883 protein-coding genes, 14 tRNA genes, 1 other RNA gene, 3 pseudogenes and 1 riboswitch (2 of these 902 only partly in view) are annotated in these 908,223 nt (G+C 68.6%); of the genes and pseudogenes, 570 read left to right on the top strand and 331 right to left on the bottom strand.

Features of this window, described 5'->3' with window-relative positions; translation table 11 throughout:
• The 3 genes in view from ABIE21_RS08610 to ABIE21_RS08600 are tightly spaced (at most 9 nt apart) and all read left to right on the top strand, a layout consistent with a single transcriptional unit that may run on beyond the window.
• On the top strand, positions 1–259 hold the end of the coding sequence (locus tag ABIE21_RS08610) for an SDR family oxidoreductase (protein WP_354024361.1). It extends 545 nt beyond the left edge of the window; the window shows 259 of its 804 coding nt (coding positions 546–804); its start codon lies beyond the left edge, outside the window; its stop codon occupies positions 257–259.
• Positions 260–261: 2 nt separating this feature from the next.
• Positions 262–1,185 carry an alpha/beta hydrolase gene (locus ABIE21_RS08605; RefSeq protein WP_354024360.1) on the top strand — a complete coding sequence of 308 codons (924 nt, stop codon included), beginning with the start codon at positions 262–264 and terminating at the stop codon, positions 1,183–1,185.
• A gap of 9 nt (positions 1,186–1,194) precedes the next feature.
• The gene (locus ABIE21_RS08600; RefSeq protein ID WP_354024359.1) at positions 1,195–1,776 is read left to right on the top strand and encodes a TetR/AcrR family transcriptional regulator; all 582 of its coding nucleotides are present in this window, start codon (positions 1,195–1,197) and stop codon (positions 1,774–1,776) included.
• A 50-nt stretch (positions 1,777–1,826) separates the two neighbouring features.
• Here the strand turns inward: ABIE21_RS08600 and ABIE21_RS08595 are convergent, their stop codons facing one another.
• Together ABIE21_RS08595 and ABIE21_RS08590 are read right to left on the bottom strand one after the other, a co-directional pair.
• The gene (locus tag ABIE21_RS08595) at positions 1,827–2,621 is read right to left on the bottom strand and encodes an SDR family NAD(P)-dependent oxidoreductase (protein ID WP_354024358.1); all 795 of its coding nucleotides are present in this window, start codon (positions 2,619–2,621) and stop codon (positions 1,827–1,829) included.
• Between the two features lie 96 nt (positions 2,622–2,717).
• A complete protein-coding gene (locus tag ABIE21_RS08590; RefSeq protein ID WP_354024357.1) occupies positions 2,718–3,146 on the bottom strand; it encodes a DUF2510 domain-containing protein in 429 nt (142 codons plus the stop codon).
• A 137-nt stretch (positions 3,147–3,283) separates the two neighbouring features.
• Between ABIE21_RS08590 and ABIE21_RS08585 the strand changes: the two genes are divergently transcribed.
• The 3 genes from ABIE21_RS08585 to ABIE21_RS08575 all read left to right on the top strand — a co-directional run bounded on the left by ABIE21_RS08585 (position 3,284) and on the right by ABIE21_RS08575 (position 5,016).
• The gene (locus tag ABIE21_RS08585; RefSeq protein WP_354024356.1) at positions 3,284–3,631 is read left to right on the top strand and encodes a cupin domain-containing protein; all 348 of its coding nucleotides are present in this window, start codon (positions 3,284–3,286) and stop codon (positions 3,629–3,631) included.
• 124 nt (positions 3,632–3,755) lie between these two features.
• Complete coding sequence (locus ABIE21_RS08580; protein WP_354024355.1) at positions 3,756–4,736, top strand: hypothetical protein; 981 nt, start codon at positions 3,756–3,758, stop codon at positions 4,734–4,736.
• Positions 4,737–4,764: 28 nt separating this feature from the next.
• Entirely contained in the window at positions 4,765–5,016 is a 252-nt protein-coding gene (locus tag ABIE21_RS08575) for a hypothetical protein (RefSeq protein WP_354024354.1), read from the top strand.
• A gap of 51 nt (positions 5,017–5,067) precedes the next feature.
• Here the strand turns inward: ABIE21_RS08575 and ABIE21_RS08570 are convergent, their stop codons facing one another.
• Together ABIE21_RS08570 and ABIE21_RS08565 are read right to left on the bottom strand one after the other, a co-directional pair.
• Complete coding sequence (locus tag ABIE21_RS08570) at positions 5,068–6,753, bottom strand: MDR family MFS transporter (RefSeq protein WP_354024353.1); 1,686 nt, start codon at positions 6,751–6,753, stop codon at positions 5,068–5,070.
• The gene (locus ABIE21_RS08565) at positions 6,750–7,370 is read right to left on the bottom strand and encodes a TetR/AcrR family transcriptional regulator (RefSeq protein ID WP_354024352.1); all 621 of its coding nucleotides are present in this window, start codon (positions 7,368–7,370) and stop codon (positions 6,750–6,752) included. The genes ABIE21_RS08570 and ABIE21_RS08565 overlap by 4 nt, the downstream gene beginning before the upstream one ends.
• Before the next feature lie 156 nt (positions 7,371–7,526).
• On the opposite strand from ABIE21_RS08565, the gene ABIE21_RS08560 reads away from it, so the two are divergent.
• Both ABIE21_RS08560 and ABIE21_RS08555 read left to right on the top strand, forming a co-directional pair.
• Positions 7,527–8,126, top strand: coding sequence for a dihydrofolate reductase family protein (locus ABIE21_RS08560; RefSeq protein ID WP_354024351.1), 600 nt, complete (start codon positions 7,527–7,529; stop codon positions 8,124–8,126).
• Position 8,127: 1 nt separating this feature from the next.
• Positions 8,128–8,901: an amino acid deaminase gene (locus ABIE21_RS08555; protein ID WP_354024350.1), complete on the top strand. Its 774-nt coding sequence runs from the start codon at positions 8,128–8,130 to the stop codon at positions 8,899–8,901.
• Positions 8,902–9,139: 238 nt separating this feature from the next.
• On the opposite strand, the gene ABIE21_RS08550 is transcribed toward ABIE21_RS08555, so the two are convergent.
• Complete coding sequence (locus ABIE21_RS08550) at positions 9,140–9,775, bottom strand: MBL fold metallo-hydrolase (RefSeq protein ID WP_354024349.1); 636 nt, start codon at positions 9,773–9,775, stop codon at positions 9,140–9,142.
• Positions 9,776–9,843: 68 nt separating this feature from the next.
• On the opposite strand from ABIE21_RS08550, the gene ABIE21_RS08545 reads away from it, so the two are divergent.
• The 6 genes from ABIE21_RS08545 to ABIE21_RS08520 all read left to right on the top strand — a co-directional run bounded on the left by ABIE21_RS08545 (position 9,844) and on the right by ABIE21_RS08520 (position 15,607).
• Positions 9,844–10,125: a metal-sensitive transcriptional regulator gene (locus ABIE21_RS08545; protein WP_354024348.1), complete on the top strand. Its 282-nt coding sequence runs from the start codon at positions 9,844–9,846 to the stop codon at positions 10,123–10,125.
• Between the two features lie 2 nt (positions 10,126–10,127).
• Complete coding sequence (locus ABIE21_RS08540; RefSeq protein ID WP_354024347.1) at positions 10,128–12,251, top strand: copper-translocating P-type ATPase; 2,124 nt, start codon at positions 10,128–10,130, stop codon at positions 12,249–12,251.
• Between the two features lie 107 nt (positions 12,252–12,358).
• Complete coding sequence (locus tag ABIE21_RS08535) at positions 12,359–13,285, top strand: YegS/Rv2252/BmrU family lipid kinase (protein ID WP_354024346.1); 927 nt, start codon at positions 12,359–12,361, stop codon at positions 13,283–13,285.
• A 56-nt stretch (positions 13,286–13,341) separates the two neighbouring features.
• Entirely contained in the window at positions 13,342–14,187 is an 846-nt protein-coding gene (locus tag ABIE21_RS08530; RefSeq protein ID WP_354024345.1) for a PhzF family phenazine biosynthesis protein, read from the top strand.
• A gap of 32 nt (positions 14,188–14,219) precedes the next feature.
• Positions 14,220–15,104, top strand: coding sequence for an alpha/beta hydrolase (locus tag ABIE21_RS08525; protein ID WP_354024344.1), 885 nt, complete (start codon positions 14,220–14,222; stop codon positions 15,102–15,104).
• Positions 15,101–15,607: a GNAT family N-acetyltransferase gene (locus tag ABIE21_RS08520; protein WP_354024343.1), complete on the top strand. Its 507-nt coding sequence runs from the start codon at positions 15,101–15,103 to the stop codon at positions 15,605–15,607. The genes ABIE21_RS08525 and ABIE21_RS08520 overlap by 4 nt, the downstream gene beginning before the upstream one ends.
• A gap of 17 nt (positions 15,608–15,624) precedes the next feature.
• Here ABIE21_RS08520 and ABIE21_RS08515 read toward each other — a convergent pair whose 3' ends face one another.
• Positions 15,625–16,050, bottom strand: a complete 426-nt coding sequence (locus tag ABIE21_RS08515) for a BLUF domain-containing protein (RefSeq protein ID WP_354024342.1) — start codon at positions 16,048–16,050, stop codon at positions 15,625–15,627.
• Between the two features lie 162 nt (positions 16,051–16,212).
• Between ABIE21_RS08515 and ABIE21_RS08510 the strand changes: the two genes are divergently transcribed.
• The 6 genes from ABIE21_RS08510 to ABIE21_RS08485 all read left to right on the top strand — a co-directional run bounded on the left by ABIE21_RS08510 (position 16,213) and on the right by ABIE21_RS08485 (position 19,618).
• Positions 16,213–17,208 carry an NAD-dependent epimerase/dehydratase family protein gene (locus ABIE21_RS08510; protein WP_354024341.1) on the top strand — a complete coding sequence of 332 codons (996 nt, stop codon included), beginning with the start codon at positions 16,213–16,215 and terminating at the stop codon, positions 17,206–17,208.
• 73 nt (positions 17,209–17,281) lie between these two features.
• Positions 17,282–17,354, top strand: a tRNA-Glu gene (locus tag ABIE21_RS08505).
• Between the two features lie 113 nt (positions 17,355–17,467).
• Positions 17,468–18,364, top strand: a complete 897-nt coding sequence (locus ABIE21_RS08500) for a metalloregulator ArsR/SmtB family transcription factor (RefSeq protein ID WP_354024340.1) — start codon at positions 17,468–17,470, stop codon at positions 18,362–18,364.
• Complete coding sequence (locus ABIE21_RS08495; protein ID WP_354024339.1) at positions 18,361–18,771, top strand: arsenate reductase ArsC; 411 nt, start codon at positions 18,361–18,363, stop codon at positions 18,769–18,771. Before ABIE21_RS08500 ends, ABIE21_RS08495 begins: the two co-directional genes overlap by 4 nt.
• A 76-nt stretch (positions 18,772–18,847) precedes the next feature.
• Complete coding sequence (locus ABIE21_RS08490) at positions 18,848–19,075, top strand: hypothetical protein (protein ID WP_354024338.1); 228 nt, start codon at positions 18,848–18,850, stop codon at positions 19,073–19,075.
• Positions 19,076–19,618, top strand: coding sequence for a DUF1697 domain-containing protein (locus tag ABIE21_RS08485; protein ID WP_354024337.1), 543 nt, complete (start codon positions 19,076–19,078; stop codon positions 19,616–19,618).
• A gap of 4 nt (positions 19,619–19,622) precedes the next feature.
• On the opposite strand, the gene ABIE21_RS08480 is transcribed toward ABIE21_RS08485, so the two are convergent.
• Positions 19,623–21,431 carry a glycoside hydrolase family 32 protein gene (locus tag ABIE21_RS08480; protein ID WP_354024336.1) on the bottom strand — a complete coding sequence of 603 codons (1,809 nt, stop codon included), beginning with the start codon at positions 21,429–21,431 and terminating at the stop codon, positions 19,623–19,625.
• Positions 21,432–21,727: 296 nt separating this feature from the next.
• Here ABIE21_RS08480 and ABIE21_RS08475 point away from each other — a divergent pair, with 296 nt between their 5' ends.
• Positions 21,728–23,494 carry a glycoside hydrolase family 68 protein gene (locus ABIE21_RS08475; RefSeq protein WP_354024335.1) on the top strand — a complete coding sequence of 589 codons (1,767 nt, stop codon included), beginning with the start codon at positions 21,728–21,730 and terminating at the stop codon, positions 23,492–23,494.
• Positions 23,495–23,557: 63 nt separating this feature from the next.
• On the opposite strand, the gene ABIE21_RS08470 is transcribed toward ABIE21_RS08475, so the two are convergent.
• From ABIE21_RS08470 to ABIE21_RS08455, 4 genes are all read right to left on the bottom strand, one after another.
• The gene (locus ABIE21_RS08470; protein ID WP_354024334.1) at positions 23,558–23,851 is read right to left on the bottom strand and encodes a putative quinol monooxygenase; all 294 of its coding nucleotides are present in this window, start codon (positions 23,849–23,851) and stop codon (positions 23,558–23,560) included.
• A complete protein-coding gene (locus ABIE21_RS08465; protein WP_354024333.1) occupies positions 23,848–24,651 on the bottom strand; it encodes an ATP-binding cassette domain-containing protein in 804 nt (267 codons plus the stop codon). Before ABIE21_RS08465 ends, ABIE21_RS08470 begins: the two co-directional genes overlap by 4 nt.
• Positions 24,648–25,694 carry an ABC transporter permease gene (locus ABIE21_RS08460; RefSeq protein ID WP_354024332.1) on the bottom strand — a complete coding sequence of 349 codons (1,047 nt, stop codon included), beginning with the start codon at positions 25,692–25,694 and terminating at the stop codon, positions 24,648–24,650. Before ABIE21_RS08460 ends, ABIE21_RS08465 begins: the two co-directional genes overlap by 4 nt.
• Before the next feature lie 89 nt (positions 25,695–25,783).
• Positions 25,784–26,881: a substrate-binding domain-containing protein gene (locus tag ABIE21_RS08455; protein WP_354024331.1), complete on the bottom strand. Its 1,098-nt coding sequence runs from the start codon at positions 26,879–26,881 to the stop codon at positions 25,784–25,786.
• Positions 26,882–27,047: 166 nt separating this feature from the next.
• Between ABIE21_RS08455 and ABIE21_RS08450 the strand changes: the two genes are divergently transcribed.
• Genes ABIE21_RS08450 through ABIE21_RS08435 form a run of 4 tightly spaced genes read left to right on the top strand, consistent with a single transcriptional unit; the run spans position 27,048 to position 31,298 of the window.
• Positions 27,048–28,061 (top strand): LacI family DNA-binding transcriptional regulator, encoded by a 1,014-nt coding sequence (locus tag ABIE21_RS08450; RefSeq protein WP_354024330.1) that lies wholly within the window; start codon positions 27,048–27,050, stop codon positions 28,059–28,061.
• Positions 28,062–28,071: 10 nt separating this feature from the next.
• On the top strand, positions 28,072–29,052 hold the full coding sequence (locus ABIE21_RS08445) for a carbohydrate kinase family protein (protein WP_354024329.1): 981 nt from the start codon (positions 28,072–28,074) through the stop codon (positions 29,050–29,052).
• 27 nt (positions 29,053–29,079) lie between these two features.
• Positions 29,080–29,895 carry an alpha/beta fold hydrolase gene (locus ABIE21_RS08440; RefSeq protein ID WP_354024328.1) on the top strand — a complete coding sequence of 272 codons (816 nt, stop codon included), beginning with the start codon at positions 29,080–29,082 and terminating at the stop codon, positions 29,893–29,895.
• The gene (locus ABIE21_RS08435; protein ID WP_354024327.1) at positions 29,892–31,298 is read left to right on the top strand and encodes a diguanylate cyclase; all 1,407 of its coding nucleotides are present in this window, start codon (positions 29,892–29,894) and stop codon (positions 31,296–31,298) included. Before ABIE21_RS08440 ends, ABIE21_RS08435 begins: the two co-directional genes overlap by 4 nt.
• A 7-nt stretch (positions 31,299–31,305) precedes the next feature.
• Here ABIE21_RS08435 and ABIE21_RS08430 read toward each other — a convergent pair whose 3' ends face one another.
• Both ABIE21_RS08430 and ABIE21_RS08425 read right to left on the bottom strand, forming a co-directional pair.
• Positions 31,306–32,055 carry an EAL domain-containing protein gene (locus ABIE21_RS08430; RefSeq protein ID WP_354024326.1) on the bottom strand — a complete coding sequence of 250 codons (750 nt, stop codon included), beginning with the start codon at positions 32,053–32,055 and terminating at the stop codon, positions 31,306–31,308.
• On the bottom strand, positions 32,055–33,362 hold the full coding sequence (locus tag ABIE21_RS08425) for a serine/threonine-protein kinase (RefSeq protein ID WP_354024325.1): 1,308 nt from the start codon (positions 33,360–33,362) through the stop codon (positions 32,055–32,057). The genes ABIE21_RS08430 and ABIE21_RS08425 overlap by 1 nt, the downstream gene beginning before the upstream one ends.
• A 158-nt stretch (positions 33,363–33,520) precedes the next feature.
• Here ABIE21_RS08425 and ABIE21_RS08420 point away from each other — a divergent pair, with 158 nt between their 5' ends.
• On the top strand, positions 33,521–33,787 hold the full coding sequence (locus tag ABIE21_RS08420; protein WP_354024324.1) for a hypothetical protein: 267 nt from the start codon (positions 33,521–33,523) through the stop codon (positions 33,785–33,787).
• A gap of 79 nt (positions 33,788–33,866) precedes the next feature.
• Here ABIE21_RS08420 and ABIE21_RS08415 read toward each other — a convergent pair whose 3' ends face one another.
• From ABIE21_RS08415 to ABIE21_RS08400, 4 genes are all read right to left on the bottom strand, one after another.
• Entirely contained in the window at positions 33,867–34,037 is a 171-nt protein-coding gene (locus ABIE21_RS08415) for a CsbD family protein (protein ID WP_354024323.1), read from the bottom strand.
• 97 nt (positions 34,038–34,134) lie between these two features.
• Positions 34,135–35,076, bottom strand: coding sequence for an alpha/beta fold hydrolase (locus ABIE21_RS08410; RefSeq protein WP_354024322.1), 942 nt, complete (start codon positions 35,074–35,076; stop codon positions 34,135–34,137).
• 12 nt (positions 35,077–35,088) lie between these two features.
• A complete protein-coding gene (locus ABIE21_RS08405; RefSeq protein ID WP_354024321.1) occupies positions 35,089–35,511 on the bottom strand; it encodes a YybH family protein in 423 nt (140 codons plus the stop codon).
• 28 nt (positions 35,512–35,539) lie between these two features.
• A complete protein-coding gene (locus tag ABIE21_RS08400) occupies positions 35,540–36,247 on the bottom strand; it encodes an SDR family NAD(P)-dependent oxidoreductase (RefSeq protein WP_354024320.1) in 708 nt (235 codons plus the stop codon).
• Between the two features lie 496 nt (positions 36,248–36,743).
• On the opposite strand from ABIE21_RS08400, the gene ABIE21_RS08395 reads away from it, so the two are divergent.
• Positions 36,744–37,355 (top strand): TetR/AcrR family transcriptional regulator, encoded by a 612-nt coding sequence (locus tag ABIE21_RS08395; RefSeq protein ID WP_354024319.1) that lies wholly within the window; start codon positions 36,744–36,746, stop codon positions 37,353–37,355.
• A gap of 80 nt (positions 37,356–37,435) precedes the next feature.
• On the opposite strand, the gene ABIE21_RS08390 is transcribed toward ABIE21_RS08395, so the two are convergent.
• The 4 genes from ABIE21_RS08390 to ABIE21_RS08375 all read right to left on the bottom strand — a co-directional run bounded on the left by ABIE21_RS08390 (position 37,436) and on the right by ABIE21_RS08375 (position 40,378).
• Positions 37,436–37,861, bottom strand: coding sequence for an Hsp20/alpha crystallin family protein (locus ABIE21_RS08390; RefSeq protein ID WP_354024318.1), 426 nt, complete (start codon positions 37,859–37,861; stop codon positions 37,436–37,438).
• 89 nt (positions 37,862–37,950) lie between these two features.
• Positions 37,951–38,592, bottom strand: a complete 642-nt coding sequence (locus tag ABIE21_RS08385) for a DNA alkylation repair protein (RefSeq protein ID WP_354024317.1) — start codon at positions 38,590–38,592, stop codon at positions 37,951–37,953.
• 63 nt (positions 38,593–38,655) lie between these two features.
• Complete coding sequence (locus ABIE21_RS08380) at positions 38,656–39,666, bottom strand: NADP-dependent oxidoreductase (protein WP_354024316.1); 1,011 nt, start codon at positions 39,664–39,666, stop codon at positions 38,656–38,658.
• Between the two features lie 7 nt (positions 39,667–39,673).
• A complete protein-coding gene (locus tag ABIE21_RS08375; RefSeq protein WP_354024315.1) occupies positions 39,674–40,378 on the bottom strand; it encodes a type 1 glutamine amidotransferase domain-containing protein in 705 nt (234 codons plus the stop codon).
• Positions 40,379–40,495: 117 nt separating this feature from the next.
• On the opposite strand from ABIE21_RS08375, the gene ABIE21_RS08370 reads away from it, so the two are divergent.
• Positions 40,496–41,116: a TetR family transcriptional regulator gene (locus tag ABIE21_RS08370; protein ID WP_354024314.1), complete on the top strand. Its 621-nt coding sequence runs from the start codon at positions 40,496–40,498 to the stop codon at positions 41,114–41,116.
• Positions 41,117–41,179: 63 nt separating this feature from the next.
• Here ABIE21_RS08370 and ABIE21_RS08365 read toward each other — a convergent pair whose 3' ends face one another.
• From ABIE21_RS08365 to ABIE21_RS08345, 5 genes are all read right to left on the bottom strand, one after another.
• Complete coding sequence (locus ABIE21_RS08365) at positions 41,180–41,437, bottom strand: GlsB/YeaQ/YmgE family stress response membrane protein (RefSeq protein ID WP_354024313.1); 258 nt, start codon at positions 41,435–41,437, stop codon at positions 41,180–41,182.
• Between the two features lie 101 nt (positions 41,438–41,538).
• On the bottom strand, positions 41,539–41,856 hold the full coding sequence (locus ABIE21_RS08360) for a hypothetical protein (RefSeq protein ID WP_354024312.1): 318 nt from the start codon (positions 41,854–41,856) through the stop codon (positions 41,539–41,541).
• Positions 41,857–41,993: 137 nt separating this feature from the next.
• Complete coding sequence (locus ABIE21_RS08355; RefSeq protein ID WP_354024311.1) at positions 41,994–42,353, bottom strand: hypothetical protein; 360 nt, start codon at positions 42,351–42,353, stop codon at positions 41,994–41,996.
• A 74-nt stretch (positions 42,354–42,427) separates the two neighbouring features.
• The gene (locus ABIE21_RS08350) at positions 42,428–42,835 is read right to left on the bottom strand and encodes a DUF7882 family protein (protein ID WP_354024310.1); all 408 of its coding nucleotides are present in this window, start codon (positions 42,833–42,835) and stop codon (positions 42,428–42,430) included.
• A 178-nt stretch (positions 42,836–43,013) separates the two neighbouring features.
• Positions 43,014–43,688 (bottom strand): TIGR00645 family protein, encoded by a 675-nt coding sequence (locus ABIE21_RS08345; RefSeq protein WP_354024309.1) that lies wholly within the window; start codon positions 43,686–43,688, stop codon positions 43,014–43,016.
• Positions 43,689–43,888: 200 nt separating this feature from the next.
• Here ABIE21_RS08345 and ABIE21_RS08340 point away from each other — a divergent pair, with 200 nt between their 5' ends.
• From ABIE21_RS08340 to ABIE21_RS08235, 22 genes are all read left to right on the top strand, one after another.
• Positions 43,889–44,920: a TerC family protein gene (locus ABIE21_RS08340; RefSeq protein ID WP_354024308.1), complete on the top strand. Its 1,032-nt coding sequence runs from the start codon at positions 43,889–43,891 to the stop codon at positions 44,918–44,920.
• Positions 44,910–45,554 (top strand): GPP34 family phosphoprotein, encoded by a 645-nt coding sequence (locus ABIE21_RS08335; protein ID WP_354024307.1) that lies wholly within the window; start codon positions 44,910–44,912, stop codon positions 45,552–45,554. Before ABIE21_RS08340 ends, ABIE21_RS08335 begins: the two co-directional genes overlap by 11 nt.
• A 146-nt stretch (positions 45,555–45,700) precedes the next feature.
• The gene (locus ABIE21_RS08330; protein ID WP_354024306.1) at positions 45,701–46,597 is read left to right on the top strand and encodes a PP2C family protein-serine/threonine phosphatase; all 897 of its coding nucleotides are present in this window, start codon (positions 45,701–45,703) and stop codon (positions 46,595–46,597) included.
• A 5-nt stretch (positions 46,598–46,602) separates the two neighbouring features.
• Entirely contained in the window at positions 46,603–47,799 is a 1,197-nt protein-coding gene (locus tag ABIE21_RS08325; protein ID WP_354024305.1) for an FHA domain-containing protein, read from the top strand.
• A complete protein-coding gene (locus tag ABIE21_RS08320) occupies positions 47,799–49,433 on the top strand; it encodes a serine/threonine-protein kinase (protein ID WP_354024304.1) in 1,635 nt (544 codons plus the stop codon). The genes ABIE21_RS08325 and ABIE21_RS08320 overlap by 1 nt, the downstream gene beginning before the upstream one ends.
• Positions 49,430–50,182, top strand: coding sequence for a hypothetical protein (locus ABIE21_RS08315; protein WP_354024303.1), 753 nt, complete (start codon positions 49,430–49,432; stop codon positions 50,180–50,182). Before ABIE21_RS08320 ends, ABIE21_RS08315 begins: the two co-directional genes overlap by 4 nt.
• A gap of 212 nt (positions 50,183–50,394) precedes the next feature.
• Positions 50,395–50,661 (top strand): hypothetical protein, encoded by a 267-nt coding sequence (locus ABIE21_RS08310; protein WP_354024302.1) that lies wholly within the window; start codon positions 50,395–50,397, stop codon positions 50,659–50,661.
• An 86-nt stretch (positions 50,662–50,747) separates the two neighbouring features.
• Positions 50,748–56,312, top strand: a complete 5,565-nt coding sequence (locus ABIE21_RS08305; RefSeq protein WP_354024301.1) for an Ig-like domain-containing protein — start codon at positions 50,748–50,750, stop codon at positions 56,310–56,312.
• Between the two features lie 43 nt (positions 56,313–56,355).
• Positions 56,356–57,324: an AAA family ATPase gene (locus ABIE21_RS08300; protein WP_354024300.1), complete on the top strand. Its 969-nt coding sequence runs from the start codon at positions 56,356–56,358 to the stop codon at positions 57,322–57,324.
• 8 nt (positions 57,325–57,332) lie between these two features.
• Positions 57,333–58,733 (top strand): DUF58 domain-containing protein, encoded by a 1,401-nt coding sequence (locus ABIE21_RS08295; protein WP_354024299.1) that lies wholly within the window; start codon positions 57,333–57,335, stop codon positions 58,731–58,733.
• Positions 58,730–61,051 (top strand): DUF3488 and transglutaminase-like domain-containing protein, encoded by a 2,322-nt coding sequence (locus tag ABIE21_RS08290; RefSeq protein ID WP_354024298.1) that lies wholly within the window; start codon positions 58,730–58,732, stop codon positions 61,049–61,051. Before ABIE21_RS08295 ends, ABIE21_RS08290 begins: the two co-directional genes overlap by 4 nt.
• Positions 61,048–61,710 carry a GPP34 family phosphoprotein gene (locus tag ABIE21_RS08285; RefSeq protein WP_354024297.1) on the top strand — a complete coding sequence of 221 codons (663 nt, stop codon included), beginning with the start codon at positions 61,048–61,050 and terminating at the stop codon, positions 61,708–61,710. Before ABIE21_RS08290 ends, ABIE21_RS08285 begins: the two co-directional genes overlap by 4 nt.
• The gene (locus ABIE21_RS08280) at positions 61,707–62,432 is read left to right on the top strand and encodes a GPP34 family phosphoprotein (protein ID WP_354024296.1); all 726 of its coding nucleotides are present in this window, start codon (positions 61,707–61,709) and stop codon (positions 62,430–62,432) included. The genes ABIE21_RS08285 and ABIE21_RS08280 overlap by 4 nt, the downstream gene beginning before the upstream one ends.
• Before the next feature lie 148 nt (positions 62,433–62,580).
• Complete coding sequence (locus tag ABIE21_RS08275) at positions 62,581–63,375, top strand: FHA domain-containing protein (RefSeq protein WP_354024295.1); 795 nt, start codon at positions 62,581–62,583, stop codon at positions 63,373–63,375.
• 163 nt (positions 63,376–63,538) lie between these two features.
• The gene (leuC, locus tag ABIE21_RS08270) at positions 63,539–65,032 is read left to right on the top strand and encodes a 3-isopropylmalate dehydratase large subunit (RefSeq protein ID WP_354024294.1); all 1,494 of its coding nucleotides are present in this window, start codon (positions 63,539–63,541) and stop codon (positions 65,030–65,032) included.
• On the top strand, positions 65,032–65,643 hold the full coding sequence (gene leuD, locus ABIE21_RS08265) for a 3-isopropylmalate dehydratase small subunit (protein WP_354024293.1): 612 nt from the start codon (positions 65,032–65,034) through the stop codon (positions 65,641–65,643). The genes leuC and leuD overlap by 1 nt, the downstream gene beginning before the upstream one ends.
• 52 nt (positions 65,644–65,695) lie before the next feature.
• Entirely contained in the window at positions 65,696–67,063 is a 1,368-nt protein-coding gene (gene murA, locus ABIE21_RS08260; RefSeq protein ID WP_354024292.1) for a UDP-N-acetylglucosamine 1-carboxyvinyltransferase, read from the top strand.
• A gap of 7 nt (positions 67,064–67,070) precedes the next feature.
• Positions 67,071–67,820, top strand: a complete 750-nt coding sequence (locus ABIE21_RS08255; RefSeq protein WP_354024291.1) for a lysophospholipid acyltransferase family protein — start codon at positions 67,071–67,073, stop codon at positions 67,818–67,820.
• Positions 67,810–68,844 (top strand): NAD(P)H-dependent glycerol-3-phosphate dehydrogenase, encoded by a 1,035-nt coding sequence (locus ABIE21_RS08250; protein ID WP_354024290.1) that lies wholly within the window; start codon positions 67,810–67,812, stop codon positions 68,842–68,844. Before ABIE21_RS08255 ends, ABIE21_RS08250 begins: the two co-directional genes overlap by 11 nt.
• A gap of 2 nt (positions 68,845–68,846) precedes the next feature.
• Positions 68,847–69,584 (top strand): alpha/beta fold hydrolase, encoded by a 738-nt coding sequence (locus ABIE21_RS08245; RefSeq protein ID WP_354024289.1) that lies wholly within the window; start codon positions 68,847–68,849, stop codon positions 69,582–69,584.
• Positions 69,581–71,125, top strand: coding sequence for a UDP-N-acetylmuramoyl-tripeptide--D-alanyl-D-alanine ligase (locus ABIE21_RS08240; RefSeq protein WP_354024288.1), 1,545 nt, complete (start codon positions 69,581–69,583; stop codon positions 71,123–71,125). The genes ABIE21_RS08245 and ABIE21_RS08240 overlap by 4 nt, the downstream gene beginning before the upstream one ends.
• Before the next feature lie 60 nt (positions 71,126–71,185).
• Complete coding sequence (locus tag ABIE21_RS08235) at positions 71,186–72,316, top strand: hypothetical protein (protein ID WP_354024287.1); 1,131 nt, start codon at positions 71,186–71,188, stop codon at positions 72,314–72,316.
• 303 nt (positions 72,317–72,619) lie between these two features.
• On the opposite strand, the gene ABIE21_RS08230 is transcribed toward ABIE21_RS08235, so the two are convergent.
• Complete coding sequence (locus tag ABIE21_RS08230) at positions 72,620–73,123, bottom strand: DUF3515 domain-containing protein (RefSeq protein ID WP_354024424.1); 504 nt, start codon at positions 73,121–73,123, stop codon at positions 72,620–72,622.
• A gap of 32 nt (positions 73,124–73,155) precedes the next feature.
• On the opposite strand from ABIE21_RS08230, the gene thiL reads away from it, so the two are divergent.
• On the top strand, positions 73,156–74,130 hold the full coding sequence (gene thiL, locus ABIE21_RS08225) for a thiamine-phosphate kinase (RefSeq protein ID WP_354024286.1): 975 nt from the start codon (positions 73,156–73,158) through the stop codon (positions 74,128–74,130).
• Positions 74,131–74,141: 11 nt separating this feature from the next.
• The gene (locus tag ABIE21_RS08220) at positions 74,142–75,200 is read left to right on the top strand and encodes a Gfo/Idh/MocA family protein (RefSeq protein ID WP_354024285.1); all 1,059 of its coding nucleotides are present in this window, start codon (positions 74,142–74,144) and stop codon (positions 75,198–75,200) included.
• Between the two features lie 4 nt (positions 75,201–75,204).
• On the opposite strand, the gene rsmD is transcribed toward ABIE21_RS08220, so the two are convergent.
• Positions 75,205–75,774 (bottom strand): 16S rRNA (guanine(966)-N(2))-methyltransferase RsmD, encoded by a 570-nt coding sequence (gene rsmD / locus ABIE21_RS08215; protein WP_354024284.1) that lies wholly within the window; start codon positions 75,772–75,774, stop codon positions 75,205–75,207.
• Positions 75,775–75,867: 93 nt separating this feature from the next.
• On the opposite strand from rsmD, the gene ABIE21_RS08210 reads away from it, so the two are divergent.
• From ABIE21_RS08210 to ABIE21_RS08200, 3 genes are all read left to right on the top strand, one after another.
• Positions 75,868–77,580, top strand: coding sequence for an acyl-CoA dehydrogenase family protein (locus tag ABIE21_RS08210; protein WP_354024283.1), 1,713 nt, complete (start codon positions 75,868–75,870; stop codon positions 77,578–77,580).
• Between the two features lie 105 nt (positions 77,581–77,685).
• The gene (locus ABIE21_RS08205) at positions 77,686–78,810 is read left to right on the top strand and encodes a magnesium and cobalt transport protein CorA (protein ID WP_354024282.1); all 1,125 of its coding nucleotides are present in this window, start codon (positions 77,686–77,688) and stop codon (positions 78,808–78,810) included.
• A 71-nt stretch (positions 78,811–78,881) separates the two neighbouring features.
• Positions 78,882–81,062, top strand: a complete 2,181-nt coding sequence (locus tag ABIE21_RS08200; RefSeq protein ID WP_354024281.1) for an ATP-dependent DNA helicase RecG — start codon at positions 78,882–78,884, stop codon at positions 81,060–81,062.
• Positions 81,063–81,079: 17 nt separating this feature from the next.
• On the opposite strand, the gene ABIE21_RS08195 is transcribed toward ABIE21_RS08200, so the two are convergent.
• On the bottom strand, positions 81,080–82,000 hold the full coding sequence (locus ABIE21_RS08195) for an EamA family transporter (RefSeq protein WP_354024280.1): 921 nt from the start codon (positions 81,998–82,000) through the stop codon (positions 81,080–81,082).
• 71 nt (positions 82,001–82,071) lie between these two features.
• Here ABIE21_RS08195 and ABIE21_RS08190 point away from each other — a divergent pair, with 71 nt between their 5' ends.
• The 3 genes from ABIE21_RS08190 to ABIE21_RS08180 all read left to right on the top strand — a co-directional run bounded on the left by ABIE21_RS08190 (position 82,072) and on the right by ABIE21_RS08180 (position 84,263).
• Positions 82,072–82,998, top strand: coding sequence for a LysR family transcriptional regulator (locus tag ABIE21_RS08190; RefSeq protein ID WP_354024279.1), 927 nt, complete (start codon positions 82,072–82,074; stop codon positions 82,996–82,998).
• Between the two features lie 23 nt (positions 82,999–83,021).
• Positions 83,022–83,504 carry a pantetheine-phosphate adenylyltransferase gene (coaD, locus tag ABIE21_RS08185; protein ID WP_354024278.1) on the top strand — a complete coding sequence of 161 codons (483 nt, stop codon included), beginning with the start codon at positions 83,022–83,024 and terminating at the stop codon, positions 83,502–83,504.
• Between the two features lie 135 nt (positions 83,505–83,639).
• Positions 83,640–84,263 carry a hypothetical protein gene (locus ABIE21_RS08180; RefSeq protein ID WP_354024277.1) on the top strand — a complete coding sequence of 208 codons (624 nt, stop codon included), beginning with the start codon at positions 83,640–83,642 and terminating at the stop codon, positions 84,261–84,263.
• Here the strand turns inward: ABIE21_RS08180 and ABIE21_RS08175 are convergent.
• Together ABIE21_RS08175 and ABIE21_RS08170 are read right to left on the bottom strand one after the other, a co-directional pair.
• Positions 84,260–85,090, bottom strand: a complete 831-nt coding sequence (locus tag ABIE21_RS08175) for an endo alpha-1,4 polygalactosaminidase (protein ID WP_354024276.1) — start codon at positions 85,088–85,090, stop codon at positions 84,260–84,262. The genes ABIE21_RS08180 and ABIE21_RS08175 overlap by 4 nt on opposite strands.
• Before the next feature lie 8 nt (positions 85,091–85,098).
• A complete protein-coding gene (locus ABIE21_RS08170; protein WP_354024275.1) occupies positions 85,099–85,680 on the bottom strand; it encodes a TetR/AcrR family transcriptional regulator in 582 nt (193 codons plus the stop codon).
• Positions 85,681–85,793: 113 nt separating this feature from the next.
• Here ABIE21_RS08170 and ABIE21_RS08165 point away from each other — a divergent pair, with 113 nt between their 5' ends.
• Genes ABIE21_RS08165 through cofC form a run of 3 tightly spaced genes read left to right on the top strand, consistent with a single transcriptional unit; the run spans position 85,794 to position 88,352 of the window.
• A complete protein-coding gene (locus tag ABIE21_RS08165; RefSeq protein ID WP_354024274.1) occupies positions 85,794–86,795 on the top strand; it encodes a TIGR03557 family F420-dependent LLM class oxidoreductase in 1,002 nt (333 codons plus the stop codon).
• Positions 86,755–87,606 carry a coenzyme F420-0:L-glutamate ligase gene (locus tag ABIE21_RS08160; RefSeq protein ID WP_354024273.1) on the top strand — a complete coding sequence of 284 codons (852 nt, stop codon included), beginning with the start codon at positions 86,755–86,757 and terminating at the stop codon, positions 87,604–87,606. Before ABIE21_RS08165 ends, ABIE21_RS08160 begins: the two co-directional genes overlap by 41 nt.
• Positions 87,603–88,352 (top strand): 2-phospho-L-lactate guanylyltransferase, encoded by a 750-nt coding sequence (gene cofC / locus ABIE21_RS08155; protein WP_354024272.1) that lies wholly within the window; start codon positions 87,603–87,605, stop codon positions 88,350–88,352. The genes ABIE21_RS08160 and cofC overlap by 4 nt, the downstream gene beginning before the upstream one ends.
• A 42-nt stretch (positions 88,353–88,394) precedes the next feature.
• Here cofC and cofD read toward each other — a convergent pair whose 3' ends face one another.
• Complete coding sequence (gene cofD / locus ABIE21_RS08150) at positions 88,395–89,351, bottom strand: 2-phospho-L-lactate transferase (protein WP_354024271.1); 957 nt, start codon at positions 89,349–89,351, stop codon at positions 88,395–88,397.
• Between the two features lie 166 nt (positions 89,352–89,517).
• Here cofD and ABIE21_RS08145 point away from each other — a divergent pair, with 166 nt between their 5' ends.
• The 25 genes from ABIE21_RS08145 to ABIE21_RS08025 all read left to right on the top strand — a co-directional run bounded on the left by ABIE21_RS08145 (position 89,518) and on the right by ABIE21_RS08025 (position 117,352).
• On the top strand, positions 89,518–90,492 hold the full coding sequence (locus ABIE21_RS08145; RefSeq protein WP_354024423.1) for an AAA family ATPase: 975 nt from the start codon (positions 89,518–89,520) through the stop codon (positions 90,490–90,492).
• 18 nt (positions 90,493–90,510) lie between these two features.
• Positions 90,511–91,788 carry a DUF58 domain-containing protein gene (locus ABIE21_RS08140; RefSeq protein WP_354024270.1) on the top strand — a complete coding sequence of 426 codons (1,278 nt, stop codon included), beginning with the start codon at positions 90,511–90,513 and terminating at the stop codon, positions 91,786–91,788.
• The gene (locus ABIE21_RS08135) at positions 91,775–94,090 is read left to right on the top strand and encodes a DUF3488 and transglutaminase-like domain-containing protein (protein WP_354024269.1); all 2,316 of its coding nucleotides are present in this window, start codon (positions 91,775–91,777) and stop codon (positions 94,088–94,090) included. The genes ABIE21_RS08140 and ABIE21_RS08135 overlap by 14 nt, the downstream gene beginning before the upstream one ends.
• 90 nt (positions 94,091–94,180) lie before the next feature.
• A complete protein-coding gene (locus ABIE21_RS08130; RefSeq protein ID WP_354024268.1) occupies positions 94,181–95,029 on the top strand; it encodes a nitrilase-related carbon-nitrogen hydrolase in 849 nt (282 codons plus the stop codon).
• A 94-nt stretch (positions 95,030–95,123) separates the two neighbouring features.
• Positions 95,124–96,557 carry a dihydropyrimidinase gene (gene hydA, locus ABIE21_RS08125; protein ID WP_354024267.1) on the top strand — a complete coding sequence of 478 codons (1,434 nt, stop codon included), beginning with the start codon at positions 95,124–95,126 and terminating at the stop codon, positions 96,555–96,557.
• Between the two features lie 27 nt (positions 96,558–96,584).
• Complete coding sequence (locus tag ABIE21_RS08120) at positions 96,585–97,634, top strand: TIGR03842 family LLM class F420-dependent oxidoreductase (RefSeq protein ID WP_354024266.1); 1,050 nt, start codon at positions 96,585–96,587, stop codon at positions 97,632–97,634.
• Between the two features lie 33 nt (positions 97,635–97,667).
• Positions 97,668–99,008 carry an aspartate aminotransferase family protein gene (locus ABIE21_RS08115; protein ID WP_354024265.1) on the top strand — a complete coding sequence of 447 codons (1,341 nt, stop codon included), beginning with the start codon at positions 97,668–97,670 and terminating at the stop codon, positions 99,006–99,008.
• Between the two features lie 128 nt (positions 99,009–99,136).
• A complete protein-coding gene (locus tag ABIE21_RS08110; RefSeq protein WP_354024264.1) occupies positions 99,137–99,718 on the top strand; it encodes a YceD family protein in 582 nt (193 codons plus the stop codon).
• Positions 99,718–99,921, top strand: coding sequence for a 50S ribosomal protein L32 (gene rpmF / locus ABIE21_RS08105; RefSeq protein ID WP_354024263.1), 204 nt, complete (start codon positions 99,718–99,720; stop codon positions 99,919–99,921). The genes ABIE21_RS08110 and rpmF overlap by 1 nt, the downstream gene beginning before the upstream one ends.
• Positions 99,922–99,950: 29 nt before the next feature.
• Positions 99,951–100,649 (top strand): ribonuclease III, encoded by a 699-nt coding sequence (rnc, locus tag ABIE21_RS08100; protein WP_354024262.1) that lies wholly within the window; start codon positions 99,951–99,953, stop codon positions 100,647–100,649.
• On the top strand, positions 100,650–101,561 hold the full coding sequence (gene mutM, locus ABIE21_RS08095; protein WP_354024261.1) for a bifunctional DNA-formamidopyrimidine glycosylase/DNA-(apurinic or apyrimidinic site) lyase: 912 nt from the start codon (positions 100,650–100,652) through the stop codon (positions 101,559–101,561).
• Positions 101,562–101,697: 136 nt separating this feature from the next.
• Positions 101,698–102,546: a sugar phosphate isomerase/epimerase family protein gene (locus ABIE21_RS08090; protein ID WP_354024260.1), complete on the top strand. Its 849-nt coding sequence runs from the start codon at positions 101,698–101,700 to the stop codon at positions 102,544–102,546.
• A complete protein-coding gene (locus ABIE21_RS08085) occupies positions 102,543–103,616 on the top strand; it encodes a Gfo/Idh/MocA family protein (protein ID WP_354024259.1) in 1,074 nt (357 codons plus the stop codon). Before ABIE21_RS08090 ends, ABIE21_RS08085 begins: the two co-directional genes overlap by 4 nt.
• A gap of 27 nt (positions 103,617–103,643) precedes the next feature.
• On the top strand, positions 103,644–104,534 hold the full coding sequence (locus tag ABIE21_RS08080) for a sugar phosphate isomerase/epimerase family protein (RefSeq protein ID WP_354024258.1): 891 nt from the start codon (positions 103,644–103,646) through the stop codon (positions 104,532–104,534).
• Positions 104,534–105,535, top strand: coding sequence for a Gfo/Idh/MocA family protein (locus ABIE21_RS08075; RefSeq protein ID WP_354024257.1), 1,002 nt, complete (start codon positions 104,534–104,536; stop codon positions 105,533–105,535). The genes ABIE21_RS08080 and ABIE21_RS08075 overlap by 1 nt, the downstream gene beginning before the upstream one ends.
• A gap of 145 nt (positions 105,536–105,680) precedes the next feature.
• Positions 105,681–107,207: an ABC transporter substrate-binding protein gene (locus ABIE21_RS08070; RefSeq protein WP_354024256.1), complete on the top strand. Its 1,527-nt coding sequence runs from the start codon at positions 105,681–105,683 to the stop codon at positions 107,205–107,207.
• A 90-nt stretch (positions 107,208–107,297) separates the two neighbouring features.
• Positions 107,298–108,239: an ABC transporter permease gene (locus tag ABIE21_RS08065; RefSeq protein WP_354024255.1), complete on the top strand. Its 942-nt coding sequence runs from the start codon at positions 107,298–107,300 to the stop codon at positions 108,237–108,239.
• On the top strand, positions 108,236–110,032 hold the full coding sequence (locus ABIE21_RS08060; RefSeq protein WP_354024254.1) for a dipeptide/oligopeptide/nickel ABC transporter permease/ATP-binding protein: 1,797 nt from the start codon (positions 108,236–108,238) through the stop codon (positions 110,030–110,032). Before ABIE21_RS08065 ends, ABIE21_RS08060 begins: the two co-directional genes overlap by 4 nt.
• Entirely contained in the window at positions 110,029–110,895 is an 867-nt protein-coding gene (locus tag ABIE21_RS08055; RefSeq protein WP_354024253.1) for an ATP-binding cassette domain-containing protein, read from the top strand. Before ABIE21_RS08060 ends, ABIE21_RS08055 begins: the two co-directional genes overlap by 4 nt.
• Before the next feature lie 108 nt (positions 110,896–111,003).
• The gene (locus tag ABIE21_RS08050; protein WP_354024252.1) at positions 111,004–112,041 is read left to right on the top strand and encodes a LacI family DNA-binding transcriptional regulator; all 1,038 of its coding nucleotides are present in this window, start codon (positions 111,004–111,006) and stop codon (positions 112,039–112,041) included.
• A 94-nt stretch (positions 112,042–112,135) separates the two neighbouring features.
• Complete coding sequence (uxaC, locus tag ABIE21_RS08045) at positions 112,136–113,545, top strand: glucuronate isomerase (protein ID WP_354024251.1); 1,410 nt, start codon at positions 112,136–112,138, stop codon at positions 113,543–113,545.
• A gap of 2 nt (positions 113,546–113,547) precedes the next feature.
• Complete coding sequence (locus ABIE21_RS08040) at positions 113,548–114,912, top strand: mannitol dehydrogenase family protein (protein ID WP_354024250.1); 1,365 nt, start codon at positions 113,548–113,550, stop codon at positions 114,910–114,912.
• A 26-nt stretch (positions 114,913–114,938) separates the two neighbouring features.
• Positions 114,939–116,177, top strand: a complete 1,239-nt coding sequence (manD, locus tag ABIE21_RS08035; RefSeq protein WP_354024249.1) for a D-mannonate dehydratase ManD — start codon at positions 114,939–114,941, stop codon at positions 116,175–116,177.
• Complete coding sequence (locus ABIE21_RS08030) at positions 116,177–116,677, top strand: gluconokinase (RefSeq protein ID WP_354024248.1); 501 nt, start codon at positions 116,177–116,179, stop codon at positions 116,675–116,677. The genes manD and ABIE21_RS08030 overlap by 1 nt, the downstream gene beginning before the upstream one ends.
• A 39-nt stretch (positions 116,678–116,716) precedes the next feature.
• Positions 116,717–117,352, top strand: coding sequence for a hypothetical protein (locus ABIE21_RS08025; RefSeq protein WP_354024247.1), 636 nt, complete (start codon positions 116,717–116,719; stop codon positions 117,350–117,352).
• Here the strand turns inward: ABIE21_RS08025 and ABIE21_RS08020 are convergent.
• Together ABIE21_RS08020 and ABIE21_RS08015 are read right to left on the bottom strand one after the other, a co-directional pair.
• Positions 117,349–118,440: a GNAT family N-acetyltransferase gene (locus ABIE21_RS08020; RefSeq protein ID WP_354024246.1), complete on the bottom strand. Its 1,092-nt coding sequence runs from the start codon at positions 118,438–118,440 to the stop codon at positions 117,349–117,351. The two genes, ABIE21_RS08025 and ABIE21_RS08020, sit on opposite strands and share 4 nt — an antisense overlap.
• Positions 118,419–119,495, bottom strand: a complete 1,077-nt coding sequence (locus ABIE21_RS08015; RefSeq protein ID WP_354024245.1) for a GNAT family N-acetyltransferase — start codon at positions 119,493–119,495, stop codon at positions 118,419–118,421. Before ABIE21_RS08015 ends, ABIE21_RS08020 begins: the two co-directional genes overlap by 22 nt.
• A 120-nt stretch (positions 119,496–119,615) precedes the next feature.
• On the opposite strand from ABIE21_RS08015, the gene smc reads away from it, so the two are divergent.
• Positions 119,616–123,206, top strand: coding sequence for a chromosome segregation protein SMC (smc, locus tag ABIE21_RS08010; RefSeq protein ID WP_354024244.1), 3,591 nt, complete (start codon positions 119,616–119,618; stop codon positions 123,204–123,206).
• A 671-nt stretch (positions 123,207–123,877) separates the two neighbouring features.
• Here smc and ABIE21_RS08005 read toward each other — a convergent pair.
• The 5 genes from ABIE21_RS08005 to ABIE21_RS07985 all read right to left on the bottom strand — a co-directional run bounded on the left by ABIE21_RS08005 (position 123,878) and on the right by ABIE21_RS07985 (position 128,456).
• Entirely contained in the window at positions 123,878–124,444 is a 567-nt protein-coding gene (locus ABIE21_RS08005) for a histidine phosphatase family protein (protein ID WP_354024243.1), read from the bottom strand.
• A 42-nt stretch (positions 124,445–124,486) separates the two neighbouring features.
• Complete coding sequence (locus ABIE21_RS08000; protein WP_354024242.1) at positions 124,487–125,068, bottom strand: hypothetical protein; 582 nt, start codon at positions 125,066–125,068, stop codon at positions 124,487–124,489.
• Between the two features lie 28 nt (positions 125,069–125,096).
• Positions 125,097–126,773, bottom strand: coding sequence for an alpha-amylase family protein (locus ABIE21_RS07995; RefSeq protein WP_354024241.1), 1,677 nt, complete (start codon positions 126,771–126,773; stop codon positions 125,097–125,099).
• A complete protein-coding gene (locus tag ABIE21_RS07990; protein WP_354024240.1) occupies positions 126,770–127,735 on the bottom strand; it encodes a TIGR03885 family FMN-dependent LLM class oxidoreductase in 966 nt (321 codons plus the stop codon). The genes ABIE21_RS07995 and ABIE21_RS07990 overlap by 4 nt, the downstream gene beginning before the upstream one ends.
• Positions 127,736–127,841: 106 nt before the next feature.
• A complete protein-coding gene (locus ABIE21_RS07985) occupies positions 127,842–128,456 on the bottom strand; it encodes a hypothetical protein (protein ID WP_354024239.1) in 615 nt (204 codons plus the stop codon).
• Positions 128,457–128,524: 68 nt separating this feature from the next.
• Between ABIE21_RS07985 and ftsY the strand changes: the two genes are divergently transcribed.
• Positions 128,525–129,403: a signal recognition particle-docking protein FtsY gene (ftsY, locus tag ABIE21_RS07980; protein ID WP_354024238.1), complete on the top strand. Its 879-nt coding sequence runs from the start codon at positions 128,525–128,527 to the stop codon at positions 129,401–129,403.
• A gap of 16 nt (positions 129,404–129,419) precedes the next feature.
• On the opposite strand, the gene ABIE21_RS07975 is transcribed toward ftsY, so the two are convergent.
• Complete coding sequence (locus tag ABIE21_RS07975) at positions 129,420–129,941, bottom strand: gamma carbonic anhydrase family protein (protein WP_354024237.1); 522 nt, start codon at positions 129,939–129,941, stop codon at positions 129,420–129,422.
• Positions 129,942–130,028: 87 nt separating this feature from the next.
• Here ABIE21_RS07975 and ffh point away from each other — a divergent pair, with 87 nt between their 5' ends.
• Positions 130,029–131,633: a signal recognition particle protein gene (gene ffh / locus ABIE21_RS07970; RefSeq protein WP_354024236.1), complete on the top strand. Its 1,605-nt coding sequence runs from the start codon at positions 130,029–130,031 to the stop codon at positions 131,631–131,633.
• A 65-nt stretch (positions 131,634–131,698) separates the two neighbouring features.
• Positions 131,699–132,502: an LLM class F420-dependent oxidoreductase gene (locus ABIE21_RS07965; protein ID WP_354024235.1), complete on the top strand. Its 804-nt coding sequence runs from the start codon at positions 131,699–131,701 to the stop codon at positions 132,500–132,502.
• 86 nt (positions 132,503–132,588) lie between these two features.
• Here the strand turns inward: ABIE21_RS07965 and ABIE21_RS07960 are convergent, their stop codons facing one another.
• Positions 132,589–133,722, bottom strand: coding sequence for a glutamate--cysteine ligase (locus tag ABIE21_RS07960; protein ID WP_354024234.1), 1,134 nt, complete (start codon positions 133,720–133,722; stop codon positions 132,589–132,591).
• A gap of 118 nt (positions 133,723–133,840) precedes the next feature.
• Here ABIE21_RS07960 and ABIE21_RS07955 point away from each other — a divergent pair, with 118 nt between their 5' ends.
• The 9 genes from ABIE21_RS07955 (at position 133,841) to ABIE21_RS07915 (ending at position 142,618) form a co-directional block, all read left to right on the top strand.
• Complete coding sequence (locus ABIE21_RS07955) at positions 133,841–134,767, top strand: DMT family transporter (protein WP_354024233.1); 927 nt, start codon at positions 133,841–133,843, stop codon at positions 134,765–134,767.
• A gap of 174 nt (positions 134,768–134,941) precedes the next feature.
• On the top strand, positions 134,942–135,376 hold the full coding sequence (rpsP, locus tag ABIE21_RS07950) for a 30S ribosomal protein S16 (RefSeq protein WP_354024232.1): 435 nt from the start codon (positions 134,942–134,944) through the stop codon (positions 135,374–135,376).
• A gap of 5 nt (positions 135,377–135,381) precedes the next feature.
• Complete coding sequence (locus tag ABIE21_RS07945; RefSeq protein WP_184237369.1) at positions 135,382–135,618, top strand: RNA-binding protein; 237 nt, start codon at positions 135,382–135,384, stop codon at positions 135,616–135,618.
• Positions 135,619–135,622: 4 nt separating this feature from the next.
• Positions 135,623–136,276, top strand: coding sequence for a ribosome maturation factor RimM (rimM, locus tag ABIE21_RS07940; RefSeq protein ID WP_354024231.1), 654 nt, complete (start codon positions 135,623–135,625; stop codon positions 136,274–136,276).
• Between the two features lie 151 nt (positions 136,277–136,427).
• Positions 136,428–137,855: an MFS transporter gene (locus ABIE21_RS07935; RefSeq protein WP_354024230.1), complete on the top strand. Its 1,428-nt coding sequence runs from the start codon at positions 136,428–136,430 to the stop codon at positions 137,853–137,855.
• Between the two features lie 53 nt (positions 137,856–137,908).
• Positions 137,909–140,074, top strand: a complete 2,166-nt coding sequence (locus ABIE21_RS07930) for a molybdopterin oxidoreductase family protein (protein WP_354024229.1) — start codon at positions 137,909–137,911, stop codon at positions 140,072–140,074.
• On the top strand, positions 140,071–141,702 hold the full coding sequence (locus tag ABIE21_RS07925) for an FAD-dependent oxidoreductase (protein WP_354024228.1): 1,632 nt from the start codon (positions 140,071–140,073) through the stop codon (positions 141,700–141,702). Before ABIE21_RS07930 ends, ABIE21_RS07925 begins: the two co-directional genes overlap by 4 nt.
• 173 nt (positions 141,703–141,875) lie before the next feature.
• Complete coding sequence (locus ABIE21_RS07920) at positions 141,876–142,307, top strand: chemotaxis protein CheY (RefSeq protein WP_354024227.1); 432 nt, start codon at positions 141,876–141,878, stop codon at positions 142,305–142,307.
• A complete protein-coding gene (locus tag ABIE21_RS07915) occupies positions 142,304–142,618 on the top strand; it encodes a winged helix-turn-helix domain-containing protein (RefSeq protein WP_354024226.1) in 315 nt (104 codons plus the stop codon). Before ABIE21_RS07920 ends, ABIE21_RS07915 begins: the two co-directional genes overlap by 4 nt.
• 74 nt (positions 142,619–142,692) lie before the next feature.
• Here ABIE21_RS07915 and ABIE21_RS07910 read toward each other — a convergent pair whose 3' ends face one another.
• Positions 142,693–143,985: a molybdopterin-binding protein gene (locus tag ABIE21_RS07910; RefSeq protein WP_354024225.1), complete on the bottom strand. Its 1,293-nt coding sequence runs from the start codon at positions 143,983–143,985 to the stop codon at positions 142,693–142,695.
• Positions 143,915–144,187: a DUF6457 domain-containing protein gene (locus ABIE21_RS07905; protein WP_354024224.1), complete on the bottom strand. Its 273-nt coding sequence runs from the start codon at positions 144,185–144,187 to the stop codon at positions 143,915–143,917. Before ABIE21_RS07905 ends, ABIE21_RS07910 begins: the two co-directional genes overlap by 71 nt.
• A 155-nt stretch (positions 144,188–144,342) precedes the next feature.
• On the opposite strand from ABIE21_RS07905, the gene mobA reads away from it, so the two are divergent.
• Positions 144,343–144,963, top strand: coding sequence for a molybdenum cofactor guanylyltransferase (gene mobA / locus ABIE21_RS07900; protein WP_354024223.1), 621 nt, complete (start codon positions 144,343–144,345; stop codon positions 144,961–144,963).
• Here the strand turns inward: mobA and ABIE21_RS07895 are convergent.
• Genes ABIE21_RS07895 through nirB form a run of 3 tightly spaced genes read right to left on the bottom strand, consistent with a single transcriptional unit; the run spans position 144,960 to position 149,553 of the window.
• Positions 144,960–146,144 carry a uroporphyrinogen-III synthase gene (locus ABIE21_RS07895; protein WP_354024222.1) on the bottom strand — a complete coding sequence of 395 codons (1,185 nt, stop codon included), beginning with the start codon at positions 146,142–146,144 and terminating at the stop codon, positions 144,960–144,962. The genes mobA and ABIE21_RS07895 overlap by 4 nt on opposite strands.
• Positions 146,141–146,962 carry a uroporphyrinogen-III C-methyltransferase gene (gene cobA / locus ABIE21_RS07890; RefSeq protein ID WP_354024221.1) on the bottom strand — a complete coding sequence of 274 codons (822 nt, stop codon included), beginning with the start codon at positions 146,960–146,962 and terminating at the stop codon, positions 146,141–146,143. Before cobA ends, ABIE21_RS07895 begins: the two co-directional genes overlap by 4 nt.
• Entirely contained in the window at positions 146,962–149,553 is a 2,592-nt protein-coding gene (gene nirB, locus ABIE21_RS07885) for a nitrite reductase large subunit NirB (protein WP_354024220.1), read from the bottom strand. Before nirB ends, cobA begins: the two co-directional genes overlap by 1 nt.
• A gap of 222 nt (positions 149,554–149,775) precedes the next feature.
• Here nirB and nirD point away from each other — a divergent pair, with 222 nt between their 5' ends.
• From nirD to trmD, 3 genes are read left to right on the top strand one after another with little or no spacing between them, the layout of a single operon-like run.
• The gene (gene nirD, locus ABIE21_RS07880) at positions 149,776–150,171 is read left to right on the top strand and encodes a nitrite reductase small subunit NirD (protein WP_354024219.1); all 396 of its coding nucleotides are present in this window, start codon (positions 149,776–149,778) and stop codon (positions 150,169–150,171) included.
• Positions 150,172–150,173: 2 nt separating this feature from the next.
• Positions 150,174–150,932 (top strand): sirohydrochlorin chelatase, encoded by a 759-nt coding sequence (locus ABIE21_RS07875; protein WP_354024422.1) that lies wholly within the window; start codon positions 150,174–150,176, stop codon positions 150,930–150,932.
• Between the two features lie 20 nt (positions 150,933–150,952).
• Positions 150,953–151,636 (top strand): tRNA (guanosine(37)-N1)-methyltransferase TrmD, encoded by a 684-nt coding sequence (gene trmD, locus ABIE21_RS07870; RefSeq protein ID WP_354024218.1) that lies wholly within the window; start codon positions 150,953–150,955, stop codon positions 151,634–151,636.
• Here trmD and map (ABIE21_RS07865) read toward each other — a convergent pair.
• Together map (ABIE21_RS07865) and ABIE21_RS07860 are read right to left on the bottom strand one after the other, a co-directional pair.
• Positions 151,633–152,400, bottom strand: a complete 768-nt coding sequence (map, locus tag ABIE21_RS07865; protein ID WP_354024217.1) for a type I methionyl aminopeptidase — start codon at positions 152,398–152,400, stop codon at positions 151,633–151,635. The genes trmD and map (ABIE21_RS07865) overlap by 4 nt on opposite strands.
• 38 nt (positions 152,401–152,438) lie before the next feature.
• On the bottom strand, positions 152,439–153,047 hold the full coding sequence (locus ABIE21_RS07860) for a TetR/AcrR family transcriptional regulator (protein ID WP_354024216.1): 609 nt from the start codon (positions 153,045–153,047) through the stop codon (positions 152,439–152,441).
• Positions 153,048–153,137: 90 nt separating this feature from the next.
• On the opposite strand from ABIE21_RS07860, the gene ABIE21_RS07855 reads away from it, so the two are divergent.
• The 7 genes from ABIE21_RS07855 to ABIE21_RS07825 all read left to right on the top strand — a co-directional run bounded on the left by ABIE21_RS07855 (position 153,138) and on the right by ABIE21_RS07825 (position 157,761).
• The gene (locus tag ABIE21_RS07855) at positions 153,138–153,638 is read left to right on the top strand and encodes an MFS transporter (RefSeq protein WP_354024215.1); all 501 of its coding nucleotides are present in this window, start codon (positions 153,138–153,140) and stop codon (positions 153,636–153,638) included.
• A gap of 179 nt (positions 153,639–153,817) precedes the next feature.
• Entirely contained in the window at positions 153,818–154,162 is a 345-nt protein-coding gene (gene rplS, locus ABIE21_RS07850) for a 50S ribosomal protein L19 (RefSeq protein WP_354024214.1), read from the top strand.
• A gap of 67 nt (positions 154,163–154,229) precedes the next feature.
• Positions 154,230–155,024: a signal peptidase I gene (lepB, locus tag ABIE21_RS07845; protein WP_354024213.1), complete on the top strand. Its 795-nt coding sequence runs from the start codon at positions 154,230–154,232 to the stop codon at positions 155,022–155,024.
• Position 155,025: 1 nt separating this feature from the next.
• Complete coding sequence (locus ABIE21_RS07840) at positions 155,026–155,670, top strand: ribonuclease HII (RefSeq protein WP_436232313.1); 645 nt, start codon at positions 155,026–155,028, stop codon at positions 155,668–155,670.
• A gap of 12 nt (positions 155,671–155,682) precedes the next feature.
• On the top strand, positions 155,683–156,006 hold the full coding sequence (locus ABIE21_RS07835) for a DUF2469 family protein (protein WP_184237343.1): 324 nt from the start codon (positions 155,683–155,685) through the stop codon (positions 156,004–156,006).
• Between the two features lie 139 nt (positions 156,007–156,145).
• Positions 156,146–156,751, top strand: a complete 606-nt coding sequence (locus ABIE21_RS07830) for a PadR family transcriptional regulator (protein ID WP_354024211.1) — start codon at positions 156,146–156,148, stop codon at positions 156,749–156,751.
• A 92-nt stretch (positions 156,752–156,843) separates the two neighbouring features.
• Positions 156,844–157,761 carry a Fic family protein gene (locus tag ABIE21_RS07825; protein WP_354024210.1) on the top strand — a complete coding sequence of 306 codons (918 nt, stop codon included), beginning with the start codon at positions 156,844–156,846 and terminating at the stop codon, positions 157,759–157,761.
• A 353-nt stretch (positions 157,762–158,114) separates the two neighbouring features.
• Here the strand turns inward: ABIE21_RS07825 and ABIE21_RS07820 are convergent, their stop codons facing one another.
• Positions 158,115–159,818 (bottom strand): long-chain-fatty-acid--CoA ligase, encoded by a 1,704-nt coding sequence (locus tag ABIE21_RS07820; protein WP_354024209.1) that lies wholly within the window; start codon positions 159,816–159,818, stop codon positions 158,115–158,117.
• A 156-nt stretch (positions 159,819–159,974) separates the two neighbouring features.
• Between ABIE21_RS07820 and ABIE21_RS07815 the strand changes: the two genes are divergently transcribed.
• From ABIE21_RS07815 to dprA, 3 genes are read left to right on the top strand one after another with little or no spacing between them, the layout of a single operon-like run.
• Positions 159,975–160,331, top strand: coding sequence for a YraN family protein (locus ABIE21_RS07815; protein WP_354024421.1), 357 nt, complete (start codon positions 159,975–159,977; stop codon positions 160,329–160,331).
• A 22-nt stretch (positions 160,332–160,353) separates the two neighbouring features.
• Positions 160,354–161,889, top strand: coding sequence for a YifB family Mg chelatase-like AAA ATPase (locus ABIE21_RS07810; RefSeq protein WP_354024208.1), 1,536 nt, complete (start codon positions 160,354–160,356; stop codon positions 161,887–161,889).
• Entirely contained in the window at positions 161,886–163,100 is a 1,215-nt protein-coding gene (gene dprA / locus ABIE21_RS07805; RefSeq protein ID WP_354024207.1) for a DNA-processing protein DprA, read from the top strand. The genes ABIE21_RS07810 and dprA overlap by 4 nt, the downstream gene beginning before the upstream one ends.
• A 78-nt stretch (positions 163,101–163,178) precedes the next feature.
• Here the strand turns inward: dprA and ABIE21_RS07800 are convergent, their stop codons facing one another.
• On the bottom strand, positions 163,179–163,538 hold the full coding sequence (locus ABIE21_RS07800; RefSeq protein WP_354024206.1) for a DUF5997 family protein: 360 nt from the start codon (positions 163,536–163,538) through the stop codon (positions 163,179–163,181).
• A gap of 223 nt (positions 163,539–163,761) precedes the next feature.
• On the opposite strand from ABIE21_RS07800, the gene ABIE21_RS07795 reads away from it, so the two are divergent.
• A complete protein-coding gene (locus ABIE21_RS07795) occupies positions 163,762–164,172 on the top strand; it encodes a DUF7144 family membrane protein (RefSeq protein WP_354024205.1) in 411 nt (136 codons plus the stop codon).
• Here ABIE21_RS07795 and ABIE21_RS07790 read toward each other — a convergent pair.
• Entirely contained in the window at positions 164,169–164,885 is a 717-nt protein-coding gene (locus ABIE21_RS07790; RefSeq protein ID WP_354024204.1) for an SOS response-associated peptidase, read from the bottom strand. The two genes, ABIE21_RS07795 and ABIE21_RS07790, sit on opposite strands and share 4 nt — an antisense overlap.
• A gap of 91 nt (positions 164,886–164,976) precedes the next feature.
• Between ABIE21_RS07790 and ABIE21_RS07785 the strand changes: the two genes are divergently transcribed.
• Positions 164,977–165,900: a phosphodiesterase gene (locus tag ABIE21_RS07785; protein WP_354024203.1), complete on the top strand. Its 924-nt coding sequence runs from the start codon at positions 164,977–164,979 to the stop codon at positions 165,898–165,900.
• On the opposite strand, the gene ABIE21_RS07780 is transcribed toward ABIE21_RS07785, so the two are convergent.
• Positions 165,901–166,395 (bottom strand): MarR family winged helix-turn-helix transcriptional regulator, encoded by a 495-nt coding sequence (locus ABIE21_RS07780; RefSeq protein WP_354024202.1) that lies wholly within the window; start codon positions 166,393–166,395, stop codon positions 165,901–165,903.
• Positions 166,396–166,467: 72 nt separating this feature from the next.
• Between ABIE21_RS07780 and ABIE21_RS07775 the strand changes: the two genes are divergently transcribed.
• Together ABIE21_RS07775 and ABIE21_RS07770 are read left to right on the top strand one after the other, a co-directional pair.
• A complete protein-coding gene (locus ABIE21_RS07775; protein WP_354024201.1) occupies positions 166,468–168,558 on the top strand; it encodes an MMPL family transporter in 2,091 nt (696 codons plus the stop codon).
• Positions 168,559–168,583: 25 nt separating this feature from the next.
• Entirely contained in the window at positions 168,584–169,558 is a 975-nt protein-coding gene (locus ABIE21_RS07770; RefSeq protein ID WP_354024200.1) for a tyrosine recombinase XerC, read from the top strand.
• A gap of 306 nt (positions 169,559–169,864) precedes the next feature.
• Here ABIE21_RS07770 and ABIE21_RS07765 read toward each other — a convergent pair.
• Positions 169,865–170,272, bottom strand: a pseudogene (locus tag ABIE21_RS07765) (M23 family metallopeptidase); the annotation flags it as partial.
• Between the two features lie 305 nt (positions 170,273–170,577).
• Here ABIE21_RS07765 and rpsB point away from each other — a divergent pair.
• The 11 genes from rpsB to ABIE21_RS07710 all read left to right on the top strand — a co-directional run bounded on the left by rpsB (position 170,578) and on the right by ABIE21_RS07710 (position 179,785).
• Positions 170,578–171,609, top strand: a complete 1,032-nt coding sequence (gene rpsB / locus ABIE21_RS07760) for a 30S ribosomal protein S2 (RefSeq protein WP_354024199.1) — start codon at positions 170,578–170,580, stop codon at positions 171,607–171,609.
• 27 nt (positions 171,610–171,636) lie between these two features.
• The gene (gene tsf / locus ABIE21_RS07755) at positions 171,637–172,464 is read left to right on the top strand and encodes a translation elongation factor Ts (RefSeq protein WP_354024198.1); all 828 of its coding nucleotides are present in this window, start codon (positions 171,637–171,639) and stop codon (positions 172,462–172,464) included.
• 92 nt (positions 172,465–172,556) lie between these two features.
• On the top strand, positions 172,557–173,270 hold the full coding sequence (gene pyrH, locus ABIE21_RS07750; RefSeq protein WP_354024197.1) for a UMP kinase: 714 nt from the start codon (positions 172,557–172,559) through the stop codon (positions 173,268–173,270).
• A gap of 21 nt (positions 173,271–173,291) precedes the next feature.
• Complete coding sequence (locus ABIE21_RS07745; protein WP_354024196.1) at positions 173,292–174,149, top strand: EamA family transporter; 858 nt, start codon at positions 173,292–173,294, stop codon at positions 174,147–174,149.
• 33 nt (positions 174,150–174,182) lie between these two features.
• Positions 174,183–174,734, top strand: coding sequence for a ribosome recycling factor (gene frr / locus ABIE21_RS07740; protein WP_354024195.1), 552 nt, complete (start codon positions 174,183–174,185; stop codon positions 174,732–174,734).
• A complete protein-coding gene (locus tag ABIE21_RS07735; RefSeq protein ID WP_354024194.1) occupies positions 174,735–175,697 on the top strand; it encodes a phosphatidate cytidylyltransferase in 963 nt (320 codons plus the stop codon).
• Between the two features lie 15 nt (positions 175,698–175,712).
• On the top strand, positions 175,713–176,267 hold the full coding sequence (locus ABIE21_RS07730; RefSeq protein ID WP_354024193.1) for a DivIVA domain-containing protein: 555 nt from the start codon (positions 175,713–175,715) through the stop codon (positions 176,265–176,267).
• Between the two features lie 178 nt (positions 176,268–176,445).
• On the top strand, positions 176,446–176,973 hold the full coding sequence (locus tag ABIE21_RS07725; protein WP_354024420.1) for a lytic transglycosylase domain-containing protein: 528 nt from the start codon (positions 176,446–176,448) through the stop codon (positions 176,971–176,973).
• 21 nt (positions 176,974–176,994) lie between these two features.
• On the top strand, positions 176,995–178,752 hold the full coding sequence (locus ABIE21_RS07720) for a cation:proton antiporter (RefSeq protein WP_354024192.1): 1,758 nt from the start codon (positions 176,995–176,997) through the stop codon (positions 178,750–178,752).
• A 9-nt stretch (positions 178,753–178,761) separates the two neighbouring features.
• On the top strand, positions 178,762–179,058 hold the full coding sequence (locus tag ABIE21_RS07715; RefSeq protein ID WP_354024191.1) for a hypothetical protein: 297 nt from the start codon (positions 178,762–178,764) through the stop codon (positions 179,056–179,058).
• 10 nt (positions 179,059–179,068) lie between these two features.
• Positions 179,069–179,785 (top strand): alpha/beta hydrolase, encoded by a 717-nt coding sequence (locus ABIE21_RS07710; RefSeq protein WP_354024190.1) that lies wholly within the window; start codon positions 179,069–179,071, stop codon positions 179,783–179,785.
• Positions 179,786–180,008: 223 nt separating this feature from the next.
• Here ABIE21_RS07710 and ABIE21_RS07705 read toward each other — a convergent pair whose 3' ends face one another.
• A complete protein-coding gene (locus ABIE21_RS07705) occupies positions 180,009–181,061 on the bottom strand; it encodes an AI-2E family transporter (RefSeq protein ID WP_354024189.1) in 1,053 nt (350 codons plus the stop codon).
• A gap of 19 nt (positions 181,062–181,080) precedes the next feature.
• Positions 181,081–183,897, bottom strand: coding sequence for a hypothetical protein (locus ABIE21_RS07700; protein ID WP_354024188.1), 2,817 nt, complete (start codon positions 183,895–183,897; stop codon positions 181,081–181,083).
• A gap of 262 nt (positions 183,898–184,159) precedes the next feature.
• Between ABIE21_RS07700 and ABIE21_RS07695 the strand changes: the two genes are divergently transcribed.
• Together ABIE21_RS07695 and ABIE21_RS07690 are read left to right on the top strand one after the other, a co-directional pair.
• On the top strand, positions 184,160–185,935 hold the full coding sequence (locus ABIE21_RS07695; protein WP_354024187.1) for a hypothetical protein: 1,776 nt from the start codon (positions 184,160–184,162) through the stop codon (positions 185,933–185,935).
• Entirely contained in the window at positions 185,932–186,840 is a 909-nt protein-coding gene (locus ABIE21_RS07690) for a tetratricopeptide repeat protein (protein ID WP_354024186.1), read from the top strand. The genes ABIE21_RS07695 and ABIE21_RS07690 overlap by 4 nt, the downstream gene beginning before the upstream one ends.
• Before the next feature lie 76 nt (positions 186,841–186,916).
• On the opposite strand, the gene glgB is transcribed toward ABIE21_RS07690, so the two are convergent.
• The gene (gene glgB, locus ABIE21_RS07685; protein ID WP_354024185.1) at positions 186,917–189,088 is read right to left on the bottom strand and encodes a 1,4-alpha-glucan branching protein GlgB; all 2,172 of its coding nucleotides are present in this window, start codon (positions 189,086–189,088) and stop codon (positions 186,917–186,919) included.
• The gene (locus tag ABIE21_RS07680; protein WP_436232312.1) at positions 189,088–191,163 is read right to left on the bottom strand and encodes an alpha-1,4-glucan--maltose-1-phosphate maltosyltransferase; all 2,076 of its coding nucleotides are present in this window, start codon (positions 191,161–191,163) and stop codon (positions 189,088–189,090) included. The genes glgB and ABIE21_RS07680 overlap by 1 nt, the downstream gene beginning before the upstream one ends.
• 286 nt (positions 191,164–191,449) lie before the next feature.
• Between ABIE21_RS07680 and ABIE21_RS07675 the strand changes: the two genes are divergently transcribed.
• Both ABIE21_RS07675 and glgP read left to right on the top strand, forming a co-directional pair.
• On the top strand, positions 191,450–191,869 hold the full coding sequence (locus tag ABIE21_RS07675; protein WP_354024184.1) for a hypothetical protein: 420 nt from the start codon (positions 191,450–191,452) through the stop codon (positions 191,867–191,869).
• Between the two features lie 89 nt (positions 191,870–191,958).
• Positions 191,959–194,511: an alpha-glucan family phosphorylase gene (glgP, locus tag ABIE21_RS07670; RefSeq protein ID WP_354024183.1), complete on the top strand. Its 2,553-nt coding sequence runs from the start codon at positions 191,959–191,961 to the stop codon at positions 194,509–194,511.
• Between the two features lie 72 nt (positions 194,512–194,583).
• Here glgP and ybaK read toward each other — a convergent pair whose 3' ends face one another.
• Positions 194,584–195,078, bottom strand: coding sequence for a Cys-tRNA(Pro) deacylase (gene ybaK / locus ABIE21_RS07665; protein ID WP_354024182.1), 495 nt, complete (start codon positions 195,076–195,078; stop codon positions 194,584–194,586).
• 23 nt (positions 195,079–195,101) lie between these two features.
• Positions 195,102–197,141, bottom strand: a complete 2,040-nt coding sequence (gene glgX, locus ABIE21_RS07660; RefSeq protein WP_354024181.1) for a glycogen debranching protein GlgX — start codon at positions 197,139–197,141, stop codon at positions 195,102–195,104.
• Between the two features lie 39 nt (positions 197,142–197,180).
• Between glgX (ABIE21_RS07660) and ABIE21_RS07655 the strand changes: the two genes are divergently transcribed.
• Positions 197,181–198,377, top strand: coding sequence for a cysteine desulfurase family protein (locus ABIE21_RS07655; RefSeq protein ID WP_354024180.1), 1,197 nt, complete (start codon positions 197,181–197,183; stop codon positions 198,375–198,377).
• A 61-nt stretch (positions 198,378–198,438) separates the two neighbouring features.
• The gene (gene mnmA / locus ABIE21_RS07650) at positions 198,439–199,575 is read left to right on the top strand and encodes a tRNA 2-thiouridine(34) synthase MnmA (RefSeq protein WP_354024179.1); all 1,137 of its coding nucleotides are present in this window, start codon (positions 198,439–198,441) and stop codon (positions 199,573–199,575) included.
• 6 nt (positions 199,576–199,581) lie between these two features.
• Here the strand turns inward: mnmA and ABIE21_RS07645 are convergent, their stop codons facing one another.
• Positions 199,582–200,607: an RDD family protein gene (locus ABIE21_RS07645; protein WP_354024178.1), complete on the bottom strand. Its 1,026-nt coding sequence runs from the start codon at positions 200,605–200,607 to the stop codon at positions 199,582–199,584.
• 116 nt (positions 200,608–200,723) lie between these two features.
• On the opposite strand from ABIE21_RS07645, the gene ligA reads away from it, so the two are divergent.
• Positions 200,724–203,033: an NAD-dependent DNA ligase LigA gene (ligA, locus tag ABIE21_RS07640; protein WP_354024177.1), complete on the top strand. Its 2,310-nt coding sequence runs from the start codon at positions 200,724–200,726 to the stop codon at positions 203,031–203,033.
• Positions 203,034–203,067: 34 nt separating this feature from the next.
• Here ligA and ABIE21_RS07635 read toward each other — a convergent pair whose 3' ends face one another.
• Positions 203,068–203,457, bottom strand: a complete 390-nt coding sequence (locus tag ABIE21_RS07635; RefSeq protein ID WP_354024176.1) for a VOC family protein — start codon at positions 203,455–203,457, stop codon at positions 203,068–203,070.
• A gap of 81 nt (positions 203,458–203,538) precedes the next feature.
• Between ABIE21_RS07635 and ABIE21_RS07630 the strand changes: the two genes are divergently transcribed.
• The 4 genes from ABIE21_RS07630 to ABIE21_RS07615 are packed head-to-tail and all read left to right on the top strand — an operon-like array spanning position 203,539 to position 207,253.
• A complete protein-coding gene (locus ABIE21_RS07630; protein ID WP_354024175.1) occupies positions 203,539–204,048 on the top strand; it encodes an ArsR/SmtB family transcription factor in 510 nt (169 codons plus the stop codon).
• Positions 204,045–205,103: a serine hydrolase domain-containing protein gene (locus ABIE21_RS07625; RefSeq protein ID WP_354024174.1), complete on the top strand. Its 1,059-nt coding sequence runs from the start codon at positions 204,045–204,047 to the stop codon at positions 205,101–205,103. Before ABIE21_RS07630 ends, ABIE21_RS07625 begins: the two co-directional genes overlap by 4 nt.
• Entirely contained in the window at positions 205,103–205,453 is a 351-nt protein-coding gene (locus ABIE21_RS07620) for a hypothetical protein (protein ID WP_354024173.1), read from the top strand. Before ABIE21_RS07625 ends, ABIE21_RS07620 begins: the two co-directional genes overlap by 1 nt.
• A 54-nt stretch (positions 205,454–205,507) precedes the next feature.
• Entirely contained in the window at positions 205,508–207,253 is a 1,746-nt protein-coding gene (locus ABIE21_RS07615) for an alkaline phosphatase family protein (RefSeq protein WP_354024172.1), read from the top strand.
• Positions 207,254–207,363: 110 nt separating this feature from the next.
• Here ABIE21_RS07615 and ABIE21_RS07610 read toward each other — a convergent pair whose 3' ends face one another.
• From ABIE21_RS07610 to ABIE21_RS07585, 6 genes are all read right to left on the bottom strand, one after another.
• On the bottom strand, positions 207,364–208,401 hold the full coding sequence (locus ABIE21_RS07610) for an isopenicillin N synthase family dioxygenase (protein ID WP_354024171.1): 1,038 nt from the start codon (positions 208,399–208,401) through the stop codon (positions 207,364–207,366).
• A 41-nt stretch (positions 208,402–208,442) separates the two neighbouring features.
• Positions 208,443–208,919 carry an META domain-containing protein gene (locus ABIE21_RS07605; protein WP_354024170.1) on the bottom strand — a complete coding sequence of 159 codons (477 nt, stop codon included), beginning with the start codon at positions 208,917–208,919 and terminating at the stop codon, positions 208,443–208,445.
• Positions 208,916–209,710 carry an META domain-containing protein gene (locus ABIE21_RS07600; RefSeq protein ID WP_354024169.1) on the bottom strand — a complete coding sequence of 265 codons (795 nt, stop codon included), beginning with the start codon at positions 209,708–209,710 and terminating at the stop codon, positions 208,916–208,918. The genes ABIE21_RS07605 and ABIE21_RS07600 overlap by 4 nt, the downstream gene beginning before the upstream one ends.
• Positions 209,711–209,815: 105 nt before the next feature.
• The gene (locus tag ABIE21_RS07595; protein ID WP_354024168.1) at positions 209,816–211,453 is read right to left on the bottom strand and encodes a tripartite tricarboxylate transporter permease; all 1,638 of its coding nucleotides are present in this window, start codon (positions 211,451–211,453) and stop codon (positions 209,816–209,818) included.
• A gap of 1 nt (position 211,454) precedes the next feature.
• On the bottom strand, positions 211,455–212,027 hold the full coding sequence (locus tag ABIE21_RS07590) for a tripartite tricarboxylate transporter TctB family protein (RefSeq protein WP_354024167.1): 573 nt from the start codon (positions 212,025–212,027) through the stop codon (positions 211,455–211,457).
• A gap of 2 nt (positions 212,028–212,029) precedes the next feature.
• Positions 212,030–213,031, bottom strand: coding sequence for a Bug family tripartite tricarboxylate transporter substrate binding protein (locus ABIE21_RS07585; protein ID WP_354024166.1), 1,002 nt, complete (start codon positions 213,029–213,031; stop codon positions 212,030–212,032).
• A 179-nt stretch (positions 213,032–213,210) separates the two neighbouring features.
• Here ABIE21_RS07585 and ABIE21_RS07580 point away from each other — a divergent pair, with 179 nt between their 5' ends.
• From ABIE21_RS07580 to gatB, 5 genes are all read left to right on the top strand, one after another.
• Positions 213,211–214,860 carry a sensor histidine kinase gene (locus ABIE21_RS07580; protein ID WP_354024165.1) on the top strand — a complete coding sequence of 550 codons (1,650 nt, stop codon included), beginning with the start codon at positions 213,211–213,213 and terminating at the stop codon, positions 214,858–214,860.
• Positions 214,857–215,549 carry a response regulator gene (locus tag ABIE21_RS07575; RefSeq protein WP_354024164.1) on the top strand — a complete coding sequence of 231 codons (693 nt, stop codon included), beginning with the start codon at positions 214,857–214,859 and terminating at the stop codon, positions 215,547–215,549. Before ABIE21_RS07580 ends, ABIE21_RS07575 begins: the two co-directional genes overlap by 4 nt.
• 96 nt (positions 215,550–215,645) lie before the next feature.
• On the top strand, positions 215,646–215,945 hold the full coding sequence (gene gatC / locus ABIE21_RS07570; RefSeq protein ID WP_354024163.1) for an Asp-tRNA(Asn)/Glu-tRNA(Gln) amidotransferase subunit GatC: 300 nt from the start codon (positions 215,646–215,648) through the stop codon (positions 215,943–215,945).
• A 2-nt stretch (positions 215,946–215,947) separates the two neighbouring features.
• Positions 215,948–217,486 (top strand): Asp-tRNA(Asn)/Glu-tRNA(Gln) amidotransferase subunit GatA, encoded by a 1,539-nt coding sequence (gatA, locus tag ABIE21_RS07565; RefSeq protein WP_354024162.1) that lies wholly within the window; start codon positions 215,948–215,950, stop codon positions 217,484–217,486.
• Complete coding sequence (gene gatB / locus ABIE21_RS07560; protein WP_354024161.1) at positions 217,486–219,003, top strand: Asp-tRNA(Asn)/Glu-tRNA(Gln) amidotransferase subunit GatB; 1,518 nt, start codon at positions 217,486–217,488, stop codon at positions 219,001–219,003. Before gatA ends, gatB begins: the two co-directional genes overlap by 1 nt.
• 27 nt (positions 219,004–219,030) lie before the next feature.
• Here gatB and ABIE21_RS07555 read toward each other — a convergent pair whose 3' ends face one another.
• Positions 219,031–220,131 carry an FUSC family protein gene (locus ABIE21_RS07555; protein WP_354024160.1) on the bottom strand — a complete coding sequence of 367 codons (1,101 nt, stop codon included), beginning with the start codon at positions 220,129–220,131 and terminating at the stop codon, positions 219,031–219,033.
• Between the two features lie 54 nt (positions 220,132–220,185).
• Between ABIE21_RS07555 and ABIE21_RS07550 the strand changes: the two genes are divergently transcribed.
• Entirely contained in the window at positions 220,186–221,208 is a 1,023-nt protein-coding gene (locus tag ABIE21_RS07550) for an alpha/beta hydrolase (protein ID WP_354024159.1), read from the top strand.
• Here the strand turns inward: ABIE21_RS07550 and ABIE21_RS07545 are convergent.
• The gene (locus ABIE21_RS07545) at positions 221,205–223,775 is read right to left on the bottom strand and encodes a DUF4062 domain-containing protein (RefSeq protein WP_354024158.1); all 2,571 of its coding nucleotides are present in this window, start codon (positions 223,773–223,775) and stop codon (positions 221,205–221,207) included. The genes ABIE21_RS07550 and ABIE21_RS07545 overlap by 4 nt on opposite strands.
• Positions 223,776–224,099: 324 nt before the next feature.
• Between ABIE21_RS07545 and ABIE21_RS07540 the strand changes: the two genes are divergently transcribed.
• The gene (locus ABIE21_RS07540; RefSeq protein ID WP_354024157.1) at positions 224,100–224,612 is read left to right on the top strand and encodes a macro domain-containing protein; all 513 of its coding nucleotides are present in this window, start codon (positions 224,100–224,102) and stop codon (positions 224,610–224,612) included.
• 37 nt (positions 224,613–224,649) lie between these two features.
• Here the strand turns inward: ABIE21_RS07540 and ABIE21_RS07535 are convergent, their stop codons facing one another.
• Together ABIE21_RS07535 and ABIE21_RS07530 are read right to left on the bottom strand one after the other, a co-directional pair.
• Positions 224,650–225,477, bottom strand: coding sequence for a hypothetical protein (locus ABIE21_RS07535; RefSeq protein WP_354024156.1), 828 nt, complete (start codon positions 225,475–225,477; stop codon positions 224,650–224,652).
• Positions 225,474–226,136, bottom strand: coding sequence for a SatD family protein (locus ABIE21_RS07530; protein ID WP_354024155.1), 663 nt, complete (start codon positions 226,134–226,136; stop codon positions 225,474–225,476). The genes ABIE21_RS07535 and ABIE21_RS07530 overlap by 4 nt, the downstream gene beginning before the upstream one ends.
• Positions 226,137–226,250: 114 nt before the next feature.
• Between ABIE21_RS07530 and ABIE21_RS07525 the strand changes: the two genes are divergently transcribed.
• The 7 genes from ABIE21_RS07525 to ABIE21_RS07495 all read left to right on the top strand — a co-directional run bounded on the left by ABIE21_RS07525 (position 226,251) and on the right by ABIE21_RS07495 (position 234,399).
• A complete protein-coding gene (locus tag ABIE21_RS07525; RefSeq protein WP_354024154.1) occupies positions 226,251–227,330 on the top strand; it encodes a LacI family DNA-binding transcriptional regulator in 1,080 nt (359 codons plus the stop codon).
• A 123-nt stretch (positions 227,331–227,453) separates the two neighbouring features.
• The gene (locus tag ABIE21_RS07520; protein ID WP_354024418.1) at positions 227,454–229,115 is read left to right on the top strand and encodes an ABC transporter substrate-binding protein; all 1,662 of its coding nucleotides are present in this window, start codon (positions 227,454–227,456) and stop codon (positions 229,113–229,115) included.
• Entirely contained in the window at positions 229,108–230,157 is a 1,050-nt protein-coding gene (locus ABIE21_RS07515; RefSeq protein ID WP_354024153.1) for an ABC transporter permease, read from the top strand. Before ABIE21_RS07520 ends, ABIE21_RS07515 begins: the two co-directional genes overlap by 8 nt.
• Positions 230,154–231,068: an ABC transporter permease gene (locus ABIE21_RS07510; RefSeq protein ID WP_354024152.1), complete on the top strand. Its 915-nt coding sequence runs from the start codon at positions 230,154–230,156 to the stop codon at positions 231,066–231,068. The genes ABIE21_RS07515 and ABIE21_RS07510 overlap by 4 nt, the downstream gene beginning before the upstream one ends.
• A complete protein-coding gene (locus ABIE21_RS07505) occupies positions 231,065–232,777 on the top strand; it encodes an ABC transporter ATP-binding protein (protein WP_354024151.1) in 1,713 nt (570 codons plus the stop codon). The genes ABIE21_RS07510 and ABIE21_RS07505 overlap by 4 nt, the downstream gene beginning before the upstream one ends.
• Positions 232,778–232,826: 49 nt before the next feature.
• Positions 232,827–234,017, top strand: coding sequence for a glycoside hydrolase family 1 protein (locus ABIE21_RS07500; protein WP_354024150.1), 1,191 nt, complete (start codon positions 232,827–232,829; stop codon positions 234,015–234,017).
• A gap of 94 nt (positions 234,018–234,111) precedes the next feature.
• A complete protein-coding gene (locus tag ABIE21_RS07495; protein ID WP_354024149.1) occupies positions 234,112–234,399 on the top strand; it encodes an antibiotic biosynthesis monooxygenase family protein in 288 nt (95 codons plus the stop codon).
• 38 nt (positions 234,400–234,437) lie between these two features.
• Here ABIE21_RS07495 and ABIE21_RS07490 read toward each other — a convergent pair whose 3' ends face one another.
• Positions 234,438–235,097, bottom strand: a complete 660-nt coding sequence (locus tag ABIE21_RS07490; RefSeq protein WP_354024148.1) for an NAD(P)H-hydrate epimerase — start codon at positions 235,095–235,097, stop codon at positions 234,438–234,440.
• Between the two features lie 135 nt (positions 235,098–235,232).
• On the opposite strand from ABIE21_RS07490, the gene ABIE21_RS07485 reads away from it, so the two are divergent.
• Positions 235,233–235,595, top strand: coding sequence for a DUF3054 domain-containing protein (locus ABIE21_RS07485; protein ID WP_354024147.1), 363 nt, complete (start codon positions 235,233–235,235; stop codon positions 235,593–235,595).
• A gap of 104 nt (positions 235,596–235,699) precedes the next feature.
• Here ABIE21_RS07485 and ABIE21_RS07480 read toward each other — a convergent pair whose 3' ends face one another.
• From ABIE21_RS07480 to ABIE21_RS07470, 3 genes are read right to left on the bottom strand one after another with little or no spacing between them, the layout of a single operon-like run.
• On the bottom strand, positions 235,700–236,362 hold the full coding sequence (locus tag ABIE21_RS07480; protein WP_354024146.1) for a cold shock and DUF1294 domain-containing protein: 663 nt from the start codon (positions 236,360–236,362) through the stop codon (positions 235,700–235,702).
• 42 nt (positions 236,363–236,404) lie between these two features.
• Positions 236,405–237,313, bottom strand: a complete 909-nt coding sequence (locus ABIE21_RS07475; protein ID WP_354024145.1) for an NYN domain-containing protein — start codon at positions 237,311–237,313, stop codon at positions 236,405–236,407.
• 52 nt (positions 237,314–237,365) lie between these two features.
• Positions 237,366–237,785: a DUF1761 domain-containing protein gene (locus ABIE21_RS07470; RefSeq protein WP_354024144.1), complete on the bottom strand. Its 420-nt coding sequence runs from the start codon at positions 237,783–237,785 to the stop codon at positions 237,366–237,368.
• A gap of 118 nt (positions 237,786–237,903) precedes the next feature.
• Between ABIE21_RS07470 and ABIE21_RS07465 the strand changes: the two genes are divergently transcribed.
• Positions 237,904–239,268 (top strand): MFS transporter, encoded by a 1,365-nt coding sequence (locus ABIE21_RS07465; protein WP_354024143.1) that lies wholly within the window; start codon positions 237,904–237,906, stop codon positions 239,266–239,268.
• Positions 239,269–239,285: 17 nt separating this feature from the next.
• Here ABIE21_RS07465 and ABIE21_RS07460 read toward each other — a convergent pair whose 3' ends face one another.
• Together ABIE21_RS07460 and ABIE21_RS07455 are read right to left on the bottom strand one after the other, a co-directional pair.
• Positions 239,286–239,759: an NUDIX domain-containing protein gene (locus ABIE21_RS07460; RefSeq protein ID WP_354024142.1), complete on the bottom strand. Its 474-nt coding sequence runs from the start codon at positions 239,757–239,759 to the stop codon at positions 239,286–239,288.
• 99 nt (positions 239,760–239,858) lie between these two features.
• Positions 239,859–240,314 carry an SRPBCC family protein gene (locus ABIE21_RS07455; RefSeq protein ID WP_354024141.1) on the bottom strand — a complete coding sequence of 152 codons (456 nt, stop codon included), beginning with the start codon at positions 240,312–240,314 and terminating at the stop codon, positions 239,859–239,861.
• A gap of 190 nt (positions 240,315–240,504) precedes the next feature.
• On the opposite strand from ABIE21_RS07455, the gene ABIE21_RS07450 reads away from it, so the two are divergent.
• On the top strand, positions 240,505–240,837 hold the full coding sequence (locus tag ABIE21_RS07450; protein WP_354024140.1) for a hypothetical protein: 333 nt from the start codon (positions 240,505–240,507) through the stop codon (positions 240,835–240,837).
• A gap of 109 nt (positions 240,838–240,946) precedes the next feature.
• Positions 240,947–241,780 (top strand): aldo/keto reductase, encoded by an 834-nt coding sequence (locus tag ABIE21_RS07445; RefSeq protein ID WP_354024139.1) that lies wholly within the window; start codon positions 240,947–240,949, stop codon positions 241,778–241,780.
• Between the two features lie 87 nt (positions 241,781–241,867).
• On the opposite strand, the gene ABIE21_RS07440 is transcribed toward ABIE21_RS07445, so the two are convergent.
• On the bottom strand, positions 241,868–242,008 hold the full coding sequence (locus tag ABIE21_RS07440; RefSeq protein ID WP_354024138.1) for a hypothetical protein: 141 nt from the start codon (positions 242,006–242,008) through the stop codon (positions 241,868–241,870).
• A 25-nt stretch (positions 242,009–242,033) separates the two neighbouring features.
• Positions 242,034–242,813, bottom strand: a complete 780-nt coding sequence (locus tag ABIE21_RS07435; RefSeq protein WP_354024137.1) for a hypothetical protein — start codon at positions 242,811–242,813, stop codon at positions 242,034–242,036.
• A gap of 174 nt (positions 242,814–242,987) precedes the next feature.
• Here ABIE21_RS07435 and ABIE21_RS07430 point away from each other — a divergent pair, with 174 nt between their 5' ends.
• Positions 242,988–245,525: an ATP-dependent Clp protease ATP-binding subunit gene (locus ABIE21_RS07430; protein ID WP_354024136.1), complete on the top strand. Its 2,538-nt coding sequence runs from the start codon at positions 242,988–242,990 to the stop codon at positions 245,523–245,525.
• Positions 245,526–245,639: 114 nt separating this feature from the next.
• On the opposite strand, the gene ABIE21_RS07425 is transcribed toward ABIE21_RS07430, so the two are convergent.
• A complete protein-coding gene (locus ABIE21_RS07425) occupies positions 245,640–246,815 on the bottom strand; it encodes a glycoside hydrolase family 3 N-terminal domain-containing protein (RefSeq protein WP_354024135.1) in 1,176 nt (391 codons plus the stop codon).
• A 75-nt stretch (positions 246,816–246,890) separates the two neighbouring features.
• Between ABIE21_RS07425 and ABIE21_RS07420 the strand changes: the two genes are divergently transcribed.
• Entirely contained in the window at positions 246,891–247,595 is a 705-nt protein-coding gene (locus ABIE21_RS07420) for a DedA family protein (RefSeq protein ID WP_354024134.1), read from the top strand.
• Positions 247,596–247,601: 6 nt separating this feature from the next.
• Here ABIE21_RS07420 and ABIE21_RS07415 read toward each other — a convergent pair whose 3' ends face one another.
• Complete coding sequence (locus ABIE21_RS07415) at positions 247,602–248,636, bottom strand: hypothetical protein (protein WP_354024133.1); 1,035 nt, start codon at positions 248,634–248,636, stop codon at positions 247,602–247,604.
• Between the two features lie 146 nt (positions 248,637–248,782).
• Here ABIE21_RS07415 and ABIE21_RS07410 point away from each other — a divergent pair, with 146 nt between their 5' ends.
• From ABIE21_RS07410 to ABIE21_RS07400, 3 genes are read left to right on the top strand one after another with little or no spacing between them, the layout of a single operon-like run.
• A complete protein-coding gene (locus tag ABIE21_RS07410; RefSeq protein WP_354024132.1) occupies positions 248,783–249,202 on the top strand; it encodes a hypothetical protein in 420 nt (139 codons plus the stop codon).
• A gap of 2 nt (positions 249,203–249,204) precedes the next feature.
• Entirely contained in the window at positions 249,205–249,429 is a 225-nt protein-coding gene (locus ABIE21_RS07405; protein ID WP_354024131.1) for a helix-turn-helix transcriptional regulator, read from the top strand.
• On the top strand, positions 249,426–250,394 hold the full coding sequence (locus ABIE21_RS07400) for an NAD(P)-dependent alcohol dehydrogenase (RefSeq protein WP_354024130.1): 969 nt from the start codon (positions 249,426–249,428) through the stop codon (positions 250,392–250,394). Before ABIE21_RS07405 ends, ABIE21_RS07400 begins: the two co-directional genes overlap by 4 nt.
• Positions 250,395–250,428: 34 nt before the next feature.
• Here ABIE21_RS07400 and ABIE21_RS07395 read toward each other — a convergent pair whose 3' ends face one another.
• The 6 genes from ABIE21_RS07395 to ABIE21_RS07370 form a co-directional block, all read right to left on the bottom strand.
• The gene (locus ABIE21_RS07395) at positions 250,429–251,793 is read right to left on the bottom strand and encodes a hypothetical protein (protein ID WP_354024129.1); all 1,365 of its coding nucleotides are present in this window, start codon (positions 251,791–251,793) and stop codon (positions 250,429–250,431) included.
• Between the two features lie 86 nt (positions 251,794–251,879).
• Positions 251,880–253,877: a nuclease-related domain-containing DEAD/DEAH box helicase gene (locus tag ABIE21_RS07390; protein WP_354024128.1), complete on the bottom strand. Its 1,998-nt coding sequence runs from the start codon at positions 253,875–253,877 to the stop codon at positions 251,880–251,882.
• A gap of 246 nt (positions 253,878–254,123) precedes the next feature.
• Entirely contained in the window at positions 254,124–254,795 is a 672-nt protein-coding gene (locus ABIE21_RS07385; RefSeq protein WP_354024127.1) for a response regulator transcription factor, read from the bottom strand.
• Positions 254,792–255,874, bottom strand: a complete 1,083-nt coding sequence (locus tag ABIE21_RS07380) for a sensor histidine kinase (protein ID WP_354024126.1) — start codon at positions 255,872–255,874, stop codon at positions 254,792–254,794. The genes ABIE21_RS07385 and ABIE21_RS07380 overlap by 4 nt, the downstream gene beginning before the upstream one ends.
• Before the next feature lie 161 nt (positions 255,875–256,035).
• On the bottom strand, positions 256,036–256,878 hold the full coding sequence (locus ABIE21_RS07375) for an ABC transporter permease subunit (protein WP_354024125.1): 843 nt from the start codon (positions 256,876–256,878) through the stop codon (positions 256,036–256,038).
• Positions 256,875–257,804: an ABC transporter ATP-binding protein gene (locus ABIE21_RS07370; protein ID WP_354024124.1), complete on the bottom strand. Its 930-nt coding sequence runs from the start codon at positions 257,802–257,804 to the stop codon at positions 256,875–256,877. Before ABIE21_RS07370 ends, ABIE21_RS07375 begins: the two co-directional genes overlap by 4 nt.
• A gap of 131 nt (positions 257,805–257,935) precedes the next feature.
• On the opposite strand from ABIE21_RS07370, the gene gdhA reads away from it, so the two are divergent.
• The 3 genes from gdhA (at position 257,936) to ABIE21_RS07355 (ending at position 260,196) form a co-directional block, all read left to right on the top strand.
• A complete protein-coding gene (gdhA, locus tag ABIE21_RS07365; protein WP_354024123.1) occupies positions 257,936–259,285 on the top strand; it encodes an NADP-specific glutamate dehydrogenase in 1,350 nt (449 codons plus the stop codon).
• Positions 259,286–259,381: 96 nt separating this feature from the next.
• Entirely contained in the window at positions 259,382–259,726 is a 345-nt protein-coding gene (locus tag ABIE21_RS07360; RefSeq protein WP_436232323.1) for an ArsR/SmtB family transcription factor, read from the top strand.
• Positions 259,723–260,196, top strand: a complete 474-nt coding sequence (locus ABIE21_RS07355) for an SRPBCC domain-containing protein (RefSeq protein WP_354024121.1) — start codon at positions 259,723–259,725, stop codon at positions 260,194–260,196. The genes ABIE21_RS07360 and ABIE21_RS07355 overlap by 4 nt, the downstream gene beginning before the upstream one ends.
• 21 nt (positions 260,197–260,217) lie before the next feature.
• Here the strand turns inward: ABIE21_RS07355 and ABIE21_RS07350 are convergent, their stop codons facing one another.
• Together ABIE21_RS07350 and ABIE21_RS07345 are read right to left on the bottom strand one after the other, a co-directional pair.
• Positions 260,218–260,859 (bottom strand): winged helix-turn-helix transcriptional regulator, encoded by a 642-nt coding sequence (locus ABIE21_RS07350; RefSeq protein WP_354024120.1) that lies wholly within the window; start codon positions 260,857–260,859, stop codon positions 260,218–260,220.
• 4 nt (positions 260,860–260,863) lie between these two features.
• Complete coding sequence (locus ABIE21_RS07345) at positions 260,864–261,298, bottom strand: VOC family protein (protein WP_354024119.1); 435 nt, start codon at positions 261,296–261,298, stop codon at positions 260,864–260,866.
• Between the two features lie 146 nt (positions 261,299–261,444).
• Between ABIE21_RS07345 and ABIE21_RS07340 the strand changes: the two genes are divergently transcribed.
• Positions 261,445–262,089, top strand: a complete 645-nt coding sequence (locus ABIE21_RS07340) for a hypothetical protein (RefSeq protein ID WP_354024118.1) — start codon at positions 261,445–261,447, stop codon at positions 262,087–262,089.
• Between the two features lie 47 nt (positions 262,090–262,136).
• On the opposite strand, the gene ABIE21_RS07335 is transcribed toward ABIE21_RS07340, so the two are convergent.
• Positions 262,137–262,892: an alpha/beta fold hydrolase gene (locus tag ABIE21_RS07335; protein ID WP_354024117.1), complete on the bottom strand. Its 756-nt coding sequence runs from the start codon at positions 262,890–262,892 to the stop codon at positions 262,137–262,139.
• A 448-nt stretch (positions 262,893–263,340) separates the two neighbouring features.
• Between ABIE21_RS07335 and ABIE21_RS07330 the strand changes: the two genes are divergently transcribed.
• Complete coding sequence (locus ABIE21_RS07330) at positions 263,341–264,249, top strand: patatin-like phospholipase family protein (protein WP_354024116.1); 909 nt, start codon at positions 263,341–263,343, stop codon at positions 264,247–264,249.
• Here ABIE21_RS07330 and nagB read toward each other — a convergent pair.
• From nagB to ABIE21_RS07295, 7 genes are read right to left on the bottom strand one after another with little or no spacing between them, the layout of a single operon-like run.
• Positions 264,246–265,016: a glucosamine-6-phosphate deaminase gene (nagB, locus tag ABIE21_RS07325; protein ID WP_354024115.1), complete on the bottom strand. Its 771-nt coding sequence runs from the start codon at positions 265,014–265,016 to the stop codon at positions 264,246–264,248. The two genes, ABIE21_RS07330 and nagB, sit on opposite strands and share 4 nt — an antisense overlap.
• A 2-nt stretch (positions 265,017–265,018) precedes the next feature.
• Positions 265,019–266,401, bottom strand: a complete 1,383-nt coding sequence (locus ABIE21_RS07320) for an FAD-binding oxidoreductase (protein ID WP_436232311.1) — start codon at positions 266,399–266,401, stop codon at positions 265,019–265,021.
• Between the two features lies 1 nt (position 266,402).
• A complete protein-coding gene (locus ABIE21_RS07315; RefSeq protein ID WP_354024114.1) occupies positions 266,403–267,353 on the bottom strand; it encodes an N-acetylglucosamine kinase in 951 nt (316 codons plus the stop codon).
• Positions 267,350–268,258 (bottom strand): carbohydrate ABC transporter permease, encoded by a 909-nt coding sequence (locus ABIE21_RS07310; RefSeq protein ID WP_354024113.1) that lies wholly within the window; start codon positions 268,256–268,258, stop codon positions 267,350–267,352. Before ABIE21_RS07310 ends, ABIE21_RS07315 begins: the two co-directional genes overlap by 4 nt.
• Positions 268,258–269,199 carry a carbohydrate ABC transporter permease gene (locus ABIE21_RS07305; RefSeq protein WP_354024112.1) on the bottom strand — a complete coding sequence of 314 codons (942 nt, stop codon included), beginning with the start codon at positions 269,197–269,199 and terminating at the stop codon, positions 268,258–268,260. Before ABIE21_RS07305 ends, ABIE21_RS07310 begins: the two co-directional genes overlap by 1 nt.
• Positions 269,200–269,231: 32 nt before the next feature.
• Complete coding sequence (locus ABIE21_RS07300) at positions 269,232–270,527, bottom strand: ABC transporter substrate-binding protein (RefSeq protein WP_354024111.1); 1,296 nt, start codon at positions 270,525–270,527, stop codon at positions 269,232–269,234.
• A 34-nt stretch (positions 270,528–270,561) separates the two neighbouring features.
• Positions 270,562–271,500 (bottom strand): N-acetylmuramic acid 6-phosphate etherase, encoded by a 939-nt coding sequence (locus ABIE21_RS07295; RefSeq protein ID WP_354024110.1) that lies wholly within the window; start codon positions 271,498–271,500, stop codon positions 270,562–270,564.
• A 121-nt stretch (positions 271,501–271,621) separates the two neighbouring features.
• On the opposite strand from ABIE21_RS07295, the gene ABIE21_RS07290 reads away from it, so the two are divergent.
• The 8 genes from ABIE21_RS07290 to ABIE21_RS07255 all read left to right on the top strand — a co-directional run bounded on the left by ABIE21_RS07290 (position 271,622) and on the right by ABIE21_RS07255 (position 277,755).
• Positions 271,622–272,680, top strand: a complete 1,059-nt coding sequence (locus ABIE21_RS07290; protein WP_354024109.1) for a serine hydrolase domain-containing protein — start codon at positions 271,622–271,624, stop codon at positions 272,678–272,680.
• A 7-nt stretch (positions 272,681–272,687) separates the two neighbouring features.
• Entirely contained in the window at positions 272,688–273,590 is a 903-nt protein-coding gene (locus ABIE21_RS07285) for a MurR/RpiR family transcriptional regulator (protein ID WP_354024108.1), read from the top strand.
• A 54-nt stretch (positions 273,591–273,644) separates the two neighbouring features.
• Entirely contained in the window at positions 273,645–274,100 is a 456-nt protein-coding gene (locus ABIE21_RS07280; RefSeq protein ID WP_354024107.1) for a VOC family protein, read from the top strand.
• Positions 274,101–274,153: 53 nt separating this feature from the next.
• Positions 274,154–274,582, top strand: a complete 429-nt coding sequence (locus ABIE21_RS07275) for a hypothetical protein (protein WP_354024106.1) — start codon at positions 274,154–274,156, stop codon at positions 274,580–274,582.
• Between the two features lie 90 nt (positions 274,583–274,672).
• Complete coding sequence (locus ABIE21_RS07270) at positions 274,673–275,032, top strand: YciI family protein (protein ID WP_354024105.1); 360 nt, start codon at positions 274,673–274,675, stop codon at positions 275,030–275,032.
• The gene (locus ABIE21_RS07265) at positions 275,029–276,246 is read left to right on the top strand and encodes an RNA polymerase sigma factor (protein WP_354024104.1); all 1,218 of its coding nucleotides are present in this window, start codon (positions 275,029–275,031) and stop codon (positions 276,244–276,246) included. Before ABIE21_RS07270 ends, ABIE21_RS07265 begins: the two co-directional genes overlap by 4 nt.
• A gap of 47 nt (positions 276,247–276,293) precedes the next feature.
• Positions 276,294–276,917 (top strand): TetR/AcrR family transcriptional regulator, encoded by a 624-nt coding sequence (locus ABIE21_RS07260; RefSeq protein ID WP_354024103.1) that lies wholly within the window; start codon positions 276,294–276,296, stop codon positions 276,915–276,917.
• A gap of 52 nt (positions 276,918–276,969) precedes the next feature.
• A complete protein-coding gene (locus tag ABIE21_RS07255) occupies positions 276,970–277,755 on the top strand; it encodes an SDR family oxidoreductase (protein WP_354024102.1) in 786 nt (261 codons plus the stop codon).
• 21 nt (positions 277,756–277,776) lie between these two features.
• Here the strand turns inward: ABIE21_RS07255 and ABIE21_RS07250 are convergent, their stop codons facing one another.
• Together ABIE21_RS07250 and ABIE21_RS07245 are read right to left on the bottom strand one after the other, a co-directional pair.
• Positions 277,777–278,556, bottom strand: coding sequence for a transposase (locus ABIE21_RS07250; protein WP_354024101.1), 780 nt, complete (start codon positions 278,554–278,556; stop codon positions 277,777–277,779).
• A gap of 51 nt (positions 278,557–278,607) precedes the next feature.
• A complete protein-coding gene (locus tag ABIE21_RS07245) occupies positions 278,608–279,027 on the bottom strand; it encodes a CBS domain-containing protein (protein ID WP_354024100.1) in 420 nt (139 codons plus the stop codon).
• A 140-nt stretch (positions 279,028–279,167) separates the two neighbouring features.
• Between ABIE21_RS07245 and ABIE21_RS07240 the strand changes: the two genes are divergently transcribed.
• Positions 279,168–279,653 carry a hypothetical protein gene (locus tag ABIE21_RS07240; RefSeq protein ID WP_354024099.1) on the top strand — a complete coding sequence of 162 codons (486 nt, stop codon included), beginning with the start codon at positions 279,168–279,170 and terminating at the stop codon, positions 279,651–279,653.
• On the opposite strand, the gene ABIE21_RS07235 is transcribed toward ABIE21_RS07240, so the two are convergent.
• Entirely contained in the window at positions 279,650–280,426 is a 777-nt protein-coding gene (locus tag ABIE21_RS07235) for an alpha/beta fold hydrolase (RefSeq protein ID WP_354024098.1), read from the bottom strand. The genes ABIE21_RS07240 and ABIE21_RS07235 overlap by 4 nt on opposite strands.
• 18 nt (positions 280,427–280,444) lie before the next feature.
• Positions 280,445–280,666: a DUF2945 domain-containing protein gene (locus ABIE21_RS07230; RefSeq protein WP_354024097.1), complete on the bottom strand. Its 222-nt coding sequence runs from the start codon at positions 280,664–280,666 to the stop codon at positions 280,445–280,447.
• A gap of 74 nt (positions 280,667–280,740) precedes the next feature.
• On the opposite strand from ABIE21_RS07230, the gene ABIE21_RS07225 reads away from it, so the two are divergent.
• From ABIE21_RS07225 to ABIE21_RS07215, 3 genes are all read left to right on the top strand, one after another.
• The gene (locus ABIE21_RS07225; protein ID WP_354024096.1) at positions 280,741–281,550 is read left to right on the top strand and encodes an endonuclease/exonuclease/phosphatase family protein; all 810 of its coding nucleotides are present in this window, start codon (positions 280,741–280,743) and stop codon (positions 281,548–281,550) included.
• 134 nt (positions 281,551–281,684) lie between these two features.
• Entirely contained in the window at positions 281,685–282,287 is a 603-nt protein-coding gene (locus ABIE21_RS07220; RefSeq protein WP_354024095.1) for a hypothetical protein, read from the top strand.
• A 23-nt stretch (positions 282,288–282,310) separates the two neighbouring features.
• Entirely contained in the window at positions 282,311–282,859 is a 549-nt protein-coding gene (locus tag ABIE21_RS07215; protein ID WP_354024094.1) for a hypothetical protein, read from the top strand.
• On the opposite strand, the gene ABIE21_RS07210 is transcribed toward ABIE21_RS07215, so the two are convergent.
• Together ABIE21_RS07210 and ABIE21_RS07205 are read right to left on the bottom strand one after the other, a co-directional pair.
• A complete protein-coding gene (locus tag ABIE21_RS07210; protein WP_354024093.1) occupies positions 282,856–284,115 on the bottom strand; it encodes an RNA polymerase sigma factor in 1,260 nt (419 codons plus the stop codon). The genes ABIE21_RS07215 and ABIE21_RS07210 overlap by 4 nt on opposite strands.
• Positions 284,112–284,486: a YciI family protein gene (locus ABIE21_RS07205; RefSeq protein WP_354024092.1), complete on the bottom strand. Its 375-nt coding sequence runs from the start codon at positions 284,484–284,486 to the stop codon at positions 284,112–284,114. The genes ABIE21_RS07210 and ABIE21_RS07205 overlap by 4 nt, the downstream gene beginning before the upstream one ends.
• A 167-nt stretch (positions 284,487–284,653) precedes the next feature.
• Between ABIE21_RS07205 and ABIE21_RS07200 the strand changes: the two genes are divergently transcribed.
• From ABIE21_RS07200 to ABIE21_RS07190, 3 genes are all read left to right on the top strand, one after another.
• Positions 284,654–285,403, top strand: coding sequence for an alpha/beta fold hydrolase (locus tag ABIE21_RS07200; protein WP_354024091.1), 750 nt, complete (start codon positions 284,654–284,656; stop codon positions 285,401–285,403).
• Between the two features lie 78 nt (positions 285,404–285,481).
• Positions 285,482–286,063 (top strand): dihydrofolate reductase family protein, encoded by a 582-nt coding sequence (locus ABIE21_RS07195; RefSeq protein WP_354024090.1) that lies wholly within the window; start codon positions 285,482–285,484, stop codon positions 286,061–286,063.
• 52 nt (positions 286,064–286,115) lie between these two features.
• On the top strand, positions 286,116–286,979 hold the full coding sequence (locus ABIE21_RS07190) for an HpcH/HpaI aldolase/citrate lyase family protein (RefSeq protein ID WP_354024089.1): 864 nt from the start codon (positions 286,116–286,118) through the stop codon (positions 286,977–286,979).
• A gap of 157 nt (positions 286,980–287,136) precedes the next feature.
• Here the strand turns inward: ABIE21_RS07190 and ABIE21_RS07185 are convergent, their stop codons facing one another.
• Both ABIE21_RS07185 and ABIE21_RS07180 read right to left on the bottom strand, forming a co-directional pair.
• Positions 287,137–287,739, bottom strand: a complete 603-nt coding sequence (locus tag ABIE21_RS07185; protein WP_354024088.1) for a hypothetical protein — start codon at positions 287,737–287,739, stop codon at positions 287,137–287,139.
• Positions 287,739–288,821, bottom strand: coding sequence for a DNA alkylation repair protein (locus tag ABIE21_RS07180; protein ID WP_354024087.1), 1,083 nt, complete (start codon positions 288,819–288,821; stop codon positions 287,739–287,741). Before ABIE21_RS07180 ends, ABIE21_RS07185 begins: the two co-directional genes overlap by 1 nt.
• A gap of 227 nt (positions 288,822–289,048) precedes the next feature.
• Here ABIE21_RS07180 and ABIE21_RS07175 point away from each other — a divergent pair, with 227 nt between their 5' ends.
• Entirely contained in the window at positions 289,049–289,279 is a 231-nt protein-coding gene (locus ABIE21_RS07175) for a hypothetical protein (RefSeq protein WP_354024086.1), read from the top strand.
• A 96-nt stretch (positions 289,280–289,375) separates the two neighbouring features.
• Here the strand turns inward: ABIE21_RS07175 and ABIE21_RS07170 are convergent, their stop codons facing one another.
• The 3 genes from ABIE21_RS07170 to ABIE21_RS07160 form a co-directional block, all read right to left on the bottom strand.
• Positions 289,376–290,857: an MDR family MFS transporter gene (locus ABIE21_RS07170; RefSeq protein WP_436232310.1), complete on the bottom strand. Its 1,482-nt coding sequence runs from the start codon at positions 290,855–290,857 to the stop codon at positions 289,376–289,378.
• 144 nt (positions 290,858–291,001) lie between these two features.
• Positions 291,002–292,432, bottom strand: a complete 1,431-nt coding sequence (locus ABIE21_RS07165; RefSeq protein WP_354024085.1) for a serine hydrolase domain-containing protein — start codon at positions 292,430–292,432, stop codon at positions 291,002–291,004.
• Positions 292,429–293,706, bottom strand: a complete 1,278-nt coding sequence (locus ABIE21_RS07160; protein ID WP_354024084.1) for an acyltransferase family protein — start codon at positions 293,704–293,706, stop codon at positions 292,429–292,431. The genes ABIE21_RS07165 and ABIE21_RS07160 overlap by 4 nt, the downstream gene beginning before the upstream one ends.
• A 295-nt stretch (positions 293,707–294,001) precedes the next feature.
• Between ABIE21_RS07160 and ABIE21_RS07155 the strand changes: the two genes are divergently transcribed.
• A complete protein-coding gene (locus ABIE21_RS07155) occupies positions 294,002–295,117 on the top strand; it encodes a ScyD/ScyE family protein (RefSeq protein ID WP_354024083.1) in 1,116 nt (371 codons plus the stop codon).
• Between the two features lie 132 nt (positions 295,118–295,249).
• Positions 295,250–296,209, top strand: a complete 960-nt coding sequence (locus ABIE21_RS07150) for a hypothetical protein (RefSeq protein WP_354024082.1) — start codon at positions 295,250–295,252, stop codon at positions 296,207–296,209.
• A 54-nt stretch (positions 296,210–296,263) separates the two neighbouring features.
• Here the strand turns inward: ABIE21_RS07150 and ABIE21_RS07145 are convergent, their stop codons facing one another.
• On the bottom strand, positions 296,264–297,787 hold the full coding sequence (locus ABIE21_RS07145; protein ID WP_436232309.1) for a Na+/H+ antiporter: 1,524 nt from the start codon (positions 297,785–297,787) through the stop codon (positions 296,264–296,266).
• Between the two features lie 228 nt (positions 297,788–298,015).
• Between ABIE21_RS07145 and ABIE21_RS07140 the strand changes: the two genes are divergently transcribed.
• The 3 genes from ABIE21_RS07140 (at position 298,016) to ABIE21_RS07130 (ending at position 302,355) form a co-directional block, all read left to right on the top strand.
• Complete coding sequence (locus ABIE21_RS07140; protein ID WP_354024081.1) at positions 298,016–299,452, top strand: sugar porter family MFS transporter; 1,437 nt, start codon at positions 298,016–298,018, stop codon at positions 299,450–299,452.
• 35 nt (positions 299,453–299,487) lie between these two features.
• Complete coding sequence (locus tag ABIE21_RS07135; protein ID WP_354024080.1) at positions 299,488–300,846, top strand: glucose-6-phosphate dehydrogenase; 1,359 nt, start codon at positions 299,488–299,490, stop codon at positions 300,844–300,846.
• 69 nt (positions 300,847–300,915) lie between these two features.
• On the top strand, positions 300,916–302,355 hold the full coding sequence (locus ABIE21_RS07130; RefSeq protein WP_354024079.1) for a sugar porter family MFS transporter: 1,440 nt from the start codon (positions 300,916–300,918) through the stop codon (positions 302,353–302,355).
• Positions 302,356–302,390: 35 nt separating this feature from the next.
• On the opposite strand, the gene ABIE21_RS07125 is transcribed toward ABIE21_RS07130, so the two are convergent.
• The gene (locus tag ABIE21_RS07125; protein WP_354024078.1) at positions 302,391–303,560 is read right to left on the bottom strand and encodes a glycosyltransferase family 4 protein; all 1,170 of its coding nucleotides are present in this window, start codon (positions 303,558–303,560) and stop codon (positions 302,391–302,393) included.
• Between the two features lie 152 nt (positions 303,561–303,712).
• On the opposite strand from ABIE21_RS07125, the gene ABIE21_RS07120 reads away from it, so the two are divergent.
• Positions 303,713–303,895 (top strand): PspC domain-containing protein, encoded by a 183-nt coding sequence (locus ABIE21_RS07120; protein ID WP_354024077.1) that lies wholly within the window; start codon positions 303,713–303,715, stop codon positions 303,893–303,895.
• A 4-nt stretch (positions 303,896–303,899) separates the two neighbouring features.
• Here the strand turns inward: ABIE21_RS07120 and ABIE21_RS07115 are convergent, their stop codons facing one another.
• From ABIE21_RS07115 to ABIE21_RS07105, 3 genes are all read right to left on the bottom strand, one after another.
• Complete coding sequence (locus ABIE21_RS07115) at positions 303,900–304,421, bottom strand: CarD family transcriptional regulator (RefSeq protein ID WP_354024076.1); 522 nt, start codon at positions 304,419–304,421, stop codon at positions 303,900–303,902.
• Positions 304,422–304,494: 73 nt separating this feature from the next.
• Entirely contained in the window at positions 304,495–305,229 is a 735-nt protein-coding gene (locus tag ABIE21_RS07110; RefSeq protein WP_354024075.1) for an alpha/beta hydrolase, read from the bottom strand.
• 20 nt (positions 305,230–305,249) lie between these two features.
• Complete coding sequence (locus ABIE21_RS07105) at positions 305,250–305,750, bottom strand: DUF427 domain-containing protein (RefSeq protein WP_354024074.1); 501 nt, start codon at positions 305,748–305,750, stop codon at positions 305,250–305,252.
• A 358-nt stretch (positions 305,751–306,108) separates the two neighbouring features.
• Between ABIE21_RS07105 and ABIE21_RS07100 the strand changes: the two genes are divergently transcribed.
• Complete coding sequence (locus tag ABIE21_RS07100; protein ID WP_354024073.1) at positions 306,109–306,441, top strand: YciI family protein; 333 nt, start codon at positions 306,109–306,111, stop codon at positions 306,439–306,441.
• A gap of 60 nt (positions 306,442–306,501) precedes the next feature.
• Here ABIE21_RS07100 and ABIE21_RS07095 read toward each other — a convergent pair whose 3' ends face one another.
• From ABIE21_RS07095 to ABIE21_RS07085, 3 genes are read right to left on the bottom strand one after another with little or no spacing between them, the layout of a single operon-like run.
• A complete protein-coding gene (locus ABIE21_RS07095; RefSeq protein ID WP_354024072.1) occupies positions 306,502–306,888 on the bottom strand; it encodes a VOC family protein in 387 nt (128 codons plus the stop codon).
• 19 nt (positions 306,889–306,907) lie between these two features.
• Complete coding sequence (locus tag ABIE21_RS07090; RefSeq protein ID WP_354024071.1) at positions 306,908–307,672, bottom strand: ABC transporter permease; 765 nt, start codon at positions 307,670–307,672, stop codon at positions 306,908–306,910.
• Complete coding sequence (locus ABIE21_RS07085; protein WP_354024070.1) at positions 307,669–308,667, bottom strand: ABC transporter ATP-binding protein; 999 nt, start codon at positions 308,665–308,667, stop codon at positions 307,669–307,671. Before ABIE21_RS07085 ends, ABIE21_RS07090 begins: the two co-directional genes overlap by 4 nt.
• Before the next feature lie 60 nt (positions 308,668–308,727).
• Here ABIE21_RS07085 and ABIE21_RS07080 point away from each other — a divergent pair, with 60 nt between their 5' ends.
• A complete protein-coding gene (locus ABIE21_RS07080) occupies positions 308,728–309,690 on the top strand; it encodes a helix-turn-helix transcriptional regulator (protein ID WP_354024069.1) in 963 nt (320 codons plus the stop codon).
• Between the two features lie 21 nt (positions 309,691–309,711).
• On the opposite strand, the gene ABIE21_RS07075 is transcribed toward ABIE21_RS07080, so the two are convergent.
• Positions 309,712–310,389: an SDR family oxidoreductase gene (locus ABIE21_RS07075; protein ID WP_354024068.1), complete on the bottom strand. Its 678-nt coding sequence runs from the start codon at positions 310,387–310,389 to the stop codon at positions 309,712–309,714.
• A 36-nt stretch (positions 310,390–310,425) separates the two neighbouring features.
• Between ABIE21_RS07075 and ABIE21_RS07070 the strand changes: the two genes are divergently transcribed.
• From ABIE21_RS07070 to ABIE21_RS07055, 4 genes are all read left to right on the top strand, one after another.
• Positions 310,426–310,719: a DUF6412 domain-containing protein gene (locus tag ABIE21_RS07070; RefSeq protein WP_354024067.1), complete on the top strand. Its 294-nt coding sequence runs from the start codon at positions 310,426–310,428 to the stop codon at positions 310,717–310,719.
• A 69-nt stretch (positions 310,720–310,788) separates the two neighbouring features.
• The gene (locus ABIE21_RS07065) at positions 310,789–311,532 is read left to right on the top strand and encodes a YidC/Oxa1 family membrane protein insertase (RefSeq protein ID WP_354024066.1); all 744 of its coding nucleotides are present in this window, start codon (positions 310,789–310,791) and stop codon (positions 311,530–311,532) included.
• Between the two features lie 116 nt (positions 311,533–311,648).
• Positions 311,649–312,020, top strand: coding sequence for a VOC family protein (locus ABIE21_RS07060; protein WP_354024065.1), 372 nt, complete (start codon positions 311,649–311,651; stop codon positions 312,018–312,020).
• Between the two features lie 85 nt (positions 312,021–312,105).
• Positions 312,106–312,348 carry a hypothetical protein gene (locus ABIE21_RS07055; protein ID WP_354024064.1) on the top strand — a complete coding sequence of 81 codons (243 nt, stop codon included), beginning with the start codon at positions 312,106–312,108 and terminating at the stop codon, positions 312,346–312,348.
• Here the strand turns inward: ABIE21_RS07055 and ABIE21_RS07050 are convergent.
• Positions 312,284–313,294, bottom strand: coding sequence for an EamA family transporter (locus ABIE21_RS07050; RefSeq protein ID WP_354024063.1), 1,011 nt, complete (start codon positions 313,292–313,294; stop codon positions 312,284–312,286). The genes ABIE21_RS07055 and ABIE21_RS07050 overlap by 65 nt on opposite strands.
• A gap of 104 nt (positions 313,295–313,398) precedes the next feature.
• Between ABIE21_RS07050 and ABIE21_RS07045 the strand changes: the two genes are divergently transcribed.
• Positions 313,399–313,962 carry a CGNR zinc finger domain-containing protein gene (locus ABIE21_RS07045; RefSeq protein WP_354024062.1) on the top strand — a complete coding sequence of 188 codons (564 nt, stop codon included), beginning with the start codon at positions 313,399–313,401 and terminating at the stop codon, positions 313,960–313,962.
• A gap of 3 nt (positions 313,963–313,965) precedes the next feature.
• On the opposite strand, the gene ABIE21_RS07040 is transcribed toward ABIE21_RS07045, so the two are convergent.
• The 6 genes from ABIE21_RS07040 to ABIE21_RS07015 form a co-directional block, all read right to left on the bottom strand.
• Positions 313,966–314,898 (bottom strand): hypothetical protein, encoded by a 933-nt coding sequence (locus tag ABIE21_RS07040; RefSeq protein WP_354024061.1) that lies wholly within the window; start codon positions 314,896–314,898, stop codon positions 313,966–313,968.
• Between the two features lie 38 nt (positions 314,899–314,936).
• Positions 314,937–315,701, bottom strand: coding sequence for a VOC family protein (locus ABIE21_RS07035; RefSeq protein WP_354024060.1), 765 nt, complete (start codon positions 315,699–315,701; stop codon positions 314,937–314,939).
• Between the two features lie 2 nt (positions 315,702–315,703).
• Entirely contained in the window at positions 315,704–316,186 is a 483-nt protein-coding gene (locus tag ABIE21_RS07030; protein WP_354024059.1) for a pyridoxamine 5'-phosphate oxidase family protein, read from the bottom strand.
• Between the two features lie 113 nt (positions 316,187–316,299).
• The gene (locus ABIE21_RS07025; protein WP_354024058.1) at positions 316,300–316,803 is read right to left on the bottom strand and encodes a metallophosphoesterase family protein; all 504 of its coding nucleotides are present in this window, start codon (positions 316,801–316,803) and stop codon (positions 316,300–316,302) included.
• The gene (locus ABIE21_RS07020) at positions 316,804–317,298 is read right to left on the bottom strand and encodes an FBP domain-containing protein (protein ID WP_354024057.1); all 495 of its coding nucleotides are present in this window, start codon (positions 317,296–317,298) and stop codon (positions 316,804–316,806) included.
• A gap of 546 nt (positions 317,299–317,844) precedes the next feature.
• Positions 317,845–318,486, bottom strand: coding sequence for a TetR-like C-terminal domain-containing protein (locus tag ABIE21_RS07015; protein ID WP_354024056.1), 642 nt, complete (start codon positions 318,484–318,486; stop codon positions 317,845–317,847).
• Positions 318,487–318,699: 213 nt separating this feature from the next.
• On the opposite strand from ABIE21_RS07015, the gene ABIE21_RS07010 reads away from it, so the two are divergent.
• The gene (locus ABIE21_RS07010) at positions 318,700–319,002 is read left to right on the top strand and encodes a DUF7882 family protein (protein ID WP_354024055.1); all 303 of its coding nucleotides are present in this window, start codon (positions 318,700–318,702) and stop codon (positions 319,000–319,002) included.
• A 13-nt stretch (positions 319,003–319,015) separates the two neighbouring features.
• On the opposite strand, the gene ABIE21_RS07005 is transcribed toward ABIE21_RS07010, so the two are convergent.
• Entirely contained in the window at positions 319,016–319,351 is a 336-nt protein-coding gene (locus ABIE21_RS07005) for a hypothetical protein (RefSeq protein ID WP_354024054.1), read from the bottom strand.
• A gap of 152 nt (positions 319,352–319,503) precedes the next feature.
• On the opposite strand from ABIE21_RS07005, the gene ABIE21_RS07000 reads away from it, so the two are divergent.
• Positions 319,504–321,027, top strand: coding sequence for a DUF7059 domain-containing protein (locus ABIE21_RS07000; RefSeq protein ID WP_354024053.1), 1,524 nt, complete (start codon positions 319,504–319,506; stop codon positions 321,025–321,027).
• Between the two features lie 19 nt (positions 321,028–321,046).
• Here the strand turns inward: ABIE21_RS07000 and ABIE21_RS06995 are convergent, their stop codons facing one another.
• Positions 321,047–321,340, bottom strand: a complete 294-nt coding sequence (locus ABIE21_RS06995) for a GNAT family N-acetyltransferase (RefSeq protein ID WP_354024052.1) — start codon at positions 321,338–321,340, stop codon at positions 321,047–321,049.
• Between the two features lie 102 nt (positions 321,341–321,442).
• Here ABIE21_RS06995 and ABIE21_RS06990 point away from each other — a divergent pair, with 102 nt between their 5' ends.
• The 4 genes from ABIE21_RS06990 to ABIE21_RS06975 all read left to right on the top strand — a co-directional run bounded on the left by ABIE21_RS06990 (position 321,443) and on the right by ABIE21_RS06975 (position 323,658).
• Entirely contained in the window at positions 321,443–321,907 is a 465-nt protein-coding gene (locus ABIE21_RS06990; RefSeq protein ID WP_354024051.1) for a VanZ family protein, read from the top strand.
• Between the two features lie 24 nt (positions 321,908–321,931).
• Positions 321,932–322,216, top strand: a complete 285-nt coding sequence (locus tag ABIE21_RS06985) for a hypothetical protein (RefSeq protein WP_354024050.1) — start codon at positions 321,932–321,934, stop codon at positions 322,214–322,216.
• A 3-nt stretch (positions 322,217–322,219) separates the two neighbouring features.
• Complete coding sequence (locus ABIE21_RS06980) at positions 322,220–323,059, top strand: DUF3097 domain-containing protein (RefSeq protein WP_354024049.1); 840 nt, start codon at positions 322,220–322,222, stop codon at positions 323,057–323,059.
• Between the two features lie 80 nt (positions 323,060–323,139).
• Entirely contained in the window at positions 323,140–323,658 is a 519-nt protein-coding gene (locus ABIE21_RS06975; RefSeq protein WP_354024048.1) for a PaaI family thioesterase, read from the top strand.
• A 3-nt stretch (positions 323,659–323,661) separates the two neighbouring features.
• Here ABIE21_RS06975 and ABIE21_RS06970 read toward each other — a convergent pair whose 3' ends face one another.
• The 8 genes from ABIE21_RS06970 to ABIE21_RS06935 form a co-directional block, all read right to left on the bottom strand.
• Positions 323,662–324,102, bottom strand: coding sequence for a hypothetical protein (locus ABIE21_RS06970; protein WP_354024047.1), 441 nt, complete (start codon positions 324,100–324,102; stop codon positions 323,662–323,664).
• 24 nt (positions 324,103–324,126) lie between these two features.
• Positions 324,127–325,833, bottom strand: coding sequence for a long-chain-fatty-acid--CoA ligase (locus tag ABIE21_RS06965; RefSeq protein ID WP_354024046.1), 1,707 nt, complete (start codon positions 325,831–325,833; stop codon positions 324,127–324,129).
• A 19-nt stretch (positions 325,834–325,852) separates the two neighbouring features.
• Positions 325,853–326,074, bottom strand: a complete 222-nt coding sequence (locus ABIE21_RS06960) for a hypothetical protein (protein WP_354024045.1) — start codon at positions 326,072–326,074, stop codon at positions 325,853–325,855.
• A gap of 135 nt (positions 326,075–326,209) precedes the next feature.
• Positions 326,210–326,539 (bottom strand): DUF7882 family protein, encoded by a 330-nt coding sequence (locus ABIE21_RS06955; RefSeq protein WP_436232308.1) that lies wholly within the window; start codon positions 326,537–326,539, stop codon positions 326,210–326,212.
• A gap of 87 nt (positions 326,540–326,626) precedes the next feature.
• Positions 326,627–326,896, bottom strand: a complete 270-nt coding sequence (locus tag ABIE21_RS06950; RefSeq protein WP_354024043.1) for a hypothetical protein — start codon at positions 326,894–326,896, stop codon at positions 326,627–326,629.
• A 118-nt stretch (positions 326,897–327,014) separates the two neighbouring features.
• Positions 327,015–327,584 carry a TIGR03086 family metal-binding protein gene (locus ABIE21_RS06945; protein WP_354024042.1) on the bottom strand — a complete coding sequence of 190 codons (570 nt, stop codon included), beginning with the start codon at positions 327,582–327,584 and terminating at the stop codon, positions 327,015–327,017.
• A gap of 92 nt (positions 327,585–327,676) precedes the next feature.
• Positions 327,677–328,786, bottom strand: coding sequence for an Rv2578c family radical SAM protein (locus ABIE21_RS06940; protein WP_354024041.1), 1,110 nt, complete (start codon positions 328,784–328,786; stop codon positions 327,677–327,679).
• An 87-nt stretch (positions 328,787–328,873) separates the two neighbouring features.
• Complete coding sequence (locus ABIE21_RS06935; protein WP_354024040.1) at positions 328,874–329,431, bottom strand: YceI family protein; 558 nt, start codon at positions 329,429–329,431, stop codon at positions 328,874–328,876.
• Between the two features lie 136 nt (positions 329,432–329,567).
• Between ABIE21_RS06935 and ABIE21_RS06930 the strand changes: the two genes are divergently transcribed.
• A complete protein-coding gene (locus ABIE21_RS06930; protein ID WP_354024039.1) occupies positions 329,568–330,062 on the top strand; it encodes a GNAT family N-acetyltransferase in 495 nt (164 codons plus the stop codon).
• Positions 330,063–330,103: 41 nt separating this feature from the next.
• Here ABIE21_RS06930 and treZ read toward each other — a convergent pair whose 3' ends face one another.
• The 3 genes from treZ to glgX (ABIE21_RS06915) are packed head-to-tail and all read right to left on the bottom strand — an operon-like array spanning position 330,104 to position 336,365.
• Positions 330,104–331,816 (bottom strand): malto-oligosyltrehalose trehalohydrolase, encoded by a 1,713-nt coding sequence (treZ, locus tag ABIE21_RS06925; RefSeq protein ID WP_354024038.1) that lies wholly within the window; start codon positions 331,814–331,816, stop codon positions 330,104–330,106.
• Entirely contained in the window at positions 331,816–334,149 is a 2,334-nt protein-coding gene (gene treY / locus ABIE21_RS06920; RefSeq protein ID WP_354024037.1) for a malto-oligosyltrehalose synthase, read from the bottom strand. Before treY ends, treZ begins: the two co-directional genes overlap by 1 nt.
• A gap of 11 nt (positions 334,150–334,160) precedes the next feature.
• A complete protein-coding gene (glgX, locus tag ABIE21_RS06915; RefSeq protein ID WP_354024036.1) occupies positions 334,161–336,365 on the bottom strand; it encodes a glycogen debranching protein GlgX in 2,205 nt (734 codons plus the stop codon).
• A gap of 120 nt (positions 336,366–336,485) precedes the next feature.
• Between glgX (ABIE21_RS06915) and ABIE21_RS06910 the strand changes: the two genes are divergently transcribed.
• The 3 genes and pseudogenes from ABIE21_RS06910 to ABIE21_RS18350 all read left to right on the top strand — a co-directional run.
• Positions 336,486–337,022: a DUF1697 domain-containing protein gene (locus ABIE21_RS06910; RefSeq protein ID WP_354024035.1), complete on the top strand. Its 537-nt coding sequence runs from the start codon at positions 336,486–336,488 to the stop codon at positions 337,020–337,022.
• A 46-nt stretch (positions 337,023–337,068) separates the two neighbouring features.
• Positions 337,069–337,305: pseudogene (locus ABIE21_RS18355) on the top strand (DivIVA domain-containing protein); the annotation flags it as partial.
• Positions 337,306–337,560: 255 nt separating this feature from the next.
• Positions 337,561–337,722, top strand: a pseudogene (locus ABIE21_RS18350) (DivIVA domain-containing protein); the annotation flags it as partial.
• Positions 337,723–338,028: 306 nt separating this feature from the next.
• Here the strand turns inward: ABIE21_RS18350 and ABIE21_RS06900 are convergent.
• Together ABIE21_RS06900 and ABIE21_RS06895 are read right to left on the bottom strand one after the other, a co-directional pair.
• Positions 338,029–338,679 (bottom strand): response regulator transcription factor, encoded by a 651-nt coding sequence (locus ABIE21_RS06900; protein WP_354024033.1) that lies wholly within the window; start codon positions 338,677–338,679, stop codon positions 338,029–338,031.
• Entirely contained in the window at positions 338,676–340,376 is a 1,701-nt protein-coding gene (locus tag ABIE21_RS06895; RefSeq protein ID WP_354024032.1) for a GAF domain-containing sensor histidine kinase, read from the bottom strand. The genes ABIE21_RS06900 and ABIE21_RS06895 overlap by 4 nt, the downstream gene beginning before the upstream one ends.
• Positions 340,377–340,456: 80 nt before the next feature.
• Here ABIE21_RS06895 and ABIE21_RS06890 point away from each other — a divergent pair, with 80 nt between their 5' ends.
• The 6 genes from ABIE21_RS06890 to ABIE21_RS06865 all read left to right on the top strand — a co-directional run bounded on the left by ABIE21_RS06890 (position 340,457) and on the right by ABIE21_RS06865 (position 347,019).
• Positions 340,457–341,530 (top strand): zinc-ribbon domain-containing protein, encoded by a 1,074-nt coding sequence (locus ABIE21_RS06890; RefSeq protein ID WP_354024031.1) that lies wholly within the window; start codon positions 340,457–340,459, stop codon positions 341,528–341,530.
• Positions 341,531–341,556: 26 nt separating this feature from the next.
• Positions 341,557–341,658, top strand: a riboswitch (TPP riboswitch).
• Positions 341,659–341,694: 36 nt separating this feature from the next.
• Positions 341,695–342,774, top strand: coding sequence for a thiamine ABC transporter substrate-binding protein (locus ABIE21_RS06885; RefSeq protein WP_354024030.1), 1,080 nt, complete (start codon positions 341,695–341,697; stop codon positions 342,772–342,774).
• The gene (locus ABIE21_RS06880) at positions 342,771–344,438 is read left to right on the top strand and encodes an ABC transporter permease (protein WP_436232307.1); all 1,668 of its coding nucleotides are present in this window, start codon (positions 342,771–342,773) and stop codon (positions 344,436–344,438) included. Before ABIE21_RS06885 ends, ABIE21_RS06880 begins: the two co-directional genes overlap by 4 nt.
• Complete coding sequence (locus ABIE21_RS06875) at positions 344,438–345,487, top strand: ABC transporter ATP-binding protein (protein ID WP_354024029.1); 1,050 nt, start codon at positions 344,438–344,440, stop codon at positions 345,485–345,487. The genes ABIE21_RS06880 and ABIE21_RS06875 overlap by 1 nt, the downstream gene beginning before the upstream one ends.
• A complete protein-coding gene (locus tag ABIE21_RS06870) occupies positions 345,484–346,011 on the top strand; it encodes an ATP-binding protein (RefSeq protein WP_354024028.1) in 528 nt (175 codons plus the stop codon). The genes ABIE21_RS06875 and ABIE21_RS06870 overlap by 4 nt, the downstream gene beginning before the upstream one ends.
• 114 nt (positions 346,012–346,125) lie before the next feature.
• A complete protein-coding gene (locus ABIE21_RS06865) occupies positions 346,126–347,019 on the top strand; it encodes a sulfurtransferase (RefSeq protein ID WP_354024027.1) in 894 nt (297 codons plus the stop codon).
• On the opposite strand, the gene ABIE21_RS06860 is transcribed toward ABIE21_RS06865, so the two are convergent.
• From ABIE21_RS06860 to orn, 5 genes are all read right to left on the bottom strand, one after another.
• Complete coding sequence (locus tag ABIE21_RS06860) at positions 347,016–347,297, bottom strand: metallopeptidase family protein (RefSeq protein ID WP_354024413.1); 282 nt, start codon at positions 347,295–347,297, stop codon at positions 347,016–347,018. The genes ABIE21_RS06865 and ABIE21_RS06860 overlap by 4 nt on opposite strands.
• 91 nt (positions 347,298–347,388) lie before the next feature.
• Positions 347,389–347,922: a DUF2017 domain-containing protein gene (locus ABIE21_RS06855; protein WP_354024026.1), complete on the bottom strand. Its 534-nt coding sequence runs from the start codon at positions 347,920–347,922 to the stop codon at positions 347,389–347,391.
• Positions 347,919–348,203, bottom strand: coding sequence for an ATP-dependent Clp protease adapter ClpS (clpS, locus tag ABIE21_RS06850; RefSeq protein WP_354024025.1), 285 nt, complete (start codon positions 348,201–348,203; stop codon positions 347,919–347,921). Before clpS ends, ABIE21_RS06855 begins: the two co-directional genes overlap by 4 nt.
• A 74-nt stretch (positions 348,204–348,277) precedes the next feature.
• Positions 348,278–348,353 (bottom strand) — tRNA-His (locus ABIE21_RS06845).
• A 47-nt stretch (positions 348,354–348,400) separates the two neighbouring features.
• Positions 348,401–349,021, bottom strand: coding sequence for an oligoribonuclease (gene orn, locus ABIE21_RS06840; protein WP_354024024.1), 621 nt, complete (start codon positions 349,019–349,021; stop codon positions 348,401–348,403).
• Between the two features lie 83 nt (positions 349,022–349,104).
• Between orn and ABIE21_RS06835 the strand changes: the two genes are divergently transcribed.
• From ABIE21_RS06835 to ABIE21_RS06810, 6 genes are all read left to right on the top strand, one after another.
• On the top strand, positions 349,105–349,326 hold the full coding sequence (locus ABIE21_RS06835; protein ID WP_354024023.1) for an SCO4848 family membrane protein: 222 nt from the start codon (positions 349,105–349,107) through the stop codon (positions 349,324–349,326).
• Positions 349,327–349,335: 9 nt separating this feature from the next.
• Positions 349,336–349,614, top strand: a complete 279-nt coding sequence (locus tag ABIE21_RS06830) for an oligoribonuclease (protein ID WP_354024022.1) — start codon at positions 349,336–349,338, stop codon at positions 349,612–349,614.
• Positions 349,559–349,909 carry a thioredoxin family protein gene (locus tag ABIE21_RS06825; RefSeq protein ID WP_354024021.1) on the top strand — a complete coding sequence of 117 codons (351 nt, stop codon included), beginning with the start codon at positions 349,559–349,561 and terminating at the stop codon, positions 349,907–349,909. The genes ABIE21_RS06830 and ABIE21_RS06825 overlap by 56 nt, the downstream gene beginning before the upstream one ends.
• A 26-nt stretch (positions 349,910–349,935) precedes the next feature.
• Positions 349,936–350,011: transfer RNA gene (locus ABIE21_RS06820), tRNA-Arg, on the top strand.
• A 221-nt stretch (positions 350,012–350,232) separates the two neighbouring features.
• Positions 350,233–351,060: a polyphosphate kinase 2 gene (ppk2, locus tag ABIE21_RS06815; RefSeq protein ID WP_354024020.1), complete on the top strand. Its 828-nt coding sequence runs from the start codon at positions 350,233–350,235 to the stop codon at positions 351,058–351,060.
• Between the two features lie 9 nt (positions 351,061–351,069).
• A complete protein-coding gene (locus ABIE21_RS06810; protein ID WP_354024019.1) occupies positions 351,070–351,945 on the top strand; it encodes a Rieske 2Fe-2S domain-containing protein in 876 nt (291 codons plus the stop codon).
• Positions 351,946–351,951: 6 nt separating this feature from the next.
• Here ABIE21_RS06810 and ABIE21_RS06805 read toward each other — a convergent pair whose 3' ends face one another.
• The 5 genes from ABIE21_RS06805 to ABIE21_RS06785 all read right to left on the bottom strand — a co-directional run bounded on the left by ABIE21_RS06805 (position 351,952) and on the right by ABIE21_RS06785 (position 355,765).
• The gene (locus ABIE21_RS06805) at positions 351,952–352,266 is read right to left on the bottom strand and encodes a protealysin inhibitor emfourin (protein ID WP_354024018.1); all 315 of its coding nucleotides are present in this window, start codon (positions 352,264–352,266) and stop codon (positions 351,952–351,954) included.
• Positions 352,247–353,311 (bottom strand): M4 family metallopeptidase, encoded by a 1,065-nt coding sequence (locus ABIE21_RS06800; protein ID WP_354024017.1) that lies wholly within the window; start codon positions 353,309–353,311, stop codon positions 352,247–352,249. The genes ABIE21_RS06805 and ABIE21_RS06800 overlap by 20 nt, the downstream gene beginning before the upstream one ends.
• Positions 353,312–353,416: 105 nt before the next feature.
• Positions 353,417–354,250, bottom strand: coding sequence for a hypothetical protein (locus ABIE21_RS06795; protein ID WP_354024016.1), 834 nt, complete (start codon positions 354,248–354,250; stop codon positions 353,417–353,419).
• Positions 354,251–354,339: 89 nt separating this feature from the next.
• The gene (locus ABIE21_RS06790; protein WP_354024015.1) at positions 354,340–354,612 is read right to left on the bottom strand and encodes a hypothetical protein; all 273 of its coding nucleotides are present in this window, start codon (positions 354,610–354,612) and stop codon (positions 354,340–354,342) included.
• A gap of 145 nt (positions 354,613–354,757) precedes the next feature.
• Positions 354,758–355,765: an aldo/keto reductase gene (locus ABIE21_RS06785; RefSeq protein WP_354024014.1), complete on the bottom strand. Its 1,008-nt coding sequence runs from the start codon at positions 355,763–355,765 to the stop codon at positions 354,758–354,760.
• Between the two features lie 108 nt (positions 355,766–355,873).
• Here ABIE21_RS06785 and msrA point away from each other — a divergent pair, with 108 nt between their 5' ends.
• The 7 genes from msrA to ABIE21_RS06750 all read left to right on the top strand — a co-directional run bounded on the left by msrA (position 355,874) and on the right by ABIE21_RS06750 (position 361,364).
• The gene (msrA, locus tag ABIE21_RS06780; RefSeq protein WP_354024013.1) at positions 355,874–356,401 is read left to right on the top strand and encodes a peptide-methionine (S)-S-oxide reductase MsrA; all 528 of its coding nucleotides are present in this window, start codon (positions 355,874–355,876) and stop codon (positions 356,399–356,401) included.
• Between the two features lie 89 nt (positions 356,402–356,490).
• The gene (locus ABIE21_RS06775; RefSeq protein ID WP_354024012.1) at positions 356,491–356,703 is read left to right on the top strand and encodes a methyltransferase; all 213 of its coding nucleotides are present in this window, start codon (positions 356,491–356,493) and stop codon (positions 356,701–356,703) included.
• 172 nt (positions 356,704–356,875) lie between these two features.
• Entirely contained in the window at positions 356,876–357,370 is a 495-nt protein-coding gene (locus ABIE21_RS06770; RefSeq protein WP_354024011.1) for a single-stranded DNA-binding protein, read from the top strand.
• 88 nt (positions 357,371–357,458) lie between these two features.
• Positions 357,459–357,947 (top strand): DUF6993 domain-containing protein, encoded by a 489-nt coding sequence (locus tag ABIE21_RS06765; RefSeq protein WP_354024010.1) that lies wholly within the window; start codon positions 357,459–357,461, stop codon positions 357,945–357,947.
• Between the two features lie 47 nt (positions 357,948–357,994).
• Positions 357,995–359,677, top strand: a complete 1,683-nt coding sequence (gene ettA, locus ABIE21_RS06760; RefSeq protein ID WP_354024009.1) for an energy-dependent translational throttle protein EttA — start codon at positions 357,995–357,997, stop codon at positions 359,675–359,677.
• A 12-nt stretch (positions 359,678–359,689) separates the two neighbouring features.
• On the top strand, positions 359,690–360,160 hold the full coding sequence (locus ABIE21_RS06755; protein ID WP_354024008.1) for an acyl-CoA thioesterase: 471 nt from the start codon (positions 359,690–359,692) through the stop codon (positions 360,158–360,160).
• 91 nt (positions 360,161–360,251) lie between these two features.
• Positions 360,252–361,364: a VanZ family protein gene (locus ABIE21_RS06750; protein WP_354024007.1), complete on the top strand. Its 1,113-nt coding sequence runs from the start codon at positions 360,252–360,254 to the stop codon at positions 361,362–361,364.
• 71 nt (positions 361,365–361,435) lie between these two features.
• Here ABIE21_RS06750 and ykgO read toward each other — a convergent pair whose 3' ends face one another.
• Entirely contained in the window at positions 361,436–361,558 is a 123-nt protein-coding gene (gene ykgO / locus ABIE21_RS06745) for a type B 50S ribosomal protein L36 (RefSeq protein ID WP_354024006.1), read from the bottom strand.
• A gap of 62 nt (positions 361,559–361,620) precedes the next feature.
• Entirely contained in the window at positions 361,621–362,490 is an 870-nt protein-coding gene (locus tag ABIE21_RS06740) for an acyl-CoA thioesterase (RefSeq protein ID WP_354024005.1), read from the bottom strand.
• 21 nt (positions 362,491–362,511) lie between these two features.
• Between ABIE21_RS06740 and ABIE21_RS06735 the strand changes: the two genes are divergently transcribed.
• From ABIE21_RS06735 to ABIE21_RS06725, 3 genes are all read left to right on the top strand, one after another.
• Complete coding sequence (locus tag ABIE21_RS06735) at positions 362,512–363,189, top strand: hypothetical protein (protein WP_354024004.1); 678 nt, start codon at positions 362,512–362,514, stop codon at positions 363,187–363,189.
• A gap of 102 nt (positions 363,190–363,291) precedes the next feature.
• Positions 363,292–363,837, top strand: a complete 546-nt coding sequence (locus ABIE21_RS06730) for a hypothetical protein (RefSeq protein ID WP_354024003.1) — start codon at positions 363,292–363,294, stop codon at positions 363,835–363,837.
• A gap of 99 nt (positions 363,838–363,936) precedes the next feature.
• Positions 363,937–364,893, top strand: coding sequence for a nucleoside hydrolase (locus ABIE21_RS06725; protein WP_354024002.1), 957 nt, complete (start codon positions 363,937–363,939; stop codon positions 364,891–364,893).
• Here ABIE21_RS06725 and ABIE21_RS06720 read toward each other — a convergent pair.
• From ABIE21_RS06720 to ABIE21_RS06685, 8 genes are all read right to left on the bottom strand, one after another.
• Positions 364,890–365,981, bottom strand: a complete 1,092-nt coding sequence (locus ABIE21_RS06720; protein WP_354024001.1) for an ABC transporter ATP-binding protein — start codon at positions 365,979–365,981, stop codon at positions 364,890–364,892. The genes ABIE21_RS06725 and ABIE21_RS06720 overlap by 4 nt on opposite strands.
• A 22-nt stretch (positions 365,982–366,003) precedes the next feature.
• On the bottom strand, positions 366,004–367,704 hold the full coding sequence (locus ABIE21_RS06715) for an ABC transporter permease (protein ID WP_354024000.1): 1,701 nt from the start codon (positions 367,702–367,704) through the stop codon (positions 366,004–366,006).
• Positions 367,704–368,741 carry an ABC transporter substrate-binding protein gene (locus tag ABIE21_RS06710; protein ID WP_354023999.1) on the bottom strand — a complete coding sequence of 346 codons (1,038 nt, stop codon included), beginning with the start codon at positions 368,739–368,741 and terminating at the stop codon, positions 367,704–367,706. Before ABIE21_RS06710 ends, ABIE21_RS06715 begins: the two co-directional genes overlap by 1 nt.
• Entirely contained in the window at positions 368,738–369,556 is an 819-nt protein-coding gene (locus ABIE21_RS06705; RefSeq protein WP_354023998.1) for a metallophosphoesterase, read from the bottom strand. Before ABIE21_RS06705 ends, ABIE21_RS06710 begins: the two co-directional genes overlap by 4 nt.
• Positions 369,549–370,256, bottom strand: coding sequence for a tyrosine-protein phosphatase (locus ABIE21_RS06700; protein ID WP_354023997.1), 708 nt, complete (start codon positions 370,254–370,256; stop codon positions 369,549–369,551). The genes ABIE21_RS06705 and ABIE21_RS06700 overlap by 8 nt, the downstream gene beginning before the upstream one ends.
• 437 nt (positions 370,257–370,693) lie before the next feature.
• On the bottom strand, positions 370,694–371,539 hold the full coding sequence (locus ABIE21_RS06695) for a MurR/RpiR family transcriptional regulator (protein WP_354023996.1): 846 nt from the start codon (positions 371,537–371,539) through the stop codon (positions 370,694–370,696).
• A 64-nt stretch (positions 371,540–371,603) separates the two neighbouring features.
• Positions 371,604–372,305 carry a DUF2510 domain-containing protein gene (locus ABIE21_RS06690; RefSeq protein WP_354023995.1) on the bottom strand — a complete coding sequence of 234 codons (702 nt, stop codon included), beginning with the start codon at positions 372,303–372,305 and terminating at the stop codon, positions 371,604–371,606.
• Between the two features lie 38 nt (positions 372,306–372,343).
• Complete coding sequence (locus ABIE21_RS06685; RefSeq protein WP_354023994.1) at positions 372,344–374,008, bottom strand: FAD-binding dehydrogenase; 1,665 nt, start codon at positions 374,006–374,008, stop codon at positions 372,344–372,346.
• 173 nt (positions 374,009–374,181) lie between these two features.
• Here ABIE21_RS06685 and pdhA point away from each other — a divergent pair, with 173 nt between their 5' ends.
• The 3 genes from pdhA to ABIE21_RS06670 are packed head-to-tail and all read left to right on the top strand — an operon-like array spanning position 374,182 to position 377,677.
• Positions 374,182–375,309, top strand: coding sequence for a pyruvate dehydrogenase (acetyl-transferring) E1 component subunit alpha (gene pdhA / locus ABIE21_RS06680; RefSeq protein ID WP_354023993.1), 1,128 nt, complete (start codon positions 374,182–374,184; stop codon positions 375,307–375,309).
• The gene (locus tag ABIE21_RS06675; RefSeq protein ID WP_354023992.1) at positions 375,306–376,313 is read left to right on the top strand and encodes an alpha-ketoacid dehydrogenase subunit beta; all 1,008 of its coding nucleotides are present in this window, start codon (positions 375,306–375,308) and stop codon (positions 376,311–376,313) included. Before pdhA ends, ABIE21_RS06675 begins: the two co-directional genes overlap by 4 nt.
• The gene (locus ABIE21_RS06670; protein ID WP_354023991.1) at positions 376,310–377,677 is read left to right on the top strand and encodes a dihydrolipoamide acetyltransferase family protein; all 1,368 of its coding nucleotides are present in this window, start codon (positions 376,310–376,312) and stop codon (positions 377,675–377,677) included. Before ABIE21_RS06675 ends, ABIE21_RS06670 begins: the two co-directional genes overlap by 4 nt.
• Before the next feature lie 119 nt (positions 377,678–377,796).
• Here the strand turns inward: ABIE21_RS06670 and ABIE21_RS06665 are convergent, their stop codons facing one another.
• The gene (locus ABIE21_RS06665; RefSeq protein WP_354023990.1) at positions 377,797–378,399 is read right to left on the bottom strand and encodes an SACE_7040 family transcriptional regulator; all 603 of its coding nucleotides are present in this window, start codon (positions 378,397–378,399) and stop codon (positions 377,797–377,799) included.
• 79 nt (positions 378,400–378,478) lie between these two features.
• Here ABIE21_RS06665 and ABIE21_RS06660 point away from each other — a divergent pair, with 79 nt between their 5' ends.
• Genes ABIE21_RS06660 through ABIE21_RS06640 form a run of 5 tightly spaced genes read left to right on the top strand, consistent with a single transcriptional unit; the run spans position 378,479 to position 384,606 of the window.
• On the top strand, positions 378,479–380,065 hold the full coding sequence (locus ABIE21_RS06660; protein ID WP_354023989.1) for a carboxyl transferase domain-containing protein: 1,587 nt from the start codon (positions 378,479–378,481) through the stop codon (positions 380,063–380,065).
• The gene (locus ABIE21_RS06655; protein WP_354023988.1) at positions 380,062–382,119 is read left to right on the top strand and encodes an acetyl/propionyl/methylcrotonyl-CoA carboxylase subunit alpha; all 2,058 of its coding nucleotides are present in this window, start codon (positions 380,062–380,064) and stop codon (positions 382,117–382,119) included. The genes ABIE21_RS06660 and ABIE21_RS06655 overlap by 4 nt, the downstream gene beginning before the upstream one ends.
• Positions 382,116–383,312 (top strand): acyl-CoA dehydrogenase family protein, encoded by a 1,197-nt coding sequence (locus ABIE21_RS06650; protein ID WP_354023987.1) that lies wholly within the window; start codon positions 382,116–382,118, stop codon positions 383,310–383,312. Before ABIE21_RS06655 ends, ABIE21_RS06650 begins: the two co-directional genes overlap by 4 nt.
• On the top strand, positions 383,309–383,794 hold the full coding sequence (locus tag ABIE21_RS06645) for a MaoC family dehydratase (protein ID WP_354023986.1): 486 nt from the start codon (positions 383,309–383,311) through the stop codon (positions 383,792–383,794). The genes ABIE21_RS06650 and ABIE21_RS06645 overlap by 4 nt, the downstream gene beginning before the upstream one ends.
• Positions 383,791–384,606: an HpcH/HpaI aldolase/citrate lyase family protein gene (locus tag ABIE21_RS06640; RefSeq protein ID WP_354023985.1), complete on the top strand. Its 816-nt coding sequence runs from the start codon at positions 383,791–383,793 to the stop codon at positions 384,604–384,606. Before ABIE21_RS06645 ends, ABIE21_RS06640 begins: the two co-directional genes overlap by 4 nt.
• A 216-nt stretch (positions 384,607–384,822) precedes the next feature.
• Here ABIE21_RS06640 and ABIE21_RS06635 read toward each other — a convergent pair whose 3' ends face one another.
• Together ABIE21_RS06635 and ABIE21_RS06630 are read right to left on the bottom strand one after the other, a co-directional pair.
• Positions 384,823–385,827 carry an asparaginase gene (locus ABIE21_RS06635; RefSeq protein ID WP_354023984.1) on the bottom strand — a complete coding sequence of 335 codons (1,005 nt, stop codon included), beginning with the start codon at positions 385,825–385,827 and terminating at the stop codon, positions 384,823–384,825.
• A gap of 4 nt (positions 385,828–385,831) precedes the next feature.
• Positions 385,832–386,221: a winged helix-turn-helix transcriptional regulator gene (locus ABIE21_RS06630; RefSeq protein WP_354023983.1), complete on the bottom strand. Its 390-nt coding sequence runs from the start codon at positions 386,219–386,221 to the stop codon at positions 385,832–385,834.
• 91 nt (positions 386,222–386,312) lie between these two features.
• On the opposite strand from ABIE21_RS06630, the gene ABIE21_RS06625 reads away from it, so the two are divergent.
• On the top strand, positions 386,313–387,164 hold the full coding sequence (locus ABIE21_RS06625; protein ID WP_354023982.1) for an SDR family oxidoreductase: 852 nt from the start codon (positions 386,313–386,315) through the stop codon (positions 387,162–387,164).
• A 102-nt stretch (positions 387,165–387,266) separates the two neighbouring features.
• Here the strand turns inward: ABIE21_RS06625 and ABIE21_RS06620 are convergent, their stop codons facing one another.
• From ABIE21_RS06620 to ABIE21_RS06570, 11 genes are all read right to left on the bottom strand, one after another.
• The gene (locus tag ABIE21_RS06620) at positions 387,267–387,698 is read right to left on the bottom strand and encodes a globin (protein ID WP_354023981.1); all 432 of its coding nucleotides are present in this window, start codon (positions 387,696–387,698) and stop codon (positions 387,267–387,269) included.
• Positions 387,691–388,827 carry a mechanosensitive ion channel family protein gene (locus ABIE21_RS06615; protein ID WP_354023980.1) on the bottom strand — a complete coding sequence of 379 codons (1,137 nt, stop codon included), beginning with the start codon at positions 388,825–388,827 and terminating at the stop codon, positions 387,691–387,693. The genes ABIE21_RS06620 and ABIE21_RS06615 overlap by 8 nt, the downstream gene beginning before the upstream one ends.
• An 85-nt stretch (positions 388,828–388,912) precedes the next feature.
• A complete protein-coding gene (locus tag ABIE21_RS06610) occupies positions 388,913–389,593 on the bottom strand; it encodes a response regulator transcription factor (RefSeq protein ID WP_354023979.1) in 681 nt (226 codons plus the stop codon).
• Between the two features lie 20 nt (positions 389,594–389,613).
• On the bottom strand, positions 389,614–390,864 hold the full coding sequence (locus tag ABIE21_RS06605) for a sensor histidine kinase (RefSeq protein WP_354023978.1): 1,251 nt from the start codon (positions 390,862–390,864) through the stop codon (positions 389,614–389,616).
• A gap of 10 nt (positions 390,865–390,874) precedes the next feature.
• A complete protein-coding gene (locus tag ABIE21_RS06600; RefSeq protein ID WP_354023977.1) occupies positions 390,875–391,687 on the bottom strand; it encodes an ABC transporter permease subunit in 813 nt (270 codons plus the stop codon).
• On the bottom strand, positions 391,684–392,619 hold the full coding sequence (locus ABIE21_RS06595) for an ABC transporter ATP-binding protein (RefSeq protein WP_354023976.1): 936 nt from the start codon (positions 392,617–392,619) through the stop codon (positions 391,684–391,686). Before ABIE21_RS06595 ends, ABIE21_RS06600 begins: the two co-directional genes overlap by 4 nt.
• 263 nt (positions 392,620–392,882) lie before the next feature.
• The gene (locus ABIE21_RS06590) at positions 392,883–394,004 is read right to left on the bottom strand and encodes an adenosine deaminase family protein (RefSeq protein WP_354023975.1); all 1,122 of its coding nucleotides are present in this window, start codon (positions 394,002–394,004) and stop codon (positions 392,883–392,885) included.
• Between the two features lie 89 nt (positions 394,005–394,093).
• Positions 394,094–395,173: an extracellular solute-binding protein gene (locus ABIE21_RS06585; protein ID WP_354023974.1), complete on the bottom strand. Its 1,080-nt coding sequence runs from the start codon at positions 395,171–395,173 to the stop codon at positions 394,094–394,096.
• Positions 395,174–395,225: 52 nt separating this feature from the next.
• Positions 395,226–396,230: an ABC transporter ATP-binding protein gene (locus ABIE21_RS06580; protein WP_354023973.1), complete on the bottom strand. Its 1,005-nt coding sequence runs from the start codon at positions 396,228–396,230 to the stop codon at positions 395,226–395,228.
• A complete protein-coding gene (locus ABIE21_RS06575) occupies positions 396,227–397,024 on the bottom strand; it encodes an ABC transporter permease (protein ID WP_354023972.1) in 798 nt (265 codons plus the stop codon). The genes ABIE21_RS06580 and ABIE21_RS06575 overlap by 4 nt, the downstream gene beginning before the upstream one ends.
• Complete coding sequence (locus ABIE21_RS06570; RefSeq protein ID WP_354023971.1) at positions 397,021–397,842, bottom strand: ABC transporter permease; 822 nt, start codon at positions 397,840–397,842, stop codon at positions 397,021–397,023. The genes ABIE21_RS06575 and ABIE21_RS06570 overlap by 4 nt, the downstream gene beginning before the upstream one ends.
• Before the next feature lie 204 nt (positions 397,843–398,046).
• Here ABIE21_RS06570 and ABIE21_RS06565 point away from each other — a divergent pair, with 204 nt between their 5' ends.
• Positions 398,047–399,009 carry a LacI family DNA-binding transcriptional regulator gene (locus ABIE21_RS06565; protein ID WP_354023970.1) on the top strand — a complete coding sequence of 321 codons (963 nt, stop codon included), beginning with the start codon at positions 398,047–398,049 and terminating at the stop codon, positions 399,007–399,009.
• A gap of 232 nt (positions 399,010–399,241) precedes the next feature.
• On the opposite strand, the gene pepN is transcribed toward ABIE21_RS06565, so the two are convergent.
• Positions 399,242–401,788 carry an aminopeptidase N gene (gene pepN, locus ABIE21_RS06560; RefSeq protein ID WP_354023969.1) on the bottom strand — a complete coding sequence of 849 codons (2,547 nt, stop codon included), beginning with the start codon at positions 401,786–401,788 and terminating at the stop codon, positions 399,242–399,244.
• 66 nt (positions 401,789–401,854) lie between these two features.
• On the opposite strand from pepN, the gene ABIE21_RS06555 reads away from it, so the two are divergent.
• Positions 401,855–402,481: a mycothiol-dependent nitroreductase Rv2466c family protein gene (locus tag ABIE21_RS06555; RefSeq protein WP_354023968.1), complete on the top strand. Its 627-nt coding sequence runs from the start codon at positions 401,855–401,857 to the stop codon at positions 402,479–402,481.
• On the opposite strand, the gene ABIE21_RS06550 is transcribed toward ABIE21_RS06555, so the two are convergent.
• A complete protein-coding gene (locus ABIE21_RS06550) occupies positions 402,478–403,158 on the bottom strand; it encodes a hypothetical protein (RefSeq protein ID WP_354023967.1) in 681 nt (226 codons plus the stop codon). The genes ABIE21_RS06555 and ABIE21_RS06550 overlap by 4 nt on opposite strands.
• Before the next feature lie 99 nt (positions 403,159–403,257).
• On the opposite strand from ABIE21_RS06550, the gene ABIE21_RS06545 reads away from it, so the two are divergent.
• From ABIE21_RS06545 to ABIE21_RS06510, 8 genes are all read left to right on the top strand, one after another.
• Positions 403,258–404,679, top strand: a complete 1,422-nt coding sequence (locus tag ABIE21_RS06545; protein WP_354023966.1) for an NAD(P)/FAD-dependent oxidoreductase — start codon at positions 403,258–403,260, stop codon at positions 404,677–404,679.
• Positions 404,676–405,023, top strand: coding sequence for a cupin domain-containing protein (locus ABIE21_RS06540; RefSeq protein WP_354023965.1), 348 nt, complete (start codon positions 404,676–404,678; stop codon positions 405,021–405,023). Before ABIE21_RS06545 ends, ABIE21_RS06540 begins: the two co-directional genes overlap by 4 nt.
• A 50-nt stretch (positions 405,024–405,073) precedes the next feature.
• Positions 405,074–405,655, top strand: a complete 582-nt coding sequence (locus tag ABIE21_RS06535; protein WP_354023964.1) for a hypothetical protein — start codon at positions 405,074–405,076, stop codon at positions 405,653–405,655.
• Positions 405,656–405,697: 42 nt separating this feature from the next.
• A complete protein-coding gene (locus ABIE21_RS06530) occupies positions 405,698–406,183 on the top strand; it encodes a ribose-5-phosphate isomerase (protein ID WP_354023963.1) in 486 nt (161 codons plus the stop codon).
• A 33-nt stretch (positions 406,184–406,216) separates the two neighbouring features.
• Positions 406,217–407,230 carry an Fpg/Nei family DNA glycosylase gene (locus ABIE21_RS06525; RefSeq protein ID WP_354023962.1) on the top strand — a complete coding sequence of 338 codons (1,014 nt, stop codon included), beginning with the start codon at positions 406,217–406,219 and terminating at the stop codon, positions 407,228–407,230.
• 63 nt (positions 407,231–407,293) lie between these two features.
• Positions 407,294–407,920 carry an FMN-binding negative transcriptional regulator gene (locus ABIE21_RS06520; protein ID WP_354023961.1) on the top strand — a complete coding sequence of 209 codons (627 nt, stop codon included), beginning with the start codon at positions 407,294–407,296 and terminating at the stop codon, positions 407,918–407,920.
• The gene (locus ABIE21_RS06515) at positions 407,907–409,349 is read left to right on the top strand and encodes an amidohydrolase (RefSeq protein WP_354023960.1); all 1,443 of its coding nucleotides are present in this window, start codon (positions 407,907–407,909) and stop codon (positions 409,347–409,349) included. The genes ABIE21_RS06520 and ABIE21_RS06515 overlap by 14 nt, the downstream gene beginning before the upstream one ends.
• Positions 409,350–409,351: 2 nt before the next feature.
• Complete coding sequence (locus ABIE21_RS06510) at positions 409,352–409,891, top strand: GNAT family N-acetyltransferase (RefSeq protein ID WP_354023959.1); 540 nt, start codon at positions 409,352–409,354, stop codon at positions 409,889–409,891.
• A 75-nt stretch (positions 409,892–409,966) separates the two neighbouring features.
• On the opposite strand, the gene ABIE21_RS06505 is transcribed toward ABIE21_RS06510, so the two are convergent.
• A complete protein-coding gene (locus ABIE21_RS06505; RefSeq protein WP_354023958.1) occupies positions 409,967–410,455 on the bottom strand; it encodes a Dps family protein in 489 nt (162 codons plus the stop codon).
• Positions 410,456–410,691: 236 nt separating this feature from the next.
• On the opposite strand from ABIE21_RS06505, the gene ABIE21_RS06500 reads away from it, so the two are divergent.
• From ABIE21_RS06500 to ABIE21_RS06490, 3 genes are all read left to right on the top strand, one after another.
• Positions 410,692–412,188, top strand: coding sequence for a multicopper oxidase family protein (locus ABIE21_RS06500; RefSeq protein WP_354023957.1), 1,497 nt, complete (start codon positions 410,692–410,694; stop codon positions 412,186–412,188).
• Positions 412,175–413,563: a sensor histidine kinase gene (locus tag ABIE21_RS06495; protein WP_354023956.1), complete on the top strand. Its 1,389-nt coding sequence runs from the start codon at positions 412,175–412,177 to the stop codon at positions 413,561–413,563. Before ABIE21_RS06500 ends, ABIE21_RS06495 begins: the two co-directional genes overlap by 14 nt.
• Positions 413,564–413,634: 71 nt before the next feature.
• Entirely contained in the window at positions 413,635–414,294 is a 660-nt protein-coding gene (locus ABIE21_RS06490) for a response regulator transcription factor (protein ID WP_354023955.1), read from the top strand.
• A gap of 27 nt (positions 414,295–414,321) precedes the next feature.
• Here the strand turns inward: ABIE21_RS06490 and ABIE21_RS06485 are convergent, their stop codons facing one another.
• Positions 414,322–418,200, bottom strand: a complete 3,879-nt coding sequence (locus ABIE21_RS06485; RefSeq protein ID WP_354023954.1) for an SCO7613 C-terminal domain-containing membrane protein — start codon at positions 418,198–418,200, stop codon at positions 414,322–414,324.
• Between the two features lie 165 nt (positions 418,201–418,365).
• Between ABIE21_RS06485 and ABIE21_RS06480 the strand changes: the two genes are divergently transcribed.
• The 3 genes from ABIE21_RS06480 (at position 418,366) to ABIE21_RS06470 (ending at position 419,601) form a co-directional block, all read left to right on the top strand.
• Positions 418,366–418,629, top strand: coding sequence for a hypothetical protein (locus ABIE21_RS06480; RefSeq protein ID WP_354023953.1), 264 nt, complete (start codon positions 418,366–418,368; stop codon positions 418,627–418,629).
• Positions 418,630–418,705: 76 nt separating this feature from the next.
• Complete coding sequence (locus tag ABIE21_RS06475) at positions 418,706–419,344, top strand: ScbR family autoregulator-binding transcription factor (RefSeq protein ID WP_354023952.1); 639 nt, start codon at positions 418,706–418,708, stop codon at positions 419,342–419,344.
• 68 nt (positions 419,345–419,412) lie between these two features.
• Positions 419,413–419,601: a hypothetical protein gene (locus tag ABIE21_RS06470; RefSeq protein ID WP_354023951.1), complete on the top strand. Its 189-nt coding sequence runs from the start codon at positions 419,413–419,415 to the stop codon at positions 419,599–419,601.
• On the opposite strand, the gene ABIE21_RS06465 is transcribed toward ABIE21_RS06470, so the two are convergent.
• Positions 419,598–420,404 (bottom strand): aminoglycoside 3'-phosphotransferase, encoded by an 807-nt coding sequence (locus ABIE21_RS06465; RefSeq protein WP_354023950.1) that lies wholly within the window; start codon positions 420,402–420,404, stop codon positions 419,598–419,600. The two genes, ABIE21_RS06470 and ABIE21_RS06465, sit on opposite strands and share 4 nt — an antisense overlap.
• Before the next feature lie 98 nt (positions 420,405–420,502).
• Here ABIE21_RS06465 and ABIE21_RS06460 point away from each other — a divergent pair, with 98 nt between their 5' ends.
• The 4 genes from ABIE21_RS06460 to ABIE21_RS06445 all read left to right on the top strand — a co-directional run bounded on the left by ABIE21_RS06460 (position 420,503) and on the right by ABIE21_RS06445 (position 425,949).
• The gene (locus ABIE21_RS06460; protein ID WP_354023949.1) at positions 420,503–421,105 is read left to right on the top strand and encodes an NADPH-dependent FMN reductase; all 603 of its coding nucleotides are present in this window, start codon (positions 420,503–420,505) and stop codon (positions 421,103–421,105) included.
• A 27-nt stretch (positions 421,106–421,132) separates the two neighbouring features.
• Positions 421,133–421,762 (top strand): dihydrofolate reductase family protein, encoded by a 630-nt coding sequence (locus ABIE21_RS06455; RefSeq protein WP_354023948.1) that lies wholly within the window; start codon positions 421,133–421,135, stop codon positions 421,760–421,762.
• A gap of 387 nt (positions 421,763–422,149) precedes the next feature.
• Positions 422,150–423,208, top strand: a complete 1,059-nt coding sequence (locus tag ABIE21_RS06450; RefSeq protein WP_354023947.1) for a hypothetical protein — start codon at positions 422,150–422,152, stop codon at positions 423,206–423,208.
• A gap of 92 nt (positions 423,209–423,300) precedes the next feature.
• Complete coding sequence (locus ABIE21_RS06445; protein ID WP_354023946.1) at positions 423,301–425,949, top strand: helix-turn-helix transcriptional regulator; 2,649 nt, start codon at positions 423,301–423,303, stop codon at positions 425,947–425,949.
• Here ABIE21_RS06445 and ABIE21_RS06440 read toward each other — a convergent pair.
• A complete protein-coding gene (locus tag ABIE21_RS06440) occupies positions 425,894–427,156 on the bottom strand; it encodes an MFS transporter (RefSeq protein WP_354023945.1) in 1,263 nt (420 codons plus the stop codon). The genes ABIE21_RS06445 and ABIE21_RS06440 overlap by 56 nt on opposite strands.
• Before the next feature lie 150 nt (positions 427,157–427,306).
• Here ABIE21_RS06440 and ABIE21_RS06435 point away from each other — a divergent pair, with 150 nt between their 5' ends.
• Entirely contained in the window at positions 427,307–427,459 is a 153-nt protein-coding gene (locus tag ABIE21_RS06435; protein WP_354023944.1) for a hypothetical protein, read from the top strand.
• A gap of 93 nt (positions 427,460–427,552) precedes the next feature.
• Positions 427,553–427,750, top strand: coding sequence for a hypothetical protein (locus ABIE21_RS06430; protein WP_354023943.1), 198 nt, complete (start codon positions 427,553–427,555; stop codon positions 427,748–427,750).
• 1 nt (position 427,751) lies between these two features.
• Here the strand turns inward: ABIE21_RS06430 and ABIE21_RS06425 are convergent, their stop codons facing one another.
• Positions 427,752–427,892 carry a hypothetical protein gene (locus ABIE21_RS06425; protein ID WP_354023942.1) on the bottom strand — a complete coding sequence of 47 codons (141 nt, stop codon included), beginning with the start codon at positions 427,890–427,892 and terminating at the stop codon, positions 427,752–427,754.
• The gene (locus tag ABIE21_RS06420; protein ID WP_354023941.1) at positions 427,889–429,289 is read right to left on the bottom strand and encodes an APC family permease; all 1,401 of its coding nucleotides are present in this window, start codon (positions 429,287–429,289) and stop codon (positions 427,889–427,891) included. The genes ABIE21_RS06425 and ABIE21_RS06420 overlap by 4 nt, the downstream gene beginning before the upstream one ends.
• 147 nt (positions 429,290–429,436) lie before the next feature.
• Here ABIE21_RS06420 and ABIE21_RS06415 point away from each other — a divergent pair, with 147 nt between their 5' ends.
• Positions 429,437–430,219 (top strand): MBL fold metallo-hydrolase, encoded by a 783-nt coding sequence (locus ABIE21_RS06415; protein ID WP_354023940.1) that lies wholly within the window; start codon positions 429,437–429,439, stop codon positions 430,217–430,219.
• Between the two features lie 18 nt (positions 430,220–430,237).
• On the opposite strand, the gene ABIE21_RS06410 is transcribed toward ABIE21_RS06415, so the two are convergent.
• Positions 430,238–431,137 (bottom strand): LLM class flavin-dependent oxidoreductase, encoded by a 900-nt coding sequence (locus ABIE21_RS06410; protein ID WP_354023939.1) that lies wholly within the window; start codon positions 431,135–431,137, stop codon positions 430,238–430,240.
• Between the two features lie 120 nt (positions 431,138–431,257).
• Between ABIE21_RS06410 and ABIE21_RS06405 the strand changes: the two genes are divergently transcribed.
• Positions 431,258–431,671, top strand: a complete 414-nt coding sequence (locus tag ABIE21_RS06405; protein ID WP_354023938.1) for a hypothetical protein — start codon at positions 431,258–431,260, stop codon at positions 431,669–431,671.
• Between the two features lie 13 nt (positions 431,672–431,684).
• Here ABIE21_RS06405 and ABIE21_RS06400 read toward each other — a convergent pair.
• Positions 431,685–431,758, bottom strand: a tRNA-Gly gene (locus tag ABIE21_RS06400).
• 164 nt (positions 431,759–431,922) lie between these two features.
• On the opposite strand from ABIE21_RS06400, the gene ABIE21_RS06395 reads away from it, so the two are divergent.
• The 8 genes from ABIE21_RS06395 to ABIE21_RS06360 all read left to right on the top strand — a co-directional run bounded on the left by ABIE21_RS06395 (position 431,923) and on the right by ABIE21_RS06360 (position 440,605).
• Entirely contained in the window at positions 431,923–433,797 is a 1,875-nt protein-coding gene (locus tag ABIE21_RS06395; protein ID WP_354023937.1) for a CASTOR/POLLUX-related putative ion channel, read from the top strand.
• 62 nt (positions 433,798–433,859) lie between these two features.
• On the top strand, positions 433,860–434,600 hold the full coding sequence (locus ABIE21_RS06390; RefSeq protein ID WP_354023936.1) for a histidine phosphatase family protein: 741 nt from the start codon (positions 433,860–433,862) through the stop codon (positions 434,598–434,600).
• Positions 434,584–435,507, top strand: coding sequence for an NAD(P)H-hydrate dehydratase (locus ABIE21_RS06385; protein WP_354023935.1), 924 nt, complete (start codon positions 434,584–434,586; stop codon positions 435,505–435,507). Before ABIE21_RS06390 ends, ABIE21_RS06385 begins: the two co-directional genes overlap by 17 nt.
• A gap of 67 nt (positions 435,508–435,574) precedes the next feature.
• A tRNA-Pro gene (locus ABIE21_RS06380) sits at positions 435,575–435,648 on the top strand.
• 59 nt (positions 435,649–435,707) lie between these two features.
• The gene (gene tig, locus ABIE21_RS06375) at positions 435,708–437,132 is read left to right on the top strand and encodes a trigger factor (protein ID WP_354023934.1); all 1,425 of its coding nucleotides are present in this window, start codon (positions 435,708–435,710) and stop codon (positions 437,130–437,132) included.
• A 61-nt stretch (positions 437,133–437,193) separates the two neighbouring features.
• Positions 437,194–438,396 carry a trans-sulfuration enzyme family protein gene (locus ABIE21_RS06370; RefSeq protein ID WP_354023933.1) on the top strand — a complete coding sequence of 401 codons (1,203 nt, stop codon included), beginning with the start codon at positions 437,194–437,196 and terminating at the stop codon, positions 438,394–438,396.
• Between the two features lie 23 nt (positions 438,397–438,419).
• Positions 438,420–439,259 (top strand): hypothetical protein, encoded by an 840-nt coding sequence (locus ABIE21_RS06365; RefSeq protein ID WP_354023932.1) that lies wholly within the window; start codon positions 438,420–438,422, stop codon positions 439,257–439,259.
• Positions 439,260–439,312: 53 nt separating this feature from the next.
• Positions 439,313–440,605, top strand: coding sequence for a hypothetical protein (locus tag ABIE21_RS06360; RefSeq protein ID WP_354023931.1), 1,293 nt, complete (start codon positions 439,313–439,315; stop codon positions 440,603–440,605).
• 7 nt (positions 440,606–440,612) lie between these two features.
• On the opposite strand, the gene ABIE21_RS06355 is transcribed toward ABIE21_RS06360, so the two are convergent.
• On the bottom strand, positions 440,613–441,113 hold the full coding sequence (locus ABIE21_RS06355) for a tetratricopeptide repeat protein (RefSeq protein WP_354023930.1): 501 nt from the start codon (positions 441,111–441,113) through the stop codon (positions 440,613–440,615).
• Positions 441,114–441,234: 121 nt separating this feature from the next.
• Here ABIE21_RS06355 and ABIE21_RS06350 point away from each other — a divergent pair, with 121 nt between their 5' ends.
• Positions 441,235–441,855 carry an ATP-dependent Clp protease proteolytic subunit gene (locus tag ABIE21_RS06350; RefSeq protein WP_354023929.1) on the top strand — a complete coding sequence of 207 codons (621 nt, stop codon included), beginning with the start codon at positions 441,235–441,237 and terminating at the stop codon, positions 441,853–441,855.
• Positions 441,856–441,864: 9 nt separating this feature from the next.
• Positions 441,865–442,524, top strand: coding sequence for an ATP-dependent Clp protease proteolytic subunit (locus ABIE21_RS06345; RefSeq protein ID WP_354023928.1), 660 nt, complete (start codon positions 441,865–441,867; stop codon positions 442,522–442,524).
• Between the two features lie 468 nt (positions 442,525–442,992).
• On the opposite strand, the gene ABIE21_RS06340 is transcribed toward ABIE21_RS06345, so the two are convergent.
• Genes ABIE21_RS06340 through ABIE21_RS06330 form a run of 3 tightly spaced genes read right to left on the bottom strand, consistent with a single transcriptional unit; the run spans position 442,993 to position 445,032 of the window.
• Entirely contained in the window at positions 442,993–443,673 is a 681-nt protein-coding gene (locus ABIE21_RS06340; protein WP_354023927.1) for a copper resistance CopC family protein, read from the bottom strand.
• A 2-nt stretch (positions 443,674–443,675) separates the two neighbouring features.
• Positions 443,676–444,380 carry a YcnI family copper-binding membrane protein gene (locus ABIE21_RS06335; protein WP_354023926.1) on the bottom strand — a complete coding sequence of 235 codons (705 nt, stop codon included), beginning with the start codon at positions 444,378–444,380 and terminating at the stop codon, positions 443,676–443,678.
• Positions 444,381–444,423: 43 nt separating this feature from the next.
• Entirely contained in the window at positions 444,424–445,032 is a 609-nt protein-coding gene (locus tag ABIE21_RS06330; protein ID WP_354023925.1) for a hypothetical protein, read from the bottom strand.
• A gap of 174 nt (positions 445,033–445,206) precedes the next feature.
• Here ABIE21_RS06330 and clpX point away from each other — a divergent pair, with 174 nt between their 5' ends.
• The 3 genes from clpX to ABIE21_RS06315 all read left to right on the top strand — a co-directional run bounded on the left by clpX (position 445,207) and on the right by ABIE21_RS06315 (position 448,323).
• The gene (gene clpX / locus ABIE21_RS06325; protein WP_354023924.1) at positions 445,207–446,484 is read left to right on the top strand and encodes an ATP-dependent Clp protease ATP-binding subunit ClpX; all 1,278 of its coding nucleotides are present in this window, start codon (positions 445,207–445,209) and stop codon (positions 446,482–446,484) included.
• 97 nt (positions 446,485–446,581) lie between these two features.
• Entirely contained in the window at positions 446,582–447,745 is a 1,164-nt protein-coding gene (locus tag ABIE21_RS06320) for a benzoate/H(+) symporter BenE family transporter (RefSeq protein WP_354024412.1), read from the top strand.
• 122 nt (positions 447,746–447,867) lie between these two features.
• Positions 447,868–448,323 (top strand): hypothetical protein, encoded by a 456-nt coding sequence (locus ABIE21_RS06315; RefSeq protein WP_354023923.1) that lies wholly within the window; start codon positions 447,868–447,870, stop codon positions 448,321–448,323.
• Between the two features lie 146 nt (positions 448,324–448,469).
• On the opposite strand, the gene ABIE21_RS06310 is transcribed toward ABIE21_RS06315, so the two are convergent.
• Together ABIE21_RS06310 and ABIE21_RS06305 are read right to left on the bottom strand one after the other, a co-directional pair.
• Positions 448,470–449,876 (bottom strand): HNH endonuclease signature motif containing protein, encoded by a 1,407-nt coding sequence (locus ABIE21_RS06310; protein ID WP_354023922.1) that lies wholly within the window; start codon positions 449,874–449,876, stop codon positions 448,470–448,472.
• Between the two features lie 352 nt (positions 449,877–450,228).
• The gene (locus ABIE21_RS06305; protein ID WP_354023921.1) at positions 450,229–452,259 is read right to left on the bottom strand and encodes a M3 family metallopeptidase; all 2,031 of its coding nucleotides are present in this window, start codon (positions 452,257–452,259) and stop codon (positions 450,229–450,231) included.
• A 111-nt stretch (positions 452,260–452,370) separates the two neighbouring features.
• On the opposite strand from ABIE21_RS06305, the gene ABIE21_RS06300 reads away from it, so the two are divergent.
• A complete protein-coding gene (locus tag ABIE21_RS06300) occupies positions 452,371–452,997 on the top strand; it encodes an ArsR/SmtB family transcription factor (RefSeq protein ID WP_354023920.1) in 627 nt (208 codons plus the stop codon).
• A 33-nt stretch (positions 452,998–453,030) separates the two neighbouring features.
• Positions 453,031–453,255: a hypothetical protein gene (locus ABIE21_RS06295; protein WP_354023919.1), complete on the top strand. Its 225-nt coding sequence runs from the start codon at positions 453,031–453,033 to the stop codon at positions 453,253–453,255.
• 20 nt (positions 453,256–453,275) lie between these two features.
• Here ABIE21_RS06295 and ABIE21_RS06290 read toward each other — a convergent pair whose 3' ends face one another.
• From ABIE21_RS06290 to ABIE21_RS06255, 8 genes are all read right to left on the bottom strand, one after another.
• Positions 453,276–453,524 carry a hypothetical protein gene (locus tag ABIE21_RS06290; protein ID WP_354023918.1) on the bottom strand — a complete coding sequence of 83 codons (249 nt, stop codon included), beginning with the start codon at positions 453,522–453,524 and terminating at the stop codon, positions 453,276–453,278.
• The gene (locus ABIE21_RS06285) at positions 453,524–453,973 is read right to left on the bottom strand and encodes a GNAT family N-acetyltransferase (RefSeq protein WP_354023917.1); all 450 of its coding nucleotides are present in this window, start codon (positions 453,971–453,973) and stop codon (positions 453,524–453,526) included. The genes ABIE21_RS06290 and ABIE21_RS06285 overlap by 1 nt, the downstream gene beginning before the upstream one ends.
• A complete protein-coding gene (valS, locus tag ABIE21_RS06280) occupies positions 453,973–456,537 on the bottom strand; it encodes a valine--tRNA ligase (RefSeq protein WP_354023916.1) in 2,565 nt (854 codons plus the stop codon). Before valS ends, ABIE21_RS06285 begins: the two co-directional genes overlap by 1 nt.
• A gap of 67 nt (positions 456,538–456,604) precedes the next feature.
• Entirely contained in the window at positions 456,605–457,426 is an 822-nt protein-coding gene (locus ABIE21_RS06275; protein ID WP_354023915.1) for a hypothetical protein, read from the bottom strand.
• Between the two features lie 24 nt (positions 457,427–457,450).
• A complete protein-coding gene (locus ABIE21_RS06270) occupies positions 457,451–459,196 on the bottom strand; it encodes an ABC transporter ATP-binding protein (RefSeq protein WP_354023914.1) in 1,746 nt (581 codons plus the stop codon).
• On the bottom strand, positions 459,193–459,978 hold the full coding sequence (locus tag ABIE21_RS06265; RefSeq protein WP_354023913.1) for an ABC transporter permease: 786 nt from the start codon (positions 459,976–459,978) through the stop codon (positions 459,193–459,195). Before ABIE21_RS06265 ends, ABIE21_RS06270 begins: the two co-directional genes overlap by 4 nt.
• Before the next feature lie 56 nt (positions 459,979–460,034).
• Entirely contained in the window at positions 460,035–461,105 is a 1,071-nt protein-coding gene (locus ABIE21_RS06260) for an ABC transporter permease (RefSeq protein WP_354023912.1), read from the bottom strand.
• Positions 461,090–462,718, bottom strand: a complete 1,629-nt coding sequence (locus tag ABIE21_RS06255) for an ABC transporter substrate-binding protein (RefSeq protein ID WP_354023911.1) — start codon at positions 462,716–462,718, stop codon at positions 461,090–461,092. The genes ABIE21_RS06260 and ABIE21_RS06255 overlap by 16 nt, the downstream gene beginning before the upstream one ends.
• 80 nt (positions 462,719–462,798) lie before the next feature.
• Between ABIE21_RS06255 and ABIE21_RS06250 the strand changes: the two genes are divergently transcribed.
• From ABIE21_RS06250 to ABIE21_RS06235, 4 genes are all read left to right on the top strand, one after another.
• Complete coding sequence (locus tag ABIE21_RS06250) at positions 462,799–463,437, top strand: TetR/AcrR family transcriptional regulator (protein WP_354023910.1); 639 nt, start codon at positions 462,799–462,801, stop codon at positions 463,435–463,437.
• Between the two features lie 20 nt (positions 463,438–463,457).
• Positions 463,458–464,414 (top strand): prolyl aminopeptidase, encoded by a 957-nt coding sequence (gene pip / locus ABIE21_RS06245; RefSeq protein ID WP_354023909.1) that lies wholly within the window; start codon positions 463,458–463,460, stop codon positions 464,412–464,414.
• A gap of 73 nt (positions 464,415–464,487) precedes the next feature.
• Positions 464,488–464,835 carry a GntR family transcriptional regulator gene (locus ABIE21_RS06240; protein ID WP_354023908.1) on the top strand — a complete coding sequence of 116 codons (348 nt, stop codon included), beginning with the start codon at positions 464,488–464,490 and terminating at the stop codon, positions 464,833–464,835.
• Positions 464,835–465,836, top strand: a complete 1,002-nt coding sequence (locus tag ABIE21_RS06235) for a DUF1648 domain-containing protein (protein WP_354023907.1) — start codon at positions 464,835–464,837, stop codon at positions 465,834–465,836. Before ABIE21_RS06240 ends, ABIE21_RS06235 begins: the two co-directional genes overlap by 1 nt.
• A gap of 96 nt (positions 465,837–465,932) precedes the next feature.
• Here the strand turns inward: ABIE21_RS06235 and ABIE21_RS06230 are convergent, their stop codons facing one another.
• Positions 465,933–466,865, bottom strand: a complete 933-nt coding sequence (locus tag ABIE21_RS06230) for a cation diffusion facilitator family transporter (protein WP_354023906.1) — start codon at positions 466,863–466,865, stop codon at positions 465,933–465,935.
• Positions 466,866–466,969: 104 nt separating this feature from the next.
• Here ABIE21_RS06230 and ABIE21_RS06225 point away from each other — a divergent pair, with 104 nt between their 5' ends.
• Together ABIE21_RS06225 and ABIE21_RS06220 are read left to right on the top strand one after the other, a co-directional pair.
• Positions 466,970–468,376, top strand: coding sequence for a sensor histidine kinase (locus ABIE21_RS06225; RefSeq protein ID WP_354023905.1), 1,407 nt, complete (start codon positions 466,970–466,972; stop codon positions 468,374–468,376).
• Positions 468,373–469,029, top strand: coding sequence for a response regulator transcription factor (locus tag ABIE21_RS06220; RefSeq protein ID WP_354023904.1), 657 nt, complete (start codon positions 468,373–468,375; stop codon positions 469,027–469,029). Before ABIE21_RS06225 ends, ABIE21_RS06220 begins: the two co-directional genes overlap by 4 nt.
• Here the strand turns inward: ABIE21_RS06220 and ABIE21_RS06215 are convergent.
• Positions 469,026–469,565: a hypothetical protein gene (locus ABIE21_RS06215; RefSeq protein WP_354023903.1), complete on the bottom strand. Its 540-nt coding sequence runs from the start codon at positions 469,563–469,565 to the stop codon at positions 469,026–469,028. The two genes, ABIE21_RS06220 and ABIE21_RS06215, sit on opposite strands and share 4 nt — an antisense overlap.
• A 330-nt stretch (positions 469,566–469,895) precedes the next feature.
• Between ABIE21_RS06215 and ileS the strand changes: the two genes are divergently transcribed.
• From ileS to ndk, 4 genes are read left to right on the top strand one after another with little or no spacing between them, the layout of a single operon-like run.
• Positions 469,896–473,228, top strand: a complete 3,333-nt coding sequence (gene ileS / locus ABIE21_RS06210) for an isoleucine--tRNA ligase (protein WP_354023902.1) — start codon at positions 469,896–469,898, stop codon at positions 473,226–473,228.
• The gene (locus ABIE21_RS06205) at positions 473,221–474,735 is read left to right on the top strand and encodes a bifunctional folylpolyglutamate synthase/dihydrofolate synthase (RefSeq protein WP_354023901.1); all 1,515 of its coding nucleotides are present in this window, start codon (positions 473,221–473,223) and stop codon (positions 474,733–474,735) included. The genes ileS and ABIE21_RS06205 overlap by 8 nt, the downstream gene beginning before the upstream one ends.
• Positions 474,732–475,139, top strand: coding sequence for a DUF4233 domain-containing protein (locus ABIE21_RS06200; RefSeq protein ID WP_354023900.1), 408 nt, complete (start codon positions 474,732–474,734; stop codon positions 475,137–475,139). The genes ABIE21_RS06205 and ABIE21_RS06200 overlap by 4 nt, the downstream gene beginning before the upstream one ends.
• Positions 475,136–475,552, top strand: a complete 417-nt coding sequence (gene ndk, locus ABIE21_RS06195) for a nucleoside-diphosphate kinase (RefSeq protein ID WP_354023899.1) — start codon at positions 475,136–475,138, stop codon at positions 475,550–475,552. The genes ABIE21_RS06200 and ndk overlap by 4 nt, the downstream gene beginning before the upstream one ends.
• A gap of 114 nt (positions 475,553–475,666) precedes the next feature.
• Here ndk and ABIE21_RS06190 read toward each other — a convergent pair whose 3' ends face one another.
• Positions 475,667–476,530, bottom strand: coding sequence for a DsbA family protein (locus ABIE21_RS06190; RefSeq protein ID WP_354023898.1), 864 nt, complete (start codon positions 476,528–476,530; stop codon positions 475,667–475,669).
• Between the two features lie 104 nt (positions 476,531–476,634).
• Positions 476,635–477,237 carry a vitamin K epoxide reductase family protein gene (locus tag ABIE21_RS06185; RefSeq protein ID WP_354023897.1) on the bottom strand — a complete coding sequence of 201 codons (603 nt, stop codon included), beginning with the start codon at positions 477,235–477,237 and terminating at the stop codon, positions 476,635–476,637.
• A gap of 380 nt (positions 477,238–477,617) precedes the next feature.
• Between ABIE21_RS06185 and ABIE21_RS06180 the strand changes: the two genes are divergently transcribed.
• From ABIE21_RS06180 to ABIE21_RS06165, 4 genes are all read left to right on the top strand, one after another.
• Entirely contained in the window at positions 477,618–480,254 is a 2,637-nt protein-coding gene (locus tag ABIE21_RS06180; protein WP_354023896.1) for an Rne/Rng family ribonuclease, read from the top strand.
• A 99-nt stretch (positions 480,255–480,353) separates the two neighbouring features.
• Positions 480,354–481,418, top strand: coding sequence for a permease (locus tag ABIE21_RS06175; protein WP_354023895.1), 1,065 nt, complete (start codon positions 480,354–480,356; stop codon positions 481,416–481,418).
• On the top strand, positions 481,408–482,184 hold the full coding sequence (locus tag ABIE21_RS06170) for a TIGR03943 family putative permease subunit (RefSeq protein ID WP_354023894.1): 777 nt from the start codon (positions 481,408–481,410) through the stop codon (positions 482,182–482,184). Before ABIE21_RS06175 ends, ABIE21_RS06170 begins: the two co-directional genes overlap by 11 nt.
• A 202-nt stretch (positions 482,185–482,386) precedes the next feature.
• Positions 482,387–483,529: a hypothetical protein gene (locus ABIE21_RS06165; protein WP_354023893.1), complete on the top strand. Its 1,143-nt coding sequence runs from the start codon at positions 482,387–482,389 to the stop codon at positions 483,527–483,529.
• 242 nt (positions 483,530–483,771) lie between these two features.
• Here the strand turns inward: ABIE21_RS06165 and ABIE21_RS06160 are convergent, their stop codons facing one another.
• Together ABIE21_RS06160 and ABIE21_RS06155 are read right to left on the bottom strand one after the other, a co-directional pair.
• Positions 483,772–484,515: an SOS response-associated peptidase gene (locus ABIE21_RS06160; RefSeq protein WP_354023892.1), complete on the bottom strand. Its 744-nt coding sequence runs from the start codon at positions 484,513–484,515 to the stop codon at positions 483,772–483,774.
• A gap of 38 nt (positions 484,516–484,553) precedes the next feature.
• A complete protein-coding gene (locus ABIE21_RS06155; protein WP_354023891.1) occupies positions 484,554–484,826 on the bottom strand; it encodes a DUF4031 domain-containing protein in 273 nt (90 codons plus the stop codon).
• A 28-nt stretch (positions 484,827–484,854) separates the two neighbouring features.
• Between ABIE21_RS06155 and ABIE21_RS06150 the strand changes: the two genes are divergently transcribed.
• The 6 genes from ABIE21_RS06150 (at position 484,855) to proB (ending at position 489,231) form a co-directional block, all read left to right on the top strand.
• A complete protein-coding gene (locus ABIE21_RS06150) occupies positions 484,855–485,382 on the top strand; it encodes a hypothetical protein (RefSeq protein ID WP_354023890.1) in 528 nt (175 codons plus the stop codon).
• Positions 485,383–485,411: 29 nt separating this feature from the next.
• Positions 485,412–486,011, top strand: a complete 600-nt coding sequence (locus tag ABIE21_RS06145; protein ID WP_354023889.1) for a hypothetical protein — start codon at positions 485,412–485,414, stop codon at positions 486,009–486,011.
• 212 nt (positions 486,012–486,223) lie between these two features.
• Positions 486,224–486,532 (top strand): 50S ribosomal protein L21, encoded by a 309-nt coding sequence (gene rplU, locus ABIE21_RS06140; RefSeq protein WP_354023888.1) that lies wholly within the window; start codon positions 486,224–486,226, stop codon positions 486,530–486,532.
• 14 nt (positions 486,533–486,546) lie between these two features.
• A complete protein-coding gene (rpmA, locus tag ABIE21_RS06135) occupies positions 486,547–486,801 on the top strand; it encodes a 50S ribosomal protein L27 (RefSeq protein ID WP_354023887.1) in 255 nt (84 codons plus the stop codon).
• A 74-nt stretch (positions 486,802–486,875) separates the two neighbouring features.
• Positions 486,876–488,447 (top strand): GTPase ObgE, encoded by a 1,572-nt coding sequence (gene obgE / locus ABIE21_RS06130; RefSeq protein WP_354023886.1) that lies wholly within the window; start codon positions 486,876–486,878, stop codon positions 488,445–488,447.
• Positions 488,440–489,231, top strand: a complete 792-nt coding sequence (gene proB, locus ABIE21_RS06125) for a glutamate 5-kinase (protein WP_354023885.1) — start codon at positions 488,440–488,442, stop codon at positions 489,229–489,231. Before obgE ends, proB begins: the two co-directional genes overlap by 8 nt.
• Here the strand turns inward: proB and ABIE21_RS06120 are convergent.
• Positions 489,228–490,049 carry an alpha/beta fold hydrolase gene (locus ABIE21_RS06120; protein ID WP_354023884.1) on the bottom strand — a complete coding sequence of 274 codons (822 nt, stop codon included), beginning with the start codon at positions 490,047–490,049 and terminating at the stop codon, positions 489,228–489,230. The two genes, proB and ABIE21_RS06120, sit on opposite strands and share 4 nt — an antisense overlap.
• A 116-nt stretch (positions 490,050–490,165) precedes the next feature.
• Here ABIE21_RS06120 and ABIE21_RS06115 point away from each other — a divergent pair, with 116 nt between their 5' ends.
• The 8 genes from ABIE21_RS06115 to ABIE21_RS06080 all read left to right on the top strand — a co-directional run bounded on the left by ABIE21_RS06115 (position 490,166) and on the right by ABIE21_RS06080 (position 497,500).
• Positions 490,166–491,434 (top strand): glutamate-5-semialdehyde dehydrogenase, encoded by a 1,269-nt coding sequence (locus tag ABIE21_RS06115; protein ID WP_354023883.1) that lies wholly within the window; start codon positions 490,166–490,168, stop codon positions 491,432–491,434.
• 31 nt (positions 491,435–491,465) lie between these two features.
• Positions 491,466–491,666, top strand: a complete 201-nt coding sequence (locus ABIE21_RS06110) for a hypothetical protein (RefSeq protein WP_354023882.1) — start codon at positions 491,466–491,468, stop codon at positions 491,664–491,666.
• Positions 491,667–491,675: 9 nt separating this feature from the next.
• A complete protein-coding gene (gene nadD, locus ABIE21_RS06105) occupies positions 491,676–492,281 on the top strand; it encodes a nicotinate-nucleotide adenylyltransferase (protein ID WP_354023881.1) in 606 nt (201 codons plus the stop codon).
• On the top strand, positions 492,281–494,257 hold the full coding sequence (locus ABIE21_RS06100; RefSeq protein WP_354023880.1) for a hypothetical protein: 1,977 nt from the start codon (positions 492,281–492,283) through the stop codon (positions 494,255–494,257). Before nadD ends, ABIE21_RS06100 begins: the two co-directional genes overlap by 1 nt.
• 38 nt (positions 494,258–494,295) lie before the next feature.
• Complete coding sequence (gene rsfS, locus ABIE21_RS06095) at positions 494,296–494,703, top strand: ribosome silencing factor (protein WP_354023879.1); 408 nt, start codon at positions 494,296–494,298, stop codon at positions 494,701–494,703.
• Positions 494,704–494,838: 135 nt separating this feature from the next.
• Positions 494,839–495,834, top strand: coding sequence for a methionine ABC transporter ATP-binding protein (locus tag ABIE21_RS06090; RefSeq protein ID WP_354023878.1), 996 nt, complete (start codon positions 494,839–494,841; stop codon positions 495,832–495,834).
• Positions 495,831–496,598 carry a methionine ABC transporter permease gene (locus ABIE21_RS06085; protein WP_354023877.1) on the top strand — a complete coding sequence of 256 codons (768 nt, stop codon included), beginning with the start codon at positions 495,831–495,833 and terminating at the stop codon, positions 496,596–496,598. The genes ABIE21_RS06090 and ABIE21_RS06085 overlap by 4 nt, the downstream gene beginning before the upstream one ends.
• A 74-nt stretch (positions 496,599–496,672) precedes the next feature.
• A complete protein-coding gene (locus tag ABIE21_RS06080) occupies positions 496,673–497,500 on the top strand; it encodes a MetQ/NlpA family ABC transporter substrate-binding protein (protein ID WP_354023876.1) in 828 nt (275 codons plus the stop codon).
• A gap of 72 nt (positions 497,501–497,572) precedes the next feature.
• Here ABIE21_RS06080 and ABIE21_RS06075 read toward each other — a convergent pair whose 3' ends face one another.
• Complete coding sequence (locus ABIE21_RS06075) at positions 497,573–498,133, bottom strand: antibiotic biosynthesis monooxygenase (protein WP_354023875.1); 561 nt, start codon at positions 498,131–498,133, stop codon at positions 497,573–497,575.
• Between the two features lie 110 nt (positions 498,134–498,243).
• Between ABIE21_RS06075 and ABIE21_RS06070 the strand changes: the two genes are divergently transcribed.
• Positions 498,244–498,317 (top strand) — tRNA-Ala (locus ABIE21_RS06070).
• A 69-nt stretch (positions 498,318–498,386) separates the two neighbouring features.
• Here the strand turns inward: ABIE21_RS06070 and ABIE21_RS06065 are convergent.
• Positions 498,387–499,112: an MBL fold metallo-hydrolase gene (locus tag ABIE21_RS06065; protein ID WP_354023874.1), complete on the bottom strand. Its 726-nt coding sequence runs from the start codon at positions 499,110–499,112 to the stop codon at positions 498,387–498,389.
• A gap of 125 nt (positions 499,113–499,237) precedes the next feature.
• Here ABIE21_RS06065 and ABIE21_RS06060 point away from each other — a divergent pair, with 125 nt between their 5' ends.
• The 11 genes from ABIE21_RS06060 to ABIE21_RS06010 all read left to right on the top strand — a co-directional run bounded on the left by ABIE21_RS06060 (position 499,238) and on the right by ABIE21_RS06010 (position 508,858).
• Positions 499,238–499,651, top strand: coding sequence for a hypothetical protein (locus ABIE21_RS06060; protein ID WP_354023873.1), 414 nt, complete (start codon positions 499,238–499,240; stop codon positions 499,649–499,651).
• A 180-nt stretch (positions 499,652–499,831) separates the two neighbouring features.
• A complete protein-coding gene (locus ABIE21_RS06055; protein WP_354023872.1) occupies positions 499,832–500,356 on the top strand; it encodes an NADPH-dependent FMN reductase in 525 nt (174 codons plus the stop codon).
• A complete protein-coding gene (locus ABIE21_RS06050) occupies positions 500,353–500,880 on the top strand; it encodes a flavin reductase family protein (protein ID WP_354023871.1) in 528 nt (175 codons plus the stop codon). Before ABIE21_RS06055 ends, ABIE21_RS06050 begins: the two co-directional genes overlap by 4 nt.
• 3 nt (positions 500,881–500,883) lie before the next feature.
• The gene (locus ABIE21_RS06045) at positions 500,884–501,735 is read left to right on the top strand and encodes an ABC transporter ATP-binding protein (protein ID WP_354023870.1); all 852 of its coding nucleotides are present in this window, start codon (positions 500,884–500,886) and stop codon (positions 501,733–501,735) included.
• A 20-nt stretch (positions 501,736–501,755) separates the two neighbouring features.
• Positions 501,756–502,625 carry an ABC transporter permease gene (locus ABIE21_RS06040; protein WP_354023869.1) on the top strand — a complete coding sequence of 290 codons (870 nt, stop codon included), beginning with the start codon at positions 501,756–501,758 and terminating at the stop codon, positions 502,623–502,625.
• 63 nt (positions 502,626–502,688) lie between these two features.
• Positions 502,689–503,789 carry an ABC transporter substrate-binding protein gene (locus ABIE21_RS06035; RefSeq protein ID WP_354023868.1) on the top strand — a complete coding sequence of 367 codons (1,101 nt, stop codon included), beginning with the start codon at positions 502,689–502,691 and terminating at the stop codon, positions 503,787–503,789.
• 44 nt (positions 503,790–503,833) lie between these two features.
• Positions 503,834–504,898, top strand: coding sequence for an LLM class flavin-dependent oxidoreductase (locus ABIE21_RS06030; RefSeq protein ID WP_354023867.1), 1,065 nt, complete (start codon positions 503,834–503,836; stop codon positions 504,896–504,898).
• Complete coding sequence (locus ABIE21_RS06025) at positions 504,895–505,590, top strand: cysteine hydrolase family protein (protein ID WP_354023866.1); 696 nt, start codon at positions 504,895–504,897, stop codon at positions 505,588–505,590. The genes ABIE21_RS06030 and ABIE21_RS06025 overlap by 4 nt, the downstream gene beginning before the upstream one ends.
• Positions 505,587–506,942 carry an NtaA/DmoA family FMN-dependent monooxygenase gene (locus ABIE21_RS06020; RefSeq protein WP_354023865.1) on the top strand — a complete coding sequence of 452 codons (1,356 nt, stop codon included), beginning with the start codon at positions 505,587–505,589 and terminating at the stop codon, positions 506,940–506,942. The genes ABIE21_RS06025 and ABIE21_RS06020 overlap by 4 nt, the downstream gene beginning before the upstream one ends.
• On the top strand, positions 506,939–508,186 hold the full coding sequence (locus ABIE21_RS06015) for an MFS transporter (RefSeq protein ID WP_354023864.1): 1,248 nt from the start codon (positions 506,939–506,941) through the stop codon (positions 508,184–508,186). The genes ABIE21_RS06020 and ABIE21_RS06015 overlap by 4 nt, the downstream gene beginning before the upstream one ends.
• Before the next feature lie 9 nt (positions 508,187–508,195).
• On the top strand, positions 508,196–508,858 hold the full coding sequence (locus ABIE21_RS06010) for an FMN-dependent NADH-azoreductase (protein ID WP_354023863.1): 663 nt from the start codon (positions 508,196–508,198) through the stop codon (positions 508,856–508,858).
• A gap of 37 nt (positions 508,859–508,895) precedes the next feature.
• Here the strand turns inward: ABIE21_RS06010 and ABIE21_RS06005 are convergent, their stop codons facing one another.
• From ABIE21_RS06005 to ABIE21_RS05995, 3 genes are all read right to left on the bottom strand, one after another.
• Positions 508,896–509,741, bottom strand: a complete 846-nt coding sequence (locus tag ABIE21_RS06005) for a hypothetical protein (RefSeq protein WP_354023862.1) — start codon at positions 509,739–509,741, stop codon at positions 508,896–508,898.
• Between the two features lies 1 nt (position 509,742).
• The gene (locus ABIE21_RS06000) at positions 509,743–510,807 is read right to left on the bottom strand and encodes a glycosyltransferase family 4 protein (RefSeq protein WP_354023861.1); all 1,065 of its coding nucleotides are present in this window, start codon (positions 510,805–510,807) and stop codon (positions 509,743–509,745) included.
• Between the two features lie 87 nt (positions 510,808–510,894).
• Positions 510,895–511,383 (bottom strand): DUF1269 domain-containing protein, encoded by a 489-nt coding sequence (locus tag ABIE21_RS05995; protein ID WP_354023860.1) that lies wholly within the window; start codon positions 511,381–511,383, stop codon positions 510,895–510,897.
• A 149-nt stretch (positions 511,384–511,532) separates the two neighbouring features.
• On the opposite strand from ABIE21_RS05995, the gene ABIE21_RS05990 reads away from it, so the two are divergent.
• Entirely contained in the window at positions 511,533–512,042 is a 510-nt protein-coding gene (locus tag ABIE21_RS05990; RefSeq protein ID WP_354023859.1) for a general stress protein, read from the top strand.
• Between the two features lie 29 nt (positions 512,043–512,071).
• Here ABIE21_RS05990 and ABIE21_RS05985 read toward each other — a convergent pair whose 3' ends face one another.
• From ABIE21_RS05985 to ABIE21_RS05970, 4 genes are all read right to left on the bottom strand, one after another.
• Complete coding sequence (locus ABIE21_RS05985) at positions 512,072–514,633, bottom strand: LuxR C-terminal-related transcriptional regulator (protein ID WP_354023858.1); 2,562 nt, start codon at positions 514,631–514,633, stop codon at positions 512,072–512,074.
• 171 nt (positions 514,634–514,804) lie between these two features.
• Positions 514,805–514,993: an SHOCT domain-containing protein gene (locus tag ABIE21_RS05980; RefSeq protein ID WP_354023857.1), complete on the bottom strand. Its 189-nt coding sequence runs from the start codon at positions 514,991–514,993 to the stop codon at positions 514,805–514,807.
• Between the two features lie 91 nt (positions 514,994–515,084).
• A complete protein-coding gene (locus ABIE21_RS05975; RefSeq protein ID WP_354023856.1) occupies positions 515,085–515,489 on the bottom strand; it encodes a DUF6325 family protein in 405 nt (134 codons plus the stop codon).
• 131 nt (positions 515,490–515,620) lie between these two features.
• Entirely contained in the window at positions 515,621–516,478 is an 858-nt protein-coding gene (locus tag ABIE21_RS05970; protein ID WP_354024411.1) for a formylglycine-generating enzyme family protein, read from the bottom strand.
• Positions 516,479–516,703: 225 nt separating this feature from the next.
• Here ABIE21_RS05970 and ABIE21_RS05965 point away from each other — a divergent pair, with 225 nt between their 5' ends.
• Genes ABIE21_RS05965 through ABIE21_RS05955 form a run of 3 tightly spaced genes read left to right on the top strand, consistent with a single transcriptional unit; the run spans position 516,704 to position 520,696 of the window.
• On the top strand, positions 516,704–518,119 hold the full coding sequence (locus tag ABIE21_RS05965; RefSeq protein WP_354023855.1) for an MFS transporter: 1,416 nt from the start codon (positions 516,704–516,706) through the stop codon (positions 518,117–518,119).
• 46 nt (positions 518,120–518,165) lie between these two features.
• Positions 518,166–520,031: a glycoside hydrolase family 15 protein gene (locus ABIE21_RS05960; RefSeq protein WP_354023854.1), complete on the top strand. Its 1,866-nt coding sequence runs from the start codon at positions 518,166–518,168 to the stop codon at positions 520,029–520,031.
• A complete protein-coding gene (locus ABIE21_RS05955; RefSeq protein ID WP_354023853.1) occupies positions 520,028–520,696 on the top strand; it encodes a GAP family protein in 669 nt (222 codons plus the stop codon). The genes ABIE21_RS05960 and ABIE21_RS05955 overlap by 4 nt, the downstream gene beginning before the upstream one ends.
• A gap of 41 nt (positions 520,697–520,737) precedes the next feature.
• On the opposite strand, the gene ABIE21_RS05950 is transcribed toward ABIE21_RS05955, so the two are convergent.
• Entirely contained in the window at positions 520,738–521,769 is a 1,032-nt protein-coding gene (locus ABIE21_RS05950) for an LLM class flavin-dependent oxidoreductase (protein WP_354023852.1), read from the bottom strand.
• A gap of 122 nt (positions 521,770–521,891) precedes the next feature.
• Here ABIE21_RS05950 and ABIE21_RS05945 point away from each other — a divergent pair, with 122 nt between their 5' ends.
• Complete coding sequence (locus tag ABIE21_RS05945; RefSeq protein WP_354023851.1) at positions 521,892–522,380, top strand: hypothetical protein; 489 nt, start codon at positions 521,892–521,894, stop codon at positions 522,378–522,380.
• On the opposite strand, the gene ABIE21_RS05940 is transcribed toward ABIE21_RS05945, so the two are convergent.
• Positions 522,377–522,610: a putative acetyltransferase gene (locus ABIE21_RS05940; protein ID WP_354023850.1), complete on the bottom strand. Its 234-nt coding sequence runs from the start codon at positions 522,608–522,610 to the stop codon at positions 522,377–522,379. The two genes, ABIE21_RS05945 and ABIE21_RS05940, sit on opposite strands and share 4 nt — an antisense overlap.
• Entirely contained in the window at positions 522,604–524,121 is a 1,518-nt protein-coding gene (locus ABIE21_RS05935; protein ID WP_436232306.1) for an SDR family NAD(P)-dependent oxidoreductase, read from the bottom strand. Before ABIE21_RS05935 ends, ABIE21_RS05940 begins: the two co-directional genes overlap by 7 nt.
• Positions 524,122–524,135: 14 nt before the next feature.
• Between ABIE21_RS05935 and ABIE21_RS05930 the strand changes: the two genes are divergently transcribed.
• Complete coding sequence (locus tag ABIE21_RS05930) at positions 524,136–525,011, top strand: CPBP family glutamic-type intramembrane protease (RefSeq protein WP_354023848.1); 876 nt, start codon at positions 524,136–524,138, stop codon at positions 525,009–525,011.
• Positions 525,012–525,119: 108 nt separating this feature from the next.
• Positions 525,120–526,667, top strand: a complete 1,548-nt coding sequence (locus ABIE21_RS05925; protein WP_354023847.1) for a hypothetical protein — start codon at positions 525,120–525,122, stop codon at positions 526,665–526,667.
• Between the two features lie 15 nt (positions 526,668–526,682).
• On the opposite strand, the gene ABIE21_RS05920 is transcribed toward ABIE21_RS05925, so the two are convergent.
• Positions 526,683–527,246, bottom strand: a complete 564-nt coding sequence (locus ABIE21_RS05920; protein WP_354023846.1) for a TetR/AcrR family transcriptional regulator — start codon at positions 527,244–527,246, stop codon at positions 526,683–526,685.
• Positions 527,239–528,051: an alpha/beta fold hydrolase gene (locus tag ABIE21_RS05915; RefSeq protein ID WP_354023845.1), complete on the bottom strand. Its 813-nt coding sequence runs from the start codon at positions 528,049–528,051 to the stop codon at positions 527,239–527,241. Before ABIE21_RS05915 ends, ABIE21_RS05920 begins: the two co-directional genes overlap by 8 nt.
• Positions 528,052–528,161: 110 nt before the next feature.
• Between ABIE21_RS05915 and ABIE21_RS05910 the strand changes: the two genes are divergently transcribed.
• Positions 528,162–530,825, top strand: coding sequence for a DEAD/DEAH box helicase (locus tag ABIE21_RS05910; RefSeq protein WP_354023844.1), 2,664 nt, complete (start codon positions 528,162–528,164; stop codon positions 530,823–530,825).
• Here ABIE21_RS05910 and ABIE21_RS05905 read toward each other — a convergent pair.
• Positions 530,819–532,069, bottom strand: a complete 1,251-nt coding sequence (locus tag ABIE21_RS05905; protein ID WP_354023843.1) for an FAD-binding protein — start codon at positions 532,067–532,069, stop codon at positions 530,819–530,821. The two genes, ABIE21_RS05910 and ABIE21_RS05905, sit on opposite strands and share 7 nt — an antisense overlap.
• A 40-nt stretch (positions 532,070–532,109) precedes the next feature.
• On the opposite strand from ABIE21_RS05905, the gene ABIE21_RS05900 reads away from it, so the two are divergent.
• Together ABIE21_RS05900 and ABIE21_RS05895 are read left to right on the top strand one after the other, a co-directional pair.
• The gene (locus ABIE21_RS05900; protein ID WP_354023842.1) at positions 532,110–532,790 is read left to right on the top strand and encodes an esterase/lipase family protein; all 681 of its coding nucleotides are present in this window, start codon (positions 532,110–532,112) and stop codon (positions 532,788–532,790) included.
• Between the two features lie 28 nt (positions 532,791–532,818).
• The gene (locus ABIE21_RS05895; RefSeq protein ID WP_354023841.1) at positions 532,819–534,201 is read left to right on the top strand and encodes an MFS transporter; all 1,383 of its coding nucleotides are present in this window, start codon (positions 532,819–532,821) and stop codon (positions 534,199–534,201) included.
• Between the two features lie 3 nt (positions 534,202–534,204).
• Here ABIE21_RS05895 and ABIE21_RS05890 read toward each other — a convergent pair whose 3' ends face one another.
• On the bottom strand, positions 534,205–535,047 hold the full coding sequence (locus ABIE21_RS05890; protein WP_354023840.1) for a UbiA family prenyltransferase: 843 nt from the start codon (positions 535,045–535,047) through the stop codon (positions 534,205–534,207).
• Between the two features lie 30 nt (positions 535,048–535,077).
• On the opposite strand from ABIE21_RS05890, the gene ABIE21_RS05885 reads away from it, so the two are divergent.
• The gene (locus ABIE21_RS05885; protein WP_354023839.1) at positions 535,078–535,557 is read left to right on the top strand and encodes a hypothetical protein; all 480 of its coding nucleotides are present in this window, start codon (positions 535,078–535,080) and stop codon (positions 535,555–535,557) included.
• Between the two features lie 12 nt (positions 535,558–535,569).
• On the opposite strand, the gene ABIE21_RS05880 is transcribed toward ABIE21_RS05885, so the two are convergent.
• Genes ABIE21_RS05880 through ABIE21_RS05865 form a run of 4 tightly spaced genes read right to left on the bottom strand, consistent with a single transcriptional unit; the run spans position 535,570 to position 540,642 of the window.
• On the bottom strand, positions 535,570–536,553 hold the full coding sequence (locus tag ABIE21_RS05880; RefSeq protein ID WP_354023838.1) for an alpha/beta fold hydrolase: 984 nt from the start codon (positions 536,551–536,553) through the stop codon (positions 535,570–535,572).
• Between the two features lie 19 nt (positions 536,554–536,572).
• Entirely contained in the window at positions 536,573–537,673 is a 1,101-nt protein-coding gene (locus ABIE21_RS05875; RefSeq protein ID WP_354023837.1) for a winged helix DNA-binding domain-containing protein, read from the bottom strand.
• A 36-nt stretch (positions 537,674–537,709) separates the two neighbouring features.
• Positions 537,710–539,554, bottom strand: coding sequence for a glycoside hydrolase family 15 protein (locus tag ABIE21_RS05870; RefSeq protein WP_354023836.1), 1,845 nt, complete (start codon positions 539,552–539,554; stop codon positions 537,710–537,712).
• The gene (locus ABIE21_RS05865) at positions 539,554–540,642 is read right to left on the bottom strand and encodes an App1 family protein (protein ID WP_354023835.1); all 1,089 of its coding nucleotides are present in this window, start codon (positions 540,640–540,642) and stop codon (positions 539,554–539,556) included. The genes ABIE21_RS05870 and ABIE21_RS05865 overlap by 1 nt, the downstream gene beginning before the upstream one ends.
• Before the next feature lie 201 nt (positions 540,643–540,843).
• Between ABIE21_RS05865 and ABIE21_RS05860 the strand changes: the two genes are divergently transcribed.
• From ABIE21_RS05860 to ABIE21_RS05835, 6 genes are all read left to right on the top strand, one after another.
• Positions 540,844–541,494, top strand: coding sequence for a TetR/AcrR family transcriptional regulator (locus ABIE21_RS05860; RefSeq protein WP_354023834.1), 651 nt, complete (start codon positions 540,844–540,846; stop codon positions 541,492–541,494).
• 259 nt (positions 541,495–541,753) lie between these two features.
• Positions 541,754–542,611, top strand: coding sequence for an ABC transporter ATP-binding protein (locus ABIE21_RS05855; RefSeq protein ID WP_354023833.1), 858 nt, complete (start codon positions 541,754–541,756; stop codon positions 542,609–542,611).
• Positions 542,608–543,315, top strand: a complete 708-nt coding sequence (locus tag ABIE21_RS05850; protein ID WP_354023832.1) for an ABC transporter permease — start codon at positions 542,608–542,610, stop codon at positions 543,313–543,315. Before ABIE21_RS05855 ends, ABIE21_RS05850 begins: the two co-directional genes overlap by 4 nt.
• On the top strand, positions 543,312–544,031 hold the full coding sequence (locus tag ABIE21_RS05845) for an ABC transporter permease (RefSeq protein ID WP_354023831.1): 720 nt from the start codon (positions 543,312–543,314) through the stop codon (positions 544,029–544,031). The genes ABIE21_RS05850 and ABIE21_RS05845 overlap by 4 nt, the downstream gene beginning before the upstream one ends.
• 29 nt (positions 544,032–544,060) lie before the next feature.
• Positions 544,061–544,972, top strand: a complete 912-nt coding sequence (locus ABIE21_RS05840; RefSeq protein WP_354023830.1) for an ABC transporter substrate-binding protein — start codon at positions 544,061–544,063, stop codon at positions 544,970–544,972.
• A 97-nt stretch (positions 544,973–545,069) separates the two neighbouring features.
• The gene (locus ABIE21_RS05835; RefSeq protein WP_354023829.1) at positions 545,070–545,999 is read left to right on the top strand and encodes an ABC transporter substrate-binding protein; all 930 of its coding nucleotides are present in this window, start codon (positions 545,070–545,072) and stop codon (positions 545,997–545,999) included.
• 1 nt (position 546,000) lies between these two features.
• On the opposite strand, the gene ABIE21_RS05830 is transcribed toward ABIE21_RS05835, so the two are convergent.
• Positions 546,001–546,726 carry a DedA family protein gene (locus tag ABIE21_RS05830; RefSeq protein ID WP_354023828.1) on the bottom strand — a complete coding sequence of 242 codons (726 nt, stop codon included), beginning with the start codon at positions 546,724–546,726 and terminating at the stop codon, positions 546,001–546,003.
• A gap of 158 nt (positions 546,727–546,884) precedes the next feature.
• Between ABIE21_RS05830 and ABIE21_RS05825 the strand changes: the two genes are divergently transcribed.
• The 4 genes from ABIE21_RS05825 to cydC are packed head-to-tail and all read left to right on the top strand — an operon-like array spanning position 546,885 to position 552,678.
• A complete protein-coding gene (locus ABIE21_RS05825) occupies positions 546,885–548,291 on the top strand; it encodes a cytochrome ubiquinol oxidase subunit I (protein ID WP_354023827.1) in 1,407 nt (468 codons plus the stop codon).
• Between the two features lie 11 nt (positions 548,292–548,302).
• A complete protein-coding gene (cydB, locus tag ABIE21_RS05820) occupies positions 548,303–549,319 on the top strand; it encodes a cytochrome d ubiquinol oxidase subunit II (protein ID WP_354023826.1) in 1,017 nt (338 codons plus the stop codon).
• Between the two features lie 12 nt (positions 549,320–549,331).
• Positions 549,332–550,972 (top strand): thiol reductant ABC exporter subunit CydD, encoded by a 1,641-nt coding sequence (gene cydD / locus ABIE21_RS05815; protein ID WP_354023825.1) that lies wholly within the window; start codon positions 549,332–549,334, stop codon positions 550,970–550,972.
• A gap of 5 nt (positions 550,973–550,977) precedes the next feature.
• Positions 550,978–552,678, top strand: coding sequence for a thiol reductant ABC exporter subunit CydC (gene cydC, locus ABIE21_RS05810; protein ID WP_436232322.1), 1,701 nt, complete (start codon positions 550,978–550,980; stop codon positions 552,676–552,678).
• 447 nt (positions 552,679–553,125) lie between these two features.
• Here cydC and ABIE21_RS05805 read toward each other — a convergent pair whose 3' ends face one another.
• On the bottom strand, positions 553,126–553,917 hold the full coding sequence (locus ABIE21_RS05805) for an aminotransferase class IV (RefSeq protein WP_354023823.1): 792 nt from the start codon (positions 553,915–553,917) through the stop codon (positions 553,126–553,128).
• 11 nt (positions 553,918–553,928) lie between these two features.
• Here ABIE21_RS05805 and ABIE21_RS05800 point away from each other — a divergent pair, with 11 nt between their 5' ends.
• Positions 553,929–555,299: an anthranilate synthase component I family protein gene (locus tag ABIE21_RS05800; protein WP_354023822.1), complete on the top strand. Its 1,371-nt coding sequence runs from the start codon at positions 553,929–553,931 to the stop codon at positions 555,297–555,299.
• A 10-nt stretch (positions 555,300–555,309) separates the two neighbouring features.
• On the opposite strand, the gene ABIE21_RS05795 is transcribed toward ABIE21_RS05800, so the two are convergent.
• Entirely contained in the window at positions 555,310–555,735 is a 426-nt protein-coding gene (locus tag ABIE21_RS05795; RefSeq protein ID WP_354023821.1) for an SRPBCC domain-containing protein, read from the bottom strand.
• On the bottom strand, positions 555,732–556,196 hold the full coding sequence (locus ABIE21_RS05790) for an SRPBCC domain-containing protein (RefSeq protein ID WP_354023820.1): 465 nt from the start codon (positions 556,194–556,196) through the stop codon (positions 555,732–555,734). The genes ABIE21_RS05795 and ABIE21_RS05790 overlap by 4 nt, the downstream gene beginning before the upstream one ends.
• 165 nt (positions 556,197–556,361) lie before the next feature.
• On the opposite strand from ABIE21_RS05790, the gene leuS reads away from it, so the two are divergent.
• The 4 genes from leuS to holA all read left to right on the top strand — a co-directional run bounded on the left by leuS (position 556,362) and on the right by holA (position 563,187).
• Positions 556,362–558,920 (top strand): leucine--tRNA ligase, encoded by a 2,559-nt coding sequence (gene leuS, locus ABIE21_RS05785; RefSeq protein WP_354023819.1) that lies wholly within the window; start codon positions 556,362–556,364, stop codon positions 558,918–558,920.
• A gap of 179 nt (positions 558,921–559,099) precedes the next feature.
• Positions 559,100–559,723: a ComEA family DNA-binding protein gene (locus ABIE21_RS05780; RefSeq protein ID WP_354023818.1), complete on the top strand. Its 624-nt coding sequence runs from the start codon at positions 559,100–559,102 to the stop codon at positions 559,721–559,723.
• Positions 559,720–562,110: a ComEC/Rec2 family competence protein gene (locus ABIE21_RS05775; RefSeq protein ID WP_354023817.1), complete on the top strand. Its 2,391-nt coding sequence runs from the start codon at positions 559,720–559,722 to the stop codon at positions 562,108–562,110. Before ABIE21_RS05780 ends, ABIE21_RS05775 begins: the two co-directional genes overlap by 4 nt.
• Before the next feature lie 54 nt (positions 562,111–562,164).
• Positions 562,165–563,187: a DNA polymerase III subunit delta gene (holA, locus tag ABIE21_RS05770; RefSeq protein WP_354023816.1), complete on the top strand. Its 1,023-nt coding sequence runs from the start codon at positions 562,165–562,167 to the stop codon at positions 563,185–563,187.
• 444 nt (positions 563,188–563,631) lie between these two features.
• Here holA and rpsT read toward each other — a convergent pair whose 3' ends face one another.
• The gene (rpsT, locus tag ABIE21_RS05765; RefSeq protein ID WP_354023815.1) at positions 563,632–563,892 is read right to left on the bottom strand and encodes a 30S ribosomal protein S20; all 261 of its coding nucleotides are present in this window, start codon (positions 563,890–563,892) and stop codon (positions 563,632–563,634) included.
• Between the two features lie 175 nt (positions 563,893–564,067).
• Positions 564,068–564,805 (bottom strand): alpha/beta fold hydrolase, encoded by a 738-nt coding sequence (locus tag ABIE21_RS05760; RefSeq protein WP_354023814.1) that lies wholly within the window; start codon positions 564,803–564,805, stop codon positions 564,068–564,070.
• A gap of 25 nt (positions 564,806–564,830) precedes the next feature.
• Between ABIE21_RS05760 and ABIE21_RS05755 the strand changes: the two genes are divergently transcribed.
• The 7 genes from ABIE21_RS05755 to ABIE21_RS05725 are packed head-to-tail and all read left to right on the top strand — an operon-like array spanning position 564,831 to position 571,662.
• A complete protein-coding gene (locus ABIE21_RS05755; RefSeq protein WP_354023813.1) occupies positions 564,831–565,997 on the top strand; it encodes a pyridoxal phosphate-dependent aminotransferase in 1,167 nt (388 codons plus the stop codon).
• Positions 565,994–566,929, top strand: a complete 936-nt coding sequence (locus ABIE21_RS05750; protein ID WP_354023812.1) for a TIGR01777 family oxidoreductase — start codon at positions 565,994–565,996, stop codon at positions 566,927–566,929. The genes ABIE21_RS05755 and ABIE21_RS05750 overlap by 4 nt, the downstream gene beginning before the upstream one ends.
• A 58-nt stretch (positions 566,930–566,987) precedes the next feature.
• A complete protein-coding gene (locus ABIE21_RS05745) occupies positions 566,988–567,278 on the top strand; it encodes a DUF4190 domain-containing protein (RefSeq protein ID WP_354023811.1) in 291 nt (96 codons plus the stop codon).
• Positions 567,279–567,324: 46 nt separating this feature from the next.
• Positions 567,325–569,178, top strand: a complete 1,854-nt coding sequence (gene lepA / locus ABIE21_RS05740) for a translation elongation factor 4 (protein ID WP_354023810.1) — start codon at positions 567,325–567,327, stop codon at positions 569,176–569,178.
• Positions 569,178–569,834, top strand: coding sequence for a DUF1990 family protein (locus tag ABIE21_RS05735; protein ID WP_354023809.1), 657 nt, complete (start codon positions 569,178–569,180; stop codon positions 569,832–569,834). Before lepA ends, ABIE21_RS05735 begins: the two co-directional genes overlap by 1 nt.
• A 46-nt stretch (positions 569,835–569,880) precedes the next feature.
• Positions 569,881–570,372: a nitroreductase family deazaflavin-dependent oxidoreductase gene (locus ABIE21_RS05730; protein WP_354023808.1), complete on the top strand. Its 492-nt coding sequence runs from the start codon at positions 569,881–569,883 to the stop codon at positions 570,370–570,372.
• 12 nt (positions 570,373–570,384) lie between these two features.
• Positions 570,385–571,662, top strand: a complete 1,278-nt coding sequence (locus ABIE21_RS05725; RefSeq protein ID WP_354023807.1) for a coproporphyrinogen-III oxidase family protein — start codon at positions 570,385–570,387, stop codon at positions 571,660–571,662.
• 28 nt (positions 571,663–571,690) lie between these two features.
• Here the strand turns inward: ABIE21_RS05725 and ABIE21_RS05720 are convergent, their stop codons facing one another.
• Together ABIE21_RS05720 and ABIE21_RS05715 are read right to left on the bottom strand one after the other, a co-directional pair.
• Entirely contained in the window at positions 571,691–572,065 is a 375-nt protein-coding gene (locus ABIE21_RS05720; protein ID WP_354023806.1) for a DUF4870 domain-containing protein, read from the bottom strand.
• 55 nt (positions 572,066–572,120) lie between these two features.
• Entirely contained in the window at positions 572,121–572,552 is a 432-nt protein-coding gene (locus tag ABIE21_RS05715) for a DUF4870 domain-containing protein (RefSeq protein WP_354023805.1), read from the bottom strand.
• A 183-nt stretch (positions 572,553–572,735) separates the two neighbouring features.
• Between ABIE21_RS05715 and hrcA the strand changes: the two genes are divergently transcribed.
• The 13 genes from hrcA to leuA all read left to right on the top strand — a co-directional run bounded on the left by hrcA (position 572,736) and on the right by leuA (position 586,116).
• A complete protein-coding gene (gene hrcA / locus ABIE21_RS05710) occupies positions 572,736–573,758 on the top strand; it encodes a heat-inducible transcriptional repressor HrcA (protein WP_354023804.1) in 1,023 nt (340 codons plus the stop codon).
• A gap of 46 nt (positions 573,759–573,804) precedes the next feature.
• Positions 573,805–574,926, top strand: coding sequence for a molecular chaperone DnaJ (gene dnaJ / locus ABIE21_RS05705; protein WP_354023803.1), 1,122 nt, complete (start codon positions 573,805–573,807; stop codon positions 574,924–574,926).
• Between the two features lie 16 nt (positions 574,927–574,942).
• A complete protein-coding gene (locus ABIE21_RS05700) occupies positions 574,943–575,671 on the top strand; it encodes a 16S rRNA (uracil(1498)-N(3))-methyltransferase (RefSeq protein WP_354023802.1) in 729 nt (242 codons plus the stop codon).
• A 40-nt stretch (positions 575,672–575,711) separates the two neighbouring features.
• Positions 575,712–576,065 carry a histidine triad nucleotide-binding protein gene (locus ABIE21_RS05695; protein WP_354023801.1) on the top strand — a complete coding sequence of 118 codons (354 nt, stop codon included), beginning with the start codon at positions 575,712–575,714 and terminating at the stop codon, positions 576,063–576,065.
• 61 nt (positions 576,066–576,126) lie between these two features.
• Positions 576,127–577,095 (top strand): PhoH family protein, encoded by a 969-nt coding sequence (locus ABIE21_RS05690; protein WP_354024410.1) that lies wholly within the window; start codon positions 576,127–576,129, stop codon positions 577,093–577,095.
• A gap of 1 nt (position 577,096) precedes the next feature.
• A complete protein-coding gene (gene ybeY / locus ABIE21_RS05685) occupies positions 577,097–577,558 on the top strand; it encodes an rRNA maturation RNase YbeY (RefSeq protein WP_354023800.1) in 462 nt (153 codons plus the stop codon).
• A gap of 6 nt (positions 577,559–577,564) precedes the next feature.
• Positions 577,565–578,863, top strand: coding sequence for a hemolysin family protein (locus tag ABIE21_RS05680; RefSeq protein ID WP_354023799.1), 1,299 nt, complete (start codon positions 577,565–577,567; stop codon positions 578,861–578,863).
• A gap of 1 nt (position 578,864) precedes the next feature.
• A complete protein-coding gene (gene era / locus ABIE21_RS05675) occupies positions 578,865–579,773 on the top strand; it encodes a GTPase Era (protein WP_354023798.1) in 909 nt (302 codons plus the stop codon).
• A gap of 81 nt (positions 579,774–579,854) precedes the next feature.
• Positions 579,855–581,051: a sensor histidine kinase gene (locus ABIE21_RS05670; RefSeq protein WP_354023797.1), complete on the top strand. Its 1,197-nt coding sequence runs from the start codon at positions 579,855–579,857 to the stop codon at positions 581,049–581,051.
• Positions 581,048–581,713 carry a response regulator transcription factor gene (locus ABIE21_RS05665; protein ID WP_354023796.1) on the top strand — a complete coding sequence of 222 codons (666 nt, stop codon included), beginning with the start codon at positions 581,048–581,050 and terminating at the stop codon, positions 581,711–581,713. The genes ABIE21_RS05670 and ABIE21_RS05665 overlap by 4 nt, the downstream gene beginning before the upstream one ends.
• 76 nt (positions 581,714–581,789) lie before the next feature.
• Positions 581,790–582,563 carry an ABC transporter ATP-binding protein gene (locus tag ABIE21_RS05660; protein WP_354023795.1) on the top strand — a complete coding sequence of 258 codons (774 nt, stop codon included), beginning with the start codon at positions 581,790–581,792 and terminating at the stop codon, positions 582,561–582,563.
• Positions 582,560–583,963 carry an ABC transporter permease gene (locus tag ABIE21_RS05655; RefSeq protein WP_354023794.1) on the top strand — a complete coding sequence of 468 codons (1,404 nt, stop codon included), beginning with the start codon at positions 582,560–582,562 and terminating at the stop codon, positions 583,961–583,963. Before ABIE21_RS05660 ends, ABIE21_RS05655 begins: the two co-directional genes overlap by 4 nt.
• A 386-nt stretch (positions 583,964–584,349) precedes the next feature.
• A complete protein-coding gene (gene leuA / locus ABIE21_RS05650; RefSeq protein ID WP_354023793.1) occupies positions 584,350–586,116 on the top strand; it encodes a 2-isopropylmalate synthase in 1,767 nt (588 codons plus the stop codon).
• Between the two features lie 434 nt (positions 586,117–586,550).
• Here leuA and ABIE21_RS05645 read toward each other — a convergent pair whose 3' ends face one another.
• Entirely contained in the window at positions 586,551–587,234 is a 684-nt protein-coding gene (locus tag ABIE21_RS05645; protein ID WP_354023792.1) for a trimeric intracellular cation channel family protein, read from the bottom strand.
• A 128-nt stretch (positions 587,235–587,362) separates the two neighbouring features.
• Between ABIE21_RS05645 and recO the strand changes: the two genes are divergently transcribed.
• The 12 genes from recO (at position 587,363) to ABIE21_RS05585 (ending at position 601,081) form a co-directional block, all read left to right on the top strand.
• Positions 587,363–588,094, top strand: coding sequence for a DNA repair protein RecO (gene recO, locus ABIE21_RS05640; RefSeq protein ID WP_354023791.1), 732 nt, complete (start codon positions 587,363–587,365; stop codon positions 588,092–588,094).
• Complete coding sequence (locus tag ABIE21_RS05635; RefSeq protein ID WP_354023790.1) at positions 588,091–588,900, top strand: isoprenyl transferase; 810 nt, start codon at positions 588,091–588,093, stop codon at positions 588,898–588,900. Before recO ends, ABIE21_RS05635 begins: the two co-directional genes overlap by 4 nt.
• A gap of 139 nt (positions 588,901–589,039) precedes the next feature.
• Entirely contained in the window at positions 589,040–590,092 is a 1,053-nt protein-coding gene (locus ABIE21_RS05630) for a Gfo/Idh/MocA family protein (RefSeq protein ID WP_354023789.1), read from the top strand.
• 223 nt (positions 590,093–590,315) lie between these two features.
• The gene (locus tag ABIE21_RS05625; RefSeq protein ID WP_354023788.1) at positions 590,316–591,386 is read left to right on the top strand and encodes an aminotransferase class V-fold PLP-dependent enzyme; all 1,071 of its coding nucleotides are present in this window, start codon (positions 590,316–590,318) and stop codon (positions 591,384–591,386) included.
• 287 nt (positions 591,387–591,673) lie between these two features.
• Positions 591,674–593,059, top strand: a complete 1,386-nt coding sequence (locus ABIE21_RS05620) for a glycine--tRNA ligase (protein ID WP_354023787.1) — start codon at positions 591,674–591,676, stop codon at positions 593,057–593,059.
• 252 nt (positions 593,060–593,311) lie between these two features.
• A complete protein-coding gene (locus ABIE21_RS05615) occupies positions 593,312–594,328 on the top strand; it encodes a hypothetical protein (protein ID WP_354023786.1) in 1,017 nt (338 codons plus the stop codon).
• Positions 594,325–594,990 (top strand): DsbA family oxidoreductase, encoded by a 666-nt coding sequence (locus tag ABIE21_RS05610; RefSeq protein WP_354023785.1) that lies wholly within the window; start codon positions 594,325–594,327, stop codon positions 594,988–594,990. The genes ABIE21_RS05615 and ABIE21_RS05610 overlap by 4 nt, the downstream gene beginning before the upstream one ends.
• Positions 594,987–595,124 (top strand): hypothetical protein, encoded by a 138-nt coding sequence (locus ABIE21_RS05605; RefSeq protein WP_354023784.1) that lies wholly within the window; start codon positions 594,987–594,989, stop codon positions 595,122–595,124. The genes ABIE21_RS05610 and ABIE21_RS05605 overlap by 4 nt, the downstream gene beginning before the upstream one ends.
• Positions 595,125–595,387: 263 nt before the next feature.
• Positions 595,388–596,680, top strand: a complete 1,293-nt coding sequence (locus tag ABIE21_RS05600; protein ID WP_354023783.1) for a glycosyltransferase — start codon at positions 595,388–595,390, stop codon at positions 596,678–596,680.
• Positions 596,677–598,560 carry a right-handed parallel beta-helix repeat-containing protein gene (locus tag ABIE21_RS05595; protein ID WP_354023782.1) on the top strand — a complete coding sequence of 628 codons (1,884 nt, stop codon included), beginning with the start codon at positions 596,677–596,679 and terminating at the stop codon, positions 598,558–598,560. The genes ABIE21_RS05600 and ABIE21_RS05595 overlap by 4 nt, the downstream gene beginning before the upstream one ends.
• Positions 598,557–599,666 carry a right-handed parallel beta-helix repeat-containing protein gene (locus ABIE21_RS05590; protein ID WP_354023781.1) on the top strand — a complete coding sequence of 370 codons (1,110 nt, stop codon included), beginning with the start codon at positions 598,557–598,559 and terminating at the stop codon, positions 599,664–599,666. Before ABIE21_RS05595 ends, ABIE21_RS05590 begins: the two co-directional genes overlap by 4 nt.
• Positions 599,667–599,692: 26 nt before the next feature.
• Complete coding sequence (locus ABIE21_RS05585) at positions 599,693–601,081, top strand: UDP-glucose dehydrogenase family protein (RefSeq protein ID WP_354023780.1); 1,389 nt, start codon at positions 599,693–599,695, stop codon at positions 601,079–601,081.
• Positions 601,082–601,182: 101 nt separating this feature from the next.
• Here the strand turns inward: ABIE21_RS05585 and ABIE21_RS05580 are convergent, their stop codons facing one another.
• Positions 601,183–601,644 carry an aminoacyl-tRNA deacylase gene (locus tag ABIE21_RS05580; RefSeq protein ID WP_354023779.1) on the bottom strand — a complete coding sequence of 154 codons (462 nt, stop codon included), beginning with the start codon at positions 601,642–601,644 and terminating at the stop codon, positions 601,183–601,185.
• A 46-nt stretch (positions 601,645–601,690) separates the two neighbouring features.
• Here ABIE21_RS05580 and dusB point away from each other — a divergent pair, with 46 nt between their 5' ends.
• From dusB to ABIE21_RS05500, 16 genes are all read left to right on the top strand, one after another.
• Positions 601,691–602,851 (top strand): tRNA dihydrouridine synthase DusB, encoded by a 1,161-nt coding sequence (gene dusB, locus ABIE21_RS05575; RefSeq protein ID WP_354023778.1) that lies wholly within the window; start codon positions 601,691–601,693, stop codon positions 602,849–602,851.
• Entirely contained in the window at positions 602,844–604,097 is a 1,254-nt protein-coding gene (locus ABIE21_RS05570; RefSeq protein ID WP_354023777.1) for a deoxyguanosinetriphosphate triphosphohydrolase, read from the top strand. Before dusB ends, ABIE21_RS05570 begins: the two co-directional genes overlap by 8 nt.
• 465 nt (positions 604,098–604,562) lie before the next feature.
• On the top strand, positions 604,563–606,416 hold the full coding sequence (gene dnaG, locus ABIE21_RS05565) for a DNA primase (protein ID WP_354023776.1): 1,854 nt from the start codon (positions 604,563–604,565) through the stop codon (positions 606,414–606,416).
• Between the two features lie 177 nt (positions 606,417–606,593).
• The gene (locus ABIE21_RS05560; RefSeq protein ID WP_354023775.1) at positions 606,594–608,219 is read left to right on the top strand and encodes an ABC transporter substrate-binding protein; all 1,626 of its coding nucleotides are present in this window, start codon (positions 606,594–606,596) and stop codon (positions 608,217–608,219) included.
• Between the two features lie 113 nt (positions 608,220–608,332).
• The gene (locus ABIE21_RS05555) at positions 608,333–609,430 is read left to right on the top strand and encodes an ABC transporter permease (RefSeq protein WP_354023774.1); all 1,098 of its coding nucleotides are present in this window, start codon (positions 608,333–608,335) and stop codon (positions 609,428–609,430) included.
• A gap of 2 nt (positions 609,431–609,432) precedes the next feature.
• The gene (locus ABIE21_RS05550; protein WP_354023773.1) at positions 609,433–610,461 is read left to right on the top strand and encodes an ABC transporter permease; all 1,029 of its coding nucleotides are present in this window, start codon (positions 609,433–609,435) and stop codon (positions 610,459–610,461) included.
• Positions 610,458–612,122, top strand: coding sequence for an ABC transporter ATP-binding protein (locus ABIE21_RS05545; RefSeq protein WP_354023772.1), 1,665 nt, complete (start codon positions 610,458–610,460; stop codon positions 612,120–612,122). Before ABIE21_RS05550 ends, ABIE21_RS05545 begins: the two co-directional genes overlap by 4 nt.
• A 3-nt stretch (positions 612,123–612,125) precedes the next feature.
• Positions 612,126–612,968 (top strand): ATP-binding cassette domain-containing protein, encoded by an 843-nt coding sequence (locus ABIE21_RS05540; protein WP_354023771.1) that lies wholly within the window; start codon positions 612,126–612,128, stop codon positions 612,966–612,968.
• Complete coding sequence (locus tag ABIE21_RS05535) at positions 612,965–613,960, top strand: D-isomer specific 2-hydroxyacid dehydrogenase family protein (RefSeq protein WP_354023770.1); 996 nt, start codon at positions 612,965–612,967, stop codon at positions 613,958–613,960. The genes ABIE21_RS05540 and ABIE21_RS05535 overlap by 4 nt, the downstream gene beginning before the upstream one ends.
• Positions 613,960–614,937, top strand: a complete 978-nt coding sequence (locus ABIE21_RS05530; RefSeq protein WP_354023769.1) for a lactonase family protein — start codon at positions 613,960–613,962, stop codon at positions 614,935–614,937. Before ABIE21_RS05535 ends, ABIE21_RS05530 begins: the two co-directional genes overlap by 1 nt.
• A gap of 102 nt (positions 614,938–615,039) precedes the next feature.
• Positions 615,040–615,112 (top strand) — tRNA-Asn (locus ABIE21_RS05525).
• A gap of 141 nt (positions 615,113–615,253) precedes the next feature.
• Complete coding sequence (locus ABIE21_RS05520; protein ID WP_354023768.1) at positions 615,254–616,522, top strand: sensor histidine kinase; 1,269 nt, start codon at positions 615,254–615,256, stop codon at positions 616,520–616,522.
• On the top strand, positions 616,519–617,178 hold the full coding sequence (locus ABIE21_RS05515; RefSeq protein ID WP_354023767.1) for a response regulator transcription factor: 660 nt from the start codon (positions 616,519–616,521) through the stop codon (positions 617,176–617,178). Before ABIE21_RS05520 ends, ABIE21_RS05515 begins: the two co-directional genes overlap by 4 nt.
• A gap of 147 nt (positions 617,179–617,325) precedes the next feature.
• Positions 617,326–617,637 carry an SHOCT domain-containing protein gene (locus tag ABIE21_RS05510; protein ID WP_354023766.1) on the top strand — a complete coding sequence of 104 codons (312 nt, stop codon included), beginning with the start codon at positions 617,326–617,328 and terminating at the stop codon, positions 617,635–617,637.
• Between the two features lie 51 nt (positions 617,638–617,688).
• A complete protein-coding gene (locus tag ABIE21_RS05505) occupies positions 617,689–618,603 on the top strand; it encodes a sensor histidine kinase (protein WP_354023765.1) in 915 nt (304 codons plus the stop codon).
• Complete coding sequence (locus tag ABIE21_RS05500) at positions 618,600–618,986, top strand: response regulator (protein ID WP_354023764.1); 387 nt, start codon at positions 618,600–618,602, stop codon at positions 618,984–618,986. Before ABIE21_RS05505 ends, ABIE21_RS05500 begins: the two co-directional genes overlap by 4 nt.
• 25 nt (positions 618,987–619,011) lie before the next feature.
• On the opposite strand, the gene def is transcribed toward ABIE21_RS05500, so the two are convergent.
• Entirely contained in the window at positions 619,012–619,578 is a 567-nt protein-coding gene (gene def, locus ABIE21_RS05495; protein ID WP_354023763.1) for a peptide deformylase, read from the bottom strand.
• Positions 619,579–619,618: 40 nt separating this feature from the next.
• Here def and ABIE21_RS05490 point away from each other — a divergent pair, with 40 nt between their 5' ends.
• From ABIE21_RS05490 to ABIE21_RS05475, 4 genes are all read left to right on the top strand, one after another.
• Complete coding sequence (locus ABIE21_RS05490; protein WP_436232305.1) at positions 619,619–620,578, top strand: DMT family transporter; 960 nt, start codon at positions 619,619–619,621, stop codon at positions 620,576–620,578.
• Positions 620,571–621,803 carry a glycosyltransferase gene (locus ABIE21_RS05485; protein ID WP_354023761.1) on the top strand — a complete coding sequence of 411 codons (1,233 nt, stop codon included), beginning with the start codon at positions 620,571–620,573 and terminating at the stop codon, positions 621,801–621,803. Before ABIE21_RS05490 ends, ABIE21_RS05485 begins: the two co-directional genes overlap by 8 nt.
• A 490-nt stretch (positions 621,804–622,293) precedes the next feature.
• Positions 622,294–622,367, top strand: a tRNA-Ile gene (locus ABIE21_RS05480).
• 446 nt (positions 622,368–622,813) lie between these two features.
• Positions 622,814–623,419 carry a hypothetical protein gene (locus ABIE21_RS05475; protein ID WP_354023760.1) on the top strand — a complete coding sequence of 202 codons (606 nt, stop codon included), beginning with the start codon at positions 622,814–622,816 and terminating at the stop codon, positions 623,417–623,419.
• A gap of 326 nt (positions 623,420–623,745) precedes the next feature.
• Here the strand turns inward: ABIE21_RS05475 and ABIE21_RS05470 are convergent, their stop codons facing one another.
• From ABIE21_RS05470 to ABIE21_RS05460, 3 genes are all read right to left on the bottom strand, one after another.
• The gene (locus ABIE21_RS05470; protein ID WP_354023759.1) at positions 623,746–625,368 is read right to left on the bottom strand and encodes an SIR2 family protein; all 1,623 of its coding nucleotides are present in this window, start codon (positions 625,366–625,368) and stop codon (positions 623,746–623,748) included.
• 131 nt (positions 625,369–625,499) lie between these two features.
• On the bottom strand, positions 625,500–626,894 hold the full coding sequence (locus ABIE21_RS05465; RefSeq protein ID WP_354023758.1) for a competence protein CoiA family protein: 1,395 nt from the start codon (positions 626,892–626,894) through the stop codon (positions 625,500–625,502).
• A 292-nt stretch (positions 626,895–627,186) separates the two neighbouring features.
• Entirely contained in the window at positions 627,187–627,498 is a 312-nt protein-coding gene (locus ABIE21_RS05460; RefSeq protein ID WP_354023757.1) for a hypothetical protein, read from the bottom strand.
• 929 nt (positions 627,499–628,427) lie between these two features.
• On the opposite strand from ABIE21_RS05460, the gene ABIE21_RS05455 reads away from it, so the two are divergent.
• The 5 genes from ABIE21_RS05455 to ABIE21_RS05435 all read left to right on the top strand — a co-directional run bounded on the left by ABIE21_RS05455 (position 628,428) and on the right by ABIE21_RS05435 (position 631,546).
• Entirely contained in the window at positions 628,428–629,003 is a 576-nt protein-coding gene (locus ABIE21_RS05455; RefSeq protein ID WP_354023756.1) for a hypothetical protein, read from the top strand.
• Entirely contained in the window at positions 629,003–629,575 is a 573-nt protein-coding gene (locus ABIE21_RS05450; protein ID WP_354023755.1) for a hypothetical protein, read from the top strand. The genes ABIE21_RS05455 and ABIE21_RS05450 overlap by 1 nt, the downstream gene beginning before the upstream one ends.
• A gap of 61 nt (positions 629,576–629,636) precedes the next feature.
• A complete protein-coding gene (locus ABIE21_RS05445; RefSeq protein ID WP_354023754.1) occupies positions 629,637–629,834 on the top strand; it encodes a type II toxin-antitoxin system RelE family toxin in 198 nt (65 codons plus the stop codon).
• Between the two features lie 35 nt (positions 629,835–629,869).
• A complete protein-coding gene (locus tag ABIE21_RS05440) occupies positions 629,870–630,688 on the top strand; it encodes a Fic family protein (protein WP_354023753.1) in 819 nt (272 codons plus the stop codon).
• Between the two features lie 45 nt (positions 630,689–630,733).
• The gene (locus tag ABIE21_RS05435; RefSeq protein ID WP_354023752.1) at positions 630,734–631,546 is read left to right on the top strand and encodes a GIY-YIG nuclease family protein; all 813 of its coding nucleotides are present in this window, start codon (positions 630,734–630,736) and stop codon (positions 631,544–631,546) included.
• 179 nt (positions 631,547–631,725) lie between these two features.
• Here the strand turns inward: ABIE21_RS05435 and ABIE21_RS05430 are convergent, their stop codons facing one another.
• The 3 genes from ABIE21_RS05430 to ABIE21_RS05420 all read right to left on the bottom strand — a co-directional run bounded on the left by ABIE21_RS05430 (position 631,726) and on the right by ABIE21_RS05420 (position 632,913).
• Entirely contained in the window at positions 631,726–632,007 is a 282-nt protein-coding gene (locus tag ABIE21_RS05430) for a hypothetical protein (RefSeq protein ID WP_354023751.1), read from the bottom strand.
• A 275-nt stretch (positions 632,008–632,282) separates the two neighbouring features.
• The gene (locus ABIE21_RS05425) at positions 632,283–632,441 is read right to left on the bottom strand and encodes a hypothetical protein (RefSeq protein ID WP_354023750.1); all 159 of its coding nucleotides are present in this window, start codon (positions 632,439–632,441) and stop codon (positions 632,283–632,285) included.
• A 25-nt stretch (positions 632,442–632,466) separates the two neighbouring features.
• Positions 632,467–632,913: a hypothetical protein gene (locus ABIE21_RS05420; RefSeq protein ID WP_354023749.1), complete on the bottom strand. Its 447-nt coding sequence runs from the start codon at positions 632,911–632,913 to the stop codon at positions 632,467–632,469.
• A 645-nt stretch (positions 632,914–633,558) separates the two neighbouring features.
• On the opposite strand from ABIE21_RS05420, the gene ABIE21_RS05415 reads away from it, so the two are divergent.
• Positions 633,559–634,536, top strand: a complete 978-nt coding sequence (locus tag ABIE21_RS05415; protein WP_354023748.1) for a hypothetical protein — start codon at positions 633,559–633,561, stop codon at positions 634,534–634,536.
• A 192-nt stretch (positions 634,537–634,728) separates the two neighbouring features.
• Positions 634,729–636,312 carry a hypothetical protein gene (locus ABIE21_RS05410; RefSeq protein WP_354023747.1) on the top strand — a complete coding sequence of 528 codons (1,584 nt, stop codon included), beginning with the start codon at positions 634,729–634,731 and terminating at the stop codon, positions 636,310–636,312.
• A 339-nt stretch (positions 636,313–636,651) separates the two neighbouring features.
• Here ABIE21_RS05410 and ABIE21_RS05405 read toward each other — a convergent pair whose 3' ends face one another.
• Together ABIE21_RS05405 and ABIE21_RS05400 are read right to left on the bottom strand one after the other, a co-directional pair.
• The gene (locus tag ABIE21_RS05405; protein ID WP_354023746.1) at positions 636,652–639,441 is read right to left on the bottom strand and encodes a class I SAM-dependent DNA methyltransferase; all 2,790 of its coding nucleotides are present in this window, start codon (positions 639,439–639,441) and stop codon (positions 636,652–636,654) included.
• The gene (locus ABIE21_RS05400) at positions 639,438–642,695 is read right to left on the bottom strand and encodes a helicase-related protein (RefSeq protein ID WP_354023745.1); all 3,258 of its coding nucleotides are present in this window, start codon (positions 642,693–642,695) and stop codon (positions 639,438–639,440) included. Before ABIE21_RS05400 ends, ABIE21_RS05405 begins: the two co-directional genes overlap by 4 nt.
• A 93-nt stretch (positions 642,696–642,788) precedes the next feature.
• Between ABIE21_RS05400 and ABIE21_RS05395 the strand changes: the two genes are divergently transcribed.
• Both ABIE21_RS05395 and ABIE21_RS05390 read left to right on the top strand, forming a co-directional pair.
• A complete protein-coding gene (locus tag ABIE21_RS05395) occupies positions 642,789–643,517 on the top strand; it encodes a DUF6998 domain-containing protein (protein ID WP_354023744.1) in 729 nt (242 codons plus the stop codon).
• 353 nt (positions 643,518–643,870) lie between these two features.
• Positions 643,871–644,719, top strand: coding sequence for a hypothetical protein (locus ABIE21_RS05390; RefSeq protein WP_354023743.1), 849 nt, complete (start codon positions 643,871–643,873; stop codon positions 644,717–644,719).
• Between the two features lie 142 nt (positions 644,720–644,861).
• Here ABIE21_RS05390 and ABIE21_RS05385 read toward each other — a convergent pair whose 3' ends face one another.
• The 7 genes from ABIE21_RS05385 to ABIE21_RS05355 all read right to left on the bottom strand — a co-directional run bounded on the left by ABIE21_RS05385 (position 644,862) and on the right by ABIE21_RS05355 (position 651,388).
• Positions 644,862–645,749, bottom strand: a complete 888-nt coding sequence (locus ABIE21_RS05385; protein ID WP_354023742.1) for a metallophosphoesterase — start codon at positions 645,747–645,749, stop codon at positions 644,862–644,864.
• Positions 645,746–646,402 carry a hypothetical protein gene (locus ABIE21_RS05380; RefSeq protein ID WP_354023741.1) on the bottom strand — a complete coding sequence of 219 codons (657 nt, stop codon included), beginning with the start codon at positions 646,400–646,402 and terminating at the stop codon, positions 645,746–645,748. The genes ABIE21_RS05385 and ABIE21_RS05380 overlap by 4 nt, the downstream gene beginning before the upstream one ends.
• A gap of 355 nt (positions 646,403–646,757) precedes the next feature.
• A complete protein-coding gene (locus ABIE21_RS05375) occupies positions 646,758–648,131 on the bottom strand; it encodes a relaxase/mobilization nuclease domain-containing protein (protein WP_354023740.1) in 1,374 nt (457 codons plus the stop codon).
• Positions 648,128–648,517 (bottom strand): hypothetical protein, encoded by a 390-nt coding sequence (locus ABIE21_RS05370; protein ID WP_354023739.1) that lies wholly within the window; start codon positions 648,515–648,517, stop codon positions 648,128–648,130. The genes ABIE21_RS05375 and ABIE21_RS05370 overlap by 4 nt, the downstream gene beginning before the upstream one ends.
• 235 nt (positions 648,518–648,752) lie before the next feature.
• Positions 648,753–649,073: a hypothetical protein gene (locus tag ABIE21_RS05365; protein ID WP_354023738.1), complete on the bottom strand. Its 321-nt coding sequence runs from the start codon at positions 649,071–649,073 to the stop codon at positions 648,753–648,755.
• 20 nt (positions 649,074–649,093) lie between these two features.
• Complete coding sequence (locus ABIE21_RS05360) at positions 649,094–650,539, bottom strand: DNA primase family protein (RefSeq protein ID WP_354023737.1); 1,446 nt, start codon at positions 650,537–650,539, stop codon at positions 649,094–649,096.
• Positions 650,540–651,148: 609 nt separating this feature from the next.
• Positions 651,149–651,388 carry a helix-turn-helix transcriptional regulator gene (locus ABIE21_RS05355; protein WP_354023736.1) on the bottom strand — a complete coding sequence of 80 codons (240 nt, stop codon included), beginning with the start codon at positions 651,386–651,388 and terminating at the stop codon, positions 651,149–651,151.
• 237 nt (positions 651,389–651,625) lie between these two features.
• On the opposite strand from ABIE21_RS05355, the gene ABIE21_RS05350 reads away from it, so the two are divergent.
• Positions 651,626–652,882, top strand: coding sequence for a site-specific integrase (locus ABIE21_RS05350; protein ID WP_354023735.1), 1,257 nt, complete (start codon positions 651,626–651,628; stop codon positions 652,880–652,882).
• 391 nt (positions 652,883–653,273) lie between these two features.
• On the opposite strand, the gene ABIE21_RS05345 is transcribed toward ABIE21_RS05350, so the two are convergent.
• From ABIE21_RS05345 to ABIE21_RS05320, 6 genes are read right to left on the bottom strand one after another with little or no spacing between them, the layout of a single operon-like run.
• Complete coding sequence (locus ABIE21_RS05345) at positions 653,274–654,044, bottom strand: SDR family NAD(P)-dependent oxidoreductase (RefSeq protein ID WP_354023734.1); 771 nt, start codon at positions 654,042–654,044, stop codon at positions 653,274–653,276.
• A complete protein-coding gene (locus ABIE21_RS05340; RefSeq protein ID WP_354023733.1) occupies positions 654,020–655,000 on the bottom strand; it encodes a Gfo/Idh/MocA family protein in 981 nt (326 codons plus the stop codon). Before ABIE21_RS05340 ends, ABIE21_RS05345 begins: the two co-directional genes overlap by 25 nt.
• Complete coding sequence (locus ABIE21_RS05335) at positions 654,997–655,917, bottom strand: sugar phosphate isomerase/epimerase family protein (RefSeq protein ID WP_354023732.1); 921 nt, start codon at positions 655,915–655,917, stop codon at positions 654,997–654,999. The genes ABIE21_RS05340 and ABIE21_RS05335 overlap by 4 nt, the downstream gene beginning before the upstream one ends.
• Positions 655,914–656,477: a VOC family protein gene (locus tag ABIE21_RS05330; RefSeq protein ID WP_354023731.1), complete on the bottom strand. Its 564-nt coding sequence runs from the start codon at positions 656,475–656,477 to the stop codon at positions 655,914–655,916. The genes ABIE21_RS05335 and ABIE21_RS05330 overlap by 4 nt, the downstream gene beginning before the upstream one ends.
• Complete coding sequence (locus ABIE21_RS05325; RefSeq protein WP_354023730.1) at positions 656,474–657,469, bottom strand: LacI family DNA-binding transcriptional regulator; 996 nt, start codon at positions 657,467–657,469, stop codon at positions 656,474–656,476. Before ABIE21_RS05325 ends, ABIE21_RS05330 begins: the two co-directional genes overlap by 4 nt.
• A complete protein-coding gene (locus ABIE21_RS05320) occupies positions 657,462–658,451 on the bottom strand; it encodes a Gfo/Idh/MocA family protein (protein WP_354023729.1) in 990 nt (329 codons plus the stop codon). The genes ABIE21_RS05325 and ABIE21_RS05320 overlap by 8 nt, the downstream gene beginning before the upstream one ends.
• 221 nt (positions 658,452–658,672) lie before the next feature.
• Here ABIE21_RS05320 and ABIE21_RS05315 point away from each other — a divergent pair, with 221 nt between their 5' ends.
• From ABIE21_RS05315 to ABIE21_RS05270, 10 genes are all read left to right on the top strand, one after another.
• Complete coding sequence (locus ABIE21_RS05315; RefSeq protein WP_354023728.1) at positions 658,673–659,470, top strand: IclR family transcriptional regulator; 798 nt, start codon at positions 658,673–658,675, stop codon at positions 659,468–659,470.
• 185 nt (positions 659,471–659,655) lie between these two features.
• Positions 659,656–661,014 carry an MFS transporter gene (locus tag ABIE21_RS05310; protein ID WP_354023727.1) on the top strand — a complete coding sequence of 453 codons (1,359 nt, stop codon included), beginning with the start codon at positions 659,656–659,658 and terminating at the stop codon, positions 661,012–661,014.
• Positions 661,015–661,026: 12 nt separating this feature from the next.
• Positions 661,027–661,878: a sugar phosphate isomerase/epimerase family protein gene (locus ABIE21_RS05305; protein WP_354023726.1), complete on the top strand. Its 852-nt coding sequence runs from the start codon at positions 661,027–661,029 to the stop codon at positions 661,876–661,878.
• The gene (locus ABIE21_RS05300; protein ID WP_354023725.1) at positions 661,875–662,666 is read left to right on the top strand and encodes an SDR family NAD(P)-dependent oxidoreductase; all 792 of its coding nucleotides are present in this window, start codon (positions 661,875–661,877) and stop codon (positions 662,664–662,666) included. The genes ABIE21_RS05305 and ABIE21_RS05300 overlap by 4 nt, the downstream gene beginning before the upstream one ends.
• 203 nt (positions 662,667–662,869) lie before the next feature.
• A complete protein-coding gene (locus ABIE21_RS05295) occupies positions 662,870–664,024 on the top strand; it encodes an ABC transporter substrate-binding protein (RefSeq protein WP_354023724.1) in 1,155 nt (384 codons plus the stop codon).
• Positions 664,025–664,075: 51 nt separating this feature from the next.
• Positions 664,076–665,020: a carbohydrate ABC transporter permease gene (locus ABIE21_RS05290; protein WP_354023723.1), complete on the top strand. Its 945-nt coding sequence runs from the start codon at positions 664,076–664,078 to the stop codon at positions 665,018–665,020.
• A complete protein-coding gene (locus tag ABIE21_RS05285; protein WP_354023722.1) occupies positions 665,017–665,901 on the top strand; it encodes a carbohydrate ABC transporter permease in 885 nt (294 codons plus the stop codon). The genes ABIE21_RS05290 and ABIE21_RS05285 overlap by 4 nt, the downstream gene beginning before the upstream one ends.
• Positions 665,859–667,145 carry a Gfo/Idh/MocA family protein gene (locus ABIE21_RS05280; RefSeq protein WP_436232304.1) on the top strand — a complete coding sequence of 429 codons (1,287 nt, stop codon included), beginning with the start codon at positions 665,859–665,861 and terminating at the stop codon, positions 667,143–667,145. Before ABIE21_RS05285 ends, ABIE21_RS05280 begins: the two co-directional genes overlap by 43 nt.
• Complete coding sequence (locus tag ABIE21_RS05275) at positions 667,145–667,900, top strand: TSUP family transporter (RefSeq protein WP_354023720.1); 756 nt, start codon at positions 667,145–667,147, stop codon at positions 667,898–667,900. The genes ABIE21_RS05280 and ABIE21_RS05275 overlap by 1 nt, the downstream gene beginning before the upstream one ends.
• Before the next feature lie 100 nt (positions 667,901–668,000).
• On the top strand, positions 668,001–668,813 hold the full coding sequence (locus tag ABIE21_RS05270) for a shikimate dehydrogenase family protein (protein ID WP_354023719.1): 813 nt from the start codon (positions 668,001–668,003) through the stop codon (positions 668,811–668,813).
• Here ABIE21_RS05270 and ABIE21_RS05265 read toward each other — a convergent pair.
• Positions 668,762–669,601: a DeoR/GlpR family DNA-binding transcription regulator gene (locus ABIE21_RS05265; protein ID WP_354023718.1), complete on the bottom strand. Its 840-nt coding sequence runs from the start codon at positions 669,599–669,601 to the stop codon at positions 668,762–668,764. The two genes, ABIE21_RS05270 and ABIE21_RS05265, sit on opposite strands and share 52 nt — an antisense overlap.
• A gap of 41 nt (positions 669,602–669,642) precedes the next feature.
• Here ABIE21_RS05265 and ABIE21_RS05260 point away from each other — a divergent pair, with 41 nt between their 5' ends.
• The 4 genes from ABIE21_RS05260 (at position 669,643) to ABIE21_RS05245 (ending at position 671,308) form a co-directional block, all read left to right on the top strand.
• The gene (locus tag ABIE21_RS05260; RefSeq protein ID WP_354023717.1) at positions 669,643–670,287 is read left to right on the top strand and encodes a bifunctional 4-hydroxy-2-oxoglutarate aldolase/2-dehydro-3-deoxy-phosphogluconate aldolase; all 645 of its coding nucleotides are present in this window, start codon (positions 669,643–669,645) and stop codon (positions 670,285–670,287) included.
• Positions 670,284–670,847 (top strand): AAA family ATPase, encoded by a 564-nt coding sequence (locus tag ABIE21_RS05255; RefSeq protein WP_354023716.1) that lies wholly within the window; start codon positions 670,284–670,286, stop codon positions 670,845–670,847. Before ABIE21_RS05260 ends, ABIE21_RS05255 begins: the two co-directional genes overlap by 4 nt.
• A gap of 144 nt (positions 670,848–670,991) precedes the next feature.
• Positions 670,992–671,174: a hypothetical protein gene (locus tag ABIE21_RS05250; protein ID WP_354023715.1), complete on the top strand. Its 183-nt coding sequence runs from the start codon at positions 670,992–670,994 to the stop codon at positions 671,172–671,174.
• Positions 671,171–671,308 carry a hypothetical protein gene (locus tag ABIE21_RS05245; protein WP_354023714.1) on the top strand — a complete coding sequence of 46 codons (138 nt, stop codon included), beginning with the start codon at positions 671,171–671,173 and terminating at the stop codon, positions 671,306–671,308. Before ABIE21_RS05250 ends, ABIE21_RS05245 begins: the two co-directional genes overlap by 4 nt.
• A 322-nt stretch (positions 671,309–671,630) precedes the next feature.
• On the opposite strand, the gene ABIE21_RS05240 is transcribed toward ABIE21_RS05245, so the two are convergent.
• The 5 genes from ABIE21_RS05240 to ABIE21_RS05220 form a co-directional block, all read right to left on the bottom strand.
• Complete coding sequence (locus ABIE21_RS05240; RefSeq protein ID WP_354023713.1) at positions 671,631–672,266, bottom strand: GyrI-like domain-containing protein; 636 nt, start codon at positions 672,264–672,266, stop codon at positions 671,631–671,633.
• 9 nt (positions 672,267–672,275) lie between these two features.
• The gene (locus tag ABIE21_RS05235; protein WP_354023712.1) at positions 672,276–672,905 is read right to left on the bottom strand and encodes a TetR/AcrR family transcriptional regulator; all 630 of its coding nucleotides are present in this window, start codon (positions 672,903–672,905) and stop codon (positions 672,276–672,278) included.
• A gap of 397 nt (positions 672,906–673,302) precedes the next feature.
• Positions 673,303–673,734: a PPOX class F420-dependent oxidoreductase gene (locus ABIE21_RS05230; RefSeq protein WP_354023711.1), complete on the bottom strand. Its 432-nt coding sequence runs from the start codon at positions 673,732–673,734 to the stop codon at positions 673,303–673,305.
• Between the two features lie 153 nt (positions 673,735–673,887).
• Entirely contained in the window at positions 673,888–674,400 is a 513-nt protein-coding gene (locus tag ABIE21_RS05225; RefSeq protein WP_354023710.1) for a hypothetical protein, read from the bottom strand.
• A gap of 85 nt (positions 674,401–674,485) precedes the next feature.
• Positions 674,486–675,064 carry a small multidrug efflux protein gene (locus ABIE21_RS05220; protein ID WP_354023709.1) on the bottom strand — a complete coding sequence of 193 codons (579 nt, stop codon included), beginning with the start codon at positions 675,062–675,064 and terminating at the stop codon, positions 674,486–674,488.
• 159 nt (positions 675,065–675,223) lie between these two features.
• Here ABIE21_RS05220 and ABIE21_RS05215 point away from each other — a divergent pair, with 159 nt between their 5' ends.
• Positions 675,224–676,456 carry a sensor histidine kinase gene (locus ABIE21_RS05215; RefSeq protein WP_354023708.1) on the top strand — a complete coding sequence of 411 codons (1,233 nt, stop codon included), beginning with the start codon at positions 675,224–675,226 and terminating at the stop codon, positions 676,454–676,456.
• A complete protein-coding gene (locus ABIE21_RS05210) occupies positions 676,453–677,073 on the top strand; it encodes a response regulator transcription factor (RefSeq protein WP_354023707.1) in 621 nt (206 codons plus the stop codon). Before ABIE21_RS05215 ends, ABIE21_RS05210 begins: the two co-directional genes overlap by 4 nt.
• 308 nt (positions 677,074–677,381) lie before the next feature.
• Here ABIE21_RS05210 and ABIE21_RS05205 read toward each other — a convergent pair whose 3' ends face one another.
• Positions 677,382–677,948 carry a GrpB family protein gene (locus ABIE21_RS05205; protein WP_354023706.1) on the bottom strand — a complete coding sequence of 189 codons (567 nt, stop codon included), beginning with the start codon at positions 677,946–677,948 and terminating at the stop codon, positions 677,382–677,384.
• 25 nt (positions 677,949–677,973) lie between these two features.
• Between ABIE21_RS05205 and ABIE21_RS05200 the strand changes: the two genes are divergently transcribed.
• On the top strand, positions 677,974–678,771 hold the full coding sequence (locus ABIE21_RS05200) for an HpcH/HpaI aldolase family protein (RefSeq protein ID WP_354023705.1): 798 nt from the start codon (positions 677,974–677,976) through the stop codon (positions 678,769–678,771).
• On the top strand, positions 678,768–679,178 hold the full coding sequence (arr, locus tag ABIE21_RS05195) for an NAD(+)--rifampin ADP-ribosyltransferase (RefSeq protein WP_354023704.1): 411 nt from the start codon (positions 678,768–678,770) through the stop codon (positions 679,176–679,178). The genes ABIE21_RS05200 and arr overlap by 4 nt, the downstream gene beginning before the upstream one ends.
• Here arr and ABIE21_RS05190 read toward each other — a convergent pair.
• Positions 679,171–680,766 (bottom strand): amino acid permease, encoded by a 1,596-nt coding sequence (locus tag ABIE21_RS05190; protein ID WP_354023703.1) that lies wholly within the window; start codon positions 680,764–680,766, stop codon positions 679,171–679,173. The genes arr and ABIE21_RS05190 overlap by 8 nt on opposite strands.
• A gap of 8 nt (positions 680,767–680,774) precedes the next feature.
• The gene (locus tag ABIE21_RS05185) at positions 680,775–682,115 is read right to left on the bottom strand and encodes a glutamate decarboxylase (RefSeq protein ID WP_354024409.1); all 1,341 of its coding nucleotides are present in this window, start codon (positions 682,113–682,115) and stop codon (positions 680,775–680,777) included.
• Between the two features lie 446 nt (positions 682,116–682,561).
• Between ABIE21_RS05185 and ABIE21_RS05180 the strand changes: the two genes are divergently transcribed.
• Positions 682,562–683,872 carry an ion channel protein gene (locus ABIE21_RS05180; RefSeq protein ID WP_354023702.1) on the top strand — a complete coding sequence of 437 codons (1,311 nt, stop codon included), beginning with the start codon at positions 682,562–682,564 and terminating at the stop codon, positions 683,870–683,872.
• Positions 683,865–685,598 carry a SulP family inorganic anion transporter gene (locus tag ABIE21_RS05175; protein WP_354023701.1) on the top strand — a complete coding sequence of 578 codons (1,734 nt, stop codon included), beginning with the start codon at positions 683,865–683,867 and terminating at the stop codon, positions 685,596–685,598. The genes ABIE21_RS05180 and ABIE21_RS05175 overlap by 8 nt, the downstream gene beginning before the upstream one ends.
• Before the next feature lie 36 nt (positions 685,599–685,634).
• On the opposite strand, the gene ABIE21_RS05170 is transcribed toward ABIE21_RS05175, so the two are convergent.
• Positions 685,635–687,266 carry an MFS transporter gene (locus tag ABIE21_RS05170; protein WP_354023700.1) on the bottom strand — a complete coding sequence of 544 codons (1,632 nt, stop codon included), beginning with the start codon at positions 687,264–687,266 and terminating at the stop codon, positions 685,635–685,637.
• Between the two features lie 167 nt (positions 687,267–687,433).
• Between ABIE21_RS05170 and ABIE21_RS05165 the strand changes: the two genes are divergently transcribed.
• Complete coding sequence (locus ABIE21_RS05165; RefSeq protein WP_354023699.1) at positions 687,434–688,879, top strand: DUF2252 domain-containing protein; 1,446 nt, start codon at positions 687,434–687,436, stop codon at positions 688,877–688,879.
• Here ABIE21_RS05165 and ABIE21_RS05160 read toward each other — a convergent pair.
• A complete protein-coding gene (locus ABIE21_RS05160; RefSeq protein WP_354023698.1) occupies positions 688,866–690,275 on the bottom strand; it encodes an ATP-binding protein in 1,410 nt (469 codons plus the stop codon). The genes ABIE21_RS05165 and ABIE21_RS05160 overlap by 14 nt on opposite strands.
• A 175-nt stretch (positions 690,276–690,450) precedes the next feature.
• Here ABIE21_RS05160 and ABIE21_RS05155 point away from each other — a divergent pair, with 175 nt between their 5' ends.
• The 4 genes from ABIE21_RS05155 to pnuC all read left to right on the top strand — a co-directional run bounded on the left by ABIE21_RS05155 (position 690,451) and on the right by pnuC (position 693,426).
• Positions 690,451–691,560 carry a hypothetical protein gene (locus ABIE21_RS05155; protein WP_354023697.1) on the top strand — a complete coding sequence of 370 codons (1,110 nt, stop codon included), beginning with the start codon at positions 690,451–690,453 and terminating at the stop codon, positions 691,558–691,560.
• Between the two features lie 34 nt (positions 691,561–691,594).
• Positions 691,595–692,170: a GNAT family N-acetyltransferase gene (locus tag ABIE21_RS05150; RefSeq protein ID WP_354023696.1), complete on the top strand. Its 576-nt coding sequence runs from the start codon at positions 691,595–691,597 to the stop codon at positions 692,168–692,170.
• 45 nt (positions 692,171–692,215) lie between these two features.
• Positions 692,216–692,677: an SRPBCC family protein gene (locus ABIE21_RS05145; RefSeq protein WP_354023695.1), complete on the top strand. Its 462-nt coding sequence runs from the start codon at positions 692,216–692,218 to the stop codon at positions 692,675–692,677.
• A gap of 77 nt (positions 692,678–692,754) precedes the next feature.
• Positions 692,755–693,426: a nicotinamide riboside transporter PnuC gene (gene pnuC, locus ABIE21_RS05140; protein WP_354023694.1), complete on the top strand. Its 672-nt coding sequence runs from the start codon at positions 692,755–692,757 to the stop codon at positions 693,424–693,426.
• Here the strand turns inward: pnuC and ABIE21_RS05135 are convergent.
• Positions 693,384–694,187: a LysM peptidoglycan-binding domain-containing protein gene (locus ABIE21_RS05135; protein WP_354023693.1), complete on the bottom strand. Its 804-nt coding sequence runs from the start codon at positions 694,185–694,187 to the stop codon at positions 693,384–693,386. The two genes, pnuC and ABIE21_RS05135, sit on opposite strands and share 43 nt — an antisense overlap.
• Positions 694,188–694,522: 335 nt before the next feature.
• Between ABIE21_RS05135 and ABIE21_RS05130 the strand changes: the two genes are divergently transcribed.
• On the top strand, positions 694,523–695,260 hold the full coding sequence (locus tag ABIE21_RS05130; protein ID WP_354023692.1) for a response regulator transcription factor: 738 nt from the start codon (positions 694,523–694,525) through the stop codon (positions 695,258–695,260).
• Between the two features lie 50 nt (positions 695,261–695,310).
• Positions 695,311–696,204: an SDR family oxidoreductase gene (locus tag ABIE21_RS05125; RefSeq protein ID WP_354023691.1), complete on the top strand. Its 894-nt coding sequence runs from the start codon at positions 695,311–695,313 to the stop codon at positions 696,202–696,204.
• Positions 696,205–696,260: 56 nt separating this feature from the next.
• On the opposite strand, the gene ABIE21_RS05120 is transcribed toward ABIE21_RS05125, so the two are convergent.
• Positions 696,261–697,061: an SDR family NAD(P)-dependent oxidoreductase gene (locus ABIE21_RS05120; RefSeq protein WP_354023690.1), complete on the bottom strand. Its 801-nt coding sequence runs from the start codon at positions 697,059–697,061 to the stop codon at positions 696,261–696,263.
• Positions 697,062–697,146: 85 nt separating this feature from the next.
• Between ABIE21_RS05120 and ABIE21_RS05115 the strand changes: the two genes are divergently transcribed.
• On the top strand, positions 697,147–698,031 hold the full coding sequence (locus ABIE21_RS05115; protein ID WP_354023689.1) for an SMP-30/gluconolactonase/LRE family protein: 885 nt from the start codon (positions 697,147–697,149) through the stop codon (positions 698,029–698,031).
• On the opposite strand, the gene ABIE21_RS05110 is transcribed toward ABIE21_RS05115, so the two are convergent.
• The 5 genes from ABIE21_RS05110 to ABIE21_RS05090 are packed head-to-tail and all read right to left on the bottom strand — an operon-like array spanning position 697,985 to position 703,461.
• A complete protein-coding gene (locus ABIE21_RS05110) occupies positions 697,985–699,775 on the bottom strand; it encodes a glycoside hydrolase family 15 protein (RefSeq protein ID WP_354023688.1) in 1,791 nt (596 codons plus the stop codon). The genes ABIE21_RS05115 and ABIE21_RS05110 overlap by 47 nt on opposite strands.
• 5 nt (positions 699,776–699,780) lie before the next feature.
• On the bottom strand, positions 699,781–700,329 hold the full coding sequence (locus tag ABIE21_RS05105) for a Dps family protein (protein WP_354023687.1): 549 nt from the start codon (positions 700,327–700,329) through the stop codon (positions 699,781–699,783).
• 32 nt (positions 700,330–700,361) lie between these two features.
• A complete protein-coding gene (locus tag ABIE21_RS05100) occupies positions 700,362–701,051 on the bottom strand; it encodes a glycosyltransferase (RefSeq protein WP_354023686.1) in 690 nt (229 codons plus the stop codon).
• A gap of 5 nt (positions 701,052–701,056) precedes the next feature.
• On the bottom strand, positions 701,057–702,415 hold the full coding sequence (locus ABIE21_RS05095) for a PIG-L family deacetylase (RefSeq protein WP_354023685.1): 1,359 nt from the start codon (positions 702,413–702,415) through the stop codon (positions 701,057–701,059).
• Positions 702,412–703,461 (bottom strand): acyl-CoA dehydrogenase, encoded by a 1,050-nt coding sequence (locus tag ABIE21_RS05090; protein ID WP_354023684.1) that lies wholly within the window; start codon positions 703,459–703,461, stop codon positions 702,412–702,414. Before ABIE21_RS05090 ends, ABIE21_RS05095 begins: the two co-directional genes overlap by 4 nt.
• A 141-nt stretch (positions 703,462–703,602) precedes the next feature.
• Between ABIE21_RS05090 and ABIE21_RS05085 the strand changes: the two genes are divergently transcribed.
• Positions 703,603–704,289, top strand: coding sequence for a Pr6Pr family membrane protein (locus tag ABIE21_RS05085; RefSeq protein WP_354023683.1), 687 nt, complete (start codon positions 703,603–703,605; stop codon positions 704,287–704,289).
• A 134-nt stretch (positions 704,290–704,423) separates the two neighbouring features.
• Positions 704,424–705,410, top strand: a complete 987-nt coding sequence (locus ABIE21_RS05080; protein ID WP_354023682.1) for a right-handed parallel beta-helix repeat-containing protein — start codon at positions 704,424–704,426, stop codon at positions 705,408–705,410.
• Positions 705,411–705,414: 4 nt separating this feature from the next.
• Here the strand turns inward: ABIE21_RS05080 and ABIE21_RS05075 are convergent, their stop codons facing one another.
• A complete protein-coding gene (locus ABIE21_RS05075) occupies positions 705,415–705,591 on the bottom strand; it encodes a hypothetical protein (protein WP_354023681.1) in 177 nt (58 codons plus the stop codon).
• Between the two features lie 98 nt (positions 705,592–705,689).
• On the opposite strand from ABIE21_RS05075, the gene ABIE21_RS05070 reads away from it, so the two are divergent.
• The 7 genes from ABIE21_RS05070 to ABIE21_RS05040 all read left to right on the top strand — a co-directional run bounded on the left by ABIE21_RS05070 (position 705,690) and on the right by ABIE21_RS05040 (position 713,110).
• A complete protein-coding gene (locus tag ABIE21_RS05070; RefSeq protein ID WP_354023680.1) occupies positions 705,690–706,523 on the top strand; it encodes a DUF1684 domain-containing protein in 834 nt (277 codons plus the stop codon).
• Positions 706,524–706,560: 37 nt separating this feature from the next.
• Positions 706,561–707,877, top strand: a complete 1,317-nt coding sequence (locus ABIE21_RS05065; RefSeq protein ID WP_436232321.1) for a transcriptional regulator — start codon at positions 706,561–706,563, stop codon at positions 707,875–707,877.
• Positions 707,878–707,944: 67 nt separating this feature from the next.
• On the top strand, positions 707,945–709,468 hold the full coding sequence (exaC, locus tag ABIE21_RS05060; RefSeq protein ID WP_354023678.1) for an acetaldehyde dehydrogenase ExaC: 1,524 nt from the start codon (positions 707,945–707,947) through the stop codon (positions 709,466–709,468).
• Between the two features lie 60 nt (positions 709,469–709,528).
• Positions 709,529–709,933, top strand: coding sequence for a DUF779 domain-containing protein (locus tag ABIE21_RS05055; protein WP_354023677.1), 405 nt, complete (start codon positions 709,529–709,531; stop codon positions 709,931–709,933).
• Positions 709,934–709,996: 63 nt separating this feature from the next.
• Positions 709,997–710,704, top strand: a complete 708-nt coding sequence (locus ABIE21_RS05050) for a hypothetical protein (protein ID WP_354023676.1) — start codon at positions 709,997–709,999, stop codon at positions 710,702–710,704.
• Between the two features lie 91 nt (positions 710,705–710,795).
• On the top strand, positions 710,796–712,466 hold the full coding sequence (locus ABIE21_RS05045; RefSeq protein WP_354023675.1) for a bifunctional 3'-5' exonuclease/DNA polymerase: 1,671 nt from the start codon (positions 710,796–710,798) through the stop codon (positions 712,464–712,466).
• Positions 712,467–712,606: 140 nt separating this feature from the next.
• A complete protein-coding gene (locus tag ABIE21_RS05040) occupies positions 712,607–713,110 on the top strand; it encodes a DUF3145 domain-containing protein (RefSeq protein ID WP_354023674.1) in 504 nt (167 codons plus the stop codon).
• Positions 713,111–713,169: 59 nt separating this feature from the next.
• Here ABIE21_RS05040 and fabF read toward each other — a convergent pair whose 3' ends face one another.
• The 7 genes from fabF to aceE form a co-directional block, all read right to left on the bottom strand.
• The gene (fabF, locus tag ABIE21_RS05035) at positions 713,170–714,417 is read right to left on the bottom strand and encodes a beta-ketoacyl-ACP synthase II (RefSeq protein WP_354023673.1); all 1,248 of its coding nucleotides are present in this window, start codon (positions 714,415–714,417) and stop codon (positions 713,170–713,172) included.
• An 85-nt stretch (positions 714,418–714,502) separates the two neighbouring features.
• Entirely contained in the window at positions 714,503–714,751 is a 249-nt protein-coding gene (locus ABIE21_RS05030; RefSeq protein ID WP_354023672.1) for an acyl carrier protein, read from the bottom strand.
• A gap of 77 nt (positions 714,752–714,828) precedes the next feature.
• The gene (locus ABIE21_RS05025) at positions 714,829–715,833 is read right to left on the bottom strand and encodes a beta-ketoacyl-ACP synthase III (protein ID WP_354023671.1); all 1,005 of its coding nucleotides are present in this window, start codon (positions 715,831–715,833) and stop codon (positions 714,829–714,831) included.
• Positions 715,830–716,753: an ACP S-malonyltransferase gene (locus ABIE21_RS05020; protein ID WP_354023670.1), complete on the bottom strand. Its 924-nt coding sequence runs from the start codon at positions 716,751–716,753 to the stop codon at positions 715,830–715,832. The genes ABIE21_RS05025 and ABIE21_RS05020 overlap by 4 nt, the downstream gene beginning before the upstream one ends.
• A 115-nt stretch (positions 716,754–716,868) precedes the next feature.
• Positions 716,869–717,837 (bottom strand): alpha/beta hydrolase family protein, encoded by a 969-nt coding sequence (locus ABIE21_RS05015; RefSeq protein ID WP_354023669.1) that lies wholly within the window; start codon positions 717,835–717,837, stop codon positions 716,869–716,871.
• Positions 717,838–717,975: 138 nt separating this feature from the next.
• On the bottom strand, positions 717,976–719,166 hold the full coding sequence (locus ABIE21_RS05010; RefSeq protein WP_354023668.1) for a PucR family transcriptional regulator: 1,191 nt from the start codon (positions 719,164–719,166) through the stop codon (positions 717,976–717,978).
• 2 nt (positions 719,167–719,168) lie between these two features.
• On the bottom strand, positions 719,169–721,895 hold the full coding sequence (gene aceE / locus ABIE21_RS05005) for a pyruvate dehydrogenase (acetyl-transferring), homodimeric type (protein ID WP_354023667.1): 2,727 nt from the start codon (positions 721,893–721,895) through the stop codon (positions 719,169–719,171).
• Between the two features lie 217 nt (positions 721,896–722,112).
• Here aceE and ABIE21_RS05000 point away from each other — a divergent pair, with 217 nt between their 5' ends.
• Positions 722,113–722,592, top strand: a complete 480-nt coding sequence (locus ABIE21_RS05000; protein WP_354023666.1) for a peroxiredoxin — start codon at positions 722,113–722,115, stop codon at positions 722,590–722,592.
• A gap of 44 nt (positions 722,593–722,636) precedes the next feature.
• Positions 722,637–723,902, top strand: a complete 1,266-nt coding sequence (locus tag ABIE21_RS04995) for a M18 family aminopeptidase (RefSeq protein ID WP_354023665.1) — start codon at positions 722,637–722,639, stop codon at positions 723,900–723,902.
• 44 nt (positions 723,903–723,946) lie between these two features.
• On the opposite strand, the gene ABIE21_RS04990 is transcribed toward ABIE21_RS04995, so the two are convergent.
• The gene (locus ABIE21_RS04990) at positions 723,947–724,639 is read right to left on the bottom strand and encodes a hypothetical protein (protein WP_354023664.1); all 693 of its coding nucleotides are present in this window, start codon (positions 724,637–724,639) and stop codon (positions 723,947–723,949) included.
• A 54-nt stretch (positions 724,640–724,693) separates the two neighbouring features.
• On the opposite strand from ABIE21_RS04990, the gene ABIE21_RS04985 reads away from it, so the two are divergent.
• Positions 724,694–724,766 (top strand) — tRNA-Val (locus ABIE21_RS04985).
• A 129-nt stretch (positions 724,767–724,895) separates the two neighbouring features.
• Positions 724,896–725,117 (top strand): hypothetical protein, encoded by a 222-nt coding sequence (locus ABIE21_RS04980; RefSeq protein ID WP_354023663.1) that lies wholly within the window; start codon positions 724,896–724,898, stop codon positions 725,115–725,117.
• A gap of 6 nt (positions 725,118–725,123) precedes the next feature.
• Here ABIE21_RS04980 and ABIE21_RS04975 read toward each other — a convergent pair whose 3' ends face one another.
• Positions 725,124–725,705, bottom strand: a complete 582-nt coding sequence (locus tag ABIE21_RS04975; RefSeq protein ID WP_354023662.1) for a TetR/AcrR family transcriptional regulator — start codon at positions 725,703–725,705, stop codon at positions 725,124–725,126.
• A gap of 69 nt (positions 725,706–725,774) precedes the next feature.
• Between ABIE21_RS04975 and ABIE21_RS04970 the strand changes: the two genes are divergently transcribed.
• Positions 725,775–726,809: a hypothetical protein gene (locus ABIE21_RS04970; RefSeq protein ID WP_354023661.1), complete on the top strand. Its 1,035-nt coding sequence runs from the start codon at positions 725,775–725,777 to the stop codon at positions 726,807–726,809.
• On the opposite strand, the gene ABIE21_RS04965 is transcribed toward ABIE21_RS04970, so the two are convergent.
• Both ABIE21_RS04965 and ABIE21_RS04960 read right to left on the bottom strand, forming a co-directional pair.
• Entirely contained in the window at positions 726,795–727,469 is a 675-nt protein-coding gene (locus tag ABIE21_RS04965) for a response regulator transcription factor (protein WP_354023660.1), read from the bottom strand. The genes ABIE21_RS04970 and ABIE21_RS04965 overlap by 15 nt on opposite strands.
• Entirely contained in the window at positions 727,466–728,689 is a 1,224-nt protein-coding gene (locus ABIE21_RS04960; protein WP_354023659.1) for a sensor histidine kinase, read from the bottom strand. Before ABIE21_RS04960 ends, ABIE21_RS04965 begins: the two co-directional genes overlap by 4 nt.
• 162 nt (positions 728,690–728,851) lie before the next feature.
• Here ABIE21_RS04960 and ABIE21_RS04955 point away from each other — a divergent pair, with 162 nt between their 5' ends.
• The 3 genes from ABIE21_RS04955 (at position 728,852) to ABIE21_RS04945 (ending at position 732,388) form a co-directional block, all read left to right on the top strand.
• On the top strand, positions 728,852–729,640 hold the full coding sequence (locus ABIE21_RS04955) for an ABC transporter ATP-binding protein (protein ID WP_354023658.1): 789 nt from the start codon (positions 728,852–728,854) through the stop codon (positions 729,638–729,640).
• Positions 729,625–731,319: a hypothetical protein gene (locus tag ABIE21_RS04950; RefSeq protein ID WP_354023657.1), complete on the top strand. Its 1,695-nt coding sequence runs from the start codon at positions 729,625–729,627 to the stop codon at positions 731,317–731,319. Before ABIE21_RS04955 ends, ABIE21_RS04950 begins: the two co-directional genes overlap by 16 nt.
• Before the next feature lie 280 nt (positions 731,320–731,599).
• Complete coding sequence (locus ABIE21_RS04945; protein ID WP_354023656.1) at positions 731,600–732,388, top strand: M23 family metallopeptidase; 789 nt, start codon at positions 731,600–731,602, stop codon at positions 732,386–732,388.
• A gap of 4 nt (positions 732,389–732,392) precedes the next feature.
• Here the strand turns inward: ABIE21_RS04945 and ABIE21_RS04940 are convergent, their stop codons facing one another.
• Positions 732,393–734,291 (bottom strand): clostripain-related cysteine peptidase, encoded by a 1,899-nt coding sequence (locus ABIE21_RS04940; protein ID WP_354023655.1) that lies wholly within the window; start codon positions 734,289–734,291, stop codon positions 732,393–732,395.
• Positions 734,292–734,430: 139 nt separating this feature from the next.
• Between ABIE21_RS04940 and ABIE21_RS04935 the strand changes: the two genes are divergently transcribed.
• From ABIE21_RS04935 to rnpB, 5 genes are all read left to right on the top strand, one after another.
• Entirely contained in the window at positions 734,431–735,345 is a 915-nt protein-coding gene (locus ABIE21_RS04935) for a DMT family transporter (protein WP_354023654.1), read from the top strand.
• A 9-nt stretch (positions 735,346–735,354) separates the two neighbouring features.
• Positions 735,355–738,834: a purine-cytosine permease family protein gene (locus ABIE21_RS04930; protein ID WP_354023653.1), complete on the top strand. Its 3,480-nt coding sequence runs from the start codon at positions 735,355–735,357 to the stop codon at positions 738,832–738,834.
• Between the two features lie 28 nt (positions 738,835–738,862).
• A complete protein-coding gene (locus ABIE21_RS04925) occupies positions 738,863–739,684 on the top strand; it encodes a Nif3-like dinuclear metal center hexameric protein (protein WP_354023652.1) in 822 nt (273 codons plus the stop codon).
• Positions 739,685–739,711: 27 nt separating this feature from the next.
• Positions 739,712–740,452: a zinc ribbon domain-containing protein gene (locus tag ABIE21_RS04920; protein ID WP_354023651.1), complete on the top strand. Its 741-nt coding sequence runs from the start codon at positions 739,712–739,714 to the stop codon at positions 740,450–740,452.
• 25 nt (positions 740,453–740,477) lie between these two features.
• Positions 740,478–740,850, top strand: an RNA gene (gene rnpB, locus ABIE21_RS04915) — RNase P RNA component class A.
• Here the strand turns inward: rnpB and ABIE21_RS04910 are convergent.
• Positions 740,848–741,309, bottom strand: coding sequence for a GNAT family N-acetyltransferase (locus ABIE21_RS04910; RefSeq protein ID WP_354023650.1), 462 nt, complete (start codon positions 741,307–741,309; stop codon positions 740,848–740,850). The genes rnpB and ABIE21_RS04910 overlap by 3 nt on opposite strands.
• 57 nt (positions 741,310–741,366) lie before the next feature.
• Positions 741,367–741,777 carry an SRPBCC family protein gene (locus ABIE21_RS04905; protein ID WP_354023649.1) on the bottom strand — a complete coding sequence of 137 codons (411 nt, stop codon included), beginning with the start codon at positions 741,775–741,777 and terminating at the stop codon, positions 741,367–741,369.
• Between the two features lie 46 nt (positions 741,778–741,823).
• On the opposite strand from ABIE21_RS04905, the gene ABIE21_RS04900 reads away from it, so the two are divergent.
• On the top strand, positions 741,824–742,183 hold the full coding sequence (locus ABIE21_RS04900) for a DUF1801 domain-containing protein (protein ID WP_354023648.1): 360 nt from the start codon (positions 741,824–741,826) through the stop codon (positions 742,181–742,183).
• Here ABIE21_RS04900 and ABIE21_RS04895 read toward each other — a convergent pair.
• The 5 genes from ABIE21_RS04895 to map (ABIE21_RS04875) all read right to left on the bottom strand — a co-directional run bounded on the left by ABIE21_RS04895 (position 742,107) and on the right by map (ABIE21_RS04875) (position 748,475).
• Entirely contained in the window at positions 742,107–743,066 is a 960-nt protein-coding gene (locus tag ABIE21_RS04895; protein WP_354023647.1) for an LLM class flavin-dependent oxidoreductase, read from the bottom strand. The two genes, ABIE21_RS04900 and ABIE21_RS04895, sit on opposite strands and share 77 nt — an antisense overlap.
• 232 nt (positions 743,067–743,298) lie before the next feature.
• The gene (locus ABIE21_RS04890; RefSeq protein WP_354023646.1) at positions 743,299–743,976 is read right to left on the bottom strand and encodes a response regulator; all 678 of its coding nucleotides are present in this window, start codon (positions 743,974–743,976) and stop codon (positions 743,299–743,301) included.
• Positions 743,973–746,468 (bottom strand): DUF4118 domain-containing protein, encoded by a 2,496-nt coding sequence (locus tag ABIE21_RS04885; RefSeq protein WP_354023645.1) that lies wholly within the window; start codon positions 746,466–746,468, stop codon positions 743,973–743,975. The genes ABIE21_RS04890 and ABIE21_RS04885 overlap by 4 nt, the downstream gene beginning before the upstream one ends.
• Before the next feature lie 359 nt (positions 746,469–746,827).
• On the bottom strand, positions 746,828–747,592 hold the full coding sequence (gene ppgK / locus ABIE21_RS04880) for a polyphosphate--glucose phosphotransferase (RefSeq protein ID WP_354023644.1): 765 nt from the start codon (positions 747,590–747,592) through the stop codon (positions 746,828–746,830).
• Positions 747,593–747,605: 13 nt separating this feature from the next.
• A complete protein-coding gene (gene map / locus ABIE21_RS04875; protein ID WP_354023643.1) occupies positions 747,606–748,475 on the bottom strand; it encodes a type I methionyl aminopeptidase in 870 nt (289 codons plus the stop codon).
• Positions 748,476–748,538: 63 nt separating this feature from the next.
• Here map (ABIE21_RS04875) and ABIE21_RS04870 point away from each other — a divergent pair, with 63 nt between their 5' ends.
• Positions 748,539–748,922 carry a VOC family protein gene (locus tag ABIE21_RS04870; RefSeq protein WP_354023642.1) on the top strand — a complete coding sequence of 128 codons (384 nt, stop codon included), beginning with the start codon at positions 748,539–748,541 and terminating at the stop codon, positions 748,920–748,922.
• A gap of 52 nt (positions 748,923–748,974) precedes the next feature.
• A complete protein-coding gene (locus tag ABIE21_RS04865; RefSeq protein WP_354023641.1) occupies positions 748,975–749,148 on the top strand; it encodes a methionine aminopeptidase in 174 nt (57 codons plus the stop codon).
• Here ABIE21_RS04865 and panB read toward each other — a convergent pair whose 3' ends face one another.
• From panB to ABIE21_RS04850, 3 genes are read right to left on the bottom strand one after another with little or no spacing between them, the layout of a single operon-like run.
• The gene (panB, locus tag ABIE21_RS04860; RefSeq protein ID WP_354023640.1) at positions 749,149–749,964 is read right to left on the bottom strand and encodes a 3-methyl-2-oxobutanoate hydroxymethyltransferase; all 816 of its coding nucleotides are present in this window, start codon (positions 749,962–749,964) and stop codon (positions 749,149–749,151) included.
• Between the two features lie 10 nt (positions 749,965–749,974).
• The gene (locus ABIE21_RS04855) at positions 749,975–751,477 is read right to left on the bottom strand and encodes a serine hydrolase domain-containing protein (protein WP_354023639.1); all 1,503 of its coding nucleotides are present in this window, start codon (positions 751,475–751,477) and stop codon (positions 749,975–749,977) included.
• Position 751,478: 1 nt separating this feature from the next.
• Positions 751,479–751,799, bottom strand: coding sequence for a hypothetical protein (locus ABIE21_RS04850; RefSeq protein WP_354023638.1), 321 nt, complete (start codon positions 751,797–751,799; stop codon positions 751,479–751,481).
• Between the two features lie 114 nt (positions 751,800–751,913).
• Here ABIE21_RS04850 and ABIE21_RS04845 point away from each other — a divergent pair, with 114 nt between their 5' ends.
• The 5 genes from ABIE21_RS04845 to ABIE21_RS04825 all read left to right on the top strand — a co-directional run bounded on the left by ABIE21_RS04845 (position 751,914) and on the right by ABIE21_RS04825 (position 761,339).
• A complete protein-coding gene (locus ABIE21_RS04845) occupies positions 751,914–753,251 on the top strand; it encodes a glutamine synthetase family protein (RefSeq protein ID WP_354023637.1) in 1,338 nt (445 codons plus the stop codon).
• Between the two features lie 7 nt (positions 753,252–753,258).
• A complete protein-coding gene (locus ABIE21_RS04840; protein WP_354023636.1) occupies positions 753,259–756,204 on the top strand; it encodes a bifunctional [glutamine synthetase] adenylyltransferase/[glutamine synthetase]-adenylyl-L-tyrosine phosphorylase in 2,946 nt (981 codons plus the stop codon).
• A 601-nt stretch (positions 756,205–756,805) separates the two neighbouring features.
• Positions 756,806–758,389, top strand: coding sequence for a glycosyltransferase family 2 protein (locus ABIE21_RS04835; RefSeq protein WP_354023635.1), 1,584 nt, complete (start codon positions 756,806–756,808; stop codon positions 758,387–758,389).
• Positions 758,376–759,836, top strand: a complete 1,461-nt coding sequence (locus ABIE21_RS04830; RefSeq protein WP_354023634.1) for a glycosyl hydrolase — start codon at positions 758,376–758,378, stop codon at positions 759,834–759,836. Before ABIE21_RS04835 ends, ABIE21_RS04830 begins: the two co-directional genes overlap by 14 nt.
• Before the next feature lie 66 nt (positions 759,837–759,902).
• Positions 759,903–761,339, top strand: a complete 1,437-nt coding sequence (locus ABIE21_RS04825) for a UDP-glucose dehydrogenase family protein (protein WP_354023633.1) — start codon at positions 759,903–759,905, stop codon at positions 761,337–761,339.
• 259 nt (positions 761,340–761,598) lie between these two features.
• Here ABIE21_RS04825 and glnA read toward each other — a convergent pair whose 3' ends face one another.
• The gene (gene glnA / locus ABIE21_RS04820; protein ID WP_354023632.1) at positions 761,599–763,023 is read right to left on the bottom strand and encodes a type I glutamate--ammonia ligase; all 1,425 of its coding nucleotides are present in this window, start codon (positions 763,021–763,023) and stop codon (positions 761,599–761,601) included.
• A 136-nt stretch (positions 763,024–763,159) separates the two neighbouring features.
• Between glnA and ABIE21_RS04815 the strand changes: the two genes are divergently transcribed.
• A complete protein-coding gene (locus tag ABIE21_RS04815) occupies positions 763,160–763,597 on the top strand; it encodes an RDD family protein (RefSeq protein ID WP_354023631.1) in 438 nt (145 codons plus the stop codon).
• A 267-nt stretch (positions 763,598–763,864) separates the two neighbouring features.
• On the opposite strand, the gene ABIE21_RS04810 is transcribed toward ABIE21_RS04815, so the two are convergent.
• Positions 763,865–764,575, bottom strand: coding sequence for a DUF4191 domain-containing protein (locus ABIE21_RS04810; RefSeq protein ID WP_354023630.1), 711 nt, complete (start codon positions 764,573–764,575; stop codon positions 763,865–763,867).
• 223 nt (positions 764,576–764,798) lie between these two features.
• On the opposite strand from ABIE21_RS04810, the gene ABIE21_RS04805 reads away from it, so the two are divergent.
• Positions 764,799–766,304: a protein kinase domain-containing protein gene (locus tag ABIE21_RS04805; RefSeq protein ID WP_354023629.1), complete on the top strand. Its 1,506-nt coding sequence runs from the start codon at positions 764,799–764,801 to the stop codon at positions 766,302–766,304.
• 20 nt (positions 766,305–766,324) lie between these two features.
• Here the strand turns inward: ABIE21_RS04805 and sucB are convergent, their stop codons facing one another.
• The 3 genes from sucB to ABIE21_RS04790 form a co-directional block, all read right to left on the bottom strand.
• Positions 766,325–767,869 carry a 2-oxoglutarate dehydrogenase, E2 component, dihydrolipoamide succinyltransferase gene (sucB, locus tag ABIE21_RS04800; RefSeq protein ID WP_354023628.1) on the bottom strand — a complete coding sequence of 515 codons (1,545 nt, stop codon included), beginning with the start codon at positions 767,867–767,869 and terminating at the stop codon, positions 766,325–766,327.
• Between the two features lie 82 nt (positions 767,870–767,951).
• Positions 767,952–769,325 carry a dihydrolipoyl dehydrogenase gene (gene lpdA, locus ABIE21_RS04795; protein WP_354023627.1) on the bottom strand — a complete coding sequence of 458 codons (1,374 nt, stop codon included), beginning with the start codon at positions 769,323–769,325 and terminating at the stop codon, positions 767,952–767,954.
• A 93-nt stretch (positions 769,326–769,418) separates the two neighbouring features.
• A complete protein-coding gene (locus tag ABIE21_RS04790; protein WP_354023626.1) occupies positions 769,419–770,909 on the bottom strand; it encodes a leucyl aminopeptidase in 1,491 nt (496 codons plus the stop codon).
• Positions 770,910–771,012: 103 nt separating this feature from the next.
• Between ABIE21_RS04790 and ABIE21_RS04785 the strand changes: the two genes are divergently transcribed.
• From ABIE21_RS04785 to ABIE21_RS04765, 5 genes are all read left to right on the top strand, one after another.
• Positions 771,013–771,939: a proteasome assembly chaperone family protein gene (locus tag ABIE21_RS04785; protein WP_354023625.1), complete on the top strand. Its 927-nt coding sequence runs from the start codon at positions 771,013–771,015 to the stop codon at positions 771,937–771,939.
• 54 nt (positions 771,940–771,993) lie between these two features.
• The gene (locus tag ABIE21_RS04780) at positions 771,994–773,328 is read left to right on the top strand and encodes an MFS transporter (protein ID WP_354023624.1); all 1,335 of its coding nucleotides are present in this window, start codon (positions 771,994–771,996) and stop codon (positions 773,326–773,328) included.
• A gap of 153 nt (positions 773,329–773,481) precedes the next feature.
• Positions 773,482–774,852: an RNA polymerase sigma factor gene (locus ABIE21_RS04775; RefSeq protein ID WP_354023623.1), complete on the top strand. Its 1,371-nt coding sequence runs from the start codon at positions 773,482–773,484 to the stop codon at positions 774,850–774,852.
• Positions 774,853–774,880: 28 nt separating this feature from the next.
• A complete protein-coding gene (locus ABIE21_RS04770; RefSeq protein WP_354023622.1) occupies positions 774,881–776,161 on the top strand; it encodes a MurT ligase domain-containing protein in 1,281 nt (426 codons plus the stop codon).
• The gene (locus ABIE21_RS04765) at positions 776,158–776,907 is read left to right on the top strand and encodes a type 1 glutamine amidotransferase (RefSeq protein WP_354023621.1); all 750 of its coding nucleotides are present in this window, start codon (positions 776,158–776,160) and stop codon (positions 776,905–776,907) included. Before ABIE21_RS04770 ends, ABIE21_RS04765 begins: the two co-directional genes overlap by 4 nt.
• Positions 776,908–776,918: 11 nt before the next feature.
• Here ABIE21_RS04765 and alr read toward each other — a convergent pair whose 3' ends face one another.
• From alr to ABIE21_RS04750, 3 genes are read right to left on the bottom strand one after another with little or no spacing between them, the layout of a single operon-like run.
• On the bottom strand, positions 776,919–778,034 hold the full coding sequence (alr, locus tag ABIE21_RS04760; protein ID WP_354023620.1) for an alanine racemase: 1,116 nt from the start codon (positions 778,032–778,034) through the stop codon (positions 776,919–776,921).
• Positions 778,031–778,801, bottom strand: a complete 771-nt coding sequence (locus ABIE21_RS04755; protein WP_354024408.1) for an alanine racemase — start codon at positions 778,799–778,801, stop codon at positions 778,031–778,033. Before ABIE21_RS04755 ends, alr begins: the two co-directional genes overlap by 4 nt.
• A 54-nt stretch (positions 778,802–778,855) precedes the next feature.
• Positions 778,856–779,086, bottom strand: a complete 231-nt coding sequence (locus ABIE21_RS04750; protein WP_354023619.1) for a DUF7455 domain-containing protein — start codon at positions 779,084–779,086, stop codon at positions 778,856–778,858.
• A gap of 235 nt (positions 779,087–779,321) precedes the next feature.
• Here ABIE21_RS04750 and ABIE21_RS04745 point away from each other — a divergent pair, with 235 nt between their 5' ends.
• The 3 genes from ABIE21_RS04745 to ABIE21_RS04735 are packed head-to-tail and all read left to right on the top strand — an operon-like array spanning position 779,322 to position 782,297.
• Positions 779,322–781,409: a DNA gyrase/topoisomerase IV subunit B gene (locus ABIE21_RS04745; protein WP_354023618.1), complete on the top strand. Its 2,088-nt coding sequence runs from the start codon at positions 779,322–779,324 to the stop codon at positions 781,407–781,409.
• Between the two features lie 40 nt (positions 781,410–781,449).
• A complete protein-coding gene (locus tag ABIE21_RS04740) occupies positions 781,450–781,860 on the top strand; it encodes a hypothetical protein (RefSeq protein WP_354023617.1) in 411 nt (136 codons plus the stop codon).
• Positions 781,857–782,297, top strand: coding sequence for an ankyrin repeat domain-containing protein (locus ABIE21_RS04735; RefSeq protein WP_354023616.1), 441 nt, complete (start codon positions 781,857–781,859; stop codon positions 782,295–782,297). The genes ABIE21_RS04740 and ABIE21_RS04735 overlap by 4 nt, the downstream gene beginning before the upstream one ends.
• Positions 782,298–782,469: 172 nt before the next feature.
• On the opposite strand, the gene ABIE21_RS04730 is transcribed toward ABIE21_RS04735, so the two are convergent.
• A complete protein-coding gene (locus ABIE21_RS04730) occupies positions 782,470–784,953 on the bottom strand; it encodes a DNA gyrase/topoisomerase IV subunit A (protein WP_354023615.1) in 2,484 nt (827 codons plus the stop codon).
• A 57-nt stretch (positions 784,954–785,010) separates the two neighbouring features.
• On the opposite strand from ABIE21_RS04730, the gene ABIE21_RS04725 reads away from it, so the two are divergent.
• Entirely contained in the window at positions 785,011–786,102 is a 1,092-nt protein-coding gene (locus tag ABIE21_RS04725) for an alkaline phosphatase family protein (RefSeq protein ID WP_354023614.1), read from the top strand.
• Positions 786,103–786,112: 10 nt separating this feature from the next.
• On the opposite strand, the gene sepH is transcribed toward ABIE21_RS04725, so the two are convergent.
• A complete protein-coding gene (gene sepH, locus ABIE21_RS04720; protein WP_354023613.1) occupies positions 786,113–787,153 on the bottom strand; it encodes a septation protein SepH in 1,041 nt (346 codons plus the stop codon).
• 202 nt (positions 787,154–787,355) lie between these two features.
• Here sepH and ABIE21_RS04715 point away from each other — a divergent pair, with 202 nt between their 5' ends.
• Entirely contained in the window at positions 787,356–787,649 is a 294-nt protein-coding gene (locus ABIE21_RS04715; RefSeq protein ID WP_184235691.1) for a DUF4193 domain-containing protein, read from the top strand.
• Here the strand turns inward: ABIE21_RS04715 and ABIE21_RS04710 are convergent, their stop codons facing one another.
• Positions 787,650–788,105: a DUF3093 domain-containing protein gene (locus ABIE21_RS04710; RefSeq protein ID WP_354023612.1), complete on the bottom strand. Its 456-nt coding sequence runs from the start codon at positions 788,103–788,105 to the stop codon at positions 787,650–787,652.
• A gap of 55 nt (positions 788,106–788,160) precedes the next feature.
• On the opposite strand from ABIE21_RS04710, the gene dut reads away from it, so the two are divergent.
• From dut to ABIE21_RS04680, 6 genes are all read left to right on the top strand, one after another.
• A complete protein-coding gene (gene dut / locus ABIE21_RS04705) occupies positions 788,161–788,619 on the top strand; it encodes a dUTP diphosphatase (RefSeq protein ID WP_354023611.1) in 459 nt (152 codons plus the stop codon).
• Positions 788,616–789,245, top strand: a complete 630-nt coding sequence (locus ABIE21_RS04700) for a DUF3710 domain-containing protein (protein ID WP_354023610.1) — start codon at positions 788,616–788,618, stop codon at positions 789,243–789,245. Before dut ends, ABIE21_RS04700 begins: the two co-directional genes overlap by 4 nt.
• Positions 789,246–789,248: 3 nt before the next feature.
• A complete protein-coding gene (locus ABIE21_RS04695; RefSeq protein ID WP_354023609.1) occupies positions 789,249–789,974 on the top strand; it encodes a DUF3159 domain-containing protein in 726 nt (241 codons plus the stop codon).
• Positions 789,975–790,137: 163 nt separating this feature from the next.
• Complete coding sequence (gene acnA, locus ABIE21_RS04690; RefSeq protein WP_354023608.1) at positions 790,138–792,948, top strand: aconitate hydratase AcnA; 2,811 nt, start codon at positions 790,138–790,140, stop codon at positions 792,946–792,948.
• A 27-nt stretch (positions 792,949–792,975) separates the two neighbouring features.
• Positions 792,976–794,922 (top strand): 1-deoxy-D-xylulose-5-phosphate synthase, encoded by a 1,947-nt coding sequence (gene dxs / locus ABIE21_RS04685; protein WP_354024407.1) that lies wholly within the window; start codon positions 792,976–792,978, stop codon positions 794,920–794,922.
• 82 nt (positions 794,923–795,004) lie between these two features.
• Positions 795,005–795,610, top strand: coding sequence for a hypothetical protein (locus tag ABIE21_RS04680; protein WP_354023607.1), 606 nt, complete (start codon positions 795,005–795,007; stop codon positions 795,608–795,610).
• Between the two features lie 42 nt (positions 795,611–795,652).
• Here ABIE21_RS04680 and ABIE21_RS04675 read toward each other — a convergent pair whose 3' ends face one another.
• Positions 795,653–796,216: a dihydrofolate reductase family protein gene (locus ABIE21_RS04675; RefSeq protein WP_354023606.1), complete on the bottom strand. Its 564-nt coding sequence runs from the start codon at positions 796,214–796,216 to the stop codon at positions 795,653–795,655.
• Between the two features lie 102 nt (positions 796,217–796,318).
• Here ABIE21_RS04675 and ABIE21_RS04670 point away from each other — a divergent pair, with 102 nt between their 5' ends.
• Together ABIE21_RS04670 and ABIE21_RS04665 are read left to right on the top strand one after the other, a co-directional pair.
• Positions 796,319–796,702 (top strand): MerR family transcriptional regulator, encoded by a 384-nt coding sequence (locus tag ABIE21_RS04670; RefSeq protein WP_354023605.1) that lies wholly within the window; start codon positions 796,319–796,321, stop codon positions 796,700–796,702.
• Complete coding sequence (locus ABIE21_RS04665) at positions 796,699–797,676, top strand: aldo/keto reductase (RefSeq protein ID WP_354023604.1); 978 nt, start codon at positions 796,699–796,701, stop codon at positions 797,674–797,676. The genes ABIE21_RS04670 and ABIE21_RS04665 overlap by 4 nt, the downstream gene beginning before the upstream one ends.
• 102 nt (positions 797,677–797,778) lie before the next feature.
• Here ABIE21_RS04665 and ABIE21_RS04660 read toward each other — a convergent pair whose 3' ends face one another.
• From ABIE21_RS04660 to ABIE21_RS04645, 4 genes are all read right to left on the bottom strand, one after another.
• On the bottom strand, positions 797,779–799,917 hold the full coding sequence (locus ABIE21_RS04660; protein WP_354023603.1) for a 3-hydroxyacyl-CoA dehydrogenase NAD-binding domain-containing protein: 2,139 nt from the start codon (positions 799,915–799,917) through the stop codon (positions 797,779–797,781).
• A complete protein-coding gene (locus ABIE21_RS04655; RefSeq protein ID WP_354023602.1) occupies positions 799,917–801,122 on the bottom strand; it encodes a thiolase family protein in 1,206 nt (401 codons plus the stop codon). The genes ABIE21_RS04660 and ABIE21_RS04655 overlap by 1 nt, the downstream gene beginning before the upstream one ends.
• Positions 801,123–801,195: 73 nt before the next feature.
• Positions 801,196–802,461 carry an HRDC domain-containing protein gene (locus tag ABIE21_RS04650; RefSeq protein WP_436232303.1) on the bottom strand — a complete coding sequence of 422 codons (1,266 nt, stop codon included), beginning with the start codon at positions 802,459–802,461 and terminating at the stop codon, positions 801,196–801,198.
• Positions 802,454–803,050 carry a DUF3000 domain-containing protein gene (locus ABIE21_RS04645; protein ID WP_354023601.1) on the bottom strand — a complete coding sequence of 199 codons (597 nt, stop codon included), beginning with the start codon at positions 803,048–803,050 and terminating at the stop codon, positions 802,454–802,456. Before ABIE21_RS04645 ends, ABIE21_RS04650 begins: the two co-directional genes overlap by 8 nt.
• Before the next feature lie 55 nt (positions 803,051–803,105).
• On the opposite strand from ABIE21_RS04645, the gene ABIE21_RS04640 reads away from it, so the two are divergent.
• Positions 803,106–804,329, top strand: a complete 1,224-nt coding sequence (locus ABIE21_RS04640; RefSeq protein WP_354023600.1) for an alpha/beta hydrolase — start codon at positions 803,106–803,108, stop codon at positions 804,327–804,329.
• On the opposite strand, the gene ABIE21_RS04635 is transcribed toward ABIE21_RS04640, so the two are convergent.
• Positions 804,326–804,763, bottom strand: coding sequence for a SufE family protein (locus ABIE21_RS04635; RefSeq protein WP_354023599.1), 438 nt, complete (start codon positions 804,761–804,763; stop codon positions 804,326–804,328). The genes ABIE21_RS04640 and ABIE21_RS04635 overlap by 4 nt on opposite strands.
• Positions 804,764–804,772: 9 nt before the next feature.
• Positions 804,773–805,675: a sulfurtransferase gene (locus ABIE21_RS04630; RefSeq protein WP_354023598.1), complete on the bottom strand. Its 903-nt coding sequence runs from the start codon at positions 805,673–805,675 to the stop codon at positions 804,773–804,775.
• Positions 805,676–805,812: 137 nt separating this feature from the next.
• On the opposite strand from ABIE21_RS04630, the gene zapE reads away from it, so the two are divergent.
• From zapE to ABIE21_RS04605, 5 genes are all read left to right on the top strand, one after another.
• Positions 805,813–806,832, top strand: a complete 1,020-nt coding sequence (gene zapE, locus ABIE21_RS04625) for a cell division protein ZapE (protein WP_354024405.1) — start codon at positions 805,813–805,815, stop codon at positions 806,830–806,832.
• A gap of 186 nt (positions 806,833–807,018) precedes the next feature.
• The gene (locus ABIE21_RS04620) at positions 807,019–808,284 is read left to right on the top strand and encodes an ammonium transporter (RefSeq protein WP_354023597.1); all 1,266 of its coding nucleotides are present in this window, start codon (positions 807,019–807,021) and stop codon (positions 808,282–808,284) included.
• A 163-nt stretch (positions 808,285–808,447) separates the two neighbouring features.
• Positions 808,448–809,266, top strand: a complete 819-nt coding sequence (locus ABIE21_RS04615) for an amino acid ABC transporter substrate-binding protein (RefSeq protein WP_354023596.1) — start codon at positions 808,448–808,450, stop codon at positions 809,264–809,266.
• Positions 809,263–809,931, top strand: coding sequence for an amino acid ABC transporter permease (locus ABIE21_RS04610; RefSeq protein WP_354023595.1), 669 nt, complete (start codon positions 809,263–809,265; stop codon positions 809,929–809,931). The genes ABIE21_RS04615 and ABIE21_RS04610 overlap by 4 nt, the downstream gene beginning before the upstream one ends.
• Complete coding sequence (locus tag ABIE21_RS04605; protein ID WP_354023594.1) at positions 809,918–810,697, top strand: amino acid ABC transporter ATP-binding protein; 780 nt, start codon at positions 809,918–809,920, stop codon at positions 810,695–810,697. The genes ABIE21_RS04610 and ABIE21_RS04605 overlap by 14 nt, the downstream gene beginning before the upstream one ends.
• Here ABIE21_RS04605 and ABIE21_RS04600 read toward each other — a convergent pair.
• Entirely contained in the window at positions 810,681–811,484 is an 804-nt protein-coding gene (locus tag ABIE21_RS04600; protein WP_354023593.1) for an EI24 domain-containing protein, read from the bottom strand. The two genes, ABIE21_RS04605 and ABIE21_RS04600, sit on opposite strands and share 17 nt — an antisense overlap.
• Positions 811,485–811,565: 81 nt before the next feature.
• A tRNA-Val gene (locus ABIE21_RS04595) sits at positions 811,566–811,638 on the bottom strand.
• A 274-nt stretch (positions 811,639–811,912) separates the two neighbouring features.
• Here ABIE21_RS04595 and ABIE21_RS04590 point away from each other — a divergent pair.
• The 17 genes from ABIE21_RS04590 (at position 811,913) to ABIE21_RS04510 (ending at position 827,081) form a co-directional block, all read left to right on the top strand.
• Positions 811,913–811,984 (top strand) — tRNA-Gly (locus ABIE21_RS04590).
• A gap of 39 nt (positions 811,985–812,023) precedes the next feature.
• Positions 812,024–812,094, top strand: a tRNA-Cys gene (locus tag ABIE21_RS04585).
• 28 nt (positions 812,095–812,122) lie between these two features.
• Positions 812,123–812,194: transfer RNA gene (locus ABIE21_RS04580), tRNA-Val, on the top strand.
• A 95-nt stretch (positions 812,195–812,289) separates the two neighbouring features.
• Positions 812,290–813,486, top strand: a complete 1,197-nt coding sequence (locus ABIE21_RS04575) for a Fic family protein (protein ID WP_354023592.1) — start codon at positions 812,290–812,292, stop codon at positions 813,484–813,486.
• A gap of 10 nt (positions 813,487–813,496) precedes the next feature.
• The gene (gene thrS, locus ABIE21_RS04570; protein ID WP_354023591.1) at positions 813,497–815,476 is read left to right on the top strand and encodes a threonine--tRNA ligase; all 1,980 of its coding nucleotides are present in this window, start codon (positions 813,497–813,499) and stop codon (positions 815,474–815,476) included.
• Positions 815,476–816,033: an HIT family protein gene (locus ABIE21_RS04565; RefSeq protein ID WP_354023590.1), complete on the top strand. Its 558-nt coding sequence runs from the start codon at positions 815,476–815,478 to the stop codon at positions 816,031–816,033. The genes thrS and ABIE21_RS04565 overlap by 1 nt, the downstream gene beginning before the upstream one ends.
• An 88-nt stretch (positions 816,034–816,121) precedes the next feature.
• On the top strand, positions 816,122–817,024 hold the full coding sequence (gene pdxS, locus ABIE21_RS04560; protein WP_354023589.1) for a pyridoxal 5'-phosphate synthase lyase subunit PdxS: 903 nt from the start codon (positions 816,122–816,124) through the stop codon (positions 817,022–817,024).
• Positions 817,014–817,631 (top strand): pyridoxal 5'-phosphate synthase glutaminase subunit PdxT, encoded by a 618-nt coding sequence (pdxT, locus tag ABIE21_RS04555; RefSeq protein ID WP_354023588.1) that lies wholly within the window; start codon positions 817,014–817,016, stop codon positions 817,629–817,631. The genes pdxS and pdxT overlap by 11 nt, the downstream gene beginning before the upstream one ends.
• 17 nt (positions 817,632–817,648) lie before the next feature.
• Positions 817,649–818,251, top strand: a complete 603-nt coding sequence (locus ABIE21_RS04550) for a hypothetical protein (protein ID WP_354023587.1) — start codon at positions 817,649–817,651, stop codon at positions 818,249–818,251.
• Between the two features lie 44 nt (positions 818,252–818,295).
• Positions 818,296–819,054, top strand: a complete 759-nt coding sequence (locus ABIE21_RS04545; RefSeq protein WP_354023586.1) for a YebC/PmpR family DNA-binding transcriptional regulator — start codon at positions 818,296–818,298, stop codon at positions 819,052–819,054.
• Positions 819,055–819,057: 3 nt separating this feature from the next.
• Positions 819,058–819,693 (top strand): crossover junction endodeoxyribonuclease RuvC, encoded by a 636-nt coding sequence (gene ruvC / locus ABIE21_RS04540; RefSeq protein WP_354023585.1) that lies wholly within the window; start codon positions 819,058–819,060, stop codon positions 819,691–819,693.
• Positions 819,690–820,304, top strand: coding sequence for a Holliday junction branch migration protein RuvA (gene ruvA, locus ABIE21_RS04535; RefSeq protein ID WP_354023584.1), 615 nt, complete (start codon positions 819,690–819,692; stop codon positions 820,302–820,304). The genes ruvC and ruvA overlap by 4 nt, the downstream gene beginning before the upstream one ends.
• On the top strand, positions 820,301–821,329 hold the full coding sequence (gene ruvB, locus ABIE21_RS04530) for a Holliday junction branch migration DNA helicase RuvB (protein WP_354023583.1): 1,029 nt from the start codon (positions 820,301–820,303) through the stop codon (positions 821,327–821,329). The genes ruvA and ruvB overlap by 4 nt, the downstream gene beginning before the upstream one ends.
• Before the next feature lie 102 nt (positions 821,330–821,431).
• Entirely contained in the window at positions 821,432–821,935 is a 504-nt protein-coding gene (locus tag ABIE21_RS04525; RefSeq protein WP_354023582.1) for a preprotein translocase subunit YajC, read from the top strand.
• Between the two features lie 91 nt (positions 821,936–822,026).
• On the top strand, positions 822,027–823,766 hold the full coding sequence (gene secD / locus ABIE21_RS04520; RefSeq protein ID WP_354023581.1) for a protein translocase subunit SecD: 1,740 nt from the start codon (positions 822,027–822,029) through the stop codon (positions 823,764–823,766).
• Positions 823,766–824,797 (top strand): protein translocase subunit SecF, encoded by a 1,032-nt coding sequence (secF, locus tag ABIE21_RS04515; RefSeq protein WP_354023580.1) that lies wholly within the window; start codon positions 823,766–823,768, stop codon positions 824,795–824,797. The genes secD and secF overlap by 1 nt, the downstream gene beginning before the upstream one ends.
• A 31-nt stretch (positions 824,798–824,828) precedes the next feature.
• Complete coding sequence (locus ABIE21_RS04510) at positions 824,829–827,081, top strand: RelA/SpoT family protein (RefSeq protein ID WP_354023579.1); 2,253 nt, start codon at positions 824,829–824,831, stop codon at positions 827,079–827,081.
• Between the two features lie 24 nt (positions 827,082–827,105).
• Here ABIE21_RS04510 and ABIE21_RS04505 read toward each other — a convergent pair whose 3' ends face one another.
• From ABIE21_RS04505 to ABIE21_RS04495, 3 genes are all read right to left on the bottom strand, one after another.
• Positions 827,106–827,657 (bottom strand): hypothetical protein, encoded by a 552-nt coding sequence (locus tag ABIE21_RS04505; protein WP_354023578.1) that lies wholly within the window; start codon positions 827,655–827,657, stop codon positions 827,106–827,108.
• Positions 827,658–827,750: 93 nt separating this feature from the next.
• Positions 827,751–828,983 (bottom strand): DUF349 domain-containing protein, encoded by a 1,233-nt coding sequence (locus ABIE21_RS04500; protein WP_354023577.1) that lies wholly within the window; start codon positions 828,981–828,983, stop codon positions 827,751–827,753.
• A 93-nt stretch (positions 828,984–829,076) separates the two neighbouring features.
• Complete coding sequence (locus ABIE21_RS04495) at positions 829,077–829,868, bottom strand: peptidylprolyl isomerase (protein ID WP_354023576.1); 792 nt, start codon at positions 829,866–829,868, stop codon at positions 829,077–829,079.
• Between the two features lie 104 nt (positions 829,869–829,972).
• Here ABIE21_RS04495 and ABIE21_RS04490 point away from each other — a divergent pair, with 104 nt between their 5' ends.
• The 16 genes from ABIE21_RS04490 to ABIE21_RS04415 all read left to right on the top strand — a co-directional run bounded on the left by ABIE21_RS04490 (position 829,973) and on the right by ABIE21_RS04415 (position 843,937).
• On the top strand, positions 829,973–831,403 hold the full coding sequence (locus ABIE21_RS04490; protein WP_354023575.1) for a replication-associated recombination protein A: 1,431 nt from the start codon (positions 829,973–829,975) through the stop codon (positions 831,401–831,403).
• Positions 831,404–831,585: 182 nt separating this feature from the next.
• Entirely contained in the window at positions 831,586–832,242 is a 657-nt protein-coding gene (rpsD, locus tag ABIE21_RS04485; RefSeq protein ID WP_354023574.1) for a 30S ribosomal protein S4, read from the top strand.
• A gap of 130 nt (positions 832,243–832,372) precedes the next feature.
• Entirely contained in the window at positions 832,373–832,750 is a 378-nt protein-coding gene (locus ABIE21_RS04480; protein WP_354023573.1) for a DUF948 domain-containing protein, read from the top strand.
• A gap of 29 nt (positions 832,751–832,779) precedes the next feature.
• Positions 832,780–832,974 (top strand): hypothetical protein, encoded by a 195-nt coding sequence (locus ABIE21_RS04475; RefSeq protein WP_354023572.1) that lies wholly within the window; start codon positions 832,780–832,782, stop codon positions 832,972–832,974.
• A 59-nt stretch (positions 832,975–833,033) separates the two neighbouring features.
• Entirely contained in the window at positions 833,034–835,688 is a 2,655-nt protein-coding gene (gene alaS / locus ABIE21_RS04470; RefSeq protein WP_354023571.1) for an alanine--tRNA ligase, read from the top strand.
• Complete coding sequence (ruvX, locus tag ABIE21_RS04465; protein WP_354023570.1) at positions 835,688–836,149, top strand: Holliday junction resolvase RuvX; 462 nt, start codon at positions 835,688–835,690, stop codon at positions 836,147–836,149. The genes alaS and ruvX overlap by 1 nt, the downstream gene beginning before the upstream one ends.
• Positions 836,150–836,152: 3 nt before the next feature.
• Positions 836,153–837,445 (top strand): endolytic transglycosylase MltG, encoded by a 1,293-nt coding sequence (mltG, locus tag ABIE21_RS04460; protein WP_354023569.1) that lies wholly within the window; start codon positions 836,153–836,155, stop codon positions 837,443–837,445.
• Entirely contained in the window at positions 837,442–838,281 is an 840-nt protein-coding gene (locus tag ABIE21_RS04455) for a shikimate dehydrogenase (protein ID WP_354023568.1), read from the top strand. The genes mltG and ABIE21_RS04455 overlap by 4 nt, the downstream gene beginning before the upstream one ends.
• Positions 838,282–838,325: 44 nt before the next feature.
• The gene (gene aroC, locus ABIE21_RS04450; RefSeq protein WP_354023567.1) at positions 838,326–839,534 is read left to right on the top strand and encodes a chorismate synthase; all 1,209 of its coding nucleotides are present in this window, start codon (positions 838,326–838,328) and stop codon (positions 839,532–839,534) included.
• On the top strand, positions 839,527–840,036 hold the full coding sequence (locus tag ABIE21_RS04445; protein WP_354023566.1) for a shikimate kinase: 510 nt from the start codon (positions 839,527–839,529) through the stop codon (positions 840,034–840,036). Before aroC ends, ABIE21_RS04445 begins: the two co-directional genes overlap by 8 nt.
• Positions 840,029–841,105 (top strand): 3-dehydroquinate synthase, encoded by a 1,077-nt coding sequence (aroB, locus tag ABIE21_RS04440; RefSeq protein ID WP_354023565.1) that lies wholly within the window; start codon positions 840,029–840,031, stop codon positions 841,103–841,105. The genes ABIE21_RS04445 and aroB overlap by 8 nt, the downstream gene beginning before the upstream one ends.
• 10 nt (positions 841,106–841,115) lie before the next feature.
• Positions 841,116–841,412 carry an SHOCT domain-containing protein gene (locus tag ABIE21_RS04435; RefSeq protein WP_354023564.1) on the top strand — a complete coding sequence of 99 codons (297 nt, stop codon included), beginning with the start codon at positions 841,116–841,118 and terminating at the stop codon, positions 841,410–841,412.
• Positions 841,413–841,432: 20 nt separating this feature from the next.
• Positions 841,433–841,873, top strand: a complete 441-nt coding sequence (locus ABIE21_RS04430) for a type II 3-dehydroquinate dehydratase (RefSeq protein WP_354023563.1) — start codon at positions 841,433–841,435, stop codon at positions 841,871–841,873.
• Positions 841,874–841,963: 90 nt separating this feature from the next.
• The gene (gene efp, locus ABIE21_RS04425) at positions 841,964–842,527 is read left to right on the top strand and encodes an elongation factor P (RefSeq protein WP_354023562.1); all 564 of its coding nucleotides are present in this window, start codon (positions 841,964–841,966) and stop codon (positions 842,525–842,527) included.
• A gap of 11 nt (positions 842,528–842,538) precedes the next feature.
• Positions 842,539–842,952 carry a transcription antitermination factor NusB gene (nusB, locus tag ABIE21_RS04420; protein WP_354023561.1) on the top strand — a complete coding sequence of 138 codons (414 nt, stop codon included), beginning with the start codon at positions 842,539–842,541 and terminating at the stop codon, positions 842,950–842,952.
• 121 nt (positions 842,953–843,073) lie between these two features.
• On the top strand, positions 843,074–843,937 hold the full coding sequence (locus tag ABIE21_RS04415) for an endonuclease/exonuclease/phosphatase family protein (protein ID WP_354023560.1): 864 nt from the start codon (positions 843,074–843,076) through the stop codon (positions 843,935–843,937).
• Here the strand turns inward: ABIE21_RS04415 and ABIE21_RS04410 are convergent.
• Both ABIE21_RS04410 and ABIE21_RS04405 read right to left on the bottom strand, forming a co-directional pair.
• A complete protein-coding gene (locus ABIE21_RS04410) occupies positions 843,819–845,126 on the bottom strand; it encodes an MFS transporter (protein WP_354023559.1) in 1,308 nt (435 codons plus the stop codon). The two genes, ABIE21_RS04415 and ABIE21_RS04410, sit on opposite strands and share 119 nt — an antisense overlap.
• A gap of 12 nt (positions 845,127–845,138) precedes the next feature.
• Positions 845,139–845,726, bottom strand: a complete 588-nt coding sequence (locus ABIE21_RS04405; RefSeq protein WP_354023558.1) for a helix-turn-helix domain-containing protein — start codon at positions 845,724–845,726, stop codon at positions 845,139–845,141.
• Positions 845,727–845,861: 135 nt separating this feature from the next.
• Between ABIE21_RS04405 and ABIE21_RS04400 the strand changes: the two genes are divergently transcribed.
• The 21 genes from ABIE21_RS04400 (at position 845,862) to ABIE21_RS04300 (ending at position 868,192) form a co-directional block, all read left to right on the top strand.
• The gene (locus ABIE21_RS04400; protein WP_354023557.1) at positions 845,862–846,467 is read left to right on the top strand and encodes a mismatch-specific DNA-glycosylase; all 606 of its coding nucleotides are present in this window, start codon (positions 845,862–845,864) and stop codon (positions 846,465–846,467) included.
• Positions 846,464–847,300 carry an endonuclease/exonuclease/phosphatase family protein gene (locus ABIE21_RS04395; protein ID WP_354023556.1) on the top strand — a complete coding sequence of 279 codons (837 nt, stop codon included), beginning with the start codon at positions 846,464–846,466 and terminating at the stop codon, positions 847,298–847,300. The genes ABIE21_RS04400 and ABIE21_RS04395 overlap by 4 nt, the downstream gene beginning before the upstream one ends.
• Before the next feature lie 9 nt (positions 847,301–847,309).
• Positions 847,310–847,897 carry a hypothetical protein gene (locus ABIE21_RS04390; protein WP_354023555.1) on the top strand — a complete coding sequence of 196 codons (588 nt, stop codon included), beginning with the start codon at positions 847,310–847,312 and terminating at the stop codon, positions 847,895–847,897.
• A 56-nt stretch (positions 847,898–847,953) separates the two neighbouring features.
• Positions 847,954–848,502, top strand: a complete 549-nt coding sequence (gene pyrR / locus ABIE21_RS04385; RefSeq protein WP_354023554.1) for a bifunctional pyr operon transcriptional regulator/uracil phosphoribosyltransferase PyrR — start codon at positions 847,954–847,956, stop codon at positions 848,500–848,502.
• Complete coding sequence (locus ABIE21_RS04380) at positions 848,499–849,446, top strand: aspartate carbamoyltransferase catalytic subunit (RefSeq protein ID WP_354023553.1); 948 nt, start codon at positions 848,499–848,501, stop codon at positions 849,444–849,446. The genes pyrR and ABIE21_RS04380 overlap by 4 nt, the downstream gene beginning before the upstream one ends.
• Positions 849,447–849,451: 5 nt before the next feature.
• Positions 849,452–850,777 (top strand): dihydroorotase, encoded by a 1,326-nt coding sequence (locus ABIE21_RS04375; protein WP_354024404.1) that lies wholly within the window; start codon positions 849,452–849,454, stop codon positions 850,775–850,777.
• A complete protein-coding gene (locus ABIE21_RS04370; RefSeq protein WP_354023552.1) occupies positions 850,770–851,270 on the top strand; it encodes a PH-like domain-containing protein in 501 nt (166 codons plus the stop codon). The genes ABIE21_RS04375 and ABIE21_RS04370 overlap by 8 nt, the downstream gene beginning before the upstream one ends.
• The gene (carA, locus tag ABIE21_RS04365) at positions 851,267–852,448 is read left to right on the top strand and encodes a glutamine-hydrolyzing carbamoyl-phosphate synthase small subunit (RefSeq protein ID WP_354023551.1); all 1,182 of its coding nucleotides are present in this window, start codon (positions 851,267–851,269) and stop codon (positions 852,446–852,448) included. The genes ABIE21_RS04370 and carA overlap by 4 nt, the downstream gene beginning before the upstream one ends.
• The gene (carB, locus tag ABIE21_RS04360; protein WP_354023550.1) at positions 852,448–855,750 is read left to right on the top strand and encodes a carbamoyl-phosphate synthase large subunit; all 3,303 of its coding nucleotides are present in this window, start codon (positions 852,448–852,450) and stop codon (positions 855,748–855,750) included. The genes carA and carB overlap by 1 nt, the downstream gene beginning before the upstream one ends.
• Positions 855,747–856,595, top strand: coding sequence for an orotidine-5'-phosphate decarboxylase (gene pyrF / locus ABIE21_RS04355; protein ID WP_354023549.1), 849 nt, complete (start codon positions 855,747–855,749; stop codon positions 856,593–856,595). Before carB ends, pyrF begins: the two co-directional genes overlap by 4 nt.
• Positions 856,592–857,488 (top strand): guanylate kinase, encoded by an 897-nt coding sequence (gene gmk, locus ABIE21_RS04350; protein ID WP_354023548.1) that lies wholly within the window; start codon positions 856,592–856,594, stop codon positions 857,486–857,488. The genes pyrF and gmk overlap by 4 nt, the downstream gene beginning before the upstream one ends.
• Positions 857,489–857,536: 48 nt before the next feature.
• Positions 857,537–857,797 carry a DNA-directed RNA polymerase subunit omega gene (gene rpoZ, locus ABIE21_RS04345; protein ID WP_184235522.1) on the top strand — a complete coding sequence of 87 codons (261 nt, stop codon included), beginning with the start codon at positions 857,537–857,539 and terminating at the stop codon, positions 857,795–857,797.
• Positions 857,798–857,826: 29 nt separating this feature from the next.
• Positions 857,827–859,011: a bifunctional phosphopantothenoylcysteine decarboxylase/phosphopantothenate--cysteine ligase CoaBC gene (gene coaBC / locus ABIE21_RS04340; RefSeq protein WP_354024403.1), complete on the top strand. Its 1,185-nt coding sequence runs from the start codon at positions 857,827–857,829 to the stop codon at positions 859,009–859,011.
• A gap of 37 nt (positions 859,012–859,048) precedes the next feature.
• On the top strand, positions 859,049–860,245 hold the full coding sequence (gene metK, locus ABIE21_RS04335; protein ID WP_354023547.1) for a methionine adenosyltransferase: 1,197 nt from the start codon (positions 859,049–859,051) through the stop codon (positions 860,243–860,245).
• Positions 860,246–860,292: 47 nt separating this feature from the next.
• Positions 860,293–862,266, top strand: a complete 1,974-nt coding sequence (locus ABIE21_RS04330; protein WP_354023546.1) for a primosomal protein N' — start codon at positions 860,293–860,295, stop codon at positions 862,264–862,266.
• Positions 862,267–862,303: 37 nt separating this feature from the next.
• Positions 862,304–863,224, top strand: coding sequence for a methionyl-tRNA formyltransferase (fmt, locus tag ABIE21_RS04325; protein WP_354024402.1), 921 nt, complete (start codon positions 862,304–862,306; stop codon positions 863,222–863,224).
• A complete protein-coding gene (locus ABIE21_RS04320; protein ID WP_354023545.1) occupies positions 863,221–864,582 on the top strand; it encodes an RsmB/NOP family class I SAM-dependent RNA methyltransferase in 1,362 nt (453 codons plus the stop codon). Before fmt ends, ABIE21_RS04320 begins: the two co-directional genes overlap by 4 nt.
• A gap of 2 nt (positions 864,583–864,584) precedes the next feature.
• Positions 864,585–865,244 (top strand): ribulose-phosphate 3-epimerase, encoded by a 660-nt coding sequence (gene rpe / locus ABIE21_RS04315; protein ID WP_354023544.1) that lies wholly within the window; start codon positions 864,585–864,587, stop codon positions 865,242–865,244.
• Positions 865,245–865,329: 85 nt separating this feature from the next.
• Positions 865,330–866,304, top strand: a complete 975-nt coding sequence (locus ABIE21_RS04310; protein WP_354023543.1) for a nucleoside hydrolase — start codon at positions 865,330–865,332, stop codon at positions 866,302–866,304.
• A 26-nt stretch (positions 866,305–866,330) separates the two neighbouring features.
• Positions 866,331–867,731 (top strand): 8-oxoguanine deaminase, encoded by a 1,401-nt coding sequence (locus tag ABIE21_RS04305; RefSeq protein WP_354023542.1) that lies wholly within the window; start codon positions 866,331–866,333, stop codon positions 867,729–867,731.
• Positions 867,732–867,817: 86 nt separating this feature from the next.
• Complete coding sequence (locus ABIE21_RS04300; protein WP_184235498.1) at positions 867,818–868,192, top strand: FKBP-type peptidyl-prolyl cis-trans isomerase; 375 nt, start codon at positions 867,818–867,820, stop codon at positions 868,190–868,192.
• A gap of 72 nt (positions 868,193–868,264) precedes the next feature.
• Here ABIE21_RS04300 and ABIE21_RS04295 read toward each other — a convergent pair whose 3' ends face one another.
• The gene (locus ABIE21_RS04295) at positions 868,265–869,227 is read right to left on the bottom strand and encodes an LLM class flavin-dependent oxidoreductase (RefSeq protein ID WP_354023541.1); all 963 of its coding nucleotides are present in this window, start codon (positions 869,225–869,227) and stop codon (positions 868,265–868,267) included.
• A 46-nt stretch (positions 869,228–869,273) separates the two neighbouring features.
• Between ABIE21_RS04295 and ABIE21_RS04290 the strand changes: the two genes are divergently transcribed.
• From ABIE21_RS04290 to pyk, 16 genes are all read left to right on the top strand, one after another.
• Positions 869,274–870,128: an alpha/beta fold hydrolase gene (locus tag ABIE21_RS04290; RefSeq protein ID WP_354023540.1), complete on the top strand. Its 855-nt coding sequence runs from the start codon at positions 869,274–869,276 to the stop codon at positions 870,126–870,128.
• A 64-nt stretch (positions 870,129–870,192) separates the two neighbouring features.
• On the top strand, positions 870,193–870,396 hold the full coding sequence (locus ABIE21_RS04285; RefSeq protein ID WP_354023539.1) for a hypothetical protein: 204 nt from the start codon (positions 870,193–870,195) through the stop codon (positions 870,394–870,396).
• A gap of 61 nt (positions 870,397–870,457) precedes the next feature.
• A complete protein-coding gene (locus ABIE21_RS04280) occupies positions 870,458–870,721 on the top strand; it encodes a phosphoribosyl-ATP diphosphatase (RefSeq protein WP_354023538.1) in 264 nt (87 codons plus the stop codon).
• Positions 870,722–870,769: 48 nt separating this feature from the next.
• Entirely contained in the window at positions 870,770–871,609 is an 840-nt protein-coding gene (hisG, locus tag ABIE21_RS04275; RefSeq protein WP_354023537.1) for an ATP phosphoribosyltransferase, read from the top strand.
• Between the two features lie 2 nt (positions 871,610–871,611).
• Positions 871,612–872,373: an imidazole glycerol phosphate synthase subunit HisF gene (hisF, locus tag ABIE21_RS04270; protein ID WP_354023536.1), complete on the top strand. Its 762-nt coding sequence runs from the start codon at positions 871,612–871,614 to the stop codon at positions 872,371–872,373.
• Entirely contained in the window at positions 872,370–872,750 is a 381-nt protein-coding gene (hisI, locus tag ABIE21_RS04265; protein WP_354023535.1) for a phosphoribosyl-AMP cyclohydrolase, read from the top strand. Before hisF ends, hisI begins: the two co-directional genes overlap by 4 nt.
• Entirely contained in the window at positions 872,747–874,267 is a 1,521-nt protein-coding gene (locus ABIE21_RS04260) for an anthranilate synthase component I (protein ID WP_354023534.1), read from the top strand. The genes hisI and ABIE21_RS04260 overlap by 4 nt, the downstream gene beginning before the upstream one ends.
• Entirely contained in the window at positions 874,264–874,866 is a 603-nt protein-coding gene (locus ABIE21_RS04255; RefSeq protein ID WP_354023533.1) for a Trp biosynthesis-associated membrane protein, read from the top strand. Before ABIE21_RS04260 ends, ABIE21_RS04255 begins: the two co-directional genes overlap by 4 nt.
• 78 nt (positions 874,867–874,944) lie before the next feature.
• Positions 874,945–875,175, top strand: a complete 231-nt coding sequence (locus ABIE21_RS04250; protein WP_354023532.1) for a DUF6704 family protein — start codon at positions 874,945–874,947, stop codon at positions 875,173–875,175.
• A gap of 1 nt (position 875,176) precedes the next feature.
• Complete coding sequence (trpC, locus tag ABIE21_RS04245) at positions 875,177–875,947, top strand: indole-3-glycerol phosphate synthase TrpC (protein WP_354023531.1); 771 nt, start codon at positions 875,177–875,179, stop codon at positions 875,945–875,947.
• Positions 875,947–877,203 (top strand): tryptophan synthase subunit beta, encoded by a 1,257-nt coding sequence (gene trpB, locus ABIE21_RS04240; RefSeq protein ID WP_354023530.1) that lies wholly within the window; start codon positions 875,947–875,949, stop codon positions 877,201–877,203. Before trpC ends, trpB begins: the two co-directional genes overlap by 1 nt.
• Positions 877,200–877,985 carry a tryptophan synthase subunit alpha gene (gene trpA / locus ABIE21_RS04235; RefSeq protein WP_354023529.1) on the top strand — a complete coding sequence of 262 codons (786 nt, stop codon included), beginning with the start codon at positions 877,200–877,202 and terminating at the stop codon, positions 877,983–877,985. Before trpB ends, trpA begins: the two co-directional genes overlap by 4 nt.
• A gap of 30 nt (positions 877,986–878,015) precedes the next feature.
• Positions 878,016–879,035, top strand: a complete 1,020-nt coding sequence (gene lgt / locus ABIE21_RS04230; RefSeq protein ID WP_354023528.1) for a prolipoprotein diacylglyceryl transferase — start codon at positions 878,016–878,018, stop codon at positions 879,033–879,035.
• Positions 879,036–879,111: 76 nt separating this feature from the next.
• Complete coding sequence (gltB, locus tag ABIE21_RS04225; RefSeq protein ID WP_354023527.1) at positions 879,112–883,689, top strand: glutamate synthase large subunit; 4,578 nt, start codon at positions 879,112–879,114, stop codon at positions 883,687–883,689.
• Positions 883,682–885,139 (top strand): glutamate synthase subunit beta, encoded by a 1,458-nt coding sequence (locus ABIE21_RS04220; protein WP_354023526.1) that lies wholly within the window; start codon positions 883,682–883,684, stop codon positions 885,137–885,139. Before gltB ends, ABIE21_RS04220 begins: the two co-directional genes overlap by 8 nt.
• Before the next feature lie 55 nt (positions 885,140–885,194).
• Positions 885,195–886,640, top strand: a complete 1,446-nt coding sequence (gene pyk, locus ABIE21_RS04215) for a pyruvate kinase (protein WP_354023525.1) — start codon at positions 885,195–885,197, stop codon at positions 886,638–886,640.
• Between the two features lie 64 nt (positions 886,641–886,704).
• On the opposite strand, the gene ABIE21_RS04210 is transcribed toward pyk, so the two are convergent.
• Together ABIE21_RS04210 and ABIE21_RS04205 are read right to left on the bottom strand one after the other, a co-directional pair.
• The gene (locus tag ABIE21_RS04210; protein WP_354023524.1) at positions 886,705–886,914 is read right to left on the bottom strand and encodes a hypothetical protein; all 210 of its coding nucleotides are present in this window, start codon (positions 886,912–886,914) and stop codon (positions 886,705–886,707) included.
• Positions 886,915–887,155: 241 nt separating this feature from the next.
• A tRNA-Leu gene (locus ABIE21_RS04205) sits at positions 887,156–887,238 on the bottom strand.
• Between the two features lie 39 nt (positions 887,239–887,277).
• Here ABIE21_RS04205 and ABIE21_RS04200 point away from each other — a divergent pair.
• Together ABIE21_RS04200 and ABIE21_RS04195 are read left to right on the top strand one after the other, a co-directional pair.
• Positions 887,278–887,883 carry an ANTAR domain-containing response regulator gene (locus ABIE21_RS04200; RefSeq protein WP_354023523.1) on the top strand — a complete coding sequence of 202 codons (606 nt, stop codon included), beginning with the start codon at positions 887,278–887,280 and terminating at the stop codon, positions 887,881–887,883.
• Positions 887,796–888,665 carry an SDR family NAD(P)-dependent oxidoreductase gene (locus tag ABIE21_RS04195; protein WP_354023522.1) on the top strand — a complete coding sequence of 290 codons (870 nt, stop codon included), beginning with the start codon at positions 887,796–887,798 and terminating at the stop codon, positions 888,663–888,665. The genes ABIE21_RS04200 and ABIE21_RS04195 overlap by 88 nt, the downstream gene beginning before the upstream one ends.
• 10 nt (positions 888,666–888,675) lie before the next feature.
• Here the strand turns inward: ABIE21_RS04195 and ABIE21_RS04190 are convergent, their stop codons facing one another.
• From ABIE21_RS04190 to ABIE21_RS04170, 5 genes are all read right to left on the bottom strand, one after another.
• Positions 888,676–889,440 (bottom strand): ABC transporter permease, encoded by a 765-nt coding sequence (locus ABIE21_RS04190; RefSeq protein WP_354023521.1) that lies wholly within the window; start codon positions 889,438–889,440, stop codon positions 888,676–888,678.
• A complete protein-coding gene (locus tag ABIE21_RS04185) occupies positions 889,437–890,231 on the bottom strand; it encodes an ABC transporter ATP-binding protein (protein ID WP_354023520.1) in 795 nt (264 codons plus the stop codon). Before ABIE21_RS04185 ends, ABIE21_RS04190 begins: the two co-directional genes overlap by 4 nt.
• Positions 890,228–890,641 carry a DUF1048 domain-containing protein gene (locus ABIE21_RS04180; protein ID WP_354023519.1) on the bottom strand — a complete coding sequence of 138 codons (414 nt, stop codon included), beginning with the start codon at positions 890,639–890,641 and terminating at the stop codon, positions 890,228–890,230. Before ABIE21_RS04180 ends, ABIE21_RS04185 begins: the two co-directional genes overlap by 4 nt.
• A 2-nt stretch (positions 890,642–890,643) precedes the next feature.
• Positions 890,644–890,994 carry a PadR family transcriptional regulator gene (locus ABIE21_RS04175; RefSeq protein WP_354023518.1) on the bottom strand — a complete coding sequence of 117 codons (351 nt, stop codon included), beginning with the start codon at positions 890,992–890,994 and terminating at the stop codon, positions 890,644–890,646.
• 247 nt (positions 890,995–891,241) lie between these two features.
• Positions 891,242–891,670 carry a PaaI family thioesterase gene (locus ABIE21_RS04170; RefSeq protein ID WP_354023517.1) on the bottom strand — a complete coding sequence of 143 codons (429 nt, stop codon included), beginning with the start codon at positions 891,668–891,670 and terminating at the stop codon, positions 891,242–891,244.
• A 53-nt stretch (positions 891,671–891,723) separates the two neighbouring features.
• Here ABIE21_RS04170 and polA point away from each other — a divergent pair, with 53 nt between their 5' ends.
• From polA to rpsA, 6 genes are all read left to right on the top strand, one after another.
• Positions 891,724–894,396, top strand: coding sequence for a DNA polymerase I (polA, locus tag ABIE21_RS04165; RefSeq protein WP_354023516.1), 2,673 nt, complete (start codon positions 891,724–891,726; stop codon positions 894,394–894,396).
• 14 nt (positions 894,397–894,410) lie between these two features.
• A complete protein-coding gene (locus ABIE21_RS04160; protein ID WP_354023515.1) occupies positions 894,411–894,869 on the top strand; it encodes a PTS sugar transporter subunit IIA in 459 nt (152 codons plus the stop codon).
• A gap of 16 nt (positions 894,870–894,885) precedes the next feature.
• Positions 894,886–895,155 carry an HPr family phosphocarrier protein gene (locus ABIE21_RS04155; protein ID WP_354023514.1) on the top strand — a complete coding sequence of 90 codons (270 nt, stop codon included), beginning with the start codon at positions 894,886–894,888 and terminating at the stop codon, positions 895,153–895,155.
• Positions 895,152–896,840 (top strand): DUF885 domain-containing protein, encoded by a 1,689-nt coding sequence (locus ABIE21_RS04150; protein ID WP_436232302.1) that lies wholly within the window; start codon positions 895,152–895,154, stop codon positions 896,838–896,840. Before ABIE21_RS04155 ends, ABIE21_RS04150 begins: the two co-directional genes overlap by 4 nt.
• A gap of 78 nt (positions 896,841–896,918) precedes the next feature.
• Positions 896,919–898,964 (top strand): hypothetical protein, encoded by a 2,046-nt coding sequence (locus ABIE21_RS04145; protein ID WP_354023512.1) that lies wholly within the window; start codon positions 896,919–896,921, stop codon positions 898,962–898,964.
• Positions 898,965–899,114: 150 nt separating this feature from the next.
• Positions 899,115–900,575, top strand: coding sequence for a 30S ribosomal protein S1 (rpsA, locus tag ABIE21_RS04140; protein WP_354023511.1), 1,461 nt, complete (start codon positions 899,115–899,117; stop codon positions 900,573–900,575).
• A 63-nt stretch (positions 900,576–900,638) separates the two neighbouring features.
• Here the strand turns inward: rpsA and ABIE21_RS04135 are convergent, their stop codons facing one another.
• A complete protein-coding gene (locus ABIE21_RS04135) occupies positions 900,639–901,253 on the bottom strand; it encodes a DUF4126 domain-containing protein (protein WP_354023510.1) in 615 nt (204 codons plus the stop codon).
• A gap of 36 nt (positions 901,254–901,289) precedes the next feature.
• Between ABIE21_RS04135 and coaE the strand changes: the two genes are divergently transcribed.
• The 4 genes from coaE to uvrC form a co-directional block, all read left to right on the top strand.
• Positions 901,290–901,895 carry a dephospho-CoA kinase gene (gene coaE / locus ABIE21_RS04130; protein WP_354023509.1) on the top strand — a complete coding sequence of 202 codons (606 nt, stop codon included), beginning with the start codon at positions 901,290–901,292 and terminating at the stop codon, positions 901,893–901,895.
• A 50-nt stretch (positions 901,896–901,945) separates the two neighbouring features.
• On the top strand, positions 901,946–904,015 hold the full coding sequence (uvrB, locus tag ABIE21_RS04125; protein ID WP_354023508.1) for an excinuclease ABC subunit UvrB: 2,070 nt from the start codon (positions 901,946–901,948) through the stop codon (positions 904,013–904,015).
• A 99-nt stretch (positions 904,016–904,114) separates the two neighbouring features.
• Positions 904,115–906,988 carry an excinuclease ABC subunit UvrA gene (uvrA, locus tag ABIE21_RS04120; RefSeq protein WP_354023507.1) on the top strand — a complete coding sequence of 958 codons (2,874 nt, stop codon included), beginning with the start codon at positions 904,115–904,117 and terminating at the stop codon, positions 906,986–906,988.
• A 14-nt stretch (positions 906,989–907,002) separates the two neighbouring features.
• Positions 907,003–908,223, top strand: partial view of an excinuclease ABC subunit UvrC gene (gene uvrC, locus ABIE21_RS04115; RefSeq protein ID WP_354023506.1) — the 5' portion only. The gene runs 699 nt beyond the window's last position; the window shows 1,221 of its 1,920 coding nt (coding positions 1–1,221); its start codon is at positions 907,003–907,005; the stop codon falls past the right edge of the window.

The following is a 908,223-nucleotide window of genomic DNA, read 5'->3' as shown; positions in this document are numbered from 1 at the left end:
GGTCGCCGGCACCGTCGTCCAGAGCGACGCCTATGCGGTCCACCTCGGAGAGGTCTTCGCGGCATTCGGAGACCCGGCGACCGCCGAGCTGTTCTCCACGGCCGAAGGAACGGCCGCCGTAGTCTTCGGGGCCGCCACCGACGGAAAGACGCGTGTCCGCTACCTCACGGATGCGACTGCGAAAGAGTACGTGGCGATGATGGTCGGGTTCGGCGAAGAGACGACTCAGGCCTTCGCATCCACTGTTATGTTCGGCTGATCGTGTCGGTCTTCCACAGCGATCTCGCGATGGGCCGTTTCCTCCCGCCCGTCGACATCGGACCGCGCCTGGCGCGACTGGCGAACCGCATGCCGGTGCGCTCACCCGCGCCGCCACGCGACATGATCGTCACCGATCTCAGAATCCCCGGACCTCAGGGCGCGCCCGAGGTGAGCGTTCGCATGTACAGGCCGACGGCGGCGACGGGTGACATCCCCGTACTCGTGTGGATGCACGGCGGGGGGATGATTCTAGGAAACCACCTGTCGGAGGAGGACTCGAATGTCGCCTTCGCGCGCGAACTCGGCATCGCCGTCGTCTCGGTCGACTACCGTCTGGCGCCGCAGTCGCCCGCGCCCGCGGCAGTCGAGGACTGCTACGCGGTGGTGGAGTGGCTCGTCGACAACGCCGCCGAGCAGGCCATCGATCCGCAGCGCATCGCTCTGGGCGGCGCGAGCGCTGGTGGGGGACTCGCAGCGGCCACGGCTCTCGTCGCTCACGACCGCGGCCGCATCCCGCCCGCCTTCCAGCTCCTCGTCTACCCCATGCTCGACGACCGCACGGTTCTCCGCACGGATCTGGACACCCGACACGCACGCTTCTGGCGACCGGGAAGCAATCGCTACGCCTGGAGCGCGTATCTCGGTGAAGAGGCAGGCGGTGCCGACGTCTCCCACTACGCGGCGCCGGCTCGCCGCACGGATCTGTCGGGGCTGCCTCCGGCATGGATCGGCGTGGGCACCCTCGACCTGTTCCACTCCGAAGGCGTCGACTATGCCGAACGTCTTCGGCGAGCCGGCGTGCCCGTCGAGCTCGTCGTCGTCGAGGGCGCGTTCCACGGATTCGACGTGCTGTTCGATAAAAAGCCGGTGTCACGCCGCTTCTGGGAGGCGCAGCGCGATGCACTCGGATATGCCCTGAGATAGGGTCGGGTAATGTCCAAGCGCGAGATCCTGATCGCGGCGGCCCTCACGCTTCTCGAACGGGAAGGCTCGGCGCAGTTCTCGACCCGGGCCGTGTGCGCCATCGCGGACGTGACGGCGCCGACCCTGTACCACCACTTCGGCAGCGCGGACGGCCTGCTGAGCGCTGCCGTCGAGGAAGCGTTCAGGCAGTTCCTCGACGCGAAGGTGGCAGCGGCCGGTGCTACGGCGGATCCGGAGACGGCGCTGCGTGAAGGGTGGGACGACTACGTCCGTTTCGCTGCCGACCGTCCGCTGATCTACGCCGCGATGATGGCCCGGCTGTTCCAGGGCGTCGAGATACCTGCCGCCCGACAGGCGTTCGCCATCGTCGCGGAGCAGATCTCCGCGCTCGAGGCGGCCGGCAGGCTTCGACTTCCCGCGGGGGAGGCGGCTCAACTCGCGTGGGCCTCGGTCAACTCCGCGGCGATGCTCTACGTCACCGCGGCACTCCACGTCTCGGACTACCTGGGCGCGCCTGAGCCGTCGGTCATCGAGTTCCTTCGGGAGCGCGCTCTCGAGGACCTGTGTGGGCCGACGGGCGATGTTCGCTAGAGGGCGTCAGGAACGGGGCATCCGTTCGGGATCGCCGACGCTGCGCCGACTCAGGGCACGATCGAGTCCACGTAGCCGCCGTCGACGCGCACCGCGGCACCCGTGGTCGCTGAGGCGAACCGCGAGCTGAGGTATACGACCAGGTTCGCGATCTCCTCCGGCTCTATGAGGCGCTGCAAGAGCGACTGCGGACGATGCTTGATCATGAACTCGTGCTGCGCCTCGTCCCACGGCAGCGCCGGGTCGACGAGTTCGTAGACGAAGTCCTCGACGCCCTTGGTGTGAGTCGGGCCGGCGATCACCGAGTTCACCGTGACGCCGGTTCCCGCGGCCTCCTTGGCGTAGCCGCGGGAGACGCCGAGCAGGGCGGTCTTCGACACCCCGTAGTGCACCATCTCGGTCGGGATGACGATGGCCGAGTCGCTCGCGATGTTGAGCACCCGTCCCCAGTGGCGCTGCATCATGCCGGGGAGGTAGAGGCGGGTGAGGCGCACGGCGGTGAGCACGTTGACGTCGAAGTAGCGTTTCCACTCTTCGTCGTCGATCTCGAGCACGGGCTTCGCGCCGAAGATGCCGAGGTTGTTGACGAGGATGTCGACGTCCGGCACGACCTCGAGGGCCGTCGCGCTGCCCTCCTCTGTGCTGATGTCGGCGACGAGGGCGATCACGTCCGCTTCGGGCACCGCAGCGCGTAGCTCGGCTATGCCGCGCTGCACGCTCGACTCGCTGCGGCCGTTGACGACGACCCGGGCGCCCGCCGCGGCGAGCCCCGTCGCGATGGCCAGGCCGATTCCCTGCGTGGATCCGGTGACGAGTGCGGTCGTGCCGTCGAGATCGATGTTCATGATTCGAGCCTAGGCGGATGCTGCGTGCTCGTGTCGATCACGATGAGCCACGTCGACCGACAGGCGGTTGGGGTAATGCAGACTGCGCGGCGCGAACTACAGGATCGTCGCCCACGAGGTGACGACGAGCCAGGTCTGGAACGCGCCCATCGGGATTCCGGCCACGGCGAGCCCGATGCCCCACCACGCGAAGGCGCGGCCGTGGGGCGCGTCGCCGTCGAGCTCGGAGCGCCGTGCCCGCCTCAGCGCCTGTACGCCGCGTGCGATCGCCACGACGGTGGCGAGCAGGAAGGCGTTGAGCGCGAGGGAGATGATTCCGAACGTGAAGGCGGTCACGGCCGGGGCGATCGACTTCCAGGTCGGCTTGTCAGAGACCTGCGGCGAGTAGGGGATGCCGGCGAGGGCGCGACCGGCCGGCTGCACATTCGCGGTCCAGCTCTGCCCCGACCACCAGCGCTCCGTTCCGGGGAACTGCGGGTCGGCGTACCAGCCGGGCGGCGGAGTGAGGGCGGGCGTCTCGGTCATGGGGATCCTCGGGTCGATCGCTGGGGAAGCTGGGGCGACCCAACGTTAGCGGTCGTAGCGCCTTTCGTGATGCATTATCTCGTTTAACGTCGCTTCGACAGGATGACAGCACTCGCTGCACGGTCCTACGATCGGGCATGGAGATCATCGACATCGAGAGCATCGCCGCCACGGTGGGCGGATCAGCACGATTCGAGGGCGACGGGCACGGGTCATCCGTCTCGTTCTTCGTCGTTCGCAACCAGCCGGGAAAGGGAGCCGACAAGCACCGGCACCCCTACGACGAGACGTTCGTCATCCTCGACGGCGACATCGAGACGATCATCGACGGAGAGGTGCGGATGCTCCGTTCCGGAACCATCGCGGTGGTGCCTGCTGGCGCGTGGCACGAGTTCAAGAACCGCTTTGACCACGTGTCGTTGATGGTGAACATCCACCCGTCGCCCCGCATCATCCAGGAGGACTGGGCCGACCTTCCCGGCTGAAGGCGGGTTATCCACAGGCCGCCCGAATTCTTTGCCCGTTTTCGCGGGATCATCACCACAGACCACACTGCTCGCTTAGCGTCGTGCCCGTGCCGGGATCCGACAAGACAAGAGGAGCAGAGTTGTGAACAGTTCAAAAACCTCGTCCCGCGCGTCGCTGTGGCGGTCGCAGAAGACGGTCGTCCTCGCGGCGATCGCGGCACTCACGATCACCGCATCGACACTCACGGCCAGCCCGGCACACGCCGCGGGTGTCGATGCGGCCGCCGTCGAGCAGGTGCTGCGCGATGCCGGCGCGGTGACCGACGTGGCGTCGGCTGGCGCGCCGAAGCTCGCGAGCCCCGATGCGGCCGGAGGCGCCTCACCGGGGCTTCCGGCGCCCGCCACCAAGAGCGCCGCGAGCGTGTCGATCAAGACGGGCCTGACCGTGCCGTCGGGCGAGAGCACGCTCAGCATCACCCCCGTGATCGACGGCAAGGCGGGCGCGGCCAAGGCGCTCAGCCCGTCCGGGCTCGCCGTCTACGCCAACACGTCCGACTCGACGATAGCTCTCAGCAAGGCCAGCACGGGCGGCAACGCCGGCTACGCCGTGATCACCGGACCAGACGCGCCCGCCGCCTACCGGTTCGCGTTCGCGGTCGACGGCAAGCCGGCGGTGCTGTCGCCGAGCGAGGGCGGAGGAGTCGACGTTCTGACCGCGGACGGAACTTTCGTGAACGCGGTCGCCCCGGCGTGGGCGAAGGATGCGACGGGGGCCGAGCTGCCGACGTCGTACTCGGTCAACGGCAACATTCTCACCCAGACGGTCAGCCACGAGGGTGCCGCCTACCCCGTGGTGGCCGATCCGCGGGTGCGCTGTGACAGCCTGTGGTGCACCCTGGAGCTGACTCGTGGCGAGACGCGCAGTCTCGCGGCCAACGTGCTCTACGCGGGTGGGCCGTGTGCGGTGTTCGGGGGTGGCGCGCCGGTCTGCGTGTCGGTGCTCACCGGGGCGTGGGCGATGGCCAGCATCGCGCTCTCCCGGGGCGAGTGCATCGGCTACCGGGTGTGGAAGGCCAACTTCGTCTCCTACCCGCACCCCGCGTACATCCGGTGCTATGCCTGACGTGGCGATGAGAGGATCGGACACGAGAATGCGGCCAACGGCGTTCGACGAGGCCAGCCGACAGACCTACGGGCGCCTGTACTGGACGATCACCGGCCTGCTCTTGTTCGCGACCCTCGCGGCCTGGCTGTGGGGCGAGCGCTGGATGCAGACGACGGTGGGCGTGACCGCCCTCGGCTTCATCGTCGTGGTCGGGGTCATCAACCACCGACGAATGAACCGCATCGTTCGAGAGAGGGAGCGGGAGGGCCACTCCGGGGCCGGCCCCGACGGCGGCTGACAGCGACGGGCTCCTCCCGCATGGGGAGGAGCCCGTCGCTAGTTCAGGCGGTCAGACGCGGTCGCTGCGCGCGGCGCTCGCCGAGTCGTGCGCGTCGACCGGGGCTTCCGAATTGGCAGCATCGACCGCGGGGATCGCGGCTGTGGCCAGAGCCACGCTCGATGCGCCGTCGACCTCGAGCGACTCCGGCAGGATGTCGCGCTCGATCGTTGTCGCCAGCGGCTTCTCCTTCACGAAGCAGAGCAGGATCACGGCGACGACGACGAGCGGCACCATGTACAGGAACACCGGAGTCAGCGCGTCGTTGTACGAGCCCACGATGATCTCGCGAACCGCATCGGGCAGATCACGAACGATCGCCGGGGTGAAGGAGTTCGATCCGCCGCCGTCGGCCGCGCCCGCGGGCATGCGGTCGGCGAGCAGGTCGGTGAGGCGTGCGACGAAGAGGCTGCCGACGATCGCGGCGCCCAGCGACGCACCGATCTGGCGGAAGTAGTTGTTCGACGCGGTCGCCGTCCCCACCTCGCGCACCGGGAACGAGTTCTGCACGATGAGGATGAGGATCTGCATGCTCATGCCGAGGCCGAGCCCCATCAGGGCGAGGAAGGAGCACAGGATCCAGATCGGCAGCGTCGGTGTCATGGTCGACATCAGCGCGAGGGCCACGGCGACGATCGATGTGCCGACGATGGGCAGCCACTTGTAGCGGCCGGTGCGGCTGACGAGCTGGCCGGAGACGATCGACGAGACGAGCAGTGCCGCCATCATCGGGATCATCAGCAGGCCGGCCTCGGTCGCGTTGACGCCGGTGACCATCTGCAGGTAGGTGGGCAGGTAGGCGAGAGCGCCGAACATCGCGATTCCCGTGATCAGGCCGGCGATGGTGGTGAGGTTGAAGTTGCGGTCCCTGAACAGGTGCAGCGGCATGATCGGCTCTGCGGCGGTGCGCTCCACCATCACGAAGGCGATGGCGGTGACGACGAAGCCGGCGATGAGCCCGATGATGACGAGCGAGTCCCAGTCGTAGGTCGTTCCGCCCCAGGTGGTGACGAGCACGAGGCACGTGGAGGCGATCGCGAGCAGGCCCATTCCGGTGAAGTCGATGCGCGGCTTGTCGTGGGCGACCTTCGGCAGCTTGAGGAACACGACGGCCGAGACGATCGCGAGGATGCCGAGCGGGATGTTCATCCAGAAGGCCCACCGCCAGCCGATGCCCTCGGTGAACCAGCCGCCGAGCAGCGGTCCGGCCACGGAGGAGAGCGCGAAGACGCCGCCCATGATTCCCATGTACTTGCCGCGTTCGCGGGCAGGCACGACATCGGCGATGATCGCCTGCGACAGGATCATGAGTCCGCCGCCGCCGAGGCCCTGGATAGCACGGCCGGCGATGAGCCAGGTCATGTCTCCGGCGAGGCCGCCCACGACGGAGCCGGCGATGAACAGGGCGATGGCGCCGATGAACAGGCCCTTGCGACCGATCAGGTCGCCGAGCTTGCCGTAGACCGGGAGCATGATCGTCGAGGCGAGGATGTAGGCGGTCGTGACCCACAGCATGTGGTCGACGCCGTTGAGCTCGCCGACGATGGTCGGGAGGGCGGTAGAGAAGATGGTCTGGTCGAGCGACGCGAGCAGCATCGTGACCATGAGGCCGGCGAAGACCAGCAGGATGTTGCGCTTCATCGCCGGATCGCCCATTGGTTGCGCTGTGGGCTGCGCTTCGGTGTGTGCGGTGCTCATTGGAGTTTCTGTACTACCTCTCTGACGAGCTCGACGGCTCGTTGTTGCAGAAGTTCGGGGTCGGGGTCGCTGTGGGTGGCAGCGAGTTCCATCACGGCGACGCGCACGGCGGCCCCGCAGATAGCGAGCATGAGCTCGGCCGTCGGGGCGTCGGCGTCGGCGAATCGCGCGTCGCGCGCGAGGATCGCGCCGACCGCGTTCGTGAGCCGCTCCGCCATGCGCGTCATCTGGGCGAACTGGCGGCCCATGAGCTGCGGATGCCTCGCCACGAGTTCCAGACGGGTGGCACGCACCTCGCGCTCGGCGATCGACGTGCCCAACATGGTGACGATGAGTCGCACGATCGACTCGACCGGGTCGACATCGGGATGCGCCGCGATGTGTCCGGCGATCGCCTCGTCGGTGATCTCGACGTCGCGGAGGCCGAGTATGGCGTCTTCCTTGCTGTCGAAGTAGTTGAAGAACGTGCGTGGGGAGACGTCGGCGAGGTCGCTGATCGCATCAACGGTGGCGTTCTCGAGTCCGTCGCGCATCACGAGCGTGACCGCGCACCGCTCGAGGCGCTGACGCGTCTCGATGCGCTTGCGGTCGCGCAGGCCAAGGGTCTCGGAGGTCATGGGACTATTATTGCGCCATCAGCAAACTTACGCAAGTGCAACTTTGCAGAACTGCAAAGAACGTCGCGTCGACGTCGTGCAGTCGTCGTCGTCCAGCGGCCGTTGACGGCGCGCGGCGCGACCTCTTACCGTGGAGCGCAGAACCGGAGGTGTGGAATGACCACTGTGTACTCGTCCGCGTCGATGTCGCTCGACGGCTTTATCGCCTATGACGACGACAATCCCGGCCCCCTCTTCGACTGGTACCAGACCGGCGACGTCGAGATGACGACCGCGTCGGAATCGGTCGCCTTCCGCCTGACGGCCCACTCGGCCGACTATCTGCGCGAGCAGACGGCGCGGCTCGGCGCGCTCGTAGTGGGGCGCCGGCTGTTCGACGTCACCGACGGTTGGACCGGGACGCACCCGTGGGGCGTGCCCGTCGTGGTCGTGACACACGAGGCGCCGGCCGACTGGAACTATCCCGGTTCGGACCACTTCCACTTCGTCGGCGGGGTCGCGGAGGCGGTCGCTAGGGCGAGGGGGCTGGCGGGCGAGCGCGACGTGTGTGTCGCCGCCGGAGACATCGGCACGCAGGCCCTCGAGGCCGGTCTGCTCGACGAGGTGCGCATCGATCTGGCGCCGGTGGTGCTCGGCTCGGGTCGCCCGTACTTCACGGGCGGGACGTCGTGGATGCTCGGCGAACCGACCACGCTGATCCAGACCGCGCGGGTCACGCACCTGATCTTCCCGGTTCAGGGCGCGGCTGCTCGCTGAGATGTCCACTCCCGACCGCGCCGAAGCGCTCGCCGATCTGGAGCGCGCGGCGGCGGTGCCCGGGTGGCTCGCCGAGCAGGTCGAGGCGGATGCCGCGGCGGACCGCTTCTCGTTGTGGGGACGCTCCACCGTCGTCGACGAGAACACGGGCTCGCCGGTCATCTCGGAGGCGCTGTTCGCCGAATTGCACCGCATGGCGGGGCTCGACGCCGTGTGGCCGATCGGCAATGCGGGCTTGCTGCACGTCTACGGCTATCTGCTCTCGACGGTCGACACTCCGTACGGTCGCAAGCGTGACCGCTGGCTCGGCGGGGGAGTCGCCCGGGCCTTCGGCCTGCCGGACGACGCGTTCGCTCCCTGGTTCGTCGCACCGTGGTTCGTAGCGTCTGCGGCGCGCGACTCGACGCCGTTGGAGCGCGTCGTCACGGTCGCGATGCCCTACGTCGAGGATCCGGCGGGTGGAGATGCGACCCTGATGTGGGTCGACGAGCGTGGGCCGGGGCCGGCGACTGACACCCACGACACCTTCGCCCGCACGGTCATCGTGCAAGCCCGGTCGGGAGCGACCGCGCTGCTCTACGCGGTCGGAACAGGGGGCTCCTTGTTGCTTGTCACGCTCTTTCCGCTCGCTTGGTCTGCATCCGATCGCGACGGCGCCGCCTGGCTGGCGGCGATCGAGGCCGGTGTGCCGCGACTGCGGTACAACGCGATCGACGGGCGGAACGTGGCATCCGCCCAACTCGTCGACCGCCGGGTGTCGCGCCGCGAGGGCTGACGAAGCACACGTCGACGGCGCGCAGCGCGTCCGCACGCATCACCCCGCTCGCCCGCGCGGCGGCGAGATCAGCGAGCTGGTCGCTGATCCGCCTGATGGTGCCCATCGCGGTGTCCATGCCAGAATCCTGACGAGGGCCACCGACATTGGAGCGCACCTGTAAAAAGCCGATCAGGCAGCATTTTCATGTGGAGAATACCGGCAACCGCCCGCCTGTGGAGGAGAGGGCGACCGGATGCTACAGGTCGATCGATTCGCCGGGCGCGAGCACGAAGAACTCGCCGCCGCCGAGCGTGGTGGCCGTCTTGATGCGCCCGTTGTTCATGTCCTTGCCGATGGTCGAGAGCACCATCTCGTGAACGGGGAAGGAGCGTTTCGGCGCGACGGCCTCGACGTAGTCCATGACCTCGCCGATCTTCAACCATGGGGCGGCGGACGGCACGGCCAGTACGGCGACCGGCACGGACGGCACGGTGAAGGCGTCGCCGGGGTAGAAGAGGATGCCGTCGACCATCACGCCCACGTTGTCGATGACCGGGATGGACGCGTGGATGACGGCGTGCCGCTCGCCGAAGAACTTCAGATCGAAACCGCCCGCCATGATCTGGTCGCCGTCGGTCACGACGGTGACGGGATAGGCGGATGCGGCGATCGCGACACCCTGCGGACCGTAGATGCGCGCATCGGGGTTCATCGTGAGGATGCGGTCGAGCTGTTCCGGGGTCCAGTGGTCGGGGTGCTCGTGCGTGATGACGATGGCGACGACGCCGCGCAGCTCGGTCATCGGGGTGGTGAATGCGCCGGGATCGACGACGAGGGTCTCACCCGCCTTCTCGATCACGAGATTGGCGTGTTCGTGCTTGGTCAGCTTCATGTCACGACCATAAACCCGAGGGTCTGCGAGAGGTTGACCCATATACCCCCCGGGGGTATCCTATTGACATGATCGACGAAATAAAGAAGCGCGCGCTGCACCGCACCAAGATCCTCGAGGGGCAGATGCGCGGCCTCGAGAAGATGATCGACAACGAGGACTACTGCATGGACATAATCACGCAGTCGCTCGCGATCCAGAAAAGCCTCCGCAGCCTCAACAAGCTGCTCGTCGAGAACCACCTACGCACGCACGTGGCCGACATGTTCGCCGCCGGGGGAGACCAGCAGGACATGGCCGTCGCCGAATTGCTCAAGGTGTACGAACTCAACAACAACAGGGGAGAGTAGAAATGCAGCACGACCATTCGGTCGCGGCCGTTCCGGAGGCGGTCGACGCTTCGACCCATTCGACAGGCTCAGGGCAGGCAGGCTCAGCGACCGGGCACGACCACCACGACCACGCTTCGACAGGCTCAGCGACCGGGCACGACCACCACGCCGGGCACGACCACGGCGATCACTCGCACCACGATCCGGCGCAGTTCCGTCGTAAGTTCTGGCTGAGCCTCGTGCTCACCATCCCGACGCTCGTCTTCTCCACCGGTCTGCAAGACATCCTCGGGCTCGACGGGCCGCGCTTCCCAGGCAGCCAGTTCATCCCTGCCGTGTTCGCGATCACCATCTTCTTCTACGGCGGTCTCGTCTTCATCCGCGGCGGCATCCAGGAGCTGCGGTCGCGGCAGCCCGGCATGATGACGCTGATCTCCCTCGCGATCGTCGTCGCGCTGGTCTACAGCTTCGCGGTGCTCCTCGGGTTCCCCGGCATGGACTTCTGGTGGGAGCTTGCCACCCTCATCACGATCATGCTGCTCGGCCACTGGGTCGAGATGAGCGCCATCATGGGCGCGCAGAACGCGCTCGGCGAGCTCGCAAAGCTGATTCCGGATGAAGCGGACCTCAAGCACGGCGACCATGTGATGACCGTTCCGGTCGCATCGCTGAGCGTCGGCGACCTCGTGCTCGTGCGCCCCGGCGCCGCAGTACCGGTCGACGGCGAGGTCACCGAGGGCGCATCCGACGTCAACGAGTCCCTGCTGACCGGCGAGTCGAACGCCGTCTCCAAGCAGCAGGGCGCGGGCGTTATCGCCGGCAGCATCAACGGCTCCGGAGCGCTCACGGTGCGTGTCACGAAGACGGGCGACGACACGGCGATCGCCGGCGTCATGAAGCTGGTCGCCGACGCGCAGGCCAGCAAGTCGGGTGCCCAGGTGCTCGCCGACCGCGCCGCTGCACTGCTCTTCTACGTCGCCGTGGCCGCGGCCGTGATCACCCTGGTCGCCTGGACCCTCATCAGCCCCGACGACCCGGCCTTCGTCATCGAGCGGGTCGTCACCGTGCTGATCATCGCCTGCCCGCACGCCCTCGGCCTCGCGATCCCGCTCGTCGCCCAGCTGTCGACCGCGATCGGCGCCCGCAAGGGCCTGCTGATCCGCAGCCGGGCCGCGCTGGAAGACGCCCGCAACATCCAGGTCGTGCTCTTCGACAAGACCGGAACCCTCACCGAGGGCAAGCAGGGCGTGGCGACGGTCCTGGCGGTCGGCGGGGCGTCGAGCGGAGACATCCTCTCCCTCGCCGCGGCGGTCGAGGCGTCGTCGGAGCACCCGATCGCCCGCGCCATCGTCACGGCGGCGCAGTCGCTCACGGTTCCCCGCGCCGAGGAGTTCGAGTCGCTCGCCGGTCGCGGCGCATCCGCCCTCGTCGACGGCCGCCGCATCACGGTCGCCAGCCAGCGGGTCGTGATCGAGCGCGGACTCATGCTCGACCCGGATCTCGTGCTCGCGAAGAAGGAGGCCGCCGGGCGTGGCTCCACCGTCGTGTTCGTGTTCGACGAGACCACCGTGCTCGGGCTCATCGCCCTCGCCGACGTGATCCGCCCCGAGTCGGCGGAGGCCGTCGCAGAGCTGCAGAAGAGCGGCGTGCGCGTCGCGATGCTCACCGGCGACTCGCGCGAGGTCGGCAACTGGGTCGCCGCGCGTCTCGGCATCACGGAGGTGTTCGCCGAGGTGCTGCCCGGGCAGAAGGCCGGTGTCGTGGCCGAGCTGCAGAAGGACGGCACCCGCGTGGCCATGGTCGGCGACGGTGTGAACGACGCTCCCGCGCTCGCGCAGGCCGACGTCGGCATCGCGATCGGGGCGGGCACGGATGTCGCGATCGAGTCGGCCGGCATCGTGCTGGCCTCGAGCGACCCGAGGGGTGTGCTCGCCGCGTTCCGGCTGTCACGGGCGACCTACCGCAAGATGCAGCAGAACCTGTGGTGGGGCGCCGGCTACAACGTGGTCGGCATACCGCTCGCCGCGGGCGCGCTCTTCTTCGCGGGCATCCTGCTGTCGCCCGCCGTCGGCGCGATCTTCATGTCGGTGTCGACGATCGTGGTGGCGCTGAACGCGCAGCTGCTGCGGCGGGTGAAGCTGTAGGGCGGGCCGGCACGCTCGAAGCTCGACCGCGAGTTGTCGCTAACGGGGGTACCACGCGTGGAGATCGCCCCGTTAGTGACAACTCGCGCGGGGTGCCACAATGAACCGTGCCGACATCGAAGCCGCTGACGATTGTCGTCGCCATCAACCCGTCCGCGTCGTTCGGCAAGAGCCGCGAGGTGGGGCCGGCCGTCGTCGCCACGCTCCGCGCCCTCGGGCACCTCGTCACGAGCCTCACCGAGCCGGACTTCGAGCAGTTGCGTGACTCGGCCCGCCGTGCGATCGCGAAGAAGCCCGACGCGCTCGTCGTCGTCGGCGGCGACGGCATGGTGAGTCTCGGCGTCAACCTGCTCGCGCACACCAAGGTGCCGCTGGGCATCATCCCCTCCGGCACGGGCAACGACATGGCGCGCGGGCTCGGCATCCCGGTGGGCAACACCGAGGCCGCGATCGGCGTGCTCGTCGATGCCCTCGCGCGGCCGGCCCGCGCGATCGACGCGGGGCGCATCCGTCACCTCGACTCGGAGACCGGCGAGGAGACCACCACGTGGTTCGCCAGCGTGCTCTCGGCCGGCTTCGACGCGATCGTCAACGAGCGAGCCAACCGGCTGCGCCACCCCCGAGGCAAGAGCCGGTATCTCCTCGCGCTCGTGATCGAGCTCGCGCGGCTGCGCCCGATCCGCTACCGGCTGGTGCTCGACGGGGTGGAGACGGTGACGGATGCCGCGCTCATCGCTGTAGGAAACAACCAGTCGATCGGCGGAGGCATGCGCGTCACACCGAACGCCGTGGTCGACGACGGCCTGTTCGACGTGCTCGTGGTCACTCCGCTGTCGCGGATCGCGTTTATGCGGGTGTTCCCGCGCGTGTTCGCGGGCACCCATCTCACCGACCCGCGCGTCACCGTGCACCGGGCGACGCACGTGCGCATCGAGGCCGAGAACGTCGCCGCCTACGCCGACGGCGAGCGGGTGTCGCTGCTTCCCGTCGACGTCGAGATCGTTCCGGGGGCGCTCCGCGTCCTCATGCCGTAGCCACCGAAAGCGGATTGGCTACGCCGGGTGTCGGCGGATGCTGCGAGCATGGAGCCATGCCCCCAGAGATCCTGCGTTACGCCGCGTTCACCTCCACGCCCGAGGGAGGCAATCCCGCGGGCGTCGTGCTCGATGCGGCCGCGCTCGACGACGCCGACATGCAGCGCATCGCGGCCGAGGTCGGCTATGCCGAGACGGCCTTCGTCACAGAATCCGCGGTGGACGAAGACCCCCGCCGCAGCCGCCTGCGCTACTTCTCGCCGATCTCCGAGGTGCCGTTCTGCGGTCACGCGACGATCGCCACCGCCGTGGCCCTCGCCGCGCGCGACGGTGAAGGCGCCTTCGACTTCGAGACGCCGGTCGGCGCGATCACCATCGAGACGTCCCGCATAGGCGGGCAGCTCACCGCGGCGTTCACGAGCGTCGAGCCGGAGGTCGTCGACATCGACGGAGACGTGCTCGACAGCCTGCTCGCACTGCTCGGCGCCACCCGTTCCGATCTGCACCCCGAACTGCCGCCACGCATCTCGTTCGCCGGCAACCGGCATCCGGTTCTCGTCTTCTCCTCCCGCCGGTTATTCGACTCGTTCGTATTCGACCCGGCGGCCATGCGCTCGCTGATGGACACGCAGGGCTGGGCCGGCACCGTCACCACGCTGCGGGTCGTGGGCGATGCGGAATTCGAGGCCCGCAACCTGTTTCCGGTCGGGGTGATCACCGAAGACCCGGCGACAGGTTCCGCCGCGGCATCCGTCGGCGGCTACCTGCGCGCGCTCGGCAGACCGCCGGGGCGCGTGGTCATCCACCAGGGCGCCCACGTCGGCCGGCCGAGCCTTCTGACGATCGACATCCCGGCTGCCGGCGGCATCGTCGTCAACGGATCGGCCGTGGAGATCGCATGAATGGTGCAGCTCAAATGAGCAGTGGGGATCGCATGAAGACCGTGACGACAGACGTGCTCGAGATCGCGTTCGAACAATGGGGCCCCGACGACGGAGCACCCGTAGTGCTGCTGCACGGCTTTCCGTACGACGTGCGTGCCTTCGACGAGGTCGCACCGGTTCTCGCCGACGCCGGCCACCGGGTCATCGCGCCCTACCTGCGCGGCTTCGGCCCCACCCGCTTTCTCGACGACGCGACGCCCCGCTCGGGGCAGCAGGCAGCCATCGGCGCCGACCTGATCGCGCTGCTCGACGCGCTCGACATCGACCGGGTGGTACTCGCGGGCTTCGACTGGGGCGGACGCGCGGCGTGCATCGTCGCGGCCCTGCGGCCCGAGCGGGTGACCGGCCTCGTCACCGTCGACGGCTACACCGTGCAGCACATCGCCTCGGCCAACGAACCGGCACCTCCGACGTGGGAGGCGACCTACTGGTACCAGTACTACTTCCACGGTGAACGCGGCAGGCTCGGACTCGAACGCAACCGCGACGAGCTGTGCGAACTGCTGTGGCGCAACTGGTCGCCTACCTGGAACTTCACGCCCGAGACCTTCGCCGCGTCTGCACCCAGTCTGCACAACCCCGACTTCGTCGACGTGGTGATCCACTCCTACCGGCACCGCTTCGGCCTGGTCGAGGGAGATCCGCGCTACGACGCTCTCGAGGCGGCGCTCGCCGAGGCCCCGCCGATCATGGTGCCGACCATCGTGCTGGAGACCGGCGCCGACGGCGTGCTCGGCGGACCCGTCGACGACGACCGCGACCACTTCGTCGGGCCCTACGGCCAGGAACGACTCGACGGCGTCGGCCACAACGTTCCGCAGCAGGCGCCGCGCGAATTCGCGCGAGCCATCCTCGACCTGGCTACCGGCTCGTGACCCGCACCGCGCGTCTCTCCCTCGACCGCCTCTCGGCCGTCGACTTCGACGAGATGTGGAAGATCCACGCCGACCCGCTCACCAACGAGTTCAACCCGGCAGGCCCGCTCACCGACCGGTCGGCCGCGCAGCGCATGTTCGGAGAGTGGCTCGGTCAGTGGCACGAGCACGGGTTCGGCTACTGGTCGGTGCGCGACGACGAGGGGATCGTCGGCTTCTCGGGGATCCGCTACTCGACATGGAACGACCGCACGGTTCTCAACCTCGCCTACCGCTACACGCCGCGAGCGTGGGGAAAGGGGTACGCGACCGAGGTCGCGTGTGCCGCGGTCGACCTGTGGCGCGACGAGCACTCGGCGCATCCGCTCATCGCCTACACGACCCCCGCGAACATCGGGTCGCAGCGCACAGCGCTCGCCGCCGGGCTCGAACGACGCCCCGACCTCGACCGGGTCACTGGAGAAGCGCTCGGCGACGACATCGTCTTCGCGCTGGGCTGGTAGGAAGACGGGCTAGTGACTCAGGCCGGCGGCAGCCAGTACTCGCCGAGCCACTCGAGAAACTGCTGTGCCTCGTTGTCGGCGTGCTCGAGCCTCGCCCGGCCCGTGCGGGCGAAGAAGTCCTCGAAACCGTCCAGCTGCTTCAGCGACTCGTCGGAGAGGGAGCGGAACCCCATCGTCCATTGTGGAAACTGACGCGCCCCGATCTGCCGCTCGCGCATCTTGTGCACGCTGCGGTGCCGCGGGTCGGCGGCGATGATCTCGAAGCGCGCGAGTACCGTCGCGTCGTCTCCCTCGACGATCTGGATGAAGCGGTCACGATGGTAGAGGAGAGCCCCGGTGATTCCGTGGCGCGCGTTGTTGAGCCGCGACTTGATCAGCAGGTCCGCGATCTCGTCGTCGGTCATCGGCGTGGTGGCCACGCTGACGTAGGCGATCGAGAGCATGGCGTCCTCCGGTTCTCGTCGCGACAGACCCGCAGGAAGCGGCGAGACGCAGACAGTCCTATCGTCACACACGCGAGGCGAATCTCCCGATCCGGCGACCGCCTCGATCTGCCGACGGCGGAATCGCTAGGCCTCGGCCGAAGACTGCGCCACTCTGGACCCATGACAGCGACGCGCGTACTGGTCCTGGGTGGCACCGAGTTCGTGGGTCGTGCGTTCGTCGACGAGGCACTCGCTCGAGGGCACGACGTCACCGTTCTCAATCGCGGCACGCGCGCTCCGTCGGCCGGCGTGACCGGCCTCGTCGGCGACCGCACCCGATCGACCGGCCTCGACGCGCTCGGCGCGGGGGAGTGGGACATCGTCGTCGACACCTGGTCGTGGGCGCCGCGAGCGGTGACGGATGCCGCGGCTCGACTCTCCGGACGCGCCGGCAAGTACGTCTACGTGTCGAGCCGTTCGGTCTACGACGAGCCGGTCGCGCTCGCCGACGAGAGCGCGGCGGTCGTGGACGGCGCGGCCGACGACACCGGCTTCGACGACTACGCCCGCGCCAAACGTGGCGGCGAGCTCGGCACCCTCGCCGGTTTCGGCGATCGCGCGCTGCTGCTGCGAGCGGGACTCGTGCTCGGACCGCACGAGAACATCGGGCGCCTGCCCTGGTGGCTGTCGCGGATCGCCCGTGGCGGCGACGTGGTCGCGCCCGGACCGGCGGAAGCGGGCATCCAGTACATCGACGCCCGCGACCTCGCCGGGTTCGGTCTCGACACGGCAGCGACCGGCGCCGTCAACGTCGTGAGCCCGCCCGACACCACGACGATGCGCGACCTGCTCCAAGCGTGCGTCACCGCCACCGCCACCGGGAGTGGGGCACGGCTGCGCTGGTTCACCCCCGAACAGCTCGTCGCCGCCGGCGCCGAGCCGTGGATCGGGCTGCCGGTGTGGCTTCCGCCGGGTGCCGATGCGGAGGGCATGCACCGCGGCGATGTATCGAAGGCGGTTGCCGCCGGCCTCGCGATCAGGCCGCTCGGCGAGACCGTCGCAGACACCTGGGCGTGGCTGACGTCGATCGGGGGAGTCGCCCCACAACGACCCGACCGACCGGTGGTGGGGCTGCCCGAATCCACGGAGCGAGCGCTGCTCGACGGCCCCTTCTGAGCCCGGGCGAGATACGAGGGCATCTCGGTTTGTGAGTGCCCTCGGCGTATGGCATACTCATCTAGTTGCTTTCGGCCCCATCGTATAGCGGCCTAGTACGCTGCCCTCTCACGGCGGTAACACCGGTTCGAATCCGGTTGGGGTCACAACAGCCCGGTTCCCTTGTTCTACAAGGGGGCCGGGCATTTTTTATGCACGAACTACGCCCGGCGCGACCAGGCGGCGACGAGCGCGAGTAAAAACACATAGACTCACATCTATGGGAATTGCGGGATCGACGAACGAGCTCAGACTCCTCGCCGACCCGACGCGGTCACGCATCGTGTCGTTGATCAGGGACAGCCCGGATGGTCGCCGCATGGTCGGCTCGCTGGCGACGGACTTGAATCTCCGCCAGCCCACGGTCAGTCATCACGTCAAGGCGTTGTTCGACGAGGGGCTGCTCGAGCGCCGCCCCGAGGGCCGTTCCGTCTGGTACTCGATCGCCCCCGACCAGGCCGACCGCATATCGGAGGTTCTGCAGGGCACCTCCGATACCGAGATGACCGACGGGGTGCTCGAGCGTATCTCCCTGGATCTCGCGACGCGCTTCGCGGGCACGTTCGCTGCCGAGACCGTCGAACGCTTTGTGCGCGAAAGCCACGCGCTGCTCTCCGAGAAATCCCGGATCACCCGCCACCTGCCCTCGCTCACGTCTCGATTCGCCGTCGACCGGCTCACCGCTCTCGCGACGGAGGGCATGCCCCGCCTCGACCGCACACCCGAGGTGCTGTTCGTGTGTGTTCAGAACGCGGGGCGATCGCAGATGGCGGCCGGGATCCTCCGCCACCTCGCGGGCGATCGCGTGCACGTCAGGACGGCGGGTTCCGCCCCGGCCAACGCGGTGCGGTCGGTGGTCGTCTCGGTGCTCGACGAGATCGGGGTGCCCGTCGGGGGCGAATACCCGAAACCGCTGACCGACGAGGTGGTGCGGGCCGCCGACGTCGTCATCACGATGGGCTGCGGCGACGCCTGCCCGGTCTATCCCGGGCGTCTCTACCTCGACTGGGATCTCGAAGACCCCGTCGGACTCCCGCTGGCGCGTGTCCGCGCCATCCGCGACGACATCGAGGCCCGCGTCCGCGACCTCATCCCAAACCTGAAAGCGAACCCATGACCGACACACCCACCGTTCTCTTCGTCTGCATCCACAACGCCGGACGCTCCCAGATGGCCGCCGGCTACATGCGGGCGCTCTCCGGCGGGGCCGTCGAGGTGCGCTCGGGCGGCTCCGAGCCCGGCGACCAGATCAACCCGGTGGCCATCGCCGCCATGGCGGAGGAGGGCATCGACATCAGCGCCGGCCTCCCGCAGCTGATGACCACCGAGCAGGTGCGCGACTCCGACGTCGTCATCACCATGGGCTGCGGCGACGTGTGCCCGATCTTCCCCGGCAAGCGCTACGAGGACTGGGAGCTCGTCGACCCGAAGGGCAAGTCGATCGACGAGGTGCGTCCGATCCGCGACGACATCAAGGCGCGCGTCGAGGCTCTGCTCGCCGAGCTCCTCCCCGCGACGGCCTGAGGGCGTTTCACGCAACCCTTCGCAATCGGCCTTCCTCTCGGCTATACCGGAGTAGACCAACCGAACGGGAGAGAAATTGATCGACAAAGAGCACGACGCGGCCGACGAGTACCACGACGGCAACGAGCGCGACGTAGAGCAGAAGCAGTCGGAGACGACGCGGTCCGAATCGTCGCAGTCGAGTGAGGCGCTCAACGACCCCGAGATCGACGACGACGCGGTGAAGGTGCTTCCCGGCACCGGTGGCCCCGACGACGTGGGCGACATCGACGTGGATCCCGGAGAGATCCACCCCGAGGGCTGAATGCCGGCGTACGTCGCCCTGCTGCGCGGGCTCAATGTGGGCGGCAGAAACCCGGTCGGCATGGCCGACCTCGCCGCGTGCTTCGAAGACGCCGGCTACCTAGACGTGCGCACCTACATTCAGAGCGGCAACGTGCTCTTCACGACGGATGCCACGGGCGGACCGGCTCTCGAGACGGAGGTCGAGCGCATGCTCGAAGACCGGCTCGAGAAGCCGATCCTCGCCGTCGTCCGGTCGCGCGACGAGCTCGCCGAGATCGTGGCGGCGGCGCCGCCTGACCACGGCTCGCAGGCGCTGCGCAGTGACGTGCTGTTCCTGAAGCATCCGCTCACCCCTGACGAGGTGTTGGCGCAGATGCCGGACCTGCGCGAGGGCGTCGACGAGGTGGCCGCCGGCCCCGGCGTCGTCTACTTCTCCCGGGTCGCCGCGAGGGCGACGGAGACCCGCTTCACGCGCTTTATGGGCATGCCGGTCTTCCGGCGGATCACCATGCGCAACTGGCGCACGACCACGCGGCTGCTCGAGTTGCTCGACGGGCGCTGAGCGCCTACACCTGTACCGGGGAGAGGCCGCGGATGGTCGCCGATCGTGCCTCGACATCGTCGACCGCCTCCACGCTGACGGTCACATCGCCGCCGCCCAGGTCGACGAGGGCCGACTGAGTGAGGGCGCCGTCGCCGGCGAAGACCTCCACGCTCGACGTGTCGACGATCACGGTCAGCGCCATGACGTCGTCGGCGACCGGCAACGGCTCCGCCCGTTCGGCGGAGTAGTCCTCGGACTCCAGGACGGCCGCCGCGGCGTCGTCGTCGCGCGCGACGAAGACCTCCGGCGCCGCCTGGCCGTCTGACCGCACGCCGATCATCGCCGACGCGCCATCCGCCCCGGTCAGGACCAGCCGAACCTCGCCGCGCCCCTCGATCGAGAGGTCGAGGTCGACACGGAACGGCGTCGAGATCGTGGACGAGCCGCGGATGTCGCGGGCCGGTCCGGCGAGGCGGTCGAGGCCGGGCAGCGGAGTCATGCCGAGCCGAGGAGGGCCGCTCGTCGACTCGAGTCGCAGCACCCGGGTCACCGACTGGGCGCCGCTCGTCCACCCGGATTCGGGCAGTTCGCGCGCGTAGGCCCAGTTGTTCAGCCAGCCCAGCGCATAGCGTGACTCTGCCTGCTGGCCAGGGGTCAGTCGTGGGTCCGGCCAAGTGACGCCCGCGTAGTAGTCGGGCCCGGAGTCCATCCAGCGGGGCTCCGCGGAGTCGCCGTCGACCGTGAACGTCGTGCCGTCCCAGTCACCGGTCCAGTAGGCCACTCCCGTCGCGCGTCCGAGTCGCTCCCCGTTGGCGCTCGCCGCGAGCACCCAGACCGGGCGCGCGGGATCACCGTCGAGGTGCATCCGGAAGAGGTCGGGGCACTCGAGCAGCCCGAGCGCACCGGGTGCGAAGTCGCTCGCGTACTCCCAGTCAGTGAGGTTCGTCGAGCTGTAGAACCCCAGCCGTTCGCCCTCGGCGAGCACCATCGTCCACCGGTCCCGATCCGCATCCCAGATCACCCGCGGATCACGGAAGTCGGTGACGCCGGGATTGTCGAGCACCGGATTCTCGGTAGAGCTCTCGAAGGAGTACCCGCCGTCGGTCGAGTAGAAGATCGACTGGCGTTGCACCCCGTCGACCTGCTGGGTCAGGATCGCGACCAGCGTGCCTTCGCCGAATCCCGCGTCGCCACGCTCGTCGACCACGACGGTGCCCGACTCCACGTCGCCCCACTCGGTGCGGAATTTCTCAATCGCCACGCCCTCATCGGTCCATTCGACCAGGTCGGGACTCGTCGCATGGAACCAGGCGGTGCCGTTGCCCTCGGGGTAGTCGGCGTTGTAGAGGTAGTAGAGGTGCCACAGCCCGTCGACGAACACCGGGCGCTGTGGGTCGTTCATGAACCCGTTCGGCGGTGTGATGTGGACGGCCGGGCGCAGGGGATCCGCCCCGGCCGGGCGCTGAAGTGCCTGCTTCGTGGCCGGTTCTGGCGCGACCGACCACCCGACATCCGCGAGCAGGGAGTCGACGGCGACCCGGGTTACACAGGGGGGAAGCTGAAGGTCGTCTGCGGGAGCCGGGTGGGTGGCGTCGGCGACGTTCGAGCGCAGGGCGACCCTCTCGTCGACGACGACCGCTGCCACCCATCCGTCGTCGCAGGCGATGACCATCGCGTCGTCGACACCCTCGCCGATCTCAGGCTCGAGGTTCGCGAGCTCTCGGTCCGCTCCATTCGCGGCGAACGACAGGTAGCCGCCGCCGGAGTCGAAGGCGCGCGACTCGGCCGCGGCGATCGTGGTCAGGGCGCGCGACTCAGGGCTTTCTGGCAAAACATTAATGTGCGGAACCAGCACTGCAGTCGCGATCAGGGCGATGACGCAGAACCCCGCGACCCACAGGGATTTTGTCGTCGCCGGTCCGCCTCGCCGCTCGCCAGCCGTCATCTCGCGATTCACCTCCCCTTCGAAAATAGTTGAAACTCTTCCACTTCGAGAGTAGAACGTCGATAAAGGAGGGGCCGATCACGGTGCCTCCGGACCAGGCCGCTTCCCGGACCCGAACGAGCAACGGACCCACCGGGCGATCCCCGAGGGATCGCCCACTCAATCGGATTCGAGGAGAAACAATGTTGTTTCACAACCGTTCCAAGCGGTTGACCGTCGGCGCTCTGGCGCTGGCCGCAATCGTCACAGGAGGCCTCATCACCGGTGCCGGAACCGCGCTTGCGGAAGAAGCGCCGGAAGGCCCCATCGTCACGCGGACTCCGACGCCAGACCCGGCTGATCCCGGCACAGACCCGGCCGATCCCGGCACAGACCCGGCCGATCCCGCCCCTCCGGCAGAAGATCCACCTGCGCAGGAGACACCGGCGCCCGCGGTGCCGCCGGCGCCCGAGGCCGTGCCCGCACCCGAGGCCGCTCCGGTATTCCCGTCTGCCGTGCCCGGGTTCCCGAACCCGACCACGCACACCCAGCAGAGGTACCACTGGAACACGAACTACACCTCGAAATGGACCCGCGCCGATGCGCGTCAGCTGGCTGCGATGTCGGACCCGACCGCCCCGCCGCGCACGAACTCGATGCCGGAGGAGTACACGATGCCTACCGTGCCCCAGAGCTTCCCCGACATGAGCGGCGGCGAGGTCTGGGTGTGGGATTCCTGGCCGCTCACCGATGCCCAGGCCAACCAGTACAGCTACAAGGGCTGGGAAGTCATCTTCTCGCTCGTCGCCGACCGACGCCTCGGCTTCGACGACAGGCATACCTACGCGAAGCTGGGCTACTTCTTCCGGCCGGCCAGTATCCCGTCGGCCCAGCGACCCGTCGACGGCGGCTGGACATACGGCGGTCTCGTGTTCCCACCGGGCGTCTCCGGGGAGATCTTCGACGACCAGACGTTCACCCACCAGACCGAGTGGTCGGGTTCGACGCGGATCTTCAGCAACGGCCAGGTGAAGGTGTTCTACACCGCGGTCGCGTTCTATCGTGACGCAGCGGGTCAGGACGTCAAACCCGCGGACGCACGCATCGTGATGAGCCCGGGCAAGATCAAGGCGAACGCGAACGGCGTGTGGTTCACCGGGTTCAAGAAGCACCACGAGCTGCTCAAGCCCGACGGCCTGTGGTACCAGAACGGCGCGCAGAACCCGTTCTACAACTTCCGCGACCCGTTCGCCTTCGAAGACCCGCAGTACCCCGGCCGCACCTTCATGGTGTTCGAGGGCAACACGGCGACGCAACGCGGCACGCGCGCCTGCGTCGAGAGCGATCTCGGATACCAACCGGGCGATCCGTACGCCGAGAATCTCGAGACGGTGATGGATCAGGGCGCCAACCTGCGGATGGCGAACGTCGGTCTCGCGATCGCCGACAACGCCGCCCTCACGAAATGGCACTTCTTGCCGCCGATCCTGTCGGCGAACTGTGTGACGGATCAGACAGAGCGACCGCAGATCTACTACAAGGACGGCAAGTACTACCTCTTCACGATCAGCCATCGTTCGACGTTCGCGCCGGGCATCGATGGCCCTGAAGGCGTCTACGGGTTCGTCGGCAACGGCGTCCGCAGCGACTACCAGCCGGTGAACAGGGGATCGGGACTCGCGCTGGGCAACCCTACGAACCTGAACTACGCGGCGGGCACCCCCTTCGCCCCGGACTTCAACCAGCATCCTGGGGCGTTCCAGGCGTACTCCCACTATGTGATGCCGGGTGGTCTGGTGCAGTCGTTCATCGACACGATCGGAACGAGCGATAACTTCCGCAGGGGAGGAACCCTCGGGCCCACGGTGAAGCTGAACATCTCGGGCGACACGACCACGGTCGACCGTACCTATGGTGTGGGAGGACTCGGGGGCTACGCCGACATCCCCGCGAACCGGGCGAAGTTCTAGACAGGAGCGATGCGCAGCGGGGCGCGGTCGGGAGGCCGCACCCCGCTGTTGCCGTCGGGGCGGCTAGTTCGTCGACTCGAGCCAGGTGAGCGCCGAGCCGTCTTCCTCGATCAACCCTGCGATAGCCGAGTTGAAGTCCACGCCGTGTGACGCTGCCATATGGGCGTCGAACGCGGCCCGGTCTCGGTAGACCTCGTAGATGAAGTACCTCCGGGAATCCTCCCGGCGGACGTTCGGTTCGAAACGCACGTTGCCCGGTTCCGCTCGGACGAGCGGGGTCAACCCGGCCACGAGGCGCGCCACTTCCTGTTCCGCCCCCTCCTTGACGGTGAACTCGGCGAAGAGAACCTCGGTCATGCCTTAGCCGCTCCGGTCATGATCGCGACCGCGTCCGTCATCGAGTGGCTCTGCGGTGTGATGGTCGCAGCGCACTTGCCGAGCCGCTGGATGTGGATGCGGTCGGCGACGTCGAACACCTGGGGCATGTTGTGACTGATGAGGATGACGGGAAGCCCGCGTTCTCGCAGGTCGCGGATGAGCTGCAGCACCTGGTTCGACTCGCGCACCCCGAGGGCCGCCGTCGGCTCGTCGAGCACGACGACCTTCGATCCGAAAGCCGCCGCTCTCGCGACCGCGACGGCCTGGCGCTGACCCCCTGAGAGGTTCTCCACCGGCACCGTGACATCCTGCAGCGTGGAGATCCCGAGACTCGACAGCTCCGACTTCGCGCGGGCGCGCATGCCCTTGGTGTCGAGCATTCGGAACACCGACCCGAGAACTCCCTTCCTGCGTTCCTCGCGTCCCAGATAGAGATTGCTGGCGACGTCGAGCGCGGGTGACACGGCGAGGTTCTGGTAGACGGTCTCGATGCCCTTGATCCGCGCGTCTTGCGGTCGCTTGAACGAGACGGGCTTGCCCTCGAGGAACAGTTCGCCCTCGTCGGGGATCTCCGCTCCGGTGAGGCACTTGACGAGGGTGGACTTGCCGGCGCCGTTGTCGCCGATGATGGCGAGCACCTCGCCGGGGTACAGCTGCAGGCTGACCCCGTCGAGCCCGACCACGCGGCCGAACGTCTTCACCAGCCGGCGCGCCTCGAGAATCGGAGCGCGGGTCTCCGGGGGTGTGGCACCACGTGTGTCTGCGGAGGTGATGATCATGAACGTACCTTTCGAATCCACTGGTCGACGGAGACGGCGACGATGATGAGCACGCCGACGGCGAGCGTCTGGTAGAGCACGTCGAGGCCGGCGAGCGACAGTCCGCTGCGGAAGACGCCGACGATGAGTGCACCGAGCAGGGTCCCCCAGACGACGCCACGGCCGCCGAAGAGGCTCGTCCCGCCGATGACGACGGCGGTGATGGAGTCGAGGTTCAGGTCGACACCGGCGTTGGGACTCGCTGCGTTGGTGCGGCCTATCTGCACCCACGCGCCGATCGCGAGGATGACCCCGCCCACGAGGTACACGCTCATAAGAACCCGGTTCACGCTGATACCCGCGAGACGGGCGGCCTCCTTGTCGTCGCCCACCGCGTAGACGTGTCGTCCCCACGCGGTCTTGCCGAGGATGTACGCCAGCACGACGTACAGCGCGAGCATCACGACGACGCCCACGGTGATGCGCACGTCGCCGATGGAAATGGGGAGGCCCGTGACGGTCAGGAGCTCGGGAAGCTCGCTCCCGCGGATCGTCGCGCCCTTCGAATACAGCAGAGTGAGAGCGACGAAGATATTGAGCGTGCCCAACGTCACGATGAACGGTGGGAGCCGGAGCCGCGTCACGAGGAAGCCGTTCAGCGCACCCGCGGCGAGGCCGGCGAAGAGCCCGGCGATGAGTGCGGGCACGGCGGGGACGCCGTTGTTGGCGGACACCTGCGCGATCACCATGGACGCCAGGATCATGGCGGCACCGACCGACAGATCGATTCCGGCGGTGAGGATCACCAGGGTCTGCGCCAGGGCGAGCGTTCCGACGACGGCGACCTGTTGGAGGATGAGTGACAGGTTGTTCGGGTAGAGGAATCGCTCATTGATAGCGCCGAACGCGATGATGGCGATGATCAGCACGATCGCCGGGCTCGCCGCGGGGTAGCGGTGCAGCACGTTGCGCACGCGGCTGAGCGGCGTCTGCCGGTCGAGGAATTCGCCGGCGAGATCGAGTTGGCCGGTAGCGGGTGGGGTTTCGCTCGTCTGCTGACTCACGGTGGTGCTCCTGAACGTCGTTGATGCGAAGACTGGGAAATGAGGGCGGCGCCGCCGGGGTGGCGCCGCCCTGCGAAGGCTCGGGGCGCCTAGCCCCAGCAGATGTCGGCTGCCTCGTCTGTGGTGATGCTGTCGACTCCGTCGACCGGGGTGTCGGTGACGAGCTTCACCCCGGTGTCGAAGAAGTCGAGTCCTTCGGTCACTTCGGGCTTCTCGCCGCCCTCGGCGAGCTGCACGATCGCCTCGACCCCGAGCTCGGCCATCTTCACCGGGTACTGCTGGCTTGTCGCGCCGATGATGCCCTTTTCGACGTTCTCCACGCCCGCGCATCCGCCGTCGATCGAGACGAGCAGCACACCCTGCTCCTTGCCCGCAGCCTGGAGGGCCTGGTACGCGCCGTAGGCGGCGGGCTCGTTGATCGTGTAGACGACGTTGATGTCGGAGTTCTTCGACAGGAGCGTCTCCATGGCCGAGAGGCCGCCGTCCTCGGCGCCGTTGGTCGCCTCGTTTCCGACGATCTCGTACTCGCCGCCGGAGTACGTCCCGGTCGACGCCTCGTCGCCGTTCGCCTGCGCGTCGGCGACGTCGATGCCCAGGCCCTCGAGGAAGCCCTGGTCACGGTTGTAGTCGACCGAGACGATCTTGTCGTCGAAGAGGTCGAGCATGGCGATCGTCGCCTTCTCGCCGCCGAGCTGCGCGGCTGTCCACTCGCCGATCAGGACTCCGGCCGCGTGGTTGTCCGTCGCGAATGTGATATCCACCGCGTCTGCCGGGTCGGGCGCGGTGTCGAGCGCGATCACGTAGAGGCCGGCCTCGCGGGCCTTGCTGATGGCGTCGAGAACACCGGGGCCGTTGGGCGTGATGAGGATCCCCTGATCGCCGCGCGCGACGGCGTCCTCGACGGCCTTGATCTGGGTGTCCTCGTCGCCGTCCTCCTTGCCTGCCGCGAGTGTGAGCGATACGCCCGCGTCCTCGGCTGCGGCCTTGGCACCGTCCTGCATGGCGACGAAGAACGGGTTCGAGTTGGTCTTGACGATGAGCGAGACGCCGACCTCGTCGCCGCCCGATTCCGGCGAGCCGGCGCCGGAACCGGCACAGCCGGTGACTGCGAGAGCGGTGAGGGAAAGTACTGTTCCTCCGATGAGCACGCGCTGGGCGGCTGAGCGGGCAGTGGTGCGATTCAGCATTGAATCTCCTTGGTGAGGGGTTCGGTCACCGTCAATGACAACGGTGTCATGTCTAGGTATAGATCAAGTTTGCCTGTAAGGTCAAGGCGCTGACAGAAACCGAAGCGAGAAAGTGACAACGATGTCTAGTCCTCATGGACAACCAGCTGCAAAAGGGCGGTCCACCATGCGCGATGTCGCGGCGCTCGCGGGCGTCGGCCTCAAGACCGTGTCGAGGGTCGTCAACGGAGAGCCGAACGTCGCCGCGGAGACGCAGGCCCGAGTGCGCGCCGCGGCGGAGCAGCTCGACTTCAGGCCCGACATCCATGCCGGCAACCTGCGTCGCACCGGCCGGAAGACCAGGACCGTCGGGCTCGTCGTGGGCAGCGTGGCGAACCCGTTCTCCGGAGCGCTGCATCGCGGCGTCGAAGACCTGGCGGAGAGCCGGGGCACGGCGGTCTTCGCGTCGAGTCTCGACGACGACGCCTCCCGCGAGACGCGCATCGTGTCGGAGATGCTGAGCCGGCGGGTCGACGGCCTCATCCTCACGACCGTGCTCAAGAACCAGTCCTATCTGGCGCCCGAGCAACAGCGGGGTACCGTGCTCACTTTCGTGGACCGGGAGCCGCTCGGGATCGACGCCGACACGATCGTCACCGACAACGCCGAGGCAGCGGCCGCGGCGACGGCGCACCTCGTGTCTGTGGGCCACAGGCGTCTCGCGTATCTCGGCGACCGCGCCGAGATCTGGACGGCTTCGCAACGCCGCACGGGATTCCTCCGCCAGCTCGGTCGAGTCGGCGTTGCCACGGCGGACATCCCGGTGATCGAGGGACTGCACGACGAGGCGAGCGCCTTCGCCGCCACCCTGCGTCTGCTCGATTCGCCGTCCCCGCCCACGGCGCTGTTCACGAGTCAGAACCTCGTGACCATCGGGACGATCCGCGCGCTGAGAACCCGCGGGATGCACAACCGGGTCGCGCTCTTCGGCTTCGACGACATCCCGCTCGGAGACATGATCGAGCCCGGGGTGTCGGTGGTCGCCCAGAACCCCTACGAGATGGGACGCGAGGCGGCCTCACGCGTATTCGCCCGGCTCGACGGGGACGACAGCCCTTTCAGCACCGTCGTCATTCCGAGCACGTTGATTCATCGCGGCTCCGGCGATATCGCCCCGCCGGCAGACGGGCTCGCGCCGTGAGCGTGAGCCGGTGAGCGTGAGAGCGGGCCGGCGGGCGGTCGTCGTCGGCGAGGCGCTCGTCGACCGGGTGCACAGCGTCGACGGCTCCGTCGCGGAACTGCCCGGCGGCAGCCCGGCGAACGTCGCCCTCGCGCTCGCACGCCTCGGACAGACTCCGCAGCTGGTGACGTCGTTGGCCGACGACGAACGCGGTCGCCGCGTGCGCGAATGGCTCGAGACGTCGGGCGTCGTCGTGGCGGCCGCCCACGTCGCCGGGGCCAGAACGTCGGTGGCGACGGCCCGTCTCGATGCGACGGGCGCCGCGCGGTACGAGTTCGACATCGACTGGCGTGTCGACACGGGACTGGCGGATGACTCGGACCTGCTGCATGTCGGATCGATCGCCACCCAGCTCGAGCCCGGGGCGAGCGACGTCGCGCGCCTCGTCGAGCAGCGCCGGTGCACCTCGACGATCAGTTTCGATCCGAACATCCGGCCCGCCCTCGTCGGCGACGCGGAGTCGGCGCGCGAGCGTGTGCACCGCATGGTGGCGCTCGCCGACGTGATCAAGGCGAGCGACGAGGACATCCGCTGGCTGCACCCCACCCGCACGGCGCTGGAGGTCGCGCGCGAATGGCACGCCGCCGGTGCCGCGATCGTGGTCGTCACCGAGGGCGGCGACGGCGCCTTCGCCGTCGCCCGCTGCGGGGTGGTGCGCGTTCCCGCCGAACGCGTGGTCGTGGTCGATACGGTCGGGGCGGGCGACACTTTCATGGCCGCCCTCGTCGACGGCTTGATCGGACACGGGCTCGTCGGCGCGGCCGAGCGCGCCGAACTGCGTGCGATCTCCCGGGAACGACTCGCACAGCTCGTGCAGCGATGCGCGGCTGCGGCGGCCGTCACCGTCTCCCGCCGCGGCACCGATCCGCCCCGTCGGTCCGAGCTTCCGGCGACGCCTCCGAGCGAGCCAGCGCAAGCTCCCGATCACGGGGTCGGGTATTCTTCTCGTTGAAACCCGACCCCGAGGAGCCCTGGCGAGATGGTAGTCAACGCGCCCTCGTCGACCTTCGACGTCGTCGAGCGCAACAACGTCACGATGCAGGGTGAGGGCCGCCCGATCGTCTTCGCGCACGGCTTCGGCTGCAGCCAGGACATGTGGCGTCTGGTCGCCCCGCACTTCGTCGACGACCACCGGGTGGTGCTCTTCGATCACGTCGGAGCCGGAGCATCCGACCTCTCTGCCTACCGCCCCGGAAAATACGACTCGCTCGAGGGATACGCCGGCGACCTGGTCGAGATCCTCGAGCAGCTCGACCTGCGCGACGTCGTGTTCGTCGGCCACTCGGTGGGCGCGATCATCGGCCTGCTGGCGGCCAACCGCGACCCGTCGCGTTTCGGATCGCTCGTTCTCGTCGGACCGTCACCGCGCTACGTCAACACCGACGACTACACGGGCGGCTTCAGCCAGGCCGACATCCACTCCCTGCTCGACGGCCTCGACGCCAACTACTTCGGCTGGTCGGAGACCATCGCCCCGGTCATCATGGGCGCACCCGACCAGCCCGAGCTGGCCGAAGAACTCAACGACAGCTTCTGCAGAACCGACCCCTCGATCGCCAGACACTTCGCCCGGGTCACCTTCCTCTCCGACAACCGTCGCGATCTCGCCGAGGTCACCGTGCCCACCCTCGTCGTGCAGTCCCGTGACGACGTGATAGCCCCCGTCACCGTCGGGCGCTTCGTCGCGGCTCAGATACCCGACAGCGAACTCGTGATCCTCCCCGTCACCGGTCACTGCGCCCACCTGTCCGCTCCCGACCACGTCGTAGACGCCATCCGGACGTTCATCTCGTGAGCGTGCCGCCCGGCGGCGACTTCGAGCAGCTGTACGAGCGCGCGCCGTTCGGATACCTGGTCACCGACGCGAACGACGTGCTCGTGCGGGTCAACCGCACCATGACGGAGTGGGGCGGATTCGACGCCCACCAGCTGCTCGGCCGGCCATTCCGCGACCTGCTCCCCTCCGGGTCGCAGCTGCTGTACGAGACCCGCCACCTCCCGGTGCTGCGCCTCCAGGGATTCGTGAACGAGGTGTCGCTGCAGATCACGAGGGCCGACGGCTCGCTGCTGCCGGTCCTGGTCAACGCGGCCACCGTGCTCGGCGACGACGGCGAGGTAGTCGAGGTGCGGATCGGAGTGCTGGATGCCTCGAACCGCACGAGCTACGAGAAGGAACTGCTCGCCACCCAGCGCACGGCCAAGAATCTGGCCGACCGGGTGTCGGTTCTGCAGGACGCGTCTGCGGCGTTCTCGGGCAACAACACCGAGACCCAGATCGCCCACACGCTCGCGTCGATCCTCGAGGGAGCCCTCGTCGCCTCGTCGGCGTGTGTCGCGCTCGTCGACGCCTCGGGCAGGCTCGAGGTGGTCGCAGGAACGAACCCGCTCGCCGGGCGCATCCTGCCCGATCGGCAGTTGCTCGGCAGCGCGGTTCTCGAGTCGGAGAGAACTGTCGTGGTCGGCGTCTCCGACCGCGACGCGGAGTCGTTCCCCGCTGTGGTCACGGCCCTCCGCGCGGCGCGGCTGCAGACGATCGCCGTGTTTCCGATCATGAGCGACGCGACCCCGCTCGGTGTCGCAGCGGCGTTCTTCGGGCGCGAGAGATCCCTCGTCGAGAGCGAGACCGCCGTGGTCCTCGCCGTCGCCCGGCAGGCGAGCCAGGCGCTCACGCGATCGCGCGCCCAGGAGCAGCTCGCCTACGCGGCGTTGCACGACCAGTTGACGGGCCTCGCCAACCGCGCGTCGGTGCGCGACAGCATCGCGCGCGCACTGGCACGATCGGCGCATCCGAACAGTCCGCTCTCGGTCATGTTCATCGACCTCGACGGCTTCAAGCCGGTGAACGACCGCCTCGGCCACCACGTGGGCGACGCGATCTTGCGCGAGGTCGCCGCGAGGCTCACCGCCAGCCTTCGCGCGGGCGAGATCGTCGGGCGGCATGGCGGAGACGAGTTCGTCGTCGTCTGCGACGGCACCGGCGGCGACGCCGCCTCCGCGATCGCCGAGCGCATCCACGAGGCGATCCGTCGGCCGTTCGCCGACGCCCCCGGTTTCGAGATCAGTGCCAGCGTGGGAATCGCCACCCACGAGGCATCCGACGGTCGCGTCTCGACCGACGACCTCGTCGGTGCGGCAGACGCGGCGATGTACGAGTCGAAGCGCCTCGGCCGCGACCGGTCGACGCTCGTGCACGTATAGACGGAGCTCACACCCCGGCGAGCACGCGGCCGATCTCCTCCTCGGAGGCCGGGCGGCTGAACAGGTAGCCCTGGGCGCGGTCGCAGCCGAGATCGCGAGCACGCACGAACTGCTCCTCGTTCTCGATGCCCTCCGCGACCACCCGCAGTCCGTTCTCGTGGGCGACGCGGATGGCGGCGACGACGTAGGGCGGCGGCGACCCGGCGACCTGCACGAGGGACTGGTCGAGCTTGAGCTCGGTGGCCGGCAGCGCCAGCAGCCGCTCCACCGACGCGTAACCGGTGCCGAAGTCGTCGACGGAGATTCCGAGGCCGAGGTCGCCGAGCTCGTCGAGCAGGCGCAGCACCTCCGGCTCGTCTGCGACCGGCAGCGACTCGGTGATCTCGATGGTCAGGCTGCCGGCAGACAGATGGCGCCTGGTCAGGTTCGTGCGGATGCGGTCGAGGAAGTCGGTGGTCAGGAGCTGAGCCGGCGACACGTTGACCGCGACCTCGATGCGGGCGCCCGAGGCGTTCCAGAGCTCCGCACAGCGGCAGCCCTCGTCGAGCATGAAGTCGCCGATCTCGGCGATGAGCTGGTGCTCCTCGGCGATCGGAATGAAGGTGGTGGGGGCGATGGAGCCGAGTTGCGGATGATTCCACCGTGCGAGCGCCTCGACCGCGACTATGACCCCCGTGCGCATGTCGATCTGCGGTTGGAACACCGCGGCGATCTCGCCGCGCGTGACGGCTCCCGTGAGGTCTGACGCTAGGTTCATCACTTCGCTCCCGGTTCGTTCAACTGGTGTTCGGTCAGGGCGACGACGTCGGCGAGGTTCTGCTCGTCGTACGCCGACATCACGTGTTGGCGCTCGTCCAACGCCCACACGGTGCCGACGGGCGAACCGTCGGCGCCGCGCAGCAGGCCGCCGGTCACCCGGCGCACGTACATGCTGTCGGGAGTCAACGGGCTGATGCCGTCGCTCGGGTCTGCGAGCATCGCCGACGGGTCGACGTACCGCGCGTCGATGCCGTGGTGCGACAGCAGTCGTGCCTGACCGTTCTCGACCACGGCGATGATCACGATGGCCGCGTTCAGCAGTCGCGAGGCGACGCGCGACAGCCGGATGAAGACATCCGTCGGGGCGTCGACGCTCACCAGCACAGACGGGGGAGCGGCCTCGTGTTCGCCGCGCGCCTCCGCCTTCCGCTCGATGCCGATGAGCTCGCCGAGCGCGGCGACGACCTGGCCGCTGGTGGGGCGATCCGCCGGCTCGCGGGAGGTCATGGCGCGGAGGAGGTTCGCCCACTGCGGAGACAGGGTGATCGGGATCACCGGGTCGCGCACGAGTCGGCCCGTGGCGCTCTGCAACGGACTGCCGGGAAACTCGATCGTGCGGGTGAAGCACTCGAGAAGGCTGAGACCGAGGGAGTAGATGTCTGATGGCGGGCCGATGATGTCGCGCATGGCCTGCTCGGGGCTGAGGTAGGCGGCGGTCCCGAGGGTCTCGCCGGAATCGCCGTCGGACGTACCCGACAGCAGGGCGATGCCGAAGTCGGCCAGCTTCGCGCGGCTCCGATTGTCGGTGCCGTAGTCGACCATCAGCACATTGCCCGGCTTGACGTCGCGGTGCACGATGCCGTTCGCGTGGATGTACTGCAGGGCCTCGGCGATGTCGAAACCGATCTGGGCGATCTCCCGCCCCGGCAGCTGACGCGCCGCGACCATCGTCCGAAGGCTAGAGCCGTTGACGAGCTCCATCACCAGATACATGCGCGACAGTGCGTGGCTCTTGTTGGCCACGACCCCCGCATCGATCAGAGAGACGAGTCCGTGGTGGTTCAACCGCGCCAGCGTCTGCAGCTCGTGCTGCTGGCTCGCCACCTCGGCGGTGTCGCCGAGCGGAGCGTCGAACAGCTTCACCGCTACTTCGCGGTCGAGGAACTCGTCGTTCGCCCGGTAGACGGAGGCCATGCCGCCGGCGCCGATGAGAGCGAGGATCTGGTAGCGGTCGCCGAGACGCGAGTAGGCGGGAGCTGCGGGCGTCTGCTCGGTGCGAGCTCCGGTCGTAGTCGTGTCAGACACTGCCGCACCTCTGGGAACCCACGCGTGAATCTCGTCTCGATCGGATCACAATGGCACGGAACGATTTCACGACCGGTGCCGAAGTGACGAATGGCGTGTCCCAAGGGTAACGTGTCCTGCGGGGCAGCATCGCTGCCCGACGAGGGAAGTGAGATTGCGTGATCATTCATAGGCTCACCGTCGACGGCCGGGACTATTTCCTCCCGGAACCTGTAGCCGAACTCCGGACCCAGATTCTGGCCGCCATCCGTTCGGGCGGCGGATACGTGAACATCCCGCCGCTCAACAGCGGACCCGGCGTAGACATCCTCTTCTCGCCCGGTATGCCCGTGCTGTGGGCGCAGATCGCCGTCGGCGCCGACGCCGACGCGGGCGAGCACACCCCCGACAGCTCGCAGGTCGAACACGAGCTCGACTCCTTGTAGACGCATACGCCTATAGACGCATACGAACGAGGGCCCCGACGATGATTCGTCGGGGCCCTCGTTCGTTTCTCGAAGGATGCTACTTGAACACATCCTTGATGTTCTCGCCAGCCTGCTTGGCGCTCGCCTTGGCCTGGTCGTTGCGACCTTCCTGGGCGGTCTCCTCGTTGTTCGTGGCGTTGCCGACGGCCTCCTTGGCCTTTCCGGCAGCCTTCTCGGCAGCGTTCTCGATCTTGTCTGAAGCGCTCATAGTGCACCCGCTTTCTCTGCGTTGATGGGTAAAAGACGCTACGCCCGTCTTGCTGGGAACACCGGTCATTGCCAATCGGCGCCGCGCGCGCTAAAGGTCACACCGCGGCTCGCTGGGGAGCGAGGAACGTCGACAGAGCGGGCAGTACCTGGTCGGGAGCCTCCTCTGCCACCCAGTGTCCCGCGCCGCTGATGACGACGCTCTTCACGTCGTCGGCGACGGCCTGTAGAGCCTCGCCGACGTGGTCGCCGTAGCTGCGCTCTCCGCCGATGCCCAGCAACGGCATCGCGAGACGGCGGGTGGCGCGGTCGCCGTTCTGCGCGAGCGTGGCGTCGAATTCGCGATAGAACCCGAAAGCGCCGTGGAGCGACTCGGGGTTCGACAGCAGGCCGACGTAGTACGCCATGGCGTCCTCGGGAACATTGCCGCCCTGGATCTCGAACTCGTAGCCGAAGAACAAGTCCTCACGGCCGGTCACCAGCTGCTCCGCAAGCACCTCGACGCGGTTGAACGACAGGTGCCAGAGCTTGTTGTTGAGAGGGGCGGGCACGAACAGCGGCGGCGCCGGAGTGGTGCCGGGTGCGCCGGGGATCTCGAGGAGGGCGCCGCGGGTGGCGCGTTCGGGGTAATCGGCGAGAAGCGCGTAGCTCAGCGCGAATCCCGTGTCGTGTCCGACGACGGTGAACGTCTCGTGCCCGAGGGCGTCCATCAGGCCGGCCAGGTCGGCCGCGAGGGTCGTCGAGTCGTACCCGGTCTCCGGCTTGTCCGACAGCCCCATGCCGCGTTGGTCGACGGCGATGACGGTGAAGTCGCGAGCCAGCGCCGGCATGAGCAAGCGCCAGGCGTACCAGTTCTCGGGCCAGCCGTGAACGAGCAGGAGGGCCGGGCCTGTGCCGCCGATCACGGCGTGCAGGCGCACGTCTCCGGTGTCGATGTAGTGGCTGGAGAAGGTGTCGGTGAATCCGTCCGGGAGGTTCGGGGCATCGGTGACAGAACCACGGCCCTCGGCGATCGGGAATTGTGCGAGTGAGTCAGACATGGGTGTTTCCTTTCAGTTGCGGTCGGAATCGGCGGGGGTGCCGGCTCCGGTTGTGGGCTCGATTTTCGAGACGTGATAGTGGCTGATGAGCCAGCCTTCGGGTGTGAATTGGAGGACGATCGTGAGATGGACCGGGATGACGCGGCCGTCTGGCAGCGTGAAGTCGACACGGGCGTAGGCGACCCGAGTGTCTGCTGAGGGGCGCCGGCGTTCGACGACGGTGAAGGCCGCGATGAGGCCCGCGGGCTGTTTCGCGTAGTAGGCGGCGACGCCGGCGCGACCCACGGTGTGCTCGGGATCGAAGCCCTGGAAGATCGCGTCGTCGGCGAACAGGGACGCCACGCGTTCGGGCTCGTGGACCCGGATGCCGTCCGCCCAGGCGGTCAGCACCCCGGCGGCGATGAGGTCGTCTTCGCGGTTGTCGATTGTGGTCATGTTCGGCTGCTCCTCGTCGGCCCGCCGGCTAGTTGCCAGCACTCTGTCCGCCGTCGACGTGGAGGAATTCGCCGGTGACGAAGGGTGCCTGCTCGAGATAGATCACGCCGTGGACGACGTCGTCGATGGTCCCCATGCGGCCCATAGGATGCAGGGCGGCGTAGGTCTCGTGGCTCTCTTCTGCGTGCAACGGCGTCTTGATGATGCCGGGCGAGACGGCGTTGAACCGTACTCCCCGCGAGGCGAATTCGATCGCGAGCGACTTGACGACCGCGGCGGTACCTCCCTTGGTCAGCGAAGCGAGTGCCGACGGAACACTGGAGTTCGCGTACTCGACGAGGCTGGTCGTGATGTTGACGACATGACCGGTGCGCTGTGCGGACATCCGAGCGACCGCGTTCTGTGTCACATGGAAGAAGCCACCGAGGTTCACCGCCAGCGCCTGGTCGAAATCGTCGCTCGTGTAGTCGAGGAAGGGCTTCGCAATGAAGATGCCGGCGTTGTTGACGAGCGTGTCGACGCGTCCGAAGCGTTCTACGGCTGTCTCGATGACCCGGTCCGCGACAGCGGGGTCGGAGATGTCGCCGGGCACTGCGATCACGAGGTCGTCGTCTGAGGCGACGATGGTGCGCGAGTTGGCGATGACGGCGTATCCGAGGCTTCTGTAGGCCTCTACCACACCCGCTCCGATGCCCTGCGAAGCTCCCGTTATCACTGCGACTTTCTGAATATCCATTGTGTCTTCCTTTACTAGGTGAACGGTCAACTACCGATGGATGGATCAACGGCGAGCCCGCGATTGCTATTCCCCGTAAAGAAATCTTGCGCGACTGCAGGTTTGATGCCGGCAGTCGCCCGATCACACGGAGGAAGCTCGATCCGAGGCATAGCGACGGCCATTTGCGACGCCGAGATGCCGGCGGGCCTTTCGGGGTGAGCCGGCCGATAAGTCGTGGCCGTGTTCCGTGACCAGACATGGTGCGCTCGTCCTAAGGTCGTCGAAAAGGCACTGGTAGCGAGTTGCGGCCATTTCACGAGCAACGGCTGGCGGCGGGTGCAGAGCGAGAGCGGCCGGATTCACCTGTTCGACCGTCAGGGCGGCACCCGGCGGAGCGGGCGTCGGCGGCTACGGCGGCCGGGCACATTGTGACGGAAAAAGCTTAGTCCTGCGACTCGTCGTTGACTAGGAACGCGACCGACCCCGCATAGTCGACCGGCCGTATAATCGCCTCATGGGTCGACCCTCTGACGCTCGAGAGCGCATTCTGTCCGCAGGAACCGCGCTCTTGGGGCGGGGCGCCTACAGTTCGATCTCCGTCGCCGATATCTGCACCGCGGCGGGGGTGCCCAAGGGAAGCTTCTACTACTTCTTCGAATCGAAACAGGCCTTCGCGCTCGCCGTCATCGCTCGGCACTGGGTGACGCAGAAGGCGCAGTGGGCCGCCGCGTTGGGTGGCGAGGGAACACCGCTCGAGCGCCTGCACCGGCTCTTCGACGAGACGACCGAGACGCAACGCGTGGCGCAACGCGATCTCGGCGCAGTGACCGGCTGTCTCTTCGGCAACCTCGCCCTGGAGCTGAGTGCGCACGACCCCGTGATAAAGGTGGAGTTGCAGAGGGTATTCGACGAGCAGGCGACGATGGTCGAGTCAGTGGTGCAGGAGTCCATCGATGCAGACGAGTCGGCGCCGCAGAGTGCGGCCGGTGCCGCTCGCGCCATCATCGCCCAGCTCGAGGGCACGGTGCTCTTCGCGAAGCTTCTCGACGACCCCGAACAGGTGAACCGGCTGTGGCCGAACGCTCTCCTTCTTCTGAGCGCGCACGTGCCGGCGACAATAGCCTGAAGCACGACGAACGGGCTGGTCTCGGTGTTGACCGGAACCAGCCCGTTCGCGTCGACCGCGACGCTAACCGTCGAGCATCGTCAGACGTTCAGCGACTTCTGCTCGGAGTCGCTGCGCGCGATCTCGATCTTGCGCGGCTTCGCCTTCTCGCTCACCGGCACGATGACGCTCAGCACGCCGTTGTTGTAGCTCGCCGAGATCTGGTCGGGCTCGACGCCGCGTCCGAGGCTGAACTGGCGCAGGAACGTGCCGCTGGGCCGTTCGTTGGTGAGCCACTTCGAGTTCTCCTGGGTGGCGGCGGTGCGCTGCGCGCGAATCGTCAGGAGCTGGCCGTCGACGTCGACGTCGACCGAGCCGGGGTCGATGCCCGGCAGATCGGCATTGAGCACGTAGTGGTCGCCGTCGAGGTAGAGATCGACGGGCATAAAACGTGCACCGGGCCGGAAATTGATGAGATCCTCGGTCAGTCGGTCCAGGCTGTTGAACGGATCGAACGACATAGGCATTTCACGTTTCCCTTTCTCTCTTCTAAGTTGAGTCACCTCGACTCAACTACGAGAAATATGGTAAAAATGCGCCGCGAGAATCGCAAGTTCTAGAGCTTAAAATTCGCTGGGAAACGCAGCTCGGGCCTGACCGTCGACAGCTCGGCCGCCACCTGCCCGATCGCGCTCACCACTTCGTCGTCGGGGTCCCCCGACGAGGCGAGTGCGCAACGACGCACGAAGTCGTCCCAGTCGCCGCCTCCGGAGCGGAGCGACCGCAGGGGCGAGAGCACGGCGGCCCGCCGCAGAGACGGGTCGTCGCCGGCCCAGCGGTCGAGTGCCGCATCCGCACGCAGACGAGCCCGCCCCGCGAGGGAGTCGATCATGGGCCCGACCACGTCGACCGCGAGCGGGTCGACGAGGGCGCGCAGCCGGGCCGAGCGGATGAATCCCTCGATACGGGTCAGATCGGAGTTGTCGAGCAGGGCGACGTTCGACTGCAGCAGGACCACGGCCGCGAGTCGCCGCTCGAATACCGGCTCCGACCAGAGCTCAGAGCTCAGCGCGGTCACGCCGTCGTGGCCCAGACCGCGGTACCGGCGGGAGGCGTCGCGGACCGCACCACGCACTGCCCCGACGGAAGCCCCGTAGTACCGGAGCCCGCCGCCGAGGCGGTGCGCGTCTGCGATCGCGCGCTCGTACGAGCTCTCGCGCTGAAGAGCCGCATCCACGAACTCGGCGGCGTCCGTCATCCGTTCATTCTCTCCGATGCGGACTCCTCACGCAGCGGGTCGGCGGCGCCCAGCGAACCCCGCCTAGATCGCGACGATCATCTTTCCGACATTGTCGCCGCGCATCATGCCGGTGAACGCGTCGAAGGTGTTGTCGATGCCCGTCACGACGGTCTCGTCGAAGACGATGGAGCCATCGGCGAGCCAACGCTGCATGTCGGCCGCGAACTGCGGCGCGTACTGGCCGTAGTTCGTCATTGTGAACCCCTGAAGGGTGAGGCCGCGCGTAACGATGTTCGACGTGAACCTGATGCCCGAACCGCCGTCGGTCGCGTTGTAGTCGGCGATGGCTCCGCAGAGGGCTGCGCGTCCGCCGTCGTTGAACGCGTCGAGCGCGGCCTCGAGGTGCTCGCCCCCGACATTGTCGAAGTAGACGTCGATGCCGTCGGACGCGGCTGCGTGGAGCTGGCCTCGAACGTCGCCGTCCTTGTAGTTGAATGCGGCGTCGAAGCGGTACTTGCCCGTGAGCAGCTCGACCTTCTCGGCCGAGCCCGCGCTGCCGACCACCCGGGAGGCGCCCTTGAGGCGGGCGATCTGGCCCACCATGCTGCCGACTCCGCCCGCGGCGCCGGAGACGAAGACGGTGTCGCCCTTACGCAGCTTCGCGATCACGGTGAGGCCGACCCAGGCGGTGATGCCCGAGATGCCCAACGCGCCGAGGTGCACCGACAGGGGGAGCCCGGGCAGGCGGGGCGCCGCGCGGAAGGCGGCGGAGGGGCCCTGGGCGACGTCGCGCCAGCCGAGCTGGTGCTGCACGGTGTCGCCCACGGCGAAGTCGGGGGAGCGTGACTCGACGACGTGCCCGACGGCGGCGCCGGTCAGCGCCTCGCCCAGCGCGAACGGCGGGATGTACGAGCGCACGTCGTTCATGCGGCCGCGCATGTAGGGGTCAACCGAGAGGAACTCGTTCTCGACGCGCACCTCGCCGTCGGCGAGCTCGGGAAGCGTCCTCTCGACGCGCACGACGTCGTCGGTGGTCGGCTCGCCGTGGGGGCGGGCGACGAGATCGAACTGGATGCTGGTGACTGTCGGCATTCGGCGCCTACTTTCCGGCGGCAGCGGCGATGACGGCCGTTGCGAGTTCGCCCGACGACGCGGGGTTCTGCCCGGTGTAGAGGTTGCGGTCGATCACGCTGTGCGGCTGGAAGGCGTCTCCGCTCGAGTAGTCGGCGCCGAGCTCGACGAGACGGTCTTCCACGAGCCACGGCGCCTTCTCGGCGAGACCGCTCAGGCGCTCCTCCTCGTTGGAGAACCCTGTCATCCGGTAGCCGGCGAAGGGCCACATTCCGTCGGTGTCGACAGCCGCGAGCAGGGCGGCCGGTGCGTGGCAGAGCACGGCGAGCGGATTGCCGGAGGCGAGGGCGTCGGCCATGATCTTTCCGGACTCGGCGTCGACGGCGAGGTCCTCCATCGGGCCGTGGCCGCCGGGGTAGAAGACCACGTCGAAGTCGGCCGCAGTCACTGCGGAGAGGGCGACGGGGGCAGCGAGTGCCGAAGAGATCGAGGCGAGGTAGTCGGTCAGCTCGCCGACCTTGTCGTCGCCGCCGGCGCCGGCGGCGCTCAGGCTGTTCGGGTCGAAGGTCGGCGGCACCGCTCCCGGCGTCGCGAGGGTGATCTCGAATCCGGCATCGCGGAACTGGCGGTGCGGCTCGACGAGCTCCTCGGCCCAGACGCCGGTGGGGTGCGACGATCCATCGTTCAGGGTCCAGTGATCTGCGGCGGACAACACCATGAGTACAGAAGTCATTCGGGGGTCTCCCTCTTATCGTTCTCGACGCTCGCCGGTAAGCGAACCGTTTGGTTTGATTTTACGAGCGGGCTACTCTGAAGTCAAACCAATCAGTTCGATTCGAAGGGAACACGCATGAACGAGCCCGGCCGGCGCCGCGAGCAGGAGCGCGGCCGCGACACGCGGGACCGGGTGCTCGCCGCGGCATCCGAGGAGTTCACCGAACACGGCGTCGCCGGCGCGCGAATCAACCGCATCGCCGAGGCGGCCCACGCGAGCAAGGAACGCATCTACGCCTGGTTCGGCGACAAGGACGCCCTCTTCGACCAGGTCATGCGCCGCGGTCTCGACGAACTGGCGCGCGCCGTTCCGATCACGACCGACCTCGTCGACTACACGCTGCGGCTGCACGACCACTTCGTCGAGCATCCACGCTCGCAGCGCGTAGCGATCTGGGCGTGGGTGCACGACTCCCGGGGGCTCGAGGAGGTCTCCGACGACAGGCTCGACGGCTACCGCCACAAGCTGGCGGTGATCGAGGAGGCGCAACGGCTCGGCCTCGCGGACGCGTCGTGGAACCCGGCGAGCCTGCTCGCCCTGATCCTCAGCACCGCGACGTCGTGGCTGATGGCACCCGTGGAGGTGCACATCGTCGCCGCCGCCTCGGAGCTCACCCCGGAGAGCGCCGCGGAACTCCGGGCGGACCGCCGTCACGCGGTCGAGGAGGCGGCGCGACGGCTGATCCTGCCGCGCTGACGCCGGGACGACGAAGGGCCCGCCCGAGCGATGCTCGGGCGGGCCCTTCGTCGTTGGTGCTGACTAGCGCTTGCGCGTGATCAGGCCGTAGATCAGCAGCACGATGATCGAGCCGCCGATCGCGAGCAGCCAGGTCGAGATCGAGAAGAACTCGTTCAGGTCGACGCCGAAGATCGCGCTTCCGAGGAAGCCGCCGAGCAGCGCGCCGATGACGCCGAGTACGAGAGTGGCGATCCATCCGCCGCCCTGGCGACCCGGGAGGATGGCCTTGGCGATGGCGCCGGCGATGAGGCCGAGGAGGAGGAAACCGAAGAAGCCCATGGGGTATCAACTTTCTGTGTTGTGGAATGTGCCGGAGTTTCCGGCACGGTGAAGCGTTGGATCGCGTCGGCGGCCGCGAACGGCTGCCGGGCGAGGAGGGATCAGGCCGCGTCGCCGCCCGTGCGGGCGCGCAGTGCCCGGGCGATGCCGGCCGGGCGGATGATCCGTGGTGTGAGTTCGACGACGCGCGAGCCCGACGTGCTGATGCTCACATCGACGGCCGAGCGTGCGGCAGGGATGCTGCTGAAAGCGCCGAGCTCCTTGCCCGTGCGGTCGCCGGCGACGAAGTGACCGTCGCGGAACTCGACCATACCGGCGAATTCACCGAGGTTCGAGGCGACCCAGAGGTTCTCGTCGGGGGAGCTCCAGGACGTGGGGTCGGCAACGGCTGCGGCTTCGCGCTTCATCGTCGTAGTCATGTGCTTCCCCCCTCGTCATTCGAACGAGTAGAAACGCTATCCAGCAATCTCTCGGGAAACGAATCCTCGACAATGTCGGCGCCGCTATTGCTTTTTACGCACCGATCAGTTAACGCGCCCGGCGAGTTCGACCCAGCTCAAAGGGCGTCGTCCAGATCGTCGAGAGCGGGCTCGTTCCACCCAGACGTGAGGAAGTCGGTCGAGGTCGGTGCCGCCGCCCGAGGGCGGTCGAGAAGATGCGTCTGATTGTCCAAGTCGACCACCGCGATGGCGTCGATCAACTCGTCGGTGTCCACCTGGACCTCGCTAGCGATCATCTCGCTCGACGGGCCGATCACCAGATCGATCGTCGTGACGGTGTTGTCGACGCCGAGCGCCGGTACCCGGACGGCCGCTGTCGCGGCGCTGCCTCCCAGAGCGGCGACGAGCTGCAGAAGCGAGTCGGCTATGTCAGTTCCCGTGACGAAAGAAGTTCCTGCGTACGTGATCTGTTTCATCCACCAAGAGTGCGTTTCGGCATACGCATCGGCAATGCCTTGCCAGCCACCCGGGGGTGAGGTACAGGCGGCGGCTATCGGGCCGCGCGAACCGCGGGCTTCTCTGAAGCCGCGGCGGGAAGTGCGGCACCCGTGAGTAGGCCGGCGGGCTCACCGAGGGGAGCAGCGGGCTCCGCCACCGGCACGTCGGCCGGCTCGGGAACGATCTGCAGACCCGCGACACTGTTAGCGGAGGTCATGAGGGCCTCGACCCATTGGCGGTTGATCGCCGGCGGGCGGCTGCCGAGGTAGGAGTAGACGAGCGGCACGGTGGGGTGCAGCCAGACGGTCGTGCGGCCGTGGCCCACCGACTGCTCGTTCTTCCAGCTGAAGTGGAAGGACTCGCCGCGGCGCAGCTTGGCGCCGATGACGATCTGCAGGTGCGCGAGCACGCGGTCGTCGAAGTCGGCTTTGAAGTTGGTGTCGTAGGACAGCGTGCCCACAGGGTTCTCCATCTTGCTGGCGGTTGACCACTGTGCGACCGGTCGGGCGCAGTGTGTGACCCGGGTCGCAGGTCAACTCTGCCAACAATACGGTGCGCAGCGGCATTCGGTCGACATTGTTGGCGAACGGCGTTCAGTTACGGCGAACGTCGGGCCGGATCATCCGGTCATCCTCGTCTCACGCGCTGACCGCCTCTTTCTCCTTCTCGGCCTGGTGAGCCGCGAGCGCGGTGGTCATGGCGGGGTGCGCGTGGGAGATCTTGTCGATCCAGGCGAGGGCTATCGCCGAGACGATGAAGACCATGTGGATGACTACCTGCCAGAGAACACCGTCCCAGGTGTAGACCTCGCCGGTGACGCTGTCGCCCTCGCTCGTCGGGGCGCCGAGGTCGCCGACCTCGATGAACGTCTTCAGCAGGTGAATCGACGAGATGCCGATGATGGCCATGGCGAGCTTCACCTTGAGCACGTTGGCGTTCACGTGCGAGAGCCACTCGGGCTGGTCGGGGTGGCCCTCGATCTTTATCTTCGACACGAAGGTCTCGTAGCCGCCGATGATCACCATGATCAGCAGGTTGGCGATCATCACCACGTCGATGAGGCCGAGGACGGAGAGCATGATCTCGGCCTCCTCGATGTGCAGGCCCTCGCCGTTGAAGAATCCGCTGAACACAGACTCGGCCAGATGCCAGAGCTCGACCATGAAGACCACGACGTAGACGATCTGCGCCACGATGAGGCCCAGATAGAGGGGAGCCTGCAACCAGCGGCTGAAGAAGATCAGATATCCGACTCCCGAGACCCAGGCTGATTGTTGACGGTATTCACGGGGGCTGGTCGGTATCTCGCTCACGTAGGCGATTGTATGGGGACGAACCTGAGCGTCCTGTATCGTTGGAGCCTGCGAAGGGGAGTATCCCGGTTCGCTGTGATCGTCAACACGAGCCCCACCGCCGCGGCTCCGGTCGCAGCGGCGTTTTCTCGAGTCGAGAAGGCGGGGGAGAGACTTTCGAGAATCCTCCTGCCCAAAAACCTTTCGAAACGGACTCCTCAATGGACGTCGAACTGCCTCTCGCATTCGAGATCACCTCGTACGCGGTTCTCATCGCGATCATCATCGCCGACCTCGTGCTGGCGTACCGTCGGCCGCACATCCCGACGACCAAGGAATCGGCGCTGTGGGTGAGCTTCTACGTCGCCCTGGCGCTCGTCTTCGCCGTGATCATGTTCTTCGTCGGAGGCGCGGAGCCCGCCGGCCAGTTCCTCGCGGGGTGGCTCACCGAGTACAGCCTGTCAATCGACAACCTGTTCGTGTTCGTGATCATCATGGCCCGGTTCTCGGTGCCTAGGAAGTACCAGCAGGAAGTGCTCATGGTGGGCATCATCCTGGCCCTCATCTTCCGCGGGATCTTCATCATGCTCGGCGCCGTGGTCATCGAGCAGTTCAGCGCGGTGTTCTACCTGTTCGGCCTGTTCCTCGTCTACACGGCGTTCAACCAGGCCTTCACCAACCACGACGACGAGGAGGAGACCGAGAACAAGATCATCGGCTTCCTGCGCAAGCGCATCTCGATCACCGACGACTACGACGGCGCCAAGATCCGCACCGTCGTCGACGGCAAGAAGATCTTCACGCCCATCCTCATCGTGTTCATCGCCATCGGCACGACCGACATCGTCTTCGCGCTGGACTCCATCCCCGCGATCTTCGGTATCACGCAGAGCCCGTTCATCGTGTTCGCGGCGAACATCTTCGCGCTGATGGGTCTGCGCCAGCTGTACTTCCTCCTCGGCGACCTCATCGACCGCCTCGTCTACCTCAAGTACGGCATCGCGTTCATCCTCGCGTTCATCGGCGTCAAGCTCTTCTTCCACGCCCTGCACGAGAACGAGCTGCCGTTCATCAACGGCGGCGAGCATGTCACCTGGGCCCCCGAGATCGACACCTGGACGTCGCTCATCGTCATCGTCTCGGCGATGGCCGTCGCCACGATCGCGAGCCTGCTCAAGATCCGTTCCGACGAGCGCAAGGCACCTCAGGACGAGAAGGTCGTCGAGCCGAGCGACCGCCCGGATGCCCACTAGTACCCGGCTCTCGCTCGCCGAGGAGCTGTACCTCGTTCTGCACTACGACCCCGTCACGGGCGAGCTGCTGCGCAACGGCAAGGTCAACGGCTCCGAGGTGCAGGCGTTGTCCGCCGCGAAGCTCGTCGACCTCATCGCGAAGGGACGGGTCGCGGTGGAGCGCACCCGCACCGTGCGCGAGGCGGTCGTCGCAACCGAGCAGCCGATCGACGACGCGGCCCTCGACGAGGCCCGCGCTCTGCTCTGGCGCCAGTCGAAAGACCGCAGCATCACCTGGGGACTCTCCAATCTGGGGTCGTCGGCGCTGGTCGTCGCCGCTCTCCAGGCCCGCGGGCTGGTGGTCGACGAGCGCAAACCGCTCGAGCCGCTCACCCCGCTGGGCGCCGAGGTGCTGCGCGAGCGTCGCGCCGCGATCGACGCCGCATGGCTCGGAGCCGACTCCGACGAGCAGGCGCTCCTCGTCGCCGTGATCCTCTTCGCCGCGAAGGTCTGGAGAAACGTGTACCTGGTTCGCGACCGCTCGGAGAAGGACTCGACCGTTGCCCGCCTCACCGTCACCACCGAGCGCGTGTCGCGCGGAGGCGAACGCGCGAAAGTGATCGCACGACTGCTCGCCGAGTCCGTCGCGCCCTAGCTCCCGCGCGCGGCGACGCGCCTCATGGGCAGTACTACCCATGCCCGTGATCGTCTGACGGTCTCGCGGCTTGGTACCGTGGGTGCAGGTCGCTCACCGCCCGCGGAATTCGCGGTTTCTGATTACGCCTATGAAAGCCGGGTGGGATGTCTCTCGACGTACGACACGAATTGTCACTGCCGCACGTGTCGGCGCTGTTCCGCCACTCGGCCCACTCCGACCGCGGCGCGGTGCGCAAGCTCAACGAAGACAGCTACCTCGCCTCCGTGCCCCTGTTCGTCGTCGCAGACGGGATGGGCGGTCACGCCTTCGGCGATCGCGCCAGTCAGGCCGCGATCGGCGCGTTCTCCACCGCGTTCGAGACGGATGCCCCGGCCAGCGCCCAGCGGATCCTCGACACCGTGCGGCTCGCCAACGAGGCCGTGCTCGAGCTCACGGCCGACGAGGGGCCGGGCGGCGCGATCAGCGGCACCACCCTCGCCGGCATGGCCTTCGTCGACGTCGGCGGAGACGACAACTACCACTGGATGGCCTTCAACGTCGGAGACTCCCGCATCTACAGCTGGGACGGCCGCACGCTCGCCCAGATGAGCGTCGACCACTCGGCCGTGCAGGAGCTCGTCGACCTCGGTCACATCACCAAGCGTGAGGCCGAGCGCCACCCCGACCGCAACGTGGTCACACGCGCTCTCGGCGCCGACACCGAGGTCGACCCCGACGTCTGGCTGCTGCCGGCGAAGGGGCACCAGACCTTCCTGCTCTGCTCAGACGGACTCACGAAAGAGCTCAGCGACGACGAGATCGCCCGCATCATCGTGTTCCACCACTCCGAGCAGCTGCGCGACAGCGACGCGCTGCCACTGACCCTCGCCGAGCGGCTCGCGAACGCGGCCATCGCGGCGGGCGGTTCCGACAACGTCACCGTCGTGGTGGTCGAGTCCGACCTGGTCGGCCCCGCCACCGCGGCAAACGGATCGATCGACGACACCGTCGATCGCGACGCCATGGCTTACAACCTCGAAGAGACGAGGCCGAGAGGATGACCCCCGTGCATTTCACCCCAGCGAGCAGCCGCGGTTGGATCGCCTTCTCGACGGAGTCGCGCGTGCTGGTCGTCGGCGCGTCAGTCGACGACGCGTTCGTCGAAGCGGTCTGGTCGGCGCTCCGCGCTGACGACGCGCTGCAGCGTTCGCTCGACCTGCTCACCGGCAAGGGGCTTTCGGCCACGCCGCCGTTCGCTCTGCTCGACTGGTCGGCAGTATCCGGCTCGCTGCGTGTCATCGTGCGCGGAGATGTCACCGTCGCGCTCACCGGGGCGGCAGACGAGTCGCTCAGCGGCACAGGAGTCTCGACGTGGATCGAGCGGCTGCTCGACGAAGTGACCTCCGCCGTCGTGACCGTGGATGGGGCGCTCGCCGCCGAGACGCCCGCGCTGCCGCTCGTGTCGGGAGCCGCCTGGATCTCGAGCCTCACAGTCGCGGTCGCCGAGCCCACCCCGTTCGCCGAGCCCACCCCGGTCGCTGAGCCCACCCCGGTCGCCGAGCCCGTCGATGCGACAGCAGCCCCGGTCGCCGAGCCCACCCCGGTCGCCGAGCCCGAAGCGCCCGTCGCCACGCCGACCACCGCCGAGATCGACATCGAGGCGACCGTGAGCGACGCGCCCTCCGAGGGCATCGACAGCCTCGAGACGTCTGCCGAGGGCTACGACTACGCCTTCGGTGACACGATGTACCGCTCCGTGGCCGACGCGGCGGTGCGCGACGGGTCCGAGGAAGCGCCCACGGCCGAGGCATCCGTCGATCCCGTCGGTGACCACGACGGCCACACGGTGCTCACCTCCGACATCGCGAAGCTGCGCGGCCGCCGCCGGCCGAAGACGCAGGCCGCCCCCGTGCAGCCCGCCGCCCAGACGGTGACGCTCGTGCTGTCCAACGGCGCGCGCGAGCCGCTCACCCAGCCGATCCTCGTTGGACGCTCGCCGAGCGTGAGCCAGGTCTCGGGTGACAAGATGCCCCGGCTCATCACCGTGGGCGGGGCCGACCAGGACATCTCACGTACCCACGTGCGTTTTGTGCTCGAAGGCGACACCGTCGTGGTGACCGACCTGCACTCGCGCAACGGCACGACCATCGCGATGCCGGGCAAAGAGGCGCAGAAGTTGCGCGCGGGTGAGCCGACCTCCGTTATTGTCGGAACTGTCGTCGACCTTGGCGGCGGAGTGACTCTGACCGTGGACGAGGACTGATGCGACGACCGGCCTCCCAGCCTCCCGAGCTTCCCGGCTACACATTCGTACGACCGCTCGGCTCCGGCGGCTTCTCCGACGTATTCCTCTACCAGCAGCAGCTGCCGAAGCGCCGCGTCGCGGTGAAGGTGCTGCTCACCGAGGAGCTCGTCGGCGCGAACCGCGCGGCGTTCGTCGCCGAGGCCAACCTGATGGCACAGCTGTCGGCGCATCCGTATATCGTCACGATCTATCACGCAGACGTGGCGAGCGACGACCGGCCCTACTTCGTGATGGAGTACTGCTCCGGCCCGAGCCTCGCCGAGCGCTACAAGCAGGAGACGTTCCAGGTCGCCGACGCACTGCGCACCGGTGTCCGGCTCTCCAGCGCCGTCGCGACCGCGCACGCCGCGGGAATCCTGCACCGCGACATCAAACCGGCCAACGTGCTCGGCAACGACTACGGCTGGCCGGCCCTCACCGACTTCGGAATCTCCAGCGCGCTCGACGACGACCTGCTGCCCGTGCACACCGGCACTCTCGCGAGCGCCCTCGCCGACACCGGCACGGGAGGCACCGAGAGCGCGTCGATCGGCATGTCAGTGCCGTGGTCTCCGCCCGAGATGTTCGAAGACGACCCGCAACCCGACGTGCGCAGCGACGTGTTCTCCCTCGCCGCCACCATCTACACGATCCTCGCCGGCCAGACGCCGTTCGAGGTGCGTGGTCGCTCCAACGGGACCCTCGACCTGATCGGCCGCATCGAACGCGGCGCGATCACCCCGATGGCGCGCGACGACATTCCCCGCTCGCTCACCGCCGTCCTGCAGAAGGGCATGGCGAGCGACCGCAACGACAGGTTCGCCACCGCCGTCGACTTCGCCCGCGCGCTGCAGCGCGTCGAGCTCGAGCTCGGCTACACGCCGACCGCGATCGACGTGCCCAACCTGCTCATCGAGGCGCCGCTGCGCTCCGCCGAGACCGACGACGACGACGCCACGCGTGCGCGCACCGTCGCGACGATCGACGCGCAGCCGGCCGTCGCGGCCCCGCGTGCACCGGCGCCACCGCCGACGCCGGCGCCGAACGACGACGTCACGATCGCTCGCGGTGCACAGCGGGTCGACGCCCAGCCCGCGACCGCGCTCCCCGAGGAGACGATCGTGCGTCGTCGGCAGACGCCCGCTCCCGCCGTCGAGCCGGCCGAGGCGCCCGCCGCAGCCGACGAGGCGCCGGTATCGCGCACCAACCGCTGGGTGCTGTGGGGCGGCATCGCCGCCGGAGTCGCGATCGCCGGCGCGATCGTGGCCGGGATCGTCTTCGGCGGAGTGCCGTCCGGCCCCGACGCAGCCACCACGAACACCCCGGGCGGCGAGGCGGCGGTTGTCGCATCGTCGATACCGACGCCCACGGTCGGCAACGTCGTGCCCGTCGAGGGAACGCTCAGCGTGACCTTCGTCAACCCCGACCCCGTAGACGGCGACGAATTCATCTGGCAGCGCTACGACCGCCCGAACGAGCAGGCTCGGGCACTGGCGGGCGACACAGTCGTGATCGACAACTACGTGCTCGGAACGCAGGTCTGTCTCGAGGTGCGCGTGAAGCGCGGCGCGAAGACCTCGGCCGATCCCCTTGAGGAGTGCTTCCCCTCATGAACCCCCTCAAGATCGAGTTCTGCGGCGAGTGGTACGACGTCGAACACCCGAGCGACTTCCACATCGGTCGTGAGAGCGACCTCGTCATCGACGACAACCCCTACCTGCACCGCCGGTTCCTGCGCATCTACGAGGACTTCGGCCTGTGGTGGCTGGCGAACGTGGGCAATCTCCTGTCGGCGACGGTGACGGATGCGACCGGCCAGGTTCAGGCCTGGCTTGCCCCCGGGGCGAAGCTCCCGATCGTGTTCTCGCAGATGCAGGTTCTCTTCAGCGCGGGGTCGACGACCTACGAGTTCACCATCCACTCGGCCGACGACTACTTCGACACCTCGGCCGCCGTCGCCGGCAGCGGCGGTTCGACCACCATCGAACCGGTGCCGTTGACGAGCACCCAGCGGCTGCTGATCGTCGCACTCGCCGAGAACGTGCTGCGGCAGTCGTCGCCGGGCAGGGGAGAGATCCCCACCTCGGCCGACGCGGCAGAGCGGCTGCACTGGTCGATGACGACGTTCAACCGCAAGCTCGACAACGTCTGCGACAAGCTCGACAAGATCGGCGTGCAGGGGCTGCGCGGCGGCAAGGGCAACCTGGCGACGAACCGCCGCCTCCGTCTGGTCGAGTACGCCGTCGCCACGCGGCTCGTGAGCCAGGACGACCTCTACCTGCTCGACCGCAACGACACCGAGCAGCGCGAGGCACAGAAGTCGGCCGCCACCGACGACCTGCCCACGCCGGGAACCGCCTAGTTGAAGGCCGTCCGCGGGTGGACGCGGCGTCATAGGGCGACCGCGACCGCGTTGGTCATCGCTCTCGTCGGCGGCATCCCGCTGACGATCGCGGCGTTGCATCCGGGCTTCCCCATCTCCGACGCATCGCAGCCGGCGGCACGTACACGCTGACGGTCACCGCGCGCAACAGCGGCGGCAGCAGCGACCCCGTCACATCCGCGGGAATACCCGTGAGAGCGCCCCTCGCCTCGACGCGTGTGCAGTTCTACCTCGCCCGCGCCGACGCGGCCGGACCGCAGAGCGACGGACTCGGCCACTACGCCATGCCGGGAGGCACCTACAACATATGGTCGACCGGAACCGACACGACCCAGCGCTCCATCGGTGCCGGCGGCAACGGCCGGCCTACGAGTCCGAGCCGACGGTGGTTCCAGCGCGGGCTACTGCACGTAGCCGCTCGTATGGGGAGAACTACCCATACTCCGGAGATCGGCTGAGAACGGCCCCGTGTTAGGTTGGAAAGCGTTCGGCGCGAGCAGGGGGACCGAACGCTTGGGATCAGTCAATGCTGGGGGAATAGAGCTTGAAGGGTCTTAACGGAGTCGGGGCGTGGACGAGGCGCCACCGGGCAACTGCGTCTGCGCTCGTCATCGCGCTCGTCGCGGGCATCCCGCTGACGATTGCCGCGTTGCACCCCGGATTCCCCATCGCCGACGTGCAGCTGAACTCCCGCGACGTCTGGGTGACCAACGGCGAAGAACTCCTCGGCGGCAGGTTGAACCGCCAGATCGACGAGCTCAACGGCTCGGTGGTGGCGGGCTCTGCGAGTTTCGATGTCCTGCAGGACGCCGACACCCTCTTTATGTACGACCCCCTCTCCGGCCGGGTCGAGTCGGTGTCGCCCGCCTCGACCGAGGTCACATCGGCGATCGACGTTCCCAAGGACGCCGATATCGCCTACGGCGGCACCGTGCTCACGGTCCTCTCGCCCGACGGCGACCTGTGGGCGATCCCCGCTGTGGGCGATCTCCAGTTCAACTTCGTCTCCACCCCGCCGCTGCTGAAGCTCGGCAAGGGCGGCAAGGCCACGGTCACCAAGAGCGGCGAGATCCTCGCCGTGTCCTCGGCGAAGAAGGCCCTCTACCGCGTCGCATCCCTCGCCGACGCACCCGTCAAGACGACGTTCCCCTCGGTCGGCGAGTTCCAGCTCACCGCCGTCGGCGACGAGGCAGTGGTTTTCGACCAGTCGACCAACGAGATCGTCAAAGAAGACGGAACGGTGTACCCGCTCGGCGACGACGAGGGGCTCCGCCTTCAGCAGGTGAGCGCCGACAACGACGACGTGCTCGTCTCCACAGGGGATTCGCTGCTGAAGGTACAGCTCGAGGGCGGCGACGTCGAGGCCGTGCCTGCGAACATCGACTCCGTGTTGACGGAGCCGACGGCGGTGTCTGCTCCGGTGTACCTCGACGGTTGCGCGCACGCGGCGTTCGGCGGGGCGCAGACGTACGTGCTGTCCTGCGACGACGCGAAGCCCGAGGTGGTGCTGATCCCCGAGCCGACCCAGGGCGGTGTGCTGGAGTTCCGGGTGAACCGGTCGGTGATCGCGCTCAACGACCTGACCAACGGCAACGCGTGGTTGATGGACGAGAACATGCGCCTGGTCGACAACTGGGACGACATCATCCCGCCCGAGGAGCAGGAGTCGGAGGAGGAGGGCGACGAGAAGTCGGCCATCCAGTCGTTCGAGGACACCCTCGCCGACCGATCCGAGACCAATAGGCCGCCGACCGCCATCGACGACGACCTCGGAATCCGGCCCGGGCGCACCACGATCCTCGCCCTGCTCGACAACGACAGCGACCCCGACGGCGACGTGCTCGTGATCTCCGCGTACGACGCGATCAACGAGGCGACCGGGCGCCTGGATCCCATCGACGGCGGACGGGCGCTGCAGTTCACTCCGGCCCCCGACTTCATCGGAACCATCGCCTTCACCTACACGATCGACGACGGCCGCGGCGGTGTCGCCCAGGCTCGGGTCTCGGCTCGAGTCGTGCCAGACACGAGCAACGAGTCGCCCGTCTCCGTGCGCGACTCCGGCGTCAGCGTCGAGGCGTACCAGACCGTGAGCTACAACGTCCTCACCAACTGGCGCGACCCGGATGGCGACGACGTGTACCTCGTGGGCGCCGCGCCGAAGTCGGGCGACCTGGTGCGTTTCACCCCGGACGGCTTCATCACCTTCACCCATGCCACGAGCGAGCTCGGTGAGAAGGAGGTGCAGTTCCAGGTCAGCGACGGCCGGGGTGCGCCCACGCAGGCGACGCTCACCGTGAAGGTAGAGCCCGCGGGCACCCTCAACCCGATCGGCACCCCCGACTTCGAGACCGCGTTCGCCAACGAGACGGTCGTGCTCGAGCCGCTGCTCAACGACCTGTCGCCGTCGGGCGCGCAACTCGCCCTCGTCGCCATCGAGGATCCGGGCGGCGGAGCCGTCGCATCCTCGAATCCCGACGCCCAGACCATATCGTTCTCGTCGGCAAACGTCGGCGTCTACTACGTCAAGTACACCCTGCAGGCCGGGGCGAACAACAGCGTCGGCATCGTGCGCATCGACGTGCGCGACAAGCCAGCGAACGAATCCATCCCTCCGGTCGCGGTCAAAGACACCGCGTACCTCCGCGGCGACGAGCCGGTGACGGTGTCCGTGCTGTCGAACGACGTGAGCCCGAACGGGCGTGTGCTCGCCGTCCAGTCGGTGGCCGTCGCGCCCGAGCTCACCGCGAAGGGGCTGGTCGTCGAGCTGCTGGAGAGCACGCTGGTGCGCATCACCTCGCCGGCCGCCCTGACCGAGCAGGTCAACTTCACGTACACGATCAGCGACGGCATCAGCACGGGCACCGCGGGCATCACCGTCGTCCCCGTGCCCGCCCTCACCAAGCACCAGCCGCCCGTCGCGGCGAACGACACCGCGACCGTGCGCGTGGGCGACATCACCACGCTCGACGTGCTCGCCAACGACTTCCACCCCGACGACTCCACGATGACAGTCGACGAGGCGCTCGTCACCCCTCCGGCCGAGGGTCTCGCGTTCGTGAGCAAGAACAAGCTGCGCTTCCAGGCACCGACGACTCCGGGCGAGTACCGCGTCGACTACCGGGTGACCGACCCGTTCAAGGAAACCGCGACCGCGACCGCCGTATTCACCGTCACGGGCCTCGACGTGAAGGGCAACCGCGATCCGGTGCCGACGCCGCTCACCGGACGCGTGCTGGCGGGCGGGTCCATCCGCATCGACATCCCGCTGAACGGCATCGACCCAGACGGCGACTCGACCCAGTTGCTCAACTTCCCGACGAACCCCGCGTTCGGCGCGATCGTGGACACCGGCACCGACTACTTCATCTACGAGTCATCCGAGGCCGCAGCCGGCACCGACGTCTTCAGCTACGAGGTCTACGACGCGTTCGGCGCCACGGGCACCGCGGAGATCAAGATCGCCGTGATCCCGCCGCCCACCGAGATGCAGCAGCCGAACGCCGTCCCCGACGCGGTCGCCGTGCGCCCCGGCCGCATCGCCCAGGTCGACCTGCTGAACAACGACTCCGACCCGCAGGGGTCGCCGATCAAGGTGTCGAAAGATCTGGTCGACGTGCCCGAGGGCATCGACGCCGAGGTCGTCGGCCGCCGCTACCTCGTGCTCACCGCTCCCGACACCGAGCAGTCGTTCTCGCTGCGCTACGAGCTGACGAACACGCTGGGCGGCAAGTCGATGAGCTACGCGCTCGTCAAGGTGACGCCCGACGCCCCCATCCTCCCGCCGACCGCGGAAGACATCCCGATCCTGCAGAAGCAGATCGCCGGCAAGAAGTCGATCACGGTCGACGTCTTCGATGGCAACGCGTTCAACCCCTCCGGCCCGACGAAAGACCTCGTCGTCTCGATCGAGGGACCGAACGCGAGCGCCGCGGTGCAACTGGAGAAGAAGGGCACGATCGAGGTCACGCCCGGACCCACCCGGCAGGCGATCGCCTACCGCGTGACGAACGAGCTCGACGAGTTGAGCGCGATGGCGTTCATCCTCGTGCCCGCCGCCGTCGAGGAGGGCTTCGACGACCCGCCGCGCATCGATCCGGCCCTGCCGATCCAGTACGTGAACATGAACGAGACCCGCGAGTGGGATCTCGCCGACATCCTCGACGTGCCGAGCGGTCGCGACGCCTGGATTCCCGACGAGAAGTCGGTGAGCGCCGTGCAGAGCAACGGCACACCGAACTTCGTCGACAAGGACACGCTCACGTTCACGCCGCCGAAGGACTATCGCGGACCCGCGGCGATCAACTTCACCGCCTTCGACGGCGCGTCGAAGAACGACCCGGCCGGAGTATCGGCGCCGCTGCGGCTCAACATCGTGGTCGGAGACCCCGAGTTCCGTGACGAGCCCCCGGTCTTCACCACGCCGAACACGCAGGTCGAGGTGGGCGAGACCACGACCGTCGACCTCCGCGCGTCGACCAGCCACAACAACCCGCAGATCCTGCAGGAGGTCACCTACTCCGACCTCTCGGTCAGCACCAACGCCATCCAGGCCAGCCTCAGCGGCTCGCAACTGACTTTCACGGCGCCACGCAACGCGCAGAAGGGTCAGACCTACAGCTACGGCGTCACGCTGCGGTGGGACAAGTTCACCGTGCCGGGCAAGATCAACGTGACCGTCGTCGGATCCTCACGTCCGCTGGCCGTCGCCGTGACCGACGAGCTCGAGATGAGGCGCGGTTCGGGCGGCGGAACCATCACCGCCAAGCCTCTCGTCAACGACTCCAACCCGTACCAGACGACCGGCGAGAAACTCACCATCGTGTCGGCCGTCGTACAGAACACCGGCCAGCCAGCGACGCTCAAGCAGACCGCCGACTCGATCGGGATCACCCCCAGCCCCTCGCTGAAGAGCGGGGTGATCGAGGTCGTCTACACGGTGGAAGACGCCACAGAAGACGCCGACAGGCGAGTGAACGGCACTGTGCGGCTGGTCGTCAGCGACGTGCCAGACCAGGTGGCCAAACCGACGAGGGCGAGCGACATCGGCGGCGACAGGCAGGCCACGTTCCGCTTCGTCGCCCCGGCCGCCAACGGAAAGGCGATCACCTCCTACGAAGTGGCGACGAACCCGAGCGTCGCCGTGCCGACGACCTGCACCGCCGGCGCCGACTGCACCATCAGCGGACTCGAGAACGGCCAGCCGTACACGTTCGTCGCGCGTGCCATCAACGAGCACGGACCCGGCGCCTGGTCTGTCGCCAGCGACCAGACCACTCCGTACGGCACTCCGGGCACACCGCAGCCCGTGCTCTCCTCACAGGACAAGTGGGCTGCCGCGAGCGTCACCTGGACCTGGCCGGAGGTCAATGCCGCCGGCGGCTCGACCACATACGCCTGGGAGGCCAGCAACGGCGCCAAGGGCACCGGCAGGACGGCGACCATCACGGGTGTGGGAGCGGGAAGCTACACCGTGACGGTCGTGGCGACGAACACCGGTCGCAAGTCGAGCCTGCCTGGTACCTCGGCTGCGGCTTCCGTGCGGGACCAGCCGAAGGCGGCCGCGTTCAGCGTGAACGGCACCCGGACCAAGCAGTACGCCCCCGCGAACATCAACTGGAACTGGGGCGCGGCCAGCGGCGAAGCGGCAGAGGGCATCACCTACCTGTGGTCGCTCAACGGCGGCGGTTACGCGTCGACGACGGCGACCGGAGCGACCTCGTCGAACCTGAACCCGGGCAACTACTCGATCACCGTGATCGCGCGCAACAAGGGCGGCGACACCTCGGCCACATCGAACACCGTGACGATCGAGAAGGAACCCGACCCGCCCAAGTCCGAGTGGACCCTCACCGCCAACGTGAACACCTGCCCCGAAGACTCGTCGTTCCGCGGTCGGTGGGGGAATCCCGGCTGTGAGGCCCCGGGCTACGTGCAGAACGGAACCAACGTCGTCGTCAGCTGCCGCCTGCCGCGCAACGGAGCAGGGTCGTACGACTCCTGGTACAAGATCGTTCGCGGCACCGGCCACGCGACCTACGACAGCGGTACGTGGTACCTGGCCGACCTCACCATGAGCGGCAGCACCGCGGGAATGCCGAATTGCTGACACTCGACCACCCACGCTTTCCCACCAACCAGAGAGGCCTCACGTGCCAGTAACCCAGGAGCAGGCGACATGGTTCGCCGACGCCTTCCAGAAGCTCATCGCGAACGTGGACAAGGCCATCGTCGGCAAAGACCATGTGATCCGTCTCGTGCTCACCGCGCTCGTCTCCGACGGCCATGTGCTGCTCGAGGACTACCCGGGCACCGGTAAGACGGTTCTCGCCAAGGCGCTCGCGAACACGCTCGACGGCACCACGTCGCGCATCCAGTTCACCCCCGACCTGCTGCCCTCCGACGTCACCGGTGTGCAGATCTTCGACCAGTCGAAGGGCAAGTTCGAGTTTCACAAGGGACCGATCTTCGCCTCCATCGTGCTCGCCGACGAGATCAACCGCGCCAGCCCGAAGACCCAGAGCGCACTGCTCGAGGTCATGGAGGAGGGCGTCGTCACGATCGACGGCGAGGGCCACCCCGTCGGAGCGCCGTTCCTCGTGATCGCCACGCAGAACCCCGTCGAGCAGGCCGGAACGTACAAGCTCCCCGAGGCGCAGCTCGACCGCTTCCTGATCAAGACCACCCTCGGCTACCCCGACAGCAAGATCGCCGTCGCCCTGCTCATGGACTCGTCCACGCGCGCCCGCGCCTCCCTCGTCTCGCCGATCATCAAGCCCGAGTCGATCGTGGCGATGGCCGCCCTCGCCGCCGAGGTCTTCGTCGACGAGTCGGTCATGAACTACCTCAACGACATCGTCGAGGCCACGCGAAAGAACCGCGACGTCGTGCTCGGCGTGAGCATGCGCGGTGCGATGGCGCTCGCCCGTGCCATCAAGACCTGGGCCCTCACCCAGGGACGCACCTACGCCACCCCCGACGACGTGCGCGACCTCGCGGTCGCGGTGCTCGCGCACCGCATCATCCTCGATCCCGAGAGCGAGTTCGCCGGCGTCAAGGCCGAAGACATCGTGAGCCGCATCCTGGTCGACATCGAGCCGCCCGCGTACCGGGCGGCGTAACCCAACAGATGACGACGACCGAGCAACCGCCCGTGGCGCCCGACGCGCCCGCGGCTCCGCCGACCCCCGCCGCGCCACGGCGGCCGCGCACCTCGTCGCGCGTCGCCGCCGCGGCGGGCGCGAGGCGCCTGCGTCGCGGCGCGCTGAGCGGGCTCGCCGGGTCGCGTAGCGGGATCGCCGTCGTGCGCGGCTGGCTGTTCGCGCTCTGGCGCCTGGTCGTGCCCGTCGCCCGCCGCGTCTGGGTCGTCGTCGGCCCGGTCGTCGTCGTCATCACGCCCGTAGGATGGCTCGTGCTGCTGTTCTCCGGCCTCTCCATCGCGCTCAGCGCGATCTTCGGCTGGCAGGAGTTCACCTACCTCGGCACCGTACTCCTGGCATCCGTCGCCCTGAGCACCGTCTTCCTGTTCGGCCGGGCCTCCTACGGCGTGCTCGTCGAGCTGAACCCCCGCAGGGTCGTCGTCGGAGACCGGGCGATGGGACGCATGCTCGTCACCAACATCGGTCCCCGCCCGCTGTCGCCCACGCGTATGGAACTGCCCGTGGGCAAGGGCGTCGCGGAGTTCCAGCTGCCGGCCATGCAGCCCAAGGAAGAACACGAAGAGCTCTTCGCCGTGCCGACCAACAAGCGCGCCGTGATCGTGGCCGGCCCCGCCGAGTCAGTGCGCGGCGACCAGCTCGGGCTGCTGCGCCGCGCCCTGAAGTGGGCCGACGCCGTCGACCTGTTCGTGCATCCGCGCACCGTGCGCCTGCTTCCCACCGCCGCGGGACTCGTGCGCGACCTCGAGGGGCAGGTCTCCAAGACCATCACGAACAACGACATCGCGTTCCACGCCCTGCGCCCGTACGTTCCCGGCGACGACCGGCGCTACGTGCACTGGCGCACGTCGGCTCGAATCGGCCAGCTCATGGTTCGGCAGTTCAACGAGACACGGCGCTCGCAGCTCACGATGATCCACACCTCCCGCAACGACCTGTACGCTTCCGAGGAGGAGTTCGAACTCGCCATCTCGGTCACCGCATCGATCGCCGCCCAGGTGATCCGCGACGGCGTGCAGATGAACGTCGTGAGCGAGACCGGCGTCTGGCGCACCCAGTCGGTCACGTCGATGCTCGACTCGTCGTGCCGCATCGACCCGGTCGGCAAGATCTTCCCCACCGTGCGCGAGTTCGCCCGCGAACGCACCAAACGCCTCCCCGCACCGAGCGTCGTGATGATGATCGGCGGGTCCCGAATGACCACGGCCGAGTACCGCAGCGTCGAATCGCTCTTCGGCCAGGACACCAGCCAGGTCGCCTTCCACGTCGAGCTGGGCGCACAGCCCAAGATCGCCTCCGTCGCCGGTCTGACCGTCATCACCATCGGAGACCTCGACGACCTCTCGAGACTTGTCAGGGGAATCAGCTCGTGACCGAGACGACCACAGCTCCGAAGAAACGCCTCGACCTGCGCCCCGTCACCGGCCGCACCTGGGTCGACATCGCCGTCCTGCTCGTGCTCATCCTGCTCGGCGCCATCGGCTTCGAACCGTCGTTCGGCGGCTACGGCTTCCTGCTCGCGGGGCTCGGCGGGCTCGCGCTCGGCGCGGCCACCGGCATCCTCGCATCGGTGTTCCGTCTCAACGTCGTCGTCACCATCGTGGCCGCACTCGTGGCGTACTTCCTCTTCGGCTCCGCCTTCGCCGTGCAGGGCCAGGCGCTGTTCGGCTTCCTCCCCACGCTGCAGTCGCTCGCGAGCATCGCGGTCGGCTCCGTCTACGGCTGGGCAGACATCGTCACGCTGCGCACCCCGATCGGTGCGCCGCAGTACATCGCGGTCGTGCCGTACTTCGCCACCTGGATCGTGGCGCTGGTCTCCACGAGCCTCGCCACCCGGTGGATCGCTGCGAAGCCGCGCACGGCCTGGCGCTTCGGCATCGCCCTGATCGGACCCGTCGCGCTCTACATCGCCGGCATCCTCATCGGAACCGACGAGCCGTACGAGGCGGGACTGCGCGGCGTCGTGTTCGCCATCCTGGCGCTCATCTGGCTCGGCTGGCGTCGCCCCAACGTCGCGTCGGTCGCCGAGGGCGGCGCCCAGCGTCTGCGCACCCGCAAGATCGCCGGAACCGCGGTCATCGTCGCCGGAGCCGTGCTGCTCGGCGGCGGCGCCGGTTTCTGGCTCGCGCCCGCCAACGACGAGCGTTTCGTGCTGCGCGAGGAGATCGAGCCGCCGTTCGACCCCCTCCAGTACCCGAGCCCGCTCAGCGGCTTCCGGCACTACACGAAGCAGGTCACCGACGAGAAGCTCTTCACGGTGAGCGGCCTGCAGCCGGGCGACGTCGTGCGACTCGCCACGCTCGACTCGTTCACCGGCAAGCTCTGGACGGTGACCGGGCCGGAGACCGAGACGGATGGCTCGGGCAGCTTCGCCCTCGTCGGCCGCACCATCCCGCCCCAGACCTTCATCACCCCCGAGGTACGCCGCGACGTCGAGATCACCATCGACAGCTACGACGACGTCTGGATTCCCAGCGTCGGCTACCTCACCGATCTGCAGTTCACGGGCGGCTCCGCCGAGAACGCCGGCGACGACCTGCGGTACAACAGATCGACCGGCACGGCCGTGCTCACCTCCGGGCTGTCGAAGGGCGACAGCTACCGGCTCGACGCCGTGGAGCAGCGCGTGATCACGCCCGCCGACCTGGAAGACACCGCGACCGCACCTCTCTCCCTGCCGCCCGTCACCGGGACACCCGACCTCGCGACCTCCAAGGCCCAGGAGTTCGCGGGCACCGCCTCGACGCCGATGGCCCAGCTGACGGCCATCCAGCTCGCCCTGACCGAGAACGGGTTCCTCAGCCACGGCCGCGCATCCGACGCCGTGCCGTCCAGAGCTGGACACGGCGCCGACCGGGTCACCGAGCTGTTCTCCCGGCTGCAGATGATCGGCGACCAGGAGCAGTACGCCTCGGCGTTCGCGCTCATGGCGCGCAGCTTCGGCTACCCCGCCCGTGTCGTGATGGGCTTCGCCCCGGAGGTCACCGGAGACGAGTCGGAGATCACCGTGACCGGCGACGACGTCACCGCCTGGGTCGAAGTGGCCTTCGACGACGTCGGCTGGGTGTCGTTCAACCCGACCCCCGAAGAGACAGACATCCCGCAGGCGCAGGTGCCCAAGCCGCAGAGTGAGCCGCAACCGCAGGTGCGCCAGCCCCCGCGCTCCGATAACGACGACGAGGACCTGCTCACCCCGGTCGAGCTCGAGGAGAGCGACGAAGACGACAACGGAGACCCCTTTGTGCTTCCCGGCTGGGTGTGGGCCGTCGGTCTCAGCCTGCTCATCCCCGCCGTCATCATCTTCATCCCGCTGCTGATCATCGGCGCGATCAAGGCCCGCCGTGCGCGCAAGCGGCGCGAGGCCGAACGCGGCCCCGACCGGGTCGCCGGCGCCTGGGCGGAGCTGCTCGACCAGTACTCGGAGCTCGGCTACGACGTGCCACGCCGGTCGACCCGGCTGATGATCGCCGACCGTCTTCAGGCCCAGCTGGCGGAGCAGCCCGTGCGGCTCCGATCGCTCGCCGCCGCCGCCGACGAGGCGGTCTTCGACGGGCAGGATGTCGACGAGGAACGCAGCGAGAAGGTCTGGACCGAGGCCCTCGCCGCCGTCGCTGTCGCTCGCGGCGCCGTCACCCGCGGCCGCCGCATCCTCAGCCGCTACCGCATCCGCCGCGGCGGACCCCGAAGGTGACCACCGCGCCCGCACAGCCGGCGGCCGACCGCGATGCGACGACGACGACAATTGCCGAAGACGTGCAGCTGATGCTGAACCATGATCCCGGCCGGCTCGACTTCAACACGGTTGTGCCGGTCGCCGGGGCGTTCATCGAACTGACCCTGCTCGGGCGCATCTCCTCGGTGGCGAAGAAAGGGTTCTTCGTCGACGAGATGGGACTGGTCACGGTAACCGACGCAACGCCGACCGGCAATCCGATCCTCGACTCGGCCATGCGGGCGATCGTCAAACGTGGCCGCCCCTGGCAGACGCACCGCGCGATCCTCGCGACTCGACTCGACGTCACCGTGCAGCTGCACGCGGCGCTCGAGGCCCGTGGCCTCACCCGCACGGTCGGCAAGCCCGAGCGTCGAGGGAGCCACCTCGAGATCGTCGACCTCGAAGCGGTGGAGGCTCGGCGCGCGGTACTTAAGCGTGCGAGAACGCTCCCCGACACGGTGGCCGACCCGCGACTCGGCGCCGTCGTCGACCTGCTGCGCAGCTCGGGGAACCTCTACCGCGGCGAGACCGGACCGATAGGCAGCCGGATCACGCGCGACTGGTATCCGCCGAACACCGCTGCCACCATGGGCAGGATCCTCGCGGCCGAGGGCTACCTGGCGGAATCCCAGTGACCGCGCCGAGCGGCCAGCGGCTGACCCTCACCGAAGAACTGGTGATCTTGTCGTTCCGCCGGGACACTAGGAAGCGACAGTCCCGATCGGCCGATCCGAGCGGATCGCTGATGGCGATGTTCCGTGCGTCGCTGATCATCGAGCTGGTCGAGCTCGGCCGGGTCGGCCTCGTTGCCCGGAAGGCGACGTCGCCGGTGCTCACGACGTTCGGTCTGCGTGCCCTGTCGAGCGAACTTACGGGCGACGACGCAGCCGACGGCCTGTTGGCCGAGATAGCCAGTGGAAGACGCTCAGACAAAGCGCTCTCCTGGTGGCTGCTCGACGGAAACACGATGCGCGCGGTCACCGACGGGCTCGTGGAGCGCGGCCTCGTCGTCGAACGCACCACGAGCTTCGGACCTTTCACGCGCGATTACCGGTTCGAGCCGGTCGATGTCGAACTCGACAACGCGATCCGGGATCGGTTCGAGGCGGTCTACTACCGGGCGAAGGAGCCGACGGATCGTGAGTGCCTCATGGCTGCGGTCATCCACGACTCCAATATCTGGGCCTACTTCGGTCCGCTGACCGGCCCGGCCGAACGCAACGCCTTCCAATCGCGGATTGTGAACCTGGCCGCCAGACGCAGACCAGCGGCGGATACGCAGCTCGGTGGCTCGGGCGACGACGTCGCGGGCGTTCTCTCCGCACTGAGAGCCGCCCACTCGGGCGGCGGACATTGAGGAGCACCGGCTCGGCTGGCCAGTCGCGCTCGGCGTGCTACACGGCCGCCACGAGAGTGCACTTGTGTACCCTTTTCGCCGTGCAAACGGGGCATAAATGCACTCCCGCGGAAGAGGAAACGGATCGTAAACCGTTAGCATTGCTCGGGTGAGCACGGACGACAGAGACTTCATCGCGATGCCGCCGCCGGGCGCAGCGGCGGCCGCCGAGTCTGCCCCGATCCCGGCCGCGACGCCACCCGAAGAGGACTTCATCTCGCTGCCCCCGGGCATCGCGCTCGACTCCGGCACGTTCAAGATCCCCGCGCGCACTCCGCCGACGCGTGAACCGGCGCCCGAGATCGTCTTCGTGCCCACGGTCATCGGGGCCCCCGTCGCCATGCCGATCGTCGCGCCCGCCCGCCCCGAGCCCGCAGAGCGGACCCCGGTCGCCGAGCCGACCCCGGTCGCTGAGCCTGTCGAAGTGCCCGCCCCGGTCGCTAAGCCAACCCCGGTCGCTGAGCCTGTCGAAGCGCCCGCCCCGACTGCCGAGTCCGTTCCGGTCGCCGAGCCTGTCGAAGCGCCGGCCCCGCCCACCGCCCCGACCGCGGTCGCCGCCCCTGCGCAACGACTGGCCTGGCGGCTCGTGCTCCCGGGAGGCGGCGACCCCATCTATCTCGACGGCACCGTGCTCGTGGGACGCAACCCCGCGGCATCCGTCGACTGGCCCACGGCCACGCTGCTCGGCGTCGCCGACTCGACCCGGTCGGTGTCGAAGACGCACGCGCTGCTCGAGGTCGACGGCGACGACCTGTGGGTGCACGACCTCGGATCCACCAACGGCGTCTACGTCGTCGCGTCCGAGGACGAGGTCGTCGAGGTCGTGCCGGGAACCCGCGCACCGCTCGCGGCCGGCGTCGACCTGGAACTCGGCGACTACGTGCTGCGGGTCGAACGCGGCTGAGCGTGCCTTAGCGACGCCCACACGAGTGTGGTGATACTCTCGGGGGATGCATTTCGAGCGGCTTCTCCTCCTTCGTCGCCGCGACGAGGCCTAGTCATACGGCCCTCCTCGTCGCGGAGATCCTTCGTTGGCTGACCACTCGAAAAGAAGAAGGACCGCTCTTATGACAAGCACTTCTGCCCCTCGCACGCTGGCACAGAAGGTCTGGGACGACCATCTCGTCGTCAAAGGCGAAAACGGCTCCCCCGACCTCATCTACATCGACCTGCACCTGCTGCACGAGGTCACCAGCCCGCAGGCCTTCGACGGCCTGCGTCTCGCGGGGCGCCCCGTTCGCCGACTCGACCTGACGATCGCCACGGAAGACCACAACACGCCGACGCTCGCGATCGACAAGCCGATCGCCGACCTGACGAGCCGCACGCAGATCCAGACGCTGCGTAACAACGCTGCAGAGTTCGGCGTTCGGCTCCACTCGCTCGGCGACATCGAACAGGGCATCGTGCACGTCGTCGGCCCGCAGCTCGGCCTCACGATGCCGGGCATCACCGTCGTCTGCGGCGACAGCCACACGTCGACGCACGGCGCGTTCGGCGCGATGGCCTTCGGCATCGGAACGAGCGAGGTCGAGCACGTTCTCGCCACGCAGACCCTGCCGCTGAAGGCGTTCAAGACCATGGCGATCACGGTCGAGGGCGAGCTGCGCCCCGGCGTGACCGCGAAGGACATCATCCTCGCCGTCATCGCGAAGATCGGAACCGGCGGCGGGCAAGGCTACGTGCTCGAGTACCGCGGTAGCGCCATCCGCTCGCTCTCCATGGAGGGCCGCATGACGATCTGCAACATGTCGATCGAGGCCGGAGCCCGCGCGGGCATGGTCGCACCCGACCAGACCACCTACGACTACCTGAAGGGTCGCCCGCACGCGCCGACCGGCCAAGACTGGGACGACGCAGTCGCGTACTGGGACACGCTGGCCACCGACGACGACGCCGTGTTCGACGCCGAGGTGTTCCTCGACGCCAACGAGCTGGAGCCGTTCGTCACCTGGGGCACGAACCCAGGACAGGGCGTCTCGCTGAGCGAACCCGTGCCCGACCCGGCCGACATCGCCGACCCGAACGAGCGCTCGGCCGCCGAGCGCGCGCTCGAGTACATGGACATAGCCGCGGGCACTCCGATGAAGGACATCCACGTCGACGCCGTGTTCATGGGTTCGTGCACGAACAGCCGCATCGAAGACCTGCGCGCCTTCGCGTCCATCATCAAGGGCAAGAAGAAGGCCGACGGCGTGCGCGTCATGGTCGTGCCGGGGAGCGCCCGAGTGCGCATCGAGGCCGAGGCAGAGGGCATCGACCAGATCGTCAAGGACTTCGGCGCGGAATGGCGTTTCGCCGGCTGCTCCATGTGCCTCGGCATGAACCCCGACCAGCTGGCACCGGGGGAGCGCTGCGCGTCGACCTCGAACCGCAACTTCGAGGGCCGCCAGGGCAAGGGCGGGCGCACCCACCTGGTGTCGCCGCTCGTCGCCGCCGCGACCGCGATCCGCGGCACACTGTCGTCGCCGTGGGACATCGACGCTTCGACAGGCACAGGCGCAGACATCGACGCTTCGACAGGCTCAGCGACCGAGACCACCGAAGGGGTGAACGCGTAATGGACAAGATCACGACCGTCACCGGCATCGGCGTGCCGCTCAAGCGCTCCAACGTCGACACCGACCAGATCATCCCTGCGCAGTTCCTCAAGCGCGTGACCAAGACCGGCTTCGACGACGCCCTGTTCTACCAGTGGCGGCAAGACCCGGAGTTCGTCCTCAACGTCGCGCCCTTCGCAGCCGAGCCCGGAACCGGGGCGCGCATCCTCGTCGCCGGTCCCGACTTCGGCACCGGATCCAGCCGCGAGCACGCCGTGTGGGCGCTGCGCGACTACGGCTTCCAGGCCGTCATCAGCCCGCGCTTCGGCGACATCTTCCGGGGCAACTCCGGAAAGCAGGGCCTGCTGGCCGCTCAGATCGACGAGTCTGAGATCGAGAAGATCTGGGCCCTCATCGACGCGACGCCGGGAATAGAGATCGCCGTCGATCTGGTTGCACGTCAGGTGCGAGTCGGTACTCTCACCGTTCCTTTCGAGATCGATGACTACACTAGGTGGCGCTTGCTCGAAGGCTTGGATGACATCGGGTTAACACTGCGTGATGAAGCGCAAATAACGGAGTTCGAAGCTCGCCGCGAAAGCTGGCGACCACAGACCCTCCCCGCTAAATAGTCAAAGCTCGCGAGACGACAAACGCTCGCGAATAAGCAGTGAAGGTGTGTGAATGAATTCTCTTGTGCAAGATGCCCACAAGGCTGGTGAGAGGGTCGGATTGAAGTCCGACAAGATCGTGATCAATGGCGGAAAGCCGCTGCGTGGTCGCATCGAAGTACGCGGGGCCAAGAACCTCGCGACGAAGGCCATGGTCGCCGCCCTCCTCGCCGAGAGCCCGTCGGTTCTACGCGACGTTCCCGACATCAGCGATGTCGGCGTCGTCACCGGAATGCTCGAGGCCTACGGCGTCTCGGTCACCACGACCGCGGAGGGCGAGCTGACGTTCGACCCGAGCAATGTCGAGAAGGCGCACTTCTCCAAGATCGACGCTCTCGCAGGGTCCAGCCGCATCCCCATCCTGTTCTGCGGCCCGCTGCTGCACCGTCTCGGCGAAGCGCTCATCCCCGACCTCGGCGGCTGCCGCATCGGCGACCGCCCCATCGACTTCCACCTCGACGCCCTGCGCGCCTTCGGTGCCGTCGTCGACAAGAGCTACGAGGGCATCCGCCTCACCGCGCCCAACGGCCTCAGCGGCGCCGAGATCGAACTCCCGTACCCGAGCGTCGGCGCGACCGAGCAGGTGCTGCTCACCGCCGTGCGCGCGAAGGGCGTCACCGAGCTCAAGAACGCCGCCATCGAGCCCGAGATCATGGACCTCATCGCGATCCTGCAGAAGATGGGCGCGATCATCAACGTCGAGCCCAACCGCGTGATCTTCATCGAGGGCGTCGACAAGCTCGAGGGCTACAACCACCGCGCCCTCTTCGACCGCAACGAGGCAGCCAGCTGGGCCTCCGCCGCGTTGGCCACCGAGGGCGACATCTTCGTCGGCGGCGCCAAGCAGGCCGAGCTGATGAACTTCCTCAACATCTTCCGCAAGGTCGGCGGCGCGTTCGACATCCACGAAGACGGCATCCGCTTCTACCACCCCGGTGGCGAGCTCAAGCCCGTCGTCGTAGAGACCGACGTGCACCCCGGATTCATGACCGACTGGCAGCAGCCCCTCATCGTCGCCCTCACCAAGGCGCAGGGCATCTCCGTCGTCCACGAGACCGTCTACGAGAACCGCTTCGGATTCACCGACGCGCTCATCGAGATGGGCGCCGACATCGTCGTGCACAAAGACGGCCTCGAGTCGGTCACGCGCCGCGTGCCCCGTCGCCCGCTCGAGCAGGCGGCCGTGATCACCGGTCCGACGAAGCTGCACGGAGCCGACATCCGCGTTCCCGACCTGCGCGGCGGATTCAGCCACCTCATCGCAGCGCTCACCGCCGAGGGCCAGTCGACCATCAGCAACGTGGGCATCATCAGCCGCGGCTACGAGCACTTCATCGACAAGCTGCGCGCGCTTGGGGCCGACTTCGTCTACGAAGGCTAAGCCTCCAGTGACCGATGATCGCGGGCCGGGGTCGGAGAAGACACCGATCTTCCGGCTTCTGGCCGCTATCGCCGTGCCGCCGATGAACCTCATGGCGAAGCTCCGGCTGAGCGGGGTCGAGAACGTTCCGCGCACCGGCGCGTTCGTGCTCGCCCCCAACCACTACAGCGAGATCGACCCCCTGGTGGTCGGCGTCGCCATGTGGAAGATCGGGCGGATGCCGCGATACATGGCCAAGGCGTCGCTGTTCAAGATTCCCGTGGTGGGCAGGCTGCTGCACGCCTCGGGGCAGATCCCGGTCGAGCGGGCCGGCTCCCGCGGCAGCGACCCGCTCGCCGCAGCCAGGCAGATCGCCGACCAGGGCCTCGCGGTCGTCATCTACCCGGAGGGCACGCTCACCCGCGACCCCGACCTCTGGCCGATGCGCGGCAAGAGCGGTGCCGTGCGCACCGCCCTCGAGCAGGGCATCCCCGTGATCCCCGTCGCCCACTGGGGCACTCAGCTGCTGATGCCGCGGTACGGGAAGAAGATCAGCGTCTTCCCCCGCAAGACCATCGACGTGCGCTTCGGCCCGGCCGTCGACCTCTCCGCCTTCGCCGGCCGCAAGCTGGATTCCGCTACGCTCACCGAGGCGACCGACGTCGTCATGGACGCGATCACCGCGATCTTCGAGGAGCTCCGCGGGCAGACCGCCCCCGCCGAGCGCTGGGATCCGGCCAAACACAACCAGAAGGACACCGGACGTTTTGAACAGTAGCGACCACCTCACGCTCGACGCGAAGGCGCGCAAGGTCGCAGTCCTCGGCGCGGGCTCGTGGGGCACCACCTTCTCGAAGATCCTCGCCGACGGCGGGGCCGACGTCGCCCTATGGGCGCGCCGCCCCGAACTGGCCCGCGAGATCACCGAGTCGAAGCGCAACAGCGACTACCTTCCCGGGATCAACCTGCCCCGCAGCATCCGAGGCTCCTCGAGTCTGGAAAAGGTTCTGGATGGCGCGGAGCAGGTCTTCCTCTCGGTGCCGAGCCAGACGCTCCGCGACAACCTCAAGGCGGTGCGCGACCTCGTGCCCCACGACGCGATCGTGGTGTCGCTCATGAAGGGTGTCGAGAAGGGCACCGGCTACCGCATGAGCGAGGTCATCGAGCAGGAGCTCGGCATCGGCGACGACCGGGTCGCCGTCGTCTCCGGGCCCAACCTCGCACTCGAGATCGCCAAGGAGCAGCCGACCGCCGCCGTCGTGTCGTCGGCGAACCTCGCGACCGCGACTCTCGTCGCCATGACCGCGACGAACCCGTACTTCCGCTCGTTCGTGAACACCGACGTGATCGGCACCGAGTTCGGCGGAGTGCTCAAGAACCTCATCGCCGTGGCCATCGGCATCGTCGACGGCGTCGGCTATGGCGAGAACACCAAGGCGTCCATCATCACCCGCGGCCTCGTCGAGATGACCGACTTCGCCGTCGCGTTCGGCGGGCGCGCCGAGACGCTCGCCGGCCTCGCCGGGCTCGGCGACCTCATCGCCACCTGCGAGTCGTCGCTCTCGCGCAACAACACCGCGGGCCGGCTGCTCGGGCAGGGCTACACGTTCAGCGACGTCGTCAAGCAGATGAACCAGACGGCAGAGGGCCTGTCGTCGGTCGCGCCGATCCTCGAGCTCGCGCTATCCAAGGGCGTCGAGATGCCGATCGTCAGCCAGGTGGCAGAGGTGCTCGCCGGCACTATGGACCCGCGCGACATCGCGCCGCACCTGACCACCGACCCGATGCCCCAGGGGGAGTGACGATGCTGAGCACCCTCGGATCCGGCGACCTCCTCGTAGAGAAGACCGGCGCCACCCCTGCCACCGTGGTGGCCCTGCACGGCTGGGCTCGCAGCGGAGCCGACTTCGCCGCCATCGTCGACGGCCTCGACGCCGTCTCTCCGCACCTGTGGGGCTTCGGCATCACCACGGCCCCCGCCGAGGCGTGGGGCAGCGAGCAGTACGCCGACGCGCTCGCGCAGGCGCTCGAGGGCTCGGCGCCCGTGATCGTCGTCGGCCACTCCTTCGGCGGACGCGTCGCCGTGCACCTCGCCCAGAAGTACCCGCACCTCGTCGCGGGGATGGTGCTCACCGGCGTCCCGCTCGTGCGCCTGAAGGCCGCGCCCAGACCCGCCATCGGATTCCGCGTAGTGCGCTCCCTCGCGAAGGCGGGCGTCGTGCCCAAGTCGGTGCTCGAGAACCAGCGGCGCAAGCACGGCTCGGCCGACTACCTCGCCGCCCAGGGCGTGATGCGCAACATCCTCGTGCGCGTCGTCGGCGAGACCTACGACGAGCAGCTCGCCGCCATCCGCGTGCCCGTGCGCATGGTGTGGGGCGAGAACGACACCAGCGCCCCCGCCGACGCTGGTGCCGCCGCCTCCGAGCGCATCGCCGGATCGACCTTCCGCGTCGTGCCCGGTGCCGGCCACCTGCTCGACGGCGACCTGCGCACGGCAGTGCGCTCCGAACTGCTCGCCCTGATCGACGAGGTATCCGCATGACCCCCATCACCGTCCTCACCATCGTGATCGGCATCGCCGCGACCGTGCCCGTCGCGGGCCGCTGGCTGCGTGTCGCCCAGCGCGAGCACTACATCGCCCCCTGGGTGTCGCGGCTCGCCTGGCTGTGGATCCGGGTCAGTCCGGTGAACGCCATCCTCACCGCGCTCGTCGTGGTGCTGACGGCGGTCTCCGTGCTGCGCTACTTCAGCGGCTTCGCGATCGCCGCCGTCATCCTGCTCGCCTTCCTGCCCATCGGCCTCAAGGTGCGCGGCACGAGCGCCCCGCTCGCCTGGACCGACCGCCTCAAGCGACTGCTCGTGGCGTGGATCGTGCTCGTCGCCGTCGTCGGGGCCGCCCTCGTCTTCGTCGTCGGTTCGACGGGCGTGGCACTCACCCTTCTGCTTGCGCCGCGCATCACCGACCTCGCGCTGGCCATCATGAAGCCCGTCGAGAAGCGCCTGTCACGCAAGTGGATGCTCAGCGCACGCAAGCGCATCAAGCAGGTCGCACCGACCGTGGTCGCGATCACCGGCTCCTACGGCAAGACGTCGACGAAGGGATATGTGGCGCACCTCCTGTCGAGCGCGTTCTCCGTCGTCGCCTCTCCCGCCAGCTTCAACAACCTGCTCGGCCTCTCGCGAGCCGTCAACGACCGCGTCGTTCCCGGCACCGAGGTGTTCATCGCCGAGATGGGCGTCTACGGCCGCGGTGAGATCCGCGAGCTGAGCGAGAGCTTCCCGCCCGACATCGCCGCGATCACCACCATCGGCGAGGCCCACCTGGCCCGCATGGGCAGCCGCGACGTGATCTTCCAGGCCAAGTCGGAGATCACCGAGAAGGCCCGCACCGTGGTGCTGCCGATCGACGACCCGCTGCTCGCCGGACTGGCCGAGAGATGCCGCGCAGAGAGCAAGCGAGTCATCACCGTGTCGACCGTGCCGGGAACAGACGCCGACGTCGTCGTGGATGCCGCGGGGGAGACCATCTCGGTGCGCGAGGGCGCCGCGCGTTCGACGGCCACGGTCGTCATCCCCGGCGTCGGCCACGCCGTGAACCTCGCGGTCGCGGTGGGCATCGCGCACGCGCTCGAGATCCCCCTCTCCGCGATCGCCACCAGGCTCGACGCCCTGCCCGACTCGCCGCACCGCGCCGAGGTGCAGCACGCCGAGAGCGGCGTCGTCGTCATCGACGACACCTACAACTCCAACCCGGTGGGCGCGCAGCGCGCGCTCGAGGGCGCCGCCGCGATCGCCGCCGAGCGCGGGGGACCCCTCGTCGTCGTCACCCCCGGCATGGTCGAGCTGGGCAGCGTGCAGGTGCAGCGCAACACCGAGTTCGCAGCATCCATCGCAGCGGCCGGCGGCCACCTGTTCGCGATCGCCCGCACGAACCGCGCCGCCCTCACCGCCGGCGCGGGATCCGTCGGCGGTCCCGTGAGGATTTTCGACCGCAGAACCGAGGCCGTCGCTGCGGCGCTCGATCAGGCCGGCGACCGAGGCGTTATCCTCTATGAGAACGACCTGCCGGACCACTACCCGTAACCAGCCGCACCGGGCCAGCAGAAGACGCGTGCGGCTGAACGACGTTTTGGATGGTTACCCGTGAGTTCTCCCTGGGCAGTTCTGTTTGGCGGGCCGTCGCCCGAGCACGAGATTTCGATCCTCACCGGTCTGCAGTCCGAGCGAGTGCTCACCGCGAGCGGCGAGCAGGTGCTGCCGATCTACTGGGCGCCGAACGGTGACTGGTGGCTCGTGCCGGCCGCGACCGAGGCCAAGGACTACCTGAACGGCGTGCCCAAGGGCGCGAAGGCCGTCGACGTGCGCCTGTCCGGCGACACCGGCCTCTACGTGAAGAAGCGGGCGCTCGATATCTCCGCCGTGCTGCTCACCCTGCACGGGGGCGTCGGCGAGGGCGGGGGAGCGGCGGCGCTGTTCACCCTCCTCGGCATCCCCGCCACCGGCTCCACGCTGTTCGCGGGCGCCGTCGGCATGGACAAGCTGGCCTTCGGCGGCCTCATGGAGGTCGCCGGCATCCCGGCGCTCCGCCGCGAGCTGCTCTCGCCCACCCGCGCGCCGTCGTTCCCCGGCCCGTACATCGTCAAGCCCCGCTTCGGCGGATCGTCGATCGGCATAGAGATCGTCGAAGACGCGGATGCCGCTCGCGCGATCGCCCGCGCCTCGGCGCACCTGCGTGCCGGTGCCGTGGTCGAGCCGTACCGGCCCGAGCTCGTCGACCTGAACATCTCGTTCCGCACCTACCCGCAGCTCGAGGTCACGGCGCTCGAGAAGCCCGTGCGCAGCTCCTCCGAGAGCGGGCTGTACTCCTACGCCGAGAAGTACCTCTCCGGAGGCGCCGGAGCCGAGGCCGGCCTCTCGAGCGCCCCGCGCGAGTTCCCCGCCGACGTCGACCCCGCGATCGCGACCCTGGCCGCCGAGCTGGCCACGCGCGTGGCCGAGGTCACGGCGCTCACCGGCGTCGTCCGCGTGGATCTGCTGCTGGATGAAGCATCCGGATCTCTCTTCGTCAACGAGGTCAACTCGATCCCCGGCGCGATGTCGCTCTACCTGTGGGCCCCGCAGGTGCCCGCGGCCACGGTTCTGAAGGACGCTCTCGTCGAGGCCCGCGACCGTCGCGTCGTGCTGCCCGCCTCGGGCTTCGGCTCCGGGGCCGCGCTGCGCGCCGCCGGCGGCATCGCTGGCAAGCTCGTCGGCCTCGACGGCCCGCGGGCCTAGAGCCCCCCAGCCCCCGGCCCCGCACGACTGGCCGCACCCTGCGGCGAGCTGCGGCGAGCTGCGGGGGCACGGCGAGCTGCGGGGCAGACTTCCGACGTTCAGCGGGTGCGTGTACGTCGGATTCTTGCCCCTCTGCTGTCTGTGCGGGGGCAGGGCGAGCTGTGGGGCAGACTTCCGAGGTTTAGCGGGTGCGTGTACGTCGGATCCTTGCCCCTCTGCTGTCTGTGCGAGGGCACGGCGAGCTGTGGGGCAGACTTCCGAGGTTTAGCGGGTGCGTGTACGTCGGATCCTTGCCCCTCTGTTCTACGGCGCAGGTGTCGTCGGCGTCTCGGTCTGCGTCGGGGCGCCCAGACTGTCTTCGATCTCGGTGCACTGCGCAGTCTCGGTCGTCGACTCGACGGCGTCGACGAGCTCGAACAGCGCCGACCCGGGCGAGACCTTGTCGCGGTTGACGATGACCTCGGTCGCGGGCTCACGTCCGTAGGTCGTGAACACGTAGTTCGGGGCGTCGGCGTCGTCGCGCAGCCAGTAGACGTTCTCGACGAGCACGCACGGCAGGATGCTCGCCCGGTCGGGGATCGCGACACCGCACCGCAGCAGCACCGAAGCGTCGGGCGTGCCCCACGCACCCGTGCCCTGCGAGTTGGTCTCGCGCAGCGGCAGGTCGCCCACGGTCTCGGGCAGGCGCACCATGATCTCGGCGCATCCGGGGTTCTTCGCGTCCGCTGCCGGTTCGAAGTTGACCGTCTGCGCGCAGCCCGTGAGGGCTCCGAGGGCGATCAGGGTGACGGCGGTCAGGCGGAGCATCGATTTCACCGGTTCAGGCTACCGTGTGAAGCATGACGCAACCCGATACGCTGCGCGGCATCGGGGAGTCCGCCACCCTCGCGCGCATCTTCCCCCGCCTGCCGCAGTCCGACCACGCACTCGTCGGACCGGGCGACGACTCCGCGGTGATGTCGGCCCCCGACTCCCGCTTCGTGGTCACGACCGACATGATGATCCACGGCCCCGACTTCCGTCTCGCCTGGTCGGCCCCGCACGACCTCGGCTGGAAGGCCGCGGCATCCAATCTCGCCGACGTCGCGGCCATGGGCGCGACGCCGACCGCCCTCGTCGTGGCGATCGCCGCCCCAGCCGACTCGCCCGTCTCCCTGCTCGAGGGCATCGCCGACGGCCTGCGCGACGCGTGCCTCGCGCTCGCCCCCGGCTGCGGCGTCGTCGGCGGCGACCTCTCGGTCTCCGACACACTGACGATCGCCGTCACCGCCTTCGGCGACCTCTCCGGACGCGCCCCCGTGCTGCGCTCCGGCGCCCGCCCTGGCGACGTCGTCGCCGTCTCCGGCGCGCTCGGGCGTGCCGCGGCGGGCCTGGCCCTGCTGTTCGAGCGCGGCACGGTGGACGGACAGCCGGATGCCTCGGCCGCGGCCTCCCTCCGCGCGAGCGACCCCGACCTCGTCGCCGCCCAGCTCGCCCCGACACCGCCCATCGCCGACGGCGTGCTCGCCGCGCAGGCGGGCGCGACGGCGATGCTCGACCTCAGCGACGGGCTCGCGCTCGACGCCCGCCGGATCGCGCAGGCGAGCGGAGTCGCCCTCTCGCTCGACGCCGCCGCGATCGGCTCCCGCGAGGCGCTCGACGGCGGGGAGGACCACTCCCTGCTCGCCACCTTCCCGCCCGGCACGTCGCTGCCGGGCGGATTCCGCGCCATCGGCACCGTTGTGGCGGGCTCCGGCCTGCTCGTCGACGGGCAGCACTACGAGGAGCGCGGCGGCTGGGATCCCTACGAGCAGTGGAGCGGAGGTCGCGGCTGATGAGCTCTCCCGTGACGATAGGCGTGGTCGGTGCGAGCTGGCGCGCGGAGTACTTCCTCAGGATCGCGCGCGATCTCCCCGAGCGGTTCGCGGTCGCCCGCGTGCTGGTGCGCAGCGACGAGTCCGCGGAACGCGTGCGACGCGAGTGGGGCGTCGCGGCGACCACGAGCATGGCCGACTTCCTCACCGCCGCGGCCTACGACTACGTCGTCGTCTCCACCCCGTGGGCGGTGGCCCCGGAGATCACGGCACAGCTCGCGGCCGCGGGCATCCCGGTGCTCACAGAGACGCCGCCGGCACCCGACCTGCCCGGCCTCGTGGCGCTCAACGAGGAGCTCGGGTCGGCCCCCGTGCAGGTCGCCGAGCAGTACCAGTACCAGCCGCACCACTCCGCGCGGCTGTCGGTCGCACGGTCGGGACTTCTCGGCGAGGTCCAGCGCGCCCGGGTCTCGGTCGCGCACGGCTACCACGGCATCAGCCTCGTGCGACTGGCTCTCGGCATCGGATTCGAACCGGTCGCGATCACCGCGCACACCGCCGTCGAACGGATGGTCACCGGCCGGGGCCGCGGCGGATGGTCGGCCACGCTCGAGCAGGTCGACGCGGTCACCACGACCGCTCATCTCGACTTCGGGCGGGCTACGGCGGAGTTCGACTTCAACGGCGAGCAGTACTTCTCGCCCATCCGCTCCCGCCAGATGATCATCGCGGGCTCCCACGGCGAGCTCGTGAACGACGAGGTGGCGTGGCTGGCCGGTCCGGGGGAGCCGCGGCGCGAGCGGCTGCACCGTGAGGCGACCGGCATCGACGGCGACCTCGAGGGCAGCTACCTGCGTCGCATCCTGCTCCGCGACACGGTGCACTTCGAGAACCGGTTCGCTCCCGCCCGGCTGAACGACGACGAGCTCGCAGTCGCCGAGGTCATGCACCGCATGGCGGTGTTCGTGCAGACGGGCGAGCCGTTCTACTCGCTCGCCGACGCCAGCCACGACCACTACCTCGGCATGCTCGTCGACGAGGCCGCGGAGTCGGGCCAGACGCTGCACTCGGGCGAGATGCCCTGGGCGTAGCAGGCTACTCGGCGGCGCCGAGCCACCAGAGGGTCGTGTCGCCGTAGTCCTTGCGACGCTCGACCTCGAGGCCGGCGGGCAGCTGCGGCTGGGGGCTGCGCGAGCTGCGCTCGAGCACGACAACCGCGTCGGGGGAGACGCGCGGGGCGAGCAGCGCCAGCGTATGCGCCAGCTCGGCCTCGCCGAGGTCGTACGGCGGGTCGAGGAAGACCACGTCCCAGATCGCGACCGAGGGAGCGAGGAACGCGTCGACGGCCTGGCCCGACGTCTCGATCGCCAGCGCGCTGCCCTTCGGCCGTGAGCGCAGCACGAGGGCCGCGTTCGCGCGACAGGCCTTCACGGCGGCGGGCCCCATCTCGACCAGGGTCACGTGCGCGGCGCCGCGGGAGGCCGCCTCCAGCCCGAGCGAACCGGTGCCCGCGTACAGGTCGACGACCCGGGCACCGTCGAGCGCCCCCCGCGCGTCGAGCGCGGAGAAGATCGCCTCACGCACCCGGTCGCTCGTGGGGCGTGTGCCCGAGCGGGGAACGGCGAGCGTGAGCGAACCGGCGAAGCCGGAGATGATGCGGGTCATTGCCCCAACGGTACCGGGATTCCACCGGGCCTTCGTAGTAGGGATGCGACAAAGCGTTGGCGAGACCGCCAGAGAATCCACACAATCGGATGCATGGCCAGCGTCGATCGTTCATCCAAGCCCTCCTTCACCAAGGCTCTCTTCCTCGGAAACACCCACTCCGAGCTCGTGATGCCATACCCGTTGCTCGAGTCCGCGGAGCGCACGAAGGTCGAAGCCCTCGCGGGCAGCGCACGCGACTACCTCGCGAACACCTACGACCCGTGGAAGGCCGAGGCCGACCGCTGGGTCGGCGACGACACGATCCGCGACCTCGGAGAGCGCGGCCTGCTCGGGCTGTTCGTCGACGAGCAGTACGGCGGCCAGGGCCTCAGCCAGACCGGCTACTGCCGGGTGATGGAGGAGTTCGGCCGCTCAGACGGCGCGCTCGCCGTCGTTATGGGCGTGCACCAGTCGATCGGTACCAAGCCCATCTACCTCTACGGCAACGACGACCAGAAGGCCCGCTGGTTGCCCGACCTCGCGGCCGGGCGCAAGCTCGCCGCGTTCGTGCTCACCGAGCCGAACGTCGGCTCCGACGCCTACAACCTCGAGACGTGGGCCGAGCGGCAGAGCGACGGCAGCTGGATCCTCAACGGCGAGAAGCGCTGGATCGGCAACGGCTCGAAGGACGTGCTCACCGTGTTCGCGCGCAGCGACCTCGGCCACGTCGCCCTCGTCGTCGAGAAGGGAACCGAGGGCCTCAGCACCGGACCCCGCTTCGACACGCTCGGCCTCCGCGCGAACAACCTGCAGCGCGTGCACTTCAACAACGTGCGCGTGCCGGCGGAGAACCTGCTGGGCGAGCCGGGCGACGGCTTCCGCATCGCCATGAACACCCTGAACAACGGGCGCATGTCGATGGGCACGTCGATCGCCGGCGGCATGAAGACATTCCTCGGCTACACCCTCGAGCACGCCAATGCCCGCCAGCAGTTCGGCCGGCCCCTCATCGACTTCGAGCTCGTCGAGGAGAAGGCGGCCTGGATGAACACGCAGATCTACGGCCTCGAGTCGATGAGCTACCTGACCACCGGGCTCGTCGACCGCGGCGTCGCCGACTTCTCGCTCGAGTCGGCGATGACGAAGGTCGTCGCGAGCGACGTCGGCTGGAAAGCCCTCAACAAGGCGTTCCAGGTGCACGGCGGAACCGCCTACATGGACGACCACCCCCTCTCCAAGGCGTTGCGCGACTTCCGCATCTTCCCGATCTTCGAGGGCGCCAACGACGTGATGCGCGCCTACGTCGCCCTCAACGGCATCAAGGCGCTCAGCGAGGCCCTGCCCGACGTGCGCTCCCTCACGATCAGCGACCCGGCGAAGGCCATCGGCGTGCTCGCCCCCTACGTCGCCGGCCGCGTCAACCGCGCCCTGCGCCCCGAGAAGCTCGCCGGCGCGCACGCGAGCGTCGGTAAGCAGGTCTCCGCGGTCTCCGAGCAGGTGGCGCGACTGCGCGACCGGGCCGAGGCGGCGCTGCGCAGGCACGGCAAGAAGGTGCAGGAGAAGCAGCTGATCCAGAAGAGACTCTCGGATGCCGCATCCGGAATCTATGCGCAGGTCGCCGTCATCAGCCGCATCACGGCGGTCACCGAGCGTGACGGCGTCTCTGCGACCCACGCCGAGCGCGCGCTCGCCGTGAACTTCTGCGAGAGCACCGCCCGGCAGGTGGGCCGCGACCTGCGCTCGCTCGAGATCAACTCCGACGGGGCGACGAAGCAACTGGGCAAGGCGGTGCGCGAGTCGAACGGCTACGCGTTCGACCTCTGAGCCACGGTCCCTGAGCCTGTCGAAGGGCGCCTGCCGAAATGGCGCTTCGACAGGCTGAGAGAGCGTGGCACCGCACGTTCACCCGACGGGCGTACCGTGGCTGATATGGCCCCCGACTTTCGCAAGCCGTTTCGCGGCCTCTCCCGCAGCAAGCCCGTTCCCGCCGCAGAACCCGTCGACCTGCGTGCCGCCGAGGCGCCGGTGGGCCGGTCGAGCCTCGTCAACAACGCGATCTACGTCGACGGGTGCCGCATCGAGAAGCTCGATTCGCTCGGCGCGACCTACTCCGCCCTCGACCGGCACGACGGATCTATGGCCTGGATCGGCCTCTACCGCCCCTCCGCCGACGAGCTGACCTCGCTCGCGGGCCAGTTCGGCCTGCACGAGCTCGCGGTCGAAGACGCGGTGCTCGCGCACCAGCGTCCGAAACTCGAGCGCTACGGCGACACACTGTTCGTGGTGCTCCGGGCCGCGCGCTACCTCGACAGCGAGGAGGAGGTCGAATTCGGCGAACTGCACGTGTTCATCGGCCGCAACTTCGTCATCACCGTGCGCCACGCCGAGTCGCCCGACCTCTCGCTCGTGCGCGCCCGTCTCGAGGAGTCGCCCGACCTGCTGGCCCGCGGCACCGAGGCGGTGCTGTACGCGATCCTCGACGCGGTCGTCGACGGCTACGCGCCCGTGGTCGCCGGCATCGCGAAGGACATCGACGAGATCGAGACGCAGGTGTTCGACGGCGATCCGCGCGTGTCCAGGCGCATCTACGAGCTGTCGCGCGAGGTCATCGACTTCCAGCGCGCTGCCCAGCCGCTCATCGAGATCCTCGATCAGCTGTCGAGCGGGTTCGACAAGTACTCGATCGCCGTCGACCTGCAGCAGTACCTGCGCGACGTCGCAGACCACGTCGAGCACGTGAACGAGCGCATCGAGGAATTCCGCACACTGCTGCGCGACATCCTCACCGTGAACGGCACCCTCGTGGCGCAACGCCAGAACGACGACATGCAGAAGATCACCGAGTCGAGCAACCGCCAGGCGGAGGAGGCACGCAAGATCTCGGCGTGGGCGGCCATCTTCTTCGCCCCGACGCTCGTCACCGGAATCTACGGCATGAACTTCGCGATCATGCCCGAGCTCGACTGGGAGTTCGGCTACCCGGCGGCGCTGCTGGCGATGGTGGCTATCGGCGGCGCGCTGTTCGCGGTGTTCCGCGGGCGCAAGTGGCTGTAGCGCCGTAGAACCCGTACACACACGAGCGCTTCGACAAGCTCAGCGTCCGTGAGCCGCGTACCCTTGTACCCGTGACCTCCCCGCTCGACGAGCCGCTCAAGAACGCGCTCGGCCCCCGCACGAGCGCAGCGCTGGCCAAGGGCCTGGGACTGAAGACGGTCGGCGACCTGCTGAGCCACTACCCCCGCCGGTACATCCGTCGCGGCGAGCTCACCGAGCTCACCCACTTGCCGCTCGACGAGAACGTCACCATCGTCGCCGAGGTGATCGAGGTGCGGCAGCGGTCGATGCAGGCGCGCAAAGGCTCGATCCTCGAGGTGAAGATCAGCGACGGCAAGGGCGTGCTCACCCTCACCTTCTTCAACCAGGCGTTCCGCAAAGACGAGCTGAAGCCGGGCGTGCGCGGCATCTTCGCGGGCAAGATCGGCGAGTACCGGGGCGCCCTGCAGCTCACCCACCCCGACTACGAGCTCTTCGACACGTCGACCGACGTCGGCGCCAGCCAGCACGACCGCGACGAGGCCGCGCGCAAGTTCCTCGAGAACCTCGTGCCGATCTACCCGGCCACGGCGTCGATGACCAGCTGGCAGATCCAGAAGGCGATGACCGTCGTGCTCGACACCCTGCCGCCGCTGCCCGACCCTGTTCCGCCGGCGATCCGCACGAGGCGAAAGCTCACGAGCTACGAGAGGGCCGTGCAGAGCATCCATAGACCGGCGACGGATGCCGAATGGGGCGGCGCACGCAAGGCCCTCCGGTTTCAAGAGGCCTTCGTGCTCCAGGCCGCCCTCCTCCAGCAGCGAGCGAAACTGCGCGAGGTTAAGAGCACCTCTCGACTCCCCGGAAAGCTGCTCGCCGGCTTCGACGCCGCGCTGCCGTTCACCCTCACGGGCGACCAGAAGCTCGTCGGCAACGAGATCTTCATGGACCTCGCCGGTGGTACGCCGATGAACCGCCTGGTGCAGGGCGAGGTGGGCTCGGGTAAGACGCTCGTCGCGCTGCGGGCCATGCTCGCGGTCGCCGAGTCGGGCGGCCAGTCGGCGCTGCTCGCCCCGACCGAGGTGCTCGCCCAGCAGCACCTCCGCTCGATCGTGAAGACCCTCGGCCCCGACCTCGCCGCGAAGCTGCGGCCGACCCTCATCACCGGGCAGCTGAGCGTGCCCGAGAAGCGGAAGGCGCTGCTCGCCGCGGTCTCCGGCTCCGCGCAGATCGTCGTGGGAACCCATGCGCTGCTCAGCGACAACGTGGGCTTCTACGACCTCGGCCTCGTCGTCGTCGACGAGCAGCACCGGTTCGGCGTCGATCAGCGCGAGGCGCTGCGGCTCAAGGGCGCGACTCCGCCGCACGTGGTCGTGCTCACGGCCACGCCGATCCCGCGCACCGTCGCGATGACCGTCTTCGGCGATCTCGACATCTCGACGATCGCGGAACTGCCCGGCGGCCGCGTGCCGATCAAGAGCTTCGTCGTCTGGAACAAACCGCTGTACGACCGGGTCTGGGTGCGGGCGGCCGAGGAGATCGCGCAGGGCAGGCAGGTATTCGTGGTCTGCCCCGCGATCGATTCTGCGGACACCGACCTCGAGCTCGTCGACGAGGACGCTTCGACGAGCTCAGCGACCGGAGCCGCCGCCAAGCGCCCCATCGCCAACGTCACCGACACCACGGCCGAGCTGCGCTCGAACCCGGTGCTCGCCGGCAAGCGCATCGAGACCCTCCACGGGCGCATGTCGAGCGACGAGAAAGACCGCATCATGCAGGACTTCGCGGCCGGCCGCATCGACGTGCTCGTCGCGACAACCGTGATCGAGGTCGGGGTGGACGTTCCGAATGCGAGCACGATGGTGATCCTCGACGCCGACCGTTTCGGAGTCTCCCAGCTGCACCAGCTGCGCGGCCGGGTCGGCCGGGGAGGGGTGCCGAGCGTGTGCCTGTTCGTCACCCACGCCGACGACGAGTCTCTCGCCCGCGAGCGGGTGGAGGCCGTGGCATCCACCCTCGACGGCTTCGAGCTCGCGCAGAAAGACCTCGAACTGCGCCGCGAGGGCGACGTGCTCGGCAACACGCAGTCGGGCGGACGCTCGAGCCTCAGGCTGCTGCGCGTCGCGAAGGACGGCGAGCTGATCGCCGACGCGCGCGACCTCGCCTCGGCGGTGCTCGAGGTCGACCCGACTCTGCAGGACTACCCCGAACTGCGCGACGCGCTCGCCCGGCGCCTCGACGCCGAGGCCGAGGCCTTCCTCTCGAAGAGCTAGCCTCTCGAAGCCGAGAGCTAGCGCTCTGCGAGAACCGGCTGCGGCGGCACCATCGGCTCGGGCACCGACCTCGCTCGACGGCGGTAGCTCGCCACGAGCACCCCGACGACGACCGCCGCGCCGCCGAGCAGCTCGGTGAGGTCGATCACCTCGCCGAACGCCGCCCAGGAGGCGAGCACTCCCACCACGGGGACGAGCATCGAGAAGGGGGCGACCGTGCTCGACGGGTAGCGGCTGAGCAGGCCGTTCCAGATCCCGTAGCCCACGATCGTCGCGATGACCACGATGTAGAGAAGGCCGAGAACGGATGGCAGGGCTTCCAGCGTGAGGGCCGTGGCGAGGCTGTCGCCGATGCGCGCGGGTCCCTCGACCCAGAACGCGACGGCGATCATCGGCAGCGGAGGGATCACCGACATCCACAGGGTGAGGTGCAGCGCGTTGGGCGCCTGGGCCTTGCGGCTCGACACGTTGCCGATCGCCCAGCCGAGCGCGCCGCACAGGGTGAGCACCACGGGCAGCAGCGCGGCCAGCTGGGAGCGGTGGAAGGCGATGACGCCGAGGCCGACGACCGCGACGGCGATGCCGACCGCCTGGCGCGCGGTGATGCGCTCGCGCAGCCAGACGCCCGCGATGAGCACGGTGAACGGGGCGGAGGCCTGCAGCACGATCGAGGCGAGCCCGCTCGGCATGCCCGCAGCCATGCCGAGGTAGAGGAACGCGAACTGCAGGGTGCCGATGCCCAGCCCGACGCCGAGCAGCCAGCGGAACGGCACCTTCGGGCGCGGGATGAACAGCAGGGTGGGGATCGCGATGATCGAGAACCGCAACGCCACGAGGAAGAACGGCGGGAAGTGCTCGAGGGCGAGCGCGGTGGCGGGAAAGTTCAGGCCCCAGCAGACGACGACGAAGAGAGCGAGGAGGCGGTCGCGGAGGGACATGTCTCCATGGTGTCGCGAATTTCGATGAAGGACTAGCGCAGGATCATGCACGATCTTTGTAGACTGCCTTCATGGATGTGGGTCAACTCGCCCTGCTGCGCGAACTGGCCGACCGCGGAAGCGTGACCGAGGTTGCCGCGGCCCTCGGCAAGTCGCCGAGCGCCGTCTCCCAGCAGCTCAAGACGCTGCAGCGCCAGGTCGGCGTGGTGCTCGTCGAGCGGGTCGGCCGCGGGGTGCGCCTGACCGATGCCGGGCGCGCGCTCGCCGCCAGCTCGGTACGCATCTCCACGGCGATGGCCGAGGCCGAGGCGGTCTGGAACGCGTACCGGGGCGAGGCGACGGGAACGGTGCGGGTCGCCACGTTCTTCTCCGCCTCCGAATTGTTCGTCCCGGGGCTGCTGACGCGTCTGCACGACCACCCCGGCATCCTCCTCGACGTCGACGACCGCGACATGTCGCAGGACGACTTCGCCGCTCTCGCGGCGGACTACGACATCGTGCTCGCCCACCGCTCCGACGACGCCCTCCCGCCGGAGCGGTCGGTGCTGAACATCGTGCCGCTGGTGCGGGAGCCGCTCGACGTCGCCGTCCCTCTCGACCATCCTCTGGCCGACCGGCCGAGCGTCACTGTCGCCGACGTCATCGGCGAGGGCTGGATCACGGTGCCGGTCGATTTCCCGCTCGACCGCGTGCTCACGGCGATGGCGGTGCGGGCGGGCGTCCCTCCGCGCATCGTCTACCGCACGACGCATCTGCCGCTCATCGAGAACCTCGTCGCCACCGGGCACGGGATCGCCCTGCTGCCGCGCTACACCTCGAGGGAGCGCGCCGCCGACCGCTACCGGCTGCTGCCGCTCGTCGACTTCCGGGCCGGCAGGCACATCGAGGCGCTGATGCGCCCCGACCGGGCGGCGCGGCTCGCGGTGCGCGTCGTGGTCGACGCGCTGGTCGCCGAGTCCCGGCGCTACCGACCCGACGGTCGTGTAACGAATCAGTAACAAGCGCGCGATAGGGTGAGCGTATGAAGAGGATCGCCGTCGTCCCTGGTTCATTCGACCCCGTCACGCTCGGACACCTGGATGTGATCGCACGAGCGGCCGGACTCTTCGACGAGTTGCACGTTCTCGTCGTGCACAACCCCGGTAAAACCGCGCTCCTGCCGATCTCTCAGCGCGTCTCGCTCATCGAGCAGGCGATCGCCGAGGCCGAGATGCCCGGCACCATCGTCGTCACCAGCTGGAGCGTCGGCCTGCTCGTCGACTACTGCACCGACGTGGGAGCCAGCGTGCTGGTGAAGGGCATCCGCTCGCAGGTCGACGTGGCGTACGAGACGCCGATGGCCATCGTCAACCGCAACCTCGCCGGAGTGGAGACGATTTTCATGCTGCCGGATCCGGCGCACGCCCACGTCTCCAGCTCCCTCGTGCGCCAGGTCGCGGCGCTCGGCGGAGACGTGAGCCCCTACGTGCCACGCGCCGTCGCCGCTTACCTGCAGAAGTCCTGACGCGGGCGCAGTTCACCCAGTTTTACCGCTTACTTCACGCAACAGGCGTGTGGCTTATGCCCGCAGAACCCTCCCTCGCGGGAGAATGAACCGATTCGGGTGGGGAACACCCCACTTCTGAGCGAGGAGCACACCGTGGCAACCAAGACCGACAAGAAGTCAGAGACCAAGGCTGTCAAGAAGGCCGAAGCCAAGAAGACCGAGGGCAAGAAGCTGAAGAACAGCGAGCCGACCAAGTCCGACCTCAAGGCCGAGGCAAAGATGCTCAAGAAGGCGCTCGCCGAAGACACCGCACTCGCCGAGAAGGCCGCCGCCAAGGCCAAGAAGCAGCTGAAGAAGGAGCGCGGAAAAGTTCGCGCCCAGCTGCAGAAGGCCAAGGAGCTCGCTGAGAAGATCGCCAGGAAAGACGAGGCGCGGGCCCGCAAGCTCCTCAAGAAGAAGAACACCCTCGTCGAGGAGATCGCCGCGACCGTCGAGATCGAGGCCGAGAAGCTCGAGAAGGCCGCGGAGAAGTCGCCGGCCACTCCCACCCCCGTCGCCGAGAGCGTGACTATAGCGAAGCGCGCCCCGGCCACCCGCACGCGCAGCCGAGTGCCCAACACCGGAACCTCGGCGGTGCGAGCGAGCACCGAGCCGAGCGAGTCATGGACGATGGTCGCGCTGCGCAGCTACGCCGGCTCGAACGGCGTTACCGGCTACTCGCGCCTCAACAAGTCCGAACTGCTCGCGAAGCTGCGCGGAACCGATTCTCTCGACTAACAGGCTTCGAAAACGAAGTCCGGGCTCGACGGCGTCGTGAGATCGCGGTCTCTCAGGATCGTCGATGCCGGCACCTGGGGGTCGGCGCAGACCTCTGCGAAGGTGCCCCGCAGGTCGTCGGTGTACTCGATGTCGAAGACGAGGTCGCCGTAGACCGACGTGTAGAGCGCGCACTCGTCGAATCGCCGACACTCCTCGGCGACGGCGAAGTCGAACCCCGCCTGCTCGCGGCCACGCTTGCCCAGCTCGGCAGAGTTCTTCTGCGCGATCGCGAGCCCGGCGGCGTGCGCCGTCGCCGTGTAGAGGGATGCGAGGGCGATGGCGCCGTCCTGGTCGAGCCTGCCCCCGCTGCGCCCGTAGCTGTCGAGGTTGTCGATCTCGACCGCATCGAAACCCTTCTCCGCGCAGGCGGAGAAGTCGTCGGCCATGATGGCGGCGATCCGATCCCGCTTCCCGGCGTCCGACGTGTCGAGGATCAGCTCGTCCGGCCAGTCGGCGTCGATCACCGGCTGCCCTCCGTCGAGGAGCACCAGGTCGGGGTTGTCGGCGAGCCACCTCTCGCGGTCGGCGGGTTGGGACTGGAAACCGTTGATGTAACAGATGGAGTACAGCCCTGACGCCGGGACGTCGGCGCTGTCGCGCACCACGCCGGCGACTCCGGGTGCCGGATCGTACCCCTCGGAGAGCTGGTAGTCGATGACCACGCCGGCGGGAGGCAGCACCACCCGCTGCGACGAGTCGCCGCCCGCGTCGGGTGCGGGCGCCGCGCAGCCAGCGAGGAGGAGTGCCGCGACCGCGGCGGCTGCCGCGCTCGACGTGCGGGGCACGGGAGAAACTAGCTCAGGCCGGCGACCGTGCGCGCGGTCGCCACGAAGGTGTCCCGCATCGCGTCTGGGCCGTCGAGGTATCCGCCGACGAGCGCCGCATCGCGCAGCAGCACGAGAGCCGCGGCCGCGCCTGACGGATCGGGTCGGCCCGCCGCCTCCAGGGCGCCGCGCAGCTCGTCCTTGAACCAGGCGCGGTGCTCGCGCACTGCGACACGCACCCGGCTCGAAGCATCCGGATACTCCGCCGAGGCGTTGATGAAGGGGCATCCGCGGGTGTGCAGAAAAGTAACGTCGTCGGCGACGCGCTGGATGAGGATCTCGAGCAGCTCGTCGGGGCTCGGGCCGTGCTCTCTGGCCGCCGCCAGGCGGGAGCGGATGCTCGTGTCCTCGCGGTCGAGGTAGGCCTCGACGAGGTCTTCCTTGCTCGGGAAGTGGCGGTAGAAAGTCGCTCGCGTCACGGCCGACTCGATGACCACGCGGTCGACGCCGACCGCGTGGATCCCCACGCGGTAGAAGAGGTCGGAGGCGGTTGCCAGCAGGCGCTCGCGCGCCTCGGACGGGCGCTTCTCGGTGAGGACGGGAGTGGACATTCGGCAACGATAACAGAACGCTCGTTCTGTGCCGGGTACATTGTGTTGTGTTTTCGTCAGGTGCGTCGCGGCCGTGCAATTTACTCGAAACGAAGAAGTGTGAGGATTGAGTCATGACAGGTTTGCAGGTCGGCTACGCCGCGATGCTCGAGCAGTTCCACCCGACCGAGGCGGTAGCGCTCGCGGTCTACGCGGAGCAGCACGGGTTCAGCGGCGTTATGGCGGCGGACCACTTCCAGCCGTGGGTGCCGCAGCAGGGCGAGAGCGCCTTCGTCTGGAACGTGCTCGCCGCGATCGGTGAGCGCACGACCGGCGACATGGGTCCCGGCGTCACCGCTCCGACGTTCCGCTGGCACCCCGCGATGGTCGCCCAGGCATCGGCGACGCTCGCCGCCATGTACCCCGGCCGCCACTGGCTCGGGCTGGGCTCGGGCGAGGCGCTCAACGAGCACATCGTCGGGCAGTACTGGCCGGAGGCCCCCGAGCGCATCAACCGCATGTTCGAGGCGATCGACGTGATCAAGAAGCTCTTCACGGCCTCGCTCGCGGGCAAGGACACCAAGCACTCCGGGCAGTTCTTCAAACTCGAGTCGACGCGACTGTGGACGATGCCCGAGGTCGCCCCCGAGATCCTCGTGGCGACCGCCGGACCCGTCACCGCCAAGCGGGCGGGGAAGACGGTCGACGGGCTCATCACCGTCGGAGCTCCGATCGAGAAGATCGCCGGGCTGTTCGCCAAGTTCGACGAGGGCGCGCGCGAGGCGGGCAAGGATCCGTCGACCATGCCCCGCGTGCTGCAGCTGCACATGAGCTGGGCGCCCACCGAGGAGGAGGCGATGCGCAACGCGCTCGTCGAGTGGCCCAACGGGGGCATGAAGTTTCCGAAGAGCGACATCCGATCGCCGTTCGAGCTCGAGCAGATGGCGAAGCTGGTGCGCCCGGAGGACTTCGAGGGCCGCCTCGTGATCGACTCCGACCCCGACGTGCACCGCGCCTACATCCAGAGGTTCGTCGACCTCGGCTTCGACCGCATCTACCTCCACAACGTCGGTCGCAACCAGCGCGAGTGGATCGATGTCTTCGGCCGCGACGTGCTGCCCAAGCTGGGGCGCTGATCCCGTGCTGTCCGTATACGCCGCCGCGGGCATCCCCGAGGTGAAGCCGGGAGACGATCTCTCGATCCTCATCGGAGACGCCCTCGACGGGCTGCTCTCCGACGGGGACATCCTCGCCGTCACGAGCAAGATCGTCTCCAAGGCCGAGGGCCGCATCGTGCACGCCGACGATCGGGAGCAGGCGATCACCGACGAGACCGTGCGCGTCGTCGCGACCCGTCGCCACCCCGGCGGCGTCACCCGCATCGTCGAGAACCGGCTCGGCATGGTCGCCGCCGCGGCCGGCGTCGACTCGAGCAACACGGCGGCGGGCACCGTGCTCGTGCTGCCGCTCGACCCCGACGCGTCGGCCCGCACCCTGCGCCTCGCCCTCGAGGAGCGCTTCGGCCTGCGCCTCGGCGTCATCATCACCGACACCCTCGGGCGTGCCTGGCGCGAGGGGCAGACCGACGTCGCGATCGGGGCGAGCGGAGTGCGCCTCATCGAAGACCTGCGCGGAACCCGCGACAGCCACGGACGCTCGCTCGACGTGACGGCTCCCGCCGTCGGCGACGAGATCGCCGCGGCCGCCGACCTGGTCAAGGGCAAGGCGGGCGGGCTCCCGGTCGCCGTCGTGCGCGGGCTCGGTCGACTGCTCGATGCGGATGCGCCCGGCGCCCGCGTCCTGATCCGCCCGGCGCGCAACGACATGTTCCGGCTCGGCACCGACGAGGCATGGCAGCGAGGCTTCGAGGCGGGCCGCGCGGGCGCCGCAGCGCACCCCGACCCGTCTGCTGCGGCAGCGCCCGACGCCGACCGAGGGACGCCGTGACCGACACGCCGCGCTCCCGATCCTCGGCGCGCCAGTCGATCGAAGACGCGGCAATCGCGCAGTTCGAGTCGCGACCCCGCGACACGGGCGTGCGTAAGACGGGACGGCCGGTCGCCGAGTCGCACGAGCCGGAGGCGACGCGCGAGTGGATCGTCGTCATCCCGGTGAAGGGCACCGGCGACGCCAAGTCGCGGCTGGGCGACTCGGTGCACCGTCCCGCGCTCGCCCTGGCGATCGCCCTCGACACGGCGTCGGCCGCGCTCGCCGCGCCCTCCGTCATCGGTGTGCTCGTCGTCACGAGCGCCGCCGCCGCGCCGTCCTTCGACGAGCTCGACGTGCTCGTCGTCGTCGAGGACGAACCGGCCGGCCTGCCCGCGGCGATCGCCAGCGGCCTGGAGCTGGCTGCAGAGCTGGGCGCTCCGGGCCGCGGCACCGCAGTGCTGCTCGGCGATCTCCCGGCGCTGACCGCGGGCGAGCTCGAGGCGGCACTCGTGTCGGCGACGGGGCATCCGCTGGCCATGGTGGCCGACGCCGAGGGCAGCGGCAGCGTGCTCGTCACGGCGGCGGACGGGGCCGTGCACGCGACCGCTTTCGGTCCCGGCTCGCACGCCGCGCATCTCGCCGCGGGCTACGCCGAACTGCCGGTGCCCGTCACCTCGGGACTGCGCAACGACGTCGACACCGAGCACCAGCTGCGCGCCCTGCGTCCCCGCCTCGGCGCGCACACCGCCGCGGTCGACTTCTGAGCCGCTGACGTCGGCCGCAGACTCCTGCCCCCTGCAGAACGCCTACCGCGCCGACGCGAGGGCGTCGGCTGCGAGCTGCGCGCTCGTAGCGGGGTCGCGCATCCAGAGCGGCACCGCCCGAGCCGCGATGCCCGCGTCGGCGAGGGCGACCACGGACGCGGCATCCGAACTGTCGACCAGCCAGGCGTCGAGAATCCCTCCCGAGGCGCGCGAGCCATAGTGCAGCCCCACGGCCTCGGCGGAGGTCTCGACTCCGATCGCGGTCAGGCAGGCATCGGCCATGCCGCGCACGACGGCGCCCGCGATGACGGGGGAGACGCCGACGACCCGGGCGTCGGTCGTGGCGACCGCGTCGCGGATCCCGGGGATGCCGAGGATGGTCCCGATCGACACCACGGGGTTCGACGGGGCGATCAGCACCACGTCGGCCGAGGCGATGGCCTCGAGAACGCCGGGGGCGGGTGCGGATGCCTCGACCCCGCGCTGCACGAACCCGAGAGCCGGCACGGCGGCGCGGTGTCTCGTCCACCACTCCTGGAAGTGGAGCTCGCCGCCCTCGACCGTGACGAACGTCTCGACCTCGTCGTCGGTGGCGGGGATGAGTCGCACGCCCAGCGGCCAGCGCGACGCGATGCGCTCGGTCACCGCGCTGAGCGGCTGACCCTCGCGCAGCAGGTGGCTGCGGGTGATGTGCGTTCCGATGTCCAGGTCGCCGAGCGTGAACCAGGGCCATCCGACGCCGTACGCGCGAAGCTCGCCGCTGACCCTCTCGGTCTCGCCGACGCGGCCCCACCCACGCGCCTCGTCGTTCTCGCCCGCCAGGGTGTACATGATCGAGTCGAGGTCGGGTGCGATGCGCAGGCCCGTGAGCCACATGTCGTCGCCGGTGTTGACCACCGCCGTGAGCTCTGCGCCGGGAATCGCGGAGCGCACGTGCTCGCGCAGCCCGCGGAGGAAACGGGCGCCGCCGACGCCGCCTGACAGAACGGTTATCTTCACTCGCTCACGATAGTTGCAGGCACCCTAGCAGGCACCGCCAGCACGTGGGTTGGGCGAACTCTCAGGGGGCGAAATCGCCGATATCTGCCACACTCATAGGGTGAACAGCATTGTGGGGCAGTTCGAGTCGGGACACGAGGCGGTGTCGGCGAGGGAAGACGCCCCGATGCCGATCGAGGAGTTCTACAAAGCCAGTCGAGCGATCGTCGACTCGGTCGAGCTGGTGATCGACGGCAAGCGCGAGGCCGTGGAGATGGCCCTCACGGTGATCCTCGCCGAGGGCCACCTGCTGATCGAAGACGTTCCCGGCGTCGGCAAGACGATGCTCGCCCGCGCGCTGGCGAAGAGCCTCGACTGCTCGGTGTCGCGCATCCAGTTCACCCCCGACCTGCTGCCATCGGACATCACCGGCGTCTCCATCTACAACCAGGCCGAGCGCGAGTTCGAATTCAAGCCCGGACCGGTGTTCGCGAACCTCGTCATCGGCGACGAGATCAACCGAGCCAGCCCGAAGACGCAGTCGGCCCTCCTCGAGTGCATGGAGGAGAAGCAGGTCACGGTCGACGGCACCACCTACATCCTCGCGACGCCGTTCACCGTGGTGGCCACCCAGAACCCGATCGAGATGGAGGGCACCTACGCCCTCCCCGAGGCCCAGCGAGACCGGTTCATGGCCCGCATCTCGATGGGCTACCCGGATTCGACCGCCGAGATCGCCATGCTGCGCTCGCGGGAGACGAGCAGCCCGCTCGAGGACGTGGTGCCCGTGATCTCGAGCCAGAAGCTCGCGGCCATGATCGACACCGCCCGCAACGTCTTCGTCAGCCAGGCCGTCGAACAGTACGTCGTGCGCATCGCCCAGGCCACCCGCACCGACTCCGAGCTGCGGCTCGGCGCCAGCCCCCGTGCGACACTCCAGCTCGTGCGCGCCGCCAAGGTGCGGGCGGCGCTCGACGGGCGCGAGTTCGTGCTCCCCGACGACGTCAACGCGATCGTGGGGCCCGTGCTCGCCCACCGCCTCATCGCGGCCAACCGCTCGGGAGGCGTCGCCCGCGCGAGCGTCGCCGAGATCATCTCCAGGATCGTCGCCCACACGCCGGTGCCGCTCGGCGCCGGCGGGTCGCTCGGTCACTCGGGATAGCGCATGGCGCGAGGGGGCATGGGTCGTCGCGCGACCGGGCTCACGAGACGAGGGTGGGGTGCCTTCGCCGGGGCGATCGTGCTCCTGATCTTCGCGTACGTCCTCGGCAACGAGCAGCTGCTCTTCGTCGCCTGCCTCCTCGGAGCACTCGTCGGACTCAGCTTCCTGCTCGTGCGGTTCCGTTCCCCCAGCCTCACCGCGGCGCGCCGGTTCGACGTCGACGTCGTGTCGGTCGGCAGCCCGGTGACCGTGTCGATAGAGGTGTCGAACAACACTGCCGGGCGCAGCGCGAGCGCGGAGTGGCGCGACCGGCTGCCCTGGCCGCCGGAAACCACCGAGGCGGCGAAGCTGCGGTCGCTGCCGAGCGCCCGGTACACGGCCGCCGGCGTCACCCGGCTCGAGTACGCCCTGCACCCGCCCCGCCGCGGTATCGTCGAGATCGGCCCGGCCACGATCGAGCGCGTCGACCCGTTCGGCATCGCCCGCAACGACTCCGTCCTGGGCGAGGCGCGGCAGCTCATCGTCGCTCCGCGCGTGACCGACCTCTCGGGCAGCGGCTTCTCGCTCGCCGGCGGCGACGGCGCGGTGCGTGCCAGTCGGCGCAACGCCGCGGGCAACAACGACGACCTGATGACGCGCGAGTACCGTCGCGGCGACGCGCTGCGCCGGGTGCACTGGCGGGCCACTGCCAGACGCGGCGACCTCATGGTGCGGCAGGAGGAGGAGAGCAGCTTTCCCACCGCACGCCTCATCGTCGACACCCGATCGAGCGGCTACCCGGGCGGAGGCGCCGACGCCTTCGAATGGGCGCTCGGCATGGTCGCGTCGCTCGGCGTGCACCTCGTCGGCGCCGGATTCCTGCTGCAGCTGCGGGAGACCGGCCCGGCGCAGCTCGTGGCGCCGGTCGAGGCCGGCGGCGGAACCGGGCACGACATCGACTTCCTGACGAGCCTCGCCAGTGCGAGCCTGCTGCCCGAGTCGGTCGGCGCCCCGTCCGCGGCATCCGCCGACCTCGACCTGCACGGCCCCATCTTCGCGGTGCTCGCCCGCCCGTCGGCAGAGACGCTGCGCTGGATCTCGAGCCAGCGTGCCCGCCACGAGCACGGCGTCGCGCTCGTGATCGACGCGCCGGGTTCCGAAGCACTCGAGGCGCTCACCCGTGCGGGATGGCAATGCCTGTCGGTGAGCGTCACGGATGACCCGGCCGAGGTGTGGGCGGCGGCGCTCGACGAAGACGCCGCGGGCAACGACGTTCGTGCACGCGAGCGGTTCGGGGACTCCGATGGCGCACGTTAGACGCGGCAGGGCGCTGCGGCCGCCGATCCCCGGCATGCGCCGCACCCTCGCGGTCGGGGTCGCCCTCCTGCTCGCTCTCGGCGGGCTCAACCACCTGCTCGCGAACGGCGTGTGGTGGGTGGTGTCGAGCGCCGTGGCCGTCTTCGTGCTCGGCGCGACCGCCGGGGTTCGGGCCGCGACGCGACGCCCCCTGCTTCCCGTCGCGGGCGGAGCGGCTGCGCTGCTTCTCACCGTCACGCTCTTCTTCGCCGCCGACACCGCGGTGCTGGGGGTCATACCCACCTTCGACACCGTCGCGCGGTTCGGCGAACTGCTCGCGAGCGGGGCGGCGTCGATTCAGGAGCAGGGCGTTCCCGCCGAGCCGGTGCCCGGCATCCTCTTCATCCTCTCGGTGGCCGCGGGCCTCGTCGCCATGGCCCTCGACGCGTTCGCCATCGTCGCGAAGGCACCCGCGCTGACCGGCATCCCGCTGCTCGCGGTCGTCGCCGCGCCCGGATTCATCAACCCCGAGTACACCGACCCGATCTACTTCGTGCTCACCGCGGCGGCGTGGATGCTCATCCTCTACGTCTCGTCGTCGCGCACCCAGCCCGCGGTCGCCACGGTCGTCGGCGGCGTCGCGGTCGTGGCCGCCCTGGTCGTGCCGATCGCCCTGCCGCCGGTGGCGACCATCGACGCGGGCGCCTCCGGTCAGGGCTACGCGACCGGGCTCAACCCGATCGTCGACCTCGGCGAAGACCTGCGGCGCGACTCGCCCGTGCTCGCCGTCACGTACACGACCACCTCGGAAGACCGGCAGTACCTGCGCATGGCGACGCTCGACGACTTCGCCGACGGCGCGTGGCAGCCGTCGATCGGGTCGGGGGACCGGTCGTCGAACCCCGAGGACATCGCGCCGGCGCCGGGTCGCGACGGCGATGTCGCCGTCGTCACGACCACGACCACGCTGAAGGTAGGAAACGTGCGCGGCCGCTGGCTGCCCGTGCCCTACGCGCCGAGAAGCATCACCGGTCTCGTCGGCACCTGGGTGTGGGATCCGGAGACCCTCAACGTGCGCACCGAGCGCTCGTCGGTGCGCGGCCAGGAGTACGTCGTCACCACCGAGGCCGCCGCACCCACGAGCGACCAGCTGCGCGCCGCCGACCCGGCGGTGTCCGACGACCTGCTGCGCTACCTCGAGGTGCCTGACACCCTGCCGGCGAACGTCGCCGCGACGGCCGCCGCGGCGACCGCGGGAGCGACCACCAACTACGACAGGGCGATCGCGCTGCAGAGCTTCTTTCGCGGGGGAGACTTCACCTACTCCGAAGAGGCCCCGGTCGAGAACGGCTACGACGGAACGAGCGCTGCGGTCATCGGCACGTTCCTCGACGAGCGCCGCGGCTACTGCGTGCACTTCTCGTCGGCGATGGCCGCGATGGCGCGCACCCTGGGCATCCCGGCGCGGGTGGCCGTGGGATTCACCACCGGTACAGAGGTCGACAACCAGACGACGGGCGACGAGGAGTACCGGGTCACCACGGACGAGCTGCACGCGTGGCCCGAACTCTACTTCGACGGCGTCGGCTGGGTGCGTTTCGAGCCCACCGTCGGACGCTCGAACGTGCCGGAGTACAACCCGGCCGTTCTGGACGACCCGACGACACCCGACATCGACGAGTCCACCGCCGCGCCGAGCTCGACCACCGCGCCGCAGGACGTCGCCCCCGAGCGCGACGACTCGGGCGGCGTGACGGGGGAGCAGGCAGCCGCCGGGCCGAACTGGAACGCGATCATCCTCTCCATCGCGGCGATCGCGCTGCTCGGGGCGCTCGCCATCCCCGCGGTGGCCCGGGTCGCACGCCGGCGGGCGCGTGTGCGCGAGCTGGCCCACCACGGCACGGTGATCGGCGCGTGGGACGAGGTGCGCGACACCGCCCTCGACCTGGGCTGGCGGCTCACCGACTCGGAGACGCCCCGAGAGTTCGCGGCGCGGCTCACCACCTCCCGCGACGACCGCGTGTTCGCCGCGACCGGTCCGATCGGCGGCTCGCCGATCGACGGCCCCGCCGCCATCGCGGCGCTCGAACGCCTGCGCCGGGCGGTGGAACGCGAGTCGTTCGCGCGCGCGGGAGCGGGAGCGGGCGGCGGCGCGGCGGCGGGCGCCGAAGCATCCGCAGCGACGACTGCCGACCTGCGAGAAGTGCTCGCCGCGCTCCGCGGCGGGGTCGACCGCGGTGTCCGCCTGCGAGCTGCCCTGGCGCCAGCATCCGTTCTCGCCCGCTGGTTCGCGGTAGGAGCCCGCCTGACCGGTCAGGGCTAGTAGGTTTTACGCCAACGTCATTGTTGGAAATCCAAGAGAAATGTTCAGCGCGAAGAATAGCAACAGGTAAGCCCCACCCGGAGGTAACGCATGACCGTTGTACGTGCAGCAATCACCCAGACGACATGGACCGGCGACAAAGAGTCGATGCTCGCCAAACACGAGCAGTTCGCGCGTGACGCGGCGGCCGTCGGGGCGCAGGTGATCTGCTTCCAGGAGCTGTTCTACGGCCCGTACTTCGGCATCACCGAGGACAAGAAGTACTACCGCTTCGCGGAGCAGGCCGACGGCCCGATCGTGCAGCGCTTCGCGGCGCTCGCCAAGGAGCTCGGCATCGTGATGATCCTGCCGATCTACGAAGAGGACATCACCGGCGTGTACTACAACACCGCGGTACTGGTCGAGTCCGACGGCACGATCCTCGGCAAGTACCGCAAGCACCACATCCCGCATCTCGACAGGTTCTGGGAGAAGTTCTATTTCCGCCCCGGAAACCTCGGCTACCCGGTCTTCGACACCTCCGTCGGAAAGGTCGGCCTGTACATCTGCTACGACCGCCACTTTCCCGAGGGGTGGCGGGAGCTGGGGCTGAACGGCGCGCACATGGTCTTCAACCCGAACGCGACCAAGCCCGGCCTCTCGAACCGGCTGTGGGAGGTCGAGGGCCCGGCCGCGGCCGTCGCCAACGGGTACTTCGTGCTGCAGCCCAACCGGGTCGGACGTGAGGACAACGAGTACGGCGAGCTCGCCGTCGACTTCTACGGCACGAGCCAGGTGATCGACCCGCGTGGCAACTTCGTCGGTGAGCGCGGTTCGGGCGACGACGAGGAGATCCTCATCCGCGACCTCGACATGGACATGGTGCGCGAGATGCGCGACGACTGGCAGTTCTACCGCGACCGTCGCCCCGACTCGTACACCAGCATCCCCCAGCCGTAACGTGCGGGCCGTGAGCTTGTCGAAGGGCGACGCCGCCTCGACGGGCCACGCCGCTTCGACGGGCTCAGCGACCGAAGAGCAGTAAGGACAGCCAATGAAGACTCTCATCAAGAACGGCCTCGTCGTCAACGCGACCGGCACGGGCCTCGCCGACGTGCTCATCGACGGCGAGACGATCGCCGCGGTGCTCGCCCCGGGCTCCAACCTGCTCGGCTTCGACCTCGAGCGCAACGTCGACACGGTTATCGACGCGGCGGGCAAGTACGTCATCCCCGGTGGCATCGACGCGCACACCCACATGCAGATGCCCTTCGGCGGGACCGAGGCATCCGACACCTTCGAGACGGGAACGCGCGCGGCCGCCCACGGCGGAACCACGAGCATCGTCGACTTCGTCGTGCAGTACGCGGGCGAGAACGTGCTCGACCAGTACAAGGCCTGGCACGAGAAGGCGGCCGGGCAGTGCGCGATCGACTACGGGTTCCATCAGATACTCTCCGACGTCCAGGACTCGTCCCTCGTCGCCATGGACGAGCTCGTCGCCGAGGGCGTCTCGAGCTTCAAGATGTTCATGGCCTACAAGGGCGTCTTCCTGTCCGACGACGGCCAGATCGTGAAGGCCATGCAGAAGGGGGCGGAGAACGGCGCGCTCATGATGATGCACGCCGAGAACGGCAGCGTCATCGACCTGCTCGTCGAGCAGGCCGTGCGGGCAGGCAACACCTCGCCCTACAACCACGGCCTCACCCGCCCCTGGCAGGCGGAGGAGGAGGCGACGCACCGCGCCATCATGCTCGCCAACCTCACGGGCGCGCCGCTGTACGTCGTGCACGTCTCGGCGAAGCAGGCCGTCGACCAGATCGCCACGGCCCGCGACAACGGCCAGAACGTGTTCGGCGAGACCTGCCCGCAGTACCTCTACCTGTCGCTCGAAGACAACCTCGGCGCCACCAGCGACGAGTGGGGACCCTTCGAGGGCGCGAAGTGGGTGTGCTCGACCCCGCTGCGATCGAAGGCTGAGGGACACCAGCACCACATGTGGCAGGCGCTGCGCACGAACGACATCCAGATGGTCTCCACCGACCACTGCCCGTTCTGCATGAAGGGGCAGAAAGACATGGGGCTCACCGACTTCTCGAAGATCCCGAACGGCATCGGCTCGGTCGAGCACCGCATGGACCTCATGTACCAGGGCGTCGTCGACGGGCACATCTCCCTGTCGCGCTGGGTGGAGCTCACCTCGACCACACCGGCGCGCATGTTCGGCATGTACGGCACGAAGGGCGTCATCCAGCCGGGAGCCGACGGCGACATCGTCGTCTACGACCCGAACGGCCACACCTCGATCGGCGTGGGCAAGACCCACCACATGAACATGGACTACTCCGCCTACGAGGGCTACGAGATCGACGGCCACGTCGACACGGTGCTCTCGCGCGGAAAGATCGTGGTCGACGACGACACCTACGTCGGCACGAAGGGAGACGGCCGGTTCTTCAAGCGTGGCCTCTCGCAGTATCTGATCTGACCCAGCGACCGCAACCTAAGGAATCACATGGACTTCGGAGCAGTACTGCAGACCAACCCGCCCGCGTCGCGCACCGTGGCGCTCGCGAAGCTCGCCGAGCAGCACGGGTTCAGCCACGTCTGGACCTTCGACTCCCACCTGCTCTGGCAGGAGCCCTACGTGATCTACAGCCAGATCCTCGCCGAGACGCGTCGCGTCATCGTCGGACCGATGGTCACCAACCCCGCCACCCGCGACTGGACCGTCACCGCCTCGACGTACGCCACGCTCAACGAGATGTACGGCAACCGCACCATCTGCGGCATCGGCCGCGGCGACTCCGCGGTGCGGGTCACCAACGGCAAGCCGACGACGCTCAGGGAGCTGCGCGAGTCGATCCACGTCATTCGCGAGCTCGCGAACTCCCGGCCTGTGGAGTACAACGGGGCGACGCTGCAGTTTCCGTGGAGCACCGGGTCGACGCTCGACATCTGGGTCGCCGCCTACGGCCCGTTGGCGCTCAAGCTGGCGGGCGAGGTCGGCGACGGCTTCATCCTGCAGATGGCCGACCTCGATGTCGCCGAGTGGATGATCAGAACCGTGCGCACCGCGGCCGACAACGCGGGCCGCGACCCGATGGCGATCAAGTTCTGCGTCGCCGCCCCCATGTACATCGCCGCTTCCGACTCGCGGGCCGACTGGGATCACATGCGGGATCAGTGTCGCTGGTTCGGCGGGATGGTCGGCAACCACGTGGCCGACATCGTCGCGAAGTACGGCGACCCTTCGGCCGGCTCAGGACGAGGGGCTGTGCCGCGCGCGCTCACCGACTACATCAGGGGCCGCGAGGGCTACGACTACAACGAGCACGGCCGCGCCGGCAACACACATGCCGACTTCGTGCCCGACGAGATCGTCGACCGCTTCTGCCTGCTGGGCACCGCCGAACAGCACATCGAGAAGCTGAAGGCTCTCAAGGAGCTCGGCGTCGACCAGTTCGCCGGCTACCTGCAGCACGATAACAAGGAGGAGACGCTGCGCGTCTACGGCGAGACAGTCATCCCCGCCATGCGCGACCACATCACGGCGAAGGCCTAGACGCTCCACCCATCCGAAGAAGGAAGACGCTCCATGAACGACCTGAACCCCGCCGACGGCGAACTCGCCTACGACCTCGACCGCGCCCACGTCTTCCACTCCTGGAGCGCGCAGGGGGCGCTGACGCCGCTCGTCATCGCCGGAGGAGCGGGCTGCGACGTCTGGGACTACGACGGAAACAGCTACCTCGACTTCTCGAGCCAGCTCGTGAACACCAACATCGGGCACCAGCACCCGGCCGTCGTCGCCGCGATCAAGGCGCAGGCCGACGTGCTCACCACCGTCGCACCCGCACACGCCAACCTCGCCCGCGGCGAGGCGGCGAAACGCATCCTCGCGCGCGCCGGCTCGACGTTCGGCAAGGTCTTCTTCACCAACGGCGGGGCGGATGCCAACGAGAACGCCATGCGGATGGCGCGGCTCACGACGGGGCGAGACACGGTGCTCTCCACCTACCGCTCGTACCACGGCAACACCGGCGCGGCTGTGGTGGCCACCGGCGACTGGCGTCGAGTGCCCAACCAGTTCGCGCGCGGCCACGCGCACTTCTTCGGGCCGTTCGAGTACCGCTCGGAGTTCTGGGCCGACTCGCCGGAGCAGGAGTCGCAGCGGGCGCTCCAGCACCTGGAACGGGTCATCCAGTCGGAGGGTTCGTCGTCGATCGCCGCGATCCTGCTCGAGACCATCCCCGGCACCGCCGGCGTGCTCGTGCCGCCGCCGGGCTACCTGCGCGGCGTGCGCGAGCTCGCCGACAAGTACGGCATCGTGCTCATCTTCGACGAGGTGATGTGCGGCTTCGGGCGCACGGGCGGCTGGTTCGCGTTCCAGAGTCTCGCCGATGACGACGGGCCCGTCGTGCCTGACCTCATCACCTTCGCCAAGGGCGTGAACTCGGGCTACGTTCCCGCGGGCGGAGTGATCATCTCGGAGTCGATCGCGCAGGCGTTCGAGACCCAGGTCTTCCCGGGTGGGCTCACCTACTCGGGACACCCGCTCGCCATGGCGTCGATCGTCGCCGCGCTCGACGCGATGGAGGCGGAGGGCATCGTCGACAACGCGCTGACCATCGGCACCGACCACCTCGCGCCGGGGCTCGCGGAGCTCGCTGCGAAGCATCCGCTCATCGGAGAGGTGCGCGGTCTCGGCGTCTTCTGGGCCCTGGACCTCGTCGCCGACCCGGTGTCGCGCGAACCCGTCTCCGGAGTGGTGATCGGGCAGCTCAAGAAGGAACTCATGGCGCGCGGCCTGCTGCCGTTCGCGGCCGACAACCGCATCCACGTCGTTCCGCCATGCATCGTGACGCCCGAGGAGGTCGCCCGTGCCCTGGCGATCTACGACGAGGCGTTCACCGCGGTGGAGTCGACCCTGTCCTAGTGCGGCGACCTGAGGGGCAATCTTTCGACGTTGAGGCGGGCACTGAGGGTCGATTCCTTGCCCCTCGGCTCGGCGGGGCCCCAGCGCGGGCATGCGCGTCGGCGCGCGTTCACGTAGAATCGACGGTTGTGTCGAACTTCACCCCCACCCCGTTCACCGTTCCGGTGTACGACCTGATGCACCGCTCCGGCGAGATGCGCGAGCACGAGCTCGACATCGTCGTGCCGGAGGCGTTCGGCAATGCCCTCATCGGCATCCCCGAGAACGCCACGATGCACCTCGACGTGCGCCTCGAAGCCCTCCACGACGGCATCCTGGTCTCCGCAGACGTCTCCACGATCGCCGCCGGCGAGTGCGGCCGCTGCCTCGACGCGATCGAATTGCCGGTCGAAGTCGAGATTCAGGAACTTTTCGCGTACTCTGTTGACGAAGCTTTTGACTACACGGTTGTCGAGGATCACATTGATCTTGAACCGTCCGTCAGGGATGCGGTAGTGCTGTCACTGCCGTTTCAACCGGTATGTCGTCCGGATTGCCCAGGACTCGACCCGGTAACGGGCGAAAGACTGGCCGACTTTCCAGACAGGAAACCCCAAGAAATCGTAGATCCTCGCTGGTCTGCGCTCGCCGGGTTCCAGTCATCCGAATCAGATGTTGCAGGCGAGGCGGCAGGCGATGCCGACCGCGCCGAGAGAGAGAAGAGAAGCTAATGGCTGTACCGAAGCGCAAGATGTCGCGCGCGAGCACCCGCATGCGCCGCGCGCAGTGGAAGGCGACCGCCCCCACGCTGGTCAAGACCGTCGAGAACGGCAAGACCGTCTACAGCCTCCCGCACCGCGCGAAGGTCGTCGAAGACTCGACCGGCACGCCCCTGTACATGGAGTACAAGGGCCGCAAGGTCGCGGACGTTTAGTCCACACTTGAATTTCTGCGAGTCGGCCCGTGACTGGTAACACTGCCAGCCGGGCCGATTTGTCGTCCCTGCTGGGAATCGACATCGGCCCGGATCTGCTCGAGCTCGCTCTGACCCACCGCTCCTTCGCGTACGAAAACGGGGGAGTGGCGAACAACGAGCGCCTCGAGTTCCTCGGCGACTCGATTTTGGGCCAGGCGGTCACCGTGATGCTCTTCACCGAGCACCCCGACCTCGACGAGGGCGAGCTGGCCAAGCGCCGTGCGAGCCTCGTGTCGACCGTCGCCCTCGCCGAGGTCGCCCGTCACATCGGGCTGGGCCAGTACCTGCGCGTCGGCCGAGGCGAGGAGCTCACCGGCGGCCGCGACAAGTCGTCGATGCTCGCCGACACCGTCGAGGCCATTATCGGCGCCGCCTATCTCTCCCGCGGCGGCGAAGAGGCCACCGCGCTCGTCTACCGGCTGATCGCGCCGCTGCTCGCCGACCCCGAACGCTTCGGCGCCACCATGGACCCGAAGACGAGCCTGCAGGAGCTCTCCGCGCGACGCAGCCTGGGAGCCCCGACCTACGTCATCGTCGACAGCGGGCCCGACCACCTCAAGCGCTTCCACGCCACGGTGCTGCTGCAGGAGCGCGAGATCGCCACCGGCGTCGGCTCCAGCAAGAAGCAGGCCGAGGTAGCCGCCGCGCTCGAGGCGTGGACGCAGCTCGTGCGCGACGCCACGTAGGTGCCGGAGCTCCCCGAGGTCGAGGTGGTGCGCGCCGGTCTCGCGCCCGCCGTCAGCGGATCCCACGTGGCATCCGTCACCGTCTTCGACGAACGGTCTCTGCGTCGCCACCCCGGGCCCGGCGAGGACTTCGTCGACCGCCTCGAGGGCCGCACGATCGTGTCGGCCGAGCGGCGCGGCAAGTTCCTCTGGCTGCCGCTGGGGGCCCATTCGACGACCTCGGGGCAGGCAGGCTCAGCGACCGCCGAGGCGCTCGTCGTACACCTCGGCATGAGCGGCCAGGTGCTGCTGCGCGACCGCACCACCGACGACAGGCTCACGCGCATCCGGCTCGAGCTCGACCACCCCGAGCACGGACCGCTGCGCCTCAACTTCGTCGACCAGCGCATCTTCGGCTCGATGGCGGTCGACGAGATGATCGAGACGACGGATGCGCCCGGCGCCCTCGTGCCGAGCCAGGTCGCGCATATCGCGCGCGACCCGCTCGACGAATGGTTCGACGACCGGTTGTTCCTCGACCGGCTCGCCCGGCGCAACACCGGCGTCAAACGCGCCCTGCTCGACCAGACGCTGCTGAGCGGGGTGGGCAACATCTACGCCGACGAGGCGCTGTGGGCGGCGCGCATCCACTACGACCAGCCGACGTCGACGCTCTCCCGGCCGCGGGCGAAGCTGCTGCTCGCCGAGGTGCGGCTCGTGCTCGAGAAGGCGCTCGGCGAGGGCGGCACGAGCTTCGACGCGCAGTACGTGAATGTGAACGGGGCTAGCGGCTACTTCTCGCACTCGCTCAACGCCTACGGCCAGCAGGGAAAGCCCTGTCCACGCTGTGGCCGGCCGATCATCCGCGAGTCGTTTATGAACCGCGGATCGCACTTCTGCGCGTTCTGCCAGCGGGTGCGCGCTCCTCGCTAGATTTTGGCAATCGGTTGTCAAAACCAGCCTGCCGCGGCTAAGCTCGCAACAGAACGACGGTCGGGAGCCAACGACGGCCCCGTCGCAGAGCTTCGGCCGGTGCCCGACGGGCGGCCGATCAACGTAGAAGAGAACTGTGACTCTAGACAATGCTGTCCACTGGAAACTCTCGGGATTCGGCGACGAGATCGACCCCGATCCGCACGTGCAGGGCGCGGTACTCCTCGCTCTCGGAGCACACCACATCGAGGTGCGCAGCGCGTGGGGCATCAACGTCGTCGACCTCGACGACGACGCGACGGCCCGGCTGAAATCCACTCTCGACGCCTTGGGCCTCGCCGTCTCCGCGGTCGCCTCGCCCATCGGCAAGGTCGACGTCTCCCTGCCGCCCCGGCACGAGGTCGAGCGGCTCACGCGCGTCATCCGCGTCGCGGCCACGCTCGGCGCGCCGTACATCCGGATATTCTCCTTCTTCCGACAGCCCGAACAGAGCGCCGCCGACATCCGTGAGGCCGTGATCGAGCGGATGGCGCTGCTGGCAGCCACCGCGGAGGAGGCGGGAGTAGTGCTGCTGCATGAGAACGAGAAGGGCATCTACGGCGACACCCCCGAGCGCGTGCTCGACATCGTCGAGTCGGTCGGATCACCCGCACTCAGGCTCGCGTGGGACAGTGCGAACTTCGTGCAGGTGGGGGTCAGGCCGTTCACCGAGGCCTACGCGATGCTGCGACCCCACATCGAATACCTGCAGGTGAAAGACGCGGTCGCCTCGACCGGAGACGTCGTCCCGGCAGGGGAGGGCGACGGCGAGGTGCTCGAGACGCTCGCCGCGCTGCGCGACGACGGCTACACCGGCTTCGCCTCCCTCGAACCGCACCTCGCGCGGGCCTTCGAGCTCGGGGGCTTCTCGGGGCCGGAGGCGTTCGGAGACGCCGGCCGCGCCTTCCGCCATCTCACCGATTCCATTGGAGTGAAACTCGTATGACCGCTGAACGCACCCGTCTCGTCCTCGTCGGAGCCGGCCTCATCGCGCGGCAGCACGCCCGCGTGATCTCCGAGCTCGCCGACCGCCTAGAGCTCGTGGCCGTAGTCGACCCGCAGCCGTCCAAGGCGAAGGAGCTCGCCGAGCAGTTCGGCGCCGACGTGTTCTCATCGCTGTCGGAGGCGCTCGCGGCGACCGACGCATCCGTCGTCGTGGTCTGCACGCCCACCGGCACCCACGCCGACATCGCCATAGAGGCGCTCGAGGCCGGCAGGCACGTGATCATCGAGAAGCCCGCCGAGGTCACGGTCGACCGCACCGACGCGATCATCGCGGCGCAACAGGCCGCGGGCACGCTCGTCACCGTGATCTCCCAGCACCGCTTCGACCCGGCCACCGAGCTGCTCGTGGGGGCCATCGAGCGGGGAGAGCTCGGGAGACTCACGTCGGGAGTCGCGTCTATCGACTGGTGGCGAGGGCAGAGCTACTACGACTCCGGCGACTGGCGCGGCACGTGGGCTCTCGACGGGGGAGGCGCGCTGATGAACCAGGGCGTGCACACCGTCGACCTGCTCGTCGCGGCCCTCGGAACCCCGGTCGAGGTATTCGGCTATACCGGCACCCTCGCGCACGACCGTATCGAGGTGGAAGACGTGGCGGCCGCCGTCGTCAAGTTCGAATCGGGCGCCATCGGCGTTCTGCACGGCTCGACCGCGGTGTACCCGGGGCTCGTCGCGCGTCTGCAGATCCACGGCGACAAGGGCTCGGCCGTCATCGAGAACGACAGGCTCACCTACATCCACACGACTCCCGCGGGGGAGCCGGTCGAGGAGGCGTTCATGGGCAACACGGGTAAGAGCACGAACCAGATCGACCGGCACGAGTTTCCGGCGGACTTCTTTCCCGAGGGCGGCATGTCGAACGCCCACAAGCACCAGTACCTCAACTTCCTGGCAGCGCTCGAGGGCGCAGAGCCGGTGCGCATCGGCCTGCGCGAGAACCGTCAGGCCATCGCGATCATCACCGGCGTCTACGAGTCCGCCCGCACCGGACTCCCCGTCAGCCTCGTCTAGTCGTCCCACAACCGAAGAGAGTCAACGATGACAACCAGAACCCCTCGCGTCGCCGCGAACCCCATCCCCTACTGGTCGCGCGGCGGCGTGACAGACAAGTCGCCCGCCGTGTTCGAGGAGGCCTTCCGCGACTTCCAGAAGATCGGGTTCACCGCGGTCAAGGCCGACATCCCCCAGGGCATGACGGCGGCCGGCTACCTCGAATGGATCTCGGGCTACGGCCTCGCCCCCTCGCTCAGCCTGTTCAGCAGCGCATTCGACGAGACCGTGGACATGGTCGACGTTCTGGAGAGCGCCAAGCGGTTCGCGGCCGACCAGGCGAGCCTCGGCCAGGACCGCGCGATGATCTCGTCGATGGCGATCCCCGCACGCATGGCCGAGCCCGCGGTCGGGGCCGACTTCTGCGAGGACCGCCTGCAGCTCGCGATCGAGAACGCCGGCGCGACCTGCGAGGTGCTGCTCGCCGAAGGCATCCGCCCCCTCCACCATTCCCACATCGGCGGGGTGTTCGAGACGGAGCACGAGATCACCAGCCTGCTCGACACCCTCGGCCCCGACCTGATCGGATTCGGGCCGGACACCGGGCATCTGCGGTGGGCCGGCATCGACCCGGTGACTCTGATCGAGCGGTACGCCGACCGCCTGGGCGGCATCCACCTCAAAGACGTCTACGCGGACTATCTCGATCCCGCCGACCGTGTCGGCCTCGGCTACCGCGAGACCGCGGCGACCCAGCGACTGTGGGCGGAGCCCGGCAGGGGGGTGCTCGACTTCGACGCGATCGTCGCGGCCATCCCGGCCGACTACGACGGCGACTACATGATCGAGGTAGACGTTCCCAGCGTCGACTCGCTGTACGAGTCGCACGCGATCTCCTACGAGTGGGCGAAGTCCGCACTCACGTTCGCCCAGCTGTGATGGCGGATGTCACGGCCGCGGTCGTCGGCTGCGGCGACATCTCGGCGCTGCACCTCGACGCGCTCTCACGGCTCTCCGACGTGCGCCTCGTCGCGCTGGTCGACGACGATCCCGGACGGCTCGCGGCCGCCGTCGACGCGCACGGCGTGCCCGGCTACGCCGACTTCGTCGCGATGCTCGACGCGGAGAACCCCACGGTCGTGCACGTGTGCACCCCGCACAGCGAGCACGCCTGGATGACGCTCGCCTGCCTCGAGCGGGGAATCAACGTGGTCACCGAGAAGCCGCTCGCCCACACGCTCGCCGACGGGGAGGCCCTCGCCCTGGCCGCCCGGCGCAGCTCGGCCAAGGTCGGCGTCTGCTTCCAGAACCGGTACAACCCCACCGTCGCCGCGCTCAAGGCCGCGCTCGACTCGGGCGAGCTCGGGGCGGTCGTCGCCGCCCACGCCACGGTCGTCTGGCACCGCGCAGCCGCCTACTATCTCGACCGGCCGTGGCGCGGCACCTGGTCGGGAAGCGGCGGCGGGCTGCTCATGAACCAGGCCATCCACACGGTCGACCTCGTGCAGTGGCTCGTGGGCGACGTCGCGAGCGTCGTGGGAGGCGCCTCGAACCGATCGTTGCGGGGGGTGATCGAGGTGGAGGACACCGCCGACTTCGTGCTCGAGCACGCCGACGGTGTGCGCAGCGTCGTGTTCGCCACGCTCGCGAACGCGGCGAACGCGCCGGTCACCATCGATGTCGTGACCGAGAAGGCGACGCTGCACCTTCGCGGCGATCTGACCATCCGGCACGACGACGGACGGGTGGAGGTCGTCTCCGACCAGCCGGCCCGCCCGGGGGAGCGCTCGTACTGGGGCGTCTCGCACGAACTGCTCATCCGCGACTTCTACGCGCAACTCGACGCGCCCGGTGCGTTCTGGATCGATCCGGACGAGGCGCTCAAGTCGCTGCGCATCGTCAAGCAGGTCTACCGGCAGTCCCTCGAGCACTCGGTTTGACAATCGCTTGCCAAAAGTTTTGACAATCGGTTGCCAAACCGGAGTCCGCGCCCTTACTCTGGGGCAGGAGCACCGACCGACACCCCCGAGGGGCCGGGCGGTACGACGGACAGAGACGTTCATATCCACCAGCTAGGAGCTGACAATGAAGTTACGTTCACGAGCCGCCTTCGCGGCCATGCTGACGACCGGGGCCCTCGTGCTCACCGGTTGCGGCGCAAGCGGCGGAGCCGCCACCGGCGACAACACCGCTGGCCCGACGGGGGGAACGCTGTCGATCGGCTCGCTCGTCGACGTCACTTCGTTCGACCCCGCCGCATCGCACGTCGGCCATTACATGCAGTACTACCAGCCCGTCTACGACACCCTGATCATGCGCGAGCCCAACGGCGACCTGACGCCGATGCTCGCCACCGACTGGGAGTACGACGAAACGGAGACCGAGCTCACGCTCAACCTGCGCGACGACGTCACCTTCACCGACGGTGAGAAGTTTGACGCCGAGGCCGTCAAGGCCAACATCGATCACTTCAAGGTCGCGAACGGCCCGCAGGCGTCGACCGCCGCTTCGATCGAAGCCGTGCGCGTCGTCGACGAGGACACCGCCGTCATCGAGCTGTCGCAGCCCGACCCCGCCATCCTCCTCTACATGGCCGCCTCCGCCGGATTCATGGCGAGCCCCGCCGCGCTCGACACCGAGGGCATCATCGGCACCCCCGTCGGCTCCGGTCCGTACATCCTCGACACGGAGTCCACGATCGCCGGCGCCACCTACACCTACGCGAAGAACCCCGACTACTGGAACCCCGACCTCCAAAAGTTCGACGAGATCGTCATCAAGCCGATGCAGGACGTCACGGCCCGCGTCAACGCCCTGGTCTCCGGCCAGGTCAACGCCGCGCTGCTCGACGCCAAGACGGCGCCTCAGGGCACAGGCGCCGGCCTCAACGAGATCACCAATCCCGTCGACTGGCAGGGACTGTTCCTCTTCGACCGGGGCGGCGTCCAGGCCAAGCCGTTGGGCGACGTTCGCGTGCGCCAGGCGATCAACTACGCCATCGACCGGCAGTCGCTGCTCGACTCGCTGCTGCTCGGCAACGGCGAGATCACCAGCCAGGTGACGGGCACCTCCAGCGCCGGCTACGTGAAGAAGCTCGACGAGCGGTACGACTTCGACCCGAAGAAGGCCAAGTCGCTGCTCGCCGCCGCCGGCTACCCCGACGGCTTCGATCTGACCCTGCCGGTGAACAGCGCCGACACGATCATCAACGCGGCCATCGTGCAGCAGCTCGCCGACGTCGGCATCAACGCCACGCAGGTCGTCATCCCCTCGACCGACTACCGCAACGAGATCTTCACCGGCAAGTACTCCATCGGCTACTACGGCATCTTCCAGGGCGACCCGTGGGTGGCGGTCAACCACCACATCGGCCCGAACGCCGCGTTCAACCCGCTGAAGTACACGGACGAGAAGTCCGCCGCGCTGATCGAGAAGATCCAGGCGGGCGACGACGACGCGGCCAAGGAGTTCACGGAGTACATCACCGAGGAGGCCTGGTTCGCACCGTTCTACCGCGTGAACCAGCTGTACTTCTTCGACAAGACGGTGACCGTCGAGAACCAGCTGCAGCAGGCAGTGCCGTCGATCTACAACTACGCCCCGACGAAGTAGCCCCACACCGGCCGGGGCGGCCCCACAGCCGCCCCGGCCACCCACCCGACCGGGTCAGGCACGCCGCGCGCGAAACATGGGAACTAGACAATGCTGATATTCCTCCTCCGACGTCTCGTCGCGGGAATCCTGCTGCTGTTCGTGATCTCCACGATCACCTACGTGCTGCTGTATTTCTCCTCCGACGGGATCGCGCAGAACATCCTGGGCGAGTTCGCGACGCCCGAGCAGATCGCGCTGAAGCAGGCGGAGCTCGGGCTCGACCAGCCGCTGCCGGTGCGCTACTTCGAGTGGCTGGGCGGCGCGATCACGGGTGACTTCGGTCGCTCCTGGTTCAACAGCGAGCCCGTCGTGACCGCCCTGTTCAACCGTCTTCCCGTCACCCTCACCATCGTTCTCGGAGCACTCGTCATCGCCGCCGTGCTCGCCGCCCTCCTCGGCGTGGCGGCAGCGATCAAGCGCGGCTGGATCGACCGCGCGGTGCAGCTGCTCTCGCTCGCGGGCGACGCCCTTCCGAGCTTCGTCGTAGCGATCGTGCTGGTGACCAGCCTCGCCATCCAGGCGAAGATCTTCCCGGCGACCGGGTTCGTGCCCTTCTCCGACAACCCGGCCCTGTGGCTGATGTCCATCGCGCTGCCGATCACGGCGCTCGTCTTCCAACTCGTCGCACAGGCCGCGCAGCAATTCCGCAGCGCGATCATCGACGTCCGGCGCCGGGACTTCGTGCGCACCCTGCGCAGCAGGGGGCTTCCGGAGCGCGAAGTCGTCTTCAAGCACGTACTCCGCAGCGCGGCACCCGCCGCCCTCACCATCCTCTCGCTGCAGTTCGTCGGTCTGCTCGGCGGATCGGTGATCATCGAGCAGATCTTCGCCCTCCCCGGCGTCGGACCGCTCGCCGTGCTCTCCACGACCCAGGGCGACATTCCCGTCGTCATGGGCGTCGTCGTCTACACCGTCATCATGGTCATCCTCGTCAACCTCGTCGTCGACCTCGTGAACGGCTGGCTCAACCCGAAGGTGCGTGTCTCGTGAGCGAAGCAATCGTGCAGAACCCGCAGGTGCCGGCGGTCGTCGCACGCAGCGGCGTCGTCAAGCGGCTCGCGAAGAACCCGCTCGCGATACTCGCGCTGCTCCTGCTGGCCGGAACGGTCGTCGCGAGCTTCCTCGCGCCGGTGCTCGCGACCCACGACCCCAACTTCGGCGATCTCCAGGCGGTGCTCGCCGGTCCGAGCGCCGAGCACATCCTCGGCACCGACAGCCTCGGCCGCGACGTCTTCAGCCGACTGCTCTTCGCGAGCCAGGTCACCCTCGCAGCGGCGGCCCTCGCCGCCGTCGTCGCGATCGCCATCGGCGTGCCGGCCGGCCTCCTCGCCGGCTATCACGGCGGCTGGTTCGACGGCAGCGCCAACTGGGTGACCAACATGCTGATGTCGCTCCCCGGCATCATCGTGCTGCTCGCGGTGCGTGCGGCGACCGGTCCGTCGGTGTGGATCTCGATGCTCGTCTTCGGAGTGCTTCTCGCACCGTCGTTCTACCGGCTCACCCGCACCGCGGTGAAGTCGGTGCGCAACGAGCTGTACGTCGACGCGGCCAGGGTGTCCGGCCTCAGCGACACCCGCATCATGTCCCGTCACATCTTCTCGGTGGTGCGCGCCCCCATCATCATCCAGACGGCGAACGTCGCCGGCGTCGCCATCGCGATCCAGTCGGGCCTCGAATTCCTCGGTCTCGGCGACCCGCTGGTGCCCACCTGGGGCGTTATGCTCTCCGACGCGTTCCGCAACGTGTACCTCACCCCGCTGCTGCTCGTCTGGCCAGCGCTCGCGATCGCGATCACCACCGTGTGCCTCGCGATCCTCGGCAACGCGCTGCGCGACTCGCTCGAAGACGGACAGAAGGTGCCACGCGTGCGCAAGCCTCGGCTCGAGGCATCCGCCCCCGCTCCTTCGGCGGTGACCACCGATACGGCGACGAACGCCGTCAGCGACCACCTTCTCGTGGTCGACGGCCTGCGAATCGGCTACCCCCAGGCGGGCGGGACGATGAAGACGGTCGTCGACGGCGTCTCGCTGCACGTCGACCGCGGTGAGGTGCTCGGCATCGTGGGCGAGTCGGGCTCGGGGAAGTCGCAGACGGCCTTCGCGATTCTCGGCCTCCTCCCCGACACCGCCGAGATCCTCGGCGGCGGCATCACCATCGGGTCGACGCGAACGGTCACGCCCGGCTCGCGCCAGGTCTCCCAGGCGCGCATCGCCGCGCTGCGCGGAAAGGGCATCGCCTACATCCCGCAGGAGCCGATGAGCAACCTCGATCCGGCATTCACCATCGGCTACCAGCTCGTGCGCCCCATGGTGAAGGTGCTCGGCATATCGAAGGCCGAGGCCAGGCGCCGCGCGCTCGAGCTGCTCGTGACGGTCGGCATCGTCAACCCGCAGCGCACCTTCGACGCCTACCCGCACGAGATCTCCGGCGGCATGGCGCAGCGCGTGCTGATCGCCGGAGCCGTCAGCTGCGAACCCGACCTGCTGATCGCCGACGAGCCGACCACGGCACTCGACGTGACCGTGCAGGCCGAGGTCCTCGACCTGCTGCGCGACCTGCAGAAGAGGCTCGGCATGGGGATGATCATCGTCACGCACAACTTCGGAGTGGTCTCCGACATCTGCGACCGCGTCGTCGTGATGAAGGACGGCACGCTCGCGGAGGGCGGCGACGTGCGCACGATCCTGCGCGCCCCGCAGCACGACTACACCAGGCAGCTGCTCGCATCGACGCTCGAGGGAAAACTGCCCATGAGCATGCTCACGACGGGAACGAAAGCATGACGAACACACCGCTGCTCGCCGTCGACGGGCTCGACGTCGTCTACCCCGGCAAGGGCTTCCGCGCCAAGAGCTTCCAGGCGCTCGCCGACGTGTCGATCAGCGTCGGCGCGGGGGAGACCCTCGGACTCGTCGGCGAATCCGGGTCGGGCAAGACCACGCTCGGGCGGGCCATCCTCGGGCTCGCCCCGGTGACCCGCGGCACGATCGACTTCGACGGCACAGACATCTCCCATGCCAGACGCGCCCAGCGCCGCAGCCTCAGCGCCGACCTGCAGGTCGTCTTCCAAGACCCCTACACGTCGCTCAACCCGGCGATGACGATCGGCAGCATCCTGTCGGAGCCGCTCGCCGTCGCCGGAACGGGGCAGAAGGCATCGCGTGCGCGCATCGCCGAGCTGCTCGACCACGTCAACCTGCCCCGCGACTCCGTCGACCGCCTGCCGCGGGAGTTCAGCGGCGGGCAACGGCAGCGCATCGCGATCGCGCGCGCCCTCGCCCTCAGCCCCAAACTCATCGTCTGCGACGAACCGGTGTCGGCCCTCGACCTGTCGACGCAGGCCCGCATCCTCGATCTCTTCCTCAGCATCCAGCGCGACACCGGCGTCTCGTACCTGTTCATCTCGCACGACCTCGACGTCGTGCGGCACATCAGCCACCGCGTCGCCGTGATGTTCCGCGGCGAGATCGTCGAGCAGGGCGAGGCGGCCCAAATCACCGGCGATCCGGAACATCCGTACACGCAGCGCCTCCTGATGGCCTCGCCGGTCACCGACCCCGACCGCCAGGAGGAACGCCGCAACGACCGCCTCCGACTGCTCGAGAGACAGCGCAACGAAGACGAGCAGGCCGGTGCCGTCGCGTGACCGGACGCGTCCCGTGGAGCGCCTGCGACGGGAATGCGCGCCGAGTCAATACGGTGTGTACCGTGCCCCGTTTGCCTAGGCTGTGCGCGAAACCAGATGGAGGCTCCCATGAGCGAGAATGACCGCGGCACGGTGAACGCCGTCTCCCCGCGCAAGCCCGCCGCCACCATCTACGACATCGCGCAGCTGGCGGGGGTCAACGCATCGACGGTCTCGCGTGCCCTCAGCACACCCGGACGCATCAGCGCCAAGACCGAGCAGAAGATCCATGCCGCGGCCAAGGAGCTGAACTACCGGGTGAACCCCGCGGCGCGCGCGCTTCTCACCGGACGCACCAGGACGATCGGCCTCATCGTGGCCGACATCACCAACCCCGTGTTCTTCGACATCGTGCGCGGCGCGGAACGGGAGGCGGCCGAGCACGACTACACGCTGGTGCTCGCCGAGTTCCGCGAGTCGGCCGAGACCGAGATGTTCACGGCGCGGCGGCTCATCCCCTCGGTCGACGGCCTCATCCTCGCGACCTCGCGGCTCGAGCCCGACGAGATCAGGGGCCTCGCCGAGGAGAAGCCGGTCGTCGTCATCAACCGCGAGGTCGAGGACATCACGAGCATCGTCGCCGACGTGGCGCCCGGTGTGGACCAGGCCATCACGCACCTCGCAGGTCTCGGCCACACCCGCATCGCCTACGTGGCAGGACCCCAGCGGTCATGGGTCTCGCACAAGCGCTGGGAGAGCATCCTCGCCGCGACCGCGAGAAGCGGGATGGAGGCCGTCGAACTGCCGAGCGAGCAACCCGTCATGCAGGCGGGCCGGGCCATGGCCCCCGCCGTGCTCTCGAGCGGCGCCACGGCGGTCATCGCCTACAACGACCTCCTCGCGATCGGTCTGATGCAGGAGTTGATCGGCCGGTCGGTGAGTGTGCCCGGCGACATCAGCATCCTCGGATTCGACAACATCTTCGGCGCCGATTTCACGACGCCGGGGCTCACCTCGATCGGATCGCCCCACACCGAGGCCGGCATGTACGCGGCCAGGGGCATCCTGTCGATCCTCGACGGCGCTCCGAGCGACCAGACGAGTCACGAAGCGCTCGTGACATCGCTCGTCCTGCGCGGCTCGACCGGCCCGCGCCCCGCCGTCTGACGTCCGAGCCCACCGCGCACTCGTGCGCGCCCTGCACTCTCGCCATTTTGGCAACCGATTGACAAACGTGAAGGACCCGACCACTATGAGAGCCATGTCACCGTCGATAGCAGCCGATCCCGACCGCCTCATGCCGGTCGACCCCGCGGCCCGCTCCGTCGCCCGCACGCTCCACGCGCTCGTCGGGGGGCTTCCGATCATCTCGCCGCACGGACACGTCGACGCCGCCCTGCTCGAGAAGAACGAGCGCTTCCCCGACCCGGCGACGATGCTCATCAGCCCCGACCACTACGTCACGAGGCTCATCCACGCGAGCGGAGTGCCGCTCGACCGCTTGCGGGTGGGCGGCACGGTCGCCGTCGAGCCGCGCGAGACGTGGCGGAGCTTCTGTGCCGCGTGGCACACCTTCGACGGCACCGCCTCCGGCTACTGGCTGCGCTCCGAGTTCGTCAACGTGTTCGGCATCGACGACGGCCGCATCGACGCCGAGCACTCCGACGAGACCTTCGATGCCATCGAGGCCCGCCTCGCCTCCGCCGAGTTCCTGCCCCGCGCGCTCTTCGCGGCCTTCAACATCGAGGTGCTCGCGACGACCGACGACCCACTCGACGACCTCGCGGCGCATCGCGCGCTCGCCGCCGACCCCACGTTCGCCGGCCGGGTGCTGCCCACCTTCCGACCCGACGCCTATCTCAAGACGAACAGCCCCGGCTGGGCGCAGCGGGTCGAGACCCTCGTCGACGTCGCGGGCGACGGCCTGACGGGGCACGCCGGCTACCTCCGTGCGCTCGAGAACCGGCGGGCCCACTTCATCGCGAACGGCGCCGTCTCGACAGACCACGGGTCGCGAACGGCGCAGACCCTGCGCCTCGACGCCTCTGACGCGGAGGCACTGTTCGACAGCGCACGACGAGGTGAGGCCACCGAAGCGGACGCCGACCTGTTCGAGGCGCACATGATGTACCAGATGGCGCGCATGGCCGTCAGCGACGGGCTCGTGATGACGATGCATCCGGGGATCCTCCGCAATCACCACACGGCGACGTTCGCCGCATTCGGTCCCGACACCGGACACGACATCCCGGTCGCCGTCGACTACACCAACGGCCTCCGCGCCCTGCTCGAAGACTTCGGCACGGCCGAGGGTTTCCACTTCGTGCCCTTCACCACCGACGAGACGGTGTTCTCCCGCGAGATCGCCCCGCTCGCTGGCTTCTATCCCGCGCTGTACGTCGGTGCACCGTGGTGGTTCCTCGACGCGCCCGACGCCATGCTGCGCTTCCGGTCGGCCGTCACCGAGACGGCGGGCTTCTCCCGGTCGTCGGGGTTCATCGACGACACACGCGCGTTCGCCTCGATCCCGGCCCGGCACGACGCCTCGCGTCGCACCGAGGCGGCGTTTCTCGCCCGGCTCGTCGTCGAACGCCGCATCACCGAGCAACGTGCGGCCGAGATCATCGTCGATCTGGTCGACTCGTCGCCCCGCCGGGTGTTCAAACTGTGACCATGCGAACGGATGCGCCCGCGCTCCTCGACCGCCGCAGCCACGGCGCCTCCAGACCCGCCCGGGTCGGCATCGTGCACCTCGGTCTCGGCGCCTTCCACCGCGCCCACCAGGCCTGGTACACCGACCGCGTCGACACCGCGGGTGAGTGGGGCATCGCCGCGTTCACCGGCAGGTCTCCGGAGGCGGCACGCCTCCTCGACGCCCAGGACGGGCTGTTCACCGTCGTCGAGCGCGGCGAGGGCGGTGACGCGTTCCACGTCGTGTCCAGCATCGTCGAGGCGCACGACGGCGCCGACCTCGCGCGACTGAGCGCACTCGTCGCCGCCCCGACCACCGGGGTCGTGACGATCACGGTGACGGAGGCCGCCTACCTGCTCGGCGCCGACGGCGCGCTCGCGGCCGACTCCGCGGCGGTCCTCGCCGACCTGCGGCCGGGTGCCGCTCCGACGACCATGCCGGGCAGGCTCGTGCACGCCCTCGCCGCCCGCCGGGACGCCGGCGTCGGCGCCATCGCCGTAGTCAGCTGCGACAACCTGCCCGCCAACGGCGCCGCGGCGCGCGCCTCCGTGGTCGGAATGGCGGAGCTCCTCGATCCGGCCCTCGCCGACTGGATCACCGCGAACGTGTCGTTCGTCCACACCTCCGTCGACCGGATCACCCCGCGCGCGACCCCCGCCGACAGCGCCGAGGTCGCCGAGGCGATCGGCCGCCTCGACCGGGCGCCGGTCGTGACCGAGCCGTTCACCAGCTGGGTGCTCAGCGGGGACTTCCCCGCCGGACGCCCGGAGTGGGAGGCCGCCGGCGCGGTGTTCGTCGACGACATCGAGCCGTTCGAGCGCCGCAAGCTGTGGCTGCTCAACGGGGCGCACTCCCTGCTCGCCTACGTCGGCGCCACCCGCGGGCACACCACCGTCTTCGACGCGATCTCCGACCCCGTGTGCCAGGACCGGGTCGAGCAGTTCTGGGACGAGGCATCCGCCCACCTCACCGCCCCCGGCCTCGACGTCGGATCCTACCGAGCGGCGCTGCTCGACCGATTCGGAAACTCCCGCATCGCGCACCACCTCGCGCAGATCGCGACCGACGGAAGCACGAAGCTGCCTCTGCGCGCCATTCCCGTGCTCCGCGCCGAACTGGCGGAGGGGCGCAGTGGGCGCGCATCCGCGGGGCTCATCGCCGCCTGGATCGCCTGGGCGGCCGAGGCGGCGCACATCGCCGACACCCGTGCACCGCAGATCGAGGCCGCTCTCTCGCTCAGCGGCCGCGCCCGCACCGTCGCGATGCTCGCGATCGTCGACGACGACCTGGCGAGGGATGCGACCGTCGTCGACCTGCTCGAGTCGCTGCTCGCCGCCACCCACTGACACCAGCTCCACCGAGAGGAACCCCCGTGAAGATCATCGCCGCCGACGTCATCGTGACCAGCCCGGACCGTAATTTCGTGACCCTGAAGCTGACGACCGACGACGGGCTGACCGGTCTGGGGGACGCGACGTTGAACGGGCGGGAGCTTTCCGTGGTGGCGTACCTGCGGGAGCATGTGGTGCCGCTTTTGATCGGCATCGACGCGCACCGGATCGAGGACACCTGGCAGTTCCTGTACCGCAGCGCGTACTGGCGGCGGGGTCCGGTGACGATGGCGGCGATCGCGGCGGTGGATGTGGCGCTGTGGGACATCAAGGCGAAGGCGGCGGGGATGCCGCTGTACCAGCTGCTGGGCGGGGCGTCGCGCACCGGGCTGCTCGCCTACGGCCACGCCTCCGGCAAGAGCAATGAGGAGCTGTTCGACAGTGTGCGGGAGCATCAGGAGCAGGGGTACAGGGCGATCCGGGTGCAGACCGGGGTGCCGGGGCTGAAGTCGATCTACGGCATCGCCTCCAACGCCACCTTCGAGGCCAACACCGGTGTGCGCTACGACCACGAGCCCGCCCAGCGGGGGGCGAGGCCCGCGGAGGAGGACTGGGACACCCGGAGCTACCTCAGGCATGTGCCGACGGTGTTCGAGGCGGTCAGGAACGAGTTCGGGCCGGAGCTGCCGCTGCTGCACGACGGCCACCACCGGATGACCCCCATCCAGGCGGCGAAGCTCGGCAAGTCGCTGGAGCCGTACGACCTGTTCTGGCTCGAGGACGTCACCCCGGCGGAGAACCCGGAGGCGCTGCGCCTGGTGCGGCAGCACACCACCACCCCGCTGGCGATCGGGGAGATCTTCAACACCGTGTGGGACTACCAGCAGATCATCCGCGAACAGCTCATCGACTACGTCAGGAGCGCCGTCACCCACACCGGCGGCATCACCCACCTGAAGAAGATCCTCGACTACGCCAGCCAGTACCAGATCAAGTCCGGCATGCACGGGCCCACCGACATCTCCCCGGTCGGCATGGCCGCCGCCATGCACCTCGGGCTCGCGATCCACAACTTCGGCATCCAGGAGTACATGCGCCACGGCGACAAGACCAACGCCGTGTTCCAGCAGTCGTTCACCTGGACCGACGGCATGCTCCACCCCGGAGACACCCCCGGCATCGGCGTCGAACTCGACGTCGACGAGGCAGGCAGATACCCCTACGAGACCGCATACCTGCCCTACAACCGCCTCGCCGACGGCACCGTACACGACTGGTGATGCACCACATCGTGGTCATGGGTGTCGCCGGCTGCGGCAAGAGCACCGTCGGAGTGCTGCTCGCCGCGGCGCTCGATGCGCCGTTCCTCGACGCGGACTCGCTGCACCCGGCGGAGAACGTGGCGAAGATGGCGGCGGGCACGCCCCTCGACGACGCCGACCGTGCGCCGTGGCTCGCCGCCGTCGCCGCCCGGTTTGCGGGCGATCACTCGCTCGTGATCGCCTGCAGCGCCCTCCGCGTGGCCTACCGCGATCTCATCCGGGCCGGAGCGCCCGACGTCGTGTTCGTTCACCTGCACGGCACGCCCGAGCTGCTCGCGGCCCGGATCGGCGCGCGTCCGGGGCACTTCATGCCGCCGGCGATGCTCGCGTCGCAGCTCGCCACCCTCGAGCCTCTCCTCGCCGCGGAGTCGGGCTTCGTGCTCGACGTGGCGAGCGATCCCCACGAGCTCGTCGACGCCGCGCTCGCACGGCTGGTGCCGGTGTCGAGGCCGAGCTGAGCGGTGGCGCCGCATCCACCGAACCTATATCGTTCCCAGATGAGATTGACTCGAACAATCGTCGTCGGGGTGATCGCCGCCGCGGTGCTCAGCGGGTGTGCGATCGGGGCTGAGCCTGAGCCCACTCCGTCACCCGAGCAGCCGTTCGCACTCGCGATCTCCGACGAGGCGGTTCTCGAGGCGCTCGGTCCGCTGCCCGCCGACGAGGAGTTCACCCCGGAGCAGCAGAACGACTTCGTTCAGCGTTCAGCAGAATTCCACTGGACCAACGTGGCGCGGGGCTATCCCGACGCGGTGCGTCCGGAGGTCGTCGAGATCGACCGGACGACGGGCGGCAATCCCGCGGCCCTCGCGTGCCAGCAGGCCTCGACCGGCACCCCTCAGGAGGTCGCGATCGCCGTCTACGTCTGCGCGCGGCAGCACGTCACCATTCCGGACGGAACGCTCAGCGAGAGACAGGTCGCCTATCTCTACGACTACCAGACGCGGTTCGTGCTGCCCTGCTACGAAGAGAAGGGGCACGCCGCCACGATCGCGCCGATCGACCGCGACGAGTTCATAGCGACGTGGCCGTTCCAGAACTGGGGCCCGTATCCGTCCGATATCGAAATAGGGACCGTCGCGTACGACCAGCTGAACCTCATGTGCCCGGCCGTGCCCGACGAGTGGGACTAGCGCAGGGTCTTCTTCCACGCACTCTCCGAGCCCCACGGCAGAAAGCCGAGGGCCTCGTTGACGGCGATCATGTGCCGGTTCTCCTCCGCGGTGAAGGTGAGGACGGCCGGATGCCCCGGCTTGGCCTCACCCAGCCGCAGTAGGTTGCCCGCCTTCAACACCATTCCGAGCCGACGCCCGCGATGCGGCTGCAGCACGATCGTGTCGCCCTGGCGAACCGGCCGGTTCACCTCGCGTGGCACGTCGAGCTCGGTGTACCCCGCCGCCTCCCCGGTGGCGACGTGCTCGACGAGCGCGCTGAGCCTCGTGCGTGGGCTGGACGAGAGGATCAGGTCTTGGGCGCGCACCCGCTCGGCCGACCACGGTGAGGTGTCCGGTTCGAGCCCGGCCTGCGGCGCGTCGGTGGCGAGCCGCGCGCGCAGCTCGGCGACCTGGGCGAGGTGCTCGTCGGGAGTCGCGCCCGACCAGTAGGCCACGTGGTACCCGTCGCCCGTCGCGGCGCTGGCCTGCAGGTAGCGCCGGCGCAGCACCCGCCGGTCGGCGGGCAGCTCCAGTCGGCTCATCCTCGCCACCTGCTCGAGCCGGAAGCCCCGGGCCAGTGCGAACCGGGTGGCCGGGCTGTCGCGCGGCACCGTTCCGAACCCGGTCGGGGCGATGATGCGGTCGATGCAGCCGCTCTCGCCCTGGATCACGTAGCCCTGCAGCACGGGGGTGTCGGCCGCCACGGCCACCTGCTCGATCGTCGCGTACAGGGCCGACCCGATGCCGCGACCCCGGTGCTCCGCGAGCACTTCGACGGTGATCCAGGCGATCGGTGTGCCGAGGGGCAGCTCGACGATGGCCCGCCCGACGATGGCGCCGTCGACCCGGGCCACGAACATCCGCTTCACTTCGAACGCCTGGGCCCGCCACGCCGGCAGCAGTTCGCTCGGCATCATCGCGAGGTCGTACGATCCGGCCGACTCCGCCTCGATGCGGTTGCGCACCCTGGTCATCTCGATGAAGTCGCCGGCGTCCGGCGCGTCGAGCGTCTCGGGGATCGCCAGCTCGTCGATCGAGAATCCGGTCACGAGAGTGATTTCCTCCACGCGCCCTCGTAGCCGATCGGGGTGAAGCCCACGTCTTCGTTGACCTGAAGCATGTGACGGTTCTCCTCGGCGTTGAAGGTGATGACCGACGGATGCCCCGGCCGCTCTCTCTGCAGGATGTCGAGGTTCGCCACTTTCAGCAGCATGCCGAGGCGGTGGCCGCGGTGCTCACGCAGCACGAGTGTGTCTTCCTGGCTCACCGCGCGGTCGACCTCCGGCGGCACCGAGAGCGAGGTGTAGCCGACGAGCCGGCCGCTCGGCACGTGCTCGACCACGGCGGTGAGCAGCGTGCGCGGGTTGGCCTCGTGCCTGTCGTCGTCGTCGGAGACCCGTTGCGCCGTCCACGGGTCTTCCGGCTCCGCGAGACCCGCCGACGGTGCATCCGTGCTCATCCGCGTGAACAGGGTGGCCATGTCGTCGCGCCAGCGTTCCGGAACGCGGCCCACCCACGAGTGCACCGCGTAGTCGTCGCCGGCCCTTTCGGAGGCCTCGGCGACCCAGTCGCGCAACCGCTCGCCGTCGAGGGGCAGGGCGAGCCGGCTGCCGCGCTCGATCTGCTCGAGGGTGAAGCCGCGGGAGAGCAGGAACCGCACCTCGGGGTTCGCGAGCGGCACCGTGCCGAAGCCGGTCGCCGCGGTGAGCCGCTCTCCGGGGCCGTCGGGGGAGACCACGTAGACCAGCAGCCGTTGTCGCGAGTCGCTGCGGGCGAGCTGCTCGACGGTGTCGGCCAGCGCCGTGCCGATACCGCGCCTGCGCTGGTCGGGCAGCACTTCCACGGTGCTCCACGCGACCCGGTCGTCGTCGGCGACGTTCCTCTCGTAGTAGGCCCGCCCCACGATGCGGCCGTCGATGCGCACACCGAACAGCCGGCGCGGCGCGTGCTCCCGGTCGAGCCAGTAGGGGAGGGTCTCTGCCGCGGTCATGGTCAGCTCCGAGGTGCCGTAGCTCGCCGCCTCGATCGAGTTGCGCACCTCGATCGTCTCGATGAAGTCGGAGGCGTCATCGTCGCCGATCGCGTCAGGAATGGTCAGTTCTTCGACAGTGAAGCTGGTCATCTCCCCAGTCTCCGGGGTGGGACGACCGCAGCACAACGCTCTGGGCGCGGCACGACGGTCGCAAACCCGGGCATCCGGTACCGTTGAGCCAGACTTTAGGCCGGGAAGGGGAGGTGGAGCGTGTATCTGAAGAGCCTGACACTCAAGGGTTTCAAGTCCTTCGCACAGCCGACCACCTTCGCCTTCGAGCGCGGCGTCACGTGCGTCGTCGGACCGAACGGCTCGGGCAAGAGCAACGTCGTCGACGCGCTCGCCTGGGTGATGGGGGAGCAGGGCGCGAAGACGCTCCGCGGCGGCAAGATGGAAGACGTCATCTTCGCCGGAACGAGCACCAAGGGTCCGCTCGGGCGCGCCGAGGTCACCCTCACCATCGACAACTCCGACGGCGCCCTGCCGATCGAGTACGCCGAGGTCAGCATCAGCCGCACCCTGTTCCGCAACGGCGGCAGCGAGTACGCCATCAACGGGTCATCCGTTCGCCTGCTCGACGTGCAGGAGCTGCTCAGCGACTCCGGGCTCGGCCGCGAGATGCACGTGATCGTCGGGCAGGGCCAGCTCGACGCGGTGCTGCGCGCCAGCCCTGAAGAGCGCCGCGGCTTCATCGAGGAGGCCGCCGGGATCCTCAAGCACCGCAGGCGCAAGGAGAAGACCCTGCGCAAGCTCGACGCGATGCAGGCCAACCTCACCCGCCTCAGCGACCTCGCCGGGGAGATCCGCCGCCAGCTCAAGCCCCTGGGCCACCAGGCCGAGATCGCCAAGGAGGCCCAGTCGATCGCGAGCATCGTGCGCGACGCCCGCGCCCGACTGCTCGCCGACGAGGTCGTCGAGCTGCGTGCGGCGATCACCCTGTCGAGCCGCAGCGAGAGCGAGCGCAAGACCGAGCGCATCGTGCTGCAGGAGCAGCTCGACCAGGCGAAGCTGCGCGAGCACCGCCTGGAGCAGGCGCAGGTCGGCGACGCCGTCGACGTGGCGCGCCGTGTGGCCTTCGGCCTCGAGTCGGTGCAGGAGCGGCTACGCAACCTCTACTCGCTCGCGAACCAGCGGCTCGCCCTTCTCGGCCAGCAGTCCGAGGTGGCGGAGTCGACGTCGAGCGTGTCGCCCTCGATGGTCGCCGACGCCCGCGACGAGGCCGAGCGCCTCACCGAGACCATCGCCGACGCCGAGACGGCGTGGCGCGAGGCGCAGGCCGCGACGGTCGAGGCCCGTGCCACCCTCGACGCCCTCGACGAGGAAATCGCCCACCAGAGCTCGCTCGTCTCCCGCCACGACCTCGAGATCTCGAAGCTCACCGGACAGGCGGCCACCGCCGCCTCCCGGCTGGCCGCCGTGCGCGGCGAGGTGCTGCGCCAGCAGAACGCGCTCGACGCCGCCCACGAGCGCGGGGCCGCCGCCGCCGCGAACCTGGTCGAGCTCGAGAGCATGGCGACGCTGAGCGACGACAGCGAGACCGATCTCGACGCCGTCTACCAGTCGGCCCAGGCCGAGGTCACCGCGGCAGAGGCCGACATCGACCGGCTGCGCGAAGAGCTGCACGACCGCGAACGCGAACGCGACGCCCTCTCGGCCCGCGTCGGAGCGCTCTCCCTCGCCCTCGACCAGAAAGACGGGTCGAGCGCTCTCGTCTCCGCTGCGCTGTCGGGGATCCGTGGACTCGTCGCCGAGCACGTCCAGGTGCAGCCCGGCTTCGAGGCCGCCATCGCCGCCGCGCTCGGCTCTCTCGCCGACGCGGTGCTCGCCGACGACCGCTCGGCGGGCGCCGACGCGCTCGCCCACGCCGCGGCCCACGAGCTCGGCCGGGTCGAGCTGCTGCTCGCCGACGCCGGCACCGTCGCCGGTGCATCCGTTTCGCTGCCCGCCGGAGCGGTCACCGCCCAGAGCGTCGTCACGGCGCCGCAGGGTGTGCTCGGGCTGCTCGCCGACGTCATCGTCGCCGACGACCTCGACGTCGCACGGTCGGTCTGGGACTCGCTCGAGGCATCCGACACCCTCACGGTCATCACGAAGTCTGGCGACGTGCTCAGCCGCTTCGTCCTCAAGGGCGGGTCGGGCGCGAAGCGCTCCCGCCTCGAACTCGTCGCCGACCGCGACGCCGCCGAGTACCGGCTCACCGAGGTGCTGTCGCTCATCGAGCGCGCGCAGTTCGCCCTCGCCGAGCAGCGCGGAACGGTGAAGGTCGCCAAGGAGCAGTCGGTGCGCGCGCTCGCGAGCCTGCGCGAGTTCGACTCGCAGCTCGCCGCGCAGACCGAGCAGCTGAACCGCGCCCGTGTGCAGGTCGAGGCCGCCGAGGCCGAGGCGCAGCGCCTCGAACGCGGGCTCGCTCTGGCCGCAGACACGGTGACGGATGCCGTGGGCGCCGTCGAACGGGCACAGTCAGAACTCGAGACGGCCCAGTCGCGTCCGCGTCCGATCCTCGACGTCGCGGCGCGGGAGGGCATCGACGCCGAACTCGACGCCGCACGCGAACGCGAGATCGAGGCGCGCCTCCAGGTCGAGACGGCCCGCGAACGCGTGCGCGCGCAGGAGCTGCGCGCCACCCAGCTCGCGGCGCAGCTCGAGGCCGAACGCGCCGCCGCCGAGGAGGCCGCCCGCCGCGCCGTGATCCGCCAGCGCCAGGTGAAGGCCGCCCAGGGCGTCATCGCCGCCCTGCCGGCAGTGCTCGACTCGGTCGACCGCTCGGTGTCTGCCGCGCGCCTGGAGCTGGCCACCGCAGAGGCGGCACGCAGCGCCCAGAACGAAGAGCTCGCGGCGCTGCGCAAGCAGGAGCGCGACCTGCGCGAAAGGCTCACCAGCGTGAGCGACGACGTGCACGGACTCGAGATGCAGATCTACGAGAAGAAGCTGCACCTGTCGTCGCTGCTCGAACGTGCCGGCGGCGAGCTCGGCCTCGTCGAAGACGTGCTGGTCGCCGAATACGGCCCCGAGCAGCTCGTGCCCGACGACGCGACGACCGGCGACGAGCAGGGCGACGGCATCCCGTTCGTGCGCGAGCAGCAGCAGGCCCGCCTCGCCCGCGCAGAGCGCAAGCTCGCCCAGCTCGGCAGGGTCAACCCGCTGGCCCTCGAGGAGTTCGCCGCGCTCGAGCAGCGCCACAAGTTCCTCACCGAGCAGCTCACCGACCTCACCAACACCCGCGCCGACCTCATCACGATCATCGAGGAGATCGACGAGAAGATGCAGGACATCTTCGCGTCGGCGTTCGAAGACACCCGTGCCGCGTTCGACGCGGTGTTCCCGGTGCTGTTCCCGGGCGGTACCGGCAGCATCCAACTCACCGACCCCGAGAACCTGCTCACCACGGGTATCGAGGTGTCTGTGCGGCCGGCGGGCAAGAAGATCGAACGGCTCTCGCTGCTGAGCGGCGGAGAGCGGTCGCTCGCCGCCGTCGCCCTGCTCATCGCCATCTTCAAGGCGCGCCCCAGCCCGTTCTACATCATGGACGAGGTCGAGGCGGCGCTCGACGACGCCAACCTCGGACGCCTGCTCACGATCTTCCAGGACCTGCGCGAGACCTCGCAGCTGATCGTGATCACCCACCAGAAGCGCACCATGGAGATCGCGGACGCGCTGTATGGCGTCTCGATGCGCGCAGACGGCATCAGCGCGGTGATCGGCCAGCGCGTCGTGCGCGACGAGCCGGACGACGCCGGCGCGGGCGCCGACTCTGCCGACGCGGCGGGCGCGGCCGACGCGGATGTCGAGCTCGCGAGCTGACGCCCGCGTAGCCCGCCCAAGGCGCATCCGCGTGCCTCCTCCACGAAAACGAAGGAAATCCCGCCCGTTCTCGGCTCATAACCGCGTTTCGGGCCCCGTCGGGGCGCGGTCTCCTTCGTTTTCGGACTGATCGCGAGTGCCGGGCGGGTGTGGGCGTGGCCGCTGGGCGGGTGCCGTGCCGTGGTGGTGCTGGGGCTGGTGTTGGTGCGGTGTTGGTGCGGTGCGGTGCGGATGCGGCCGGGGCTTCGCCGCGGAGCCGAACACCCGGGGCGAGTTTCACGAACGGGGCCCTCTCGGGGGCGTGGTGCCCCTGTGTGACAACTCGCGCCGCTGACCGCCCGCACAGCTTGGCCCGACCGCACACTCGGCCCGCTCGGCCCGCTCGGCCCGCTCGGCCCGCTCGGCCCGCTCGCGCCGCTCGCGCCGCTCGCGCCGCTCGGCCCGCTCGGCCCGCTCGCGCCGCTCGGTCCGGCGAGGGCGCAGAGCGCCGCGAACTGTCTTCGCCATACGGGGCACCGCGACGCGAGCTTCGCCCCAAACGCCGCGGATCGCCGATGCAACACCCCGCGGCCGAGCACCCCGCGCCTACGCGAGAGTGCAGTTATGCCCCCTCCGGCGGCGCCGCAGGGCGCACAACTGCACTCTCGGCGCTCGGAGCAGAGCGCCCGGACCTAGTTGACGAACTCGGTCAGCGGCTCGTCGTTGACGCTGAGCACGCGCCACGCCTCGCCGGCGCGCTCGAAGGTGGCGACGGAGCCGTTGCGGATCTGGTCGAACGGGCGCCCCGCCAGATCGGCGAGCGTGTAGCGGATGATGGTGCCGTGGCACACGATGAGCGTGTTGCGGTCGCCGTACTCGGCGTCGATGCGCTCGAGAGCGGCGCGCCCGCGAGCCACGACGGAGTCGAGCGACTCGAGTCCCGGGTACTGGTGGTCGGGCCACTTCAGGGCGATGTCCTCGGCCGTGGCGCCTTCGCCCTCGCCGTAGCTGCGCTCGATGAGCTCGTCGTACGCCGGTCCGAGCTCGATGTCGAGCCCGGCGGCGATGATCGCGGCAGTCTCTCGCGCCCGGCTCAACGGCGAGCTCACGATGACCTCCCAGTCGACGCCCTCGAGCGTCGAGACGGCGTCGCGCGCCTGGGCGCGGCCGGTGTCGTTGAGCGGGATGTCGGTCGACCCCTGCAGTCGCTTCTCGAAGTTCCAGTCGGTCTGTCCGTGACGGATGAATGCGAGGGTCATGCGTCAATTCTGCCGCACCTGCGGCCGAGTCTCAGCCGGGCGCTACGCCAGCACGAGCGAGAGCAGCGCGGCGGCGACGACGATCATGAGCGCGGCGACGAGGCTGGCCGCCACGGCGTGCGCCTCCCAGAAGGACACGGCCGCGGGGTAGCGAAGCCGCAGCTGGCCCGCGGAGATGTCACCGGCGATCGACACGGGCTCCCGCGGAATCGACGCTCCGATCGCGCCGAGATCGTCGATCGACCACAGCCCGCCACGCAGCCGCAACTGTGTGCGCCCCGCGGAGTCGAGCATGAACAACGCGGGTGCGACGGTCTGCGTCCCGTCGCGCAGCCGCTCCACGAGCACGACCGCCTCGACCGCCGCGGTCGTCAGCTCTCGGGGGCGGCCGAGCAGGTCGAACCGCACGACCCGGCCCGGTTCGTAGTCGACCCGGGTGTTGCGGAAGTACAGCCAGATGCCGAGCAGCACGCAGCCGAAGACCAGCGCGATCACGACGATGCCCGCCGTGAGCGCGCCGCCCTCCATGCGCCCGAGCGCGATGACGACGAACAGGGCAGCGAGCCCGCATCCGACGAGAACCGACTTGCGGTAGTTCGCGGTCGAGGGCGTGGCTGTCTGCATGGCGATCAGACTACGTGAGCGCGAGCCCTCAGCTCAGCCTCTTCTCCCCGGGCGCGAGCACGCGCAGCCAGCGGTAGCCGTAGGCGTCGAGGGTGAGGTCGACGGCTCCCTTGGCCGACGGCGTCGTGATGCTGCCGTCGAGCAGCAGGTCGACGAGCCGGTCGTCCTCGCCCAGGTCGGCGAACCGCAGCGTCACCGTCGTGGACTCCGCCGAGAGGTTGTGCACGGCGATCATGCTGCCCTCGCCGCCCGTGACCCGGTGGGCGAGCACTGCCGGGTTCGCCTGCTCGAGGATCTCGAGCTCGCCCCACCCGATCTCGGCCGAGGCGCGGTAGCGCTCGATGAGGATCCGCATGAACCGCAGCATCGAGTCGGGGTCGTGGCGCTGCACCGAGGCGTTCACGTGCTCGGGCGAGTACCCGCCGACCGCGACGGGCGACGCCAGTCGCGAAGGCGCCGCGTTCGAGAACCCGCCGTTCTTCTCGGCCGTCCACTGCATCGGGGTGCGCACCGACTTGCGTCCGCCGGCCTCGAGGTTCTCGCCCATTCCGAGCTCCTCGCCGTAGAACAGCACGGGTGTGCCGGGCATCGAGAAGAGCAGGCTGTAGACCATACGGATGCGCCTGGGGTCACCCCCGAGCATCGGTGGCAGGCGGCGGATGATGCCGCGGTCGTAGATCCGGGTCTCCTCGTCGGGGGCGAACGCCGCGAAGACCTCCTCGCGCTCGGTCTCGCTCAGCTTGTCGAGCGTGAGCTCGTCGTGGTTGCGCACGAAGTTCGCCCACTGCGAGGCGGTCGCGATCGGCGGTCGGTCGGCGAGGGCCGCGGTCAGCGGCCCGGCGTCGCCGCGGGCGAGCGAGAGGTACATGTTCGCCATCACCACGAAGTCGAACTGCATCGTGAGGGCGTCGGCGTCGTCGCCGCCGAAGTAGACCAGCTGATCCTTGTGCGGCAGGTTCGCCTCGCCGAGCAGGATCGCCTCGCCGGAGCGTCGCCCGAGAAACTCGCGCAACGACCGCAGGTAGCCCATCGGGTCTGGCAGATCGCCCTTGCCGGGCATCACGCCGCTGGGGTCGAGCAGGAACGGCACGGCGTCGACGCGGAAACCGGAGACACCGAGCTGCAGCCAGAACCCGATGATCTTCTCGACCTCCTCGCGCACCTTCGGGTTCGCGACGTTGAGGTCGGGCTGGTGGCTGTAGAAGCTGTGCAGGTAGTACTGCTCGGTTCGCTCGTCGAAGTTCCATACGCCCGACTCCTCGCCGGGGAAGACCGTCTCCGCGGCATCCTTCGGCGGCTCGTCCCGCCACACGTAGTAGTCGCGGTAGGGGGAGTTCCTGCTCGAGCGGGCCGCCTGGAACCATGGGTGCTTGTCGGAGGTGTGGTTGACCACGAGGTCGATGATGACGCGCATGCCGCGGTCGCGGGCTGTGCGGATGACCTCGACGAAGTCGCCGTGGTTGCCGAGCCGCTTGTCGACGCCGTAGAAGTCGGTGATGTCGTAGCCGTCGTCCTGGTCGGGAGAGGGGTAGAACGGCATCAGCCAGAGGCACGTGACGCCGAGCTCGGCGAGATAGTCCATGCGGTGGGCGAGGCCCTCGAAGTCGCCGACCCCGTCGTCGTTCCAGTCCATGAACGTCTCGACGTCGAGGCAGTAGACGACGGCGGTCTTCCACCACAGGTCGCTGGTGTCGGTGATTCTCATGAGGTCGCTCCTGTCAGCTGGGGGAGCACGTGCTCGCCGAAGTCGTCGATGAAGAGGTCCTGGTCGACCCCGACGTTGTGCAGGTATATGTCGTCGAACCCGAGTTCCGCGAGCTCTGCGAGCCACGCCGCCTGCCGCCCCGTGTCGGAGGAGATGAGTACCGAGTCGTGCATGGCCGCGGGCGGCACGTGCTTCGCGGCCTCGTCGAAGGCCTCCGGGGTGTCGAGGTCCCAGCACACGGGAGGCGCGAACACGTTGGTGCGCCACTGGTCGTGGGCGACCGCGAGCGCCTCCTCGTCGGTTCTGGCGTAGCTCAGGTGAACCTGCAGCACGAGCTTTCCCGCACCGCCCGCGCTGCGGTAGGCGTCGATCATCTGGGTCAGCTTCGCGTGGGGCTGGGCGATCGTGGCGAGCCCGTCGGCCCATTCCGCGACCCAGCCGGCGGTCTCCACGCTCACCGCGGCGCCGATCAGGGCCGGCTTCACCTCGGGCAGGGTCCAGAGCTTCGCGCGGTCGACGGTCACGAGGCCGTCGTGACTGACCTCCTCGCCGTCGAGCAGGGCGCGGATGATCTCGACGCACTCGCGCAACCGCTGGTTGCGCAGCGACTTGCGGGGCCAGCCGTCGCCCGTGATGTGCTCGTTGGCGGCCTCGCCCGAGCCGAGGGCGGTCCAGAACCGGCCGGGGTACATGGAGGCGAGCGTGCCGATCGCCTGGGCGATGATCGCCGGGTGGTAGCGCTGGCCGGGCGCGTTCACGACGCCGAACGACAGCCCGGTCGACTGCAGGGCGGCACCCAGCCACGCCCACGCGAACGCCGAGTGGCCCTGCCTCTCGCTCCACGGCGCGAAGTGGTCGGAGCACATCGCGGCACCGAACCCCGCTTGTTCGGCCCGTTGCGCTGCGGCGAGCAGCGCGCTCGGATGGACTTGTTCGTGCGAGGCGTGAAAACCAATGGTCACGTGGAGCCTTCCCGTCGGCTCTCCACGCTAGCGAGAGCCGGGCACCGAGACAAAGGCGTGTCCGCTCTGGTGCGCCACGGCGGGAGCCGGTACGGTGCGGCGGATGCTACGAGCCGGACACCATCACGGCGACGACCACGGCCGCCACCACTGCGACGATCGCGATGCCCGCGAGCACGCCCACCACCAAGGGGTTCGTCTCGAAGAAGCCCACCGACCGGGGGTGGGCGGCGCTCATGGTCCCCGCGTCCATCGTCTCGTGCTCGATCTCGGGCACGCCCGCCATCGCCGCGCGCACGGCCGGGATCGCGTCTGCACCCCACAGTCCGTCTCGCACGCGCAGGAGGGTGGCGCCCGACGAGTCGAGCAGGAAGACCTGGGAGTCGCTTCTCCTGCTTCGCGTCGTCAGATTGACGAGCACGGCGAACTGGTTGACGAGCACCGCCGACGAGACGGAGCCGACGGCGACCCGCGTGGTGAACCCGAGCATGTTGGTGTGCGAGACCAGACCCGGCTCGATCGTGATCCTGGTGTTGCGGAGGAAGAGAGCGACGCAGACGGCGGCCACGACGAGGAGCACGACGGTCACCGCGAGGATGACGGGCAGCTGCCCGGGATACCTGAGAAACCCGACGACCACGACCGCCAGCGCGATCACGCCCGCCGCTATGGCGAACTGCGAATACCGGGGCGTCTTCGGCCGGAAAGTGTGTGCGGTCAATGTGTTCTCCGAGCGATAGTCACGTCGGGCAAGAATAGCCCCGCCTCGGCCTTGGGTAGGATCGGCACATGGCTGAACGCTCGAATCCCTGGTCGCTCGGCAACGCCCTGCGCGGCATGTTCTCCCGACCCACGATCGACGAGTCGACGTGGGAAGACCTCGAAGACGCCCTTCTCACGGCCGACTTCGGGCCCGACATCACCGAGTCGATCATCGACGAGCTGCGCGCGAGCGTCACCCGGTTCAAGACGACCGACCCCGCGGATCTCCGACGTATGCTGCGCGAGACCCTCGAGGAGCGCCTCGCCAAGCACGACTCCACCCTGAAGCTCACCGCGCGGCCAGCGGTCGTGCTGGTCGTCGGCGTCAACGGCGTCGGCAAGACCACGACGATCGGCAAGTTCGCCAAGTTCCTCACCGTCCTCGGCCGCAGCGTCGTCGTCGGCGCAGCGGACACCTTCCGCGCGGCCGCCGTCGAACAGCTCGCCACTTGGGCCGAGCGCGGTGGAGCCGCGATCGTCCGCCCCCAGCAGGAACGCCAGGATCCGGCATCCGTCGCCTTCCAGACCGTCGAACGGGCACAGCGCGAGGGCTTCGAGATCGCGATCATCGACACCGCCGGCCGCCTGCAGACGAAGAGCGGCCTGATGGACGAGCTCGGCAAGATCCGCCGCGTGATCGAGAAGCAGACCGACATCGCCGAGGTGCTGCTCGTGCTCGACGCCACCACCGGTCAGAACGGCGTCGCGCAGGCCGAGGCCTTCATCGAGAGCGCCGGGGTCACCGGCCTGGTCATCACCAAGCTCGACGGCTCCGCCAAGGGCGGGTTCGTGCTCGCCGTGCAGGAGCGCACCGGCATCCCGATCAAGCTGATCGGTCAGGGCGAGGGCATTAACGACCTCACCGGCTTCACCCCGCACGTCTTCGTACAGCACCTCGTCGGCTGAGCCGGTCGAGCGCTGCCTAGCCGCCGGTCGCGGCGCGGTGCGCCTGGCTCAGCTCGGCGTAGTGCCGCGCGTTGTCGACGAGGCCCGCGCGTTCCTCTTCGGACAGCTGGCGGATGACCCGTGCCGGAACCCCGGCGACGAGCGAGCCGGCCGGGATCGACGTGTACTCGAGCACGACCGCGCCGGCGGCGACGAGCGAGCCCGCGCCGATCACCGCGCCGTTGAGCACCGTGGCGCCCATGCCGATGAGGCAGTCGTTCTCGATCGTGCAGCCGTGCAAGATCGCGCCGTGACCGACGCTCACCCGTGAGCCGACGCTGAGCACGAGTCCCTTGTCGGTGTGCATCGTCACGTTGTCCTGGACGTTGCTGCCGGGGCCGATCACGATCGTGTCGACGTCGGCGCGGAGGACCGCGCCGTAGAAGACACTCGCGTGAACGTCGACAGTGACGTCTCCGACGAGTGTCGCGTTGGGGGCGACCCACGCGGTGGGGTCGATCTTCGGCGCGTTGTTGCCGAAGGGGATGATGAGCGCCATTTCACTAGGATAAGTCACGTCGCCCGAAAGGGGGGATTTTGCGGGGAGTGCGCGCAGCCCCGTTCACGCGGTTAAACTAGGGGCATCATGGCCACCTTTGGAAACCTCTCCGACCGCCTAGCGGAAACGTTCAAGAACCTTCGCGGCAAGGGCAAGCTGAGCCCCGCGGATGTCGACGGTACCGTTCGCGAGATCCGTCGCGCGCTGCTCGACGCCGACGTCGCCCTCGACGTCGTCAAGGAATTCACCGGGAAGGTGCGCGAGCGCGCACTCGGCGACGAGGTCTCGAAGGCTCTCAACCCGTCGCAGCAGGTCGTGCAGATCGTCAACGACGAGCTCGTGGCGATCCTCGGCGGCGAGGCCCGTCGCATCCAGTTCGCGAAGACCGGCCCGACCATCATCATGCTGGCCGGCCTCCAGGGTGCCGGAAAGACCACACTCGCGGGCAAGCTCGCGAAGTGGCTCGCCGGGCAGAACCACACGCCGCTGCTCGTCGCCGCCGACCTCCAACGCCCCAACGCCGTCACCCAGCTCAAGGTCGTCGCCGAGCAGGCCGGTGTCGCGATCTTCGCGCCCGAGGCCGGCAACACGAGCGGCGAAGACCCCACCCCGAGCCGCGGTCTCTTCGGCGGCAGCAAGGGCGGCGACCCGGTAAAGGTCGCCAAGGACGCGCTCAAGTTCGCCAAGGACAAGCAGTACGACGTGGTCATCGTCGACACCGCCGGTCGCCTCGGCGTCGACGCCGAGCTGATGAAGCAGGCCGCAGACATCCGCAAGGCCATCGACCCCGACGAGGTGTTCTTCGTCATCGACGCCATGATCGGACAGGACGCCGTCGCCACGGCGAAGGCGTTCCAGGCCGGCGTCGACTTCACGGCCGTCGTGCTGACCAAGCTGGACGGCGACGCGCGCGGTGGTGCGGCCCTGTCCGTGGCATCCGTCACCGGCCGTCCCATCATCTTCGCCTCGACAGGCGAGTCGCTCGACGACTTCGAGCCGTTCTACCCCGACCGCATGGCGAGCCGCATCCTCGACCTCGGTGACATCCTCACCCTGATCGAGCAGGCGCAGAAGAATTTCGACGAAGAAGAGTCGATGAAGATCGCGGAGAAGTTCGCGACCGACTCGTTCACGCTCGAGGACTTCCTCGCCCAGATGCAGCAGCTCAAGAAGATGGGCTCGATGAAGGCGATGCTGGGCATGCTGCCCGGGGCCAAGGGCATGCGCGAGCAGCTCGACAACTTCGACGAGTCGGAGATCACCCGCACCGAGGCGATCATCCAGTCGATGACTCTGCAGGAGCGCCGCGTGCCCAAGCTGCTCAACGGTTCGCGCCGCGTGCGCATCGCCCGTGGTTCGGGAACGACGGTCACCGAGGTCAACGCCCTCGTGAACCGTTTCGACCAGGCCGCGAAGATGATGAAGACCGTCGCCAAGGGCGGCGTGCCGAACATCCCCGGCATGGGCCCGATCCCCGGACAGAAGTTCGGCGGCAACAAGCAGCAGCCGAAGAAGAAGGGCTCGAAGTCGGGCAACCCGGCCAAGCGTGCGGCGGAGAACGCGGCCCTCGCGGCCGGGCCGGCTCCCGCTGCGGCGAAGGGTTCCGGATTCGGCCTCGGCGGCTCGAAGCCCGGCGCCGGAGGCCCGAGCGAGGAAGAGCTCGCGTCGCTGCAGAAGTTTCTCGGGCGCTAGGCGTCGCTGATACGCTCGCGAGCCGCTTGCGGCGTGTCGGGGCCGTGCCCGCCTAGGCTTGCCCGATGACTTCAGCTGCCAGACGACCCGTCCGAATCGGTGTACAGATCGCGCCCCAGCACGCGGGCTACTCGACCATCCGCGGGGTGGCCGCGGAGCTCGAGGGGCTCGGCGTCGACATCCTCTTCAACTGGGACCACTTCTTCCCGCTCAGCGGTGATCCCGACGGCCTGCACTTCGAGTCGTGGACGATGCTCGCCGCCCTCGCGGAGCAGACCGACCGCGTCGAGATCGGCGCTCTCGTCAACTGCAACAGCTACCGCAACGCCAACCTGCAGGCCGACATGGCCCGCACGATCGACCACATCAGCGCGAAGGACACCGGCGTCGGACGGTTCATCTTCGGCACCGGCTCCGGCTGGTTCGAGCGTGACTACGACGAGTACGGCTACGAGTTCGGCACGGTCGGGCGGCGGCTCGACTCGCTCGCCGAGAACCTGCCCGTGATCGAGAAGCGCTGGGGCGAGCTGAACCCCGCCCCCACCCGCAAGATCCCCGTGCTCATCGGCGGCGGCGGCGAGAAGAAGACGCTGCGCATCGTCGCGCGGCACGCCGACATCTGGCACAGCTTTTCCGACGCGTCGACGCTCGAGCGCAAGCTCGGCATCCTCGCCGAGCACGGTGCGGCCGTGGGCCGCGACACGAGCGAGATCGAGATCTCGACCGAGATCGCCAAGCGGTCGGTGGCCGAGGTCGAGGAGCAGTTCGACCTGGGCGCCACGATGTTCACCGTGGGTATCACCGGGCCGCACTACGACCTGGCGCGGGTGCACGACTGGCTGGCCTGGCGCGACGCGAAGAACGCGTAGCGCTACAGCCCGGGCTGACGGCGCCTGCGCGCGCTGCAGCCGGACGCCCGAACTGTAGCCCGCGCCGGAGGGCAGCGCGGTGACGCCTAGGCCACGCCCTCGCGCAGCTCGGTCACGAGCGACGCGACGACCGCTTTCAGGCTGCCGCCGGTGTCGCCGGCCACGGCGAGCTGGCGCTGGTAGCTGGCGCCGCCGTCGAGGATGCGCTCTACGCCCCACAGCTCCTCGAGGCAGCCGAGCGCGTCGGCGATCGGAGTGAGGCGCTCGAGGATCGTCCGCAGGTCGTCGGTGACCAGCGTCTCGTTGCCCTCGGCGTCGAGGATGATGATCGCGTCCATGCCGTAGCGGGCGGCTCGCCACTTGTTCTCACGCACGTACCAGGGCTGCAACGTGGGCAGCTCCTCTCCGCGGTCGAGCTTCTGCGAGAGCTCCTCGACGAGGCACTGGGCGAGCGCCGCCACCGACGCGACCTCGGCCGTCGTCGACAGCCCGTCGCAGAACCGGATCTCGACGGTTCCCCACTTGGGCGACGGGCGCAGGTCCCAGCGCAGCTCGGAGTGGTCGTCGATCACCCCGACGTGCGTGAGGTCGGCGACGAGGCCCTCGTACTCGCTCCACGCGCCGAGCTGGGGCGGCAGGCCGGCCGTGGGCAGCTGCTGGAACAGCATCGTGCGGCTCGAGGCGTAGCCGGTCGCCTCTCCGGCCCAGAACGGGCTCGATGCCGAGATGGCCTGGAAGTGCGGGTAGTACGGCAGCAGGCCGTTGATGATGGGGAGGGCCTTGCGGCGGTCTTCGATGCCGACGTGCATGTGCACGCCCCAGATCATCATCTGCCTGCCCCACCACTGCGTGCGGTCGATCAGGGTCGCGTAGCGCTCCTTGCCGGGGGTGACCTCCTGCTGGAACCACTGGCTGAACGGGTGAGTGCCCGCGCACATGAGGTCGACGCCGAGCGGGTCGGTGACCTCCCGCACGCGCTCGACCATGCGCCTCAGGTCGTCGACGGCGCTACCTACCCGCGCGTGCGGAGCGCTCACGAGCTCGACGGTGTTGGTGAGCAGTTCGCCGGTCACCTGCGGCTGCCTGTCCTGGTCGTCGCCGAGCCGGGCGAGCACCTCGGGCCCGGCGGGGGTGAGCTCGCCGCTGGCGTGGTCGATGCACGCGAGTTCCCACTCGATGCCCACGGTCGAGCGCTTCGAGGCGGCGAATTCGATTCCCATCATGCGATTGTGGCAAGAATTCGGGTCGGCAGCGTGCAACCCCGCCAACAAAGCGTCACGAACTGCCATAAGCCCGGACGACGAGACGAATGTCGGATGCCGCGGCTAGCGTTTCCCCATGACCTCGACATCACCGCGGCCCGCCGTAGACCGCGCTCCCGGCCTCACCCCTGCGGTGACCGTGGCTATCGTCGTGACGGTGCTCGCGTGGGCGAGCGCGTTCATCGTGATCCGCGGCACGGCGCCCTACTTCAGCGGGGGAGCGCTCGCACTCGCACGGCTCGTCGTCGGCGCGGCGCTGCTGAGCCTGCTGCTCATCGGCCGCAAGTGGGTCGCCCCCACCCGCACAGAGTGGCTGCTCATCGCCGGCTTCGGCGTGGTCTGGTTCGGCGGCTACAACATCGCGCTCAACATCGCCGAGAAGACGCTCGACGCCGGCACGACGGCGATGATCGTGAACATCGGCCCCATTTTGATCGCCCTCGGCGCCGGCGTCTTCCTCCGCGAGGGCATCCCGAAGTGGCTCGCGATCGGCGCGGGCATCGCCTTCGTCGGCGTGGTGCTGATCGGCATCGGCACCAGCGGGGGAGGCGGCGTCGACGGTGCCGGCGTCGTGTGGGCGCTGGTGGCCGCGGTCACCTACGCGGCCGGCGTGCTCATGCAGAAGCCGGCCCTCAAGCGCCTCCCCGCCGCCCAGGTCACCTGGCTCGGCTGCGTCATCGGACTCGTGGCATGCCTGCCGTTCGCGGGCCAGCTGGTCGAGGCGCTGCAGACCGCGCCTGGTGCTGCGATCGCCGGCGCGATCTACCTCGGTGCCGTGCCCACGGCGCTCGCCTTCAGCACCTGGGCGTACGCCCTCTCCCGCATGCCGGCCGGCCAGCTCGGCGTCACCACCTACATCGTCCCCCCGCTCGCGGTCGTGCTCGGCCTCGTCGTCTTCGGCGAGATCCCGGCCCTGACCGCGATCATCGGCGGCGCGATCTGCCTCGTCGGGGTCGCAGTGAGCCGTCGGCGACCGGTCGTTCTCTCCCCGGGCCGGGCGTGAGCCGCCCGGCTGTTCCCGCATCCGCCATTTATCTGGCAGAATAGCGAGTTGAGTCCGCACAAGGCCCGACCCTCTAATCAGGTGTGTGCGGAATCCCTTAGAGCTTTTGTGCCGAGTGTGCCCCCACGCTCACGGCTAGCAGTTCGCCACCAAAACATTTATCTCAGGAGAATTGTGGCTGTAAAGATTCGTTTGAAGCGCATGGGCAAGATCCGTGCACCGTACTACCGCATCGTCGTCGCCGACTCGCGCACCAAGCGCGACGGCCGCTCGATCGAGGAGATCGGCAAGTACCACCCGACCGAGAACCCCTCGTTCATCGAGGTCGACTCCGCTCGCGCGCAGTACTGGCTCTCCGTCGGCGCCCAGGCCAGCCCGCAGGTTGAGGCTCTCCTCAAGCTGACCGGCGACTGGGGCATCTTCAAGGGCGACAAGAACGCCGTCTCGACCGTCAAGGTCAAGGAGGCGAAGGAAGCCTTCGTGTCCGACGAGAAGAAGAAGCCGGTTCTCAAGCCCAAGGCTGAGAAGCCCGTCGCCAAGACCGAGGAGGCTCCCGCCGAGGAGGCTTCCGAGGCCGCAGCCGACGAAGCAACCGAAGACAAGGCCTAACAACTATGCTCGCTCCCGCTCTTGAACACCTCGTTAAGGGGATCGTCGATCACCCCGAAGATGTGCAGGTAGCAGCAAAGAGTTCGCCACGCGGCGAGGTCCTCGAGGTGCGCGTGCACCCCGAGGACCTCGGTCGCGTGATCGGCCGCGCAGGCCGCACCGCCAAGGCGCTCCGCACCCTGATCACGGCGCTCGCCGACGGTCGCAAGGTGCGCGTCGACGTGGTCGACACCGACTTCTAATCCGGTGGCAGCAGCACAGGCAGGCAAATCGCAACTGCGGATCGGGCGCCTCACGAAGGCGCACGGTCTCAAGGGCGGCATCAAAGTAGAGATGTTCACGGATGACCCGGACGGTCGTTTCACCCCCGGTGCCGTGTTCACACTCCAGGTTCCCGATTCGTCGGCCTGGCACAACAAGACCATCGAGCTCATCGAGCTCAAGTGGTACAACAGCCACGCCGTCGCCTTCTTCAAGGACGTCCCCGACCGTTCGGTCGCCGAGACGCTGATCAAGGCGATCCTCTGGGTCGACCACGACCTCGCCGAGGTCCCCGAAGAGGAAGACGCCTGGTTCGACCACCAGCTGCTCGGACTCTCCGTGATGCGCGACGGCGTCAAGGTCGGCTCCGTCACCGCCATCGACCACTTCCCGGCACAGGACCTCCTCACCGTGAAGACCGAGACCGGCGACGTGCTCGTGCCGTTCGTCAAGGCCATCGTGAGCGCCGTCGACGTGAAGGCCGGCACGCTCACCGTCACGCCGCCCGTCGGCCTGTTCGAGGAACTGCCCGACGACGAGCAGCCCGGTGCCGAGAAGCTCGTCGAGTACATCGAGCCGTCGGACGACGACGCCCCGAGCGCCGCCGCCTCGGACAGCGACGAGAAGCCCGCGACGTAACGGTCGCATCACCGGCGCATCACAACGCGCCGCCCCCTGTGTGAGAAGACGGTTACGGAACCTTAACCGGCCCGCTCCCTCGCCCGAAACACGCCCTCAATAGCTTCGTCCTATCACCCTGTTCGGGTGTGAGGACGCGAGTGAGGGAACCATGACAGATCTGCGCACCACGCCGGAGCCCACGACCGCCGCAGCGCCCGCCCAGGCGGCCGTCGAAGCGGACATTGTCCTCACCCACCGGCCGGGGCGCTGGATCGACGGCTGGGACGCCGAGAACACCACGTTCTGGGAGTCGCAGGGGAAGAAGATCGCCTCCCGCAACCTGAAGTGGTCGATCTTCGCCGAGTTCCTCGGCTTCATCGTCTGGCAGCTGTGGAGCATCGTCGTGGTGTTCCTGCCCGCCGCAGGCTTCCAGCTCGACACCGGCCAGATCTTCTGGCTCATCTCCATGCCGAGCCTCGCCGGCGCCACCCTGCGCATCCCGTACACGTTCATGGTGCCGAAGTTCGGCGGCCGCAACTGGACGATGATCTCCGCCGCCCTGCTGCTCATCCCGACGATCGCCCTCGCCGTCTGCGTCGGCAACCCCGAGACCCCGTTCGGCGTGCTGCTGTTCGTCGCCGCCCTCGCGGGATTCGGCGGCGGCAACTTCGCCAGCTCGATGTCGAACATCACCTACTTCTACCCGCAGCGTGAGAAGGGCTGGGCCCTCGGGCTCAACGCAGCAGGCGGCAACCTCGGCGTCTCCGTCGCGCAGTTCGTCGTGCCGATCGTCGTGGTGATGACCGCCGGCGCCACCCTGAACCTCCCGGCCGCCGGCTGGATCTGGATCCCGCTCATCCTCGTCGCCATCTTCGGCGCCTACCGCAACATGGACAACCTCTCCGCAGCCAAGGCCGACTTCGCCGGCTCGATCGCGGCGGTGCGCGAGCCGCACATGTGGCTGCTCGCCCTGCTCTACATCGGTACCTTCGGCTCGTTCATCGGCTTCGCCGGGGTGTTCCCCAAGCTCATCGCCGATCAGTTCCCCGACTTCTCCACCTTCCAGGTGGGCACCGCCTCGATCTCGCTCGCCTTCCTCGGCGCACTGGTCGGATCGCTGTCCCGGCCGTTCGGCGGCCGCCTCGCCGACCGGTTCGGGGGAGCCGCCGTCACGGTCTGCTCCTTCGCGGCCATGGCCGTGGGCACCGTCTTCGTCATCGCCACCCTGCCGCTGGGCAGCTTCTGGCTCTTCCTGCTCGCGTTCATGTTCCTGTTCGTGGCGTCCGGGATCGGCAACGGCTCCACCTACCGCATGATCCCCACCGTCTTCGCGGCCCGAGCCGGAACCGCCGACGCGCAGAAGACGGGCAGCTCGGTCACGGTGCAGCGCAAGACGGCCGCGGCGCTCGGGCTCATCTCCGCCGTCGGCGCGTACGGCGGGTTCCTGATCCCGCAGGCGCTCGGCATCTCGAAGGCCGCCAACGGCGACTACACTCTCGGGTTCGTGTGCTTCGTGGCGAGCTACATCGTGATGCTCACCCTCACCGCCGTCTTCTACCTGCGCAGGGGCGTGGGCGCCGGCGGGCAGCGCGTATGACGCCGGCCCCGGCCGCAGCCACGCACTGCCCGTACTGCGCGCTGCAGTGCGCGATGACGCTCACCCCGTCCGCGGCCGTGCCCGTCAGGCCGCTCGCCGCGCCATCCGTCACCGCGCCGTCCGTCACCGCGCTGTCCGTCACCGCGCTGTCCGTCACCGCGCTGTCCGTCACCGCGCCGTCCGTCGTCTCCTCGGGCGAGCCGCGCGTCACCGTGAGCGGGCGCGACTTCCCGACGAACCGCGGCGGCCTGTGCAAGAAGGGCTGGACCTCGACGGTGCTGCTCGACTCGCCCGACCGCATCGCCGAGCCGATGAGACGAGGGGCGGATGGCACGTTCTCTCCGGTCTCGTGGGTGGACGCGCTCGACGACATCGCCGAGCGACTCCGCCGGGGCCGCGCCGAACACGGCGCAGACTCGGTCGGGGTCTTCGGCGGCGGCGGCCTCACCAACGAGAAGGCCTACCAGCTCGGCAAGTTCGCGCGCATCGCCCTCGGCACCTCGCGCATCGACTACAACGGCCGGTTCTGCATGTCGTCGGCCGCCGCGGCCGGCAACCGGGCGTTCGGCGTCGACCGCGGGCTGCCCTTCCCCCTCGCCGCCCTCGGGAGCGCCGAGACGATCCTCGTGCTCGGCTCCAACGTCGCCGAGACAATGCCGCCGTTCATCGCTCACCTCGAGAAAGCCCGCGCGAACGGCGGTCTCGTCGTCGTCGACCCGCGTCGCACCGCCACGGTGCGACTCACCGAGAACGGCGGTGGAACCCACTTGCAGCCCACGCCGGGCAGCGACCTCGTGCTGCTGCTCGGTCTCACCCACATCGTCATCGCCGAGAAGCTCGTCGACGAACGGTTCCTGCGCGAGCGCACCGTCGGATTCGACGCACTCGCCCGCAGCGTGGGCGCGTGGTGGCCGCAGCGCGTGCAGTCGGTCACCGGGGTGCCGGTGCACCAGCTGCGCGAGGTCGCCCGACGGCTCGCCTCGGGGCGCGGCAGCTACATCCTCACCGGCCGCGGCGTCGAGCAGCACGTCGACGGCACCGACACGGCGACCGCCGCCATCAACCTCGCGCTGGTGCTCGGCCTTCCGGGCACCCCGCACTCCGGCTACGGCACCCTCACCGGCCAGGGCAACGGGCAGGGCGGGCGGGAGCACGGCCAGAAGGCCGACCAGCTGCCCGGCTACCGCAAGATCGTCGACCCCGCGGCCCGTGCGCACGTCGCGGCCGTGTGGGGAGTCGACCCCGACGACCTGCCCGGCGCGGGACTGCCCGCCGTCGAGCTGCTGAACAGCTTCGGCCAGCCCGGCGGGGTGCGCAGCCTGCTCGTGCACGGTTCCAACGTCGTCGTCTCAGCCCCCAACGTGAACCGCGTGCGCGCCGGGCTCGCCGCCCTCGACCTGCTCGTGGTGTGCGACTTCTTCTTCTCCGAGACCGCGAGCCTCGCCGACTACGTCCTGCCCGTGACCCAGTGGGCCGAGGAGGAAGGCACCATGACGTCGCTCGAGGGGCGCGTCATCCGCCGCCGCAAGGCGCTCGACGCGCCATCCGGAGTCCGCAACGAACTGTGGATCATGCGCGAGCTCGCCCGCCGCCTCGAATCGCCGGGCGTCTTCAGCGAGAGCCCCGCCGAGGTGTTCGACGAGCTCGCGCGGGCGTCGGAGGGCGGGCTCGCCGACTACTCCGGCATCGACTACGCACTGCTCGACAGCGGCGCGCCCGTCTACTGGCCGTACCCGGCCGGGTCGAATGGCACCCCGCGGCTGTTCCAGGCGGCGTTCGCCCACCCCGACGGACTCGCCCGCATCGTGCCCGTCACCCCGCGCCCCGCACCCGAGCCGCTCAACACCCCCGGCTCGCTGACCCTCATCACCGGCCGTCTGCTCGAGCACTACCAGTCGGGAGCGCAGACCAGGCGCGTGCCCGAGCTGAACGACGCGAAGCCGCACGCCCGCGCCGAGCTGCACCCGACGACCGCCGCGTCGCTCGGCGTCGCCGACGGAGACCTCGTCGAGCTCGGCAACAGCCGCGGAAGCGTGCGGGCAATCGCTCTCGTGACGGCGACTATCCGGCCCGACACGGTGTTCCTGCCGTTCCACTTCGCGGGCAGCGAGTGCGCCAACCTGCTCACGCAAGACGCGACCGACCCGATCTCGGGCATGCCGGAGTTCAAGACGACGGCGGTCACCGTGCGCGCCGTGCGTGAGGAGGTGACCGCGTGAGCGTCACACCGCGCATCGTCCTGGTCGGCTACGGGCCCGTCGGCGCCCGCTTCGTCGAAGACCTGCTGCCCGCCGTGCGGCTGGGCGCGGTCGCGCTCACCGTCGTCGGCGCGGAGGACGAGGAGGCCTACAACCGCGTGCTCGTCGCCGAGTTCGCCGTCGGCCGCACCGACCGCTCGGCCATGGAGGTCACCGACACGGCGGCCGCCGTCGACGCGGGTGTGCGGTTCGTGCGCGGCGCCCACGTCACCGGCATCGACCGCGACGCCCGGACGGTCACGCTCGACGACGAGAGCGTGCTCGGCTACGACCGGCTCGTGCTCGCCACCGGGGCCCGGGCGAACGTGCCGACCCTCGACGGCGTCGACGCCGTCGCCCGCGACCTGCGCGCACTGCTGCGCCTCGACCACTCCGAGCAGGGTCGCGACCAGCGCCTGCCCGATGGCGTGACCGTGCTGCGCGACCTCGCCGACGCCCGCACGGTGCGCGCCGCCGTGGAGGGCCGCAGACGCATCGTCGTGCTCGGCGCCGGTGTGCTCGGCCTGGAGATCGCGCTCGCCGCGGCCGAGGAGGGTGCCGAGGTGTGCGTCGTGCACCACGGCGGCCACCCGATGGCGCGCAACCTCGACCGCGGAGGCGGCACCATGCTGGCCCGATCGGTGGTGCGCGCCGGGGTGGCCCTGGTCGCGCACTCCCGCGCCGAGGCCGTCACCTACCGCACCGACGACGAGGGGGAGCGGCACTTCGACGCGCTCGTCTGCGCGGACGGCAAGATCATCGCCGGCGACCTGCTCGTGCTCTCCTGCGGCGTCAGCGCCCGGGCCGAGCTCGCCACCCTCGCGGGGCTCCCGACGTCCGCGGGTGTGCTCGTCGACGACGGGCTGCGGTCGTGGGACGACCCGCACGTCTTCGCGATCGGCGACTGCGCGCACGTCGCCGAGCGTCCCGCCGACTACCTCGCGGGCGCCCGTGTCGCCGGCGGGCCCAGCGGCCTGATCGGCCCGGGCTGGCGTCAGGCCGAGTGGCTCGCGGCGTCGCTGAGCGCGGAGTTCGCGGCATCCGCCCCACCGCCCCCGCTCGCCGCCCCTCGTCCCGCTCTCGTGATGCTCAAGGCGGAGGCCGTCGACGTGGTCTCGGTCGGCGACGTCGAGCTCGAGCCCTGGGACGCCGAACCGTCGACGGTCGACGCCGACGGCGACCGCGTGCCGGGGCGCCAGGTCTCGCAGTGGGTCGACCCGGAGCACGGGCGCTACCTCAAGATGGTGACCCGCGGCGGCGTGCTCGAGGGCATGGTGTGCGTCGGGCTGCCGCGCACCGCGGCCGAGCTCACGCTGCTCTTCGAGCGCGGCAGCGAACTGCCCGCCGACCGCTCGGTGCTGCTGCGCAACGACGGACCGGACTACGCGCCGGCAACCGACTCCGACACCTTCGCTCCCGACGCCACCGTGTGCTGGTGCAACGGCGTCACGGTCGCGCACATCCACGAGTCGGTCGACGCCGGCGACACCACGGTCGCCTGCGTGGGCAAGTCGACGCGCGCCGGAACCGGCTGCGGCGGGTGCAAGGGCCGCATCGGTGAGCTCATCGAGCGCTTTATGGAGACCGAGGCGGCGGAGCTCCCCGTCTAGCCGCGATCGCGCACGTGGCGGTGCCGCGCGCCGCGAGAGTGCACTTGTGCGCCGTTCTGCGCGCGGAAACTGGGGCACAACTGCACTCTCGAGGCAGCCAAGCGACTATGTGGAAAGTACTTGCCAAAGATGAAAGTACTTGCGATGATGTAATCCTACGAAGGGATCACGTCATGGACACCACGCCCACCATCACCGCCACGGAGGCCCGGCTCCTCCTCGACCGGGCCGACCGGCTGAGCCGCTCCGCGCACAACGCGACCCGCTGGCCGTACATCACGTTCATCCTCGCGCTCGGAGTCGCGACGTCGATGGGCACGTTCGCGATGGCGCTGACGACGGGCGACGCGTTCGGCCTCGCGTACTTCGCCACCCTCGCCGTCATGTTCTCGCTCATCATCTTCTTTATGCTGAGCATCCAGGGCCGGTCGGCGTTCTCGCACAGCCGCCGCTGGACGGGGTACATCGCGAGCTGGTTCGTCACCTACGCCGCGGCCATCTCCGTGGTGATCTGGGCGCACGGCGAGGTCGTCCCCGCGGCGATCACGTCGGGCCTCATCCTCGTGGCGGCCTTCGTCAGCGCGGCACGAGAGGCGCGCGCATGACCGCCACCGAGCAGCACCCCCGCCACCGGCTCGACGAGCTTCTGCAGAACCCGGTGCGCTTCTCCATCGTCGCGGCCCTCGACCGCGCGGGCACCCTCGGCTTCAAAGAGGTGCGCGACGCGGTCGAGGTCACCGACTCGGCGCTGAGCAAACAGGTCTCGTCGCTCGAGTCCGCCGGCTACGTCGCGGTGGGCAAGTCGTTCGCGGGAAAGATGCCGCGCACATCTCTCACCCTCACTCGGGAGGGTCGCGCCGCGTGGAAGGCCCACCTCGCCACGCTGCGGGAGATCGCCGGCGAGCCGGGTCGATAGGCGGGCGCGCCTCTCGGCGGAAGCGTCGATAGCCGGACCGCCGACGGCCGGATGCGCCCCGCTCCGGTCGCGCCCTACGCCCAGGGCGGACGCAGCGCGGGCACCCGGTCGCCGGCCGCGACGCCGTCGGGCGGCACGACCAGCACCGTGTCCGCCGCGGCGAGGCCGATGAGCATCGCCGGCGACTGCTTGTCGCACGGGGTCGCGCGCCCGTCTGCCACGGTGGCCGCGACGAGGCGCACGCCGTGGCCGGCGCCGGCGACGGGAACGGACGCCGTCTCGCTGCCGAGTGCGGCGGCCGGCCGGCCGAGCAGCCCGTCGACGAGCGGCATGCCGAGACTGAGGAAGGCGAGCATGCCGGCGGCCGGGTTTCCGGGCAGGCAGAGCACGAGGCGCCCGTCGCCGAGCCGCCCGAGGATCACCGGGTGGCCGGGGCGCATCGCGACGCCGTCCACCAGCACTCTGCCGCCGCACGCGAGCAGAGCGGAACGCGCGTGGTCGGTCGCGCCGCGCGAGCTGCCGCCGGTCACCACGACGAGCTCGCTGTCGTCGGTGCCCAGCGCGCGGATCGTGAGGTCGAGGCTGTCGCCGACGTGGCGCACGCCGGCCGCTCTCAGCCCGAGCGACTCGAGCAGGGCGGGCAGCTGGGGGCCGAAGGCGTCGCGCACGAGCCCCGGGATCGCCACGCCCTCGCCGACGATCTCGTCTCCGAGCACGACGAACCGCACGCGGGGGCGCAGCCTTACGACGACGGCGTCGGTTCCGCCCGCCGCGGCGAGTGCGAGGCGGGCGGGCGTCAGCACGGTGCCCGCGCGCACGAGCAGCGAACCGGCCGCGGCCTCCTCGCCCTCGACGCGGATGTGCGCGCCGTCGACGGGCTGACCGGCGCCTGCATGCCCGGCGACCGAGAGCAGCGGCCCGCGCGCGGTGGCGGTCACGACGCCGTGCTCCGAGCGCAGGACGGCGCGGGTGCCGGGCGGGATCATCGCGCCCGTGGCGATCGGGCGTCCGGTGTGGTCGCCGAGGGTCGCGGCGATGCCCACCGTGCCGGCCGTGATCGCCGGGCCGAGCAGCCAGGGCCCGTCTCCCGCGACGGCCCAGCCGTCCATCGCCGACGACGAGAAGCCGGGCATGTTGCCGCGCGCCACGACGTCGACGGCGAGGGTACGGCCGGCGGATGCCGCGAGGGCGACCTCCTCGACGCCCGACCCGACCCGGCCGCCGGCCGCGTGCGCGATGGTGCGGGCCTGGAACCAGTCGGCGTCGACGAGCGGGGGAGCGGCGGCCGCCGCCAGATCAGCGTGCGTCGCCGGGGAGCGCCTCGGCGAGTGCCGTGAGCCGGTCGATGGCGTTCGCGATGTCGGCATCAGATCCGCCCGCCCGTCCGGCCGCGTACCCGGCGAGGAAGGTCGTGAGCGGGGCCGCCGGCCGCGTCACCCCGTGTGCCGCCACCCTGGCCAGGTCGAGCAGAGCCGTCACGTCGAGGGTCACCTCCGGCGGGATGTCCAGCTCGGCGCGTGCCGATTCGATCCAGCGAAGCATCCGGTCGGCCTCGTCGCTCACAAGCACGCTCCCTCGTTCGTTCCGCACTGCCGTGCCAGAGTATCGCAGCGCCCGGGCGCCGGTGAGCGGCCCGCAATGCGCCCGAAACCGGGGGTAACAGCGCCGCAACCTCACGCGGGTAGCCTGCGGAGCACGCTTGAACACGGGAGACGGAGACACGCATGGAGTTCGACGCGATCGTGCTCGCCGGAGGCCGGTCGAGCCGCATGGGCTCGGCGAAGTCGGCGCTCCTGTTCGAGGGCCGCCCGCTCGTCGAGCTGGCGGTGGAGGCCGCGCGCGATGCCCGCACCGTCGTCGTGGTGGGGCCGGACGAGCTCGCCCCGGCCGGCGTGCTGACCGCGCGGGAGAGCCCGGCGCTGGGCGGACCGGCCGCCGCGCTGGTCGCCGGGGTGGACACGCTCGCCAGGCTCGTCGACGGGCCCGCCGCGTGGCTGCTCGTGCTCGCCTGCGACCTGCCGCGCGTCGGCGAGGCGGTGCGGGCGCTGCTCGCGGAGGCGCCGCCGCACACGGACGGGGCGTGCGAGGCGGTGGTGGCCGTGGATGACTCGGGTCGACGCCAACCCCTGCTGGCGGTGTACCGCACCGACGCCCTCGTGCGCGCCGCGGCATCCGCCCGGTCGAGCGGGGACCTCGCCGGCCTGCCGTTGCGACGGCTCGTCGGCGGACTCCACACCGTGGAGGTCGCGGTCGACGACGCGCTGTGCGCCGACGTCGACACACCGGAGCAGGCGCGGTCGTTCGGCATCGACGTTCCGCGGGCGGCGGGCGCGGCGCTCATCTAGACGTCGAGCCTGTAGCCGCGTTTGACCACGGTGGCGATGAGCCCCGGCGTGCCGAGCGACCTGCGCAGGCGGCTGAGGGCGACCTCCATGGCGTGGTCATCCTGGATGCCGGGCAGTGCGCGGGCGAGCTCGGTGCGTGACAGCACCGCGCCGGGGGCGGCGACCAGCTGGCGCAGCAGCGCGAGCGACGTGGGCGGCAGCAGGGCGCGCACCCCGTGGATCTCGACGAGCTGGCCGCGCAGCGTGAGCTCGCCGTGACGGGTCGGCACGCGGCGCACCCGCTCGGTCTCGAGGTACTCGCAGACGAGCCGGATGAGCGCTCCCATGCGGTACCGCTCGGGCTGGATCGGCCGCACCCCGAGGGCGAGCAGCGGGGCGGCCGTCACGGGGCCGACCGCGGCGGCGAGCACGTCGGTCTGCAGCGCGTCGACGAGGTCGTCGAGCAGGCCCAGCGCCTCCGCCGCGATGAACAGGGCGTCGACCGAGGGCGCGCTCGTGAAGGTGAGGGCGTCGATCTGCCGGGCGCAGGTTGCCTCGAGCAGCCGCTTCACCCGGTCGTTGTCTGCGCCGACCATCGCCCAGCGGTAGGGGGCGACGGTGAGCACCGTGTGCTGCTCGCGCAGCCGGTCGAGCTGCTCCTCATCGGTGTAGCCGTGCACCTGCACCGCCACCGTCAGCCCGGGCTCGAGCTCGTCGAGCGCCTTGGTCACGAGCGACGCCGTAGTCTCCACCTCGCTCATGCCCGTGTCGTTGAGGCCGGCGGCGCGGATGCCGCCGCGCGCCTTCGGGCCGCGCACGAGGATGCGCGAGGCAGACAGCGATTCGGTCAGCGCGTCGCCGATTCCGGCGGCGTCGGCGACCTCGAACCAGCGGCGGATGCCGTAGCCGGTCGAGGCGAGCAGCACGTCGGGGCGGCGGGCGATGATCTCGCGGGTGTCGGCGATGATCGGGTCGTCCTCCTGCGCGTTGGTGATGCGCAGGGTGGGTGCGTGCAGCACCGTGGCCCCGCGGCGCTCGAACGCGTCGATGAGGTCTTCCGAGCGCCGGTCGGAGGTGACTCCGATGCGGAAGCCTTCGAGCTGGTCGGGGCGGAACCCGGCGACGCGCGGTTCTTCGGTGCTCGCTGCGACGCGGGCGTCGTCGGCGCTCGCTGCGACGCGGGCGTCGTCGGTGTCGCTCATGCGAGGTCCGCCAGGGCTTCGGCGCGGGCGAGGAGCACGGATGCCTCGGCGTCTCCGTCGAACGCCAGTCGCACTACCTCGCCGATCACGAGCACGGCGGGGGAGCTGACCTTCGCGGCCGCCGCGTCGAACACGATCGACGCCAGGGTGCCGACGGTGGTGGTCTGGGTGGCGCTGAACCCGCGTTCGATGATCGCGACCGGCAGCCGTGCGTCGGCGCCGAAACGCACGAGGCCCTGCGTGATGCTCGGCAGTGTTCCGATCCCCATCAGCACGACGATGGTTCCGCCGAGGCCGGCGAGGTGCTCGAGCTCGGTGTCGGAGAGGGGTGCGTGGCCGGAGACGACGGTGAACAGCCGGGTCATGCCGCGGTGCGTGAGCGGGATCCCGGCGGCGGCGGGCACGGCGATGGCGCTGGTGACGCCGGGGATGACGGTGACGGGCACGCCGGCAGCGTGGCAGGCGAGAACCTCCTCGCTGCCCCGGCCGAACACGTAGGGGTCGCCTCCCTTGAGACGCACCACGTTCGCGCCGGAGAGCGCGTGCCGCACGATGAGCGCCTCGATCTCCTTCTGGCTCACCGGGTGGTGACCGGGCGTCTTGCCGACGTCGATCAGCAGGGCGCCGGGCGCGAGCGTGGTCAGGGAGCCGTGCGGCGCGAGCCGGTCGAACAGCACGACGTCGGCGCGCTCGAGCGCCCGAGCACCGGCGACCGTGAGCAGCTCGTCACTGCCAGGCCCGCCGCCGACGAGAGTGACCTCGCCGACCGCGCCCGAACGGTCGCCACCGAGAACCCCGGTGCCAGCCTGCTCGCTCATTACATGTTCCCTCTCACAGGGATCGTCGGTCCCGCTACGAACACCGTAGCCGGGTTGGCCAATTCTGCCTCAGTGGGAGGCCGGGTCTGCCCGCGTTCTGCAACGCGGGGTAATCCGACGTCGGGCGAGTCCGGCGCGTTGACGAAGCTGCGGAACCGGCGCAGCCGCTCCGGGTCGCGCAGCGTCGCCGCCCACTCGTCCTCGTAGTTGTCGACGTGCAGGGCCATCGCGGCCTCGAGGTCGTCGGCGAGGCCGAGCGAGTCGTCGATCACGACCTCGCGCACGTGGTCGATGCCGCCGGGAAGCTCCTCCATCCACCGCGCGGTGCGCTGCATGCGGTCGGCGGTGCGGATGTAGTACATCATGTACCGGTCGATGTACTTGATGAGGGTGGCGTCGTCGAGGTCGGAGGCGAGCAGCTGCCCGTGCGCGGGCTGGAAGCCGCCGTTGCCGCCGACGTACATGTTCCAGCCGAGCTCCGTTGCGATGACTCCCACGTCTTTGCCGCGGGCCTCGGCGCACTCCCTGGCGCAGCCGGAGACGCCGAACTTGAACTTGTGCGGGGCCCGCAGCCCCCGGTAGCGCAGCTCGAGGCCGATGGCCATCGCCACCGAGTCCTGCACCCCGAAGCGGCACCAGGTGGAGCCCACGCAGCTCTTCACGTTGCGCAGCGCCTTGCCGTAGGCCTGTCCCGACTCGAAGCCGGCGTCGACGAGCACGCGCCAGATGTCGGGCAGCTGGTCGAGGCGCGCGCCGAACAGGTCGATGCGCTGGCCGCCGGTGATCTTCGTGTACAGCCCGTAGTCGATGGCGACCTGCGCGATCACGGCCAGCTTCTGCGGGGTGACCTCACCGCCGGGGATGCGCGGCACGACCGAGTAGCTGCCGTCCTTCTGCATGTTGGCGAGGGCGCGGTCGTTGGTGTCCTGCAGGCCGCCGCGGCCGCCGTCGAGGATGTAGGCGCCGCGCTGGCTGGCGAGGATGGATGCCACGGCGGGCTTGCAGATATCGCAGCCGCGACCGGCGCCGAGCCGCGCGACGATCTCGTCGAAGGTGGTCAGCTCGAGCACCCGCACCGACTCGAACAGCTCCTGGCGGCTGATCGGGAAGTGCTCGCACATCGCACGCGACATCTCGATGCCCGACTTCGCCAGCTCGCTGCCGAGCAGCTTCTTCACGAGCGGCACGCACGAGCCGCACTGGGTGCCGGCCCGCGAGCAGGTCTTCAGTGTGCCGAGGTCGGTGCACGCCTCGCCGTGGTCGCCGCGCACCGCCGCGCGCACAGCTCCCGCGTCGACGTTGTTGCACGAGCAGACCAGCGCGTCGTCGGGCAGGTCGTCACCCTCGGGAGCCCCGCCGCCGAGGCCCGACAGGTAGGCGCCCGGCTCGCCCGACAGCTCGCGACCGAGCATCGGGCGCAGCGACGCGTAGGGCTCCGCGTCGCCGACGAAGATGCCGCCGAGCAGCGTTCGCGCGTCGGCCGACATCACGAGCTTCTGGTACAGGCCGCGGGCGGGGTCGGCGTAGACGATCTCGAGCGCGCCGTCCTGCTCGCCGCGGGCGTCGCCGAAGCTCGCCACGTCGACGCCCGAGAGCTTCAGCTTCGTCGCGTCATCCACCGTCGTGAACTCGGCGGCGCCGCCCAGCAGACGGTCGGCGACCACCTCGGCCATGGCGTTGGCCGGGGCGACGAGCCCGGTGCAGCGGCCGTCGAAGTTCGCGACCTCGCCGATCGCCCAGATGCTCTCGTGCGAGCTGCGGCAGTCGGTTCCGATGATCACCCCGCCGCGCTCGCCGACGGTCACGCCGGCGTCGCGGGCGAGCTCGTCGCGCGCCGCGATTCCGATCGAGAAGATGACCATGTCGACGTCGATCCGCTGCCCGTTGGTGAACTTGACGCCGCTGACGACGCCGTCGGTCTCCTCGATCAGGCGCGGACGAGTGCCGAGGTGCAGGGCGATTCCCTGCCCGGTGATCAGCCGGCCGAGCGCCTGACCGGCGCCCTCGTCGAGCTGGGCCGACATGAGCCATCCGCCGGAGTGCACGACCGCCGTCTCCGCTCCGAGCTTCTGCAGCCCGCCGGCAGCCTCGAGCCCGAGCAGGCCGCCGCCGGCGACGAGCACGCGCGCAGGACGGCCGAGCAGGGCGGAGAGCCTCACGACCTCGCCGGTGAAGAAGTCGACGTCGTCGATGGTGCGGTACACCCGCGACAGGTGGGCGCCCGGGATGTCGGGCACGGGGGCGCTCGAGCCGGTGGCGAGCACGAGCTCGTCGTAGCGCAGCACGGACCCGTGCTCGGTGGTGACGGTCTTGGCCGCGGGGTCGATCGCGGTGGCGCGCTCGCCGGTGCGCAGCGCGACGTGGTCGGCGTCCCAGTGCGAGCTGGGCTGCAGCGTCAGGTCTTCGGCACCGGCGAGCCGGCGGCTGAGCGCGACGCGGTCGTAGGGGAGGTGCACCTCCTCGGCGACGACGGTCACCCGAACCGAGTGCCCGGTGTCGCGGGAGGAGATCGCGTCGACGAAGCGGTGGGCGGCCGGACCGCCGCCGACCACGACGATCTCGCGCGGGCGAACGGAGTCAGTCTGGCTCATGGGCTGGTTCCTTACGGATCGACGGGTCGCGCATTCGGTTCGGCCAGCCTAGGAAGCGGCGGTTTCGCGCCGGTTGCCCGCGTGTATCCCCGGAGTCACAAAGCCCGCACACCCAGAAGCGGCGATTGTGAGGCAGGTTTCATGCCGACGAAACACGGGGTGACTGAAACGAAACATGCGCCGCCTACCGTTGAGCGTGTTCCGGCAGAGAAGGGCAGCGCAATGACACTCACCACCGCCGCATCAACGAGCACCGCCGCATCCGCGGGCACCGCCGTTTGGGAGAAGGCCTGCGCCGTCGACGAGCTCGAGCCGTCGTGGGGCGAGGCGCTGCTGCTGCGCATGAAGCAGATCGCCCTGTTCGTGATCTCCCCGCAGGAGATCTATGCCGTCAACCACCAGGACCCCGCGACCGACGCCTACGTGATGGCCCGCGGCATCGTCGGCTCGAAGGCCGTCGCCGACGAGCACCGCCCCACCGTGGCATCCCCGCTGCTCAAGCAGGTCTACGACCTCGGCACGGGGGAGTGCTTCACCGACCCCAGCCTCTTTCTGAAGACGTACCGCACCCGCGTGGTCGGCGGCTTCATCGAGGTCGAGATCGAGGATGTCGCGTGACGATGCTCCTCGACCCCCGCGTCGCCGACCCCGCCCCGGCCCCCGCTGAGCCGCGGCACACCGCCCAGCCGGCCCTAGTTGCCATCTCGCACGGCACCTCGTCGCCCGTGGGCCAGCGGGCCGTCGCGTCGCTCGTCGCCGCCGTGGCGGGGGCGCGCGGCGACCTGACCGTCAGCGGCGGCTTCGTCGACGTGCAGCAGCCCGACGTGGAGGCGACCCTCGACTCGCTCGACCACGCGGTACCGGCGGTCGTCGTGCCGCTGCTGCTCTCGGCCGGGTACCACGTGCATGTCGACCTGCGCGACGAGCTCGCCGTCGCCCCGCGCCCGACGGCGCTCGCCGCGGCACTCGGACCCGACGACCGCCTCGTCGCCGTCCTGAGCCGCCGCCTGCTCGAGGCGGGGCTCAAACCGGACGACGGCGTGGTGCTCGCCTGCGCTGGATCGAGCGACGCCCGCGCCGTGGCCGACTGCCACGACATGGGTGCGCGCCTCTCGGCCGCGCTCGGCCGCGCCGTGCGGGTGGGATTCATCTCTGCGGCAGAGCCGCGACTGGCCGACGCCGTCGAGCTCGAGCGCGAGTCATCCGCCAGGGTCGTGGTGAGCACCTACCTGCTCGCGCCCGGTTACTTCACCGACCTCGCCCACGCGACGACCGCGGATGCCGCGACCGCTCCGCTGCTCGCGGCAGGCGAGTCGCCCCCGGCCGAACTGGTCGAGCTGGTCGTCGACCGCTACCGGGCGGGTTCGTCCGGCTTCTGAGTCGCGTCTACGCTGTACAGGTGCGCATCGACATCATCAGCATCTTTCCGGAATTCTTCGGGGTGCTCGATATCTCCCTCCTCGGCAAGGCCCGGGAGCGCGGCATCATCGACCTCGGCGTGCACAACCTGCGCGACTTCACCCACGACCGCCACCGCACCGTCGACGACACGCCCTACGGCGGCGGCGCCGGAATGGTGATGAAGCCCGAGCCGTGGGGCGAGGCCTTCGACCAGGTTCTGCAGGACGAATCATCCGTCGTGATCTTCCCCTCGCCCGCGGGCGAGCGTTTCACCCAGGCGACAGCGCGCGAGCTCGCGCTCGAGCCGCACCTGGTCTTCGGCTGCGGCCGCTACGAGGGCATCGACCAGCGAGTCATCGCCCACACCGCCACGCGCGCCCGGGTGCGCGAGGTCAGCCTCGGCGACTACGTGCTCAACGGGGGAGAGGTCGCCGTGATGGCGATGATCGAGGCCATTGGGCGACTCGTTCCCGGCGTCGTCGGCAACCCGGAGTCGCTCACCGAGGAGAGCCACGAAGACGGCCTGCTCGAATACCCGAGCTATACGAAGCCCGCCGTCTGGCGCGACCTCGAGGTGCCTCCCGTGCTGCTCAGCGGCAACCACGGTGCGATCGCCGCGTGGCGCCACGAGCAGCAGCTCGAGCGCACGCGCCGTGTGCGGCCCGACCTGCTGCAGCCTTAGGAGCGCGCCGTCAACACCCGCGGGCCGTCGGCCGTGATCGCGACCGTGTGCTCCGCGTGCGCGGCGCGCGAGCCGTCGGCGCTGCGCAGGGTCCAGCCGTCTTTGTCGGTGTAGATCTTCGAGGTGCCGAGCATCAGCCACGGCTCGATGGCGAAGACCAGACCTTCGCGCAGCGGGAAGCCGCGGCCGGCCTTGCCGTCGTTGGGCACGTGCAGGTCGCCGTGCATCGTGCGGCCGACGCTGTGTCCGCCGAAGTCGAGGTTCACGCCGTAGCCGTCGGCGTGCGCGACGGCGCCGATCGCCGCCGAGACGTCGCCCATGCGTCCGCCGGGCTGGGCGGCGGCGATGCCGGCCTCGAGCGCGCGTTCGACCGTGTCGATGAGGGCGAGATCCTCGTCGCGCGGGGTGCCGACGACGATCGTGATGGCCGAGTCGCAGACCCAGCCGTCGACGGAGGCCGCGAAGTCGAGACTGACCACGTCGCCGTCACGCAGCACATAGTCGAACGGCAGCCCGTGCAGGGCAGCGTCGTTGACCGACGTGCACAGCACCTTGCCGAACGGGGACGCCCCGAACGACGGGTGGTAGTCGATGTAGCAGCTCTCCGCCTTGCGCTTGCGGATCATGCCGTGCGCGAGCTTGTCGAGTGTGAGCAGGTTGACGCCGACGGCGGATGCTGCGGCCGTCGCCTTGAGCACGCTGGCGACGAACTCGCCGGCCGCCGCCATCTGGTCGATTTCGGCCGGGGTTCGCAGTTCGATCATGGTCGTCCCAGCTTAGGCGCGGCCGTGCGCCGCCGCTGTCACTCGGCGGGAACGGCGGAGTTGAAGGGCTCGAGCACCTCGCGCACGACGATGCGCGCCTTCGCGAGGTAGCGCTCGTCTCCGTTGCGGTCGACACGGAAGGCGCGCTGCATGAGGGCCGTAGCGATCTCGATCGCCACGTCGAGGTCGAGGGCGAATTCGTCGGTCAGCGGAACCTCATACTGCGCCCCGAGGTACTGGAGCACCCGGTTCGACAGTTCGCTGTTCGCATTGATCTGGCTGTCGATGAAGCGTTCGTCGATGACGCCCCCGAAGTGCAGGGCGCGGAAGCCCGGTTCGGAGCGCGAGAGCTGGGCGTAGACGTCGAGGACATTGTCGAGCTCCTCGATCCAGCCGGCGGGGTTCTTCTCGCCGCCGACGAAGGCGGCCGCGAGGAAGCGTTCGAGGTTGCGGGCGGCGAGGGAGCGCAGGAGCGATTGGATGTTCGGGAAGTAGCGGTAGACCACGCCGACCGAGGAGCGTGATCTCGCAGCCACGTCGCTCGTCGTGAGACCGTCGATGCCCTTCTCGTCGATGAGAGAGGCCGCCGTGTCGAGGAGGAGCGTGATCCGCTCGCTGCTGCGCTGCTGGACGGGTTCGGTTCGCACGTTCGCAGGGCTCGGTGAGATTGCCGGCTGGTCAGTCATTGCTACAAATACCCCGTATTCGTTGTCAGCTCGCTACGGCTACCCTTAAGGATGCTTCTCCGCCGCGCGCTCTTCTATTGGCAGTTTATCTCAGCCTTTTTGCTGCCCTCCTGGGTGCTCATAGGCCGTGGCATCATCCGCGCCGGCGAGGGATGGGACTTCGTGCTCTACCTGGTGCTGTGTCCCATACTCTGCGTGGCGATGCTCGCCGTTGCCGGACTCACGGTGGCGCGTAAGCAGGTCAGGTCGACGCGGGCGGTGTCGTGGTTAGACGCGGGTGTCTTGGCAGTGTGGCACATATCCATAATCCTTTACGGATTTGTTGCCTCATCTGCCCTTTCCGGGGTGATCGTGGTGGTGGCAATTATCGCGTTCTGGGTGGCGGCGTGGCAGCTCTTCACCGAGACGCGCACGCGGGTGAAGAACGCCTTCTCGCTCGACCCGATCGACGCCGGCACCTACAACGCGAAGACCTACGACCCGGCCACGGACGCGGGGCGGGTCATCATCATCAATCCCGACGGCTCGAAAGAAGAGCTGCCAGACCGCTGAGCGGGCCGCGGTCAGGGGCGAATCGGTGGCAGGCGCACCCCCGGATGTGTCATCATTGATCTTTGTGCTTCCGCACGTTTCTGCCACAGGGGAATCGTGATCACGTGAAGTGCGCCTCCTTACTTCAAGAATGAGTCAAAACGTGATCGACCTGTGGCGGTCGCAAGAGAGTGAATACCATGCATATTCTCGACGCCGTTGATGCGGCATCCCTCAAGGACAACATCCCGGAGTTCCGCGCCGGCGACACCGTCAAGGTCCACGTGAACATCATCGAAGGCACGCGCGCCCGCATCCAGGTCTTCCAGGGTGTCGTCATCGGCCGCTCCGGCGAGGGTGTCCGCGAGACGTTCTGCGTTCGCAAGGTCAGCTTCCAGGTCGGCGTCGAGCGCACGTTCCCCGTGCACTCGCCGGTCATCGACCACATCGAGGTCGTCACCCGCGGTGACGTTCGTCGCGCGAAGCTGTACTACCTGCGCAACCTGCGTGGCAAGAAGGCGAAGATCAAGGAAAAGCGCGACTAGTCACGCCCGCTTTTAGTCTTTCCCGAGCTCCCTGCCGAATACACTTGGCAGGGAGCTCAGGGGTTTAATGACAAGCGAATTACAGCCGGCGGCAGGTACGCACGCCGAGACTGACGGTCAGTCGACGACGCGGAAGCCTCGGCTGACCGAGAGGCAGCGCAAGGCGCGGGGCGTCAAGCTCTTCCTCCGCGACATCCTGCTCATCTTCGTCGCGGCCCTGCTGATCTCGTTCCTCATCAAGACGTTCCTGATTCGCTCGTTCTACATCCCCTCCGAGTCGATGATGGACACCCTGCACGTCGACGACCGCATCATCGTCAACCTGCTCGAGCCGGAGCTCATGCCGATCTCCCACGGCGACGTCGTGGTGTTCACCGACCCGGGCAACTGGCTTCCCGGCGGCGACGAGCCCGACACCCGCAACCCGGTGGCCGTGGCCGTCGACGAGGTGCTCGGATTCGTCGGTCTCAGCGCTCCCGACAGCGACGACCACCTCATCAAGCGCGTCATCGGCCTGCCGGGCGACGTCGTCGTCTGCTGCAACGACTTCGGCCAACTCACCGTCAACGGCATCCCGCTCGAGGAGCCGTACACCGAGCTCGGCGGTCGCTCCAAGGCCACGGAGAAGGAGTTCACGGTGACGGTGCCCGAGGGCTCGCTGTGGGTCATGGGCGACAACCGCTACAACTCCGCCGACTCCTCGTACCACTACTCCGGAGACCCGGACGCCCCGGGCACCGCGTTCGTGCCGATCGACAACGTGGTCGGCCGTGCGGTGCTGGTGACCTGGCCGCTCGACCGCTGGGCGACACTCGACAACTACCCCCTCGTCTTCCGTGGGGTCGACTCGGCGGGCGACTGACGTGGTCGTGATGGATCCCACCCTCGAGGTCGAGACGGCGATGCACGCGGGAGGCGCGCGCTACGTCATCGGCATCGACGAGGTCGGTCGCGGCGCGATCGCCGGCCCCGTGGCCGTCGGCCTCTGCCTCGTCGACGCCGAGGTCGGCGTGCACCCGGAGGGTCTGCGCGACTCGAAGATGCTCAGCGAGAAGCGACGCGTCGCCCTGGCGCCGCTCACCACCGGCTGGGCGCGCTACACGGCGGTCGGTCTCGCCTCGGCCGAGGAGGTCGACTCGATCGGCATCGTCGCGGCCCTCGGGCTCGCGGCCAAGCGCGGACTCGTCGCGATGCACGAGGCGGGCGCGCGGGTCGGGGACAGCGTGATCCTCCTCGACGGCTCGCACGACTGGCTCAACCCGGCGCTCGCCACCCCGCTGCGGGTGCAGACCCGTGTCAAGGCCGACCGTGACTGCGCGTCTGTGGCCGGGGCGTCCGTCGTCGCCAAGGTGCACCGCGACAACCTCATGATCGCCGCCGACACGCGACTGCCCGGCTACGGCTGGTCGGGCAACAAGGGTTACGGCTCTGCCGAGCACTTCGCCGCCATCGATCAACTCGGCGCAACCGAGCTGCATCGGCGCACGTGGCTCAAGGTAACGGCTTAGGATTGTCAGACGATGGACGAAGACGAGTTCGAAGACTATGACCGCGAGGTCGAGCTGGCCCTGTACCGCGAGTACCGCGATGTGGTCGGCCAGTTCCGCTATGTCGTGGAGACCGAGCGACGCTTCTACCTCGCGAACGAGGTCGAGCTCGTGCGCCAGGACACCGAGCACGACTTCTACTTCGAGCTGACGATGAACGACGTCTGGGTGTGGGACGTCTACCGCTCCGACCGTTTCGTCAAGAGCGTGCGCGTGCTCACCTTCAAGGACGTCAATGTGGAGGAGCTCAGCTCGAAGGAGCTCGAACTCCCGAAGGAGCTCGCCCTCGACGAGTAGCCCTCGCCCTCTTCGCCCGGATGCCGCAACGGCATCCGGGCATTTTTTTGTCCGCGGTCTTGCGTTGCGATAGATACCGATATATCGTTAACCTATCGTCGAACAATCGTTCGGCGTTCAACGAAAGGACGGAACCGCCATGAACAGCGAATTCCACACCACCCACGAACACCAGCATCACGACCGGGGTCCGCGCCGCGGTCACGGCTTCGGATCGGGCGCCCGCGCCTTCGCCGCAGCAGCGCCCGGATTCGGCCCGGGCTTCGGAGGCTTCGGCCCCCGCGGCTTTATGCCGCCCGGCCCGCAGCGCAAGCGCCGCGGCGACGTGCGCTCCGCGATCATCTCGCTCCTGAGCGACAAGCCGTTCAACGGCTACGGTCTCATCAAGGAGATCGCCGAGCGCTCCGGCGGAACCTGGAACCCGAGCCCCGGCTCGGTCTACCCCACCCTGCAGCAGCTCGTCGACGAGGAGCTCATCGAGGGCGTGGGTGAGGGACGCCGCACCGAGTTCCAGCTCACCGACGAGGGCCGGGCCTATGTCGCCGAGCACACCGAGGAGCTCGATCGCGTCTGGGCGAGCGTCACAGAACGCACCGACGCCGACGCCGGCCTGCACGAGAGCGTCGCGAAGTTGATGGGCGTGGTGCACCAGTTCCGGTTCGCCGCGACCGACGAGCAGCGCGCCAAGGCCGTCACCCAGCTCGACGAGGCGCGACGCGCCCTCTACGGCATCCTCGCCGACTAGCACTATGGCTTCCGGTGACCGGGGGAGCAGCGCCTAACATGGGCGTTGCTCCCCTTTTCCGTCCCGAAACCCGACTCCGCAGAGGACCCCGCGTGCTGCTCACCCCCGCGAACATCGCCGCCACCCTCGAGCCGGCGACGCTCGAGGCGTCGGGTGGGGCATCGGCGGCGCTCGAGAACTTCCGCGCGGAGTTCACCGCCGACGACTCGGTCTTCGCCGCGTCGTTCGCCCGGGCAGAGGGACAGGCCAGCGCGGCCCTCGCCGGCTTCGTGGCGGATGCGCGGGAGACGGGACTGGCCGGCCTCGGCCTCGCGGCCGCCGGTGACGCGCGGTACGCGGCATCCGTTCTCTCCGCCACCCGGCATGCTCTCGTATCGCCGCACGACGTCGTCGGCGTCCACGAGATCATCGACCCCGGCGGCGACATTCCCGCCGAGCTGCCCGACGTCGCGCAGTCGATGCTCGTGCCCGTCGCCCTCGGCCACGCCTGGCTCGTCGCGAGCCGGCCGTTCTTCCTCGGCAACGGCCGCACCGCTCGGGCGATCCTCGCCGCACAGCTGAGCGGGCCGGTCGTGCCCTTTCCGATCTCCGGCGGGCTGCTCGCCGACGAAGACGCGTACCGCGCGGCGATCGACGCCTACTCCGCCGGCGACGCCAACCCGATCGTGCTGGTGCTCGCCCGGGCGGTCGAGTCGGCCGTCGACAACGCCCGCGACCTCGCCACCGCGCTCGCGATCACCCGCGACGAATGGTCGACCGCCATGATCGGTGTGCGCTCGCACGCCAGCTCACGCGACCTCGTAGACGTCGTGTTCGAGCATCCGGTGATCGACGCGAAGCTGACGGTGCCGGCGCTCGGAGTCACGCTCGCCGCCGCGTACACGGCCATCGAGACGCTCGTGGAACGCGGCATCCTCGTGTCCCGTGGCCCGGAACGCCGCAACCGCGCATGGCTCGCCCCGGGCATCCTCGATGCGGTCGACGCCTTCGTCGGGCGCGCGCGCCCCTAGCGCGGCCCTCAGAACAGAGGGGCAAGGTTTCGACCTTGCGGGCTGGTTTCAGCGTCGATTCATTGCCCCGCAGCACGGGCGGCTCTGGGTGCCGGAGCCGAGGGGCAAGGTTTCGACCTTGCGGGCTGGTTTCAGCGTCGATTCTTTGCCCCGCAGCTCGGGCGGCTCTGGGTGCCGGAGCCGAGGGGCAAGGTTTCGACCTTGTGGGCTGGTTTCAGCGTCGATTCATTGCCCCGCAGCTCGGGCGTATGCGTGCGCTTGAGCCGAGGGGCAAGGTTTCGACCTTCAGGGCGTGCTTCAGCATCGAAAGATTGCCCCGCAGCTCGGGCAACTCGACCAGCGATCGCCCGCCCCTAGTCCTTGTTGTGCGCCGCGACGAGCATGTCGCGCACCTTGCGGCGCTCGACCTTGCCGACGAGCGAGCGCGGCAGCTCGTCGAGCACCACGATCGACTTCGGCACCTTGTAGGCGGTGAGCCTGGTGCGGGCGTAGTCACGCAGCGCGTCGGTGTCGACGGTGGCTCCCTCGCGGGCGACGACGGCGGCCGACACGTCTTCCGTGCCCGACGACCGGCGCACTCCGACGACGGCCGCACCCGCGACATCCGGGTGCGACATGAGCACCTCTTCGACCTCCGATGGAGACACGTTGAAGCCACCCGTGATGATCAGCTCCTTGATGCGGTCGATCACGGTGATGTAGCCGTCGGGGGAGATGGTGACGATGTCGCCGGTGCGCAGCCAGCCGCCCGGCAACAGGGTCTGCGCCGTCTCGTCGGCGCGGTTCCAGTAGCCCTGGAACACCTGCGGTCCGCGCAGCAGCAGCTCGCCCGACTCGCCCTCGTGGCGGTCGTCGGACGGGTTCTCCGGGTCGACGATGCGGATCTCGGTGCTCGGGAACGGCACGCCCACGGTTCCCGGTCGCCGGCTCGGGCCCATCGGGTTGCCGACGGCGAGCGGACTGGTCTCGGTCATGCCGTAGCCCTCGACCAGGAGGCCGCCGCTGGCCTCCTCCCAGCGTTCGACGGTGGCGACGGGCAGGCTCATCGCGCCGGAGATGGCGAAGCGGATGCGCGAGAGCCCCGCTCGGCGGCGCTTCGAGACGCGGGTGAGCGCGTCGTAGATGGGCGGCACGGCGGGCAGGAACGTGGGGGGCGACTTGCGTGCCGCGTCGAGCACCATGTCGACGTCGAACTTCGGGAACAGCACGAGCTTCGCGCCGATGCTCATCGCCACGGTCAGGCACAGCGTGAGGCCGTAGGCGTGGAACAGCGGCAGCACGCCGTAGAAGGTCTCCTTGCCGAGCCGGAGTCCGGGAACCCAGGCCTGGCCCTGGCTGGCGTTGGCACGCAGGTTGCCGTGGGTGAGGATGGCGCCCTTCGGCGTGCCCGTGGTGCCGCTCGTGTACTGCAGCACGGCGACGTCGTCGACGGTCGGCCGGGGGTACTTGCGCAGGATGCGCGGGGAGTCGAGCAGCTTCTCCCAGGTGAAGACGCGGCGGGCCGAGGGCGTGGCGGTCATGCTCGCTCGGGTGGCGCGCGCCTTGGCGATGGGGAGCCGCAGCGCGACGCGCTTGCCGAACGGCAGGGCGGCGGTCATGTCGACTGAGACGATGCGGTCGAGCGGCACGTCGCCGGGGAAGGCCGACACGACGTCGTGCACCTTGTCCCAGACGATCGCGACGCGGGCGCCGTGGTCTTCGAACTGGTGACGCAGCTCGCGCGCCGTGTAGAGCGGGTTGTGCTCGATCACGATGGCGCCGAGGCGCAGCACCGCGTAGAACGCGGCGACGTGCTGGGGGCAGTTCGGCAGCACGATGGCGACGCGGTCGCCCTTCTTCACGCCGAGGCGGCGCAAGCCCTCTGCCGCGCGCGACACCTGCTCGGCGAGGTCGTCGTAGCTGGTCTCCGCGCCGAAGAACTCCAGGGCGGTGCGCTTGCCATAGCGCTTCACCGAGGCGTCCAGCATGTCGACGAGCGACTCTGACGTCGGCTCGATGTCGTGCGGCACGCCGGGGGCGTAGGCAGACAGCCACGGGCGATTCTCGAATACGTTCACGGCGTCCTCCCCTAGAGCGAAACTCCAGTATCCGTCACAAAGCTGGGTGCACGAACCTCTCCTCCACCTGTGTTAGGGATGCGGCGGAGTGCACCGATCGCCCGGCGCCGCACCGCGCACACCGTCGGCCGCGGCATCCTCGACTCGGAGGTGGTCATGGCCGCGAAAGACGAGCTCGGCAGGAGGGGCGAAGACCTCGCCGCCGACTTCCTCGCCGCGGGCGGGATGCAGCTGGTCGAACGCAACTGGCGGTGCTCGCAGGGCGAGATCGACCTGGTGGTGCGCGACGGCGACGAGCTCGTCTTCGTCGAGGTGAAGACGCGGTCGTCGCTGGGCTTCGGGCATCCGCTCGAGGCGATCACCGTGCAGAAGCTGGCGCGGCTGCGACGGCTGGCGGCGGCGTGGTGCGCGGCGCACCCCGGACCGCACGGCCTCGTGCGCATCGACGCGGTCGCGGTCGTGGCGCCGGCGTTCGGCGCGGTCGCGATCGAGCACCTGAAGAGGGTGTTCTGATGCGGCATCCGGGGGTGCGCTGATGCCGATCGGCCGCACCCACGCCGTGTCCCTGCTCGGCCTGCGTGGGGCCATCGTCGAGATCGAGGCCGACATCTCGGCGAACCTGCCGAGCTTCGTGCTCATCGGGCTTCCGGATGCCGCCCTCGGCGAGGCCAAAGACAGGGTTCGCGCGGCCGCGACGAACTCCGGCTGCGCCCTGTCGCATCACAAGATCACCGTGAACCTGTCGCCGGCGGCCCTCCCCAAGCACGGCTCCGGGTTCGATCTAGGCATCGCCCTCGCGATCCTCGCCGCCGACGGCGCGATCGATGCCGCATCGATCGACCGGGTGGTGCACCTCGGCGAGCTCGGGCTCGACGGGCGGCTCCGACCGATCAACGGTGTGCTCCCGGCCGTGGTCGCTGCGCGGGCGGCCGGTTTCGGCACGGTCATGGTGCCGACCGGAAATGCGCAGGAGGCGGGGCTCGTGCCCGGCATCCGCGTCGTCGCGGCGGCGTCCCTGCTCGACGCCGTCATCTGGCACGGTGGCGAGTTCGACGCCGTACCGGTGGAGCCGATCCTGCGGGCCGTGCCCGACGCCCCGGCCGACGACGACACCGACCTCGCCGACGTGATCGGCAACGAGGACTCGATCGCGGCGCTGCTGGTCGCTGCGGCGGGCGGGCATCACGTGTTTATGCTCGGGCCGCCGGGGGCAGGCAAGACGATGTTGGCCGCGCGGCTGCCCGGGCTGCTGCCCGACCTCGACGCGGCCGCGGCGCTCGAGGTGAGCTCGCTGCGGTCGCTGTGCGGGCTGCCCGTCGGCAGCGCCCTAGCCCGACGACCGCCGCTCGAGAGCCCGCACCACACGGCCACCTCGGCCGCCCTCATCGGCGGAGGAAGCGGGATGATCCGACCGGGTGCCGCCGCGCGTGCCTCGCACGGCGTGCTCTTCCTCGACGAGGCGCCGGAGTTCCCCTCGAGCGTGCTCGACGCCCTTCGGCAGCCGCTCGAGTCGGGGGTCATCAGCATCCACCGTGCCAACGCGGTGGCGCACTTCCCCGGCTCGTTCCAGCTCGTGATGGCAGCGAACCCGTGCGCCTGCGGGCAGTACGGAGCCCGCGACTCGGAGTGCACGTGCACGCCGATGTCACGCCGCCGGTACCTCGGCCGCATCTCCGGGCCGCTGCTCGACCGCATCGACATCCAGCTGCGGGTGCAGCGCATCACCTCGGCGCACGTGCGCCTCGCCGACCAGACGCCGCGGCTGTCGACGGCGGATGCCCGTGCCCGCGTTCTCGAGGCCCGCGCCGTTGCGGGCGCGCGGCTGGCCAGCACGCCCTGGTCGCTCAACTCGCAGGTGCCGGGCACGTGGTTGCGCAGCGCCCGGATGCGGCTCGGCCCGACTACGACGGCATCCATCGACCGCGCCCTGGAACGCGGCGGAATCACCATGCGCGGCTACGACCGCGTCCTACGGCTCGGCTGGACCCTCGCCGACCTCGACGGGTCGTCCGTACCCGGCGCCGACCACATCGGCCGAGCGCTCTATCTGAGAAAGGCGATGAGCTCATGACGATGTTCGGCGTTGGGGAGAACGAGATCGTGCCGCTGCTCACGACGGTCGCCGGGCGCGACCTCGACCGCGGCGAGCTCGAAGAACTCTTCGCCCGGGCGGCCTGGTCGGGAATCGCAGAACCGGGCGACCGCATGGCGGGCGCGCTCGTCGCGCAGCTGGGCGCGGCCCCGGCCCTCCGCACCCTCATGAAGTCCCCGACGGCAGAACAACTGGCCGCGGCGCTCGAGATAGACAAGCCGACCGACGCGCAGGCGGCCATCGACCGGTGGATGCCGCGACTCAAGCCGTCGGACGCTTTGGCAGGTCTCAAGCGGGCGGCGCGCGTCGGCGCGAGACTCCTCGTCCCGAGCGACCTGCACTGGCCGGACGGCGTCGACGACCTCGCCGAGCACGCGCCGCTCGCGCTCTGGGTACGGGGCACCGACGCCGCCCTCGACGCGCTGTCCCGCTCGATCGCGCTCGTCGGGGCGCGCGCCGCGACCGGCTACGGCGAGCACGTGACCATGGAGGCGTCGGCCGGTCTCGTCGACCGCGGCTATTCGATCGTCTCCGGCGCCGCCTACGGCATCGACGGCATGGCGCACCGCGCGGCCCTCGCCAGCCACGGGCAGACCGTCGCCTTTCTCGCCGGCGGCGTCGACCGGTTCTATCCGAGCGGTCACGACGCGCTGCTCACCCGCATCGCCGAGGTCGGGGCGGTGGTCTCCGAGCTGCCGTGCGGGCAGGCGCCGACCAAGTGGAGGTTCTTGCAACGCAATCGGCTGATCGCGGCAGCCAGCCGGGCGACCGTCGTGCTCGAGGCCGGCTGGCGCTCCGGATCGCTGAACACGGCGGGCCACGCCGCCACGCTCGGACGACCGCTCGGGGCGGTGCCCGGCCCGGTCACGAGCGCCGCTTCGGCGGGGTGCCACCGTCTCATCCGCGACTACACGGCGATCTGCGTGACCAATCCCGACGAGATGGCAGAACTCGCGCCACTGGAGACCGCGCCCGCCCTGTTCTCCGACGCCTCCGACCCCGGTTCGCCGTCGTCAGACCTCGTGCGCCTCTACGACGCCCTCAGCTCGCGCTCGCCGCGCACGGCCGCGGATATCGCAGCGCGGTCGGGACTCTCCATCGCCGAGGTGCAGGGGCTGCTCGGCGCCCTCGAGCTGGAGGGCGAGGTCGCGGAGCGGGAGAGGGGCTGGGTGCGGGCGACGCGCGGCTGAGCGGAAGTCGAGCCCGAGTCCGGCGCCCAGCGCCGAGCCCCTGTCGACGGCTAGTCGTCGACGACTAGTTGTCGACGACTAGCTGTCGACGACGCCGATGAAGCGGCCGCCGATGTCGTCGAACTCCTCGCGGTGGAGGCCGTCGGCGGGCTCCGGCAGGTCCCAGATGTCGTGGTCGTCGCAGCTCAGGTAGGTGAACTCGGGCCACCACTTCTTGGGGCGGGCCTGGTCGGTGTAGCCGCAGATGTCGCACTTCAACGTGACCCACACCGGGCGGGCCTTCGCGCTACGGTTCGCGCGCGACTGCACGAGCCACGCGGGCGGATTCTGCTCGAGCTCGGCGACGGCGGCCTCCGACATCTTGGCGGCGATGTCGTGGCGCACGGCCATTTCCACGGGGATGTCGAGGCGCTGGGCCACGTCGCGTCTGCTGATCACCAGTCAACGATAGGCGCTGCACGGCGGCATCGCCCGCCGGGGCCGCCCGCCGACGCCGACGGGCCCTCCTCGCGCGGCACCGCGAACGATGCCGCCTCGCAATCATCCGGTCCGGATGACGCGACCGTCACCGCGACCTTCTAGCGTCACCAGCGCACGCTCGCTCCGCGCGTCAGCGCCAGGAGATCCGCGCACGAGATCAGCGCCACGAGAGGACACGACCATGAGCATCGAGAAGGCCCCGTCACGATGGGTCGGGTGGATCGGCTTCGCCGGCACGATCATCCTGCTCAGCGGCTTCTTCAGCGCCACCCAGGGCTTCATCGCCCTCATCGGGCCCGACGCCTACTTCCGCGTCGACGAAGAGCAGGGCCTGTTCCTCTTCGACGCGACGGCGTACGGCTGGTGGAACCTGATCGTCGGGCTGCTGATGATCTTCGCCGGGGCATCCCTCTACGTCGGCGCCACCTGGGCGCGCGTCGTCGCCGTGATCCTCGCCGGCGTCAGCGCGATCGGCCAGCTGCTGCTGATCCCCGTGCAGCCGTGGTGGGCGTTCATCATCATCGCGGTGAACGTGCTCGTCATCTACGCCGTCACGGTGCACGGCCACGAGGTCAGGGAGGAGCGGGTCTAGCCGCCCGACACCGGCCGGATCAGCTCCGGCCCCTCGCCCTCGTACGGGATCGGCGCCACCTGCCGGATCTCGAGGCCGCCGGCGACCGGCAGCGCCGCCTCGACCGCGCGGTCGATGAGCTCCTGGTCGCCGACGATGGAGGGGTCGAGCCACTCGTTCCACATCTCCCGGGGGAGGGGCACCGGGTTGCGGTCGTGGATCTGCAGCAGGTCGTCGACCGCGTCGGAGGTTAGGATCGCGGCGGTCAGATGCCACGACGTGGGGTCGTCGGGGTCTTTGCTGTGGTCCTTCCACCACGAGTACAGCGCGGCGAGGGCCAGCGTCTCCTCGCCGGGCCCGTGAATGAAGAACGGCGTCTTCTTCTTGGTCGCGGGATCGGTCTGCCACTCGTAGTACCCGGTGGCCGGGATGATGGCTCGCTTCGACTTGACCGAGGCCGAGAACATCGGCTTCTCCGCCGCCGTCTCCGACCGGGCGTTGAAGGTCGGGAACTTCGTCTTCAGCTCCTTCGACCACCCGGGCACGAGAGACCAGCGCGCTGTCTCGAGTCGCCGCACCAGCTCGCCGGTCTTGACGCTCTCGATGACGATCGGAACCTGCTGGGTCGGCGCCAGATTCCAGCTCGGCGCCCAGTCGTGCACGTCGCCGCCCGCGGCGACGAACTCCTCGATCAGCTCGTTGGTGTCTTTGTCGACAGCGAATCTTCCGCACATACCGACATTGTGCACCCCGCCACCGACGTGCGGCACGCCGCAATTCGCAAGGGGTTGTCGCGTTGTCGCCGGGGCGGCGTACTCTTAAACCGTGAAACCCCTCGGCCAGTACCCCGCACCCCGGCACATCGTCGCCCACATCAGCGACTCGCACTTCCTCGGCGAGGGGCGCGCGCTCTACGGCGAAGTGGATACCGACGCCAACCTCACTCAGGCGCTGTTGCAACTCGAGCAGTCCGGCATCCGTCCCCAGGCCATCGTGTTCACCGGCGATCTCGCCGACCTGGGGGAGCCGGATGCCTACGGTCGGCTGCGCGCGCTCGTCGAGCCGGCCGCGGCGCGGTTGGGAGCCCAGGTCATCTGGGTGATGGGCAACCACGACGAGCGTCCGGTCTATTCGAGCCTGCTCTTCGGCACCGAGCCGAGCGACGCCCCGCAGGACCGCGTCTACGACGTGAACGGCCTGCGCATCATCTCCTTCGACACGAGTGTGCCGGGCTACCACCACGGCGAGATGAGCGACGCGCAGCTCGAGTGGCTCGCCGACGTGCTCGCGACCCCGGCCGAGCACGGCACCCTGCTAGCCCTGCACCACCCGCCCGTCCCCACCCCGCTGCTCTGGGCGATGGAGATGCTCGAGCTGCGCGGTCAAGACCGGCTCGAGGCGGTCATCCGCGGCTCCGACGTCCGCGCCATCCTCGGCGGCCACCTGCACTTCTCCACCCACAGCACCTTCGCCGGCGTCCCGGTGTCGGTCGCGGCCGCCACTTGCTACACGCTCGCGCTCACCGCGAAAGACCGCCTGCTCTCCGGGGTCAACGCCGATCAGGCGATGAACCTCGTGCACGTCTACGACGACCGCATCGTGCACTCGGTCATCCCGATCGGCGCCCGTACCGAGATCACCGGCTTCTCCGCGGAGTTCGTCGACCGCATCGAGTCGATGACCTTCGAGCAGCGCACCGAGATGTTCTCGAGCAAGAAGTCGAAGTTCAACCTCGGCGAAGAGGTCTAGCTAGGCCGACTCCGCCTCGACGACGGACGGCAGCTGGTCGCGGTAGACCTCGGCGACCCGGCCCAGGTAGGCCGTGATCGCCTCGCGTTCGGCCTCGTCGAACTCGCCGATCACGCGGTCCATGCCCAGGATCATCGGCATCAGCGTGCCCATCGCCTTGCGCACCGACGCGGGACTCGGAACGACGAGGATGCCGCGGCGGTCTCGCGGGTTGGGCTCACGGGTGACGTGGCCGACGGCGGACAGGCGGTCGACGACCGTGGTGACGGCGGCGGTCGACATGCCGAGCCGGCGCGCGAGCTCGGTCGGGCTGAGCGCGCCGTCGCGGATCAGCTCCTCCATCGCCTCGAGGTCGGTCTGGTTGACCGTGAGCTCTCGCCCGAGGTGGCGCTCGAACTGGTCGGTGAGATCGAGGATGTCGCGCAGCAGTGTCGTCGCCGGATGCACGGCGAACGACTCCCGTCCCGTGGGGGGAGCCTCGCCGTCTCGTTGCATGCTCCCGAGTTTAGCGCTACGGTGGCTAGATATTCATATAGTTAGACGTTCGAACTAAAAGAGGCTTCCAGCATGCACCGGCTGACCACATTCATCACCGCGAAGAAGACGTCGTGGATCATCCTGCTGATCGCGGTCGCGGTCTCCGCCGCGGTGTTCGCGCTCGGCTCCGGCTCGTCGAGCGAGACGTCCCCGGGGGTCGGTCTGCCCGACTCCGCGGAGTCGGCGAGGGTCGCCGCCCTGCAGGAAGACCTCCCGGCCGCCGACTCCACCTCGGCGCTGCTCGTGTTCAGCCGCGACGGCGACGAGGTCACCGACGACGACATCGCCGCCGTCACCGCCACGACCGAGGCGCTCGCCGTCGAGTCGGTCGACGGGTTCGTGCCGCCGCCGACCGTCTCCGAAGACGGAACGGCCGCGTTGGTCGTCGTGCCGCTGACGAGCCTCGCGGATGTCACGGCTCAGGCCGAGCGCGCGGCCGAGCTGCGCACCATCGCCAACGACGACCTCCCGAACGGGCTCGAAGCGCTGCTGACCGGCCCCGAGGGGTTTGCGGTCGACGTGGCCGCGGTGTTCAAGGGCGCCGACTTCACCCTGCTGCTCACCACCGTGCTCGTCGTGGCCGTGCTGCTGCTCATCACCTACCGCAGCCCGTGGCTGTGGCTCGTGCCGCTGGCGGTCGTCGGTCTCGCCGACGCCCTCGCCGGCATCGTCGCCACTCGCATCGCCGCGGCCGCCGGTATCGAACTCGACGCCTCGATCACGGGCATCCTCTCCGTGCTCGTCTTCGGCGCGGGAACCAACTACGCCCTCCTCCTCATCGCGCGCTACCGCGACGAGCTGCGGCTCGTCGCCGACCGGCACCAGGCCATGGCACAGGCGCTGCGCGGGGCCGGCCCCGCCATCATCGCGAGCGGCAGCACCGTGGTGCTGAGCCTGCTCACCCTGCTGTTCGCGCAGCTCACCGGCAACCGCGCCCTCGGCCTCGCCTGCGCGGCCGGCGTCGTGGTCGCCATGCTCTTCGCGCTCTTCGTGCTGCCCGCCGCGCTCGTGCTGTTCGGCCGCGGACTGTTCTGGCCCTACGTCCCGCACTTCGGCTCCGAGAACAAGGCGCACTCCGGGCTCTGGTTCAAGCTCGGAACCGCCGTGTCGCGCCGACCCGTCGCCGTCGCGATCATCGGTGCGCTGCTGCTCGGCGGACTGGCCTTCGCCGGCGTGCCGCAGATCAAGGTCGGGCTGGCCCAGACCCAGAAGTTCACCTCCGTGCCCGAGGCCGTCGTCGGCCAGCAGGTCATCGCCGACGCGTTCAGCGCGGGCAGCGGCTCGCCGGTGGTGGTCGTCGCCAACGCGGCATCCGCCGACGACGTCGCCGCAGCGGCCGAGACGTCCGACGGCGTCGACTCGGCGACCGTGGGGGAGAGCAACGGCGAGATCACGCAGATCAACGTGGTGCTCGACGCCGCCGCCGAGACGCCGGAGTCGTTCGACGCGATCACCCGGCTGCGCTCGACCCTGTCCGACGTCGACGGTGCAGACGCGCTCGTCGGCGGGCTCGACGCCCAGACGCTCGACGTGAACGAGGCCCAGCAGTCCGATCAGGACCTGGTGATCCCGCTGATCCTCGCGCTCGTCTTCATCGTGCTCGTGCTGCTGCTGCGCTCGATCGTCGCGCCGTTGCTGCTGCTGCTCACCGTCGTCGCGTCGTTCTTCGGCAGCCTCGGCGCGAGCTGGCTGCTGTTCGAGTCGGTCTTCGGCTTCCCGGCGATCGACACCAACGTGATCCTGTTCAGCTTCCTGTTCCTCGTCGCGCTGGGAGTGGACTACAACATCTTCCTCGTCACCCGGGCGAAGGAGGAGGCGGCGAAGCACGGCACCCGAGGCGGCATGATCCGCGCCCTCTCGTCGACGGGCGGTGTGATCACCAGCGCCGGCATCCTGCTAGCGGCGGTGTTCGCCGTGCTCGGCGTGCTGCCGCTCATCACGCTCACCCAGATCGGAATCATCGTCTGCATCGGCGTGCTGCTCGACAGCCTGCTGGTGCGCACTGTGCTCGTTCCCGCGCTGGCCTTCATCGCGGGCGAGAAGTTCTGGTGGCCGACCCGGGTGCACACTCCGGCGCACGTCGCCGAGCCCGAACCCGCCGCGGAGGTTCTCGCCAAGTAGTCGGCCGGCGGGGCACGATGGTCACATGCAACTCGACCGGATGCTCGACGACTTCACGCTCTACCTGAGCGCGGAGCGGGGTTTCAGCGAGCACACTGTGCGCTCGTACCGGTCGGATCTCGCCGACCTCCTCCGTTTCGCGGAGGAGGCAGGCGCGACCTCGTCGAGCGACATCGACCTCGAGCTGCTGCGCGGCTGGCTGTGGCGGGCGTCCACCGCCGGACTCGCCAAGGCGACTCTGGCCCGCCGCTCGGCCACGGCCCGCGCGCTGACATCCTGGCTGGCCCGCACGGGGGAGACGCCGACGGATGCCGCGGCCCGCCTCCGCGCGCCACGACCCGACAAGCACCTCCCTCGCGTGCTCACCCGCGACCAGATGGACGCCATCCTGGCAGGGCTCGGTGCCCGCGCAGCCACCGGAGACCCCCTCGCGAGGCGCGACCTCGCCATGGTCGAGCTGCTCTACGCCTCCGCCCTGCGAGTGAGCGAGCTCACCGGCCTGGATGTGCGCGACGTCGACCTCGGGCGGCTCACGGCTCGCGTGATCGGCAAGGGCTCGAAAGAGCGGGTCGTGCCGTTCGGGGTGCCCGCGGGGACCGCCCTGGCCGACTGGCTCGAGGCGCGGGACTCGGTGGCCGCGCCGACGGCGAACTCGCACGGCGCGAGCCAGGCGGCCGAAACGTCGACCGGCGCGACGAAGCCAGCCACGACGAAGCCAGCCACGACGGCTCTCTTCCTCGGCTCGCGCGGCGGGCGGGTCGGCACACGTGCCGTCTACCGGCTCGTCGCCGACCTGCTCGACGGGGTTCCCGGCGGCGGACCCGCCGGACCGCATGCCCTGCGACACACGGCCGCCACTCACCTGCTCGACGGCGGGGCCGACCTGCGCGCCGTGCAGGAGATGCTCGGGCACGCGAGCCTGGGCACCACCCAGATCTACACGCACGTGTCGACCCAGCGGCTCAGAGAGAGCTACGCCCTGGCCCACCCCCGCGCCTGACCATCGCTTGCTCGCGCGCTTGACCCTTTGTCGCCCCGCTGCGGCGAGCCCGGGTTGGGCGAACAACGAGCCCGGCGAGCCCGGGTGCGCGATCATCGAGCCATCCGATCCTCCGGAGCTCGGGCTCGGCAGATCACCGAGGGATTTCCGCGGCCGGCGGTGATCGAAGGTGCAGCCGCTCGTGAGGCGCGACCGCACCGCCGGGCCCCGGTTCGACGAGAGCGCGCCGCGCCGCCGCGCGATCGCGCGCGTGGGCAGCAGCACCGAGCGCGGGATCCCGCCGAGGTACAGGAGCGGCGAGACGTACTCCCCATCGAGCCGCACGCCGAAGTGCAGGCAGAGAACGGAGCAGTGCCCCGGCAGCAGGGTGCCGACGACGTCGCCGCGACCGACCGCGGTTCCCGCAGCCAGCGGCGAGTCGACGGGCTCGAAGCTGGAGATCAGCCCGCCGGGGTGCCGGATTGACAGTACGGGGCGGTCGACGACGACGCCCGAGAAGTGGACGATGCCCGCGGCAGGGGCGAAGACGCGCGGGCCTTCCGTCGCGACGTCGATGCCGCGGTGCCCCGCCGAGTACCGAGTCTCGGGCGCGACGAACGGGCGCACGATCGGGTGCGGGGCCGGGACAGGCCACGCCCAGTCTCCGGCCTCGACGGGACGGGCGCCCGGCAGCACCGCGAGAGTGACGAGGAGAAGGGCCAGGCTGCGTCGCATCCGTCCACCCTGACGAACGCCGGTACCGCGCCCGTCTCTATCGCGAGATCGGCGGAATCAGTCCGGCACCCGCGACGTGTGGGGGACAGGAGCGGTGTTATAGTTCTTGGAGCGCCGTGTGCAAACACGGCGACTACGCGTGCCCGCTTATCGCCCAGCGATAGGAACGCTCCCCACTCAGTCACCGCCCGAAAGCGCTGTGCCGGGAAGCTCCGGGCACCAGGTTCGTGGCCGACCGGCCGCGATAACAACTGAGTTGGTGCGTTGACGGTGAGAAACCCGCGCGCCAGAAAAGGAGCACGGCCATGGCCGTTGTAACAATCCGCCAGCTGCTCGACAGCGGCGTCCACTTCGGACACCAGACGCGTCGTTGGAACCCGAAGATGAAGCGCTTCATCCTGACCGAGCGTTCGGGCAGCCACATCATCGACCTCCAGCAGTCGCTCGCCTTCATCGACAAGACCTACGACTACGTCAAGGACACCGTCGCCCACGGCGGCACCATCCTCTTCGTCGGAACCAAGAAGCAGGCTCAGGGCTCCATCGCCGAGCAGGCTCTGCGCGTCGGCCAGCCGTACGTCAACCAGCGCTGGCTCGGTGGACTCCTCACCAACTTCCAGACGGTCTCCAAGCGCCTTGCGCGCATGAAGGAGCTCGAGGAGGTCGACTTCGACGACACCACGCGCGGGTACACGAAGAAGGAACTCCTCATCCAGAAGCGTGAGCTCATCAAGCTCCAGAAGAGCCTCGGTGGTATCCGCAACCTGACGAAGACGCCTTCCGCGATCTGGATCGTCGACACCAAGAAGGAGCACCTCGCGATCGACGAGGCTCACAAGCTCGGTATCCCGGTCATCGCGATCCTCGACACCAACTGCGACCCCGACGACGTCCAGTACCCGATCCCGGGCAACGACGACGCGATCCGTTCCGTCGCACTGCTGACCCGCATCATCGCGGACGCAGCGGCCGAGGGCCTCGTGCAGCGTCACCAGAAGCCCGAAGACGGCGAAGCCGTCGAGCCCCTCGCCGCATGGGAAGCCGAGCTTCTCCAGGCGTCGGAGACCCCCGCCACCGAGGCTGAGAAGATCGAGGCCGTCGACGGACTCGTCGCAGGCGCCAAGGACGAGGCAGCTGTCGCCGAGGTCGTAGCCGCCCAGGTTCCCGTCGAGGAGAACGACGCCGACGCCGTCGCCGCGAAGAACGAAGAGGCCGCCGACGCGACCATCGTTCCCGAGCACGTCGTCGAGTCCGACGCCGAGACCGAGGCCAAGATCGAGGCAGAGGCAACTCCCGCCGAGAAGAAGCCCGCCGCTCCCAAGAAGTCCTCGAAGTAGTCCTCACCCACTAACAAAGGAAACACGATGGCAGATTTCAGCCTCGCAGACCTCAAGACCCTGCGCGAGCGCCTCGGCACCGGCATGGTCGACAGCAAGAACGCCCTCGTTGAGGCGGGCGGTGACCTCGAGAAGGCCACCGAGCTCCTGCGTCTCAAGGGTGCCAAGAGCAACGCAAAGCGCTCCGACCGTTCGACGAGCGAAGGCCTCGTCGCCGCGAAGGAGGGTGCTGGTTCCACGACCATCATCGAGCTCGCGTGCGAGACCGACTTCGTCGCGAAGAGCGACAAGTTCGTCGCGCTCGGCGACAAGGTCATCGAGGCCGTAGCGGCCTCGGGTGCCACCGACGTCGAGGCGGCCCTCGCGGCCCCCGCCGACGGCGGAACGGTCGCCGACCTGATCGGTGGCGAAGCCGCCATCCTCGGCGAGAAGATCGAACTGCGTCGCGTCGCGGTCGTCACCGGCGAGAAGTTCGCCGTGTACCTGCACCGCACCAACAAGGACCTGCCCCCGCAGGTCGGCGTTGTCGTCGGCTACGCGGGAGACGACGCAGAGACCGCTCGCAGCGTCGCTCAGCACATCTCCTTCGCAGACCCGCAGTACCTCACGCGCGAAGACGTCCCGGCCGAGACGGTCGAGAACGAGCGTCGCATCGTCGAGGAGATCAGCCGCGGCGAGGGCAAGCCGGAGGCCGCCCTTCCGAAGATCATCGAGGGCCGCGTCTCCGCGTTCTTCAAGCAGGTCTCCCTGCTCGACCAGGACTACGCCAAGGACAACAAGCTGTCCGTCGGCAAGGTCCTGTCGGATGCCGGACTCACGGTGAGCGGATTCGCTCGCTTCAAGGTCGGCGCCTAACACGCCATGAAAAACGGGGTTCGAGACAAACGTCTCGAACCCCGTTTTTGTGCCCCAAACCCCTAGCCTGTAAACCACATAAAGGAGCTGTCATGACGATCGCGCGCAAACGCCGGGTTCTACTCAAACTGTCCGGCGAAGCCTTCGGCGGAGGATCCCTGGGTGTCAACCCCGACGTGGTCTCCGGCCTCGCGAAGGAGATCGCCGAAGCATCCGCTGATGCGGAGATCGCCATCGTCGTCGGCGGAGGCAACTTCTTCCGCGGCGCCGAGCTCAGCCAGCGCGGCATGGACCGTGGCCGCGCCGACTACATGGGAATGCTCGGAACCGTCATGAACGCGCTCGCGCTGCAGGACTTCCTCGAGCAGGCGGGCGCCGCCACGAGGGTGCAGTCCGCCATCTCGATGACGCAGGTCGCAGAGCCGTACATCCCGCGTCGCGCCGAGCGTCACCTGGAGAAGGGCCGCGTGGTCATCTTCGGCGCCGGGGCGGGACTGCCCTACTTCTCCACCGACACCGTGTCCGCCCAGCGCGCGCTCGAGATCGGGGCCGACGTGGTGCTGGTCGCCAAGAACGGCGTCGACGGCGTCTACACGGGCGACCCCCGAATCGACCCGTCAGCGACGAAGATCGACGAGATCACCTACCAGGAGGCGCTCGTGCAGGGCCTCAAGGTCGTCGACTCGACCGCGTTCAGCCTCTGCATGGACAACGCGATGCCGATGGTCGTGTTCGGCATGGCCCCGGCGGGCAACCTGACCAAGGCGATCCGAGGCGACCGCATCGGAACCCTCGTCTCCAAGTAGCGACCGGCCGGCGAGGCACGGATGACACCGCTCGTGCTCTCGCTGGTCGCGGCCGGTGCGCTCGCCCACGCCGCGTGGAATGTCACCATCAAGCGGGCCGGCACCAGCGGTCCCGGTTTCCTCTGGCTCACGTTCGTGCTCGGCGCCGTGGTCTTCGCCCCGTTCGGCGTGGTGTCGCTCGTCTCGACCGGCGTCGACCTCTCGCGATGGGCGGGCTTCGCGCTCGGCAGCGGCGCTCTGCAGGTGGGCTACTTCCTGCTGCTGCAGCGCGGGTACCGTGCGGGCGACGTGTCGGTGGTGTACCCGCTGGCCCGCGGCACGGGGCCGCTGCTCTCCGTGGCCCTCGCGGTGCTGCTGTTGGGGGAGCGGCCCGGCTGGCCGGTGCTGCTCGGCGCCGTCGTCATCGTGACCGGCGTCGTGGTGATCGGGCTGGCCGCCGGCCGTTCGACCGGGGGCGACCGCCGGGCCGGCGTGCTCTACGGGCTCGGCATCGGCGTCGTCATCGCCGTGTACACGCTGTGGGATGCGACCGCGGTCACGACGGGAGAGCTTCCCGTCGTGGGACTCTACTGGGGCAGCCTGCTCGTGCAGGTCGCGTTGCTCGCGCCGTGGGCGCTGCGCGACCGGCAGCTCGTGGCGACCGCACTGGCCCACCGGGTCGCCATCCCCGTGGTCGGTGTGCTCGCCCCGCTGGCCTACATCCTCGTGCTGCTGGCGGTGCAGCTCGCGTCGGTCTCGGTCGTGGCGCCCGCCCGCGAGGTGAGCGTTGTCCTCGTCGGGCTGGCCGGGTGGCTGTGGTTTCGCGAGCCGCATCCGGTGCAGAGACTCGTGGGCGCATCCATCGTGCTTCTGGGTGTCGGGGTGCTCACGGTTGGTTAGCCGGTAAACTCCACTAGACACTAAGGAGCTCTCGTGATTAGCGACGTACTGGCCGACACCAAAGACAAGATGGCGAAAGCCGTCGAAGTAGCGAAAGACGACTTTGCCACGGTTCGAACCGGGCGTGCGAACCCGCTCATGTTCCAGAAGATCCTCGTCGACTACTACGGAAGCCCGACTCCTCTGGGCCAGCTCGCCTCGTTGAACAACCCCGAGGCGCGCACGCTCATCGTGACGCCCTTCGACAAGTCCGCGCTCAAGGAGATCGAGAAGGCCATCGTCGCCGCCCCGAATCTCGGCGCCAACGTCGGCAACGACGGCGAGATCGTGCGCGTCACGCTGCCCGAGCTGACGCAAGACCGTCGCAAGGAGTTCGTGAAGATCGTGCGGGACAAGGCCGAGCGGGCCAAGGTCGCCATCCGCAACATCCGCCGCAAGGCGAAGGACGACCTCGACGCCCTCAAGGAGGTCGGAGAAGACGAGATCGCCCGCGCTGAGAAAGACCTCGAAGCGACCACCAAGACCCACGTGGACGCCATCGACGACGCACTCAAGCGCAAAGAAGCAGAGCTTCTCGAGGTATAGATGTCGGATGCGGTTGGCGGTCCCGAGAACCGCCCGAGTAAGGGGAAACCGAAGAAGCAGTCGCACACGCGTGCCGACTTCGAATCGACGGTCGCCGACATCGAGGCGCAGGTGCGCGCCACGAACGACAAGATCAACGCGCGCAGCGGCCGCAACCTCCTCTCGGCGATCCTCATCGGCCTAGCCCTCGGCGGGTCGCTGCTGGTCAGTCTCATCTTCGCCAAAGAGCTGTTCATGGTGTTCGGCGCCGTGCTGCTCATCTTCACGTCGTTCGAACTGGCGAGCGCCCTGCGCTTCGCCGGCCGCGACGTGCCGCGCATCCCCACGGTCATCGCCTCGGTCGCCATCGTGCCGGCCTCGTTCTACGGGCTGGCGACCGGGCACTGGCTCGCGACTCTCGGCGGCATCCTCCTCGTCTCCCTCTGGCGCCTGGCCGAACTCGTCTCCCCGAAGCTGCGCGTCTCTGCCGCAGACTTCTGGAAGGACATCGCGGCCGGCGCGTTCGTGCAGTCGTACGTTGTGTTCCTCGGCGCGTTCACCATCCTGCTCACCGCCCAGCCCGGCGGACAGTGGTGGACCCTCGCCTCGCTCATCGTCGTCGTCTCCGTCGATGTCGGCGCCTACGCCTCAGGCGTCAACTTCGGCAAGCACCTCATGGCCCCGCTGATCAGCCCCAAGAAGACCTGGGAAGGGTTCGCCGGCTCGGCCGCGGCCGCCCTCATCGCGGGCGTTCTGCTCGCCGTCTTCATGCTGCAGCAGCCGTGGTGGGTGGGTCTCATCCTCGGCTCGGTCATGGTCTTCACCGCGACCATGGGCGATCTCGCCGAATCCCTCATCAAACGCGACCTCGGAATCAAAGACATCAGCACCTGGCTCCCGGGCCACGGCGGCTTCCTCGACCGGCTGGACTCGATCCTCCCGTCGGCCGTCGCCGCCTACGTGCTGTACCTCATCTTCGTCTAGGGCAGGATATTCACCGTGAGCACAACCTTTCCCCGCACCCGTAAATCGAGGCGCGGCTACAACGTCGACCAGGTCGAAGACTTCCTCGAAGACGCCCGTCGCGCCTATTCCACCGACGTCGGGGGTCCCTCGGTCGTGACGGCAGAGAGCATCCGCACAACGGCCTTCGCCATGCAGAAGGGCGGCTACTCGACGACGCACGTCGATGCCGCGCTCGAGCGCCTCGAAGACGCCTTCGCGAGCCGCGAACGCGACCGCGCGTTCACCCCGCCCGGGGGAGACACCGCCTGGTACGGCGCCGCGCGCAGCACGGCGCAGGTGATCCTCGACCGCCTCGCCCGCCCGGAGGCGAGCCGCTTCTCGCGTGTGAGCTTCCTCACGCGGGGCTACGACGTGAAGCAGGTCGACGCCTTCGCAGACCGGCTCGTCGACTACTTCCAGCACGGAAAACCGATGAGTATCGACGAGGTGCGCCTCGTCGCATTCACCGCGACACGACGCGGCTACAACGAGTCGCAGGTCGACCTTCTGCTCGACAAGGTCATCGACGTGATGCTGGCAGTGCGCTGAGTCGGGTTGCCGGTTCGGCCCGCCGATGGGCTACGGTGGATTAACAGTGGACATCATACGTAGAGATCTAGGGTCCTCCGTGCAGCCGATCGGCTCCAGAGGGGCCGCTCGTGCACCCCTGACGAGGTCGCGTCGTCCGCTTCCGTTCTTCGCCTTCGCCGCGAGCCTCTGCTTCGTGATGGTCACCATCATCGACCCCACCGCGGCCTTCGCGATCACCGCCGCGGAGGAGAACGTCGTGACGATCGCGCCGGCGGTCGAGCTCGACACCCAGACAGCGGTCGCCGCCGAGGGCGCCACCGCCGCCGTCGCCCGCGACAAGTTCACCGTCACGAAGATCGTCATTCCGCCGCCACCACCGCCCAAGGTCGCACGGGGCGCCGTCGGGGCCGGCACTCCCGATCCCGGTTCGGCCCAGGCCATCGCCTACGACATGGTCATGGCCCGCGGCTGGGACCAGGCGCAGTACGACTGCCTCGTCTCCCTCTGGAAGAAGGAGTCGGGCTGGAACACCTTCGCCGAGAACAAGAGCAGCGGCGCGTACGGCATCCCGCAGGCGCTCCCCGGCTCGAAGATGGCCAGCGCGGGCGCCGACTGGGCGACCAACCCGGCGACGCAGATCACCTGGGGGCTCGGCTACATCACCGGCCGCTACTCCACCCCGTGTGGAGCGTGGAGCACCTCGCAGGCCAAGGGCTGGTACTGAGCCGTCCCCTATCCTTAGGGCATGGTGGAAGAGAACCTCGTCGAGAACGGCCTCCTCTTCGGGGTCGTCGCGGTCGTCACGATCGTCGTCGCCGGTGTCTTCAGTAGGAAGCTGGGCGTCGCAGCTCCGCTCATCCTGATCCTCGTCGGCTTCGGCTACAGCTACATCCCCGGCGCGCCCACCGTCGTGCCGCATGAGATCGTGCTGCTCGGGCTGCTGCCGCCCATCCTCTACGCCGCGGCGATCAACGTGCCCGTCGTCGACCTGCGCCGCAACTTCAGCACCATCTCGGCCCTCAGCGTCGGGCTCGTGCTCGTCACCGCCTTCGGTACCGGTTTCATCCTCTACGCGATCTTCCCCGAGCTCTCGCTCGCCGGCGGCATCGCCCTCGGTGCCGTCATCAGCCCGACGGACGCGGTCGCCGCCACCGCTCTCGGCAAGAAGCTCGGCCTGCCGCCGCGGCTCGTGACGATCCTCGAAGGCGAGAGCCTGGTCAACGACGCGACGGCGCTGGTGCTGCTGCGCTCCGCGATCCTCGCGATCAGCGGCGCTGTCACCTTCTGGGACGTGCTGGGCGACTTCGTCTTCGCCGTCATCGTGGCCATCGTGGTCGGCCTGGTCGTCGGCTTCGTCACCGTCTGGGTTCGTGCGAAGCTGCGCGACCCGGTGCTCGACACCGCCATCTCGCTCGCCGTGCCGTTCATCGCCTTCATCCCCGCCGAGACGCTCGGCGCGAGCGGCGTGCTGGCCGTCGTCACCGCGGGCCTGTACTCCGGCCATAGCAGTGCGAAGAAGTTCACCGCGCAGGCGCGCATAGCCGAGAAGCTCAACTGGCGCACCGTGCAGTTCATGCTCGAGAACGGCGTTTTCCTGCTGATGGGCGTCGAGCTGAGCGCCATCATCGCCGACGTGCTCGCACAGGATCTCAGCGTGCGTGCCGCCCTCGGCTTCGGCCTTCTCATGGTGGTGTCGATCATCGTCATCCGCTTCCTGTTCATCATCCCCCTGCTGCTGGTGCTCCGACGGCGCACCGAACAGGCCGAGATCCGGCAGTCCCGCTTCCGCGAGATGCTCGACCGGCTCCGCGGCCGGGTGAAGGGCAACCCCGGGCTCGAACGACGTCAGGACCGCGCCGAGCGCGTCTTCCAGCGGCGGGCGACAGACATCAAGCAGCTTCGAGCCGAGGGCCTCGGATGGCGCGGCGGAATCGTCCTCGGCTGGTCGGGCATGCGGGGTGTGGTCACTCTCGCGGCGGCGCAGTCGCTCCCCGAGAGCATCCCGTACCGCTCGCAGCTCGTGCTCATCGCGTTCACCGTCGCGGTCGTCACCCTGCTGGTGCAGGGCGGAACGCTGCCGTGGCTCATCAGGGCGAGCGGCATCCGCGGGTCCGACCGCGCCGCAGACCGCCGCGAGCTCGCCGAGCTGCTCGACGAGATGGGGGCCGCCGGACTCGCGACGCTCGAGAACCCCGCGTTCACCCTGCCCGAGGGGGAGCAGATCGACCAGGAGGTCATCGACCGGGTACGTCACGACACCCTCCTCAGCGCGGAGTCGGCGTGGGAGCGCGCCAGGTACGGGGCGGGGGAGGACGCCCTTGCGAAGTCGCCGCACCAGCAGTACCGGTCGCTGCGCCAGGAGGTACTGCAGGCCGAGCGGGCGGCCCTCCTCGACGCTCGCTCCTCGGGAACGTACCCCTCGAGAATCCTCGCCCGCGCCCAGGCGATGCTCGACCTCGAGGAGACCCGGCTGGCACAGATCGACAACCCCAGCGGCAGCTAGTCTGGGTAGATGCCTCGATCCAATCGTCCCCGTGGCAGACGCCCGGACGACGATGACGATTTCGACATCAGCCGCGCGCTGTCGGGCCGCCGCCGCACCGAGTCGAAGCGCGACGGCCTGTGGAACGTGCAGCCCGTCGCCGCCGTCTCGGCGACCAAGTACTACACCTGCCCCGCCTGCGGACTCCAGATCGCGCCGGGCATCGCACACACCGTGACGTGGCGCGCCGACGGGCTGATGGGCGAGGACGACGACCTCGCCGCCCGCCGCCACTGGCATCTGCACTGCTGGAAGATCAAGGCCTGAGGAGCACACCGTGACCACTGAGATCCGAGGGGGAGTCGAGCTCCCCGCGACCCGTGAAGAGATCGAGCTGCACACGAGCGACGGCCTCGTGCTCGTGGGGGAGCTGTCGATGCCGCTCTCCGGCGTGCCCGTCGCCACCATCGTGGCGCTGCACCCGCTGCCCACCGCCGGCGGCTTTATGGACTCCCACATCATCCGCAAGGCCGCGGCTCGGCTGCCGGCCATCGCCGACATCGCCGTGCTGCGGTTCAACTTCCGCGGCGTCACCTCGCCGCGCGGCACATCGCAGGGCGAGTTCGGTCACGGTGCAGACGAGCGCCACGACTTCGCCGCGGCCATGCAGTTCGTGGCCGAGCGCGGGCTGCCGCATCCGTGGGTCCTCGGCTGGTCCTTCGGCACGGAGGTCGCACTCAAGTACGGGCAGAGCCACGAGATCGACGGCGTTGTGCTGCTCTCGCCTCCGCTGCACCGCACGTCGAGCGAGGAGATCGCCGCCTGGGCCGGCTCCGATACGCCCGTCGTGGCCCTCATCCCCGAGCTCGACGACTACCTGCGCCCGGCCGAGGCGGCCGAGCGCTTCGCCGTGGCCCCGAACATCGAGCTGGTGAACGTCGAGGGCGGCAAGCACCTGTGGGTCGGCGAGGCGCAGACCTCGCGCGTGTTGACCGAGATCGTGGCGCGGCTCAACCCGGCCGCGCTGCCGTTGCCGACGACCTGGGACGACTGAGGGCGTCGCCCGCCGCCGCGTCGTCCCGCTCGTCCCGTCGGGAACTGCGGGGCAAAGAATCGACCTCGACGGCCGGCTTCAGCGTCGGAAGCTTGCCCCTCGCCGACGAGGGGCGCTGCTCGGAGTGCTGAGGGGCAAAGAATCGACCTCGACGGCGTGCTTCAGCGTCGAAAGCTTGCCCCTCTTCACCGGGGGCCGGGTTCAGCAGCGAAGAGGCGGCGTCCTACAGCTCGTTCTGCCTGGGGACGACGACTTCCTTGATGATCAGCTGGATGGCCGCGGCGACGGGGATCGCGATGAGCGCACCCAGGATGCCCAGCAGCGTTCCGCCGGTCAGAGCCGCGATCACCACGACGACGCCTGGCACCTTCACCGCGCGGGCCATGATGCGCGGGCTCAGCACGTAGGCCTCGACCTGCATGTAGACCGCGTAGTAGATCGCGACCACGACGACGTGCCAGTCCGCGCCGTTGAAGAGCAGGACGCAGAGCGAGATGACGATGGATGCGGTCAGGGTTCCCACGAGCGGGATGAGCGACCCGAGGAACGCTATGAACGCCAGCAGGGCGGAGTACTTGACGCCGATCGCGGTGAGCACGATGGCCGAGAGCACGCCGTTGATCAGCGCGAGAGTGATCTGCCCCATGACGTAGCGGCCTACGGAGTCGCTGATCTGCTCGGCGAGGTCGATGAAGTGTGCGCGCTTCGACGCGGGGACCAGCTGGTACATGCCGCGCTTCAGGCTGCCGAGCGACGAGACGAAGTAGATCATCAGGATGCCGATGATGATGCCGCCGAAGATACCGGTGGCGATGTTGATGCCCACCTCGAGAACGCCGCCGCCGATCGAGCCGATGTTGGTCGGGTCGGCGATGAACGCGCCGGCCTTCTCGATCAGCTCGTTCACCTCGAGCCAGGGGAGGGCGTCGTTGATGTCGGTGATGAGCGAGTTGTCCTGGATGCCCGGGATGATCGTCTTGGTGATGACCTGGGTGATGTTCTGCACCTGCTCGCTGATCACCGGGATGAGTGCGAAGACCAGACCGGCGAGCACACCGAGCACACCGACCAGGGTGATGATGATGGCGAGCGGGCGCTTGACCTTGTGCTTCTCGAGCCAGGTCACGAGCGGGTCGAGGCCGAGCGCGAGGAAGATCGCCGCACCGATGTAGGTGAGGATCGTCGCGAGGCTTCCGACGGCGCCCCCGATGACGATCGCGACGAGCACCCCGAGTCCCGCGAGAAGACCGAGCCGGAACGGATTTTGGATTTTCACGGGTGGAGCTCCAGGTCAGCTAGTCGCGATCGTTCGAATGCACAGTCTCAGCCTGCGTGAGCAGGCCCCGAAGGTTCTCGAAGTAGCCGGCAACAGCCTCGCGTTCGATCCTAATCTTGTCGAGGCGCTCCTCGGCGTCAGACACGAGGCGCGCGTTGTGCGACTCGGCGTCCGCGACGATCGCCTTCGCCCGCGCCTCGGCGTTCGAGAGGACCTCGGCTGCGGTCGCGCTGGCCTCGGCGCGGAGTTTCGCCGCGGCGGCCCTCGAGCTGTCCTCCAGCTCTGCGGCCTCGGCGCGCTTGTCGGCGGCCCGGCGGTTGGCCTCGTCGAGCTGGGCCTGCGCCTCGCTGAGGTACTTGCCGGTCTGCGCCGACGCTTCCTGCTGCTTGGCGAGGGCTTCCTTCTCGCCCTCGTCGCGGCGGGCCTTGAGCTCGACGTCGAGGTCGATGCGTGCCTGCTCGCTGTCGTGTGCGATGGCGGTGCGGGTCTCTTCGATGTCGTGCGCGATCTGCGCCTTCGTCAGCTCGATCTCGTTCGCGAGAGCGGAGCGCTCGCGCTCGAGGTCGCGGGCGAGGTCGGCGCGCTGCTGGTCGATCTCGTCGGCGAGCGACGCGCGGGCCTCTGCGGTCTCGGTGGCGAGCGCGGTCCAGGCGGCGGCGGTCTCGGCGTCGAGGGCTGCCTTCGCTGCCGCGGTGTCGCGCTCGAGGGCCACCGTGGCCTCCGCGGTGTCCTTGGTGAGCGCGGCCCGTGCGGCAGCCGTGTCGGTGTCGAAGGCGACTCGGGCAGCTTCGGTCTCGTTCTCGAGCGCGGTCCAGGCCGCCGCGGTCTCGTTCTCCAGTGCCGTGCGCGCCGTGGCGATGTCCTTGTCGAGGGCGGCGCGGGCGGTGGAGATCTCGTTCTCGAGCTCGGTGCGGGCGGTGACGAGCTCGTTCTGGAGTTCGAGGCGGGCGCTCGCGGTCTCGGTCTCGAGCTCTCCCCGCACCGTGGCGGTCTCGGTCTCGAGCGCCGCGCGGGCGGTGGAGATCTCGCTCTCGAGGGCGGCTCGCGCGGCCTTCGAGGCGGAGACGAGTGTGGCGTTCTTCGCCTTCAGCTCGGCCTCCAGTTCGGCGCGAGCGGTCGACACCTCGAGCGCCAGCTCGGCGCGGGCCGTAGTGACCTCGTTCTCGAGCGCGGCCATCGTGGTGGTGACCTCGTTCTCGAGGGCGGCGGTAGCGGCCGCGACGTCGGACTCGAGGGTGGCCCTGGTCGTGGAGACCTCGGTGTCGAGGGCCGTCTTGGTCGCGGTCACCTCTGCCTCGAGCTCGGTCTTGATCGCGAGCACCTCCGCCTCGAGCTCGCTCCGGGTGGCCGTGACCTCCGCTTCGAGCTCGGACTTGGTGGCGGTGACCTCGGCGTCGAGCTCCGCCTTGACGGCGGTCACCTCGGCCTCGAGCTCGGCGCGAGTCGTGGCGACCTCGTTCTCGAGCGCGCTCCTGCCCTCGCTGAGCTCGCTCTCGAGCGCGGTGCGACGCGCGACGATCTCGCTCTCGAGGGCGGTCGTCTTCGACGTGACCTCCCGTTCGAGCTCGGTCTTCGTCGTCGCAACCTCCTTCTCGAGCGCGGCCCGCGTGGTGGTGACCTCGTGTTCGAGGGCCGCCTTCGTCGACGTCACCTCGTTCTCGAGGGCCGCCTTCGTCGTAGTGACCTCGTTCTCGAGCTCGGCCTCGATCCTGGCCTTCTCGTTGTGCAGGCGCGCTGTCGCCGTGGCGACCTCGTTCTCCAGCTCTGCGCGTGCGGTGGTGGTCTCGTTCTCCAGCTCGGCGCGTCCGGAGGCGAGATCGTTGGCGAGCTCCGTGCGTGCGGTGGTGATCTCGATGTCGAGTTCGGAGCGCGCAGCCGCGGTCTCCTGTGCGAGCGCGGCGCGGGTCGCTGTGGTCTCGGTCTCGAGCGCCTCCCACGCGGCGTTCGTGTCTGCTTCGAGCTGGGCGCGGGCCGCTTCGGCCTCGGTGGCGAGTGCGGCGCGGGTGGCCTCGGTCTCGTTCGCGAGGGCGGCGCGGGTGGCCTCGGTCTCGTTCGCCAGGGCGGTGCGCGCGGCCTGGGTGTCGCGCTCGAGGTCGGTGCGGCCCTGCTCGATGTCGCGGGCGAGGTCTCCACGCAGCCGTGCGTTCTCGGTCTCGTACTCGACCCGGCCCAGTTCGGTCTCGCGGGCGAGCAGCGCCGCGGCCTCGCGTGCCTCAGCGGCCTCGCGGCTCGCTACGACCGTGAGCTCGGCGACCTCGCGTTCCCCGGCGGCCCGCACGGCGGCGGCCTCGCGCTTGGTCATCGCCCTGGCCTCCGCGGCCTCGGTGGCGACGGCACCGCGAATCGACGCGGCCTCCTTGATAGCGTCGGCGACGAGCGTCTCGGCGTCGCTCTTCGCGCGACCGAGAACGTGCTCGGCCTCCGTGCGCGACGACTCGAGCAGCTGCGTCGACTGCGTGGTCGCCTCGGAGACCAGGCGGTCCGCCGTCTCGCGCGCATCCGTCGAGAGCTTCTGGATCTCGCTCTTCACCGAGCTGCGCAGCTTCTCGGCGTCGATGTCGGCCTGGCTGATCAGGCGGGTCGACTGCTCCTCGGCCACACGCAGGGTGTTCTCGAGCTTGGTGCCGAGGCCGCTGTAGGTCGGGGTGCCGGTCTCGTCGAGCTCGGCCTGGAGGTCTTCGGCGACCGCCGCGAGACGCTTGATCTCCTTGGTCGCCTCGGCCCGGTCGGCGTTGGCCTTGATCAGTTCCCTGCGAAGTTCCTGAACCGCCTTGTCTACCGCTTCCTTGCGGTATCCGCGCATTTCCGTACCGAAGTCTGTGTCGTCAGCAGCCATGCGTCGAGTTTAGCGGCGCGGCACCGTCGCCCAACTCACATACCCCTTTCGGAAGGCTCACAGGCTTTGCCGGTTAACTCCCAGTGCCTGAGTTAGGCCGCAGCGGGCCCAATCGGCTATTCTTGATCGTCTTTGCTGTTGCCATCCCGGACGCCGGTTCCAGGAAATCCTCCACTCGCCCCGAAGCGCGAGCGCCTGCCAGATGCGGGGGAGGGTGCCACGACGTGATTGTCGTAGCTGGGTGACACGAAAGGAGTATCTCGTGCGATTTGTTCTCGCAATTGTCAGTTTCATCATTGCCGCCCTGCTCATGGGTCTCGGAATCGCTCAGAAGACCGTTTTCGCAGCGCCCGACGAGTTCACGGCGTCGACCAACATCACCACGAGTGCCCCCGTCACCGTGATCAGCGGGGCCGCCCTCAACGCGTACCCGCGCAGCCAGTTCGTGCAGATCAGCGGCTCGAAGGAGAACTTCGCCGCCTACGGACGCACGGACGACGTGATCGCCTGGATCGGCGACACCAGTTACAACCGCGTCGACTTCGATGCCGAGACGTCGAAGCTCGTCAGCACCCTCGAGCCGGGCACCGAAGACCAGGTTCCCAGCCCCGTCGGCTCCGACCTGTGGCTCGCCAGCTACACCGACAAGAACGCGATGACGATCAACGTTCCAGAAGACTTCTCGCTGCTGGTCGTCTCCGACGGCGTCAAGCCGGCACCGTCGGAGATCAGCATCACCTGGCCCATCGACAACTCCACGCCGTGGGCCAACACGCTCGTCGTCGCCGGCGGCGTCATGCTCCTCGTCGGCCTGCTGCTGCTGTTCTGGGCCATCGCCCACATCCGCAAGTCGCGCGGTCCGCGCCGCAAGTCGCAGAAGATGCCGAAGCTGCCGCGCCAGCCGCGGTACAAGCCGATCAAGGCCAAGCAGAAGGAGCTCGAGGCCAACGCGAAGGGCCGCCGCTCCCTGACATCCCGTGTCGCCATCGTGCCGGTCGTGCTCGTCACGGCTCTCACACTCGGCGGATGCAGCGCCGACTTCTGGGCCGGCCGCGAGGGCGTCGCCCAGCAGACGGCCACTCCCGACCCCGTCGCCGAGGGCGAAGCGGTCACCCCCGTCGACCCTCCCGCCGTCACCGAGAAGCAGGCCAAGCGCATCATCGCCGACCTCGCCGGAGTCGCCGCTGCGGCCGACGAGGCCAGGGACGCCGACCTCGTCGCGACCCGTTTCGCCGGCCCGGCCCTCGATCTGCGCCTCGCCAACTACGGAGCCCGCACGGCCGACGGCACGATCGCCGCGGTCGCACCGATCCCGACCGGCAAGGTCGAGGTCACACTGCCGCAGATCACCGACAACCAGTGGCCGCGCGCCGTCTTCGCCGTCATCGAGGACCCTGCGACCACCGCCGAGGGCAAGCCGCTGCCTCAGGTCGCGGTCATGCTGACGCAGGAGGACCCCCGCGCGAACTACAAGGCGCAGTACGTCATCACGCTCGAGCCCGGCGCCGTCATCCCTCCCGTCGCTCCGGCCACGGTCGGCGCCGGCCGGCTGCCGGCCGACTCGAAGTTCCTCGCGCTCGCCCCCGAGGCGATCGGCCCCGCCTACTCGGACATCCTGATGACCGACACGGCGAGCCCGTCGAACGAGGTCTTCGAGGCCGAGGGAGACACCCTGCGTACGACCTTCGGTCTCGCGTTCAAGGAGGCCGAGAAGGCGCCGTTCTCCGCGACCTCGACGCTCACCTTCGCGCCGAGCGCCGCGACCGGCCCGCTGATCGCGCTCTCCACGAACGACTCGAACGCGATCGTCGCCGTCAACATCAACGAAGACGTCACCGCCGCCGTCGTCGAGGCCGGCGCCGTGGTCGACTCGAAGGGCGCGGTGAAGGCGCTCGCGGGCAAGCCCACCAGCACAAAGGGCTTCAAAGCGACGTACGGTTATCAATTGCTGTTCTTCGTGCCGTCCATCGAAACGGGCGGCAAGATATCCCTACTCGGCTACACCCAGGGCCTCGTCGCCGCATCGGAGCTACCGTGACCAACCTTCCCCCCAGCGCAGCGAGCCTCCGCGGAGCCGTCGACCTCTCGTCGCTCGTGAACCCGGCGCCTCCTGCCGCGGCTCCCAAGGGCGGCGGCGCGTCGTCGCTGGTCGTCGAGGCGACGGATGCCACGTTCTCGAGCATTCTCGAGCTGTCGAACTCGGTTCCCGTGCTCGTCGAGTTCTACGGCCAGGGCCTCGAGCCTGCGCTGACACCCCTGGTCACCGAGTACGGCGGCCGCATGGTGCTCGCCACCGTGGACGGCACCCGCAACCCGCAGCTCGTTCAGGCGTTCCAAGTGACGGAGGTGCCCACGGTGGCCGCCGTCATCGCCGGCCGCCCGTTGCAGCTCTTCGTCGGCCTGCCCGCCGAAGACGAGATCCGCGCCGTGCTCGACCAGGTTCTCGAGGTGGCGAAGCAGCAGAACGTCACCGGCACGGTTCCGGTCGCCGACGCAGGCGCCCCGGAGGCCGAGCCCGTCGAGGAGCCGCTTCCCCCGCACCACCAGGAGGCCTACGACGCCATCGCGGCCGGCGACTTCGCCACGGCGATCGCCGAGTACCAGACCGCGATCGCGCAGAACCCCCGCGACGCCCTCGCCGTGGCCGGCCTCGCGCAGGTGTCGCTGCTCGCGCGCCTCGAGGGGACGACGGTCGACGAGCTTCGCTCCGCGGCCGCCGCAGCCCCTGCCGACGTCGATGCGCAGCTCGCCGTCGCCGACCTCGACATCTCCGGCGGACACGTCGACGACGCGTTCCTGCGCCTGCTCGACCTCTTCCCGACGCTCGACGCCGACGGCAAGAATGCCGTGCGCACGCGCCTGCTCGAGTTCTTCGAGATCGTCGGGGCCGAGGACCCGCGGGTCATCGCTGCACGCCGACGCCTGACGGCGCTGCTGTACTGAGCCCCGCCGCCGGCCGGGCAGGTCGCTCAGCGGCCGTATCGAGACCCCGTACGTGGTCTCGATACGGCCGCGGGCGTCACTTGCGCAGCTTGAGCCACAGACCCGCGAGCGGCGGGAGCGTCAGCTCGGCCGAGGCCGGACGCCCACCCCACGGTTCGTCGGTGGCGACCACGGCGCCGAAGTTGCCCACGCCGCTGCCGCCGAACTCGGTGGCGTCGGTGTTGATCAGCTCCTCCCACGTGCCCGCGAACGGGAGCCCCACGCGGTACGGCCCCACCGGGTTGCCGGAGAAGTTCATGAGCACCGCGACCGGGTTGCCCTCGGCGTCCCAACGCAGGAACGACACGATGTTGTTCTCGGCGTCGCCGGCGTCGATCCACTCGAATCCGCCCTCGTCGTGGTCGCGCGCCCAGAGGGCCGGCTCGTCACGGTAGACCGCGTTGAGGCTCGTGACGAGGCGGTGCAGGCCGGCGTGCACCGGCTGGTCGAGGATCCACCAGTCGAGTCCGCGCTCCTCGCTCCACTCCGAGGGCTGGCCGAACTCGCTGCCCATGAACAGAAGCTGCTTGCCGGGGTGCGCCCACATGAACGATAGGAAGGCGCGCACGTTGGCGAGCTTCTTCCACTGGTCGCCGGGCATCTTCGCCAGCAGAGAGCCCTTGCCGTGCACGACCTCGTCGTGGCTGATCGGCAGCAGGAACTGCTCGGTGTACGCGTAGACCATGGAGAAGGTGATCTCTCCGTGGTGGTGCGCGCGGTGCATGGGGTCGGTCTCGAAGTAGGAGAGGCTGTCGTGCATCCAGCCCATGTTCCACTTCAGCCCGAAGCCGAGGCCGCCCTCGCTCGTGGGCTTGGTCACTCCCGGCCACGCGGTCGACTCCTCGGCGATCATCATGATGCCGGGGCTGCGCTTGTACGCGGTCGCGTTGACCTCCTGCAGCAGGCTGATGGCCTCGAGGTTCTCGCGTCCGCCGTAGATGTTCGGCTCCCACTGGCCCTCCTCGCGGGAGTAGTCGAGGTAGAGCATCGACGCGACGGCGTCGACGCGCAGCCCGTCGATGTGGAACTCCTCGAGCCAGTACGAGGCATTCGCGACGAGGAAGTTGCGCACCTGCGACTGCCCGAAGTTGAAGATCAGGGTGCCCCAGTCCATCTGCTCGCCGCGGCGGGGGTCGGAGTGCTCGTACAGCGCCTGGCCGTCGAACTTGGCCAGCGCCCACTCGTCTTTGGGGAAGTGCCCGGGGACCCAGTCCATGATGACGCCGATTCCGGCCTCGTGCAGCCGGGAGATGAGGTACTTGAGGTCGTCGGGGTGGCCGAAGCGGCTCGTCGGCGCGTAGTAGCCGGTGACCTGGTAGCCCCAGGAACCGCCGAATGGATGCTCCGCCAGGGGCATGAACTCGATGTGGGTGAACCCCAGCTCGCCGACGTACTCGATGAGCTGGTCTGCGGCCTCGCGATAGCCGAGCCCCGGGCGCCACGAGCCGAGGTGCACCTCGTAGACGCTCATCGCGGCGTTGTGCGGGTCGGTGGCCGCGCGCTTGGCCAGCCACGCGTCATCCGTCCACTTGAAGGTCGACTCGACGACCTTCGACGCCGTCGCCGGCGGGATCTCGGCGTAGCGTGCCATCGGGTCGGCGCGGGTGACCCAGTCGCCGCCCGCGGTGAGGATCTCGAACTTGTAGGTGCTGCCCGGGGTGACGCCGGGGGCGAAGATCTCCCACACCCCGTTGTCGTCGAGCCGACGCATGGCATGGCCGGTTCCGTACCAGCCGTTGAAGTCGCCCACGACCCGCACCGACTTGGCGTGCGGCGCCCAGACCGAGAACGAGGTTCCCACGACGTCCTCGTGCGGGCGGTACTGCGCGCCGAGCACGTGCCAGAGCTGCTCGTGGCGTCCCTCGCCCCACAGGTAGAGGTCGATCTCGCCCACCGACGGCACGAAACGGTAGGGGTCTTCGGCGGTCCAGGTCGGCCCGTTGTCGTACTCCGACTCGAGCACGTACGCCTGGCCGGGACCGGCGGCGAAGCCCTGCCACAGACCGTCGGCCACGTGCTCGAGCGGCACGCGCGTGCCGTCGGCCTGCACCGCCGTCACCGCGGCGGCCAGCGGACGCAGCGCGCGCACCACGAAACCGTCACCCAGCGGGTGCTGCCCGAGCGTCGTGTGCGGCTGCGGGTGGCTGCCGCCGACGATCGAGGCGATCAGTCCCGGGTGGAGTTCGGGAAGTGCGGGGGCCGGGGCCATTAGCTGCCTTTCGGGTAGTCGACGCGCAGGATGTGGACGGGTTCCGTGAAGGCGTCGAGCCGCACGTAGTTGTCCCCTCCCCAGGTGAACGTCGACTGGGTGATGAGATCGGTCACGGTGAAGTCCGTGCCCGTCGGAATGCCGAAGCGGGTCGGGTCGAGGTGCACGACGGTCTCGCGCACCGAATGCGGGTCGACGTTCGCGACGACGATGATGCCGTCGGGCCTGCCGGTGCCGGTGTGCTCGGCCGCCAGGAACTTGGAGTAGACGAGGATCGAGTCGTCGTCGCTCCAGTGCACGTCGAGGTTGCGCAGCTGGCGGAGCGCCGGGTGCTCGTTGCGGATGGCGTTCAATCGGCGCAGATACGGGGCGAGCGAGTCGCCGCTCGCCTCGGCCGCCGCGAAGTCGCGCGACTTGAACTGGTACTTCTCGTTGTCGATGTTCTCTTCCGAGCCTGGGCGGGCCACGTTCTCGAAGAGCTCGTAGCCGGCGTAGACGCCCCAGGTCGGGCTTCCCGTCGCGGCGATCGCGGCGCGCACCTTGTAGGCGGGTCGGCCGCCGAACTGCAGGTACTCGGTGAGGATGTCGGGGGTGTTGACGAAGAAGTTGGGCCGGAAGGTGTCGCTCGTCTTCTTCGAGACCTCGACCAGGTACTCCTCGAGCTCCTCCTTCGTGTTGCGCCAGGTGAAGTAGGTGTACGACTGCTGGAAGCCGACGCCCGCGAGCGACTGCATCATCGCGGGGCGGGTGAACGCCTCGGCGAGGAAGACCACCTCGGGGTGACGCGTGTTGACCTCGTGCAGCAGCCACTCCCAGAACTGCAGTGGTTTGGTGTGCGGGTTGTCGACGCGGAAGATCTTCACGCCCACCCCGATCCAGTACTCGACGATGCGCAGGATCTCGGCGCTGAGGCCGCCCGGGTCATTGTCGAAGTTGATCGGGTAGATGTCCTGGTACTTCTTCGGCGGGTTCTCGGCGTAGGCGATGGTCCCGTCGGGAAGCGTGGTGAACCACTCGGGGTGCTCGGTCACCCACGGGTGGTCGGGCGAGCACTGCAGCGCCAGGTCGATAGCGACCTCGATGCCGTTCTTCTTGGCGACTCCCAGGAAGTAGGTGAAGTCCTTGACGGTGCCGAGCTCGGGGTGGATGGCGTCGTGGCCGCCGTCGGCCGAGCCGATCGCCCACGGCGATCCGGGGTCGCCGGCCGCGGCGTCGAGAGTGTTGTTCGGCCCCTTGCGAAAGCTGCGGCCGATCGGATGAATCGGCGGAAGGTAGAGCACGTCGAACCCCATCTCGGCCACGGCCGGGATCCGCTTCGCCGCCGTGCGGAAGGTGCCCGAGACCCAGGTGCCGTCCTTGCGGCGCTTGGCGCCCTCGCTGCGGGGGAAGAACTCGTACCAGCTGCCGACACCGGCGCGGGCGCGTTCGACCCTGAGCGTGCGGGTCTCGCTCAGCGTGGTGAGGCTGGCGAGGGGGTCGGCGGCCATGATCGCGGTGATTTCGGGTGCGGTGGCGGCGGCGAGACGCTCGACCGGCGGGAGGGCGGTGTCTGCGAGCACCGCGGCCGCATCCGTCACGGTCGTCGTCTGCTCGGCGCGGGCCAGCAGTTCGAGGCCCATGGTGAACATGAGGTCGAGGTCGATGCCCGCGGGCACCTTGATCTCGGCGTTGTGCAGCCACGTTGCCCAGTCGTCGGTATACGCCTCGACGCGGAATGTCCAGGGGCCAGGGGCGCCGACGACGGCGGTGGTGTGCCACGAGTCGGTGCCCGGGGCGCCGGGGGACATGGCGTGCCGGGAAGTTGTACCCCGGGGATCGGTCAGCAGCAGCGTGCCGCCGATGATGTCGTGCCCCTCGCGGAAGATCGTCGCGGAGAACGGCACGGCCTCTCCCGCGTACGCCTTCGCCGGCCAGCGGTTCTCCGGTTGCTGAGGAGCGAGGAAACGTATGGGGATACGCCCGATATTCGCCTTGTATTCGGTCTGCTGAGCGGGGCCGCTGCTCGCGGCCACCCTGTCGTTCTCTGTAGTCGCCACAATTCGACCGTACCGTCTTTGCCGGATGGTGCGGGGCATTGCTTTTCGGCGGTCGGTATGTTGGGGGACCGGGCGTGTACCCCCACTTGTGGGTGAATGAATTTGCATCGACTTCTCACTACAATTAGTCTCGAAGAAAGAGTCGCTCGATCCGGGGATGCCTAGCAGATCCACCGTCTTCGCACGATTTCTCTTCACGATGTTCACGGGCCCGAATCCGTGGACTGAAGCAACCTAGTCGAGTCACTAGAAGTGCCACGGATGGCACGGCGCCCGCCCCACGGTCGTCTTGTTGCGGTAATCGTGTCTACTCCCTAGGAAGACGATGCCCACTCGCAAGCAGATTCTGTCAATTCTCGCCGCCTCCGCCGCGTTCGTCGCGGCCGCCGTCGTCGCGGCCAATCTCAACCACCTCGAGACCACGAAATCGGACCTCCGCCAGAATCTGACCGCCGAGGCCGTCACCGGCGTGACCGTCGCCTGGGTGACCGACTTCGACGCCGAGCTCGGCGACGACAAGGTCGTCGGCGCGCACCTGAAGCCGACCGACGGCACGATCCTCGAGAACTCCACGGTCGATCTGACGATCGTCGACGCCGACGGACTCGCGCTCGGCACCATGTCGAGCGACGACGGGGGCGTGACCTGGAGCGACCTCGACGAGACCATCCCCGCCGACGGCACCCTGGTCGCATCCGTCGTCATCAACGACCGCGAGACCGTCGCGGCCATCAGCACCCGGTAGTCGCCGGGCTGCCACCGGTCGCGATTCGGCCTCCGACCGGACGTCTCGATTTCTCCCGGGCGCGACGCCGGATGTTCTAGGGTTGTCGGGTGAAAGCCATCCGTAGATTTACCGTCCGCACCGTACTCCCCGAGGCACTGAGCGGGCTGGAGGAGCTGGCAGGCAACCTGCGATGGTCGTGGCACGAGCCCACCATGCAGCACTTCGCATCCATCGCTCCGAACGAGTGGGACGAGAGCGGGCGCGACCCGATCGCGCTGCTCGGGGCCGTCGAGCCGTCGCGACTCGACGAGCTGGCCTCCGACGACGACTTCGTCTGGCGCACCAACGCGCTGCTCGCCGACCTGCACACCTACCTGACCGAGCCGCGCTGGTACCAGGGCATCGAGGGCGCGCCGGCGTCTATCGCATACTTCTCGCCCGAGTTCGGCATCGCAGCGGCCCTGCCGCAGTACTCGGGCGGTCTGGGCATCCTCGCCGGAGACCACCTCAAGAGCGCGTCGGACCTCGGCGTGCCGATCATCGCCGTCGGGCTGTTCTACCGCTCGGGCTACTTCCGCCAGGCCATCTCCCGCGAGGGCTGGCAGCAGGAGACGTACCCGGTGCTCGACCCCGACGGTCTCCCGCTCAGCGTGGTGCGGCACCCCGACGGCCGGGCGGCGATGATCACCCTCGCCCTGCCCGACGAGCGTGCGCTCGCCGCCCGCATCTGGCAGGTGAAGGTGGGCCGGGTCACACTGCTTCTGCTCGACACCGACGTGCCCGAGAACGACGACGAGCTTCGCTCGGTCACCGACCGTCTCTACGGAGGCGGCGGCGAGCACCGTCTGCTGCAGGAGCTGCTGCTCGGCATCGGCGGAGTGCGGGCCATCGGCGTGTTCACGCAGCTCACCGGCACTCCGGAACCGCTCGTCTTCCACACCAACGAGGGCCACGCGGGCTTCCTCGGCCTCGAGCGCATCAGCGACCTCATCGGCGACGGACTATCGTTCTCCGAGGCGTTGCAGGTGGTTCGCGCCGGTACGGTGTTCACCACCCACACCCCGGTTCCGGCCGGCATCGACCGCTTCGACGCGTCGCTCATCGAGCGATACTTCGACACCGAGCTGCTGCCCGGCGTCGATCCGGAAGACGTGCTCGCGCTGGGCGCCGAGGACTACGAGGGCGGCGTCGCCGACACCTTCAACATGGCGGTCATGGGGCTGCGCCTCGGCCAGCGCGCCAACGGCGTCTCGCAACTGCACGGCCACGTCTCCCGCGGCATGTTCGGCGCACTCTGGCCGGGGTTCGACGAAGACGACGTGCCGATCACCTCGGTCACCAACGGCGTGCACGCGCCGACCTGGACCGACCCGCTGCTGCTCGGGCTCGCCGAGTCGAAGTTCGGCGCCGGCGACCTCTTCGCCACCGACTGGAACTCCGAGCAGATCTCCGACGGCGAGCTCTGGCAGGTGCGCGGCGCTATGCGTCAGCAGCTGGTCACCGACGCCCGCCGCCGGGTGGGCGACGCCTGGCGCGAGCAGAACCCGGGAGTGGGCGACCCCGCCTGGTACTCGTCGCTTCTCGACCCGAACATCCTCACCATCGGTTTCGCGCGCCGTGTGCCCACCTACAAGCGGCTCACGCTGATGCTGCACGACGAGAACCGACTGCGCGCGCTGCTGCTGCACCCCGAGCGTCCGATCCAGATCGTCATCGCGGGCAAGTCCCACCCCGCCGACGACGAGGGGAAGCGTCTCATCCAGCGCCTCGTCGAGTTCGCCGCCGAGCACGACGTGCGCGAGCGCATCGTGTTCCTTCCGAACTACGACATCGCCATGGCGAAGCTGCTCTACCCCGGCACCGACGTCTGGCTCAACAACCCGCTGCGCCCCCTCGAGGCGTGCGGAACCTCCGGCATGAAGGCGGCGCTCAACGGTTCGCTCAACCTCTCGATCCTCGACGGCTGGTGGGCGGAGTTCTACGACGAGGAGAACGGCTGGGCGATCCCGTCGGCCGACTCCGCGGGCGACAGCGCCGAGCGCGACAAGCTCGAGGCCGACAGCATGTACGACCTCATCGAGCACCAGATCGCACCCCGCTTCTACGACCGCGGCGACGACGGTGTGCCGCACCGCTGGGTGCAGTCGATCCGGCACACGCTCTCAACGCTGACGCCCGTGCTCTCGGCCGACCGCATGGTGCGGGAGTACGTCGAGCGGCTGTACATCCCGGCCGCGACCGCGGAGACGGCGATCACCGCCAACTCCAACCAGCCGGCGCGCGAGCTCGCGCTCTGGAAGACGCGCGTGAACGCCGCATGGCCGTCTGTGCAGGTCACCCACGTCGAGTCCGGGGGAGTGGACGCCCTGCCCCAGGTCGGCGACACCCTCCACGTGCGCGCGCAGGTCGCGCTCGGCGGGCTCACGTCGGACGACGTCGCCGTGGAGGTCGTCTACGGACGCGCCCGCGACGGCGACCAGCTCGTCGAGACCCAGCACGCGCCGCTCGAGCAGACCGGCGAGACCAACGGCACCGCGACCTTCGCGGGGAGCGTGCCTCTCGGACGGGCGGGCAGCTTCGGCTACAACGTGCGCGTCGTGCCGCGGCATCCGCTGCTCGCGTCGGCCGCCGAGATGGGGCTCATCGCCGCCGCGATCTAGCGCGCTCGGTCTCTGAGCCGGTCGAGGCGGCCCGTCGACAGGCTCGGGGACCGGCGACAGGCTCTGGGGCCGCTACTCCCGCGCGATCGCCGCGATCCGGCCGTTCGTGACCGCGAGCAGGTCGGCGGGGGCGAGTTCGATGTCGAAACCGCGGCGGCCGCCGGAGACGAAGATCGAGGCGTAGAGCTCCGCCGTCTCGTCGAGCACCGTGGGGTGCTGCGTCTTCTGGCCGATGGGGCTGATCCCGCCGAGGACGTACCCGGTCTTGCGCTGGGCGACGGCCGGGTCGGCCATGACCGCCTTCTTGCCGCCCACCGCGCGGGCCAGGGCGCGCAGGTTGAGCGTGCCGGTGACGGGCACGATCGCGACGACGAGGTGCCCGTCGACGTCGGCGAGCAGGGTCTTGAACACCTGCTCGGGGTCGAGTCCGAGCATCGTCGCCGCCTCGGTACCGAAGTTGGTGTTCGCGGGGTCGTGCTCGTAGGCGTGCGGGAGAAACCGGATGCCGGCCGCCGTCAGTGCCACCGTCGCGGGGGTGCCACCCGCGGCATCCGTGTGCTTAGCCATCTGCCTATTGTGGCGTACGGCGGCTAGTGCGCGCGGAACAGCTGCATCGACGTTCCGGCGACCATCAGCTCGCTGCCCGGCCCGTGCTCTCCGCCGTTCTCGCCCGTCGCGGAGTCCCAGATGCGCTCGTAGGCCGTGACCCCCTCGTGCTCGGGGAGGGTCACGGTGATGGCGTCCTCGAGTCCGTGCACGATGAGCAGGATGCGGTTGAACTCCTCGAACTCCGGCGTCGACGCCGCCAGGTACTGCAGCGTGCGCTCGGTGGGGGAGTCCCAGTCGTCCTCCGACATCGACAGGCCCTCTTTGTTGTACCAGTCCATCTGCGTCGCGCTCGGAACCGTCTCGCCGAAGCGGCCGAACCGCACGGGTCGGAGGGCGGGGTTCTCCGCCCGCAGCCTGACCAGCAGCCGGGTGACGCCGAGCATCTCGCGCTGCCACTCCTCGCGCTGCCATGGCACCCAGGTGAGCTCGCTGTCGTGGCAGTACGCGTTGTTGTTTCCGCGTTGCGTGCGCCCGAACTCGTCGCCGGCCGTGAGCATGGGGATGCCGGCGCTCAGCAGCAGCGTGCCCAGCAGGTTGCGCAGCGCCCGCTGCCGCGACGCGAGGATCACCGGGTTGTCGGTCGGCCCCTCGATGCCGTGGTTGAACGAGTGGTTGTCGCTCGTGCCGTCGCGGTTGTTCTCGCCGTTTCCGAGGTTGTGCTTGGTGTAGTACGACGTGAGGTCGGCCATCGTGAAGCCGTCATGCGCCGTGATGAAGTTCACCGACGCCAACGGCCCGCGGTCATGCGAGAACACGTGCGCCGACCCGGCGAGGCGGCGGGCGAGCGAGCCGATGCCGTTCGGCGCAAGGCCGTTCGCCCTTGCGGCCCCGATGTCGGTGAGCCAGAAGTCGCGCATGCGGTCGCGGTAGCCGTCGTTCCACTCGCTCCAGCCGCGCGGGAACCGCCCGACCTGCCAGCCGCCCATGCCGACGTCCCACGGCTCGGCGATCATCCTGACGCCGGCGAGCGACGGGTCGTCGAGGACCCCGGTGACGAATGGATGATCCGGGTCGAACTCGACGCGCTCGTCACGCGCGAGGGTCACCGCGAGGTCGAACCGGAAACCGTCGATCTGCACCTCGTTCGCCCAGTACCTGAGCGAGTCGAGGGCCAGCTGACGGGCCGCGGGTACGGCGAAGTCGACGGTGTTGCCGCATCCGGTCACGTCTATATAGGTGCCGTCGGAGCTCTGCCGGTAGTAGGACTCGTTGTCGATGCCGCGGAGGCTCGTGGTCGGTCCGTTCACGCCCTCCTCGGCCGTGTGGTTGTAGACGACGTCGAGCAGAACCTCGAGCCCGGCGGCGTGCAGGTTCTTGACCATGGTCTTGACCTCCCGCAGCACCGCGCCCGTGCCCCCGGACTGCGCGGCACGGGTGGCGTACTCGGCGTGCGGGGTGAAGAAGTTGAGCGTGTTGTAGCCCCAGTAGTTGACGAGCCCCTGTTTGATCAGCCGCTGCTCGCTCACCGACTGGTGGATGGGCAGCAGCTCGACCGAGGTGATCCCGAGGTCTTTGAGATAGCGGATGGTCGACGGGTGCCCGAGTCCGGCGTAGGTGCCGCGCAGCTCTTCCGGCAGATCGGGGTTGAGCTTCGTCAGGCCCTTCACGTGCGCCTCGTAGATCACGACGTGGTCGAGCGGGATCGCCGGTTTCGTCACACCCTCCCAGTCGAACGAGTCGTCCTGCACGTACGAGCGCCACTCGCCGTCGTTGGTGCGTGCGAGTCCGCGGGCGTAGGGGTCGATGAGGTCGAGCGTCGGGTCGAAGCGGTGGGTGGGCCCGGTGGGGCCGGATGCGCGCACGGAATAGCGCGCCCCGGCGACGAGGGCGGGCGACGAGCCGGTCCACACGTCGTCGTCTCCCCGCACCATCGAGACGGAGGAGACGAGCCAGTTCGCGTCCTTCTCGTCGTAGAGACGGAGTTCCATCCCGGTCGCGTTCGCCGACCAGACTCTCAGCTCACCGCCGGCGGCCGTGGCGCGCACGCCCAGTGAGCTGAGCTGCGGGGCGAGGGCTGACATGCGTCCCACACTAAGCGCCCGGTGAGTCATGCTTGTTACATGGCCATCTACCTCGATCACGCGGCGACCTCGCCGATGCCGCCCGAGGTCATCGCCGCGTACGCCTCGGCGCTCGCCGTCGTCGGCAACCCGGCGTCGATCCACACGCAGGGACAGAACGCGAAACGCATGCTCGAGGAGGCCCGCGAACGGGTCGCCGCGTCGGTCGGCGCCGACTCGGTCGAGGTCACCTTCACTGGCGGCGGTACCGAGGCGGTCAACCTCGGCATCAAGGGACTCTGGTGGGCGCGCGCTTCGACCGGCCCGGCGACCGACGTTGCCCGCAGGCGCATCCTCGTGCCGCGCGGCGAGCACCACGCCACGATCGACACGATCGACTGGCTCGAGCAGCACGAGGGCGCCGTGATCGAATGGATCCCGATCGACGGCCTCGGCCGTATCGACCTGCTCGCCCTCGAGGCGGCCCTCGGCCCCGACGTCGCCCTGGTCACCCTGCTCGGCGCGAACAACGAGGTCGGCACGGTGCAGCCGGTCGCCGAGGTCGCCGCGCTCGCCGCGGTGCACGACGTGCCGGTGCACGTCGACGCGATCGCCGGCTACGGCTATCTGCCCATCGACTTCCATGCCCTCGGCGTCGCGGCGATGTCGATCTCGGCCCACAAGATCGGCGGCCCCGTCGGCATCGGCGCTCTGGTGATCGCCCGCAGCGCCACCATCGTGCCCCTCTTCCACGGCGGCAACCAGCAGCGCGCCCGCTCCGGAACCCAGGACGTCGCCGGAGCGGTGGCGTTCGGGCTCGCGGCAAGTCAGGCCACGGCCGACCTCGAGGCGCACGCCGCCTCACTGCGGGAGCTGCGCGACCGGCTGGTGGCGGGCATCCGCGACGCCGTTCCGACGGCGATCCTCCGCGGCGACCCGACCCCCGAGGGCCGCCTGCCCGGCAACGCGCACTTCACCTTCCCCGGCTGCGAGGGCGACTCGCTGCTCTTCCTGCTCGACGTCGCCGGGTTCTCGGTCTCTACCGGATCCGCCTGCCAGGCCGGGGTTCCCGAGGCGTCGCACGTGCTCATCGCGATGGGGCTCAGCGAGGCAGACGCCCGCGGCGCGCTGCGCATGACGCTCGGCACCCATACGACGCGCGCCGAGGTCGACGCGCTGGTCGCCGCGCTTCCCGACGCCGTGGCGCGGGCGGGTCGCGCGGGCCTCGCCGAACGCCAGCCCACGTTCGGGCGCTGACGCGGGCGTCGAGTGGTGCCCTCTCGGGCGCGTATCGAAAGCCGCACGTACACTGGAACCCATGAAGGTTGTAGCGGCGATGAGTGGCGGCGTGGACTCGGCGGTTGCCGCGGCCCGCGCCGTCGAAGCAGGACACGAGGTCGTCGGGGTGCACCTGGCGCTCAGCCGCATGCCGGGCACCCTGCGCACCGGCGCCCGCGGCTGTTGCACCATCGAAGACTCGATGGACGCCCAGCGGGCCGCGAACATCATCGGCATCCCGTACTACGTGTGGGACTTCTCCGAGCGGTTCAAGCTCGACGTCGTCGAGGACTTCATCGACGAGTACGCGGCCGGCCGAACGCCCAACCCCTGCATGCGCTGCAACGAGCGCATCAAGTTCTCGGCGCTGCTCGAGAAGGCGCTCGCGTTGGGCTTCGACGCGGTCGCCACCGGACATTATGCGGATGTGCGCCGTGATGCGAACGGCAACGCCGAACTGCACCGCGCGGCCACCTGGGCGAAAGACCAGAGCTACGTTCTCGGCGTGCTGACCGCCGACCAGCTGGAGCACTCGCTCTTCCCGCTCGGCTCGACGCCGAGCAAGGCCGAGGTGCGTGCCGAGGCCGCCGCCCGTGGCTTCAGCGTCGCCAACAAGCCCGACTCCCACGACATCTGCTTCATCCCCGACGGCAACACCCGCGGCTGGCTGGCCGAGAAGGTCGGCGCCGAGCAGGGCGAGATCCTCGACCGATCCGGCAAGGTGCTCGGCACCCATCAGGGCGCGCTCGCGTTCACGATCGGCCAGCGCAAGGGTCTGAGCATCGGCTACCCGTCAGACGACGGCATGCCGCGCTTCGTGCTCGAGGTGCAGCCCAAGACCAACACCGTCGTCGTCGGCCCCAAGGAGGCGCTCGACCTCTCCGAGCTCGCCGGCACCAAGTTCACGTGGGCAGGCCTCGGGCCCGTCGAGTCGGGCATCGCCGAGGCCCACGCCGACGGATCGATCACCCCGTTCGACTGCGAGGTGCAGATCCGCGCGCACGCCGACCCGGTCGCGGCGGTCGTCTCGGTCGAGAGCGGAGAGATGGTCATCCGTCCGGTCGAGCCGATCAACGGCGTATCGCCCGGCCAGACCGCCGTCGTCTACGTCGGCACGCGCGTGCTCGGACAGTGCACGATCGCCCGCACGGTCAGCGCCGTCGCCGTTCCCGCCTAGAAACGCCTACCGAACCGCGTTCGCACCCCGCGCGTAGGCCACGAAGGTTCCGGCGGCCTTGTCGTGCAGTCCGCGCCCTCGCGGATCGACGAGCGTGGTGACGATCAGCACCACGAGCCAGATCGCGAACGGCGCGAAGAACAGCAGCGCCCCGCGGCCGAGCGCGGAGGCGAAGCCCGGAGCGGCGGCCGAATCGGCCTTGACCACCTTCAGTCCGACGATGAGCAGGCCGAGCGACTGACCCGTGCGGCCGACGACGACGGCGAGCCCCGCGACGTAGGCCACGGCGACGATGAGCATGACGGTCGGTATCAGACCTCCGCTGTTGCTGCCGTTGATGGTGATCCCCAGCCAGACGCCGCCGAGGATGACGCCGTAGAGCAGAAGCGCGTCGACGATGAAGCCGAGGATTCGCAGGCCGACGTTGCCCGGGCGCGGACCGGTCTGCACCGGAGCCGCCTGCGCGAGCGGGTAGGAGTATCCGGTGAGCCCGGAACGAGCCGCGTCTTCGGCATCGGACTCGTCGATCGTGCGTGCTGAGTGGCCGACCGCCGCGGCGAGGGCGGTGATGCGGGGCGCGGCCTCGGTCGAGACGAGCGCCAGCGGGTACGACGCCGTCTCGGTGTCGAGGTGGAGCAGAGTCCAGTAGTGCGGTGCGAGCAGCACGTTCGCGCGCGGCACCGAGTAGGCGAGGTGCACGTCCTGTGCCGCGACCGGCCGCAGGTTCGCACCCGAGCCCGCCACCACGGGGAGCGTCGAGAGGTAGTCGACCAGGTCTTCGCTCGAGGTGTCTTCGTCGAGCTCGACGAGCCGGTCGTTCTCGTCGAGCCAGTCGACGAGCGCCAACCAGGGCGACACGCCCTCGGGCGTTGTGATGCCGCGCAGCGCCAGCCGGGCGCGGAAGCGCTCGAGATAGCGGAGGGGGCTCTCGACGGCGAGGCGTACCTCGGAGAAGAGTGCAGGATCGGTCGTGAGGCTGTCGCAGAGCGATTGCCAGTCGGTCAGGGTCGCGGTTTTCTGGGTTTCGCTCATCCCGCAACGCTAGCGGGTCTGATCGGCACCTATACGCCGGCGAGCCCCTCTATGGCACGGATTCGGTCGCGGTCAATCGCTCGGGGGGTGTCGGATGCGATGCCTACACTTGGGGGGTGGCAGACAACTACGCACCCAACGAACTCGAGAGCGCCCGCGCCGCGACGCAGCAGCTGACGACCCGCATCCTCGAATTGCGCGACGCCTATTACGACCGCGACACCACCCTCGTCTCCGACGCCGAGTACGACGGGCTGATGCACCGTCTCGAAGAGATCGAGCGTCTCTTCCCCGAGCTGCAGAGTCAGGACTCGCCGACGCAGAACGTGGGCGGACGCGCGGATGTCGCGCTCTTCGACCCCGTGGTTCACGCCGAGCGCATGCTGAGCCTCGACAACGTCTTCTCCATCGAGGAGTTCGAGGCGTGGGCGGCGAAGGTCGAGCAGAACTCCGGCCGCAGGGTCGACTACCTGTGCGAGCTGAAGATCGACGGCCTCGCCATCAACCTGCGCTACGAGAACGGACTGCTCACCAGCGCCGCCACCCGCGGCGACGGTCGCGTCGGCGAAGACGTCACCGAGAACATCGCCTTCATCGAGGTCATCCCGCGTCGACTCAAGGGCACCGGGCACCCCCCGCTCGTCGAGGTGCGCGGCGAGGTCTTCTTCCCGGTGAAGGCTTTCGCCGACCTGAACTCCCGACAGCGCGAGCTGGGTGAGCGCGAGTTCGCGAACCCGCGCAACGCCGCATCCGGCAGCCTGCGACAGAAGGGCGAGCGCAAGACGCCCGCCCAGCTCGAACTCATGCACGCCAGGCTGCGCGGTCTGCGCATGCTCGTGCACGGCATCGGCGCGTGGCCGAACCCTCCCGTCGCCTCACAGAGCGAGACGTACGAGCTGCTCAAGGAGTGGCGCCTTCCGACGAGCCCGTACTACTCCGTCGTCGACTCGGCCGCGAAGGCCGTCGACTTCATCGAGCACTACGGCGCACACCGAAGCGATCCAGAGCACGAGATCGACGGCATCGTCGTCAAGGTAGACGAGCTGGAGCTGCACGACGAGCTCGGCGCCACGAGCCGTGCGCCGCGCTGGGCGATCGCTTACAAGTACCCGCCCGAGCAGGTGCAGACCAAGCTGCTCGACATCGTCGTGAGCGTGGGCCGCACCGGCCGCGCGACCCCGTTCGCCGTGATGGAGCCGGCGCGCGTCGCCGGCTCGGTCGTGCGCCAGGCGACCCTGCACAACCAAGAGGTCGTGATCGCCAAGGGAGTCCTGATCGGCGACACCATCGTGCTGCGCAAGGCGGGCGACGTGATCCCCGAGGTCCTCGGGCCGGTCGTCGAGCTCCGTGACGGCACCGAGCGGGCGTTCGTGATGCCCACGCTGTGCCCCGCCTGCTCGACTCCGCTGCGCCCGATGAAAGAGGGCGACATCGACCTGCGCTGCCCCAACGCCCGCGCCTGCCCGGCCCAGGTGCGCGGGCGGGTCGAGCACGTCGGCAGCCGCGGCGCCCTCGACATCGAGGCGCTCGGCGAGGTGACGGCCGCCGCCCTCACCCAGCCCGTGGTGCCGGCGACGCCGCCGCTCGTCACCGAGGCAGGGCTGTTCGACCTGACCATCGAAGACATCGTCGGCATCGAGGTCATCGTGAAAGACGCCGAGACCGGCCTCGACCGTCTCGACGACGACGGCACGCCGCGCCGCCGGGCCCCGTTCCAGAGGGTGTCGATCGAGTATCCGCCCGAGGCCGACGGGCTCGACGCGGCCGAGCGTCGCAAGGCGGGACTGAAGAAGAACCACCGCGTCGTCTACCCGTCGGCGCAGGCGGAGAAGCTGCTGTCCGAGCTTGAGCTCGCGAAGACGAAGGAGCTGTGGCGCATCCTGGTGGCGCTCAGCATCCGCCACGTCGGTCCGGTCGCGGCCCGCGCGCTCGCCGGCTACTTCGGCTCCCTCGACGCGATCCGCACGGCGACGCGCGACGAGCTCGCGGCGGTCGACGGCGTGGGCGGCATCATCGCCGACGCGCTCATCGACTGGTTCCAGATCGATTGGCACGTCGAGATCATCGAGCGGTGGGAGGCGGCCGGTGTGCAATTCACGACGCCCGGGCACCCCGGCCCCGGCGCGGCAGGCGGGGTCGACGGTCCGCTCGCCGGCATCACGGTGGTGGCCACCGGCAGCCTCGAGGGCTTCACGCGCGAGGGCGCCGTCGAGGCGATTATCGCGGCGGGCGGCAAGTCCGCATCGAGCGTGTCGAAGAAGACCGACTTCGTCGCGGCCGGCCCCGGCGCGGGTTCGAAGCTCGGCAAGGCCGAAGACCTCGGCATCCGCATCCTCGACGCCGCCGAGTTCGCGCGTCTGCTCGAGGGCGGGCCGGACGCGGTGGCGCTTCCGGAGGCCGACGCCGAGACGGAGACGACCCAGTAGCCCGCCGCCCAGCAGCCTTCAGAGCTGCCCGGGTTCAGAGCTGACCGGGCTCGTAGCTCCCGAAGGTCCACTCGTTGCCCTCGGGGTCGAGCACGCGCGCGCGCCGCGTCGTCCACTCGGTGTCCTCGGGAGGGATGACCGGCGTAGCGCCGGCGGCCACCGCCCGGGCGTAGAGCGCGTCGACGTCGTCGACCATGAGGTACAGCCCGTGCGCCGACGGACGGTCGACGAGCACGGTGTCGTCGAAGTCGTCGTCGTTGTTCGAGACCATCACCACGGCCTGCCCTAGACGAACCTCGGCGTGGAGCACGCGGCCCGCGTCGTCGTCGATGCGCCGCACGATAGTGAATCCGCAGGCCGACAGCCAGCCGAGCGCCGCCGCCGCATTCCGATAGCTGACATAGCCGAAGAGATGCGCGTTCATGCCAGCACTGTACGACCGCGCGGGACGCGGGTGAACCCCCTCGTCTTGCCAACTACAACGTAATTCCGTAATAATGGAGAAATGGAATCCGACCTTCGCTCGATCGTGACGGCCCTCGCCGAGCGGGTCGAAGCGCTCGAGGGCCGCGAGCCCGCCGCCGCGAGCGTGTCCGCACCGAGCGGCGACGACCCCCTGTGGATCCTCACCGGCATCAAGCAGCGCATCGGCGACCCCGGTGCCGTCGTCTTCGCGGGCGCCGTGCGCACCGCGGCCGGTCCGGTCGAGTGGCAGGTCGGCTTTCCCGTCGACCGCATCCTCGAAGAGGACTGGAGCACTGTCGCGGCGAGCATCGCGGCGCTCGGCAACCCGGTGCGGCTGGCGCTGCTGCACGCCGTGATCGGCGGAGCCACCACGGTGGCCGAGCTCTCCGCCGGCGAGGGCATGGGGACCACGGGGCAGCTCTATCACCACCTGAACCAGCTCGTCGCGCAGGGCTGGCTCGTCGCCACCGGCCGCGGCCACTACTCCATCCCCGCCGAGCGGGTCGTGCCCCTGCTCGTCATCCTCTCCGCAGCAAGGAGGACGATGTGACCCGCTCGAAGAAGACACTCGCCGTCGCGATCGCGGCGGCCGTCGCCGCCTTCGCCGTCGGGGCGGCGGCTATGCCGCGACCGCCCGCGCTCTCCGCCGAGTCGAGGGGCGACTCCGCTCTCGTGGAGGAGGTGCGCGCCGTCCTTGCCGAGACCCCGGGCGTGCGCGACCGGGTGAGCGTCGCGGTCATCGACGGAGACACGGTGCGCGAGGCGCACTTCGGGGCGACGGATGCCACGGAGTACGAGATCGGCTCCGTCACGAAGACGGTGACCGGGTCGCTGCTCGCCGACGCGATCGACCGAGGAGAGGTGGAGGCACAGACCCCGCTCGGCGACCTGCTCGAGCTCGGCTCGAGCCCCGCCGCATCCGTCACCCTCGAGGAGTTGGCGACCCACTCGAGCGGGCTGCCGCGGCTCGCAATGCCCCTCGACCGCGTTCTGCCCACCATCGTCGCCAACTACCGCGCCGCCGACCCCTACGGCTCGACCGTCGACCAGCTCGTGGCGAGCTCGAGCGAACAGGAGCTCGGCGAGAAGGAGTACCTCTACTCCAACCTGGGCTTCGCGCTGCTCGGGCAGGCGCTCGCGACGGCGGCCGGCACCGACTACCAAGAGCTCGCCGAGGAACGCGTGTTCGCCCCGCTCGGCATGGACGACTCGTTCGTGCCCACGTCGACGGACGATCTCGCCGCCGACGCCCCGACCGGTTTCACCGCGGCGGGTCGCCCGAGCGAGCCGTGGACGCTCGGCGCCGACGCCCCTGCGGGCAGCGTGCGCTCGACACTCGCCGACATGACCGCCTACGTTCGCGCGCAGCTCGACGAGACCGCGCCGGGCGTGGCCGCCACCGAGCCGATCGCCGACGCGGGAGGGTCGAGCACGATCGGGTACGCCTGGCACACGACCGACTCCGTCACCTGGCACAACGGGGCGACCGGCGGGTTCACCAGCCTGGTCGCCTTCGACCGCGACGCCGGCCGTGCCGTCGTCGTGCTGAACAACACGGGCGCCTCGGTCGACGAGCTCGGCTTCGCCCTGATGGAGGACGACTGATGGAGTACATCACCGGGTTTCTCGCCCTCGCCTTCACCGCGGTGTTCGCGGCCGGGTCGCTCACCAGGGGGAAGGCGTTCGCGGCGAAGAGCCGGCTCGAGCTCGTGTTCGGCGCGGCGGACGCCGCCGTGGTGCTGTTCGGCACACGCCTCTTCATGCCGTGGGGCAGCGTCCCGACGTGGCTCTGGCTCGTGCCCGTCGCGATCTTCGCCGTGGGAGTGGCCGGCGCCGTGCTCCGCTGGCGCGACCTGCCGGCGGTGCGCCCCGACAAGCCACGCCGCCGCACCCTCGCCTGGGCCGTCGTGCACGCCGTCGTGCTGGTCGCGGTCGTCATCGTCGTCGCCGGATAGCTGTACCGGGTGCGAGACGCTCGGGTAGCCTGATCGTCAAGATCGGAGGGGCGGGTGAATACGGACGACGAGGCGCGACGCGACGGTGAGTCCGGTCGCGATGCCGGCGCCTCGCGACGCACCTTCCTGCGGGCCGCCGGGTTCGGCGCGGCCGGGATCGCCGCGACGGCCGCGGCCGCGTTCGCGGTGTCGCAGGCCGCGCCCGCACCGGCTCCCGCTCCCGCCGGCACCGTGCCACCGAGGGCCGCCGGCCCCGGCTTTGATCACCTCGTCGTGGTGATGTTCGAGAACCGCTCGTTCGACAACATCTTCGGCTACCTGTACGCCGACGGCGACCTGCCGCCGGGCGCCCGGTTCGAGGGGCTGCGGGCCGAGCACGGAAACGCTCTCGATTCGGGTGCGACCGTCGCGGTTCATCCGTACACGGGCTCGACCGACACGATCTTCTCGAGCCCGCAGCCCGACCCGGGCGAGGAGTACCAGCATGTGAACACACAGCTCTTCGGCACGGTCGACCCCGAGAGCAATCGCGGCAAGAAGGCCGCCGAGATGGTGGCGCCGTTCAACGCGCCCAAGGACGCGTCCGATCCCACCATGGCCGGCTTCCTGCAGGACTACGTCGACAACTTCCTCGGCGATCACGAGGGCAGGCAGCCGAAGCCGGAGGAGTACGACGTGATCATGGGCGCGTTCGAGCCGACCATGCTGCCCGTGTTCTCGACGCTCGCGAAGAACTTCGCGGTTTTCGACGCGTGGCACTGTGCCGTGCCGTCGCAGACCTTCTGCAATCGCTCCTTCTTCCACGCCTCCACGTCGCACGGCTACGTCACCAACAGCGGTCACGGCGGGTACGGCAAGTGGTTCGACGCGAAGAACGACGCCCCGACGATCTTCAACCGGCTGAGCGAGGCCGGCATCGACTGGGCCGTCTACTACGACGAGCGCCAGGTCGTGTCGATGACCGGGTTCATCCACGCCCCGAGCCTCGAGCAGTACTTCGGCACCAATTTCCGCACCATGCGGCAGTTTCACGACGACGTCGCGGCGGGCACCCTGCCCGCATACTCGTTCGTCGAACCGCGCATGATCTACGACCACAACGACATGCACCCGCCGGTGGGAGTGATGACCGAGACGGATGTCGACGGCACCGTGATCGCGGGCGGCGCGGTCTCCGACGTGCGGGCGGGCGAGGCGCTGCTCAGCTCGGTGTACACGAGCATCCGCGAGAGCGCGTCGCCCACCGGCTCGAACGCCATGAACACGATGCTGGTGGTCACCTTCGACGAGCACGGCGGAACCTACGACCATGTGCCTCCGCCCGCCGCCACCCCGCCGGAGGACCGTGCGAAAACCGAGATGGGGTTCCGGTTCGACCGGCTCGGGGTGCGGGTTCCCGCGATCGCCATCTCCGCCTACACGGCGAAGGGCCAGATCGTGAACGACCCGATGCACCACGGCTCAGTCATCGCGACCCTCGCGGAGAGGTTCGACCTCGAGCCGCTCACCGCGCGCGACGCGGGGGCGCCGACTCTGGCCAACGCGATGACGCTCACAACGCCGCGCGATCCGTCGCTCTGGCCCCAGACCGTGGCCCAGTACGTTCCTGCGAACCCCGAGGGCGGCTCGCACGTGCCCGACGGCCAGGACGACAGGCCGCTCAGCCCGCCCGGAGTCGGGTTGGTCGGCATGCTGATCGCCAAGTACGGGCAGGCGGGCGACACTGTGCCGGGCAGCTACAAGGAGGCCTACGAGCTGCTGATGAAGCGAGGCACGGGGATCTTCGGCAGCGCGCGCTGACTGGCCACTTCTGGCTGGTTCCGGTAGCAGGAAGTCGCCCCAACTGGCCACCCAGTCGCCGCGTGGGCACATGGAGGGTCGCGGTTCGTCGTGCGACGGACTGTAGCCGTCTACCCGTTCGAGGCCAGCACGCGGGCGGCCTCCCGCGTCGCCGACGTGTTGATCTTGCCCGCGCGAGAACCGGCGAGCTTGGCCCTGATGTGCTCGCTCACCGTGATCGGCGGATACAGCGCCGAGCCGCCCGGCTCGATCGTCGACGCGATCGCCTCGATCGTGGCATCCGCGTTGCCGTCATGGAAGTAGGCGGCGCTGCGTCGCCGGTTGATGGTGCCGTCGACGATCGGCGGCTTCACCCGGTGCAGTGTCGACATCCACCGCTCGTTCGTCCAGCGCGAGGTGAGGTCGCCGAGGTTGACGAGCAGGGCGTCGTCGGCGGGGCTCACGTCGTTCCACGAGCCGTCGGCGCCGAGCACCTGCAGGCCCTTCACCTGGTCGGCCCACAGCACGGTGACGATGCCGAAGTCGGTGTGCTCGCTCATGCCGATGAGGTCGCCGTCGAGGTCGACGGTGCCCGGCGGGAGAGCGTAGTTGTTCATGCGCAGCACGTCGATCGAGTGGTCGGTGTAGGAGTCGAAGAAGTCGGCGGGGAGGCCGAGCGCGGCGGCGAAGATGTCGGTGAGGGTGCGGGCCACGCGGCCCGCCTCCGCGAAGTACGCGTCGATGCGCTCGCGGTAGCCGTCGACCTCCGGCCAGACGTTCTCGGCGTACTCCATCGGGTCGAGCGCGACGCCGGGGAAGTCGGATGTCGCGAGCCCGACGTTGAACGCCTCGAAGAAGTCGTTCATGCGCGTCGCGCTCTCGACGCCGAGGCTCAGGCTCAGCGACTCGGCCTTCGGCGGGGTGTAGCCGCGGTTCGTCCCCTTCGGCGCGATGCTGCGCTTCTTGGTCTCGAGGTCCTGGGCGAAAAAGTCGTCCATCGCGCCAGCGAGTCCGTCGGTGACGCTCGTCGGGATCCCGTGGCCGAGTATCTGGATGAATCCGACCTCGCGGCAGGCGGCGTCGATCGCGGCGGCGACTCCCGCCCTCTCCTCGTCGGAGCCGCCTGCGGTCCAGGCGGTGATGTCGACGGCGGGCACATGGAATGTCATGGCGCAACGCTAACGCCCGCGCGTTTCGGCGGCGTTACAGATCAGCGGGTGATCGACTTCTTCGGCAGGAGGGTGAACTGCAGGGTCACCGAGTCGCCGGTCAGGGTGAGGGTGTCGCCGGCGAGCGTCGAGCCGCTCACCTGCTCCAGCGCCGCCAGATAGCGGGTCTCGAGCTCGGTGCGCGCGTCGTCGGTGCAGGCCATGAGCGTCTGCGCGATGGTGCCGAACTCGACGGAGTCGCCCTCGATGTCGACCTCGCCGGTGTAGCTGTTGCACGGGGCCTGACCCGAGGCCGAGTCATCCGCTATCACCAGGGTCACCGGGATCCCGTTCACCGCGAGGGCGCCGTCGGCGTCGCTCGCCTTGGTCAGCTGCCACTCGCCGTTGAGATCGCTCACTGCCGTCGCCTCCGGTTGCGTGTCGTCTGCGGGTACGGGTGCGGGTGCGGCACAGCCGGACAGGGTCGCTGCCACGAGCGCCACCGCCGCGAGAATCGAGAGCCGCGCCCCACCGCTCACTGCGGTTCCTCCGCGCGGTAGACGAGCGCGCCGTCTCCGCCGGTCTTGGTCGCGGTGAGTGTGTCGCCGTCGATCGTTGCCATAAAACCCTGCCCGAGGATGTCGAAGACCGTGGTCTCCTGCGCGGCGAGCTCGTCGGAGCACTCCGTGTGGTCGACGTCGAGGTTCGTGAAGTTCACGGCGTCGTCCTTGTAGACGTAGTAGCCGGAGAAGCCGTGGCATCCGGCGTTGCCGCGGAAGGTGCCGTCCTCGCCGAAGATCAGCGTCGCCTCGCCCTCCACGCTTGCGGAGGTGTCGCCTACGGCGATCGTCTCGAGCGTCCAGGTTGGTCCGACCAGGTCGGCCGCCGGTGTGGCGACGGCCTCCTCGAACACCAGCTCGAGCACGTCGTCGTTGAGGCTCAGGGTGAGTGTCGAGCCGTCGACGGTGGCGGTGTCGGCCGCCTCGAGCCCCGCGATGTAGCGGCTCTCCAGCTCCATCACCGAGTCGGGGGAGCACGCCATTCGCGTGCTGGCGAACGGACCGAAGTCCACGCCGTCTGACGTGCCGTTGAACTCGCCCGTGTAGGAGTTGCACGGAGCCTGCCCCGCCGCGGTGCTGCCGGAGAGCTCGAGGGTGATGGGCTGGGGAACGTCGTCGAGAACGAACGTGCCGGTGAGGTCGGTGCCGGCCGTGAGCTGCCAGTTGCCGGTGATGTCGTCGCCGTCGGGGTCTGGCTCATTGCCGGTCGAGATCCCGCAGCCGGTGAGCGCGAGCAGGGCGACTGTGAGAACGGCGAGTTTCGCGCGCATTGGGAACCTCCTACCCCTCATGACGCACGGGGGTCGCGCATCGTTGGGTTGAGGTTAGACGACGGCGCATCCTCCGCCCCTCACACGGAACGGAGGAAGCCGCCTCTACCTGCTGTCGCGACCGTCGCGGGGCTTCACGACGTCGATGTCGGACGTTGCCACATCGCTCGGTCGCTGCCCCGGCTCCCACATGCGGTTGACGGCAGCCTCGACCGAGGTGTCGGCCGCGGCCGCGGCTGCGAGTGCGTGCTCCAGCCGGCTCTGGCGACGACGCAGCCACAGGCCGAGGCCGATGATCAGGATCAGCGCGATGTAGCAGACGGCCGCGAACGGGCGCGTGAACAGCGCCGTCAGGTCCCCCTGGCTGAGCTGCAGCGCTCGCCGCAGCTGCGCTTCCGCCATCGGGCCGAGGATCAGGCCGATGACGAGGGGAGCGATGGGATAGCCGTACTTGCGCAGGAAGTACCCGACGATGCCGATCACCAGCAGGATCACGATATCGACGATCGCGAAGTTCACCGCGTAGGCGCCGAGAGCGGCGAACGTCAGGATGCCCGCGTAGAGGTACGGTCGCGGGATCTGCAGCAGCTTCACCCAGATGCCCACGAGCGGCAGGTTCAGCACGAGCAGCATCACGTTGCCGATGTACAGGCTCGCGATGAGCGCCCAGACGAGCGCGGGCTGGTTGGTGAACAGCTGCGGTCCGGGCTGGATGCCGTACGACTGGAACGCCGAGAGGATGATCGCGGCGGTCGCGGTGGTCGGCAGCCCGAGGGTCAGCAGCGGCACGAGCACTCCGGCGGCCGCGGCGTTGTTCGCGGCCTCGGGTCCCGCGACGCCCTCGATGGCGCCGCGCCCGAACTGCTCCTTGTGCTTGCTGAGCTTCTTCTCGCTCGCGTAGGAGAGGAACGTCGCCACGTCGGCGCCGCCGGCGGGGATCGTGCCGATGGGGAAGCCGATCGCCGTGCCGCGCAGCCACGGCTTCCACGAGCGGCGCCAGTCGTCGCGGGTCATCCAGCTGCGCCAGCCGCGGGTCACCGGGATCAGCGCGACCGGGCCGTGGCGCAGCCGCGACGCCACGTACAGCGTCTCGCCGACCGCGAAGAGCCCGACCGCGACGAGCACCACGTCGATGCCGTCGGCGAGCGGCAGCAGCCCGAACGTGTAGCGCTGCTGTCCGGAGAGGATCTCCGTGCCGACGAGCCCGAGGAACAGGCCGATGCCGAGCGAGGTGAGACCGCGCCACACCGAGGAGCCGAGCAGGGCGCCGACGGTGATGAAGGCGATGACCATCAGCGCCACATAGTCGGCCGGGGCCAGGTTCACTGCCCAGGCCGCGATGGTGGGCGCGAGCAGGGTGAGGCCCACGGTGGCGATCGAGCCGGCGATGAACGACCCGATGGCGGCGGTGGCGAGTGCCGCGGCGCCGCGCCCGAGCTTGGCCATCTTGTTGCCCTCGAGCGCCGTCACGATCGACGCCGATTCGCCCGGGGTATTCAGCAGGATGCTGGTGGTCGAGCCGCCGTACATGCCGCCGTAGTAGATGCCGGCGAAGGTGATGAGCGCGGCGGTGGGGTCGAGGGCGTAGGTCAGCGGCAGCAGCAGCGCGACGGTCATCGCCGGGCCGATGCCGGGCAGCACGCCGACGGCGGTGCCGATGAGCACGCCGATGAAGCCGTAGATGAGGTACTCGGGCTGGAGGGCGGTCGCGAAGCCCTCCATCAGGTTCATGATGTTGTCCATGTCAGCCCCTCAGGGTGCGCAGTAGGGGATCGAGCCAGGTCAGGAGCGGTCCGGAGGGAAGGGAGAGGCCGAGCAGCCCGCCGAAGAGCACGTAGACGATGAGGCCGAGCGCGAGCCCGATGAGCAGTGCGGCCCACCAGCGTCTGGCGCCGAGCGACCAGGCGACGCCGCCGAACAGCACAGCGGCCGCGATCGGCCAGCCGACGATCTCGATGAGCGCGATGTGGGCGACGACGAAGCCGACGATCTTGGCGAGTGTGACCCAGTCGGTGCGGGCCGAGTCGTCGATGTCCTCGCCCTCTTCGAGTTCGGCCACCTTTCCGCGGGCGACGCCGACGATCACCATCGTCGCCGAGACGACGAGGATGGTGCCGACCAAGAAGGGGAAGACGCGGGGCCCCACCTGCGTTCCCGCGGCCGGCAGGCGGATGGCGAACGCGCCGGCGAACACGAAGACGCCGAGGGCGAGGGCGAGGCCGGCGAAGATGAACTCGCCGATCCTCGACCGGTTCGCGGATGCGCCCGCCGCCCGCGCGGGGCCGGAGCCCGGCGCGGGCGTCGTGGGTGCGCTCATGATCAGCCGACCAGCCCGATGTTCTGCAGGGTCGTGGTGACCTCGGCGATGTTCTCGTCGAGGTACGCGGCGAACTCGTCTCCGGTGAGGAAGGCGTCTGCCCAGCCGCGCGTCTCGAGCTCGGTGGTCCACGCCTCGCTGTCGTGCATCTCGGTGACGACGTCGACGAGCGCGTCGCGGTCGGCCTCCGAGATGTCGGTCGGGGCGAGCACGCCGCGCCAGTTGGTGAGCACCACGTCGTAGCCGGCGTCGGTGATCGTGGGCACGTCGGGAAGGTTCTCGGCGGGCTCCGCGGATGACACGGCGAGGGCCTTCATCGTGCCGGCGTCGATGTGCTCGACGAACTCGCCGATGCCCGAGATCCCGGCGGAGGCGTTGTTGCCGAGGATGAGCGCGACCGCCTCGCCGCCGCCCGAGTTGGGGATGTAGTTGAGGTTCTCGGCGATCTCCGACCCGGAGAGTCCGGCCTCCTCGAGCAGGAGCCCGGCGAGGATGTGGTCGGCGCCGCCGGCTGACCCGCCCGTCACCGAGACGTCCTGCCCGTTCTCGACGATGTCGTCGACGAGGTCTTCGAGGGTGTCGTACTCGGAGTCGGCGGGCACGACCACGACGAGAGCCTCCTCGGTGAGCCGGGCGATCGGGGTGGTGTCCTCCATGCGGTTCTGCGCCGCGTTGGTCTCGACGGCGCCGACCATCACCAGGCCGGTGACCATGAGGCTGTGCGGGTCCTTCTCGTTGGCGAGCGACGCCAGGCCCACGGTTCCGCCCGCGCCGCCGATGTTGGTGACCGGGGCGGAGTCGACGATCTTCTCGCCGGTGAGGACCTGCGACATCGATCGCCCTGTCTGGTCCCAGCCGCCGCCGGGCTCGGCGGGAACGATGATCTGAACGTCGGTGACCTCGCCGCCGTCGGCCGCGGGTTCGGAGTCTCCCGGGGTCGAGCTGCAGGATGCCAGTGTTAGAGCCGCTGTCGCGGCCACGATGACCAGTGCGAGTCGTCGCATGAATCTTCTCCTCGTTGAGTGTCCGCCTCGTTGCGAACGCGATCTGCTGACAGGAACCGTATCGAGGGCACGGCGGCGCACGACCCTTTCGTAACTATTGGCCGCGACTCGCCCGCGCCGATCGGTGGCCCCGCCGTGCGCGCCGGTGCCGGGCGCACGACAATGGGGGAGTGAAAGCAATGTCGCTTCGAAACCAGCTCCTGCTGCTGCAGGCGCTGATCGTCTGCGCGGTCGTTCTCGGCACCGGCATCGTCGCCGTGAGCCTGTCGGAGCGGCAGGTGCGCGACGCCTACCTCGACCGCATGATCGGCGTCGCCCAGTCGGTCGCTCGTCTCCCCGCGATCCACGACGCGTTCGACGACGAGGATCCGGCTGCGGTCATCCAGCCGATCGCGGAGGTCATCCGCGAGGCGTCGAACGTCACCTACGTCGTGGTGACCGACGCCCGTGGCATCCGCTATTCGCACCCCGACACCGACCGCATCGGCGAGCAGGTCTCGACCGACCCGTCGATCCCCCTCTCCGGCGAGATGTACGTGGGCACCCAGACCGGAACCCTCGGCGAGTCGTGGCGGGCCAAGGTCCCCGTGCGGTCGGCGGATGGCGCGGTGGTGGGCACCGTTTCGGTGGGGATCCTCGAGTCGGCGCTGCGTGACGAGTTCGTCGGCGGCCTCGCCGGCCTCGTCATGGCACTCGTGGCATCCGCCGTGGTCGGCATCTTCGGGTCGGCGTGGGTGACCGCGGTCATCCGGCGCCGCATCTACCGGCTCGAGCCGAAGGAGATCGCCTCCCTCGTCGGCTCGCGCGAGACCATGCTGCACGGCCTCAGCGAGGGCGTGATCAGCGTCGACGAGACGGGCACCATCGCGCTCGTCAACGACGCGGCCATCGAGCTGCTCGGACTCGAGCGCGACTCTCTGACCGGCCACGCCGCCGCCGACGTGCTCGACCCGCCGCTCGTCGCGGTGCTGGAACGAGGAGAGGCGGGAGGCCAGCTGGTGCTGGCGGGGGAACGGATCCTGGTCGCCCGGAGCACCGGCACCGAGCTCGACGGCCGCGCCGTCGGGGCTACCCTGCTGGTGCGCGACCACACCGAGCTGCACCAGCTGCTGCGCGAGATGGACGGTGCCCAGTCGCTCACGAACGGTCTCCGCGCCCAGTCGCACGAGTTCGCTAACAAGCTGCACGTTATCTCCGGGCTGCTGGAGCTCGGACTCGTCGACGACGCCCGCGACTTCGTCGAGCGCACCGGAACGGGAGGCGCGTTGCGCGTCGCGGGCGAGGAGGTCATCAGCGAGATCCCCGAGCTGGCGGCGCTGCTGCTGGTCAAGGCGAGCCACGCCCGCGAACTGGGCATGACGGTGTCGATCGCCGGCTCGGAGCCGTTGCCCGCCGCCCTGCGGTCGGACGCGGCGATGACCCTGCGCGCCGACCTGCTGACGGTCGCCGGCAACCTCATCGACAACGCGCTCGAGGCGTGCACGGCCGGAAACCGGATCGAGCTGGGCTTCACCGTCGAGGGAGACCGGCTGCGGCTCACCGTCGACGACGACGGCTCGGGCGTGGCCCCCGACCAGTACGAGCGGGTGTTCGAGGAGGGGGTGAGCACGAAGGGCGGAGCCGAAGCCGTCGGCGAGACCATCAGCCGCCGCCGCGGGATCGGCCTGGCCCTCGTGCGGCGCATCGTGGTGCGTGCCGGAGGCAGCGCCGCGGTGGGACGCTCGCCGCTCGGCGGTGCCCGCTTCACGGTCGAGCTGCCCCTGGCCGGGATCGACGCAGCCGACCTCTCCGCACCGCGGTCCCGGTCGAGCACGGTGGGGGCGTCGTGACCGTCTCGGCGCGCCTCAGAACCGTCATCGTCGACGACGACGTCGAGGTCGCCGCACTGCACGCCCGCTTCGTCGAGGCACACCCCGCGTTCGCCGTCGTCGGGTCGGCGCACAGCGGCCCGGAAGCGCTACGCCTGATCGAGGAGGTGCGCCCCGACCTGGTGCTGCTCGACTTCGACCTGCCCGGGCTGTCGGGCCTCGACGCCCTGCGCGACTTCCGGGCGCTCGGCGGTCACCAGCCGGAGGTGATCGCGGTCACTGCGGCGCGCGACGTCGACAGCGTGCGCCGGGCCAGGAGCGCGGGCATCCAGCACTATCTCGTGAAGCCGTTCACCGCCGTCAACCTGCGGGCACGTCTCGACGACGTGGCCCGCGACCGGCTGGCGCTGCTCGGGTCGAGCGCGAACGACGAGCTCGCCCAGCGCGACATCGACGCGTTGATGCGGACCGGCGCCCGGGGGCGCCCGCAGCTGCCCAAGGGGCTGAGCGCCGAGACGCTCGCCACCGTCGAGAAGGCCCTGGTCGGCGCGCCCGACAGCACCGCGGCAGAGGTCGCCGAGCTCTCCGGGCTGTCGCGCGTGAGCGCCCGCCGCTACCTCGAGTACCTCGTCGCCGTCGACAGGGCGCGCAAGAGCCTCGACTACGCCACCGCGGGCCGCCCGTCGACACGGTTCAGCCTGTCCCGCTGAGCATGAGGGCTGCGCCGGGCGGTTAAGCTGGGGTGTCATTCGAGTGAGCCGCATCCGGCTCTCGCAATCGCAACGCTCACAATCGCACGGAGTCCCATGTCTGAAATCACGACCGACGTCGTCTCGCATCTCGCGAACCTCGCGAGAATCGCCCTGAGCCCTAAAGAGATCGAGTCGCTCTCGGGCGAGCTCGGCGCGATCCTCGACAACGTCGCCAAGGTGAGCGAGGTGGCCACCCCCGACGTGCCCATGACCAGCCACCCCATTCCGCTGTTCAACGTGTTCCGCGAAGACGTTCCCGGCGAGACGCTCACCGCGGCCCAGGCGCTCGCGGGCGCCCCCGAGCACGACGGCGCCCGTTTCAAGGTGTCGGCCATTCTCGGAGAGGAGCAGTAACCATGACGATCATCACCCTCAGCGCCGCCGCGCTCGCCGACAAGCTGGCCTCGGGCGAGGTCTCGTCCGTCGAAGCCACCCGGGCGCATCTCGACCGCATCGCCGCCGTCGACGGCGACGTCCACGCCTTCTTGCACATCTCCGACGCCGCACTCGAGACCGCCGCCGCTGTCGACGCCAAGCGCGCCGCCGGCGAGAAGCTCGGGCCCCTCGCGGGAGTACCCGTCGCGATCAAGGACGTGCTGTGCACGATCGACATGCCGTCGACCGCCGGCTCGAAGATCCTCGAGGGATGGATCCCGCCCTACGACGCGACCGTGGTCGCCCGACTGCGCGCCGCGAACCTGATCCCTCTCGGCAAGACCAACATGGACGAGTTCGCGATGGGCTCGACCACCGAGCACTCCGCCTACGGTCCGACGCACAACCCGTGGGACCTCGAGCGCATCCCCGGAGGCTCGGGCGGAGGATCCGCCGCGGCCGTCGCCGCGTTCGAGGCGCCGCTCGCCCTCGGCTCCGACACGGGCGGGTCGATCCGCCAGCCCGCCGCCGTCACCGGCTCGGTCGGCGTCAAGCCCACCTACGGCGGCGTCTCGCGTTACGGGGCGATCGCCCTGGCCTCCTCGCTCGACCAGGTCGGCCCCGTCTCCCGCACCGTGCTCGACGCGGCCCTGCTGCACGACGTCATCGGCGGGCACGACCCGCGCGACTCCACCTCGCTGCGCGACGAGTGGCCCAGCTTCACCGCCGCCGCGCTCTCGGGCCAGAAGGCCGAGAGCCTCAAGGGACTCCGGGTCGGCGTCGTCAAGCAGCTCGACGCCCCCGGCTTCCAGCACGGCGTGACGCAGCGCTTCCACGAGAGCCTCGAGATCCTCGCCGCCGCCGGCGCCGAGATCGTCGAGGTCGACGCGCCCAACTTCGAGTACTCGGTCGCCGCGTACTACCTGATCCTGCCCGCCGAGGCTTCGTCGAACCTCGCCAAGTTCGACTCCGTGCGATTCGGCCTGCGCGTCAACCCGGTCGGCGGCGGCACCGTCGAAGACGTGATGTCGGCCACCCGCGAGGCCGGTTTCGGCCCCGAGGTGAAGCGCCGCGTCATCCTCGGCACCTACGCCCTCAGCGCCGGCTACTACGACGCCTACTACGGCAGCGCGCAGAAGGTGCGCACGCTCATCCAGAGCGACTTCGCCGCGGCGTTCGAGAAGGTCGACGTCCTGGTGAGCCCCTCCGCGCCGACGACGGCCTTCAAGATCGGCGAGAAGATCAACGACCCGCTCGCGATGTACCTGAACGACGTGACGACGATTCCGGCGAACCTCGCCGGCATCCCGGGCATGAGCCTGCCGATCGGCCTCGCCCCAGAAGACGGTCTCCCCGTGGGCATCCAGATCATGGCGCCCGCCCGCGCCGACGCTCGCCTCTACGAGGTCGGCGCGACGCTGGAACGACTGCTCGAGGAGCGCTGGGGGCACACCCTCATCAGCCGGGCACCCGACCTGGTCCAGACCGAGATGCGCGCAGCAACAGAAGGAGCCATCTGATGGCCAAGGCAGAACTGATGGACTACGACAAGGCGCTCGAGCTGTTCGAGCCGGTGCTGGGCTTCGAGGTACACATCGAGCTCAACACCAAGACGAAGATGTTCTCCGACGCCCCCAACCCGGCGAACTCCGAGAACCAGGGCGCAGAGCCGAACACGCAGATCACGCCCGTCGACCTCGGCCTGCCGGGCAGCCTGCCGGTCGTCAACGAGCAGGCCGTGAAGTTCGCGATCAGCCTGGGCCTCGCACTCGGCTGCGAGATCGCGCCGTCGAGCCGCTTCGCGCGCAAGAACTACTTCTACCCCGACCTGGCGAAGAACTACCAGATCAGCCAGAGCGACGAGCCCATCGCGCACGACGGCAACGTCGAGGTCGAGCTGCCCAACGGCCGCGTGTTCCAGGTGTCGATCGAACGCGCCCACATGGAGGAGGACGCCGGAAAGCTGACCCACGTCGGCGGCTCGACCGGCCGCATCCAGGGCGCCGAGTACTCGCTCGTCGACTACAACCGCGCGGGCGTTCCCCTCGTCGAGATCGTCACCAACATCATCTACGGCGCGGAGGCCGACGCCCCCGACCTCGCCAAGGCCTACGTCTCGACAATCCGCGACATCGCGGTCTCGCTCGGCATCTCCGAGGCGAAGATGGAGCGCGGCAACCTGCGCTGCGACGCGAACATCTCCCTCACCCCGCGCGGCACCGGCAAGCTCGGCACCCGCACCGAGACGAAGAACGTGAACTCGCTGCGCAGCGTCGAGCGCGCCATCCGCTACGAGATCCAGCGCCAGGCGGCCATCCTCGCCAAGGGCGGCACCATCACGCAGGAGACGCGCCACTGGCACGAAGACACCGGTGTGACGAGCGCCGGGCGTCCGAAGAGCGACGCCGACGACTACCGCTACTTCCCCGAGCCCGACCTGCTTCCGGTTCGCCCGAGCGTCGAGCTGATCGACGAGTTGCGCGCCGCGCTGCCCGAGGCGCCCGCCGTGCGCCGCCGCCGTCTCAAGGAGGCGTGGAGCTTCACCGACCTCGAGTTCCAGGACGTTCTGAACTCCGGCCTGCTCGTCGAGGTGGAGGAGACGGTCGCCGCGGGCGCCGCTCCCGCCCAGGCCCGCAAGTGGTGGACGGGCGAGATCGCCCGCCTAGCCAACGTCGCCGGAGCCGACGCGTCGTCGCTCGTCTCGCCGCTGCACGTCTCCGAGCTCATCGCGATGATCGAGAACGGCGAGCTCACCGACCGTCTCGCGCGCCAGGTGCTCGAGGGCGTCGTCGCGGGCGAGGGCGGACCGGCAGAGGTCACGAAGTCCCGCGGGCTCGTGGTGGTCTCCGACGACGGTCCGCTGATCGCGGCGATCGACGAGGCCCTCGCGGCGCAGCCCGACGTGCTCGAGAAGATCCGCGACGGCAAGGTCCAGGCCGCCGGCGCGGTCATCGGCGCCGTGATGAAGGCCATGCGCGGAACCGCCGACGCGGCCCGCGTGCGCGAGCTCGTGCTGGAGCGCGCGCAGCAGGTATAGCCAACGACGCTAGAGTCCGCCGGGAGTTCACTTCTCGGCGGCCTCTTGCGTCCTCAGCCGCATGATGGCGAGGATGCGGCGGGCGGCGAAGGCGACGGATGCCGCGGTTCCGAGTGACGAGTGGGCGCTGTCGCTCTGCTCGTCGAGGTGGGCGATGGCTGTCTCCAGAGCCGCCTCCGCCGCCTGCACCGCGGGCGTGATGTCGTCGCCGGCGTTGCGCGCCTCGAGCACGCCGCCGATCGCGCGGAACGTCTCCGCGAGCGGAGCACGGAGCGACTCGGGCAGCTCGGCCTCGAACTGCCGCTTCTTCCAGATCGCCGCCGACAGGACCTCGGTCAGGTCGCGCACGTAGAAGGTGATCGACTCGAGGTCGTATAGGTCGGAGTAGTCCACGGCCAGATCGCGTTTGTGCAGACGCGCGCGAGGGTTGCCCTTGCGGCTCTCGTCGGCCTCCCGCAACGACTCGCGCACACCGTCGGCCGTGTCGCGCAGGGTGTCGCTGCGCCCCGCCCAGTCCTCGTGCTCTGGCGGCCAGCTCTCTTCGAGCGCCTGCGCCATCTCGTCGAGGTGCAAGGCCAGCAGCGCACGGAACTCGCCGAGACGAGAGACCGCGGTGCCGATCGTGAGAGGCGGGAAGATGGTGAAGTTCACGACCAGCCCGACGACGATGCCGACGCTCATCTGCACGACGTAGCCGATCGAGTAGGAGTCGGCGTTCTGACCCCCGATGATGAGCACGAACAGGGCGGCGACGGGAACGTAGTCGCCGCCCGCCTTCAGCCACCGGCTGCCGGCGATGAGCGAGCCGATGCCGACGACGAGCGCGATCGTGACGACGTTCGGTTCGGCGAGCAGGATGACGGCGCCGGCGAGCACGATGCCGATGGCCAGCGAGACGACCGTCTGCACGCCCACCCGCACGGAGCCCATCAGCGTAGGGCTCATGCTGATCAGCGCGCCCAGGGGCGCGTAGTACGGGTAGTCGTCGGCGACGCCCGGCACGAGGCGGGCGACCAGCCATGCGATGCCCACCGCGAGGGCCGTCTTCGCCGCGAGCAGCAGGCGGGAATCGGTGATCCACGCCTTGACCGGCACCGGTCGAGGCAGGCGGGAGACGGGAAAGCGCATCCGACCCATGTTACGGAACCCCTGCTTGGCGGGAGCCGACGATAGGCTCGCGGTATGTCGAACAAAGTTCAGGGCTGGCTGGGACTCAAACGTCATTCGATCCCGCTCGCGGCCCTCGTGCTGGGGCTGGTCGCGGCCCTCGTCGCCGTGCTGAGTCCGTGGCCGGCCGCCCTGCTGATCCGAGGCGTGTTCGAGAAGGGTGCGGCGGACACGCACGCCGAGATGGAGCCCTACGCGCCGGAGAACGGCGTGGCGGCCACCCTCGACGTTTCGTACGCGGACGCAGGGCCGGACACCACCTTCGACGTGTTCTCGCCCGACGGCGGAGACGACGCGCTGCCGACCGTCGTCTGGATCCACGGCGGCGCGTGGATCTCGGGCGACAAGCACGACGTCAGCCCGTACCTGCGCACCATCGCCGACCGCGGCTACACGACTGTGGCGCTGAATTACACGATCTCACCCGAGACCACGTATCCGACGGCGCTCGGCCAGCTCAACGGCGCGCTGGCTTTCCTCGTCGACCATGCCGACGAGTACCGCATCGACCCCGGCCGCTTGGTGATCGCCGGCGACTCGGCCGGCGCGCAGCTCACGAGCCAGCTGGCGACGCTGGTCTCCAACCCCGCCTACGCCGACCTCGTCGGGATGGAGCCTGCCCTCGACCGCGAGCAGCTGCGGGCCGTGGTGCTCAATTGTGGAATCTACGACGTCAGCGGCATCCCGAACGCCCCGGGCATCGGCGGCTGGGGCTTTCGAGTAGCCCTCTGGTCGTACATCGGCGACCGCGACTGGTCCGACCATCCCGGCGGCGTAGAGATGTCGACCCTCGACTTCGTCACCGCCGACTTTCCGCAGACCTGGATCTCGGGCGGCAACGGCGACCCGCTCACCCCGACGCAGTCCCGGCCGCTGGCGGCGAGGCTCGACGAGCTGGGTGTGCCGGTGACTACGGTGTTCTATGCCGACGACCACGAGCCGTCGCTGCCGCACGAGTACCAGTTCCACCTCGACTTCGCCGACGCCCGCGACGCGCTCGAGTCGACCATCGCGTTCCTCGACGAGGTCACGGCCTAGCTGCTGGCGGCGTGGACGACCGGGGCGGTCGCCGCGGTCCTATCGAGTGCGAAGCGCACCGCCTCGTCGATCGACATGTCCCGACCCTCCCTGCGCGCGCGTTCCAGCTCGACCGCGTGCGCGGCGAGAATCGGCGTGAGGTAGTGCTTGTGAAACGAGAAGCTCCGCGCGTCGCCGAGCCCGGTCTGCCTGCGCAGCGACTCCGAGGCCCGCAGCAGCCGGCCGGCGCGGTCGACCAGCCCCTCGGCTGCGGCGATGGCCGTCAGGCCCTCGAGCCCGTAGGCGACGCCCTCGGCGTGACCCAGCCGGGCCGAGATGGCGAGGCTCTCCTCGAACGACGCGCGTGCGTCGTCCGGGTGTCCGAGAACGAGCTGCGCCCAGCCGGTGTGCTGCAGGGCGGTGGCGATGCCCATGTCCTCACCCTGGGCGCGGGCCAGCGACAGGCTCTTCTCGAAGCGTTCCATGGCGAGGTGCACCGACTTCTGCACCAGTGCGACGCGTCCGGAGGTCACGAGGGCCATCGCCTCACCCCAGCTGTCGTGCGCATCCCTGAGCAGCGCGATGCTGCGGTCGAGAGACTCCTCCGCGCGCTTCGCGTCGGGAGGCCGATTGGCGACGGCCGCGAGGGCCAGAGACAGTTCGGCGAGGCCCTCGCCCGAGCGGTCCTCGGCGCGGGCAAACAGCTCGACGCTCTCGGTGAGACCCGGCATGACGCGGTCGTTGGGCTCCTGCCAGAGCGCGATCGAGTGGATGAAGTACAGCGCCCGGGCCCTCGTGCGGTCGTCGAGCTCGACACCCGAGCCGAGCAGCTCGTCCATCCACGCCCGCACCTCACCGAGCAGTCCGCCCAGCCACCAGTAGATGAGCAGCGACCACGAGAACTGTGCCAGGTTCGTGGCATCCCGTGTATCGAGAAGAAACCGCGCGACCGCGCGAAGGTCGTCACGGTCGCCGTTCAGCAGCGCGATCGCCTCGCGCTGGCCGCCGTCTTTCAGATCGGTCTCCAGCGACCGCGCGAGCATCACGAAGTACCGGGCATGCGCCGTGCGCGTGGCCTCCAGCGACCCGTCGGCCTCGAGCTGCTCGAGCGTGTACTCCCGCACGGTGGTGAGCATCGAATAGTAGGGCCGACCGCCGCGGTCCTGCTCGCGCACCAGGCTGTTGTCGACCAGCGTGCCGAGCCCGACGAGCGGATCGAAGTCGGGGCCGGATGAATCCTCCGTCACGAACTCGACGGCCTCGAGCGAGAACGAACCGGCGAATACGCCGAGTTCGGCGAGCAGCCGTTTGTCACGGTCGTTCAGCAGCTGCGTGCTCCACTCGATGGTACGGCGCAGGGTCTGCTGCCGCTCCGGGAGGTCGCGGGGCCCGCCCGAGAGCAGCGACAGCCGACGGTCGAGGCGGGCGAGCATCGAGGCGGGCGTCAGCATCCTGCTCCTCGCCGCGGCGAGCTCGATCGCGAGCGGCACGCCCTCGAGTGCGGCGCAGATCGCCGCGATCGCGTCGACGTTCTCGGGCGTGACCTCGAAGTCCGGTTTGACCGCGCGAGCCCGCTCGATGAAGAGGGCGACCGCTGCCGCTTCCGCCGCCGAGGTGTCGCGGGTGTGGCCGGCGTGCGGAAGCGCGAGCGGACCGACATCGACCGCGTGTTCGCCCGATACGCGGAGGAGTGCCCTGCTGGTGACGAGCAGCTTCAGGCCGGGCGCCGCGGAGAGCAGTGGGATCAGCCCCGGTGCCGCCGCGAGCACCTGCTCGAAGTTGTCGAGCACGACGAGCATCCGGCGCTGCCGCAGCGCCGTCGTGAGCTTCTCGGTGATGGGACGGTCGCCGGTGTCGAGAACGCCGAGTGCCTCGGCCATCGCGTTCGGCACGAGGGCGGGGTCGCTCACCGCAGTGAGGTCGACGAACGCGGTCTCCCCGCCGCGGGCGCGTGCTCGGCTGGCGACGTCGATCGCCAGTCGGCTCTTTCCGATCCCACCGGGGCCGATGAGGGTGACGAGACGGACTGCGTCGCGCCGCAGCAGAGCCTCGACGGTGTCGAGCTCGGCGTCGCGGCCGATCAGCTCGGTGAGCGGGACCGGGGCTATGGCCGCCTCGGGCTCGAGCAGTGTCGGTGCCGTCTCGCCGGTGGGCTCCTGGCGGCTCTGGTCGAACCGCTCGGCGAGCAGCGTGGCGAGGTCGGCCTCGAGCAGCCGGCGCAGCTCCTGCGGTGTGGAGAAGTACTTGAACGACGCACCGTCGTCGTCGCGCACACGGTCGAGAAGTTCGACCAGCCGTTCCTCCCGGTTCTCTGCCGACTCTTTGATGTAGATGAGCTTCGGCAGATCGGGCGCGAGGTTGTACTCGTCTTCGAGCCCTGACACGGGCTCCCCGGGCGCCACCCAGCCGTACCGTTCGCCGTAGAGGCCGACGAAGACGTCGCTCTGACGCAGGTAAGCGCGGTAGAGCTCCCGCGGGGGATGGGGTCGCGCGCCGAGCTCGAACATCACCGGCGCGAGGCGGAGTCGCTCGATGGCGACCCTTGCTGATTTCCGTTCGGCGGCGAGCTCTCTGAGAGTCGAACTCACGAAGACTCGCAACCGTTGATCGGGCGTTCGGATACCACCCGAGGTGGGCTTCATGACCATGATTGTGGCGCTACAGAGCCCGTGCGGTCTACCCCTCCGCCTAATGGGGGGCGGTCGGCCGCCCTCTGCGAGCAGAGGGGCAAACAATCGATGTTGAGGGCGTGCTTGAGGAGCGGATGTTTGCCCCGCTGGTCGGGTGGTCGGGCTGAGGGGCAGGCAATCGATGTTGAGGGCGTGCTTGAGGAGCGGATGTTTGCCCCGCTGCACTGTGCACGGCGGAGGTCGTCGTCGACGGGCTCGGCGCAGGGGAGTAGCGTGCACGGAGTGACCGAGATTGCAGCGACCCAGGCCGACATCACGCGATTTCCGAGCGAGGTGATCGTGAACGCTGCCAATCCGAGCCTGCTCGGCGGCGGGGGAGTCGACGGCGCGATCCACCGTGCGGCCGGACCGCGACTGCTCGAGGCGTGCCGCGAGCTGGGCGGCGCACGAACGGGCGAGGCGAAGATGACCGACGCCTTCGACATCGCGACAGCCGAGAAGATCGTGCACGCGGTGGGCCCCGTCTACTCCGCCTACCCGCCCGCGGAGGCCGCCCGGCTGCTCGCCGCCTGCTACCGCGCCAGCCTGGATCTCGCGGCGGGTCATCGCTCGATCGCGTTCCCGGCGATCTCGACCGGTGTCTACGGGTTCCCGATCGGGGAGGCGTCCGCCGTCGCGGTCGCGGCGGTGCGTGGCTGGCTCGCCGAGCACCCGGACACGCGGCTCGAGACCGTCACTCTGGTCGCCCACGGCGCCGCCGACCTGAGAGCCATAGAGCAGGCGCTCGCAGATTAGTGGAGCACTAATAAACTGGCAAGAATAAGCCTCGGACTTATAGCCGCGTCGATCCGGTGACGATCTGGAGGACGACGAGCAGCACGAGCGCCCAGCTCGCGAAGCTGCCGACGAGGAAGTACTCGGCCTTCGAGCCGCCGACGGCGTCTTTAGAGATCTCGGGAAAACGGATGATCCCCTTCGCGGCGACGATCGCCGCCACGGCGGTGAACGCGCCCGCGAGCACGAGCGCGAGCAGGAACAGGCGCTCGAGCGGGCCGATGAACCTGCCTCCCTTGAGCTCGGTGAACGGAGCGACGGGTGCGGGCGTCGGCGGCTCGGCCGCCGCGCTGCTCGACCGCCACCAGGAGCGGCGAGTCGTCATGCGAACGGGCGGGGTGGATGACTCGGCAGCGAGCACCTCGGCGGTGCGGGTCTTCTCGCCCCGCAGGGCGAGCCGCACGATCACGTTCGCGGTCTCCACGAGAAACAGCGCACCGCCGATCGTGAGCGCGAACGACGTGAACGGCACGACGCTGAGGGCGGTGTAGGGCAGTTCGCGGTACCAGTCCACGATCGGGCCCGAGACCGGCGGCAGCAGCGGCCCCCACACGAACGCGACGACGACCACGGCCGCGATGCCGCCCACCGCCCAGTAGCCGGCCCGGTGGCTGCCGTCGGATTCACGGGTCGACGCCAGCCAGCCGATGACCGCGGCCGCTGCGACGGGCGACCACCACCAGTGCTGTCCGCTGCCGATCGAGGCGAGCAGGAACGCGGCGATGCCGAGGAACGCCGCGAGCCACAGCCGCGGCAGGCTCGACGACCGGGCGCGTACGAGGTCGGCGATCCCGAGGGCGCCGAGCAGCAGGGCGAGCAGGATCACGACTCGACCCCCGACAGCAGCGACTCGCTGGCCATCAGCGCGTTGGCGCCGCTGCGGCTGAGGTTCTGGGAGACGGCCGACTGCGTGACACCCTCCTGGGCTGCGAGCTCGACCTGGGTCGCGCCGATCAGCTGGCCGAGCAGCAGACGGCGGGCGCGGGGATTCATGGTGCCGACGATGTGGTCGCGCCCGAGGAGGTAGGCGTTGACGAGTCCCTCGAAGCGCGCGTCATCCGCGTTCTGCTCCACGGTGCTCGAGCTGAACCAGGTGCGCACGAAGCCGAGCTTCGAGTACTCGTGCCGTCGTGCCTCATCGATTGCCTTCCTCGCCGACCACCATGCGGATCCATCCTGCAGCACACCGGCGACACCCGTGCCGATCGTGGCGATCTCGCCGAGCCCGAGGCCGAAACGGCAGTCCACCCCGTCGGGCAGGTAGAGCCGGGCGAGCAGGGTTGCCCGGGCGGCTGTGCCGACGTCGGCGTAGACGGCCTGAAACTCGTCGCCGACGGTGGGCGCGAGGGGCTGCAGGGCGGTGACGGTGTCGTTGACCCGGCCGAATGCATCCTCGATCTCGCGTTGCAGAGCGCGTCGGTCCGCGTGCGAGCGGGACTTCGAGACGTCGACGATAACGGCAACGGAGGGGGCTGAAGCATCCATTACATTAGTCTAAGACTTATTCTGCCAAAATATAAGACTTGAGCTTATGCATAGCGCACCGCGGAGCCGCGATTAGGCTGACAGGGCGGTTCACCGAGGCGAGGAGATGAGCGGATGGCGAAGGCGCCCACGGTCTACGACGTCGCCGAACGCGCTCACGTATCGATCGCCACGGTCTCGCGAGTGCTGCGCAGCCCCGACGCCGTGCGCGAGACCACCCGCGACCGGGTGATGGAGGCAGTGCGCTATCTCGGCTACGTGCCGAGCGGCAACGCGCGCGCCCTCGCGGCGCGACGCACCAACGTGATCGGTCTGTTCTTCCCGGGGCACGACGACCTCGACATCAGCGCCGCGCTCAGCCAGTCGGCGGGGGCCGAGGTGCCGATCGTCGTCGACGACGGCAGCCTGGTGCAGGAGACCGAGAACCTCTACTTCGACGAGGTGCTGCGCGGAGCCGAGATCGAGGCCTGGCGGCGCGGATTCGCGCTCATGGTCGCCGCCGGCCGCGGTGCCTCGCGGGAGGCGCTCGTCAACGACATAGCCGGACGTGTCGACGGCCTCGCCGTGCTCGCGCGCACTGTCTCCGACGAACTGCTCGCCCACGTCGCCAGGCGCATCCCCGTCGTGGTGCTCGCCGGATCCGAACGCGACGACGGCTTCGACCACGTCAGCGCGAGCAACGGTCCGGGAATGCGAGCCCTCGCCGGCCATGTGCTGGGCGCCCATGGAGTGCGCGACGTCGTGTACATCGCGGGACCCGAGGACTCGCCCGACGACGCCGAGCGGCTCGACGGGTTCCGCGCCGCACTGCACGAGGCGGGAATCGTGGAGAGCGACGTGCCTGTCTACCGCGGCGACTTCACACGCGAGCGGGGGAGGGCGATCGGTGAGAGGATCCTGGCGTACCACACGCCGCGAGCCGTCGTCTGCTCGAACGACCAGACCGCGCTCGGCGTGCTCGACGTGCTCGAGGCGCGGGGCATCCGGGTTCCCGACGACGTGCTCGTCACCGGCTTCGACGGCATCACCGCCGGACGCCACTCGCGACCGACGCTCACCACGGTGCATCAGCCGATGGTCGAGCTCGGGCGGGCCGCCGTGCACGCCATCACCGCGCGCCTCGACGATCCGACCCTCGCCGCGCAGTCGCTCACGCTGCCCGTGCAGGTCGTGCTGCGGGCGAGCTGCCCGTAGGCGCGCAGACACCCTTCCCGGGGCCGAGTCGCTTCCCGCGATCGGTTGCAATCCGCAATGTATGCGCTTACAGTAGGACGAGATCAACAGTTCAGTTCAACGACGACTGAGAAAACGGTAGTGATGAAGCAACCAGGCAAGACCCGCATACGGCGCACCCTCGCGGCGTTCGCTGTCGCCACGACGGGCGTGATGCTCGCGGCGTGCAGCATCCAGATCCAGAGCGCGCCCGACCCGTCCATTCCCGACGACACCATGCTCGTCGCCGCCGACAACGGCTCGCCGCTGTTCGAGCGCAATTTCAATCCGTACATGACGAACAAGCGCACCGCCGCGTTCTACATGTATGAGCCGCTCGTGATCCTCGACAACGTGACCGGCGAGGAGCACCCCTGGCTCTCCACCGGCTACGAGCTCACCGACCCGTCGACCGTCGTCTACACGATCCGCGACGGCGTCGAGTGGAGCGACGGCGAGCCGTTCACCCCCGACGACGTCGCCTTCAGCTTCCACCTTCTCAAAGAGGTGCCCGCCTTCGACATCCAGGGCATCTGGAGCTACATCGACAGCGTCGAGACCACGGACACGACCGTGACCGTTCACCTCAACGCGGCAGACGTGCCCGCGGCGCAGCTCATCGGCACGACGCTCATCGTTCCGGAGCACATCTGGAAAGACGTCGACGACCCGGAGACCTACCGCAACCCCGACCCCGTGGGCACCGGTCCGTACACCCTCGGCAACTTCGCCGCCCAGCAGTACACGGTCGACAAGAACGAGGGCTACTGGCAGGCCGACAAGGTCGCCGCCGAGCACATCATCCTGCCGGCGACCAACACGCAGCTCGACGTAGCGACGAAGGGCTACGACTGGGCGTACTCGTTCATCAGCGACGTCGAGGGCACCTGGGTCGCCGCCGGCAACAAGAACACCTACTGGTTCCCGCCGGGAGGCACGATCGCGCTCTTCCCGAACCTCACCAAGGCGCCGTTCGACGACCTCAATCTGCGCAAGGGGCTCTCGGCATCGCTCGACCGCGCCGCCGTCGGCGACGCCGCGGCCGAGGGCTACATGGACCCGGCCGGCCAGACCAACATCCTGCTGCCGTACCAGAAGGATGCACTCGACCCGTCGATCCCCGACGCCGGACTGCTCACGAAAGACGACGCATCCGCTCTCGACTTCTTCGCCAAGGCCGGCTACACCCAGCAGGGCGGCAAGCTCGTCGACGCCGCCGGAACGCAGCTGAGTTTCAAGATCACCACGGCCAACGGCTACAACGACTGGCTCAAGGGCGTGCAGGAGGTGCAGAAGCAGTGGGGCGCCATCGGCATCGACGTGAAGATCGACTCGCCGCAGCCCGCCGCCTACCAGCTCGCGCTGCGCAACGGCGAGTACGACCTCGCGATGGGCGGCACGGGAGGCACCGGCTCGATCTTCCGCGACTTCAACAGCCTGCTCTCGAGCGACTACCTCAAGCCCGTGGGCGAGGAGGCCGGCAACAACTTCCAGCGCTTCGACAGCCCAGAGGCGCAGGCGCTCCTCGACCAGTACAAACTGGCGATCGACGAGGCGACCCAGACCGAGCTCGGCTACCAGCTTCAGAAGATCGTCTACGACCAGCTGCCCGTGCTCAGCCTGTACTACGGCGGATCGTGGGGACTCGTGAGCGACGCCAAGTTCACCGGCTGGCCGAGCGAGAAAGACCCCTACGCGAGTCCGAAGACCTACGAGTCGACACCCCTGCTCGTTCTCACCCACCTGAAGGCGGTCAACGATGACTAGCGCGACCCTGACGACGGATGCCGCGGCACCGTCCCACACACCGGGCGGCGGCAGGCGCGCCCTCGTCTACACGCTGCGAAAGCTCGGCCTGTTCGTCCTCACGCTGTGGGCGGCCATCACCCTGAACTTCGCCCTCCCGCGGCTCATGCCCGGATCGCCCGCCGACGCCGCGCTCGCAAAGCTCTCGCAGAACGGGCCGGTGAGCGAAGCCACCAAGGCTGCGATCGAGGCCCAGCTGGGAGTGCCCACCGGCAACATCCTCGAGCAGTACGTGGCCTACCTGCACCAGGTCGTCACCCTCGACTTCGGCGTCTCGTACACGTTCTACCCGCAGTCGGTGTCTGAACTGGTCTCGACGGCACTGCCGTACACCCTCGTGCTCGTCGGCGTCGTGACCATCGTCGCCTTCGTGCTCGGCACGCTGCTCGGTGTGCTCGCGGCGTGGAAGCGCGGCACCTGGCTCGACACCCTGCCGACCCTGGCCGGCTCGTTCGCGAGCGCGTTCCCGTACTTCTGGACGGCCCTACTGCTGCTGTTCTTCGCGGGCTACGTCTGGCGGCTGTTCCCGACCAGCGGCGCGTACGGTCCCACGGCGAGCCCGGAGCTCAGCTTCTCGTTCCTCGGTGACGCGCTGTACCACGCGTTCCTGCCTGCGCTCACGATCCTGATCACGTCGCTCGGCGGCTGGATCCTCGGCATGCGCAACACGATGATCTCGACGCTCGGCGACGACTACGTGACCTTCGCCGAGGCGAACGGGCTCAAGCCCCGCACCGTTGCCCTGCGGTACGCCGCCCGCAACGCGATCCTGCCGAACCTCACCTCGTTCGGGCTCGCGCTCGGCGGTGTCGTCGGCGGGTCCATCCTCGTCGAACGGGTCTTCGGATACCCCGGCGTCGGCTACCTGCTCTTCAACGCGGTCACCAACCAGGACTACCCGTTGATGCAGGCCCTGTTCCTGATGATCACCGTCAGCGTGCTCGTCGCCAATTTCCTCGTCGACATTCTGTACGGCGTGCTGGACCCGAGGACGAGACGATGACGACTCAGACCATGCCCCGACCCGAGACCGTGATCCCGAACGCGCCCAGCGCGTGGAAGGTGTTCGCCCGCGTCGCCTCGACCATCTGGTCGAACGGCAAAGCCCGCATCGGCATCGTGGTGCTCGCCCTCTTCATCCTGATCGCGGTATTCGCGCCGCTCATCGCCCCCTACGGTGCGCGTGAGAACGGCTTCCCACGCAGCGCCGACGCGAGTCCCGAGCACTGGCTCGGCACCACCGCCGCCGGCGAAGACGTGCTGAGCCAGCTCATCTGGGGATCGCAGATCAGCATCTTCGTCGGCCTCACCGCCGGCCTGCTCTCGACGATCATCGCTGTGCTGATCGGCCTCTCCTGGGGCTATGTGCGCGGCTTCGCGGCCGACGTGATCAACTTCGTCGTCAACCTGTTCCTGGTGATCCCCGGCCTGCCGCTCATGATCGTGATCGCCGCCTACCTCTCCGGCGGCGGCATCGGGATGATCATCGTCGTGGTGGTCATCACCGGCTGGGCCTGGGGCGCGCGCGTGCTGCGCAGCCAGACGCAGTCGTTGCGATCCCGAGACTTCGTGACGGCGGCCGTGTTCAGCGGCGAACGTCCGTTCCGCATCGTGTTCCGCGAGATCCTGCCGAACATGACCTCGCTGATCGTCGGCAACTTCTTCGGGGCGGCCACCGCGGCAATCCTCGCGGAGGCCGGTCTCGAGTACCTCGGACTCGGCGACTCGAGCATCGTCAGCTGGGGCACCATGCTTTTCTGGGCGCAGAACTCGAACGCCCTGCTCACCGGACAGTGGGCGCTGCTCTTCGCGCCCGGCCTGTGCATCGCGCTGCTCGCCACCTCACTCACCCTCATCAACTTCGGCGTGGACGGCATCAGCAACCCGCGCCTTCGCGAAGGAGCGAAGCGATGAACACGACCACCACCATGAACGACACGATCCTCGAAGTGCACGACCTGTCGGTCGACTACGGATACGGGGCGGATGCGACCCACGCCGTGCGCAATGTCGAGTTCCGGCTCGCGAGAGGCGAGTTCGTCGGACTCGTGGGCGAGTCCGGCTCGGGCAAGTCGACGCTGGGGTTCGCCCTGACCGGGTTGAGCAAACCGCCCGCCCACATCGAGAAGGGTCGCATCCTCTTCGGCGGCAAAGACATCGCGAGCCTCAGTGCGGAGGGCCTCAGAGAGCAGCGGCACGGGGGCATCGCAATGGTGCTGCAGAGCGGCATGAACGCTCTCAATCCGGTACGGAGCATCCGCAACCACTTCGTCGACATATTCCGGGCGCACGGCCACGTCGCCCGCGACCAGTGGAACGACCGCGCGCTCGAGCTCGTGGGCAAGGTCGAGCTGCCCGCCACGGTGCTCGACCGTTACCCGGGGGAGCTGTCGGGAGGAATGCGCCAGCGCGTCTCGATCGCGCTCGCCCTGTCGCTCGAACCGCAGCTCATGGTGTTCGACGAGCCGACCACGGCGCTCGACGTTCTCGTGCAGCACGCCGTGATGAACACGATCATCGAGCTGCAGAAGTCGGAGAAGTTCACCGCCGTGCTGATCAGCCACGACCTGGGCATCGTGCTCGAGTCGGCGCAGCGGGTCATGGTGATGCACGAGGGCCGCATCGTCGAGGACGCGCCGGCGGGCGACATCCTGCACAACCCGCAGAACGAGTACACCCGCATGCTGCTGTCGCACTACGCCGACCCGCGCGCCGAGGTCGTCGAGCTGCCCGGCTTCGAAGACCGTGCCGTGCGTGCCGCGGCCGGAACCAGCCGGGCCGCGGGTGCCACCCACGCCGCGACCGTGTCGTCGCGCGAGCGCCGCACCGACCAGAAGTCGATCGTGGTCAGCAACGTCTCCAAGGTGTACCCGGCTCCGCGCCGCGGCGAGAGCTCCGTGCGCGCCGTCGACAAGGTGTCGTTCACGCTCGAACCGGGCGAGTCGCTCGCCCTCGTCGGGGCCTCGGGCAGTGGCAAGTCGACCATCGCGAAGATGATCACCGCCGTCGAGAAACCGACGGCAGGAAGCATCCGCTTCGGCGATCTCGACGTCGGGTCGCTGCGCCGCAGCCGGTTCCGCTCGCTGCACCGCGACGTGCAGATGGTCTTCCAAGACCCGTACTCGGCGCTGAACCCGCTGCACACCGTGGAGTACACGTTGACGCGTCCGATCGTGAACTTCACCGGCCAGACCGGCAACGACGCACGCCGTCGGGTGCTCGAGCTGCTCGACACCGTCGGTCTCTCGCCCGTCGAGGAGTTCGCGGCCAAGCTGCCGCACCAGCTCTCGGGCGGGCAGCGCCAGCGTGTCGTGATCGCCAGGGCGCTCGCGAGCAACCCGCAGGTGATCATCGCCGACGAGCCGGTGTCGATGCTCGACGTGTCGCTGCGCGCCGGCGTGCTCGCTCTGCTCGAAGACCTGCGCGAGCAGTGGGGCGTCTCGATGCTCTACATCACGCACGACCTGCTGAGCGCCCGCGTCGTCACCGACAACATCATGGTGCTCAACCAGGGCGCCGTCGTCGAGAGCGGCAATACCGCAGACGTGCTGCGCAACCCGCAGCACGACTACACGATGCGGCTGCTCGACGCGATTCCGAACCCGCGCAAGGACGTGGCCTGACCGCCGCCTCGCTTTCCACAAGAACACCGCACCACAAGGAGATACACCCATGCTCACTTTTCCCGACGGCTTCCTCTGGGGTGCCGCCACGGCCGCCCACCAGATCGAGGGCAACAACGTAGGCAGCAACTGGTGGGTGCACGAGAACGAACCGGGCACGACGATCGTCGAACCGAGCGGCGACGCCGCCGACAGCTACCACCGCTACCGGGAGGACATGAGGATCCTCGCCGACCTCGGCCTCAACTCCTACCGCTTCAGCATCGAATGGTCGCGCATCGAGCCCGAGCGAGGACTCGTCTCGCGAGCATCCATCGACCACTACCGTCGAATGGTCGACGCGGCCCACGAGTTCGGCATCGAGCCGATCGTGACCCTGATGCACTTCACGGTGCCGCGGTGGTTCGAGACCGACGGCTTCTGGCGGGCGCCGGATGCCGCGGACCTCTTCGCCCGCTACACCGAGCTGGCGCTGCCGGTCGTCGCGGAGGGGGTCAACTACGTCTGCACGATCAACGAGCCGAACATCGCGGCGATGCTCGCCGGGGGAGAGGACGCCTCGAACCTCGTGGCCTACGGCCTGCCCAAGCCCGACCTGTTCGTCGCCGACGCCCTGCTCGAGTCGCACCGGCGTTCGCGAGAGGTGTTGTCGCAGGTGTCCGGTCTGAAGACCGGGTGGACCGTGGCGACGCAGGCCTTCGAGGCGGCGACCCTCGCCGACGGAACGGTCGAGCCCGGAGCCGCCGAGAAGCTGCACGAGATCGCCGACCCCGCCGAGAACTGGTACCTGACCAGCATCAAGGGCGACGACTTCGTCGGAGTGCAGGCCTACACGCGCAACATCGTTGGACCCGAGGGCATCCGCCCGCCGAAGCCCGAGGTCGAGAAGACGTTGACCCAGTGGGAGTACTTCCCGGCCGCCGCGGGCATCGGAGTGCGCGCGGCGTGGGAGCTGAGCGACCACGTTCCCGTGATGGTGACCGAGAACGGCATCGCCACCCAGGACGACGCACGCCGCATCGACTACACGCGCGGCGCCCTCGAGGGCCTGCACGCCTGCATCGACGACGGTATCGACCTGCTCGGCTACCAGCACTGGTCGGCGCTCGACAACTACGAATGGGCGTCCGGCTACGCGCCGACCTTCGGCCTCATCGCCTGGGACAAGGAGACGTTCGCCCGCACCCCGAAGCCGAGCGCCGCCTGGTACGGCGAGGTGGCGCGCAACAACGGCCTCTAGCGCCGCCCTGGGTCGCTGAGCCTGTCGAAGCGCTGACCACCCCGGTCGCTGAGCCTGTCGAAGCGCCCGCGGCCCCGCCGCTACGCTCGACACCATGCCGATCCTCGAACACGCCCTCCTGCCCGTCATCGCCGGGCGGGAGGGCGAGTTCGAGGCGGCCTTCGCCGAGGCGCGCGGCATCGTCGCGTCGATGCCCGGCTTCCGGTCGCTGCGGTTCGAGCGCGGCATCGAGACGCCGAACCACTACCTGCTGCTCATCGAGTGGGACACCCTCGACGACCACGAGGTCGGCTTCCGCTGCTCGCCGGAGTACCAGCAGTGGAAGGCCCTGCTGCACCACTTCTACGACCCGTTCCCGACAGTGACGCACTTCGGTCGCTGAGCCACTTCGGTCGCTGAGCCTGTCGAAGCGCGGTCGAATCATCCCGCGCGCCCCCGCACCACCGGCTCGACCTTCGCCAGTTCCTCGCCGAGGCCGATGTCGATCAGCCGCACCTCGCCCGCATACGCCACGGCCTGCCCGATGAGCAGCCCGGCCTTGTAGCCGCCGAACGTCACGGTGACCTCCGCGCGCAGCACGCACGGGTCGGGCACGCTTCCGTCGTCGGGGCCGATCCCGCTCGGGATGTCCACGGCGACCACACGCGGCGCCACCTCCAGCAGCGCGGCGACGATCTCTCGTGCGCGACCCCGTAGCGCGGGGCTCGCGCTGGTCCCGGTGCCGAGAATGCCGTCGATCACCAGATCAGCGGATGCCCCGACCCTACGTACCTCGTCGCCCGCGACCTCCGCCGCCCCCGAGGCGAGCGCGGCCGCGAGCGCCTCGGCGTGGATCCTGTCGCCCGTACGCACTACCGACACCGTCATGCCGCCGGACGCCAAGTGACCCGCGGCGAAGAGCGCGTCCGCGCCGTTGTCGCCGCTGCCCGCGAGCACGAGCACGTGTGCGTCGTCCCGGCCGAGCAGGGCTCGCACCTCGAGGGCGAGCCCCGCGGCCGCACGCTGCATGAGCGGAACGCCCGCCGCGAGCAGCGGCGCCTCGGCCGCACGGATCTGCGCGGCGCTGTACCCATCGACCATGCCGTCCATTGTGCCCTCCGGTCGCTGAGCCTGTCGAAGCGCCCGCCCCGGTCGCTGAGCCTGTCGAAGCGCGTGCCCCGGTCGCTGAGCCTGTCGAAGCGCCCGCCCCGTCGAACCGCGCGTACCGTTGAATTCATGCCCGCAGCCCTCGCCTTCGTCATCGACGCGCTCCTTGTGCTCGTCTTCGTGCTCATCGGCCGGGCGACCCACGCCGAGAACCCGCTGCTCGGCGCACTGATCACCTATTGGCCGTTCCTCGCCGGGCTCGTAGCCGGCTGGCTCGTCGGCCGAGCGTGGCGTCGGCCGCTGTCCGTCGTGCGCACGGGCCTGGTCGTGTGGACGGCGACGGTCGTGATCGGGCTGCTTCTGCGTGTGCTGAGCGACCAGGGCGTCCAGTGGAGCTTCGTGATCGTGACATCCGTCGTTCTCGGCGTCTTTCTGCTCGGATGGCGCGCCGTCGCGTCACTCGTACGCTCGCGCCGCGCCGCCCGCCCCTGACCCCGCGACCCCGGCCCGGCGTGGCCGCGACTTGTCACAAAGGGGTCGCTCGCCCGGCGAAACGCGCCCGTTAGTGACAACTGGCGACGCCGCGCCCGCCAGAGCTACAGGTCGAGCAGCGCCGCGACCAGCGGCGTCGCCAGCGCGACGAACAGCAGGACGTTGACCGCGACGACCGTCCAGAACGCGATGCGGAACGAGCGCTTCGCCGTCTTGTGCCGCAGGGTCTGCTGCGCGACGATCGCGCCCGGCCAGCCGCCGGCGAGCTCGAGCAGGTGCAGGGTGTTCTCCGGCACGCGCCTCCGCGACGTGCCCGCGGCGCGCTTGTCGACCGCGTAGACGACGACTGTGATCACGCTGGCGCCGATGTACAGCGCGTGCACCCAGATCGGGATGCGCCCCTCGCTCCACACACCGAGGTAGAGCGCGGCGAAGGCAGCGAGGATCAGGTAGCTCGGCAGCGCCGGTGCGGCCTTCGGGCGCGGCGCACGCGGGGGAGTCCGCCGATCAGACGCTCGGGATCCGCCGCCGGCGACGAAACGCACCGGTCGCGACGACGAGACGGCGGTCGCGCGGTCCTTGCCGTCAGACGACTCGATGCCGAAGCTGAGCGTGTCGCCGACGAGCGGACGCGCCGATCCGGGCGGGAAGGCGCTGATGTGCACGAACACCCGACGCCCGGAGCCGAGAGGGGATACGAAGCCGAAGCCGCGGTCGTCGTTCCACGAGCTCAGGGTTCCGCTGAATCGCTCGCCCCGTGATGCCATCTGCCGATGATAGCGACACCCGGGGCCGGCTGAGAGCGCCCGCTACGAATCCTTGAGGTACGACGGCCGCAGACGGATGTAGCGTGCCTGGCCGTCTTCGCGCAGCTCGGCGATGCTGTTGCGGTCTTTCACGAACTCGGTGAACGACGAGAATCCGACGCCCTTCTCGCTAAACGAGGGGTTGATGCGGAGCATCTGGTTCTTGACGGTGGTGGCGGGCAGCCAGTCGTTGTCGCCCTTGGCGTGCCCGAGGCGCAGGGCCCGCATGAATAGTTGCGTCGCCGCCTTCTGCGGGTTGCCGGGTGACGTGGCCGGCTTCGTCTTGGCTGCCGGGGCGGTCGACGCCGTGGCCACGGGGGCGACGATCACCTCGTCGAGGTCGTCGGTGTCGTCGTCGAGGCCGGGCAGTTCGTCGTAGTTCTCGAACTCGTCGCAGGCGTCCGCCAGCGATGTGCTCGTCGACCCGGCGACGCCGATGCCGATGACGCGGCGTCCGAGGCGTTTGCAGCGCTGGGCGAGGGCGATGTAGTCGGAGTCGCCCGCGACGATGACGACGTGCGTGATGTCGGGCAGTCGAAAGAGGTCTTCGACGACGTCGACGGCGAGACGGATGTCTGCCCCGTTCTTCATCGAGGTGACGGTGGGGAACATCTGGGTGAGGTCGACGGCGCGGCCGATGAGCTGCTTCTGGTACGAGGCGTTTACTGGCACCGACCAGTCGGCGTAGGCCCGGCTGATCACCACGTTGCCGTACGAGGTGGCGAAGTCGAGAATCGCGCCGAGGTCGACGGTCGCCTCGACGAGCCGCTGCGCGATCGCGGGGTCGGGGTTCGGCACGGCGAGGTCACGCAGCCGCACCGGGTGCTTGCGGTGCAGCTGGTTGTAGCGCGAGATCACGATGTTGTCGAAGTCGATGTAGACCGCGACGCGGGTGTCGAGCTGTTCGGTCAAGAGGTCCTCTATTCGCTCGTGATGACGATTCGCTCGCGCTGACGGCGCGAAGTCACGCCGGCCACACCCCGATGATGAGCGCCATAATCACGAGCGTGACGAGCTCGTGCGCGATGTTGAGCACGGTCAGCCCGCTCGGGCGTCCGTCGAACGCGTCGTGGGTGATGAACCGCGCGGCGGTGAATCCGGTCCAGAGCACGATCGCGGTCACGATGGCGTTCACGAGGAAGCTGCCGCCGTAGAAGTCCCAGGCGATGAACGCGGCGCCGGCGAGCACCCACGCCGTCACGAAGCTGACGAGCAGGGTGATCACGATCGGCCAGACCGCGTCTTTCGAGTTACCCGACGGGGTCACGCCCGCGGTCTTCATCCAGTAGTTGCCGAAGACGCGCGGCGTGTACCAGATCGAGCCGACGACCATGCTCGAGAGAGTCGCGAGAACGACGGCCCAGTAGTTGATGTCCGGAGTCATGGTGTGCCTTTCGCCGGTGAAGTGGACTGAATTCTATTGCGGCGGCTCCCAGGATGGCAGGAGCGACCCCGACCGTGTCCGTTTCGGAGTCGGTGGGAGCGGATAGCCTGAGAGGGAAATGACCCACGAAACCCCGGTTCGCACTGCCGCAGCCCCCGGCCTCCTCTCGCCCGCCTACCTGTGGACGACGATCGGCTCGATCACCCTCATCTTCCTCGGCGCCTTCGAGTCGCTCGCGGTCACCACGATCATGCCCACGATCAGCCGCGAGCTCGACGGCGAGGCGCTGTACTCGCTCGCGTTCTCGGGCACCCTCGCCGCCGGTGTCGTCGGCATGGTCGTCGCCGGCGGCTGGGCCGACCGTCGCGGCCCGTCGCGACCGCTCGTCGCGGCCATGACGGTCTTCGTCGTGGGTCTCGTGCTCTCCGGCACGGCCACCGACATGTTCGTGTTCATCGGCGGCCGCCTGCTGCAGGGCCTCGGGTCCGGCGCGATCATCGTCGCGCTGTACGTGGTCGTGGCCCGCATCTACCCCGCCCCGCTTCATCCGCGGATCTTCGGCGCCTTCGCCGCCGCCTGGGTGCTGCCGTCGCTGATCGGGCCGCCCGTCGCCGGAGTCGTGGCCGACACGATCAGCTGGCACTGGGTGTTCCTCGGCGTCGGCGTGCTCGTGCTGATCGCCGCCGCCGCCATCGTCCCCGCGCTGCGCCAACTGCGGTCGATGCCTGCGGCACCGGGGGAGCCGGGCTCGCGCTGGGCTGTCGTCTGGGCGATCGTGGTGGCCGTCGCCGTCGTGAGCATCGGGCTCGGCGGCGAGAGCGGTGCCTCGTGGTCGTGGGTGATCGTCGCGGTCGCATTCGTGGTGGTCGTGCTCGCCGTGCGCCCGCTGCTGCCGCGCGGCACGCTCGTCGCTCGACCGGGGCTGCCGGCGACCGTACTGCTGCGCGGTGCAGTGGCCGCGGCGTTCTTCTCGACCGAGGTCTACCTGCCGTACCTGTTGAACGAGGTGTACGACCTGCCGTCGGCCGTGTCCGGGCTCATCCTCACCGTCGGCGCGCTGTCGTGGGCGAGCGGATCGGCACTGCAGAGCAGATTCGGTGCGCGGATGTCGCATAGTCGAACAGTCCGCATCGGCGCCACGATCGTCTTCGTCGGAATCGTGGTGCAGCTGCTCACCGCCCTCTTCCTGCTCTCGCCGTTCGTGGCCGCGGCGGGCTGGCTACTGGCCGGCGGAGGCATGGGCCTCGTCTTCCCGCGCATCTCGACGCTGGTGCTGTCGCACTCGACCGAACGCGACCAGGGGTTCAACAGCGCGGCGATGACCATCGCCGACTCGACCGCCTCGGCGACCTCGATCGCTTTCGCCGGGCTGCTCTTAGCGGCCTTCGGCGCGGTGTCGGGCGGCGGCTTCGTCGCCGCGTTCGCCCTCGCCGCGGTGCTCGGCCTCGCCGCGGTGCCGATCGCGTTCCGCGTGCGCGACTAGAGCGTCGCTAGACGGCCTCAGCGCGCGGCGAGCAGCGCCTCGAGCGCCGCGAGAGCGGGCACCTGCCCCTTCACGAGCCGGGGGCGGGCGGCCTCGATCGAGCACCATTCGGCGCGGTCGATCTCGGGAAACGTGATCATGCGCCCCGAGTCGCGCGGCCACTCGACCGTGACGGGCATGCTCGTGACCTCCGAGACATCCAGATCTCCCTCCCCGGCGAAGACGGTGACGACCTTTCCCGAGAGGTAGACGAAGTCGCCGAGGTGCACGTAGTCGGCGGCGGGTGCCGACTGGCCGATCTCCTCGGCGAACTCGCGGAGCGCGGCGTCGAGCTGGCTCTCGCCCGGCTCGATGAAACCCTTGGGAATCGACCAGGCCGAGGAGTCCTTGCGGCTCCAGAACGGGCCGCCCATGTGCCCGATGAGCACCTCGGGCGAGGGGTTCAGTCTGAACAGCAGGAGTCCCGCGCTGTGTTCGCCGGAGGAGGGCATGGTGCAGCATAACGCCGCGGGCTGGGCGGTGTCGCGTCTCCCATACGCACGAATCGCCCGGGGCGAGGGCCCCGGGCGACTCAGCTGTCGATACAGCCGTTACGCCTGCACGTCTCCGCGCCAGGCGCCGGTCTCGTGGTTGGCGTTCTCGATGAACTCCTTGAAGTTCTTGAGGTCGCTCTTGATCACGTGGTCGTCGACGCCGAGAATCGCGCCGGCCTTCTCGAGCACTCCGGTCGCCTCCCAGTCGAGCTGCACCGTGACGCGGGTCTCGGTGTCGCTCAGCTTGTGGAAGGTCACGACGCCGGCGTGGTTCTCGTCGCCGCCGACGCTGTTCCAGGCGACACGCTCGTCGGGGTGCTGCTCGGTGATGCGGGCGTCGAACTCGCGCTCGGCTCCGCCGATCTTCACCTTCCAGTGGGTGAGGGTGTCGTCGGTCTGAGTGATCGACTCGACGTAGCTCAAGAACTTGGGGAACGTCTCGAACTGGGTCCACTGGTTGTAGGCCGTCGATACGGGCACGTTGACGTCGACGGTTTCGATTACCTGGGGCATTGTGTCTCCTCGTTCTGAAAGTGCAGATGTGTGGATGTCTTCGACGTTACGGAGCCGTGCGGATGCTCGCAGCCCATGGCCAGCCGTCGCTCGCGCTGATAGCCTCCCCGGTCTGCGGCGTGGCGTTCAGGAAGCGCCACAGGCCCCACCCCTTGACCCCACCCGGGTCACGGCGAGTACCTTCGGACCCATGGCAAACATCGTGGAGAAAATAGCCCAGCAGGTCACCTCCGTCGGCGCGAAGGCGAGCTACGGAGAACCGGTCACGGTCGGAGGTGTCGAACTCGTTCCGGTCGCCCTCGTGTGGTTCGGATTCGGCGGCGGCAGCGACGAGGCAGAACAGGGAGGCGGCGGTGGCGGCGGCGCGAGCATACCCATCGGCGCGTACGTACGGGGCCCGGATGGCGCCCGATTCGTACCCAACCCGGTCGCCCTCGCGACGGCGCTGGCCCCGATCGTGTGGTCGGTGAGCTGGGGCATAGTCGGAGTCGCCGTGGCCATGGCGAGCAAGAGGCGCAAATAGTCAATAGCCAGCCGATTGTGGTGATCGCGGCATCGATCGCGTCCTTCAGGCGTTGACTGTGTGAGTGGCGTTTCTCAGCCACTGCATTCGATTGAAGGAGAACCACCGTATGACCTCAGTACCCACGATCACCCTCAACGACGGCGTAGAGATTCCCCAGCTCGGCTTCGGCGTCTTCCAGATCCCGCCGGAGGACACGAAGAAGGCGACTCTCGAAGCACTCGAGGTCGGCTACCGCCACATCGACACCGCCGAGATGTACGGCAACGAGAAGGGCGTCGGCGAGGCCATCGTCGAGTCGGGAATCCCGCGCGACGAGATCTTCGTCACCAGCAAGCTGAACAACACATTCCACGCCCGCGAAGACGCACTGCGTGCCTTCGACGCGACCATGGACGCTCTCGGATTCGAGACCCTCGACCTCTTCCTCATCCACTGGCCGATGCCCGCCGTGGGCGACTTCGTCGACACCTGGAAGGCGATGGAGGAGATGAAGGCCACGGGGCGCGTGCGCTCCATCGGCGTCTCCAACTTCCAGCCCGCGCACCTGCAACGGCTATTCGACGAGACGTCGACGATCCCGTCGGTCAACCAGATCGAGGTGCACCCGTATCTCACTAACGACGACGTGCGCGCCTTCAACCGCGAGCACGGCATCGCGACCGAGGCGTGGTCGCCGATCGCCCAGGGCGACGTGCTCACCGACCCCGTGGTCACCGAGATCGCCGAGCGTCTCGATCGCAGCCCCGCGCAGGTGACGCTGCGCTGGCACATCCAGCGTGGCGACATCGTGTTCCCGAAGTCGGTCACGCGCAGCCGCATCGAGGAGAACCTCGCCCTGTTCGACTTTGAGCTGTCGGAGGCCGACATCGAGTCGATCACGGCCCTCAACCGCGACGCACGCCGCGGCCCGAACCCCGACGAGTTCAACTGGATCCCGTAGCCCCCGGTCGCTGAGCCTGTCGAAGCGCACCAACGAGAAACCGCCCGCCCTCATCATCACGAGGAGCGGGCGGTTTCTCACGTCTAGCTATTTGCCCGAGTCATCCGCTTCTTCGTCTTCCTCGGGGTTGAAATTGCTGTCTTCACCGAGAGTCACGGCGATTCCGTCGTCGGAGTTCGGGATCGTGCCCTCGTCGCCGAGGCCGTCTTCTTTTTTCTTGTCATTCATGGTGTGCATTTTACCAATCGATCGATTACTTGCCGAGGCCCGCGCGGTCTACCTTGCGGTGGTAGCGCATGCCGCCGAGACCGCCGAGGACGGCGCCCGCGAGGCTGACCACGACGGCGAGAACCGCGGTGATGATGCCGCCGGCGGTGAGGTCTCCCTCGTTGATCGGGATGCGCGGGAAGGTGTCGAGGTTCGACAGAACGTTGTACTGGCCGCCGGCGAGGGCGCCGATGATGGCGACGACGATGGCGATGACCACGGCCCACAGCCATACGGCGAGGCCCTGCTTGGCTCCGCTGAACCGGGCCATGCGTCCGGCGACGTAACCGCCGCAGTAGTAGGCGATGAGCAGGATGACGAGAACCGCGATCGCGCCGACGAGGCCGATCGTCTCGGCGTTCTGCTCGGCCGCATCGGAGACCTCGTCGGGCGACGCGTTTCCGAGCCCGAGAGCGGCCCCCGCTCCCGCGACGAGCGCGGTGAGGAGCACGACGGTGCCGGTCGCGGTCAGCCAGCCGAAGAAGGCGGAGCCGAACTTGAAGCCTCCGAACTCCTCCTTCTCTCGGGCGACGACGTTCTGGCGGACGCTCCGGCCGTCGTTGGTGGGGTCGGTGGCGAGGGGCGGCGGTGTCGTCGCACGGTCGGCGGGTTCGATGGGGCGACCCGTGGAGTCGACCGGCACGACGGGATCGCCTGCTGGGCGCACGACCGGGTCGCCTGCTGGGCGCTCCACGCGCTCGTCTGCGGGCACGTATCCGGGCTCGTTTCTGCGCCCGTCGTTCGGGGAATCGTTCGTGGTGCTCATGGTGTTACTCCTTTGGGTGAACCTGCTGCTCATCCAATGAACTCTCCTGCTGCTGCGGCAGGCAATGGTTTCGACGGGACTGGTGTTTCCGCCGATTCTGTGCTGGTGGGAATGAATCACGCCGCTCAGCGTTAACTTGAGTCGAAGGCACTCAAGTTTCACCGGGAGGTCTAATTGCCTACAACACCAGACGCCAACAGCTCGTTCGACGAGTTCCTGGCGCGCTATCTTCAGGGCGAGCGCGCGGCCCAGTCCGGGCGCTCGATCAACATCGGCCGCCTGCTGAGCCGCAGCAGCCGCGAGGTGCTCGCCGAGGCGGGACAGTTCGCGATCGACCACGGTCACAACGAGCTCGACGCACTGCACGTTCTGCGTGTGCTCGCCGCGAGCGAGCCCGCGGCCTCGGCCATCAAGCGCGTCGGCGCCGACCCCGCGGCGATCGTCGCCGCCGTCGAACAGCGTCTGCCCGAGGAATCCGACTATTCCAAGACCGACTCGCCGTCGCTCACCCAGTCTGCCCAGCGCGCGATCTTCCACGCCCTGCAGGTGGCTCGCGCCTCCGGATCGACCTACATCGACCCCGAGCACCTCTTCTTCGCCCTGGTGCTCAACCAAGACTCGCCCGCCGGCCAGGTTCTCGCCGCCGCGGGCGTCACTCCCGAGGCGCTGCAGTCGACGATGCGCGACGCGGTCGAGACCGAGACGGATGCCACGGCCCCCGAGACCTCGACGTCGAAGACGCCCACCCTCGACACCTACGGCACCGACCTCACGGCGCAGGCCCGGGCCGGCGAGCTCGACCCGGTCATCGGCCGCGCCGACGAGATCGAGCAGACCATCGAGATCCTCTCCCGTCGCACCAAGAACAACCCGGTGCTCATCGGAGAGGCGGGCGTCGGCAAGACCGCTATCGTCGCCGGACTCGCGCAGGCGATCGTCGACGGCGGCGTGCCCGAGCAGCTGCGCGACAAGCGCGTCGTCAGCCTCGACCTGCCCGCCATGCTCGCCGGCACCAAGTACCGTGGCGACTTCGAGGAGCGCCTGACCAAGCTGATGGACGAGATCACGGCCAACAAGGCCGAGCTCATCGTCTTCATCGACGAGCTGCACACGGTCGTCGGCGCCGGCGGTTCCGGCGACGGTGGCATGGACGCGGGCAACATCCTCAAGCCGCGTCTGGCCAGGGGCGACCTTCACGTCGTCGGCGCCACCACGCTCAAGGAATACCGCTCGATCGAGAAGGACCCGGCGCTCGAACGCCGGTTCCAGCCCGTGCACGTGGGAGAGCCCAGCGTCGAAGACGCGGTGCTCATCCTCTCCGGGCTGCGCAAGGCCTACGAGGACCACCACGTCGTCAGCTACACGGATGCGGCCATCCGCGCCTCGGTCGAACTGTCGGCCCGGTACGTGACCGACCGCTTCCTGCCCGACAAGGCCATCGACCTCATCGACCAGGCCGGGGCGCGCCTGCGCCTCAAGCTCGGCTCCGCGGTCGACGCGACCGCCCTGCTCGAGGAGCTCGCCGTCGCCGAGTCGGCGAAGAACTCCGCCGTCGCCTCCGAGCACTACGAGGAGGCCTCGCGCCTGCGCGACGAGATGGAGAGCCTGCACGCCAGGCTCGACGCCTCGAAGAGCGGCGCAGCATCCGCCGCCTCTGCCGTCGTCGACGAGAAGGAGATCGCAGAGGTGATCTCGCGCGCCACCGGCATCCCGGCCAGCCGACTCACCGAGGTCGACCGTTCCCGCCTCGCTCGGCTCGAGAGCGAGCTGCACGGACGCGTGATCGGCCAGGACGATGCGGTGACCGTGGTCGCCAAGGCCGTGCGCCGCAACCGCACCGGAATGGGCGACCAGAGCCGTCCCGTCGGGAGCTTCCTGTTCCTCGGACCGACCGGCGTCGGCAAGACCGAGCTGGCCAAGGCGCTGGCTGAGTCGCTGTTCGGCGACGAGAAGTCGATGCTGCGCTTCGACATGAGCGAGTTCGGCGAGCGCCACACGGTCAGCCGTCTCGTCGGCGCCCCTCCCGGATACGTCGGCTACGACGAGGCGGGGCAGCTCACCGAGCAGATCCGCCGCAACCCGTATTCGGTGGTGCTGTTCGACGAGATCGAGAAGGCTCACCCCGACGTCTTCAATCTGCTGCTGCAGGTTCTCGACGACGGTCGCCTCACCGACAGCCAGGGTCGCACCGTCGACTTCCGCAACGCCGTGATCATCATGACCTCGAACCTCGGCTCGGAGTTCCTCGCGAGCCGCAGCGGTGCCATGGGATTCGTGGCGAGTGCGGATGCCGCGGCGAACGGCTACGCCTCGGAGAAGGATCTGCGCGACCGGGTCATGGGAAAGCTGCGCGAGGCGATGCGTCCCGAGTTCCTCAACCGCATCGACGAGATCGTGCTGTTCCGCAAGCTCGACCAGACACAGCTTCGCGAGATCGTGCGGCTGCTGCTGGTCGCGACCCAGGCGCGGCTGTCGGCCCACGAGATCGAGCTGACGGTGACGGATGCCGCGGTGGACTGGATCGCGAACGCCGGCTACGAGCCGGAGTACGGGGCGCGCCCGCTGCGTCGCGTGATCCAGCGCAACGTCGACGACCGCATCGCCGACCTGCTCGTCACGGGCCAGCTCGACGACGGCGGAGCCCTGACGGTCGACGCGGCCGACGGCGAGCTCACGGTGCACGTGGGCGCGCCGCTGCGCATGGCGGCGTAGGCCCTCGCCGGTCGAGCCGGCCGCCTGCGGCCGCATCGAGACCGTGCCTCCCGAGAACCGCCCGCCCCGCCACACGGGGTGGGCGGTTCTGCGTCTCCGGCACCCTGCTCACAACTAGCGCCCCGACTTCAACGCGATGACCCGCCTCGCCGCGGCATCCACCAGCTCGGCGAACGCCGGATCCGTCCGCGCCCGCGCGACCACGGCGTCGACCATCTCGGCGGCCACGGCGGGCGTGCGCGACACCAGCACGATGTCGCACCCCGCGAGGATCGACAGCACCGCCCGGTCGGCGGGCGACCACGCGGCGACAGCGGCGGCGCCCGACACGTCGTCGGTCATCACGACGCCGGTGAACCCGAGCTGCTCGCGCAGCAGGCCGTTCACGACGACGGGGGAGAACATCGCCGGCGCCGTCGGGTCGATGAGTGCGTAGACGGCAGACGACACCATGATGCTCGTCGCCCCCGAGGCGATCTCGCTGCGGTAGATGCCCACGCTGTCGCTCTGCGTGTTCGTCGTGGTGTCGGTCACGCCCGCGGTCGTGTCGGTGTTGCCGGTGACCGCGCCGAGCCCGGGGAAGTGCTTGATCACGCTGTGCACGCCGCCAGCGCTCATGCCGTCGCGGAACGCCTTCGAGTGCGCCACGATCGTCGCCGGGTCGAAGCCGAACTCGCGGTCGAAAGCGCCGATCGGAGGGTTGGATGCCGCGGCAGCGGGCGAGGGGATCAGGTCGACGACCGGCGCGAGGTTCATGTTCACCCCGGCCGACGACAGCTCGGCCGCCCAGGCCTTCGCATCGCCGACGAGAGCCGTCGCGTCGAGGGAGCCCTGCTGCAGTGCCGAGGGCATGTCGCTGAAGCCGGGGCCGCGCAGCACCTGCACCTGCCCGCCCTCCTGGTCGGTCGCGACCAGCAGCGGCAGCCCGGCGGTCGACTCGGTCGAGACCAACGCGGTCAGCTGGGCGGTCACCGCGGCGGTGGCGACGGTGCCGGCGCTCGACCTGCCGGCGAGGAAGACGTTGCCGACGTGCCGGTCGCGCACGGCCGCCACGGTCTCGGCCTCGGCGACCGTCGCCGCGGTGCCCACCATGAACAGCTGGCCGACGCGCTGCTCGACGCTGAGTCCGGCGAGGGGATCGGTCGCGGTCGGCGTCGGAGAAGGAGCGGGCCTCGGCGTCGCGGTGTTCGTCGGCTGCGGGGAGGGGAGGGCGCATCCGGAAAGCAGAATCGCGGATGCCGCGGCCGCGACGACGACGGCCCTGCGAGTTGCGCCGGCGAACCACGTCACCGGTCCATCGTACGTTTGGCCTTGGGCGGTGCGCCGCCCAATTTCGGCTCAGGTTCACCGCCTACCCTGAGTGGCATGCTCACCGAACTGGCCGATGGCACCGCTCTGACCGGATTCGCTGACTGGGCCGTCGAGGTGATGGAGGCGCTCGGCGCCCCCGGTGCCGGGCTCGTCATCGCGATCGAGAATCTCTTCCCTCCGATCCCCAGCGAGATCGTGCTGCCCCTCGCCGGATTCACCGCCAGCCGCGGAAGCTTCGGTCTCGTCGAGGCGATCGTCTGGACCACGCTCGGCTCCATCGTGGGCGCGTGGGCGCTGTACGGCCTCGGCGCCTGGCTCGGCCGCCGCCGGGTGCGCGCGATCGTCGGCAGGCTGCCGCTGATGAGCGTCGAAGACTTCGACAAGACCGAGGTGTGGTTCGCCCGCCACGGCACGAAGGCCGTGTTCTTCGGACGAATGGTGCCGCTGTTCCGCAGCTTCATCTCGCTGCCCGCCGGCGTGGAACGCATGAATCCGCTCGTCTTCACGGGGCTCACGGCCGCCGGCAGCCTGATCTGGAACTCCATCTTCGTCGTCGCCGGCTTCTACCTCGGCGAGAACTGGCACGTGGTCGAGGAGTACGCGGGAATCTTCCAGAAGATCGTCATCGCCGCCGTCGTCGTCCTGGTCGGCGTCTTCCTCTATGCGCGCATCCGCTCGATCCGTCGTGGGCGCAGGGAGCGCGCGGCCCCGGCAGAGGCCGCCTCGGCAGAGTCCGTCGAGTCCCCGCCCACGCACTGACGCTGACTACTCGAAGACGCCCCACACGTCGACGGCGACCTGAAAGTACAGCGACGCCGCGGCGATCGCGAACACGAGCGTCGCCCAGACGAGGGCGGCTATGGTCTGGAGCCACCCGCGGTAGCGTTCCTCGGCGCCTTCGAGCACGGGGAGGCTGCGGTCGTTCCAATCGCGCAGCAGCGTGAGAATCTCGATGCTCCGCAACAGCTGCAGCGCCTCCTCGTAGTACGCGCTGCCGTGATTGCTGAGATTGACCTCGATGAGGGCGACCGTCGATGCGACGCGACGACGCTGGCGGATCTGCGCTCCCCGAGCACCCCACGTCGCGAACCCGGGATACAGCAGGCGGTGCCGAGACAGCTGCCTCTCGACCACTCGCAGCGTGCCGACGATCGTGTCGCGGTCGCTTCTCGGAACGCTGGACCAGGCGCGAGTAAAGATGGCGTCGTGTTGAGGCAACGCTCGGATGTGTCGCTGTACGTTGTCGAGTGCGCCGAAGCACAGGGTGAAGGGCCCGGTCAGTTCCCATAGCGCGGTGATCAACAAATCGATCGTCGTCTTGACCAGGTAGTACGCGACGATCACGGCGACCGAGGGCACCACCCGCGCGAGGATCTCCTGCCCTGGAGGAATGGGCTCGGTGAATCGCCCGAACACGGCCACCAGCGCAACTACGAACAGCATGAGCCAGAACAGCGCCACCATGAGCCACATCAGGGGCACGTAGGTGAGGGTGTAGGCGAGGCGCGCGATGTTGGCCATGCGTCGACGGGTGCGGATTGCGGCGCGGGCGTGCACGTCGTCGCGACCGATGCGGGCGAGCACCCTGTCGACGTCGCGGTCGAATGTCTCCTGTTCGAGGCGGCGACGCTCCGCAGCGGTCGGCTTCCGCTCGATGTCGAAGATGTCGTCGTAAGCCGCCGATGTCCACCGAGCGATCGTCGACCGCGGCACCTTCGACTGCCTGGACACCTCGCTCACGGTCTCGCCCGCGAGGACGCGCGCGGTCAGTTCGGCTTTCAGCTCTTCGGGGTAGGGCATGGTGCCGCCAATCTCGGGTTGCAGCGTCACAACACAGTGGCACTCCCCGACGGCCAGCGGAAGGCCCAATGTAAAGAGTTCTTGACACGGAGTAAACCAGGCCATACATTCATTCATGTAAACAATTCTTGACATGGAGGCTCTCGGTGACACTCGAAGAACGACGTTCCTGGACCTATCTGGCGGTGGCCGTGGTCTCGTACGGGGCCTACCTGAGCGCGGTATTCGCTAGGGCCGCATCCGCCCCGCTCATCGACGTCGACTACGTTCCGGCCATGCTCTGGTCGATCGGCATCGCGATCGTCTTCGGGATCGTGCTCAACATCGCCATCGGCATCTTCACCCCGCGCCGTGAGCAGACCAAAGACGCCCGCGACCGCGACATCGAACGCCTCGGCGAGCACGTCGGGCAGGCGTTTCTCGTGATCGGCGGAGTCGCGGCCCTGTTGCTCGCGATCGTCGAGGCCGACTACTTCTACATCGCCAACGTGCTCTACCTGTGCTTCGTGCTGTCGGCGGTCGTCGGCTCAGTCGCCAAGGTGATCGTGTACCGCAGGGGGTTCTGAGCGTGGTCAAGGCGACGAAGGTGACCAACAACATCCGAGCGCTGCGGTTCGCGAACGGAGAGATGACGCAGGCCGACCTGGCCGAGCGCATCGGCGTGACGAGGCAGACCGTGATCGCGATCGAGCAGGGGCGCTACTCGCCGTCGCTCGAGATGGCGTTTCAGATCGCTCAGGCGTTCACCGTGCCTCTCGACGAGGTATTCCAGTACGGAGGAGAAGGATCATGAAGGCGATAGTCCAAGACGAATACGGCGACTCAGCGGTGCTGCACCTCGACGAGGTGCCCGTGCCCACGCTCAAGGACGACGAGGTGCTCATCGAGGTGCGCGCCACGTCGCTGCACATCGGCGACTGGCACCTGATGGCCGGGCTGCCGCTGCTGGTGCGGCCGGCGATCGGCCTCAAGCGCCCCAGGCAGAGGATCAGGGGCATGGATGTCGCGGGGATCGTGCACTCCGTCGGCCCCGCGGTCACCGCGTTCGCGGTCGGCGACGAGGTCTTCGGAGTCGTCGAGGCCGGGCTTGCCCAGTACGCCGTGGCCTCTGTGGACAAGATCGTGCACAAGCCGGCGGGTCTCACGTTCGAGCAGGCCTCGGCGATCCCGACCTCGGCCGCGACCGCACTGCACGCGGTGCGCGACGTCGGGCGCATCCAGCCGGGGCAGGAGGTGCTCGTCATCGGAGCCGCCGGGGGAGTGGGCATCTACGCCACCCAGCTCGCGAAGGCGTTAGACGGCCGCGTCACCGGCGTGTGCAGCACGGCGAAGCTCGATCTGGTGCGCTCGCTCGGTGCCGAGGCAGTCGTGGACTACACGGAGTCGGACGTCACGATCCTCGGCAAGCGCTACGACCTCATCATCGACACGGCCGGCAACCGCCCGGTCGCCTCGCTGCGCCGCATCCTCACGTCGACCGGGACGCTCGTGATCGTCGGTGGCGAGGGCGGCGGCCGGCTGGCCGGAACCCTGTCACGCCAACTGGTCGCGCCGCTGCGCGGAGTCGGCTCGAAGCAGAGCTTCCGCGGGCTGGTGTCGGTGACGAGGGCCGCCGACCTGGTCACACTGGCGGAGCTCGTCGAGGCTGGTCAGCTCGCGCCGGTGATCGACGAGGTGTACCCGCTGGCTCGGGCGGGCGCGGCGATGCAGCGGCTGGAGACGTCGGCGGCGGTGGGGAAGCTAGTTGTGGTCGGTTGAGTAGGCCGCCCGCGGCCGTATCGCAACCTCGGGACTATTCACTTCCGGTCGGAGGCGTTGCAGCGTCACCGTCCTGCGAGGACATTGCATTCGATGTGAGCGACTCCGTGACGGTCGTGTCGACCTCGACCTCATCGGTCGAACGAAGTCGCGGAGGGGTCGCGGACCAGACCTTCAGACGTTGACCGACATCCGCATAGGTGGTGTCAATCGCGCTCAGAACGGAATCAATAAACGAACCGCGACCTGCATTGCGCTTCGAGCCGAGAGTGTGGTGTTGAGAGATTCGGAACGACTTGATGTCTTTGGCCGGGTCAAGAACGAGTTTCGCAGGCGTTTCGCGAGCGTCGCGCAGGAGCTCGGCGGCGCCGGTTCTGGATCGTGCTACGAAAGCCTCAATGCTGACGGTCTCAGGCGCGTCCTTGAGCTGGCGAATGAGCCAGTTCACGCGGGTTGTTGGCTTTCCTTCCCGAGGAGCGTCGAGGTCGAAGTAGCAGCTGATCTTGTTCGAACGAAGATTTGCCTCGAAGACCATCGGTGCGACAGCGTTCGGGATGCGGATCGACGCACTCAATGTGCCTGTGCTGGCCAGGGAAGCCACTAGGGTCGCGGTCCTTGTCGCAGGTTCACTGACTTCCAGACGGGTCAACAGCGGCGTCACTTCAGTTCCAAGTTGGCGACCGAGTCTTAGACAGGCGAAGCGCACAAGAGCGTCGAAACGGTTGGCGACGTCGGTCGCCCCCTTGTCGGAGACGCGAAGCGTTCCTGCCGAGACGGCATCCCGAATCGTGACCCAGCTCGGCCCCATGTCATCGAACGACATCGCGCCGGATCTCGGGTGCTCGAGATAGCGAATGAGTTCGCCGAGAATCCAGGCCTGCTCGGGGTCGGCGACTCCGCGAAACTCCTTTTGCATCACGGCGTGAGTAAGTACTTCGCTCCATGACCAATGGTGGATCGCCACCTTGCGAAGTTTCCTCTTGTCGACTGTGGTGGGATGCAGCCCTACTGATGCCGGGATCTCGTTGGAGATCGTGATCAGAGCATCAAACCCGTGTTCGCGGGCGACGTCGAGATAGTCCTCGAGTTGGTCTGATGCGAGAGCATTGTCTCCGGTCTTCACCTCGACCAACGCAGTCCATTGCTTCTGTCCGCGCTTTGCGCGTATGAGGCCGTCGGGAAATACTTTTCGCTCACCGATCACGAATGGCACTTCGATGAAGGTATCGAGCTGTCCCGCCGGTGCACCCAGTGGCGCGGTGAGCGTGCGCCCAAACTCTTTGACCGAGGACATGACCGCAAGGAGAGCGGAAGTCGCTCGACGCTCTTGCTCGTCCGGTCCGTTGATGCCCGATGTCGGAATGAGTCGGGCCGTGCTCCAGGATTGCTCTTCGCTCAACGGTCGTTTCCCAATCATCGGTGACGGTTACTTTCCCGAAACTTACTCCAGTTCGAGGTTATCGCTGCCACCTACGACCGTGTCGTCTACGAAACACCGACCCACAACCCGTCTCTAGCCCGCGTCATCGCCACGTACAGCGCGCGTCGATCCAGCTCGCGTCGCTCGCTTGACGCATTCTCGCCGGTCGGGGCGGGCTCGAGCAGCGCACGCGGCGTGCGCGCCATCAGTACTTGCTTGAACTCGAGCCCCTTTGCGCGGTGCACCGTTCCGACCTTCACTGCGTCGACCGATCGGCCGTCGTACTTGGTGAGCTCGATCGTCGGGATACCGGCGGCGTTCAGCGTCTTGACCATGTGCGCTGCTTGCCAGTTGGCGAGAGCGAGCACGCCGACGTCGCCGTAGCCGGTGCCGGTCGCCCTCACCGCCAGCACGTGCTTCACCAGCGACTGGTCGTGCAGCGTCGCCGAGTCGAATCTGGTGATTTGCGGAGGCGGACCGTGCCTCAGAATCTCGCCCGTGGCATCCGCGAGGCTCATCGCCCCTTCGATGTCGACGAACTCGTCGCCGGTGACGAGAGAGGCGGCGAACTCAACGATCTCGGAGGTATTGCGGTAGTTCGTCGTCATGACGACGCCACGTCCCGCGATGGAGACGTTGGCCTCGCCGAGCGTGAACCCGCCGGGGTAGATGGTCTGCTGGCCGTCGCCGATGAGGTTGAGTCCGTCGGGCCGATTTCCGACGAGAGAGTGCAGCATCCGCACCATCATGCAGGTGAGGTCCTGGGCCTCGTCGATGATGACAGCGCTGTAGCCCTCGAGCGGCTTGGTGCGGAGGGATGCCGCGGCGTGCAGGATCACGTCGGGGAAGTCATAGATCTGGGCTTCTTTGCGAGCCTGCTCGTATGCAACGTAGAACCGCCAGACGTGGCGGCGCTGTTCGACGGTGAGCCGGCGCCGTCGCCCCGTGCGGGCCAGCGCGGAGTACTGGTCGAGCGTGCGGATGCCGCGGCCCTTGATCACCGCGTTGATCTCGTCACGCCAGTAGTCTGCAGACGGATCCAGCTCCGAGAGAGCGCCGCCGTGCTGTGACCAGAGTGCGTGGAAGATCCGTTGTGCGGCCTCGGGTTGCAGATCGAACGGGATGCCCCGCGACTTCAGCACATCGCTCGCGAAGCCGTAAATTCCGCGGAACTCGACGCGGTCGGATGCATCGGGTGCCAGTCTTTCGAGCAGCGACTCCAGGACCGCCGGAAGCGTGCGCACGAACGCGGTCACCAGCACCTTGCCCTGATTCGACCGAGCGAGGTAGGCAGCGCGATGCAAGCCGACAACGGTCTTTCCTGTTCCGGCCGCTCCTCGAATGCGAGACGGACCCGAGAAGCTGCGGTTGACGAGCTTCGCCTGCGTGGGGTGGAGGAAGGCCATCCAATCCTCGATGGGCAATGCCATAACGCCCTCGACTAGGGCGCTCTCGATCTCCTCGGCTGTTAGTCGATCGATCTCGGCGAGTTCGGGCGCGAGGTCGGGCAGGTCCTCCGGCATCGCCGGCTCCACGAAAGAAAGGTCGAACTCAAACGGGGTATCGGTCCTGTAGACGGGGAAGAGCGCCTCAAGTGCGTCGACCACGGCTCCCAGCCGGCCGGGGGAGAGGCGCGCTCCGGCACTGGAGATGCGGATGACTGCGTCGGTCTCCGAAAGCAGCGTCACCCCGTAGAGGTCGGCGCTTTTCACATTGCGCTTGTTTGTAAAGACTGCCAATGCGTGGACTTCACCTGGCGCCAACCCGATCTCGGCGAGACTGGTTCGCGTCCAGTCGGCAAGATCGGCGATACTGGCAAATTCATCCGTTACGTCCGCTTGGTCTCGGAACACGGCGCCTGCCGCGATGTAGACGTCGCGCCACGCCTTCGCGTCGACGATGAATACGCCTCCGGGGCCGGCGACGATGAAGTCCACCTGAGCGCGGCGGCTCTTCGGCCAACGCCGGTCGGCGAGCAGCGTGTATCCGCGCTCTTCGAGCGCTTCGAGCGTGTGTGCGAGGCGTCGCTCGCTGTGGGCGGCCGCGGCGAACCGGCGCTCCATTTCCTTAGCAGCTACCGCGAGGCGGTCAAGCTCGGCCGCCAGAAGTCGCTGGCGTTGTGACTCGAACGCCGCGGAATCTCCAGCAGACATATAAATCCTGTCGTCGCGACGCCCACCGGCCGAGCATCAGTCTGAGCATGCACTAAATGAGTGGCGCTCGACAGTGGCCAGTTGTGGGGGTGCTGCGGTTCTTGCTCCGACAATCAGCTCGTCAATGCGGCACCGCAGCCGCAGAGTACCCCGTCGCTATCCGACAACACCGAGCTCGTACGCGCGAATCACCGCCTCCACGCGGTTGCGCAGGTCGAGTTTGAACAGCACCCGTCCGACGTGCGACTTCACCGTCGACTCGCTCACGAAGAGCCTCGTGGCGATCTCGCCGTTCGTCTCGCCACGGCCGATGAGCACGAAGATCTCGCGCTCTCGCGCCGTGAGCTCCGACAGCGCCTCGTCCGCGTCGGTGGCTGGGCCCTGCCTCAGCCCGAGGTGCGGCGCCGCGACCTCGATGAGCTTCGCGGTGATCCGGGGCGAGACGACCGCGTCACCGGAGTGCACGGCGCGGATGGCCGCGACGAGGTCGTCGGGCCGGGTGTCCTTCAGAAGAAAACCGGCCGCACCGGCACCGAGCGCTCCGAAGGCGTACTCGTCGACGTCGTAGGTCGTGAGAACCAGCACACGCGTGTCTGGGTGGGCGCTCACGATGCGTTTCGTGGCCTCGATCCCGCTCATCCCCGGCATGCGCACGTCCATCAGCACGACATCCGGGTGGAGCCGTTCGGCGGCGCCGATGGCTTGCGCTCCGTCGCCCGCCTCTCCGACGACGATCATGCCGGGCGTCGAGTCGAGCATCAGCCGGAAGCCGTAGCGCACGAGCTCCTGATCGTCGACGAGCAGCACTCTGATGTCTTCCACGGTCATCGCTCCTCCCATTGCAGTCGCGCCAGGACGCGCCATCCGCCCTCTTCATGAGGCCCCGCCTCGATCACGCCGTCGTACATCGCCACCCGTTCGCGCATCCCGACGATTCCCCGACCGGCGTTCGATGACTCGGCAACCGCCGCCGCGGTGTCGTGCACGACGATGGTGACTTCCTCCGGCATCCACGTCACCGTGACCGTCGCGGACCGCACCCGCCGACCGTGGCGCAGAACGTTCGTGAGCGACTCCTGCACGATGCGGTAGACGGTTAGGCCGATCGCCGGATCGGTCGACGGTGAACCGGTGACGACCAGGCGAGCTGGAAGGCCGGCCGCCACGAACTCGGTCACCAGCGACGCCAGCTGCGACGCGTCGGGCTGCGGCGCGTGCTCGGCCGCCTCGGTGCCGCGATCGTCGCGCACAGACCCGAGCAGGCGACGCACCTCTCCGAGGGTCCTCCGGCCGGTATCGGCGACGCGGCCGATCGCCTCCTTCGCGACGTCCGGTCGTTCGTCGGCCGCGGCGTGCGCTCCGTCGGAGATCGCGATCATGACGGAGAGGCTGTGCGCGATCACGTCGTGCATCTCTCGGGCGATGCGCTCCCGCTCGAGGGCTCGCGCCGTCTCGGCCTGCTGGTCGCGTTCGCGCGCGAGTCGTTCGGCGCGGTCGACCAGCTCGCCGATGTGCCGGCGCCGGTGCCCGACATTGATGCCGAGCAGGGTCGCTATCAGCAGTGCGACGGCGATCACCACATAAAAGTTCGCCCAGTCGGCCACCGTGTCGCGGGCGAGCAGTGGCGGCTGCAGGCCGAGAATCGGGGGTCCGACGGTTCCCCGGAGGGTGAGGGCGAACGCTCCGAGCGCGCCGGCGACCATTGCCACACCGAAACTGACCCAGGCCGCCGCTCCTCCCCGCCAGACCCCGGCGAGGTACACGGCCACGACGGCGAGCAGCACCTCGGCGCCGGACCCGGCCGCGAGCGACAGCACCGACAGCACCATCACGCCGGCGAAGGCCAGACGCGGATACCGCCGGCCCACGGCGAGAACCACCAGGCCGCAGAGTACGAGCACGATCATCGCCCAGAGGGGAGTCGCGTGCGGCGGCTCGACCGAGAGCAGAGCCAGGCCGACGGCGAGCGCGCCGTACGCGGCAACATTCAGCGCGTCCCAGAGCGGGAAGGCACGGCGATCGCGCGGCGCCTCGATCGAGGCACCGCGCGACCCGATTCGCGGGGAGATCAGGCGTCCTTCTTGCGCAGCCGCACGGCGCCGATCACGAGGAAGGCGAGAGCCCAGACGGCCGCGATCAGCAATCCGGCCGCCGGGCTGACGTACCCGTCTGCGAGATCGACGAACGCCGTGCCGTCCGCGGTATTGGTCAAGGCGTCGCCCGCCTTCGACATGGAGAGGAGGTGGATGCTTCGCACCACATCTGACGCCGGGATCACCGAGAGGATGATCGGCAGCAGCAGGATCACCGAGATGACGGTCGCGACGCCGGCCGCGACCGCGCGCAGCAGGGTGCCGATACCGAGGCCGAGCACCGCGGCGAAGCCGACGTAGACGGCGCCACCGACGAGAGCGAGCACCACCCCGGGCTCGGTCAGCCCGATCTCGAGCCCGTAGGCGGCGAGCATCGGGTAGGTCACCGCCCACGACCCGAACAGCGCCACCGACGCGGCCGCCGCCACCGAGAGGAACAGCACGATCGCCTTGGCGAAGAGCACGGCCAGTCGGGACGGCACCGCGATGAGCGTCGTCTGGATGGTTCCGCTCGAGTACTCCGCGCTGATCACGAGCACCCCGAGCACTCCGGCGATGAGCTGCCCGAACAAGACGGTGCCGATGGTGACCTGGTCGAGCATGAACCCGACCGAGGCTGCGCTGGGCAGGCCGGCGTCTTTGATCGTCAGCCCGAGAATAACGCTCGTGCCCATGCCCAGGGCGACGATCGCGAGCAGGAGCCCCACGGTCGAGCGGAGGCTTGTGATCTTGATGAACTCCGACCGCATGACCCGGCCGAAGCTCAGCCGGTCGTGGTCGGGGGCGACATCCGTGTGCCGCGTCTCGAGTGTGCTCATCTGACTGCCCCTTCCTGCACGATATTCGACGATCGGTATTCGACCTCGCCCGCCGTCAGGGCGATGTACGCCTCTTCGAGCGAACCCGAGACGGATGCGACCTCGTGCAGCACGATGCCTGCCGCAGAGGCTGCGACAGCGACCTGCTCGGCGGTCAGTCCCGTGATTTCGATCGCACCATCCGCTAGCAGGGAGACGACGACGCCCGGCGCGGCGATCGTCGCCATCAGTCGTTCCGTCTCTCGCGTACGCACCCTGGTCGTGGAACGTGTAGCACCCGAGATGACATCTCCGATGGCGTCATCCGCCAGAATCCTACCGCGGCCTATGACGATGAGGCGGTCAGCGGTCTGAGCCATCTCGCTCATCAGATGCGATGAGAGCAGCACCGTGCGGCCCTCGGCGGCCAGGCTGCGCATGAGCGTTCGCACCCACCGCACGCCCTCCGGATCGAGACCGTTCACCGGTTCGTCGAGGATGATCGTGGCCGGGTCGCCCAGCAGCGCGGTCGCGATTCCGAGCCGCTGGCCCATGCCGAGCGAGAATCCGCCCACACGCTTTCCTGCGACCGAATCAAGGCCGGCAAGGCCGATGACCTCGCGCACCCGCTTGGCCCCGATTCCGTGTGTTGCCGCGATGGAGAGCAGGTGCTTGTAGGCCGACCGGCCTGCGTGCGCCGCCTTCGCGTCGAGCAGCACTCCGACCTCTCGAAGCGGTGCGCGGTGCTCGCGGTACGGGCGGCCGTTCACCTCGACCCGTCCCGCGGTCGGGCGGTCGAGACCGACGATCATCCTCATCGTGGTGGACTTGCCCGCCCCGTTCGGGCCCAGGAAACCCGTGACCTGGCCGGGCCTCACCGAGAAGTCGATCGAATCGACGGCGACCTTGGTGCCGTAACGCTTCACGAGCGCCTCTGCTGTAATCACGTGCTTTCCCTTCGCATACTGACGAGGCTAAAGAGGCGCAGCGGCCTGCACATCGGACGACAGTGCAGCGTCTGCGCGACGTCTTGTACCTGGGTACTGGGTAGGGTGAAGGTTTCGCTCAGGAGGTCTCAATGCCAGTTCTCGACCAAAGACTCGTGCCCGTTTTCGAGGAGGTCCTCAGCCGCAACCCGGGCGAGGCGGAGTTCCACCAGGCCGTGCGCGAAGTACTCGAGAGCCTCGGGCCGGTGGTGGCGAAGCATCCGCAGTATGCCGATTCTGCGGTCATCCGGCGACTCTGCGAACCCGAGCGACAGATCATCTTCCGGGTCCCGTGGGTCACCGACGGCGGCGAGATCGAGGTCAACCGCGGGTTCCGCGTGGAGTTCAGCTCGACGCTCGGGCCCTACAAGGGCGGGCTGCGGTTCCACCCCAGCGTCTATCTCGGAATCGTGAAGTTCCTGGGGTTCGAGCAGATCTTCAAGAACGCACTCACCGGGCTTCCCATCGGGGGCGGAAAGGGCGGCTCCGACTTCGACCCGAAGGGGAGGACCGACGCCGAGGTCATGCGCTTCTGCCAGTCGTTCATGACCGAGCTCTACCGGCACCTCGGCGAGTACACCGACGTGCCGGCCGGGGATATCGGAGTCGGCGGGCGCGAGCTCGGCTACATGTTCGGGCAGTACAAGCGGATCACCAACCGATACGAGTCCGGCACGTTGACCGGCAAGGGACTCAGTTGGGGCGGTTCGCAGGTGCGAACCGAGGCGACGGGATACGGAACCGTGTTCTTCGTCGACGAGATGCTGCGCGCGGCAGGGAGCAGCATCGAGGGCAAGAAGGTGGTGGTCTCCGGATCGGGCAACGTGGCGATCTACGCCATCGACAAGGTTCACCAGCTGGGCGGCGTAGTCATCGCCTGCTCGGATTCGAGCGGGTACGTCGTCGACGAGGCGGGCATCGACGTCGAACTCCTCAAGGAGATCAAGAACGTCAGGCGCGGCCGCATCTCCGAATACGTGGAGTTGCGCGGCGGAAACGCGACGTTCGTCGCCGACGGTTCCATCTGGGACGTGCCCTGCGAGATCGCTCTGCCCTGCGCGACGCAGAACGAACTGACCGCCACGGGCGCCGCCGAGCTGATCCGCAATGGCTGCCGCATCGTGGCGGAGGGCGCGAACATGCCGACGACGCCGGCCGCGATCAAGCTGTTCGGTGAAGCGCAGATCCAGTTCGCGCCGGCGAAAGCGGTGAACGCCGGAGGGGTCGCCACGAGCGCTCTGGAGATGCAGCAGAACGCGTCGCGTGACTCGTGGTCGTTCGAGTACACCGAGGATCGCCTCTCGAACATCATGCGAGGCATCCACGACCGATGCCTCGAGACCGCCGACGAATACGGCTCGCCCGGAAACTATGTCGCGGGCGCGAACATCGCGGGGTTCACCCGTGTCGCCGACGCGATGCTGGCGTTGGGCGTGATCTGAGGGTCGGCACGGCGGGTTGGTTCGCGAGACCGCTTGACCGCATGCACTGAAAGCGGTACGTTAATCAACACATCGGTTGATAAACATAGGAGTTGCATAGTGGACAGCGCTCGACTCGACGACGCGTTCCTGGCGCTCGCCGATCCCGTGCGTCGAGCGATCGTCGCGAGCCTCAGCACCGGATCCGCGACCGTCAACGAACTCGCCGAGCCGTTCGCTATCTCGAAGCAGGCGGTGTCGAGGCACATCGCCGTGCTCGAAAGGGCGGGGCTGGTGACGCGCTCGCGCGATGCGCAGCGTCGCCCGGTGCATCTCGATGCCGCCGCGCTGGAGCAGCTCACCGAGTGGATCGACCGCTATCGCCTGCAAGCGGAGGCTGCCTACCGACGGCTGGACGCCGTTCTCGCAGCTTCCCCACCGAAGAAGGAGAAGGAATCATGAGCAACGCCCTCACCGTCGAAACGCTGCCGGGTCAGCCACTCATCGACACCGTGCGAGAATTCGACGCACCGGCAGCGGCCGTCTATGCTGCGCACGCCGACCCCGACGTGTACAGCCGTTGGATCGGCCCCAGCAAGTACGAGACGAAAGTCACCGAGTGGGACCATCGGTCCGGCGGCGTCTACCGCTTCGTTCAAAAGGACGACGACGCCGAGTACGCCTTTCGCGGCGCTATTCACACCGCGCGGCCGGGCGAGATGATCATCCAGACCTTCGAATGGGACGGCGCGCCCGACCAGGTGAGCCTCGACATCATGCGGTTCGAAGACCTCCCCGGCGGGCGCTCGCGCATCATCGGCCGCAGCGTGTTCCCGTCGCTCGAGAACATGCAGGACATGATCGATCAGGGCATGAGCGCCGGCATGGAGGAGGGCTACAGCAGGCTCGATGTCCTGCTGGTTTCGGCCTGAGGGGGAGTGCGTGGACTCGGTTCACGCCGCAATGTGGAACGTGCTCGCAAACCTCGTCAGCAGCTCGCCCCGCCCGCGCAGCACCTCGACCACCCCGGTCGAGATCGCGCGCTCGGGGGCGAGCTGGCCGGAGATGAGCCGGCGGATGTCCGGACCCGCGGCGAAGGCGAGGTCGGCCTCGCCGTCGCCGCGGCTCACGTCCAGTTCCCCGCCCTCGACCCGGATAAGCAGCTCGGCTACCCCGAACCGGGCCGCATAGGCGGTCGCGGGTAGCCCTGCCGCCACGAGCGGACGGAAGGCGGTGCGCAGATCCATCGTCATCGAGTCGGGGGTAATGATCTGCTCCTCCCTCGGTTCATCCAGAGCCTTGAATCCCCAGGCGCCAAGGGCGAGCACGACCGGCTCGAGTTCGCGACCGTAGGGGGTCAGCTCGTAGACGATCACGCGTGAGCGCGGCGCCCGGCGGATGATGCCGGCCGCCTGCAATTCTTTGAGCCTCGCCGCCAGGATGTTGCTCGGGATGCGGGGGAGACCCGCACCGAGCTCTCCGTAGCGGCGAGGCCCGACGAGCAGGTCGCGCACGATGAGCAAAGCCCAGCGTTCCCCCACGAGCTCCATGGCGCGGGTGATGCCGGAGTACTGCCCGTAGTCGCGCGCGGCCACCGGCTCAGGCCTGCTGCTTGGCGAAGGCCTCGGGGCCCTGTTCGGCGGCGACGGGGTCCATGTAGCCGAACTCGAGCAGGTTGCCGTCGGGGTCGGTCAGCTGGCGCTGGTACATGAAGCCGTAGTCGCTGGCGGGGCGCGGTTCCGAGCCTCCGGTGTCCAGGCCGCGGGAGACGGCTTCGTCGACCTTCTCCCTGGTGTCGACGAAGATCGCGGTGGACACGGTGGGTGCCTTGGTCGGGTCGCCGATCGGCAGGTCGGTGAAGGTCTGGAAGAAGTCGCGCGTCAGGATCATGAACGCGCTGTGGTCTTCTTCGACGACCACGCACGCGGCGTTGTGGTCGGTGAACAGCGGATTGATGGTGAAGCCGATCGCCGTGTAGAACGCCTTCGCGCGCTCCAGGTCGGTCACCGGCAGATTGACGAACATTGCGGTCATCGCTTACTCCTTGTCTCGGTTCCGTTTGCGGACGAGAACACACTTGCAAAAAACAAGTAACGCGTCAAGCCCCGGACCGGCCGAATATCGACTCGTCATCCCGACAGGATGAGGTCATCGAGCCAGCCGCGATTTAGCGTCGACCCATGCCGGTCTCGCGCACCATCCGCCTTCGTCGGGAGTCCTGGGGATTCGCCGTCGGCTCACTTCTGTTCGTGGCCGGCGCGGTGTTGTCGGCCAGCGATCTTATCGACGTGGTCGTCACCGATCTCATCTTCTTCACGGGGGCGCTTTTCTTCACCGCAGCCGCATTCATCCAACTGGCCATGAGCAGACGCCCGCGTCGCGACGTGACGCGAGCCGATGCACTCGACTGGTGGGCGGCCGTGGTGCAGTTCGGCGGCACTCTGTTCTTCAATCTGAGCACCACGCAGGCTCTACTCAACGCATTGCACCCCACCTCCCACCTTCGTACCGGCTGGCGACCGGATGTTTTTGGCTCGGCCTGTTTTCTTGTGGCGGGCGTTCTGGCAATTTTTGCGACGACGATGCGCGACACGCTGTGGGATCCGAACGCCCGCATCTGGCGGTGCACGTGGCTCAACATGGTTGGTTCGATCTTCTTCGCCATCTCCGCGATTGGAGCGTATGTCGCTCCGTCAACCGGCGAAGTCGTCAGCGAGCTGTGGGCGAATCTCGGCACCCTGTTGGGGGCGGCATGCTTCCTTGTCGCGGCTCTGCTCAGCCGTGACGCTGACGCTCCACCACCCTCGGCCACGCGGCACCGCTAGCATCGTCCGCTTGAGCGGGAGTTCGCCGGTCAGCTCTTCGGCGGCCGTCAAGCAGCAGAGCTGGGCGGATGCAGCGTGCCGCGATGGATCTCGTAGGAGTGAGCGTCACCCGGCGACTGCGGATCGTCGACGATCGGCTTGTCGGCCATGAACAAGCGGATCACGTTCGCGAGCTCGCCCGGGTTGCTGAAGTTGATGGCGTGCGCCGCCCCTTCGATCACCACCACGAGCACATGGTTGTCGGTCTTCTGGGCGATCTCGCGCACGCGCTCCGGCCCCGGCATGAGCGGATCCCTGCTCCCCAAGACGACGAGCGTCGGGATGCGCAGCGCCAACAGCCGGTCGAGCGACGGATAACGGGTCAAGGCCCGAAACATCCGCACCGTGCTGGGCACACCGAAACGCAGGTAGTCGGGGGTCGCGACGCTGACCAACGCAGGGGGTTCTCGCAGACCGTCGCGGGCGAGCTGCTGCATCGCCCGCTGCAGCGGCTGGTTGTGTCGACCGCCGGCAGGAGACACGAGGATGGCCCGGTCGATGCGCTCCGGATAGTGGTACGCGAACTCGCAGATGACCGGGCAGCCCATCGAGTTGCCGACGAGGGTGGCGGTCTCGACGCCGCGATCGTCGAGAAAACGGGCGGCTGCGTGGGCGAGGCCGGGAACGTCGAGAGGTTTCGGGGGTCTGGCACTCCGACCGAAGCCGGGCAGATCGGGAACGAGGGTGTGAAACTCGTCGCGGAGCAGTTCGGCCGTCGGCAGCAGATAGCGTCCCGACAGCCCGAAGCCATGCACGTGCATCATCGTGGGAGTGTCGACCGGGGTGGCCGATTCGCGATAGAACACGTCGACACCGTCGACGGTCGTCCACCGCTCCGCGAGAGCGGACGCCGGTCGCTTCGGCAACTTGCGGGCTGCAGACCCGCTCCTGGGCACGGCGATCACCTATCCCAAGGGGCCGCGGTCACATCTGTTCATCGTCCAGCTCTCTCACGCTGCACACCACAATGCAACGACGCTACCTCGCGGGCGTCGCCCGAGAGCTCACTCGATTCGGGTGACGAGACGACCCGCGCCGCTACTTTTCGTGCCGGGCCCCCGGCCGATAGAGTGTGCGACGAACGTGACACGATCCGAGGGGGTGAGCCCGATGCACACACTGTCCACTCTGGGCGCTCCTTCGAGTTCACGATCGCGCGACTGACGTAGCCGTCGCGGGGAGCGCTGCACGCACTCTCGGAAAGCTACGACTATGAATCCCTCACCTCAACACTCTTCCCGCACGGCGCTTGTCCTCGGCGGCGGCGGATCGACCGGCAACGCATGGTTGATCGGCGTCATCGCCGGCCTGTTCGACGCAGGCGTAGACGTGACCGACGCAGACCTGATCGTCGGCACGTCGGCGGGCTCGACCGCTGCGGCACAGATCACCGGGGCTACTCCGCCTCAGCTTCTGGCCCAGGCGCTCGAGGCAATTCCGCCGCGACGCAGCGGACCGATCGGACCCGACGGCGGGCGCCCCGCCGCGGGCGCGGTCGCCGACCACATGGAAAGACTCACCCGCATCATCGCCGCGTCGGCTGACCCCGCCGACCTGCGTCGCAGAATGGGCGCGGCTGCACTGGAGACGGATGCCGCGGCAGACGGATCTGGGCGGTGGCGCTCCATCGTCGCAGCCCGGCTGCCCCGCCAGGAGTGGCCCGCACAGCGGGTGCTCATCACCGCGGTCGACGCGCGAACCGGCGAGCCGGTCGTGTTCGACCGCCACGGCGGGATCGAGCTGGTCGACGCGGTGGCCGCCAGCTGTTCCAGCGGCTTCGCCTACAGCGTCGGAGAAGGCCGGTACATCGACGGGGGCTACCGGTCCAACGCGGAGAACGCCGATCTGGCAGCCGGCTACGCGAGAGTGCTGGTGCTGTCGCCCTTCGGCGGACGCTCGCTCACGCCGCCGGAGTGGGGCACGCATCTCTCCACCCACCTCGACGACCTGCGCGCGAATGGAAGCACCGTCGAGACGGTCTTCCCCGACAGCGACGCGGAGTATCTCTTCGGCCCCGACGCTATGGATCTGTCGCTGCGCGCGCCCGCCGCTCGGAGCGGGTACGACCAGGGGCGGGCGATCGCCGGGCGGATCGCCGAGTTCTGGGGGCGAGACGGCTAGGCCGGCTTGTTGGCGTACGCGTACCGGTAGTACTCGCCGAGCTGGAGCTCGCTCGCCGCGGCCTCGTCGACGATCACGGTCGCGTGGGGGTGCAGCTGAAGCAACGATCCCGGCCACATGCTCGACAGCGGTCCCTCGACGGCGTGGGCGATGGCGCTGGCTTTCGACGCGCCCTGCGCTACCAGCACGAGCTGCCTGGCCTCGAGGATGGTGCCGAGCCCCTGGGTGATGCAGTGGGCCGGGACATCCGCGGGGCTCGAGAAGAAGCGTGCGTTGTCGCGACGCGTCTGCGGAGCGAGCGTCTTGATCCGGGTGCGCGAGGCGAGCGACGAGGTGGGCTCGTTGAAGCCGATGTGGCCGTTGGTTCCGATTCCGAGAATCTGCAGGTCGACGCCGCCCGCCTCGGCGATCGCCCGTTCGTAGCGGTCGGTGGAGGCGTCGGTGTCGGGATCGAGGCCGTCGGGCACACGCACGAGGTCCGCATCGAAGCCGAGCGGGGCGACGACATCGCGTGCGATCACGGAGTGGTAGCTCTCGGCGTGCTCGCGCGGCAGCCCCACGTATTCGTCGAGCGCGAACGCGCGCGCCCGGGCGAACGAGAGGTCTCCGGCGGCGACGCGGCGGGCGAGCTCCCGGTAGATGCCCTGCGGCGAACTGCCCGTCGCGACGCCGAGCACCGCGGTCGGGGTGCGCCTGACGAGCCCGGCGACGAGGTCGGCGGCCTCGCGGGCGACCTCGCGCTCGGTATCGAGAATGATGACCTCCATGGTCAGAACACCTTTCCGGGGTTGAGCAGCCCGAGGGGGTCGAACAGCGACTTCACCTGCTGCTGCAGGTCGAACTGGTCGTCGCCGAGCTCGCCGCGAAGCCAGCGCCTCTTGAGGATCCCGATGCCGTGTTCGCCGGTGAGGGTGCCGCCGAGCGCGATGGCCGCCTGGAACAGAGCGTCTGCGGCCTCCCAGATGAGCGGAGGGACCACCGCGCCGGCGAAGACGAAGTTCGGGTGCAGGTTGCCGTCGCCCGCGTGGGCGGCGGTGGGAATCGTGATGCCGAAGCGTGCCTCGATCGAGGCGATCGCGTCGAACATGGCCGGCAGGGCGCTGCGCGGCACCGAGACGTCTTCGATGAGCACCGTTCCCGTGGTCTCGAGGGCGGGATGCATCGCCCGGCGGATCGCGAGCAGCGCCTCGCCCTCGGCGTGGTCGCCCGTGATGCTCGGGATGCCGCCGGCCGCGGCGAGGATCGCCGCGATCTGCCGGGCCTCCTCCTCCGCAGAGCCGCCGTCGGTCTGGGCCACCAGGTATGCGCCGCCGCGGTCCGCGAGGTCGAGACCCAGATACGGGCCGACGGCTGCCAGGCACGCGGCATCCATCAGCTCCATCACCGAGGCGCGGATTCCGCTCGCGGTAACAGAAGCGGATGCCGCGGCCGCGGTGCGCACGTCGGTGAAGTAGGCGGCGATGGTGAACACCGTGCCCGGGGTGATGCGGCGAACGCGAACCGTCGCTCCGACGATGACTCCGAGCACGCCCTCCGACCCGACCATGAGGGAGGTGAAGTCGAGCCCGGTGACACCCTTGGTGCTGCGGTGCCCCATCTCGACCAGGCGGCCGTCGGCGAGCACAACCGACAGGCCGAGCACGGCGTCGCGGGTCACCCCGTATTTGTTGCAGAGCAGGCCGCCAGCGTTGGTGGCGATGTTGCCGCCCACCGTGGAGATCTCCCTGCTGGCCGGGTCGGGTGCGAACCACAGGCCGTGCGGTGCGAGCTCGCGGTTGAACCGGGCGTTGATGATTCCCGGCTCCACCACAGCCAGCTCGTCTGCGGCGTTGATCTCGAGAATGCGGTTCATCGCCAGAGTGGAGAGCACGATCTCGCCGGCCGACGCGAGAGCGCCCCCGGCCAGGCCCGTGCCGGCCCCGCGGGTGACGACTGGCACACGATGCGCGGTGGCGAGGCGCATGACCGCCTGCACCTCGGTGACCGAGCGGGGAAGGACGACGGCGAGAGGCGTGGTGGGGGAGACATGGCCCGACTTGTCGGCGCGCATCGCGTCGAGCGTCGCCGGGTCGGTGAGCAGGTTCGAGCCGAGCAGCTGCCCGAGTTCGTCGAGCACGAGGGTGTGGTCGAGCCGAGGGGTGGTGGTGGTCACGTCAGCGCCCCGCAACCCAGATGTGTTGCTCGCGACTGTCGAGGTCGCCTGACTCGCCGAGCCTCCGCGCGAGCCGCACCGCGCCGTCGAGTGACGAGCCGAGCGGTTCGCGCAGGTCGACGTCGGGGCGCAGGCGGGCGAACTCCGTGCGGAACGCCTCGACGAAGACGCCTCCGGCGTCGAACACCCCGCCGGAGGTGGAGGCGAGCCCCGGCACTCCGTCGATCAATGCCGCGGAGAGCGAGCGTGCCACCTGCTCGCCGGCGCCGCGCATGATGACTGTCGCGGGAGCGTCGTCGTCTGCCGCGAGGGCCGCCACCGCGGGCGCGAAGCCGGCGAGCACGCCCGCGCGGTCCTGCCGGGTGTAGAACTGGGCGGGCCACGTCTGCGGGTCGCCGAAGCGCTCGCGGGCGGCCGCGAGCAGCGGTTCAGCCAGGTCGTCGACACCGTCGTGTGCGCGAGCCGCCGCGCGCAGCCCCTCCATGCCGATCCAGGCGCCGGCGCCGCGGTCGCCGAGCAGGTGTCCCCACCCGTCGACGCGGTGCCAGATCCGGTCGAGGTCGGTGGCGAAGGCGATCGAGCCGGTGCCCACGGCGACCACGGCGCCGCCCTCGCCGCCGAGGGCACCGAGGTGGGTGGTCACGGCGTCGGTCGCGAGGGCGATCGGCACCGCCGGGTTGAGTGCGGCGAGCGCGTCGACGGCGGCGCGGGGATCGGCGACGAGGGTGGCGAGACCGGTTGCGCCGACCGCGATGCCGCTCAGCTGCGTCGACTCGGCGGGCCAGTCGTGAGCCACCCGCCGCAGCAGGTCGGCCGCGACATCCGCGATGCTGCTGCCGCCCTCGGCGATTCTCGCTCGTTCGCCACCGAGGAGCCGCGGCGGCGAGCCCGGCCCGGCGAGCACGGCACGGCTGCCGCTTCCGCCGATGTCGATCCCGACCACCCAGGTCATTTGCTCATTCCGGCGGTGAGCCCCGAGACGATCTGCTTGGTGGCGAGCAGGAACAGCACCACGAGCGGGATCGTCGCGAGTGTGAGCCCGGCGAAGAGGGTGGCCCAGTCGGTCTGGTACTCGCCGAAGAACCGGGTGATGCCCACCGGCAGCGTGTAGGCGTTCTGGTCGCGGATGAGGATGAGCGGGTAGAAGAAGTCGTTCCACACCGGCACGAATCGGAACACGACCACCGTCGCGATCGCGGGACGCACGAGCGGCAGGTGCACCCGGAAGAAGGTGGTGAACGACCCGGCGCCGTCGAGCCGGGCGGCTTCGTCGAGTTCGATCGGCAGTTGCCGGAAGAAGCTCGCGAGCACGAACGTCGAGAACGGTATGCCGAGGGCGCCGTAGACGAGGATCAGGCTCCACAGGTTGCTGATCATGCCGAGGCTGTCGAGCAGGAAGAACAGCGGCAGGATTGCCAGGTACACCGGCAGCATGAGCCCTGATAGGAACAGCGCTTCGATCGCGGCGAACAGTTTCGACTTCGTGCGGGCGAAAGCGTAGGCGGCCAGCAGCGACACCACGGTCGACAGCACGACCGACGCCACTGTCACGACGATCGAGTTGACGAAGTAGGTCTCGAAAGACGCGGTGACCCACGCCTTCTGGTAGCTCGAGAACGTCGGCGCGATCGGGAAGCCGATGGGGTTGGACGCCATCTCCTGCGTCGTGCGGAAGGAGTTGCTGACCATGAGCACGAGCGGGGCGATGGAGATGAGCGCGTACACCCAGAGCAGGGTGGATGCCGTGGCGTCCTTGAGGGAGAAGCCCCTGCGGCGCTTGGGCGGGCGGGCGTCGAGACGCGGTTCCTCGAGTATGCGGTCGGCCTCGGTGGGCAGTACCGGTGTGATCGATGCCATCAGTAGAGCTTCCGTTCGGCCTTGCGCATGAACCAGGTGATGAAGACTGCGACTCCGAAGATGAACACGAAGAGCAGGGTGGCGATCGCCGACGACGTGCCGATGGCGTTGGACGCCCCCGACTCGAAGGCGGTGCGGTAGAACAGCAGGCTGAGGACGTCTGTCGCGCCAGCCGGCGAGCCCTGCGAGCCGCCCAGGGCGTACGGGATCGCGAAGGCTTCCATCGCTCCGATGAAGGTGAGCACGCTCACGGTGCCGATGGCGGGGGTGAGCAGCGGAAAGGTGACCTCGCGGAAGCGCTGCCAGGACGAAGCGCCGTCGAGAGACGCGGCCTCTTCGATCTCCTGCGGGATGCCGCCGAGCGCTGCGCCGTAGAGCAGCACCGGGAACCCGACCCACTGCCACGCCGTCACGAACACGACGACCCAGATGGCCGTGGCCGGGTTGCCGAGCCATGGCTGGGCGAACTCCTCGAGGCCGACCGCCTTGAGGATGAAGTTCACCGGCCCGAAGAGCGGCGACAGCATGAGCGACCACAGGTACCCGACGACGAGCGGCGACACGAGATAGGGGAGCGTGAAGATCGTCTGGAAGAACCGCTTGAACCGCTTGAGGCGGTGGAGCAGAACCGCGAGCCCGAGACCGACGGTGTTCTGGAACACCATGGCACCCACGAACAACAGGACGTTATGGAAGAACGCGTTCGGCACCTGGTCGCGGTACGGCAGCTTCGTGAACAGCGTCACGTAGTTGTCGAGCACCGAGAAGTCGCCGCGCACGATGCCCGTCCAGTTGAAGAAGGAGTAGCTGAGCGCGGTCAACAGCGGGTACAGGACGAAGACGGTGAAGAGGATCAGGGCGGGAAGGATGAAGACCAAACCCGTGCGCTTGGACAGGGTTATGCCGATGTGCCGGCTCCTGCGCGTGTTCGTAACGGACATGGTCTTCATTCCTTCTCGCCTATTCGGTCGTGCTACTTGGTGGGTGTGAACCACTGGGAGATGCCGGTCTGCAGGGTGGAGGCGGCGCCAGCGGCATCCTGCTCACCCAGCAGCATCTTCTGAACCTGCTGGCCCAGAACGGCGGTACCGAGCGGCTCACCGTAACGGAAGTTCACCAGCAGCAGGTACGGTGCCTTGCTCTTCTCGTAGTTGTCCCACGCCTCGGCCATGACCTTGTCGGAGTACTCCACTCCGGGCACGGCGGAGAACTGGTTCAGGTCGTCGGCGACGAGCTGCCCGAACTCGGGGGTGGCGAACCAGTTGAGCAGCTTGAACGCGGCCTCCTTGTTGGGCGACTTCGAGTTGATCGCGAAGTTGCCGTCGGCGTAGGCGGGCGTGACGGGTGCCTCGGCGACTGCCTTGGGAGGCAGCGGCACCTGGTAGGAGCCGATGTTCATGTCGGGTGCCTGCGTCGAGAAGGTCGCGATCTCGAACGAGCCGCCCGGGAACTGCGCCGCCTGCCCGGAGGTGAACTGGATCTGGCTGTCGGTGTAGCTGACGCCGACGACATCCGGAGTCATGTACTTCTTCATGTCCTCGACCAATTGCAGCGAGGCGACGTAGTCGGGGTCCTCGAAGGTGGCGCTGCCGTCGAGCACCTTCTTCTCGAACTCGCTTCCGCCATAGCGGCCGGAGCCGATGATGTCGGCGAAGATCGGCAGGATCCAGTCGTCCTTCGCGCCCAGCGCGATGGGAGTGACGTCGTTGGCGAGCAGCGTCTCGTTCACCGCGACGAACTCCTTCCAGGTGGTGGGCACCTCGAGGTCGTTCTCCTTGAAGATGTCTTTGTTGTAGAACATCTGCAGGGTCTGGGTGGCGAGCGGCACCGCGTAGGTCTTGCCGTCTTCCTTGCCGACGGCGCCCGCGATCACGCTCGGGGCGATCTCGTCGAGGCCGTCGACCTTGCCGTCGATCGGCTCGAGCTGTCCGGCGACGATGTTCGGCTGCAGCTGCCCGTAGGCGCGCACCATCGGGATGTCGGGTCCGTCGCTGCCGGCGAGTCCCGTCGTCAAGATCTGGTTGTACTCGGTGTTCTGGAATGCCTCGAACTCGACGGTGACGCCGGGGTTCTCCTTCTCGTAGACGTCGAAGATCGAGTTGTACTTCTCGATGTCCTCGGTGCGCCACGACCAGACCTTCAGGGTCACGTCGTCGGCGGAGTCCGAGCTGTCGGCGCCGGTGCCGGCGGGAGCCGACGGAGCGCAGCCGCTCAGCAGCATTGCTGAGCCGGCGGCGAACGCGGCGAGGGTGAGAAGTTTGCGCCTCATGGTTGATCTCCTTCTGGGGTGGATTGCGTGGTGGTCAGGATGAAACGGTGGCGAGACCCGCGAGCGCGTCGCGCACGGATTCCGAGTTCTGGGCGAGCGATGCACGGGCCGAGTCCGCGTCGACTCCGGCGACCGAGGCGACGATCGCGACCTTGAGGTCGCCTCCGGCCGCGCCGAGTGCGGCCTGGCTCTCCGCCTCGCTCAGATCGGTCGCCTGCATGAGGATGCGCACGGTGCGTCGGCGCAGCTTCTCGTTGCTGGCGACGACCGAGACCATGAGGTTCGACCAGGTGCGGCCGAGCGCGATCATCAACGCGGTGGAAAAGCCGTTGAGCGCCAGCTTCTCGGCGGTTCCGGCCTTGAGCCTGGTGGAGCCGGTGACGACCTCGGGCCCGGTCTCGAGCAGTACGACCGTGTCGGCGAGCGGCGCGAGCGAGGCTCGGGAGTTGGACGAGATGAGCGCGGTGTACGCGCCGGCATCGCGCGCCGCGGCGAGCGCGCCGCCGACATACGGGGTGTTGCCAGAGGCGGCGAGGCCGATCGCGACGTCGTTCGGGCCGAGGCCGTCGGCGTCGGCGCGGCCCTCTTCCTGCGAGTCTTCGACGTTCTCCACCGACTTGACCAGCGCAGCGGGGCCGCCGGCCATGTGGGCGACGACGACGCCGGAGTCCAGGTTGTAGGTGGGCAGCAGCTCGGCCGCGTCGAGCACCGCGAGACGGCCCGAGGTTCCCGCGCCGAAGTAGTGCACCGACCCTCCGCGCCGGATGCGGTCTGCGGCGACGTCGACGAGCTCGGCCAGATCGGCGGCGGCGTCGGTGACCGCGTCGACCGCGACCCGGTCCTGAGAGGCGAGCAGGTTCAGGATCTCGAGAGACGACATCGTGTCGAGCCCCATCGACGCCTCGAGACGTCGCTCCGTCGCCGGCAGGTAGTCGTCGCCGTCGAGCATCGGGTCGGTTGCGGGATGTCGCATCGTAGGAACTCCTTCATTCTCATGCCTGGCCGAGTGTGCGGCTGTGAAGCAGTATGGAGCAAATTCACGCGATTGCAAACACTTATGGGGATTTTCTTCACACGCCTGTAACAATGGTGTGATGACGTCACTCGACACCCTGCTCACCGAGGCCACCTCGGGAGACCGGCCCGTGGCATCCGCGGCGGTCGCGATGGTGAGCATCGACGGCGACGTCGTCGAGGCCTTCGCCGGGGTGCACACTCGCGCGCACGGTGACGGGGGAGTGCCGCCCGCCCCGACCAGCATGGATACGAGATTCGACCTCGCGTCGATCACCAAGCTGTTCACGGCCGCCGCGCTGCTCGTCGCTCTCGACGAGCGCGGACTGCGCGACCACGACCTCGTCGCCGACGTGCTTCCCGAGTTCCGCGATGGTCGAGCCCGCGCGACCACGTTCGCCGACCTCCTCCGCCACACGGCCGGCTGGCCCGCGGAATGGCCCGACCGAGTGCGCGACGACGGTGCCTGGCGCCGGTTTCGATCCGCCCAGCCCGAGGCCACGCCCGGTGACCGCCACCGGTATTCGTGCGTCGGCTACATCTGGGCGGGGCTCGCCGCCGAGGCCGTCGCGGGCGAGCGCCTCGACGCAGTGGTGCGTCGCGTGATCCTCGACCCGCTCGGCCTGCAGGAGACGGGATTCGCGCCGGAGGCCGCCCTCCGGGGATCGATTGCGGCGACCGAGGTGCAGCCTCCGCGCGGACTGGTGCACGGCAAGGTCCACGACGAGACGGCCTGGGCGCTGGGCGGTATCGCCGGAAATGCCGGTCTGTTCGGCAGCGCCGCCGACCTCCTGCGATTCGCCGAGCTGCTTCGGCGGGGCGGGACTACGGGCTCGCGCCGAGTGCTGCCCGAGTGGGTCGTCGAGGCGATGACGACCGACCGTCTGCCCTCCGCCGTGGGGGAGCGGCCGCCGTACGGTCAAGCGCTCGGGCCACGGATCGCCGACACGGCGTGGATGGGGTCGCTCGCCGCACGCGGCGCGATCGGGCACACCGGCTTCACCGGCACGAGCCTGCTCACCGTGCCCGGTGGTGCGCACTCTGTAATAATCCTTACCAACCGCGTTCATCCGTCGCGGCACGGGCCCGATCTCGGCGCACTTCGCCGCCGGATCGCCGACGATGCAGCGCACCTCTAGGAGCACCATGTCCACCGATGTCCTGCTCGCGCTCCGTCAGCGCCTCCCGACGCTCAGCAACGTCGAACGCCGAATCGCCGAGGCCGTTCTCGAGAACCCGTCAATCGTGATCGACTCCACGATCAACGAGCTGGCCGCGCATTGCGCGACGTCGCAGGCGAGCGTGGCGCGGCTGTGCCAGTCGGTCGGCTTCTCCGGCTACCGCGATTTCCGGATGGCGCTTGCCTCCGCCCTCAGCCGGGAGCAGGCCGACCGCGACCACTTCCAGGTCGCCGACGCCGACATCGACCCGGCCGACAGCGCGCTCGACGTGGTCACCAAGGTGGCGTACCAGGAGGCGAGGGCGATTGAGGAGACCGCACGAGCCCTCGACCTCGTCGCGCTCGACGCCGTGGTCGAGGCGCTGCGCAACGCACCGCGCATCGACATCTTCGGCGTGGCGTCGAGCGGTCTCACGGGGCAGGATCTGCACCAGAAGCTGCACCGCATCGGCTTCAGCTCGTACTGCTGGGTCGACACGCACCTCGCCCTGACCTCGGTGGCGCTGAGCCGGCCCGGTTGTGTCGCCATCGGAATCTCGCATTCCGGCCTCTCGGTCGAGACGAACCACAGCCTCGAGATCGCGAAGGCCGCCGGTGCGACCACAGTTGCAATCACCAACTTCCCCGAGTCGCCGCTCGGTTCCCTCGCCGATCTCGTGCTGGCAACGAGCGCACGCGAGACTCGCTACCGCTCGGGAGCGATGGCGAGCCGCATCGCGCAGATGGCGCTCGTCGACTTTCTCGTCGTGCGCCTGCTGCAGGGCAACTACGAGGCTGCGGACGAATCGCTGCGCCTCACGTACGACGCCGTTCAGGCGCACCGACTCGACTACGGCCGCAGCACGTCCGGCTGGAAGGGCCGCGCCTGACCGACCGGGTTGCGGCTGGCGAAGCCGCCAGGCCACCTCGCTAGCATGAGTCGCATGCCCATCACACTGGAGAATGTCGGCATCGCCGTTCGCGATCTCGACGCGACTATCGCCTTCTTCACCGACCTCGGTCTCGTCGTGGTCGGCCGCGACACCGTCAGCGGCGACTGGACCGACACCGCCGTCGGCCTCGACGGCAACCACGCCAGAATCGCCATGCTGCAGACGCCAGACGGCCACGGCCGACTCGAGCTCTTCGAGTACATCCACCCTGAGGCGATCGAGACGCAGCCCACGCTTCCGAACGAGATCGGTATGCACCGCGTCGCCTTCTCGGTCGACGACATCGACGAAGCCCTCGCAATCGCCGCGAAGCACGGCTGCCACCCATTGCGCGGGGTGGCCACGTATGAAGACGTCTACAAGCTCACCTACGTGCGCGGGCCGAGCGGCATCATCGTGATGCTCGCCGAAGAGCTGAAGAAGGATGGCACACCGCCGGTCGAGTAGGCCGCCCGCGAAACCGCTCTCGCCCTCGAACCCGGCGTGTGCCACTATGGGGCATGAGTACGAATATTGCTCGGGTTGCGGTTGTCGCTCTGGCGCTCACCGCGGGACTCACGTTGAGCGGATGCACTGTCAATACGAGCGGCGTCTCCGCGTTCGACCGCGAGCAGACGGCAGACGACGAGGTGCCGACGGCGATCATCGAGGCGTCCGACCTCGCGCCGGATTCGACGCGGCTTCTCGCAGAGATTGAGGAGACGCCGTATTTCGCAGCGAAAATGGCCAACTCCTCGAACCTCTGTCTGGTGCATGTTCGTGACGCGGACGACTGGGGAGTGGCGTGCTCTCCAGGACTGCCGTTGACGTCGACCGGCTCTGACGGCAAAGAGGTCCTGTTCACCGCGGGCGGCAGGCTGCCCGACGCCAACGGCTGGCACTTCGTCGCCGACAACATCGCGATCAGAGACGCATCGTCGGGCGAATAGCCCTTCTCGCTAATGTCGAGAATGCCGCAGCGGCTACGACTCATGCGTGAAGGTGCTCATCCGGGGCATCCGAAATTCAAGGAGTGAACGATGAAGTACATGATCGCCATGTTCGGAAGCGCGTCAGAGATGGGCGCCACGAAGACGCCCGAGTGGATCAACGAGATGATCGCGTTCATGATCGACATCGACGTGAGGCTGCGTGCCTCCGGCGAGATGGTCTACAACGAGGGTCTCGCCGACGGCAGCCAGGCCAAGGTCGTGCGGCTCGAGAACGGGCAGCCCGTCGCGACCGACGGTCCGTTCGCGGAGGCGAAGGAGTCGATCATCGGATTCTGGATCGTCGACGTCGCGAGCGAGGAGCGCGCGCTCGAGATCTGCGGCGAGATCGTGCAGTGGTCGGAGGTCGTCGAGCTGCGTCCGGTTCCGGCGGGGCCGCCCGTTCAGTGAGCTCGGACCGCGCCGTCGTCGACCTGCTGCGCGAGCTGGCGCCGCAGGTCGTCGGCATGCTCGCGCGCAGGCACGGTCAGTGGGACCTCGCCGAGGACGCCGTGCAGGAGGCGCTGCTCGCGGCCAGCGCCCAGTGGGCGGATGCCGGAATCCCCGACAATCCGCGCGCCTGGCTGCTCGCCGTGGCATCCCGCCGCTTCATCGACGCGGTGCGCAGCGACAGCGCTCGGCGTGAGCGGGAGAACACGGTCGCGGCGCTCGAGACGCGCGGCGAGGTGTCGGACCACGACGACTCGCTCACCCTGCTCTACCTCTGCTGTCATCCCGCCCTGTCGCAGCCGTCGCAGCTCGCCCTCACACTACGCGCCGTCGGCGGCCTCACCACCGCCGAGATCGCAAAGGCGTTTCTCGTTCCCGAGTCGACCATGGCGCAGCGCATCAGCAGGGCAAAGCAGCAGATCCGCGCGGCCGGTCTCGCATTCGAGCCGCCGCCTCCCGCCGAGCGCGCCGAACGGCTCGCGGTCGTGCTGCAGGTGCTCTACCTGATCTTCAACGAGGGCTACACGCCGGGGTCGCGCACCTCGGCGTCGGGCGCCGACCTCACCGACGAGGCGATACGGATGACGCGGATGCTTCGGGCCGGTCTCCCATCGAACGGAGAAGTAGCCGGACTCCTGGCGCTCATGCTGCTCACCGACGCCCGGCGTCCCGCGCGCGAGCTCGCCGACGGGATGCTCGTGCCGCTCGCCGACCAGGACCGCTCGCGGTGGGTCGCGCCGCTCATCGCCGAGGGCGTCGAGCTGCTCGACGCGACGCTCGGCGCCTGCCCCGTCGGGCCGTACCAGCTGCAGGCCGCGATCGCGGCCCTGCACGACGAGGCGGCGACGGCGGATGCCACGGACTGGCCGCAGATACTCGCCCTGTACACGGTGCTCGAGCAGGTGGCGCCCGGGCCGGTCGTCACGCTGAACCGCGCCGTGGCTGTCGCGATGGTCGATGGTCCCCGCGCCGGGCTCGCGCTGCTCGGCACGATCGCGGCCGAGCCGGGCATCGCGCACACCCACCGCTACGACGTGGTGCGCGGTCACCTGCTCGAGCTCGCCGGGGAGCCCGCGGCAGCGGCGGAGGCGTACCGCGCGGCGATGCGCGGAACGGCGAGCGTCGCCGAGCGGCGGCACCTCGCGCTGAAGGTGGCTCGCATCGCCGGCTCCTAGTCCAAACTTCTAGACACCTGTCCAGAAGTTAGCGTAGGCTGGCGAGTATGGAACGCGCCGACGCGATCGTCACCCCGCTGCACGAGACCCGCAAGGGCATCCGCTCGTCCGGCGATCCGCGGGTGACCCGCACGCGTCAGGCGATTCTCGACTCCGTGGCGGAACTCGCTGCGGGGGACGGGCCGATCACTGTCGCCGCGATCGTGCGAACCGCCGGCATCGGCCGCAGCTCGTTCTACACCCACTTCTCGGGCATCGACGAACTCGCGGTTCAGGTTCTGCGCGGCGCCTTCGAATCGATCGGTGCCGAAGACGTCGAACTGCGGCGCCACCACATCGTCAGCGGAGCCGAGGCGGCGCGGCTCGCGCAGGTGCGCCTGGTCGGACACCTCGTTCAGCACCGCGCCCTCTACGCGAGCATGCTCGCGCTTCCCTTCACCTCCGCGGTCTTCACACAGGCCGTCGAGGGCTACGCGGCGCAGGTGCGGGCGACGATCGCCCTGCTTCCTGAAATTCCACACGGTCTCTCTGCCGATGCCGTCGCGATCTACACCGCATCCGGTTCTCTCGGTCTGCTCGCGCACTGGATCCGCAGCGACGATCCCGTCTCGGCAGACGAACTCGTCGACCAGCTCATGTCGCTCCTGCCCGCCTGGCTCGCTGCGCCGTAAGACCCCGCCGGCACCGTCGTCGGCGAGATGAGAAACGAAAGTTGAACCCGAAATGACAAGAAAGTACGTAGTCTCCGGCGCCGCATCCGGAATCGGCAAGGCCCTCACCGAGCAGCTCCGCTCCGAAGGCAAGACCGTGATCGGAGTCGACCTCCGCGACACCGACGTTAACGTCGACCTCACCACGGTCGAGGGCCGCACCGAGCTCGTCTCGAAGGTCACCGAGCTCAGCGGCGGAACGATCGACGCGATCGTCGCCGTCGCCGGCCTCGCAGCACCGATCCCCGCGACCGTCGGAGTCAACTACTTCGGAACGATCGCCACCCTCGAGGGGCTTCGCCCGCTGCTCGCGGGTTCGGATGCGCCTCGCGCCGCGCTCGTGGCCTCCCTCGCGGCGCTCGAGCCCATCGACCCGCCGTTGCACGCGGCGCTGCTCGCGGGCGACGAGCCGAAGGCTCTCGAACTCGCGACGGCCATCGCCGACGCACCCACCGATACGCCGAGCAACGCGATCTACAACACGAGCAAGAACGCGATCGCGCTCTGGGTCCGCGAGAACGCACCGACGGATGACTGGGCGGGCGCGGGAATCCCGCTCAACGCCGTCGCTCCCGGTGTGATCGCGACGCCGATGACCGCCGCGATCCTCGAAACCGAGGAAGGACGTGCGGCGATGGCCGCAGGTGCCCCGTCGCCGCTCAACGGTCCCGCGGCGCCGGCTGCCGCCCCCGCCGCGCTGCTCGCGTGGCTCACGAGTGAACAGAACACCCATGTGACCGGCCAGATCGTCTACATCGACGGCGGCGCCGACTCGATCCGTCGACCCGGGTCGATCTAAGCCGCGCGGGGGGGCGCGCGGTCAGTCGTCGAGCGCGGCCCTGGCCCTGTCGACGGCGCGCGCCGCCTTCTTGCGCTCCTTCTCCGTGCGCTCCACGGCCCGTGCGGAGTCGAGCAGCTCGCCCTCGAGGTCGGCGAGCTGCTCGCGCAGGTCGTCGCGCTCGCTCTCGAGCGACGCCCGGTCGTCGGCCGCGTCGCGCGCGGCCCGTTCCGCCGTGCGCAGCGCGTCCTCCGCGGCCTCGAGCGCCTTGCGCGCCTTGGCGAGATCCTGCGGCGACGAGCGCACGGCGCGCAGCGGCGCCCGGGGAACATCCCCGGCGACGGCCCCCTCGAGGTCCACGTCCTCGACGCCGTCGCTCGAGAGCGCGCGCACCAGCCGGGCGGATGACACGGCCGCGGCAGCGGAGGCATCCGTCATCGCCGCCTGGAGCGTTCGCTCCACGTCGACCACGGCCGCCGGGTTGATCGCGTGGCCGGCGCCCTTTGCGAGCGCTGCCGCCTGCTTCGCGAGCGCCGACACGAGAGCGCGCCGCTGCTTGCCGAGCTTCGTGAGGGTCGCGCGGTCGAGATCGTCCTGGGCGTCGCGCAGCGATTCGCCGAGCGCGAGCAGTTGAGCGACCTCGTCGGGGCGCTCGCGCGCCAGCAGATTGGCGGCCCACGCGGGTGCGGACGGCTTGGGCAGCGCCTTCACCGCCGCTCCGAGCTCTCCGCCCAGCTGCTTGGCGCGGTCGTTGCGCGCCGCGGTGAACTCGGTCGGCAGCAGGGCGTAGAGCTCGGACGCAACGCTCTCAAGGTCGGGCATTGCACCATTCTGGCGCAGCGAGCCGGCCGGCCGGGCTACGTGGGCTCGGAGCTACGTCGGCTCGGAGATCTCGGTGACGAGCTCGCCGACCGCCGCCTCGGGCATAAACGCCGCGATGTCGGCCTGGCTGATGATGCCCACGAGCATGTGGTTCTCGATCACGGGCAGCCGGCGCACCTTGTGCTGCTTCATCGTCTCGAGCACCGTCTCCACGTCGAAGTCGGCGTCGACAGTGACGGGTTTGCCCTGGCCGAGGCTGCCGGCCGTCGCCGTGTAGGGGTCGCCGCCCTCGGCTAGGCACTTCACCACGATGTCGCGGTCGGTGAGCATGCCCTTGAGCTTGCCGTCTTCGCCGCAGATCGGCAGCGAACCCACATCGAGCCGCTGCATCGTGCGTGCCGCCTCCTGCAGCGTGTTGTTCTCGGGGACGCATTCGACCCCGGGCGTCATGACATCTCTCGCGGTGGCCATCGGGCTACCTCCTCGCTCTCGGGTACGAAAGTACGCCGCTCGAACTCACCGCTCCACAGGTTGACAGCGCGCCCTGGACGCATCATGCGAGTTTCGCTCAACCTATTGCCGAGACTCGGGGATGCTGCGAGGCTGGCACGATGCACACGGGCTCCATCACACGCACGCGCGTACGCCGTCTCTGGGCCGTCGCCCTCGGATTCGCCGCCGCATCCGTTCTCGTCGGCTGCACCTTCTCCGCGTCGGCCGGGCAGCCGACCGAGTCGCCCGAGGCGGCCACGCAGCAAGCGGCAGTCACCGCCGAGGAGACCTGCGCGCAGCTGATCGACGTCAACACCGTGCTGTACAACGAGAAGATCGCGCTCGACGAGGGCCGCATCGCCGCCGTCGAGTACGGCCAGGTGCAGCAGCTCGTAGGTCGCATGGTGCACCGCATAGACGTGGCGCCCGACACCGCCTTGGCCGAGACGGTCGCCACGCTGCGCATCGTGGTCGGCACGTACGCCCCGGGCGGCACGACGTTCGACGCGACCACCGACCAGTGGGCCGCGGTGTTCGCCGACGCGCGCGAGGAGTGCACCCGCGCCGGAGTCGCCTTCTACACCGAGGGCTGGACGGGCGGCTAGGTCTTCTTCAGAAACGCGATCGCCGCGTCGCGGAACGCCCGCGAGGTCGGCGCGTTGAAGTGGTTGCGTCCGGGGATCTCGAAGAACGCCTCGCCGGCCGCGGAGGCGAGGGCGCGTGACGCGTCGATGATCGGATCCTCGCTGCCCGTGGCGAAGAGCACCGGCTGCGGGGGAGCGTTCTCGGGGCCGGGCTGGGGGCCGCCGCGCATGCCCTCGACGAGGGAGACGAGCGCGGCGAGGTCGTTGCCCTCGATGCCGCTGGCCATCTGCAGGTACGTGCCGGTGAGCCGGTCGGTGATCTCGTGCCCGTGCGTGATGTGCGCCCGCGCCTCGTCGATGCGGAAACGCGTGAGCGGGTCGCCGTCGGGGATCCCGCCGAGAACGACGCGCGAGATTCGGTCGGGCAGCTCGCGGGCCGCAGCCCAGCCCACGCGGGCGCCGAGCGAGTAGCCCACATAGTCGACCTCGTCGAGCATAAAAGTGTCGAGCACCGTGAGCACGTCTCCGACGAGGGCGTCCATCGAGTACGACGAGATGTGGTGCGGCTTGTCGCTCGCCCCGTGACCTCGCTGGTCGATCGCGATCACGTGGTAGCCGGCGCGTGTGAGGTCACGCACCCAGCCGGTCGCGTGCCAGTTGAGCAGCGCGCTCGACGCGAAGCCGTGCACCGCGAGAACCGTGGGCGCATCCGGGTCGCCGAATTCGTAGGTGGCGATGTTGGTGCCGTCCGGCGCGAGCACGGATCGGGCGGGCGGGATCTCGGGCGATAGCATCCCGTCTATTGAACCAGTTCAGGCGTCGTTGCTGCGCAGCGACCGCAGCGCCTGACCCTTGTGGGCTGCGCGCGCCCCGGTCTTCTTCGACTCGACGATGAAGGCGGGTTCGTCGGATGTCGCGGTGAAATGCTGCCCGGCGAACTGGAAGTCGCTCGTCTTCTTCTCGACCACGTGTCCGCTCGTTCGGCCCTGCGACGTCTGCCAGCTCACTCTGTCACCCACGGAAATGCTGCTCATCCCCTCACGCTAACGGTGTGAGCAATCCCCGGAGTAGGGGTTGCGCGCCCCGGGAGCCTGCCTAGCATTGACGCATGGCGAGCGACAGCGCGGTCATCAGGGCCGCCACCTGGAACGTGTGGTGGCTGTTCGGCGAGCAGTGGCACGAGCGCGAACGCGGCATCGTCGCGACGCTCGAGGAGTGGCATCCCGACGTCTTCGGCTTCCAGGAGGCGTGGGCGTTCGGCGACCGCAGCCAGGCCGAGGCCCTCGCCGAGGAACTCGCCATGCATCCCGCGTTCGTCGAACCGGCCTACCCGCCGGTGCCCGACCCGGTGGAGCACCCCGACCAGATCGGCGTGCGCATGGGACTCGGCCTGCTGAGCCGGTGGCCGATCCGACGCGTGGTCGCCCGCCCGCTGCCGTCGCCCGGCGACGACCTCGTGGCGATGCAGGCGACCATCGCGCATCCGCTCGGCGACCTCCACGTCTTCGTCGCGGTGACCAGCTGGGAGCCGCAAGACCTCGAGTACCACGCCGCACAGCTCGCCACCCTCGGCGACCTGGCCTGCGATCCGGCGCTCGACGGGCCGCTGCCGGTGCTGCTGCTCGCCGACCTCAATGCGGACTTCGAGAACGACGCCATGCGCGCGCTGCGCGAGCGGCTCGTCGACACCTGGGGGAGTGCGAACCAGTCGGCCGACCCACGCACGCTGAGCTCCACCAACCGGTTCGCCCCGCCGGAGTCCGTTCTGCAGTACGACCGGCGCATCGACCACGTGATGGCGAGGCCGGGCAGGGCGGATGCGCCCGTGGTGGTGCGCGGCTCCTGGATCGCGCGCGACGAGATCGACGGCCTGCCGCCGAGCGACCACTACCCGGTGTTCACCGACCTGGAGGTCTGAGCCGCTCGGAGGTCTGAGCGGACGAGTGTGTCGCGAAGTCCACCCCCTTCGCGCGTGACTTCGTCGAGTTGTAGGGTGTGCGCATCGCCTGGGCAACGGCGCCAGGCGACTTCTCTCCAGGAGTGGAGGCACCGATGGCTAGTTTCACAGGGCCCGAGTTGGAGCAGGCGTTGCTCGCCGGCGAACTCGCGGAGACGGGCTCGGAGATAACCGGGATGGTAAAGCCATCCGAGATCGAGAAGCATGTTTCCTTCGCTAAGTCGGGGTGCGGAACATGGACCGATATCCCCACCGCCATGATTGAATCAGCGGAGCGCCTCGGCGAACAGCTCTGTACCGACGGTTTCCCGCACCCGGTCTTTCGCATCGTGCTCAAGCGCCCAGACGATGAAGAGGCCCAGGTCCTCGCGAATCTTCTTGCTAACTCGACGCCCGCATCGAGTCTCGGCCCGCAGGCGGCGCCGTTCCAATTCTCGTCGCAGCCGGTCGGCGAAAGCGCGGTCGGACAGTTCACAGGTCCTGCCGGATCACCACAACCGCTTCCGGGCACACCGGTGCCCGACCAGTTCTCTGCGGTGCGCAACCGTGTCGGGACCGGCGACATCCCGATCGGCACGTTTCCCACTCCATGGGGAAATTGTGTCGTGGTATTGACCTGTGTGGAACACAGCGAGCTTTTCCCCGAGATCTGCAACCGGTGGGAACCGCGGTTGTGGTGCCCAGGCGTATTCGCATAGACGGAACTGAGGAGGAGATTGCGGTGGCGACGTACACGGGGCCCGAACTCGAAGACGCTATCAAGGCCGAGTCAGCCGCGGAGGTGGGCTTCTCGTTTATGGGGATGGTGAAGGCCTCTGGCTCGCAAGGCCGAGTCAGCGTCGCGCCAGCCGGAAGCGGCACCTGGACGGACATTCCCGTAGAGATGATCGCTTCGGCGCATCATGTCGGTGGGAGAGCGGGCGATGAGAAACCCGACCACCCCGTTTTCCGCTTGGTTTTGCGACAACCCAAACAGGTCGAGGCGCAGGTCTTCGCCAGCCTCCTGGACTCTTCGGCAATGACGCCACCGACCGCATCGTGGGGGATCGCGGGCGGGACATTTCAGGGTGCCTATTCGCGCCGCATCAGTCCCGGTTTTGGCGGGCCATCGCGCTTCGGCCAGTTCGGCGGCCAATTCGGTCCGACCCTGCCGAGCTGCGGCTATCGCGAGGTGGTGTGCGGGAGCTCGTTGCCGGGCTATCCGCCGCCCACATGCATCATCTACTGCTGCACGTACCCCAGCGGCATGAACAATTGTTCGATCATCTAGATGCTCGAGCCAGCATCGCGTGGAGCACCCACCCGGGCTGCGAGGTAGTCGCGTGTCGGCGCGTCGGTCGTGAGCGAGATCGCCTTGGCGTAGGCGAGTGCCGCCTGCTCCTCGTCGCCGAGCAGCGTGAGCAGGTGCGCGCGGGTCGCCCATGCCGGCTGAAATCGCTCGGCGCCCTCGATGCCGTCGAGCGCGGCGAGCCCGGCGCGCGGCCCCTCGGTCTCGGCGATGACCGCGGCGAGCGAGACGCGCGCTCCGAGCGTCGGCGCGACCGTCACCAACGCCGCGGTGAGCAGCCGCAACGCCCGCCAGTCGGTTGCGCCGGTGTGCGCGCGGGCGCAGTGCACCGACTGGATGCTCGCCTCGAGCTGGAAGCGCCCGACTCGGCCGAGGGCGTGCGCCCGTTTCAGCAGACGTTCTCCGCTGGCGATGAGCCCGGCGTCCCACAGCTCGGTTCGCTGCTCGCCGAGTGGCACGAAACGGCCGTCCGGCCCCGAGCGCGCGCCTGCCCGTGCGCTGGAATACGACAGGAGCGCGGCCAGCCCGAGCGCCTCCGGCTCGTCGGGCAGCAGATCGGCGAGGGTGTTCGCGAGGTACAGCGCCTCGGCGGCGAGCGAGTCGCGCTCTGCCACCGCGGCGACCGGCTGCCAGTCGATCGCGTACGCGCCGTAGACCGCCTCGAGCACCGCCGGCAGCCGCGCCGGCAGCTCGACCGCCGACGGGACGGAGAACGGGATCCGCGCCTCCCTGATGCGCTTCTTCGCGCGCACCAGCCGTTGCGCCATCGCGGCCTCCGGAACCACGAACGCCGCCGCGATCTGCCGCGCCTCGAAGCCGAGCACCGTCTGCAGCATGAGCGCCGTGCGGATGCCCGGCTCGACCGCGGGATGCGCGCAGACGAACATCAGCGCGAGGCGGCGGTCGGGGATCTCGACCGCGTCCGGGTCGTCCGCGCCTCCGGGGGCCGGGCCGATTGCCGTGCCGGGAAGCTGGAGAACCGCCTCGTCGAGCGGCGCGGCGAGCCGGTGCGCGGCCGAGCGGTAGACGTCACGCTGGCGGTTGCGGGCGACGGTGAGCAGCCAGGCCTCGGGGTTGCGGGGAACACCGGCCACGGGCCATCCGCTCAACGCCTTTTCGAACGCGTCGCCCAGCGCGTCCTCGGCGAGGGCGATGTCGCCGGTCGGCGCCGCGAGAATAGCGATCAACCGCCCGTATGAGGCGCGGACCACCTGCTCGGCCCGCGCCTCGGCGTTCACGCGTAGACCCACTGGCCCCCCGTGAACGTGATAGCGCTCGGACGGATCTCGATGCTGCCGTACTGGGCGGCCGGGCACTTCTGCGCCCACGCGATCGCCGCGTCGAGGTCGGGCACGTCGACGACGAAGGTGCCGCCGAGCTGCTCGCGCGTGTTCGCGAACGGGCCGTCGTGGACCTTGAGGGTGCCGCCGCGCATCGTGACCGTGGTCGTCACGTCGGAGCGGGCGAGGATGTCGGCCGAGACCAGCACCCCCGCGGCGTCGAGCTCCTTGGCGTAGAGGTCGAAGGCGACCTTCATCGGCTCCATGGCCTCTTCGGGGATCTCCTCCTCGGTGGGCTCGAACGCCTGGATGAGAAGCGAATACTGCATGGTGTGTCCTTTCGGTGGGTTGATCCTGACACCCTCATGACGACCGGGCCAGACCCCGATCGACACTTTCAGCCGGATCCTCACCCGTGCAAGGTGGTTGTCGGCCGTCTGGCGGGCCGATACCGTGTGGCCACCGACCACTTCGTGCCACCGATTGGAGCCCGCCCATGACCACCGACTCGCCGACCACCGACTCGCCGTCGAAGCCCACCATCGTCCTCGTGCACGGCGCATTCGCCGACGCCTCCGGCTGGAGCGGAGTCATCAAGCGACTGCAGCGTGAGGGCTACACCGCGATCGCGCCGGCGAACCCGCTGCGGTCGCTGCTCGGCGACGCGGAGTACGTGCGTACCGTGCTCTCGACGATCCAGGGCCCGATCGTGCTAGTCGGTCACTCCTACGGCGGCGCGGTGATCACCAACGCCGCGACCGATCTGGAGAACGTCGTCTCGCTCGTCTACATCTGCGGCTTCGCTCTCGACGAGGGCGAGGCGGTGCTGAACGCCCTCGCGCTCGGCGGCGGCAGCTCGGCCCTCGGCGAGCACACCGTCGTGCGCCCGTACCCCGGTGCGCCGGACGGGGACGGCGACGGCTACATCGACCCCGAGTTCTTCCACGAGCTGTTCTGCGCCGACCTGCCCGAAGACGAGGCGGCCGCGATGGCGGCGTCGCAGCGGCCGGCGGCGCTCAACACGCTCGGCACACCGTCGGGCTTTCCCGCGTGGAAGACCATTCCCAGCTGGTACCTGATCGGGTCGAGCGACCGAACCATCCCCGCCGAGGCGGAGCGGTTCATGGCGGCGCGCGCCGAGTCGCATACCGTCGAGATCGAGAGCTCCCACGTGGCCATGATCAGCCACCCGGATGCCGTGGCGAAGCTGGTGATGGACGCCGCGCGAACCGCGGTGCGCGCCTAGACACCGGCGGCTTCCTCCGCTTGTGGACCCCGAGCGGCGCGGCGTAGCGTTCTACACACGTCGTCATTGGAGGCCGTCGTGGGGCAACTGATCGTGCAGCAGTTCGTGAGCGCAGACGGCTTCGCGGCCGACGCCGACAACGAGTTCACCGTCTTCCGGGGTGAGGTCATGCCATCGGACGAGATCGACAACGAGACCCTAGCCCGCCTCGAGACCGTCGACGCGATCGTGCTCGGTGCCAACACCTACCGGATGTTCGCCGACTACTGGCCGCGGCCCGCGTCGAGAGACGAGATCCTCGCGCCCCGCATCAACGAGCTGCCCAAGATCGTGTTCTCGCGCAGGCTCGAGTCTGCGCCGTGGGGCGATTTCGATCCGGCGATGGTCATCTCCGAGAATGCGACCGAGGCCATCGAGCGCCTGAAGGAGGACCTCGACGGCGACCTCATCGTGTGGGGCAGCCTCACACTCACCGAGGAGCTGTTCGAGGCCGACCTCGTCGACATCGTGCGGCTCGTGATCGTGCCGTCGGTGCTCGGCGCCGGGCGCAGCGTGTTTCCTCCGACGTTCGCGGGCACCCGGCTGAGGGTGCTGCGCACCGGGACCTTCGACGACGGCCTCGTCGCGATCGAGTACGGAATTGACAGGGACGATTCATAACCAGAATGAACGAAACCCCGCCGTGCAGTGAGGGCAAGATACTCTGGCGGTGATGACAACGACGCCCTCCGCCCCCGAATCCACCACTCGACGCGACTCCATCCCGGCAGAAATCGCCCGGTCGTGGCTGCTCGTCTCCGCCACACGCACCGACCAGTTCGACGTCGCAGCCCGATCCCGGGCAGACCAGATAGTTCTCGACATCGAAGACGCCGTCGACCCGAAGCTCAAGCCGACGGCGCGCGAAGACGTCGTCACCTGGCTGGCCGACGGCGGCAGCGGCTGGGTGCGGATCAACGACCGCACCACCGACTTCTGGAGCGACGACGTCGACGCGCTGTCGGGCTCGCAGGGGCTGCGCGGCGTGATGCTCGCCAAGACCGAGTCGCCCGCCGACGTCACAGAGACCTTCGACCGGCTCGGCGGACGCACACCCGTGCTCGCGCTCATCGAATCCGCCCTGGGCATCGAGGAGGCGGTGTCGATCGCCCGTGCCCGCGGAGCATTCCGGCTCGCTTTCGGCAGCGGCGACTACCGTCGCGACACCGGAACCAGCGCCGACAACCTCGCCATGGCCTACCCGCGTTCGCGACTCGTCGTGGCCAGCCGCATCGGAGGTCTCCCGGGCCCGATCGACGGACCCACGGTCGGCAGCAGCCATCCGATCCTCCGCGAGCAGTCGCAGATGACCGTGGCCCTCGGACTCACGGGCAAGCTCTGCCTCGACCCGGAGCAGACGCCGGTGATCAACGAGGTCATCAGCCCCACCCAGAGCGACGTGGCCTGGGCGCGCGACTTCCTCGACGACTTCGAGGCCCGCGGCCGGGTCATCCGCGACGGCAGCGACCTTCCCCGCCTCGGACGCGCGCAGAAGATCGACAAGCTGGCACGGGCGTTCGGGGTCGTGCCCTCGTAGGGTGCGTCACGACGCGTTTGCGGCGGATCACACATGTTCGTGAGCCGTTTTCGGACTGATGAGCCCCTTGGGTTCAAGGCGTCATTTGGCCGGTTTCGGCTCGCGGAGATTGTGCGTTGACGCTCGGCCGCGCGACGGGCGACCGGCCGCGCGCCGGCTACGCGCGCTCGATGATCGTCGTCACGACCTCGACGATGTGCGGCGCCGCCGGAGCCGAGCCGAACCCGAACCGTACGGGCGGGTGCAGGCGCGTGAGGTACCCCAGGTCGTGGCCCTCCCACGTGGCCGTGATCGCGGTGATGCCGCGTGCCGACGTGACTCCGTAGTACTCGCGGCGTCCGCCGCCGGCCGAGCCCGCTGTGCGGGCCCCGGGCACGAGGATGCGCGCGACCGGGTCGATGAGCCGCAGCCAGGCGGGGCTCGTGGCGAGGCGGCGCGGAACGATCCGCAGCAGCCGCCCGAGCGGGGAGATGCCGCCCACCGTGAAGCGTGCGGCGAACGGCCCCGCCTCGACGCTGATCACACGGCTTCTGCGCGAGTACCGCACGGGCACGATGCGTACCTCGTCGAACGTGTAGGTCTCAGACACGAACCGGGCGACCGCGTCGCTCGGCGCGAGCAGCACGCGGTGCCCGTCGGCGCGCTCGAGCATGACGTCGGCGAAGCTGCCGAGCGGCGACCGCGGCCACATGCCGACGACCACGCGCACGCCCGATGCGGTGCCGAAGCCCGCGATGCGTCCGTCGAAGCGCAGCGCCATCACAGCACCACGTCGAAGTCGGTGCGCGTGTGCCGCGCCCCGTTGACCTGCAGCTCGAGCGTGTGGCGTCCGGCGTAGTGCACGCGAGTCGTCATCTGGCGCAGCGCGTGTCTCTTGGTGAGGGTAACGCTCTCGCCCGGCGCGAGCGTGGTGGCCGTGAGCTTGAATACCTTCTCCGCCTGGCTGCCATTGCTCTTCATGAAGTGCACGACGTAGTCGACGGCCATGCGTTCGGTAGTCTGCCCGGTGTTGGTGAGCAGGAAGCTGAACCCCAGCTCGCCGGGCAGGGTGACCGTCGGCGACACCAGCACGGGCGCGCCGACCTCGACCGACACGGGGGCGAATCCGAGCAGCCCGAGCGCGCCGGGATGCGCCTTCTTCACGAGGGTGCGCAGGCCGTGCCGCACGACCCAGGCCGTGTTCTCGTCGGGCTCGGCCGACCAGCGGGTCGCGACCTCGACGACGAGCTCGGGGTTCTGCCTGGCCAGATCGTTGAGGTGGTTCGCGACCGAACGCCGAACGTAGTCGCTCTCGTCGCGGTACAGCGCGTCGAGGATGGGCAGCGTCGCGTCGGGTGCGGCCAGAAGCGAACGCACGCGGATAGCCCACGGCAGGAACGCGCGGGTGCCCTCGCTCGCAAGGCGACGGACGTGGTCGTTCGGATGCCTCGTCCACGCGAGCACGACGGGCAGCGCTCTCGGCAGGTCGGCCTCGAGCATCCGACGGATCGCGAACTCCGACGTGAGGCGCGGGGTGATCTCGGCCAGCAGCGCGAGGCCGTCGTCGAAGTACGCTGCGTCGGCGAGGGCGAGGGTCGTGACCGTCTCTCCGACGGGCCACATGGTCCAGCCGGCGAAACCGGGATCGGCCAGTGCGCGACGCACGATCGCCGCGGTCGAGGGGTAGTCGGCGGGGAGGTCTGCGAGCAGCGCGGCGCTGACCAGGTCGGTCCTCTCGCGCAGCGACAGGTCGCCGAGCTCGCCGCCGACGGCGGCGAGACGTGCGAGGTCGAGCCCGGGCGCTGCGGACGCGACGTGCCCGCGAAGGCGGGCCACGGCATCCGCATCGATCAGTTCGTTCATCGCGCCCATGAATATGCCCCCATGCGGTCGAGGCTACGGGACGCCGCCGACACCGGCGCCGTGCCGGGGGATTCTGGCCCGCGGACCGAAGGCCTAGGCTTGAACGCGCACCCGAGGAGGCCACCATTTCCGATAGCTCGAACACCGTCGTCGAAATCCACGTTCCGCTGACCCCGCTCATCGGGCTTCCCGAGGGGGAGGACCCGTTCCCGTGGATCGACGAGGTCATGGACTACATCACGGAGGTCGACGAGCGCGGTGAGGCCGCCCTGTACGACGACGGCGGCGAGTTCGGCGAGGTGTACGTGTTTCTCATCAACGCGGCATCCGAAGACCGACTGCTCGCCGTAGCGGCACGCATCGCCGACCTGCCGGGCGTTCCCGCCGGTGTCTACGCGGTCGTCACCGACGACGAGGCCGAGGAATTCGGCATCGGCCGCAGGGTCGATCTCTCCTGACCTGGTAACGATGCCGCGCCGGTCCCGCGACTGCCATTCACTTCCGCTGCCGAATGTTCGGCAGCGGAAGCGAAAAAGCACCGCGCGAACCCGCGACTAGTGACCCACGGGCGCGTCGACACCGTTCGACGCCGGCTTGCGGATGAAGAACGCGATCGGGATCGCGACCAGTGAGATGACCGCCCCGTAGACGAACGCGGAGTGGATGCCCTCTGCCGTCGCTCCGACGACCGACATCTGGCCCTCCAGCGCGGTGACCCGTGCGGTCATGACAGTGACGAACACCGCGATGCCGACAGCACCGGCGAGCTGCTGGACCGTGCTGACGATGGCGCTGCCGTGCGAGTACATCGCCGGCTTGAGCGACGCGAGGCCGGCGGTGAACAACGGGGTGAAGAGCAGCGCGAGGCCGATGCTGAGGGTGACGTGAGCGGCCAGCACCATCCAGATGACGCTGTTCTCGCCGAGCATGGTCATGAACCAGAGCGCTCCGCTGACGATGATCGTCCCGGGCACGAGCAGCACCCGGGGGCCGTGCTTGTCGTAGAAGCGGCCGACGAAGGGCGCGAGCAGGCCCATCACGAGCCCGCCCGGAAGAAGCAGCAGGCCGGTGGTCAACGCGTCGAGCCCGAGCACACTCTGGGTGTAGATCGGCAGCAGGATAATCGTGCCGAACAGGGCGACCATGCTGATCATGATCATGCCGATCGACAGCGAGAAGCCGCGCGAGCGGAAGGTGCGCAGGTCGAGCAGCGCGATGTCCTTGCGCTGCAGTCGCAGCTGACGCAGCACGAACAGGGCGAGGCCCAGGGCTCCGACGGCGAGCGGCGCCCAGCCGGAGACCGAGGAGATTCCGCCCTCGACCTCGCCGAGGTTGCTGAGCCCGTAGACGAGCCCGCCGAAGCCGATGGCCGACAGCACGACCGACACCATGTCGAGCGGGGTCTTGCGCGGCTCGCTGACGTTCGGGATGCGGATCGCGCCGAGCACGAGCGCGATGACGGCGATCGGCAGCACGAGAATGAACATCCAGCGCCAGTCGAGCACGCTGAGGATGAGGCCGGAGAGCGTCGGGCCGATCGCGGGGGCCACCGAGATCACGATGGAGATGTTGCCCATGACGCGCCCGCGCGAACGCTCGGGAACCAGCGTGAGCACGGTCGTGAACAGCAGCGGGATCATGATCGCCGTGCCGGAGGCCTGCACGACGCGGCCGACGAGCAGTACCTCGAAGCCGGGGGCGACGGCGGCGATGAGCGTTCCGGCGCTGAACAGCGACATCGCGGCGATGAAGATCGACCGCGTCGTGAAGCGCTGCAGCAGGAAGCCCGTGATCGGGATGACGATCGCCATCGTGAGCAGGAACGCTGTGGTGAGCCACTGCGCGGCGCCCGCCTCGATGCCGAGGTCGTCCATGAGGTGCGGGATCGCGACGCTCATGATGGTCTCGTTGAGGATCACGACGAAAGTGGATACGAGCAGAATCGTGATCGCGAGCGTATTGCGCGCGCCGATCCGCTTGTCTTCGTTCTCTGCAGCCTCGGCTGCGGAGACGCTGGCTGTGGTGGTTTCTGACAAAGTCGGTCCTGTCGTGCAGTAGTTCAAAAAGGGAATGAGCGGATGCCGCGGCGAAATCCACGCGGATCGTTCGTCTCTAGAGGCCAAGCACTCTCGGTGCGCGCTTATTCCGCATTGCTCAGAAACCTACGGTGAACGTACGACCTACAGCGCGTGACCGATCGTGTGCAGCAGCCGGGTCGGCTCGAACGACACGTTCTGGTCCACCGTCACGGTCACCTCGCGCCCGTCGCCCAGGAAGTCGAGGGAGACGGTGACGGCGAAGGGCGTCTCGGTGAAGTAGACCGTCGCGAGAAACGACGAGTCGTCGGACCAGGTGCCCGCGCTCGCTACCGGTGCGTCGTGGTTGCCGAGCAGGGAGCTTGTGCCGGTGGTCCACTCGCCGCGGCCGCAGTCGACCACGTGCGTGCCGCCGGCGTCGACGATGGTCAGCCGGGTGCAGTCCGGTCGGGTCTCGAGCGCGACCGTGCGCAGGCCGGCGCTGTTGCGGGCCAGGGCATACGTCGTGCCGTCGACTCGCGCGGCGATCGGCGCAGTGTCGTCGCCGACCGGCAGGGGGAGCCGCAGCGTCTCGAGCCGTCGGGCGAGCCGTGCGGCCGCGGTCGCATCCGCCGGCAGCTCACGCGCTCCGAGCACCGGCAGCAAGTGCTCCCAGACGATGTCGAGGTCGCGCTGGGCGTCTGCGACCCCGCCGGTGAGCAGGAGCAGGGCGTCCTGTTCGGGGAAGGCGATCGACAACTGCCCGAACGCGCCGTCGGCGCGGTAGCTGCCGTGTCGGTTCAGCCAGAACTGGTAGCCGTAGCCGTGCGAGTTGTCGTCGACTCCGCCGAAGTCGCCGTTGGGCACCTGCAGCCGCGTCGCCTCGACCGCCCAGTGCGCGGGTACCACCTGTCGGTCGTTCCACACCCCGCCGCGCAGGTAGGTGTGGCCGAAGGCGGCGATGTCCTCGGTCGTGATGCTCAGGCCCCAGCCGCCCACGTCGACGCCGCGGGGGCACTGCTCCCACGCGGCATCCGCTATGCCGAGCGGTTCGAGCAGTCGGGGCGTGAGGTAGTCGAGCAGCCGCTCGCCCGTGAGCCGCTGCACGATCGCCGAGAGCAGGTAGCTGGCGCCGGTGTTGTAGACGAAGGTGCTGCCCGGAGCGGCGTCGACGGGCAGGGCGAGGAACAGGCGCGACCAGTTCTGCTCGCGCTCGTTCAGCAGGGTGACGGTGTCGAACGTGTGGCCCGTGGTCATGGTGAGCAGGTGGCGCAGCCGCATCGCAGCGAGGTTGTCGCTCACCACCTCGGGCAGGTCGTCGGGGAGCAGGTCGACGACGGCGTCGTCGAGGGTGAGCAGGCCCTCCTCGATCGCGAAGCCGACGGCGGTGGAGGTGAAGCTCTTGCTGATCGAGAACAGGGAGTGCGGATGCGACCGGCGGTACGGCGCCCACCATCCCTCGGCGATCACGTGCCCGTGGCGCACGAGCATCATGCTGTGCACGCTCGGCGGGCCCGACTCGAGCGCGTCGATCAGGCGCTCGATCGCCCGCGACGAGACGCCCTGCTGCTCGGGAGCGCTGCGCGGAAACCTCACGCCGGCACCTCCACGAGACGTCGCGCGGGCCAGCGGCCGAGGAGCAGGATCGCGGCGCCGAGGCTGAGCGCGCCGAGGATCGCGAACGGCAGGTCGAGGAACCACTGCATCACGCAGAACGCCGGCAGGAAGGTGAGGAACGCGGCGACGCCCACGACCGGGCCGGGCGGAGTCGCGCCCACCTCGCGCGGCGCCTCCCAGCGGGCGACGAGGAACGACAGCCCGAACAGGGCGATCGCGACGACGACGAAGAACACCGGGCGGGTCAGCCACCAGGCCTCGCTGCCGGGGCTGGGGCTCGCGCCGGGCACGAGCAGGGCGAGACCGGAGAGGGCGATGATGAGCGGCAGGTGCCAGAGGTAGATGGTCATCAGCCGGGTTCCGACGACGAACACCGCGGCGCGTGCCGCGTGCGTGTTCATCAGCGCGGCGAGCACCGGACGCAGCAGCCGCAGCACACAGGCCTGCGCCAGGGCGAGGGCGACGAGCGGCAGCGTCGGCGGGTTGAGGTTGGTGAGCATGTCGTCGCTGTACGGGCCGATCACGGTCAGCGGCAGCAGGCTCGCGTAGGCCAGCAGGGCGATGGTCACGAGCTGCCACTTCGGGCGTGCCGAGAACCAGCCGTCGGCGTACCAGAATCCGATCTGCTGGATCAGCAGCCAGACGAACAACAGGTTGGCGAGGCCGATCTCGGTGACGCCCGTCGTGTAGCGCAGGGTGTCGACGGCGATCGCGCCGGCGAGCAGCACGACGAGGGTGGCTCTCGGCGCTCTGGCGTGCCATCCGGCCATCGTCGGTACGAACGCCTGGCACAGCGTGTAGGCGGCGAGGAACCACAGCGGCAGTCCGGCGCCGACGATGACGACGTCGAGCAGCTGCGGGTCGACGCCGATCAGCCGGGCCGCGCCGATGACGACGACGTAGAACACGAACAGGGGGAAGGCGGGCTGGGCGAGGCGCAGCACCCGGTTGCGCACGTACTGCGACGCGCCGCCGCCGCGCCGGTTCAGGCTGCGCCGGGCGGTGAGGCTGGCGAAGCCGCCGACGACGAAGAACAGCGGCATGATCTGGCCGGCCCAGGTCGCGTAGGCGAACCACGGCTGCTCCTCGAGCGGCCGGGTGACGAGCAGCGCGCCCGAGTCGTCGAAACCGACGCCGAGCATCAGCAGGTGGATCACGACGACCAGCACGACGCAGAAGACCCGCGCGATGTCGAGGGTGAGGTCGCGCTTCGAGAGGTCGATGGCGGATGCGGCCGAGGTCGCGGCGCTCATGAGCGATCTCCCGCGGGCGGCAGAACGGCGGGGCGGACTGCGACGACCATCATCCCCACACTCTAGGAGAAGATCGACGCCCCGCACGGCTATTCCGTGCCGTGATGTCAAGCCCGCCTGGGTAGGCCGGGCGTCGTCGCTAATCTGCCGTGGTCGGCACGCTCGTGCCGGCGACCGGATGAGATCGTGTGCCCGTCGCAGCTGTCCAGCGTCACACCCCGGTTGCGGCCCCACGACTTCTGGCCTTGAACGGAGCCGTCCGAGAACAGAGGAGTTGCTCGTGAGAAAACTAGCGTTGTCAGTTTCAGCCTGTGCGGTGCTCGCCCTAGCCGGCACCGCCGTAACAGCCCCCGCCTGGGCGGGCGGGCGGGGCGCCCCGGCCCCGGCCGGCGACCCCGTCACCATCACGACGGGGCTCGTCACCCCCCTCAGCCTCGAGGTCGACCGCCAGCGGGTGTCGTATGTGAGCCAGAACTTCGCGGGACAGCTCACCCGGGTCGCCCGCGACGGCAGCACCAGCGTGCTGGCGAGCTCCAGGGTCGCCGGTGAGGAAATCGGTGCCGTGTCGTCGCGCGACGACGTGGTCTACTACGCCCAGGTCGCGCCCGACCACACGAGCGCGGTCATGATGTCGGTCCCCGCGGCGGGCGGCACGCCGACGCCGCTCGCAGACCTGTATGCGCACGAGGCATCCGCCAATCCCGACTCCGGCCAGTCGTACGGATTCCAAGGGCTGCCCGCGGAGTGCGCGGCGCAGTTCCCGCCGCCCGGCCCCATGTCGCCGCCGCCCACCTACACGGGCCTCGTCGACACGAATCCGTACGCGTCGCTCGCCCTCAACAACGCGATTTTCCTGGCCGATGCCGGGGCGAACGCGATCCTGCGGGTGGGCTACGACGGCACGGTGTCGACGGTAGCGGTGCTGCCCCCGCAAGCGCCGATCGTGGCCACACCCGAGATCCTGGAGAGCGCCGGGCTTCCCGCCTGCGCCGCCGGCTACGGATACATCGCCGAGCCGGTGCCGACCGACGTCGAGATCGGCCCCGACGGCTGGCTCTACGTGACGACACTGCCCGGCGGTCCCGAAGACCCGACGCTCGGGGCCCGCGGAAACGTCTACAAGGTCAACCAGAAGACAGGCGAGGTGAGGCTCGTCGCCGGTGGGTTCACCACCGCAACCGGGCTGGCCGTCGACCCGTCTGGCCGCATCTACGTGGCCGAGCTGTTCGGCGGACCCGCCGGCGGCGGCCAGATCTCGGTGCTGGAGAAGAAGTCGAGCACTCCCGTCGTGCTGACCGAGGTGACATCGCCGTCGGCGATCGAGGTGCGCTCGAACCGGCTGTTCGTGACCACCGACGCGCTCTCCGAGACGGGAGGGGCGTCGCTGTCGCTGATCGAGGTGACCGGCTAGCGCCTGCCGCGTCATCCGTCGATCTGCGCCGTTCGGGCCCGAATCCCGGCTTCTGAGCCCCGAACGGCGCAGATCGCGGCGACCTGTGGACGGATGGCGCGCGACTCCGCCGCAATTGGCGACGATGGGCGGATGCCGCCACGCGCACCCCTTCCCGAACCGTTCGACCGGGGCGCATTCTCCGTGCGCGACGCGATGGCGCGCGGAGTCACCCGTGACCGGCTGAGGTCGGATGACCTGCAACGCGTGTTCCACGGCGTGCGTGCGACGGGGCTCGACCCGTCGCTGCTCGTCGACCGCTGTAGGGCGTATGCGCCGCGCATGAACCCGACCCACGCGTTCAGCCACCTGACCGCGGCAGAGCTCTATCGGTTTCCACTGCCCGTCGGCCGACGCAGCCTGCAATTGCACGTCACAGCGCCGTCGCCCGCGAGGGCGCCCGGCGGGCGCGGGATCGTGGGGCACCAGTCCCGGCTGTGGCCGCTCGACGTGGTGACCTTTCGCGGCCTGCGTGTCGTGTCTCCGGTCGTCGCCTGGTGCCAGATCGCCGAGACCCTCGGCGTCGACGATGCGGTAGCGATCGGCGACTGGGTGGTTACGGGCTCTCCCTTCCAGAACATGCTGCCGCTCGCGACGCTCGACGAGGTAGCGGCGGCGAGCGGCGCCCGGTCCGGCGGCTGGGGGCACCGCGTCCGCGAGGCGGCGATTCCGCTGATCCGCGAGGGCCCACTGTCGCGCCCCGAGTCGTTGCTGCGGCTGCTGCTCGTGCGCGCGGGTCTGCCCGAGCCTCTGCTCAACGCGATGTGCTTCACCGACGAGGGCGAACCGATCGCCGTTCCCGACCTGGCATGGGTTGAATTCAAGACCGTCGCTCAGTACGAGGGCGACCACCACCGCGGACAGGCGCAGTTCCGGCGTGACATCCGCCGCGACGAGCGATTCGTCGACCACGACTGGACGGTGGTGAAAGCCACCGCCGAGGACCTGTTCGCGCGGCCGAGGGAGCTCGTCGAACGATTCGCGCGCCGCCTCCGCGCGAAGGGTTGGCGGGGCAGCATCGATCTGCGCCATGTGGGGCGGTTTTCGCGCTGAGAGGCCCCATGTGGCGCAGATCGTCGCGACGTGACGTGGGGCCACGCGACGCAGTCACTCCGCCTTCGGGTGGTGCGCCGTGAGCGCCGTCTCCTCCGCGTCGATGCTGCGCAGCACGTCGCGCACCGCACGCTCCTGATAGCGCCCCTCGGCTCTGGCCTGCAGCACGGCCGCCCGCTCTGCCTCGATCATGACGCGTCGCAGCCGGGCGTAGGCGGCCGGGGAGGGCTCCGCTCCGGCGCGCGCCTCCTGCGCGATCGCGCTGCTGAGGAACTCCGCGTTGATGCGCAGCCGGGCGATCACCTCGTCGCTCACATCGGTGGTGGTCTCCCGCTCCAGCCGGGCGAGCCCGGCGCTCTGCGCCTCCACCAGCAGGTTGAACTTCTCGACGCGCTCCTGCGTCGCATCCGGGGGAGGGAGCCTCAGTGCGCGGATGATCCGGGGGAGCAGCAGACCCTCGGCGAGCGTGCCGGCCACCACCACGAAGGCGAGAAACTGCAGCAGCTCTCGTTCCGGCGTCTCGTCCGGCAGCAGGAACACGGCGGCGAGAGTCACCACACCGCGGATCCCCGCCGACGACACCGCTATCGACGTCTTCCACCCCCAGGCCCGGCGGCGCACAAAGCGCGGACCGTACTGGTAGAACACCGTGCTCGCGAGCACGAAGGCGAAGCGCGACACCACCAGCACGCCCAGCATCGCGAGGGAGAGCATCGCGATCTCCATCACGCCGAACTCCGACGTCTCGATCCCCGCGAGGATGCCGGCGAGGCTGAGCCCGATGAACAGGAAGACCGCGTTCTCGAGCAGGAACCGCACCGTGCGCCAGTTGATCGACTCGGCGATGCGCGCCTCGGCCGACTGCACGAGCGGCGACCGCTGCCCGAGGAACAGGCCGGCGACCACCACCGCCAGCACGCCAGACCCGCCGAACAACTGGGTGGGGATGAACGCGACGTACGGGATCACGAGCGACAGGCTCGTGTCGAGCACGGCGGAGCGCAGCCTCTTGCGGATCGCCGAGAGCACGTAGCCGACGACGAGTCCGACGCCGACCCCGCCGACGAGGGCGACCGCGAACTCTCCCACGACCTCGGTCGGATGCAGCACGCTGACGATGGCGGCGATCGACGCGTTCAACGCCACGAGCGCCGTAGCGTCGTTGAGCAGGCTCTCGCTCTCGAGCACGGTGACCACCCGGCGCGGCAGCTTCAGCCGGCCGGCGATCGCGGTAACGGCGACAGCGTCGGTCGGGGCGACGACGGCGCCGAACGCGAAGGCGGCTGCGAGCCCCACCGTGGGAACGAGCCACCACAGCGAGAAGCCCACCGCCACAACGGTGAACGCGACGAGGCCGACCGAGAGCACGAAGATGCTGTCGCGCCTGGCGATGATGTCGGCGAGCGGGGTGCGGATGGCGGCGGCGAACAGCAGCGGCGGCAGGATGCCGTAGAGCACGAGGTCGGGTTCCACCACGACCTCGGGGATGCCGGGCACGAACGACGCGACCGCGCCGACGGCGACGAGCGCGACCGGCGCCGACCAGCCGACGCGACCCGACAGGCCGGTCACCGTCACCGTGACGAGAACGAAGGAGACGATCCAGATGATGGCGGTGACGATATCGATGAGCGCGATCCCTTCGAGCCGGGTCAGGTGCGGTATCCGCCATCATGCCACCGCCGCGCACCGGGCGCGGCTCGTCGGGCGCTTAGGCCGTGCGGGCACAGCGCGCAATGCCTTCGTCACGAAAGACCGAAGTTCTATCGTGGTCTCGTCCCGCCGATGTCGACGCAAAGGAACGTGATGACGACCGCACCTCCGAAAACCAGTATCAAGGTCATCGCGTTGGCGGTGGCGGGCGCCGTGGGCGGCTTCCTCTTCGGCTTCGACTCCTCGGTGGTCAACGGCGCCGTCGACGCGGTGCAGGGCCAGTTCGACCTCTCAGCGTCGCTCACCGGTTTCGCCGTCGCCAGCGCTCTGCTCGGCTGTGCGGTCGGAGCCTATGTGGCGGGCCGCATCGCCGACCGGTGGGGCCGCATCCCCACCATGCTCATCGGCGCGGTCCTGTTCTTCGTGAGTGCGCTCGGCTGCGGCTTCGCCTTCGGCGTCTGGGATCTGGTCTTCTGGCGACTGGTCGGAGGCCTCGGCATCGGCATCGCCTCGGTGATCGCCCCGGCCTACATCGCCGAGATCTCGCCCAAGCACATGCGCGGCCGGCTGGCATCGCTGCAACAGCTCGCCATCACCATCGGTATCTTCGCCGCGCTGCTCTCCGACGCCCTGTTCGCCAACGGCGCGGGCGGCGCGGGCGAGGAGTTCTGGTTCGGGCTCGAGGCGTGGCGGTGGATGTTCCTCGCCGGGGCCGTGCCTGCGGTGGTCTACGGCCTCATCTCCTGGCGGCTGCCCGAGTCCCCGCGCTTCCTCGTGCTCAAGGAACGTGACGACGAGGTGCGCACCATCTTCGCGCGGCTGTGGCCCGACGACGACGTGGAGCGCGCGATCCGCGAGATGCGCGACGCCATCGAGACCGACAAGCTCGGCTCGCAGAAGGGCGCCCTGAGCGGCAACCGCTTCGGCCTGAAGCCGATCGTCTGGATCGGGATCATCCTGTCGGTCCTCCAGCAGTTCGTCGGCATCAACGTGATCTTCTACTACTCGACCACCCTCTGGAAGTCGGTCGGCTTCGAGGAGAGCGACTCGTTCACGATCTCGGTGTTCACCTCGGTCACCAACATCGCGGTGACCTTCGTCGCTATCGCACTGGTCGATCGTGTGGGCAGACGGCCCATCCTGCTCTTCGGCTCGACCGGCATGGCGCTGTCGCTCGCCACCATGTCGCTGGCGTTCAGCCAGGCGAACATCGTCGACGGCGAGCCGAGCCTGCCCGGCGCGTGGGGGCCGATCGCGCTCGTCGCCGCGAACGTCTTCGTCGTCAGCTTCGGTGCATCCTGGGGACCCGTGGTCTGGGTGCTGCTCGGCGAGATCTTCCCGACCAGGATCCGCGCCCGCGCGCTCGGCATCGCGGCGGCCGCACAGTGGATCGCGAACTTCCTCGTCACCGTCACGTTCCCTCCGCTGGCGTCCTTCTCGCTGGTCTTCACCTACGGCATGTACGCGACCTTCGCGGCGCTCTCCTTCCTCTTCGTCATGCGCTTCGTGCCCGAGACCAACGGCATGTCGCTCGAGGAGGCCAACACCCTACTGCCCCCCAAGGGCAGTGCCAAGAAGGCGGCCAGGTAGCGAGCCGGTCAGCACGGCGCACTACAGTCGGCAGCATGACCGAACGCATCGAAACGCTCATCATCCTCGGCGCAGGCGGAGACCTCACGTCACGTCTGCTGCTCCCCGGCCTCGCCTCGCTGCTCGCCTCCACCCGCGGTGAGAGCGTGCACCTCATCGGCGTCGACAGGGGAGAGATGACGGATGCCGCGTGGACGTCGAGGGTGACGGACGCGTTCGAGGCGCAGAAGTCTGCGCTCGGCACATCCGTCGCCGAGGCATCCGTCTATCTCCAGGGAGACGCGACGAACGCCGACGACCTGCAGCGCGCGTTCGCCGCCGCCACCGGACGCGTCGCCCTCTACTTCGCCCTGCCGCCCGCGGTGACGATCCTCGTCGTCAAGGCGCTCGCGAAGCTCGACCTTCCGAAGGGCATCGTCTTCGCCCTCGAGAAGCCGTTCGGCACCGACCTCGCCACCGCGAAGGCGCTCAACCGTCGGGTCGAGAAGCTCGTGCCGGAGGAGCAGGTGTTCCGCGTCGACCACTTCCTCGGAAAGTCGACCGTGCTCAACCTGCTCGGTCTGCGCTTCGCCAACCGCATCATCGAGCCGCTGTTCTCGGCGTCGAACGTGGAGAAGGTGGAGATCGTCTTCGACGAGCAGCTCGCCCTCGAGGGACGCGCCGGCTACTACGACAAGGCCGGGGCGCTGGTCGACATGATCCAGAGCCACCTGCTGCTCGTGCTCGCCCTCACCGCGATGGAGCCGCCTGCGAGCGTCGACGCCGACGACCTGCGCGGCGGCATGGCGCAGCTGTTGCGCGCGACCCGCTCGTGGGAGAAGGACGGCACCTCCAGCCACCGCGGCCGGTACACGGCGGGAACGATCGCCGGCCGGGAGCTGCCCGCGTACACGGACGAGCAGGGCGTCGACCCGGAGCTGGGCACCGAGACGCTCGCCGAGGTCGTACTCGCCGTAGACAACTGGCGGTGGGCGGGTGTTCCGTTCGTGCTGCGCTCCGGCAAGGCGATCGGCGCGGCGCGGCAGGAGATCGTGGTGACACTGCGTGACGTGCCGCACCTGCCGGTGGGACTGCACGGGCCGAAGGGGCCTGTGCAGCTGCGCATCTCGATGAAGCCGGCCACCCTCGAGCTCGACCTCATGGTCAACGGCGAAGACGACCCGTTCGAGCTGGAGCGCGTCGTTCTCGCCGCCGATCTCGGCGCGGGGGAGCTCAGCGCCTACGGCGAGGTGCTCGCGGGCCTGCTCGACGGCGACCCGACGCTCTCGGTGCGCGGCGACGTCGCCGAGGAGTGCTGGCGCATCCTCGCCCCGTTCGTGGCCGCCTGGAAGCGGGGCGACGTGCCGCTCGACGGATACGCGGCCGGCTCGACCGGGCCGACGTCGTGGAGCTGACGCGGGGGTAGAGTCGTACGCGTCGTTCCAGCGTGGTGATGAACAATCACCACACGAAAGAAGCGAACGATGTCCAGCACCACAGCACGGCCCGGCACCAATCTGAAGGTCATCGCACTCGCGGTGGCCGGCGCGGTGGGCGGTTTCCTCTTCGGATTCGACTCCTCCGTCGTCAACGGCGCCGTCGACCCGATCCAGACGCAGTTCGGGCTCTCCGAGTCGCTCACGGGCTTCGCCGTGGCGAGCGCGCTGATCGGGTGTGCCGTCGGCGCCTACGTCGCGGGGCGCCTCGCCGACTGGAAGGGCCGCATCCCGGCCATGCTCGTCGGAGCGATCCTGTTCTTCGTGAGCGCCGTCGGAACGGGGCTCGCGTTCAACGTGTGGGACCTCATCGCGTGGCGCCTCGTCGGCGGCCTCGGCATCGGCATCGCCTCCGTCATCGCGCCCGCCTACATCGCCGAGATCTCGCCGAAGAACCTGCGCGGACGCCTCGGCTCGCTGCAGCAGCTCGCCATCACCATCGGCATCTTCGCCGCCCTGCTCTCCGACACGCTGTTCGCGGGCTGGGCCGGGGGAGCGGGCCAGGAGCTGTGGCTCGGCCTCGAGGCGTGGCGTTGGATGTTCCTCGCCGGCATCCTGCCCGCCGTCGTCTACGGCCTCATCGCCCTGAAGCTGCCCGAGTCGCCACGCTTCCTCGTGCTCAAGGGCCGCGACGACGAGGTGCGCGGCATCTTCGCGAGGCTCTGGCCGAACGACGACGTCGAGCGCGCCATCCGCGACATGCGCTCGGGAATCGAGAACGACGCTCACGGATCGAAGAAGGGCGCGTTGCGGGGCGACCGCTTCGGCCTGAAGCCGATCGTCTGGGTCGGAATCATCCTGTCGGTGTTCCAGCAGTTCGTCGGCATCAACGTGATCTTCTACTACTCGACCACCCTCTGGAAGTCGGTCGGCTTCGAGGAGAGCGACTCGCTCACCATCTCCGTCGCGACCGCCGTCACCAACATCGCCGTCACCTTCGTCGCGATCGCCCTCGTCGACCGTGTCGGACGCCGCCCCATCCTGCTGTTCGGCTCGGTCGGCATGACCGCGGCTCTCGCCACCATGGCGATCTCGTTCAGCCAGTCGGTGCAGGTCGACGGCGAGCCGAGCCTGCCCGGGGCGTGGGGGCCGATCGCGCTCGTCGCCGCGAACGTCTTCGTCGTCAGCTTCGGTGCATCCTGGGGACCCGTGGTCTGGGTGCTGCTCGGCGAGATCTTCCCGAGCCGCATCCGCGCACGGGCACTCGGTGTCGCCGCGGCGGCGCAGTGGATCGCGAACTTCGCGATCACCGTGTCGTTCCCACCGCTCGCGTCGGTGTCGCTGGTGCTGACCTACGGCCTGTACGCGCTGTTCGCCGGACTGTCGTTCGCGTTCGTGTTCAAGGTCGTGCCCGAGACGAACGGGCTCTCGCTCGAGGAGGCCGAGACGCTGTTCACCAAGAAGCCGAAGGCCGCCGCCGCGAGGTAGGCGCCGGCAGCACAGCCCGCAGCGGCTTGGGCGTCCTAGTGCGCGGCGGCGGCGATCCCGAGGAACGCCCGTTCGATCTGCGCCGCGTGCCGCGCGGGAGTCGCCTCGTGCGAGAACGCGCGTGCGGCGGCAGAGGCGGTGTCGAGCATCCCGCGGTCCCGGGCGATGCACACGATGATCCGCGCCAGGGCTTCGGCCGTCGGCTGCCCGGTGGTGATCGCCGCATCGCCGAACTCGATCGCCAGGGCGGGATCGGAGACGATCACCGGGGCGCCCGAGGCGAAGGCCTCGATGGCGACCATCGGCTGGTTGTCGAAGCCGACGGAGGTGATCAGGCAGGCGTGAGCGTCATCCATGAGCGCCCGCACCGCCGACGGCGCCAGCCGCCCGTGGAACACGATCGACGACGCGTACGGCCGACGGGGCGGCGACCCGCCCGCCACCGCCAACTGCACGGCGCCCTCGCCGAGCGTGCGCTGCACGATGGCCATGGCGTCGAGCGCCACGTCGAGCCGCTTCTCCGGCGCGAAGCGCGCGGCCCAGAGCAGACGGAGCGGTCTGCCCGTGCGAGCGCCCGTCGCCCGCTCCGTGCTGGTGTTGGAGAGCACCAGCACCGAGTCCAGCCCGGCCGCACGCAGCGCGACGGCCTGATGGTGCGACGGCGAGACGACCAGGTCGGCGGCCCGGGCGGCGGCGAGCGTCATTCCGCGCAGCGCGCTGTCGAGCCGGCGGGGCGCGAGGCGCACGCGGGCCGACGCGTGCCCCGTGAGCGCGGCGTGTGCCGCCGTGATCAGGGGTGCCGCCAGCCATGCGGCCCGCGGGCCTTGCCAGAAGAAGGTGTGCACCGTGTGCATCGTGGGTACGCGCTGTTCCGTAGCCGCCTGCAGCGCCGCTGCGCTGAGGCCGAACTCGGAGTGCACCAGCACGAGGTCTGTGCGCTGCTGGCGCAGGAGGAACGCAACCGCTGCCCGGAGGCGCCGCGAGTTGCGCACGAGGGGGAGGTCGGCGCCGGGGATGACGAGGCGGAATGGCGCGTCCCAGGTCTGGATCCCCGCGCCACGGAGCGCGGCGTGGGTGGAGGCGTCCGGGGCCGCGACCGTCACCGTGTGACCCGCCGCGGCCAAGGCGAGGGCCTGCTGTGTGAAGGCGGTCTGTGCGCCGCCGAGGTAGCCGAGTTTGTAGTCGATGACGAGCAATAGTCTCATGTTCCCAGACCATCACCGGGGCGCGAGCGTCCTGTAGTACTCCGGGCACGTGGCTGCTCATCCGCTCGGATGACTTCCGCTCAGGGCAGCCGCCGCCGGCTCCGGGGGTTAACCCTGATGACGTGCGCCGTCGCGTCGGCCAGACTGGAGCCATGAGCACACTCGTACGTCCCCAGTCCGGCGCGATGATCGCGGGCGTCTGCGCCGCCATCGCCAATCGATTCGGCTGGTCGGTGACGCTCGTGCGAGTGCTCACCGTCGCATCCGTTCTCATCCCAGGCCCCCAGGTCATCATCTACCTGGCGCTCTGGATCTTCATCCCCAAGGAGAAGTGACGAGCTAGGGGGCGGCGACCGTCTCCGCCTCGACCGCGGGGATGCTCGTCGCCAACACGGCGTCGAGGGCGGCGATCGCCTCCTCCTCGCTCGAGGCGAGCGCGAGGGTCAGCTCGGAGACGACGATCTGGCGGCTCTTGATGAGCATCCGCTTCTCGCCGGCCGAGAGCACGGCGCGCTGGTCGCGGCGCCACAGGTCGCGTACGACCTCGCTCACGCGGTACACGTCGCCGCTGCCCATCTTCTCGGTGTTGGCCTTGAACCGGCGCGACCAGTTGCTGACCTCTTCCTCGGCCTCGCTGCGCAGCACCACGTAGACGGCCTCGACACCCGCGTCGTCGATGACGTCGCGCACGCCGACGAGCTCGGCGTTGTCGATGGGGAGCTCGATCGAGAGGTCGCTGCCGTGCACGGTGAGGGTGATGTACTTCTTCTCCTCGCCCTTGATCGTGCGGGTCGTGACGGCGGTGATGGTGGCCGCTCCGTGATGGGGGTAGACGACGGTTTCGCCGATTTCGAAGATCATGTGCGCTGGCCTCTGTTCTGTTGCGTCTGCAGTGACGCTATCGCGTTTCGGCGCGCGGCAGGTGCCCGCACGTTCAGCGCGCGAGTACGCCGGCCAGCGCGTCGGTGATCTCGTCGCGTGCCGTGTCGCTCGAGATGGTGGCCGTGCGGTCGCCGGGCTGCGCGCCGTAGTCGCCGAACCCCGCGTGATTGAGGCCCTCGATCTCGACCAGTTCGGCGTCCGTCGGAAGCAGGAGACGGGCGTCGGCGATCTTCTCCGGCGTGCTCAGGCCGTCGCGGCTGCCGGCGATGCTCAGCACCTCGAGCCCAGACTCCGTCAGGTCGTTCGCGCAGTAGCTGCCGAACAGGATCACGCCGGTCACGTCGGGGGAGTCGGCCAGCATGCAGGCGCGCACCCCGCCGAGCGAGTGCCCGCCCACGAACCAGCTGTCGACGCCGGGCGCGTCGGCGGTGAAGGTGTCGAGCGGACGCTGGTCGAAGAACGCCAGGTTGAGCGTCGGCTTGGTGATCACGATCGTGGCGCCGGTGCTCTCCACGATGCCTGACAGCTTGAACATGTAGGCGTACGGGTCGACCTTGGCGCCGGGGATGAAGACGAGGCCGACGCCGGATGCGACCCCCGTCGGCTCGATCACGACCGAATGCTCGGTGCTGGTCACGGCGACCCTGTCGTTCGTCCAGACCTCGATCGCGCGGTCGCGGTCGCCCTGCATCACCATGTTCGCCCACACCAGGAACCCCACGACGAGGAGCACCAGCACGACGAGAACGGCGACTGCGCCGATGCGGAGACGGCGCAGAACGATCATGCCGCAAGCCTACGCACGGCTCACCAGCCGGCGGTGCCGGGCTCGCCTTTGAACGGTCCGACGACGCGGTCGGTGATCCAGCCACCGTAGAACCCGCCGGCCTGCGGGCGCACACGTTCGCCGTCGACCTCGCAGTAGTCCATGGCAGCGGGGTAGATGGCGACCAGGTCGACGAGCGCCTCGAACCCCGCGCTCGGCTGCGGGTAGAACCAGCCGGCGCCGGCGGCAACCGCGTCGCCGCCGCGCACGTCGAGGTAGCCGGCCACCCCCTTGAACTCGCAGAAGCTCGAACCGGCGGCTGGTTCGAGCGCGCCCGCCGCGAACGCGGCCCGCGGAACGTAGTAGACGGGCGGATGGCTCGTCTCCAGCACGCGCACGGCGTCGGTCGTCTCGGCGATCACGGTGCCGCCGAGTGCGATGATGACGCGTTCCGCCGTGGGCTCCAGGCGGGGTGGGCGCGGGTAGTCCCAGACGGATTCCTGGCCGGGAGCGGGCTCGACGGGCTTCATTCTGTTTCGCATCGTGCCAGTGTGCATCGCGCGGCTGGACGCCACCTCATCAGTCCCGTTCTCCGCCCTGACTGGCCAGTTGTGGCTAGGAGAGCTGCAGGCCGCCCGCCACACGTGGCCACTCAGCTGCATCCGGCGCTCATCCGCGCCCATGCGCCTCCGCTCCAGCACGACACCTCGGCCGCGCCCGCGTCCCGAAGTGCAATTGTCGCCCGAATGCGCGCGGTTTCCGGCGCTCAAGTGCACTCTCGACGTGACGGAGGCCGTTTGTTCTCCGCGCTCCTGGCCGTGTGCGCCAAGCGGCTGGACACCGCCTCTTGACTCCTCTCATGTGGACACTGTAAACATAATGCAACCGAAGGAGAAGACAATGGAGTTTCTGTTCTTTATCGCCGACGCGGACGACACCGACGTGGGTCCGGAATTCGAGGCGGACGCCCGGTCGTGGGTCGCGGAGACCGACGGCAGCGGCGCACGGATCCACGGAAACCGACTCCGTCCGGCGGCCGACGCAACGGTCGTGAAGGTGCGCGGCGGCGAGGTCGTCACGTCGCCCGGGGCGGTGGCGACGGGCGTCGACTGGATCGCGGGGTTCGACGTGATCGAGGCGGCCGACCTCGAAGCGGCGATCGAGATCGCGCGCAGGCACCCGATGGCCAGAGCGGGTCAGATCGAGATCCGACCCGTCTGGCCCTTCGAGTAGAACGACGATCGAATGGCCGGCCGCTGGGGACGGCCGGCCATTCGCGCTGCGGGCCCCCGGCTAGCTCGGCTGCATCGCCGAGTAGTCGGGCAGCTCCTGCAACGCCCAGCCGTTGCCGTCGGGGTCGGTGAAGAACACGAACCGGCCCCAGGCGAAATCCTGCACGCCGCGCGCTTCGACGCCGGCGTCCTGCAGCTGCTGCAGGGCGGCGTCCGCGCTCTCGACGACGCACTGGATGCCCTCGAGCGAGCCGGGCTCCATACTCCCGCCCATGTTCTTGTCGAGCACGATCGAGCACGCGGAACCGGGCGGGGTCAGCTGCACGAACCGCAGATTCTCGTCGACCTGAGTGTCGTGGTCGGCATTGAAGCCGAGCTTGACGTAGAAGTCTTTCGACCTGTCGATGTCGGAGACGGGCACGGAGAGCAGTTCTATCTTCCAGTCCATTGTGTTGCCTTCCTCTTCTCTAGTTGCTGCGCTTCATTGCACGGATGCCGACGGCGAGGCCGACGACGGCGAGGATCGCGGCGGCGGCGAAACCCCAGAGCACGCTCGGCGAGCCGAAGTCGCCCGCGAAGAGGGCGCGTTCGGCGTCGACGACGTACCGCACGGGGTTGAGTGCCGCAGCGACCCTCATCCACTCCGGACCATTGTCGAGCGGCAGCAGCAGGCCCGACAAGATCATGAGCGGAAAGATCGTGGCCTGCTGCACGCCCCAGAAGAGCCAGTCGCGGTTGCGGCTGGCGAGCGCCAGCGTGTAGCTGAGCGCACCGAAACCGAGGCCGAACAGCGACAGCAGCACGAGTCCGACGAGCATGCCGGCCAGGTTCACAGTGAACCCGAACGGGATCGTGACGAGAGCGATCACGGCCGCCTGAACGATGATCGGCACCATCTCCTTGAGCGCGCGCCCGATCAGCAGAGACGACCGCGAGAGAGGCGCGACGAGGGTGCGCTCGTGCGAGCCGGTCTGCATCTCGAAGAGCAGGTTCGAGCCCGTCACCCCGACCCCGAACAGGGCGATCATCACGAGCACGCCGGGCACGAACCACTGCAGGGTCTCTCCGGCGGGCTGGTCGGAGCCGCCCACGAGCAACGGGCCGAACAGGCCGAGAAACACGATCGGCTGCAGCAGGCTGAAGATGAGCGAGAACGGGTCACGCACGACCGGCCGCAGTTCGCGGACGGCGACGTTCCAGGTGTCGCGGGCGGGTGATGTCGTGGTGCTCATGCGCTGACCTTCTCTGCTTCTCGTTCTGACGGTGCGGTGGTGGCGTCCTCGCGCAGACTGCGCCCGGTGAGCGACAGGAACACGTCGTCGAGGGTGGGTTGACGCAGCGCGGCGGTGGCGAGGGCGTCGAGCGCCCGCACGACGAGCGGCAGCACACGGTCGCCGTCGGGCACCGTGACGGCGAGGCGGGTGGGGGAGACGACGGATGGCGCGGCCCCGGTGACCCGCTCGAGCGTGGTTCTCGCTGCCGTGGCATCCGTCTCGCTCTGGAAGCCGAGGGTGATGACGTCGCCGGCGAGCGTCGATTTCAACGCGGAGGCCGTGTCGTCGGCGATGACCCTGCCGTGATCCATAACGACGATCCGCTCCGCGAACTGGTCGGCCTCGTCGAGGTAGTGCGTGGTGAGAAAGATCGTGGTGCCGTGCGTGCGCCGCAGGTCGAGGATGTGCTGCCACAGGTTTGCGCGGCTCTGCGGGTCGAGGCCGGTGGACGGCTCGTCGAGAAAGAGGATCTCGGGCGAGTGGATGAGCCCAAGCGCGATGTCGAGCCGCCGCTTCTGGCCGCCGCTGAGTGCGGTCACGGAGCGCTTGGCGAGCGGGGCGAGGTCGAGCGACTCGAGCAGCTCGTCGGCCCTGGCCGCCGCGTGGGCTCGGTTCATGCCGTAGAACGCGCCCTGGCTGACAAGCTCGTCGCGCACTCGTTGGGCGTGGCCCGCGCTGTTGCCCTGGCCGATGTAGCCGATGCGCCGCCGCACCTCCGCCGGGTCGGCGAGCACGTCGAACCCGGCGACCCGCGCGGTTCCGGAGGTCGGCGGCAGGAGGGTGGTGAGCATTCTGAGGCTCGTCGATTTTCCGGCTCCGTTCGGGCCGAGGAAGGCGACGAGCTCGCCGCCCTCGACGTCGAGGTCGAGGTCGGTGACCGCGTCGACGCGTTCGCGTTTCACGGTGAACTGCTTGGTGAGCCCGCGGGCCCTGATCATGGTCGATGTCGTCATGCGGCAAACGTACGACCCAATCAGGTCGCTTTCTGTCCTGATAGTTTGCGAACATGGAGCATGGCCGAAACGACCTCGCGCGTGCTCTCGCTGCTCGCCCTGCTGCAGACCCATCGGCAGTGGAGCGGTCCCGAGCTCGCCCGACGGCTGGAGGTGACGGAGCGCACGCTACGGCGCGACGTCGACCGCCTGCGGGAGCTCGGCTACAGCGTGGAGGCGACTCGCGGGGCCGCCGGCGGCTACCGGCTGGAGGCGGGATCGCAGCTGCCGCCGCTGCTGCTCACCGACGACGAGGCCGTGACGATGGCCATCGGCCTGCGCCTCGCGGCCGGGCTGGGCCTCGCCGATGGCGAGACGACCACCCTGAGCGCCCTCGCGAAGTTCGAGCAGGTGCTGCCAGCCGCGCTGCGCCAGCGGGTCGCCGCCCTCACCGGGCATCTCCAGCCGGCGACACCGCGCGGCGCCGAGGTCTCGACCGAGCTCCTCGGCCAGCTCGCCCTCGCCTGCCGCGACACCGAGCGCATCCGGTTCCACTACGTGGCGGGCGGCGGCCTCGAGTCGGACCGGGTGGTCGAGCCGCACTCGCTCGTGGCGTCGAACGGGCACTGGTTCTTCGTCGCCTGGGACCGGCAGCGCGACGCCTGGCGTACCTTCCGGGTCGACCGCATGAGCCGGTTCTTCGGCACGCGCGTGCACTTCGAGCAGCGTGACCTGCCGGCCGCCGACGCCGCGGAGTTCGTCGCGGTGGCGGTCGGCTCGATCGCCCCGCGGCTCGAGGCGGCGGTGGTGATGCAGCTGCCGCTCGACACGATGCGCGAGTACTTCGGCGCGTGGGCCGAGGGTGCCGTCGCAGCAGGACCGGGGGAGACCCGCTGGCCGTTCGGCGGCCGCAGCTACGAGGAGATGCTGGGCGCGCTCGCCTGGATCCCCGCCGGCGTCGACTACGCGATCGTAGACAACCCCGGATTCGCGGCATTCGCCTCCGAGGCGGGAGCGCGGATGGCGCGGGCGGGGGTTAGCTGACCCGCTCGGCTACAGCCTCGCCTAGTCGACGAGCTCGGCTACCGCCTCGACGATGGACCGGTCGCCGTTGGTGAGCTCCCAGGCGTGGCCCACGGTTCGCGGGTCGTCGATCGCTGCGATCACGGCGGCGGCCACGTCGGCGCGGGAGACGGAGCCGTCTGGAACGGTGTCGCCGACCGTGAAGCGGCCGGTCGCCGCGTCATCCGTCAGAGACCCGGGGCGCAGGATCGTCCAGTTGAGGCCCGAGGCCTCGACCTCCACATCGGCGTCGTGCTTGGCCTGGTAGTAGACGAACATCGAGTTGTCTTCGTCGACCGGGATCGGGCCGCCGGCGTGGATCGCAGATACCATCACGAAGCGTCGCACCCCGGCGGCGCGGGTGGCCTCGAGGGTCTTCACGGCACCGTCGAAGTCGACTGATCGGGTACGCGCGGGGTCGCCTCCGCCCGCGCCGGCCGAGAACACCACGGCGTCGGCGCCGACCAGCACCGCGGCGAGCTGCTCGACCGTCGCGGTCTCCACATCGAGGGCGATGGGGATCGCGCCGAGCTCGGCGAGCTCGTCGAAGCGGTCGGGGTTGCGGAAGATCGCGACGGCGTCGTCACGTCTCGCACGCAGCTGCGTGATGATCTGTCTGGCGACCTTGCCGCTGCCGCCGACGATCGCGACGCGGATGGGCTGGTGCTGTGAACTGGTCATCCCACCAGTCTGCCACCGGCGCGGTAGCCTTGGCAGGTGCGCGTATTGACCGAGAGACTGCTCATGGTTCTCACCATGAGCGTTCTCGTGCTGTCCGTCGCCCAGTCCGAGCCGGCGTCGCTCGTCTTCGCCGGGCTCGCAGCACTCGCGGTCTCCGCGGTTCTCGCCGCGCGCTACGCGGCCGTCGTCATCCGCTCGCACGAGATCGGTGTGGGCGAGCGCGCCCGCGAGCACCGACAGTCGCTCGTGGGTATGCCCGAGCCGCAGCATCCGGACACCGCCGGACGCCCCCGCACCCGAGCCCCCTCGCAGGCCACCGCGGTCGCGTAGTCCTTCGCTGTCGAGCGGATGCGCGGCCACACGGCCCCCATTCACTCCCAACGCGAGGACACCTTCACCGTGGACATCTATACCTTCGGACCCATCGCCGCCGTACTCGACGCCGCCTACGGCGTCGTTGCCGGCCTGCAGCACACTCTCGACCCGATCGCCGGCGGCGCGAGTGCCGCCTTGGCGATCGTCATCATCACTCTCGCCCTGCGCCTGCTGCTCATCCCCGTCGGCGCCTCGCAGGTGCGCGCCGAATTCACCCGGCGTCGTCTCGCGCCGCGCCTGCAGGAACTGCAGAAGAAATACAAGAAGAACCCGGAGCTGCTGCAGAAGAAGATGCTCGAGCTCTACACGAGTGAGAAGGCGAGCCCGATCGCGGGCGTGCTGCCCGCACTCGCACAGGCGCCCGTGCTCTCGATCGTCTACGGGCTGTTCATCCTGCCGACGATCAACGGGCACGACAACGGGCTCCTCGCCGAGAACCTCTTCGGCGCGCCGCTGGCCAGCTCGTTCACGCACCTCCTCACGACCGGGGCGATCGGGCCGGAGCTTCTCGTCTACGCCGCCCTGCTGGTGGTCATCGCTGCCGTGGCGTTCACGTCGCGCCGCGTGGCGCTCGCCTTCAACCGACCGGCGGATGACGCGGCTCCGGCCATGGCGCGGGTGAACTCCGTGCTGAGCTGGCTGCCGTTCATCACCGTGCTCTTCGCCGCGCTCGTGCCACTGGCCGCGACCGTGTACCTCACTGTGACCACCACGTGGACGCTGGTCGAGCGCGCCCTCCTGCGCCGCCACTACGCGCCGGCCGCGTAGCGGCTCGGCTCGCGCCGTCCGGCTCGCGAAGAGTTGCGTCCTCGGGGGTGGACTAATCACCCCCGACCCGGCAATGTGGACAGTGACCACATTGCACTCCACCGAAGGGAACAGTGATGTTCACACCCAGCGGAGCCTTCAGCGGCTTCTCCATCGACGACGCGGCCGCCGCGAAGAAGTTCTACGGCGAGACGCTCGGTCTCGCCGTCACCGAGAACGACATGGGATTCCTCGAGCTCAACCTCGACAGCGGGGCGACGGTGCTCGCCTACGTCAAGCCGGACCACGAGCCAGCATCCTTCACGATCCTCAACTTCGAGGTCGACGACGTCGACTCCGCGGTCGACGACCTGAACTCGCGGGGCGTGAAGACCGACATCTACCCCGGCGTGGGCGACTCCCGCGGAGTGGTGAAGGGCGAGGGGCCTGACATCGCCTGGTTCCGCGACCCGGCGGGCAACGTGCTCTCCGTGCTCTCGACCTCGTAACGGTTCTCAGCGCCGCCGAGCGTCTCATCCTCGTGGGCGATGCTCGTCGGGAGTGGAGTGTCTAGGCTCGTCACGAGGAGGCCGCATGGAGATACTCATCACCGTCGCGCTCGTCAGAGCCGGCATCACCGCGCTGGTCTGGCCCGTGTGGTTCCGGGCCCAGACGCGCGCTCGGCGGCGCAAGGACCCCCGGTACGCGCCGCCGCACCTGATGGGCGTCTTCGACGAGGTGTCCTACCCGTCGGCATACTCGGCGGTGCAGATCATCGACGTGGAGACTCGCGCTCCGGCTCCGGCGCCGCGCCCGGGCGGGCGCCCGAGGCTGTGAGCGGCGCCGCCGGATCGGGCTCGGCGATCAGCTCCGCGGCATCCGTCTTCTCCGACCGCACGAATCCGATGCCGACGAGGATGAGCGCCCCGCCGATGAACTGCGGCAGCGTGAGCTGTTCGCCGAGCAGCAGCCAGGCGTAGAACGTCGCCGCGACGACCTCGAGCAGGCCGGCGAACGATGCGATCCGCGACCCGAGGATCTCGCTCGCGGTGATGCTCGCGGCGTAGGCGATCGCGGTAGAGATCACGCCGACGAGCAGCAGGGGGATCCACCAGGCGACCTCGCTGCCGAACATCGTCACGTCGTCGGCCGAGGTGGTGAACGGCACGATCCCGACAAGGCCGACCAGCCCGAGTGCCGTTCCTCCGATGAGCAGGCCCGCCGCGGCGAGGGCGACGGGCGGCAGCCCCTCGCTGGGCCGTGCGGCGATCACGTAGAAGATCGCGCAGCCGATCATGGCCAGCACCGCGAACCCGAGGCCGATCGGGTCGAAGCTGCCGGCGCCTCCCGGGGAGACGACGAGCACGAGCCCGGCCAGCGCGACGACCGACCCGATGAGGACGACGGCCTTGGGCACATGCCGGGTGATCGCCCAGGCCACGGCGACGAGCAGCAGCGGCGCCATGTACTCGATGAGGATGCCGGTGCCCACCGGGATTCGCTGGATCGCCGCGAAGTACACGAGCTGCGTGCCCGCGACGCCGACGAGCGCCATGCCGAGCACGCGCCACCGCCCGCGCCAGAGCACCGACCAGCGGCCGCGCAGGGTGAAGAGGGCGAACGGCGCGAGCACGATTCCGCCGATGAGCACCCGCACGGTGACCGCCGCCGCGGGGCTCCATCCCGCCTCGAACAGGGGTTTGATGAGCGCGCCCGATGTGCCGAAGGTGGCTGCGGCGATGACCGCGATGACGAGGCCTACGGATGTCGACGGCCGGTTCATAGTGCTCCTGCGGGTGAGGGGTGGATGTCTGGTGAGACCGACGTTAGTGTTGCAGTGAGTAAGGAGTCAACTTGCATTTTGCCCCTGACACAGAAGCCAGTCTGATGTTCGTGGTCGACTTGGCGAACACCGTCGCAGGAGCGACCAGAAGCGGCCGTGACGAGCTCGATTCGCCGCGGGCACTCGGCGACCTCGTGACGTCGAGCGGGTACTCCGGCCGGGTCGACCTCGACGAGGCCGAGCTCGCCGAGGTTCGCGCGATGCGGGAACGACTGAGACGAATCTGGAGCCTCGACCGCGCCGCCGCCGTGGCGGAGGTCAACGACGTACTGGCCAGCGCACGAGCCCTGCCGCAGCTCGTGCGTCACGACGCGCTCGACTGGCACCTGCACGCGACCGACGCGCAGGCGCCGCTCGCCGAGCGCATCGGGGTGGAGGCGGCGCTCGCCTTCGTCGACGTGATCCGCACGAACGAGACCGGACGGCTGCGGCGCTGCGCGGCCGGCGACTGCGACGGGCTGCTGCTCGACCTGTCGCGCAACGCCTCGAAGCGGTTCTGCAGCGTGCGTTGCGGCAACCGCATGAACATGATCGCGTTCCGCGAGCGCGCCCTCGGCGGCGACGGCGGCGAGCCGGGCGCCGGGGACTGGCTCGCAGACCAGGGCTGACGGCTACGGCGAGGGCACGCCGCCGAAGGTGCCGTAGGTGTCGATCGCTCCCTCGGCGCCGACCGCGCGGATGTTGAACTCGAGCACGTAGGCGGAGGCGGTGGCGGCGGTCATTGCCGGGTCGAGGAACCGGGCGGCGATCGCAGCGGCCTCGTCGACCGAGACGCCGTCGACATAGAGCTCGGGGTAGCGCGGTCCCTCGTTCGCCGCTTCCAGCCAGAACTGCCCGCCGGGGTGCGCGCGGGCAGTGTCGGCGATCGCCAGGAGGCCGGCGTTCGTGATCAGTTCGGGCACATCCGCGAGCCTGACCCGGCCGTCGACGGTCGAGAGGTTTCCGCCCTCGGCCCAGAACGGCAGCCTCTCGACGGCATCGAGCGCGGCGCCGAGGTCGGCCGCCTCGGTCACCTGGATCGAGGGCACGCTCATCACCGTCACCGAGGCGACCGAGGGGATCGCCGACACCTCGAGGGCGGCGCGCGCGGCGTCGCCTGCCGAGCCGACCACCTCGGGGTACACGTCGACCCGCAGTCGGTCCGGTGTCGACGAGTCGTCGACGGTCTCGGTGGCGGGAGCGATGGTCACGCGTGCCGCCCAGACCGCGGTGCCCGCGTGCGTCTCCGAGAATTCGCGCGTCGCCTCGGCGACGGCGGCGATGTCGTCCGCGCCGATCAGCGGGTCGACGACCACGTCGAGGTCCATCCCCCAGAGGTCGGCGTCGAGCATGTCGGCGCCCACGTCGTCGGTCTCGTTGTACTGGCCGGCCTCGACGGCCACGACGCCGGGCAGCGCGGCGAGTTCGTACTCCGCCCAGCTCGCGAGGCTGGTGACGCCGTCGGGCGTCGACTGGGCATCGGCGGGCAGGGTGCAGGATGTCACGGCGAGCACCGTGCCGATCGCGACCGCCAGCGCGACACAGGACCTTCGAGATATCGTCACGCCCTCAGGCTAGGCGACTCCATCTCATACCGGCGCCATCACGGCTCCTGCATGATGGCGAACCGGCCTCCGTTCGGGTCGACGGCGTGCGCGATGCGGCCGTACTGGGTCTTCTCCACCTGCTCGAGCATCGTCCCGCCGAGCTCCGTCACGCGCACCGCCGAGTCGTTGGCGTTCTCGACGCCGAAGTAGACGTCCCAGAAGGCCGGCTCGATCTCGGGCAGCTCCGCGGTCGCGTCGTAGATGCCTGCGACGGCGTCGTCTCCCGAGCCGAGCGTCGAGAACCGGAACTCGGGGGTGTCGCCCAGCACCTCGGTCTGCCAGCCGAACACCGTCTCGTAGAACGAGACGGCACGGTCGAAGTCGCGGGTGTGCAGCTCGTGCCAGACGGGCGCGCCCGGGCCGGTCCTCACTTGGAATCCGGAGTGGTTGCCGTTCTGCCATCCGCCGATGCGTGCTCCCGTGGCATCCGTCAGCACGAACCACGTGCCCACCTCGCCGAGATCGCCGCCTGCCACGACCTCGCCACCGTTCGCGCGGGCGGCCTCCTGGGTGGCGGCGGCGTCCGCGACCTCGAGGTAGACGATCCAGGCGTCGTCGCCGGTCGAGTCGTCTGGCCGCGGCATGATCCCCGCCACGGTGTTGCCGTCTCTCGAGAACTCGACGTAGCCGCCATATTCCGGCGGCGACGACTCGGCGTTCCAGCCGAACAGCTCGGTGTAGAAGGCGACGGATGCGTCGATGTCGCGACTCTGCATGTCCATCCAGCGGGGCTGGCCGGTGCGGAAGGTGAGCTCGGCCATGATCAGAGCGCCACCGTGCGGTTCTCGCCGACGTCGGGTGCCGACTTGGTGACCACCGCCTTGGCGATCTCGAAGGCCCGAACGATGCCGGGCTTGTCGCTCGACCAGTACTCGGCGCTGCGGGCGTCGACTCGCAACAGGGCGACCGTCGGGTCTTCCCTGCCGTTCTCGAACCACGCCTCGGCCATGGGGTTCCACAGCTGGTCGATCCGGGTCGGGTTGTGCTCGATCGTGGCGGTGCCCGCGAGCGAGAGGTAGCCCTTGCCGTCTGCGTAGGAGACGTTCACCTCGGGGTTGGCCGCGATGTCGTCGGACTTCGGGCTGGGATCCTGGGTGAAGAACCAGACGGATCCCTCGAACGTGCCATCGAGAACGGCGAGCGGTCGGCTGTGCAGTTCGCCCGTGGTGCTCGTCGTGGTGAGGATGGCCACCTTGGCGGCGTCGATGATCGTGCGGATGGTGTCGAGATCGGTGTCGTCGGACATAGAGAACTCCTTCGGTCGGAGTCCACGCTGGCACCGGGATACGGGGGCTTCAACCCCTCGCGTGTGTCGGCGCGCGGTGCGAGAATGGCGCCCCGGTCACCTCTCGACCGGCCCTACCTCTCGACTGGCACGACGGCGAGCGCGGTGAGCCGGCCGGCATCCGCCACCGCCGTCATCATCGTGGCGACCGGCTGCCGCCGGCGGTCGGTGGGCGAGCCGGGGTTCAGCAGGCGCAGGCCGTTCGGCGTCACCGTGTCCCACGGGATGTGGCTGTGTCCGAAGACGAGCAGGTCGGTGTCGGGGTAGGCCGCGTCGCAGCGCGCCTCGCGGCCCGCGGCGGGGCCGGTCTCGTGCACGACGGCGATGCGGATGCCCTCCACGGCGACGCGGGCGACCTCCGGCAGTCGAGAGCGCAGGTCTGGCCCGTCGTTGTTGCCCCAGACGCCGATGACACTGCTCGCGCGCGCCTCGAGCTCGTCGAGAAGGGAGACGTCGACCCAGTCGCCCGCGTGGATCACCACGTCGGCGTCGTCGACCGCCCGCCACACCCGGTCGGGCAGCGCCCTGGCGCGTTTCGGCACGTGGGTGTCGGCGAGCAGGAGGATGCGCGTCGACATCTAGGCCGTGCGCATGATGTCGGCGGTGAACGCGCGCACCCGCTCGAGCAGGCCCTCGGCGCGGCTCGCCACCATGTCGGCGGGGGACGGGTGCAGCGGCTGGGCGGCGGGCGTGATGCGGATGATGAGCGAGCAGGCGAGGTCGTCGCAGATGTAGGTGCCGATGGTGTTGCCGTTGCGTCCGGCCTCGCCCGCTCGTGGCGCGGAGAACATGGTGACCTGGTGCGAGGGCTGCGGGGTGCGGCAGAGGGCGCACATGGCGGAGATGCCGCGGGTGAGCCCGACCTCGGAGGCGCGCAGGACGATGCCAACGGGAACGTCGCCCGACCAGTGCACCAGGTAGCCGCGGAGCCGGGACTGCGGGTCGCGCCAGCCGAGGTACTCGCGGCTGTCCCACAGGACCTCGTGCAGGCCGGGCAGCGGGATGCGGTCGATCTCGCCGCGGGTGGCGTTGACGAAGCTGGAACGGATGTCGGTCTCGCTGAGCGGCTTCACGATCTCCTCGGGGGCTCGACGGTCGATTCAGCGTACCTCGCCCTCCGGGGGTCGCCGCTAGATGCCGCGCTCGACCATGTCGAGCAGCCGCTGGGTGGCGCCGTCGATGCGGCTTGCCGTCTGCCTTTCTCGGCGCTCGCCGCTTGCCGCTCGGCGCTCGCCGCTCACCGCTCGCCGCTCGGCGCTGGACGCTCACCGCTCGCCGCTGGCCGCTCACCGCTCGCCGCTGGCCGCTCACCGCTCGCCGCTCGCCGCTCACCGCTCACCGCTCGGCGCTCGGCGCTGGGTGGCCAGTTGTGGCGGGAGTCGGGCGGTCCAAAGGTGCAGAAGTGGCCACCCAGGTCGCGGGTGCGGGGGTCGTGGGTACGTCGGTTGTTCGACTCGGCGCTGGGTGGCCAGTTGTGGCGGGAGTCGGGCGGTCCAAAGGTACAGAAATGACCACCCAGCCGCCCAGCCACCCAGCCGCCCAGTCAGCCAGCGAGCGAGCCAGCCCGCGCCAGCCAGCGACAGAGGCCCGCAAGGGACCTCGCCCTCCCGGGGTCGCCGCTAGATGCCGCGCTCGACCATGTCGAGCAGCCGCTGGGTGGCGCCGTCGATCATCTCCTCGGTGAGGCCGCGCAGGGGGCCGTCGATCACGAGCATGCCGAGGCCGTGGACCGCCGACCAGGCGAGCAGCTCGGCGCCCTGGCGGCGCTCGGGAGGGAGCACGCCGGTGCTCTCGAGCTCGTCGAGGCTGGCGCTCAGCACCTGCAGGGGCGTGAGCCCTGCCACGCCGGCCTTGCTCGCGTCGCCGGAACGGGCGAGGTCGTCGGGAACCGAGAACGCGGTGCGGAACAGCCCGGGCTCCTCCCGAGCGAACCGCAGGTATCCGAGGCCCACTGCCCGCAACCGACGCCGGGCGTCGGCGGCGGGGTCTTCGGTCGAGGCCACCGCCTCCACCTCCCGCACCATGGAGTCGGCGGCGAGGCCGAGGGCCGCATCCGACACCGCGGTGAGCAGTGCGTTGCGGTCGGAGAAGTGTCGGTACGCGGCGTTGGGGGATACCCCGACCTGTCTGGTCGACTCGCGCAGCACCACGGCTGCCGGCCCCCCTGCCCTGGCCAGCTCCAGTCCGGCGGCGAGCAACGCCTGCCGTAGATCTCCGTGACGGTAGGTGTCGCGGAGGGGGGTGGCGTTGCTGGTAGTCAAGCGGGCTCCTGGCGCGTGGTGCGATCTGATCTTGTTCACAGTGTACACATCACCGAGACCGCACCAGCGCGGAACGATACTCGCCGAGCGCGAGCCGCACCACCCCCGAGCCCCAAAAATGAGACAACGTATTTTTTGAGCGTATGCTCACGCCAAGCGGTGCACGGTTGTGCGTGCCTGCGTGTAGTACGGAGTGTGGAAAGCGGGGGCATCGTGGGAACGCTGGTTTACGGCAACGCCAATCTGGAAATCGAGTTCGACGATCGGGTGCTCGCGCACCTGCAGGCGGTGATCGTCGCAAAGCTGCGACGGGACGAGGGGTTCCTCTTCTCCTGGAAGGACGCGCCCGGTGTCGGAGACGGCAGGAGCTGCATCTGGATGCACCGCTCGATCCCGCTCTACTTCAACTATCCGAGCGCCCAGCCGCCCGCCGTGAACCGTCTCTGGCTGGAGGCCCTCACGATCAGCGCGAACAGCCCGGGCGGGCTGCGCATCGTCGAGGAGCCGGAGGGCTGAGCGAACCGCCCGTCTACTCGTAGTCGTCGTGGCCGGCGAAGTAGTCGACGAACTGCTGCTGCGTCGTGGCCCGATGGGCGGCGACCTTGCGTGCTCGATTGCGCAGGTCCGCCACGAGCACGTCGTCGACGGGCCCTGTCAGCTCCGACTCCTCGGTCACACTGGCGAACTGGCTCGCCGGGCTGACGAGCAGCGTCGCCGTACCGGTGGTGCCGGAGCCCAGCACCACGGGGATCTCGATGATGTCGGCCCTGCCGTCCTTGGCGAGAGCCTCGGCGAACTCGAGCACGGCCTGGGCGATCGAGTCGCCGGTGAGAACCGAACCACTGGGGTAGAAGACACGGCGCATGGTCACAACCTCCGGCGTCTGGGGGCGAACACGTCGCGCACATCCGCCTATCGTGCGTTAAGAGTAGGTCGCGCCCGGCGCGCCGATGCGGGGGTTGACCCGCACCGAGGCGTGCTCGAAAATCGTGCGCCCGGTCACACCCCGTCGCCGACATGAGGTTGAATGTCGCAGTGACCTCCGACCTCATCTCCGCGCTCCGCGACGACCTTTTCACCGCCGACTACACGGCTGAGACGGTCGACGCGTTGTGGGGCGCGGACGCCGCGGCCGCACTGCGCCGCGGTCAGCGCGAACCCGCGCGCCGGGCCGTCGACGGCGCGAACGGTGTGGCCGTCGTGGCCGGAGCGTTCGTGCTGGGCCTCCCCGTCGACGCCGCACGGCTCGGAGAGGCACTGCCACGGCTGGGGCTCGACGGCGCGGTCTCGCTCGGACTCGTCTCCGTCGACGGCGGCACGGCGACACCGCTGCTCGACCTGCGCCCACACGCCTTCATCGACTCGCTCGGACCGGGCAGCTGGTGGATCGCCTCCGACCTGGGCGAGGCGGCCCTGCGCACGGCGATCCCCGAGAACCACGTGCTCGGCGTCGGGGGAGCGTCGACGACCCTCGCCGGTCTCATGATCGGCACGAGGGTCGGCAGCGTGCTCGACCTCGGCACCGGCTGCGGCATCCAGGCGCTGCACGCCGCCCGCCACGCGAAACGCGTCGTGGCCACCGACATCTCGCAGCGTGCCCTCGAACTCGCCGCGTTCAACGCCGAGCTGAACGGCGTCACGAGCATCGAGTTCCGGCTCGGCAGCCTGTTCGAGCCCGTCGACGCCGAGACATTCGACCAGATCGTCTCCAACCCGCCCTTCGTGATCACCCCGCGCGGCGACGGTGTGCCGTCATACGAGTACCGCGACGGCGGCCTCGTGGGTGATGCCCTGGTCGCATCCGTCATCGCGGGAGCCGCCGACCGCCTCGCTCCAGGCGGCGTCGCCCAGCTGCTCGGAAACTGGGAATACCGCGACGGCGTCGACGCGTTCGACCGCGTCGGGGTCTGGCTCGACGGCACGGGACTCGATGCGTGGATCGTCGAGCGCGAGGTCCAGGACGCGGCGCTCTACGCCGAGACGTGGATCCGCGACGGCGGCACCCTGCCGCGCACCGACGAGTACGACCGGCTCTACGCCGCCTGGCTCGACGACTTCGCCGCACGCGGCGTCACCGCCATCGGCTTCGGCTACATCACTCTGCGCCGGCCGCTCGACGGCGCCCCCACGCTCCGCAGGCTCGAACGCCTGCCCGGAGCGCTGGGGCACAACGCGACCGGACTCGGCGGCCACATCGCCGCGACGCTCGCCGCGCACGACACGCTGACACGACTGACGGATGCGGCCCTGGTCGCCTCGACCTTCGTCGCGGCCGGCGACGTGACCGAGGAGCGCCACTACTGGCCGGGCGACGAGCACCCCACCGTGATGGACCTGCGCCAGGGCGGCGGCTTCGGCCGCACCTTCCCGCTCGGCACCGCCCTCGCCGCGGTCGTCGGCGCCTGCGACGGGGAGCTGCCGCTCGGCGCGATCTGCTCCGCCGTCGCCCACCTGCTCGAGGTCGACGAAGACGAGCTCCTCGCCGAAGTCGTGCCCGGCGTGCGCGAGCTCGTCACCACGGGCTTCCTCGTGGTCGCGTAGCGGGCTGGTCAGAGCCCGGTCAGCGCGTGGGCGCGTCGACGAAGTCGTCGAGCTCCGGATGCTTCGTCAGCCACTTCTCGACCATGGGGCATTCGCCCACGATGCGCTTGCCCGCGGCGCGCGCGTCGGAGACCGCCGCTTCGACGAGCCGGGTGGCGTAGCCGCGCCCGCCGAACTCCGGCTCGACGACGGTGTGTGTGAATACGCGCTGGTCGTCGACGTCGCGGTACTGGGCATAGCCGATCACCTCGTCGTCGAGAGTGAGGGTGAAGCGGGATTCCTCGGGCACGTGGGCGATCTGCGGTGTCTCCATACAACCATCCTGCCTCGCGTCGGGCGATCGCGCAGGGGTGTTCACACCCCGCACCCACTGTTCTCCCACGTTGCGCCCGGTCGAGCCTGAGAGGATCTACGGGTGTTCCGACGCCATCCCCTCCTCAGCCTGCTGACGGTGGCGTATCTCGGAGGACTCGTCTGGATTACCCTCACCCCCTCGTCGGACGACTTCCGGGCCGACTCGGTGGTCTACGTGCTGCTCGACATCTTCCAGTCGAACGCGAGCACCGCCTGGCTGAACTACAACATCGTGGAGTTCGCCGCCAACGTGATCCTGTTCGTGCCCATGGGCGTCTTCGTCGTCCTGCTCTTCGGGCGCCGCCTGTGGTGGGCGGGAATCGGAGCGGGAGTGCTCGCCGCCTGCTGGATCGAGCTCGCCCAGGGCATCTGGTTCGCCTACCGCGTCACCGACATGCGCGACATCGCCTCGAACACGCTCGGGACGGTGCTGGGCGTGATGCTCGCCCTGCTCATCACCTGGCCCGCGGCGAATCGGCATCGCGCACTGGTCGCCGCGCGCGCGGCCCGTCAGGCGAGCGCCTAGCCCGACGTGGGCGAAGATGGAGTCATGACAACTCCGATTCAGGACCACGATTTCGGCATCGGCGCTCAGGTGTACGTCGAGGGGCTGTCGTCCGACGACCCTGCGCCCTGGCCCGACGAGCCGAGCGGCGTCATCGTCGGCTCCGGCGGAGCGGCCATCCAGAACGTCACCAACTCGGGCGGACCCACCCGCATGTGGGTCGTGCAGTTCGACTCCCCGCAGACCCACCTCGACGGCACGGGCGGGCACACCAGCGCCCAGGTGCACGAGAAGTATCTGCACCTCGCACCGCCCGTCGACGCGGCGTAGCCGGTGACGCACGACCGCTACGGCAGCGACCCGCTCGCCGGATTCACCAAGCGCCCCGTTCTCGCCGCAGCCCCCACCGTCGCGGCAGCCCGCGACCTCGTGCTCGAGCATGCGGCGACCGGATTCGTCGGCGCCGTCGTGCGCATCGAGAGCGGCAGCGTCGAGCTCGAAGACCGCCACGGTAAGATCCGCGCCTTCCCGCTCGGCGGCGGGTTCCTCGTCGACGGACAGCGGGTGACCCTCGGGCCGCCCGTGAAGAAGGCGGCCGGCCCCCAGCGCACGGCGTCGGGATCGTTCAAGGTCGCGGATGCCGCGGCTCGAGTAGCCCTCCCGAGCCGCATCTACGTCGAGGGCCGTCACGATGCGGAGCTCGTCGAGAAGGTGTGGGGCGACGACCTCCGGGTCGAGGGCGTCGTCGTCGAGTACCTCGAGGGCGTCGACGACCTCGAGAACCTGGTCGCGCAGTTCGGGCCCACGAAGTCCCGGAAGCTCGGGGTGCTGGTCGACCACCTGGTCACCAACTCGAAGGAGAGCCGCATCGCCGAGGCCGTGGCGCGCGGTCCGCACGGCGCCCACGTTCTGGTGGTGGGGCATCCGTATATCGACATCTGGCAGTCGGTGAAGCCGGCCAGGCTGGGGCTCGAGGCATGGCCCGTCATCCCGCGCGGCATCGAGTGGAAGCACGGCATCTGCGAGGCGCTCGGCTGGCCGCACGACGAGCAGGCCGACATCGCGCGGGCGTGGAAGCGGATCCTCGGACAGGTGCGCTCGTACGCCGACCTCGAGCCGGTGCTGCTCGGCAGGGTCGAGCAGCTCATCGACTTTGTCACTGATCCCCAGTAGCCGCAGCGCGAGCGGATGCCGCACAGTGGGGTTGGCACAGTGAACTGGCCACAGCCGTTCGAGCGGCGCGACACTGGGGCATGACCTCAGCGCAGAACGACGCCGTACGCACCCGCACGATCGAATGGCAGGACCCGATGATCGGCGCGGCTCGAGCCGCCACCATGCCGGGACTCGACTACCTGCAGGCCATGATCGACGGGGAGATCCCTCCTCCGCCGATCATCAGCGTGATGGACATGACACTCGTCTCGGTGGGGAAGGGCACGGCCACGTTCACCTGCCAGCCGAACGAGTCGCACTACAACCCGATCGGCTCGGTGCACGGCGGCTTCGTCTGCACCGCGCTGGACTCGGCCGCCGGCTGCGCCGTGCAGACGACGCTCCCGGCGGGCGTCGGCTACACGTCGCTCGAGATCAAGGTCAGCTACCTCCGCGCCGTGAGCGCGACGACCGGCCCGCTCACGGTCGTCGGCACCGTGATCAAGCCGGGCTCGCGCGTGGCGTTCGCCGACGCCGTCGTGACCGACGGCGAGGGTCGCGTGGTGGCGACCGCGACCAGCACCCTCCTGGTCTTCCCCATCCCCGCCGCGGGCTGAGCGTCAGGACTGGCCGCTGGGGCCGTTCATCGACAGCCAGCGGCCGGGTCGGACGACCCAGGCGACGACCGAGATCAGACCGGCGACGATGAGCGCGCCGACCCCTGCGACGAAGAGCGTGCTCAGCAGGTCGATGGCCTCCTGCGACGGGACGTCGGCGAGCGTGTTGTTCGCGAGGCCGAGCAGGTGCAGGTAGATCGCGCTGTTGACGACCCAGAAGATCAGGATGCCCGCCACGATCCACACCAGTTCCGGTTTGCGGGTCGTGATGGTCGTCGCGATCCCGCCGACCACGATCGCGACCACGAAGAGGGCGGGGGCGACGATCGCGAGCACGCCGGGAACCAGCATGCCGACGATGCCGGCGACGAGTCCGAGAGCGATCGTGGCGAGGGCCCAGCGCCACAGCCGGGAGGCGCGTTCTCGCGGGGTTCGCTTCATCACCCGCCCAGTGTACGGGCGCACGGCCTACAGCTCTGACTCGAGCAGACGCTCGCGCACCTGGCGCCGCAGCACCTTGCCGATGAGCGACTTGGGCAGCTCGTCGACGACGACGATGCGCTTGGGCACCTTGTACGGGGTGAGGTTCTCGCGCACGAACGCGCGCGCCGCCTCCTCGTTGAGGGCGGTGCCCGGCTCGAGGACCACGGCCGCGACGACCGCTTCTCCGCTGTGGCCGTCGGGAAGGCCGACCACGGCGGCATCCGCGATGCCACGGAAGCCGCGCAGGCACTCCTCGACCTCGCTCGGCGCGACGTTGAACCCGCCGGTGATGATGAGCTCCTTGATTCGGTCGACGATCGTGACGAAGCCGTCGGCGTCGATGCTCACGATGTCGCCGGTACGGAACCAGGCCGCGCCGTCGTCTGCGGCGTCGACGAACACGGCGGCGGTCTCCTCCGGCTTGCGCCAGTATCCGCTGAAGACCTGCGGTCCGCGGACGAGGAGTTCGCCGGCGACTCCCGGCGCCCGGTCGACGGTCGGGTTCTCGGGGTCGACGACGCGTGCCTCGGTGTTCGGCAGGGGGAGGCCCACGGTCCCCGCACGGCGGGCGGGATCTACCGGATTGGCCATCACCACGGGCGAGGTCTCGGAGAGGCCGTAGCCCTCGACGAGGTAGCCGCCGGTCTCGGCCTCCCACGGTTCGACGACGGCCGCCGACAGGGGCATCGCGCCGGAGATGGAGATCTGGATGCCGGCGAGGGAGACGCCCTTCTCCTTCGCCGCCTTGGTGAGGCGCTCGTAGATGGGGGGCACAGCGGGCAGGAAGGTGGCGGGCCGCTTCTTGACCACGGCCAGCACCAGGTCGGGGTCGAACTTCGGGAAGAGCACGAGACGGGAGCCCATGCTCATCGCGAAGGTGAGGCAGAGGGTGAGCCCGTAGGCGTGGAACATGGGCAGCACGGCGTAGACGACGGCGGTTCCGCGGGGGACGGTGGGCGTCCAGGCGCGGGACTGGGCGGCGTTGGTGGTGAGGTTGACGTGGGTCAGGGTCGCGCCCTTGGGGCTGCCCGTGGTGCCGCTCGTGTACTGCAGCAGGGCGACGTCGGTCGCGACGGGGCGCACCACGGAGTCCTTCACGGGGGAGTGGCCGACGAGGTCCTTCCACGGGATGGTGCCGCGCACCTTCGAGGTGAGCGCGGAACGCGACTCGCGCGCCTTCGCGATGGGCAGGCGCAGCAGCGAGCGCGTGACCAGAGGCATTCCGCGGGTGATGTCCACCGACACGATGGTCTCCACCGCGACATCCGCCGGGAACGCCTGGATGGTAGCGACGACCTTGTCCCAGGCGATGACGAACTTCGCGCCGTGGTCCTCGAACTGGTGCCGCAGCTCCCTCGGCGTGTAGAGCGGGTTGTGCTCGACCACGATCGCCCCGAGTCGCAGCACGGCGTAGAACGCCACGATGTGCTGGGGTGCGTTGGGCAGCACGAGAGCGACGGGGTCGCCCTTCTGCACGCCGAGCAGGCGGAGACCCTCGGCGGCGCGGGAGATCTGGTCGCCGAGCTGGGCGTACGTGGTCGTCGCGCCGAAGAACTCGAGGGCGACGTTGTCGGGGAACTCCGACACGGAGCTCTCGACGAGGTCGTAGAGCGACCCCTCCGGGAGGTCGATCTCGTGGGGGACTCCGGGAGCGTAGCTGGCTAGCCAGGGGCGGGGCGTGTAGGTGGTCACCGCACCACTCTATTGAGCGCTACGCCGATCTCACGATTTCGACGGCGCGATCCCACGACAGCGACTGCCCGACCTCGACGGCGTGGCAGATGTCGCTGCCGCTCAACGACACGTACACGCGGCCCACGGTGTGCACGTATCCCAGCGTCTCGTTCGGCGTGAGCACGCTGAACAGCTCGTCGCTGATCATCGCCACGCTCACGTCGGTGGCGTGACGATGGCTCGGTGAAATGAGCGTCATGAGTGCTTGGTCCTCAGTGTCGGGGGGTGCCACCCGATCGGGGGACACTCCAGTGAACCAAGCCCGGTGCCGCCGGTAAAGCGGTTGCGTAGTTCGCGCCCGGCTGTTAGCGGGCGCGCGGTCGGGAGCCTGCGCTCAGATCTGGGATCGGGGTGCCGGGGTGTCGCCGTGCGGCTCGCCGGTGAACTGGAGCCCCTGAGCGGTGTGCGCCGAGAGCGTCAGTATGTCGAGCCACTCGCGGTTGATCGTGACCGGCTTGCTTCCCGAGTATCGGAAGTAGAGGGGGATGGACGAGTCGAGCCAGATGCTGCTCCGGCCGTCGCCGACGCTCGCATCGTCTTTCCAGGAGAAGAAGAAGCTCTCTCGTCGGCGGAGCTTCGCGCCGATCACGAGCTGGAGGTGCGCCATTGCACGATCGTCGAATACCACTTCGATTCCAGATTCTCCGTAGAGTATTTTGCCCATGTCCACTTCCGTCGTGTCTTGACTCCCCTGCGAAAGAGGAGGCCCCATACACCGTCGTACGGGAGGCTGCGCACTTGTAATGGAAGACTAGACCACGAATTTTCCCGTGTGAACTCGCCCCGCGTCATACAGGGTGAAGATTCTCCGGGCCTCGTCGAGGCTGTCGAAAATCACGAGGTCACTGGGGGAGCTCATACGAGTCACCTCGAAGTGCTCGTTCCTCATCTCTATGAATCCGAGTACGGAGAGATGGTCGCTCGCCTTCGCTCGCTTGTCGCATACCCGCCACTCCGTGGCCGAGAGTGCGTCGAGGCGAATGTCCGTCGCCCGAGGGCGTCGATCGAGCTTCGTCTTCATCGTCAAGCCTCCTCGAGTGAGCACAACGCGTGCATATCGTAGGCACGACGGCCGGCGCGATCACAGGGATTGAACGCGCCCGGTGCGGGGGCTATAAACGGAAACTCAGGCCGCTCGATCAGAGCCGGTCGTCTCGCCCGGTGATAGCCAGCAGACGCGACTGGAGCGGCGCGTCGTCGGGCACGGGAACCGGGGAGGCGAACAGCCCGCTCGCCTCGAGCGCCGCCTTCTGTGGCTCGAAGACGGTCCAGACCGCACGCACGAGCTCGTCGTCGAGAGTCTCGTCGGCCCCGATCGCTCTGGCCAGATCCCACGTGTGGATGGTCACGTCTGCGACCTGTTCGCGCAGGTAGTCGTCGACCGTCACGGTGTCGTACGACAGCTGGACGCGCGCGTCGGCGGGGGTGCTGCGCCACGCCGACGTCGCGGCGAGCGAGTACAGCGACCACTCCGCGGCCAGGTCGTCACGCAGCGACTCGATGCTCGCCCTCGCCTGGGCGAGCGACTGGCCTGCGAGCAGGTAGGGCACCCACTGTTGCTCCTCGACGACGTGGGCGACCAGGTCGCGCACGCTCCACTCGGTGTCGGGCGTGGGGGCCGACCAGTCGGAGACCGCGGCCACGCGGCGCGCGAACTCGAGATGCGCCTGGTGCTGGAGCTTGACCCAGTCGAAGTCGGTGGTCGTCACAGTGTTCTCCCTCGGTGAAGCGGCCGCGCAGCCGTCGGTGCTCCGCATTCCTAAGCCAACGCCGACCGGGGGCGCATTCATTCCATGGCGGGTCAGAACAGCGTGGCCTCTCCGATCGCCCTGATGGCGCTCGTGGGCGGGAGCTCCTCTGCGATGAGCGAGGAGACGGGCATCCGCTCGCCCCGGTTATCGAACGACGAACGCACGGCGGTCGTCGCGACCCCGCCCGTCGTCGGGTCTTCACGACCGCGCGTGAGGCCGTGCTTGCGGATGAGCGGCTGGATCTTCTCGGCGAGCCAGGTGCGGTACTCCTTGGGCGCGTAGGAGTTGCGGCCGTAGTACATGAACCGGTATTTCTCGACGAGGTGCGGATGCTCGCGCTCGAGCCACTGCATGTACCACTCTTTCGTTCCGGGGCGCAGGTGCAGGGCCGTGTAGAGCACGCTGGTGGCCCCCGCGGCCTTGATCTGGGCGAGCGCCTCGTCGAGGTGCGCACGGGTGTCGGTGAGGTGGGGGAGGATCGGCATCATAAACACAGAGCAGTCGAGCCCCGCCTCGCGCACGGCGGTCACCGTGGCCAGCCGCGCCCTCGCCGTCGGAGTGCCGGGCTCGACGGACTGCTGCAGCTCGTCGTCGAAGATCGCGATCGACATGGCCAGAGAGACCGGCACGCGTGAGTTGGCCTCGACGAGCAGCGGCAGGTCGCGGCGCAGGAGGGTGCCCTTGGTGAGGATCGAGAACGGGGTGCCCGAGTGGGCGAGCGCGGCGATGACGCCCGGCATCAGGCGGTAGCGGCCCTCGGCGCGCTGGTACGGGTCGGTGTTGGTGCCGAGCGCCACGGCGGGCACCCTGTCGCCCTTCGACCGGAGCTCCTTTGCGAGCACCTCGGCGACGTTGATCTTGACGATGATCTCGTTGTCGAAGTCCTTGCCGGCGTCGAGCTCGAGGTAGGTGTGGGTGTTGCGGGCGAAGCAGTAGACGCAGGAGTGGCTGCAGCCGCGATAGGGATTGATCGTCCACGCGAAGGGCATGGCGTTGCTCGCGCCGGGCACGTGGTTCAGGGCCGACTTGGCGAGCACCTCGTGAAAGGTGATGCCCGCGAACTCGGGAGTCTGCACGCTGCGCACGACGTTGCTCAATCTGGCGAGGCCGCTGAGCGAGTCGCTCTGCACGGTGTCTATCGCCTGGCCGGACCATCTCATGCTGTTAAACCGATCACGCCCCCATTCGAACACATGTTCGAATGGGGGCGCAAGTGCCGCGTGGGTATCTGACGGCGTGGATCGGGGTTACGGCTGGAGGACGACCTGGATCTCGAAGTTGATCGTGACGTCGTTGCCGAGGGTGAGTCCGCCGGCCTCGAGCGCTGCGTTCCAGTTCACGCCGAAGTCGAGGCGGTTGATCTTGGTCGACGCGGAGGCGCCGGCCTTCGTCTGGCCGTAGCCGTCGGTGGTGAAGCCGCCGAGCTCGCCCTCGAGGGTGACGGGCTTGGTGACGCCGCGCAGGGTGAGGTCGCCGTCGATGTAGACGATGTCGCCCTCGGTGCGGATGCCGGTGGAGACGAACTCCATGGTCGGGAACTCGTCGATGGCGAAGAAGTCGCTCGTGCGCAGGTGGCCGTCGCGGTCGGCCTGGTTGGTGTTGACCGATGCCACGTCGATCGTCGCCTTGACGGTCGAGTCGAGGGGGTTCTCGGCGGTGACGACGGTGACGTCGAACTTCTCGAACGAGCCGCGCACCTTGCTGATGGCGAGGTGACGGACGCTGAACGTGATGTCAGAGTGAGTGGGGTCGAGTGCCCACGTGCCGGCTACGTAGCCCGGGATAGTTTCGGCGGCAATGCTCATGGTTATAACTCCAGTGAATCGATGTCCTGAGCACGGCGGTGCCCACAGGTTCATTCAAGCGCATGGACTTCTGCACTATTCCCGATCGGCCGAATAAAGTTTCAGCGACAACTATTTCGGGGGCTAGGGTCGAGGTGTGCTGCACAGAGAACTGACCCCCGCCGACATCGCCCAGCTCGTGGAGCTGAACAACCGGAACGTGCCGGCCGTGTCGCCGAGCGACGCCGTCGGCATGGCCGTCCTGCTCGCCGAGACCGAGACGACCGTGGCCGTCGTCGCCGACGACGATCCGCGCACGGTGCTGGGATTCGCGCTGCTCATGCGCGCCGGGGCCGCCTACGACAGCGAGAACTACCGCTGGTTCGAGGCGCGTGGATCCGACTTCCTGTACGTCGACCGCATCGTCGTGGCCGATTCCATGCAGAACGCCGGTGTCGGCACGGCGCTGTACTCGGCGATCTTCGCCGCCGCGCGTGACCGGGGACTGACCGAGGTCACCTGCGAGGTCAACGTCGAGCCGCCGAATCCCGACTCCATGCGTTTCCACGAGCGGCTCGGCTTCACCGAGGTCGGGCGCCAGTCGACCAAGGGCGACACGATCGTCGTGGCTCTGCTGGCCGCGGCGGTCTAGAGCCGCGGCCGGCAGCGCGACCGGTCAGTGCTTGCGACCGGTCAGTGCTGCAGGATCACCGCGGCGTGGGAGGGCAGAACCAGCGTCGTCCCGTCGAGTCGAGCCGTGGCATCCGTCGACAGCACGACAGTCGCCTCCAGCACCGGCAACGTGACCTCGGAATCGCCGAAGTTCGCGACGATCGAGACGTCGTCGCGTTCGAGCCTGAACCAGCGCAGCTCGTCGTCGAACGATGCGCGCAGGCGTGCGAAGTCCGGGTCGGTGAGCGCCGGCAGCGTGCGTCGCAGGGCGATGAGCTCGCGGTAGAGCGTGAGCAGCCGCGCGTGCTCCTCGCCGGCGAGCTCGCTCCAGTCGAGCTTTGAGCGCTCGAAGGTCTGCGGGTCCTGCGGGTCAGGCACGGTGGCCGGGTCCCACCCCATGGCCGCGAACTCGGCGATGCGGCCCTCGGCGGTGGCGCGTCCGAGGTCGGGCTCGGGATGCGACGTGAAGAACTGCCACGGGGTGGAAGCACCCCATTCCTCGCCCTGGAACAGCATCGGGGTGTAGGGCGAGCAGAGGGTGAACACCGCGGCGATCGCGAGCTGGCCCGCGTCGAGGGTGGAGGTGAGCCGGTCGCCGGCGGCGCGGTTGCCGATCTGGTCGTGGTCCTGCGAGAAGGTGACGAGCCTCCAGGTCGGGGTGACCGGGTCGATCGGGAAGCCGTGGTCGCGCCCGCGGAACGACGAGAACGTGCCGTCGTGGAAGAAGCCCTTCGTGGCGACCTTCGCGAGGGCGCCGAGAGAGGCGAAGTCGGCGTAGTAGCCGGTCGTCTCGCCGGTGAGCGCCACGTGCAGGGCGTGGTGGTAGTCGTCGCTCCACTGGGAGGCCAGTCCTGTGCCGTTGGCCTCGCGCGGAGCCACCAGGCTCGCGTCGTTGAGGTCGCTCTCGGCGATGAGTGTGAGCGGCCGGCCGACGAATGCGCTGAGCGCGTCGACCTCCTCGGCCATCTCCTTCAGCACGTGGGGCGTGGCGGTGTCGACGAGCGCGTGCACCGCATCGAGCCGCAGGCCGTCGACGTGGTACTCGCCGAGCCACAGCTTCGCGTTGTCGAGGATGTAGCGGCGCACCTCGGCTTCGTCGAGGTTCACGGAGGAGCCCCAGGTGTTGGCACTCTCGGTGTGCAGGTACGGGCCGTACTGCGGCAGGTAGTTGCCGCTCGGTCCGAGATGGTTGTAGACGACGTCCTGGATGACGCCGAGGCCGCGGGCGTGGCAGGCGTCGACGAAGCGCTGGTAGGCGGCCGGGCCGCCGTAGGTCTCCTGCACGGAGTACCAGAGCACCCCGTCGTAACCCCAGTTGTGCGTGCCGTTGAAGCTGTTGACCGGCAGCACCTCGACGAAGTCGATGCCGAGCTCGACGAGGTGGTCGAGTCGCTCGATAGCCGAGTCGAGGGTGCCCTGCGGGGTGAAGGTGCCGATGTGCAGCTCGTAGATCGTGCCGCCGGCGAGCTGCCTGCCCTTCCAGCTCCGGTCGGTCCAGGAGAAGGCGCCCGGGTCGTAGACGGCGCTCAGGCCGTGCACCCCGTCGGGCTGCCGGCGCGACCGCGGGTCGGGCAGCACGGCGCCGCCGTCGATCGAGTAGCCGTAGCGTTCGCCGTCGCGCTGCTCGCGGTCGGTCGACCAGTAGCCCCCCGACGACTCCAGCGGCACGACCTCGCCGTCGATGTTCAATTCGACGGTCGTGGCCGCCGGTGCCCAGACACGGTACGCGGTCATCAGTCCTCCTCAACCGGCGCGAGCAGGGCGACCGGGTACTTCTCGAACAGGTCGGACAGCAGCACGATGCCGCCCGGGTAGCGCCGACCGGTGAGCACGTCGACGAGCGGGCGGCCCGGCAGCACGACGGTCGTGTCTCCCCAGCCCCCCGCGGCGGCGAGGGTGACGGGGAGGCGGGTCGCGAGCGTCACGGCACCTCCGCGGTCGAAGGCGACCGCGTGGCCTGCCCGGGCGCCGAACGCCTCGAGCGGGGCGTAGCGCGTGAACAGCTCGGGCCTGTCGCGGCGCAGGCGGAGGGCGCGCGACGTCACGAGCAGCTTGGCGGCGCCCGTGTCGTCGACGAGCGGATGCGCCCCGGCGTCCACGGCCGCCAGGTACAGGCGGCGGATGTCGTAGTCGACCGGCCGGCGGTTGTCGGGGTCGACCAGACTCGTCTCCCACAGCTCGCTGCCCTGGTAGACGTCGGGCACGCCGGGTGCCGTGAGCTGGATCAGCTTGGCCGAGAGGGAGTTGACCCACCCGGCGTCTTCGACCTCGCCCACGAACGACTCGACGATGCCGCGCACCTCGTGGTTCTCGAAGGCGCTGTCGACGAGCGCGTGCATCCGTCGTTCGAAGTCCTCGTCGGGCGCCGTCCAGGTGGTCGAGTCGCCTGCCTCGCGGGCGGCCTTCTCGGCGTACCCGTGCAGCCGATCGGCGCTCACCGGCCAGGCGCCGACGGTGGCCTCCCACAGCAGGTTCTCCAGCGGTCCGTCGCCGAGGGGTGCGAGCTCGCGCAGCCGACCCAGCGTCTCGGACCAGCGGTCGGGCACCTCGGCGAGAACGGAGATGCGGGCACGCGTGTCCTCGCCGCGCTTGGTGTCGTGGGTCGACAGCGTCGTCATGGATCCGGGCATGCTCGCCTGGCGCTCCGCCTGGCGGCGGTGGAACTCGGCGACGCCGATGCTGAACTCCTCTGGGTCTGCGCCCACCTCCGTTAGCGATCCGAGCCGCGTGTAACGGTAGAACGCGGTGTCTTCGACGCCCTTGGCCATGACCATTCCGGAGGTCTGCTGGAAGCGCACCGCCATCGGTTCCGTGGGGTCGAGGAGCACGGGTAGGAGCCGGTCGATCGTGTCCGCGAGCTCGGGGCGGTGATGCCGGGCGAGCTCGGCGGCCTCGTGCAGGTGACCGGCCCCGCTCGGCAGGTAGGAGCGGTAGACGGGGAAGCAGGCGAGCAGTTCTGCGACCGCGTCGACGACGAGGTCGTGCTCGGTGTGCGGATGGCTCGCGTGGTACTCGCGCTCGAGCCGCCGCACCTCGGAGTTCAGGATTCCGTCGGCGATCGCACGCTTGGTGTCGTGGATGAGGGACTTCCAGTCGACCGGCTGGTCGCTGCCGCGCAGGCCGGAGTCGATCGCGTCGAGCCTGTCGCGGCCGGCGGGGTCGACGAGCACACGGTCGATGTCGGCGAGCGCGTCATATCCGGTCGTTCCCGCGGTGGCCCAGAACGCAGGCAGGCGCTCGTCGCCCTCGAGGATCTTCTCGACCAGCACGTACGTGCCGCCCGTCGCCTCGGCGAGGGTGTCGAGATAGCCGCCCGGGTCGGCGAGGCCGTCGGGGTGGTCGACACGCAGTCCGTCGGCGAGTCCCTCGCGGATCCACCGCAGGATCTCGGCGTGCGACTCGTCGAACACCCACGGCACCTCGACGCGCACCCCGGCGAGGGTGTTCACGGCGAAGAACCGCCGGTAGTTCAGCTCTGAGTCGGCGCGGCGCCAGTCGACGAGCTCGTAGTTCTGGCGCTCGTGCACCTCGCGCGGGCTCGCGCCGTCGTCGGCGGTTCCCGGCGCGAGGGGGTACCGGTTGTCGAAGTAGCGCAGCTCGCCGCCGACGACCGTGAGGTCGTCGTACACGGTCTCGGAGCCCTCCGACGGGTCGCCCAGCACGGGGATGCGCAGCTTTCCTCCGCCGAAGTCCCAGTCGATGTCGAACGCCTCGGCGTACTTCGACTCGCGGCCGTGCATCAACACGTCCCACCACCACGCGTTCTGCGTCGCGTCCGCGACGCCGAGGTGGTTCGGCACGATGTCGACGAGCAGGCCGAGGCCCGCGTCGTGGCAGGCCTTCGACAGCGCGGCGAGACCCTCAGGCCCGCCCCGTGCCGGGTCGACGATGCCGTTGTCGACCACGTCGTAGCCGTGGTTCGAGCCGGTCGCCGAGCGCAGGACGGGGGAGATGTACACCCAGTCCACCCCGAGCGCGCTCACGTAGTCGACCAGCTCGGCGGCCGCGAACAGGGTGAAGTCGGCGGTGATCTGCAGCCGGTAGGTCGAGGACGGGAGCGCGCTCACGGTGGCCATGGTCATACCGCCGGTCGGCCGGGCGTGTTGATCGGCGTCGTCGCGGCGCCGGACATGGCGATCAGAGACGCGGCGACCGAGTTGTCTCCGTCGGGCTCCGGCCCCTTGTACTGGCGCAGGATGAGAGCCGAGACCGCTTGAGCCGTGATGGCCTCGCCGGCCATCCGCGGCTCTGTCGACACCCCGGCACCCGCGGTGTCGACCACGATCTCCCACGCCGTCGCGTACTCGTCCTCGGGGAGTCTGAACTCGACCGAGTCGGTGTGCGCGTTGAGCAGGATGAGGAAGTGGTCGTCGGTGATCGGCTCGCCGCGCATGTCCTTGCCGCGGATGCCGTCGCCGTTGAGGAACACGCCGATCGACCGCCCGAAGCCGGAGTCCCAGTCTTCCGGGGCCATGGCGTTGCCGTCCGGGGCGATCCAGCCGATGTCGGGCAGCGGCTCGCCCTCTCCGCGGCGCACGGGGCGCCCGTCGAAGAAGCGGCTGCGGCGGAACGTCGGGTGGTCCTTGCGCAGGTGCGCGATCGCCGCGACGAACTCCATCAGGGGGGCGTCGGCCTTGTCCCAGTGGATCCAGCTGATCTCGTTGTCCTGGGCGTAGCCGTTGTTGTTGCCGCCCTGGGTGCGGCCGAGCTCGTCGCCGTGCAGCAGCATCGGCACGCCCTGCGAGATGAGCAGCGTGGTGAGGAAATTGCGCTGCTGACGCGAACGCATCTCGAGCACGTGCGGGTCGTCGGTCGGTCCCTCCACCCCGAAGTTGAAGGAGCGGTTGTGCGATTCGCCGTCGTTGTTGTCTTCGCCGTTGGCGTCGTTGTGCTTCTCGTTGTACGACACGAGGTCGGCGAGGGTGAAGCCGTCGTGGGCGGTGACGAAGTTGATGGATGCGACCGGACGACGTCCGGACTGCTCGTACAGGTCGGCGCTTCCGGTGAGGCGCTCGGCGAACTCTCCGAGGGTCGACGGCTCGCCCTTCCAGAAGTCGCGCACGGTGTCGCGGTACTTGCCGTTCCACTCGGTCCACTGCGGCGGGAAGTTGCCCACCTGGTAGCCGCCGGGGCCGACGTCCCACGGCTCGGCGATGAGCTTGACCTGGGAGACGATCGGGTCCTGCTGCACGAGCTCGAAGAAGGTCGACAGCTTGTCGACGTCGTAGAACTCGCGGGCGAGGGTCGACGCGAGGTCGAAGCGGAATCCGTCGACGTGCATCTCGGTCACCCAGTAGCGCAGGCTGTCCATGATGAGCTGCAGCGAGTGCGGGTGGCCGACGTTGAGCGAGTTGCCGGTGCCCGTGTAGTCCATGTAGTACTCGGGGCTGTCGTCGACGTGACGGTAGTAGGCCTTGTCGTCGATGCCGCGCATCGACAGCGTGGGGCCGAGGTGGTTGCCCTCTGCCGTGTGGTTGTAGACCACGTCGAGGATGACCTCGATGCCGGCGTCGTGCAGCGAGCGCACCATGCCCTTGAACTCCTGCACCTGCTGGCCGAGCTCGCCGTTGGAGGCGTAGCCGGAGTGCGGCGCGAAGAAGCCGATGGTGTTGTAGCCCCAGTAGTTCGAGAGGCCCTTGTCGGCCAGGGCCGAGTCGTTGATGAACTGGTGCACCGGCATCAACTCGACGGCGGTGACGCCGAGCTTCTGGAAGTGTTCGATCATCAGCGGATGGGCGACTCCGCCGTAGCTGCCGCGCTGGTCTTCGGGGATGCCCGGGTGCAGCTTCGTGAGGCCCTTCACGTGGGCCTCGTAGATGAAGGTGTCGGAGTAGGGCGTGCGCGGGTGGCGGTCGCCTGCCCAGTCGAAGTAGGGGTTGATGACCACGCCGAGCATGGTGTCCTGGGCCGAGTCCTCGTCGTTGCGCGAGAGCGGGTCGCCGAAGTTGTAGGAGAACACGCTCGAACCCCACTTGATGACGCCGGTCGTGGCCTTCGCGTACGGGTCGAGCAGCAGCTTGTTCGGGTTGCTCCGCTCTCCGTTCACCGGGTCGTACTCGCCGTGCACCCGGTAGCCGTAGCGCTGGCCGGGCTGCACCTGCGGCAGGTATCCGTGCCAGACGAAGGCGTCGACCTCGGTCAGCTCGAAACGGGTCTCGTTCCTGTCGTCGTCGAAGAGGCACAGCTCGACCTTGTGAGCGGATTCGCTGAACACAGCGAAGTTGGTTCCGTTTCCGTCATAAGTCGCACCGAGCGGGTAGGCAGATCCGGGCCAGACAGTCATTTATCCCCTTATTGAGCGTGTGAATCGACCTTTACGATAACCCGCACCCCTGCGAGGTGCCAGACGAGGCCGCCTCTCGCAATCTGTCGCGATGTGTGCAATATGCACTACCTTGTGCGGATGACTTCGACTCGATACGCGGCCCTGATGCGCGGAGTCAACGTGGGCACGACCAAGCGCATCGCGATGGCCGACCTGCGCGCCGCCTTCGAGGCGGAGGGCTTCGGCAACGTGCGCACCCTGCTGCAGAGCGGCAACGTGGTGTTCGACAGCCATGAACCCGTCGACGCCGACCGCATCGAGTCGCTGATCGAGCGTGCGACCGGCTCGCGCCCGCGCGTCGTGCTGCTCGACGCGGCGCGCCTGCGCGAGATCCTCGACGAGAACCCTCTGGCCGAGTTGGCCGACGATCCGTCGCGGCTCCTGATCACGTTCGCCGACGAGGTGCCGGATGGCGCGGCGATCCGTCGCCCGAGCGACGACGAGCTTCTTCCCGAGGTCGTCGTCTTCGGCCGGCATGCCGTCTACCAGTGGCTGCCCCTCGGGGTGAGCCAGTCGCGGCTTCCCGCGGGCTTCGCGAAGGCCCTGGGTGCCACGGCCACCGGGCGCAACCTGCGCACGGTCCAGAAGCTGCTCGCGCTGCTCGAAGAACCCTGAGCGCCTAGGGTGGGGAGCACCTGTCCACGATCGCGCGAGGTGCCGCATGCTCAAGTCCACCGACATCACTACAGCGAGCTTCGCGATCACGAAATTCCGCGAGGGCTACGAGCAGGCGGAGGTCGACGCGCTGCTCGACAGCGCAACGGCGGCGCTCGCCGCGTGGGAGTCGCAGGGTGTGGCGACGCTCTCGTCGGAAGACGTCAACGCGCACAAGTTCCAGACGACGAAGTTCGGCAACGGCTACGACCAGGACCAGGTCGACGACCTGCTCGACCAGCTGGTCGCGGCGCTCGCCGAGCACGAGAGCGCCGTGCCTGAGGCCGCGGAGGTGGCCGTCGCCGCCGAGGTGCCTGAGGTGCCCGCGGTGCGTGCAGCGCCCGAGGTGCCCGCGGTGCGTGCCCCCGCAGCCCCCGCTGCCGCTCCCGCGCTGCTGCGCGCGTCGACCCTGCCCGACAAGAGCTTCACCACGACCCGCTTCAAAGAGGGCTACTCGGTCGCGGGCGTCGACGACTTCCTCGCCGCCGTCCGCGCAGTGATCGCGGACCACGAGAGAGGCACCGAGGGCTCTCCTGCGCTGAGCGGAGACGACGTCGTCAACGTGCGGTTCACCCCCACCAAGTTCAAGCGGGGATACAACCAGGGCGAGGTCGACGACTACCTCGACCAGATCGTCGTCACGCTGCGCCACTACGAGCAGGCCGCCGCCGCGCGCTGACCCCGCCTGTCACTCAGGTCACCACCCCGCTGTCTCGCCGCAGACCAGCGGGGCAAACTTTCGACCTTCCCGGCATCCATAACCGTCGATTGCTTGCCCCGCGGCTCGGACGGCGTCTGCGTCGGGTGCTGAGGGGCAAGCTTTCGACGCTGAGGGCGCCGTTGTGCAGCGGAAGCTTGCCCCGCGGCTCGGACGGCGTCTGCGTCGGGTGCTGAGGGGCAAGCTTTCGACGCTGAGGGCGCCGTTGTGCAGCAGAAGCTTGCCCCGCGGCTCGGCCGGCGCGTTCGGTCAGCGGTCGCGCTTGTGCAGCCACTCGGCGCCGAGCACGGCGGCCTGGGTGCGGCGCTGCATGCCGAGCTTCGACAGGATGCCGCTGACGTTGTTCTTCACCGTCTTCTCCGCGAGGAACAACGTGCCGGCGATCTCGCGGTTCGACATGCCCTCCGCGATCAGCCCGAGGATCTCGGTCTCGCGCGGGGTGAGCAGGCCCAACGGCGAGGCGCCGGTGCCTGGGATGCGCACGCGGTCGAGCACACGCTCGGTGACGGTCGGGTCGAGCAGCGTCTCCCCGGCCGCGACGGTGCGGACGGCGTCGACGAGGCTCGTCGCGCGCACCTCTTTGAGGAGGTAGCCGTCGGCCCCGGCGAGCACCGCGGCGAGCACCGCCTCGTCGTCGTCGAACGAGGTGAGGATGAGGCAGCGGATGCTCGGATCCGCCGACTTGACGTCGCGGCACACGTCGATGCCGCTGCCGTCGGGGAGGCGCCCGTCGAGGATCGCCACCGTGGCGCCCGAGGCGACGATGGCGGCGGCTGCCCCGGTCGCGATGCCGCTCTCGCCGACGACGGCGAAGTCGGGCTCGCCGGAGAGCAGGTCGATGAGCCCGCGGCGCACGATCTCGTGGTCGTCGAGCAGGTACAGCCGAACCGGCGCGGTCACGACGCCACCACCGGAGCCGCCCAGTCGATCGTCGTGCCCGAGGGCGCGCGGGCGGCCGTGGTGAAGCGCCCGCCGCGCACGTTCGCTCGGTGCGCGAGGTTGTCGAGCCCGCTGCGGTGTCCGACCTGGCCGAGGCCGCGACCGTTGTCGGTGACGACGACGCGCACCTCGGTGGCGGAGACCGCGATGGTGATGTCGACCCGCGACGCCTCCGCGTGCCGCACCACGTTGCTGAGCGCCTCCCGGAGGACGGCCGAGACCTCCTCGCCGAGCTCGCTGTCGATGAGCGTGTCGACGGGGCCGCGGAAGTCGAGGGACGAGTCGATGCCCTCGCCCTCGAGGATGGTGCGCACGAGCTGGTTGAGACGCTGCTTCTGGCTGTAGTCGGAGGCGTTGGGCGGCGCGCTCAGCTGGAAGATCGTCTGCCGGATCTGGCGGATCGTCACGTCGATCGCGTCGACCTGCGCCGCGATGCGCGCCGCGACCTGCCCGTTGGCCGATCCGACCACGCTCTGCAGGCCGAGGCCGACCGCGAACAGGCTCTGGATGACGTGGTCGTGCAGGTCGCGGGCGATGCGGTCGCGCTCGTCGGTGAGGGCGACGTGCTCGCGGTTGTTGCGCGCCATGGCGAGCTCGCGCGCGATGGCCACGCTGCGGGCGAACCGTTTGGCCATGCGGCGTTCCGCGACCGTGTACGGGTGCCCGTGCGCGTCGCGGGTGATGACCAGCGCGCCCTCGCGGGTCGCCTCGATGTCGCCCCACGGGATGACCATGGTGGAGCCGATGAGCGCGCTCGCCCAGACCTCGATGTCGCGGAACGCCGCGGGGCGGTCGTCCTTCAGCTCGAGGGCACTGCGCACCCGGTCGGGCAGTGCCGAGATCTCCTCGTCGGCGACCGAGACCGTCGAGTCGGCCAGCGGGCCGAACTTCTGGGCGAACGGCGGGGCGTCGCCGACCGACAGCTCGTCGACGGGGAGCACGAGCCCGACGAACGACGCGTCGGCGAGGCTGAGGATGAGGGAGGCGATCGGTGCGACGTCGCGTTCGCCGAGCTCACCCGAGAGCAGCCGTTGGTTGATCTCCTCGGATGCCGCGATCCAGCGTTGCCCGAGGCGCGCCTCCTCGTACAGCCTGGCATTGGCGATGGCGGAGCCGGCCATGGTGGCGAGCGTCATGATGATCTGCTCGTCGACCTTGTCGAACGAGCCGTTCGCGCTCCCCGTGAGGTAGAGGTTGCCGTAGACGGTGCCGCCGATGCGCACCGGCACACCGAGGAAGCTGTCCATGGGCGGGTGTCCGGCGGGGAATCCGACGGAACGCTCGTCGTGCGAGATGTGGTCGAGCCGGATCGGCGTCGCCTCACTGATGACGGCGCCGAGCAGACCGTGCCCGCTGGGCGGTGCGCCGAGTTCGGCGACGATGCCGTCGCTCATGCCCACGTGGATGAACTCCTCGAGCATGCCATCGGGGGAGATGACGCCGATCGCGCCGTAGCTGGCGTTGACCAGATCGCAGGCGACCTCGACGACGTTGTGCAGGGCGGTCGGAAGCTCGAGGTCGGAGGAGATGGCCTGGGTCGCGGCGACGAGGCGCGCGAGCCGGTCGCGGGCGGCGTCGGGGGACTCGGCACGATGCATGATCTCGCCGACGAGGTCGGTGAGGGAGAGCCCGCCACCTGTCTCGTCGGAAACCGCCATGGGTACAGAGTATTCGAGCTTCCCTGAGCGAGTGCGCACCGGTGTCGGGGGCCGCGGCTATCCTCGCCGCGTGAGGAATCGTGGCTGAGCCGGTCGACGCCTGGTGGGCACGCCGCCAGTGGTCGAAGGCCGCCGCCGTGCCCTATCCGATCGGCTCCTACCGCGACGACTGGGAGCGGTACCCGGTGCTCATCAGGCAGTACCACCCCGATCTCAACGGCGGCATCACCCTCACCCAGATCCCGCCGCTGGCGGAGGTCCTGCTCGTCTGGCAGTGCGACGCCGGCCATGTCTTCGTCGCCACGCCCGAGGAGCAGCGCGCCCGACCAGGACGCGAGCGGAGGCGATCGTCGTGGTGTCCGGACTGCAGCGCGCTCGCGGTGCGCCGCCGGGCGCCGCTGGCCACGGCACCCGAGGGCGTGCTGCCGCCGTACGCCTGCGGGCATCCGCGAGACCCCGACCGCATCGAGGCCGGCGGCGACGACCGCTGCTACCTGTGCCGTCGGCTCGACGGCTCGGCGGTGACTCGAGAGCAGCTGCTCGCGACCGTCACCCCGGGGCAGCGCGACCAGCTCGCTGTCGAGACCGGCACCGCCCGCAAGTACCGCTGGGTGTGCTCGCGCGGGCACGGCACCTGGGAGTCGACGGTCGAGCGCATGCTCGACGGGCGCCGGTGCCGCGTCTGCCGCAACGCCGCAGCGGGTGCCGACCGGGTGCCGGTGGGGGAGGCGTTCCTCAGCGCGCTCGCCCCGAAGCCGGCCTCCCAGGTCGAGGCCGACCTGCGGCAGCGCATCGCCGAGCGCTTCGACTTCGATCTGGGCAACAACGCGATCCGCGTCGCCAAGCCGTTTTTCAACAACCTCGAGATCTGGCCCGACATCGTGGTTCCCGAGCTGCGCGTCGCCATCGAATACGACAGCGTGGGTCGGCACGGGCTCGAGCACGTGGGGCGCCACGAGGAGAAAGACCTCAGAAAAGATCGGATGCTGCGTGCCGTCGGCTGGGAGGTGGTGCGGGTGCGCACGGGCCGGCTGCGTGCGCTCGGTCCCCACGACATCGTCGCCTCATCCGTCTCGCAGCGGCTCATCGAGAGGCTCGACGACGAGCTCGCCGCGATCGCGGGCGAGCTGATGGTGGCGTCGTACCGCAGGTGACCGCCCGGCGGTAGACTGCTCCCGAACACGGGAGTCCGGTGAGCCGGGCTGAGAGGAAGCTAACCGAAGCTTCGACCGTCGAACCTGATCTGGATCATGCCAGCGCAGGGAGGCATTCTCTTCTATCCCGTGCCCTCTTTTCATCGAATGAAAGGGCACGACCAGTGCACACACGCAACACATCCCTGGCCGCGGCGGGCGTTCTGCTCGCCGTCGGTCTCGCCGTCAGCTCGTGCGCGAGCGACGCGGCGCCCGGCGCGAGCCCCGAGACGCTCGTGCTCGTCACGCACGACTCGTTCAATCTGAGCAAGGGCACGCTCGCGGAGTTCACGAAGCAGACCGGCATCGAAGTCGAGGTGCAGGCCCTCGGCGACGCCGGCGAGCTCGTCAACAAGCTCGTGCTCACCAAGGACTCGCCGCTCGGCGACGTCGTCTTCGGCATCGACAACACGTTCGCGACCCGGGCAGTCGACGAGGGAGTGCTCGCCGACTACGCGTCGAAGGACCTGACCGCTGCCGAGGAGCCGTATCTGCTGCCGGCGGGCAGCGGACTCGAGCAGCTGACCCCGATCGACAACGGCGACGTCTGCGTCAACGTCGACCATGAGTGGTTCGCCGAGGCCGGCATCGACGAGCCGACGACCCTCGACGACCTGGTCAAGCCGGAGTACAAAGACCTGTTCGTGGTTCCCGCGGCGAACTCGTCGTCGCCCGGCCTCGCCTTCCTGCTCGCCACGATCGCGGCGTTCGGCGAGGGCGCGCCCGGCGACGGCGGCTGGCAGGACTACTGGACGAAGCTCGTCGACAACGGAGTGAAGATCGACGCCGGCTGGAGCGACGCCTACTACGTCGACTTCTCCGGCCCGTCGAGCGAGGGCGACCGCCCGCTCGTCGTCTCCTACGCGTCGAGCCCGCCGTTCGAGGTGCAGGAGGGCGACACCGAGGCGCCCACCGGTGCGCTGCTCGACACCTGCTTCCGTCAGACGGAGTACGCGGGCGTCGTGGCAGGCACGGAGAACACGGCGGGCGCCGAGAAGCTCGTCGACTTCCTCTTCTCCACGACGGTGCAGAACGACATCCCCGAGAGCATGTACGTGTTTCCGGTGAACGCGGCCGCGACTCTTCCCGAGGGCTGGAGCGACTACGCCGAGATCGCCGAGAACCCGTTCGTGGTCTCGCCCGACGACATCGACAAGGGCCGCGACGCCTGGCTGACCGAGTGGGCGGCGATAGCTACACCGTGACCCGACCGCGGCAGGCACGACCGACACCGGGCACGATCGCAGCGATCGTGCTCGGCGCCGGCGTGCCTCTCGCGTTCGTCGGCGTGTTCTTCGCCTGGCCGGTGCTCGCCATGGTGGGCCGCGGCCTGTTCGTCGACGGAGCGCTCGACCTCGGCGGGTTCTCCGACGTGCTCGCCCGCCCGCGTACCCTGCGGCTCATCGGCCTGACCATCGGGCAGGCGGCGCTCGCCTCGGTCGTCTGCGTGCTCCTCGGCCTTCCGATCGCGCACGTGCTCTACCGTCTCCGCTTCAGGGGACGTCGGATGCTTCGCGCCCTGGTAGTCCTGCCGTTCGTGCTGCCCACGGTGGTGGTGGGCGTCGCCTTCCGCACGCTGCTGCGCGACGGGGGCCTTCTCGGCTCGCTCCGGCTCGACGGCACCTTCGCCGCCATCATGCTCGCCCTCGTCTTCTTCAACGTGGCCGTCGTCGTGCGCACCGTGGGCAACACCTGGGAGGGCCTCGACTCCCGGCAGGAGGAGGCGGCGCGGGTGCTCGGCGCAGGCCCCGTGCGGGTGTGGTTCACCGTCACCCTGCCGCGGCTCGCCCCCGCGATCACGTCGGCAGCATCCATCGTCTTCCTGTTCTGCTCCACCGCCTTCGGGGTCGTGCTCGTGCTCGGCGGCTCCCGCTTCGGCACCATCGAGACGGAGATCTACCTGCTGACCACCCAGTTCCTCGACCTGAGGGCGGCGAGCGTGCTGTCGGTCATGCAGCTCGTCGTCGTCGTGGCACTGCTGCTGCTCGCCGCGCGCGCCCGCGGCCGGCGCACGGCACAGCGCAGGGTCGACGCCGCCGACGCCGTGCACTCGCCGCGGCTCGGCGACGCGCCGGCGATCGCCGTCACGCTGCTCGTCGCCGTCTTCCTCGCCCTGCCGATCGTGTCGCTCGTGCTGCGGTCGCTGCACACGGCCGACGGCTGGGGTCTCGGCAACTACATCGCCCTCGGCGGAACCGGCAGCCGCAACGCACTCGTCGTGCCCGTGTGGGTCGCGCTCGGCAACTCGCTGCAGATCGCCGTGCAGGCCACCGTCATCGCGCTCGTCATCGGCCTCGCCGCGAGCCTCGTGATCTCCCGCCGGCCGCGGTCGCCCGGCCTGCGCCGCGCCCTCGCGGGTTTCGACGGGGCGCTTATGCTCCCGCTCGGCGTCTCCGCCGTCACCGTGGGCTTCGGCTTCCTCATCACGCTCAACCAGCCACCGTTCGACCTGCGTTCCTCGCCGGTGCTCGTGCCGATCGCCCAGGCGCTCGTCGCGCTGCCGCTCGTGGTGCGCACCATCCTGCCCGTGCTCGCCGGCATCGACGGACGGCTGCGCGAGTCTGCCGCCGTGCTCGGCTCGCCGCCGTGGCGGGTGATGCGGGATGTCGACCTCGCCATCGTCGCCCGGCCCGTGCTCGCGGCATCCGGCTTCGCCTTCGCGGTGGCGCTCGGCGAGTTCGGCGCGACCAGCTTTCTCTCGCGGCCCGACCGCCCGACTCTGCCGGTGGTGATCTTCCGGCTCATCGGCCTGCCGGGAGGCGACAACTTCGGGATGGCGCTGGCGGCCTCGGTCGTGCTGGCCGCCGTCACGGTGGCGATCATCGCGCTCGTCGAGAGGCTGCGCGTGGGAACGATGGGAGCATTCTGATGACCGCACTCTCGGTGGAAGGCGTGACGGTGTCGTTCGACGGCACCACGGCCGTCGACGCCGTGACGCTCGACGTCGCGGCGGGGGAGGTGCTCGGTATCCTCGGCCCATCGGGCAGCGGCAAGTCGACCCTGCTGCGTTCGGTCGCAGGGCTGGAACGCCTCGATGCCGGGCGGGTCCGCTGGCACGGTGACGACATCACCGCTCTGCCCGTGCACCGCCGCGGCTTCGCGCTGATGTTCCAAGACGGGCAGCTGTTTCCGCACCGCACCGTCGAAGAGAACATCGCCTACCCGTTGCGCATCGCCGGCGAGCGCGGCGGGTCCGGGCGCGTCGACGAGCTGCTCGAGCTGGTGGGGCTGGCCGGATTCGGCAGGCGACGGGTGACCGAGCTCTCGGGTGGCGAGCAGCAACGCGTCGCCCTCGCACGGTCTCTTGCTGCGCGTCCGCGGATGCTGCTGCTCGACGAGCCGCTCTCGGCGCTCGACCGCGAACTGCGCGAGCGTCTCGCCGGCGACCTGCGCCGCATCCTCGTCGACACGGGCACGACCGCGGTCTTCGTCACCCACGACCAGGACGAGGCCTTCGCCGTCTCCGACCGGGTCGCCGTGATGATCGCGGGGCGGCTCGTGCAGGTCGGCACGCCGGCCGAGGTCTGGCGTCGCCCGGGCTCCGCGCAGATCGCGCGCTTCCTCGGCTACACGACCGTGCTCGAGGGCGCCGCAGCCCGACTTGTCGACCCCGGCGCCTCAGGTGCGATAGCCCTGCGCGCCTCGGCGGTGGTGGTGGCGGATGGCGGGCAGATCACGGCGCGGGTCGTGCGCAGCACCCCCGCCGTCGACGGGGCGCGTGTGCGGCTCGCCGTCGACGAGATCGGCGAGGTCGACGGGGTCGCGGGCGCCGGTCTGCCCGTCGCCGCCGGAGACGTGGTCGGCGTGCGGTTCGACGCTGTCGGCATCGCCCGGCTCGGCAGCTCCCCGCTCGGCGGGGTTGTCGCGTCACGTGGCGTGGCCGACGACAGCCCGCTCGTCGACGGGGCGCGCGCATGAGGGCACCGGTGCTCCTCATCGACGGCCGGTCGGGATCCGGTAAGACCGAGCTCGCCCGCGCGATCGTCGCCGGCGCACCCGACGCCCAGCTCGTGCGCCTCGACGACCTCTACCCCGGCTGGGGCGGCCTCGACGCGGGGAGCCGCATCGCGCACGACGAGATACTCGCGACCGGACACCGTCCGCGCTGGCGCCGCTGGGACTGGGTGACCGGACGGCACGCGGAATGGCACGACCTCGATCCCGACCGCCCGCTCGTCATCGAGGGATGCGGCGCTCTCAGCCTCGACAACCGGGCCCTGGCGAGCTTCGGCATCTGGGTCGCTCTCGACGCGGGACTGCGAAAGTCGCGTGCCCTCGCCCGCGACGGCGACAGCTACGCCCCGCACTGGGACGAGTGGGCTGCGCAGGAGGAGGCGTTCATCACCCGGGAGAATCCGGCCGCGCACGCAGACGCGATCGTCGACGGTCACGACGTCACCGCCGACGTCTCCCGCTGGCGTGCGCTGCTCGACCGTCCGTAATCTAACCGGTCCCACTCCGTCTGTCGCGCCGCGACAGTGCAGTTGTGCCCCGTTTCGACGCCCTCGAGGGTGTACAACTGCACTCTCGACGGCGGATCCTGCCAGAGTGGAGCGGTGACCTCTCCCTTCATCTCCGTGTCCGAGCTCGCCGACTCCCTCGGCAGCGCCACCCCGCCGGTCGTCTTCGACGCGAGCCTGGAACTGCACACACCCGCGTACGACGGCGACTACCGCCGGTCGAGCGGCCGCCCGCGCTGGCTGGCCGGCCATATTCCCGGGTCGCACCACGTCGACGTGCCCACCCAGTTCAGCGACACGACCGCGAGACTGAACTACACGCATCCGCAGCCCCAGGAGATCGCGGACGAGCTCGCACGCCTCGGCGTCGGGCCCGACACCCAGGTCGTCGTCTACGACACCACCGGCACGATGTGGGCCGCTCGCCTCTGGTATCTGCTGCGGTGGATCGGCGTTCAGGTGCGCGTGCTCGACGGCGGCTTCGACGCCTGGCGGGCGGCGGGGCAGCCCGTGGAGGCGGGGGAGGCGGTCGAGGCGGCCCCCGTCGCGTCGTGGCCCGCGACGATCGCCCGCAAGGCCTGGGTGAGCCAGCAGGAGCTGGAGGAGCGCACCGCCGCAGACGCGCGACCTCTGGTCTGCAGCCTGCCCGCCGGCAGCTTCAACGGAACCGACCCGACGCGCTACTCGCGGCGCGGGCACATTCCCGGCAGCGTCAACGTGTCGAGCCGCGACCTGTTCAAGGCAGACGGAACGCTGAAGAGCCGCGTCGAGGTCATCCTCGCCTATGACGGCGCGGGCGTCGACACGAAAGCCGTCGGCAGCTCGGGCACCGAGGAGGTGCTGCTCTACTGCGGAGGCGGCATCTCCGCGTCTGCGGGGGCGCTCACGCTCGCTGCGATCGGAGTGAAAGCGGTGCGCATCTACGACGGCTCGCTCGAGGAGTGGTCGGCGAACCGCGCCCTGCCGCTCGAGCTCGCCAGCGCGCCCTAGCCCCAGCCGAGGCGGTGCAGCTCGTCGTCGTCGATGCCGTAGAAGTGGGCGATCTCGTGCACGAGCGTCACGTGGATCTGGTCCTTGAGCTCGTCGAGGTCCTCGCTGACGGCGATGAGCGGCTCGCGGTACAGGATGATCCGGTCGGGAAGCTCGCCGAAGCCGTACTGGCCGCGGTCCGTGATCGCCACGCCGTCGTAGAGGCCCAGCAGGTCGAGCGAGCCGTCTTCCGGCCGGGTCTCGGTGACGAAGACGACGTTGTCGAGGCCGTCGACCATCTCGTCGGGCAGGGCATCGAGCTCGTCGATCACGAGCTGCTCGAACTCGTCTTCAGTCAGTGCGTCCACGGGGCAAGTCTCGCAGAGGGAGTCACTGCTCGAGGGCGTCGATCAGGCTCTCGGTGACGAATGCCAGCCAGTCGTACAGCTCGCGCAGCGACTCCGCTGCGTCGCCGTCCGCCTCTCCCTCGTCGCCGTCGCTCTCGATTCCGAGGCGGGCGGCGATGGTGAGGCGGATGTCGGCGAGGGTGCGCAACCACGCCTGTGACTGCTGCTCGTCGAGTTCGACGTCGCCCGCGCCGCTCTCCAGACTCGCGATCACGATCCCGGCGTTGGTCACCTTGCGGCGCGCGAGGCCGCGCTCGGTGAGCTGACGGAAGTCGCGCGACGCGTCGGCGTCGTCACCGTAGGCGTCGGGCAGCAGTCGCGCGATCGCCGGGTCGTCGTGGAGCGCCGCCGAACCGCCGATGCCCACGCTGTCGAACAGCGGGTCGACGTCTCGCGAACCCGCCAGGTCGACCAGCATCCCGGCGATCTGCGCCGCCAGGTCGCCGATGATGTCGGCCTCTACGGCGCTGAAGCCGGCCACGATCGTTCCGGAGGCGGTCTTGGAGAAGGGGGTCACGCATCCGCTTTCTGCAGTGTGGCCCAGAGGCCGAAGTCGTGCATGGCCTCGACGTGGCGTTCCATCTCCTCGCGGCTGCCGGTGGCGACGACGGCGCGGCCGTCGTTGTGCACCTGCAGCATCCGGCGGTCGGCCTCCTCGCGCGAGAAGCCGAAGTAACTGCGGAAGACGTACGACACGTAGCTCATCAGGTTCACCGGGTCGTTCCAGACGAGGCAGACCCACGGGCTGTCGAGAACCGTCTGCTCGTGCAGTTCGGTGCTCTCGAGTGTCTTGGCCATGAATCCAGCTTTCCACAAACACGAATGGCCCGACTTCGCAGTCGGGCCATTCGTGTGTTGCCGTGGTGCAACATTGGGGTGAACGACGGGGCTCGAACCCGCGACATCCGGCTCCACAAGCCAGCGCTCTGCCAACTGAGCTACGCCCACCAAGCCGCTGCTTCGTGATCTCTCACTGAAGCAACCAGACGATTCTATTACAGGTGCGGGGCGAATCTCTCCACTACCTCGGCCGAGATGACCTGAACCTGGTCGGTCGTGGGGCCGGGTTCCGCGGTAAATACGGCTTTTCGGTAGTAATCGAGCTCGCGAATTGATTCGAGAATGTCTGCCAGAGCGCGGTGTCCGCCGTTCTTGGCGGGGGCATTGAAGTACACGCGGGGGAACCAGTGACGGGCGAGCTCCTTGATCGACGACACGTCGACGCTGCGGTAGTGCAGGTGGCTGTCGACGCGGGGCATGTACTTCGCCAGGAACGCGCGGTCGGTTCCGATCGTGTTGCCCGCGAGCGGCGCGGACTGCACGCCGGGAACGTGCGAGAGGATGTACTCGAGCACGGCGTACTCGGCATCGGCCAGGCTCACGCCCTTCGGGATCTCGTCGATGAGCCCGCTCTCGGTGTGCATGTTGCGCACGAAGTCGCCCATGTTCTCGAGCGCCGAGCGGTCGGGATTGATCACGATGGTGAACCCCGGAGCGATCGGCACGAGGTCGTAGTCGGTGATGACCACCGCGACCTCTACGAGTTCGTCGACCGCGAGGTCGAGTCCGGTCATTTCACAGTCGATCCAGACCAGTCGGTCCGTAGCAGTAGCCATTCGGTCATTCTATCTTCGGGCCGCCGACACCAGCGCGCCGTCGAGCGGCGTCGGCCGCGGCATCCGATTATTCTCGAAGCACCATGACTACCGCCCTCTGCGTGCTCCTCATCCTCAACGGCGTCTTCAACATCGCCGTGTGGCCCACCTTCTTCCGCCGCGTCGCCGGCGATCCGCGGGCGCGAGACTCAGCGGGCAGGCCCACCGCCTTCTTCACGGTGCACCTCGTGATCGTCATCGTCGCGCTCACCCTCGCGGCCGTGTCGCTGCTCGCCGGTGTCTTGGCCCTGCTCGACGTCTGGTAGACCTGTCTTATGACAAACAACGAGGTATCGCTCACGCACGGCGACGAGTACATCGTCTTCTACACGGGCGGACCCTACGACGGCCAGACCGACACCCGCATCAGCACCGACGGCTCCTTCGACGAGTCCGTGACCGTTCTGGTCTCGCTCGACGGCAAGGAATCGCAGGTCGTCTACGGCAGCCCTGTCGCCAAGTCGATCGGCGACCAGGTCCAGGTTCACTACACCTGGGATGTCACGGCCAGCGAGGCACTCGAAGACCCCGACGAGCGTCTCAGCGAGCAGTAGGAATCTTTCTGCCGGCTCGGCGGTTGGCTCTGGCGTGAATCTCCTCTTCTTCTCCTCGTCGTTCTGTGACCCCTGCATTCAGACGCGGGGAGTGCTGAAGCAGGTGGCGATGCTGCTGCCCGACGTCAAGATCGCAGAGCTGGATGTCGCGCGGGACACCGCCGAGGCGGAGAAGGCCGGCATCCGCTCGACGCCGACGATCGTGATCGCGGCGGAGGACGGCACCGAGGTGTTCCGTGCCGAGGGCGTGCCGACCGTCAACCAGGTGCTCGTGGCCTTGGCGAAGGCCGTCTAGCGGCTCCTGCGCTATCGTATAAACGCGCCTCTGTAGCTCAGTGGATAGAGCAAAAGCCTTCTAATCTTTTGGTCGCAGGTTCGATTCCTGCCAGGGGCACCACTAATCCTTCTGCCCGGTCGCCGGTTTCTCGCGTGTAGCACCATTCGCGGTTTTCTGCTCGCCATTTCCTGTTGGCCGCATACGACCTAACGTGGCCAGCATGAGCGATCCCAAGAACACCCCGGAACCCGAAGTAACCGCCCCCGAAGAAGTCGACCTCGACTCGGGCACCGACCAGGATGGCACCCCCGTCGAGAACCCCTCTGGCTAGACGGGGCGACGTGTCGAAGTCGAACACCAAGCACCGCAAGCGCACGACCAAGCGAATCCCGAAGAAGGCCTACGAGGCCGAGCTCAAGCGCCTCCAGGTCGAGCTCGTGAGCATGCAGCAGTGGATCACCAGGACCGGCGCGCGCGTCGTCGTGGTATTCGAAGGCCGTGACGCGGCGGGCAAGGGCGGCGCCATCAAGCGGATCATGCAGTACCTCAACCCGCGCAGCGCGCGCGTCGTCGCACTGCCGGTGCCGAGCGAGCGCGAGAAGGGCCAGTGGTACTTCCAGCGCTACATCGAGAAGCTGCCCACGGCGGGCGAGATCGTTCTGATGGACCGCTCCTGGTACAACCGCGCGGGCGTCGAGCGGGTCATGGACTACAGCCCCATCGAGAAGTACGAGCTGTTCCTCGAGCAGACGCCGGTCTTCGAACGCATGCTCATCGACGACGGCATCATCCTCATCAAGTACTGGTTCTCGGTCTCCGACAAGGAGCAGGAGGCGCGTTTCCACTCGCGCCTGAACGACCCGATGCGCCGCTGGAAGCTGTCTGAGGTCGACGTGCTGTCGATCACGAAGTGGGAGGACTACTCCCGCGCCAAAGACGACATGTTCGCGCGCACAGACACCGACGAGGCGCCGTGGTGGACCATCGAGAGCGATGACAAGCGTGCATCGCGGCTCAACACGATCAAGCACCTGCTCTCACAGATCCCCTACGAATCATCCACACCGCCCAAGGTGAAGATTCCCGCGCGGCCGAACGCCGAGAACTACGACCGCCCGCCGAAGGACCTGTACCGCTACGTGCCCGACCACGCAGAATCCATTCGATAGGAGGAGAAAGTGCGAGAACTCAGAATCTTCAAGACCGTCACGGCACTCGAGGAAGCCGAGGCTCTCGATCCGATCGTGAAGAAGGTGCGGTCGGCGGTCAATGCCGTCATCCGCCCCCGCGCCGTGCGCGACGTGCTGCACGGAGTGCCGATCGGCCACGCCGCGCACCCCGCGCTCGTGCTTCTGCCGGTGGGCTCGTGGATCGGCAGCGCCATCCTCGACGTCGTGCCTGGAACGGAGCGGGCCTCCCGTGTGCTCGTCGGTACCGGCGTCGCCGCCGTGCTGCCCTCGGTCGTCACCGGGCTCACCGACTGGTCGGAGCTGCACCAGCAGCAGCAGCGGGTGGGGCTCGTGCACGCCGTTGCCAACGTCGCCGCGACCGGGCTCTACGCGGTGTCGTTCGTGCAGCGCAGCCGTGGCAAGCACGCGAGCGGGCGGATGTTCGGGCTCGCCGGTCTCGCTTGCGTTGGCCTCTCCGGCTACCTCGGCGGTCATCTCGCCTACCGGCAGGCCGCCGGGGCCAACCATGCCGAGGAGGTGCCGCACCGGTTCCCATCCGGCTGGCGTCCGCTCGGCGGTCTCGAGGAGTTCGCGGAGAACACTCCGGAACGGCGCACGGTCGACGGCGTCGAGGTGCTGGTAGTGCGCCGTGGCGCGGCGGTCGACGTGCTCTCCAATACCTGCAGCCACCTCGCCGGCCCGCTCGACGAGGGTGAGCTGGTGGATGTCGCGGGGGAGGCCTGCATCGAGTGCCCGTGGCACCAGAGCGTGTTCGCTCTGAGCGACGGCGAGGCCGTGCACGGCCCCGCGACGGCGCCGCAACCGAGATTCGACACACGCGTCATCGGCGGCCAGGTCGAGCTCATGCTGCCAGGAGCGGGCTGAGCCGGGTCACCTCTCCGTCGAGGGCTTCGCGTTGACGGCCTTGACCTGGTCGACGAGGCTGCGCCAGGCGCCGCGCACACGGGAGTCGGGCAGGGTCGCCCGCCGTCTCTTCACCGGCGCGTGCGCCTCGATCCGCCAGACGAACTGATCGCGCGAGTGGTCGGGGGGAGATACCGCGTCCCACGGGCACGCCTCGACGAGCCGCACCCAGTCGACCTCCGGATGGTCGTCCGATCTCACCCGCCATTCGCGGCTGAGTCCGGCGAACCCGCCGCTGCGCACGACCAGGATCGTCAGTGTGTCAGGCCGCGCGTCCGTCATCCGAGCTCATCTCCACGCCCACGCCCGTCCAGCCGGCGCGAACCGCGGCGGCTTCGGGCGATGATTCACCGTAGCGCGTCACGGCCGCGCTGAGGGTCGCTTCGGCGAACTCGACGAAGGTCGACTTGGGATCGAGCGGGAGGCTCAGGGTGTCGTACCAGATCTGGCCGGCCCGCTCCCAGGCGTTGCCTCCGAGCGCCTCCGCGACGAGGTAGAACGCCCGGTTCGGGATGCCGGAGTTGATGTGCACGCCGCCGTTGTCGTCTTCCGTCTCCACGTAGTCGGCGAAGGTGCCGGGCTGAGGGTCTTTGCCGAGCACGTCGTCGTCGTAGGCGGTGCCGGGGGCCTTGAGAGAGCGCAGTGCCGACCCCTCGACCTCGTCGGTGAAGAGCCCTTCGCCGATGAGCCAGGTCGCCTCGTCGACGGTCTGGTCGAGCGAGTACTGCTCGACGAGCGCGCCGAAGACATCGGAGATCGACTCGTTGAGCGCGCCCGACTGCCCCTGATACTCGAGGGCCGCCGTGTACTGCGTGATGCCGTGGGTGAGCTCGTGTCCGATCACGGAGGGCGAGGCGGTGAACCGCCTGAAGATCTCGCCGTCGCCGTCGCCGAACACCATGCGCTCGCCGTTCCAGAACGCGTTGTCGTACTGGGTGCCGAAGTGCACGGTGGCGTCGAGGGGGTGGCCGGCTCCGTCGATCGAGTTGCGCTGGTAGACCTCGGAGAACAGCGCGAACGTCGCGCCGAGCCCGTCGTAGGCCTCGTCTACGGCGTCGTCGCCGGTAGGCTCATCGCCCTCCGACCGAACCACCGTGCCCGGCAGCTCCTCGAGATGACCGGCGTCGGCGATCGTGCGGTTGGGTCCCGCGCCTACCTCGACGACGAGGTTGTCTGACTCGTCGAGGCTGAAGCTCAGCCGTGCCGCCCGGAACGGTGCCTCGTGGCGCAGTGCCCGCCGCGCCGCCTCTGCGGCGACCGCGAACCGCTCGTCGTCGAGTTCGGCGATGCGGGCGAGGAGGTACGGGGGGACGATGCCGTGAGTCATGCCCCGAGCCTAGGTCGGGCCTCCGACAGGCCGCCAGCAAAATGACGAAAAGCGAACGGAGAAGGGGGCCCGCCGTCCGGCGAGCCCCCTTCTCCGTTCGCTACGTCAGACGGTGCGGCTCGGCTCCGCCTTCGCGTCGTCGTCGATCGTCGCCTCGATGACCTCGTTCGAGCCCGCGGCCGTGGAGCCCAGCGGCGAGCCCGCTGTCGAGCCTGACGGGGTCGTCGCAGAACTGGTCGTCGGGGAGAAGTTGCGGGTCGATGCGGCCGGCACGATGGGCGTGGTCGGCTGGGCGACGGAGGCCTCGAACTTCGGTGCGGCGGATGCGCCGGGACGAGTGGGCGCCTGGGCGGGCGCGGCGGCCGGCGTCGCGACCGTGGCCGGGGCCGACTGCTCCGCCTTCCAGCGACGCTGGCGTTCGATCAGGTCGGTGTCGTCGCTCGCGCTCTCGAGACGGAAACGGTCGAGGTCTTGTACGAAGAGCTTTCGGGCGCGGGCGGGGCGGTGGTGCCACTCGATGAGGCGGTCGCGGTACTCGGCGAACCCCTGGTCGGCCTGCACGCTGAAGTTGGCGGAGTTGCGCTTGATCTCGGCGAGCTGGTACTCGGCCCAGGCGCTGGCCATGGCGGCACCGGGCGCGGGCACGAGGCGCACGCGGATGCTCGCGACACTCGCCTGTGCCTCGAAGTGCTCGCGGGTCTGGTTGGAGAGGCCGCTCCACTGTGACGCCTTCTCGCCCACGGCGATGAGCGCCTCGACTGCGGAGGCTCGATGGGCGCGATCCTGCTTGGCGAGGAGTCGCGTGATCGCGCTGCGAGCCACGAGCGCCGCGACCACACCGGCGATGATTATCGCGATGAAGGGGAGGACCGCGGTCGTTATGACCCGCATGCCCTCGGTCGAGTTGAACCAGTCCAAGAAATCATTCCACCACTGCATGGGAGGAACCATACGCCGCGATCGGCGTATATCCGCGAGGCTGTCGCGTGTCGGGGAAACCCCGCTTTCGAGGGTGGTCGGGTCGGGGATCAGCCGAGCCGAAAGCACTCCAGCGCGTCATCCATGCCCCAGAACTCGCCGACGGAGACGAACCGCTGCTGCCGCACGATGAGACGCTTCGCCCGGTAGCGGATGCCGCGGCTCTCGTCGAACCGTTCGATGTAGCCGACCACCTCGCCGTCAGGCCGCACCACCCGCCACAGCGAGTCGTTGAGCTGCACGGCGGTGATGCCTCGGGTGCGGCTGCCCGCGCCCGCCTTCGAGCGGCCGTCGATCGTCGTTGCGAAGTCGAGAACTGTCATGGATGTCTCCCGCTGCTGGCCTCGGTGGATGCCACCGCGATCGGGTGACTCCGTCAGGGTAGAAGCGGCCACCGACATCAGCGGGCGGGCAAAAAGGAACCGCACCCACGACGTGTCGGGAGTGCGGTCCTGAGCTGCGGTCCGGCTAGCGCAGCTGCGTGCCGTCGACCGCGAAGGGCTCGATCGCGGCGATCTCCTCGGCCGAGAGCGGCGAAGCGTCGCGCGCCTGGAGGCTGTCTTCCAGTTGTCCGACGCTCGAGGCGCCGATGAGCGCGGAGGTCACCTGCGGGTGGCGCAGAACCCAGGTCAGTGCCATCTGGGCCAGGGTCTGGCCGCGACCCTCCGCGATCTCGTTGAGGCCGCGGACGCGCTGGAGGTAGGTGTCGCTGATGGCACCGGGCTTCAGCCAGCGGCCCTCGCTCGCACGCGACCCGTCGGGCACGACACCCTGCATGTAACGGTCGGTCAGCAGTCCCTGTGCGAGCGACGAGAAGACGATGCTGCCCGCGCCGATCTCGTCGAGAACAGGGAAGAGCCCGTTCTCGATGTGACGGTCGAACATGTTGTAGCGCGGCTGGTGGATTGTGAGCGGGATTCCGTGCACCGCCAGAGCCTTCTGCGCGGCGAGCGTCTGCTCGGGGCTGTAGTTCGACACACCGACGTAGAGCGCCCTGCCGGAGGTGACCGCGGTGGCGAGCGCTCCCATGGTCTCCTCGATCGGGGTCTCGGGATCGGGGCGGTGGGAGTAGAAGATGTCGACGTAGTCGAGGCCGAGGCGGTTCAGGCTCTGATCGAGAGATGCGAGCAGGTTCTTCCGCGAGCCCCACTCGCCGTATGGGCCGTCCCACATCTCGTAGCCGGCCTTCGACGAGATGATCAGCTCGTCGCGGTAGGGACGGAAGTCTTCGGCGAGGATGCGTCCGAAGTTGGATTCGGCGCTTCCCGCGGGCGGGCCGTAGTTATTGGCGAGGTCGAAATGAGTCACTCCGAGGTCGAACGCCCGACGCAGAATCGCGCGCTGGTTCTCGAGGGGCTTGTCGTTGCCGAAGTTGTTCCAGAGACCGAGCGAAACGGCGGGGATCTTCAGGCCGCTGTTGCCGACTCTCTTGTATTCGACGTCGTTGTAACGGGCTTCATCGGCGTTATAAGGCATGCTCCCAGCCTATGGTCAGTCGAGGAATTGCGCCGACCGTGATGGCGTTGTGACAGGAGGACGGACGGTAGCGTTCCGCCCTCGACAGCCATGGACAGGAATCTTGCTATGCACACATTTGTCATCGCCGGCGGGTGCTTCTGGTGTCTCGACGCCGTCTACCGCACGCTCAAGGGCGTCACCGACGTGGTCTCCGGCTACACCGGCGGGAGCACGGTGTTCCCGTCGTACGAGGCGGTCTGCACCGGGACGACCGGACACGCCGAGGCCGTAGCAGTCACCTTCGATCCGGCAGTCATCCCCGACAGCGTCATCCTCGACGTCTTCTTCAGCCTGCACGACCCGCGCCAGCTCAACCGGCAGGGCGCCGACGTCGGCACCCAGTACCGCTCTGCGATGTTCTATTCGGATGACGCGCAGAAGCAGGCCTTCGAGGCCGCACGCGACCGCGCCGCCGAGTACTGGGACGGCGACATCGTCACGACGATCGAGCCTCTCGGCGAGTACTACCGGGCCGAGGACTACCACCAGGACTTCTTCGCCAAGAATCCCGGTCAGGGCTACTGCATGGCCGTGGCGCTCCCCAAGGTCAACAAGATCCGCAAGTCGTACGCGGAGTACGTACTCGCCTCGTAGGGAATTTCCGATCCCTTGTACTGGTCAAACGCGGGTCCTATCGTTGAATCGCGCCGCGGATCTCGACGGCGTAGAAAAGGAGCTCGACGATGAGCGACACCACATTGACCCGTCACACCTGGGTGGCGATGGGCCCGGCGGGCACCATCGGCTGGATCACCGGGGGCGAAGGCGGCTACACCTTCAAGCTCGTGAACGACACGCAGGAGCGGGCTGTCTATCCGAACCTCGAAGTGGCGAAGAGCGCGTTGCACGCCGCTCTCGTGCCGGGAACCGACTGGCCCGAATTCAGGGAGCACTAACCTCCCCTCCTCACCAGGCGACGAAGGGCCGGTTCTCTCCACCTATGGAGGGAGTCGGCCCTTTTCGTCGCGTCCGGTCGGCATGCTCGACGAAGCGGATCCCGCGGAGGCCGTCCCGGCACGAGCGTTTCCGCGGGGTTCGCCCCATCCGCCACCGACCAGAGGAGATCCCATGTCCGACACCATCGCCATCAGCGGCTTCGTCGCCACTCCGCCGAACCCCATCACCGCCGCGGGCGACCTCAAGATCACCTCGTTCCGCGTCGCGTCGAACCAGCGCAGGTTCGACCGGGGCCGCGACCGCTGGGTCGACGGCGAGACCAACTGGTACACCGTGACGACGTTCCGTCAGCTGGCTCTCAACGTCGCGGCCTCGGTCGTGAAGGGCGACCGCGTCGTCGTGACCGGCAGGCTGAAGGTGCGCGACTGGGAGGCGGGCGAGAAGTCGGGAACGAACGTCGAGATCGAGGCGGATGCCGTCGGTCACGACCTCACGTGGGGAACGACGAGCTTCACCCGCGTCCGATCCACATCCGCGGCGTCCAGCGAGGCGGCGGAGACGCAGCCCACCGGCGCGGCCGACGAGTTCCCGTCGCAAGCGGACTTCGAGCCGTCGTCGTTCCCGGATGCGGCCGAGGACGACTCCGAGGTGGCCGCTCCGTTCTGATCGGGCGCCGAGTGCGGGAGCGCACAGCGCGCCATCGTAGAATCCGAGGGTACGGAACGCGACCGCCGACCGTCGAAGGGGATTCCTGATGGCCAGCAACCGCATCCGCCGTTCGCGCGCGGGGTTTCTCGCGGTAGTGGCCGCCGTGGCGCTCGTCTCCGGGCTCGCCGCGTGCTCGGCGCCCGCCGCCGACAAACCGAAGCCGAGCGCGTCTCGGAGTGCGAGCCCCACGCCGACCGCGGCGCCCGATCCCGTGCTGGATCCGGCCGGCGACTCCGAAGCGAATCTCGCCTACTTCGACTTCGTCAACGGTCGTCTGCTGGCGACAGTGCCGACGCCGAACGGGCAGCAGCTCGTCGAGAACCTCGTCGCGGCGGGCTTCGTCAAGGCCGACATGGAGCTCACTCCCGACACCACGGTCGGGTCGGAGGCGGCCGAGGCGATCCAGTTCTCCGTGCGCATCAACGGAAGCTGCCTCGTCGGCCAGACCGGGGCGGCCGGCTACAACGCGATCGCCGAGCCGCTGCTCGGCACGGGCAAGTGTCTCGTCGGCGCGACCCGCGCCATCGACTTCTGAGAAGGCCCGAGCATGGGCACCCGCTGAGCCCTACGTAGAATGGTCCTATGGCCGAATTTATTTACACGATGGTGCGCGCCCGCAAAGCGGTCGGCGAGAAGCTGATCCTCGATGACGTCACCATGTCGTTCTTTCCCGGTGCCAAAATCGGCATCGTCGGCCCGAATGGTGCCGGTAAGTCAACCATTCTCAAGATCATGGCCGGGCTCGATACGCCCAGCAACGGCGAGGCGCGGCTGAGCCCCGGCTACAGCGTCGGAATCCTCATGCAGGAGCCCGAGCTCGACGAGACCAAGACGGTTCTCGAGAACGTGCAGGAGGGCGTCGGCGAGATCAAGGCGAAGGTCGACCGTCACGCGGCGATCGGACTCGAGATGGCCGAGCCCGACGCCGACTTCGACGCCCTGCTCGCCGAGATGGGCACCCTGCAGGAAGACATCGACGCCGCAGACGCCTGGGACCTCGACTCCCAGCTCGAGCAGGCGATGAGCGCACTCCGCACGCCGCCCGGCGACTACCCCGTGCACAGCCTCTCCGGTGGTGAGAAGCGACGCGTCGCGCTCACCAAGCTCCTGCTGCAGAAGCCCGACCTGCTGCTGCTCGACGAGCCCACCAACCACCTCGACGCCGAGAGTGTTCTCTGGCTCGAGCAGCACCTCGCCAAATACCCGGGCGCCGTGCTCGCCGTCACTCACGACAGGTACTTCCTCGACCACGTCGCCGAGTGGATCGCCGAGGTCGACCGCGGCAAGCTCTACCCCTACGAGGGCAACTACTCGACCTACCTCGAGAAGAAGCAGGAACGCCTCACCGTCCAGGGCAAGAAGGACGCAAAGCTCGCGAAGCGTCTCTCGTCGGAGCTCGAGTGGGTGCGCAGCAACGCCAAGGGCCGCCAGGTCAAGTCGAAGGCGCGACTCGCGCGTTACGAGGAGATGGCGAACGAGGCGGAGAAGACGAGGAAGCTCGACTTCGAAGAGCTCGTGATCCCCGTGGGACCCCGCCTCGGCGCGCAGGTCATCGACGCGAAGAACCTCAAGAAGAGCTTCGACGACCGCGTGCTCATCGACGGCCTCAGCTTCACCCTCCCGCGCAACGGCATCGTCGGCGTCATCGGCCCGAACGGTGTCGGTAAGACGACGCTGTTCAAGACGATCGTCGGCCTCGAGCCGCTCGACTCCGGCGACCTCAAGATCGGCGACACCGTCGACATCTCGTACGTCGACCAGAACCGCGGCGGCATCGACCCGAACAAGACCCTGTGGGAGGTCGTCTCCGACGGCCAGGACTACATCCAGGTCGGCAAGACCGAGATCCCGTCACGCGGCTACGTGTCGCAGTTCGGCTTCAAGGGTCCCGACCAGCAGAAGAAGGCCGGCGTGCTCTCCGGTGGAGAGCGCAACCGTCTCAACCTCGCGCTCACCCTCAAGCAGGGCGGAAACCTCCTGCTGCTCGACGAACCGACCAACGACCTCGACGTGGAGACCCTCGGCTCGCTCGAGAACGCGCTGCTCGAGTTCCCCGGCTGCGCGGTGGTGATCACTCACGACAGGTGGTTCCTCGACCGCATCGCGACCCACATCCTCGCCTACGAGGGAACGGCGGAGGACCCGTCGAACTGGTACTGGTTCGAGGGCAACTTCGAGTCGTACGAGGAGAACAAGATCCAGCGCCTCGGAGCCGACGCGGCCAAGCCCAACAGCTCGGTCTACCGCAAGCTCTCGCGCGACTAGAGCGCCCGGACAATGCGGCTCACCGTTCCGATCAGCCTCCGCTGGTCAGACTTCGACGCCTACGCGCACGTCAACAATGCGGAGATGTTCCGCCTGTTGGAGGAGGCGCGCATCCAGGCGTTCTGGGTGAACGACGACGGCCGGGGCGACTCGGCGATGGCGATTCTGGATGCGCGCCCCGGCGCGAAGGTGGTCGCCTTGATCGCGCGGCAGGAGATCGAGTACCTGCTGCCGATCCCGTACATGCGCCAGCCGCTCGACGTGGAGCTGTGGATCGGCCGTCTCGGCGGCGCGAGCCTCGAGATCAGCTACGAGGTCTACTCGCCCGAGGGCATGGAGCCGCGGGCGCTGTACACGCGCGCGACGACGACCCTTGTGATGGTGGAGCTGGCGACGGGGCGGCCGCAACGCATGACCGACGAGCAGCGCGCGGCGTGGGAGCCCTACGTCGAGGAGCCGGTCGCGTTCACCAAGCGGCCGTAACCCCGAACACCGACTCGCTCGGTCGCGAGATCCGGCCTTGATCCCGATCAATACGCAGCGAGGAAGATGCGCAATCCTCTAATGTCGGGATATGGGCGTCTGGACCTGGTCGGCAGAGATAGGAATACTGTTCGGGGTCGGCCTCTTCGCCCTCCTGTTCTTTCCGATAGTCGCGGTGCAGTACCGCTTGTACGGGCGCTTCACCGGGTTCCGGCTGCTCGGTGCCGCCGCCGTCAGCGTCTACCTGACGACGTTGGCCGCCTACACCCTCGTTCCGTTGCCGACGTCCACGGACAAGGTGTGCGAACCGAGCATCCAGCTGGTTCCCTTCCACTTCGTCTCTGATATCGCCAGGGAGACGGCCGGCGACGGCGTCCTCGGTACGCTCCTCAGCCCGGTGACACTGCAGGTGGTGTTCAACGTCGTGCTCTTCGTGCCGCTCGGAGTGATCGTGCGCGGCTTCTTCTCTCGCCGGCTCGGGGTCACCGTCGCGGCTGGCCTGGCGATGTCGGTGCTCATCGAAGCCACCCAGTACACCGCGCTCTGGGGCGTCTACTCCTGCGCGTACCGGCTTGCCGACGTCGACGACGTCATGACCAACACGCTCGGGGCGCTCATCGGCGGCCTGCTCGGCCCGGTCGTCCTCGCGTGGATGCCTCGGGAGCGGGCATTGCGCGCCGCCCGCGGCACCCCGCGACCGATCACGGTGTGGCGCCGGTGGCTCGGGATGGCGATCGACCTGGCGCTGTTCACGGTGATCGGGGGAACGCTCACCGTGGCATACCGCCTCGTGCTGATCGCTGTCAGGCGAGACGTCCCCCGTGTGCCGGACGCGTTCGAGGTGGTCCTGGGCTCGCTCGTGCCGGCCCTGCTTGTCTTCATCTTGCCCGCGATGCGCCCGACGGGCGCCTCACTCGGCCAGACGGCGGTCTGGCTGACACCTCACTTGTCGCAGCCCTCGTCGGTGGTGCGCCGGGTCCTCCGGGCCGCGAGCGTGGGAGGGCTCTACGGGCTGCTGGTCTGCGTCTCGCGGCTCACGCTGCCGGTGTCCGCGGCGGCCGAACTCCTCGCGAACCTGCTCCTCGTGGCGGCGTTCGTCGCTGTGCCCCTCACTCGCAGTCGAGCCGGCCTCTCCGGTCTCGTGGCGCGCTCGTCGATCGCCGACGAGCGCGCGGTCTCCCCGGCCGCGGCGGAGACCCCTTAAATCCGGAAGGCCCGCCGTTTTCGCAAACGGCGGGCCGAGGTCAAGTGGCGGGCACTTGAGGTGCGTGAGGACTAGCCCTGACGCGCCTTCATGCGCGGGTTGTTGCTGTTGATCACGAACGTACGTCCGCGACGGCGGACAACCTGCGACCCGGGTGCCTTCTTGAGCGACTTGAGCGAATTACGTACGTGCATGGCCCACCAGCTTTCTTGTTGATTACTCTTATCAACAATGGACCCGTGGAGATATTCCCGAGTCAGCGCGACGGTACTCGCACCATGCCCTCTTGCGCAACGCTTGCCAGCAGCACGCCGTCGCGCGAGTAGATCCGGCCGAGCGAGAGGCCGCGTCCGCCGACGGCGGTGGGCGACTCCTGCACGTAGAGCATCCACTCGTCGACGCGTCCGAAGCGGTGGAACCACATGGCGTGGTCGAGGCTCGCGGCCTTGAGCCCGGGGGTTCCCCAGGCGACGCCGTGGCCGCGCATGATCGGTTCGAGAATCGAGTAGTCGCTCGCGTAGGCCAGGGCGGCGCGGTGCAGGTTCTCGTCGTCGGGCAACGCCGACTTCGCCTTGAGCCACACGGCCTGATGGGGAACGTGCTCGCCCTCGACCGTGAAGTACACGGGGGAGGGGATGTGCCGCATGTCGAAGGCCCGTGCGCTCGCCCAGTTCTCGGCGATCGGGTGGTCGACGCCGGCGAGCGTCTCGGCTGCGCTCGGCAGCGACTCCGGCTCCGGCAGCCCGGTCGGCATCTCGAACTGGTGGTCGAGTCCCTCGTCGTCGCTCTGGAACGAGGCGATCATCGAAAGGATCGGCAGCCCGTTCTGGTAGGCCTGCGTGCGCCGGGTGGAGAACGACCGGCCGTCGTGGATGCGGTCGACCGAGAAGGTGATGGGCTGCTCCGCGTCTCCCGGGCGCAGGAAGTAGCCGTGCATCGAGTGCACGAAGCGGTCCTTGCTGATGGTGCGCATCGCGGCCACGAGCGACTGGGCGAGAACCTGACCGCCGAACACGCGGCCGAGCGGCTGCGGCTGGCTCGGCCCGGTGAAAATGTCCTCGCTGGTGCGCGCGTGGGTGTCGGTCAGGTCGAGTGCGGTCAACAGTCCGCTCACGGGGTCGCTCATGCCCTGTAGTTTAGAACGCAGATGAGTCAAGCATTCACCCTCCAGGATTCCCTCGCCCTCGACGACCTCAGCACCTACCTGAGCCGCGCGGGCCGCGTCGAGGACGGCTCCGTGCGCCTGATCGCCGGGGCGGGAGTACTCGCCGTCTACGTCGCCGTGTTCTATCCTTCGGGGCTGCTCGACGAGAGCCCCACGGTGCTCGGACTGCGCACCTTCTCGCTGCCCGAAAAGGAGACCTTCGACGCCGTCGTGCCGGTCGGCTCGCTGCTGCAGCGGCTCACCAACCGCAAGAACGAGGTGACGGATGTCTCGGCTCCAGTCACCGTGAACCTGCCGATGCAGGTGCACACCGTGTCGTGGGCGGCCATCTCTCCGCCGCGCGGCGGCTGGAGCCCCCTGCCCGCGACGTCGAGCGGAGTGCTCGACGGCGTTGCGCGCGCGGGCATCGACGAGGTGGCCACCGCCATACCGACCGGAACCGGCGAGCAGATCGTGCACAAGGTGCGTTCGCAGGTGTGGGGACGGCCCATTCCCGGGCTCGAGCACGTGCCGGCCGGTGCCGGGTTCGCTGCCCTCAGCCTCGGGTTCCTCGGCAGCGAGGAATCGGTGCAGATCTTCGAGACCGGGCCGTGGACCCGCCTCACCACGAAGCGCGGGCACGTGCTCGCCAAGCGTCGAGCCTGGACCCTCGCGCGCTGACAGGCTGCACCCCGACCTGTACCGTGGTGCTGAGTCGTTGTCATGCTGGCATGTACGGAGGGTGCGATGCGCGTTGCGCAATGGTTACCAGGAGCATTGCCGGTGAGGTCGGTCATCGCCACCGTCACCGTCACCGTCATCGCCGTCGTCGCCGCGACGCCGATCCAGCCCACCGAGGTCTTCGCGGACGAGGGCGCTCGAGGGGAGGCGCAGGGTCCGGCGGCCGACGCTCTCTACGCGATCAGTCGTGACTTCCCCGACGACTTCGCCTACTCGGAGTTCACCGCCACCGGATTCACCGTCGCGTTCGCAGGGGCGGCGCCGGATGCCGCGATCGACAGGCTGGAGGCCACCGGCATCGATTTCGACGTCGTGACGGGCGTCGGCCGCCCTCAACTCGCGCTCGAGGACGAGATGACGAGGATCAGCAAGGCCGTGCTTGCACACGTCGACGCGGAAACCAATTTCAGCGTCGAGTCGAACCCGCGCAACAGCGCGTTCGTGGTGACGCTCTACACGGGCGACGAACAGCTCGCGGTGGATGTCGCGTCCGCCACCCGCGCGCTGCGATCGTCACTGAGCGTCCCGGTCGAGTTCGCTTCGACGGACGTGGAGCTGAGCCTCGCCTCGATCCCTCCGGTCGAATGAACCCCTGATTTCGGGGTACGCCCGAGTCGGCAATTAGGGGGACCCGGAGCCGAATGGTAATCTTGCGCGTTGCCCTGCCCCACCCCAGAAAGACTCTCCGTGCCGATTCCCCTCCTCATTGACACCGACACCGCCGCCGACGACTGCTTCGCGCTGCTGGTCGGGCTGCTCGACCCCCGCGCCGACCTCCTCGCCATCACGATGGTCGCCGGAAACGTCGGATTCGACCAGCAGGTCGACAACGCGTTCCTCACCGTGGGGCTCGCCGGCCGCCTCGGGCAGGTTCCCGTGCACCTCGGCGCCCGTGACCCGCTCGTCCGCCCGTGGCTCAGCGCAGAAGACGTGCACGGCGACGGCGTGGGCGGCTTGAAGCGCCCCGACGACGGCCACGAGGCATCCGCAGAGCACGCGGTCGACGCGATGATCCGTCTCGCCCGCGAGCACAAGGGGGAGCTGCGCATCGTGGCCATCGGCCCGTTGACGAACCTCGCCCTCGCGGTGCAGAAAGACCCGGAGTTCGTGTCGAACGTGGGCAGCCTCTTCGTCATGGGCGGCTCGATCAACGCCCGCGGCAACATCACTCCTGCCGCCGAGTACAACATCTATGTCGATCCGGAGGCCGCTGACATCGTCTTCTCGGCCGGGTTCTCCGACGTCGTCGTGATCAGCTGGGACCCGCTCACCATCACCGACGCGCTGTTCGACCAGGGCCGCATCGACCGCATCGCCGCCCTCGACACCCCGCTCTCGCGCTTCTTTGTGCGCGCGAACCAGGCCACGTTCGACTTCGACACCGCTGTGGGTCTCGCCGGCTCGTCGCACTGCGACTCGCTCTCGGTGCTGCTCGCGCTCGACCGCAGCCTGTCGACGGCCGAGCGCCGCTACCGCCTCGAGGTCGAGACGCAGGGCACGCTGACGCGCGGCGCCACGGTGTTCGACTGGGCGTCGGACGACAACAACGTCACCGCCATCGAGACCGTCGACGGCGAGCGTTTCTTCGACTACATGCTGGGCATGCTGGCCACGACCCCGGTCATCGCCCAGTCCGCCGCCTAGCCCTGAAGCCGGCCCGCGGCGGCCCTGTCGTGCGCGTCGGCGGCTGCCGGAAGGCGGGACGGGTAGAACATCGCCCGGGCGATGCGCACGTCGACGCTCTCTCCGACGAGCGGGCGGCGGCCGGACACCCGGCAGCGCACCGCGATGCCCTTCCAGTCGACGACCACGTCGTTGCCTCCCCGCCCGTACAGCGACGACATGACGACGGCGCCGGCGCCCGGCGTCAGGGTGACGTCTTCTGGCAGAACCGCGATCGACCCGTCGCCGTCGGAGCCGCCGCCCTCGAGCAGCGCGGCGTCGACCCGGCACTCGTGCCCGGCTGCGCTGAACACGTCGGCGAGCAGCCGGCCGGTGAAGATCGTGGCGTCGGACAGGAACGTCGCCACGGAGGGGGAGACCGGCGAGCTGACGAGCTCTGGCGGGGTGCCGACCTGCTGGATGCGGCCGGCGTCGAGCACGACGACACGGTCGGCGAGCGCGAGCGCCTCGTCGCGGTCGTGGGTGACGTGCACGACGGTCAGTCCGATCGAGCGGGTGAGCGTCTGCAGCTCGAGCCGCAGCTTGTCGCGTAGCGGCTCGTCGAGGGCCGAGAGCGCCTCGTCGAGCAGCAGCACGCGCGGACGGCCGACGATCGCCCGCGCGAGGGCGACCCGCTGGCGCTGGCCCCCCGAGAGCGTGGTCGGGTTGCGCTTCTCGAACCCCTCGAGGCCGACGAGCGCCATCACCTCGTCGACGCGGGCGCGACGCTCGACCTTCGGTACGCCGGCGAGCCGCAGCGGGTAGGCGATGTTGCGCTCGACACTCCAGTGCGGCCACACGGCGTGCTGCTGGAACACCATGCCGAGCTCGCGCTTCTCCGGCGCGACGAGCGTCGACGCGTCGGCGACGAGCGAGTCGCCGAGGTGGATCGACCCGCTCGTCGGGCGCAGGAACCCGGCGATGGCGCGCAGCAGGGTCGTCTTGCCCGAGCCGGACGGCCCGACGAGGGCGACGAACTCGCCGTCGGCGATCGCGAGGTCGATGCCGGAGAGACCGACGGTGCCGTCGGGATAGGTGAGACCGACGTCGGAGAGGGTGACGGATGACACGGGGAGATGCCTTTCGTGGAGGTCAGCGCGCCCGGCGGGCGGCGAGGCCGAGGCCGGCGAGGCCGACGAGGGTGATGATGAGCGAGAGGGCCGACGCCGCGTTGTAGGCGCCGGCCTGCTGCAGAGAGAAGATAGACACCCCGAGCGTCTGCGCGCCCGGTGCGAGCAGCAGCACCGAGATCGTGAGCTCGCGCACGGCGGTGAGCACGACGAGGGTGCCACCGGAGATCGCCGCGGGAAGCGCCATCCGCCAGGAGATGTCGAACAGGGCTCGCAGCCGGCTCGCGCCCGAGATACGGGCGGCCTCCTCCGCGGTCATGGGCGTCGACCGCAGCGGTGCGCTCACCGACTGAACCACGATGGCGACGAACGCCATCACGTAGGCGCAGAGGATGAGCCACGGTGTGTTGAACAGCCCGATGCGCGGCGCGATGATCAGCCAGCCGACGGCGATGACGAGCCCGGGGATCGCCTGCGGCAGCATGGCCACGGTGCGCAGCGCCGTGTTCGAGCGCGCCGCCGTGCGGGTGACCAGCGTGCCGATGGCGAGCCCGATCACGGCGCAGATGATTCCGGCGAGCACGGAGAGCACGACCGAGTTGACCGCCCCGGTGACGGTGGCGGGGGCGGTCGTGGCGCGCACGATGTTGTCGAGGGTGAGATTCTCCCAGGCGAGGGGCACTCCCGGCGCCGGCAGCAGCGACTGGGTGAGCAGCGCGCTGAGCGGGAGGAGGGTGATCGCGAGCACGCCGGCCCAGGCGACCAGGGTCAGCGGCAGGCGAGCCACGCCGAGCGGGAGGATCTGCCCCGACGACGCGGAGGCGTCGAGCTCCCAGCGCGAGCGGGAGACGAGCATGTCGATCACCATGGCGGCGGCAGCGACGACGAGCAGCACCACGCCGATCGTCGCGATCACCTCGAGCGGCGACTCCACAGTGCCCGACTGGATATACCGGTAGATGAGAGTCGACAGCGTGACGTAACGCTCCGGCAGCCCGATGATCGACGGGATGCCGAAGTCGGCGAGGTTGCCCACGGCGACGAGGGTGAACGCCGAGAGGATCGCGGGGCGCAGCAGCGGCACGGTGATGGTGAGCACAGCGCGGATGGCCGAGGCGCCGCTGATCCGCGCCGCCTGTTCGAGGTCGGACGGGATACGGCGCAGCGCCGCGGAGACGATGATGTACGCGACCGGGTAGGAGTGCACCGTGAGCAGGAAGATGACGCCGTCGGCGCCGTAGATGTTCCACAGCGGTGCGCCGAACCACTGGGTCCAGAGCGCGTTGGCCGAGCCGGTGGGGCCGGCGATGCCGATCCACGCGATCGCGCCGACGAACGGCGGCACCAGCAGCGGGGTGAGCGCGAACAGGCGCAGCACGCGGCGGCCGCGCAGGTCGGTGCGGTCGAGAAGCAGGGCGAGGGCCGTGCCCACGACGACCGCGCCGATCGCCGAGGAGACCGACGAGACGAGGCTGTTCAGCCCGGCTTCGGCGATGTCGCCGCCGAGCAGCAGGGGCAGGTGATTGTCGGATGCCGCGAGCCAGACGATCGCGCCGAGGGGAAGCAGCACGACCGCCGCGACGACGAGCCACAGCGCGATGCGCACGGCGTCTACCCCGTCGGGGCGGCCGGCGCGTCTCGTACTGCCCCGTGGGGAACGCGGGGCGCGGGCCCGGTCGGTGACGACCGGGCCCGCGACGCGTGCGGTGGGGGAGGGGCTCATTACTGGAAGAGCTCGTTGAACCTGGCCACGGCCGCGGTCTTCGTGTCGGCGATCAGGTCGAGGTCGGGCGAGAGGATCGTGATGTCGTCCATCGACGGGGCGCCGTCGGGGGTGCCGACGTCGCTGCGCACCGGCAGGTACGACTGCTCGACGGCGAGGGTCTGGCCGGCCTCGCTGACGAGGAAGTCGACGAACGACTCCGACGCCTCCTGCGCGTCGGTGCTGGCGAAGATGCCGACCGGCTGCGACACGTACGGCACGCCCTCGGTCGGGTAGGCGACGTCGATCGGCGAGCCGGCGGCCTTGAGCTCGCGCACGAGGTAGTCGACGACGATCCCGACCGGCTGCGTGCCGGCGGCGACCGCCTGGGAGACGGGTCCGTTGCTGTCGGCGATGACCGGCTTGTTCGCCGCGAGGTCTTCGAGCCAGGCCTCGCCGAGGTCGTCGGTGTTCATCCACACGGCCGCGTTGTAGGCGGCTGCTCCCGAGACGTCGGGGTTCGGCATCGTGATCTTGCCGGCGTACTCCGAGTCGGTCAGGTCGTGCCACGAGGTGGGCGGGGTGTCGATGGCCGTGGTGTTGTAGGCGATGACCGTGGGGATGATGCGGGTTCCCGTGTAGAAGCCCTCGGGGTCGACGACGTCCTGGTTCAGCGACTCGACGTCGGCCGGGGTGTAGGCCAGCAGCAGGTCGTCGGAGGCGTAGGCCTCGAACGTGGCGGAGTCGGCCGCGAGAAGAACGTCGGCCTGCACGTCGCCGGAGGTGCGCTCGGCCTCGATGCGGGCGGTGAGGTCGCCGGTTCCGGCGCGGAAGACCTCGACGGTGACGTTCGGCTGCTCCTCGTTGTAGGCGGCGACGATCGCATCGATCTTCTCCTGCGGCTCCGACGTGTAGACCGTGATGGCGGCGGCGTCGAGCTGCGTGACGGTCGTCGCGGTGTCTTCGGCGGGGGCGGGCTCTGCGGCCGTGCAGCCGGTGAGGACGAGGCCGAGGGCCACGAAAGTGGCGGCCGTTGCGACGTAGTGCTTGCGGTTCATGGTGTCCTTTGTGGTTGTAGTGCGGATGCGGTGGTGGGGACGGGAGTCGAGAAGAGGGGGCTCGGCGACTGCAGGCTGACCGGCGCGGTGCTCACCTGGTCGGCCGTGATCTGGACGAGCGAGAACATGGCGAGGTCGTGGCCGCTGACGGTCTCCGGACCGGCGTTCATGATCTGGTGGTAGGCGAGCGAGGGCCCGACAGCGACGGGGAGGCCGTGGAAGAGAGCGGTCATCGGGTGGTGGTAGTGGCCGGCGAGGATGAGCCGCGCGTCGGAGCCCTCGATGGCGGCGGCGAACCCCTCCGGGTCGCGCAGGCCGATCTTCGACAGGGTGGGCAGCGGCGAGGGTACTGGTGCGTGGTGCAGTGCGATGACGGTACCCGCGCCGAACGGCTCGGCGACGGTCGAGCGCAGCCAGTCGAGCTGCTCGTCGTCGATGGCGCCGGTGCTGGTGTCGAGCAGCACGATGCGCGTCTCGCCGACCGTGACGACCCGGTAGTGGCTCGGGCCGTGGCCGTCGAGCACGCGGGCGGCGCGGGCGTCGTCGTGGTTGCCGAGAGTGGTGAACACCGGTGCGCCGACTTTCTCGCCGAGCGCCCGCAACGCGGCGTTGACCGCCGGGTAGGCGGCGGAGTGACCGCGCTGCGCCAGGTCGCCCGTGACGACGACCGCCTCGGGCGTGACGCCGGCCGCGGCCACGTAGTCGCCGACCTGCTCGAGCCGGGCGACGCCGTCGACCTGCCCGTAGAGCAGCTCGCCGATCGTCGCGTGCACGTCGCTGAGGTGCACGATCGTGAACTTGGAGTGCTCAGTCATCGCTCGGCCGCCCGAGAGTTCGGCGCAGCGCCTGCAGTTGTTCGGCCCGCAGCCCGTGGCGGATGAGGTACGCCTCGGCTCCGCCCAGCGCGCTGACCGTGCGCAAAGCGTGCAGCATCGCCTCTGCTGGGCTGTCGAGGTGGAGGCGCAGGGAAGCCGCGTGGGCGTCGGCGTCGAGGCCCATCGGCCGCAGCGTCTCCACGGCGATCTGCTCGCGCCGGTCGCGCACGACGCCGGTGGAGAGCGCGTAGTCGGCGACGACGTGTGCCTCGTCGTGGCCGGCGGCGAGCAGGGCGAGGGCGACGACGAGTCCGGTGCGGTCCTTGCCCGCGGTGCAGTGGACGAGTACGGGGCCGCCGGAGTCGGCGATGGCGGCGACGGCCTCGGTGAGGGCCGCGCCGCGCTCGGTCAGGAGGAATCCGTAGACCTGCTCGAGGCTGCCGGAGGCGGGCGGGCCGTCGGGAAGCCGGTAGAGGGCGACGTGGGCGACAGGCACCCCGTGCCGCGGCTCGGTGTTCGCCGCGAGCTCGCCGTCTTCGCGCAGGTCGAGCACGAGGGAGATGCCCAGCTCGGCCAGCTGCGCCCGTCCGGCGTCGCCGACCTCGTCGAGCGCGGCGGCGCGAGCGAGCCACGGCGTCGACTCGGGGCCGGGGGTTGCCCAGCGGGCGTTGTACGTGCCCTCGATGGTGATGCCCGACATGACCTACCCGGATCTCGTTTCACCGTTTCATGAGTTATGAAACGCGGTTACGAGAATCAGGATGTGCGGGCGAGGTGAACGAAGGGTAGACGGCCGACGACCTGCCGCGAAACGCGGCGCCAACCTCGCGTTCGGTGGTCGCAGTCGTCGCGGGCGGGCCGGCCCGTGCGCCGGCGCGTTGGCTGGCCAGCTGTGGCGGCTTGCTGGCCGTCGAGACCGCACCAATTGGCCAGTCAGGTCGCGGGAAGGCACGTCCGGGTCGTCGGAAGTGCACTTGTGCCCCATTTCGACGCGCGAGACGGGGCACAAGTGCACTCTCGCGGGCGGCGGGATCGGCTGACCGGGCGGCGCGCGGACGGTACGGCGGCGCGCAGGCGGGACGGCGGCGCGCAGGCGGGACGGCGGCGCGGGGCGCGCACGGACCGCGCGGCGCGCGGCTACTCGTCGCTGACGAGCGCCTCAGCGACGACCTCGCGCATGTGGGCGACGTCGGAGCTCGAGCTTCGGTCGAACAGCGCAGAGTGCAGCGTGTGCAGCACGAGCAGGTGGCTCAGCCGGCTGAGGAACGGGTCGATGTCGTGCGCCCGGGTGAGCGGTCCCGTCACGAGCGAGATGTCGGCGAGCAGCGTGAGCGGCGACCGGGCGAAGCTCGTGACGGCGATGACGGTGGCCCCGCCCTCCTTGGCGGCGCGGCAGGCGCTCAGCGTGTGGGTGTTCGCCCCCGAGTAGCTGACCGTGAGGCACACGTCGTCGGCGGTGAGAGAGTGCGCGGCGAACTGCTGACCGAGCACGTCGCTCGGCGCCTCGACGGGGCGGCCCACCGTGGCGAACCGCATGGCCGCGTCCTGCAGCGGCGGCGCCGAGAACCCGGTGCCGACGAGCACGAGTCGGCGGGCTCCGGCGAGCGCGTCGACCGCGGCATCGATGCTCGCGACGTCGACGCTGTCACGGCCGATCGTGATCGCGTCCGCGGCATCCGAGAAGATCCTGGTGAGCGGATGCGCCGCGGCGCCCTCCTCCCGGTCGCTCGGCGCGGCGCGGGCGATCTCCAGCCGCAGGTGCTGGAACCCGCGGAAGCCGAGCGTCTGACACGCGCGCACGACCGTCGCGGGCGAGGTCGCGGCAGCCTGGGCGAGCTCGGCGGTCGACCACTCCGTCACCGCGGCCGGGCGGGCGAGGATCACCTGCGCCACACGACGCTCGCTCGGTCCGAGCACGGGCAGCGCCGCCCGCAGCCGCGCCATCACGGTGCTGTCGAGGTTGCGTACTTCGGTGGCGTGCATGCTGCGCTCCAGGGGTCGTGAGTGCACGCAGCATACCCAACCGAGACGAACCTCCGGGAACGCCCTAGAGGCCGGGGATCGACTCGAAGATGCGCGTCGTGACCATGACCGCCGCCACGATGCCGATGATGAAGCCGACGAGGATGAGCGACAGGTTCACGAACATCGGAGCCAGGCCCGAGCCCACCCGGCGTCGCACGACGACGCTGCGGCCGATCATGTAGACGGGAGCGCCCAGCAGCGCGAAGAATGACCAGGCCCAGTGGAAGGGGCGCGGCACCCCCCGGGCGGCGAGGGCGCGCGCGTCGAGGAAGGCGAGAATCACGGTCGCGGCGGCGATGAGCAGCGATACACCGTAATTGGTTATGTCGAGCGGCGTGAACGAGGAGCCGCTGTCGGCGAGGGCGCTCTCGACGAGAGAGTCGATCGTGGCGAGCTGGACTACCGACAGCGCGAGCGTGACGATGGGCAGCACCGCCAGCAGCCAGATGAACGGCGTCGACGGCGAGGTGCCCTCTGGGGCCTTCAGCGCGGGAGCCGCGCCGTACGGCTGCATGGCGGGATACGCGGATTGCGCGCTGCCGGCGACTGCCGGCGCCTGGCTGCCGGGGCCGCTCGGTGTCGACCACGGGGTCGCCGCCGTCTGAGCCGCAGGCGCGGAGTAGTTCTCGGTCCAGCGTGTGCCGTCCCACCAGCGGGTGCGAGGGGTGCCGGCGGGGTCCGGGTACCAGCCGGCGGCGGGCGTGGTCGAGTTGTCGTTTGTCATGAGGCTCCCTCGGGTCGATACAGAGTTTACCGATCCACTCAACCGCGGGCCACAGCCCGCGCCGCCTGCCGCCCGGTGTAGATGCAGCCGCCGAGGAAGGTACCCTCGAGCGAGCGGTAGCCGTGGATGCCGCCACCGCCGAACCCGCTCGCCTCGCCGGCGGCGTAGAGGCCGGGGACCGGCTCGCCTCCCGCACGCAGCACCTGCCCGTCGAGGTTCGTCTCGATGCCGCCGAGGCTCTTGCGGGTGAGCACGTGCAGCTTGACGGCGATGAGCGGGCCCGCCTCCGGATCGAGCAGCTTGTGCGGAGCGGCGACCCGGATGAGCTTGTCGCCCCGGTAGTGGCGGGCCTGGCGGATCGCCGTGATCTGCGCGTCCTTGGAGAAGTCGTTGTCGAGCTGGCGGTCGCGCCCCTCGACCTCGCGGCGAACGAGGGCCGCGTCGATCGCGACATCCGGGCTCAGCCTCTGCATGCCCTTCACCAGCTCGCCCAGGGTCTCGGCGACGACGAAGTCGACCCCCTTCTCCTTGAACGCCTCGACCGGGCCCGGGGCGCCTGGCAGCACCCGGCGGGCGAGGAGCCTGACGTCTTTGCCGGTCAGATCCGGGTTCTGCTCGCTGCCGGAGAGGGCGAACTCCTTCTCGATGATCTTCTGCGTGAGAACGAACCACGAGTGCTCGTAGCCCGTCGACTGGATGTGCGCGAGGGTGCCGAGGGTGTCGAACCCGGGAAACAGCGGCACCGGCAGGCGCCGGCCCGAGGCATCCAGCCACAGGCTCGACGGACCGGGGAGGATGCGGATTCCGTGCCTGGCCCAGACGGGGTCGTAGTTGGTGATGCCCTCGACGTAGTGCCACATGCGGTCGCCGTTGACGAGGTTCGCGCCCGCCTCCTCGCTGATGCCGAGCATACGGCCGTCGACGTGGGCGGGCACGCCGCTCAGCATGTGCTTCGGGGGAGTGCCGAGACGCTGGGGCCACTGGGCGCGCACCATGTCGTGATTGCCGCCGATCCCGCCGCTGGTGACGATGGTCGCGCCCGCGTACTGTTCGAAGTCGCCGACCACCGTGCGGGCGGATGCGGCGCCGCGTACGGCGGCATCGGGGGCGAGGACCGCGCCGCGTGCGCCGACGACCTCGCCGTTCTGCACGATGAGCCCGTCGACACGGTGGCGGAACTTGAGGGTGACGAGACCGCGGTCGACGCCCTCCCGCACCGCCCGGGCGAAGGGCGCGACGACCCCCGGTCCGGTGCCCCAGGTGATGTGGAACCGCGGCACGGAGTTGCCGTGGCCGTTGGCGCCGTAGCCTCCGCGCTCGGCCCAGCCGACCACGGGGAAGAATCCGACGCCGCGTTCCTTCAGCCAGGCCCGCTTCTCGCCGGCCGCGAACTGCAGGTACGACTCGGCCCACTGCCTGCCCCACGCGTCTTCCGGACGGTCGAACCCCGCGGCGCCGAACCAGTCCTGGCGCGCCAGCTCGAGCGAGTCCTTGACGCCCATGCGCCGCTGCTCCGGGGTATCGACGAGGAAGAGGCCGCCGAACGACCACCACGCCTGACCGCCGAGATTCGCCTCGGACTCCTGCTCGAGAACCGTCACGGTCTTGCCTGCCGCCACCAGCTCGGCGGTCGCGACGAGGCCGGCGAGCCCCGCCCCGATCACGATGGCGTGCGAGGACTGCGCGGTTTCGGGTGCGGGCATGCCGAGACTCCTTCGTCGGGTGTTAGTGAGACCTTAGTGGGACGGGCGACCCACATGGCGAAACACAGGATGCTTGTACTCCGCCGCGTCGCGCCGTAGCCTGAGACAAATTCTGGCGACGGTGCCCGGACTTCACGAGAGTGCGCGCGCCCCGCCCTGTTACGGAGCAAACAATGTTGCGTTCTCTCGAACAGCTAGACGACCTCACCAGCACGGTGACCGCCCCCGACGCCCTCCTGCAGCTGCTGCCTCCCGACGGCAACCGCGTCGCCCACCCCGATCTCGATCCCTGGGTGGCCGACATCGACGGCGCGGCTCTCGCGGCCCTCTACGACGATCTCAGCGTCATCCGTCGCCTCGACGTCGAGGCCACGGCGCTGCAACGTCAGGGCGAGCTCGGGCTCTGGCCGCCGCTGCTCGGTCAGGAGGCCGCGCAGGTCGGGTCCGCCCGGGCACTGCGCCGCGACGACTTCGTCTTCACCAGCTACCGCGAGAACGGCGTCGCCTACTGCCGCGGGGTCGCGATCGCCGAGCTGATGCCCGTCTGGCGGGGCACCGCGCTGAGCGGCTGGAACCCCTACGACGTCGGCATGGCCACGCCCGCGGTGATCATCGGCGCGCAGACGCTGCACGCCACGGGCTACGCGCTCGGCTGCGCGATCGACGGCGCCGACTCGGTCGCCGTGGCCTACTTCGGCGACGGCGCCACGAGCCAGGGAGACGTCGCCGAGGCGATGGTCTACGCGGCGAGCTTCCACGTGCCGGTGATCTTCTTCTGCCAGAACAACCATTGGGCGATCTCCGAACCGGTCGGCCTGCAGGCCACGAGGCCGATCGCCGACCGGGCGCCCGCCTACGGCATCCCCAGCCTCCGCGTCGACGGCAACGACGTGCTCGCCGTGATGGCGGTGATGCGCATCGCCCTCGACCGCGCCCGCACCGGGGGCGGCCCGACGTTCATCGAGGCGGTCACCTACCGCATGGGGCCGCACACCACCTCCGACGATCCCGGGCGCTACGTCGACCCGGTCGAACGCGCCGAGTGGGCGGCGAAAGACCCCATCGACCGGCTCGAACGGCACCTCGACTCACTCGGGCTGCTGACCGACGAGCTGCGGGAGTCGGTGAAGCGGTCGGCGGATGGCGCGGCAGCCGAGCTGAGGCGCGCCTGTCTCGCCCTGCCGGAGCCCGAGGCCCTGACCGTGTTCGACAACGTCTACGCCGAGCCGCACAGCGGGCTCGAGCGGCAGAAGCGGGAGTACTCCGCCTACCTGTCGATGTTCGAAGGGGGTGCGTCGTGACCGAGCTCACCCTGGCCAAGGCCATCAACCTGGGGCTGCGCCGCGCCCTCGAGAGCGACGACCGCGTCGTGCTGCTCGGCGAGGACATCGGCAAGCTCGGCGGCGTATTCCGGGTCACCGACGGACTGCAGGCCGACTTCGGGGTGCGCCGCGTCATCGACGCCCCGCTCGCCGAGTCGGCGATCATCGGCACCGCGGTCGGTCTCGCCTTCCGCGGCTTCCGGCCGGTGTGCGAGATCCAGTTCGACGGCTTCATCTACCCGGGCTTCGACCAGATCGTCGCCCAGGTCGCGAAGCTGCACTACCGAACGGCGGGCAACGTACGGGTTCCGATCACGATCCGCGTGCCCTTCGGCGGTGGCATCGGGGCGGTCGAGCACCACTCCGAGTCGCCAGAGGCCTACTTCACCCACACGTCGGGGCTACGGGTGGTCAGCTGCTCGAACCCGCAGGACGCCTACGGCATGGTGCGGCAGGCGATCGCGAGCGACGACCCCGTGCTGTTCTTCGAGCCGAAGCGCCGCTACTGGGCCACCGGCGAGGTCGACGAGGACGCGGTCGCCCCGCCGCTCGGCAGCGCGCACATCGTGCGGGAGGGCGCCGACGTCACACTCGTCGCGTACGGCCCGCTGGTCACCACGGCCCACGACGCCGCCCTCGCCGCCCACGACGACGGCGTCTCGATCGAGGTCATCGACCTGCGTTCCCTGTCGCCCGTCGACTTCGACACCGTCGAGGCCTCGGTGCGCAAGACCGGGCGCCTCGTCGTGGCCCACGAGGCGCAGCACTTCGGCGGCGTCGGCGCCGAGGTCGCGGCCAGCATCACCGAGCGTTGTTTCTTCCACCTCGAGGCGCCGCCCGTGCGGGTCACCGGTTTCGACACCCCGTATCCGGCGGCGAAGCTCGAACGGCACTTCCTGCCCGACCTCGACCGCATCCTCGACGCGGTCGACCGCGTGATGGGCCGCACCAACTCGCTCTCGAGCCTCGGAGTCACCGCGTGAGCGTGCGCGAGTTCGCGATGCCCGACCTCGGCGAGGGACTGACGGAGTCGGAGCTCGTCTCGTGGGAGGTCGCGGAGGGCGACACTGTCGAGCTCAACCAGGTCATCGCCGAGGTGGAGACCGCGAAGGCCCTCGTGCAGCTGCCGAGCCCGTGGGCTGGCACCGTGTCGCGGCTGCTCGTGCAGCCCGGGGTCGTGGTGCGGGTCGGCTCGCCGATCGTGGCGATCGAGGTGGCGGATGCGGCCGGATACTCGGCGTCGGAACCCCCGGCCCGCAACGCGGTGCTCGTCGGCTACGGCCCGCCGGTCGAGGGCGGGAGCCGCCCGCAGCGCAAGACGCGCGGCGCGCTGCTCGAACGGGAGGCGCCCGCCGCCACTGGCGCCGAGCCTGCCGCGCCCGCGACCCTCGCGGCTGCCGGCCCCGCGCCGGTCGCCCCCGTCCCGGTCGAGCCCGACGCCGCGACCCGGCCGGCCGAACGCCCGCTGAGCACGCCGCCTGTGCGCAAGCTCGCGGCAGACCTGGGAGTGCGGCTCGAGCTCGTGCGCGGCACGGGGGAGCGCGGCATGATCACGCGCGACGACGTGCTGCGGGCGGGGGCGTCGGCCGAGGCATCCGCCCGTCCCTCTCCCGGTCCGCACGCTCCGGCACCCGCCGCGCACACCGCGCCGGACGAGACGCGCATCCCGATCTCCGGGGTCCGCCGCCGCACGGCCGAGGCGATGGTCGCGAGCGCGTTCACCGCACCGCAGGCGACCGTGTTCCTCACGGTCGACGTCACGCCGACGGTCGAGCTGCTCGAGGTCGTGCGCGCCAGGGCGCGCGAGGGCGCCCGCCCGGGCATCCTCGCGGTCGTGGCGAAGGCGCTGTGCATCGCGGTCACCCGCACTCCCGAGATCAACGCCCGCTGGGACGAGTCGGCGGCCGAGATCGTGCAGTGGCGCACCGTGAACCTCGGCATCGCGGCGGCCACCGACCGGGGTCTCATCGTGCCCGTCGTGCCGGCGGCCAACGAGCTGACGCTCGATCGACTCGCGAACGCGCTCGCGGCGCTCAGCGAGTCGGCGCGGGCCGGAACCACCACGCCGGCCGCCCTGCGCGGAGGCACCATCACCATCAGCAACGTCGGAGTCTTCGGGGTCGACGCCGGCACGCCGATACTCGTCCCTGGCGAGGCGGCGATCCTCGCGCTCGGGGCGATCTCGCGCCGACCGTGGGAGCACGACGGCGAGATCGCCCTGCGCAGCGTGCTCACGCTGAGCCTCTCGTTCGACCATCGCGTGGTCGACGGGCAGCAGGCCGCGACGTTCCTGGCAGACATCGGTGCGATCCTGGCCGAGCCCGGGGTCGTGCTGTCCATGGTCTGAGGGGCCCCGCGTCGCGAAAATTGCGGCAGATCGACCCGCTCCCGCCGAGAGGAGTCGTTCTCCCGCTTTTTTCGGGTCTCACCGAACACACGACGCAGGAATGCTCGGGGCCGGTCCGGTCACGCGGGTGTGGTGAGTGCCGCCCGCGCCATCCGCTCGAGCAGCGCACGCACGGCCGGACGAGGCGACGAGCGTGCACTGTGCGGCGTCGAGTTGATGAGGCCGAAGGTCGCGCGGGCCCGGATGCGCAGCTGGGTGCGCTCGACCCCGGGTAGCACGCGGGCGAGCACGCCCACCCACGTGTCGATGTACTCGCGCTGCAGCGAGCGCACGAGCGAACGCGCGTCGTCGGCGAGACTGTCGAGGTCGCGGTCCTGCACGCGGATGACGTCGGGGTTCGCGAGCGCGAAGTCGACGTGGAACGCGACGAGGGAGGCGAGCGCCTCGTGCGGATCGTCGACGCGGGCGACGACGTCCGCCCCACCGGCGCACAGGTTCTCGCTCACCCCCACGAGAAGCGCACCGAGCACCGCCTGCTTTCCCGGGAAGTGCCGGTAGACGGCCGGCCCGCTGACGCCGGCCGCCGCACCGAGGTCCTCCAGCGACACCCGGTCGAACCCGCGCTCCGCGAACAGGCGGGCCGCGGCATCCAGCAGCACCTCGCGCCGGTCGGCCTTGGCGCGTTCGCGGGCCGTCGGGTGCGGGGTCGGTGCGGTGCTCATGCGTCTCCCTCTAGACAATCCGGTTAATGGATACTAACCTAAACCCAGTTAGTCAAGATTAACTGAAATCAGAAGGTCAATGAAGACACTCGACAGCACGACCGCTATCAACGACGCCGATCAGCGCGCGCTCGTGCGCGAGCTGCGTGAGCGGCTCGCCACCGCGGCGCTCGGCGGCACCGCGGCGTCCCGCGAGCGGCACGTGGCCCGCGGCAAGCTCCTCCCGCGCGAACGCGTCGACGCGCTGCTCGACGCCGGCAGCCCCTTCCTCGAGATCGCGCCGCTCGCGGCCGACGGCTTCTACGACGACGAGGTCCCCGCGGCGGGCGTCATCGCCGGCATCGGACTCGTCGGCGGGCGCCACGTGCTGGTCATCTCGAACGACGCCACGGTCAAGGGCGGCACCTACTTTCCGCTCACGGTGAAGAAGCACCTGCGCGCGCAGGAGATCGCCCGAGAGAACCGGCTGCCGTGCATCTACCTCGTCGACTCCGGCGGCGCCTTCCTGCCCAGGCAGGACGAGGTCTTCGCCGACCGTGACCATTTCGGACGCATCTTCTACAACCAGGCCCGCATGTCTGCCGCCGGCATCCCGCAGATCGCCGCCGTCATGGGTTCGTGCACCGCGGGCGGCGCCTACGTTCCGGCGATGAGCGACGAGACGGTGATCGTGCGTGGCCAGGGCACCATCTTCCTCGGCGGCCCGCCGCTCGTGAAGGCGGCGATCGGCGAGATCGTGACGGCCGAGCAGCTCGGCGGCGGCGAGCTGCACGCCCGCACCTCCGGTGTCGTCGACCATCTCGCCGAGAACGACGCACACGCCCTGCAGATCGTGCGCGACATCGTCGCCACCCTGCCGCAGCCGGTCGCCCCGCCGTGGACCGTGATCGAGTCGCGCGAGCCGGCGGCCGACCCCCACGAGCTGTACGGCATCGTGCCGGTCGACGTGCAGTCGCCGTACGACGTGCGCGAGGTGATCTCCCGCATCGTCGACGCGAGCGAGTTCCACGAGTTCAAGGCCGAGTACGGCACGACCCTCGTCACCGGGTTCGCCCACCTGCACGGGCATCCGGTGGGCATCGTCGCCAACAACGGCGTGCTCTTCTCGGAGTCGGCGCTCAAGGGCGCCCACTTCATCGAGCTGTGCGACCAGCGGGGCATCCCGCTGGTGTTCCTGCAGAACATCTCCGGCTTCATGGTGGGACGCGACTACGAGGCCGGCGGCATCGCCAAGCACGGCGCGAAGATGGTCACCGCGGTCGCCACCACCCGCGTGCCCAAGCTCACCGTCGTGATCGGCGGCTCGTTCGGCGCCGGCAACTACTCGATGTGCGGCCGCGCCTACTCGCCCCGTTTCCTCTGGATGTGGCCGGCCACCCGCATCTCGGTCATGGGCGGCGCGCAGGCCTCCTCGGTGCTCGCGACCGTCAAACGCGAGCAGATCGAGGCCAGGGGCGGCGAGTGGTCGCCCGAGGAGGAGGCCGCCTTCCGCGCCCCGATCACCGAGCAGTTCGAGACCCAGGGCAACCCCTACTACTCGACCGCCCGCCTGTGGGACGACGGCATCATCGATCCGGCCGACACCCGCACGGTGCTCGGGCTCGCCCTCGACGTCTGCGCGGGCGCACCGCTCGGCGAACCGGGCTTCGGCCTGTTCCGGATGTGAGCGCCGTGATCAGGAGCGTGCTCGTAGCCAACCGCGGGGAGATCGCCTGCCGCATCATCCGCACCCTCCGGGCCATGGGCATCCGCTCGATCGCCGTCTACAGCGACGCCGACCGCGGCCACCCGCACGTCGCCCTCGCCGACGCCGCGATGCGCATCGGGCCGGCCCCGGCTCGCGACAGCTACCTGAGCGTCGACGCGGTCGTGGCGGCGGCGGTCGCGTCGGGGGCAGACGCGATCCACCCCGGATACGGCTTCCTCTCCGAGAACGTGGAGCTGGCCAGGGCGGCGGATGCCGCGGGGCTGGTGTTCATCGGACCGAGCGTCGTCGCGCTCACCGTGATGGGCGACAAGATCCGCGCCAAGCGGCACGTCGCCGCGCACGGCGTTCCGGTGATCCCCGGCCTCGACGAGCCCGGCCTCGACGACGCGGCGCTGATCGCGGCGGCGGAAGGCATCGGCTACCCGCTGCTCGTCAAGCCGTCGGCCGGCGGCGGCGGCAAGGGCATGCACGTCGTCGACGCCCCCGCCGACCTCGCCGGCGCGCTCGTGAGCGCGCGCCGCATCGCCGCGGCCGCGTTCGACGACGACACGCTCTTTCTCGAACGGCTCATCATCCGGCCCCGTCACATCGAGGTGCAGGTGCTCGCCGACGCGCACGGCGCCGTGATCCACCTCGGCGAACGCGAGTGCTCGCTGCAGCGACGCCACCAGAAGGTGGTTGAGGAGGCGCCCAGCCCCCTGCTCGACGAGGCCACCCGGGCGAGGATCGGCGCCGCCGCGTGCGAGGTCGCCCGCAGCGTCGGCTACACGGGCGCGGGCACCGTCGAGTTCCTCGTGTCGGCGAGCGACCCTGAGGCGTTCTTCTTTATGGAGATGAACACCCGGCTGCAGGTGGAACACCCGGTGACCGAGCTCGTCACCGGCATCGACCTCGTGCGCTGGCAGGTGCTCGTGGCCGCCGGGGAGCCGCTCACGATCACACAGGACGACGTCGTGCTCACCGGGCACGCGGTCGAGGCTCGGGTCTACGCCGAGGACACGGCGGCGGGCTTCCTGCCGAGCACGGGGCGCCTCCTCGCCTACGAGCCGCCGACGGGCCCGGGCGTCCGGGTCGACGGCGGCGTCGCGGCGGGGCTAGACGTGAGCCCGCACTACGACCCGATGCTCGCCAAGATCGTCGCGCACGGGGCCGACCGCGCCGAGGCGATCGAGCGGCTCTCGGCCGCCCTCGCCGCCACGACCGTGCTCGGCGTCGCGACCAACCTCGACTTCCTGCACGACCTTCTCGCCGACGACGGCGTGCGCTCCGGCGACATCGACACGGGCCTGATCGAGCGGTTCCTGGGGGAGGGCGGCGGTGACGGGCATCACTCCCGCCGCGAGTCACGGCGGCCCGGGGCGACCGAGCTCGCGGTCGCGGCGCTCTGGCTGCACGCGCGGCGGTGGGTCGCGGCATCCGCATCGCCATGGAGCGCCCCGACGGGCTTCCGGCTCGGCGTCCACCGCGCCACCGAGTACCACCTCGAGGTCGGCGGCGTCGTCACCACGGTGGCCGTCGACGGAATGCCGGATCGCGTCACCGTCGCGATCGACGGGCAGACGGTGGAGGCGGCACTAGCCGCCGGCGACGACCGGTCGGCCGTTGTCGAGCTCGACGGCCTGTCGCGCACTTGGCGGGTCGAGCACGACTCCCGCGGCGTGTGGCTCGCCGAGGGGAGCTTCTCGTGCTGCGTGCGCGAGGTCGACCGTCGCGAGATCGTGCGCGCCGGCATCGCCGCCGCGACCCGGGCGCCGGGAGCCGCGAGCCCCGAGACGCGGGTGCCCATGCCGGGCACCGTCGTCGATGTCGGGGCGGCGAGCGGCGACGTCGTAGAGGTCGGCCAGCTGCTCGTGACGGTGGAGGCCATGAAGATGGAGCACCGTCTGCTCGCCGCCACCGCGGGCACAGTCACACTCACCGTTTCGGTCGGCGACGTGGTCTCACTCGACCAGGTCGTCGCCACCATCACACCGTCGCCACAAGCGACGGTCGACGAAGGAGCAACGCCATGAATGTCGCACTCAGCACCCCCAGCACCACCGAATTCGGGCTCACCGACGAGCAGGCCAGACTGCGCGACGAGGTGCGCGACTTCGCCGACACCGTCGTCGCCCCCGCGGCCTACGAATACGACACCAAGCGCGAGCTGCCCTACGACATCATCGCCGCGATGGGGGAGATGGGCCTGTTCGGCCTGCCGTTCCCGGTCGAGTACGGCGGACGCGGCAAGGACTACTTCTCGCTCTGCCTCGCGGTCGAACAGCTCGCCCGCGCCGACCAGTCCATCGCCGTCACGCTCGAGGCCGGCGTCGGGCTCGGGGCGATGCCGGTGTTCCGCAGCGGAACCGAGGAGCAGAAGCGGCAGTGGCTGCCGATGCTGGCCAGCGGCTCCGCCCTCGCCGGCTTCGGCCTGACCGAGGCCGACGCCGGGTCCGACGCAGCCGGAACCAAGACCACCGCCCGCCTCGAGGGCGGCGAGTGGGTCATCAACGGGACGAAGCAGTTCATCACCAACTCCGGGTCGCGCATCACCAGGCTCGTGACGATCACCGCGGTGACGGGGGAGTCGGTGCGCGCCGACGGCTCGATCAAGAAGGAGCTGACGGCGATCCTGGTGCCGAGCGGCACCCCCGGCTTCACCGTCGAGCCCGCCTACGACAAGGTCGGCTGGCACACGTCCGACACCCACCCGCTGACCCTGCGCGACGTGCGGGTGCCCGAGGCGAACCTGCTGGGGGAGCGCGGACGGGGATTCGCCAATTTCATCCAGACCCTCGACGAGGGACGTGTGGCCTTCGCCGCTCTGTGCACCGGGGCCGCGCAGGGCTGCCTCGAAGAGGCCATCCGCTATGCGGGAAGCCGCAACGTCTTCGGGCGGGCCATCGGGCAGAACCAGCACATCGCCTTCACGATCGCCCGCATGCAGGCGCGCGTGCACGCCGCCAGGCTGGCCTGGTACGACGCCGCCCGCAAGCTCGACGCCGGCCAGCCGTTCAAGATGGAGGCCAGCATGGCCAAGCTCATCGGCAGCGAGGCCGCGATGGACAACGCCCGCGACGCCACCCAGATCTTCGGCGGCTACGGCTTTATGAACGAGAACCCGGTCGCGCGGCACTACCGCGACTCGAAGATCCTCGAGATCGGCGAGGGCACGACCGAGGTGCAGCTCATGATCATCGCGAGGGAGCTGGGGTTCGCGGCATGAGGGAGATCGAGCAGCGCGGGCTCTACTTCGAGGAGTTCGAAGAGGGGGTGCGCTACCTGCACCGTCCGGGCCGCACCGTCACCGAGGCAGACAACGTGCTCTTCACCACGCTCACGATGAACACGCAGGCGCTGCACCTCGACGCGGCATGGGCCGCGACCCAGCCGTTCGGCCAGCGTGTCGTGAACTCGATGTTCACCCTCTCCACCCTCGTCGGGGCATCCGTCGCTCAGCTCACCCAGGGCACCATCGTCGCCAACCTCGGCTTCACCGAGGTCGCCTTCCCCAAGCCGGTGTTCGTGGGCGACACCCTGTACGCCGAGTCGACGGTGCGCGGCGCCCGGCTCTCGCGGTCGCGACCAGGGCAGGGGGTCGTGACCCTCGAGCACACGGCGCGCAACCAGGACGACGTCGTGGTGGCGACCGCAACGCGCTCGGTGCTGGTCTGGTGTCTCGGATCCCAGCCGGAAGCCCGCTCGTGACCGCCGCGTTCGCGATGGGGCCGGCGCTGCTGTTCTGTCCGGCCGACCGTCCCGACCGTTTCGAGAAGGCCGCGGAGCGTGCCGACGCGGTGATCGTCGACCTGGAAGACGCGGTCGCTCCCGAGCGCAAGTCGGCCGCTCGCGACGCGCTGCTGTCGCACCCGCTCGACCCCGAGCGCACCATCGTGCGCGTGAACTCGTGGGGCTCGCCCTACTTCGCCGACGACATCGTCGCCCTCGCGCACACCCGCTACCGCACGGTGATGGTCGCCAAGGTGGAGAGCGCGGAGCAGGTGTCCGGACTCGAGCGCTACTCGCTCGTCGCCCTCGTCGAGACCGCGGCCGGGGTGATGCGCGCGGCGGAGATCGCGGCCGAGGCACACGTCGTGGCGCTCATGTGGGGCGCGGAAGACCTCGTCGCGTCGCTCGGCGGCACGTCGAGCCGGTCGGAGGACGGCGCCTACCGCGACGTCGCCCGGCACGCGCGCTCGACCGTGCTGGTCGCCGCGGCCGCCGCCGGAAAGAGCGTCATCGACGCGGTACACGTCGACATAGCCGACCTCGCGGGGCTCGAAGCCGAGGCGACGGATGCCGCAGCCGTGGGTTTCGCGGCGACCGCGTGCATCCATCCTTCGCAGGTCGAGACGATCCGCCGCTGTTACGCGCCCAGCGAGGCCGAGGTGCAGTGGGCGCGGCGGGTGCTCGAGGCGGCGGAGGGCAACCGCGGCGTCTTCACCCTCGACGGACGCATGGTCGACGCCCCGATCGTGCGGCACGCACGGCGTGTGGTGCGCGACCTCGAGGCGCGCTGACCCCCCGACCCGCCTGGTGCACCGAGAGTGCACTTATGCCCCAGGTTCGCGCCCAGAGCGGCGCACAACTGCACTTTCGCCGTCTGGTCGGCGAGCTGTGGTCTGGTTCGCGGCCGAGCACCCGCATTTGCAGGCTGGGTGGCCACTGCGGGCTATGTGGCGTGCTGCTCGGTGACCACACGTGGCCAGCTGTGCCCGCCCGCCCGTCGCGCCGACCTAGTACGTGTCGAAGATGCGCTGGATCTCGTCCTGGTCGCTCGTCACCGAGAGGGCGAGACAGGCCAGGATGCGGGCCCGCTGCGGGTTCTGGTCGTCGACCGAGATCCAGCCGTTGACCAGCTCGCCGCTCGCACCCTGGTGGGTGACGTGACCGCTTCCGGTGCGGGTCGCGCGCACGACGACTGCACCGGCGCGGCGGGCCGCCTCGAGAGGCTCGACGATGCGGCTCGAGACGGTTCCGTTGCCGAAACCGGCGTGCACGATAACGTCGAAGCGCGTCGCGTCGAGCGCCGCGGCGACCGAGTCGTCGACTCCCGAGTGGGCGAACAGGATCCCCGAACTGGGCAGGGAGCGGATGCTCGCCAGAGAGAACTCCGTCGCGCTGGTGTGCGGGCGGGACACGGCTCGGTAGAACCGCGGCTGCCCGTCGATGACCGTGCCGAGCGGTCCGTACGGCGACTCGAACGACCCCACCCGCAGGCTCGAGGTCTTGGTTACGTCGCGCGCGGAGTGGATGTCGTCGTTCATCACGACGAGCACGCCCCGGCCGGCGGAGAGCGGGGCGGATGCCACGGCGACGGCCCCGTAGAAATTCATCGGCCCGTCGGCGCTGAGTGCGGTCGCCGGGCGCATCGCCCCCGTGAGCACGACGGGCTTCGCCGAGTCGAGCACGAGGTGCAGGAAGTAGGCCGACTCCTCGATGGTGTCGGTGCCGTGGGTCACGACCACGCCGTCGACGTCGTCCGACGCCAGCAACTCGGCCACGCGCCGGGCGAGCGCCAGGAGGATCTCGTCGGTGAGGTCGGAGGAGTCCATGCTCGCGAACTGCTCGCCGGTGAGCCGGGCGAGCTCGCGCGCCTGCGGCACGGCGGCGAAGAGGTCGTCGACGGCGCCGGTTCCCGCCCGGTAGCCGGTGGAGTCGGTCGCGGAGGCGGCGGATCCGGCGATCGTGCCGCCCGTGGCGAGAACGACGACGTGGGGCAGCGGCGGGTGAATCGTCATCCCGCTATCTTCCCGCAACGATGTCGTCGGCGTTGTCGGCGATCCAGTCCATGAGCGGGAGCATTCTGTCGGCGAGCTGGCGACCGCGCGGGGTCAGGCTGTAGTCGACTCGCGGCGGGATCATCGCCTGCGCCTCGCGCAGCACGAGGCCGTCTGCCTCGAGGGTGCGCAGTGTCGACGCGAGCATCTTCTCGCTGATGCCCTCGATCGTGCGCCGCAGCTCGCCCCAGCGCAGCTGCTGCTGCGAGAGGGCGATGAGCACGAGCACGCCCCACTTGCTCGTCACGTGGTCGAGCACCGTGCGGGTGGGGCAGTTCGCCGGCAGCACGCCGTCGGTGAAACCGCGGCCGGTGAACCCTTTTACGGTGAGCGGGGAGTCGTTGCTTACCTTCATGTGGGTAGCTTACCTAAAAGTGGGTACCCGCGTACGGGAAGTAACCGGCCCGTCGGCCGGTTGGCACCGGTACACCAACCGAAAGGACACCATGTCTCTCGTCATCACCGCCGCCACCGGGCAACTCGGACGCCTCGTCGTCGACTCCCTCCTCGCCCGCGGCACCGCGCCGTCCGACATCGTCGCAACCGGCCGCAGCGTCGACAAGCTCGCGTCGCTCGATGTCCTCGGCGTGCGCACCGCCGTGCTCGACTACTCGAAGCCCGAGACGGTCGCCGCCGCGGTCGCGCCCGGCGACACCCTCCTGCTCGTCTCCGGCAGCGAGGTCGGCCAGCGCGCCGCCCAGCATGCCACGGTCATCGCCGCGGCCAAGGACGCCGGCGTCGCCCGCATCGTCTACACGAGCGCCCCGAAGGCGACGACCTCGGCGCTCGTGCTGGCCCCCGAGCACAAGGCCACGGAGGAGACCCTGGTCGCATCCGGTGTGCCCTTCACGATCCTGCGCAACGGCTGGTACACCGAGAACTACGCGGGTGAGATCGAGAAGGCCCGTGAGAGCGGGTCCATCGTCGCGAGCGTCGGCGAGGGTCGCGTCGCGAGCGCCAGCCGCAAGGACTACGCGGATGCCGCGGCCGTCGTGCTGGTCGGCGACGACCACGACGGCCAGGTCTACGAGCTCTCGGGCGACGTCGCCTGGAACTTCGACGAGCTGGCGGCCGCCATCGCGGGCATCGTGGGACGCGACGTCGAGTACTCGCGCCTGACTCCCGAGGAGCACGCGGCGCTGCTCGCATCGTTCGGCCTCGACGAGGGCACCGTCGGATTCGTCGTTGCGCTCGACGGCAACATCCGCGACGGGCTGCTCGCCGAGACGAGCGGCGACCTCGCCCGCCTCATCGGCCGCCCGACGACGCCGCTGGCCGAGGGCCTCGCTGCCGCGTGACGTACGCGGTCTCTGAGCCTGTCGAAGCGCCCTTCGGCAGGCTCAGGGACCGGCCTTCGGCAGGCTCAGGGACCGGCCTTCGACAGGCTCAGGGACCGCGGGTCACTCCTCGAACGTGTTCACCATCGCGTGCGCCGCGCGCTCGAGGTACGCCCACAGCGTCGCGTCGTGCAACGGGGAGAGCTCGAGCGAGTCGACCGCCTCGCGCATGTGCAGCAGCCAGCGGTCGCGTGCGTCCGGGTTGACCTTGAAGGGCATGTGGCGTTGGCGAAGCCGCGGGTGCCCGCGCTCCTCGGAATACGTTCCGGGCCCGCCCCAGTACTGCTCGAGAAAACCGGTGAGGCGCTGGATGGCGCCCTCGAGGTCGGCCTCCGGGTACATCGGCAGCAGCACGGGGTCGGTCGCGACGCCCTCGTAGAAGCGGCGCACGAGGCGCTCGAAGGTCGGCCTGCCGCCGACCTGCTCCCAGAAATTGCCCTGCACCGACTCGCCCGACTTGCTCAGGCGCAGCGTGACGGGATTCGGCTCACTCATTCTTCGGTCCTCGCGTCGTCGGCTTGTCGGGGGTGAACCCGCGAGGGTCCTCCGGGCCGGTGGTCGTGGTCGTGTCGCGCTTCGGGCGCGGGGTCTTCGGCTTGGCGGCGACCGGCTTGGCGTCTGCCGGCTGCACCGAGACCGGCTTCGTGCGCGGGGGCCGCGCGCCCTTCACGCTCGTCGCCCCCTCGAAGCCGCTCAGCGTGATCGAGTTGAGGGCGGGCATCTTCACGTCCATCTCGTCGAGGGCGCGCTTGAGCCGGCTGCGCAGCTCGCGCGCCACGTCGTCCTTCGCGGCCGACCGCGTCTTCACGACGAGCCGCACGACGATCGCCTCGGCGGCGACGGACTCGATGCCCCAGATCTCGGGCTTCTCGAGCATGCGGGTGCGCCACTTCGGGTCGGTCGCTAGCTCGTTGCCCGTCTCGAGCATCTTCGCCTGCACGGCGTCGACGTCGGCGTCGTACGGCACCGCGAGGTCGATGATGACCCGCGCCCAGCCCTGCGACATGTTGCCCACTCGCAGGATCTCGCCGTTGCGCACGAACCAGAGGGTGCCGTTGACGTCGCGCACCTTGGTGATGCGGATGCCGACGTCTTCGACCACGCCGGTCGCCGGCCCGAGGTCGACGACGTCGCCGACGCCGAGCTGGTCCTCTGCCACCATGAACAGACCGCTGAGCACGTCTTTCACGATGTTCTGGGCGCCGAAGCCGAGGCCCGCGCCGACCGCCGCGGTGATGAGGGAGAACGCGCCGATGATGCCGGGGAAGAGCGCGACGACGATGAGCAGAAGCGCCATCGTGACGATGACCGCGGTGACCACGTTGTTGAGGACGCTGCCGAGGGTCCGGGTGCGCTGCACGACGCGCACGGCGGCGAGGGGCGATGCGAAGAGGGCCTGCGTGTCGTCGACCTTCTGCTTCTTCTTCACTCCGAGCACGACCCGGTCGACGAGCCGGTTGATCACGAGCTGCAGCACGAGGCGCAGCACGAAGGCCACGACGATGATCACGACCACCTGAACGGGCGGGGTCGCCTCGTAGAAGGAGGAGATATTCGTCCACGTGCCGGCCCAGTCGATGCCGGGCACCGGCGCGGGATCGGGGGTTGTCTCAGTCAGAACCATATTGCTCCCAGTCTATTCGCGCGCCCCTGACCGGCACCGGCGCCCGCCCGGAACGGCGCCCGCCCGGAACGGCGCCCGGCCGGGCTCAGCCGACGAGCCGACGCTCGTAGGCGAAGATCACCGCGTGCACCCGGTCGCGCAGCTCGAGCTTCTGCAGCACCCGGCCGACGTGGGTCTTGACCGTCGACTCCGCCACCACGAAACGCTCGGCGATCTCGCCGTTCGACAGACCCTCGCCGATCGCGGTGAGGATCTCGAGCTCGCGCGGCGTGAGGCTCGCGAGGGTGTCGTCGGCCGGGGCATCCGCCGCGGGAAGCCTGTCGCCGAACAGCTCGAGCATGCGCCTGGTCACCCGGCCGGAGATCGCGGCCTCGCCTCCCGCCACGGCGCGCACCGCGGCCAGCAGGTCTTCGGGCCGGGTGTCTTTGACGAGGAATCCGCTCGCGCCGGCGCGGAGCCCGCCGAACGCGTACTCGTCGAGGTCGAAAGTCGTGAGGATGATCACGCGGGAGTTCGGCGAGCGCTCGAGCAGCGCTTTCGTGGTCGCGATGCCGTCGAGGCCGGGCATGCGTACGTCCATCAGCACCACGTCCGGGCGCAGCTCGGTGGCGATGCGCAGCGCGTCGGAGCCCGACGCGGCCTCGCCGACCACGCGGATGCCCGGTTCGGCCTCCAGCAGCATACGGAATCCCATACGCACGAGGGCCTGGTCGTCGACGATCAACAGGCGGATGTCGGCGGTCGGTTCTGTGGGGGCATCCATCATGTGCGTTCGATCCGTTTCGATCATCGGGGGGTGTCGTGTTCGAGTGTGGCGACGACCGACCAACCGCCGCCGGGGCGTGGGCCCGACTCGATGGTTCCGCCGTACAGGGCGACGCGTTCGCGCATGCCCACCGTGCCGCGGCCGCTGCCTGGTGTGGGCACGGCGACGACGGGCCCGTCGTTGGTGACAGCCACGGTGACCTCGGTCGGCGTGTAGTGCACCGAGACGGTGGCGACCGCCGGTATCGCCGAGTGGCGCAGCACGTTGGTGAGCGACTCCTGCACCAGACGGTAGACGGTGAGCTGCTCGGCGGGGTCGTCGGGCGGGGTGCCCGACTGGCTGAAGCTCACCGCGAGCCCGGCCGAGCGGAAACGCTCGACGAGCTCCGCGAGGTCGGCGATGCGCGGCTGCGGCACGAGCTCGCCCGGCAGCCCGTCGTCGAGCAGTCCGAGCATCCGTCGCATATCGGTGAGCGCCTGCCTGCCGGTCTCGGCCACGTGGCGCATCGCCTCGGCGGCCCGCTCGGGGTTTGCGGTGGTCGTCGCGGCGGATCCCTCGGCGAGGGTCACCATGACCGTGAGCCCGTGCGAGACGATGTCGTGCATCTCGCGTGCGATGCGGGCGCGCTCGTCTGCCGCGGCGAGTCGGGCCTGCTGGTCGCGTTCGCGGGCCAGCTGCGCGGCCCGGTCGAGGAGCGCGACGACATAGCGCCGTCGGTTGCCGATGTTGATGGCGACGAGCACCACGATGACGAGGAAGACGGCGGCGGCGAAGTTGCCGGCCACGGTCTGGCCGTAGTCGTCGACCGTGACGGCGCTGACGTAGGTGCCCGCCACCACGACGACCGCCACGGAGCCGGCGAAGCCGATCCAGACCGCGCGCACCGAACCGTAGACGGCGAGAGCGTAGAGGGCGTAGGCGAGAAGGCCGACGTCGACGGCGCTCCACGCCACGGCCGACAGCAGCACGAGCACCCAGGACACGACGAGCACCGTCCACGGCCGGCCGCGGCGGAACAGCAGCAGGAGAGCGCCGAACACGTCGAGCGCGAAGCCGAACGGCACTATCTCGCCCGGACTGAACTCCTCGCCGAAGAGGGGGCCGATGTGCAGCAGGGTCGTCGGCACGCCGTAGCTGGCGGCGATGAGCGCGTCTGTCCACCGCGGGTGGCGGTACCAGAACTGCCGGATCATTCCCGGCGGCTTCGGCAGACGCAGATCTCCCTCGACCGGAACGTCGTTCCGGTCGAGGGAGGAGGGCCTGACTGTCATGCTGTGGACTCTACGCGTCCCGACGCTTGAGCAGCAGCGCGCCGCCGACGAGGCTCACTGCGACCCAGGCGAGCACCACGAGCAGGTTCTCGCCCTGGCTGAGCGGGCCGCCCGGGCTGAAGATTCCGGTTCCCGCGGTGGCGAACATGTACGGCGAGATGTCCATGGCCCACTGCGCCTGGGTGATGCCGATAACCGCCGAGATGATCGTCGGCAGCAGCAGGATCACGCCGAGGGTCGCGGCGATCCCGCCGGCGCTGCTGCGCAGGATCGTGCCGAGGCCGAGTGCGAAGAGCGACACGAGGCCGAGGTACAGGGCCGCGAGCACCAGGTTGCCGAGCAGGGCGCCGTCGCCGAAGTCCGCCTCGATGCCGTAGCCGGCGAGGATCGGGAGGGCGAGGAGCAGGGCGCCGAACACGCTGACGAGTCCGACCACGAACGTCGAGACGAACAGCACGACGGCCTTGGCCGCGAGGGCCGGGAGGCGTGTCGGAACAGCGGTCAGAGTGGAGCGGATCATGCCGGTGGAGTACTCGCCGCTGATGACGAGCACGCCGAGGACGGCGACGACCAGCTGCCCGATGTAGAGGCCGAAGGTGGCCGCCTGCACGATGATGCCGTTGTGGAGCTCCGCGGGCGGGATCTGCTCGCCGAAGCCGAAGGTCGAGGCGAGCAGCGCGGCGATGCCGATGGAGGCGGCGACGACGATCGCGTACGACCAGACGGTCGAGCGCACGCTGCGCAGCTTGATCCACTCGGAGCGGACGATTCCCGGGGCCGACAGTCGAGCGTCCGGGCGGGTGGTGATGGTGGTGGCGCTCATCGTGCGGCCTCTTCCGTAATCGTGGGGGTGGTGCCCGCGTGGTACTCGACGTCGTCCTGGGTGAGCTCCATGTAGGCCTCCTCGAGCGAGGCGCCGACGGGGGTGAGTTCGTGCAGCGCGATCCCGGCCTGGGCCGCGGCCTCGCCGATGACCGGCGCGGTGAGCCCGGTGATGGTGAGCGCGTCGTGCTCGGTGGTGGTGATGGTGACGTCGGCGCCCTGCAGCAGCTGGGCGAGCTGGTCGGCGCGGGGGCTGCGCAGCTTCACTGCCGTGCGCGTGGAGGTCGCGAGGATGTCGGCGACGGGCGCATCCGCAATGATCCTTCCGCGTCCCAGCACGATGAGGTGGTCGGCGGTGAGGGCCATCTCGCTCATCAGGTGGCTGGACAGGAAGATGGTGCGGCCCTCGCTGGCGAGGTGGCGGGCCAGCTGGCGCACCCACATGACGCCCTCGGGGTCGAGGCCGTTGACCGGTTCGTCGAGGATCAGCGTGGCCGGGTCGCCGAGCAGTGCCGCGGCGATTCCCAGCCGCTGGCCCATGCCGAGCGAGAAGCCGCCGACGCGCTTGCCCGCGACCGACTCGAGGCCGGTGAGGCCGATGACCTCGTTGACGCGGGCCTTGCCGATGCCGTGGGTCGCGCCCATCGCGAGCAGGTGGTTGTAGGCGCTGCGGCCGGTGTGGATCGCCTTCGCGTCGAGCAGCGCGCCGACCTCGCGGAGCGGGGCGTGGTGCGCCGCGTACGGCTTGCCGTTGACGGTGACGCTTCCCTCGCTCGGGCGGTCGAGGCCGACGATCATGCGCATGGTGGTCGACTTGCCGGCGCCGTTCGGGCCGAGGAAGCCGGTGACCATGCCCGGCTTGACGGTGAAGCTGATGTCGTTGACGGCGGTCTTGTCGCCGTATCGCTTGGTGAGTCCTTCTGCCTGAATCATGGTTCCAGCTTAGAGAAACGTGGATTCGTCAGTATCCGGCGGTGGACGGATCTTGCCCGCGCCCGGTCCTACTCCGGTACTACGCGCGCGCTGCCGGGCGGCGGAGGCGGCGCGTCGGTCGTCGGGAGCGGGCATGAACGGAAATTCAGGAGTTAGGCGGATGCCGCTGGCCGGCTCCCGCAGAAACGCGCGGGCCGGTCGCGTGGCCGGGGTGCTAACTCCTGAATTTCCGATTCTGGCGGTGGCGGGCGTGGCGGGCGCTGCTACCCGGGGATGCCGAACTCGCGGTCGAGGGCGGCGAACTCGGCGGTGAAGGATGCCGCGAGGGCGGCCTTCTCGGCGGCGGGCAGCCACGAAGCGGCGACCCCGGCGAGCGACATGGCGCGCACCTGGTCTGCGGTCGCGCCGATCTGCTCGGAGACGATGCGGTACTCGTCGGCGAGCGTCGTCGGAAACATGCCGGGGTCGTCCGAGGCGGGGATCACGTTGAGGCCCGCCTCGAGCATGGCGGCGATCGATGCGCGCCGCCACGGCCGCCACGAGCGCCGCGACGTGGTCGACACGACGGTGAACGCGACCTGCTGCTCGCGCATGCGCTCGACGACGGCGTCGTCCTCGAGCACGTAGTAGCCGTGGTCGATCCGGTCGCAGCCGAGCAGGTCGAGGCAGGTGATGGTGTTGACGGCGGTGGGGGAGTGCTCCGACGAGTGCGCGGTGCGGCCGAGGCCCGCGTCGCCGGCGAGCCGGTAGGCCTCGGCGAATCGTTCTGGCGGGCCGGCGGTCTCGAGGTTGTCGAGGCCGATGCCGGCCACGTACTCGTGCGGGTTGTCGACGACCTGGCGCACCACCTCCAGGGCGTGCTCGCCGCTCTTGCTGCGGTCGATGCCCTGGATCATGCGGCCGGTCATGCCGAAGTCGCGCTCCGCCATGCGGATGCCCTCGGCGTAGGCCTCGACCGATCCGCGGTAGCCGAGCCCCGCGAGGTGCGGGGGAACCTCGTCGAAGAACAACTCGAGGTGTCGCGTCGAGCTCGAGTCCGAGGCATCCTGAAACGCCTCGTACACGATGCGGGTGAGGTCGTCGGCGTCGCGGAGCACCTCGGTGACCCAGCGGGAGGCCTGGAACAGCGAGTACGACACCTCCGGCTCGCCGGCGCTGCGTCCCTGCGGCACCGGCACTCGCGTGTTGCGGTAGAGCTCGGGGTCGGGCGGGAGCGAGTTGATGTCGGCGAAGATGCGCTCGGGCTCGGCGGGCAAGGCGAGCTTCTCGCGTCGGGCCAGCTCGGCGAACGTCGACGCCCGCACGGTGCCGATGAGGTGGCAGTGCAGGTCGGTCTTCGGCATCCGGTCGAGGTAATCGCCGGGCAGCTGTGCTGTGCTGTTCATGGTGGGTCAGTTCTCGTGAAGCGTCGTGAAGCGTCGTGTGGAGGAGTGCGCCCGTTCCCCGCCCGAACGGGGAACGGGCGCCGGCCGGATTAGTTTGCGGTGACCTCGCGGGCGAATCGGTCGACCCACTCGGCGCGGGTCGAGACGAGCTCGGTCGGGTCGAGGGTGGCGTAGCCGGCGGCGATCGGGTCGGTGGCGATGTCTCCGACGACGTCGACGATGCTCGACGGCACGGTCGCCTCGAGATTCACCGGCAGGTCGCCGACGATCGCGGCGGACGCGGTCTGCGCCTCGGCCGAGAGCAGGTAGTCGATGAACTCGTACGCACCCTCGACGTTCTCGGCACCGGTCGGGATCATCGCGCGATTGGTGGCCATGTAACGGCCCTCGTCGGGCGCGGTCCAGGCGACGGGCTCGCCGGAGGCGACGAGGGTCGTGGCGAATCCGCTGAGCGAGTCGGCCGCGACGATCTCGCCCTGCGTGAGCAGGTTGGTGACCTCGGTCGACGAGCTGTAGAACTGCAGGATTCCCGGAGCCCACTCGGCCATCGTCGACAGCGCCGTGTCGATGTCGTACGGGCCGTCGCCGTAGGCCTCGCCGACGCCGGAGAGCGCGAGCTGGCCGGCGGTCACGGCGATGTCGGGCAGGGCGAGGCGGCCCGCGTAGTCGGGGTTGGCGTAGAGCTCCCAGTCGGATGCCTCGGCGGCGGTCACCTCGTCGGTGTTGTAGAGCGTCCCGTTGAGCTGGTAGCTGTAGGCCGGTCCCGCGTAGGCGTCCTCGACCGCGAAGTCGGCGATGTTCTCGAGGTTCGGCACGTCGGTGGCGTCGAAGTCCTGGAAGAGGTCGTCCTCCTGGCCGAGGGCGGCGTAGTAGTCCGAGATGAGCATGACGTCGATGCGGGGGTCGCCGTCGGCGAGCTGCAGCTTCGAGAGGCGGTCGGCGTTCGAGCCGGTCTCGACGACGACCTCGATGCCGGTGGCCTCGGTGAAGGGATCGAAGATCGCCTCCTGGAACTCCTCGACGCCGAACGGGAAGGTGCTCACGACGATGCTCTTCGAATCGGAGTCGCCCGACTCGTCTGCCGCCGACGAGCAGCCGGCGAGGACGAGCGCGGTGGCGGCGAAGCCCGCGGCGAGGGCGATGGAGCGCTTGCGTGCAGTGCTGTGCATGGAACGGTTTCCTTTTCTGTAGGCCGTGAGGACCGGTGTGTGGTGTGGGGGACTAGTCGGCCAGGGCGACGAGGCGGCCGGGTGCCGCTCCGACGGTGACCGTGTCGCCGACGGCGAGCGTGTCGACGCCGGTGCTGCGCACGTCGGAGAGGAGGCGGACGGATGCACCGGAGTCGTCCACCGCGTCGACGGTGACGAGCAGATCGACGCCGCGGAAGGCGACATCCGTGATCGTCCCCGCGAGGCGCAGGCCGTCGGCGCTGCCCGCGGGCGTCGCCGCCGAGACCTCGAGGTGCTCGGGGCGGATGGCGATGGCCCGACCGTCGGCGGTGGTGACGAAGTTCTCGTAGCCGAGGAAGTCGGCGACGAAGCGGTTGGCGGGGCCCCGGAACACGTCCTGCGGCGAACCCTGCTGCATGATGCGGCCGGCGCGCATGAGCACCATGTCGTCGCTCATCTCGAGGGCCTCGTCCTGGTCGTGGGTGACGAGCACGACGGTCAGGCCGGTCTCCGACTGGATGCGGCGGATCTCGGCGCGCATCTGCACGCGCAGCCGGGCGTCGAGGTTGGACAGGGGCTCGTCGAGCAGCAGCAGCTTCGGCTTGATCGCGATGGCGCGGGCGAGCGCGACGCGCTGCTGCTGGCCGCCGGAGAGCTTCTTCGGCTTGCTGCCCGCGAGGTGGGCGAGCCCGACGAGGTCGAGGGTCTCCATCACGGTCTTCTGGCGTTCGGCCGCGGGCACACGACGCAGTTTGAGGCCGTAGCCGACGTTCTCGGCGACGCTCATGTGCGGAAAGAGGGCGTACGACTGGAAGACCATGCCGAGGCCGCGCTTCTCCGGGGGCGTGCGGGTGCTGTCGACGCCCGCGATGGTGATCGTGCCCGAGCTGGGCGCCGAGTAGCCCGCGAGCATACGGAGGCTCGTGGTCTTGCCGCAGCCGCTCGGGCCGAGCAGCGTGGTGAGCTTCCCCTCGGTGATGGCCAGGTCGATCGAGTCGACGGCGGTGAAGTCGCCGAACACCTGGCTGACTCCCGAGAATTCTGCTGCAATGCTCATCGGTTGATTCCTCCGAAGATCTTGGCGAAGCCGACTGTTCGTTCGGCGATGACGGCGACGACGATGGTGGCCGCGAGGATCAGCGTGGCCATCGCCGCGACCATGGGGTCGTAGCTCTGCTGCACGTAGTCCAGCATCGTGACGGGGAGCGTGCGGAAGTCCCTGCTCTGCAGCAGGAGCGACAGCGGCACGTTGTTGAACGAGGTGACGAAGCTGAGGAGGGCGGCCGAGAAGATGCCGGGGCGCAGCAGGGGGAGGGTGACGGTGAAGAAGGCGCGCAGCGGCGAGGCGCCGAGCCCGCGGGCCGCCTCCTCGAGAGCGGGGTCGGCGAGGGCGAGGGATGCCCCGGTGACGCGCACGGCGTAGGGGAGCATCAGCACGGTGTGGCCGATGAGCAGGGTCTCGAAGTTGTCGAGCCGCAGCCCGATCATGAGCTGCTGGTAGAGGGCGAGGCCGACGACGAGCTCGGGAACGATCAGCGGCGACAGGAACAGCCCCTCGACCAGGCCCTTGCCGGGAATGTGGCCACGATGGATGGCGAGCGTCACCGGCACGCCGACGAGCAGCGCGAGGACCGTCGCGAGCACCGCCAGCTGCAGGCTGGAGACCAGCGCGCCGATGAACGGCTCATACGAGAGCGCGGCCTCGAACCAGCGCAGCGACACGCCCTCCGGTGGGAAGCGCAGCGTCTCCCCGCCGGTGAAGGCGGTGGCGACGACGAACAGGATCGGCACGATCATCACGATGTAGCCGGCGACCGCGAGGGCGCTCGCTACCGGGCGGCGGACCTTCATGAGATGGCCCCTCTCCGGCCGACGAGCGAGGAGAGCCCCGAGACAAGGAAGACGAGGATCGTCATGATGAGGGCGGTGGCGGATGCCGACGCCCAGTCGATCGTGACGCTCGAGTAGGAGAACAGTTGGGTCGAGAGCATCCGCTGGCTGGACCCTCCGAGCAGGTACGGGGTCGTGTACGCCGTGACCGAGCCGGCGAAGACCAGCGTGGCGGCGACGACGATTCCCGGCAGGGAGAGCGGGATGACGATGCTCCAGAACGTGCGCGTGCGGCTGGCGCCGAGGCCCCTGGCCGCGTCATCCAGACCCGCATCGACCTGGGCGACGGCGGAGTAGCACGAGATGATCGCGAGCGGCAGGAACAGCTGGGTGAGGCCGAGCACGATCGCCAGCTCGGTGTAGAGCAGCTGGGGCGCCTTGTCGACGAGGCCGAGTGCGAGGAGCGCCTGGCCGATGGCGCCGTTCGAGCCGAGCACGACGAGCCAGCCGAAGGTGCGCACGACGTTGCTGAGCAGCAGCGGGAAGATGGCGAGTGCGAGCAGCACTCCCGACCAGCGCGAGGTCGAGCGGGCGAGGAGGTAGGCGATCGGGAAACCGAGGGAGACGCAGATCACGGTGACGATGAGGCCGATGCCCACCGTGCGGCCGATGATGCGCAGGTCGTAGGGGTCGGTGAGCATCTCGCCGAAGCGCACGAAGATCTGTGCCGGTTCGATCCCGGGAGGGGAGAACAGCATGATCAGCGACGGCACGAGGAAGCCGACCACGAGAAGGACGAGCCCCGGCAGAAGCAGGAGCGCGGCAGTACGGTTTCTCACTGTCGTACCTCCGGTTGATTCGAAAGGAACCCACCGGATTCTGGGGCGGGGATGTAATCGGTTGTGCAACCGGTTACATTTAGCCTAGAGGTCGCGAGAGCGACAAAAGGCGCCGCCGTGTAAACAACGTGTAACAGAACGCGGCGGGGCACGCGCGCCGGAACAGGTCGCGACTCTAGGGTGAGGATCTATCGAAGGGGAGCCGTGTCCACTCTGGCCGATGTGGCCGCTCGAGCCGCAGTGTCGAAGGCGACGGCATCGCGCGCGCTCAGCCGCCCCGAACTCGTGGCCCCCGAGACGACCGCCCGCGTGCTCGCCGCGGCGCTCGAGCTGGGCTTCGTTCCCAACCGCGCCGCCCGCGAGCTGGCCAGCGGCCGCAGCGGTATCGTCGCCCTCGTCGTGCCGACTCTCGAGAACAGCTTCTTCACCCCGATCATCGCCGGCGCGCAGGCCAGAGCCGAGGAGGCGGGCCTGCAACTGACAGTCGCGGTTCATCCGCTCGCATCCACTGACGAACTCGTCGCCTTCCGGCGGCTGTCGGCCCAGGTCGACGGCTTCATCGTCGCCGCGCCGCGCGGTGCAGACGACGTCGTGCGCGCGGCATCCGCGTTCAAGCCGACCGTGCTGGTCGACCGGGAGATCGACGGGCTGACCTCCGTCGTCGCCGACACCGCCACGGCGTTCGGCGGGCTCGTGAGCCGTTTCATCGACGAGGGGCACGGCAGGATCTCCTACATCGGCGGTCCGGATGGCTCATGGCAGAACGGCCAGCGCACCCTCGCCGTCACCGCGGCCGCCCGCGGCCGGGCCGAGCTGACCGTGCTCGGGCCGTACCCGGCGACGTTCGCGGCCGGCGTCGCCGCGGCGGCCGAGGTCGTCGCCGCCGAGTCGACCGCCGTCGTGCCCTACGCCACCGCGATCGGCCTCGGCCTGATGTTCGCGCTGCGGGCGGGCGGCGTGGAGTCGCCCGCGATCACCGTCAGCTCGGAGCGCATGGTCGTCGACGCGCTCGGCTTCACGGGCGTTCCCGCGATCGACGTGGACGGCGACGAACTCGGCCACGTCGCCATGCACCAGCTGCTGGCACGCATCGGGCGCAGCACGCCGCCGGCCGCGGAGCAGCTGCGTATGCCCGTCCCCGTGCGCTGGGCCGAGCCCGTCGCCTGACCCGTGCCGTGCCGTGCCGTGCGGCCGCTTACCTCGCGCTCGGAAATTCAGGAGTCAGCCGGATGCCCCGGGTCGTCTCCCGCGAATCTCCGTGGGTCGGTCGCGCCGCCAGGGCGCTGACTCCTGAATTTCCGATTCTGAGGCGCGAGTCACGGCGCCACACACCTGAACGGCCCCCGCCTCGACAGAGACGGGGGCCGTTCAGGACGACGAGGGCGGATGCCGCGACGTGCTACTTCGCGTCGCGCGCCTGCACGACCAGTGCGCGCTCGACACCCGCGAGGTTCTCGGTGACGAGCCTGCGCAGCGCCGGGGTCTCCGGGTTCTGCGCGAGCCACGACTGCGTCGCCGCCACGAGCTCTTTCGACGCGAGCGGCGTTGGGTAGAGCCCGACCACGAGCGTCTCGGCGATCGAGTGCGTGCGGTCCTTCCAGATGCGCGTGAGCATGCCGAAGTACGCGTCGACGATGCTCTCGAGCGACGCGGGGTCGTTCACGTGCTGGAAGCCGACGGCGGTCTGGCGCACGATCGCGTTCGGCAGCTCGTCGCTCTCGACGAGCGAGTCGAATGCGGCGCGCTTCGCCTCGGCCGTGGGGAGCGCCGCGCGGGTGCGCGCCGCGGCCTGCTGGCCGTTCGAGGTGTTGTCGGCGGCGAGGGCCGCGTCGATCTCCGCGGCGCCGATCGCGCCGTTGACGGCGAGGCCCTCGAGGATCTCCCACGCGAGGTCGGTGTCGATCTCGAGAGAACCCAGCGTGACGGAACCGTCGCGCAGGCCCTTCAGCGTCTCGACGTGGGCGGGCGTCGACGCGATGTTCGCGAAGAACTTCACGAACTGGAACTGGGCGTCGGAGCCCTCCTCGGCGTCTTTCGCCAGCTCCCAGAGCGCGTCGCCGACGAGTTCGATCGTCGCGGCGCGCTTCGACGGCTCGACGTAGAGGCGCGCCGTCGTCGTGAGCTGCGACAGGGTCGTGCGGATGGTGGTCGACTCGGTCTCGGTCGCGATGTTGCCGAGAACGAGCCGCACGTAGTCGCTGGCCGCGGTCTCGCCGTCGCGCGTCGAATCCCACACCGAGCCCCAGACGATGGCGCGGGCGAGGGGATTCTCGATGTCGGCGAGGTGCTCGATCGCGACGGCGAGCGAGTCCTCGTCGAGACGCACCTTGGCGTAGGCGAGGTCGTCGTCGTTGATGAGGAGCAGGTCGGGCTTGCGGCGTCCGATCAGCGCCGCGACATCCGTCTGCTCGCCATTGACGTCGATCTCGAAGCGCTCGGTGCGCACGAGCTTCTTGTCTTCGAGGTTGTAGAAGCCGATCGCGAGGCGGTGCGGGCGGATCGTCGGGTAGTCGATGGCCGCGGTCTGCAGCACCGAGAACGAGGTGATCGTGCGGTCGTGCGTCGCCTCGAACGACGGGCGCAGGGTGTTGACGCCCGCGGTCTCGAGCCAGAGCGCCGACCAGCCGCTGAGGTCGCGTCCGCTGGTGACCTCGAGCTCGCTGAGCAGGTCGCCGAGCTCGGTGTTGCCGTAGGCGTTCTTCTTGAAGTAGGCGGCGACGCCGGCGAAGAACGCGTCGATGCCCACCCAGGCGACGAGCTGCTTGAGCACCGAGCCGCCCTTGGCGTAGGTGATGCCGTCGAAGTTCACCTGCACGTCTTCGAGGTCGTTGATCGTCGCGACGACCGGGTGCGTCGAGGGCAGCTGGTCCTGGCGGTAGGCCCAGCTCTTCTCCATCGCCTGGAACGTCGTCCAGGCCTCCGTCCACTCGGTCGCCTCTGCGGCGGCCATGGTCGACGCCCACTCGGCGAACGACTCGTTGAGCCAGAGGTCGTTCCACCACTTCATCGTGACGAGGTCGCCGAACCACATGTGCGCCAGCTCGTGCAGGATGGTGATGACGCGGCGTTCCTTGACCGCCTCGGTCACCTTCGAGCGGAAGACGTAGGTCTCGGTGAACGTGACGGCGCCCGCGTTCTCCATGGCGCCCGCGTTGAACTCGGGGACGAAGAGCTGGTCGTACTTCTCGAACGGGTACGCGTAGTCGAACTTCTCCTCGAAGTAGGCGAAGCCCTCGCGGGTCTTGTCGAAGATGTAGTCGGCGTCGAGGAACTCGAACAGCGACTTGCGGGCGTAGATCCCGAGGGGGATAACGCGGCCGTCGCGGCTCGTCAGCTCCGACGTTGTCACGTCGTAGGGTCCGGCGACGAGGGCGGTGACGTAGCTGGAGAGCACGGGCGTGGGGGAGAAGCTCCACACCGAGTTGGCGGTGCCGGGCAGCTCCTCCGGGGTCGGGGTCGGCGAGTTGCTCACGACGGCCCATGCGCTGGGCGCCGTGACGGTGAACTGGAACGTCGCCTTGAGGTCGGGCTGCTCGAACACGGCGAAGACGCGGCGGCTGTCGGGCACCTCGAACTGCGAGTAGAGGTAGACCTCGCCGTCGACCGGGTCGACGAAGCGGTGCAGTCCCTCGCCGGAGTTGGTGTACTCGGCGTCGGAGACCACCACGAGCACGTTCGACTCGGCGAGTCCGTCGAGCTGGATGCGCACGCCGTCGTTCACCACGGCCGGGTCGAGGGCGGCACCGTTGAGAGTGACCGAGTGCACGGTGCGGGAGAGGTGGTCGATGAAGGTGGATGCTCCGGCTCGCGCCGTGAAGTTCACCTCGGTCGTCGAGAGGAAGACCTCGTCTCCCGTGGTCAGGTCGAGTGCGACCGTGTAGCTCTGTACGTCTACGGTCGCCTTTCGCTCCTGGGCTTCGACTCTGGTGAGGTTCTCTCCTGGCACGCGACACTCCTTTGTAGTTCTGTGGACGCGGCTCGTGGCCGCGGCTCCCAGCTTAGGCTTGGCGGCATGACGGACTCCACCTCGACCACCCGCACACCCGTCGACTTCTGGTTCGACCCGAGCTGCCCGTGGGCGTGGATGACGAGCCGCTGGGTCGACGAGGTCGCGCGGCTTCGCGAACTCGATGTCACCTGGCACGTGATGAGCCTCGCGGTGCTCAACGAGGACAACACCGAGCTGAGCGACCATTACAAGCAGTTCCTGCCCCGTGCGCTGCGCTACACGCGGCTCGTGACCGCCGTGGCCGAGCTGCACGGCGCCGATCTCGTGAAGCCGCTCTACGACGCGCTCGGCACTCGCATCCACCCGGGCGGCAGCATCGACGCCGACACGGTCATGGCCGAGGCGCTCGCAGAGCTCGGCCTCCCCGCAGAGCTCGTCGCGTTCGCAGACACCGCGGAGTTCGAGCCGCAGCTGCGCGCCAGCCATGCCGACGGCATCGGCCGCGTCGGGCAGGATGTCGGAACGCCCGTCATCGCGGTCAATGGAACTGCGTTCTTCGGCCCCGTTATCTCGCCCGCTCCGAAGGGCGAGCAGGCCGCCGCGCTGTGGGACGGCGTGGTCGCCGTCGCCGCCTACGACGGGTTCTTCGAGATCAAGCGCTCACGCACTCGCGATCCCCAGTTCGACTAGACCCTCTCGTAGCTGCGCTCCTGCACACGGTTGCGCTTCGGCACCGAGACGGCGGCGTCACGCACGCAGTCGTCGATCGTCGAGGAGAGCAGCCGGAAGAGCCGGTCGTCGGCGTCGCTGATGCAGGCCTCCGCCATGCCGATGATCGACAGAGCCACCATCTTGTCGACGGTCCACGAGTCGAGCCGCGACTTGGTGGTGCCTACGGAGGCGAGGAATGCGCGCGCCCACTTCTCGGCGCTCGGTGCCTGCTCGAACGCGCCGCGGATGATCGAGCGCAGGTGCTCGGCCATCTCGTCGTGACGGTTCTCGAGCAGGGCCTCGCAGTGCGCCAGGCCGACCGAGATCGCCCGCTGCCGTGACTCGCTCGCGACGGGCAGCGCCGCGGCCGATGCCCGCACGCTCACGATGAGGCGCACACGCTCGTCTGGTCCGTGCAGTCCGATCACCGAGGGGATCAGCGGCACGAGCCTGCCGCGAGCGTCGTCGCTCGTGCAGTCGTTGACGGCCCTTGCCAGTGCGGCGATGGCGGCGTGGGTGCACGTCGGGTGATCGCTCCACCGCTCACCGGCCAGGTGAGAGGCGTACTCCATAAAGCAGGCGCCGCGTTTGGGCGAACGATGTCTGCCGACGGAGAGCACGGGCAGGAACTCGGGTATCTGGTTCGATTTGGGCATTTGATGCCTCCACAGAGAATGAGATCGTGAATCCAGTGTGCCCCCACAATTGGCAATTGACCAGACCTAACTTTGACCGGCCCCACCTAGTGTTGTCGCATGGCCGAGACCGCATTCGATCGCTCCCACGTCAACCCCGCCCTGGTCGCATCGTCGCTCTCGGCCAGCGCCTTGCAGCCGTTCTGGCTCGACAATCTCGACGTTCCCGAGTGGCCGGCGTTCTCCGGCCGGGAGGTCTTCGATCTCGTCGTCGTCGGCGGAGGGTACACGGGCTTGTGGACGGCCCTCCTCGCCAAACAGCGCGACCCGTCGACACGGGTCGCCGTGCTCGAGGGGCGCACCGTCGGCTGGGCGGCCTCCGGTCGCAACGGAGGCTTCGTCGAGGTCAGCCTGACCCATGGTGAGGCCAACGGCCGCAGACGCTACGCGCGGGAGTTCGACCAGCTCGAGCGGCTGGGGCTGGCCAACCTCGACGAGATCGAGGCCACCGTCGCGGATGGCGCGTGGGACTGCGACTTCGAACGCACGGGAAGCCTCGCCGTCGCCGTGGAGCAGTACCAGGTCGACGAGCTGCGGGAGGCGCACAACGGCACCACCGAGCTGTTCCTCGACACCGACGCCGTGCGCGCCGAGGTCGACTCGCCCACGTACCTCGCCGGACTGTGGAGCACCCGCTCGACGGCGCTCGTGCACCCCGGGAAGCTCGTCGCGTCGCTGGCCCGCGCGTGCGCGGAGGCGGGCGTTGAGATCTTCGAACGCTCGCCGGTGCGCGGGCTCGACACGCGGTCGACCGCCGGCGCCGTGGTCGTGGAGACCAGAGAGGGCTCGGCCGTCGCGGCCCGCGTCGCGCTCGCCACGAACGCCTTCCCCTCGCTGCTCGGCCGCTACCGGTTGCACACCGTGCCCGTGTACGACTACGTGCTGATGACCGAGCCCCTCACCGGCGATCAGCTCGCGAGCATCGGCTGGGCCGACCGGCAGGGCGTCTCGGATCTCGCGAACCAGTTCCACTACTACCGGCTGAGCGCCGACAACCGCATACTCTGGGGCGGCTACGACGCCGTCTACCGCTACGGCGGGCATATCCGCCCCGAGTACGACGACCGGCCGCAGAGCTTCGAGACGCTGGCCCGTCACTTCTTCGCGACGTTCCCGCAGCTCGAGGGAGTGCGGTTCAGCCACCGCTGGGGCGGCGTCATCGACACCTCCACGCGGTTCTCCGCGTTCTTCGGCCGGGCCGCCCGCGGACGCGTCTCCTACGCGGCCGGCTTCACCGGACTCGGGGTCGCCGCGACGCGGTTCGCCGCGAACGTCATGCTCGACCACCTCGGCGGACTCGACACCGAACGCACCCGGCTGCGCATGGTGAAGTCGGTGCCGCCACCGTTCCCGCCAGAGCCGGCGGCATTCCTCGGCGTACAGGCCACCCGCTGGGCGCTCGACCGGGCCGACCACAACGACGGAAAGAGGAACCTCATGCTCAGGACGCTGGATGCCGCGGGGCTGGGGTTCGACTCGTGAGCGCCGTCGCCGGGGTCGACCCCGTCGTGGCGCTCGCCGTCGACGTGCCGCTCCAGCCGGTGCCCACCGAGCAGGTGCTCGACGGCGCCCCCTTCGCCGGCGCGGTGGTGCTCGGCGAGTTCGACGGCGACGAGTTCGGAGTCTGGGAGATGACGCCCGGCACGATGACCGACGTGGAGAGCGCGGAGCTGTTCGTGGTGCTCGCGGGCGCCGCGTCCGTGGAATTCCTCGACGACGAGGTGGTCGTGCAGCTCGTCCCCGGATCCGTCATGACCTTCGACGCTGGCGCCCGCACGATCTGGACCGTCACGCAGACGCTGCGCAAGCTGTGGGTCGCTGGGTGAGCCCGTACCACCCCGTGGCCGATGACGGTGCCCGCTGCTAGGTTGCGAGCATGAAACAGCGCGAACTCTTTCTCATGTCAGACGCCGCCCTCCGCGACGTCGTCGACCGCATCCGCCCCGAGCAGCTCGAACTGCCGGTTCCTGCCGAGTGGAGCCAGACACCGGAGCCGACGCTGCTCGACGTTGTCGCGGCGCACGCCTACGACGAGGCATGGGTTCCCGATGTGCTCGCCGGCCGCACGATCGACGAGGTGGGCGACAAGTACGGAGGAGACCTGCTCGGCGGCGATCCGCTCGAGAGCTACGACCGGCTCAACGACGCTGCGACCGTGGCCGTGAACCGGCCAATCGACCCCGACGACGTCGTGCACCTGAGCTACGGCGACTTTCCCGTCACCACCTACCTCGAACACATCTCCACCTACCGGTCGTTCCAAGCCTGGTCGATCGCCAAGCACATCGGCCTCGACTACTCACTGCCGCCGGAGCTGGTCGACGCGCTGTACGAGATCGTCGTGCCGCAGATCGACGACTGGCGCGCCATGGGGGTCTTCGGACCCGCGGTCGATGTGCCGCAGGACGCCGACCGCGAGACCCGGCTGCTCGGCATGACCGGCTACTGGGTGCGGTAACGGCGTGACGGGCGAGGGGCGACGGGAGGGCAGAATGGTTGCATGCGCATCCACATCGCGACCGACCACGCCGGACTCGAATTCAGCGAAGATCTCCAGAGCCATCTCGCCGCCGGCGGCCACGAGGTGATCGACCACGGACCGACGAGCTACGAGCCGCTCGACGACTACCCGAGCTTCTGCATCAACGCGGCGCAGGCCGTCGTCGAAGACCAGGCCGAGGGCATCCAGGCGCTCGGCGTCGTCTTCGGCGGATCGGGCAACGGAGAGCAGATCGCCGCCAACAAGGTGCGCGGCGTGCGGGCCGCCCTGGTCTGGAACGTATCGACCGCCGAGCTCGCCCGCCAGCACAACGACGCCAACGTCATCTCGATCGGCGCGCGCCAGCACACCGTCGACGAGGCGAAGCTGTTCATCGACACCTTCATCAACACGCCGTTCACCCACGAGGAGCGTCACGCGCGCCGTATCGCGCAGTTGGCCGAGTACGAGACCACCGGGTCGATCGCCGGACACCAGATCGACTGACAGACACAACGACAGAAACGCGTAAGGAGCGTCGTGCCCGAGGGCCATTCCGTCCACCGCATCGCCCGCCAGTTCGCGCTGCACTTCGTGGGTAAGCAGATCGCCGCGTCGTCGCCCCAGGGCCGCTTCGCGGCGGGCGCATCCGCCATCGACGGTCTGGTGATGACCGAGGCGCGAGCCGTCGGCAAGCAGATGTTCCTCGAGTTCGACCACCGGCTGTGGCTGCGGGTGCACCTCGGCATGTACGGCGCGTGGGACTTCGCGGGCAACATCACCGCGGACGCGACGGTGGCCTCGGCGAACGGCCGTATGGGCCAGACGAACCAGCGGGGCACGACGACCCCTGAGCCTGTCGAAGGGCGCACCTCGACAGGCTCGGTGACCGCGGCCGACGACCACGAGCCGTCGCTGTCGAGCATCGGCGCCCCGCGGCGCCTGCGCATGGCCGAGCAGGAGCGACTCGGGGAGGCGCTCGACACATTCCCGCCCGAGCCGATCGGTGCGGTGCGTGTACGGCTGCTCGCCAACGACACGGTCGCCGACCTGCGCGGCCCGACCGCGTGCGAAGTGCTGCACCCGGAGGAGGTTCAGGCGGTCATCGCGAAGCTCGGCCCCGACCCCCTCGTCGACGACCCCGCCGAAGGTCGGGAGCGGTTCGTGAGCGCGGCGATCAAGAAGGCGACGCCGATCGGCCTCGTGCTGATGGACCAGAACGTGGTGAGCGGCATCGGCAATGTCTACCGCGCCGAACTGCTGTTCCGCGCTCGGCTCGACCCGCACAAGCCCGCGAAGCTCGTGCCCCGCGAGACGCTCGAAGAGCTCTGGCGTGACTGGACGTACCTGCTCGAACTCGGAGTGGCCACCGGGCAGATGATGACCATGGACGACCTGAGCGACGAGGACTACGTCAACGCCCTCGCACGCCGCGACGACCGGCACTGGGTCTACCACCGCACGGGCAAGCCGTGCCGGGTCTGCGGCACGCCGATCGTGATGGAGATGGCGGCGGGACGAAAGCTCTACTTCTGCCCGGTCGACCAGGTATAGCCTCCGCGAGGCTGCCGGAACGCATGCTTCGACGAGATCGGCGGCCGTGGCAAGCTTGACCCCATGCGCCACACGCCGAGCTATGTCTTGACCGATCCCCTCGAGGTCAAACGCCTCATCCGCGAGAACCCCTGGGCGACCATCGTGTCGAACACGGCGAACGGTCTCGTCGCCTCGCACTACCCCGTGGTGCTGGAAGAGAGCGCCGACGACACCATAAGCGTCGTGAGCCACGTCGGGCGCCCCGACGAGAAGCTGCACGAGCTCGGCGAGCACGAGATGCTGATGATCATCCAGGGTCCGCACGGCTACATCTCGCCCGGCTGGTACGCCAACGACGAGCTCGTGCCGACCTGGAACCACGTGACAGCGCACCTCTACGGTGTGCCCCAGATCCTCAGCGACGCCGAGAACTTCGAGGTGCTCGACGGCCTCGTCGACCACTTCGAGAAGCAGCTGCCCGAACCTGTGAGCCTCTCCATCGACGAGCAGCAGTCCCGGCGCATCGCCAAGGGAACCGTGGGCATCCGCTTCGTCGTCACACGCTTCGACGCGCGGCTCAAACTCAGCCAGAACAAGACGCCCGAGGTGTTCGACCGCATCGTCGCGGCGCTCGAGACCGACGGCCCGTTCGCCTCGCCCGCACTCGCGGCGGAGATGAGACGGGTGCGCGGCGATGCTCCTGCGTAACCTCCGCATCTCGGGCACGAGCGGCGAGCCGGTCGACATCCTGCCCATCAACGGCGTGATCGCGTCCGTCGCCCCGGCCGGCGGCTCGACCTTGGGTCGCGACTTCGGCGGCCTCTGGGTCTCGCCCGGGCTCTGGGACAACCACGTGCACTTCAGCCAGTGGGCCCTCGTTCGACAGCGTCTGGACGTGTCGGCGGCATCGTCGGCGCGCGACACGGCGGCGATGGTCGCCCGAGCGCTCGAGGGCGCCTCGCCGGAGCCGACACCGTTCGTCGGGTACGGCTTCCGCGACGCCCTCTGGCCGGATGCGCCCAGCGTCGAACTGCTCGACGCCGCCGCCGGGTCGCGGCCCGTGGTCATCGTCAGCGGCGACCTGCACGCGGTCTGGCTCAACTCCGCGGCGCTCGCCCTGCACGGGCACGCGGGGCACCCCACCGGACTGCTGCGGGAGGACGCCGCATTCGAGGTCACCCACCGCATCGGGACGATCGCCGACGAGGTGCTGGACAGATGGGCGGATGACGCGGCCCACGCCGCGGCAGGCCGGGGCGTCGTCGGCATAGTCGACCTCGAGATGGACTGGAACCTCGAGACCTGGTCGCGCCGCATCGCCGCCGGCTCGCGGTCGTTGCGCGTCGAGTTCGGCGTCTACGCCCAGCACCTCGACCGCGCGATCGAGGCGGGACTGCGCACCGGCGACCGGGTGAACGACCTGCTCACCGTCGGCCCGTTCAAGGTGCTCACCGACGGGTCGCTCAACACCCGTACCGCCTACTGCTACGACGAGTATCCGGGCCGAGAGGGCGCGGAGGAATCCCGCGGCATGCTCACGGTGCCGCCGCACGAGCTGCTGCCTCTGCTACGCAAGGCGGTCGGCGCCGGGCTCACCCCGGCTGTGCACGCGATCGGCGACCACGCGAACTCCCTAGCACTCGATGCCTTCGCCGAGCTCGGGTCCGGTGGACGCATCGAGCACGCTCAGCTGCTCGCCGACAAGGACATCCCCCGCTTCGCCGCTCTCGGGGTGACCGCCAGCGTGCAGCCCGACCACGCCCTCGACGACCGGGACGTGGCCGAGCACCACTGGGCCGGCCGCACGGACAGGGCCTTCGCGCTGCGCAGCCTGCTCGACGCCGGCGCCGCCCTCGCGCTGGGTTCCGACGCCCCCGTCTCGCCGCTCGACCCGTGGGCGACCGCGGCGGCAGCGGTGACCCGCACCCGCGGGGGACGCGAGCCGTGGCATCCGGAGCAGCGCATCTCGACGGCCGAGGCGCTCGCGGCCTCCACCCGCTCGACCGTCGCCGTCGGCCAGCCCGCCGACCTCGTGCTCACCGAGACCGACCCGCTCGCCACCGACGACCTGCGCTCGGTGTCCGTCGCGGCGACACTGCTCGCCGGCGGCTTCACCTTCGAGGCGGGCGCCCGCTGACCGTGGGCGGACAGCGGCCCATCGAGGTTCGGCCCGGACTCGTGCTCGAGCCGATGCATCCCGACCTCGCAGCCGAGTATTTCGCGGTCGTAGACCGCAACCTCGCCAGACTGGCCCGCTGGGAGCCGTGGGCGACCGCGCCGCAGACGGTGTCGAGCGTGCGGGTGTACCTCGCCTGGCAGGCGCAGGCGTGCACGTCGGGCACGGCGCTGCCGTTCGTCATCCGGCTCGACGGCGCGCTCGTCGGCAGCTGCACCGCGCGCATCGACGGGGTCGACGGCAACGCGGAGATCGGCTACTGGATCGACGCCGACGCCGAGGGTGCCGGAGTCGCGGCCGAGAGCATCGGCACGCTGGTCGCCCACGTGCTCGCCGGAGGGGACATCGGGCGCATCCAGGCGCGCACGGCGGTGGACAACACGCGCAGCCGCGCCTTGCTCGAGCGCCTCGGCTTCGAGTTCGAGGGGGTGCAGCGCAGCGCCCAGAGGTTCGCCGACCGGCGGGTCGACATGGCGGTGTACGCGCGGATCGCCGCCGGCTGAGCAGGTCGCTCCGGCGACCCGCCCCGCCGGTCGAGCGGGCCGCTCCGGCGCACTACTCGATCGGCGGCGGCGGTGCTACTTGCTCGCGAGGTGCGCGAAGAGGAACCAGCGGTCCTTCTCGAGGCCGCGTGCGATCTCGATCGCGACGTCCTGGCTGACGGCGTCGAGCTCCGCGAGCTCGGTGACCGCGGTGCGCACGGTGGTGAGGGTCGCGTCGATCGACGCGATGATTTGCGCGATGGTCGCGTCGGACTGCTGGAAGCCGGCGGAGAGCGGTGGGTTCGTGGCCTTCGCTCCGACGGTCTGGACGCGTACGTCGAGGGGGAGGCCGAGGGCTACGACGCGCTCCGCGGCGGTGTCGGCGTAGTCGTGCGCGTGCTCGACGATCTCGTCGAGCAACTCGTGCACGGCCTGGAAGTTGGCTCCGCGAACGTGCCAGTGCGCCTGCTTGCCGTCGACGGCGAGGGCGGTGAGGTCGACCACTACCGGGCCGAGGAACTGGGCGACACCCGAGACGATGTCGGCGTCGATGGAACTCTGGGGAACGGCCTGTACTTCGGTCATGGTGTGACTCCTTTTCGCTTGCTCTGCGTGACGCTCACGAGGGGCGTCTACTTCTGGTTCAACGGTACTCAGCACCGTTTATTCCGCAAGCAAGCTGAGGCAACGCTCACTGAGGTGAGACTTGCTTAGGCGGCCCTTGCCCCGCCGGGCCCCACCTCGGCGCGGGGGATAGCCCCCGCATCGAACCGGATGCCCGCGCCATGGTCGCCCGAGGCGTGTACGGCTTGGCTTGAGTCATGTCCCCACGAAGCGCAGCGATCACGGTCGTCACGGCCCTCGCGCTGACCACGGTGCTCGCCGGCTGCTCCGACGGCTCGCCGGACGTCGACACGATCGGCCGCGTCGCCTTCGACACGGCGCTGGCGATCCCGCCGCTCGCCGAGCCGACGACGGATGCCGTCGGTCGCCTCCACTTCGACCTCACCGCCCAGACGGGTACGGTCGACGTTGTTCCCGGCACACCGACCGAGACCTGGGGCTTCAACGGCCCCTACCTCGGCCCGACGATCGTCGCCGCCAGCGGCGACGACGTGCAGGTCGACTTCCACAACGGGCTCAAGGAGCCCACCACCGTGCACTGGCACGGCATGCACCTCCCCGCCCGGGCGGACGGCGGCCCGCATCAGATGGTCGCCCCGGGCGACGACTGGTCCCCGCGCTGGACCGTCGACCAGCCGGCGACGACACTCTGGTACCACCCCCACCCGCACGGCGAGACCGAACGGCACGTCGGTCGTGGACTCGCGGGCATGTTCATCGTGCGCGACGAGGCCGAGGCGGCACTGTCGCTGCCGCGCGACTACGGAGTCGACGACATCCCGGTGATCGTGCAGGACGTGCGCCTCGACGCCGACGGCCAGCTCGTGAGCGACACCCGCGACTACATCGGGCCCGTCGGCGACCGGCTGCTCGTCAACGGCACCGTCGGCCCCAGCCTCGCCGTGACGACCGACGTGGTGCGCCTGCGCCTGCTCAACGCCTCCCCGGCCCGTATCTACAACTTCGCGCTCTCCGACGACCGCGACCTCGCCCTGATCGGCACGGACGGCGGCCTCCTCGAGCGCCCCTTCGCGACCCGGGCGGTGCAGCTGTCGCCCGGGGAGCGCGCCGAGGTGCTCGTGCGCATGGCTCCGGGCGAACGCATCACCCTGCAGTCTCGCGACGTGGATCTGGGTGGCGGGCCGGGACTGGGCGGGCTCAACGGGGCACGCGACTCGTTCGACGTACTCGAGCTCGTGGCATCCGACGCCCTGAATTCCGTGGGCACGGTGCCTCAGACGCTCGTTCCGATGGAGCGGCTGGACGACCTCGACGCGACCGGGGAACGGCGTTTCGTGCTCGACGGCAAGCAGATCAACCAGCAGCAGATGGACCTCGGGCGCATCGACGAGGTGGTCACCGTCGGAGACACCGAGGTTTGGGACGTGCGCAACAACATGGCGCTGCCGCACAGCTTCCACGTGCACGACGTGCAGTTCCAGCTGCTGTCGATCGGCGGGGACCCGCCGCCGCCCGAGCTCGCCGGCTACAAGGACACGATCCTGCTCCGCCCCAACACCGACTACCGCCTCATCATGCGGTTCACCGACTACACCGACCCGAGAACGCCCTACATGTACCACTGCCATCTGCTGCAGCACGAAGATCAGGGGATGATGGGCCAGTTCGTGGTCGTCGAGCCGGGCCAGCGTGCGGGCACAATTGAATCAGGAGACACCCATGACAACCACTGACCGGGCCGCAGCGCCCCGCACCACCTACGGCTCGCTCTGGCGAACCGTGCCGAGAGAGCTCGGCTTCCTGGTGCTGACCTTCCCGATCGCCCTCGCCGGATTCCTGACCAGTCTCACCCTGTTCTCCACCGGCGTCGGCACCGTCGCGGTGTTCCTCATCGGCATCGTGCTCATCATCGCCGCGCTTTTCGTCTCCCGGGCCTTCGGCACCCTGGAGCTGATCCGGCTCGAGTGGGCCGGCCGACCGCACATCCAACGCCCGCCGTGGGCGGACGCCGCCCGTGAGCCCGGCTTCTGGCGTGTCTTCTGGGCGCTGCTCTCGAACGCGCACCTCTGGCTCTACCTCGTGCACACCATGGTGATCAACTTCGCGGTGTCCCTGGTGACCTGGACGATCACGGTGATCTGGGTCACCACGGGCCTCGCCGGCGTCACCGCGTGGTTCTGGCGGCTGATCGACTTCGGCGGCGACCCCGCCGTCGTCATCCGCACCTTCTTCGGCGACGACGTGCTCGGGCGCGCCCTCGACGACCTGCTCTCGTTCGTGATCGGCGCGACCCTCCTGGCCACGCTGCCGTTCGTCACACGCGGGCTCGTGCTGCTGCACGACGTCATCGCCCGGGTCACCCTCGGGGCGTTCCCGTCGGAGGCGCTGCGCGCCCAGGTCGGCGACCTCGAGGCGAGCCGCGGCGCGGCCATCTCGGCCGAGGGACACTCTCTGCGCCGGCTCGAGCGCGACATCCACGACGGCCCGCAACAGCGCCTCGTGCGCCTGCAGATGGACCTCGCGGCCGCCGACCGTCAGCTCGACACCGATCCGGCGCGGGCGCGTGCCCTCATCGCGGAGGCCGTGCAGCAGTCGAAGGACGCGCTCGAGGAGCTGCGCGCCCTGTCCCGCGGGTTCGCGCCGCCGATCCTGCTCGACCGCGGGCTCGTCGCGGCACTCGAGTCCGCCGCGGTGCGCAGCACCGTGCCCGTCGCGATCGAGAGCGAGCTGCCCGACGGCCTCGAGCTTCCGCAGGAGATCGAGCGCAACGCCTACTTCGTGGCCAGCGAGGCGCTCACCAACGCGGCGAAGCACTCCGGCGCGACGAGCGTCACGGCACGGGTCGCGGTGCGGCGGGTGCTCGACACCGACGACACCTGGCTCGATGTGACGGTCACCGACAACGGCGGCGGGGGAGCGGTGCCGGTCGAGGGCCACGGGCTCGCCGGCCTGGACGAACGCCTGCGCGGCCTCGGCGGAACGCTCGAACTCGACAGCCCGGTCGGGGGCCCCACCGTCGTGACGGCGCACCTGCCCCTCGCCACGTCATACCCGGGCTCGGCGAGCCCGGCGCCGTCGGGCGCGGCGAGCGGCGCCGACGCGGGCTAGACCCCGGGCCCGGCCACGTAGCCGCCTGCCGGGGCGGCGGCCCGCGTCCCGGCGGCCCCTACGCTGGGTCTATGACCCCAGCGCACCAGCCCCTCCGTGTAGTAGTCGCCGACGATTCGGTGCTGTTGCGGGAGGGGCTGGTGCGCGTTCTGGTGGAGGCGGGCGTCGACGTCGTCGGATCCTACGGCGACGCCGACCGGCTGCTCGCCGCGCTCGAGTCGACGGCGCCCGACCTCGCCGTGCTCGACGTGCGCATGCCGCCCACCTACCGCGACGAGGGGGTCCGCGCCGCGATCGAGGCGCGTCGTCGTCGCCCCGGCCTCGGCATCCTCCTGCTGTCGCAGTACGTGGAGGTCGCCTACGCGCAAGAGCTGCTCGCATCGGGCACGGGCGGGATCGGCTACCTGCTCAAGGACCGCGTCGCCTCCCTGGCCGAGCTGGATGACGCGATCACCCGCATCGCCGCCGGTGGCACGGTGCTCGATCCCGAGGTGGTCGCGCAGCTCATCGGCCGCAGACACGATCCGCTGTCCACTCTCACTCCGCGTGAGCGGGAGGTGCTCGCGCTGATGGGCGAGGGCCGCACGAACGCGGCCATCTCGGCCGCGCTCTTCATCGGCACGGGCGCGGTCGAGAAGAACGTCACCTCGATCTTTCAGAAGCTGGGCCTCGACGACTCCGGTTCCGACCACCGCCGTGTGCTCGCGGTGCTCGCCTGGCTGCAGCGCTAGGGCACGTCGACCGCGGCGCGCCGCCCGCTACCGCAGCGCGCCGATCCCGACCACGATGCTCCGCGCCGAGCGCAGGCTGCGTTCATAGCGCGCGCCGAGCACGATGATGACGATGCCGCCCGCGCCCGCCCACACCCACCACTCGGTGAGCTGGTAGACGTCACGAAGCTGCGGCGAGAACGTGGCGATGCCGTGCACGAGCGCGACCGCCCCTCCGATGAGGAACAGTGCCTGCAGACGACGGACGAACCCGAACACGAACACGGCGATCGCGACGACTCCGATCGCGACGAGACGCCACACCGGCCGGTCGACCATGGTGGCCAGGAGCGACGGCACGAGCAGCACCGCGAGACCCGGGGCTAGCGCCGGCCAGCTGCGCAGCCGCGGCGTGCGCGAGAGTCGCGTCGCGCCCGTGACGAGCAGCGCGGCGGCGATCGGAACGCTCACCCACTCGACGGCGTCGACGGCACCGACCCCGACCGCCACGACGCCGGCGACACCGGCGAGGGCGACGGCCACGACGCCGACCGGGGCGTCGAACGGCGGTCGGGCCGCGAGCGACGCTACGTGCACGGCCGAGAACAGCACGACGACGGCGACCGCGCGGGCGGAACCGATGGGGGATGAATCGGACGCAGCACCCTCGGCGGCGAGCACGAGCAGCATCGCCCCGATGACGACGGCGCGCGCGACGGCAGGGGTCACCGGCCGGTCGCCGGCCCGCGGCACGCACTGGCCGATGGCCGCGATCACCAGCACCGTGAAGACCGCTCCCGCCCAGGCGTCGAGCGCGAGGTCGGGCTGCAGGTCGGCGAGTCGCACGAGCCGGCCGACCGCGACCACGACGACGCCGACGAGCCCCGCCGCGGCGCCCGCGTCGAGGAACGAGCGGGCGGCGGCGTCCGTGCGGGTCAGGCTGCCGCCGAGCAGCAGCGCCACCGCCGCCGCGAACACGGCGATCGCCGTCGCGCCGCCGACACCGGATGCGGCGGAGTCGGAGGCCGACGACGCGGAGAGCGCGGAAGGCACGACCGCGACGAGCAGCGCCGCGAGGGTGATGACCGGGGCCGAGGCATCCGCGAGTCCTCTCGACCGGGCGGAGCGCCACACGAGCGCGGCCACGAGCAGCAGCACCCCCGCGATCGGCAACGTATATGCCTCGACGACGGTGACCGAGGAGAGCTGCAGCCTCCACCACAGGCCCGCCGTCGCGAGCGCGAGCGCCGCCCACGCCCAGTGCCGCCTGGGCGACCGGGAGCCGATCAGGCCGTCACGGGACGTCGCCAGCAGCAGCAGCGTCGCGGCCGCGAGCAGGAGCGCCAGCCAGGCCAGCGGTGAACCGGCCATGACCGCGACGACCGTGCCCGCGGTGCCGACGAGGCCCGTGCCGATGTCGGCCGCGTCGCGCGACCGCAGCGGGCGGCGCACGACGAGCAAGAGGGAACCGGCGGCGACGAGCAGCGCCGACACGACCGCCGCGAGTTGCGTCACCTCGGTCTGCACGCGGAGCACCAAGGCCAGGGAGTCGAGCGCCCAGAACACCGCCGGGGCCATCGCTATCGAGGCGACGACGCGTTCGGCCGCGAAGCCCCCGTTCGCGCGAGGGATAAGCCATCCGCCGAGGGTCGCGAGGAGTGCGGTGGCGAGCAGCATGCTCGTCACCGGCTCGACGAGGGCGGAGACCAGGTCGCGATCGAGCACGAGCATCGCCCCGGCAAAGGGGATGACGCCCGCCGCGAGCGGGGCGGCGATGAAGAACACCGTGCGGCGGTCGAGCGTCGACAGGTACCGGCCGGCCGGTACCGCGGCGAGGGCGAGGAGGGCGATCGCGAGAATGGACACCGCCCGCAGCGAGTCGAAGAGCGGCGCATTGCCGTCGTCGAGGAGCGCGGGGGAGGCGACGCCGAGCTGGCGGCCGAGGGCGGCAGCACCGACGACCGCGACCAGCACCCCAGCGCCGAGAAGACCGGAACGAAGCTCGCGGTCTTCGGCTGCGACGGCGGAGCGCGCCGCGACGAGCAGCGCGATCATCGCGACCGACGCGGGCAGCCAGGTCTCGGTGCTGCCCCAGGAGGCGGCGTAGCCGAACGCGGCCGCGACGACGCCGAGGGTCGCGACCGGGCGGCGGGCCAGCGGCAGGGCCAGGTGGCGGGCGACGACGAGCGTCGCGACGGCGAGCGCGGCGAGCAGCATCCACGCCGCGACGATCGCCGCCGGGTGTGCGAGCAGCGGAACGGCGAACAGCAGCACCAGGTAGAGCGCCCCCGGCAGCGCCGCGCGGATGCGGGGGAACAGGCCGGTGGCAGCCTGGAAGAGCCAGCCGATGAGCGCCGCGAGGGCGAGGGCGACGACGGCACCGACGTGCGCAGCGTCAGGCCGGCTCGGCGCGCCGGGGATGTCGCCCTGCCACGGCGCGGTCACCAGCCCGGTGAGGGGAGGGAGCGCCGCGGCGAACGCCGCCCCCACGAATGCCGGGGCGAGTGTCGCGACCGCGACCGACGACGCGGCGATCGACGCACCGCGGGCACCGAGCCTGGACAACGGGGCGGTCGCGCGCGATGCGAGCAGGGCGATCGCGAAGGCCAGCGTCGTCACGGCGGCAGGCGAGACCGCGATGGCGAACTCGAGGGGAAGAACGCGGTAGCCGCACAGGGCGACAGCGATCGTCGCGCCGAGGGCCGCGGTCACGGCGAACGTCGTAGCCGCCACTCTCGCGACCGTGTCGGCGGCCCGCGCCCGCAGCAGCGCGATCGTGTGGGCGACGGCGACCGCCCCGACCGCCAGGAGCGCGAGCGGCGCCGCCACGACGTCGTCGGGAGCGACCGCGAACGCGAGGATGAAGCTGACCGGCAGGGCGACCAGGGCGAAACCGACCGCGATTACCCGTTCGGCGGCCGCCGACGCACCCCGCGCGCCGGCCTTCGCGAGGGGGTGCACGAGCCCCGCGAGTCCGACGGCGAGGAATGCCGCCCAGACGCGCGCGGCCGGTTCGAGCGGTCCGGCCAGCGCGGCGGCGATCAGGCCGACCCCGGGCGCGAAGACGACGAACGCGGCGATGTTCGCCACCCGCAACGACGAGGCCCGGTGCCACACGGCGAATCCGACGGCGGCGACAGCGAGCGTCACACCCCAGTAGCCGAGCGCATCCGTCGCCTGGGCGCCGAAGAGGTCGTTGGCGCGCACGGCGAACGCGTCGAGAAACACGAGCACGACCGCGAAGGCGGCGATGCCCTCCGCCGTGCTTCCGAGACCCTTTCGCCGCAGCACCGAGGCGATCACGAACGCGGCGACCGTGACGGCGCCGATGATCACGCTGCGCCAGACGATGCCGTAGTTGATGAACGCGTAGACCAGGAAGAACACCGCGGCGATCGACACGAGCGAGACCCCGACGACCAGCAGGGCGACCTGCACGCTCGAGCGGCGGGGATCTGCGCCGGTGCCGACGGTGCCCGGCGCGGCGACCGGGCGCGTCGAGGCCGGGGAGACCTGGGCAACGGCGGGCGCAGAGGCGGAGACGCCGGCTGCGGTGGTCGGTGGCACGGGGGCGGAGCTGTCGACGGGCAGACGTGAGGGGGCCGACCCGGCGAAGAGGGGGACCGCGACCGATACCGTGGCCGGTTCGGCCGCGGTCGCATCCGCTCGTGCAGCCGCGGCCGTCTCGAACCGGATGCGCCCGATCAGCTCGACTCGCGTGTCGAGCAGTGCGGCGGCCGACTCCGAGACTCCGGCGAGCTCCGCGGCGGTCGAGCCGGTGAGGTCGAGTCCGCAGGTCGTGCAGATCACCGCGTCGAGCGTCTCGAAGCACGCGGGGCACTGGTCGGTGCTGGTCAGATCGAGCGGCCTGCGGGGAAAGCGCGCGAGCCCCGCGAAGCGCGCGTACGACGTGGGTGACTCGGTCATTCGCATACTCCCTGACTTGGCGACGAGCCTCAGGGTAGCGGCCAACCCACCCGTATCCCGGCAGGCGCCCGAAGTCGTGGAGTAATCTTCGGCTGTGGACGACTACCATCGGGGGCCGTCCCACAAGACCTATCAGTCGCGGAATGCGACTGCGAGCATGGGGTGATGATGGAGCAACCGGAGGATCTGCCGGAGGCGTTGCGCGACGCCCACCGCGCGAGCACCAACTCCGCCCTGCTGACCGTGGTCACCATAGCGTTCGGCGTAGTCTGGCTCACCGGCCTCGAGACGATCCCGACCTGGATCGTCTCCGTGTGGTTCGTTCTCGTCATCCCGCTCAACCTCTACCTGCTGTTCATGTATCGCAGGCGGTACCACGCGCTCCGGGAGATGCACGACGACTCGACGCCCGAGACATCGGAGCGCTGACCCCGGCGATGCCGCGCCGCGGCGGTCCATTACATAGTATGGACAATGTTTTAGTGGCGTAGCGGACGGCGGGTGCATGGCGAAGCAGGCGAGGTCGCTCATCACGCGCGAGACGATCCTCCGCGCGGCCGGCTCGGTGTTCGCCGAGCTCAGCTACTCGGCCGCGACGCTCGGCGACGTGGTGACCGAGGCGGGGGTGACTCAGGGGTCGCTGTACTTCCACTTCGACTCCAAACACCAGCTGGCCAGCGAGGTCATCCAGCGCCAGCACGAGACCGCGCTCGCGGCCGTGTCCTCCGTCGCACCCGGCACCCGGGCCGTCGAGTCGCTGGTGAGACTGTCGGTCACGATCGCCGAGCAGATACTGACCGACCCGATCGTGCGCGGGGGCATGCGGCTCAGCACCGAGACTCCCGAGCTCTTCCCCGGCGTGGCCCGCCGGCCGTACCAGGACTGGATCACGACCGGCACCGCGCTGCTCACGGAGGCGGCGGCGCAGGGCGATGTCGCCGCCGACCGCGACCTCGTCGCTCTCGCCCGCTTCGTGATGTCGGCGTACACCGGTTCGCAGGTCGTCTCCCACGCCCTCACCGGGTGGGCCGACCTCTACGACCGCCTCGGCGAGATGTGGGAGTTCGTTCTGCCGACGCTGCTCGTCGAGGACAGGCGGGGGGACATCCCGTCCCTGGTCGCCCTGGTGCCCGCGTCCGACTGACACTCGACTTCCGGCGCGATGCCGTGCGAGACTCCTCGCACTAGAGGATCTCTCGAAAGGCGTCTCTCATGGCTGCTGCAGTCTTCGTCACTCTCGTCGCCGCCGGCTGCCTCGGTCTCGCCGTCGCGAGCCTGGTCGCCCTCTCGGCACTGCGCAGCCGGCGGGTGGACGTCGACCGCGGTGGCCGCGATCTCGAGCTGGCGACCGCCATGTCGGACGTCCAGGCCGACATCGAGAAGGGGCAGCGCGGCTACTAGCCGAGGTCCCAGAGCAGCCGGTAGTACTCGATGCGCTCCTCGTCGGCGTCTATGCCGTACGACTCGTAGAGCAGCGGTGCGAGTCCCGGGCCGTAGTTCCACTCCGTGCTCCACGCCGCGACGGCGATGTCGGCCCAGCGGTCGGCCACTCCGAGCGAGCCGAGGTCGACGTGGGCCGCGAACCGGCCGTCGTCGTCGATGAGGGTGTTCGGTGCGCACGGGTCGCCGTGGCAGACCACGAGTCGGTCGACCGGGGGAGCGGATGCCAGTCGGCGGCGAGCCTCCGCGACGGTCGTGCCGCGGTGCTCGGGAAACCAGTCGTCCACCGTCATCCCCGCCGCGATCCGCACGTCGGCCTGCGCGAGCCGCCGAGCGACCGACCACTCGAACGGGCATTCGTCGACCGGGAGCGAGTCGTGCAGCCGACGCAGCCCGTGGCCGATCGCGCGCACGGCGGTCTGCGGGTCGTCGAGCCACCGCGGCTCGACGGCCGATGCTGCGGGGATGGCCGCGGTCACGAGCCACCCGCCCTCGTCGTCTGCTCCGCTGTCGAGCACCCGGGGCACCGCCGCGCGGTCGTCCACCCACGCCAGCCGCCGGACCTCGGCGGCCAGGTCGAGCCCGGGCACCCCGGCCGGCGACCACTTCACAAAGCGCGCCGCCGCGCCCCCGACGTGGAACGTCAGCCCGCCGAGCTCGTTGCGCCACACCGGCTCGACGGTCGCGCCGCCCGCGATCGCCCGCACGGCCCGCGGAACCCGCGTCGGTGCGGTTGGACGGGCGGCGAGCGGTCTCTGCGACATCGTCTCAGTGTGCAGCATCCGGTGCACGTCCCGCCCTTGCCGCAGTCGCAACCCCGTGCTAAACCGGGAAAGCGTGAGCGACGAGAAGGAGGGCGGCGATGGCCGGCTATCAGATCGGGTACTTCGTCGGGAGCCTCGCCAGCGGCTCGATCAACCGGACCCTGTCGAAGGCGCTGATCCGGGTGGCGCCAGAGGAGCTCGAATTCACCGAGATCCCGATCGGCGCCCTGCCGCTGTACAGCTCCGACTTCGACGGCGACTACCCGCCGCCCGGACGTGAGCTGAAGCGGGCGATCGAAGCCTCCGACGGCATCCTCTTCGTCTCGCCCGAGTACAACCGGTCGATCCCCGGCGCGCTGAAGAACGCCATCGACTGGGGATCCCGTCCGTGGGGCACTAACTCGTTCGCCCGCAAGCCGACGGGCATCGTCGGGGCCTCGCCCGGGGGCATCGGCACCGCCGTGATGCAGTCGTCGATGCGCAGCGTCCTCAGCTTTCTCGACGCGCCGCAGCTCAACTCGCCCGAGGCGTACGTGCGGTTCGATCCCGCGGTCTTCGGCGACGACGGGAAGGTGGCCGACGCGGACACGGAGGCGTTCCTGCGCCACTACATGGAGGAGTATGCCGCGTTCGTCGCCCGCGTTCTCGCCGCCAACGCGCCGGGGCACATCGGCGACGACGACCCGGGCTCGCGCAAGTAGGCCGACCGCGAACAGAAGGAGACCACCATGGCCGGACGAATCCACATCGACCTCTTCACCACACTCGACGGGGTCGCGCAAGCTCCCGGCGGGCCCGAGGAGGACACCGCGGGCGGGTTCTCCTTCGGCGGGTGGCAGGCGCCCCTGATCGGCTCGGCCGACGGCGAGCAGATCATGGCGGGAATCCGGGCGACCGACGCCCTGCTGCTGGGTCGCCGCACCTATGACATCTTCGCCGGCTACTGGCCGCACCAGGTCGACGGGCCGGACGCCGAGATCGCACGCAAGTTCGACGCGATTCCGAAATACGTCGCGTCGAGAGGGGAGCCGGACCTCGGATGGCGCGGCTCGCACCTGCTCGGACCGGACATCGCCGCCGAGGTCGCGGAGTTGCGCGAGCGCCACAACGAGGTCCACGTGATCGGCAGCATCGACTTCGCGCACACCCTCGTCGCACAGAGCCTCTTCGACCAGTTGAACCTCTGGGTGTACCCGATAGTCGTCGGCCCGGGCAAACGGCTGTTCGAGCCCGACGGCCCCCCGGCGGGCCTTCGACTGCTCGCGCCCCCGGAGGCGTCCGAGCGGGGCGCGGTGCTGCTTCGGTATGCGCCGACGGGGGAGAAGCCGACGACGGGCGACATGACGCCCGGGGCCTGATACGTCCGCCACGGGACGGCGGATTGCCCCCTCGTTCGGGGGACAATCCCGATTCAAGCTGGCAATCACGCAACCACCGATCGCCGAGGTTCCGCGGGAGTGACCCCCGCACGGGGGACAAACCTCTCAGGAAGCATCTGCGAGGAGAAATCAATTCCTGCTAACTTGCGTGAGTCCCGGTGACGTCACCCGATTCCGCCAGGACGCCGCTCGCCAGTGACGACCGGGGCGCATCCGATTGCCTCGCTCGCTGCCGATCAGCGCATTCGTAGATCCACCGGCCCGGCTACCCGACCGCTAGCCGCCCGTCGCGGCGACCCGCCGCACGCAGACGCTCTCGCCGTTCATCGGCGACCCTTGGAGAGCCATAAATTGAGAATCACAACGTTGTCCGCCCTCGCCGTCGCCGCCGGAACTCTCGCGTTCGCGACATCCGCCGTCGCGATGCCCACCCCGGCAAGCGCTCACACGCCCGAGGCGTCCGCCACCTGCTCGACCCTCACCGTCGCCCTGCAGAGCTACAGCGTCGGCAACGGCGGTGCCTTCATCAACAGCATCAGCGTCGAGATCGACTCCGAGGTGATCGAAGAGACCGACTTCGGCTCGTCGCTCCACGAGACGTACCCGCTGGGCGACGTCACGGTAGCCCACGAATACGTCGTCGAGATCGACGCGAGCGGAACGCAGTACGACCGTGAGTTCTCGGGCGACAGCGTGCCCTGCAAGAGGGCGGTCGCGCCGGATGCGAGCGCGGTCGTCTCCGTCGCACCGGCGACCTGCGACGCGAACGGCAGCCTGCAGCTCGGCGCGGTGAGAAACGCCACCTGGGGCACTCCGTCGAGGGTCACCGGCCCCGGCCAGTACTCGGTGACGGCCACCGCCGCGCCCGACCATCTCTTCGCCGACGGCACCGCGACACAGGACTTCGTCGGCGCGCTCGACGGCGCCATCGACGCGGACGACCCGCTGTGCGCTGTCGCCATTCCGGTCAAACCCACCCCGACACGAGAGGTCGTCGACACGACCGCTGTCGACTGCGCCGCCGCCACCCAGACGCGCACCACCACGACGACCACCGTGGACTGGCGCCTCGACACGGCACAGAACACATGGGTCGCCACTCCCGCGGTCGTGATGACCTCCAGCGCGACCGTCGCGGTCGCGCCGACCGTCTGCCCGACGGCTCCGGTCGTCGTTCCGCCGACTCCGGTCGTGCCGCAGGCTGTCGTCGTCGTGCCGCCGACGCCCGTCTTCACGCAGCCGGCCGTGCAGCCCCCGTCGACGCCGTCCGACGTGAACGGTCGAGCGGTGCCCGTCGAGGCTCTCGCGTCGACCGGTTCCGACGCCGAAACCGTCGCCCCGATCGGCGCCGCCATCCTCCTGGCCGGCGCTGCGCTGGTCGTCGTCCAGCGGATCCGATCACGGCGCGCCGCAGCTCGCGAGTAAGACTCACTGCGAGGTTCTAAGCTGGGATCCCGGACGGCAGGACACCGGCCCGGATGAGCTGCGCCGCTGGCGCGTATCGGAGTTCGTACATCATGGCGATCAGAGGAGTGCCGCGTGTGCCGTCAGGCGTGCGCGAGAGGCCACGGCTGGTGCGCCGCTTCGACGGGCCCCAGGCCGTGGTCGTCGCGCAGGGGCCGGCCGGCTACGGCAAGAGCGTGGCCATGGCCCAGTGGGCGGCCGCGACGGCCGCGGACGGAATCTGGGTACGCATCCGCGACGGAAACGCGGGCTCCGCCGCCTTCGTGCAGCACCTCGCCGCCGAACTCGCCGCCGCCGGTCTGCTCGACGACGCCCACCCGCTGCTGCTCGCCACCGAGGCGTTGTCGGGCGGGGCGGACCCGTGGACCCTGCTCCGACGTGGCCTGCAGGCCTTGCACGGCCCGCTGACCATCGCCGTCGACGAGATCGACCGGTTGACGCCGGAGTGTGTAAACGGGCTCGTCGACGTGGTGCTCGACGTGCCCCAGCTCAGCGTCAGGGCGACATCGCGCCGACGAGGGCCACTCAACGACCCCGCCCTCGCGCTGAAACTCGATGTCGCCGTGATCGGTGCAACGGACCTCGCGCTCACGCCTGACGAGATAGCGGATGCCCTGTCGATAGATGTGACCTCGCCCGCCGTCGCGCGCATCGCGGCCCTAGGCGGCCTGCCGATCCTGACCAGGCTGACGTCGCAGTCCCTCGACGAATCCTCCTTATCCCGCGAGGGCCCGACGCAGGGGGTCATCGACTCGCTCATCGACGCCGAGATCGCGTCCCGACCATGGGACCCCCGGTTCGCACTCTTCGTGCGGGCGACCTCGGTCGCCGACTCGCTCGACCGAGCCCTGGCCGCCGAACTCGCCGACATCGCCCGCTCCACCCTCGAACCGACAGACGACGTGCCCGACGACGTGGGTGCGCTCCTCGCGCGCGCAGAAGACGAGGGGCTCGGCCTCTGGACGGGAACCACGCGGACCACCGAGACCTTCACCTACACGCCCCTGATCAGAGAGGGGTTCGAGCGGAGGCTGCGCTTCGAACAGCCCCGGCTCGTGGAGACGCTGGTGCGCGCGGTCGCGCGGTGGGAGCTCGCGCACGGCCGTCCGTTCGCCGCGCTGCGCCGCGCCGTGGAGCTCCGCGACTGGGAACTCGCATCCCGCGTCATCCGCACGTACTGGAACGAACTCCTCCGCAACCACGGCCAGCAGCTTCGCCGGCTGTTCCACGGCACCCCGCTCTCCGTGCTCCGCCGTCAGCCGCTCATCACCATGCTGCTCGCCCTCGAGTACAACCGCACCGGCCATCACCGACTTCGGGCGCTGGAGTACTTCGCCCTCGCCGGTCACGCCGCGCGCACCCAGCGCGACCGGTCCGCTCCCGCCGACCGGGTGGTGCTCCGCGCGATCGAGAGCGCGGCCCTCCGCGTCAGCGGACGCTTCGACGGCGCCCTCGTGGCAGCCCTCGACGGCCGCCGTATCCTGCTCGCGATGAGCCCCGACGACAGAGACGGCCTCGGAAGGGTGGAACCCACCCTCCACAACCAGTTCGGAACCAGCCTCTTCTACGCCGGACGCACGGAGGACGCCCTCGACTCGTTCGCCCGCTCGACGTCTGTCGGAGCGTCGAAAGGGCTCAAGGCGGGCCTGCAGGGAATGGCGCTGTCGGCCGGGGCGCTCGCGGCGGCCGGAGACCTCCGCGAGTCGATCGCGATGATCGAACAGTCGCAGGCGCTGGAATGGCCGGAGGGGTGGCTCACCGGCTACATGGGCAGCTTCAACCAGCTGGCCGGCGCGTTCGCCGCCCTCGAGCGCTGGGACGCGGACGCCGCGGATCGGCACATCCGGTCGCTCGACCCGCACCGGGAGACGATCGAGCACTGGCCGTTACTGGCGCACGTCGACGTGCTCGTCGAACTGCTGCGCGGACATCCCGAGCGCGCGCGGCTGGCACTCGACGCCGAGATGCTCATGCAGAGGAGGCGCCGTTCGATCGCCCCGCCGACCCTCGCTCGGCTCGCGCACACACGGTCGCTGATCGAGCTCGCCGCCGGACGGCCCGCCGCGGCGGAGCGAGCGCTCGGAAAGGCGGCCTCGGCCCGCCGCAGCACGGGTCTGGCGCGGATCGCGCTGGCCCGCGCTCAGCCAGACGATGCGCTGCGTCATCTCGCGAACCCCGCCGCGTCAGCGGGCGACCCGGCGTCGTCACGCTCGCGCGCGGAGGCCATGGCGCTCCGAGCCGGAGCGCTCGCGCTCGCCGGCGACGCCGGCCGCGCCGCCGTGTCGCTGGGTGAGCTGCTCGAATTCATGGCGAACCGTCAGCAGGGGCTCGCCCTGGCGCTCGTACCTGCCCAGGCCCTCGACGCGCTCCTCGAGGTCGCGCGCGTGTCCACTATCGGCGACCCCCACGAGCTGCTCGAGGGCGCGCGAGCCCACGCCGTCATCGGGTCGCTCGCGCCCGCGCCGTCGCTCACTCCGCGCGAGATCGCCCTCGCCCGCGTTCTCCCGCGCGCGGGAGGCACGGCCGAACTCGCCGAGATGCTGTCGGTGTCACCGAATACCGTCAAGTCCCAGTTGCGCAGCCTCTACCGGAAGCTCGGTGCCGGCAACCGCGCCGAAGCTCTCATCGCCCTCTCGGTGATGGTGCTCAGCGAGGAACCCGCTGGCTCGCGGCGTCGGGGAGATACGCGCTCGTCCGACTGAGCACCGGCCGCAGGAAGATCAGCGGAACCAGGGCCAGGAGAGCGAAGCCTGCAGCCGTCGTGTACAGGGCCGCGTAGTTGTCGGTCGCCGCGGACAGCGGGTCGGAGCCCGTCGCGGCGAGCACGGCGAGGGCGAGTGCCGGTGCGAGGGTCTGCGGCAGCGTCTCGGCGATGTTGAACACGCCGAGGTAGGTGCCCGACTCGCCGGGCGGCACAGTGCGGAGGGCCAAGGCGAGGTCGACGGCGTAGAAGATGCCGAGCGCCATGCCGCCGAGCGCGGCGCTGATCCACAACTGCGAACTGTCGCCCACCCCGGCACGCAGAATGCCGGCCGCGGCCAGACCGAGCGCCGCCACCACGATGTACGGACCGTACCTGCCGCGGCGGGCCGCGAGAAAACCGGCGACCACGGCGGTGATCACGATGGCCGCTCCGCCGACGAGTGTGGTCACGGCGACGACCGGCGACGCCTCCTCTGTTCCCATCCGCAACCGTGCTGCGACGAAGTACAGGGTGAAGACCGTGACGAGTGAGAAGGAGGTCTGGATGAGGAAGCGCTGCAGCCACACCCACGCGAACGCCCCGTGCAGACGCACGGTGAGCCGCCCGAGCGGTCGCCGCACCCGCGCAACCGTCGCCTCCAGCGGCGGGTCGACGATCACCGCGCAGCAGATCGCGACGACGACCACCGCCACGACCGGCATCGCGAGCAGCACGACGGGCAGGCGGGTCGGAGCGGCGGCGGCGAGTATCAGCGGCGGCAGGGTGCCGAGGAAGGCGGCCGCCCCGAAGATCCCCGATGCGGAGGCTCGTCGGCGCTCGCTCACCTGGTCGCCGAGCATGGCCGCCACCGCTGCCAGCGATGCGTTGTAGGCCGTCTGCGCGAGCACCCAGCCCAGAGTCAGCACGGCGATCGAGTCCGCCGCCGCGATGATGGCGGTAGCGGCGAGCCCGACGATCACGCCGGCGAGCAGCCAGGGGCGCCGCCGACCGAAACGGCCGGGGGTGCGGTCTGACAAGAACCCGAAGAGCGGATTCGCGAGCACCGAGGCCACCGCGCCGCAGATCGTCACCGCCGCCAACACCGACGTGCGCTCCGGCTCGGAGACCAGCCGTGCGATGACCAGGGGGAGACCCGTCACAACGGGGGCGGTGAGCGATCCCAGGACCACGAGGTTGATCAGCGCGAAAATCGCAACCTTGCGCATTTCGCCCCCGCTCAGAACCCCTGACGATCGTAGTGCGAAAGAATCCTCGCCGTTTTCGTCGATCGCGTAAGGTTCGCTGCTCGGCCGGAAACGTACTGATTGCCGGCGGTCGTCGGCGTTATCGCGAAGTGGCGAAGTCGAGGAGTGGCAATGAACCGTTCACAGATTCGGGTGATCGAGACGTCGTTTCGGATGGCCGTTGTCATCCGCTGGGTGCCCGATCTCGTTCCCGATACCGAGTCCGCCCGAGCCAGCAGCCTCGAGGTGCTCGACTCCCTCGCCGTCATCGACGTGGCCGCGTAGACGGCGATGCTCGAAGCCGAGGAATTCAAACAGTCAGACGAGACTCACGGCGCGCGCGCAGGCGGGGAGAGGCGTCCCCACGTCGTTGTGCCGATGTCCGGCGTCGAGAGGCGCTCGATCAGCTACGCGGACGCCGACGGATGGCGCTGCTTCTACCCGCTGACCCGTGGCCACCTCTCCGCGGCCGAGGCTCGTGCCGTTCTGCGGAGGGAGCGAGGTATGCCGGAAGAGACCGCAGAGGAGGCGGCGGCGGCCGAGTTCGTGCTCGTCGTCGGGCCCGAGCGGTTCTGACCTACTTCTCCGGCCGGTCGTCCTTCTCCGGTGACGGATCCGTCTTGGTGGTCCCGCTCGCGTCTTCTCCGACCTCGCGGATCGACCGGAGGGCGTCGTCGAGTTCCGCCTCGGCGGGGGTCTTGTCGTCGGGCGTGCTCATTCTCGTTCTCCTTCTGGTGCGGCGTTTTCGTTCTGGTTCGGAGACGAAGGTGCGATGCCGGCGCCGGACGTGCGTCGCGCGAGCCGGGTCACGACGTAGAGCACGCAGCCGACCGCGACGATGACGCCGCTGCGCAGCCAGACCTCACCGCTCTGCTGCGTGAGCAGCACGACGCACGAGAGTGCGCCCAGCACGGGGAGGAAGCTCCACGCTCGGAAGTGCTTGTGCTCGACAGGGTCGCGGCGCAGCACCAGCACCGCGATGTTGGTGGAGAGGAAGACCAGCAGCAGAAGCAGTACGACCGTCTCGGCGAGGGTGGCGATGCTGCCCGTGACGGTCAGCAGCATGGCCACGACGGTCGTGGTCGCGATCGCCACCCACGGCGTTCCGCGCTTGGCCAGCACCCTGCTGAACACGGGCGGGATGAGACCCTGCGCGCTCATGCCGTAGGTGAGGCGGCTAGACATGATCATCGTCAGCAGGGCGCCGTTCGCCACGGCAACGAGCGCGATGGCGCTGAACAGCCACGCGGGGATCCCCGCCCCGGTCGCCGTGATCACGGTGAGGAGCGGCCCGGTCGACTCGGCCAGCTCGCTCGAGGGCACGGCGATCGAGGCGGCGGTGCCGACGAGCACGTAGAGCACGCCCGCCGTCGCGAGCGCACCGAAGAGCGCCTTCGGGTACACCCGGGAAGGGTCGCGCACCTCTTCGATGACGTTGGCGCTGGTCTCGAACCCGACGAACGAGTAGTAGGCGAGCAGGGCCGCTCCGAAGATCGCGAACACGGGCTGCGATCCCTCCTCGAACCGCACCGCGCGCCCGACGTCGCCGCCTCCGCCGCCCAGCATGAGGCCCACGGCGACGACGACGAGCACGAGGCCCGTGGTCTCGATCACCGTCATGACCAGGTTGGCCCGAACCGACTCCTTGATGCCGCGGGCGTTCAGCAGGCCGATCGCGGCGAGGAAGACGACCGCGCCGAGCACCGGCGGAACGTCGATGAAGGTGGCGAGGTAGTCGCCCGCGAAGGCGAGCGCGAGGCCGGCCGCGCTGACCACACCGGCGGCCAGCATGCAGAACCCGACGAGGAACGAGATCAGCGGCTTGCCGTAGGCGCGTTCCGCGAACACCGCCGAACCGCCGGCGCGCGGGTACTTCGTCACCAGCTCCGCATACGAGGCGGCGGTGAGCAGGGCGAGGGCGAGGGCCACGAGCATGGGAACCCAGGTGACTCCGCCCACCTCCCCGGAGATCTGGCCGACGAGGGCGTAGATTCCCGCGCCGAGCACGTCGCCGAGGATGAACAGGTAGAGCATCTTCCCCGAGATATTGCGCTTGAGAGCGGATGGCTCGGGGGTGACGGTCTCTGGGGTGGTGCTTGTCGCCGGGTTGGTCATCCCCTCACCGTAATGAGGACCCCGTTCCGATTCCTCGCCTTGCCAACGGGCGCCGTTTGTGGTGTGTGTCGGCCGGGGCGCAACCCTCGGATGCGGCTCCGCGTCGCACGGATAGCCTGTGGAACCCGAGTCAGTGAGAGGACGACGATGAATACCCCGAGCGCGGAGCCCACGGAAGGCAGCACCCGATTCACCCGAAACGTCGGCCGCGGCATCCATCGGCTGCAGCACGCCTACGTCAACTGCTATCTGCTCGAAGACGAGAGCGGCGTGACCGTCGTCGACACCGCCCTCCCGCACACGTGGCCGTTGATCCGCCGAGCCCTGAGGGCGATCGGGCGGGGGCCGTCCGACGTGGCCGCCGTGGTGCTCACCCACGCACATTTCGACCATCTGGGGTTCGCGGCCCGCGCGCAGAAGGAGTGGTCGGTGCCGGTCTTCGCGCATCCGCTCGAGACGTACATAGCGCGGCATCCCTATCGCTACGCGCACGAACGCTCGCGGCTGATCTATCCGCTGCGACACCCGGGGTCTATACCCGTGCTCGGCCGCATGGCGGCGGAGGGCGCGTTGAACGTGCGGGGGATCACCGATCTCGCGCGGATGGATCCGGGTCACGAGCTCGACGTGCCCGGGCGCCCGCGGGTGGTCTTCACGCCGGGTCACACCTTCGGGCACTGCGCCCTGCACCTGCCGGAGTCCGACGCACTGCTCACCGGAGACGCGCTGGTGACCCTCGACCCGTACACCGGGCGGGTGGGACCCCAGATCGTCTCCGGCGCCGCGACCGCCGACAGCACCGCCGCACTCTCGTCGCTCGCAGCGCTCGAGGACACCGATGCACGCATCGTGCTTCCCGGGCACGGTCAGCCGTGGAGGCTCGGCATCCGGGCCGCCGTGCGTGAGGCGCGGGCGTCCGGACCGTCGTGATCGTTCTCGCTACGGCGCTCAGATCGTGAACCGACCGTCCTCGGGCAGGCGCGCCGCGACCTCGAGCAGGACCTCCTCCGAGCCGGCGTAGACGCCGTCGGCGCGGGGCCAGTGCGAGATCACGTCGGTGAAGCCGAGCTCGCTCGCGCGACCGGTCAGCTCATCGAACGCTGCGACGCTCGAGAGCGAGTACGTGCCGCCCGAGTCGAGCGAGAGGTAGCGGTCGATCGAGCGCGGGTCGCGTCCTGCGGACTCGGCCGTGTCGTCGAGCCGCTTCGTGAGCTCGGTGACCGCGCGCCACCAGTCGTCGCCCGTGACGCCCTCCGGTCCGGTCGTCACCCAGCCCTGCCCGAATCGCGACACCAGAGCGAGCCCCTTCGGCCCGTTCGCGGCGATCACGAAGGGCAGCCTCGGCGACTGGGCCGGCGTTCCCACCATCCGCGCGTTCACCGCGTCGGACCATTCGCCGCCGAAGGAGATGCCGTCGGAGTCGTCTTCCTCGAATCGCAACAGCGTGTCGAGACGCTCGACGAACTCGGCGAACCGGTCGTGCCGCTGCCGCGGCGTGTACTCCGGCTGCCCGAGCACGAAGGCGTCGAAGCCGGTGCCACCCGAGCCCACGCCCAGCACGAGACGGCCGCCGGCGATGTCGTCGACGGTGGCGAGCTCTTTGGCGAAGGGCACGGGATGCCTGAAATTGGGGGATGCGACGAAGGTTCCGAGCCCGATGCGCGAGGTCACCGCGGCCGCCGCGGTGAGCGTCGGCACCGTCGCGCCCCACGGCTCGCCCGCTAGCGATCGCCAGGAGAGATGGTCGTACGTCCACGCGTGATCGAAGCCGAGTTGCTCGGCGAGCATCCATTTCCTCCTGGCCTCCGGCCAGCCGTACTGGGGCAGGATCACGATTCCATGGCGCATGCGCCCAGTCTGCCAACTTATGCGCGAAGGGTCGAACGTCACATAATCGGCCCGGCTCCGGTCATACCTAGTGACGACGGCAGTCGGTGCCGCGGTCACCACGAAAGGACGAGGCGCGCCATGACGCTGACAGCCAGAGGGAAGCCGAGACAGCCGCACGTCGGTTCGTCGATGACCTGGGAGCGCGTTCTGCGGCCGGTGCGCCACCGCGCGGTGCACGCCCTCCGGGTCGCCGCCGAGCACGGCGACACCGGTCGGCTGGGCGAACTCCTCGATCCCGCAGTCGCGGTGGTGGTCGAGTCCGGCGACGCAGAGAATCCTCTGATCCGGATGGTGAGCGGCACGTACGACGCGGTTCCGGTGCTGGTCCACGGCCTCTCGGCGCAGCGGGGTCAGGTCGTCGACGAACGCCCGGTGAACGGGTACGCGGGCCTGGTGCTCAGTCGCGACGACGAGCGCACGGCGGCAGTCACGGTGGACTTCGCCGGACGGCTCATCCGGTCGGTGTGGATCCGACTGAGTCCGCAGGGCTAGCGGGGAGAGAATCTGGAGGGGCTGACGGGAATCGAACCCGCATCATTAGTTTGGAAGACTAAGGCTTTACCACTAAGCTACAGCCCCGAAATCGGCGGAATTGCGCCGGTATTCGAGTATTCAGTTGTCTGCGCGCCCAGCGGGGAGAACCTCCGCGAGCGCCGAAGAACACTGTACCCGAACTGGGGCGTAATTTTCGACGACCCCGAGCGCTAGGCTTACGCGACAGTTTCGAGCGTATGGGGGAAGCGATGAACAAGACCGGCTTTGGGGAGCGTTTCCGCTACTGGTTCGACGGCGTGATGTCGAAGGGCACGATCGCGATCATCGGCCTGCTGGCTCTCGTCACCGTGGCTTTCATCGCCGTCATCGCCGCGGTCGTCGCGATCTTCCGCCTCGGGCCAGAGGGCGACCCCGAGATGAGCTTCTCCGAGGCGATGTGGGGCAGCCTCATGCGCACGCTCGACAGCGGCACCATGGGCGGCGACGCCGGCACCGGATACCGCGTGCTGATGCTCATCGTCACCATCGGCGGCGTGGTCGTTGTCGCGAGCCTCATCGGTATCATCTCCGGCGCGTTCGACTCCAAGGTCGAAGACCTGCGCAAGGGCCGCTCGAAGGTGCTCGAGAACGACCACACGCTCATCCTCGGCTGGAGCTCGAAAGTCTTCCCGATCGTCTCCGAGCTCGTCGTCGCCAACGAGTCGCGCAAGCGTCCCGTCGTGGTGATCCTCGCCGACCGCGACAAGGTCGAGATGGAGGACGAGCTGCGCGCGCAGCTTCCCGCCACGGGCAAGACGCGCATCATCGTGCGCAGCGGCGACCCGATGAACCTGCGCGACCTCGAGATCAGCAACCCGCACACCGCACGCAGCATCATCATCCTCGCCGAGGAGGTGGGCGACGACCCCGACGCCATCGTCATCAAGACCGCGCTCGCGCTCACCAACAACCCCAACCGCAAGGCCGGCGACTACCACATCGTCGGAGAGGTGCAGGAGCCGGCGAGCATGGAGGCCGCCCGCCTCGTCGGACGCCACGAGGCCCACTGGGTGCTCGCCAGCGACCTCATCAGCCGCATCACGGTGCAGAGCTGCCGGCAGAGCGGCCTGAGCGTCGTCTACACCGAACTGCTCGACTTCGACGGCGACGAGATCTACTTCAGTCGCCAGCCCGAGCTCGTCGGCAAGAGCTACTTCGCCGCGCAGCTGTCGTTCTCCGATTCATCCGTCATCGGCCTCGTCAAGGGCGGCGCCGTCATGATCAATCCCGACGCCGACACCGTCGTCGAGTCGGGCGACGAGCTCATCCTCATCGCCGAGGATGACAGCGCCATCCGCGTCTCGGCGCCCGCGGCAGCCGACATCGCGGCGATCGCACCGTTCACCGCACTCACGCACGCCCCGGAGCGCACGCTCGTGCTCGGATTCAACGCCGGGCTCCACGCCATGGTGCGCGAGCTCAGCGAGTACGTAGCCTTCGGCTCCGAAGTGGTCGTGGTCGCCGACGTCGAGACTCCCGAGTTCGAGCAGTTCCGCAACATGGCCGTGCGATTCACCAGAGCGGATGCCACGAACCGTGCCGTTCTCGATGCGCTCGAGGTCGCCGGCTTCGACCACGTCATCGTGCTCGCCTACAAGGAGACGCTCGACACCCAGCGCGCCGACGCGAAGACGCTCATCACCCTCCTGCAACTGCGCGACATCGAGGAGAAGGCCGGTATCGACCTCAACATCGTCAGCGAGATGCTCGACGACCGCAACCGCGAGCTCGCCGAGGTCACCAAGGCCGACGACTTCATCGTCAGCGACAAGCTGATCAGCCTCATGCTCTCGCAGGTGTCGGAGAACAAGCAGCTCACCGAGGTCTTCGAGACGCTGTTCTCGAGCGCCGGCAGCGAGGTGTACCTGCGTCCCTTCGAGAACTACATCGTGGCGGGTGCGGAGGTCGACTTCTACACCGTGCTCGAGGCCGCCCGCCAGCGCGGGGAGACGGCCATCGGCTACCGCAGCGCTGCCCGGTCGCGCAGCGCCGCCGACGCCTACGGCGTCACGATCAACCCGAGAAAGCACGACGCGATCCGTTTCGCGGCCGGTGACAAGATCATCGTGCTCGCCGAGGACTAACGCCCGACGGCCGGGGGCGCAAGCCTTAGCCGTGCTCCCGAGGCGCAATTAGCCTCGAGGCCATGGCTGTCCACGAACTCTGGCTCGTCCGTCACGGCGAGAGCGTCGCCAACCTGGCCGCGACGGCCGCGGAGGCAGCGGGGCTCGACGTCGTCACGGTCGACCTGCGCGACGCCGATGTTCCGTTGTCGGAAGCGGGGGAGGAGCAGGCCGCGGCGCTCGGCGAATGGATCGCCGCACTTCCCGAGAGCGAACGTCCGGCATCGGCGTGGGCGTCGAGCTACCTGCGCGCCCGGCAGACCGTTGAGATCGCCCTCGAACCGCTCGGAGGCTCGATTCCCGTCGTCGTCGACGAGCGGCTGCGCGACCGGGAGCTGGGCGTGCTCGACCTGCTCACCTCGCACGGGGCGGAGGCGCGCTACCCCGACGAGATGGTGCGCAGGCGCTGGCTCGGCAAGTTCTACTACCGACCGCCAGGAGGCGAGTCGTGGGCCGACCTCGCACTGCGCGTGCGGTCGTTGCTCGTCGACCTGGAGCGGCAGTCCACAGCCGAGCGCGTGCTCGTCGTCGCCCACGACGCCGTCGTTATGAACTTCATCTACGTGTGCACGGGCATCGGCGAGGCGGAGCTTCTCGAGTTCGCCCGCACCCACACCGTGGCCAACGCCTCGGTGACCCGGCTGAGCCGCGCGGCCGACTCCGGGCTCTGGCAGCTCGACGCATTCTCGCTGGCCGACCACCTCGCCGCCGCGGGAGCGCCGGTCACACTGCACGAGGGGAACCCCGATGTCCGACCGCACTGATGTACCGAGCGGCACGCAGCCCGTCGAGGTGACGGCCGAGACTCTCGCCGGCTGGCCGCTGCCCGAGGCGGGCGATTCGAAGTACGGGCGCGGGGAGGTCACCGTCGTCGGTGGCGCGCTGCGATCCCCCGGCGCGGCGCTGCTGGCCGGCAGCGCGGCCCTGCGCGTCGGTGCTGGCCGACTGACGCTCGCGGTGGGGGAGTCGGTCGCCGCGCACGTCGCGGTGGCGCTGCCCGAGTGCGGCGTCGTGCCGTTGAAGGAGACCGCCGGGAGGAACGTGAGCGGGTTCGGCCTCGGGGCCGCATCCGACGACCTGGGCGGAGCCGACGCGGTTCTCCTCGGTCCGGGACTCGACGACCCGGAGGAGACGGAGGTCATGGTTCGCGAGCTGCACCGATTCGTCAGCGACGACGCCGTCGTCGTGCTCGACGCGTTCGGACTCGGCGTGCTGCCCGGTCTGCCGAACGCCGTCGACGACTTCGCCGGGCGCCTCGTGCTCACTCCGAACAAGGTAGAGGCGGCGCGCCTGCTCGAGCGGGAGCTCGACGATCTGCAGACCGACGTCGTCGAGATCGCCCGCCGCTACCGCGCGGTCGTCACCTGCTACGGCGTGGTGGCGGCGCCCGACGGGCGGGTGTGGACCATCCCCGGCGGGTTCCCCGGGCTCGGGACTTCGGGCAGCGGCGACGTGCTCGCCGGAGCGATCACCGGCCTCTGCGCTCGCGGGGCCACACCCGAGCAGGCCGCCGTCTGGGCTAGCTTCGCGCACGTCGCGGTGGGTGTCCGGCTCGCGCGAGACATCGCCCCGCTCGGCTTTCTGGCCAGCGAGATGCTCGACGTGCTGCCGGGCGTGATCGCGGAAATCCCCGCGCACCCTCAAGAAATGCGCACAGCCGAACTCCGCTAGACTTGCCGAGGCCAAATTGGGTTGCGCGTGCGCGACCAGGAAGCGGCAGTGATCAGCACGGATTTCCCGGGGCGTAGCTCAGCTTGGTAGAGCGCTCGGTTTGGGACCGAGAGGCCGCAGGTTCGAATCCTGTCGCCCCGACACAGTTAGTAATTTTGCCAAACGGACTGTCAAGTAACGAACATCAGGAGATACCCATCGTGAAGACCACGGTCGAAAAGCTCAGCCCCACCCGCGTGAAGCTCAGCATTTCTGTTACGCCCGAAGAGCTGCGCCCCAGCATCGATCACGCTTACGAGCACATCGGTACGCAGGTCAACATCCCCGGCTTCCGCAAGGGCAAGATCCCGCCGCAGCTCATCGACCAGCGCGTCGGTCGCGGCGAGGTGCTCAACCACGCGGTCAACGACGGACTCGACAAGTTCTACAAGCAGGCCGTCAGCGAAGAGAAGATCCGCACCCTCGGCCGCCCCGAGGCCGACATCTCCGAGTGGCCGAGCGAGAAGGACTTCTCCGGAGACCTCGTCCTCGCCATCGAGGTCGACGTGCGCCCCGACTTCGAGCTGCCGAACTACGAGGGAATCACCCTCACCGTCGAAGAGGCCAAGGTCTCTGCCGACGACGTCAAGGACGAGCTCGACAACCTGCGCAGCCGCTTCGGCACGCTCGTCACCGTCGACCGCCCAGCCAAGAAGGGCGACTTCGCCCAGATCGACCTGGTCGCCACCATCGGCGGCAACGAGGTAGACACCGCCAACGCCATCTCCTACGAGGTCGGCTCCGGTGAGCTCATCGACGGCATCGACGAGGCGCTCGACTCGCTCAGCGCCGGCGAGACCACCACCTTCGAGTCCGAGCTGCTCGGCGGCGACAACGCCGGCGAGAAGGCCCAGATCGTCGTGAACCTCCTCGCCGTCAAGGAGCGCGAGCTTCCCGAGGCCGACGACGACTTCGCGCAGGTGGCGAGCCAGTTCGACACCATCAAGGAGCTCAAGGCCGACATCAAGGCGCAGGTCGCCAAGTCGAAGACCTTCGGCCAGGGTGCAGAGGCGCGCGACCAGATCGTCGACGTTCTGCTCAAGGACGTCGAGATCCCCGTTCCCGCGAAGCTCGTCGAAGACGAGGTGCACCGTCACCTCGAGAACGAGAACCGTCTCGAAGACGAGGTGCACCGCGCAGAGGTCGCCGAGTCGAGCGAGAAGACGTTCCGCACCCAGATCCTCCTCGACTCCATCGCGGAGAAGGAAGAGATCAAGGTCAGCCAGGACGAGCTCACCCAGTACCTGATCCAGGGCGCAGCGCAGTACGGCATGGAGCCGGGCGAGTTCATCCAGGTGCTCGACAAGAACGGCCAGATCCCCGGGATGATCGGCGAGGTCGCCCGCTCGAAGGCCCTCGCGGTGGTACTCGGCAAGGCGAACGTCGTCGACACCAAGGGCAACAAGATCGACGTCTCGGAGTTCACCGCAGGCTTCGACTCCAACGACGAGTCGACCGACGACGACGGCTTCGACACGTCCGACGCCGCCGCGATGCTCGGACAGGCCAACGCCTCGTCCGGCTCCGAGCGCGACAGCCACGGCCGCAAGGCCAACAACGAGCACTTCGGTCACGACCACAAGTAGTCCGCTGTAACGAAGGGCCCGACACGAGAGTGTCGGGCCCTTCGTCGTCTAGCGTTGGTCTATGAGCGACCGTCCCGACAAGCACATTCCAACCACGCTGCATCCGCTCACCCAGGCGGTGCACGCCGGCAACGAGATCGATCGGGGCTCCGGCGCCCTGCGCACCCCGATCGTGATGGCGAACTCCTACGCGCTGCCCGACGACCCGTCGCAGATCAGCTGGTCGGGCACCGACGTCCCCCTCTACACGCGCAACAGCGGCGTCAACCAGCTGGCGCTGCAGGCCAAGCTGGCCGCACTCGAGGGCGGAGAAGACGCCGTCGCGCTCGCCAGCGGGGTCGCCGCGCTGCACGCCGTGTTCTTCACGTTCCTGTCGACGGGCGACCACGTCGTCGTCGCCGACGTCACCTACGAGGCGACGTGGCGGCTGTTCACCGAGCTGCTGCCCTACAAGTACGGCATCCAGGTCACCATGGTCGACGCGAGCGACCTCGACGCGGTGCGGGCCGCGGTGCGGCCGGAGACGCGCCTCGTGCATATCGAGTCGATCGCCAACCCGACGACGAAAGTGACGGATGTCGCGGGCGTCGCAGCCATCGCCCACGACGCCGGCGCGCTGCTCTCGATCGACAACACCTTCTCGCCGCCGTTCGTATTCCGTCCGATCGAGCACGGCGCCGACCTCGTGGTGCACTCGCTCACCAAGTACATCAACGGGCACGGAGACGCGATGGGCGGCGCGGTCATCGGCAGCGCAGACCTGGTGCGGCAGATCAAGCAGGACGCCATGGTCGACGTGGGCGGCGTCATCAGCCCGTTCAACGCCTGGCTGATCATGCGCGGCTCGGTCACCCTGCCGCTGCGTCTGCGCCAGCACGTGCGGTCGGCGCAGGCGATCGCCGAGTTTCTGGAAGCCGACCCGCGGGTGGCGTACGTCGCCTACCCTGGTCTCCCGTCGCATCCGCAGCACGAACTCGCCGCGGCGCAGTTCGGGGGAGCGTTCGGCGGCATGATGGCGTTCGCGGTCGACGGCGACCCCGAAACCCAGAACCGGTTCGCCGCAAACCTGCGGGTGATCACCTCGGCGGTCTCGCTCGGACACGACGAGTCGCTCATCGTGCACGTGGGCACCTCCGGACCGCGCGTCGCCGCGTACCCGCCGCAGTTCGCGCAGTGGGGCCACCTGCGGTTCTCGGTCGGGCTCGAAGACACCGGCGACCTCGTCGCCGACCTCTCGGCGGCGCTCGACGCGACGTTCCGGTGAGACCCCATGGTCTAACGTGAGGGGTGATTAGAACCGCTTCCGCATCCTCCCGGCGCACCGCGCGCACCGTCGCCCTGGTCGTGGGCGCCGGTCTGGTGCTCTCCCTCGCGGTGGGCTGCACGTACAAGCCGCTGGTCTCGGGCGAGCTCGAGGGCCTCGCCGACGATCTCGCCGAACTGCCCGGAGTGGCAGACATCAGGCTCTACACCTCCGACTCGCCGTTCTCCGACGAGTCGACGGTGACCGTCGAGCTCGCCCCCGACTTCGATCGCGCCGATCTCGGTGCGGTGCGCGACGCGACCTGTACTGCCGACCTCCGCAACGAACCCGGGATCACCCTGCGATACGAGTTCGCCGGGGGAGCCGTCTTGCTGCAGGGTCCGATGTCGCGCTGCTGGACGCAGCCGCTCCTCTTCGTCGAGGCACTGCCGGCGTTCGCTGACCACGCAGACGAGTTTTGCACCGTCAACTGGGGCGAATACGCCGACGGCAGCGCGAAGGCCGAATTCGACATCAGGCTAGGCGACATGACGGAGGATCGCGAGCTGTCGACCGACGGTGTGGGTGCGCAGGCGGCCCTGTTGGGCGACGTGCTCGCCGCACTGCGCGACGACGGCACGGCCATCTCGGGGTCGATCGACGGCATCGCCTTCTCGGAGACGACCCTCGTCCGGGCCCGAGCGGCGGTCGCGGTGATCGTCGATCTGACGGCCCGCTACCCGGTATGGTCCGCGTCCGCGGGCGATGTCACGGAGGTCACGCTCGTCTCCACCGACCCCGCAATCGTCGCCGAGGCGACGGCCTACCTTGCGGCGACCTATCCCGACTTCCCCGTCGGCGTCACGAGCGCGCCAGAAAACTAGCCGCGGCCGCCCTCGATGCGACGTTCCCGTTGAACACCGCGTAACGTGAGGGAATGAAACTTTCACGCACGACACTTGTCGCCTCAGCGGTGCTCGGGGCGTGCGTGATTCCCCTCGTGCTATCGGGGTGCTCCTCGCCCGAACAGCTGCAGGCTCAGCGCGAGGCCGTCGACCGGTTCAGCGCCCAGCTCGAGGAGCTGCCATTCGTGCGCGACACCTCTGTGACGACCAACCGATCCGTGCCCTGGTCGTTGACGGCGAACGTGGCCGTCGATCTCGAACCGGTCACCGATCGCGCCGCCCTCGACGAGCTGCACGACCTCGCCTGTTCGATCGACGTCTCGCCCTCTCCATCGGTCACCCTGAACTACCTCTTCGCGAGCGGGGCCACCCTGACCCAGGAACGGCTCGGGCAGTGCTGGACCGAGCCGTTGGCCTTCGCGGAGGTCATTCCCGCACTCACCGTGCACGAGTCGGTCATCAGCGGGGTGGAATGGGAGGAACGTGCCGACGAAGACGGCACGACCCTCGACGTGGTGGTCGGTCTGAACGAGCCATCCACCGTCGCCAGCTCGACCGTCGTCTCCGGCGACCTGCTCTCGGCACTGGTCGACGACGGCACCCTCGTCGCGCTCCAGGCGCCTGGCATCGAGATCTCCAACGGCCCGCTCGTCGACGCGACGACCGTGGTCGCGGTAGCGGCCGACCTCGCCGCAAAATACCCGCTGCTGCGAGTGACGTTCGAAGAGAAGGGGCTCTTCGTCGAGCTGGCGACCGACGTCGCGGGCATAACCGAGGAAGCGCAGGCCTATCTCGCGGCCACGTACCCCGCCCTCACGATCACCGCGGTGGTCGACTCCACCGACGCCGTCGACGGCTCGTCGCCCGGCCAGGACATGCTCGACGCGACCGACCTCGTGCGGGAGTCCGGGCTCGCGCAGACGGCCAGGGCCGGTCAGAACCAGATGTCGGTGACGACCGCCACCACCGCCGCGAACCTCGAGATCGTCGAGCTGCTGGAGTCAGAGGGACACGGCGACGTCAGGGTGAAGTTCACCACAACGCCGGCCGACGGGCCGAAGCTCTCCATCGAATCGGGCAGCCAGTCGCCGCTCGCCCCGATCCACGTCACCGACGCCGCGGTCATCGTGAAGGCGCTCGCGCCGCTCGGCACCGTCGACTCGGTGCAGTACACGCCCAGCCACCTCAAGGTGTACCTCGCCGACGACGTCTACGACGACAAGGCATCGATCGAGAAGGCCGAGAAGGCGTTGCGTGCGGTCGTCGAGTCGGGCAAGGTCGGAGCCTTCAGCTTCGTCGAACTGAACAACAGAAACCTCGAGTGAGCGGCGGTCAGCCGCCGCGCAGCTCCAGCGCGTAGCGGCGCACCGCGTTCGAATACACCGGCAGGCTCTGCGACAGGGCGACGAGGGCGACGGATGCGGCGTCCCGCTCGCGACCGGCGGTGACCAGCGCCAGCGCGAGGAACGCCGCGCCGGGCGCTGTCCACTCGTCGGCGGGGTGCAGTTCGAGGTGATCGCTCAGCAGCGCGACAGCCTCCTCGGCGCGGCCGAGGTTGCGCAGGGTGCTGGCGAGCTGAATCACGGCCTGCGGGCGGCGTTCGCCGTCGAGGCCGGCCGCGATGGCCGCGCGGTAGAGGGGCTCGGCGTCGGACTCGCGCCCGAGGTAGTCGCGGACACTCGCGGACTCGAACAGTGCTGCCGGGTCATCCGCCCCACGCTCCGTCGTGCGCTCGGCGACGAGCGCGTCGATGCTCGCGAGCACAGCCTCGTCGCTCAGCCCATCGGCGGCCGCCCACACCTCGGCCACCCGCGAGTCCCACGATTGCGTCATTGCAGCAGCCTAACTTCGCGTGAGGACGGCGCTCCCCAATCTGCCGTAGGCGAACACGCCGGTTTCGCCGCGTTACCTCCAGTAGATTCGAAACAAGTTACAACTGAAACGGAGCGCAACAATGGCCCAACCGGCATTGGTCAGCAGTGTTTTCGACCAACTCCTCTCTGACCGCATCATCTGGCTCGGCTCAGAGGTGCGCGATGACAACGCCAACGAAATTTGCGCGAAGATCCTGCTGCTTGCGGCAGAAGACTCGAAGCGCGACATCTACCTCTACATCAACTCGCCCGGCGGCTCGATCACTGCCGGAATGGCGATCTACGACACGATGAAGTTCGTACCGAACGACATCGTCACCGTGGGAATCGGAATGGCCGCCTCGATGGGCCAGTTCCTGCTGTCCTCGGGCACGAAGGGCAAGCGCTACATCACGCCCAACGCCCGCGTTCTGCTGCACCAGCCGTCCGGTGGCTTCGGTGGTACCTCCGCCGACATCCAGACTCAGGCCTTCGTCATCCTCGACATGAAGAAGCGCATGGCAGAGCTCACGGCAGAGCAGACCGGCAAGTCGATCGAGCAGGTGCTCATCGACAACGACCGTGACAACTGGTTCGACGCGAAGGGTGCTCTCGAGTACGGTTTCGTCGACCACATCCGCGAGTACGCCTCCACCGTCGTCGGCGGCGGCGGAACGGATGACACCGTCTCCGACGACCCCGACATCGCGGCTAAGAACTAGGAATCGACCATGGACAACTACAACTTCGGTGGCGTCGCCCGTCCTTCGGCCGAGTCCCGTTACATCCTGCCCACCTTCGAAGAGCGCACGGCCTACGGCTACAAGCGCCAGGACCCGTACGCGAAACTGTTCGAAGACCGCATCGTGTTCCTCGGCGTTCAGATCGACGACGCTTCGGCGGACGACGTGATGGCGCAGCTTCTCGTTCTCGAGAGCCAGGACCCTGACCGCGACATCGTGATGTACATCAACTCGCCCGGTGGATCGTTCACCGCGATGACGGCGATCTACGACACGATGCAGTACATCAAGCCGCAGATCCAGACGGTCGTGCTCGGCCAGGCGGCTTCCGCCGCCGCCGTGCTCATGGCCGCCGGAACGCCGGGCAAGCGCCTCGCCCTGCCGAACGCACGCATCCTGATCCACCAGCCCTCGACCGGTGACGCCGGCCGCGGACAGGCGTCGGACATCGAGATCCAGGCCGCCGAGATCCTCCGCATGCGCGGCTGGCTCGAGTCGACCCTGTCGCACCACTCCAACCGCACGGTGGAGCAGGTGAACAAGGACATCGACCGCGACAAGATCCTCAGCGCGGCCGAGGCCCTCGACTACGGTCTCATCGACCAGGTGCTCGACAGCCGCAAGAACGTGCCCGCGATCACCGCGTAACCATCTCGCACGCTCGCTGAAGGCCGCTCCCCGCTCGGGGAGCGGCCTTTCGCGTGTGCGGGTTGCGGTTCCGGTCGAGCAGCGTGACCCGCCGCGAGCCGTTGGTGGAGCCGCGCCGCCTGCGGCACGTTTCGGAACTCTCGCGCCTCGGAGAACCGCGAGCCGCGCCATCCGCTCGGAAATTCAGGAGTTACGGGTGCTCCACCCCGGCTGCGCCTCGCCAACTCAGGGGAGCGGCTCGGCTCGTGGGCGCTAACTCCTGAATTTCCGGCGGTGCTGCTCGGCTGTCGAGAGTCAGAGGTCTCGGCGCCGGCGAGGACGAGTCAGTCGTCCGGAAACGGCTCGCTCGCTTCGGGGCATGTGCCGGAACGGGCTCGCGACGCCGGAACGGGCGCGCGCGGGGCGAACCCGTTCCGGGGTCTCGATACGGCCGCGGACGGCCTACTCGACCGGCGGTACCTGCCGGCTCTACTCGACCGGCGGCGTTGCCGCCTCGGAGTCGGCGCCCGGCTCCTTCTTCGGGCGCACGAGCAGCAGGGTCGCAGCGATCGCGACGACGATCGCCAGCGCGGCGCCGCCGAGCCAGAGCAGAGTGGTCCCGGTCTCTCCGTCCGAGGCGGCGGGCGGCGCGGGCGTCGAGCTCGGCTCGTCCGCCTGCGTCGTCATCTCCGGCTCGGGAGTGGTCGCGGCGGGTGCCTCGTCGCCGCAGACGCGCGGCTCCGCCTCGCCGACGCTCGGAACGAAATCGGCCGGGGGAGCCCAGGTGAATGGCACGGTGCCGCTTGTCGGGTGTCCGTCGGACGACACGTACTGCCAGGTCAGCGTGTACGCGCCCGCCTCGCCGAGGGCGGCTGGCGTCGACATGGTGTCGTCGACGATGCTGACGCAGCCGTCCTGATAGAACAGCCCCGCGGCATCCGTGATCCGAAGCCCGAAGTTCGCCTCGGCGCCCTCGGGAGCGACGATGGTCTGACTCGCGGTGACCGAGAACTCGGCGGGCAGCGTGGTGAGCACCTCGTCGGGCGACGGGGTGGATGCGACTACCGCGTCGTGCGCCCGTGCGGGCGCCGCGAACGTGAGGACGGCGCCGATGGCCACCGTCGCCCCGAGGGCAACAGCAGTGACTCGGCGCAGACGGTGGCCGGCCATGCTTAGTTCACCGGCTTACGGCGAGCCGTGACGGCGAGCACTATTCCCACGGCGCCGACGATGAGGCCGCCGATGCCGAGGATGCGCGCGAGAACGTCGTCCGACGACGCCGCGTCCGGGGCCGCAGCGGCGGCCTCGTCAGCAGACGCCTCGACCGCTGCGCCGTGATGGTCGGCGGCAGGCGCGTCGTTGATGGACAGCACCGGAGCGGGGTGCTCCGAGTCGTCACCCTCTTCGTTCCAGCTGACGACCGAGCCGTCGGTGTAGCCCTGGTCGGCAGGAAGCGTCACCGACCCTGTGTCGGGAACCGGGCCGAGCGACAGCGGGAAGAGCTGCAGCTGGCCTGCGCCGATCTCGGATCCCGCATCGGCGGTCCAGATGACGGATGTCACGGCCTCGGTCACCGTCGCATCCCCGACGGTCACCGCCTCGGGCAGGGTCGTGCGCACGAGCTCGGCGCTCCAGCCGGCGACCGGCACGTACCGCACGCTCGTGAACGGGGTGTCGGTCGGCAGCGCGACCTCGACCCGGTTGGTGGTCGCCGTGTCCGACTCGTTCGGCACCTTGACGGTGACGACCGTGTACGAGCCGGCGACGGCCTGCCCCGGGTCGATCGTGACGTGGGCGCTGGCGGCGAGCGGCACGGCGAGGGCGAGCAGTAGGCCCGCTCCGATCGCTGCGGGCACGCCGATGGTGATTCTGTTCATGATGGTGCTTTCTCTGGTGATACTTCGTGGATGGAGCGGAGTCTTAGGAGAAAGACGGCGCAGGCGGGCCACGAAGCCCCAGAGTCGAGCGCAGCACCGCGCAGATGCGCGGCACGAAGAGGTGGCCGACGACGCGTGCGCGACGTGCCGGGCGAGGCACCAGCGGTAGGGCCGGGATGCGCGGGAACAGCGTGCGCACGAACAACAGCGCGATGGCGGCCAGACGCCAGAACGCGCTCTCGCCGTAACGCAGGGCAACAATCGTGAGCACGGCGGCGGCGGCGTGGCCGAGCCACATCCACCCGTCGGCGTGATGCGCGACACCCCCGGCGTCGGCGCCGAGCGTGAGCGTCGCGGAATGGTCGTGCGCGCTCCCGGTGAACCGGGCGGGCGCGCCGGTCGATGTTCCGATCGTGCTGAACAGCACGTGGAAGGCGAGCTGGCTGATGGCGACGGATGCCGTGAGCCGTGTCAGCGAGAGCGTAGTCCCGGTCAGAGCTATGCAGGCGACGCCCGCGAAGGCGAGAGCCACCACGAGCGAGACGACGCTCGGGCTGTTGCCGCCGGCGAGCGTGTGCGAGGCGGCGGCGACGGTGGTGGAGAAGAGGGCGGCGAGCCAGCCACGCGCGAAGCGTGCCCATCGTGTCGTCATGTCTCACCTCAAATCCGCTATTTATCGCTGTCGCTTCAGACTACTTCGTGGGGGCCTGTACGTTGGAAATGTGAGGGTGCGCGACGCGCTCGAACTCGGGCGAGTGCCAGCGACCGACGGTGGCACGGGTTAGGCTCTGTTCACGTAGCACACGGTGATTGAGGGAGGCTGCACATGGCTCGCATCGGGGAGAGCGCCGACCTGCTCAAGTGTTCCTTCTGCGGAAAGAGCCAGAAGCAGGTTCAGCAGCTGATCGCCGGTCCCGGCGTCTACATCTGCGACGAGTGCGTCGAGCTGTGCAACGAGATCATCGAAGAGCGTCTCGCCGAAGCCGGCGAGGAGGCTTCAAGCGAGTTCGAACTGCCGAAGCCCCGCGAGATCTACGCCTTCCTCGAGGAGTACGTGATCGGCCAGGAGGCCGCCAAGAAGGCCCTCTCCGTCGCCGTCTACAACCACTACAAGCGCGTGCGCGCCCGCACAACCATCGCCTCCGTCGACACGGTGCTCGACGACATCGAGATCTCGAAGTCGAACATCCTCCTCATCGGCCCGACCGGCTGTGGCAAGACGTATCTCGCCCAGACGCTCGCTAAACGCCTGAACGTCCCGTTCGCCGTCGCCGACGCCACGGCGCTCACCGAGGCCGGCTATGTCGGTGAAGACGTCGAGAACATCCTGCTCAAGCTGATCCAGGCGGCCGACTACGACGTCAAGCGCGCGGAGACCGGCATCATCTACATCGACGAGATCGACAAGATCGCCCGCAAGGCCGAGAACCCGTCGATCACCCGCGACGTGTCTGGTGAGGGCGTGCAGCAGGCGCTGCTGAAGATACTCGAAGGCACCGTGGCATCCGTTCCCCCGCAGGGCGGCCGCAAGCATCCGCATCAGGAGTTCATCCAGGTCGACACGACCAACGTGCTCTTCATCGTCGCCGGCGCCTTCGCCGGTCTCGAGGAGATCATCTCGCAGCGAGCCGGCAAGAAGGGCATCGGTTTCGGCGCCCCGTTGCACAGCAAGAACGACAACGTGAACCTGTTCGGCGAGGTGCTCCCCGAGGACCTGCACAAGTTCGGCCTCATCCCCGAGTTCATCGGCCGCCTCCCGGTCGTCGCGACGGTGACGCAGCTCGACCAGGTCGCGCTGATGGACATCCTCACAAAGCCGAAGAACGCGCTGATCCGCCAGTACCAGCGCATGTTCGAGCTCGACGGCGTCGAGCTGCTGTTCGAAGATGACGCGCTCGAGGCCATCGCCGACCTCGCGGTGCTGCGCCAGACCGGTGCCCGCGGTCTGCGCGCCATCATGGAAGAGGTGCTCGGGCCGATCATGTTCGAGGTGCCCAGCGACGACCAGGTGGCCAGCGTCATCGTCACCCGCGATTCGGTGCTGAACAACGCGGCGCCGACGATCGTGCCGCGCGCCGCGCCGCTTCAGGAGAAGTCGGCGTAACCAAGCCGGTCCTGCGGGTCAGGCTCCTCGCCTCGTCGACCGGGCGCCCGGTACTCGCACCCCATTCGCATCACCGCTTGAGAGAGCCCGATAACCCATAGTCCAACCGATCGTCGCGGGGATAGTCGCCGCCATCACCGGCTTCTCCAGCTCGTTCGCCATCGTGCTCGCGGGGCTCGCCGCGGTCGGGGCGACCGACGCGCAGGCTGCCTCCGGGCTGCTGGTGACCTGCGTCACCATGGGCGTCCTGTCGATCCTGCTGAGCGTCGCCTTCAAAGTGCCGCTCAAGTTCGCGTGGAGCACCCCCGGCGCCGCGTTGCTCGTCGCGACCGCGGGCATCACCGGCCGGTTCGGGGAGGCGGTGGCCGCGTTCATAGTCGCCGCACTGCTGATCGTTCTCGTCGGACTCTGGCCGGCGCTCGGACGCCTGATCGCCCGGATCCCGCGGCCGATCGCCAACGCCATGCTCGCCGGTATCCTGTTCCCCCTCTGTCTGGCTCCGGTGCAGGCGGCCGTGCAGATCCCGTTGCTGGCGATCCCGGTGATCGTGGTCTGGCTGGTGCTGAGCAAGCTGGCGCCGCGCTGGGCGGTTCCGGCAGCGATCGTGCTAGCCGGAGTCCTGCTCGCGGCCACCGTCGACTCAGGGTGGCTCACAGGCGCGAACCTGCTGCCGAACCTCGCCTTCGTCGCACCGGAGTTCGACCCGCTGGTCGTCGTGAGCATCGCCCTGCCGTTGTTCGTCGTGACGATGGCGGGGCAGAACATCCCCGGGGCGGCGATCCTCACGAGCTTCGGCTACCGGGCACCGGTGCGCGCGGCGCTCGTCGGATCGGGAGCGCTGTCGGCCGTCGGCGCGTTGTCCGGCGGGCTCACGATCAACCTGGCCGCTCTGACCCAGGCGCTCACCGCGGGACCGGAGGCCTCTCCCGACAGGGACAAGCGCTGGATGGCCCCGGTCGCATCCGGCGTCACCTACATCGTTCTCGGCCTCTTCGCGGCGTTCGCCACCGCCTTCGTGATCGCCTCGCCGCCGCTGCTGATCCAGGCCGTGGCGGGCCTCGCCCTGCTGGGCGCCCTCATCGGCGCGGTGACCTCGGCGCTGGAGGTGCCGCGTGACCGGCTGTCGGCGATCGCCACGTTCCTGGTGACGGCGTCGGGTATCACGGTGATGGGCATCGGATCGGCGTTCTGGGGACTCGTCGTCGGCGGGATCGCGATGCTCTGGTTCGGGTGGCGGAGGCCGCGGTCGGTCGAAGAGTAGGTTGCGTCAGCGCTCGGCTAGGTCGCCCCCTCGACTGACCGGCGCTCCTTCCCACGCCGGGTCGTCGACCGACCGTCCACACTCTGCACCACCATGTCGGCAGTCGGTCTGACACTGCCCGCATGACAACCAACGAGATCACCATCGCCCCGTTTCTGACCGCGTTCGTCGAGGCCTACCGGGCCGACAAACCGGCCGCGGAAGTCAAGCGGATCACCTACCTCGATGCCCTTTTGCGACGTTGCGTGGAGGCGACGAGCGACCGCGGCCTCTGCGACGAATGTCGGGTGCTGCTGGATTTCGAGAGGGCGTTCAACCCCGTCGACCCGTTCGCGAGCGCCATGGGGATGGAGAAGCTGATCTACATACTCGGAGTGTTCGTTCACTCTCCGTGGCTGCGTTCCGACGTGGCGATGGAGGCGGCGCAGTGGCGCTTCGTGCGCGAGCTGGTGCGGATCCTCGAGGTCACGCCAATCGTCGTCTCGCTCGGCTACCGCGATGAAATCGAGTGGTTGCGCGAGCATATTGACCGGGGTCTCCGCAGTACGTCGCAACGGCGGTCTTCACGTCGACGGTAGCGAGGGGCGCGGGCGCGGGCGCGTGGGCAGGACGCTACACCCACTTCCCGCCGCCCGGCACCCGCTCACCGCCGGGCGCCCGCTCACGCCCGGCACCCGCTTACCGCTGCCCGGACCCGCCTCCCTCCGTCCGACCGCCGCTGCAGTCAGCGCAGGGCCGCGAGCATCCCGAGCCGCTTGTTTCCGAGCGGTCTCCAGATCTGGTCGGGGTCGACCCATGGCGGAGCGAGCATGTGCGGTCGTCCGTCGAACATGCGAAGCGTGAAGTGGTTGCGATGGATCATCCGGTGGCACGCACTGCAGAGGAGCGCACCGTTGTCGATGTCCGTAGGCCCCTCGTCTGCGGCCCACTGGTCGACGTGGTGTCCCTCGCACCATCCCGGCGGCGCACCGCAGTTGACGCAACCGCCGTCTCTGACCGCCAGCGCCTTCATCTGGGCCGGCGAGAACAGCCGCCGTTCTCGCCCGAGCATAAGGACCTCGCCCTGATCGCCGAGCAGGATGGGCGCGTAGCCGGAGGCACACACCAGCTGCTCGACGGTGGCGGAGCTGACCGGCTCTTCGATGCCGTCTATCCAGCCGACACCGGTGCGTTTGCGGAGGTCGTCGAGCGTGATGATCGCCGTCACCTGCGCGGTCGACCGCATTTCGCCGGGCCCTTGCCCTGTCGACCGCACACCGGCCGCCAGCAGGCCGGTGACCACGTCGTAGTGGCGCTGGTCGCGGGTGCGCGTGTCGACGATGGTGATCTCCGTTTCGCCGGTCTCGTTCGTCGTGAAGATCATGCCGCTGGCGATGTCCTGTTCCGAGAGGAACCGCGGCTCGTTGCCCGGCCGGTCGGCCTCGTAAAAGGCCGCTTGCAGCAGCGCGGCGTCTGTGGGGGCGAGCAGACCGCTGAATCCGGTGAGGCCGTCTTTCTCCCGGCCGAGTCGAAAGCTGCGCTTGCGATGGATGCGCTCGTCGCGCGGCTCTGCGCCGTCGGGGTCGAGCGCCTCTCGCCAGGCACGCGCCTGAACGGTGACCTCGTCTGCCGTCGACTGCGTGGCCGCGTCTACCAGCGCCGCCTCGGCCGCCTCGACGTGCTCCGGCGGCGGGCAGGCGGTCGAGGTCGCCTGTTCGAGGCAGCGGACGATCGACCCCGCGGCATCCAGCCCCACCGCGCCCGCCTGGAGTGCCTCCGCGACCGCGGGACGCTGAGGAGGGAGGCTCTCACCGCTCAACTGGGTGCGACCACGGGTGGCCTTGCCGAGCATCGTGCGTCGGCTGGCCTCGGCGGGGGAGACGCGGGTGAGCTGCTCTAGTAGCTGCCAGCCGCGCTGGTGCCCGAACCGGAACGCGAGACCCTCGGTGCCGCGCTCGAAGCCCGACCTCTCGTCGATCTCACCGGCGACCTTCGCGCGCATCGCATCCAGCAGGCGACCCGCCTTCTCGACGGCCACCGCGAGCGCGCACAACTGCTCGTCGCCGGCGCCCGCGAGCGGGGCGACTGCCAGCTGCGCGAGCAGGTCGTGCACCCGCCCAACTCCGTCTTCGGTCGCATCGATGTCGTCCATGTGAGAAGTGTCATGCCGACCACCGACATTGGAAGAATCCCTGATCAGCAGCGCGTTTTTCTGTGGAGAAGCGAGGTGCGACGGGCGTTGTGGAGGAGAGGATGAGGCGGAGGGAACAGTGCGCGGCGGGGGACTTCGACAGGCTCAGCGACCGGGGCAGTTCGACAGGCTCGGTGACCGCCGCGCTTCGACAGGCTCAGCGACCGGGGCGCGTCGACAGGCTCAGCGACCGGGGCGCGTCGACAGGCTCAGCGACCGGGGCGCGTCGACGGGCTCAGCGACCGGGGCGCGTCGACGGGCTCAGCGACTGCCGCGCGTCGACAGGCTCAGTGACCGCCGCGCTTCGACGGGCTCAGTGACCGGGGCCGTCGAGTCCGCGGCGCTTCAGCAGCGGCGCGATGACGGCGTCGCGCCCGCGGAAGTCACGGAACGCCTCCAGCGGGTCCTTCGAGCCGCCGACGCCGAGCAGCAGCGAGCGGAACCGGTCGCCGTTCTCGCGGGTGAGCCCGCCGTTCTCCGTGAACCAGTCGACGGTGTCGGCGTCGAGCACCTCGCTCCAGATGTAGGAGTAGTAGCCCGCGTCGTAGCCGCCCGAGAACGTGTGCGCGAAGTAGGTGCTCGAGTACCGGGTCGGCACGGCGGGGTTGTCGAGCCCGACAGCCTGCAGTGCCGCGGACTCGAAGGCCGCGACATCCGTCACCGTCTCCTCGGCCCCGATGGCGTGCCACGCCTGGTCGAGCAGTGCCGCGGCGAGGTATTCGCTCGTCAGGAACCCCTCGTTGAACGCCGACGAGGCCTGGATCTTCTCGACGAAGTCCTGCGGCATCGGCTCGCCGGTCACGTGGTGCACGGCGAAGTTCGCGAGCACCTCTGGCCAGAGCATCCACATCTCGTTCACCTGGCTCGGAAACTCGACGAAGTCGCGGAAGACATTGGTGCCGGCGAACTTCGGGTAGGTGACTAGCGCGAACAGCCCGTGCAGGGCGTGCCCGAACTCGTGGAACAGCGTGTTCACCTCGTCAAAGCTGAGCAGCGTGGGGGAGCCCTCTGCGGGCTTCGGCACGTTGAGGTTGTTGACCACGATCGTCGGTGTGCCGAGGAGGGTGCTCTGCGAGATGAGCGAGTTCATCCACGCGCCGCCGCGCTTCGAATCACGCGTGTACAGGTCGTAGATGTACAGCCCGACCGGGGTGCCGTCCGCATTGCTGACCTCGAAGACGCGGGCGTCGGGGTGATAGGCGACGAGGTCGTGCCGCTCGGCGAAGCTCACGCCGTACAGGCTCGTCGCGGCGAAGAACACGCCGTCCTGAAGAACACGCTCGGCCTCGAAGTAGGGGCGCATCGCGGCGGTGTCGACGTCGTACGTGGCTCGACGCACCTTCTCGCAGTAGAACGCCCAATCCCACGCCTCGATCGGCTCGCCTCCCGCGACCGACTGGAGGGCCGCCTGTTCGGCGCGCGCGTTGCGGGCCGCGATCGGGGCGAGCGCACCGAGCATTTCGAACACGGCTTCGGGGGTCTTCGCCGTCTCGTCCGCGGTCACGAACGCCGCGTGGCTGTCGAACCCGAGCAGGCGGGCGCGCTCGGCCCGAAGGCGCGTGATCTCGAGCACGAGCTCGCGGTTGTCGAACTCGTTGCCGCGGCCGCCGCGGGCGCGCGATGCGGTCATGATCCGTTCGCGTACGCCTCGGTTCGTGAGGGACGAGAGGTACGGATGCCCCGTGGGTAGCACCAGCGTCACGAGGTATCTACCCTCGAGGCCGCGGTCGAGGGCTGCCGCCGCTGCCGCCGAGATCTCGCCCTCGCCGAGGCCGTCGAGCTCGGCGACGTCGTCGATGACCACCGCGAGCTCGTTCGTGTCTGCGAGCAGGTTCTTCTCGAACCGTGTCGTGAGGGTCGAGAGCCGGGAGTTGTAGTCGCGCAGGAGCGCCTTGTCGTCGTCGTCGAGGGCGGCCCCGGCGATAGTGAACTCGGTGAAGTATCGCTCGACGAGGTAGCGCGCCTCCGGTTCGAGCCGCTCGCGGTCGGCGTGTACGGCGGCGATGCGGGCGTAGAGCTCGGCGCTGAGCCGGATCGCGTCGGAGTGAGCCGCGTACAGCGGCGCGATCTCCTCTTCGAGTTCGTTGGTGAACTCGGTGCTGTCGGCCGAGCTCTTGTTGTAGAACACCGCGGAGACCCGGTCGAGAATGCGGCCGCTGCGCTCGAGGGGGAGGAGCGTGTTCTCGAAGGTGGGCTCGTCGGGGTCGCGGACGATCCTCTCGACCTCCGCGAGCTGTTCGGTGAACCCCTTGTCGAAGCCCGGTCGGTAGTGCTCGTCGGCGATCTCGGCGAAGGGAGGGAGTCCGAAGGGCAACGGGCTGGCGGTGAAGAACGGGTTCGTCATCTCGCCAGCCTAAGACGCTTCGTCGATCGAACGGCGGAGCGACGCCGCATGCAAAGAAACCATTGCAAAATAACCGTTGCAAAGGTTGCTTTGCAACGATATCTTTGCACCATGACCATTCCGCAGCGCCCCACCGAGGGAATCCGCTCTCTCGACATGACGAGTCTCAAGGCCCTGGCGCATCCGCTCCGCGTGAAGATCGTCGACGCGCTCGGCACCTACGGCGCGCACACGGCGAGCGGTCTCGCCGCGCGGCTGGGGGAGTCGAGCGGAGCGACGAGCTACCACCTCCGCCAGCTGGAGAAGCACGGCTTCGTCCGAGAGAACACCGAACGCGGGTCCGCGCGCGAGCGCTGGTGGGAGCGCACCCCGGAGGGGATCAGCGTCACACCGATCGAGTACCCGCCGAGCCCGTCGGAGCGGTCGGCGAGCGACCTGCTCACACGCGAGTGGCAGGCCAATCGCGACGCGCTGCTCCAGGACTTCCTGGCCCACGGCAGCAGCGATCTCGAACGACGGTGGTTCGAGGCGTCGACGGTCAACACCACCAACCTCAGACTCAACTCCGACCAGCTGTTGCAGCTCGTCGCCGAGATAGAGACGATCACGGAGCGCTACGCGGCGCTCTACAAGGCCGAGGGTGTTCCGGGCACACGGCCGGTGCAGATCCAGCTCAACGCGTTCCCCGTGATGGACGCGGAAGAGGTTCCCGAGCCGCCCGACAATGTCGGTGGCTAGGTCTAGATTCACGTCAAAGGGAAGGGAATTGCAATGAATGCCGCAAGCACAATCACGCGGCGCGAGGCTCAGCCGACAGCGCTCGATCGACTAGCGCTCGCCATCGGCACCGCCCTCGTGGCATGGAGTCTCCGCCGAGACCTCCGTCCGCAGATCAGTCACGAGCAGCAGTACCTGCGCGAGCTCAACAGACGCGAGGTCGAGCACATCACCGCCGCCCGCGACCTGGGCGCCAACCAGCTGTACCGGCTGGGCTAGCTGCCCGGCTACCGATCGGGCTAGTGGTGGTCGGCGTCGTCTCCGCCGTCGAAGCTCGTCGTGACGTTGCCGGCGTGGTCGACGCGGATCGTCGTCCCGTCGTCCAACTCGACGACGGGCCGACCCTCGAGCCACGTGAGCGTCCAGCGCCACTGGCTCGTGTCGACCTCGGCGAGCTGCGACTCCACATCGCGCACGGCCAGCACCACCGACGGTGGCAGGCGTTCGGGGGTCGGGCCTCCGACGCTCCAGCGGGTTCCGAGTTGCATCAGCCGAGCTCCTTCTCGTAGGTGACCCAGCCCGCGCGAGTGGCGACCCGGTCGTACACGCGCTGTGCGCGGGCGTTGTCTGCGGCGGTGATCCAGCGCAGCGTGCCGCCGCCGCCGGCCGTCGCAGCCGCGACGACCGCGTCGATCAGCGCCGTGGCGGCACCCGAGCCGCGCGCGTCGGGAGAGACGTACAGGTCGTCGAGCGTCCAGCCGGTGCCGGCCGTGAACGTGTCGGCCTGACGACGGTAGTGGGCGAAGCCGACGAGGTCGCCCGTGTCGTCGGTCGCCACGACGGCGTTGACCTCGTGCGAGGCATCCATGATCCATCCCCACACGCCCGACAGCACGGACTCGTCGAACGCGGTCTCGTAGAAGACCCCGTAGTCGACGAACAGCCGAGCCCAGGCGTCACGGTCGCCGGGCTCGGCCGGGCGGACGACGACGCTCATCACACCTCGGCCGCAGGCTGCTCGGCGAGCACGATGTCGCTCACCGACACCGAGTCGGACTCGATGAAGGTGACGGTCTCGATGCGTCCGACGCCCTGCAGGTCTTCGAGTCCGAGCTCGAGCATCGCGGGACCGGAGATGGTCGCCGAGGTGACGAGCGTCTTCTGCGACGCCTTCGCGTCGGTCTTCGCGCGGCGGATGCTGATCAGCGCCTCGCTCACGAGCGGCAGCAGCCCGGTGGGCTCCGGTGCGCCCTCGGGCACGACGGGCCAGGCGGCCGTGTGCACCGAGGTGTCGTGAGTCCAGCTCCAGACCTCCTCGGTCGCGAACGGGATGAAGGGGGCGAACAGGCGCAGCAGCACGTTCACTGCGGTGCGCAGCGTGATGACCGCCGAGGCCTGTCCCTCGGGAGTGGCCGAGCCGTAGGCGCGCTCCTTGACCAGCTCGAGGTAGTCGTCGCAGAAGACCCAGAAGAAGTGCTCGGTGGTCTCGAGGGCGCGGGCGTGGTCGAACTCGTCGAATGCCTTCGTGGCGATGGTGACCACGCGGTTGAGCTCGGCGAGCAGGTCGACGTCGAGGTCCTCGGTGACGCCGGCCCCAGCGACGGGCTCCGGGAACGAGTACACGAACTTCGCCGCGTTGAGCACCTTGATCGCGAGTCGGCGGCCGATCTTGATCTGCTTGGGGTTCTGCGGGTCGAAGGCCGCGTCCGTGCCGAGCCTGGACGAGGCGGCCCAGTAGCGCACCGCGTCGGAGCCGTGATCGTCGAGCATGCCCTTGGGGGTGACGACGTTGCCCTTCGACTTCGACATCTTCTTACGGTCGGGGTCGACGATGAAGCCGGAGATGCCGGCGTTCTTCCACGGGGCGACGCCCGACTCCTGCTCGGCGCGCAGCACCGTGGAGAACAGCCAGGTGCGGATGATGTCCTGGCCCTGGCTGCGCAGGGAGTACGGGAAGACGAGGTCGAACAGTTCGGGGTCGGTCTCCCAGCCTCCGGCGATCTGCGGGGTGAGGCTCGAGGTGGCCCAGGTGTCCATGATGTCGACCTCGCCGACGAAGCCGCCGGGCACGCCGCGCTGGCTCTCGTCGAAGCCGGGAGCCGTGTGCGACGCCGGGTCGACGGGCAGGTCGGCCTCGGTCGGCACGATCACGCGGCCCTTCTCGCCGTCGGCGTCGAGCTCGTACCAGACGGGGATCGGCACGCCGAAGAAGCGCTGGCGGGAGATCAGCCAGTCGCCGGTGAGCCCGCCCACCCAGTTCTCGTAGCGCACGCGCATGAAGTCGGGGACGAAGTTCACGTCCTTGCCGCGCTGCAGCAGCCGGGCGCGCAGGTCGGCGTCGCGGGCGCCGTTGGCGATGTACCACTGGTGCGTCGAGATGATCTCGAGCGGCTTGTCGCCCTTCTCGAAGAACTTCACCGAGTGCGTGATGGGCTTCGCGTCGCCGATCATCTCGCCGCTCGCCTTGAGCAGCTCGACCATCTTGGCCTTGGCGCTGAAGACGGTCTTGCCGGCTATCTCGGCGTAGGCGGCGCGCGCGGCGTCGGAGGTGATGGCCTCGGGCGCATCCGCCACTATGCGTCCGTCGGCGCCGATGATGGTGCGGTTCGGCAGGTCGAGTTCACGCCACCAGATGACGTCGGTCACGTCGCCGAACGTGCAGATCATGGCGATGCCCGAGCCCTTGTCGATCTGGGCGAGGTGGTGGGCGACGACCGGGACCTCGACTCCGAAGACCGGGGTGGTGACGTTGGTGCCGAAGAGGTGCTTGTAGCGGTCGTCGTCCGGATGCGCCACGAGGGCCACACAGGCCGCCAACAGCTCCGGGCGGGTCGTCTCGATGAAGACGTCGTCGCCGTCTGCCTTGTGGAACGCGAGGCGGTGGTAAGCCGCCGGCATCTCCTTGTCTTCGAGCTCGGCCTGGGCGACCGCGGTGCGGAAAGTGACGTCCCAGAGGGTGGGGGCGTCGGCCTGGTAGGCCTCGCCGCGCTCGATGTTGCGCAGGAACGCGCGCTGGGCGGCACGCTGGGCGTCTTCGCCGATGGTGCGGTACGACTGGGTCCAGTCGACGCTGAGGCCCAGCTGGCGCCAGAGCAGTTCGAACTGCTTCTCGTCTTCGGCGGTGAGCCTCTCGCACAGCTCGATGAAGTTGCGGCGCGAGACGGGAACCTGGTCGGCGGCCTTGGAGGAGGCGTTCTCCCCGCCCTCGAGCGGGGCGACGTAGCCCTCGACGTAGGGCAGCGAGGGGTCGCAGCGCACGCCGTAGTAGTTCTGCACGCGGCGCTCGGTGGGCAGGCCGTTGTCGTCCCAGCCCATCGGGTAGAAGATGTCACGGCCGAGCATGCGCTGGTAGCGCGCGATGAGGTCCATGTGGGTGTAGCTGAAGACGTGCCCGATGTGCAGGCTGCCCGACGCGGTCGGCGGGGGAGTGTCGATCGAGAAGACGTTGGCCTTGGCGGCCGCCGCGCGGTCGAAGAGGTACGTGCCGCGCTCCTCCCAGGCGGAGCCCCACTTGTCTTCGAGTCCTTCGAGGGCGGGCTTGTCGGGCATGGCGTTGGGCATGGTGCTCCGGTTCTATAGACGGCACCGTGTCGTTGGTGAGGTGCCTGGCTGGGGTTCAGCCCCTAATCTACCGCGCCGTGACGGTGACCGTGTTGCTCGCGAGGCGGCCCTCGGAGTCTTCGAGCGTGACCGTGTAGACCTCGCTGGGCACACTGCAGTCGTAGCTCAGCTCGTCGAACGTCGCGGTCGGCGGCAGGTCGCTGAAGGTCGGGTTGAGCGCCGCGTTCTGCGTTCCCACGCCGATGTAGGCCGTAGTGGCGTCGCTGCTCGACCAGGAGAAGGTGAGCGGCGCCTCGTCTTCGCCCTCCTCGCAGGCTGCGTTGGCCGGTGCGGTGAAGGTGGCGAAGGTGGGGCTCGTGACTGGGGGCGCGACGGTCTGGGTCGGCTCGGGTTCCGGCTCCTCGCTCGGCGTCGGCTCGGGCTCGGGTGCGGCGCTCGACTCGGTGGGAGTCGGGGCCACGGCGGGCTCGTCCGCCCCGCCGAACAAGGTGATCAGCAGGACGATGAGGGCGATGAGCAGGGCGGCGCCGATGCCGATCAGCCACCACATGAGGGTGTGCTTCTTCTTCGGCTCGTCGGGATTGGTCGCCGAGGTAGACGTCGCGGTGTACGTCGTCGCGCGGCCGGGCGGGGTCGTCGCGGGCGGGGTGGTGCGCACAGTGGGCGTCGAGTCGACCGGCGGCCAGTGCGCGGGGTCTTGGCGGTTCGACGGCAGGTCCTGCGCCGGCATTCGGCGGGTGGGCGCGTATTCCGTCGGGGACTCGGGGGGCGACGCGGCGGTTTCCGGCGACGGCTCGTTCGGCTCGATCGGGGTCGTGGGCGGCTCACCCTGCGGGGTGGCCCCGTCCTTCTTCGGGTCGAACTTCTCGGTCGGTGTCTCGTCGCTCATCGTGTCCTTCCGTCCGCGACGAGTCTAGGACCCGACCGACGGCACTGGCCAGAGGTCGAGGTCGCCGCCGATGCGCGGAGCCGAGGCGAACAGCGCCCGCGTGTACTCGTGCTGCGGCGCGCCGAAGACCTGCTCGGTCGCACCCCGCTCGACCACTCGGCCGGCGCGCATCACGAGCACCTCGTCGCTCACGTGCCGCACGACACCGAGGTCGTGGGTGATGAACAGGTAGCTGAGACCCAGGTCGCGTTGCAGCTCGTCGAGCAGGTCGAGCACCTGTGCCTGCACCGACACGTCGAGGCTCGACACCGGTTCGTCGCACACGATCAGATCGGGGGCGGGAGCGATGGCGCGCGCGATCGCGACCCGCTGCTGCTGTCCGCCGGAGAGTCTCGCCGGACGTCGGTTCATCACCCGTTCGTCGAGGCCCACGCGGCGCAGCAGATCGGCCACCTCGACTCCGGCACGCTGCGAGCGGCCGTGGGTGAGGGCATCCGCCACTATCTGGCCGACCGTCTTCCGCGGGTCGAACGAGCTGAGGGCGTCCTGGTAGATCGCGCCGACGCGGGGGCGCAGCGGACGGCGTTCGCGTTCGGTGGCGGTCGACCACGGCTCGCCGAGCAGGCGCACGTCGCCGGAGTCGGGCCGGTCGAGCGCGAGCACCAGGCGCGCCACCGTCGTCTTTCCCGAACCGCTCTCGCCGACGATGCCGAGCGTGCGGCCCCGCTCGAGCGTGAAGCTCACGTCGTCGACGGCCAGCCGCGCCCCGAAGCTTCGGCTGAGCCCCGCCGCCACCACGACGGGTGTGCTCGGAAATTCAGGAGTAAGCGCCTCCGCCCGCCGGGGATGCGCGGAATCGCGACCGGCCACGGGCGTAACTCCTGAATTTCCGTTGAGGGAGGTGGCGGGCGCCGGGGTGGCCGGGGAGGGGACCGGGACGGCGGGCGCCGGGGAGGGGACAGGGACGGCGGGCGCCGGGCCCAGCCGGGTGCCGCGGGGGCGGTCGGTGGGGACGGCCGCGATGAGACGGCGGGTGTACGGATGCTGCGGCTCGGCCAGCACGGAGGCGCTCGGTCCGCTCTCCACGATGCGGCCCTCGTGCATCACCAGCACGCGGGAGGCCAGCCGCGACACCACCGCGAGGTCGTGGCTGATCAGCACGAGCGCGGCGCCCTCGGATCGCAGCCGTTCGAGCAGGTCGAGGATGCCGGCCTGCACGGTCGAGTCGAGCGCGGTCGTCGGCTCGTCGGCGATGATCAGCCGCGGGCCGAGCGCGATCGCCGATGCGATCACCGCGCGCTGACGCAGGCCGCCGGAGAGCTCGTCGGGGCGCTGCCCGGCGCGCAGCTCCGGGTCGGGCACGCCGACGTCGGCGAGCAGCTCGAGCACACGCGCACGACGCTGTGCGGGTGTGCTCGATGTGTGGAGGCGCAGGGAGTCCGAGATCTCACGCCCGACGGGTCGCAGCGGGTCGAGGGCGACGAGCGCGCCCTGCGACACGTAGCCGACCTCGCGGCCTCGGAGCGAGCGCAGGCGTGCCGCCGAGGCATCCAGAATCTGCGTCTCGTCGAACCGCAGCTCGTCGGCGGTCACGCTGGCCTGGCGTCCGGCGAGACCGAGCAGGGCGCGCGCCGTGACGCTCTTGCCCGAGCCTGACTCGCCGACGATGCCGATGCACTCGCCGGCGGCGACGTCGAACGAGACGTCGGAGACGACCTCCGCGTCGCCGAAGCGCACGCGCAGTCCGCGCACTGAGAGCAAGGCGCTCACGACTCCCGCCCCCGCTGCTGGATTCCGCGGCCGAGCAGGGTGGTGGCCGCGGCGCTCAGCACGATGAACAGTCCGGGGAAGAACGTCATCCACCAGAACGACGCGATGTAGGTGCGTCCGGCGGAGAGCATGGCGCCCCACTCGGCGGCGGGCGGCACGGCCCCGAGCCCGAGGTAGCTGAGCGACGACGCCCACACGATCGACTGGCCGATGCCGAGGGTCGCGAGCACGAACAGCGAGCCGGCGACGTTCGGCAGCACGTGGCGCACGATTCGGCTCGGACGTCCGCGGCCGAGTACGAGGGCGGCCTCGAGGTACGGGGAGGTGCGCACCTGGATCACCCGGCTGCGGATGATCCGCGCGTAGCCGGGCGCCGTGGAGAGGCCGACGGCGATCGTGGAGGTGACGACGCCCGGACCGTAGACCACGATGAACAGCAGCGCGAAGAGCAGGCCGGGGAAGGCGAAGAGCACTTCGAGAAAACGCGTGGTGCCGAAGTCGAGCCAGCGCGGGCCGAAGCCGGCGAGCAGGCCGAAGACGAGGGCGAGGCCGAGGCCGATCGCGGTGGCGGCGATTCCGATGAGGAGGGAGGCGCCGGTGCCGTGGATGACCCGGGTGTAGATGTCGCGCCCCGACTCGTCGGTGCCGAAGACGTGCGCGAGCGACGGCGGCTGGAAGCTGTCGAGCGGAGCGATGGCGAGCGGGTCGCCCGGGGCGAGCACGGATGGTGCGAGGGCGGCGAGGGCGAGGAACGCGATGACGACGAGGGCGGCGGTCTCCATGACGCGCGGGCGCGTACCGCGTGGTCGCACAGCGCCCGGCCGCTTTTCGAGCCGCTTCATCGCGACGCCCGGTTCAGTCGCGGGTCGACGACGCGGTCGGCGAGATCGGTGAGCGTGGTGACCAGCATGTAGGCGAGGGCGACGACGAGCACCACGCCGATCACGAGCGGCACGTCGCGGCCCTGCACCGCGGAGAACAGGCTGCGGCCGAGGCCCTGTCGGGCGAAGATGGTCTCGACCACGACCGCGCCGCTGATGAGCGAGCCGAACGCCCAGCCGACGAGTCCGATCGCGGGGATCGCCGCGTGCCGCAGTGCATGACGCCAGAACACCCCGCCGTCTCCCTCGCCGCGGGCTCGCGCCGACAGCACGAACGGCGACTCCATCGCGTCGAGCAGCGCCTCGCGCATGACCTGGCCGAGAAAGCCGGCGAGCGGGACCGCGAGGGTGAGCACCGGCAGCACGAGGCCCAGAGGGCCGGGCACGCTCACCGGCGGCAGCCAGCCGAGCGTGGTCGAGAACAGCAGGATGAGCGAGATCGCGAGCCAGAAGTGCGGCACCGCTGCCGCCACTATCTCGAGCAGCGACCCCACGGCCGCGGCGACCCGGCCGCCCCGCGTCGACCACACCGCCAGGCCGAGGGCGAGCACGAGCGCCGCCACGAGCGAGACGAGGGCGAGCAGCAGCGTCGGGCCGAGGTTCACGAGAATGACGGATGCCACGGAGTCGCGGAGCGCATATGAGGTGCCCAGGTCGCCGGTCGCCAGGTGGCCGAGATACACGACGTACTGGGTGAAGAGCGGCTGGTCGAGCCCGTACTCGGCCCGTGCCTCGGCGAGCGCCTCGGCGCTGGCCTGAGAGCCGGGGCCGCCCAGGATCGCCTCTGCGGGGTCGCCGGGGATGAGCCGCAGGGCGAAGAACGTCACCGTCGCCACGGCCCAGAGCACGAACAGCACACCGCCGAGGCGGAGCGCCGCCCAGCGGATCAGCCGACCGCGCCGTGCCGGACGGGTGTCGGCCCCGTCGGTGTCTGTCCCGTCGGTACCGGCCCCGTCAGGGCGCGGGCCAGGACGTGGTTCCGGGCGCGAGCCGCCCGCGACGAGGTCGACGCTCAGCGATCCAGCCATGCGTCGTATAGCGTCGGGGTCGACACAGTCGGCATCGCCCGCACGCCCTCCACGTCGGAGCGCAGCAGGAAGTGGTTCTGCTGGTCGTACAGCGGCAGCACGTAGTAGCCGTCGAGCACCATCTCCTGCGCCTCGGTGTAGAGGTCGGCCCGCTCGTCGGCGTCGGAGGACTGTGCCGCGGTGCGCAGCAGCTCGTCGAGCGCCGGGTCCTTCACCTGCGAGTGGTTGGCGAAGTATCCGCTGGGCGCCGGGACGGTTCCCGACGAGTCGAACAGGATGCGCAGCACGTCGGGCCCCACCTTCGTGTACGGCGCGCTGACCAGGTCGTAGTCGTTCTCGCCGAGTGCCCCGTACCAGCTCGAGAGGTCGAGCGGCTCGAGGTTCACCTTGAAGCCGGCCTCCTTAGAGGTCGCCTGCAGCTGCTCGAAGAGCGACTGCTCAGCGGGGATCGACTGGTTCGTGCTCACCGGGAAGGAGAGTTCGAGACGCACGCCGTCTTTCACGCGGTAGCCGTCGGCATCCGTCTCGGTCCAGCCGGCCTCGTCGAGCAGCGTCGCCGCGGCGTCCTGGTCGTAGCCGAACAGCTCCGGCTTCGAGAACGCCTCCTTCTCCACGCTCGACAGCGGGGAGTACGACCGCTCGGCGGTGTCGAAGAACAGGCTGGTGATCGCGTCGTCGACGTTCGCCGAACGCACGAAGGCCTCACGCACCCTGATGTCGTCGAACGGGGGCTTGCTCGAGTTGAGCTCGATGCGGTTCGACGCGCCGGGGCGCGGCGCGTTGAGCTCCTCGATCTCGTCGACCTGTTCGGCGGCGACGATCGTGTCGGGCTGCACGTTGTCGATCAGATCGACCGTCCCGGCCTGCAGCGCTGCGTAGCGCGAGGCAGAGTCGGGCAGGAAGCGCCACTCGATGGCGTCGAGGTAGGCGACGCCATCGTGACCGGCGTCGGCCGGGGGAGAGGTGTACTCCTCGTTGCGCTCGAGGGTGATCGACTGCTGGCGGTCCCACTTCGCGACGAAGAACGGGCCCGTGCCGACCGGGCTCTCGCAGTTCTCCTCGGCGGTGCGCGCCAGCGCGGTGGGCGACTCGATCGCGAGCCAGGTCTGCGAGAAGGAGTCGAGCAGGGCGCTGTCGGGCTCGCTCAGGGTGACGCGCGCGGTCAGGTCGTCGACGACCTCGACGCCGGTGACCTTCTGCAGCGCCAGGTAGCCGGTCGACGACCCCGTCTCGGGGTTCTGCAGGTGGGCCACGTTCGCCGCTACCGCCTCGGCGGTGAACGGGGTGCCGTCGGTGAAGGTCACGCCTTCACGCAGGGTGAACTCCCAGGAGAGCTGGTCGTCGGACTCGGTCCACGAGCTCGCGAGCCAGGGGATGATCTCGCCGTCGGAGTTCTTCGACACGAGCGACTCGAGGTACTGCGTCGCGACCAGGGCCTGCGGGTAGTTTCCGCCGACGTGGGGGTCGAGGCAGGTGGGCTCGCCGTCACCCGACGCGTAGACGAGGGTGCCGCCCGAGACGGGTCCGCTGTTCTCGGCGGCGGGGGTCGAACAACCGGCAATGAGCAGAATCACAGACGCGGCGGCAACGAGGGAGGGTAAAGTGCGGTTCACGGCGGTCTTTCTCGTTCTATTCGAGGTGAGTAGCCTAGTTTTTGGACTCAGTACAGTATCTAATCACGGCGGGGAGCATCGTGCAGACCAGTGCAGGCCAGACGGCCGGAGTGGGGCGCCCGAAGGTCTCGTCGAGGCAGCTGATAGAGGATGCCGCGGCGGAGCTGTTCATCGAGAACACCTACGTCGGCACGACCATCGACCAGATCACCACCCGGGCCGGAGTGAGCCGCGCCACGTTCTTCAACTACTTCGGCGCTAAGAGCGATCTGCTCTGGTTCGAGGTCGACCGGGCGAACGACTCCCTGCGGGCCGCGTGCGCCGCGGCATCCGCCACCGGCTCTCTCGAATCGATACGCGACGTCATCCTCGAACTGGCCGCCGGCTTCGACGAACGGCGCGTGCCGCTCGCGCTCACCCAGACGGAGGTGATGGGCGCCGCAGACGAGATCGTGCAATCCGGTCTCGTGCGCATCGCGACGCAGGCGAGCGTGTTCGCCGATTTCCTCTCGGCCCGCGGCGCACGCCACCGCGACGACCTCCTCGTGCGCACCGCGGCGAACGCCCTCGCCGGAGCGGTCGCCGCTGCCTGGATCACCTGGGCGCGGGACGGCATCGGGCGGTCGCCGCTCGAGGGGTACGTCGCCGAGAGCGTCGATGTGATCTTCCCTGGCATCCGGGCCGCGTTCGAGAGCGTCGCCCGGGGCAACACCTTCTAGCCGCTCAGTATTCTGGATCGATGCGCACCTACTACCCCGAGATCGAACCGTACGACACCGGCATGCTCGACGTCGGAGACGGGCAGAGCGTCTACTGGGAGACGTCCGGCAACCCGCAGGGCAAGCCCGTCGTGTTCCTGCACGGCGGTCCGGGTGGCGAGACCGGGCCCCGGCACCGCCGCGCCTTCGACCCGGCCAAATACCGCATCGTGCTCTTCGACCAGCGCGGATCGGGCAAGAGCCTGCCGCACGCGTCGAGCGCAGACTATGACCTGTCGGTCAATACCACCTGGCACCTCGTCGCCGACCTCGAGCGGCTGCGCGAGGCGCTCGGCATCGACCGCTGGCAGGTCTTCGGCGGATCGTGGGGCAGCACCCTCGCGCTCGCCTACGCCCAGAAGCACCCGCAGCGCGTGACGGAGCTGGTGCTGCGCGGCATCTTCACTCTGCGGCAGAGCGAGCTGGACTGGTTCTACGAGGGGCCGGCCGGACAGATCTTCCCCGACGTGTGGGAGCAGTACGTCGAGCAGGTCGCCGTCGACGACCGCGGGAGCTTCATCAAGGCGTACCACCGCCTGCTCAACGACCCCGACCCGGCCGTGCACCTGCCCGCCGCCGTCGCCTGGTCGCGCTGGGAGTCGAGCGCGATCACGCTGTTGCCGCATCCCGAGCTCGTCGACACGTTCACCGACCCGAGATTCGCCCTGGCGTTCGCGCGCATCGAGAACAGCTACTTCGTCAACAAGGGATGGATGGACGACGGCCAACTGCTCGCGAACGCCCACCTGCTGCGCGGCATCCCGACGGTGATCGTGCAGGGTCGCTACGACATCTGCACGCCCCCGGTCACGGCGTGGGAGTTGCACAAGGCGCTGCCCGATGCGGAGTTCTATCTGATCCCCGACGCTGGCCACTCGTTCGACGAGCCCGGCATCCTGTCGGCGCTCATCGAGGCGACCGACCGTTTCGCGGGCTAGTGCGCTACCAGACGCGCTGATCTATACGGGTGCCGCACTTGTTCTAGTGCAACTAGAACATTAGTATGGAGCCATGCTCATTCGTGTCGACCCCGCGTCGCCCATCCCGCTGTTCGATCAGCTCGCCGCCTCCGTGCGGTCGGAGGTGGTGCGCGGCGGGCTCGCGGCCGGTGAGCGTCTGCCCTCGGCGCGTGAGCTGGCCGGGTCGCTCGAACTCAACGTGCACACCGTGCTGCACGCCTACCAGGTGCTGCGCGACGAGGGGCTCATCGACCTGCGGAGGGGGAGGGGCGCCGTCGTCACCGACCGCGCACGGGAGTACGCCGAGCTGGCAGCCATGCTTCCCGCCCTCGTCGCCGAGGCGAAGCGACTCGAGCTTTCACCGGCGGCGCTCGCCGCAATGATCAGAGAGGCCTACTGATGAACGACTACACCCCCGCCGAGCGGCTGCGCATCGTCGTGATCGCCGCCGTAGTCCCGGTCGTCATCGCGGCCGTCGGCATCGTCGTCATGCTGTCGTGGTCGGCAGACCTGCCAGAGCCCCTCGCGATCCACTGGAACGGCTCGGGAGAGCCCGACGGATTCGGCAGCCTGCCCGGGCTCGCTCTGATGATCGGCGGCATCGCCGCGGGATTCGGCGCGATCGTGACACTCGCCACCCTGTTCCAAAGTGCGGGAGCGTACACGCGCACGGTGCTCGGAACGAGCGTCTGGCTGTCGACGCTCATCACCGTGAGCGTCGTGGGCTCGGTGTACATGCAGCTCGGTCTCGCCGACGCACGCGACGTGGGCGACGGAGCCGGCGTCGGGCTGTGGCTGCTCGCCGGCGCCGTGGGAGGCCTGGTGCTCGCGGTGCCCGCGGCGCTCCTCGCGCCCCGCGCCCCCTTCGTCGACCACGACGAGGCGGCGACGCCCGCGCTCGGGCTCGCGACGCGGGAACGCGCGGTCTGGTCGCGCAGCACTGCACCGCAGTCGTGGCTGTTCGCGGCGCTGTTCGGCGGCATCCTCCTGCTGCTCGGTGTCGTCACCGTCGCTCTGGCCGCTAGCGGGGAGCCCTACTGGAGCACCCTCCTCATCGCCGCGCTGCTGGTGATGGCGGCCGTCGGCACCTCGTTCTGGCGGGTGCGGGTGAGCTCGGCCGGCTTCACCGTGCGCTCGCTGCTCGGCTTGCCGCGGTTCACGGTGCCCATCGGCCAGATCGAGTCGGCCCGAGTGACTCAGGTGTCGCCGCTCGGCGACTTCGGCGGCTGGGGTGTGCGCTGGGGCTCGAAGGGTCGCATCGGCGTGGTGGTGCGCTCCGGCGAGGCCCTCGAGGTCAGTCGCGCGCGGGGACGCACGATCGTGGTCACGGTGGACGACGCCGAGTCTGCCGCCGCCCTGATCAACGGCTTCCGCGAGCGCGCGGCGTCGGTCGGCGCGTGACCCTGACGGCGCGCGCGACTTGTCGCGAACGGGGCCGATTCGGCGGGTAACGGCCTCCTTGGTGACAGCTCGCGGGTCCGTGGCATCCGTCGCCCGTCACAACGACGCGTCCTCGGCCACCGCGAGCGTCAGCACCGCCTTCTCGATGTGCGGATTGCGCTCGAGCTCGGCCTCGACCGCGCGCAGGGCGACCGCGACACTCGACTCGGTCGCGTTGCCGACCAGGTCGACCGCCGCCACGAGGAACACGCGGCTCGCCCCGACGAACTCGAGGTGCAGGTAGGTGACCCGCTCGATCTCGGGGCGGGCGGCCAGGAACTCGACCATGCTGCGCGAGACGGCCGGATCCGTCTCCTGCCCGACCAGGAACCGCCGGTTGCGGTTGATCAGCACGACGGCGACCACGCCGAGCAGCACCCCGACCAGGATCGATCCGACCGCGTCGTAGACGGGCGAGCCCGTGACCTGGTGCAGGAGAACGCCCAGGAAGGCGATGACCAGACCGATGAGGGCGGCTGCGTCCTCGGCGAACACGGCGCGCAGGGTCGGGTTCGAGCTCGCCAGCACGGACTGCAGCGTTCCCGAGCCGCGCTCGCGAGCCGCAGTGCGCGCCTGCCGGTAGGCGCGTACGAACGAGACCGCCTCCAGTGCGAAGGCGACGGCGAGCACCGCGTACGCGACTGCCCAGTCGGTGGCGGGCTCCGGGTCGACGAGGCTCTGCACCCCGTGCAGGATCGACACCGCCGCGCCCGCCGCGAACAGCCCGAATGCCGCGTACATCGACCAGACGTAGGCCTCGCGTCCGTAGCCGAGTGGATGCGTCGCGTCCTTCTCGCGGGCCGACCTGCGTTCCGCTACGTACAGGAATACCTCGTTGCCGGTGTCGGCCCAGGAGTGCGCGACCTCGGCGGCGATCGATGCCGAGCCGGTGAGGAGCGCGGCGATGCTCTTCGCGACGGCGATCAGCAGGTTCGCGGCGAACGCGACGACGACCGTGAGAGTGCTCTCATCTCTAATGGAAGGGGCCATTTCTCGAGTCTGTCACGCTCCATACTGGTGCCATGAGTCGCCCGCGTAGAATGCGCGCACCACGGTGGTCGGTGCGATCGCGCATTCTCACGTCGATTCTGCTGGTGGCCTTCATCGGAATGTCGGTCGCCGGCATCACGTCGTTTCTCGTGCAGCGCGACCGCATCCACGGCCAGATCGACGCCCTCTTGTTGGCCCATGTGGAGTCCGCTCGTTTCGTCGTCACCGGGGAGTCCGCGGTGGTGCCGGCCGACCCCGGCGCCGAGACGCCTCCGACGACCGACTTCGCGACCACCGCAGAGGCGCTGGAGGCGGTGCTCGCCCGGGTCATCCCCGGCCGCAACGAGAGCGCGCTGGGGATCGTCGACGGCGAGGCGACGCTCGTGCCCGGCGTCGAGATCGCGTTCCACCTCGAAGACGACCCCGAGTTCGTCGACCGCGTGGTGCGCGAGACCCAGGACGGCGCCATCCACATGGGTACCGCCATGTTGGACGTCGGCACGGTGCGCTACATCGCGACGCCGATCGCCATCGAGGGTGATCCGAATCCGGCGGTGTACGTCGCCGCGGTCGACCTCGACGCCGCACTGGGGGAGCTACGCGCGGCGTTCGGCACCTACGCGGTCGTCGCGGCCTGCACCCTCGTCGCGATCGGCCTGGTCGGCTGGTTCGTCGCGGGACGGCTGCTGCGACCGCTGCACCAGCTCAGCATCGCGGCCTCGCAGATCACCGCGAGCGACCGCGGGGCGAGAATCCCGGTCGTCGGCCACGACGACATCTCCGCCCTCACCGAGACCGTGAACGACATGCTCGGTCGGCTCGACAGGGCCATGACCAGCCAGCGCCGACTGCTCGACGACGTGCGGCACGAGCTCAAGACCCCGATCACCATCGTGCGCGGCCACCTCGAGCTGCTCGACGCCTCGAACACCGACGACGTCGAGGCGACCCGCGGCCTCGCGATCGACGAGCTCGACCGGATGAACCGGCTGGTGGACGACATCGAGTCGCTCGCGGAGACCCAGGGGATGACCCTGGCCAGGGCGCCGGTCGACGTGTCCGACCTGACCGCCGACGTCTTCGCCAAGGCGAGCGGCATACCCGACCACGAGTGGGTGCTGGGCGCGACGGCGCACCTCAGCGCCTCGCTGGATGCGCGCCGCATCACCCAGGGCTGGCTGCAGCTGGTCGACAACGCCGCGAAATACTCGCCGCCCGGGTCGCGGATCGAACTCGGCAGCCGGGCAGACGACGACAGCGTCGAGTTCTGGGTGGCCGACCGCGGCAGCGGGATACCGAGGGGCGCCGAACAGCGCATCTTCGAACGCTTCGGCCGAGCCGACACCGGGCGGGGCATCCGCGGTTCGGGGCTCGGCCTCCCCATCGTGCGCGAGATCGCGAAGGCCCACGGCGGACGGGTGACCCTCACCTCGTCGAGCGCCGGTTCGCGGTTCGGCATCGTCGTCCCGATCGACCCTCTCCCGCAACCCGAAAAGGCGGAAACCCCATGAGCGGCATCCTCATCGCCGAAGACGAGCAACGCATCGCGCTGTTCGTCGACAAGGGCCTGCGCGCGGCAGGCTTCACCACCGCGGTCGTCGCCGACGGTGCGAGCGCGCTCGCCGCGGCCCGCACGGGCGACTATGACCTGCTGCTGCTCGACGTGGGCCTCCCGGTCGTCGACGGGTTCGAGGTGCTCGACACCCTGCGCGCCGAGGGGATCGCGATGCCGGTGATCATGCTCACGGCACGCACGACGGTGGAGGACACCGTCGCCGGCCTCGAGGGCGGCGCCAACGACTACATCCCGAAGCCGTTCCGGTTCGACGAGCTGCTCGCCCGCGTGCGGCTGAGGCTGCGCGACGCGACCTCGCAGGTGACCACGACCCTCAGTCGCGGCGACCTCACCCTCGACGCGATCACCCGGCGCGCGATCGTGGGCGACTACGAGGTCGACCTGTCTGCGCGTGAGTTCGCACTAGCGGAGGAGTTCGTCACGCACGCCGACGAGGTACTGAGCCGGGAACAGCTGCTCAGCAGCGTGTGGGGGCTGGACTTCGACCCCGGCTCGAACGTCGTCGACGTGTACGTGCGCTACCTGCGCGCGAAGCTCGGCGCCGACCGCATTGAGACGGTGCGCGGCATGGGGTACCGGATGCGCTAGCGGTGGTCGTCGACGCCGTCGAGACGCCACTCGTGATCGCCCCGGTCGTCGTCGCCCCACTCGCGATCGCCCCACTCGTGATCGCCCGAGTCCCACTCGCCGCGGTCCCAGCCGTCGTCGTGGTGCCATTCGTCGTCCCCGTCGTGGTCGTCGTGGGTCCAGCCCGGGTGCCCTCCGACCTCGTGCGGGGGCTCGGGTTCCACCGCGACGGGCGCGGGAACCCGCGCGGGTGCGGGTGCAGGTGCGGGTGCCGGTGCGGGAACCGGGGCGGCCGCCGGCGCGGGCGTTACGGGAGCCGGCTGCACCGCGGGTGCCTCGGCGGGGGGAGCCGGGGGCGCATCCGTCGGCGGTGTCGGAGTCGCGGCGGTCTCTGAGACGGTCGGCGCAGCCGCGGGCGGCACGATCGTGATCGGCGCCACCCCGCGCACCTCCAGCGAGTCCTCCGCCGGAACGACCGCGGCGACCACGCTCATCGCCCCCGCCGCCACGGTCGCGACGACGACCGCCGCGGTGAGAGTGAAGACGAGGATACGCATCACACCAGTGTCGTGCAGCGGCGGGCGCGGCGGGCATGAGAGTCTTCTCACCGTTCGACGGCGGCTGACGATCGCGCCTCGGCGGGCGCCTCGATTCGCCGGTAGGATGGGCGCACAGACATCGATCCGGCAATCACCGGGGAGTCGTCGGAAGAACCGGGCCTCGCGGCCCACAGTAGAACCGACCGGGACTGGCCCGTCACAGCCAAAGATAAGCGGTCGATCGGTCACTGAGCCAGTCGAAGTGGGCGACCGGCAAGCGGGGTGGTACCGCGTGATCCGTGCGAACGGGTGGCGTCCTCAGCAGATGACTAACCGATCTGGAGTGAGATGTCCTACCCCCGCAGTTCCGATGCCGTCGGCGTTCCCGCGAGCCCGAACTTCCCCTCGATAGAGGAGGGCATGCTCGCCTACTGGGCGACAGACAAGACGTTCCTGGCATCGGTCGAGAACCGCGAGGGCGCAGACGAGTGGGTGTTCTACGACGGCCCGCCGTTCGCCAACGGCCTCCCGCACTACGGCCACCTGCTCACCGGCTACGCCAAAGACCTGTTCCCCCGCTTCCAGACGATGCGCGGCAAGCAGGTGCACCGCCGATTCGGCTGGGACACCCACGGACTTCCCGCCGAGCTCGAGGCCATGCGGCAGCTGGGCATCACCGAGAAGCACGAGATCGAGGACATGGGCATCGCCGCGTTCAACGCGAAGGCCCGCGAGTCCGTGCTCAAGTACACCGGCGAGTGGCAGGAGTACGTCACCCGTCAGGCGCGCTGGGTCGACTTCGAGAACGACTACAAGACCCTCGACATCAGCTTTATGGAGAGCGTCATCTGGGCGTTCAAGCAGCTGCACGACAAGAACCTCGCCTACGAGGGATTCCGGGTCCTGCCGTACTGCTGGCACGACGAGACGCCGCTGTCGAACCACGAGCTGCGTATGGACGACGACGTCTACAAGATGCGCCAGGACCAGACCGTCACCGTCACCTTCCCGCTCGACGGCGTGAAGGCCGAGGCGCTCGGACTCACCGCCGTGCGCGCCCTCGCCTGGACCACGACCCCGTGGACCCTGCCCACCAACCTCGCGCTCGCCGTCGGGCCCGCGGTCGAGTACTCCGTGCTTCCGAGCGGCCCGCTGGGCGGCGGAGACGGCGCGGCAGAGGGTGTGGCCGAGTACATGCTCGCGTCCGACACCGTCGCCGCCTACTTCAAAGACCTGGGGTACGAGAGTGCGGATGCCGCGAAGGAGGCCGTCTCGCGCACCGTTCTCGGTGCCGAGCTCGACGGCGTGAAGTACGACCGCCTCTGGGACTACTACGCAGACGCCGACGAGTACGGCACCGAGAACGCGTGGCAGATCCTGGTCGCCGACTACGTCGCCACCGGTGAGGGAACCGGAATCGTGCACCAGGCCCCGGCCTACGGCGAAGACGACCAGATCGTCTGCGCCGCCGCCGGCATCCCGGTCATCATCTCCGTCGACGACGGTGGCAAGTTCCTGCCCAACATCGAGGGTGTCGCCGGCCTGCAGGTCTTCGACGCCAACAAGCCGCTCACGCAGCAGCTGCGCGCCGAGGGGCGCCTCGTGCGCGTCGCGAGCTACGAGCACAGCTATCCGCACTGCTGGCGCTGCCGCAACCCGCTCATCTACAAAGCGGTGTCGAGCTGGTTCGTGCGCGTTCCCGAGTTCCGCGACCGCATGGGCGAGCTCAACCAGGAGATCAACTGGGTTCCCGACAACGTCAAGGACGGCCAGTTCGGCAAGTGGATCGGCAACGCCCGCGACTGGTCGATCTCGCGCAACCGCTACTGGGGCAGCCCCATCCCGGTGTGGAAGAGCGACAACCCCGAGTACCCGCGCATCGACGTCTACGGCTCGCTCGGAGAAATCGAGGCCGATTTCGGCGCGCTGCCGCGCAATGAGAAAGGCGAGGCCGATCTGCACCGCCCGTTCATCGACGAGCTGACCCGACCCAACCCCGACGACCCGACAGGCCAGTCGACGATGCGCCGCATCGAAGACGTGCTCGACGTCTGGTTCGACTCCGGGTCGATGCCGTTCGCGCAGGTGCACTACCCCTTCGAGAACCGCGATTTCTTCGAGGCGCACAACCCCGCAGACTTCATCGTCGAGTACATCGGACAGACGCGCGGCTGGTTCTACACGCTGCACACCCTGTCGACGGCGCTGTTCGACCGTCCGGCATTCAAGAACGTCATCAGCCACGGCATCGTGCTCGGCAGCGACGGTCAGAAGATGTCGAAGAGCCTGCGCAACTACCCCGACGTCTCCGAGGTCTTCGACCGCGACGGGGCCGACGCGATGCGCTGGTTCCTCATGTCGTCGTCGGTGATCCGGGGCGGAAACCTCGTCGTCACCGAGGAGGCGATCCGCGAGAGCACGAGGCAGTTCCTCCTCCCGCTGTGGAGCACGTACTACTTCTTCACGCTGTACGCCAACGCATCGACGGGGCTCAGCGCGGGCGCGTCCGCGACCGACGGCTACGAGGCCCAGTGGCGCACCGACTCGACAAACGTGCTCGACCGCTACCTGCTCGCCAAGACGCGTCAGCTCATCGAAGACGTCACCGACGAGCTCGAGGCCCTCGACAGCCCGATGGCTGCCGCGAAGCTGCGCGACTTCGGCGACGTGCTCACCAACTGGTACGTGCGTCGCAGCCGTGACCGCTTCTGGTCCGGAACCGACCGCGACTCGTTCGACACCCTCTACACGGTGCTCGAGACCCTGACCCGCGTCGCCGCACCCCTCATCCCGCTCGTCGGCGACGAGATCTGGCGCGGTCTGACCGCGGGACGCAGCGTGCACCTCGAGGACTGGCCCGAGGCATCCGCGTTCCCGAAGGACGACGAGCTCGTCACCGTCATGGACCGCGTCCGCGCCATCGCCTCGTCAGGCCTCTCGCTGCGCAAGGCGAAGAGCCTGCGCGTGCGCCTGCCGCTGGCGAAGCTCACGGTGGTCAGCGACGACGGAGCGGCGCTCGGCGAGTTCGGCGACATCCTGCTGCAGGAGCTCAACGTCAAGGCCGTCGACTTCGCTCCGCTGGAGGCCGACAGCTTCGAGCGCTTCGGCATCGCGAAGAAGCTCACCGTCAACTCCCGCGCCGCCGGGCCCCGCATCGGCAAGCAGGTGCAGTCCGTCATCAAGGCCGCCCGCGAGGGCGACTGGGTGCAGAGCGGCGAGACCGTGGTCGTCGGCGGCGTCGAGCTGCTGCCCGCCGAGTTCGAGCTCGAGCTGACCAGCGCCGACCAGGCGAACGCGATCGCGTTCCTCGCCGACGGCGGCTTCGTCATCCTCGACACAGAGACGACGCCCGAGCTCGAGGCCGAGGGTCTCGCGCGCGACGTCATCCGTGTCGTGCAGGACACGCGAAAGGCCGCGGGGCTCAACGTGAGCGATCGCATCTCCATGACGATCCGCGCCGAATCGCCCGCCGACCTCGCGTCACTCGCCGTCTTCGAGGCGACGATCGCGGGCGACACCCTCGCCACCCAGCTGGCGCTCACGCTCAGCGACGACCCCGCACTCGATGCCGCGACCGACTCCATGGTCGGCTCCCAGCGCACCGTTGTTATTCCCGATCAGTACGCGAACACTGGTGTACTGGTCATCGATCTCTGGAAGGCGGCATCGGTAGATGTCTAAGAACGACAACCCCGGCGACAACGACTACCAGGGGTACGACGGGGGCTACGACGGCGAACCCGGCGAAGACGACTTCGTCGACGACGGTTCGGGGCTTCCCGACTTCCTGCAGGCGGGCAACGAGGGCACCAACCTCGACGACGACTCCGAGTACGACTTCGACGACAACGAGTTCCAGACCGGCGCCGACGAGGTCTACGCCGAACTGCTCGCCCGCATCGGCGAGAGCAACCCTCAGCCGCGCCTCGAGCCGACCCGTCGCGCCGTCGAACTGCTCGGCGACCCGCACCGCGCCTACCCGGTGATCCACATCGCCGGCACCAACGGCAAGACCTCGACGAGCCGCATCACCGAGAGCCTCCTGCGCGCGTACGGACTCAAGACCGGATTGCTCACCAGCCCGCACCTCACCCGCGTGAACGAGCGCATCGTCATCGACGGACAGCCGATCTCGAACCGCGCGCTGGTCGAGAACTGGGCCGACATCCGCCCCTACCTGCTGCTGATCGACGCCGAGCTCACCGCCGCGGGCGACCCCGAGCTCACCTTCTTCGAGGCGCTCACCGTTCTCGCTTTCGCGAGCTTCGCCGACGCGCCCGTCGACGTCGCGGTCATCGAGGTCGGTATGGGCGGCGAGTGGGACTCCACCAACGTCGCCGACGGCCAGGTCGCCGTGTTCACGCCCATCGCGCTCGACCACACGCAGCGCCTCGGCAACACCGTCGCCGAAATCGCGAAGACGAAGTCGGGCATCGTGAAGCCGGTCGCCAACGTCGTGTCGGCGATTCAGACGGCGGATGCCCTGGGCGAGCTGCAGAGAGCGTCCGAGCTCACCGAGTCCACCCTTGTGGTTCAGGGCGCCGACTTCGCCCTCGAGTCGACGACCGTCGCGGTCGGCGGGCAGGTCATCTCCGTCAAGGGACTCGCCGCCACCTACCCCGACCTGTTCCTCCCGATGTTCGGCGACCACCAGGCGCAGAACGCCACTCTCGCGATCGCGGCCGTGGAGTCGTTCCTCGGCGGCGGCAGCCAGCCGCTCGTGGGCGACGTGCTCGCGGAGGGGCTGGCCACCGCGACCTCGCCCGGACGCCTGCAGATAGTCGGCACCGAGCCGACCGTGCTCGTCGACGCCGCGCACAACCCGCACGGAGCGGCCGCCCTCGCGGCGGCGATCGGCAGCTACTTCACCTTCGACGAGGTCGCCGTGGTCATCGGTGTCCTGCAGGACAAGGACGCCGACGGCATCGTCGCCGCCCTCGCACCCGTCGCCACCCGTTTCTATGTCACCCAGTCCGAGTCCGACCGCGCGGTCGCGGCGGACGACCTCGCCTACATCGTGCGCGAGTACACCGAGGAGGTCTACACCGACGAGTCGGCGGAGACCGCGCTCGAGGCCGCGCGCGAGTGGGCGCAGGAGGGCGAGAAGCGCGCCGTGCTGGTGACCGGATCGATCACGCTCGTCGGCGACGCCATCGCGCTCGCGACCGCCGGACGGTGGAAGCGGTGACGACAGCCCCCGCGCCGCGCCCCCCGCGGCAGCGCCGCGAGCGCTCGGTGACCGAGATGCTCCTGTCGATCGTGCTCGCGCTCGAGGCGATCCTCGTCTTCTTCGTGACGCTCGTGGTCTACGGTCTCAAGGCCCTCGACCCCGCGGTCGCGTTCGGGGGAGGGGCGGCGCTCATCGTGGTACTGCTCATCGCCGGGCGGCTGTTGCGCCACCCGTGGGGCATCTGGATCGCCTGGGCGCTGCAGGTGGTGCTTCTCGCCACGGGCATCCTCATTCCCCTCATGTACTTCATATCCGGCTGTTTCCTTGCGATCTTCATCTACTGCTTCGTCAAGGGGCGCCAAATCGACCGCCAGAAGGCTGCATTCGCAGCCGAACAATCACACCCAGGAGATAACTCGTGAGCGTTGAAGAAACACTCGTACTCGTCAAGCCCGACGGCGTCGCCCGCAACCTGACCGGCGAGATCCTGCGCCGCATCGAGGCGAAGGGCTACCAGCTCGTCGACATCAAGCTCGTCGAGGCCAGCCGCGAGCTGCTCGGCGCGCACTATGCGGAGCACGAGGGCAAGCCGTTCTACGAGCCCCTCGTCGAGTTCATGGAGAGCGGCCCCATCGTCGCGATCCGCGTCGCGGGCAACGGCGTGATCGAGGGCTTCCGCTCGCTCGCCGGAACGACCAACCCCACCAGCGCGGCACCCGGCACCATCCGCGGCGACCTCGGCCGCGACTGGGGCCTGAAGGTCCAGCAGAACCTCGTGCACGGCAGCGACTCTGTCGAGTCGGCCCAGCGCGAGCTCGGTCTCTGGTTCGACTAGAGCTCTCGTCCGACTAGCGCGCGCTGAACGCCCGCCCGGTTCGCCGGGTGGGCGTTCCGCGTTTCGCGAGCGCCAGGCCGGCTGCCGGAAGCGGCTCGGGCAGCCGGAACCGGCTCAGCCTGCCGCGGAAACCGAGGCCACGAAGGCCTGGAAGGCCTGGGCGTCGTCGACGGCCCCGCCGTACTGCTGGCCGTTCACGAGAACCAGCGGCGTCCCGGTGAACTCGGTGACCGTCTCGCTCGCCAGTTCGCCGTTCGACACCCGGTCGGTCGCCGCCGCGACCCAGCTCTCGTAGGTCTTGTCACCGATGCAGGAGGCGACCTCGTCGCTGTCGGCACCCGCATCCGCCACGACCTTCTTCAGGGCCGCGGTGTCGAGGCCGCTGGTCTGCTCGGCGGGCTGGTTCGCGAACAGCGCGGTGTTCACCGCGAGGAAGTTCTCCGGATCGTTGCTCGCGACGCACGCGGCCGCGTTCGCGGCGCGGGTCGCGTACTTGGTGCCGAGCGACATGCGGTCGAGGATCGAGATCGGGTGCACCTCCAGCGTCGCCTCGCCCTGCTGCACCCAGGTCGCGATCTGCTCGGCGTTGGCCGTCTCGAACTGGTTGCAGTACGGGCACGCGTAGTCGAGGTAGGTGACGATGTTCACGGTGTCGCCGAGCGCCTCTGTGTCGGTGGGCACCGGGTCGGCGCCGGCTTTCAGCGCCTTCGTCAGCACGGGAGTGACGGTGGTGCCGTCGCCGGTGAACAGGATGCCGTCGCTCGCCATGTTCGCCGGATTGGTCGTGCTCTTGGGGGTCGAGGTGGCGATCACCACGGCGACGACAGCGACGATGGCGAGTACGGCCACGATGCCGCCGCCCTGCAGCAGCAGCCGGTTGCGCTTCTTGCGGCGCTGCGCGGCCTCCCGCTCCTGCCGCGCGACCTCCCGAGCGTGCTCGCGTCGTGCCTTCTTGCCGCCGTCGGTCGCGTTCGTCATCGTTCCTCTCCCCGGTGCGCACTCGCGCTCCCACGACAGGCTGGCTCAGACGCCTATGCCCGACCTTATGACCGGCCGTGCAGAAGCTGGGAGTCGGGCGTGAGCTACAGGCTGCCCAGCACGTCGAGGCGCAGCTGCGCGATCACGGCGACCACGAGGTAGCTGCCGATCGTGAGCGCGGGAATCCAGCCGTAGAGAGCGGATGCCACGAGTCGAACGCGCTCGGGCGCGGGCAGGTTGCCCTCCCGCAGGTTGTACAGGGTCACCGCCCAGAACAACGGGATCGTCGCGGCCCAGGTGACCATGCACCACGGGCAGAGCGTGCCGAGCACGAAGACGCTCTGGTTGATCAGCCAGATGACGAACGCGAGGGCGGCGACCACGCCGATGTTGAACGCCACCCAGAACCAGCGGGCGAAGCGGGCGCCGGCGAGCAGAGCCACCCCGACGACGACGGGCGCGATCCACGCGGCGAGTCCTATGACCGGGTTGGGGAAGCCGAACAGCGACCCCTGCCACGACTCGAGGTTCGCGCGGCACTGCACGAGAGGACTGAAATCGCAGCCGAGCGCCTCGGTCGGATTCGTCAGCGTGATGAATTTCTCGATCGTCAGCGAGAACGCCGCGTACCAGCCGACGACACCGGCCACGATGAGGAAGACGCCCAGGGCGATCGGGCGCGGGGCTGGCTGGGTGTCTGACACCATCGGATTATGGCACGCGCCGAATCACGCCTGACTGGGAATGCGTGCGATAATCGGTTGTAGCCAGCCGAGCCGCGCTCGAACTGGCGCCAAAGAAGGCTTACCGGGCGACAATCCGGGCCACTGTTGCACGACGAGAACGTCGGGCGACGACATGTCGGATAGCGAGTTCCGAAGCGCTGATGTGACAGACAGCGCGTGGTGTTCCCCGCGAACACGGATTTTTTTACGAGAATGGCGTCCAGAGCAGACGGTGACAGAGATCACGACATGCCGGACGTAGACCTGAAGAATTTGCAGCGTATTCGCTGAGGCGTAACGCGAACGAGAGAGTACCCGGTAGGCGGCGCGGTCGCCCACCCGGGCCTAGGAGTACACCGCACGTGGTGAATGACAAAGAAAATACCGTTGAACCCAAGCGTCGCAAGGGACTGTTCGGCAGCCGCAAGGCAGTCGTCGTAGCCCCTCCCGTCGAGCCCGTCGCGGCCCAGCCGGTCGAGTCGCAGCCCGTCGAGGCCAAGACGCCGGAGGCCAAGGCACCCGAGGCCGCGAAGCCCGAGACCACGCCGCCCGTCGCATCCGCCGACTCCGAGGTGATCGTCGACGACGTCGTGGTGAAGGCCCCGGCCCGCACGCGCACCCGCAAGCCGGTCGAGGCGACGGATGACGCGGCCGAGACCCCCTCGGAGGAGCCCAAGCGCGTCGCGCGTCCGACCACCTCGCTGCTCTTCCAGGCCCCGCCCGCGATCGAGCCGCTGCCCGAGCGCGCGCCGGCACGCCAGCCGCGCCAGTCGCGCGGCGCCGACACCTCCGCAGACCTCGGCAACGACCTCGGCGACGAGTCGGGCACCGTGCGCCGCCGTTCGCGCCGCCGCCCCGGCGAAGAGGCCCGCGACGGCGACGACGCCCCCGGCACCGTCGTACGCGTGCGCCAGCCGCGCCCCGAGCCCGTGCTGAGCAACGAGCCCACCCGCGTCAAGGGATCCACCCGCCTCGAGGCCAAGAAGCAGCGCCGCCGTGACGGCCGCGACGCAGGCCGCCGCCGTCCGGTCATCACCGAGAGCGAGTTCCTCGCCCGCCGTGAGAGTGTCGACCGCGTCATGGTCGTGCGCTCGAAGTTCGGACGCATCCAGATCGCCGTTCTCGAAGACGGTGTTCTCGTCGAGCACTACGTCGCCAAGAGCCAGGACATGTCGCTCATCGGCAACGTCTACCTGGGCCGCGTGCAGAACGTTCTGCCGAGCATGGAGGCCGCCTTCGTCGACATCGGGCGCGGCCGCAACGCCGTGCTCTACTCCGGCGAGGTCGACTGGGACGCCGCCGCCGAGAACTCGGCCGAGGGCAAGACCCAGGCCCGCCGCATCGAGCTCGCGCTCAAGCCGGGCGACAAGGTGCTCGTGCAGGTCACCAAGGACCCGATCGGCCACAAGGGCGCCCGTCTCACCAGCCAGGTCTCGCTGCCCGGCCGCTACCTCGTCTACGTGCCCAACGGCTCGATGAGCGGGATCAGCCGCAAGCTGCCCGACACCGAGCGCGCGCGCCTCAAGAAGATCCTCAAAGAGGTCCTGCCCGAGAACGTCGGCGTCATCGTGCGCACGGCGGCCGAGGGCGCGACCGAAGAGCAGCTCACCCTCGACGTGAGCCGTCTCACCAACCAGTGGGCAGAGATCAGCCGCCTCATCGAGACCGCCAACGCGCCGGCCCTGCTGCACAGCGAGCCCGACCTGCTGGTCAAGATCATCCGCGACGTCTTCAACGAGGACTTCCACAAGCTCGTCATCGACGGCGACGACGCCCAGGAGATCATCCAGAGCTACCTCAACGGCGTCGCCCCCGACCTCATCGACCGGGTCGAGGCGTTCGAGGGCACGAACGACCCGTTCGACGTCTACCGCGTCAACGAGCAGATCGAGAAGGCGCTCGACCGCAAGGTCTGGCTGCCCTCCGGCGGCTCGCTCGTCATCGACCGCACCGAGGCGATGACCGTCGTCGACGTCAACACCGGCAAGTTCGTCGGCTCGGGCGGAAACCTCGAGGAGACCGTCACCAAGAACAATCTCGAAGCGGCCGAGGAGATCGTGCGCCAGCTGCGTCTGCGCGACATCGGCGGCATCATCGTCGTCGACTTCATCGACATGGTGCTCGAGTCGAACCGCGACCTCGTTCTGCGCCGACTCGTCGAGTGCCTCAGCCGCGACCGCACGAAGCACCAGGTCGCCGAGGTCACTAGTCTCGGCCTCGTGCAGATGACGCGTAAGAAGCTCGGGCTCGGACTGCTCGAGACGTTCAGCGAGCCGTGCGAGCAGTGCGCGGGACGCGGCGTCATCGTGCACCACGACCCCGTGACCAAGCACCGCATCCAGCAGGCGCCCCAGCCCGAGATCGCCGGCAGCGGCCGTCGCGGTCGCGGCGGCAAGGGCAACGGCGGAAACGGTGGCAACGGCAACGGTGGCAACGGAAACGGCGGCCAGAACAACGGCGGCCAGGCCCAGCAGCAGCCCCAGGTGAGCGCACCGAAGGCGGCAGGCAGCGGAACCCACGCGATCACCGACGACGCCCGCAACGCGCTCGCCCAGATCGCCGCCCGCACCGTCGTGCCCCACGCCGACAAGCCCGCCGCCATCGCCGTGCCCGCCGACCTCGTTCCTCCGGTCGAGGCGGAGAAGGCGCCCGTCGTCGCACCAGTCGAGACGAAGGCGGCCCCCGTGGCCGAGCCCGTCGCGTCGAAGCGCACGCCGGCGCCGGAGAAGGCGCCCGTCGCCGAGAAGGCACCGGTCGAAGCGGTCGGTGGCGCCGAGGCGACCACGCCCGTCGACGACACGGTCGCGATTCTCGACATCCCGGTCACCAAGGCGCCCCGAGCCAGCCGTCGCATGAACAACCGCGACGCCGAGCAGATCCTCGACTCCGTGCTCGAGGCTCTTCCCGAGCCGAAGCAGCCCGGTCAGGGCCGCTCGCGCACGTCGCGTCGCGCCGGCAGCGCCGGGGCAGTGGTGAGCGCACCCGTCACCGAAGACTAGACAGCGTCACGCGAGACCCCGTCGGCCCCGGCCGGCGGGGTTTCGTGCATCCCGGGGCGGCGGGGCCGGCGCGCAGGCTGCTCTGGTTAGGCTGTATCGGTGAGTAGCCAGCTGGAGCGTCGTCGAGACGTGCGTCGGTCGGAAGCCGGCCACCAGCATCCGACCATCGCCCGCCGCACGCGCCGCCGCCAGTTCGTCTGGCTCGCCGTCGGACTCGTCGGGATCGCGCTGCTCTTCGCCATACGCGCCCTCACCGCCGATCAGAGCGTCCTCGCCCTCCCCGACACGGCGCAGGACTTCCTGACGCTGAGTATCAGCGTCATCGTCGAGTCGATGCCGTTCGTGATCCTCGGCATCGTGCTGTCGATCGCGGTGCAGGTCTGGGTGCCCGACACCTGGATCATGCGCGTTCTCCCGCGCAACCCGTTCCTGCGGCGAGCCGCCATCTCGTTCATCGGCGTCTTCCTGCCGGTGTGCGAGTGCGGCAACGTGCCCCTCGCGCGCGGGCTCATGGTCAAGGGGTTCACCGTCTCCGAGTCGATGACGTTCCTCCTCGCGGCACCGATCATCAACCCGATCACCATCATCACCACCCATCAGGCCTTCGGCTGGGACGACGGGATCCTCGTCGGCCGCATCCTCGGCGGCTTCGTGATCGCGAACCTGATCGGCTGGCTGTTCAGCCGCCACCCCGACCAGGACTCCCTGCTGACCGACAAGTTCGCAGCGGAGTGCCGGGTGGATGCGCACAGCCACGCGGCCTCCCGCTGGCAGGAGAGCGTCGCGCTGTTCCGCCGGGAGGCGAGCGTCATCCTCCCCGCGCTGTTCATCGGCGCGGTGGCGGCGGGCGCCATCCAGACCCTCGTGCCGCGGTCGGTGCTCGTCGAGCTGGGCAGCAACCCCCTCTGGTCGATCCTCGCGATGATGGTGCTCGCATTCGTCATCTCGGTCTGCTCGAACGTCGACGCCTTCTTCATCCTGCCGTTCGCCTCGACGTTCATGCCCGGCTCGATCGTGAGCTTCCTCGTCTTCGGGCCGATCATCGACATCAAGATGCTCGCCCTGCTGCGCACCACCTTCACCGTGAAGACCCTGGTGCAGCTCACCGCCGTCGTCGCCCTGCTCAGCGCCCTGATCGGATTGATCGTGAACTATGTCGCCTAGACCCCCGAAGACCCGGCTGCTCGCGTCTGTGCAGCGCTGGCGCGGCGTCGTGCTGATGAGCGTCGTCGTCGTCGCGACCCTGTGGCTCGCGGCCACCAACCAGCTGATCCTCTACATCCACCCGCGCTACGTGTGGTTCACGGTGATCATGTCGGTCATCGCGCTGCTCTTCGTCGTGGGCAGCGCGTTCCTGCGCGAACCGCACGACCACGACGACCCTCCGACGCGCCGCCAGAACATCGTCTCGGGGGCGGCGGTGGCGTTGTCGGTCGCGATCGCCGCGGGCATCCTCATCGTGCCGCCCGCCACGCTCACCAGCGCGACGCTCGAGGCCCGCGAGATCAACGGCGCCGGGCTCGGCGGAGACCAGGGACAGTCGGTCACGGCCGCATCGACGACGACGGATGCCGCGTTCGCGAAGTTCACCGTGCTCGACTGGTCGTCGCTGCTGCGCCAGTCGACCGACCTCGCGGTCTTCTCGGGCAAGCCGGTCGACGTCGTCGGCTTCGTGAGCGCCGACCCCGACGACCCGGACAACATGTTCTACGTCTCGCGTTTCGTCGTCACCTGCTGCGCCGTCGACGCGCAGCCGGTCGGCGTCCCCGTGTACTCGCCGAACTGGTCCGACGACTTCGCGGTCGACCAGTGGGTGCGCGTCGAGGGGGGCTTCGCCACCAACCCCAGCCGCTCGAGCGGGCAGGCCATCGCGGTGCTGCCCGACACGGCCGAGGTCGTGGACCAGCCGGGAGAGCCCTATCTCTACTGACTCGGGGCGGCCGTTCCGCCGCGCATTCACCGTCACCGTCGTCGCGCTCGGCCTGCTCTGCGTCGTCTTCGCCGGTCTCGGCTACCTGCAGGGGCCGAAGCTCGAGAGCGCGCAGGTCGACACCGACCTCGTCACCGCGCGCGCCGGCCAGCAGCTGCGCCTGTTCGCGAACCAGCCGCTGGCCGAGGTGAAGCCGGCCGACGTGAAGATCACCCCCGCGACGGACTTCTCGGTGACCACCTCGGGCGCCGTGGTCGCCGTGCAGTTCGACCGGCCGCTGCGGGTCGACGCGCACTACGTCGTCGAGGTCTCCGACGTCACCAACAGGGTCGAAGACAGCGGGTCGACGCTGGAGTACAGCTTCTTCACCGGGGCACCGCCGCTGTACTACCTCGACCGGGGCGAGTCGACCGACGAGATCGTGCGCACCAGCGTCGCCGGAAACGAACGCACCGTCGTGTACTCGGCCCCCGGCATCCAGAACTTCGCGATCCTCGGAACGAGCGCCGTCGTCAGCACCGATGTCGGCGACGGCACGAGCGCCCTCGCCCTCGTCAGCTTCGACGACGGCGGCATCGAACCGCTCGGCCTGCCCGTGCCGGGAACCATCGAGAAGCTGCAGACCTCGTATGACAGCAACACCCTGGGCTTCACGTTCTCGAGCGTCGACGGCGCCTTCGTCGACACTCTGATGACCCTGAACCTCGACGCGGGTCGCGACATCGTGCCCGCCAGTGCCCTCGACGGCTCGCGCCTCGACGTGGCGAACTGGATGTTCCTGCGCGAGGGCGTCTCCGTCGTCGCACAGGACGTCGACGACGGCGCGCTGCTGCTGATCGACACGGCGACCGGTACGAAACTGCCGCTCGGCACGGTGTCGAGCCTCGAGTCGGTGTCGACCGACGGCACCACGCTCGGGGTCACCAACCCGTTCGGCCCCGTCGTGCTCACCCTCGCCGACCTCGACGACACCGAGTTCGCGGCGTCGCCGATCGACGGGACCACTCCCTTCCCGGGCGAGTTCCAGTCGACGAGGGACGGCGTCGTGCAGCACGTCGTGCTCGTCGACTACGAGACCGACGTCTTCGAGAACCTGCTCGTGTTCGACGACGGCGAGACCTCCCGCGAGTTGTTCCGCACGGTCGACGACGCGGGCAGCATCGGCCGCATCTCCGTCTCGCCGAACGACCAGTTCGTGGCGGTGGAGGTCGTGCCGAACGTGGAGTCGAGCGTCTCCGACGGCCGCGTGGTCGACCCGCGTTCGACGTCGGTCACCACGGTGTTCGTCAGCGTCGAGACGGGCGCGGTCGTGAAGAGCGTCGCGGGCTTCGCGGTGCAGTGGTGAGCGCGCGCCCCCGCCTCGTGCCGGCCGGAGTGCATTTGTGCACCGTTTTCCGGCCGGATTCGGGCGACAAGTGCACACTCGACGATGGGCGAGGCGTCAGGCAGTCCTGAGAGCGGCGATCCTGCGCGCTGGGTGGCCAGTTCGCGCGGTTGATCGCGGCCGGAGACAGCCGGAAGTGGCCACTCAACTCGAAGGGGGTCCGCGGCGTCGGCTGCTCGCGCCGCGCCGATGGCGGCGCGCCGCTATACCGGCTGGATGAGCGCCTCGGAGTTGTTGCCGCGCTGCGCCACGTCTTTGCTGACCTCGTAGAACTCGACCTCGTCGGCGAGTTCATGGGCCGCCTCCGACACGGCCTCGAGTAGTTCGGGGGAGCCGGGCGTCGTGGGGTCGAGCCAGTCTTCGAGCAGCCCCGGCTCGAGGAACACCGGCATGCGCTCGTGGATGATCGCGAGCGGACCGGCGGATGCCCGGGTCAGCATGGTCGTCGACAGCAGCCATCGAGACGGATCGTCGGCGGCAGCGGCCGGGTCCTTCCACCACTCGTAAAGGGCGGCGAGGAGCAGCGGCTCCCCGTCGCGGGAGTGCACGAACTGCGCGCTCGACGAGCCGTCGGCGCCCTTGTGCCAGACGAAGTAGCCCGTGGCCGGAATGGCGGCCCGACGCGAGACGACGGCGCGGCTGAAGGCCGGGTCTGTCAGCACCTCGTCGATCGGCGCGTTGAACATCGTGGCGCCCACGCCGACGTCGGGGGCGCCACCGGGCACGAGGCCCCAGCTGGCCGACTCGAGTCGGCGCAGCACGGCGGGGTTCTCAGGGTCGTAGTCGTCGGTCGACGCGTCTTTGTTGACCGCGTCGATCACCACCGTGACCCGGTCGCTCGGGGCGATGTTGTACGAGGCGCCGGGCAGGTCTGCCGCCGTGCGGTCGACGTCGAGCATCTCGACGAGCTCTTCGGGCGCTGTGGTGAGAACGAATCGGCCTGCCATGCTCCCATTCTGCGCGACGCCACCGTCGCCGCAGCGCGCTAGAGACCGCGTTTCTCCTTCTGCGTGATGCGCAGCCCGCTGTTGCGCAGGCGGGTCACGAGCTGGCGCACCGTCACCGGCTCGGCGCCGAGCGACACGAGTTCGTCGTACTTCGACTCGGGCACGTCGTAGTGGTCGCCGTCGAAACCTCGGAGGGGGAGTCCCGCCCGTGCCGCGAACGCGTGCAGTTCGTCGAGGGAGTGGTCGCTCACGAGGTGAGCCCATAGAGTGTCGTGTGCCGGCCATATAGGTTGGTCGATCAGCACCGTCATGGGGCGATTCTAGAGCTTGGGGACACGGATGGCGCAGTCACTGCAGGAGCGCGCGACAAGAGCCAACGCGCGTACGGCGGGAGCGGCGGCCGGGATTGTGATCGCAGTGGTCGCCGTGCAGGCCATCCTCCGCGCGATCATCGCCGTGTTCGGCGCGATCGCCTACTCCACCACCGGCGACGGCTACCTCCAGAACGTGTTCACGCCGGTGGGCGGTCTCGGTATCGAGTTCGGCACCACCGTGCTGCCCGTCGCGATCGGCGTGTTCCTCGCCTTCTGGCTGCTCGTGCCTCTCACTGCCGACCTGCGCGTCGGCGGAGTCGTCCTACGCTCGCTCGCGGCCGCCGGGGTCGGCGCGGCGTTCACCCTCGTCTTCACCGCCGTCTACTCGGGCAGCAGCCTCCTGTTCGGCGGGCAGTCGCTCGCCTCCGCGCTGTTCGGCACAGTGCAGTCGGCGCTCTACACCTTCGTCGGGGTCACCCCGGTCGTGCTGCTGGCCGGCTTCCTCGCCTGGCTCTGGGTCTCGAAGGCCAAGCCCGCGGCATCCGCCGTCTGAAATAACGACTCTCAGACGGGGAGCGGCGGATGGCGCGGTCGATAAGCAACACGGCGACGCGGGCCACCGCGCGCTCCGCCGGCGTCGCCGCGCTGCTGGTCGCCGGCCTGATGCTCGTGCAGACGATCATCCACTCGGCGATCGAAGCGTTCGGGCTCCTCGCCTACGCGGCGTCGCCCCTCACGGCCGGCTACCGGCTTCGCGCCGACGATGTCGCGTCGCTCGCCTCGACCGCCACGGGAGCCGGCCTCTCCATCGTGCCGCTGGCGCTCGGCGTGTTCCTCGCGTTCTGGCTGGTCGTGCCCATCACCGCGGAACTGAGCGTCACGCGGGTCGTGCTGCACTCGATCGCGGCCGCCGGCATCGCAGCGGCGGTCGCCCTCGCGGTCGGCGTCATCTCGGCGGTCGGCCGAATCCTGGCGTCGGCGGGCCCGCTGTTCGGCAACGCATTTCCGAGACCCGACGGGTCGATCCTCGGCCCCTCGCTCTTCGAGGTGGTGCAGTCGGTGCTCTTCACGTGCGTGGCGGTGACCCCGGTGGTGGTGCTCGCCGGCCTGGTCGTGTGGCTGTGGATCGCGAGAACCGCCCCGGCCAGCACCGCGCCGGGAGAAGTTACAAGAATTCCGTGACACGCAGGCGTCGAGGCGACACTCGGCGCCGTCGACAGGTAGTCTTGCAACTCAGTTCGGCCAATCACTCTCGAGTCTGAGAACCGGCGATAATTCGCCGGATAGCCGCGGTTTGACCGCAGCTATAAAGATCGAGTAGTCTTGGCCCTTGGTGTGCGCTGGCCTGAGGCCGCGAATGATCGCCATAAGCTTCCGAAAGTTAGGGTTACCAAGTGGTTTACGCAGTTGTGCGCGCCGGTGGTCGGCAGGAAAAGGTAGAGGTCGGCACGATTGTCGTCCTCGACCGCATCCAGGCCGACAAAGACGGCAATGTCGAGCTCGCCCCCGTGCTGCTCGTTGATGGCGACAAGATCACGCACGACGCTCAGGCGCTTGCGAAGGTCAAGGTTGTCGCTGAGGTCCTCAACGACCTCCGCGGACCGAAGATCGTCATCCAGAAGTTCAAGAACAAGACCGGATACAAGAAGCGCCAGGGCCACCGCCAGGAGCAGACCCGTATCAAGATCACTTCCATCAACTAAGGGGCTGACAACTCATGGCACACAAAAAGGGCGCAAGCTCCTCACGTAACGGTCGCGACTCCAACGCGCAGTACCTCGGCGTCAAGCGCTTCGGCGGCCAGGTAGTCAAGTCGGGCGAGATCATCCTTCGCCAGCGCGGCACCCACTTCCACCCCGGCGTGAACGTCGGACGTGGCGGCGACGACACGCTCTTCGCCCTCGCCGCCGGTGCGGTCGAGTTCGGCAAGAAGGGCGGCCGCAAGGTCGTCAACATCGTGGTGGCTGCGTAGTCAGCCGCACAATCACTTAGCGTTAGGGGCGAGCTTCGGCTCGCCCCTAACGTGGTTTATAGAGGAAAATCATCATGGCATCGTTCGTCGACCAGGTAACCCTGCACCTCCGGGCAGGGCACGGCGGCAACGGCTGTGTGTCGGTTAAGCGCGAGAAGTTCAAGCCGCTCGCCGGCCCCGACGGCGGCAACGGCGGCAACGGCGGCGACATCGTTCTCGTCAGCGACGTTCAGACGACGACGCTGCTCAACTACCACCGCTCGCCTCACCGTAGGTCGGAGCACGGCCAGCCCGGACAGGGCGACCACAAGGCGGGCACCTCGGGCGCCGAGATGATCCTCCTCGTCCCCGTCGGCACGGTCGTCAAAGACGCCGAGGGCAACGAGATCCTCGACATGAACGAGCACGGCATGCGGTACGTCGCCGCAGCCGGCGGCATGGGCGGGCTCGGCAACGCCGCCCTCGCCTCAACGAAGCGCAAGGCCCCCGGATTCGCGCTCCTCGGAACCCTCGGTTTCGAAGGCGACGTGCGTCTCGAGCTGAAGGTCGTGGCGGATGTCGCGTTCGTCGGTTACCCCTCGGCCGGCAAGTCGAGCCTGGTCGCCGCCATGTCGGCCGCGAAGCCCAAGATCGCCGACTACCCCTTCACCACCCTGCACCCCAACCTCGGCGTCGTCGAGTCGGGGGAGACCCGCTACACCGTCGCCGACGTGCCAGGCCTCATCGAGGGCGCGAGCGAGGGCAAGGGCCTCGGCCTGGAGTTCCTGCGCCACGTCGAGCGCTGCTCCGCGCTGCTGCACGTGCTCGACTGCGGAACACTCGACCCGGGCCGCGACCCGCTGAGCGACCTCGACATCATCCTCGGCGAGCTCGCCGCGTACCCCGTGCCCGAGGGCCAGGTGCCGTTGCTCGACCGCCCGCAGTTCATCGCCCTCAACAAGACCGACGTGCCAGAGGGCAAGGAGCTCGCCGACCTCGTGCGCCCCGACCTCGAGGCCCGCGGCTACCGCGTGTTCGAGGTCTCGGCCGTGTCGCGCGCCGGCCTGCGCGAACTCTCGTTCGCCCTCGCCGAGCTCGTCGAGGCCGACCGCGTCGAGAAGGCGAAGGAGATCGCGAAGCCGCGCATCGTCATCCGCCCCCGCGCCGTCAACGAGGTCGACTTCGTCATCAAGGTCGAGGGTGGCTCGTTCGGCAACGTCTACCGTGTCATCGGCGCCAAGCCCGAGCGCTGGGTGCAGCAGACCGACTTCACGAACGACGAGGCCGTCGGCTTCCTGGCCGACCGTCTGGCCAAGCTGGGCGTCGAGACCGAGCTGTTCAAGTCGGGCGCCGTTCCCGGCTCGACCGTCATGATCGGCCCAGAGGGCGGAGTCGTCTTCGACTGGGAGCCCACCGTGGCCTCCGCTGCGGAGCTCGTCGCCAGCCCCCGCGGCACCGACCCCCGACTCGAGGAGGGCCGCCGACTCACGAGCAAGACGCGCCGCGCCAACTACCTCGAGCGCATGGACGCCAAGACAGCCGCGCGAGCCGAGCTCGACCGCGAGCGCGCCGGCGGCGTCTGGAACGACGACGAGGGCTTCGCCGTCGACCACGACTCCGCGGACCGTGACGCCGCGGACCGCGACTCCACGGACGCGCGTGACTAACCGCATCCAGAGTCGCTCGCAGGTGACCACGGCCAAGCGGATCGTGGTGAAGGTCGGCTCCTCGTCGATCAGCGGCGAGAACGTCGGTCAGATCGCGCCGCTCGTCGACGCCCTCGCGGCGGCGCACGGCCGCGGCAGCGAAGTGATCCTGGTGTCGTCCGGTGCGATCGCCACCGGCATCCCGTTCCTCGACCTCGACGCACGGCCGACCGACCTCGCCACTCAGCAGGCCGCCGCCGCCGTCGGTCAGAACCTGCTGATCTACCGCTACCAGCACAGCCTCGACCGGTTCGACATCGTCGCCGGTCAGGTGCTGCTCACCGCGGGCGACCTCGACAACCCCACGCACCGTGGCAACGCGCAGCGCGCTATGGAGCGCCTGCTCGACCTGCGCATCCTGCCCATCGTGAACGAGAACGACACGGTGGCCACGCACGAGATCCGCTTCGGCGACAACGACCACCTCGCGGCCCTCGTCTGCCAGCTGGTTCGCGCCGACCTGCTCGTGCTGCTCTCCGACATCGACGCGCTGTACACGAAGCCGCCCCTCGACCCCGCCGCCGTCAAGATCACCGAGGTCGCCTTCGACGACGACCTCTCCTCGGTGGAGTTCGGCGACGTCGGTGCTGCCGGCGTGGGCACGGGGGGAGCCGGAACCAAGGTCGCCGCAGCGAAGCTGGCCGCGGCATCCGGAACTCCCGTGCTGCTCGCATCGACGACCGACGTCGCAGCCGCCCTCAGCGGCGCGGACATCGGCACGTGGTTCGAGGCGGCCGCGCTCTAGCCCACCCGCTTCGGGCCGTCCGGCCGGGGGAACCCGCCGCGGAGGAACGCGGCGATCGCATCGGCCATCACCCCGGGCTCCCAGTCGTGGTTCGCGGCGTCGATGCGGCGTTGGGCGGCGTTCGGCAGGGCCGCCACGAGAGCCTCTGCCACCGGCGGGAAGTCGGGCAGGGTCTGCTCGCCCACGATCACGAGGGTCGGCATGGTGACGGTGGCCCACAATTCGTTCCACGGGCCGTGCTGCGCGCGCTCGAGCACGGCAGCGTCGTAGACGAGCGTCGGGGCGATCTCGAGCATCGTCTGCCACGCGTCGCTGTGGCGCGCGGTCTCCAGCCACTCCGGCGGCATGTCGCGCATAAAGAACTCCGCCGCGGATTCGTGGTCGCCCGCCGCGACGCGCTGGGCGAGGCCCGCGAGCCAGGCGCCGTCGTCTCCCTCGCCCGGTAACGACAGCGGCGGCTCCCAGAGCACGAGCTTCGTCACGGCGACGCCGGTCGCTGCCGCCCACAGGCACAGCGCCGCGCCCGACGAGCTGCCGTAGAGGGCCGCGCTGCCGCCCACCTCCGTGACGAGCGCGTCGATGTCCTCGATCTCGCGTTCGATCGCGAACGGGGGAGTGTCGGTGCTCTCGCCCCGTCCGCGCCGGTCGTAGTTGACCGCGGTGAAGCCCCGGGCTGCCAGCTGATGGGCGAGCTCTATCGTCGTCGCATCGAACGCCCGGAACTGGGTGGCGCCACCCACCAAGATGATCGGCGGACCCTCACCCGTGCGGTCGAAGGCGATCACCGTGCCGTCGGCGGATGTCACGAACTCGGTCACGGCGAACCCCTCTCAGCACCTGCGTGGGTACCCACGATGGCAGGGGCCGGTGCGCCGCACAATCCTCTCCGACTTCTCTCGGAGTGGATGGCGCCCGCCGGTTCTAGACTGGGCGGATGACCGATACAGCCGTCGCCGCCACGTCGTTCGTCGAGAAGCTCGAGGCCGCGCGTCGTGCGTCGGTACGGCTGGCCACCACGAAGACCGATCTCAAGAACTCAGGACTGCGCGCAATCGCCGACGCTGTCGTAGCCGAGTCCGACCGCATCATCGAGGCCAACGACCTCGACCTCGCGAACGGGCGGGAGAACGGACTCTCCGTCGGGCTGCAGGACCGCCTGCGCCTCACCCCGGCACGCCTCGTCGGCCTCGCCGAGGCTGTGGGCGAGATCGTCGCGCTCACCGATCCGGTGGGCCAGGTGGTGCGGGGGAGCAGCCTCCCGAACGGGGTCGGCCTCACGCAGGTGCGTGTGCCGTTCGGAGTCATCGGCGCGATCTACGAGGCGCGACCCAACGTCACCATCGACATCGCGGCACTCGCGCTGAAGAGCGGCAACGCGGTCGTCCTGCGCGGTGGCTCGGCCGCCGAGAACACCAACCGTGTGCTCGTCGAGGTCATCCAGACCGCGCTGTCGAGCGTGGGGCTCCCGGTCGAGGCGGTTCAGACGATCGACGAGTACGGCCGTGACGGCGCCAAGCAGCTGATGCGGGCGCGCGGGCTCGTCGACGTGCTCATTCCCCGCGGCAGCGCCGACCTGATCAACGCGGTGGTGGCCGAGTCGACGGTTCCCGTGATCGAGACCGGAGCGGGGGTCGTGCACGTCTACCTCGACGAGTCGGCCGACGAGACCATGGCCGTAGAGATCGTGCACAACGCGAAGGTGCAGCGGCCGAGCGTGTGCAACGCTCTCGAGACGCTGCTCGTCCACGAGTCATCCGCCCCCCGTCTGTTGCCGCCCGTGCTCTCGCGCCTGCGGGAGTCGGGAGTGACCATCCACGCCGACGAGCGTGCCAGCGCCATCTTCGCCGACGTCGTCCCCGCCACCGAGCAGGATTGGGCGACCGAGTACATGTCGCTCGACGTCGCCGTGCGCGTCGTCGACGACCTCGACGCGGCCATGGACCACATCCGCCGCTACTCCACCCACCACACCGAGTCGATCATCACGAACGACGTCGCCCACGCCGAGCGTTTTCTCGCCGAGGTCGACTCCGCGGTCGTCATGGTGAACGCGTCGACCCGGTTCACGGACGGCGGGGAGTTCGGCTTCGGCGCCGAGGTCGGCATCTCGACTCAGAAGCTGCACGCGCGTGGGCCGATGGGTCTCGGCGAATTGACGAGCACCAAGTGGGTTGTGCGCGGCTCCGGCCAGGTGCGCGGCTAAGCTTTACATCGGCCCGAATGGAGAACCACACATGTCGCTGATCACCAGCCTGATGACCGTCGCTGCGGAAGAGTCGCACGCACTGCCCATGAGCCCGTTCGCATACGCGGGGATCGCACTCGCCGTATTCGCGGCTCTCGGCTTCGTGGTGTTCACGTACCGCGACGTCGCAAACCGTCACAGCGACAAGGTCAGCCAGGGCCACGACGACCACCACACGCCGGGCCACTAGGACACCCGCATGGCCGAGGTTGCCGGGCGCCGAGCTCGAGTCGGCGTCATGGGCGGCACGTTCGACCCCATCCACAACGGCCACCTCGTCGCCGCGAGCGAGGTGCAGCAGAAGTTCGACCTCGACGAGGTGATCTTCGTGCCCACCGGCATGCCGTGGATGAAGTCCGACAGCGTCGTCACCGAGGGCGAGCACCGCTACCTCATGACGGTGATCGCCACCGCGGCCAACCCGCGGTTCACCGTGAGCCGCGTCGACATAGACCGCACCGGTCCCACGTACACGATCGACACCCTGCGCGACATCCACGCCGCGAGGCCCAACGCCGACATCTTCTTCATCAGCGGCGCCGACGCCATCGCCCAGATCCTCGACTGGAAAGACGTCGAACAGGTCTGGCCGCTCGCACACTTCGTAGCTGTGACCCGGCCGGGACATCCGCTGACCATTTCCGGATTGCCGGAGCAGGGCGTAAGCTTGCTGGAAGTGCCGGCTCTAGCGATCTCATCTACTGATTGCAGAAACCGGGTGAGCCGGGGATTCCCGGTCTGGTATTTGGTTCCCGATGGTGTAGTTCAATACATCTCCAAACACCACTTGTATCGGAGTATTTAATGACGACCTTCCAGGATCAGCCGCCACAGTCGCGGCGAGCACGCCGGCAGGAGCAGCGCGACGAGCGTTCCCGCGCCGAGGAGATCGACGACTCCGCCGAGGCTCAGCGCTCTGCACCCTCCGGCCGCCGCGCCCGCGCCGCCGCACCTGACGGACTCGTCGAGGTGCCCGCCGCCGACGGAACATCCGCCGCAGCAGAGCAGGCCCAGCCCACCGCTGTCGAGCCGGTCGCCGCCGAGTCCGCTCCCGTCGAGCCCTCAGCTACCGAAGCAGACACCGCAGACGCAGACAGCGCAGAGCCGACCCCCGAGGCGCACGAGAGCGAGACGCCCGCCGTCTCCGACTCCGCCATCCCCAAGAGCTTCCCGTTCGCCGAGCAGGTCGAGGCGACGAGCGACGACGCCGGGCACCCCGGCTTCCGTCTGCGCGACTTCAGCCCCGAGCTGTCGACGTCGCGCGCCGAGTCGCAGAGTGCGCGCGACTGGGCTCAGACCGACGAAGAGTCCGCTCCGCTCGAGTACCAGACTCAGGGCGGACCCGCCTTCGGCTACGTCTCCCCGTACGCGGAGGCCGCGCCCGAGGCGCCGGCCGCCGAACCCTCGTTCGACTCGCTCTTCGCCGACCTCGTGCTGCCCGACGAGGAGGCCGCCGACGCCAACGCGACCGGCGATGTGCCCGAACCGGCAGCCGCGACCGAGCCGGCAGCCGCGCCCGCGCCGACCGACGAGAACGCCTCGAACGATCAGTCGAGTGATGAGCCTGTGGCGTCCGACGTCGCCTCGCCCGAGGCATCCGCCCCCGTTTCTGACGAGATCCCCGTCGGCGAGCCGATCGCCGTCGCCGAGCCCGTCGCCCCCGTGGCGCCGGTCGTCGTTCCTCCCGAGGAGCGCACCCTGAGCCGTCGCGAATGGCGTGCGATGCGCGCCGCCGCAGAGGCCGCCGAGGCCGAGGCAGCCGCGGCGGCGGGGGAGACCCCCGCGTCCGAGCAGGAGGGACAGCCCGAGGCGGCCGACCAGGCGATGGCCGAGCCGGCGACCCCCGAGACCGCGACCCCCGAGACCGCACCTGAGCAGTCCCCCCTCGACGTACTCTTCCACGAGCCCGAGGTCGAGCAGCCCGAGAACCAGCAGCCCGAAAACGAGCAGCCCGAGAACCAGCAGCCCGACTCCATCCCGCCGCTGGTGGAGCCGGCCACGGCACCGCACTCCGCGCTCTCCGACGCGATGGCCGAGTTCGAGGCGCTCACGCGCGGCGCTAACGACACCACGCCCGCGTCGCCGGCCACGCCCTTCTTCGTCGCGCCCACGCCCGTCGCAGCGCCGACCCCGGTCGCCGACGCGCCTGTCGAGGAGCCCGCCGCCCAGTCCGAGCCCGCGCCGCAGGCCGCCGGCGACGCTCAGCCTCCCGCAGAACAGCCCCGATCCCCGTTCTCGTTCCTCATCGACCCGAACGCCGCGGTCGCTCCCGTCGTGACCACCGACACCGGCTCGTACACTCCGCCCGTCGGCCACTGGTCGCGACAGGCAGAACTCGACGACGAGCACCAGATGGAGAACACCCTCAGCCGCGACGTCGGCGGCGGAAACGTCTCGGCCGCCACCAACGCCCTCGTGCTGCCGATGATCCCTCAGCGCGACGACTTCTCCTCGGTGCTCAACGCCACCGGCGAGATCATGGTCACCGGAACCATCAACCTGCCCGGCAGCGTTGCGGCAACCGGCCGCGACTCGCGTCACTACGACGACCCAGAGGTCGACCACCTCTTCGACGCGTTCGACAACGAGATCGCCAACACAGACTCTGCTCCCGTGCGTGCCATCACCGCGGTCAGCAGCCACACCGCCACGCGTGGTGGCATCGAATCAGGCCGCAAGCAGAGCAACCGCATGCTCAACGTGCTCCTGGTGACCGCATCCGTCATGGCGGTCGCCGTAGCGGGCCTGCTCATCGCCGGATTCGTCTTCAACATCTTCTAACTCGTGAACACCCCTTCACGCCCACTCCAAAGGACCCAGTGACTGCATCTGATCGCGCCCGCGAACTCGTCAACATCGCGGCACTCGCCGCCGACTCCAAGCAGGCGGAGGACATCGTCGCCCTGGACGTCTCCGGCCCGCTTCCCCTCACCGATATCTTCCTCATCGCGACGGGGCGCAACGAGCGCAACGTCGTCGCGATCGCCGGGGAGATCGAGGACAAGATGATCGAGGCCGGCGTGAAGACGCTGCGCCGCGAGGGCCGCGCAGAGGGTCGCTGGATCCTCCTCGACTTCGGCGACCTCGTCGTTCACGTCTTCCACGAGGAAGACCGCCAGTACTACTCGCTCGAGCGCCTCTGGAAGGACTGCCCGACCGTCGCTCTCGACGTCGTCGGAGCGGCCGCCGCTGTCGACGGCGAGCCCGTCGCCGAGATCGCCGAGTAGCGCAACCCGAGCCCGCCCCGCCGACACACGGCGTAACACGACGTCGTACTCCGGCGTCGGTGGTGGCAGGCTAGTAGCTTCCGTCGCCCGATGCCGCGTGGCGTTCCACCGTCACGCACACACCCCGGGCAGAGCATGATCTCCATCAGTCACGTCAGCAAGACCTTCGGTGTCGGCGACCGACGTACCGTGGCCCTCGACGACGTCAGCCTCGAGGTCGGCCGCGGCGAGATCTTCGGTGTCGTCGGTCAGAGCGGCGCGGGCAAGAGCACGCTCATCCGCACCGTCAACCTCTTGGAACGGCCCGACAGCGGCGAGATCACCGTCGACGGCAGGCTCATCACCAGTCTCGGCGACCGCGAGCTGCGCATCGCCCGCCAGGGCATCGGCATGATCTTCCAGCATTTCAACCTGCTGTCGAGTCGAACCGTGCGCGGCAACGTCGAGCTCGCGCTCGAGGTCGTCGGCGTCGACGGCCGCGAACGCCGCATCCGCGCGGGCGAGATCCTCGAGCTCGTGGGGCTCGAAGGCAAGGCCGACGCCTATCCCGCCCAGCTCTCCGGCGGGCAGAAGCAGCGCATCGGCATCGCCCGATCGCTCGCCGCGCGGCCGAGCGTGCTGCTCTCCGACGAGGCGACCAGCGCGCTCGACCCCGAGACGACCCGCTCGATCCTCGAACTGCTGCGCACCATCAACCGGGAACTCGGCCTCACCGTGCTGCTCATCACGCACGAGATGGACGTGGTCAAGAGCGTGTGCGACTCCGCAGCCCTCATCGAGGGTGGACGGATCGCCGAACAGGGCAGGCTCGTCGAGCTCATCTCCACCCCCGGCTCGCGGCTCGCACGCGAGCTCTTCCCGCTGGGCGTGGTGCCCGCGAACACCTCGGGCACGGTGATCGACATCACCTTCAGCGGCGGACTCGCCGACCGGCCGGTCATCGCCCAGCTCTCGCGCACCCACGCCATCGACGTGAGCATCCTCGGCGCGACCATCGAGACCATCGCAGGCAACCAGGCGGGGCGCACCCGCCTCGAGCTGCCCGGTACCCCAGCGACGAACGCCGCGGCCATCGCCGACCTGCGCGGCCAGGGCCTCCTGGTCGAGATCGTGACGGGAGACGCGGCATGAACGACACCTCAGACCCGAAGTTCTGGAGCGACCTCGTCGACGTGCTGATCCTCGGCACGGGCCAGACGCTCTACATGGTCTCCATCGCGCTCGTCGTCACCGTCGTCGTGGGGCTGCCGCTCGGCATCCTGCTCGTCGGCACGGAGCGCGGGGGGCTGTTCGCGAGCCCGTTCGGGTCGCGCACGGCAGGCCGCATCATCAACCGGGTGCTCGACTTCGTCGTCAACCTCGGCCGCTCCATCCCGTTCATCATCCTCATGATCGCCGTGATCCCGTTCACCCGGCTCGTCGTCGGCACCTTCATCGGGTCGACTGCCGCCATCGTGCCGCTCTCGCTAGTCGCGATCCCGTTCTTCGCACGCATGGTCGAGATCGCTCTCAAGGAGGTCGACCCGGGGCTCACCGAGGCGGCGAACTCGCTCGGCGCGACCCGGTGGCAGATCGTGCGCAAGGTGCTCGTGCCCGAGGCGCTGCCCAGCATGCTGCTCGGACTGTCCACCACCGTGACATCCATCATCAACTTCTCGGCCATGGTCGGCACCGTCGCCGGCGGCGGACTCGGCGACGTGGCCTTCCGCTACGGCTACCAGCGCTACTCGACCATCCACATCGTCGCGGTGATCGTCATCATCTTCATCATCGTGCAGTCGCTCGCCGCGATCGCGACGCACTTCGCCCGCAGATTCGCCCGCACCTCCTCGCCCGAAGGCCGCGTGAGCGCCGCAGACAAGCTCGAGCTGCAGCCGGCACCGACGGGCGCCTGAGTCCCACCCGGCGGTCGAAGTCAGCATCACGACCGCCACACGCAACACCCACACCCCAAGAGAAGAGCAATCACATGCGTATCACCCTCCGTAGCGCGCGCCTTGCTGGTGCCGCCGCTGCAGTATCCGTTCTGGGCCTCGGCCTCTCCGCCTGCGCGCCCGCCGCCCCCGCCAACCCCGACGTCGACAGCCTCGGAACGATCAAGGTCGGCGCCCTGCAGACCCCGGCCGGCGACATCCTCGCCTGGGTCGAGGAGAACCTCGCCGCAGACACGGGCCTCGACATCGAGTTCGTGCCCTTCACCGACTACAACACCCCGAACCTCTCGGTCAGCGACGGCTCGACCGACGCGAACCTGTTCCAGAACGCGAACTTCCTCGCCACGTACAACGAGGCGTCGAACGACTCGCTGGTCAGCGTCGGCGACGTGTACCTGCCGAGCGCCGCGTTCTACAGCGACAAGGTCGACAGCCTCGACGAGCTCGAGGACGGCGCGAAGATCGCCATCCCCAACGACCCGACCAACGAGGGCCGCGCCCTGCTGATCCTCGCCGCCGAGGGGCTCATCGAGACCACCGACGAGCCGACCACCCTCGCCGACATCACCGACAACCCCCGCGACTTCGAGTTCGTCGAGATCGAGAACGCCACCCTCGCGCAGTCGGTGCCCGACGTCGACACCGCGTTCGTGACCATCTCGTTCGCGCTTCCCGCGGGCCTCACCTCAGACGACGCCATCCTGATCGAGGGCAGCGACAGCCCGTACGTCAACGTGCTCGCGACCACCGAGAAGCTCGAGGACGACCCGCGCGTCGCCAAGCTGCTCGAGCTGCTGACCTCCGACGAGACGGCCGACTACATCGACGAGACCTGGGGCGGCCTCGTCGTGCCGGTGAAGTAGCCAGCCAAGCAGAAGACCGACGGATGCCCGTCTCGCGATCGCGGGACGGGCATCCGTCGTGTAGCGGTCGGGTTAGCGGCCCGACGGTACGAGCCAGCCCCTCAGCAGCCGGGTGACCGCGGGCAGGGCCAGATAGGTCATGATCGGGGTCACCACGAGCACGAGGAGCAGCACGCGCACCGGCAGCGGAACGACGTCGCCGAGCGGGAGCAGCGCCCAGTTGGCGAGCAGGCTCAGCGGGAAGAATGCGATGAAGATCGAGACCATCTGCTTCCAGCGCGGTGGCGCCGGTGTGACGCGCGAGACGACCTCGACCGCGGTGGGCTCGTCGAACCAGCCCTCGATGCCGGTGCGGCGCTGCTCGGGAGAGTGCTCGACCAGCCCGACGGCGCTGCGCACCCACCACGACCGTTCGGGCGACTTCTCCCACGTCTCGAGACTCGCCGCGTCGGCGAACCGGTAGAGCATGTGCCAGTCGGGGGAGTCGGGGTCTGATCGGATCCACCCCGAACCGAGATAGCCGGGGCTCGAACTCGCGAGCTCCTGGCCCGCCCGTGCCCACGCCGCGGCCTCTCTGGAGCGCTCGGGGGCGACGGTGCGCGTGACGGAGACGGTGATGGGCTGGGCTGTCATGTCTCAAGTCTGCACACCAATTTCGGCGGCGAACGCCAAAGCGGTCTACGGGGCTCCAGAGATGTAGTAATCTTTAGAAGTTGCCTTTCGAGGCTTCGAGAAAACTGAATGGGTCCATGGCGCAGCCCGGTAGCGCACCTGCATGGCATGCAGGGGGTCAGGGGTTCGAATCCCCTTGGATCCACCCACGTGAGAGATCACTCCGAGAAGCCCCGCTGAAGAGCGGGGTTTCTCTGGTTTAACGGGCGAGCACTCAGAACGTGCCGACCGGCCCGTGCCCGGGCAGAAAACGACCCGCCCCCGACGCCGCGAGCTCTGCGAGAGTCACGCGCATCCGCTCGGTGTCGTGGTTGAACATCGGCAGCAGCAACTGGGTGCCCTGCCGCCTGACCGTCGGGTGAGCCGTGACCACCGCGTCTCCCGTCACCACGATTCCGTGGTCGGGCAACAGGTACGCGGTGTGGCCGGGTGTGTGGCCGGGCGCCGCGATCGGCACCGGGTGCCCGGGAACGTCGAGCGGTTCGCCCATCGGATGCGCCGCCACCCCTGCGAACGCCACGTCGCCCATGCCTCCGGCGCGCACGGCGTGCAGCGCCCAGCGGAGGACGCGCGGCGTCGGGTGCCGCAGCACGTCGCCGACGCCCACCTGGTGCAGCACCTCGCGACGCACGTGCGGCACTTCCGCAGCGGAGGCGAGCACGGCAACACCCGGGCCGTGCTCCGCCGTGAGGGCGGCGAGGTTTCCGATGTGGTCGCTGTGGGCGTGGGTGATCAGGATGGCGCGGAGGCGACGGGCGCCGCACGCCTCAGCCACCACGTCGAGCGAACGCCGCACGTCGGCCAGGTCGCCGGGGTAGCCGCAGTCGATGAGAGTGACGCCGTGGCCGTCGGCCAAGGCGATCCAGTTCACGGCGGCGCCACGCGTGAAGTAGACGCCGGGAGCGACCTCGTTCGTGGTGCTCGTGGCGTTGCTCGTCATGGTCCGACGCTAGACGAGCCCGACCGGCCGTGCCCAGCGGCAGCCAGCGAAACATCTGCGTAACGTCATCGCCGTAGGCTCGGCGCACCGCGGCACGCGGACCCCACCGACAGCGAGGTGACACAGTGGCCCACATCGGCACCACCGGACGCATTTCCGAGGAATCGACCGAGCACGCCATGCTCCAGGCGCTCGGGTCGCTCCTCAAGGTCACGCTCGAGCCGCGCACCCTCGTGCTTCCCGGCAATCTCCGGGTCGAGGTCGAAGGCATCGACCCGGCCGAGAGCGTGCTCGTGCAACTCGTGCCGTACCTGGGGGTGCCGCGGTCGACGCACCGCATGGGCGCCCTCGCCGACATGTTCAAACTGGTGTGGCTGCGCGGCGTGCTGCCCACCCGCCCGCGGCTCGTGATGTGCGTCGCTGAGGCTCAGGCGCGATTCTTCACGCCGGCGTCCTGGCCCAGTGCCGCGGCGACAGACCTCCACATCGACATCTACTCCTTCCGCGCCGACGGCTCGCTCGAGCTCGTCACCCGCTGACCCGGTCGACTTTACGTACACGAAACAGAACCTGCCGCTTTCGCGTAACACGCCGCTTGTACTGTCTATCTAACGGACCTCCGCGGGCCATTAGCTCCCAGATCGACTCTGGGATCTCTTCACCCGTCTGCTCTCCTTCTCTCTATTCGACAGATGCGATCTGAGCTCTCGGAGGCACAAGTGCAATTCATAGTTGGCGGACTCGTGGGAAACCCCCGGGCCGAATCCAAGACGCTGACCGCGACTCGCGCGCTGGTCGAGCTGCTGGCCGAAGCGGTCGGATCCCCGTCTGCAGACGTCGTCGACCTCGCGACGTTCGGCGGCAGGGTGCTCGACTACTCAGACGAGGGCGTCACCGCCGTGCGCACCGCACTCACCTCGGTGCAACTGCTCGTGGTCGCGACCCCCGTCTACAAGGGCTCGTACACGGGGCTGCTCAAGTCGTTCCTCGACGGCTACGGGCCGGGCGCGTTGAGCGCCACCTATACGGTCCCGTTCACCGTCGCAGCCTCGCCGCAGCATTCACTCGCCGGCGCCACACACCTCCAGCCGCTGCTCGACGAGCTCGGCGCGACGAGCCCGCTCGGCGGACTCTTCCTTCCAGACGCCGTCGTGTCCGACCCGGCCGAGCGCGACGCCCGCCTGGCCGAGTGGGTCGACCGCCGGGCGCGCCTGCTCGCCGCGATCGCGGGGGTGGCGGCATGACCGACATCGACACGGCCATCAACACCGCCACCGGCAGCTACCTCGAATCGCCCGCCGAATTCGACCCGGCCGAACTGCGCCGCGCGCTCGCGCACATGGGAACCTCGGTGACGCTCGTCACCACGAAGATCGACGGCGTACCGTTCGGCTTCACCGCCAACAGCTTCACGAGCGTGTCGGTCAGCCCGCCGCTCGTGGCGGTCTTCCTCGCCGAGACGGCCGAGAGCTATCCCGCGTTCGCTCGCACCACCCACGTCGCCGTGAACATCCTCGCCGACGGACAGGGCGAGGTGGCGCGTCACTTCGCGACAAAGGGCGTCGACAAGTTCTCCGCCGTAGAGCTGCACCACGAATACGACCACGTTCCCGTCGTCACCGGCGCGATGGCGTCGATCGTCGGCCGCGTGCACGAACGCTGGACGGTGGGCGACCACCTCATGATCATCGTGCACGTCGACGACGTCACGCGTAACGAGAGCGAACCGCTCGTCTACCAGAACCGTCAGTTCAGGAAGTTGGTTTAGCCCATGACCGCCATGACACCCGCAGGCACGGCGCCGGACACCATCAGCATCGACAAGGCCGTGAAGATCTACGGCTCCGGCCCCGGCCAGCACGTCGCCCTGAACGGCGTCGACGTCACCATCGAACGCGGCCAGTTCGTCAGCATCATCGGCCCCTCGGGGTGCGGCAAATCGACGCTCCTGCGTCTCATCGCCGGACTCGAAGTGGCGGACGCGGGAGACGTCAGCGTCTTCGGTGTATCTCCCGAGAAGGCGTGCGCCGCCAAGATGATCGGTCTCGTGCCGCAGACTCCGGCGCTCCTGCCGTGGCTCACCGTGCTGAAGAACGTGAGCCTGCCCGCGAGGATCAACACCGGCGCCGACCGCCGCCGCCAGCGCATCGGCGGCCATGTCGGGAAGAACGCGCCCGACATGCGCGACCTGCTGACCAAGGCGGGCCTCGGCGACGCGCTCGACAAGCTTCCGGCCCAGTTGAGCGGCGGGATGCAGCAGCGCACGGCCATCGTGCGGGCCTTCGGCGTGCAGCCCGACGTGCTGCTCATGGACGAGCCGTTCTCCGCCCTCGACGAGTTCACCCGAGAGTCGATCCAAGGCCAGCTGCTCGACATCTGGGACCAGATGAACACGACGGTCGTGTTCGTGACCCACTCGGTCACCGAGGCCGTGCGACTCTCCGACAAGGTGCTCGTGATGTCTGCGGGGCCCGGCCGGATCACGGCCTCCGTCGACATCACTCTCGACCGGCCGCGCAGCGAGGCGATGCTCAAGACCGCCGAGTTCCACCATTTCGAAGACGTCATCCGCGATCACCTGCAGTCGGCGTGGCGCAACGGCCCGCTCTCGAGCGCGGCCTGAGCGAGAAAGAGAGCCCACGAATGGTACTCATGAACCCGGTCGCGACCGACGCCCAGACACCGGTCGCCGCCGCGCAGACAGCGCTCCCGGTGAAGAAGCGGCCGCTGCTCCCCAAACGCCTCGCCTTCATCAAGCCGTCGTTCTGGCTGCCCGTGCTGGTGCTCATCGTCGTCCTCGGCTTCGCCTGGAACTTCGTGGCGAAGGACAACCCCTACCTGCTGCCGCCGCTCGCGAAGGTGGGGGAGGCGCTCGCGAGCAACCCGGTCTTCTACCTGCACAACGCGTGGGTGACCCTCTCGGTGGCCCTCATCGGCCTCGCCATCGGCTTCGTCGCATCCTACGTCCTGGCGATCGTGATCTCCGAGCTGCCCATCGCCCGTCGCGCCATCATGCCCGTTGCGGTGGTGCTCAACGTCACTCCGCTCGTGGCGATCGCCCCCGCCCTGGTCGTGGCGTTCGGATTCGGCCCGGAACCGAAGCTGATCGTGACCGCGCTGATCTGCTTCTTCCCGATCCTGATCAACGTCTCGACCGGGCTGCGCTCTGTGCCGCAGTCCGTCGTGCAGGTGTTCTCTACGCTGCACGCCTCCCGTGCCGAGATGCTCTGGCACGTGAGGATGCCGAGCGCGCTGCCGTTCCTGTTCACGGCCCTGCGCATCGTGTTCCCCCTCTCGATCATCGGCGCGGTGGTTGCCGAGCTCGCGGCGCCGGGCGCCGCGGAGGGGCTCGGAACGGTGATCAGCATCGCCTCGTCGAACAACCGCCTTCCCGTGGTCTACGCGGCGATCTTCTGCCTCGCCATCCTCGGATCGCTTCTGCTCGCCATCATCACGGGGGTCGAACGGCGCGTGCTGCACTGGCACGAGTCAGTGATCGGCGCCCAGTCGTAACACCCGCACGTTTCATCCGCACCACAGCACTCATTCCCGCACACCCATCTCAAGGAGACAGCCATGCCCACACGCACCACATCAGCCATCGCGGCGACCGTGCTCGTCACGCTCGCCATGACCCTCGCCGCCTGCAGCTCAGCCGAGGCGCCGGACACGGATGCCACGGCGGGAGCAGAGACCGGAAGCGCGATCTCCGCAGAACGCTGTGAGGCGAACGAGGCCGCGGGGAAGATCAACTTCCTCACCGGCTACTTCTACCAGGCGTCGGCGTCGATCCTCAACACCATCGCGGCCGACGAGCTCGGCTACTTCGACGCCCTCTGCCTCGACGTCGATATCCAGCCCGGCACCGGCGACACGGGCGAGAACGCGCAGCTACTCGCCTCGGGCCAGGTCACCTTCACCGGCGTCGGCGAGCAGAACCTCATCCAGGCGCAGGACAACGGCATCGACATCCTCGGTGTCTCGACCCTGTCGAACGTGGGCCTCGAGATCCTGATGACCAACACCGACGTCAAGGACCTGAAGGACCTCGACGGCACGATCCTCGGCCAGAAGGGCAACATGCCGCCGGCGGTGGAGGCGATGCTGACCAACGCCGGCGCCGACGTCTCGTCGATGCAGCAGGTCGTGGTCGGCTACGACCCGACGATCCTGCCGCGCGGCCAGGTCGAATCGCTCACCGGGTTCATCTCCAACGAGCCCAACCTGCTCGAGGCGGCCGACTTCGACGTGACCGTGTGGCGCCCGTTCGACTTCGGCGTGCCGAGCTCGCTCGGCACCATCGCCGTGAACCCGGCGTTCGCCGAGGCGAACCCCACCGCAGTCGAGGACTTCCTGCGGGCTAGCCTGCACGCCATCGAGTACTGCGACGACAACACCGAGGAGTGCGTCGAATACGCTTCCGTGCTGTCAGGCGAGGGCTACGACGTGGCGCACAACGTGAAGATCTGGGGAACCGAGTCGGACATCATCGCCGAGAACCAGCCCGCTGACCGCCCGATCGGCCTGATCGACACCGCGAACATCGACGCGATCAGCGAGTTCCTCGTCGACACCGACCAGATCTCCGCGGCCCCCGACGACGTGCAGTCGTACATCGACAACAGCTTCATCGAGAACATCTACGACGGCACCACGCTCATCTGGCCGGCCCCGTAGGTTCCCCTCGTTCCTCCAGCACCACCGAATACAGAAAGCGCACCATGTCCGAACGCGAATACGGCATCTTCCTTCCCATCGCCAACGGCGGATGGCTCGTCTCCCAGACGGCGCCCCACCCCGACGGCAGCTACGAATACAACAAGAAAGCGGCCGTGATGGCCGAAGACGCCGGCATGGACTTCGTGATGTCGATGGGCAAGTGGAAGGGGTTCGGCGGAACGACCGACCACTGGGGCCGCACCCTCGAGTCGATGACCATGATGGCGGGCATCGCCGAGGCCACCCAGCGGGTGAAGATCTGGGCGACCGTGCACGCCAACGTGCACAACCCCGTGGTCGCGGCGAAGATGTTCACCACGATCGATCAGATCTCGAACGGCCGCGCCGGCATGAACATCGTCTCGGGCGCGTACGCCGAGGAGTTCGAGCAGATGGGCGAGTGGGACGCGAGCCTGTCGAAGGAGGGTCGCTACCGCATGGTCGACGAGTGGACCGAGGCCGTCACCCGTCTCTGGACGGAGGATGTCGTCTCCCTCGACGGGGAGTTCTTCACGCTCACCGACGCCGAGTCCCGACCCCACCCGGCGAAGCCGCCGACGATCATCAGCGCCGGCAACTCGGAGGCGGGCCGCGACTTCCAGGCACGCCGCAGCAACGGCGCGTTCCTCTCCGGCGCGACGATGGAGGAGCTCCGCGACTCGTCCCGCGACGTGCACAGCCGGGCGGCGGCGCTCGGCCGCGAGGTCAAGACCTACGGCATGCTGACGATCGTGATGGCCGAGACGGATGCAGCGGCCGAGAAGCGAGTGGACGAGATCGGTGTCGGCGTCGACCGGGAGGCGCTCGCGAACATGCGTGTCTCGTGGGGCATGCCCCGTGACCGGGTGAGCTCGTGGACCGAGTCGGCGACGGGTCACGACGCGTTCCAGACGCCCTACGTGTTCGGCTCGCCCGAGACGATCGTCGGCCACATCGACAAAGTCATGGACGGCGCCGAACTCGACGGTCTCATGCTGATCTTCCCCGACTACCTCGAAGACCTGCCGCCGTTCGGTGAGCAGGTGCTGCCCGTGCTGCGTGCACGCGACGCCGAGGCCCGCTCGTGACCGGGCCGACCGGCCTGGCCGCGCTCGAGGCGCTCCCCGGCGCGCTGCTCGTCGTCGACGTGCAACGCTCCTTCGCCGACCCGGACTACCTGGGCGCGTACGGGCTCGACGCCGCAGCATCCGCCTCCGTCGTCGAGGCCATCGCGGCGACCGCCGCCCTCGTCGACGAGGCTCGAGGTCAGGGAGTGCCTGTGGTCTGGATCGAGCTGGGCTCGGAGCCCGGCCGACCGTGGCGGTCGAGCGGCTGGCTTCGCGGCGGCGCCCTCGACGACCCGATGGGCGACGAGGAGCCGTGCATCGTCGGCACCCGCGGAGCCGAGTGGTACGGCCTCGAGCCCGCCGCCGGTGAGATCCGCGTGGTCAAGCGCGGCTACAGCGGATTCCTCGGCACCGACCTCGATGCGCTCCTCCGTGCCGAGGGCGTCGAGTGGGTAGCCGTGGCCGGGCTCACGAGCGAGTGCTGCGTCGCCGCGACCGCGACCGACGCCGTGCAACTCGACTATCCCGTGGTGATCCCGGTGGAGGCGACCGCAGCCTACGACGTGCGCATCAACGACAACGCCCTCGAACAGCTCGCCCTCAACGTCGGACGCGTGGTCACCAGCGCCGAACTCACCTCCCTCTTCGCGGCATCCGCCCCTGCCTCCGCGGCGGCGCGATCCACCCTCTCTGGAAAGCCAGTGCACGCATGACCGTCACGACCGACAACCCCGGCCACCTCCACCTCGCGTTCGACCTGTCGTTCACCCACTCGGAGGGCCGCTGGGCTCGCCCCGGATCGTGGGCGGGTCGCACCTTCCCCGACGTGCGGATGTTCCAGGAGCTGGCCGTCACCGCCGAGCGCGGCGGAATCGACATGCTGTTCTTCGGCGACGGCACGGGCCTGCCCGACACCTGGCGCGGGTCGACCGACGCCGCGGTCGAGTGGGGCGTGCAGTGGCCCCGCCACGACATGAGCCCGTTCATCGCGGCCATGTCGGCGGTCACTGAGCACATCGGCTTCGGGCTCACCTACTCGTCGACGTTTATGCACCCGTTCTACGTCGCCCGCCTGCTCAACTCCCTCGACCATGTGACGAACGGACGCATCGCCTTCAACGTCGTCGCCTCGACCCGGGTCTCCGACGCCGCGAACTACGGCTACGACAGGCTGCCCGAGCACGGCCAGCGGTATGAGCGGATGGACGAGTTCATCTCCGTGTGCCAGCAGCTGTGGGATTCCGTCGAACCCGACGCGATCGTGATGGACCGGGAGACCGGCAGATTCGCCGACCCCGCGAAGGTGCACGCCATCGACCACCACGGCGCGTTCTTCGACGTGAAGGGTCCGCTCACAAGCGTGCCGAGCCCGCAGGGCCACCCGGTACTCGTGCAAGCGGGCAACTCGCCCCGCGGCATCGCCACGAGCGCAACGTTCGCCGACCTGATATTCGGCTTCGGCGGCAATCTCGCCTCGCAGGTGCGGCACCGCACGATGCTCGACGCCGAGCTCGTCGCCAACGGCCGCGATCCGCGCGACGTCGGAATCCTCTGGGCGACCCAGCTCGTCATCGGTCGCACGGAGGACGAGGCGCGCGCCCGCAAGCAGGAGATGCTCGCCTACTGGGGGCACGAGGCCGTCGGCGCGTACCTGTCGTACAACTCCGGCTACGACTTCTCGACGGTGGGCGAGTCCATCATCCTCGGCGAGCTCAACGAGACGATCGTCGCGTCAGGCGCCTCCCCGTCGGGGCTCGTCGGCATGCTGGTCGCCGAGCTGGGCGCCGACCACTCCATGACCCGCGCCGAGTTCTTCGAGCGCGGCTGGCAGCACGCGGTCGGCTACGACTCGACGATGTCGGGCACCGCGTCGCAGCTCGCCGACCAGTTGGAGGAGAACTTCGCGGCCACCGGCTCCCGCGGCGGTTACATGATCGGCAACCCGCTGAGCATGCCGAGCTCGTACGTCGACATCATCGAGCTGCTCGTGCCCGAGCTTCGTCGGCGCGGCACGATGGGACCCGCCTACCCGGGACGCACCTTGCGCGAGAACCTCGCGTCGTGACTCTGGAGGGCGCGGTCCGCCGGGGCGACCGTGCCCCCGGGTCGCACGGTGCGCCGGCGGACATCTGGCGTCAGACCCTGTTGCTCTGCTGCCTGATCGGGACGACCCAGATGACCTGGGGCACGATCGTTCCGGCGCTGCCGCAGTACATCGACCGTTTCGGCGGGACGGCGCTCGTGCTCGGCCCGATCATCGCCGCCTTCGGGGTGGGACGGGCGGTTGCGAACATCCCGGCAGGGCTCGCTCTGCGCTGGTGGCGCCCCCGAAGCTACCTCCGCGTGGTCTGCGTGCTGCTGGTCGCCGTGACGGCGGTCACAGGATTGAGCCCGGATGCCGGCGTGCTCATCGCGGCGCGGGTGGTCGCCGGGGTGCTCGGCGGCGCCGGCGTGACCATCGGCTTCGCGGTGCTGGTCGCCGGCGCGCCGCACGCACTGCGGGGCCGGATCATGGCCACTGCCACCGCGGTACAGATGTCAGCGGGCGCTCTCGGCGCGTTCGTCGGCGGGCTCGTCCTGACCTGGTTCCCGCTCGAGGTGGCGTTCGCGGTTGCGAGCCTCCCGCTGGCTCTCTGCCTGGTGTGGGACGCGATCGCCCCGGCTTCTCACTATTGGCGGTCGCTGCGCACTCGCGACGTCGCCGAATCCGCGACGGGAGGCAGAGGCGATGTGGCCCGCGTCGCATCCGCCGGCCTGCTCTGGATCGTCGCGGCGCTCGCCATCAACGCCTTCGCGACATTCTTCGCCCGCTTCGGCGGGGAACAGGGGCTGATCCCGCTGCTGGGCTACGAGCGGGGCGGGCTCACTCCGCTCACCCTGGGCGTCGCGCTCGCGGCGGCGACGCTCGTGTCGCTCGCTGCGATGCCGGTCGTCGGCGCGATCATCGACCGCGGGCGGCGGCTCGCGGTGCTGCTGCCGGGCAGCGTCGCGGCCGCCGGGGCGCTGTTGCTGTTCCCGCTCGCAGACGACCCGTGGCTGTTCGCCGCTGTCGTCGTGCTCTACGGTCTCGCGTCGAGCGTCGCCGGCGTGGTTCCTGCGGTCGTGATGAGCGAGGCCGTGCCGGCGCGCCACAGCGGTTTCGTCGTCGGCCTCACCCGAACGGCGGGCGACGTCGGAGCGGTCGTCGGGCCGTTGCTCGCGTTCACCGTCTACGACGCGCGAGGTGCCTGGCCCGCGGTCTCGGTTATCGCCGGGGTGTTGCTCGTCTCCGCCCTTCTGCTCGTGCGGGTCGCGGGGCGCAGGCGATAGCGTGGAGCCATGCCGCACCTCCTGCACCTCGACTCGTCCGCCGACCTGACCAATTCGCGCACCCGCGCGGTGGGGGAGTCGTTCGTCGCGGCGTGGCTCGCCGCCGACCCGCAGAACACCGTGTCGCACCGCGACCTGCACCGCGATCCGCCGCCGCACCTCGCCGATGCGGCGCTGCACTGGCCGGCGGGCAGTCGCCCGGAGGGATCGACGGCACCGCCCGCCGAGGCCGAGACTCTGCAGCGGACCCTCATCCACGAGCTGCTGGCCGCCGACGTGCTTCTCGTCGGCGCGCCGCTCTACAACTACTCGATGCCGTCGACGCTCAAGGCGTGGATCGACCACATCCACGTCCCCGGCGTCACCGCGCCCTCCGGTTCAGACACGCAGCCGATGCTCGGCCGGCCTGCCGTGATCGTCACCGCGAGGGGCGGCGCCTACGACGCGGGCACTCCGACCGCCGACTGGGACCACGCCGTGCCCGCCCTGCAGCTCATACTCGGCACCGCGCTCGGGATGCCGACCACCGTCATCACCACCAGCCTCACCCTGGCCGGCGAGGTCGCCGCGCTGGCCGAGCAGCTCGAGCGGTCGAACGAGGAGCTGCTGCTCGCTCACGACGAGGCGCGGTCGGCCGGCAGCCGGCTCGGTGGCATGACGCGGCTCGAGTAGGCGGCACCGGCCGGCGCCGCCGACGGCAAGGAACCGGTCAGGACCGCGCGCGAGACAACTCGTTGACGAAGGCGGCCTCGTCGATCCGATGCGGAGAGATGCCGAAGTCGTGTCCGTCGCCCTTGACCCCGCTCCAGGCGAAGTCGCCCCGCACGATCGCGGCCGCGACCTCCGCGTCCCCCGGACTGTGTCCGACGATCCACGCCACGAAGTCGGCCGTGACGAAACGGTTGGAACGGTCGAAGGCGTGCCAGTGGTCGGCGGCCGCGTATCCGCCCTTCGAGCCGATGTCGCGCACGACGCTGGCGCGCTGGGCGGAGCGCAGGGCGAACGAGACGTGCAGCACCCGGTCGCAGGCTTGCCGCCCTAGTGCGGCGACCCCGTCGAGGGCGATGCTTCTCGCACCGGTGAGGGCGAGCGCCTGGTACAGCTGCGGAAGCGGGTTCTCCTTGCCCTTGGCGGCGAACTCCTTGTGGGCGATGAAGATCGTGCGGAAGGTGAGCCAGTCGAGCACGACCCGTTCAGCGTCGTGGGTGAGGCAGCGCTCCCGCAGCCAGACGGGAAACCCGCCGTCGGCGACGGTCGCGTGCCCGTGCGTCGACTGCTGGGTGATCGGTTCGGCCGAGTCGAGCTCGTCGGCGAGCAGGCTCAGGGTCGCGGGCTCGAACAGGCCGACGGCGTCGAGCGCGAGGTCGAGGTCGCGCTCGTTCCTCTCGATCGTGCGGTCCGCGGCCTCGCGGCTCGCCGCGCCCGAGCGCTTCGCCGCCTTGCGGATCTCCGCCGACTCCCTGGTCTGCGCCGCCCGCGCGCGCGCTTCGAGGCGCACGTTCAACGGTCGGTCGTCGTCCTTCGACGAGTGGAAACCGAATAGGGTGGGCGCCACGTCAGCGGGCTACTGCCTGTAGACCGGCCCACAGCTGGGCGGCGGAGTGCTCCCAGCTCCAGGTCGCGGCCTGGGCGACGCTGCGGCGCGATCGCTCGGCCCATACCTCGGCGGGCTCCAGTGCTTCGACCTCGGCGATGAAGGCCGAGGCATCCTTCGGTCTGAAGTAGGCGCCCGCGTCGCCAGCGATCTCATGGAAGATCGTGATGTCGCTGACCACGACCGGTATCCCCAGCGCCATCGCCTCGACGAGCGGGATGCCGAAGCCCTCGTCGAGCGATGCGCTCACGAGCGCGGTGGCCGACTGCAGCAGGTCGACGTACTCGGCGTCCGTCGCCCCGTTGTGGATCACGATATTTCCCGCGGCGTTCATGGCGCGGAAACGCTCCTGCGTCTCGGCCGGCATCGGGCTCATCAGGTGCAGCGTATGGTCGGGCAGCGAGTCCATGGCGGCGACGAGCGTCTCCACGTTCTTGTAGGGCATAAAGGACCCCATGTAGACGAGGTCCCTGCGACGCTCCACCGTTTTGGCCGGCCGCTCGGGCGCCTCCAGCGAGCTGGCGTTGGGCGCGAGGATGAGCGGCTTCGTCGTCAGGCGCTTGCGGGTGATCAGGTCCATCGTCGTGCGGGACACCGCGGCGACGGCGTCGGCGCGGTTGAGCAGCAGTCGCTGCGGCCACCAGACGAGGTGGTACAGACGCCAGAGCACCCGCACGGCCTGCGGCAGGTTATGCGGCGGAGTTCTGTGCGTGTAGTAGATCAGGTCATGCACCGTGAGCACGAGCCTGTACTTGCGACCGAGGGATCCCATCGTCTGCATGGGGGAGAAGACGACGTCAGGATGATGCGGGTTCAAGTACCGCGCCATGAGCGAGTCCTTCGGGCTCGTCATCGCCGGCGCCATGATCCAGGGCAGATCGGGCAGCATCTCGAGCTGTCGCTCGTCGTTGATGATCATCGTGACGGGCGTGAGCTTCGACAGCTCGCGGACGAGGTTGGCGGAGTACCGGCTGATGCCGTCGTGGGTGCCCCAGCGCACGGCCCTGCAGTCGAAGAACAGCTTCACCGGTGGTACGCCCCCTTGGCCGATCGTTGTGCACGGGTTCAGCCACGCTATCAGCCCGCACTGCCTCGACGCGGTGGGCGCGCTCCGTCACTCGCCGAAGACCTCCCGAAGCTTCGCCTCCTCGTCGCGACTCAGGTTGGTCTCGATCAGATGCGCCTTCACGTCGCTGAAGGCGTCGGCGACACGGTCGACGACGACCCCGGTCGTCATCACGAACAGCGCGGATGTGCCCGGGGTGACCTTCTCCCGCACCCCCTTGATGAAGGAGTCGTCGATGCCGACGTCGACGAGCGAGCCGGCGAGCGCCCCCGCGGCGGCGCCGATCGCCGCCCCGAGCAACGGGACGAAGAAGATGAGCCCGAACAGCAGACCCCAGAAGGATCCCCCGAGGGCGCCGGCGCCCGTGGTCGAGTTGAGCTGCCGGGTCTTGGGCTTCTTCGCGTCAGGGTCCCACGACACGACCGCCGCGTCGACCACCGTGACCAGATTCTGCTTCTGCAGGTCGAGGAGGATCTTCTCCGCCTCGTCCGCGCCGTCGGCGGTCTCGAACTTCCAGACAGACAGGGTGCTCGCCATTTTTCTCGCCTTTCTCGTCGCGGCCCCGGTGGCCGCCGACACCACCATCGACGACGCCGGGGCGCGGTTCATCGCCCGCCCCGGGTGAGGCAGCGGCAGGTGCTCGGGGCGAGCCTGATCGGGAGGGGTCGACGGACGGGAGTACGGCTGTGGCGACGAAGGCAGGACCCGGCGCATCTGCGATCAACTCGACGGTCGGGGTGTTCGCCACGGGCGAGGAGGCGATCGCCGCGCTGCAGAAGATGAAGGACTCCGGGTTCCCGTCGAGCCAGGTCTCGGTCATCGGCAAGGGGGTCAAGCAGCCCAGGGACGTGCACGCCTGGGTGCCGGGGAGCAGCGAGGAGCGCTCCGGCGGCTGGGGCGATCTGTGGGAGGCGCTCAGCGGCTGGCTGCTGCTCGGGTTCATCTGGCTCCCCGGCGTCGGCTGGGTCGCCGCGGCGGGCTGGTTCGCCGCGACGATCGTCGGCACCGGGGCGGGTGGCGGACTCGGCATCCTCGGCTCGGTCGGTGTGCCCTCGACCGTCATCGCCGGGTACGAGACGCAGCTGAAAGCCGACCGCTATCTCGTCATCGTGCACGGCGACGCGGAGTCGGTCGAGCAGGCTCACGCGATCTTGGAGAACGCGCGTCCTTACGAGGTGATGTCGTACGGGCCGTGAACCGGTTGCTCCCTGAGCCGCCCTGTTTCTCAGACCAGCCCTAGCCGCTCGGCCTCTGCGATGGCGCTGCGACGGGAGGTGACGCCGAGCTTGCGGTAGATGCCGCGCATGTGGGTCTTCACGGTGTTGATCGACAGCAGCATGTCGTCGGAGATCTCGCCGACCGTGCGCAGCGACTTGAGCTCTGCGAGCAACTCGCGTTCTTTCGGGGTGAGCGCGCTCGATCCCTGGGTCGGTGGCTCGACGTCGCGCCCGTGGGCCATCAGCTGCTGGGCTACCTCGTCGTGCGCTCCGAAGCGGTGCAGGCCCCGGGCGAGGATCGCCCGCACTGAGTCTGCGCCCGGACGCGCGACCTCCGCGAGCGCCCCCGTGGCATCCGCGAGCTCGAGAGCGTGGTTCATCGCAGCGTGCGAGCGGAACGCGTTGCCCGATTCGTGCTCGAGCACGGATTCGAGCGACCACGCGACGATCTCCGACACCAGCACCCGGGGGCCCTGCGAGGCGTGCAGCACTGGGGTGAGGATGCCGCGGGCAGACGAGTGTCTGCCCGTCGCGTGAAGGAGCAGCGCGTAGGCGACGTGCCAGTCGGGGCCCTCGCCGATGAGGTGACGGGCCCGGTCGAGCAGCCGCTCGCTCCAGCGGAGCTCGCCGAGAGTCAGAGACATGCGGATTCCGAAGTGCAGCGAGGTGACGACGGCGCTGGCAGGCGCCCCGCGCAGGTATGGCGGCGGCCACGCCGTGGTGAAGTCCTGGGCAGCGCGGCGTTTGTCGGGCAGGCCGTTGAACCCGATGGACTGGAAGGCGTGCTTCGTCTGCGTCTGGACATCGACGAGCGGCTGTCTCGCCGCGAAATCGACGGCGGATGCCGCGTGGGAGCTCGCTGCGCAGTCGTCGAGCAGCTCGTGGCTGCTCCAGGCCGCGAGGAGGTGGGCGTAGGCCAGACTCTCGCTCTGGTCCTGAGTCGTCGAGCGACTGGCGTTGTCGATCGCCGCCTCCGCGTGCTGCAGCGTCGCCCGCATGTCGCACCGGTCGAGGGCGGTGGCCGCGAGCCCTACCGCACTCATCACCTGGCTGGAGAGGTCGCCGAGGTTCTCCGCTATCGCGCGCGACGTCTCGAGTTCTTCGGTGGCGCGGGCGGTGATTCCGATCCTGGTCTCGGCGAGCCCCCTGGCCAGGTGGACGGCGGCGCGCAGGCAGCCGGGCAGCGTCAGCATGGTGCTGTCGGCCCAGCCGGAGGAGAGACCGTCGATGCGTTCGCCGCGGGCGGTCGCGATGCGCACCTGCACGACGTAGAGCAGCCAGTCCCACTCGAATAGGTCGTCGACGCCCAACCCGGTCGGGCGCACCCGCGCGGCGACGTCTTCGGCGCGCTCCACCTCGCCGACGGCGATCGCCGCCCAGGCGAGCATCAGGCTTGCGAACGGCCCGCCGAGACAGCGGCCGCTCGACGAGGCGGCAAGCGCGACGATGGCCGAGGCGTGCCCGTCGCCGATGAGCTCTGTTCCACTGCGGCGCAAGACAGTGTCGACGAGATCGCCGTCGCCCGCGTCGAGCGCCAGCTGGAGTGCCACGAGCGCATCCGCATGCTCCATGTGCCATCGGGCCGCCCGGTCGATCATGCGCGGCAGCGCGTGGGGCGACAGCTCTACGACCTTCTCTCTCAGAAACGCCCCGAACAGCGGCTGCACCCGGTACCAGGTTCGGCCGCTCCTGTCGGTAGACACGCGTCTGAGCATCGGGTTGTTTCGGGCCAGCCGGCGCAGGGCGTTGGCGCTGTCGAGACCGTCGCTCATGGCGTTCGCGAGGTCGGCCGTGATCAACGGACAGACGGCCAGGGTGTGCATCGTCGCGCGGTCGGACGCGCTGAGGTCGGCGTAGACCTCGCGCTGCAGGTACTGGTGTAGAACGTCGGAGTCGAACAGGGAGATGACGGCGTCCAGGGTGGAGGGAGAGCGGTCCACGCCGAGTCGGGCGAGACTCAGCGCGGCCGGCCAGCCCTCGGAGGCGACGAACAGCGACTCGAGCTTGTCGACGTCGAGATCGTCTCCGAAGAGCGCGTCGGCCTCGGCGCGGGTGAACGAGAGCGAGTCGGCGGTGAGCTCGTGCACCCGGTTGGTGAGCCGGGTGCGTTGTTCGAGCAGGGACGTGCGCGTGGCGAAGACGACGTAGACGCTCGGCGGCACGAGCCTGAGCAGTCGGAGGAACTCGTTCTCCGACGGCGAGCCCTCGAGCAGGTGTGTGTCGTCGAAGACGAGAACGACCTTGTCGCCGAAAAGTTCGAAGGCGTGGGCGAGCCGGGAGAAGAACTCGCTGTGCCCGAGAGGGTCCACTCCGGGTTCGAGGGAGCGGACGGCGAACTCGGCGGCGTCGTTGTCCGTGGCGGCGAACCTGAGCGACCCGAGCACGGAGTTCCAGAACACCATCGGGTCGCGATCGTCGACGTCGAGGTCGCACCATGCGACGGCGACTCCCTCGTCGGTCAGCCCGCGTGCCCAGTCGGCGAGAAGGCACGTCTTGCCGTAGCCGGCGGGCGCGCTGACGACCATGAACGTCGTCTCGCGCGACGAGACCCCGGCCGTCAGCGCTTCCATAAGCCGGGGTCGCTCGACCAGCGGTCCCGCTGGAACAGGGGGCGAGACTTTGTTTGTAGGGAGTCCGATAGTCGGTTGTGCGCTCTTCGCGATCGCCATGCCCCGAATGATAGGGCTAGGTGAACGGCGAGCGTAAGGGTGTCAACCGGCCTCACCCGCTTCGGGCGAGCCTCACCCGTCGAGCACCCTTTCCTTGGCACGCGCGAACTCGTCGTCGCTGATCGCTCCGGAGGTATGCAGCGATGAGAGCGCTCCCAGCTGGGACGGCACCGAGTCCGGTGTCGCGGTAGTCGCCGCGCCATGGGAACGTGCGTCGAAGCCGGCCTCTATCGAGCCGGGGTGCACCGCGCGGTCCGTCATTGTCGCGGTCCCGGCGACCACGGAGCATCGGGTGACCGACCCGAGAAGGCCTGGCCTGCCGAACCTCCTGAACAGGGGCATGCGAATCCGCCTAGCTGTCGACCAGCGATGCAGCTTCGACGATGTCGGGGCGCACGCGCACGTGGAGCTGCAGAATGCCACCGCTGTCCGCGACGACGCTCGCGATCGACTTGGCCCAGACGTGCTCGATGGCGACGACGAGCGCGATCTCGCCGGGTGCTAGCGCTCCGACGATCAACTCCGCGTCCGAGCCGCTGAGCAGCGGGCGTGGGTGGGGACTGATCGCCGACCATCGCGGAATGACGTCGTCCTCCAGGTCGGTGACCGTGACGCCGCCGTCGGGTGCCTGCGTCGCGACCAGAGCGTCGACGATGCGGAAGGAGCCGTCCCTCGTGAGTTCCTCGAGCACCGGGGCTATTCCCCTCAACAGCCCGGCGTCGGGGTAGGAGAGCACCAGCACCTCTACCGGACCCATAGGGCAGTCCCTCCTGCGTCTCGAACGCGCGTTCTCGAGCGCGCGATGCCCATTGTCGTCTCGCCCGGCCAGCCACCCATCACCCGGTCGAGGTGACGGGCGCCGGACCGATGTTTGCACCGCAGCGGGCCCTAGATATCCCGCACGCAGCGGAACCCGATGTTCGTCGTCGACGTGTCGTCGCTCTGCGGCGAACGGGCCGGCGGTCGGTAGCGCAGGCAGTACTCCGGCGCGCAGAGGTGCGATCCGCCCTTGAGTGCGCGGCGGTCGGGCCGATCGCCGTGGCCGCCGGCCACGCAGCAGGATGACCCGTCCGGGTCGTGTCGTGCCGTATAGGGAGAGGTCGTCCACTCCCAGACGTTGCCGATCATGTCGACCAGGCCCGCCCCGTTCGGCGGAAACGTTCCGACAGGCGACGTGCCGCGCCATCCGCTCGCCCCCTCGTTGCGATAGGGGAACGCGCCCTGCCAGGTGTTCGCCATCAGTGTGCCGCCCGGCCGCAGCTCGTCACCCCAGGCGTACGTCGTCTCGGCGGCGCCACCGCGAGCCGCGAACTCCCACTCGGCCTCGGTCGGCAGCCGGGAGCCCGCCCGCTGCGCATACGCCGAGGCGTCGTCGAACGACACCTGCACCACGGGGTGGTCGTCGCCCGCCGGCCCCGTGCCGAAGGGCGTTCGCCAGTGGGCACCGGGAACCCACTCCCACCACTGCCGCCAGTCGCCGAGGGGGACCGGGCCAGCGGTCGGGCGGAAGGCGAGCGAACCGGGGGCGCGCTCCGGCTCGCTCAGCTCGGGAAAATCGTCGGCCGAGAGCGGCCGCTCCGCCGTGGTGACGTAGCCGGTGTCGGCGACGAACGCGGCGAACTGGCGGTTGGTCACGGGATGCTGGTCGATGAGGAAGTCGGCCACCGCGACCTCGTGCACCGGACCCTCGTCGGCATAGAACTGCTCCGATCCCATCAAAAACGTTCCAGCCCGGATGCGATGCATCGTCGCCGTGACAGCAGGCATCGGCCGCCCTCTTCTCTCGCCGCAGTGCGGCTCACCCTACCGAGGCGAACCCGTTTCCCGCGCACTGGCGCCGCTAAATCATCCGGTCCGGGTGATTGCCCGGGCGCCGCGCGACAGCAGGCTTCAGACCGGGACGACGGGTGGTCCGCTCGATGCCCATTCGAAGGCGGTGTGTCGTGCGCACAGTGAGAGTCGGGTAGAACGGTGTCGGCGCAGACCGGGTCCCGCGGGCAGACGAGCACGGTGTGGTTGCTGCTGCCGCTCGCGCTGGCGCAGTTCATCTGCTCCTTCGCCGGTTCGAACATGAACGTCATGCTGACGGACATGAGCGAGGACCTCGACACGACCGTCCAGGGAATCCAGCTGTCGATCACGCTCTTCCTCCTCGTCATGGCGGCGCTGATGATCCCGTTCGGGAAACTCACCGACCAGCTGGGGAGGAAGACCTGTCTCGTCCTCGGGCTCGCGGTCTACGGCGTCGGAGCTATCGTCAGCGCGGTATCGCCGGGGCTGGGTGTGCTCATCGTCGGCAACTCGATCCTGGAGGGCGCCGGGACCGCGCTGCTGATCCCACCGGTCTACATCCTCGTCACCATGTACTGGTCGGGTGTCGCCGAACGGGCGCGCGCCTTCGGGATGGTGAGCGCGGCCGGAGGCATCGGCGCGGCGACGGGGCCCCTGATCGGCGGGTGGATCGCCGCGACCTTCAGCTGGCGGTGGGCCTTCGGCTTCCAGGCGCTGATCATCGTGATCATCCTCATCCTCACGATCCGTCTCAAGGATCCACGGCCGCGCGAGCCACAGCGCCCGTACGACGTCGTCGGCGCAGTGCTGTCGGCGCTGGGGCTCATTGTGTTCGTGATCGGCATCCTCGCCTCCGACGACAACCTGCTTCTCGCGATCGGGCTGATGGCCCTCGGGGCGGGCGTGATCGCCGTGTTCTTCCTCTGGGTGCGACGCCTGGAACGTCGGGGCAGGGAGCCGTTGCTCTCCACCTCGATGTTCAAGAACAGGGTGTCCAATCTGGGGCTGATCACTCAGAACTTCCAGTGGCTGCTGCTGTTGGGCACGTCGATGCTTGTGGCGAGCTACCTGCAGGTGGTCCGAAACTACAACGCGATCGAGACCGGCGTGATCTTCAGCGCCGCGACAGTCGGCATCCTGATCACCTCCCTGGGGGCGGGCCCGCTCGTCCGCCGCTTCGCGCAGCGGTCGCTCATCATGGTCGGGTTCGCCATCGCGGGAACAGGGCTATTGCTGTTGCTCATCGTGAGCGAGGTACCGGGCGCCTGGGCATTCGCGCCCGGCCTGTTCGCCGTCGGCGTCGGTCTGGGGCTGATGCTGACCCCGAGCGTCAATCTGGTGCAGTCGGCGTTCCCCGAAGAACTTCAGGGGGACATCTCCGGGCTCTCCCGCAGCATCTCCAACCTCGGGTCGAGCTTCGGCACCGCGATCGTCGGAACCCTCCTCGTGCTGAATGCCACCGCCTCGGCGAACGGCTACGTCTCGGCGATGGTGCCTCTGCTCGCGATCGCCGCCATCGGGCTCGTCGCCGCGGCCTTCCTGCCGTCGGCACAGAAGCTCACCGTACGACCTGAACCCGTCGCGAGAGAGCCCTGATCATCACTCTCCGTCCGGAGACGTGTGCCAAGAGAGGATCATCACCATGCACGAGTACCCCTCGATCGCCGACCACGGGCTGATCGGCGATCTGCAGACCACCGCGCTCGTATCCACGGACGGCACCATCGACTGGTTCTGCAGCCCGCGGTTCGACTCGCCGAGCATCTTCGCGTCGCTGTTGGACCACGCGAAGGGCGGGCGGTTGAGCACACGTCCGCACGACGACGGTTTCCAGTCGAAGCAGCTCTACTTTCCCGACACCGCAATCCTCATCACCCGTTTTCTCACCGAGAAGGGCGTCGGGGAGGTGATCGACTTCATGCCGGTGTCCTCCGAGACGCCGAGCGAGCAGCACCGACTCATCCGCGCGGTGCGCTGCGTACGGGGAGCGATCGACTTCGACATCGAGATCGCTCCGCGATTCGACTACGGCCGCGAGGCGCATCAGGTGACCGTCACCGACGACGGTGCGGAGTACACCGCCGGCTCGAGCACGCTGACGCTGAGCCTCATCCGGGATTCCGGCGACGAACGCCTCGGCCGGCCGGAACCGACCGACGATGGCGACCTGCGATTCGCACTGCATCTCGTCGAAGGCCAGATGCGCGGCGTGATCCTCGAGACGGGCACCGGCGCCGGCCCGCAGGCGGTGTCGGTGGCCGACGCTCAGAGGCTGTTCGACGACACCGCGCATTTCTGGCAGGACTGGGTGGGCCAGTCCACATACACGGGGCGGTGGCGCGAGGAGTTGCAGCGTTCGGCGATCACGCTCAAGCTCATGACGTATGCGCCGACGGGAGGTCTCGTCGCGGCCCCGACCGCCGGGCTGCCCGAACAGGTCGGCGGAGAACGCAATTGGGACTACCGCTTCACCTGGGTTCGCGACGCGTCGTTCTCGGTCACCGCGCTGTTGCGCATGGGGTTCACCCACGAGGCCGCCTCGTTCGCCCTGTGGCTGCGCGACCGCGTGGCCGAACCGCTCGGAAGCGACACCGGCCCGCTGAACATCATGTACCGCATCGACGGCAACCCCGACCTCGACGAGGAGGTCTTGGCGGACTGGGAGGGGTACCGGGGCTCCTACCCGGTTCGGGTCGGAAACGGCGCCGCCGGCCAGCTGCAGCTCGACATCTACGGGGAGGCGATGGATGCCGTGTGGGCCGCCGACCAGGCCGGCATCGGCATCGGACAGCCGGGCTGGCAGGCGATCTGCGGACTGCTCGACTGGCTCGCCGATCACTGGGATCAGCCGGAGGAGGGGATCTGGGAGACCCGCGGCGGTCGGAAGGACTTCACGTACGGGCGCCTGATGTGCTGGGTGGCGTTCGACCGCGCCATCCGGCTCGCCGCCGCGTACGGCCGTCCGGCGCCGGTCGCCCGCTGGACGACCGAGCGTGATGCGATCTACAACCAGATCATGGAGAAGGGCTGGAGCGCCGAGCGACGCGCCTTCGTTCAGCAGTATGGCGAGCAGGTGCTCGATGCGTCTCTGCTGAAGATGACGCAGGTGGGTTTCGTGACGCCCCAGGATCCGATGTGGACCGACACGCTGAAGGCGATCGAAGAGGAACTCGTCTCGGACAGCCTCGTCTACCGGTACGACCCCGCCGCGTCGCCCGACGGACTCGCGGGCTCCGAGGGGACCTTCTCCCTCTGCACCTTCCTGTACGTCGACGCGCTCGCCCGCGCGGACCGGGTGGACGAGGCCCGGCTGACGTTCGAGAAGATGCTGACCTACGCCAACCACCTCGGTCTGTACTCCGAGGAGATCGCCTTGGACGGGCAGCAAGTCGGCAACTTCCCGCAGGCATTCACCCATCTGGCGCTCATCGACGCGGCGATCACCCTGAACGATCGACTCGACGCGAAGACCCGCAGGGCGGCTCCGTCGGCGGGGAGGGCTGAGTGAACGGCGTCGTCGGCGCCATCCTGCCGCTCGCCCTCGGGGTCGCCGTGAGCCCTATCCCGATCATTGCTGCGATCCTGATGCTGCTGTCGCCGCGCGCACGGTCGACGGGGCTCGGCTTTCTCGCCGGGTGGGTGCTCGGCATCGCCGTCGCCGTCGTGGTGTTCACGCTGCTCGCCGCGCTCATCCCACCGGCGTCCGACGCGTCCAAGCCGGTCGCCGGTGTGATCAAGATCGTGCTCGGGTTGCTGCTCCTCGTCCTCGCCGCGCGCCAGTGGCGTGGTCGGCCGAGGGCAGGCCAGACACCCGCGCTGCCGAAGTGGATGGCGGCGATCGACAGCATGACGGCGGCACGCGCCCTCGCCATCGGCTTCCTGCTGTCGGCGGTGAACCCGAAGAACCTGCTCATGGCGGCGGGCGCCGGCGTCGAGATCGGCTCGGCCAGCCTCGACGGCGGCCAGGCCACGATCGCGATCGTCGTCTTCGTGCTGCTGGCGTCGTCGACGGTCGCGGTTCCGGTGATCGGCTACCTCGTGGCATCCGCCCGTATGAAGGCGCCGCTCGAGTCGATGCGCGAGTGGCTCGTGCACAACAACGCGACGGTGATGGCCGTGCTGCTGCTCGTGATCGGCGTCGTGATGGTCGGCAAGGGGATCGGCAGCTTCTGAGGCGCGCGTTTCGAGACGCGCGCCCCTGAGGCCGCCAGCGGCTAGGCGAGCAGCTCGCGCACGCGCGGGATGACCCGGGTGCCGTACAGCTCGATGCTCTTCATGAGCTTGTCGTGCGAGAGCCCGCCGTTGCCGTACTTGAGGTCGAAACGTGAGAGCCCGAGCCCCTTCGCCGCGAACGCGATCTTCGTCGCCACGGTCTCGGGCGAGCCGACGAACAGCGCGCCCTCGGGGCCGGCAGCGTCGTCGAACTGGGCGCGGTCCATGGGCGGCCAGCCGCGCTCGCGTCCGATGCGGTCGACGAGGGCCTTGTAGTGCGGCCAGAGCTCCTCGCGCGCCTGCTCGTCGGTCTCGGCGACGTGCCCGGGCGAGTGCTCTCCGACGGGCTGGGTCGGCTGCTCGAGCTGGTCGAGCGCGCGGTGGTACAGGTCGACGAGAGGGGCGAAGCGAAGCGGCTGGCCGCCGATGATGGCGAGCATCAGCGGCAGGCCGTAACGCGCGGCGCGCACGACGGACTCGGGGCTGCCTCCCACGCCGACCCACGTCTTCAGCAGACCGTTCTCCACGGGAGGGAAGACCGACTGGTCGGCGAGCGGTGCGCGGGTGCTGCCCGCCCAGGTGACAGGGGTCTGCTCGCGAACGGCGGCGAAGAGGTCGAGCTTCTCGTCGAACAATTGCTCGTAGTCCGCGAGGTCGAAGCCGAACAGCGGGAACGACTCGGTGAACGAACCGCGGCCGAGAATGACCTCGGCTCGGCCGTTCGAGATGCCGTCGAGGGTCGCGAAGCGCTGGAAGACGCGGATCGGGTCGTCGGAACTCAGCACCGTGACCGCCGAGCCGAGGCGGATGCGGGTCGTGCGCGCCGCGATGGCCGAGAGCACGACCTCGGGGGCGGACACCGCGAAGTCCTCGCGGTGGTGCTCTCCGATGCCGATGAAGTCGATGCCGACCTGGTCTGCGAGCACGCCCTGCTCGACGAGGTTGCGCAGCACCACGGCGTGCGGCAGCGGCGCACCGTTCTCGTCGGCGGTCACGTCTCCGAAGGTGTCGAGTCCCAGTTCGATTTCGGTCATGCTGTGCTCCGCTCCCACATCATTCGATGTGCAGTCTATTCAAACGTATGGAACTCTCAACCCGCCCGGAACCTCCACTATTCCAGCTACGCCCACGACCGGGCTCGCGCTACCCTTCTGCCATGGAACTCGCCGACTGGGGCGGCTTTTTCGCCGCGAGCGCAGGGGCCGCCGCGGGCCTGACCGGGTTGATCATCGTCGCCATGTCGGTGAATATCGGCACGATCATCGGCATCCCGGGCATGACCTCCCGTGCGGGTGCGACGATCGCAACCCTGGTGCTCGCCGTGGTCGCGTCGATAACGGCGCTCGTGCCGGGCCAGCCGCTCCCGCTCTACGGGGTGGAGGTGCTCGTGTTCGGTGCGGTGGCCGCCGTGTTCGCCGGCGAATCGACAGTGCGGGTCATCGCGGCGAGCCCTCGCGGCTCCCGCGGCACAGGCGTGCTCAAGTCGACGGTCGTGATCGCGCAGGTGCTTCCGTACCTCGTCGGCGCGCTCCTCCTCGTAACGGACGACGCGTCTGGTCTCGGCTGGATCGCCGGGGGCATCGTGCTGGTGTTCATCGGCTCGGTGCTCAACGCCTGGGTACTGCTGGTCGAGATCCTGCGCTAGCGGGGCCGGGGTGCGGGTGGCGGCGGCACTTCCTTCGCCGCGATGACATCGGCGAACGCCACGGTCTTCAGCCCGCGCACGGTGGCGACCACGCAGTGCGTCTCGTCCGTCCCGGAGAGAAAGCCGAGCACGTCCGTCGCCGAGCCGTCCGGATCGTCGTGCAGCGTGTAGCGGATGACGACGCGTGTGCCGTCGCCGGCGCTCCGCAGAAACTCGACCGGAGTCACCACGAGCTGGGCTCGTAGTCCTTGAGGAACACGCCGAAGAGGTCTTCGCCGGCCTCGCCGCGCACGATCGGGTCGTAGACGCGCGCCGCGCCGTCGACGAGGTCGAGGGGCGCGTGGAAACCCTCTTCGGCGAGGCGCACCTTGGTCGGGTGCGGGCGCTCGTCGGTGATCCAGCCGGTGTCGACGCTCGTCATGAGGATGCGGTCGGTCTCGAGCATCTCCCGGGCGCTCGTGCGAGTGAGCATGTTAAGGGCCGCCTTGGCCATGTTGGTGTGTGGATGACCCGGACCCTTGTAGCCCCGACCGAACACGCCCTCCATCGCCGACACGTTCACGACGTAGGTGCGCCGCGCGTCGGACGCGGCCATCGAGGGCCGCAGCCGGCTCACGAGCAGGAAGGGTGCCGTGGTGTTCGCGAGCTGCACCTCGAGCATCTCGAGCGGGTCGACCTCCTGCACCGCCTGCGTCCACGAGTTGTGGTGCTCGATGTCGGGCAGCAGCCCGCCGGCGTCGATCGCGGTGCCGGCGGCGAGGCGCTCGAGCGACGAGGAGCCGGCGGCCATCGCCTCGGCGGTGAGCACGTCGGCTGCCTTCGACGCGGCGGCGAGGATGGGGTGGCTCGCCACCGACGCGGCGAGGGCCTGCGGGTGCGCGTCGTTGGTGTGGCCGAACGTGACGATCTCGGGCAGCGGGCCGTCGGGCAGGGGCGCGAGCTCTGCATCGACAAGCGGCGCGTAGCTGCCGGGGGAGCGGCGCACGGTCTGCGCCGCGTTGTTGATCAGGATGTCGAGCGAGCCGGCGGCGGCGACGGAGTCGGCGAGGCCGATCACCTGGGCCGGATCGCGCAGGTCGATGCCGACGATCTTGAGGCGGTGCAGCCAGTCGGCGGAGTCGGGCAGGCTCGAGAAGCGGCGAACGGCGTCGCGGGGGAAGCGCGTGGTGATCGTGGTGTGTGCGCCGTCGCGCAGCAGGCGCAGGGCGATGTACATGCCGATCTTGGCCCGGCCGCCGGTGAGCAGGGCGCGCTTGCCCGTGAGGTCGGTGCGGGCGTCGCGTTTGGCATGGCTCATGGCCGCGCAGTCGGGGCAGAGCTGGTGGTAGAACGCGTCGACCTGCGTGTACGGCTGCTTGCAGATGTAGCAGTTGCGCGGCTTGATTAGCGTTCCGGCGGTCGGCGCCTCGGTGGTGGTCGCGAGGGGGATGCCCCTGGTCTCGTCGTCGATGCGGTCGGGGGCGCCCGTCGCGGTCGCCGCGACCACCGCGCGGTCGGCGTCGGCGATCGTGGCGCGCTTGTCGAGGCGGCGTTCCTTCTTGACCGACTTGAACATCTTCGCGGTCGCCCGGCGCACCGTGATGAAGTCGGGGTGCTCCTCGTCGATCGCGGCCATGCTCTCGAGCACCCGCAGGGTGACGGCGAGGTCGTGCGGATCGATCGCGGCGGTCGTCGAGGCGGCGGCGTCTGCGGGGGAGTCAGGCTCGGAAGTCACACACAATTCTAAACGATCGGCGGCCATGGCAGACTCGGGATGTGTCTGCCGCCCACCTGCCCGCCGCCCACCCCCACGACAGCGCGCCGCGGCCCTCCCTGAGCTGGGGCCTCGTGCCGGCGGCCGTGCTGAGCAGTTCGGCCCTGCTGCTCTTCGCGTGGCGGGGCACATCGCTCGCAGTGACGGTGGCCGGATACGGGATGCTCGCGGCCGCGCTGCTCATCGCGTGGCTGCTCGACCGTTCCGCTCGCAGCGACGGCCTGTTCCGCGACCTGCTGCTGATCGCGATCGGCATGGTGATCGTGAGCACGATCTCGGTGGAGGCCGACATCGGCTGGGTCAACTTCTTCCTGCTCGGGTTCGTGCTCGCGGCTGCCGTGGCGGTGCCGTACGCGGTGTCGCGGTTCGTCTTCCGCGACCGTGTCATCCGGTTCCCGTGGCGGGGCGAATGGCCGTGGAGCCGCGTGCAGTGGGGCTACCTCGCGCTGGTGCTCTTTCTCGGCTGGCTCATCCTCCCGTTCTACTTCATCACCTCCGGCGTCTACCTGAACTGGCCGGCCGTCACCGAGTGGCACGAGATCGCGAGGCTCTTCGTCGGCGTCAACGCGGTGGGAACGTGGGACGAGCTGTTCTTCATCCTCACCGTCTTCGTGCTGTTCAAACGTCACTTCCCGGTCTGGCAGGCGAATCTGCTGCAGGCCGTCATCTTCGTCTCGTTCCTGTGGGAGCTCGGGTACCAGTCGTGGGGGCCGCTGCTCACCATCCCGTTCGCCCTGCTGCAGGGCTGGATCTTCTCGAAGACCCGCTCCCTGCCCTACGTGCTCACCGTGCACCTGCTGTTCGACCTCGTGGTCTTCCTCGTGATCGTGCACGCGCGCAACGACGGGATCATCGGGATCTTCCTGATCTCGCCGTAGCGCTGTCGCCTTGCGTGCGCGGCATCTTCAGGCGCGGTCGGTGCCGAACACCCGCCGTGGGAGCGGGAGGGTATGGCGAGGCGGGCCTAGGCTGTCTAGCCTGAGCGGGTGACGGCAACACGGAGGTCGGCGGTGGCCCTCGTCGTCGTGCACGGGATCGGGGCGCAGACCCGCGGGGCGACCCTGGTCGAGTGGGTCGAACCGCTGCTGCGCCGCATCGACTGGCTGTCGCGCACGACGGGTGGAGACGGCGTCGTCTTCGAAGGAGTGGAACTGTCGGAGGGGGCGCGCGACATGGTGCTCGCCCGCGCCGACTACAGAGACACCGACGGGAGTCGCCGCGAGGTGCTGCTGCGCGTGACGGAGGCGCACTGGGCGCAGTCGTTTCTCGCCCTGAGGCCCGGCGAGGTGTTCACCTGGGGCGGGATGTTCGTCTGGCGGGCGTTTCTCCGGCTTGCCGTGCACTTCTCCCGCATCCTCTGGCTCGACCCGTGGTGGCGCGTGCTCAGCGCTCCGGTCATCGCGGCGCTCTGGGTGGCGGGCCTCGCCGCCGCCGCCGCCGTGAGCCTGCTCCTGCCGCTGCTCGCTGTGGCTCTCGTGGTGCCGCTGCTGTCGAGCCTGGTGCGGGCGGCGACCGACCGCCTCGCCGAGTTCGTCGGCGACGTGGCCGTCTGGACGCGTCGACCGGTGCGGGCAGCGGCCATGCGGGCGGTCGTCAGGACCGAGATCGCGGATGCCACCGCGCGGCTCGCCGACCTCGCCGAGGCGGAGGGTGTCGACCCGGAGCAGACCCGCGTCGTTGTGCTCGCCCACTCGCAGGGCGCCACCATCTCGGCGCAGACCCTGTTCGACCCGGGTACCCGCGAGCCGCGGCCGCCGGTCGACGTGTTCCTCACCCTCGGCGCGACGCTCACCCTGCTCGGATCGCCGCGGTGGACCACCGGCCGGTTCTCGGCGGTGCGCACCGCCCTGGCACAGGTGGCGAGGCGCGCCGTCGACTTCAACCCCGTCGAGGAGTGGTCGCGGCTGCCGACACCGCCGAGATGGCTCAACTTCTGGGCCGTCTGGGACCCGTTCACCGCCGGCCCGATCTCGACCAGCATGCGGGCGCGGGAGGAACGCTGGCGCGAGAGCTTCGGGCGGCGGGCCGGGCCGACGCGCGGTCCGGAGGAGCATCCGGTGCACAACACGGCCAACCCGCTCACCGACCATCAGTCGTATGTGGGCAACGTCGCCGAGGTCATGGACCCCGTGGCGAGACTGCTGCTGGGCATGGAGGGACGGATGCCCGTGGCCGCCCACGCGCGCAGCGTGCGTCAGGCGGGCCTGAACCGGGTGCTCGTGGTCGCGCTCGCCGGGGGAGCGGCGCTGGGCGGCTGGCCGTGGTTCGCGGCCCTCGGCGGGGCGGTCGTGCTGCTGTGGGCGAACGGCGTCCTGTGGCGGGCGTTCCTCGAGCGCTCGACCTGGGACGAGTCGGGCAGCCCGACGCGCCGAACCTGGGTCGTGGGCTACCTGCTGCGCATCCTGCTGGTGATCTGCGGAGCGCTGCTCGTCACCGACCCGCTCTGGAGCGCCGTCACGGCGCTCGCCGGGGTGCTCGCCGTCGTCGCGCCCGCGCTCGGGCGGCTGCCCCGGGTGCTGCCCGAGCGCCGCTGACCGGGGCGCCCGCAGCTACGGCCAGTCGGAGAGGGCGCGGTCGAGAGCCGTGACCATCACGTCGAAGCTGCGGTCGACGTCGAGCGGAAGCACAAAACCGCCGGCGGCCTCGAGCGCCACGAAGCCGTGCAGGCTCGAGCGCAGCATCCTCGTCGCGTCGATGGTCTGCTCGCGCGTCAGGCCGTAGCCGGCGAGTGAGGAGAAGATGACCTCGACGCTCCGCTGGCTCGCGCCCACGTCATCGGCATCGCCCGGCGCGGCCGCCCGCAGCGTCGTCGCGTAGCGGCCGGGGTGCGCACCCGCCCACGCGCGGTAGGCGAACGCGACGGCGCGGATCGCCTCGCCGCTCGAGAGGCCGATGGCCGCTGCGCCCATCGCGTCGGCGAGCTCGGCCTTGGCGCGCACCGAGATCGCCTGGCGCACGCCGTCGAGCGAGGCCACGTGCTTGTAGAGACTCGGCACCTTGACGCCCAGCCGCTCGGCGAGCGCCGCGAAGCTGAGTCCGCCGATGCCGACCTCGTCGGCCAGCTGCGCCGCCTCGTCGACGACTCGGTCGGTGCTGAGGCCGGCCCTAGCCACGGTGAGCGGCCGTCGTCAGAAACTCGACGACCGCGGGGACGACCAGGTCGGCCCGCTGCGACTGCGGGTAGTGCCCGGCGTCCGGCACCATCGTCGCCGTGCCGCCCAGCGCGCCGGCGAGCCACTCGGCCTCGGCGCGCGGGTCGGGGAAGTCGGGATCGAGCTCTCCCATCAGCACGAGCGACGGGGTCTGGACGGCGGGCAGCACCCGCTCGACCGCGTCGTGGTTCAGCCGGGTGGTGCGCGAGAACGCGGCCGCATAGCCGGGCCGGCGCAGCGCGGCGATGAGGCTGGCGGTGTATTCCGCGTGGTCGGCGGGCTTCGCGCCCTTGTAGAGCGATGGCAGGTAGGCCTTCCAGACCGTCGCCACCCAGGGGGCGGCGGTGGCCGCTCGCATGACCGATGCCATGATGCGCGACATCTCGGGGTTGCGTCCGAATGGGCCGAGCAGCACGAGACCCGTGACGAGCTCGGGGCGCTTCGCCGCCGTGATGATCGCGGCCGAGGCGCCCATCGAGTTGCCGACGACGACGGCGGGGGAGCCGAGGTGGTCGAGCAGCGCCGCGATGTCGTCGGCCGTCCCCTCGTCGCCGTAGCCCGAGAAGGTCGTGGTGCTGTCGCCGTGGCCGCGCAGATCGGTGGTCACGACGCGGTAGCCCGCGGCGACGAGACCGGGCACGAGGTGGCGGTAGCTCGCCCTCAGGTCGCCCATGCCGGGCACGCAGAGCACGAGGGGACCGGATCCCGCCGACTCGTAGGCGATCGCGCCATCCGCCCGTTCGAGCATCTGTACCTGTGTCGTCATCATGGACCGTCCTCTTTCTGGCTAGGTTGTGTAGCCCTAAAGCTAGTACCCCTAGCCGCAGGTTGTCAAGAGTCTCGCGAAAGCCGCGAGTAGGGGATGATCGAAGAATCATGCCTGAGGATGTCGCCACCACCGCCCCAGCGACGCTTCTCGAGCGCGCACCCCGACCGTTCGACCCGGATGCCGCGTTCGAGAACTTCGCCGGATGGGCCGCCGACCGCGGCCTGAACCTGTATCCGGCACAGGAGGAGGCGCTCATCGAGATCGTCTCCGGCGCGAACCTCATCCTCTCGACGCCCACCGGCACCGGCAAGTCGCTCGTCGCCATCGGCGCGCACTTCGCCGCGCTCGCGCAGGGAAAGCGCAGCTACTACACCGCTCCGATCAAGGCGCTCGTGTCGGAGAAGTTCTTCGCCCTCGTCGACATCTTCGGCGCCGAGAACGTGGGGATGGTCACCGGTGACTCGTCGGTGAACCCCGACGCGCCCATCATCTGCTGCACCGCCGAGATCCTCGCCAACGTCGCACTGCGCGGGGGCGCCGACTCAGACGTCGACCAGGTCGTGATGGACGAGTTCCACTTCTACGCCGACCCGGACCGCGGCTGGGCCTGGCAGGTTCCGCTGCTCACCCTGCCGCGCGTGCAGTTCATCCTCATGTCGGCGACGCTCGGCGACGTCTCGCGCATCGCCGACGACCTGACGATCCGCACCGGACGCGAGACCGCCGTCGTCACCGGCGTCGAGCGCCCTGTGCCGCTGAGCTACAGCTACGCCACGACGCCCGTGCACGAGACGATCGAAGACCTGCTCGCGACCGGGCAGGCGCCGATCTACATCGTGCACTTCTCGCAGCTCGCCGCACTCGAACGAGCCCAGGCCATGACGAGCATCAAGATCGTCAGCCGCGAGCAGCGCGACGAGATCGCCGAGGCGATCGGCGACTTCCGTTTCACCACGGTGTTCGGGCAGACCCTCAGCCGGCTCATCCGCTCGGGCATCGGCGTGCACCACGCCGGCATGCTGCCCAAGTACCGTCGGCTCGTGGAGCAGCTCGCCCAGCAGGGGCTGATGCGGGTCATCTGCGGCACCGACACGCTCGGCGTCGGGATCAACGTGCCGATCCGCACGGTGCTGTTCACGGCTCTCACCAAATACGACGGCGTGCGGATGCGCCAGCTCACGGCGCGTGAATTCCACCAGATAGCGGGTCGCGCCGGGCGGGCAGGCTACGACACGGCGGGAACCGTCGTCGCGCAGGCGCCCGAGCACGAGAGCGAGAATGCCAGGCTCGTGGCCAAGGCGGGCGACGACCCGAAGAAGATCAAGAAGATCGTGCGTAAGAAGGCGCCGGAAGGCTTCGTGTCGTGGGGCGAGCCGAGCTTCAACCGGCTCATCGCCGCCGAGCCGGAGACCCTCACGTCGAGCATGCAGGTGAGCCACTCGATGATCCTCAACGTGATCGCGCGCGAGGGCGACGCGTTCCAGGAGATGCGCGACCTCATCTTCGAGAGCCACGACCCGTGGCCGAAGCAGCTCGCCATGGCACGCCAGGCGCTTGCGATCTACCGCACGCTGCGCACCGCGGAGGTCGTGACGCAGGTGCCGCGCGCCGCGCCGATCGAGACCTCGCCGGCCCTCAAGTCGGCGCTCGAGGGCGTCGACGGGTTCGACAGCGGCGAGTACGAAGACTGGAACGCCGAGCCGTCACCGGCAGACATCCGCTACGACATCCGCCTCACCGTCGACCTGCAGCCCAACTTCGCCCTCAACCAGCCGCTCTCGCCGTTCGCCCTCGCGGTGTTCGAGCTGCTCGATCCGGAGTCGCCCAGCTACCCGCTCGATGTCATCTCGGTGCTCGAAGCGACCCTCGACGACCCGCGTCCGATCCTCTCGCAGCAGCAGTTCCTCGCCAGGGGAGAGGCCGTCGCGTCGATGAAGGCCGAGGGCATCGAGTACGACCAGCGCATGGAGCTGCTCGAGCACGTCACCTGGCCGAAGCCGCTCGAAGAACTGCTCGACGCCACGTTCGAGCAGTACAGCGCGACCCAGCCGTGGATCGGCGACTTCGAGCTCAGCCCGAAATCGGTGGTGCGCGACATGTACGAGCGGGCCATGACCTTCGCCGACTACGTGGGCTACTACAAGCTCGCCCGCAGCGAGGGTCTCGTGCTGCGCTACCTGTCCGACGCCTACCGCGCCGTGCGCCAGACCGTGCCCGACGAGGCGAAGACCGAGGAGCTGCTCGACCTCATCGAGTGGCTCGGCGAGCTCGTGCGCCAGGTCGACTCGAGTCTGGTCGACGAGTGGGAGCAGCTGATCAACCCCACGGCGCCGGGCGAGAAGCCCGTTCTGCCGCCCGCGCCGCCGTCGATCCTCGGCAACCCTCGCGCGTTCCGCGTGCTGGTGCGCAACGAGCTGTTCCGCCGGGTGCAGCTCGCGGCACTCGACAGGTACGACGAACTGGGCGCCCTCGACGCCGCGAGCGGGTTCAACGAGAACGTCTGGGCCGAGGCCATGGACGCCTACTTCGACGTGCACGACGACCTCGGCACCGACGCAGACGCCCGCAGCTCGGCGATGCTCATCGTCGACGAGGGACCGGAGACCTGGACCGTGCGGCAGATCTTCGCCGACCCGGCAGGCGACCACGACTGGGGCATCAGCGCCACCGTCGACCTCGCCGAGTCGGCCGAGCTCGGCGTGGCCGTGGTCAAGGTCACCGCGGTGGGACGCCTCGACGCCTTCGCCGCTTCGGCGGACGAGGGTCAGTAGACCGTGCGCTCCAAGAAGGCGTTGCCGAACTTGCGCTCGGGGTCGAGCCGGGCGGCGAGCTCTACGAACTCACCCAGCCGCGGGTAGAGGCCCGCGAGCGCGTCGCGTTCCGCGGTGAACACCTTGCCCCAGTGCGGGCGGGCGCCGAGCGGGAGCAGCAGCGCCTCGATCTCGGGGAGCAGGGCGCGCACCTCGACCTCGAGCGGCTTCCAGGTGAAGTGGATGCCCACGGCGTCGGTCTCGAACGCGCCGCTCAGCCAGAGCGAGTCGGCGCGCATCGTGCGCACCTCGGTGATGTACAGCAGTGGAGCGATGCGCGATCCGAGCGACCGCACCGCCTCGAGCGCGGCGACGGCGTTGCGCCGTGGCACGAGGTACTCGCTCTGCAGCTCGTCGCCGTTGGACGGGGTGAAACCGAGCTTGAAGTGCGCGAGCCTGTCGTTCCACGGCCCGACGACACCGCCCTGCTCGGTCACGTTGGTGACGGGCTGGTCGGGCAGCATGTGCCGGCCCGTGGCCTGCCGCACCGCGCCGAGGATGCTCTCCGGCGGAGCCGCGGCATCCGCCCTGCTCTTGATCCAGGTCGTGCCGATCGTGTCGCCGAGCCAGTCGGTGAACAGGCTCACGCTGTAGGCGCTCGACGTGACGGTCTCGAGGTCGCCGAGCACCGCCGACCAGGGGAGGCCGTCGTACAGGTCCTGCCGCACGTCGAAGGTCGGCTCGATGTCGAGCGTGACGCGAGTCACGATGCCGAGCGCGCCGAGGGAGACGACGGCGCCGTCGAAGTCGGGCTCGCCGCGCCGCAGGGTGTGCAGCTCGCCGTCGGCGGTCACCAGCTCGACCGCCGCGACGGCCGAGGCCAGGTTGCCGTTGCCGTCGCCCGATCCGTGGGTGCCGGTCGCCACGGCGCCCGCGACCGAGATGTGCGGCAACGACGCCAGGTTGTGCAGGGCCCAGCCGGCCCCCTGCAGCGTGGTGGCGACGTCGCCGTAGCGCGCGCCCCCGGCGACGGTGACCGTGGCGGATGCCTCGTCGACCACCGTCTCGACGTCGAGGTTCTCGAGGCTGACCAGGGTGCCCGCCGTGTCCGCGAGGTCGTTGAACGAGTGGCGGCTTCCCAGGGCTCGGACGCTGCGGGATGCCGCGACGATCCGCTGCACATCGGCGACGGAGCCGGGGCGCGCGAGGTCGCGGGCGGTGTAGGAGTAGTTTCTGGCCCAGTTCTCACCGGCGATGGAAGACATCCGACCATTGTGCACCGTGCCCGGATCGTAGACTGACGCCATGCTCGATCGTGCCCGCATCTGGATGGCGGACTACGCCTATGCGGCGCGGGTGAACGTCGGCGCGACCCTGCGCCACCGCCGCGTGCCCCGGGCCCGCGGCGACCTCGCCCCGGTGCTCCTCATCCCCGGCGTCTACGAGCGGTGGCAGTTCATGCGGGCCGTCGGCGGCCGGCTGGCGAAGCGCGGTCACGCCGTGCACGTCGTCGAACCCCTCGGCAGGAACCTGGCCGCGGTGTCGGAGGCCGCCGCGGTGGCGCAGGCGTACGTCGACGAGAACGACCTGCGCGACGTGGTCGTCGTCGCGCACAGCAAGGGCGGCCTGATCGCCAAGCACATGATGTCGTTCGACGACCTCGACGGCCGCATCCTCGGGCTCGTCGCGATAGCCACCCCGTTCTCGGGTTCGAGCCTCGCCCGCTACGCGCCCACCCGGCCGTTGCGCGACTTCGACCCCGCGCACGCGACGCTCACACTGCTGGCCGAGCAGGCCGAGGTGAACTCCCACATCGTCTCGATCTTCCCCGAGTTCGACCCGCACATCCCCGGCGGCAGCTACCTCGAGGGCGCCCACAACATCCAGTTGCCGGTCGACGGGCACTTCCGGCTACTCGCCGACCCGCACGTGCTCGACGCCGTCGTCGAGGCGGTCGAATCGGGATTCCCCCGCCAGCAGGAATGAACCGCGCCGCCGGGTGTTGACTACTCGTATGACACGTGACGAACGGCTGGTCCTCTCCATCGCAGTACTGGCGTCTTTCGTGACGTTCCTCGACGGCTCGGTCATCAACGTCGCGCTTCCGGCGATCGAGCAGGAGCTCGGCGGCGGCATCACCACGCAGCAGTGGGTCGTCGACGCCTACGCGATCACCCTGGGCACGCTCATCCTGCTCGCCGGGTCGCTCTCCGACACCTTCGGCCGCTGGGTGGTCCTGAAGGTCGGGCTGTACGGCTTCGCGGTGACGTCGATCCTCATCGCGATCGCGCCTACCGCCGAGCTGCTCATCATCCTGCGCGGCGCGCAGGGAGTCGCGGGCGCGCTCCTCGTGCCGAGCTCGCTCGCCATCATCATCGCGACCTTCCGCGGAGCGGCCCAGGCCAAGGCCATCGGCACCTGGACCGGCTGGACGAGCGCCGCGTTCCTCGTCGGCCCGCTGCTCGGCGGCCTGTTCGTCGACTTCCTCGACTGGCGGCTCGTGTTCGCCATCAACATCCTGCCGATCGCGGTGACCCTCGTGCTCGTCGCCCGGCTGGGGCAGAAGAACGTGCGCCCGGAGGGCGGCGGCATCGACTGGTTCGGCGCGGTGCTCGGCATCATCGGGCTCGGCGGGCCCGTCTTCGCGCTCATCGAGCAGGCGAACTTCGGCTGGACCAGCCCGGTGATCTACCTGCCGTTCGTCATCGGCCTCGTGGCGCTGACCGCTTTCATCCTGCGCCAACGCACGGTGAAGCATCCGATGATCCCGCTCGCCCTGTTCTCGGTGCGCAATTTCTCGGTCGGCAACATCGCGACGACGCTCGTCTACGGGGCGCTCGCGCTCGGCGGCTTCCTGCTCACCGTCTTCCTGCAGGAGGTCGGCGGGTTCTCGGCGACGGCGGCCGGCCTCACCTTCCTGCCGATGACGCTCATCAGCATCGCGCTCTCGGCGACCTTCGGGGCGCTGGCCGGCAAGTACGGGCCCCGGCTGTTCATGGGCCTCGGTCCCATCCTCGCCGGGGTCGGCTACCTGCTGATGCTCTCGATCGAGGAGGACGTGAACTACTGGACGCAGGTGTTCCCCGGCGTCATCCTGTTCTCGCTCGGACTCACCGCGACCGTCGCCCCGCTCACCGCCGCGATCCTCGGCTCGATCTCGCCCGAGCAGTCGGGCATCGGATCGGCGATCAACAACGCCATCTCCCGCATCGCCGGTCTCGTCGCGATCGCGTTCGTCGGTGTGATCGTCGGTTCGCAGCTGACGGTCGAGTCGTTCCATCGCGGGCTGCTGGTCACCGCCGTGCTGCTCATCGTCGGCGGCGTGGTGTCGCTGGTCGGAATCCGCAATCCCGTGCTCGAGAAGCTGCCGGAGCCCGATCGAGTGCAGCCGGAGTAGCGCTCAGGCGAAGACGGCCTGCCCGCTGAGGGCGAGCAGCGCGACGTTCACGACCGAGGCGGCCATGATCAGCTGGAACAGCAGTCGCGTCGGCGGGCGGTTGAGAGCGAGGTTGGCGCACGCCCCGGCGAGCCCGATCGAGACGCCGAGCCCGATCCACTGCACGACTCCGGGGGATCCGGCGCCGAAGACGACGAGAGCGGATGCCGCGGCCAACGCCACGGCGATGGTGACGCCGCTCGTGCGCCGCCCCAGGCGGTGGGGGAGTCCGGCGATGCCGGTCGCCCTGTCGTCGGCGAGGTCGGGGAGCACGTTGGAGAAGTGCGCCGCGACGCCGAGCAGGGCGCCGGCGCCCAGCGCCCACGGGGCCGCGAACCCGGCGGGCACCGCTGAGAGGGTGACGATCGCGGGCAGCAGGCCGAAGCTGACGATGAACGGCAGCACGGAGAGCGGCGTGCGCTTCAGCCAGAGGTTGTAGCCCCACGCGAACGCGATGAACACGGCGTGTGCCGCCGTCGCCGGCCAGCCCAGCGGCAGAGTGAGCAGAACGGCGACGACGAGTGTAGCGAACGAGACCGCCCGCACCGTTCCGACGGCGATCCACCCCCGCGCGACCGGCTTGTCGTCACGGCCCACCGCGGCGTCGCGGCGCGCGTCGAGCCAGTCGTTGGAGAGGCCGACCGAGACCTGGCCGGAGAACATCGCCAGGGTCAGCAGAGCTATGCGGGCCGGTTCCAGTCCGGCGCCGACGGCGAGGATGGCGGTGACGAGAGTCACCGCCACTGTCGGCCCGGGATGGGTGGAGAGCGCGAGCGCGATCGATCTGGGAGGCGCGTTCGCGGGCATAACGCCATGCTATTCCGATAGCGTGGTCTGATGCCCACCACTCCGACCGCCAGCGACCTCGCCACGATCCTCCCCGGAACCTGGAACGTGCGGTCCACCAATTTCCCGATGTGGCTCACTCGCGAGCGCACCTCGCCGCGCTTCACCTACTCGCTGGTGAGCGAGGACCCGCTGGTGCTGCGCGACGACGTCAGCTACCGCACCACCGACGACGCCGAGAAGCACGTTCTGGGTACCGACAAGTGGGCACACGACGGATTCGTCCGACGCGGCAAGGGTCGCCGGCGGCTCGCCACGACCCGCTGGTCGATCAGCGGTATGAACGAGGCGGGCACCGTGATCGCCGTCCGGTTCGAGAAGTCGCTGGCGTCGCCTGCCGGAATCGACATCCTGTCTCGCGAGGGAGTCGTCGTAGACGAGCTGCGCAGTCTCGTCGCCCGCAACACCGAGAAGTTCGGCCTGACCGCCGAGGACTTCGCCTCGCTCACCTGGCTCGACCCGGTCACGTAGCCCCGCTCTGCCTCAGCCGAGATAGCCGAGCGCGCGCAAGACCTCCAGAGGCCGCTCCACGTTGCCGAAGTGTCCGCAGTCGGGCACCACGGTCGTGATCGCCCGCGGCACGGTGGCTGCCAGACGGTCGAGGTCGCCCTGCGTGACGAAGACGTCACGGTCGCCGCGCGTGGCACGCACCTCGCACTCGATGGCCGCCCATCGGGTGTCGGCGTCGTAGCCGCGCGTCACCTCGGAGGCCGCGACGAACGAGCGCGGCCGCAGCTCGGTCGACAGCGCCTTGATGACCGAGTCGTGCACCCGGGCGACGTGTCTGAACAGCGGGAAGGCCACCAGCCTCATGATCCCGGCCGCCTGCAGCGCCGAGACGGCGACGATGGCGACGGCCTGCACCGGTGCGAGCAGGCGCAGGAAGAACCGCAGGAGCACGAAGCCCGGGATGACCCGGAGCCCACGCCACGGATGCGCGACGCTCTCGATCACCGACCACGTCGTGCCGGAGACGAGCGACACCGACAGCACGCTCTGCGGCCAGGTCGACGCCATGTGCAGCGCGATGAACCCGCCGAGCGAGTGCCCGACGACGTCCCACTCGGTGTAGCCGAGTTCGAGGGCGGTGTCGCGCACGAGCTCGCTCACGGCGTCGAGCGTCGGCGGTGCCGCTCCGGGGTCTCCTGTGGCGTCGCCCCAGCCGGGGAGGTCGACGATGACGGGGTTCACGATCGTCACACCGGCCCGTTCGGCGGCGGCGAGCAGGGGAGTCCACGTCGTCCAGGAGCCGGCCGCGCCGTGCAGCAGGATCGTCGCCCTGGTCGATGTCCGGGCGGGGCGGTGCCGCGCAACCGCCCGGATCGCCTGCCGGTCGTCGGGAGCGGCGGCGTGCAGCCGTCGATCATGCCAGAACACGGTGGTCTCGGTCAGGCCGAGGGCGGCCGCGTCGGTCTCGAGCGGGAACGGAGCGTACCCGGCGGTCGGGTCGGCGCGGAGTTGAGACATCCGCGTCAGCCTATCGAAACTATTCGTAGCGCAACGAGTGCAGAGGCATACCGAGGAAGCGCGCGTAGTCGGCGACCGCGTTCGCGAAGCGCGATCGTGCCCTCGCCGACAGTCCGGCGAACGGCCGCGCGTCGACGGTGACGCATCCGCGGGCGAGGGTGCGCCGCCAGGTGCCGACGACCTCCCCGTCGACCACGATCGTCGACAGGAACAGGCCGTTGCCGCCCGGCACCACCAGTTTCGCGTGCTGCGTCGCCAACGCCGCCGAACGGTCCTGGTAGCCGAGCAGGTACTCGTCGAATCCGGGGAGGGCGACAGTGGCGGATGGCGCGGCCGGGGTGTCCCGACCGAGGAGGTAGGCCGTACCGTCGACGTCGAGCTCGTCGAGCAGCTCGCGCGCGACGGCGACTCCGGCACGCGCGTCGGTCAGCGTCAGCGACGACCACCAGGCGAAGTCGCGCACCGTCGCCGGGCCGTGCGCCGAGAAGTAGCGCAGAGCGAACTCCCCGAGCGCCTCATCCCGCTCCAGTGCGCGCGGGGAGCGGACCCACTCGTCGAGCAGCACGAACGTCTGCTGTTTGCCGCGCACCGGTCCGAACACGGTGAGCCGGTCGAGGCAGAGCCGCTGCAGGAGGTGCATCCCTCGCTGGCCGGTCGTGGGGATCCCCGCCGCGACGAACGCCTCGAGCAGCCCGTCGCGGGTGAGCTCCCGCCGGCCCGAGAGCTGCTCCCGAGCCACGTCGCCGGCACGGGCGAACTCGCCGTCGGTGAGTTCGAGCTCGCGCTCACGGCCGGCCGTGCCGCGGATGATGCGGTCGGCGGTGAGCGAGAGGATCCAGCCGAGGTCTTCGGGAGGCACGAAGTGCAGGGTGCCGCGCATCGGCCAGGATCGTACGATCTCGCCGGCCGCGAGACCGGCCTCGATCGAGGCATCCGTCGCCCCCGGGGTGCGCAGCCCCACCGACCATTTGGCGCCGGCGAAGTCCTGGGCCTGCACGCACAGCATCCGTCGCACGGTGGCCGCCGGGTCGCCCGGGCTGTCGGCCGACCGGACGATGCCCTGTGCGCTCAATCGCAGCGCGGTGAGCTGCCGACGGCTCGCGGTGAAGGTTCGCGTCATGCGCCCAGTATCGTCCCCTGCTGCGACATCGCGCGTCTACAGCGAGACGGACTGCTGTTTCTCGGGTTCGGCTTCCGAGGCCGTGTTCGCCCGGGCCGTGGCCTCGGCGATCGCGTCGGCCGCGCGCACGAGCGATAGGTGGGAGAACGCCTGCGGGGTGTTGCCGGCCTGACGCGCGTCGCCCACCGCGTACTCCTCGCTGAGCAGGCCGACGTCGTTGGAGTACCCGACGAGGCGATCCATCAGCTCCGTGGCATCCGCCAGCCTCCCCGACCGCGCGTACTGCTCGGCGAGCCAGAACGAGCAGGCGAGGAAGGGGTTCTCGCCCTCCGGCAGCCCGTCGACGCCCGACTCGGTGCGGTAGCGCAGCAGGAGCCCGTCTTCGAGGAGGTCCTCTTCGATGGCGGCGACGGTTCCGAGCATGCGTGGGTCGTCCGCTTCGATGTAGCCGGCCTGCACCATCTGCAGGAGCGAGGCGTCGACCGTCGAGCCGCCGTAGTACTGCGTGTATGTTCCGCGCACGGGGTCGAAGCCCTGAGTCTCGATCTCCTCGCGCACGAGGTCGCGCATGCGTTCCCAGCGTTCCACCGGGCCGTCGAGCCCGAACTCGCGCACGGCACGCGCGGCGCAGTCGAAGGCCGCCCAGAGCATGACCCGCGAGTGGGTGAAGTGCCGCAGCGGGCCGCGGATCTCCCAGATGCCGTTGTCGGGGCGCTGCCAGTTGTTCTCGACGAAGGTCATCAGGGCGCGCTGCAGCGGCCAGGAGAAGTCCATCTCCTCGCCCTGCGTCTCGCGCGCGCGTTCGAGGGCGAGCATGACCTCGCCGAACACGTCGCCCTGGTACTGGGTGAACGCGCCGTTGCCGACGCGCACGGGGGATGCGCCGTCGTAGCCGGGCAGGCTGTCGACGACGTACTCGTTGAGCCGGCGCTCGCCGGACAGGCCGTACATGATCTGCACGTCGGCGGGATCTCCCGCGATCGCGCGCAGCAGCCAGCGTCGCCACGGGTCGGCCTCGGCCTCGAAGCCGTGGTCGAGCAGCACGTGCAGGGTGAGCGACGCGTCGCGCAGCCAGACGTAGCGGTAGTCCCAGTTGCGCTGCCCGCCGAACTCCTCGGGCACGCTCGTGGTCGCCGCCGCGACGATTCCGCCCGTGTCCTCGTGGGTGAGCGCGCGGAGCACGAGAAGCGACCGGCGCACGGCCTCGGAGTACTGCGGGGCGACAGCGGTGGTCGACGCCCACGACTGCCACCAGCGTTCCGTCTCGCGGATGCGCTTGCTCACGTTGAGGGGGGCGGGCGCGCTGCGATGAGCCGGATACCAGGTCAGGGCGATGTCGACGGTCTCGCCCGCCGACACGGAGAAGTCGGAGACGTGGGCGTGGTCCTCCGCCCGCAGCACCGGTCCGCGGATGACGATCGCGTCGGGACCGGCGACGGCGACGACGGCGTTGCCGCCCTCCTCGGGCACCTGACGCAGCCACGGCAGCGCGGCGCCGTAGTCGAACCGGATGCGCAGCTCCTGGTGCATGTCCACGGTGCCGGACACCCCCACCACGCGACGCACGACGTCGGCGCGCCGGTCGCCGTGCGGCATGAGGTCGATCACGTCGACCTCTCCGGTGGGCGTCACCCAGCGGGTGACGAGAGTGAACGTGTCTTCGACGTAGCTGCGGCTGCTCGACACGCCTTCGTCGCCGTGGAGCGACGCGCGCGGGGCGACAAGCCAGCGCCCGTGGTCCTCGTCGCCGAGCAGCGCCCCGAACGTCGACGCCGAGTCGAAGCGGGGCAGGCACAACCAGTCGATGCTGCCGTCGAGCCCGACGAGGGCACCCGTGTGGCAGTCGCCGATGAGGGCATAGTCTTCGACGTGCAGAGCCATCAGCGGGGGTCTATGCCGTGGGCGTCGTCGCCCAGCACTCCGGAGTCGATGAGCTGCTCGAGCAGCCCGGCGCCGTCGGGCGCGAACACCCACGTCGTCTGGCTGAGCTGTTCCTTCTCTGCGGCTGTCGAGCGGCCGCCGGCGAGGACCGCCTCGCTGGTGGACAGCTGGCGGATGGCGATCGCCGCGACGTTCTCGGGGTGCGACTCGGCGAACTCGCCGTAGATCTCCTCGTCGTGCTGCCCGTCGTCGCCGATCAGCAGCCAGCGCATGCCCGGAAGCTCCTGGGCGATGCGTTCGAGGCTGGATGCCTTGTGGTCGCGACCGCTGCGGAACCACCGGTCGTGGGTGGGCCCCCAGTCGGTGAGCAGGAGAGGGCCGGCGGGATACAGGTTGCGGTCGAGGAACCGGGAGAGGGTCGGCGCGACATTCCAGGCGCCGGTCGACAGGTAGACGACGGGCGCGCCGGGGTTCGCGCGGATGAGGCGCTCGTAGAGCACCGCCATGCCGGGCACCGGGCGTCTGGCGTGCTCGTCGAGCACGAAGGTGTTCCAGGCGGCGAGCAGCGGTCGGGGGAGTGCCGTGACCATGACGGTGTCGTCGACGTCGGAGATGAGCCCGAACTCGGCAGCCGGGTCGATGACGAACACGGGCGCGGTGACGTCTTCCGTGTCATCCGTCCGGATCGTGATGGTGTGCCAGCCGGGGGATAGGTCGACCGCGATCTTGGTGTCGACAACACCGCCCCGGTCGGCGAGCACTCTCTGCTCGACGCCGCCGGCGATGATCGTGACCTCGACGTCGTCGACCGGGATGCTGAAGAAGCTGCGCCAGCCGCGCACCTTGGCCACCCGCTGGCTCGCGACATCTCCGCGGGTCAGTACGACGCGACAGAGCACGCGGATCCAACCGGGCGAGCCGTAGCCGCTGTACGGAATGACCGTGGTCTTGAGTCCACGCTTCCGACCGCGCTTCTCACGCCAAGCGTGCAGTGAATCCTCCATGCGTGCGGCGAAGTGGAGGATGGGCGCTGCGGCGCCCGGGGTGGTGTCGCCCGGACGCGCGATCGGGTTGCGGGAGCGGGCCATCCTCCAAGTCTGACATGGCAACCGGCCGCGGCGATCCTCTGTACTCAGCAAAGGGCCAGCGGGCGTACAGTCAGGCTGAAATACAGTGAGCCCGCGCGCCCACCGATTTGTGAAATATTTCCGCAAATAGTGAGTTTCATTCCTACCCCCGGTATGGGGGCGGGGTTACGATAACAATCTAAGTTTGATTGAGGAGACATCGTGTCGACACCATCCGTCATAGACGCAATTTCCGCCGGACAGGTTTCACTGCGCAACGAGCCGGTGCAGGCCCGCAGCACGGCACGGCTCGCCGCTCTTATGGACGCCGCCGCCGCCGTGGTCGACGAGATCGGCTACGAGCGCCTCACGACCGCGATGGTCGCCGAGCGCGCAGGGGCCTCCATCGGCACCGTCTACCGCTACTTTCCCGACCGCATCGCCGTTCTCCAGGCACTCGGTGCCCGCAACCTCGAGCGCGCACTGAGCCGCGTCACCGAGGAGGCGGCCAACGTCAAGCACGATGACTGGGTGTCGGCGCTCAGCGCCTCCATGGACATCCTCGTCCAGGCCTTCCGCGACGAGCCCGGCTTCCGTTCGCTGCGCGTCGGCGACGTCATCGACCTCCGCCCCGCGCCCAACGAGACGCCGTACAAGTCGATCCTCGCGGGAGCCCTGCTCGAGAGCCTCGTCAGCCGCTTCGGAGTGCCCGACAACGACGAGGTGCGCTTCGCCTTCGAGACTGCGATCGAGGTGTCCGACGCCCTCGCGGCTCGGGCGTTCGCCCGCAACCCCGACGGCGACCCGGCGTTCCTCGGGGCCGGCAGCTCGATCGTCGCCACGCTGCTCACCCCGCACTTCGGTAAGCCGTAGCCCTCGACACACCGTCTCCTCACCTCCGCGATCCCCGGCGGCTCCCTCCCGAGCCGACCGGGGATCGTCGCGTGCGGGGCATTGTCGGTGGTTCGACATAAATTGCAATCAGGGCAATCCGGAATGACAGACGTTCCGAATGGTGTTTAGCTTTGTGTCTGGTCTGGGTGTTCGTTGGGCCGGTCACGCAGGCAGCGTGGTGCTGGTTTTCCTGGCGCGTGTCGATTCGTGAGAATTCACGAGGAATGAGCCGAAGTACATGATCGAATTCCGTTCCGTGAGCAAGAAATTCGCAGACGGCACCCTGGCCGTCGACGACTTCAATCTCGTCATACCATCGCGCAAGACCACGGTGCTCGTCGGGTCGTCTGGAAGCGGCAAGACCACTCTGCTGCGGATGATCAACCGCATGGTCGACCCGACCTCCGGCACCGTCGAGATCGACGGTGAGAGCGTGCTCGACCGCCAGCCGGTGGCCCTGCGCCGCTCGATCGGCTACGTCATGCAGAACTCCGGGCTGCTCCCTCATTTCACCGTCGTCGACAACGTGGCCACGGTGCCCGTGCTCAACGGAGTGCCGCGCAAGGTCGCGCGTCAGCAGGCCCTCGAGCTGCTCGACACCGTCGGGCTCAACCGCGACATCGCGAACCGCTACCCCAGCCAGCTCTCGGGAGGCCAGCAGCAGCGGGTCGGCGTCGCACGAGGTCTTGCCGCGAATCCCAACATCCTCCTCATGGACGAGCCGTTCGGCGCCGTCGACCCGATCGTGCGAGCCGAACTCCAGCAGGAGACCATCCGGCTGCAGCGCGACCTCGACAAGACCATCGTGTTCGTCACCCACGACATCGACGAGGCATTCCTGCTCGGCGACCAGGTGGTCATCCTCGAGAAGGGCGCCAAGATAGCGCAGGTCGGCAGCCCGAGCGAGATCATCGAGAACCCGGCGAGCGACTTCGTCGCCGACTTCATCGGCGTGGACAAGGGCAAGCGCTCGCTGTCGATCAAGCACACGCCCGGCGGCCCGATCCTCGTCGACTCCGAGGGGCGCGCGGCCGGAGTGCTCGTCGACGGCGAGCCGTCCGCGGCAGCGCAGGGCGAGAGGAGCACGGTCGCGTGACCTGGGTCGTCAACAACCTCGATCTGATCCTCGAGCTGTCGGTCGCCCACCTGCGGCTCTCGATCGCGCCCATCGTGCTCGGCTTCCTCATCTCCCTGCCCCTCGGCTGGCTCGCCTATCGGTTCAAACTCACCAGGGGCCTCCTCCTGACGGCGGCCGGACTGCTGTTCACCATCCCGTCGCTCGCGCTGTTCGTGCTGCTCCCGCCGCTGCTGGGCATCAGCTTTCTCAGCGAGGCGAATGTCACCATCGCGCTCACGATCTACGCGGTCGCGATCATGACCCGCTCCGTGTCCGACGCGCTCGGCTCTGTCGATCCGGCGGTGCGCCAGTCGGCGACCGCCGTCGGCTACGGCAGCTGGCGTCGGTTCTGGGCGGTCGAGTTCCCGCTGGCGGGCCCGGTCATCCTGGCGGGCCTGCGGGTCGCCGCCGTGAGCACCATCAGCCTCGTCACCGTGGGCATCCTCATCGGCGTGCAGAGTCTGGGCTACCTGTTCACCAACGGCTTCCAGCGCAGGATCGTGCCCGAGATCTTCGCCGGCGTCGTCATGGTCGTCGTCATCGCGCTGCTCGTCGACTACCTGCTCGTGCTGCTCGGCCGAGCGCTCATGCCGTGGTCACGTGCACAGAAGACCGTGCGGCCGCCGCTCGAGCGCGTGCCGCTCGTCCCCACAGCGTCGAACACCCTGGGCGGCACCCGATGAGCCTCTTCGCCGACGCCTTCGCCTGGCTGTTCTCGCCCGACCGGCTCGAGGGCGGCGACGCGCTGCCCACCGCGATCGCCGTGCACCTGTTCTACACCTTCGTCTCGCTGCTGATCGCCGCCGTCATCGCCGTCCCCGTCGGCTATCTGATCGGCCACACCGGCAAGGGCCGCGAGCTCGCGGTCGGCATCTCCGGCGCCGCCCGCGCGCTGCCCTCGTTCGGACTCATCCTGCTGCTGGTGCTCGTCATCGGCGTGACGCAGAAAGAGGGGGCTGCTTTCGCCGCCTTCGTGCTGCTCGGCATCCCGTCCGTTCTCGCCGGGGCCTACTCCGGGCTCGAGGCGATCGACCGGCGCGTCATCGACGCCGCCCGCGCGGTGGGCATGACCGAGTGGCAGATCCTGTGGAGGGTCGAGGTGCCGCTCGGCCTCCCCCTCCTGATCGGCGGACTCCGCTCGGCGGCGCTGCAGATCGTCGCCACCGTCACCCTCGCCGCCTACATCGGCCTCGGAGGGCTCGGGCAGTACATCATCGCCGGCCTCCGCCTCCGCCAGTTCGACCAGATGCTCGGGGCTGCCATCGTCATCATCGTCCTGGCGCTCGTCATCGACGGGCTGTTCGCGCTCCTCCAGCACCTCGTCGTGCCGAAGGGCGTCGCGGCCGGTCGAGCCACAGACATCCGCACGCGGTCATCCCGATCCCGCGCGGTGGCGTAACCACTCGCCGAAAAGAGAAGAGAGAAAAAATGTTCACAGCAAGGAACAAGGGCTGGCTCGCCGCGGGCGTAGTCATGGTCGGGGCGTCATTGGCCCTCTCAGGGTGCGCTTCGGGTGACCCGCTCGAGACGGACTCGGGTTCGGGCGACAGCGAGGCCATCGTCGTCGGCTCGCAGGCCTACTACTCCAACGAGATCATCGCCGAGATCTACTCGCAGGCGCTCGAAGACGCCGGATTCGAGGTGGAGCGCAAGTTCCAGATCGGAGAGCGTGACGCCTACCTGCCGTCGCTCGAAGACGGATCGGTCGACCTGATCCCCGAGTACACCGGAAACCTCCTCCAGTACTACGCCCCCGACACCACCTCGACCGAAGAGGAGGCCGTCTACGCCGAGCTCGCCGACGCTCTTCCCGAGGGTCTCACAGTTCTCGAGAAGTCCAGCGCGACCGACCAGGACTCCTACAACGTCACCAAGGAGTTCGCCGACGCGAACGGTCTCGAGAGCCTCGAAGACCTCGCCGGCCTGTCGACTCCCGTGCGCCTGGGCGGAAACGCCGAGCTCGCCGACCGCGCCTACGGTCCCGAGGGACTGCTCTCGGTCTACGGCGCCACCGTGACCTTCGAGGCCACCGGCGACACCACCGTCGACGAGCTGCTCGCGGGCGGAGTCGACATGGCGAACGTCTACAGCGCCGACCCGAGCATCCAGACGAACGACCTCGTGACGCTCGCCGACCCGAAGGGCCTGTTCCTGGCCTCCAATGTCGTGCCGCTGGTCAACGCCGACATCGCCGACGACATCGCCGACGTGATCAACGCGGTCAACGCGAAGCTCACGCCGGAGGGGCTCATCGACCTCAACGTGCAGAGCACGGTCGACCAGGAGTCGTCCGACTCCATCGCGACGAAGTGGCTGACCGACAACGACCTGCTGAAGTAGCCGGTCGCGGCGACGCCGCTGACACACGCGAGGGACGGATGCCGCGGCATCCGTCCCTCGTTCTCTCCCCACCGGACCTCGTGAAAGAATGGGTCATATGCACTCACGCGCGAGATCCCGTCTTCTGGCCGGAGCGCTCGCACTCGGCATGGGGCTCACCGTCACCGCGTGCGGCAGTGTGCCGGTGGATCCGAGCGACACGGGCGCGGGAACGCGGATCACGGTGGGCGCGCAGGACTCGATCGAGAACCGAATCGTCGCGCAGCTGTACGGCCAGGTGCTCGCGGACCACGGCTACCTCGTCGACTACAACGAGGGCATCGGCACGCGGGAGAACTATCTCGCCGCGCTCCAGGCCGGGACCGTCGACCTCGTCGCCGACAACTCCGGCGACCTGCTCTACGGCATCGACCCTGACGCCTTCGCACGCTCGGCCGATGACATCGCCGAGGCGCTTCCGGAGCAGGTCGAGGCGTTCGGGCTGAGCGTGCTCGAGGCCGCTCCCGCCGACAACGCCGAGGCGTTCGTGGTCTCGCAGGAGTTCGCGGAAGCCCACCAGGTCGCCTCGATCGGCGAGCTCGGCTACCTCGCGAGAAGCATCACGCTGGGCGTCAGCGACGACTTCGAGTCCCACCGCTACGGCACCGCGGGGCTCCTCGCCGTGTACGGCGTGTCGGGGTTCGCCACCAAGACCCTCAACGACGACGGCGGCACCGCCACGGTCAGCGACCTGCTCACCGACGCGATCCAGGTCGCCGTCATCCCCTCGACCTCGCCGTCGATCAGCCGCAACAACCTGCGCGTGCTGAGCGACCCGAAGAGCCTCATCACCACGCAGAACATCGTGCCGGTGGTCGGCGAGGTCGCAGACTCGGCCGACGTGCGCCGACTGCTCGACCCCGTGTCCGACGCCCTCACCACCGACGAGCTGCGATCGTTGAACGAACGCGGCACCTCCACCGACACGCCGTCGCCCGAGCGGATCGCCAAGAAGTGGCTCACGCAGAAGAAGCTGCTGGACGACTGAGCTAGGCGGAACGCCGCTCGCGTTGCACGACGGCAGGGTCGTCGGTCGTCGGGTCTTCGGCCGCATCCGCCGCGACCGCGTCCTCTGCACTGTGGGCCATGTGCCGCGCCTCGACCCGCGTCAGCACCTTCTTCACCACCACCACCACGAGTGCGAAGCCGACGATGATCGCCACGAAGATGTAGCCGGCGTAGTGCAGGCGGTCGGCCATCTCCCGGTAGCTGCCGGCCGCGAGGGCCCCGACTGAGACGTAGGCGAAGGCCCAGAGCACACAGGCGGGAACGGTGAAGGCCATGAACTTGCGGTAGCGCATCGCGCTCATGCCCACTGTGAGGGGGATGATGGAGTGCAGCACGGGCAGGAAGCGGGAGATGAACACCGCGAGTCCGCCCCGCCGGTCGAGGTACCTCTCGGCCCTCGCCCAGTTGTGCTCGCCGATTCGCCGGCCGAGGCGGGATGCGCGGATGCGCGGCCCGAAGTAGCGGCCGAGCGCGAAGCCGATGCTCTCACCTGCCAGCGCACCGGCGATGACGGTGACAATGAGGGCGAAGTACTCGACCGGACCGACCACCCCGGTGGCGGCGACGATCACGATGGTGTCGCCGGGAACGATGAGCCCGATGAGGATGCTGGTCTCCAGCAGGATGCCGATTCCGGCCAGCAGCGTGCGCAGCACGGGGTCGACGGACTGAACGACGTCGAGAATCCAGCTCAGAATCTCATTCACAGCACGACCCTACCCATTCAGGCTGTGGGTTCGGATGGGGGTATCCCCTGAAAAGTGCCCCGGTAGTCGGGACTTAAGACTCATGTGCCGCCCCGGCCGCGCGAGCAGACTGATACCAGTAGTTTCAGCGATTAATTCACGATCGGGCGGTGATAGACGTGGGGGAGATTCTCGACCCGCTTCTGCTTTCTCGGTGGCAGTTCGGGCTCACCACCCTCTACCACTTCCTCTTCATCCCCCTCACGATCGGCATGGTGCTGCTCGTCGCGATCCTGCAGACCGCCTGGGTGCGCACCGGCAAGCTCAAGTACCTGCACCTGACTCGGCTGTTCGGCAAGATCTTCCTCATCAACTTCGCCATGGGCGTCGTGACCGGAATCGTGCAGGAGTTCCAGTTCGGCATGAACTGGTCGGACTACTCGCGTTTCGTCGGCGACGTATTCGGCGCCCCCCTCGCGATGGAGGGCCTGCTCGCCTTCTTCTTCGAGGCGACATTCATCGGGCTGTGGATCTTCGGCTGGGACAAGCTGTCGCCGAAGCTGCACCTCGCGACCATCTGGGCGACCGCAGTGGGCAGCGTGCTGTCGGCCTACTTCATCCTCGCCGCCAACGCGTTTATGCAGAACCCCGTCGGGTTCGAGATCAACGAGGCCAAGGGTCGGGCCGAGCTCGTCGACATCGGCGCCGTGCTCACCAACCCTGTCGCCGTCTGGCAGTTTCCCCACACCATCTTCGCCTCGATCATGTTCGCGGCGGCGGTCATGGTGGCGACCGCCGCCTACCACCTGTCGCGCAAGCGCCACGAGGACACGATGCGCACCGCGCTCAAGTTCGGCTCGTTCGCCAGCATCTTCGGCTTCGCCGGCTCGGCGCTCTCCGGCGACCAGCTCGGCCTCGTCATGGTGCAGACGCAGCCGATGAAGATGGCCGCAGCGGAGGCGCTGTACAAGACGACCGAGAACGCGAGCTTCTCGATCTTCTCCCTCGGCACCCCCGACGGCGCGCACGAGATCTTCTCCATCCGCATCCCCTACCTGCTCTCCTTCCTCTCGACGCACACCTTCACCGGCGAGGTCGAGGGCATCAACGACCTGCAGGCCCAGTACGTGCAGGACTACGGCCCGGGCGACTACACGCCGATCATCTGGATCACCTACTGGTCGTTCCGCTGGATGATCGCGCTCGGCGGCCTCGGTGCCCTGATCTCAGTGGTCGGCCTGTGGCTCACCCGCAAGGGCAAGGACCCGAAGCCGTGGGCCTGGAAGGTCGCCATCTGGTCGGCGCCCGTGCCGCTCGTCGCCGCCCTCGTGGGCTGGATCTTCACCGAGATGGGCCGTCAACCGTGGATCGTGTTCGGGTTGATGAAGACTGAAGACGGGGTCTCGCCGAACGTCACCGGTCTCACCGTCGCCATCTCGCTCGTGGCCTTCACCCTGGTCTACGGCGCCCTCGCCGTCGTCGAGTTCAAGCTCATCAAGAAGGCCGCGATCACCGGGCCCGACGAGTGGGAGCACCACGACGACGCAGACAACGTCGACCACTCCAAGCTCGCGACCGTCTACTAAGGAACACGAACATGGATCTCGCCTACCTCTGGTTCTTCATCGTCGGTTTCTTCTTCATCGGCTACTTCGTGCTCGACGGATTCGACTTCGGCGTCGGCATGAGCCTGCCGTTCCTCGGCAAGGACGACACCGACCGCCGTGTGCTCATCAACACGATCGGCCCGGTCTGGGACATGAACGAGACCTGGCTGATCGTCGCCGGCGCCGCCATGTTCGCCGCGTTCCCCGAGTGGTACGCGAGCATGTTCAGCGGGTTCTACCTCGCCCTGCTGCTCATCCTCGTGGCGCTGATCCTGCGCGGGGTCTCGTTCGAATACCGGCACCAGAACAAGGGCGTCGAGTGGACCAAATGGTTCGACCGGATGATCGTGGTCGGCTCGGCGGTTCCGTCATTCTTGTGGGGGGTCGCCTTCGCCAACCTCATCCAGGGTGTCCCGATGGACGCAGACCACAACTTCACAGGCACGCTGCTGACCCTGCTGAACCCGTACGGCCTGCTCGGCGGGCTCACGACGCTGCTGCTGTTCTTCACGCACGGCGTGGTCTTCGTCTCGCTGAAGACCGAGGGCGACATGCGCCTCCGCGCACAGTCGCTCGCGCGCAAGTCGGGGGCGGCCGCGGTGCTCGTCGCCGCCGCGTTCCTCGGCTGGACCATCCTGCAGCACCTCGACTCTCCGCACGTCTGGCTCATCGTGACGCTCGCGCTCGTCGCCGCGGTCGCCCTCATCGGCTCCTGGCTGTTCAACGCGGTCGGGCGTGAGGGGCTCGCCTTCACGGCCATCGCGCTCACCATCGTCTTCGCGGTCGCGACGATCCTCTCGGCCCTGTTCCCGAACGTCATGCCGGCCAGCAACGACCCGGCGAACGGCCTGACGATCGAGAACGCGTCGAGCACGCCGTACACGCTGAACCTCATGACCTGGGTCGCCGGCATCAGCCTGCCGCTCATCATCGGCTACCAGTCGTGGACCTACTGGGTCTTCCGCAAGCGCATCACCCGCGACACGGTGCTCGCCTCGAGTCACTGATACGGTGACTGAATGAGCGCGGGCCCCATCGATCCGCGGTTGCTGAAGTACGCATCCGCATCACGGTGGTTCCTACTCGCCGGAGGTGTCGTCGGCTTCCTGCAGACCCTCAGCATCGTCGGCGCCGCCTGGTTCGCGGCGGTGCTGATCGTCGGCGTGCTCGACGGCGAATCCCTCGCTTCCCTCGGCCCGCAGATGGCGGCGTTCGCCGGCGTCGTCGTGGTCCGCGCGGTGCTGGTCTGGCTGCTCGACGTGCTCGCCGTGCGCGGCGCGGCGCGGGTGAAGAGCCAGCTGCGCATGCGCGTCGTCGCGGCCCTCGGCCGACTCGGTCCTGCCTGGATCGCCGAGCGCAACTCGGCCGCGGTCACCACGGTCGTCGCTCAGGGTCTCGACGCGCTCGACGGTTACTTCGCCAAGTACCTCCCGCAGCTCATCCTCACCGCCGTCGCGACGCCGATCATCGTGCTCGTGCTGCTCGGCCAAGACCTGACCACCGCGATCGTCGTGCTCGTCACCCTGCCGCTCATCCCGCTGTTCATGGTGCTGATCGGCTGGGCCACCCAGGCAGTGCAGAAGCGGCAGTGGTCGGCGCTGACCCGGCTGGCGTCCGGCTTCCTCGACGTCGTCGACGGGCTCTCCACACTGAAGATCTTCGGCCGCCAGCACCGCCAGGTGGCCCGCATCGAGACGGTCACCGAGGAGTACCGTGCGCGCACCATGGCCGTGCTGCGGGTCTCGTTCATCTCCGGCTTCGTGCTCGAGCTCGCGGGCAGCCTGTCGGTCGCGGTCGTCGCGGTGTCGATCGGCCTGCGACTCGTCGACGGCAGCATCGGCCTCGCGGTCGGGCTCTTCGTGCTGCTGCTGACACCCGAGGCCTACCTCCCGCTGCGGCAGGTGGGAGCGCAATTCCACGCCGCCGCAGACGGGGTGGCCGCGGCCGACGAGGTGTTCGAGATACTCGAGGCGGCGCCGGAAGACCTGCCCGAGGCATCCGCAGCACCGGTCGACCGCGCTTCGACGCTGACGGTCGACGACCTGCGGGTGTCCTACGGAGACCGCACCGTCATCGACGGTCTCAGCGTGGGCTTCGCGCCCGGCCGCGTCACCGCCGTCGCCGGGCCGAGCGGCGCGGGCAAGTCGACGCTCGTCGCCGCGGTGCTCGGTTTCGTCGCCTACTCGGGGAGCATCCGCTACGGCGACCGGGAGCTCGAACCCGGCGCGGCGCGTGACCTCGTGGCGTGGGCGGGTCAGCGGCCGTCGCTCATGGCCGGCACCGTCGCCGAGAACATCGCGCTCGGCGCGGGCACGGTCGACGAGGCGACGCTGCGCGAGGCCATGCGCTTCGCAGCGGCCGAGCTCATCGACCCGTGGCAGACGCTCGGCGTGAACGGCGCGGGACTGTCGGGCGGGCAGGCGCAGCGGGTCTCGCTGGCGCGCGCCTTCTACCGGGCGATGGACCGCGGATGCCCCGTGCTGATCCTCGACGAACCGAGCTCCGCCCTCGACCCGGCGACCGAGAGCGAGCTCATCCTGGGGCTGCAGCGCTTCGCCGCGACCGGCGTGGCCGTCGTCGTCGTCAGCCATCGCACGGCGCTCCTCGACGCCGTCGACAGCGTCATCGAGTTGCGGCCGCGAGCGGCGGTGGTCTCGTGACCGGCGTGCGGGGAGCGCCGGCCGCGCCATCCGCCCCCTCCGCGTCTTCGTCGCCTTCTTCCCCCGACACCGCGTCGGTGCTGCGGCTCGCGCAGCCGCCCGCGCGCCGGTTCGTGCCCGGGCTGCTGCTCGGCATCCTCGCCTCGGGCAGCGCCGTCGCGCTCCTCGCTACCTCGGCGTGGCTCATCACCCGCGCGGCGGAGCAGCCGCCCATCCTCTTCCTCAGCTTCGCGGTCGTCGGTGTGCGGGCCTTCGCGCTCGGCCGCGCGTTCTTCCGCTACGTGGAGCGGCTCGTCACCCACGACGCGGCGTTCCGCTCGCTGGCGGTGCTGCGCACCGGGATCTTCCGCCGGCTCATCCCGGTCGCCCCCGACGGCCTCGGCGGAACCCGCCGCGGCGACCTGCTCACCAGGCTCGTCTCCGACGTGGACGAGCTACAGGACCTGCCGCTGCGCGTCGTGCAGCCCCTCGCGACCTCGCTGCTCGTGTCGGTGCTCAGCGTCGTCGGCGTGGCCATCATCCTGCCCGGTGCGGGACTCACGCTCGCCATCGCCCTCGTCGTCGCGGGCGTCGTCGGCACGCTGGTACACGGCGGGCTGACCGCGAAGGCCGACCGCAGCATCGCGCCATTGCGGGCGGAACTGACGCAGCTCGTGCTCGACTTCGTCGGCCGGCTCGACGTGCTGACCGCGTTCGGCGTCGTCGCCCAGCGCGAGGACGCGATCGCCGCGGCCGACGCCCGGCTGCGCTCCGCCCAGCTGCGCCAGTCGCTCGGCGCCGGAGTGGTCGGAGCCGCAGTGTCGTTGCTCAGCGGCGCCGCGATACTCGGAGCGCTGGCGATGGGCGCCCCGGTGTTCGGCGCGGGAGACATCACCGGCCCCGCCCTCGCCCTCGTCGTGCTCGTGCCCATCGCCGTGTTCGAGTCGTTCGGCACGGTGCCTCTCGCGGTCGGCGCCTGGCGCCGGGTGCGGGTGAGCGCCCGTCGCATCGCCGAGGCGGTTCCGACCGCGATCCCCGCCGAGATCCCGGTGGCGCCGACAGCGCCGCTCGCGGTTCCCGCTGGTCCCGTGACGCTCGAGCTCGACCGGGTGTCGGCCCGCTGGCCGGGTGCCGCGGCCCCGGCCCTGCGCAATGTCACGCTCACGCTGGCCCCCGGCGACTGCCTGCTCGTCACGGGGGAGAGCGGGGCGGGCAAGACCACGCTCGCGCACGTGCTCGTGCGGTTCCTCGACCACGAGGGCGGCTACACAATCGGGGGTGTCGACGCGCGCGACCTCGACCCCGACGCCGTGCGCACCGTCGTGGGGCTCTGCGAGCAGTCGCCGCACCTGTTCGACGACAGCATCAGGCAGAACCTGCTGTTCGCCCGGGATACCGCCACCGACGACGAGCTCCTGGCCGCCCTGGCCTCCGTCGGCCTCGACGAGTGGGTCGCCGAACGCGGCGGACTCGACTCGCCGGTGGGGGAGCGCGGCTCCCTCGTCTCCGGCGGGCAGGCCCAGCGCATCGCGCTCGCGCGGGCGCTGCTCGCCGAGTTCCCGATCCTGGTGCTCGACGAGCCGACCGCCAACGTCGACGTCGACCGTGCGGACGCCCTCATGGCCGACCTCCTGCGCGGCGCCGCGAGCGCGCACCGCGCCGTCGTCGTCATCTCGCACACCGCGATCGACAGCGACCTGGTCACCGCCACGCTGCGCCTGGCGTAGGGCTGTGGCTGCTGCTGCTGCTGCTGCTGCTGCCAGCCCATAGCACCCGCCGCCTTCTTCGGAAATTCAGGAGTTAGCACCGTCGGGGTGTCTGCGGCCCGCGCGGCGGCAGGCATCCGGGGGCCCGGTGCGGCGCTAACTCCTGAATTTCCGCACGGGCGGGCAGGCACGGGGCAGGGCAGGGGCGGGGCGGGGCGGATGCCGCGGCTCGGGTGCCCACCCGCCCGACGCCGCCGGTCCCGACCGAGCACCCCGGCGAGAGCATCGGAAATTCAGGAGTTAGCACCGTCGGGGTATCTGCGGCCCGCGCGGCGGCAGGCATCCGCGGTCCCGGTGTGGCGCTAACTCCTGAATTTCCGAACGGGCGGGCAGGCACGGGGCAGGGCAGGGGCGGGGCGGATGCCGCGGCTCGGGTGCCCGCCAGCCCGACGGCGCCCAGCGCGCCCGCTACGGCAGCGGGTGCCGCAGGGCCGCGAGGCGGGTGCGCCACACGTCGAGGCGGCCGGGCAGCGCGGCCATGCCCGGACCGTCGACCCAACGGGTGATGATGCGCGAGCCGTGCAGCGCTCCGAGCGACCACACTTCGGCGCCGTCGAGCTCGGCGGGGGTGACCGACTCGAAATAGATCTCGGTTCCGAGCGCCGTGGCGAGCCCGAGCAGCGAGCGCGCGGTGACGCTGTCGATGCGCTCGAGCTCCGGCGATGGGGCGCACAGGATGCTGCCGCGCCACCAGACGATCGCGCTGTACGCGCCCTCGACGACGTAGCCCTCGGGCGAGAGGATGATCGCCTCCTCGGCGCCGCGCGGCTGCACCGCCGTGCGAACGCGCAGCATCGCCTCGAGATCGGGGCCCTTCACGGTCGGGCGGGTGCGCGGATCGGGTCCCGCGTGCGACGCCACGACGACCGACCTCGTGAGCGTCGGCGCCGACCGCAGCCGGAACACCAGCAGAGGCGCCCCCGAACGCGATTGCAGTTCGACCCGCGGAAACCAGTCGCCCTCCCGAGGGATCGCGGCGATCGCCGCATCCCAGAACGCGTCGAGGTCGAGCGGCCACGACCCGGCGGCGTCGAAGAACCGCGCCCGGTGCAGGTCGAGGGCGAGGGCGCGTCCGTCGGTGACGAGCCACGAGTCCGCGGCCTCGACGACGGTCTCGGTCATGTCGCAGTAGTCGAGGAAGTCGAGGCGACCCTCGTGCCAGCGGTAGACGGCCGAAGTGGGCGCGATCGGCGTACTCATAAACTCAGGGTATGCGCCCGACCGACCTTCCGCCCGCACGTGTGCTGCGGCATCCGCTCGGTTTCCGGGTCGAACCGGCCGTCGCCTGGCGCGCCCTCCTCGCCGACGAGCCCACCAGCTTCTGGCTCGACAGCGGCCAGGGCGCCGGACTCAGCTACCTCGGCGCCGGCTCCCGCGTCATCGGCGGTGCACTGGTGCTCGAGCAGCTGCGCGTCGAGCTGGCCGATGCCGCCTCCCGCGTCGCGACGGACGAACCGGCGGATGCCGGCTCCCGCGGCTTCGGTCTCGGCTGGGTCGGCTGGCTCGGCTACGAGCTGCGCGGCACCACCGTCGGAACGCCGGTCGGGCACGCCCCGAAGCACCCGGTTTCGGCGATGATGTACGCCGAGCGGGCGCTCGAGTTCGACCACGACACCGGCGAGGTGACCCTGATGGCTCTCGCCGACCGGTGGACGGGCGACGCGCTCGCCTGGCGCGACGCGACCGTGGCGGCCCTCGAGGCGGCGACCGCGCGCGGGGCCGAGCCATCCGCCGCCCCTGTCCCTGCGGGCCCCGCCGCGGCCACCGCCGCCTGGGCCTACTCCGACGACGAGTACCTCGCCATGATCCGCGCCTGCCAGGACGCGATCCACTCGGGGGATGCGTACCAGCTGTGCCTCACCACGGAGGCGGGCGTCGCCGGCGACTTCGACGCGTTCGACACCTACCTCGCGCTGCGCACCTCAAGCCCCGCCCACCGCGGCGGGCTCCTGCGCGTCGGCGGGGTCGCGCTGCTGAGCGCCTCGCCCGAGCAGTTCCTCTCGATCAGTCCCGACGGCGAGGTGGTGTCGCGTCCGATCAAGGGCACCCGCCGCCGCGGTGCCACGCCGCGCGAAGACGCCGACCTCGCCGCCGAACTGCTCGCGAGCGACAAGGAGCGCGCCGAGAACCTGATGATCGTCGACCTCATGCGCAACGACATCGGGCGGGTGAGCGCGCTGGGGTCGGTGTCGGTGCCCGAGCTCTTCGTCGTCGAGAGCTACCGCCACGTGCACCAGCTGGTCAGCACCGTTCGCGGCACCCTCGCGCCGGGGCTCGACGCGATCGACGCGGTCGCCGCGTGCTTCCCCGCCGGATCGATGACCGGCGCGCCCAAGCGCAACGCGACCCTCATCCTCGAAGCGCTCGAGCACCGTGCGCGCGGCATCTACGCGGGGGCCTTCGGCTACTTCTCCCTCGACGGCCGGGTCGACCTGGCCATGGTCATCCGGTCGATCGTGCTCGACGCCGAGGGCGCTACGGTCGGCGCCGGGGGCGGGATCACCGCACTGTCGGTTCCCGAAGAGGAGCTCGACGAGGCGAAGCTGAAGGCCGCTGCGCTGCTGGCGGTGCTGGGCGCCTGACGGGCGGCGCCTACTGGAGGATCGACTCGAGCCGTTCGAGCGCGGTGTTCCAGGTCTCGCCGGCGCGTTCCAGCAGGTCGATAGGGGAGCCGAACCTGTCGTCGAGCGAGCCGAAGCCGCTCTCGCGCACGAGCAGACGGCTGCCCACCTGGGCGGGCGAGAGGGTGAACTCCACCAGTGTGCTGGTCGCCGGCTCCGGCTCGACGTCGGGCTCGACCGATAGCCGGTAGGCGAAACGGGAGGGATGCACCACCTCGGTCACCCGTCCGAGCAGGGTTCCGGCCGCGGTCTCCAGCCGCATGGCGGAGCCCTCGGTCGGCTCGAACTCCGCCGCGGTGTAGACGGTGAAGTGTTCGAACTGCTGGGCGTCGGTCACCACCGACCACACGTTCTCGACGCTCGCGGACAGGTCGATGAGTCTCTCGGTCGCGGTCATGATCCCTCCAGCAGTGTCACCAGTTGATCGATCTCGAGCTCCCACCCCTCGCGGTTGCCCCTGAGATGCTCCAGCCGAGCCGCGTCGTCACCCGCGACGAGCTCGAAGCCGCTCTCCACGACCGTGATCACGGTTCCGGCGGGCGCGTCCGCGAGGGTGAAGCGCACGGTTGTGGCCGTGTCATCCCGTACCGGAGTCTCCGGGTCCTTCGCCCACCGGAATTCGAACAGGAAGTCCTCGACCACGGCGGTGACGACGAAGGCGAAGTCGCCGTCGTCGTCCCAGTGCAGCGTGCCCTCTGTCCCGACGGCGAGCTCGGGGAGGGTGGCAGAGTCCCCGAACCACTCGGCAATGCGCTTCGGCTGCGTGATAGCCGCCCAGACCTGGTCGCGCGGCACCCGCACGTGCACCGTGCGACTCACCGAGAAGGTCTCCTCGTCGACGACCGCGTGGTCGCTCATGTTGCTCCACCCCGTTCCGTAATTCATCGTGAATACAGGTTCGTACTCGCCGCGCGCGGGCGCAACGGGGTACCGCGCAGCACGTGGGGTCGAGGTTCGCTAATCTTGGTCGTTGGGTCGCCCGCAGTACCTCTCGGCCCCCTCCCGCAATGAATTGAGATCCACGTGGCACACGAGTACCCAGACGACGCCCCCGAGTACGACATCGACGCCATCCAGGCGAAGTGGCAGCCCGTATGGGAAGAGCTGAAGCCCTTCTCCACGAAGACCGACGACAAGCGTCCCCGTAAGTACGTGCTCGACATGTTCTCGTACCCGTCCGGCGATCTGCACATGGGCCACGGCGAGGCGTACGCGCTCGCCGACGTCGTCGCGCGCTACTGGCGTATGCAGGGCTTCAACGTGCTGCACCCGGTCGGCTGGGACTCGTTCGGACTGCCCGCCGAGAACGCGGCCATCAAGCGCGGTGTCAATCCGCGCGACTGGACCTACGGCAACATCGCCGAGCAGAAGGCCTCGATGCGCCGCTACGCGACCAGCGTCGACTGGGACCGCGAGCTGGCCACCAGCGACCCCGAGTACTACAAGTGGAACCAGTGGCTGTTCCTCAAGCTGTACGAGAAGGGTCTCGCCTACCGCAAGGAGAGCTGGGTCAACTGGGACCCGATCGACCAGACCGTGCTCGCGAACGAGCAGGTCCTCCCCGACGGCACCTCCGACCGGTCCGGCGCCGTCGTGGTCAAGAAGAAGCTCACACAGTGGTACTTCAAGATCACCGACTACGCCGACCGCCTGCTCGACGACCTCAACCAGCTCGAGGGCCACTGGCCGAGCAAGGTCCTCGCCATGCAGCGCAACTGGATCGGCCGCTCCATCGGCGCCGACGTCGACTTCGCGATCGAGGGTCGCGACGAGAAGGTCACCGTATTCACGACCCGTCCCGACACGCTGTTCGGCGCCACCTTCATGGTCGTCGCCCCCGACTCCGACCTCGCCGCCGAGCTGGTGTCGACGGGCAGCGACGAGACGAAGGCCAATTTCGCGGCCTACCTCCAGCAGACGCAGCGCAGCACAGAGATCGAGAGGCAGGATGCCACTCGCGAGAAGACCGGCGTTCCGCTTCGTCGTTTCGCGGTGAACCCGGTGACGCAGGAGCGCATTCCGATCTGGGCCGCCGACTACGTCCTCGCCGACTACGGCCACGGCGCCGTCATGGCCGTGCCCGCCCACGACCAGCGCGACCTCGACTTCGCCCTCAGGTTCGACCTGCCCGTCGTGGTCGTCGTCGACACCAACGCACCCGTCACCGCGTCGATCCCCGTGCTCGACCTCGACGAGAACGGCGTGGCGATCCTGCCCGACGATCTTCCGCCGCTGTCGCCGACCCAGACGGGCGACGCCCTCGTGGGCGACGGCCGCATGATCAACTCCGGTCCGCTCGACGGACTGAGCCGCAATCACGCGATCAAGCGCGCCATCGAGCTGCTGCAGTCGACGGGAAGCGGACGCGCCGCCAAGACGTACCGTCTGCGCGACTGGCTGATCAGCCGCCAGCGTTTCTGGGGAACCCCCATCCCGATGATCCACGGCGCCGACGGCGAGCTGGTTCCCGTGCCGGAAGACCAGCTGCCCGTCCTGCTGCCGCCCACCGAGGGGCTCGACCTGCAGCCCAAGGGCCAGTCGCCGCTCGCCGCCGCCACCGACTGGGTCAACGTGCCCGACCCGCGCGACGGCAGCGCCGCGCTCCGCGACGCCGACACCATGGACACCTTCGTCGACAGCTCGTGGTACTTCCTGCGCTTCCTCAACCCGAACGACGACACCCAGGCGTTCGACCCGAAGGACGCCGACAAGTGGGCGCCCGTCGACCAGTACGTGGGCGGCGTCGAACACGCGATCCTGCACCTCCTGTACGCCCGCTTCATCACCAAGGTGCTGTTCGACCTCGGATACGTCTCGTTCACCGAGCCGTTCAGCGCGCTGCTGAACCAAGGCATGGTGCTCTCGGGCGGCTCGAAGATGTCGAAGAGCAAGGGCGGCGTGAACCTCGGCGACGTCATCGACGAGTTCGGTGTCGACGCGATCCGCCTCACGATGGTGTTCGCCGGTCCGCCGGAAGACGACATCAACTGGGAAGACGTCTCGCCCGCCGGTTCGGCGAAGTTCCTCAAGCGCGCGTGGCGGCTCGCGAAGGACGTCACGAGCGCACCGGACGTGGAGTGGAAGACGGGGGATGCCGCTCTGCGCAAGCAGACGCACCGATTCCTGCACGACGCACCGGGACTCATCGAGTCGTTCAAGTTCAACGTCGTCGTCGCACGGCTGATGGAGCTGGTGAACGCGACCCGCAAGGCCATCGACACCGGGGCCGGCCCCGCCGACGCCGCGGTGCGCGAGGCCACAGAGGTCGTCACCGTCGCGCTCAGCCTCTTCGCGCCGTACACGGCGGAGGAGATGTGGGAGCAGCTCGGCTACGAGCCCACGGTCGCCCTCGTGCGCTGGCGCAAGGCCGACCCGACGCTCCTCGTGGAGGACGCGGTCATGGCGGTCGTGCAGGTCAACGGCAAGGTGCGCGACAAGTTCGAGGTCTCGCCGAAGATCAGCGCGGAAGATCTCGAGGCGCTGGCGCGCAAGTCGGAGGCCGTCATCCGGTCGATCGGCGACCAGGAGATCGTGAATGTCATTGTGCGTGCGCCTCGGGTTATCTCGTTTGCGGTGAAGTAGGGGCTGTCGGTCCCTGAGCCTGTCCAACGGGGGTCCGCTCCTCGCACCGGGATCGCTGGGGGGTCCGCTCCACCTCTCGATCGCCGGGCTGGGTCCTCCACGAGTGTCGCGTCGATGACTGTTTCCCCAGATGGGTTCTCGGGGCTCTTCGTCTGGGCGGGGGTACGTAGCGTCGTCGCATGAGCGATCCCGGCGAGGTGCGGCGTGCGCGCGTGCGCATCGGGGTGGGTGCGGCCGTCGTCGTGCTGTTCGTCGGGCTCGCCTGCGCCGTGCTGTTCTCCGCGTTCGCGCCGAAGGGGCAGAGCGAGGTCGTCGCACCGGGATCGGGGGCGACCGGCGAGGCCGAGTCGGCGTCGGCCGCGCCATCCGGAGCCGCCATCTTCGTCCACATCCTCGGCGCCGTGGCGGTGCCCGGGCTGTACGAGCTGCACGAGGGCGACCGCGCGGTCGACGCAGTCGCGGCGGCGGGCGGGTTCGCCGAAGGCGCCGACCAGGCGCAGCTCAATCTCGCGCGGTTCGTGACCGACGGGGAGCAGATCGTGGTGCCCGTCGTCGGGGCTGCGCCACCCCCGGCTCCGGGCGCGGTCACGGGCGGGGGAGCAGTGGTCGCCGGCAAGGTGAACATCAATACGGCGGATGCTGCCGCGCTCGAGACCCTGCCGCGCGTCGGTCCCGCGATGGCGGCGCGCATCATCGAATGGCGTGAGACGAACGGGCGGTTCACCGCTGTGGAAGACCTGATGAGCGTCACAGGGGTGGGGGAGAAGACATTCGACTCGCTGAAAGACCTGGTGACGGTGTGAGACGCGGCGGGCTCGACCTGCGGCTGGTGCTGCCGGCCGTCGTCGCCTGGGTGGCGGGCGGCACGCTGACGGCGATTCCGGGCGCGGCTCCCGTGATCACCGTCGCGGTGTGGGCCGTGGCCGTCGTGCTCGTCGGGCTCGCGGTCGCGCTGAACCGCGCCTTCGTCGTCGTGGCCGCCGTGTGCGCGGTGGCGGCGGGGATCGTCTGCGCGTCGGTCGCCGCCCGTGCGCCGGCGAGGCAGCCGGAGGTTCTGCTCGATGCCGCACGCGACGGACGGCATGTCATGCTCACGGTGACCACCGCGGAGAGCCTCGGCGTCGAGCAGCAGGCGGTCGATTCCGCGCCGGGAGCCCGTCAACCCCCGTACTCGGCCACCGCGGTCTCCGTGCGCGTCGGCGAACGTGTCGTCGCGGTGTCGACGCCCGTGCTGGTGTTCGGGGCGCGCCCCGACGCACGTACCGGCATCGGCGCCACTCTGGAGTTCGGCGCCACGCTCGAGGCGGCCGCGCCGGAAGACGATGCCGCGTTCCTCGTCTTCGCGGCCGCCGATGCTCGAACGATCCGCGGCCCGCCGTGGGCGCTCGACTGGGCGAACGGATTGCGCGCGTCGTTCTCGGCCGCCTCCACGGCGCTGCCCGGCGACGGTGGGCGCCTGCTGCCCGGTCTGGCGATCGGCGACACCGCCGCCGTGGGCCCGCAGCTCGACGCGGCGATGAAGTCGACGTCGCTCAGCCATCTCACCGCCGTGTCCGGTGCGAACTGCGCGGTGGTGATAGCCCTCATCATGCTGCTCGGCGCCGCCGCCGGGGTTCCGCGCGGCGTGCGGATCGTGGCATCCGTGCTCGTGCTCGTCGGGTTCGTCGTGCTCGTCACACCGCAGTCGAGCGTCGTCCGCGCGGCGGTCATGGCGGCGATCGTGCTCTTCGCGACGCTCGCCGGGCGTCCGGTGCGCGGGCTGCCGGTGCTCGCCCTCGCCGCCATCGCCCTGCTCGCGGTCGACCCGTGGCTCAGCCGCGACTACGGCTTCGCGTTGTCGGTGCTCGCGACGGGCGGCCTGCTGCTGCTCTCCGGGCCGCTCACCCGGCTGCTGGCGCGTGCGATGCCGTTCGGCGTTGCCGCGGTGGTCGCCGTCCCGCTCGCGGCGCAGCTCGCCTGCCAGCCGGTGCTCGTGCTGCTCGACCCGTCCCTCCCGCTCTACGGCGTCGTCGCGAACGCCCTGGCGGAGCCCGCGGCTCCGCTCGCCACCGTTATCGGACTGCTCGGCTGCCTCGCCCTGCCCGCGGCGCCGTGGTTGGGCGAGACGCTCGTCGCGGTCGCGTGGCTGCCGGCGAGCTGGATCGCCGCCGTAGCGACGTTCTTCGCCTCTCTGCCTGCGGCGTCCCTGCCGTGGCCGGAGGGGCTCCTCGGGCTGCTGCTCCTCGCGATCGTCACGGCGCTCGGACTCGTCGCGGTGCTCGGTGGCGGTACGCAGGGTGGCGACGTGCGGGGCGGAGGAGTCGGCAGGGTCAGCCGACGTATCCGGCTCGTCGCGGCGGCCGTCGCACTAACGCTGCTCGCCGCATTCGCGGGCGCGACGGCCGGAGCGGGCGTGGCCCAACACCTCGCACGCCCTGCCGACTGGCAGATCGCGGCCTGCGACATCGGACAGGGTGACGCGGTGCTCGTCCGCAGCGGGGGAGAGATCGCCCTGGTCGACACCGGCCCCGACCCGGAGCTGCTCACCCGCTGTCTCGACGATCTCGGCATCGGCCGCATCGACCTGCTCGTGCTCAGCCATTTCGACCTTGACCACGTGGGAGGGGCGGACGCCGTTCTCGGACGGGTAGACCGCGCCGTCGTCGGGCCGTCGGGCGGGGCATCCGACGATCGTCTCGTCGCCGATCTTGTGCGGTCCGGCGCCGTCGTCGACCAGGTCTCCCGCGGTGACACGGGGCTGCTCGGCGAGCTGAGGTATTCCGTGCTCTGGCCGCGCGCCCGTCTCGGCTCGGTCGAGCCGGGTAACGACGCGAGCGTCGTGCTCGCCTTCGAACCCGTGGCCGAGTGTGCGAGCGGATGTCTCTCCTCGCTGTTCCTCGGAGACCTCGGCGAGCGGTCCCAGGCGTTGATGCTCGCGGCCGGGCCTATCTCGGCGGTCGACGTCGTCAAAGTGAGCCACCACGGCTCGGCCGACCAGTCTGAGCGCGTGTACGAGCGGGCGGACGCGACCGTCGGCGTGATCGGTGTCGGGATCGACAACGACTACGGGCACCCGACCGACCGACTGCTCGACCTGCTGGACGCGCAGGGAACCGCCGTCGCGCGCACCGACCTTCAGGGTCTCGTGCTGCTGTCGCCGGGTGGCACGGCGGGAGAGGTGCGCGTCTGGACGCAACGGTCGCCGCCGTGATCGACCGTCGGTCGTCGCGATTAGGCTTGATCCGATTCAGAACGAGGGAGCACAGTGGCCGCGAGAACAGCGACAGCCGGCAAGGCGAAGGTCGTGATCCCCCAGCTCTCCTGGGACAAGGTGCGCCCCGCGCGGGTGGTGCTGGTCTCCGGCACCGAGGGCTTTCTCGCCGACCGGGCGATCCGGCTGCTGCGCGACACACTGCGCGTCGAAGACCCCAGCCTCGAGCTCGGCGACATCGAAGCCGACCACTACTCGCCAGGCGAACTCGTCACCCTGGCCAGCCCGTCGTTGTTCGCTGAGCCTCGTTTCATCCGGGTGACCGGTGTGGAGAAGTGCACCGATGCATTTATGGACGAGGTACTCAGCTACCTCGCCAACCCGGCCGACGACTGCTACCTGGTTCTGCGTCACGCCGGGGGAGTGCGCGGCAAGCGCATGCTCGACGCCATCCGCGGCGGCCTCGGCGACGGAATCGAGATCGTCTGCGCCGATCTGAAGAAGGATGCCGAGAAGCTCGACTTCGCGGCTGCGGAGTTCCAGACGGCGGGCCGGCGGATCACCCCGGGAGCCCTGCGCGCCCTCGTCTCCGCCTTCGCCGACGACCTCGCCGAGCTGGCGAGCGCCTGCCAGCAGCTGCTCGCCGACGCGAGCGAGCAGATCACCGAGGTCACGGTCGAGAAGTACTACTCCGGCCGTGTCGAGACCACCGCGTTCAAGGTCGCCGACTCGGCGATCGCCGGGCGCAACGGCGAGGCGCTGCTCCTCCTACGCCACGCGCTCGCCTCGGGCGCCGACCCCGTGCCCATGCTCGCGGCGTTCGCCTCCAAGCTGCGCACGATGGCGAAGCTCTACAACGTTCGCGGAAGCGACGCCCAGCTCGCCCAACAGTTCGGCCTCGCCCCCTGGCAGGTAAACCGTGCCCGCAAAGACCTTCAGGGCTGGACTGACGACGGCCTCGGCCGGTCGATCGAGCTCCTGGCCGACACCGACGCCCAGATCAAGGGCGGCGGTCGCGACCCGGTCTTCGCGCTCGAGCGCATGGTCGGCATCATCGCCCGGCGCGGCGGCAGCTGACCACGCGCGGCCCTCTCCGCCCAACCTCCCCCCGCGCGAGAAATCGGAAATTCAGGAGTTAGCGGCCCGGCCGTCTCGGCGGCCCGGGTGTTTCTGCGGGCGCCGACCCGGAGCATCCGCCTTACTCCTGAATTTCCGACGGGGCCGGCCCGACGTCGGCGCCGGCACGGCCGCCGACGTCCAGCGGCAGCACACAAGTGGCCGCGGCGCCCGCTCGCGCGCGAGAATTCGGAAATTCAGGAGTTAGCGGCCCGGCCGTCTCGGCGGCCCGCGTGTTTCCGCGGGCGCCGACCCGGAGCATCCGCCTAACTCCTGAATTTCCGACGGGGCGGCCCGACGTCGGGCGCCGGCACGGCCGCCGACAGCGGCGAACGCCGGCGCCGGCGACGGCGCACGAAAAAGCCCCCCACGCCGAGGCGTGAGGGGCTTTTCGACGACTGGGGCTTAGAGAGCCGCAACCTGCTTGGCGATCGCCGACTTCTTGTTGGCGGCCTGGTTCTTGTGGATGACGCCCTTGCTGGCGGCCTTGTCGAGCTTCTTCGCTGCGATCAGGAGGGTCGCGACGGCGAGCTCCTTGTCACCCGCGGTTACCGCGGCGCGCACGCTGCGGATGGCGGTCTTGACCTCGCTCTTGACCGCCTTGTTGCGGTCCTGCGACTTCTTGTTGGTTCCGATGCGCTTGATCTGCGACTTGATGTTTGCCACTGAATTTACCTTCTTGTATGTGAACTGACGTATGTAAGAGAACACCGCAGGACCATCTCGGAAGATGCGTCCTGCGAAGCGGCCGAACTTAGCGATTCTCGGCCGCGAGTCATGCAATAGAGGGTTGCACGGAAGCCAACAGACAACATTACCAGTTGTTCGCGTGAACCGACAATCACGCCGTGACCGCGGGTCGCGACGAGTTTATCGCGTCGAGCAGCAGCTGCGTGAAAGCGACGGGCTGGGCGAGGCTGACCATGTGCGTCGCCCGTGGGATGTGCACGAGGGTGCCCCGCCGGGTGGCCGCGAGGAACCGCCGCTCCTGCAGCCGGATGTGGTCGAGGGTGCCGTTGACCAGCCAGATGGGCAGGTCGATGGCGGCGAGGGACGATTCCATCCGGATGCCACGGAGCTCACGCAGCACGTCCTGCATGACCTCGAGCGCGACACCGCCGGAGATCACGTCGTTGGCGAAGACCGGGTCGCTGATCGTTCGCCGCACGAGCGCGTTGTTGAGGGAGAGGCCGCGGTCGGGCAGCAGGTGGATCGCTCCCGCGCCGAGACGCCAGGCGTCGAGGATGACCCGCGAGGGCTGGGTTCCGCAGCTTGCGGCCAGGATGCCCGTGAGGTCGCGCGGGCGCATCGCCGCCCAGTGCACGGCGATGTAGCCGCCGAGCGAGAACCCGCCGAGGAAGACCGGCCCCGGGGCATCCGCCACTGCCGCCTCGATCGTCGCAATGCCGCCCGCCAGGGTGAAGCGCTCGTCCATCCGCGCGCCGTGCCCGGGCAGGTCGGGGGTGATCACGGTGTGCCCGAGGGCGCGCAGCGTCTCGGCCTGGTGGCGCCACATCGACGACGACGTGCGCAGGCCGTGCACGAGCACGACCGAGGTGGGCTGTGCGGAACCGGGCATGGCGCAAGCGTAATAGCCTGATGGTATGCCGCACCTCGCCCAGCACATCGAATCGGTACCGGGTTCCGGCATCCGGCACATCTTCGAGATGTCGACCAAGCTCGACGGGGTCATCTCCCTCGTGATCGGGGAACCGGATGTCGCGGTCGCTCCGCACATCGCCGACGCGGCCAAGCGCGCCTGGGACGCAGACGCCACCGACTACACGCCCAACGGCGGAATCGCGCCGCTGCGGGCGGCGATCGTCGAGAAGCTCGCCAGGGAGAACGACCTGCACGTCGACGTCGAGCGGGTCTGGGTGACCGTCGGCGCGACGCAGGCCCTCTACCAGGCCATGACGCTGACGCTGCAGGCCGGCGACGAGGCACTCATCCCCGATCCCGGCTACACGACCTTCACGATGGGCGTGCGCATGCTCGACGCGCACCCGATCCCGTACACCCTCACCCCCGAGCGGGGCTTCCTGCCGAGCGTCGACGAGCTCGAGCGCCTCGTCACCGATCGCACCCGCGTGATCATCATCAACTCGCCGTCGAACCCGCTCGGAGCGATCTTCCCCGAGGAGGTGCTGCGCGAGCTGCTCGACTTCGCCCGCCGCCACGACCTGTGGATCATCAGCGACGAGGTCTACGAGTACTTCACCTACGGCGAGAAGCACGTGAGTATCGCCAGCCTCGACACCGACAACCGGGTCTTCAGCGCCTTCTCGCTGTCGAAGACCTACGCGATGACCGGCATCCGGGTGGGCTACCTGGTGACTCCGCCGGGTCTCGCCACGCTCATGCGCACCGTGCAGGAGGCGACGGTCAGCTGCGTCAACACCCCGGCGCAGTACGCCGCGGTCGCCGCGCTGACCGGAGACCACGAGCACGTCGCCGCCGCCAAGGCCCACTACCGAGCCAACCTCGTCGCCGCCACCGCGCTGCTCGACGAACGGGGCATCCGCTACCTGCCGCCCACCGGCGCCTTCTACCTGTGGATCGACGTGAGCCACACCAGCGCGGGCGATGTCGCCACCTGGGCCGAGGAATTCCTGCTCGAGAGGCGCGTCGCCGTCGCGCCGGGGAGCGCGTTCGGCCGGTCGGGCGAGGGCTGGATCCGCGTCTGCCTGGCCACCGACCCGCAGCAGCTGCTCGAGGGGCTCGGCCGCATCCCCGTGCCGGCCGCCGACGAACGGGGAGCAGGCGCGTGAGCGGCCAGCGCATCGTCATCGCCGGGGCCGGCGGTTTTATGGGCCGGTACTTCGCGAAGCGGTTCCGCGCCGACGGCGACACCGTGGTCACCGTGGGCCGTGCCGGTTCCGACGTCGTGTGGGGCGACACCGCCGCGCTCGAGGCGGCCGTCGACGGCGCCGACATGCTCGTCAACCTCGCGGGCAAGAGCGTGAACTGCCGCTACACCGAGAAGAACAAGGCGGCGATCTTCAGCTCACGTCTGCTCACCACGGCCGAGCTGGGCCGCGCCGTCGCGGCGGTCGCCCACCCGCCCGCCGTCTGGTTCAACGCGAGCACCGCCACGATCTACCGTCACGCCGACGACGTGCCGCAGACCGACGAGACCGGGCAGATCGGCTCGGGCTTCTCGGTCAACGTCGCCGGCGCGTGGGAGCGCGAGTTCTTCGTGCACCACCGGCCGGGCGTGCGCCAGGTCGCCCTGCGGATGGCCATCGTCCTCGGCGACGGTTCTGCGCTCAGCCCCCTGCTCGCCCTGGCCCGGTTCGGGCTCGGCGGCACCCAGTACGGCGGCAGGACGCGCGGCGGCCGCCAGATGTTCTCCTGGATCCACATCGACGACGTCTACCGGGCCATCCGTTTCATCGCCGAGCGGCCAGACATCGACGGCGCCGTGAACGTGTCGTCGCCCGGCCCGGTGCAGAACCGCGAGCTGATGGCGACGCTGCGCCGCGTCGTCGGCGCGCGCTTCGGCCTGCCCCTGCAGCGGTGGATGCTCGAGCTCGGCGCGCTCGCCCTGCAGAGCGAGACCGAGCTGCTGCTGAAGAGCCGCTGGGTGCTGCCGACCCGCCTGCAGGCCGCCGGCTTCGAGTTCGAGTACCCCGAGCTCGAACCCGCGGTGCGCGAGATCACCGGCGACGTCGCCGAGGCACCGCCGGTACGGATACCCTGACCCGGAATCGGGGGTTACCCCGATATCCCGGCGGATGCCCCGTGCCTAGCCTTGAACCATGACACAGACCTCCGCCCTCCCGACCGCCGCACCCACAGCATCCGTCGACAAGAACCTCAGCATCATCGCCCTCGTTCTCGGCCTCGCCTCCGTCGTGTTCGGCCAGACCTTCCTCGTTCCTATCGCCGCGATCGTCGTCGGCGTCATGGCGTACCGGCGCGAACCCACCGGCCACGCCATGGCCGTGTGGGCGATCGTGCTCGGCGCCGTGATGGCGTTCGGGTGGGTCGTCGTCGGCGTGCTCGGCCTCGTCTTCGCCGCCCCGTTCTTCTTCTTCGGCCTGTTCTAGGAGCCCTGCGCACGCCGCACCCTCGTCTCGTGGGACAATTGCACAAATGTCTCCGCGCGCACTCACGGCCCTCGAGCCTGCCTCCACCGATCCGGCGTTCATCCGCAACTTCTGCATCATCGCCCACATCGACCACGGCAAGTCGACCCTTGCCGACCGTATGCTCCAGATCACGGGTGTGGTGAGCGACCGCGACATGCGCGCGCAGTACCTCGACCGCATGGACATCGAGCGCGAACGTGGCATCACGATCAAGAGCCAGGCGGTGCGTATGCCGTGGGAGCTCGACGGCCAGACCTACGCGCTCAACATGATCGACACGCCCGGCCACGTCGACTTCACCTACGAGGTCTCGCGCTCACTCGCCGCCTGCGAGGGAGCGATCCTGCTCGTCGACGCGGCCCAGGGCATCGAGGCGCAGACGCTCGCGAACCTCTACCTCGCCCTCGAGAACGACCTCACGATCATCCCGGTGCTCAACAAGATCGACCTGCCGGCCGCCGACCCCGAGAAGTACATCAAGGAGATCGTCGGCCTCATCGGCTGCAAGCCGGAGGACATCCTCCTCGTCTCCGGCAAGACCGGCGTCGGAGTCCCCGAGCTGCTCGATATGGCCACCCGGCTCATCCCCGCCCCGAAGGGCGACGCCGACGCCCCGGCCCGCGCGATGATCTTCGACTCGGTCTACGACGCCTACCGCGGAGTCATCACCTACGTGCGCATGATCGACGGCAAGATCAACCCGCGCGAGAAGATCATGATGATGAGCACCAAGAGCGCGCACGAGGTGCTCGAGATCGGTGTCAGCGCGCCTGAGCCGACCCCCACCAAGGGGCTGGGTGTCGGCGAGGTCGGCTACCTGATCACCGGTGTGAAAGACGTGCGCCTGTCGAAGGTCGGCGACACCGTCACGAGCTTCGCCAAGCCGGCGAGCCTCGCCCTCAAGGGGTACTCCGAGCCGATGCCCATGGTGTTCTCCGGTCTCTACCCGATCGACGGCAGCGACTACCCGCTGCTGCGCGAGGCGCTCGACAAGCTCAAATTGTCGGATGCTGCGCTCGTCTACGAGCCCGAGACGTCGGTCGCCCTCGGCTTCGGTTTCCGCTGCGGATTCCTCGGCCTGCTGCACCTCGAGATCATCACGGAGCGGCTCGAGCGCGAGTTCGGGATCGACCTCATCGCCACTGCGCCGAGCGTGATCTACGAGGTCACCACAGACGACAAGAAGACCGTCACCGTGACGAACCCGAGCGAGTTCCCCGGCGGCAAGATCGCCGAGGTGCGCGAGCCCGTGGTCAAGGCGTCGATCCTGCTGCCCAAGGACTTCGTCGGCACCGTCATGGAGCTCTGCCAGGGCCGTCGCGGCACCATGCAGGGCATGGAGTACGTCGGTGAGGACAGGGTCGAGCTGCACTACACGATGCCGCTCGGCGAGATCGTCTTCGACTTCTTCGACCAGCTCAAGAGCAAGACCGCCGGCTACGCGAGCCTCGACTACGAGCCCATCGGCGACCAGGCCGCCGACCTCGTCAAGGTCGACATCCTGCTGCAGGGCGAGGCCGTCGACGCGTTCAGCGCGATCGTGCACCGTGAGAAGGCCTACGCCTACGGCGTGCTGATGACCGAGCGTCTCAAGAAGCTCATCCCGCGCCAGCAGTTCGAGGTTCCGATCCAGGCCGCCATCGGCGCGCGCATCATCGCCCGCGAGTCGATCAGCGCGATGCGCAAGGACGTGCTCGCCAAGTGCTACGGCGGTGACATCACCCGCAAGCGCAAGCTCCTCGAGAAGCAGAAGGAGGGCAAGAAGCGCATGAAGATGGTGGGCCGCGTCGAGGTTCCGCAGGAGGCCTTCGTGGCCGCGCTCACGGGCGACACGGAAGCGAAGAAGAAAGACAAGTAGTGGTTGACGCCGAGCTGTGGAGCCGCCCCGTCAGCTACGGCGCCGTCGGGGCCACGCAGGCGCCCGACCTCCTGCAGTACCCGCCGGCCGGCTACCGTCCGCTCGAGCGCCGCGCCCGCATCGGGCACGGCGACGAACGCTTCGCCAGGGCGAGCGCCGCGGTCTTCAGCTGGGGTGTCCAACGCGGCAGCGGCTTCCGGGTCGAGACGAGCCACACGCCCGGATACGTCAGCGAGCTCACCTACACGCCGGTGACGTTCGACGCGTCGGGGGAGCCGGTCACGCCGTCGCACATCTCGTCGAGCGGCGAGACGGTCTTCTCCGCCGACGGCAGCCCGTACATCGCGCCGGGCGACACGGCCATGCTCGGCATCCGGTTCTGGCCCATCTGGGTCAAGGCGCCGGCGCGCGTCGTCTACGTGGTCGACGAGCCCGACCGACGCGGATTCGCCTACGGAACCCTGCCCGGGCATCCGGAAGACGGCGAGGAGTCGTTCATCGTGGAGCGCAGCCCCGACGGAACGGTGTGGATCGTCATCCGCGCCTTCTCGCGGCCGTCGACCTGGTACTGGTGGCTCGTCGCGCCCGTGCTGCGTCTCACCCAGGAGTTCTACACACGACGGTACCTCCGCGCGCTGGCCGGCCCGCTCGGCTGAGCGCCCGACGCTGTGCAGCGGCGGCCCACCCTGCGAGACTCGGTGCATGCACCGCAGCATCCGCGCGATCACCGCCGCCGTCATGCGCAGCCCGGTACGGCACGTCGTGCGGTCGATCGTCACTCCGCTCGACCGGCTGCTGTTCCGCGTGACCCGGGGCAGGCTCAAGCTGAGCGCGCCGATGATCCCCTCGCTCACCCTGTTCAGCACCGGTGCGAAGAGCGGCGAGCGGCGTGAGACTCCGCTGATGTGCTTTCCGCTCGACGACGGCTCGTGGTTCGTCGTCGGCAGCAACTTCGGCCGCCCGCAGCACCCCGCGTGGACCTACAACCTGATCGCCCACCCGCAGGCCGAGGTGCACTACCGGCGGCGCAGCACACCCGTCGTGGCGCGGCTGCTCGACGCGGACGAGGCTGAGCGCACCTGGCCACTGCTCGAACGACAGTGGCCGCGCTACCGCGACTACGAGAAGACCGCGCACCGCGACATCCGCATCTTCCACCTGTCGCCCACGCAAGCGGGGCCGGGCGTCGGGTGAGAGAATCAGACAATGCCCAGCGCCCTCCCTCTCGCCGATCCGGCGCCCGCCGACGGCCTTCTTCCCCACTCGGTGACGGATGACGCGGCGAGCCGCAACCTCGGAATCTACGTGCACGTCCCGTTCTGCCGCGTGCGCTGCGGGTACTGCGACTTCAACACCTACACCTCGGAGGAACTCCGGGGCGCGAAGCGCAGCGACTACGCCGGGCAGGCCATCGAGGAGATAGCACTCGCGGGCCGGGTGCTCGTGCAGTCGGGGCTTCCGGAACGTGCAGCCTCGACCGTGTTCTTCGGCGGCGGCACGCCGACGATGCTGCCGGTGACCGACCTCGCCGAGATGCTCGCCGCCATCGTCGTCTCGTGGGGCCTCGCCCCCGGGGCAGAGGTCACCACCGAGGCCAACCCGGACTCCGTCGACCGCGACTACCTGTTCGCGCTCAAGGCGGCCGGGTTCACCCGCGTCTCGTTCGGCATGCAGTCGGCGGTGCCGCACGTGCTCGCGACGCTGGAACGCACGCACGACCCCGAGCGCGTTCCGCTCGTCGTCGCCTGGGCGCGCGAGGCCGGCCTCCAGGTGAGCCTCGACCTGATCTACGGCACCCCGGGCGAGAGCATCGACGACTGGAGCGCCTCGCTCGACGCCGCGCTCGCCCAGAACCCCGACCACCTGTCGGCGTATGCGCTCATCATCGAAGACGGCACGAAGCTCGCCCGGCAGATCCGCCGCGGCGAGGTGGCGACTCCCGACGACGACCTGCAGGCCGACATGTACGAGCTGCTCGACGCGCGGCTCGCCGCGGCGGGCTACGACTGGTACGAGGTGAGCAACTGGGCGCGGGCCGACGTCGCGGTCCCTGAGTCTGTCGAAGGGACCGTCCGCCCACCCGCCCACACCGACTACAAGTCGCGCCACAACCTCGCCTACTGGCAGGGCCACGACTGGTGGGGTGTCGGGCCCGGGGCGCACAGTCACGTCGGCGGCGTGCGCTGGTGGAACGTGAAGCACCCCGCGGCGTACGCCGAGCGCATCCTCTCCGGGATGTCTCCGGCCGCGGGCAGGGAGACGCTCGACCCGGAGACGCGCCGGGTGGAGAGGGTGCTGCTGATGACGCGCATCCGCTCGGGGCTCCGCATCGACGAGCTGGAGGCGCCCGGGAGGCTCGCCGTCGCGGGGCTCATCGCCGACGAGCTCATCAACGCGAAAGCCGCCCTGCGCGGATCAGTGGAACTGACCCTGCGAGGGCGGCTATTGGCGGACGCCGTGGTGCGGCGACTCCTTGCGGAGTGACGTGGTGCTGGTCAGGCGTTGGCGCTGATTACTTGATGAACTGGATCGAGAGCGGGTACTTGTAGCTCTCGCCCTTGTTCGCAGCGACCGCGGCGATGATGCTGAAGATCAACGTGACGATGTACACGGCGAGGATGACGAAGATGCCGATGATCACGAAGGTCAGGATGTAGCCGACGACTAGCGCGATGAGCATCGTCAGCTGGAAGTTGAGTGCGGTGAGGGTGTGCTCGCGGATGAGCGGGCCGCGGTCCTTAAGCACGAGGTAGCCGACGAGCGACGGAACGAAGCTGAAGAAGATTCCGCCGATGTGGATGAGGGTTGCCCAGAGACGCTCGTCGCTCGGAGAGAGCGGCTGCGGCGTCGACTGGTACGGGTCTGTGGGAGGGGTCGCGTCTGTCATGCGCTCATTAAAGCAGTACGACGCACGGCGCAACGCCGTTTTTGACGGAAAGTTTCTATTTGATCAGGCGGATCGAGAACGGGTAGCGGTAGGACCCGCCGCCGTTGACACGGATGCCCGCCGTGATCGACAGCACGACGTTCACCACGTAGAGCGCGAACGGAAGCGTCCAGGCGACCGCGGCGACGTCGCCCACCGAGGCGAGGATGAGCACGGCGCCGACGAGCCCCGAGACCGCCATCAGGAGCAGGTAGCCGATCGTGAAGGTGATCTGCCAGTTGAGAGCCTCTTTCGACTCCTGTCTGGTCAGGGTGCCGCGGGTCCTGGCGAGGGCGAAGACGAGGAGCGACGGCGGAAATCCGATCACACCGCCGAAGTGCGCGACGGTGGCCCAGAGCTTGTCGTCGGTCGCCGTGAATTCGCGGGAGCGAGCGACGGGGGAGGGGACGGCGGTCTGCGCGCCCGGCTCCGGCGAGACATCGGTCATAGGTGAAGTGCCTTTCGGGTGGCGGTGGTTCCCGCCGTGGCCCCCGTTCGGAGGACACGCGCGGTCACAACGGACAAGCTATCCCGAGCCGACTCGAGCGTGCAATCCCAGCTGCCCGGCGTGTCGAGTTACAATTGGCAGTCAGGCTAATCGAGTGCCAATTGTTCGAAGGGCGGTGTCGAGATGGTGTCTGATCGCAGTCTCGAAGTTCTCCGCGTGATCGTGCAGGACTACGTCGCATCCCGCGAGCCTGTCGGATCGAAGTCGATCGTCGAACGCCACTCTTTCGGCGTCTCCGCGGCCACGATCCGCAACGACATGGCCCTCCTCGAGGAGGAGGAGCTCATCGTCGCGCCCCACACGTCGTCGGGTCGCGTGCCCACCGACAAGGGATACCGGGTGTTCGTCGACCAGCTCGCCGACCTCCGACCGTTGAGCGGCGCCCAGCGCCAGGCCATCGAGACGTTCCTCGGGCAGTCCGTCGACCTCGACGACGTGCTCTCGCGCACCGTGCGTCTGCTCTCGCAGCTCACGCACCAGGTGGCGCTCGTGCAGTACCCCACGCTCACCCGTTCCCGGGTGCGTCACATCGAGATCGTGCCCCTCGGCCCGCGCCGGCTGATGACCGTCTTCATCACCGACGGCGGCCGCGTCGAGCAGCGGCTCGTCGATGTGTCCGGCGATGTCGACGAGGAGTTCCTCGGCGAACTGCGCACCAGGCTCAACGCGAACCTGGCGGGGCTCGCCCTGCTCGACGCGGCCGAGAAGCTGACCACGATCGGCGTGCACTTCGCTCCCGAGCGCCAGGAGGTCGTCGCCCAGATCGCTGCGACCCTCGTCGAGCAGACCGCCGAGAACCGTCATGACAGGCTTCTCATGGCGGGGGCGGCTAACCTTGTGCGCACTGAAGAAGATTTCAACGGAAGCATCTTTCCGGTCCTCGAGGCGATCGAAGAGCAAGTGACCCTGCTCAAGCTCTTCGGCGAAGTAGAGGGCGACCACCACGGCGTCGCGGTGACCATCGGTCGAGAGAACGAGGTGTTCGGCCTCGGCCAGACATCGGTTCTGTCGAGCGGCTACACCTCGTCGGGCGGCGGAATCGCGCGGCTCGGAGTGCTCGGGCCGACGCGCATGGACTACTCCAACAACATGGCAGCGGTGCGAGCCGTCGCCCGTTACCTGACTCGACTTCTCGGCGAAGACTGACGCTCGAGAAGATGAACACCATCATCGTGAGGATTGACAACTAACTGTGGCTGACCACTACGAAGTACTCGGCGTCGACAAGAACGCGTCGGCAGACGAGATCAAGAAGGCGTACCGGAAGCTCGCGCGCGAGTTCCACCCCGACGTCAACCCGGAGCCCAGCGCATCCGACCGCTTCAAAGCGGTGACGCACGCCTACGACGTTCTGAGCGACCCGCGCCAGCGCCAGGACTACGACCAGGGCGGCAGCGCCGGGTTCGGCGGCGGCGCCCAGGGCTTCGGCGGCTTCAGCGACATCTTCGAGACGTTCTTCGGCGGCGGCGCTCCGGGCAGCGGAGGCAGCGGTGCTGCACCCCGTTCGCGCAAGGAACGGGGCGGCGACGCCCTCCTGCGCGTCGAGGTCGACCTCGACGAGGTCATCTTCGGCACCAAGCGCGACCTCGAGGTGAACACCGCCATCCTCTGCGACACCTGCCAGGGCAGCTGCTGCGCCCCGGGCACCCGCGCTGTCGTCTGCGACATCTGCCACGGCTCCGGCCAGATCCAGCGGGCCGTGCGCAGCCTGCTCGGCAACATCATGACCTCGAGCCCCTGCGGCACCTGCCGCGGCTACGGCACCGTCATCCCGAGCCCGTGCCCCACCTGTGCCGGCCAGGGTCGTGTGCGCGCCACCCGCAAGATGACCGTCGACATCCCCGCGGGAGTCGACACCGGCCTGCGCCTCCAGCTGCCGAACCAGGGCGAGGTCGGCCCCGCCGGCGGCGCCAACGGCGACCTGTACCTCGAGATAAAGGTCAAGCACCACGAGGTCTACAGCCGCAACGGCGACGACCTCATGGCCACCCTCGAGGTCAGCATGGCCGACGCCGTGCTCGGCTCGCGGGTGCGCCTGCAGGCCCTCGACGGCGAACTCGAGCTCGAGCTCAAGCCCGGCACCCAGAGCGCCGACATCATCACCGTCAAGGACCGCGGTGTCTCGAAGCTCCGCGGAGGCGGTCGAGGTGACCTGAAGATCGGCGTGCAGGTCACCACCCCGACCAAGCTCAGCGGCAAGGAGCAGGAGCTCATGCGCCAGTTCGCGTCGAGCCACAAGTCGAAGGCGCCGCACCTCGCCGAGTTCCAGCAGGGGCTCTTCGCGAAGCTGCGCGACCGCTTCCTCCACGTCTGATCGGGCGACGCACCGGATGGCGCACTTCTACCTGAACGAGCTCGTGGGCACCGCCGAGGTGGGCTCCCGCGTGTCGATCGACGGTCCGGAGGCGAGGCACGCGGTCACCGTCAGCCGGCTCGCCGTGGGCGAGTCGGTCTCGATCGGCAACGGGCGGGGCCTCGTAGCGACCGGCAGCATCGTCACCGCCGAGCACACCGAGCTCGCGATCGAGGTCGAGGCCGTCACGAGCGTGCCCCGAACTGAGCCCGCGATCTTCCTCGCGCAGGCCCTCGCGAAGGGCGACCGCGACGAGCTCGCCGTCCAGGCGGCGACCGAGCTAGGCATCGACGGGGTCATCCCGTGGACGGCCGCGCGATCCATCTCCCGCTGGGAGGGCGCCAAGATCGCCAAGGGCCACGACCGCTGGTCTGCGATCGTGCGCGAGGCCACGAAGCAGTCGATCCGCGCCTGGCTGCCCGACGTGCTCGACCTCGCCACCACGAACCAGCTCGCGCGGCTGGCGCCGGAGGTGCGGATGCTCGTGCTCGAGCCGACGGCGGAACTCGCGTTGAGCGCGCTCGAGCCCGACGACAGGGACATCGTGCTGGTCGTCGGCCCCGAGGGCGGGATCGCCCCCAACGAACTCGCCGCGCTCACCGCGGCAGGCGCCACTCTGGTGCGCCTCGGCGACACCGTGCTGCGCACCTCGACCGCGGGACCGGCGGCGATCGCTGTGCTGAACGCGAAACTCGGCCGCTGGTGAGCCGCAGCGCCTGAGCGGGACAACGATTAAGCTTGTCGCTATGTCCACACCAGAGCCCTCCGTGTTCTCCCGCATCGTCGCGCGTGAGATCCCCGCTGAGATCGTCTTCGAGAGCGACGACGTCATCGCGATCAGGGACATCGCCCCGAAGGCCCCGGTGCACCTGCTCGTGATCCCTAAGACGGAGCAGTACCGCGACGTCGCCGAGCTGGCCGCCGGCGACCCCGCCCTGCTGGCGGAGCTGGTGCGCGTCGCCCAGCAGCTCGCGGACGAGCAGTCCGACGGCGAGTTCCGTCTCGTCTTCAACACCGGCGAGAGAGCCGGACAGACCGTGTTCCACGTGCACGCCCACGTGCTCGGCGGACACCTACCGGAAGGCAGCCTTGCCGACTAGCGACAGCAGCACTCCAGAACCCACGTTCAACCGGGTCGAGCTCGAGGTGGACGGAGTCGCCATGGTGCGGCTGCTCGGCCCCCAAGACCGCCTGCTGCACACCATCGAACGGCAGTTCCCCCTCGTGAACGTGCTCGTCCGAGGCAACCGCATCACCCTGTCCGTCGACCCTCTCGACGAGGGTGGACCCGATCAACTGCAACCGGCACTCCTGCTGGTCGAGGAGCTCATCCGTATGGTCAGTAACGGCGTCGACCTCGGCGAGACCGAGGTAACCCAGTCCGCGCGCATCCTGCGCGAGAAGTCGGGAAGCCCGGCCGAGCTGCTCAGCCAGGCGATCCTCACCAGTCGCGGCAAGAGCGTGCGCCCGAAGACCATCGGCCAGAAGGAGTACGTCGACGCGATCGACGAGAACACGATCGTGTTCGGCATCGGGCCGGCCGGAACGGGCAAGACCTATCTGGCCATGGCGAAGGCCGTGCAGGCGCTCCAGCGCAAGGAGGTCGAACGGATCATCCTCACGCGCCCCGCCGTGGAGGCGGGGGAGCGGCTCGGGTTCCTCCCCGGCAGCCTCAACGACAAGATCGACCCCTACCTGCGGCCGCTCTACGACGCCCTCAACGAGATGATGGACCCCGAGCTGGTGCCGAAGCTGCTCGCGGCCGGCACCATCGAGGTCGCCCCGCTCGCCTACATGCGCGGACGCACCCTCAACAACGCGTTCATCATCCTCGACGAGGCACAGAACACGACGCCCGAGCAGATGAAGATGTTCCTGACCCGTCTCGGCTTCGGTTCGAAGATGGTCGTCACCGGCGACATCACGCAGGTCGACCTGCCGATGGGAGCGAGCGGGCTCCAGCTGGTCACCCACGTGCTCGACGAGATGGACGACATCGTCTTCGCACAGCTCACGAGCGCCGACGTCGTGCGCCACAACCTCGTCGGCCAGATCGTCGACGCCTATACCAAGTTCGACGCCGAGCGCCAGCGCCAGGATTACGAACGACAGAACCCACGAAAGCGCTGACATGTCCATCGAAGTGAACAACGAGTCGACGATCCCGGTCGACGAGACCATCCTCCAGCGCCTCGCCACCTACGCGCTCGACGAGCTGCACGTGCACGCCGACGCCGAGCTGTCGATCATCCTCGTCGACGAGGCCGCCATGGAGCAGCTGCACGTCCAGTGGATGGACGAACCAGGCCCCACCGACGTGCTCAGCTTCCCCATGGACGAGCTGCGCCCCGGCACGGAAGACGCGATCACCCCTGCCGGGCTGCTCGGCGACATCGTGCTCTGCCCGCAGGTGGCGATCGAGCAGGCCGAGACCGCCGGCCATTCCCCGATCGAGGAGATGCTGATGCTCACCACGCACGGGCTGCTGCACCTGCTCGGCTTCGACCACGCCGAGCCGCAGGATGAGAAAGAGATGTTCGGCCTGCAGCGCGACATACTCGTCGGCTTCTCGCTCGCCGAACGACGACGGTAGTCGCCCATGATGATCGCGCTCTTCGTGAGCGTCGCCGTGCTGCTCGTGCTCTTCGGCGGACTGCTCGCCGCGGCAGACGCCTCGCTCACGGTGCTCAGCCGCACGGACCTCGTCGACATGGCGTCGTCGAGCCGGTCGAGCCGCTCGCTCCTGGCCATCTCCGAGGACATCGGAACCCACACCAACGCGCTCAACTTCATGCGCGTCGTCTCGGAGACCACGGCCGCCGTGCTCGTGTCGCTGTCGTTCGCCTACGCGATCGAGCAGTGGTGGTTCGCCCTGCTCTGGTCGGCGCTCATCATGACCGCCGCCTCGTTCGTACTGGTCGGGTCGAGCCCTCGCAGCGTCGGGCGCGCGCACCCGCGCGGCACCCTTCGCTATACGGCCCGGCTCATCCGCGGCATCCGCCTCTTCCTCGGTCCCATCGCGAACGCGCTCGTCGCCGTCGGCAACAGGGTCACCCCCGGCCGGCCCAAGTCGGCGACGTTCTCGAGCGAGGAGCAGCTGCTCAGCATGGTCGACGAGGCGACGGAGCTCGACGTGCTCGAGGAGGTCGACCGCGAGCTCATCCACTCGATCTTCGAGTTCAGCGACACCGTCGCCCGTGAGGTGATGATCCCGCGCACCGACATGATCACCGTCGACGGCGACGAGGCCATCGGCACCGCCATGGCCATCTTCCTCAGCCGCGGGGTCTCGCGCATGCCGGTGATCGGCGAGAACGTCGACGAGGTGCTGGGCATCCTGCACCTGCGCGACGTCGCCCGACTCGGCTACGAGCAGCCCCTCGGCGGCGACACGATCACCGTCGTCGAACTCGCCCGCCCCGTGCTGTTCGCGCCCGAGTCGCAGAAGGCCGACAGCCTGCTGCGTCGCATGCAGCTCGAGTCGAACCACCTCGCGATGGTCGTCGACGAATACGGCGGAATCGCCGGGCTCGTCACCCTCGAAGACCTCATCGAAGAGCTCGTCGGCGACATCTCCGACGAGTACGACCACGACGTCCCCGACGTCGAGACCATCGGCGACGGCGTCTTCCGGGTCAGCGCACGCCTGCCCATCGACGAGCTCGGCGACCTCTTCCGCATCGAGCTCGACGACGACGAGGTCGACTCGGTCGGCGGGCTGTTGACCAAGACACTGGGTAGGCTTCCGATAGCGGGCTCGACGGCCACCGTCTCGGGACTCGTGCTCACCGCCGACCGCACGGAGGGTCGACGCCGACGCGTCTCCACCGTCGTGGTCGAACGCGATCACTCCGTGATGCTCGAGGGCGCCGACAGCGCGAAAACAGAAAGCGATTAACGTGGACACCAACGCAGCACCAGACTTCCGGGCGGGCTTCGTCTCCTTCGTCGGCCGGCCCAACGTCGGCAAGTCGACGCTCACCAACGCGCTCGTCGGCGAGAAGGTCGCGATCACCAGCTCGAAGCCGCAGACCACTCGCCGCGCCATCCGCGGAATCGTGCACCAGAAGAGCGGGCAGCTCGTCGTCGTCGACACCCCGGGAATGCACCGCCCGCGCACCCTGCTCGGCGAACGGCTCAACAGCATCGTGCAGACCACGCTCGGCGACGTCGACGTCGTCGGTCTCTGCCTCCCCGCCAACGAGAAGATCGGCCCGGGCGACAGGTTCATCAGCGAACAGCTCGACTCGTTCCCGCGCGCCAAGAAGGTCGCGATCGTCACCAAGATCGACGCCGCCTCGCGCCCCGCCGTTGCCGAGCAGCTGCTCGCCATCTCAGAGCTGCGGGAGGACTGGGAGGCGATCATCCCGATCTCGGCCACCAGCCGCATCCAGCTCGACACCCTGATGACGCAGCTCATCAAGCTCATGCCGCTCTCCCCGCCCCTCTACCCGCTCGACACGGTCACCGACGAGGGCCTCGAGTCGCGCGTCTCCGAGCTCATCCGCGAGGCGACGCTCGAGGGCGTCATGGACGAGCTCCCGCACTCCATCGCGGTCACGGTCGACGACATGATCGAGCGCGACGACAAGGACCTCGTCGAGATCTACGCGAACGTGTTCGTCGAACGCGACAGCCAGAAGGGCATCATCATCGGCCACCAGGGCGAACGGCTGCAGGACGTCGGCGCCCGCGCCCGGCACGAGATCGAGAAGCTCGTCGGCAAGCAGGTCTACCTGTCGCTGCGGGTGAAGGTCGCGAAGGACTGGCAGCGAGACGCCAAGCAGCTCGGACGCCTCGGCTTCTAAGGGGATTGGCCCCGTCAATCGCAAGGATGATTTTTGCCGGGCGTGCACGTGGGCGCGACTGACGCCGCCTACCGTGTACCTATGGTGATCCGCACGCTGAAGAAGCAGCAGTACGTCGTCGACGTGGCGATCGCCGTCGCGTACTACGTGCTCGCCGCCCAGTATTTCGGCGGATACAACGTCTACTTCGCCAACGACACGGGCGACAACGGCTACATCATCATCATCGGCGGCTACGCGCTGGCGCTCGCCCTGCGACGCGTGAGCCCCGGAATCGCGCTCGGGATCGCCTGGGTGATCTCGATCGTCCAGATGTGGTTCGACGTGAGCCCGAGCGTCTACAACGTCGCGACGCTGATCGTCGTCTACACGGCGTCGGCGTACGGCGGAAGAATCGTGCGGTCGCTGGCACTCGCCTCCGTGGGGGTGGGCGCCCTCGTCGCCGCCGCCTTCCTGACGGTGCAGGGAGCGGCTCTCGGCGTTTCCGAGTCGATCTTCGGATTCAGCACGCTGCCCGCCACGATCCTCCAGTTCGTGCTGCTGTTCTTCGCGATGCTGTTCGTGCTCGGGGTGCCATGGCTGCTCGGACTCCTCGTTCGCTGGATGACCCGCAACCGCGAGAGCCGCGAGGCGAAGGAGGCCGCGGAACAGATCGTCATCGTCGAGCAGGAGCGCAACCGCATCGCCCGCGACATGCACGACGTCGTCGCGCACTCGCTCGCCGTCGTCATCGCCCAGTCCGACGGCGCGCGGTACGTGCGCCGGACCGACCCGGAGGCGGTCGACGAGGCGCTGCTCGCCATCTCGACGACGGCTCGCGACGCGCTCGGCGACGTGCGGCTGCTCCTCGGCCAGCTGCGGCACAGCCAGGGCGACGGACCGCAGCCGGTGCTCGCCGACCTCGACCGGCTGCTCGACCAGTTCCGCGCATCCGGGCTCACCGTCGTCTTCGAGCAGAACGGCCAGCCGCGCCCGCTCGGCACCGCGCACGAACTCTCGGTGTACCGCATCGTGCAGGAGGCGATCACCAACGCACTGCGCCACGGCGACCACGCCCGCGACGTCACGGTGCGCTTCGACTGGCTGCCCGACACCCTCGACATCAGCATCACGAACGGAATAGACGTGCCGACCACCACCGCAGAACTCCACATCGGGCACGGGCTCGCCGGCATGACCGAGCGGGCCGCCCTCGTCGGAGGCCTGCTGCAGGCCGCCCCGGACGGATCGCGGTTCGTGGTCTCCGCCTCCCTGCCGACGAACGCGCCGACGTCGTGAGCTCCCGCATCCGCGTCGGCCTGGTCGACGACCAGGCGCTGTTCCGCACCGGCATCCGCATGCTCGTCTCCAGCCAGGCCGATCTCGAGTTCGTCGGCCAGGCGGGCGACGGCGTCGAGGGCATCGCGATGGCCGCGACGGCGCTGCCCGACGTCATCCTCATGGACATCCGCATGCCGGTCATGGACGGCATCGAGTCGACCCGCGAGATCCTCGCGCAGGCCGCCCAGCGCGGCGGCCCGCAGCCGCGCATCATCGTGCTCACCACCTTCGACCTCGACGAGGCCGCGATGCGCGCGATCCGGGGCGGGGCGAGCGGATTCCTGTTGAAGGACGCCGACCCCGAGTTCCTGCTGGCGGCGATCCGCACTGTGCACGCGGGAACCTCGGTGATCGCGGCATCCGCCACTCGCGAGCTGTTCGAGAACTTCGACTCGCAGGCGACCTCCGCCGTGCCGGCGTCGTTCGACACCCTCACCGCCCGCGAGAAGGACATCTTCGTGCTGGCGGCGCGCGGTCTCAGCAACTCCGAGATCGCGGCGACGGAGTTCCTCAGCGAGGCCACGGTCAAGACCCACATCTCGCGCGTGCTGGGAAAGCTGGGCCTGCGTGACCGCGTGCAGCTCGTCGTCTTCGCCTACGAGAACCGGCTGACCGACTAGAACCTCATTCTCGAGAGGTATGCGGCCACGACCTCAGTCCGATGTGGCGAGCAGCCCGGCTTCATAGCGTTGGAGCATGGAAACCTCAGCACCTATCAACGGCACCCCCGCCGACCTCGTCGCCCGGGTCGACGGCCTCGGAAAGACCTACGGCGCGAAGGAGAACCGGGTCGCCGCCCTGCTCGACGTGAGCCTCGGCATCCGCCGCGGCGAGTTCACGGCGATCATGGGCCCGAGCGGCTCCGGCAAGTCGACGCTCATGCACATCATGGCCGGTCTCGACTCGGCGTCCACGGGGAGGGCGTGGCTCGGCGACACGGAGATCACGGGACTGGCGGATGACGCGCTGACGATCCTGAGGCGCCGTCGCGTCGGCTTCGTCTTCCAGTCGTTCAACCTCGTTCCGACGCTCGACATCGAGGGGAACATCCTGCTCCCGTTCGAACTCGACGGACGCCGTCCGTCGACCGCTGAGCGTGCGTGGATCGACCAGCTGGTCGACTCGCTCGGTCTCGGCGCCCGGCTGCGTCACCGCCCCCACGAGCTGTCGGGCGGGCAGCAGCAGCGCGTCGCCATCGCCCGCGCGCTCGCCACCCGCCCCGACCTCGTCTTCGCCGACGAGCCGACCGGAAACCTCGACTCGCGCACCAGCCGCGAGGTGCTCACCCTGCTGCAGGCCGCCGGTCGCGAATACGGGCAGAGCATCGCTATGGTGACCCACGACCCGATCGCCGCCAGCTACGCCGACCGCATCGTGTTCCTCGCCGACGGCAGGGTCGTGCGCGACCTCGGCAAGTCGACGGCGGAAGAGATCTCGGGTCTGATGCTCGGGATGGAGCGTGCCGCGTGAACCGGCTCAGCCCGAGCGAACACGGCCCCAGCGTGCTGGTCGCGGCGCTCAGTGCGGCGTTCGGTGTGTCGGTGCTGCAATTCGTCGGCGTCATCAGCCAGGCGCTGTCGGCCGACCGCGTGACGGGGGACAGCGGCACGGTCGCGATCTTCCTCGGCATCGTCGCGCTGGTCTTCATCGTCATCGCCGTGTACGTCGGGGCGATCGTCACGGCCAACACGTTCTCGACGATCATCGCGGGACGCACCCGCACCATCGCCCTGCTTCGGCTCATCGGCTCGAGCGCCCGCACGCAGCGCCGGGCGGTCGCCCGTGAGGGCCTCGCGGTCGGCGTCGCCGGCACCGTCATCGGCGCCGTGGTCGGCACCGGCGTCACCGCCGCGACGGTGGCCGTCGGGGTCGCGGCGGGGTTCATCCCCGGGGGAGTGGCGTTCTCGTTCGTGTCACCGGTGCTGATCCTGCCCATGGTCGCCGTCGTCCTCACCACGTGGATCGCGTCGTGGGTGGGGTCGCGTCGCGTGCTCGTGGTCTCGCCCATGGAGGCGACCGGTGCGGCCCACGAGCAGAGCCGGGCCGAGGCATCCGCATCGAAAGCACGCACCGCCGTCGCCGTCGCGCTCTTCGTCGTCGGAACGGGGGTGCTCATCGTCGCCGTGATCGTCGGCCTCGTGAACCCGCTCGCGGTGCTGATCGGTGTCGTCGGCGGGCTCCTGTCGTTCACCGGCCTGGTCATCGGCGCGCACGTGGTCATGCCGGTGGCGCTGCGGCTCGTCGGGCGACTGTTCGGCGACAGCGCCCCGGCACGCCTCGCGGCGGAGAACGCCGTGCGCTACCCCGAGCGGTCGTCGCGCACCACCATCGGCCTCGTCATCGGGATCACCCTCGTGACGATGTTCGCGGTGGCGCTGCAGTCGTACCAGAACCTGCTCACGGCGGCGCAGGACGCGAACCCGGAGTACTACCAGGGCATCGACGAGGCCTTCGCCATGACTCTCGTGGTCTTCTCGATCCTGATGGGGTTCAGTGCTCTCATCGCCGCGGTCGGCATGGTGAACAACCTGTCGCTCAGTGTGCTGCAGCGCACCCGCGAGCTCGGCCTGCTGCGCGCGCTGGGGTTCACCGGCCGGCAGGTTCGCGGCATGATCACGGCCGAGAGCGCCCAGCTCACCGCCGCCTCCGTGATCGTCGGCCTCGTGCTCGGGGTGTTCTACGGCTGGGCGGGCGCGCAGTCGCTGTTCGGAAGCATCAACGGCAGCCCCGGGTTCGTGGCGCCCGGCATCCCGCTGCCGTTCCTGGCCGGGGTGGTCGTGCTCGCCGCGGCGCTCACTCTCGTGGCATCCGTCGGTCCCTCACGTCGCGCGACCCGTGTCACCCCCGTGGCGGCCCTCGCCCTCGACTAGCCGCACCCGCACCCGCACCCGCACCCGCACCCCCACCGGGTGCGGGTGTCGGAAATTCAGGAGTTAGCGGGCGGGGACTGCTTGCCGCGCGCGGCATTCCGGGGACGCGACGTCGGGCGCATCCGCTAACTCCTGAATATCCGACGGTTCGCCGGCGGCGACGGTCTGCCGGCGGCGACGGTTCGCCGGCGACGGTTCGCCGGCGGCCCCGGCTCGTGTGCGGTCGACTCGGAATCGACCGCCGTTCCGCGGGTGGCAGGTGGTACTCTCGAAATGTGCTGTTCGGTCTGCTCCTCCTTAGCTGCCGCGACGAGTCCTAACCCAGGCCTCACTCGTCGCGGAGTTCGTTGTCGGCTGACCACCACTAAGCGAGAGAACCAGAGACCATGAAGAACACACAGCAGCCTTCTGGCATGCCGATTCACAAGTACCGTCCGTACCACGAGCAGTTGACCGTCGACCTGCCCGACCGCACCTGGCCGTCGAAGCGCATCACGACCGCGCCGCGCTGGTGCGCCGTCGACCTGCGCGACGGAAACCAGGCGCTCATCGACCCGATGAGCCCCGAGCGCAAGCGCATCATGTTCGATCTGCTCGTCAAGATGGGCTACAAGGAGATCGAGGTCGGGTTCCCGTCGGCGTCGCAGACCGACTTCGACTTCGTGCGAAGCCTCATCGAAGAGAACCTGATCCCCGACGACGTCACCATCCAGGTGCTGACCCAGGCGCGCGAGGGGCTGATCAACCGCACCTACGAGTCGATCGCCGGCGCGAAGCAGGCCATCGTTCACCTCTACAACTCCACAAGCGTGCTGCAGCGCGACGTCGTGTTCCGCACCGACAAGCAGGGCATCATCGACATCGCCCTCGAGGGGGCGCGCCTCTGCAAGGCGGCCGAGAAGACGGTTCCCGAGGTCGACGTGCACTACGAGTACTCGCCCGAGAGCTACACGGGCACCGAGCTCGAGTTCGCGCTCGACATCTGCAACCAGGTGGTCGACGCCCTGGGCGGAACCCCCGAGCGCCCCGTCATCATCAACCTGCCGGCGACCGTCGAGATGGCGACGCCGAACGTCTACGCGGATTCGATCGAGTGGATGTCTCGCAACTTCGCCCGCCGCGACAGCATCATCCTCAGCCTCCACCCGCACAACGACCGTGGCACGGGCATCGCGGCCGCCGAGCTCGGCTACCTGGCAGGCGCCGACCGCATAGAGGGCTGCCTGTTCGGCAACGGAGAGCGCACCGGCAACGTCGACCTGGTCGCCCTCGGCATCAACCTGTTCACGCAGGGCATCGACCCGCAGATCGACTTCAGCGACCTCGACGAGGTCAAGCGCACCGCCGAGTACTGCAACCAGCTGCCGGTGCCCGAGCGCAGCCCGTGGGCCGGCGACCTGGTCTACACCGCGTTCAGCGGCTCCCACCAGGACGCGATCAAGAAGGGCTTCGAGGCCATGGCCGTCGACGCCGAGGCGCAGGGCAAGTCGGTCGACGAGCTGCTCTGGGCCGTTCCGTACCTGCCGATCGACCCGAAAGACCTGGGACGCAGCTACGAAGCCGTCATCCGCGTCAACTCCCAGTCGGGCAAGGGCGGAGTCGCCTACCTGCTGAAGACCGACCACGCGCTCGACCTGCCGCGCAAGCTGCAGATCGAGTTCTCCGGCGTCGTACAGGCGAAGACCGACGCCGAGGGCGGCGAGGTCACGAGCGCCCAGATCTGGGACATCTTCCAGGACGAATACCTGCCCGCCCCCGTCAGCCACCCGGAAGCCAAGTGGGGACGTTTCGAGCTCACCCGCACGCAGACGGCCAGCGACCTGGGCGGCGAGGTCTCGCTGCAGACCGTGCTGCGGGTCGGGGAGGACGTGATCAATGCGGATGCCACGGGCAACGGTCCGATCGCGGCATTCCTGAACATCATGGCCGAACAGGGCATCGACGTGAAGTTGTTCGACTACGTCGAGCACGCGCTCAGCGCCGGCGGCGACGCCTACGCCGCGGCCTACGTCGAGCTCAACGTCAACGGCGTGCGCCTCTGGGGAGTCGGAATCGACGCCGACATCTCCACCGCATCCCTCAAGGCCGTCGTGTCTGCTGTGAACCGCGCCGTGCGCGCCACCACGGGCGACCGACAGCTCGCCTCCGTCTGACGCTGTGCGCGGGCGGCCTGACGGCGGCCGCCCGCGCTAACCGCGCCGCGGCTGTATGTGCGCAGGGGTGTGATCGGAAATTCAGGAGTTGGCGTCCGCGCGACCACCGGCCATCCGCGCTATCGCAGGGGTGGCCCGGCGAGCGGATGCCCTAACACCTGAGTTTCCGATGGTCTGCGCCGTTGTGGAGCTTGTTACCCGCACGAACACCTGATGTGCCGGGCAACCCGCACCGCGCCCGGCCCGCGTCGGCAGAGCGGCGTGAATCGGAAATTCAGGAGTTAGGCGTCCGCGACAACTTGTGAGGCCGGGTGATCCCGCGGGTTCACGAACCCCGGAGGGCGTAACTCCTGAATTTCCGCAACGGGGCGGGGGAGACAGGGGTGGGGAGGGCGGCCGGGAAAGAGGCGGCGGGTCGCGGGAGACGGGGCTCGTCAGCGGCGGAAGTTTCGGAAGTTGCGGAACCGCCGCAGCGAGGGCAACCGCTCCAGTCGGCGCTGCTCGGGCAGGCTCCAGTTGAACAGCACCGCGAGCACGCGCACCCCGAAGGTCACGACGACGCAGACCACCGCGGCGACGGTCACGTTGACACCGAACGCGACGAGCACGGCCAGCGTCGATGTGCCCGCCAGCGCTGCGACCGCGTAGAGGGATCCGACCTGCATGATCGCGATCGGCAGGTTGAGCAGCAGGTCGCGCAGGATCGAGCCGCCGACCGCCGACAGCGCTCCGACGAAGACCGCGGGCACCGGGGGCACTCCGACGGCGAGGGCCTTCGTCGTGCCGATGGCGCCGAACAGTCCGATCGTCAGCGCATCCAGCACGGTGATGACCTTCGAGAGACGGCTGAGGACACGCTCGAGGAACATACCCACGAGCGCCGCGATAGTCGCGGCGGGCAGGTACCAGTTGCTCTGCATCGCGGCCGGCAACTCGTTGAGAAGAAGGTCGCGGAGGATTCCGCCGCCGAAGCCGGTGGCGATGCCGATGATGGCCACCCCGAGCAGGTCGAGTCTGCGGTCACGGAACTGGGCGGCGAACAGCGCACCCTGCAGGCTGCCGATGCAGATGGCGAGGATGTCCGCCCAGGCGGGGATGAAGAAGGCGGCTTGCGTCACCAGTCCATTGTCGTGCCTCGGCGTCGCATCGTGGTGGATGCACGGGACTCGACTTGCGGCCGGCACCCTTCCGCGGTGCCCGCCTGTCGCCACCCACCCGATGTCGCTCCAGCGCCGATAATAGACATGTGCCCCTCTACCGTGATGAAGCCGTCGTGCTGCGAACCCACAAGCTGGGCGAGGCAGACCGCATCGTCACGATGCTGAGCCGGTCGCACGGCAAGATCCGCGCGGTCGCCAAGGGCGTGCGGCGCACCGCGAGCAAGTTCGGTGCGAGACTCGAGCCGTTTATGGTCGCCGACGTGCAGCTCTATGAGGGCCGCAGCCTCGACATCATCACCCAGGCGGAGTCGCTCGGGTCGTACGGGGCCGAGATCACCGCCGACTACGGTAGCTACACCGCGGCGAGCGTCATGGTGGAGACGGCAGACAAGATCACCGACGACGACGGCTCACTGCAGCAGTACCTGCTGCTCGTCGGAGCCCTGCGCTCGCTCGCACGCCGTGAGCATCACTCCAGCGTGACCCTCGACAGCTACCTCCTCCGGTCGCTGTCCATCGCCGGTTGGGCGCCGAGCTTCGTCGACTGCGCGGTGACCGGCGCGCCCGGCCCGCACACCGTCTTCGTGGCGCAGCTCGGCGGCGTCGTCGCCGACGACGTGGCCCCTCCCGGATCGCCGCGGCTCGAGCCGAAGACCCTGCAGCTGCTCAGCGCACTGCTCACCGGCGACTGGGCGGCGGTCGAATCGTCGGACGAACGCCAGCAGAGCCAGGCGAGCGGCGTCGTGGCGGCGTACACCCAGTTTCACCTCGAGCGCACACTGCGCTCGCTGCAACACGTCGATAGGTCCACCGCATGAGATTCATCAAACCCGGCATGACGCATCCGGACGCCGTCGATTTCAAACCCGTCGACTGGACCGGCATCTACCCTCCTGTGGTGGACAAGCGCGCCGTGCCAGAACACGTCGCCATCGTCATGGACGGCAACGGGCGCTGGGCGAACGGCAAGGGGCTCACCCGCATCGAAGGTCACAAGGCGGGGGAGGCCAGCCTCCTCGACGTCGTCGCCGGTGCCATCCAGATGGGCGTCAAACACCTCAGCGTGTATGCATTCTCCACCGAGAACTGGAAGCGCTCGCCCGACGAGGTGCGCTTCCTCATGGGATTCAACCGCGACGTGCTTCACCGTCGCCGCGACCAGCTCAACGAATGGGGCGTTCGCGTGAGGTGGGCCGGCCGAAAGCCGCGACTGTGGGCATCCGTCATCAAAGAACTGCAGTTCGCAGAGCAGATGACCGCCGGCAACGACGTGCTCACCCTCACGATGTGCGTCAACTACGGGGGACGAACGGAGATCACGGATGCCGTGCGCGCCCTCGCCGAAGAAGTATCGGCCGGTCGGCTGAAGCCGAACGGGATCACCGAGAAGTCGATCCAGAAGCACCTCTACACGCCCGACCTGCCCGACGTCGATCTCTTCGTGCGCAGCTCGGGCGAGCAGCGCACCAGCAACTTCATGCTCTGGCAGAGCGCCTACGCGGAGATGGTGTTTCTCGACACGCTCTGGCCCGACTTCACCCGCGAGCAGCTGTGGGAGGCGGTGTCGCTCTACGCGAGCCGCAACCGGCGCTTCGGCGGGGCGGTCGACGCGCCGACGACCTAGGGCGAGTCTGCCGACCCGCCCACGGCCTACGGGCCGAGCCGGCGGACGAGGTGCTGTTCTCCGCGAGCGCGCCGGGCGAGAGCGCGCCGGGCGCATCCGCGGGTCGCATCCTGCCCGCGGGGAGAACTAGTCTGGCCTGATGCCTTCAGTCATTCGCACCGGAATCATCGGTTACGGCCTGTCGGGTCGCGTCTTCCACGCCCCGTTCGTCGCGACCAACCCCGCGTTCTCGCTCGACCTCATCGCCACCGGCAATGCCGACCGGCGCGCGCAGGCGCAGCAGCAGCACCCCGACGCCGAGATCGTCGACAGCCCGGAGGCGCTGCTCGCGCGGGCCGGCGACCTCGACCTGGTGATCCTCGCATCGCCGGCGCACGTGCACCTCGAGCAGGGCATCGCCGCGCTCGAGGCCGGGGCGGCGCTCGTGATCGACAAGCCGTTCGTGCCGAGTCTGAGCGACGCGAAGAAGCTCATCGCCAAGGCGGAGGAGGTCGGGCGGCCGCTCGCGGTCTTCCAGAACCGTCGCTGGGACGGCGACTTCCTCACCGTGTCCGGCCTCGTGCGCGAGGGCGTGCTCGGCGAGGTGCACCGTTTCGAGTCGACGTTCGAGCGTTGGGGAACGCCCAAGCCGGGGCAGTGGCAGGAGACCACCACGATCGAGGAGGGCGCCGGCATCACCTTCGACCTCGGCAGCCACCTCATCGACCAGGCACTGCACCTCTTCGGCCCGGCCACCGTCGAGCAGGCCGAGCTCGCGATCGTGCGCGGCGGCATCAGCGACGACGACTCCTTCATCTCGCTGCTGCACACCAGCGGCGTGCGCTCGCACCTGACCATGAGCAAGGCCGCGGCGCAGAGCGGCCCGCGCTTCCGCGTTCTGGGCAGCGAAAACGGGTACACCGTGCACGGGCTCGACAACCAGGAGCCCTTCCTCAAGCAGGGACGCTGGCCCGGATCCGAGGGCTACGGCGTCACGCCGGAGGCCGACTGGGGGCTGCTCGGCATCGACGGCTCGGAGTCGGGGCTCACCCCCGTGCCGACCGAGGCCGGCGACTACCCTGCCTTCTACGCGGGAATGGCCGCGAGTATCCTCGACGGCGCACCGGTGCCGGTCGACCCCCGGGACTCCCTCGAGGTCGTGCGCATCATCGAGCGCGCACACGCGATCGCCGCGAAGACCGAGCAGCTCTAGCCGGCCTGTCTTCGGAAATTCAGGAGTTAGCACGGGTTGACTGCTGTTCGCGCCCGGGATTCTGCGGGTGCGGCCTGTGGCGCATCCGTCTACTCCTGAATTTCCGTTCGAATCGCTGGTGGATCCGACCGCGTGACGGATCCGCCCGCCGACGCCCGCCTGGGGCCGCCACCGGCTGCCCCGCGCCCTTGTAGCGCGCCGGAGCGCGCGGCATGCTGGGTCTATGACGACCGTCAGCACCGTGTCTCCGTCTCCGGGCCTTGCCCACGCCATCGCGAGCTACGAGGCGCCGCGACTGTTCCTCGCGGCGGCGTCGATCGGGCTGCCGACGAGGGAGACCGTGGATGCCCTGCGGCGCGACCTCGAGCTCTGGTCTGCCGCCCGGCGCGACCCGATGCAGTACGACCAGATCGTCGCGAACACGCGCGCGAGCTACGCGCGGCTGGTCGGCGTGGCCCCCGACCGGGTCGCGATCGGCTCGCAGTCGTCGGCGATCACGAGCGTGCTGGCGGCGGCCGTTCCCGAGGGAGCCGAGGTGCTCTGCGTCGAGGGCGACTTCTCATCGATCGTCTTCCCGTTCCTCCAGAGAAACGGGATCGCGGTGCGGTCGGTGCCGCTCGCCGAGCTGGCCGCCGAGATCACGGATGCCACGTGGCTGGTCGTCTTCTCGCATGTGCAGTCGGCGACGGGCAGGGTGGCGGATGTCGCGGCGATCGTCTCGGCCGCCCGCGAGCACGACGCCTACACCTACTGCGACACCACGCAGTCGGCGGGCGTGCATCCGGTCGACGCCGCGCTGTTCGACGCCACGGTGTGCCATTCGTACAAGTGGCTCTGCGCGCCGCGCGGGGTGGCGTTTCTCACGGTGGGGGAGCGCTTCGAGCGTGAGCTCACGCCGATCCAGGCCGGCTGGTATTCGGGAGACGCCGTCTGGCAGTCCTGCTACGGGCCGAGCATGGCGCTCGCCCTCGACGCCCGCAAGTTCGACCTCTCGCCGGCCTGGCCGGCGTGGGTCGGAGCGGAGCCCGCCATCCGCATGTTCTCCGAACTCGACATCGACGAGGTGTGGGCGCGGGCCCGCGGGCTCGGCGACGCGTTGTGCGAGCGCCTCGGCATGGAGCCGCAGCACCAGGCGATTGTGACCTGGGCCGACCCGGACGGCGACGACCTCGCGCGACTCATGGCGGCCGGCATCAAGGTCTCGGGCCGGGCGGGCCGCCTCCGCGCCGCCTTCCACCTGTGGAACGACGAGACCGACGTCAACGCGGTCGTGGCGACCCTCGGCCGCGCCTGACCCTCACGGCGGCTTGACGCTCGACCGCCGCTCACTCTCTCGCGGAAATTCAGGAGTTACCGCCCGCCCAGTCCTGGCGAGAGGCCGATTCCCGCGGGGTCGGGCACACCGTCGCGGCGCTAACTCCTGAATTTCCGACAGGGGCGCGGCGCGGTCGGCGCCCGAACCGCCCGAGAGGGGAGACGGCGGCCGCGACATCCCGTGATCTCGGAGGCCCGCCGCGCCCCGGTAAACTGTGGCTTTACTCGGGCCGCGCATCCAGCACGGCTGAACTTTGGAGCATATCTGTGGCCAACGCCAATTCTCTCGACGCCATCATCAACCTCGCCAAGCGCAGGGGTTTCGTCTTCCAGTCGGGAGAGATCTACGGCGGTTCGCGCTCCGCCTGGGACTACGGGCCGCTCGGCGTCGCCCTCAAGGAGAACATCAAGAAGCAGTGGTGGCAGACGGTCGTGCAGGGTCGCGACGACGTCGTCGGGCTCGACTCCGCGGTCATCCTGCCGCGCAAGGTGTGGGAGGCGTCCGGTCACGTCGAGGTCTTCTCCGACCCGCTCGTCGAGTCGCTGCACACCCACAAGCGCTACCGCGCCGACCACCTCCTCGAGGCGTACGAGGAGAAGCACGGCCACCCGCCGGTCAACGGCATGGCCGACATCAAAGACCCAGACACCGGCCAGCCCGGCGCCTGGACCGAGCCGCAGAACTTCTCCGGACTGCTGAAGACCTTCCTCGGCCCCGTCGATAACGAAGAGGGCATGCACTACCTGCGCCCCGAGACCGCGCAGGGCATCTTCGTCAACTTCGCCAACGTGCTCGGCAGCGCACGCATGAAGCCCCCCTTCGGCATCGGCCAGATCGGCAAGAGCTTCCGCAACGAGATCACGCCCGGAAACTTCATCTTCCGCACCCGCGAGTTCGAGCAGATGGAGATGGAGTTCTTCGTCGAGCCCGGCACCGACGAAGAGTGGCACCAGTACTGGATCGACGCCTCGCTCGCCTGGTACACCGACCTCGGCATCAAGCCCGAGAACCTGCGCCTCTACGAGCACCCCGCCGAGAAGCTGTCTCACTACTCGAAGCGCACCGTCGACGTGGAGTACCGTTTCCGTTTCGCCGGCAGCGAGTGGGGCGAGCTGATGGGCGTCGCGAACCGTGGCGACTTCGACCTGAAGACCCACTCCGAGGCATCCGGAACCGACCTCTCGTACTTCGACCAGACGCAGGACAAGCGCTGGATCCCGTACGTGATCGAGCCCGCGTTCGGCCTGACCCGCGCGCTGATGGCGTTCCTGATCGACGCGTACGCCGAGGACGAGGCGCCGAACGCGAAGGGCGGCGTCGACAAGCGCACCGTGCTGCGCCTCGACCGTCGTCTCGCGCCGGTCAAGGTGGCCGTGCTGCCGCTGTCGCGCAACGAGCAGCTGTCGCCGCTCGCACGCTCCGTCGCCGCCGACCTGCGCAAGTACTGGAACGTCGACTTCGACGACGCCGGCGCGATCGGACGCCGCTACCGCCGCCAGGACGAGATCGGAACCCCGTTCGCGATCACCGTCGACTTCGACTCGCTCGAGGACAACGCCGTGACCGTGCGCGAGCGCGACTCGATGGCGCAGGAGCGCGTCTCGCTCGACCGCCTGCGCGGCTACCTCGCGGAGCAACTGCTGGGCGCATAACGCGCGGCGCCGGCCTTCCACTGCCCAACGCCGCCACCTCCCGGGTTTCTTCGGAAATTCAGGAGTTGGCGGCGTTCGCGGTTGGCGAGGCCCCGGAAAGTCCCGCCATCCCCGGGGCGACTCGGCGCTAACTCCTGAATTTCCGACGAGGGGCGGATGGCGCGGCTCCTCCCCAGCGGCCGAAACGGGCACCGCCTCCACACATCGCCGCGGGGCTCTCCGCTGCGGGCGCCGGGCGACGAGCATTCCGGTATGACCGACATCGCCTCGATGGTCGCCGGCCTCGGAGGCATGGCACAGAAGCAGCAGCTCGTCGCGCGGGGAGCGCGTGACCCCGACCTGACGCAGGCGGTCAGACGGGGCGAGGTGACCCGCGCCCGACAGGGCTGGTACACGACGCTGCCGCCCGACGACCCCCGAGTGCAGGCGGTGCGCGTGGGCGGACGGCTCACCGGCATCTCGGCGGTCATCGCCGCGGGCGGCTGGGCGCTCGGTCCGTTCGCGCTGCACGTCTCGGTGCCGTCGAACGCCGCAAGACTGCGCACGCCGCTCAACCGATTCGTGAAGCTCGCGGCGCGACATGTCCCGGGGCTGGAGTTGCACTGGGACGACGACGGCGTCGCCGGGCGCGGCACGGCGATGGCAGTCGACCTGCGCGACGCCCTCGTGCGCGTCGTTCTCGACGAGTCGTTCGAGACCGCGGTGGCCGCCCTCGACTGGGCGCTGCACACCGGCAGGCTCGACCGGATCGCGTTCGAGCTGCTCATCCTGCGATTGCCGGAGGACCGTCGCGGCATCCGGGAGTGGGTCGACGGCCGGTGCGAGAGCCTGCCCGAGAGTCTGGCGCGAACCCGCCTGCGGATTCTCGGCCACACCGTCGACATCCAGGTGCGCCTCGGAGACGTCGAGCGGATCGACCTCGTCGTGGACGACTGCGTCGGAATGGAGACCGACGGGCGGGAATTCCACCTCGAGACCTTCGAGCGTGACCGCCGCAAGGATCTCGACATCACGATCGCGCGGCTGCATCCGCTGCGTCCGAGCGCCCGCATGGTGTTCCACGACTGGACGCGGGTCGTGCGGGCGGTCGACGCGGCCCTCGCCGCCCGCCGCCCCGCCCGTCGTATCGGAAATTCAGGAGCTAGCGCGACGCATCCGGTCACGACTCCCGGAAAACCGGGCGTGCGCGGGCGACGCCACCGCCTAACTCCTGAATTTCCGAGTCACGGCGGGAATACGGGCGGGCGGCGACGGTTGTCCTCAGGGTGAGTGAACCCATAAAGGTAGACATCTGGTCCGACGTGCAGTGCCCCTGGTGCTACATCGGCAAGCGCAAGTTCGAAGACGGGGCCGCTCAGTTCGGCGGCGACGTCGAGGTGGAGTACCACTCCTTCGAGCTCGCCCCAGACACCCCGGTCGACTTCGACGGATCGCCCAGAGACTTCCTCAGCCAGCGCAAGGGCATCGCGCTCGACCAGGTCGACATGATGCTCGACCGCGTCACCAGCATCGCCAAAGACGTCGGACTCGACTACGACTACGACCACGTGCATCAGACCAACACGGTCAAGGCGCACGAGCTGCTGCACTTCGCGAAGAGCAAGGGCCTGCAGCTCGAGATGAAGGAAGCGCTGCTCAAGGCCTACTTCGTCGACGGCGGCCACGTCGGGCGGGTCGCCGACCTCGCAGAGCTCGCGGTCACCGTTGGGCTCGACCGTGACGAGGTCGTGACCGTGCTCGAGGCCAACACCTACCTCGCCGACGTGAAGGCCGACGTCGCCCAGGCTCAGGCCTACGGCATCCAGGGCGTTCCGTTCTTCGTGATCGACGGCAAGTACGGCATCTCCGGCGCCCAGGAAGCGGCGGCCTTCGCCGGCGCGCTCGAGCAGGCGCGGTCGGAACGCGACGCCCCGGAACAGGACGCATCGTGACGGATGTCGCGGCGAGCCCGTTCACGATGGTGGGCGACCCGGCGGCGGCCGCGTGCGTCGGCGACTCCTGCCTGATCCCCGAGCATCACCCTCAGGCCGAGGTCAACCGCCAGCTGGACGAGGACCTCGTCTGACGCAACCCCCCGATCGGTGAGATTTCTCTCACCCGTCTGAAAACGTTACAAACAACCCGTCAGGTGCGACTTGGCGGGTTGTTTCGCGTCCGCACGAGGTATCCGAGGCGAAAGCCTTGATCGTGCTTTTCGGGCGCTCGTACCGTGGTGTCCCAGCCGACAGGCTCAGGCGGCGGTCCCGACGACCGCTCAGCCAGGGTGGCGGGCAGTGTGGTCCGGGCCGCGATCCGTGCGCGAGCAGGGTCGGGGATTCGGCTGGCCAATTGACCGCAGACCCCGAGGTACCCGGCATGGACATCCAGTTCGACCTGAATCACGTGGGCGATCTTCTAGCGACGCTCCGGCCGTACTTTCCGATCGCCATCGCGGGCGTCATCGTCTGGTCGCTCTGGCTCTACCGCGTCGTGCTCTCCCGTCGCGCACGGGCCATCGTCAGCGACTTCTCCACGACCACGTCGGTCGTCGTGCCGTCATTCCACGAAGACCCCGACATCCTCCTTCGCTGCCTGCACACCTGGCTGAGCGAGAACCCCACTGAGGTGATCGTCGTGCTCGACACGGCCGATGTCGACTCCTACGACCGGCTCGTGGCTGTGGGCGATCCGCGGCTGCGTCCGGTCCTGTTCCAGCATGCGGGAAAGCGGTCGGCGCTCGGCGCCGGCATCCGCCTCGCACGGGGGGAGATCCTCGTGCTCACCGACTCCGACACGTCATGGACGCCCGGGCTGCTGCGCAACGTGCAGATGCCCTTCGCCGACCCCGAGGTCGGGGGAGTGAGCACCCAGCAGAACGTCTACCAACGCGCGACGAGCGTGTGGCGGCGGGTGGCCGACTGGCTCGTCAACCTGCGCTACTACGACTACGTGCCCGCCATGGGCAGGGCGGGCGCGGTGCCGTGCATCTCGGGACGCACGGCGGTCTACCGCCGCGACGCGGTGGTCCCCGTGCTCGACGACCTCGAGAACGAATTCTTCCTCGGCAAGCGCTGCATCTCCGGCGACGACGGAAGGCTCACCTGGCTCGTGCTGGCCTCGGGATGGCGCACCGTGCACCAGTCGTCCGCCCGAGCCCTCTCGATGTTCCCGGCGACCTTCGGCGCCTTCGTCAAGCAGCGCGTGCGCTGGAGCCGCAACTCCTACCGCTGCTATCTGACCGCGATGGCGAAGGGCTGGCTGTGGCGGGTGCCCTTCGTCACCAAGATCACGGTGCTGCAGATCCTGATCACGCCGCTCACCATGGGGCTCAGCATGTTCTACCTGCTGTTCAACCGCCTCGACTTCACCGCCGTCGGCATCGCGGCTGCCGTCGGCTGGTTGCTGCTCGGCCGGGGCATCCGCGGCATGTCCAATCTGCGGCGCAACCCGGGCGACATCCTGCTGCTTCCACTGGTGGCGGTCGTCGTGGTGCTCATCGCGCTCCCGATCAAGAGCTACGCCTTCGTGACGATGAACAAGCAGGGCTGGCTCACCCGGCACGCCGACCAGATCGGCGGTGACGGTCAGGACGCCCGCACCCTGGTCGCCGAGGCGGGTCCCGGCCGGGCGGTGGCGGCGTGAGCCGGCACGAGTTCACGGCGGACGGGTCGCGGCGACGGCCGGTCGTCGCCGGCGTCGTGCTCGCCCTGCTGGTCGGGATCGTCGCGTCGGTGGCCGTCGCCCGGTTCGTCGCCGCGAGCGCGGAGGCGGACCGCACGCCCGTGGCGGCGGCACCCACCGTCTCGACGGGCGAATCGTACGGCGGCGACCCCGTCCGTGAGGCGCGGCTGGTGCGTTCAGAGGCGCAGCGGCTCGTCTATGTGCGCACGGTGTCCGCGTCGGCACGGTGGAACGCGGCGGTCGCCGACGACCCGTACCGCGTGCGCACCGGCCCCACATTCACCCTCGTGCTGCCGGCACGCGCCGAGCCATACACGGTCGCCGACCTAGAACGGCTCGCCCCCGACACCTTCGTGAAGCAGCCGGACGGCGGCTACCTGTTGTCAGAGCACGTCCTCGTGCTGACCGGCGCCACGCTCGCGCTCGCGCCCCCGGCCGGCGCCGCACCCGGAGGTGCGGGTCTGAGCATCCGGCTCAAGAGCGACGCGCAGTCGTTTGTCTCGATCGTCACCTCGGGCGGGTCCCTTCGCGTCGATGGCACCGCCCAGGCCCCGGTCGCGATCACCAGCTGGGACGGGACCGCCGCCGCGCCCGACTCCGACACCTCGGACGGGCGCGCCTACCTTCGGGTCATCGGAGGCCAGGCCTCGTTCTCGCACGTGAGCTTCTCCGAGCTCGGATTCTGGAGCGGCAACACCGGCGGACTCTCGCTGACGGGAACCGAGGCGGCGGCGACCTTCGACGCCTTCACCGGCAATCGGGCGGATGCCACGGCCGCAGTATCCGGTGCGCAAGTGCTGCCTCCGGGAACGCTCGTCACCCCCGCCGCCGAATCCGAATACACCTTCGTCTCGGCCGGCCTCGACCACGTGACGCTCGTCGGCAACGCCTTCGGTCTGTTCGTGACGAGTGCGGAGGGCGTCGTCATCCGCGACTCCAGCATCAGCAGGAGCCTCGTCGACGGCCTCGTCTTTCACCGCTTCGTCACCGACAGCTCGATCACCCGCACCACATCGTTCGCGAACGCGGTCGACGGTTTCCGGCTGTCGCGGTCGAGCGCCGGAGTGACCCTGCGCGACGTGACGGCTTCGGACAACGGGCGCGACGGCCTCTCCCTCGACGGCCGGCCGCTCGCCGCCGGACCGAGCGCGACGGGCACCGCGGTCGAGAAGTTCGGTGACAACCGCGTCACCGGGGGAGTCTTCCGCGACAATGAGCGCTACGGCATCTCGGTGAGCGGCGGCCGCGATGTCGTGCTCGCCGACAACCATGTCGTCGGCAACCAGAGCGGCATCGTCGTGAACCACGAGGCAGACGGCGTCGCCGTCGTCGGCAACCGGCTGGAACGCCAGGCGCAGCAGTCGATCTCCATCCGCGACGCGGTGGTCGAGGCCGACGTCAGCGAGAACACCGTCTCCGGCGGCGACACGGCGATCTATGTGCGCAACTCGGAGGCCCGGGTCGCCGACAACACCGTGCGCGCCGTGTCGAACCACGGGGTCACCCTGATGGGAGACACCCGAGGCAGCGCCGTCGTCGACAACACCATCGCCGGGTTCGGCGCGATCCCGGTGTACACCGAGCGGGCGACGGGGGGAGTCGTCCGCGCCAACGACACCCTCGACTGGCGCAAGGCCGCCAGTGCGGAGACCGTGGTCAACGCGATCTTCCAACCGCTCACCCTGGTCTGGATAGTCCTCGCCGTGCTCGTTCTCGCCTCCGCGCTGTCACCGTCCGCCCGACGCGCGAGGGAGATCCGCCACCCGTATGCCGATCGCGCCCCCCTGTCCGAGTTCACCCGCGGCGTCGTCTCCCGCGACTCGATGAAGGAGCCCTCGTGACCTCCGATCCGAACGAAGAGTCCCAGCGTCGGCGCCGAGCCATGACCATCGGAGCCGTCGTGGCGGTCGCGCTTGCCGTCGTGATCGTGGTCGCCGTCGCTGTCATCCTCACGGGGAACGCGGCCAACCGGGACGCGAGCGCACCGGGGGTCACCAGCGTCCCGCAGCCGACGAGGACTCCGGATGCCTCGGGCGGTCCGTCGACGCCCGCCCCGACCTCGTGCGGCACGGCCACGGTGACCGTCTCGACGACGGAGCAGCTCGAAGCTGCTCTGTCCGAGGCGACCGCGGGAGCGAGCATCCGCCTCATGCCCGGTCGGTACGACGGCGAGTTCACGGCGACGGGCCAGGGGACGTCCGAGCGACCCATCGCCCTGTGCGGCCCCCGCGAGGCGATCCTCGACGGCGGCGGCATCAGCGCGGGCTATGTCCTCCACCTCGACGCGGCCGCGCACTGGGTCGTCGCGGGCTTCTCCGTGCAGAACGGGCAGAAGGGCGTGATGGCCGACGCCACCACCGCCACGGTGATCCGCGACCTGCACGTCTCGCAGATCGGTGACGAGGGGATCCACCTGCGCAACTTCAGCACCGACAACACCGTGAGCGGCAACACGATCCGCGAGACGGGTCTGCGCAAGCCGAAGTTCGGCGAGGGAATCTATGTGGGCACCGCCGAGAGCAACTGGTGCGACGTCAGCGGCTGCCAGCCTGACGCGAGCGACCGCAACACGATCGAGGGCAACGACATCGCCGGCACCACGTCGGAGAGCATCGACGTCAAGGAGGGCACGAGTGGCGGCGTCGTGCGGGGAAACACCTTCGACGGCTCTGCGATCGTCGGCGCCGACTCCTGGGTCGACGTCAAGGGCAACGACTGGCTCATCGAGGGGAACACCGGCACGAACTCGCCCATGGACGGATTCCAGACGCACGAGATCCTCGACGGCTGGGGCACCGACAACGTCTTCAGGGCCAACACTGCGACCGTGAACGGGCCGGGATTCGGCTTCTCGCTCACGCCTGCGCGCGACAACGTCGTCGAGTGCACGAACAAGGCCTCCGGCGCTGCCGAAGGGACCACCAATGTGGAGTGCGTGCGCACCTGACCGTCGATCGACCCATGGGAGGCTCAATGACCAGAACCATCGCCACGGCGCCCGTCGTGGAACACCCGAGAATCACCGTGATCGGAACCGGGTACCTCGGTGCCACCCACGCGGTCTGCATGACCGCGCTCGGCTTCGACGTGCTCGGCGTCGACGTCGACGCGGCTAAGGTCGCCGCGCTCTCCGCGGGCACAGTGCCGTTCTTCGAACCGGGGCTGCCCGAGAAGCTGCGAGAGGCGCTCGACTCCGGCCGACTCCGGTTCACGACCGATTTCGACGAGGCCGCGCGTTTCGGCGACGTGCACTTCGTCTGCGTCGGCACACCGCAGGCCCCCGGATCGAACGCCGCCGATCTGCGCTTCGTCGAGGCGGCCTTCGCCGAGCTCGCGGCGCGGATCGACCGCAGGGCTTTGCTGGTCGGCAAGTCGACGGTGCCGATAGGGACGGCCGCCCGCATAGCCGACGAGGTGCGCACGCTGTCGCCCGCCGGCGACGACCTCGAGCTGGCCTGGAATCCGGAGTTCCTGCGCGAGGGATTCGCTGTGGAGGACACCCTGCACCCCGACCGGCTCGTCTTCGGCGTGACCAGCGACTGGGCGGAGGCGCAGTTGCGGGCCGCGTTCCGGCCGATACTCGACCGGGACACCCCGCTCGTCGTCGCCGACCTGGCGACGGCGGAGCTCGTGAAAGTCGCGGCGAACTCGTTCCTCGCCACCAAGATCTCGTACATCAACGCGATGGCCGAGGTGTGCGAGGCCACGGGCGCCGATGTGACCGTGCTGGCCACGGCCCTCGGATACGACGACCGCATCGGCGCCCGATTTCTCAAGCCCGGCCTCGGCTTCGGCGGAGGCTGCCTGCCGAAGGACATCCGCGCCTTCACCCACCGCGCCGCAGAGCTCGGGGTGGGGCAGGCCGTCGCGTTCCTCGAGGAGGTCGACGCCATCAACATCCGACGCCGTATCCGCACGGTCGACCTGGTGCGCGAGCTGGCGGGCGGCTCACTCGCCGGGGTGCGCGTCGCCGCCCTCGGCGCGGCGTTCAAGCCGAACTCCGACGACGTGCGCGACGCGCCGGCTCTCGACGTCGCCCGCATGCTCTACCTGGAGGGCGCGAGCGTCACCGTCTACGATCCCGAGGCGACGCAGAACGCGCACCGGGTGTACCCCGACCTCGATTTCGCGTCGAGCCTCGGCCAGGCCGTCGCCTCGGCCGAGGTCGTGGCGCTGCTGACCGAGTGGGACGAGTTCCGTTCGGCCGACCCGACAACGCTCGGCGAGTTGGTTGCGCGGCGCCGCATCGTCGACGGCCGGCACGCGCTCGACGCCGACCGGTATCGCGCCGCCGGATGGGAGTACCGTGCGCTGGGGCTGCCGAGCGGCGCGCGCCAGCCGCAGGCGCTGCCCGGCGGCTGAACGGAAATTCAGGAGTTACCCGCCAGGCCCGACCGTGCCCGCGGAGTTCTCAGCGGGCGTCGAGTCGTCGTGCGCCGCTAACTCCTGAATTTCCGATCGCGTCAGTCGGAGATGTCGGCCACGGTCGCGTCGAAGCCCGCGATGAGCTCGTCGGCGTCGACGAACGCGCTCATGCCGTGCTCGCCGGCGCCCATGGCGATGCGCTGCCCCACGATCCGTGAATCCGCGAACACGGGCCACGCGGTCGACGAGCCGAGCGGCGTGATCGTGCCGCGCTCGTAGCCGGTGGCCTCGAGCGCCAGGTGTGCCTCGGGCAGCCGCAGCTTGTTCACGCCGACGACGGCGCGCAGCTTGCCCCAGGAGATCTGCCGGTCGCCCGGGATCAGCGCGAACAGGTAGCTGCCGTCGTGCCGTTTGACGACGAGCGTCTTCACGATGCCCGCAGTCGAGAGCCCGAGCAGCGCCGCGGCCTCCTCGAGCGAACCCGCAGCGGGACGCTCGACGAATTCGACGGAAATATCCCGAGCCGCGGCATCCGTCGACACCCGTTCCCGACCAGTCATGGCGCCTCGCATATCCGAATCAGAAGAACGTGGAAGAATTGTTGAAATGACCGCCGTGACCGCCACACTTCCTACCCTACAGATCGGGCCCATCGCCCTTGACGTACCGGTCGTGCTCGCGCCCATGGCCGGCATCACGAACACCGCGTTCCGCAGGCTCTGCCGCGAGTACGGCGCCGGGCTCTACGTGTCCGAGATGATCACGAGCCGCGCGCTGGTCGAGCGCACGCCCGAGAGCATGCGCCTCATCAAGCACCACGAGTCGGAGACGACCCGCAGCATCCAGCTCTACGGCGTCGACCCGAAGACGGTCGCCGAGGCCGTCACGATGCTCGTCGCCGAGGACCGCGCCGATCACATCGACCTGAATTTCGGATGCCCCGTGCCGAAGGTCACCCGCAAGGGCGGGGGAGCGGCTCTCCCCTGGAAGCAGGACCTGTTCCGCGACATCGTCGAGGGCGCCGTGAAGGCGGCGGGCGACATCCCGCTGACGATCAAGATGCGCAAGGGCATCGACGACGAGCACCTCACCTACATCGAGGCGGCGAAGGCTGCGCAGGGCGCCGGCGTCGCGAGCATCGCGCTGCACGCCCGCACCGCGGCCGACTTCTACTCCGGCCACGCCGACTGGAGCGCGATCGCGAAGCTCAAGGACACCATCAGCGACGTTCCCGTTCTCGGCAACGGCGACATCTGGAGCGCCGAGGACGCCGTGCGGATGATGGCGGAGACCGGATGCGACGGGGTCGTGGTGGGCCGCGGCTGCCTCGGCCGCCCGTGGCTGTTCGGCGATCTCGCCGCCGCGTTCTCCGGATCGGGAGCCGAGATCATCCAGCCGACCCTCGGCGAGGCCGCGCACGCGTACCGCCGTCACGCCGAGCTGCTCATCGAGTTCTACGACGGCGAGGAGGCCCGCGCCTGCCGCGACATGCGCAAGCACGTCGCCTGGTACTTCAAGGGCTACCCCGTCGGCGGCGAGACCCGCGCAGCCCTGGCGATGTCGTCGAGCGTGCAGGAGATCGACGACCTCATCGCCACGCTCGACTTCGACCAGCCGTACCCCGGCAAGGAGGCCGAGGGCCCGCGCGGCCGCGCCGGCAGCCCCAAGAACCCGAGCCTGCCCTACGGCTGGCTCGACAGCCGCTCTCTCGACGAGAGCTTCCGCACCGAGCTGATCGAGGCCGAATTGCATAACAGTGGTGGCTAGGGGAGATACCGGGCAGTACAGCGAGGCGGACGCCGAGCGCTGGCTCCCCGAGGAGCACTCGAGCCGCCGCAGCGACTTCGCCCGCGACCGTGCACGCCTGCTGCACTCCAGCGCGCTCCGGCGCCTGGCCGCGAAGACGCAGGTGCTCAGCCCGACCCAGGGCCTCGACTTCGCCCGGAACCGGCTGACCCACTCGCTCGAGGTCGCCCAGGTCGGACGCGAACTCGCCGAGAGCCTCGGCCTCGACCCCGACGTCGTCGACACCGCCTGCCTCGCGCACGACATCGGGCATCCGCCGTTCGGCCACAACGGGGAGAAGGCGCTCAACGACTGGTCGATGGACTTCGGCGGGTTCGAGGGCAACGCGCAGACGCTGCGGCTGCTCACCCGCCTCGAGCCGAAGGTGTTCGGGCGCGACGGGCGCAACTACGGCCTCAACCTCACGCGCGCCTCGCTCGACGCGAGCACCAAGTACCCGTGGCCGGCGTCGCAGGGCCTCCCCGACCCCAGCGGGCGCTCGAAGTTCGGTTTCTACGACGACGACACGGCGGTCTTCGAGTGGCTGCGCCACGGCGCACCCGACCGGCAGCGCTGCATCGAGGCACAGGTCATGGACCTCTCCGACGACATCGCCTACTCGGTGCACGACTTCGAGGACGCCGTCGTCGGCGGCTACCTCGACGTTCCCGCCCTGGGCGCCAGGGCCGACCACGACGAGCTCGTCGAGTCGATGTTCGTGTGGATCGGCGGAGAGTTCGACCACGACACCCTCATCGCCGCGTTCGACCGGCTCGACAGCCTCGACTACTGGCTCGACGCGTGGAGCGGCTCGCGCGTCGACCTCGCCCGGCTGAAGAACCTGACCAGCCAGCTGATCGGCCGGTTCGCGCACGAGGCCGTGCACGCCACGCGCGCTGCGCATTCCTCGGGCGCGCTCATCCGGTTCGGCGCGGACGTCGTCGTGCCGCGCGAGACGCAGGCCGAGATCGCCGTGCTCAAGGGGATCGTGGCCGCCAACGTCATGTCGACCAACGCGCGCAAGCCGATCTACGCGGAGCAGCGGGACATCCTCACCGACCTCGCCGACGCACTGCTGGCCACGGAGGATCGCGACCTCGACGCCGGTTTCGCCGCCGACTGGCGCGACGCGACCGACGACTCGGCCCGCAAACGTGTCATCGTCGACCAGGTCGCCTCGCTGACCGACCAGTCGGCGCTCGCCTGGCACTCCCGCCTCGTACCCTGACCCCGCGGCATCCGCCGTCTTCTCGACCAGCGCCGCCCGCCCGCCCGCCGCACGGCCCCCGACCGACCGACCGACCGACCGACCGTCGGAAATTCAGGAGTTGGCGGATGCGCCCGGGGTCGCACCCGCAGAGTTTCGGGCGCGGCCAGCAGCCACCCCTCGCTAACTCCTGAGTTTCCGATTCTGGGCGGCGCGAGGAAGCCCACGCGCCGACCCGGCCGCGGGGAGCCGGTCGGCGCCGCACCGTCACCGAACGGACCCGCACCCGCCCGCCGACCGTCGGAAATTCAGGAGTTGGCGGATGCGCCCGCGGTCGCACCCGCAGAGTTTCGGGCGCGGCCAGCAGCCACCCCTCGCTAACTCCTGAATTTCCGAAAAACACACTTCGGGAGACGGGCCGCGCCGCGCACCCACAGATCGCTGCGGGCGACAGCGGCGGGTGCGGCGCGACCGTAGACTCGACACGTGGCAGGCCTGATCCGACGAAGCGACATCGACGAGGTACGGTCGCGCACGAATCTCGCGGACGTCGTCGGCGACTACGTCACTCTCAAGGGCGCGGGCGTCGGATCGATGAAGGGGCTGTGCCCGTTCCACGAGGAGCGCAGCCCGAGCTTCCACGTGCGGTCGGGAGTCGGTTTCTACCACTGCTTCGGGTGCGGCGAAGGCGGCGACGTCTACTCGTTCCTGCAGAAGATGGACCACGTGTCGTTCTCCGAGGCCGTCGAGCTTCTCGCCGGCCGCCTCGGCTACGAGCTGCACTACGAAGACGGCGGGCAGGCCAGCGATCACAGCAACCGCGCCCGCATCCTCAGCGCCAACCAGGCCGCATCCGAGTTCTACGTCGCCTCGCTCGGCAGCGAGGAGGCCGAGCCGGGGCGCAAGTTCCTCGGCGAACGCGGCTTCGACCAGGGGGCGGCGGAGCGCTTCGGTATCGGATTCGCCCCGCGCGGCGGCGCCCTCGGCAAGCACCTCAAGACGCTCGGCTACTCCGAAGAGGAGCTGGTCGTCGCCGGTCTTCTCGGCAGAGGAGAGCGCGGCGACGTCTACGACCGTTTCCGCAGCCGCCTCGTCTGGCCCATCCGCGACACCACCGGCCAGACCGTCGGCTTCGGCGCGCGCCGCCTGCTCGACGAAGACAAGGGCCCCAAGTACCTCAACACCCCCGAGACGCCGGTGTACCACAAGAGCCAGGTGCTCTACGGGCTCGACCTCGCGAAGAAGGACATCGCCCGCGGCAAGCAAGTCGTCGTCGTCGAGGGCTACACCGACGTTATGGCCTGCCACCTCGCGGGCGTCACCACGGCCGTCGCGACCTGCGGAACGAGCTTCGGTGTCGACCACATCAAGATGATCCGCCGTGTGATGGGCGACGTCGCCGGCGACGTGCGCAGCACCGGAGAGGTCATCTTCACCTTCGACCCCGACGCCGCAGGGCAGAAGGCCGCGAGCCGCGCCTTCGACGAGGAGCAGCGCTTCTCGGCTCAGACGTTCGTGGCCGTGGCGCCCGACGGGCTCGACCCGTGCGACCTGCGCCTGCAGCGCGGCGACGACGCCGTCCGCCGGCTCGTCACCACCCGCAAGCCGATGTTCGAGTTCATGATCCGACGCGTGCTCGACGCCCACAACCTCGCGACCGTCGAGGGCCGCGTCGCGGCGCTGCGTGCGACGGCACCCGTGGTCGCCGGCATCCGCGACGAGGCCCTCGAGGTCGGCTACGTGCGGCAGACCGCCCAGTGGCTCGGCCTCGACATGGACGAGGTGCGGCGAGCCGTGGCATCCGCCCGCTCCGCCTCGACAGCCGAGTCGAAGTCGGGAGAGTCGTCCGGCCAGAGGCTGGAGTCCACACTCTCGCTCATGCAGCTGCCCACCGACCCCACGACGCGCCTCGAACGCGACGCGCTCATGGCGATGCTGCAGTACCCCGCGGAGGTCGGGCTCGACTTCATCCGCCGCGGCGCGAACGTCACCTTCACCGACAACACCCTCGCCGTGGTGAGCGACGCGATCGCCACTAGCGCCGAGCACTGGGAGGCGCCCGACTGGCTCGCGCGTGTCTCCGACGAGGTGCCGCTGCCGTTCGCCACCCTCGTCAAGCAGCTCGGTGTCGCGCCCATCCCCGAGCGGCCCGAGCTCATCGGCGCCTATTGCAAAGACGTCGTCGCCGGCCTCATCGACCGCGACCTGCTGCGCCAGAAGAAAGACCTCCTGGGCGCGCTGCAGAGAACGGATGCCACGGCGGAGGTCGAGAAGTACGGCCAGATCCAGCGCGATCTGGTTCGCGTCGAGGGTGAACGACGCGCCCTGCGCGACGGCTGACCGGGCGGGGGCTCGGCCCAATGTTGCTTTCGTGTAAACATCCGCGCGGGCGACGCCCTGACGTTGGGGTGGCCTCACCTTCTGTGTTACTACTAGACCACAGCAATGCACGACGCCGTCATTTGGCGTGCGCCGCGCATTCATTTCTTGCAACCACACAGGAAGAGGTAGACGCATATGTCGTCCACAACCAATAAGCGTGTATTCGGCGTTCTCGCCGGATCGGCTGCTTTCGCGCTCGTGCTCACGGGCTGCGCAGCCGGCAACAACGACGACGGCGGGGGCGCATCGGGCGGCTCGGTCATCGTCGGCACCACCGACAAGGTCACGTTCCTCGACCCGGCCGGATCGTACGACAACGGCTCGTTCGCCGTCATGAACCAGGTCTACCCGTTCCTCCTCAACTCGGTTCAGGGCACCTCCGACGTGACCCCCGACATCGCCGAGTCCGCAGACTTCACCAGCCCCACCGAGTACACCGTCGTTCTCAAAGAGGGTCTGAAGTTCGCCAACGGCAACGACCTCACCTCCTCCGACGTCAAGTTCAGCTTCGACCGCCAGCTGGCGATCGCCGACGTGAACGGCCCGTCGAGCCTGCTCGGAAACCTCGCTAGCATCGAGGCGACCGACGAGAGCACCGTCGTCTTCACGCTCACCAACCCGAACGACCAGACGTGGGGCCAGATCCTCTCCAGCCCCGCCGCCCCGATCGTCGACGAGGAGGTCTTCTCGGCCGACTCCGTCACCCCCGACGACGACATCGTCGCCGGCGAGGCCTTCGCCGGCCAGTACACGATCGCGAAGTACGACTTCAACAACCTGATCTCGTTCAAGGCGAACCCGGAGTACAAGGGCAACCTCGGCGCCGCGAAGACCGAGAACGTGTCGCTGAAGTACTACACCGACGCGTCGAACCTCAAGCTCGACGTGCAGGAAGGCAACATCGACGTCGCGCACCGCAGCCTGTCTGCGACCGACGTCGCCGACCTGGAGAAGAACGACAAGGTCAAGGTCGAGATCGGCCCGGGTGGAGAGATCCGCTACATCGTCTTCAACTTCAACACGCAGCCGTTCGGTGCGTCGACTCCCGAGGCCGACCCGGCCAAGTCGCTCGCCGTGCGCTCTGCCGTCGCCGACCTGATCGACCGCGAAGAGATCTCGGAGCAGGTCTACAAGGGCACCTACCTTCCCCTGTACTCCTACGTGCCCGACGGCCTGACCGGCGCCACCACGGTTCTCAAGGACCTGTACGGCGACGGCGAAGGCGGACCCGACGCGGATGCCGCGGCTCAGGCTCTCTCCGAAGCCGGAGTTGCCACTCCCGTCGCGCTCAACCTGCAGTACAACCCCGACCACTACGGTGAGTCGTCCGGCGACGAGTACGCCCTCGTGAAGAGCCAGCTCGAAGAGTCCGGCCTGTTCACGGTCAACCTGCAGTCCACCGAGTGGGTCACCTACTCGAAGGACCGCACCGCCGACGTCTACCCCGCCTACCAGCTCGGCTGGTTCCCGGACTACTCCGACGCCGACAACTACCTGACGCCGTTCTTCTCGACGGAGAACTTCCTCGGCAACCACTACGACAACCCCGCGGTGAACGACATGATCGTCGCGCAGGCATCGGAGACCGACGCCGACGCCCGCACGAAGATGATCGAGGAGATCCAGGCCGCAGTAGCAGCCGACCTCTCGACGATCCCGCTTCTGCAGGGTTCTCAGGTCGCCATCACCGGAACCGACGTCTCGGGCGCAACGCTCGACGGCTCGTTCAAGTTCCGCTACGGCTCGCTCGCCAAGGGCTAGTCACGGCTGATTCGCTCAGCCAGCTAGAGTCTTTCTAGCGCGATCAGGGGCGACCCGCTACTTGCGGGTCGCCCCTTTTCCATCCCACAGCTAACGCCACGCGAGGATAGTTAATGAGCACGACGATTCAGGCGGCACCGGCACGACCCGGACCGCCCTCGGCCCCCAAGAAGGGCTTCAGATTTCCCGGTGGCAACCTCGGGCGTTACATCGCCGTCAGGTTCCTGCTGATCATCCCCACAGTGTTCATCCTCGTCACGATGGTGTTCCTGCTCATGCGAACGATCGGCGACCCGATCACCGCGGCTCTCGGTGGCAGGCTCACCGCGGCCCAGCTGCAGGAGCGCATCCACGAGGCCGGCTACGACCGCCCGGTGCTCGTGCAGTACTTCGAGTACCTCGGCCAGGTCTTCACCGGCAACTTCGGCACCGCCATCTCCGACGGGCGGCCGGTCATCGAGCTGATCCTGACCTACGGCGCGGCGACTCTCGAACTCGCGGTCTACGCGCTGATCATCGCGTTCATCGTCGGTATCCCTCTCGGCATGGTCGCCGCGTACTTCCGCGACAAGTGGCCCGACGCCGTGCTGCGCATCATGGCGATCCTGTTCTACGCCACACCGGTGTTCTTCTCCGGCCTTCTGCTCAAGCTGGTCTTCGCAGTCTGGCTGAACGTGCTTCCCGTGGCCGGTCGCGCGTCGACCCGCACGGAGCTGGAATTCACGACCCTCGAGAACCCCAGCGGCATCTACCTCGTCGACGCGATCAAGCTCGGAAGCCCCGCCGCCGTCGCCGACGTGCTGCAGCACGCAGTGCTCCCCGGCATCGCGCTCGGACTGCTCACCGCGGGCATCTTCCTGCGCCTGGTGCGCACGAACGTGATCGGCACGCTGTCGATGGACTACGTCGACGCCGCCCGTTCCCGTGGAGTGAGCGAGTACCGTCTCGTGCGCCACCACGCGTACAAGCCGGCCCTCATCCCGATCATCACGGTAATCGGCCTGCAGATCGCGCTCCTCCTCGGCGGCGCGGTGCTCACCGAGACCACCTTCGAGTGGAAGGGCCTCGGCTTCAAACTCGCCGAGTACCTCTCCGCGCGCGACTTCATCGCCGTGCAGGGCATCGTCGCCCTGCTCGCCGTCGTCGTGGCTCTCAGCAACTTCGTCGTCGATATCATCGCCGCGATCATCGATCCCCGAGTGAGGTACTAGAGATGTCTCTAGCGACACCAGCCAAGCCGGCGCTGTGGAAGCGTCTGCCCGTCGTGCACCAGCTGCGCCAGAGCGTCGGCCTGCAGCGCGGAATGCTCATCGTGGGGCTCGTCATCACCGGCATCTTCATCTTCGTCGCGATCTTCGCGCCGCTTCTGGCCCCCTACGGCTACTCGACCCTGCGTGATGAAGACGGCATCTTCGGCGCCCAGCAGCCTCCCGGCGGCAAGCACCTGCTCGGAACGACCGTGGGCGGGTACGACGTGCTCTCCCGCGTGCTCTGGGGTGCGCAGACCGCGCTCTCGGTCATCGTCGTCGCGGTGCTGCTCTCGATCTTCGTCGGCGTGCTGCTCGGACTCATCTCCGGCTACCTCGGCGGCTGGCTCGACCGCGTCATCATCGTGATCGCCGACGCCGTCTACGCCTTCCCGACCCTGCTTCTGGCCATCGTCGCCGCCATCGCCATCAGCGGCGGCCAGTCGAGCCTGTGGGGCGGCGTGTTCGCCGCCGCGGTGTCGATCACCGTGGTGTTCATCCCGCAGTACCTGCGCGTGATCCGAGCGGAGACCGTGCGCATCAAGGCGGAGGCCTACGTGGAGTCGGCGATGGTCATCGGTTCCGGAACGGGGCGCATCATGTTCCGCCACGTGCTGCGCAACGCGACCCGCACGCTCCCGCTGATCTTCACCCTGAACAGCTCCGAGGCGATCCTCACCCTCGCCGGGCTGGGCTTCCTCGGCTTCGGCATCGAACCGACGTCGGCGGCGGAGTGGGGCTACGACCTCAACAAGTCGATCTCCGACGTCACGAGCGGGATCTGGTGGACCTCGGTCTTCCCCGGCCTCGCGATCGTGCTCGTCGTGCTGGGTATCACCCTCGTCGGCGAGAGCCTCAACGACCTCGCCGACCCGCGGCTGCGCACCAAGCGCCGCGCGGACGGCGGACCGTCCACCACCGCCGAGACCACCGTGGTCCCCGGCGGCAGCCTCGACGATGTGCCGTCGATCGAAGCCCTGGAGGGTCGAGTATGAGCAACGTGCTGCAGATCGACAAGCTGAAGGTCACCTTCGCGACCGACGCCGGCGACATGGTCGCCGTCAACGACGTGAGCCTCTCGGTCGCGGCCGGCGAGGTCGTGGCGATCGTGGGCGAGAGCGGCAGCGGCAAGACCGTCACCGCCAAGACCATCCTGGGCCTGCTGCCCGACACCGCCGTGTCCCGCGGCGCGGTGCTCCTCGGCGCCAACAACGTCATCGCGCTCTCGGGCCAGCGGCTCCGCGCCATCCGCGGCACCGACGTCGCCATGGTGTTCCAGGAGCCGTCGACGGCGCTCAACCCCGTGCACACCGTGGGCTGGCAGATCGCCGAAGGCCTCCGCGCCCACGGCGAGTACACCAGGAAGCAGGCACGCGCGAAGGCGATCGACATCCTGCGCAAGGTCGGCATCCCCGACCCCGAGAGCCGCGTGGACTACTACCCGCACCAGTTCTCCGGCGGGCAGAAGCAGCGGGTGGTCATCGCCATGGCGCTCGTGCTCGAGCCCGGACTGATCGTCGCCGACGAGCCGACCACCGCGCTCGACGTCACCGTGCAGGCCGAGATCCTCGACCTCCTGCGTCGAGTGCGCGACGAGTTCGGCACCGCGATCCTGCTCATCACCCACAACATGGGTGTCGTCGCCGACCTCGCCGACCGCGTCGTGGTGATGTACAACGGCGACGTCGTCGAAGAGGCGACCGCGATCGAGCTCTTCGCCCGGCCGCAAGACCCGTACACGCAGAAGCTGCTCGCCTCCGTGCCGAGGCTCGGCACGGGTGCCCAACGCGCCGCCGACCGCGCAGACGCGCGGGGAGCAGAGCTCGCCGCCCCCGTCGTCGTGGCGAAGGACCTCGAGATCGAGTACCCCGGCCGACTCGGCCGCAGCGGCTTCCGCGCGGTCAACCGTGTGAGCTTCACGATCTCGCCCGGAGAGGTGCTCGGCCTCGTCGGCGAGAGCGGCTCGGGCAAGACCACCATCGGCCGGGCCATCGGAGGCCTGACCAAGGTCACCGGCGGGTCGCTCCAGGTGCTCGGGCACGAGATGCTCGGCATCCGCGAGCGTGCGTTCAAGCCCGTGCGCAGCGACATCGGCTTCGTCTTCCAAGACCCCGCATCGAGCTTCAACCCGCTGCTCACCATCGCCCAGTGCGTCGCCGAGCCGCTCGTGGTGCACAAGCGTGCGAAAGACGCCGCCTCCGCCCGCAGACGAGTCGACGAGCTGCTCGAGGCTGTGCAGCTGCCGAAAGCGTTCGGCGACCGCTACCCGCACGAGCTCAGCGGCGGCCAGCGCCAGCGCGCCAGCCTCGCGCGCGCCCTCGCGCTCGAGCCCACCCTGCTGATCGCCGACGAGCCCACCAGCGCCCTCGACGTGTCGGTGCAGGCGCGCGTGCTCGAGCTCTTCGCCGAGCTGCAGAAGGAGTTCGGCTTCGCGGCGCTCTTCATCAGCCACGACCTCGCGGTCGTCGACATGCTCGCCGACCGCATCGCGGTGCTCTACCACGGCGAACTCGTCGAGGAGGGGCCGGGCTCCCAGGTGCTCGGGGCTCCGCAGCATCCGTACACCCAGCGTCTGCTCGCATCGCTGCCCGTTCCCGACCCGATGGAGCAGGCCGAGCGCCGCGAAGCGCTCCGACTGCTGAAGGAAGCCGACTAGGACATGACCACGAGCGCAGTGCCCATTCCGCCCGCGATCTTCGCGAACGATCTCTCGATGCGCTACCCGTCGCGACGACCAGAGTCGCGCGATCTCGTGGTCAACGGGGTGAGCCTGACGCTGCCGCAGGGCGAGATCGTCGCCGTGGTGGGGGAGGCCGGTTCGGGCAAGAGCACCCTGGCGGCCGCCATCGCCGGAGCCGCGGAGACGGGCGACCCGAGGTCGCCGCTCATCCAGGGCGGCACGCTGCGCGTGCTCGGGTACACGATGAAGGGCCTGTCCGAGCGCAAACGCGACATGCTCACGCTGCGCGTCGGCTACGTGCCGCAGGACGCGGGAGCGCTGCTCGCTGCGCGGCTCACCGTCGCCGAGAACGTGGCGGCGCCGATCTACGCGCGCGACCGCCGCTTCAACCAGCGCGAGGCAGGGGAGGCGGTCGCCACCCTCATCGACTCGGTGCGGCTGCCGCTCGGCATCATGAACCGCTACCCGCACGAGCTGAGCCGCGGCCAGCGCCAGCGCGTGGCGATCGCCCAGGCGCTCATCCTCGAGCCCGCCCTGCTCGTGGCCGACGACCCCACGTCGGGCATTGACGCGACGGTGCGCGGCACCATCCTCGACGTGATCAGAGAATTGCAGGTCAGCCGCCAGTTCTCTGCGTTCATCGTGGCCACCGACGTCTCCGAGGTGCGGCGGGTGACCGACCAGCTGCTCGTGCTCCACCGCGGAACGGTCGTCGGGCAGGGCACCGTCGACGAGGTACTCGGCGCCCCGCGCCATCCGTATGTCGAAGGCCTCGCCCGGGGCCGGGCGTCCGCACCGAGAACGAAGACAATCTCCGCATGAGCACACAGCACATCGATCCGCTCGGTTCCGTGGCCGACGTCGTCGCCAGCGAGAGCCGGCCCAGCGCCGGCCCGATCGCCATCCTCCCCGAGGCGGAGCAGCGCTTCGCCGACGCCGTCGAGGCCGGCGGCGGAACCGTCGCCCCGCTCTCCGACGACACCCGCGGCGTCGTCTGGCTCACGTCCACCGGCGCCGCCGAGTTGAAGGCGGTGCTCGACGCCCACCCGGCCATCGAGTGGGTGCAGCTGCCGTGGGCGGGCGTCGACGCCTTCTCCGACCTGCTCGCCGGGTATGCGGGATCGCCGCGTCCGCTCTGGACCAGCGCGAAGGGCGCATACTCCGAGCCCGTCGCCGAACACGCCGTCGCGCTCACCCTCGCCCTGCTGCGCGGCCTGCCCGCCAAGGCGAGCGCCACCTCCTGGGCGAGGACCGAGGTCGGCATCTCGCTCTACGGGCTCGACGTCGTCATCGTGGGCGCCGGCGGCATCGCCGTCGAGATCATGCGGCTGCTCGCCCCCTTCCGCACGAGGATCACCGTCGTGCGACGCTCCGAGGCACCCCTCGAGGGCGCCGACCGCACCGTCTCCAGCGACCGCCTCTCCGAGGTGCTGCCGCAGGCCGACGTCGTCATCCTCGCCGCGGCCAGCACCACCGGCACGGCGAAGCTCATCGGCGCGGAGCAGCTCGCCGCCATGAAGCCGAGCGCCGTGCTGGTCAACATCGCGCGCGGCGCACTCGTCGACACCGACGCCCTGGTCGCCGCCCTCGCCGCCGGCGAGATCGACGGTGCTGGGCTCGACGTCACCGACCCCGAGCCGCTCCCCGACGGGCATCCGCTCTGGCACGAGCCGAGGTGCATCATCACCTCGCACTCCGCCGACACGAAGGCCATGACCCGGCCGCTGCTCGCAGGCCGCATCAGCGTCAACGTGCAGGCGATGCTCGGAGACGGCCGCTTCGTCGGCGTCGTCGACACTGAGGCCGGGTACTGATGGCCGTCGCGTTCTACGTGGGCGCGTACACCGCCGACATGGGCGGGACGGCGACCGGCATCGCCGCCCTCGGACGCCTCGCCGACGGCTCGCTCGAGAACCTCGGGCTCGCCACCGTCGCCGACTCGCCCTCCTACCTGGCCACATCGGGCGACCTCGTCTACGCCGCCGCCGAGGCGGCCGGCCGCGTCGAGGTATTCCGCCGTGACAGTGAGCTCGCGCTGGAACCCGTCGCCGGCGCACCCTCCGGCGGAGTCGCCCCCTGCCACGTCGCCCGCTACGGCGACACCGTGGTCGCAGCGTGCTACGTCGACGGCACCCTCGGCGTGCTCTCCGCCGAGCCGCTCGCCCTGACGCAGCGCGTCGAGGCCCACGGGGCCGGCCCCCATCCCGCGCAGGACGGCCCGCACGCGCACGCCACCTTCGCCCTCGACGGCACGACCATCCTCTCCGCCGATCTCGGCTCCGACCGCGTGCACGTGCACGAGCTGGCGAACGGCCACCTCACGCGCACCGCGTCGCTCGACCTGCCGCCGGGCACCGGTCCCCGCGACTTCCTCCGCCTGCCGTCGGGCCTGCTGCTCGTGCTCGGCGAACTGAGCCTCGAAGTGCTCGTGCTGCGCTGGAACGACGGGGAGCTCTCGATCGTCGGCGGCGCTGCTCTCGCCGGTGCGGAGCCCGGCGATCACGCGTCAGCGCTCAGCCTCGGCCCCGGCGGCCGGTTCGCCTACGCCGGCCTCCGCGGCAGCAACCGCATCTCCATCCTCGCGGTCGACGGCGAGACGGTGACCGCCGCCGGCTTCGTCGACGCCGGGGGAGACTGGCCGCGTCACCACGTCGTCGACGGCGACGTCATGCACGTCGCGCACGAGCGCTCGAGCACCGTCGCGAGCTTCCGGCTCGGCACCGACGGTGTGCCCGCGCTCATCGCACCCGCCATCGCCGTCGCGTCGCCAATATTTTTGCTGGCGGTGTGACCCGGTTTTTCGCGGAAATTCGCGGATCTCGGTCGTAAACGAGTCGGAATCGGTCATTTCGGGTAAAAACCTTTGGTAAAGTAGCCAAGCTGTTTCAGCCAATCCTCGATAGCTCAATTGGCAGAGCAACGCACTGTTAATGCGTAGGTTCTTGGTTCGAGTCCAAGTCGAGGAGCGAGAAAAGCCATGTGGGGCTCCACCCTCCATGGCTTTTCTTCTTTAACCCCTCACCCGCCAGGCGCCTACTCCCGGGGGAGTAGGCGCGCGCATCCGGGCAGCGGATGCCCCGGGTCGGCCGCGCGCCTAGGCTGACGGTATGCCATTCGAGGGTCGTTTCCGCGCCCACGCCCGAAGCGGTGTGGTAGGCGGCCCCGGCGACTGGCACGGCCCGTGGAATCCCGAGATCCCGGCCGGGCGCTACAGCACCCACACACCGCGCTGGGTTCGGCTCTGGCTGCCCGTGCTCATCTCGTTCTTCGTGCAGGTTCCGAACGTGTTCTTCGACTGGCAGGGCGGCGGCGGCCGGCAGCTGCAGCCGACGGCCGCGACTCCGGCCGAGCTGCTGCCCGCCCTCGCGCTCGCCCTGGTCGGCCCCCTCGCGCTGATCGGCGCGCGCCGGTTTCCCGGTCCGGTCGTCGCGGTGGTCGCGGCGGCAGCGGGTGTAGACCTGCTGCTCGCCGGCGACAGCGACGGCCCGCCCTACATCGCCTTCGCCTTCGCCATCGGCTCGGCGATCGTGCGCGGCGCCCGGATCTGGGCGTGGGTCTCGATCGCCGTGACCTGGGTGAGCACGATCGCGCTCTCGGCCGTCGTCGGTCTCGTCTGGCAGCCGTGGCGCATCGCCGGCACCACCGTCGGCATCCTGCTCATCGTCGGCGCCGCCGAGGGGCTGCGCACCCGCCGCGAGCAGCGCAAGCAGTTCGAGAGCACCATAGCCTCACGCAGGCAGTCGGAGCTGCAGGCGGAACGGGTGCGCATCGCGCGCGAGCTGCACGACGTCCTCGCGCACTCGCTCAGCCAGATCAACGTGCAGGCGGGTGTGGGGCTGCACCTCATGGACAAGCAGCCCGAGAAGGCGGCCGCGGCCCTGGCCAGCATCAAGGAGACCAGCAAGACGGCCCTCGACGAGGTTCGGTCGGTGCTCGGGGTGCTCAGGGCCGAGGGAGGCGCCGACCCGAGCGCTCCGCTCGTGCCCGAACCCGATCTGTCGAGACTGCCCGGGCTCGCGGCATCCGTCACCTCCCAGGGGATCGACGTGACCCTCGTCGACGAGCTGAGCGACGTTCCGCAGGCCGTTCAGCTCGCGATCTACCGCATCGTGCAGGAGTCGCTCACCAACGTCGTGCGGCACGCCCACGCCCGGTCGGTGCGCGTCACGCTGACACACGACGAGAGCAGCTACTCGATCGTCGTCACCGACGACGGCACCGGACCGGCCGCGGGCGGCGACCACGCCGGCGGCCGCGGCCTGCTGGGCATGCACGAACGCGCCGAGCTCCTGGGCGGCACCCTCGACGCGGGCCCGCTGCCGACCGGCGGCTTCCGGGTCACCGCCACCATCCCGAAGAAAGAGGCCCTCCCGTGATCCGTGTGGCCATCGCCGACGACCAGCAGCTCATCCGCGGCGGCTTCCGCAGCCTCCTCGAGTCGGAGAACGACATCGAGGTCGTCGGCGAGGCCGGAACGGGCGTCGAGGCGGTGGCTCTCGTGACCGCGCAGCGTCCCGACGTCGTGCTCATGGACATCCGCATGCCCGACGGCGACGGCCTCTGGGCGACCGAGCAGATCGCCGCCGACCCCGCACTCTCGAACACGCACATCGTCATCGTCACGACCTTCGAACTCGACGAGTACGTCGGACAGGCGATCCGGGCCGGGGCGAGCGGGTTCCTCGTCAAAGACACAGAACCGGTCGAGCTGATCCGGGCCGTGCGGGTCGTCGCCGGCGGAGACGCCCTGCTCAGCCCCGGGGTGACCAAGCGCCTGCTCGAGCGCATCTCGGGCGACCTGCGCGAGACGCCCGACGCCGCGCAACTGTCGGTGCTCACCGACCGGGAGCGCGAAGTGCTCGGACTCGTGGGCCTCGGGCTCACCAACGACGAGATCGGCCGGTCGCTGTTCCTGAGCCCGCTCACCGCGAAGACCCACGTCTCGCGCATCATGTCGAAGCTCGCGGCCCGCGACCGGGTGCAACTCGTCGTCGTGGCGTACGAGACCGGGCTGGTCGTGCCCGGCAGGTAGTAGAGAGAGCCCCGCGGATGCTCCGGGTGGAGTAGCCGAGGTGCCGCCCGTCGGCAGATTCGCCGGCTCGTCGACGCGGGAAGTCTGGTTCCAGCGGGTTCCGCCGGAGCCCGGGCACGAACAGACACACCGACGAATGGACACACCGTGTTGACGACACTGGACACCGCGGCGATCGCCGCTCACACCGCAGGTCCCTGGGGCGCCGGCTTCGGCTGGTTCTTCCTGCTGATCCCGTTGTTCTGGATCGGCGTGCTCGCGCTCTTCTTCCTGCTCGCCCGCCGGGCACGCTGGGCGGCGTGGAACAACGGGCACGGGCCGCACTGGGCTCAGCCCGCCCGCTCGGCCGAGTCGACGCTCGCCGAGCGCTTCGCGCAGGGCGACATCGAGGAGAAGGAGTACCGCGCACGCCTCGAGGTGCTGCGCGCCAACTCCTACCGCGATCCCTCGGCGAAGTAGGGCACGCGATAGTCTCTCTCTTGGCCGAATCCGGCCGAGAGGGAGACGATCGTGAACACCTGGATCGCCGAGAACTCGATGGTTCTCATCATCGCGCTGGCCGCCGCCGCCGCGACACTGCTCATCGTGGCGCTCGTCGTACTCGTGCTGTGGCTGCGCGCGCGCCGGGCGAGGTCGCGCGAGACCGCCAGGCGCATCCGTCTCGAACGCGAGCGCATCGACATCGAACTCTCGCTCGCCGAGCAGACCGGCCGGCTGCGCATCATCCGCGAACTGCACGAGGTCGCAGTGCACGACATGTCGGTCATTATCGGCCAGGCCGACGGAGCCCGCTACGCCGGCGAGTCCGACCCGACCGCCGCCGTGCGCGCCGCATCCGTCATCGGAGACGTCGCCCGGTCGACCCTCGCCGACCTGCGCCGTGTGATGACCGTCGTGCGCGAGGGTGAAGTCGACGTCGACGTGCACCCGCGGATCAAGAGCATCTGCACCCTGATCAAGGTCATGACCGAGGCCGGCCTGCGCATCACCTTCGAGGAGACCGGTGACCGCTACGACCTCAACCCCGGCGCGGAGCTCGCCGTGTACCGCATCCTGCAGGAGTCGCTCGACAACGCCCTCAAGCACGGCGGGGAGGGCACCCAGGTCACCGTGGTCTTCACCTGGACCGACGAGGGCTTCCAACTGCGCGTCGACGACGACGGGGTGCGCAACGAGCTGCGCCGCTCGGGCCTGAACCCCAACGACGCGTCGCAGCACCGCGTGGGCGAGATCGACGCCGACCTGTTCGCGCTCACCGGGGTCATCAGCGGAGCCGGCATCACCGAGATGCGCGAACGCACCGAGCTGTTCGGGGGAGTCTTCACCTCCACGCTCAACGCGGGCGTGGGCTTCTCCATCGCGGCGAGCTTCCCCTCGATCCGGTACCACAACGGCGTGCACGGGGTAAATCTGGACCAGCAGTGATCACGGTCCTCATCGCCGACGACCAGCCGCTGCAGCGCGCCGGTTTTCGCATGGTGCTCGACTCCCAGCCCGACATCGAGGTGGTCGGCGAGGCCGGAGACGGCGCGCAGGTGCTGATGAGGGTGCGGCTGACGAGAACCGACGTGGTGCTGATGGACGTGCGGATGCCACGGGTCAACGGTCTCGTCGCGAGCGAGCGCATCGCCGGCGACGAACGGGTGCGCGCACTGGGGCCCGCACCGCGGATCATCCTCGTCACGGCGCTCGAGCTCGACGACCACGTGCCGTCGGCGGCCGACGCGGGCGTCTACGCCATCGTCTACAAGGACATCGAGCCGGAGCGGCTGCTGTCGATCGTGCGCGCGGCGGCCGCCAACCCCTGATCGGCGGCCGACGGCACGACCGGCGTCACTCGTCGAGGTCGTCGACTCCCGGCATCCACTCGAGGCCGTCGACGCCCCAGTCGTTGCGGCGGATCGCCTTCGCGGCGGCCTTCGCGTGCTTGGTCTCGAGCCTGTCGGCGTACAGGATGCCGTCGAGGTGGTCGAACTCGTGCTGGAAGATGCGGGCGAGCCATCCGTCTGCCTTGATCTCGAACGGCTCTCCCTCGAGGTCGACGGCCCTCAGGATGGCGAGTTCGGCGCGGCGCAGCGGATACCGTTCGCCGGGGATCGACAGGCATCCCTCCGACTCGTCGTCCTCGTCGGCCTCGCCGACCGGCGGCGGGCTGATCCACAGCTCGGGGTTGATCGCCTCGCCGCGCCAGAGCACATCGTCGTCGTCGACCCAGTTGAAGACGAAGACGCGCAGGCCGACGCCGACCTGCGGTGCGGCGAGCCCGACACCGGGAGCAAGCTCCATGGTCTCGTACATGTCTGCGACGAGGGTGCGCAGCGTGTCGTCGAACTCGGTGACGAGCTCTGCGGGGGAGTGGAGAACGGGGTCGCCAGTGATTCGAATCGGAAGTACGGCCATTCGTCAAGAATATCTGGGCTACAGCGGGTAGATTCGACGGGTGCCGCCAGAACTCAGCGACCTGACAGACCAGATTTCATTGACGCCCGACCAGTACATCGGTATTCCGCTTGCACTCGTCGGGGCAGTGTTTCTCGCTTTGGGCACCCAATTTCAGCACCGCGGGGTCACCAAAGTCGAGAAAAGCCTCGGTTCCGGGGCCAAGGCGGGGCTCAGCCTGCGCCAGTTGCAAGGCCTGTTCGCGCGCCCGTCGTGGGTGATCGGAACGGTGATGCTCGGTCTCGCGATCGTGCTGCAGCTGCTCAGCCTGAAGTTCGCGCCGCTCATCATCGTCCAGCCGCTCGGCGCCGTGGCGCTCGTCGTCACCGCCATCGTCAACTCGCGCATCAGCAAGGTGAAACTGACCCGCAGGGCGATCAGGGCCATCGTGTTCAGCGTCGCGGGCGTCGGACTCTTCGTCGCCTTCGCCTCGCCCTTCGCCAAGTCGACCCCCATCACACAGCGGCAACTGGCCACGGTGCTGATACTGCTCGGTGTGACTCTCGTCATCTTCGCCGTCATCTTCGTCACGCTGCGCAAGCGGTTCAAGGCCGGGTTCTACATCGTCGGAGCCGGGGTGCTCTTCGGATTCGTGGCCACCCTGGCCAAGACCGTCATCGACCGGCTCTCGACGATCGCGCTCGTCGGATTCAAGCCCGACGCCGGCGAGTGGCTCACGATCGCGTGCATCGTGGCACTGCTCGCTGCATCCGCCCTCGGCACCTACTTCGTGCAGTCTGCCCACGCGCACGGCCCGCCCGACCTCGTCGTCGCCGGGCTCACTGTCATCGACCCGATCGTCGCCGTGACAATCGGTATCGTTGTCCTCAACGAAATGGCGGGCGCGCCGTTGTGGACCATGTTCGCCCTTCTCATCGCGGGCGGAATCGCCATCTACGGCGTGTTCCTGCTGTCTCGCGTCCACGTGCCGTCAACAGAGGAAACCAATACCGTTGCCTGATTCGCCGAAAACGCCGTCCACCGAGAAGCCGCTGCGCATTCTCATCGGAGCCGACACGTTCGCTCCGGAGATCAACGGTGCAGCGATCTTCGCCGCGCGCCTGGCCGCAGGGCTGGTCGAGCGCGGACACGACGTGCACATCGTCGCACCGGCGCCCACGCGCAGGTACGGCACCTGGACCGAGACCCTCGAGGGCCAGGAGATGACGGTGCACCGCCTCAAGAGCTGGCGCTGGTACCCGCACCCGTGGCTGCGCTTCGCCCTGCCGTGGCAGATCGAGAAGAACAGCGCGCGCATCCTCGACGAGGTCAAGCCCGACGTCGTGCACTTCCAGTCGCACATCATCATCGGCCGCGGCCTGTCGAACCAGGCGGAGAAGCGCGGCATCCGCATCGTCGGCACCAACCACTTCATGCCCGAGAACCTGCTCGAGCACACCCTGCTGCCCGCGTTCGTCGTCCCCACCGCCATCCGCATGGCCTGGCGCGCCGCCGCTCGATCGTTCAGCAGGGCCGCCACGGTGACCACGCCGACGCGCAAGGCGGCGGACTTCCTCGAGCACTACACCAAGCTCGAGAACGTGCTCGCGATCTCGTGCGGCGTCGACGCGCACCACTACACGCCAGACTTCACACCGCGCACCGGCAACCTCATCGTCTTCGTCGGACGCATTACGAGCGAGAAGCAGCTCGACAAGCTCATCCGCGCCTTCGCGCAGCTCGACCCCGCGCTCGACGCGAAGCTCGAGCTGGTCGGCGGCGGCGAGCAGGAGGGCAGCCTCAAGGCCCTCGCCTCGCAACTCGGCGTGCGCGACCGTGTCACGTTCACCGGCTATGCCGAGGAGGACTACCTGCGTCACGCCCTGACGCGTGCGACCGTCTTCGCCATGCCGTCGATCGCCGAGCTACAGAGCATCGCGACCATGGAGGCGATGGCCTCCGGCCTGCCCATCGTCGCCGCCAACGCGATGGCACTGCCGCACCTCGTGCACGACGGCGAGAACGGCTTCCTGTTCGAGCCGGGCAACGTCGAGGAGTTCGCGGCGCGCCTCACCGACGTGCTCACCATGCCCGAGGACGAGTTGCAGAAGTTCAAGCGCGAGAGCCTCAAGATCGTCGCGGCGCACGACATCCAGCGCACGCTCACGACCTTCGAGGCCATCTACCGCGGCGAGCCGATCCCGGCGATCGACATCGAGATCCCGGCGGCCAAGCCGGCCGAGTAGTCGCGGTAGGGCGTTCGTTCGCCGACTCCCTCGCGGTGCCGTGTTGGTCATTCAGGACGGATGCGCGCCGTGGGTGCGCCGGGGCGCGGAAACTCGCGGGCGCGCGCCGTCTCCGGGCGATTCGTCCTGAACGACGAACGCGGCCGCGAGCGTGACTGTCGCCCGTGCCGTCGGGCGCGCGGCACAGTCGAAGCGCGCCGCCCTTGCCCCTTGCGACGGCTCGAGCCGTGACATCCGCCCCGCTCGTTTGCGACGCTGGTAGCAACGGCCGGCGTCGGAGACGCTCGTCATTCAGGACGGATGGCGCTGGGCCCTTCGGGTGCCCCGGAATCCGGCGGCCGTCGCGCGCGGGCGAGCGAACCATCCGGAATGACGAACACGGCGGCGCCTCGCGCCGGTGCTCACGGCGGCGGTGCTCGCGAGCCTGTATCGTTATTGCGCGGCGGCTCTCGGGCCGCCTGCGCTCGCTCCGGTGACCGGGGCGGTGCGCGGGGTGGTAGCTCAGCTGGTTAGAGCAGCGGACTCATAATCCGTCGGTCACGGGTTCAAGTCCCGTCCGCCCTACTGAAAAACGGCTTCTGACCTGCAATTTAGCGGCATTCTATCTGCGGCATTCAAAGACGATGGGTACACACTCCGCTCTAAACTCCGGTCTAATGAAGCAATCGATCCTGTTCAGCAATCGATCTACACTTCACGAGCGACCAGGCACCTGTGCGTCAGGACTTAGCGGCTGCGGTGCCGAGGAATCGCCCGGTTCCCGCTTGATCGGCTTCGAAAGCCGCGTGCAAGACAATGGGCTTATTGGCCACGTCGCTGGTGGCTCTGGGCTCGTCGTCAGCGCTTTCGTCTGGACAGCCCCGGCAGGACATAGCGATTTCGGCTAGCGGTCACGTCGGTCGCCCTCACACGATAGAGCCATTCTCGACGTTCGTCACCCAAGGAAAATGGGGGCTTCGTATCAACGGACTTCTCCGACATAATCGCACTCCGGCACACTGGAGGAATTCGTGGACGAGACCCACCGATATGCAGAGCAAATCGTCGCGGCAACCGCCGCAATATCCAGATTACGTGGTCAGGGAGTCGAGCTTGTCAAGGAGCTTGAGCGGAAACGCGCTCGTTTTGGGCGCGGTGCCGACGTTGTCGAAAGTGCTCAGTTCGCCCTGATAGTCGCTGAGTGCGACGCGAGACTCGCGACGATCGAGCGAGATATCGAAGCCCAAAGAAGCAGGGAACGAACGGCAAGAACACAACTTGCAAAGAGCAATTCGGCGCTCGATGAAGCCCTCGAAGGCTTGGAAGTCCGGGCGTATACGGTACGCCGGCCTCCCGCTGGCCAAGGGGTTCGACTTACGGATGCGGACTTCCGATCTGCACAGAGCAGCGTTCCTCAGGGAGTGTTTCTGGCAGCGCTCTTCGCAGTCGTACTCATGGCCGTTGTCTCCGTCGCTAACCTCTCACTGCCGGATTGGCTTTCTATCCTGATTGCCGTTGTGGGCTTTGGAGTCGCGACAATCATTGGCCTGGTACAGATTCACTATGCGAGACTCAACGAGATGCGAGAGAGAAAGAAAGAAGCCCTGCAAGCAACTGCGGAACAAACCGCACTGTAAAGCGCAACCTTCAACCCTGAACCAGATCCACAGCAGCGGTCCACACTTCCGCCGGACGCGCGTGACTAGGACGGTGAAATGCTCGATCGCATTCGAGCCGCAAGGAAGGCCCGGCGACGAGTTGGTATGCGTATTTTTGGGTGCTAACGCCTCGACATCCTGGAGCTCGACCGCCGGTTGGTCTTCTCAAGCGATCGAATTGCCGGTTGGTCTTGCAGCGTCGGCCGGATCAGTTGAGGCGATAAAACGCGGGACCGGCTCGGAACAAGCTCTCTGAGCGGGGGACTGCTGCGTTCGCCAACTCGCCCCGAAATCAGGGCGTCACGTCATTGCGATGCTTCCTTCGCGATCGATCGATTCGCCAAGAAATCGTAGAAACACACGCACTTAACCCACTGAGTTGAATCTGTTAGCTTGCCTTCATCGAGAAGGTTACGATGCTCCGTCAAGAAAACTTTCAAGAGATCGAGGTCGACGTCCTCGGGCATCAAGTTCGGGATAACAAGCAGAGTATCGGCAAGTCGCGCTGTCTCGATAAGCGTCTTGAGATCCCCATGTTGCGCCCAAAGCTTCGCGGCACGCTCGCCAAAATATCCCTTGTTTCTAAGCGGCCCTATTCCTAGCCGGGCTTTGGCGCGGACCGATTTCGGTACGTCAACATTCTCGAGTACCACGCCCTCATCAGAGAGCAGGCCAGCTCCGCGAAGATAGCGGAAGACGGGCGCGTGTGTGCGAGCCGGTCCCACAATTGGCAGCACCTCGCGCACGATCTGGGGGTAATCGGCGACATCGAGTGTCGAGTTGAGCACGTCGTCGAGAAGGTCACGACGTTTGAGCCCGGTGAGACCTTTGGACGTGAGTCGTTCTGACTCCCCAAGGCGTTTTTGCACTCCGACGCCGATCACCACATCAATCTCGCTGATGTCAGTGTCAGACTCCAAGTCCGCAACCATGACTGTCGCGGTGGGTTTGCTCGTCCGCACCAGTTCGTATACCTCTTCGCGTAGGTGTCGGAGAATCCTGGCAGGAAATCGGCGTCGCAACTGACCAAGTACCTGGAAGACTCCCAAATAGTCCGGCACGGTGGCGTATCGCACGGGGATGACTGTGGTGCCAACGTCAAAATTGCCGACCGTGAGCGCTGGCTCAACGTCTGGCTCCCAAGCTACAAAAATGAGACGATCGGCCAACCGATCCAGATTCTCCGCGGTAAGCACTGACGCGATGCTTGTGACGATCTTGCGAACGTTGTTGTCCGACATTGAGTAGCCGAGAAACACGATCGGATGTTCCACAAATATTGATAGGAGTTTCGCCGCTAGGTAAGGGTTTCGTTCGTCGAACCTGTCATAGTCCTCGGCAGTAAGAACGAGGCTTTCCGGGTCACTTGCGCTTCCGTGAATCTTGTATATCTCCGCAATTCCTGCCGGGTCCTTGAAGAGGAGCTGGTCCTGCCCTACATAGACAGTGAAATCTGTGAAGACGTACTCCAGACTGGTGTCGTAGTTGGTGGTGATTATGCCTTCAACAACCGCCACGCGGAGGGCTTCCAACTCATCATTGAGCGGGCCTTCGGTAGGCAGCTCATCGGTCACATTCCCAAATTTCCGTGCCACCTCGATCTTGAGTGGCGAAAGCCGGGTCAAAGGCGAAGGGTAGGCCGCACGACTCTCTGCGAACCTATCTGATTCCCACCAGACATCGCGGAAGTCTTCCCCGAGAAGACTCGCGATCCGCGGAAGGTTGCCATTGGCATCCGAGGCATATCGCTCGTAGGGGCGGCCAGTGATATCGGCAAAGTCGCGAAGCAGTCCGGTCCAGTCAGGTGTCTTGGCGTAGCGGCGTGTGAAGCCGCTCCCCACGAACAGGAATGGAGCCGTTGGGAATCCATTGAGATGAAGTCGCAGCTGCTCTTCGAACGGACTCTGTTGGCCCTTGTCATTAACCATCGTGATCCCCTAGTCGCGTCTCGACATGAGTACCACGTGAAACCAACCAGCCGACCCACGACCCGCGGTAGTTGCTCAGCGCGGAGTCGGTTCGGGCCTGACGACCGGGCCCACGATCCGCCCGAAGCGGACTATTCACCTCGGGTAAATGCACGCGGCCCAAGTCGGCGGACGAGCACCCCGGCTGCGTGTTGGAACCACTCGCTGACGGCGTCGGCCACCAGAGCAGCGTCTAGATCGCAGGTATCTGGCAGCTCTTGTCCAGCAAAATGCCGCTGCACTTCCGCGGCCGCGGAGTCGAGGTTGATCTTCGCACCAGGGGGACATCTCAAAACGAATCGATCGAACACGAACATTTGCCATTGATTTGTTGGTAGCGGCAGCACGGGTGGAAATACTTTGCTAGCGATGTTTGGCCCGAGCTTCGCGATGACTGCCCGGCCTTGCGGCGAACCCATCCACTTTTGCCCTGCTTCTCCCGCGACTGCGCGAGCCTGCGCTGTGCTCGCCCATAAGAACGCCAACTCCCGCGACGTCAGCGGCCGATCTGGCTGCGAACCTTCATCGGCGGCCACAATGCCGCGCAAGCTTCGCCCAACGCGAATCCCCTTCTGCACTCGGGTGCCCGTGTCCCACGCTTGCTGTTGCGAGACGGTTCTGTCCCGCCGACTGCTCACTGCGGCTTCAGTCCACCCGAAATCGTCCGGAGAGGCGAAGTGACTTGCAGCGCGGCGCTCGGCCTCATTGATCATTGCTAGGACTTCAGCATGGCAACGGCTAATCGCAGGGTGTTCGAGGCCGCGTCGAGTGAGGACGCATTCGTCAACGGGGATGATCAACAGTCTGCCTCGGAGCGGTTCCCTACCATTCCATGGCTTCGAACCCTTGACGTCAATCGTGGCGATGAGCTCTTGGTCTGGATTTATCCATAGAACAGGTGCGGTGCGCGCGACGGCGAGCTGCACCTGGCTCAGTTTCACTAACCCACCGGCGCCGGACGTTCGAAGCTGCCGGCCGCCATGACCAAACAACCAAACGTCGGGGATGCCGCGGTCTACGTACCAATCGTGCCGCCTTTGCCATCCCAGTAACGAGATTCCGCTGTACTGGGGTTCGAAAGCGACCTTGGACTCGTCTCGCCAAGTTACGAGGACGTCTGCTCGCCGCTGACGGGTGCCATCGGGATCCTGTTCGAGGCGTGCCGACATTGTTGTGTCTTGCCCGGCCGCCCATCTTTCAATGACTCCCTTCGCCGCAATGTGAAAATCAGACTCGAGTCCATGCTTCAGGCGGGGGTCGTTCAAGTGACGAAAGCCGTCGCGCCTTGTGGCGCGTCCGACTGTCGTCAGTTCGGGAGCTGCGCAGGACGCTATCGCGCAACGTAAATTCGCCTTCGCGTACTCGCGAACGGAGTGGGCGGAGCCTTGCTCGAGATAATACAGACCCGGACGTCCGTCGCGGTACGCGGCGAATAGATGACGTGTCTCACCCTGTTGGAAACGCTCCAGCTCTTCCGCCGTATGCATGAGGGGATGTTAGCGCGGTGCGCCGACACCCCTTCTCGCGCTACACATCAAACACAAGGCTTGTTTGGCCAGCATTGTTTGGAAGGCAATAAACACAAGGCTTGTTTGGCCAGCATTGTTTGGAAGGCAATAAACACAAGGCTTGTTTGGCCAGCATTGTTTGGAAGGCAATAAACACAAGGTTTGTTTGGCACCCGAGCGGGATTTGGCGGTGCACCGTATTGTTATCGCATCTACTCGCCTGTCGTCGCCGGTCTCGCGCAGGCTCACTGCACATGCCGTCGGCGCGTAGCTACTCGCGGTCTCCCTCGACGGCAGACGCCGACACCCACGCCTTGTGGACGGCGTCCCCGCTTTTCCACCGCACCGCGACAGCACGAGCGGTCCAGGCGACCGCCTCGGCGTCGACCTGTAACGAGCCGGCCGGGTAGCGCACCCACACGTGCACCCTTAACGGCTTTGGCGTTCGGGTCAACGGCACTCGGTCGAGCGCGAGCTCCTCGCTGCCGAGCGATACCGGAGGACCAGACTCCATAACGCGTTGCGCGATGCTGTCGCTCATCCTGCGGTCGACGACGTGTGCGTATCGTTTCGCGGCTCCCACTGGTGCTCCTCATTGTGACGAAGCATCCGGCCATGCCAGAACAGGCTACGACAACCGTGCGACCTTGCACGATGGGCACCACCAGTAAGGGTGCTCGTCGCTGCCCGCCGGCCATAGCCTGGTGAGGCACACCTCGCAGTTGGGCGTGTCGAGATCATCCATGTCGCGACGCTAGACCTCGATCGCAGCCGATGGAAGTCCCCTGTGCATGACTTTTGGTTTCGGCGCGTTGGTCCGGACGTGAAACAAACCCATCGGTACAGACTGGATCGTGGTGCGCGCCGACGAAAACGGTCGGGTCGCTGCTCCCACCGGAGTAGTTTCGAGCATCGTCGGTCGGGACTGCTGCTCCTGGCTGTTTCTGGTCGATCCCCGCACCTGCGGAGGCGTTATCGCTGCCAACGCCAAGCACGCGACGGCAACAGCAAACGGTAGGACCGACAGGCTCGGTAGACCCGGCTGAAGGAGCCCGACCATGGCAACAAAGCCGCCGAGAATCACGCGCTCAGGGCAGCGGCGGCTGCGGGTCTAGCCGTCGGGCAGTCGAGCGATAAGGCGATCCAGCAGTTGGCAGCTGCGGTCGAGGAGCTGTCGATGGCGGTGGCCGACATAGCGTCAGAGTTGGGCCATGGCGAGGGGGTGGCGTCGGAATGCTGAGCGGAAGCATCAAGTCGGGCAGGCACCGTGCTCACGTCTATCTCCGAAATCAGCAGATCGAAAACGACGGCACGTTCGGTGACCTCGACAGGAATCCCCGCCATGCCATACACAGCCCGGCAACCGTTCCTTGGCGCTATCTCGGTCGCATTGCCTCTTGAGCTGATTTCTTGGCCGCGCTCGGCGTGCTCGCGAAGATGCGTTGCCTAGCGCTTGCGCCAGATTCAAGGGCGAAGGGGCCCACATGATCCCGGACCACTGCGGCCAACCACGTGACAGAGACGCGAGTAACCGAGATACTTTCCGGAGTCATCCAGTGGCCAAAGAAGGAGATCCTCGTGGGCAATGCAGCACGACGACGCGAGAGACACCAGGAACGGGAGGCCAAGCGCGCGGCCCGACACCTCCACGACGCAACCACCCGACGAGCGCGCCGCCATAGTGCCGTGCGGCGAAGCGCGTTCGTCTCACTTTCGTTCCTCATCGTCGTTACGCTGGCCCTCGGAGTCACAGCGTGGATCCTTCCGCGAGCTCAAGCGTTCGAGCGTGACAATTCGCGGGTTGTCGAGATATTCGCAGAGCCGAAGAACCCGGAGTTCTACACCGCCGCCCACGTCGCTGGCTCGAACATCGCTTTGAAGCTGCGTGAAGAGCGCAGTTTCCTTCAAAATCTGGGTCTCCTCCGAGAGCCGATACTGCAGATCAAAGTCAACTTCGCACTTCCGTGGGATGGCGGCGCGCCTGGGCCAGAGCTGAATGACATCGACGAATTGCGTGGAAGATCACAGCGAACCAAGGGGTCAAGGCGTTCCGTGGCGTCTGGAAGTCCGGCGACGGGGAGTACGTGATGTCCGACTGGAATTCGAACTCAGTGGCCGAAGCTGGATCGTTCGATGGTGAGCTCACGCCACTGCTCGGGAGGGTGGTGAGCGATGAGGGCGAAACCCGGTTACGGGTCACCCTCATCGTGGATCTCCTCCTCGAGGCGCCTGTCATCTCGCAAGGCATGACTGACGATGCTTGGGTCCAGTCATGGGCGTTCGCCTGGTCGCCCCCCGACGGCACTCCCGAATGGCGTTGGGGTCGGGCAACGATGGATACAACTCTAGATACGGCGCCGCTACCTGAGGACGACCCGTCCATCACCGGCGGAGTAGAGGCGACTGTCTGCCCCAGCTGCGGAATTCGCGAAACCTACGGGGGTATGGAAGAGATGTCACGAGGAATGTGGTCCGGGACCAGCTTGTACGAAGATTCCGCGATCTGGGAGGTGGCGACTGACTGGTGGCCCTACCGAACACTCGAACCACTCCTCGGGACCATCGCGGTCGCCCTAGCGATCGAGCTGTTCCTCCTCGCCGCTCTTAGCCTGCTGGCAAGGATGCGCAGTCGAGCCCCAGAGCCCAATCCCGTCCGGTAGCTCGGTGCACCAAACGTCGCAGGTTATTGGCTCCGCCGCGACGCCTACGTCTCTCTAGCCCTTGTACACGAGCGAACCCCAGAGAGATCCTCGCCCGTCCGGATGCAAGAAGCTCGTCGGCGAGGAGGACGCCTGGCGCATTCGGATCGGCGACTACCGCGCGCTGTACGAGATTCTCGAAGACGTGCTCGTCGTGACCGTGGTCCACGTGGCACACCGCCGTGACGTCTGTAAGAAGACCTTCGGCCCCCGGCGCTAACCTCGACATAACAACGCACACACAAGGAGGCCGTGATGCCCTACGCACAAAAGCGCACGCCGCCGATCCGCAAAGGCACTAATGCTGCTCCGCCGCTCAATGTCGCCGATCTCGCGGGGGTCGTATATTCCTCGGGCAAAGTTTTCGACGGTCTGCGCACGGGCCGCCTCGATACCGAGAACTTCCTGCGGTCGGGGAGCCTCGAAGGGATCACCTCCAAGTCTGACCTGGCGCTGCTCGAGGACCTCCGTGACGTCTCGCAGTTCATCATCGACAACCGAGAGGCACCACTCAACAGCGCGTTTGTTCGGGCGGTAAACGCGCAGATCACCCGCAGCGGCCCCATGAATCCGGGCCACTATCGAACGGCTGAACAGCACATCGGCGTCTCCACCCAGTACGGGCGCCACGAACCGCAGCCGACCAGCGACACGGCCCTGCAGCGAATCATCGATAGGGCTATGTCCAAGCCCGACCCGCGAGAACAGGCTCTCGAGCTGTTCGTGCAGATCGCCAAGGCGCAGCCGTTCGAGGACGGCAACAAGCGCACAGCGTTGTTTGTCGCGAACAGCGTGCTCATCCGAGCACCGAAGCTAGAGATGCTAGTCGTGCCCGTAGACGAGAACAGCCCCGACAAAGCGGCGCGCTTTAACGACCTGCTCGCCAGAGCTTACGTCTCGGGCGAGCACGAGGGCGTTAAGGACATGCTCCGCACCGAAGGCTTCACCGAACACGCCTCTGCTCGGGATCGGAAGAAGGCTGCGCGCATGAACCGCTATCCCAAGCTGCGGGACATGACGCTGAACGCGCACGCGCTCTCCGGCGACGAGCACGAAGATCCTCAGCTGGGCTGAAATGAATAGCGCGGCACCGCCAAATTCAAGGAGAACCACTCGCCCATGACGCTTACCCTCGGTACGATCCTGCACGGCACCGGCATTGACCCTCTGGAAGCGCAGGTGATCCGTCATACCTTCGTCCGAGAGCACGATGACACCGGCCTGCAGGGCATCCACGCTGACTCCACCGATGAGCAGATCCTGCGCTACACGGGCCAGCAGTCCGCAGTGCAGCGAGTCTTCCCTCCCGCACCGCCCAAGTATTGGGTCGTCTTCGTTCGCGAGGGCGGCGATAGGGCACGCCTGTGGGCCGTGGTCGAGAACCGCGGCGAGCTCTCGAACGACGGTGTCGTGCGCACGTTTGACCTGGTGGTCTCTGAGCTCATGGCAGACCTGCGGAACCGTCTCGTGATCGGCTGGCGATCCCCGCGCACCTGGCGCCTCACCGGGCCCACTGCTGCTGCGTACCCAGTGATGGAGATAGCCGACGCCGAGCCTGTGCCGTTCCCTGGCTTCGACAGGCTTGTCCTGAGCTACGCGCAGCTACAAGCAGTGATGCGCGAGCATCGGTACGCCTCCTGGCAAACGGCGCTGTCCTCGGTGGTGGGTATCTATTTGATCACCGACACCCTCGACGGACGCCAGTACGTCGGCAAGGCAGACGGCCTGGAGAACATCTTCCAGCGCTGGAGCACCTACGCCACTAACGGCCACGGCGGCAACGTCGGGCTCAAGCCCCTCAACCCAAACAGCTTCCGGTACTCGCTGCTGCGAGTGTTCGATCCGTCGACGCCGATGAGCGCGATAAACGCGGCGGAGAGTCACTTCAAGGTCGCTCTCGACACGCGCAAGCACGGGCTCAACCTGGGCTGAGAGCGCTGAACGGGGGCAGACGACGCTCACTCCTTAAACGGATCGACCAGCGTCATCAAACCGTGTGCTTTGCATGTGTAGGCGACGCGGAACCGAGCGCTCGAACTGATCGGCGACTATCGCGCTCAGCTTCGAGTTGACGAGAGGTCGCCCAGAACACGGCCTTCACTGTGGCAGAGCTAAGCCGACTGCTCGTCGCTCTCATCCGCTGCAGGCTTGGAGCCGGGCACGTCTCCGGAAAAGAAGGCCACCAGGACTGCCACCACGAGCACGACCGGTAGCAACCACAATGCCGACGGAAGGAACCCGAGAGCGAACGGCGTGCGCGCCCACGCCGTACCGTTGACCCCCTCGTTCACCCACGCCAGATAGTTGAGGCCTTCGAGCGCTGCAGCCGGCACGAACACCACCCCCAGCCCAATAGCGGTCACCTTCGCGCAATGTCTGGCATGCAAGGACATGAGTACAACTTAGATGTGAGGCCCGCCAGCGTCGACCCTGAAGACGAGAATCGCTGAGCACACGCGCGCGAGGGTAGGGATGAACGCTACTTATTCAGCGTGCCGCGGGAGCCGGCACGGCGGCGGCGGATTAGCGAGGCGTCCGCGTCTTTCCGCGCCTTAGATACGATCTGGTCGCGAACCGTCTTGTCGGTCAAATCGCGCAGACCGGACAGACGTGGAGACGTGCGCTCGATTTTCCCGGGCGTTGAAAAGCTCATTGCGTCAGGCGAGAGCTACTTCGCTGCAGGCGTCTGGGAGAGCTTTACGATCCACTTCGGCGTCTTCACGCCGCCGCGGCGGTCTGCGTTCACACGAACGCGCGCGGCTACTGCCTGCGCCTTGGGGCTCGGACGGCTGTCGCTCTGACGTAGCGGAATCTCGTTCATCGTCATGGTGTGCCTCCTGTTCCTCTGCTCATTATGCTCTCGGTCGGCTGAAAATACCACGTACTGCACCGAGGATCCGCGCGCGTCGGCCTGGCGGCGCCGGTACGTCGTCGTAAAACTCAGCAGGCGGTTCCTCGACGGCAGGCCCGGAGAACACCTGTTCGGCTTCCTTATCCAGGAACCACTGCGTCGCAGCGTCGATGAACGCGATCTCCCGCTTGCTCTTCGATTTGAGCGCGTCGAGCATCTCGAGACCGGTGATCTGCGTGGTCTCCTCCGCCGACAGCGTGAGATTCAGCGCGTACTCCGCACGCTTCCACCACTGCTCTTGGCGCGCGTTCTTCGTCGTCCCGTGGTACGCCAGGCCCGCGGCACCGACCGCGAGACACCCTGCGAACCCGGGCGACTGGGCGAAGTCGGGGAACCAGTAGAACCAGGTGCCGCAAAAGTCATGAAGATTCTCCAATACCGTGCCCATCCGCTAAGCATGCCAGAGGCGAGTAGCCGGGGCAGGGCATCAACGCGGGGTTTCAGTCCTGAGCGACGCGGCCGCGCTCAGTGAGTCGAGCACTTGCAGAAATCGCCTCGGCACATGTAGCAACTCGGACGCCCATTGCATCTCCTACAACCGCAGCCCTTGACAGGGTCTGTGTGTTCGCTGACCGCGGCAGCGTCACTGGGATCGTAGTCACGGTGGCATGAGGCGCAGGTCAGCACTGGTAAGTCCATTCATCGTCGTTTGCCCGGACCAAGCTTGCTTGGCGCAGTATTCCGCGAGCCTATAGGGCGAGGGTAAGAAGCCCGTCCGATGCCGCCGGCAGTATCGAATCACTACCGCCTTTTTCGCTCCTGAACCAGAAAATTCGAGTTGACTATACGTTTCGCTATTTTGCCTCACCTCACTTCAAGAGGTGGGTATTCTGGACCCGATAATCGCACTTATGCCTACTATCGGCCCCCATAGCTATCGGGTTGCGCGAGTTGGGCGTAGTTGCGGATCAGTCAGGCACCAGTCAGATCGGTAATCCAGTGCCCGGACGTTTTATCTCGACTAGTTGGCGGATCGCTCGTTCCCGACGCACGTGCTCCCGGGATTTGGACCGTCTTGGTGGAGTATTAGAAAATGAACGCAACCCAACTTGAAGCTCTCGTTCTTGAGGCAGTTAGCAGGGTCCAGGCGGATGGGGCGCGCGAAGACGATCGGATCGAATTCAAACGAGATTGGCCCGACGATAAGAAAGCGCGGCAACTTGCCGGTGCCGCGAATCGGTCGAGAGGCGAATGGCTGGTCTATGTGATCGGGCTCGACGAGAAGGACGGTTCGATTCATTCGACCGCAACAGTCGATCCCGCCGACTGGTGGGCGCAAATGGAGTCCGCATTCGATGAGGCGGCGCCGGAACTCGTCCGACACCTGAACATTCACGTTTCGGAGTTCGACTCTGTGGTGGCGCTATTATTTCGGACAGATCGCACCCCATATGTGGTCAAGGTGCCGAACGGCGGGGCGGAACGAGAGGTTCCCATCCGGGTTGGCACTAGGACGAGGAGCGCGCATCGGCACGAACTGCTCCAGCTTCTGCTGCCTTCCGCTCCGGTGCCCATTCTCGACGCCTTGAGCGCTTCCCTGAGGTTGGGTAGGCCAAACTATCTTGGTCACGACTCAAATTCGATCGTACAGATGAGTCTGGATTGCCAGATCTACTTCGAGCACCTTGCGCCACATCCGGCATTCTTGCCTCGTCACCTTGCTCGCATAGCGATTCTTGGCGGCAATTTGAGGGATTGGACGGAAATCCATTATTCCAGGCCCACCAACGGTCCTGTAGTGAATTTCGGAGTTGCGATGCGCGCGGACGGCATAGAACTATCCGGCCCGGGGACCGCCAATATCGAAGCAACATGGACATTTCCCCGTGAACGGCTTAGTGAACTCGGGGAGGTGGACAGTTGGCGTCTTCGTTTGGAATTCGGAGTAGCAGGGACCTCCAGACCCGCGATTCTCGAGGTCGAGGCGCGCCACCGCACGGAGGAACTCGACGCTTCTCTCGCTGCCGACGGCCTATTCGCAACCGGCTACCTTTGGACCGCTCATCCATAAAGCCCAGGTTTTGGCAGGGGCTGGTGAGAGCGATGCCGCGCTGCCGATACCAAAGCCAAAGCCAAAATTTAGTCGTCAGGCACTTACGTATTGCATCGCGGTTCTAAGCTCTCGACCCGAGAGCATCGGGGTTGTGCATAAGGGTGTTGTTGGACTCCATGTCCACCTCGCCACAGATGAAGGAAATTGACCATGACGCCGACAAATGTCAGCCGCAAGACTACACAAAATGTCACCTGGGACCAGCTTAAATCGGCTATCCGAAAGACAGACCGTGACAGCTTGCTTATGCAGGCCGCAGCGGTGACAGCGAGATTCGCCAAGGGCGAGGATTTAGAAGAGTGGAAACCACTTGGGGTAACGCCCTGGACAGTCGCGGACGTGGCGCGCACGGCACTCGCGTTCGGGCGCCCCAACGTCCACCGTACGGACATGGCTACTCTGTTTCGACTTTGCAACATGAATGCCCTGCTGATCGACGAGGAGGGTGCGCCGAAGCAGAGTGGGGACAGTAGAAGGTCCGTCGAATCGCCCGAATCCCGGGAGGCATCTCGCAATCGACTAGCCCGCATCCTCGCCCGGGTATTTTTCGAACAGTTTCCTGGACAACGCTCGGTTCTTGCCGAGGTTGCAAGGTCGATCCTGCTTTTCGGCGCAGCCGTCGAGTTCCCTGATGATTTCTATCCGAAAGTGATGAAGCCGGGATGGTTCGAACACCTGACGGGTGGACTTACATTCGAGAACTACATCGAATCAGTGTTCCTTTTCTCCGTTATGGCGCAGCAGCAGCATGGTCAGGTCTCGATCGATGTACTGGACTCCCCGGCGTTCTTAGAGCTAGCAGATGTGTTCTCGCTTGAGGCTGCTCGGCGCGTCTACACAGAGCACCTAGTCACGACTGTCGAAGCGTTCAAGCAGGTCAACCGCGAATGGCAGGATCCATTGCCTTCCGCTGCCAAGAAATTTGCGTTCAATCCGCTTACAGACAAACCGTTCATCGAAGGAGTGGCGCCCACCTCGCTAGCGCCGTGGGTGCAAGCCATTATCGCGAAGGCGCTCCCGCCGTCGATTTACTTCTTGCCGCCGTCAGAACTTCGTAAATCCTTCGCTGACGAACTCGGACCCGTATTCCAGCATTACACCGGACGACAACTAGGACAGATCGTGGGGCCGCGTCACGTGCTCCAAGAGGTGCGATACAAATCGGGAAAGGACTCAATAGACTCCTGCGATTGGATATTGGACCTGCCCGACGTGCTCGTCCTCATCGAATGCAAGGCACGGCAGCCGATTGAGTCAGTCCGCACCGGCGGAGCGGACTGGTTGCGCTCCATCGAGGGGAGTATCGGGAAGGGTATTAGTCAGCTGAACCGCTCGAATGCCCACATCGAGCTAATCAGTGCGTTGCTTCCACAGCTCGACATCAGTAAGCCGCGAGTGGGCATCGTAATTACGCTCGAGCCGTTCTACCTAAATCAGAATTGGCTTATTCGTGAACGGCTGAAACAAGCTGACTTCCCAATCGGAGTGATCTCTATCGGAGAACTCGAGGCGCTTGTGCTCCTCAACTCAAAGGAGTTGGGACAGGCGTTACTCAGTGCCGCAACCGCCGCCGACGATAATGTCATGCTTCTGAATCCTGCACTTGACCAAACCAACGGCCGCGAGAATCCGCTCCTAGTCCAGACGTGGGAGTCTATCGGGCTCTTCGCGCGCATGGAGAAGAGTGGCGCAAGTTTCGGTCTTGGGCCCGAGGCGCGGTCGGACGAGCCATAGCCTATTGAGCGAATGAAGCGCCGATCGATTACTTTCGGTCGCGCTGGTTTTACCGGCCACTGGATAAGTCACCTGCCACCGCCTACGCAAGGAATGCGCCTGCGGTTGGGCTTTTGTCTTATGTGTCATTCCTACAGCAGGCCGGCTGAAGTTGGGCCTCCGCTTGGCGCACATATGCCTTGACGAATTTCGAGTCGGCAAACGACATCGCCCGGGCGTTAGCAGACACCATCCGCCGGGCGATGTCCTGGAGTCAACCGTCAGCCCAAAACGTTCAACTATAGACTTCAGCATTCTCAGCATCGACGAGCCACAATTCACTTGAGTCGCGCAGCATGGTCAGCGGCGTACAGAGGTCACTCGTTGCGGCTTTACATTGGTTGGAATGCTGAGCTGGCTGGATTCAGAGATACGGACGTAGAGGTCGAAGAGCCGCTTCTGACGGTCGATCAACGATGATTCCGGATTCAGGCCGAAAAGCGCGTCCGTGATGCTATCAAGGATGACATGAGCCTCCACGAGTTCCGAAGGCATGGTGAGGGGTGAATACAGGTAAGCCAAGCTCCTTCCAGAGTGAGCTGCTCTAGCCGACAAAATTCCAGCAGCGGCATCGCAGAGCGCGGCCCGCACCCCGACCGAAATTTCCGGCAGTGGGTAGCTGTTCCAAGTCAAGCGGCTCGAAAACCTTAGATCGGCCCGAAGTCGGCCTCCCACGGCCTTTTGCCACGTCATAAACATCCGAGAGCTAATCACAGCGAATAAGAATCCGTCCGGGTCTGGCGATGTGAAGTTTGCGTCTCCCGCGATGGTTAAGTTGTCCAAATACGCGACCGTCGCAAAATCCCGATTTTCACTGAAGTGTCGAGGAATGCACAAATAGCTCGTCGTCGGTTGCTTCACCCGATGGAACCTGTGGGATGAAGCGGCGTCTTTCCGAACATTCGCATCTTTTGCTTCGCTTCTAAAGGTGTGAACTGCCTCAATGTGGTTAGTCAGTAATGCACTTCCAGCGATAGCTGATTCGTCTCGGTCTGGCATCCAAATGCACCACCTGTCGGTGCCGTGAATCAATTCTCTGGCTCCGACGAACTTTCGAATGTACGGCGCGACCGATGTGTTTTTCAGCGCCGCCTCAGCATCTTCGGCAGTCAGGAAGAAACCCCCACCGTCCGCAGCCATCGAGCCGAACCGGATGTTGCTCGCTATTGAGGAGTTGAGCGGTTGAGACCTCTCATCGATGAACAGAGCTTCAGAAGCAACGAGGTAGCCGTTAATCGATTCGACTTCTCGCACTTCAACGGGCACTCCTCTGGCCGACTCGTATTCGAATAGGCGCGGTGCTGAGCCCTCTTTGTCGAAACCGACAATCACGCAGTGAACGCCGGCGGCACCGGTGGCTTCAGTCGTCCAGATAAAAGAGCGATGGGCAAAACGTATCCGCCAGCCGAGTGCGAGGAGGGGCCTGAACAAGGGCGCCACCACGACACCTTGAGATATCGAACTGGTTGCGACAAAAGCGAAGCGGCCCTTAGTTCCCTGCAAATATTCAGCCGCAACAATAAACCAGGACGTCACGAAATCCATCTCGCCTGAGTATTGATTGCCCCACACAGCAGCCATCTGTGCGGTTTGTTCTGCGCTTCGCTGCTCTTTTCCGAGAAACGGCGGGTTTCCGAATACGAAAGTGTTATCGGAACTGGGAAGGACGTCCTGCCACGACATAGTCAGCGCGTTGTGATGAACAATTGTTGGGGCAATCATGATTGGCAGGCGATCAGGGGCCAGCCCGAAGTCTTGTTGCATCCGTTGATTGGCAAGGTGATCAACGAGCAGCATCGCAGTCTCGGCAATCCTCGCGGGCCATTCCTCGAGTTCGATCCCGTAGAAATGATCGAGAGTGACTTTGATATCACCGGTAACGTCGAAACTAAGCTGACCGCGGCTCGCGATTGACTGGACGCCCGCAGCGATGTCGACCTCTCGAAGTTGCTTGAGAAGATCGAGTTCCAGCGCACGTAGCTCGCGGTAGGTGACGATCAAGAAGTTGCCGCAACCACACGCTGGGTCCAAGAACCGAAGGTCTCCAAGATCCTTATGCAATTTCAAGAGCTTCTTTTTGTCAGTCCAACTCTCTTCCAATCGCGAGCGATACTCGTCCAAGAAGAGCGGACCAATAGTCTTGAGAATGTCGCGTTCACTTGTGTAATGCTCGCCACCCCGCCGCCGGTCCTCTTTGTTTTTAACTGTTTGGAACATCGATCCGAATACAGCAGGGGAGATGATGCCCCAATCGAACTCACAAGCCGAGATCAAGGCGTCGCGGAAATTGCTGGTCAATTTCTCTATCGTCGATTCATCGGCGAATAGTCCTCCATTTATGTACCGGAACGGGACAAGCGGGCTCTCGGCATCTAGCGTGCGTTTTCTCTCGTCTGTGTCAAGAACTCTAAACAGCTCACTCAACTGGGCAGCAAGATTGGCATCATCAGTTTGCGTGGTTACGAAGTTGCCGAACATGTCCGGCGTCCACATCCCGGAGTCGTCGCCAAATAGAAGGAATAGCAGCCGTGCCAGGAGCAACGTAGCTTCGTGTTCGGTTGTGCCGGCAGATTCGAGTTCGTTGTAGAGCACTCCCATGAGGCGTGCAGCCTGAACTGATGCGACTTCCGCCTCGGCGTCAAACGCAATTCGGACTCTTTTGAGCAATTCGATGAGGGAAAGGTCTTCGTCGAAATCGATCGCGATCGCGTTTAACCGGTTGGCCATGTGCTGGTCTGGCAACCCCGCAGTGTATCTATGAACAAGCAGTTTTGCGTTAGCAGCGCCCATTTGTGCTTTTCGCGGCCAGCGCCACTCTTGATGAGTATCGTCAGCAAAAATAATCAACCGCTCGTGACTGTTTTGGCCAATTAACTCGTCTAGGACGCGCTGGACCCTACGCGCAGGAAGTTCGGGACAGAACCAGATTCTCAGACCTTTGTAGCCGGCGATTTGAGTCAGGTTGTATTCGATACCTTCGACATCGAAATGCATGTCTGCATGATCCGGGTTGTTCCATCCAAGCTCATCGATGAAGAGCCGTCGAAATGCTCGCCGATCAACGAGTTCGAGTAGCTGGGCGTCGCTCATGTGCGGACTCCCATGCTGCTGACGATTCGGACTGGATCGTTCCCACTGCGCGATTCGACTATCAGACGACCGTCGCGGTGCAGAGCGGCTACTCGTGAGGCGAGATCTTCGTCGCTTGTGCCGTTGCGCAGTGCCCTCCGTAGGCGGCGATCTGCCTCGCCGGTGAGTGCGTGTTGAAAGAGTGCGTCGAGCGCTGCGTCGGTGTCCGCGTCGTAGTGGAAGACGGTCTCCCCGAGTCGTCGCCATAGAGTGCGCCTCACACCTCGTAAACGGCCGGCCGCAGCGCTAGGTGTAGCGAGCGGTCCTCTGACTAGTTCACCGAGAAGCTCTTCGTGGTCAGGTCGATGCTCCAGCCCGGGTTCATTAGGTGTCGCTTCGAACGCGCGCAGCGCCTCAAGTCCGGTTAGAAGGCGGGGAGCTTCGTTTGGCGAGATCCAGCCGAAGCCGTCTGTACCCGCCTCGGTCCTGACATAGCAAAGCAAACCATCTTGAATGTCGGTGGCACGTTTGGTCCTAGTGGCGTCGACCAGGTCCGGGAGCGCGGCCACCTTCGCGGTGAGCTCGGGGTCGAGCGCCTCGGCGTTTCGCCAGTACTGGTACGCAAGGCTGGAAGCGTCGACATCCTCGGCTGACTCTGTGTCGTCAACTGTGCCGTTGTAGAGATCCGTGATCGTCTTTACCTCGTCGGTGCTGCCGAAAAACTGCTCGTCGGAACCGAAGGCTTCCGCGTTTGCCGTGAGCCGGTCTGCGATGCGCTGGCGGAGGGAAAGAACCGCGTCGACGGACTCGTGGAAGAACGAGTAGATGAGTACGTGGTCGGATTTCTGCCCGACCCGGTCGACTCGGCCGGCGCGTTGGATTAGTCGGATGATAGCCCAAGGCAAGTCGTAGTTGACGACGATATGGGCATCTTGAAGGTTCTGGCCTTCGCTAAGTACGTCGGTGGAAACGAGGACGCGGAGTTCTCCTCCACCGGAGTCAATCTCCATATTCGGGAGAGCATTCGAGATCGGGGAGAACCGGCGGGCCAATCCGGTGGGGTCGTCGCTGTCTCCGGAAGCGACGCCGACGGCAGGGATTCCCTCGGCGTGCAGCGCGGAGGCGATGTAGTTGGCGGTGTCTTTATATTCAGTGAAGACCAAGATCTTTTCGTTCGGGTGTTTTTCCTGCACGAGGTCGATCAGCGCGGCCAGTTTCGAGTCCACAGCGGGTGACCACGTGCCGTAGGAATCGAGGAGCCCTCGGAGCGCCTCTGTGTCTGCCGCGAGAGCTCCGGCAAGTGCGGGTGTGAAGAGTTCTGGGCGGACCCAGGAGACGCCTACGGGGTTTGCGGCTGTCAGAGCCTCGTACCGGCGGCTGGGGTCTTCGCCGAGGTGCTCGGCCGTGTCCAACTCGGATTCGGTGGGGTCGTTGTCGTCGAGGAGGTTGTTATCGACGATGGTGCCAGTCGGGATGGAGAGCCCTTGTTCGATAGCGTAGGCGAAGAGCTCGTTGCGAGCGATGTGCCGGCGGAGCGACAACGTGAACGAGTGCCCACAGGAGGAGAGGCGCTTGTAGAAGGTCGTTCGGACGAAGCCGGCGACGTTGCCGCGGCCGCGGGCGAGGTTCTCTACGTACTCCTTCTCGTGCTCGCTGAGGGTGATACCGCGGGCGAGGAACGCGCCCATGTCGTAGCGAGGCAGGGTGAGGTTTCGCAATGTGTCTAGGGTTTGGTCGTTGGCCATGATCGATGCCGGGTCGTTGGCGCCGAAGGAGTGCTCGATGGGTCGGGCCCGACGGACGGGGAACGTGAATCTAGTTCCGTCGGAAAACTCGAGATACTTGCTACCGTCCTCAGCCTCCAACGAGTAGTTGTTCTTAATGAACGAGCGAGTCCGTCTGACGAGGTGCTCGCCCATGAGCCGTTTCCAATCGTCGGGGTCGTCGGAGCGGCGGAATGCGGCGAGGGTGGTGATCTTGCCATCAACTTTGTCGTAGAGCTTGGGGTCGAGGCGGAGCGCGTTGGTCGGCGATATCCCGAGGTCTTCATCCTCGTCGATGTAGAGGGCCAGCTGGTTGGCGACATCGGTAAAGCGGAGGTTGTACGGTGTCGCCGTCAGCAGCAGGACGCGGCTATCGTTGCGCTGGATATAGTCCTGGATCGCGCGGTAGTCCTGCCGGGAATCGTTGCGCAGGGTGTGCGACTCATCGACAATGACGAACGCGTATCGGCGCAGGTCTGGGAGAACTGAGTGGGCCATGCTGTAGGGCACGACGCGACCGTGAAGGTCGTACGCCTCGAGGTGCTGCTCCCACATCGAGACAAGGTTCCGTGGACAGATGATGAGTGGCATGTAGCCGTGCTCATCGCGGAGCATCAGTGCGACGGCTATGCCGGTGAGCGTCTTACCTAGGCCTACGACGTCGCCCAGCATCGTCCCACGGCGGGTGATGATCCGGCGCGCGAGGGTTCGCACAGCGGTCGCCTGATATTCGAGGAGTTTCTCTTCGATTTCCGAGGGGACGGAGTACTCGGCGAGTCCTTCCCGGACGTCGCGGGAGAGGTCGTAACAGACTTTGAGGAAAATCTCGTAGGGCTTCCTGGGTTCCACTGTGGCCCATGATTCATCTAAAAGATCGAGGATCTCAGTGGTGACGGGTCTACTGAATCTGTCATCCCAGCGTGCGTCGAACCAGTTGGCAAGGTCTTTGGCTCCAGCGCTGTCGACGACGTCGACGTTTAGTTCGAGGTTATGGGTGAGCCCCGGCGCAGTCAGATTGGAGGAGCCAACATAGCCGGTAATGGGGTTTGTGACGTCTTGGCGGTGGAAGACGTAGGTCTTTCCGTGGAGCGGACGGCGCGTGAAGACCTTGATCTCAATCACACCGTCGGCCAGCAGCGTCCGCAGGGACCCCAGGGTCGCCCTGTCGGTCGATGTCGGCAGACCGCGCATGAGCTGCACCCTCAGTTGCTCGAGCAGCTGAGTCTTTCGCTCCCGGGCGATCGCCGGGTCGGCGTCAGGGCGGGGGAGGCCGTCGACAGACGCCTGGAGCTCCTCGAGCGCTTCATCCTGAGGTCCGGTGGCGACCATGCCGATGAGAATCCGTACTACAGGGGTGCCGACAAGAGGCTTGTCACGCACGAGCTCGTCGAAGATCTTCCAACCTCGAAGGTTGAAGTATCCAACTGCAACGTCCATTCGATCGAAAGCGGCGAATGTGAGCTGAAGCTGATCGCCCAGGCGCTCATCGATGTTGTCGAAGATTCGAGTCATAGGCTCATCTTCGCTCATCGAAGAAGATGATGCATGTTCGAGTAAGGCGTAGGTCTCCTCGTATCTTCCCCAGGCTGACGCTACCGTTCAGTCATGATCAACGACTATTTGACCGTTACTGAACTTGCGTCCCAGATGGGTATACACCCGAAGCGAATCCGGTCTTGGATGCGCAAGCACAATTGGAGGCATCCGGTCGAGAAGGGCTCTCCGTGGGTGCTCGCGGCGGAACAGGTCGCGGAAATCAGGTCTAAGTTCGCACATTCAGACAGCTCGGTACAGACCCGCGAGAACCCGCCGAAGGAGACCATTGTCGAACGCCCGTTCCTTGCTTTGAGCGTTGGCGAGTTGCTCTCTACATACAGCAACGTTCTATCTGAACTTAAGAATCGCGGAATGGTTCGCACCAACAATGCGCCGATAGGTGATCTCGCGGAGTATTGCGCGGCCGTTGTCTATGACGGACTGCTCGCGCCGAATTCGGAAAAGTCTTATGACTTGATTGCTGCCGATGGGGGCAAGGTGCAGGTGAAAGTCCGACTCATCCGGCCAACCACGAGTCCCTCGGCCGTCTTCTCGCCAGTACGATCGTTCGACTTCGACGTCTGTGCCTTCATTTTGATTGATAGCGATGCAGGGTCGGTCGTCGCAGCACGCGAGTGGAGTGCGGCTGATGTGCGCGCGCACGGGCGCCATCGCGAACATACCAACGGAACGGTGGTCCGTGTCGGCCAGATTCGAGCGTCAAGCACTTACGGAATCGATCGGACAGTCGACTTTGATCGCGCATGGCGCGAAATCTTGATTCAAGGTGCTGAGTAGGCGCGCGCGGTCACCTGTAGGTTGATTCGGAAATCGCATCACGGTGGATCTCTGCCAATAGGTAGATGAGGGTGTGACGCTGACCCTTCGAGTGCCAGGTTTGGACAATAAACCGAGAGCTCGACACTCTCCACAGAAGGTGGACCGGCTCAGGAGAAACGCGGCGGCGCGCACAGACTATTCAGAGAGCCATGCGTTCGCGGCGGTAGTTCAATCACGAGCATCTCTGCCGCAGCGAGCGACTATTTCGCGAAGAAATCAGCGGGCCTAGCGCGGTCACAGAAGGCAGACGATCCTTTGACGTAACGCGGGCCGCGGCTCTCTGCGTTGCCTTCGTATGCCAGAATTGAGAAATGTTTGGAACAGTTATCTGGGACGTTTTCGGGCGAGACGAGGCGGAAGAGGTTCGAGCCGCGATCGAGGACCTCGCTTCGCCGACCGACGGCATCGGATGGTCGAGCAGCGGGGTCTATGCGTTCTACGATCCAACATCGCAACGAGACGCGTCATCGAGTCATCCTTTGCGCTACCTTGGGCTCGCTACAGATTTAGCGACGAGATTTGCGCAGCACAACGGGATCATTCCAGTGAAGGATGGTTCTTCAAAGTTCTCAGACATCGACGCGTGGTTTCGTACGCACCCGCTTCTCGGGTATTCGGCCTTCGTCCAGTCGCCGCTACATCAAGCGAATATATCCAGAGTGAAAAAGACCTTCGGTTCGACAATCGTGGATTGGTCTAGCGAGTTCGACTATGACGTTGACGCCCGACGCTCCATCGCCCTGCTCGAAGGACAACTTATCGAGACCTCCGTTCTCGATCGTGGTGAGCTCCCGTCTTGGAACAAGATCGGTGGGAGCGTGGCCGGAAAGTCTCTGGCGCCAAGCGGCACCGGATCAGCCCTAATCAGTTTGCTGGAAGGGTCACACGACAACCTCTTCGTAGCCCGTCGTTCGATACGTGAGCTTTCAACCGACTCATCGGCATACTTTGATGAATCCGACACTCTTCATGTTGCGAGAATGCAAGCTCTGATGTTCGCCGGTCCGTCGGGTGCGACGGATAGCGACATCGTTGCACAACTCAGTAGGCTCGCAGAACCCGGGCACGTGTGGTCGGACGCAGTTGGGTCAAAGCGCACCGTCTCAATTCGGGATGACGGCTATCTAGAGTCGACAACGCGAGTAGTTCACCCTCTCTGAGAGCCTCGCGCTAATTTTTTGTGCAGCTCGACGAAGATGCAGCCTGGTGTCGCACCCATCGCCGGACTCGCTATTCGGTCGTTCGTCGCGAAAAAGACATCGTCCGCAAATGATTCTGACCGGGGCGGCTGTGCCGCGATAGTCATGATCCTTCGCCGCCCATCTCATCGGATGGACGGATCAGAAATTGCGTTTCCCAGTCCCGCGTCCGTCGGACGGGCGCGGCGACTGGCGCAGCCTCGAGCCACTGCCAATCCAGTGTCGCCAGTTCGAGCAGTCCTAGATTCCTCGTCTGGCCGTCCCGGCCCAGTGAGATGACTCGCTGCCCAGATGAAAGTGCTATCTCGTCTGCCGCGTGCATATGCCCGTGGAATAGCAATGTCGGGGAGATGGCCTTCCAGACCCCCGTTACCAGCGCACGTGACTGCCTCGAATAGTCAAGGGCATCCGGGCTGAAGCCCAACGGGTTGCGGTTCAGAATTGTTTCTGTCGCCGAGGTGCCGCCATCGATGGTCTCGTGGGTGAGCAGGACATCGGCCGAGCCGTCTCTGACTGCAAGGTCGACGTCCTTCTGTGTCGGCATCTCACGAGAGAACCAGTTCACTCCTGCCAGCCGCATTTCAAAGTCGACGGAAGCGGCTCCGCCGAACGACATGAACGTTCTGGTCCCAATGTCGAACCTGTAACCGCGGGGGAGCACCGCGACGATTGAACTGAGTGAAACCGGCACACCTGGCTGCGCCGCGAATGCGTTTTCGAGCCTGGCCCAGTCCTCGTGATTGCCCGGTGTGACGAGGACTCTCGAGATGCCGGCTTTGGCGCACCAATAGTCGACTGCTTCGAGGAACTTGCGGTCGCGCGCTCCGGTCCCAATCCCGAAGTCGCCGAGATGTAGGATTGTCTTCACGCCCGGGGCATCTCGAGCGATTGACGGGATGGCAATGCCGACCCAGTTGATATTCGAGTGCCAGTCGCCCGCGATGGCGACGTACGTCTCTTCGCTTGCGACGCCCATTCGTTGTGAGATCACCACCAATCGTCCGACTCAACGATCTGTCGGACCGCGGCAATGTCGCCGCCGTCGCATAGCCAAGCGACCGGTGTCTTACGCCCTTTGGCAATGAGACTCGACTGCGGGGTGCTCATGAACCCAGAGACGCTCTGCCATGGCCATCGCGGCAACACGACTTCGATGACCTCCGATAGTCCAGGGATGAGTTTCTCCGGCGACCCCACGTTGAACTGCCATGACGGAAAGCGCAGACGATCGGACACCTCTATTGCATACAGACGGTGTTCAACAATCGCAGCGCGCACTTCGATCTCGTCCCACTCCAAGTACCCGATTGTGTCCTCGAGCGACATCGTGGTTTGGATTTGCGACAACCAAGCTTCGGCTGCGCCCAGCTGCAGTGACCCCCGTTGAATTCCTTTTTGTGTCTCGGCCAGGGTTTCGGCTGTGAACTTTCCCGACTCAATGAGAAAGCGCACGTGGTGCTTAGTGAGTTCGCTCGGGGCGACCGGTTTCATCGCAGTGAGCATCTCCGTGAGAGCTCGTACTATGTACTCCGAGTCGCCACCGAGATGCTCGATGGCATCGCCGAACAAGCGCAGAGTCTCGCATGAAAGCTTCGAGCCGTGAGGATGATCGGTGCTGTTTGAAGCGTGCGGGGAACGGTTCATGAGCTGCACGCTAGCGGTTCTGCAGCCTCGCCGCTGGCGGACTGGATCACGCATCGAGGTCTCTCGACGTCTCGGCAGGTCGTCGTCTGCTCGTTTACGAGCATTGGTGATGGCGGAGGACGCTGGATCTTCGAATTCAATTCGAAGATCATTGTCAGATTCGGAATGCTGCTCAGCAGGAATACCCTGGCTCATCTGCATGCGCGCGCAATGCCGGCAAACAAGGCAAACAAGGCAAGACGAACAAGGCAAGAAAGGCTTGTCTTCTTTGGTCTGGAGCCGACGCGCGTGTTAGCGACAACCATGAGTCGCCCCGGTGTAATGCGAACTATCAAGGCGAATCGCGTCAAGCAGATCAATCTGCTAATCCGTCCTGCGCCTCGTGAAGCTTGCCAGTGGAGAGGGAGTCTCCGAACAATTCAGGATGTTCCAGTTTCCGCTTTCGCAGAGCAGGTGAAGTTGCCTCACGGGCTTCGACGTGTTCGCGCGACACCAGCGGCACTCCCAAACGTCGATTGCGTTCGTTGACCGACACCAGCCTGTCCGCGATGTCGTTGACGGGGCGAGGGGTCTCGAAGCTGCCGATCGTGCCGACCTCCTGGGATCTGGTGTGAGTAAGCAATATGGCCGAATCAGCGTCCTTTGTCAGTCGCGGAGCGTGAGGTGCCTCATCGCGAGCAAGAATCGGATTAGCATGGCTATCGCGAACGGCAGCTGGGTGGTCGTCTCGCTGAAGAGTAGACGTCTTGGGCTCGAATTTATTGAGACTGGGACTGGGATCCACTAGGCGAAGAACTCTTGGCTTGTGTACAGGCGCGATCGGCGCGAAGCTCGTCTGACGCGGACTGGATTCCCTCTCGGCAAGGGTCGCGGCCAGCTTGTCGTACGTGAACTCGGACGAAAGCGCTGAGGCTTTGCGGCGACGCATCCGGCGCTTTGGCGAGTACTCGTCTCGCATCTTGAAAGTGAAGCCTTTGGAAACGTCATCTAATCTGCTGCCGCGACGTTTATCGCTTTTGACTTTGAACTCATCGACAACGAGCTCGACACCGCGCGCACGGCAGGCTAAGCCGAACTGCGCTGTGAATACATCCATAGTCGGAGTTGGGGTTGCGCGAATAGATGCCAACGCGGCGTCCTTCGCCTCGGCGCAAATGTCTCCGAGCGACCGTTCGAATTGTGGAAGGTCGGGCCGTCTAGACACCCAGGAATCAGCCGGCGGCTTCGGTTTCGCTTGGAGCACGTTCATGCCTAAATCTCGCATCAGCTCATCGTTAGCTCGTTTCACTTGCCAGTGAACGCGGTAAGCACGCAGCGCCTTGCCCGTCGCGTTGTCGTGATTCAACACCTTTATGTGAGCGTGCGCTGCGCGCCCCTTTCCGTCCGCGTGCACGACGACAAGGCAAGGTGAATTCGGATGCATCTTTTTCGCCAGCAGGAATCCCGCGTCGCCGACGCGTTGCAGATCGGCAGGCTTGCTTGCGTCGAATTCGTCGGGGGAGAAAGAAAGAACATAGCTCTGCGCTTTGACTTTCCGGCCGTGCTGCTTGGCCAGATCGTTGCCTAGTGCGACGAACTCATTGATGCCCGGAGCATCGCAATAGAAGCCGGGTACGAGACGGTTTGTGCCAGAAGCAAGATGACCTTTCCTCTTCGTCCCGACACCGAGGACTAGGTACTCTGCGCTTGCACGGATGTCGTAGTCAGCCTTCACGTCGGTGATGCTCACGGCTGCCCCTTACCGCCGAGCAGGCTGATCGCCCGAACTACTTCTACGACAAGAGCTTCGATCACGGGAGTAAGCGCGCCCAAGTCGAAGTCACCCTGATGCGACGCACGCACGAGCTGGTTCAGGTTGACCCCGATGCGCTTCACTTCGATGCGTGCAGCGTCGATGATGGCGAGTTGGGCTGCAGTCAGCGTCGCCGCGGACAATGCAGGGCGATTTTGCTCAACGGGCGGCCTCCCCTCCAGTGCGTTCGCGGCATCGCAAGCTGCGCCCCGCACGAACGCCGAAGGTGCGAGCCCGTTGCGTCGCGCCACCCGCTCGACCATCGCAAGCTCGGACTCGCTGAATCGCGTGTCAATTCGATGGTGACGTGTCGCGGGTGCCATCTGTCTCGCAGCTGCACCACTCATGGAGACAGCTCGCATGTGGCAGCACTTGAACGGGCTGGATCCAAAGAAGGCAAGCAGACCATTCGTCCGACACCGCTTCGCTTGTCGGCCTCTCGGTCGCTTGCGAGGGGGAGGGCCTTGCCCTTCCCCTTCGAACCCCAAACCCGAGGCTCGGCTCCGTGCCCGGGCGCTGATGCGCCCGGGCACTCGCCTCGCGCGTAGCGCTCAACGCTCATCGCAGAGCACCCGCCGCTCCCTGCTCGCTGTGAATGGCGAATGATTCGACGTAGACGGTCGAATCACCAGGCTCGCCAACAACGGGGGAGCGGGGAGCGCGCCGAGCCCGCTCGGCGCGAACCGCGGCCTGGGCGCCGATCTGCGCTCGAGCCTGCACCCGCAACTCTTCGTAGGCTCCGGGATTCCGTTTACGCAACAGCTCAACTACCCGCAGGTCGAGGGCGAGCTGTTCCTTCCGTTCGCGCTCACGCAGACGGCGCAGCTTCTTCTGCGCGCTCACCTTGACTGCAGCAATCTCTTCTTCAATGGTGCTCATTATTTGCTCCTTTCTTCCGGTTACGAATCGCTGTCGCCGACGGCCAGACTGGGGCGGACCGCGCCGCGGTTGCTGCGGACGACGTGGTAGCCGAGGTTGTCCAAAGCCTCGCCGAACTTTGTCCGGCCCAGCACGTGCGCTTGGTGAATCCCTTCCTCCGCGGCCCAAGCCTGATAAGCCCCCAGCAGCTCGGTGGTTGTATCGCCGCCATTCGTTGGACTGTCGTTGCACTTCGCTTCCACAAACCGCCGAATGTCGTCCTGGGAATCCGCGTAGGCCTGTGTTGCCGACTCGACGCTCGCCGGTTCTCCCAGACCACCCGTCTGGTAGTCGAGAAGTCCTTCTACTGCCCAAGCGATCACCGCGTCGGCGGCTGCGGCAAGTTTTGACCCCAACAGCGGATCCTGCTGGTCCTTCGGAATCACCACCTCAAACGGAATCACCCGAACGCGTGCCCAGGTCGCTGGGTCATTCGCAGGAAGCTTCGGCAGGTAGTTCGTGATCATCAGGATGGTGAAGGCGGGGGTGAACTCGAACGGCGCACCATAGAGCTGGCGGGCAGTGATTCGGTCACCGCCCGTCATGCGCTTCATAAATGCTGCTGCGATCCGTGCGCGCTCATCCAGCTCAGAGGCAACCAGGAAGCGCACCCCCCGGAGCTTTGCAAGTCCCGGGGATGCGCCTTGAGCGTTGCTGCCGCGCTGAACTTCGAAGAGGCCGTCTTCGGCTACGGCCGCGTAGTCGCCGAGGGCATTCATGAGTGCGCCGTAAGCCACTCCCTTGCCGTTGCGACCGGTGCCAGTCGCAATAGTGAAGATGTGCTCGAGAATCTCGCCGACGAGCGTAAGTCCGCCGATCCGTTGAAAGAAGCCCCGCAGATCAGCGTCGGGCAGCACCGTTTTGAGGAAGCTGTCCCATTCCGTTGAACGCCCCGGATTCGCAGGATCGTAGGAGCCCTTTGTGATCTTCGTGATCAGGTCCGTCGGATCGTGGGGCCGCAGCTCTTTCGTCTTTAGATCGAGCGTGCCATTAGGCATGTTGAGGAGGTGAGGGTTTGCATCGAGCTGATCGATCGTCGCGGTCATGCCCTCGAGACGCGACGCGATGGTGAGTACGCCGGCGATTCCGCTCGCGCTCTCACACGCCTTCACGAGGTTTAACAGCGCCTTCGCTTCCTGAGCCAAGGATTCGCTGTTGCTAGCGCGAGCCGCTGCGGCCATGCCCTTCCCCTTGACCCTCATGCGGCGCAACGTCGACAGCAAAGCCGCCTGAGCCAATCCGGTGTCCGCGACCCATCGGGTCCCGTCGAATGACTTCCACCCCATGCCGATTACGTTCATAAGGCGCCCGTTGTGATCAGCGGCGAACTCGTGGGCAATCTGAGCCTGGTTCTGGTGCAGCTGCGCGAACCTGCTGTGAAGTTCGCTAATGGTGACCTGCTGGGTTAAACTTTTGTCGTTGTTCATGATCGTCTTTCGTGATGATTCAGCGGCCTCGGCGTCTTCAGCGCCGGGGCCTTTTTATTGGTCGAGTTGTGGGTGGCTGAATCGGTCTTTAAGGGACGGCGGCTTGCGTCGCCACGAAATCACGCAGCGCTGTCGGCAGAACGAGTGTTGTCTTCTCCTCCGCGTAGGCCACTACCACCCCGACCAGGCGGCTCGCTCGCCGCGAGGAGCTCGCAAGATGGGGCTCGCCCGTCAAGAGTTGTTCAGGGCGCATGGCTGCTGAATGACGAGGCGAAGAAGCGAGCTGCGCTCGGCTACCGGCGATCACTGTCGAAACGAATCCCAGTGACGTTTGTGACGTTCCTACCTTCGACTTTTCAAAACCAAAAAGTTGATCAATAAGAAGTAGAGAAGTTCGGGTATAGAACGTCACTAACGTCACTCGGCGGGGTGAGAAGCGCATCGGTCGCTGCAGGGGGCACCGAATATACTCCTGCGATTGAGCTGGCTTGTCACCCCCATCACCAGCGAGCATGCCCGCAGGCCGGAGGCCTGCGGAACTGAAGCTTTCTTGCGCGCCGAAGGCGTGCCGGTCGTACCAGGATGCTCGCGTCGTGCGCGATGCGGCGGTCATCGGGCGGCGCCGACCATGTGGTCAGCAAGGTAGCGATCGAGGTCGGCGATCCGATAGACGATTCTCGTCCGCGATCGCCCGAGCTTTGCGTAGGGAGGTCCCTCGCCGCGAACGCGCCAGTTGGCGAGCGTCTGCTGCGCTACGCCGATATATGCGGCGGCCGCGAGGCTGGGCAGGCCGGCAACCTGCGCGAGAGGCTGATCTATCGATGTGGAGCGGGGAATCCTACCGGGCATGGGTCAACCTCGAAAGCTAGTGCTTTCGAGGGACCGAATCCGCCGAGCCCATTAGCGGCTCTATGGCGGTCGTGCACCGGCGGTGCATGTCCACTCGTCGATTCCAGTGCTACCTGCTCACCAGATTCTTACCCTTATATTTTTTGGGCTGGCAGAAACGTACCACAGCATCTAATTGCGTACCGCAAGGTCCCGTGCGCGTTTGTTTTGAACCGCAATACAAACTACGTTCATCCCGTGACCACACAGCGTGCAGCGACGACCCGACTCGAACCGGGCCACCATTCGATCGACCGCGCAACTCCGCGCAAGCGTGGCGACCTATGGTTGCTTGATTGGTCCGTGCGCCTTCAGGCGGGCCCGCTGGTTACCAAACGTTCCCAAGGTGCGACGAAGGGCCAAGTCCGGCTGCGAGCCAAGCTTGCCGCAGACGAGCTGCTCGCTACTGGCGGCGGTACATGGAAGACCACTTCACTTCTTGGCGACTATCTCAAGCAGGTCTCCAGGCCGGCGATCAAAGACGCTCAATTGAGATCCAACAGCCGCGACCGCTATCTCATCGTGCTGAGCCAGCTGACGGGAGATTGCAAAGACCACAAGCATGCTCACTCGCTGAAGGCCCACTCCGTAAGCTCTGGGACGCGTTTTCGCGTGCTCGAGGGATGCCTTCGAGAGATCGCGCAGCTTCACGGTGCGGAGAGTGCCAAGCAAGCACGAACCGTGCTCTCGAAGTACGTGCTCCAGCAACTGATCCGTGACGAGCTCATTGCTGGAAACCCGCTGTCAGGAATGTCGATCGATCTCAAATCCAACGCTAAGCCGAACGTGTCCGCGCGGGGCGGACAGGCGCTGACAAGGAATCAGTACTACGCCGTGCTGGATTATCTACTCGCGGTCGACCCTACAGAGGGGCAGTCGAAGCCTCGGCGCGGCCGCTGGTCTCTCGATGACACGATCGCAAAGCGTCGCAACGTCATCGACCTCACGCTCCTGCAAGCCGCCACTGGGCTCAGGGTTTCGGAAGCGAACGCAATCACCTGGGCGCGTCACATGGAGATCGATGAGTCCGACGACATCCATGTGACCGTGACCGCTGACATCTCCAAGACGCACCGGCCGCGACGTGTTCCCGTTCTCGACGCGCGGGTCGCGGAGCGGCTCTTGACTCGTGAAGACTCTGTTCAAGATCGGGAGGCGTACGTAATTGGTTCGCCGGCTGACCCAGCAGCGCTTTGGGATCGTCGAAATTGCGGTGGTGAGGTGGCGAAGCTCTATGTAGAAATAGCCGATGCGCTCGACATCCCGTTACTACTCACCGCGCGAACACACGTATGGCGTTCGACGCTGAATTCAATGCTGCTTGGCAAGGTTTCTGAAGTGGTTCGCGCGGCCTACTTTGGTCACGATGCTGCGGTCAACCGCGCCTCGTACACGGACCTGACCGACACCTCTGAAATGCTCTCGGCAGCTCGCAGCCTGCGTGAGCGCGAGTAAATCGCACTCCGCTCAAGACTCCGTTCTAGAGTCAGTAAAGCGGGGTATGGCGAGGTATCCAGAGGGAGTAGCGAGCGGCTGATTTCGCTGATGTACGAGCAAAAACAGCGCCGTTGAGCTGTTGTTTCAGCAGTGACTGTTCATAATCCGTCGGTCACGGGTTCAAGTCCCGTCCGCCCTACTGGAACGACGGTCTGACCGGGGTTTCTTCCAGGTACCGGCCTTCGCCACCTCCAACCTTCCGCGCATGACGTATCCCCGTCCGGCACCGCCCATCCGAGGTCGGCCCAGCAAGAAGCACGGTCGGCCTCGGGTCGCGATCCGGGATGCGCCATTCGCACGTCGTCTCCGATGATCAGCAAATCTACCCACCGTTGTAACGAGTAGTAGCTCAGGACCCCATACCGAGGTGAGCTCCACCGGCGACATCAAGAGACACTCCGGTTATGTACCGGTTGCTCGGATCGGTGAGGAAGCTGATTGCGCTGGCGACTTCGGCCGGTTCGGCAAACCGCTGCATGGGCAACTGCGCCGCGCGAGCGTCACGTGCTGCCTGTGCAGAGCCGGACTGGTCGGCGAGCTGCGCCCATAGAGGTGTGTTCACCGGGCCCGGGTTGACGGCGTTGACGGAAATGCCAGCCGGTCCGAGGATTTTGGCCATGGACCACATGATGTGCAAGACGGCGACCTTGCTCGCGTTGTACGGCAGGTAATCAACTCGTGCTTCCTTGGCTGCGACCGAGGACAGCAGCAAGATTGTTCCCTTAGTGCCGCGGTCCCGCATGAGGTTCGCGACCTCGCGAGTAATGGTGAACGTCCCCGTTGCATTGATGCGCATGACGTTCTCGAATTCTTCGGTAGTGGTAACGAGCGGATCCGGGGTTCCGCCTAGTACCCCCGCGGAATGCACAAGGACGTCGATGCGGCCAAAATCCTCCACGACCTGACGGACCATATCGCTGGTCTGTTGCGCGTCGGTGACGTCTAGCTCGTAGAAGCCGGCGAGGTCCTGCCCGTCGAGGCGCGTCCGGTCCGCCCCGATAACGATGTCACCGCGCTCCTGCAGTGCAGCAACGACGGCCGTTCCGATTCCGCCGCTGGAGCCAGTGATTAGGGAAACCTGTTCCGTCGAAGGACTTACTGCACTGCTTTGCTGGACCATGTTCGTCCTTCCTGTTCCTCGGTGGGCAGGCCTGCTGCAGCGAGGATCTGGTCGAGTAGCTGTTGGGTTTTGACTGCTTCCCAGCCCGACGTGAGCGGTTGCTGCCGGTCTTGTACGCGGTCCAGGAAATGTCTGACGGCGTTCGCGAATCCGAAGGTCTCCGTTGCGGTGGCCCATCCGAACGCCTCGGGGCTCATCGAACGAACGGTCCGCACGCCGTCGGCCGTGATCGCGACGGTGTCGGGGGCGATGACCTCGGCGGACCGCATCTGGCCGTAGGCGTCGAGTTTCTCTCCCCAGGCGCCGGCTGCGCGGGCTGCGACGAGCAGACCCGTGTTTCCCGTGGAGAACCGGATGAGGGCGGCCGTGCCCTCCTCCTCCCACGGGTTCGTACCGGCCGCGGCGCTGGTGACGTCGACGACGTCCCCGCCGCAGAACCAGCGGAGCAGATCGACCATGTGGATGGCGTTCTCGAAGGTGGCCCGGTATTCGGTTCCCGCGCGGTTCTTCTGCGCGATGCAGAACGATGCCCCGGATGCTCCGAAGGCTTCGCGTGCCTCGACGTAGACGGGGGCGAACCGCCGGTTGAGCCCGACCATCAGAATCCGATCATTGTCGTCGGCCAGCTGTGCGAGGCGGATCGAGTCGGCGGTGGAGGTGGCCAAGGGCTTCTCGCAGAAGACGTCGACGCCGGCGCGGAGAGCGCTTTCGACGGCTGCGACGTGCTCGGAGCGTGGTGTGAGCACGAAGACGGCGTCGAGTTCTTCGGCGCCCAGCATGTCGTCGACTGTTCGGTAGACGCTGTCGAAGCCCCATCGGCGTTGGAGCGCGCTCGGGTCTTCCCGCCGCGAGACGAGGGCACGCAACGCGACGTCGTCGCGCTGTACCAGCGTCGGCAGCTGGGCGATGGTCGCGATGTTGCCGGCACCCACGACACCGACTCTCAGCGCTGTCACGAGACAACCTCGGCGTCCTGGCCGGTCGTGGTCGGTTCGAGCTGCGAGAGCAGGAGGCGAATGTGTTCGGCGCCGCGACGGAATCCGATCTCGGGGCGCTCCAGATCCTGGGGGTGCCATCGGTACTCGTATTCGAGAGAGAGCACGTCGTCGTAGCCGACCTCATGGAGACGCCGGAGCGCCTTGGCCCAGGGGATCGAGCCGTCGCCCACGACTCGAGAACTGACAGCGCGTTCGTCGGCGTGGACTCGTGCCGTCTCCGAGGCGATGAACGGCGCGTCGGGATCCTTGAAGACGAGGTCTTTGACGTGCACGTGGCCGATGAGGTCGCCCTGCACGTCGAAGGCGGCGTCGACGTCTTCATCGTGGGTGAAGGTGAGGTTGGCCTGGTCGTATAGAACCCGGACCGACCGCGAATCGACGGCCCGTACCAGCGCGGCGGTGTCGCGTGCGGTCTGCGTCATCGTTCCGAAGTGATTCTCCGCGCAGAGGATGACGCCGGCGGCTGAGGCCGGAACCGAGAGCTCCTCGAACGACCGTACGAGTTGCCCCCAGTGCGCGGCGTGGTCCGGGTTGTCCGGCTGCCAGGAGCCAGAGTAGACGCGGACGCGGTTCGCGCCGACGATGTGCGCGATGTCGATGGCGGACCTCAATTCGTCCACGGCTGCTCGGCGAACACTCTCGTCGGTGGAGTTGATGGCCGTCGTGTACGGGGTGAGCCCGATGATCGGAATGCCTTCACTGTCAGCGACGCGCGCCGCTGCTTCTGCTGCTGCACTGTCCCCAATGGGCAGACCGCTCGTGTAGTCGTTCTGGTAGATCACTTCGGCTGCGTCGAGGCCGGCGCGGGCGAAAAGCTGAAGGGCCCCGATCACGGTCTGGTCTGGGGTGCCGAGAGTGTGTCCTGCGATTCTCATGCGGTTGCCTCCGAAGGCTGAGTGGTCGATGTCATGTGCCAGTCGTGAGGCCCGACGAGGTGTGGGGGGTCGGCGACACGGGAGCGATCCACGAACTCGAGGATGAGCCCCCACGAGGTCCGGGCGTACACCCAGCGGTTGCCTGCTACAGCGGGGCTGTCCCCGGCGACTTCCTTGCGGGTGCCCAGGATGTCGATGCCGTCGAGTCCTGCGATGGTCGCGACGACGTCGTCGACGTCGTCGACGACGAAGCAAAGGTGGTGCCCTCCGGCGTCGCTCGCGCGGGGGAACACGGGAGAGCGGTCTGCGCTCCACCACTGGAAGAGTTCGACGTTGAGGTTGGGTGGAAGCCGGAACATCCGCAATTCCAGATGGGCGTCTTCGGGAACCCCGAAGTGCTCCGGCATGACGGCGGCGTCAGGACCGCGGGTCGATCGGTAGAGCTCCTCGGCCCCGAGGAGCTCTGTGAAGAGGCGGGCGGCGGCGTCGAGGTCGGGCACGGTGAAGGCCACGTGGTCCACATACTGCAGACCCGGTAGGTGGCGGGAATTCTGGTTCATGAGGCGAATTTCTGGGTGGAGGAGCGGATGAGGAGTGACGGCTCGAGGACGACGTGGTCGGGTGGCGCACCTGCGATGAGGGATTCGCCGAGCTCGATGGCGATGCGGCCGAGGTCGGCGATGGGCTGCCGCACGCTGGTGAGACGGGGGTTGAAATGGGCGCCGAGGTCGAGACCGTCGAACCCGATGACGGACACGTCGCCAGGAACGGTCAATCCGCGTGTCCCGAGCTCGGAGATGATTGCGAAAGCGATGAGGTCGTTGGAGGCGATGATCGCTGACGGACGAACAGACTCACTCAACAAGTGGTCGACGATCCCCGGACCCAGTTCGACCCCGGGCGCCGCTTCCAGGATGACGGGCAGGATCCCGTGGCGTTCGGCGGCGCGACCGTACGCGTCCCATCTGTCCTGCGCCGTATAGGTTCCCACGATCCCGGGGGCGTACGCGATCCTCCGGTGCCCCAGCTCAAAGAGATGGTCGACTGCGAGATCCACACCGTGTGCGCTGTCGACGGTGACAGTGGGGACTGACGGATCGTCTTCGACCCGGTCGATGACGACGACCCTGTTCTGGAACGCGTACCGACGGAGCGCCTCGAGATCTACGCGAGTGGATGGAGCGACGATGCCGAAGGGGGAGAACATGGAATGCATGGAAGTCACGTAGTCGGCGGTCTGCCCGGTATCGCCATCGGTGATGCACAGCATCAACTGATATCCGTGAGCTTCGGCCGCCGCCGTGGTCGTTCGTGCGAGCTCGGCGAAGAACGGGTTCGTGATATCGGGAACGATCAGGGGGACCAGATTGCTGGATCCACGTCGGAGCGCTTGTGCCAGCGGATTCATCGAGTAGCCCAGCTCGGCTGCGATGCGGAGCACGTGCTCTCTGGTCGCCGTCCGCACCGCGCTCGGCCTGGAGAACGCCCGGGACACGGTCGATCGGTGAACACCCGCCGCGTCCGCTACGTCATCGATGCTGATTTCAGCCATGAACGCGCGCCCCCGTTTGCTCCGTCGACCAGATGATCTTCATCGTCTCCATCAGTTCCGTCAATGTCGGCATGCCCGTGAACCCGCTAGACAGCGTGTCTGCGACGCCATCGACGAACACGTCGTAGAGAGGGTCGCTGTCCACCTCGAGGACTGCAGTGGTCGTCACGCCTGAGCGATCGGTGAAGGAGGCGCTGCCATTCGTGTCGACGGTCGCGAAACCGTTCGTTCCGGCAGCGGTAAAGCTGCAATACCGTTTCAGCGGTGAGTCGGGGAACGCATAGCCGACCTCGACGATGGCTTCGCGTCCCGTGGTGGTAGTCAGGATCATCGTGGCGTGATCGTCGACTCGCTCGTCATGGAGGGCGGTGGATTTCTTGCGGATGACCTCGGCGGGATGCCCGATGTGGCGGATGGCCATGTCGACGAAATGCGGACCGAGGTTCATGAGGCTGCCTCCACCCGAGAGGGCGGGGTCGAGCATCCACGGATTTCCGTTCTGCTCATACCGGTTGGGTGGGCCGGCCACGAAGGCCATCCGTTCGTAGACGATGTCTCCGGACCTGCGAAGCCAGGTGTCGATGGGGGCGTCTCGTTGTACGAGGGGGATGGTCGCCGGCACGCCCGCGGCGTGAGCCTCTCCTTCCAACGTCTTCAGCTGTTCGAGGCTCATGCCGCCGGGCTTCTCGATGACGAACGGGATGCCTCGGTCGATGAGATTCCGACCGACCTCGAGCATCTCGTGGTGAGGGCTGAAGACGAAAACCACGTCGATATCGTCATGTTCCAGGGCGTCATGAACGCTTGCGGTGGGGGTGATGCCGAGAGATTCAGCGAACCCGCGCACGGCATCAGGACGTTGGTCCTGCATAGCCAGCACCCGGAACCGGCGAGCTAGTCCGGCCCGATAGAGAAGTGCATGCCAATGCGATGCGCCCAGAACCACAGCAGTGGGCCGAGGGCCGGATGGGGGATGCGTCACGCTGCCGACTCCTCTGCTCTGAGTTGAACCCAGCCGCACCTGGCCTCGAATGAGATCGGTTGCTGAGATCGATTGCAAAAGACTCGCACACCGCTCGACGTCTGTCAAAGAGATCTCCGGTCGTCAGTCGTGGAGCCGGACTTGACACTCAACGCCAATCGTGTGATTCTCGGTAACAGCGTTACAGACGCACAGATCCACAATGGTGAGGAGATGATGAAATGGCTCTAGCAGACGATGTCGCATATGCAATGCGAGTGCTTGAAATGCTCGCGTCACGCCCAGAGGGCCGACGCGTCACGGAGGTCGCGGAGCGTCTTCGCGTAAACAAGGCCATCGCGCATCGCCTTCTCGCCGCGTTGGTCGCTTCCGGGTACGTCAGTCAGGATCCCCGCACTTCCAGCTACTCTGCCACCCACAGCCTCGGTGCTTTAGGGCTCCGGCAGCTGTCGAATTCAGGTGTGGGAACGTGGGCGCAGCGAGAGCTCGATTCGCTGGCGGCTGACAGTGAGGAATTGGTTCGCCTCGCCGTCGCGACCAATGACACGTTGCAGTGGATCGCGAAGGCTCAAGGTTCGAATTCATCTCTTCGTCTCGACCCGGTGATGGGCCAGGACGTAGTCCCGCACGCCACGGCCTCTGGAAAAGCCTGGCTCTCCACGCTCGAGCCGGAGCGGGTCACGATCGTGCTCGACAACGAAAGCAACCTCAGCACCACCTCGCGTTCACCGCTCGACCGGTCGGTTCTGCAAGTCGAACTAGAGGAGGTCCGGCACAGAGGCTACGCCACGACGTTCGAAGAGATGGACCTGGGCATCAATGCGGTAGCCGCCCCCATCTTCGGAGCCGGAACGAGCAGGGAAGCGACCGGAACCATAAGCATCGCCGGTCCGTCTGTGCGGATGACCCGGGCGCGAATGGCGGAGCTGTCACCCCTCCTTCTCGGAGCTGCAGCTGAGATCTCTCGAAGCTGGCCCAGTTACACCTACCTCGTCGCGAACCAAGAGAAGTCCGCCTAGGCCACCTCCTGCTTAGCGAGTGACTCACGAAGCCCCTCGCTCCTCCACAACTTCACTGCACCTCAATCGGGCCACGCGCTGCTTTGCCGCGCCCGAATCTCAAAGGAGAGCCAATGACAACGTCACACCCTGCATCCGTTACGTCCGCTGCCGTGGAACAACCGTCCCTTGCCCGGAAAGGCCGTGTGCGAAATCTGCTGGCGGGAACCGTCGGTCACTTCGTCGAGTGGTACGACTGGTACGTCTACGGTCTCCTCGCGGCCGTCTTCTCGTCGCAGATCTTTCCCTCGGACTCGCCTTTCGCGTCTCTCATGGCCGCGTTCCTCACGTACGCCATCGGATTCGTCGTACGGCCCCTGAGCGGCATCATCCTGTCGCCCTTCGCCGACCGATACGGCCGGCGGAGGGTGCTCGCCCTCGCCGTGTCGGGTATGGCGCTTGGCGCGCTGATCATCGGGCTGACACCCTCCTTCGCGACCATCGGCTACCTGGCCCCGATTCTCTTCGTGCTTGCGCGGATACTGCAGGGCATCTCCGCCGGAACCGAGGGCCAGAGTGCCATCGCCTACATGGTTGAGCACGCTCCGGCGAACCGACGCGGCCTGTTCGGTTCCTTCACCAATATGGCCAGCGGTCTCGCGACACTGGCCGCCACCGGTGCCGCCGCCATCGTCACCGCATCCTTCGCCCCCGACGCCCTTGCGGCGTACGGCTGGAGGATACCGTTCATCATCGGTGGCGTATTCGGCGTGATCGGGCTCGTCCTCCGCGCCCGCTCGGATGAGTCTCCCGAGTTCGAAGCCAACGCGCTCGACGATCAGAAGTCCGCACCCGCACGGCTGAGGGAACTGCTTCGCAACCACCCCAAAGCGATCCTGCAGACTGCAGCGCTATCCGCTCCCGCGGTGGCCTACTACACATGGGCAACGTTCCTGCCCACCTACGCCAACCTGACCTCCGGCCGAGATCTGTCCTCCACTCTCGCAGGCAGTGCCATAGGCCTGGTCCTCCTCGTCATCGTGGTCCCCGTATGCGGCTACCTCTCAGACCGCCTGGGACGCAGGAAGATCTTCCCGATCATCGGTGCGATCGGAATGATCTTCCTCTTCTTCCCGCTCCTCCTTCTTCTGCAGACGCCTGGCTTCGGCATCTACGTCCTCGTCGCCGCTTCCGGGTGGGTGGTGCTCGGAATCTGGCAGTCCGTCTACCCGACCATCCAGGCCGAACTCTTTCCTGCCTCTGTGCGGGTCTCCGGAATCGGATTCGCTCATCAGATCGTCATCGCCATCTTCGGTGGCACCGCACCGCTCATCGCGGCCGCGTTCGTCGGCGCGGGCCAGCCGATGCTGGTGGCGGTCTACATGATCGTCATCGTCGCCCTGTGCCTCCTCGTCTACTTCACGCTCCCTGAGACCGGCAGCCGCGCTCCGAAGGCCACCGTCTCCGCGACCGACAGCATCGCCGTCATCCTGAGCGAGCAGCCGGCCCACATCGAGACCCTAAACCCAGATGCCGCGGTCAGCATCGGCAGCCCTCAGAACTGAACGGACAACCCTATGATCATCAACACGTTCTCCTACCTCTGGTCGGCGACGGCCATCGATGCGATAGCCGAGCTCGTCGAGAACGGGTACACGACCTTCGAAGTCCCCGTCAGCTCCCCGCACTTGTGGCCGGACGACATGTCCAGCGCCGAGCGCTCGACCATGGGCACGAAACTCAACGACATCGGAGCCACGATCCGCTCGCTGAACGCCGGCGGCTACGACATAAACCTGGCTAGCCCGGGCGCGAGCATGCGCCGCAAGAGCATCGAGCACATCACGTCGGTGATCGAAGTCGCTGAAGAATGGGGGGTCCCGGAGGTCGTCATCTCTCCCGGTACGCGCCGCCCCATGATTTCGCCGTCGCTCGAGCGGGTCCACGGATGGATGTACGAGAGCCTGGAAGACCTCCTCCCGATCGCACGGCAGGCCGGCGTACGGCTGCTCTTGGAGAACACCCCGTACTGCCTCGCCCCCACCGTCGGAGACCTCGCGAATGTCGTTCGCGAAGTCGACGACGACGCACTGAAGATCGTCTATGACGTCGCAAACGCCGCGTACATCGGGGAAGACCCCGTGGCAGGTCTTCGGTCGAATCACGAGCTCATCGCCCTCGTCCACATCTCGGACACCGGCACGGACACATGGGGCCACGACCCGATCGGAACCGGCGTCATCGACTGGCGAGCACTCGGCGACGCGGTCGAGTCGACCCTTGGCGTTGACAACGTCGTGCTCGAGATCATTCGCGAAGAGAACACCCTCCACGAATTCGCCACAGCGATGCGGGATCTCGACGACCACGGCTGGCGCCTCAGCTCGACGAACAACAAACCGAGCAGCAACGAAGGAGACCGACGATGAGAGCTCTAGTCAGCGGCGGAAGCAGTGGCATCGGCGCAGCCGCGAGTCTGAGAATCGCGGAAGCCGCGCTGGCTCGAGGCGAGCAGGCCATGATCGCAGTGTGCGGACACAAATCCGGTACGCAACACGAGGAAGTCGTCGACGCTGTCCGCGCTATCGGCGGTACAGCCATCGCGCTGGTGGGTGATCTCGGCGACCCAGAGGTGCCGGCCAAACTCGTCGCTGCCGCAGTCGAGGAATTCGGGGGCCTCGATGCCCTGGTGGCGAATGCCGGGATTGCTATACCGGGGGCTCTCAAAGACGTGTCACTGGAGGACTGGGAGAACATGTTCTCCGTCAATCTCCGCGGAGGGTGGCTTCTGGCCAAGGCCAGTTACTCGCATCTGCGAGACAGCGAGGGTGCGGCAGTATTCACGTCCTCGATGTCGGGCCAGATTCCGCACGCCGGATCCGGCGCATACAGCCCCACAAAGGCCGCCCTGACATTGCTCGCGCAGACGCTCGCGCTGGAATGGGCGCCTGACGGAATTCGCGTCAACGTGGTCTCGCCCGGTATGACCCGGACGGGGATGAACACAGACCTTTATCGTGATCCCACGATCAAGAAGGCTCGCGAAGAAATCATCCCGCTGTCACGGATCGGCGATCCGATCGATATCGCCAATGTCATCGAGTTCCTCATCAGTCCGCTCGCGGGCTACGTCACCGGCCAAGACATCTGCGTCGACGGAGGGTTCACCAAGTCCATCCTCAGCCACATCCCCGGCCGACCCAACTCGAAGTCCTAACCACGCAACAACACAGACACGGGCACTCGCTTTCCCGGGCGCACAGCAGCCAAACGAGGCGAACGAATCTCAAAGGAGAGAAAGACATGATCAAGAAACGGTGGAGCCTGGCTCTAGCAACTATCGCGGCGGCGGGTCTGCTGCTATCCGCCTGCGCGCCGGCGGACGATTCCGGCGGAGACAACGGCGGTAGCAGTGGCCCAGTGACGCTCACGTATTGGGACTTCCTGGACCCGAGCCAGGACAACCCGCGCTCGAACGCGCTGCGGGACAACGTCGCAGCGTTCGAAAATGCCAACCCCGACATCAAGATCGACCTGTCCGTCGTGGCCCTGGGCGACATGATCAGCCGGCTTCCGCAGGCTGCAGCAGCGGGACAGGCCCCGGACGTGTTCAAGATGTTCACGCCGCAGGTGCCCCAGATGGCCGCCGCCGGTGCGTACACGCCGCTCCCCGCCGATGCCCTCGCGGTGGACGACTGGCTGCGGCCCGCGGACACTCTCGCCGGTCCCGACGGCCAGCAGGTCGCTGTGCCGTACGAGTACCGGACGTGTGCGCTGTACTACAACCAGAAGATCCTCGACGAGATCGGCGCCACCCAGCCCACCACCTACGACGAAGTCGTCGACGTGGCCGCCAAGGCAGCAGCCGCCGGGTACACCGGCTTCGGCACCGGATTCTCCGACACCGACAACTCCGCCATCATCGCGACATTCTTCGACTGCTTCATGAGCCAGGTCGGACAGGATATCTGGAACGAGGACGGAGATGTCGACTACGCCGGTGACAAGGCGAACGAGTTCGGAGACTTCCTCGCCGACCTCCGCGACGCGAACGCCCTAGGCAGCAGCGTGGTGTCGGACACCTACTCCACTGTGACCGACGGGCTCGCGAACGGGACCGTGGCTATGGCGGTTCTCGGCACGGAGCGCATCGTCACGTTCGGCACTTCCAACCCCGACATCAAATGGGCCGACCTCCCGACCGCCTCGACCGGAGATCAGACGGGTGCGACATTCGGATGGACGATGGGCATCGGCGCCGGCAGTAAGAAGATTGACGCCGCATGGAAGTTCATTGACTTCATGACCGGTGCCGACGCCGCTGCGGGGCTCGCAGGCGGCGGCGAGGTTCCCACCCGGTCCTCAAGCTACGACGACCCGTACTTCACCAGCCCGGACGCCGACGCGGTCAACTCCATCGCAGAGTACGTCGAAAGCAACAGCGAGCCGCACGTCTATCAAGACAACTGGATCGCTCTCGCGACGGGGCTGTCGCAGGCGGGACAGGAGTTGTACCTGAACGGCTTGTCGGGCAGCGAGTTCATCAGCACGGCGCAGGACGCCGCAACCAAATAGGCCGAACCACATCCGGGGAGCCCGCCAGGGCTCCCCGGAGATCGGAACATCATGACTCTTTCAAGCGGCATCGTCGGAATCCCCTCCGGCATCAACAAAGCAGCGAACAATCCGGACCCTGGCAACAACGTCCGCCGCCGGCGTGTCGACCGACGCGTGTGGCTGTATGCGGTCCCCGTCGTGCTGGTGTTCACGTTCGTCTTCATCGGTCCGCTCATCTACACCGCGTGGACCGCACTGCATGAGACGACGTACTACCAGATCGGTGAGTTCTCCGGGCTGAACTCCTTCGTCGACCTGTTCTCAGACCCGGAGCTCCCGACGCAGATCGGCACCACGCTCGTCTTCTCCTTGGGCGCTCTGGTGATAGCACTGCCGGCGGGCCTGATCTCGGCGATCGTCCTCAACGGCCTGCACCGGTTCAAGCGCACCGTGCGCAGCCTGTTCCTCCTGCCGTGGCTGATGTCGCAGGCCATCGCGGGTGTGATCTGGTTGTGGTTCTTGAACCCCAATTACGGTCCCGCGTCCTCAATCACCACCTCTCTGGGCTTCGGACCGACGGACGTGTTCTCCTCGCCTACTTCAGCCCTCATCGCGGTAACCCTGATCACCGCGTGGTGGTCGTACCCGCAGGCCATGTTGCTGTTCCTGGGGGCGCTGCAGACCATACCTGGCGAGCTTCGCGAAAGTCTCAAGATGGATGGCGGTGGCATATGGCGTGAGTTCGTCAGTATCACTCTGCCGTTCCTGCGCAACACGATCGTCTCCGTGACCGTTGTCCTTTTGATGCTGTACGTGCAGATGGTGACCATCATTCTTGTCACCACCCGAGGAGGACCCCTCGGCGCTACCGAGACACTGTCTATGCGCGTCTACAACCAGACATTTCTCGACTTCGACCTCTCCGGGGCGTCGGCGACGGCGATCCTGCTCTTCGCGGTCAACACCGTCCTCACCCTCGTCGCCATCCGTTTCCGCCGAAAGGAAGCACTGTGAGCACCGCAACACACCGCATCATGACCGATGGAGAACCCAAGCGTCGTCGGAAGCGCGTCGAATGGCTGCAGGTCGTCCCGGCGTGGATTTACATCGTGGTCTCGGCCGCCATCGTGCTTCCTCCGATCGCCTGGATCGTGTCCACGGCGCTCAAGCCCGACGCAGACACCATCGCATTCCCCCCGCAGTGGATCCCGAACCCTGTCACGTTCGAATCGTTCGCTGGCATATTCACCTCGACTAACGTCCGATTCTTCATCAACTCGCTCATCTACGCCGGGGGCTCCATCGTTCTTGCGCTGGTCATCTGCATCCCCGCCGCGTACGTCGCCACCCGCTATCGGAGTCGCCGTATGGAGGCTCTGATGACGGGCATCCTGATCCTTTCTATGGTCCCGGCCATCGTCGTCTTCATCGCGCTGTACTCGATGTTCGTCAAGACCTCGCTGATCAACACCTACCCGATGTTGATCGTGGTCTACACGGCCATCATCTGCGGCCAGACCATCCTGTTCCTCCGCAACTTCATCGAAAACATCCCGGTCGAGATCGAAGAAGCCGCTGCCATTGACGGATGCTCGCGACTCCAGATCCTCTGGCGAATCGTTATCCCGCTAATCCGGCCCGGCATCGCCGCGATCGCCATCTTCATCTTCGTTTTCGTGTGGAACGACTTCCTCGTCGGGACCGTCCTCGCGACCACGGAAGATATGAAGACCGTCCAGAACGGAATCGTTCGCTACGTCCAGACCGGTTTCGGCAACTTCTGGGGCCTGTTCTCCGCCTTCGTGATCGTCGCGTTCGTTCCAGTACTGGCCATCTTCGTGGCTTTCCAGCGGTGGTTCATCGCCGGACTGACCTCCGGCGGCGTCAAGGGGTGAAGACACTCTCGAGGGATGGAACCATCGGCGTCGCATTAGTCGGAGCTGGAGCGATGGGAACGGTCCACGCGGCGATCGCATCCGGTATTGACGAGCTCGATGTCGTCGCAGTCATAGACCCATTCGCCGACGCCACCGCTCGAGTCGCCACCCGGCTCGAAAAGGCCGGTTTCCGTCGTCCCGCCGAATACGCCACGCTGGATGAGGCGCTCGCGTCGCCAGAGATCGACCTTGTCGTGATCACGACGCCCAGCGGATTGCACGTGTCTCAGGCGACGGCGGCTCTCGACGCGCGTCGACACGTCCTTCTCGAGAAGCCTCTCGACGTCGACTTGAGTCGAGCTCGTGTCATGGCTGACCGGGCCTCGAAAGCTGCCGGTGAGGGCCTTGTCGCCTCCGTCGTCAGCCAGCACCGCTTCGATGCCGCGACGGCGATCGTCGCAGACGCTGTGAGATCCCACGCGTTCGGGCGTGTGACGACAGCGATCGCATCGACAGCGTGGTGGCGGCCGCAGAGCTACTACGACTCGGCGGATTGGCGCGGCACGTGGGCTCTCGATGGCGGCGGCGCCCTGATGAACCAGGGCGTGCACAATGTCGACCTCCTGCTGTCGTTCCTCGGAAGGCCCGTGGAGGTGTCGGGTCAGATGGCCCTCCTGGCTCACAGCCGGATCGAAGTAGAGGACGCCGTCGTCGCGTCGATCCGCTTCGAGTCGGGGGCCGTGGCCTCTGTGCACGCGACAACCGCAGCGTACCCGGGTCTTGCCACACGCATCCACCTGATGGGTTCACTGGGCTCCGCGATCATCGAAGACGATCTGCTCACCTACTTCCACGCCGCGAAATCGCCTGGAATCGACATCGGTCCGATGGGCCTCACCTCCGCTGAGGGCAACATGGCCCCGAGGATGCTCGCGGACAGGGCGGAACGGACCTATCGTCTCGGCTTCGACCTTCCGCCGGCACCGGCGGGACAGTACAGCCTCGACCCGACGAGTCATCATCTGCAATACAGGAATGTCGTGGACGCGATCACGTCGGGTGCGCAACCTGCAGTGACGGTCCAGGACGCCTTTGACGCGATGTCGGTGATCCGGGCAATCTATGTATCCTCCACCTTGCACAAGTCCGTGCAATTCTCGGATGTCGCAGCCGGGGTCTACGACGATGTGACGTTGTCTGCGACAGACGAATCAGACAGCTCCCTCTCGCACGATGAGCCGCTTCGGCGCGGTTCTGCCTGATGGATTGGTTGGGCATCGGCATCCTGATGACGGTGGCAGCGGGAGCGACGGTCCAGATCATCACAGGTACCGGGTTCGCCCTCGTCTGCGCGCCGTTCCTGCTGCTGATGCTCGGCCATGACGTCGGGGTTCGCGCGGTACTCGTGCTCTCTCTCGCCTTGAATGCCTACCTCCTGGCGGTCACGATCCGTCATGTGCGGTGGAGGGACTCGCTCCTACTCCTGCTGCCGGCCGCGCTCCTCGTCGTTCCCACAGTCCTTGTTGTGGATGCCGTTCGGGGTCCAGCGCTTACGATCGCTGCTGGCGTCGTGATCGTGACAGCCACCGGCCTCGTGGTCAGCGGCTATGCACCGAAGGTGATCGACACCACCGGTGGAGTGGTGCTAGTCGGCGCCGTCAGCGGCATATTCACCATCGTCGCCGCGGTCAGTGGACCACCGGTGACTCTCCTGGCCGTGCAGAGAAAATGGCCACCGGACGTCGCCCGCGCCACGATGCAAGCATTCTTCCTACCCCTGAACCTCCTCGCGCTCCTCCTGTTCGGACCCATCGACGCCGACCTGGCCGACGTGTGGTGGGCAGTCGGAGGGTGCGTCCTCGGGCTCATCGCGGGCTCCGTCGGCGCGCGGCGCATTCCAGCGCCTGCTGTTCGTTGGACGATGTTGGCAGTCGCAGCCGCGGGAGGCGTCTGGCTGACCGTCACCGGGACAGGGGAGGCGCTCGCGACAGCGGCCGGTTGCTCGGCGGCGCCGTAGGGCCTGCATGTTGAACTCCTAAAACCGCCGCTGGACTGCTCCCAAGAAAGAAGGACCTGATGTCTCACTACTTTGTCGGCCGCAATGACGAGCGAACCCTGTGATCACCGGCAGGGCTACACTCATCGCCCACCTGGGGTACCCCACAGACACCTTCGCCTCGTCGTCACTGTGCAACCCGTGGTTCGACCGGAACGGATTTGACGCGGCCGTCATCCCGATGTCCGCAAGGGCTGAGGGTTATCCCGACCTGTTTCGGTCTCTCTTCTCCTTGACCAATCTGCGCGGGGCGCTCGTGACCATGCCCCACAAGGTCTCCACCATGGAACTCGTTGATGAAGTGAGCCCAGCGGCAGCGATCGCCGGCGCAACCAACGCCGTCGTCAAGCGGGAGGACGGTTCACTTCTCGCGGACCAATTCGATGGTGCCGGGTTCGTCCGCGCTCTTGTGCGCAAAGGATTCGACCCGGACGGCAAGCGCGTCATGATCATCGGCACCGGAGGGGTGGGTTCGGCCATCGCTGCATCACTGGCTGCAGCTCGAGTGGGAGAAATCAGCCTGGTGAACCGCCACAGCGCATCGTCGGAAGAACTGTCGCGGCGTCTCAAACAGCATTATCCCGATGTGGACGCCGGCCCCGGAACGAGGGACCCTCGTGGTTTCGACCTCATCGTCAACGCGACTTCGCTCGGCACTCAGATCGGTGATCCACTTCCTCTCGACCTAGACGCCGTCGATAGCTCCGCCTTCGTCGCCGACGTGGTCAACAAGCCCGGCCTCACCCCGTTCCTCTTGTCGGCACGAGAAAGGGGATGCACAACGCAGGTCGGCCGCGACATGCTGCTCGAAATGGTCCCGGCCTATCTGGCCTTCTTCGGATACGAAGGTGCCACAGCAGACGAGTTCGCGTGACCGGGCGGCCCGATCATAATGTCGACCCCATCGGCGGCCAACTCGTCCCGAGACGAGCTCTTCAGGGAGCCGTCCGTGACGACGGCGTCGAAGCCTTCTAAGCGATGGATGACATGAGGTTCCGAGACACCGAACTTGCTGGAGTCGACCAGAAGATAGGAGTGCTTGGCGCGCGCGAGAACTGCCCGTTTGACAGCGGCATACTTCAGATCACCGGTTGTGGCGCCGATGCCGGGTTGCCAGGCGCTGGCGCTGATGAAGACCGCGTCGAAGACGAAATTCGCCAAGACCGCGGGGAGGAGCTCGCCGACGGTCGAAAGCGTTGCTCCATCGATTACTCCCGGGACCATGATCACGGTGAGCCGCGGCGCCAGGGTGGCCAGTTCGATGGCCGTCGAAAGATCGTTGGTGAGGATCGTGAGTCGTTCGAGACCGGCGAGATAGGGCACCATCGCGGCGCAGGTCGTCCCGGAGTCCAGGTAGACGGTATCTCCTGTTCTCAGCAACCCGACTGCCACCTGCGCAATAGCGGCTTTCGCCTCGACCTCCACGGTCGTGCGAACGCGCCGATCGGGCGGAGGTACCCGTCCGCCTGCCAGTCGAGCGCCCCCGTAGACGAGTTCGACCTCTCCGGTGACCTGCAGGTCGGTGAGATCGCGCCTGATCGTCACAACCGATACATCCAACTCCGCAGCCAGATCCGCGGAGCGCACCGATCCTTTCTCGTCCAAACGAGCGCGAATGCGCGCCTGACGGTCTCCGGCCAGTAGAGAGGATGCCGATGTCATCTTTGTCGCTTTCTGTCGTACTTTGTTGTAGTTTAATGTCCATGCACCGTAAACTCACTACTCTTAATCAAATCATCGACGACGGCACGATCGTCATCGTGCGGCTCGACGACTCGGACGAGGCATATCGTGCCTCGGAGGCCGCCATCGCCGGAGGTATCCGAGCGATCGAGGTCACCCTGTCCACACCGGGCGCCCTCCGTGTAATCGAACGGCTGGTCGAAGCTCACGGATCGAACGTCTCGATCGGGGCGGGCACCGTGCTCGACGCCCCAAGCGCCTACGCATCCATTTCCGCCGGGGCGTCGTTCCTGGTCAGTCCCCATCTCAGCCGCGAGATGATCCGCACCGCCAATCGCTACCAGGTGCCCACGATCAGCGGTGCGTACACTCCGACCGAGATCGTCGAGTCGATCGAGGAGGGTGCCGACATTGTGAAGCTCTTTCCCGCCGAGATCGGGCCCGAGTACGTGCGCGCAGTTCTTGCCCCCCTGGCCCACGTCGCGCTGATGCCCGCCGGAGGGGTGAGTGCCGGTAACGCGAAGACCTGGTTCGACGCCGGTGTCGTTGCGGTCGGTGTCGGCAGCAGTATCACCAAGGCGGCTCGCCCGGATGGCGACTACTCCCAGGTGACGACTGCGGCTCGCGACTTCCTGGCGGCAGTCCGAGACGCCCGTCAACAATGACCTTCGCACTCGCCGTTGTCGGTGGAGCCGGCTCGGGCAAGTCCACGGTCGCGCAGCGAATCGCCCTGCGGACGGCGGCCGTGTACCTCGATAAGGACTCGCTCGCCGGTCCCCTTGTCGAGGCGGCGCTGGCTGCGCAGGGTCAGTCTCCGGACGATCGGGAATCGAACAGCTTCTATATAGAGCACGTGATGCCTGCCGAATACCGTGCCCTGTTCTCTGTGGCCGGCGACAACCTTCGGCTCGGACGATCGGTCGTAATCGACGCCCCATTCGCTGCGTACCTTGATCAACCGGAATTTTTCACCCGAGCCGCGAGCGATTCCGGCTGGCCGACCCTCCCGAGGCAGGTGCTCCAAGTATTCACCTCCGAGACCACGACGAGGCGCCGCCTCGCCGAACGGGGCCTTCCCCGCGACCATGCCAAACTCAATGACTGGAACGCATTCTGGCCGACGTGGGGCGACCTCTCGATCTCGTGGACCGGAGTGCGCCTTCATCGCCTGAATAACGACCTCATCCCTGACATCGACGCAGTCGTCGCTCGGCTCGAGGGGTAGCCCTTTCTCGGGATGGGCGGCGCTATGCCCGGGCCGCCGCGTTGACCTGTTCGATGGCTGCCAGTGTTTTCCGATGGGCTCGAAACTGGACGAGCTTCTCCCACATCCACGGGTTGCGTGTCGCGGACTGCTGGCGGTACATGGGTGGACGTCACCTCTCTCACCGACTGGAAGCGAGTCGTGAGCGAGGTCGAGAATCACTTCGGTGCACCGGTCACCGTACTCGTCAACAACGCCGGCATCATCGGCCCCGTCGTCCCTACCGTCGACCTTGACGACTCTACGAACGCGTCGGCCCCCGGCCCCTCGCCATTCCGGGCGCCGTGATCGTGGCCGGCTCGCTGTTCTTCCTGAGCCAGGTCGGTGCGGGAACCGCCGTCATCGTCCTCCTCGTCGCGTCCATCGCGATGTTCACCGGCCAGGCCCTGATGTGCACGCCGCTGACGACACCGGCGTCCTAACACTCGGACAGTCGGTGTCGGCGACGAACGCCGCCTTCCTCGTGGCCGGGTTCATCGACAAGAGCACGCCCGGAACTTGCGTGACGCCGGCACACGTCTATCGTCGAGCCCCGTGCTTCTCGACGGAGATGCGGAGGCGCTCCTATCGGTACTGCGGTCCGGCACGCTGGAGTCGGGCACTCGACCAGCAGACTTCTCTTTGCGAATGGGGTTACTCATATTGGATGCCGCCGGAGTCCGAGTAGTTCGCTTGGGCTGACTCGAGAGCGATCAAGCACGGGCGTTACCGTTGGCGTCCGTCTCCGCGTAGATGTGAGATTGCTCAGGCGACCGGGTCTCTGAGAATGGTGCGGAGGGTGTCTTGCGGGGTGGTTCGGGTAAATCCGTCGAGGTGGATCTCATGGTGTGGTCCGGCTCGGTGCAAGTCCCGTCGTCGTGCGTAGTCGCCAAGGCGTTCGAGAGTGCCGAACTCCTCCGAGAACGGCCCGTGATGCATGACCTGAACGACATCCTGCGCGGGAATCGTGAACGGCGTCACGTCGTCGGAGGCCGTGTCCGCGCTGCTTTCGGCACGGGCGCGAGCGTCTGCGATCCCCGCCTCGGTCGTGCCGTCCGGGACCTGGGTGAGTACCCGGTAGAGCAGCGAGGGGATCGGGTTCACGCTGTAGAAGTCGGTGATGTCTACCGGTGCCGAGTTCTCCGGATACCAGAACTGGATCTCCACGACAGGTGCCTCGTCGCTCTGGTCGAGGATCCGGGCGATGTCGGAGACCAGGATCTTCTTGCGGTAGAACTCGTCGCTGCCGGGTGCGCCGTCGCCGAGAACGGCGACGTAGTGCACGTCAGGGGTCCGCACGCGCTCGGGGGAATCGGACGCGTGCAGGTGCTCGGTCAGCTGGATGGTGGTCATGGGGTGCTCCTTGACTATTCGGTTGGTGGGGCGGGTGATGTCGGTCACATCTGGTCCCTACGAGTCGGCGGATGGGTGATCGGTGTGGGTCGACGATTGCGTGCTGGGCGGGAAGGCGACCATGGCGCGCCGCACCATCGTCAGGAGTGAGTCCCGGGATACTCCGTCGGCTGCGCGGATCGCGAGGCCGCTGGAGACGGTGACCAGGAACGTTGCGAGCTCGTCCGGGTCGTCGTCCGCGGCGAGGTCGCCATCGTCGATGGCGCGGCGGAACCGGTCGGCGAACAGGGCCTCGATCGTGGCGCGGTTCTCGGAGAGCAGAGCCAGCTGAGACGATCCTTCCGTCGCCACGGCAGCCTGCACCGAGAGGCAACCGGCCGGAAGGCCTGGTGTGGTCACGGCGACGGCATTACCGAGGAGGAACGCCGAGGCTACTTCGTGAGCGGTCGGTTGCGCGAGGGCTGTTGCGACGTAACCCATGTTGCGGTCCACGTAGCGGCGAAGCGACGACTGGAATAGTTGCGTTTTGTCGCCAAATGCGGCGTAGAGGCTCGGCCGGTTGATGCCCATCGCCGTCGTCAGCTCGGACAGGCTCGCCCCGTCGTAGCCGCGCCGCCAGAAGACATCGACCGCGGCATCCAGAGCCAGATCGATATCGAAGCCCCGAGGTCGTCCCGAAACAGACACCGCCAGCCACCTCCCACTTGCGTACCAATTGGTACAGAACTAGATGGTGTCACAGAATCGCATCTGGGGATAGGTGGATCTGCGATTTGCAACGCAAGACCCGGCGACCCGAATGGTGTGACGGTGGTCTCGCCGTCAGTCGAGGCTCGGGATGAGCAGCACTTGGCATCACCCGCGACCGGACCGGCCGCACCATCGAAGCATTCACTGCGTGGCACCACCCTCAGGTGGTATTCGATCTCGACGCCGATGTGAGCCCGTCGCAGCTTCCTGCCGACGCGGAAGAGCTAATCCGAGAACTGCGCTCGCTCATCTCACGCACCTGATACCTCGGTGCATATCTACGACGGTTCTGCGGCACCCCCGGCAGCGGCGATCATCCGAGCGACCTGCTGGATCAACCCTGCCCGCTGATGCTGTTCGCTTTGATCGTCAGGATCACACGCTGCTGGTCGCGTCCGCCGTACCACGGGTAGGGCCGGCCCGTGTATTTCTGCGATAGCGCTTCGATGTTCTCCGCGCCGCCGTCCGTCGTGATCGAGATCACTTCACCGCGAACCTGGATGTACCGGAACGGGTTCTCCGGGTCCTGTATGGCCACCGCCACGCGAGCGTCCCGCTCGACGTTTCGAGTTTTCACGTATCCGACCACCGTGTTGATGATGACGTGCTCGCCGTCGGTATGAACCCACGTCTCGGTCACCTGCGGTGACCCGTCGGCCATGAGGGTAGAGAGGAAACAAGGACTGGGTTTGCGCAACAGGTCGAGCAGGGCGTCGGGCAGCGGCATCGATTTTTCTTGGGGGAGCGTCGAGATCGGATCAGTCATTACACAAGTCTCGTCTACCGTCGCGGCTGGTGCGGCCACCGCGGTTCGCACCGCGTTCTATCCATCGTGGCCGGGCTTCGAGCGGGAAGGAAGACTCCCGCCGCACTGTCTCAGCGGCCTATACATGCGGCGAACTGGTGGTGGTCGGCGAATTCAGTGCCAGAACGTGGAGCTCAGCAGGCGGGTGACGATCACGGGGGCGCCGTTCATGCGCGCTGACAGCGTTTCGGCTTGGCCCACAGCGTGGCCGATCGACTGGTCTAGACCTAGTCGCAAGTGCTTCGACCTGTCGCCCTCGGTGACGGCATCGAAGCCGGCTTTCTCGATCGCGATGCTCGGCTTATAGCGGCTTCTCCACAGCCGCACGAGTGCGCCCTCGAAGATGACGGCGCGCTTTTCGAGGAGCTGAAGGTTCGTGTAGCCCATGGGGATCGATTCGCTAGGTTGATCCCGGTGAAATCCGCCGAGGATTGTGGGCGACACGCCGTTGTTCGTCTCGTAGAGACGGGCAGTCTCCGAGTGCTCCGTGTCGAACGCCGAGGGAGCGTCAGCCAGCCAGTCGCTGTAGTAGATGCATGAGCGCAATTTCACGTCGATCTGCGGGAGTGTTTCCGCGCGCCATTCGGTTTCGTCCCTGATGGAAAGGATTGCTGGTGCGGCTGTCATTGTCACAGTCAACCGCAAACGAGCAGCCGAGCGTGACTTTGATCGAGAAGCAGCTTCAGCTCGTTGCTCGCCCGCGGGCACCCGATCAGTCGGCGGTATGCACCACGCTGCCAATGACCACTCCGAACAGGATTGACCAGGCGAGAATGGCGATCGCCTGCCAGAACAGCACGCGGGCCTTCGAGACTCCACCGGCCGCGAGCATCGTCGAGGTGAACTGCGTCGGCAGCAGCAGCGGGCCGAGCAGGCTGACTCCGGGAACGCCGTAGCGGTCGAGAGCCCGCTGGAACTTCGCCCTGCGGGCGGCCTTCCTGTCGGACACGGAGTAGTCCACCTCGAGGGTGGCGATCGATTCGGCGCGGGCCGAACCGGGGCGCGTTTCTCCTGTCGCGAGCTGCGGCTCGGCCGCGCTCGTGCGCCCGCGACGGTTGACGACGGCGGATCGAGCGCCCGAGCTCAGCAGAACGAGCACGAGCACGCAGAGGAAGTTGCCGATGGCGGCCGCCGCGACGGCGATCACCGGGTCCATTCCGCCGATGATTCCGATCGTCGTGGCGCCCTCGCCTTCCACGAAGGGCACCGCGCCGGCGAGGGCGACGATGAACGGCTGAACGATCTCGGGTACCTGGGCTACGAGGTCTTGAAAATAGGCGATGACATCCACTGGTGACTCCTGGTCTCTGGGGCGGAATTCGGTCGAGCCCGCCGCTCTGGCATCAGTCCACCGCGTCAGCGGTTTCGCCGGCAGTGTCGGAGTGTCACCACTTTCCGGGCTTTTCTCCCGTGTCACCCGTGACAAATGTCAGGGACCTACAGTGGTGGGGTGACTACACAGACCCGTGGCTCCGCGGTTCGCGAGCTCCCCGTGCGGGGCATGGCCAGCGGGGTCCGTGGTGCCTGGTGGTACACGGTGTCCGCGATCCTCTTCTTCGAGCTCGTCCTCGTGCTGACCTGGACGGCCACTCTTCTCCAGGGAGGGGTGCCGAGCGTGGCGGCGGGTGCAGTGGCGGTCGGCGGGTTGCTCTGGTGCGCATCGACGCTGCCTCTGCTCTCCGCCTACCGGCACCGCACCGGCGACCCCACCGCGGTGCAGTGGCGCACGGTGCTCGCGCCGATCGTGATCGCGGTCGGGTACGGAGTGCTCGCCTTTGCTCTGTCGGGCAGCTGGCTGCTGCTCGTCGTCCCCGTGGCGCAGACTGTGCAGCTGTTGGACTGGCCGCGAGCGGTGCGTCTGCGCATGGTGTTGGCGGTGACGGCGTTGCTGGCCTGCCTTTGGGTGATCGATGCCAACGGGATTGTGTCTGCTTCGTCAGACAGCGCCAATGGCTACTTCGCGACGGGCTTCCTCTCCGCGGCGCTGCCGCTGATGACGGTGCTGTCGCTGTGGTGGTGGGACGTGCTGATCGCCCTCGATCGCGCCAGGGTGTCTGAGGCGCGGCTCGCCGCCACACAGGAGCGGCTGAGTCTGGCGACCGACGTGCACGACCTGCAGGGCCATCACCTGCAGGTGGTCGCCCTGCAGTTGGAACTGACCGAACGCCTCCTCCAGGGCGACGATCACGCCGCTGCCCTCGAGCAGTTGCAAGCCGCTCGAGTCAGCGTCGACGAGGCACGGCAGGGCACGCGTGACCTCGCGACCCGCTTCCGGTCGGTCCCGCTGCGCGACGAGCTCGCCAACGCCCGTGACCTGCTGCGCGCCGCCGGAATAGCGGCCGAGACCGACGTCGATGCGAATGCGGATGACGCGCCGGCATCCGTCTTCGGCCCGGTCATCCGCGAGACCACGACGAACGTGCTCCGCCACGGCGGCGGCCGGCACACCACTCTTCGGCTCGCCCGATCTGGGGATCTCTGGCGATACGAGATCACGAACGACACGGATGCCGCTGTCGATACGCTCGGCTCACAGCGAGTCATTCCGGGCCGGGAGCGCACCGGGCTCGACGGGCTCGCGCGACGCGCGAAGGAGGTCGGGGGCGACCTCGAGATCGTCGCCGTCGAGAAGGAATTCACGGTGATCGTGACGGTACCCGTGGGCGAGGCGGAGACGCGATGACCGACGGCTCGACGAAGATCCGCGTGCTGATCGCCGATGACGAGGGAATGATCCGCTCGGCCCTCGCCGCGTTGCTGCGGCTCGAAGGCGACATCGACGTGATCGCGGAATGCTCCGACGGAGAAGAGGCGGTCGAGGCGGCCGAGCGGCTGAAGCCCGACGTCTGCCTGCTCGACCTCGAGATGCCGGGTCTCGACGGCGTCGAGGTCGCCGAGCGGCTACGGCGTACGGTCACCACGCGATTCGTGATCGTGACCCGGCACGCGCGACCGGGCGTGCTGCGCCGCGCACTCGCCGCGGGTGTGGCCGGCTTCCTCCCGAAGTCGCGCGATGCCGGCGAAGTGGCCGCGGTCATCCGCCAGGTCGCGGCTGGCGGCCGCTACATCGACCCGGAGATCGCCGCCGACGCCCTCAGCGACGAGCGGTGCCCTCTCACCAACCGTGAGCTCGACGTGCTCCGGCTGGGGAGCAACGGCGCGACCACCGCACAGATAGCGCGTGCCCTGTCCTTGGCGCCCGGCACGGTTCGCAACCACATCTCCGCGATCCTCACCAAGCTGTCGGTCGAGACCCGGCAGCAGGCCGCGATCATGGCGCGCGAGCGCGGCTGGATCTAGCCGGGACGCCTCAGTCGAACTCGGCGACCGTCTCCACAGATCGCGCTGGCGCTCGAACTCGCGTCTGAGCCTCGCCCCGGTGCTTCGGCGGCCGGGATGCGACGCGACCATCGGTGACATGGCGAAGTCCGCAGTCGGCGCCGAACCGCACTGGGAGAGGTTCGGCGCCGACGCGTTCAAGGAGCCGGCGCGTAGCCCACGTGCCGATCCGGGTTGCTCGAGCCCGACACAGACGAGCAAGCAACCGCCCACAACGCTAGGACGATCCCGGTCAGCGCGAATCACCTGACCGAGGTGAACAGTGGCCTCTACTCGGCTTCGGCCGCGAGCGCCCTGGCCATGATGCCGGCGATCACGTCGGTCTTCGCGTCGGAGTAGGCGTTCATGTCGTCGAACCCCTGCCTGATCAGCGCCTCCTTCGTGCGCGCGTACAACTCGCGGTCGTCGGCGACTTCGCGCAGACGGTCGCGGAACAGCAGGTATCTCGTGACGGCCGCATCGCCCTTCTGGTAGATGTGCACGTGCACGTCGAGAGCCGGGGTCCGCGCCATCCGGTGTCCTGGTTCGCGCACGCGTAGCAGGTAGCCGGCCGCCACGATCGCATCGAGGTAGTCTTCCTCGGCGGTGATGTCGTCGACCGCGACGACGATGTCGATGATGGGCTTCGCGGGCAGGCCCGGAACAGACGTCGATCCGATGTGTTCGATCTCGACGGGCACGCCCCGAAGAGCCGCTGCGAGCCGGGCGTGGTGTTCGGCGAAAATCGCGGGCCACCGATCGTCGTAGTCGACTACTTCGAGGTGGCGTCTCTCCGTTCCGCCGATGAGGTCGACATCGTCGACGTCTGCTCGGCGGGGCTTCGCACTGTCTTTCACGCGCCAAGTCTCTCATCGCCTGCGGGTGGCCGCGCCGGGCTGGGATACTAGCGGCATGCACGACGACACCATCTCCTCCTCCGAATCAGACCCAGGCGGCACGGCCGGGGTATTGACGCCGTCGTCTAGCGGGGTGTGGTGCTCGATCGGCGATACCGTGATGGTGGGCGCTCTCGCGCGATCGGCTTTCGACTGGATCGTCCTCGACGCGCAGCACGGAGAATACGATCGCCGTGCGCTGATCGACGCGGGGCGGATGTTGACGAGTGGCAGTCATCCCTTCGCGGTTCGAGTCGGCCGGGTGGATGCGCAGCAGATCGGATTCGCTCTGGACATCGGGGCGTCGACGGTCATCGTTCCGCAGGTCGACACGGCGGATGACGCGCGCCGATCGGTTCTCGCCGCCCACTATCCGCCGAGGGGAACCCGCAGCTGGGGACCACTCACCGCGATGTGGGGTGGTCCGGCGGTCGACGCCGGAGATGCCGCCCCGCAGGTGGCCGTGATGATCGAGTCGGAACGGGCCCTGTCGAATGTCGGGGAGATCGCCTCTGTTTCCGGGGTGGACCTGCTGTTCGTCGGCCCGTTCGACCTGGCGCTCTCGTTGGGCGTTCCGCTGGACGATCTGCTCGACGATGCCCGCGGACCGCTCTCGACGATCCGCGAGGCCGCCGACGCGGCGGGGATCGGCGTCGCGGCCTTCGCGGGAACGCCGGAACGAGCGCGAGTCTTGCGCGACAGAGGCTTCGACTGTCTGGCTGTGGCGACAGACGTATCGGTGATCGCTGCCGGAGCAGACAGTCTCCTCGAGGAGTTGCAGTGAGCGACGCGTCAGAGGAGGGCCGGTTCTTCCACGGCACGAAGGCCGATCTGCGCGCCGGCGATCTGCTCACGGCGGGCTTCCGGTCGAACTACCGCCCCGAGATCGTGATGAACCACGTGTACTTCACCGCGCTCGTCGCGGGTGCCGGGCTCGCCGCCGAGCTCGCGGCCGGCGACGGCGCCCCACGTGTCTACGTCGTCGAGCCGACCGGAGCGTTCGAGGACGATCCGAACGTGACCGATAAGAAGTTTCCGGGCAACCCCACCCGGTCGTTCCGCAGCTCCGATCCGGTCAGGGTGGTCGACGAAGTCACGGACTGGCCGCGGCTGACGCCCGAAGCGCTGCGGGCCTGGAGAGAGCGCCTAGCAGTGCTTCGGGCGGATCAGCGCGGGGAGATCATCAATTGACCGGGTCTCGACGGACTCCGTCTGGCGGGTTGACCAGCACGTCGTCGAAGGTGGTCTTCTCCTCGGCGGTCCGTTGGTCCCAGCCGGGTCGGCGGAAGGCGTAGAACAACAGCGGCGGTACCCCGAGCGCGAGCACCACAACCCCGACCAGCACAGGGTAGACCCAGCCGGGTGCTCCGCCGCCGAATCCCTCGGGCGGGATGAATCCGAGGCAGAACGCGGCGAAACAGGCGACGAAGCCGACCACGGCGATCAGCGTCATGGCGGGCGTGCGGTACGACCTCACGACCCGGGGGTGCGTCTTGCGAAGGCGGATCGCTGCCGCGAACATCATCATGTACATGATCAGGTAGAGCGCCGCGGCCATGTCGACGAGCAGGATGAACGCCGTGTTGATGTTCGGCACGAAGATGAACAGCGACGCGAGCAGTGTCACCACGATGCCCTGCACGTTCAGGATGCCCACCTGCACGCCCGCCTTGTTGCGACGCTGCAGGGCGACAGGCAGAAACCCTGATCGTGCCGCCGCGAGCAGACCGCGCGACGGACCGGCGATCCAGGTGACCACCGACGCGAACGCACCCAGCGCGATGAGTAGCGAGATCACCGGCACGGCCCAGTCCATACCCCACGTGGTGAAGTAGGTCTGGAATGCCAGGTTGATGCCCGTCGTCAGCCCGAGGTCCTTCTGCGGCACGGCCAGCGCGATAGCGATCGTCGGGAAGATGAACACTCCCAGGATCAGGATCGACGCGGTCAACACGGTCTTCGGATACCCCTTGCCCGGCTGCTTGAGGTCGTTGGCGTGCACGGCGTTGACTTCCATGCCCGCGTAGGCGAGCACGTTGGAGACGATGAGCACGATGGAGGCGATGCCGGTGAAAGGCGGGATGATCGCCGACGCCTCGAGGGATGTCTCGCTCTTCTGGCCAGTCGAGAGCCAGATGATGCCGAAGACGATCAAGAGCAGGCCAGGGAAGATGGTGCCGGCGAGCCCAGACCACGACCCGACCTTCGCGAACAGGTTGCCGCCCTTCAAGGTGATGAACGTCGAGCCCCAATAGAGCACGATGATGACGATCGCCGTGTACAGGCCGGAGTTGGCCATGCTCGGGTCGAGGAAGACGAACGCGAGCGACGCGGCGATGAAGGCGATCTGCGTGGGATACCAGACGACGTTCTGCACCCATTGGAGCCAGATCGCCTGGAATCCCCACTTGTCGCCGAAGGCGGTGCGCACCCACGTGAAGACACCGCCCTTCCACCCCGTTGCGAGTTCCGCCGCGACGAGCGCCGTCGGCACGAGGAAGAAGATGGCGGGGATGATGAACAGGGTGACCGAGCCGAGACCGTATCCCGCCATCGCGGGCAGGCTGCGCAGGGATGCGACCGCCACGACCGTGAGGATGGCGAGCTGGCTGACGCTCATAAACACCTTGGCCGTCACGCCGGGCGCGCCGATGGCGGGCCTGTGCGGCACCTGCTCGAACGGATGAGGCGCGATGTGCTCTGGCGAAGGCGCGACGGTGCCGTCGGCACGCTTCGGCGCGTCTGCGGTGGACTTGCCGGGTTCGCTGACCGTGGTCATCGTCGCTCCTAGTGTGTGAAGGAGGACCGCAGGCCCTCTGTCGGCATGGGCGACTCGAGACGGTCGAGGTAGTCCACGGCCTCCTTGATGTCTTCGACGAGGGACTCCGCGAGATTCCTGCTGAGGCCGTTGCGAACCACGATGCGCTGCACCGTGAGGTCGGAGATGCTGTCGGGCATCGGATACGCGGGGATGAGCCAGCCCTTCAGGCGGAGCCGCTCCGACAGGTGGTACAGGTTCCAGTTCTCCGTGTGACCGGGGGTGAGCTGCCAGGCGAAGACGGGGATGTCGCTGCCGTCGTTCCACAGCTCGAAGGCATCCATCCTGGCGATCTCACCCGACAGGTAGAGAGCGACGTCCTGCGACGCCTTCTGCACCTTGTAGTACCCGTCCCGCCCGAGCCGGAGGAACAGGTAGTACTGCAGCAGCACCTGGGCCCCGGGGCGCGAGAAGTTCAGTGCGAACGTCGGCATGTGTCCGCCGAGATAGGTCACGTCGAAGACGAGCTCCTCGGGCAGGTCGTCGACGGTACGCCAGACCACCCAGCCGAGCCCCGGGTACACGAGTCCGTACTTGTGCGCGGACGTGCTGATGGAGACGACTCGTTCGACGCGGAAGTCCCATTCGAGCTCGGGCTGCAGGAACGGTGCGATCATGCCGCCCGAAGCGCCGTCGACGTGGATCTTCACATCGAGCCCGGTGTCGGCCTGGATCCGGTCGAGGGCCTCGGCGATCTGGGCGACGGGCTCGTACATGCCCGTGTAGGTGACGCCCATGATCGCGACGACGCCGATCGTGTTCTCGTCGACGTATTTCTCGAGCTCGAACCCGTCGAGCACTCTGTGCTCGTCGGTGATCGGCACGTAGCGCGCCTCGACGTCCCAGTAGTTGCAGAACTTCTCCCAGCAGACCTGGACCGCGCTCGACAGGATGAGGTTCGGTTTATCCGTCGACTTGTCGGCCGCTCGGCGGGCCAGCTGCCAACGGCGCTTGAGGGCGAGTCCGCCGAGCATGCACGCCTCCGACGATCCGATCGTCGACGTCCCGATGGCGTTCTCGGCGCTCGGCGCGTTCCACAGGCTGGCCAGCATCGTCCAGCAGCGTGTCTCGATCGCGGCAGTCTGCGGGTACTCGTCTTTGTCGATCATGTTCTTGTCGGCGGTCTCGGCGTACAGCTTCGACGCGTACGGGTCCATCCACGTACCCACGAAGGTCGCGAGGTTGAGGCGCGCGTTGCCGTCGAGCATCGCCTCGTCGTGAACGATCTGGTACGCGGTCTCGGGGAGCGATTCCCCGTCGGGAATACGGTCGAGCGGAAAGTCGGTCGCCTCTCCCGCCCGGGCGAACATCGGATTCAGTTGATTGGTGTCGCCGAGCCCGGTGAAGGCGTGCGTCGACTCGTTCGGCTTGACGGTTTTCGGTGTGGAGGCACCGGTTTCGGGATGCAAAACGGTCACGATTACAACTCCTGTCTCTGATGCGAGATGGGCGTCCCAGAGAGGCGGCCTAGAGTCCACGCCCACAGCGAGCGGCCACGTGCCAGTGTGCGCGGGCCTCACAGTCGGCGCAATCGCCCATTTCGTGCGGTGAAAGTGCCTGTGACGCGCGCGTCGAATCGTCGGAGCCCCGGCGCGACGCCGTCGACAGGTCGTCTCATCCGTTTCGGTTGGTTCCCCGACGAAAGCTTGACGCGGGGGTGCGTGGCGACCCTAACCTGCTGGAAGGCGCCCGGCGCCGGAGGCCCATGCGTTCGTCGGCCCGCCGCGGGTCCAATCTGTTCGGGAGGAGCTGGCCGATGACCCTGGCGCGAACGCCGACGGACGGCGGCGTCTCACCCCGGCAGTTGCTGATCCTCGCCGTTCCGGCGATCATGGTCGGCATCTTCGCCGCACTGCTGTTGTGGGGTCTGGAACAGCTGGCCGGGCTGCTCAGCGGCGTGCTCTGGGACACGGTTCCCGACGCATTGGGGGTGGACCCCGCCGGGTGGTGGATTGTGCTGGTCCTCACACTCACCGGACTTGCGGTGGGTCTCGGTCTGCGGTTCATGCCGGGCCACGGCGGAGTGGACTCGTCAACGACGGAGTTGGTCGCTCCGCCGCTGCCCGTGATGGCGCTTCCCGGGCTTGCCCTGGTGACGCTGCTCAGCCTGGCGGGCGGCGTGAGCCTTGGTCCCGAGAACCCGGTGATCGCCATCAACTGCGCGATCGCCGTGAGCGTGTTCTCGCGGCTGCTTCCGCGCATTCCTCCCCGGGTTTCGATACTCATAGCCGGGTCCGCGACGGTGGGCGCACTGTTCGGAACCCCGGTCGCTGCGGCCCTGCTGTTCACCGGCATGGTGGCGGCCGCGAAGAGCGGCGGAGCGCTGTGGGACCGGCTGTTCCTCCCGGTCGTGGCCGCAGGAGCCGGCGCCATAACCATGCGTGTGCTCGGTGCCCCGTCGATGGCGTTCGACCTGCCCGCGTACGGTAGCCCGCGGGTGATCGATCTGCTCCTTGGCGCCGTCATCGCCTGTGGGGCGGTCGCCGTGACCCTCGTCGCGCTTGTGCTCTTCCCGATGTTCTGGCGCACGCTCCACGGGCTCCGGCATCCGATCCTCATCCCGCTCGTCGGCGGTTTCGTGCTCGGCATCCTCGGCTTGATCGGCGGGCCGATCACCATGTTCAAGGGGCTGGAGCAGATCGGCGAGCTCTTGGAGAATCCTGGGCGGTACGACGCGAACGACCTCGTCGTCATTGTCGGGATCAAGCTACTCGCCCTCCTCGTGGCGGCAAGCGCCCTGTTCCGCGGCGGCCGGATATTCCCAGCCACATTCGTCGGCGTCGCATTGGGCATGCTCGGACATTTGCTCATTCCGGGCGTCCCGCTCGGCCTCGCAGTCGCGTGCGGCGTTCTCGGCGTGCTTCTCGTGGTCAGCCGCGACGGCTGGCTCGCGATCTTCTTGGCCGTCGCGATCCCGAACGACGCCACGCTGCTGCCCATGCTCTGCGTGATCATCCTGCCCGCGTGGCTCCTCGTCTCAGGCGCACCCCTGTTCCGCATCGTGCCGACCGTCTCATCCGCTTCGGTTGATTCGCCGGTCGCGGGGGTAGGACCGCGTGGTGGTTGAGAAGCCGGCACAGCCACGGCGGGTCGCGGCCTCGGCCCGTGTGCGCCGACAGCTCACGAGCATCAGGAACGTGTTCCGTCGGAAGACCCTGCTGCACGACACGACGGCGGGGGTGGTGCTCGGTGTCGAGAGCGTGCCCGACGGGCTGGCCAGCGGCCTGCTGGCCGGGGTGAACCCGATCGCCGGGCTGTACGCGTATCTGTTCGGGCTCGCCGGGTCGGCGATGTTCGCGAGCAGCACCTTCATGGCGGTGCAGGCGACCGGCGCGATGGCGCTGGTCATCGCCGACACCGACTTGGCCTCGCGACCCGATCCCGAACGCGCGCTGTTCACCCTCTCGGTGCTCACCGGCGCCTTTATGATCGCCGCCGGCGCGCTCGGCGGCGGCCGGCTGCTGCGCTTCGTGCCCACCGCCGTGATGGTCGGTTTCGTCACCGCCGTCGGAATCAATATCGTGCTCGGCCAGGTCTCCGACTTCACCGGTGCCGAAGGCTCGGGCGCGAATCGTGTCGCTCGAGCCTTCGACGCCCTCGTCCACGTGCGACTGTTCCACCCGGCGACCCTCGTGGTGGCACTACTCACCCTGGCCCTCATCATCGTGCTCACCCGCACGAGGTTGCGCTCCTTCGGACTGGTTGCGGCTGTTGCGGCGGGCTCGGTGCTCACCTGGGTGTTCAACACCTACGTGGACGCGCGAGTCGCCGTCGTCGCCGACATCGCGACAATACCGAGTGGGCTTCCCGCGCCGGTGCTGCCGTCGTTGGGCGACTTGGCCTTCCTCACGATTCCGGCGCTGTCGTTGGCGTGCGTCGGGCTGATCCAGGGTGCGGCGGTCGCCGCGGGTGTTCCGAACCCCGACGGTCGGGCGAGTGATGCATCACGCGACTTCGTCGGACAGGGCGCCGGCAATATCGTGTCCGGACTCTTTCAGGGAATGCCGGTCGGCGGATCGATGTCTGCCTCGGCCTTGATCGTGACGGCCGGAGCCAAGACGCGGCTGGCCTTGTTCATCGCCGCGGGAGTCATGGGACTCACGATCGTGCTGTTCTCCGGTGTCGTCGCTCAGGTGGCGATGCCGTCGCTGGCGGCGCTGCTGATCGTCGTCGGAGTGGGCGCGATCAGACCGACGCAGATCGGCTCGGTGATGAAGACCGGAGTCCTCCAGACGACCGTCATGGTCGTCACTTTCGTTCTCACACTCCTCATCCCGCTTCAGTTCGCCGTGCTGGTGGGAGTCGGACTCGGAATCATCCTCTTCGTGTCCGAGCAATCCAACCGGCTTCGGGTGAGGCAGATAACGTTGACGGATGAGGGGCGCCTTCGCGAATCGGACCCGGACACCACGGTCGGCGCTGAGAGGGTGGTCGTGCTCCAGCCGTACGGGAGCCTCTTCTTCGCGAGTGCGCCGGTGTTCGAGGCTCAACTGCCGACGATCGATGCGGCTACTCGCAGGTCCGTCGTGGTGCTGCGGCTGAGAGGTCGGGACCAGATAGGGCTGTCGCTCGTCAACGTGCTTCTGGGCTACGCGCGGGAACTGGCAGAGCACGACTCCCGACTGTTCGTCGTCACCACCAGCGAGCGGGTGACCGTCCAGATGGCGGCGGGAGGTCTGATCTCCGAAGTCGGCGAGAGCGCGATCTACCGGGGCACCGAGTGGATCGGCGAGACTACCCGACGCGCCTACGGGGACGCCGAAGCGTGGATCCGGGGAGGGGCCAGGCCCTAGGAGGCCGCCCCGAGGTGCAGATGCGTCGCGCTGCCTTCAGGTTCGGTTCGTGCGGCTCTTCCTGGGAGCCCCGGCGTCCCTTCGTCCCGCGATAGCCGTCGGGATGCCTCGTGAGAGCGCGAGCGAGAAGACCGAGATGGCGACGAGCCCGAAGAACGCGACGCGCAGCGACGCCAGTTGCGACTCTCGATAGATCTCCGACAACGCGTCGGCGTCGGCGGGGGAGAGACCGGCCGCTTCCGCTATCTCCTCGACGTCGGCGGTCGGCACGATGGCGACCCCGCGTTCCGTAGCCTCGCTCACCAGGGCGCGCGCCTCTTCGGGCAGGGAGCTGTCGGCGACACCACCCGCGAAGGATGTCGCCAGCGACCCGACGAGGATCGACCCGATCAGCGCCGTGCCCAGCGAAGAGCCCAGGTTCTGGAACACGCCCTGCAGTCCTCCCACCTCGCTCGTCTCCTTCTCGGTCACCGCGGACATGGTGACGTTTCCGATCTGCGAGGCGAGCAGCCCGAGCGCGGCGCCGGCGAGAAACATCCCGACAGCGAAAATGCCGCTGCGCAACTCGGGGGTGACCGACGTGAGAAGCAGCACCGAGCTGGATACGAGGATCACCTGGCCCGTGCGCACGACGCGACGAGGCGACCACGCGCGCGACAGCCTCGTGCCGAAGACAGAGAAAAGGATGAGCGAGATCGACAGAGGGAAGATCCGGATGCCGGTCTCGAGCGCGTTGTAGCCGAGGGTCATCTGAAGGTAGACCGGCACCATGAAGAAGAGTCCCGCCGTCACGGCGTACTGGGCGCCGAGCACGCCGAGGCCGCTCCGCAGCTGGGTGATCGAGAACAGATCGACGTGCACCAGTGGCGGCCGTCCCTCGCGGACGAGCCACGCCTGGCGCCGTGAGAAAGCGTAGAGGAGAACGGCCCCGACGAGGACGAACCAGGCCGTGAGCGAGATACCGAGCGGTGCGATCTCGACACCCCCGATGACCGGCGACGCCAGCGGAGCGACCCACCCCCACGTCTTGCTCTGCAGCATCCCGAAGACGACGAGGATGAGCCCAGCGGCAGACAGCAGCACGCTGAGCAGGTCGATGCGAATCTGTTGTCTCGGCGTGGCATCCGCAATGCGGCGCGCGAAGACGACGACGGCGGCCATGATCACCACCTCGGCGACGAACACGTACCTCCAGCTCGCGTACGTGGTGACGACCCCGCCGATGAGCGGGCCGGCAGCCACGGCGGCGCCCGAGACGGCGCCGATGACCGCGAATGCGGTGATGCGGTCACGCCCGCTGTAGTTATCGGCCGCGAGCGCCGCGATCGCCGGGATGACAAGAACAGCCCCGAGCCCCTCGATGACCGACCAGCCCAGGAACAGCACCACGACGTTCGGGCTCAACGCGGTGATCAGCGACCCGAGCGCATAGACGCACGAACCGATCACGAAGGCGCGGCGCCGGCCGAGGATGTCGCCGAGTTTCGCTCCGAGCAGCATCACCGACGCCATGGTCAGCGTGTAGAACGTGATCGCCGCCTGCATTGCGGCCACGGTCGTGTCCAGATCGTCGACGACCGTCGAGATCGAGACGTTCATCACCGTGCCGTCGAGCACCATGACGAACTGGGCGGCGCCCAGGACCATCACGACCAACCACTTCTTCATGCCACCACCCGATCCGAGACCGAGTCTCCGGCCCTCCGGCGGCAGCGTGCCTCATCCGAATCAGGTGGACGCCCGTCATCCCCGGCGGGTGAGGTTGACCCGCTGGCGCGGCGTTACGGTCGCTACACCGGGCGCCAGACACGCGCTCCTCGGGGAGGCAGTTGGCCATGAGCACGCAGGACGGACCATCGGATTCGGCGCCCTACGACGCGCTCGGCCCGTTCCCCGACCGGGCGCGGCGCGGCAGGGCGGCGCGCGAGAGGGCGCCGCGCTCGGGCCACGCGCACTGGGAGCCCGCGGAAGACCGACCCGATCCGATCGCGCTGCTCGAGCAGCAGGCGACCACCCGCGTGCCCGAGCTGGTCCCCATCCGTCACGCGCGCATGCTGGCCTCGCCGTTCGCGTTCTACCGAGGCGCCGCCGCGATCATGGCGGCCGACCTCGCGGGCACCGTCGACTCGGGTCTGACCGTGCAGCTCTGCGGCGACGCCCACCTGTCGAACTTCGGCTTCTATGCCAGCCCGGAGCGTGCGCACGTGTTCGACATCAACGACTTCGACGAGACTCTGCCCGGCCCGTGGGAGTGGGACGTCAAGCGCCTCGCCGCGAGTTTCGACGTCGCCGGCCGTCACCGCGGTTTCTCTCCGGAGCGCCGACGGCAGCTCAGTCGAACAGTCGCTCGCGGATACCGTGAACGGATGAGGGAGAGCGCCGCGTCTCCCGTGATGACGGCCTGGTACGACCGTCTCGACGCCGACGAGGTATTCGACTGGGTCCGGCGTCAGCGTGCGGGAAAGTCCCATGCCGAGAACCTCGCGATCGGACTCGCCAGGTCGCGGCTGCGCGACAGTGTGAGGGCGTTCTCGAAACTGGTCGGCGTCGTCGACGGCGAGCTGCGGATAAAGGCCCAGCCCCCGCTGATCGTCCCGCTCTCCGACCTGGGGCCGACAGGGAGGGAGCGGATGGCGGACGAGGAGGCCGTGCGCGCTCTGCTGCGCGAGTACCGGTCGACGCTGCTCCAGCAGAACCATCCGGTGCGGGAGTTCGAGTTCGTCGACATGGCGCGCAAGGTGGTCGGCGTCGGCAGCGTCGGCACCCGCGCCTGGGTCGTGCTGCTGCGGGGCCGCGACAACGGCGACCCGCTGCTCCTGCAGGCCAAGCAGGCCGAGTCGTCGGTGCTCGAGAGGTACCTGCCCCCGAGCCGGTATGAGAACCACGGCGAGCGCGTAGTTCGCGGTCAGCGGATCATGCAGGCCGCGAGCGACATCTTCCTCGGCTGGCAGCGGGTCGTGGGATTCGACGACGTCGGCCGCGACTTCTACCTGCGCCAGTTGACCGACTGGAAGGGATCGGTCGACGTCGACGGCATGCGGTACTCGGTGGCGCGCATCTACGCGCGGCTCTGCGGTGAGACGTTGGCACGGGCCCACGCCCGGTCGGGTGACAGAGTCGCCATCAAGGCCTACCTCGGCGGTGGCGACAAGTTCGACCGGGCGATCTCGGCCTTCGCCGAGCGCTACGCCGAGCAGAACGACATCGACTTCGCCGCGTTCCGTGAGGCCGTGGCATCCGGTCGTCTGAAGACCGACGCGGCGGCCGTCACTCCGTCCTGATCGGCACCGTGACGTCGCCGCCGCCCTCCCGGGTGAGGCGTCCGCCCATCTTCGCCATGGTCGGCACCGGCACGAAGCCGCCCGCGAACAGCGCCTCGCCCTGCCGGAAGCGCGGCGCGCGCTCGAGCATGGCGGGCGGTACGAAGCCGAAGATCGTCGCGAGCTCGGCGAGGTCGACCGGCGACGTCATCTTCATCAGCGCGAGGTTGTCGCACTGCGAGACGATGCTCGGGTGAACCCGCGACGGGCGCTGGGTCGACAGCAGCAGCCACAGCCCGAACTTGCGTCCTTCGGCGGCGATCTGGATGATCCGTTCGCGAACAGCGACGTGGAGGGGGCTGGTCTCGTCGGGAGAGCAGAGGTTGTGCGCCTCGTCGATCACCAGCAGCACCGGCCGACGCAGCTCGCGCTTCGCCCAGAGGTCGTCGAGCACGGCGAGCGCCACGACGAGCGACTCCTCGGGGAACGCGAAGCCGCCCAGGTCGAGCACCGTCGCATCGGGCCGCTGCTCGACGATGTCGGTCACCGCTTCGGCTCCCGCCGCCCACACGTCCCACTCGAGGATGCGCAGATTCTCCATCCGCGCGGCCAGCGACCGCGACGCCACGGTGTCCCGCTCGAGCAGCAGCGGCACGATGGCGTCGGGCACCAGCGTGCCGAGCATCGCCTCCATGTGCACGAGCTCGTTGTACTCGTCGCGGTTGTCGAGAGGGTGCAGTTGCAGCACGGCGCCCTTGGCGCGCGGGGGAAGGTCGACGAAGCGCACCCGCAACGGCTGAGCGTCGGCCGACGACGGACGGAGAATGCGGATGTCCCGGTCGGCGAGTTCTGCGGCCGCGTCGGCATCGGCGTTCCTCGGGTTCGGTTCACGCAGGGTGACGAAGTCGGCGTTCGGATCGAAGATCACCATCGGCAGACGGGTTCGCAAGAGGAGCTGCTCGAGCACGACACCGAGAGCGTAGGTCTTGCCCGAACCGCTCTGGCCGCACCAGAACGTGTGACGGTTGAAGCGGTCCGCCAGCAGTCGAGCGGTGACGGCGGGGGAGTCGAGGAAGGCGCCGACGGGAAGAGCGGCGTTCGCTGTCGAGAAGAGCAGGCCGACCGTCGCTGCCGCGGCGTCGACCACTGACGCGCGGGCGAACGCTCGGGACACCCCGCGGTCGAACGTCTGCCCGTCGGCAGAGATCACGCCGAGGATGCGGCCGTCGCCGACCACCGAGCCGCCCGAGAGGGCGGTGGCGTCGACCTGGCCCAGCTGGGTCCCTCCCTCGTCGGGGTGCAGGGTGACGAACCTGCCGGGGTCGACGGTCGCGTCGACCGGCGCCACGAACTCGAAACGTCGACCGTCGAGTGATACCGCCGACGCCCGCTCTTGTGGAATGGCGGCGACGGTCATGGTGCCCCTCTCGGTCTGACGCCTCGGTGTGTCCACGGCGGCTCTCAGCGCCACAGTAGCCGCACGGTTGTCGACCGCCTCACCCCGATGGAATGAGGCGACGGCGGAGCGCGGGTTCTAGCGTCGATTCATCCGGCGCCCGTCTATCGGCTCGCCGGCCGTGAGGGGAGCCAGGATGAGCGGGCCGGTGCCGATCAGGCGGCTGCTGCGGCATCCCGTCGCGAACTCCGAGTCGCTCGAGTCGTCGGCGCTCGTCGTCGGCGCCATCGTCTTCTCGATCGGGGCGATCGTGGCTCTCGTGGCGTTCTGGGGGCAGTCGCTGCCCATCTCCGGGAGAGGCTCCATCGGCCAGTTCGTCGCAATCGGATCGGGACTCGCCGCCGCCGTCGTCTTCGTCGCCGCGCGCGCACTGGTCGCGTCGGATGCACGCGCCGGGCGCCCGACCGCGAACGGTGTCGAGACGCCGGGCGCGCGGCTGCACTGGTTCGACATCGCCGCCCTCGCCCTGGCCCACGGTGTGATCGCACTGCTGGGCTGGCTCGCCATCGCCGACCTGCTCGCGAAGAGCTTCTCGGGGGCGGTCGTGTTCCCGCTGCCGTCCGTGGCGCTCGGCGGCGTGGGCCTCGGGGTGACCGCCTACGTGGTCTTCCTCTCCGCAGTGAAGCTCACCCCCATGCTGCTGTCGCTCGTCCTCGCGGCCTTTCTCGTCACCGGCATCTTCGCGAGCATGCTGAGTGCCACGGATCCGCTCTGGTGGGAGAAGAACCTCAGCGCCCTGGGCATGTCGGACGACGTCTCGTCGCTCGCGTTCAACATCACCCTGATCATCGCCGGTGTCATCGTCACGACGATCGCGCACTACGCGACAGCGGCCATCCCCGCGACCGAGCCGAGGCTGGCGCGGGGGCAAAGCGCCGTCCGGACGGCTCTCGTGGTGATGGGCGTGCTCCTCGCCTGCGTCGGCGTCTTCCCGGTCGACAGGTACCTCACCGCGCACAACGTCGCCGCGACGGGAATGGCCATCGTCTTCGTGGCGCTGGTGCTCGCCCTGCCGCGTCTCGTACCGTCGATCTCCAGAACATTCGCGCTGCTCGGCTATGCCTTCGTGGGTGTGACCGTGCTTCTCGCCGTGCTGTTCGTCACCGGCTACTACAATCTCACCGCCGTCGAGCTGGTCGTCGGGCTGATGGTCTTCAGCTGGCTGATCGTGTTCCTGCGCACCACGGGCGCAACGCACCGCAGCGACGATGTCGAGGATGCGACCCAGTTCGTCGCCCGCGCGTAAAACGGCGGAAACAATGTGCCCCTAGGTTTGCCCTATGGGGGTAGCTATTCGCAGGGCGGAACTGTCGGACGCGGTGTCGCTGGGGGTGCTGCACGCGTCGTGTTGGGCGGAGCTGTACTCGACCACGCTCACCCCCGAGGTGCTGGCGCAGCTCGACTCGGCGACGATGACCTTGCTCTGGCGCAAGTTCGTGCGCCGCGGCGAGGCGTACAGGCAGTGGGTCGCCGAGCTGGACGGCGAGATCGTCGGCTTCGTGGGAACCGGCCCCGGCCGCGAACCCGGACACGAGTCATCCACCGAGCTCTACTTCGTCTACGTCGCACCGTTCGCCCGGCGGACGGGCGTGGGCACGGCGCTCCTCGCCGAGGCCGACGCCGACTACCTCTGGGTGTGGGAGCGGTTGAAGAAGACACGCAAGTTCTACGGCAAGCGGCAGTTCGAGCCCGATCTGATCCGCGTGACCCGCGGAATCGGCACGCGCAGCAGGGCCAGCAAGATGTTCGGCGCGTATCACACCGAGCTCCGGCTGATGCGGCCGGACAGGCAGACACCCGGGGCGGCGACGGATGCCTCGGCGGACGCCGCGGCGGATGCGACCGTCCTCGACTGAGGCAACCGCTTGATTTCGACTCCCCGCCCAGCTCTACAATCGCGCATGAAGAAGCTGACGTATACGGTGAAGATCACGGCGCCGGTTCGCGTCGTGTGGGAGACGATGCTCGAAGACGAGACCTACCGCGACTGGACCGGGGCGTTTCACGAGGGCTCGTACTTCGAAGGCGGCTGGGAGGCCGGCGACCCGATCCGGTTCCTCGGCCCCAACGACGACGGCACCATGGGGGGAATGATCGGCGTCATCGAGCGCAGCGAGCCGCAGCGGTTCGTCTCGGTGCGCTATCTCGGGCAGGTGGAGAAGGGTGTCGACGATCTCGATAGCGAGCAGGCGAAGCTGATCGCCGGAAGCCACGAGAACTACACCTTCAGCGAGGACGACGGCGTGACGACGGTGCTGGTCGAACTCGACAGCGACGAGCAGTTCGTCGAGATGTTCGACGAGATGTGGCCCCTCGCCCTCGCCAGGCTGAAGGAGATCGCCGAGGAGCGCGCGGGGGCCTAGTCTGGCAGGAATTATCCTGCGCCCCACGGCGTTGTGAGCCGTGACGTGGGTGGCATGGGCCAGCCCGAGGAGCCCTGATGCCGTTCATAAGCTGGTTGTTCGACGCGCAACTGGTCATCGGCGACCAGACGGTGCTCTGGCGAGAGATCGTCGGCAACGTCTTCGGGCTGTTGAGCGCGCTCGGGGGCATGCGGCGCAAGGTGTGGGCGTGGCCGGTGGGCATCGCCGGCAACGCGCTTCTGTTCACCGTCTTCCTCGGCGCCGTTTTCGAGACGCCGAACCCGGTCAACCTGCTCGGCCAAGCCGGTCGTCAGATCATGTTCATCGCCGTGTCGATCTACGGCTGGTACCGGTGGAGGCACAGCGAGGAGTCCGTCGGTGCCGCCGTCGAGCCGCGCTGGGCGGGCGCGCGGACGCGGGTTCTGCTGGTGCTCGGACTCGTGGCCGGCACCGCCGTGCTCAGCCCCGTCTTCGCGGCGCTCGGTTCATTCGAGCCCGTCTGGGCCGACGCCTGGATCTTCACCGGGTCGCTGCTCGCCACCTACGGCATGGCCAAGGGGTGGGTCGAATTCTGGCTCATCTGGGTGGCGGTCGACATAGTCGGTGTGCCGCTGCTGTTCAGCGCCGGCTATTACGCGTCCGGGCTGATGTACGTCTTCTACGGCGCGTTCACGCTCGTCGGCTTCTTCGTCTGGGCGCGAGCGCGTCAGCGCGCCGACTTGTCGAGGTTGAGCACCTCGCCGGTGTAGGCAGTCGGGTCCTGCGGGTTCGGGGCGCGGCCCGGGTTCAGGTAGAACAGGTCGGCGATCGAGATGCCGAACCGCTTGGCGATCTCGGCCAGCACGTCTCCCGGCGCCACCGTGTAGGCGGTGATCTCACCGTCGACGCTCGTCGCGGTACCGCCCGCGCCGCCCGCCGCACCGGAGTCGACCACGGCGATGTCCGGTCGCAGATCCGGCATCGTCCACTCGAGTTCGGCCGACGCTATCACCGGGTAGAAGCAGCCCGTGCGCTCGGCGGCCGGGTCGTTGCTGGTGAGAAGCACCGTGTCGATGAAGTCGGGATTGCCGCGGGAGAGCGTGCCGTCGAAACTCATGTCGACCAGCATGCTCGGGGCGAGCGTGACCACACCCAGCTGGTAGATCACGAAGCCGTTGTCGCAGTAGCGCTGCTCGTCGAACGGTTGCGCGCTGAAGTTGAGCACTGCCTCGCCCGTGCGCGGCGAGGTGAATCCGTCGATCCTCAGGTCGAACCGCCCGACACTCGCCGCGATCACCGAGACGGAACCGGTCGTGCGTCCGTCGACCGACGTGAGAGGCCCGGTCGCGACGACCGTGCCGCTCTTCATGGCGACGGGCGAGACCTCGATGCTCGCGGTGGTCGTGGAGTCGACCAGTGACGGCAGCGCGGTCGTCGGCAGGGTAGTCGCCGTGGGGCTGCACCCTGTCAGGGCGAGCACGGTGATGACTAGGGTGGCGCCCAACATCTTCGGGTGACGTCGTGGGGTCATGGATAGGCCTCGCTCGAAAAGAGAAGAACTTCGGTCGATAGCTTTGCATAGAGCGCGGCTCCCGTGGGGTTTTTCTCATCGTTTACCGCAAACGGCGGTCGCAACGCCGCATGATCAGCACATTCATGGGCATCTACACCGTTGGTACTAGTCGGAGATCACCTGAACGGACGACGACACCGGCGCAGTCTCGCGACAGAGTGGAAGTACTCCCACGAAAAGAGGTTTGCCGTGAACGCTATCGTCGACACCGTCGAGCAGCAGTCCGCCACCGCCGCGCCGATTTCGCCCGAAGACATCGAACTGCCGCCGACGACGAGCGTGAGCGTGACCTGGTGACGGGTCCGGACACCGGGGTGATCGACCGCCTCGACCGGGCTGCGCCATCCCGGCGCAAGAATCGCGTGCTCGTCGTCGACGAGGAGGAGGCGCTCACCGATCTCCTCACCCTCGCGCTCACCTTCGAAGGCTGGCACGTGGAGACGCTCGCGACGGGTGTCGATGCGGTGCGGGTTGCCCATCGGTTCGCCCCCGACGCGATCCTGCTCGACATGACCCTGCCCGACATCAGCGGGGTCGCCGTGGTCTCCCAGTTGCGTGACAGCGGCATCGACGCTCCGGTCATCTTCCTCACCGGTCGGTCGACCCTCGACGATCGGCTGGCCGCATTCGCCGCCGGCGGGGACGACTACATGACCAAGCCGTTCGGGCTCGAGGAGGTGACGGCCCGGCTGCGCTCGGTGTTCCGTCGCGCGGGCCTCGCAGACACCAGCCTGCTCTTCGCCGACCTCGTTCTCGACACCGGCACCGGTCAGGCCTGGCGCAACGGCGACCCCCTCATCCTGTCGAGACTCGAGACGGCGCTGCTGCGGATACTGATCGAGCGGCGGGGCGACCCCGTCGACGGCACCGGCGTCATCCGCTCGCTCGGTCTCGCCGGACACACCGTGACGGAGACCGCCGCGGCGCGGGCGGCGCACCGTCTGAGCGAGATCGTGGACCATGACGCCGAACCCCTCGTGCGCTCGTCGAACGGCAGTCTCTGGGTGGAGGCGCCGGTAGCTCACGAATGAGCTAAAAGCCACCCTCTGCGGGCATTCCGTGTCGCTGGTAGACCAGAAGGATGACGAAGGACATCTACACGCCCCGTAACCCCATCGACCTCTACCCCGCGCCGCCGTTCAAACCCCAGCAGCAGTCGACGCCCGGCCACGCGCCGGAGATGGATCCCAAGCCCGACCACGGCGAGGAGAGCTACGTCGGCCACGGCCGTCTTGCCGGGCGGAAGGCGCTCGTCACCGGCGCCGACTCGGGAATCGGCCGCGCTGTGGCCATCGCGTTCGCCCGCGAGGGAGCGGATGTCGCGCTCAGCTACCTCGAGGAGGAGCAGCCAGAGGGCGACAGCACCGCGTCGTACGTCGAGAAGGCGGGACAGAAGGCGGTGCTGCTGCCGGGCGATCTCTCCGACGAGCAGGTGAGCATCGACGTCGTGAACCAGGCGGCAGAGCAGCTCGGCGGGCTCGACATCCTCGTGATGGTCGCCGGCGAGATGCCCACCGTCGACAGCATCGACGACTTCGACACCGAGACCTTCGACCACCTGCTGCGACTCAACGTGCACAACATGTTCTGGATGACCAAGGCGGCCAAGAAGCACTTCTCGCCTGGCGCCGCCATCATCACCACCTCGTCGGTGCAGGGGTTCCACCCGTCGCCGACGCTCGTCGAGTACGCGGTCACGAAGGCCGGCATCGCGAACTTCACACGCGGCATGGCGCAGCAGCTCGCCGAGGACGGCATCCGCGTCAACGGAGTGGCGCCCGGCCCGTTCTGGACGCCACTGCAGCCGAGCTCGGTGCCGAACGAGAAGATCGAGTCGTTCGGCGAGGCGGTGCCGTACGGCCGTCCCGGACAGCCCGCCGAGATAGCGTCGACCTACGTCTACCTCGCCTCGCAAGAGGCGAGCTACACCAGCGGCGAGACCATCGTCGTGAGCGGCGGCGAGCCGCTGCACTAACCGCGCCGTCGCTGAGCCTGTCGAAGCGCCCCTTCGACAGGCTCAGGGACCGCCGCTCAGATCGTCGCGACCGACCCCGAGTCGACGCGGTAGTTCGAGCCGTTGACGAAGCTCGCCAGGTCAGAGCACAGGAACGCGATCACGTTCGCGACCTCCTCCGGCTTGCCTCTACGCTTCAGCTCCATATAGGGCCGCTCCTCGTCGAGGAAGCTCGAGATGGCCTCGTCGACCGAGGTGCCGTTCTCCTCCGCCCGCTTCTGCATCATGGCGTCGGTCATCGGGGTGTGGATGAACGCGGGGGACACGGCGTTCACCAGCAGACCCTCGCGGGCGTAGCTGCGCGACAGCCCCTTGGCGAGCGCGAGCACGCCGGCCTTCGCGGCGCAGTACGGCAGCTCGTCGTCGTACGGCTGCACGGCGTCCTCCGACGCGACGAAGACGATGCGCCCCCAGCCGCCGCGACGCAGGGCGGGAAGGAAGGCCCGGACCAACCGGACCGGACCGAGCAGGTCGACAGCCAGCGTCTCCGTCCACCCGTCGTCGTCGATCTCATGGAACAGCCCCTGTGCTCCCGTGATGCCGGACGACTGCACGAGGATGTCGATGTCGCCCACGGCTTCGTTCACCCGCTCGGCCAGCGCCGCGATCGACTCGAGGCTGCGCACGTCGGCCGCGAAGGCGAAGAGCCGTGAGTCGTCGGCGCCCAGCCTTACCGCTGCCTCGTCGAGCAGTGTCTGGTCGATGTCGGTGATGACGACGGTCGCGCCCTCGGCGAGGAGGGTTCTCGCGGTCTCCCAGCCGATGCCGGAGTCCGCTCCCGATACGAGGGCCGTCTTGCCTGCGATGTTGAGTTCCATCATCCAACCGTAGGTTTGAGCCGCGAGACCGCCGAGGCCTTGACAACCCCTATCGTCGAATCCTTTACCGTGCTGGTCTTGGTCGATGACACACGAACCCGCAGTCTTCCGTCGCTCACCGGCGATCCTGGGCGAGAGCCTGGTTCTGGATGCCACGGCTCGAGCACTCCTGTGGTGCGACATCACGGCCGGACTCGTGCACCGCAGCCCCCTGAACGGCGCCGCCGACGGCAGCGACGACACCGTGATCGCGCTGCCGGCCCCCGTTGCCTCCTTCCACCTCGCCGACCTCGACGGCGAACCCGGTCTGGTCGTCTCGCTCTGGGACAGGGTGGTGCTCGCGAGCGCCGACGGCGAGATCCTGAGCGAGCTGGCGCGCATCGACCACGCCCACCCTGGCATGCGTCTCAACGAGGGAAAGGTCGACCCTTTCGGCCGTTGGGTGACCGGGTCGATGGACCTCACCAAGGGGGTCGCCGACGGCGCCTTCTACGCCGTGTCCGCCGACGGCCGCGTCGACGTGCTCGCCGGGGGAGTCGGCACGGCCAACGGCCTCGAGTGGTCGCCCGACGGAGACCGCATCTACTTCACCGACACGAGCGTGAGCACGATCTACACGGCCGAGTACTCTGTGGCGGGGATTCGCGGCGAGCCGGAGGTGTTCCATAGCGGCGACGCGCACGACGGCCTGGTCATGGACGCCGACGGCTGGCTGTGGAGCGCCATCTACGGCGAGGGTGTCGTGGTCAGGTACGACGACACCGGCCGCGAGCGGGAACGCCACGGCTTTCCCGTGCCGAACGTCACGTCGGTCGCGTTCGCCGGATCGGCCCTGTACGTCACGAGCGCCCGCGAGAACCTCACGGAGGAGCAGCTCGAGGCGCATCCGCTCTCAGGCTCGGTATTCGCCCTCGAGACCTCGACTACCGGGTTCGCCGCCCGGGTTTTCTCGTCAGCTCCTCGATCGTGATCGCCGTGTTGACGAGGGCGAGATGGCTGAGCGCCTGCGGGAAGTTGCCGAGGAAGTCCTTCGAGTCGGCGTCGATCATCTCCGCGTACAGGCCCACGTCATTCGCGAGGCCGACGAGCTCGTCCATCAACGCGACCGCCTCGTCGGTGCGGCCGACGCACGCGAGCGCAGACGCCGCCCAGAACGCGCAGGAGACGAACGTCGCCTCCTCCGACTGCGCGCCGCTGTACCGGTAGAGCAGGGGGCCGGCGCCGAGCTCGGCGCGCAGGGCGTCGATCGTCGACGACATACGTTCGCCGCGGTCGAAACCGCTGGGGGCGTGCAGCAGCACGGACGCGTCGAGCTCGTCGGTCCCGGCGTAGAAGACGTACGCCCCGCGCTCGTCTGACCAGCAGTTCTCCTCGATCCACTCGCGGATGGCGTCGCGCTCGGCGGCCCAGCGAGTGGCGCTGCCCGGGATCTGGCCCAGGTCGCACAGCCGCACGGCGTTGTCGAGCGCACTCCAGCAGCCCATCTTCGACGAGGTGTAGTGCTGCGTGTCGGGGAGCTCCCACATGCCGTGGTCCTTCGACTGCCAGGCGTCGCACGTGGCGTCGGCCACGCCGGCGAGCATGCGCCCCGTGTCGGCGTCGAGCACGTTGCCGGCCTCCACGTAGCGGCGCATCACGTCGAACAGGTCGCCGTAGACACCCAGCTGCAGCTGTTCGCCGGCGGGGTTTCCGGTGACGACGGGGCCGATGCCCTTCCACCCGGGCACGTCGTGGGTCTGCACCCCGCCCGGGAGCTCTCCCTCGAGCGTGTAGAAGACGTGCAGGCCGGGACCGTTCGAGCGGATGGTGCGCAGCAGCCAGGACACGGCGGCGTGCGTCTCCTCCCTGAGGCCGAAACGTGTGAGCGCGGTGACCGTGTAGGCGAGGTCGCGCACCCAGGCGAAGCGGTAGTCCCAGTTCTTGCCGCCGACGAGCGACTCGGGCAGCGACGTGGTGGCCGCGGCGGCGATCGCGCCCGTCGAACTGAAGATGAGCAGCTTGAGCGCGAGCGCGCTGCGCTGCACGGCGTCGGCCCACGGGCCGCCGTAGCTGAACTCGCGCGACCACAGGCGCCAGTTGTCGATGGTGCGGTCGATGCCGCGGTCGACGTTGCCCGCGTCGGGGAGGTGCAGGGGCTCGTCTGCCGAGCCCACGATGGTGAGCAGGTGCCTGGAGTCCCTCGACGTCGTGAACGATCCGCGGATCGATCCGCGGCCGCTGCGCCGCGGCCGGTGGTCGAGGCCGCGGACCGCGATGGTGACCCCGTCGACGCGGATCACCGGCCCGTGGGTCGTCTCGTCGATCCACGGGGACGCCGTTCCCAGTCGCGATCCGGGCTCGACGAGCCAGCGGAAGCGCACGCTGCCGCGCACTCCCTCGATGCGTCGGGCGATCTCGACCCAGGGCAGCCGCCCCGCGATCCCTGTGACCAGGGCGTCGGTGACCGTGGCCGCCCCGGACGCGGTCTCGAACGTGGTCTGCAGCACATTGGTGCCCTGTACGTAGCGCCGGGTCACGGTGAACGGCTCGACGGGCGCGAGCTCGATGGCGCCCCCGTTCTCCGCGTCGAGAAGCCGCGCGAAGACCGGGGGCGACGCGAGATTCGGCACCGGCAGCCAGTCGACCCCGCCGTCGGCCGCGATCAGCGCGACGGTGCGCCCGTCGCCGATCGCGCCGTAGGAGCGAAGATCGACCTCGCCGGTGCGAACCCCCATGCCGGTCAGGCCTTCTTGCCGGCGGCGGGCGTGCGGTTCTCGGCCGAGACCATCCACGCGAACTGCTCGAGGCGTTCGATGATGGCGTGCAGGATGTCGGCGCTCGTCGGGTCGGCGTCGTCGACGTCGTCGTGCACCTCGCGCATGGTGCCGACGGTCGCCTCGAGACGCTGGGTGATGAGGTCGACGGTGGTGGCGGTGTCGATCTCTCCGTTGGGGTATTCGGGCAGCGTCGTCGTCGCGGCGACCGTGTCGCTGCGTCCGTCGGGCACGGCGTGCAGTGCGCGCAGGCGCTCGGCGACGGTGTCGCTGAACTCACGCGCCTCCTCGACGATCTCGTCGAGCTGGCGGTGCAGGTCGCGGAAGTTCTTGCCCACGACGTTCCAGTGCGCCTGCTTGCCCTGCAGGTGCAGCTCGATGAGGTCGACATGCACGCGCTGCATGTTCTCGATCAGCTCCTTCGACGCGGTGAACCCCTTCTCCGCGTTCTGGCGGCGGGTGGGCTTGGCTCCGCCGTCGGCGGGAGCTGCGACGTTGCGTTCGATGGTGGTCATGATTTCCTCTTTCTCTCTTTTCTCAGGTTGCGCTAGAGCGCGGGATCGGCGAGCAGGTCTGTGGTGAGGTAGCGGGCATAGCCGCCGGGGGTGCGCCCCACCGGCCGGCCGGAGGTCGTCACCTCGCAGCGCGCGGTGGCGACCATCGTCGCGCCCGCTCTGACGCACCGTTCGGCGAGGCCGACGTCTTCGTGTTCGGCGATCGGCTCGAAGCCGCCGGCGGCGAGATACACGTCGGCGCCGACGCCGAGGTTGGCGCCGTGCACATGGCCGTTCGGCGCGGCGGTACGGCGGGCCGACCAGGCGCGCACCTGCTCCTCGGTGAGGTCGGCGAACTCGGGGCGCACGGTTCCCACGACGAGGTCAGCGCCGCGTCTGGCCTGGCGCAGCTGCTCGACCAGCCAGCGACGCGGCACCACGGAGTCGGCGTCGGTGTTGGCGATCCAGACCTCGGACGTGGGGACGCTGACGGCGGCGAGGGCGGCGTGCACTCCGGTCGCGCGGGCGATGCCGACGTTGCCCGCGTCGATGTCGAGCACGGTCACGTCGTCGAAACCGCGGGCGATCAGGGACGTGTCATCCGCACAGTCGTCGGCGACCAGCACGATCGAGACTCCGACTCCGGGATGACGCGACCGCAGGTATCGCCCTGCGGCGATCACCGATGACAGGCACCGGGCGACCAGGGCCTGCTCGTCCCGCGCCGGGATCACCACCACCATGTGCCTCACAGGATCCCCGTGCGCACGGCCACCGAGCGGGGGTCGGGGGAATACACGTCGAGCAGGAAGTCGTCTTCCTCGTGACGGACCATCCGGGTCATCCGTCCGTCGAGAGCGGTGGCGATGGCGCTGTGCACCTCGTCGCCGGTCAGGGCGTAGTCGTCGACCTGATGCCGCCAGTGGCAGGCGACGAAGGTTCCGCCTGCGGAGAGTGCGTCGACGGCGTCGTCGAGCACGCGCTCGAGCACACCGAGGGTGAAGTAGTAGCCGACCTCGCTGAGCACGATGAGGTCGAAGTCGCCCGAGGGGAAGGCGGATGCCACGTCGACGCGTCCCACACGCACGTTCGCCTGCGCTGCCAGTCGGAGGCGGGCGCGGTCGACGGCCGCCTGGGACACGTCGACGGCGAGCAGGCTGTCGCACCTGCCCGCGAGCTGTTCGGTGAGCACGCCGATCGAGCAGCCGATCTCGAACGCCGACGCGAAGCGCTCCTCGGGCAGAGCGGCCAACGTCGCGGCGCGCTTGCGCCGCTCGTACCAGCGGCTCGTGAAGCCCCACGGGTCGTCGTGGCGCCGGTACAGGGCATCGAAGTACGACTGGTCGAGCACCGTCTCGGCGCGCCGCCTCCCAACGTAGACCTCGCGGTCGCCGCGGAAGTTGCGCAGGAACTCGGGGTGCAGCACCGCCTCGTCGCCCGGGCCGTCGCCGAGCGCCAGGGTCTGCGAGGTGTATTCGCCGATCGCCCGTCGCTTGGCGTCGAGCGATGCGCGGCTGGGGGCCAGCGCGACGAAGGCGTCCCACGGCACCTCGTCGTCGTCGGGCGCGGCCCAGTGCCAGAGCCAGACGGGGTACTCGAGCAGCGCCACCCCCGCCTCGTCGGCCAGGCTCGCACAGATCTCGCCGAGCACCCGGTGGTCGCGGTGTCCGTCGCCGCGCCAGGGGGCGGCGAGCAGAACATCGTCGCCCGACAGGTGCACGCGCAGTGCGGTGGCGATCTCGTCGCGGTGCTCCCGCACGGCGCCGTCGGGAAAGTCGAGGGAGTGCACGACCGCCTCCGGCGCGAGGTGACGCATGGCCTCCAGGGTCTCGGTGCCACGCAGCCGTCGGAGGTGCTCGGGTGTCGTCGACGGGGAGTCGGGGTGCGAGGCCCCGCCGTCGGTGACCACCACGACGGTCACGTCGATTCCGGCCGCGGCGCATTCGGCGATCAGCGCGCCGGCGCCGAGAGTCTCATCGTCGGGATGGGCGCCCACAACGACCAGGCGGCGGATGCCGGACAGTTCGAGGGCGGGCACGTCGGCCAGGCGGCCGTCGCGCTGCCAGACATCGACGTTCGTGCCGGGGAGCCGGGAATCGAACGTCACCACGGTGCGCCTCCCGCGGCGACCAGCGCACGGCCGAGGGAGCTCTGGTCGCGTTCGGCGTGGTGCTGGCGCACGTAGAGCTGGAGGTCGGCGACGCGTTTGGCGTGGTCGGCGTCGAGGGCGAGCGGAGCGGGCCCCAGGGCGTGGCCGGCTCGGACGACGATCTCCTCGCAGGCGCGTGCCACGGTGGCGCGCACGCGCTTCGCGAGCAGGCCGCCTTCCGACCCGGTCGCCTCGCCGGCGTCGACGAGCGTGGCCGCCTCGGCGAGGGCGCGGCGTGACGACTCGACGAGCTCGTCGATCGCCCCCAGATGCATGAGCAGAAATGGGGAGGGGTCGCCGGTGCCACCGGCTGCGTACACACTCCGAGCGATGCCGACGGCGCCGCCGAACCAGCAGGCTGCCACCCCGATTCCGCCCCACGCGAAGCCGGCACGGTCGAGGTACCAGCCGGCGTCGCCGACGGGCGCGGCCTCCACCGCGTCGAAGCGCACCGGTCCGCTGGGGATCTCGCTGAGTCCGCGCGCATTCCAGGCCGAGGAGTCTGCCCTCACCCCGGGGTCGGCGAGGGAGACGGCGAACAGCATCCGGGCTCCGTCGGGCGTGCGGGCGCTCACGAGGGCGTTGCTCAGCCTGTCGGCGAGCGAGCACCACGGCTTCGTCCCGGTGAGCAGCCAGCGGCGGCCGTCGGGGCGGGCGACCAGCGGGTCGGGGCCGCCCTCCGCGGCGAAGACTCCCCATGTTCGCGGGCCTGCGGGCGAGTCATCCGCCCGCGCCCCCGCCTGCTCGAGGATGGCGAGGGCGTCGAGGTGCGGTTCGACGGCACGGGCCGCCCCGAGGTCGTATGCCGCCATCGTGGCGAGCGCCTCCCACAGGTCGCGGGTCGAGCCTCGGCCGGGCGACGTCGCCAGGGTGCCGAGGAGCGTCGCGGTGGCCAGGGCGTCGTCGACGCCGAGCGGCATCGAACGCCCGACGACAGAGAGGAGAGGCCCTGTCTGGTGCGGACGCGCGGCTAGGAGAACGGGCAGAGCTGGCATGGGAGACATCAGGCTACGTTCGCGACGGCCGCACCGCGCAGGGATGGACTCGGGAGTGGCGACGTGCTAGACCCCGCAGGTCATGCCAGCATGGTGCCCAGAACGTCTCGCCTCCGTCGTGGTGCGAGACCGCGTCGAGAGGTCGCCCCCGTGAGAATACTGTTCGCCGTCACCCGGATCGCCGTGGCCATCGCGATAACGGCTGCCGTCGTGGCCCAGCTGACGACGAGCATCGGCTTCTGGCAGGGTCGGGGTCTGGCCGACGTGACATCCAACGTGGTCAGCTTTTTCAGCTTCTTCACCATCGAGTCGAACGTCGCGGCCGCTGTGGTGCTCGCCGTGGGGGCGGTAATGCTGCTCGTCCGCAAGGGCGCGAACGACACGACCCTCTACACGGTCACCCGCGCGGCCGTCGTCACCTACATGGTCGTGACCGGAATCGTCTACAACCTGCTTCTGCGAGGCATCGAGCTGCCGCAGGGTTCGACCGTGGGCTGGTCGAACGAGATCCTGCACGCGGTGGCGCCCGTGTACCTGCTGCTCGACTGGATCTTCGCACCCGGACGCGTGCCGCTCGGCGCCCGCCGGATCCGGCCGATCCTCGTATTCCCGATCGTCTGGGTCGTGTACACGCTCGTGCGCGGACCCCTCGTCGTCGACGCGGTCTACGGCAACGACTTCTGGTACCCGTATCCCTTCCTCAACCCGAACACCTCCGCCAACGGGTACCTGTCGGTGGCGTTCTATGTCGTCCTCATCGCCGCAGTCATCGGCCTCGTGGCGGCGGGCGTGCTCTGGATCTCGCGGCGGAAGCCCCGAACACGCCTCATGCGCTGATCGGGAGGCGCGAAGCTGTGCAGCATGTGTGAAAGTCTTTCACTCGTTTGATGCGCGGCTGGCGGCCCCGTACCGTGGCCTGCGTTTGTTTTCCGCCGGCAGTGCTCTGCCGCTATTCGATCGCTGGTGCCCCCATGAACACGTCCCTCTCACTCCGACGCGGCGTCTTGAGCTTCGCCGCCGCGATCGTCGCTGCCGGGGCCCTCTCGGTGGCGGTAGGGGCAGCGCCGGCTGCCGCGGCGGCGGTCACGACCGTCAGCACCGCCTCCGAACTGAAGTCGGCGTTGGCATCGGCGAGCGCCGGAGACACGATCCGCCTGGACGACGGCGTCTACCGCGGCAAGTTCGCGGCATCGGCCGACGGCACGGCTGCCGCACCCATCACCCTCGTCGGTGGACGCGCCGCCGTGCTCACGACGGGATCCACCTCGTCGGGCTACGCGCTGGCCATCAGCGGAGACCACTGGAACCTCTCCGGATTCACCGTCTCCGTCGCCAAGAAGGGGATCGTGCTCGACCACTCCTCTGGCTCCCGGCTCGACGGGCTCGACATCGGCAGCGTCGGGCAGGAAGCGGTGCACGTGCGCAGCGACAGCCGCGACGTCGTCGTCGCGAACTCCGCCATCCACGACACCGGTCTCGACTCGCCCGAGTACGGAGAGGGCGTCTATGTGGGCAGTGCCAAGAGCAATTGGGCTTCGATCACCGGTTCGGCGTCGAGGCCAGACCGTTCCGACGGCGTGACCATCAGCGGGAACACCTTCACCAACACGTCGGCCGAAGGCGTCGATATCAAGGAGGGGACCACGGCAGGCGCCGTGATCTCCAACGTGTTCGTCAACGCCGGCTTCTCCGGAGTGAACTACGCCGACTCATGGGTCGACGTGAAGGGCAACGGCTACCTCGTGCAGGGCAACTCCGGAACGACGGCGGTCACCGACGCGTTCCAGGTGCATGTTGCGCTCGACGGCTGGGGCAACGGCAACGTCTTCAAGGGCAACGGCGCTGTGACGGGAGTGCCGGGCTACGAGGTTAACGTGCACAACGCGGCCGCCGGCACCGTGGTCGAGTGCGCGCCGACCGGCGCCTCGGGAGGCCTCAGCAACGTCGCCTGCGGCTGAGCGGCTACTCCTTGTTCTCGGGGTCGCCGGGTCGCACCGCGGCGGTCTCGGCGATGTCGATGCGGGTGACGCCGTCGCTCTTCTCGTCGATCGTGATCCTGGGCGCCGCGTCTGCCTCGGTCGAGCCGGAGAGGCGCAACAGCTGGTCGCGGCGTTTTTCGTCGTCAGTCATGTCTGTCATTCCGGAACGTTAACATCCGGAGCCCGATCCGCGCCAACGGTTGCAATAAACGCGTGGCTGTTTTGGTTATGACAGTGACCTCGATAAGGATGGACACCATGACCGACACCGCCACTCCCACACCCGAATCCCTGCTCGCCACGTACCACGAGCGTCGGGAGATGAGCGTCGTGCAGCCCAAGGGCAGTCTCGCTCTCGTGAACACCCAGTGGATCGACTCCGAGCAGACGATCTGGGGAGTGCCGGGAATCTGGGCGCCCCTGCCCGCCGGCGAGTCCGGCCTCCTGGTGAAGGCCACGGCCGACGACGGCATCTCGGTCGACGGCGTCGTCGTCGACGGCGAGGCGGTGGTGCGGGGCAAGGATTCGGATGCCCCGGGCGACATCCAGTTCGCGGACGGCAAGACGGGCTTCGTGATCGCGAGCGAGGCCGGCAACTACGCGCTGCGCGTCTGGGACGCGAACTCCGAGGAGATCCAGAAGTTCGGATCGATCGACGCGTTCCCGTACAACCCCGACTGGGTGGTCACCGCGAAGTTCACCGAGATCCCCGGTGGAAAGACCGTGGGCTTCGAGCACCTCAAAGACGACGGCAACACCCGCGACCAGGTCGTTCCGGGCGAGATCACGTTCACGAAAGACGGGATCGACTACGACCTCGCCGCCTTCAAGTCGGGTCGGGCACTGCAGCTCGTCTTCGCCGACGCCACCAGCGGCGACAGCACCTACAGCGTCGGCCGTTTCCTCTTCGTCGCCCCGAACCCCGACGGCACCATCACGCTCGACTTCAACCGGGCCGTGCTGCCGCCCTGCGCCTTCAGCTACAACTTCAACTGCCCGATGCCGCCCAAGCAGAACCGCTTCACCGTGCCGATCGAGGCCGGCGAGAAGAACGTGCTGCAGAAAGACGGGTCGCTGCTGCACGCGGAGTAGCATGGGGCCACTCGATTAATGACGATCGGAGGCGCCCCTGACCGCTCCCTGGAGCACCGAGCCCTTCGACCGTTCCACCCGGGATCGCCTCGCGCGTGCCCATGACGCCGTGGTCGGCGCCCGCACCGCCGTGAGCGGCGTGCGCCGCGTCGTGCACGAGTCCTGGCTGCGTTCGCTGAGTCTCGAACTCGACCCGGATCATCCGCTCATCACCCTCGATCTCGGCGCGGACGAACTCCGCGACTACCGCGAGGCGCACCCGCTCGCGCTGGCCCTGCCCACGATCCAACGTCTGCTCGTGCAGCACACGCTCGACGCGGGGCTCATCGTCGCCGTCGGCGACCAGGCCGGACGCCTGCTGTGGGTCGACGGCGACCGCGACCTGCGTCGCAAGGCCGAGAGCATGCTGTTCGTCGAGGGAGCCGACTGGTCGGAGCGGGCCGTCGGCACGAGCGCGCCCGGCACCGCCCTCGCCCTCGACCACGGCGTGCAGATCCAGGGGGCGGAGCACTTCGCGCGCATGGTGCATCCGTGGAGCTGCACGGCCGTGCCGGTGCACGACCCCGAGTCCGGGTCCGTGCTGGGGGTGATCGACATCACCGGCGGACAGGACGCGGTCGCCCCGGTCACCCTCCCGCTGCTCGAGGCCGCGGTCGCAGCCGTCGAGGCAGAGCTCCGCATCAGCCGGCTCGATGAGCGGGGCCGCTCCAGACCACGGCGCCGGCAGAGGGTCGAGACGCCCGCGCGACCGGTGCTCGCCGTGCTCGGCACCGACGGGGCCCGGCTGGAGGCGGGCGGCCGCACCCTCGAGCTCAGTGCCAGGCACGCCGAGATACTCACCCTGCTCGCCTGGCATCCGGCGGGTCTCTCTGCCGAGCAGCTCGCGCCGCTCGTCTACGGCCGCGACGATGCCGTCGTCACGCTGCGCGCCGAGATGGTGCGCCTGCGCCGTGTGCTCCAGCCCGTCGACCCGTCGCTGGTGCCGCTCGCGCGCCCCTACCGGCTGGCCCGCAGGCTCGACCTCGACGCCCTGCGCTGCCTGGCGTTCCTCGACCGGGGTGCTCACCGTGTCGCGCTCGGCGCCTATGCCGGGCCGATGCTGCCCGCCTCGCGGGCGCCCGGCATCGCCGAGGTCCGCGCGGAGGTCAGCGCGCGGCTACGCGAGGCGATGCTGACCGACGCGGCCGCCGACACGCTGCTCGCCTACGCGCGCTCCGACGAGGCGGCGTACGACGCCGAGGTGTGGCGCGCCTGCCTCCGGCTGCTGCCGCCCCGATCGCCGAGACGGGCATCCGTCGTGGCCAGGCTCGAGCACATCGAGCGGGAACTCGCCGCGCAACCGGCTGCAACCTAGCCGGGCGTAGCCTGCCGGTGGCGCGTCACCCGCGCCGACCCGACAACGTCGTCACGAGGAGAACGCTATGACCGTCTACGCAGCCCCCGGAACCGCGGATGCGAAAGTCACCTTCAAACCGCGCTACGAGCACTGGATCGGAGGAGAGTGGGTGAAGCCGGTCAAGGGACAGTACTTCGAGGACATCTCGCCCGTCACGGGCAAGCCGTTCGCCGAGGTCGCCCGCGGAACCGCCGAAGACATCGACGCGGCTCTGGACGCCGCACACAAGGCGGCTCCCGCGTGGGGGAAGACCAGCTCGACCGAGCGGGCGGCGGTGCTGAACAAGATCGCCGACGTGATCGACGCGAACCTCGAACTGCTCGCGGTCGCCGAGACCTGGGACAACGGCAAGCCCGTGCGCGAGCCGCTCAACGCCGACCTGCCGCTCGCCTCCGACCACTTCCGCTACTTCGCCGCCGCGATCCGCGCCCAGGACGGCGATCACGCCGAGTTGAATGCCGACATGGTCTCGTACCAGTTTCACGAGCCGCTCGGCGTCGTCGGGCAGATCATCCCGTGGAACTTCCCGATCCTCATGGCGGTGTGGAAGCTCGCTCCCGCCCTCGCCGCAGGCAACGCGATCGTGCTGAAGCCCGCCGAGCAGACGCCGGTGTCGATCCTGGTGCTCATCGAGCTCATCGGCGACATCCTCCCGCCCGGGGTCGTGAACATCGTCAACGGCTTCGGAGTGGAGGCAGGCAAACCGCTGGCCTCGAGCCCGCGCATCCGCAAGATCGCGTTCACGGGGGAGACCTCGACCGGCCGGCTCATCCTGCAGTACGCGAGCGCCAACCTGATCCCCTCCACGGTCGAGCTGGGCGGCAAGAGCCCCAACCTGTTCTTCGCCGACGTCGCCGACAACGACGACGCGTTCTACGACAAGGCGCAGGAGGGTTTCGTGCTGTTCGCCTTCAACCAGGGCGAGGTGTGCACCTGCCCGAGCCGCGCCCTGATCCAGAAGCCGATCTACGACTCGTTCCTCGGCGCGGGCATCGAGCGCACCAAGCTGGCTGTGCAGGGCAACCCGCTCGACACCGACACCCAGGTCGGCGCACAGGCCTCGAACGACCAGCTCGAGAAGATCCTCAGCTACATCGACATCGGCAAGCAGGAGGGCGCCAAGCTGCTGCTGGGCGGCGAACGCGTCGACCTCGGCGGCGATCTCACCGATGGCTACTACGTGCAGCCGACCATCTTCGAGGGCGACAACAAAATGCGCATCTTCCAGGAGGAGATCTTCGGGCCTGTGGTGTCGGTCACCAGATTCGACGACTACGACGACGGCATCGCGATCGCCAACGACACCCTCTACGGCCTGGGCGCGGGCGTGTGGTCGCGCAACGGCAACGTCGCCTACCGGGCGGGACGCGACATCCAGGCCGGCCGGGTCTGGGTGAACAACTACCACGCCTACCCGGCAGGGGCGGCGTTCGGCGGCTACAAGAGCTCGGGCATCGGCCGCGAGAACAACAAGCTGGCGCTCGGGCACTATCAGCAGACGAAGAACCTCCTGGTCTCGTACACCGAGGGCAGGCAGGGCTTCTTCTAGACCCGCATCGACCGGGCCGGCGCTCTCAAGCGCCGGCCCCTCAGCCCTGAGGAGGCTCCCATGATCGAAGCCAGCGTCGTCGTGCCCGGCGAGACCATGCCGCGCATCGCCGCAACGGACGAGGCGGTCGGCCTGCTGCGCAAGCTCTGGTCCGACAACGGCCCGCTGATGTTCCATCAATCGGGCGGATGCTGCGACGGCAGCTCGCCGATGTGCTACCCAGACGGAGAGTTCATCACCAGCGACAACGACATCCTGCTGGGGGTGCTCGACGTCTCCGACGGGTCCCGGCCGCAGCCGATCGACTTCTGGATGTCTCGGGAGCAGTTCGAGTATTGGAGCCACACCTTCCTCACCGTCGACGTGGTGAAGGGCCGGGGCAGCGGCTTCTCACTGGAGGCGCCGGAGGGGGTGCGATTCCTCATCCGGTCGCGGCTGATGGACACGGCGAAACCCTTCGCCTAGCCGATGCGCATTCGTTATTGAGAGATTGTTTCTTACATGTGGACGCGAGCGCATCATGATGTCATGAGACAAAATCACCGTGGTCGACTGTCAGGATTCGCTGTAATCGCCAGCGTCGTCCTCATCGCCGGATGCGCCGCCACACCAGTGACGGAGCCCGGGGAACCCGATCCCACCACCGCGCCCGTCGCCGAGGAGACGTCCGACGTCGCGGCCCTGTCGATCGTGGGCAACGCGATCTCCGCCCTCGACGACAGCGGCGCCGTCGTCACCTCGTTCGACTACACCGGCGGGGGCGCAGACGCGGTCGCCTTCCTCACCGACGTCTTCGGCAGTGAGCCGGCCGTCGCCCCGCGGCCCGGAGACGGCTCGTGCACCGCGGCCGCCACGAGCGCGACGTGGGGAGACGACGAATTCGTGCTCCTCTACGACTTCGCGGCCCAGACCGGGCACCCCGACGGCCAGGCCGTCGTAGTGCAGGCGAAGGCCGACGCGGTCGGAGACGTCGCCGTGCAGACTCCGCAGGGCGTCGGGGTCGGCGATACCTTCGACGACCTCGTGGCGGCGATTCCGGACGTCGGCACGCACGGCCACCTCGGTGACGCGTCGCTCTCGTACGTCGACTACGACGTCGTCTCGGGAGTGTACGAAGACATGTCCGACCCCGACTTCGGTATGACGGAGAACGCCTACTGGGGCGCGCAGGCGGAGGCTGAAGACGGCGTGATCGTGAAGCTGTCGGCACCCGTCTGGTTCCAGAGCGCCTGCTGACGTCTCGGTTCGCGTCTCGACCGAGGGTGACGACGACCGCGCCGGCCGCGCGGTCGTCGTCACCGTCGGTGGCAACCGGCACAATTGACAGGTGTACGTCGTCCTCACCCGCAGCTCGAACGGGTTCGGCGCGCTCCGGCTCGACGACGCGGGCACGGCCGTCTCGCCCGTCGAACCGATCGACGAGGCCGAGCTGCCGGCGTGGGTCGGCCGGGTAGAACGCGAACGACCGCGCTGGGTGTGGGATGACACGACCCGCTGGTATCCGGCGCTGCTCGCCGCGGGCGTCCGGGTGGAGCGTTGTGTCGACCTGCGCCTGTCGCACCAGCTGCTGCGGGGCTCGACTCTCACCGCGGCGTCCGCGCTGGCGAACGCGCCGCGCGGCCCGTGGGACACGGCGACGCCGATGGCCGAGAAACCGCAGACTCACGGCGCCCTCTTCGACTTCGATGACGAACCGGCGGCGGATGCCCCGACCGACCCGCTCGCGGAGTTCCTTCTGCAGAGAGACGCGGCCGCGACATCCGCCCAGCCCGGCCGCATCGGCCTGCTGCTCGCCGCCGAGTCGGCGGGCGCGCTCATCGCCTGCGAGATGAAGTTCGCCGGCCTGCCCTGGCATGTCGACGTGCACGAGCGCCTGCTCGCCGGCCTCCTCGGCGACCGCCCGCGCGGCGCCGAACGCCCCGCGAAGCTCGAACTCCTGCTGGAGCGGATGCGGACCGCGCTCGGCACGGCCGACGTCAACCCCGACTCGCCCGCCGAACTGCTCAAGGCGCTTCGCCGCTCGGGGCTGCAGGTCGCGTCGACCCGCTCCTGGGAGTTGAAGGAGATCAGCCACCCCGTGATCGAGCCGTTGCTCGAGTACAAGAAGCTATCCCGCCTGCAGACCGCGAACGGCTGGAACTGGCTCGACACCTGGATCGCCGACGGGCGTTTCCGTCCGGACTACGTGCCGGGCGGCACCGCCACCGGCCGCTGGGGTGCGAGCGGCGGGGGAGCGCTGCAACTGCCGAAGCAGATCCGCGGCGCCGTCATCGCCGACCCCGGCTGGAAGCTCGTCGTCGCCGATGCGGCCCAGCTGGAGCCGCGGATACTCACGGCGCTCAGCGCCGACCGGGCCATGGCCGAGGCGGGGCGCGGCGATCTCTACGAGGGCATCGTCGCGAGCGGGGCTGTGAAGACCCGCGCCGAGGCGAAGGTCGCGATGCTCGGGGCGATGTACGGCGCGACGGCGGGCGACGGCGGGCGCCTGATGCCCGCGCTCACCCGCGCGTTCCCCCGGGCGATCGCCGTGGTCGAGGCGGCGGCCCGCGTGGGGGAGCGCGGCGAGATCGTCACCACACGCCTGGGCCGCAGCTCGCCGCCGCCGGGCGAGGCGTGGCGAGAGCTGCAGGAGGAGGCATCCGTGCAGGGGGCGAGCGAGGCGCTGCAGCGCGCGGCGCGAGGGCAGTCGCGCAGCTGGGGCAGGTTCACCCGCAACTTCATCGTGCAGGGCACGGCGGCCGAGTGGGCGCTGTGCTGGATGGCGGGGCTACGCGGGCGGCTGTGGGACCTGCGCGGCGGACAGTTCGCGAACCGCCCGCACCTGGTCTTCTTCCTGCACGACGAGGTGATCGTGCACACCCCGGCCGACCTCGCCGACCAGGTGGTCGAGCAGCTGAACGCGGCTGCGGCGGAGGCGGGGCGCCTGATCTTCGGCGAGATGCCGGTTCGGTTTCCGATAACGACGGCCGTCGTCGACGACTACGGGCAGGCGAAGTAGCGCGTCGGCCCCGCGAGCCTTGTTATTTCGCAGGTGCATCCGTCATAATGCAACCAGCAGTCACAATTGAACACGCGCGGTCACGCGCATCCGTTTGCCAGGTCGATGGGGAAGTCGCACCTAACAGAACGGAGAAGATCGTGACTGCACCACACGCTCGCGGAGTGCTCTTTGTGCACTCCGCTCCTCGTGCTCTCTGCCCTCACATCGAATGGGCTGCCGGGCGCGCTATCGATCGCGCCGTCAACTTCTCCTGGGCCGAGCAGCCCGTGCTCAAGGGTGTTCAGCGCACCGAGTTCTACTGGGAGGGCCCCGCCGGCACCGGCGCCAAGATCGCGTCGGCCCTGCGCGGCTGGGAACACCTGCGCTTCGAGGTGACCGAGGATGCCTCAGCCGGAAACGACGGCGGACGCTGGATGCACACGCCCGACCTCGGAATCTACTTCGCGCAGACCGACTCGGCGGGCAACATCGTGATCCCGGAAGACCGCCTGCGCTACGCGATGGAGATCGCCGGATCCAACGCGCTCGAGCTGCACCGCGAACTGCGCCTCGCGCTCGGCCAGGCCTGGGACGACGAGCTCGAGGCGTTCAGGAACGCGAGCTCCGACAGCCAGGTCGTCTGGCTGCACAAGGTCGGCTGAGCCTGTCGGTCGCTGAGCCTGTCGAAGCGCGCCTCGACAGGGTCAGCGACCGGTGCGCGTTACTTCTCGTAGCTGCGGAACGCGACGACGGAGTTGTGTCCGCCGAAGCCGAACGAGTTGCTTATCGCAAGCAGCGGTCCGGCCGGCAGCTCCCGCGGGCTGGTGACCACGTCGAGCAGGATCGCCGGGTCCTGCTCGGTGAGGTTGATCGTCGGCGGTGCGAGACGGTTGTGCAGCGCGAGGATGGTGAAGATCGCCTCGAGCGCGCCCGTGCCGCCCAGAAGGTGGCCGGTCGCCGCCTTCGTGGCCGAGACGGGGATCTCGTGCACCCGCTCGCCGAACACGGCCAGCAGCGCCTTGTACTCGGCGATGTCGCCGACGGGCGTGCTGGTGGCGTGGGCGTTGATGTGCATCACGTCGTCGACGCTCGCGCCCGCCTGCTCGAGGGCCGCATACACGGCGCGCGCCGCACCGGCGCCCTCGGGGTCGGGAGCGGTGATGTGGTACGAGTCGCTCGTCACGCCGCCGCCGGCGAGCTCCGCATAGATGCGGGCGCCGCGGGCGAGCGCGTGCTCCTCGGTCTCGAGGATGATGCTGCCGGCGCCCTCGCCGAGCACGAAGCCGTCACGGGAGAGGTCGTAGGGACGCGACGCGGTGGCCGGGTCGTCGTTGCGCTTCGAGAGCGCCTGCATGGCGGCGAACGCGGCGATCGGCAGCGGGTGCACGACGGCCTCGGTCCCGCCGGCGATGACGACGTCGGCGTAGCCCTTCTGCAGGTGGTCGTAGGCGTTCGCGATGGCCTCGGTGCTCGACGCGCACGCCGACACGTCGGTGCGAGCGTAGGCGCGGGCTGCGAGGTTCATGCTGATCGCGGCCGAGGCGGCGTTCGGCATGAGCATCGGGATGGTCATGGGGAGAACCCTGCGGGGGCCCTTCTCCTTGAGCGTGTCCCATGCGTCGAGGAGGGTCCAGAGTCCGCCGATGCCGGTGGAGTAGTCGACTCCCACGCGGTTCGGATCGACATCCGAGTCATCCAGACCCGCGTCTTTCCAGGCCTCGCGGGCCGAGATGAGCGCGAACTGGCTCGAGGGGTCGAGGCGCTTGATCTCCTGGCGCTCGAGCACTTCCTCGGGGCGCACCTTCGCCTGCCCGGCGAAGGTCACGGGCAGTTCGTGCTTGGCTACCCAGTCGTGCTCGATGGTGCTCACACCGGATTCGCCGGCGAGCAGAGCAGTCCAGGTCTCGGGGGCGGTTCCGCCGAGGGGGGAGGTGGCACCGATTCCGGTGACGACGATCTTTTTGGTCACAACAACATCCTTATTCAGTTCGGAGATCTCACTCGCGGGCGTGGCCGGTTGCTTGCGCGACCGGCCAGCCGCGGATGGGAGGCGCTTAGCCCTGTGCTGCGGTGATGAAGCTGACGGCGTCGCCGACGGTCTTGAGGTTCTTGACCTCTTCGTCGGGGATCTTGACGTCGAACTTCTCTTCGGCGTTGACGACGATCGTCATCATCGAAATCGAGTCGATGTCCAGGTCGTCGGTAAACGACTTGTCCAGTTCGACCGAGTCGGCAGCGATACCGGTTTCGTCGTTGACGAGCTCGGCGAGGCCGGCGAGAACTTCTTCGGTGGACAATGCCATGGTTTTTCTCCTAAAGGGTGTGTCGTTTGACCGAGAGTCAGTTTAGAGCAGGTGGATGGTGGCGCCAGCGCGCCGCACTACGGGAGCACAATCACTTGTGCGCCGAAAACGAGGCCAGCGCCGAAGCCGATCTGCAGGGCGAGGCCGCCGGAGAGCTCCGGATGCTCCGCCAACAGCCGGTGGGTGGCGAGCGGGATCGAGGCGGCCGAGGTGTTTCCGGTCGTCGCGATGTCGCGGCCGATGACGACGTGCTCGGGCAGGCCGAGCTGCTTCGCGAACTCGTCGATGATGCGCATGTTCGCCTGGTGGGGGATGAACGCGGCCAGGTCGTCGCTCGTGATTCCGGCGACCTCGAGGGCGCGCTTGGCGACCTTCGCCATGTCCCACACCGCCCAGCGGAAGACCGTCTGGCCCTCCTGGCGCAGCGTCGGCCAGGCGGCTTCGCCGTCTCGGAACTCGACGAGCGTCGAGTTCATGCCCACGGCATCCGCCTTCGATCCGTCGGATCCCCATACGGGAGCCGCGATTCCGGGGGTGTCGCTCGGGCCGATGACGACGGCGCCCGCTCCGTCACCGAGCAGGAACGAGATGGAGCGGTCTGCCGGGTCGACGACGTCGGAGAGCTTCTCGGCGCCGATGACCAGCGCGTAGTGCGCGGCTCCGGAGCGGATGAGGGCGTCGGCCTGCGTGACGGCGTAGCTGAAGCCTGCGCACGCGGCGTTGGCGTCGTAGGCCGCGGCCGGGTTGGCGCCGACCCGGTCGGCGACGACCGCGGCCATCGACGGTGTCTGCTGCACGTTGCTGATGGTGGCGACGATGACGAGGTCGATGAGTTCGGGTGCGATGCCCGACTTCTCGATGGCCTCGATGCCGGCGGTGGTGGCGAGGTCGACGGCGCCGACGCTCTTCGACGCGCGGGTGCGGGTGATGATGCCGGTGCGCTGCTGGATCCACTCGTCGCTGGAGTCGATCGGGCCGATCAGCTCCTCGTTGGGCACGACCAGGTCGCCCCGGGCCGCGCCGTAGCTGAGGATGCGCGTGTACTGGACGCCGGTGGACTGCTTCAGGGTGGGGGTGCTCATGCTGCGCTACCGTCAATCAGATCGAATGCTGCTGCGAGGTCGTCGGGGGTCTTGACCGCCACGCTCGGTACGCCCTTGAGGCCGCGCTTGGCGAGACCGGTGAGGGCGCCGGCGGGGGCCAGCTCGATGATGCCGGTGATGCCGGACTCGGCGAACACCGCCATGTTCTTGTCCCAGCGCACGGGCGAGGAGACTTGGCCGACGAGCAGCTCGACGAACCGGGCGCCGTTCGTCACGGCCTGGCCGTCCTGGTTCGACCAGATGGGCAGGGTGGGGTCGGCCGGCGTGAGCGTCGCCGCGAACTCGGCGAGGTGTGCGACGGCGGGCTGCATGTAGCGGGTGTGGAATGCGCCCGCGACCTGCAGCGCGATGACGCGCGAGCCGGCGACCGGGTTGTCCTTGAGCGCGTCGAGCGCGTCGAGGGCGCCGGCGACGACGATCTGGCCGCCGCCGTTGAAGTTGGCCGGCTCGAGGCCGAGCAGTTCGAGGCGGGCGAGCAGCTCTGCCTCGTCGCCGCCGAGTACAGCGCTCATGCCGGTGGGCGTCTGCGCCGCTGCGGTGGCCATCGCCGTGCCGCGTTCGCGAACGAATGCCATGGCATCCGTCTCGCTGAGGATCCCGGCGCCGGCGGCGGCGGTGATCTCGCCCACGGAGTGTCCGGCGATGCCGGCGACCCTGTCGCGGCGTCCGTCGGCGAACAGGGCGCTCAGCGTGAGCAGTCCGGCCGCGACGATGAGGGGCTGCGCGACCGCCGTGTCGCGGATCGTGTCGGCGTCGCTCGTGGTGCCGTGAGCCGCGAGGTCGAGGCCGGCGGCGTCCGAGAGGCCGCCGAGCTGGTCGCGGAAGCGTTCCTCGGCGAGCCAGGGTTCGAGAAAGCCGGGAGTTTGGGAGCCCTGTCCGGGCGCTACGACAACAATCACGCCGTCTAGTCTGCCAGCACGACGGCGATCACCGCTGTGCACACCCCACCGAGATTCGCGCACACCCTTGGCGAGTGTCCACAATCGCCGCCCACTCCGGGCGTGTGTCGGAAATTCAGGAGTTGGCGCCGTCCACCGGCGTGTCGCGCGGCGAGTCGCTGGGTGTGCCGCTGCTTACTCCTGAATTTGCGTTGTGGGGAAGGGGCGGATGGCTCGGAGGGGAGACTCGGCGCGGCCTCGCGTCGAGCCATCCCGTGACCGGGGCGAGAACCGCGTCGGGGTTGCGCCTGGCCCAGCGGAAGTGGTCGAACGGCTCGCCGCCGTTCTCGGCCCGGTCGATGTGCAGCTGGGTCGGGGTCGTCGAGCGGAGGCGGGCACCGAGGTGCTGCGACGATACGCGCGGCACGATCCCGTCGCCGTCGAGGGTGAGCATGAGCACCGGGCGCTCGAAGGCCGCGAGCTCTCCCTCGTGGTCGGCGTCGCTGCCGGCGAGGATGAACCGTCCGTGCCGTCCCTCGAAGCCCCAGTCGGCCATCATGGTGCGCGGCTGGCGGCCGCCGAAGCCGACGACGTGCCCGGGAAACCAGCCGAGCGTGCGGGTGATGGCACGGATGAGCCCGACCTGCCCGACCCGTTTGGCCCGCGCGACGACGCCGGGGAACGCCCCGTGGTGGCTCGACCCGCTCGCGATCGTCACCACTGCGCCGACGTCGTCCGGGTGCGCGGCGGCATAGAGCAGCGCGAGCTGTCCGCCGAGGCTGTGGCCGGCGAGCAGGAACGGCGGCTCGAGGTCTGCCGCGGCCACCGCCGCCGGGATGTCGAGCGCGAGCGCGTGGTTGTAGCCGAAGTCGTTGGCGCGCACGTCGGCGGTCGAGCTCTGCGGCATCCCGCGCAGCTCGAGCCCGTGCACCCGGTAGCCGAGACCGGCCCAGCGCGCGAGCAACGGCCGGTAGTAGTGCAGCGGAACACCGAGCGCCGGCAGGAACAGGACCTGCGGACCGGTGTCTCCCCACGATTCGACTACCGTCGTCGCGTCATCCGCGCTTCGAATGCGCGTGGAAACGAAGGATTCGTCGCTGGTCACCCGCCCATGCTGCCACCCGACGCGCTGCCCCGTGCCAAATGCAGGAGATTTCTGCAACGAGGCCCGCCGATCGCACCTAACGTGTGGCTGGACCCCACAATCTCCTTCATTTGGCAGAGGGGCGGCGGATGACCCGGGCTAGCGCTTGCGGGCCGCGTCGGGTTCGGCGATCGAGCCGATGATGAGCGCGGACTGCAGGATGAGGGCCTCGCGGGCCCCCGTGGCGTCCCAGCCGATGACCTCGCTGATGCGCTTGAGCCGGTAGCGCACGGTGTTCGGGTGCACGAACAGCTCGCGCGCGGTCGCCTCGAGCGAGCGTCCGTTGTCGAGATAGCACCACAGCGTCGAGAGCAGCTCGGTCGAGTGCTGCTGCAGCGGCCGGTAGATGCGGTTGATAAGGGTCGAGCGCGCGAGCGGGTCGCCCGCGAAGGCGCGCTCGGGCAGCAGGTCGTCGGCGAGGGTCGGGCGCGGGGCGTTGCGCCAGGCGCGCGCCACCGCGAAGCCGGCGAGGGCCGCCTTCGCGCTCTTCGACGCGTCGACGAGAGTCGAGACCTCGTGGCCGAGCACGAGGTGTCCCGGGCCGAAGCCCGGCTCGAGCTGCGCTGCGATCTCGATGAAGGGCATCCGGGTCGCGGCATCCGTCTCGTCCGCTATCGGCGTCGACCGGCCGATCACGAGCACGAGCCGGTTGCCCTGCACGCCGATGAGCACGTCGGCGTCGAGGTGGCGCGCGGTGCGGCGCAGCTGGTCGACGTCGAGCACGCGCGGCGTCGTGCCGACGAGCACGCACACCTCGCCGTGACCGTTCCAGCCGAGGGCCGCGATGCGGCTGGGCAGTTCGTTGTCGTACTCGCCGGAGAGGATCGAGTCGACCACGAGCGCCTCGAGGCGCGCGTCCCAGAGGCCGCGCGCCTCGGCGGCACGTGCGTACACGTCGGCCGAGGCGAAGGCGATCTCGCGCGAGTAGAGCAGGATCGCCTCGCGTAGAACGTCGTCGCCCACGCCGATGCGCGCCTCGACTACCTCCACGGTGATGCGGATCAGCTGCAGCGTCTGCTGCAGCGAGACCGAGCGAAGGAGTTCGCGCGGGGCGGCACCGAAGACGTCCGCGGCGATCCACGGGGTCGACTTGGGGTCCTCGAACCAGCTGATGAACGAGGTGATGCCTGCCTGAGCGACGAGTCCGACCGCCGACCGCCGCCCTGGTGGCATGTCGCCATACCAGGGCAGCGTGTCGTCGAGCCGCTTCAGAGTCGCCGTCGACAGCTCACCGGAGATGGTGCGCAGCCAGGCGAGCGTCTGCTCCTTCGTCTTAGGGGTGATGGCCACCGTTAGCTTTCGCCGCCGGCGTTTCCGGTCGTTCCCGCGTTCACGTCGAGCAGACGGTACTTCTCGATGGCCGCTGCCGGCACCGAGGAGTCCATCTCGCCGCGGCGCACGAGGGACTCGAGCGCACGCACCACCATCGACGGACCGTCGATCTTGAAGTACCGGCGGGCCGCGGCGCGCGTGTCCGAGAAACCGAAGTCGTCGGCACCGAGCGTCGCGTAGTCGCCGGGAACGAACTGGCGGATCTGGTCGGGAACGGCGTGCATGAAGTCGGTCGTCGCGACGAACGGCCCCTGCGTGCGGGAGAGCTTGCTCGTCACGTACGGGATGCGGCGTTCCTCGTTCGGGTAGAGGAAGTTGTGCTCCTCTGCCGCGAGGCCCTCGCGACGCAGCTCGGTCCAGGAGGTGACCGACCAGACGTCTGCCGACACGCCCCAGTCCTGCGCGAGCAGGTGCTGGGCCTCGAGCGCCCACGGCACTGCCACGCCGGAGGCGAGCAGCTGAACCTTGGGTCCGGTGTCCTGCCCGGTCTTCAACAGGTAGAGGCCCTTGAGGGCGCCCTCCTCGTCGAAGTTCTCGGGCACGGCCGGGTGCTGCAGCGGCTCGTTGTAGAGGGTGATGTAGTACATGACGTTCGGGTCGGGATGCGTGCCGCCGTACATGCGCTCGAGACCGGCCTTCACGATGGCGCCGATCTCGTACCCGTATGCCGGGTCGTACGACACGACGGCGGGGTTCGTGGAGGCGAGCAGCAGCGAGTGGCCGTCCGCGTGCTGGAGGCCCTCGCCGGTCAGCGTCGTGCGTCCGGCCGTTGCGCCCATGATGAACCCGCGGGCCATCTGGTCGCCGGCCGCCCACATGGCGTCGCCCGTGCGCTGGAATCCGAACATCGAGTAGAAGACGTAGACCGGGATGAGCGGCTCGCCCTGCGTCGCGTAGGAGGTGCCCGCCGCGGTGAACGCGGAGAAGGCGCCGGCCTCGTTGATGCCGACGTGCACGATCTGGCCCTGCGGGCTCTCCTTGTATGCGAGCAGCTGCTCGCGGTCGACGGAGGTGTAGTGCTGGCCCTGCGGGTTGTAGATCTTCGCGGTGGGGAAGTACGCGTCCATGCCGAAGGTGCGTGCCTCGTCCGGGATGATCGGAACGATGCGGTGGCCGAAGTCCTTGGCGCGCAGCAGGTCCTTGAGCAGACGGGCGAACGCCATGGTGGAGGCGATCTCCTGCTTGCCGGAGCCCTTCTTCGCGATGTCCCAGGCCGACTCCTCGGGCAGGGCGATCTGCGTGTACTTCGAGCGGCGCTCGGGCAGGTAGCCGCCGAGCGCGCGGCGGCGCTCGTGCATGTACTGGATCGCCTCGTCGTTCTCACCGGGGGTGTAGTACGGCGGCTGGTAGGGGTTCTCCTCGAGCGCGGCGTCGGTGATCGGGATGCGCATCTCGTCACGGAACTGCTTGAGGTTGTCGAGCGTGAGCTTCTTCATCTGGTGGGTCGCGTTGCGGCCCTCGAACGACGGGCCGAGGCCGTAGCCCTTCACCGTCTTCGCGATGATGACGGTCGGCTGGCCCTTGTGCTCCGACGCCGCCTTGAACGCCGCGTACACCTTGCGGTAGTCGTGGCCGCCGCGCTTGAGGTTCCAGAGCTGGTCGTCGCTGTAGTCCTTGACCATCTCGAGCGTGCGGGGGTCGCGTCCGAAGAAGTTCTCGCGGACGTACGCGCCGCTCTCGGCCTTGTACGTCTGGTAGTCGCCGTCGGGGGTGCGGTTCATGAGGTCGCGCAGGGCGCCCTCGTGGTCGTTCTTGAGCAGGTCGTCCCACTCGCGGCCCCAGACGACCTTGATGACGTTCCATCCGGCACCGCGGAAGAAGCTCTCGAGCTCCTGGATGATCTTGCCGTTTCCGCGAACCGGGCCGTCGAGGCGCTGCAGGTTCGCGTTGATTACGAAGTTGAGGTTGTCGAGGCCGTCGTTGGCCGCCCACTGCAGGGCGCCGCGGCTCTCGACCTCGTCCATCTCGCCGTCTCCGAGGAACGCCCAGACCTGCTGGTCGCTGGCGTCCTTGATGCCGCGGTTGGTGAGATAGCGGTTCGACTGCGCCTGGTAGATGGCGTTGATGGGTCCGAGACCCATCGACACGGTCGGGAACTGCCAGAAATCGGGCATCAGCCGCGGGTGCGGGTAGCTGGAGAGTCCGCCGCTGAAGTGCGACTTCTCCTGGCGGAAGCCGTCGAGCTGGTCGGTCGTGAGACGACCCTCGAGGAAGGCGCGGGCGTACATGCCGGGCGAGGCGTGACCCTGGTAGAAAACCTGGTCGGCGCCGCCGGGCGCGTCGTTGCCGCGGAAGAAGTGGTTGTGGCCGACCTCGTAGAGCGCGGCGGATGACGCGTACGTCGAGATGTGGCCGCCGACACCGATGCCGGGGCGCTGCGCGCGGTGCACCGTGATGGCCGCGTTCCAGCGGATCCATGCGCGGTAGCGGCGCTCGATGTCTTCGTTGCCGGGGAACTCGGGCTCGTTCTCGGGAGCGATCGTGTTCAGGTAGTCCGTGGTCGGAACCATCGGGACGCCGAGGTGGAGCTCCTTGGAGCGCTTGAGAAGGCTGAGCATGATCTCGCGCGCACGTTGGTGTCCGTGTACTGCGACGAGGGCGTCGAGGGATTCCTGCCACTCGGCGGTCTCCTCAGGGTCTCCGTCGATGTTGTTCACCGAGTATGGATCCTGGTCGTTAACCGTCACCGTTGACCTCTTCCTGGTTGAGTCAGATCTGCGAGTCACCGTCGAGCAAGGGATTACGCTGCCGGGTTTGAAAGGACTACGCCAGAACATTCTATGCAACCCACGGAGTGTCGGCTGGCGCGTGCCGTCGCGGTGTCCTGCACTTAAGGCATAGCGAGCGTAGGATAACCCTTCGTGTTTGTCCGACGTTCCGCCGGGCACGAAAGGACGCAAAACAATGGCTCTGGAGAATGACACCCAGGCACCCGACTTCGACCTCGCCAACCAGTTCGGCGAGCACGTCCGACTGAGCGAGTTCAAGGGCACGAAGCCCGTCGCGCTGGTCTTCTTCCCCCTCGCATTCTCGTCCACCTGCACGAGCGAGCTATGCGGGCTGAGCGAGAACCTCGCCATGTTCAAGAGCAACGGCATCGAGCTGATCGGCATCTCCGCCGACTCGAAGGCCACACTGCGGGCGTTCGCCGAGGCCGAGGGCTACGACTTCACACTGCTCGCCGACTTCTGGCCGCACGGTGCCGTCGCCAAGGAGTACGGCGTGTTCCTCGAGGAGAAGGGCTACGCCAACCGGGCGACGTTCCTCATCGACATCAACGGCATCATCCGCGCGAGCTTCATCACGGCTCCCGGCGAGCCGCGCTCGATCGAGGAGTACCGCGCGGCCCTCGACGAGATCGTGCCCGTGCCGGTGCACGTCTGACGCTTCACCGCTCGGGCCGGATGCCGGCCTGATTGAATGGGCTCATGACCGAGTCCCACATCGGCGACCTGGCGGCGTTCATCGCCGCCTCGCCCTCCTCCTTCCACGCCGCAGAAGAGTCGGCCCGCCGCCTCGAGGCCGCCGGGTTCCATCGCCTCGACGAGACCGCCGAGTGGCCGACCGACGCCGGTCGCCGGTTCGTGGTGCGCGACGGCGCGCTCATCGCCTGGGTGCAGCCCGACGGCGCGGCGGGCGAGATCCCTTTCCGCATCGTGGGAACCCACACCGACTCTCCGGGGTTCAAGCTCAAGCCGAAGCCCACGACCGGCGCGCACGGCTGGCTGCAGGCCGGCGTCGAGGTCTACGGCGGGCCGCTGCTGAACTCCTGGCTCGACCGGGAGCTCGAGCTCGCCGGTCGCCTGGTCACGACCACGGGGGAGCAGCATCTCGTGCGCACCGGCCCGTTCCTGCGCTTCCCCCAGCTCGCCATCCACCTCGACCGCGGCGTCAACGACGGGCTCCGGCTCGACCCGCAGCAGCACATGAACCCGGTGTTCGGGCTGGGCGACGTCTCCTCCGCCGATCTGATCGGGCACCTGGCGACACTGGCCGGCATCCGCCCCACGGATGTCGCGGGGTACGACATCGTCGTCGCCGACACCGCCCCGGGGCAGGTCTTCGGTCTCGACGGGGCGTTCTTCGCCGCCGGACGCATGGACAACCTGGTCTCCGTGCACGCCGGACTCGCCGCGATCACCGCCGCGCCGCCCGCCGCGGGCCATGTCGCCGTCTTCGCCGCGTTCGACCACGAAGAGGTCGGTTCTGCCACGCGCTCGGGAGCGGCAGGGCCGTTCCTCTCCGACGTCCTCGCCCGCATCTCCGACGGCCTCGGCGCGACCGAGTCGCAGCGCCTGCGCGGCTTCGCGTCGTCGTGGTGCTTCTCGGCCGACGCCGGACACTCGGTGCACCCGAACTACGCCGAGCGGCACGACCCGGCGAACAGGCCGGTCATGGGCAGCGGCCCGCTGCTGAAGATCAACGCGCAGCAGCGTTACGCCACCGACGCCACGGGTGCGGCCGAATGGGCGCGGGCGTGCGCGCAGGCCGGCGTCGCCTATCAGGAGTTCGTGTCGAACAACACCGTGCCGTGCGGCTCGACGATCGGGCCGCTGACCGCGACCCGGCTGGGCATCCGCACGGTCGACATCGGCGTGCCGCTGCTGTCGATGCACTCCGCGCGCGAACTGTGCTCGGTCGACGATCCCGCCTCCCTCGCGGCGGCGCTAACGGCGTTCCTGCAGCCGGCCTAGTCGCCTCCGGGCTCAGCCTCCGCGCTCAGCCCGGAGGCTAAGCCTCAGCCGAGCAGCGAGACCGCGCGTGCGATGACGAGCGCCAGGATCACGAATCCGGCGAACGACTCGACGAGCATCAGCCCCTTGGCGCGGTGGGAGAGCGGCATCGAGTCGGTCGGGCTGAACGCCATGGAGTTCGACGACGAGAAGTAGAGGTAGTCGACGAAGCTCGGCGTCCAGTCCGACTTCACCGACGACCGCACCGCGACCTCGGTGACCGCGTCGTGGTCCTCGTCCTGCGGGAAGCGGAAGTCGGCCTGAGGGAGGTCGTCGCGCCTGGCCCTCGTGCGCATGACCGGGCCGCCGCGGTCGATCTCCCAGTAGATGAGCGCGAAGACGATCACGTTGGTGATCCACACCTGCACGGCGGCGAGCAGCAGTCCGCGCCCGTCGCTGCTGCCCGCGTTGACGAGCTGGAAGACGAGCTGCACGAGGGCGATCTGGTTGACCGCCGCGAGGAACAGCACCTGGCCGACAGACAGCCGGCGCGACCACTTCGTCTGCTTCTGGAATCGCAGAGGGTTCACCGTGATGAGCGGGATGAGCATCAGGGCGCCGACGGCGACGGCGACATACCGCAGCTCGGGCAGGAAGCTGCTCGGCAGCAGCGCGTACAGCGTCAGAGCGACGGCGAGGGCGACGACGGCGGGCCAGCGGTGTTCGGCGCGCGCGGCGCGCTCGGTGGTGGTGCTCACCGGCGAAGTCTATGTCGTACTATTGAAGCTCGTTGTTCCGCCCTGCGGATTGACGGGCCTTTAGCTCAGTTGGTAGAGCGCCACGTTTACACCGTGGATGTCATCGGTTCGAGCCCGGTAGGGCCCACGAGTAGAACCCCCGCTCCGGCGGGGGTTTTCTTTTTTGGCGCGCGGCCTCTCACCGATTGCGGGTTGCGCCGACGGGCGTGCGGTGATGGTGTGGAGTCGACCACCCGCAGCACGAACAGGAGACACCATGAGCGATGCGACCAGCGGCCGCGTAGAGGAGAACGACGACGTCTTCACCGACCCGGCGATCGACAAGCAGACCGTGACGAACGACGCCGTGGCCGGGGAGACCGTGATCGACACCGGCCACTACGCCGGCGCTACGGGTTCCGAGCCGCTCGAAGCCGAACCCGAGATCCACGACGACGGGGTAGACCCCGCCTCGATCGACCTGCGCGACGAGGAGTGATCCGACTCAACCCGCCTCACGGTCGGCGTCCCCGCCGATCCCGGTGACGAGAGTGCGCGCGACCGTCTCCGCCGCGGCGTGCCCCGGGAGCAGTCCACCGTCGACCGCCTCGGCCGCCGCGTAGACCAGTGCCCAGAGCGCCTGCTCTATCCACCCCGCGCCGACGGCAGAGTCCATCGAGCCGTCGCGCTGGCCCCGCGCGATGAGCGCCAGCACGGGGCCGTCGGCCGCGGCGAAGTCGGCGAGGTCGGAATGGGCGCCGAGCAGTCGCGGGTCGTGGAACAGGAACCGGATGCGGTCGCCGACGCCCACATAGGCGGCGATCACCCGGGTCAGGGCCTCGAGCGGTGCGCCGTGCTCCGGCCGTGCGTCCACGGTCGCCCGGGTGATGTCCTCGACCGACTGCGCGACGGCGGCCCGCTCGAGGTCGCCCCGGTCGGCGAAGTGCCGGTGCAGCGTGCTCCTGCTCACCTGTGCCTCGGCGGCGATGACGGCGAGGCTGGCCTCCGGTCGCCGTGCCAGCACGGATACCGCTGCGCGCACGATGGCGGCGCGGGTGCGACGGCGGGTCGGGGAGTCCTCGGACATGCGAGACAGGCTAGCACCGAACGAGACAGCGATATTGCTTTTCGAGACACGGATGTCGCAGAATTGACCATGGCCGATCGTGAGAGATATCGCGGGATCAACTACGACACCGGAACCGACTATGTGCCCGACGGACACTCGCGTCAGGACTGGTCACGGCAGGTCATGCGGGAGGACATCGCGGTGATCCGGGACGGTCTGCACTGCAACGCCGTGAACGTGTTCGGATCACACCCCGAGCACATCGCCGAGTGCGCGGAACTCGCGGCGGCGAAGGGGCTCGCGGTCTGGGTGCAGCCGCGCCCCGTAGACCTCCAGGATGCGCAGGCCTTCGCCATGATCGCCGATGTCGCCGACATCGCCGAGAGCCTGAGCGCGGGCGGCGCGGACGTGCGGCTCAATGTGGGGTGCGAGTTCAGTCTCTTCGCGCCCGGCATCGTCCCCGGACGGGACTACCGGGCCAGGGCGCGCGCCCTCTACGTGCTGTGGCCCGCGATGCCCCTGCTGAACCGGCTGCTGAACCGCTACCTGCGCCGCGTGGTCTCGATCGCTCGCGATCACTACTCCGGCGAGATCACCTACGGCTCGGGGTTCTGGGAGGGCGTCGACTGGAGCGGATTCGACCACGTCGGGGTCAACCTGTACCGCGATTCGTACAACGCGGGCAGGTTCGCGTCCATGGTCGCCGATCTGCACGGACACGGAAAACCGGTGCTCATCACCGAGTTCGGCTGCTGCGGCTACCCGGGCGCCGAGCGCCGCGGCGCCGGCGGAGACTCGGTGGTCGACTGGAGAGACCCGTCGGCGCCGCGCCTGAGAGGCGACCACCCGCGCGACGAGGCGGTGCAGCAGAGATACATCGCAGGGCTGCTCGACCTCTTCGCCGCCAGCGGGGTCGCCGGCGTCTTCCCTTTCGAGTTCAGCGAACCGACGTACCCGCGGTCGGACGACCCGCGGTTCGATATCGATGTGGCGAGCTTCGGCCTGCTCGCCGCCGTGCCCAACGGCGCGAGACACGGGAGGCCGTACGAGCTCGTGCCGAAGGCGGCGTTCCACGAGGTCGCGCGCCGCTTCGAAGCGGCCGGATCGTCACCGCCCCGCTGACCGCGACTCGTGCGCCAGGATGGCGAGCTGGATGCGGTTGTCGAGCCCCAGCTTGGCGAGCGCGCTCGAGATGTGCGCCTTCACGCTGCCGTGCGAGAGGAACAGCCGCCCGGCGATCTCCGCGTTGCCCAGACCCTCCGCGACGGCGAGAGCGACCTCACGCTCGCGATCGGTGAGGGGGGAGAGGGGATCGGGCCCGTCGATTCGTGCCGGCGCCTCGCCCGCCGTCACGTGGTCGATCAGCTGTCGGAGCACGTCGCCCGACACCGTGGGCTGTCCGGACGCCGCGGTGCGGATGGCCGCCACGATCTCGGCGGGCGGGGTGTGCTTCAGCAGGAACCCCGCCGCGCCCGCGCGGAGGGCCTCGAGCACCGTCGCGTCGGTGCGGAAGGTGGTGAGCACGATCACCGCCGGCACACGGGTCAGGCCCTCGGAGCGCAGGGTGCGGATCGCCGAGATGCCGTCGACCCGGGTCATCCGCACGTCCATCAACACCACCTCGGGTTCCAGGCGCCGCACCGCCTCGAGCACCTCGTCGCCGTCGGCGACGTCGCCGACGATCTCGAGGTCTGGCGCCCCTCCGAGCATCAGCCGCAATCCGCCGCGCACCAGAGGGTCGTCGTCGACGACGAGGACGCGGATCACCGGCGCCGGGATCACGGTTCCCCCATCGGCAGGTCGCCGGCGAGCGCGAACACGCCGCCGGCGAGACCGTGGCTGAGGCTGCCCCCGTCGATGCGCACGCGTTCGGTGAGTCCGGCCAGTCCGGCGCCGAACCCGGGGATCTCCGACTGGGTCAGCCCGATGGCGACCGGATTGCGCACCCGCACATGCAGTCGCTCGCCGTCGCCGCTGATGTCGATGGAGACGGGGGAGTGCGGGGCGTGCTTGCGGGCGTTGGTGAGCCCCTCCTGCACGATGCGGTACGCGGTGCGCTGCACCGACGCGCGCGTCGACCTCGAGACGGCGTCGTCGAAGGTCATCTCGACGTGCTGCCCTGCGCGGCGGGCCTCGTCGACCAGTCCGTGCACGTCGTCGAGCTGCGCCTGGCGGCGCGACGTGCCCAGTTCGGAGACCGAGGCGTCGGCGTCGCGCAGCACGAGGAGGAGGTCTCGGAGGTCTTCGACGGCCAGATGCGCGTTCTCACGGATGACGACGGATGCGTCGTGCACCTCCTCGCGCGTGATCGGGCGGTGATCGGAGTCCGGCGCCGCCTTGGTGCGGAACTCCAACGCGCCCGCGTGCACCGACAACAGCGAGATGCGGTGGGCCAGCACATCGTGCATCTCGCGGGCGATGCGCTCCCTCTCGTCGCGTCGCAGAGTGGTGAGCTGCGCCGAGTAACGTTCCCGGTCGGAGAGGGCCGCCCGCTGCAGCCCCTCGATGACCTGCCTGCGCGCCCGACTGAGCAGTCCGAGGCTGAGGGTCAACGCGTAGACGAGCGGGAGGACGATCACCCAGACGAGCCAGGTGAGATCGGGGATCGGCGCCACCCAGTGATACGGGAGGGCCAGCACGATGTGCGCGGCGACGATGGGGATGGCGACGCGCGGCCGGGCGAGCGAGCCCAGGCGGTAGATGCCCGCGACGACCGCGAATCCCGCGCACAGCGACAGGGTGCCGGGCACGATCAGCAGCACACCCACCGCCACGGGGTGCGTGCGAGCGAACCACAGCGAGGCGGCGGCGAGCACGCCGAGACCGATGTCGATCGGCCAGTACCAGTCGGGGATCGCCGGATACGAGCTCGGGTCTGCGCCGTTCCACGCCGTGTAGAGGAGCGCGATCGCGATGAGCGTGGCGTCGACGACGCGCTGCCGCCTCGTGGGGCGCTGGGCGACCGGAGGCGCTGCCGACGCTCGCGCCACGCGCGCCGTCATCGGCCGTGCTCCCTCATGCTTAGAGGATACGAACTCGTCGCGGCGCGGGCCACAGGAGATCGGGCGATCGACACGTATTTCTGGCCGGTCGGCCACCGGAGGCGCGCGATTGCGGCCGATCGGCCGACGCGGCCGCGGCACCGTCCGCCCGAGACTGGCGACATGAGTGCAGAGACGATCACAACCGACGACGAGTACGCGCTGGAACTCGTCGACCTGCGACGCGAGTTCGGCGACAAGGTCGCCGTCGACGACGTGACCGTGCGCGTGCCGCGCGGCTCCTTCTACGGGCTCGTCGGGCCGAACGGAGCGGGCAAGACCACCGCCCTGTCGATGGCCGTCGGCCTGCTCCGTCCCAGTTCCGGGCGGGCTTCTGTCGAGGGCATCGACGTGTGGGCCGACCCCGTCGCGGCGAAGAGACACCTGGGAGTGCTCCCCGACGGGCTGGCACTGCCGGAGCGGCTCACGGGCGGCGAGCTGCTCACCTACTGGGGTCGGTTCAGGGGGATGGATGCCACGGCGGTCGCCAGCCGCAGCGCCGAGCTCATCCGCATCCTCGAACTGGAGGAGGCGGAGACGCTCGGCACGCTCGTGGGGGAGTACTCCACCGGAATGCGCAAGAAGATCGGCCTCGCGACGGCGCTACTGCACGCGCCGTCTGTTCTGGTTCTCGACGAGCCGTACGAGGCGGTCGATCCCGTGTCGGCCCGCGTGCTGACCCGGATCCTCCGCCGCTTCACCGCCTCGGGCGGCTCCATCGTGATCTCGAGCCATGTGATGAGCCTCGTCGAACAGCTCTGCGACCGCGTCGCCATCGTCGCCGCGGGCAGGGTCGTCGCCGACGGCACTCTCGACGAGGTGCGGTCGGGCGAGACCCTCGAGGACCGATTCGTCGAGCTGGTCGGCGCACCGGACGTCGACGAGGAGGAGCTGTCGTGGATCGGATCCTGATCTCTCTCAAGTTCACGCTGCTGCGCAACAGCTCCAAGGGGCTGCGCATCGTGGGCTGGGTGGTGGGCGCCGCGCTCGTCGCGGCGACGTGGCTGTCGGCGGCGATCGCCTCGGGCGACCAAGTGCGCGGCTCGGTGCTCACCCTGACCTTCGCCGGCTGGGTCGTCGGCGCCGCGATCGGCCCCGTGCTGATGAGCGGCTCCGGCGCCCTGCGCCCCGACTACTTCGCCCTGCTGCCCATCGACAGGCGAGCCCTCGGCCGCGGACTCCTGGTCAGCACCTTCGTGGGCATCGGCTCGGCCTACGTTCTGCTCGCCTTCGCGTCGGCCGCGGTGCACGCGCTGCTGCTCGACCCCGCGAGCCTCGTGATCGTCGTGGTGGGTGCGCCGCTGACCTGGGTGTTCGCGATCACGATCTCGCGGCTCGTCTACGGGCTGCTCGGCGCCGCGATGCGCTCCAAGATCGGAGTCGAGATCGCCGGCATCCAGTTCGGCCTGATGTTCGCCGCCATCTTCACCGGCTGGATGGTCGTGCAGGCGGCGGTGGAGAGCATTCCCGCGCTCGTGCGCGACGGCCTGCCCGCTGGCCCGATCACCGCCGTGCTCGACGCCTTCCCGAGCTCCTGGCCGGTGCTCGCGGTGGAGCGGGCGGCGCTGGGCGACTGGACGGGCGCCGCGCTGCTGCTCGCCGGGCTGGCCGCGGTCGACGCCCTGCTCGTGCTCGCGACGATCGCCGCTCTGACGCCGCGCGAGAACGTCGTGGCCAGACGGCGGTCGGGCCATCGGCGCTCTGCTCGGCTCGTCGACGGCGGCGGCCTCCTGCCCGCGACGCAGCTCGGCGCGGTGATCGGCAAGGAGTACCGCCAGTGGACGCGTGACCCGTGGCGCTCGCTCGAGGTGCGATCGGGCGTGTGGACCGGCATCGCGATCGGGTTCTTCGCGCTCGTGAGCGGCGACTACTCGGAGCTCGCGGCGTTCTCCGGCCTCATCGTGGCGTTCATGATGAGTCTCGCGGCCCTCAATCTCTACGGCCAGGACGGCAGCGCGGTGTGGCAGACGATCGTCGGCCAGGACGCCACCACGATCCGGTCGGACGTGCGCGGGCGGCAGTGGGCGGTGGTGCTGGTGTTCCTGCCGCACGCCCTGCTGATCACCGTGCTCTTCATCCTCATCACCCAGCACTTCTGGGTGGTGCCCGCCGTGGTCGCGGCCCTGCCCGCGCTGTTCGGCGTCGGCAGCGGCGCCGCGTTGATCACCTCCGCCGTCGGCGTCTCGCCCGGTGTCGACCCTCGACGACGGGTGGGCCCGAACGACGCGAACGGAAACGTCAGCCTGCACGTGTGGGTCGTGATGATCCTCACGGCGATCGGGGTCATACCGACCGCGGTCGTCGTGGTCTGGGCCCTCGTCGCACCGTCGGCCGCGGTGTCGGTGGTCGCCGTCGCCGTCGGAGTACTGAACGGATGGCTCGTGGCGTGGCTGTACGGGCGCATCGCCATCGGCTATCTCGCCGACCGCATGCCCGACGTCTACTCCCGCATCCGCTACGGGCAGGTGTTCCGCGGTCAGAAGACAGGCGTGCTCGACTGGCTCGCGACGACGACGCTCAAGGGCGAGCAGCAGATGCTCGCGCGCCGCCAGAAGGAACGGCAGGACACCATCTCGGCTCGGGCGAAGTGATCCGCTGACGCGTTCCTGATTGTCTGTCAATCCTGCGTATCGCCTGCGTATTCGGGGTTTTTCGACGCGAGACGGCATGTGCGCGGTTGATTCCGGGTTGGATGGTGGAGACGCAGACGCGCCCGCCCGGTTGAATTCCCGCCGGAATCGGCACTGTGTCCACACTGCGCGCTGACTACCTCAGCTTCACGGATAGCAGCGCGAGGGCATTTCCGCCCCGCCGCTTCCGGCCTGCACGATTCGCGATCGAATGCGCTCGCACCCTGCCAATCGCCCTAGGTTGCGCTGCGCTCGCCTGCGTCGCGCTCGAGAGGATCCCGTCATCGCTGTTCCGATTTCCACCGACTTCACCGCGTCACTGCGCCGTCCGCTGACGAGGTCGTCGACCAAGAAGGGCATCGGGGCGATGCTGTTCGCCTCGGCGCTCGCCCTCACCAACGCGATGCCCGCGTACGCGGCAGACCCCGAGGCGGCCCTCGCCGCCCCCGTCGCCGCGGTGGCGCAGAATTCCGCCGACGAGACGCAGACCCTCGTCGTCGACGGCCAGCTCGGCGCGCCGTCGAGCACCAGAGACACCTTCACGGTCACGCTGCCGCCGCCGGTCACTGCGGGCTTCGCCTATACCTCGTTGTCGTACATCAACCTGCCGACGTCTGCGATCCAGTGGCCGTTCGCGTCGTCGCCGATCAGCAGCGACTTCGGGGGCCGCAGCGCCCCGTGCCGCGGATGCTCGTCGTACCACCAGGGCCTCGATTTCACCCCCGGCTCCGGGACCCCGATCGGTTCGATGGCGGCCGGCGTCGTCCGCGAGGTGAACAACAGCTCGGGCGGGCTCGGCACACATGTCATCATCGACCACCAGATCGACGGCGAGCTCGTCTCGAGCGTCTACGGCCACATGCAGGCCGGGTCGGCCGCCGTCGCCCCCGGGCAGACGGTCGACGTCGGCACGGTCGTCGGCCTGGTCGGCAACACGGGGGCCAGCACCGGAGCGCACCTGCACTTCGAGGTGCACGTACACGGTTCGCCGACCGACCCGTTCGCGTGGCTGATGGCCCACGTGCGCTGACCCGCTACGGGACCGTGACGACGGCGCTCACCATGTCGGTGTTGCCGCCGAAATCGGTGACCCACAGCTCGACGTACAGCTGCGCTCCCGACTCGAGGTCTGCGAGGTCGTAGACGAGGTTCGGCAGGTCGGCGTAGAGGCCGCTCGCGCTCGTCGAGATCCATTGCTCCGTGCCATCCGCCAGCACGTTCAGCACCTCGGGAACGATGATTCCCTCGGGGTCGGCTGACAGCTCGCCGTAATTGCCGGTCGCCTCGTCGTACGAGTAGTAGGTCTCGCCGGTGACGTCGCCCGACCCGCCGTCGAGCACGATCGACAGCAGCGCGTCCTGATAGGTGTCGCCATCGTCGTCGTCTGCCGCGTAATAGGCCATCGGCACGTCGAACGTGACGAAGCTTCCGTCGTCGGCGGTGGTGAGCTGCAGGTAGGCGTTCGCCGTGTCCTCGCCGTCGCTGATGGTCAGCACCGTCAGATCGAAGACGCCGACGGCATCGCCCGAGCCGTCGTCCGAGATCTCCGCGGGCTCTTCTCCGATGTACGTCACCGAGCCGTCGTTCTCGACCAGACCGTAGCGGATGTGGCTCGAGGCCAGGTTGTCCTCCGATGCCAGTTCGAAGGACCCGGAGATGGTGAGGCCCTCGTCGCCGAACGAGGTCTCGGCGTCGCCGACGGCGAACTGCGCCTGCGCCTCGGCAGGGATCGCGGCCCCCTGGCCGTAGTAGCTGGAGAGGAATTCGGGCCAACCGCCGCCGACACCGAGCTCGGCGTAGGCGTCGTCGAAGTCGGCGTACTTCGGCGGGAAGTAGATCGAGAGACCCGTCGCGCCCCGCGTGGCCTGACCGTCGACCTTGTCGACGACCGCGTCGTTGATCGAGCGCACGACGTCGTCGGCTGCGTCGGAGACGTCGAGCGCGTCGACCCCGATGTCGCCGACCAGAATGCCGAGGTCGGACATGAACGAGTCCTGGTCCGGGTCGGGGCTCGAGCCGAATCCGAGCGTCGACGCCAGAGTGCGGCCGATCACGGGGGAGACGCCGGCGACCCGCTCGACCAGCCGGTCGGTGAGCGTGGCGAGCGCATCGTCGACGTCGGGCATGCGGGTGAGGTCGACGAGCGACAGCGTGATCTTCGCGTCTGTCTGCTGCTCCTGAGCCTGCGCTTCGAAGCCGTCGATGAGGGCGCCGCCGAGCTCGTCGACCGTCGCCCCACGCGCGGCGACATCGAGAGCGGAGTAGTCCCAGCCGTGACCGGGCTCGAGCTCCTGCGAGGCGAGCATGCGGTCGGCGAGCGGCGAGAGAGCGCTCGCCACCTCGTAGGTCGCCATGAGACAGGCGTCGAAGCCGAGCAGGTCGAGCCGCTCTAGACCCGCGTCGGCGAGCCCGGCGCTGATACCGTCGCCGATCTCGGCAAGGGTGAGAGTGTCTTCTTCGGCGGATTCGTCGCCGCCGACGCCCGGCCACGACGCGCCGTGGTCGGAGACGATGAGCGCGTAGTTGTCTGCCGGGTATTCGGCCACGCCGCGTGCGATGAAGTCGGCGAGCACCTGCGGGTCTCCCGTGTTGACGTCGCCGAGGTCCTCGAGTTCTTCCGCGCCGCCCGGCGTTATCTCGAGCAGCTTGCCGCCCACCCAGTCGTCGAGACCCAGCACGGCTTCGTCGGTGTACCCCTCTGCCCTGTCGACCAAGGAGACGATGGAGAGGCTCTCCTGGCTGCCGACCTCGCCCATCTCGCCGACGTCGGCCATCATGAACGGCTCGAGATCCGTGTCGGCGATCTCGTACGCGAGCACCGTCCAGGTGCCGCCGTCGCCCGCCGGGTCGCCGCCGGAGTCGCAGCCGGCGAGAGCCGCCACTATCGTGACGGCGGCGAGCGCGGAGATCGCCCTGCGGGTCGTGCGGCGCATGGGCGTCCTCGGGTGTAAGAAGCGGGTCGGCCGGACAACGCGGGTACGAGGATTAGCCGGATCCGATCATAGGGCGTCCGACTCAGCGCACGGCAGACCCCCGAGCGGGGCGCGACCACTCGCGTCCTAGAGTTGACCCGTGCGGAACACTCGAGCGACCCGGGCGGGAACGTGGGCGCTCGTCGCCAGTTCCGTGCTCTGGGGCACCACCGGCACGGCAGCCAGCTTCCTCCCCGACGACGTCAGCCCGCTCGCGATCGGCGCGAGCACCATGGCCGTCGGCGGCATCCTGCTCTTCCTCGTTTCGGCGAAGGGGGCCGTCGTCGCCCTCGCCGACCCGGAGTCGCGGCGCTGGCTGCTCATCGGGGCCCTCGGCGTCGTTGTCTACCCGCTCGCCTTCTACAGCGCGATGGACCAGGCGGGCGTCGCGATCGGCAACGTGGTCGCCCTCGGCTCCGGTCCGGTGTTCGCCGCACTGTTCGAATGGCTCTGGGAGCGCCGCGGCCTGTCGACGCGCTGGCTCGTGGCCACCGCGATCGCCGTGGCCGGCATCGCCCTGCTGAGCATGGGACGGCCGGCGGATGATTCGTCCGAGGGCGACCGCGTCGTGACGGGTGTGCTGCTCGGATTGCTCGCCGGCGTCGCCTACGCCCTCTACACCTACGCATCGAGCAGGGCGATCGCGGTGGGACACAGCGGGCGCAGTGTTATGGGCGGCATGTTCGGCGTCGGCGCGATCGCGCTCGTGCCCGTGCTCCTGGTGCTCGGGGCGCCTCTGCTTCAGTCCGCACAGACGGTGTCGATCGCCGCCTACCTCGCCGTCGGCCCGATGTTCGCCGCCTACCTGCTCTTCGGCTACGGAGTGACGCACATGCGCAGCAGCATCGTCACCACGGTGACGCTTCTCGAGCCGGTCGTCGCCACGATCCTCGCCGTGTCCGTGGTCGGGGAGCGCCTCGAACCGGTCGGCTGGCTGGGCCTCGTATTCATCCTCACGGGGGTAACTGTTCTCGTTACGGCTCGGCAATCGCCGAAAACCTCTCAGTCGTTCTAGGATTTGCGCATGACCAGCACGGATGACGCACCCGACGACGCGCCTCGAGACGGTGCCGCCGCGGAGACCGACGAGGACGCGTTCGCGCTTCCCAGACTGCGCCGGTCGACCTACACCCCGCCTCCGCAGTACCGCGAACTGCTCGTCGACCCCGCAGAGGAGCCGGCACCCTCGGCACCGGCCCCCGCTGCGCCGGCACCCGCCGCGCCGGCACCTTCGCCTTCGGCACCCGCCCCTTCGGCACCCGCACCCGTGCCCTCGGCGGTCGACGAACAGCGCGACCATCCCGCCGAACCGCTCGACCAGTCGGCCGAACCCGCCTTCTTCTCGCTCCCGCTGGAGGACGAGCCGGAGGCGCCCGCTGCCGAGCACGTCGTCTACTCGCTCGACGACTCGCCGCCGCCGCCCGCGCCTCCCGTCTGGAACCCCGCTGACTGGGCGCCCCCCACAGTGCAGGCACCCGCCGAATGGGCGCCGCCCGCCGCAGACTCGCCCGCCGAATGGGCGCCGCCGACCGTTCCCGCCCCGCCCGCCGAGAACATCTTCGCGATGCCGGCCGCGTCGCCTCCGCTGCCCGAGTGGCAGGCCGAAGACCTCCCTGCCGCCGAGCCCTCAGCGGAGCCGCTCGCCCCCGCTCCCGTCTGGTCGCTCGACTCCGACCTGCCCGCGACCCTGCCGAACGAACCGCACGACCCCTACCGGCCGTGGACCCCCGACCGGGTCGCCCCCGAGCCCGCGACTGCGCCGTCCGCGACCGATCTCCCCGAAGCATCCGCCCCGCCCGCCCCTGGCTATGCACAGAGCGCGTCGTGGGAGGCCCTCTTCCCGACCACGCCGCCTCCCGCCGCCTGGGCTCCGGCCCCGGTGACGGAGCCCGCCCCCGACCTCGCGATGCCCGACTTCTCGGCCCCCGATCTCGCACAGCCCGACTTCGCCGCGGCAGACGCCGGCACGCCGGAGGCGGCAGCGGCGCCTGACACCGCGGTCGAGCCGGAGGCGGCGGTCGAGCCCGAGGCGGCGGTAGAGCCCGAGGCGGCAGCCGACGACTCCGGATACCTCACACCCGACGAGGAGGCCGCGACACTCGCGAAGCACGCGCCTCCCGCCGGACAGCCGTGGATTCCGCAGCGTCGCTCGTTGCCGGACGACATGCTGCTGACCGTGCTCGAGGCCGCCGACAGCCAGCCCGGCGGCACGCTCGAGGCTATGGACGCCCTCGAGAACGAGATGCGCCTGCGCGAAGAAGAGGTGCAGGAGTACCGCGAGTGGGAGGACTCCATGCTCGCCGTCGGAACCCCCGAGGCCCTCGCCGTCGTAGCGCAGGTGCGCCCGGAGTTCAGCGCCATCGTGATCCCCGCCGAGCTCGAGCCGACGCCCACCTCGGCGATCCCGATCCAGTACCCGCCGGCCGACCCCGACGACAGCGCTCCCGACCTCCCGGACGTGCCCGAGGGGCCGACACATCCCGAAGTGCCCGGCGTGCCCTCCGCTCCCGAGTTCCCCCTCCTGCCCGCCACCCCGGAGAGCCCCGGGCTGCCCGACGCTCCCGAGGTGCCCGCGTTCCCGGCGACGCCCGCGACGCCTGCCGAGCCCGCGACGCCTGCCGAGCCCGCGACGCCGGCCGAGCCCGCGACGCCTGCCGAGCCCCCGGCGCCTGCCGAGCCCGCCACACCGGCCGAGCCCGCGCTGCCCGAGCCGCCGATCCCCGCCGATCCCGAACTGCCCACGCAGCCGCACAGCGTGATCGACGACATGTTCCCGTGGGCGCCGCCCCAGCCGCCCGCCCTCGTCGAACCGGAACCAGACGTCACGCCCGGGTCGCCGCAGGACTGGTTCGACGCGCTCGTCGCGCCGACGACGCAGCCGACGGCGACGGTGACGGAACTCCCGAACGTCGAGCCCGAAGAGACGCCGACGGATGCCACGGCAGAGGCATCCGCACCGGGATTCGACGACCTGCTCGCCGAGCAATCGCACGACGAGCCACCAGCGGAGGAGCCGAAACGCCCTTTTGGCGTCGCCGTCGGTAACGACGGCGGCCCCGAGACACCCGCACCGCGCACCCCGCTGTTCAGCCTCGAGCAGTCGGGAGCAGCACCCACGCCTCTCGAGCTGAGGACGGGCAGAGCCGCCCGGTTGTTCTGGCTGTGGTTCGCGGCGAACTCGTCGGTCGTGAGCATCGGGTTCGGCGCCATGATCTTCTCGCTGGGCATGAGCCTGCGACAGTCGATCGTGGCGACCCTCGCCGGAGTGGCGTTGTCGTTCCTGCCACTCGGACTCGGCACCCTCGCCGGAAAGCTCAGCGGCCAGCCCACGGTCATCGTCTCCCGCGCCGCCTTCGGGCTCAGCGGCAACGTGCTTCCCGCGGTGTTGGCGCTCGTCTCCCGGGTCTTCTGGGGGTCCGTGCTGCTGTGGCTCTTCGCGACATCCATCGCCACTGTCCTCGGCGGCGACGGTCCCGTGGCCGGCCTCGTGATCATCTTCATCGTCGTCGGCGTGATGATCGCCGTTCTCGTCGCGTTCCTCGGCTTCGCACTAATGGCACGGTTCCAGCTCATCGTGAGCGTGCTCTCCGCCGTGCTCATCGTCGGCTTCGTGGCGCTCACCTGGGGTCGCGTCGACATCCAGGCCGCACTGACCATCGCCGACGGCCCGTGGACCCTCGTGGCCACGGGCGCGATCCTCGTCTTCAGCTTCGTCGGCCTCGTGTGGGCGAACAGCAGCTCCGACCTCGCCCGCTATCAGCGTCCGAGCACACGGGGGGCGTCGAACATGCTCTGGGCCACCTTCGGCACGACCATTCCGGCTTTCCTGCTGATCGGCTACGGCGCCCTCCTCGCGGCTTCCGACCCCCGGCTCGCGACCGGCCTGGTGACCCAGCCGGTCGACGCGCTCACCGGCATCCTGCCCGCGTGGTACCCGGTGCCGCTCGTCGCCGTGACGGGGCTCAGCCTGCTCTCGGGGGTCATCATCACGATCTACTCCGGGGCCTTCGCGGTGCAGGGCATCGGCATCCGGGTCGAACGCCAGTGGGCGACGCTCGCCATCGGCACGCTGCTTGCCGTCGTCGCCGTCGGCCTCAGCGTGCTCGACATGGACCTGTCCGGGGTGTTCCGCGATCTGTCGACGACCCTCGCCGTGCCCATCGCCGCCTGGCTCGGCATATTCGCGGCCGACGCGATGATCCGCAACCGGCGGCTGCACTCGCCGTCGCTGCTGCGCCCGGGAGGGGTGTACCCGCTCGTCAACTGGGTCAACCTCTCGGCGCTCGTCGTCATCTCGTTCGTCGGCTGGGGGCTCACGACGGCGATGCTCACCGGGCTGCAGTGGCAGGGCTACGTGTTCCAGCTGCTGCGTGTGCCCCTGGCCAGCGACGTGGCCGCCAGCGACATCGGCGTGGTGGTCGCGCTCGTGCTGGGGCTGCTGGTGCCCCTCGTCTCCGGCGTACCCACCATCCGTCGACAGGAAGCCGCAGCGCGGCTGATCTGACCCGGCGCCGCCAAAGTAGAATCGACGCATGTCCCACACCGTCGCCGAGGTCCACGCCGTGGTCGAGAGCCTCTGGCCCGATGCCGGAACCGAGCCGTGGGACGCGCCCGGGCTGCTCTCCGGGGATCCCTCCGCTGCCGTCAGCACCATCCACCTCGCCGTCGACGCCGTCGGCGCGACCGCCGACGAGGCGGTCCAGCTCGGCGCCGACCTGCTGCTCGTGCACCACCCGTTGTTGCTCCGCGGCGTGACGAGCGTCGCCGAAGACCGGTACAAGGGCGCCGTGCTCGCACGGCTGATCCGCGCCGGCTGCGCGCTGATCGCCGCTCACACCAACGCCGACATCGTCGAGACCGGAACCTCTGCGGTGTTCGCCGAGCGCCTCGGCCTACGCGACATCGTTCCCATCGTCCCGTCGAAGGACAACGCCGACAGGGGCATCGGCCGCGTCGGGCGCCTGCCGCAGCCGACCACGCTCGGCCGGCTGGCCCGCGAGCTCGGCGAGATCCTGCCGGCCACGGCGAGCGGCATCCGCGTCTCCGGCGACTTCGACGCTCCCATCTCCACGGTGGCCGTCTGCGGGGGAGCGGGCGACTCGCTGCTCTCCGAGCCCGCCGTGCTCTCGTCCGACGTGTACATCACGAGCGACCTGCGCCACCACCCCGCCTCCGAGGCGCGGGAGAACGCCCTCGTCGGCACGGGCCCCGCGCTCGTCGACGTGTCGCACTGGGCGAGCGAGTGGCTCTGGCTCGAGACCGCGGCCTCCGAGCTGCGCGAAAGACTGCCCGGCGTGACCGTGACGGTGAGCGATCTCCGTACCGATCCCTGGGATTTCGTTGTTATCCAGTAGAACTATCAAGAAAGTGGTGAAGGCCCTATGGCTTTGACAGCCAGTCCCGACGCGCAGGCACGCCTGCTCGACCTCCAGGCCCTCGACACGAAGATCGCCCAGCTCACGCACCGGGCCAAGGGCCTGCCGCAGCACGCCGCCATCGCCGCGCTGCAGTCGAAGATCGACGCGTTGCGCATCGTCGGCCTCGAGCAGGCCGGCGCCCGCGAAGACGTGGTCATCGAGCTCGGTCGCATCGAGTCCGACGTGGCCCTCGTCACGGCGCGCATCAAGCGCGACAACGAGCGCGCCCAGACCTCGACCTCGGCGAAAGACGCCCAGGCGTTCGAGCACGAGCTGGCGAACCTCGCCAAGCGCCAGTACGACCTCGAGGAGATCGAGCTCACCGTCATGGAGAAGCTCGAGGAGCGCGAGAGCGCGCTCGCGGCGACCACGGCCGAGATCGACTCGCTGCAGGGCCAGATCGACGTCATCGGCGCCGAGCGCGACGCCGAGCTCGTCGTGCTGCGCGGCGAGATCGCCGCCGCCAACGACGACCGCGCGGCGGTCGCCGCCACGGTCCCCGACGACCTCCTCGCCCTCTACGACAAGCAGCGGCTGCGCTACGGCGTGGGTGCCTCCCACCTGCGTTACGGCGTGTCGAGCGCGAGCGGCGTCAAGCTGCTGGAGAACGAGATGGCCGAGATCCGTGCCGCCGCGCCCGACGCGGTCATCATGTGCGCGACGAGCGAGGCCATCCTGGTGCGCACGAAGGAATCCGGGCTGTAACCCTCCCGGTAGACTTTCCCTCGAATGGGTCGGCAAGACGGTCGCGTGGTCTGGCAACAGGCCCCGAGGAACGTCCGGGCTCCGCAGAGCAAGGCGGTGGGTAACACCCACCCGGGGTAACCCGCGAGACAGTGCAACAGAAAGCAGACCGCCTCCGGCGCAAGCCGGCGGTAAGGGTGAAACGGTGGTGTAAGAGACCACCAGCGGCCGGGGTGACCCGATCGGCTATGTAAACCTCGCCAGGAGCAAGGTCACACAGGAAGCGTTACGGGCTGCTCGTCCAGCTTCCGGGTAGACCGCTAGAGGCGTGCGGCAACGTACGTCGTAGATAGATGGCCGTCCAACGCGCGTCCTCGGACGCGCGCCAACAGAACCCGGCGTATCAGCCGGCCCATTCACAACACCTTCTTCATCTGCGTCGCGGTGACCGCGTAGCCGAGCGAGTCGTACAGCTCCTTCGCGCCGGCGTTGTAGCCGAAGACGTTGAGCCCGATCGACACGGCTCCCAGCTTCTTCGCCTCGGCGTGGGCGAGGTCGAGGGCCGCCCGCGCGTAGCCGCGACGCCGGTGCGCTTCCGCGATCTCGACGTCGAAGACCCACCAGTCGTCGCCTCCGGCCGGCAGCGGGCCGAGCCACAGGTAGCCGACGACGTCACCGTCGGCGACGATGTCGAATACACGGTGCGTGTCCAGCGGGACGCCGCCCGGGAAGTTCTCCTCGCGCGACGCCACTGCCTTGGCCTCGGCGACCTCCGGCGGCTCGCCGGAGAGCATCCGCGCCTCGATGTACTCGAGGTGGATGCGTTCGATCCAGCCGGTGGTGCGTTCCGGGGGCATCGGGTGCAGGGAGACGGTCATCCCTCCATGCTGCCAGTGTCTCGGGCGAGCAGCGAGAGGTGGAGACTGTCGATGCCGCTAGTCCTCGGCGGTCCCTCCCTCGAGCAGCGCCTTGAGTGTGTGCAGGTCTGCGACGATGGTGGCGGCGTCGTGCTCGAACTCCTCGTCGCTCTGGTCGTCGGCGCGGCGCAGCGTGAAGACCACCTCGCTGCCGTCGCCGTGCTGGATGACCCGCATCGGGTTGTAGAACGTGTCGCCGCTCGCGAGGGTGACGGTGTGGTCGAGCACGCCGAGCTCGTTCTGCGGCACGAAGCCGATGGTGAGCCGTCCCATCGGCGATTCGACCACCCACTCGCCGTCGACCAGCTCGATGCTGTCGCCGATGCCGCTCGCCCAGTTGGGCAGATTGGTGTGGTCGGACGTGTACTCGTAGACCTCGTCGGGCGGGCGGTTGATGTCGGCGGAGATGTGCCGGGATTCGGATGCCATGGGTCCAGTCATACTGGATGCAGCCGGTTCGGTCTAGATTGAAGCCATGGATGGCACTGAAGAGGTCGACTCGTTTCTGGCAGGGCTCGACCACCCGCTCACCGCTGAACTGCAGACCGTGCGCGGCTACATCCTCGACGCGCACCCTCTGGTCACGGAGCGGATCAAGTGGAAGTCGCCGAGTTTCCACGTCGGCAGCGACGACCTGGGCGCGTTCGAGCTGCGGCCGACGGAGTTCCTACGCCTCATCCTGGTCTTCCCACACGGCCTGGTCGACGACCCGACCGGCCTGATGACGGGAACGTGGGCCGACCGTCGCGAGCTGCGTTTCACGAGCGCGGAGGATGTCGCGGCGAAGCGTTTCCCTCTGCAGCACGTGGTGCGCGACTGGGTGGCGCTGCTCTAGCCGTCAGCAGCGGCCGCACGTCTTCGCCGACGAAGCGGATGAACTCGCCGATGTCGGCGACGTCCTGTGTCGCCATCACGCTCACGCTCGTCACGCCCAGCCCCGCGGCGCGCCGGATCGAACCGGCGACCTCCTCCGCGTCGCCCGCCGCGCCAGCCCCGATACCGGCCGGCGAGCCCCAGTAGACGAGCTCCGCGTCGACGCGGGCGTGGGCGTGGTCGCCGGTCGCCACCACGTGCAGCAGCACGATCTCGTGACCTGTCTTGCCCGCCTCACGCGCCGCGGTGAGCGTCTGCCGGCATCGCAGCTCGATGTCCTCCTCGGTGAGGCCGGTGCCGAGGATCGTCCCCGCGCCGAGCTCGCCGGCGAGTGCCTGCATTCTCGGCCCGCCCGCGCCGATGAACGGGGTCATCCGGTCGGCTGGCGGGCGCGTCAGCCGAACCCGGTCGAGGTGCACGTACCGGCCGTCGACGGTGACCTCCTCGCCGTGCAGCAGCCGCGTGACGGCGACCGCGGACTCCCGCAACAGCGCCATGGGGGAGGCGACCGCCTCGCCGGCCTGCGCCATCCACTCGCTCACCCCGGTGCCGATGCCGGGCACGAAGCGTGCGGGGAACAGCCGCGCCAGAGTCGCGAACTCCATGGCCATGAGCGCGGGGTTGCGCAGCGGCACCGGGGCGAGGGCGATGCCGACCCGGATGCGCGTCGTCGCCGCGAGCGCAGCGGTGACGAGCGGGATGGAGCTCGCGCCGAAGCAGTCCTCGAAGACCCAGAGCTCGTCGAGGCCGTGCCTCTCGGTGGACGTCGCCACTGTGACGAGCTGCTCGGGGTCCATCGCCGAGGTGAACGTCATGCCGAGACGCGGCGCCGCGATCGTGTCCATTCCGCTCCCTCCGCCGTGAGGACGACCCCAGCCTAGAACCGGCGGCGCCGGTCGCGCGAGGGCCGCCCCGGTGGCGCACCTCCCGGTCGCGCGCGTTACGTCGGGAATTCAGGAGTTACGGATGCGCCCGGCGCCGCGCGCCGCCACATCCGGCGAGAGAGCAGGCCCGGAGAGGTGCTAACTCCTGAGTTTCCGCAAAGGACGCGAGGCGCCCGAACGCGGCGCCGCGACCTCAGCCGGCGGGGGAGAAGCGGTAGCCCATGCCCGCCTCCGTGAGCAGGTGGCGCGGCTTCGACGGCTCGGCCTCGAGCTTCTTGCGCAGCTGGGCGAGGTACAGCCGGAGGTACCCGGTGTCGGTCGTGTACTGCGGCCCCCACACCTCGGTGAGCAGCGTCTCGCGCGACACGAGCCGCTCGGGGTTGCGCACGAGCACCTCCAGCAGGCGCCATTCGGTCGGGGTGAGTCGCACGGTCGCGCCGCCGCGGGTCACGACGTGGTTCGCGAGGTCGACGGTGACGTCGCCGAAGCTCACCACGGGCTCGTCCGTCGCGCCGGGGGTCCGCCTGCCGAGCGCGCGCAGCCTGGCGAGCAGCTCGTCGGCGGCGAACGGCTTCGTCACGTAGTCGTCGGCGCCCGCGTCGAGCGCCTCGACCTTGTCGAGCGAGTCGCTGCGTCCCGACACGACGAGGATGGGCACACTCGACCAGCCGCGCACCCCCTCGATCACCTCGATGCCGGTGAGACCGGGCATGCCGAGGTCGAGCACGATGAGGTCCGGGTGCCGGTCGGCGGCGGCCCGCAGCGCCTCGCGTCCGTCGCCGGCGGTGATCACGTCGTAGCCGCTGGCGGACAGGGTGATGCGCAACGCCCGCAGGATCTGCGGGTCGTCGTCGGCGATGAGGATCTTCACGGGGCATCCGTAACGGCAGCGGGCGGGAGGGCGACGACCATGGTGAGTCCTCCGCCCGGGGTGTCTTCGGGCTCGAGCGTACCGCCCATCGCCTCGACGAACCCTTTCGACAGGGCGAGACCGAGGCCGACACCCGTGGTGTTGTCGGTGTCGCCGAGCCGCTGGAACGGCACGAACACGTCGGCGCGCCGCTCGACGGGGATGCCGGGCCCCGAGTCGATCACCCGAAGCTCGACGCGCGAGCCGAACTCGCTCGTCGAGATGATCGGGGCGGCATCGTCCGGCGAGAACCGAAGGGCGTTGGCGAGCAGGTTGACGACGACGCGCTGCAGCAGCACGGGGTCGGCCAGGACGGGGCGGATGTCGCCGGAGAGCTCCAATTGCACCTGCCCCGGCGAAGCGCCGAGCTCGTCGAGCGCGAGCAGCACCACGTCGTCGAGGTTCACCGGCTCGAGCGAGACGCCCAGCACACCGGCCTGCAGCCGCGAGGCGTCGAGCAGCTTGGTCACGAGCGACGCGAGTCCGGCGAGGCTCTCCTCCGCCGTCTCCAGCAGGTCGTCGCGGTCGGCCTGCGACAGCACCACTTCGGCCGACCGCAGGCTGGTCACGGCGGCGGTCGCCGCGGCGAGCGGGCGGCGGAGGTCGTGGCCGACGGCGGCCAAGAGGGCGGTGCGCAGCCGGTCGGCCTCGGCGATCGGCCGCATGCCCTCGGCCTCGGAGGCGAGCGAGCGCTGGGTGAGCGCCGACTCGATCTGCGACAGGAACGCCTCGAGGATGCGCCGGTCGGCCGCCGGCAGGTCGGGACCGCGCAGGTACAGGCTCGCGGCGGGGCCGAGCTGCAGCCGGGTCTCCACGTCGTCGTCGGTGGCCAGTGAGGCGTCTGTGGACGTGTGGATGGCGACCCCCGCGTCGTAGACGATGACGCTCGTCATGCCGAAGGCCTCACGCATGCGCGAGACGAGCGCGTCGAGCGCGTCCTGGCCTCCCAGGACGCTTCCGGCCACCGTCGCCAGGGTCTCCGACTCGGCGATGGCGCGGGCGGCGGCGCGGGAGCGGCGGGCTGCCTGGTCGACGACGATGCTGACGAGCACGGCGACGACGACGAAGATCACGAGAGCCACCAGATGCAGCGGGTCGCTGACGGTCACCGTGTAGAGGGGTGCGACGAAGAAGAAGTCGAGCAGGAACCCGGCGCCGACGGCCGCGGCGAGCGCCGGCCAGATGCCGCCGACGAGGGCGACGACCACGACGAGGAGCTGGAAGATCAGCACGTCGGCGGCGATGGTCTCCGCGCTGCGGGCGAGGCCGAGAAGCCACGTGAGCAGCGGGAGTCCGAACACGGCGAGCGCGAGCCCCGCGACTCGACGCCGGGTCGAGAGAGCGCCGCCGACGCGGGGGAGCGAGCGCCGGCCGGCCGCGGCGTGCGAGACGATGTGCACGTCGATGTCGCCGGCCTCGCGGATGACCGACGCGCCGTTGCCCGAGCCGGTGAGCAGCGTGCTCAACCAGCCGCGGCGGCTGACTCCGATCACAAGCTGGGTGGCGTTGACGCTGCGCGCGAAGTCGACGAGCGCCCTGGGCACCTGTTCGCCGACCACCTGGTGGTAGCTGCCGCCGAGGGTCTCGACGAGGGCACGCTGGGCGCCGAGCGCGCCTGGGTTGGGCTCCGCGAGCCCGTCGGTGGTGGCCACGTGCACGGCGAGCAGCTGGCCTCCGCTCGACCGCGCGGCGATGCGGGCGCCGCGGCGCAGCAGGGTCTCGCCCTCCGCGCCTCCCGTGAGCGCGACGACGACGCGTTCCCGCGCCTCCCACTTCGAGTCGATTCCCTCCTCGGCCCGGTACTTCTGCAGAGCGCTGTCGACCTCGTCGGCCAGCCAGAGGAGGGCGAGTTCACGCAGCGCGGTGAGGTTGCCGAGGCGGAAGTAGTTCGAGAGAGCGGCATCCACCCGTGCGGCCGGATAGACGAGCCCCTCGCCGAGCCGGTCACGCAGCGACTGCGGCGCCAGGTCGACGAGCTCGACCTTGTCGGCGTTGCGCAGCACCGCGTCGGGGATCGACTCGCGCTGCGCGACCCCGGTGATCTGCAGCACCACGTCGTTGAGGCTCTCGATGTGCTGCACGTTGACCGTCGACATGACGTTGACGCCCGCGTCGAGCAGCCGCTCGACGTCGTTCCAGCGCTTTGCGTTGGCCGAGCCGGGCGCGTTGGTGTGGGCGAGCTCGTCGACGAGCGCCCATTCGGGACTCCTCGCGAGCACCGCGTCGAGGTCCATCTCGGTGAGGGCGACCCCGCGGTGCTCCACCTCCATCCGTGGCACGAGCTCGAGGCCGTCGAGGAGCGCGGCCGTTGCGGCGCGGCCGTGGGTCTCCACGACGGCGACGACCACGTCTCTGCCGGCGGACGCCAGCCGGCGCCCCTCCTCGAGCATCGCGTAGGTCTTGCCTACGCCGGGCGCGGCGCCGAGCAGCACGAGCAGGCGACCGCGACTCATGCCGCCGGAGTCTCTCTGTTAGTCATTGCCGTCCAGATTCGCCGGGGCGAGGTCGAGTGGGTCCACGGTGGGTTCGCTCAGCCAGCTCGAACTCTCCACCCTGAATCTTAGACTCGCCGGACGACGCCGCCGCGGACCGCTCGACCGGGCGTGCAGACGGAAATTCAGGAGTTACGGATGCGCCCGGCGCACTCGCCCGCGCGTTCTCGCGGGTCGCAGTGCACGGCGCGGCGCTAACTCCTGAATTTCCGTGGAGGACGCAAGCTCCGCGAGCACCGCGAGCACCGCGAGCACCGCGAGCACCGCAACCACCGCGAGCACGGCGACCGCTGCAAGCGCCGCGGGCGGTGCCACCCGCTCTACGCGACGCCCTCGGGCTTCTTCACGGCGAGGGCCGCCGCGCCGAGGATGCCCGCGTTGTTGCGCAGCTTGGCCGGCACGATCGGGGTGCTGAGCTGCAGCAGGGGGAGGAACTGCTCGTGGCTCTTGGAGACGCCGCCGCCGACGATGAACAGGTCGGGGGAGAAGAGGAACTCCACGGTGGAGTAGTACTTCTGCAGCCGTTTCGTCGCCCACTTCTCGTAGGTGAGGCGCGACCGCTCCTTGGCGGCGAACGAGGCGCGCGACTCGGCGTCCTTGCCGCCGATCTCGAGGTGCCCGAGCTCGGAGTTCGGCACGAGCACGCCGTCGAAGATGATGGCCGAGCCGATCCCGGTGCCGAGGGTGGTGAGGATGACCAGGCCGTCGACGCCCTTCGCGGCCCCGAACCTGACCTCCGCGACCCCGGCCGCATCCGCGTCGTTGACGAACGTGATGTCGCGACCCAGTCCCTTCTCGAACAGGGCCTCCGCCTCGAGGCCGATCCACTGCTTCGAGACGTTCGCCGCCGACAGGGTGCGCCCGCGCTTCACGATCGCCGGGAAGCACACGCCGACCGGAACGCCGTCGGCCACTCCGCCGAGTGCCGCGATGATCTCGACGACCGTGGCGAGGATCGCCTCGGGTTCGCCGCCGAGCGGGGTGGGCAGCTTGACGCGCTCGCTCAGCAGTTCGCCGCTGTCGACGTCGACGATGGCCCCCTTGATTCCGGTGCCGCCGATGTCGATTCCCAATGCAGTGGTCATGAGTTCTTTCTCTCTAGGCGATCGTGAGTACTTCGGCACCACGTTCGGTGACGACAAGCGTGTGTTCGAACTGGGCGGTGACGCTGCGGTCCCTGGTGACGACGGTCCAGCCGTCGGCCCACATGTCCCACTCCGGCGATCCGCCGAGGGTGAGCATGGGCTCGATCGTGAAGACCATGTTCTGCACGATCTCGTCGTCGAACCGGGGAGCCGAGTCGTAGTGGGGGATGATGAGCCCCGAGTGGAAGGCCTCCCCGACTCCGTGGCCGGTGAAGTCGCGCACGACGCCGTAGTCGAAGCGGCGGGCGTACGACTCGATGGCGCGGCCGATCACGTTCACCTGGCGCCCGGGGGCGACCGCCTTGATGCCGCGGTTCAGCGACTCCCGGGTGCGCTCGACCAGGTCGACGACCTCGGTCGAGACGTCGCCGACGAGGAAGGTGACATTGCTGTCGCCGTGCACGCCGTTCTTGTAGGCGGTGATGTCGATGTTGATGATGTCGCCGTCCTGCAGGACGGTGTCGTCGGGGATCCCGTGGCAGATGACCTCGTTGAGCGAGGTGCACACAGACTTCGGGAACCCGCGGTAGCCGAGACACGACGGGTAGGCGCCGGCGGCGACCACGAAGTCGTGGCCGATCGCGTCGAGCTCGTCGGTGGTGACGCCGGGGCGGACGGCGCGGCCGACCGCCTGGATGGCCTGCGCCGCGATGACGCTCGACTCGCGGATCAGGTCGACGGATGCCGCGGAGTACACGTCACCCCCGGTGAACGTCTTCGGTGCCTTCTTGCCCACGTACTCGGGTCGGGCGATGTCGCCGGGAACGCTCCGTGGTGGTGAAATCCGTCCAGGGACGAGGTGACCGTTGCTATCGCGAGGCATGGCAGCCAGTCTAGTTTCAGCTGGCAGGGCCGGAGAACTCGGCCGACCGAGACGGGAGAGCTCGTGAGGATCATCACCACCAATGTTTTCGTCGACGACCAGAGCCGGGCGCTCGACTTCTACACCGACGTCCTCGGCTTCGAGAAGAAGACCGACCTGCCCGCCGGCGAGCACCGCTGGCTCACGGTGGTCTCGCCGTCGAGCCGCGACGGCGTCGAGCTGCTGCTCGAGCCGAGCGACCACCCCGCGGTCGGCACGTTCAAGGCGGCTCTCGTCGGCGACGGCATCCCGTACGCGAGTTTCGCCGTCGACGACGTGGTCGCGGAGCACACACGCATGACGGCGCTCGGGGTGCGCTTCGTGCAGCCGCCGACGACGATGGGGGCGGTGACTGTCGCCGTGTTCGACGATACCTGCGGCAACCTCATCCAGATCGCGAGCATGTGATCCGGGTCCCGACGGGGTTAGCCTGAGAGCACACCGACGACGGGAGATCCTTATGGCCGAATGGTGGTTCAACAACAAGACCGGCGAGGTCGAAGAGGGCGCGCAGTCGCTCGGCTCGGACCGCGACGGCCCCTTCGCCACGCGCGAAGAAGCGGCACGCGCACCGCAGATCATCGCGGAGCGCGCCCGCAAGTGGGCGGAAGAGGAAGCCGCGGAGGGCCGCTAGCTACTCCGGGTACTCGTGCTCGGGGGCCGGGTACTCGGCCGATGTCACGTCGGCGATGTACGCCTTCGTGGCATCGGTCAGCACACCCTTGAGGTCGGCGTACTGCCGCACGAACTTCGGGATGCGACCGGTCGACAGCCCCGCCCAGTCGGTCCAGACCAGGAGCTGGCCGTCGACGTGCGGGCCGGCGCCGACGCCGATCGTGGGGATGCGCAGTTCCTTCGTCACCTGCGCGGCGACGCCCGACGGCACCATCTCGAGCACCACGGCGAACGCTCCCGCATCCTCGACGGCGTGCGCGTCTGCCAGCAGCGCCTCCGCGCCTTCGCCGCGCCCCTGGATCATGTGACCCCCGAGCCCGTGCTCGCTCTGCGGGGTGAAACCGATGTGGGCCATGACCGGGATGCCGGCCGAGACGATGCGACGGATCTGCTCGGCGCTGCGCACACCGCCCTCGAGCTTGACCGCGTGCGCGTGGGTCTCCTTCATAAACCGGAACGCGGTGTGCAGCGCCTCGTCGGGGCTGGTCTCGTACGACCCGAACGGCATGTCCGCGACGACGAAGGCGCGCTTGGTCGCGCCCGCTACCGCCCGGGCGAGGGGGATCAGCTCGTCGACGGTGACGGGCAGCGTCGTATCGTGCCCGAAGACGTTGTTGCCTGCCGAGTCGCCGACCAGGAGGAAGTCGATGCCGGAGGCGTCGAAGATGGATGCCGTCAGCTGGTCGTAGCTCGTGAGCCCGGTGATCTTGATCCCGTTCTCCTTCGCGTTCTGAAAGTGCCGGGTGCGAACGCGTTTGACTGCCTGCTCTGCCATGGGCACCACTCTAGCGAGCGCCGGGCGCACTCGGCCGGTAGTGCCGGTTCACGGGGGAGCGGTCGGTGACCGACGCGTGCACCTCGATGTCGAGCCGCTGCACCAGAGCGGGCCGCGTGGGGGTCATCTCCAGCCGGCACTCGAGCGCGCCGGTGCGGCCCGGGATGGTCCAGGCGATGTGGGCGGCGGATGCGGCCCAGGTGAGCCGGTCCGCGAGCGGCGGCCGGGTGCCGAGCAGCCCGCCGACGCCGGCGACCGACCGGTCGAGCCGGGTGGCACGCACGGCGGCGGGCACGTCGCTGAGGAGGTTCGGGCTGAGCGGGGTGTCGGCGTCGGCGACGTCGCCCGAGTCGAGGATCGCCTGCTCGATCGCGGCCGCGGCGGCGAGCGTCGACGGCCACGGCGCGATGACGCGAGCCGGCGGGTCGAGCCGATCGAGCACGGCGCGGAGGATCCCCGTCGCGGCGATCCCGGGCTTGACCCCGTTGGTGTTGGCGAAGACGACCACGCCGAGCCCCGACTCGGTGTGCCAGCGCATGTTCGACGAGAACCCGGGGAGGCCGCCGGAGTGTTGTGCGATGAGCCCGAAGCGCACGTCGTTCTCGACGAACAGCCCGAGCCCGTAGCCGATGCCCTCGAGCTGCGGTTCGGCCGGGCGGTCCGACGGTGAGGGGGTCGACGTGTGGAGGCGCTGCATCGACCGGCGCGCCGCGCGGCTCAGGATCGAGTCATCCGCATAATCGGGGTCGAACGCGCTCGACAGCCAGCCGCTCCAGCGGGCGATATCGGAGACGGTGCTGAACATGCTCGCAGCGCAGCCGCCGATGCCGGTGCCGACGAAGGGACGGTCGAACCACGTCGCGCCCTCGTCGAAGGTGCCGAAGCCGGGGGCGATGTCCCGTCCCGCGTCGTAGTGAGCGGCGTCGTAGCGGGTGCTCGAGAGCCCGAGGGGCTCGAGCAGGGTCTCGGTGGCGAAGGCGGCGAACTCTCGCCCCGTGACGTTCTCGACGATCACGCCGAGCAGCCAGAAGCCGATGTTGGAGTACTGGTAGACGTCGCCGGGGCGTTCCGCGAAGTCGAGCCCTGCCGCCACGACGGCGAGGAAGTCGTCGCGCGACAGCCCGAGCTCGTGGTCCGCCCAGCCGTTGTCCTCCGGCAGGCCGGAGGAGTTCTCCATCAGCATCCGCACGGTGACCGGCATCGTCACACCGTTCGCGTCGACCGGGTCACGGAACTCGGGCACGTGCGCCGAGATCAGGTCGCTCTGCGCGAGCAGTCCGCGCTGCTCGAGCACCAGTACGATCGCGGTCTCGAAGCTCTTCGACATCGACGCGATGCGGTAGACCGTGTCGATCGCCGGAGCCCGGCCGTCGAGCAAGAACTCGCCGACCCCGTGGTGGTAGAGCACACCCGATCGGTCGAAGACCGCGTAGCTGATCGAGGGGGTGACGAGGGTCGTGTGGTCGAACCAGTGGTCGAGGGCGGTGACGAGGTCGTCGGGCAGCGCGGTCATGTCAACCGGAGAAGATCGGGCCGAAGCGCACGGTGTCGAACGCGAGCGCGATCACGAGCACCGCGAGGGTGCCGTATCCCCAGGCGAGCGCCGTCGTGCGCGAGGCGCGCAGCCGGATGGAGACGAGCAGTCCGACCGCCCAGACCAGCGGCAGCAGGAGTGCGAGGCCCAGGTCGATGCCCACCGGCTCGCCCGTGAAGCCGAAGAAGACGAGGTGGAGAACCGTGTAGAAGGCGACTCCGACGAAGACCAACGCGAAGGCGAGGTACATAACGACGAAGGCGAGCGGGGGTCGACGGGCGGATGCTGCGGGTCTGGCCATCATCGAAGTGTACGACCACCAGCGGGCACGGCAGGGTGCCAAGCGGAGACCCGGTATAGCCAGTAGCCTAATAGCGCGGTAAACGACTACCCCCTGAGCAGTATGAGGAGCCGGATGGACAAGCAGCGAGACTTCGTTCTTCGAACCATTGAAGAACGAGGCATCAAGTTCATCCGCCTATGGTTCACCGACGTCGTCGGCACGCTGAAGAGCGTCGCCATCGCCCCCGCCGAGGTCGAGGGAGCCTTCGCCGAGGGTCTCGGGTTCGACGGCTCGGCCATCGAGGGCTTCACCCGCGCCTACGAGGCCGACATGCTCGCGCAGCCCGACCCCACGACATTCCAGATCCTGCCCTGGCGCGGCGAGATCGACCCGACCGCGCGTATGTTCTGCGACATCACGACCCCCGACGGCCAGCCCGCCGTCTCCGACCCCCGCCACGTGCTCAAGCGCACTCTCGCGAAGGCCGCCGACCGGGGCTTCACGTTCTACACGCATCCGGAGATCGAGTTCTACCTGCTCAAGTCGTCGAAGCTCAAGGGCGGCAAGCCCGAGCCCGTCGACTCGGCCGGCTTCTTCGACAACGTTCCCGGCGGCACGGCGCACGACTTCCGTCGCCGCTCGGTGCGCATGCTCGAAGACCTGGGCATCTCGGTGGAGTTCAGCCACCACGAGGCGGGCCCCGGCCAGAACGAGATCGACCTGCGCTACGCGGACGCGCTCACCACCGCCGACAACATCATGACGTTCCGCACCGTCATCAAAGAGGTCGCGATCGAGCAGGGCGTCTACGCGACGTTTATGCCCAAGCCGATGAGCGACCACCCGGGCAGCGGCATGCACACCCACCTCTCCCTGTTCGAGGGCGACACCAACGCGTTCTACGAGGCCGGCGGTCACTACCAGCTTTCGAAGATCGGCCGCCAGTTCGTCGCCGGGCTGCTCAAGCACGCGCCCGAGATCACGGCGGTCACGAACCAGTTCGTCAACTCGTACAAGCGTCTCTGGGGCGGCGACGAGGCCCCGAGCTTCGTGACCTGGGGCCACAACAACCGCTCCGCGCTCGTTCGGGTGCCGCTCTACAAGCCCAACAAGGGCCAGAGCGCCCGCGTCGAGTACCGGGCGATCGACTCGGCGGCCAACCCGTACCTCGCCTACTCGCTCCTGCTGGCCGCCGGCCTGAAGGGCATCGAGGAGGGCTACGAGCTTCCTCCGGAGGCCGAGGACAACGTTTGGGAGCTCAGCGACGCCGAGCGCCGCGCGCTCGGCTACAGCCAGCTGCCCTCGAGCCTCGACCACGCCGTCTCGCTCATGGAGGACTCGGAGCTCGTCGCCGAGACCCTCGGCGAGCAGGTCTTCAACTACGTACTGCTCAACAAGCGTCGCGAGTGGCAGGAATACCGCGCCCAGGTCACGCCGTACGAGCTGGAGAGCAACCTGGAGATCCTGTAGGGGAGCAATGCGCCATCAGACGACGCTGACTGATCTGGCGAGGCTCGGTTTCGCCGACCTCGAGACGTCGAGGCAGCGCCTCGGCGAATTCGACGGTCTCGGCGCGGCCGTCGTGCCGCTGTTCGCCGACGCCGCCGACCCCGACCAGGCGCTGCTCCTGCTCTGCCGGCTGCGGGAGCAGGTGCCCGCGCAGCTACAGGCCGTACTGGCGGATGCCGCGGCCGCGGCCCGGCTGGTGCGAGTTCTCGGCGCCTCGCTCGGCCTCGGCGACTTCCTGCTGCGGCGGCCGGCCGAGCTCGAGGCGCTCACCCGGCCGCTGCGGGCTCCGCTCGACGTCGACCAGTACTCGGCCGACATCCTCGCGGCTCTCGACGGCCTCGACGGCGACGCCGCCGTCACCGCGCTGCGTGTGCGCTACCGCAGGCATCTCCTGCAGCTGACGGCGTGGGACCTCGAACAGAGCGACCCGCTCGCCGCCGTCTCCGTCGTGGCCGCAGCCCTCGCCGACCTCGCGAGCGCGGCCCTCGACGGCGCGCTCGCCATCGCCCGCGCCTCGAGCCGCTTCCCCGCGGCCGATGTCGAGCGCACCCGGCTCTCCGTCATCGGCATGGGCAAGGCCGGAGCGCGCGAGCTCAACTACGTCAGCGACGTCGACGTGATCTTCGTCGCCGAGGCGGCCGACGGCCTCGCGGGCGACCGGGCGGTGGAGATCGCGACCAGGCTTGCCATGGAGACGATGCGGGGCATCCACGAGACGGCCTTCGAGCCCGAGTTGTGGGAGGTCGACGCGAACCTGCGCCCGGAGGGCAAGGACGGCGCGCTGGTGCGCACCCTCGAGTCCCATCTCGCGTACTACGACCGCTGGGCGAAGAGCTGGGAGTTCCAGGCGCTGCTGAAGGCGCGCCCCCTCGCCGGCGACCTCGAGCTGGGTGGGCGCTACGCCGAGGCCGTTGCGCCGCTCGTGTGGTCGAGCGCGAGCCGCGACGGTTTCGTCGACTCCGTGCAGCGCATGCGCGAACGGGTCACGCACAACATCCCGGGCGACGAGCTCGACGTGCAGCTCAAGCTCGGTCCCGGCGGCTTGCGCGACGTCGAGTTCACCATCCAGCTCCTCCAGCTCGTTCACGGGCAGGCCGATCCGGCGGTGCGCCAGGGCGCCACCCTCCCCGCCCTCGTGGCACTCGCCGACCAGGGCTACATCGGAAGGGTCGAGGCCGCCGAGTTCTCACGCGACTACCGCTTCCTGCGCCTGCTCGAGCACCGGCTGCAGCTCACGAAGCTCAGCCGCACCCACCTGATGCCCACCGACCCCGACGCACTGCGGGTGCTCGCCAGGGCGAGCGGTGTGTCGCCGAGCGGTTCCGAGCTCTCCGAGCAGTGGAAGCGCACCAAGAACGCCGTGCGGCGCCTGCACGAGCGCCTGTTCTACCGACCGCTGCTGTCCGCGGTGGCGGCGCTCCCCGAGGAGGGGCTGTCGCTCAGCAGCGAACAGGCCGCGGCGCGGCTCGCCGCAATCGGCTTCCGCGACCCGGCGGGAGCGCTGCGCCACATCGCCGCCCTCACCGGGGGAGTGTCGCGCCGGGCCACGATCCAGCGCAACCTGCTGCCCGTCATGCTGCAGTGGTTCGCCGAGGGCGCCGACCCCGACCACGGTCTGCTGGCGTTCCGACGGCTCAGCGACGACCTCGGCGAGGCCTACTGGTTCCTCCGCATGCTCCGCGACTCTTCCGCCGCCGCCCAGCGGCTCACCCACGTGCTCTCCGGCTCGCGGTTCGTCGGCGACCTGTTCGAGCGCATCCCCGAGGCGGCGGCGTGGCTCGAGAGCGACAGCGAGCTGCGACCGAGGCCGCTCTCCGCGCTGCTCGACGAGGCTCGCGCCACCGTGGCCAGGCACTACGACGATGCGGATGCCGCCGCCCTGGCTCTGAGGACGGCCCGCCGCCGCGAGATCCTGCGTCTCGCGATGAGCGCCATCCTCGGCACGATCACCGTGGAGGAGCTCGGAGCCGCGCTGTCCGACATCACCACCGCCATTCTCACGGGCGTGCTGGCCATCGCCCATCGCTACGGCGACGGGATCGAGTTCGCGATCATCGCCATGGGGCGGTACGGGGGAGCGGAGCTCGGTTTCGGCTCCGACGCCGATGTCATGTACGTCTACCGGCCGGCCGGCGCGACCGACGAGGAGGCGCAGTCCCGCGCCGAGAACATCGTGCGCACTCTCGCACGCCTCACCGAAGACCTGCGCACCCCGCTCGACCTCGACATCGGTCTGCGGCCGGAGGGCAAGAACGGCGCGATCGTGCGCTCGCTCGAGTCGTATCGCGCCTACTACGCCCGTTGGTCGCTCACCTGGGAGGCCCAGGCGCTGCTGCGGGCACGCGGTGTCGTCGGCGATCCCTCCCTCATCGAGTCCTTCGAGACGCTGGCCGACGAGGTGCGCTTCCCGGCCGCGATCCCCGAGAAGGACGTGCGCGAGATCAAGCGCATCAAGGCCAGGGTCGAATCCGAACGGCTGCCCCAGGCGGCGGATCCCGCACGGCACCTCAAACTCGGCCGCGGCTCGCTCAGCGACGTCGAGTGGTTCGTGCAGCTGTTGCAGCTCCAGCATGGGGCGACCACCCCGGGACTGCGCACCACGTCCACGCTCGGAGCGCTCGATCGCGCGGTCGAGGTGGGGTTGGTGACAGACGCCGACGCGGCCAAGCTTCACGACGCCTGGCTGTTCGCGTCGCGCGCGCGAAGCGCCATCACCCTGTGGAGCTCGAAGACCTCCGACGTTCTGCCCACCGACCGTGCACAGCTCGAGGGCATCGCCCGGCTGCTCGAGTACCCACCGGGGTCCGCCTCTCAGCTCGAGGACGACTACCTGCGCACCACCCGGCTCGCCCGTCACGTCTTCGAGCGCGAGTTCTACGGAACTCCGAGCTCTCCCAAGCCATTCACCGCGTAAAAGCGCGAACGCTACAGTCGTCGCGAATCTGCTCGCGCCTCGGCAGATGAGAGCACTCTCACGCTTTTATCCTGCAACCCTGCGTTTCGCGCGCATCATTCTTGCGCACCGAGAAAATGAATGAAATATGTTTTGTCCGATTTTCCGACCGGTCCGAGCCTCGAAAAAGCGACCGCTGACTTGTACCCCATTCGGGGTACCCGGGTGCAAAAACGGAGCTTCGCGACGCCGCTGCCGTCGCCGTGACGACGGCGCGTCGGACGATTCATTCGCATGGAAGTCGGCCGACGCGAGCTGAGCCAGCCGCCAGATCCCGCGCTTCGACCGCCGCGTGGGAGCGCTCCCCGAGCGCGGGGCGGTCCACTGGAATCGGGCTCCGCAGGACCTCGACGGGGGAGTCCCCCTTAACGAGGACAGGCCATTCCTGAGAGTTTCCCAGCTGTATCGATCGACCGTATCGCTGAGCTACGCCACGGCACGAAATCGCCTTGCGACCCCCGTTCGCGGCACACATACTTGCCATACCCGAAGCGCTACCAGTCCAGTTCCCCAATGCTGTGGAAATCGAAAAACCATCACCACAGCACGCTGGGGGACCCGTTTGTTCATATTCATTCTTCAAATCCGCCATCTCATCGAGGGCCATCCCGAGCTCTACCTCTTCACGGTCTACTCGGCATGCATCTGGATCCTCTGGGTCATCAAAGTCCTCGTCTCCCGCCGCTACCGCCCGTTCACCGGCACCTACACCGGAACGACCAGCGTCGTCGTCCCCGTGGTCGACGAACCCCTCGACCTGTTCCGCGACGTCATCGAGCGCATGGTCGAGCAGAAGCCCGGCGAGATCATCGTCGTCATCAACGGTGCCGAGAACCCCGCGCTGCAGGCCGTGTGCGAGGAGTACGCGCCGCTGGTGCGCTGGGTGCACACCCCGATCCCCGGCAAGCGCAACGCGGTCATGATCGGCACCAACATGTCGACGGGCGACATCACCGTGCTGGTCGACTCCGACACGGTCTGGATGCCCAACGCGCTCGACGAGCTCGTCAAGCCCTTCGCCGACTCCCGCGTCGGCGGCGTCACCACCCGCCAGCGCATCCTCGAGCCGGAGCGCTCCTGGATCACCCGCTGGGCCGACTGGCTCGAGAACTCCCGGTCGCTCTACTCGATGCCCGCGCAGAGCGTCATGGGGCAGGTCGGCTGCCTCCCCGGCCGCACGATCGCCTTCCGCCGCTCGATCCTGATGACCGTCATGGACAAGTTCATGACCGAGCGCTTCATGGGCGTCTTCCTCGAGGTCTCCGACGACCGTACCCTCACGAACCTGACGCTGAAGGAGGGTTACCGCACCGTCTACCAGCACACCAGCCTCGTCTACACCGACGCTCCGCTGCAGGTGAAGAAGCTGTTCAAGCAGCAGCTCCGCTGGGCACGCGGCAGCCAGTACAACACCCTGCGCATGCTGCCGTGGATGCTCGGCCACGCGCCGCTGCTCGCGCTGTTCTTCGTGATGGACATCATCCTTCCGTTCCTGCTCGCCGGCGTCATCGGCGGCTGGGCATACCGGGCTCTCACGGGCCAGGGCTACAACTTCTACGAGGGCCTGCTCAGCGAGTACGGCGTGCAATCCGGGCTCCTGGTCATCGTCGCCCTCATGGTCGTCTCCTCGATCCTCAGCATGGGCATCCGACAGATGCGCCACCTCGGCGAGAAGCCATCCGACTTCTTCCGCCTGCCGGTCTTCATCCTCGCCTCGACGTTCTTCCTCATGCCGATCCGTCTCATCGGTTTCTTCCGCATGGGCCACGCGAGCGGCTGGGGGACCCGAGCGGGCGCCTACGCCGGTGGAGCTCAGGATGACGCGGCCGATGCAGCCCGCGAGCAGGCCGTCGACCACCCTGGCCAGCTCTCCACGCCCGCGGCGGCAAGCCTCGGCGACATCGACTCCTCGTGGGCGCTGTCGACGAGCAACGGCCTCGCCGGCGGCGACTCCGCCGAGCTCGCCCACAGCGAGGGCAGCGTACTCACGGCGGAGCGTCGCGCAGAGACCATTCGACCAACTGTTCAGAAGCCGGTCACGAGACAGTCAACTCCGCGGCGTCGTCTCAACCCCAAGGCGGCGTTCCCTTATCTCATCGGCTTCACCATTTTCTTTGTAGAGGCGGTACTTCTTGTCCAGGTCTGATAACTCATGGTGGGCGTCGAGCACGGCGGGAGCCCGGCGCACCGCCGCCGGGGCCGCGGCCATCGGTCTCGCCCTCATCGGCGTCTGCTACTTCGTCTGGATGTCGCCGGCGAACCCTGCCGCCGAGGTGCGTGACTCGATCGCCGCCGTCGTGCAGGACCCGGCAGCCGTCGCGAACATGAAGAGCGAACGCAACCGGCTGCTCAGCCGCACCGTGGCGCTCGAGACGAAGGTCGACACCAAGAACGGGCAGCTCGCCCGCCTGTCGACGCAGCTCGAATCGACCCAGCGCAAGCTCGCCGAGGCGACGGGCGCGACGCCGCCGGCACAGAACGACAACCGTCCCTCGCCGACACCGGCTCCCAAGCCGGTGAAGAAGCCCGTGGCCGCCCCGATCAAGAAGCCCGTGGCCGCCCCGGTCGTCACGCCGATCGTCATCCCCACCAAGGCAGAGATCGTCAACCCGACCTCGCGCTACCTCGGCCTGTACACGTCGCAGGCGCCGTTCAGCTGGGCGACCTACGACGAAGCCGCTTCGAAGCTCGGCAGCCAGCCGAGCATGGTGGGCTACTTCGGCGGTTGGGACGAGCCCTTCCGCGCCAACGCGGTCACCCGCGCCTGGGACCGCGGCACGCTCCCGATGCTGACGTGGGAGTCGCGGCCGATCGGTTCGCCGAACAGCCAGGTCGAGGAGCCCGAGTACCGGCTGCCCGACATCCTGGGCGACCCGGCGACGGGCGTCGCGGGCAAGTACGACGACTACCTCCACCAGTACGCGAAGGACATCGTCGCCACCGGAATGCCGCTCGCCATCCGTCTCAACCACGAGATGAACGGAACCTGGTACCCCTGGTCGGAGACCACGGGCAAGGGGGAGTCGATCAACGGCAACCGCCCCGGTGACTACGTGAAGGTATGGCAGCACGTGCACGACATCTTCGAGCAGGAGGGCGCCAACAACCTGGTCGTCTGGACCTGGGCTCCCAACATCGTCAACAACCTGTCGTCGGCGCACCAGAGCGTCGAGCACCTGACGGGTCTGTACCCGGGCGACGCCTACGTCGACTGGGTCGGCCTCTCGGGCTACCTGCGCCCCGCGTACAAGCCGGAGAACAACTTCACCTTCGAGTACACGTTCGACCGGAGCCTCGACCAGCTGCGGGCTGTCACCGACAAGCCGATCATCCTCGCCGAGGTCGGAGCGTCGGAGGTCGGCGGGCAGAAGCCGAAGTGGATCACCTCGATGTTCGAGGCACTCGCCAATCCGAAGAACGCCGACGTCATCGGGCTCTCCTGGTTCAACCTCTCCGTCACCAGCTACACCGAGGGCGAACTCGCCACGAACGACTGGCGCCTCGACTCTCGTCCCGAGAGCCTCGCGGCCTTCAAGGCGGGCATCGCCAAGGCCGAGGACAACTTCGCCCTCACCCCGATACCGGTTCCGTAGGCGCGCATGTCTATCGAATCCGCCAACACCAACTCACCCATCGCAACGCCATCAGGGAGGTTCACCATGAAAGCCAAGAACGAATCAGTCGAGACCGGCACGAACGACCGCCAGGTCACCCCGCCGCGAATCAGCGTCATCGGCACCGGCTACCTGGGTGCGACCCATGCCGCGGCGATGGCCGAGATGGGCTTCGAGGTGGTCGGCGTCGACGTCGACCCCAAGAAGGTCGAGGCCCTCAGCGCCGGCAAGGTGCCGTTCTTCGAGCCCGGCCTGCCCGAGCTCATCCTGAAGCACGTGAAGAGCGGACGTCTGCGCTTCACGACGGACATCGCCGAGGCGACCGCCCTGTCCGACGTTCACTTCATCTGCGTCGGCACCCCCCAGCAGCGCGGCAGCAACGCCGCCAACCTGAAGTTCGTCGAAGACGCCACCTCGGCCGTCGCGTCGAGCCTCACCCACGACGGACTCATCGTCGGCAAGTCGACCGTCCCGGTCGGCACCGGAATGCGCCTGCGCGAGATCGTCGGATCCGTGATCCCCGACGGCATCAGCGCCGAGCTCATCTGGAACCCCGAGTTCCTGCGCGAGGGCAAGGCCGTCATGGACACGCTCGCCCCCGACCGCATCGTCTTCGGCGGTGCATCCGAGCAGGCAGAGGCGCTCATGCGTGTCGTCTACGCCATGCCGATCGCCACGGGCACGCCGGTCATCGCCTGTGACCTGCCCACCGCCGAGCTCGTGAAGGTGAGCGCGAACGCATTCCTCGCCACGAAGATCTCGTTCATCAACGCGATCGCCGAGGTGTGCGAGGCCGCGGGAGCCGACGTGAAGGTACTCGCAGACGCCCTCGGTCACGACGTGCGCATCGGTCGCCAGTTCTTGAACGCCGGTCTCGGCTTCGGCGGCGGCTGCCTGCCGAAGGACATCCGCGCCCTCATGTACCGCTCGAGCGAACTCGGCGCCTACTCGGCCGCGTCGCTCATGCAGCAGGTCGACGAGATCAACATGGGCCAGCGCCAGCGCGTGATCGACCTGGCGCTCTCCGCGCTCGGCGGATCCGTGCTCAACCGCCGCATCGGCGTCCTCGGCGCGGCCTTCAAGCCGCACACCGACGACGTGCGCGACTCTCCCGCGCTCAACGTGGCCGCTGCGCTGCACCTGCGCGGCGCGCAGGTCGTGGTGTTCGACCCGGAGGCCGGCGCGACCGCCAAGGCGATGTTCCCGACGCTCACCTACGTGGACAACATGGAGGACGCCGTGCACGACGCCGACGCCCTGCTCGTGCTCACCGAGTGGGCCGAGTTCGTCGACGCCGACCCGGCGAAGCTGCACGGACTCGTCAACACCCCCGTGGTGATCGACGCGCGCAACTGCCTCGACGCGGACGCATGGCGTGCCGCCGGCTGGAACTTCCGTGCGCTGGGCCGCCCGGAGACCGCTTCCGCCCCTGTGGTCCCCGTCACCACCGGCCCCGTGCGCACGCTCGTGGGCGCACGCTAGCCACCGCATACACAGAACGGCCGCATCCTCCGGGGTGCGGCCGTTCGTGCGTTACGGGTGCGGTCGTGCGGTGGATGCGTCGCCGCTGCGACGTCTCCCGCACCGTTAGTCATTCCGGATGAACCGGCCCGAAGGAGTCCCGCCCGCCCCGAAACCCGCGGCACGCGCTCGCGCGAGGCGCATCCGTCCTGAATCATCAACGGGTTAACGACGAAGGCCGCACCCCCGAGGGGATGCGGCCTTCGCGCGGTGTCTGGACTTAGACCGAGTAGTACAGCTCGTATTCGAACGGCGTCGGACGCTGGGCGGCCGGGATGATCTCCTTCTCGCGCTTGTACGCGATCCAGGTCTCGATCAGGTCGGTCGTGAACACGCCACCCGCGGTGAGGAACTCGTGGTCGGCCTCGAGAGCGCGCAGCGCCTCCTCGAGCGATGCGGGAACCTGCGGGATGTTCTTCGCCTCCTCGGGGGGAAGCTCGTACAGGTCCTTGTCGACGGGCTCGTGCGGCTCGATCTTGTTCTTGATTCCGTCGAGTCCAGCCATGAGCTGGGCTGCGAAGGCGAGGTACGGGTTGCCCGAGGCGTCGGGCGCGCGGAACTCGATGCGCTTGGCCTTCGGGTTCGTGCCCGTGATCGGGATGCGGACGGAGGCGGAGCGGTTGCCGGCCGAGTAGACCAGGTTCACGGGCGCTTCGAATCCGGGGATGAGGCGGCGGTACGAGTTGAGCGTGGGGTTCGTGAACGCGAGCACGGCCGGGGCGTGCTTGAGGAGTCCGCCGATGTACCAGCGCGCGATGTCGCTGAGTCCGCCGTAGCCCGACTCGTCGTAGAAGAGCGGCGTCGAGCCGTTCCACAGCGACTGGTGGGTGTGCATGCCCGAGCCGTTGTCGCCGAAGAGCGGCTTCGGCATGAACGTCGCCGTCTTGCCCCACTGCTCGGCGGTGTTCTTGACGATGTACTTGAACTTCAGGATGTCGTCCGCCGCGTGCACCATGGTGTCGAAGCGGTAGTTGATCTCGGCCTGGCCGCCTGTGCCCACCTCGTGGTGCGAGCGCTCGAGGATGAGGCCGGCGTCGATCAGCTTGAGGCTGATGTCGTCGCGGAGGTCGGCCTGCTTGTCGACGGGGCTGACGGGGAAGTAGCCGCCCTTGAAGGGGGTCTTGTTGGCGAGGTTTCCGCCTTCTTCGACGCGTCCGGAGTTCCAGGCACCCTCTTCGGAGTCGACCGAGTAGAAGCTCGAGTTCTGCTTCACGTCGTAGCGCACGTCGTCGAAGATGTAGAACTCGGCCTCGGGGGCGAAGTAGGCGATGTCGGCGATGCCGGTCGAGACGAGGTACTTCTCGGCCTTCTTCGCGATCTGGCGCGGGTCGCGGGCGTAGATCTCGCCGCTGCGGGGGTTGTAGATGTCGAAGATCATGATGAGCGTGCGCTCGACGCGGAAGGGGTCGAGGTAGGCGGTCGTCACATCCGGGATGAGCTGCATGTCGGACTCGTGGATCGACGCGAAGCCGCGGATCGACGAGCCGTCGAAGAGCTGGCCGACGGAGAAGAACTCCTCATCGACAGTGGACGCCGGGATGTTGAAATGCTGCTGAACACCGGGAAGGTCGGTGAAGCGAATATCAAGGAACTTGACGTCAGTGTCCTTGATGAACTTGAGCACTTCGGAAGAATCACTGAACATGTGAGGGACTCCAATGAGCTTGGTGCGGGTCGGACTGCGTTCGCAGCCACTGTCGAGGCTAGAGGTACGGGATTTCGCCGTGGTGACGCAATTGTTTCCGGCATGTTACGAGAATGTTCCGGATTAGGATTAGCGGATGCCTACCCCGCCCAGCACAGCACAGGATTGGCCGGGAAAACGGCTCGGTCTTCCAGAACGCGGACCTCGCTCGATCGCCCGCCCCGGACGCAGATTCGCCGCGATCATCCTCGACTGGATCATCGCGACCTCCATATCGGTCGTCTTCTTCACCCCGGGGGAGACGATTCTCGACCGGCTGGGCGCGTCCAACGCGACCGCGACGCTGGTGGCCTTCGCGATTCTGCAGGTCGCCTTCATCTCGACCGCGGGCGGCAGCCTCGGCCACCTCGTGTTCGGCATGCGCGTCGTCCCGCTCACCCCCGCCTGGGTCGGCGTGCTCCGTCCGTTGGGACGCACCGCCCTGCTCTGCCTGTTCATCCCCGCAGTGATCTGGGACCGCGACCAGCGCGGAATGCACGACCGCCTCGTCGGCACGGTGCTCGTGCGCCGCTGACCCGCCCGCCGGTCGCGCCCCGGTCCCGCTGTGGTCGCGCTGTGCGTCTTCCAAACGGAAATTCAGGAGTTAGGCGGATGCCTCGGCTCGCCGCCTGCGTGAAGCCGGGGCCGCGCCATCCGCCACTCCGCTTTACTCCTGAATTTCCGTTGCGGTACAGCCACATGGGCAGGAACACCGTCGGCGACGGCGCGCGGGCGCAGCAGAACGCCCCGGCGGCCCGGGTGAGCGGGCCGGCCGGGGCGGTCGGGTCGTGCGGGGGCGCGACTAGCGCGGTCGGGCCGAACGCACCTTGAACGGGTCGATTCCCTTGGGGATCGGCAGCTGGTTCTTGCCGAGCGAGTTGAGCCGGTTGCTCACCGCGAGGATCTCCTGCTTGCGCAGCACGGTCTTGAACTTGTTGAGGCGGCCGGCGAGCTTGTGCAGCGGCACAGACTCGGCATCCGGACCGACGTAGAGGAAGTTGACCGCCACGTTCGGCAGCATGCGCACGACGCTGCGGCGCTCGTCGTCGAGCATGCGCTGAGTGCGGCTGCGGGGTCCCTCGCCGATGAGCACGATCCCGCCCTTGCCGACGGCCCGGTACACGGCGTCCTGCGTCTTCGGGCTCACGGCGACGGGCATCTCGCTGGCGGCCCAGCCGCGACGCAGCGAGCTCTTGAGTACCGCACCGACGGCACCGGGCTGGCCGGCGATCTGCGAGTACGCGGCCTTCTCGGCGCGACGCCCGAGCACGATCAGGAAGGCGAGGAGACCGCCGAGCAGGCCGGCGATGATGAAGAGGATGAAGCCGATGATCTGGTCGGTCGGGTTCGCGAACAGGAACGCGAGGCCGAGGCCGACGAGCACGGGCAGCAGGAACGCGAGAGTCAGGTACCAGACGGCGAGTGAGTCGTACCGCCGCGTCATCTGCAGGACTTGCCACATCTGCTTGATGCGGCCTGGTTCTTTGTTCGGGTCTTTCTTGGTGCGTGCCATGGATATAAGGATACGGGCAGATTCGCGGTGTTGACCGCACCCTCTCCTCCTCCGTTGCGCTGCAAGCGATAAGTGCACAATTGCGGATGATTGGGGCCGCCGAATCACGCCTGTGCGGGAGCATCGTCCCGTGGGTAGACGCGGGGTAAATCGGCCGGGCCGCCGCGCGCGGCCACCGGGCGTCGGCGTTCCCGATCCGGCCGCGGTGGCGTCTCGGGGTGCGTTGGGTGAACATGGCGGCCCCACCGTCGCGGGCGGCTACCGGCTGGTGCGGGTGCTCGGCGAGGGCGAGCACGCCGTGGTGCATCTGGGGCATGCGATCGGCGGCATCGCCGCAGACGAGGAGCCGCGTACCGCGGCGGTGAAGATCCACCGTGAGTATGTTCCCCTCGAGAGCGTCGATCGGGAGATCGAGGCGCTCGGCCGGGTGGTACACCCGCACGCGCTGCACCTCGACGACCTCGCGACGCTCCCCGACGGGCGGGTCTGCCTTATCGTCGAACGCGTCGGCGGGCGTGGCCTCGGTCGACTCGTCGCGCAGGATCACGAGATCAGCGCGGGGGAGGCGGTGACGATCCTGACGCCGATCGTCGACGCCGTGCACGCGCTGCACACCGGCGGGGTTGCCCACGGGCGCATCCGGGTCTCGAACGTGCTGTTCCGCGACGACGGAGCTCCGGTGCTCGTGGGATTCGGGCACGCGACGCTGTTCCCGCCCGGCTCGTCGGCCGCGGCGCTCGCCTCTAACCCGGCAGTTCTGCACGACCGTCGGCAGCTCGCGACCCTGGTCCAGTCGGTGCTCGACAGGGTGCCCGGCGACGCCGCCGAGGCGCTCGCGCGACGAGTCGTCGACGAACAGGTGCAGGCCGACGACTTCACCGCACGGCTCGCCGACGCGCTCTTCGACCTCGCGCCGCCGCGGTCCGTGAGGTTCGTGCGCACCGAAGCCCGGCCCGTCGCTCCGCGTATCGTGCGGGAGGCGGCGCCGGTCGCCGCGGACCGCCCGCGAACGGGGAGTCAGGCGGGTGTGCGCCGGCTGCTGCGCAACTCGCGCCCGTGGCAGCTGCACAAGACCCGCCCATGGCTGCTGCAGAAGGCGCGCCCGGCGCTCGACCGCGCTCGCCTCGTGCGCCCGCGGGTGTGGTTGGTGGCCGGTGGCGTCCTGGTCAGCCTCGTCGCGGCGACGGCGATGCTGCCGGCGAACGACTCGGTCTCTGGCACGAGCGAGGAGACAGGCGGCACCGCACCGAGCAGTGCCGACAACAATGACACCCCGCCGACCGCGCCGGACTGGCCCGCCGAGCCGCTGCCGCCCGGAACTGCGACCGCGGCGCCACCCTCGGATCAGGCGCCCGGTCGCGAGACGGCACCCGACGGCAGAGCCGCGGCATCCGACCCGCGTGTGGGCGACGACCCCGTCGCCGCCCTCGACGCGCTCCTGCGCGAGCGGGAGCGCTGCGTCCGCGACCTCTCGGTTCTCTGTCTCGACGGGGTGCTGCAGAGTGGATCCGTCGCGATGCAGCACGACGTCGACCTGGTGCGGTCGGTGCAGGCCGGGGGAGAGTTGACGGCCGATGCCGCGATCATCGCGCCGTCGCCGGTGCTGCTCGAGCGGCTCGGCGACTCTGCCCTCGTCGACCTCGGAGACGTGGCACAGACGCAACCGGCCTCGGTCCTCATGATGAGGAGCGAGGCCGGTTGGCGCATCCGGAACTATCTGTTCAGATAGGCGGTGCGTGCGATCAACTGCTAGACGCCGAGCACTCCGGCGAAGTCGCCGCCCTCGAGGCGGTTCTTCACGGCGACGAGGAACCGGGCCGCGTCGGCTCCGTCGACGATGCGGTGATCGTACGACAGTGCCAGGTAGACCATGGAGCGGATGGCGATGGAGTCGACACCGTCGTTCGAGATCACGACGGGCTTCTTCGCGACGATGCCGGTTCCGAGGATGGCGCTCTGCGGGAGGAAGACGATCGGGGTGTCGAACAGCGCGCCACGCGAACCGGTGTTGGTCAGCGTGAACGTTCCGCCGGCCAGCTCGTCGGGCTTCAGCTTGTTGTCGCGGGTGCGGGCGGCGAGGTCGGCGATCTGGTTCGCGATGCCGGCCAGGTCGAGCGATGCTGCATCCTTGATCACCGGAGTGAGAAGTCCACGCTCGGTGTCGACTGCGATCGAGATGTTCTCGTGCGCCGGGTAGACGATCGTGTCACCGTCGATCGTCGCGTTGACGATCGGGTAGGCCTTGAGTGCCTCGGCGGCGGCGAGAGCGAAGAACGGCAGGAACGACAGCTTGACGCCGGCCTTCTCGTGGAAGTCCGCCTTGACCTTGTCGCGGAAGGCTGCCACCTTCGTGACATCCACCTCGACGACGGAGGTCAGCTGGGCCGAGGCCTGCATCGAGATGACGGCGCGCTCGGCGATGACCTTGCGCAGTCGCGACATCGGAACTGTTGTGCCGCGCAGCGGCGAGGTCTCGAGCGCGGGAGCGGCCGGAGCGGCTGCTGCTGCGGGAGCCTCGGGAGCGACGACGGCGGCGAGAACGTCCTGCTTGCGGATGCGTCCGCCGACACCGGTGCCCGACAGCGTCGACAGGTCGATGCCGCGGTCGTTCGCGAGCTTGCGAACGATCGGGGTGACGTAGCCGGCGTTGGCGTTGAGTGCCGCGGCTGGCTCTGCTGCGGGTGCCTGAGCCGGTGCTGCAGCGGCGGGAGCCTCTGCAGCGGGAGCGGCGGATGCCTCGGCGGGAGCAGCTGCTGCGGCGGGAGCCTCGGTCGGTGCTGCCGCGGCGGCCGGAGCCTCGGGTGCGGAGGGAGCGGCCTCGGCTGCGGGAGCCTCGGTCGGAGCTGCCGCGGGTGCCTCGGCTGCGGGTGCCTCGGCTGCGGGCGCCTCAGCGGCCGGAGCTTCTGTTGCCGGAGCGGGGTCGGGTGCCGGAGCGGGCTCGGGAGCCGACTCGGCGGATTCCTCGGCGGGAGCCGGGGCCTCCGTCGACGGAACCTCTGCCTCGGCTGCGGGTGCAGCCTCAGCCTCGGGTGCAGCCTCGGGCTCGGGCGCGGATTCTCCCGAACCGATCGTCACGAGTGCCGTGCCGACCTCGACCGTCTCGTCCTCAGCGACGAGGATTGCCTCGATGATGCCCGCCACGGGGGACGGGATCTCGGTGTCGACCTTGTCGGTCGAGACCTCGAGCAATGGCTCGTCGACCTCAACACGGTCGCCCACCTTTTTCAACCAGCGGGTCACCGTGCCCTCGGTCACACTCTCGCCGAGTGCCGGGAGGTTGACGGATTCGCTCATCAGTGATGCTCCTTAGTAACCAAAATCTTGTTCTAGCCAGCTTAGTTCTGTGTCGCGCCGGATTAGCGCGACTCCTTGTTTCTTAAATTGCGTGTAGCGGTTTTCCGGCCAGTGCGAGGAAGGCTTCGCCGAGGGCCTCGTTCTGGGTCGGGTGTGCGTGGATGAGCGGTGCGATGTCCTCCGGGTACGCCTCCCAGTTGACTGCGAGCTGCGCCTCGCCGATGAGCTCGCCGACGCGCGCGCCGATCATGTGAACTCCGACGATGGGGCCGTCGTTGACGCGGACGACCTTGACCGAACCCGCGGTGCCGAGGATGTGGCTCTTGCCGTTGCCGGCCAGGTTGTAGTCGTAGGCGGTGATCTTGTCCGCGCCGAACTTCTCGGCGGCCTTGGCCTCCGAGTAGCCGATCGACGCGACCTCGGGGTCGCTGTAGGTGACCTTCGGGATGTTGAGGTCGTCGATCACGATGGGGTTGAGCCCGGCGATCTCCTCGGCGACGAAGATTCCCTGCTGGAAGCCGCGGTGCGCGAGCTGGAGACCCGGCACGATGTCGCCGACGGCGTAGACGCCGGGCACGCTCGTGGCGAGGCGCTCGTTCGTGATGACGAATCCGCGGTCCATCGTTACGCCGGCCTCTTCATAGCCGAGTCCAGCGGTCGACGGTCCGCGACCGACGGCGACGAGCAGCAGCTCGGCCTCGAAGGTCTGGCCGTCTTCGAGGGTGACGACGACGCCCTGGTCGTTCTGGGTGACGCTGGCGAACCGCACGCCGAGGCTGAAGTTGATTCCGCGCTTGCGGAAGGCACGCTCGAACTGCTTCGAGATGGCCTCGTCCTCGTTGGGAACGAGGTGGGGGAGCGCCTCGACGATCTGGACGTCGGCACCCCAGCTCTTCCAGACGCTGGAGAACTCGACGCCGATGACGCCGCCGCCGAGCACGATGACCTTCTTCGGAACGAAGTCGAGCTCGAGGGCCTGTTCGGAGGTGATCACGCGTCCGCCGATCTCGAGCCCGGGGAGCGAGCGCGAGTAGGAGCCGGTGGCCAGGATGACGTTCTTGCCCGTGACGGTGTCGTCGCCGACCTGCACGGTGGTGGGGGAGACCAGACGGCCGGAACCCTCGATGACCGTGATGCCGCGGGCCTTGATGAGACCCTGCAGTCCCTTGTACTTGCTGGCGACGATGCCCTCGCGGTAGCTGGTGACGGCGGTGATGTCGATGCCGCCGAACTCCGCGGTCACGCCGTACTTGGCCGACTCGCGCGTGACGTCGGCGACCTCGGCCGAGTGCAGCAGGGCCTTGGTCGGGATGCAGCCGACGTGGAGGCAGGTGCCCCCGAGCTTGTTCTTCTCGATGAGGCCTACGGATAGTCCGAGCTGACTCGCGCGAAGGGCTGCTGCATAGCCGCCACTTCCGCCGCCCAGGATCACAAGGTCAAAATTCTGTTCCGACACTCAGCAACTCCCTTGGTGTTTCAGGATTTGGGACGACCCACACGCTCGTGTGCGCGCGGTCGCGGGGCGGGCGAACCCGCCCTATTGACTGTACTACGCGCGCGAAAACTCCTCGGCCAACGCGATCAGCGTTCGCACAGTAACGCCGGTCGGGCCCTTGCCCGTGAAACCGTAGCCGCCGCCGCCGTTGCCGGAGGGGCCGGCGATGTCGAGATGGGCCCACGGAATCTGGCGCTTCGCGTCTCCTTCGCCGATCGATCCGACGAAGTCCTTGAGGAACGCGGCGGCGACGAGCATGCCGCCGGCCGTGTTGCCCGGCTTGACGTTCGCGATGTCGGCGATGTCGGAGTTCAGCACCGCCCGCATCTCTGCGGGGATCGGCATGGCCCAGAGGGTCTCGCCGACCGCGCTGGCCGAGGCGAGCACCCGGGCGACGAGCTCGTCGTCCCCCATGGTGCCCACGACGCGGTTGCCGAGGGCGACGACGGAGGCTCCGGTGAGCGTGGCGACGTCGATGATCGCGTCGGGGTTCTCCTCACTCGCCGCGACCAGACCGTCGGCGAGCACGATGCGGCCCTCCGCGTCCGTGTTGAGGTTCTCGACGGTCTTGCCGCCGCGGATACGGACGACGTCGTCGGGGCGGGTTGCGGTGCCCGACGGCATGTTCTCGGCTATGCACATCCAGGCGGTGATCCGCACCGGCAGCGCCAGGTCAGCCGCGGCGACGATGACAGACAGCACCGTCGCGGCCCCGGTCATGTCGGTCTTCATGCTGACCATCGACGTCGGCGGCTTGAGGGAGAGTCCGCCCGAGTCGAACGTGATGCCCTTTCCGACGAGGGCGATGTGCTTCGGGGCGCCGGCGGGGGAGTAGGAGAGTTTGACGAGCCGGGGCGGGCGCGACGACCCCTGGCCGACGCTGAGGATGCCGCCGAACTCTCCCTCGGCGAGGGCGGCCTCGTCGAACACGGTCACATCGATGTCGGCGTGTGCCGCGAGATCGACCGCGGCGGCGGCGAGGGTCTCGGGGTAGAGGTCGCGCGGGGGCGCGTTCACGAGGTCGCGCACCGTGTGCACGGCCGTCGCGACGACCGTGGCCCGGGTGACGAGCGCGTCGTCGGCATCGCCGGCGACGATGATCGTGGCGGCCGTGACCTTGGTCGCCTCGAGCGACGACGAGCGGTACGTGGTGTAGTCGTATGCTCCGATCGCGGCGCCCTCGAGGATCGCGAGCAGCTCGTCTCCGTCTTTCGCGGGCAGCGCGATGGCGATCGAATCGATTCCGCGCAGTTGCCGCGCCGCCGATCCGCTGGCGTAGCGGAGGCCGTCGGCGGCGAGGTCCTTGCCGCCCACCCCGATCAGGGCGAGGCTCCCGGCCGCGCCGCCCGAGAACGGGAGCCGGGTGATCTCGTCGACGCCGCCGGTCACGCCGATGCCGGCGAGGGAGTCCTGAAGGGCGAGGAGCTCGGGCACATCGGTGAGCAGCGTGGGCCCGGAATCCGTGCTCGCCACACCGATCACCAGCACGTCGGTCTCGATGGAGAGGATGGGTTCGGGGGAGACGCGCAGCGCCGAAACAGTCATGGGCCCAATCGTACCGGGGGCGATCGGGCGTGTTCGCTCTGAGCATCACGCCTGTACGCGCGCGCACCGGGCCGCCGGCGGAGCACGCGATTAGAGTGGGAACATGCGCGATCCTGCCGGCCTCTACGACCTCCATCTCGACGTCTCCGACGTGCCAGCAGGGCTCCACCTGGTCGCGGGGCTCACCGGTTTCGCCGACGCCGGATCCGCCGTCACCCAGTTCAGCGAGTACCTCCTCGACACCCTCTCCACCGAGATCGTCGCCAGCTTCGACAGCGACGCCCTGCTCGACTACCGCGCCCGCCGCCCGCTCGTCTACTTCGACCAGGACCACCTGACCGACTACACGCCGGCGGCGCTCAACCTCTACCTCGCCACAGACGAGATCGGGCAGCAGTTCCTGCTCCTCACCGGCTATGAGCCCGACTTCCAGTGGGAGCGCTTCACCGCGGCGGTGCTCGGCCTGGTCGACGCGCTGCAGGTCAAGACGACGACCTGGGTGCACGCGATCCCCATGCCGGTTCCGCACACGCGCGCGATCGGTGTCACGGTGAGCGGCAACCGGGCCGAGATCATCGAGTCGATGTCGGTCTGGAAGCCGCAGACCCAGGTGCCCGCCAACGCGCTGCACCTCATCGAATACCGTCTGCAGGAGCTCGGGCACCCGATCGCCGGGTTCGTGCTGCTGATTCCTCACTACCTCGCCGACACGGAGTTCCCCGCCGCCGCAGTCACCGCTCTCGAGAGCGTGAGCGCCGCAACGGGGCTGATCTTCCCCACCGACCGTCTGCGCGAAGAGGGTCGCGAGTTCATCGCGAAGATCGACGGCCAGGTCGAGAACAACCAGGAGCTCGCGAAGCTCGTCGGTTCGCTCGAGACCCGCCACGACAGCTACATGCTCGACAACCCGCTGCGATCGCCGCTCACCGACGTGGACGGCGAGCTGCCGAGCGCCGACGACATCGCGGCGGAGCTCGAGAACTTCCTCGCGCTGCGTCGCACCGGCGACGACGACACTCACCGCCCGTAGTCCCTGCGGCCCGTCCCGTCCTGTCCGGCTCTGCCGCGCGGCTACCCTGAGAGTGTGAATTCCCGTCGATCGTGGCTCGTCTTCGCGGTCTCGGTCTTCGCCTACCTGATCGCGGTGCTGCAACGCAGCTCACTCGGAATCGCCGGGGTCGACGCCACGGAGCGCTTCGACGTGCAGGCGGCGGCACTGTCGAGCCTCGCCGTCGTGCAGCTGATCGTCTATGCGGGGCTCCAGATCCCGGTCGGCGTCGTGCTCGACCGGCACGGGCCGCGTGTGCTGATCGCGACCGGTGCCGTGCTGATGGTCGCCGGGCAGACGACACTCGCCCTCGCGCCGTCGATCGGCGTGGCCATCGTCGGGCGCATCCTCGTCGGCGCGGGCGACGCCATGACCTTCATCTCGGTGTCGCGGCTCATCGCGTCGTGGTTCAGCGGCCGCACTCTCCCCCTGCTGTCGCAGGGGATGGGCACGATCGGTGCGACCGGTCAGGTGCTGTCGGCGATTCCGCTCTCTATAGTGCTGCACCAGTTCGGCTGGGAGCCGGCCTACCTCAGTGCCGCGGCGATGTCGGTCGTCGCCTTCGTGCTCGTGGTCCTGTTCGTGAGGAACGCACCGCCGGGCGTGGTGATCGTCGAGCGACCGGGCGGATGGCCCGCCGCCCTGCACCAGCTCCGCGAGAGCCTCGGGCGCCCGGGGACCCAGCTGGGGTTCTGGTCGCACTTCGTGACCCAGTCGCCCGGAACGGTGATCGCCCTGCTCTGGGGCTTCCCGTTCCTCTCCGTCGGCCTCGGGTACGGGGCGACGAACGCCTCGCTCCTGCTCACCCTGATCGTCGCGGTCGCGGTCGTGGCCGGTCCTATCCTCGGCATCCTGAGCGCGCGGCATCCGTACCGGCGCAGCAACCTCGTTCTCGGCATAGTCTTCGCGATGGGCTGCGTGTGGGCCGCCGTTCTGCTCTGGCCGGGGCAGCCGCCCCTATGGCTCATCATCCTGCTGCTCGCCGTCGTCGCCGTCGGCGGACCCGGCTCGCTCATCGGCTTCGACTTCGCCCGCACCTTCAACCCGGCGCGCAGCCTCGGCTCCGCCAGCGGGGTGGTCAACGTCGGCGGCTTCCTCGCCAGCTTCGTGATGATGCTGCTGATCGGACTCGTGCTCGACGCCATCGACCGGGCCAACGGCGGATCCGGCGTGCCGGCCGAGCTGTACTCGCTCGACTCCTTCCGGGTCGCGTTCCTCGTGCAGTTCCCGATCGTCGCGATCGGCGTGGTCTTCCTCTTACTCTCTCGGCGCAACACGCGCAAGCGCATGCACGAAGACGAGGGAATACAAGTGGCCCCACTGTGGGTTTCATTGGTAAGGAGTTGGCGCAGACGGCGAGGCAAGGGTTGAATGCCCCTTTTGTCAAGTCGCACAGCGAACTCGTGCAATAATTGTTCTAAGACCCGTTCAGGTTCCGTTATTCCATCGCTTCGTCTCGTAGCGCGGTGGAGAAGGACTTGACATGGGTCTTAGTACTGCCCGAAAACCCTGAAAGGTGTTCTAATGGCAACCAAGACAACCACGGCTGAGATCGTAGACAGCGCGGAAAAAGAGCTGGTCAAGGGCGACGCAGCTGCCGCAACGACGGCGAAGAAGGCCCCCGCCAAGAAGGCGGCGACCACCACGAAGGCCGCAGCAGTGAAGAAGGCGCCCGCCAAGAAGGCAGCCGCAGGCACGAAGCCCGCCGCGAAGCGCGGAGCCAAGGCGATCGACCCCGACGCCGACGAGCCCACCGAACCCGTAGAGGGCGATGACGAAGACGACGACGCGGTTGTCGTGGTCGCCGACGTCGTCGTCGAAGGCGACGAGGTCAAGGAAGTCGCCGACGACGACACCGACGACGACGCCGAGTCGAAGAAGTCGACGGGCAAGGACGAAGCGCTGCCGACCGGCGCGCTCGTCATCTCCATCGCCGACGAGGAAGACGACATCCCGGTCTACTCCTCGGCCATCACCGGCGCGACCGCCGACCCGGTCAAGGACTACCTGAAGCAGATCGGTAAGGTCGCTCTGCTGAACGCGGCCGAAGAGGTCGAGCTCGCCATGCGCATCGAGGCGGGCCTGTTCGCCGAGGACAAGCTCTCGCAGATGACCGACGCCGAGAAGAAGTCGCAGCTGGGCCGCGAGCTCATCTGGGTCTCGAAGGACGGCGCCCGCGCCAAGAGCCACCTGCTCGGCGCCAACCTGCGTCTCGTCGTCTCGCTCGCCAAGCGGTACACCGGCCGCGGAATGCAGTTCCTCGACCTCATCCAGGAGGGAAACCTGGGTCTCATCCGTGCCGTCGAGAAGTTCGACTACACGAAGGGCTTCAAGTTCTCCACCTACGCCACCTGGTGGATCCGCCAGGCGATCACCCGCGCCATGGCCGACCAGGCACGCACCATCCGCATCCCGGTGCACATGGTCGAGGTCATCAACAAGCTCGCCCGCGTGCAGCGCCAGATGCTGCAGGACCTCGGTCGCGAACCCACCCCAGAGGAGCTCAGCCGCGAGCTCGACATGACGCCCGAGAAGGTCATCGAGGTGCAGAAGTACGGCCGCGAGCCGATCTCGCTGCACACGCCGCTCGGTGAAGACGGAGACAGCGAGTTCGGTGACCTCATCGAGGACACCGAGGCCGTGGTACCCGCCGACGCCGTGGGCTTCACGATGCTGCAGAAGCAGCTCGAGAGCCTGCTCGACTCCCTCTCCGAGCGTGAGGCCGGCGTGATCCGCATGCGCTTCGGGCTGGGCGACGGAATGCCGAAGACCCTCGACCAGATCGGCGACACGTTCGGCGTCACGCGCGAGCGCATCCGCCAGATCGAGTCGAAGACGATGGCCAAGCTGCGTCACCCGTCGCGGTCGCAGTCGCTGCGCGACTACCTCGAGTAAACCGGTGCGAACCGCACGGCGTTTTCCAGTGCGCTCCGCTGTGGCCATCCTGCTCGGCAGGATGGCTCGTTGGGCCACGCGGCTGCGTGGTGGAGGATCGGCAGTCCCCGGACGGGTGCTGCTCGCCGTGTCGCCGCGTGCCCTCGAGCGGGCGGTCGAGCGGATGCCTCTCGGCGTGGTCTTCGTCTCCGGATCGAACGGCAAGTCCACTACCACCAACATGCTCGTGGGCATTCTGCGCGCCCACGGCGTCGACGTGTTCAGCAATCCCTCCGGCGGCAACCTCCCGCAGGGCATCGCTTCGGCGTTGCTCGCGAGCATGCCTCTCGACGGCCGGCTGCGTGAGCAGATCGCCGTGCTCGAGGTCGACGAGGCATACGGAGTCAACCTGTCGAAGGTGCTGCGCCCGTCGAGCGTGCTGCTGCTCAACGTGCAGATCGACCAGCTGAACCGCTTCTTCGAGCCCGACCGCGTGGTGAAGATGCTCGCCACGATCGCCGGTGCCGCCGATGCGCACGTCGTGGTCAACGCCAACGACGACAACCTCGTCGCCGTGGCCCGTTCGCTCGCGGGCCGTGCCGAGGTCAGCTACTTCGGCGTCGACCCGGCACTGCTGAGCGACTCCCCGAACGGCCTCGCCAACGCCGAGGTCTACTCCGCGCTGGGTACAAGCCCAGCGGATGTCGCGGCTCCGGCTCCCCGCGTAGTGGTCGAGCGGCTCGCCGGGGTCGACTCCACCCTCACGATCGCGGGGTCCGCGATCGACGTGCGGCTGCCCGCGCGCGGCCTGCACTACGCGGTCGACGTGGCGGGAGCGGCCGCCATGGCGGAGCGCCTGCTCGGGGCGGCGTTCCGGCCCGAGCTCGTGGCATCCGCCATGCTCGCCCTCGACACCGTCTACGGTCGCGGCGAGATCCTCACCTACAACGGCGAGGACATCGAAGTCATCATGATGAAGAACCCGCCGAGCCTGCAGCTGAACCTCGACTACCTCGAGCAGGCGCCGGAACAGCTGTTCGTCGCGGTCGACGAGGGAACGCCCGACCCCTCGTGGATGTACGACACCGACTTCAGCCACATCGACCACGTCGACATCGTCTCCGGCACGAAGGCGTGGCAGCTCGCCACCCGTTTCGGCTACGGGGCGATCCCGGTCGGCAGCGTCGTGCCCGAGCTGAAGCCCGCGCTCGAGGCGTTCCTCGCCCTGCCGAGACCGGGCCGCGGCAACAAGACGATGATCGTGAACTACGAGCAGATGATGCTCATCCGCAAGCTCCTGGGCTTCCTCGAGTTGGAGAACGCACCGTGACACGATCGCTCACCATACTCTCGCTCTACCCCCGGCAGCTCGGGATCAACGGCGACTCCGGAAACGTGCTGGCGCTGAAGACCCGCGCCGAATGGCGTGGGATACCCGTGACCGTCGTCGAGCACAACATCGGCGACCCGCTTCCCGAGTCCGTGGACCTCGTGCACATCGGCTCCGGCCCGCGTACCGCCCAACTCGCTGTGCAGGCCGATCTGGCCGTCATCACGCCGCGACTGCTCGCCTGGAAGAACTCCGGCGTACCCGTGCTCGCGATCGCCGGCGGCTGGCAGCTGCTCGGCACCTCGATCACCGAAGAGGACGGCACCGTCGTCGCGGCCGGAGGGCTCTTCGCCAGCTCCAGCCGGCTGGTCGGGAGACGCGCCGTGGGAGAGACCGTCGTCGCCACGGCGCACGGCACCGTCGCCGGGTTCGAGAACCACGGCGCGGTGACGACCCTCGACACCGGGGCGACCCCGCTCGGAACGGTCACGTCGGGCTTCGGCAATGCGGGAGCCGCGGCATCCGCCGGTCTCGGTGTCGAGGGAATCGTCGACGGCGACAGCATCGGCACCCACCTGCACGGCCCGTTCCTGCCGATGAACCCCGCGTGGGCAGACCGGCTGCTGAACGCCGCGCTCAGGCTGCGCGGCGTCGACGCGGAGCTCGCGTCGAACGAGCACACGGCCCGCGTCGACGACGCGGCGGAGAAGGCGCGCGCGGCGATCGCCAAGCGCGTCGGTATCTAGGCAGCGACCGCTCAGCCGACGTAGACGCGCGGCACCCTGACGGCGACGCTCGACACGATCTCGTCGCCGATGCTGTCGGCATGGGAGGCCCACTCCTCAGCGGTCGGCTCGCCTCTGACGGCACTGCCGAAGACGACGACGCGGTCGCCCACCGTCACGTCGAGGTCGTCCGCGTCGACGAGCATGCGGTCGACTCCGAGGGCGACGATGCGGCGCCGCTCCCCGGCGATCAGCACTTCGGCGCGGTCCACGGCCGGCGCCTGCACACCGTCGCCGAAACCGACGGCGACCAGCGCCAACGTCGCGGGCATGGCGAGGCCGACGTCGAGGCCGCCGAGCCAGACGTGGCCCGCAGGCAGGGCCTCGACCGCGAGCACCGGGGCGCTCAGGGTCATCGGCGCCTCGAGTCCGAGACCCGGTCCGTCGGTGTCGTCGAAGGGGGAGATGCCGAAGGCGGCTATGCCGAATCGCACGTAGTCGAAGCGGGCAGCGGGCATCCGCAGTCCGGCCGAACTGGCGGCGAGGTGCAGTTTCGCGAAGCGCGCGCCGAGCGACGTGGCGACCTCGACGGCGATCGTGAACTTGACCAATGCGATCTCGTCGTCGGCGGTCGACGCGTCGGCGAGGTGCGACCAGGCGCCGTACACCTCGAGGAAGCCCTGAGATTCCAGGTGCAGCGCGGTGGTCACCAGATCGGGCCAGTCGACCGCCGAGGCGCCGTTGCGGCTGAGCCCGGTGTCGATCTTCAGGTGCACACGCGCGGGAACGCTCGCCTTACTCTCGGCAATAGCCTCGAGCTGCCAGAGCGCAGAGACGCCGAGGTCGATGTTCGCCTCGGCCGCCGCGCGGAAGTCGGTGTCGGTGCCGTGCAGCCAGGCGAAGAGCGGAACGGTGATGCCGGCCGCACGCAGCTCGAGACCCGCGCTCACCTCCAGTACAGCGAGCGCGGTGGCGCCGGCCTCGAGAGCGGCACGCGAGATGGGGACCATGCCGTGCCCGTAGGCGTTCGCCTTGACCGCGAGCATGACCTCGGCGGGCGCGGCCGTCGCGACGAGCAGTTCGACGTTGCGGCGGAACGCCGCGAGATCGATCTCTGCGACGGCGCCCGCGGGCTGGATGTCTGTCACGGTGTCACTCCGCCCCGGAGGAAGACCCGTTCGACACGGCGACCGAGTCCCGCCGTCAGATTGCCGGGAAGCCGGCGCGTGCGCAGCGCCCACTCGACGGCGGTGGCGGCGCCAGCGGCGGCGTCGCCGAAGATCGTCACCGTGTCTCCCGGTGCCGCCCCGGCCGCCCCGATGTCGAGTACGAGCTGGTCCATGGCGATGCGCCCGACCACCGGGTGGGCGACGCCGGCGATCGTGGCGGTGGTCGTGTTCGATGCGAGTCGCGGAACCCCGTCGGCGTAGCCGATCGAGACGAGGGCGATCGTGGTGGTGCGCGGTGCGCGGTAGGTGTAGCCGTACGAGACTCCCGTGCCCGCGTCCACGCTCTTGACGGCTATGACTTCGGCCGCGAGGGTCATCACGGGGGCGGTCGCGAGCCCCGCCGGTGCGGCCAGTCCGTAGACGCCGGCGCCGAGATCGCGGCGAGCGGCTGCGTCCTGCGCCTCGAAGGACTCGTCGAGAGGGCGGATGTCGCGGCCTGAGGCGAGCGCCGAGTCGGAAGCCGCGACGGGGGAGAGCAGTTCGAGCGTCACTCCGCCGTCGCGCAGTGCGACGGCCTCGGCCAGGCTCGACACCCGCAACGCGGCGGCGCCGGCGGCCTCGCTCGCCAAAGCGACGGGCAGCAGGCCGTGGCCATACGCCGACGCCCTCAGGTCGACCAGTGGACGGTCGACACCGAGGGCGTCGGAGAGAAGTTCTACGTTGCGGCTCAGCGCGTCGAGATCGATGCTCGCCGTGCGCCTGGCTCCGCTAATGAATCGTCTTTCGCGCGGCAGTGGCGGCTAGTTGCGGGCCGCGTCGACGAGACGGCTGGACTCGTCGTGCCAGTGGAGGGCGGTAGCCGACAGCTTCTCCTTGAACTCCGCACCGTGGTGGGCGCAGAACAGAAGCTCTCCGCTCTGCATCGTGACGCGCACGTACGCCTGCGCGCCGCAGCTGTCACAACGGTCGAGTGCCGTGAGCGTGTACGCAGACTGGGGCTCGACGTTGTTCTCTGTGGCGATCTGAGACATGTGTTGCTCCTTCGGGCGTAATCACGAACTAATTCCGTGTGTCTATCCAAGCACGCCGCCGTTACGACGGTGCGACATTTACCGGCTATTTCGCTGAACGCGTACCGGTTTCCCAGCCTCGCACGGTGCGAGGGTGTCGAAGCCGACCCGCCGGTCGATGATTCACTAGGCTTAACGACGGCCCGGGGCCGGTTTGTTCCCGAGTGCCGCACTGCACAATCAATAAGGAGATCCCGTGGCGGGTTCGGACTACTCGGCGAGACACCTCTCCGTTCTCGAGGGGCTCGAGGCCGTACGCAAGCGCCCGGGTATGTACATCGGCTCCACCGACTCCCGCGGTCTGATGCACTGCCTGTGGGAGATCATCGACAACTCCGTCGACGAGGCCCTCGGCGGCCACGGCGACGAGATCAGCGTCATTCTGCACAAGGACGACAGCGTCGAGGTGCGCGACCGTGCGCGTGGTGTTCCCGTCGACATCGAGCCCAAGACCGGGCTGAGCGGCGTCGAAGTCGTCTTCACGAAGCTGCACGCGGGAGGCAAGTTCGGTTCGGGTTCCTACGCGGCATCCGGCGGACTGCACGGTGTGGGCGCATCCGTCGTCAACGCCCTGTCGGCCCGCCTCGACGTCGAGGTCGACCGCGACGGCAAGACGTACGCGATGTCGTTCCACCGCGGCGAGCCGGGAAACTTCGCCGACGTCGACGGCCCCGACCCCGAGTCGCCGTTCACCCCCTTCGTCTCGGGCAGCGAGCTTCGCATCGTCGGCAAGGTGAAAAAGGGCGTCACCGGCACACGCGTGCGCTACTGGGCCGACCCGCAGATCTTCACCAAGGGCGCCGCATTCCAGACCGACGAGCTCACCGGCCGCGCGCGGCAGACCGCCTTCCTGGTGCCGGGCCTCGGCATCGATATCAGCGACGAGCGCGGGGAGACGCCCACCCACGAGACCTACCGCTACGCGGGCGGGATCTCCGAGTTCGTCGACTTCCTGTCGACGGATGCGCCGCTGACCGACACCTGGCGGCTGCAGGGCGCCGGCACCTTCACCGAGACCGTGCCCGTGCTGCAGCAGACCGGCGCTATGGTGCCGACCGAGCTGACCCGCGACGTCGAGGTGGACATCGCGCTGCGCTGGGGAACCGGGTACGAGACCGTTTTCCGCAGCTTCGTGAACATCATCGCCACCCCCAAGGGCGGAACCCACCAGGCCGGCTTCGAGGCCGGGCTGATGAAGTTCCTGCGCCAGCAGGTCGAGCTCAACGCCCGCCGGCTCAAGGTCGGCAACGACAAGCTGGAGAAGGACGACATCCTCGCCGGGCTCACCGCCGTGCTCAACGTGCGTCTGCCCGAACCGCAGTTCGAGGGCCAGACGAAGGAGATCCTCGGCACGCCCGCCGTGCGCAACATCGTCGCCAACGTCGTCGCGAAGGCCATGAACGAGCGTTTCTCGTCGACCAAACGCGACGACAAGGCGCAGTCGTCGCTCGTGCTCGACAAGATCGTCGCCGAGATGAAGTCGCGGATCTCGGCTCGCACCCACAAGGAGACGCAGCGTCGCAAGAACGCGCTCGAGAGTTCGTCGCTGCCGGCGAAGCTCGTCGACTGCCGCTCCAACGACGTGCTCAACAGCGAGCTCATGATCGTGGAGGGCGACTCGGCCCTCGGAACGGCCAAGCTCGCCCGCGACAGCGAGTACCAGGCGCTGCTGCCCATCCGCGGCAAGATCCTCAACGTGCAGAAGGCCTCGGTCTCCGACATGCTGTCGAATGCGGAGTGCGCGTCGATCATCCAGGTCATCGGCGCCGGCTCCGGCCGCACCTTCGACCTCGAGCAGGCCCGCTACGGCAAGGTCATCATCATGAGCGACGCCGACGTCGACGGCGCGCACATCCGCACCCTGCTGCTCACACTCTTCTTCCGCTACATGCGCCCCATGATCGAGGCGGGACGCGTGTACGCGGCCGTGCCCCCGCTGCACCGGGTCATCGTGATGAACCCGGGATCGAAGCCGAACGAGACGATCTACACCTACTCCGAGAAGGAACTGGAGGTGGTTCTCGCCGGACTCAAGAAGTCGAACAAGCGCTATCAGGACCCGATCCAGCGCTACAAGGGACTCGGAGAGATGGACGCCGACCAGCTGTCGGAGACCACCATGGACCGCCGCTACCGCACCCTGCGCCGCGTCACCGTCGTCGACGCGGAGGCCGCCGAGGAGGCCTCGCGGGTCTTCGAACTGCTGATGGGCAACGAGGTCGCGCCGCGCAAGGAGTTCATCATCGCCGGCGAGGGCCTCAACCGCGACCGCATCGACGTCTAGCCGTGTCGCTCGCGGGGCAGCCGTGCGGGAGGATTAGGGCATGAGCATCTTCCGGGCGAGCATCAACATCGCGACCACCAGCCACAGTCTCGAGCAGCTGAACGAGCACGCCGGAGTCGAGGCCAGCCGCTGGGCGCCGATCGGGTCCCCGGTGCACGACTTCGACCCCACCGGGCCACTGCGCGAGATCTCGCAGTGGCACTACGACGCCCCCGTCGACGGCGACAGCGAGCTGCTCGAGCCGCACCTCGCGCTGCTGCGGCCCGTGCTCGAGCGCATGGCGGATGAGCCGATCGAGGGCCGCGTGTACGGCAGTTTCTCCGTATCGCTGAACGCCCGGCCCAACGCCTTCGTCTTCGAGATCGAGCCGCGCGACGCGGTGCTGATCGCCCGGGCGGGTCTGCGCATCCGCGTCGACGCCTACACCCCGGAAGAGCGAGACGGCGAGTGACCGAGACCGACCCGTCAGGGAACAACGGATCCGAACCCATGGTCGACGGCGTGAGCGCTCAGGTCGTCGAGGGCGTGTTCGATCTGGCGCGCCGGGGCCTCACCGGCCCGCTCGGCGAGATGATCGACGCGGGCGTCCCCGTCGACACCCGCAACGGCCGCGGCGACACGCTGCTGATCGTCGCCGCCTACCAGCAGAACAGGGAGACGGTGGTCGAGCTGCTGCGCCGCGGCGCCGACACGGCCGTCGTCAACGCCATGGGGCAGACCGCGGTCGCGTGTGCGGTGTTCCGCGACGACGAGGACATCCTGCGCGAGCTGCTCGACGCGGGGGCCGACCCCGGAATCGGCAGCCCCACGGGAGTCGAGATCGCCGACCAGTTCGGCCTGCCGCGCATGCGCGCACTCATCGAGACGCACCAGCGGGGCGCGAACTGACTGCGCTGTGCACCCCGGTCGTAACTGCTCGCGCGGCCGAATTTCACTCGCGCGCCCGAACATCCGGGCGCGTTCGTGACTGTCGACCGCGCGACCACTGAGCCGCGCGACCGCTGAGCCACGCGACCATCGAGCCGCGCGAACACCGAGTGGCCGGCGCGAGCGCGATCCGCTAGATCGAGGTGCCGATCGAGCCGACGATCGCGTCGAGCGGCAGACCGGAGGCGTCCCGCTTCGCTCCGGCGTCGGGGAGCTGCCGCACCGAGCCGTCGGGTCCGACGGCGTGCGAGGGAGCCGGTCCGGCCCAGGCCAGTGCCAGCACGTCTTCGCCCTTGAGGAACGAGTGCGCGCGCACGCCGCCCGTCGCGCGCCCCTTGCCGGGGAACTCGCCGAGCAGCGACACCTTCGCCCGACCCGGGTCGACGCCCGGCAGGGCGTCACTCGAGCTCGACACGGTGGCGACGACGACCTCGCCCGCCGGGTCGACGGCGCCGAAGAAGATGGCCGAGGCCTTCGCGCCGAGGTTTATCCCCGCGACACCGCCCGCGGCCGCACCCTGGGGGCGGACTGCGGATGCCGCGAAGTGCAGAAGCTGCGCGTCGGAGGTCACGAACACGAGCTCGTCACCGTCGGGGCCCTGTGAGACACCGACGACCTCGTCGCCGGACTTCAACGCGATGATCTCGAACTCGGGCTTGTTCGGGTAGGCGCCGGTCGCGACACGCTTGACGACACCCTGCCTGGTTCCGAGCACGATCGGCTGGTCTGAGTCGAGCGAGACCAGGCCGAGCACGCGCTCCTTCTTGTTGACCATGGCGAGGTAGTCGCCGATGCGCGCGCCCGCGGCGAGCTGGATCGAGTTCGTCGGCACGTTGGGCAGGTCGACGGCCGTGAATCGGATGAGACGGCCGAGGTTCGTGACCGCGCCGATCTCCGACCGGGCGGTGGTGACGACGCTCGAGCGGATGGCGTCGTGCTTCGTGCGTCGGCGCACGAGCGGGGTGGAGGCCTCCTCGCCGTCGACCGGCTCGGCGATGTCGACACGGATGGCGCGACCTGTGGTGGAGAGGTAGACGCGGCATGCGGTGTCGGCGATCTCGAGCACGGGCGCGTTCTTGCGCGACGAGGCGGACGTGGCGATCGACGGCCGGGCCTCGGTCAGCAGGGTGCGGCGCGGGGTGCCGAAGCGGTCGGAGATGTCCTCCAGCTCGCTCGAGACGAGGTCACGCAGGCGGGCGGGGCTCGTGAGCAGCGCCTCGAGCTCGGCGATCTCGCTCAGCAGCTGGTTCTTCTCGTTCTCGAGCTCGATGCGGCTGAACTTCGTCAGGCGGCGCAGTCGCAGCTCGAGGATGTACTCGGCCTGCAGCTCGCTCAGGTCGAACACGGTGCGCAGTCGCGCACGGGCGGCCTCGGAGTCGTCGCTCTGGCGGATGACCTGGATGACCTCGTCGATGTCGAGGATCGCGATGAGGAGTCCCTCGACGAGGTGCAGGCGTTCCAGCCGGCGGGCGAGCCGGTAGCGGCTGCGCCTTGTGACGACGTCGAGGCGGTGGTCGACGTAGACCTGCAGCAGCTCGCGCAGTCCGAGGGTCTGCGGCCCGCCGTTGACCAGCGCGACGTTGTTGATGTTGAAGCTGTCTTCGAGCGGGGTGTAGCGGTAGAGCTGCTCGAGCACGGCGTCGGGGCTGAAGCCGGTCTTGATGCCCACCACGAGTCGCAGTCCGTGTTTGCGGTCGGTGAGGTCCGTGACATCCGAGATGCCGCTCAGCTTCTTGTTGTTGACGCCGTCCTTGATCTTCTCGATGACCTTCTCGGCGCCGACCATGTACGGCAGTTCGGTGACCACGAGCCCGGTCTTGCGGGCCGAGATGCTCTCGGTCGTGACCTTTGCGCGCGTCTTGAACGCACCGCGGCCGGTGGCGTAGGCGTCCTTGATGCCGGCGAGCCCGCTGATCGTGCCGCCGGTGGGCAGGTCGGGGCCGGGCACGAACTCCATGAGGTCGTCGAGGGTGGCGTTCGGGTTGTGCAGGAGGTGGCGTGCGGCGCCGATGACCTCGATGAGGTTGTGCGGCGCCATGTTCGTCGCCATGCCGACCGCGATGCCGCTCGCGCCGTTCACCAGCAGGTTGGGGAACGCGGCCGGCAGCACCTCGGGCTGGGTGAGCTGGTTGTCGTAGTTGGGCACGAAGTTGACGACGTCTTCGTCGAGGCTCTCCGTCATGGCGAGAGCCGTCGCGTGCAGGCGCGCCTCGGTGTAGCGGGGTGCCGCCGGGCCGTCGTCGAGCGATCCGAAGTTGCCGTGGCCGTCGATCAGGGGCACCCGCAGGATGAAGTCCTGTGTGAGGCGCACCATCGCGTCGTAGATCGACGCGTCGCCGTGCGGGTGCAGCTTGCCCATGACCTCGCCGACCACGCGGGCCGACTTCACGTGGCCCTTGTCGGGACGCAGGCCCATCTCGGCCATCTGGTACAGGATGCGGCGCTGCACCGGCTTGAGCCCGTCACGAGCGTCGGGGAGGGCACGCGAGTAGATCACCGAGTACGCGTACTCGAGGAACGACCCCTGCATCTCGGCCGATACGTCGACCTCTTCTATGTGCTCTCCCGGCTGGGTAGCGGAGGGCACGGGGGCAGGGGGATTCACGGGAGTAGCCATAAGATTGCCCCTATGTTACCGGCGCCGAAATCAGACCGACTGAGCCTCGCCGATGTTATGCCGGCGTGTCTGCAGTCAATTTCGGGCGAGCAGAATCGCCTCGGTCTGCCGCGTGCCTCCCGGGTCGTCGTTCTGCTCGTCGACGGCCTCGGTGCCGCCGCTCTCAAGTCGCGGGCCGGGCACGCCCGCACCCTGATGTCGCTGCTCACCGCGTCATCCGTCATCGACTCCGGATTTCCCACCACCACCGCCGCCGCGCTCGCGACCCTCACCACGGGAGAGGCGCCCGGCCAGCACGGCATGGTCGGCTACACGGTGCTCGACCCGGCCAACGACCGGGTGTTCAAGCAGCTCTCCGGCTGGGACGACAGGATCGACCCGACGGCGTGGCAGCCGATGCCGACCGTCTTCGAGCGTGCCGTGGCGAGTGGGCTCTCCGCCGTGGCGATCGGCCCTGAGCGCTACCGCGACAGCGGCTTCAGCCAGGCCGTGCTGCGCGGAGCCGAGTACATCGGTGCGACGTCGATCGGCGACCGGCTACAACGCGCCGCCGAATGGCTCGCCGAGCCCGGCGGGTCGGGCATCGCCTACGTGTACGTTCCCGAGCTAGACGTCGCGGGCCACGCGACCGGCGCCGAATCGGGGGAGTGGACGAACTGGCTCGAGATCCTCGACGCCGCCGTGCGCGACCTGCTGGCCGCGCTCGGGCCCGACGACGGCCTGCTCATCACCGCCGACCACGGCGTTCTCGACATCGCGGAGCGCAACCACGTGCTGTTCGACTCGAGCGCGCCGCTCATCGACGGCGTGCGCTTCGTGGCGGGGGAGCCGCGCTGCCTCCAGCTGCACTTCGCGGACGACGCGAGCGCCGAGGTGCGCGAGGCGACAGTCGCCGCCTGGCGGGCCGCCGAGGGCGAGCGGTCGTGGATCGCGACCCGCGATGAGGCGGTGGGGGCCGGATGGTTCGGCGAAGTGCGCCCGGAGGTGCTGCCGCGCATCGGCGACCTGCTCGTGGCCGCACGCAAGGGCATCGCGTACTACGACAGCCGCACTCTCAAGGGGCACGGCATGGTCGGGCACCACGGCTCGTGGTCGCCCGCCGAGGTGCAGGTTCCGTTGTTGCGCGCTGGAGCGTTCGCACGCACCTAGCGCGGTCGGGCTAGGTCAGGTCGTCGTCGGGACGCGCGCCGAAGACGATGTCGTCCCAGCTGGGCATCGCCGTGCGGCCCTTGCGGGCGGTGTGCTTGGTGGGGATGACCGGTTGCGGGGCCGTTGAGCGGCCCTCGTCCGAGTCCTCCGTCAGGAATCCGTCGAGCGGAACGTCGACCAGGCGGATGCCGCCCGTGGCGTTCTGCGAGCGTGACGGGTGGTTCGCCGACTCCTCGTCGTCGGTGAACGACGCGGCCTCACGCTCGCCGCGACGCCGACGCAGGGCCTCGAGCAGGTCGGCCGTCTGATTGTGGTCCTGCAGCGGGGCGTGCTCGACGGGGGCGCCGGAGCCGAAGCGGTTCAGCGGCAGCTCGTCGTCGGGGTGACGAAGGCTGTCGTCGTCGATGTCGAATGCGCCGCTGTCGAAGCGGGAGTTGTCGGCCTCACGGTCGTCGCCGTTCACGGCGCGCAGGCGCGGGATGAGCGCACCCTGCGACTCGCCCTGCTGGGAGAGAGTGACGGCCTCGTTGTTGAGAGGAGCGAGGGTGAGCTTCTTCGGGTCGAACCGCCAGCGGGCGTCGTGGTCGATCTGCTCGGCGGTGAAGGCGAGCTTCACGATCCAGCCCGTCTCGGGGTCTTTCCAGCTCGCCCAACGCTCGTTCAGTGCGCCGAGGCCCACGAGTCGCTCGCGGATGACGATGCCGAACGTGCGGCCGACGCTCATCGGGTCGGACTCGACCGCCGTGTGCACGGCGACGCCGAGCGCGGTCTCGACGACGAACTCGCGTTCGGCGAGCACGGGTCCCTCGAACTTCTGGATGTACTCGAGCGGCACACCGGTGATGGCGGCCACGTCCTGAGCGGACATGCCAGAACGGATCTGTGCCTGGATCTCGCGCGGCGCGATCTTGCGACCGGCCCCCGGATCGGGAACCGCCTGTCGCAGTTTCGACTGCAGCACTTCGTCGATCGGTATCCGAAAACGGTTGCCGTCGACGGAGGACACGAGGAGTGCCCCGTTCTCTACTCCGATTACTCGCAGGTCTTGCATGCTGAGATACCCTCCAGCGCTCGATATTCCCGCTAAGGATGCCACGGTTTCAGCGGGGAGTACGGGAATACAGTGGGCGCGCCGTAAGTTACCAATCCTGTCGCCACAACAAGTGTCAAATTGGGTTTGCTATTCACAAACCAATGATGCAAACTGTGGCCGCCGATTTAGATAACTAGACGCATACAAGAAGTGGATGGGCATGGCAACCGACTACGACGCACCCCGCAAGACCGACGACGACACAGAGTCGATCGAGGCCCTCAAGGAGCGCGTTCCAGACAAGATGTCTGGCTCAGTCGACGTTGATGACGCCGATAACCCTGGCAGTTTCGAACTAGAGGGTGGGGACCTCTCCGAGCACGACCTCGACGTGGTTGTGCTTCCCGCACAGGCCGACGAGTTCACGTGCGTTGAATGCTTCCTCGTGAAGCACCGTTCGCAGATCGATCACGAGACAAAGCTCGGACCGATCTGCCTGGAGTGCGCGGCCTAACTACCCGACTGCCCGTTGTTTCGCCGCGGAGATCGCGGCGACAACGGCATCCGGATGCCGCGTCGACACAACCCAGTACGGAGCGCTGTCTCGTTCGTCGAGGATCTCGATCTTCACCAGAGGCGAGATCCACCCGCGAATGAGCAGCCACGTACGGGCGTCGAGCCCCGTTCCACGCTCGACCCGCGCATCGTCCCCCGTGTGAGCCGTGACCGTACCGGCTATCGACAGGGGGAGCGTCGCCTTCCCGGCGCGAAAATCCGAGTCTGTGACCTCTATCACCGGACCTCCGAGGATCAGCAGCCCGACGCATCCGAGATAGAGCACTATCGCGACCACGACCCCGGCAGTCTGGCTGATCGGCAGGAAGACGAGCAGGCTGGCGGGAATCACAAGGGCGGTCGCGATGAAGAGCCACGGCGCAGGCCACAGTCTCTCTCGGTACAAGGTGGTCATGCACCTATTCCATCAGGCTTTCTGATGCCCCGTTGTTCTGCACTACCCTCGTGACGTGCCAGATTCCGTAGAGGTTCTCATTTCGTCTGCCCACGTTCCCGAGTACTCGCACCCGGGAGACGCCGGAGCCGACCTTCTCGCGTCCGAGGCGGTCGACCTGGAGCCGGGCCAGCGCGCCACCGTGGGCACGGGCGTGTCCATCGCCCTGCCCGACGGCTACGTCGCCTTCGTGGTGCCCCGCAGCGGCCTCGCGTCGAAGCACGGCATCACCATCGTGAACAGCCCGGGCACCGTGGATGCCGGCTACCGCGGCGAAATCCGGGTGACCCTGCTCAATACAGACAGTTCGGTGGCGTATTCTGTGGCGATCGGTGACCGCGTAGCGCAGATCATCGTTATGCCGGTATCGCGTGCTCGCTTTATACCGGTCCACACACTTCCCGGCAGCGCCCGAGGCGAATCAGGCTTCGGATCGACCGGGTACAGCGCAATCCAGTCAGGAGACAACGCGTGAGCGACAACGAATTCGAAACCATCGTCGACGACGATGCCAAGTCGGCGCCCGCCGACCGCGAGACGAACGGCCCGCTCGACGAGAGCGAGGCCAACGCGGTCCGCCCCTACGTCGACCTCGGCGGCGTGAAGATCGTGCCGCGCACCGACCTGCAGCTCCGGCTCGAGGTCGAGGAGGGCAGCAAGCGCGTCGTCGCGGTCGGCCTCGACTTCGCCGGCTCGTCGCTGCAGGTGCAGCCGTTCGCGGCACCGCGCACGAGCGGGCTGTGGAACGAGATCCGCGCGCAGATCATCGACCAGATCCACAAACAGGGTGGAACGACCACGGTCAGCGACGGGCCGTTCGGTCCGGAGGTGCTCGCCGAGATCCCCGTGACGACCGCGGGCCAGACCGGCACCCGCATCGCGCGGTTCGTCGGAGTAGACGGCCCGCGCTGGTTCCTGCGCGGGGTCATCGCCGGCGAGGGCGCCGTCGAACCCGCCGCGGCCGCGCAGATCGAAGACCTCTTCCGCAGCATCGTGGTGGTCCGCGGCAACACCCCGATGCCGCCCCGCGACCTCATTCCCCTGCACATGCCGGCGGCGACGCCGACGGGCGAGGCACCGAGCGCCCCCACCACGGTCTGATCGATGGCTGACGATCGCGACGATCAGGCGACCCCTCCGAACTTCTCCGAGGCGTTCTCCGCCGCCGCCCAGAAGTCCGGCTTCGGCCAGGTGACACCGGGGGAGACCCCGACCGCGGGGGCGCTGCTCGCCGCGATCGGCGGAGTGCGCGGCATCATCGAGTCGCTGCTGCCCGGATTCCTCTTCGTGCTCGTCTTCGCCATCACCGGCGACGCGGTGCCGTCGGTGCTCGTCCCGGCCGGCATCGCGGTGGTGTTCGTGCTCGTGCGCCTCATCACCCGCACCCCGGTCGTGCCGGCGCTCGTGGGGCTCGCCGGCATCGCGGTCTCCGCGGCTCTGGCGATATTCTCCGGCCGCGCCGAGGAGAACTTCGTGCTCGGCTTCCTGCTCAACGCCGCCTACGTCGTGGCCCTGCTCGTGTCGCTCGCCGTGCGCTGGCCCGCCATCGGGATCATCGTCGGCTTCCTGCGCAGCGAGGGAACGGCGTGGAGGGCCGACAAGGCGAAGTTCCGCATTGCCGTCGTCACCACCGTGCTGTGGACCGGGATGTTCGCGCTTCGACTCGCGGTGCAGGTGCCGCTGTACTACGCCGGCCAGGTGCAGGCTCTGGGCGCCACCAAGCTCATCATGGGACTCCCGCTCTACGCCGCCACGCTCTGGGTCACGTGGCTCCTCGTGCGCGCCGTCTACGCGAAGGGCGACACTGCTCACGAGAAGCCGGTCGCCTGACAGCCCGAGTCGGGCAAAGTATCTTGATATCAAGATATATACTGGGGGCATCTCGCTTCATTGCGACCTGATCGTTGCCGCCGCGCAGGCTTAGGCTTACCTTGCTGGCACGCCATCAGGCGTACCGCGAGGATGGAGTCAGGTCAGCAAGGGAGACGGCACTATGTCCGCAGTAAACAGCTTTAATTCCAAGGACACCCTCACGGTCGGTTCATCCGACTACGAGGTCTTCAGGATCGACCGCGTCGCCGGTCACGAGAAGCTCCCCTTCAGCCTCAAGGTGCTGCTCGAGAACCTCCTGCGCACCGAAGACGGCGCCAACGTCACGAAGAGCCAGATCGAGGCTCTCGGTTCCTGGGTTCCCACCGCCGATCCCGACACCGAGATCCAGTTCAGCCCCGCGCGCGTCGTCATGCAGGACTTCACCGGCGTGCCCTGCATCGTCGACCTCGCCACCATGCGCGAGGCCGTCGTCGAGCTCGGCGGCGACCCCAAGAAGATCAACCCCCTCTCGCCGGCCGAGATGGTCATCGACCACTCCGTCATCGCCGACCTCTTCGGCAGCGAGAACGCCCTCGAGCGCAACGTCGAGCTCGAATACGAGCGCAACGGCGAGCGCTACCAGTTCCTCCGCTGGGGCCAGACCGCGTTCGACGACTTCAAGGTCGTCCCGCCCGGAACCGGCATCGTGCACCAGGTGAACATCGAGTACCTGGCCCAGGTCACGTTCACCCGCACCGTCGGGGGCGTACTCCGCGCCTACCCCGACACCTGCGTCGGCACCGACTCGCACACCACCATGGTCAACGGCCTCGGTGTGCTCGGCTGGGGCGTCGGCGGCATCGAGGCCGAGGCCGCGATGCTCGGCCAGCCCGTCTCCATGCTCATCCCGAAGGTCGTCGGCTTCAAGCTCTCCGGCGCCATCCCCACCGGCGTCACCGCGACCGACGTCGTGCTCACGATCACCCAGATGCTGCGCAAGCACGGTGTGGTCGGCAAGTTCGTCGAGTTCTACGGCGAGGGCGTCGCCCAGGTCCCGCTCGCGAACCGCGCCACCATCGGCAACATGAGCCCGGAGTTCGGCTCGACCGCCGCCATGTTCCCCATCGACGACGTCACACTCGAGTACCTGCGTCTCACCGGCCGCAGCGAGGAGCAGGTCGCCCTCGTCGAGCAGTACTCCAAGCTGCAGAAGCTCTGGCACGACGCGAGCGTCGAACCCGTCTTCAGCGAGTACATCGAGCTCGACCTCGCCACCGTGGTGCCGTCGATCGCCGGACCGAAGCGTCCGCAGGACCGCGTCGAGCTCAGCCGGTCGAAGGACCAGTTCATCCTCGACCTCGACGCCTACGCGTCGGCCGACCACTCGCTCGTCGACGAGGCCCTCGAGGGAACGTTCCCGGCGTCCGACCCCATCGGCCTGACGCCCCAGGACGAGGAGACCGCGCACGCCCACGTGCACACCAGCCACGCTCCCTCCACAGTCACCAACCCGGCACGCGTCTCCCTCGACGACGGCACCGGCTTCACGCTCGACCACGGCGCCGTGGCGATCGCCGCGATCACGTCGTGCACCAACACGTCCAACCCGTCGGTCATGCTCGCGGCGGGCCTGCTCGCCCGCAACGCGAGCAAGAAGGGCCTGAAGTCGAAGCCCTGGGTCAAGACCACGCTCGCGCCCGGCTCCAAGGTCGTCACCGACTACTACGCCAAGGCCGGCCTCACCGAGTACCTCGAAGACCTCGGCTTCTACACCGTCGGCTACGGCTGCACCACGTGCATCGGCAACTCGGGCCCGCTGCTCGACGAGATCTCCGCTGCCGTCAACGAGAACGACCTCGCCGTCACCGCCGTGCTCTCGGGAAACCGCAACTTCGAGGGCCGCATCAACCCCGACGTGAAGATGAACTACCTCGCGTCGCCGCCGCTCGTCATCGCCTACGCCCTCGCCGGATCGATGAACTTCGACTTCGAGACCGACGCGCTCGGCAAGGGGACCGACGGAGAAGACGTCTTCCTCAAGGACATCTGGCCCGACTCCGCAGAGGTGCAGGCGACGATCGACTCGTCGATCGACACCGGCATGTTCACGCACGAGTACGCCGGGGTGTTCGACGGCGACGAGCGCTGGCAGAACCTGCCGACCCCCGTGGGCGCCACGTTCGAGTGGGACGCCGAGTCCACCTACGTGCGCAAGCCCCCGTACTTCGACGGCATGACGATGGAGCTGACCCCCGTGTCATCCATCGTCGGCGCACGCGTCCTCGCGAAGCTGGGCGACTCGGTCACCACCGACCACATCAGCCCCGCCGGAAACATCAAGGCCGACAGCCCCGCAGGCAAGTACCTCGACGAGCACGGCGTCGAGCGCAAGGACTACAACTCCTACGGCTCGCGCCGCGGCAACCACGAGATCATGATCCGCGGAACGTTCGCGAACATCCGCCTGAAGAACCAGCTGCTCGACGGCGTCGAGGGCGGCTACACCCGCGACTTCACCCAGCCCGAAGGCCCGCAGGCGTTCATCTACGACGCCAGCCAGAACTACCAGGCCGAGGGCACCCCGCTCGTCATCCTCGGCGGCAAGGAGTACGGCTCGGGCTCGAGCCGTGACTGGGCCGCCAAGGGCACCAGCCTCCTAGGCGTCAAGGCGGTCATCACCGAGAGCTTCGAACGCATCCACCGCTCCAACCTGATCGGCATGGGAGTTCTCCCGCTGCAGTTCCCGGCGGGCGAGACCTGGCAGTCGCTGGGACTCGACGGCACGGAGTCGATCTCGATCTCCGGCGTCGAAGAGCTCAACGAGGGCCGCACGCCCAAGACCCTGCACGTCGTCGCCGAGCCGACCGCGAACTCCGCGGCAGGCAAGCAGGCGATCGAGTTCGACGCGGTGCTGCGCATCGACACGCCGGGCGAAGCCGACTACTACCGCAATGGCGGGATCCTTCAGTATGTGCTGAGGTCGCTGGTCTAGGCTCGAAACATGGGTCAGCACGAGAACATCGGTTTGCTTGGCGCGATCACCGGTCCGCGCGATCTCGACGGGCTGACCCCGGGTCAGCTCGTCGATCTCGCGGCCGAGATCCGCGAGTTCCTCGTCGCCGAGGTCTCGAAGACCGGGGGACACCTCGGTCCGAACCTCGGTGTCGTCGAGCTCACCCTCGCCATCCACCGCGTCTTCGACTCGCCGCGCGACGCCATCGTCTTCGACACCGGTCACCAGACCTACGTCCACAAGCTGCTCACCGGTCGTCAGGACTTCAGCAAGCTCCGTCTCGAAGACGGGCTGGCCGGATACCCGCAGCGCTCCGAGTCGCCGCACGACATCGTCGAGAGCTCCCACGCATCGAGCTCTCTGTCATGGGCCGACGGCATCTCGCGCGCCTTCACCATGACCGGGCAGGGCGACAGGCACGTCGTCGCGGTCGTCGGCGACGGATCGCTCACCGGCGGCATGACGTGGGAGGCGCTGAACAACATCAGCGACGACAACTCGCGCAACCTCGTGATCGTCGTCAACGACAACGGCCGCTCCTACGCTCCGACGATCGGCGGCATGGCGCACTTCCTCAACGACGTGCGCACCCGCAGCTCCTACCGCAACCTGCACCGTTCGAGCGAGAAGCTGTTCGGCAAGCTCGGCACCCCTGGTCGGGCCTTCTACCGCGGCATCCGCGGGGGCACGCACGGCTTCCTCAGCCGCTTCACCAACAACGAGGCGCTCTACTCCAACCTCGACATAAAGTACATCGGGCCGATCCACGGCCACGACATCGTCGCGATGCAGTCGGCCCTCGAGCAGGCGAGGAACTACGGCGCGCCCGTCATCGTGCACGCGATCACCGAGAAGGGCCGCGGCTACCTGCCCGCCCTCGCCGACACAGCCGACCAGTTCCACGCCGTCGGCCAGATCGACCCCGAGACCGGGGAACCGACCGAGGTCGCCAGCAAGCCGTCGTGGACGTCGGTGTTCGCCGACGAGATCGTCGACATCGCATCGAGCAACCCCCGCATCGTCGGCATCACCGCCGCCATGCTGCGACCGACCGGGCTGCACAAGTTCGCCGAGCGTTTCCCCGGCCGAGTGCTCGACGTCGGCATAGCAGAACAGCACGCCGTGACCTCGGCGGCGGGGCTCGCGTTCGGCGGCCTGCACCCCGTGGTCGCCATGTACGCCACCTTCGTGAACCGTGCCTTCGACCAGGTGCTGATGGATGTCGCGCTGCACAAGGCCGGCGTCACGTTCGTTCTCGACCGCGCGGGTGTCACCGGACCCGACGGGCCGAGCCACCACGGCATGTGGGACCTCGCGATCCTGCAGGTCGTCCCGAACATCCGCATCGCCGCGCCGCGCGACGCGACCCGCCTGCGCGAGGAGCTGCGGGAGGCCGTCGCCGTGGAAGACGGCCCCACCGTCGTGCGCTTCTCGAAGGGCTCTGTCGGCAACGAGTTCGAGGCGCTACGGCGCACCGACGACGGAGTCGACGTGCTGCGGGAGGCCGCCCACAAGGACGTCCTCATCATCACCGTCGGCCCGATGGCGAAGCTCGGCCTGCAGGTCGCCGAACGGCTGGCCGCGCAGGGCATCGGCGCCACAGTCGTCGACCCGCGCTGGGTGGTGCCCGTGCCCGAGAGCATCATCGGGTTCGCAGCGGAGCACCGCATCGTCGTCTCGATCGAAGACGGCGTGCGCGTCGCCGGCATCGGAACCCGTATTCGGCAGGACCTGCGCGCCGCCGGCGTCGACACCGCCGTCACCGAGCTCGGGCTGCCCGACGAGTTCCTCGACCACGGCACACGGGAGCAGATCCTGGAGCGGGTGGGCCTCACCCCTCAGGACATCGCGCGGGACCTCGTGTCGCAGGTGCTCGGCAGCAAGATCCCCGTTGCCCGGCCCCTCCCCGACGACATCGAGCTGGACGCCCGCCTGCGACGGGAACCGAGCTAGGCGCCACTGGGCACACGACTAAGCACCACACGGCGCACACGTCAAAGTTGTCACTCCGCCGCGCGGCTGCGATGATTCTCAGATGCCTCCCCGCCGTGTCGTCGCCGTTCTCGCTGCCGCGACTGCCCTCATCTCGCTGAGCGGGTGCACCGCCGGTTCTCCTGACGACTCGACGTCGGCAGTCTCGACGGCCCAGGCCGATGTCGCCGGAGAGTGGGTCGTCACCCGCACGGTGGTCTCGAGCAACGACCTGTCGAACCCCGCCCACGTCGTCGGCGCGACCTCCGTGCGATACGTGCTGGTCGAGCGCGAGCAGTGCGACGACGCCCTCTGCGACGGAACCGTCTCGAGCGGGGCCACCCTCGAGGCGCGCGAGTCGACGGACTTCGTGCAGACCGACGGCGGCTTCGACTACGAGTTCTCGGGCGGCCTCGACTGCGTGAACGCGACCACCGGCGCGGTCGTCGCCGTCGACGGGTTCGACTTCGCACAGAAAGCGACCCTCACCGTGGGGGAGACGGCCGACGTCGACGGCACGCCGACGGCATCCACCCTCACCGGCACGATCTCGTACACCGACACGGTCACCGAGGCCGCGCTCGAGACCGGCTGCACCCGCGATCCGCTCGCCGTCGAGGTCGAGTACGCGGTGGCCGCGGTGCGCGCCCCCGCCGCACCGACCCCTTAGCCGCCGTCCGCCCCGCCGCAGTCCGCCCCGCCGCCGCGCCCCTCAGGCGCCGTCCGCACCTTCGGGCCGGGCTACCGTGTAGGCGAGCCCCACCGCGCCGGGATCGAACTGCGTGGTCGACTCCAACGTCAGAACCCCGGTGTGGGAGGTGACGGGCAGCAGGGGAACGCCTCGGCCGAGAACGATCGGCATCACCGTGACCAGCAGCCGGTCGAGCAGGCCCGCGTCGGCGTACTGCGCGGCCACGTCGCCGCCGCCCACGATCCAGACGTCGCGTTCACCGGCGCTCTCGCGCACTCGGGAGTCGAAGTCGGCGACCGACCCGTGCACGAACGAGATGTTCGCCCCGTCGACCGACGGCAGCTCACGTGAGGTGACGACCCATGTCGGCAGATCGGCGTACGGCCACGGTGAGGTGGCGCTCTCGCCGAGCATGAAGTCGTAGGTGGCCGAGCCCATCACGATCGCGCCGACGCCGGCGAGGAACTCGTCGTAGTGCTCCTGGAAGCTCTCGAATCCGAAGCCGAGCAGCCAGTCGATGCCGTTGTCGGCGTCTGCGATGAAACCGTCGAGGCTGCTGGCCACGTAGTAGATATTCTGCGTCATGCCTCGACGATAGCCCCCGGCACCGACGCCGGACGGCACTCCCGCAGCGCCCGAGCGCGGCGCGCTTGACTTAGAGCGCGCTCTAAGTCTTAGCCTGATGCCATGTCGATAACGCAGGACTCGCTCTCCATCTCCGAGGTCGCCGAGGCGACCGGGCTCACGGCCCACACGCTGCGGTACTACGAGCGCGCGGGGCTCATGCTCCACGCGGTCGACCGCGCGTCGTCGCAGCACCGCCGCTATTCCGGCGCGGACGTCGCCTGGGTTGTGTTTCTCACCAGGCTGCGCTCGACCTCCATGCCGATCGCGCGGATGCGCGAATACGTGCAGCTGGTCAGGCTCGGCGACGACACGACCGAGGCCCGCCGCGACCTGCTGCTCGAACACCGCATCACGGTCGCCGCGCAGCTGGAGACGATGACGCAGAGTCTCGCGCACATCGACTACAAGATCGCCAATTACACGATGAAGGTAGACGGATCATGAAGAAGATCACACTGGGCACCGACGGACCGCAGATCGGGCGCATCGGCCTGGGGCTGATGGGGATGAGCGCGTTCTACACGGGCAACAGCACCGACGACGCGGGTTCGATCCGCACCATCCACCGGGCCCTCGAGCTCGGAGTGACGCTGCTCGACACCGCCGAGATCTACGGCCCGTACACGAACGAGGAGCTGCTGGGACGCGCGCTGGCCGGACGCCGTGACGAGGCGGTGATCGCCACCAAGTTCGGCACGATCCTGCACCGCGGCAACGACGAGCGCGGCCTCGACGGCAGCCCCGAGAACGTGCGCCTGTCGATCGAGGGATCGCTGCGCCGGCTCGGAACCGACTACATCGACATCTACTACCAGCACCGCATGGACCCCGGCACCCCCGTCGAGGACACCGTCGGCGCCCTGGCGGAGCTCATCCGGGAGGGCAAGCTGCGTCACTACGGTCTGTCGGAGGCGGCCCCGGCCACCATCCGCCGGGCGCACGCCGTGCACCCCGTCACCGCCCTGCAGACCGAGTACTCGCTCTGGTCGCGCGACCCGGAGGCCGAGATCCTGCCCGTCGTGCGCGAGCTCGGAATCGGCTTCGTGCCGTACTCGCCGCTCGGGCGGGGTTTCCTCACCGGCACGATCCGCTCGGTCGACCAGCTCGACGAGAGCGACTTCCGCCGCCAGAACCCGCGTTTCGAGGGAGAAAACCTGGAAGCGAACATCCGCATCGTGGAACAGGTGGATGCGGTCGCCAACGAGATCGGGGCGAAGCCCGGCCAGGTGGCGCTCGCGTGGCTGCTCGCCCAGGGCGACGACATAGCGCCGATCCCCGGCACCAAGCGTGTCTCGTACCTCGAGGAGAACGTGGCCGCCGACGCCATCGAGCTCAGCCCCGCTCAGCTGGCCACGCTCGACGGACTCAGCGCCCCGGTGGGGGACCGCTACGCCGACATGACGCCGCTGAACCGCTAGAGACCGCTCAGCCGATCGAGCAGGTCGCGCAGCGACCGTATCGAGGCCCGCGAGGGTTTCGATACGGCCGCGGGCGGCCTACTCGACCGGCGGCAAGTCGGACTACGCGTTGCCGCGGATCGGCGGGGTGTGGAACGTGCCCCCGAAGGCGCGCTCCGACGCGCCGACGCGGTCGAGGTACGGGGTCGCACCGCCCATCTGGAACGGGTAGCCCGCCCCGAGGATCAGGCAGAGGTCGATGTCCTCCGCGGCCTCGACGACCTCGTCCTCGAGCATGCGGTGGATCTCGTCGGCCAGGCCGTCTTCGATGCGCAGTCGCAGCTGCTCGGCCGTCATCGGCGTCGTGCCGCCCTTGACGATCTCGAGCGCCTTCTTGTCGACGCCCTTGATCTTGCCCTTGGAGTCGCGCTCGAAGATGTGCCCCAGCTCGGCGAGCCTGTGCAGGTTCGCGCTGTCGAAGAACCGGTCGGGGAACGCGGCGTGATGGGTGTCGAGCACGTGCGCGCCGACCTTGAGGCCCACCAGCTCGAGCAGCTCGAACGGCGTCATCGGCAGGCCGAACGGTTTCGTCGACTGCTCGACGACCTCGAACGGGGTGCCGGTGTCGACGGCGTGCATGGCCTCGCCGAGGACCTTGGCGAGGATGCGGTTGACGACGAAGCCGGGGGTGTCCTTCGTGATGACGGCGTTCTTGCGAAGCTTCGCCGCCGTGACCATGGCGGTCGACAGGGTCTCGTCGTTCGTCTTCGGCGTGTTCACCACCTCGATGAGGGGCATCACGGCCACCGGGTTGAAGAAGTGGAAGCCGACGAGTCGCTCCGGGTTCGCGAGCTTCGCACCGATCTGCTCGACCGAGAGCGAGGAGGTGTTGGTCGCCAGCACCGTCTCGGCCGTCACGTACTTCTCGATCTCGGCGAAGACGTCCTGCTTGGCCGCGAGTTCTTCGAAGATCGCCTCGATCACCCAGTCGCAGTCGGCGAAGTCGGCCTTGTCGGTCGTTCCCGTGACGAGCGCCTTGAGCCGGTTCGACTCGTCCCGCGAGATGCGGCCCTTGCCGAGCAGCGCGTCGATCTCGGCGCGGATGCCGGCGACTCCCTTGTCGACGCGACCCTGGTCGAGGTCGGTGATGACGACCGGCACCTGGAGCCGACGCACGAACAACAGCGCGAACTGGCTGGCCATGAGCCCGGCACCGATGATTCCGACCTTCGTCACTTTGCGCGCGATGGCCTTGTCCGGCGCTCCTGCCGGCCGTTTCGCCCGCTTCTGCACGAGGTTGAACGCGTAGATGCTGGCGCGGAACTGGTCGCCGGCGACGAGGTCGGCGAGAGCGTCGTCTTCGGCGACGAAGCCTGCGTGTTTGTCGGTCTTCGCCGCGGCCCGGAGCAGCTCGAGGGCGCGGTACGGCGAGTCGGCGACCCGGCCGATGCGGCTCGTGAGCATCTTCTCGGCCATGTCGATGGCGATGGGCCACTTCACCGTGCGTTCGATCTTGCCCGGCTGGTTGGGGCGCTTGACCTTGATCGAGCCGGCGATGACGCCGTCGGCCCAGCGGATCGAGTCTTCGAGGAACGTCGCGGGGTTGAAGATCGCGTCGGCCATACCGAGGTCGAAGGCCTCCTGGCCCTTGAGCATCCGGTTGTTCTTCAGCGGGTTCTCGATGACGACCTTGAGCGCGTTCTCGATGCCGATCAGGTTCGGCAGCAGCCAGGAGCCGCCCCAGCCGGGGATCATGCCGAGGAAGACCTCGGGAAGCGCGAGCGCGGGCACCGAACGGTCGATCGTGCGGTAGTCGGCGTTGAGGGGAATCTCGACGCCCCCGCCGAGCGCGAGCCCGTTGATGAACACGAACGAGGGCACCCCGAGCTCGCTCAGCTTGCCGAGGGACCAGTGCCCGAGCTGTGCGAGCTGCTTCGCGATGGCGCGGCTCGGAACGTCGCTGACCTTCGACAGGTCGGCACCGGCGGCGAAGATGAACGGCTTGCCGGTGACGGCGAGGCCGGCGATCTCGCCACGAGCGGCCCGGGCCTTCTGCTCGTCGAGCACAGCGGCGAACTCGAGCAGAGTCACCGGCCCGAGCGTGTTCGGGCGGGTGTGGTCGCGACCGTTGTCGAGCGTGACGAGGGCCAGGGTCTTGCCGCCGGAGATGGGCACGTCGCGCACGAAGGAGTGCGTGACGACCTCGTCGCTCGAGAACGATGCGAGCTCGTCGAAGTCGCTCGCGGTGAAGTCGTAAGCCATTACTTCTTGCCCTTCTTACCCGTGTAGTGCGGGTTCTCCCAGATGACCGAACCGCCCTGGCCGAGGCCCACGCACATGGCGGTGAGGCCGTACTGCACGTCGGGACGCTCGGCGAACTGTGCGGCGAGCTGAATCATGAGGCGGACTCCGGATGACGCGAGGGGATGACCGATCGCGATCGCGCCACCCCACTGGTTCACGCGCGGATCTTCATCGTCGATGCCGAAGTGGTCGAGCAGCGACAGCACCTGCACGGCGAACGCCTCGTTCAGTTCGAAGAGCCCGATGTCGTCGATGGTCAGGCCGGCCTTGCGCAGCGCCTTCTCGGTCGACGGGACGGGGCCGATGCCCATGATCTCCGGCTCGACACCGGCGAACGCGAAGCTCACCATGCGCATCTTCGTAGTGAGACCCAGCTCCTTGGCCGCGTCGGCGCTGGCGAGAATGCTCGCGGTTGCGCCGTCGTTGAGCCCGGAGGAGTTGCCGGCCGTGACGCGGCCGTGCGGACGGAACGGCGTCTTGAGGGCGGCGAGCCCCTCCATGGTGGTCTCGGGGCGCAGGGCCTCGTCGCGGGTGGCGAGCCCCCAGCCGGTCTCGTTGCGCGTGGCGACGGGGATCAGGTCGGGCTGCAGCTTGCCGTTCTCGTAGGCGGCGTAGGCCTTCTGCTGACTGCGCATGGCGTAGCGGTCAGACCGCTCCTTGGTGAGCTGCGGGAACCGGTCGTGGATGCGTTCGGCGGTGTTGCCCATGTTCAGCGCGTCTGCGCTCACGAGCTTCTCCGACATAAACCGCGGGTTCGGGTCGGCGTCGAAGCCCATCGGGTGGCGGCCCATGTGCTCCACGCCGCCGGCGATGCCCACGTCGTAGGCGCCGAACGCGATCGCTCCGGCGATCGTCGTGACGGAGGTCATAGCGCCGGCGCACATACGGTCGATCGCGTAGCCGGGAACCGACTTCGGCAGGCCGGCCAGCAGGGCGGCCGTACGTCCGAGGGTGAGGCCCTGATCGCCGGTCTGCGTCGTCGCGGCGATCGCGACGTCGTCGACGCGTTCCGGGGGAAGACTGGCGTTTCTCTCCATGAGTCCGATCATGGCTTTCACCACGAGGTCGTCTGCACGGGTCTGCCAGTACATTCCCTTTTCGCCTGCTCGACCGAACGGGGTACGGACCCCGTCGACGAACACGACTTCAGTTCTCTCGGCCACTTTGCCTCCAACACTTGAGCGTGTTGTCGATACTACGGTGGCCGTTTTTAGCCGGAGAATCCGTTGATTGTTTCTACGAAGCGGGTTCGTCGCCCTGCACGGTTGTTTGGCTGGCTTCGACAAAGGCATCCACGATCTTCTGTGCGGTTGCGTCAACCTGCCACGGCCGTGCGCCGTACTCGGCGAGGGCTCTCGCGACGGTGTCGAGGGCGAGCGGCTCGGGCGGCGCCCAGGCCAACCGGCGCAGGGAATCCGGGGTGAGCAGGTTCTCGAGCGGGATGTGGAAGAACTCGCTGAGCTCGGTCAATGCGGCTCTCGCGGCCTTGAGGCGCTTGTCGGCCTCCGGGTTGCGGTCACTCCAGATACGGGGCGCGGGAATGGACTCGCCGGGGGCACGCGCGGCCGGAAGGTCGGTCGTCGCCATGCCGCGTTCGATCGCCGCCCACCAGCGGTCGAGCTGCGAGCGGCTTGCCCGGCCCGTGAACTCTTTGATGGCGGAGAGGTCTTTCTTGCTCGCGGGAAGTGCCTTGGCCGCGGCGGTCAGGGCCGCATCCGGAACCAGACGACCGGGCGCGGTGTCGATCTCGCGGGCGTAGTCGTCGCGGGCCTCCCAGAGTTCGCGGGCGACGGCGAGACCGCGCTGGCCGCGGATCGACGCGAGACCGCTGAGGCGTCGCCATGGCTCGACCCGCACGATAGTGAAGTCGCGCAGCGCGACGGAGGCGAACTCCTGGTCGGCGATGAAGGTCTTGCCGTCGGCCTCGAGCAGTTCGCCCATTTTCTCGCGCAGGTCGACGAGCAGCTCGACGTCGAGTGCGGCGTAGACGAGCCAGGCCTGGGGGAGCGGGCGGGTCGACCAGTCGGCCGCCGAGTGCTCTTTGGCTAGGTGGATGCCGAGGAGTTCCTCGACCACCGTGCCCAGACCGACCCGCGGCAGGCCGGCCAGTCGGGCGGCGAGCTCGGTGTCGTAGATACGGGTGGGGTTCAGGCCGATCTCGCGCAGGCAGGTGAGGTCTTGGCTGGCGGCGTGGAGGATCCACTCCTCGTCTTTGATCGCGTCGTTGAGCTCGGAGAAGTCGCCGATGGGCGGGGGATCGAAGAGGAAGGTGCCCGCGCCGCGGCGGTAGATCTGGATGAGGTAGGCGCGCTGCGAGTAGCGGTAGCCGCTGGCGCGCTCCGCGTCGATGGCGATGGGGCCGTGGCCGGCGGCGATCGCGTCGACTGCGGCGAGGTACTCCTCGCGGGTCGCGATGACGTGCACGATCGTGTGCGGCGCCTGTACGGCGGCCTCTGTCGATTCCGGCGTGGGCGGGGCGGCGTTGTGGGTGTCGCTACTCACGCGACGCTCGACGAGTTGACAACACGCTCACTCCTTCGGCTGTCGGCGGGAAACCGGCCAGCATGCACAATAGTTCGCTCCAGCCTTCCACATGTGACGTCACATCGTGGTCGAGGGGCGTCCACGACGCCCGGAGCTCGATCTGGGCGCCCTCGCCCTGTTCGGCGAGTTCGCCGAATCCCGTGCTGAGGATGCGGGTCGCGGTGCCGGAAGCCGAGTCGTAGCGAGCGCCTCGGGAGTCCAAGGCGTCGACGAGCCACGACCAGGTCACACTCGCGAGAAACGGGTCGAGGCCGATGTCGGTCTCGAGCGGGGCCTGCGCGAAGCAGACCACCCGGAACTCTCCGCCCCAGGCCTCGGGAGCGGAGGGGTCGTAGAGCAGCACGAAGCGTCCGGTTCCGTAGTCGGAGTCGGTGGCGTGATGCGCGGGACGCACGTCGGCCGCGAGGGCGATGGACCAGGGGGCGAGGCCTGCGGGCGCGGGGATCTCGGTGACGACGAGTTCGGCGCGCGTCTGCGCGCGTCGTACTGCGTCGAGGGCTGCCGCGAAGGGCGCCGGGACCGGTGTTCCTGAGAGTGTGTCGGGCACCCCTGAAGACTAGGCTTTGTTGGTATTTTTAGGATTGAGGCACGCCGCCGCCGCGGTGAGCAAACGACAGGAGCTTTCCATCGCCACGTCACAGCAGCCCGACTCGATCGCCGGTCGTATCGTGGGGGCAGCCGCGATGGGGGTCGTCGGCGCTGCCGCGCTCGCCTCTCTGGCCGCCGCCGCGCTGACGGTGCGGGTCGCGCGCAAGGTCGTCACCCCGCCGACAGCGCGCGAGGAGGACATCACGGTGATCGCCGTCGCCGAGTCGACCATCGCCCTCACCGCGACCAAGGACTCGCTCCTGCCCGGCCGCTACGGACTGTGGTTCGACCAGGGCGACGGATACGCCCGCGTCGGCGACATCCTCTCGGCCACGGCGACCGTGGTCACCCGCGAACTCCTCTCGGTGGAGTTCGGGGTGCTCGGGGCCGGCGCCAAGGCGCGGCTCACCGGCTGGTTCTATCTCACTCCCGGCGAGCTCGGCTACCCGTTCGAGAACGTCGAGGTGAAGACGGAGCTGGGGACCGCCCTCGCCTGGCTCATCCCGGCCGACGACCCCGGCGAGAACTGGGTCATCTCCGTGCACGGTCGTGCCGCGAGCCGCATCGAGACGCTGCGGGCCGTGCCGGTCTTCCGCGAGGCGGGCTACACGTCGTTGCTGGTCTCGTACCGCAACGACGTGGACGCCCCGCGGAGCGCCGACGGCCGGTACTCGCTCGGCGACTCCGAATGGAAGGACGTCGACGCGGCGATCGGCTACGCGATCGCGGCCGGTGCCCGCAGGATCGTGCTGATGGGATGGTCGATGGGCGGCGCGATCGTGCTGCAGGCAGCGACCCGTTCCGCGAACGCCCGATACATCAGTGGGATCGTGCTCGACTCGCCCGTGATCGACTGGGCGAGTGTGCTGGGCTTCCAGGGTTCCGAGATGCGGCTGCCGGCCGCGGCGAGCAGGGCGGTGCTCGCTGTCATCGGGAACACCTGGGGAAAGAGGCTCACCGGCCAGTCGGAGTCGATCAACCTGTCCCGGCTCGACTTCGTCGCCCGTGCCGACGAGCTGGTCTGGCCGGTGCTGCTGATGCACAGCGACGACGACGGCTACGTACCATCCACCTCGTCGCACGCCCTCGCCGAGGCGCGGCCCGACATCGTGACCTTCGACGCCTTCAGCGTTGCCCGGCACACCAAGCTGTGGAACTACGACGCCGCCCGGTGGACCGTCGACATCGCTGCGTGGCTCGCCGTCCTGCCCCGTCCGGCCGCCGCGGCGAAAGGCTAGGCCGCGACTCGGTCCCGGATCTGACGCTTGATTCGGCCGAGCATCGCCGTCATGCCGCGGATGCGCAGCGGGCTGACGGCCTCGGTGAGCCCGAGGTCGGAGGGGTAGTCGTCGGGGACGGCCAGCACCTGCTCGACAGTGAGGCCCGCGAGCCCCTGCACGAGGATCGACGCGAAGCCCCGCGTCGTCGGCGACTCCGGCGGTGCGGTGGCGTAGAGGGTCACCAGGCGGTCACCGTCGACGTCGACGAAGATGAACACGGGCGACTGGCACTCCTCGACGCGCTCGAGCAGGTCGGGATGCTCCGCATAGTGTGCGGGTAACGCCGGCAGCTCGTTGGAGAACTCGAGGAGCAGCTGTAGGCGGTCTTTGAGGCCGAGCTCGCGGAAGTCGGTCTTGATCTCTTCGAGCGCCTCGGGAAGCGTGTCGTTCATCCGTTAAATCTACCGCGCCACGGGAACGGCGCCCGGCTCAGAGCCCTTCGCGATCGGCACGCGGACGGCGCTGCCCCACTCGGTCCAGGAGCCGTCGTAGTTGCGTACGCCCTCGAAACCGAGAAGGTGGGTGAGCACGAACCAGGTGTGGCTCGATCGTTCGCCGATCCGGCAGTACGCGATCACGCTGTCACCGTCGGCGAGACCGGCGCCGTCGCGGTACAGGGCGTTGAGCTCGCCGACGGGGCGGAACGTGCCGTCCTCGGCGGCCGCCTTTCCCCACGGCACGTTCTGAGCGCTCGGGATGTGGCCGGCGCGAAGCGCGCCCTCCTCCGGGTACGCGGGGGCGGTGGTGCGGTCGCCGCTGAACTCCTCGGGGGAACGCACGTCGATGAGGGGGTTGCCGAAGTGGGCGAGCACGTCGTCCTTGAACGCGCGGATGGGTGCGTCGTCGCGCTCCACTACGGGGTAGTCCACCGTCTCGGCGGACTCCGGCGCGGTCGTGAACGGGCGGCCGTCGGCCTCCCACTTGGCGCGGCCGCCGTCAAGCAGCCGCACATCGCTGTGCCCGAAGAGGGTGAACACCCACAGCGTGTAGGCCGCCCACCAGTTGTTCTTGTCGCCGTACAGCACGACCGTGGTGTCGCGGGTGATGCCCTTCGACCCCAGCAGTGCGGCGAATGCTGCGCCGTCGATGTAGTCGCGTTCCACGGGATCGTTGAGGTCGGTGTGCCAGTCGATCTTGACCGCGCCCTCGATGTGGCCTGTCTCGTACAGCAGCACGTCTTCGTCGGACTCGACGATCACCACGCCCGGCGTGTGCAGGTGGGCCTCGACCCAGTCGCCGCTGACGAGCCGCTCGGGGTGCGCGTATTCGGCGAACTGGGGTGCTGTGTCGATCTCGACGGCCATGTGGTGCCTCCTGTGGTGGTGCCCGGTGCAGTGTGGTGGGCGGTCTAGGCTGGAAAAGCCAGAGCCCCTCCATGACGATACGCAATCGGGTCGGGGGACGTCTGGTCTCTGTAAGACTTCGAAACGCAAGGGCGGCACTGTTGAGCGACGCGACCCGTAACCACGAGCACCTCGCCGACCGGCAGCCGACCCTCACCGGCGAGCAGATGGTGGACCACCTCGTGCCGCCGCGTCAGTTCGCCACAGCGACGGTGGAGAGCTACCGTCCCGACCTCGACTACCCGTCTCAGGCAGACGCCGTCTCGGCCGTGCTCGCGTTCGAGTCGGCGTGGCAGCCGGGCGGGCTGTTCTCCCGCCGCCGCAACAAGGACGTGCTGCCAGGGCTGTACCTCGACGGAGGATTCGGCGTCGGCAAGACCCATCTGCTCGCGGCGCTCTGGCGCGCCGCGCCCGGACGCAAGTACTTCGGCACGTTCATCGAGTACACGGCGCTCGTCGGGGCCCTCGGCTTCGCGGGAGCGGTGAAGGTGCTGAAGGGCGCCTCGGTCATCTGCATCGACGAGTTCGAGCTCGACGACCCGGGGGACACGCGGATCATGAGCCGCCTGCTCGGCGAGCTCGTGGCATCCGGCACCCGCATCGCCGCCACCTCGAACACGCCGCCCAACGCCCTCGGCGAGGGACGGTTCGCCGCCCAGGACTTCCTCCGCGAGATCGACGCACTGTCGGCGCAGTTCACCACCATCCGCATCGACGGCCTCGACTACCGTCGGCGCGACGTCGAGGGGCATGCCGTTACCCTCGGCGACGACGAGCTCGCCGCCGCGGTCGCCAGCTACCGCGGCCACCTCACGGTGGACCGCTTCGACGACGTCCTGGCACACCTCGCCAAGGTGCACCCCTCCCGCTACGTGAAGCTGCTCGACGGTCTCGACGCCGTGGCTATCACCGACGTCCACGTGCTCACCAGCCAGACCGACGCGCTCAGGCTCGTCGCCTTCGTCGACCGCCTCTACGACGCGCAGGTCCCCGTGCTCGCGAGCGGGGTGCCGTTCGATCAGGTGTTCGCCGCCGACATGCTCGCCGGCGGCTACCGCAAGAAGTACCTGCGTGCCGTCTCCCGCCTCATCGCCCTGACCTCCGGCGAGGGGATGTAGGCGATTCCCTAGCGCGGCGAAACACGATGTTTACACGCCGCCCGGTCGCGTAACACGACCGAAACACGGTTACACAGCGGCTGAAACGTGTCGCCTCCAAACTTGCTGCGTACCCGGGGAACCCGAGCCATGCGTCAGCGGCCCTCCTTGCGGTGCATCCCTTGCAATCGTTAGAGAGGTATGACAATGGATCAGGGCAACACCGCCTTCATTCTCATCTGTGCGGCTCTCGTCCTGCTGATGACTCCCGGTCTCGCGTTCTTCTACGGAGGACTCGTCAAGGCCAAGAGCGTGATCAGCATGATGATGATGAGCTTCGGAGCCATGGGGCTCATCGGAGTCCTCTGGGTTCTGTACGGCTACGCAATCGCGTTCCCCGCAGCAGAGGGAACGGTCGCCCCGTGGGCGGTCGACCCCGGAGCCTTCGGCCTCACCAACCTCCTCGAGACGCCAGAGGGCGCGGCCTACCCGCCGCTCGCCTTCGCCGCCTTCCAGGCCACCTTCGCGATCATCACCGTCGCGCTGGTATCCGGCGCCATCGCCGACCGCGCCAAGTTCGGCGCCTGGATGGTCTTCGCCGCGATCTGGGCCACCGTCGTGTACTTCCCGGTCGCGAGCTGGGTGTTCAACTTCGGACTCGCCGACGACGGCAGCTTCGCCTACGGCGGATGGCTGACCAAGGGTCTGCAGGACGTCTTCGGAGTCGGCACCATCGACTTCGCCGGCGGAACCGCGGTGCACATCAACGCCGGTGCTGCGGCCCTCGCCCTGGCACTCGTGCTCGGAAAGCGCGTCGGCTTCGCCAAGGGCGTCAGCGTTCCCCACAACCCGCCGTTCGTACTGCTCGGCGCCGGCCTCCTCTGGTTCGGCTGGTTCGGCTTCAACGCCGGCTCCGAGCTCGCAGCCGACGGCACCGCCGCTCTCGCGTTCGTCAACACGATCGCCGCCCCTGCGGCCGCGCTGCTCGCCTGGTTGCTGGTCGAGAAGCTCAAGGACGGCAAGCCCACGTCGGTGGGCGCCGCCTCCGGTGCGGTGGCCGGTCTGGTCGCCATCACCCCCGCGTGCGGATCGCTGTCGCCGTTCTGGGCGATCGTGCTCGGACTCGTCGCCGGTGCTGTCTGCGCCCTCGCGATCGATCTGAAGTTCAAGCTCGGCTTCGACGACTCGCTCGACGTCGTGGGCATCCACCTCATCGGCGGCCTCATCGGCACCCTCTACCTGGGCATCTTCGCCAACGGTACCGGCCTCATCTACAGCGGTTCGGGCACGCAGCTCCTGGTGCAGGCGATCGCCGCCTTCTCCGTGCTGATCTACTCGTTCGTACTCGCGTTCGTGATCGGATACGTCATCGAGAAGACGATGGGCTTCCGAGTCAAGAACGAAGACGAGATCGCCGGCATCGACACCGTGGTCCACGGTGAAGAGGGCTACGTGCTCGTCGACTCGAAGTAACTCATCACCCACAGCACCCGGAAGGGGTGCCGCTTCCACGGAAGCGGCACCCCTTTCGCCGTATCCGGGGCTGACACTCCTGGCGCGCAACACGGAGTCACGAATTCGCCCCGGGCGCATCCGAAACGTATCGTGGCCGTACCCATTCACCGAAGGAATCGCCATGAACAGCACCCGCCTCGCACTCGTCGGAATCGTCGCCGTCGCCACGATCGCCCTGACCGGCTGCCAGTCAGCCTCGGCACCGGACTCGCAGGGCTCGGCCGGCGCTGACTCGAGCCTCAGCGACGTGCAGGACGCGGGTGTGCTCACTATCGGCACGGAGGGCACCTACCGCCCCTTCACCTTCCACGACGCCTCGGGCGATCTGACCGGATTCGACGTGGAGATCGCGACCGCCGTCGCGGAGAAGCTCGGGGTGGAGCCGGAGTTCCAGGAGACCCAGTGGGACGCGATCTTCGCGGGCCTCGACGCCGGCCGGTTCGACATCATCGCCAACCAGGTGTCGATCACCGACGAACGCGAGGAGAAGTACGAGCTCTCCGAGCCGTACACCGTGAGCCCGGGTGTGGTCATCGTGGCCAGCGACAACACCGACATCGACTCGCTCGAGAGCCTCGAGGGCAAGACGACGGCGCAGTCGCTGTCGAGCAACTGGTACGAGCTGGCCCAGCAGAACGGCGCCAAGGTCGAAGCCGTCGAGGGCTGGGCACAGGCCGTGGCATTGCTCGAACAGGGGCGCGTCGACGCGACCCTCAACGACAAGCTGACGTTCCTCGACTACACGACGACGGAGGCCGGCGCCGGGGAGACCCTCAAGGTCGCGGCCGAGACGGATGACCCGTCCCGTAACGCCTTCGTGGTCAAGAAGGGCCAGACCGCTCTCATCGACGCGGTCAACGACGCCCTCGTCGAGCTGCGCGCCGACGGCACGCTCGCCGAGATCTCGGAGAAGTACTTCGGGGAAGACGTCACCGAGTGACCGAATCCCAGTGGGCCCTGCTCTGGAGCTCGCTCGGCCCCATCCTGTCGGGAGCGATCACCGGCACGATACCGCTCGCCCTCATGAGTTTCGTGCTCGGGCTGGCCATCGCCCTCGGCGTCGCGCTCGCACGCCTCTCGCGGGTGCGCGTGGTCTCGGGGGCGGCGCGGGTGTACATCTCGATCATCCGCGGAACCCCGCTGCTGGTGCAGCTGTTCGTTATCTTCTACGGGCTGCCGTCGCTCGGGGTGCTCATCGACCCGTGGCCGAGCGCGATCATCGCCTTCGCCCTCAACGTCGGCGGGTACGCGGCGGAGGTCATCCGGGCCGCGATCCTCAGCGTGCCGGTCGGGCAGTGGGAGGCCGGGCACACCATCGGGATGTCCCGGCGGCAGACCCTGCGCCGCATCATCCTGCCCCAGGCCGCCCGCGTCTCCGTGCCGCCCCTGTCGAACACGTTCATCAGCCTCGTCAAGGACACCTCGCTCGCCTCGCTCATCCTCGTCACCGAGCTGTTCCGCCGGGCGCAGGAGATCGCGACCTTCAGCAACGAGTTCATGCTGCTCTATCTCGAGGCGGCCCTCATCTACTGGCTCATCTGCCTCGCGCTGTCGAGCGGCCAGAATGTTCTCGAGAAGAGATTGGACCGCTATGTCGCCCACTGACCCGAATGCCGCCCCGGTGATCGCCGTGCGTGGCCTGCACAAGTCGTTCGGCGACAACGAGGTTCTCAAAGGCATCGACTTCGAGGTGCGCCGCGGCGAGGTCGTCGCGCTCATCGGTCCGTCGGGCTCGGGCAAGACCACGGTGCTGCGCAGCCTCAACAGCCTCTCGGTTCCCGACGGGGGCACCGTCACCTTCGCGAGCGGGCTGGAGATCGACTTCTCCACCAAGGTCTCGAAGCGCGACCTCCTCGCCCTGCGCGACTGCTCGGCCATGGTCTTCCAGCACAACAACCTGTTTCCGCACAAGACCGTGCTCGAGAACGTCATCGAGGGTCCCGTGCAGGTGCAGAAGGTGCCGGTGGCCGTCGCGAAGGCCGACGCCGAACGCCTGCTCGACCGGGTGGGCCTGCTCGAGAAGCGCGACGACTACCCCTTCGAACTCTCAGGCGGGCAGCAGCAGCGGGTCGGCATCGTGCGGGCGCTGGCACTCAAACCCGACCTGCTCCTCTTCGACGAGCCGACGTCGGCGCTCGACCCCGAACTCGTCGGCGACGTGCTCGCGGTGATCAAGGAGCTCGCCGACGAGGGCTGGACGATGGTCATCGTCACCCACGAGCTGGCCTTCGCACGACAGGTGGCGACCCAGGTCGTCTTCATGGACGGCGGCGTCGTCGTCGAACGCGGCGCCCCGGCTCAGATCCTCGTGGCGCCGACGCAGGAGCGCACGAAGCAGTTCCTGCACCGCATCCTCAACCCGCTGGGCTGACGGCCGGCGCCTGCTGCGGGGCCGCCACCGCCCGGCGGGCGAGCATGGTGCCTCCCGCGACCGCCGCGGGCATCACGATCACCGCGGCGAACGGGATGAAGAACACGAGGTAGGTGGCGACGCCGAGCCCCAGCGTGGTGGCACGGTCGGCCGACAGCGTGCGGCGCTTGGCGGTGCCGGTGTAGCCACGCGCCTCGAAGGAGAACGCGGTGAGCTCGAGCGCCAGGAACCAGCCGCCGGCCAGCGCGGCGAAGACCGGGACGAGCGTCTGGCCGACGAGCGGGATGAAGCCGAAGAACAGCAGTAGGACGGCGACGCCGAGAGTGGTGAGCAGGATACGGACGCTGTCGAGGATGCCACGGCCCACGCCGCGCCAGAACGGCAGTTCGACGGGGGAGTCGATGCCGCCCAGCCGCGCCTCCACCTTGCGTGAGATGCGCTCGTAGAACGGGCTGCCGACCGCCAGGGTCACCGTGGTGAAGGTGTACACGAAGACGAGCAGCGCCGCGGCGAGCATCGCGAGCGTCGCGGCGGCCCGCACGGTGGTGCGCGCGCCCTCGTCCCATTCGTCGGCGAACGGCGTCACCGCCTCCGCGATGCCGTCGAGGTGGCTGGCCAGCAGCACGACGCCGCCGATGTACACGGCGGTGACGATGAGGGCGGGCACCGCGCCGAGCAGCATGATGCGCGGGTCGGTGATCCACATCCTGAGCCCCGCGCCGAGCAGCCGCACGCCCCCGAGGAATCTCACGGGAAACCGGGACCGTCTCATTGCGGGCTGTGTCATCCGCCAATCGTAAATGAGCGGGAGTCGCCGGCGAATGCGAAAGGCCCGAGATCGTGATGATCTCGGGCCTTCGACTGAGGGTGGGCGATACCGGACTCGAACCGATGACCTCTTCGGTGTGAACGAAGCGCGCTACCAACTGCGCCAATCGCCCTCAGTGTCCCGCGTTCTCACGCTGGCAGACAATCGATCATATCGGAGATTCGAGGGGGCGAAAGCGCACTCGTGCGTACCGCTCCACCCCTAGCGCACCGTCGGCGAAATCACGGGATTGAGGCCCTGAGAACTTTATTTCGTTGGATTTCGCCCGCAATTCGCCCGCAAATCGGGAGAACCGCGCCATAATCGCTGCACGTACGCGTGTCGTGGATTCGCCCTCGTCGAATCTATTGGTTATAGTTTCAAAGCACGCAGAAATGCGCGCAAATGCGGATGTGGCGCAGTGGTAGCGCACAACCTTGCCAAGGTTGGGGTCGCGAGTTCGAATCTCGTCATCCGCTCGAGTGGGAGCAGTCGGTCCGCCGGAGGCTTCCGCCTCTGGTGGAGTGGCCGAGAGGCTAGGCAGCGGCCTGCAAAGCCGTCTACACGGGTTCGAATCCCGTCTTCACCTCGTAAGATGAATGTGCAGTACACAGTTTGAGCGATTGGCGCAGCGGTAGCGCGCTTCCCTGACACGGAAGAGGTCGCTGGTTCGATCCCAGTATCGCTCACAGATAAGCCCCCGGTTCGCCGGGGGCTTTTTCTTTGCCCTCTTCGACCGGCGTCTAGCTATGGTTACAGCGCTAACCGTTGCTAAAATGGCGTCATGATCACGAATGTCTGGCCGGCCGTCGGGATGGAAGAGCATTCCTGGGTCTCGTCCGCCGGTCCGGGTTCGACCTCCCGGCGGCAGGCACTGCGCGCCCGCGGCCCGTACGAGGCCGCCGTTCCCGCGGAGATCGCCGCGCTGACCCCGGCGATTCCGGTCGAAACGGCGGCGGCTGCGGAGGACGCGACGACCGAGATCGTGCGCTTCGACGCCGAGGTGGGGGCGATCGCCGCCCCGTTCCCGGCGATCCTGCTGCGCAGCGAGAGCGCGTCGAGCTCGGAGATCGAGAACCTGACGAGCGGCGCGAGGGCGATAGCGCTGGCGGAGGTCTCGACCAGGGACACCCCGAACGCCCGCCTCATCGTGTCCAACGTGCGGGCCATGGAGGCGGCGATCGCGCTCTCCGACGACCTCGACACCGGGATGATCGTCGAGATGCAGCGGGTGCTGCTCGAAGACAGCCGCGTCGAGGTCACCGGCGGCTTCCGCGGCGAACAGGTGTGGATCGGGGGAGCGGGCAACAGCCCGCACGGCGCGGACTACGTCGCCCCGCACGCCGACCGGGTCGGCGCGCTCATGAGCGACGTCATGCGGTTCGCGCGCCGCACCGATCTGCCGGTGCTGCAGCAGGTGGCGATCGCGCACGCCCAGTTCGAGACGATCCACCCGTTCTCCGACGGCAACGGACGCACCGGCCGCGCCCTCGTGCAGGCGATGATGCGCCGTCACGGGCTCACACGCCACGTCACGGTGCCCGTCTCCGCCGGTCTGCTCGCCGACACCCGGCGCTACTTCGCCGCCCTCGACGCGTACCGCGCGGGAGACCTCGTGCCCATCGTCGAGGCCTTCGCCGAGGCGGCATTCGCAGCGGTGGGCAACGGGCGCGAACTGGTTGCCGACCTGACGGCGGTCTCTGCGCGGTGGAACACGGTCACGTCGGCGCGGTCCGGCTCCGCCGGCAGGCGGCTGCTCGACGTCCTGCAGCGCCAGCCCGTCGTCAACACCGGCGCGGTCGCCCTCGCCCTCGGCCTCGCACCGGTCAACGCACAGGCCGGGATCGACCGGCTCGTCGGCGACGGGATCCTGCGTCAGATCGGTTCGGCGTCGCGCAACCGGTACTGGGAGGCGCCCGACGTGCTCGACGCCCTCGACGCTTTCGCTGCGCGCGCCAAGCGCTCCGCGCGGCGGCACTAAAGTTGTCAGAATGAGTGACCAGAAAACAGGATTCGACCTATTCACCGAGCGCAGCATCGTTGCCATGCGCGTCAATGGCGAATTGAGGGACCTGGCCACTACCGTGAGCGAGACCGACACCGTCGAGCCCGTCGAGATCTCCAGCCCCGACGGGCTGAACATCCTCCGCCACTCCGCAGCCCACGTCATGGCGCAGGCCGTGCAGTCGATCAACCCCGAGGCGAAGCTCGGCATCGGCCCGCCCGTCACCGACGGCTTCTACTACGACTTCGACGTCGAGACGCCGTTCACCCCGGAAGACGTGAAGGCCATCGACAAGGCCATGGAACGCATCGTCAAACAGGGCCAGCGCTTCCAGCGTCGTGTGGTTACCGCCGATGCGGCGAGGATCGAGCTCGCGAACGAGCCGTACAAGCTCGAGCTCATCGGACTCAAGGGCGGCGCGGACGGCGCTGCCGAGGCCATCGAGCTCGGCACCGACAACGAGAGCGTCGAGGTCGGCGGCGCCGAGCTCACGATCTACGACAACGTCGACGCGAAGACCGGAGAGGTCTACTGGAGCGACCTGTGCCGCGGCCCGCACCTGCCGTCAACCCGTCTCATCGGCAACGGCTGGTCACTGCAGCGCACCGCGGCCGCCTACTGGCGCGGCTCGGAGAAGAACAAGCAGCTGCAGCGCATCTACGGCACCGCCTGGGCGACGAAGGACGAGCTGCGCGCCTACCAGTCGCGACTCGAGGAGGCCGCCAAGCGCGACCACCGCAAGCTCGGCCAGGAACTCGACCTGTTCTCGTTCCCGGAGGAGATCGGTTCCGGGCTCGCGGTCTTCCACCCCAAGGGCGGCATCATCCGCGCCGAGATCGAGAACTACATGCGCGAGCGCCTGCTCGCCCACGGCTACGACCTCGTCAACACGCCGCACATCACCAAGGGCCACCTGTTCGAGACCAGCCAGCACCTCAACTGGTACCGCGAGGGCATGTTCCCGCCCATGCATCTCGACGAGGAGGTCGACGCGGAGGGCAACGTCACTCGCCAGGGCCAGGACTACTACCTCAAGCCCATGAACTGCCCGATGCACAACCTCATCTTCAAGGCGCGCGGCCGCAGCTACCGCGAGCTCCCGCTGCGCCTCGCCGAGTTCGGCACCGTCTACCGCTATGAGAAGAGCGGCACCCTCCAGGGCCTCACGCGGGTGCGCGGCCTCACCCAGGACGACGCCCACATCTACGTCACGCAGGACCAGGTGAAGGACGAGGTCGCGAGCCAGCTCGAGTTCGTCTTCGAGACCCTGCGCGGATACGGCCTCACCGACTTCTACCTCGAACTGTCGACCCGCGACCCCGCGAAGTCGGTCGGCACCGACGAGCAGTGGGATGCGGCGACCGACACCCTGCGCGAGGTAGCGGAGGCCTCCGGGCTCGAGCTCGTCGCCGACCCGGGGGGAGCCGCCTTCTACGGACCGAAGATCTCCGTGCAGGCGCGCGACGCGATCGGACGCACCTGGCAGCTCTCGACCGTGCAGCTCGACTTCAACCAGCCCGAACTGTTCGACCTGGAGTTCACCGCTTCCGACGGCACCCGCCAGCAGCCGGTGATGATCCACCGCGCCCTCCTCGGCTCGATCGAACGCTTCTTCGCCATCCTGCTCGAGCACTACGCCGGAGCGTTCCCCGTCTGGCTGTCGCCCGTGCAGGTGATCGGCATCCCCGTCGCCGAGCAGTACGAGGACTACCTGTGGGAGGTCCTCGCGAAGCTCAAGGCGAAGGGTGTGCGCGTCGAGCTCGACTCCTCGAGCGACCGTATGCCGAAGAAGATCCGCAACGCCACGCTGCAGAAGGTCCCGTTCCAGCTCATCGCGGGAGAGGACGACCGCGCGAACAACGCGGTCAGCTTCCGCTTCCGCGACGGACACCAGGAGAACGGCATCCCCGTCGAGCAGGCGATCGACCGCATCCTCGAGGCGATCACGACGAAGGCCCAGGTCTAGTGAAGGACTACGACGGAACCGAATACGAGAACGTCGAGTCACTCGACGACTTCGCTGCGGTTCCCGACGCGTTCCAGCGACTGTGGACCCCGCACCGCATCGCCTACATCCAGGCCGGTCAGAAGCCCGGCACCGACGTGTGCCCGTTCTGCATCGCACCCACGCTGAGCGACGAGCAGGCGCTCATCGTCGCTCGCGGAACGCACGCCTACGTGCTGCTCAACCTGTTCCCCTACAACAGCGGCCACCTGCTGGTCGTGCCGTACCGCCACGTGTCGACGTACGACCACGCGGACGATGCGGAAGTCGCCGAGATCGCCAGCCTCACCCAGATCGCCATGCGCGTGCTCACGGCGACGTCGGGTGCCCACGGCTTCAATATCGGGATGAACCAGGGCGAGGTCGCCGGCGCGGGAATCGCCGACCACCTGCACCAGCACGTCGTGCCCCGGTGGTCGCAGGACGCGAACTTCTTCCCCATCATCGCGGGCACCAAGGCGCTGCCCCGTCTGCTCGGCGACGTGCGGGCCGAGGTCGCCGCAGCCTGGCCCGTCTGAGCCAACGAAAGCCTGAGCCAACGAAAGCCTGAGCCGACGAAAGCCTGGCCCCACTCTCCTCTCCACCGCACCAGTAGAATTAGGAACCATGAGCACTAGCGAAACGACAGACCAGCAGGGCACCAGCCGCGTCAAGCGTGGACTGGCCGAGATGCTGAAGGGCGGCGTCATCATGGACGTCGTCAACGCCGAGCAGGCGAAGATCGCCGAGGATGCAGGAGCCGTCGCCGTCATGGCGCTCGAGCGCGTCCCTGCCGACATCCGCTCTCAGGGCGGCGTCGCCCGCATGAGCGACCCCGACCTGATCGACGGCATCATCGAGGCCGTGTCGATCCCGGTCATGGCGAAGGCGCGCATCGGCCACTTCGTCGAGGCGCAGATCCTTCAGTCGCTCAAGGTCGACTACATCGACGAGTCGGAAGTGCTGAGCCCCGCCGACTACGTCAACCACATCGACAAGTGGCAGTTCAACGTGCCGTTCGTCTGCGGCGCGACCAACCTCGGCGAGGCGCTGCGTCGCATCAACGAGGGAGCGGCCATGATCCGCTCCAAGGGCGAGGCAGGCACCGGCGACGTCTCGGAGGCGACCAAGCACATCCGCACCATCAAGGGCGAGATCGCCGCGCTGTCGGCCAAGACCCACGACGAGCTCTACGTCGCGGCGAAGGAGCTGCAGGCGCCGTACGAGCTCGTGCTCGAAATCGCCCGCACCGGCAAGCTGCCCGTCGTGCTGTTCACCGCCGGCGGAGTCGCGACTCCCGCCGACGCCGCGCTCATGATGCAGCTCGGCGCAGACGGCGTGTTCGTCGGCTCGGGGATCTTCAAGTCGGGCAACCCGGCGCAGCGCGCGGCAGCGATCGTGAAGGCGACCACGTTCTTCGACGACGCCGACGTGATCGCCCAGGCGTCGCGTGGCCTCGGCGAGGCCATGGTGGGCATCAACGTCGCCGACCTCGCGGCACCGCACCGCCTCGCCGAGCGTGGCTGGTAACCGCTCGCGCAGCCAGTCCACCGCACCGATCGGGGTTCTCGCCCTGCAGGGCGACTTCCGCGAACACCTCGCGGTCTTCGAGGAACTCGGTGCCGACGCGATCCCCGTGCGTCGGCCCGAGGACCTCGAGCGGGTGAGCGGACTCGTCATCCCCGGGGGTGAGTCGAGCGTGATGGACAAGCTCAGCCGTCTCTTCGGTCTGGCCGACCCGCTGAAGTCCGCCGTGGCATCCGGACTGCCCGTCTTCGGCACGTGCGCCGGTCTCATCATGCTCGCCGATTCGGTTCTCGACGCGATCGACGGACAGCAGACTCTGGGCGGTTTCGACGTGACCGTGCGTCGCAACGCCTTCGGCTCGCAACTCGACTCGTTCGAGACCGACCTCGACGTACCGGCGCTCGGCGAACCCGCGGTTCACGCCGTCTTCATCCGCGCGCCGGTGGTCGAGCGCGTCGGAGACGCCGTGACGGTGCTCTCCGCCCTCGATGACGGCCGGATCGTCGCGATCGAGCAGGGCAACCTGCTCGGCACGGCCTTCCACCCGGAGATCACGGGGGAGACCCGGTTCCACGAGTACTTCCTCGAGAAGGTGCGCACCCGCGCCTGACCGGCGATCATGGGGGAATGAAGCCGTACTCAGACTTTGCCGCCCACCGCTCCCGCCAGATCACCGTCGACGTGCTCGCTGTGGCGGCGATCGCCGCGTGGATCTGGCTGGGCGCCTTCGTCTACTCGCTCGTGATCGGCCTCACCGACTTCGGCGTGCAGATGGAGCAGGCGGGCGCGGGCTTCAGATCGACGATGACCGACGTCGGCGACAACCTGGGCGGCGTGCCGCTGATCGGCGGCGGCATCCGCGGTCCCTTCGACAGCGCCAGTTCGGCGGGCGCGACCCTCGAGTCCGCCGGGCAGAGCCAGCAGGCGGCGGTCGCCGACCTCGCAACCGGGCTCGGCTGGGGCATCGCCCTCGTGCCCGTGCTGATGATCCTCGTGATCTGGCTCGTGCCGCGCCTCCGCTTCATGCGCCGCGCGGGGCAGGCCCGCACGCTCGCGCGCTCCGGCGTCGCGCTCGACCTGCTCGCCCTCCGCGCGCTCACGAACCAGCGGCTCCCCGAACTCGCCGCCGTCGACAGCGACCCGACCGCGGCGTGGCGGCGTGGTGACGCCACCGTGATGCGCGCCCTCGCCGCTCTCGAACTCAAGTCGGCGGGAGTGCGGCTCACCTGAGTGGCTGGCAGCCCGCGGCCGCCTCGTTGGCTAGAATATTCAGCATGTCAGGCCACTCCAAATGGGCAACCACCAAGCACAAGAAGGCGATCACCGATTCGCGCCGTGCAAAGTCGTTCGCCAAACTCATCAAGAACATCGAAGTCGCAGCCAAGATGGGCGGTGCAGACCTCTCGGGCAACCCGACCCTGGTCGACGCCATCCAGAAGGCCAAGAAGACCTCGGTGCCCAACGACAACATCGACCGCGCCGTCAAGCGTGGAGCGGGACTCAGCGGTGAGTCTGTCGAGTACACCACCATCATCTACGAAGGCTACGCAGCCGGCGGAGTCGCGATGCTGATCGAGTGTCTCACCGACAACAAGAACCGTGCCGCCGCCGACGTGCGCGCCACGGTGACGCGCAACGGCGCCGCCATGGCCGACCCGGGCAGCGTCGCCTACAACTTCAGCCGCAAGGGTGTCATCTCGATCACGGCCGTCGACGGCGTCACCGAAGACGACATCCTCGAGGCGGTCCTCGACGCCGGAGCCGAAGAGGTCAAGAACCACGGCGGCGGCTTCGAGGTCATCACCGACCCCTCGCACCTCGTGTCCACGCGCACCGCTCTGCAGGAGGCCGGCATCGACTACGACTCGTCAGAGCTCGAGTTCGTGCCGAACCTCACGATCGACGTCGACGCCGAGACGGCCCGCAAGATCTTCCGTCTCATCGACGCGCTCGAAGACTCCGACGACGTGCAGAACATCTTCGCGAACTTCGCGATCACCGCCGAGGTCCAGGCCCAGCTGGACGAAGACTAAACGGTGTCGCTCCGGGTGCTGGGTGTCGATCCAGGACTGACCCGGTGCGGCGTGGGAGTGGTGGATGTCACGTCGACGCGTAAGGCGACGCTGGTGTACTTCGGAGTCATCCGCACCCCTCCGGAGATGGCCCTCGAGCAGCGTCTGCTGATCATCGGCGAGCAGCTCGGCGCTCTCATCGACCAGCACGCGCCGCACGCCGTCGCGCTCGAACGGGTGTTCGCTCAGCACAACCTGCGCACCGTGATGGGCACCGCCCAGGCCAGCGGCGTCGCGCTGCACATGGCCGCGTCGCGCGGGCTCGCGGTCGGCCTGCACACGCCCAGCGAGGTGAAGGCCGCCGTGACGGGCTACGGCTCGGCCGAGAAGGCCCAGGTCGGCACGATGGTCGCCAAGATCCTCGGCCTCGACGAGGTGCCGAAGCCGGCGGACGCCGCCGACGCTCTGGCGCTCGCCATCTGCCACGCGTGGCGCGGGGGAGTCGCGGCGGCGCGCGCTTCGACGGGCACCCCTTCGACAGGCTCAGGGAACGTGGGCGGCTCCCCTCCGACGGGTTCAGGGGCCGAGGGCGGGCTCACTCCGGCGCAGAGCGCGTGGCGCGCGGCCGAGTCGGCGGCCAAACGTAGGCTGGGTGCATGATTTCTTCCGTGCGGGGCACAGTGCTCGCCGTCCAGGGTTCCACCGCCGTCATCGAGGTCGGGGGTGTGGGGCTCGCCGTCCAGGTGACCCCGCGCCACGGGCTCACGCTGCGCGTCGGGTCCGAGGCGACGGTGCGCACCGCCCTCATCGTGCGTGAAGACGACCTCAGTCTGTTCGGATTCGCCGAGGCCGACGAACTGGTCGTGTTCGACCTGTTGCGCAGCGTCACCGGAGTCGGCCCCCGCAGCGCCATGGGGGTGCTCGCCGTGCTCGACCCCGACCAGATCGCGCGCGCCATCGCGTCAGAAGACGACGCCGCGTTCCGCAAGGTCTCCGGCATCGGGCCCAAGACCGCCAAGCTCATCGTCGTGTCGCTCGCCGGCAAGCTCGCCGTGTCGCCCGTGGCCCGCGCCGAGGCCACCCCCGAGGCCACTCCGGTGCGCGACAGCGTGCTCTCCGCCCTCGTCGGCCTCGGCTGGCCGGAGCGCACGGCCCTCGTCGCCGTCGACGACGCCCTCGCCTCCGCCACCGGCCTCGAGCGCGAGACCATGCCGAGCCTGCTCCGCCTCGCCCTCGCAGCCCTCGGACCGCAGCAGGTGGGCAGCAAATGAGCGCGGCAGAAGACATCGTGAGCTCCGAGCCCGAGTCCGACGCGGAACTCGCGTTCGAGGGGGCGCTGCGCCCGCAGTCGCTCGCCGAGTTCGTCGGCCAGCAGAAGGTGCGCGGCCAGCTCGAGCTGCTGCTCACCGCCGCCTCGATGCAGGGCCGCACGGCAGACCACATCCTCTTCGCCGGCCCGCCCGGCCTCGGCAAGACCACGCTCGCCATGATCGTCGCGCACGAGAGCGGCCGGCCGCTGCGCATGTCGAGCGGGCCGGCCATCCAGCACGCCGGCGACCTGGCCGCCGTACTCTCGTCCCTCGTGCCGGGCGAGGTGCTCTTCATCGACGAGATCCACCGCATGGCGCGTTCCGCAGAGGAGATGCTCTATCTGGCGATGGAGGACTTCCGTATCGACATCATGGTGGGCAAGGGCGCCGGGGCCACCTCGATCCCGCTCGACCTCGCGCCGTTCACGCTCGTCGGCGCCACCACCCGCTCCGGCATGCTGCCCAACCCGCTGCGCGACCGATTCGGATTCACCGCCCACCTCGAGTTCTACGAGACCAGCGAACTCGAGCAGGTGCTGGTGCGCGCGGCCTCGATGCTGCAGCTCGACATCGCGCGGCCCGCACTGCACGAGATCGCCGGCCGCAGCCGCGGCACGCCGCGCATCGCGAACCGGCTCCTGCGCCGGGTGCGCGACTACGCCATCGTGACCGGCGAGGGAGCAGGCATCGCCGCCGTGAACGCCGCCCTCGAGCTGTACGACGTCGACGAGCTCGGCCTCGACCGCCTCGACCGAGCGGTGATGAACATCGTGCTGAACCGCTTCGACGGGGGACCGGTAGGACTCAACACCCTGGCCGTATCCGTCGGTGAAGAGGCCGAGACGATCGAAGCCGTCGTCGAACCGTTCCTCGTGCGAATCGGACTCCTCATCCGCACTCCACGCGGCCGCGTCGCTACGCGGGAGGCATGGAAGCACTTCGGGCTCACAAAGCACAACCAGGGCCTCTTCGGGGATGACCTATAATTCACAGTGGCCCCACTTTCGTGCGCACAGATGCGCGCATACCATCGTCAGCCGACTCGCATAGACTGACGCGGCCCCCACGCACCCCCGAGAGGTTTTCCCATGAATGACACCCTTCTAAACATCGCGCTCGTCGTCGTACTCGCGCTGTTCGTCATCTACGCGTTCCGCAACAGCCGCAAGGCCAAGGCCAAGCAGGCCGAGCTCAAGGCGCAGATCGTTCCCGGCGTCGAGGTCATGACCAACTTCGGTCTCTTCGGCACGCTGGTGTCGGTCGACGAGATCAGCAACGTAGCCGAGATCGAGACCTCGCCCGGCAACATCGTGCGCGTGCACCGCCAGACGCTCGCCAAGGTCGTCACCGAGACCGAGGCCGTCGAAGGCGCTCCTCGCTCGGTCGAAGAGGCGATGGAGATCGCGAACCGCGAGGCGGAGGCCAGAGAGAAGGCCGGCGCACCCGAGTTCGGCGAGCTCTCCACGACGACCACCGCGGACGACACCGTCGTGGGCGACACCGTCGTCGGCGGCAAGACCGAAGACACCCCCGTCGTCGACGAGCCCGTCAAGAAGCCCGTTCGTCGCACGACCAAGAAGGTCGACGAGTAACCACTAGCCTTGGGTGCTGGCGTCCGCGAGGGCGCCAGCTTCGTGTCCGGCGCGACCGCGCTCGAACAGTCATAGAAAGCTGAGTCCGTACGTGGCAAGAACCACCCCGGTAAAGAAGGCCTGGCGTTCGCTGGCCTGGCTTGCCGTTCTCATCGCTGCACTGATCGGCGTCAACGGTATCGGGGTCGCCACCGCCGGCTGGTCGTGGACCCCGAAGCTCGCCCTCGACCTCGAGGGCGGTACGCAGATCGTCCTCGCCGCCCAGCTCGAGAGCGGCCAGGAGGTGTCGAGCGAGCAGCTCGACCAGGCCGTCTCGATCATCCGCCAGCGCATTGACGCCAGCGGCGTCTCCGAGGCCGAGATCACCACGCAGGGCAACCAGAACGTCGTCGTCTCCATCCCGGGCACGCCCGACCAGGCGACGCTCGACCGCATCCAGTCGTCGGCGAAGCTCGAGTTCCGCCCGGTGCTCGCCACCGAGGCCGCCACCACGAGCGCCGTCGGCGCCGACGGCACGACAGCGACCCCCGAGCCGACGGATCCAGCCGCACCGCCGCTCGAGTCGACGCCGAGCGTCTCTCCGACCGACGCGAGCGACGCCAACTGGATCACTCCCGCCCTGTCCGACCAGTACGCGAACTTCAACTGCGACGACCTCGACGCAGAGGGCGCCAACGTCGCTCCCGCCGACGAACCGCTCGTCACGTGCGACCCGACCGGCACCTACAAGTACATCCTCGGCCCGACAGAGGTCGCCGGCTCCACCATCAGCGACGCCTCCAGCGGCCTCGTCCTCAACAGCCAGGGCGTCAGCACGGGCGCCTGGGGCGTCAACATTGTCTTCAACTCCGAGGGCACCGACCAGTTCTCCGACGTGACGACGCGTCTCTTCGGCTACGGCGTCGGAGACCCGCGCAACCAGTTCGCGATCGTGCTCGACGGCCGTGTGATCTCGGCGCCGTCGACCAACGCGGCGATCACCGACGGCAAGCCGCAGATCAGCGGAAGCTTCACGCAGGAGGAGGCCAAGGCCCTCGCCGACCAGCTGAAGTTCGGCGCGTTGCCGATCGGCTTCCAGGTGCAGAGCTCCGAGGTCATCTCGTCGACGCTGGGTTCCGCGCAGCTGCAGAGCGGCCTCATCGCCGGGCTCATCGGGCTCATCCTCGTCTTCATCTACTCCTTCTTCCAATACCGGCTTCTCGGTCTGGTCACCGTCGCCTCGCTTTTCGTTGCCGCAGTCGTCACCTACTTCGTGATCGTGATCCTGTCGTGGCGCGAGGGCTACCGCCTGTCGCTCGCCGGAGTGGCCGGCCTGATCGTGGCCATCGGATTCACGGCCGACTCGTTCATCGTCTACTTCGAGCGCATCCGCGACGAGCTGCGCGACGGTCGCGCGCTCGTGTCGGCGGTCGAGGCCGGCTGGAAGCGCGCGTTGCGCACCATCTTCGCCGCGAAGGCCGTCAACCTGCTCTCCGCCGTCGTGCTGTTCGTGCTCGCCGTCGGCAACGTCCGCGGCTTCGCGCTCACGCTCGGAATCACGACGATCATCGACGTGATCATCGTGGTGCTCTTCACCCACCCCGTGCTGCAGCTGCTCGCGACGACGAAGTACTTCTCCAGCGGGCACCCGCTCAGCGGGCTCGACCCGAACGCACTTGGAGCCGTCTACCGTGGGCGCGCGCAGTTCCGCACTCCCACCGTCACCACCAAGAGCGGTGCGAGCAAAGAGGCGGCACGACGCCAGACCATCGCCGAGCGCAAAGCGGCGGAACTCGCCGGCACGGGCTCGACCAAGACAGGCACCACCAAGGTTGACGGGAAGGATTCCTGATGGGCGGCATGGCCAAATTCGGCAACGATCTCTACACGGGGGCCCGGTCGTTCAACTTCGTCGGCAACCGCCGCATTTGGTACATCATCGCGGCGGTGATGATCCTGATCTCGATCATCGGCCCCGCCATCCGTGGCGGCTTCGTCTTCGGCATCGAGTTCCGCGGCGGATCCGAGTTCCAGGTCTCCGAGATCGCGAACCTCGACGAAGACCCGATCCAGAATCAGAATGTGGCGACCGAGACCGTGGAATCCGTGGTTCCGGATGCTTCGCCTCGCGTCACCACGGTCGGTGACAACGGCATCCGTGTCCAGACCGAGCAGCTCACTCAGAAGGAGTCCACCGAGCTCGCCGGCGCACTCGCCGAGACGTTCGACGTTCCCGCCACCCAGGTGACCTCGTCGTTCATCGGCCCGTCGTGGGGCGCAGACATCACGCAGTCCGCCATCCGCGCCCTCGTGGTGTTCATCATCCTCGCCGGCATCGTGATGGCCCTGTACTTCCGCACCTGGAAGATGTCGGTCGCCGCCATCGTCTCGCTGCTGCACGACATCATCATCACCGCGGGCGTGTACGGCATCCTCGGCTTCGAGATCACGCCGTCGGCGGTGATCGGGTTCCTCACGATCCTCGGCTATTCGCTCTACGACACGGTGGTGGTGTTCGACAAGATCCGTGAGAACACCGCGGAGGACGGCGACAACTCGAGCCGCACCTTCGGCGAGTCCGTCAACCTGGCGGTTAACCAGACCCTCGTGCGCTCGATCAACACCGGCGTGGTGGCCGCGCTGCCCGTCGGCGCGATCCTGTTCATCGGAGCAGTGGTGCTCGGGGCCGGAACCCTCCGCGACATCGCCCTCTCGCTGTTCATCGGCATTCTGGTCGGCACCTACTCGACGATCTTCATCGCCGCGCCGCTCTACGCGCAGCTGCGGGAGAACGAGCCGGACATCCTCAAGCGCACCAAGCGCCTGATGATCGCCCGCGGCGAGGCCAGCCAGAAGGTGTCAGTCACCGAGCCGACAGTCTGACGCGCGATTACAATTGGCGGATGAGGCGCGTATGACCGAGACAACACCCACCACGGCGTCTCTGCGCAGCCTGATTCCGCGGATCTTCTCGCGAGCCCAGCCCGCGGGTGCCGTCGACCGTCTCATCAAGACAGTGCGGCTGCACCACCCCAAAGCCGACATCGCCCTGATCGAACGCGCCTACGCCACCGCGGAGCTCGCCCACCGCGGGCAGAAGCGCCGCAGCGGCGAGCCGTACATCACCCACCCGGTCGCGGTCGCGCAGATCCTCGCCGACCTCGGCATCGGCTCGAAGACCGTGGCGGCGGCGCTGCTCCACGACACCGTCGAAGACACCGACTACGCGCTCGACGTGCTCCGACACGACTTCGGCGACGAGATCGCCATGCTCGTCGACGGCGTCACGAAGCTCGACAAGCTCAAGTACGGCGACAGCGCGCAAGCCGAGACGGTGCGCAAGATGGTCGTCGCGATGTCGAAGGACATCAGGGTGCTCGTCATCAAGCTCGCCGACCGCCTGCACAACGCCCGCACCTGGGGCTTCGTGAGCGAGGAGACGGCGACCCGCAAGGCGAAGGAGACCCTCGAGATCTACGCGCCCCTCGCGCACCGACTCGGAATCCAGACCATCAAGTGGGAGCTCGAAGACCTCTCCTTCTCGGTGCTCTACCCGAAGCTCTACGTCGAGATCGAGAGCCTCGTCCGACAGCGCACCCCGCAGCGCGAGGAGTTCGTGCAGCAGGTCATCGAGTCGGTGAACGACGATCTCAAGGCCGCGAAGATCAAGGGCTCCGTCGCCGGCCGGCCGAAACAGTACTACTCGATCTACCAGAAGATGATCGTGCGCGGCCGGGAGTTCGACGAGATCTACGACCTCGTCGGCATCCGCGTGCTCGTGAACTCCGTACGAGACTGCTACGCGGTCCTCGGATCGATCCACGCACGCTGGAACCCGATCCCCGGGCGTTTCAAGGACTACATCGCCACCCCGAAGTTCAACCTGTACCAGTCGCTGCACACCACGGTGATCGGACCGCAGGGCCGGCCGGTCGAGATCCAGATCCGCACCCAGGAGATGCACCAGCGCGCCGAGTTCGGCGTCGCGGCGCACTGGAAGTACAAGGAGCGCGTCAACGGCGGCCGCGGCGGTTCGACAGCCCTGCAGGACGACGGCGACATGGCCTGGCTCGCGCACATCTCCGACTGGGAGGCCGAGACCAGCGACCCCGACGAGTTCCTCGACTCGCTGCGCTTCGAGATCGGCGCGAAAGAGGTCTACGTCTTCACGCCGCAGGGCAAGGTCATCGGCCTGCCCGCCGGCGCGACCCCGGTCGACTTCGCCTACGCCGTGCACACCGAGATCGGCCACCGCACGATGGGCGCCAAGGTCAACGGCCGGCTGGTGCCGCTCGAGAGCGAGCTGAACAGCGGCGACTCGGTCGAGGTGTTCACCTCGAAGAACCCCGACTCCGGCCCCAGCCAGGACTGGCTCAACTTCGTCAAGTCCCCGCGCGCCCGCAGCAAGATCCGCGGCTGGTTCACCAAGGAACGTCGCGACGAGGCCATCGAGCAGGGCAGGGACTCCATCGCCCGCGCGATGCGCAAGCAGAACCTGCCCCTGCAGAAGCTGATGAGCCAGGACTCCTTCAACGACGTCGCCTCGCAGCTGCGCTACGAAGACGTCTCGGCGTTGTACGCCGCCGTCGGCGAGGGACACGTCTCGACCCAGTCGGTGATCGAGAAGGTCGTCGCGAGCATCGCGACAGAGGCCGACAACGAGGACTCAGAGCTCACATTCGCCTCGCAGCGCCGGTCGAGCAAGATGCGCAACGCCGACTCCGGCGTGCTGGTCCGCGGAGCCCCCGACATCCTCGTGAAGCTCGCGAAGTGCTGCACCCCGGTGCCCGGCGACGCGATCGTCGGCTTCGTGACCCGGGGCGCGGGCGTCTCGGTGCACCGCGGAGACTGCAAGAACGTCAAGGAGCTCATGACCGAGCCCGAGCGCATGATCGACGTGGAATGGGCGCCCTCCTCGAAGAGCCTGTTCCTCGTGCAGATCCAGGTCGAGGCACTCGACCGCTCCGGCCTGCTCTCCGACGTGACCCGCGTGCTCAGCGAGAACCACGTCAACATCCTCTCCGCCACCGTGTCCACGTCGAACCAGCGGCTGGCCATCTCGCGCTTCGTCTTCGAGATGGGCGACACCACACACCTCGACCGGGTGCTCAACGCCGTTCGGCGCATCGACGCCGTCTACGACGTGTACAGGGTGAACTCCGGGTAGGAGCCGGCACCACAGGCGCTTCGGCTAGGAGCTCGAGCACGCCCACCGCAGCCGCGCCAACGCGAGCTTCTTCGCCGGCAGATTGCGTCGGCGGTCGAGCGCCCGTGCGCAGTCGTCGAGGTCGAGGCCGGCGCCCGCGAGGAGCAGCCGCACGATTCCCGCCTCGGCCTCGGCGAACTCGGCGCTGAACCTCGCCAGATCGGTGACGGTGCGCAGGGGCGCCGTGACCCGTACCGATCCGAGCGCCACGATCTCGTCGTCGTCGATGACGACCTCCCGCACGACGCCGCGCTGCGGGATGTGCGCCCTGGCTCGGGCCCCGATGCTCGCGCAGAGCTGATGCCGGGCGGGGGAGTCGGGGGTCGCGCCCCACACCCAGGCGGCCGTGCGCTGCTCGGCGATGAGCCGGGGCGCCCACGCTCCGGCGAGGGCGGTCGCGCGCTGGAACGGACCGGTGTGCACGTCGATCGGGCTGAAGCATTCGTCGACCCCGACCAGCTCGCCGTCGAGTCGGGCGGCGCACAATTCGGCCAGCGGAAGGTCTCCGACACGCAGAACGGGGGCGAGGCTGGCCATACGACCATCCTGTGGTCGTGCGGCCGGCATCGCTCCCGTCCGGGTGAAACCGGTGCAGAGCGGCGGGCTGTGGAAAGACCGCCGCCTGTCCCGCTAGTTCTTGATCGCGCCGAGCCAGAGCTTGCGGGCGTCGAGCGCCTCCTGGGCCTCGGCGATCTTCTTCTTGTCGCCGTTCGCCTTGGCGTCGTCGAGCTCCCGCTCGAGCTTCGCGATGGCGTCCTGCAGCTGGCTCGCGAGCCCCTCGGACCGGGCCTGCTTCTCGGGGTTGCTCTTCTGCCAGTGGTCGTCGTCGAGCTTGCGCACGGCGGCCTCGACCTTGCGAAGGCGCTCGTCGACGGTCTTGACCTTGTCGCGCGGAACCTTGCCGATCTTGTCCCAGCGACGCTGGATCGACGTGAGCGTCTCCTTCGCCTTGACCCGGTCGGTAGCGGTCAGCAGCGGCTCGGCCTCGTCGAGGAGCTCGAGCTTGAGCGCGTAGTTGGCCTCGAACTCGACGTTGTCGACCGCCTCGACCTCGGACTTCGCCGAGTAGAGCTCGTCGCCCGCGGCCTTGAACTTCGCCCAGAGAGAGTCGTCGAGCTTCTTGCCGGCCCGGCCGGAGAGCTTCCACTCGTCGAGCAGCGCGCGGTACGCGGGGATGCCGTCGGCGCCCTTGCTGACGAGCGCCTCGGCCTTCTCTACGAGCTCCTGCTTGCGCGTGCGCGCGTCGCGGTGCACGGCGTCGAGTTCGGAGAAGAACGCCTTGCGGTGCGTGTCGATCGTGGAGCGTGCCGCGCGGAATCGCTTCCAGAGGTCGTTGCTCTCGTTCTTGGGAAGACGCGGGCCGTCGGCCTGGTGCTTCTGCCAGCGGGCGAAGATGTCGTCGATCGCCGCGGTGACCTGCTTCCACTGTGCCTTCGCGGGGTCCTGCGCTGCGAGCGTCTCGGCCTCGACGACGAGGGCGGTGCGTTCTGCGACGGCGGATGCGACCGCGGCCTTCGATTCCTCGTTCTGCTTCTCGGTGAGCTCGTTCACCGCGCCGCTGAGTGCCTCGAGGCGTCGCTGCAGCGACGCGAGGTCTCCGACGGCGTTCGCGGTGGCGATGGTGCCGGAGAGCGCCTTGACCGCCTTCGCGACGTCGGTCGCCGAGGCGGCACGCTTGGTGCGCTGCTCGAGCAGCGTCACCTGTCCGGCGAGCTCTACGTATTTGCGTTCGAAGTATGCGAGTGCTTCTTCGGGGCTGCCATCGGGGTACTGCCCAACGGCGCGTTCGCCGGATTCCTCGCGAACGTAGACAGTTCCTGTCTCGTCAACGCGTCCCCAGGGAGCCTGATCGTTTGATACCACGTGATTTCACCTTGCTTCTCGTGTCAGCGGCTGCTCACTGACCGGGAACCAGCCTATGCCACTGGCATCGTGCGCAAATATCGAATGCGTCTCTTATTGGATCGTCGCCGCCGTGATGGTCGTCGGCACGACCGGCGGACCGTCGGGGACGCCGCCGGTGATACCACCCGAGACGATGCCCGCCTGCAGTGCGTCGAGGCCGCTCGTCACCGTGCCGACGACGGTGTAGCCGCCCGCGCTGTCACTGGGGATCGTGGTGTCGCCGAAGACGATGAAGAACTGGTGGCCGTTGCTGTAGGCGTCGTCACCCGCACGAGCCATGGCGATGGTCGCCGTGGGGTAGATGTTGTCGGCGGGGGCGTTCTCGATCGGTCCGAACGAGTACGAGGGGTCGCTGGCTCCTGTGCCATCGACCGAGCCACACTGCAGGACCTTGAATCCCTCGTTGTCCACGAGCCGGTGACAGGTCTTCCCGACGAGATATCCATTCTGGATGTCGCCGATGAGCGAAGCGACGGCCTGGGGCGCGGCTGCTCCGTCGAGGGAGATGCCGAGCGGGATGTCGTTGAGCGTCAGCTCGCCCGTCCACGTGCGGGCCTCGGCGGTGTCCGCGTCGGGTACGGCGCCGACGTTCTCGCCCTCCTCGGCCTCCGGGGTGGCCGTGGCGCTCGGAGTGGCGACGGGGGTGCCGGGCCCGCCGGAGAAGTAGAAGATCTGGGCGCCGGCCGCGAGACCGATGACGACGAGGGCGGCGAGGCCGGCGATGATGTTGTCGCGACGGCGACGCGTGACCTGGTGAGCATGCACCGACGTGCGCGCGTTGTACAGAGCGAGTCTGTCGCGCGCCTCGCGCGCTTCGCGTTCCTGGTTTCTACTCGTTGCCACAGTTCCTCCAGAGAACACTCGACCGGCCGATGCCTCCTGCACTTTACGATGCCGGGGGCTGGGCGGCCAAATGAGCGTCGGTCGCCGCGGTTAGCATTGCGGGTATGAACGCCCAGCCAGGTCTCCGCAGCGGGGCGACTCCTCTCGCGGTGCGCATGCGCCCCACGTCGCTCGACGAGGTCGCCGGGCAGCGTCACCTGCTGCGCCCGGGTTCTCCGCTCGTCAGCCTCGCCACCGACAAGTCGGGGGAGCAGGGCTCGGTGTCGATCATCCTCTGGGGACCGCCCGGCACGGGTAAGACCACTCTGGCCAAACTGGTCGCCCACAGCTCGGGCCGCAACTTCGTCGAGCTGTCCGCCGTGACCGCCGGCGTGCGCGACGTGCGTCAGGTCATGGAGGAGGCGCTGTCGCGACGGGATCTCTACGGCATCTCCACTGTGTTATTCCTCGACGAGATCCACCGATTCACCAAGGCCCAGCAAGACGCCCTGCTCCCCGGCGTCGAGAACGGCTGGGTCATCCTCGTCGCCGCCACGACCGAGAACCCCTCCTTCTCCGTCATCTCTCCGCTGCTCTCCCGGTCGCTCCTGCTCACGCTCGACCAGCTCACCGACGACGACCTCGGGGCCGTCGTCGACCGCGCCGTGTCCGACCCGCGCGGCCTCGACGGCAAGGTGGTGCTCGACCCGAGCGGTCGGGAGGCGATCATCCGCCTCGCCTCCGGCGACGCGAGGCGCGCTCTGACCGCACTCGAGGCATCCGCCCTCAGCGCCTCGGGCGAGTCAGTCGCCGCCCAGGCCGAGTTCGATCTCGCCGGGCGCGACGACGATGACGACGACGACGAGGGCGACGACACGGCCGTCGACGACGCCGTCGAGGCGGGTGCGCCGTCAGGGCTGCCGGTCGTGACCGGCGAGGTCGTATCGCGCGCGGTCGACCGGGCGCTGCTCCGCTACGACAGGCAGGGCGACGAGCACTACGACGTGATCAGCGCGTTCATCAAGTCGGTGCGCGGTTCCGACGCCGACGCGGCGCTGCACTACCTCGCGCGCATGATCGAGGCGGGGGAGGACCCGCGGTTCATCGCCCGTCGAATCATCATCAGCGCGTCGGAAGACATCGGACTCGCCGACCCCCAGGCCCTCGTCATCGCGGTCGCCGCCGCCGACGCCGTGCAGTTCATCGGCATGCCCGAGGGGCGCATCCCGCTCGCGCAGGCCGTGGTGTATCTCGCGACGGCGCCGAAGTCTCCCGCGTCGTACATCGGCATCGACCAGGCGATAGCGGATGTCCGCGCCGGCAAGATCGGCCGCGTCCCGAAGCCGATCCGCGACGCCCACTACGCGGGCGCGAAGAAGCTCGGCCACGGCAAGGGGTACCTCTACCCCCACGACTACGACATAGGAGTCGTCGAGCAGCAGTACCCGCCGACCGAACTGCTCGGCGCGAAGTACTACCGGCCGACCGAGCACGGCAACGAGCGCGAGGTGTCGGCCCGCTGGGCCAAACTGCGGAGGATCGTGCGAGGCAAGTGAGCGCGGGCGTCTGGTTGTGCTAATCTTGACCCCGCCTGATATCGGTTGTTCGCGCACGGCTGCTGCGAATATCCGGTCAAGGAGCATCTGGTCTGTAGCCGACCGGTCTCCGCGGCAAATCCCTCTACTTTCATCGGACCTGTTTTGCGCGCGCACGAGTGCTCGCGAGCAGCCGGTTGCCAATGTTGGATTTATCTGAAAAGGACACTGTGTCTACTAAGTCACGTACCCGTAGCAAGACCCGCCTGTCGCGCGCCCTGGGCATCGCCCTCACGCCGAAGGCAGCCAAGTACCTCGAGAAGCGTCCCTACGCTCCGGGTGAGCACGGCCGCACCAAGCGCAAGCAGGACAGCGACTACGCCGTCCGTCTTCGCGAAAAGCAGCGTCTGCGTGCCCAGTACGGCATTCGCGAGGCCCAGCTCAAGATCCAGTTCGAAGAGGCACGTCGTGCCGCCGGCCTGACCGGTGAGAACCTGGTCGAGCAGCTCGAGATGCGTCTCGACGCGATCCTCGTGCGTTCCGCGATCGCCCGTACGACCGCCCAGGCCCGCCAGCTGATCGTGCACCGCCACATCCTCGTCGACGGCCAGCGCGTCGACCGCCCGTCGTTCCGCGTCAAGCCGGGACAGCTCGTGCACGTGCACGAGAAGAGCGAAGGCCTCGAGCCCTTCCAGGTCGCAGCAGCCGGTGGTCACGTCGACCTCCTGCCGAAGCTCCCCCCGTACCTCGAGGTCGAGATCGACAAGCTGCAGGCGCGCCTCATCCGCCGCCCGAAGCGCGTCGAGGTCCCCGTGACCTGTGAAGTCCAGCTCGTCGTCGAGTACTACGCAGCCCGCTAAGTACCGAGTACGAATCCGAAGAGGGCCGTGGCGAAAGCCGCGGCCCTCTTCTGCGTCCCGGGGCGGCGGAGACCTCGCACGCCGGTTAGGGTGATTGCTGGCAGAACGCCACGCTAACTAGGAGAGAACCATGACTGGTGGAGACATCGCCGGACTTATCGCAGCCGGCATATTCGCGATCCTCGTGGCGCTGCTCGCTATCCCGCTCGTCAAGTTGGGCCGGGTACTCGACGAGACCGGTCGGGCCATCCGCGAGCTGAGCGACAACGTGACGCCGCTTCTCGAAGAGGCGACGACGACGATCAGCGAGTCCAACAAGCAGCTCGTGCGCATCGACACCATCACGGGCGACATCGCCGAGACGACCGGAAACGTGACGGCCCTTGTGTCGCTGTTCGCGGCATCCGTCGGCGGCCCGCTCATCAAGGTGGCCGCCTTCTCGGCCGGCGTCCGCGCCGCCTTCAGCGGAGGCATCCCGGGCACGGGGCGCCGACGCTCGAAGAAGTAAGCTGGACACTCATCTTTAGGGAGACACCCATGAAAAACGTACTGTGGCTCATCGTCGGCGTCGGCGTCGGTTTCGTCGCGGCCCACCAGATCGCCAAGACCCCGCAGGGCAAGCAGTTCTTCGACGACGTGAACGCCAAGGCGCACGACTTCGGCGACGCAGTGGTCGACGGCTACAAGCAGCGCGAGGCAGAACTGCGCGCCGCCGTCGCAGACATCAAGTAACCCCACCTCTCACCTGCGAACCGGCCTCGGGCCGGTTCGCTCACGCACACCAGGACCTCATGCAGACCGCAGACATTCACCGCCGTTGGCTCACCTACTTCGGAGATCGCGGTCACACCGTCGTGCCGTCCGCCTCCCTCGTGAGCGAAGACCCCACGCTGTTGTTCACCGTCGCAGGCATGGTGCCCTTCGTGCCGTACCTCACCGGTCTCGTGCCCGCACCGTATCCCCGCGCCACGAGCGTGCAGAAGTGCATCCGCACCCTCGACATCGAAGAGGTCGGCAAGACGCCGCGCCACGGCACGTTCTTCCAGATGAACGGCAACTTCTCCTTCGGCGACTACTTCAAGGAGCAGGCGATCGCGTACGCCTGGGAGCTCCTCACCTCGTCGGAGAGCGACGGCGGCCTCGGCTTCCAGGAGAAGGACCTCTGGGTAACCGTCTACAAGGACGACGACGAGGCAGTCAGGCACTGGAAGACCATCGCCGGACTCCCCGACGAGCGCATCCAGCGACTCGACATGGACACCAACTACTGGTCAACCGGACAGCCGGGACCGGCCGGTCCGTCATCCGAGATCTTCTTCGACCGGGGGCCGGAGTATGGCGCCGACGGCGGTCCGGCGACCGACGACGACCGCTACGTCGAGATCTGGAACCTCGTCTTCATGCAGTACCTGCGCGGCGAGGGCAGCGGCAAGAACTTCGAGGTCCTCGGCGAGCTGCCGAAGAAGAACATCGACACCGGCATGGGCATGGAGCGGGTCGCGTTCCTCAAGCAGGGCGTCGAGAACATGTACGAGATCGACCAGGTGCGCCCCGTGCTCGACCGCGCCGCCGCGATCTCCGGCCGCCGCTACGGCGCCGACCACGACGACGACGTGCGCATGCGCATCATCGCCGACCACGTGCGCTCGTCGCTCATGCTGATGTCCGACGGCGTCACGCCGTCGAACGAGGGCCGCGGCTACATCCTGCGCCGCCTGATGCGCCGCACGATCCGCTCCATGCGCCTCCTCGGCGTCGACGCCCCCAGCTTCACCGAGCTGTTCCCCGCCTCCCGCGACGCGATGAAGCACTCCTACCCCGAGGTGGAGACCGAGTACGCCCGCATCGAACGGCTCGCCCTCGCCGAGGAGGAGGCGTTCCTGCGCACCCTCGCCAGCGGCACCAGCATCCTCGACCTCGCCGTCGCCAAGACGAAGACCGACGGCGCCAAGGAACTCGCGAGCGACACCGCCTTCCTGCTGCACGACACGTTCGGGTTCCCGATCGACCTCACGCTCGAGATGGCGGACGAGGCGGGTCTCACCGTCGACCGCGACGCCTTCGACGCGCTGATGATGCAGCAGCGCACCATGGCGAAGGCCGACGCGAAATCGAAGAAGAGCCACCTCGCCGACCTCTCGGTGTACGGCGACTTCCGGGCGCACGGCGAGACCGTGTTCACCGGCTACGAGTACCTGCAGACCGAGTCGATGATCCTCGGGCTCATCGTCGACGGCGCGTCGGTGACGAGCGCGAGCGTCGGGCAGATCGCCGAGGTGATCCTCGCCGAGACCTCGCTCTACGCGGAGTCGGGCGGCCAGGAGGCCGACGCGGGAACCATCGTCGGCGACGGCTTCGAGCTCGAAGTGCTCGACGTGCAGCGCCCCGTCAAGGGACTCACCAGCCACAAGGTGCAGGTGACGACGGGCGAGGTCTCGGTCGGCGCCCCTGCCACGACCATCGTCGACCCCGAGTGGCGCCGCGGCGCGACGCAGGCACACTCGGCGACGCACCTCATCCACGCTGCGGTGCGCCAGGTGCTCGGCCAGGAGGCCCACCAGAGCGGCTCGTACAACAAGGCCGGCTACATGCGCCTCGACTTCTCCTGGAACCAGGCGCTGTCGCACGAGACGCGCAGCGAGATCGAGGAGATCGCCAACCTCAAGGTGCGCGAGAACCTCGAGGTCGACACCAAGATCATGAACCTCGACGAGGCGAAGTCGCTCGGTGCCATGGCCCTGTTCGGCGAGAAGTACGGCGAGACCGTGCGCGTGGTGCAGATCGGCGGCCCATGGTCGCTCGAGCTCTGCGCGGGCACGCACGTCGCCAGTTCGGCGGAGATCGGGCTCATCAACCTCGTCAGCGAGACGTCGGTCGGATCGGCGAACCGTCGCATCGAGTCGCTCGTCGGCTACGAGGCGTTCCGCGACCTCGCCGCCGAGCGCGCCATCGTCAACGAGCTCACCACCAACCTCAAGACGCCGCGCGACCAGCTCTCCACCCGCATCGGAGACCTGCTGGCGAGCCTCAAGGCCGCCGAGAAGCGGATCGCCCAGTTCGAGGCCGCCGCGCTCTCGGAGCGGGTACCGGCACTCGTCGCCAGCGGGCACACGGTCGGGTCGGTGACCCTCGTCGCGCAGAACGTCGGAACTGTCGCCACCAGCGACGAGCTGCGTTCCCTGGTGACCAGCGTCCGCGAGAGACTCGGAGCCGTGGCATCCGTCGTCGCCCTCGCCGCCGACGTCGCAGGCAAGCCAGCGGTGATCGTCGCGACCAACGACGCCGCCCGTCTCGACGGCAAGAAGGCCGGCGCGCTCGCCAAGCTGGCCGCCGGTGTGCTCGGCGGTGGCGGCGGCGGAAAAGACGACATCGCCCAGGGTGGTGGCTCCGACGTACAGGCGATCGGCGCTGCGCTCGAGGCCATCACCGCGGCAGTCGCGGGCTAGTGCGGTCCGGAGTCCGTCTCGGCATCGACGTGGGCACGGTGCGCATCGGAGTCGCCCGCAGCGATATGCACGGCATGCTCGCCACCCCGGTGGAGACGGTGCCGCGCGGCGACGGCGACCTCGCCCGTCTCGTCGCGATAGCGGCAGAGCTCGAGGTCACCGAGGTCATAGTCGGACTGCCGCTCGCGCTCTCCGGAAGGCGGACCGCGTCGACCGAGGACGCCGTCGCGTTCGCCGAGCGACTGAGCGCCGTCGTCGCGACTCCCGTGCGGCTCGTCGACGAGCGTCTGTCGACGGTGTCCGCCCAGGCGGCCGCGCGCACGTCGGGCAAATCCAGCAAACAGACGCGTTCTGTCATCGACCAGATCGCTGCCGTTATAATTTTGCAACACGCCCTCGACTTCGAGCGCTCTAGCGCGCAGCCACCTGGCGTCGTCGTTGACCCGGACGAAGGACTGTAAACAGTGACCAACGACCCCAGCTGGGACGAGATCTTCACCTCGCAACCCGGCGACGCGCCGAAGAGCACGGCCGCGGCGCCCCTCACGAGACGTCAGCTGCGCGAGGCGGAGGGGCGGGAACGCGAAGTGCCGCAGGACCAGCCGGCAGCGGGCGGCACACCCCCGACGGCGCCGAAGACACCGAAGCGCGGACGCGGCGGGGGAGAGTACGGCGGACTGCCCAAGCGCAAGCGCCGCCTCGGCTGGCTGTGGGCGCTCATCACCCTGCTCGTGCTCGCACTCGCGGCCGGCGGCGTCGCGCTCTTCGCCTGGACCAACTACGAGACCCAGGTGCGCGAGGTCATGGGGTGGCAGCTGCCCACCGACTACGAGGGCTCGGGCAACGGCGAGGCGGTCACCATCCAGATCGTCGACGGCGACATCGGATCGGACATCGCCGCCACACTGCACGACGCCGGCGTGACCCTCACGGCGAAGGCCTTCTACGACCTGCTCGTCATCGAGGAGCCCACCTTCCAGCCCGGCACCTACACGCTGCAGAAGGAGATGAGCGCGAAGGCGGCCCTCGCCGCCCTGCAGGACCCCGCGAACCACGTCACAGCATCGGCCCTCATCATCGAGGGGACGACGCTCCCCACCGCGCTGAAGAATCTGTCCGAGGGCACGGGCCTTCCGCTCGCCGACCTGGAGGCCGCGTCGAAGGACCTCGCGAGCTTCGGACTGCCGCCCGAGGCTCCGAGCCTCGAGGGCTACCTCTTCCCGGCGACCTACACGTTCGAGCCGGGCCAGACCGCCCACGACGTGCTCCAGCGGCTGGTCACAGAGACCTTCACCCGGTTGGATGCCGCCGGCGTCGCCGTGGCAGACCGCCACCGGGTGCTGACCATGGCGGGGCTCATCCAGAAGGAGGGCGGCCCCGAGGCCGACTTCCCGCAGGTGGCGCGCGTGTTCCAGAACCGCCTCGACCAGGGAATGCTGCTGCAGTCGGACGCCACGGTGAGCTACGGCACGGGGAACGGGTCGATCTTCACCGAAGACGAAGAGCGTGCCGACGCGTCGAACCCGTACAACACGTACGCCAACCCGGGCCTGCCGATCGGACCGATCTCCGCGCCCGGCGACGCCGCCATCTCCGCCGCCCTGAACCCCGTTCCCGGCCCCTGGCTCTACTTCGTGCTCATCAACGGCGAGACCGGCGAGACCCGGTTCTCGACGACCAACGCCGAGCACGAGGCCGCGGTCAAGGTCTGGCAGCAGTGGCTGCGCGACAACCCCGACTGGGACACGGGCGGGTGACCCGGCTCGCCGTACTCGGATCTCCGATCGCGCACTCCAAGTCGCCGTTGCTGCACGCCGCCGCCTACCGCGAGCTAGGACTCGACTGGCAGTACGAGGCAGAGGAGGTGACGGGCGGCGCGCTGCCCGACTACATCGCATCCCGTGACGAATCCTGGCGCGGACTCTCGCTCACGATGCCGTTGAAGCGGGACGTGCTTCCCTTGCTCGACGCGGTCGACTCGACGGCTCTGCTCACCGGCGGGGCGAACACCGTGCTGTTCGACCGCCGCGACGGAGCCCTCAGCCTCCGCGGGTTTAACACCGACGTCTACGGGGTGACAGAGGCGTTCCGGGAGGCCGGAGTCGACCGCCTGGGCAGCGTGCAGATCCTGGGCGGCGGGGCGACGGCGGCGTCCGCGCTCGTCGCCGCGCGCGAACTCGGCGCCGACCGCGTCCTGGTGTCGGTGCGCGACCCCGCCAGGGCCGCCGAGCTGCTCGCCCTCGGCCGCTCGCTCGGTGCGGCGGTCGCCGTGAGCACACTGGGGGAGCCCCACGGCGCGTTCGGCACACCCGACGCCATCGTCAGCACCATCCCCGGACACAGCGAGACCGGTTTCGAGTTTCCCGAGGCGGTGCGACGCCGTTCGGTGCTCTTCGACGTCGCCTACGACCCGTGGCCCAGCACCTTCGCGGCGTCGTGGCTCGCCGCGGGCGGCACGGTCATATCCGGGCTGGAGATGCTGCTCCACCAGGCGCTCGCCCAGGTACGGGTGTTCGTCGGCGGCGCGCCCGATGCCAGCGTGCCCGATGAGACGCGGGTGCTGGCCGCGATGCGGGCGAGCATCGGCTCGTAGACGCGGCAGCTAGAGGGGCTTCGGCGCTGTGGGAGGATGGTGTCATGCTTCGTTGGTTGACCGCAGGTGAGTCCCACGGCCCCGAATTGATCGCGATCATGGAGGGCCTGCCCGCCGGCGTCCCCGTGAGCCTCGACGACATTCGCGCCGATCTGGCAAGGCGCAAACTCGGCTACGGCCGCGGCGCGCGCATGAAGTTCGAGGAAGACGAACTCACGATCTCGGGCGGTGTGCGCTTCGGATACTCGATGGGCAGCCCCGTGGCCCTGCGCATCGGCAACACCGAGTGGCACCGCTGGGTCGACGTGATGAGCGCCTCGCCGGTCGACGTGGAGAGCCTGCCCAAGGGTCGCGGCGCGCCGCTGACCCGGCCGCGTCCCGGCCACGCCGACCTCGTCGGCATGCAGAAGTACGCCTTCGACGAGGCGCGCAACGTGCTGGAGCGCGCCAGCGCGCGGGAGACCGCCGCCCGCGTCGCGCTCGGCGCCGTCGCCCGCAAGTTCCTCGGCGAGCTCGGGATCACCCTCGTGAGCCACACGCTCGCGATCGGCACCGTGCGGGTGCCGGAGGGCTCGGCCCTTCCCACGCCGAGCGACGTCGACGCGCTCGACGCCGACCTCGTGCGGTGCTTCGACCCCGCGACATCCGCCGACATGGTCGCCCTCATCGACGGCGCGCAGAAAGACGGCGACACGCTCGGCGGCGTCGTCGAGGTGCTCGCCTACGGCGTGCCGCCCGGGCTCGGTTCGTACGTGCACTGGGACCGACGCCTCGACTCGCAGCTGGCCGCTGCGCTGATGGGCATCCAGGCGATCAAGGGCGTGGAGGTCGGAGACGGCTTTCTCACCACCACCCGTCCCGGCTCGCAGGCGCACGACGAGCTCGTGACAGACGGCTCGCTCATCTCGCGACTGAGCGACAAGGCGGGCGGGACCGAGGGCGGGATGTCCACAGGAACCGTCCTGCGTGTGCGGGCCGGAATGAAGCCCATCGCGACCGTTCCCTACGCGCTACGCACCGTCGACGTCGCTACGGGCGAGGCGGCGGAGGCCCACCACCAACGCTCAGACGTCTGCGCCGTCCCCGCGTCGGGTGTCGTCGCCGAAGCCATGGTCGCGCTCGTGCTCGCCAACTCCGTGCTCGAGAAGTTCGGGGGAGACTCGGTCGAGGAGACCCTGCGCAACCTCACCGGCTACCTCGCCGCCATCCCCGACTCCCAGCGAACGGCGCAGTCCGTCGACGACCGTGCCTGACGACCTTCCCGTGGTCGTGCTCATCGGCGCGCCCGGCGCCGGGAAGACCCGGCTCGGCAAGCGCATCGCCCGACTGCTCGACGTTCCGTTCATCGACACCGACAAGCGGATCGTCGCCGAGCACGGGCCGATCGCCCAGATCTTCGAGGAACACGGTGAGCCGCGCTTCCGCCAGATCGAGCGCGAGCACGTCGCCCGAGCGCTCGGAGAGCACGCCGTAGTCGCCCTCGGCGGCGGTGCGGTGCTCGACGAGGACACCCAGCGCGACCTCGCCGACCGGCTCGTCGTTCAGCTGTCGGTGAGCGCGGAGGCCGTCGCCAAGCGCATCTCCGGCGACAGGCGTCCGCTCGTCACCGGCGTCGACGCCTGGTCGGCGCTCGTGGCCACCCGCCGGCCCGTCTACGACCGGCTCGCCGACCGCACCTTCGACACCTCGAGCCTCCCGCTCGACAGAATCGCCGCTGACGTCGTCAGCTGGATCCAGGAGACGACCAATGACTGACACCACCACCATCACCGTCTCGGGCGCCGACCCCTACGACATCCTCATCGGACGCGGGCTGCTCGCGAACCTCTCCGACCAGCTGGGCGGCAAGGTCGCGAAGGTGCTCATCGTGCACGCCCCGACGCTCGGCGCCAAGGCCAACGCACTGCGTGAGAGCCTGCAGGGCCGCTACGAGGTGCTGCTCGCCGAGATCCCCGACGCCGAAGACGCCAAGCGCATCGAGGTCGCGGCGTTCTGCTGGCAGATCATGGGCCAGACCGACTTCACCCGTACCGACGCCGTCATCGGCCTCGGCGGGGGAGCGGCGACCGACCTCGCCGGCTTCGTCGCAGCCACCTGGCTGCGCGGCGTGAAGCTCATCCAGGTGCCGACCAGCGTTCTCGGCATGGTCGACGCGTCTATCGGCGGCAAGACCGGAATCAACACCTCCGAGGGCAAGAACCTCGTCGGCTCGTTCTACGCCCCGTCGGCGGTCGTCGTCGACCTCGACACCCTCGACACGATCCCGCGCAACGAGATCCTCGCCGGGTTCGCCGAGATCGTGAAGGCCGGGTTCATCGCCGAGCCCGAGATCCTCGACATCATCGAGGCCGACGTCGAGCGGGTCACCGACCCGACGACTCCTGAGTTCCGGCGCGTCGTGGAGCTCGCGATCGGGCTCAAGGCGCGTGTCGTCGGGGAGGACTTCAAAGAGTCGGGACTTCGCGAGATCCTCAACTACGGGCACACCCTCGGCCACGCGATCGAACACGCCGAGCGCTACCGCTGGCGCCACGGCGCAGCGATCTCCGTCGGCATGGTCTTCGCCGCGGAGCTTGCCCGGCTCACCGGCTCGCTCAGCGACGCCGTCGTCGACCGACACCGCAGCATCCTCACCTCTCTCACCCTGCCCGTCGACTACCCGGTCGGCCGCTGGCAGACGCTGCTGGCCACGATGCAGCGCGACAAGAAGGCCCGCGCCGGCATGCTGCGCTTCATCGTCCTCGACGACCTCGCGCTGCCGACGGTGCTCGAGGCACCTGACGAATCCATGCTTTTCCTCGCCTATCAAGAGGTGGGCGTCTAGCGTCGAAGGCATGGCTTTCGGCAACTCCCTCTTCCCCGTCGTATTCATCGCGATCGCACTCGTCGCGGTCGCCGTCTTCGTGGTGGCGATCGTGAGCGTCGTGCGAAACTCCAGGAGGGTCAGGCAGCACGGGCTCGACCCGATGACGCTGCAGGCCGATCTCGCGGCGAAGGTCATGCGGAGCGACCTGCTCTCCGGCGGGCAGAGCAAGGCGCAGCGCCTCGCCGAGCTCGACGCCATGCTGACCGAGGGAGTCATCACCCCGGCCGAGCACGCCGCCGCCCGGGCGGCGATCCTGCGTTCGTAGTACCTCGATACACTGGCACCGTGAACAACGTGCTGGTGCTCAACGGTCCCAATCTCGGTCGGCTCGGCTCCCGCGAGCCCGACGTCTACGGCAACCAGGACCTCCCGGCGCTGCTGGCGCTGCTCGAGGGCGAGGCGCCGGACGGCACCACGATCGACCTGCGCCAGACCGACGACGAGGGCACCCTCATCGGCTGGCTGCACGAGGCGGTCGACAGCTCGACGCCGGTGATCCTGAACCCCGCAGCCTTCACGCACTATTCCTACGGGCTTCGGGATGCCGCGGCCATGGTCACGAAGGCCGGAATCCCGCTCGTCGAGGTGCACATCTCCAATCCGCACGCCCGCGAGGAGTTCCGTCACACCAGCGTGATCTCGGGCATCGCGACCGGTGTGATCGCGGGTTTCGGCTTCGACTCCTACCTGCTCGCGCTCGGCGCCATTGCTCGGATCAAGCGCTGAGCCGGTAGAATCGCTTTCTGGTTTCGATATGCGCGCCGGAGCGCGCTATTCAACCGCCTCTCCCTCCCTACCTGAATGGACTCTGCGCGCATGGCTTCTACCTCTGACATCAAGAACGGCGTCGTTCTCAACATGGATGGCCAGCTGTGGACCGTCATCGAGTTCCAGCACGTGAAGCCGGGCAAGGGCGGCGCGTTCGTGCGCACGAAGGTCAAGAACGTCATGAGCGGCAAGGTCGTCGACCGCACGTTCAACGCCGGTGCGAAGCTCGAGACCGAGGTCGTCGACCGCGCCGACTACCAGTACCTCTACGCCGACGGCGAGAACTTCGTGTTCATGGATCTCGGCAACTACGACCAGATCACCCTCTCGGCCGCCCAGGTCGGCGACGCCGTGAACTTCATGCTCGAGAACCAGAACGTCACCATCGCGCTGCACAACGAGGCGCCCCTCTACGTGGAGCTCCCCGCGTCTGTGAGCCTCGAGATCACCTACACCGAGCCCGGCCTGCAGGGCGACCGCTCGACCGGCGGCACCAAGCCCGCCACGGTGGAGACCGGCTACGAGATCCAGGTTCCCCTGTTCCTCGACATCGGCACGAAGGTCAAGGTCGACACGCGCGACGGCAGCTACCTCGGCCGCGTCAACGACTAGGCGCAGACAGTATGAGTGCCCGTACCAAGGCGCGTAAGCGCGCCCTCGACCTGCTCTACGGGGCAGACGTTCGAGAAGAGTCCATCAACACCGCCCTCGCCGTGGAGCAGGCCCGCGCAGACGCCGACCCCAAGCGTGGCTCGTCGTGGCCGTACGCCCGCGAGATCGTCGTGGGCATCACCGAGCACGGCGACGAGATCGACGAGCTGATCGAGACCTACGCGCAGGGCTGGACCATCAACCGCATGCCGGCCGTCGACCGCGCGATCGTGCGCATCGGCATCTGGGAGCTGCTCTTCAATGAGCAGATCCCCGACGGCGTCGCGATCTCCGAGGCGGTCGAGGCTGCCGCTGTGCTGAGCACAGAGGACTCCGCCGGGTTCATCAACGGGCTGCTCGGCCGGATCGCGCAGACTCGCGCCTAGAAGCATCCGCCCCTTCTGAAAACGAAGGAGTCGCAGCCCGTCCGGCCCCATTCCGGGCCTGACGGGCTGCTTTGCGTGCGCTTCTCCTTCGTTTTCAGAGAGGGGGACATACTCTGGGACGATGGATGACTCGCTGATCGGGCCGGCGCTGGCCCCCGACCTGCACGTCATGACGTACAACATCCGCCGACGCATCCTCCACCTCCCGCCGCGGAGCAGCGACCTCTGGTCGCACCGCAAGGTGCTGCTTCGCCGGCTGCTGCAGGCGGAACAGCCGACGGTGCTCGGCGTGCAGGAGGCCCTGCTCGACCAGGCTCGCTGGGTGGGTGAGAGCCTCGGCCCCGCATTCGTGCGCATCGGCTACGGCCGCAACGCCAACCGCGAGGGCGAGAGCTGCCCGCTGTACTACGACTCGCGTCGGCTGGAGGCGGTGAGCTGGCGGCAGTTCGCGCTGTCGAACACGCCGACGGTCGCCGGCTCGCGGTCGTGGGGCAACGTGGTTCCCCGAGTCGTCGTCACGGCCGAGTTCCGCGACCTCGGCACCGGCGCCGTGTTCAGGGTCTTCAACACACACTTCGACCACAGGTCGACGAAGTCGCGACTGCAGTCGGCCCGCATGATCACCCGGCTCGTCGACGCGGGCTCAGGGCCGGTCGTCGTTATGGGCGACGCCAACGCGGGGGTCCGCTCGGCACCGTACCGCGAGCTGATGCACAACGCCGGGCTCGTCGACGCCTGGCTCATGCCCGAGCGGCGTCTCACGCCGGAGTGGACCACGTACTCCGCCTATCGCGAGCCGCGCATGGGCGGCAAGCGCATCGACTGGCTGTTCGTCGGTCGCGGCGTCGAGGTGAAGGCCGTCGGCATCAACGCGGTGCGCTTCGACGGCGCGGCCCCGTCGGACCACGAGCCGGTGCAGGCGGTTCTGCGGCTGAGTCCGCCGGGCGCGACGAGCGCTCCATCTGCCGCCACGTTCCCCCGCTGAGCGGGGTGAGCGTGAGGAGCGTGTAGAGCACCGCCACGATGCCGAACGTGACGCTGAAGCCGATGGTGTCGACGGCGATTCCGCCGAGGAGCGCTCCGAGCGGCACCCCAGCCCAGGCGCCGGCGTTGATGAGACCGAAGACCCGCCCGCGCATGCGTTCGGGCACCCGCTCGAACTCGACCGCGCCGAGGATCGGGTTCAGCGATCCCGCGGCCAGCCCGGCGAGGGCGACCGTCGCGACGAGCACGGGCAGCGGCGCGTCGAGGGCGAGGGCTGCGTTCGGCGGCCCGCCGGCCAGCAGGAAGCAGACGGCGAATGTCACCCGCCGCGGCACCCGGTGGGCGACGAACCCGAATGCCACGTTGCCGATCAGCGCCGCGCCGCCCATCACCGCGACGAGAAGCCCGAGGGCGGCAGCCCCGCCGAGCCGCTCGTTCGCATAGAGCGGCAGCATGCTCGAGGCCCGGGCGGCGTCGAACAGGTTGGTCACCAGCACCAGCCCCACGATCAGCCGCATGAGCGGATCGCGCACCACGAAGCGAAAGCCCGCGGCCAAGTCTGCCCGGTACGAGGTGCGCTCCTCGGCATCGTCAGGAGGCGCCTCCGGATACGCGGGCACGAACAACCAAGTCAGGAGCGCAGAGAGAGCGAATGTGGCCGCGTTGACGAACAGAGTCGCGACGGGCCCCACGGCGGCGACGAGCAGGCCGGCGATGCTCGCCCCGATCAGCCGGGCGAGGCGGTCCGACCCGTCGAGCAACCCGACGCTCTGTTCGATGCGCACGCCTGCCCGCTCGGTGAGCGCCGGCAGCATCACCCGGCGTGCAGTCTGACCCGGGGTGTCGAGCAGCCCTGCCGTGAACACCAGCGCGAGCAACGCCCAGAACGGCAGACCGACGGTCAGCGCCAAGACCGGCATGGTCAACACCGCGCCTCCGCTGACGATGTCGGCGACGATCGACGCCCGGCGGTGCCCGACGCGGTCGACGACGACGCCGCCGAGCGGCCCGCCGATCACGACCGGGGCTGTAGCGAAGAACGCGGCGATGCCGACCTCGAGCCCCGAACCGCCGGTGCCGAGCACGTAGAACGGAATGGCGAACGCGGTGACGACGTTGCCGGTCTGCGAGATCGCGTGGGCGGCGAGCAGGGCCGTGAGTGATCCGACGCCACGGCGGGTGCCGCGCATTCCCGACATCGGCTACGGGCGGCGGAATGCCTGGTAGACGATCGCGACACGTTCGGCCCCGTCGGCGACCTCGGGATCGTGGGCGGCGCTCGCTTCGAGCCACCGGTCGACCAGCGACTCGAGTTCGCGGCGCATCTGCGCCAGCTCGTCGACGGTGAGCCGCAGGCTGCGGTCGCCGTTCGCGGCGGCGGCCACCCAGGCGCGCGGCATGGCCGGGGTGGCGTCGATGTACTCGCCGAAGCGGGTCGCGTACACCTGGGCGACGGACTTCTGCAGGGCAGCGGATGCCGACAGCTTGTCGGGGTCGTCGAGAAGGTCGGCGGGCTCCCAGCTGGTGAGCGGGGTGGTCGCCCGCCACCAACGCTCGCGTCGATCGGTGCTCTGGCCGTCGGCCGGCTCGATCAGGTCGAACTGCGCGAGTTTGCCGAGGTGGTAGCTGACGGTGCCCGGCGCCTCGTCGACGACGTCGCCGAGCTGCGCGGCCGTCTGGGCACCGCGCTCGCGCAGCAGCCCCAGCAGGCGCAGCCGGGTGGGATGCGCGAGAACCCGCATCGATGCGGCCGTGGTGAGCGTGGTGCGCTCCGGATCGATTGAAGTCATGGTTGGACGATAGGTGCACAAGGAGTGTTGCGCAAGATCGATTGTGCTTCTTGGAGACGGGTCCACACTGGCTCGTGCGGGCCGCCGTCAGAATTCGCTCGGCGGGGGTCGCGGGTGGTGTCGTAGAGTGCGCTGGTGGGATTCACCGCAGCCGAACTCGACGCCCTGTACGGGCGCACCCTGCCCGACACCGTCGGACCCGGGCTGCGCCTGCTCTTCGTCGGCATCAACCCCGGCCTGCACACGGTGGCCGTTCAGGCGCCTTTCGCCCGGAAGGGAAACCGGTTCTACCCCGCTCTCTTCCGCGCGGGCATCACCGACCGGGTGATCGACGCGTCGGCGGGGTTGAGCGAGGTCGACCGCGCGCACCTTTTCGACCGCGGCGTCGGCGTGACCTCGCTCGTGAGGGCCGCGACTCGGCGCGCCGACGAGCTGAGCCGCGCCCAGTTGATCGAGGGCGCTGCCGCGCTCGAGGTGCGCGTCGCCGCCCTCGCGCCGGCCGTCGTCGCGATGCTCGGTGTGACCGCCTACCGCACCGCCTTCGCGCGGCCGAAGACCGTCGTCGGGCCGCAGCAGCAGACGCTCGGCGGGGCTCCGTTGTGGGTCGTGCCGAACCCGAGCGGCCTGAACGCGCACGAGACGGTCGCCACTCTCGCCGCCGCCTATCGCGCTGCGGCGGTCGCGGCGGGAATTGCGGTGTACGACGTGCCCGGTCTCGAGACCGCGGGCCGCCCGCTGTGACCGACCTCCCGCTCGTCGGCCCGGCATCCGCACCCGACCTGTCGATCATGGGTTTCAACATCCGCCGTCGGCTTCCCCGACTGCTGTCGAGGGGACGCGACCGCTGGGCGACCCGCGCGCCACTCGTCGGCCGGCTGCTCGCCGCCGAACGGCCCACCGTCGTCGCTCTTCAGGAGTCGTTCGCCGACCAGACCGATTTCGTCGCTCACAGTCTCGGCACGCAGTACCGCGCCGTGGGGCGGGGTCGCAATGCCGACGGAGGCGGCGAGGGATGCCCGGTGATCTACGACTCGGACCGGCTCGAGCTGATCGACTGGAGGCAGCTCGCGCTGTCGGGCACACCGCAGGCGGCCGGGTCGCGCTCGTTCGGCAATCCCATGCCGCGCGTCGTCGTTGTGGCACGGTTGCGCGATCGCTCGACGGGCGCGGCCCTCAGGGTCGTCAACACGCATCTCGACCCCTTCTCGGCTCGTTCCCGGCTGCTCGGCGCGCGGCTGATCGTCGACCTCCTGAGCGGCGACGCCGACACGCCGACCGTGCTGACCTGCGACGCGAACGCTCCGACGGGTTCGCCGGCCTACCGCGAGCTGACAGGGCGGGGCGGACTGGCCGACGCCTGGCACGCCGCCGACCAGCTGCTCACCCCGGAGTGGAACACCTACTCCGGCTACCGCGCCCCGCGAGCGGGCGGCAGGCGCATCGACTGGCTGCTCGTCGGCGGCGGCCTCCGCGTGCTGCGGGCGGGCGTCAACGCCACGAGGTTCGACGGTGGGGCCGCATCCGACCACGAACCGGTGCAAGCCCTCCTGCGCCTGCCGGCCGTCGCGGTTTAGGCTCGAAAGGTGATCGAGAACTTCCGACGCGCACCGTCCGGCCCGGCGGAGTGGGCGGCCGACGCCGTGCGGGTGCTCGGCGCCGTGAGCGTCGCGGTCGCCGGAATCGGCTGGGGCGCGGTCGCCTTCTGGGTCACCGCGCTCGCGCTGCTCGGCGTCTGCGCCTCCCGCTTCCTCGGCCTGCGCCCAGCGCTCGACATCGCACTCGGGATCACCCTGCTCGTCGCGGCATGGAGCAGCACACTCGGGCTGTACACGTCGGTGGCCGGATGGGACCTCGTCGTGCACTTCTTCGCCACGGGTCTCATCGCCGCGGCTCTGTTCGTCGTCGCAGAACGGTTCTCGGTCGTGCCGTTCGGCGGGGCGCCCGGCGCGACCGCCGTGCTCACCACGGCGTTCGGCGTCACCGCCGCCGTGGTGTGGGAGGTCGCCGAGTGGGTAGGGCACAACTTCGTCGACCCCACGATCTACGTGGCGTACAACGACACCATCGGCGACCTCGTCGCGGGAACCGCGGGGTCGATCGTCGCCGGCTGCTCGACGCGCTACCTGCACGCCGGCGACCGCGTGCGGCCCACCGCGGGCGCTCGGCTATAGTTGGCGAAACAGACATCCTTTAAGTTCCGTCCAGAGAGGCGGGGAAGGAGGTCAGAATGACTGCACGCCTCGTGCTGCAATCGGCTGACATCACCCGAGCGTTGACCCGCATCTCCCACGAGATCCTGGAGTCCAATCGCGGCGCCAGCGATCTCGTGCTCCTCGGCATCCCGACCCGCGGCGTGATCCTCGCCCGTCGGCTCGGCGAGATCCTCGACTCCATCGAGCCCGGCAGCGTCGCGGTCGGCTTCCTCGACGTCACGATGTACCGCGACGACCTGGCGAAGAACCCGACCAGGGCGCCCAGCCCCACCCAGATCCCCGCCGGCGGCATCGACGGCAAGACCGTGGTTCTCGTCGACGACGTGCTGTACTCCGGCCGCACCATCCGCGCCGCCCTCGACGCGCTGAACGACATCGGCCGTCCCCGCGCGGTCCGCCTCGCCGCCCTCGTCGACCGCGGTCACCGCGAGCTGCCGATCCGCGCCGACTTCGTGGGCAAGAACCTGCCCACCGCGGCGAGCGAGCGCATCAACGTGCGGCTCGTCGAGGTCGACGGCGCCGACGAGGTCACGATCGAGACCGCCGGGGGAGGGCAGGCGTGAGACACCTGCTGTCGACCAAGGACCTCAGCCGTGCCGAGGCCGTCGCCATTCTCGACGTCGCAGAGGACATGGCGGATGTCGCGGGGCGCGAGGTCAAGAAACTCCCGACCCTGCGCGGCAAGACCGTCGTCAACCTGTTCTTCGAAGACTCCACCCGCACGCGCATCTCCTTCGAGGCCGCGGCCAAGAGGCTCAGCGCCGACGTCATCAACTTCTCCGCCAAGGGGTCGAGCGTCTCGAAGGGCGAGAGCCTCAAGGACACCGCCCAGACCCTCGCCGCGATGGGCGCCGACGCCGTCGTCGTGCGGCACCAGGCGTCCGGCGCGCCCAGCGTTCTCGCCCAGAGCGGATGGATCGACGCCGGGATCGTCAACGCCGGCGACGGCACACACGAGCACCCCACGCAGGCCCTGCTCGACGCGTTCACGATCCGTCGGCGGCTCCACGGCACCTCCGCCCGGGGCCGCGACCTCGACGGCGTCACCGTCACGATCGTCGGCGACATCCTGCACTCCCGCGTGGCCCGGTCGAACGTCTGGCTGCTGACCACCCTCGGTGCGCACGTGCACCTCGTCGCCCCCGCCACCCTGGTGCCGCTCGGCATCGGCGACTGGCCGGTCACCGTCGGCTACGACCTCGACGCCGCCATCGCCGCGCGACCCGACGTCGTGATGATGCTGCGCATCCAGGGCGAGCGGATGCACGCGGCGTTCTTCCCCAACGCCCGGGAGTATGCGCGCCAGTGGGGCCTCGACGACGAACGACTCGAGCGCCTCCCTGCGGCTAGTCTGGTCATGCACCCCGGCCCGATGAATCGCGGTCTGGAGATCTCTGCGAAGGCCGCCGACTCCCCGCAGTCGACCGTGCTCGAGCAGGTTGCGAACGGGGTGTCGATCAGGATGGCCGTTCTGTATCTGCTGCTGGCTGGAACCGTGGAGTTGTGAGAAATATGACCATCGTCATCCAGGGTGCGACTCTGCCGAACGGCACCAGAACCGACCTCCTCGTCGACGGGGGCGTGATCACCGCGACCGGCTCCGGGGTCACCGCGAACGGCGCCACCGTCATCGACGCGACCGGGCTCACCGCCCTCCCCGGCCTCGTCGACCTGCACACCCACCTGCGTGAACCCGGCTTCGAGCAGAGCGAGACCGTGCTCACCGGCTCCCGCGCCGCCGCGATCGGCGGCTTCACCAGCGTCTTCGCGATGGCCAACACGAGCCCCGTCTCCGACACCGCCGGAGTCGTGGAGCAGGTCGCCTCCCTCGGCGCCCGTCACGGCTACGTCACCGTTCGCCCCATCGGCGCCGTCACCGTCGGCCTCGCCGGCACCGCGCTCTCCGAGATCGGCGCCATGGCCGGATCCCGCGCCGGCGTGCGGGTGTTCTCCGACGACGGCATCTGCGTCTCCGACCCGCTGCTCATGCGCCGCGCGCTCGAGTACGTGAAGACCTTCGACGGCGTCATCGCGCAGCACGCGCAAGACCCACGCCTGACCGAGGGCGCCCAGATGAACGAGGGGGCGCTGTCGAGCGAGCTCGGCCTCGCCGGGTGGCCCGCCGTCGCCGAGGAGTCGATCATCGCCCGCGACGTGCTGCTCGCCCAGCACGTCGGGGCCCGCCTGCACATCTGCCACCTGTCGACCGCCGGGAGCGTCGACGTGATCCGCTGGGCCAAGGCCCGCGGCATCGACGTCACCGCCGAGGTCACCCCGCACCACCTGCTGCTCACCGAGCAGCTCGTGCGCGGCTACGACTCCCGGTTCAAGGTGAACCCGCCTCTGCGCCGAGAAGAAGACGTGCTCGCGCTGCGCGAGGCCCTCGCCGACGGCACCATCGACATCGTCGCCACCGACCACGCCCCGCACCCGCTCGAGGCCAAGGAGTGCGCCTGGGACGAGGCCGCGAACGGCATGGTCGGGCTCGAGTCCGCGCTCAGCGTCGTGCAGGCCGCCGTCGTCGACACCGGCTACCTGAACTTCGAGGATGTCGCGCGCGTGCTGTCGGCGAAGCCCGCCGAGATCGGGCGGCTGGCCGGCTACGACACCGCCTTCGCCGTCGGCAGCCACGCCAACTTCACCCTCTACGACCCGAGCGTCAGCCGGGAGTTCGGCACGGAGCACCTGCACGGCAAGAGCGTTAACTCGCCCTACCTCGCCCGCACCCTCCCCGGCCGCGTCATCGCCACCATCCACGACGGCTACCCGACCGTGCTCGACGGCGAACTCGTCGACCCGGCCGAGGTCGCGGCCGCAGCGGAGGCGGCCCGTGGATAAGCAGGTCTCCGCCGCCATCGTCATCGGCCTCATCGTCGTCTTCCTCGGCCTCATCGCCCTGGGCTGGTACACGCGCAAGCGCCGGCAGCGCGCTATCGCCGCACCGCAGCATCCGCCGGCCGACCTCGGCGCCGTGCTCGGGACGTTCCCCGGCTTCTACGTCGCCACCACCCTCGCCGACGACCGGTTCAACCGCGTCGCCGTGCACGGGCTCGGCTTCCGCGCCCGCTCCGAGGTGATCGTCGCCGAGGCCGGCATCGTCGTGCCCATCGCCGGGCAGCGCGACACCTTCATCCCGCGCGGCGACATCACCGCCGTCGCCCCCGCCACCTGGACCATCGACCGTGTCGTCGAGACCGACGGACTGACCATGGTCGCCTGGACTCTCGCCGAGACCGCGGTCGAAAGCTATTTCCGCGCGGAGAACCCGGAGGCGTTCGTCGCCGCCGCGGTCTCTCTCGCTCCGCTCACCACAGAAAGGGACTCGAAGTGACGAGCACCCCCGCACCCGCAGTCTTCGTGCTCGAAGACGGCACCCGCTACACCGGCCGCGCCTACGGCGCACTCGGCCGCTCGCTCGGCGAGGCGGTCTTCGCCACCGGCATGACCGGCTACCAGGAGACCCTCACCGACCCGAGCTACGCCGGGCAGATCGTGCTGATGACCGCGCCGCACATCGGCAACACGGGCATGAACGACGCCGACGAGGAGTCGAGCCGCATCTGGGTCGCCGGGTTCGTCGTGCGCGACCCCTCCCGCGTCGTGTCCAACTTCCGCTCGCAGCGCTCCCTCGACGACGACCTCGTCGAGCAGGGCGTCGTCGGCATCAGCGGCGTCGACACCCGCGCCATCACCCGCCGACTGCGCGACTCCGGCGCGATGCGCTCCGGCATCTTCTCCGGCACCGACGCGGAGCTCGGCGACGACGAGCAGCTCGCCATCGTGCGCGCCGGCCGCGACATGCGCGGGCTCAACCTCTCGGGCGAGGTGTCGACGCAGGAGACCTACGTCGTGCCCGCGATCGGCGACAAGATCGGCAACCTCGCCGTGCTCGACCTCGGCGTGAAGACCTCCACCCTCACCTACCTCTCGCAGCGCGGCTTCGACGTGCACGTCCTCCCGCAGTCGGTGACCCTCGCCGAGGTTCTGGCGATCGAACCCGTCGGCGCGTTCTACTCGAACGGCCCGGGCGACCCGGGCGCATCCGACGCCCACGTCGACCTGCTGCAGGGCATCCTCCGCGAGGGACTGCCGTTCTTCGGCATCTGCTTCGGCAACCAGCTGCTCGGGCGCGCGCTCGGCTTCGGCACCTACAAGCTGCCCTTCGGCCACCGCGGGATCAACCAGCCCGTCGTCGACGTGTCGACCGGCCGCACCGAGATCACGAGCCACAACCACGGGTTCGCCGTCGACGCCCCCATCGGCGAGATCACCGAGTCGCCCGCCGGCTTCGGCCGGGTCGAGGTGAGCCACGTCAACCTCAACGACAACGTGGTCGAGGGCCTCAACGCGCTCGACATCCCGGCCTTCAGCGTGCAGTACCACCCGGAGGCGGCGGCGGGACCGCACGACTCCAACTACCTGTTCGACCGCTTCCACGACGCGGTGCTCGCGAAGCAGGCGGCGAATTCCGAGGCTTCGACAGGCTCAATCAGCAAGGAAGACAACTAATGCCCAAGAGGGACGACATCACCTCGGTACTGGTCATCGGCTCAGGGCCGATCGTCATCGGCCAGGCCGCCGAATTCGACTACTCGGGCACCCAGGCCTGCCGCGTGCTGCGGGAGGAGGGCATACGCGTCATCCTCGTCAACTCCAACCCGGCGACGATCATGACCGACCCGGACTTCGCGGATGCCACGTACATCGAGCCGATCACGTGGCAGGTCATCGAGACCATCATCCAGAAGGAGAAGCCCGACGCGATCCTCCCCACCCTCGGCGGCCAGACGGCACTGAACGCGGCGATCGACCTGCACAACAACGGCATCCTCGAGAAGTACGACGTCGAGCTGATCGGTGCCTCGTTCGAAGCCATCCACAAGGCCGAGGACCGCCAGCTGTTCAAGCAGCTCGTGCTGGACGCGGGGGCGGATGTCGCCAAGAGCTACATCGCGCACACCGTCGAGGAGGCCGTCGACTTCGCCGAGGACCTCGGCTACCCGCTGGTCATCCGCCCCTCCTTCACCATGGGCGGCCTCGGCTCCGGTTTCGCGTACGACCGCGACGAGCTCGTGCGCATGGTCGGCGACGGCCTGCACCAGAGCCCCACCACCGAGGTGCTGCTCGAGGAGAGCATCATGGGCTGGAAGGAGTACGAGCTCGAGCTCATGCGCGACACCGCCGACAACACGGTCGTCGTCTGCTCCATCGAGAACGTCGACCCCGTCGGCGTGCACACCGGCGACTCGATCACCGTCGCCCCCGCGCTCACCCTCACCGACCGCGAGTACCAGAACATGCGCGACATCGGCATCGACATCATCCGCGCCGTCGGCGTCGACACCGGCGGCTGCAACGTGCAGTTCGCCGTCGACCCGGCCGACGGCCGCATCATCGTGATCGAGATGAACCCGCGCGTCTCCCGGTCGAGCGCCCTCGCCTCGAAGGCCACCGGCTTCCCGATCGCGAAGATCGCAGCGAAGCTCGCTATCGGATACCGCCTCGACGAGATCGACAACGACATCACCAAGGTCACCCCGGCCAGCTTCGAGCCGACCCTCGACTACGTCGTGGTGAAGGTGCCCCGCTTCGCATTCGAGAAATTCCCCGCCGCCGACACGACGCTCACCACCACCATGAAGAGCGTCGGCGAGGCCATGGCCTTCGGCCGCAACTTCTCCACCGCGCTGCAGAAGGCACTGCGCTCGCTCGAGAAGCGCGGCTCCAGCTTCCACTGGCGCTACGAGCTACGCGACAAGGCCGCGCTGCTCGAGCTCGCGAGCGTGCCCACCGACGGCCGCATCGTCACCGTACAGCAGGCCCTCGTCGCCGGCGCCACCGCCGAAGAGGTCTTCGACGCCACCAAGATCGACCCCTGGTTCATCGACCAGATCGTGCTCATCAACGAGGTCGCGGCGACCATCGCCGCCGCCGACGAGCTCGATACGGCGACCTTCCGCCACGCCAAGGACCACGGCTTCTCCGATGCGCAGATCGCCGAGATCCGCGGGCTCGACGAGGCCGACGTGCGCTCCACCCGCTACGCGCTCGGCGTGCGCCCGGTCTTCAAGACCGTCGACACCTGCGCCGGCGAGTTCCCCGCCCTCACCCCGTACCACTACTCGAGCTACGACCTCGAGACCGAGGTGCAGCCCAGCGACCGCCGCAAGGTGATCATCCTCGGCTCGGGACCGAACCGCATCGGGCAGGGCATCGAGTTCGACTACTCGTGCGTGCACGCGAGCTTCGCGCTCTCCGACGCGGGTTTCGAGACGATCATGATCAACTGCAACCCCGAGACGGTCTCCACCGACTACGACACCAGCGACCGGCTCTACTTCGAGCCGCTCACCCTCGAGGACGTGCTCGAGATCGTGCACGCCGAGAGCCAGAGCGGCGAGCTCGTCGGCGTCGTCGTGCAGCTCGGCGGCCAGACCGCCCTCGGCCTCGCCCAGGGTCTCAAGAACGCCGGCGTGCCGATCCTGGGCACCACCCCCGAGGCCATCGACCTCGCCGAGGAGCGCGGCCTGTTCTCGAAGATCCTCGAGAACGCCGGCCTCATCTCGCCGAAGAACGGCACGGCCACCGACGCGAGCGAGGCGGTCGAGATCGCCGAGAACATCGGCTACCCCGTGCTCGTGCGCCCGTCTCACGTGCTCGGCGGCCGCGGCATGGAGATCGTCTACGACACCGAGAGCCTCGTCGACTACTTCGAACGGGTGAAGGACCTCGTCATCATCGAGCCCGGCTCGCCCCTGCTGGTCGACCGGTTCCTCGACGACGCCATCGAGATCGACATCGACGCGCTGTACGACGGCACCGAGCTGTACATCGGCGGCATCATGGAGCACATCGAGGAGGCCGGGGTGCACTCGGGAGACTCCGCCTGCACCCTGCCGCCGGTCACCCTGGGGCGTGACGTCATCGACCGTGTGCGCGAGGCCACCCTCGGCATCGCCGAGGGCATCGGCGTGAAGGGCCTCCTCAACGTGCAGTTCGCCATCGGACAGGGCATCCTCTACGTGCTCGAGGCCAACCCGCGCGCCAGCCGCACCGTGCCGTTCGTCTCCAAGGCGCTGGGCATCCCGCTCGCGAAGGCGGCGGCACGCGTCATGGTCGGCGAGAGCATCCGCTCGCTCGTCGACTCGGGACTCCTTCCCGCTCAGGACGGATCCTCAGTGCCGATGGATGCCCCGGTGGCGGTCAAAGAGGCCGTGTTGCCCTTCAAACGCTTCCGCACCAAGGAGGGCAACGTCGTCGACTCCGTGCTCGGCCCGGAGATGCGCTCCACCGGCGAGGTCATGGGGATCGACTCCAACTTCCCCAAGGCGTTCGCGAAGAGCCAGGAGGCCGCGTACGGCGGACTCCCGAACTCGGGCAACGTCTTCGTCTCGGTCGCCGACCGCGACAAGCGCGCGATCATCCTGCCGATGCTGCGCATGAGCCAGCTCGGCTTCGAGATCCTCGCCACCGAGGGCACAGCGGAGATCCTCAGCCGCAACGGCATCCCCGCGCGCATCGTGCGCAAGTACTTCCAGGGCCAGCTCGTGGTCGAGGGGGAGCCGACGATCGTCGACCTCATCAACCAGGGCGAGGTCGACGTCGTGATCAACACGCCGAGCGGCCGGAGCGCCCGCGCCGACGGCTACGAGATCCGCACCGCCACGGTCGCGGCCGACAAGCCGCTGTTCACCACGATCGCGCAGCTCGCCGCCGCCGTCGCATCGTTCGAGGCCGTGCGCGAACCGTTCACTGTGCGCTCGCTCCAGGACTACGCGATCGACCGCGCCGAGCGACTGGCCCGCGTATGACCCTCGGTTTCGGCGCACGCCTCTCGGAGGTCTTCGAGGCCTCCGGGCGGCTGTGCGTGGGGATCGACCCCCATCCGTACCTGCTGGGGGAGTGGGATCTCGCGGACGACGCCGACGGCCTGCGCGAGTTCGGCCTGCGCGTCGTCGAGGCGACCGCGGGCCGCGCGGGCATCGTCAAGCCGCAGGTCGCGTTCTTCGAACGCCACGGGTCGGCGGGCTACGCCGCCCTCGAGCAGGTGCTCGCCGCCGCGCGCGCCGCGGGACTCGTGGTCATCGCCGACGTGAAGCGCGGCGACGTCGGCACCAGCGTCGAGGCCTACGGCCAGTCGTGGCTCACTCCCGGCTCGCCGCTCGAGTCCGACGCCATGACGATCAGCGCCTTCCAGGGCGTCGGGTCGATCGAGGCGCCGCACCGACTCGCCCTCGCCACCGGCAAGGGGCTGTTCGTGCTCGCCGCCACCTCCAACCCGGAGGCCGCGGCACTGCAGCGCGCCGTGCTCGACACCGGACCCTCTGCCGGAAAGACGGTCGCGGCGAGTATCGTCGGTGACGTGCACGACTGGAACTTCGAGGAAGCCTCCCTCGGCTCCACGGGCGTCGTGATCGGCGCCACCGTGAGCCTCGGCGACTACGGCATCGAGCCGCGGTCGCTCACAGCCACGCCCATCCTCGCACCGGGCTTCGGCCATCAGGGCGCCCGGGTCGCCGACGCCCGAATGCTGTTCGGCGAGGCATCCGCCAACGTCATCGTGAGCGCCTCACGCAGCATCCTCGCCGCCGGTCCCTCCGGCATCGCCGACGCGATCACGGCGCAGTCGACCGAGATCCGAGGGGCATTCGCATGAACCCACGTCCCACACCGCCCGACGTCGACCGCGTCGCCGCGGCGAAGGCGGCCGTCGCCGCCCGCCGAGCCCGCGCAGCCGTGAAGAAGTCTGTCGCCGACCGCTCGCGCACCGCGCTCGACGTCGCGGAGACCGCTTGGCACACCCCCACGAGCGCCGAGGCGACCCTGCGCGTGACCGAACTGCTCACCAGCATCCCCACGCTCGGGCCCACCAGGGTCGCCCGCCTGATGGACTCGCTCGCGATCTCCGACCGCAAACGCGTCGGAGGCCTCGGCACACGGCAACGGGTCAAGCTGCGCGACTACCTCGTCGCCCGCGCCGGGGGAGAGCCGGCACGACTCGTCGTGCTCGCCGGGCCGACCGCCGTCGGCAAGGGCACCGTCTCGGCGTACATCCGCGAGAACTACCCCGACGTGCTGCTGAGCGTGTCGGCGACGACGCGGGCCCCGCGCCCCGGCGAGATCGACGGCGTGCACTACTACTTCGTCAGCGACGAGGAGTTCGACCGCAAGATCGCCGCAGGCGAACTGCTCGAATGGGCGATCGTGCACAACTCGTACCGCTACGGCACGCCGCGGCCGCCGATCGACGCTGCCCTCGCCGCCGGACGCCGGGTGCTGCTCGAGATCGACCTGCAGGGCGCTCGCCTCGTGCGTCAGGCGATGCCCGAGGCGATCCTCGTCTTCCTGCTGCCTCCCACCTGGGACGAACTCGTGCGCCGCCTCATCGGCCGCGGCACGGAAGACGCGGCAGAACAGACCCGCAGACTCGAGACCGCGAAGGTCGAACTGGCCGCCCAGGACGAGTTCGACGTGAAGGTCGTCAACCGCGACGTCAGCGAAGCGGCGCGAGAAGTCGTAGAGTTGATGGCAGTGCCCGTTTCCCCATAGGGGTTCGGTCGCGCCTACTTCTCTCAATTCCCCTACAAAGGAGCACCCATGGCTGACAAGAACAGCGGAATCATTGACCCGCCCATCGACGAACTGCTGTCGAAGGTCGACTCCAAGTACCAGCTCGTGATCTTCGCGTCGAAGCGCGCCCGCCAGATCAACAACTACTACGCCGACCTGCACGAGGGAAGCCTCTTCGACAACGTCGGACCGCTCGTCGACTCGACCATCGAAGACAAGCCGCTCTCCGTGGCACTTCGCGAGATCAACAACGACAAGCTCGAGCTCAAGCGCTTGAGCGGCGAGTAATCAGCACCACGAATCATCCAGTGACCGTCTTGAACGTCGTCGTCGGCATCACCGGCGGTATCGCGGCGTACAAGGCGGTCGCTGTCGTTCGCGCCCTTGTGCTCGCCGGCCACGACGTGCACGTCGTCGCCACCGACGCCGCCCTGAGGTTCGTGGGCAAGCCCACCCTCGAGGCCATCAGCCGCAACACGGTGCACACCGACCTCTACGAGGGAGTCGCCGAAGTGCGGCACGTGGCGATCGGCCAGGCCGCCGACCTCATCGTCATCGCCCCGGCCACCGCCAACTCCATCGCGAAGCTCGCGGCCGGTATCGCCGACGACCTGCTCGGCAACACCGTTCTCGCCTCGACCGCTCCGGTCGTGATCGCACCCGCGATGCACACCGAGATGTGGCAGAACCCGGCGACCGTCGCGAACGTGGCTCTGCTGCGCTCCCGCGGAGTCCACGTAGTCGGACCCGCGGTCGGCCAGCTCACCGGAAAAGACAGCGGACCGGGCCGGATGAGCGAGCCCGACGACATCGTCGAGGCCGCCCTCGCCGTCGTCACCCCCAAAGACCTCCTCGGCAGGCGCATCGTCGTGACCGCCGGCGGCACCCGCGAACCGCTCGACCCCGTGCGTTACATCGGCAACAGGTCGAGCGGCAAGCAGGGACTCGCCATAGCGGTCGGCGCCGCCGCACGCGGGGCCACGGTGACGCTCGTCGGTGCCAACCTCGAGGTGCACGCCGCGGCATCCGACGACCTCCACGTCGTGCACGTCTCGACCACCCTCGAACTCGAGGCGGCGGTCACCGCCGCGGCAGCCGAAGCGGACGTCGTCGTTATGGCCGCCGCCGTGGCCGACTACCGGCCCGAGAGCGTCGCTCCGGCGAAGATCAAGAAGGACGTGCAGGGCGACACCCTGCAGCTCACCCTCGTGAAGAACCCCGACATCCTCGCCGGGCTGGCGGGCGCACGACGCGACGGTCAGGTGATCGTCGGCTTCGCCGCCGAGACCGTCGACGACCGCGAGCAGCTACTCGCGCTGGGCCGGGCCAAGATCGCGCGCAAGGGCGCCGACTATCTCGTCCTCAACAGGGTGGGCTGGACCGAGGGGTTCGCCACAGAGAGTAACTCGATCATCGTGGTCAATTCGGCCGGGGATATAGTGAGCGAGGCCAGCGGCACGAAGACGTCGGTGGCCGCTCGTATTCTCGATCTGTTGACCTGAACACCCGTATCAACCGTTTCCAGCCAGAGGCTAATCAATGAGCTCCCCACTGCGTCTTTTCTCGTCCGAATCCGTGACGGAGGGGCACCCGGACAAGATCTGCGACCAGATCTCCGACAGCATCCTCGACGCCCTGCTCGAGGTCGACCCGCACGCGCGCGTCGCCGTGGAGACCCTCGTCACGACCGGGCTGGTGCACGTCGCCGGAGAGGTCACCACCACCGGCTACGTCGACATCCCCACGATCGTTCGCAAGCGCATCTCCGAGATCGGCTACAACTCGTCCGACGTCTGGTTCGACGGCCGTTCCTGCGGCGTCTCCGTGTCGATCGGCGGGCAGTCGCCCGACATCGCCGCGGGAGTCGACCACGCCCAGGAGACGCGCGAGGAGTCGAGCGGCGACGCCGACGACCTGCAGGGCGCGGGCGACCAGGGCATCATGTTCGGCTACGCCACCACCGAGACGGCAGAGCTCATGCCGCTGCCGATCTGGCTCGCGCACCGTCTGGCCGAGCGCCTCGCGTTCGTTCGCAAGTCGGGGCTCGTCGACTACCTGCGCCCCGACGGCAAGACCCAGGTCACCATCGGCTACGAGGGCGCCGTTCCGCGCACCGTCGAGACCGTCGTCGTCTCCACCCAGCACTCGCCCTCGATCAGCACCGCGCAGCTGCGCGCGCACATCGAGGAGATCGTCATCCGCCCGGTGCTCTCGACGATCGCGCTCGACTCGAACAACGTGCGCATCCTCATCAACCCCACCGGCGTGTTCCACATCGGCGGCCCGCAGGGTGACGCCGGCCTCACCGGCCGCAAGATCATCGTCGACACCTACGGCGGCGCGGCACGCCACGGCGGCGGCGCGTTCAGCGGCAAAGACCCCTCGAAGGTCGACCGCTCGGCCGCGTACGCTCTGCGCTGGGTCGCGAAGAACGCGGTCGCCGCCGGATTCGCCGACCGCCTCGAGGTGCAGGTCGCATACGCGATCGGCAAGGCGTCGCCCGTGGGGCTCTACGTCGAGACCTTCGGTACCGCGCACGTCGACGAAGACACCATCATCGGCTCCATCAACTCCGTCTTCGACCTCCGCCCGAGCCGCATCATCGGCGAGCTCGACCTGCTGCGACCCATCTACGCGGAGACGTCGACCTACGGCCACTTCGGGCGTGAGCTCCCCAACTTCACTTGGGAGCGGCTCGACCGGGTCGACGCGCTGCGCGCGGCTGCGAAACTATAGACGCTCTATTCGACGTAACCGAGCACAGCGGGGAGGCGGCGCGGCCCATGAGCCAGGCATCTGTCGCCCGAGTGCTCATCGACTCGCCCCTGCCCCAGCTCGACCGGCTCTTCGACTACGGCATCCCCGAGAGCCTGCGTGAACGTGCCGTCGCCGGGGTGCGGGTGCGGGTGCCGTTGCGCTCGGCGGGCCGAGTGGCCGACGGATTCATCGTCGAGATCGCGCCCCCGGGTGACTACTCCGGCGTGCTCAGCGAGATCGAAGAGGTCGTCTCCGACATCCCCGTGCTGACGCCTGAGGTGTGGGCGCTCGCCCGCAAGGTCTCGGAGCGCGCGGCCGGCAACGCCAACGACATCGTCCGGCTCGCCGTGCCCAACCGGCAGGTGCGGGTCGAGAAGGCCTACCTCGCCGCCGAGGAACGCCCGCCCCTGGCAGCGCTCGAGCCGCCCGCGCGCATCCACGGCTACGGCGACGGCGTCGTCGAGACGGCGATCGCCGCCCGCCAGCGGCTCGCGATCGACGCCGTGCCCCTCGTCGCCGAGGTCGAGCCCGGAGTCTGGGTCGGCGAGTGGGCCGTGACGATGGCGGCCGCGGCGGCGGCGACGCTCGCCGGCGGCGCCACCGCCATCCTCGCCGTGCCCGACTACCGCGACCAGGAGCAGCTCGCCGCAGCGCTGGCGGCGGTCCTGCCTGCGGAACGGGTCATCCGCCTCGACGCCAAACAGTCCAACCCCCACCGCTACCGCGCGTTCCTGCGCTGCCTGCGCGACGACCCCGTGGTCATCATCGGCAACCGCTCGGTCGTCTACGCCCCGGCCGCCACCCTCGGCCTCATCGCGGTCTGGGACGACGGCGACCCGCTGCACAGCGAACCGCTGAGCCCCTACGTGCACGCCCGCGACGCGGCGCTGGTGCGCCAGGAGCAGCAGGGCTGCGCGCTCATATTCCTCGGGCACTCGCGCAGCACCGAGGTCGAGCGCCTCGTCGAGGTCGGCTGGGTGCGTTCGCTGGCCCCGCAGCCGGCCGTGCTGCCGAAGGTCGTGCCGACCGCCCAGCAGTCGTCCGAAGACCGCCTCGCGGCGCAGGCGCGCATCCCGTCCACCGCCTGGCGCGAGGCCAGGGCAGCCCTCGAGCAGGGGCCGGTGCTCGTGCAGGTCGCCCGGCCCGGCTACGCGCCGCGCCTCGCCTGCGTCGACTGCAAGCGCAGCGCGCGCTGCATGAAGTGCGAGGGCCCGCTCGGCCAGAAGTCGTCGCGCTCGACTCCCGCCTGCAACTGGTGCGGCGCTCTGGCCGTCGAATGGAAGTGTGCGAACTGCGAGGGCGAACGCCTGCGCTTCGTCGGCTCCGGCGCCGGGCGCACGGCCGAAGACCTCGGCCGTGCCTTCCCCGGGGTGCGCATCATCGTCGCCGACGGCGAGCGCCCCATCCTCACCGTCGGCGCCGAGCCCGCGCTCGTCATCGCCACGCGCGGCGCCGAACCCGTCGCGGCCGGCGGCTACCGTGCCGTGCTGCTGCTCGACGGCGAGAGCATGGTCGCCCGTGAGAGCCTGCGTGTCGCCGAGGACTGCCTGCGCTGGTGGTCGAATGCCGCGGCCCTCGCCGCCCGCCGCGCCCCGATCGTGCTCGTCGGAGTCGGCGGCGCGCTCGCGTCGGCCTTCGTCACCTGGCGCCAGGCCGACTTCGCGCGCTCAGAGCTGGCCGACCGCCGGGCGCTGCGCTTCCCGCCCGCGGTGCGCGTCGCCACCGTCACCGGCACCGTGCAGGCCGTCTCCGACGCCATCGCGAGCGTGAACGTCGACGGGCCCGACATCCTCGGCCCCGTCGACGTCGACGGCGGGGGAGTGCGCACGATCGTGCGCTTCGACTACGCGCACGGCGCCGAGATCGCCGCCGGGCTGCGCGCCGAGGTCGTCAGGTCGGCGGCCAACCGGCGGCGCGCTCTGGGCAAGGCGGCGCGCGGACCGGTTCCGGTCAGTCTCAAGGTGCGGTTCGACGACGTGGAGCCGTTCCTCGACCAATAGCGCGCCGAAAGTGCGGGAGAATGACCTAATGACTTCTCTGCGCCTCGTGTTCGCTGGCAGCCCCGCCGCCGCGGTGCCGAGCCTGACCGCCCTCGCCGCCTCCCGCCACGATGTCGCCGCCGTCGTCACCCGCGAGGACTCGCCGCAGGGCCGGCGCGGCACCCTCACCCCGACGCCCGTCGCGACCATCGCCGACGAACTCGGCGTGCCGACGATCAAGGCCAACCGTCTCGCGGGCGACGCAACCGAGAGCATCACCGCCCTCGGCGCCGACCTCGGCGTCATCGTCGCCTACGGGGGCCTGGTGCGCGAACCGCTGCTGAGCGCACCGCGCCTCGGCTGGATCAACCTGCACTTCTCCCTGCTGCCGCGCTGGCGCGGGGCCGCGCCCGTGCAGCGCTCCATCATCGCGGGCGACGAGCTGACCGGCGCCACCGTCTTCCGGCTCGTCCCCGAACTCGACGCCGGCGACGTGTTCGGGCAGCTCACCCAGTCGATCGGAGGGCACGAGACGGCGGGACACCTGCTCGACTCCCTCGCGCTGAGCGGCGCCGAACTGCTCGTCCGCGTGGTCGACGCGATCGCGGACGGCGACGCCGTCGCCGAGCCGCAACGGGGCGACGTGACCCTCGCGCCCAAGCTGACCCTCGACGACGGCCGGGTCGACTTCACCCGACCCGCGCACGACGTCGTCAACCTGATCCGCGGCGTCACCCCCGAGCCCGGGGCGTTCACCACGCTCGACGGCGCCCGGCTCAAGATCCTCGACGCCGTCATCGCGCGCGACGCCCCGCGTCTCGCCCCCGGCCACCTCGAAAGGCAAGGCAAGCTCATTCTCGTAGGCACAGCATCCGACCCGGTCCAGCTGATCACCGTGCACCCCGCCGGACGCAAGGCGATGGACGCCGGCGACTGGTGGCGCGGTCGCGCCGCCGACGCCGCGGCGGTCGCCGAATGAGCGCCGTGCAGCCGGCCCGCCGCATCGCCCTCGACGTGATCCTCGCTGTGCGTGAGTCCGACGCCTACGCCAACCTGCTGCTGCCCGTGCGGCTGCAGCGCGCAAAGCTCTCCGAGGCGGACGCGGGCCTGGCCACCGAGCTGACCTACGGCACCCTGCGGCGCCAGGGCTACTACGACGCCGTCATCGCCCTCGCCGCCGGCCGTCCCGTCGAGAAGATCGACCCGGCCATCCTCGACGTGCTGCGGCTCGCCTGCCACCAGCTGCTGTCGATGCGTGTCGCCCAGCACGCCGCCGTCGACGAGTCGGTGCAGCTCGCCAAGACCGTCGGCTCCAACTCGGCCACCGGGTTCGTCAACGGTGTGCTGCGCACCATCACTCGCACCCCCGTCTCCGAGTGGCAGGACCGCGCCCTCGCGAGCGCGAAGAACGACGACGAGCGCCTCGGCATCCTGCACTCGCACCCCGTCTGGATCATCCGGGCCTTCCGTTCCGCCCTCGCCGCCGAGGGCCGCGACTCCGAGCTCGACGACCTGCTCGAGGCCGACAACGTCGCGCCCCGCGTCAGCCTCGTCGCCCTGCCCGGCGAGTCCACCGTCGCCGAGCTCGACGCCTACGCCGCGACGTACTCGCCCGTCGGCGCCGTGCTCGACGGAGGAGACCCGCTGCAGCTCGAGGCGGTGCGGGCAGGACGCGCCCGTGTGCAGGACGAGGGCTCCCAGCTCGCGGCCCTCGCCCTCAGCCGGGTGCGCCCGGTCGTACGGGGAGAACGCTGGCTCGACCTGTGCGCGGGCCCCGGAGGCAAGGCAGCCCTGCTCGCCGCGGAAGCCGCGCAGTCGGGCGCCGTGCTGGTCGCGAACGAGGTCGTTCCCGCCCGCGCGGAGCTCGTACGCAAGGCCCTCGCCGTCTTCGACCCCGCGCCCGAGGTCTGGGAGCTCGACGGCACCACGGTCGGCGACGACCATGCGGACGAGTTCGACCGCATCCTCATCGACGCGCCGTGCACGGGCCTCGGCGCCCTGCGCCGCCGGCCCGAGGCCCGCTGGCGCAAGTCGCCGCGCGACGTCGCCCACCTCTCCGGCCTTCAGTCGAACCTGCTCGACGCGGCGATCACCGCGCTCAAGCCGGGCGGGGTGCTCGCCTACGTGACCTGCTCGCCGCACCTCGCCGAGTCGAAGGTCATCGTCGAGGGCGCCGTGAAGAAGTGGGGCGACGCCATCGAGCGCATCGACACTCCCGCCGTGCTCGCCACGATCACCGGCGAGACGCTCGATCTCGGCGACACGAAGCACGCGCAGCTCTGGCCGCACCGCCACGGCACCGACGCCATGTTCATCCAACTCATCGGTAAGGTCTAGCCATGTCCGTGCGCATCAACCCCAGCATCCTGGCCGCCGACTTCGCGAACTTCGAGCGCGAGCTGGGGCGTATCGCCAGCGCCGACCTCGTGCACGTCGACATCATGGACAACCACTTCGTGCCCAACCTCACGTTCGGTCTCGCCATGACCGAGCGCCTGCAGGAGCTGTCGACGATACCGCTCGACGTGCACCTCATGATCGACGACCCCGACCGCTGGGCGCCCGGCTACGCGGAACTCGGCGCCTACTCGGTCACCTTCCACGCAGAGGCGGCGAAGGACGCCGTGTCGCTGGCCCGCCGACTGCGCGACATCGGCGCCCGCGCGGGCATCGCGCTCAAGCCGGACACAGCGGTCGAGCCCTTCCTCGACCTGCTGCCCGAGTTCGACCAGGTGTTGGTGATGACCGTCGAGCCCGGCTTCGGCGGGCAGAGCTTCATCTCCTCGACCATGCCGAAACTCGGCCTCCTCCGCGAGGCCGTCACGAAGACCGGGCTGGATGTCTGGCTCCAGGTCGACGGCGGCATCACCGCCGACACCATCGTGATCGCCGCAGAGGCGGGCGCCGACACGTTCGTCGCCGGGTCCAGCGTGTTCCGCGGCGAACCCGCCGACAACATCGCCACGCTGCGTGCGGCCGCCGAGGCACACGCCCACTAGAGCCCCGCACCACCCTCCCCGCAACAGGCCGGAAACACCCGGCCGTTAGCATCGGCACGTCCGCCACCAGAACCACCGGAGCACCATGACCACCGCACGCGCCCCCTACTACCTCGACTGCGACACCGGCATCGACGACGCCCTCGCCATCGCCTACCTGCTCGAGGCCGCCGCCGACGAGTCGCGCGGCATCGACATCGTCGGCATCGGCAGCGTGAGCGGCAACGTCTCCGCCGCGGTCGGCGCCGTCAACACCCTCGACCTGATCGCCCTCTCCGGGCGCACCGACATCCCCGTCGCCGTCGGCGAACACCATCCGCAGGGCGGCGAGTTCCGCGGCGGCGCACCGCACGTGCACGGCGCCAACGGCATCGGCGACGTCGAGATCGCCGCGTCCGGGGCGTCCGTCGTCGACGAGTCGGCCGCGGAGATGCTCGTGCGCCTCGCCCGTGAGCACGCGGGCGAGCTGCGCGTCATCGCGATCGGCCCGCTCACCAACATCGCAGCGGCCCTCCGCCTCGAACCCGGGCTGCCGAGCCTCGTCAAGGAGCTCACCCTCATGGGCGGCGCCGCCGCAGTGCCCGGCAACATCACCCCCGTCGCCGAGGCGAACATAGCCAACGACGCGGATGCCGCGGCCGAGGTCTTCGCCGCCGACTGGTTCATCACCATGGTGCCGCTCGACGTCACCATGCCGAACGTCTTCCTCGAGCACCACCGCCAGGCCCTCATCGACTCCGGCCGCCCCGTCGCGGTCGCCGTCGGGCACATGCTCGACTACTACTTCGAGTTCTACGTCGGCGTGTACGGGCACCGCGCCTCCGCGCTGCACGACCCGCTCGCCGTCGCGATCGCGCTCGGCGACCTGGAGCTGAAGTCCGCCCCGGTCGTGCGCGTGCTCGTCGACGACACCGCCGGGCCCGGACGCGGCCAGACCGTCTGCGACCTTCGCGGCGTGTACAACGGCTTCCCCGAGCAGAGCGGCGCGCACACCCGCGTCGTGCTCGCGCTCGAGGAGGACTTCGCGCCGACCCTGCTCGCCCGTCTGCTGCTCGCCTAGCCCCCACCCGCACAGGAGGATCGTCCGTGAAGCGCACCATCATCACCGGGGCGACCGTCGCCACCGTCGACGCTCTCGGCACCGAGCATCCGTTCGGCTGGGTCGTCGTCGACGACGCGACCATCGTCGGCGTGGGCGGGGGAGCCGCCCCCGAGTGGGCCGTGCGGGGCCTCGGTTCCGCGGGCGAACCGCTCGCCGTGCGCCCCGTCGTCGAGATCGTCGACGGCACCGGCCACCTGCTCACACCCGGGCTGATCAACACCCACCACCACCTCTACCAGTGGCTCACCCGCGGCTGGGCGCAAGACGCGATCCTCTTCGACTGGCTCGTCGCGCTCTACCCGGCCTGGTCGGCCATCGACGCCGACCTGGTCGAGGCGGGTGCCGAGGCGGCGATCGCCGTGCTCGCCCGCTCGGGCTGCACCACCGTCGCCGACCACCACTACGTGTTCCCGGCCGGTTCCGGCGACATCCTCGGCGGAATCGTCGAGGCCGCCTCGCGCGTCGGAGTGCGGCTGCACGGAACCCGCGGCTCGATGGACCTCGGCCGGTCGCAGGGCGGACTGCCGCCCGACTTCGCGGTGGAGACGACCGACGCGGCGCTGCAGGCCAGCGCCGACGCCGTCGCGAGATACCACGACCCGTCCCGTGAGTCGATGGTGCAGATCGCCATCGCCCCGTGCTCACCGTTCTCCGTGACATCCGACCTGCTCTCCGAGGCTGCCGTGCTCGCCCGTTCGCTCGGCGTGCGCCTGCACACCCACGGCTCGGAGACCGTGGAGGAAGACGCGTTCTGCCTGGAGAAGTTCGGCAAGACGCCAACGCAGTATCTCGACGACCTCGGCTGGCTCGGAGACGATGTGTGGATGGCGCACTGCGTGCACCTCGACGAGCACGCGATCGACCGGTTCGCCGCCACCGGCACGGGGGTCGCGCACTGTCCGTCGTCGAACGCGCGGCTCGCCGCCGGCATCGCACCGGTGCCGCAACTGCTCGCCGCCGGAGTGCCGGTGGGCCTCGGCGTCGACGGCTCCGCGTCGAACGAGTCGGGTCAGCTCGGCTCCGAGATCCGGCAGGCGGTTCTGATGAACCGGCTGCGCGCCGGCGCCGACGGCATGACCGGACGCCAGGGCCTCTACATCGCGACGATGGGCGGCGCGCGCGTGCTCGGGCGTTCGCACGAGATCGGCTCGATCGAGGTCGGCAAGCTCGCCGACCTCGCCCTGTGGAAGGTCGACGGCGTCGAGCACGCCGGCATCGCCGACCCGGTCGCCGCGCTCACCCTGGGCGCTCAGCCGCCGATCGCCCGGCTTCTCGTGCACGGTCGCACCGTCGTGCAGGACGGCGAGCTCACCCGCGTCGACGAGCGGGCAGTGGCCCGCGCCGCCACGACGGCCGCCGCGACGCTCGCCGCGCGCGTCGGCTGAGCCGGATCTCCGCTCGTCGATTGCGCCGAGGGCGTACTCCCGCGTCATCCGCACGGCCGGCCGCCGCGATCTGCTTGGATGGTCGCATGACAGATTCACCGAAAACCAAGCCAGAAGTCGAGTTCTACGAGGGCCCCGAGCCCACCGAGCTCGTGATCATCGACATCGAAGAGGGAACCGGCGCCGAGGCTCAGCCCGGAGCGACCGTCGACGTGCACTACCTCGGCGTCGACTTCGAGAGCGGCGAGGAGTTCGACTCCAGCTGGAGCCGCGGCCAGAGCATCAATTTCCCGCTCGGCAGCCTCATCGCCGGCTGGCAGCAGGGCATCCCCGGCATGAAGGTCGGCGGACGCCGCCAGCTGATTTGCCCGCCCGAGCTCGCCTACGGCCCCGTCGGCGGCGGACACCGCCTCTCCGGCCGCACCCTCACCTTCGTGATCGACCTGCTCGGCACGAAGTAGTCGGTCCGCCGATCGAGTAGCCTGCCCGCGGCCGCGTCGAGACTCCGGTCTCGATACGGTTCGCGGGCGGCGCTACTCGCCCGGCAGCAGCCCCGCCAGCGCCTCGAGCGCGGCGAACGGGTCGGGGCCCGCCGGTAGCAGCACCACACTGTGGGCGCCGGCGGCGTGCAGCTCGTCGAGCCGCGCCCTGGCCATCGGCACCGTGCCCACGACCGCGAGCTGGTCGACCCACGCGTCGGGCAGCTCGGCGGCGAACGCCTCGTTCGAGTCGACCGACTCCCGCAGGGCGAAGAACTCGTCGGCGAACGGCAGCGGCTCGATGTGCACACGCCCGTCCGGCTCGCCCACCCAGTCCAGCCGGGTGCGTGCCAGATCACGGGCCTTAGCAGCGTCGGGATGAACCGCCGCGACGTTGTACGCGATGACACGGTGCGGACGCGCCGCGTCCACCTGGCGCAGAACGGCCGCGAGATACTCGGGCGTTACCGGCTCTGCGAGAACCGTGCCGTCGGCGACGCGCCCGGCCACCTCGAGCGACTTCGGCCCGCGCACTCCGGCGACGATGAGGGGAGGGACCGGGGCCGCGCTCTCCAGTTCGACGTCGCGCAGCCGCACGTAGCGGCCCTCGACAGCGAGCTTCTCGCCGTGCAGCAGCGCTCGCATCGCCGAGATGGTCTCTTCGAGCATCGTGAGCGGGCTCGCCGGCCAGGCGCCCACCTGCCGCATCCACCCGGGCATGCCGTGCCCTACGCCGATCGTGGTGCGCCCGGGAAACAGCTCGGCGAGCGTGTTCACCTCGAGCGTCGCGAACGCCGCGTTGCGGGCGGCGGCCGGCAGGATGCCGACACCGACATGGATCGTCGAGGTCGAGGCGAGAACGACGGATGCCTGGGCGATACCCCCGCGGAAGAAGCAGTCCTCCACGATCCACAACTCGTCGAACCCCAGCAGTTCCGCCGCCTGTGCGAATTCGACGATGCGGTCGGCTGGCAGGTCGCGGGGCAGCGAGACCCCGATGGCGCGATCGTTGAGCATGCCTCCAGCCTAGGCGGGGCCTCACGCACGGGCCTAGTCTGGGCGCATGACCGCTGCTGTTCATGACCTAGTGCTCGCCGACGGCCGCTCCCTGCGCGTGCATGACAGCGGCAGCGCCGGCCCGGTCGCTTTCACCGTGCTCTGGCACCACGGCTCCCCGCAGACCGGCGAGCCGCTCGAACCGCTCGTCCGCGCGGCGACTGCACGCGGCATCCGCCTCATCTCCTACGCCCGCCCCGGCTATGGCGGGTCGTCGCCGCACCCCGGGCGCACCGTGGCCGATGCCGCTGACGACGTCGCCCAGCTCGCCGCCGCGCTGGGCGACACGCACCTGGGTCTGCTCGCCTCCTCCGGGGGCGGGCCGCACGCCCTCGCCTGCGCGGCGCTCCTGCCCCACCTCGTGCCCGCCACAGCGGTGATGGCGGGTATCGCGCCGTTCGCGGCGCACGGCGACGGCCTCGACTGGTTCGACGGCATGGCGGGCGGCGGCGCGGGGTTGCGCTCGGCGGTTCAGGGTCGCGACGCGCGGCAGCGGTTCGAGGCGACCGCCGAGTTCGACCGGTCGAGCTTCACCGCTCGGGACTACGAGGCCCTCGACGGCCGGTGGGCGTCGCTCGGCGACGACGTGGGCCGCGCGGTGGCGGCCGGCGGACAGGTCGGGCTGATCGACGACGAGATCGCGATCGTCGCCCCGTGGGGCTTCGACCTCGGCGACATCGCCTCGCCGGTGTTGCTCGCTCAGGGCGGAGCCGACCGGGTCGTGCCGCCGGCCCACGCCCGCTGGATGCTCGACCGGCTGCCCCACGGCGAGCTGTGGACCCGCCCGCGCGACGGCCACATCGCCGTGCTCGATGCGGCACCGGTCGCCCTCGACTGGCTCGCGCAGCACGCCTGGCCATGAAAGCAAAGAATTCCTCGCGGCGGCCTCCTGATCCGGTAGTGTGGCGGCAAAGGACGGAGCCGTTTTGTTCCTCATGATTTTCGCCGCCGCGATCGTCACGCTCATCGTGGTCGTCGGCGTATACCTGATCTGGCGCGACCGGCACACGGGCGACCTTCAGGGCCGTCTCGACCCGCGCGACCAACCGGGCGGCGCCCACAGCGACGCGGTTTCGAAGTCGCTCTCCACCGCCCCCTCGCGCATGGGCGGCGGCGCGTTCGGCCCCTGACCTCGACCGCGCTCCCCGCACCGCGCGAACGGGACCCCGCCCGGCCTAGTAGCCTTGACCCGTGAAAACCTTCGACGACCTGTTCACCGAGCTGAGCGAGAAAGCGGCGTCACGCCCCGAAGGATCGGGCACGGTCGCCGAGCTCGACGCCGGAGTGCACGCCATCGGCAAGAAGATCGTCGAAGAGGCCGCCGAGGTGTGGATGGCCGCCGAGTTCCAGTCGAACGACGAAGCGGCCGAAGAGATCTCGCAGTTGCTCTACCACCTGCAGGTGATGATGCTCGCGAAGGGCCTGAGCCTCGCCGATGTCTACCGACATCTGTAGAGCCAGACTCCAGCCCTCCTTCGACTTCACACACACAAAGGCCACACCATGCTGAGAATTGCAGTGCCCAACAAGGGCTCCCTGAGCGAGACCGCGGCTGACATGCTGCTCGAGGCCGGCTACACCGGCCGTCGCGACCCCCGCGCCCTGAGCGCCATCGACCCGCGCAACGACGTGGAGTTCTTCTACCTCCGCCCCCGCGACATCGCCACCTACGTCGGCTCAGGCGCACTCGACGTCGGCATCACCGGCCGCGACCTGCTCCTCGACTCCGGTTCGGAGGCGCACGAGATCGCCGCGCTCGACTTCGGCGGCTCCACGTTTCGCTTCGCCGGCCGCCCCGGCGCGTTCAGCGGGCTGAGCGACCTCGAGGGTGTGCGGGTGGCGACGAGCTACCCCGGACTCGTCGGCGACTTCCTCGCCCGCAGCGGCGTCACAGCCAAGCTCGTCAGCCTCGACGGGGCGGTCGAGTCGGCCATCAACCTGGGCGTCGCCGACGCCGTCGCCGACGTCGTCAGCACCGGTTCGACCCTGCGCGCACAGGGACTCGAGATCTTCGGGCCGGTGATCCTCGAGTCCACCGCGGTGCTCATCAGCGCCCACAGCGAGGTGCCAGGCATCTCCACGCTGCAGCGCCGCCTGCAGGGCGTGCTCGTGGCCCGCCAGTACGTGCTCGTCGACTACGACGTGCCCGTCTCGCTGCTCGAGGCCGCCACCGCGGTCACCCCGGGGCTCGAGAGCCCCACCATCTCCCAGATGCAGGACCCGGAATGGCTCGCCGTGCGGGCCATGGTGCACCGCGCAGACACCAACCACGTGATGGACGCGCTCTACGACCTCGGCGCCCGCGCCATCCTCGTCAGCTCGATCCACGCCGCGAGGATCTGACCGTGGGCGTGGCAGTTCGGGTCATCCCGTGCCTCGACGTCGCCGCCGGCCGGGTCGTCAAGGGCGTCAACTTCCTCAACCTGCGCGACGCGGGCGACCCGATCGAGCTCGCCCGCACCTACTACGAGCAGGGCGCAGACGAGATCACGTTCCTCGACGTGAAGGCCACGGTCGACAACCGCGACACGATGTACGACGTCGTTCGCGCGACGGCCGAGCAGGTCTTCATCCCGCTGACCGTCGGCGGCGGGGTGCGCTCCACCGAAGACGTGTCCAGACTGCAGGGCAGCGGCGCGGACAAGGTCGGGGTCAACAGCGCGGCGATCGCCCGACCGGCCCTCATCGGCGAGATCGCCGACCGTTTCGGCGCCCAGTGCGTCGTGCTCAGCCTCGACGTGAAACGCAACTCCGCAATGCCGAGCGGCTTCGTCGTCACCACCCACGGCGGCCGCACCGAGACCACGATCGACGCCCTCGCCTGGGCGGCCGAGTCGATCGAACGCGGCGCGGGCGAGCTGCTCGTCAACTCGATCGACGCCGACGGCATGAAGACCGGCTACGACCTCGAGCTGATCACCGCGATGCGCGAGGTCAGCAGCGTTCCCGTCATCGCCAGCGGGGGAGCCGGCAGTCTCGAGCACTTCGCGCCCGCCATCGCGGCCGGCGCCGACGCGGTCCTGGCGGCATCCGTGTTCCACAATGGAGAATTGACAGTCGGCGACGTCAAGCGCGCGCTGGCAGAAGCGGGAGTGGTGACGCGATGACGACCCGGGTCGAACTGACAGCCGAGACCGTCGGCACGGTCGTCGAGCGCGCCGTCTTCAAAGACGGCGGCCTGCTGCCCGCGATCATCCAGCAGTGGGATACCAAAGAGGTGCTGATGCTCGGCTACATGGACGCGGAGGCGCTGCGCCGAACGCTCATCGAGGGCCGGGTGACCTACTGGTCGCGCAGCCGCCAGGAATACTGGCGCAAGGGGGACACCAGCGGCAACGCGCAGTATGTGCGCGGCGCCGCCCTCGACTGCGACGCCGACACCCTGCTCGTGACCGTCGACCAGATCGGCCCCGCCTGCCACACCGGCGCGCACGCCTGCTTCGACGTCGACCCGCTCAGCCCGCACATCGGTCACGCAGCATGAGCACCACCACCCGCGCCGACTTCGACGCCCGCATCGGCGACGGGCACCGCGTCGTGCCGGTGATCCGCGAGCTCTTCGCCGACGGCGAGACGCCCGTCGGCATCTACCGCAAGCTCGCCCTGGGCAAGCCGGGCACCTTCCTGCTCGAGTCGGCCGAGCAGGGCGGAATCTGGTCGCGGTTCTCCTTCGTCGGCGCCGCCAGCTTCGGTGTGCTCACGCAACGCGACCAGGCCTACGAGTGGCTCGACTACGGCATGACGGCGCAGCGCGCCCTCGGCGACGACGCGCCGACCGCCCCTCTCGCTGCCCTCGCCCACCTGCACGCCCGCTGGAGCACGCCCCGCGTCGACGGCCACCCGCCACTCACCGGCGGACTCGTCGGGTTCATCGGCTGGGAGGCGATCCGCCAGATCGAGAAGCTCGAGAACGTGCCGCCCGCCGACTTCGACGTGCCGGGGCAGGCGCTCAGCTTCGTCTCCGAACTCGTCGTCATCGACCACCGCGACGGTACAGTGCAGCTCGTCGCCACGGCGCTCGGCGACGGCGCGGAGCCCGACGACGTGGTGTGGGCGGCGGCCCAAGCGCGTCTCGACTCCATGCAGCAGCGCCTCGCGGCACCGAGCGAGGCCTGGCTGGCCGAGGTCGACCTGTCGATCCAGGCCGAGCCGATCCCGCGCACCACCGAGGCGGAGTACGCCGACGCGATCGAGCGGTCGAAGAAGTACATCCGCGACGGCGACGTCTTCCAGGTCGTCGTCTCCCAGCGCTTCGACCACGAGATCACCGCCGAGCCGATAGACGTCTACCGCGTGCTGCGCACGCTGAACCCCTCGCCCTACATGTACCTGCTGTCGCTCGTCGACCCGCACGGCGAGCCGTTCCACGTCGTCGGCTCCAGCCCGGAGGCGCTCGTCAAGGTGCAGAACGGCCGAGTGCACATGCACCCGATCGCCGGAAGCCGCCCCCGCGCCGACAACGTCGAACGCGACCTCGAGCTCGCCGTCGAGCTGCTCGCCGACGAGAAGGAACGCTCCGAGCACCTCATGCTCGTCGACCTGGCCCGCAACGACCTGCTCAAGGTCTGCACGCCGGGCACCGTCGAGGTGACCGAGTTCATGCAGGTCGAACGGTTCAGCCACATCATGCACCTCGTGTCGAGCGTCGAAGGCGACCTGCGGGCGGATGCGACGCCGATCGAGGTATTCACGGCCACCTTCCCGGCCGGAACCCTCTCCGGCGCGCCGAAGCCGCGCGCCCTCGAGATCATCGACGAGCTCGAACCCGCGCAGCGCGGCGTCTACGGGGGAGTGGTCGGGTACTTCGACTTCGCCGGCGACCTCGATCTCGCGATCGCCATCCGCACCGCCACCATCGTCGGCGGCAAGGCGCGGGTGCAGGCAGGAGCGGGTCTCGTCGCCGACTCCGACCCCGCCGCCGAGCACCAGGAGTCGCAGAACAAGGCAGCGGCGCCGCTGCGCGCCGTCGCCATCGCCAACGGCATGCGCAGGGTGCAGTGAACGCGGATCAGCCGACGCGCGCACCGCGCCGCACCAAGTCGAGGGTGATCCTGGCGAGCGCCCTGCTCGCCCTCGCCGCCCTGATCTCGTGGACCCAGGTCTGGTTCGCCGTCGACCTCGTCGACGGCACGGCGCTCGAGGTCGCCGGGCAGGTCGCCGCGCCCGCGCTCTCAGCTCTGGCCCTCACCAGCCTCGTGCTGGTCGGAGCCCTCAGCATCGCCGGACCGTTCTTCCGTCTCGTCTTCGGAATCCTCGAGTCGCTCATCGGGGTCGCGATCGTGTTCTCGGGCGTTCTCGCCGTCACCGACCCCGTGGCCGCATCCGCCTCGGCCATCTCCACCGCGACGGGCGTCGCCGGCGAGAACTCGGTGGCCGACCTCGTCGACACCGTCGCCCAGTCGCCGTGGCCGTGGGTGGCGATCGTCTCCGGCGTGCTGATCGTCGTCGCCGGCATCGTGATCGTGGTCGTCAGCCGCACGTGGCCGGGATCCTCCCGCAAATACCAGGCCACCCGCCTCGAACCGGTCGAGTCCGAACGCACGTCGGTCGACGACTGGGACGCCCTGAGCGGCGGAAACGACCCGACGACCCGCGACTGACCGGGCCGCCCGTCGGGGGAGACCTCCGGCTCGCGATAGAGTTTCTAGTCGAACATCAACAACACTGAATGGAGCATCATGACCATCGAGTCTGACACCGGACATGGCAATTCGCCCGCCGCCTGGACAGCCGTGATCATCATGCTGGTCGCTTTCGCGATAGGCACCCTCGCGTTCTGGTTCAACCTCCCGTGGCTCGTCATCGCCGCCGCGGTGCTGTGCGTCGCCGGCCTCGTCACCGGCAAGGTGCTCGCGGTCCTCGGCTACGGTGTCGGCGGGGCCAAGTACGTCACCAAGGAGCACAAGTAGGGTGCTCGACTCCCTCGTAGCCGGAGCACTCGCAGACGCTTCGGAGCGTCGGGCGACCCGCAGCCTCGCCGAGGTCGAGTCGGCCGCTCTGGCCCGCCCGGCCGCCATCGACGCGCTCGCGCACCTCGCGCCGGCAGACCGGATCAAGATCATCGCCGAGGTCAAGCGCTCGAGCCCGTCGCGCGGCGCCCTCGCCGAGATCGCCGATCCCGCAGCCCTCGCCCGCTCCTACGAGACCGGGGGAGCGAGCGTCATCAGCGTGCTCACCGAAGGCCGCAAGTTCGGCGGGTCGCTCGCCGACCTCGAGGCGGTGCGCGCTGCCGTCTCGCTGCCGGTCCTGCGCAAGGACTTCATCGCCGAGCCCTACCAGGTGTTCGAGGCGCGGGCGGCGGGTGCCGACCTGGTGCTGCTGATCGTCGCGGCACTCGAGCAGCCCCTCATGCGCGAGCTCTACGCCCTGATCGGCGAACTGGGCATGACCGCCCTCGTCGAGACGCACAGCGCCGCCGAGCTCGACCGGGCCATCGACCTCGGCGCGGGTCTCATCGGCGTCAACGCGCGCAACCTGTCGACCTTCGAACTCGACCAGGACCTCTTCGGCACGCTCGCCGACCGCATCCCCGCCGGCGTCGTCAAGGTCGCGGAGTCCGCGGTCAAGACCCCCGCCGACGTCGCCCACTACCGCGCGGCCGGCGCCGATGTCGTACTCATCGGCGAGGCACTCGTCACCGGCGACCCGGTCGCCACCCTCACAGAATTCCTTGGTTCCTGATGACCCACCTTCGCGACGAGATCGGGCCGTACTTCGGCGAGTTCGGCGGACGCTTCGTGCCCGAATCGCTCGTCGCCGCTCTCGACGAGCTCAGCACCGCCTACGAGCTGACCAAGAAAGACCCCGCGTTCGCGGCCGAGCTGACGGCGCTGCACAAGACCTACACCGGCCGGCCGTCGATCATCACCGAGGTGCCGCGGTTCGCCGAGCACGCCGGCGGCGCGCGCATCATCCTCAAGCGCGAAGACCTGAACCACACCGGATCCCACAAGATCAACAACGTTCTCGGGCAGGCCTTGCTCACCAAGCGCATCGGCAAGACCCGTGTCATCGCCGAGACGGGAGCCGGACAGCACGGCGTCGCCACTGCGACCGCCGCCGCTCTGTTCGGCCTCGAATGCGTCATCTACATGGGCGAGGTCGACACCGACCGGCAGGCGCTGAACGTCGCCCGCATGCGCCTGCTCGGCGCCGAGGTCGTCTCGGTCACCACCGGCTCGCGCACCCTCAAGGACGCCATCAACGAGGCCTACCGCGCGTGGGTCGCCAGCGTCGAGACCACCAACTACATCTTCGGCACCGTCGCGGGCCCACACCCGTTCCCGGCGATGGTGCGCGACTTCCAGAAGATCATCGGCGAGGAGGCCCGCCAGCAGGTCATCGACCTCACCGGCGCGCTCCCCACCGCCGTCACCGCCTGCATCGGCGGCGGCAGCAACGCCATGGGCATCTTCCACGCCTTCCTCGACGACCCGGATGTCGCGTTGTACGGCTACGAGGCGGCCGGCGAGGGGCACCTCACCGAGCGCCATGCGGCGACCCTCACCCGCGGCCGTCCCGGCGTGCTCCACGGCGCCCGCAGCTACATGCTGCAGGACGAAGACGGCCAGACCGTCGAGTCGCACTCCATCTCCGCCGGCCTCGACTACCCGGGCGTCGGCCCCGAGCACTCCTGGCTGCACGACCTCGGTCGCGCCACCTACCTGCCGATCACCGACGACGAGGCCATGCAGGCCCTCCGCCTGCTCAGCCGCACCGAGGGCATCATCCCCGCGATCGAGTCGGCCCACGCCCTCGCCGGCACCATCAAGCTCGGCAAAGAGCTCGGGCCAGACGCGGTGATCCTCGTCAACCTGAGCGGCCGCGGCGACAAGGACATGGAGACGGCGGGCAAGTACTTCGATATCCTCGATGCCGAGGCCCTCGCCGCCGAAGACCTCAGCCCCGTCGACTCCGAGCCGGGAGTCGAACGATGAGCCGCGTCGAAGAGACCATCCGCCTGCGCACCGACGCCGGATCCGGGGCCCTGGTCGGCTACCTGCCCGCCGGGTTCCCCGACCTCGACACCAGCATCGAAGCCGCGGTGGCCCTGGTCGAGAACGGCGTCGACGTGCTCGAACTCGGCCTGCCGTACTCCGACCCCGTCATGGACGGGCCCGTGATCCAGCACGCGACCGAGATCGCCCTGCAGAAGGGGTTCCGCCTCAAGCACGGCATCGACGCGGTAGCCGCCATCACCGCCAGGGTCGACGCCCCCGTGCTCGTGATGACCTACTGGAACCCGATCATCCAGTTCGGCGTCGAGCGATTCGCCGACGAGCTCCTCGCCGCGGGCGGCGCGGGCCTCATCACCCCCGACCTCGTGCCCGACGAGGCGGCCGACTGGCTCGCCGCGTCCGAGCGCACCGGCCTCGACCGCGTGTTCCTCGCCGCACCGTCGTCGTCCGACGCCCGCCTCACGCAGGCCGTCGAGAAGAGCCGCGGATTCGTCTATGCCGTATCGACCATGGGCATCACGGGCGCCCGCCAGGACGTCGATGCGGCTGCCCGGTCGCTCGTCACCAGGCTGCGCACCGCCGGTGCCACCAGCACCTGTGTCGGGATCGGAATCTCCACCGCGGAGCAGGTGCGTGAAGTGCTCACCTACGCCGACGGTGCCATCGTCGGTTCCGCGCTCGTCAAGGCTCTCGCAGACGGGGGAGTCGACGCCGTAGCGCGCACGGCAGCCGCCCTGTCCGCTGGGGCTAGGCTTTCCTAGTCTCCGCACCCCCCGAAAGGTCTCTGCCTCGTGTTCGCACCCCTCAGCATTCCCAGCCCTGACTACGAGTGGCAGGTCTTCAACCTCGGCCAGTGGTTCAGAGACATCGGGCTCGACTGGTTCCCCTGGGACCTCAACGTGCACGCCTACGCGCTGTGCATCCTCGTCGGCATCATCGCGGCGGGCATCTTCACCAACCACCGCCTGACGCGCCGCGGCGCCGAGCCGGGCGTCGTGCTCGACATCATCATCTGGGCGGTCCCGCTCGGCATCGTCGGAGCCCGCATCTTCCACGTGCTCACCCACCCGGACGACTACTTCGCCGGCCAGGAGCTGTGGCACGTCTTCGCGGTCTGGGAGGGCGGGATCGCCATCTTCGGCTCGCTCATCGGCGGTGCGGTCGGCGCCTGGATCGGCTGCCGCTTCGCCGGGATCCGGTTCTGGACCTTCGCCGACGCCGTCGCCCCCGCGCTGCTGCTCGCCCAGGCCTTCGGCCGTTTCGGCAACTGGTTCAACCACGAGCTCTTCGGCCAGCCGACCGGCCTGCCGTGGGGCCTCGAGATCGAGTCCACCAACCCGGCATACCCCGCCGGCCTGCCCGAGGGCACGCTGTTCCACCCCACCTTCCTCTACGAGATCGTCTGGAACGTGCTTGGCATCGCCGTCATCCTGTTCCTCGAGCGCAAGTTCCGCCTGCAGTGGGGCAAGGTCCTCGGCCTGTACCTCATCTGGTACGGCCTCGGACGTTCGTTCTTCGAGACCATCCGCATCGACCCGAGCGAGGTCTTCTTCGGTCTGCGAAGCAACGTCTGGGCGGCTATCCTCGCCGTCATCCTCGGAATAGTCATCCTCGTCGTGCAGTCCAGGCGCCACACCGGCTACGAGCCGAGCCCGTATGTGCCCGGGCGGGAGTGGGCTGGGCCGGGGTCTGGGGTAGACTCTCCTGACACCTATTCGGACACCGACGAACCAGGCAATGACGCCGCGTCCCCCACCGAAGTGCTCGCCACAAGCGGGCCCGCCACAAGCGGAGAAGGCGCCAAGTCCTGACGACAGGGCCACCTCTGTAACCCGATGGGCCGCCGAAGTCCCACTTGCTCCGAATTACTCGTGAGGACGGACATTCATGGCTCTCACGCCAGCTCTCCAGCGCTTCAGCACCACTCCACAGGCAACCGGACTCTACGACCCCAGTCGTGAGAAGGACGCCTGCGGTCTGGCGATGGTCGCGACGCTCCGCGGCACCGCGGGGCACGACATCATCGACGCTGCCCTCGGCGCGCTCCGGCACCTCGAACACCGCGGCGCCATCGGCTCCGACGCCGGCACCGGCGACGGCGCGGGGATCATCACCCAGATCCCCGACGAGTTCCTGCGCGCCGTCGCGGGGTTCGAACTGCCCGCGGCCGGCAGCTACGCCGTCGGCATGGCGTTCCTTCCCACCGAAGACGACGACCGTGCCGCCCTGAAGGCCGGCATCGACTCGATCGCCGCCGAAGAGGGCCTCACGGTGCTCGGCTGGCGTGTCGTCCCCGTGCGCCCCGAACAGGTCGGCGACCTCGCGCGCGCGGCGATGCCCGCCTTCGAACAGCTCTTCCTCGCGTCGACACGGGTGGATGACGCGGGGGAGCCGATCTCCGGCATCGAGCTCGACCGCCAGGTGTACCGCCTGCGCAAGCGGGCAGAACACGGCTTCGGCGCCTACTTCCCCTCGCTCTCCAGCCGCACCCTGGTCTACAAGGGAATGGTCACCACGCTCCAGCTCGAGCCGTTCTACCCCGACCTGAGCGACGAGCGTTTCGCCTCGAAGCTCGCCCTCGTGCACTCGCGCTACTCCACGAACACGTTCCCGTCGTGGCCGCTCGCGCAGCCCTTCCGCATGATCGCGCACAACGGCGAGATCAACACGGTGCAGGGCAACCGCAACTGGATGCGCGCGCGCCAGTCGCAGCTCGAGTCGGAGCTCCTCGGCGACATCCCGAGCCTGCTGCCCATCAACACGCCAGGCGCCAGCGACTCCGCCTCGTTCGACGAGGTCGTCGAGCTGCTCAGCCTCACCGGCCGGTCGCTGCCGCACTCGATCATGATGATGGTGCCGGAGGCCTGGGAGAACCAGACCGACGTCGAGGCCGCCCGCAAGGCGTTCTACGAGTACCACGCGATGCTGATGGAGCCATGGGACGGCCCCGCCGCCCTCGTCTTCACCGACGGCTCGCTCGTCGGCGCGACACTCGACCGCAACGGACTTCGCCCCGGCCGGTTCCTGGTCACCGACGACGGCCTCGTCGTGCTCGCCAGCGAGATCGGCGTGCTCGACATCGACCCGGCGAAGGTCGTTCGCAAGGGACGCCTGCGTCCCGGAAAGATGTTCCTCGTCGACACCGAGGCCGGCCGCATCATCGAGGACGACGACATCAAGGGGGAGCTCGCCTCCGCCGAGCCGTACTCCGAGTGGCTCGACGCCGGTCGCATCCACCTGAAAGACCTGCCCGACCGGGAGCACATCGTGCACACCCCGGCCTCGGTCACGCGTCGCCAGCGCACCTTCGGCTACACCGAAGAAGAAGTGCGCATCATGATCATGCCGATGGCGAAGAACGGCGCCGAGCCGCTCGGCGCCATGGGCTCCGACACGCCCATCGCCGTGCTGTCCGAGCGCTCACGCCTGCTCTTCGACTACTTCACGCAGCAGTTCGCGCAGGTCACCAACCCGCCGCTCGACTCGATCCGCGAAGAGGTCGTCACCTCGATGAAGCTCGGGCTCGGGCCCGAGCGCAACCTGCTCGCGGCCACCCCGGAGCACGCCAAGCAGGTCATCCTCGACTTCCCGGTGATCGACAACGACGAGCTCGCGAAGATCCAGCACATCGACCCGCGCCCCGGCAGCCGGCTGACGACGACCATCAAGGGCCTCTACCGGGTCGACCAGGGACCGAAGGCTCTCGAGGAGCGTCTCGCCGCCATGTGCGTCGAGGTCGACGAGGCCATCGAGGGCGGCGCCCAGTTCATCGTGCTCTCCGACCGTGACTCCAACAAGGAGTACGCCCCGGTTCCGTCGCTGCTGATGCTGGCCGCGATCCACCACCACCTCATCCGCAACCAGAACCGCATGAAGGTCGGCATCATCGTCGAGGCGGGCGACGTGCGCGAGGTGCACCACGTCGCGCTGCTCGTCGGGTACGGCGCATCCGCGATCAACCCCTACCTCGCCATGGAGACGGCCGAAGAGCTCGTGCGCAACGGCATGCTCACCGGCGTCACCCCGGAGAAGGCCGTCAAGAACCTGATCAAGGCACTCGGCAAGGGCGTGCTGAAGATCATGTCGAAGATGGGCATCTCGGTCGTCAGCTCCTACGCGGGAGCGCAGGCGTTCGAGGCCGTCGGTCTCGACCAGGCCTTCGTCGACCAGTACTTCACCGGGACGTCGAGCCTGCTCGGCGGCGTGGGCATCGAGGTCATCGCGGCAGAGAGCGCCTCACGGCACGAGGCCGCATACCCCGACGACGGCGCCATCAGCGCGCACGAACGCCTGGCGACCGGCGGCGAGTACCAGTGGCGCCGCGAAGGACCGCCGCACCTCTTCAACCCCGACACCGTCTTCCGCCTGCAGCACGCCACGCGCGCCCGCCGCTACGACATCTTCCGCGAGTACACCAAGCTCGTCGACGACCAGGCTCAGAAGCTCATGACCATCCGCGGGCTCTTCGAGTTCAAGACCGGCCAGCGCCCCGTCGTGCCGATCGACGAGGTCGAGCCCGTGTCGTCGATCGTCAAGCGCTTCTCCACCGGCGCGATGAGCTACGGCTCGATCAGCGCCGAGGCTCACGAGACGCTCGCCATCGCGATGAACTCCATCGGCGCGAAGAGCAACACCGGCGAGGGCGGCGAAGACATCGATCGCCTGCTCGACCCCACTCGGCGCAGCGCGATCAAGCAGGTCGCCTCGGGACGCTTCGGTGTCACGAGCATGTACCTGACGCACTCCACCGACATCCAGCTGAAGATGGCGCAGGGGGCGAAGCCCGGCGAGGGCGGCCAGCTGCCGCCGACCAAGGTGTACCCGTGGATCGCCCGCACCCGTCACGCCACCGCGGGAGTCGGCCTTATCTCGCCGCCCCCGCACCACGACATCTACTCGATCGAAGACCTCAAGCAGCTCATCTTCGACGTCAAGCGCGCCAACCCCGTCGCCAGGGTGCACGTGAAGCTCGTGAGCCAGAGCGGCATCGGCGCGGTCGCAGCCGGGGTCACCAAGGCCCTCGCCGACGTCGTGCTGGTCTCCGGCCACGACGGCGGAACCGGCGCCAGCCCGCTGAACTCGCTCAAGCACGCCGGAACCCCGTGGGAGCTCGGCCTCGCCGAGACCCAGCAGACGCTGATGCTCAACGGCATGCGCGACCGCGTCGTGGTGCAGGTCGACGGCCAGATGAAGACCGGCCGCGACGTCATCGTCGGCGCCCTGCTCGGCGCGGAGGAGTTCGGTTTCGCGACCGCTCCGCTCGTCGTCGAGGGCTGCGTCATGATGCGCGTCTGCCACCTGGACACCTGCCCGGTCGGCATCGCGACGCAGAACCCCGAGCTGCGCGCCCGTTTCAGCGGCAAGCCCGAGTTCGTCGTGAACTTCTTCGAGTTCCTCGCGCAGGAGGTGCGCGAGTACCTCTCGGAGCTCGGCTTCCGCTCGATCGAAGAGGCGGTCGGCCACCACGAGATGCTCGACGTCAACGGCGCCATCCAGCACTGGAAGGCAGACGGCCTCGACCTGTCTCCCGTTCTGATCGGACCGGACTTCGCGGATGACGCGCCTCGAAGCAACTCCCGCCAGCAGGATCACGAGCTCGACAAGCATTTCGACGTGGAACTGATCCGCCGCAGCGAGAATGCACTCGAGCACGGAACGCCCGTCGTCATCGACCTGCCGATCAAGAACACCGAGCGCGCCGTCGGCACCATGCTCGGCAACGCGGTGACGCTGCGCCACGGCGAGAACGGCCTCCCCGCCGGAACCATCCAGGTGAACCTGAGCGGCACCGCCGGGCAGTCGCTCGGCGCGTTCCTGCCGAACGGCATCCGGCTGAACCTCGTCGGCGACAGCAACGACTACGTCGGCAAGGGCCTGTGCGGCGGCGAGATCATCGTGCGTCCCGACGCTCGCAGCAGCTTCGCGGCCGAGGACAACGTCATCGCCGGAAACGTCATCGGCTACGGAGCAACGCAGGGCTCGATGTTCCTGCGCGGCATCGTCGGCGAGAGGTTCCTGGTGCGCAACTCCGGCGCGACCGCCGTCGTGGAGGGAGTGGGAGACCACGCCCTCGAGTACATGACGGGCGGCCTCGCCGTGATCCTCGGCGGCACGGGGCGCAACCTCGGCGCCGGCATGTCCGGCGGCACCGCCTACATCTACGACCTGCGGAGCGAACGGGTCAACCCCGACTCGCTCGCCAACGGCGAGCTCACCCTGCTGCCGCTCGGAAGCGCCGACGTGGAGATCCTCACCGACCTCCTGCAACGGCACTTCGACGAGACCGAATCCGCCGTCGCGCGGCGGATGCTCGACAACCTGGACGAGACCGTCGGCAGATTCGTGAAGGTTCTCCCTCGCGACTACGCCGCGGTCATCGCAACACGCCAGACGGCGCTCGACGAGGGGCTCGACCCCGACGGCGATGTCGTGTGGTCACGAATCATGGAGGTTACCGGTGGCTGATCCGAAGGGATTCCTGAAGGTCAAGGAGCGCGAGCTCCCTGCCCGCCGCCCCGTCGCACTGCGGCTGATGGACTGGAAAGAGGTCTACGAGCAGGGCGACACGGCCACGGTGCGCAAGCAGGCCGGCCGTTGCATGGACTGCGGCATCCCGTTCTGCCATCAGGGCTGCCCGCTCGGCAACCTGATCCCCGAGTGGAACGACCTGATGTGGCGCGGCGAGGGCCACCAGGCCATCGAGCGCCTGCATGCCACGAACAACTTCCCGGAGTTCACCGGTCGGCTGTGCCCCGCTCCCTGCGAGTCGTCGTGCGTGCTGGGCATCAACCAGCCCGCCGTGACGATCAAGAACGTCGAGGTGTCGATCATCGACGAGGCGTACCAGAAGGGCTGGGTCACCCCGCACCCGCCCGAGCGCCTCACCGGCAAGACCGTCGCCGTCGTCGGCTCCGGCCCGGCCGGGCTCGCCGCCGCGCAGCAGCTCACGCGCGCCGGCCATACCGTCGCCGTCTTCGAGCGCGACGACCGCATCGGCGGACTGCTGCGCTACGGGATCCCCGACTTCAAGATGGAGAAGAAGCACATCGAGGCGCGTCTCGCGCAGATGCAGGCCGAGGGCACCCGCTTCCGCGCCGGCGTCGAAATCGGAGTCGACATCTCCTGGAGCGACCTCCGCGCGCGCTACGACGCCGTCATCGTCGCGACCGGCGCCACCGTGCCGCGCGACCTGCCGATCCCCGGGCGCGACCTGCTCGGCGTGCATTTCGCCATGGACTACCTCGTGCAGCAGAACAAGGCGGGCGCCGGCGACACCGTCGGCGACCAGATCCTCGCCGAGGGCAAGCACGTCGTCGTCCTCGGCGGCGGCGACACCGGAGCGGACTGCATCGGAACCGCGCACCGCCAGCACGCGCTCTCGGTGACGAACCTCGCGATCGGCAAGCAGCCGGGCGACGAGCGTCCCGACCACCAGCCGTGGCCGATGGCCCCGACCCTGTTCGAGGTCTCCAGCGCCCACGAGGAGGGAGGCGAGCGCGTCTTCCTCGCCTCCACCATCGAGTTCCTGTCGAACGAGGCCGGAGAGGTGCGCGCCATCCGCGTCGCCGAGACCGAGTACCTCGACGGCCGTCGTGTTCCCAAGGCGGGCACCGAGCGCGAGATCCCCGCCGACCTCGTGCTGCTCGCCCTCGGATTCACAGGTCCGGAGACCGACACGATCGACGCGCAGCTGCCCGTGCCGGTCGACGGCAAGGGCAACCTCGGCCGCGACGGCGACTACCAGACGAGCGAGTCGGGCGTCTTCGTCGCCGGCGACGCGGGCCGCGGCCAGTCGCTCATCGTCTGGGCCATCGCCGAGGGTCGCGCCGCGGCATCCGCGGTTGATCGGTACCTTGAGGGGGAGACGCAACTGCCGTTCCCGGTCAAGCCGACCGATCACGCCATCGCTATCTAGCTCTCACACGCTTCATCCGTACCCACCACACACAAAACCACCACAGAAGGAACTCATGAGACGCGCGAAAATCGTCGCTACGCTCGGCCCGGCAACATCCAGCTATGAGAACATCCGCGCCATCATCGACGCCGGTGTTGACGTGGCGAGAATGAACCTCAGCCACGGCTCCTACGACGTCCACGAGGCGGTCTACGCCAACGTGCGCAAGGCCGCGGACGACTCGGGGCGAGCCGTCGCCGTAATGGTCGACCTCCAGGGCCCCAAGATCCGTCTCGGCAAGTTCGAGGGCGGCCCGTACGACCTCGCCGTCGGCGACGTGTTCAAGATCACGACCGAGGACGTCGTGGGAACCCGTGAGCTCTCGGGCACCACCTTCAAGGGTCTGCCGCAGGACGTCAGCCCCGGCGACTTCCTGCTCATCGACGACGGCAAGGTGAAGGTGCAGGTGACCGGCGTCGAAGGCCCCGTCGTCTCGACCGTCGTCATCGTCGCCGGAGCCGTCTCGAACAACAAGGGCATCAACCTGCCCGGCGTCGCCGTCAACGTTCCCGCCCTGAGCGAGAAGGACGAGGACGACCTGCGTTGGGGCCTCCGCCTCGGCTGCGACCTCATCGCGCTGTCGTTCGTGCGCGACGCCACCGACATCGTGCGCGTGCACGAGATCATGGAGGAGGAGGGCCGCAAGGTCCCCGTCATCGCGAAGATCGAGAAGCCGCAGGCCGTCGAGAACCTCGAGGCGATCATCGACGCGTTCGACGCGATCATGGTCGCCCGCGGAGACCTCGGCGTCGAGCTTCCCCTCGAGGCCGTGCCGATCGTGCAGAAGCGCGCCGTCGAGCTCTCGCGTCGTATGGCCAAGCCGGTCATCGTCGCGACACAGATGCTCGAGTCGATGATCTCCAGTCCCGTGCCCACCCGTGCCGAGACCTCCGACGTGGCGAACGCCGTGCTGGATGGCGCGGACGCGGTCATGCTGAGCGGCGAGACGAGCGTCGGCGAGTACCCCGTCATCACGGTGCAGACCATGGCGCGCATCGTGGCCTCCACCGAGGAGCACGGACTCGAGCGCATCCCCGAGCTCGGCACCAAGCCGCGCACCCAGGGCGGGGCAATCACGCTCGCCGCTGCCGAGGTCGCGTCGTTCGTCGAGGCGAAGTTCGTCTGCGTCTTCACCGAGTCGGGCGACTCCGCCCGTCGTATGTCGCGACTGCGCTTCAACGTGCCGATGAAGGCGTTCACTCCTGACCCCGCGATCCGCCGCCGCATGGCGCTGATCTGGGGCATCGACTCGTACGTCGTCGACCGGGTCACGCACACCGACGCGATGTACATCCAGGTCGACGAGATCCTCCTCGGCGAGGGTCTCGCCGAGGTCGGAGACGTCGTCGTCGTCATCTCCGGTTCGCCTCCCGGAATCTCCGGCTTCACGAACGACCTGCGCGTGCACCGCGTGGGCGACGCGAAGAACGCCGTGGCTCCCGCGTACGCGGTCAGCTAGGACCGAGAACCAGAGAAGGGCCGGACATCCAGTGGATGTCCGGCCCTTCCTCCGTCTCGGCGCCTCAGTCGACCCTGGGTTGCTTCTGCTCCCGGCCGTCGGAGACGTCGGCCTCGGTGGTGCCGAGCTCGGTGTCGAGGTCCGTATCGTCGGGCTCTGTCGCGCCGAGCTCCGTGGTGCCCGCACCGGTCGCCGTCGAACCGGGGGAAAGCACTCCGTCACCGCTGTCGGAGTCCAGCTCGGTGGGGTCGGGAAGATCGGGATCGCGCGTCATGCTGTCTCCAGGCGGCGCTTAGGGGCGGTGGCGGGGCTGGCCGCCACCACCCCACGTCGCGGAGGCACGAGGCGCTCTGTGGCGGAACGGGTCCGCGAGCCAAACCGGGAGGCGTGTCGCGCAAAACGTCGTTCGCCTGCGAATCTACGCGCCGAGAGAAGCTCGGAACGGGGGCTGTACACGCCGTCTGATGCGGGTTTATAGTTCGTTTTTCGCGCCATTCGGCGCGATCTCTCCGTTGTGCCGGATGCGAGACTCGAACTCGCACGCCCTTTCGAGCAAAGCATTTTGAGTGCTCCGCGTCTGCCATTCCGCCAATCCGGCGCACAACAACCGTCAAAAGAATACCGTAGGCTCTCTATCGTGACTGACCAAGAATCAACCCCATCCGCTCCGCGCCGAGTAGTGGTGGCAGAAGACGAGTCCCTTATCCGCATGGACATCGTCGAGATTCTCCGCGACAACGGCTTCGAGGTCGTCGGTGAAGCCGGTGACGGCGAGACGGCTGTCGCCCTCGCCACAGAGCTGCGCCCCGATCTCGTGATCATGGACGTGAAGATGCCCCAGCTCGACGGCATCTCGGCCGCGGAGAGACTGACCAAGAACCACATCGCGCCCGTCGTGCTGCTGACCGCGTTCAGCCAGAAGGAGCTCGTCGAACGGGCCTCCGAGGCCGGCGCACTCGCCTATGTCGTCAAGCCGTTCACGCCGAGCGACCTGCTGCCCGCGATCGAGATCGCGCTCAGCCGGTACACGCAGATCATCACGCTCGAGGCCGAGGTCGCCGACCTCGTCGAGCGTTTCGAGACCCGCAAGCTCGTCGATCGCGCCAAGGGACTCCTCAACGAGAAGATGGGGCTCACCGAGCCCGAGGCCTTCCGGTGGATCCAGAAGGCGTCCATGGACCGCCGCCTCACCATGCACGACGTCGCCCAGGCGATCATCGAGCAGCTGAGCGCCAAGAAGTAGCCGTAGTGCCGCGGTCCTTCGTCGTCACAGGCGGAGGGCGTGGTGTGGGCCGTGCGATCGCGTTGCGGCTTCTCGAGCGCGGCGAGGCCGTCGTGGTGATCGACGCCGGGTTGATCGACACCGAGAAGGCGGCGGATGACCCGGCTCGGGCTCTCCGCACGGTGATCGGTGACGCCTCCGACCCGGCAGTCGCGGCGGAGGCCGCCTCGGTCGCCGAGTCGATCGGCGTGCTCACCGGGTGGGTGAACAACGCGGCCGTGTTCCGCGACGCCGACCTGCACTCGGATCCACAGCGGGTGCGAGAGCTCGTCGACGCCAACCTCGCCCCGGCTCTGGTCGGCTCCGCCGCTGCGATCACGAGCTTCCTCGGCTCCGGTGTCGCCGGTTCGATCGTCAACGTCTCCTCCCACCAGGCGCAGCGCGCGGTGCCGGGAGCGCTCGCCTACGCGACGGCGAAGGCCGCCGTCGAGGGGCTCACCCGCGCGACCGCCGTCGACTACGCCCACCGGGGCATCCGCGCGAACGCCGTGGCGCTCGGCACGATCGCGACCGAGCGGTTCGACGACTCCCTCGCCGCCCTCGACCCCGCCGCGCGTGAGGCGCGGCTGCTGGCGTTGGCCGGGGTGCACCCGGCCGGCCACGTGGGGGCCATGGCCGACGTGGCATCCGTCGTCGCGTTCCTGCTCTCCGACGCGGCCGCGTTCGTCACCGGCGCCGTCCTGCCCGTCGACGGCGGACGCGCCGCGCTCGGATCCGATCCGGAGGCGCGGCGCCCCGTCTAGCCGCTCGAGCTCAGCTGACCTTGCGGCGGTAGATCGCGATCGCGAAGCCGTAGGCCACAACGAGGATGCCGACGAGCCAGGCCAGTGCGATCCAGATGTCGCCGCCGACGGGTTCACCCGCGAACAGGGCCCGGATCGTGTTCACGATCGAGGTCACCGGCTGGTTCTCGGCGAACCACGCGACCGGGGCGGGCATCGTGTCGGTGGGCACGAAGGCCGAGCTGATGAACGGGAGGAAGATCAGCGGGTAGCTGAACGCGCTCGCCCCGTCCACGGTCTTCGCGGAGAGCCCGGCGATGACCGCGATCCAGGTCAGGGAGAGGGTGAACAGAACGAGGATGCCCGCGACGGCTATCCACGCCCCGACGGACGCCCCCGTGCGGAAGCCCATGACGAGCGCGACGCCGACGACGATCGCGATCGAGACCATGTTCGCGGTCAGCGAAGTGAACACGTGAGCCCAGAGGACGCTCGACCGGGAGATCGGCATCGACTGGAACCGTTCGAAGATGCCGCCCTGCATGTCGAGGAACAGCCGGTACGCGGTATAGGCGATGCCCGAGGCGATAGTGATCAACAGTATGCCGGGGAGCATGTAGTCGATGTACGACTCGTCGGAGCCGGTGTTGATGGCACCGCCTAGCACGTAGACGAACAGGAGCATCAGCGCGATCGGGGTGACCGCGGTGGTGATGATGGTGTCGGGGCTGCGCAGGATGTGGCGCAGCGAGCGTCCGGTCAGTACGCCGGTGTCGCCGAGGACGTTGGTGGTCATCGTTGTTCCTTTCGTGCCTGGTGCTCGTCGCTCTCGTCGGGTTCGCCGGTCTCGCCGGTGAGGGCGAGGAAGACGTCCTCGAGGGAGGGCTGCTTCTCGATGTACTCGACCTTCGCTGGCGGGAGGAGCTGCTTGAGCTCGGCCAGGGTGCCGTTCTGGATGATCGTCCCCTTGTGCAGGATGGCGATGCGGTCGGCGAGGTACTCGGCCTCGTCGAGGTACTGCGTGGTGAGCAGCACAGTGGTGCCCTGCCCGGCGAGGGTCTTCACCGTCTGCCAGACGTCGATGCGCGCCTGCGGGTCGAGGCCGGTCGTCGGCTCGTCGAGGAAGATGATCGGCGGGTTGCCGATCAGGCTCATCGCGATGTCGAGCCTGCGCCGCATCCCGCCCGAGTAGGTGGCCGCCCTGCGCCCGCCGGCCTCGACGAGCGAGAACCGTGCCAGCAGGTCGTCGGCGATGGCGCCGGGGTTCTTCAGGTGTCGCAGCTTGGCGATCAGCAAGAGGTTCTCCCTGCCCGTGAGGATCTCGTCGACGGCCGCGAACTGGCCGGTGAGGCTGATCGACTCCCGAACGTCGCCGGGCCGGCTCGCGACGTCGAAGCCGTTCACCGTCGCGGTGCCGGAGTCCGACTTGAGCAACGTCGAGAGGATGCGCACCAGCGTGGTCTTGCCCGCACCGTTGGAGCCGAGCAACGCGAAGATGCTGCCGGCCGTCACGTCGAAGTCGACGCCGCGCAGAACGTGCACGTCGGCGAACGACTTCTCGACGCCGCGTACCTCGATGGCGCTCATGCCCGGTCCTCCTGTGCACTGTCTCGAGCGGCGCTGTCTTCTCGAGCGGCTGTGTCGCGCGCAGCGGCGTCGACGGCCTTGGTCAGGCGAGCGCGTTCCTTGTCGATCCACTCCTTGCCGCCGTAGGCCTTGGTGAACGACTCCGCGAACTCGACGGGCTCGTCGCCCACGAGCTCGCGCACGGGGGTGCCGTCGACGGCCGCGCGCTCCCACAGGTCTGCGAAGTCGCCGAGCATCGTGACGAGGGTGTCGCCGTCGGTGATGCCGCCGTAGTACATGAAGTACCGTTCGAACGCCTTCGCCGTCGTGCCGTACGGCTCGGGGAGGGCCTCGATGCGGGCCTTGTACTGCCGGTACTGCTTCTTCTGCTCGAGCGAGCCGGTGATGGTCTCTATCCATTTGGCGGCCATGGTCAGTCTCCTTCTTCGTCCGTGATTTCGATGTGGTGGTGCAGCTGTTCTATGCGCTCCGCGAGGAAGCTCCAGTTGGCCCAGAACTCGGCCAGGTACTCGCCGCCCCGGGGGTTGATCGAGTAGACCTTGCGCGGCGGCCCCTTCTCCGAGGGGACCTTCGACACGTCGACGAGGCCGCGCTGCTCGATCCTCACCAGCAGGGCGTAGACGGTGCCCTCGACGATGTCGGTGAAGCCCTGGTCACGCAGCTGTGCAGTGATCTCGTACCCGTACGCCGGCTTGGCGGCGACGATCGCGAGGACCATGCCCTCGAGCGTGCCCTTGAGCATCTCGGTCATCTGCTTGCCCATGTGGTGCTTCCTTTGACTACTCGGTGATGCTGACTACCACTAGATAGTACTACCGAATAGCGGTCGCGCAAGGGGCATTTCGCCGCCGGTTGCGTCAGGCGCCGCTCGTGCCCGACCAGCTCCGTCTTTCCGAGGGCTCGCCGGAAGCGGCTCGCGCGGCCGGAGGAGGCTCACCGAAAGCGGCTCGCGCGACCGGAAGAGGCTCGCGCGGCCGGAAGAGGCTCGCGCGAGCGGGGAGGGAGGGCGGCTAGCGCCGGTCGAGCAGCATGTTCGTCATGCGCACGGTCGACAGCCGGCGCCCCGCCTCGTCGCGGATCACGATCTCGTGCGTGGCCAGTGTGCGGCCCAGCGAGATCGCCGTGCAGGTCGCGGTGACGAGGCCCGAATCGGTCGACCGGCTGTGGGACGCGTTGATTTCGATGCCGACCGCGTAGCGGCCGGGGCCGGCGTGGATCGCAGACGACACCGAGCCGAGCGACTCGCCGAGCACGACGTGCGCGCCGCCGTGGAGGATCCCGATGACCTGGGTGTTGCCCTCGACCGGCATCGTGGCTACCGAGTGCTCCGCCGACAGCTCGACGAAATCGATGCCCATCTTGACCGCGAGCGCACCGCCCCCGCTGCTCACGAGTCGTTCGACGAGTTCGGGGTCGAGATCCTGCGGGAACGTGGTCATGGCACTCTCTCTGGCGGCCCAGCGTGTCGGTGACCGCGGCTAGGCTGGCTGTCGTGTCGGACAACGAAAAGCCTACCCTCCTGATAATCGACGGCCATTCGCTGGCGTTCCGCGCGTTCTACGCGCTGCCGGTCGACAGTTTCATGAACCGTGAGGGGCAGCACACCAACGCCATCCACGGGTTCATCGCCATGCTCATCAACCTGCTCAAGGCCGAGAAGCCCACGCACCTCGCGGTCGCGTTCGACATCTCGCGGTTCTCCTTCCGCACTCGCGAATACCCCGAGTACAAGGGCACCCGCGGCGAGACCCCGCCCGAGTTCATCGGCCAGATCCCGCTGCTCGAAGAGGCGCTCAAGGCCATGGGCATCCCCACCATCTCGAAAGAGGACTACGAGGCAGACGACATCCTCGCGACGCTGGCCCACCGAGGCGCCGCCGAGGGCTTCCACGTCTTCGTCGTCTCCGGCGACCGCGACGCGATCCAGATGATCGGCGACGACGTCACGCTGCTCTACCCGAACGCGCGGGGAGTCTCCGAGCTCAAGCGCTACGACCGCGACACGGTGTTCGAGCGCTACGGCATCGAACCGCACCAGTACCCCGACATCGCGGCGCTCGTCGGCGAGACGAGCGACAACCTCATCGGCATCGACAAGGTCGGCGAGAAGACAGCGGTCAAGTGGATCGTGCAGTACGGCAGCCTCGACGGGGTGCTCGAACACGCCGACGAGATCAAGGGCGTCGTGGGGGAGAAGCTGCGGGAGCAGAAAGACCGCGCCATCCGCAACCGCAAGCTCAACCACCTGCTCACCGACGTCGACCTGCCCTACGGTCCCGGCGACCTGCTGCGCCAGCCTCTCGACGAGGCCGCCGTGCGCGAGGTGTTCGACAAACTGCAGTTCAAGACCCTGCTCGAGCGGGTGCTGAAGCTCAACGGCGACGGCGGACCGACGGCGGATGGCGCGGCCCTGCCCGTCGCGGCCGTGCTCGACGATGCCATTCCGCCCGTACGCACCATGGTCGACGAGGAACTCGCGAAGTGGCTCGACACGCAGTCGAAGAGCGGCACCGCCGCGCTCGGACTCCGCGTCGAGACCGCCCAGGGCCGCGTCACCGGTCTCGGCATCGCGTCGGCCGTCGACAGCGTCTACGTGCCATGGGAGGCCGAACGCCCCGACTACGTCGCCCTCGAGAGCTGGCTCGCCGGCGGCGCCCCGAAGTACCTGCAGGGCTCGAAGCAGCAGCTCAAGGCGCTGCGCGGCTCGGGCCTCGACCTCGGCGGCATCGCGTTCGACACCAGCCTCGCGGCCTGGCTGCTCAAGCCGGGCGGCAAGGCCGACGACCTCGCCAGCCAGGTCTACGACCACCTCGGCGAGACCCTGCCGCAGGCCGACCCGAACCAGCTCGTCCCCGACGTCGAGGCGGTGAGCGTCGCCACCGAGGCCTGGTACGTGCTGCGCGTCGCCGAGTACCTCGCAGGCAGGCTCGAGACCGGCGCCCGTCGTGTGCTCGACGAGATCGAACTCCCGCTGGTTCCCGTGCTGGGCACGATGGAGCTCGACGGCATCGCCGTGAACCAGCAGATCCTCGCCCGGCTCTCGGGCGAGCTCGGCGCCGTCGGCTCCGACCTCGCAGCCCGCGCCTACGCCGAGATCGGACGCGAGGTGAACCTCGGCTCGCCCAAGCAGCTGCAGCAGGTGCTCTTCGAAGAGCTCGGCATGCCCAAGACCCGCGCCAACAAGACCGGTTTCTCGACCGACGCGGCGAGCCTCACCGACCTGCAGGAGCAGGCGCCGCACCCGTTCCTCGACCTGCTGCTCAAGCACCGCGACGCGACGAAGCTCAAGCAAATCGTCGAGACCCTCGAGAAGGCGGTCGACTCAGGCGGCCGGGTGCACACCACCTACGACCAGACCGGCACGAGCACCGGTCGCATCTCGTCGAACGACCCGAACCTGCAGAACCTGCCGGTGAAGACCGCCGTCGGCCGCGAGATCCGCTCGGCGTTCGAGAAGGGCCCCGAGTTCGCCACCCTGCTCACCGCCGACTACTCGCAGATCGAGATGCGCATCATGGCGCACCTGTCCGGCGACGAGGGCCTCATCTCGGCCTTCAACGAGGGCGAAGACCTCCACCGCTTCGTCGGCTCGAGCGTGTTCGGCGTCGAGCCGGCCGACGTGACGCCCCTCATGCGCACGAAGGTCAAGGCGATGTCGTACGGCCTCGCATACGGGCTCAGCGCCTTCGGGCTCTCGAAGCAGTTGCGCATCGAGTCGAGCGAGGCGAAGAAGCTGATGACCGCCTACTTCGACCGCTTCGGGGCGGTGCGCGACTACCTGCGCAACGTGGTCGAGCAGGCCAGGGTCGACGGCTACACCGAGACGATCTTCGGGCGCCGCCGTCCGTTCGGCGACCTCAACTCCTCCAACCGGGTGCTGCGCGAGAACGCGGAACGCGCCGCCCTCAACGCGCCCATCCAGGGCTCGGCTGCCGACATCCTCAAGATCGCCATGCTCGGGGTGGCGAGCGACCTGCGCGAGCACGACCTGAAGTCGCGCCTCCTGCTGCAGGTGCACGACGAACTGGTCTTCGAGGTCGCGGGCGACGAGCTCGAGACGCTCACCGCGGTCGTCCGCGACCGCATGGGCGGGGCCGCGCAGCTGCGGGTTCCGCTCGACGTGCAGGTCGGAACGGGCCCCAACTGGGACGCGGCAGCCCACTAGGCGACGCAGCGACCATGACGACACACGCCTCCCTCGCGCAGCTGCTCGCCGAGTCATCCATCGTGCTCGACGCCACGGCGACCGACGTCGACGACGCGGTCCGCCAGGCCGGCGCCGCTCTCGTCGCGACAGGCGCCGTCGAACCCGACTACGTCGACGCGATGCTGGAGCGCGAACGCACCGTGTCCACCTACGTCGGCGAGGGCGTCGCCGTGCCGCACGGCACGCTCGCCGCGAAGGGCGCGGTGAAACGCAACGCCCTCGTGCTCTTGCGCTTGGCCGACGGTCTGGACTGGAATGGCAACGACGTGCGAATCGTGATCGGGCTCGCGGCCGTCGGGCGGGGTCACATCGGGCTCCTGTCCCGCCTCGCCGGGATACTGCTCGACCCCGACCGCGCGGCAGCACTACGCACCGCAACCGACACCGCCGAGGTCTACCGGGCGCTCTCCGCCGACGCGCCCACCCCGTAACGACGAAGGAGTCACCATGCCAGAACGCGAAGTAACCGTAGCCTCGAGCGTCGGCCTGCACGCCCGCCCCGCGTCGCTGTTCTCGCAGGCCGCGGCCGGCACAGGCGTCACGGTGACACTCACCTCGGCCGCCGGCCGCAGCGTCAACGCCGCGAGCATCCTCGGCGTGCTCTCCCTCGGCATCGGCCACGGCGAGACGGTGAAGCTCGAAGCCTCGGGCGACGGGGCGGATGCGGCGATCGAGACGCTCGCGAAAGTCCTCGAGACCGACCTCGACAAGGAATGACCATGAACCGCCACGAACCACAGGCCCGACAGTCCACGCCGATCGACGCGATCGCCGAGGGGTGGGTCGACACGGAGCTCGACCTCTACCCGGAGTTCCGCGTCTACCTCGGCCGCGAGGGGCGCGAGGGGGAGTACGCCGACTACTCTCCCGCCGGCACGGAGGCGGCGATCGCCGAGACCCGGCGTGCGCTCGCCCGCGTCGAGGCATCCACCCCGGTCGACGCGGTCGACGTCGTCACCAAGATGGACCTCACCCGCGACCTCGCCCTGACGATCGACAAGCACGAGGCCGGTTTCGACCAGCGCGACCTCAACGTCATCGCGAGCCCCGCCCAGGAGCTGCGCGACATCTTCGACCTCATGCCCACCGACACGGTCGACGACTGGTCGCACGTCGCGACGCGGATGCACAACCTGCCCGCGGCGATGGCGGGCTACATCGAGTCGCTGCGGGCCGGCATCGCGGCGGGCAACGCGCCGGCGATCCGCCAGGTGACCGAGGTGATGGCGCAGGCGAAGAAGCAGGCTGCCTCGACCGGATTCTTCTTCGAGCTCGCCCAGAACGCCAAGCCGGGGGAGGGCGAGCTGCCCGAGTCGGTGGCACGCGACCTCGAGAGCGGCGCGCGCGCATCCGCCGATGCCTACTCGACGCTCGTCGAGTTCCTCGGCGACGAGCTCGCCGCGCACGCGCCGGAGAAGGACGCCGTCGGGCGCGAGCTCTACGCCCTGGCCTCCCGCGGGTTCCTCGGAGCGACCGTCGACCTCGACGAGACCTACGAGTGGGGCATCGAGGAGCTCGCCAGGATGGTCGCCGAACAGGAGTCCATCGCCCGAGAGATCAAGCCCGGGGCATCCGTCGAAGAAGCCATCGAGTTTCTCGACGGCGACCAGAGCCGCAAGCTGCACGGAACCGACGCGCTCCAGCGCTGGATGCAGGAGACGAGCGACCGCGCGGTCGAGGAGCTCTCCCGCACGCAGTTCGACATCCCCGACGTCGTCAAGCGCCTCGAGTGCATGATCGCGCCCACGCAGGAGGGCGGCATCTACTACACCAACCCCACCGACGACTTCTCCCGACCGGGGCAGATGTGGTGGAGCGTGCCGGAGGGAGTCACCGAGTTCGACACCTGGCGTGAGCTCACCACGGTGTACCACGAGGGTGTGCCCGGCCATCACCTGCAGATCGGCCAGGCCGTCTACAACAAGGCGCTGCTCAACACCTGGCGGCGCAACGCCGGCACGAGCGGCCACGCCGAGGGCTGGGCGCTGTACGCCGAGCGGCTCATGGAGCAGCTCGGCTACCTCGACGACCCGGCCGACCGTCTCGGCATGCTCGACGGCCAGCGGATGCGGGCGGCGCGCGTGGTGCTCGACATCGGCGTGCACCTCGAGAAGAAGCTGCCCGACGGCTCCGGAGTCTGGACGGGGGAGTACGCCTTCGATTTCATGGGGCGCAACGTCAACATGAGCCCCGAGTTCGTGCGCTTCGAGGTCAACCGCTATCTCGGATGGCCGGGACAGGCGCCGTCGTACAAGGTGGGGCAGCGCATCTGGGAGCAGCTGCGCGACGAGTACGCGCGCCGTGAGGGAGCCGCGTTCGACATCCGCGCGTTCCACAAGAAGGCGCTCGACATCGGCGGGGTCGGCCTCGACACCCTCAAGGCCGCGCTGCTCGCCGACTGATCGGGACTCCCCGTTCTGGGGCAACCGACGGGGCGCAGTCTTCGTCTCAGGTTCCCCTCGAGGGCCTAGGGTCTGATTATGAGATCAATTCGCCCGGTGTCCCTCGTCGTCGGTGCGTCACTCGCGCTATTCCTGGGTGTGCCGACGATCGCGGCGACCGAGCCGGCCAGCGCCGTTCCGAACGCCGCGGTGGGCGACGCGATATCCCTCGACGACGCGAGCCTCGTCGACGAGCCCCAGGTGCAGCTCTCCGGCGAGGTGTTGGTGATCGTGAGCGAGCCGCCGCTCGACGCCGACCCCGCCGAGTCGCACCACGACCTCACGAGCTACCTCGTGGTCACCGACGAGGGCGTCTCCGTGCCCATCGCGGGTGCTGTTCCGCAAGGCGTAGCCAGCGGGGACGAATTCTCTGGGACGGTCGCCGTTCCGCAGGCCGTGATCGACGAACTGCCGACGGCGAGCGCCTCCGCGGTCGAATCGTCGACCGATGCCCGCCCTCTCGACGAAGACTCCTTGGCCGCGGCGGACGTGCTGGATGCCGCCGTGGCTCACGCCGTCGCCCTGCCCGTCGCCGAGGCATCCGTCGCCGCCGGTCCACTCGCCGCAGCGGGCATCGCGAAGGCGCACGAGGTGAAGATAGTGATGATCACCCCCGTCGGCGCTGCGGCGAGCGGTATGACCGACGCGGCGGTGCGCGACGTCGTGGCCAAGTCCACCGTATTCTGGAGCACGGCCTCGCGCGGGCTCGTGCCATCGTTCACCACCGACCCGGCCATTCCACGGTTCGCCTCGGCGACGGCGTGCAACAATTCTCCGATGGCCCGGTGGAACGAGGCGGCCGGGCTCCTGGGCTACCCGAGCGCCGACGCGTACCTGAACGCGGCGCCGGCCGGGGTCGAGTGGCACCTCATGGTGGTGTTGCCGGCCAGCTGTCTGACCGCGAGCGGACCAGGCGTCGCGAGCGTCGGTTCGGGGCTCCACTCGGGCGGAGTGCTGCAGGTCGTCATCGACGCGGGCGTCGACCGGCAGGTGATCACGCACGAGCTGGGCCACAACCTTAGCCTCGGACACTCCAATCTCGACCACTGCGCCGCCGACGCGGCCACGGCCGGATGCATAGAGTACGGCTACGAAGACCGCTACGACGTGATGGGCGTCTCGATCGGCGGCATGGATGCGAAGCCCACCGCGCTCAACGCACGCCATCAGGTGGCGCTCGGCTTTCAGACGGTCTCCGCAGGCAACCGCTACGACCTCACGGCCGGCTCCGCAGTCAACACCACTGTGACGATCGGCCGCATCGACGGGGGAGCTGCGCCCACGATCCTCGAGGTCGTCGACCCGCAGAGCTCTGTCACCTACTACGTCGAATACCGGGCAGGGGAGGCGGGGGCCTACTACTCCGCGGGCCGCAACGTCGGGATCGACACCGGGCGCGCGGTCAATCTGAGGCCCGGCGTGCGACTGGTACGAGCCAACGGCTCGGGTGGCTCATCGGTGATCACGCAGGCCGACGCCACTCTGGGGGTTGGATACGCGCGCCCCTACGCGGCGGCGGGGCAGTCGATCCAGAGCCCGACCGGCGCGGTACGGGTGACCGTGAACTCCGCATCGGAATCCGCCGGGGCATCCGTCACCGTCTCCTTCGCCCCGCCGACCAGTCAATCCGTATTCCGGTTCTGGAGCCCCACGATGCAGTCGCACTTCTACACCAGCAGCGTCTCGGAGCGCGACGGAATCATCGCCAGATACCCGACAGAGATCTGGACCTACGAGGGCCCGCGGTTCGAAGCATTCACCACACCGGTCGAGGGGACCGTTCCCCTGCACCGCTTCTGGAGCGAGAGACTCGGCGGACACTTCTACACGGCGAACGACGGGGAGAAGCAGTCGGTGATCGACGGGTACGACGACGACGTCTGGGCCTACGAGGGGACCGCATTCTACGTCTACCCCAACTCGTACACCGCCACACCGACGCTGTCGGTCGCGCGGTTCTGGAGCCCGCAGAACCAGCACCACTTCTACACCGCCAGCGCCGAAGAGGCCCAACTGGTGCGCGACAACTACCCCGCCAACATCTGGACGTACGAGATGGAGAACTTCCGGGTGCCGGTCGGTTAGACGCGCCGACCCCGCTCGTTGGCGGCCGGCGGCGGGATTCGCTATGCTGGAACGTCACATTCGTGACGTCCTATCCACCTGCCTCCGGCGAACATCCAGAACCATCCGCGCCGGCGGCCCGATTTATGCCCTTACTGGAGCACTAACTACATGACACTCGTAACGCCCGCCAAGGCGCCCAAGCAGGTCGCGATCAATGACATCGGATCCGCAGAAGACTTCCTTGCAGCGGTCGAAAAGACGCTGAAGTTTTTCAACGACGGAGACCTCATCGAGGGCACCGTCGTCAAGATCGATCGTGACGAGGTCCTCCTCGACGTCGGTTACAAGACCGAGGGTGTAATCCCCTCCCGCGAGCTCTCCATCAAGCACGACGTCGACCCGAGCGAGGTCGTCCAAGTCGGCGACACCGTCGAGGCCCTCGTCCTGCAGAAGGAAGACAAAGAAGGCCGCCTCATCCTGTCGAAGAAGCGCGCTCAGTACGAGCGTGCATGGGGCGACGTCGAGAAGATCAAGGACGAAGACGGAATCGTCACCGGTTCGGTCATCGAGGTCGTCAAGGGCGGCCTCATCGTCGACATCGGTCTTCGTGGCTTCCTTCCTGCTTCGCTCATCGAGCTCCGCCGCGTTCGCGACCTGACCCCGTACCTGGGCCAGGAGATCGAGGCCAAGATCCTCGAGCTCGACAAGAACCGCAACAACGTCGTGCTGTCGCGCCGCGCCCTGCTCGAGCAGACGCAGAGCGAGAGCCGCACCACGTTCCTCGCGAACCTCGCCAAGGGCCAGGTCCGCAAGGGTGTCGTGTCCTCCATCGTCAACTTCGGCGCGTTCGTCGACCTGGGCGGCGTAGACGGTCTCGTCCACGTCTCCGAGCTGTCGTGGAAGCACATCGAGCACGCATCCGAGGTCGTCGAGGTCGGGCAGGAAGTCACCGTCGAGATCCTCGAGGTCGACCTCGAGCGCGAGCGCGTGTCGCTGTCGCTCAAGGCCACGCAGGAAGACCCGTGGCAGGTATTCGCCCGCACCCACGCAATCGGACAGGTCGCACCGGGTAAGGTCACGAAGCTCGTCCCCTTCGGCGCGTTCGTTCGCGTCGCAGAGGGAATCGAGGGCCTCGTCCACATCTCCGAGCTCTCGGGCAAGCACGTCGAGCTCGCCGAGCAGGTCGTCTCCGTCGGCGACGAGGTGTTCGTCAAGGTCATCGACATCGACCTCGAGCGTCGTCGTATCTCCCTCTCGCTGAAGCAGGCGAACGAGGGCGTCGACCCCGAGGGCACCGAGTTCGACCCCGCACTCTACGGAATGCTCACCGAGTACGACGAAGCCGGAAACTACAAGTACCCGGACGGATTCGACCCGGAGACCCAGGAGTGGAAGGAAGGCTTCGAGACCCAGCGCGAGAAGTGGGAGCAGGAGTACGCTGCAGCCCAGGCTCGTTGGGAATCGCACAAGAAGCAGGTTGCCTCGGCAGCCCTCGAGGAGAACAACACCTCCTCGAGCGACGTCCCCTCGGGCGCGTCGACCTTCTCGAGCGACTCGGCCTCGGCCGGAACGCTCGCAGACGACGAGTCGCTCGCGGCTCTTCGCGAGAAGCTGAGCAACAACTCCTAGTCGAGTTCATCGGATGGCCGCCGCCTACGTACTGAGAAGTACGCGGGCGGCGGCCATCCGTCGTTAAGCGGTCCCTGAGCCTGTCGAAGGGTTCGCACCCTCGCGCCGACTCCTGTACCGCCGCATCAGCACGACGAACAGCACCACGAGCCCGCCCAGGGCGAGCACGACGAGAATCGGCACCAGGATCGCGAACACCGAGAGGAACACGCTGCTGACGTCTTCGAAGGCGCTGGCGACAGGGGCGGCGAGTCCGAAGGTCGCGGCGTTCAGGGCGGGGCGGGCGGCCGTCTTCGCGCCGTGCACGAGCAGGGCGATGACGACACCGCTCACGATCGGAACCCACTGGTTCGAAGAGAAGAACGCGGCCGGGTCGGTGACGGCCGCAGTCTCGCTGGCCGACCCGCTGCCGAAGACGATGCCGCCCGACGCCGGACGGACGACGGTCTGGAGAAGATCGTTGACGGAGTCGACAGCCGGGATCTTGTCGGCGAAGAACTCGATCACGAGCAGCACGCCGAGGATTCCGAGCACCCACTCGTTCGCGAGCCAGGTCCAGCCGGCCGGCAGCACGATGAAGTCGAGGAACCGGGCACCGAGGCCCAGCAGGAGCAGGGGGATATAGGCGTTCAGCCCGGCGGCCGCGGCCAGTCCGGTGCCGGTGAGAATCTCGAGCATTCCTATTCCTCCCTCCGCCGAGGCTAGCATTGCGGCATGTATCTGATCGGCCTCACCGGGGGCATCGCGTCCGGAAAATCCTCAGTCGCAGCGCGGCTCGCCGAGCGAGGGGCGGTGGTGGTGGATGCCGACAAGGTCGCGCGTGAAGTCGTCGAGCCGGGCACGCCCGCCCTCGCCGCCATCGCCGACCACTTCGGCGGCGGAGTGCTCGCTGCAGACGGCTCGCTCGATCGCGCGGCTCTCGGCGCCATCGTCTTCTCCGACCCCGAGCAGCGCCTCGTGCTCAACGGCATCACCCACCCCGCCGTCTGGGAGCGCACCAGAACCCTCATCGCCGCGGCGGAGGCGCGAGACCCCGACGCCGTCGTGGTCTACGACGTGCCCCTCCTCCTCGAGGGGAAGGGCAGACGCCCCATCGAGTTCGACCTGGTCGTCGTCGTCGACGCGAGCGCCGCGACGCGGCTGCGGCGACTCGTCGAGCTCCGAGGGCTCACCGAGCAGGAGGCGAAGCACCGCATCGAGTCGCAGGCCACCGACGAGGAACGGCTGGCGATCGCCGACGTGGTGATCGACAGCGACGGCGGGCTCGAACGGACGCTCGCCCAGGCGGACGCGCTGTGGGACAGTCTGCGCGAGCGGTAGGCGCCGGCAGAGGCCAGCGCAGTGTCGGGGGCTGCGCTTAAGCTTGTGGGATGGAACCCACCCGCGCCGTTCGCCCCTTCGAGGTCATCAGCGAATACGTGCCGAGCGGTGATCAGCCCACCGCGATCGCCGAGCTCGCCGGCCGAGTCAACGCCGGCGAGACCGACGTCGTGCTGCTCGGCGCCACCGGCACCGGAAAGTCGGCGACGACAGCCTGGCTCATCGAACAGGTGCAGCGCCCGACCCTCGTGCTGGCCCACAATAAGACGCTCGCCGCGCAGCTCGCCAACGAGTTCCGCGAGCTGCTGCCGAACAACGCCGTCGAGTACTTCGTCTCGTACTACGACTACTACCAGCCCGAGGCCTACGTGCCCCAGACCGACACCTTCATCGAGAAGGACTCGTCGATCAACGCCGAGGTCGAACGCCTGCGGCACTCCACCACCAACTCGCTGCTCAGCCGCCGCGACGTCGTCGTCGTCTCCACCGTGTCGTGCATCTACGGTCTCGGCACGCCCCAGGGCTACATGGACGCCATGCTGGCGCTGCAGGTGGGCCAGCAGATCCCGCGCGAGACCCTCATCCGCAAGTTCGTGTCGATGCAGTACCAGCGCAACGACGTCGACTTCTCCCGCGGCAACTTCCGGGTGCGCGGCGACACCATCGAGATCATCCCGATGTACGAGGAGCTCGCCATCCGCATCGAGATGTTCGGCGACGAGATCGAGGCGCTCTACTCGCTGCACCCGCTCACCGGCGACATCGTCAAGAAGCTCGACGCCGTCTCGGTCTTCCCCGGCTCGCACTACGTGGCGGGCACCGATGTCATGCACCGTGCCATCGGCACCATCAAAGAGGAGCTCGCTGGCCGTCTCGCCGAGCTCGAGAAGCAGGGCAAGCTGCTCGAGGCCCAGCGGCTGCGCATGCGCACCACCTTCGACCTCGAGATGATGGAGCAGATCGGCTTCTGCAACGGCATCGAGAACTACTCCGCCCACATCGACGGCCGCTCGCCCGGCGAGGCGCCGCACTGCCTCATCGACTACTTCCCTGACGACTTCCTCGTCGTCATTGACGAGTCCCACGTCACCGTGCCGCAGATCGGCGCCATGTACGAGGGCGACGCATCGCGCAAGCGCACCCTGGTGGAGCACGGGTTCCGCCTGCCGAGCGCGCTCGACAACCGACCGCTCAAGTGGCCCGAGTTCCTCGACCGCGTCGGTCAGCGGGTCTACCTCTCCGCGACCCCCGGCAAGTACGAGATGGGCATCACCGACTCGGTCGTGGAACAGATCATCCGCCCCACAGGTCTTCTCGACCCGCAGATCATCGTCAAGCCCACCAAGGGGCAGATCGACGACCTGCTCGAAGAGATCAAGGTGCGCGTCGAACGCAACGAGCGTGTCCTGGTGACCACCCTCACCAAGAAGATGTCCGAAGAGCTCACCGAGTTCCTGGGGGAGTCGGGAGTGCGCGTGCGCTACCTGCACTCCGACGTAGACACTCTCCGCCGAGTCGAGCTGCTCACCGAGCTGCGCCAGGGCGTCTACGACGTGCTCGTCGGCATCAACCTGCTGCGCGAGGGCCTCGACCTGCCGGAGGTGTCGCTCGTGGCGATCCTCGACGCCGACAAGGAGGGCTTCCTGCGCTCGTCGACGTCGCTCATCCAGACGATCGGCCGCGCGGCGCGCAACGTGTCCGGCGAGGTGCACATGTACGCCGACGTGCTCACCGACTCGATGAAACGGGCGATCGACGAGACCGACCGCCGCCGTGAGAAGCAGGTGGCCTACAACCTCGAGAAGGGCGTCGACCCGCAGCCTCTCCGCAAGAAGATCGCCGACATCACCGACGCGCTCGAGCGCGAGAATGCCGACACCGCCGCGCTGCTGTCCGGGCGGGGCGACGGCCGCAAGAAGTCGCCGACGCCGAACCTGCGCCAGCATGGCAAGGCGGCGGCGGGCGCCAACGAGCTCGAGGCGATCATCCGCGATCTCAACGACCAGATGCTGCTCGCGGCGGGGGAGCTCAAGTTCGAGCTCGCCGGCCGACTGCGCGACGAGGTCGCCGACCTGAAGAAAGAGCTGCGACAGATGGAGGCGGCGGGCCACCTCTCCTGACCGGTGGTGCGGGTCGGCGGCGGCGTGCGCAGAGCAACCTGAGTACGCACTGAGCGAACCGGTACCTCCGATGTCGGTGGCTTCCATACAATTGTGAGAGTGTCGATTTCTCCTGTAACTGGTGTGCCCACGCTCAGCGTGCGCGGGGCCAGGGTCCACAATCTCAAGAACGTCGACCTGGAGATCCCTCGCGACTCGCTCGTCGTTTTCACGGGTCTCTCCGGGTCGGGTAAGTCGAGCCTCGCGTTCGACACCATCTTCGCCGAGGGCCAACGGCGGTACGTCGAGTCGCTCTCGGCCTATGCGCGCCAGTTCCTCGGCCAGGTCGACCGCCCAGACGTCGACTTCATCGAGGGTCTGAGCCCCGCGGTCTCGATCGACCAGAAGTCGACGAACCGCAACCCGCGCTCCACCGTCGGCACGATCACCGAGATCTACGACTACATGCGCCTGCTCTGGGCGCGCATCGGCGTGCCGCACTGCCCGATCTGCGGCGAGAAGATCCAGCGCCAGACCGTGCAGCAGATCGCCGACCAGCTGATGGAGCTGCCCACAGGCACGCGCTACCAGGTGCTCAGCCCGATCGTCTCGCAGAAGAAGGGCGAGTTCGTCGACACCTTCCGCGAGCTGGCAGCCGCCGGCTACTCGCGCGCCGTCGTCGACGGAGACGTCATCCAGCTCAGCGACCCGCCCACGCTCAAGAAGCAGGTCAAGCACGACATCTCGGTCGTGGTCGACCGTCTCGTCGCCTCCGACGACGCGCTCACCCGCCTCACCGACTCGCTCGAGACCGCCCTCCGGCTCACCGACGGACTCGTCTCGATCAACCTCGTCGACGAGACCGGCCCCGACGCGACACGCACCTTCTCCGAGAAGCTGTCGTGCCCGAACAACCACCCGCTGCAGCTCACCGAGATCGAGCCGCGCACCTTCTCGTTCAACGCGCCGTTCGGCGCCTGCCCCGAGTGCTCCGGTCTCGGCACCCGCATGTCGGTCGACGCCGACCTGCTCATCGCCGACCCGACGGTCAGCCTCGCCGACGGCGTGATTCTGCCGTGGGCGCAGTCGGGCAAGGGCCTGTTCAACTACTTCGAGAAGCTGCTGCTCGGGCTCTCGCTCGACCTCGACTTCTCGCTCGACACCCCGTGGGGCGAGCTCTCCTCCGAGGTGCAGGACGCGATCCTCAAGGGCAACAACTTCGAGGTCACCGTCAAGTGGAAAAACCGCTTCGGCCGCGAGATGAAGTACTCCACCGGGTTCGAGGGCGTGATGCCCTACATCGAGCGCAAGTTCCTCGAGGCCGAGACCGACGTGCAGCGTCAGCGTTTCGCGAACTACCTGCGCGAGATCCCGTGCCCGGTCTGCGACGGCAAGCGTCTCAAGCCCGAGGTGCTCGCGGTGACGGTCGACGGCCACAACATCTCCGACGTGTGCGAGCTGAGCCTCGCCGACTCCTACGCGTTTATGAACTCGGTCGTGCTGAGCGACCGCGACGCGAAGATCGCCGCGCAGGTGCTGCGCGAGATCCGGGTGCGCCTCGAGTTCCTGATCGAGGTCGGGCTCAACTACCTCAACCTCTCCCGCGCCGCGGCGACCCTCTCCGGCGGCGAGGCGCAGCGCATCCGCCTCGCCACCCAGATCGGCTCTGGGCTCACCGGCGTGCTCTACGTGCTCGACGAGCCCTCCATCGGCCTGCACCAGCGCGACAACCGCCGGCTCATCGAGACGCTCGTCAAGCTCAAGAACCTCGGCAACACGCTCATCGTCGTCGAGCACGACGAAGACACCATCCGCACGGCCGACTGGGTCGTCGACATCGGACCGGGCGCCGGCGAGCACGGCGGAGTCGTCGTCCACTCCGGCAGCTACGCCGACCTGCTCGAGAACACCGAGTCGGTCACCGGCGACTACCTCTCCGGCCGCCGCTCGATCGAGACGCCGAAGAAACGGCGCAAGGTCGACAAGAAGCGGCAGATCACCGTCGAGGGCGCCAAGGCGAACAACCTGCGCAATGTGACCGTGAACTTCCCGCTCGGCGTCTTCACCGCCGTCACCGGCGTCAGCGGCTCGGGCAAGTCCAGCCTCGTCAACGACATCCTCTACAAGGTGCTCGCGAACGAGCTCAACGGCGCCCGCCAGATCCCCGGCAAGCACACCCGCGTCACCGGCCTCGACCTGCTCGACAAGGTGGTGCACGTCGACCAGAACCCGATCGGCCGTACCCCCCGGTCGAACCCGGCCACCTACACGGGTGTGTTCGACAAGATCCGCAACCTGTTCGCCGAGACGCAAGACGCGAAGGCTCGCGGCTACCTGCCCGGCCGCTTCAGTTTCAACGTCAAGGGCGGCCGCTGCGAGAACTGCTCGGGCGACGGCACGATCAAGATCGAGATGAACTTCCTCCCCGACGTCTATGTCGCCTGCGAGGTGTGCCACGGCGCACGCTACAACCGCGAGACCCTCGCCGTGCGCTACAAGGGCAAGAACATCGCCGAGGTGCTCGACATGCCGATCAGCGAGGCCGCCGAGTTCTTCGAGGCGATCGGCGCTATCCACCGGTTCCTGAAGACTCTCGTCGAGGTCGGGCTCGGCTACGTGCGTCTCGGCCAGAGCGCCACGACACTGTCCGGCGGCGAGGCCCAGCGCGTCAAGCTCGCGACAGAGCTGCAGAAGCGTTCCAACGGCCGCAGCATCTACGTCCTCGACGAGCCCACGACCGGACTGCACTTCGAAGACGTGCGCAAGCTGCTGCTCGTGCTGAACAGCCTCGTCGACAAGGGCAACACGGTGCTGGTGATCGAGCACAACCTCGACGTGATCAAGAGCGCCGACCACATCATCGACATCGGCCCGGAAGGCGGCGCCGGCGGCGGACAGGTGCTCTCCACCGGCACGCCGGAGCAGCTGGCGAAGATCGACGGCAGCCACACCGGGTTCTTCCTCAAGGAGATGCTGGAGGGCGTGCGCGCCTAGGCGCGCTGGGCACTATGAGCGACACCGTCAGCTGGCGTCCGAAGGCGGGGGAGATCCCGACCGCGCCGGGCGTCTACCGCTTCCGCGACGCCGGCGGGCGGGTGCTCTACGTGGGCAAGGCCAACAGCCTTCGCGCACGGCTGGCCAACTACTTCCAGCCGCTGCGCAGCCTGCACGAGCGCACCAGGCGCATGGTGCTCTCCGCGGCATCCGTCGAGTGGACGGTCGTCGGCAGCGAGTTCGAGGCTCTCCAACTCGAATACACCTGGATCAAGGAGTTCGACCCGCCCTTCAACGTCAAGTTCCGCGACGACAAGAGCTACCCCTATCTGGCGATCACCCTCGGCGAACCTGTTCCCCGCGTGCTGGTGACCCGCAACAAGAACCTCAAGGGCGCCCGGTATTTCGGCCCCTACACGAAGGTGTGGGCCATCCGCGAGACCGTCGACCTGATGCTCAAGGCGTTCCCGATGCGCAGCTGCTCCGACGCGACCTACAAACGCGCCGAGCAGACCGGCCGGCCCTGCCTGCTCGGCGACATCGGCAAATGCGCCGCCCCCTGCGTCGGCCGGGTCAGCAAAGAAGAGCACAAGTCGATAGCGCTCGACTTCGCCTCGTTCATGGGCGGTAACGACCGCCGGTACACGGCCGAGGTGTCGAAGAAGATGATGACCGCCTCGCAGGAGATGGACTACGAGTCGGCCGCGCGCTACCGCGACCAGCTCTCCGCTCTCGAGAACGCGCTGTCTAAGAGCAGCGTCGTGCTCAGCGACGAGGTCGACGCCGACATCTTCGGCATCGCCCACGACGAGCTCGCGGCCGCCGTGCAGCAGTTCATCGTGCGCGGGGGCCGCATCCGCGGTGTGCGGGGCTGGGTGGTCGACAAGGAGCTCGACCTCGAGCTGCCCGAGCTCGTCGACACGGTGCTGCAGAACGCCTACGACGACCAGGCGCCCCCGCGCGAAGTGCTCGTCCCCGCCCTGCCCGAAGACGCCGCGGAGCTCGAGCAGTGGCTCACCACCAAGCGCGACGCGCCCGGCCGGGTGTCGCTGCGCGTCGCCCAGCGCGGCGACAAGGCGGCGCTCGCCCTCACCGTCTCGACCAACGCCCGCAACGCGCTGATGCTCTACAAGACGCGGCGCAGCGGCGACTTCGTGGCCCGGTCGCAGGCGATGTCCGACATCCAGGAGGCGCTCGGCATGGCCGACGCGCCGCTGCGCATGGAGTGCTACGAC

This window comes from Conyzicola nivalis, from assembly GCF_040548875.1.
GTDB classification, from domain to species: domain Bacteria; phylum Actinomycetota; class Actinomycetes; order Actinomycetales; family Microbacteriaceae; genus Conyzicola; species Conyzicola nivalis_A.
The sequence above is the reverse complement of the archived record's forward strand: the minus strand, read 5'-3'. Positions and strand labels throughout refer to the sequence as shown.

Bases quoted from the DNA above. Each gene is read 5' to 3' on its own strand.
- ABIE21_RS08600 (WP_354024359.1), top strand. From the start codon at position 1,195: ATGTCCAAGCGCGAGATCCTGATCGCGGCGGCCCTCACGCTTCTCGAA.
- ABIE21_RS08595 (WP_354024358.1), bottom strand. From the start codon at position 2,621: ATGAACATCGATCTCGACGGCACGACCGCACTCGTCACCGGATCCACG.
- ABIE21_RS08590 (WP_354024357.1), bottom strand. From the start codon at position 3,146: ATGACCGAGACGCCCGCCCTCACTCCGCCGCCCGGCTGGTACGCCGAC.
- ABIE21_RS08585 (WP_354024356.1), top strand. From the start codon at position 3,284: ATGGAGATCATCGACATCGAGAGCATCGCCGCCACGGTGGGCGGATCA.
- ABIE21_RS08575 (WP_354024354.1), top strand. From the start codon at position 4,765: ATGCGGCCAACGGCGTTCGACGAGGCCAGCCGACAGACCTACGGGCGC.
- ABIE21_RS08570 (WP_354024353.1), bottom strand. From the start codon at position 6,753: ATGAGCACCGCACACACCGAAGCGCAGCCCACAGCGCAACCAATGGGC.
- ABIE21_RS08565 (WP_354024352.1), bottom strand. From the start codon at position 7,370: ATGACCTCCGAGACCCTTGGCCTGCGCGACCGCAAGCGCATCGAGACG.
- ABIE21_RS08560 (WP_354024351.1), top strand. From the start codon at position 7,527: ATGACCACTGTGTACTCGTCCGCGTCGATGTCGCTCGACGGCTTTATC.
- ABIE21_RS08555 (WP_354024350.1), top strand. From the start codon at position 8,128: ATGTCCACTCCCGACCGCGCCGAAGCGCTCGCCGATCTGGAGCGCGCG.
- ABIE21_RS08550 (WP_354024349.1), bottom strand. From the start codon at position 9,775: ATGAAGCTGACCAAGCACGAACACGCCAATCTCGTGATCGAGAAGGCG.
- ABIE21_RS08545 (WP_354024348.1), top strand. From the start codon at position 9,844: ATGATCGACGAAATAAAGAAGCGCGCGCTGCACCGCACCAAGATCCTC.
- ABIE21_RS08540 (WP_354024347.1), top strand. From the start codon at position 10,128: ATGCAGCACGACCATTCGGTCGCGGCCGTTCCGGAGGCGGTCGACGCT.
- ABIE21_RS08530 (WP_354024345.1), top strand. From the start codon at position 13,342: ATGCCCCCAGAGATCCTGCGTTACGCCGCGTTCACCTCCACGCCCGAG.
- ABIE21_RS08525 (WP_354024344.1), top strand. From the start codon at position 14,220: ATGAAGACCGTGACGACAGACGTGCTCGAGATCGCGTTCGAACAATGG.
- ABIE21_RS08515 (WP_354024342.1), bottom strand. From the start codon at position 16,050: ATGCTCTCGATCGCCTACGTCAGCGTGGCCACCACGCCGATGACCGAC.
- ABIE21_RS08510 (WP_354024341.1), top strand. From the start codon at position 16,213: ATGACAGCGACGCGCGTACTGGTCCTGGGTGGCACCGAGTTCGTGGGT.
- ABIE21_RS08500 (WP_354024340.1), top strand. From the start codon at position 17,468: ATGGGAATTGCGGGATCGACGAACGAGCTCAGACTCCTCGCCGACCCG.
- ABIE21_RS08495 (WP_354024339.1), top strand. From the start codon at position 18,361: ATGACCGACACACCCACCGTTCTCTTCGTCTGCATCCACAACGCCGGA.
- ABIE21_RS08485 (WP_354024337.1), top strand. From the start codon at position 19,076: ATGCCGGCGTACGTCGCCCTGCTGCGCGGGCTCAATGTGGGCGGCAGA.
- ABIE21_RS08475 (WP_354024335.1), top strand. From the start codon at position 21,728: ATGTTGTTTCACAACCGTTCCAAGCGGTTGACCGTCGGCGCTCTGGCG.
- ABIE21_RS08470 (WP_354024334.1), bottom strand. From the start codon at position 23,851: ATGACCGAGGTTCTCTTCGCCGAGTTCACCGTCAAGGAGGGGGCGGAA.
- ABIE21_RS08465 (WP_354024333.1), bottom strand. From the start codon at position 24,651: ATGATCATCACCTCCGCAGACACACGTGGTGCCACACCCCCGGAGACC.
- ABIE21_RS08455 (WP_354024331.1), bottom strand. From the start codon at position 26,881: ATGCTGAATCGCACCACTGCCCGCTCAGCCGCCCAGCGCGTGCTCATC.
- ABIE21_RS08450 (WP_354024330.1), top strand. From the start codon at position 27,048: ATGCGCGATGTCGCGGCGCTCGCGGGCGTCGGCCTCAAGACCGTGTCG.
- ABIE21_RS08440 (WP_354024328.1), top strand. From the start codon at position 29,080: ATGGTAGTCAACGCGCCCTCGTCGACCTTCGACGTCGTCGAGCGCAAC.
- ABIE21_RS08430 (WP_354024326.1), bottom strand. From the start codon at position 32,055: ATGAACCTAGCGTCAGACCTCACGGGAGCCGTCACGCGCGGCGAGATC.
- ABIE21_RS08415 (WP_354024323.1), bottom strand. From the start codon at position 34,037: ATGAGCGCTTCAGACAAGATCGAGAACGCTGCCGAGAAGGCTGCCGGA.
- ABIE21_RS08410 (WP_354024322.1), bottom strand. From the start codon at position 35,076: ATGTCTGACTCACTCGCACAATTCCCGATCGCCGAGGGCCGTGGTTCT.
- ABIE21_RS08405 (WP_354024321.1), bottom strand. From the start codon at position 35,511: ATGACCACAATCGACAACCGCGAAGACGACCTCATCGCCGCCGGGGTG.
- ABIE21_RS08400 (WP_354024320.1), bottom strand. From the start codon at position 36,247: ATGGATATTCAGAAAGTCGCAGTGATAACGGGAGCTTCGCAGGGCATC.
- ABIE21_RS08395 (WP_354024319.1), top strand. From the start codon at position 36,744: ATGGGTCGACCCTCTGACGCTCGAGAGCGCATTCTGTCCGCAGGAACC.
- ABIE21_RS08390 (WP_354024318.1), bottom strand. From the start codon at position 37,861: ATGCCTATGTCGTTCGATCCGTTCAACAGCCTGGACCGACTGACCGAG.
- ABIE21_RS08385 (WP_354024317.1), bottom strand. From the start codon at position 38,592: ATGACGGACGCCGCCGAGTTCGTGGATGCGGCTCTTCAGCGCGAGAGC.
- ABIE21_RS08380 (WP_354024316.1), bottom strand. From the start codon at position 39,666: ATGCCGACAGTCACCAGCATCCAGTTCGATCTCGTCGCCCGCCCCCAC.
- ABIE21_RS08375 (WP_354024315.1), bottom strand. From the start codon at position 40,378: ATGACTTCTGTACTCATGGTGTTGTCCGCCGCAGATCACTGGACCCTG.
- ABIE21_RS08370 (WP_354024314.1), top strand. From the start codon at position 40,496: ATGAACGAGCCCGGCCGGCGCCGCGAGCAGGAGCGCGGCCGCGACACG.
- ABIE21_RS08365 (WP_354024313.1), bottom strand. From the start codon at position 41,437: ATGGGCTTCTTCGGTTTCCTCCTCCTCGGCCTCATCGCCGGCGCCATC.
- ABIE21_RS08360 (WP_354024312.1), bottom strand. From the start codon at position 41,856: ATGACTACGACGATGAAGCGCGAAGCCGCAGCCGTTGCCGACCCCACG.
- ABIE21_RS08355 (WP_354024311.1), bottom strand. From the start codon at position 42,353: ATGAAACAGATCACGTACGCAGGAACTTCTTTCGTCACGGGAACTGAC.
- ABIE21_RS08340 (WP_354024308.1), top strand. From the start codon at position 43,889: ATGGACGTCGAACTGCCTCTCGCATTCGAGATCACCTCGTACGCGGTT.
- ABIE21_RS08335 (WP_354024307.1), top strand. From the start codon at position 44,910: ATGCCCACTAGTACCCGGCTCTCGCTCGCCGAGGAGCTGTACCTCGTT.
- ABIE21_RS08330 (WP_354024306.1), top strand. From the start codon at position 45,701: ATGTCTCTCGACGTACGACACGAATTGTCACTGCCGCACGTGTCGGCG.
- ABIE21_RS08320 (WP_354024304.1), top strand. From the start codon at position 47,799: ATGCGACGACCGGCCTCCCAGCCTCCCGAGCTTCCCGGCTACACATTC.
- ABIE21_RS08315 (WP_354024303.1), top strand. From the start codon at position 49,430: ATGAACCCCCTCAAGATCGAGTTCTGCGGCGAGTGGTACGACGTCGAA.
- ABIE21_RS08295 (WP_354024299.1), top strand. From the start codon at position 57,333: ATGACGACGACCGAGCAACCGCCCGTGGCGCCCGACGCGCCCGCGGCT.
- leuC (WP_354024294.1), top strand. From the start codon at position 63,539: ATGACAAGCACTTCTGCCCCTCGCACGCTGGCACAGAAGGTCTGGGAC.
- leuD (WP_354024293.1), top strand. From the start codon at position 65,032: ATGGACAAGATCACGACCGTCACCGGCATCGGCGTGCCGCTCAAGCGC.
- murA (WP_354024292.1), top strand. From the start codon at position 65,696: ATGAATTCTCTTGTGCAAGATGCCCACAAGGCTGGTGAGAGGGTCGGA.
- ABIE21_RS08245 (WP_354024289.1), top strand. From the start codon at position 68,847: ATGCTGAGCACCCTCGGATCCGGCGACCTCCTCGTAGAGAAGACCGGC.
- ABIE21_RS08240 (WP_354024288.1), top strand. From the start codon at position 69,581: ATGACCCCCATCACCGTCCTCACCATCGTGATCGGCATCGCCGCGACC.
- ABIE21_RS08230 (WP_354024424.1), bottom strand. From the start codon at position 73,123: ATGCTCCGCCTGACCGCCGTCACCCTGATCGCCCTCGGAGCCCTCACG.
- thiL (WP_354024286.1), top strand. From the start codon at position 73,156: ATGACGCAACCCGATACGCTGCGCGGCATCGGGGAGTCCGCCACCCTC.
- rsmD (WP_354024284.1), bottom strand. From the start codon at position 75,774: ATGACCCGCATCATCTCCGGCTTCGCCGGTTCGCTCACGCTCGCCGTT.
- ABIE21_RS08210 (WP_354024283.1), top strand. From the start codon at position 75,868: ATGGCCAGCGTCGATCGTTCATCCAAGCCCTCCTTCACCAAGGCTCTC.
- ABIE21_RS08205 (WP_354024282.1), top strand. From the start codon at position 77,686: ATGGCCCCCGACTTTCGCAAGCCGTTTCGCGGCCTCTCCCGCAGCAAG.
- ABIE21_RS08195 (WP_354024280.1), bottom strand. From the start codon at position 82,000: ATGTCCCTCCGCGACCGCCTCCTCGCTCTCTTCGTCGTCGTCTGCTGG.
- ABIE21_RS08190 (WP_354024279.1), top strand. From the start codon at position 82,072: ATGGATGTGGGTCAACTCGCCCTGCTGCGCGAACTGGCCGACCGCGGA.
- coaD (WP_354024278.1), top strand. From the start codon at position 83,022: ATGAAGAGGATCGCCGTCGTCCCTGGTTCATTCGACCCCGTCACGCTC.
- ABIE21_RS08170 (WP_354024275.1), bottom strand. From the start codon at position 85,680: ATGTCCACTCCCGTCCTCACCGAGAAGCGCCCGTCCGAGGCGCGCGAG.
- ABIE21_RS08165 (WP_354024274.1), top strand. From the start codon at position 85,794: ATGACAGGTTTGCAGGTCGGCTACGCCGCGATGCTCGAGCAGTTCCAC.
- ABIE21_RS08160 (WP_354024273.1), top strand. From the start codon at position 86,755: ATGTCTTCGGCCGCGACGTGCTGCCCAAGCTGGGGCGCTGATCCCGTG.
- ABIE21_RS08145 (WP_354024423.1), top strand. From the start codon at position 89,518: ATGCCGATCGAGGAGTTCTACAAAGCCAGTCGAGCGATCGTCGACTCG.
- ABIE21_RS08140 (WP_354024270.1), top strand. From the start codon at position 90,511: ATGGGTCGTCGCGCGACCGGGCTCACGAGACGAGGGTGGGGTGCCTTC.
- ABIE21_RS08135 (WP_354024269.1), top strand. From the start codon at position 91,775: ATGGCGCACGTTAGACGCGGCAGGGCGCTGCGGCCGCCGATCCCCGGC.
- ABIE21_RS08130 (WP_354024268.1), top strand. From the start codon at position 94,181: ATGACCGTTGTACGTGCAGCAATCACCCAGACGACATGGACCGGCGAC.
- hydA (WP_354024267.1), top strand. From the start codon at position 95,124: ATGAAGACTCTCATCAAGAACGGCCTCGTCGTCAACGCGACCGGCACG.
- ABIE21_RS08120 (WP_354024266.1), top strand. From the start codon at position 96,585: ATGGACTTCGGAGCAGTACTGCAGACCAACCCGCCCGCGTCGCGCACC.
- ABIE21_RS08115 (WP_354024265.1), top strand. From the start codon at position 97,668: ATGAACGACCTGAACCCCGCCGACGGCGAACTCGCCTACGACCTCGAC.
- rpmF (WP_354024263.1), top strand. From the start codon at position 99,718: ATGGCTGTACCGAAGCGCAAGATGTCGCGCGCGAGCACCCGCATGCGC.
- ABIE21_RS08085 (WP_354024259.1), top strand. From the start codon at position 102,543: ATGACCGCTGAACGCACCCGTCTCGTCCTCGTCGGAGCCGGCCTCATC.
- ABIE21_RS08080 (WP_354024258.1), top strand. From the start codon at position 103,644: ATGACAACCAGAACCCCTCGCGTCGCCGCGAACCCCATCCCCTACTGG.
- ABIE21_RS08075 (WP_354024257.1), top strand. From the start codon at position 104,534: ATGGCGGATGTCACGGCCGCGGTCGTCGGCTGCGGCGACATCTCGGCG.
- ABIE21_RS08070 (WP_354024256.1), top strand. From the start codon at position 105,681: ATGAAGTTACGTTCACGAGCCGCCTTCGCGGCCATGCTGACGACCGGG.
- ABIE21_RS08065 (WP_354024255.1), top strand. From the start codon at position 107,298: ATGCTGATATTCCTCCTCCGACGTCTCGTCGCGGGAATCCTGCTGCTG.
- ABIE21_RS08055 (WP_354024253.1), top strand. From the start codon at position 110,029: ATGACGAACACACCGCTGCTCGCCGTCGACGGGCTCGACGTCGTCTAC.
- ABIE21_RS08050 (WP_354024252.1), top strand. From the start codon at position 111,004: ATGAGCGAGAATGACCGCGGCACGGTGAACGCCGTCTCCCCGCGCAAG.
- uxaC (WP_354024251.1), top strand. From the start codon at position 112,136: ATGTCACCGTCGATAGCAGCCGATCCCGACCGCCTCATGCCGGTCGAC.
- ABIE21_RS08040 (WP_354024250.1), top strand. From the start codon at position 113,548: ATGCGAACGGATGCGCCCGCGCTCCTCGACCGCCGCAGCCACGGCGCC.
- ABIE21_RS08030 (WP_354024248.1), top strand. From the start codon at position 116,177: ATGCACCACATCGTGGTCATGGGTGTCGCCGGCTGCGGCAAGAGCACC.
- ABIE21_RS08025 (WP_354024247.1), top strand. From the start codon at position 116,717: ATGAGATTGACTCGAACAATCGTCGTCGGGGTGATCGCCGCCGCGGTG.
- ABIE21_RS08015 (WP_354024245.1), bottom strand. From the start codon at position 119,495: ATGACCAGCTTCACTGTCGAAGAACTGACCATTCCTGACGCGATCGGC.
- ABIE21_RS08005 (WP_354024243.1), bottom strand. From the start codon at position 124,444: ATGACCCTCGCATTCATCCGTCACGGACAGACCGACTGGAACTTCGAG.
- ABIE21_RS08000 (WP_354024242.1), bottom strand. From the start codon at position 125,068: ATGCAGACAGCCACGCCCTCGACCGCGAACTACCGCAAGTCGGTTCTC.
- ABIE21_RS07995 (WP_354024241.1), bottom strand. From the start codon at position 126,773: ATGAGAATCACCGACACCAGCGACCTGTGGTGGAAGACCGCCGTCGTC.
- ftsY (WP_354024238.1), top strand. From the start codon at position 128,525: ATGGCTGAACGCTCGAATCCCTGGTCGCTCGGCAACGCCCTGCGCGGC.
- ABIE21_RS07975 (WP_354024237.1), bottom strand. From the start codon at position 129,941: ATGGCGCTCATCATCCCCTTCGGCAACAACGCGCCGAAGATCGACCCC.
- ffh (WP_354024236.1), top strand. From the start codon at position 130,029: ATGGCCACCTTTGGAAACCTCTCCGACCGCCTAGCGGAAACGTTCAAG.
- ABIE21_RS07965 (WP_354024235.1), top strand. From the start codon at position 131,699: ATGACTTCAGCTGCCAGACGACCCGTCCGAATCGGTGTACAGATCGCG.
- ABIE21_RS07960 (WP_354024234.1), bottom strand. From the start codon at position 133,722: ATGGGAATCGAATTCGCCGCCTCGAAGCGCTCGACCGTGGGCATCGAG.
- ABIE21_RS07955 (WP_354024233.1), top strand. From the start codon at position 133,841: ATGACCTCGACATCACCGCGGCCCGCCGTAGACCGCGCTCCCGGCCTC.
- ABIE21_RS07945 (WP_184237369.1), top strand. From the start codon at position 135,382: ATGCTCGCTCCCGCTCTTGAACACCTCGTTAAGGGGATCGTCGATCAC.
- ABIE21_RS07935 (WP_354024230.1), top strand. From the start codon at position 136,428: ATGACAGATCTGCGCACCACGCCGGAGCCCACGACCGCCGCAGCGCCC.
- ABIE21_RS07930 (WP_354024229.1), top strand. From the start codon at position 137,909: ATGACGCTCACCCCGTCCGCGGCCGTGCCCGTCAGGCCGCTCGCCGCG.
- ABIE21_RS07920 (WP_354024227.1), top strand. From the start codon at position 141,876: ATGGACACCACGCCCACCATCACCGCCACGGAGGCCCGGCTCCTCCTC.
- ABIE21_RS07915 (WP_354024226.1), top strand. From the start codon at position 142,304: ATGACCGCCACCGAGCAGCACCCCCGCCACCGGCTCGACGAGCTTCTG.
- ABIE21_RS07910 (WP_354024225.1), bottom strand. From the start codon at position 143,985: ATGCCGACATCGCGAACGCCATCGACCGGCTCACGGCACTCGCCGAGG.
- mobA (WP_354024223.1), top strand. From the start codon at position 144,343: ATGGAGTTCGACGCGATCGTGCTCGCCGGAGGCCGGTCGAGCCGCATG.
- ABIE21_RS07895 (WP_354024222.1), bottom strand. From the start codon at position 146,144: ATGAGCGACACCGACGACGCCCGCGTCGCAGCGAGCGCCGACGACGCC.
- cobA (WP_354024221.1), bottom strand. From the start codon at position 146,962: ATGAGCGAGCAGGCTGGCACCGGGGTTCTCGGTGGCGACCGTTCGGGC.
- nirB (WP_354024220.1), bottom strand. From the start codon at position 149,553: ATGAGCCAGACTGACTCCGTTCGCCCGCGCGAGATCGTCGTGGTCGGC.
- nirD (WP_354024219.1), top strand. From the start codon at position 149,776: ATGACACTCACCACCGCCGCATCAACGAGCACCGCCGCATCCGCGGGC.
- ABIE21_RS07875 (WP_354024422.1), top strand. From the start codon at position 150,174: ATGCTCCTCGACCCCCGCGTCGCCGACCCCGCCCCGGCCCCCGCTGAG.
- map (WP_354024217.1), bottom strand. From the start codon at position 152,400: ATGATCGAACTGCGAACCCCGGCCGAAATCGACCAGATGGCGGCGGCC.
- ABIE21_RS07855 (WP_354024215.1), top strand. From the start codon at position 153,138: ATGCTTCTCCGCCGCGCGCTCTTCTATTGGCAGTTTATCTCAGCCTTT.
- rplS (WP_354024214.1), top strand. From the start codon at position 153,818: ATGCATATTCTCGACGCCGTTGATGCGGCATCCCTCAAGGACAACATC.
- lepB (WP_354024213.1), top strand. From the start codon at position 154,230: ATGACAAGCGAATTACAGCCGGCGGCAGGTACGCACGCCGAGACTGAC.
- ABIE21_RS07835 (WP_184237343.1), top strand. From the start codon at position 155,683: ATGGACGAAGACGAGTTCGAAGACTATGACCGCGAGGTCGAGCTGGCC.
- ABIE21_RS07830 (WP_354024211.1), top strand. From the start codon at position 156,146: ATGAACAGCGAATTCCACACCACCCACGAACACCAGCATCACGACCGG.
- ABIE21_RS07815 (WP_354024421.1), top strand. From the start codon at position 159,975: ATGGCCGCGAAAGACGAGCTCGGCAGGAGGGGCGAAGACCTCGCCGCC.
- ABIE21_RS07810 (WP_354024208.1), top strand. From the start codon at position 160,354: ATGCCGATCGGCCGCACCCACGCCGTGTCCCTGCTCGGCCTGCGTGGG.
- dprA (WP_354024207.1), top strand. From the start codon at position 161,886: ATGACGATGTTCGGCGTTGGGGAGAACGAGATCGTGCCGCTGCTCACG.
- ABIE21_RS07795 (WP_354024205.1), top strand. From the start codon at position 163,762: ATGAGCATCGAGAAGGCCCCGTCACGATGGGTCGGGTGGATCGGCTTC.
- ABIE21_RS07790 (WP_354024204.1), bottom strand. From the start codon at position 164,885: ATGTGCGGAAGATTCGCTGTCGACAAAGACACCAACGAGCTGATCGAG.
- ABIE21_RS07780 (WP_354024202.1), bottom strand. From the start codon at position 166,395: ATGCAACGAGACGGCGAGGCTCCCCCCACGGGACGGGAGTCGTTCGCC.
- ABIE21_RS07775 (WP_354024201.1), top strand. From the start codon at position 166,468: ATGCACCGGCTGACCACATTCATCACCGCGAAGAAGACGTCGTGGATC.
- ABIE21_RS07770 (WP_354024200.1), top strand. From the start codon at position 168,584: ATGCAACTCGACCGGATGCTCGACGACTTCACGCTCTACCTGAGCGCG.
- rpsB (WP_354024199.1), top strand. From the start codon at position 170,578: ATGGCCGTTGTAACAATCCGCCAGCTGCTCGACAGCGGCGTCCACTTC.
- tsf (WP_354024198.1), top strand. From the start codon at position 171,637: ATGGCAGATTTCAGCCTCGCAGACCTCAAGACCCTGCGCGAGCGCCTC.
- pyrH (WP_354024197.1), top strand. From the start codon at position 172,557: ATGACGATCGCGCGCAAACGCCGGGTTCTACTCAAACTGTCCGGCGAA.
- ABIE21_RS07745 (WP_354024196.1), top strand. From the start codon at position 173,292: ATGACACCGCTCGTGCTCTCGCTGGTCGCGGCCGGTGCGCTCGCCCAC.
- ABIE21_RS07735 (WP_354024194.1), top strand. From the start codon at position 174,735: ATGTCGGATGCGGTTGGCGGTCCCGAGAACCGCCCGAGTAAGGGGAAA.
- ABIE21_RS07725 (WP_354024420.1), top strand. From the start codon at position 176,446: ATGGTCACCATCATCGACCCCACCGCGGCCTTCGCGATCACCGCCGCG.
- ABIE21_RS07720 (WP_354024192.1), top strand. From the start codon at position 176,995: ATGGTGGAAGAGAACCTCGTCGAGAACGGCCTCCTCTTCGGGGTCGTC.
- ABIE21_RS07715 (WP_354024191.1), top strand. From the start codon at position 178,762: ATGCCTCGATCCAATCGTCCCCGTGGCAGACGCCCGGACGACGATGAC.
- ABIE21_RS07700 (WP_354024188.1), bottom strand. From the start codon at position 183,897: ATGGCTGCTGACGACACAGACTTCGGTACGGAAATGCGCGGATACCGC.
- glgB (WP_354024185.1), bottom strand. From the start codon at position 189,088: ATGGCCCCGGCCCCCGCACTTCCCGAACTCCACCCGGGACTGATCGCC.
- ABIE21_RS07680 (WP_436232312.1), bottom strand. From the start codon at position 191,163: ATGCCCCGCACCATCCGGCAAAGACGGTACGGTCGAATTGTGGCGACT.
- ABIE21_RS07675 (WP_354024184.1), top strand. From the start codon at position 191,450: ATGCCCACTCGCAAGCAGATTCTGTCAATTCTCGCCGCCTCCGCCGCG.
- ybaK (WP_354024182.1), bottom strand. From the start codon at position 195,078: ATGGCTAAGCACACGGATGCCGCGGGTGGCACCCCCGCGACGGTGGCA.
- glgX (WP_354024181.1), bottom strand. From the start codon at position 197,141: ATGTCAGCCCTCGCCCCGCAGCTCAGCTCACTGGGCGTGCGCGCCACG.
- ABIE21_RS07655 (WP_354024180.1), top strand. From the start codon at position 197,181: ATGGCCATCTACCTCGATCACGCGGCGACCTCGCCGATGCCGCCCGAG.
- mnmA (WP_354024179.1), top strand. From the start codon at position 198,439: ATGAAGGTTGTAGCGGCGATGAGTGGCGGCGTGGACTCGGCGGTTGCC.
- ABIE21_RS07645 (WP_354024178.1), bottom strand. From the start codon at position 200,607: ATGAGCGAAACCCAGAAAACCGCGACCCTGACCGACTGGCAATCGCTC.
- ABIE21_RS07635 (WP_354024176.1), bottom strand. From the start codon at position 203,457: ATGAACGCGCATCTCTTCGGCTATGTCAGCTATCGGAATGCGGCGGCG.
- ABIE21_RS07630 (WP_354024175.1), top strand. From the start codon at position 203,539: ATGGAATCCGACCTTCGCTCGATCGTGACGGCCCTCGCCGAGCGGGTC.
- ABIE21_RS07620 (WP_354024173.1), top strand. From the start codon at position 205,103: ATGGAGTACATCACCGGGTTTCTCGCCCTCGCCTTCACCGCGGTGTTC.
- ABIE21_RS07610 (WP_354024171.1), bottom strand. From the start codon at position 208,401: ATGACATTCCATGTGCCCGCCGTCGACATCACCGCCTGGACCGCAGGC.
- ABIE21_RS07600 (WP_354024169.1), bottom strand. From the start codon at position 209,710: ATGCGCGCGAAACTCGCCGTTCTCACAGTCGCCCTGCTCGCGCTCACC.
- ABIE21_RS07595 (WP_354024168.1), bottom strand. From the start codon at position 211,453: ATGGACAACATCATGAACCTGATGGAGGGCTTCGCGACCGCCCTCCAG.
- ABIE21_RS07590 (WP_354024167.1), bottom strand. From the start codon at position 212,027: ATGAGCGCACCCACGACGCCCGCGCCGGGCTCCGGCCCCGCGCGGGCG.
- ABIE21_RS07585 (WP_354024166.1), bottom strand. From the start codon at position 213,031: ATGCGACGACTCGCACTGGTCATCGTGGCCGCGACAGCGGCTCTAACA.
- ABIE21_RS07580 (WP_354024165.1), top strand. From the start codon at position 213,211: ATGTCGCTTCGAAACCAGCTCCTGCTGCTGCAGGCGCTGATCGTCTGC.
- gatC (WP_354024163.1), top strand. From the start codon at position 215,646: ATGTCTGAAATCACGACCGACGTCGTCTCGCATCTCGCGAACCTCGCG.
- gatA (WP_354024162.1), top strand. From the start codon at position 215,948: ATGACGATCATCACCCTCAGCGCCGCCGCGCTCGCCGACAAGCTGGCC.
- gatB (WP_354024161.1), top strand. From the start codon at position 217,486: ATGGCCAAGGCAGAACTGATGGACTACGACAAGGCGCTCGAGCTGTTC.
- ABIE21_RS07555 (WP_354024160.1), bottom strand. From the start codon at position 220,131: ATGCGCTTTCCCGTCTCCCGCCTGCCTCGACCGGTGCCGGTCAAGGCG.
- ABIE21_RS07550 (WP_354024159.1), top strand. From the start codon at position 220,186: ATGTCGAACAAAGTTCAGGGCTGGCTGGGACTCAAACGTCATTCGATC.
- ABIE21_RS07530 (WP_354024155.1), bottom strand. From the start codon at position 226,136: ATGGATGCTTCAGCCCCCTCCGTTGCCGTTATCGTCGACGTCTCGAAG.
- ABIE21_RS07525 (WP_354024154.1), top strand. From the start codon at position 226,251: ATGGCGAAGGCGCCCACGGTCTACGACGTCGCCGAACGCGCTCACGTA.
- ABIE21_RS07520 (WP_354024418.1), top strand. From the start codon at position 227,454: ATGAAGCAACCAGGCAAGACCCGCATACGGCGCACCCTCGCGGCGTTC.
- ABIE21_RS07515 (WP_354024153.1), top strand. From the start codon at position 229,108: ATGACTAGCGCGACCCTGACGACGGATGCCGCGGCACCGTCCCACACA.
- ABIE21_RS07510 (WP_354024152.1), top strand. From the start codon at position 230,154: ATGACGACTCAGACCATGCCCCGACCCGAGACCGTGATCCCGAACGCG.
- ABIE21_RS07505 (WP_354024151.1), top strand. From the start codon at position 231,065: ATGAACACGACCACCACCATGAACGACACGATCCTCGAAGTGCACGAC.
- ABIE21_RS07500 (WP_354024150.1), top strand. From the start codon at position 232,827: ATGCTCACTTTTCCCGACGGCTTCCTCTGGGGTGCCGCCACGGCCGCC.
- ABIE21_RS07495 (WP_354024149.1), top strand. From the start codon at position 234,112: ATGCCGATCCTCGAACACGCCCTCCTGCCCGTCATCGCCGGGCGGGAG.
- ABIE21_RS07490 (WP_354024148.1), bottom strand. From the start codon at position 235,097: ATGGTCGATGGGTACAGCGCCGCGCAGATCCGTGCGGCCGAGGCGCCG.
- ABIE21_RS07485 (WP_354024147.1), top strand. From the start codon at position 235,233: ATGCCCGCAGCCCTCGCCTTCGTCATCGACGCGCTCCTTGTGCTCGTC.
- ABIE21_RS07480 (WP_354024146.1), bottom strand. From the start codon at position 236,362: ATGGCATCACGGGGCGAGCGATTCAGCGGAACCCTGAGCTCGTGGAAC.
- ABIE21_RS07470 (WP_354024144.1), bottom strand. From the start codon at position 237,785: ATGACTCCGGACATCAACTACTGGGCCGTCGTTCTCGCGACTCTCTCG.
- ABIE21_RS07465 (WP_354024143.1), top strand. From the start codon at position 237,904: ATGACCCACGAAACCCCGGTTCGCACTGCCGCAGCCCCCGGCCTCCTC.
- ABIE21_RS07460 (WP_354024142.1), bottom strand. From the start codon at position 239,759: ATGCCCTCCTCCGGCGAACACAGCGCGGGACTCCTGCTGTTCAGACTG.
- ABIE21_RS07455 (WP_354024141.1), bottom strand. From the start codon at position 240,314: ATGCCCCAGGTAATCGAAACCGTCGACGTCAACGTGCCCGTATCGACG.
- ABIE21_RS07450 (WP_354024140.1), top strand. From the start codon at position 240,505: ATGGCAAACATCGTGGAGAAAATAGCCCAGCAGGTCACCTCCGTCGGC.
- ABIE21_RS07445 (WP_354024139.1), top strand. From the start codon at position 240,947: ATGACCTCAGTACCCACGATCACCCTCAACGACGGCGTAGAGATTCCC.
- ABIE21_RS07440 (WP_354024138.1), bottom strand. From the start codon at position 242,008: ATGAATGACAAGAAAAAAGAAGACGGCCTCGGCGACGAGGGCACGATC.
- ABIE21_RS07435 (WP_354024137.1), bottom strand. From the start codon at position 242,813: ATGAGCACCACGAACGATTCCCCGAACGACGGGCGCAGAAACGAGCCC.
- ABIE21_RS07420 (WP_354024134.1), top strand. From the start codon at position 246,891: ATGCTCACCGAACTGGCCGATGGCACCGCTCTGACCGGATTCGCTGAC.
- ABIE21_RS07415 (WP_354024133.1), bottom strand. From the start codon at position 248,636: ATGCCCTACCCCGAAGAGCTGAAAGCCGAACTGACCGCGCGCGTCCTC.
- ABIE21_RS07400 (WP_354024130.1), top strand. From the start codon at position 249,426: ATGAAGGCGATAGTCCAAGACGAATACGGCGACTCAGCGGTGCTGCAC.
- ABIE21_RS07390 (WP_354024128.1), bottom strand. From the start codon at position 253,877: ATGGAGCGCCGGTTCGCCGCGGCCGCCCACAGCGAGCGACGCCTCGCA.
- ABIE21_RS07385 (WP_354024127.1), bottom strand. From the start codon at position 254,795: ATGACCGTGGAAGACATCAGAGTGCTGCTCGTCGACGATCAGGAGCTC.
- ABIE21_RS07380 (WP_354024126.1), bottom strand. From the start codon at position 255,874: ATGATCGTGCTCGTACTCTGCGGCCTGGTGGTTCTCGCCGTGGGCCGG.
- ABIE21_RS07375 (WP_354024125.1), bottom strand. From the start codon at position 256,878: ATGAGCACACTCGAGACGCGGCACACGGATGTCGCCCCCGACCACGAC.
- gdhA (WP_354024123.1), top strand. From the start codon at position 257,936: ATGCCAGTTCTCGACCAAAGACTCGTGCCCGTTTTCGAGGAGGTCCTC.
- ABIE21_RS07355 (WP_354024121.1), top strand. From the start codon at position 259,723: ATGAGCAACGCCCTCACCGTCGAAACGCTGCCGGGTCAGCCACTCATC.
- ABIE21_RS07345 (WP_354024119.1), bottom strand. From the start codon at position 261,298: ATGACCGCAATGTTCGTCAATCTGCCGGTGACCGACCTGGAGCGCGCG.
- ABIE21_RS07340 (WP_354024118.1), top strand. From the start codon at position 261,445: ATGCCGGTCTCGCGCACCATCCGCCTTCGTCGGGAGTCCTGGGGATTC.
- ABIE21_RS07335 (WP_354024117.1), bottom strand. From the start codon at position 262,892: ATGATGCACGTGCATGGCTTCGGGCTGTCGGGACGCTATCTGCTGCCG.
- ABIE21_RS07330 (WP_354024116.1), top strand. From the start codon at position 263,341: ATGAATCCCTCACCTCAACACTCTTCCCGCACGGCGCTTGTCCTCGGC.
- nagB (WP_354024115.1), bottom strand. From the start codon at position 265,016: ATGGAGGTCATCATTCTCGATACCGAGCGCGAGGTCGCCCGCGAGGCC.
- ABIE21_RS07315 (WP_354024114.1), bottom strand. From the start codon at position 267,353: ATGACCTGGGTGGTCGGGATCGACATCGGCGGAAGCGGCAGCCGTGCC.
- ABIE21_RS07310 (WP_354024113.1), bottom strand. From the start codon at position 268,258: ATGGCATCGATCACACCGGTACTGCCCACCGAGGCCGACCGCATACTC.
- ABIE21_RS07305 (WP_354024112.1), bottom strand. From the start codon at position 269,199: ATGTCCGTTACGAACACGCGCAGGAGCCGGCACATCGGCATAACCCTG.
- ABIE21_RS07300 (WP_354024111.1), bottom strand. From the start codon at position 270,527: ATGAGGCGCAAACTTCTCACCCTCGCCGCGTTCGCCGCCGGCTCAGCA.
- ABIE21_RS07295 (WP_354024110.1), bottom strand. From the start codon at position 271,500: ATGCGACATCCCGCAACCGACCCGATGCTCGACGGCGACGACTACCTG.
- ABIE21_RS07290 (WP_354024109.1), top strand. From the start codon at position 271,622: ATGACGTCACTCGACACCCTGCTCACCGAGGCCACCTCGGGAGACCGG.
- ABIE21_RS07285 (WP_354024108.1), top strand. From the start codon at position 272,688: ATGTCCACCGATGTCCTGCTCGCGCTCCGTCAGCGCCTCCCGACGCTC.
- ABIE21_RS07280 (WP_354024107.1), top strand. From the start codon at position 273,645: ATGCCCATCACACTGGAGAATGTCGGCATCGCCGTTCGCGATCTCGAC.
- ABIE21_RS07275 (WP_354024106.1), top strand. From the start codon at position 274,154: ATGAGTACGAATATTGCTCGGGTTGCGGTTGTCGCTCTGGCGCTCACC.
- ABIE21_RS07270 (WP_354024105.1), top strand. From the start codon at position 274,673: ATGAAGTACATGATCGCCATGTTCGGAAGCGCGTCAGAGATGGGCGCC.
- ABIE21_RS07260 (WP_354024103.1), top strand. From the start codon at position 276,294: ATGGAACGCGCCGACGCGATCGTCACCCCGCTGCACGAGACCCGCAAG.
- ABIE21_RS07255 (WP_354024102.1), top strand. From the start codon at position 276,970: ATGACAAGAAAGTACGTAGTCTCCGGCGCCGCATCCGGAATCGGCAAG.
- ABIE21_RS07250 (WP_354024101.1), bottom strand. From the start codon at position 278,556: ATGCCCGACCTTGAGAGCGTTGCGTCCGAGCTCTACGCCCTGCTGCCG.
- ABIE21_RS07245 (WP_354024100.1), bottom strand. From the start codon at position 279,027: ATGGCCACCGCGAGAGATGTCATGACGCCCGGGGTCGAATGCGTCCCC.
- ABIE21_RS07240 (WP_354024099.1), top strand. From the start codon at position 279,168: ATGCACACGGGCTCCATCACACGCACGCGCGTACGCCGTCTCTGGGCC.
- ABIE21_RS07235 (WP_354024098.1), bottom strand. From the start codon at position 280,426: ATGCTATCGCCCGAGATCCCGCCCGCCCGATCCGTGCTCGCGCCGGAC.
- ABIE21_RS07230 (WP_354024097.1), bottom strand. From the start codon at position 280,666: ATGAGCAGCATTTCCGTGGGTGACAGAGTGAGCTGGCAGACGTCGCAG.
- ABIE21_RS07225 (WP_354024096.1), top strand. From the start codon at position 280,741: ATGGCGAGCGACAGCGCGGTCATCAGGGCCGCCACCTGGAACGTGTGG.
- ABIE21_RS07220 (WP_354024095.1), top strand. From the start codon at position 281,685: ATGGCTAGTTTCACAGGGCCCGAGTTGGAGCAGGCGTTGCTCGCCGGC.
- ABIE21_RS07205 (WP_354024092.1), bottom strand. From the start codon at position 284,486: ATGCAGTATTCGCTTCTCATCCAGGCGTTCGAGCCCACCGAGGAGGAG.
- ABIE21_RS07200 (WP_354024091.1), top strand. From the start codon at position 284,654: ATGACCACCGACTCGCCGACCACCGACTCGCCGTCGAAGCCCACCATC.
- ABIE21_RS07190 (WP_354024089.1), top strand. From the start codon at position 286,116: ATGACAACGACGCCCTCCGCCCCCGAATCCACCACTCGACGCGACTCC.
- ABIE21_RS07185 (WP_354024088.1), bottom strand. From the start codon at position 287,739: ATGGCGCTGCGCTTCGACGGACGCATCGCGGGCTTCGGCACCGCATCG.
- ABIE21_RS07180 (WP_354024087.1), bottom strand. From the start codon at position 288,821: ATGAACGAACTGATCGATGCGGATGCCGTGGCCCGCCTTCGCGGGCAC.
- ABIE21_RS07175 (WP_354024086.1), top strand. From the start codon at position 289,049: ATGGACTACATCACGGAGGTCGACGAGCGCGGTGAGGCCGCCCTGTAC.
- ABIE21_RS07160 (WP_354024084.1), bottom strand. From the start codon at position 293,706: ATGAGCGCCGCGACCTCGGCCGCATCCGCCATCGACCTCTCGAAGCGC.
- ABIE21_RS07150 (WP_354024082.1), top strand. From the start codon at position 295,250: ATGCCGCCACGCGCACCCCTTCCCGAACCGTTCGACCGGGGCGCATTC.
- ABIE21_RS07140 (WP_354024081.1), top strand. From the start codon at position 298,016: ATGACGACCGCACCTCCGAAAACCAGTATCAAGGTCATCGCGTTGGCG.
- ABIE21_RS07135 (WP_354024080.1), top strand. From the start codon at position 299,488: ATGACCGAACGCATCGAAACGCTCATCATCCTCGGCGCAGGCGGAGAC.
- ABIE21_RS07130 (WP_354024079.1), top strand. From the start codon at position 300,916: ATGTCCAGCACCACAGCACGGCCCGGCACCAATCTGAAGGTCATCGCA.
- ABIE21_RS07125 (WP_354024078.1), bottom strand. From the start codon at position 303,560: ATGAGACTATTGCTCGTCATCGACTACAAACTCGGCTACCTCGGCGGC.
- ABIE21_RS07120 (WP_354024077.1), top strand. From the start codon at position 303,713: ATGAGCACACTCGTACGTCCCCAGTCCGGCGCGATGATCGCGGGCGTC.
- ABIE21_RS07115 (WP_354024076.1), bottom strand. From the start codon at position 304,421: ATGATCTTCGAAATCGGCGAAACCGTCGTCTACCCCCATCACGGAGCG.
- ABIE21_RS07110 (WP_354024075.1), bottom strand. From the start codon at position 305,229: ATGATCGTTCTGCGCCGTCTCCGCATCGGCGCAGTCGCCGTTCTCGTC.
- ABIE21_RS07105 (WP_354024074.1), bottom strand. From the start codon at position 305,750: ATGCGAAACAGAATGAAGCCCGTCGAGCCCGCTCCCGGCCAGGAATCC.
- ABIE21_RS07100 (WP_354024073.1), top strand. From the start codon at position 306,109: ATGGAGTTTCTGTTCTTTATCGCCGACGCGGACGACACCGACGTGGGT.
- ABIE21_RS07095 (WP_354024072.1), bottom strand. From the start codon at position 306,888: ATGGACTGGAAGATAGAACTGCTCTCCGTGCCCGTCTCCGACATCGAC.
- ABIE21_RS07090 (WP_354024071.1), bottom strand. From the start codon at position 307,672: ATGAGCACCACGACATCACCCGCCCGCGACACCTGGAACGTCGCCGTC.
- ABIE21_RS07085 (WP_354024070.1), bottom strand. From the start codon at position 308,667: ATGACGACATCGACCATGATCAGGGCCCGCGGGCTCACCAAGCAGTTC.
- ABIE21_RS07080 (WP_354024069.1), top strand. From the start codon at position 308,728: ATGGCCGAAACGACCTCGCGCGTGCTCTCGCTGCTCGCCCTGCTGCAG.
- ABIE21_RS07075 (WP_354024068.1), bottom strand. From the start codon at position 310,389: ATGACCAGTTCACAGCACCAGCCCATCCGCGTCGCGATCGTCGGCGGC.
- ABIE21_RS07060 (WP_354024065.1), top strand. From the start codon at position 311,649: ATGTTCACACCCAGCGGAGCCTTCAGCGGCTTCTCCATCGACGACGCG.
- ABIE21_RS07055 (WP_354024064.1), top strand. From the start codon at position 312,106: ATGGAGATACTCATCACCGTCGCGCTCGTCAGAGCCGGCATCACCGCG.
- ABIE21_RS07050 (WP_354024063.1), bottom strand. From the start codon at position 313,294: ATGAACCGGCCGTCGACATCCGTAGGCCTCGTCATCGCGGTCATCGCC.
- ABIE21_RS07045 (WP_354024062.1), top strand. From the start codon at position 313,399: ATGTTCGTGGTCGACTTGGCGAACACCGTCGCAGGAGCGACCAGAAGC.
- ABIE21_RS07035 (WP_354024060.1), bottom strand. From the start codon at position 315,701: ATGGCCGAGCTCACCTTCCGCACCGGCCAGCCCCGCTGGATGGACATG.
- ABIE21_RS07030 (WP_354024059.1), bottom strand. From the start codon at position 316,186: ATGTCCGACGACACCGATCTCGACACCATCCGCACGATCATCGACGCC.
- ABIE21_RS07025 (WP_354024058.1), bottom strand. From the start codon at position 316,803: ATGTCGACGCGCATCCTCCTGCTCGCCGACACCCACGTGCCGAAACGC.
- ABIE21_RS07005 (WP_354024054.1), bottom strand. From the start codon at position 319,351: ATGCGCCGTGTCTTCTACCCCAGTGGTTCGGTTCTCACCGGCGACTCG.
- ABIE21_RS07000 (WP_354024053.1), top strand. From the start codon at position 319,504: ATGAGGTTGAATGTCGCAGTGACCTCCGACCTCATCTCCGCGCTCCGC.
- ABIE21_RS06995 (WP_354024052.1), bottom strand. From the start codon at position 321,340: ATGGAGACACCGCAGATCGCCCACGTGCCCGAGGAATCCCGCTTCACC.
- ABIE21_RS06985 (WP_354024050.1), top strand. From the start codon at position 321,932: ATGACAACTCCGATTCAGGACCACGATTTCGGCATCGGCGCTCAGGTG.
- ABIE21_RS06975 (WP_354024048.1), top strand. From the start codon at position 323,140: ATGACCTCAGCGCAGAACGACGCCGTACGCACCCGCACGATCGAATGG.
- ABIE21_RS06960 (WP_354024045.1), bottom strand. From the start codon at position 326,074: ATGACGCTCATTTCACCGAGCCATCGTCACGCCACCGACGTGAGCGTG.
- ABIE21_RS06955 (WP_436232308.1), bottom strand. From the start codon at position 326,539: ATGGGCAAAATACTCTACGGAGAATCTGGAATCGAAGTGGTATTCGAC.
- ABIE21_RS06950 (WP_354024043.1), bottom strand. From the start codon at position 326,896: ATGAAGACGAAGCTCGATCGACGCCCTCGGGCGACGGACATTCGCCTC.
- ABIE21_RS06940 (WP_354024041.1), bottom strand. From the start codon at position 328,786: ATGAGATGGTCCGGCCAGGCGATAGACACCGTGCAGAGCGACTCGCTC.
- ABIE21_RS06935 (WP_354024040.1), bottom strand. From the start codon at position 329,431: ATGAGCATTGCCGCCGAAACTATCCCGGGCTACGTAGCCGGCACGTGG.
- treZ (WP_354024038.1), bottom strand. From the start codon at position 331,816: ATGACCGCGTACCGTGTCTGGGCACCGGCGGCCACGACCGTCGAATTG.
- glgX (WP_354024036.1), bottom strand. From the start codon at position 336,365: ATGACTGTCTGGCCCGGATCTGCCTACCCGCTCGGTGCGACTTATGAC.
- ABIE21_RS06910 (WP_354024035.1), top strand. From the start codon at position 336,486: ATGACTTCGACTCGATACGCGGCCCTGATGCGCGGAGTCAACGTGGGC.
- ABIE21_RS06895 (WP_354024032.1), bottom strand. From the start codon at position 340,376: ATGGCGGTTTCCGACGAGACAGGTGGCGGGCTCTCCCTCACCGACCTC.
- ABIE21_RS06875 (WP_354024029.1), top strand. From the start codon at position 344,438: ATGACCGCACTCTCGGTGGAAGGCGTGACGGTGTCGTTCGACGGCACC.
- ABIE21_RS06870 (WP_354024028.1), top strand. From the start codon at position 345,484: ATGAGGGCACCGGTGCTCCTCATCGACGGCCGGTCGGGATCCGGTAAG.
- ABIE21_RS06860 (WP_354024413.1), bottom strand. From the start codon at position 347,297: ATGGTCGACGGCCTCGACAACGTCGTCTTCGTCACCGAGACCCGGCCG.
- clpS (WP_354024025.1), bottom strand. From the start codon at position 348,203: ATGGCCAAGACACTCGAGAGCACCGAACTGCACGAGCAGACGGTTCTC.
- orn (WP_354024024.1), bottom strand. From the start codon at position 349,021: ATGGCTACTGCTACGGACCGACTGGTCTGGATCGACTGTGAAATGACC.
- ABIE21_RS06835 (WP_354024023.1), top strand. From the start codon at position 349,105: ATGACTACCGCCCTCTGCGTGCTCCTCATCCTCAACGGCGTCTTCAAC.
- ABIE21_RS06830 (WP_354024022.1), top strand. From the start codon at position 349,336: ATGACAAACAACGAGGTATCGCTCACGCACGGCGACGAGTACATCGTC.
- ABIE21_RS06825 (WP_354024021.1), top strand. From the start codon at position 349,559: ATGTCACGGCCAGCGAGGCACTCGAAGACCCCGACGAGCGTCTCAGCG.
- ABIE21_RS06805 (WP_354024018.1), bottom strand. From the start codon at position 352,266: ATGACGGACGCGCGGCCTGACACACTGACGATCCTGGTCGTGCGCAGC.
- ABIE21_RS06800 (WP_354024017.1), bottom strand. From the start codon at position 353,311: ATGACTCACGGCATCGTCCCCCCGTACCTCCTCGCCCGCATCGCCGAA.
- ABIE21_RS06795 (WP_354024016.1), bottom strand. From the start codon at position 354,250: ATGCAGTGGTGGAATGATTTCTTGGACTGGTTCAACTCGACCGAGGGC.
- ABIE21_RS06790 (WP_354024015.1), bottom strand. From the start codon at position 354,612: ATGACAGTTCTCGACTTCGCAACGACGATCGACGGCCGCTCGAAGGCG.
- ABIE21_RS06785 (WP_354024014.1), bottom strand. From the start codon at position 355,765: ATGCCTTATAACGCCGATGAAGCCCGTTACAACGACGTCGAATACAAG.
- msrA (WP_354024013.1), top strand. From the start codon at position 355,874: ATGCACACATTTGTCATCGCCGGCGGGTGCTTCTGGTGTCTCGACGCC.
- ABIE21_RS06775 (WP_354024012.1), top strand. From the start codon at position 356,491: ATGAGCGACACCACATTGACCCGTCACACCTGGGTGGCGATGGGCCCG.
- ABIE21_RS06770 (WP_354024011.1), top strand. From the start codon at position 356,876: ATGTCCGACACCATCGCCATCAGCGGCTTCGTCGCCACTCCGCCGAAC.
- ABIE21_RS06765 (WP_354024010.1), top strand. From the start codon at position 357,459: ATGGCCAGCAACCGCATCCGCCGTTCGCGCGCGGGGTTTCTCGCGGTA.
- ettA (WP_354024009.1), top strand. From the start codon at position 357,995: ATGGCCGAATTTATTTACACGATGGTGCGCGCCCGCAAAGCGGTCGGC.
- ABIE21_RS06755 (WP_354024008.1), top strand. From the start codon at position 359,690: ATGCGGCTCACCGTTCCGATCAGCCTCCGCTGGTCAGACTTCGACGCC.
- ABIE21_RS06750 (WP_354024007.1), top strand. From the start codon at position 360,252: ATGGGCGTCTGGACCTGGTCGGCAGAGATAGGAATACTGTTCGGGGTC.
- ykgO (WP_354024006.1), bottom strand. From the start codon at position 361,558: ATGCACGTACGTAATTCGCTCAAGTCGCTCAAGAAGGCACCCGGGTCG.
- ABIE21_RS06740 (WP_354024005.1), bottom strand. From the start codon at position 362,490: ATGAGCGACCCCGTGAGCGGACTGTTGACCGCACTCGACCTGACCGAC.
- ABIE21_RS06735 (WP_354024004.1), top strand. From the start codon at position 362,512: ATGAGTCAAGCATTCACCCTCCAGGATTCCCTCGCCCTCGACGACCTC.
- ABIE21_RS06715 (WP_354024000.1), bottom strand. From the start codon at position 367,704: ATGAGCCCCTCCCCCACCGCACGCGTCGCGGGCCCGGTCGTCACCGAC.
- ABIE21_RS06710 (WP_354023999.1), bottom strand. From the start codon at position 368,741: ATGAACCGCAAGCACTACGTCGCAACGGCCGCCACTTTCGTGGCCCTC.
- ABIE21_RS06705 (WP_354023998.1), bottom strand. From the start codon at position 369,556: ATGACTGAGCACTCCAAGTTCACGATCGTGCACCTCAGCGACGTGCAC.
- ABIE21_RS06700 (WP_354023997.1), bottom strand. From the start codon at position 370,256: ATGTCGGGCATCACCATCGAGGGCACGTACAACGCCCGCTGGGCAACC.
- ABIE21_RS06695 (WP_354023996.1), bottom strand. From the start codon at position 371,539: ATGCACGCCACCGAAGTACGCAACCTCGACAGCACCGTGATGGCGCGG.
- ABIE21_RS06690 (WP_354023995.1), bottom strand. From the start codon at position 372,305: ATGACAAACGACAACTCGACCACGCCCGCCGCCGGCTGGTACCCGGAC.
- ABIE21_RS06685 (WP_354023994.1), bottom strand. From the start codon at position 374,008: ATGCCCGCACCCGAAACCGCGCAGTCCTCGCACGCCATCGTGATCGGG.
- pdhA (WP_354023993.1), top strand. From the start codon at position 374,182: ATGTTGCGTTCTCTCGAACAGCTAGACGACCTCACCAGCACGGTGACC.
- ABIE21_RS06665 (WP_354023990.1), bottom strand. From the start codon at position 378,399: ATGAGCACCGCACCGACCCCGCACCCGACGGCCCGCGAACGCGCCAAG.
- ABIE21_RS06660 (WP_354023989.1), top strand. From the start codon at position 378,479: ATGAAGACACTCGACAGCACGACCGCTATCAACGACGCCGATCAGCGC.
- ABIE21_RS06650 (WP_354023987.1), top strand. From the start codon at position 382,116: ATGAATGTCGCACTCAGCACCCCCAGCACCACCGAATTCGGGCTCACC.
- ABIE21_RS06645 (WP_354023986.1), top strand. From the start codon at position 383,309: ATGAGGGAGATCGAGCAGCGCGGGCTCTACTTCGAGGAGTTCGAAGAG.
- ABIE21_RS06635 (WP_354023984.1), bottom strand. From the start codon at position 385,827: ATGACGATTCACCCGCCGCTGCCCCACGTCGTCGTTCTCGCCACGGGC.
- ABIE21_RS06630 (WP_354023983.1), bottom strand. From the start codon at position 386,221: ATGAAGGTAAGCAACGACTCCCCGCTCACCGTAAAAGGGTTCACCGGC.
- ABIE21_RS06625 (WP_354023982.1), top strand. From the start codon at position 386,313: ATGTCTCTCGTCATCACCGCCGCCACCGGGCAACTCGGACGCCTCGTC.
- ABIE21_RS06620 (WP_354023981.1), bottom strand. From the start codon at position 387,698: ATGAGTGAGCCGAATCCCGTCACGCTGCGCCTGAGCAAGTCGGGCGAG.
- ABIE21_RS06615 (WP_354023980.1), bottom strand. From the start codon at position 388,827: ATGGTTCTGACTGAGACAACCCCCGATCCCGCGCCGGTGCCCGGCATC.
- ABIE21_RS06610 (WP_354023979.1), bottom strand. From the start codon at position 389,593: ATGATGGATGCCCCCACAGAACCGACCGCCGACATCCGCCTGTTGATC.
- ABIE21_RS06605 (WP_354023978.1), bottom strand. From the start codon at position 390,864: ATGACAGTCAGGCCCTCCTCCCTCGACCGGAACGACGTTCCGGTCGAG.
- ABIE21_RS06600 (WP_354023977.1), bottom strand. From the start codon at position 391,687: ATGAGCGCCACCACCATCACCACCCGCCCGGACGCTCGACTGTCGGCC.
- ABIE21_RS06595 (WP_354023976.1), bottom strand. From the start codon at position 392,619: ATGATTCAGGCAGAAGGACTCACCAAGCGATACGGCGACAAGACCGCC.
- ABIE21_RS06590 (WP_354023975.1), bottom strand. From the start codon at position 394,004: ATGAACAGCACAGCACAGCTGCCCGGCGATTACCTCGACCGGATGCCG.
- ABIE21_RS06585 (WP_354023974.1), bottom strand. From the start codon at position 395,173: ATGCACAGCACTGCACGCAAGCGCTCCATCGCCCTCGCCGCGGGCTTC.
- ABIE21_RS06580 (WP_354023973.1), bottom strand. From the start codon at position 396,230: ATGAGCATTGCAGCAGAATTCTCGGGAGTCAGCCAGGTGTTCGGCGAC.
- ABIE21_RS06575 (WP_354023972.1), bottom strand. From the start codon at position 397,024: ATGAAGGTCCGCCGCCCGGTAGCGAGCGCCCTCGCGGTCGCCGGCTAC.
- ABIE21_RS06555 (WP_354023968.1), top strand. From the start codon at position 401,855: ATGACGGACTCCACCTCGACCACCCGCACACCCGTCGACTTCTGGTTC.
- ABIE21_RS06550 (WP_354023967.1), bottom strand. From the start codon at position 403,158: ATGCCCAAATCGAACCAGATACCCGAGTTCCTGCCCGTGCTCTCCGTC.
- ABIE21_RS06545 (WP_354023966.1), top strand. From the start codon at position 403,258: ATGGCCGAGACCGCATTCGATCGCTCCCACGTCAACCCCGCCCTGGTC.
- ABIE21_RS06535 (WP_354023964.1), top strand. From the start codon at position 405,074: ATGAAACAGCGCGAACTCTTTCTCATGTCAGACGCCGCCCTCCGCGAC.
- ABIE21_RS06530 (WP_354023963.1), top strand. From the start codon at position 405,698: ATGCGCATCCACATCGCGACCGACCACGCCGGACTCGAATTCAGCGAA.
- ABIE21_RS06520 (WP_354023961.1), top strand. From the start codon at position 407,294: ATGCGCCACACGCCGAGCTATGTCTTGACCGATCCCCTCGAGGTCAAA.
- ABIE21_RS06515 (WP_354023960.1), top strand. From the start codon at position 407,907: ATGCTCCTGCGTAACCTCCGCATCTCGGGCACGAGCGGCGAGCCGGTC.
- ABIE21_RS06505 (WP_354023958.1), bottom strand. From the start codon at position 410,455: ATGACCGAAGTACAGGCCGTTCCCCAGAGTTCCATCGACGCCGACATC.
- ABIE21_RS06500 (WP_354023957.1), top strand. From the start codon at position 410,692: ATGTCCCCACGAAGCGCAGCGATCACGGTCGTCACGGCCCTCGCGCTG.
- ABIE21_RS06495 (WP_354023956.1), top strand. From the start codon at position 412,175: ATGACAACCACTGACCGGGCCGCAGCGCCCCGCACCACCTACGGCTCG.
- ABIE21_RS06490 (WP_354023955.1), top strand. From the start codon at position 413,635: ATGACCCCAGCGCACCAGCCCCTCCGTGTAGTAGTCGCCGACGATTCG.
- ABIE21_RS06485 (WP_354023954.1), bottom strand. From the start codon at position 418,200: ATGACCGAGTCACCCACGTCGTACGCGCGCTTCGCGGGGCTCGCGCGC.
- ABIE21_RS06480 (WP_354023953.1), top strand. From the start codon at position 418,366: ATGATGGAGCAACCGGAGGATCTGCCGGAGGCGTTGCGCGACGCCCAC.
- ABIE21_RS06475 (WP_354023952.1), top strand. From the start codon at position 418,706: ATGGCGAAGCAGGCGAGGTCGCTCATCACGCGCGAGACGATCCTCCGC.
- ABIE21_RS06470 (WP_354023951.1), top strand. From the start codon at position 419,413: ATGGCTGCTGCAGTCTTCGTCACTCTCGTCGCCGCCGGCTGCCTCGGT.
- ABIE21_RS06465 (WP_354023950.1), bottom strand. From the start codon at position 420,404: ATGTCGCAGAGACCGCTCGCCGCCCGTCCAACCGCACCGACGCGGGTT.
- ABIE21_RS06460 (WP_354023949.1), top strand. From the start codon at position 420,503: ATGGCCGGCTATCAGATCGGGTACTTCGTCGGGAGCCTCGCCAGCGGC.
- ABIE21_RS06455 (WP_354023948.1), top strand. From the start codon at position 421,133: ATGGCCGGACGAATCCACATCGACCTCTTCACCACACTCGACGGGGTC.
- ABIE21_RS06445 (WP_354023946.1), top strand. From the start codon at position 423,301: ATGGCGATCAGAGGAGTGCCGCGTGTGCCGTCAGGCGTGCGCGAGAGG.
- ABIE21_RS06440 (WP_354023945.1), bottom strand. From the start codon at position 427,156: ATGCGCAAGGTTGCGATTTTCGCGCTGATCAACCTCGTGGTCCTGGGA.
- ABIE21_RS06435 (WP_354023944.1), top strand. From the start codon at position 427,307: ATGAACCGTTCACAGATTCGGGTGATCGAGACGTCGTTTCGGATGGCC.
- ABIE21_RS06430 (WP_354023943.1), top strand. From the start codon at position 427,553: ATGTCCGGCGTCGAGAGGCGCTCGATCAGCTACGCGGACGCCGACGGA.
- ABIE21_RS06425 (WP_354023942.1), bottom strand. From the start codon at position 427,892: ATGAGCACGCCCGACGACAAGACCCCCGCCGAGGCGGAACTCGACGAC.
- ABIE21_RS06420 (WP_354023941.1), bottom strand. From the start codon at position 429,289: ATGACCAACCCGGCGACAAGCACCACCCCAGAGACCGTCACCCCCGAG.
- ABIE21_RS06415 (WP_354023940.1), top strand. From the start codon at position 429,437: ATGAATACCCCGAGCGCGGAGCCCACGGAAGGCAGCACCCGATTCACC.
- ABIE21_RS06410 (WP_354023939.1), bottom strand. From the start codon at position 431,137: ATGCGCCATGGAATCGTGATCCTGCCCCAGTACGGCTGGCCGGAGGCC.
- ABIE21_RS06405 (WP_354023938.1), top strand. From the start codon at position 431,258: ATGACGCTGACAGCCAGAGGGAAGCCGAGACAGCCGCACGTCGGTTCG.
- ABIE21_RS06395 (WP_354023937.1), top strand. From the start codon at position 431,923: ATGAACAAGACCGGCTTTGGGGAGCGTTTCCGCTACTGGTTCGACGGC.
- ABIE21_RS06390 (WP_354023936.1), top strand. From the start codon at position 433,860: ATGGCTGTCCACGAACTCTGGCTCGTCCGTCACGGCGAGAGCGTCGCC.
- ABIE21_RS06385 (WP_354023935.1), top strand. From the start codon at position 434,584: ATGTCCGACCGCACTGATGTACCGAGCGGCACGCAGCCCGTCGAGGTG.
- ABIE21_RS06370 (WP_354023933.1), top strand. From the start codon at position 437,194: ATGAGCGACCGTCCCGACAAGCACATTCCAACCACGCTGCATCCGCTC.
- ABIE21_RS06360 (WP_354023931.1), top strand. From the start codon at position 439,313: ATGAAACTTTCACGCACGACACTTGTCGCCTCAGCGGTGCTCGGGGCG.
- ABIE21_RS06355 (WP_354023930.1), bottom strand. From the start codon at position 441,113: ATGACGCAATCGTGGGACTCGCGGGTGGCCGAGGTGTGGGCGGCCGCC.
- ABIE21_RS06350 (WP_354023929.1), top strand. From the start codon at position 441,235: ATGGCCCAACCGGCATTGGTCAGCAGTGTTTTCGACCAACTCCTCTCT.
- ABIE21_RS06345 (WP_354023928.1), top strand. From the start codon at position 441,865: ATGGACAACTACAACTTCGGTGGCGTCGCCCGTCCTTCGGCCGAGTCC.
- ABIE21_RS06340 (WP_354023927.1), bottom strand. From the start codon at position 443,673: ATGGCCGGCCACCGTCTGCGCCGAGTCACTGCTGTTGCCCTCGGGGCG.
- ABIE21_RS06335 (WP_354023926.1), bottom strand. From the start codon at position 444,380: ATGAACAGAATCACCATCGGCGTGCCCGCAGCGATCGGAGCGGGCCTA.
- ABIE21_RS06330 (WP_354023925.1), bottom strand. From the start codon at position 445,032: ATGACGACACGATGGGCACGCTTCGCGCGTGGCTGGCTCGCCGCCCTC.
- clpX (WP_354023924.1), top strand. From the start codon at position 445,207: ATGGCTCGCATCGGGGAGAGCGCCGACCTGCTCAAGTGTTCCTTCTGC.
- ABIE21_RS06315 (WP_354023923.1), top strand. From the start codon at position 447,868: ATGACAACCAACGAGATCACCATCGCCCCGTTTCTGACCGCGTTCGTC.
- ABIE21_RS06310 (WP_354023922.1), bottom strand. From the start codon at position 449,876: ATGGACGACATCGATGCGACCGAAGACGGAGTTGGGCGGGTGCACGAC.
- ABIE21_RS06305 (WP_354023921.1), bottom strand. From the start codon at position 452,259: ATGACGAACCCGTTCTTCACCGCCAGCCCGTTGCCCTTCGGACTCCCT.
- ABIE21_RS06300 (WP_354023920.1), top strand. From the start codon at position 452,371: ATGACCATTCCGCAGCGCCCCACCGAGGGAATCCGCTCTCTCGACATG.
- ABIE21_RS06295 (WP_354023919.1), top strand. From the start codon at position 453,031: ATGAATGCCGCAAGCACAATCACGCGGCGCGAGGCTCAGCCGACAGCG.
- ABIE21_RS06290 (WP_354023918.1), bottom strand. From the start codon at position 453,524: ATGCAACTCGGAACCCGCTGGAGCGTCGGAGGCCCGACCCCCGAACGC.
- ABIE21_RS06285 (WP_354023917.1), bottom strand. From the start codon at position 453,973: ATGAGCGTCGTCGTCCGCCCGGCCGAGCCCGGCGACCGTGACGCCTGG.
- valS (WP_354023916.1), bottom strand. From the start codon at position 456,537: ATGCCCAACGCCATGCCCGACAAGCCCGCCCTCGAAGGACTCGAAGAC.
- ABIE21_RS06275 (WP_354023915.1), bottom strand. From the start codon at position 457,426: ATGAGCGACGAGACACCGACCGAGAAGTTCGACCCGAAGAAGGACGGG.
- ABIE21_RS06265 (WP_354023913.1), bottom strand. From the start codon at position 459,978: ATGGAGACCGCCGCCCTCGTCGTCATCGCGTTCCTCGCCCTCGCCGCC.
- ABIE21_RS06260 (WP_354023912.1), bottom strand. From the start codon at position 461,105: ATGGCTGGATCGCTGAGCGTCGACCTCGTCGCGGGCGGCTCGCGCCCG.
- pip (WP_354023909.1), top strand. From the start codon at position 463,458: ATGCGCACCTACTACCCCGAGATCGAACCGTACGACACCGGCATGCTC.
- ABIE21_RS06240 (WP_354023908.1), top strand. From the start codon at position 464,488: ATGCTCATTCGTGTCGACCCCGCGTCGCCCATCCCGCTGTTCGATCAG.
- ABIE21_RS06235 (WP_354023907.1), top strand. From the start codon at position 464,835: ATGAACGACTACACCCCCGCCGAGCGGCTGCGCATCGTCGTGATCGCC.
- ABIE21_RS06230 (WP_354023906.1), bottom strand. From the start codon at position 466,865: ATGGCCCCTTCCATTAGAGATGAGAGCACTCTCACGGTCGTCGTCGCG.
- ABIE21_RS06220 (WP_354023904.1), top strand. From the start codon at position 468,373: ATGAGCGGCATCCTCATCGCCGAAGACGAGCAACGCATCGCGCTGTTC.
- ABIE21_RS06215 (WP_354023903.1), bottom strand. From the start codon at position 469,565: ATGCGTATCCTCGTCTTCACTCTCACCGCGGCGGTCGTCGTCGCGACC.
- ileS (WP_354023902.1), top strand. From the start codon at position 469,896: ATGTCCTACCCCCGCAGTTCCGATGCCGTCGGCGTTCCCGCGAGCCCG.
- ABIE21_RS06205 (WP_354023901.1), top strand. From the start codon at position 473,221: ATGTCTAAGAACGACAACCCCGGCGACAACGACTACCAGGGGTACGAC.
- ABIE21_RS06190 (WP_354023898.1), bottom strand. From the start codon at position 476,530: ATGACGAACGCGACCGACGGCGGCAAGAAGGCACGACGCGAGCACGCT.
- ABIE21_RS06185 (WP_354023897.1), bottom strand. From the start codon at position 477,237: ATGGTGTCAGACACCCAGCCAGCCCCGCGCCCGATCGCCCTGGGCGTC.
- ABIE21_RS06170 (WP_354023894.1), top strand. From the start codon at position 481,408: ATGTCGCCTAGACCCCCGAAGACCCGGCTGCTCGCGTCTGTGCAGCGC.
- ABIE21_RS06160 (WP_354023892.1), bottom strand. From the start codon at position 484,515: ATGGCAGGCCGATTCGTTCTCACCACAGCGCCCGAAGAGCTCGTCGAG.
- ABIE21_RS06155 (WP_354023891.1), bottom strand. From the start codon at position 484,826: ATGACGGTGCTGATCGACCAACCTATATGGCCGGCACACGACACTCTA.
- ABIE21_RS06150 (WP_354023890.1), top strand. From the start codon at position 484,855: ATGGCGCAGTCACTGCAGGAGCGCGCGACAAGAGCCAACGCGCGTACG.
- ABIE21_RS06145 (WP_354023889.1), top strand. From the start codon at position 485,412: ATGGCGCGGTCGATAAGCAACACGGCGACGCGGGCCACCGCGCGCTCC.
- rpmA (WP_354023887.1), top strand. From the start codon at position 486,547: ATGGCACACAAAAAGGGCGCAAGCTCCTCACGTAACGGTCGCGACTCC.
- obgE (WP_354023886.1), top strand. From the start codon at position 486,876: ATGGCATCGTTCGTCGACCAGGTAACCCTGCACCTCCGGGCAGGGCAC.
- ABIE21_RS06115 (WP_354023883.1), top strand. From the start codon at position 490,166: ATGACCGATACAGCCGTCGCCGCCACGTCGTTCGTCGAGAAGCTCGAG.
- ABIE21_RS06110 (WP_354023882.1), top strand. From the start codon at position 491,466: ATGTCGCTGATCACCAGCCTGATGACCGTCGCTGCGGAAGAGTCGCAC.
- nadD (WP_354023881.1), top strand. From the start codon at position 491,676: ATGGCCGAGGTTGCCGGGCGCCGAGCTCGAGTCGGCGTCATGGGCGGC.
- ABIE21_RS06100 (WP_354023880.1), top strand. From the start codon at position 492,281: ATGACGACCTTCCAGGATCAGCCGCCACAGTCGCGGCGAGCACGCCGG.
- ABIE21_RS06090 (WP_354023878.1), top strand. From the start codon at position 494,839: ATGATCTCCATCAGTCACGTCAGCAAGACCTTCGGTGTCGGCGACCGA.
- ABIE21_RS06085 (WP_354023877.1), top strand. From the start codon at position 495,831: ATGAACGACACCTCAGACCCGAAGTTCTGGAGCGACCTCGTCGACGTG.
- ABIE21_RS06080 (WP_354023876.1), top strand. From the start codon at position 496,673: ATGCGTATCACCCTCCGTAGCGCGCGCCTTGCTGGTGCCGCCGCTGCA.
- ABIE21_RS06075 (WP_354023875.1), bottom strand. From the start codon at position 498,133: ATGACAGCCCAGCCCATCACCGTCTCCGTCACGCGCACCGTCGCCCCC.
- ABIE21_RS06065 (WP_354023874.1), bottom strand. From the start codon at position 499,112: ATGACGAGCAACGCCACGAGCACCACGAACGAGGTCGCTCCCGGCGTC.
- ABIE21_RS06050 (WP_354023871.1), top strand. From the start codon at position 500,353: ATGACCGACATCGACACGGCCATCAACACCGCCACCGGCAGCTACCTC.
- ABIE21_RS06045 (WP_354023870.1), top strand. From the start codon at position 500,884: ATGACCGCCATGACACCCGCAGGCACGGCGCCGGACACCATCAGCATC.
- ABIE21_RS06040 (WP_354023869.1), top strand. From the start codon at position 501,756: ATGGTACTCATGAACCCGGTCGCGACCGACGCCCAGACACCGGTCGCC.
- ABIE21_RS06035 (WP_354023868.1), top strand. From the start codon at position 502,689: ATGCCCACACGCACCACATCAGCCATCGCGGCGACCGTGCTCGTCACG.
- ABIE21_RS06030 (WP_354023867.1), top strand. From the start codon at position 503,834: ATGTCCGAACGCGAATACGGCATCTTCCTTCCCATCGCCAACGGCGGA.
- ABIE21_RS06020 (WP_354023865.1), top strand. From the start codon at position 505,587: ATGACCGTCACGACCGACAACCCCGGCCACCTCCACCTCGCGTTCGAC.
- ABIE21_RS06010 (WP_354023863.1), top strand. From the start codon at position 508,196: ATGCCGCACCTCCTGCACCTCGACTCGTCCGCCGACCTGACCAATTCG.
- ABIE21_RS05995 (WP_354023860.1), bottom strand. From the start codon at position 511,383: ATGGCGAGCACCCTGTCTGTCTGGAAGTTCGAGACCGCCGACGGCGCG.
- ABIE21_RS05985 (WP_354023858.1), bottom strand. From the start codon at position 514,633: ATGGAAGCGCTGACGGCCGGGGTCTCGTCGCGCGAGACGACGTTCATG.
- ABIE21_RS05980 (WP_354023857.1), bottom strand. From the start codon at position 514,993: ATGACGGACCGCGCGGTGCACCCCGGCTCGATAGAGGCCGGCTTCGAC.
- ABIE21_RS05975 (WP_354023856.1), bottom strand. From the start codon at position 515,489: ATGGGTCCGGTAGAGGTGCTGGTGCTCTCCTACCCCGACGCCGGGCTG.
- ABIE21_RS05970 (WP_354024411.1), bottom strand. From the start codon at position 516,478: ATGCATCGCATCCGGGCTGGAACGTTTTTGATGGGATCGGAGCAGTTC.
- ABIE21_RS05960 (WP_354023854.1), top strand. From the start codon at position 518,166: ATGCACGAGTACCCCTCGATCGCCGACCACGGGCTGATCGGCGATCTG.
- ABIE21_RS05950 (WP_354023852.1), bottom strand. From the start codon at position 521,769: ATGACCGAAATCGAACTGGGACTCGACACCTTCGGAGACGTGACCGCC.
- ABIE21_RS05945 (WP_354023851.1), top strand. From the start codon at position 521,892: ATGGAACTCGCCGACTGGGGCGGCTTTTTCGCCGCGAGCGCAGGGGCC.
- ABIE21_RS05935 (WP_436232306.1), bottom strand. From the start codon at position 524,121: ATGGCCGCCGATCGTTTAGAATTGTGTGTGACTTCCGAGCCTGACTCC.
- ABIE21_RS05915 (WP_354023845.1), bottom strand. From the start codon at position 528,051: ATGACGACACAGGTACAGATGCTCGAACGGGCGGATGGCGCGATCGCC.
- ABIE21_RS05910 (WP_354023844.1), top strand. From the start codon at position 528,162: ATGCCTGAGGATGTCGCCACCACCGCCCCAGCGACGCTTCTCGAGCGC.
- ABIE21_RS05905 (WP_354023843.1), bottom strand. From the start codon at position 532,069: ATGTCTTCCATCGCCGGTGAGAACTGGGCCAGAAACTACTCCTACACC.
- ABIE21_RS05900 (WP_354023842.1), top strand. From the start codon at position 532,110: ATGCTCGATCGTGCCCGCATCTGGATGGCGGACTACGCCTATGCGGCG.
- ABIE21_RS05895 (WP_354023841.1), top strand. From the start codon at position 532,819: ATGACACGTGACGAACGGCTGGTCCTCTCCATCGCAGTACTGGCGTCT.
- ABIE21_RS05890 (WP_354023840.1), bottom strand. From the start codon at position 535,047: ATGCCCGCGAACGCGCCTCCCAGATCGATCGCGCTCGCGCTCTCCACC.
- ABIE21_RS05885 (WP_354023839.1), top strand. From the start codon at position 535,078: ATGCCCACCACTCCGACCGCCAGCGACCTCGCCACGATCCTCCCCGGA.
- ABIE21_RS05880 (WP_354023838.1), bottom strand. From the start codon at position 536,553: ATGTCTCAACTCCGCGCCGACCCGACCGCCGGGTACGCTCCGTTCCCG.
- ABIE21_RS05875 (WP_354023837.1), bottom strand. From the start codon at position 537,673: ATGACGCGAACCTTCACCGCGAGCCGTCGGCAGCTCACCGCGCTGCGA.
- ABIE21_RS05870 (WP_354023836.1), bottom strand. From the start codon at position 539,554: ATGGCTCTGCACGTCGAAGACTATGCCCTCATCGGCGACTGCCACACG.
- ABIE21_RS05865 (WP_354023835.1), bottom strand. From the start codon at position 540,642: ATGGCCCGCTCCCGCAACCCGATCGCGCGTCCGGGCGACACCACCCCG.
- ABIE21_RS05855 (WP_354023833.1), top strand. From the start codon at position 541,754: ATGATCGAATTCCGTTCCGTGAGCAAGAAATTCGCAGACGGCACCCTG.
- ABIE21_RS05845 (WP_354023831.1), top strand. From the start codon at position 543,312: ATGAGCCTCTTCGCCGACGCCTTCGCCTGGCTGTTCTCGCCCGACCGG.
- ABIE21_RS05840 (WP_354023830.1), top strand. From the start codon at position 544,061: ATGTTCACAGCAAGGAACAAGGGCTGGCTCGCCGCGGGCGTAGTCATG.
- ABIE21_RS05835 (WP_354023829.1), top strand. From the start codon at position 545,070: ATGCACTCACGCGCGAGATCCCGTCTTCTGGCCGGAGCGCTCGCACTC.
- cydB (WP_354023826.1), top strand. From the start codon at position 548,303: ATGGATCTCGCCTACCTCTGGTTCTTCATCGTCGGTTTCTTCTTCATC.
- cydD (WP_354023825.1), top strand. From the start codon at position 549,332: ATGAGCGCGGGCCCCATCGATCCGCGGTTGCTGAAGTACGCATCCGCA.
- ABIE21_RS05805 (WP_354023823.1), bottom strand. From the start codon at position 553,917: ATGAGTACGCCGATCGCGCCCACTTCGGCCGTCTACCGCTGGCACGAG.
- ABIE21_RS05800 (WP_354023822.1), top strand. From the start codon at position 553,929: ATGCGCCCGACCGACCTTCCGCCCGCACGTGTGCTGCGGCATCCGCTC.
- ABIE21_RS05795 (WP_354023821.1), bottom strand. From the start codon at position 555,735: ATGACCGCGACCGAGAGACTCATCGACCTGTCCGCGAGCGTCGAGAAC.
- ABIE21_RS05790 (WP_354023820.1), bottom strand. From the start codon at position 556,196: ATGAGCGACCACGCGGTCGTCGACGAGGAGACCTTCTCGGTGAGTCGC.
- ABIE21_RS05780 (WP_354023818.1), top strand. From the start codon at position 559,100: ATGAGCGATCCCGGCGAGGTGCGGCGTGCGCGCGTGCGCATCGGGGTG.
- ABIE21_RS05760 (WP_354023814.1), bottom strand. From the start codon at position 564,805: ATGCCCGGTTCCGCACAGCCCACCTCGGTCGTGCTCGTGCACGGCCTG.
- ABIE21_RS05755 (WP_354023813.1), top strand. From the start codon at position 564,831: ATGCCGCACCTCGCCCAGCACATCGAATCGGTACCGGGTTCCGGCATC.
- ABIE21_RS05745 (WP_354023811.1), top strand. From the start codon at position 566,988: ATGACACAGACCTCCGCCCTCCCGACCGCCGCACCCACAGCATCCGTC.
- lepA (WP_354023810.1), top strand. From the start codon at position 567,325: ATGTCTCCGCGCGCACTCACGGCCCTCGAGCCTGCCTCCACCGATCCG.
- ABIE21_RS05730 (WP_354023808.1), top strand. From the start codon at position 569,881: ATGCACCGCAGCATCCGCGCGATCACCGCCGCCGTCATGCGCAGCCCG.
- ABIE21_RS05725 (WP_354023807.1), top strand. From the start codon at position 570,385: ATGCCCAGCGCCCTCCCTCTCGCCGATCCGGCGCCCGCCGACGGCCTT.
- ABIE21_RS05720 (WP_354023806.1), bottom strand. From the start codon at position 572,065: ATGACAGACGCGACCCCTCCCACAGACCCGTACCAGTCGACGCCGCAG.
- ABIE21_RS05715 (WP_354023805.1), bottom strand. From the start codon at position 572,552: ATGACCGATGTCTCGCCGGAGCCGGGCGCGCAGACCGCCGTCCCCTCC.
- hrcA (WP_354023804.1), top strand. From the start codon at position 572,736: ATGGTGTCTGATCGCAGTCTCGAAGTTCTCCGCGTGATCGTGCAGGAC.
- ABIE21_RS05700 (WP_354023802.1), top strand. From the start codon at position 574,943: ATGGCGCACTTCTACCTGAACGAGCTCGTGGGCACCGCCGAGGTGGGC.
- ABIE21_RS05695 (WP_354023801.1), top strand. From the start codon at position 575,712: ATGTCCACACCAGAGCCCTCCGTGTTCTCCCGCATCGTCGCGCGTGAG.
- ABIE21_RS05690 (WP_354024410.1), top strand. From the start codon at position 576,127: ATGGTGCGGCTGCTCGGCCCCCAAGACCGCCTGCTGCACACCATCGAA.
- ybeY (WP_354023800.1), top strand. From the start codon at position 577,097: ATGTCCATCGAAGTGAACAACGAGTCGACGATCCCGGTCGACGAGACC.
- ABIE21_RS05680 (WP_354023799.1), top strand. From the start codon at position 577,565: ATGATGATCGCGCTCTTCGTGAGCGTCGCCGTGCTGCTCGTGCTCTTC.
- ABIE21_RS05670 (WP_354023797.1), top strand. From the start codon at position 579,855: ATGGTGATCCGCACGCTGAAGAAGCAGCAGTACGTCGTCGACGTGGCG.
- ABIE21_RS05660 (WP_354023795.1), top strand. From the start codon at position 581,790: ATGGAAACCTCAGCACCTATCAACGGCACCCCCGCCGACCTCGTCGCC.
- leuA (WP_354023793.1), top strand. From the start codon at position 584,350: ATGAAGAACACACAGCAGCCTTCTGGCATGCCGATTCACAAGTACCGT.
- ABIE21_RS05635 (WP_354023790.1), top strand. From the start codon at position 588,091: ATGAGATTCATCAAACCCGGCATGACGCATCCGGACGCCGTCGATTTC.
- ABIE21_RS05630 (WP_354023789.1), top strand. From the start codon at position 589,040: ATGCCTTCAGTCATTCGCACCGGAATCATCGGTTACGGCCTGTCGGGT.
- ABIE21_RS05625 (WP_354023788.1), top strand. From the start codon at position 590,316: ATGACGACCGTCAGCACCGTGTCTCCGTCTCCGGGCCTTGCCCACGCC.
- ABIE21_RS05615 (WP_354023786.1), top strand. From the start codon at position 593,312: ATGACCGACATCGCCTCGATGGTCGCCGGCCTCGGAGGCATGGCACAG.
- ABIE21_RS05585 (WP_354023780.1), top strand. From the start codon at position 599,693: ATGACCAGAACCATCGCCACGGCGCCCGTCGTGGAACACCCGAGAATC.
- ABIE21_RS05580 (WP_354023779.1), bottom strand. From the start codon at position 601,644: ATGACTGGTCGGGAACGGGTGTCGACGGATGCCGCGGCTCGGGATATT.
- dusB (WP_354023778.1), top strand. From the start codon at position 601,691: ATGACCGCCGTGACCGCCACACTTCCTACCCTACAGATCGGGCCCATC.
- ABIE21_RS05560 (WP_354023775.1), top strand. From the start codon at position 606,594: ATGTCGTCCACAACCAATAAGCGTGTATTCGGCGTTCTCGCCGGATCG.
- ABIE21_RS05555 (WP_354023774.1), top strand. From the start codon at position 608,333: ATGAGCACGACGATTCAGGCGGCACCGGCACGACCCGGACCGCCCTCG.
- ABIE21_RS05550 (WP_354023773.1), top strand. From the start codon at position 609,433: ATGTCTCTAGCGACACCAGCCAAGCCGGCGCTGTGGAAGCGTCTGCCC.
- ABIE21_RS05545 (WP_354023772.1), top strand. From the start codon at position 610,458: ATGAGCAACGTGCTGCAGATCGACAAGCTGAAGGTCACCTTCGCGACC.
- ABIE21_RS05540 (WP_354023771.1), top strand. From the start codon at position 612,126: ATGACCACGAGCGCAGTGCCCATTCCGCCCGCGATCTTCGCGAACGAT.
- ABIE21_RS05535 (WP_354023770.1), top strand. From the start codon at position 612,965: ATGAGCACACAGCACATCGATCCGCTCGGTTCCGTGGCCGACGTCGTC.
- ABIE21_RS05530 (WP_354023769.1), top strand. From the start codon at position 613,960: ATGGCCGTCGCGTTCTACGTGGGCGCGTACACCGCCGACATGGGCGGG.
- ABIE21_RS05520 (WP_354023768.1), top strand. From the start codon at position 615,254: ATGCCATTCGAGGGTCGTTTCCGCGCCCACGCCCGAAGCGGTGTGGTA.
- def (WP_354023763.1), bottom strand. From the start codon at position 619,578: ATGGCCGTACTTCCGATTCGAATCACTGGCGACCCCGTTCTCCACTCC.
- ABIE21_RS05470 (WP_354023759.1), bottom strand. From the start codon at position 625,368: ATGGTTAATGACAAGGGCCAACAGAGTCCGTTCGAAGAGCAGCTGCGA.
- ABIE21_RS05465 (WP_354023758.1), bottom strand. From the start codon at position 626,894: ATGCATACGGCGGAAGAGCTGGAGCGTTTCCAACAGGGTGAGACACGT.
- ABIE21_RS05450 (WP_354023755.1), top strand. From the start codon at position 629,003: ATGTCCGACTGGAATTCGAACTCAGTGGCCGAAGCTGGATCGTTCGAT.
- ABIE21_RS05440 (WP_354023753.1), top strand. From the start codon at position 629,870: ATGCCCTACGCACAAAAGCGCACGCCGCCGATCCGCAAAGGCACTAAT.
- ABIE21_RS05435 (WP_354023752.1), top strand. From the start codon at position 630,734: ATGACGCTTACCCTCGGTACGATCCTGCACGGCACCGGCATTGACCCT.
- ABIE21_RS05430 (WP_354023751.1), bottom strand. From the start codon at position 632,007: ATGTCCTTGCATGCCAGACATTGCGCGAAGGTGACCGCTATTGGGCTG.
- ABIE21_RS05425 (WP_354023750.1), bottom strand. From the start codon at position 632,441: ATGACGATGAACGAGATTCCGCTACGTCAGAGCGACAGCCGTCCGAGC.
- ABIE21_RS05420 (WP_354023749.1), bottom strand. From the start codon at position 632,913: ATGGGCACGGTATTGGAGAATCTTCATGACTTTTGCGGCACCTGGTTC.
- ABIE21_RS05415 (WP_354023748.1), top strand. From the start codon at position 633,559: ATGAACGCAACCCAACTTGAAGCTCTCGTTCTTGAGGCAGTTAGCAGG.
- ABIE21_RS05410 (WP_354023747.1), top strand. From the start codon at position 634,729: ATGACGCCGACAAATGTCAGCCGCAAGACTACACAAAATGTCACCTGG.
- ABIE21_RS05405 (WP_354023746.1), bottom strand. From the start codon at position 639,441: ATGAGCGACGCCCAGCTACTCGAACTCGTTGATCGGCGAGCATTTCGA.
- ABIE21_RS05400 (WP_354023745.1), bottom strand. From the start codon at position 642,695: ATGACTCGAATCTTCGACAACATCGATGAGCGCCTGGGCGATCAGCTT.
- ABIE21_RS05395 (WP_354023744.1), top strand. From the start codon at position 642,789: ATGATCAACGACTATTTGACCGTTACTGAACTTGCGTCCCAGATGGGT.
- ABIE21_RS05390 (WP_354023743.1), top strand. From the start codon at position 643,871: ATGTTTGGAACAGTTATCTGGGACGTTTTCGGGCGAGACGAGGCGGAA.
- ABIE21_RS05380 (WP_354023741.1), bottom strand. From the start codon at position 646,402: ATGAACCGTTCCCCGCACGCTTCAAACAGCACCGATCATCCTCACGGC.
- ABIE21_RS05370 (WP_354023739.1), bottom strand. From the start codon at position 648,517: ATGGCACCCGCGACACGTCACCATCGAATTGACACGCGATTCAGCGAG.
- ABIE21_RS05365 (WP_354023738.1), bottom strand. From the start codon at position 649,073: ATGAGCACCATTGAAGAAGAGATTGCTGCAGTCAAGGTGAGCGCGCAG.
- ABIE21_RS05360 (WP_354023737.1), bottom strand. From the start codon at position 650,539: ATGAACAACGACAAAAGTTTAACCCAGCAGGTCACCATTAGCGAACTT.
- ABIE21_RS05355 (WP_354023736.1), bottom strand. From the start codon at position 651,388: ATGCCCGGTAGGATTCCCCGCTCCACATCGATAGATCAGCCTCTCGCG.
- ABIE21_RS05345 (WP_354023734.1), bottom strand. From the start codon at position 654,044: ATGGTCCAGCAAAGCAGTGCAGTAAGTCCTTCGACGGAACAGGTTTCC.
- ABIE21_RS05335 (WP_354023732.1), bottom strand. From the start codon at position 655,917: ATGAGAATCGCAGGACACACTCTCGGCACCCCAGACCAGACCGTGATC.
- ABIE21_RS05330 (WP_354023731.1), bottom strand. From the start codon at position 656,477: ATGAACCAGAATTCCCGCCACCTACCGGGTCTGCAGTATGTGGACCAC.
- ABIE21_RS05325 (WP_354023730.1), bottom strand. From the start codon at position 657,469: ATGGCTGAAATCAGCATCGATGACGTAGCGGACGCGGCGGGTGTTCAC.
- ABIE21_RS05315 (WP_354023728.1), top strand. From the start codon at position 658,673: ATGGCTCTAGCAGACGATGTCGCATATGCAATGCGAGTGCTTGAAATG.
- ABIE21_RS05305 (WP_354023726.1), top strand. From the start codon at position 661,027: ATGATCATCAACACGTTCTCCTACCTCTGGTCGGCGACGGCCATCGAT.
- ABIE21_RS05300 (WP_354023725.1), top strand. From the start codon at position 661,875: ATGAGAGCTCTAGTCAGCGGCGGAAGCAGTGGCATCGGCGCAGCCGCG.
- ABIE21_RS05290 (WP_354023723.1), top strand. From the start codon at position 664,076: ATGACTCTTTCAAGCGGCATCGTCGGAATCCCCTCCGGCATCAACAAA.
- ABIE21_RS05275 (WP_354023720.1), top strand. From the start codon at position 667,145: ATGGATTGGTTGGGCATCGGCATCCTGATGACGGTGGCAGCGGGAGCG.
- ABIE21_RS05265 (WP_354023718.1), bottom strand. From the start codon at position 669,601: ATGACATCGGCATCCTCTCTACTGGCCGGAGACCGTCAGGCGCGCATT.
- ABIE21_RS05260 (WP_354023717.1), top strand. From the start codon at position 669,643: ATGCACCGTAAACTCACTACTCTTAATCAAATCATCGACGACGGCACG.
- ABIE21_RS05255 (WP_354023716.1), top strand. From the start codon at position 670,284: ATGACCTTCGCACTCGCCGTTGTCGGTGGAGCCGGCTCGGGCAAGTCC.
- ABIE21_RS05230 (WP_354023711.1), bottom strand. From the start codon at position 673,734: ATGACTGATCCGATCTCGACGCTCCCCCAAGAAAAATCGATGCCGCTG.
- ABIE21_RS05225 (WP_354023710.1), bottom strand. From the start codon at position 674,400: ATGACAGCCGCACCAGCAATCCTTTCCATCAGGGACGAAACCGAATGG.
- ABIE21_RS05210 (WP_354023707.1), top strand. From the start codon at position 676,453: ATGACCGACGGCTCGACGAAGATCCGCGTGCTGATCGCCGATGACGAG.
- ABIE21_RS05190 (WP_354023703.1), bottom strand. From the start codon at position 680,766: ATGACCACGGTCAGCGAACCCGGCAAGTCCACCGCAGACGCGCCGAAG.
- ABIE21_RS05185 (WP_354024409.1), bottom strand. From the start codon at position 682,115: ATGTTCGCCCGGGCGGGAGAGGCGACCGACTTTCCGCTCGACCGTATT.
- ABIE21_RS05180 (WP_354023702.1), top strand. From the start codon at position 682,562: ATGACCCTGGCGCGAACGCCGACGGACGGCGGCGTCTCACCCCGGCAG.
- ABIE21_RS05170 (WP_354023700.1), bottom strand. From the start codon at position 687,266: ATGAAGAAGTGGTTGGTCGTGATGGTCCTGGGCGCCGCCCAGTTCGTC.
- ABIE21_RS05165 (WP_354023699.1), top strand. From the start codon at position 687,434: ATGAGCACGCAGGACGGACCATCGGATTCGGCGCCCTACGACGCGCTC.
- ABIE21_RS05160 (WP_354023698.1), bottom strand. From the start codon at position 690,275: ATGACCGTCGCCGCCATTCCACAAGAGCGGGCGTCGGCGGTATCACTC.
- ABIE21_RS05155 (WP_354023697.1), top strand. From the start codon at position 690,451: ATGAGCGGGCCGGTGCCGATCAGGCGGCTGCTGCGGCATCCCGTCGCG.
- ABIE21_RS05150 (WP_354023696.1), top strand. From the start codon at position 691,595: ATGGGGGTAGCTATTCGCAGGGCGGAACTGTCGGACGCGGTGTCGCTG.
- ABIE21_RS05145 (WP_354023695.1), top strand. From the start codon at position 692,216: ATGAAGAAGCTGACGTATACGGTGAAGATCACGGCGCCGGTTCGCGTC.
- pnuC (WP_354023694.1), top strand. From the start codon at position 692,755: ATGCCGTTCATAAGCTGGTTGTTCGACGCGCAACTGGTCATCGGCGAC.
- ABIE21_RS05135 (WP_354023693.1), bottom strand. From the start codon at position 694,187: ATGACCCCACGACGTCACCCGAAGATGTTGGGCGCCACCCTAGTCATC.
- ABIE21_RS05125 (WP_354023691.1), top strand. From the start codon at position 695,311: ATGACGAAGGACATCTACACGCCCCGTAACCCCATCGACCTCTACCCC.
- ABIE21_RS05120 (WP_354023690.1), bottom strand. From the start codon at position 697,061: ATGGAACTCAACATCGCAGGCAAGACGGCCCTCGTATCGGGAGCGGAC.
- ABIE21_RS05115 (WP_354023689.1), top strand. From the start codon at position 697,147: ATGACACACGAACCCGCAGTCTTCCGTCGCTCACCGGCGATCCTGGGC.
- ABIE21_RS05110 (WP_354023688.1), bottom strand. From the start codon at position 699,775: ATGGGGGTTCGCACCGGCGAGGTCGATCTTCGCTCCTACGGCGCGATC.
- ABIE21_RS05105 (WP_354023687.1), bottom strand. From the start codon at position 700,329: ATGACCACCATCGAACGCAACGTCGCAGCTCCCGCCGACGGCGGAGCC.
- ABIE21_RS05100 (WP_354023686.1), bottom strand. From the start codon at position 701,051: ATGGTGGTGGTGATCCCGGCGCGGGACGAGCAGGCCCTGGTCGCCCGG.
- ABIE21_RS05090 (WP_354023684.1), bottom strand. From the start codon at position 703,461: ATGTCTCCCATGCCAGCTCTGCCCGTTCTCCTAGCCGCGCGTCCGCAC.
- ABIE21_RS05080 (WP_354023682.1), top strand. From the start codon at position 704,424: ATGAACACGTCCCTCTCACTCCGACGCGGCGTCTTGAGCTTCGCCGCC.
- ABIE21_RS05075 (WP_354023681.1), bottom strand. From the start codon at position 705,591: ATGACAGACATGACTGACGACGAAAAACGCCGCGACCAGCTGTTGCGC.
- ABIE21_RS05070 (WP_354023680.1), top strand. From the start codon at position 705,690: ATGACCGACACCGCCACTCCCACACCCGAATCCCTGCTCGCCACGTAC.
- exaC (WP_354023678.1), top strand. From the start codon at position 707,945: ATGACCGTCTACGCAGCCCCCGGAACCGCGGATGCGAAAGTCACCTTC.
- ABIE21_RS05055 (WP_354023677.1), top strand. From the start codon at position 709,529: ATGATCGAAGCCAGCGTCGTCGTGCCCGGCGAGACCATGCCGCGCATC.
- ABIE21_RS05050 (WP_354023676.1), top strand. From the start codon at position 709,997: ATGAGACAAAATCACCGTGGTCGACTGTCAGGATTCGCTGTAATCGCC.
- ABIE21_RS05030 (WP_354023672.1), bottom strand. From the start codon at position 714,751: ATGGCATTGTCCACCGAAGAAGTTCTCGCCGGCCTCGCCGAGCTCGTC.
- ABIE21_RS05025 (WP_354023671.1), bottom strand. From the start codon at position 715,833: ATGAGCACCCCCACCCTGAAGCAGTCCACCGGCGTCCAGTACACGCGC.
- ABIE21_RS05000 (WP_354023666.1), top strand. From the start codon at position 722,113: ATGGCTCTGGAGAATGACACCCAGGCACCCGACTTCGACCTCGCCAAC.
- ABIE21_RS04995 (WP_354023665.1), top strand. From the start codon at position 722,637: ATGACCGAGTCCCACATCGGCGACCTGGCGGCGTTCATCGCCGCCTCG.
- ABIE21_RS04980 (WP_354023663.1), top strand. From the start codon at position 724,896: ATGAGCGATGCGACCAGCGGCCGCGTAGAGGAGAACGACGACGTCTTC.
- ABIE21_RS04975 (WP_354023662.1), bottom strand. From the start codon at position 725,705: ATGTCCGAGGACTCCCCGACCCGCCGTCGCACCCGCGCCGCCATCGTG.
- ABIE21_RS04970 (WP_354023661.1), top strand. From the start codon at position 725,775: ATGGCCGATCGTGAGAGATATCGCGGGATCAACTACGACACCGGAACC.
- ABIE21_RS04960 (WP_354023659.1), bottom strand. From the start codon at position 728,689: ATGACGGCGCGCGTGGCGCGAGCGTCGGCAGCGCCTCCGGTCGCCCAG.
- ABIE21_RS04955 (WP_354023658.1), top strand. From the start codon at position 728,852: ATGAGTGCAGAGACGATCACAACCGACGACGAGTACGCGCTGGAACTC.
- ABIE21_RS04940 (WP_354023655.1), bottom strand. From the start codon at position 734,291: ATGCGCCGCACGACCCGCAGGGCGATCTCCGCGCTCGCCGCCGTCACG.
- ABIE21_RS04930 (WP_354023653.1), top strand. From the start codon at position 735,355: ATGACCAGCACGGATGACGCACCCGACGACGCGCCTCGAGACGGTGCC.
- ABIE21_RS04925 (WP_354023652.1), top strand. From the start codon at position 738,863: ATGTCCCACACCGTCGCCGAGGTCCACGCCGTGGTCGAGAGCCTCTGG.
- ABIE21_RS04920 (WP_354023651.1), top strand. From the start codon at position 739,712: ATGGCTTTGACAGCCAGTCCCGACGCGCAGGCACGCCTGCTCGACCTC.
- ABIE21_RS04910 (WP_354023650.1), bottom strand. From the start codon at position 741,309: ATGACCGTCTCCCTGCACCCGATGCCCCCGGAACGCACCACCGGCTGG.
- ABIE21_RS04905 (WP_354023649.1), bottom strand. From the start codon at position 741,777: ATGGCATCCGAATCCCGGCACATCTCCGCCGACATCAACCGCCCGCCC.
- ABIE21_RS04900 (WP_354023648.1), top strand. From the start codon at position 741,824: ATGGATGGCACTGAAGAGGTCGACTCGTTTCTGGCAGGGCTCGACCAC.
- ABIE21_RS04895 (WP_354023647.1), bottom strand. From the start codon at position 743,066: ATGGACACGATCGCGGCGCCGCGTCTCGGCATGACGTTCACCTCGGCG.
- ABIE21_RS04885 (WP_354023645.1), bottom strand. From the start codon at position 746,468: ATGAGTCGCGGTCGCCTGCTCGTGCTGCTCGGCGCCGCGCCCGGCGTA.
- ppgK (WP_354023644.1), bottom strand. From the start codon at position 747,592: ATGACCACTGCATTGGGAATCGACATCGGCGGCACCGGAATCAAGGGG.
- map (WP_354023643.1), bottom strand. From the start codon at position 748,475: ATGCCTCGCGATAGCAACGGTCACCTCGTCCCTGGACGGATTTCACCA.
- ABIE21_RS04865 (WP_354023641.1), top strand. From the start codon at position 748,975: ATGGCCGAATGGTGGTTCAACAACAAGACCGGCGAGGTCGAAGAGGGC.
- panB (WP_354023640.1), bottom strand. From the start codon at position 749,964: ATGGCAGAGCAGGCAGTCAAACGCGTTCGCACCCGGCACTTTCAGAAC.
- ABIE21_RS04855 (WP_354023639.1), bottom strand. From the start codon at position 751,477: ATGACCGCGCTGCCCGACGACCTCGTCACCGCCCTCGACCACTGGTTC.
- ABIE21_RS04850 (WP_354023638.1), bottom strand. From the start codon at position 751,799: ATGGCCAGACCCGCAGCATCCGCCCGTCGACCCCCGCTCGCCTTCGTC.
- ABIE21_RS04845 (WP_354023637.1), top strand. From the start codon at position 751,914: ATGGACAAGCAGCGAGACTTCGTTCTTCGAACCATTGAAGAACGAGGC.
- ABIE21_RS04840 (WP_354023636.1), top strand. From the start codon at position 753,259: ATGCGCCATCAGACGACGCTGACTGATCTGGCGAGGCTCGGTTTCGCC.
- ABIE21_RS04825 (WP_354023633.1), top strand. From the start codon at position 759,903: ATGAAAGCCAAGAACGAATCAGTCGAGACCGGCACGAACGACCGCCAG.
- glnA (WP_354023632.1), bottom strand. From the start codon at position 763,023: ATGTTCAGTGATTCTTCCGAAGTGCTCAAGTTCATCAAGGACACTGAC.
- ABIE21_RS04815 (WP_354023631.1), top strand. From the start codon at position 763,160: ATGCCTACCCCGCCCAGCACAGCACAGGATTGGCCGGGAAAACGGCTC.
- ABIE21_RS04810 (WP_354023630.1), bottom strand. From the start codon at position 764,575: ATGGCACGCACCAAGAAAGACCCGAACAAAGAACCAGGCCGCATCAAG.
- sucB (WP_354023628.1), bottom strand. From the start codon at position 767,869: ATGAGCGAATCCGTCAACCTCCCGGCACTCGGCGAGAGTGTGACCGAG.
- ABIE21_RS04790 (WP_354023626.1), bottom strand. From the start codon at position 770,909: ATGACTGTTTCGGCGCTGCGCGTCTCCCCCGAACCCATCCTCTCCATC.
- ABIE21_RS04785 (WP_354023625.1), top strand. From the start codon at position 771,013: ATGCGCGATCCTGCCGGCCTCTACGACCTCCATCTCGACGTCTCCGAC.
- ABIE21_RS04775 (WP_354023623.1), top strand. From the start codon at position 773,482: ATGGCAACCAAGACAACCACGGCTGAGATCGTAGACAGCGCGGAAAAA.
- ABIE21_RS04750 (WP_354023619.1), bottom strand. From the start codon at position 779,086: ATGTCTCAGATCGCCACAGAGAACAACGTCGAGCCCCAGTCTGCGTAC.
- ABIE21_RS04740 (WP_354023617.1), top strand. From the start codon at position 781,450: ATGAGCATCTTCCGGGCGAGCATCAACATCGCGACCACCAGCCACAGT.
- ABIE21_RS04730 (WP_354023615.1), bottom strand. From the start codon at position 784,953: ATGGCTACTCCCGTGAATCCCCCTGCCCCCGTGCCCTCCGCTACCCAG.
- ABIE21_RS04725 (WP_354023614.1), top strand. From the start codon at position 785,011: ATGCCGGCGTGTCTGCAGTCAATTTCGGGCGAGCAGAATCGCCTCGGT.
- sepH (WP_354023613.1), bottom strand. From the start codon at position 787,153: ATGCAAGACCTGCGAGTAATCGGAGTAGAGAACGGGGCACTCCTCGTG.
- ABIE21_RS04715 (WP_184235691.1), top strand. From the start codon at position 787,356: ATGGCAACCGACTACGACGCACCCCGCAAGACCGACGACGACACAGAG.
- ABIE21_RS04710 (WP_354023612.1), bottom strand. From the start codon at position 788,105: ATGACCACCTTGTACCGAGAGAGACTGTGGCCTGCGCCGTGGCTCTTC.
- ABIE21_RS04695 (WP_354023609.1), top strand. From the start codon at position 789,249: ATGGCTGACGATCGCGACGATCAGGCGACCCCTCCGAACTTCTCCGAG.
- acnA (WP_354023608.1), top strand. From the start codon at position 790,138: ATGTCCGCAGTAAACAGCTTTAATTCCAAGGACACCCTCACGGTCGGT.
- ABIE21_RS04680 (WP_354023607.1), top strand. From the start codon at position 795,005: ATGCCTCCCCGCCGTGTCGTCGCCGTTCTCGCTGCCGCGACTGCCCTC.
- ABIE21_RS04675 (WP_354023606.1), bottom strand. From the start codon at position 796,216: ATGACGCAGAATATCTACTACGTGGCCAGCAGCCTCGACGGTTTCATC.
- ABIE21_RS04670 (WP_354023605.1), top strand. From the start codon at position 796,319: ATGTCGATAACGCAGGACTCGCTCTCCATCTCCGAGGTCGCCGAGGCG.
- ABIE21_RS04665 (WP_354023604.1), top strand. From the start codon at position 796,699: ATGAAGAAGATCACACTGGGCACCGACGGACCGCAGATCGGGCGCATC.
- ABIE21_RS04660 (WP_354023603.1), bottom strand. From the start codon at position 799,917: ATGGCTTACGACTTCACCGCGAGCGACTTCGACGAGCTCGCATCGTTC.
- ABIE21_RS04635 (WP_354023599.1), bottom strand. From the start codon at position 804,763: ATGAACGACACGCTTCCCGAGGCGCTCGAAGAGATCAAGACCGACTTC.
- ABIE21_RS04630 (WP_354023598.1), bottom strand. From the start codon at position 805,675: ATGGCCGTCGAGATCGACACAGCACCCCAGTTCGCCGAATACGCGCAC.
- ABIE21_RS04620 (WP_354023597.1), top strand. From the start codon at position 807,019: ATGGATCAGGGCAACACCGCCTTCATTCTCATCTGTGCGGCTCTCGTC.
- ABIE21_RS04615 (WP_354023596.1), top strand. From the start codon at position 808,448: ATGAACAGCACCCGCCTCGCACTCGTCGGAATCGTCGCCGTCGCCACG.
- ABIE21_RS04605 (WP_354023594.1), top strand. From the start codon at position 809,918: ATGTCGCCCACTGACCCGAATGCCGCCCCGGTGATCGCCGTGCGTGGC.
- ABIE21_RS04600 (WP_354023593.1), bottom strand. From the start codon at position 811,484: ATGACACAGCCCGCAATGAGACGGTCCCGGTTTCCCGTGAGATTCCTC.
- ABIE21_RS04575 (WP_354023592.1), top strand. From the start codon at position 812,290: ATGATCACGAATGTCTGGCCGGCCGTCGGGATGGAAGAGCATTCCTGG.
- thrS (WP_354023591.1), top strand. From the start codon at position 813,497: ATGAGTGACCAGAAAACAGGATTCGACCTATTCACCGAGCGCAGCATC.
- pdxS (WP_354023589.1), top strand. From the start codon at position 816,122: ATGAGCACTAGCGAAACGACAGACCAGCAGGGCACCAGCCGCGTCAAG.
- ABIE21_RS04550 (WP_354023587.1), top strand. From the start codon at position 817,649: ATGAAGCCGTACTCAGACTTTGCCGCCCACCGCTCCCGCCAGATCACC.
- ABIE21_RS04545 (WP_354023586.1), top strand. From the start codon at position 818,296: ATGTCAGGCCACTCCAAATGGGCAACCACCAAGCACAAGAAGGCGATC.
- ruvA (WP_354023584.1), top strand. From the start codon at position 819,690: ATGATTTCTTCCGTGCGGGGCACAGTGCTCGCCGTCCAGGGTTCCACC.
- ruvB (WP_354023583.1), top strand. From the start codon at position 820,301: ATGAGCGCGGCAGAAGACATCGTGAGCTCCGAGCCCGAGTCCGACGCG.
- ABIE21_RS04525 (WP_354023582.1), top strand. From the start codon at position 821,432: ATGAATGACACCCTTCTAAACATCGCGCTCGTCGTCGTACTCGCGCTG.
- secF (WP_354023580.1), top strand. From the start codon at position 823,766: ATGGGCGGCATGGCCAAATTCGGCAACGATCTCTACACGGGGGCCCGG.
- ABIE21_RS04510 (WP_354023579.1), top strand. From the start codon at position 824,829: ATGACCGAGACAACACCCACCACGGCGTCTCTGCGCAGCCTGATTCCG.
- ABIE21_RS04505 (WP_354023578.1), bottom strand. From the start codon at position 827,657: ATGGCCAGCCTCGCCCCCGTTCTGCGTGTCGGAGACCTTCCGCTGGCC.
- ABIE21_RS04490 (WP_354023575.1), top strand. From the start codon at position 829,973: ATGAACGCCCAGCCAGGTCTCCGCAGCGGGGCGACTCCTCTCGCGGTG.
- rpsD (WP_354023574.1), top strand. From the start codon at position 831,586: ATGTTGGATTTATCTGAAAAGGACACTGTGTCTACTAAGTCACGTACC.
- ABIE21_RS04480 (WP_354023573.1), top strand. From the start codon at position 832,373: ATGACTGGTGGAGACATCGCCGGACTTATCGCAGCCGGCATATTCGCG.
- ABIE21_RS04475 (WP_354023572.1), top strand. From the start codon at position 832,780: ATGAAAAACGTACTGTGGCTCATCGTCGGCGTCGGCGTCGGTTTCGTC.
- alaS (WP_354023571.1), top strand. From the start codon at position 833,034: ATGCAGACCGCAGACATTCACCGCCGTTGGCTCACCTACTTCGGAGAT.
- aroC (WP_354023567.1), top strand. From the start codon at position 838,326: ATGCTTCGTTGGTTGACCGCAGGTGAGTCCCACGGCCCCGAATTGATC.
- aroB (WP_354023565.1), top strand. From the start codon at position 840,029: ATGACTGACACCACCACCATCACCGTCTCGGGCGCCGACCCCTACGAC.
- ABIE21_RS04435 (WP_354023564.1), top strand. From the start codon at position 841,116: ATGGCTTTCGGCAACTCCCTCTTCCCCGTCGTATTCATCGCGATCGCA.
- efp (WP_354023562.1), top strand. From the start codon at position 841,964: ATGGCTTCTACCTCTGACATCAAGAACGGCGTCGTTCTCAACATGGAT.
- nusB (WP_354023561.1), top strand. From the start codon at position 842,539: ATGAGTGCCCGTACCAAGGCGCGTAAGCGCGCCCTCGACCTGCTCTAC.
- ABIE21_RS04415 (WP_354023560.1), top strand. From the start codon at position 843,074: ATGGATGACTCGCTGATCGGGCCGGCGCTGGCCCCCGACCTGCACGTC.
- ABIE21_RS04410 (WP_354023559.1), bottom strand. From the start codon at position 845,126: ATGCGCGGCACCCGCCGTGGCGTCGGATCACTCACGGCCCTGCTCGCC.
- ABIE21_RS04405 (WP_354023558.1), bottom strand. From the start codon at position 845,726: ATGACTTCAATCGATCCGGAGCGCACCACGCTCACCACGGCCGCATCG.
- pyrR (WP_354023554.1), top strand. From the start codon at position 847,954: ATGACTGCACGCCTCGTGCTGCAATCGGCTGACATCACCCGAGCGTTG.
- ABIE21_RS04375 (WP_354024404.1), top strand. From the start codon at position 849,452: ATGACCATCGTCATCCAGGGTGCGACTCTGCCGAACGGCACCAGAACC.
- carB (WP_354023550.1), top strand. From the start codon at position 852,448: ATGCCCAAGAGGGACGACATCACCTCGGTACTGGTCATCGGCTCAGGG.
- pyrF (WP_354023549.1), top strand. From the start codon at position 855,747: ATGACCCTCGGTTTCGGCGCACGCCTCTCGGAGGTCTTCGAGGCCTCC.
- gmk (WP_354023548.1), top strand. From the start codon at position 856,592: ATGAACCCACGTCCCACACCGCCCGACGTCGACCGCGTCGCCGCGGCG.
- rpoZ (WP_184235522.1), top strand. From the start codon at position 857,537: ATGGCTGACAAGAACAGCGGAATCATTGACCCGCCCATCGACGAACTG.
- metK (WP_354023547.1), top strand. From the start codon at position 859,049: ATGAGCTCCCCACTGCGTCTTTTCTCGTCCGAATCCGTGACGGAGGGG.
- ABIE21_RS04330 (WP_354023546.1), top strand. From the start codon at position 860,293: ATGAGCCAGGCATCTGTCGCCCGAGTGCTCATCGACTCGCCCCTGCCC.
- ABIE21_RS04320 (WP_354023545.1), top strand. From the start codon at position 863,221: ATGAGCGCCGTGCAGCCGGCCCGCCGCATCGCCCTCGACGTGATCCTC.
- rpe (WP_354023544.1), top strand. From the start codon at position 864,585: ATGTCCGTGCGCATCAACCCCAGCATCCTGGCCGCCGACTTCGCGAAC.
- ABIE21_RS04310 (WP_354023543.1), top strand. From the start codon at position 865,330: ATGACCACCGCACGCGCCCCCTACTACCTCGACTGCGACACCGGCATC.
- ABIE21_RS04300 (WP_184235498.1), top strand. From the start codon at position 867,818: ATGACAGATTCACCGAAAACCAAGCCAGAAGTCGAGTTCTACGAGGGC.
- ABIE21_RS04295 (WP_354023541.1), bottom strand. From the start codon at position 869,227: ATGCTCAACGATCGCGCCATCGGGGTCTCGCTGCCCCGCGACCTGCCA.
- ABIE21_RS04290 (WP_354023540.1), top strand. From the start codon at position 869,274: ATGACCGCTGCTGTTCATGACCTAGTGCTCGCCGACGGCCGCTCCCTG.
- hisG (WP_354023537.1), top strand. From the start codon at position 870,770: ATGCTGAGAATTGCAGTGCCCAACAAGGGCTCCCTGAGCGAGACCGCG.
- hisI (WP_354023535.1), top strand. From the start codon at position 872,370: ATGACGACCCGGGTCGAACTGACAGCCGAGACCGTCGGCACGGTCGTC.
- ABIE21_RS04260 (WP_354023534.1), top strand. From the start codon at position 872,747: ATGAGCACCACCACCCGCGCCGACTTCGACGCCCGCATCGGCGACGGG.
- ABIE21_RS04250 (WP_354023532.1), top strand. From the start codon at position 874,945: ATGACCATCGAGTCTGACACCGGACATGGCAATTCGCCCGCCGCCTGG.
- trpB (WP_354023530.1), top strand. From the start codon at position 875,947: ATGACCCACCTTCGCGACGAGATCGGGCCGTACTTCGGCGAGTTCGGC.
- trpA (WP_354023529.1), top strand. From the start codon at position 877,200: ATGAGCCGCGTCGAAGAGACCATCCGCCTGCGCACCGACGCCGGATCC.
- gltB (WP_354023527.1), top strand. From the start codon at position 879,112: ATGGCTCTCACGCCAGCTCTCCAGCGCTTCAGCACCACTCCACAGGCA.
- pyk (WP_354023525.1), top strand. From the start codon at position 885,195: ATGAGACGCGCGAAAATCGTCGCTACGCTCGGCCCGGCAACATCCAGC.
- ABIE21_RS04210 (WP_354023524.1), bottom strand. From the start codon at position 886,914: ATGACGCGCGATCCCGATCTTCCCGACCCCACCGAGCTGGACTCCGAC.
- ABIE21_RS04190 (WP_354023521.1), bottom strand. From the start codon at position 889,440: ATGACCACCAACGTCCTCGGCGACACCGGCGTACTGACCGGACGCTCG.
- ABIE21_RS04185 (WP_354023520.1), bottom strand. From the start codon at position 890,231: ATGAGCGCCATCGAGGTACGCGGCGTCGAGAAGTCGTTCGCCGACGTG.
- ABIE21_RS04180 (WP_354023519.1), bottom strand. From the start codon at position 890,641: ATGGCCGCCAAATGGATAGAGACCATCACCGGCTCGCTCGAGCAGAAG.
- ABIE21_RS04175 (WP_354023518.1), bottom strand. From the start codon at position 890,994: ATGGGCAAGCAGATGACCGAGATGCTCAAGGGCACGCTCGAGGGCATG.
- ABIE21_RS04170 (WP_354023517.1), bottom strand. From the start codon at position 891,670: ATGACCACGTTCCCGCAGGATCTCGACCCCGAACTCGTCGAACGACTC.
- ABIE21_RS04160 (WP_354023515.1), top strand. From the start codon at position 894,411: ATGACGACACACGCCTCCCTCGCGCAGCTGCTCGCCGAGTCATCCATC.
- ABIE21_RS04155 (WP_354023514.1), top strand. From the start codon at position 894,886: ATGCCAGAACGCGAAGTAACCGTAGCCTCGAGCGTCGGCCTGCACGCC.
- ABIE21_RS04150 (WP_436232302.1), top strand. From the start codon at position 895,152: ATGACCATGAACCGCCACGAACCACAGGCCCGACAGTCCACGCCGATC.
- ABIE21_RS04145 (WP_354023512.1), top strand. From the start codon at position 896,919: ATGAGATCAATTCGCCCGGTGTCCCTCGTCGTCGGTGCGTCACTCGCG.
- rpsA (WP_354023511.1), top strand. From the start codon at position 899,115: ATGACACTCGTAACGCCCGCCAAGGCGCCCAAGCAGGTCGCGATCAAT.
- ABIE21_RS04135 (WP_354023510.1), bottom strand. From the start codon at position 901,253: ATGCTCGAGATTCTCACCGGCACCGGACTGGCCGCGGCCGCCGGGCTG.
- coaE (WP_354023509.1), top strand. From the start codon at position 901,290: ATGTATCTGATCGGCCTCACCGGGGGCATCGCGTCCGGAAAATCCTCA.
- uvrB (WP_354023508.1), top strand. From the start codon at position 901,946: ATGGAACCCACCCGCGCCGTTCGCCCCTTCGAGGTCATCAGCGAATAC.